Here is a 922,746-nt window from a genome sequence, read left to right on the forward strand (position 1 = left end):
GGCAGCGGGGCAGGACAGCGACCTGCTGGCGAAGGCCGGCCTGCCTCTCGGCGAGCCCACCTCCGGCGGCGCCGCGGACCCGGCGCAGCGCCCGCTCGATCTCGATGCGGCGACCGCCGAGCCCGAGGCGGAAGAAGAGCTGCTCGACGACGCGGACATCGCGCTCGAGGAGGAGCCCGCGGCCCAGGCGGCCGCTGGCGAGCCGCTGCCGGCGCTCGCTGCCGACGCGCGCGCGACGGCGGCGGTCGACGCCCCCCTCGCGACCGACGCGGCGCGGCCCGAGGAGGTGGCGATGGAGCGGCCCCGAGCGGACGCAGGCGAGGCCGTCGACCTCGCCGGGGTGGCGCTCGACGCACCGCACGGCGCGCCTCCGGACGCAGGAACGATCGCGGCCCTCGACATCGACCCGGAGATCGCGCCGGCTCTGCCGCAGCCGGACGCGGCCAGCGCCGCGCCGGCCGCCGCCGGCGCCGCAGCCCTCACCGGCCGTGACCTCGAGCAGATCGAGGCGTTCGCCGATCTACCCGAGGAGACGCACGACGAGCTCGCGCTCGCAGCGCACGTGGAAGACCTCGCGTCCGACGAGGAGCTCGCCGTCTACGGCGCAGCGCTGGTGCTCAGCGGCAGCGCCGCCGTGTGCGCGAACATCGTCGATACGCCCGCCGAGCGCGCCGCCATCAGGGCGCTCGTGCCGTCCCGCGGCACGCTCGAGGAAGGCATTCCGCTGCGCGTGGTCGCCGGCGCGGGCGGCGCGCGGGTGGCGATCTGGGACCAGGCGACCATCGACAACGCGCTCCGCACCTGCCCCTGGGTCGTCGACGAGCTGCGCACCGTCGCAGACCGGCTCCAGTCGCTCGCCGGCGCCACGATGGGGCCGCTCGGCGAGCTCGAGGAGACGCTGCTGCGCCGGGTCCTCGACCGGCTCCGCCTGCGCAGCCTGGAGCCCGGCGAGCAGCTGATCCACGCCGGCAATCCCATACCCGGGCTCGTGATCGTCGGCGCCGGCGCGCTGGAGCTGGTCGCGGAGCGATCGCAGGAGATCGCCGGCACCACGAGGCCCGGTGAGCTCCTGTTCGCCGCCGAGCTGCTCGGAGGCCAGCCAGCGCCGACGATCGCGCGCGCGGCCGGATGCGGCGCGCTCGTGCTCATCGCCGACCACCCCGTGCTGCGCGAGCTGTTCGAGAGCACGCCGGAGCTGCTCTCCATCCTCGCGCAGTCCATCTCGCTGAACGCCCAGGGCAGCTGAAACGGCAGGAGAACCACGCCGTGCACGGGTGGCAGGCCGGCCGCGTCGCTGGCGGCACGCCCGCGCGCCCCGTGACGTGGGCACAGCTGCCCGAGGCCGCGAGCCGCGCCCGAGCCGCGCCTAGACCGCGCCCGAGCCGCGCCTAGAGTCGGCCTCGGCCTCTCACCGGACGCAGCGGCCGTGCGCGCGCGGCGTCCTGCTCCAGCTCGACGGCCTCGGCGGGCTCCTCGTTGACCTGCCAGACGAGCTCGCTGTTGCCCTGCGCTCCGGCGAAGCGGAGACCGAACCACCTCGCGCTCGGCGAGATCGTCGGCCTGCCCTCCGCGGTCGCGCGCGGGAAGCGGATGCGGAACGCCTGCCGCCACACCGTGTTGTACGGGAAGTAGGTCCGCTCGAGCGCGTTCGGCTTCGTGATCGCGACGATCTCCTCGGGCGCCGTCTCGTTCCCCGTGTCGTCGATCAGCCGGACGATCCACGCGCTGTTCGGCGTCGAGAGGTCGTTGTACTTGCGCTCGCCCCCGAAGATCGCGACGAAGAACTGGTGGCGCTGGCGCGTCTCCTCCAGCGTCTTCTCGAGCAGCTTCTGCCGCTGCTCGATCGTGAGCCGGTAATCCTGCGCGTAGCGGGCCACGTAGGCCCAGCGGAAGTCCCACGACTCGAAGGTCGCGGTGGCGGTGAGGAAGTTGTCGAGCTCCGAGAGCGCGAACAGGTGCTCCGTGCGCGTCCACGTGCGCAGCACGTTCTCGTAGTCCGTCGCGACGTACTCGCGGGGCCCCTCGTTCAGGTTGACGAGCTGGGTCGAGCAGCCGGTCGACCCGAGGAGCGCCGCGACAACCAGACCGCGCCGGAGCCATGCTGCAGTGACCACGCGGCCAGGGTACCCAGCACCCGCGCTGGATGCACGCACTCGAACGAGATCCCCGCGCCTTCGCCGGCGGGAGCGCGCGGCGGGCGCGCCCCCGCGCGAGGGTGCGCCCGCCCCGCGCTCACCGGGGCGCCGATGGCGCAGCCGTCGGGAAGGTGAACCCGACGCTGAGCCGCGCGGCGTAGTACGAGGCGACGTCGCCGCGCAGCGGGGTCGCGACCGGCAGGAGCACGCTCAGCGCCGGCTGCACGTTCGCCAGGATGAAGCGGATGCTCGGCGAGATCGCGAACGTCGCGCGCTTGTCGTCCGGCAGGTCCTGCGTCAGCTGGTAGACCTCCCACAGCTCCAGGCCCACCCCGACCGGCCGCGCGAGCCGATAGCCGAAGTAGAACGCGGTGTGCGCCGTGACGTCGGTGCGGCGCTCACCGGACCTCAGGCCGCGCACGACCAGCGACCAGTCGATGCCCTGCCTGAGCTGGAAGATGAACGGGCCGGTGATGTGCCGCATGTCGAACCAGGGGCGGAACGTCAGCGTGAGCTCCCGGAAGCGCGTCTCGTCCCACGGCCGCACCACGCGCGCCGTCCGCAGCACCTCGGCCTCGGCGGGCGAGACGTCGCGCGGGACTGGGAGCACGATGCCGAAGCCTCCCCCGGACGCGAGCCCGCGCACGCTCGACCAGACGCCCCGCCCGTAGAGCTCAGGGCTCCCGAGCAGGATCGACCGCTCGACCCCGGGGACGCTCGCGGCGGCGCTGTCATGCACCGCGCCGACGAACCACTTGCGGGGAACGAGCGGCACTTCCATCTCGCCGTGCGAGTACCAGGCGTAAGCGTTCCTGCCGCCCGCCCGGCTCGTCGCCTCGAGCTCGATCACGGCCGCCGTGTACTCGAAGGTGAAGGTCGGGTCGCGCAGCGTGAGCCCAGGGAGCGTCGGAGGCGCGGGGACGTCGAAGACGGCCTGCTCTTCCTCGTCGGACCACGCGCCCGAGCCGGGCGGCGCAGCCAGCGCGGCGCCCGTCCCGCCGGCCAGCGAGAGGAGCGAGAGGCACGCCGCCGCGCGGGCGAGGCGCCCGGCCGACGCCCGAACCCGCGCGGGCAGCCTCGATGCCACGGGGAAACGCGGCTCGACGCTACTTCGACCCGAGGCCGAAATCGTTCGCCGTGACGTAGAGCATCAGCCCGATCAGCATGAACACGCCGACCAGATGGATGTGCGCCTCGATGCGGGCGTTCGGCCGGCGCCGCGTGGCGGCCTCGTAGAACAGGAACATCAGGCGGCCGCCGTCCAGGGCCGGGAACGGGATCAGGTTGAACGCGCCGAGGTAGGCCGAGAGCAGGCCGAGGAACTCGAGCCCCTCGGCCCAGCCGCGCTTGGCCGCGTACGCCGTCTCCTCGATCATCCGCTTCGGGCCACCGAGCTCACCCTCGACCTTGCCCGTCAGATACTGGCCGAGCCCGACGACCAGGCTCTGCACGACCTTCGGCGGCTTCGTCACGGCGAGCACCGCGGCCTCCTTCGCGGTCACCGGAGTCGACCGGATCGGCCCGATGGCCATCACGCCGATCTTGCCCGAGCCGTTCTCGTTCGTCGGGGTGACCGTGGCCTGGACGCGCTCGCCGGCGCGCTCCACGACGACGTCGAGCGGCCGGCCGGGGCTGTGGGAGATGATCTCCGCCATCTTCTCCCAGTCCTGGACCGGGGTCCCGTCGATCTCGACGATGCGGTCGCCGTCCTTGAGGTTGGCCGCCGCCGCCGGCATCCCGGCGACGACGCCGATGTCTGTCAGGCGGTAGGGCTTGCCGCCCGTCATCAGGCTCGCGAAGAAGAGCACCGACGCGAACAGGTAGTTGGCGAGCGGACCGGCGAAGATCGCGGCGATCCGGCCCATGAGGCTCGCGTTCGCGTAGCTGCCCTTGTCCTCGGGGTCGATCTCCTCGAGCGGGTTCATCCCCGCGATCTGCACGTACGCGAGGAAGGGGATCATCGCGACCTGGAACACGGTGGGGCCGTGCTTCACCGGGTCGTGACGCCAGAGCCGCACGCGGACCTTGTCCGCGGCGGTCGTGAACCAGAAGTACCCGTCCTTCGGGACAACCTTGAAGAAGGTGGGGCCGAAGCCGATCGAGAACTTCAGGACGCGCATCCCGTAGGCGCGCGCGGCGAAATAATGCCCTCCCTCGTGGACCACCATGAGCAGGGCGAGCCCGAGGATGCCTACGAAATACCAGCCGACCATCTCCGGCTAGTCTAACCAGGGTGGGCCCCATCCGCACGTGCCCGATGTCCACCCCGTACGCCTACCCCGGCAAGATCTCGCCGCCCACGGCGGAGGCCGGGCGCTCCGCCCCCCGATCCCCGCGGGCAGCAGGACAGCGCCGGGGCGGCTCAGCCCGCCGGAGGACCGGCGCAGAGCAGCTCAGCCGACGAAGAACGACGCGCCAACGCTGAAGAAAGGATAGCCGATCCGCATGGTCAGCGCGAGGTTGTCGTTGAAGTGGTACCGGCCGCCGACCATGGTGACGAAGTCGAGCCACACCTCGTTGTAGAACCCATCGGTCCGGATGACAGCGCCGAGATCGGCGAACGCGCTCCACTTATCGTTGAAGAAGAAGTTCCACTGCATGGTGACCGGACTCCAGATGGTGAAGTCCTGGCGGCAGTACGTGCAGTTGGTGAAATCCAGGCCGAACGAGATGCCGACAGTGTTGTTGAGCCTCGGGATGAAAGCCGGATCGGCGAGCTCGATGGTGGCCCTGAAGCCGAGGCCGAACTCGGGATCGCCGAAGTTGTCGTAGTACCTGTTGTACCCGCGCCGCAGACCGTAGTCGCGGTGCATGAAGACGAAGTTCCCGTGCGGCTCGAGCTCGGCCACGTAATCGGGGTGATCGTTCGGATTCTTGATGTTCGCCTGCGCTTCGGGCGCGAGCGTGAGGAGGGTGGCGCCAGCGAGAGCGACACTCACGAGCGAGGGGAGCGCTTTCATGAGCTCTTCGTACCAAAGGAACGGCAGCGAAGGAAGCGAACGGCCACGGGCCCGGGTCATGACGGCCGCCGCTGGAAGGCGATGTCGCACCTCGCGCGGCGCGCTGCGCCCCGAGCGGAGCGCGCCGCGGCGCCGGACGCGAGCCCTCGACGCTACGCGAGCCCTCGACGCTACGCGAGCACGTCTAGCTGAGCCGCGCGCTTCGGAGTAAACAGAGCGCGGCGCCGCCTCAGCCCGCGCGCCGCGGCGGGCGCGGCCTTCCCCGGAGCGTCGAGATGAGAGGAACGACAAGCGTCATCCAGCTGGCCCGTGGGTGCGCGCGCATCGTCGGCGCGCTCGTCGCGGCCGCCGCCCTCGCCTGCAGCGCCACGATCCAGGTCGCGGGGCCGCCGCCCGAGGGGCCGGCGCGGCCGCCGGCGCCGCAGAAGAAGCAGCCCGCGCCGGCCGAGGCCGCCGCGCCGCCGGAGCCGCCGTTGCCCGCGGCTGTAGAGCCGTTCGTGAAGACGCAGGACTCCGACGAGTGGGTGAGCCAGACGCTGAAGCTGCAGAGACGCTACGAGCGCGTCCTCGTCGTCGGCGCGCCGGCCCCCGCCGCGATCCGCGTCGCCTCGCTCGATCTGAACGCGCGCGACGCCGCGGCCGAGCCGCAGGATCTCCCGGTCACGCGCGCGTTCGCCACGCTCCAGGACGCCGCGGACGCGGCCCGGGGCGGCGACCTCATCGCGGTGTTGCCCGGCGCATACGCGGGGTTTTCGCTCGGCGACAAGCCGAGCGCCGGTCAGGGGCGCTACATCCATTTCAAGGCGATGGGGCGCCCGGGCGAGGTCGTGATCCACCGGGGATGCGCCGCCGACCCGAACTGGATGATCTACCTGAAGAGGGCGCACCACGTGGTGATCGAGGGCTTCCGCCTCGCCGGCAGCAGCGGGCCCGGCAGGCAGAGCGCGGGCACGCCGAAGGCGGGGATCATGGTCGACGGCGCGTTCGGCGAGACCGGCAGGCTGGCGCACCACATCGCGCTCGTCGGCAACTTCTCGCATCACCATCGGACATGGGGGTTTCACTCCACCGACAGCCACACCGTCCTCCTGCAGGACAACCTGTTCGCCTTCTCTGCCGCCGAGCACGGCGCCTACGTGTCCGACGGCTCGGACAACTACGTGGTGCGTCGCAACGTGTTCTTCGGCAACAGCGCGAGCGGGTTCCAGGCGAACCTCGATCCGGAGGCCTCGCTCGACGCGGTGCTGGAGCACCCATCGTTCCGGGGCTATCCGCGCAGGGAGCCGACCCGCGCCTGGGCCGCGGGGCTGATGAAGCTCGCGACGGACCGGTTCGGCGAGCACGGATTTCCGGACGGCCGGGGCGTGAACTTCATCATCGAGCAGAACGTCATCAACGGCAACGGGCGCCTGGGCGGCGGGGCGATCAACCTCGCCGGGGCGTCGGACTCCGTCATCCAGAACAACCTCATCTATGGCAACCTCGGCAGCGGGATCGCGCAGTGGGACAACGGGAACCCGTTCGACCAGGCCTATGTGGAGCCGGGCCCGCGCTCTCCGGAGCAGGTGAGCGGCCCCGACGCGCTGCCGCTCTGGGGCTGCCGCAACAACCTGATCCGCAACAACACCGTGGTCATGAACAGCAGGGGCCGGCCCGCGCTCCAGTGCGGCAACGGGAGCTGGGGTTGCCGGCTGCGGAACAACATCTTCGTCAGCGACGACTCGCCCTCGATCGAGGTGCTGAGCACGAGCATCTACCGGTTCGACGCGGGCCACAACGTGGTGACCCAGGTGAGCTACGGCGGGATGCCGAACGGGCTGAAGCGCCTGGCGGCAGCGCTGCCGGAGACGCGGGCGATCACGGGCATCACGCGCGCGCGGCTCGCGGCGGAGGTGGTGCGCGCAGGCGAGGAGCCGTGGGTGATCGTGGAGGGGAGCTGGTGGAAGCTCAACCCGAGCCGCCCGGATTTCAGGCCGAAGCGGTCGTCGAAGATGCTGCTCGGGCAGGGCGACGCGCGCGAGGTGCCGTCGCGGGATCTGCTCGGCGAGAAGCGCGGCGGCGCGGATCTCGGGGCCTTGTCGCCGGGGCCGCCCTGAGGGGCGCGGCGGCGCGGCCGTCGGGGGTTCGGGCGGGGCGAGGCGATGAGCGCACCGCGATCCCGCGCAGCAGCGCGCCGGGCGCGTGTACACTCCGCCTCGTGCCGTCCGTGCCGCGCCGCGATCGCCTCCGGGATCGCCTCTCTCGCCTCCGGGCCTTCCTGTCGACGAGGTCCTCGCTCCCCCGGCGCTCTCGGTCACGACGCGCGAATCCAGGCTTGCTCGCCGCCCTGGCATGGCTCACCGCGTGCACCGGGCCGGGCGAGGGCGGCGGCAGCCCGGCGACGAAGATAGACGCTCCCGGCCAGGTGCACGTGGCGCGCGTCGCCGAGGGGACGGCACTTGCCGCGCCTTCCGCGCCCGCGGCGGCTCCGGCTCCCGCCGCGCCGGCGCCTGCCGGCAGCGCGCACGCCGGCGCGGCCATCCTGGGCGGCGCAGCCCCCGAGCCCCCGCCGGTCGCCGGCAGCGCGAGCGCCGCCCCGGCCGAGGCGCATCCGCCCGGCCCGGCCGGCGCCGCGCCCGCGGTCTTCCCTCCGCGACCGCTCGGGCTCACGCTGGCGCTCGGGCCTTGCCCGGCCGACATGGCCCTCGTCGGCGGCTTCTGCATCGACCGGTACGAGGCGCACCTGGTCACCGACGCCGGCGGGGAGCTCGCCGTCCACCCGCATTTCAAGCGGCCCGAGGCGGGCGTCCGCTACGTCGCCCGCAGCGAGGCCGGCGTCTTTCCGCAGGCGTACATCAGCCGCGTCGAGGCCACCGCCGCGTGCGCCGCCGCCGGCAAGCGCCTCTGCACGCGGCGTGAGTGGCAGCGCGCCTGCCGCGGCAACGGCGTCCACCGCTACCCCTACGGCCCTCACGGCGAGCGCGAACGGTGCAACACCGGCAAACGCCACCTCCTGAGAGAGCTCTTCGGCGACCACCCGCCGGGCGGGTGGAGCTACGAGCGGCACTTCAACAGCCCCGAGCTCGACCAGAAGCCGGGCTTCCTGGCGCGGAGCGGCGATCACGCCGGCTGCGCCAGCGAGCTCGGCGTCCACGACATGGTCGGGAACCTGCACGAGTGGGTCAGCGACATGGTCGATCACGAGCTCGTGATGCGCATGCAGACCGAGGGCGTGGCGCGCCGCGATCAGCCCTGGCACGAGGGCAGCGGTGTGTTCATGGGCGGCTTCTTCAGCACGACCAGCGAGCTCGGCCCCGGGTGCTACTTCACCACGATCGCCCACGAGCCTGCCTATCACGACTACTCCACGGGATTCCGCTGTTGCGACAGCGTCGACGTCCCGGCAACGCCGGAGTCGGACGGGGCGGTCAAGCGCGACGGCGGCTGACGGGGCGGCTGTCCTCAAGCCACGACAGGAACAGGGCACCTCCTCCAGATATCCGCCCTCTCGAGGACCACGAGCGCGGCGGTGACGACGGGAGAGGCGCGCAGCGCCCGCCGCTCACGCCGCGAACATCCGGTCGAGCACCGTCCTCGGCGCCCCGCCCTGCAGGATCGTCTCGAGCGCCTCGAACACCCCGCCGTCCACCTTCCGCGCCCTCGCGAACGCCACGACGCGCGGGATCAGCGGGATCGCCTCCACGCGCAGCCTGGCCTCCGCGACCGCCTCGTCGAGCGTCCGCCCGCGCGCGAGGGCCTTGCCGAGGATCACCTCGGGGCGGCTCTCGAGCCGGATCGAGGCGAGCAGGTCGCCGTAGCCGCCGAGCCCCAGCATCGTCCGCTCCTCGGCGCCGGCCGCGGCGGCGATGCGCGCCGCGCCGTCGACCGCCCTCGAGATGAGCGCGGCGAGCAGCCCGGGCCCGGCGCCCGCCTGCTCGGCGAAGCCGACGCCGACCGCGAGGCAGCCGACCAGCGCCGACGCCCACTCCAGGCCCTGCAGATCCGGCGTCGTGTAGACACGGAGCGCGTCGGACTGGAACGCCGCGGTCACCGCCGCGTGCACCTCGGGGAACCGCGAGCCGCACACCATCGCCGAGGGGCGGCCCTCCCGCAGCTCGTCCTCCTGGATCGGGCCGCCCAGCGCGCCCACCCGGCGCGCCGGGGTCTCCTCGCGCACCAGGTCCGAGACGGTCTTCAGCGCCTCGCCCTCGAGGCCGCGCACGCCGTGGATCACGAGGTGCGAGCCGTCCATGTGATCGCCGAGCGCGCGCAGCGCCGTCCGGGCCGCGTTCGACGGCACCGCGATGACGAGCAGCCGCGCCCGGGCGACCTCCGCGTGGTCCCGCACGATCCGCGGACCGTCGTTGATCTGCGGGTGCTCGCGGCGGGTGAACAGGAGGACCTCGGCCCCGGTGCGGCTCGCCGCGAGCGCCAGCGCCACGCCCCAGAAGCCGCCGCCGATGACCCCGACCGAAGGCGCCGGACGCGCGCTCACCGGCCACCCCCGGCGCCGTTCATCGAGCCCGCGCGCGCGCCCGCGGCGCCGCCGCGCGACGAGGCCGCGCCGCGATCGTCGAGCGGCGGCGGCATCGCGGAGGGCGCGAGCGGCGGGAGCGGCGGCTGGACCTGCAGGCCGGAAGGGACGCCGGGCGGCGCGATCACGTCCCACGCCACCCCGTGGGCGGCGAGGCGATTCTGGTAATAAAAGAGCAGGTTGGTGTCGCAGATGGCGATGCCGTCGGGCCGCGAGTCGAGCACCGGCGACGAGTGGTAGCCCGCGAAGGCGCGCAGCGCGCGCTCGACGATGTCCCCGCCCGAGCCGAGCCGGACGTCCTCGCCCAGCACGATGCACCCCTTCTGCTCGAGCGCGCGCAGGCGCTCGCACAGGGCCATCACGTCGGCCGCGAGGTCGTCGCGCGGCACGGTGAGCACGTCGCGCTGGCGGAGCACCGTGAAGAGATCCGCGGCCGGCGCGTGGCTGCGGAGCCGGGCGAAGCTCGCCGCCGCGACGACGTGCGTCGCCATGACGACCGTGTCGCGCGCGTACGCCCGGCAGATCTCCTCGCCGAGCTCGCGGGCGTACTGGACGTCGCGCGCCGCGTCGATGACCGCGGCGCCGTCCTGGTTCTTCACGTAGCTCGCCGGGTCGACCTCGCGGCCGCGCGCGTCGAACGAGCGGCCGAGCTCGTCGACCCGGTTGCCGAACGGATCGAGCGGCTCCGAGAAGCGGATGACCACCGCGGCGTTCATCGCGAGGAGCTTGCGGAGGAACGAGGCGATCCGGCCGATCCGGCTCGACTCATCGTCCTCGATGATGAAGCGGCCCTTGCCGGCCTCGGAGAGGAAATCGGCGATGAGCGTCTCGGCCTCGAGCGTGATGAGGTAGTTGATCGTGGCCGGGACGAAGAAGACGCGGCGCTCGCGGCCGCTGAGCAGCGTCCGCGTGTAGGCCTCGAAGGCGCTGCCGACAAGGCCCAGCTTGAGCCTCCGCTCCACGCCGCCCGAGCGCGACCGCGTGCCCCCGGGGAAGAACAGCGAGTGGTAGCCGCGCTCCAGGAGCACGCCCGAGTACGTCTTCAGCACGTCCTTGTAGAGGTTGTGCCGGATGCGCCGATCCACGCGGTAGGCGCCGAGGTTGTGCATGAAGAACGAGAGGACCGGGTTCGTGAACAGGTTCTTTCCGGCGCCGTAGGTGGCGGGCGGCAGGCCGGCGCGCTCGAGGGCGTAGCCAAACATGATCGAGTCCATGTTCGACATGTGCGTCGGGACGTAGACCGCGGTGCCGCGCTGCACGAGCGACCGGAGCTTCGCGAGCGGGCCCTGCACGAGCACCCGGTCGGCGAGCAGCTCCAGGCTGATGAGCTTGCGCGGGTCACGGACCACGGTCACGAGCTTCCGCGGCGCGAGCAGGGCGCTCACGACCGGCGGCAGGAGCCGCGAGGACAGCTGGTAGACGCGCGGGTCGAAGTTCCCCGCGATGTCCCACGCGTACTCCTCGGCGAGCTCCCGCAGGCGACGGCGGCGCTCCGCCTCGTGCATGCGGCCGAGCGAGCGGGCGAGCCGCTGCCACTCGGTGAGCTCGCGGACGTCCTGCGGCTTCCGGGACCCCTCGAGCCGCTTCGCCTCCTGGTACGCCGCCTCGTTCATGGCGAGCAGCGGATCCCTCGTGGCGCCGAGGACCCGATCGACCACGGTACGCACGATCTCGTCGCGCGCGTCGTTGAACCCGAAGATGGGAGCGCGGGAGTCCATGGGCCTAGTCGTATAGAAATCAGGCCGCGGGCGCGAGCGGAATGCGGCCGCGCGCGACGTCGTCAGTCAGCGGTAATCGTCCTTCGCGCGCCGCACGGCGGCGAACACGTCGGGCAGCGTGGGCCCCGGGAAGCGGGCCTGGACGGACCGCTCGCTGCAGCGCAGGAACGGGTTCGTCGCGAGCTCCTCGGCGATGGTGCTCCCGACCGTGGGCTCGCCGCGCTCGCGCGCCGCGCGGGCGGCCGCGAGCTTCTTGCGGATGGCCTCGTTCTCGGGCTCGACCGTCTCGGCGAAACGGAGGTTGTTCACGGTGTACTCGTGACCGCAGAAGACGCGCATGTGCACCGGGAGGGCGGCGAGCTTGGAGAGCGAGGCGTGCATCACCTCGGGTGTGCCCTCGAACATGCGGCCGCAGCCGCCGATGAAGAGCGTGTCGCCGGTGAACACGACGTCCTCGACGCAATAGGAGACGGCGCCGAGCGTGTGGCCGGGGACGTGCAGCGGCCGGAGCGTGAGGCCGGCGATCTCGACCGGCTTGCCCTCCTCGACGTGCTCCGTCTGCGCGGGCACGCGCCCGACGTCGCTCGCGTGCGCGTAGACGGGGAGGTCGCCGTAGCGCTGGCGGAGCGCCTCGTTGCCGCCGACGTGATCGTGGTGGTGGTGCGTGTTGACGATGGCGACCAGGCGGAGCTGCTCGCGGTCGAGCGCCGCGACGATCGGCTCGGCCTCCGACGGGTCGATGACGATCGCCTCGCGCCGCCCGTCCGCGGCCACGAGGTATGCGTAGTTGTCGCTGAGGCAGGGCACGGGGAGGATGCGCATGGGCGAGAAATATAGTGCGGCGCATGCGGGGAGCCGGTGAAAAACTCGGGGCAGAGAACGTAAGGGGGCGTGAGGGGGCGCGCTTGTCGACCTCGATCGGATCCGCGCGCGGGATGATAACGCTGGCGGGTCGCCTCGCGCCGTGACGCGCGCGCCGTCGTGTGGCAGAGGGGCCGTGCATGGCGTCCGCCGAGCCCTCTGTCCGCTACCGCATCGGCGTCGATGAGAACGGCCTCGGCCCGCGGCTCGGTCCGATGGTGGTGACGGCCGTCCTCTCGCGCGTCACCGAGGCCGGCTGGCAGACCGCCGGCAGCGCGCCCCGCGGCGCCCTCGCGCAGCGGCTCGGCGACTCGAAGCAGCTCGTCGCGCACGGGGACGTCTCGCTCGGCGAGGCGTGGGCCCGCGCGCTCGTCGCGCGCGGCTGCGGCCGCACGGCGACGGCCGGCGACCCGTCGTCGGTCGACGAGCTGCTCCACGCCGTCTCGCTCGACGACCGCGCCGCGCTGCGCGCGCTCTGCCCGGGCCACGTCGAGGCGCAGTGCTGGTCGGCGGAGGGCGAGGCGTTCACCGCGCCGGACAAGCTGCTGCGCACGGTCTGCCGCGACCTCGACAAGCTCGCGGAGAAGGGGGTCGAGATCGTCGCCGTGCGCTCGATGCTGCTCTGCGTGAAGCGGATGAACGACGGGGTGCGCGCCGGGAAGAACCGGTTCGTGCTCGATCTCCACGCGATGGAGCGCCTCATCCTCGAGCTCGGCGGCCTCGCCGGCGCGGAGGTCTTCGCGGTGTGCGGCAAGGTCGGCGGCTTCGGCAAATACGGGTCCGCGTTCGGCCCGCTCGCCGGGAGGCTGCACCTCGTGCTCGAGGAGGGCCGCGCCCGCAGCGCCTACCACTTTCCCGGCCTCGGCGAGATCGCGTTCGTCCGCGACAGCGACGCCTCGGATCTTTGCGTCGCGATGGCGTCGATGGTGGGCAAGTACGTCCGCGAGGCGCTGATGGAGCGGGTCGCGCGCCACTACCAGCGCGCGGTCCCGGGCCTGCACGGGGCGAGCGGCTACCACGATCCGGTGACCTCGGCGTTCATCGGGGCGACCCGGCTCGTCCGCCGCGCGCGCGAGATCCCCGACGACTGCTTCGAGCGGCGCGCCGCCGAGGGGGCCGCCTCGCTCGAGCGCGGCGGCCCGTGATGTCGAGGCCGGCGCCGCGCTAGGCGGGCGCCGCGCCAGGCGGCATGCGCGCCGCGCCCGCGAAACCGGCGGCCCCGCGCGGCGTAGGAGGGGTGGATGCGCTACCCTCGACCGGCCAGGTGGATGATGAATTGGCTCCGCGCTGCTCGTCTGCTCTTCGCGCTCTTGCTCGTCGCGTCCGCCGCCCTGATCGCGTGCTGGCGCACGGGCGCTGCGGGGCATGCGAGCAAGACTGCCCTGGTATCCAAGGAGGCTGTGACGATGTCGGACAGAAGCTATCGCAAACCGTCGGATGAGGAGCTGCGCAAGCGGCTCACGCCGCTCGCGTACGAGGTCACCCAGCACGACGCGACCGAGCCGCCGTTCCGCAACGCCTTCTGGAACAGCCACGAGGCGGGCCTCTACGTGGATGTCGCGAGCGGCGAGCCGCTCTTTTCATCGGTCGACAAGTTCGAGTCGGGCACCGGCTGGCCGAGCTTCACCCGCCCCATCGAGCCGGAGCGGGTCGTGGAGCGCTCCGACAGGGCCCATGGGATGGTCCGAACGGAGGTGCGCTCCAAGGCCGGCAACTCGCACCTCGGGCATGTCTTCGAGGACGGGCCTCGGCCGAGCGGGCTGCGTTACTGCATCAACTCTGCGTCCCTCCGGTTCATCCCGCTGGATCGCCTCGAGGCCGAGGGCTACGGCGCCTACCGTGCCCTGTTCGAGGGGCGGAGCGGCGCGCCGGCGGAGCAGGCCGGCGCGAACGCCTGCGCGCTCCCGGCGCCTGGAGAGGCGGCCGGCTGCAAGACGACGCTGGAGACGGCCGTCCTGGCGGGCGGCTGCTTCTGGGGGATGGAGGAGCTCCTCCGGCAGATCCCCGGCGTCCTCGAGACGGAGGTCGGTTATGCCGGCGGCCGGACGAAGGAGCCGACCTATGAAGACGTGAAGACCGGGGTGACGGGCCACGCCGAGGCGGTGCGCATCGTCTTCGATCCAGCGAAGCTGTCGTATGACGAGCTGCTCGAGAAATGGTTCTTCCGCATGCACGATCCGACGACGCAGAACCGCCAGGGCAACGATGTCGGCACGCAGTACCGCTCGGCCATCTTCGTCACGACGCCCGAGCAGCGCCGCATCGCCGAGGAGGTGAAGGCGCGCGTGGGGCAGGGCGGCAAATGGCGCGCGCCGATCGTCACCGAGATCGTGGAGGCCGGACCGTTCACCCGCGCCGAGGAGTACCACCAGAAGTACCTGGAGAAGTCCCCGGGCGGGTACACGTGCCACTACATGCGCGATTGACGCGGCGACGCGCTCAGCGGTTCGCGATGTGGATCGCCGCGCCCATGGCGTGGGCGGCGGCTTCCATCAGCGACTCGCCGAGGGTCGGGTGGGGGTGGATCGTGAGCGAGATGTCCTCGAGGAAGGCCGCCATCTCGAGCGAGAGGGACGCCTCGCTGATCATCGTGCTGGCCTCCGGTCCGACGATGTGGACGCCGAGCACCTGCTTCGTCTTCTTGTCGGCGACGATCTTCGCGAACCCCTCGGTCTCGTTCATGGCCATGGCCTTGCCGAGCACCGAGAACGGGAACTTGCCGACGACGACCTCGAGGCCCTTCGCCTTCGCCTCCGCCTCGGTGAGCCCCACCGTCGCGATCTCCGGATCGGTGAAGATCGCGCCCGGGATCGCGACCCAGTCCTTCGCGGCCTTGTGCCCCGCGATGACCTCGGCGACGATCTCGCCCTCCTTCGTCGCCTTGTGCGCGAGCAGGGGCGGTCCGCTGACGTCGCCCACGGCGTAGATCGACGGCACGTTGGTGCGGCACGTCTTGTCCGTCGGGATGAACCCGCGCTGATCGACCGTCACGCCGACCTTCTCGAGGCCGAGCCCCTTCGAGCTCGGCCGCATGCCGACGGCGACCAGCACCGTGTCGACGACGATCGTCTGCTCCTTGCCCTCGATCTGGATCTTCACCCCGACCGAGCCGTCCTTCTGCTTCTCGTACCCGACCGCCTTGGCGTTCTTGTGGATCGTGCCGCCGCGCTTCAGGATCTTGCGCTCGACGAGCTTTGTGCAGTCGGGGTCGACGCCCGTGAGCAGCTCCGGCAGCGCCTCGACCACGGTGAGCTGGGAGCCGAACGCCTGGTAGACCATGCCGAGCTCGAGGCCGATGACGCCGCCGCCGATCACGAGCAGCCGCTTCGGGATGCGGCGCAGGCTCACCGCCTCCTTCGCGCCGATGATCGCGTCGCCGTCGAACTTGAACGTCGGGATCTCGATGGTGGTCGAGCCGGTCGCGATGACGATCCCCTTGGTCGCCTCGATCTGCTCCACCGAGCCGTCCGGCAAGGTCACGTCCACGCGCTTCGGCCCGACGATCGTGGCGGTGCCGGTGAGCAGGTCGGCGCCGTTGCCCTTGAGCAGCGACCTGACGCCGCCGGTGAGCTTCTTGACGATGCCTTCCTTCCAGTCCTGCATCTGGTTGGCGTCGAGCTCGACGCCGCTGACCTTGATCCCCATCGCGGCGCCGGCCTGCGACTTCTCGTAGAGGTGGGCGGCGGAGATGAGCGCCTTGGAGGGGATACAGCCCCAGTTGAGGCAGACGCCGCCGGGCTGCTCCTTCTCGATGCAGAGCGTCTTCTGCTTGAGCTGAGCCAGCCGGATGGCGCAGGGGTAACCGCCGGGGCCGGCTCCGATCACGATTGCGTCGTAGGTCTTCATCCTTGTCCTTGTTGTGCGCTTCGGAGACTGGGATTAGGGGCGCCGGGGTCCGTCAGGCAAGCCCCTCGCTGACCAGCCCTGAGGCCGCGCCCGCGAGCCGTACCCTGGGTGCCCGGGGCTTACACGACCTCGCACCGAGGGGAAATCCCTCCCGTGGTCAGCGTCCGCCGCCGTGCGCGGGCGCTTTCGGGGAGCGCAGGAGCTCCGCGCGCTGATCGCGCAGGTGCCAGGGCAGCTCCGCGTAGACGTCCTCGAACAGGGTCTCGCGGGCGGGCGGGTCCATCGCCTCGACCTCCGCGACGGCGGCGGCGATCTCGGCGTTGAGCTCCGCCTCGAGGGAGGCCTCCGCGGCGTCGTCGAGGAGACCGCGGACGGCGAGGTGACGCCCGAGGCGCAGCAGCGGGTCGCGCTGCGTCCAGCGATCGACCTCCTCCTGCGACCGGTACCGGCTCGGGTCGTCGCTCGAGGAGTGCGCGCCGACGCGGTAGGTGAGCGCCTCGATGAAGCTGGGGCCGCCGCCGGCCCGGGCCCGCGCGACCGCCTCGGAGACGGCGCGGTAGACGGCGATGACGTCGTTGCCGTCGACCCGCACCGACGGGACGCCGTAGGCCCGCCCCTTGATGGCGATCGTCCTGGAGGCCGTCTGCCGGTCGGTCGGCACGCTGATCGCCCAGTGGTTGTTCTGGCAGATCATCACGCAGGGCGCCTTGAAGACCCCGGCGAAGTTCATCGCGCTGTGGAAGTCGGGCTCGCTCGTCGCGCCGTCGCCCATGAACCCCACCACCACCGTGCTGTCGCGCCGCAGCTTCGCGGCCCACGCGGCGCCGACCGCCTGCGGGATCTGCGGGCCGATGCAGCTCGACCAGGACACCTGGTTCACCTGCCGGCCGCTCATGTGAGACGGCATCTGGCGCCCCTTGAGGAGGTCGCCCGAGTTGCCGAAGATCTGGGCCACGTACGTGCGGAGCGGGAAGCCGCGCACCAGCATCATCACGCTCTCGCGCAGCGCGGGGAAGATCCAGTCCGTCGGATCGAGCGCGAGCGCGGTGGCGATCGGCGTCGCCTCCTGGCCGGTGCACGCGCCGTAGAAGCCGACCCGCCCCTGCCGCTGGAGCAGGAGCATGCGCGCGTCGAGCAGCCTGAGGCGCTTGATCTCGCGGTAAGTGCGCAGCAGCAGCGCGTCGGTCAGGCCGGGATCGGTCGCCGGATCCAGCGATCCGTCGTCGCGAAGGACGCTGAGCAAGCCCTCGTCGTCCCCCTCCCCCGCGCGGGGCGGCGGCGCGTCGGCGGGCCGGGTCGAGGCGCCGGGCGGCGTGGCTTCCAGCTCGCTCATGACCGGACCATACCGCGAAATGGCGGCGATCGCGGCCCCTTCGGCTCGCCGGCGCGAGCCCGCCCACCCCGGTCGCCCGCCGGAGCGAAGCGGCTCACGCGCCTCGCGCCGCGCTCAGCCGAGGAGGACGCGGAACATCCGCTTGCTGTCGGAGAGGTAGTAATAGGCGGCGCGGTCGGCGTCGCCCATCAGATCGAGGATGGCGCGCTCCATCTGATCCGGGCTCAGCGTGTTGGACACCTCCCAGGTGCTGGGCGTGACCTCGTCGCCCTGCCACGGTCCGGCGCACAGCGCGACGAGGCGGGCCCGGTTCGCCTCGTCGGCGATCGAGAAGGTGAGGATGTAATCGTGGTTGACGAAGCCGCTATAGAGCTTGTTGTCACGCGGCATCTGGGTTCTCCCTGTCGTGGGCGCGACGCGCGGCGGCGCCTCGTGCTGCGGTCGTCGGATCGGCACCCTCGCACCAGCGCCCGCGGCGACGGCGCAGGTCGGGTGCGTCTATGTTTTCACCGCGGGCCGGGCGGCAGCGGAGCGGCCGCGTCCTCGTCGTCGTCCTCCTGCTCGGGGCGGCGCGCGCCGAGCGTGAAGACGTGCAGCACGACCAGGCTCGCGCCGAGGAACACCTCCGACCGGCCCACGAGCTCGGCGCGGCGGTGGGCGCGCTCGAGCTCCATGCCGAGCTCCCCCTCGCCGCGCCGGGCGCCCTCGCGGTGGAGCGCCGCGATGCGGGGGGTGAGCGCCAGGCCGACGTACGCGGCGCACCCGGCCATCACCATGGCGATGACCCGGCGCACGCGGGCCGCGCGGCGCGCGCCCTGACGGCCAGCCGCCCAGGTGCGCGCCACCTCCGCGCCGAGGAGGATCACCGCGGCGCCGAGCGCGAGCTGATCGAAGCGGGCGAAGGCCGCGCTCATCGCGTCGCCGGAGAAGGGGGTCGGGGTGAGCCGGAAGACGAACGGGGCGGCGCAGGCGCCCAGCGCCACGAGGCCGCCGGCCCAGGCCCCCGCCGCGAGCGCGGCCACGCTCGCGGCCGCGCGATCGATCAAGAAGCGGCGCGACGCGGCGCGCTCCTCGGGGCTCGGGGCGAGGTCGGCCTCGCTGAACTGGGCTTCGTCGTTCATGCCTCCACCTCGGAAGCGATGGCGGCGAGCGCCTCCTCGACGGCCCCCTGATCGGCCTTCCGCTCGTCGCCCCGCATCGCCGCGATCGCCGCGCGGGCGGTCGCGAGGCGAGCGCGACCGGCGGCGGCGACGGCGAGCGTGCGCCGGTGGCGGTCCCACGCGCCGAGCTCGCTCAAGATCTCGCGGATCGCGCGCTCGTGGCCCATCCGCGCGAGCGCGACGCGCGCGTGCCAGCGCAGCGGGTCCCGACCGAGGCCGAGCCTCAGCCCGAAGACGCGCCGCTCGAGCGCGCTCCGGGAAGCGGAGAGGCCGAGCTCGCCGCAGAGCTCGATCGCGGCGGCCTCGTCCTCGTGGTCGACCCCGCGGAGCTTGCCACCCACGACCTCGACGAGCACCGCGTGGCCCGCCGGATCGCCGAAGCGCGCGGTGACGACCGCCGCCGCTGCCCGGACGAGCGGCGACGCGTGGCCGAGCAGCGCGCTCGCCCGCGCCAGGCTCGACGGAGGGAGCTCGCCGTTGAGCTCCCCCAGCTCCTCGAACATCCGCAGGGCGATGTGGCAGACGAGCGGATCGTCGTCGTGCGAGGCCTGCATGACGGCCTCGAGCGCATCGGCCGGCTCGGCGCAGACACGGGGGAACGCGATCACCGCCTGGAAGCGGACCTCGGGCCGCTCGTCCGAGAGGGCGCGCCGGAGCCGCCCCGTGGCGCGCGCGTCGCCGATCTCGCCGAGCGCCGTGATCGCCATCTGCCGGACGTTGGGATCCACGTCCTCGACGGCGAGGAGCAGCGCGGGCAGCGCCTCGACGGCCTTCGTGTCGGCGAGGGCGATGGCCGCTGCCGCGCGCACCGCCGCGTGCCCATCGGCGCGCAGCGCGCCCTCGATCGCGCGCAGGACCTGCTCCCGCGCCTTGGCGGCATAGGGGACGAGGTCGCTCACCGCCTCCACGCGCACAGCGGGCTTCTGCGAGGCGACGTCGCGCAGCGCAGCCTCGAACGTCCTCTTCGCGGGAGCCGATCCGAACACGCGGCCCACGCTAGCACGGTCGACGCGCGACGCCGGACCGCACCGCGCCGCGCTCAGCCGCCGCCCTCGCCCCCCGAGCCGCCAGCACCGCCCTCGCCCCCCGAGCCGCCAGCACCGCCCTCGCCCCCCGAGCCGCCAGCACCGCCCTCGCCCTCCGAGCCGCCAGCACCGCCCTCGCCCCCCGAGCCGCCCTCGCCCTCCGGCGTGTACGGAGTCCACGCGGGCTGCTCAGGAGCGGCCCCGCAGACACCGGGCCCGCTCTCGACATCGCCCGACGGCTCGCCGGGCGCGCTCGGGGTAGAGGACGGATCCGGCAGGCATGCCTTCGAGCTCTCCGGCTCGGAGTCGACGATCGCGGCGTTGCGCTCGCCCGGCGGTATCGCCGCGGCGCCCCGGATATCGCCCAGCGCGACGCACGAGTAGCCGCTGCGGCAGTCGTCGTCGTCGTCGCAGGTGGCCATGCAGAACGTCCGCTCGAAGCGCGGCCAGCGGACGTTCTCGAGCTCGCCGCACGCCTGATCCAGCACCGGGTTGAACGCGACGCAGACGCTGCTGCCGTAGCAGCTGTCCGGCTCGCAGTTGAAGACCGTGCAGTAGCCGCCGGGCTGCGTGCCATCGCAGAAGAGCAGCTGCTCTTGCTGCGCGCAATCGAGCGACGTGATGCACGCATCGCCGATCTGCGGGCCGCATCCGGCGAGCAGCGAGAAGGCGCCGAGGACGACGAGCAGGAGGGCGGGCCCGGTGAGGCGAAGCATCGAGGAGGGCCGCTTAGTACCGGCAGGGGCGCCCGCGCGCAAGCGTGCGCCGGCGTCGCCGCGCGGAACCTGCGCCCACTTCCGCCCGAATTGACACCGTGCGGTCAGGCCTCTAGAAACGAGCGGACCGGGGTTGACCCGGAGAATGAAGCGAAGGCCATGGCGACTTACATCACCGAAGACTGCATCAACTGCGGCGCCTGCGAGCCGGAATGCCCGAACGAAGCCATCAGCGAGGGCGATGAGATCTACGTGATCGATCCGGAGCTCTGCACGGAGTGCGTCGGCTTCTACGACCACGAAGCGTGCCAGGCCGTGTGCCCGGTCGAGTGCTGCCTGCCCAATCCGCAAATCGTGGAGACCGAGGAAGCGCTCATCGCGCGCGCCATCAAGCTGCACCCGGACGATGCCGAGCTGCAGAAGCGGGCCGCCGCCAACGACTACCCCTCGCGCTTCCGCAAGTAGAGCAGCTTTTCGAGCCCCCTCGCGTCGCCTCTCGGGCCGCGCTCCCCATGTCTCCGCCGGCACCGTCGGTTCAATGCCGCGCCCGGGTCACACCGTGATCCGGCGCTGGGTCGCAGCGCTCCTCGCAGGCGCCTGCGCGGGCTGTCATGGCAGCGGTCCGCTGCTCCATCCGGCCCACGTCCTCCGTCCGGGCAACGTGAGCTTCGGCGCGGGCCTATCGGGCGACCTGATCGTCGCCGGAGCGACGGCCGCTCCGCCGGAGGCAGGCGCGAGCGCCGGCGACCCGGCCGCGACGGAGGGCGCCGCGCGGCGGAAGCTCTCCGAGATCACGGTGTCGCCGGGCGTCGCGCCCTGGGCCATCGCCCGCGTCGGGATCGACGGCGGGAACGAAGCCGGGCTGACGTACACGGGGCGCGCCCTCCGGCTCGACGGGCGCCATGAGTTCCCGCTCGGCGAGGCGTCCCTGTCGCTCGGGCTCGGCGCCTCGGCGCTCTTCGCGGGCGCTCCAGGCCCGAGCGCGGGCTCGAAAGCCGCGGGGAGCGACGTCTACGGCGCGGGGCTCGACGTCCCGCTCCTGCTCGGCTTCCGGTCGGACGCGGATCTCTTTGCGCTCTGGCTCGGTCCGCGGCTCGGGCTCGAGCTCCTGGGTGGCGAGGTGCGGCTGCCCGCCGGCTCGGCGACCCAGGGGCCCCTCGTCGACGCATCGGGCCAGCACCTCCGGGTCGGGTTCGTGCTGGGCGTGCGCGCCGGGTTCCGACACGTACATGTCGCCCTGGAGGCCACAGCGACGTACCATCACGCCACGGGCCGGATTGGCGGGGCTCCGGTCGCCCTCGATCAGGGCACCGTCGCCCCGGGCGGCGGCCTCACGGTCACCTTCTGACCTGGCCGTAAAGAAGCGGATTTCGCGCATTTTCTGTGGCCAGCGCAGGCGCTTGCCCGGCCGGAGGACCGGCCTTAGACTTGGATCTATGCGTCCCTACGGCGCCCTCTCCACCTCATGCCTCCTCGCCGTTGCGGCTCTCGTCGGCTGTTCGGCGCCTGTCGCGGGCGACGCGGCCGACGTCAACGGGGTGGTCACCCAGGGGGTCGTGCGCGTCGAGCGCGCGATCAACCTGAGCCGGGACGCCGCTACCGCCCCCAGCGAGCTCGACGACGCGGCGCTGCCGGTCGCGGCCGACGAGAGCGCCTCGTCGGTCACCAACGTCCTGGCGAAGTTCATGCGCCTCTCTTCCGCGATGGATCCCGAGCTCGCCGAGGGGGCGGTCGGCCAGGCGTTCGTCCTCCCGGCCGCCGGCAGCTGCATGGTCCTCTCGCCCGCCGCCGAGGATGACGCGGCGAGCAGCTTCAGCTCCCTCAGCCCGATCGAGCTCCTCGACGCGGGCGACGTGACGATGCGGACCGACAGCACCAAAATGCCGCTCGCCGCCCGCGCATTCCCCGACGTGGGCGCCCTGGTCTTCGGCGTGTTCTACACGTCGCGCGACGCCACAAGCGATCTGCCGGCACCGGCGCGGTACGTCTTCGAGAGCTCGGGGTCGGGGCAGCTCGACCGGTTCGCCTTCGAGGCGGACGCCCCCGCCGGTCCCGAGGACGTGCGGGTGGGCGACGCCGATCTGGCCGACTTGGTCGAGCTCGACGCCGGGGTCGGCGCGATTGTGCAGTGGCGCGCGGACGAGGGCGGTGAAGCCGGCCAGACGCGCGACGTCATCTACATCGACGTGACCTCGGCTCACGGCGCGACCGTGCGGTGCGCGTTCAAGGACACGGGGAGGGGCGTGATCCCGGGCTCCTTGCTGGATCCGTCGACGCTCGGCCCCCTGCCCGCGAGCGCGACGCTCGCCGTGCACCGCACGCGGCAGGTGCCGTTCAGCGCCTCGGGGATCGATCTCGGCGAGGTGCGCTTCGACCTCTCCGTGAACGGCCGCGCGCGCATCGCCGCGCACTGACGGTTGGACGGCCGACCTCGGGGTGGCGTACGAGGACCTGCGACGGCGCGCGGACGAGCTCGCCGCGATCGGGCAGCGCGAGCGCGGCGCCGCGCTCCTCGTGGCGGCCGGCGATCGCGCGGGCGCGTCGGAGCTGCTCGAGCGGGTCTGCGATTTCGCCGGCGCGGCCAGGGAGGCGCTCGCCGCCGAGGACCCGGCCCGCGCCGCGCTGATGGCCGCGCTCGGCGGCGACGACGCGCTCGCGCGCGAGGCGCTCGACGAGCTCTCGATCACGGCGCCCCGGGACGCCGCGCTGCGCGTCGCCGCCGACCTCGCGGCGCGCGGGTTCCCCCGCCACGCCGGCGCGCTGTTCGCGGCGCTCGGCGCCCACGCCGCGGCAGCGGAGGCGTTCACCGCGGCCCAGGACGCGCGCCGCGCCGCCGAGAGCTTCGAGCTCGCCGGCCGCCCCGCGGATGGCGCGCGCGTGCTCGAGGCCGCGCTCCGCCGCCGCCCGGGCGACGCGGCGGCGTGGCTCGCGCTCGGCGAGCTCCTCGCGCGCCACGGCCGCACCGAGGCCGCGGTGCGGGCGCTGCAGCATCTGCCGCCCACCTCCGCGGAGCGCGCCCGCGCGCTGCCGCTGCTCTGCCGCTGCCTGGGCGACCTCGGGCTCGAGGACGCCGCGCAGACCGTGCGCGACGAGCTCTCCCGGCTCGACCCGCGCGGCCAGGAGGCGCTCTCGTCGCCGGCCGTCGTTCCCGGCGGCCCCGCGGCGGCGCCCTCTCCTGCGGGCGCCGCGCCCGCCGGGCCGCTCCTCTTCGGGCGCTACGAGACCCTGCGCGACGTCACGGCCACGCATCACGCGCGCGTGGTGGAGGCGCGCGACCGGATCACGGCGGAGCGCGTCGCCGTGAAGATCTTCGCGGGCGCGGCGTTCGGAGCGGGCCGCGACGCGCTGCTCCGGTTCGAGCGCGAGGCGCGGGCCCTCGCCCAGCTCCGGCACCCGAACGTCGTCGCGCTCCGCGCCTATCACCCCGAGGGGCCCGCGATGGTGCTCGCCTGGATGGCCGGCGGCTCCCTGATCGAGCGGCTCCGGGGGGAGCCGGTCGCGCCCGCGCGCGCCGTCGAGATCGCCTGCGCGCTCCTGTCGGCGCTCGGCGAGGCGCACCGGCTCGGCATCCTTCACCGCGACGTGAAGCCGAGCAACGTGCTCTTCGACGAGATCGGGACGGCGCACCTCGCGGACTTCGGGGCGGCGCACCTCGGCGATCTCTCGACCACCGCGACGGCCGGCGCGATCGGGACGTTCGCGTACATGTCGCCGGAGCAGCGGATGGGGCGACCGGCGACGCTGGCGAGCGACCTGTACGGCGCCGGCGCGGTGCTCGCCGAGCTGCTCACCGGAGAGCCGCCCGCGCCCGCCGTGGGCGGGCACCTCGATCCGGCGCCGAGCGAGATCCACCCGGATCTCACGGCGGCCCACGACGCCATCGTGGCGGCGCTGCTCGCGGAGGACCCCGCCGCGCGCCCGGCCGACGCGTTCGAGGCGCGGCGCGCGATCACCGCGCTCCCCTGGCCGGAGAGCCCGCGGCCGCGGCGGTCGCGCGCGAGCGCCCGGCCTCGGTCGAGCGAGGCGCCGCCCTCCGCGACGACGCGGCTCGCGGCGACGCTCGAGGTCGGCGACGGCCGGGACACGGAGGGGCGATGGCGCGACGCCTGGCTCGATCGCGACGTGCTCGTGCTGCAGCTCGACGACGCGACCCTCGCCCGGGCCCGGGCGTTCGCGCGCGCCGGCCACCCGGCCCTGCCGTCCGTCCTGCGGGTCGACCTCGCCGCCGGCGAGGTCTGGGTGGCGCCGCCCCAGGGCCGCGCGCTCGCCGACGAGGGCCGCGCCCTGACCAGGGGCCAGCGGGCGCGCCTCGGCGAGGCCATCGCGGCGCTCCACGGGGCGGGGGGCGCGCACGGGTGCATCGACGGCCAGCACCTCTACCTGCACGACGGCGAGATCGCGCTGGCCTACCCGCGCGAGGCTGCCGGCGGCGTGGAGGAGCTGGCCGCGCGGGATCTCGCCGCGCTCGAGGAGCTCGACAGGAACGCGCTGGACGAGCCCTAGAACGCGCAGGTGTCGTACTCGCCGTCGGCTCGCTTGGTGATGTCGTAACAGCAGTAGTCGCCGTCGAACTCGGGCTCGCTGTCGACCGACTGGACCTCGCCGCCGCAGGTGGAGCCGCCGAAGTAGTCGAGCGCTTCCTCCTGAGAGGGGCACTCCCCCTCGAGCTCGGTCCACTCGAAGCACCCGACCTTGTCGCACCCCGTCGTCGCGAAGGAGAGCGCCAGGGCTGCGAGCGGAAGGGCCCGGACCGGACAACGCGCAAGGGCCGAACGGATCGTCGAGATCATGGATTCTCCCGGAGTCGGGCGCTGCTCGCGCCGCGGGCGAGCATACTCCGGTTCGGACGAAGCCGGCCGTCCTGGAGAGACGTCGGGCGCGCGGAGCAGGCTTACGTCACGCGGTGGCGCACAGCATCGCGCGCCGCGACGGACGCCGCGCCGCCTGGTCGAGCCGCGCCGGCTGGAGTACACGACAGCATGACGACGGGAGCGCAGGGGGCCCGGGGGGTGCGCGCGCCGCGCGGGAGCGAGCGGAGCTGCAAGGGGTGGATCCAGGAGGCGGCGCTCCGGATGATCCACAACAACCTGGATCCGGAGGTCGCGGAGCGGCCAGACGACCTCGTGGTCTACGGCGGTACCGGGAAGGCCGCGCGATCGTGGGAGGCGTTCGACGTGATCGTCCGCGAGCTCCGGGAGCTCGAGGACGACGAGACGCTCCTCGTGCAGTCGGGCAAGGCGGTGGGCCGCTTCCGCACGCACCCGGACGCGCCCCGCGTGCTCCTCGCGAACTCGAACCTCGTGGGCCGGTGGGCGACGTGGGACGAGTTCCGGCGGCTCGAGGCGCTCGGCCTGACCATGTACGGGCAGATGACCGCGGGCTCCTGGATCTACATCGGCTCGCAGGGCATCGTGCAGGGCACCTACGAGACGTTCGTCGCCGCGCGCAAGGCGCACGCGGCGCGCGCCCCGGGCGGCGGCCGCTGGGTGCTCACCGCGGGGCTCGGCGGCATGGGCGGCGCGCAGCCGCTCGCCGCGACCATGGCGGGCATCGCCTGCCTCGGCGTCGAGATCGACCCGGCGCGCATCGAGAAGCGGCTCCGCACCCGCTACGTCGACGAGCGCATCGACGACCTCGATCGCGCCCTCGAGGCCGTCCTCGAGAGCGTCCGACGCGGGACGCCGCGCTCGATCGCCCTCTGCGGCAACGCCGCCGACGTCTACCCGGAGCTCGTCCGCCGCGGCGTCACGCCGGACCTCGTCACCGAGCAGACCGCGGCGCACGATCCGCTCGTCGGCTACGTCCCGCCGGGGCTCACGCTGGAGCAGGCGGCGGAGCTGCGCGCCCGCGACCCCTCGGCGTACGTCGCGCGCGCGAAGGCGGGGATGCGGATCGAGGTCGAGGCGATGCTCGCGATGCAGCAGCGCGGGGCCGAGGTCTTCGACTACGGCAACAACATCCGGACCTGCGCGATGGAGGCGGGCTGCCAGGACGCGTTCGCGATCCCCGGCTTCGTGCCGGCGTACGTGCGCGAGCTGTTCTGCCAGGGCAAGGGCCCGTTCCGGTGGGTCGCGCTGTCGGGCGATCCCGAGGACATCCTCGCCACCGACCGCGCGGTGCTCGAGGCGGTCCCGGGCGATCCCGACCTCCGGCGCTGGATCGAGCTCGCGGAGCAGAAGATCGCGTTCCAGGGGCTCCCGTCCCGGATCTGCTGGCTCGGCTACGGCGACCGCGCGAAGGTCGGGCTCGCGTTCAACGAGCTCGTGCGCACCGGCCGGGTGAAGGCGCCGCTCGTGATCGGGCGCGACCACCTCGACTGCGGGTCGGTCGCGTCCCCGTTCCGCGAGACCGAGGCGATGAAGGACGGCTCGGACGCGATCGCCGACTGGGCGATCCTCAATGCGCTCGCGAACACGGCCGGCGGCGCGTCGTGGGTCAGCTTCCACCACGGCGGCGGCGTCGGGATCGGCAACTCGCTGCACGCCGGGATGGTGATCGTCGCCGACGGCACCGAGGCCGCCCGGCGGAGGCTCGAGCGGGTGCTCACCATCGATCCGGGGATGGGGATCATCCGGCACGCCGACGCGGGATACGAGACGGCGATCCGCGTTGCAGACGAGAAGGACGTCCGGGTGCCGCACCGGACGATGTGAGCGCGCCGAGCAGCGCGGCGCATACGAGCCATGTCGCAGGGCCACGATCGCCCCGAGGCGCTCCGCTCTCGCGCGGGCGTCAGCCTCGCGAGGCGCGCGGCTTTCCCTTCCTCGGCGGCCGGGCATCGACGGGGAGCGGCGACGCCCCCGCCGGCTCCGGCGCGCCCCTGAGGCCGCGCAGCCGCGCGATCTCCTCCGTGTAGCCGCGCCGCTCCTTGGAGAGCGGCGGCAGCTCGACCACCGCCGGCACGCGCGCGAGCCGCGCGTCGTTCGCGAGGCGCCAGAACGGCACGAGCCCCATCTCCCCGTCGCCGATGCGCTCGTGCCGATCGAGCCGCTGGCCGAGCGCCGCCTTCGAGTCGTTCACGTGCATGCACCGCAGCCGATCCATGCCGAGCAGCCGGTCGAAGTCGCCGAAGAACCGCTCGTAGCCGGCCTCGCTCCGGAGATCGTGCCCCGCCGCGAAGGCGTGCTGCGTGTCGATGCAGACCCCGAGCCGCGCCCCCTCCGGCCCGGCGCGCTCGATCATCGCGGCGATCTGATCGATGCGGTCGCCGAGCGTCGACCCCTGCCCGGCCATGTTCTCGATGCACAGCCGCGCGCGGAGCCCCTTCCCCCGCGAGAGCACGATCGCGAGGCTCTCGCCGATGCGGTCGAGGCCGGCCTCCTCGCCGAGGCCGCGGTGCGCGCCCGGATGGAACACCACGAAGTCGATCCCGAGCGCGTCGCACCGCGCGAGCTCCTGGAACAGCGCTTCCCGCGAGCGCTCCAGGATCGAGGCGTCGTCGGAGCACAGGTTGATGAGGTAACTCGCGTGGGCGAGCGTGGGGCCCGCGCCGGCCCACGCCGCGCGCGCGGCGCGAAACGCGGCGATCTGATCCGCGCTCAGCGCGGGCTCCCGCCACTGGCCCGAGACCTTGGTGAAGATTTGCAGCGCCTCGCAGCGGTCCTCCCCCGCCAGCGCGATCGCGCGGTAAAGGCCGCCGGCCACGGACTCATGCGCCCCGAAGATCATCGGCCGCACTGCTTGGGTCGCGTCCCCCGCGCCGACAAGTCATTCCGCCGAACACGCCCGATCTGCCACGTCGCCCGCCGGCCACGCGCGAATGCGATCGCCGGAACACGTCGTCGGATCCTCCGCAACGACCCCGATTCTGCGAGCAAACGTGCGAGCAAACCCCGTGCCTGAAGGGCGCGAACCCCGGTTCGCGGCACCTCACCCTTGACGCGTTCCGGCCCAGGCGCGAATTGAGCGGCCTTCCTGGAGTCTCGATGAGCCATATGGGTGTTACGAACGGAGCCGGCGCCCGAGGGGCGGAGCCGGGTGGAGCCAAGGGCGAGGAAACCGCGGCGGTCCCGCCGCTGGTGCCGTCTCAGGTGTTCGCCGGCAAGCGGCTCGTGGTGGTCGGAGGCACCGGGTTCCTCGGCAAGGTCTGGCTGGCCATGCTGCTCGCCAGGTTCCCGGAGATCGACCACATCTACCTGCTCGTCCGATCCAAGGAGAACCAGTCGCCGGAAGAGCGCTTCTGGTCGCAGATCGCGACCTCGCCGGTGTTCGACCCGATCCGCGAGCAGCACCCGGGGCCCGCCTTCGAGGAGTACCTGCGGCAGAAGATCACCCCGATGAACGGCAACGTCGGCCTGCCGCTGCTCGGGCTCGACGCCCGCGTCGGGGAGCTCACGGGCAAGATCGCCGCGGTCGTGAACGTGGCCGGGGTCGTCGACTTCAACCCCCCGCTCGACGAGGCGCTCGAGGTCAACGCGTTCGGCATCAGCAACATCGTCGAGCTCGCGCGGACCCTCGGGGCCAAGGTGATGCACACGAGCACCTGCTTCGTCGCAGGGTACCGCTCCGGGCTCATCGAGGAGAACCACCCGGCCGAGATCCCGTTCCCCCGCGCCGCAGGCGAGACGTGGTTCGGCGCCGCCTGTCCGAAGCGCACGCTCGATCGATCGCACTGGGACCCGCAGCGCGAGATCAGCGAGTGCCTCGACCTCGTGAAGCAGGCGCGCCAGCGTTGCGAGGACGCCTTCCGGCAGAGCGCCTTCCTCGACGAGGCCAAGGCCAACCTGGCTGCGCGCGGCGAGCCGGGCCGCGGCAGCGCGCTCGACAACGAGCTCGCCAGGGTGAAGCGCAAGTTCATCAAGGACCGGCTCGTCGAGGCCGGCAAGGAGCGCGCGCTCTTCTGGGGGTGGACCAACATCTACACCTACACGAAGAGCATCGGCGAGCAGGTCCTCGCGAGCTCCGGGCTCCCCTTCACCATCGTCCGCCCCGCCGTCGTCGAGACCGCCGTCGAGTTCCCGTTCTGCGGCTGGAACGAGGGGATCAACACCTCGGCGCCCTACCTCTACCTCGCCTCGAAGGGGCAGGTGCAGTTCCCCGGCGACCACGACGTGCGGCTCGACCTCATCCCGGTCGACATGACCGCGAGCGGCATGATCGCCTCGCTCTGCGAGCTCATCGAGGGCCGCGCGGCCGCCGTGTACCAGTACGGGACGACCGACACGAACGGCTGCCGCGTGGACCGCTACCTGGAGCTCGCCGGGCTCTACAAGCGGCGGCAGGTCTTCGAGGGGAAGAAGACCTCGCTCTTCGACATCGTGTCCTCCCGCTTCGAGCCGCGCGGGCTGAGCCGGCAGCAGTACAACGCGCACGGCGCGCGCGCCATCGAGGGCGCGCTCCGCGGCCTGGGGAGCCTGCTCAAGACGGCGAGCGTCGGCCCCGCCGCCGCCCTCCTCAAGCCGGCCACCGCCGCGCTGGAGAACGCCGCCAGGGCCGAGCAGAAGACGGCGGCCCTCCTCGAGGTCTTCATGCCGTTCGTCGCGGAGGCGGACTGGGTCTACTCCTGCGCCAACACGCGCGCGGCGATGGCCCGCATGCCGCCCGAGGAGCGGGCGCGCTTCGTCTGGGCGCCCGAGAAGATCGACTGGCGCGACTACATCTGGAACGTCCACCTGCCCGGCCTGGAGAAGTGGGCCTTCCCGCTCATGGAGAACATGCTCCGCCGGGAGATCAAGGCGCTCCGGCCCTACGACAGCCTGGTCGACCTGCTCGACGAGGTCGCCGAGCGCTTCGATCATGCGCTCTCGCTGCAGCGGATCGAGCAGGACGGGCTCTCGCGCACGAGCTACCGCGAGCTCCGCGACGCGGCCTGCCAGACGGCCGCGCGCCTCGCCGCGCTCGGCGTCCGCCGCGGCGATCGCGTGGCGCTCTCCGGCGCGAACCAGCCGTCGTGGCCCGTCGCCTACTTCGGCATCCTCCGCGCAGGCGCCGTCGCCGTCCCGGTCGACCCGGGGCTCGACGCGAGCGCGTTCGCGGCCATCGTCCGCTCGTCGACGGCGAAGGTCGTCCTCTGGGACAGCGACGTCGAGGAGAAGCTCGGCGCCGAGGTGCGCGCGGCGCTGCCGAACCTGTACGCCTTCGACCTGGTCGGCTTCGCCGAGGGCCGCGTGGCCGGCCTGGGACCGGCGTCCGGCGAGGGGCTCGCGCCCCCGGACGTGCGCGTGGGCAGCGACGACGTCGCGAGCATGGTCTACACGAGCGGCACGACCGGGGAGCCGAAGGGCGTGCTGCTCACGCACGGCAACTTCACGGCGCTCCTCGCCTCCCTCGCCCCGCTGTTCCCGCTCAGGGCGAGCGACCGCGTGCTCAGCGTGCTGCCGCTCCACCAGACCTTCGAGGTCACCTGCGGCCTGCTCCTGCCGCTGTCGCAGGGCGCGCGGATCATCTACCTCGACGAGGTCTCGGCCGACGGGGTGAGCGACGGGCTGAAGAGGGCCCGCATCACGGCGATGGTCGGCGTGCCGGCGCTCTGGCAGATGCTGGAGCGCCAGATCGTCGCCCGGGCGAAGGAGCAGGGGCCCGCCGCGGCCGCCGCGTTCAGCTGGGCCATGGAGCTGAACCGCATGCTCGGCAAGCGCTTCGGGCTGAACATGGGGCGGCTCTTCTTCGGCAACGTCCACGAGGCGCTCGGCGGCAACGTCCGGTTCCTCATCTCCGGCGGCGCGGCGCTCCCCAGGGACACGGCCGCCGTGTTCAAGGGGCTCGGCCTGCCGCTCGCCGAGGGCTACGGCCTGACCGAGGCGGCGCCGCTCCTGACCGTCGCCAAGCCGTCGCCGACGGTGAGCCCGGGGAACGTGGGCAAGCCGATCCCCGGCGTGCAGATCAAGATCGCGAACCCGGACGCGAACGGCGTCGGCGAGGTGCTCGCGCGCGGCCCCAACGTCATGAAGGGCTACGCCGACGACCCCGGCGCGACCCAGACCGCGCTCGACGCGGACGGGTGGCTGCACACGGGCGATCTCGGCAAGCTCGACAAGCAAGGGCGGCTCGTCCTCGTCGGCCGGCAGAGCGAGGTGATCACCGCGGCGAAGGGCGAGAACGTGTACCCGGCCGACGTCGAGCGCCTGCTCGGCAAGGTCAAGCACATCAAGGAGCTCGCGATCGTCGGGATCGACAACGGCCGCGGCGGCGAGCAGGTCGCCTGCCTCGCCGTCCCCACGGCGCCGAGCGCGAAGGACGGCGGCGGCGAGGCGCTCGCGTGGGCAGCGCAGCACGAGCGCGCGCTCGATGCGCTCCGCACGGCGATCCAGGCGCTGCCCAAGCCGTGCCACCCCATGGCCCTGCACCTCCACGACGCCGAGCTGCCGCGCACCGCGTCCGGCCAGGTGAAGCGCTCCGAGGTGAAGGCGATCGTCGCGCACCTCGCCGCCGAGGCCGCCACGGCGTCCGAGGCGGGCGCGGGGGCGCTCGCGCACGACGCCGGCGCCGCGCTCGCGGAGCCGAACGCGCACAAGCCGGGCGAGGAGCCCATCCACATCCCCCGCCCCGTGGCCGACTTCGCCAAGCACTGGATGAACAAGGTCCAGTCCGGCTTCTACGGGAACCTCATGCGCCCGAAGGTCTACGGGCGCGCGTTCATCCCGCACAACCGCAACACGATCGTCATCTCGAACCACGCGAGCCACCTCGACATGGGGCTCGTGAAGTTCGCGCTGGGCAGCTACGGCGATGGCATCGTCTCGCTCGCCGCCCAGGACTACTTCTTCGAGGGCAACCGCTGGCGGCGCGCCTACTTCGAGAACCTCACGAACCTGGCGCCCTTCGACCGCAAAGGCGGCCTCCGCACGGCGCTGCGCCAGACCGGCGAGATCCTCGACCGCGGGCGGACCGTGCTGCTCTTCCCCGAGGGCACGCGCAGCTCCGACGGCAGCATCCTGGAGTTCAAGCCGGCGATCGGGCACCTCGCGCTCACGCACAACGTCGACATCCTGCCCCTCTACCTGGGCGGCACCTTCGAGGCGCTCCCCAAGGGGCGCAGCGTCCCGATCCGCCGCGACCTCGTCGCGCGCATCGGGCCGCCGCTCGAGATCGGCGACCTCCGGCGGCTCACCGCCGGGATGAAGTACGCGGTGGCCTGCCGCAGGGTCGCGGAGCTCACGCAGCTCGCCGTGATCAAGCTCAGGGACGGCGGCGCGCTCGACCTGCGCCGGGTCGAGAACATCGACCAGGCCGCCACCACGAAGGAGCACCCGCTCACGGTCCTGTTCCGCGAGCTCGAGGCGAAGTACGTGGCCGGGCGGGTCACCCAGCCGATCACCTACTACGTCACGCTCGGGGCGGAGGAGGAGGCGAAGTGGACGCTGCGGATCGAGCCGGCCAGCTGCGAGGCGCGGATCGGCAAGCCGAGCCAGCAGGCCGACTGCGTCCTCAAAACAACGCCGGAGATCTTCACCAAGATCGTCCGCGAGGCCTACACACCGAGCCCGATGGAGTTCATGACGGGCCTCGTGAAATCGAACGACATCTCCCTCCTCCAGACCTTCCAGAAGGTTTTCGACCTCGCATGAGCCGCTACCTCGTCACCGGCGCGACCGGTTTCCTGGGCTCGCACCTCGTCTCGGCGCTGCGCGGGGCGGGCCACGACGTCGTGGCGCTCTGCCGGGCGGAGGCGCCCGCGCTCGCCGAGCAAGGCGTGTCGCTCCGCCGCGGAGACATCCTCGACGCGGCGTCGGTCCGCGGCGCCGCCGAGGGCTGCGAGGGGCTCTTCCACTGCGCCGGGCGCGTCTCGCGGCGCCGCGAGGACGCCGAGATGCTCTACCGGACCCACGTCGAGGGGACCAAGATCACCCTCGACGCCTGCCGCGACGCGGGGGTGAAGCGCGCGGTGATCGCGAGCACGAGCGGCGTCGTCGCGGTGAGCACGGATCCGAACGACGTCCGCGACGAGACGGCCGAGCCGCCGATCGAGCTCATCGCCGGCTGGCCCTACTACCGCTCGAAGCTGTACGCCGAGCGCGCGGCCTTCGATCGCAACGGGCCCGGGTTCGAGGTCGTCGCCATCAACCCGAGCATCCTGCTCGGCCCGGGCGACGTCCACGGCGCGTCGACGGGGGACGTCGTGAGCTTCCTCGAGCGCCGGCTCCCCTTCACCCCCGCGGGCGGCCTCTCCTTCGTCGACGCCCGCGACGCGGCGCAGGGCATGGCGCTGGCGATGGAGAAGGGCCGCCCGGGCGAGCGCTACCTGCTCGGCGCCGCCAACATGAGCCTGGACGTCTTCTTCCGCCGCCTCTCGCGCATCTCGGGCGTCCCGGCCCCTGCCCTGCGGCTGCCGCGGAGCATCGCGCTCGCCAAGGCGGGCGCGCACCTCATCGAGCGGGCGCGGAAGCGGCTGCCGTTCGATCTGCCGATCGACCCGGTGTCGGCCGCGATGGGCCAGCACTTCTGGTACCTCGACGCGACGAAGGCGCGGCGCGAGCTCGGCTGGACGCCCCGCGACCCGCTCGAGACGCTCGCGGACACCGTCGCCGATCTGCGCGCGCGCGGCGTGGTCTGGCCGCAGGCGTAGGCGGCGCGGCGTCGTATCGGGCGGCCTGACGCGGCTCAGACGGCCCGGCGCAGGGGGGTCGGCGGGAACAGGTCCTTCATGTCGAGCGGGAGCTGACCGCGGAACCCCTCGATCTCGCCGGCGGACACGCTGTCCGCGACCGCCTCGCAGATCGCCTGCAGCACGAAGCCGGCGGCCTCGCGGTCCATGCGGAGCTCGCGCGCGAGGTCGGCCTCGATGGTCGCGGTCGTGATGCGCTTGTCGGGCCCGTCGAGGAACGGCTCGAGCGACGGGTGGAGCTTGGAGGGGAGCTGCGCGATGAGGTGGCGCGCCTCCTGGGGCGTCACCCGGCGGCAGAGGCAGCCGAGGGCGATCTGGAGCGCGAGCTCGGCGCGGTCGCGCTGCTGGAGGCCGCTGTGGCGCTCGACGGCGTGGAGCAGACGGCCATAGGCGCTGTCCGCGCGCGCCTTGCGCCGGGTGAGGGCCCGAACGCGGCCGTGCGAGCGCTCCGGGCGCGCGGTCCCCTCGGGGTGCGTCGCGCCCTCCGGCTTGAACCGGGCGGCCACCTCGAGCTGCGCCCTGACGATCGAGCCGGCGGTCGCGGCGTCGATGACCCCGTCGGCGAGCAGGTCGTCGAGGGTCACGAGGCCGACGGGCCGCCCTTGCTCGGTCACCGGCACCCGGCGACACGCATGCTCGCGCATGGTGCGCACGGCGTCGTCGATCGACGCGTCGACCTCGACCGTCACGATCTCGTCCGACATGATGTCGCGCAGCATCGTGCTGCGCGCGTCGAGGTCGCCTGCCACGATCTCCAGCGCGATGTCACGATCGGTCACGATGCCGGTGAGGCGCTGGCCATCGTGGACCAGGACCGAGCCGACGTGGTTGTCCATCATCGCCCTCACGGCGTCGTAAGCGGTCGAGCGCGGGCTCAGAACGATCATCCGCGGGCGTCGGTACTCTTCGAGCGACATGGCGAGTCCCTCCCCTGGGCAGCGTCTTCGCGTGTGAACATGCGCGCGTGCGCGCGTGCGTCGAGGACACAGCTAGCCAGAACGGTACCAACCGAGAGGGCGCGGCTGCCCTCGCCCGGCGGTCGCGGGTGACTCTCGTCGCTTTAGTAAATGTTATTTAGTAAATAACTCGCCGGCGGCGCGCCGACCCGCGCCGCTGGCGCTCAGCGCGCCTGCTTGGCCGCCGGCGCGACGGGCACGAGCCTCACCATCCGGTGCAGGAGCCCGTCGACCCGCTGCAGCCAGCTGCGCCAGGCGGCGTACTGGTCCACCGGGAGGGTCGAGCGGTCGATGATCACCCGCTCCTTCACCACCACCGCGTTCTTGCCCGGCACCTTCGCGAACGAGATCGTCGCGCGGCCGAACTCGCCGCCGTCCTCGTCGCCGCCCGGCGGGAGCTCGGCGAACGCGTACCCCGCGGGGGCGACGATCGTGATCGTCCGGTTGTGGTGCCGCGGCGCGATGCTCGGCGGCAGGACCACGGGCAGCGTGCGCTTCACGAGCGGCGCGAGCTGCGACGTCAGCGTGGACGTGCCCGAGAGCGGCACCGCGAGCTCCGCGCCCTCGCGGCGGGCGAGCCCCTCGGAGCGCGCCTCGTACTCGAGGGACGCCGCCCCGTGCGCGAGATCGGCCTGGAACGCCACCTTGGGCTTCACGTCGACGGTGGGGAACCAGCCGTACGCGAGGTACTGCTCGACCCACTGCGCGCGCGCGTCGGCCTCCGCCAGGTTCGACCGGAGCTCGAAGGCCGCGTCGCCGATGTGCCGCTCCTTCGCGACGAGCTCGCCCGCGCCGGAGGGGAGCAGCGCGATGGTCCAAGCGGCGTCGACGCCGTGATCGGCCGGCGAGCTCGCCGGCGTCTCCACGATCTTCGGCGGCCCATCGTCGACGAACAGCGCCAGCGTGCGCGCATCCATCGCCGGCAGCGGCCCGAGCCGGCTCTGCGGGCTCGTCGCGTCGAGCCACAGGCCCGGCGCGCCTCCTGTGCCCGGGAGGTACGCGATGCCGTGGTCGAACACCGGGATCGCCGCCACCTCGCTTCGGAGCAGCGAGGGCTGGCCCGTGTACCGCGTCTGCACCAGCACCTCCGTCGCCTCGATGCCGATCGACTTGAGCAGCGTGATGAGCAGCATCGCCTTGTCGTCGCAGTCGCCCTGGCGCCGCGCCAGGAGCTCCTGCGGGCGGTTCGGCAGCCACCACTCGCCCGAGACGAAGTTCACGTAGCGGATGTCGTCGGCCACGAAGTCGAAGAGCGCGCGCAGCTTGTCCTCGCGCGTGGTCTTGCCCTTCGTGAGCTCGGCGGCGAGCCGGCGGACCTGATCGTCGGGCTCGGTGAAGCCGGCGATCGCGCCCCGGTACCACTCCCGGAAGTCGTGCCAGCCGTGGAACGTGGAGCCGACGACGACCGGCAGCACCTCGGCGAGGTGCGGGGCGAGCGGCTCCTCGGGCACCTCGGGCGGGTCGTCCCAGATGAACCGCGTCACCTGGCGGCCGTCCTTCTCGGACCGGAGCACCCGCTCCGCCTTGCCGTTCAGCACGTCGATCGCCAGGGGATCGCTCTTCGGCGAGTCGACGACGACCTCGTTGTAAAGGATCGGGCGCGTGTCGGTCGAGCCGACGTAGTCGATGAAATAGAACGGCGCGTCGCCCCGGCGACCGACGGGGCCCGGGGTCCACGCGCGCACCGCGACCTCGACCACGTCGCCGGTCTCGAGCTTGGGCCAGCGCACGAACGGCCGCTGCCCGCCCGCGCCCTGCTCGTCCGGCGGCGAGACCGTGCCGTCCTTGCGGTGCACGCGCGCGAACAGGAGCTCGGTATCCTCCGCCTCGGCGGGGATGTCGCGCTCGTAGAGGTCCTGATCGGTGCGCGGCTCGATGACGATCTCGCGCGCGTAGTGCATGAGCTGCGAGACGCGCTTGTCCGGGTGGTACGTCACGACGCGCACCCAGTGGAGCTGCCGGTCGGCCACCTCGCCCTTCCGCGCCGGGGTCTGCCGCCCGCGCGCGAGGAAGACGCCGGGCGCGACGAGGTGCTGCTCGTCACGCATGCGCCGCCGGTCCGGCGCGCCGGCCGCGCCCTCGCCGAGGCGGAGCGCGAGCTCGGCCTTGAGGAACGGATCGCCGGGCGCGAGATCGCGCGCCCGCGAGAGCGCGCCGTGGGCGAGCGCGGCCGCCGCGGCGCTCGCGTCGCCCTGCCGGACCGCGGCGAGCGCCTGGAACGCGGCGGGCTGGTTCGGCGCGACCTGCGCGGCGTACGACAGCACCTCGCGCGCCCACGCGACGCGGCCCGCGTCGTGGAGCGCGCGGCCGATGCGGATGACGTCCTCGGCCGACGTCTGCTGCGCGAGCGCGCCGGCGGCCGAGAGCTCCAGCGCGGCGCCGCCCTCGGGCTCGAACGCGAGCACGTAGCGCGCGCCCCGCGACTCGGGCGCGATCTCGGCGAGCCGGCGCGCGGCCTGCAGCTCGAGCGACGGGTCGAGCCGGGCCGCGGCCGCGATCTCCTGCCAGACGACGACCGGCGTCCGGTCCTTCTGCTCGCGCAGGACCGCGAGCAGCTCCTCGAGCCCGGCCCGCGTGAACCCCGACGTCCCGAGCTTCTTCTCGACGAGCCCGCGGAGGACGCGCGCCTCGGGGTCGCGCGCCGAGCGCAGCGGGTCCTCGCGCAGCGCGGCGGCCGCCCAGTCGACGCGGTCCGAGGCGAGGTGCGCCGCGACGAGCCGGCGCTGCGCGAAGGCGGCGGTGGCCCGGTCCTTCTCGGCGAGGCCGCGGGCGCGCGCGGCCTCGAGCCAGCCGCTGCGGTTCGCGCCGAACGGGGACACCCACCCCGCCAGGGCGAGCGCGTCGGCGGAGATCCCCGGAGCCCGCGTCACGCGGTCGAGCAGGCCGGGCGCGCGGGGCGATCGCTGATCGTCGGCGCCCCCGAGCGTGCGCGCCACGACGGACGTGAGGGTCTGATCCAGGGGCTGCGCCGCGCCCGCGTCGAGCGCCCTGTCGAGCGCCGTCGCGACGGCGGTCGCCGAGCGTACGCCCGGGGGCGCGGCCGGGGGCAGCGCGAGCCTCGTGAGGTCCGACGAGGTCGCGAGCGCCACCGGCCGGCGCTGCTCGTCGGTGAAGCGCACGCGGACGCGCCCCTCGTCGGAGACGGCCCCGGTGCACACCTTGAGGGCGAGCAGGTGATCGCCCGCGGGCGCCTCGATCCGCGCGGCGATGCGGTCGAGCACGAGGCGCTGGTGGGCGGCGTCGCTCGCGGCCACGTCGGCGCCGTCCCACGCGATCCGGACGGCGCCGGTCGCGGCGACGTGGGCGAGGATCGGCTTGCGATCGAGCGCGGCGGGGACGGTCACGCGCGAGGCGAGGTAGGTGCAGCTCTCGGCGCGGGGATGGATGTAGAGGTCGAGCGGCACGCCGCGCGCGGTCGCCGCGGCGGGCAGCACCCGGCGCCACGCGACGTCGTACACGCCCCAGGCGTAGCGGGCGCTCATGTCCGAGAAGCGCTGGCCTTCCGCCTCGGGCCCCTCGCGGCGCGCGAGCCCGCCGCCCGAGTTGTCCTGGAATGGCCCGAGGATGGCGAACGCCTTCACGAGCCCCGAAGGGTCCGGGGGCGCGTCGTACGAGACGGCGCGCGCGCCGGGCCACGTCGGCGCCGGCGGCTCGGGGGCGAGCGAGGCCGCGAGCCAGCGGGCCTCGTCGGCGAGCGCCGAGGGCGACGCCGCGATCTGCTCGAGGCCTTCCCGCGCGCGGCCCTGCGCCGCGCGATCGGAGAGGGCCGCCGCGATCACGAGCCCGGCGAGCGCGTCCTCGCCGCCCCGCCGCGCCCGGGCCAGCGCGGCGCCGAGCATCTCGTCGGGCGTCGCGGCGGTCCACCGCAGCGCGGGCGCGATGCGCGAGCGCTTCTCGGTCGCGCGCGCGCTGCCCGCCGCCGGCGCGCTCGGGTCGACCTTCGCGCCGCTCGGGCGCCGCGCCGGCGCGCTGCCCGCCGCCGGCGCGCTCGGGTCGACCTTCGCGCCGCCCGGGCGCGGCGCCTGCGCGTTGCCCGCCGCGGGAACGACGGCGATCGCGAGCAGCGCCGCGATGCATCCGCCCCGGCGCGCCGCGCGCCCCCCGCGTCGATCTCGTCCTCGTCGATCGCGTCGATCGCGTCGATCTTCCCCCGGCGAGCTCCGCTCCATCGATCCTCGCTTCCAGGCCACGGCATAGCGCGTGCCCGATCGCGGCGCGAGCGCGGCGATCGGCGCGCTGGGTTGCGCGGAGCGGCCGCCCCGCGGCGTGAAGCCGTACGCGAATTTGGCCGGCGAGCGCGCGGCCCACTAGCCTGCTCCCATGCGCCGCGCGTCACGATGGGTGCTCTCGGCGGTGATGGCCCTGACCACGCTCACGGCCTCGCCAGCGTCGACCTTCGCCCGCGACACAAAGGTCGAGTGGAAGAGCGTCGACGTGACCGCAGGCGAAGGCCAGGCCCGGCGGGCGCGCTCGCTGCGCGGCATGCTCTCCAGCGCCGCGAAGAAGGCGGACTTCGGCAAGGCGCGCTCGGTCGTGCTGAGCGCGCGCGTCGTCGAGTTCACCTCGGCCACGCGGGGCGACGTCCACCGCGTGAGCTGCACCATCGTCGGCCGCGTCGTCGGCGGCCCCACCGCCCGCTCGCGCATCTCGTTCGGCGGCAGGCCGTCCGAGCGACAGGCGCTGGAGAAGCAGGTGCTCACGATGGTCGCCAACGGCGTCGTCGGCAGGCTCGCCTCGATCGTCCGCGCCCGCGCCGAGGCGCGCGACTGAGCCGACCGGCCCCGCGCGCGAGGTCGCGCCGCGCTCGACCTCCCCCGGGATCTGGATTACACGGCCCGCACATCATGGAACTGGACCGGATGGTGAGCGAGCTCTTCCAGGAGGAGGAGCTCGCCCGCGAGATGGCGAGGAAGCTGATGGCGATGGCGCAGCGCTCCGCGGACGAGGCGACCGCCGAGCGCGGGAGCCTGCTCACGTTCCTCCGCGGTCCGATGGAGCGGCACATGCGCTACGAAGAGGCCGCGATCTTCCCCCATTTCCAGGCCCGCGGGCTCACCGAAGAGGTCCAGGTCGCGCTGAAACAGCACGCCGCCGTGCGCGAGGCGACCGAGGCGCTGGCGAGCGTCGCGCAGGCCGACGTCGCAAGGAGCATCGTCAATGTGGCCCGGCTGCTCCTGCACCATACAAATTTCGAGGGCGACTACATTTATCCGGAGCTCACCCGCGACGAGTGGCGCGAGCTGATGCAGGAAACCGCTCGTCAGGGGATCTGAGGTGGCACGCAGGAACTCGACACGGATGTTCCCCTCGACGTAGGCTTTTGCCGTCGTGTCTACCGCAGCAGGTCAGGTGCTGAGCGAGCGCTACCGCCTCATCCGACCCGTGGGGCAGGGCGCGCAAGCCTCGGTGTGGATCGCTGAGCACCTGGCGCTCGGCACCCAGGTCGCCGTCAAGCTCATCGATCCCGAGCTCGCGAAGCAGGAGGACGCGCGCGAGCGGTTCCGCCGCGAGGCGACGGCTGCAGCCCAGCTGCGCAGCACGCACGTCGTGCAGATCCTCGATCACGGCATCGAGGGGGAGCAGCCGTTCATCGTGATGGAGCTGCTCGAGGGCGAGGACCTCTTCGATCGGCTCGCGAGCCGGCGCCGCCTCTCTCTCCAGGAGACATCGAAGATCGTGACGCAGGTCGCGCGCGCGCTCACCCGCGCGCACGGGGCCGGGATCGTGCACCGCGACCTCAAGCCGGAGAATTTTTACCTCTGCGCGAACGATGACGACGAGGTCGTCAAGATCCTCGACTTCGGCATCGCCAAGGTGGGGCACGGGAAGCGGGCCGCCCAGCGCACCACGGTCGGCACGCTCATGGGCACGCCGCACTACATGAGCCCGGAGCAGGTGAAGGGGCTCCAAGAGGTCGACCACCGCGCCGACCTCTGGGCGCTCGGCGTGATCGTCTACCAGTGCGTGACGGGCGAGCTCCCGTTCGACAGCGAGGGGGTCGGCGACCTGCTGATCAAGATCTCGCTCGGCGAGATCCCGGTCCCCTCGAGGGTGAACCCGGAGCTGCCGCCGAGCTTCGACGCGTGGTTCGCGCGCGCGTGCGACCGCGAGCCGGGACGGCGCTTCAGCAGCGCGCGCGATCTCGCGGAGTCGCTCGCCCGCATCGCCGAGCTGTCGACCGAGACGGCGAGCAGCCCGAGCTCGCCGCGGCCGCCGCCGATGCCGCCCCGCGCCTTGCCGACGCGCCCGCCGGCGGCCCCGCCGCGGCCGGCGACGGGCTCGACGATCCCCAAGGCGCCGCCGCTTCCCCGGATGGCCGACCCCACAGGCGCCGCCTCGACGCGATCGCCCGAGCGACGGCCGAGCGAGCATGCCACGAACACGGCGGCTGCTCCGCTGTCGGTCAGGCCGAGCGCGCGGGTCCCCGCGCGGCCCAGCGAGCGACCTCCGGCGCCGCCGCGGCTCACCGCGCGACCTCCGCTCAGCGAGCGCTCGCCGCTTTCGGCTCGGCCCGGCGAGCGGCCGCTGACGCCGCCGCGGCTCACCGAGCGGCCTCCTCCGGCGCCGCCGCGGGCCACCGAGCGGCCTCCTCCGGTGCCGCCGCGGCTCACCGAGCGGCCTCCTCCGGTGCCGCCGCGGCTCACCGAGCGGCCGCAGGTGTCGCCTCTGGCTCAGGTGAGCGAGCAGCCACCGGCCTCGTCCCACCGCGGCGAGCGGTCGCCGCTCAGCGAGCGCTCGCCGCTTTCGGCTCGGCCCGGCGAGCGGTCGCCGCTCAGCGAGCGCTCGCCGCTTTCGGCTCGGCCCGGCGAGCGGCCGCTGACGCCGCCGCGGCGCAGCGACAGCGCGTCGCAGAGGCCGCCGCTCTCCACAGGCACGCCGCTCTCCGCGCCGCCGAGCAACACGTCGCCCGCGACGGCGTACGGTGTCGAGGCCCCGTCAGGCTCGCTGGCGCGCAGCGAGACGCCCCGGGAGGCAGCCGACAGCGCGCCCTCGCTCCTCGACGTCGACATCGAGGAGTTCGACGAGGACCCGATCGACACCGACGTGGACGAGCCCTGGATGGCGCCGGCCGTACCCGCGGCGCTCGGTCCACGAGCCGACGCGACGCCCGCCTCCGGGGAGCCCGCTGCCCACGCGTCGACCGAGCCCGCTGCCCACGCGCCGGCCGAGCCCGCTGCCCACGCGCCGGCCGAGCCCGCTGCCCACGCGCCGGCCGAGCCCGCTGCCCACGCGCCGGCCGAGCCCGCTGCCCACGCGCCGGCCGAGCCCGCTGCCCACGCGCCGGCCGAGCCCGCTGCCCACGTGCCGGCCGAGCCCGCGATGCCGGCGCACGAGAGCGGCGTGCCCCTCTCGCCGAGCGCGCCGGCCGAGCCACCGCTCGCCGCGCAGACGCCGCGCGCGCTCTCGCCGCAGGAGGCCCATCCAACGGCGCACGAGCGCGAGGCGCCGCCGAGCCACGAGCTGCCGGAGCAGCCTCGCGACGGCGCCGGGCAAGCCGCCGGCGAGGCAGCCACGGCCGTGGCCGCCGCGCCCCCCGCCTCGCTGCGCGCGCCGCGCTCGCTCGATCAGCCGGTCGCGCCTGCCGCTGCCCCGCCGGATCGCGCCGTGCCCTCCGGCCAGACGCCGGAACACTGGATGAAGGCATCCAGCGTGAGCGGGCTGGCGCATGAGGGCGAGCTTCCGGAGTTCGACCCTGGCTCGCGCCGGCGCCGGCGTGTTCGCTGGACAGCGATCGTGCTGGTCGCTGTCGCGGGCGTCGTCGCATGGCAGGTCCTCCGCTCGCAGCGCCTGCCGCAGAGCACGCCGGCAGCCGAGAACGAGACCCCGCCGCCCGCCGTCGCGACGGAGCCCGCGCCGCCGCAGGAGCCGGCGCCCCAGCCCAGCGCCACGGCGCCCGCCGCGTCGGCGGCCCCGACTGCGCAGCCTTCGGCCAGCGCCGCCGCGACGGCGCCGCCGCCGCGGAAGCGGCGCCCGCCGCCGCCGAAGAAGCCGCGGAAAGAGCCGGCCAAGGTGGACGACCTGACGATCGAGATCCCGACGCCGCCCCCGGAGCCGTCCGAGGAAGAGCCGACGTCACCACCAGCGGAGTCGCCGCCTCCGGCCGCGTCGCCGCGCCAGGAAGAACCGGCCCCGCAGGCAGAGTGAAGAGCGGATGGAAACGACGGCATACCAGCAGTACTCCGAGGAATCCGGCGACTGGTTGAGGAAGGGGAGGGCCCGGCTGCTGGCCCATCTGGTGCGCGAGTTCGGCCCGGGAAGGCGACCGCTCGAGCTGCTGGAGGTCGGCGCCGGGGTCGGCCAGAACCTGGGTGTCCTCGCGGAGTTCGGGGCCGTCGACGCCGACGAGGTGAGCCCCCTCGGCCAGGAGGCCATCGCGAAGGCTGGCACGGCGAGGACGCTTTACAGCGCGTCGCTCCCATTCGAGCTCGACCGGCGCTATGACGTGATCTGCGCCCTCGATGTCATCGAGCATATCGAGGACGATCGCGCCGCGCTGGCGTGGATTCATGATCACCTGAGCCCCGGCGGGATCTTCGTCGCCACGGTGCCCGCGTATCCGTGGCTGTTCAGCGATCACGACCGGGCGCTCCAGCATTTCCGCCGATACACCGCGAGGAGCTTCCGCGACGCGCTGCCTTCCGGCTTCCACGTGGAGGCGTGCGCCTACTTCAACCAGCTGCTCTTCCCCGCCGCCGTCGGCTCGCGCGCCGTCTGGAGCGCCGCGCGCAAGCTGCGCCCGGGAAAGACCAGCATGAAGCAGCCTTCACCGAAATCCGGCCTCGCTTCGTCCGCGCTCGAAGCCATCCTCCGCGCGGAGGTCGATCTCATCGCGCGCGGCCGCCGGCCGAGCTTCGGGCTGTCGATCTTCTGCGTGGCGAGGCGCAAGGCGGCCTGAGGGCTGCCGCCTCGTGCCGCAGGCGCGATCAGCGCTCGCCGGGGAAGTCCTCGTCCTCGTCGGGGTCCGGGGTCCGATCTGGCTCCACGGGGGTCGGCTCCGGCGCCGGGGGCGTGGCCGGTGCGCTCACCTCACCGTCCTCGCGCAAGTAGAGCTCGAGCTTCCCCTTCCCGCCCAGGATCACGCGCCGCTTGGCGGCGAGCGTGAAGTCGCGCCTGGCCGAGGTGGGCAACGAGTGACACTTCGGATCGACCACGGCGAACGCCGCCCGATTCAGCAGCGCCGCGGCGCTCTCGCCGGCTGGGGGACCGCTCACCCGGGGCGCCGGGAACGCCTGGTTGTTCGGCCCGAACATCGACACCGTCAGGTCGCCGAGCTCGTAGAGCCCTGACTTGTAGGCATTACCGCAGCCCAGGTAGGCCACGGTGGTGGGGAACGGGGCTTGCGGGTCGGGGGGCGGACCCATCTCGGCAAGCGTCATCCCGCCGTACTTCGCGTGCTTCACGGTGCGCTTGAGCGCGAAGTCGAAGAACATGAGATCTCCCGCGACCGTGTCCCACCCCTTGCTGACGTGGGTATCCCAGGCCACGTGGGTCACCCCCATGCCCTTCAGGAGGTCCCAGACCTCGCGGGGCGTGCGCAGCCGGCCATAGCTGATGCCGTACTGCCAGCCGTTCCAGTCCGACAGCGTCTCGGCGCCGATCCCGAGGTGGTTGTGGTTGTCGTGCAGCAGCACGCGCGCGCCTTCGGGGAGCGCCCGGGAGATGGACTGAAACGTCGGGTAGATGTTGAATCGTTGCGTGTAGCGCTTTGCGTACCCCTGGGAGAGGAGATCCACCACGGCCTTGATCGGCGACTTCACCATCGCATGGCCGGGGATGAAGTACACATCGCCCGCCCAGACGACCTGCAGCCCCACCAGCGTGCCGAGGCTCGTCCTCGTCGCGAGGACGGCGAACCGGTTCTCCCCCGCCGCGCGCCAGACGAGCGCGATCATCGCCGCGGTCGCGGCCGCCATCTGCGGGACGATCGCCTGGAGATACCTGTCCTGGTGGTGCGTCCAGTACCAGCAGAGGAGGCCGACCTGCACGTAGCCGACGAGCGCCCAGACGCGCTTCGTCCCCTTGAGGAATGGCAGGCAGAGGAGCAGCAGCGTGTACACCGACCCGAAGGTGGGGACCCTGCCGTGGAACTTTGCGTAATCGTTCGGGATAAAGGAGAAGTCGACGAGCGCCTTGAGCGTCCTCAGCACCCCGTCCATGTTCCGCTGTGGCCGCCAGAACTGGTAGTCCTTGTAGCCCCACTCGAAGATGTTGGCCGCGTCCGGCGTCCACGGGCGCAGGGGGAGGCTCTTGTACAGCGTGGGATAGAGCGGATCCGCGTAATAGACCCAGTTCTTCGCCCAGTGCGTGGAGGTGAAGACCAGGCCGGCGGCGACCGCGACGAGCGGGCCGATGTACCAGTTCTTGCGGATCGCGGGCGCGACCTGGCCGCGGAGCGAGCGATAGGCGAGGACGAGCGTGCGCGCGCCGAGGAGGAGCGCCGGGAAGGGGACCAGGATGACCGCGCCGGTATACTTGGTGAGCCCGGCGCCGGAGATCATCATCATCATCAGCGCGATGAAGCGCGGCGAGAGATCCCGGTAGGCGCGGATCATCAGGGTGAACGCCGGGAGCGCGAAGATGGAGGCGATGTGATCGCCGCCGACGCTCAGGCTGGAGTCGTACAGGAAGATGCCGGGGAAGAGGAAGCGCGCCGTCCACGAGAGCCGGAGCGCGTACGGCCCGAGCCCGCGGGGGATCATCAGCCGCACGGCGGCCGGGATGGCGACGAGGGTCCAGAGGAACCCCACGAACTCCATATGCGCGGCGAGCTCGACCTTGTCGAACAGGAGCCCGCGCGGCAGGAGGAAAGCCCACGAGTAGATGAACGTCGCGAAGTGTGGATAGGTCTCGACCGTCCAGCCCTCGGCGAACCGGCGAATGCCCCCCGTGACGGCGTACTCCTCGGCCAGCGCCAGGTGCTTCCACCGCGAGTCGAACTGGACGTTGTCGGGCGTGAGGATGACGAAGTACACCATGCCCACGGCGAGCAGCCCGAGCGCGAGCACCCCGTAGGTCCAGGCCGGCGCAGGCGGCGCCCTCCGCTGCTCGCGGCGGACGTGGCGGATGGCCCGCGTCAGATATCCCCGGAGGGGCGCGAGCCCCGCGCCCAGCATCGCGAGGGGCAGGGCCACGAAGAGCACAGGACCGTAGAGCCTGAGGAGCCCGGCCACGCTCATGAGGAAGGCGAACTCGAAGACGCCGATGGCGAAGCTCGTGGCGAGCTGCTCCACGATCGGCAGGGAGCGGCCGACAACCAGCTTGAGCGTCAGGTGGCCCGCAGAGACGCAGGCGGCCGTCCACAGCCCGCAGAGGAGCCAGTAGCCGGCGTACCGCCAGAAGAGCCAGTGCTGAATGGGATAGAAGCGATGGACGAAGCTGGCAAAGAAGGCGACGGCCCCGAGCAGAAGAACCGGCAGCGCGATCTGCCGGGCGCGCTCCCAGCGCTCACGCCCGCTTCCCGCGACTCTCGACGTGGGCGGGGCATCCATCAGCGCTTCGCAAACCAGGTGGGCTCGACCATGAGCCCGCTCCTAGCTTGCTGCGCGCTGGATGACCAGCAGGAACGTGCCCGCGCCGTTCCTGAGCAAGAATCCACGCCCCGGAGGGCTGCGCTGCCCGGGAGCGACGTCCCGCAGCCCGCCGCGGGACGCAGGGCACCGTGCCGCCCTAATTGAGCAGCTTCTTCGAGAGGTGCCTGACCGCCTCCTGCGCCGCATGCCGCAGCGCGACCTCAACCGCCTTGGAGGACGTATCGCCGCGCACGAGGATGGCGCAGTTGTCTCCTTCGGCCTCGAACGATGCGAGGGGGAGCTCCATCGCCGCCTCTGCAGCGCGGATCGGCACCTGCACAGCAAGCGAGCCGACCTCGAGCTCCACGAACCCCACCAGCTCCGACTTGGATAGGTTCTGCATGGTTCGAACGTGGGTCGCCCACAGGGGCTTAGCAAGGTCAGGTTTTTCCTGCTTGTCGGTGGGATTAAGCTCCACGTAGAGCGGCAAAACGCGGGCGGGTCAAGCGCATCGGCTGGGCGCTGTCGGCGGCGCTGTCGGCGGCGGTGCGATTCGGCGGCGGTGCGGTTTGGCGGACGCGTGACGCGCAACGCACGGCGTGCGACGCGGTGCGCGCCGGTCCCGGCGCCGCGCCCGCCGCGCTCGTCTCGCCCGTCGCGCGCCTCGCGCGCTTCCGCACGGATGACCGCGCTCGCGTCAGTTCTTCAGGGATGTCAGCTGGTCGGCCATGATGCTGCGGTGGTTGCGGTAGACCTGGAGCACGATGGCCAGCGCGATCGCCGCCTCGCTCGCCGCGAGGACGATGATGAAGACCGTGAACACCTGGCCAGACACACCGCCCGCGACGAAGTGCTCGAACGCGACGAAGTTGAGCGCGGCGGCGTTGAGGATGAGCTCGACCCCGAGGAGGATGCCCACCGCGTTCTTCCGCGTCATGACGGTGAACAGCCCGAGGCCGAAGAGCGCCGCGGCGACGCTGAGGTAATGGATGAGCCCGATCTCCTCCATCGCTCACTCCCTCTCCCAGCCGCGCCGGACGGCGCGGCGCGCGAGCACGACCGCGCCGATCATGGCGCCGAGCAGGATGATCGAGCCGAGCTCGAAGGGGAGGAGGTACTCGCCGAGGAACGCATGCCCGAGCTTGGCGGTGGACGGCATCGCCGGCTTGGCCTCGGCGGGCCAGGGGGTCTGGGTCGCCACCCGGCCGAGCACCAGGAGCACCGCCGTGACCAGGACGAACGCCACGGCGGGCCCGCCGCGCGGGTTCGAGACCTTCATCTCCGCGATGCGGCTCGTGAGCATCACGGCGAAGAGGATCAGGACGAGCGTGCCGCCGACATAGACGAGCACCTGCGTCGCCGCGAGGAAATCGGCCGACAGCGTGACGTAGAGCCCCGCAATGCCGAGGAACGTGCCGAGCAGGGCCAGCGCGGAGTGGATGATGTTCCTGGAGAACGCCACGAACCCGGCGGAGCCGAGCGTCAGCGCCGCAAGCCCGAGGAAGACGAGTGCACTCAGGGAGGGCATGTGGTGAGGGCAGCGACGTTAGACCGCTGCCCATCGCCCTTCAAGGGCGACGCCGCCGCGATGCGCGACGCCCTCGCTCAGGCGCCCGCTCCGGCCTCCCCGCCCGCGGCTTCCGCGCCCGCGGCCTCCGGGTCCTCGGCGCCCTTCTTCCGGGCGTGCTCCCGGCGCCAGATGGCGCGCAGCTCCTCCAGCGCGGCGGGGTTGTCGCGCATGGCGCGCTCGCGGGCCTCGCGGGCGTGAGGCCCGTACTCGCCGACAGGCACCTCGCCGAGATCCTTCGGCGCCTTGTACAGCGGGACCAGCCCCTCGGGGATGAAGCGGAAGGTGAGGTGGTCGAGCGTCGGCGCCGCCCCCTCGAACTCGCGGGTATGGCGGATCGCGCCGGTCGACTCGTTCTTGCACGCCTCGACGCAGAGGCCGCAGTACATGCACTTGCCCATGTCGATGTCGAAGCGGCTCATCGCCTGCTTCTTCGTCGCCGGGTCCTTCTCCAGGTCGATCGCGATGCACTCGATGGGGCACGCGCGCTCGCAGCGCTTGCAGCCGGTGCAGATGTCCATCTGCACCTCGAGGAAGCCTCGGTACCGCGGCGGGAGCATCTCGCTCACGGGCCGATCCGTCTTGTCGGGATACTGGACGGTGATGGGCTCCCGGAACAGATGGGAGAACGTGACCGCCATCCCTTCCAGGATGGTATTGGCCGCGCTGGAGATGCTCTTGATGTACTGGGCGAGATCCATGGCCGGTGCCTCTCCGGGACCTGACGCGCTCGGACATACCGCCCGAAGGAGCGAGGCGCCACGCCAAGCAGGCTAGCAGATCCCCCGCTCGCGGCGTCCGGCCCGCGCGACGCCGTCCGCTCCGAGCTTCCGCCGACCGGCGCCGCATTGCGTCCACGGTCGCGTCCGATCGGCGCCGCGCCGGGCAGGAACCCGCGGAGAGCGTGGAGCGCGCGGAGGACCTGTCCTCTCCTGTTGACGCGCCCCCCGGGTGGCGATCATGGTCGTCTGATGACGCAGCTCCCCTTATCGGGAACGTTCACCGCCCTCGTCACGCCCTTCACGCCCGATGGCGAAGCCGTCGACTTCGAAGCGCTGGATGCGCTCGTCGAGGCGCAGATCGCGGGCGGCGTCAGCGGGCTCGTGCCGTGCGGGACCACGGGCGAGTCGCCGACCCTGAGCGAAGCGGAGACGACCGCGGTCATCCGGCGCGTCGTCGAGGCGGCGCGCGGCCGCGTGCCGGTGATCGCGGGGACGGGCTCGTTCTCGACGAAGAAGACGATCGAGGCCTCGCGCGCCGCGCTCACCGCGGGCGCTGGGGCCGTGATGATCGTGATGCCGTACTACAGCAAGCCCTCGCAGGACGGGCTCCGCGAGCACGTGCTGGCCGTGGCCAGGGCCGTCTCGGGGCCGATCGTGCTCTACAACATCCCGGGGCGAACGGGGGTCGATCTCTCCGCCGAGGCGACCGAGCGCATCTGCGCCGCCGCGCCGAACGTCGTCGCCATCAAGGACGCCACGGGCAACGTGCTCCGCTGCCAGGAGCTCGTGCGGCGCCTCGGCGACCGGCTCACGGTCCTGTGCGGCGACGACGCGCTGACGCTCGCGATGATGGCGCTCGGCGCGCAGGGCGTCATCAGCGTCACGTCGAACGTGCTGCCGCGCGAGACGAGCGCGGTGCCCCGGCGGTTCATGGCCGGCGACCTCGCGGGCGCGCGGGCGGCCCACCTCGCGCTGCTGGAGCTGCACGGGCTCATGTTCCTCGAGCCGAACCCCTCCCCGGCCAAGGCCGCGCTGGCCGCCCTGGGCCGCATGAGCCCCGCCGTCCGGATGCCCCTCTCGCCGGCCGGCGAGGCGACACGGCAGCAGATCATCGACGCGATGAAGCGGATCGAGGCGAGGCGCGAGGCGGCGTGAAATCGAACGGCGATCACCGAGGCGTAACGATGGGCGCGCTGATGGAGGCTGCCCGGGAAGAAGAGGCCCGCTTGCTGAAGGTCGCTGTCCACGGCGCGAGCGGCAAGATGGGGCAGGCGCTCGTCCGGCTCGCCGCGAACGAGCGCGCGCAGATCGTGGGCGCGATCGTGTCGCGCGGCTCCTCCGGCATCGGCCGCGACGTCGGCGAGCTCGCGGGGACGGGCAACATCGGCGTCGCGATGAGCGACGACACCAGCGCCGGGCTGCTCGGCGCGGACGTGGTCATCGACTTCTCGCGGCCCGAGGCGCTCCCCCGGCTCCTGCACCTCGCGATGCGGGCCAAGGTCGCCGTGGTCAGCGGCACGACGCGGCTCGATAGCACGTGCGAGCGGCTCCTCGACGAGACGGCGCAGCACGTCCCGGTCCTCTGGTCGCCGAACACGAGCATCGGCATCCACGTGCTCGCGGAGATCGCGGCGAGCGCGGCGCGCCGGCTCGGGCCCGGCTACGACGTCGAGATCGTCGAGGTGCACCATCGCGCCAAGGTGGACGCCCCGAGCGGCACGGCCGTGCGGCTCGCCGACGCGGTGCGCGCGGCCCGCGGCGGGGCCGGCGAGGCGGCCACGGCGCTCGCCGACGTGCACGGCCGCGAGGGCAACGTCGGCCCCCGGAAGGCGAACGAGCTCGGGATCTTCGCCGTGCGCGGCGGAGACGTCATCGGCGACCACACGGTCCATCTGCTCGGCCCCGGCGAGCGCATCGAGCTCACTCACCGCGCCACGAGCCGCGACCTCTTCGCGCGCGGCGCGCTGCGCGCGGCGTGGCACCTGCGCGGCAAGCCGCCCGGCCGGTACACGATGGCCGACGTGATCGAAGGCTGACGGCGGCGCTGTCGGGGCGCTGCCGGGTCAACGACCGGCGATCGGCGCTCCGGCGCGCCGCGCGGACAGCCACAATGTGGTCAGCGGCGTTTCGCCGCACTAGGCTGCCGCGCTCGTATGGAGACGCTCGCTGCGCGGATCGCACGTGCCGGTCCTTTGCCGGACAGGGACGCGGTGGGCTGGGTCGTCCGCCTGGCGAAGCGCGTCGAGAGCCTGCACGCGCGGGGGACCGTGCACGGCCGCCTGTCGGCCGCGTGCGTGATCATGGAGGACGAGCGGTGCGCGTCGCGGGGGTGGCTCTCCGATCCGCTCGAGACGCCGGCCTTCGTGAGCTACCGCTCGCCGGAGCGCGCCGCGGGAGAGGGGCCGTCACGCCGGGACGACACGTGGGCGCTCGCGGTCACCCTGTACGTGGCGCTCTCGGGGACGCTCCCCTTCCCTGCCGAGAGCGACCTGGAGCTCCGCCGCAAGCAGAGGGCCGGCGCCGCACCGCGGGTGACGCTGCCGGGCGCAGCGGGCGACGCGCTGTGGCGCGTCCTCGAGCAGGCGCTCGCGCGCGACGCGGAGCAGCGGATCGTCGAGGTGGCAGCGCTCCGTCGCGCGCTGGAGGCGGCGCGGCCGAGCGACGGCCTGGGCGAGCTGCCGCCGCTCGATGAGCACGCGGTCGTGGAGCCAGCGAGGACCGTGCCGGCGCCGCGCCCGTCGAGCAGCGGCATGCGGGGCGCGTCGAGCTCGCAGCCGCCGCGTGGGAGCTCGCCGCCGCGCGAGAGCTCTCCGCCGCGCGGGAGCTCCAGCTCGCAGCCGCCGCGTGGGAGCTCGCCGCCGCGCGGGAGCTCCAGCTCACAGCCGCCGCATCGCAGGAGCTCGCTGCCGCCTACCAGCGCGAGCTCCACGGGGCGCCGAACGCCGGTGCCGCTCCACGGACTCGCGACGCTGGGTCTCCGGTCGACGGTCGGCACGCCGATCACCCCGGTTCCCGAGGCGCCAGGTCGCGCCTCGAAGGCGCCTGCGGCCTCGCCTGCCGCATCGCCGGGGCACGCCGGCGCCCCGGGGGCGGACGCCTCCATCCGCCCGCCCGAGGCGGCTGTTCCGGCCGCACCGCCGGCCCTTCCGATACCGCCGGAGCAGCCGCCCTTCCCGCCCGCGCACGCGGAGCAGCCGCCCTTCCCGCCCGCGCGCGCGGAACAGCCGCCCTTCCCGCCCGCAGCGACGGCGCAGCCGCCCCTTGCACAAGCACTGACAGAGCAGCCGCCTCTCTCGCCCGCGCACGCGAAACAACCGCCTCTCTCGCCCGCACCGGCGCCGTTCGCCGACGGAGACGAACCGGAGAACCTGCAGCCTGTCCGCGATCGGCGCGCGCTCGTGGACGACGAGTTGCCGCCGGATCCGTCCGTGCTGACGACCGACGGCGCCGGTGCGCACGTCGGCGTGCTCGATGCGCCGCGCGCCCCGGCGCCCCATCCAGGCGCACGCCGCAAGACGCCCTCCGCGGCGCGGCGGGTGGCCACGCTGGCCCTGTGCGCCGTGGCCTTCGCGGGCGCCGTCGCGGCGGCCTGGTCCTGGCTGCGCCACCGCGATGCCGCGCCGCCGCAGCCGTCCGTTCCGGCCGTGGCTGCCGGAACGGACGCCGCTCCTGCCGCCTGCGCCGCCCCCGCCGCGCCGAGCGCACCCGCCGCCGAGGGCGCGGGCGACGCGTCCCTGGGCGACGCGGCCGCGTCGGAGCCGGTGGACGCCGGCGCGGCGAGCGCAGCGCCGGACGCTGCAGACACGGCGGACTTCGCCGTCTGCGCGATGCCGCTCTTTCCGCGCAAAAGCGTCGACGCCGCGATCGCGGGCCAGCTGTCGTTCCTCTGCACCGAGGTCGACCCGATGAAGGGCGTCGCGGCGCTCAAGGGCCACCTCGCCGGGGCCAAGGGCGCGTCGGACGCGACAAAGGAATGGGCCGTGCTCGGCTGGCACGACATGGCGACCCTCGCCGCCCTGCGAGCCCGCTGCTGTCACGCCCCGCCCCCCCTCGAGCTGCCGCGCGCGCCGGAGGGCTGCCTCCCGCTCGACAAGGCGCTGAACGACCTCGGCGCGGCCGTCGCGTCCGCGTCTGCGCCGGACGATCGGGAGGTCGCGAAGGCGACCCGGCGGTACACGCGGGCAGCCCAGTGCGTCGTGCGCGTCGGCGCGGCGACCTGGTACGGCCGCAAGAACAAGCCGAACGGAGGAGAGGTGACCGCCTTCAAGAAGGTGCTCGCACGCGCTCTCCGGCGCGCAGCTCAGGACCGCTGAGCCGCGCAAGTCAGGGTGAGCCGCGCTCGGCGCGATCGGGGCAGGCGGGCCGCGCGGCCAGGCGACTCGGCTCGCGCGGCCAGACCAGACCAGCCGGGCGCGCGCAGCGCCGCCCGATCGCTCGACCGCCTCGCCGGACGGGCGGTTCTGGGGTAGCGTCCGCGGTCCCATGTCCAACGAAGCGAGCGATCTCCTGCTCGAAATCGGCGTCGAGGAGCTCCCCTCGTCCTTTGTCGAGGCCGCGCTCCGCGCGCTCCCGGATCTCGCGACGAAGCGCCTCGCAGAGCTCCGGCTCCGCCACGGCGCGATGCGCGCGCTCGGCACCCCGCGGCGGCTCGCGCTGCTCGTCTCCGGGATCGCGGCGCGCCAGCCCGACCTCGAGGAGGAGGTCACCGGCCCGCCGGTCAAGGCGGCCTTCAAGGACGGCGCCCCCACGAAGGCGGCCGAGGCGTTCGCGCAGAAGCTCGGCTGCGCGGTCGCCGATCTGCGCCGCGTCCAGGGGCCGAAGGGCGAGTACCTCGCGGGCACGCGGCGCGAGGCCGGCAGGCCCGCGGCCGAGCTCCTCCCGGAGGTCCTGACGTCGCTCATCGCGGCGATTCCCTTCCGCAAGTCGATGCGCTGGGGGAAGGGTGAGTTCGCGTTCGGCCGCCCCATCCAGTGGCTTGTCGCGCTCTCCGGCGCCGAGGTCATCCCCGTCGAGATCGCCGGCGTCCGCAGCGGGCGCACGAGCCGCGGCCACCGCTTCCTCGCTCCGGGCGAGATCGCGCTCGGCTCGGCCAGCGACTACGTCGAGGCGATGCGCGCGGCGCACGTGCTCGTCGACCCCGGCGAGCGCGCGCGCCTGATGCGCGAGCGCCTGCTCGCCGCGGCGCGGGACGCCGGCGGGGTGCTGATCGACGACGACTTCCTCATCGGCGAGAACCTGTCCCTCGTGGAGGAGCCGCACGTCATCGTCGGCAGCTTCGAGGAGCGGTTCCTCGAGCTGCCGGAGCGGGTGATCCTCGAGGTCGCGCGCGGGCACCAGCGCTACTTCGGCGTCCGCGACGCGAAGACGGGCGCGCTGCTCCCGAGGTACCTGGCGGTCGTCAACACCGCGGAGGCGCCCGAGAAGATCAAGAGCGGCAACGACAAGACGATGCGCGCGCGCCTCTCGGACGCGCAGTTCTTCTACCGGGAGGACGTCAAGCTCCCGCTCGCGAGCCGCCGCGAGAAGCTCGGCGGGATCGTGTTCCAGAAGCGGCTCGGCAGCGTGCTCGCGAAGGCCGAGCGCGTCGAGCGGCTCGCCCGCGAGCTCGGCCTGCTGCTGATGCTGCCCGAGCCGACGCTCATGGCGGCCGCCTCGGGCGCGCACCTCGCGAAGTGCGATCTCGTCGCGCTGATGGTGGGCGAGTTCCCCGAGCTCCAGGGCGAGATGGGCCGCGCCTACGCGCTGGCCCAGGGGGTCAGCCCCGACGTCGCCGACGTCATCCGCGACCACTACCTGCCGAAGGGCGCCGCGGACGCGACCGCGCCGACGCACGCCGGCGCGCTGGTCGCGATCGCCGATCGGCTCGACACGCTCGTCGGCTGCTTCGCGGTCGGGCTCATCCCCACGAGCACGGCCGACCCGTACGGGCTGCGCCGCGCCTGCCTCGGCGTGCTGCGCACGCTCCTGGATCGCGACCTCGATCTGCGCCTCGGCGCCGCGTTCAGCGCCGCGTACGACGGCTACGCCGGCGTGAAGCTCGACGTCGCGCGCGAGGAGCTCGCGGCGCGCCTCGGCGAGTTCTTCGCCGAGCGGCTGCGGGGCCTGCTCTCCGATCGGCTCCCGCAGGACGCGGTCCTCGCGTGTCTCCGCGTCGCCGCGGATCGCCCGCTCGATCTCCGGGCGCGCGTGCGCGCGATCGACGCGCTCAGCCCGGAGACCCGCGCCCGGGTCGGCGAGGTGTTCAAGCGGGCGACCAACATCGCCGACAAGGCGCCGCCCGGCGAGCCGGTCGCGCCGTTCGGCGAGGACGTGCACTCGAGCGAGACGGCGCTCTTCGCGGGCTATCTCAAGCTGCGCGAGCAGATCGCGTCGGACGTCCAGAGCGGCGCGTACGACGCTGCGTTCAAGGCGGTGGCGGACTTCGCGCCGCTGCTGCACCAGTACTTCATCGACGTATTCGTGATGACCGACGACCCGGCTGTGCGGGACAACCGCCTGCGGCTGATGCGCGCCCTGTCGGAGACCTGCGCGAGCCTGGCGAGGCTCGAGCTGCTCGGCGAGGCGCCGCGCGCGGCTTCCTAGCGGCCGCGCGGCGCCCGCGCGGCGCCGCTCGCCCCCCGCGGGGGCGAGCGCGGCGGTCTGGCGGTGCGAGGAGACGCCGCGCTGGACACCTGCGAATCTCGACCGGTAGGGGCTGCAGAGAGATTCGGAGGAGACACAGATGAATGATGCGCCGGGGAGCGCTGCATTCCAGCAGGTCCGTCACCAGGATGCTGCATTCATTGGAGCCATCCCCGAGCATTATCATCGGGGGATAGGCTCGTAGCGCTGGTCGCGTCGGGCAACGCGCCCTCCGATCGGTGAGCTTGCTCCTCGGCCGCCGGGGCAGCGGCTCGTCCGGTGGCGAGCCCAGAGGCGCGTCACCCATCGACGAGCTTCAGTCCGATGATCCCGGCCAGGATCACCGCAAGGAACACCAGCCGGAGCGGCGACGCGCTCTCGCCGAGCGCGACGATCCCCGCGAGCGCCACCCCGAGCGCACCGACGCCGACCCACACCGCATAGGCGGTCCCCATCGGCAGGGTCTTCAGCGAGATCGACAGCAGGAAGAAGCTCAGCGCGGCGCCGGCGACGCCGAGCACGCTGGGCCACAGCCGCGTGAAGCCGTCCGTGTACTTCAGCGCGGTGGCCCACACGATCTCCAAAAGACCGGCTCCGATGAGCAGAGCCCAGGCCACGGCGATCTCAGGCGGCGAAGCCGCCGTCGACGGCGATCGTCGCGCCCGTGATGAAGCGCCCGCTCTCCCCGGCGAGGTGAGCGACCGTGGCAGCGATATCGTCCGCGGTGCCGTATTGGCCGATGGCGAGCAGGCTCCGCTGCTGGTCTGCGCCTGGGCCGTCGGCCGGGTTCATGTCCGTGTCGATCGGGCCCGGCTGGACGAGGTTGGCGGTGATGCCGCGCGGCCCGAGATCGCGGGCGAGGCCCTTGGTGAGGCCCACCAGCGCCGCCTTGCTCATCGAATACAGGGTGGTGCCCGGCCCCGGCACCCGATCGGCAAGGCAGCTGCCGATGCTGATGATCCGCCCGCCCGCCCCCATCGTCCGCGCCGCAGCCTGGGAGGCGACGAAGACCGCCCGCACATGGATCGCCAGCGTCCGGTCCACCTGCTCGAGCGTCACGGCCTCGAGCGGCCCCATGAGCGCGATGCCAGCGTTGTTGACGAGGATGTCGAGCCGCCCGAGCTCGGCCACCGTCCGCTCGACGGCGCGGGCGACCTGCGCCGGATCCGCGCTGTCCGCCGCGATCGCCAGCCCCCGGCGACCCGCCGCATCGACCGCGGCGAGTGCCCCGCGCCCTCCGTCCGCAGCGCTCACGTACGTCAACGCCACATCCGCCCCGTCCCGCGCCAGCCGCTTGACGATCGCCGCGCCAATCCCGCGGCTGCCTCCGGTCACAAGCGCCACCTTGCCAGCAAGCTCAAGCATGTCTACCTCATTTCTGTGTCGATCAGCACACAACATATACTCCGTCGGGTGAGCGGGGGTCAACCGATTTTTTTACCGATCGGCACAGAAAGGTCCGCGTGATGGCCGGACGGGGGCGCCCGCGCGGGTTCGACCGGGCCGCCGCCTTGCGGCGGGCGATGGAGGTGTTCTGGGAGCGGGGCTACGAGGGCACGTCGCTCAGCGATCTCACGGCCGCGATGGGCATCAACTCGCCGAGCCTTTACGCTGCGTTCGGCTGCAAGGAGGCGCTGTTTCGCGAGGCGGTGGCGCTCTACAACGAGGTCGAGGGCGCGGCGGCGGGCCGCGCGCTCCGCGAGGAGCCGACGGCGCGCAGGGCGGTCGAGGCGATGCTGCGCAGCAACGTGGAGGCGTACGCGCACCCGGAGAAGCCGAGCGGCTGCATGATCGTGCTCGCCGCGACGCTCGGCACGCCGGAGAGCGAGGGCGTGCGCGGCCACCTCGCCGCGTGCCGGCGGGGCGCGCTCGACGAGCTCCGCAGGAGGCTGGATCGCGGCGTCTGCGAGGGCGACCTGCCGCCGGGCACCGACACGGCGGCGCTCGCCGCCTTCTACACCACGGTGCTCCAGGGCCTCTCCATCCAGGCCCGCGACGGCGCCTCGCGCGAGGCCCTGGAGGCGATCGTCGACTGCGCCATGGCCGCCTGGGACACGCTGGCCCGGCCGCGCGCCGCGGTCTGATCCGGTGACGGCACGCCGCCGGCCGACGTCCAGGTCTCCCGCCCTCGGTGGCGCTACAGGATCTGGACCCCGGCGGGCCGCTTCGTGCCCTTCTCGCGCTTCGGCTTCTTCTCCAGCCCGAGCTGCCGCCCGATCGCCTTGCGCGCCTCTCGCGCCAGCTTCCGGACCTGCTTCGCCTCTTCCTGGGTGATCACGCCGTCCCTGGCGGCCTTGTCCACGGCCGCGCGCACCTCGGCTTGGACCTCGTCGAGCGCCTTCCGGACGTCGGCGCGGCGCGCGGCCGGGACGCCGCGCTTCTCCATCTTCGCCTCGACCTTCGCGCGCTGCTTCGCGATCTTCTCGTCGACCCGCTTGCTGAACCTGGCAGCGTCCTGCGGGAACTGGGGCGCGCCCTTGCCCCGGCCATGACGCAGCGCCTTGGCAGCCGCCGCGGTGGTCTCCTCGGCAGCGGCGGCGGCCGGGGCGGCGACCGCCGTGAGGGCGGCGAGCGCGGCGAGCGTTGATGCGATGCGAGCGAGCTTGTTCATCATCCTGCCTCTCGAGATGACACCGTGCGGTGCAAGACGGGGGTCGCGTCCACGAGCCGAGGCACCCAGGGGGCCGCGCGCTCGGCCCGTGTGACGTGGCCCGAGCGACGGTATTCCCCCCGCGCGTGAATCGCCAGTCCGGTGCGGTTCTTGGTCACCTCCTCGGAACGGAGCGCTGCAAACGCTGCTCCCTGAGCATCGATGTATTGCGCATCGCGGCTTTAGGCTTGCCAGATCGCCAGCAGCCAGACCGCGATCCCGGCCGCGCACACCGCGAGCCCCGGCGCGGCCCGCGGCCACACCCACTGGCCCGTCACGGTGACCGCGCGCCGCACCACCCAGATGGCGCCCGCGACCCACGCCACGAAGGCCGCCACGAGCGCGACGACCCAGCCGACCCGCGGCGCGTCGTCGCGCGCGAGCGCCGCCATGTGCTCCCGCGCGATCGCGGTCGCAGGCTCGGTCCGGGTGCCCGGCGGGCGCGGCGCGGCCGCCGAGAGCCGGGCGATCGCCGCGTTGGCCTGCTCCAGGTCCTCCGCGTGCGGCGTCGTGAGCCACCGCGTCTCCAGGGCGGCCGTGCGCACCGCGCGCCAGGCGAAGAGCGCCGTGTCGGCCTGGCCGAGGCCCTCCGCCGCCGTCGCGAGCGCGATCAGCCGCTCGTAGGCCACGCGGACGTGCGGGGCGCCGGGGGCGTACCAGCCCGCCGCCCGCCGGGCGTGGAGCGCCGCCGCGTGCGGATCGCCGGCGCGCAGGGCGGCCGTGCTCTCGGCGATCTCCCCCTCGCCCGCGACCACCACGCGCAGCGACGCCGCGCCGAGGAGGAAGCCGGCGACAGCGAGGCCGCGCGCGACGCCGAGCACGACCGAGAGCTTCACAGAAAGTCGCGCTTCTTGAAGACGAACGCCGCCACCGAAAGGAGGCCGAGCACCCAGCCGGCGCACGTGATCGCCGCCCAGCCGAGGTACACGAGGAGGTTCGCGTCGACGACCTCGCCCGCGAGCAGCGGGCGGGGCGGCACGTAGATCTGCAGGTTGGGCACGACCCTGGAGAGGGCGCGCCCCGCAGCGCTGATCTGAGGGCCGAAGTACTTCACCGGCAGCCGGGCGAGCGAGTCGGCGTTGCGCCCCACGAGGAAGACGCCCAGCGTGAGCAACGAGGACAGGAACGGCGTCGAGAACGACGAGAACAGCGTGGCCACGGCCGCGACGATGCCGATTTCGAGGAACGCGAGCGCGCTGCCGGCGAGGACGACCCGCCGCTCCGTGGGGACGCCGGCCGAGAGGAGCACGCCGAGGACGAGGAAGACCGCCGACCACGGGATGAACCCGTACGTGCGCGCCCGCGGAGAACGCCACGCCGCGAGGCCGAGCACCGCGAGCGAGGCGGCCCCGGCGCCCGCGACGAGCGCAAGCGGACGACCGGCAAGGACGGCGCTGATCAGCAGCACCAGCCCGGTGTCGGCCAGGATGAACACCGCGAGCGTGAGCAACGTGCCGAGGTACTTGCCGACGAGGTACTCGCCGCGACGGACCGGGCGCGCCAGGATCGGGAAGATCGTCTTCTGCTCGAGCTCGCGGTACAGCGACGTCGCGCCGATGATGACCGCGACCGCGATGCTGAACAGCGAGATCGACGCGACGCCGAGGTCGCTGACGACGCGCGCCCCGTTGCGGAGCGTGTAGGCGCCCACGATGATCGAGTAGAAAGCGACCGCGAAGGCGACGCCCGCAAGGCCGATGAGGATGCGCGCACGAAGCGATTCCCGGTAGGTGTTGAGGGCGATCGCGGAGATGCGGCCGAACATCGGGGCGACGTTAGCAAGGGTGAGGGGGAGCTTGCAAAGGGCCGCGGGTCAGGGCTCGACCTCGTCGACGGCGTCGACGACCCTCACGTCGAGGAACCACAGGCCATGCGCCAGCGCGTGGCCGTCGATCTGGAGGTAATAGACGCCCGGATCGAGCACGAGATCGAGGAAGCTGCGCTGGGGGTCCGTACCGATGGTGCAGGAAAGCGGCATTTCGGTGCCGGGACAGCCCGGGCCGCGGCGGACCGAGAGCAGCGTCTCGTAGGCCGAGCCGGCCATGTCGAGCACGACCCGCCTGCGCGCGGTGAGCGTGAGCTGCAGGAGCTGGTCCCGGGCGCCGCGATCGTCGGTGCCGGCGCGGTCGCAGCCCGCGTCGAAGTCCGCGGCGGCGTTGGTCGTGTTGCCCTGGAAGAAGCCGCCCGTCTCCGGGATCTCCAGCGCGCCCTCGCAGGCGTCGGAGAAGGGGACCAGGGTGGGCGGCGCCGCCGGCCGGACGAAGGCCGTCACGCTCACGGGCTGGCCGAGCTGCGCCTCCGCCACGACGCGGTACGAGCCCGGAGCGACGCCGCGCCGCGCGCTCCGGAGCGGGCTGACGTCGCCCTCGCCGCACGCGAGCCGGTCGTCCGCGCCGCCGCACGCCGGCGCGGACAGGGCGATCGAGCCGGTGTCGCCGGCCGACAGCCGCTCGACAAGGAGCACGTCGGACGCGACCGGCAGCTCGAGCGCGTACACGGCGTCGACGGCCGACGGGCCGCAGCCGAGGTCGACGTCGTCCTGGTGGCCGAGCAGCGAGACCGAGACCGTCCGGTTCGGCGCGAGCACGGCCGCCTCCGCGCAGGCCTCGTCCGGCGGCGGCTCGGTCGGCGGCGCGAGCTCCAGCGTGACGAGCGCCGAGGTGGGGGCCGTCGCGGAGACCGCGACGGCGTAGACCCCCGCGGGCAGCGCGCGCCGGAAGAGGTGCGGCGCCGCCGCCGTCTGGCAGGTGAGCTCGTCCTCGGGCAGCGCGCACGCCGCGGACCGCAGCGAGAGCGAGGGCTCGCCGTCGCCGTCGGTCGAGATCGCGTAGAGGTCGACGTCCCGGGGCTCCGTGAGCTCGAACGTGTAGACGAGCTCCCCGAGGTCGGTCTCGCACGCGGTCCCGAGATCCCGGGCGGCGTCGAGGATCGTCGCCAGGACCGGCTCGCCCGGCTCGAGGAGCGCCGCGGTGCCGCACGTCTCGTTCTCGGGCGCCGGCGAGGGCGGCAGGAAGGCGACGTCGAGGACGACCGGCGCGCCCTCCGCGGTCGTCACGTAGACCGGCAGCGCGGTCGCCCGCTCCGGATCGCCGAGGCCGCGGCCCCGGAGCTTCGCGAGCTTGCCGCCGTCCGCGCCGGGGAACGGGCGCCCGCACGCGAGCTCCGTCGCGGCGTCGCCGCACTGGCCGGCGAGCGTCACGGCGACGTCGGTGCCCTCCGTCCGCGCGGTCACCTGCACGTCGACCGGCGGCCCCGGCGGCAGGAGCACCGCGGCCACGACGTCGCGCGTGCTCATCGGACGGGGCAGGCCGCACGAGCTCGCGTAATGGAAGCCAGCGCCCGCGGTCGTCATCGCGTACGAGCCCGGCACCGAGATCTCCAGCGCGTCGGCGCACGTGTCGTGCTCCGGCGACACGCAGTCGTCCTCGTCGGCGCGCCCGTCGCAGTCGTCGTCCCGGTCGTTCCCGCAGACCTCGGGCTGCGACGAGGACACCGCCGGATCGGCGTCGTCGCAGTCGCCCCCGCCGCAGTGCGCGTCGGGATCGCCGTCGAGGTCGGCGTCGCGCGGCGCGCTCGAGCATGCCCTGGTCGGCTCATCGCAGGCGTCGATCGTGCAGGTGCTCCCGTCGCCGCATGCGACGGGCTCGCCGGGCAAGCAGCCGAGGCGCGGGTTGCAGCGCTCGACGCCGTCGCAGTGGACGTCGTTCTGGCACGCGCTGTCGTCCGGCGTGAAGCGGCACCGGCCTGCGGAGGTGTCACAGGCGTCGAAGGTGCAGGGAAATCCGTCCTCGCACTGGTCGTCGTCGACGCACGGACCGCCGAGCGTCGGGTCCGCAGGAGCCAGCTCGCCTCCTGCGCCGCCCGCGCCGCCCTCGCCGCCGGCCCCGCCGCCGCCGCCCGCCGACGGGAAGGGGCTCGGAGCGCTCGAGCCGCAGGCAGCGCCCGCCAGCGCCGTCGTCGCGGCGCCACAGAGGAGAGCAAGACGCGTCAAGGAGGAAGAAGAGCGAGTCCGCATCGAACGAGGTGAGCGGCAATGAGCGTAGCAGGGCACCGCCACGTCTGGCATCATGTCGCGCGATTCCGCGGAGGCGTGGCGGATAGAGGGAAAAACAGGGTGACCAGCGACAGATTGACCCGACCCGAGCTGACGTGGCTGCTGGCCCAGGAGGCGCGCAGCGCCGCCCAGAAGCTCCGCCAGGGCGTGGGGATGATCGCGACCGAGACCTCGCCGCCACCGACTCCATCGCCGGACGACAGCGCGGGCGGCGTGGAGAGCACGCTCAACCGGCTCGACGAGGCCGTGACCATGCTCGCCTCGCTCCACGGCCGGCCCATGCCCCGCGGGCGGCGCGGCCGCGTCGACCTGACCGCCCTGCTCTGGGAGGTCGCGCCCGAGGCGCGCGTGCAGATCGAGATGGGCGAAGGGACGACGGTGTTCGGCGACGAGACCGAGCTCCGGCGGATGCTCCAGGTGCTCATCGCCCAGGGCGGCGATCCCACGAGCCAGACCGGGGCGCCCGAGGTGAGCATCCAGCGCGTCGGCACCGAGGTGAGCGTGCGGGTCAACCTCGGGCCGGAGACGCCCGTGAACTGCGAGACCGAGCGGGTGTGGCTGTCGCGGATGGCGCTGCGCTACGGCGGCCGGATGGAGCTCGACGGGCTGATGCAGACGCTGACCTTGCCCGCCGAGGTCGACCTCCAGCGCCTCGAGCTCGAGAGCCTGAAGAAGGAGCTGGCCGCGGCGCAGGCGCAGGGCGAGGCCTACGCGCGCGAGCTCGCCGCGGTCTTCTCGCGGGTCGAGGGCGAGCGCGAGCGCGGGTCGCTGGCCGGCGCCGTGTCGCGGCTGAGCGGCAGCGATCCGGTGTCGCACCTGCCGCCGAGCGGCGACAGCCTCGCGGTGCTCGTGGCCGCGGTGCGGGTGCTCGGGACCCAGCTGCGCGGCATCCTGTCGGCGATCGGGCGGGACATCGCGCCGCTCCGGTCGCACGGCGGCGACGCCGGAGAGACGGCGTCCTCGGTGGGGCGCCACGTGACGGCGGCATCGGAAATCGTGAGTGATCTCGCCAGGTTGGGCTCGTGCCCGCTCCACGAGTTCCCGCGCCACTGCGACGTCGCCGACGTGCTGCGCGACGTGGTGAAGGACGATCTCGCGCGCGCGGCCCGCCACGACGTGCGCGTGGTGGTCGAGGCGCCGGAGACGGCGCAGGAGGTGGTGCCGCAGGGCGCGCTCACGGTGCTGCTGCACGCGCTGCTCGATCACGCCATCAGCGCGTCCCCGCCGGGCAGCGAGGTGGTCGTCACCCTCGTCGAGGGGCCGGGCGGGGTCGAGATCACGTTCGACGACGCGGGGCCGCCGCTGCCGGCGGCGGCGCGGAGCGTGGTGCTGAGCCGCGACTTCGAGGCGGTCGCGCAGGGAAGGCCGCCGGCGGTGCCGCTCATCGCGGCGCACGCGATCGCGGCGCACACGAGCTACGGGCTCGTCATCGAGGACGGGCCGCGGGGGGAGACGCGGGTGCGGCTCACGATCCCGAGGGCGGGTTAGCTCCAGGCTCCTCGGGCCTACGGTCTGAGATATCGAGGCGGATGGCGTCGCCTCCGTGTTCGCTCGGCCGGGGACGGGCCTGAGCGATACGGGGCTCGTGGAGAGCTGGCCGTCATCTGAGGAACGATGTCGACGGGAAGTCGACGTCGATGTTGAGGTCAGCGCCCCTCACGATGTCGATCTCCTCCAGCGGCAGCGTCGTGGTGACAGGGCGGTCGTCGCCCCGCGCCACGAGCGTCGCATAAGCCTTGTAGTCGTCGGGCGGAAGATCCACCGTCAGGATGAAGTCCTCGCAGCGCGCATACTCCCTCGCCACCTCGCGGCTGCCACGGTAGATGATCAGCTCGAAATCGGCGCCACCACGGCTATGCCGATCGCAGGCCCGCGCCTCGCTCTGGCGGCTCACCGTCCACTGCACCGTCAGGCTCCCCACGTCCGGCCGTGGCCGGGGCCGAACATCGTCCCTCACGTCGAAGACGCACCCCAGGGCCAGAAAGCTCGACAGCGCGAGCCCGCAGAAGGGATAGACGCTCTTCTCCTGATTCATCCTCGAACCCGTCCTTTCACAGCTGCACCACCCTCAACGCGGCGTGTAGAAACGGCGCCCCCGCTCGCGCGGATAGCTCAGCTCACGCTCCGGCACATACCGCGGCGACGCCCGGAACGTCTGCCGGTAACGCCTGAGCTCCGGCGGCTCCCTCTCGAAGATGACCCAGCCCTGGTTCGTCGGGTAATACCACTGGCCATCGACCAGATACGCATAGGTGCCTCGGAAAAAGACGCGCGGATGGGCCGCGATCTCCACCGGGACGATCTCGGCGCGCGCCGCCGGGTAGCCGGACACGACAAACCCCTCGGTCGCGACCGTGCCCAGACATCCCATGAGCAGCGAGGCGCCGGCCGCGAGCGCGAGCGGCGCGAGCGCGGACCTCATCATCGCGAGACACCTGGGCCGCCTTCGCACGGGCGAAGTCACGTTGTTGCTCTGCTTCACGTCATTGCTCCTCGGACCGCAGCTCAGCAACGCGAGTGCCAGCGCGACTCGGCACCTCCGGCGACCGGCGATCAGCGGGGCGCGCCGAGCGCGCCGGCGAGCGCGAGCGCGCGCTGGATCTCCGCCGACGTCACGAGGCCGATCACGTGCTCCCCCTCGTCGAGCACCGCGACCGCGCTCGCCTCGCCGCTCGCCAGCGCGTCGAACGAGCGGGACGCGTCGTCGCCGGCGCGCGCCCTCGGCACATTGACGGACATCACGGCGCCGACCGTCTCCGGCGCGACGCCGCGCCCGAGCTTTTGCGCGAGATCCCAGACCGTGACGACGCCGATCTCCCGGCGCCCCTCGCCTTCCCGGGGATCGTCGATGACCCGCGCGCCGACCAGGTTGTGGCGCAGGAGCCGCTCGGCCACCGCGCGAGGGCTCTCGTCCGCATACGCGTCGCCGAGCCGATCGGTCATCAAACGCAGGACCGGAATGCCGCGGAGGAGATCGTGCGTGCTCGAGCGCACCTGCTCGGCCGAGGCGCCCATGTAGACGAACACGGCGATGAGCACCAGGATGACGTTCCACGAGAGCAGGCCGAAGAGCCCGAAGACCACCGCCATCATCTTGCCGATCGTGGTCGCGACGCGCGTCGCGCGCGCCCGCCCGATGCGGCGGAGGAGCAGCCCCCTCAGCACCCGGCCGCCATCCATCGGGAACGCCGGCAGCAGGTTGAACGCGCCGAGGATCGCGTTCATGATCGCGAAGGCCAGGAGCGCCACGCTGACCTCCGCCGGCGCAGGGAGCAGGCGATAGGCGCCGTAGCTGCCGAGCGCGATAACGAAGCTCATCAGCGGCCCGGCGAACGCCATCCACGCCTCGTGCTCGGGATCGTCGCGCTCCATCAGCGAGACGCCGCCCAGCATCATCAGCGTGATCGAGCGCACCCGGATCCCGTTCTTGAGCGCGACGAGCGAGTGGGCCAGCTCGTGCGCCAGCACGGCGACGAACAGACCGACCGCCAGGATCGCCCCCCAGGCGAGCGGCGGCAGGCGCAGCGCCTCGCGCGGGATCTCGAGCGACGCCGCGATGAAAGAGAACTGCGACGCCGCCACATACGCGACGAACGGCAGGAAAATCAGCAAGGAGATGTGCAGCCGGATCGGGATTCCTCGGATGCGCAGGACTGTCAGCCCCTGATCAAACATATGCCTCCTGATCCCGGGTACAGATGGGGCCGACAAGCACCTTCGCAAGCCGCCGAGACGGCGCCGGCGCATGGAAATCAGGGCCTCTGCGCCGATACGCCGCGCAATGCAGAGGCGCACGCAGCGCCTGGACGGACTCCAGCGCAGGTGCGCGTCCGTCCCAGGCGGGACTCGGCGCGAGGAGCACGCATTCGAGGATGCGCAGCGCAGCGCGGCACCCCCACCGGCCGCGGATTGGCGTAGCTTGGTGTGACCGAGGTCGTCATGCGCCAGCGTGTCCCCGATGCATTGATGGCAGCGAGCACGAAAGAGCTCACGAGGGTCGAGCTCACGGTCCTTGAATCATCGCTCTCGGGCGGCGTGCCCAGGGACCTCACGGGCCATGTGTTCGCGATCGGTCCGGTCGGCTCGGTGGACGGCGGACTGCCCAGGGCGGACGGCGCGCCGATCCTCAATGGGAATGGGATGATCTATCGGCTCGACTTCGGCGGCGGCAACGCGGTCCGGCTGACGTCGAGGATTGCGCGACCCCCCTGCCATGACGCGGACGCCGCCTCGCGCCCCGGCACGCGCTTCGAGGCGCTCGGCTTCCGCGACGCGGGGCTGCTCCGCTTCTCGCCCCACCTCGGCCTGCGGAACCACCTCAATCACGCGTTCGTGCCGATGCACGCGCCCCGCGCGCCCGCGCGCCTCCTCGTCACGGGCGACACGGGGAGACCCTACGAGATCGACCCGGCGACGCTCGAGCTCGTCACGCCGGTCGGGCGCAACAGCACGTGGTACCCGGCGGCGCCCGTCGACCACCCCTTTCCGATGACGCTGGCGACCGCGCATCCGTGCTTCGACGCGGAGCGGGGTGAGCTCCTCACCGTCAACTACGGCCGCTCGCTCCTCCACCTGTTCGCCGCGTCGCTGCCGCGGCTCGACGAGCTCGCCGCGCTGCCGCGCTCCTGGGATCGGCTCGCGTCGGCGGCCGCGTCGATGATCGAGCAGCAGCTGCTCCGGCCGAGCGCGGATCGGCTCGAGCTCTTCGCGAAGCGCGCGCTCGAGCTCCTGCCCGCGCGCTTCCGCCCGAGCGCGCCGCCCGGCCCGGGCGACCTCCTCGCGCGGCAGGCGGCGCGCTTCGGCGGGGTCCCGCTCGACGAGGCGGCGGGCGACTTCGTGCACCTCCTGCGGTGGGACGGCCACAACGAGCCGGAGCGGCACGCGCTCGTCCTGCCGGGCGGCGCGCCGGTGCGCATCGAGCAGAGCGTGCACCAGCTCGGGCTGACGCGGCGCTGGGTCGTGCTGGCGGACACGGCCTTCCGGATCGGGCTGGAGAGCGTGGCCTGTCAGAGCCCCGGGGAGGGCCCCGGGGTCGATCGCCTCCTCCGGTCGCTGCTCACGATGCCCCACGAGCCGAGCACGACGTTCTACCTGGTCCGGCGGGACGCGCTCCGGCCGGGCGGCGGGTCCGTCGTCGTGAAGAAGGTCGTCGTCCCGCTGGAGACGCTCCATTTCCTCGTCGACTACGAGGACGCGGGCGACCGCATCACCGTGCACGCGGCGCACAACTGCGCCACCGACCACGCCGAGTGGCTCCGGCCCTACGACCGGCACGCGGCCGACAGGACACCGGCGCCGCCGCGGCTCCGCGGGCTGTCCCCGCCCGGGCAGGCGGACGTGAACCGCATCGGCCGGTACACCCTGGACGCGGCGGCCGAGCGCGTCGTGGATCAGGCGGTGTTCGCCGATCCTGCGCGGGCGCTCGGCGTCGGCCTCTACGCGTACCGGGAGGCGGGCCCGTCGTGGATGCCGCCCGATCGCATCGAGAACGTCTACTGGCGCGGCTGCGGGATCTGGGACGAGCTCTCGACCGAGTTCATCGACCGGCTCTACGCGGCGCACCCGCACAGGTCGCTGCCGATGGCGACGCTCCGGCGGATGCGCGCGGAAGGCGGGCACCCCGACAGCCTGTTCCGGTTCAACCACCGCGCGATGCGGATCGAGGATCGCTACGAGTTCCCGCAGCGCGCCGTGGGGTGCTGGCTCAGCTCGCTGCAGTTCGTGCCGCGGCGCGGCGGCAGCGGGGCGGATACGGACGGGTACGTGGTCGCGCTCGTCACGACGCCGCAGCGCGCGGAGGTCTGGATCTTCGACGCGACGAACCTGGCGCGAGGACCGCTCTGCAAGCTGGGGCACCCGGCCTTCCGGCCGGGGCTCACCCTCCACACGGCGTGGCTCAACGCGGCCCCGCCGTGGAGAGCCGGATACAAGGTGCCGGTGCGCGAGGACTACGAGGATTTCGTGGCCGAGGCCCCGCTCGACCAGGTGAAGGCGCTGTTCGAGGAGGCGGTCTATCCGCGGTTCGCCTGAGCCGCCCTTGACGCATTGACGCCGTTCACCGCCTGCTGCCCGGGAGGTTACGTCCTCCCTGCGCCCTGTGCGGGCTGCCGCGGACACGCGACCGGGCCGGAAGCGCGGGTGCGCGAACGGAAGCGCGCAACGACGCGAACCGAGGGCGCCGCGACGCCGGTGCAATGATGTCGCGGAGGGAACGAGGGTGACGACGGCGGACGGTTCCGACCGGAGTCGAGGCTTCCGCTCTCACGTGCGAACGGATGCACAAACGTGTCGGAACGCCCGGCGCTGAGCAGGCAGGGCGCAGCGCGCACGTCTCCCTCGGACGGCGCGATCGATCGCGTCGGCGCTGCGCGGAGCCCGTGGCTTCTCTGGGTACGGCGGGAGGTTCCACCTATTTTGAGAACACCTGCGCTCGCCGCGACCGCTGCGCGCGACCGCGTCACGCCGCGCAATCGCGGTGCGCGGCGCGCCTCGACCGGTCCCACCGAGATCGAATCGTGGAGAAATACAAAGGGCGCGCAGATCCGAGGAGCGCCTAATTCGCGAACGCCATCCGCGAATTCACGCGATTTCGAAGCGGCAGCCTCTGCACAGAGGCGCGAGGCACACAGCCTGCTCTGGGGTGAGTCAAGGTGTTCGGGGCCGCGAGGCTCAACAGGGACACCGGGGAGGACCAATGATCTCGATTCACGGCAAGATGATGGGTTTCGCGATGGTGCTGGCGCTCGGGGCCGGGTGCGCGGTCGGCGCCGATGAGGAGTTCGACCTGGATGAGGAGAGCGTCGACACCACGAGCGAGGCGCTGGAAGAGGCCGAGCGCGGCGGGTACGCGTCGCAATCGCAGTCGCAGGTCGGCCAGATGGGGCCCAGCAAGCTCGGTCTGCCCCCGAGCAAGGGTCTGCCCTCGAAGGTTGGCCCGATGCTCCCCGGCAAGGGCCCCAGCAAGGGCGAGCTCCTGCCCAGCAAGGGTGAGTTCCCGACGAAGGGTGGCCTGCCGAGCAAGGGCCTCCCCCCGGGCAAGGGCGGCTACTCGCAAGGCCCGGCGCAGATCAGCCAGGGCGCGGTGGGCCAGGCGTCGGACCTCTCGCAGGCGCAGGTCGGGCAGCTCGGCCCCGGCGCGCAGACGCAGATCGGGCAGCTCGGCCCCGGCGCGCCGGCGCAGATCGGACAGGAGGGCGTCGGGCAGACGGGCGGCATGGTGGGGCAGGAGACCGGGCAGCGTGACGGCGCGCGCTGCGGCGGCTTCGGCTTCGGCGGCGGCTGCGGCTTCGGCGGCGGCTTCTGCGGCGGCGGCTGCGGCTTCGGCGGCCTGACGGCGGTCACGACGTCGATCACCAGCTTCATCCCGAGCTGCGGCTTCGGCTTCGGCGGCCTCTGCGGCGGCTTCGGCGGACTCGGCGGCTTCGGCATCTGACCTCGCTCTGACCGCACCGCGCCGGCCGGCGCCCGAGGCTCCGCCTCTCTGGATCCCGCGGCGCCGCTCCGGCCCTCCTCATTCACTGGGCTCCCGAGCGCCGGCAGCCTGGGGTTGGATATCCCAGGCTGCCGGTAGCTGCTCTCTCCCCTCCACCGCTCGCGCAGGAGCCGCTCCACCGCTCGCCGGTGGGGAGCGCGCGAGACCCCGACCCCTTCAGCCACCCTGACCGAGCGCGCGATCCAGGTAGAACGCCGCGCTGACCAGCCCGAGGTGGGTGAACGCCTGCGGGAAGTTGCCGAGGAGCTCTCCGCTCGGCCCGATCTCCTCGGAGTACAGCCCGAGGTGGTTGGCGTACGTGAGCATCTTCTCGAAGATGAAGCGCGCCTCGTCGAGGCGGCCGGCGCGCGCCAGCGCCTCGACGAGCCAGAAGGTGCAGATGCTGAACGTGCCCTCCTTGCCGGTCAGGCCGTCGCCGGCGCCCTTGCCGAGCTCGTAGCGGTGAACGAGCGTGTCGCTCGCGAGCTCCGCGAGCGTGCGGTCGATCGTGCCGAGGATGCGCGGATCGGTGGGAGAGATGAAGCGCATGAGCGACATGAGCAGGTTGCTCGCGTCGAGCGCCTTCGAGCCGAACGACTGCACGAACGTCCTCCGCTCCGCGTCCCAGCCGTGCGTCATGATCGCCTCGTAGATGGCGTCGCGCGTGCGCGCGATGCGCGGGCGATCGAGCGGCAGCGAGCGCTTGTCGGCGAGCCGCAGGGTCCGGTCGAGGGCGACCCAGCACTGGAGCTTCGAGTAGACGAACTGCCGCCTGCCGCCGCGCACCTCCCAGATGCTCTCGTCCGTCTGCTCCCAGTTCTGACACACCCAGGTCGACATGCGCTGGAGCTCACGCCAGAAGTCGTAGGAGATGGGCGACCCGTACTTGTCGAACAGGTACACCGAGTCGATGAGCTCGCCGTAGATGTCGAGCTGGAGCTGCGCTGTCGCCCCGTTGCCGACCCGGACCGGCCGCGACCCGCGGTAGCCGTCGAGGTGGGTCAGCGCGACCTCGGGCAGCTCGTGGCGCCCCTCGATGCTGTACATGAGCTGGAGCGGCCCGGTGGGGCCGTCCTCCTCGGAGACGCGGGCGCTCAGAAACTCCATGAAGCGCGCGGCCTCCTCGGTGTAGCCGAGCCGGAGAAAGGCGTAGAGGGTGAACGCGGCGTCGCGCACCCAGACATAGCGGTAGTCCCAGTTGCGGACCCCGCCGATCTCCTCGGGCAGGCTGGTGGTCGCCGCGGCGACGATCGCGCCTGTCGGCTCGAACGTGAGCAGCTTGAGGACGAGGGCCGACCGGTCGACCATCTCGCGCCAGCGTCCCTTGTAGCGCGACTTGCCGAGCCACTTCCGCCAGAAGTCGACCGTGCGCCGGAGGGCGTCCTCGCCGTTGATCGGCATGGCGAGCAGGCCGTCGCTCGCCGTCCAGTCCTCGACCTGGCGCAGCGCGAACGTGGCCGACTCGCCGGGCTGCAGCACGAAGTCGGCGGTCACCCCGCCGGCGCCGTCGCTCGACAGGGGAACCGGGCTGATCAGCGCGAGGTCGAGCCCATCCGAGTCGAAGACGGCGCCGCGCGGATCGTCGAGGAGGAGGCGGTGGGGGCGGCGGGCGAAGTCCATCGCGGGGCGGCAGGCGAGCCGGAAGCGCACCGCGCCGCGGACGGCCCGCGCCACGCGGACGATCTGGTGCATCCCGCGGCGGTAGTCGCCGTACGTGTCCCGGTGGATCGGCATGAAATCGCAGACCTCGCCGACCCCGTCCACGTCGAGGAAGCGCGTGAGGAGCACGTTGGTGTCGGGCATGTACATCTGCTTGCGCGACGTGGCGTGCGCCGCCGCGAGCGCGAAGCTGCCCCCCTGCTTGTCGTCCAGGATGGCCGCGAACACGCTCGGCGAGTCGAAGTGGGGCAGGCAGCACCAGTCGATGGAGCCATCCATCCCGACCAGCGCAACAGAGTGCATGTCGCCGATGATGCCGTAGGACTCGATGGGCTTGTAGGGCATCGCCTGTTCATAGCGCCCGCCCGGCCGAGAGGAACAGCCCCCGCCGCGATCGCCCGCGGTTTCTGCCCTCACGATCGCGGCGGCAACCGCGAGAGCTTCCGCTGGAGCGAGCGCCTGTGCATCCTGAGCTTGCGCGCCGCCTCCGAGATGTTCCCCTCGCTGTCGGCGAGCACACGCTGGAGGTACTCCCACTCCACGCGCTCGAGCGACGGCAGGCCCTCGTCGCCGTTCGCGGTCGGGGCGAAGCCGAGCAGCGACCGCGCGCACCGGGCCGCGTCCACCGGCTTGGTCAGGTAATCCACGGCGCCCGCCCGGATCGCCGCCACCGCGTTCGCGATCGTGCCGTACCCCGTGAACACCACGATGCGGATGCCGTCATCCATGCTCCGCAGCGTCCCCACGAGGTCGATCCCGCTCTGCCCGGGCATCCGGACGTCGACGAGCGCGTACTCGAACACGTGTTCGCGCGCCATCGCCGCGGCCTCCTCCGCGCTGCCGGCGAGGAACACCGCGAACCCGTGCTTGACGAGCGCCTGCCCGAGCGCCGACCGGAAGGTCGCGTCGTCGTCGACGATGAGCAGCGTCGGCTCGCCGGCGGGCTCCGTGCTCACGGGTCCACCGGCGCGAGGCGCAGGGCGACGCGCGTGCCGGCCGGCTGCCTCGCCGACACCGTGAGGCGCCCGCCGACCTGCTCGATGAGCGTCCGCACGAGGTAGAGCCCGAGGCCCATCCCCTCGCCGGGCGCCTTGGTCGTCACGAACGGCTCGCCGAGCCGCCCCTCCAGGCCCGCCGGGACGCCCGCGCCCCCGTCCTCGACGCTGATCACCGGCGCGCCGCCCTCGTCCCCGACGGTGACAACGATCGGCCCCGCGGCCGCGGAGGCCGGCCCGAGCGCCTCCAGCGCGTTGTCGAGCAGGGCGAACAGCGCCGCCTCGATGTCGGCCGCGTCGAGCGGCACCGTGCGCCGCGGCGCGAGGTCGCCGCGCACCTCGACGGCGACGCCGGGGTGCGCCGCCCGCCACGCCTGCACGCCGCGCAGGGCCGCCGCGCCGACCTCGACCCCGGCGCGCAGCTCGTCCGCCCGGACGTCCGCCCGCATGCGCGCGATCACGACGCGGCAGCGCTCGACCTGCTCCGCGATCGTCCGGGCGCGGCGCCGCGCGGCGTCGGTCGCCTCCGGGTCGTGGAGGCTCTCCCCGGCGAGCACCGCGATCGTCCCGAGCGGGGTGCCGAGCTCGTGCGCGGTGCCGGCGGCGAGCGCGCCGAGGGCCTGGAAGCGCGAGGCCTCCTCCGCGCGCCGGCGGAGCGCCGCGTTCTCGGCCGCGCTCTCGTCGAGCGCGCGGCGGACCTTGAGGAGCACGTAGGCGACGAGCGACGAGCTCAGGACGAACGCGAGGAGCATCCCGTAGAGGTGGGCCGAGAAGGCGCCGTGCTCCGGGTGGCTCGGGCAGCACGCGCCGGCGGGGAGCGCGAAGAGCGCCGCGAACAGGCACGCCGCGAGCGCCGCGAGCGCGAAGGTCGTCCGAGGCGGCAGGAGCGCCGCGGCGAGCGCGACGTGCACGAAGAAGAGGGCGCTGAACGGGTTGCCCGCGCCGCCCGACGCGGCGAGGACCCCCGCGATCGCGACGAGGTCGAGGGCCACGACGAAGGCGACGAGCCCGCTCTGCGCGCCCTTCTCGGACCGCACCCGCCGGGCGAGGGCGAGGTTGAGCCCGCCGGCCAGCACGAGGATGGGCACGGCGATGCCGTACCGGACGTGGTAGCCGAACAGCGCCTCGTCGACGATCAGGGTGGCCGCGAGCAGCGCGAACACCGCCCAGCGCAATCCGACGAGCCACCGGAGGACGATCCCGCCCGCCGGCGCCTGATCCAGGGAAGCCTCGCGCGTCACGGCGGAGACTATAGCGCGAAAGCCGGGAGGACCGCGCTCGAGACGGCCTCGCCGAGCTCGATGCCCGCCTTCCCGCCTTCATGTTCAAATGACCCCACCCCCCGCGGCGCCTGCTGCGTTGGAGAGGAGGCGCCTCGCTGCGCCGGCGATGGCGGAGGCATCGATCCCCGCCGCGTGCAGGAGCTCGGCTGGGCTGCCCGAGCCGGGCATCTCCCTCACGGCGAGGTGGACGACGCGCGCGACGACAGGCTCCTCGCCCGCCAGGCTCTCGAGCACGGCGTCGCCCAGGCCGCCCTCGGCCCAGTGATCCTCCACGACGATGGCGTTTCCAGCCGTCGCCTGCACCGCCGCGCGGATGCCGGCGGCGTCGATCGGCTTGACGCAATAGGCGTCGACGACTCGAGCGGAGAGCCCGCTCGCCTCGAGCGCTGCGTGGGCCTTCAACGCTTCGTGGACGGTGATGCCGGCGGCGATGATCGTCACGTGATCGTGGGGCGCCTCGCGCAGCACCTTGCTCCCCCCGATGGGAAACGCTTCGGTCGAATCGTACAGGACAGGCGTCTTCTCGCGCGTCGTTCGGAGATAGACGATGCCCTTCTGGCCGGCCATGGCAGCGACGAGCCGCGCGGTCTGATGGGCGCAGCACGGATAGAGCACGGTGCTCCCGTGGACGGCGCGCATCATGGCCAGATCCTCGAGCCCCATCTGCGACGGACCGTCCTCGCCGATGGACACGCCGGCGTGCGAGCCGCAGAGGCGGATATCGGCCCTCGACACCGCGGCCATCCGGATGAAATCGTAGGCGCGCGTGAGGAAGGCCGCGAACGTCGACGCGAAGGGCGACCAGCGCCGGACGCTCATCCCCACGGCGGCGGCCACCATCTGCTGTTCGCTGATGAACATCTCGAAGTAGCGGTCGGGGTGAGCCTTCGCGAACTCCTCGGCGAAGGTCGAGTTGTTGACCTCGCCGTCCACGGCGACGATGTCCGCGCGCGCAGCGCCGAGCGCCTTGAGCGCGTCGCCGTAGGCCTTCCGCGTCGCGACGCCCGTGGAGCGCTCGTAGGTGGGGAGCCTCAGCGGCTCGGTGGTGGGCCGCGGAGCAGGCTGACCCGGCGCCGGCGCCTGGGGCTCGACCACGATGTCGCGCATCCCTCCCAGCTCTTCGATCGCCTTCGCGCACTGCGCCTCGTCGAGCGCCTTCCCGTGCCAGCCGTCCTTGTCCTCGACGAGGGACACGCCTTTTCCCTTCACCGTGCGCGCGACGATCAGCGCGGGGGCATCCAGCGCGCCGAGGGCTTCGGCATAGGCGCCCGAGATGGCGGAGGGATCGTGGCCGTCGATCTCCAGGGCACGCCAGCCGAACGCGCGGGCACGCGCCGCATAGGCCGCGGAGTTCCAGCCGAGGGGGGTCGGTCCGCGTTGCCCCAGACGGTTCATGTCGAGGATGGCAATGATGTTGCCGAGCTGATAGTGGCGCGCGTGGTCGAAGGCCTCCCAGATGGATCCCTCGGACATCTCGCTGTCGCCGAGCAACACCCAGACGCGGTAGGGGATCTTCTCGAGATACTTCCCGGAGAGCGCCATCCCGACGCCGAAGGGGAGCCCCTGACCCAGGGAGCCGGTAGCCACGTCGACCCAGGGGATCGTCGGCACCGGGTGCCCTTCCAGCCGGCTCCCGAAGCGCCGGTAGGACAGGAGCTCCGCGTCGGAGAGGACGCCCGCCGCCTTGAGCATCGCGTAGAGCAGAGGGGAGGCGTGACCCTTCGAAAAGATCACGTGATCGTTGTTCGGGTTCTCCGGATGGCTCAGGTCCCAGCGGAGGTAGTCGTAGAGGAGCACCGCCATGAGATCGGCCGCCGACAGGCTGGAGGTCGGGTGACCGGAGCCGGCCATCGTCGAGGCGCGGAGGCTATCGACGCGAAGCTGCTGAGCGAGCTCACGAGGATCGTGCGCCTGCTCGGCGCTCCTCCGGCGTCGCCCCTCGGTCCGGTCGTCCGCACCGCGCGATCCGTGCTCACGCTGAGGCGCGTCGTGCGACACGTGGGTCGACCTCTCGCCGGGCGGCGCGGGCGAGCGGTCCTTCTCGGCCCTCGACAGCTGCTCTCGATGATCGTGCGCAGGCGCCCCCCTGGGACGGCTCGGCACAGCGTCTCTCAGGGGGCTGCGTACGTGCTTTGGCCGTCTCTTCTCGGGCGGCTTGGGGACCTCTTGCGCCATGGCTGCACCTGACCTTGCCGTTTTGATGCAAGCACGGTTGATGCAATCAGGGTGCCACCGCGTACGAAGCGTGCATCTGGCTGGCGGGCACGAGCCTGCTCACCGCGGCCGGAGCGCGGAGAACAGCGCGCGCGGCCGCGCCACGACGCGGGCGTGGACAGGCAGCCGGAGCCAGGGGGTCGACAAGCACGCGCCCCGCGCAGGCTGGTGCGCAACAGTGCACGCGCTGGGCGGTCCGACCCACGTCATCGGGAAGTTCTGACCTGAATTCCGTCTGGCATCGAATCCCATCATCAGAAGAATCGTTCGCGCTGTCGCGTTGCTCGTTGCAAGGCGCTCGTTATCCGATGTCGCTCTCGGCCGGCGACCGCCTGTCCCGCCGTCAAGAGCCGCCAGGTCTTTCCTCTGGGTGCCGGGCGAGAGGCAGTGTACGCTGGACATGATGAAAGCAGCGACATTCGCGCTCTTGCTCATGTCGGTGGTGGGCTGCGCCTCTACCGGCGCGCGATCTCGGCACGGGCAGCCCGATCCCGCGGCGAGCGTCGAGGTGGTTGGAGAGATGCAGCTTGAAGAGGAGCTGCACCGGCTGGATCTGCTCGAGGCCGAGATTTACGCTCATTCCCCCTCCGATGCTCCCGGCAATCCACGCGATCGTTGCGCTGACGGCGATCGCGAGGTGATGTCCAGGATGCAGGTGTTCAAGCTCATGATGGGGAACCCGCAGAAGCAGTCCGCGGACGGGAAATATTACGGTCTGCTGCAGAGAGGGACGCCGGAGGAGCTCTTGCCGGCGATCTATTTAAGGAGGTACTATTTCGAGGGTCTGCTGGAGTGTGTTCGTGGCCTGACGGGCGCAGAACCCCGCGACGCGAGGGAGGAACATCACGTCTCGATCCTCACTCAGTCGAACTTCGACGCTGAAACCAGCCGCGGGCTTGTTCTGGTGGATTTCATGACCCACTGGTGCGGTCCTTGCAAAATCATGGCGCCCGAGCTGCAGAAGCTCGCGCGTGATCATCGAGGCGAGATCCGGGTGGGGAGGTTGACCGCCGATCGGCACCGGGAGCTGATCGAGAGGTTTGAAATCACGACCTTCCCGATGCTGGTTCTCCTCAAGGATGGAGAAGAGGTGGCACGGAACGGAAAATATCGTAGGTATCCAGATCTCTTGGCATGGGTTCGGGACGTGACGTCGGGGCAAAGCTCCCCGTCGAGCGCGCACTTGCCGCGGGGTGACCAGACTTCGGCCGGCGACGCCCGCTGAGCCGCGCTCGTCTGCTTTTCATCCCTTGTTTGCTTCCGCGGCCTCGTCGGACGGTTGACCTCCCGCCTGACCGTCTTCGTCTGCAGGGGCATCAGGTCCCCTGGGGAATCCCCCTCGCCGGCCTGGGGCAAGCGGTGACGCCGCCGGAACACGTTGTCTCCGCCCCTGCGGATTGTGTGAGAATTTGGTCGCGAAGGCGCAATGCAACCCCGGCGACTGTCTGGGTCGCGGGCGTTCGATGAAGCTATCCGAGCACGCCCGGATAATGTATAGACAGGAACCGTTACGGCGCCGTGGCACGATTCCGCGTGTGTCGGGTGTGCTCGCATGACCAGGGTGGCGTATGCGCGGTCCTCGATCTGCAACTTATGTTCTGTCGTGGGTGGCGCTGTTCCTTGGGCTGCTCGCGACCGCTTACGCGCACGCGGCGGACCCTCCCGAGCGGCCTCGCGAACGCTCCCGGCCCGTCAAAGAGCTCATCCGTGAGGCCGACGCGGCAGTGGCTCGCCTCGATATCGCGCGGGCCCGGGAGCTGTGGGCCGAGGTCTACGAGATCGAGCGGTCGAACGTCGCGATGTGCACCCTGGGGCAGCTCGACGCGCGGATGGGCCGCTGGGCGGACGCCATGGTGGAGCTGTCGCAGTGCGTCGACCAGATGCCGGCCCCGCGCACGAAGCAGCAGCGGAGCCTGTACGAGCAGCGTCACGCCGACCTCGCCCGTGCCCGGCGGCGGGTGGGCGAGGTGGTCCTCGTGCCGCCGCCCGGCGTCGTGGGCATGCTCGTGAACGGCCGCGGGGTGAAGGACGGTCGCCGCGTCTACGTGGCGCCCGGCCAGCACGAGGTGACAGCCGTCGGGGAGGATGGGCAGGTCGCGCGCACGAGCGTGAAGGTGGAGGCGGGCGAGTCGAAGCCGGTGCCGCTCACGTTCGACAAGCCGGCGCCGGAGGACCGCGCGCAGGCGCCGAAGGGGGCTCCGGGGCCTCGGGCTCCAGGGCCGGCGGCGCCGAAAGCGCCGCATCAGGGGGCAGCCCGGCCGGGGGCGGACTTCCGGATCGTCGCGACGGGCGCGATGGCCTCCGCTGGGTTGCTGGTCACGGGCGCCGTGTTCCTGCAGAGCGCGCAGGGGTATGAGCAGGAGTCGACGGCGGCTGGGTATCACGCCCAGACGATGAGCAAGCTCGACCCCGCATTTCAACCCGACTACAACGAGATCATTGATACTGCCGCCAGCGGGAAGCTGATGAGTCTCCTGGGTACCAGCTCGCTGATCGTTGGGGCGGCAGCGTGCGTGGCCACCCTCGTGTACGTCTGGTTGCCGAACGACACGCAGATTCGCGTGGCAACGCACGGCGCGGAGGTTCGCGTTCGATGGTGAGCGTTGGCGACGTCCCTGTGGGCCATGAGCGCGCGAGCACGGTGAAGCCGGCACGGAGGCCTTCCTGATGCGACAACCGATGTTGCTGGTTCTCTCCGCGACGGCGCTGCTCGCGTGCGAAAACGAGTGGTATGTACCGCTGCTCGCGCCGCCGGCCGATTCGGGTCCGGTGCTGTGGATGTGGGTAGGTGCCGAGGACGAAGCGCCTCCTTGCATCGACGGCCAGCCGCCGAAGTGGGAAGGCTGGATGCCTGAAACACCTGAAGGGCTGCCGGACACGTGCGATGCGTGCGAATGCGGCCCGGCGGCGTGCGTGCTGCCCTCCAAGGTCATGACGAGCGGGATGATCTGCCCAGGCGGAGGCCCATCGATCGCGCTCGATGCCGGCGCGGGATGGGATGGGACATGCGCTGCGCTCCCGTCGCCCGTCCAGCCGGACGATGTCGCGTCCATCGTCTACGAGCCGCCGACACTCTCGCCGTGCACCCCCTCGGCGACGCCCCAGCCGCCGCCTGTTCCTGCGAGTTTCGTCCGGGTGTGCGCCGGCAATACGGCGCAGGACCCGCCGGGGTTCATCCCCTGCATGGAGTCCAGCAGGGAGGAGAGCTGCAGGAATGGCCTGACACGACACGAGTTCTTCGAGGAACTGATCGACGACCGCGCCTGCGCTCCGTGCGAGTGTGGTCCCCCGGCGGGAGGCAGGTGCGTCGCCGACGTCGGCTTGTATGGGGACAGCGCATGCAGCGACCGCGTGAACGCGGCGATCTCCCTCGGCCTCGGGGAGGAGTCCTGCGCGGACGTCAGCTCGCCCCTCCCGCTCAGCGCGATGCGCGCCACGCTCGTGGAAGCAGAGCCAGGCGCCTGCTCCCCCGGCGCTCCGGCCGTGCTCGGCACCCTGGAGCGACGCGAGCCGCACGTTGTGTGCTCCTTTCCCGAGATCTAGGGCAGCCCATGCGGCGGATGATGGAGACGACCCTGTTGAGCACGTGGCTCACCCTCTTGGCGGTGCTGTCGCTACCGGTCATGGCATGCGCAAATCATCCGGACATCGCAGGGAAGGCGGTCGTCGCCCTCGACGGTGAAACCCTGGGTTACGATACTGGCGATGAGGGGCGGAGGTTCGTAAAAACAGGGGAGAGGTGGTCGACGTGGTGCACCCTGAGAAACTCCGCGCTGTCGATGGCCCTGGACCGCGCGCGCGACGACAACCCGCCGATCAGCGGAATTTCATTGGACGTCAAGCGCGAAGATGACGGCGGCGAGCCTCTACCGAATGTCACGATGGACATAAGAGAGGATTTCTACGATGGATTTTGCCCCGTCGTGGCGACGGTCGGCGACGACCCGCACGAGGTGGACTTCTCGACGGGCGATTGCCAGCTGCGGCGGGCCCTCGACGGCCATCCCGCGTTGCTCGTCTCCGCCTTGTTTCACGTCAAGGAGTGCGAGAACGAGTAGGCCACGGCCGGCGCGGCCGGGTACGGCGCGCGCCCTCAGTCACCGCGGCCGGAGCACGGAGAACAGCGCGCGCGGGAGCGGGTCCAGCGTCCCCTGGTAGACGGTCTCGACGCTGGAGAGGACCTCGAAATCAGCCCCGAAGATCTCGCGGATCTCCTCGGGAGAGAACCGGTACGGCCCCTGTTCCCGCGGCTCCAGCACGCTGAAGCACTTGAGGAAGAAGAGCCCTCCGGGCGCGACGAGCCGCTTCAGCGCGCGCACGTAATCGGCCCTCCGGTCCGGCGGGAGGCAATGGAAACAGCCGCGATCGAAGACGACATCGAACCGCTCGTCGAGCCGGCTGTCCAGGATATCGTCCTGCACGAAACGCACGGCGGCGCCTCGCTGCGCCGCCTGCGCCGCCGCCTGCTCGATGGCGGCGTGCGAGAGGTCGGTGCCGGTGACGTCGAACCCGCGCTCGGCCAGCGCGAACGCCTGCGTGGCCGGGCCCGTGCCGAGATCGAGCGCCCGCCCCCGGGCGACCTGCCAGCGCTCGAGCGCCTGACCGAGATCGGGATCCAGGCTCGCGTGGTACCAGGGCAGGCTCTCTGCCGGGGTGCTTCGATACAGCTCTTGCCAGTCCGGGAAGTTTCGCTGTTCGCTCATGTCCACCGTTATAGTCCGCCGGAGCGGCGCTGCACCCCGGGCGTTCTCGTGTAGGCTCCGGCGCGTGCAGAGGCGCCGGAGCGGAGGGGCAGGCCGATGAGGATCACGTGCGTGGGCGGCGGGCCGGCGGGCCTCTACTTCGCGCTGCTCGCGAAGCAGCGCGACCCGCGGCGCGAGGTGGTCGTCGTCGAGCGGAACCGGCCCGACGACACCTTCGGCTTCGGGGTCGTGTTCTCGGACGCGACGCTCGACGGCCTCGAAGGCGCCGACCGCCCGAGCTACGACGCGATCCGGCGCAGCCTCGCCCACTGGAACGAGCTCCACGCGCACATCGGCGGGCGCCTCCTTGTCTCGACGGGGCACGGCTTCAGCGGCCTGTCGCGCCGGAAGCTGCTCGCGATCCTCCAGGACCGGGCGCGGGAGCTCGGCGTCGTCCTGCGCTTCGAGGAGGAGGTGACGGACGCGGCCGAGGCCCTCGCCGGGAGCGATCTCGTGGTCGCCGCCGACGGGGTGAACAGCCGCATCCGCGAGCGCTTCGCCGACCGGTTCGGGCCGCGCATCGACGTCCGCCCGAACCGCTTCGTCTGGCTCGGCACGACGTTTCCGTTCGACGCCTTCACCTTCTATTTCGAGGAGAACCGACACGGCCTCTTCCGGGTGCACGCCTACCGCTACGAGCCGGACCGTTCCACGTTCATCGTCGAGTGCCGCGAGGAGACCTTCCGCCGGGCGGGCCTCGACCGCGCGAGCGAGGACGAGACGATCGCGTACTTCGAGGAGCTCTTCGAAGGCAAGCTCCGGGGGCACCGGCTGCTCAAGAACAGGAGCGTGTGGCGGAGCTTCCCCACGGTGCACAACGAGCGCTGGAGCGCGGGCAACGTGGTGCTGCTCGGGGACGCCGCGCACACGGCGCACTTCTCGATCGGCTCGGGGACGAAGCTCGCGCTCGAGGACGCCATCGCGCTCGCCGAGAGCCTGGGGCGGAGCCCGGGCGTGCCGGAGGCGCTCGCCGCCTACGAGGCGGAGCGCAAGCCCAAGGTGCTCGCGTTCCAGCGGGCCGCGCAGGTGAGCCTCCTGTGGTTCGAGAACACCGAGCGCTACATGGCGCTCGATCCTGTGGAGTTCATGTTCAGCCTGCTGACGCGGAGCCTGCGGGTGACGCACGAGGGGCTGAAGGCGCGCGATCCGGCGTTCGTGCGCGAGGTGGACGCGCACGTCGCGAGCAAGGCGGAGGCGCAGTCGGGGGCGCGCGTCGCCGCCGTCCACGGAGGCGGCCCGCCGCCGCCGATGTTCACGCCGTTCCGGCTGCGGTCGCTCGTGCTGGAGAACCGGGTCGTCGTGTCGCCGATGTGCCAGTACTCGGCGGAGGACGGGCGGATCGACGACTGGCACCTCGTGCACCTGGGCAGCCGGGCGCTCGGCGGGGCGGGGCTCGTGATCACCGAGATGACCGACGTGAGCGCCGAGGGGCGCATCACGCCGGGCTGCGCGGGGCTCTACCGCCCCGACCACGCCGAGGGGTGGCGGCGCGTTGTCGATTTCGTCCACGCGCGCTCCCGGGCGAAAATCGGCGTCCAGCTGGCCCACGCCGGGCGCAAGGGCGCGACGAAGCGGATGTGGGAGGGCATGGACGAGCCGCTCGAGCGCGGCGAGTGGCCGCTCCTCAGCGCCTCCGCCATCCCGTACCTCCCGGAGAGCCAGGTCCCGAAGGCGATGGATCGCGGGGACATGGATCAGGTGATCTCGGACTTCGTGCAGGCGGCGAGGAGGGCGGACGAGGCCGGGTTCGACCTCATCGAGCTGCACTGCGCGCACGGCTACCTGCTGGCGAGCTTCATCTCGCCGCTCACGAACCGGCGCGACGACGCCTACGGCGGGCCGATCGAGCGCCGGATGCGCTATCCGCTCGAGGTGTTCGACGCGGTGCGGGCGGCGTGGCCGGCGGACAAGCCGATGAGCGTCCGCATCTCGGCGACCGACTGGGCGCCGGGCGGGCTCACGACGGACGATCTCCTGGCGCTCGCGACGATGCTGCGGGAGCACGGCGCCGACATCCTCCATGTGTCGGCGGGGCAGACGGACCCCTCCGGAAAGCCGGAGTACGGCCGTCTGTTCCAGACGCCGCTCTCGGAGCTCGTGCGGCTCTCGGCGAAGGTGCCGACGATCGCGGTGGGCAACATCCAGAGCTACGCGGACGTGAACAGCATCATCGCGGCCGGCAGAGCCGACCTGTGCGCGCTCGCGCGGGCGCACCTCTACGACCCGTACTGGACAAGGCACGCCGCCGCGGAGCAGGGGTTTGACCTGGAGTGGCCGCCTCAGTACCGGTCGGTCGAGAGGTACACGCTCCGCATGCGGTGACCTGCGGAGATGCCAAAGGGCTCCGATCCGAAGAGCGGGCCGGTGCAGCAGATCGTGAAGCGCGCGCGGGAGCTCATTGACGCGTTCACGGAAAAATACCCGAATGTCGCGAAAACTCCATCGCCCCCGCCCGCGGCGCGGGTTGACACGCGCGCTGCGCCACAGCAGAAGCTGTGGCAGTGAATACCCTGGATCTGTCGGCGCTCGTCCAGTCCGGTGAGATCTGCGATGGCCTCTGTCTCGCCGGCCGAGACCATTCCGGCGCCGACCTCGGGGGCGGGTTCTTCTCGAAGTGTGATTTTTCGGGGGCGCGCCTCTCTGGTGCTCGGCTGAAGGAGACCGTCTTCATCGAATGCAATCTGAGCGGCGCCGACCTGACCGGCGCCCTCTGCCATCATACGGCCTTTCACAAGTGCGATCTCACCGGCGCGGTCTTCACCGGGGCCACGCTCCGGCTCGCCAAGTTCACCGAGTGCCGGATCCGCGAGGCCCGGTTCGACGGGACGACCCCCGTGATGTTGATGGTGATCAAGAGCGATCTGTCGGGCGCCACCTTCGCGCAGGTGGTCCTCGATCAGGCGATCTTCTTCGAGACCGGGATGGATGGAGTCGACCTGAGAGGCGCGGTCCTCAAGCGGACGTCGATCTCCGGCGTCGATTTCCGCGCCATGCGCATCGACGACGCTCGATTCGAGATGGCCGTGCTCAACAAGTGTTGCTTCCGCGGAATGGGACTGGCCGGCGTCGTCTTCGAGCTCTGCCAGCTCCAGGAGTCGGATCTCTCGCACGCGAGGCTCGAGAAGGCGAACCTCGCCCAGGCCAACTTCAAGGGCGCGAGCCTGGCCGGGGCGACCCTCGACGAGGCGAGCTGCAGCCGCGCCCTCTTCATCGAGGCCAATCTCCAGGGCGCCACGTTGCGCAAGACGGGGCTCGAGCAGGCCCTCCTGGATCGGGCCAATCTCTCGCGCGCGGATCTGTCCGGGGCCCGGCTGCGCGAGGCGGCGCTCCGGGGCGCGAGCGCGCGCGACGCCTCCTTCGTCGGCGCCGACCTGACCCACGCCGACCTCTCCGGCGCCGATCTCGAAGGGGCGAACCTCACCCACGCGAGCCTTCACCGGACCCTCCTGCACGGCGTCCGCGACACCCGCGCCACCATCCCGGGGCGAGCCGTTGCCCTCGGCACCGACAGCGCGCGCGCCCAGGCAGAAAACTTCACTCCTCCCTACTGATCCCGAGGGCATCCCCATGGCCAACGCCGCACCGAAGATCGAGAGTTTCCCGAGACCGACCGCCGCCTCCCCGCCTCCTCGCGCCACGGTGGCGCCTGCCCCGGAGGCGGTCATGGAGCTCGGTCACGTCAAATCGCGCTCCGGGCGGAGCGCCCGCGTGACGGCGCCGAGCGGAGAGAGGGAGGCCGAGATCGCCCCGAGCTGCCTGGTCTCCCCGGCCCCCGGCGACCGGGTGCTCGTCGTATCCTCGGGCGACGAGGCGTATGTCCTCGCCGTGCTACGCCGGCTCCATACGGGTGGAACAAAGATGGTGTTTCATGAGGACGTGTCGCTGAGCGTGCTGAACGGCAGGCTGCGGATCCTCGCCCAGGAGGGGGTCGATCTGGTGTCGCCGCAGGATCTCCACGTCCGCGCCGGCGCCGTGACCGCCGACGCCGGAGAGGTGCGCGTGGCCTTCTCGCTGCTCGACCTGGTCGGGCACTCGATCGCCGCCCGGACGAGGAAGGTGCGCCTCGTGGCCGAGGCGTTCGACACGATCGCGGGCCGCATCTACCAGCGGACGAAGACCTTCTTCCGAAGGACGGACGAGCTCGATCGCGTCGAGGCGAAGAACATGGATCGCCGGGCGGAAGAGCTCTACCACCTGCACGGCCAGAACGCGGTGACGACCGCGGATCAGCTGGTCAAGATCGATGCCGGCCAGGTCCACGTCGGATAAGAGATGCCATGTTCGCCAACACGCAGATGATGGGGATCGACATCGGCTTTCCGGACGTGTGCTTGACGCCGGCGCCCCCGGCGCCCGCGCCGGTGCCCATCCCGTACCCCAATTTCGGCGCCGGGCCGACGGCGTCGCCGGCGGTCTACAACGTGCTTTTCATGTATGCGCCGGCGCACAACATGTCGAGCGCGACCGCCATGTCGAACGGGGACAACCCCGGCGTCGGCAGGGGCGTCGCATCGGGGACGGTGATGGCGCCGGATCGGCATGTGACCGCGGCGTTCACCGTGCTCGTCGGCGGCCTGCCCGCGACGCGGCTGACGAGCATCGGCATCCAGAACAGCACGAACTGCCCCGGGATACGGGCGGTGCCGAGCCAGGTGAAGGTCCTCTTGCTCGCGCCTTAGCTGCGGGTCACCTCCGCCGCGAGATCGTCCGATGCCCCGCCTCTACCACATCTCCGCGAGCTTCCTTCCCCCGGGCACGAGCGTGGTCTCGCTCGAGGGCGAGGAGGCGCTCAGCCGGCTTTATCGGTTTCGAATCCTGTTCTCGCTCCCCCTCGCCGAGGGGCTGGGGCTCGACCTCGACGCCTCCATCGGACAGGCTGCGCAGCTCCTCCTCCGCGACGGGCTCACCGGCGTCGTGCATAAGGCGTATTCAGGCACGGTGGCCGCGCTGGAGCTGGTCGAGGACCTGGAGCGGCATTCCCTCTTCCGCCTGCACCTCGTGCCCCGGCTGTGGCGGCTCTCGCTGGGCGAGCACAGCCGTGTGTTCGTCGACAAGGCGCTCCCCGACATCCTATCGGAGATGCTCGAGGGCGGCGGGCTCACATCGGACGACTACGAGCTGCGCCTCGTCGGCAAATATTTGCCGCTGCGCCACGTGTGCCAGCTCCGCGAGAGCCGCCTGCTCTTCCTGACCCGGTGGCTCGAGCGCGTCGGCGCTTATTATTTCTTCGAGCAGGGAGACGAGCGCGAGCGGCTGATCATCACCGACAGCACGGCGAGCCACGCCGACGCGCGGAGCGGGCCCGTGCGGTTCGTGCCGCAGCACGCGGGCGATGTCACGGCGGGACAGGCCCTCCGCAGCTTCCGGTGGCGCCACGAGGTGGTGCCCCGGAAGGTGACTGTCGCGGAGTATCATCCGTTGCACCCGCACCTCTCGGTCAAGGGGTCCGCCGACGTGGTGCCGGAGGGTGCGGGCGGCGAGGTGCGCCTCTTCAAGGTCAACGAAGAGCAGCCCCACGAGGCGCAGCGCTTCGCGACCCTGCGGGCGCTCGAGCACCTCGCCGGGCGCACCACCTGCCATGCGCAGGGGTCCGTGATCGGGCTCATGCCCGGCTTCACGTTCGATCTCGTGGAGCACCCGCAGCGCGCGCTCAACCAGGCCTACCTCGTGACCGAGATTCGCCATCGAGGCCGGGAGCCGGGCCTCGCCGGCGACGGCAGCGAGCGCGGCGCAGAGGTCGAGGCCGCCCTCGAGGAGGGCGCGGAGCTCTACCACTGCGAGCTTCGCGCGGTGGAGGCGAGCCGCCACCACCTCGTCCCCTCGATGACGCGCTGGCCCCGGATCGCGGGGACGGTGCGCGCGCGGATCGACGGAGAGGGCGAATCGGAGTACGCCCAGATCGACGAGCACGGCCGCTACCGCGTGCGCCTCCTCCTGGACGAGAGCGGGCTGCCCGACGGCGCGGCGTCCACGTACCTGCGGATGCTCCAGCCCCACGCGGGCAACCCCGAGGGCATGCACCTGCCCCTGCGCAAGGGGACCGAGGTGCAGGTGGGCTTTCTGAGGGGCGATCCCGATCAGCCTGTGATCGTCGGCGTGGTGCCGGACGCGATGACGCCGAGCCCCGTCACCACGGCGAACCGGACGCAGAACGTGGTGCAGACAGGCGGGCTCTCCCGGGTGGAGATCGAGGACCAGCAGGGCTCGGAGTACATCGAACTCTCCACACCCCCGGAGAGCACCTTCTTCCACCTGGGGGCGCACGCCGGCAAGGGGACGCACAACTATGTCCTGTCCACGAGCGGCGATGCCTCGATGCACACGGGTGGAGACCGCGACATCCGCGTCGGCGGCAAGCAGACCGAGTCCGTGGCCGGCGACGTGATCGAGAGCTATCACGCCGATCAGACGAGGGCGGTCGACGGCGCCCTCACCGAGACCGTCGACGGCGGCGCCGCGCAGATCATCCACGCCGGGTCGGAGCAGGCCATCGACGGCGGCGCCACGATCACCATCTCGGGCGGGGAGACGCGCACGGTCACCGGCGGCCAGACAGAGGCGCTGAGCGGCGGGCGCACCCAGGCGATCTCGGGCTCCTCGGTGGAGACGATCGCCGGCGATCTCACGCAGGCCATCGCGGGCGGCTCCACGATCACGAGCTCCGGCGGCCACACCGTGATCGCGGGCGGCGGGTTCGAGGTCGGGACGCCCGCGAACGTGACCCTCATCGCGAACGGCGGCTTCAACCTGCTCGCGCCGGGGGGCCAGCGGCGCCTCGACAACGACTTCGTCATGTTCGGGAAGGACTACACCACCCTGGCACCCAACCAACTCGTCATCTGCGGCCACCGGGTCGACGCCATGGGGCTGTATGTCGAGCTGGTCGGGGTCAAGGCCGATTTCTTCGGCGTCAAGCAGACCCTGGGGACCACCGCGAAACAGGCGGCGTTCGTCTACCTCGGGACCGACGGGGTAGGCGCCACCGCTCATGCGTTCTCCCAGCAGGGCGGCGCGTTTCATCTATGGGGCGGCTGACCATCGAGGTGACGGATGGGTCCCTTCACGTTGCGATGTGACGCGATCTCCGGCAGCCCGCGCGTGCTGGGTTTCCGCAGCGAGGAGGAGCTGGGGCGCTGCTTCGACTACGAGATCTGCTTCACGCTGGACAGCGGCGACGCCGACGTGAGCCCCGAGCGCGTGCTGGGCCAGCCCGCCGCGCTGGTGCTCGGATCCGGCGACGGCGCGGTGCAGGTAGCGGGGCACGTGGCCGAGATCGAGCTCCTGGAGGGCGAGCCGAGCCCGATGCTGCGGCTCCGCATGGTGCCGGCGCTCTGGTTCCTGCGGCGCTCCTCGCACAACCGGGTGTTCGTCGACCAGTCTTTCCCGGAGATCCTCGAGCGCGTGCTCGCGCAGGCCGGCATCGCGGCGGGCTCATTCGCGCTGCGGCTCACCGGCACCTACGCGAAGCGGGAGCACGTCTGCCAGTACCAGGAGAGCGACCTCGACTTCCTCCAGCGATGGCTGGAGCGCGAGGGCATCACCTATTTCTTCGACCACGGCGACGGGGGCAGCAAGCTCACGTTCTGTGACGCCCCCCGGCACCACGCGCCGGGGCGCGCCGAGCCGGTCGCGTACCATCCGGTGACGTCGGCCGACGCGTCGTCGGGGGACCACTTCAGCGTCTTTCACGCCGCGCTGAGGGCGTCGCCGAAAGAGATCGTCGAGGCCGATCACAACTACCTCACCCCCGCCGCGACGATCCGCGCGGCGACGGGCGTCTCGCCGGAGCTGTCCGCGAGCGTGCAGCTCTGGGCCGAGAACGAGGCGGATCAGCGCGGCGCCGAGCGGCTCGCCGGGCTGCGCGCCGAGCTGGAGAAGAGCCGGCGAAGGCGGTGCCTCGCGGTGGGGCGGGAGCTCTTCGTTCACGCGGGCTTCACGTTCACCCTCGACCGCCACCCAGCCGGCGAGCTCAACAGGGAGTACCTCGCGGTCCGCGTCGTGCGCGTCGGCCAGATCAACGAGCGCCAGGGCCGCATCGTGCCCTTCTTCCGCCCCGAGGAGGCCGCGGCGCTGGAGGGCGAGACCGTGTGGACCGAGGTGGAGGCGATCGCGTCGGACGTGCAGTTCCGGCCGCCGCGGCGCACGCCGTGGCCGCTCGCCGGCGGGCTGGAGCTGGGCGTCATCGACGGGCCGGCGGACAGCGACCATGCGCAGCTCGACGAGCACGGCCGCTACCTGGTCAAGCTCATGATGGATGAGAGCCCGTCGCCGGCCGGGCGCGCCTCCGCGCGGCTCCGGATGATCCAGCCGCACGGCGGCGCGCGGGAGGGGTACCACCTGCCGCTGCGCAAGGGGACGGAGGTGCTCATCGCGTTCGTCGGGGGAGATCCGGATCGGCCCGTGATCGCGGGCGCGGTCCCGAACGCCCTCACGCCGTCGCCGGTCACGCGCGCCAACGGCACGCAGAACGTGGTGCAGACCGGCGGCCGGAGCCGCCTCGAGGTCGAGGACCGCGAGGGGCAGCAGTACATCGATGTCTCGACGCCCCCCGGGTCGACCTTCGTGCACGTCGGGGCCCACGCCGGGCTGGGGGACCACAACGTCGTCCTCTCCACGTCGGGCGACGGGCTGATCCGGACGGGGACGAACCGCGATATAACGATCGGCGGCGCCCAGAACGAGGACGTGCAAGGGAGCCTGACCGAGACCTACCACGCGAACCAGACCACCCACGTCGCGGGCGCGCTGAACGAGACGATCGACGCCGGCGCGCGACAGACCCTCCACGCCGGGCTGACGCGGACGATCGCCGGCGGGTTCCAGCAGTCGATCGACGGCGGTGAGGAGCGCTCCGTCTCCGGCGGGGCGGCGGAGACGATCAACGGCTCTCGCACGCAGACCATCGTGGGTTCGACGACGGAGTCGATCAGCGGCTCGCAGGATCAGACGGTCACCGGGAGCACCACGATCGTCAGCACCGGGACGTACACCGTCAAGGCGGACGGGGCCATCACCCTCAAGACGGATGGCCCCATGAACATGATGGCCAACACGTGGCTCATGAACGCCGCCGGCGGCCAGACGAACGTCGACAGCTACTTCCTGGGGATCGCCTCGAAGGACATCAGGATTTACAATTTCCTCTTCCGACCGAACCTCGTTCACGTCAACGTCTGCGGCATCTCGGCCACGGCGGTCGGCATGCGGCGGGACGCGGTGCGGATGAAATACGAGCTGGCCGGCGTGGTCCTCCAGAACCGCGGCGTGTCGAAGAAGGCCGGCGTGGTGACGCGGGTCACCTTCGGGGCCACCTTCGCGTTCGGGTTCATCACCTTTCTCTGATCGGGGCCCGGAACGTGAACGAGACGTACCGCTTCGCTTGCGACAGCCTCCCGGGAGGGCCTCTACGCGTCCTCGCGTTCTCGTGCGAGGAGCAGCTCGGCCAGCCGTACACGCTGCGGGTGCTCGGGGATCTCGAGGCCGAGCCGGGCGAGATGGAGGACGCGCTCGGAAAGCCTGGGACGCTGTCGGCCGGCGACATGCGGTTTCACGGCGTCGTGTTCGAGATCGAGCTCCTGCTCGCCACGCAGGGCCGGAGGGTCTATCGCCTGACGCTGGCCCCCGAGCTTCACGCCCTGTCGATCGGGCGTCACAGCCGCGTCTTCGTGGACAGGTCGGTGCCCGAGATCATCGAGCAGGTCCTCCGTGACGGCGGCCTGTCGGCGTTCGAGCTCCGGCTCAGCGGGGCCTACGAGAGCCGCCGGCACGTCTGCCAGTACAAGGAGAGCGATCTCGATTTCTTGCACCGGTGGATGGAGCGCGAGGGCATCTATTATTATTTCCTGCAGGAGGAGGGCGGCGCGAAGCTCGTCGTCTGCGACGACAGGAGCCGGCACGACGACGCGCCCTCGGCGCTCGTGCGGTATTCGCCGAGCGGGCTCGCCGACGTGTCGGCGGGCGAGTGCCTCGCGACGTGGCGCCGCGTGCACGCGGGCGTGTCGGCGAGCGTCCGGCTCGGGGACCACGACTATCTGAGACCGGCGCTCCGCATCGGCGCGGCCAGGCCGGACGCGGCCCTCGGCTTCGAGGAGCTCGTCCGGTTCGAGGACAACCTCCCGGATCAGCGCGAGGCCGACCGCCTCGCCTCGGTCCGCGCCGAGGCGCTCCGGGCGGCCCAGATCCGGTTCCACGGGAGCGGTCGTGTGGGCGGGCTTCACGCGGGGCTCCGCTTCCAGCTCGACGAGCACCCCCGCGGCGAGCTGAACCAGCGGTACCAGCTCTGCCGCGTGGTGCACCGGAGCACGCTGATCCGGGAGGATCCCGCGCTCGTCCGGTACCTGGGGCTGCCGCCCGCGGAGGAGGGTTACCGCATCTCCGTGGAGGCGCTCCCGGCCGAGGTGCAGTATCGGCCCGAGCGGCGCACCGCCTGGCCCGAGGTGCGGGGCGTGGAGAGCGCGGTGGTGGACGGAGAGGCCGAGAGCCCTTACGCCCAGATCGACGGCCATGGGCGCTACCGCGTCCGCTTCCTGTTCGACGAGGCGAAGAGCCCCGCGGGGGCCGCGTCGGCGTGGCTGCGGATGATGCAGCCCCACGGCGGCTCGCCCGAAGGGCACCACTTCCCGCTCCGCAAGGGTACCGAGGTGCTCGTGGCGTTCGTCCACGGCGACCCGGATCGGCCGTTCCTCGTGGGGGCGGCGCCCACGCCGACGACGCCGAGCCCGGTGACGTCCGCCAACCGCACCCGGAACGTGGTCCAGACGGGGGGGCTGACCCGGCTGGAGGTGGAGGATATCGAGGGGAGTCAGTACATCGATCTCTCGACTCCGCAGCAGAGCTCGTTCCTCCACCTCGGGGCCCACGGGGGGCTCGGCGATCACAACATCGTTGTGTCGACCGAGGGGGACGGGCTGCACCACGCGGGCGGGAAGCGCGACATCACGGTGGGCGGCGCCCAGACCGAGGACGTCGCCGGCGACGTGGTCGAGGAGTACGGCGCGGGCCAGAGCACGCATGTCGCCGGCGCGTTCACCGAGACGATCGGCGCCGGGATGACCCAGACCATCTCGTCCGGCGCGACCCAGACGGTCGACGGGGGCCTCCGGCAGGCGATCACCGGCGGCGAGACGCGGACGGTGAACGGCGATGTGATCGAGACCCTCGATGGCGGGCGAACGCAGGACATCGTGGGCTCCACGCAGGAGTCGATCGGGGGCTCGCTGACGCAGACCGTCTCCGGCTTCATCGGCGTGTCGACGCCCGCGGCCTACACGCTGAGCGCGCCGGCGTCGCTCACGATGATGACGCCCGCGGCGGGCACGGTGAAGGGGCTCTCCGGGGTGAAGCTCCTCGCGCCGGGCGGCCAGATGACGGTGGACTTCTGGCACGAGGGGATCGGCGGCCAGCACACGCTGGCGTATTTCTTGAAGCTGAGCGTGGGTGCGCTCTCGCTGGCCGTCACGATCAACTGGCTTCGATTCCAGTTCATGCATGTGGCCGCGTATGGCATCAAGCTGGATCTCAAGGCCATCGACGCGAAGGCGATCGCCAATGAGACGGTGTACGGGGTACTCGCGGCGCGCGCGGCTGCAGCGAGGGCCAAGAAGGCGGGGTTGACGCAGATTGGCGGCGCTCCGGGACCAGGGCCAGGCGCTCCGGGACCAGGGCCAGGCGCTCCGGGACCAGGGCCAGGCGCTCCGGGACCAGGGCCAGGCGCTCCGGGACCGGGGCCGGGCGCTCCGGGACCAGGGCCGGGCGCTCCGGGACCAGGGCCGGGCGCTCCGGGACCAGGGCCGGGCGCTCCGGGACCAGGGCCGGGCGCTCCGGGACCAGGGCCCGGGGCCGGGTACGTGCCCCGACACGCCAAACCCGAGTACGTGCCCCGACACGCCAAGCCCGGGCCGGGTTCGCCGGGACCGGGGCCGGGCGCGCCGGGACCAGGGCCCGGGGCCGGGTACGTGCCCCGACACGCCAAGCCGGGGCCGGGTTCGCCGGGACCAGGGCCTGGCACGCCGGGACCGGGACCGGGCACGCCGGGCCCTGGCCCGGGTGGCCCCTGAGGAACTCCACGCGATTCAAAGGCTAGCCAAGGAGATGTCGTCGTGCGTGTCGTGAAACCCAACCAGATCGGCGTCCTCTCGCGGCCCTTCGATCACAACAACCAATACCGGCTTTGCGTCACGGGCCTCATCCTCTTCCCGTTCGCCGAGCCCCGTTATCCCATGTCCGAGTCGAGCCTGTGGCTCCTCGTCGGCAAAGAGCTGCGTGAGACCGCGATCGACGAGTCCATGCCCAAGCAAAACGGCGAGATCCTGCTGCGCGCGGACGCGTACGCGCCGCAGGGCAAGCCACACCGCGTCGTGCGCGCGGCGATGGAGCTCGACGGCAAGCTCATGAAGGAGATCGCCATCGTCGGCGATCGGGCCTGGAAATCCGGTGTCCCCACGGAGCCCGAGCCCTTCGTGGTCAAGAGCCTCCGCTGGGAGAACGCCTTCGGGGGCGAGGGCTTCAAGCCGAACCCGATCGGCAGGGGATACAGGCCCAGGGAAGGCTCGCCGCTGCCCAACATCGAGGATCCGAAGCACCTCATCACGTCGATGCGGCAGACGCCCGAGCCGGCCGGCGTCGGCCCCTACGACATCACCTGGCCTCAGCGCATGGACAAGGCCGGCACGTACGACAAGGAGTGGCTCGACCACTACTATCCAGGGCTCGCCCGGAACATCGACTGGGGCTTCTTCAATGTCGCCCCGAGAGACCAGCAGATCCAGGGCTTCTTCCGCGGGGACGAGGAGATCGTCCTCAGGAACCTCCACCCCGAACGACCCGAGCTGCGGTGCAAGCTCCCCGGGGTCCAGCTCCGCTGCTTCATGCGGCGGACGCGGCGGAGCGGCGAGGAGGTCCAGACCGAGCTCTCCATGAAGCTCGACACGATCTGGCTCTTCCCGAGCGCTTCGCACGGGATCCTTGTGTTCCACGGCGTCTCGCCCGTCCGGGAGGACGACGCCTCGGACGTGTCGCTCCTCTGCCTCGCGTGCGAGGACCTGGGCCGGCCGAAGCCGATGGATCACTACGAGCGGGAGATCGAGCAGCGCCTCAGCAAGGAGCACGGCGCGCTCGCGTCGCTCGACGACAGGCCGCTCATGCCGGATCTGCGCGGCGACATGAAGCGCCCGCCGTCGCCGTACGACGAGATGGCGGATCTCGTCGCCCACGAGCAGCTCGCCTACAGGAACATGATGAAACGGGGCGAGCGCCAGGTGGAGACCGCGCGCGCGCTGCTCGTCGCCCAGGGGCTCGACCCGGACGAGCACGGCCCCGTCCCCGAGGACCCCATCGACACGACAGCCTCTCTCGACGAGGTGCTGGCGCGGGCGAAGAAGATCGAGGAGGAGCTCCTGGAGAGGCGCCGGCTCGCCGAGGAGTCCATGGCCCGCGTCGAGGAGGAGCTCGCGCGGGACTGCGCCGAGAACGGCATCGACTTCGACGAGATCAAGAAGGAGTGGCACGGTCCCTGGAAAGGCGGGCCTCCCCAGCGTTCCGCCGAGAAGCACATCGCGCGCATGCAACAGCTCGCCGCGGACAGCCGCGCCGCCGGCTTCGACGCGAGCGAGATCGACGAGTACCTCGATGACCCGAGCTTCGTCGAGATGGTCCACGAGCAGGACAGAGCGCAGCTCGAGGCGTACCGGATGGGCGCGCAGGACCGCGCAGAGCCCGATCCGCGGAGCGCCGAGGACAGCCTCCGCCTGCGGGAGGAGCTCCTTGCCGCCCACGCGCGCGGCGAGAGCCTCGCCGGCCGCGATCTGACGGGCGCCGATCTCTCCGGCATCGAGCTGCCCGGGGCGAACCTCGAGGAAGCGCTCATGGAGCGCTGCGACCTGTCGCGCGCCAACCTCGCCGGGGCGAACCTCAAGCGGGCCGTGCTCGTGCGCGCCGCGCTGGGCGACGCGCGCCTCGACGGGGCCAACCTCGAGGGGGCCAACCTCTCGAAGGCGGTGTGCGAGCGAACGAGCCTGTCCGGCTGTCGCGCCGTGGACGCGCAGCTCATCGACGCGCGGCTCTCGCAGGTGTGCCTGGACGGGGCGAACCTCGAGCGGGCGACCCTCAACGAGAGCACGCTGGACCGGTGCTCGTTCCGCCGGATCCGCGGGGAGGGCCTGCTGCTCGACAACCTCGATCTGACCGGGGCCAGCTTCGCCGGGGCGACCTTGGTCGACGCGGTGTTCATGAAGTGTGGGCTCGACCGGGCCGATTTCACCGGCGCCGACCTCGCCGGCGCCACCCTGTTCAAGTGCCGCGGCCGGAACACGATCTTCGCGAGCATCCACGGCAGGAGCCTCCGCGTGGTGGAGGACACGTTCCTTGAGGACTGCGACTTTCGCGCTGCCCAGATCGAGGAGGCCTGTCTGCGGGGCATTTCCCTTGTCGGGTGTGACTTCACCGACGCGCAGGCGAAGCTCTCGGACTTCAGCGACTGCGACCTCCAGGACGCGCGCTTCTACCACGTGCGCGCGAGGCAATCGCGGTTCATCCGCGCCGACCTGCGCCGCGCCAACATGGTCGGGGCCGACCTGTTCGAGGCCCTGCTGTCGAAGGCGAACGTGTCCGGCGCGGACCTCAGCGGCTCGAACCTCTATCAGGCCGACATGTCGCTCGTGCAGGGATACCGCGAGGCCAAGCTCACGGACGCGATCATCTCGCGAATGCGCACGATGCCGCTCTACTCGGACAAGATCCAGGACCTTGACTGAGCCCGGGACCTGGGCCCAGCCGTTCACCGCGACGCGATCGCGGCGACGATCACGAGCGTCAGGACGGCGATGACCGCGCCGATGACGGTCACGGCGAGGCGGCGCGCCGCCCTCCGCCGCGCTTCGTCGCGCCTCTCCATCGTTCGCTGGAGCGCGTCGAGCTCCTCCCGATCCCGCGCGCGTGTACCCGGCGCGACCTCTCCCCGGTAACCCGAGGTGTCCACCCGGCCCACATGGGCGAGCTGCCGTCGCGCGATCTCCGCGCAGGAGGCGCCGAGCCGCGCCGCTGTCCGCACCAGGAGGGCGGCGCGCTCGGCCTCGTCGACCCAGTCGGGCATCTGGATGGTCAACGCGCCGGGGCCCGTGAACACGTGATCCGGCCCGAGCGCGAGCAGACCCCGCCGCACCTCCTCGTCCACGATCTCGCGCACCAGTCGCTCCGGCGCGCCCTCGACGATGAAGGCGGCGTCGAACGCCGGCTCACCGAGCCGGTGATCCACGGCGACCCCCCGCGCGACCTCGCGCTCGTCACGGCGCGTGCTGGGCCGGACGGAGAGGAGCAGATCGAGCCCCGCGTGGATGGGGACGTGAGCCTCTGTCCACTTGAGCGTCATGCTCCCGACGCTCTTTGTCTTGATCTCGAACGTGACCGGCTGGTCGCCGATGTGGCCGCGGACCGAGGTCTCAGGGTCGATGATCTCCGCCCGCTCGAGGAGATCCGTGAGGCTGCGGAGGACCGCGCGCATGCCTCGATGGTACACGAGCGCGGCGGCCCGCGCCGGCTCCTCCTGTGTCGACGCTCCGCGCCCCGCATGGTAACGTCGGTGTCGGTCGCGTGACGCCCCTCGAGCAGATCCTCAGCGGTCGTACCTTCCGCCAGCGCGTCTATCCCTTCCCGCACATTGTCGGGGAGGACGTGCTCGCGCCGGACGTCTACCGAGACGTCGAGGAGGCGTTCCGCGCAGAGCTCCGCGCCGGGCTCTCGGACACGCCGGGCGACGGGCGGTTCGCGCGGACCGTGCCCGGCTATGGAGCTTACGTGAAGGCTCTGTTACCGAGCGTGACAGGCCCGCTCGCGCTCTTCGTCTCCCGGGCGTGGCACGACATGGTCGCTGCGCTCTGGGACGTCGAGGCCACGCTCGACATGGACGCCGCGCTCCACCATCACCCGGTCGGCAGCGGCGACGGATGGGTCCACAACGACCTGAACCCCGGCTGGTTCGTCGACCGCCCTCGGGCCGACGGGGTGAACGTCTCGGACCCTGCGCTCTGCGATTACCAGCATGGCGCCGCGGCCGGGCACGCGGGCCTGCCTCGCGAGACGGTGCGCGCCGCCGCGCTGCTGTTCTACCTCGCGAACGATCCGTGGTCTCCGGGCGACGGCGGCGAGACAGGCCTCTACTCGAGCGCGCGGAGCCCCGTATCGAGCCCGGCTGCGGCCGTCCCGCCCAGCAACAACGCGCTCCTCTGCTTTGCGTGCACGCCGTACTCCTATCACGCGTTCCTGCGCAACAAGAAGAGCCCGAGAAACAGCGTCATCCTCTGGATCCACGTCCCCGCGGAGCGCGCCGTCCTGCGCCATGGCGCGCGGAGCATCGAGCCATGGCCGGTCCGTTGAAGCGAGTCTGTCTCCTCACCGGCGCGGGCGGCAGGCTCGGGTCGGCGTTCTGTCGCGGCCTCGCGGCCCGCTTCGACATCGCGGCGGTCTACAGGTCGAGGCACCCGGACGTGCCGTCTCAGCTCGAGTGGCTGCGAGACCCGCTGCGCCCGGCGGCGAGCGTCCCGGAGAACGGCGACGCGGTGTTCGCGATCCAGGCGGATCTCTCGGAGGACGGCGCGCCGGCCCGCGTGGTCGAGCTGGCGCTCGCCCGCTTCGGCAGGATCGACCTGCTCGTGAACGCGGCCGCCGACGTGACGTTCTGGGGGCCGCTCCTCGAGGCAGAGCGCCTCAAAGAGCGGCTCCGCGCCCAGCTCGAGCTCAACGTGATGGTCCCCGTCCGCCTGGCGGCCCTCGTGGCCGAGCGCTTCTGGCGCGATCGGCGCGACGAGAACGCCGCCCGCTCGCGCAACGTCGTCAACGTCTCCAGCACCTCTGGCGTGCACATCTACGGCGGGAGTGATCAGAGCATGTACAGCGCCTCCAAGGCGGCGCTCAACTACATCACATGCCACATGGCGGACGAGTTCTCGGCGTTCGGCGTGCGCGCCAACGCGATCGCGCCGGCCAGCTTTCCGGGCCAGATCCCGACAGAGCGCGTGGTCTCCTCGATCGCGAGGCTGGACGGCAGCGACGTCACCGGCAAGGTGCTCGTGATCGACGAGAACGGCGAACGCCTGACGCCATGAGCGCGCCGGCGAGGGCCCCTGGGCCTGACGCAGCGCGACGGGCGAACGTCGTGTACCGTTTTCGTTCTGGCTCGGCGCGCCACGCGGCTCGGGCGACAAAAAGTTGAGGCCGGGCCTTGATCCTCACGCTACGTGAGGACCTAGCCTCCGGGGCATGGACGTCCTCCCCCGCCCTGGAAACAGGGGAAGCACCATGCGTTCAGCACCGTTGAAAGTCGGCGATCTCGCCAGGCAGACCGGCCTCTCCGTCCGCACGCTCCACTACTACGAGGAGATCGGCCTGCTCTCCCCGTCGCATCGCACGGCGTCGGGGCACCGGATGTACTCGGCGGGCGACGTCGCCCGGCTCCAGCAGATCAAGTCGTTGCGCGAGCTCGGCTTCAGCCTGGAGCAGATCACCGCGTGTCTGGACAAGCCGGGCTTCTCACCGCTGCAGACCATCGAGCTGCACCTGTCGCGGCTGCGCGAGCAGATCGCGCTGGAGCAGAAGCTCTGCGCGCGGCTCGAGGGGCTGGCGCACGTGCTGCGCGCGGGAGAGGACGTCTCTGTGGAGCAGCTCCTTCAAACCATCGAGGTGATGACCATGATCGAGAAGTACTACACTCCAGAGCAGCTCGCGGAGCTCAAGCAGCGCGCGGAGGCGATCGGCCCGGAGAAGATGCGCGAGGCGGAGAGCGCGTGGAAGACGATCTACGATGACATGCGCGCGGAGATGCAGAAGGGCTCCGAGCCGAAGAGCGAGCCGGTGCAGCAGATCGTGAAGCGCATGCGGGTTCTCATCGACGCGTTCACAGGGAAGAACCCCGAGATCGAGAGATCGCTCAACCGGATGCGCCAGCAGGAGCCGGCGATGAGGGACCAGCACGGGATGGATCCGGAGCTGCACGAGTTCATCGGCAAGGCGATGCGCTAGATCGCCCGCCTGAGCGTCGCGACCGCACGCGCGCCGTGCGGGGCGCCAGGCCGCACGCGCCGTGATGTGGCCTTTGTGCCGCGTGTGGCAATTCGCGCCACGCCTGGAGGAGGAGCCGGCAAGCGCCCGGCGCGGGCGGTATTCCCGGGCGAGGGCGCGGGCGGGCCGGCAGCTCCCCTGCCCCGTCCCCCTGCCCCGTCCCCCTGCCCCCACGCCCGGCCTGGCACTCGCGTTGCTCTCTCACGGGCGGCCACCCCGGCGTATGCTGCCCAGGAAGAACGCAACGGCGCGTCGTGCGCCCCTGCAGTGAAGGTCCGTCATGTACCTGCCCGGAAAAGAGATCCCCTGGAAGGATTTTCTGAACGATCTCAAGCAGGAATGGGTCAAGGACAAGATCGACACCGTCGCTGCTGCGCTGACCTTCTTCGGCGTTCTCTCGATCTTCCCGTTCCTGCTCTTCGCTGTCGCCCTCGCCGGTCTGGTCATCGACCCCGCCGAGTCCACGCGGCTGATGCGCGAGTTCTACCAGATGGCCCCGCCCGCCGTGGCCAGCATCCTGGGCGAGCGCCTCCAGGCGCTCACCGAGGGGCAGAGCCCGGCGCTCCTGACGGTCGGCGCGCTCGGCGCGGTCTGGGCGGCCTCGGGCGGCGTGATCGCGCTCATGGACGCGCTCAACTCCGCCTACGGGGTCGAGGACAGCCGGTCGTTCTTCAGGCGCCGCGGGATTGCCCTCCTGGTCACGCTCGGCGGCGCCGTCCTGCTGACCGTCGCCTCGGCGATCGCGGTGGCCACGCCGGCGGTCACCGCGCACCTCGGCCCCCTCGCGACGCCGATCCTCTGGCTGCGCGTGCCGGTCTCGGCGCTCATCGTGATGGCCGTCCTGGCGACGCTCTATTACGTGCTCCCCGACGTCGAGCAGAAGTTCAAGTTCATCACGCCCGGGTCGGTCGTGGCGGTCCTGATCTGGGCCATCGCCTCCCTGGGCTTCTCCTTCTATGTCAGCCGGTTCGGCAGCTACGAGGTGAGCTACGGCGCGCTCGGCGGCGTCATCATCCTCCTCATGTGGATGTGGATCTCCTCGATGGCGGTGCTCCTCGGGGCCGAGATCAACGCCATCATCGAGCACCGCTCGCCGGACGGGAAGCGCACCGGCGCCAAGGAGGCCAGCGACACGGGGGCGGACGTGCCCAAGGCCGCGAAGGAGGCGTGCCAGGGGACCGCGCTCCCGGCCAGCGCCGGCCGTCCCCCGCACGACACGGGCGCTGGCGGCGACGCCGCGCTCCCCCACCCCGTCCGCTCGGGCCGCTCGGAGCTCCATGGGGGGAGGGCGTAGTCGACGCCGCGTCTCCTCTGCACCTAGAGCGACAAACGGGTTGAAACCCCGAAAAAAAGCAGAAATTTCACAGGGAGGCGGGGAGGCGGGGAGCGAGAGACGGCGAGAGGAAGAGATTCTTTTTTTTCTTCCTCCCCGCCTCCCCGCCTCCCTGTGAAATTTCTCCGGGTTTCAACATGATTGGTGTTCTAGGCTGTCACGGCATCTGCCACTTCATCTCGGCTGCCGCCGTCGCGGCCGCCAGGGCCCGCCCTGCGGGTCTCCCCTGTTCACCGGAGCCTCCTGCATGCCGCATAGAATCATCGCTTCCACATCGCTGTTCGTGTTCGTGTCGATCGGCTCGCTCGCCGCAGGCTGCCAGAGCACCCCGAGCGGCGCGCCCATGACGCCTCCGCCGGCCGAAACCGGCAGGGGCGCGGAGGCCGTCGGCGCGCAGGACCCGGAGGTCGACCCAGGGGGCAGCGATCCGGTCGGCGCCGGGGGCGCGCCGGGCACGGGCAGCCAGCAGGGCTGCACCGACGGCCCGCTCCTCAAGTATGTGGGGCAGAGCCCGGACCACTGCGCCCGGATGCGCTTCGTCTGCGAGCCGGGCTGGACCTACTTCAGCGACGATTGCGGCTGCGGTTGCACGAAGCAGCCGTGATCCGGGGCGAGCCCCCGCGGGGCGCCACGGCGGAGATCGCGCGCGGCGTTGCCCGCCGGCGGGGGGCGCGCGCGCAGCTCCACAAAAACACCTCGCGCCGGGCGGCCTGCGGCATCTAGCATCGGGGCCCGCATGCGCCCCCTCCTCATCGTGAATCCGCAGTCCAGCGGCGGAAAGACGGGCAAGCTCTTCGACGGGATGCAGACGCCCATCCGGCGCATCCTCGGCGAGGTCGACATCGTGCGCACCGAGCGCCCGCGCCACGCCGTCGACCTCGCGCGCGAGGCCGCGCTCGACGGGCGCGAGACGGTCGTGGCGGTCGGCGGGGACGGCAGCGTCAGCGAGGTGGTGAACGGCCTCATGCAGGCGAAGGACCTGGGCGCCGCCGGCACCCGGCTCGGGATCATCGGCGCGGGCACGGGCGGCGATCTCTGCAGGACGCTGAAGCTGAACCACCGGCTCGACCGCTACTGCACGGCGATCGCGAGCGGCGCCGCGCGCCCCATGGATGTGGGCCGCTTCTCGTACGAGACGCACGACGGCCGGCGAGCCGAGGCGTTCTTCGTCAACGTGCTCTCCGCGGGGATGAGCGGGCTCGTGGATCAGATCGTCAGCGAGACGACGCGGGTGCTCGGCAACTCGCTCGCGTACTCGATGGCCTCGCTCCGCGGCCTCGTCCGCAGCCGCGTCGGCCGGGTGCGCTGCGTGGCGACGCTGCGCGGGGAGCGGCGCGAGATGGAGCTCACGACGCGCACGGTGGGCATCTGCAACGGCCGGTTCTTCGGCGCGGGCATGCAGATCGCGCCGATGGCGCGGGCCGACGACGGCGTGTTCGACGTCATCGACCTGGGCGGCGCGCCCCTCGTCCGCTTCGCGGCCGTATCGGCCGGCATGTACACGGGCGCGCACATCCGCCACCCGGACGTCCGCCACTTCCAGTGCGATCGCATCGAGCTCACGCTCCTGAACCGCGACGTCGAGCAGGCGTTCCTGCTCGACGTGGACGGCGAGCCGCTCGGGCGGCTGCCGCTCACGGTCACGATCGAGCCGAAGGCGATCGAGGTGCTGGCACCGGCGGACTGAGGGAGGGCGGCGAGGGGGAGAGGGCGCAGCCGCGGCGAGCCCGGCAGGGCCGGCCGGTTGGCCGACATGGGGCGGGCGCGTAGGCTGGCCGCCGTATAAAGGTCCTGACCTTCGAGTTTCAGAGCGCTGAGCGTGGCTGGACGCTCGAGCCGATGGCGCTCGAGGCGTTCAACCTGCTGGTCGGCGTGTCCGGGGCGGGGAAGACGCGGATCGTGCGGGCGATCGAGCAGGTCCGCGCCGTCGCGCTCGGAGAGAAGGAAGTGGATGGGGCAGTCGATGCGATCCGCGGAGCCAGCTTCGCGATCGGCTTCGAGCACGACGGGCTCACGTACCGCTGGGAGGCCGAGCTGGAGCCGCGCGTGGGGCGAGGGTCAGAAGAACAGGGCGCGCTGCACGCGGTGGAGCCTCCGCTCATCCGGGCCGAGTGCATTCACCAGGGAGAGAGGTCGCTCGTGGATCGCACGCCTGAGCGCTTTCTTCTGAATAAACACCCAATCCCGAAGCTGGATCGGGCGAAGAGCGCGATCGCCATCCTGAAGGAGGACCCCGCGATGGAGCCGCTCTACGCGGCGTTCTCGCGCTGTATCTTTAGGGCCCTCGAGGCGTTGCCGCCTGAAGGATTTCGACTTGGCTCTATCGAGGATCAGAGGCGAAACTATCAATCCGCCGCCGACATCGGCGCAGATTTTTCTCTGCCGCTGCATGGCAAGGCGGAGCTTCTCCAGGAGTGGTTCCCCGAAGCGTTCGCCGAGATCGAGGAAGCGTTCCAGGAAGCGTTTCCCACGATCGAGGAGCTCAAAGTTCATCGACGCCACTACCCCAAATTGACAAGAGAGGGCATGAGCTTCATCACTCTGGCGGTGAAGGAGTCCGGCGTCGACGAATGGATCGCCTTCGCTGACATGTCCTCCGGCATGCAACGGTATCTCTCCTTCCTCGTCCACCTCTCGTTCGCTCCCCCCGGCACGGTGGTGCTCGTCGACGAGCTGGAGTCGAGCCTCGGCGTCAACTGCCTCCCTGCCGTGACACGCTTCCTCCTGAGCCGGGCGCCGGACCTCCAGCTCATCCTCACGAGCCATCACCCCTATATCATCGAGCAGATCCCGCCGAGCCACTGGAAGATCGTCACCCGGAAGGGCAGTCGCGTGCGGGTCCTGGACGCCGACACGATCCCGGCGATGGCAGAGGAGCGCTCGCACCTGGATCGCTTCACGCGCCTCATCAACCTCCCGGAGTACGAGCACGGGGTCCAGGGATGAACCTCGTCCTGCTCGTCGAGGGCGCCGAGACCGAGCCGAAGGTATACCAGGCATGGCTCCGCCACCGGCTCCCCGCGCTCCTTCGCGCGGCCAACGTCGCCGACCCGGCGCGAGCTGAGCGCGCGCCGGTGAACTGGCTCACGTTGCTCGAAAAAATCAGGTAGTTCCGCGAAGATGCATCGGCGCGCACCAGGACGCGTTGTGGTCGCGGGCGAGCCGGCTGGTGGTGGCCCGAATAGCCTCGCAAATCCCGGGTCTGGGCCACTCGAAACCGACGTTTGGGCCACTTGGCTCGGCCATGTGCCCGGGCTCACGTCGAGCCGGCTCCGCCGTGCCGGCGAGCGCGGGCCGTGGATAGCGTTTGCTAGATCTCGGACCGGCGCACGTTTCCGACGCAACCGGCGACGTACCCTGGTCGAACCATCGGGTATGTCGGTGACACTCAATTTAGGCGCCGGGCCCCGGGCGGACTTGACGGCGAACCTGGTCCATATGCCGCGGCATCCCAGATGGGCCCGCCCGTCTGTAAGCCATGCTCAACGGCGCCGGATCGTCAAGCGTTCAGTACAGTCTACGCGAGCGCGTAGTTTTATGTGTGCCAATGTACGCGTTCGCGTAGACTCCATGCATCCCACGTGCCCGCGGGGGCATGTCTGGCGCCTGGAACACGCGGATTCTCAGAATCCGCAGAAGTCTCACGCCTGGGGCGAAGTGCTAGGACATTTCCAGGCACTTACTGAACGCGCGACCAGACTTAAGTTACCCCGATGATGCGAACCGCGCTACGCGTTTTCCTCTTGCCGATCCTGCGCGCGGCTCTGGGCATGGCGTTGACATCTGACCGCAGGCAAGCACGATGCACCTTGCACCTACCAGGTGCACGGCGAGCGAGCACGACCATGGCAACCGCACACGATGTGGCAGCGTACATCCTCCAACAGCGCGGCCAGATGACGGCCATGAAGTTGCAGAAGTTGGTGTATTACGCGCAGGCGTGGCACATGGTGCGCGCGGACAAGACTCTTTTTGATGACGAGATCCAGGCGTGGGCGGCCGGACCCGTGATCAAGTCGCTGTATATTTCCCATCGTGGCCGATACACGCTATCTGCCGGAGATCTACTGGGGAACGTCGACGCTCTGGACGCCAGCGAGAGACGATCCGTCGACGTGGTGCTGGCCCACTACGGGGATAGGACCGCTGAGCAACTCAGCGAGTTGACCCACTCTGAGCCGCCATGGATCAACGCCCGCAAGGGCCTTGGTCCAACCGAGCGAGGGGATAAGACGATCGACCCGACGGAGATAGTGGACTATTACACAGCTTTTGCGCGACAGCAGCGTGAACGCGCACAGCGCGAACGCGGCTAGTGCCTGATGATTCGCGACAAAGCGAGGCGCATTAGCGCCACTATTGCGTCGTTTCTTGCGTCGTCGACCGGACGTCAGGCAGAGCTCGCCAACGTTGCCGCTACCGCCGAGTGGCTCGGATTTCTGAAGAGCCGATGCGATGGGGTGAATGACTGCCTTGATCTTGATGATGAGGCGCTTAAGCGCGAATGCGAAAGCGAACTTGCAGCAATCGACAGCGAACTGGCGACCTTTAAGAACGAGTTTGCCTCTGCGCCGGCGTTCTTCCGACCACAGACAATAGACACAGATCCAGCTGTGCCAATGCTCGACGCGTCGGCCGACGCGTGGCGCAGCCAGAAGATCGTGTGGCGAGTTGGATGCTTTGATCTGGACCACCCCAAAAAGTGGCTCAATGAAGAGCAGTCAGAAGCTATACTGCATATCATCAGCAGGCTCAAAATATACGAGTCTTTCACGTGGAGCCAGCTCGACAGGGTTTCTGAGCAAAATCACCGATGGGAAGACTGGAGCAAATGGGAGGAGCCTTCTAGGGACAGGCTGCGGTACCTTTGTCTCGATGACCAAGAACAGTGGTACCAGTTGGACATATCCAAGCTGGGACGTTTATTTGGGTACAGAGACAGCAATGTGTTCAACGTTGTGTGGTGGGATCGGGACCACGAGGTATACAAGACCAAGCGTAAGCGTGCGTCACAGAGGTGACGCGCGCCGCGATCGCTTAGTGGCAGTTGCTTCGCCTGCCGTTCCGCTCCGTCGGTCACGCGCCGCAGCGCCACCTCTTCGGTGGTGCCCTAGTTAGGGCAGACAGCCCGCCGACCGCTTGACCCTCAGTCCAAGCCGACCGGCTCGCCGTCGTCCTGCCGGTCGATCCGGTCCCGCAGCCACGCCATCAGCGCGGCCTCCTCCACGTCCCACCCGTACCGCTTCATGAACTCGATGTGGGCAAGGTGCGCCTCTGGGATCACCTGCACCTTCGGGTCGTCCGCGTCCTCGCGGAGGTAGACGTCCGCCTCCGCGCGCTCGGCGTGGACCTCCCGCTCACCACGCGCCGCTCGCGCTCCGCCATGACGATCGTGGCCACGGCGGGCGCCTCCGGGAGTTCCACGCGCTTGGTGATGACGTTGCCGCCGTTCTCCAGGATGAGCCGCACGCGCATGCGCGACCCTACCACGCGCACCGCGCGGACCGCTGGCGCTCGCGACCGACGGCGAGAAAGATCCGTCAAACAGGCTGTAATCGCGCATGCGGGCTAGGACATCGCGCGTCCGAGCCACACGGAAACGCCGAGAAACATAGGCGTTCGGTGCTATCTTTCCAGGGTACTTAGCAAAGCGCCCCGCCCTCAGTTCGCACCTGAGAGCGGGGCTGCAACACACCCTGTGGTGGCCCACAGAGCGCGCGTCGCACCGCGAGCATGGGCCGGCCCGGGGAGAGAGGCAAGGCCCGTCATGCCCGCACCGCTCCCGCTGGAGACGCGCGTTCGCATCGCGTCCGCCCTGGTAGAAGGCAACTCCCTGCGCGCCACCGCCCGCATGGTCGAGGTGGCGCGTGGGACCGTGCTGGACTTCGCCCTGCGCCTCGGCGAGGGCTGCATCCGGCTCCACAGCCGCAAGGTGCGCAACCTGGCGGCGCATGTGATCCAGATGGATGAGATGTGGAGCTATGTGCAGAAAAAGCAGGCCCGCGTGACCGCCAAGGACGCCGCCGAGCACGGCGACGCGTACCTCTACGTCGCGCTGGACGCGAATACGAAGCTGGCGATCTCCTACCACGTCGGCAAGCGCGACGGCGAGAACACCGAAACGTTCGTCAAAGACCTTCGCGCGCGGCTCACGGTCGTCCCGCACGTCACGAGCGACGGCTGGCAGCCGTACATCGAGGCGATGTTCGCAAACTTCCGCGGCTCGGCGGACTACGGCCAATGCGTGAAGAACTACCGCGGCGGGGCGCAGCGCTCACCCGATCATCGGTACGAGCCGCCGCGCGACCCGTTCATGACCAAAACACCGATCTTCGGTGCGCCAAAAAATGAGCTAATATCGACATCTTTTATCGAGCGCTTCAATCTCCAGACGCGCCACACGGTCGGCCGCACGCGCCGGCTGTGCTTGGCGTTCTCGAAGACGATTCGCGGACACCGCGCCGCGATCGGCCTGGGGATCGCCTCCTACAACTGGGTCCGCGCGCATGGGACGCTCGGCACCACCCCGGCCGTCGCAGCGGGCCTGGCCGAACGCCCGTGGACCCTCGCCGAGCTCGTCACCGCGGCTCTCGCCGAGGAGGAGACGGCGCCGCCCGTCCCGCAGCCACTCAAGTTGCAGGCGCGTCCCGGCGAGGAGCCTGCGCCCGCTCGCGAGCTCCCAGGGGGCCGGGGGTGGCTCCGCCTCGTCTCGGGCGGGTCCGGCCCGTCGGCGCCCACCGCCACGCAGCTGCCTCCCGTGGCGCTCGTCGCGGCCCCTCCGGAGCCAGAGCCCCCGCCGTCAGAGCCGCCGCCCGCGCCAGGGCCGAGGCGCATGATGCAGTTGAGCCTGTTCGATGCCCCCGAGTAGGCCTCGCAACTGGCGAATGCATCCGCTCTGGCGGCAGCCATCGCCCCTCGTCACTTGCCAGAGCGGCGGTGCGACCTGTTACTCTGCCAGGCTGGCAGCTAGCGTACGTTCAGTAAAAGGCGGCGAGGCACAGCGGTGAGCGACGAATATCTGAATTTTTACCTGTACAGAATAACAGTGCACCCCTCGGGGCAGCTCGACCTGTTCGGTCGCATCGCAGACATCGACAGGCGCGACTTGCTGCGCATGGCAATAGAGTCTGAACCAGCGTCGTCGCCCACAGAGGAGTACAGGTGGTTCCTGTCCAAGGCATCTGCCGTAGACAAGGACGGATACTACCAGCGACTAGGCCGAGCTGCCAAGGTCGTAATAACGGATATGGATTCCGCCGGGCGCTTTTACGACCGGGAGGATACAACCGTACTGAACACCCACGTTTTCATCGACGTGCACTTTCAGGTGTGTGCCATAGGATACAAGTCGCAGATTACATCTAGCGTAAGGGCATTGGGCAACAGTTTGGCTGCCGCGTTCAATCACACCGATGTCGCTAAGTTGTACGGTGCAGAATTTGAAGTGGCTCCGCTCAAAGAGCCCGGTTCGTTTCTGAACAAGCTGCGCTCAGCCTACAGGGTCACCAACCTGTCGGTTACCACTCGTCGGCCCAATCCGTGGGATGCGCCCAAATTCTATAGGAGCGTTGCGGAGTCTCTGGAAGATATGGGCGGCCGCGAAGCCGAGATCAAGTGGAAGGGCGAGATGGTGCCGAGCGCGACCATGGAGACGGCAGTAAGTGAAGCCGCTGCCACCGGCCGGGACGCCCAGGCCACAATTAAAGATGGTCCAAAGTCCAAGGCTGTCCGGCATGCCATGTCTGACGAGCACATTTCATTGGGCCAGCGCATTGACAATGCGATCGAGAATGGTAGAACCATCCTGGGCATCGCGAGAATGGTGTATCAGAACGTCAAGTCAGGCGGGGCTTCCTTGAAGCAGGTCAAGGCGGCTGCTGAGCAGGAACATATAATCGTCAAGGTTGGCAGAGGCAATGACGAGCGATAGTAGGCTATCGCGCGAGCTGCGCATCCAGCAGCGCCATGCGGAGCTGCAAGCCCGAAACGGTTTTTGGCCGTGGTTCTGGAGGGCTGGAGCCGCTTCGTTTATCGATCGTTGGCTTGTCATCCACGTCGTGGCCGGTGCCGCACTGGCCTACGCAACAACCGGCAAACTTTCTGATATAGCTGTGCCGGCTAGTGTGCCATTTACCGCAATCCTGGTAGGACTCGCGGTTGCTTGGTCTGGGAACGCGAGCGCTCTGTTGCAGACCCCTGAGCTACAGCGTGTCGGCGCTGGCGATGACGGCAGAGCGACCCTATTCAGGATATGGGTGTTCCAGTATCAAGCCGCAGTGCTGGTAATATTGGCGTGCACAACGGCATGGGCGCTAGCTGCGGCTGGTATCTTCAACAACCAGCTGGTGACGTGGCTTCCGTGGTGGCTCAGGATGGCTGGCCGCGCGGCGCTCTTCTGCTTCTCGTGTATCACGGTACGGGAGTGTTGGCAGGTTGTTGGTGCGGTGCAGATGAAGCTACTTGGGCAATTCGAGCTAAAGCGGCAAGAGCGCCTGCTTGCCGGGACTCAGGTGGACGATACCAGGAAGCTGGCCGAGAAGAACAAGTGAACGTTGGCTCGCGTCGAAGACGGCGAGGGCGCCGATGGCCCTAGCGGGCCGGGCTGACTACCCGCGCATACGGCTGCGCTTTTGCCACTGAATGAATCGCTAGCTGGCAGGCTACCCGCCGTCCTCCGCCGCCGTTGCCATGACGTCGATCTCGCGCAGCGCCTCGCCGGACGCGCGCCTACTCGTCGCGCCGGACGAAGAACCGCTCGATGGCGTCGAGCACCTGTAACGCGCCGCGCGCCTCGGCGACGAGCTCCCTGTCGACGCGGGTCTTCGCGTTGATCTGGGCGTCGAGCACGGCGGTCCAGAGCTTCTCTCGGTTCCAGGGGCGGACGGGGAACGGGAGGAGCGCCAGCGCGGCCTCTGCGACGGCGCTCAAGTCGGCCTCGGTCAGCACGACGTCCGTCAGGATCGGGGTGGGCGGCTTCGGCAGCTTCTTGCGGGCGCGTCTCCGCTTGGCTCGGTCGCTCATCGGCGCCACCTCTTCAGCCGTAGGGCGAGCGCTTCCCGGGCGATGCGGAGGCGGCTGGCCGCGGTGTGCGGGTTGAGCCCGTGCTGCCGGGCGTACTCCGCCAGCGTCTCGGGCGCGTCGACGATGAGCAACGCCTCGACCTGCCACGACGGCAGCTCTGCAAGCGCCGCCAGCACCTCGCGCGCCTGGAGTTGCGCTTCCAGGCTCGGTCCCATGGGCTCGCGGAGCAACCCGAGCGGCTGCGCATGGAGGACCGTGTGACGAACCCACGCGCTCGCGAAGTACTTCGCGGCCTGCCGCCAGGCGATTCCATGCAGCCAGGCGCGCATGGCCGCACGCGGTTCGACCCGGGGGTCCGGTCGATAGCGTCCACCCTTCACAGCCCTCCAGGCACCCATGATCACCGCTTGCTCCACGTCCGCGCGGTCGCGCGTCGGGATGCCGGCGAGCGTCGCGCGCACGATGCCGCGCTCTGCAAGGATCGCCTGCATCGTCGGCTTCTTCCTGGGATGTCGTGCGGCAGGCGGGCTCTGCGCCCCCTTCCGCGGGCGCCTCACCCGCTCCTCCCGCACGTGGGGCAGCGGTCAGCTGCGACGAGCCCGCCGAGCAGCTGCTCCACGGTGACGCCGGCCGCCTTCGCGGCGCGCTGCGCGGTCGCAGGGGAGCCAGGGGCCCGCCCGTTCGCGATGCTCTCGACCGCGACGACGGACAGGCCCATCACTTCGGCGACGCATGACCAACTGCCGTACGCCGAGCGAAGGTTGCGCAGCGCGGCACGGAGGCGCTTGCGCTGGGTCGGGGTGAGGGAGAGGCAGGGGATGGATCGGCGGCGGCGCGCGGGCGCACCTTCGCCTTGCCCGCGGGGTGGCGGTACAGCTACAAGCATGACGTTCGGCTCCGCTTCGTTCGGGGTCGGACCACGCTGCCCGGGGTGGTTGCACACCCGCGGGCAGCTCTTGCTTGCAAGCCTACGGACCAACTACGCGGTCACAACAGATATCGATATCTGGGCCACTACATTGTTGGGTATGGGCCACTATGCGTGAGGAGAGGTGGTATCTGGGCCATCACCAGCCGGCTCGCCATGGACCGGGACGCGTTGTGGTCGCGGGCGAGCCGGCTCGCCATGGACCAGGACGCGTTGTGGTCGCGGGACGAGCCGGCTCGCCATGGACCAGGACGCGTTGTGGTCGCGGGACGAGCCGGCTCGCCATGGACCAGGACGCGTTGTGGTCGCGGGGCGAGCCGGCTCGCCATGGACCAGGACGCGTTGTGGTCGCGGGACGAGCCGGCTCGCCATGGACCAGGACGCGTTGTGGTCGCGGGACGAGCCGACTCGTTCGACGCACCCCGTCATCGCTCTCCTGCGGAGCCACCTCCCCGCGGTCGCTCTCCCGTGTGTCCAACCCCACTGTCCCCCCATGCCGCTCCCCTCGAGCCCGTCGAGCCCGCGCCGCAGCGGTGGTAAGGGATCTCTCATGAGCTTCATCGATTCACCCGGCGAGCTTGCGCCGAGCTCGTCCGCTGCCCGCGCTTCCTCTGCTCCCCGCCTGCTGGTCGTCGGCTGCGGAGGGATCGGCGGCATCGTCGCCGCGCATCTCTACGAGCAGGGCCACGACGTCACCGCCTTCACGACGAACCCCCTCATCGCGGACGCCATCAACGCCGGCGGCTTCCGGGTGCGCGGCGAGGCGAGCCCGGGCACGGTCCGCGGCCGCGCGGTGCGCGAGCTCGGCCCGGACACCCGCCCCTTCGACTACGTCCTCCTCGCGACGCAGCCGCCGCAGGTCGAGGAGGCGGCGCGCAGCGTTGTCGCGCACCTCGCCCCGACGGGCGCGATGATCTGCCTCCAGAACGGCCTCTGCGAGGAGCGCGTCGCCCGCATCGCCGGCCCGGAGCGCACCTTCGGGGGCATCGTCGCGTGGGGCGCCTCGATGGTGGAGCCCGGCGTGTACGACCGCACCTCGAGCGGCGGCTTCGTCCTCGGCCGGCTCGACGGCGCGGGCGACGCGCGCCTCCACGAGCTCGCGCGGATCCTCGAGGCGATCGGCGCGACGACCGTCACCGACAACCTCGCCGGCGCGCGCTGGTCGAAGCTCGCCATCAACTGCGCCATCTCGTCGCTCGGCACCGTCGGCGGCGATCGCCTCGGCGCACTCCTCAGGCACCGCTTCGTCCGCCGCCTCGCGCTGGAGATCATGACCGAGACCGTGCAGGTCTCGCGCGCGATCGGCGTGCGCCTCGAGAAGGTGGCGGGGACGATCGACCTCGACTGGATCGCGCTCACGGACGCCGAGCGCACCGCGGCGGGCTCGCCGGGCCTGTTCGCGAAGCACGCGCTGCTCCTCGCGGTCGGCGCGCGCTACCGCCGCATGCGCTCGTCGATGCTCGCCGCCATCGAGCGCGGCCGCCCGCCCGCTGTCGACTTCCTGAACGGCGAGGTCGTCGAGCGCGGCGCGGCGCTCGACATCGCGACGCCGATCAACGCCGCGGTCCGCGAGGAGGTGCTCGCGATCGCGGCGCGCAAGCGCAAGCCGGGCCTCGCTCAGCTGCGCGCGCTGTTCGACCGGACGCGCGAGCTCGTGGGCGCGCCGTCGTCGTCCATGCGGCCCCCGCCCGCGGACGCGCCGCACGAGCCGTCCATGGTGGCAGCAAGCGCCCAGACGGCCGCATCGGATGAGCCGTTTGTGGCGGCAGCGGACGTCCAGGCGGCGGCGCCGGGCGAGCCGTCTGTGGCGGCGACGGACGTCCAGGCGGTCGCGCCGGACGAGCCGTCCGTGGCGGCGACGGACGCCCAGAGCGATCGCGAGGGCACGTAGCGTCGAACGTGGAGCGGCCGGCAGGGACGGAAAAACAAAAGGACACCGGGGGACACCAACACTTGTCCCGGCGTTCTTTGCGTCGTCGCGGATCGCGCTCTCCGCGTCGTCGCGGCGCGATCTCTTTGTCGCGCCGGCGCGTCGAAGTTGGGTAGCATCGGGCGTCTCTTCCTGTGGATCTCGAGAAGGTCCCACGACGAGGAGCCCTCATGACGCACTCCCCGCTCGCTCTCTCCCGACGCGGCGCCGCGCTCGGCGGCCGTGTTCCCCTCTTGCTGCCCGCCGCGCTCGCCGCGCTCGCCGCGTGCAGCGGCGGCGGAGGCGGCGGCAGCGGGGCCGCAGGCGGCGGGGGTGGTGGTGGCGAGGGCGGCGCCGGCGGCGGCCCCGTCATCGAGGAGCCGAACCGGTTCCGCCTGCGCATCGACGACGCGGAGGTCCCGTCGGTCGTCCTGGAGCTCGACAAGCAGAAGGCGCTCCAGGTCTTCGGCGAGGACGGCGCCAAGCAGATCACGATCCTCAACGTCGACACCACAGGCCTGCTCCAGGACGCGCTCGAGCAGATCCAGAACGCGTGCGGCACCTCGTGGCAGAACGACAGCGCGAGCCCCGGCCACGACTGCACCCTCACCCCGCTCGGCCAGAGCTTCGGGGCGGCGTGGCGGGCATCACCGGAGTTCGCGCTCGTCCGGTTGCTCACGATGACGCCCGCCAACGCCGACGTGACCGGAACGTCGCTCGAGGGGCTGAACAAGATCTTCGAGGAGAACCCCGGCACGTTCGCATTCGACTTCGCCGGTGTCCTCGCCGACGCCCTCGACATCGACCGGACGGACCCGTTCGTGCCGATACCGAAGCTCATCCTGGCGCTCCAGCAGCAGCTGCTCGGCTCGCATCCAGCCATCCCGAGCCCGGAGGGTGTGAGGATGCCTGTCACGCTCTACGAGGCCCTGCTCGATCTCGGGTCCCTCGACGAGAAGCTTGGCCCTTCCGGCGTTCATCCCGGCGTGCTGGTCCCTGACGACGCCACGTTCACGACGAGGAGCGACGTCCTCCTGCCCGACTTCCGGATGCGCGTCGTCGCCGAGTCCGGCCTGCGCAGGGTCACGGGGATGGACCTCTCGAGGGGAGGCGGCGACATGTTCCTCCGGGATGGCGACGCGCCGCTCCGGTTCGACTTCAACGACCCGGAGCGGCTTCAGATCAGCGGCATCGCGCCGAACCCGACCGTGGACATGCGGATCTCGATACACGAGCTCGACGGCCTCGTCCCGTCGTGCGTCGACGTGCCTGCCTGCAAGAGCAACCTCCCGGCGACGCCCGTCGGCACTGGCACCGTGTGGACCCACGCCCCGTTCCTGCTCGAGCCCATCGTGGCCAAAGCGGCCTTCCTGACGTACGGCGAACGCGAGTTCACGGCGTGTTATTTCCGCCTGAGCGGGACATGCCGGGTAGGCGTCGACATCGGCCAGGCCGGCGACCCGCCTGGCTGGGCGATCTTCACGGACAGGATCTCTGACCCGCCACCCCAGATACCGGATCCTCAATTCCTCTGGGAGCTGCTCACCGGGGTCGGACAGGTCGCCATCCACGACCCGCAAGGTGACGGCGTGACCAGCCCCACCGACAACAATATCCCGGAAGGCAGCGCTCAGCCGGTCTACGCGCTCCACGGCGTCGGCATCGGCCTCACCGGCGAGCAGATCCTCGCCGATCTCCGCCCGACGCTGCAGAGCCAGGCGAAGGAGATCGCCGAGATCATCCTCGGCAGGTACTGGGTCAACAACGACGCGCTCGACTTCTTCTACGACCGCGGCGCGCCGGGCGGCGCGCCCACCTTGTTCTTCGTTGCCGAGGACGACCTCCGGCCATCGGATCAAAGCTCGGAGGCCCCGCGCGCCTACACGTACGAAAGACCCGGCTTCTTCACGAGCCCGGACCTCAGCGAGGCGAGCAAGGTCTCGAAGAAGGAGCTCGATGGCCTCGCCGACACAGCGCACGAGAAATACAGGCTGCCGCCGGGCGAGACCACGCTGTACACGCAGGACGACGAGGGCGCCGTCTACGAGGTCCGCTTCCACGTGCCCGACAGCGACGATCCGGTGGAGATCACCGCCGACGTGGAGAGGCTCTGATCATGGAAGCGCGAGATAGCATCCGCCCCGCCGCCCCCGTCCGCCGCCGGCCCGCCCGGCTCTCCCGGCTCGCTCCCCTGGCCGCCGCCGCCCTCGCCTGCTCGCTGCCCGGCTGCGTCGACGCCGTCACCGTGGAGCAGCCGCCGCCCCCATCGGTGCTCGGCGTGAATGAGAGCCGCGCCCTCACGCTCGAGTTCCTTCGGTTCGACGCGAGGGGCTTCGCCAAGACGCTGACGCTCGACGAGCTCAAGGCCATCCCGCGGCCCACGCTCGAGGGGATATGGCTGCTCGATCTCGACATCGCGGCCCTCATCGAGAACGCGCTGCTCAAGGTCATGTACATGCCCCCCGCCGAGATCGCCGCGCTCCCGCCCGCGTCGCGGAACCTCGTCGGTCTCCTGAACATGACGCCCGAGAACGCCGATCTCCGCGGCACGAGCCTCGAGGGCCTGCTCGGCGTCGGCAACGCCGTCGGGCTCCCGACGTCGAAGATCCTCTCGGACCTCGTGGGCGCGGCCGGCAACGAGCGGCTCATCCCCGTCCAGATCACCGCGCAGGCCGTCCTGGAGAACCTCGTCAGCACCCACCCGAACACCCAGCGTCGCAGAGGACCGACGAACGACGAGCACCCGGACGGCATCTACCCCGTCGCGCCCCACTCCATCCCCGTCACCCTGTACGACGTCGTCACCGACTTCGCCGGCCTCGCCGAGCAGTTCGGCCCGGCGCCGCTCGATCCGGACGACCCGGGCGGAGCAAAGCACCCCGGCTTCATCAAGGCCGCCTCCGGGGTGAAGGCGGCCCTCGACGACTTCACGATGACGGTCCGGGTCGACGTCAACGCCCTCCCGTACAAGGGAGTCGACGCGACGAGGGCCGACGTCGCCAGCGTCAACAGCACGCCCGGCCAGATAGACACCCTGTTCGATTTCAGCGAGCCGGACTGGCTCGTGCTCGACAACCTGGCCAAAAACCTCAGCATCGGCGCGCTGACCCTGGCCATCCCCGAGAGCGCGACGTACCTGCCGGGCGGCACGAGCCGGGAGCCCGCGCCGCGCGGCGATTCGCCCGTGTGGGAGCAGCCGCTCTGGGAGTTCGAGCACATCCTCGCCCGCGCCGGGGAGCTCAGGGCAGCGCAGATCGAGGACCACTGCGCAAGCTACGGGCCCCAGGGCACCTCCACGAGCGACTTCCTGCCGGTGAAGGTCTGCGTCGACGACACCGGATGGACCGAGATCAGCGTCGATAGCAGCATCGTCCTCGAGGAGCCGCCGCCCTCGCCGTCCTACTTCTGGGACATCCTCCTCGAGGTGGCCCAGGCGCGGCTGCACGACGGCGGGCTCGACGAGGGGGAGGCCGATCTCGAGGTGACCCTCCGCGACGTCCCGGTCGGCGTGAAGACCGAGGATCTCGTCGCGAGCATCAAGGAGAACCTCGCGAAAGATCCGGCGGTCCTCAAGGAGATGGCGATCGAGCTCAACGACAACGCCGCCGGCGACGCGGACTTCTACCTCTACCAGCCGAGCACCGAGAGCGGCGTCGCCGGCCAGCGGGATTACCTCTACTTCGTCGCGCCCGACGACATCCGCAAGGACGCCGAGGGCGCGCGCGTGCGCGACTACGCGTACGAGAGCCCGGGCTTCTTCGCCGACGCCGCGCTCACGAAGAAGGTGTCGACGATCGAGGAGATCGACGGCGATGCGCTCCACGAGAAGGTGGAGGTCAAGCCAGGAGATACGCTGTATTTCGCTGACGACGAGGGGCGCCGCTACGAGATCGAGATCGGCGACAAGCCGAGCGCCCATCGCCTCTCACTCACCCTCACCCGGATCCAGTGATCGGCCCCCCCACCGTGAGGACCCGTGTCATGACAGGAGCTCTGCCCACCCCGCGGCCCCGCGCCCGCGCCCGCGCCCGCGCCCGTGCCCGTGCCCGTGAATGGCCAGGACGTGCGCTCGCCGCGCTGGCGCTCGCGACAGGCCTCGTCTGCGGGACAGCAGGCGACGCGCGCGCCTCGGGCATCGATGCCCCCTGGGTGACGAGCGGCGTCTCGGGCCCCACGACGTCCGACGCCGCCGCCGTCTACTGGAACCCGGCTGCCCTCGCGGGCGTCGAGCGGCCGGAGCTCCTCCTCGGCGCGGGCCTCATCGTCGGCCACGCCACCTACAAGCGCGAGCGGCGCGGCACGTACCAGACGCCGGACACCCTCCAGTTCAAGCTCCCGCTCGATCCGGCGAACGTCGCCCCCGGCAGGACCGGCACGGCCGAGGAGGTCTCGACGACGCCTGTCGCGCCGACGGGCAACGCCTTCCTGGCGATCCCGGTCCTCCCGAAGCGCCTCACGGTGGGCGTCGGCCTGTACGTCCCTTATGCCGCGGCGCTCAGCTTCCCGAACGGCGCGCAGCGCTGGCAGCTCCAGCAGGCGTTCATCGTCGCCAGCTCGCTCACGGTGGCCGCCGGGCTCCGGGTGACCGACCAGCTCTCGCTCGGCGCCGGCGTGTCGTACGTCGGCGGCCTGGCCGAGCTCTCGAAGGTGCAGGACTTCGCCAGCCTGAAGGAGTTCCGCGACGGCCTCGCCTACCTCAAGCAGGACAACGACTTCGGCCCGGCGACGCCGTCCGAGCTGCGCGAGCTCGACGTCCTCGCGCGCCCCATCGCGCTCAAGCAGGCGTTATCGCACGGCGCCTCCTTCCACGTCGGGCTCGCCTTCAACCCGAACAAGGACCTGCGCTTCGGCCTGACGTACCAGCACAGCGCCGCGATGCGGTACAAGGGCAAGTTCGCCATCGACATGAACCACCCGTTCTTCACGCAGGACCTGGCCGAGCAGGGCCTGCGCTACAAGCCCCTCGTCGAGGGCGACGCGGAGCTCTCGTTCACGCTCCCCAAGCGGCTCACCGCGGGCGTCGGCTACCGCGTGAGCGACAAGCTCAGCGTCGATGGCCTCCTGTCGTACGTGCTCTATTCGGACATCGAGGCGTTCGTGGTCAAGGCCTCCTCACCGGATCTCGCCCAGCCGAAGCTCGGGATCGCCGATAGCGTCACCGTGACCTTGCCGCGCCGGTGGAACGACACGATGTGGCTGGAGGTCGGCGCCAAGTACCGGCTGAGCGAGGCGCTGCTCGCGACCGCGTCGGTCGGCTATCAGTCGCCGGCCTCGCCGGACAGCACGATCGACGTGGCCTCGCCCGACAACCACCGGCTGATCGGCGACGTCGGCGGCGTCCTCAAGGTGAGCGACAGCGTATCGCTCTCGGGCGACGTGCGCGTGCAGGGCATCCTGCCGCGCACGGTGACCGAGTCGGACTACGACCTCGGCAACGGGAAGTACACGCTGGTGCTCACGACGGTGGGCGGGCACCTCAAGGTCGTGTTCTGAGCGGCGACGCTCACCGGTCGATCACGGCCCGCACAGCTCGAGATCCGGCGCCGGCGGCGCCGGGTACGCGTCGGTCGCTCTCTTCGCGAACTGGCACTGCAGATCGTCCGGCAGACACCCCGCCTGGGAGATGCACGCGCCGTCCTCGTCCGTCCCCAGGCACAGGCACTCCTGATCGGCGGGATCGCAGATCTCCACGAGCTCCATCATCCCTTCGTCCTCGTGGTTCAGCTTGTGGCAGTGCAGCACGAACTGACCCGTGAACTTCCGTGGATTCATGAGCACGTCGCGCGGTCCGTCCTCGAGCTGGACCCACATCGTGTCCCGCCAGTGGGGAAAGTTGGGCTCCTTGTTCGACTTGTTGGGGCACACAAGGAAAGGGTTGATGTGGATGTGGAACGGGTGGCCGTCGAACGCGCGGAGCTCCCACCGCTCCGCGCTGCCGGCCGTCATGACACGGTCGCTCCGGTAGCCCCGGAGCCGCCGATCGTCGAACTTGCGGCAGCTGATGTTCGGATCCGGACAGAGGCACACAGGCGCGTCCGGATCGATCGCGTGCGGGTGGTCTTCCGGATCGCACGTCTTGAGCGCCACGTCCGAGCTGAGATCGGGCGGCTGTGATCCCGGCGTGGGCACCAGCAGCACCACCTTCTGGTGCACGGTCTCGACCGAATCGCAGCTCACCTCGGTCATCTTCCCGTCGACCATGCCGGTCCACGAGGTGGGCGGGGCGAGCGCGGCCACGTCCGCCTCGCTGGGCAGGTTCACCTCGGTCGGCTCACCCGCGCTCGCGGCCACGTCGACGATCGCGATGACGCTGCCCAGGAGGTCGTTCGGCCGGCGGCCGACCAGACAGAGCGTCTGTTCCTGCTCCGGCATCTTCACCATCACATCGACGCGGTACCCCGGTGATACCCATACCGTGTCGCTCCTGTAGAACTGCGGGAGCGTCAGCCCGTCGCGCGCGATCTGCGTCGTCTCGATGGGCTCCTTGTCGAAATCCGAGCACGCCGCGTCCTTCGCGACGTGCAGCTTCATCCCCATCTCGTCGGGGCTGCCCGCGTACACCATGCGCCAGCGCTCCACCTGCCCGGGCGGCGTCACGAGGCGCGGCCTGAGCTTGCCGTTGATCAGCGTGGCCCGCAGCGTCTCGACCGCGAGGAAATCGGTCACTGACAGGCTGTGCTCGGTGCAGTCCTCCCCCTCTTTCAAGGGCACCGTGTTCTCGTGATCGATGGGCACCTGCGTCATGACCATGACCCGCTCTCGGGCCCTTTGGATGCCGGGGAGCTCGTCGAGCTCCCCCTCGATGAGGAGCGCCCCGGCGGCGCCATCCATGACCTGGATGGCCGTCGAACCGTGGATATGAGGATGGTACCATTGGGTCCCCTCGTGATGGATCCCGTCCTCGTCGATATCCCAGCGGTACCGGGCGCTCTCCCCCGGCCCGACCTTGTGCAGCACGTGATCCCCGAAATACCGCTCACCCGGGGCGCAACCGTCGCCCTCGCACGGGTCCGCGGGATCGTCCGTCGCGAAGTTGGGCTGCACGTGCAGGCCGTGCGCGTGCAGGTTCGTCAGGTTGAAGTCGTGACACGACCTCCCCCCGTGACCCATCATGCTCGCGATCTCGCGGAAGTCGCTCCTCGCGAAGTCGTTGACCAGGTTCACGCGCACTCTTCGGTTCTCGCCCTTCGAGACGCGGATCGTGGGCCCGCTCGTCATGCCGTTGTACGCGCGGAGACAGAACCGCCGCCCACCGATCTCCACCGCGCTCGGCCCGAAGTGGAGCTCGTACGCCCCGTCCTCGCCCGGCTGGAGCTCGGGGGGATCCTCGTAGATCGATGTCGTCTCCGGCGTCGCGCTCGTCTCCTCGCCTCCGCCGCAGCCCGCGGACGCGGCGGCCACGAGGGCCAGCGCTGCGAGCGTTCCTGTCCGTGTGAGCGCATGTGAAGCGTCTCGTCCCATCGGCTTTGCTCCTCCAGGGACGACACTAGCGAGCCGCGCCGGATGTCGATGGCCGAAGACGGTCACCCCTGGCTAGAATGCGGACAGTGGCAGGAGGGTTGGACCTCGAGGAGCTACGCGCCTTCATCGCGGTCGTCGAGGCCGGGTCGTACCTCGGCGCCGCGCGCGCGCTCGGCACGTCGCGCACGACGCTCCGGCGCCAGGTCGCGTCGCTCGAGCAGCGCGCCGGCGTCGCGCTGCTCGAGAGCGTGCGGCACGGCGTCCTGCCGACCGAGGCCGGGCAAGTGCTCGCCAAGCGGGGACGCGGCATGATGCAGGAGGCCGGCGCGCTCCTGGCCTCGATCCGCGAGGTGGGCGACGCGCCCTCGGGCACCCTGCGGGTCGTCCTGCCCGTGGGGCTGCCGCCGCACGCGCTCACGCCGGTCTTCGCCGCCGTGCGAAAGGCGTATCCGAGGCTCCACTTTCATTGCCGCTTCAGCAACGACCCGCTGGCCGAGGCCCTGACGGACGTCGACATCGCGGTTCACTTCGGCGAGGACGCGCCGCGGGGGCACTGGATATCGCACGTCGTCCTGCGCATCCGTGAGTGGCTGATCGCCGGCCGCGCCTACCTGGAGCGGCGCGGCACCCCCCGCACGATCGAGGACCTGAAGCACCACGAGCTGTTCGCATGGCAAGCCCCCGGCGAGGACGCGCGGATCTGGCGGACACGGCGGGGCGCGTCTTTCACCGTCGCGCCGGCCCTCATCGCGACGGACATCCACTTCATCCGCCACTGTTGCATCTCCGGCCTGGGAATCGGCCTGGTCCCCGACGCGCTCCTGCCCGATCCGGGCCTCGGCCCGGACGTGCTCGTGCGGGTCCTCCCCGACGTCGTCGGCCAGGAGAGGCCGGTGCGGCTCAGCGTCCCGGAGGTGCTCTCCGAGATCCCCAAGATCAAGGTGCTCATCGAGCACGTGCGCGCGTCGCTCATCCGGCTGTGACCGGCGCAACGCGAGGCCGTGTCGCCTCTGCCCAGAACGAGCTCACATGAAGGCGAGAAGGCGGGAAGTTAAGAATATCATTGATCTTTCCTCCCCGCCTTCCCGCCTTCATGGGCCCATCGGACCCTCCCCCTGGCCACGGAGACAGCGCTTCGCGGCCGCGCGCGGAAGCGGGGTGAACGCCGCGCGCAGATGCTGTAGACAGGTCGCGATCCTCCCGTGAGCTCCGACCAGCCCGTCCTCCGCGTCCGCAACCTCCACAAGTCCCACGCGCTCGGCGCGACGCCGATCGAGGTGCTCCGGGGCGTCGACCTCGACATCCACGCCGGCGAGATGTGCGCGATCATGGGCCCTTCCGGCGTCGGCAAGAGCACGCTGCTCTCGTGCGTCGCGGGCCTCGAGTCCCCCGATCGCGGCGAGATCCGCGTCCTCGGCGAGGACATGGCCGCCCTCGACGAGCACGGGCGGACCCTCCTGCGCCGCCGCCGCGTCGGCATCGTCTACCAGTTCTTCAACCTCGTCCCGACCCTCACCGGCTACGAGAACATCATCCTGCCGTACCTCATCGACGGCGCCGCGCCGGACCACGACGCCGCCTCGCGCATGCTCGACCGCGTCGGCATGCGCGCCCGCGCCGAGCACCTGCCCTCGCAGATGTCGGGCGGCGAGATGCAGCTCATCTCCATCGCGCGCGCGCTCGTCCGCCGCCCTGCGCTCGTGCTCGCCGACGAGCCGACCGGCAACGTCAACATCGCGACCGGCCGCCGCATCATGGCGCTGCTCGCCGACGCCCTCCGCGACGCCGGGAGCGCCATGCTCCTCGTCACGCACAACGCCGAGGACGCCGCCCGCGCCCACCGCGTCGTGTTCATGCGCGACGGCCTCCTCCTGCACGACGCCGCCCTCGCGGGCCCCGCCGTGACCTCGGCCGCCGTCCACGACCGGCTGAAAGAGCTCGGCATCTGAATGCTCCTCCTCCGCGCCCTCTTTCAGCCGCTCGTCCGGATGCTCGCCCTGCGCAACCTGCGCGCCGATCGCTTCGGCGCGATGGCCGCCCTGCTCGGCGTCGCCCTCGGCACGGCCACGGTCAACGTCGTCCTCATCCTCGACGTGGGCACGCGCGCCGTCGAGGCGCGGAGCGCCGTCACGAACCCCGATCTCCCCGTCTTCACCGAGCAGACCGTCGCCCTGAGCGGCCTCCGCCCGGACGGCACGCTCATCGCCGCGGCCGACGCCCAGGAGGAGACGCACGAGGACTACGAGATCATGCGGTCGGCGATCCGCCTCGGCTCGCTCTCGGCGTTCCTCGTCGGCGCCCTCATCGTGTTCTTCACCTTCAACGTCGCCGTCGAGCGCCGCCGCCGCGAGATCGCCCTCCTGCGCAGCGCCGGCGCGCTGCCCCCGCAGGTGGCGGCGGTCTTCGTCTTCGAGGCCTTGCTGCTCGGCCTGGCCGGCGCGGCGCTCGGCCTGCTCGGGTCGATCCCGCTCGCGTACCTCGCCGCGAAGGCGGGCATCACGACGACGGGCCGCGCGCGCATCCCGCTCCACGCGATCCGCCTGCCCTGGAGCGCGATGCTGCTCGTCTGCGGCACCGGCGCCCTCACCGCGCTGCTCGGCGTGCTCCGCCCGGTGCGCGACGCGCTCCGCCTCGACATCGCGCGCGCCCTGCGCCCGCGCTTCCTCGAGGGCGGGGCCGAGCAGCGGCGCCGCATGCGCGGCGTCATGCTGCTCGCGCTGCCGTTCATGGTGCTCGTCTACGGCCTGCTCCGCCCCTTCTTCCGGCAGTCCGTGCCCCTGTTCGCCTTCTTCGTCCTCGAGGCGGGCCTCGTCTGCGCGGCGTTCCTCGCGGCCATCGTCTTCGTCCCGGACCTCGTCGCGCGCCTCGGCGCGCTCGCCGTCCGCCTCGCGCCGCGCCGCTGGGCCGCCGAGCGCCTGCTGCTCCGGCGCCGCGTCGAGCACAGCGGCCACGAGCTCGCCTGGAGCGTCGGCGGCGTGATGATGGTCTTCGCCCTCCTGCTCGCGCTGCACATCGCCACGGGGGCGCTCAAGCAGGAGGTCTCGGCCTGGGCGGGCCGCGCCCTCGCACCCTACGCGTTCCTCTACCCGGACGAGCCGCTCGGCCACGCCGAGCGTCTCCTGCCGAGCCTGCCGCCGCGCCTCGTCGCGGCGCGCTTCTCGAGCCGCACGCCGTGGCCCAACGTCGTCCATGCGGTCCCGGCCGACGAGCTCCGCGCGCTCGCCGAGGCCACCGGCCGCCCCGAGTCGATCGCGCTCGCCCGCCGCTTCGGCCCGGGCAAGGCGATCGTCTCCACGATGATGGCCCGCCGCTTCGGCGTCGGCCCCGGCGATCAGCTCGAGGTGAGCGGCCGCGCCGGCGCGCGGCGGTTCGAGATCGTCGGCGTCACCGACGAGCTGGGCTATGTCCACGCGCCCGGCGCGTACCGCAACCTGCGCACCTACGCGGTCATCGAGGCGGCCGACTTCCCGGTCATCTCGCCGTACGTGCTCGCGATCGGCCACACGGTGGCGCTCGCCGATCCCGTGACCGGAGCGGCGGCGGCGCGGGGCGGCCCGGCGACGCCGCCCTGGGGCGAGCTCCTGGCCGACGTGCCGCCCGCGCGCGACATCCGGATGCAGACGGGGGTCGAGCTCGAGGCGGTGCGCCGGAAGGCGACCGGGCGTGACTTCGTGATCTTCGACATGATCCTCGGCTTCACGACGGTGCTCGCCGCGATCGGCGTGGCAAACCAGATGGTCCTGGCGCTGCACGCGCGGCGGCGGGAGCTCGCGCTGCACCGCGTGCTCGGGATGACGGCGGGGCAGGTCCGGCGGATGGTGCTGATGGAAGGGGCGCTGGTGGGCGCGCTGGGCGGCGTGCTGGCGGTCCTGCTCGGGATCCCGCTGGGGGCGGCGGCGCTCGGGGCGCTGCGCACGGTGTCGAGCTTCGAGGTCGAGCTCAGCATCCCGCTGGAGTACGGCCTGCTCACGGCGCTCGGGGCGACGGCGGTGGCGCTCGGGGCGTCGCTCTACCCGGCGCGCAGCGCGGGGCGGAGCAACGCGGCGGAGTCGGTCCAGTACGAGTAGCGAGCTTCCTTGCCGGTGCGGTGGCGGCCCGGGCGCTGACGCTCGAGCCCATCGATGACGTCACGCTCGATCTCTTGGATGGACATCCATCGATGTGCGTGCCTCCTGTCGCCCATGCTGTCGATGGCCATCCGCGACGCCGTCGGCGTCCGCTCATGAGCCTGACAAATACCCATCAGCCGTGAGCCCGCAGACCGCGAATTGAAGACCGACCCTTCGATGCGCGGATAAGCCATCGATAGTTCATCGCTTTTACGAGGGTGAGCGGATCGCGATCGATCGCCAATCGCCTGAAATCTACGTGGTGATTCGTCCTTGACATCATCGAATCTTTTGGTCTCTCCTTCTATCGACCATGACACGACGCCCGGTGATTGAACAAGGGACGGCCCAGATCAGGGGATATCACATCACCGCGAAGACGGGCGAGACGGCGGCCTCCGTCACGTACCGAGCCCGCCGGGAGGGCGATGGGAGGGAGGTGGCGGTGAGAATGCTCCACGCCGATCTCACGCGGGTCGCCGATATCACGCGCTTCAAGCACGCCTGCAGCGCTATCAGGCACATCGACTCGGAGAGGATTGTCAAGATCCACGGCGTCGAGGAGCACGCGGACGGGCTCTTGCTCGTGACCGAGTATTTCCCGGCTGCCGCGCTGTCCGAGCTCCTGAAGGATCGGGGCGATCTCGACGTCGGCGGGTTCCTGAGCGGGGCCATCCTCATGGCCGAAGCCCTGGCCGATATCCATCGGCGTGGCCTCATCCACGGCGACATCAGGCCCCGGAACATCCTGCTCGGCGAGGGGGGGCAGATCAAGCTCACCGGCTTCGGCGTCGAATCCATCGTGACGCGCGAGAGGGAGGCCCTCTACGGCCGCGAGGTCCTCTCGGAGGTGCTCCCGTACACCTCACCCGAGCAGACCGGCCGCATGAACCGCAGCGTCGACTACCGCACCGACCTGTACTCGCTCGGGGTCGTGTTCTACGAGATCCTCGTCGGGCGAAGGCCGTTCGAGGCCGCGGACCCGCTCGAGCTGATTCACGCCCACATCGCCGTGAGGCCGACCCCCCCCTCGGAGCTGAGCCCGAAGGTGCCCCCGGCGCTCTCGGCCATCACGATGAAGCTGCTCGGCAAGAACGCCGAGGATCGCTACCAGAGCACCGAAGGCCTGAGGGACGATCTGAAGGCGTGTCGACGGCGCTGGGAGGAGAGCGGCGCGATCGAGGATTTCACCCCGGGCCAGCACGACAGGACCGATCTCTTCCAGATCCACCAGAAGCTCTACGGTCGCGAGGGCGACGTCCGGCGGCTCATCGAGTCGTTCGACGACGTGCTCCGGGGCAGGCGCGCGATCGTGCTGGTCTCGGGCTACTCGGGGATCGGCAAGTCGTCCCTCGTCCAGGAGATCCTCAAGCCGCTGGCGCGCGAGCGGGGCTACTACGTCAGCGGCAAGTACGACCAGTACAATCGCGACACGCCCTACAGCGCCGTCGTCCATGCGTTCGACGCGCTCGTCAAGCAGCTCCTGTCCGAGAGCGAGGAGCGCGTCCAGAGATGGCGAAAGGCCCTCCTCGATGCCCTCGGGAGCAACGGGCAGGTCATCTGCGATGTCCTCCCGTCGCTCAGGCACCTCATCGGCGAGCAGCCGGCCGTGCCGGCGCTCGGCCCGGTCGAGGCCCAGAACCGTCTGAACCTCTATTTCAAGAAGTTCGTCTCGGTGTTCGCCCGCCCAGCCCACCCGCTCGCCGTCTTCATCGACGATCTACAGTGGGTGGACTCGGCCAGCCTCAGCCTGCTCAAGTCTCTCCTCGCCGACGAGGAGATGGAGTCGCTCTTCTTCTGCGGCGCCTATCGCGACAACGAGGTGAGCCCGACCCACCCCTTCCTCGTCGCGCTCGAGGAGCTCCAGCAGGCGCGCCTCGGGGTCGTGAACATCGTTCTGGAGCCGCTCCGGCTGGCCCACCTGAACGAGCTCTTGCTCGACAGCCTGAGGGCCGGCGGCACGGACGCGCTCGCGCGCGCGGTGCTGAAGAAGACCGGCGGCAACCCGTTCTTCGTAAAGCAGTTCCTGAGGCATCTGGTGGAGGTCAGGGTGCTGGTCCTCGATCCCGCGGCGGGGTGGCGCTGGGACCTCTCGACGATCAAGGAGCTGGAGCACACCGACAACGTCTTGAGCCTGATGGCGCAGACCATCCGGCGTCTGCCCGAGGACACGCAAGAGGTGCTCCGGCTCGCCGCGGCGATCGGCAACAGCTTCGAGCTGGAGATCCTGAACACCGTCAGCGCAGAGGCCCCCGACGCCACCTACGGTAGCCTCGCCAGGGCCATCGACGATGGCCTGATCGTGAGCGCCGGCGAGGGCTACCGCTTCGCGCACGACAAGATCCAGGAGGCCGCATACTCCCTGATCCCCGCGCGGGACCGGCCGGGGTTCCACTACCGGATTGGCAGGCTGATCCTCGGCAAGCTCGGCCCCGACGAGGGGCAGAGCGTGTTCGATATCGTCAATCACCTGAACAGCGCCGGCGATCTGATCCAGGCGCCGGAGGAGCGGCTCACCTCGGCCAGGCTCAACCTCCGGGCAGCCGCGCGCGCCGAGGAGTCGAGCGCCTTCTCCGCGTCGCTGAAGTACCTGGAGCACGGCATCTCCATGCTGCACGCGGACGCGTGGACCTCCGAGTACGAGCTGACGTTCGCCTACCACACGAAGAAGGGCGTGCTGGAGTCGCTCTGCGAGCGGCACGACGACGCGCTCGCCACGCTCTCGGGCTGCCTCGACAAGGCGAGGGGGCGGGTGCACAAGACCGAGGTCCGGCGCCTGACCATCAACGTGCAGATCCTGAAGAACGATCTGCCCGCCGCGCTGGACGAGGGGCTCGCCGCCCTGCGAGCGTTCGGCATCGACCTGCCGCCCTACCCGGACGACAGCGCGCTCATCGCCGAGATCGAACGGACGATGGCCATGATCGGCGATCGGCCCATCGCCTCCCTCATCGATCTGCCCGCCCTGGCCGATCCCGAGATCGCCGCCCTGCAGGACCTGCTGCAGGAGATGTTCGCGCCCACCTACCAGCTGGGGACGAACAACTTCGGCATCACCGTGATGAAGATGCTCCAGAACTCGCTCACGCACGGGATCTCGAGGAACTCGATCTACGCGTACGTCAACTTCGGGACGCTCCTGTGCGCCCGGCTCGACGTCGAGAAAGGCTACGAGTTCGGCAGCGCCGCGGTCCGCCTCAACGAGCGCAATCCGGACAAGAAGTCCGAGGCCATGCTGTGCAACATGTGGGGCGCGTGGGTGCAGCACTGGAAAGAGAGCTACGCGACCTACAAGACATCGTTGCGCAAGGGCATGCACGTCGGCCTCGAGACAGGCCAGTACATCTGGGCTTTTTACAATGCATGCAACTCGCAGCTCAACAGCCTGCTCCAGGGGAAGCACCTCCGCGAGCTCGTCCAGGAGGCGAAGGACAGCGAGCACATCTGCAAGCTCGACAGGTTCAATGCGATCACCTGGATCGTCGCCGCCGCCGCCGATCTCGGCGAAGAGCTCAGCACGTCCGCCGAGGGGGACGGCGGCGAGCCGCGCGCGCGCCGGGTCGATCTCGACGCCATCATCGCGGAGGCCAGGAGGATCAGCAACACCGCGAGCCTCTATTTCACGAACATCTTCACGGTCATCGGCGGCGTCTTCAAGGGCGCGTACGAGCGGGCGGCAGAGGTCTGGGGCGAGACCGACCCGGGCGCCGGCGTGATGCTCGGCGCCTGGCACGTGAGCCCTTGCTACTATTTCTATGGCGGCGTGGCGTTCTCGCGGGCCTCGCTGGCCGCCGCGCCGGAGCAGCGGGCCGCGTACGTCGCCAGGCTCGGGGAGTTCGCGGGCAAGCTCGATCTCTGGGCAGGGCTCAACCCGCAGCGTTTCCGTCACCGCAGCTTGATCCTGAGAGCCGAGCTCTCGCGGATCGAGCAGCGCGAGGGCGCGAGCGCCCTCTACGATCAGGCGATCACCGCCGCGCGGGAGGCGCAGCTCCTCCATGACGAGGCGCTCGCGAACGAGCTCTGCGCGCTCCATTACCGCGACAAGGGCAGGCAGTTCCTCGCGCACGCCTACATCACCGAGGCGCACCGGCTCTATGCTCGCTGGGGCGCCACGCGCGTGACGGAGCGCCTCGAGAGGGACTTCCCGCTGGCGCTCCTGCGGGAGGCGCCGCGCCAGCGGGGCTGGGGTGACCACGGCGGGGCCGTCCAGAGCGCGTCCCTCGGTCACGCCGCGGGGGTGGACCACGGCGAGGTGAAGCTCGACACGCTCGCCATCATCAAGGCCTCGCAGGCGATCTCGGGCGAGATCCTGTTCCCCTCCCTCCTCGAGAAGCTCATGCAGAGCATCCTCGAGGGCGCAGGCGCCAGGAAGGGGCTCGTGATCCTCAGGGACAACGACAGGCTCGTGGTCCAGGCGGAAGGTCACGTCGAGGCGCAGGAGATCAAGGTGTTCTCGCCCGTGCCCCTGGACTCGTGCGGGGATGTCGCCGCGAGCGTCGTGCACTACGTCGCGCGGACCGCGGAGAGCGTCGTCCTCAGCGACGCTGCCAGCAGCGATCAGTTCGCGAGCGACCCGTACATCGCGAGGACCCAGGCCCGATCGATCCTCGCGGCGCCCATCCTCCGGCAGGGGCGCCTCGTGGGCGTCATCTACCTCGAGAACGATCTGGCCGCCGGAGCCTTCACGCCGGACCGGCTGGAGGTCACCAGGCTGCTCGCCGCCCAGGTGGCCATCTCGATGGAGAACGCGCTCCTCTACGCGAGCCTCGAGGAGAAGGTCAGCGCACGGACCGCCGAGCTCGAGGTCGCCCACCAGCGGATCGAGGTCGAGCTCTCGGAGAAGCTCGCGCTCATCGGGCGGCAAAAAGAGCTCATCCGCACCCTCTCCACGCCCATCCTCGAGGTGTGGGACGGCGTGCTCACCATCCCGGTGGTGGGTGGGCTCGACGATGACCGGGCCGCGACGATCATGGAGGACCTCCTCGAGCGGGTGGTCCATACCCAGTCGAGGTCCACGATCCTCGATCTCACCGGGGTCAACACGATCGATCCCGGCACGGCCGAGCGCCTCGTGCGCATCATCCGATCCGTGCAGCTCCTGGGCTCCCGGAGCATCATCACGGGCATTCAGCCCGAGGTTGCCCGGACCATGATCTCGCACGGGCTCGACCTGAGCCGCGTCACGACGCGCGCGAAGCTGCGCGATGGCCTGCGGATGTGCATGGGAGAGGGGAACTGAGGGGCTGAAGCCCGCCGGAGCCGCCAGCGCAGGTCGCGCGGCCGGCGCTGGCCGCTTCGTCCTTGAGCTTCCTCGCTGGTGCGGAGGAGCGGACGACGGATGCTTCAGAGAGCGAAGAGGAAGTCGACGAAGGAGCGGGTCGCGCCGTCGAGGCCGAGGTACTTCTTGCCGGCGGCGGGCTCGACGACGAAGTATTCGTCCTTGGCGTGGGCGCCGGAGCCGTGGCCGAGGCCGACGTGGCCGGCGGGGCGCTCGAGCGGCTTTCCTGTGAAGAGGTAGCCGGGCCAGGAGCCGGCGACGCGCGGCCAGATCACCGGGTCGAGGCCGGCGGCCTTGTAGACGGCGAGCTGGGTCTGGATGGGCGGCGCGTCGAGCGCGGTGTTCGTCGGGTCGTAGCTGCCCAGGTTCTTGATCACGATGTCCGTGTAGCCGCGCCTGTCGAGGTGCTTGCGCAGCTTGGCGAGCACGTCCTTGGCGGTCATGTCGGGCACCAGCCGGATATCCATCTTGGCGAAGGCGCGGTGCGGCAGGATGGTCTGGGAGCCCTCGCCGATGTAGCCGGCATAAAGACCGTCGATGTTCACCGACGGGCGCGAGACGTAGCGCTCGAGCATGGCGCGCTCTTCGAGGTCGTTCACCCACCTGTCGACCTTGAAGGCGTTCTTCCAGTCGGCCTCGTCCCAGCGCGCTGACAGGTCGTCGAGCAGGATCTTCTGCTGCTTGGAGACCGGGCGCACGGCGTCGGTGAGGCCGTCGATCCTCGGTTCGTTGCCGTCCGCCGAGACCAGCGTGCCGAGCGCCTGCACAAGCCGCCAGACCGGGCTGTCGACGACGACCTTCATGCTGGAGTGGATCTCCGCCTCGCGCGGGCCGCGACCCCACGCCTTGCCGCTCGCCCCGAGCTCGACGTAGACGATGCCCTTCGCGCCCAGAGCCATGTTGACCGTGCCGGACAGCGATTGCTGCGCCGACGGCATGATCACGCCCTGGCATCTCTCGAGCGCCCTCATCACGTCTTCGTTCCACACCACTTGCGAGAAATGCGGCGAGCCGAGCTCCTCCTCGCCTTCGGCGACCACCACCAGGTTGACCGGCAGCTTCAAGCCGGCGGCGCGCACCGCGTGCAGCGCGGCCAGGAACGCCCCCTGCGGCCCCTTCTGGTTGACCGCGCCGCGCCCCACGATGACCTTGCCGATGCCCGCCTTGTCGACAAGCCTGGCGGCGAAGGGCGGCGAGGACCACTCCTTCTCCTCCACCGGCTGCACGTCGTACATGAAGTAGAAGCCCATGGTCTGCTTCGCGCCGGCGTCGAGCGTCGCGAAGATGCCTGGATGCCCGTCGGTCTTCATCTTCTTGACCGTGCCGAAGCCGGCGTCGCGCAGGAGCTCCATGGTCAGCTCGCAGCACTCGGTGATGCCGACGTTCTGCGCCGAGATCGACGGCTGCTGGATCCAGCGCTGGATGCGCTCGATCGACGGATTCAGCTGCTCGGTGATCTTGCCGTACACCGCCGAGAGATCGACGGCCTTGCCACCCGCGCCCCTGGAGAGGCGGGGAAACGAGGCGAGCGCTCCGGCGGCCGCGGCGCCGACGAGGAAAGTGCGGCGATCGATGTCCAGCATAGCGCGCACCTTAAAGCTGGATGCGCGCCGGGGTAGTGGTCAACTTTGCCCAGAGAGAGTCCCCATGAAGGCGGGAAGACGGGAAGAACATTGATATTTTCTTCCTGCCTTCCCGCCTTCATTTTCAAATTGGACCACTGCCCTCCAGTCACCCCTGAGGGGACGGGCTCACGGTCGCCCGCGGCTCGCGCAACGAGCGCCGTGTCGATAGTCGGCCAGCGCCTCGAGGTACAGCGCGCTGAACCGGTCCGTGGAGAAGGGATTCTGGCTGGTCACGAGGTTACAATCGCGCAGCGCATGGGCGCTCCCCGGGAAGGCGGCCTCGTGATCATAGCCGTGGTCCTCGAGCTGCTCGCCGATGTCCCGGACCTGGGCCTCGGCCCCCATCACGAAGGTCTCGATATAGAACTCCTCGAACGACGAGACCGACGTCACCGTTCGACGGCTGAGCGGATTCGGCTGCCGCATGCGGGTCAACACAGCCGGCGCGTGACAGATCAACCCCACGGGCTGGTCCTTGACGGCGAAGTGAGCGAGCAGCGCGTGCAGGTCCGCGTTGTCGAGCAGGTCGACCATCACGCCCTGTCCGCCCGGAACGACGATGCCGTCGAACGAGTCGGCCGCGGCGCGCGCCCGCTTCAGGCTGAGCGGCGCGCGGATCTGGGGGGCGCGCTCGACGAACCGTTGCGCTTGCGCGCGCCGCGCTTCGTCTTCCCAGTACCTCTCGTCGAGGCTCTCCGGGTCGATCGCCGGAGCGGCGCCGCCGTCGGTCGCGAACACGACCTCGTGCCCCGCGCCGGTGAGGGCCAGGTACGGCTCGTAGAACTCGCCGAGGAAGGTGCCTGTCGCGCGCTTCGAGCGGTCGCCGAGCGTCTGCTCTCGCGCAGCGCTGAGGACGAACAGGATCCTCCCTCTGGGCTTCACTGCCGCCGGGCGCTCGGGAAACACGGGGTGGAGCCTCGGCGGCGCCGCGGCGCACGCGGCCAGCGCCGAGCCGGCGAGCAGGACCGCGAGCCCCGCCAGCAGCGCCGCCTTCCGGGCCGCGCCCCGCGGCTCGTCGCGGCGCGAAAGGCCGCGCGTGGGTTCCGTTGCTCGCTGCTCGCCGCCTCGCGTCGTTCGTTCCGTCGTCATGCCCGAAAGCTGACCCGCGGGGGCGCGGTCGCGCCTTGACCTAGGTCAAGAAGCGACCGGCCTGGTCGCCGCGCGCTTCAAGCGACTCAGGGCCTCGGGCGTGATGCCGAGGTAAGCGGCGATGTGATAGTCGGGCACGCGGCTCGCCACGGCGCCGTGCTCTGCGACGAAGGCGCGATAGCGCTCGGCGGCCGTGTCCATCAGCAGCGATGCCTCGCGGCGTACCTTCTTCAGGTACACCCGCTCGACGATCCGCCGGCTCACCCGTTCCCAGTAGACGTCGCGCTCGCCGAACTCGCTCAGCCGCGCGTAGGGCGCGACGAAGAGCTGCATCGGGGTCAGCGCCTGAATCGTCAGCCTGGCGGGCTCGCCGGTGATCAGCGCCTCCAGCACCGACATGAAGTCGGGCGCGGAGACGAACGCCTTGTTGAACTCCTTTCCATCTCTCCGCGTGTAGAACATCCTCGCGATGCCGGAGTTGACAAGCGCCACCGAGTCGCTCGCCTCGCCCGCCCGCACGAACGTCTCGCCCTTGCGCAGGCTCTTCCCGTGGAACAGGGCCGCGAAGGCGTCGAAGCGCGGCGCCGGCCGAGCGTCGAGCGCCGCGATCGTGCGCCCGAGCGCCGCCACCTGGTCCGCGCGCGAAAGCTGCGCCATGAGCGCCGAGCCTACCACGGCGTTCCCGGAGCTCGTTACCCGCGCCGCCGGGGCGCCGGCCGGCGGCGCGTCGTCGCCTCGGCGGCGAACGGCGTCTCGCCGAGGCGCAGCGCGCTCCGCTGCTCCGGGCCGAGCCGCTTCACCGCCGCCCGGAAGTCCTCCCGGGCCAGCCGGAGGCGGTTCTGGGCCGTGTTCGCGTTGATCTGGAGCTCCCGGGCGATCTCCACGACCGGGATCTCGAGCATGTCGTGCATCACCAGCATGACGCGCCGCTGCGGGACGAGGCTCGCGAGCAGCAGGTCGATCACGTCGGCCCGCTCCGTCGCTTCGACCCGCTGCTCCAGGCGGGGGCGCCTGTCGACGCCGGCGAAGATCGCGCTGCCGCCCTGCAGGCCCACCGGGATCTCGCGGCGCCGGAACGCCCGATGCCGGTAGTGAGTTATCTGCCGCCACGCGATCCCGAAGAGCCACCGGTACAGCGGGTCCCACGCCCGCCGCGCCCGCAGGCGGCTCACATAGGGAAGCACCATGCTGAACGGCACCGGCTGGCTACCGCCCACCTCGTCCTCGTCGCGCAACCCCAGGGCGGCGCGCAGCAGGCGGCTCGCGTCGAAGCCCTCCAGACCGCGGTAGGCCGCGATGAGGATGTCGTGCAGCACGTCCTCGAGATCGTGAGGGTCGACGCCATACCCGCGGAGCGTCCTGCGAAGGAAAGGAACACCCACCTCGTGCAGCACAACGAAGCTTTGATGTTTGGCGCGAAGGGCATCGTCGGATTGAGATTCCACATATAATTTTTACGAACCCTCATTCCGAGTCGTTTGGGAACCGGCCCCCTCGCCGCGTAACTCCTCGTTATTGCAGTGTTTTTATGGCAGCCGCGCGACTCGCACCGAGCGACTCCCGCGCGGCCCCGGGCCCGCCCCCGGCGAGCCAGCCCTCCTGTCGCCCCCGGCGATTCGATGCTCCGTCCACACGAATTCGTGATCTGCTGGCGGGGTGTCGTGCAATTTGCGCGTTTTGCCCGGCGAAAACGCGGGCGGCGCCCGCCGGCCCGCCCCCCGGGCGCCGGCCTCGGCCGCGCCTTTTCCGCCTCCCCGCCCCCGGAGCTCGCCCCGAGCCGCGGAATTTCCCCGGCCGACCGGCCTGCGCCGCCGCGGCCGCCCCCTTGCCGACCGCTCTCCCGGCCCGTAGGGTGACGGCGCCGTGCCCCTCCTCCAGCTCCGCCGCAACGCCGGCGCCGCCGCTCGCGACCTCACCGCGTTCCTGCCGACGACCCGCGAGGAGATGCGCGCGCGGGGCTGGGACGCGCTCGACATCCTGATCGTCAACGGCGACGCCTACGTCGACCACCCCGCGTTCGGCGCGGCGATCATCGGCCGCTTCCTCGAGGGGCGCGGCTTCCGCGTCGGCGTCATCTCCCAGCCCGGCTACCAGGACCCGAGCGACCTGCTGCGGATGGGCGTGCCCCGGCTCATGGTCGGGGTCACCGCCGGCAACCTCGACTCGATGCTGAACAAGCTCACCGCCCAGAAGAAGGTCCGCAGCGAGGACCAGTACTCGCCGGGCGGACAGGTGGGCCTCCGCCCCAACCGGGCCTCGATCGTCTACGCCAACCTCTGCCGCCAGGCGTTCCCCGGCGTCCCCATCGTCCTCGGCGGCATCGAGGCGTCCCTCCGCCGCATCGCCCACTACGACTACTGGTCCGACCAGGTCCGCCGCTCGGTCCTGCTCGACGCCAAGGCCGATCTGCTCATCTTCGGCATGGGCGAGAAGGCCGTCTGGGAAGTCGCCGACCGCCTCCGGCGCGGCGAGCCCGTCCGGTCCATCCGCGACGTCCGGGGCACCGCCTTCCCCATGCGCAAGGGCGAGTGGGAGCCGATCGAGGGCTCACGTTACGTCTCGGACGGAAAAACCGTGCTCCTCCCGAGCTACGAGCAGGTGGTGGCGGACCGGAGCGCGTTCGCCGAGATGTCGCGGGCGTTCCAGTTCGAGACGAACCCTGGCAATGCGCGGCCGCTGCTCCAGGCGCACGGCGCGGAGGCTGTGTACTTCAACCCGCCGGCGTTCCCGCTCGAGACGGGGCAGATGGACGCGCTCTACGACCTGCCGTTCACGCGGGTGCCGCACTGGTCGTACGACGCGCCGATCCCGGCCTACGAGACGGTGAAGCACTCGGTCGTCACGATGCGCGGCTGCTTCGGCGGGTGCACGTTCTGCTCGATCACGGAGCACGAGGGCCGGGTGATCCAGTCGCGCTCGGCGGACAGCATCCTGCGCGAGGTGCGGGCGCTCCGGCGCATGGACGGCTTCCGCGGCGTGCTCAGCGACCTCGGCGGGCCGACCGCGAACATGTACCAGATGCGGTGCAAGGACGAGGCGATCGAGAACGCGTGCCGGCGGCTCTCGTGCGTCTTCCCGGAGGTCTGCGAGAACCTGAACACCGACCACGGCCCGCTGCTCAAGCTGATGAAGGCGGTGCGCGAGGAGGAGGGGATCAAGAAGGTCTTCATCGCCTCCGGCGTGCGCTACGACCTCGCCGAGCGGTCGCCCGAGTTCATCGAGGAGCTCGCCGCGCACCACACGGGGGGCCAGCTCTCGGTCGCCCCGGAGCACAGCAAGAAGGACGTGCTCGACAAGATGAAGAAGCCGGGCATCGAGAGCTACGAGCGCTTCGCCGAGCAGTTCCGGTGCGCGAGCGAGGAGGCCGGGAAGAACCAGTTCCTCGTGCCCTACTTCATCTCGGGGCACCCCGGCTCGACGCTCCGGGACATGGTCGATCTCGCGGTGTACCTGAAGAAGAACGGGATGCGGCCGCGCCAGGTGCAGGACTTCATCCCGACGCCGATGTCGATGGCCGCGTGCATGTACCACACGGGGATCGACCCGCTCACGCGCGAGCCGGTGTACACGGCGAAGGACCTGCGCGAGAAGAAGCTCCAGAAGGCGCTCTTGCTCTACTGGGACGCGGCGCACCACGACGAGGCGCGGGAGGCCTTGATCAAGGCGGGCCGCGGTGATCTCATCGGCACGAAGCCGCACTGCCTCGTGCCGCCGGCGGCCGGCAAGGGCGCGCCGCCGCGCTATCTCGCCAAGGTCCGGGGCGAGCGCCGGGGGAAGCCAGCCGATGCGACACACCGCCGAAATCGATAACGCTCGGGCCTTCGCCGCGAAGCTCGGCGACCGCGGCCTGTTCCCGCACCTCGCGCCGCTCGTCTACGTGAACCACGCGGGGATCTCGCCCCCGTCGCGGCCGGTGCGCCTCGCGATGATGGCGCTGCTCGACGACTACGCCGCGCAGGGGGCGGCCGCGTTCCCGGCGTGGTACGCGCAGCGGCTCCGCCTGAGGGAGAAGCTCGGCCGGCTCATCGGCGCGGCGGCTGACGACATCGCGCTGGTGCAGAGCACGACGCGCGGGCTCACGGACATCGCCCTGTGCCTGCCGTGGCGGCCGCGCGACCGGGTGATCCTCTTCGAGGGGGAGTTCCCGGCGAACGTGACCCCGTGGCAGCGCGCGGCCGCGCTCTTCGACCTGGAGATCGTGTTCCTGCCGCTCGGCGGCTTCGCGGACGGCAGCGGCTCGGGCCTCGCCCGGCTCGAGGACGAGTTCCGGCGCGGCGCGCGGCTCGTCGCGGTGAGCGCTGTGCAGTTCCAGACGGGGCTCCGGATGCCGCTCGCGGCGATCGGCGCGCTCTGCCGCGCGCACGGCGCCGAGCTGTGCGTGGACGCCGTGCAGGCGGTCGGCGCGACGCCGGTGGACGTCGAGGCGGCCGGGGTCGACTACCTCGCGTGCGGCGGCCACAAGTGGCTGATGGGGCTGGAGGGCACGGGTTTCCTCTACATCCGCCGCGAGCGCCTGCCGGCGCTCCGGCCGGCGGTGGCGGGCTGGCTGAGCCACGAGGACGGCGTGAGCTTCCTCTTCCAGGGCCCGGGCAAGCTCCGGTACGACCGGCCGATCCGGCAGCGCGCCGACTTCGTGGAGGGCGGCAACCTCAACGCGGCGGGCTACGCCGGGCTCGAGGCGGCGGTGGATCTGATCCTGCAGATCGGGGTCGAGCGGATCCACGAGCACGCGAACCGCTTTCTGGATCCGCTCGAGGAGGCGCTGCGGGAGCGCGGCTGGGAGAGCCTCCGCGCGGCGGATCCGGGGTTGCGATCGTGCTCGCTCGGGGTGAGGCCGCCGGGCGGCGCCTCGGTGGTGGAGCTCTACCGCGAGCTCACCCGCCTCGGGATCGCCTGCGCGATCCCGGACGGCGTGCTGCGCTTCGCGCCGCACTGGCCGAACGCGCTGGACGAGTGGGAGCAGGTGCTGCTGTCGGCGGACGAGGCGCTCGGGCGGATCGCGAAGGGGTGAGCTGCAAGGACGCTGCGGCCTGCCCGGCGTCACGGCGTCGAACAGCTCGGCGAGGCTGCCCGCGGGCGTCGACGGCCACAGCTCGCGCAGCGGCTCACGCGGCCGACGCCCGCGCGGCCGCACGCGACCTCGCGGCTCGACGTGGGCGTGAGCGGCGTCGGGCGCCCCGGGAGGCGAGGGGACCAGAACGCGTTGTGGTGTTGGTCGTCCCGGTTCCCTCGAGCTTAACGCCGGTGGCGGCGGGGGCTCTTCGATTGATCTTACGCCGGACCCGTCATATCGAACGAGCGATCGAACGGCTCGTGAAAATCAAACTCCTCGTTCGTGAGCACATCGCGGTAGACCCATTGCTGCGCGCCCACTTGCCTGGCGCGTCCCAGCCGTTGGTCTACCAGGATCGATTCGAAAGAGAAGCTGTGCGAGCCCGAGCGTCCCATTCCCAGGCTCATTCTATACCGGTCGCGGTCCTTGGCAAACGAAACGGCCTCCAGCACGATCGAACCGGTCCCGCGAGCGAGGGCGTACTCAGATCCTGTAACAGTGACCGGCGTCTGCACACCTTCGTGCGTAAAAGAATCGGCGCTGCAAAACACAATGCGCCTGATATCTCTCGGTGGAACGGGGTCGCCCTTTTTCCATCTCCCAGTTCCGATCAATTCCACTGCGTCGCCTGCGTAGTCGAATACGAGATCGATCTTCCTGTGCTCGTGAGCGCACACGAAGCGCAAGACTAGACTTTCGTTCAGGTCGAACTTCTCGAAGTATTTCTCCGGTTCTAGATAGAGCGTTAGCATTATTGGCCTGTGTATGGGATGTGGGTTTTGAACTGAAAGTCGGGATCGGTTTCCGGCACCACGTTACCGTTCTCATCGAGAAATCGGCCAAGCTCGTCTTGCATTCGCCAATAGCCTAGCTTGAGCCTGCCCCATACTCCTTTACTTCGTGGATCAGGTCGCATGAGCCGCACTCGTTCCACGCCATTCTCGTCGATTAACTTCCAGCCGGAACCTTTTTCGGCCGGCACACGTCGCCAGCTTGTTGGTGCTCGGCGTAATATGTTTTGTTCGGACTGCCCAAAGGTGCGGAAGCGGATCTTACCTCCTCCTCCTTTTCCCCGGAGCAGGGCAGCCATGCCGAGGACCTCGATCCCCAACTTGAACATCCTGTTACCGAGCTTGCGAGCATCCTTATCTTCATGGGCCTGGACGGCTTCGACGGCATTCCTGACGAGCCCTGCCAGGGGATTGAACCTCTCGTTGAGGGCGTCAAGCGTGCCCAGGACGCCGCCGCCGTTCCGGTCTACCGCCTCGCCGAGCTCGTCAATGAGATCGTTGATGTCGTCGATCGCCAGTGGAATGCCGACCGGGGTCAGGTAGAGCGCATTCTTGGCCATCTGCTTCGCGGTGGCAAGGAGCAGCTCGGGGATGGCCTCGACGGCGCCGAGCAGGCCCAGGTCGAAGGCCCAGCGGTCCAGATCCCCCTGATCGTTCGGGTCACCGCCGCCCCCGCGGGGCGCGCCGGCGCTGCCGCGCGGAAGCTGCGGCCTGCCCGGCGTCACGGCGTCGAAGAGCTCGGCGAGGCTGCCCGCGGGCGTCGGAGGCCACAGCTCGCGCAGCGGATCACGCGGCGGCGCCGCGGGCGGGTTGTAGAGTGCGCCGCTGCCGCTCGCCCCCGGGGCCCGCGGCGCGGTGACCACGCCGCCGGACGGAGCGCTCGGCCCGCCCGGCGGCGGCGCCGCCACGAAAGGCGACCCCGCCAGCGCGCCCGCTGCCCCCGCCGGCGCCGACGGTACCGGCGCAGTCCCCGCAGGCGCACCTGTGCCATAGACCGACGCATCGAAGATCGACGGCGGCTCGGCTGGCTCCGGTACCACATGGCCACCGTACATGCTGCCGAGCACCTCCAGAAGCGAAGGCTGCGGCGCCGGCGCCGACCGCGCCGGCGCCGCGTCGGTCCGGCTCGTGCCAGCATCGAACTCGAACCGCATCGACCAGCTGGGATCATCCGATGTCCCCGGCCTGGCGGCGTCAGCCAGCCGCTCGTCCGGCGCTCCACCGAGAAGGGCCGCTCCAGCGCCCGACAGCTCCCCCAGCGCCCTGTCCAGCGCAACCGTCCCCGCACCGCGGAGATGATCCATCGTGTGGCCGAGGAGCAGACGCACCGCCTGCTCCGCGCGCGCCTGGTCCATCGGCTCGCCGGTGACCGGATCCAGCAGCGTACCGTCCTCGGCCGAGAGCCCGATTAGCCCGTCTTCGGCGTCACGGTGAACGGCCCCGATGTGTCGACCGTCTTGGTCTCGACCACGGCCACCCGCCGTGCGCCATCCATCACGTGCAGCGTCGGCTGCTCCAGCACCAGCCCCGTCGTGTTGCGCTTGCAGTAGACCTCGTAGCCGCCGAGATAGATGCGCTCCTCCTCCAGCCCGCTGTGCTCCCAGAGCGCGCGAAAGATACCCCGTACCTGCGAAAGACGATGCTCGATCTTGTACCACGTCACAGGCTCAGCCCCGCGGCGATGGCACAGATGACTCAGGCGCTCAACCAAGGGCCCAGGAGTCGATCGAATTCCTCGTCGCTCATACCACCGTCGCTAACACGTTCCCATGCACTCGACTCTATCAGAACGCGAAGCGGTACAGTCGGGAACGCCCGTTTGAAATACGTAATCATCGTGCCCTGCGACAGATTCACTCCGGTCAGCTTGGCAAGCAGCTCCGCCAGCTCAACCGCCGATAGTAATCCCCGATTTTTACGGAGATTTTCCACGATTTCTTCATCATCCATCAGTAGAACTCCACCACAACTTTTCGCGCATTGTTTGTTACAATCTTGACACGAGTGAATCCGGCCCTGTATGCCATCTTTCCTGTGAATGTTTTAAATGCAGCTTGCTCGGGAGTGAGCCCCGACTTGAGCGCAGCACCAAAGGAATCGAAGTTACTAGCGAGGTCCCCGCCTCCAAGCCACGTCCCTCGTATACCCTTGACATTGGAACCGAACGCGTCCAACGCCTCTTTGAACATCTGACTTCCACGTGGAGTACCCGGACCCGCCTTGATGTAGAGATCGAGGAATCCGTCCTTCCCCAGCTCGGCCAAGACACCGTCTGAGCCACTCACATACGCGGCGAAATTATCACCCGGGCCCAGCCGCCCACCTCCCGCCGCGCTTCCCTTTCCACCTTTGCCCCCTCCTCGCAGCACGGCGGCCATGCCGAGGACCTCGATCCCCAGCTTGAACATCCTGTTGCCGAGTTTGCGCGCATCCCTGTCCTCGTAGGCCTCGACGGCGTCGACGGTGTTCCTGACGAGCCCGGCCAGGGGATTGAACCTCTCGTTGAGGGCGTTAAACATGCCCGGGACGCCGCCGCCGTTCCGGTCTACCGCATCGCCGAGCTCGTCAATGAGATCGTTGATGTCGTCGATCGCCAGTGGAATGCCGACCGGGGTCAGGTAGAGCGCATTCTTGGCCATCTGCTTCGCGGTGGCAAGCAGCAGCTCGGGGATGGCCTCGACGGCGCCGAGCAGGGCCAGGTCGAAGGCCCAGCGGTCCAGATCCCCCTGATCGTTCGGGTCATCGCCGACCCCGCGGGGCGCGCCGGCGCTGCCGCGCGGAAGCTGCGGCCTGCCCGGCGTCACGGCGTCGAACAGCTCGGCGAGGCTGCCCGCGGGCGTCGGCGGCCACAGCTCGCGCAGCGGATCGAGCGGCAGCGCCGCGGGCGACTTGTAGAGCGCGCCGCTGCCGCTCGCCCCCGGGGCCCGCGGCGCGGTGACCACGCCGCCGGACGGAGCGCTCGGCCCGCCCGGCGGCGGCGCCGCCACGAAAGGCGACCCCGCCAGCGCGCCCGCTGCCCCCGCCGGCGATACCGGCGCAGTCACCGCAGGCGCCGCTGGCGCGCCTGTGTCGTAGACGGACGCATCGAAGATCGACGGCGGCTCGGCTGGCTCCGATACCACATGGCCACCGTACATGCTGCCGAGCACCTCCAGAAGCGAAGGCTGCGGCGCCGGCGCCGACCGCGCCGGCGACCCGTCGGTCCGGCTCGTGCCAGCATCGAACTCGAACCGCATCGACCAGCTGGGATCATCCGATGTCCCCGGCCTGGTGGCGTCAGCCAGCCGCTCGTCCGGCGCTCCACCGAGAAGGGCCGCTCCAGCTCCCGACAGCTCCCCCAGCGCCCTGTCCAGCGCAACCGTCCCCGCACCGCGGAGATGATCCATCGTGTGGCCGAGGAGCAGGCGCACCGCCTGCTCCGCGCGCGCCTGGTCCATCGGCTCGCCGGTGACCGGATCCAGCAGCGTACCGTCCTCGGCCGAGAGCCCGATCAACCCGACGACCTCGCCCTTCACCGAGACCGTCTTCGGCGGCTCCCATTTCGGCATCCACGGGTCCACGTTGAGCCCCATGGCGATCTCGCGCCCCTGGATCGAACCTGGGTAGCCGCCGACGGCCCCGCCAACCGCGCCGCCCGTCTGGCCGCGGATCTCCCCCTCGAACCACCGTAACGTCTCCTCGTAAGGCAGCGTCATCCGCGCTTCCTCCTCTCCTCCTGCCCCCACCTCCGGCGAGGCGCACCCCGCGAAGGCACGGTGATCAGTCGTCGTACTCGATCGTCCAATTCGGCTTCGGATCTTCCGCCGTGCGCTTGGGGCCCCAGTGCTGCGCCCCGGGCAACTGCTGCTCGTACGCGCGCGAGCTCCACACCACCTTGCCTCGTTCGACGAGGATGTAGTCGCCGTACGCGTTGAAGCAGACCATCTGGTCCGGCGGCACGATGGCGGAATAACCGTCGGAGCGGCGCTTGTTCGTGTATTCCCAGTATCCGACCAGGTCCCTCACCGCCTCCACGGAAATGCGGCTGCCGCTCGGATAGCAGCGCGAGTAAGCATGGATGCTCGGGGCCTGCTGCTCCGTCTGCATGACGGAGGCCGCGAACTCCCGCTCGCGCAGATTGTTCGCCGTGACGTGGACGCGGACCCGCGCGCCGACAGGGCCCCCGTTGGCTTGCAGCGTCAGCTCGAGCCGCACGATCCCCATGCTCGGTATCAGGCCGAGATTGTAGCCGATGTCGAGGTATGTCTTCGACGTGAGCGACAGGTTGTCCGTGTGCGTGAGCGGCCCCGGCTGCTTCCTGTCCCACACGTACCCGTCGCCCGAGTGAGCGAGGTACACGTGCAAGGACACCGGCCCGACGCCTGCCTCCACCCGATCCGTGCTCACCTCGACGGCCAGCTGATCGTAGGCGCCGAGCAGCGCTCCCAGGCTCGGATAGCTCACGGCCTTGGCAATCGCCGTGCTGCTCTGCACGACATCCTTGTATGCAATCCTGGTGATCCGTCCCGGCAGCGTGCGCCGTCTCTCTAGAGCGCGCCTCAGCGCGATTCTACCCAGCTCTCGGGCCCTGTCTTCGCCACTCACGTTTCCTCCGGCGGTGATTTTTGAGGTTGATTGAACCGTGTCAGGACAGCCGCTCCTCGGCGGCCTCCACGCCGACAGGCGCTTGGTCCGTGCCGCCGCCCTCGCACGCCGCGCAGGGGGGCGCCTGAAGATCGCCTCGCTTGCCATCTCGCTCGTCCTGCGCTGCCGGTCCGTGGTCCGGCGTCGGCGCGTGCTCCGCTCGCGATCCGGCGTCCTCTTCCTCCTCGCCGAGCTCTGCCGACAGCAGCTTGACGACCCCGCGTCCGACGCTGAGCAAAAGCCGCTTGGACTCCGCGTCCATGTGCTGCACGCGGCGCACGAGCCCGAACACCTCTCGCTTGCTCCGCAGGCTCATGCCGCCGATCACCTCGGCGTACCGCGCCTCGCCCTCGAGGTGGCCCGCCCCGAGGACGAGCTCCCGGAGCTCGTCGAGCACCTCGCCGCGGACGCCGAACAGGATATCGGCCAACGGGAGGCGCTCCGACAAGAAGTCCCCGTCCTCGTCCCAGGACAGAAGGTCTGCTCCACGCTTGCGGACCGTCGCGTACACCTTCAGGGCGACGGAGAATGCGCCCGACCCGCCCGACGCATCGCCGACGTCGATCCGGAGGCGCACGAAGCGCAGGCTGGACCGGCCAGGCCAGGACTCGCCGCCTGCGAACGTCGCTGTCTCGTCGTCCTCAAGCAGCACCCCCGAGAGCACCGACCCGCTGTACTTGGGCTTCCAGTCATAGCCGTTCGCGGAATGCTCCATCGTGATTTCAAGAGGCAGATCCCTGATACCGCCGATCCTCTGCATGACCGCCTGAAAGCAGAGCTGGCCCGCGGAGCTCAGCATGTCCGTGTGTTCGAGGCTCGTGTACTTCCTGATGAAACCGGCGCCAGCAGGCACGGCCGCTCCTTCGTGCATGTCGCTCAGGGTATCGTCGAACACCATCACAAAGGATCGTTCCACCGAAAGCTCCTTCCTGCGGGCGACCGCGCTACCGCTGCCCGAATGGTGCGCCGGAGCGCGACGATGCCCGGCCTTTCGTGCGTCGTCGCGCCGGCGCTCATCCCCTCAGGCGTCGTCCCTTTGCGTGACGAACACCTTCACATGCGCCGAGGTCGTCGCGTTCGTGAAGTACAATCTGAACCGCACGTAATTGAGGAGCGGAGCGCTCCCGGTGTGGTTCCCATACTTCACGTTCGTGGTGCCCGCGGAGAGCGTCGTGATGCTGATATCGCCTGAACCGCTCGGGGTGGTCGAATTGGTGTTCTCCACCAGGAAGTTGCGGCCGTCGGCGCTGTGCTCGATGAAGAGCTCGATCCCGCCGATCGTGCTCCCGCCGACGTTGTCGATCACGACCATGATCGCGAGCTGGTCGAAGTGTCCCAGCTTGGAGTTGAGCTCCGCGCTGGTGAACACAGGCGATGCCGAGTTGGTGCCCAGAGGAAGGAACTCATCAAACGCAACGAAATTAGCTCTTCGCATCCTGAACCTCGCAATTGTCTGGTATGTGAACGGACCACGACCGATGCGGACGAAGACGCCAGCGTCGGTACCACCCGAGAGCACTGCGGTGACCGGGAGCGACGAGCTCCGACGTGCGCCGAGCGAGCGCCGTGAGGCTGCCCGGCACTCGCCGTCGGCCCATGATGGAGAAGACGCTCGCCGCCTGAGCAGAGCAGTTCCCCCTCGCTCAACTCATTTGTATACGGCGACCCCCCGCCCCGACGTCCATGTGATTCTTGTTTGCGCCATCACGTGTTCTTGTCGTTATGCAAGGATGAAGGGATCCTGGGTTGCCCAGGGACGCGTTGGTCGCGGCCATGCTCCGGCGGGTCGCGAGCGCACGCCCGCGGATCGGAGCGGGCCCTCCGCACGGCGGTCCGGGCATGCGGCGCCCGCGGAGCCGGCCAGGCCTTGGACGCCCCGCGGGGCCGTCTCCGAGGGGCCACCGGGGTGAGCCGGCAGCCGGCGCGGGGTGCCGAATTTGCGGAGAACTTCGTGCTGGGGCGCGCGCTGGACGGCGCCGGGGGCGGGGCCGATAGCCCACTTGACGTTCGTGGCGCTCGTCCGCGGACGCGGCGCTGGGGCGGGTCCGGAACGGGTGAGCGGCGGTCAGCGCACGCTGCGGCCCCGCGAGGCTACGCCATGCGTTGCCAGTACGACTCCGTGTTCAGGAGATCCACGGCCCACCTGTAGTGTTCATCCTGGCGCAACCCCTCCGCGCCGGAGTACAGGTCACATGACATGAGCGCATAGGCCATCGCGTAACGATAGAGCTTCCCCTCTTCATCCGCGCCGAACTTGCGCAACGCGACAGCAACCAGCTCGTCACGGACCGACGATCTCTCAGGTCCGTACATATCGAAGAGCACGCACGCGAGGGAGACATCATACAAGGGGTCACCGAACATGGTGAAGCTCCCGAAATCGATGACGCCGGTCACTCTATAGGTGTCGCTCATCAGCACATTCCCCGGGAAGAAGTCCCCGTGCACGACGCTCAGCGGGCCGTCGTACCTCTGACCGAGATAGAGCTCGCGGAGCCGGGCCTGCTTGGCGGAGAGATCGACCACGTCCGCCTCCAGTGACCCCCGCTGCCGCTCGATCTTGACCTCAGCGAGGCGGTAGACGAACTCATACCAGCCCTGCGCCCGCGCGCTGCTCGCCCCGGACGCGTCGAGCAGGAGGTACTGCGACACGCCGTGAGGTGACTTGATCTCCGCCAGGGCCGTGACAGCGTCGATGTAGCGCTCTCGCGCCGTGAGCGCGGCTTCGTCATCGAGATCAGGGAGCAGCTCGGAGAGCGGCTTCCCCTCGATCCGGCGCTCGATGACGGCCAGCAGCCCTCGAATGGGCGTGACGTCGTATATCCGCGGAAGCGCGAAGGTCAGCCCTTCGCCGCGCAGGGAATCGTAGAATCTCCTCAGCACCTCGACCTTGCCGACCCGGCCGGGATCCGCATAGAGCTTGAGGACGCGCTCGTCGGCCAAGCCGTAGACCTCTGCCTCGGTCCCGCTCGCCATCCAGGCGCCTGGGTCGACGCCGAGCTCTCGCAGCGCTGCGGCTCTGGCTTCTGGATCGATCGCGGAAGCGTCCGCGCGGCTCGGTTCCGCGAGCGTGCGCTCTCTGCCGCCGCCGAGGAGGCGCTCCCGGACGTCGCCGTGCGGCGGCGTCGTCCCGCCCGGCACGGCACCTGCGCCGCCGCGGTTCATCTCTCGCCCTGTCTAGCCGACCTGCTCGCCCTGTCAAACGCAGGCCCGAGCGGCTCGTCCGGCGCGAGGAGCAGGCCGGCCCGCAGGGATCTGGCCCGGAGGGAGCGCGTCACCGGGACGGCGCCCCGCGGCTCGGCGTGGCCGAGCGCGGGGCGCCGCGCGCCGCTACCACTGCATGTCGCTGCCGCACACGGTCCGCGCGGCGAGCGCCGTCCCGGAGGGGCTCGCGACCAGCGCGTCCCGGATCCGCTGCTTGGTGCACAGCGTGTGATCCGACCAGCGGACCTCGTCGACCTCGTTGATCGGGTGGAGGGAGCTGGAGGAGTCATTCACGAGAAAGTCGCGGATCGTCACGACGAGATCGTCCCCCGCCGAGAGCCGCAGCTCGATGTCCCTCGGATTCAACCGCCGGAACGTGGCCCCCTCGATCACCGCCGTGGGCCCGCCGATCTCGAGGAGATCGAGATCCGCGGATGCGCCGTCCGAGGCCCGGACGATGAGGTCGGCGCCGTCGCCGGGGTTGAACACGTACCTGTCGCCCCCGGCGCCGCCGCGGAGCGTGTCGTTGCCGCTCCCGCCGTTCAGCGTGTCGGCGCCGAGCTCGCCGTACAGGTCGTCGGCGCCCGCCATGCCGTTGAGCGTGTCGTCGCCGTCCCTTCCGAACAGCGTGTCATTGCCGCCGAAGCCGGAGATCGTGTCCGCCCCGAGGAACCCTTCGAGGGTATTCGATTGCTCGTCGCCATCGATGGGGCTCCCGTCCCCGTAGAGCATCAGGTGGGCCACATCGGCGGCTGTCAGCTGCGGCGCGCCGGCGGCGGTGCCGAACTGGAACAGGTCGATCGTGAAAGAGGAGGCTGCGTTGCCCGTCAGGAACTGGGAGACACGCAACGTGTCGGGGCGACCGCGGACGCTGACCAGGAGATCGCTGAACCCGTTTTTTCGGAACACCAGGTCGCCGGGCGCGAGGTCATCGTCGAAGATCACGGTGTCGATGCTGGCGGCGTTCACGTCCGAGTTCTGGATGATGTCCTGCCCTTCGGAGTAAACGTACGTGTCGCTGCCATCTCCGCCGTTCAGCGAGTCGTCGCCGGCCCCGCCGACAAGGAGATCGTTGTCCCGGTAACCGTTGAGCCGATCGTTCCCGTCCCCACCTTCGAGGGTGTCGTTGCCGTCGTCACCCTGCAAAGAGTCATCCCCGTGGTCACCCCGCAGAGAGTCGTCGCCGCCGCCTCCCACGATCGTATCGTTCCCGGCGAACCCCGACACGACGTCCGCCGATGCGAACCCCGCGATGCTGTCGTTCTCCGGTGTTCCAGCGAGGGCCATGTAGCGCAGGTCTTCCCTGCTCCACGTCGCCGTGGCGGGATCGCCGATCTGCGCGAAGTCGACACCCGATGTGCCGCTCTCATTGAAGTGCCACCGGACGTTGATCTGTCGGTACGTGCCGTTGCCCAGGATCGTGACGATCAGGTCCCGGTTGACGTTGCGAACGCGAACCATCTCGGGCGTCACGTCAGCGCCGAGCACGAGGCGATTGCTGCCCGCGAAGTCGTCCACCAGATCGGTGCCTCCCTCCATCCCGCCCACGACGAACGTGTCGTTGCCGGCGCCGCCCGTGAAATGATCGTCGCCCGCGCCGCCGTCGAGCACGTCGTTCCCGCTCTGACCCGTGAGGTTGTCGTCCCCGCTGCCGCCGTTCAGGCGGTCGTCGCCGTCGCCGCCGTCGAGCGTATCCTTGCCGTCATCGCCCGACAGGACATCATCGCCTCCGAGACCCGAGAGCCCGTCGTCCCCCGGACCTCCCGAGGCGGTGTCCGCGGTCGCGAACCCCACGAGGCTGTCGTTCCCCGGCGAACCGGTGAGCGCCAGGATCCGCAGGTCTTCCCTGTTCCACGTGACGGTGGCGGGATCGCCGATCTGCACGAAGTCGACACCCGATGTGCCGCTCTCGTTGAAGTGCCACCGGACGGTGATCTCCCGGGACACGCCGTTGCCCACGATCGTGACGACCATGTTTCGGCCGACGTTGCGAACGCGCACCATCTCGGGCGTCACGTCGGCGCCGAGCACGAGGCGATTGCTGCCCGCGGAGTCGTCCACCAGATCGGTGCCTCCCTCCATCCCGCCCACGAGGAACGTGTCGTTGCCGGCGCCGCCCGTGAAATGATCGTCGCCCGCGCCGCCGTCGAGCACGTCGTTCCCGCTCTGACCCGTGAGGTTGTCGTCGCCGCTGCCGCCGTTCAGGCGGTCGTCGCCGTCGCCACCGTCGAGCGTATCCTTGCCGTCATCGCCCGACAGCTCGTCGTCGCCGCCGCGACCGAAGATCGAGTCGTTTCCTTCGCCTCCCGAGATGGTGTCCGCCGACTCGAACGCCGAGATGATGTCGTTGCCCGTCGTGCCGGACATGGCCAGCAGCTTGAGCTCCTCCCTGTTCCACGCCGCCACCGCGGGCTCGCCGATCTGCACGACGTCCACGCCCCGCGCGTCGCTCGCATCGAACTGCCAGCGGACCGTGACCTCCCGCGATTGGCCGTTGCCCGCGGCGGTGATGACCAGGGTGCCGTTTTCGTTGCGGGCGCTGATCATCTCGGGCGTCACGTCCGTGGCGAACACGAGCCGGTTGCTCCCCGCCGTGTCGTCGACCAGATCGTCTCCTGCCTCCAGTCCGCCCACGAGAAACAGGTCGTCGCCATCGCCGCCCATGAAGTGATCGTCGCCCGCGTCGTCGTCGAGCACGTCATCTCCACGCTGGCCGGAGAGGGTGTCGTTCCCGGCGCCGCCGTACAGGTAGTCGCCGTGATTGCCGCCGTCGAGCGTGTCGTTGCCGTCGTTGCCGAGCAGAAAATCCTGCCCTTCCAGGCCGTAGACCGTGTCGTTCCCCCCCTGCGCATCGATGAGGTCCGCGGTCTGGTAGCCGAGGATCGCCCCGCCCGCGTCGCCGTTGTCGAGCGCCTTCACGCGCAGGTCGCGGGTGTTCCAGAACGTGCCGTCGCTGAACGCGACGTTCCCCAGCGCGGAGCCGCTCGTGGCGTCCTCGTTGAAGAATCCCGCGACGGAGACCTTCGTGCGGGTGGCCAGAGGCGCGCTCGTCACCTCGATGACGAGGTTGCGATCCGAGCGCGTGACCTTGACGTCCTCCGTGCGGATGCCGTCGACGAACTGCAGCGTGTCAGTGCTGAGCTCGAAGCCCGCGAGGTAGAACTCGCCGTAGTTCGCGCCGACGACGTAGGTGTCGTCGCCGGAGCCGCCGTCGATGCGGTCGCCGTCGGTGGGATGGACGAAGATGAGATCGTCGCCCACGCCGGCGGACACTTTCACGGCCTCCCACACGAGGTCGTGTCCGTTGCGGTGGTGATCGAACCGGAGGGGCGTCGTCTTCGTGGGGTTCGCGAGCTGGCCCTCCCAGAGGTAGTCGAACCAGCGAAACTGGCCGCAGAGATCCCCGGGGCTGAGCTTCACCAGGAACGAGTCGGGCCGGTTGTACGGGTCGGGGTTGCCGCTGTGCTGGAACAGGAAGTGCCGTTCCTGCAGCGCCCCCAGGTACGTTTCATTGTAATGCGCGCTCGGATCCAGCGCCGCTGAGGGCTGCCAGAAGCACCCGCCGACGGGGAGCCAATCGTTCGCATAATCCATGGTGGCGTCCAGCGTGGAGTCGAGGGCGTCCGCGATGAGCGGGCGCGGATCCCAGCCGAAGCGCATCAGCGCCGGTCCCGCGTGGCGCACGAGATCCACGAGGTCGGCGAGCGCGTCGTGGGTATCGACCCTCTCGTACTCGCTGTCGAGCTCGAGCTGGAGGCGCTGGTTCAGCGCCGCGAAGTCGAGGCTCCCGGGGCCGGTGGGGTCGGGGACCAGTTCGAGGTACGACTGCAGGCGCGTCTGGACCGCGAGGGCGCCGTAAACGCGCTCCTGGATCAGGCGGTACGCCGCATCGAACCCCCACGTGTTGATGGTGCTGAACGTGACGCGCTTGCCGTTCGCGTCGGTCGACAGCTGGTCCCAGTCGCGGCTCTCGATGCCGCTGAACACCTCGACCACCGTGAGGCGCGCCAGATGACGCTTGTACTCGATGACCATCGGGTGATCGCTGAGCTCCAGCACCTCCTTCAGCCACCGCGCGTGTCCGCTCACGCCGAGGCGATCCGCCTCCGAGGTGAACAGCGTCGCCAGATCCGTGCGTGTCTGGTTCTCCGTCGCGCCCGGCACGAGCGGCGTCACCCCCCAGTCGGACTGCGGCGCATACACCTGACCCTTGCCGATCGAAGTTCCGCCGCCCGTGCTCAGCGCGCCGCCGCCTTGCGCGTCGATCTTCGGCTTCTTCACGCGCTGGAAGTGCACCCAGATGGGCGTGTTGGTCGCGATCGACTGGTGATAGAGCGACCCTCCGGGCGCCGCCTGCGCCCAGCGCGTCAGGACGTCGTCGACCTTCCGTCTTTGGCCCTCTCGCGTCGGCTCGGCGGCGAACTCGCTGACCAGCGAGAGCAGCACCGGATCGACCGTCATCGCCTCGCGCAGCGGGCGCGCGAACCCGCTGCCGCCCATGTACGGGAGCGCCTCGGCCTCGGGGGATACGGTGACGGGGGTCGTGAACTCCGCGTAGAAGTTGCTTTCCGTCGGGATCAGGTTGGCGACGATCCCGGTCGTCCCGTCGTCGCGGGTATACTTCGCCGTGCCGGAGAACGTGTTTCCGTTGGTGCCGCTGATGTTCCCGGAGACCGAGAGTGCGATCGAGGTGATCCCCATCTCCGCGAGCGACGCCAGCTCGCCGAACTCGGCCTGACCGTTCGAGTTCAGGTCGTGCCAGATACGCAGCGCGCCGAAGCCCGCGTCCGCGGCGTCGATGACCCCGTCGCTCACCGTGTCCAGATCGGAGAGGGCGTCGAGGCCGTCGGCCGCCAGCGTCCCGTCGAGCTTCACGGTGTCGACGCCGAAGAGCTCGTTGCCGTCGTTGATCTGGCCGTCGAGGTTGCGGTCCCGCACGATCCAGCCGTCGTCGGGGCCCACCCAGCCCGTGGCCGTGGCCACGCCGTCGCCGTCGTGATCGAAGAGGACCGAGTCCGACCCGTCGAGGCCGAGCGTCTCGACGCCGTCATCGTCGAGGTCGATCGCCAGCGGGTCGCCGCCGATGTCCATGAAGGCGAGGAACATCGCCATGTCCGGCAGCTCGGCGTCGACGTCGCCCATGTGCGGCGCCCGGCCCTGGGACAGGTCCAGGAGGTAGTCCTGACGCCAGCGCATGAAGTCGGCCAGGTGACCCACCATGCCGTTGCCGAGCAGGTCGCGCCTGCCGAACCCGACGTACTCCTCGTTGATGACCTCGAACCCGAGGATCGATGTCTCCACCGCGAACCCCCAGTTGGGGTCAGCCGACTGTATCCCATCCAGGATGAGCTTGATCTTCGCCTCCGTCTCGAAGTGATCGCCCTGCTGGTGGACACCGGATTTGTCCGGCTTGTAGCTGGTCGCGAACGGGCGGGCGAGCCCGAACTCGATCTCCGCCTTCTCGGGGACGTACTCCCACTTGTCGTTCATCTTCCCTTCGGTGACGAGCGCGAAGTTGGGGCCGATGGGGACCTCCAGCTTGATGCCGCGGTTCGTGCCGTAGGTGACGACGCCGTTCCCGTCGCCGGGCACGTTCCAGACACCGCCGTTCGCGATGGCGGTCGGGTTGGTGCCGTAATTGGCCGAGTAGATGCCCGAGTTGGGCGAGGTGAGCTCGAAGTTGATGTTTCCATCCGACGCATTCCACTTGAGCTCGAAGCCGCCGGGGCCCTCCCACTTGCCCTCCTTGACGCCGCTCTTCGGCTGGATGTCCTCCCAGGAGAAGGCATGAGCCGCGGGCGCGACGCCGAGCGTCCCTATCGACGCCAGGATCGCAAACAGACGTTTTTCGCTGATGATTCTCTTCATTGAAGTCACTCCGGACCGAACGCCGGGCGAACAGCAAGGGCCACGCCAGATCCAACTCGCGCGACCTCTCGGTGGTCGCGGCGAGCAGTCGCGAGGTTTCGGCCTCGCCGTGACATCGGCGGGGCGATGTCACGTGACATCCCCCCCGGATGTCACGTGACATGTCCCGTGACATCGGCGGGCCGGCTTGACGCCTCCGGCGCGACGCCGACGTCGCGATGCGGTTCAGCGCGCCCCCGGATCGCCGGTCCTCGCGTGCCGGTCGTCAGGCCGCGCGAGGCAGCTCAGCTGCCGTGTCGACGCGCAGCGCTCGAGTAGGGCCCGCTCACCGCCCCCGCTCGTAGTCGAGCGCCGCCTTCTCCACGACGTCCCAGTCCCGCGCGGCCCGCTCGGCCTCGGCCACGAGGTCCGCCGTGAAGAGCGTGAGCCCCCAGATGCCGTTGTCCCGCCGCCGGAACGGGTACCGCGTGCCGCGCGCCGTCTCGACCGTGGCCCGCTCGCCCGTCACCTCCACCTTCGCGACGCCGGACAGATCGCGCCGGAGGCGCGCGACGAAGCCCTGCTTCGCGGCGATGTCGACCCACACGTCCGCCCCGTCCTCGGCCGTCGCGTGCGCGCGGTACTGCTCGAGCAGGCGCGTGCGCTCCGGCTCCGGGTAGCTCGCCTCGATCCGCTCGCTCGCCTTCTGCCGGTAGTCCCGGATGGTGTAGGCCGCGTGCTGCGCCCGGTCCTCGAGGTACGAGAAGCACGTGCGCAGATCGTTGGCGCCGAGGCGGTAAGCGATGCGGAGATAGGCGCCCTCGGGCGTCGTGTCCGGCGGAAACCGGGTCAGCTTGAGCGTGAGGAGCGCGACGGCCACCGCGGCGACGGCGGCGGCGCCCCAGAGGATGGCGCGGCGACGGGTCATGTTCGAGCCTCCATGACGGCGAGGGGCCCGGGCGAGCGCGCTGGCGGCGCCGTCCTGCCCGACACGGCACCTGTGCCCCTGCGGTTCATCCCTCGCCCTGTCGAGCCGCCCGGCGCGCTAGTCGATGTGCCCACCGAACTGCAGATAGAGCGACGCCACCCTATCCCGGTCGAACGCGGGCCCGAGCGGCGCGTCCAGCGCGAGGAGCGCGCCCGCCCGCATGAAGAAGCTCTTCTGGCTGTCGTACACGAAATACGGCAGCAGCGAGACCTGCCCCCGGTCGTCGTAGATCGAGGACGGGACCCACACGGTCTGGAGCGCCACGCCGCCGCCGAAGCCGGCGCGGCTCTGGAACTCCGGCTCGATCTTCGCCTGGAACACCACGTCGAGATCGTCGGAGTCGTCGAGGAACCCGCGCCGGCCGCGGTCCTGCAGCGGGACGAAGAACGTGAGGTCGCCGCCCGCCCGGAGCACGAAGGAGCGCCCGAAGCGGTACTCGATGCCGCCGAGCCCGCCGATCGGGAGCGCGTCGGCCGCCCAGAGGTGCAGATCGTAAAAGGCCATCGCCGCCGACGCGTAGCCCGTGGCGAAGCGCCAGTCGTAGTCGTCGACCACGCCGAGCGGCAGCCCGGCGCGGCCGCCCGCGTACCACGTGAGCTTGCGCTTGATGTCCGAGTAGTAGAGCGTGAACGTCGGGTTGCCGAGCCCCGCGCGCGACTGGCCGTCGAGCGGATCCTCGACATCCCCCGGGCCGTTCAGGGAGAGCGCCAGCGGGAACTTCAGGTTGATGAACAGATCGGGCGTCGGCTCGAACTGGATGAAGGGGACGGCGGCGATCGACGCGCCGAGGACGCGGGCGCTCCACAGGTAGAGATCCACGCCCGCGTCCGAGCGGTGCACCACCGGATCCCAGGCGTGCGCCGGCGAGGAGGCGGCGAGGAGCGGAGCAGCGGCGGAGACCGCCAAGGCGAATGCGTGAAGCCATCGGGGCGTGCTCATCTCGAGATCTGCCTACCGAGATCCTGACCGCGACGTCAACCGCGTAGCGCCCCCTTCCTGAGAAGCCGGACCGACCCTACGATGCGCCCCATGTCCCGCACGAGACCAGAAGCCCCGCTCCTCGACGCGATCCGGCGCTCGATCCTCGTGTTCGACGGCGCGATGGGCTCGCTGCTCTACGAGCGCGGGGTGTTCGTCACCCAGAACTTCGAGCAGCTCAACGTCGCGCGCCCCGATCTCGTGAAGAAGGTCCACGCCGACTACCTCGCGGCGGGCGCGAACGTCATCGAGACGAACACCTTCGGCGCGAACAGGTTCCGCCTCGAGCGGTACGGGCTCGTCAACGAGGTGCGCAACTTCAACCTCGCGGGCGCGCGCATCGCCCGCGAGATCGCGGGCGGCGACGCCTACGTCGCCGGCTCGATCGGCCCGACCGGGCTCGTGCCCGGCGTGGCCACGCGCGACGACCTCGCCGCCGCGGCCGGCACGTTCGCCGAGCAGGCCGGCGCGCTCGCCGAGGGGGGCGTGGACCTCCTGGTTCTTGAAACATTTCGCCATCTTGACGAGATCAAGCTCGCCATCGAGGCGGCGCGGAACGCCGCGCCGGGGCTCCCGGTGCTCGCGTCGATGACGTTCGACACGAGCGGCGTCGTGGCCGACGGCAGCGAGCCGGAGCGCGTCGCCCGGACGCTGCGGGACTGGGGCGTCGACCTGCTCGGCGTCAACTGCGGCGACGGCCCGCAGCTGTCGCTCGCCATGGCGGAGCGGATGGCGACCGCGGGGCTCCCGCTCTGCGTGCAGCCGAACGCGGGCTTGCCCCGCACGGTCGACGGCCGCCTGCTCTACATGGCGACGCCCGAGTACTTCGACGTCTTCGCCCGCCGCATGATCCAGGCGGGCGCCGTGATGATCGGCGGCTGCTGCGGCACCACGCCGGAGCACGTCAAGTGGATGGCCAAGTCGGCCCGCATGCTCCGGGGCGGCGCCGTGCCCGAGGTCGCCTCGCGCCCGCACATCACGATGGACGCGCCCACGGGGAGCGAGCCCACGCCGCTCGGCGAGCGGAGCCCCCTCGCGGCGAAGATCGCGGCGGGCAAGTTCGTGGTCTCCGTCGAGGTGAACCCGGCGCCGGGCCTGAACCCCGAGAGCGCGCTCAGCGCGGCGAAGATGCTCATCGACAGCGGCGTCGACGTCGTGAACGTCGCCGACGGCCCGCGCGCCACCGCGCGGATGACGAACCTCGCCTTCTGCTCGCTCCTTGTGCAGCGCTACGGCATCGAGCCGATGCTGCACGTCTGCGGCCGCGACCGGAACCTCATCGGCCAGATGGCGCACCTGCTCGGCGCCCACGCGATCGGCATCAAGAACCTCGTCATCATCACGGGCGATCCGCCGAAGGTCGGCGACTACCCGGAGGCGACGGCCGTCTACGATCTCGACTCGATCGGGCTGCTCAACATGGCGAGCACGATGAACCGCGGCCTCGACCCGGCCGGCAAGCCGATCCCGGGCGGCAAGACGTCGTTCCTGCTCGCCACGGGGCTCGAGCCCGGCGCCCCGGACCTCGACAAGGAGGTCGCGCGCCTGGAGCGCAAGCGCGCCGCGGGGGCCGACATCATCATGACGCAGCCGATCTTCCACCAGGATCTCCTCGAGAAGGTGCTGCGGCGCATCGAGCACCTGGGGATGCCGGTGCTGATCGGCGTGCTCCCGCTGGTGAGCTACAAGAACGCCGAGTTCCTCCACAACGAGGTGCCTGGCATGCAGATCCCCGAGGAGATCCGCGAACGCATGCGCAAGGTGCCGGCCGGGCCCGAGGCGCGCAAGGAGGGGGTGAAGATCGCCCGCGAGATGCTCTTCTCGGTGCGCGACCGGGTGCAGGGGGCCTACCTGATGCCGCCGCTCGGCAAGTACGAGCTCGCGCTCGAGGTGCTCGACGGCCTCAAGACGAGCTGAAACGCCCGGCCGCCCGCTCCGGCGCATGAGTTCTTGCTTGCAGCGCCGGGCGCCGCGCGGGGAAACTCCGCCGAGATGTCCCTAGAGTACCGGCTTCATTCGCGCTGTGCCTGCGGTTCCGCGCTCTCGTCGTCCGAGTTCGCGCTCGCGTCCCGCCCGTTCGCGCTCGCCGGGACGAGGCGCGTCTACGAGCGCTCGCGCCCGTTCACGATCCGCCACATCGCCCTCGATCTCGCGCTCGACGTCGCGGAGCGCTCGATCCGCGGCACGGCGCGGCTCGACGTGGTCCGCGTCGACCCTGCGGCGCGCGAGATCGCGCTCGACGCGATCGGCTTCGATCTGGAGGCGGTCGAGATCAGCGCCGGCGCCGGGCGCGCAACGAAGCCCCGGCGCGGCGCGGGCAAGGCGGCGAGCGGCGCGTTCCACCCGGCCGAGCACACGTACGACGGCGAGACGCTCCGCGTGGCCGTGCCGCTCGACGAGGCCGAGGTGTCGATCCTGGTCCGGTACCGGGCGACGCCGCGGCGGGGGATCTATTTCCTCCAGCCGGACGAGCACGTCCCCGACCGCCCGCGCCAGGTCTGGACGCAGTGCCAGGACGAGGACGCGCGCCACATCTTCCCCTGCATCGACAAGCCCCATATCAAGCAGACGACCGAGCTCCGCGCGGAGGTGCCGCCGGGCTGGTACTGCCTGTCGAACGGCGAGCTCGAGAGCGACGCGCGATCGCAGAAGGCGGGCGTCTTCCACTACCGGCTGGACGAGCCCCACCCGAGCTACCTGTTCACGCTGGTCGCGGGCGATTTCGCCCGCATCGACGACGCGGCGCTCGACATCCCGCTCGCGTACTTCGTGCCGAAGGGGCGCGAGGACGACGGCCGCCGCACGTTCGCGCGCACGCCGGACATGATCCGTCACTTCAGCGAGAAGCTCGGCGTCAAGTATCCGTTCCGTCGCTACGCGCAGGTGGTGGTGAGCGACTTCATCTTCGGCGGGATGGAGAACACGACCGCCACCACGATGTACGAGCACATCCTGCTCGACGAGCGGGCGGCGCTCGACATCTCGTCGGACGACCTCATCGCGCACGAGCTCGCGCACCAGTGGTTCGGCGATCTCGTGACGTGCCGCGACTGGTCGCACGGCTGGCTCAACGAGGGATTCGCCACCTTCATGGAGCACGTCTATCGGGAGCACCACCTCGGCGCCGACGAGTACGATCACAGCGTGAAGGCCGATCTCGACGCGTACCTGGGCGAGGCGCGCGGGCGTTACCGGCGGCCCATCGTCTGTCAGGACTACGACGCGCCGCTCGACGTCTTCGATCGACACCTCTACGAGAAGGGCGGGCTCGTGCTGCACCTGCTCCGCCGGGAGCTCGGAGACGAGCTCTTCTGGCGCGGGGTGAGCACCTACCTGACGCGCCACGCGCGCGGGGTCGTGGAGACACGGGATCTCGCCCGCGCGTTCGAGGACGTGAGCGGCAAGTCGCTGGAGCGCTTCTTCGAGCAGTGGGTCTTCCGCGCCGGGCACCCCGAGCTCGACGTGAAGATCGAGCTCGAGGGCGATCAGTGCACCGTCACCGTGAAGCAGACGCAGGCGGCCGGGCAGCACCCCAGCCGGGAGCACGCGCTCCAGCCGGACGCCTCGACGCCGCCGGTCTTCGCGTTCGACCTGGTGCTCGATTTCGGCTTCGCGGACGGCAAGGGATCGAGCGTGCGCCGCGAGGTGCGGCGGGTGGACCAGCAGGCGCACACCTTCGTCATCCCGCTCCCGCGGCGCCCTCGCTTCGTCGTGGTGGATCCGGACCTCAGGATCCTGGGGGAGGTCAAGATCGACGCGCCGGCCGATCTGCTGCGGGCGCAGCTCGCCCACGCGCCGACGGCGCGCGGCCGCATGCTCGCCACGAAGCCGCTCTCGCGGCGCGACGACCCGCCGACGACGCGGGCGCTCGGGCAGTCGCTCTCCGGCGCGAGCGAGTTCTGGGGGGTGCGCGCCGCCGCGGCGAGCGCGCTCGGCGCGCTCCAGTCGAGCGCGGCGTTCGCGCTGATCGAGGGCAACGCGGGCGTGGAGCACCCGAAGGTGAGGCGGGCGGTCACGAGCGCCCTGGGCAGCTTCAGGTCGGCCAGGGCGGCGGAGCTCCTCGGCAAGCTCGCCCTGCGCGACGCGAGCTACCTGGTCCAGGCCGAGGCGGCGCGGGCGCTCGGGGCGACGCGGCAGAGCGCGGGGTTCGACACGCTGATCGACCTGCTCGACCGTCCCTCCTGGGGCGAGGTCATCCGCTGCGGCGTGATCGACGGGCTGGCGAACCTGCGCGACGAGCGCGCCGTGCCGCACCTGACGGCCCGCACGCGCTACGGCATCCCGACGCGGGGGCGCCGCGCGGCGATCCTGGCGTTGCCGAAGCTCTCGACCGATCGGCGGACGCGCGAGCTCCTCGAGGAGCTGCTCGATCAGCCGGATCCGTACCTCCGGGTCGACGTCGCGCGCGCGCTGGGGGATCTCGCCGACGGCCGGTCGCGCGGCGCGCTCCAGCGGCAGCTCGACCGCGATCTCGACGGCCGGGTGCGGCGGCGGATCCGCGAGGTGCTCCGCGATCTCGGCGGGGCGGGCAAGCGCGAGCTGGACCGGCTGCGGGACGAGCTCGAGGCGCTGCGGCGCGACAACGCGGAGATCCGGGCGCGGCTGGGCAAGCTCGAGGCGACGGGGACCAAGGCCAAGAAGGCGGCCGACGCCAAGTGAGGGCGCCTCTTTGCCGCGCCGCTCTCGTCGGCTAGGGAGGCTCCATGTCGGACGCCTCTCCCGTGAAGCTCGACCGGCGCGGCGCGGTCGCGGTGCTCACCCTCGATCGGGCGGATCGCCGCAATGCGCTCTCCCGCGACGCGCTGCTCGCCTTCGGGCGCCTCGGGCGCGAGCTCGTGGACGATCCGGAGGTGCGGGCGCTCGTGATCACGGGCGCCGGGGACAAGGCGTTCTGCGCCGGCGCCGACCTCAAGGAGCGGCAGGGCATGAGCCCGGACGACGTCCGCCGGCAGGTGGGGCTGTACCGTACGGAGCTCGGGGTGCTCGCGCGGAGCCCGAAGCCGGTGATCGCGGCGATCAACGGGGTCGCGTTCGGCGGGGGGCTGGAGCTCGCGCTGCTCTGCGATCTCCGGGTGGCGGCGCCGCACGTCGAGCTCGCGTTGCCGGAGACGTCGCTCGGCATCATCCCGGGCGCGGGCGGCACGCAGCGGCTGCCGCGGGTCGTCGGCGAGGCGCGGGCGAAGGAGATGATCCTGCTCGGCAGGAAGCTCACCGCGGCCGAGGCGCTCGCCTGGGGGCTCGTGAACCGGGTATCGCCCGAGGGGACGCCGGTGGTCGACGACGCGATCGCGTGGATCGAGCCGATCGCGCGCGGCGCGCCCATCGCGCAGGCGGCGGCGCTCCGGGCGATCGAGGACGGCTACGACGTGCCGCTGGATCTCGGCCTCGAGATCGAGCGGGTGCACTACGACGAGACGCTGCGCAGCGAGGATCGGCTCGAGGCGCTGCGCGCGTTCGCCGAGAAGCGGAAGCCGGTGTACCGGGGGCGGTGACGGCCGCGAGCGGCGGTGACGGCCGCAAACGGCGGTGACGGCGCGCGCTCCGGGAGCGGCCCCGCGGCGCGCGCTGGCGCGGCGGCGAGGCTCGTGGGACCGCCGTCGTGCTAGTCTTGTCTTCATGGATCCGAAGCCGACCGGTGGCGCGCTCCTGCTCGCCCCGGCCGCCCGGGGCGGCGCGGCGGCCAAGCTCCCGCCTGCGGAGACGCGGCGGGCGCATTTCCCGGCCGTGGATGAGCACCTCGTGGCGCCGGAGGTGACGCGCGACGAGCTGATCCGCGGGCGCAAGGTCGTCGCGGCGCCGGCGCTGGAGCCGCACGCCGAGCAGCAGGTGCGGCTGGATTTCCTGATCGCGCCGCACCTTCGGCCCGGCTACATCGGCGCGGCCGATCTCATCACCCGCGTCGCCGAGGGCTCGGATTTCGCCACCGACCTCTCCATCCGCAGGGCGGGGATCGATCCGGCGACGGGGCGCCGGTATCTGGAGGAGCTCTCGTTCGAGATCGTCAACGAGCAATCGATGCGGGACGTGCGCGAGAAGGCCGAGGATCTCCTCGCCCGGGGCGTGCGCCGCGTCTTCGCCCTCTTCGTCAAGCGCGACGAGGTCGCCGAATGGTCGGCGGCCGAGGGGCGATTCGTGCCGCTCACGCCTGACGCGACGATCGAGGATCCGTGCCTGGTCCGTCCGGTCCCCGTCCGCGCATTGCTCGACGGCGCGGCGGCCGAGCGTGAGGTCGTCCGCGCGCTGGAGCGCAAGGGCAACCCCGAGATCGAGGCCATCAAGGCCCGCGAGCGCGAGGCGGCGCTCGACGAGGGGCGGCGCGCAGGGCTCGACGAGGGGCGGCGCGCGGGGCTCGACGAGGGGCGGCGCGCGGGGCTCGACGAGGGGCGGCGCGCGGGGCTCGACGAGGGCCAGCGTGCCGTGCTGCTGCGCCAGCTCCGGACGCGGTTCGGAGAGGTGCCCGAGGCGAGGCGGGAGCAGATCCTCGCTGCATCCGGTGAGCGGCTCGCGGTATGGGCCGAGCGGATCCTCGCTGCCAGCACGCTGGACGAGCTCTTCGAGGGCTGAAGCGCCGCACGTCGCGAGCCGCGAGGGCGCGCGGGCGGAGCGGAGCCTGGCCAGCTCCTTAAGGAAGCCGGCTGCTTCGGCATGCTTCTCTGTCTCGGCGAGCGCGGACAGGCCCTCATCGAGCTTGCTCGCCGAGAAGGCGGCCGCATTCCGGAATCAGATCGGGATACTCAACGCGGGCCCTGTCGAGGGCCTGCGCGGCGCTGTCAGCCGCCTGATCCAACGTGCCTGGAGTGGTGGTTAGAAGCCGCGCACAGAGGATGAGAAATTGAATCGGGTACCAGGGCGGGGCGTCGGGACCTGCAATTGCCTTGATGGCGTCCCGCACCGCCTCGAGTTCAGCCCGGGCACCGTCGAGCTCTCGTTGATCGAGGCGCTCCGCTGCGTGCATCGCGAGGGTCGCGTCGGTCCATACCAAGCACATGTTGCGCAGCAGCCCATCCTGCTTCTGAGCCGCCTCTCCTGCACTTACCTGTCGAAGGGCTCCCATGCACGCTTGGACGTCACCCCGGGCCAGGGCGAGCAAGGCTCGCCCCAGTAGCGATACGGTCACATCCGCAGCTGCGCGTTCCAACCCCCGCCCGCGCGACGGAAGCCTTCCGCCGGCCCACCGAGGCCCTCGTTCTCCCGCCGGAACCCCCACGCCCGCCACTAGCCCTCTCCGCGCACGAAGGCGCCCTCCCCACAGCGCGTCCCCCGCGCCAGCCTCGCCTACAGCCCATCCGTCGGCTGGCGGAGCACCTCGACCTTCCCGCCGAGCCGCTTCGACACCCACACCTTGTTGCTCCGGTCGACGATCACCGCCCCGCAGTCCTCGATCGACTCGACGAGCGCGAGCCCCTTCTCGGCCCCCAGGATGAACACCGCGTCGTCGACCGCGTCCGCGGTCAGCGCGTCCTTCGCCCAGATGGTGACGCTCCGGCTCTCGGACGCCGGGAATCCCGTCCGCGGATCGAGGATGTGGTGGTAGCGCCTGGCCTCCTTGATGAAGCTCCGCTCGTAGTCGCCCGCCGTCGAGAACGCGTGGTCCTCGACCTCGATCATCGCGAAGTAGTCGTTCGCGTCCTTGCCGCGCGGATCCCGGACACCCGCCCGCCATGGTGACCCGTCCGGCTTCTTCCCGGCGATGTAGAGGTCCCCGCCTGCCTGGACGAAGAACGACGAGAGCCCCTCCGCCCGCAGCACCCGCGCCGCGGCGTCGACGGCGTAGCCCTTCGCGATCCCCCCGAGGCTCATCCGCATTCCCGGCTTCCCGAGCATCACCGTGCGCTGCGCGCGATCGAGCTTGATCTGTCTGTAATCGATGAGCGCCCGCGCCCGCTCGACATCGTCCCTCCGCGGCACGTTGTCGTCGATGTCCTCATCGAACTTCCAGAGCCCGTGCATCGCCTCGAAGGTGATGTCGAAGACCCCCCCGGAGCGCTCGCTGATCCAGAGGCTCTTCTCGATCACGGCGAGCGACTCCGGGCTCACCTCCACGGCGCCCTTCCCGGCCGCCGCGTTGACCCGCGACAGCTCGCTCTCCGGCCGCCAGGTCGTCATGAGCCCCTCGAGCCTGCGGATCTCGGCGATCGCCTTTTCCAGCCTGGCCCTGATCGCCGCCTCGTCCATCGCCGCGCTCGTGTGGGTGGCGAGCAGCAGGCTCGTCCCCATCGCCCGCGCCTCGACCGCGACGCGGGCGGGCCCTGCCTGCGCCGCCACGCCCCGGTCCGGCGCACGCGCCGCGCTCGAGGCCGCCGGCGGGGCCTCCTGACGCGCGCGCGGGGCGTCGCACGCGGCGAGCGCGGGCGGCGCGAGCATCGCCGCGAAGCCGAGGAGGAGCGAAGCGCAGCGCAGTCCGACCATTCGAGGATCCTGACTCCATGAGAACCGCGAGAACGCCCGACCGCGCGGCATCGTCGCGGACGGGCGCCGCCGGCGGAGCTCCTCCGCCGGCGCCACCATGGCCCAGGCGAGGCGCGCGGATCCAGGGTAGTATCGCCCGCCCATGAGCCTCGACCCGAGCCGCATCGCGCGTGACATCGACGACCTCGCCCCGGAGCTCCGCGAGATCGCCGCGCGCATCCACGCGAGCCCCGAGCTCCGGTTCGAGGAGCACAAGGCCGCGGCGTGGCTCGCCGAGGCCGTCGAGAAGAACGGCATCCAGGTCGAGCGCGGGCTCGCCGGCATGCCCACCTCGCTGCGCGCGCGCATCGGGCAGGGCCAGGGCCCCCACCTCGCCATCCTCGCCGAGTACGACGCCCTCCCGGAGATCGGCCACGCCTGCGGGCACAACCTGATCGCCGCGGGGGCGCTCGGCGCCTTCCTCGCGCTGGCCCTGCAGAAGGACGCCTTGGCCGGCACCATCGATCTGGTCGGGACGCCCGCCGAGGAGGGGGGCGGCGGCAAGATCCGGCTGCTCGAGGCGGGCGCCTTCGAGGGCGTCGACGCCGCGATGATGTTCCACCCGTTCGACCGCGACCTGCTCGCCCACGACACGCTGGCCAGCACCTGGCTCGAGCTCCAGTTCCGCGGCAAGCCGTCGCACGCCGCGCTCGCGCCGTGGGACGGGAACAGCGCGCTCACGGCCTGCCTCGACACCTTCCGGCTGATCGACGGCCAGCGCGTCCACTTCCGCGACGGCGTCCGGGTGCACGGGTTCATCAAGAACGGCGGCCAGGCGGTCAACATCATCCCGGAGGTCGCGGTGGCCGAGTTCTCGGTCCGCGCCCTCGACACCGACGAGCTCGCCCGCGTGCGGGGGATCGTCGAGCGCTGCGCCCACGGCGCGGCCATGGCGAGCGGCGTGGAGCTCACCCTCGTCGACCAGGGCGGCTACAAGAACATGGTCAACAACCGGAAAATGGCGCGCCGCTTCGGCGAGCACCTGCGCGCCCTCGGCCGCTCGCCGGTCGAAATGGACCCCGCCGTCGGCACCGGCTCGACCGACATGGGCGACGTGTCCCACGCGCTCCCCGCCATCCACCCGTGGATCGCGATCTGCGGCAAGGGAGAGACGACCTGCCACCAGCACGCGTTCGCCGCCAAGGCCGCGAGCGCTTCCGGCCAGGACTCGATGCTGATCGCCGCCAAGGCGATGGCGATGACGTGCGCGGATCTCCTGCTCGATCCCGAGCTGCGGAGGGGCGTGCGCGAGGAGTTCGCGCAGCGGAAGGCCGGCGCGAGCGCGGCCTAGGCCAGGTCAGCCGTCGTCCTGGAGGGGGCTGCCGAGGTCGTCCATCAGCCCGGTCCCCCCCTCGATCGGGATCGCCCGCGCCAGGGCCACCCGCTCCAGCATCACCGACAGCGCGATCCTGTCTCCCACGTCCGGCAGCCACGTGCGGGACCCGTCCCAGAGATCCAGCCGGACGTTGCTCGCGAGCTTGCCCCCGTTCGCCGCGCCCGCGCCGCCGGCGGCGCCGGCCGTCGATTGCGCGGAGGGCACCGCCATGCGGTCGATCTGCGACCAGGCGAAGCGCCGCACGCGCGGCAGCCCGAACCCGAGCAGCTCGCGCAGCTCGATCCCGTCCGGGTGCACGATCACGCCGCGCATCTGCTCGCGCAGCACCATCGCGAGCGCGCTCACGCACAGGATGATGGCGCACACGCTCGAGGGCACGAGCCGATGGCGATCCCCCTCGACGACGTACTGGAAGATCCGCGAGCTCGAAGGCGCGTTCTGGCCATAGAAGATCACCGCCGAGACGGTGAGGGCGAAGCCGAGGTAGAGCAGCGCCGGGATGCGCTCCTTCATCGGCGGCCCGAACGCGATGCGCTTCTCGGGCCTGTACGTCATGTCAAAGCCGGGAGGTCTGGAAGGACGCGCCATAGATTCCTAGTCTACACGGCGCTAGGCCCGGTGCTTGGGTCGCCCCTTGGCCCGCCCACCCCCCCGGTCGGCCGCCGCGCTCCCAAAAATACAGGGTCAGGCGTTCCCGGAAAGCCACGGCCCGGCGCTCCCAGAAACCCATTGCCGGGAGATGGCTGAACGGACATGAAGGTACGCCCCGAGGGCGCCCCCTCGACCCATCCTGGAGCCTTCCATGCACGATCGCTTCCTGCGCGCCTGCCGGCGTGAGCCGACCGATGTGACGCCCATATGGTTCATGCGCCAGGCCGGCCGGTACATGGCCGAGTACCGCGAGCTCAGGAAGAAATACACGCTCCTCGAGATCTGCAAGACGCCCGAGCTCGCCCTCGAGGTGACCCTCCAGCCGCTGCGGCTCGGGATGGACGCGGCGATCCTCTTCGCCGACATCCTGCTGCCGCTCGAGCCCATGGGCGCCCCCTTCGAGTTCGCGAAGGGCGAGGGGCCGGTCATCCACGAGCCGGTGCGCGACCGGGCCGGCATCGAGCGGCTGCGCGTGTTCGAGCCCGAGGAGGGCCTCGGCTACGTGCTCGACGCCGTGCGCCTCATCCGCAAGGAGCTGGACGGCAAGACGCCGCTCATCGGCTTCGCCGGCGCGCCGTTCACCATGGCGAGCTACCTCGTCGAGGGGGGCAAATCGAGCGATTACCGGCTCACGAAGCAGCTGATGTGGAGCGATCCCGAGGCGTGGTCGGCGCTCATGGGCAAGATCTCCGAGGTCGTCCGCCGCCTGCTGCGCGCCCAGGTCGCCGCCGGCGCGCAGGCCGTGCAGCTGTTCGACTCGTGGGTCGGCTCGCTCTCGATCGACGACTACCGCGAGCACGTGCAGCCGCACGTGCGGTACATCCTCCGCGATCTCGAGGCGACCGGGGTCCCGGTCATCCACTTCGGCACGAACACGGGGGCGCTCCTCGAGGCGCAGCGCGACGCCGGCGGCACGGTGATCGGCGTCGACTGGCGCACGCCGCTCGACAAGGCGTGGCAGCGCATCGGCCACGACCGCGCCCTGCAGGGCAACCTCGATCCGCTGCTGCTCTGCGCGCCGCGCGCCGTCGCCGAGCGCCGCGCGCGGGCGGTGCTCGCCGAGGCCGGCGGGCGCGCGGGGCACATCTTCAACCTCGGCCACGGCATCATCCCGGAGACGCCGGTCGACACCGTGAAGGCGGTCATCGATCTCGTCCACTCCATCCCGCGCGCGTCGCTTCAGGGCGAGCCCGATCGTTGATGCTGCGCCTCACCCCTCCCGGGGTGATATGGTCCCGCCGCGAGCATGTGCGAGCTCCTCGGGATGGAGTGCAACGTCCCCACCGACATCGTCTTTTCGTTCAACGGCCTCCGGCACCGGGGCGGCCGCACCGGGCCTCACGCCGACGGGTGGGGCCTCGCGTTCTTCGAGGGGCGCGCCGCGCGCGTCTTCCTCGACCCGAGCCCCGCCTGCGATAGCCCGCTGGCGCGGTTCCTCGGCGAGACCCCGATCAAGACGCTGCTCGCGATCGGCCACATCCGGCGCCGCACCCGCGGCGACGTCCTGCTCGCCAACACGCACCCGTTCGTGCGGGAGCTCTGGGGACGCCACTGGGTCTTCGCGCACAACGGCACGCTGCGCCGCGTCCGGCGCCGCGCGCTGGGCCGCTTCAACCCCATCGGCACGACCGACAGCGAGCACGCGTTCTGTTACCTGCTGGAGGGGCTCCGCAGCGCGTTCCCCGCCTACCCGCGCCGGACCAGCGAGCTCTGGGAGGCGATCGCGACGCTGGGCAGCGAGCTCGGCCGGGACGGCACGTTCAACTTCCTGCTCGGCGACGGGCGCCACCTCTTCGCCCGCTGCGCGACCCGGCTCTGCTACATCGTCCGCAAAGCCCCGTTCGGCATCGCGACGCTCGTGGACGACGACATCCGCGTCGACTTCTCCGCGGTCACGACCCCGAAGGATCGCGTCGCCGTGGTCGCGACGACCCCGCTGACCGCCAACGAAGCCTGGACCCAGGGACGACCGGGCGAGCTCTGGGTATTCGATGGCGGCGAGCTGCGCGCGACGCTCCCGTCGCCCTCGTGACCGACGCCGCCCGGGCTCTCGCGCCGGCACCCGCCCGGCAGCGCTCGGGTCGTCAATACTCTACTTGCTGCCGAGGTCGGTTTCTCGATGCCTTCTCCGGCTGGGCTCGTTGATGCCTTTCGAGGCAAACCGTTCCAGCAGCGACGGAGCATGATCGCTAGCCGAGGAACGAGCTGTTCCGGGAATCATCCCAGGAAGGAACACGCGGCCGCGCCGAGGGTGGAGAGGGGCACGGGGCAGCCTGAAATGAAAAACGTCGCGACGGACCTGGGGGGGGAAGGTCTCCGCCGCGACGCAGGTCTATCCTACGCACCCCGTATGCCAAGTCAACCAACCGGCACGGCTCGCAAAGAGGCCCGCGCGCAGCGCGGTCGCGGCGCGCGCAGCGCTCAGTTCAGCGTTGTGATGCGCCCTGGTTTTGAGGCAGAACTCACAGAGCCTCATCCCCGCAGAACGCGGGCATGCCAGCCGAACAGACACATCGTGCTCCAGCGAACCATTCTCTCCCCTGCCGGCTCAACCGCTCGCCGGATGGGTGGCGGCGCGCCCGGGAAACGCATAGAGAGAGCCGCATCGACGGCAGCGCGGGCTGCACGAGAGACAGGGGCGGCGCGTCCACTGCGATACAAGCGCACAACGCCCCACAAGGCGCGTCAGCGAGCACAGGCGATGCAGTGCAGAGCAAGCGGCGGCGAGGGGCGGACGGCGTGCGGGGAACAAGCCGAGAGCGTGGAAGGGTACGACGGAGCGCAGAGGGCGACGTGCGCCGTTGTCGGGTCGGGAAGGCGGAGGAAGCACCGAAGACGGCTCCGCCCGGATGGCCGTCTTGACGGGAGTCGGGGCATGTCAGTACGCTTTGACGTTGGGCGAGCTAGGGCATATCGAGCCGTTGGATCGCGACTGCAGAGCCGCGCCCCGGTAGGTTCCGTCTCGGAAAGAGCTCGAACGATGTCGAGGCTAGGTCGCACGACGGGTTGGGCTGAGCGCGCGTGAGTGACTTCGACGAAAAGACTCGTGTAACGCAGGTGGTCCAGCCCCCACCGGGCGGCGGCAGCAAGAACACGACCGACTGCCTGGTCGTGATCTACACGAAGGAGCCCACGCTGCTCGGCAAGCGGTTCGTGCTGGAGAACAACCCGACGCGGGTCGGCCGGGGGGCGGACAACCACATCGTGCTCGACGGCGACTCCGTCTCACGGCGGCACGCCCATTTCGAGCAGCGGCCGAGCGCCTGGATGATCGTCGACGACGGGAGCACCAACGGGACGTACTGCAACGATGAGCAGATCTCCCGCGAGGTGGTGCTGAAGAACGGAGACAGGGTGAAGATCGGCCCCACGATCTTCAAATTCCTGTCCGGCGCCGACGTGGAGGCGCAATACCACGAAGAGATCTACCGGATGACCATCATCGATGGTCTCACGCAGATCCACAACAAGCGCTACCTCTACGAGGCGCTCGAGCGCGAGATCATCCGCGGCCGCCGCCACGAGCGGGACCTCGCGATCCTCCTGTTCGACATCGACCACTTCAAGCGCATCAACGATGTCCACGGCCACCTGGCCGGCGATTTCGTGTTGAAGGAGGTCGCGCGCATCGTGCAGAGCCGCATCCGCCGCGATGTGGTCTTTGCGCGGTACGGCGGCGAGGAGTTCGCCATCATCCTGCCCGAGACGTCCATCGAGGGCGCCGCGGCGCTCGGCGAGACGCTGCGACAGAAGGTCGCGGAGCACCTCTTCGTCTTCCAGGCCGACAGCATCCGCGTGACGATCAGCGTCGGCGTGGCGCTGCTGCAGGAGGGCGATCGCACCGCGAACGACCTCATCAAGCGCGCCGACGAGCGCCTCTACCACGCGAAGAACAGCGGGAGAAATCGGGTTTGCGCCTGAGCTCCGGGCCGCGGGCGCGCTAGATCCCGGCGGAGGAACGACGATGCCGAACAGCGAGCTGCCGCTGCCGCTGCCGCTGCCGGCGGCGCCGGGCGCGGAGGGCGGCGCAGCGCTGCCCGAGATCCTGGTGCCGCCGCCTGGTCCCCGGTCGCGGAGCGCCCTCGAGCGGCTCGAGCGCGTCGAGTGCCCCGCCTTCGGCCGGCGCCGCGAGGCGCGGGCGCAGAAGAGCGGCGCCGATATGCTGACGATCGTGCTGTCGCACGGGCACGGCGCGAACGTGTGCGACGTCGACGGCAACCGCTACGTCGACCTGTGCGCGGGCTTCGGCGCGCTGCTGCTCGGCCACGCGGCGGCGCCGGTGCGGCGCGCGGCGGAGGAGCAGCTGTCGCGGCTGACGCTCGCCCTCGGCGACGTGTACTCGGCCGACGTGAAGATCACCCTGCTGGAGCGCCTCGCGGCGCTGCACCCCGGGCCCGCGCCCATGGCGCTGCTCGGCCAGAGCGGCAGCGACGCGATCACGGCGGCGATCAAGACGGCGGCGCTCGCGACCGGGCGGCCGGGGCTCGTCGCCTTCGAGGGCGCGTACCACGGCCTCGGGTACGCCCCGCTCGCGGCGTGCGGGCTGCGCGAGAGCTACCGCGCCCCCTTCGCGGAGCAGCTCAACCGGCGCGTGACGTTCGCGCCGTACCCGCGCGACGAGGCGGGCGCCGCGCGCTCGCTCGACGCCGTCGAGGCGGCGCTGCGCGGCGGCGAGGTCGGCGCGGTCCTCCTCGAGCCGATCCTCGGGCGGGGCGGCTGCGTCGTTCCGCCCGACGCGTTTCTGGGCGCGGTCTGCGACGCGGCGCACCGGCACGGGGCGCTCGTGATCGCGGACGAGATCTGGACCGGCCTCGGTCGGTCGGGGGCGATGACGCGCACGGGAGCGCTCGGGGCGCCCGTGGACATCCTCTGCTTCGGCAAGGGGCTCGGCGGCGGGCTCCCCATCTCCGCGTGCGTCGCGCCCGAGCCCATCATGCGCGCGTGGGCGCGAGAGGGAGAGGTGGTCCACACCTCGACGCACTCCGGATCGCCCCTCGCCTCGAGCGCCGCGCTCGCGACGCTCGACGCCCTGGACGCAGACCAGCTGGCGGCGCGCTCGCGCGACGTGGGCGCGCGCTTCCAGGACGTGCTCCGGGGGGCGCTCCGGCGCGGAGCGGGCGTCGTCGACGTGCGAGGCGCCGGGCTCATGGTCGGCGTGGAGCTGGAGAGCGCCGAGCTCGGGCTGAGGGCCATGCGCGGGATGCTGGCCGAGGGCTACCTGGTCCTCACGGGCGGGGTGCGCGGCGAGACGCTGACGCTGACGCCGGCGCTCACCATCCCCGAGGCGCTGCTGGCGGCCGCGGCCGGCGCGCTGGCGCGCGTGCTCTCGGCCTAGACGCGGCCGGCGCGTGCTATCCCGGTCCCGTGGGACCGATCGATCAGAGCGAGGCGCTGCACCGCCGCGCGCGGGCGTTCATCGAGGCGTCGCTCCTCGCGGACAGGGCGGGCTCGCCCGGCGCCGGCCGGGCGGCGGCGGCCTCTTCTCAGCAGGGCGAGCGCGGGGCGGACGCCGCGCTCCCGGAGACGTTCGATGCGCTCGCGATCGCCCTCGCCCGGCACCAGGCCGCGCATTGCGCGCCGGTCGCCCGCCTCTTCAAGGCGCGCGGCGCGGACGTCGACGCGATGGAGCGCGCGGCGCAGATCCCCGCGGTGCCGTGCGACGTCTTCCGGTTCGCGCGCGTCGCGGCTCACCCATCCGGGGCGGACGAGCGCGTCTTCCGCACGAGCGGGACCTCCCTCGGCGCGGCGTCCCGCGGCGAGCACCCGTTCCGCACCACGGCGACGTACGAGCTCGCCGCGGTCGCCTGGGGGGAGCGCCTCCTGTGGCCCGACGGCGCGCGGCTCCGGGCGCTCGTCCTCGCGCCGCCGCTCGACGAGGTCCCGGACTCGTCGCTCGGGTTCATGATCGATCGCTTCGCCGCGCGCCTCGCGGGGCCGGCGAGCTGGCACGTGCGCGACGGCGAGCTGGACGCCGCGGGGTTCGCCCGCGCGTGCGGCGAGGCGCGCGCCTCGGGCGAGCCGGCGATCGTGCTCGGCACCTCGTTCGCGTTCGTCCACCTGCTCGAGGCGCAGCTGCCCGAGGGCGCGACGCAGCTGCCCGAAGGGAGCCGCGTCATGCAGACCGGCGGCTACAAGGGCCGCTCGCGCGAGGTGCCCGCGGAGGAGCTGCGGGCGTCGATCGCGCGGTCGCTCGGGGTGCCCCTCTCGCACGTCGTGGGCGAGTACGGCATGACGGAGCTCTCCAGCCAGCTCTACGAGGGCACCCTCGCGGCGACGCTCGCCGGCAGACAGGGCCCCGCGCCGGGGCTCTACCTCGCGCCGCCCTGGACGCGGGTCACCGCGGTCGACCCAGGGACGCTCGCGCCGCTCCCCGCGGGCGAGATCGGGCTCGCGCGGATCGTCGATCTCGCGAACGTCGACTCGGCCGTCGCCATCCAGACCGCCGATCGCGTGCGCGTCACCGACGAGGGCGTCGAGCTCCTGGGCCGCGCGTCCGGGGCGCCGCCGCGCGGCTGCTCGATCGCGATCGACCAGATGCTCGGCGGCGGCCCGTGATGGACGAGGGCGCGGCGCGGCGCCGCCGGGTCGAGCGCGTGATCGCCGCGGCGGCGAGGATCGCGGACGCGCGCGATCCGCTGGGCGAGGAGGCGCGCCGGCGGCTGCCTTCCACGAGCGGCCTCTCCCCCGAGGGCGTGGAGCTCGCGCTCGGCCGCCACCTCGAGGTCGCGCCGAGCCGCGGCGAGCTCGACGCGCTCGTGGCGACCTCGGGGCGCGCGCGCCGCTGCCACGTGGTCCTCGCCGCCAACGTCTGCACGGCGCCGCTGCGCGCCATCGCCGTCGCGGTGGCAACGGCGCCGGAGGTCTTCGTGCGCCCGTCTCGCCGCGATCCCGTCGTCGCGGAGCTCCTCGTGCGCGCGCTGCAGGCCGACGAGGGCTTCGGCCGCGAAGGCGGCGCCATCGCGCTGGTCACGGACGTCGCGCTCGGGGACGCCGGGGCGCGGGCGGCCGGCGAGGGCGCGCCCGGCGATGCGCCGCGCGCCGAGCTGCACATCTACGGCTCGGACCAGACCGTGGCGACGCTGCGGGTCCAGGCCGGCCGCGGCGTGCTCGTGCGCGGGCACGGCGCCGGCCTCGGGCTCGCCGTGGTCGGCCCCGACGCGCGCCTCGCGGAGGCGGCGCGGGACATCGCCGACGACGTCGTGCCGTTCGATCAGCGCGGCTGCCTGTCGCCGCGCTTCGTGCTGGTGGAGGGCCCGGCCGAGCGCGCGGAGGCGCTCGCGCGCGCCCTGCACGCGGCGCTCGCAGAGGCGGGCGCGCGCGTCCCGCGCGGGCCGCTCGACGGCGCCGCGCGCGCCGAGGTGGCCATGTACCGGGCCACCCTCGAGGCCGTGGGCTCGTTCTGGGAGGGCGAAGGGCACGGGGTCGGCGTGGATCTGGCGCCGCGGTCGCTGCTGCTGCCGCCCGCGGCGCGCGTCGTCCACGTCGCGGCGAGCAGCGCCGAGGCGGCTCCGGCGCTGCTCGCGCCGATCCGCGGCGCGATCACCGCGATCGGCGCGGGCGGCGGCGGGCAGCTCGCGCGCGCCGCGTCCGCCGCGGCGCCGCGCGCGCGGGTCTCGGCGCTGGGGTGGATGCAGCGCCCGCCCCTGGACGGCCCGGTCGATCTGCGGACGCTCTGACGTCCGGTGACCTGCCGCCGGCCGCGCCGAGGCGGGCGGGCGGCACGCCGAAGGCGCGCTCAGCGCGCCGCCGACGCGGCCTGAACCGCGGCGAGGTCCGGGCGGATGCGTGCGAGGTGCGCTCGAGCGACGGTGTGTGATAGCGATCGTCGTATGTCGTCGCGCACCGATGATCCGAAGGCGACCCACCCGCCCACGGAGCTCGCGGCGATCGCGAGCCCGTCCGCGGCGCCGCTCGGCGTGGAGGGCACACGGGAGAGGCGCATGGCCGGCGCGCAGGACGCGCTCGACGTCGACGGGGGCTCCGCGGCGCCGAGCGACCCGGCCGGCAGCTCGGCCGGCGCCGCGGAGCCCGACGGCGAGGCGGATGCCGAGGACGCCCCGCCGTCGGTCGCCTCCGCCAGGATCCAGGTACGCCGCGACGAGCGCCTGGATCTCGTCATCGAGTACCTGGCCTTCGTGGCGAAGCCGATGCCGCTGTCGCTCCTCCTCGACGAGGCGCCGCAGCGGATCGCCGCGATCCTCGGCGCCGACGTGGCGTCGCTGTACCTCCTCGAGGGCGACGGCGACGAGCTCGTGCTGCGCGGCAACGTCGGCTTCCCGCGCGAGGCGCGCGGCACGGTGCGGCTCTCGGTCGGGCAGGGCATCACGGGCATGGCGGTCGAGTGCCTGCGCCCGATCTCGGTCGTCCAGGCGACCGAGCACGAGCGCTACCGCGCGTTCCCGGAGCTCCACGAGGAACGGTTCCCGGTCTTCCTGGCCGCCCCCATCCTGGGCAGCGGCCGTCCGCTCGGCGCCCTCGTCGTGCAGCGGGCGGGGGATCGCGCCTTCACGGCGCGGGACGTCGAGCTCCTCATGGCCCTGACGGCGCCGATCGCGGCCGGCGCGCGCCACGCGCAGGTGCTCGACGAGCTGCGCGAGCGGCGGCGGCGCACGGGCGGGGGCACGCGCAAGGTCACGCTGCCGGGGTTGCCCGTCGTCCCGGGTCGCGCGCTCGGCGCGATCGCGGCCCTGCGGCGGCCGGCCAGCTCGTCGCTCGGCCCGCAGCGGGATCGCGGCGATCCGAAGCTCCTGCGGCTCGCCTTCGACATCGCGGAGAAGGCGCTCGTCGACCTCCACGCCCGCGCGGCGGAGCGGGGGATCGCGCAGGACGCGGCGTTCCTCTCGACCTACCTCCTGATGATCGGCGACGGCCGCCTGCGCGCGCGCGCCTTCGAGCTCGCGGCCGGCGGGCACAGCGTCGCGCAGGCGCTCGGGACGGTCGCCCGCGAGGTGGCGCGAGCCGCCAACGGGATCGTCGGCGACCCGTTCTTGCAGGACCGCGCCCGCGACATCGAGGACCTCTGCGACGCGATCCTGATGCTGGCGACCCCGGACGCCCGGGCCGAGCTCCCGTCGAAGGCGGTCCTCGTCGGCGACCAGCTGACGGTGTTCGATCTCCTGATCTCCGCCCGGGCCAACCCGGTCGGCGTCGCGCTCAGCGACCGGTCCGGGCCGCGCTCGCTCGTGCTGCTCCAGCTGCTCGGCGTGCCGTCGATCGTGGATGTGGCGGGCGCGTTCCGCTGGGCGTCACCGGGCGACGTCGCGCTCCTCGACGCGGACCACGGCTTTCTCGTGATCAACCCGTCCCGGGCCGAGGTCGCGACGGTTCGCGCTGCGCGGCGCAAAGAGCCCTCCTCGCCAGGGCCAGGGCCGGAGCCGGACGACGAAGAGGACGAGCCGGCGAGCTGAGCACCGGCGGGGGCCGGTGCTCGCGGCTCAGCTGCTGGGCTGCGCGGCCGGATTGGCCGGCGACGTTCCCTGGGCGCTCTGCAGCTCCTTCTTGGCGCGCCAGTTCGCCAGGCGCTTCGTGTCGCGTCGCTTCTTCTTGGCTCTCACTGCGGGCTTTTGCGGCATGGCCGGGGGTATAGCCGCTCGAGCCCCTCGAGGGAACCCCGTACCTCGCGCCGCGACCCCCGCGAGGCCGCCGGGCGTTGACGCCTCACTGCACCCGCCCCATGACCGCTGCTCCAATGAACGTCCGTCTCGTGCATGAGTTCCGCTTCGAGGCCGCCCACCGCCTTCCCAAGGTGCCCCAGGGGCACAAGTGCGCGCGCCTCCACGGTCACAGCTTCAAGGTCGAGGTCGCGATCCGCGGCCCCGTGAACGAGGAGACGGGGTGGTTCATCGACTACAGCCACCTCTACGAGGCCTGGGCTCCCCTCCACGACCTGCTCGATCACCATTACCTGAACGATGTCCCCGGGCTGGAGAACCCGACGAGCGAGGTGCTCGCCCGGTGGATCTGGAACCGCCTCACGCCGTCGCTGCCGTCCTTGAGCCGGGTCACCATCTTCGAGACCTGCGACGCGCGCTGCGAGTACGAGGGCGACTAGGTCGATGAAGACGCTCGTCTGCCGCTGCGAGGACGTCACCCTGCACGAGCTCGAGGCCGCGATGGAGCGCGGCTACAGGGACATCGAGTCCGTCAAGCGCTACACGGGCTTCGGCACCGGCTGGTGCCAGGGCAAGTGGTGCCTCGCGCTCTGCGCGCGGCTCATCGAGGAGCGCGGGGGCGACGTCCAGAAGCCGATCACGCCGCGGCCCCCGTACCACCCGGTCTCGCTCGCGGCGCTCGCCGGGCTCGACGAGCTCGGCCTCCGCGGCGGCGGGCACGACCGCTAGCGCCGGCGGCGCCTCGATCGCCCGGCTCGGCGCTCCGGGTCGATCGTCAGCCGAGCGGCCGCCGCGCGCTCGCGCACCCGACGTTCACGGTCAGCTCGAACACGCCCTCGGACCAGTACTTCGAGACCGCGTGGTGCAGGTACTTGAGCATCGAGTCGATGATCTGCGGCTCGAGATCGAGCATCGCCGTCGCCTCGGGGATCACCATCAGCCTCGAGATGGGGTCCTCGAGGAACTCGCGTCCGCTGTCGAACGACACCGCGATGAGCTGGACGTCGACCTCGACCTCGTCGAACCCCGCGCCCTCGATCTCCTCGGCGATGGTCTCGAGGGTCGGGCGGCTGGCGGAGGCGGCGTCGACCGCCGCGCCGAGCTCCGAGAGGTCCTGCTTGAGCGCGCACTCCCGCGCGATGTCGGCCACCTCCGGGAACGAGCCGCGCAGCGGCAGCGCGATGAGCGCCTGGCCGCCGGGGACCAGGACCCGGTGCAGCTCGGCGAGGAGCTGCGCCCGCTCATCCGGGCGGCAGACCGGGTGCAGCGTGAACGCGTGGGTGAAGCTCGCGTCCGGCAGCGGCGTCGGCAGCGCGTCGGCGAGCACGTAGCTCGCGTTCATCCCGGAGAACAGCGCCGCCTTGGCGCGCGCGAGATCGAGCGCGGCGGCGGACCCGTCCACGCCCACGAGGGTCGCGCCGGGCAGCTTGTCGGCCACGATCGCGTCGGGGAAGCCGCTCCGGCAGCCGAGGTGGACGATGCGCGCCGCCTCGGAGGGCAGCAGCATGTCCACCGCCAGCGAGGCGAAGAACGAGATGTAGCGCGGGACGACCGCGTGCTCGAACAACACGGCGTCCGCCGCGCTCAGCGGCGGGCCGATCATCAGGCGACCCCGTCCTCTTCCTCCTCGTCGTAGGGCGCGAGCAGGCCGAGCGCCTCTTCGGCGAGCTCACCGATCGTGACCTCCGACGTCGCGTCTTCGCCGCCGTCGTCCGCCAGCTCGACCGTGCGCTTGTCGCCGAGCAGCGGCTGGATCAGCGGCGCGTGCGCCGGGTCGCCGATCTCGACAAGGGTCTCGATCGCCGCCGCCACCGCGTCCGGATCCTGGTGGCCAAGGAACTGACCGAGCAGCTTCGGCACGCCCGGCTCCGGCACCTCGGCGATGAGGTACGGCAGCTCCGGCAGCGCGGACGACCCGAGCGGCAATCGCTTGAGCGCCCGCTCGATCGCCTGCGCGACCTCCTTGAACCGGTCGTAGGCGAGCAACTCGATCTCCTCGCCCGCCGCCTGCCGCGCCTCGGGGTGCTCCGAGGCGAGCACGTCGATGAGGGCGTCGAGCGCGCGCGGGCCCTCGTGCTCGCCGAGCAGCGACGCGATGCGCACCAGCCGGAGCGCCGCCTCGTCCTCATCGTTCTCGCGCGTCGCGCTCGCGATCGCGGCGGTGAGGACGTCCAGCAACGCATCGCCGGGCATGGCGGCCAGATCGTCGTGGAGCCGGCGAGCCGTGCGCTCCGCGTCGAACAGCTTGTTCAGGGTCGTCTCGATAGCTTGGCGATTTTGCACGAAGAGGAGCTATCAACAGCGCGCCGCCTCCGCAAGCTGGCAGGCAGCAAGGGCCTGTTCCCCGCGGATTCCCGTCCACGGCGGGCACGGCCACGCCGGCCCGGCGGCGCCGTATCGCGCTCGCCAGCCGCGCGCGATACGGTAGACCGTTCGAGGCATGCGCGCGTCCGGCTCACCGCAAGCCCGCCCGACGAGGGCGGCGGTCTCCCCTTCCCCGCTCGTGCGCGGCGCGGCGGCGTCCGCCCTCGTCCTTGCGCTCGGCGGTCTCGACGACCCCTCGCCGCCGCCGCCCGCGATCGTCCCTCCGGCGGCCGCGGCGCGCGGCGCGGCGGGCGCGGCGGCGCTCTGCGGTCCCCGCACCGTGCCGGAGGGCGCCGCGTGCATCCCGCTGCCCGCGCCGGGCGCGCCGCTCCCCGAAGGCGGCGCGGCGGCGCTCTCCGGCCCCGCCGGGGCGCGTCCCGCCGGGGCGGGCGCGCGCGGCCAGGCCTACGAGCACATCCCCCGCCGGCCCGAGCGTCCGGCGAGCGCCGCCGCGTACGCGTTCCCGATCGGCGCGCCGGATCAGCCGCCCGGGTTCCTTCTCGTCGAGGGCGCTCCAGCCCAGGCGGGCGCGCCGCCTCCAGCGGGCCCCGTGGCCGCGATCGGCGCCGCGCGGCCCGAGCCGCCGTCCTGGGCCGGCGGGGTCGAGATCGCGGCGGCGCGGGGCGAGCGGGTGGCGGCGCTGAGGCTCGAGGGCCAGGAGGGGAAGGCCGAGGTCGTCTTCGTCGGCGAGCTGTCGGGGATCACGGTCGCCACGGCGCACGACGTGCGCGAGGCCGACCGGGTGCGCAGGTACGTCGTGCTCCACGGCCACCTCGATCGCCCTGGCCCCGGCGTCGTGGCGGGCGCGCGCCTCGACGCGGGGGACGTGGTCGGGTACGCTGGCGAAACCGGCAGCCTGGGCCTCGTCCGGCTGCACCTCGAGGCGCGGCAGCTCCGCGAGGGCGCGCGCCTCTCGGATCGCGACCCGAAGCGCATCACCGACGCCGCGGTGACGGTGCCGTGCGACCTGCGCAACGTGCTGCCGCTGCGTCAGGGCGCGAGCTTGTAGCCGAAGCCGTAGACCGTGAGGATGTGCTCCGGCTTGTCGGGCGAGCGCTCGACCTTCTTGCGCAGCTTGACGATGAAGTTGTCGACCGTGCGGTTCGACGGCCCGGCCTCGATCCCCCAGATCTTCTGGAGGATCTCCTCGCGCGAGACCGGCTGGCCCAGGCGCTCGTGCAGGAGGCGCAGGAGCTCGACCTCGTAGAACGACAGCTGATCCGAGCGCGAGCCACGCGAGACCGTGTGGGCGGTCATGTTGACCTGCACGTTGCCGATGGTGAACACCTCGACCGGCGCCTCGGCCGGCCGGGCGGCGCGGCGGAAGAGGGCGCGCAGCCGCGCGATGAGCTCGCCCACGCTGAACGGCTTGGTCACGTAGTCGTCGGCGCCCGCGTCGAGGCCGCGGATCTTGTCGATCTCCTGGCCGCGGGCCGTCAGCATGATGATCGGCACGAACGCGTCCCAGCGGCGCAGGTCCTCGCAGACCTTGAAGCCGTTGGTGTCGGGGAGCATGAGGTCGAGGAGGATCGCGTCCGGCTTCTCCTGCCGCGCGAGCTGCACGCCGTCCTTCCCCTTCGAGGCCGATGCCACCGAGAAGCCCTCGAACTCGAGGGCATCCGTCAGCCCCAGCACGATGTGAGGCTCGTCCTCGATGATCAGGATCTTCTTGCGTGCCGCCACGACGGAGTGCGGTCTTAGCACAAACCCGACGGGCCCCGCGAGCGCCCTGCCGGCCGGCTCGCCGGAGCCCCTCCGGGGCCACAAAAGGCGGCGCGGGGCGCGATCTCGCGATCGGCCCCGCGCGCCGCGGATCAGTCGGCCGTCAGCCTACCCGCCGGACTCGCCGGAGCAGGTGATGAACAGCGTGGCCCCCGTCTGGGCGTCGCCCTCGTTCGTGAACCGGATCTTGCGCTGCTCGGTCGACGGGCAGTCGGCGACGATGGTCGGCTCGCCGAGCCGGATCGACGGGTCGACGTAGCACCACCCGTGCACCGCCTGACCGCCGGACTCGACGTTCTCGTTGGGGTTGGTCCTGCACGCTTGAGCCTCGTCGCCCGCGAGCTGCTGGATCTCGCACACGCAGTCCCAGCCGGAGACCTTCGCGATGTCGAGGGAGAGCACCTCATCCTTCGCGGGCTGGTGATCTGAAGTCACCTCGGTGCGCCCCAGCGGCTTGTCGCAGGTGCACTGGCCCTGCGAGTTGCGCGCCTCGAGGATCAGGCAGGGAACCTGCTGTTCGTCGGTGGGGGTCAAGGTGCGCGGCAGGCACTGGCCGCCGAGCACGGTCTTCAGGCGATCGATGATGGCGCCGATCGCCGGCCGGTAGCCGTAGTCGGCCCGGTTGGTGTTGTCGAGCTGGGCCGGGCACACCGAGCCGACGATGCCCTGGGGCCCGAGCTCCCGGATGAGATGCAGCTCGCGGAGGCCCGGGTAGGCCTTCGCCTTGATCTGCGTCGTCGTCCTGGGCGCCGGGTCCTCTTGATTGTTCGTGCCCTCCGGCTGGCACAGCGGGTTGTCGTTCGTCTGGCCGCCCAGCACCCTGCAGTCGCAGCTCTGGTTGCTCCCCTCGCAGGATTTCGACTCGGGGAGATCGAAGATGCACGCGTACTGGAGGTCGCCGGTGCCGTCCGCCGGGATCGTGTACTCCCGGCCGTTGATGGTGTTCCAGCCCGTCTGCTCCGGCGTGACGATCGCGTCGCGGGTGATCGGGTTCATGCCCGAGCGCGGCGTCATCGACTCGACCATGAAGGGATCCTTCGGCGGCACGTGGTTCGCGGGGTCGCCGAGGATGAGCTCCCAGGTGCTGTTGAACGCGTTGTCGAGCAACGGGGCGCCGAGCTCGGTCGCGTTCTTGAACCCGCCGACCGGCTCGTTGTTCTCGTTGAGGCCGTTCATGAGGTCCGGCTCGCCCTGCGCGTTCTGGCGCGCGATGTCCTGCCACGGCACACCGACGATGCCGGCGAAGAAGACGAGCCCGGGATCGCGGACGGAGGAGTCCAAGTCGGTCGGATCCAGATCGCTGAAGATCGGGTTCGGGACGAGATCGCCCTGGCGGTTCTTGACCCGGGCCTCGGTGAAGCCGCGCCGGTAGCGATCGATCGGGTGGAGGAAGTCGAAGCCGAACCGGCGCTTCTGGTCCCAGCAGCGGGAGTTGACCGGATCCTCCGCCTTGCTCAGCCGGGCGGGGTAGCCGTCCGTGCCCGTGCATGCCTCTTGGATCTCGCAGCCGTCTTGTTTCTGGCTACACGACCTGCAACACGGGTCGTTCGGGTCGGTGGCGCACTCGGCGCGGGGCCGCCACATGCGGAAGTTCCCACCGGTCTCGGCGACGAGGTAGTTGCGGCCCTCCGCGCGGATCGAGCAGTCGTTCTCGTCGCTGAGCATGATGATGGCGAGGAGCGAGCTCGGCCGGAGAAACCGGGTGCGTTGCTCGATGACGACCGGATCCGTGCCCACCGGCACGGCGACGTTGTCCTGGTCTTCCAGGATATCGATCGACTCGTACGGGTCCGGGTCGACGAGGAATCGGTACACGCTCTCGAGCTGCGCCTCGAAACCGCAGCCGGACTGCCCCGTGCCCTTGACCATCGCCGTGAGCTGCTGGACGAGCGACGTGTCGTTGAGGTCGGCGTTCGTGTCGCCCTGGATGTCCGCCTCGCCGTCGTCGGCGTCGGGCACGTTCGGCTCTCCCGCGCCGCGCTTCTGATCGGGGTCCCAGGCCAGGAAGCCCCTGTCGAGGTAGGTCGGGAGGTTGTTCGTGGGGTCGTCCTCGGTCTCGCGCGCGAGGAGGTGCGCCATGTCCACGTTCGAGATGCTCGTACCCTGCGGGCAAGCGCCCGAGCCGTAGCCGCCGAGGCTCGAGCTGATGATGCCGATGTGGATGTCCTTGACCGGCTCGAACTCGCGCGCGAAGTCCGGATCGCAGTCCTCGTTCGGCGACGAGACCGTCCTGGGGGCCTCCGTGCCGTTCTTGTGGATGCAGCGCGGGTTGACGAGACCCTGCACGAGGTCGGGGATCGCGGTGGCGAGGATGTCCTGCTTGTCGGCCATCGAGCCCGAGTTGTCGATGGCCAGGAGGAGGTCGATCTTGTCGACCGAGCTCTGGGTCAGCCGCTCGACGATCGTCGACGTCGTGCGGGGCTCGTTCGTGGCGATGGGGCGGTTCAGACATCCGAAGGCGCTGCCTGTGCCCGCTACCAGGAGGCCCGCCATGGCGAGCCTCGCCGCGCCCCTCCACGGGCGCCTCCTCTCACGCTCAATCCGCGTCATCATTGGACTTTCCTTTCGACCACCGATCCAGTTGCGCGGCGGTCAAGCCACTGAAAGGGCCCGTCGTCCACGGGCCCACGACCGACTTCCGCAGGCGATCCGCGGCTCGACGGGAGCTCGATGGTAAGGACCCGACCGGAACGCTGTCAATTCGACCTGCCGGCCCGCTCGGACCCGCCGCAGGGCGCCGTAGCAAACGAGATGCCGCCGCCGCGCTTCGAGCGTCTCCATCTCCGCGCTGGGCTGCGCCGTCAACTTGATTGCGCAGTGCCAACGCAGTAGGCGGCATCCTCCCTTTCCATACCCTCCCCTTGCTCAACCCGGGTCGGTCGGTCGGGGGGCGATCGGCTGGCGGAGCCGTGATTGCCTCGGCCGCGCAACCCCGGTCGGCCGCCTCCGCCTCAACCCCGGTCGCCTCCCTCCCCCTCAACCCCGGTCGCCTCAACCTCGGTCGAAGGGAGCGGGCTGGCGCTGATCGCGCCCCCCCCCCGCGCCGGCCGGGGTTTGCCGCTTCCCAGCGGGGCCGAGTTGTGGTCAGTGCCCGAGCATGTTGCGCGTCGCCGTCGCCATGGTCCCGGAGGTACGGCAGCTCCTCGCCGAGGATCCGGCGCAGCTCGCCGACCTCCTGGACGAGATCCACGACGAGGACCTCGCCGATCTCATCGGCCTGCTGGACGACGCCGAGGCGGCGACGGTCCTGATGGCGCTCAAGGCCGAGGACGCCGCGCCCATCTTCGAGCGCCTCGACGGCGAGACCCAGGAGGCCCTGGTCGAGCAGATGGGCGTCGAGAGCATCGCGCCCATCGTCTCCGAGATGGCGGCCGACGACCGCACCGACCTCATCGAGGCCCTGCCGGACCAGGTCAGCGGCACGCTGCTCTCCACGCTGGAGAAGGTCGACCCCGAGGCCGCCGCCGAGGTCGAGGAGCTCGCCAAGTGGCCCGAGGACAGCGCCGGCGGCCTCATGACCACCGATTACGTGTCGGTGGGCATCCACCTCACGGTCGCCGACGTGATCGAGCGGATCCGCGCCGTCGGCGAGCACGCCGAGACCATCTACTACGTGTACATCGTCTCCGATCGGGGGCACCTCATCGGCGTCGTCTCGCTGCGCGATCTGCTGCTCGCCTCGCCCTCCGAGAAGCTCGCGAACGTCATGACCGAGAACGTCTTCGCCGTCAGCCCCGAGACCGACCAGGAAGAGGTCGCGCGGACCATGGCGAAGTACGACTTCAACGCGCTGCCCGTGCTCTCCGCGGACCGGAAGCTGCTCGGCGTCATCACCGTCGACGACGTGATGGATGTCCTCACCGAGGAGCAGTCCGAGGACATGCAGCGGCTCGGCGCGGTGGGTCCCATCGACGAGAGCTACTTCAAGACGAGCTTCTGGACGTTCATCCAGAAGCGCGCCCCCTGGCTCGCCGTGCTGTTCGTCGGCGAGTTCATGACCGGCGAGGTGCTCCGGCGTTACGAGGACGACCTCGAGGCCGTCGCGACGCTCGCTTACTACGTGCCGCTGCTCATCTCGACGGGCGGCAACTCCGGCTCGCAGTCGTCGTCGCTCATCATCCGCGGCCTCGCCGTCGGCGATGTGCGCGTCGGTGACTGGGCGAGCGTCCTCGTCCGCGAGCTCGGGCAGGCCGTCGTGCTTGGCCTCATGCTCTCCGTCATCGGCATGCTCCGCGTCTGGCTCTGGGGCGACGGCACCGGCTTCGTCCTGACGATCGGCGCGACGCTGATGGCGATCGTCCTCATGGGCTGCACGGTGGGCGCGATGCTCCCGCTCCTGCTCCGGCGCATTGGCCTCGATCCGGCGACCAGCTCCACGCCGTTCATCGCGAGCCTCGTGGACGTCCTCGGGATCCTCCTCTACTTCACGATCGCCCGCATCTTCCTGGCCGATCTCCTCGCGCAGGCCGGGGCGGGCGGCTGAGCGGCCCCGGGCACCTCGCCGTCTGGACCGAGGCGGCGCCGGCTCCCCCGCGCGGGCGCGCCGCGTGAATCTGCGCGCGCCGCGCGCCCTTGACGCATCAGCGCCCATGGGGGAGTGAAACAGGCGACGTTCGTTCAGCGCAACGTGCGCTGAACCGCTCCTAGGGAAGGAGTCAAGATGGCCGAAGGCTTGAATCGCGTGATGCTGCTCGGCAACCTGGGCGCCGACCCCGAGCTCCGGTTCACCCAGGGAGGGCAGGCCGTCTTGAACCTGCGGCTCGCGACGACCGAGTCGTACCTGGACCGCGACAAGGTCCGGAAAGAACGGACGGACTGGCACAATGTCGTGATCTGGGGCAAGCGCGCCGAGGCCTTGGGCAAGATCCTCAGCAAAGGCTCCTCGATCTTCATCGAGGGCTCGCTCCGCACGTCGAGCTACGACGACCGGGATGGCAACAAGCGCTACAAGACCGAGGTGGTCGCGAACAACGTCCTGCTGACGGGCGGCGGTCGCGGTCGCGGCGTCGCCAACGACGACGCAGGCGCGTTCGGCGCTGATCCCGGCGGCGGCTACGGCGGCGGCGGTGGCGGCGGCTACGGCGGCGGCGGCGGTCGCCCGGCCGGCGGCGGCTACAACCGAGGTGGTGGTGGCCCCGGTCGCCCGGCACCGGCGGCGCCGGATGCCGGCCCCCCTCCGGACGACTTCGGCGGCGGCGGCTACGGCGGCGGCAACGACGACGACATCCCGTTCTGATCCCGGGAAATCCTGCCGAATTCCCGCCGCTCTAGGGACGCGGGCGAGGGCGCCACGCCAGCACGACGGCGACGCCTGCCGCCGCGAGCACCCCGAGCGCCGCGGTCGCGGTAAGCGGCTCCTCCGCGGCGAAGAAGATCGCCCGCACGAGCACCCCCGGCTCCGGCGGCGCCGTGAACGCCCCCTCGACCTCCGTCGCGCCGAGCAGCGCGCCGCACCGGGCGCCTGCCCCCTGCGCCGGCTCCTCCAGACAGACCACGCTGCAGAGCGCCGCGTCGTGCTCGCTCCCGGCGAAGCCGAGCACGTGCCGCCCGCGGATCGCCACCGCGCGCTCGCCCGCCCTCCCCGCCGCCTCGAACGGCTGCTCGAACCGCTGCAAGTGCGCGCGGATCGGCCCCGCTTCCCACCGCTCGATCGCCACCCCGAGGCCGCCGCGCACGAGCCCCGACGCCCGATCGAGCACCAGCTCCTCCAGGCCGGTCACCCACTGCCGCGACGGGGCCGTCGCGCAGACCGCGCGCAGCGAGAGGCCGTCCGCCTCGACGCCCCGCCGGAGCGTCACCTTCGCCCCCGCGATCGCCGAGACGTCGATCGCGGGCAGCGCCGCCTGCTGCGCATCGCGCGCCCCGGCAGGCAACGAGAGGCGCAGCGCGAGGCCCGGCGCCACGCCGTGCAGCTCAGACGCGCTCGAGCTCATCCATCAACGCGAGCACCTCGCTGCGGATCTCGACGAGCGCCGTGCGCATCCGCTGCACCTCCTCATGGCTCGCGCCTGCGTCGGCGGGCGGCGGCTCGATGCCGCCCTCGCGCAGCTTGCGACGCGCCCCCGCGATCGTGAAGCGGTGCGAATAGAGGAGCTCCTTGACCTTGAGGAGCGTCTCGACGTCGCGCCGGCTGTAGACCCGCTGCCCCTTCGCCGACTTCTGCGGGCGGATGGAGCGGAACTCCGTCTCCCAGTACCGGAGCACGTGCGGCTCGACCCCCACGATGCCGGCCACCTCGCCGATCCGGTAGTACAGCTTCGCCGGAAGCTGCTGGCGCACCGCCAAGCGGTCTACTCCTCGGCGGCCGAGGCCGTCTCGCGCGGGTTGAGGGCCTGCTTCAAGATCTGGCTCGCCTTGAAGTTCAGGACCCGCCGCTCCGTGATCAGGATCGGGTCGCCGGTCTGGGGATTGCGCCCCTGCCGCTGGCGCTTGTCGCGCAGCACGAAGTTGCCGAATCCAGAGATCTTGATCTTCTCCCCGCGCCCCAGGGTTTCCTTCATGGTCTCGAACACGAGATCCACCAGATCGGCAGACTCCTTCTTCGAGAACCCCCCGAGGCGGGAGTAGACCGCCTGAACGATTTCGGCTTTCGTCATGAGACCCCCATCGCCCTTGCAGAAGGGGGGGACACGCCGCAACCCCTGAAGACCGTTCAGGAAGCCGCGTGCGGTCCCCCGACCGGCCTGGGGGCAGGATGCCAGCCTGCGTCGGGGAGGTCTAGGGGGTTACGCAGGCTTCGCCCGATGAGCGCCGGGCCCGCTTTGTGCAGCCCTCCAGCGGGCGCGGTGCCCGGAGCCAGCCCGCCGGGGGCTCGGCGCCAGCCCGCCACAATGAGACCAGCGCCCCGCGCGGCCCTCATCGAGGCCGCGGCCGGAAACCCGGCAGGATTCCGGCGCGGCCGCGCGGCATGGGCTGGCGGCGAACCGCTCAGGCGGCGAGGTCGCCGAGAGGCCGCTCCTTCGTCGCCTGCCTGGACCAGGCGCCGACCACGGCCGCATCGCCCGGCCGCGCGTCGTTCCAGCCGACGACCGGCGCGCCCGAGACCGCGTCGCGGCGGCGCGCGAACTGCTCCTGGGCGACCATGGCCGCGACGTAGAAATAGCCGACGGCGAAGAGCACCGCGAACGGCGTGGCGAAGTAGTGCCCCGTCTGGACGGACGCAACCACCGCGCCGCACGACAGCACGGCGAGCACCGCCTCGGTCAGCGGCAGGTCCGTGCGCACCCTGTACCGGCCCTTGTTGTCGCCCTGCTTCGGGGTCCGCACGAACTCGCCCGACATGCTGCGGATCCCCTCGATCACGGCCTTCGACAGGTGCGGCGCGAGCCCCGTCCCGAGCGCGATGAGCATCGGCAGGCGCACGACCGCGCCCCAGCGCGAGCGGCCCTGCGCCGTCTCGGCCAGCATGTAGAACGCCGCGAGCGATCCAGTCGTCGCCGTGCAGAGCGGTAGGTCGATGGCGACCATCGTCAGCGTGTCGGCGGCGGGGAACAGGACGAGCGCCGGCAGGAGGAGGATGCTCAGCAGGACCAGGAGCGGGTAGGCGAAGTGCGGCGTGAGGTGGAAGAACGCCTCGATCCGCTGCCCCCGCGAGAGCTTCGCGCCGAGCACCCTCGCCATCAGCTTGCGCGCGGTCTGCACCGTCCCCTTCGCCCAGCGGTACTGCTGCGCGCGCAGCGCCGAGATGTCCTCGGGGAGCTCCGCCGGCGAGACGACATCCTCGCGGTAGATGAAGCGGTAGCCCGCGAGCTGCGCCCGGTACGACAGGTCGAGGTCCTCGGTCAGCGTGTCGTGCTGCCAGCCGCCGGCCTCACGGATGGCGTCCTTGCGCCACATCCCGCCGGTGCCGGAGAAGTTGAACAGGAGGCCGGCGCCGAAGCGCGCGCGGTTCTCGACGAGGTGGTGGCCGTCGAGCATGAGCGCCTGCACCTGCGTGAGGATGGAGACGTCGCGGTTCAGGTGCCCCCACCGCGTCTGGACCATGCCGACCGTCGGATCCTCGAAGTGGCCGACGATCGACCGGACGAAGCCCGGCTGCGGGATGAAGTCGGCGTCGAAGATCGCGACGAGCTCGCCCTTCGCGACCTTGAGGCCCTCGTCGAGGGCACCCGCCTTGTAGCCGACGCGGTTCGTGCGGTGCAGGTACACCGCGTCGATGCCCTGCGCGCGGAGCCGCTCGACGTGCGCGCGCACGAGGCCCTGCGTCTCGTCCGTCGAGTCGTCGAGCACCTGGATCTCGAGCTTGTCGCGCGGGTAATCCATCCTCGCGACCGCATCGAGCAGCCGCGCCGCGACCGTCGACTCGTTGAAGAGCGGGAGCTGGATCGTCACCGGCGGGAGATCGCGATCCGTCAGGGCCGCGACCTCCTGCGCGTGCACGATCTTCGCGCGGTTGAAGCGACAGAGGACCACGAGGTGCAGTCGGTGCAGGCCGTAGGCGCTGAGACCGAGCAGAACGCCGAAGTAGAGCACACAGAGCAACATCGAGAGCATCGGGAGCACCTACCGCCAGGGTTGCCGGGCAGCCGTGGGATCGGGCGATTTTGCCGGTCCCCACTCCTGCAGATGCTGGCGGGTAACGAACGCGTACCATCCGCCGAATCCGAAGTTGTCATGCACTTGTAATTCGTTGCAACTCTCTGTCGCGAGACGCGAAAAGTTGACTTGAGGCCGAGTCCTTCCCCCTGGAAAATGACAATCACCGACAATCCCGCTTCGCCCGGGCGCGCGGCACTGGCCGCAGGTTCGCTGCACGAACGCGCGTACGCGAGCGACGCACCAGGTACGGTGATCCCCCGATACCGCTGCTCTTAAGTAAGGTGTTTTTCGTAAGGGCTGCCCGAGGCTTTGTTCAATAAGTACGGTGCTGACCTGATGGGCAGATTCACAGTGCTGTGGGGTTTTGAGGCCTGTCCAGGAGCGGCGCCGCCGGGGGTCCGGGGTCATCTGCGCCTGGCGCCCGCGGGAGCCCGGGGCTATCCGTTGCCGATGAGCCGCGCGTTACTTAATGAACTGAAGGCCCGCCAGATCGCGTTCCTCGAGGCGCGGCTCGTCTCGGAGGCCGCCGCGCGGGACTTCCGGGAGCGCCTGCCCGCCGGCTTCGCGGCGCTGCTCGCGACGCCGCTCGGCGAGCTCATCGATGCGGGGGCGGTCGCGCGGGCGCTCGACGCGCTGGCGGCGGAGGAGTCGCTCCGGCGGGCGGTCCGGCCCGCGGTCGCCGCGGCGCTCGCGGCGCTGGTCGAGGCGGCGCGCGCCGAGCGGCGGCGCGCGAAGGAGCTCATGCCGGAGGGGGCGCGCGACAAGCTCGATCGCATCCTGGAGCAGCCGAAGATCGTCCCCGAGCGGCTCGTGCGCGAGGTGCTCGAGAGCGCGGCGCTCGACGCGGTGATGCGCGACGTGCTCTACGACACGCTGAAGGAGTTCTCCGAGAAGGTGAACCCGTTCTTCGCCGAGTGGGGCCTGCCGGCGCTGCTCAAGCGGATCTCCCCCTTCGGCCTCGGCGGGGTCGGCAAGACGATGGGCACCCTGCGGGGCGACTTCGAGCGGCGGCTCGAGCCCGAGATCCGCCGCTTCTTGCAGGGGTTCTCGCGCACGGCGATGCGCCAGGTGCACGACATCGTCGTCGCCAGGGGCGACACGCCCGAGTTCATCGGCCTGCGCAAGCACGTCGCGACGTGGGTGCTGGAGCAGGAGATCTGCGCGCTCGTCGGTCAGCTCGACGCGACGAGCTCGGCGCTCGCCGAGGAGCTCGGGGCCGACGTCGCCGCGCAGGTGCTCCGGGACCGGCCGGTCCGGACGCGGACCAGCGAGGCGATCGCGGCGTTCGTCGCCGCGCACGCGCGCGAGCCGCTCGGCGAGGCGCTGGGGCGCCTCGGGATCGCGCCCGCGCTCGACTTCGACGCGCTCGCGGCCGCGCTCTGGCCGCTCGTGCGGAGCCTGTGCGCGACCGGACCGGTGCGCGCCTGGCTCGCGTCCGTGGTGGAGGAGTTCTTCGACGGGCTGCCGGACGGCATCGAGCCGCCCGCCTGAAGCGCGCCGAGAGGAAGCGCGCAGCCCCCCCGGCCCGCGCCGAACGCGGGCCCATGCGGCGAGCCGCCGCTCAGCCCATGGCCGACGCGTCCGCCACCGCCGACTCGATGTAGGCGAGGCCGCGCGACGGGCACGCGGGCACCGTGGGCGCGAACGCCTCCATGTCCAGGATCAGCTCGGGGCCGGCCGCGAGCGTGAGCACCACGACGGGCACGCGCGGCGACATGCGGCGGAGCGCCTCCATCTCGCTGTGGAGCCCCGATTCCTCCCGGGGCACGAGCACCATCACGTGAGGACGCCAGCGGGCAAGCACGTCACGCGCATGGCCGAGCCCGCAGCACGTCTCCACCGTGTAGTCCCGGGATGAGAGGAAGTGGACGAGCGGCAGGGAGTTGCTGGCGTCATCGTCGATCACCAGAACTCGGGTCGTGCTCTCAATCTCCATAAGGTTCCCCCGTTGGCGGCTGGGTCTGACCGCGGCCACGAAGACCAGAACTTCATCGCCGCGCCCAGGGAAACCATACTCCATCGGCGACAAAGCGCGATATCAATCGCGCTTCATCGCATCACGCGACGCGTTGATACGCGCTTGAAACATCAGCGCTTCCCCTCTGTCGTCTCCGCGACCCGCGCCCCATCCGCGCGGGTCCGGCGGGGGCTCAGCCGCCGAGATAGGCCGCGCGGATCTCTTCGTTCGCCGCGAGATCCCTGGAGTCGCCGCTCATGGCGATCTGCCCAGTACGGAGCACGTAGGCGCGCGTCGAGTACTTGAGGGCGAGTCGGGTGTTTTGCTCGACGAGGAGTACGGTAGTTCCTGACGCCGCGATCTTGGCGATCGACTCGAAGATGTCCGCGACGAGCCGCGGCGCGATGCCGAGCGAGGGCTCGTCGAGGAGCAGCATGGCCGGGCGCGCCATCATGGCGCGGCCGATCGCGAGCATCTGCTGCTCGCCGCCGGAGAGCGTGCCGCCGTGCTGGTGCATGCGCTCGCCGAGGCGGGGGAAGAGCTTCACCACGTCATCGACGGTCTCTGCCATGGTGGGGCCGTCTTTATGGCACCACGCGCCGAGATCGAGGTTCTCGCGGACGGTGAGGTTCGAAAAGATCGCGCGCCCCTCGGGGACGAGCGAGACGCCGGCGGCGACGAGTTCCTCGGTCGAGATGGACGCGAGGTCCTTGCCGTCATAGCGGATGCGGCCGGAGGCGATCGGCAACAGGCGGAGGATCGTCTTCAGCGTGGTCGTCTTGCCGGCGCCGTTCGCGCCGATCATCGCGACGACCTCGCCGCGCCGCACCTCGAGGCTGACGCCCTTGAGCGCCCGGATGCCGCCGTAGCTGACCGCGAGATCCTCGACGACGAGCAGGCGCTCGCCGGGCGCCACCGAGGGGGGCTGCCGCGTCGGATGCGAAGTCTTCATGCGGGCTCCTCTGCCGCCGCAGCGGCCGCGGGGCGGGCCTCGGCCTCGTCTTCGACCTCCTCGCCGAGGTAGGCGGCGAGGACCTTCGGGTCCCTGCGCACCGCCTCCGGGGTGCCGTGCGAGATGGTCTCGCCGTGGTCGAGGACGTGGATCTCCTCGCACACCCCCATCACGACCTGCATGTTGTGCTCGACAAGCACGACCGTGATGTCGAACGTGTCGCGCAGCCAGCGGATCTGCTGCTTGAGCCCCTCGGCCTCGCCGTAGTTCATGCCCGCCGCCGGCTCGTCGAGCAGGAGCAGCTTCGGCTTGAGCATCATCGCCCGGGCGATCTCGAGGCGGCGCTGGTTGCCGTAGGAGAGCGACGTCGAGATCTCGTCGGCCATCTCCTCGAGCTTGAACACCGAGAGCAGCGAGAGCGCGCGCTCGGTCATCTCCTGCTCGTCCTTGTAGAAGAACGGCGAGCGGAGCAGGGCGGAGGTGAGCGTCGACCTGCGCAGGTTCTCGCAGGCGACGAGCACGTTCTCGAGCACCGTGAGCTGGCCGAAGAGGCGGATGTTCTGGAACGTGCGAGCGATGCCGAGGCGCGCGATCTGGCTCGGCCTGAGCGGCGCGAGGTCGGTCCCGCCGAAGCGGATCGAGCCCTCGTCGTGCTTGTAGACGCCGGTGATCAGGTTGAACACCGTCGTCTTGCCGGCGCCGTTCGGGCCGATGAGCCCGAAGATCGAGCGATCCGGCACGGAGAACGAGACGCCGCCGACGGCCCGCAGGCCGCCGAACCGCTTGGTCACTCGCTGCAGATCGAGGCTCACTCGAACTCCCTCCCGGTCGGCTTGACCTCGTGCTCGAGGGCGGTGCCGGGCGGCCGCGCCTCCGGCGGGGCGCCAGGGCGCTCGGCGGCCGCCTCGGCGCCGGTCGTGGCGGGGACGGGCTCGGCCGGCCCGACCGGGGGGCGCTTCGCGCGCGCCACGCGCCGGCCGAAGAGCTCGCGCTCGCCGAAGAGCCCCTCGGGGCGCAGGATCATCAGCCCGATGAGGATGCCCGCATAGAGCACCATCCTCAGGGCGTTCAGATCGAGCGCGGGGTAGGCCGCCTTCAGCGCGAGGACGCTGTCGAGGCCCTGGAGCTGCTCGATCAGCTTGACCGTGAAGGTCACCAGCACGCCGCCCACGATCGACCCGGTGACGCTGCCCGAGCCGCCGAGGATCACCATCGTGATGGCGTCGAACGAGTAGTTGAACGTGAACTGGTCCGGCTGGATCGTCGGGTTGCCGTCGCGCATCGAGGCGAGCAGGCCGCCGGCGATGCCGCCGCCGGCGGCGGAGATGACGAACGAGGTGACCTTGTAGCGCGTCGGGTCGACGCCCACCGCGGCGGAGGCGATCTCGTCCTCGCGGAGCGCGCGCAGCGCGCGGCCCCAGCCGGAGAACTTCAGCCGCCAGGCGATGAGGGTCGCGAGCACGACGGCGCCGAAGATCCAGAATGGGCCGCCGTACTGCGGGACGCCGGTGTCGTCGGGGCCGGCGTAGCCGATCGGGCCGCCGAGCGCCCCGAGCAGCCTGCCGACCGTCCCCTGCTCGGCGGCGCCGGTCGTCGCCGTGGCGATCGTCAGGCGGAAGATCTCGGCGAACCCGAGGGTCACGATGGCGAGGTAGTCGCCGCGCAGCCGGAGGCTCGGCAGGCCGACCACGAGGCCGAAGAGGGCCGCGACGAGCCCGGACGCGAGGAGCGCCGGGGGCATCACGAGGAACGAGTTGCCGAAGAGGGGATCGCCGCCGCCGAGCTGCTGGTGCAGGTTGCCGGAGACGATGGCCCCGGTGTACGCGCCGATGCCGACGAAGCCGGCGTGGCCGATCGAGAACTGGCCGGCCATGCCGTTGATGACGTTGAGCGAGAGCGCCGCGATGACGTTGACCATCGCGAACAGGGCGAGCTGCCGCCAGGCGGCGTCCGGCATGAGGGTCTCGAAGCCGAACTCGAGGGCGACGACGACGCCGAGGAGCACGAGCGCCGTGATGACGCGCTTCAACGGTCGAGGCATGGCCGGCCACAGTTGATTTGGCCGGGCCGTACCGTCAAGCAGTAGCGTTACTTGATGACCCGCAAATAAGGGGGCAGCTCGCGCTTCGGCTTGCCCGCTCCCTGGCGCTGTCTGGGCTCGGGCTCACCGGAGCTGCCGGAATCATCGTCTTCGCTCTCCTCGGTGGAGCGCACCGGCGCGAGGGCCGGCGCGGGCACCGCCGCGAGCGTTCTCACGGGCGCGCCGGCGTCCCGCGCCGAGGGCTCGCTCGCGCCGCGGCGCTCGGCGGGCTCCACGGGCTCGAGCTCGGGACGGCGCACCTTGTCGCGCGCGCGCGCCTCGTCCGCCGCGTCGTCGCTCCGCTCGTCGTCGCCGCTCGGGGGCGCCACGGCGGCGAGCCGGGGGCGCGGTCGCTTGGCGGGCTTCTGCGGCGGGGCCACGCCGGGGCGCTGCTGCTTCTGCGCGGCGAGATCGGCCGGGATGTCCTCGGGCCACACCATGCCCCGCTGGTCCTCGCTCACGAGCGCCCAGATCGCGTGCCACGGCAACCGGCACCAGAACGGCGCGCGGTTGAACGAGAGGGTGCAGCTGATCCCGTCGTCGTCCACCTTCAGGTCGGGGATGGAGATCGCCATGTTCATGCCGACCTGAAGGATCAGCTGCGGCTGCCCCGTGAACCACTTGGGGACGGAGACACCGGGCCGGCGCGGGTCGAGGTGGATGAACACGCTCGGCTCTCGCTCGAGGAGGGCCAGCGCGACGTCCTTCTTCGGCGGAAGCGGTCTCTGCACGTCGGACATCGTACTGCTCTGCCCAATACCCCGGACCGCGCGGCTCCGCCAGCGCTTCGGGCCCTCGGGCGCCGGGCGGCGCGCCGGTGAGCAGGCCGCAGGGCGAAAGCCGCCAGGCGACTCCAGCAGCTCTGTAGAAAGCTCGCCGTAGAGGCGCGCGCGACGCGGCGGGCGCCGGCACGATCGGGCTTGCCGGACCTCCTCCTCGCGGCCCGCGCACCTCACGCCGCGGGTCGCCGGCTCAGCTGGATCGGGACCTCCGAGAGGGTGACGCGGTGCTTGCCGGCGCTCGTGAGGGGGATGTGGTCGACGATCTGGACGCAGATCTCCGCGCGCTCGCCGAGGTGCTGCCGGACGGTGCGCTCGATGAGCCGCGCGGTCTCGGGCTGGAAGCCCTTGCCGGGCACGAGCCGGACCGTGATCGCGCGCCGCCGGTCCTGGTAGACCTGGTAGCGGGCGATCGTCGGCTGGTCCTTGATGAGGTGCGGGAAGAGCTCCCCCGCGAGCAGCTGTCCGTCGGGGCCGACGAGGAGGTCGAGGACGCGGCCCTCCACCGAGGCGAGCATCGGCAGCCCGCGGCCGCACGCGCACGGCGCGCCGGCGGCGATCGCGACGTCCTGGTTCTTGTAGCGGATGAGCGGCATCGATCGGCAGGCGAGGTCGGTCACGACGACCTCGCCCGCCTCGCCCGGGAGGGCGTGCCGCCCGTCGCGGAGCAGCTCGACGTACACGCCCTCGAGGTTGATGTGCTTGCCCTCGTGCCGCTCGCACTCGGCGGCGATCAGCATGAGCTCCCGGCAGCCGTACCGGTCGAACACCGGCGCGCCGAACGCGCGCTCGATCGCCTCGCGCTGGTGCGCGAAGAGCCGCTCCGCGCTGGTGACGATGCCGCGCGGGGCGGGGAGCGCGCGCCCCTCCGCGAGCGCGTAGCGCGCCGCCTGGTACAGCGCGCTCGTGTAGCCGACGATGAGCTGCGGCCGGTACCGCGCGATCTCGTCGAGCAGCGCGGCGAAGCGCGCTTCGGACAGATCGAAGGCGCTGATCATCTTCTTGCGGAGGACGGCCTCGTGCAGGGAGCGCTTGGCCTTCTTCGCGAGCGTCTCCCCGAACTGGGTGCTCCACAGGTGAAGCTCGCGGTCGCCGAGCCGGGCGCCCGCCCACCCGTCGGACCGCATGGCGGCCGCGATGCGGCGCTCGTAGGTGCGGTGGTCGAAGCGGAACTGCACCGGCTCCCCCGTGGAGCCTCCCGTGCCGCTCGAGTACAGCCGGCCGACGAAGCCCTCGGCGAGGAGATCCGGCCCGTGGGCGCGGAGGTCGGCCCGCGTGAGGACGGGGAGCCGCAGGAGGTCCTCCGGCGCCTTCACCGAGGCGACGCGCACGCCGTGCTCGGCGAACCGAGCCCTGTAGAACGGGACGTTCTGCTCGGCGAAATGGAGGGCCGCGAGCATCCGCCGGAAGCCGAGGTCGCGAACCTCGTCTTCCGAGCGCCACTGGGAGCGCTCGATCTCCTCCAGGTGTTTCAGGGTCTCCCTGCCCCTCAAACGGGTCTCGTAGAGCGGAAACAGGATGTTTCGAAACAGCTCACCGTACATGGGGAGAGCGTTCTATCGAATCATCGACCGTCAAGCGCGCGCCGGAGGCTCTCCTGCGAATCCGCATCTTCGTGGCGAGGAATCCGACCGGAGCGGCGCGCGCCGGCGATTTCCGTCCTGGCGGAGCCGGAGGCGCCGTATCCATGGCGGCACAGGCACCCTTCCACCGGGCGGCGAGCGATCTCTCACCGCGGCGGGGTCGAGCAGGAAGGCGGGATGAGGGGGTTCCCCTGTCGCGCGATCGCGGGAGCGCGCTGATCGCCGCCGTGGGCGCACCCGCGCAAGGGCGCCCGCGTCACGCTCGACGGCCGGGCCGTCGGGTACGTGGCGGAGCTGCATCCGGATGTGCGCGACGCGCTGGAGATCACGAGCGGGGCGTGGTGGCGGAGCTCGACCTCGCGGCGGTGGCGGCGGCGTACAAGGCGCCGGTGGCCGCGAGGCCGAGCCGGTTCCCGGCGATGCGGCACGACGTGACGCTCCTCTTGCCGCTCGATGTGCCCGCGGGCCAGGTGATCGAGGTGCTGCGGAGCACGGCCGGGGAGTCCGGCGTCTTCGTCACGCGGGAGGGCGTCCCGCCCGGCCGACTCGAGCGGCGCGCTCACTCGCAGAGGTCGTCTGCCGTCTTGCACCTGCCGTGATGGCAAAAGTGGAGCGGGAGGCCGGTACCGCATGCGACTTCTGGACATTCGTCGTCCGTCGTGCACGCCACCCCGGTCGCGGGAGTCGCCGCGAGCCGTACGAAGACAACCGCAGGAAGGACGCAGATCAAACCTGCTGCGGGCTTCTGCTGCTTAGCCTCCTCGTAGGCCTTATCGAAGCTCTCGCTCTCATCAAAGCACGGGTGATCCTCCGGGATATCGTTGCCTTCAGAGGCATCGTCTTCGGAGGCATCACCGCCGCCCTCTCCACAAGACCCTTGCTGCGCCATGCAGGCCATCATGACGTGGAACTGCTCCACGACCTGCGTGCAGGCGGGTTCCGCCTGTACGATCTCGCCGTGGAATTGCCCGATGTCGGCCGCGCACTGCTCGACCGTCACGCCCTCGCCCAGGTCTCCGCACTCGGCCAGCTTGTCGCAGATGACCTCTTCCGGCGCCGCTTCCGGCGCCGCTGGTGACTGCCCTGCAGACTCGCTTGGACAACCCGGCAGGGCCACCGCGAAGAGGCCGAAGAAGGGGGCGCAGAGGAGGATGTTCTGGATCGTTTTCATGGGTTGCTCGCTACCTTTCACTGTCAGCTCCGGCGTGCCGGGCTTGCGGAGCGTCATTGCAACCGGTGTGCCACCCCTCCGCGCGAGGGGCCTGCCGACGAAGAACGGGCCGCGCGCGCAGCGATCTCGCCGCACCGAGCGGTCGCCCCGCGGCAGCTCTCGCGCCCTGGGCCGGCGTGCGCGTGGCAAGCTTTGCCCTCCTGGCAAAGCTTGCCAGCCCCGGGGGGCCAAGGCGCGGCAAGGTTTGCCATCGCGCGACGGTGCCCGCGCCCCTGGACACGCCGAGGCGGCCTTTCCCGCGCTCCGCCGGGACGGGTGCATCCTCGTCGAGCCGGATCGCGACAGACGAGATGTCCGTGGCACACTGGTTGCGATGTCGCCCGGCGTCCGCCCGCGAGGAGAGGACGTCGCTTGAATCACGAAGGGGGCAAACCGATTCCTGGGATCCCGAGGTGTCATCGATGGCACCGAACCATGCGGTCCCGCCGTCCGGGGGCGAAGGCTCCCCGCTCGGGCTTCCCAGGAGGAGGAGGCCAGGCGTACACCGGCGTGTCGCGTGCAGCCGGCGGCATTGCGATACACGGAGCGAGCTGCCGGGCGCTGTCGCTCCGCGCCCTGTCGTGCGCCCTGCGGGGCCATGCGACCGCGGCCCGGGCGGGAGCCGCGGCGCCGGAGGGACGCGTCAGCCTGCGCTGCCGGCCGCGGGCGAGCTCGATCCGAAGATGGCGACGGTGGCGCCGGCGAGGATGATCCCGGCGCCGGCGATCTCGGCGGCGGTGGGCAGGGCGTCGAGCCACAGGGCGCCGATGACGATCCCGCCCAGCGTCTCGCCGGGGGACACGAGCGCGACGATGGACGGGGACATGCGGCGCGCCGCGGCCTGCACCGCGGTGTGGCCGACGAGGGTGGGGACGAGCGCGAGCGCGACGATGGCGACGGCGGCGTGGGCCGGCGGCGGGGCGACGCCCTCGAGGGCGCCGGGCGCGGCGGGGAGCGCCGCGGCCAGGAAGACCGCGGCGCTCGCGTAGACGAGCGCGGCGTAGCTGCGCGCCGGCAGGGCGTCCCGGAGCGCCCGGGCGAAGGACACGTAGAGGCCGTAGAGGACGGTGGCGCCGACGACCATGAGGTCGCCCGAGAGCCGGTGATCGCCGGCGCCGGACGCGCTCGCGATGACGATCGCGCCGGCGGTGGCGAGGAGCACGCCGGCCTGCTCGGAGCGCGTGGGGCGGACACGGAAGAACGCCCACGCGCAGAGCACGACGGCGAGCGGCTCGAGCGAGATGAGCGAGAGCGCCGCGGCGAGGGAGGTGCGGTCGAGCCCCCAGAGGAAGAGCGCGAAGTGGACGGCGAGCAGCAGGCCCGCCGTCAGGACGGCGGCGCGCTGGCGCAGCGAGAGGCCGGCCGCGGAGCGGGCGATCCCGCGCAGGTCGAGCAGGGAGAGCGCGACCGCGGCGAGGGCGACCCGGCCGAAGGCGATGAAGAGCGGGTGGACCGGGCGCGCATACCGGGCGAGCGGGCCGCTCGAGGCGAAGGCGAGGCTGGCCAGGACGACGAAGAGCGCGGCGCTCCGGGCCGTGACGCGCTGCTTGGCCGTCATGCGATGCTGCTAGGTCAGGCGGCAGGGGAAGACAATCCGCGAGGCGCTCACCGGCCGCCGCGGCGGCGCGCCGCCACGCCGCCGCGCCGCGATCTCGGGTCGCAGCTCGACCCTCTCGGGCCGGCGGGAGCGACCGACGGGCGTCCGGGATCAGTTGGGCGGGGGCGGCGGCGGCGCGATGGCGACGAGGTTGAGCCCGCCCGGGTACTGGTAGCTCGTGTAGGAGCCGTAGCCGATCACCTGGATGCCGACGGGGGCCGAGGCGGTCAGCACGTGAGCGCCGTCGTTGCCCGGGCCGAGCCGGACGCGCGCGACGCCGAAGCCGGAGCCGTTGCCGATCGGGGTCGGCGCGACGTCGACGGCGGCGTCGTCGAGCGTGATCGTGGCGTCGATGGGCTGGATGATGTCGACGTAGCTCTCGTCGTAGTCGCTGGGCGCGAGGAAGATGTACTTGGTGCGGTACTGCTCGACCGCGGTGGCGTGGCTCTGCGAGGGGTCGCCCTTCTGGTCGGGAGCGTCGGTGTCGCGGTCGACGATCTCGGCGCCCAGCATGAACGTGCTGACCGCGAACTCGTGATCTCCCACGATCTCGAAATCGCTCCTCACGACGCTGAGGTCGACGACCTGGCCGGCGTCGATCGAGGTCGGCGCGCCGTCCGGCCGGCCGGAGGGGTAGGTCAGCGCCGTGCCGTCGACGTTGCCATAGAGGCGCACGATGTGGCCGAAGACCTTGCCGCCGGGCGAGGTCGGGACCGTGACGAAGTACCGCTTGCCCAGGGTCTCGGCCGGGAACACCGACTCCTCGATGTGGTCGCAGGCCTTGTAGCCGGCCGGCGCCTGCGTGCACGGCATGCCCGTCAGCACCTGGACGGGCTTCGTCGCGGTGACGAGGCTGCCGCTGAGATCGTTGTTCGGGTGTCCGAGGACCTCGACGACGTCGCCCTCGTCGAGCTCGACGGTGAAGTTGCCGCCGCCGGGCGTCGCAGGGATGCCGCCGCCCGCGATCACCGCGCCGCCCTGAGCGACGTTGACGGTGACGCTCGTGCCATCCTGGGTGCCCGTGATGACCATGTAGGCGCCCGATTCCGCTTGCCTCCAGCCCTGCTGGCCGGTGACGCGGTAGTTGCCGGTCATCGCGGTGCTCGGCAGGAGCAGAGAGGCGTCGTTGGTGAAGGAGAAGCAGCCGTAGGTCGCCCCGTCGCTAGGGCACCGATCGAGGCCAGGACAGGAGGACCAGTCCTTCCCCTCCGGGCCTCCAGCGCCCTTGTACTCGAGCGCGTTGAATTGATAGACGGTGACCGGCCTGGTCGAGACGAGGTGGTAGGCGCCGCCGTCCACGCGAACTGAGCTGAGGATCGAGTCACCCGAGGCGCACTTGGAGGCGTCGGGCCCCTTCAGCTCGGGGACCCAGGGGAGATAGATCTTGGTCAGGCTGTTGGGCTGGACCTCGGCGTGCGCCATCGCAGCGCCATCGCGCGTCACCTCGACCTCGGCCACCTCGTCGCCGGCGTTCGCGACGACGACCGCATAGTCGAAGATCGACCAGACGATGTTCGCGGTGACCGTGGGCCAGAAATCGCACCCGATATAGGACTTGTTCGCGGCGGCCTCCGCGCACGTCTTCGGGTCGCCCGTCAGCTCGGGGCCGGGGGCGTCACCGCCGCCGGTACCGGTGCCGATATCGTCACCGGTGCCGCTGGTGCCGGCGCTCGTCGAGCCGCCGTCGCCCGAGCCGCCGCCGGTGGTGGTGCTTCCAGGCCCAGGGGGGCCCGCGGACGACCCGCTGGCGGAGCACGCGGCCGCGGAGACGGCGCCCACCCACAGTCCTAGGCCGAGAAACAGAGAGTGCTTCGAGATCTGCATGGGCCCTCCCGTCAACGGACTTCGAGCACAGGGGCCTGTGCGACAGCCCGGCTGGCATGAGAATTACAATGGATTGCTGATTGCTGACGTAAACGGTCGGGCGCGTTCGCACCCCGAGACACGCGGTGTCTATCGATCCCGGCTACGCTTTTTTGAGCTTCGACGCAAGCACGTCAAACAAATCCACTGTAGTCGCCAATCATGGAGACAATGGAGTTCCAGAAGCTTTGGGACGTTGGGATACCCTGATCACGCCAGGGACGGTTCTCTGGGTGACGAGGTGTTAGCGAGCCGCCAGCAGCGGTCGCAGGAACTGCCCCGTGTACGAGGCCGGGACGTTCGCGACGTCCTCCGGCGTCCCCTCGGCGATGACCTGGCCGCCGCCGGCGCCGCCCTCGGGGCCGAGGTCGACCACCCAGTCGGCGCACTTGATGACGTCGAGGCTGTGCTCGATGACCACCACCGTGTTTCCCGCCTCGACCAGCCGGTGGAGCACGCCGAGGAGCTTGCGGATGTCCTCGAAATGCAGGCCCGTCGTGGGCTCGTCGAGCACGTAGAGCGTGCGCCCCGTCTGGCTCTTGCCGAGCTCGCGGCTCAGCTTCACGCGCTGCGCCTCGCCGCCGCTCATCGTCGGCGCGCTCTGGCCGATCTTCATGTATCCGAGGCCGACCTCGACCAGCGTGTCGAGGACCCGCCGCAGCGCCACGTGGTGCTCGAAGAGCCGCACGCAGTCCTCGATGCTGGTGTCCAGGATGTCGGCGACGCTCTTGCCCTTGTACCGCACCGCGAGCGTCTGCGCGCTGTACCGCTTGCCGGCGCACACCTCGCACGGGACGTAGACGTCGGCGAGGAAGTGCATCTCCACCTTCACCACGCCGTCACCGCTGCACGCCTCGCAGCGCCCGCCCTTCACGTTGAAGCTGAACCGCCCCGGACCATAGCCGCGCGTCCGCGACTCCGGCAGCTCGGCGAAGATCTCGCGGATCTGGTCGAACGCCTTCGTGTACGTCCCGGGGTTCGAGCGCGGGGTGCGGCCGATCGGCTTCTGGTCGATCGCGATCACCTTGTCGAGCGCCTGGAGCCCCTTGATCGCGCGGTGCGCGCCGACCGGCTCGGTGCTGTTGTGGAGCGCCCGGCCGAGCGCCGGCAGGAGGATGCCGTTCACCAGCGAGCTCTTGCCCGCGCCGCTCACCCCGGTCACCGCGAGCAGCACCCCGAGCGGGAACCGGACATCGATGCTCCTCAGGTTGTGCTCGGACGCGCCCAGGATCTCCAGCCACCCGCGCGGCGCGCGCCGCGCCTCGGGCACCTCGATGCGCGCGCGCCCCGCGAGGTACGCGCCCGTCAGGCTCTCCGGGTGACGCTCGATCTCCTCGGGCGTCCCCGCGGCCATCACCCGGCCGCCGAGGTGCCCCGCCCCGGGGCCGAAATCCACCACGTAATCGGCGGCCCGGATCGTCTCCTCGTCGTGCTCCACCACCAGCACCGTGTTGCCCAGATCCCTGAGGCGCCGCAGCGTCTCGATGAGGCGCTGGTTGTCCCGCTGGTGCAGGCCGATGCTCGGCTCGTCGAGCACGTACATCACCCCCGAGAGCTCGCTGCCGAGCTGGCTCGCCAGCCGGATGCGCTGCGCCTCGCCGCCGCTCAGCGTCGGCCCCGAACGATCGAGCGTCAGGTAGTCGAGGCCCACGTTCAGGAGAAAGTTGAGCCGGCTCGTGATCTCCCGCCGCACCCCCTCCGTGATCTTCTGCCGGTTGCCCGGGAGCTCCAGCCGGGCGAAATGGTCGAACGCGTCCTTGACCGTCATCGCGGTGACGTCGGCGATCCCCTTGTCCGCGACGCGCACCGAGAGCGACTCCGGGCGCATCCTCCTGGAGCCGCAGACGTCGCACGGCCGCTCGCTCATGAACTTGCGGTAAGCCTCCCGCGCCGACTCGGACGACGACTGCTGGAACCTGCGCATCAGGCTGGGAATCACGCCCTCGAACTTGATGCCCCAGGTGCCGTGGGTCTCGGTCCCCTCCTTTCCCCACGTCACCGCGATGCGCTTGCCCGAGAGGCCATGGAGCACCATCTCCTGCTTCTTCGCCCCGAGCTTGCGCCAGGGCACGTCGAGGTCGACGGAGCACGCCTTGGCCACGGCGTCGATGATGCGGAACGTCCAGCCCTCGCCGCGCGCCATGGCCGACGCCCAGGGGGCGATGGCGCCCTCCCGGAGCGACAGCGCGGGGTCCGGGATCACGAGGGCCGGATCGATCTCCAGGCGGGTGCCGAGGCCGTTGCAGGCGCCGCACATGCCGAGCGGGCTGTTGAACGAGAAGCTCTGCGGCGAGAGCTCGGGGAAGCTCTGGCCGCAGCAGGAGCGCGCGGCGCTGAACAGCAGCGGGGCGCCCGGACGCCGCCGCCGCGCGGCCGGCGCGTCGTCGGCCTGGACCTCGACCCGGAGCTCGCCGCGCCCCTCCTGGAGCGCGAGCTCGACCCCCTCGGTGATGCGCTGGCGCTCGTCCGCCCGCACGACCAGCCGGTCGACCACGAGCGCGATGGTGTGCTTGAGCTTCTTGTCGAGCCGCGGCGCCTCGTCGAGCCGGTGCTGCGCCCCGTCGATCTCGATCCGCACGAAGCCGCGGCCCCGGAGCTCCTCAAAGAGGTCCTTGAACTCCCCCTTCCGGTGCGTCACGAGCGGCGCGAACAGCACGAACTTCGTCCCCTCCGGCATGCCGAGGAGCTCGTCGACGATCTGCTCCGAGCTCTGCGCCTTCACCGGCTTGCCGCAGAGATGACAATGCTGCTCGCCGGCGCGCGCATAGAGCACGCGCAGGTAATCGTAGACCTCGGTGATGGTGCCGACCGTGGAGCGCGGGTTGCTCGACGCGCTCTTCTGCTCGATGGCAATGGTCGGCGACAGGCCGCGCAGGTGCTCGACCTGCGGGCGATCGAGCTGACCCAGGAACTGCCGGGCGTACGAGCTCAGCGTCTCGACGTAACGCCGCTGCCCCTCGGCGTAGAGCGTGTCGAACGCCAGGCTCGATTTGCCCGAGCCGCTCACCCCCGTGAACACCACGAGCTTCCGCTTCGGCACCTCCAGCCGATCGATGCGGAGGTTGTGCTCCCGCGACCCGAGCACCTCGATGAAATCCGGCTCGCGCGCCGCGTCGAGGAGCTTGAGCGCCGGCCGCGGCTCCGCCTGCCCGAGGTCGGGCGCGGCCGGCTCCGGGCGCGGCGCCCGCGACGCGCTGCCCTTTCCCGACCTGGCCGGCCCCGCGCTCCGGGAGGTGGAGACGATGGATTGCGGCGGTGTGGATCCGTTCGTTCGCGCGCCCATTGGATTGCTCACCGCCATTAACACGGTGGCGCGCTCTCCGGCACGCGATGTTCTATGGAAAAACAGGGAAGCCACGCGCAATGCGCGCGGCGGCCCATGTCAGGGAAGCGCGCAGCTCAGCGCCTGGCCGGGCCGCCGGGAGAAGCGCGCCAGCGCACGACAACGCAGGTGACGTTATCGGGGCCACCGTTCTCATTGGCGCGCTTGACGAGCCGCGACGTGATGTCGGCGAGGTCGGCGCTCTCGTCCAGGATACTTGCGATATCTTGCGCGGACACCACGCCGGACAGGCCGTCCGAGCAGAGCAGCAGGACATCCCCGCCCTCGACGGCGTCGATCCGCGTCTCCACCTCGACCGCCTCGTCGGTGCCGAGCGCGCGGGTGATCACGTGCTGGAGCGGGAACGAGCTGGCCTGCTCGGGGAGGAGGTGGCCGAGCCGGATGCACTCGTTGACCAGCGAGTGGTCCCGGGTGAGCTGCTCGAGGCGGTGATCGCGGAGGCGGTATACGCGGCTGTCGCCCACGTGCGCGACGGCGATGAAGCCGTCGCGCACGAGCGCGGCGGCGAACGTGGTGCCCATCCCCCGCTTCTCCCGGTCGCGCCGCGCCGCGGAGAAGATGCGGCCGTTCGCGAGCTGGATGCCCGCGACGAGCAGCGGGAGTCCCTGATCGATGTAGCGGGCCTCCGAGCCCCGCGTCGTGGCCGGCCCCACGCTGACCGCGACAGGCCAGGTGGAGTCCGGATCGTCGAAGAAATCACGCACGGTGTCGATCGCCATCCGCGAGGCGACCTCCCCGGCGGCGCGGCCTCCCATGCCGTCGGCCACGAGGAACAGCCCCCGCGGCTCGAGGATCGCGAAGCTGTCCTCGTTCGTCTCCCGGACCATGCCAGGGTGGGTGATCCCGGCGGCTTCAAAAACGAGGTGACGCTGCACGGCGCTACCCTCCAGCTTGCTCTCAGGCACGCGCTGCCGAACTGCCGAACGACGGGCGCGCATCCGCCGTCATCCGCGCCCTTCCGGCGGCTGGATCGAACCGATCGCGCGACACAGGACGCATCGTCTGCTCATCTGGCTGCCCGCTTCAACTGCTCTCATGAAGCCTACGCGGCAAGGATCGGTCGCGTCCACCAGATCAGGCCTCGGGCCGCGCCCGCCCGCGGCTGTCCGCGCGGGGCTCGACTGTCCCGTGCGCTGCGCGCGCGTTGCCGTTCCGTTTCCAACGTCTCGCGCTGCGGCGGACTCGGGGCGGAGCCGCGCGGGGCCTGCGGGGGCGACCCGGCACGCGCCGCCCCGAGGCCGCGGCGGGCGCATCAAGGGACCGCGAACCGATCCGCGCCGCCGCCGGAGCACGCGCTGAGCGCGAAGCCGAACCGGTCCTCGCTGCCCTCCTGCATGATGCGCTCGAGGTTGCGGCAGGCGTGACGGAAGACGCCCTGGAGAGCGTAGCGATCCTTGCTGTCCACGACGACGACGACGCCGGTGAGGGTGACCTCGAGGCGGTAGGTGACGGGATCGCCTTCGATGGTGTACCGCGTCGTCGTGAACTCGGACGGCTCGCGGTTCCTGTACGCCTGCCAGATGCACTCGCGCGCCGCGCCGTTGTAGCCGTTACCGTGCTTGACGACCTCGGTGCCGCACTGCTTGAGCGGCGGCGTCGACGGCCCGCTCTGCACCTTTTCGGGCGCGGACGAGCAGGAGGCGGCGAGCAGGGTCAGCGCGAGGGCAGCGAGCGATCGGCCTGGCGAGCGAGGCATGGCGACTTCTTACCTAACGCGATCCACGGAAAAGAGATTCTTTTTTTCGGACGGACGGGGCGAACCGGCGGCGCGGGGCTGTATCGCCGGTATTTCGCGGGGCGGCCTTCTTCCGGGTGGACTTTTCGGGCGGTGGCTCGAGCGCGGCGGAGAGAGCGCCGAGATCCTGGAGGCTGGCGACGAGCGCGCGCAGGTAGTGCGCCGAGAGCCGCTCGGCGGCGCAGAGGGCCCGGGAGGCGAGGACCTGGGCGTTGTAGGGGCCGGCGTCCTCGGGCACGTTGTCGGCCGCGCGGGCGACGGCGAGCGTCGCGCGGGCGCTCACCAGCGACTCGTGGAACAGCGCCGTGGACAGGGCGTTGCTGAGCGCCTGGGCCTGCCGCTTCACCCGGCGCTCGACGACGTCGCCGTCGCACGGGAGCGCGGCGAGATCGCGCGCGAGCGGCTCGGGCAGGCGCATGTCGCGCGCGGCGGCCTCGCCGCGGAGGCGCGCGAGCGAGGGCACGGCGGTCGTCTGCCGCCCGGCGGCGAGCGCGCGCAGGCGGCGGCGCGCGGCCCTCACGACGGCGGGGAGCTCGCCGAGCGAGAGCGCCGCGGCGAGCTCCCCGCCGTCGGGGACGCCGGCGTCGGCGAGGGCGCGGAGCTGGGCCTCGGCGTCGGCGCGCGCGCGGTGGAAGGCGGCCTCGAGCGCCGTGAGCCGCGCAGAGGCGCGGGCGTCGAGGCGCGCGCGGGCGCCGCCGTCGAGGGCGCGGGCGCGCTCGAGGAGCGCCTCGACGAAGCGGTAGCTGGCCGGATCGAAGCGGTGGGCGCCGGCGGCGCGGAGGGCCGCGAGGCGCGCGGCGGCGGCGGCGGCGGAGGCGGGCGACCCGGGTTGAGGGGCCGCGGCGGCGGGCGACCCGGGTTGAGGGGCCGCGGCGGGCGACCCGGGTTGAGGGGCCGCGGCGGGCGACCCGGGTTGAGGGGCCGCGGCGGCGGACGACCCGGGTTGGGATTGAAGATGAAGTCGCCGCTGACGCTCCTCGGGATCCACCGTGGGAGAAAAATTCAACGTGGACGCCATCAGGGCGCGCCACGCCGCGGGATGGGCGAGATCTCCACGCGACGGTTCTTCGCCCGGTTCTCGCTTGTGTCGTTGGGCGCCACCGGGTGCCGCTCACCGAAACCGGCCGCGAACAGCGCCGTGTCGGGAACGCCGCCCGCAGCGAGCGCGCGCGTCACCGTGAGCGCGCGCTGCGCCGAGAGCTCCCAGTTGTCGGCATAGCCACGGGACGAGCTCGTAAGGGGCCGGTCGTCCGTGAAGCCGCTCACCATGATGAGCTCGTCATGGTGGGCCAGGTACGCCTTGAGCGGATCAGCCAGGGCGCGGAGCAGCGCGATGCCCTCCGGTTGAAGCTCGGCCGAGTTGAGCTCGAACAGGATGCTCCCGCGGATCCCGATGCGCCCCTCCGTCAGCGTGATCCTGCCCTCGGCCAGCGGTCCGGCCAGGGCGCGCTCGAGCGTCTCCAGGCGCGCCCGCTCCGTTGCGCGGGTGGCACGCTCGGCGGCCAGATCGCGGGCCAGGTCGACCTGGAACGAGATCGCCCAGACGAAGAAGAGCACGAAGAGGCCGAAGAGGCAGGCCATGAGGTCGCCGAAGACCGGCCACACCGCCGCCTGCTCGGGCGCCTCGTCCTCGGCCGGCATCAGGGACATCGCTCAGCTCTCGCGGCGGGCGCCAGGGCGGATACCGGCGCGCTCTCACGGCAATCCGTGGAGCGGACGACCTCGGGGCGCGAGGCGCCAGGAGCAGACGGAGGCGAGGAGCGGCGCATCAGCTCGTCCTGCTCCTCAGCGCCCGCAGCTCCGAGAAGAGCTCGCGCTGGAACTGCAGCGAGTGGTCGAAGACCTCGCGGGTCTGGTCGAGGTAGGCGCCGAGGAGGTCCGTCGCCTCGCCGTGCTCACGTCGCTCGATCGCGTCCTCGATCGCGCCGAGGCTGTTCAGCCAGCGATCGCTGGCGTCGCGGTAACGGTCGACCGCGACGGTGAACATCTCGGCCACGGCCGTCATCTCGGCGCCGCCGGCGCGCACGAGCTCCGACGCCTCGCGCGCCACCGCCGCGGTCGCCTCGAGGCTCTCCCCGAGGCCGCGGGCGTGAGCGCTGAGCCGCTCGGCCAGCCCGTCGGCCGCCTCCCGCCGCGCGCCGTCGAGCCGCTCCTCGAACGCCAGGAGCCGCGCCGCCTGCTCCGCCAGATGCGCCCGCGCCGCCTCGCCCAGCGCCGCCACGCGCGCCTCGGCCCGCTCCTCGCGCTCCGCCACGCCCCGCTCCGCCGCCTCCGCCAGCGCCGCCACCCGCTCGGCCTGCTCCCGCGCGCTGCCCGACATCCCCGCCGTCGCCTCCGACAGCTTCTCCAGCAGCGCGTCCAGCCGCGCGTCCCGCTCGGCGTCCGCCTCCGCCCGCGCCGACAGCCGCTCCGATGCCTCCCCGATCAGCCGCGCCGCCGCCTCCGGCGCCGCCTGCGCCGCGCGCGCCGCCTCCGTCAGCGGCCCCGACAGCGCCTCGCCCAGCGCCCTCAGGTGCGCCGCGCGCGCCGCGTCCTGCTCCGCCTGCCGCGACGCCGCTTCCGCCGCGCGCGCCGCCTGCGCCTGCTCCAGCCGCTCGATCGCCTCCCCCACCACCCCGGCCAACCGCTCCGCCTGACCCTCCAGCCGCGACGACGACTCGGTCTCGAGGTCGCGCCGGCGCGCCGCAGCCTCCCGGTCGAGCCGCTCGAAGCGCTTCGCCGCGCCCTCCTCCATCCGCTCCAGCCGCGACGCGACGCCCCCTTCCGTCCGCTCCAGCCGCGACACGACGCCCTCTTCCATCCGCTCCAGCCGCTCGCCCAGGCCGCCGGCGTGGGCGCTGAGCCGCTCGGCCAGCCCCTCGGCCGCCTCCCGCCGCGCGCCGTCGAGCCGCTCCTCGAACGCCAGGAGCCGCGCCGCCTGCTCCGCCAGGAGCGCCCGCGCCGCCTCGCCCAGCGCCGCCACACGCGCCTCGGCCCGCTCCTCGCGCTCCGCCGCCACCCGCTCCGCCGACTCCGCCAGCGCCGCCACCCGCTCGGCCTGCTCCCGCGCGCTGCCCGACATCCCCGCCGTCGCCTCCGACAGCTTCTCCAGCAGCGCGTCCAGCCGCGCGTCCCGCTCGGCGTCCGCCTCCGCCCGCGCCGACAGCCGCTCCGACGCCTCCCCGATCAGCCGCGCCGCCGCCTCCGGCGCCGCCTGCGCCGCGCGCGCCGCCTCCGTCAGCGGCCCCGACAGCGCCTCGCCCAGCGCCCTCAGGTGCGCCGCGCGCGCCGCGTCCTGCTCCGCCTGCCGCGACGCCGCTTCCGCGCCGCGCGCCGCCTGCGCCTGCTCCAGCCGCTCGATCGCCTCCCCCACCACCCCGGCCAACCGCTCCGCCTGGCCCTCCAGCCGCGACGACGACTCGGTCTCGAGCTCGCGCCGGCGCGCCGCCGCCTCCCGGTCGAGCCGCTCGAAGCGCTTCGCCGCGCCCTCCTCCATCCGCTCCAGCCGCGACGCGACGCCCCCTTCCGTCCGCTCCAGCCGCGACACGACGCCCTCTTCCATCCGCTCCAGCCGCTCGCCCAGGCCGCCGGCGTGGGCGCTGAGCCGCTCGGCCAGCCCCTCGGCCGCCTCCCGCCGCGCGCCGTCGAGCCGCTCCTCGAACGCCAGGAGCCGCGCCGCCTGCTCCGCCAGGAGCGCCCGCGCCGCCTCGCCCAGCGCCGCCGCCCGCGCCTCGGCCCGCTCCTCGCGCTCCGCCGCGCCCCGCTCCGCCGACTCCGCCAGCGCCGCCACCCGCTCGGCCTGCTCCCGCGCGCTGCCCGACATCCCCGCCGTCGCCTCCGACAGCTTCTCCAGCAGCGCGTCCAGCCGCGCGTCCCGCTCGGCGTCCGCCCCCGCCCGCGCCGACAGCCGCTCCGACGCCTCCTCGATCAGCCGCGCCGCCGCCTCCGGCGCCGCCTGCGCCGCGCGCGCCGCCTCCGTCAGCGGCCCCGACAGCGCCTCGCCCAGCGCCCTCAGGTGCGCCGCGCGCGCCGCGTCCTGCTCCGCCTGCCGCGACGCCGCTTCGGCGCCGCGCGTCGCCTGCGCCTGCTCCAGCCGCTCGATCGCCTCCCCCACCACCCCGGCCAACCGCTCCGCCTGACCCTCCAGACGCGACGCCGACGCGGCGTCCGCCTCCCGCCGCGCGCGCGACTCCTCGTCGAGGCGCCGCTCGACCGCCTGCAACGCGCCGCCCGCGACCGCGCCGGCGCGCTCCACCGCCTCGACCAGGATTGGCCTCACCACGCCGGCCGCGACGTCGGCTGTCTGCCGGAGGCCCGCCGCGATGTCACCGCGGATCTCGGCCGCGGCCGCCGTGAACGAGGCGGCGGCCTGGCGCGCCCCCTCGACCTGGACGGCCACGAGCCGCTCCTCGAGGCGCTCGAGCCGGGAGGTGGCCTCGCGCAGCGACGCCGCCGCGGCGGGGAGCGCCTCGCCTTGCCGCGCGAGCGCTTCCAGCGCCGCGAGCTGTCGCCCCGCGACCGTCAGCGCCGCGAGCGGGCCCGCCGCATAGGCCTGGAGCGCGGCCACGGCCGCCGCCTCGGCGCGGCGCGCGAGCACGACGCCGAGCCCCAGCGCCCCCGACGCCGACACGCCCGCCGCCGAGGTGCCGAACGCGCGCGACAGGCCCTGCAGCGGCGCGGCCAGGCTCCCCCGCAGCGCGTCGACGTCGGCGCTCAGGGTCAACGCCTCGCGCGCCCCTTGCAGCGTCTCGAACAGGCCCAGGAACGTGCCGAGCAGCCCGATCATCACGAGCAGCCCGACGAGGTACGACGCGAACGTCGCGCCGGCCGGAGCCAGCGCCGCGCCGGCGACCCGCGCCTCGAGCATCGACCGGAGCGGCGCGCTGGTCTGCTCGATCGCCGCCCGCGTCGCCGGCCGCGGCAGCGCGGCGAGCTCGCGCTCGATCCGGGCGGCCCGACCCGCGCGCACGAACAGCTCGAGGGTGCCGAGCGCGAGCCCGAGCGCGATCAGCTGCACCAGGCGGTACGCGAGCGGATCCGACCCGCGGTAGGCGAGCGCCGCCCGCCCCACCAGGGCGAGACCGACCCCCCCGGTGAGGAGCACCAGGAGCCGCGTCGTCCACTGCCGCGCCGTCGCGAGCCGCATCGTGAAGCCCCTCACGGGCTACGCGGGCGCGCCCGCCGCCGCTGCCCCGTCGACCAGCGCGAGCAGCCGGCCCGCCTCGTGCGCGAGCACCGCCTGGACCACGAGCTCCATGCGCTGGAGCTCCCGGCCGAGCCACTGCTCCCGCGCGAACCAGCCCGCCACGTGCTCGATCTCGACCGCCTCCGGCAGCGCGCCCACGGCCGCGCGGAAGCCCCGCGCGAAGGCGCGGGCGAGCCCGGGGACGAGCTCGGCAAGGGCGCGCTCGCGCCGCTTCTGGGTGGCGGCGGCGATCACCGCGTCGAACCGCTCGAGCCGCGCTGCGTCCGGGCCGAGCGCCCGCAGCGACGGCGCGAGCTCCTCGCGCAGCGTGCGCGTCTCGAGCCGGATGCGGCCGAGGACGCGGCCCGTGAGCTCGCCGAACGGCTCCCAGAGCTGGCCGACCGCGGACGCGAGCGGGCGTCCGCCGCGCGCCGCCCGCTCGTGCGCGGCGCGCGCGGACAGCACCCCGGTCAGCTCCAGCGTCGCGAGCACCGCCGCCGCGTCGGGCAGCTTGTTCCGCCGGTGGAACGGCGTGGCGAACACGTGGTCGAGCGCCGCCGCGAGCTCACCGAGGCGATCCGCGGCGAGCGCCCGGACCTCGGCGCGCGCGCCTTCGGCCGCCGGCGGGGGCGGCGCGGCGGGGCGGTCGAGGAGCGAGAGCTCGCGCGCCAGCGAGACGCTGCCGTGCAGATCCATGAGCCCGGCGAGGACCGCCGCAGGATCGGAGAGCTCCGCGAGCGGCGCGCGCGTCCCCTCCTCCACCAGCGCCGAGACAGCGGCGGCGAGGGGGCGCGAGGTCAAAGGCCCGGGCCGCGAGGACCCGGCTCCGGGGTGAAGCATTCGCACGGCCGGGCGTTGTTAGCCGTCGCGGCGCGGAGCCGCAAGCCTGTCCGTCGGGCCGCACGCCCGTCACGCCTCGCGCCTTGCACCCATCACGCCTCGCGCCCGTCGCGCCTCATCGGCTCGCCGGCGCCGGCGCGTTCGTGGCCCACAGCGCGAAGGAGAGCTGGTCGGCCCCCTTCGCGACGGCCGCCTTGATGAGGTCCGCGCCGCCGTGCCCGGCGTTCCGCTCGATGCGGAGCAGGACCCGGCCGCCCGAGCTCGCCGCCTGGAGCGTTGCGGCGAACTTGCGCGCGTGCATCGGATCGACCCGATCGTCGCTGTCGGCCGACAGCAGGAGGACCTCCGGGTACCTCGTTCCCGGCTTGATGTGGTGATAGGGCGAGTAGGCGTAGAGCGCCTTGAGCTGCTCCGGATCGTCGGCGGACCCATACTCGCTGATCCACGTCTTGCCGGACCCGAACAGGTGGTATCGCACCATGTCGAGCAGGGGGACGCCGCAGAGGACGGCCCCGAACAGATCTGGCCGCTGGGTGAGCGCGGCGCCGACGAGCAGGCCGCCGTTCGAGCCGCCCTGGATGGCCAGCCGCGCCGGCTGCGTATATCCCTCGCGGACCAGGTGCTCCGCGGCGGCGATGAAGTCGTCGAAGACGTTCTGCTTCTTCAGCAGCATCCCGTCCCGGTGCCACGCCTCGCCGTACTCGCCGCCGCCGCGCAGGTTCGCCACCGCATACACGCCGCCCCGCTCGAGCCACGGATACATCGAGGCGGTGAACGAGGGGGTCTGCGACATCTGGAACCCTCCGTAGCCGTAGAGCAGCGCGCGCGAGCTCCCGTCCTTCTTCATGTCCTTGCGACGGACGATGAACATCGAGATCTTCGTGCCGTCCTTGGACGGGAAGAAGGTCTGCTCGACGGTGAACGGCGACGGGTCGACAGGCACCTCGATGCGCGCGTAGAGCGCGGTCTGGCCCGTCTTGATCGAGGTCGCGTGGATCTCCGGGGGCGAGGTGAAGGACTCGAACGAGAAATAGGCCTCGTCCTCGTCGGGCAGCCCGGACGGGCCGCCCACGGTGCCGATGCCGGGCAGCGGGACCTCGCGGACCCGCTTGCCGTCGAGCGAGCGCACCTCGACCCGGCTGGAGGCGTCCTTGAGGTAGCCCAGCGCGAGGTGCCCACCCAGGATGGAGAAGCTGTCCAGGATGGCGTCAGGGCGCTCCGGGACGATCTCCTTCCACGCGGCGCGCTCCGGCCGGGCCGGGTCGACCTCGAAGAGGCGGTAATGGGGCGCGCCCTCGTCGGTGTGGACGTAGAACCGGTCCTTGTAGACCTCGACGCTGTAGTGAGCGTCGCGCCCGACGGCGAGCGGCTTGTCCACGGCCTGCCCGCCCGGCCTGCGGAGATCGCGAAAGTAGACGTCGGTCGAGGTCCACCCGTGGGCGACGGTGAGCACGAGGAAGCGGCCATCCTTGGACAGGGCCGCGCCGAGGAAGGTCTTCGGATCGCCCGTCCTGCCGCGCACCACGCGATCCTGCTTCGGATCCTGGCCGAGCCGGTGGAAGCGCACCTCGGCGTAGCCGGGCCGATCGGCGACCGGGATCGACGGGTCGGTGGGGAGCCAGACGTAGTAGAAGCCGTCGCCGGAGGGCGTCCACGACGCGTACGCGTACTTGCCCCCTTCGATGACGTCCACCTCGGAGCGCTTGCCGGACGCGACATCCATCACATGGAGGGTCGCTTCATCCGAGTTGTTCTTCTGGATCTTGTAGGCGACGTTCTTGCCATCCCACGAGACTTCCCACCCGCCCAGCGAGACGCTGCCGTCGTCAGACCAGCTGTTCGGGTCGAGCAGCGGGCGCTCCTCGCCGCTCTTTCCTTCCTTCCAGTAGACAATCGACTTCTCTTTCGTCGCGTGCCTCCGGCTCAGGAAGTATCGGCCCCGGCGGTGGCGCGGCGCGGAGACCGTGTCGATGTAGAAGAGCTGCTTGAGCCTTGACGCGATCGCGTCCCGCTCGGGGAGCCGCGCGAGCTCGGCGCGCGTGAACGCGTCCTGAGCCTGCATCCACTCCTTCACCTCCGGCGCGTCGCCGTCCTCGAGCCAGCGGTACGGATCGGTGATCTCGACTCCATGGACGGCGTACTTCACCGGAACGGCGCGGGTGGGCGGGTACGCGGGGCGGCCAGGGGCGGCGGGCGTCGGCGCGGCGCTGGCCGCAGCGGGAGGCAGTGAGGAGCTTGCGGTCATGGTGGGACCCGATCGGTGTGCCTCGGAGCCTCCGCAGGCGCCAGCGAGAAGCGCCGTGAGGAGCAGGCAGGGGGAGGCCTTCATGGTGCGACAAGCATACCGTGCCCCGGTCGACAGGGGGCAGGCGAGTTCGCGGCGTGCTCGGTCGAACGCGCTTCTCATGCGCGACGAGGCTCTGGTATGAACCGTGGGATGCTGCCAGCCATGGGCCGGGAGGTCATGTGGCACACCCGGAATCTCCGAACCTTGTCGACGTCCATCATCGGGTGGTGGGGTCATTTGAACATGAAGGCGGGAAGGCGGGAAGAAAATCATCAATGATTTTCCCATCTTCCCGCCTTCATGGGACATCTCGACGCCCTCCAGGAGGATTCCAGTGGCGCTAAACGACGTGCAGCACTTCTTCGTGCTCATGCTCGAAAATCGATCGTTCGACCACATCTTCGGTCTCTCTGGCATCTCGGGCATCAGCGCGACTACCGGGCAGAGGGTCGGCGTCGACGGGCTCATCGGCAAGACGTTCTTTGTCAAGAACAGGTCGGGCGAGCTGGTTCAGATCGACAAGAACATCAACCGCGCCCTGAACCGCCTGACGCGCGATATCCCCCATGAGCTCGGGGACGTGAAGCGGCAGCTCTGTGGGCCGAGCCATCATGGGCCCTACTCCGATCGGAACATCACGATGGACGGCTTCATCGCGGACCGAGACGGCACAGACCCGACCATGGAGGATGCCGTTCGTTGCGTCGGGCCAGGTCACCTCCGGGTGCTGACCTCGCTTGCCAAGGAGTTCGTCATCTGCGACCGCTGGTTCAGCTCCATGCCGGGGCCGACGTTTCCGAACCGCATGTTCGCCCATGCAGCCACGTCGGGTGGAATCGCCGACAGCCCGAGCCATGGGCAAATCGCGCTGCGCACCATCGACGGCTACGACTTCAGAAACGGCCACATTTTCGGTCGGCTCCGTCAGAAGCGCATCCCGTGGGCCATCTTCGTGCATGATCGCGTCGAGAACATGAGCGTCCTCCTCGATGGCATCTCCGCGTTCGGAGCCGAGATGAAGGAGTTCTCGCAGTTCGCGTGGGAGCTGCAGAAGAGGCCGTTCCTGCCGCGGTATGTCTTCATCGAGCCGCGCTACGACGCCATCTTGAGCGACTTTTCCCGAGGGAACTCGATGCACCCCATCAGCGATATGATGAACGCCGAGGCCCTCGTGAAGAACGTCTATGAAGCGATCCGGGCGTCGCCGCACGTATGGCAGCGCAGCGCGCTCATCGTCGTCTTCGACGAGCACGGCGGGTTCTTCGACCATGTCCCGCCGCCCGCGGCGCCGGCGCCGGAGGATGGCTCCGCGAACGGCGCGTTCGACTTCAAGCGTCTGGGACCGCGAGTGCCGGCCGTGATCATCTCTCCGCTCATCCCCAAGAATCGCGTCGATAGCACGGTCTATGATCACACGTCGATCCTGAAGACCATCGCGCTGCGCTTCGGACTGGCGCACCTGACGAAACGGGACGCGAGCGCCAATGCGCTGGAGCACCTCTTCACCTTGAGCTCCGCACGACGCGACACACCGGAGACGCTGCCGGATCCGCTGGCTCCTCGTCCGCGGAGCCGCTCCGTCCCCGAGATCGCCGTCGGCGCCCGGCACCTCGGAGCACCCGTCGGACCGTTCGTGCTCGCAGCAGCGGCGGTGAACGCAGAGCTCAAGGGTCCGGACGCGTGGGATTCGATCAAGGACGAAGTGCGCTCGCTCGATGGGCGATCCCAGGACGAGGTCGCCGACTACGTCACACGAGTGAGGAGCGACGCGTCGATCACCGTGGGAGCGACGGCGCCTCGCGCGACGCCGATCCGCGGCGTTGACTTCGGGGGCATGGGCGACGTGAGCATGTTCGCGGCCCGGATCGAGGGCTTCACGCCGCGCGACGAGGTCGAGGAACGCCATGCAGAGGCGTGGCGCCTCGGGATCAGCCAGGCGGAGCTCCGCGCGATAGAAGCGCTCCGGGGAGAGGGCGAGCAAGGCAGGCACGAAGACGGCACCCGAGTCGCCCAGGCAGATGGCGATCAAGGTACCAGCGAAGCCCGTGAAGAGGTCGGCTGAGGATCGCACGTGACATGACGGTAGGTGCGCCCGGCGACCCGGCGTGTGGGTGCGCCGGACCGGTACGCGGAGGCAAGGCGCGACCGCGCGCGGCCGCGCCCGTCTGCGATGAACCGCCAGATTGCGATGCCGGGGCCCCCGTCATCGTATAGGAAAGGGAGCTCATGGCGACGCCTCTCCCCCTCCTGCGCGCGGCCGCGCTTCCGGCGCTCCTTGGCCTCAGCCTGCTCCACGCCACCGCCGCGGCGCAGCCGGCGCCGTCCGGAGAGACGCCCGCCGCCGACCCGCTGTTCGCCCCCAGGCCAGCGGTGCGGCGCGCCGGGTTCACCGCAGGGATTGCCGGCGGCCTGTCGCTCGGGAGCGCCGCCGGATTCCCGAATGATATTCAGAAGATAGGATTCCAGCGACACTACACCGAGACAGGCGTCGGGATCGGCGGCGGGGGTTACGTCTGGCTCGGCGGCGTGCTCGCGGACTGGCTCACGTTCGGCGGGGCGTTCGGCGGGCACGCCCTGAGCGCCGCGGACCATGGTTCCCTGGCCGGCGGGTTCATGTTCCACACCGAGGTATTCCCGCTCTTCTCGCTCGGGGAGCGCTGGAGAGAGGTGGGCGTCATCTTCGACGCCGGCACCGGCGTGGCCTACACGACCTCGGACGACAGCGACACCGACGTCATCGACGGCGCTCTCCCGGCTCGCATCGGAGGCGGCGTGTTTTACGAGGGGATCCGGCTCTGGAAGGTGTCGATGGGGCCGTGGCTCTACGCCGATTACACCTGGAGCACGTCGGTACGCCAGCCAGGCTTCTACCTGGGCTGGCGCACCGCCATCTACACCGGCCCTTGAGCCGACCGCCGCTGCCGCAGGCCGAGCGCTCCTGGCACCGCGATCGCAGCGCGGAGCTCTCCCGCACCACGCTACGCCTGCAGCTCCGGCGGCCGCCGCACGAGCACCTCCCGCCGCGGCGGCGCCAGCGTGAGCCGGATCCCGCGCCGGATGAGCTGCATCGCCGCGAAGGACACCGCGCCCACCAGGATCTTCCGCCCGATCTCGCGCGGCACGCTCGGCTTCCCGCGCGGCGCCACCCAGTCCGGGTGCCGCCAGAAGCGGACGAGCGCGCGGACCCGCTCGCCCCGCAGCCGCTCGTCGCGCGCCCGCGCCCCCCGGACCAGCGCGATCACCGCCGCGCCGCCCATGATCGCGAGCAGGAGCCCTCCGGTGGCCACCCCGGCGCCGTGCCGGCGCACCTGGGTCTTCACGTCGAGGAGCGCGTGGCGCCGCCGATCGATCACCTCGATCGTGTGCAGCAGCCGGTCGCGCAGCTCGTCCGCCTTCCGCTCGAACTCCTCCCGCTGGCCGTTCAGCCCCTTCATACGACGCGCTCCCGGACCAGCCGGACGTCCGACCCGAGCCGGCCGCGCGTCCGCTCGAGCGGCCTCCTCGGCGCACGCTCGTAGCCGACGATGCCCACCACGATCGCCAGCGCGATCAGCGCGAGCCCCATCAGCAGCGCCGGGAGCGGCTCCGGCGAGATCGCCAGCGCGATCGCGACGAGCACCAGCGCCACCCCGAGCAGCGCCGCGGCAGCCGCCACGCCGAGCGCGACGCCCGACGTCTTCGCCCGCGAGATCTCCTGGTTGATCTCGTCGCGCGCCAGCGCGACCTCGACCTCTATCAGCTCCCTCGCCTCGACGATCGCCTCCTTCACGAGATCGGCCGTCGAGCTCTCGGGCCTGGGATCCAGCTGCCTCATGGGACACCTCTCCGCCTCACAGGATGAACGCGCTCGGGAGCGGAGCAGACAGCCGCCAGCACACGGAACGCCGCGGAGCCCCCGCCACCGACCCGCGCCACGCGGTGCATACGGCACGCCAGCCCCATCCTCGCGAAGGCGCGCGCGCGCTGCGCGGCCTCCGCCCCGCCCCGCGCGGCGGGCGATCAGGGCAGGGCGCCGGAGACGACGCGCTCGTGCCCGCCGTAGTCGAGGCTCCTCGTGACGTCGACGAACCCCGCCGCCGCGAAGAGCTCGGCGACCTCGCCCGCCTTGCCGGCCTCGACCTCCACCGCCAGCACGCCGCCGCCGGCGAGCAACGCCGGCGCGCCCGCGACGATGCGGCGCGTGAACGCGAGCCCGTCCGGTCCCCCCGCCAGCGCGAGGTGCGGCTCGTAGCCGCGGATGTCGATCTGCAGCGCGGCCACGTCCTGGTCCGGAATGTACGGCGGGTTCGCGGTGATCAAATCGAAGCGGAGGCCGGACGGCACGCCGGCGAAGAGATCCGAGCGCAGAAACCCCGCGTTGACGGCGCCGAGGCGGAGCGCGTTCTCGCGGGCGACGGCGAGCGCCCCGTCCGAGATGTCGATCCCGAGGACGCGGCTGGTGGGCCGCTCGCAGGCGAGGCTCACCGCGACGCAGCCGGACCCGGTGCACAGATCGAGCACGCGCGCGGAGAGCGCGAGGTGCCTCGTCCGGGCGAGGCCGACCTCGACAAGGATCTCGGTGTCGGGGCGCGGGATGAGCACGCGCGGATCGACGCGGAACGGGCGGCCGTAGAACTCCCGCACACCGAGCAGGTAGGCGACCGGCTCGCCGGCGCGGCGGCGCTGGTGCAGCTCCCGGTAGGCGGCGAGCTCGTCCCTGGTGAGCGGCCGATCGGCGTCGATGAGCAGCCCGACGCGATCGATGCCCAGCACCTTGCCGAGCAGGAGCTCGGCGTCGAGGCGCGCCGAGGACGCGCCGCGCTTCCTCAGATCGCCCGAGGCCCAGGCGATCACGCGGCGGATCGTCCAGGGCTCGTTCTGCGGCTCGATGTCGGGCTTGGTCACGGGAGCGGGGCGGCGACGGCGTCGCGGACAGCGGCGGAGACGACGGCCTCGACCTCGGCGCGGACCGCGTCGCGATCCGCGACCGAGCGGGCCTCGAACCGCAGCACCAGGATCGGACCGGTGTTCGAAGCGCGGCAGAGGCCCCAGGCCCCGCCGCCGAAGTCGATGCGCGCGCCGTCGATGTCCACCACCGGACGGACGCGGCGGAAGTGCTCGGTCACGCGGCGCACGACCTCGAACTTCACGGCGTCGGGGCAGTCGACCCGGATCTCGGGGGTGGCGAAGGTCAGCGGCACGTCCGCGAGCAGCTCGCCGAGCGGCCGCTGCTCCCGGGCCACGATCTCGAGCAGGCGGACCGTCGCGTAGACCGCGTCGTCGAACCCGAACCACCGGTCGGCGAAGAACATGTGCCCGCTCATCTCGCCCGCGAGCAGGGCGCCCTCCTCTTTCATCTTGGTCTTGATGAGCGAATGGCCCGTCTTCCAGAGGATGGGGCGCCCTCCGCGCGCGGCAATGTCCGCGTAGAGCGTCTCGGAGCACTTCACCTCGCCGAGCACGGCCGAGCCGGGGCGCTCCGCGAGGAGCGACCGCGCGAACAGGAGCAGCAGCTTGTCCCCCCAGATCACCTCGCCGCGCTCGTCGACGACGCCAACCCGGTCGCCGTCGCCGTCCCACGCGACGCCGAGCGCGGCGCCTGTCGAGAGCACGCGGGCGCGGAGCGCCTCGAGGTTCTCGGGCACCGTCGGGTCCGGGTGGTGGTTCGGGAACCGGCCGTCGATGTCGCAGAAGAGCGCGTCCGGCGAGAAGCCGAGCGCCGTGAGCGTGCGGACGCCGAGCGGGCCGGCCGCGCCGTTGCCGGCGTCGACCACGAAGCGGACGTCGGTGCGGGACAGGCGGGCCGCGGCGCGCACCGCCTCGATGTAGTCGGCCGCGAGGTCGACCTCGGTGAGCGCGCCGCCTCCCGCGGCACCTGCGGCGCCGAGGCCCTCCTCGATGGCATCGGCGAGCTCCTGGATCTCCTGGCCGAAGAACGATGCCTTGCCGCGCATGAGCTTGAACCCGTTGTCCGGCGCCGGGTTGTGGCTCGCCGTGATCATGATCGCGCCGTCCGCGTGCAGGTGGTGCGCCGCGAAGTAGAGCAGCGGCGTCGGCCCGACGCCGGCCGAGATCACGTCGGCGCCGCCCGCGCGCAGGCCGTCCGTGAGCGCGGAGAACAGCCTGTCGCTCGAGAAGCGGCCGTCGCGGCAAACGGCGACCCGAGGACGGGGCCCGTTGACCGACATGGTGACGCGCTGCGCGTTGAGAGAGATCTGCAGGAGGCCGGCGAACGCGGCGCCGAGCTCGCGGGCAAGCTCGCTGCTGAGGTCGCGCTCGGCGTCGCCGCGGATGTCGTACTCGCGGAAGATGGTTCGGGGGACCTTCATGGACCACGCGGAGGAGCGCCCGTGCCGCGCTGCAGCGCGGGGCCGGCGCCAAGGGTGCTCTGACACAGCGCAATCGTGGGTGAAACGAAAAACGCTCGCCACGGCGCCGGCTCGTCGGCTCGTCGGCTCGTCAGTTCGTCGGTCAGCTCGTCGGTCAGCTCGTCGGATTGCGTTCCTGGCCGCCGGCCGGGTAAGTTGGGCCCCGTGGAGCCCAGGACCGCATGATGACGCGCGCACAGAGAACCGGCCTCGCTGCCATGCTGGCCCTCTCCGCGTGCCTCGCCTGCAGCGAGGCCGCCCGGGCGGCGGAGCCGTCGCCCGCCGCCCTGCCGATCACCGTCGTCGCCCTCCGGACCGACGACGCGTACGACCAGGCAGGCGCGCTGACCCAGGCGCTCCGCTCCGCCGTCAAGGAGACCCCGGGGTGGTCGGTCGGCGAGGGGGATTTCTCGCTGGAGGTCCTGACGCTCTCGCTGCAGTGCGAAGATGTGCCCGACGCGGGCTGCCAGACGCGCATCGCCGACCAGATCAAGAGCGACCGCTATCTCTGGGGCGTGCTCCGCAAGAGCGACACCAACGTGGAGGGCGCCCTGCACCTCTGGACCCGCGGGAAGCCGGCCACGAGCGTCCCGGTGAAGCACAGCGCGAACCTCACCGAGGCCAACGACGAGCCGCTCCGCAAGATCGCGGCGGACGCGATCGCGGCGCTGACCGGCGGGCCGCCGGAGGGCTCGCTCCGCGTGAGGACGGGCGCCGCGCAGGCGAGCGTGCTCATCGACGGGAAACCGGTCGGCAACGTGCAGAACGGCGAGGCGACCTTCACGGTCACGGCCGGGCCGCACAGGGTGCGCGTCAAGTCGTCCGGCTTCCTCGACTCCGAGGCGTCGGTCGTGGTCCTGCCCGTGGCCACGACGGACGTCGCGCTCAGCCAGATGCCCGCCGAGCCGTCGCAGTCCAACTGGAAGCGGGTGGGCGGGTTCATCGGCCTCGGCGCGGGGGCGGTGTTCGGCACCGTCGCCGTCATCAGCTCGGTCCAGGTCGCGAGCATCCAGAGCGACCCCCGGTACACGGCCTACCGAGGGCTGTTCCTCACCGGGGTCGAGGACGTCTGCGCGCCCGCGCAGCGCGAGGCCATCCGGGGCGACATCACCGCCGACGCGAGGACGGCCGACGCGGGCATCCGGCTCTGCGAGAGGACGGACACGTTCATGGGGCTCCAGTACGTCTTCTACCCGCTGGCGGTGGTCTCCGCGGGCCTCGGCGCCTACCTGCTCGTGACGAGCGACAGCCGGAGCGGGGAGCGCACCGGCTGGACCGTGCAGCCCAGCGTCGGCCTCGGCGCGGGCGGCCTCGACGTGACGTACCGCTGGTGAGCCCCGCCCTTCGTTCCGCTCGCCAGGAGCCCGGCCAGGGGCGACGATCATGCGGGTGATCGCCGGCCGGCTCGGGGGGCGGAGGCTCGCCGCGCCGCGCGGCGAGGGCACGCGGCCGACCGCGGATCGCGTGCGCGAGGCGCTCTTCTCCTCGCTCGGCGACGTCACCGGCGCGCTCGTCTGCGACCTCTACGCCGGCACCGGCGCGCTCGGCATCGAGGCGCTCTCGCGCGGCGCGCGGCGCGCGGTCTTCGTCGAGAGCGGCCGGCCCGCGCTCGCCACGCTCCGCGAGAACCTCGCCGCGCTCGGCCTCGCCGAGGCGGCGCGCGTCGTCCCGCTCCCGGTCGAGCGCGCGCTCGATCTGCTCCGCGACGAAGGCCCCTTCGATCTCGCGCTGCTCGATCCGCCCTACGCCGCCCTGACCCAGGCCGCCGCCGCGGCCGCGCGCCTCGCCGGCCCGCTCGGCTTGCTCGCCCCGACCGGGCGCCTCGTCCTCGAGCACGCGCGCCGCGATCCTTCCCCGGAGATCGCCGGGCTCACCTGCGCTGCGGCCCGCACCTACGGTGACACCGCGGTGTCGTTCTACACGCGCTGAGCAGCCTCCACGCGCTCGACACGCGCCGAGCAGCGCGCGCCGGGCAGCCCGCTGCGCGCACCGGATACCCCGCCTGCGCGCCGAGCAGCCGTCCGCGCGGACCCAACATGTTCATCCGGGGCGCATCCAGTTTCCTGGCGCGCTTCCCTGCCCGCCCTTGTAGACTCGCCCCGCCGGACGCGCCCGCGTCTCGGCTCCGACGCACGATGGCCCCGCCGAAGCGGCCGGCCCCCGCGCGCCTCTCCGGGAGGACTTCTCAACGTGTCCGCATCGATGCCCCCGTCGTCCCAGCAGATCCCGGGCAAATCCGGCAACTCTGGGCCTTACATCGCAGGAATGGTCGTCCTTGCCGCGCTCATGGCGGGCCTGCTCTACTGGAAGCTGCGCCCGGAGCCGGACGCGCCGCCCGCGGCGCCCACCGCCGCTGCCCGCACCGAGACGAAGTCCGCGGATCCGCCGCCGCTCTTCGCGCCCCCCCCGCCGCCGCCCGTCGACGAGGTCGAGGATGCCGGCGTGGACGCTGGCAAGGTCGCGTCGGGGCAGGGCCCGGCCACGACCGGCAAGTCGCCTTGCTCCGGCAAGTGCGGCGACGGCGCCAGCTCGCCCGCGCTCGACTCCGCCGTCCTCGGGCTCGCCCGCTCGGCGCAGGGTTGTTATAACCGCGCACTGCGCACCTCGGAGGTCTCCGGCAAGCTGACGGTGAGCGTGCAGGTCGCCTCGACGGGCGCGGTGTGCAGCGCCTCGATTCTCAACGATACCGTGGGTTCGGGCGAGATTGCGTCTTGCGTCCTTGGACGTTTCCGCGGCAAATCACTGCCTCCGCCGCAGAGCGGATGCGTCGTGGTGAACGTTCCGATCAACTTCACCATCAAGCAATAGGAAGCCGCCGATGCGAATGCTCCCCCTCCGGATGGCCAGCTTGCTCCTCCTCGCGCTCGCGCTGTCGAGCGCCGCGTGCCGCGTCGAGGAAGGCACCACCCCGACCTGCACCGACAACCTCAACGACGAGCAGGGAATCGTGGACGACCCGGATGGGTGCCATCGGCTCCCGTACTGCATGGTGAACGGCGCGCAGGCGGCCCCCGCGGAGTGCTGCAAGAACGCAGAGGGCATGGTCAACCCGGAGTGCGCCAGGGGGTATGCGTCCCTGACCTCCTCGGCCAGCACGACGTCGGCGAGCAGCTCCGGGGGCAACGGCGGCTCCGGGGGCGACGGCGGCTCGGGGGGCAACGGCGGCTCCGGGGGGAACGGCGGCTCCGGGGGCGACGGCGGCTCGGGCGCCGGCGGCTCGGACGGCGGCGGGGGGAGCGGCGGCTAGGCCGCGCGCATCCATCCGCCGTGGCGAGGAGTGCCGCTTCCAGCCGGGGGATCCTGCTCTCGGTCGCCTATGACGGGCGCCCGTTCGCGGGCTTCGCCCGTCAGCGCGACCAGCGCACGGTCTCGGGCGAGCTGCTCGGCGCGCTGCGCGCCATCGACCCGGCCATCCGCGAGATCCGCGGCGCGAGCCGCACCGACGCGGGCGTCCACGCGCGCGACCAGCGCGTCGCCTTCGACACGGCGGCGCCGCTGCCGCCGCGCGGCTGGGTCCTCGCGACCGCGCGCCACCTCCCGGACGAGATCGTGATCCGGCGCGCCGCCGTCGTGCGCGTCGGGTACTCGCCCCGCTTCGAGAGCCTCCGCAAGCGTTACCGCTACCTGGTCCTCCGGGATCTGGTCCGCGATCCGTTCCTCATCCGCCGCGCCTGGCGGGTCGAGGGTCTCACCGACGACGCGATCGAGCGGGCGCGCGCCGAGACGCCCGCCGTGAAGGGCACCCACGACTTCGCGGCGTTCCGGACGAGCGCGGACGAGCGGACGAGCACGGTGCGCACGCTGTACGGCCTCGAGCTGTCGCTCGACCCGGCGGACCCGCGCCTCGTCCGGATCGACGTCGAGGGGAACGCGTTTCTGCACAACATGGTGCGCATCCTGGTCGGCACCTTGATGGACGTGGCGCGCGGCTACCTCGCCCCCGGCGCGATCGCCCGCGCGCTCGCGTCGCTCGACCGGCGCGACGCCGGGATCACGGCGCCGCCGGACGGGCTGTACCTGGAGCACATCCACCTGCGCGACGACGGCCAGGATCCCTGGCCGACGGGCCCGTCGGGCGGGTCCTCGGAGGGCGACACCGCGCCGGAGGACACCCCATCGACGGGCGACGCCGCCCCCGCGGAGCCGGGTGCCGAGACGGACGCCGGGGGCGAGGCGAGCGCGCGGCCCGAGACGGACGCCGGGGGCGAGGCGAGCGTGCGGCCCGGGGCGGGAGCGCCCCTTCTGCCCGATCGGTGACTCGCGCGCTTTCCGCGCGCCAGGAGGTTGCGTTCGCGAGCGCTTCCCGTCTTACCTCTCTTGCCTCGCTGCCGGGCACCCCGCTCCGCGGACCGCGGACAGGACCTCTCCCACGCGCTGGAGGAAGCATGAACTCGCGTCGGCTGACTGCATCCCTCGCCCTGCTCATCCCTGCCCTTGGGCTCCCGTCGCTCGCGGGCGCCCAGCCGTCCGCAGCGCCGGCGGCGGCGCCCCCCCTCAGGGCGCCCTCGCCCCCGCCGACGGCGGCGCCCTCGCCCCCGCCGTCCCGCGCCGCCGCCTCCAGCGCCGCCGCGGCCGCCGGCGCTGCTGATCTGCGCCGCCTCGGCGAGACCTTCGCCGATGTCGTCGACAAGGTCGGTCCCGCGGTCGTCCAGATCGAGGTCGCCGTCGGCGAGGACGTCTCCTCGCCGCTGCGCTGGTTCCGCGACGGCGGCCAGCGCCGCGGGCTCGGCTCGGGCGTCCTCTTCTCCCCGGACGGCGGCATCCTCACGAACGACCATGTCATCGACGGGGCCCGCGCGATCACCGTCCGGCTCCGCGACGGCCGCATGTTCGCCGGCCGCGTGGCAGGCCGCGATCCCGCGACCGATCTCGCCGTGCTCCGCATCGACGCGAAGGCCCTCCCCACCGCGACGTTCGCCGACAGCGACGCCGCGCGCGTCGGCGCCTGGGTGGTCGCGATCGGCTCCCCCTTCGGCCTCGGCCACACGGTCACCACCGGCGTGCTCAGCGCCAAGGGGCGGGGCGGCGTCGGCGTGAACGACGTGGAGGACTACCTCCAGACCGACGCGAGCATCAACCCCGGCAACTCGGGCGGACCGCTCGTCGACCTCGACGGCCGCGTGCTCGGCATCAACACGATGGTGGTGAGCCGGGGGCAGGGCATCGGGCTGGCGGTGCCGGCGAGCATGGCCCGGCGCGTGGCCGAGCAGCTGCTCCGGCACGGCCGCGTCGAGCGCGCCTGGATCGGCGTCGGGCTGCAGGACCTCACGCCCCAGCTCGCGGCGGTGATGCCGAGCCCGCCTCGGGCCGGCGCGCTCGTCAACGCCGTCAACCCGAGCGGCCCAGCCGCCAGGTCGAACCTCCAGCCGGGCGACGTGATCACGTCGGTCGCGGCCAGGCCGACGCGCGACGCGCAGGACGTCATCCGCGAGCTCTTCAACCACAACGTCGGCGAGACGCTGCCGGTCGAGGTCGTGCGCGGCGGCCAGCAATACCAGACCCGGGTGACGCTCGCCCCGCGGGACGAGCCGGCGCCGCCGGCGCTCCCGGTGCAGCGCGCGCCCGCCCCGCACCCGGACCTCGGCCTCACGCTGCACGACGTACCGGCCCCGCGCGGCGAGCGCGGCGAGCGCGGCGAGGGCCGGGCGCTCGCGCGCGTGGCCATCGTGGCGAACGACTCGCCCGCCGAGCGCGCCGGCCTCCGTCCGGGCGACGTGATCCTGGAGGCCGACAGCCGCCGCGCGCCGACCGCCGCCGAGGTCGAGGAGGCCGCGCGCGACGGCGAGCTCCTCGTCCGGGTCCAGCGCCGGGGCGCCGCGTTCTACGCCGCCCTCAAGCGCTGACCCGCGCCGGCGCCCCCGGAAAATCCGACGCGGACAAATGGACTACCCGCGCTCGCCTTGGTAGTCAGGGTACCGTGCACATCGGACTCGACCGTCTCCCGGATCTCTCGCAGCTCCAGCGCATCCGATCGGCTCGCCTGGGGGTCCTTGCGCACCCGGCGAGCGTCGATCGCGATCTCACCCACATCGCGTTCGTCCTCGAGCGCCTCGGCGTGCGCCCGCGCCTCTTCTTCGGCCCGGAGCACGGCTATGGCGGCGAGGCGCAGGACATGGCGTCGGTGACGAGCGCCGTCGACGCGCGCTCCGGCGCGCGCATCGTCAGCCTCTACGGCGATCGCTTCGAGGATCTCTCGCCTTCCGCGGCGGATCTCGCGGAGATCGACCTGCTCCTCATCGATCTCGCCGACGTCGGCGCGCGCTATTACACGTTCGTCTGGACGGCGCTGCTCGCGCTGCGGGCGGCCCACGCCGCGGGCGTGCACGTCGTGCTGCTCGACCGGCCGAACCCCATCGGCTGCGCGCTGGAGAGCGTCGAGGGCGCGACGCAGGCGCCTGGATTCCTCTCGTTCGTGGGCCTCGAGCCCGTGCCGATCCGCCATTCGCTCACGGTGGGCGAGCTGGTCGCGCTCTTCGCGCGGCGCGAGGGCATCCCGCTCGGCGACGTCGCCTGCGGCCTGCAGGTCGTGGCGGTCGAGGAGCATCGCCGCGAGGGGCTCGCCGCCGAGTGGGATCGTCCGTTCGTCCTCCCCTCGCCCAACATGCCGGCGACCGACACCGCGCTCGTCTACCCGGGCGGCTGCCTGATCGAGGGGACGAACCTGTCGGAGGGCCGCGGCACGACGCGCCCCTTCGAGATCGTCGGCGCGCCCTGGCTCGACGGCCGCGATCTCGCCGCGCGCCTCGCGTCCACCGGGCTGCTCGGGTTCATCGCGCGGCCGCTCACCTTCCGGCCCACCTTCCAGAAGCACGCTGGCAAGACCTGCGGCGGCGTCCAGGTCCACGTCACCGACCCGCGCACCTTCCGTCCAGTCGCCACGTACCTCGCGCTCACCGCGTTTGCCTTCAGGCAGCAGCCCGAGCAGCTCCGTTTCCGCACCGAGCGTTACGAGTACGTCGACACGATCCCGGCCTTCGATCTGCTCACCGGCTCTGCCGCGGCGCGCCTCGCCATCGAGGCCGGCGAGGATCCGCTGGCGATCGCCCTGGAGGTGTCGCGCCCGGATCCGGCCTGGTCCGAGGTGATGCGCGAGGCGCAGGCGGCGCGGGCCGCCGCCGGCTGAGCGCCGCCCGCGCGGCTCAGCGATCGTAGCGGTCGTAGGGCTCCGGCCGGGAGAGGATGCCGGCCGTGTACCTCGTCGCGAGGACGACGAGCAACAGCGCGAGCCCGGTGATCACGGAGAAGATCCGCGCCGGGCCCTCGGCGGAGAAACCGAACAGCCAGGGCGAGGCGACGAGACCGACGCCGAGGGAGGACTCCAGCGCTCCGTGCACCGGAAACCGGATCTTCCTGGCGGCGCCGAGCGGCTGGTCGGACAGCAGCGTCAGGACGAGGTGCGTCAGGGCGGCGACAGAAGAGACCGCCGTCGGCACCGGCCCGAAGCGGAGCGCGAGCGGCGCGAACGCGAGCAGGACGACGAACGCATAATCGGCGTACCCATGGAGTCGCGGAGACAGCAGCTTCATCGGTCCCTCCTTGGAGAGCTCTCCGCACGACGGTGCATCGCATGTGCCGGTGAGCGGCTGTCAGCGCGCGCGCAGCCCGCGTCGGGACGCCGCGCGACCCGGAGAGCAGGGCGGTTATTGCTCGTCCGGGACGGGCAGAAGGGTGCTTGTCGTGCTCACCTGAAGCGAGCGCATGGGGCGCGCGCGCTCGAATCGGGACAGGGCCCGGCGGAGCTTGACGGTGCTGGCGCGGATCTCCTCACCGTCTACGATGCGCTCTGGCAGGGGGCGGCGACGTCGGCGTCGTCACCTCGTTCACGTTCGAGACACACCCTGTCTCCGGGGTCTCGATCTTCAGGGTCTCCTGGCCGTGAACCGACCTCCCGCCCCAGCGGCGGGCCCTGCGCGGCGGCCTGCGCGCGTCGCGCTCCGGGGCGCGGGCGCTCAGCTCGTCGACAGGAGCTCGTCGAGCACGGCCTCGTACTCGTCGACGAGAGGGTGCGGCGCCAGCGCTCGACCCATCGCGCGCAGCTCTTCGAACCTGGCGACCTGCACCTCCCTGCCGCGCTTGAACATCGGCCACGGATCGCCGTGCTCGCGCGAGCAGACGATGATGGACTGGAGGTTGTCTATCTTGTCCGCCAGCGTGATCGCCTGTGCTTCCCAGGGCTTTCCGGGGAACGCCTTGAGATAGAGCCGCTTCCGGTCCTCCCAGGGAAGCGACCTGTCCTGCTCGGTCACGTGGCGGACGAGCGTGGCGACGCGCTCGCCGAAGTGCTGGACCAGCTCGTCGAACGTGACGCCCTGGTCCTCCATGGCGTCATGCAGCGCGCCGGCCGCGACCACCTCGTCGTCGAAGCCGTGGCGCGCGAGCAGGACCGCGACGCCGGCGAGGTGGCTGATGTAGGGGACGTCGGCGTTCGGATACTTGCGCTTCTGTGCTCGGTGCCAGACCGCCGCCTGGTCGAGCGCGCGCTTGAGGAGGATGCCCATCGCGATGTCCCGCTCACCATAGCCGTTCGGCGTCCGGAGCGCAGGCACTCGAACGCGAGCCGCCACCACCGGCGGAGATCCGTCCCGACCGGACCGCGCGCCGCCCGCCCCGACAGCGCGGCGGTGAGGGCGTCCAGCGCCCGGATGCACCGTCGACCAGCGGCCCCGCGGGCGCCGAGGGCGCTCCGCCGCAGCGAGGCCGCCGCGGCGAGGCCGCCGCAGCGAGGCGATCGTGGTGCAAATTTCCACCCCACATTGAATCTGTGTTCGGCGCCTCGGGCCCCGCGGCGCGCGACATCCGCTCTTCGACCCGCGTGAGCCGCTCCGCCATCGTGTCTTGTCTTGCTGTGTAGACAGGGGCGTTCGTGAACGGAGAGACATACCTGCTCTGCGGATGTCGCGCCGGCCCTGCCGCCGTGGGACGCGCGCCTGGCGGCGGGCGTCGCGCTGCGCTTCCGGTGGCGGACCGCATGACGTAGCATCGGGTCGTGCCTGCGAGCGGAGCCGCCTCCTTGCCCATCCCCGCGCGGCCACCTCTCGTTCGTTCAGAGGGTCCGGGGAGGTGCGCGCAAGTCCTACGAAGATGTAGACCACGTCGCTCGTTGCCCAAGACTCCGCAGTTTCCGGCCGGTATACTGGTCCGTGACAGCGGCTTAACTCGTCATGCGAAACCCGCCGACGCAGGGTGCCACCTCATGAGATCTCGGTCTTTCTGCTCGCTGGCGGTCGCGCTGGCCGCCCTCGCCGCCGCGCCCGCGCTCGCCCGCGCGCAGGATGCGCCCGTCAAGCCCGAGGGCATGGCCCTGAGCCGCTTCGTCCCGGCGCCCGCCGGGGATCGCATGTTCAGCGTACCGTCGCCGTTCGCGCCAGGCCACCTGACGCCCCACGTGATGCTGCTGGCCGATTACGCGAGCAATCCGCTCGTCCTGCGGCGCGAGCGCGACGGCGCGGAGATCGGCGCGGTCGTCAGCGATCAGCTCACGTTCCGGCTCAACGCGTCGCTCCCGCTCTGGAACAAGGTGAGCTTCGACCTCGACGCGCCGCTCACCGCGCTCCAGTCGGGAGAGAGCCCGAACGGCGGCGGCCGCGAGTTCGCGTCCCCGAGCGGCGCGGAGCTCGGCGACCTGCGGCTCGGCGCGCGCGTGCAGGTCTATGGCACGTACCACGACCCGCTCCAGCTCGCGGTCGGCGCGTACCTCTGGCTGCCCACCGGCGCGGACGACTCGTTCGTGAGCGACGGGAGCGTCCGCGCGATGCCTTACATCGCCGCCGGCGGCCGCCTGGAGCGGCTTGTCTGGTCGACCTCGCTGGGCACCGAGCTCCGGCGCTCCCAGTCGTTCGGCGGCGTGGCGCAGGGGACGATGCTCACCCTGGGCGGCGGCGTCGGGTTCCTCGCCGCCGACGGCCGGCTCCAGGTGGGGCCGGAGCTCAGCACCGCGATGGTGCTCGAGGACATCAGCGATCGCTCGATCAACGCGGAGCTCCTCCTCGACGCGCGGTATCGATTCCTCCCGTTCCTGGAGGCCGGCATCGGTGTCGGGCCGGGGCTCACCTCGGGGATCGGGACGCCCGACCTGCGCTTCGTCGCCATGGCCGCCTTCACGCCGGAGCAGCCGCCGGACACGGACCGGGACGGCGTCCCCGATCCGGAGGACGCCTGCCCGAAGGTGCCGGGCGCGCGCAGCGACGACCCGCGCAAGCACGGCTGCCCGCCGCCGCCGGACCGCGACAACGACGGCATCGTCGACGCCGACGACGCCTGCCCGCTCGTGCCCGGCGTCCCCAGCGACGATCCGCGCAAGAACGGCTGCCCGCCGCCGCCGGACCGCGACGACGACGGCATCGCCGACGCCGACGACGCGTGCCCGCTCGTGCCCGGCGTCCCCAGCGACGATCCGCGCAAGAACGGCTGCCCGCCGGACCAGGACGAGGACGGCGTGCCCGACAGCGAGGACGCCTGCCCCGAGGTGAAGGGGTTCCGCTCGAAGGACCCGGCGAAGAACGGCTGCCCGCGCGACACGGACGGCGACCTGTTCCGCGACGACGACGACGCCTGCCCGAGGGAGAGGGGCTTCGCGGATCCGGACCCCGAGAAGCACGGCTGCCCGAAGGCGGTGCGGGTGACGGACAAGAACGTCGTGATCCTCCAGCAGGTGCAGTTCGACACGAACAAGGCCACCATCAAGCCGGTGAGCGATCCGCTGCTCGACGAGGTCGCGCAGGTGCTCGAGGAGCACCCGGAGATCGTGCTCATCGAGATCCAGGGCCACACCGACGACCGGGGCACCGACGAGCACAACAAGGCCCTGTCGCATAACCGCGCCAACTCCGTCATGGCGGCGCTGGTCCGCCGCGGCATCGACTCGACGCGGCTGACCGCCCAGGGCTACGGCCGGGAGCAGCCCCTCGACGACAACGCGACGGAGGCGGGGCGGCAGCGGAACCGCCGTGTCCAGTTCAACATCATCAAGAAGGCCGCGTACAAGCCGCAGGTTGAAACCGGAGAGGATCGATGAGAAAGCAGTTAGGCGTCACCGGGCTCGCGTCTCTCACGCTGATTGGCCTCACGACCGCCAGCGCGACGGCCGAGCCCAAGCTGCGCATACAGGTCGATCAGCAGGGCGACTTCGCCCTCATCGGGAGCTCGATCGGGCAGGAGTGCCGCTCTTCGACGCCGAGGCCCAAGGAGGGCACGGTCGGCGACTGCGGCACATCGATCGTCGAATCGGGGCCTGATCTCTTCTGGCGGTCCGACTCGCCCGCTGACGGCAGGGCGGAGGCGAACCTCGATGTCGCCCCGGAGATGGCGCGCACGACCGCGGTGCTGACGCTGCCCGAGGGAGCGACGGTGACGCACGCGTTCCTGTACTGGGCCGCGCGCAACAGCGCCGGCGCGGATCCCGACGTCGAGCTCCACCACGCGGGCGGCTTCGACGGCACGGTCACCTCGATCGACTCGGTCGAGACGGTGATCAACGAGGGGAAGCCCAACGAGTCGCACAACTACCAGTCGGTCGCCGACATCACCTCGATCGTGAAGGAGAGCGGCGCGGGGGCCTACCGGGTGGGCGGCGTGGACGTCGTCGACGTCAGGAACAGCGACGACGATGTGGTCTTCGTGGCGTGGTGGATGGTGGTGTTCTACGAGGCGCCGAGATCACCGATCCGCAACCTCGCGCTGTTCGACGGGCTCGACCGGGTCTCCGAGGGCAACTCGCAGCGGGTCGAGCTCTCGGGCTTCAAGGTGCCTGACGCCGGCTTCACCGCGAAGCTCGGCATCGTCGCGTTCGAGGGCGACAACACGAACTCGGGCGACAGCGTGTTCTTCAACCCCCAGAACCCCGGGAAGCCCGACGCGGCCGAGGCGCTGAGCGACGCCCTGAACCCCGCGGACAACTTCTTCAACAGCACCCGATCGGCCCTCGGAGAGCCGGTGTCGGTGGAGGGTGATCTCCCGAGGATCGCGGGCACGCCTCAGAGCATGTCGGGGGTCGACATCGACATCGTGGATGTGAGCGCGAAGCTCAAGCCGGGGAACAACCGGGCGACCCTCGTCGCCACGAGCAGCCAGGAGCTCTATTTCCTCGCGGGGTGGGTGACGTCGATCTCCAACTTCGGGCCCGACTTCAGCAAGTCGAGCAAGGTGGCGAGGGACATCGGCGGGCTGCCGACCTACCGCGGCGACGCCATCGAATACGTCATCACGGCGTCGAACACCGGCAATGACGACGCCGTGGATGCGGTGCTGACCGACGCGCTGCCTCCGGGTGTGACGTTCGTCCCGGGCTCGCTCTCGATCGTCGACGGGCCGAACGCCGGTCCCCAGACGGACAGTCCGGGAGACGACCTCGGCGAGTACGATCCGCAGACGCGGACCGTCACGTTCCGGCTGGGCGAGGGGGCGGACGGCGCGCAGGGCGGCAGCATCCCTGTCGACGGGAGCGTCTCGGTGCGCTTCGAGGTCACGGTCGACGCGGACGCGCCGAACGTCATCGAGAACCAGGCGCGGATCGCCGCGGCGGGCGCGCTCGGTGCGCCGGTCAGCGACGACCCGACGGACGGCAACGGCGCCGCCGCCGGCGCGCCGCCGACCGAGGTCGCGGTGGAGCCCGAGGACTTCTATGCTGCCGGGAGCGGCATGCTCGGCGCCTGCGCGACAAGCCCGCGAGGCCGGGATGGGAGCGCCGGCTGGCTCGCGGGGCTCGCGCTGGCGGGGCTCCTCTGCAGGCGGCGCCGGGCGTAGCGGTCCGACGCTGGAGACGCGAGCGGGAGCCGGGCCGAGCGGAGAGCGCTCGGGTTCCGGCCGAGCTCAGTTGATGGTGAACGACTTGCTGACCGCGACCGGCCCGCCGCCGAAGGCGGGCACGCGCGCGCCGCGGAACAACCTGGCCACGCAGCCGCCGACGCTCGTTCCAGCGAACGGCGCGCCCTGAACCTCGGCCGACGTGACATTGCCGCTCGGCGCGAAGGTGACCTTGACCTTCCCGGTGCCCGTCGGCCCGCCGGCCTTCTTGCAGCTCTTGGCAGAACCCGCTGCCGAGCCGAGCGCCGAGCTCGCGGCGCCGCGGTTGAACTCGCCGCCTCCGGAGGGCGCCGCCTCCGCGGGCTTCTGCGCAGCCGGCTTGTCCGCCGCAGCGGCGGGCGCAGACGCCGGCTTCTCCCTCTCCGCCGGCTTCTCGGCCGCGCCGGGCGACGGCTGATCCGGCGTCGGCGCCGCCGCCGCGGGCTCCTCGGCGGCCGGCGCCGCCGTCTCGGCGGGGGGCGGCGTGGCGGCCGCCGTCTCGGTCGGTGTCGGCGCCGGCGTTGCCGCCGGGCTCGGCACCTCGGCGGGGGTCGTGTTCGTCTGCTCCGGCGTGGTCGTGGACGCGTCCTCCTTCGGCGACTGCATGAAGAAGAAGGCGACGCCGCCGATCAGCACGACCGCGGCGACCGCGGCGGCGATCAGGCCCATGCGGCCCTTCTTCGCCGAGGGCTCCGGCGCCGCGCTCGGGGAGAGCGGCAGGAGCGACGAGGGCGGCACCGACGCCTTGGCCGGGACCGACATCGACGGCGGCGGCCGCGAATCCGTCACCGGCGCAAGCAGGGGGGGCGGCGCGAGCATCGGCGCGGAGGCGATCGCGCCGCCGCCGAGGTTCAGCAGGTCGTCGTAGCCGCTGCGCCCGTTGTTCTTCGCGGGGCGGCTCGAGGGACGCCGGCCCAGCGGGGCGTCATCGTCCTGCTGCTTGACCGCGTTCTCGGTCGCGGTGAGCGCCGAGAGCGAGAAGAGGACGGAATTCTCGTTGCGCTCGCCCACCTGGCGATCGGCGCCGGGCAGCGGGGAAGGCGCGGCCGACTCGGCGTCCCGCTCGGCGGCGCTGAAGATGTCGACCGCGGCCGTGCGGCCCGGGCGACGCGCCGCCGGAGCAGCCGCGACGGCTGCGGCCGGCACTGCCGCCGCCCCGCCGTCCGGCGCCGGAGCCGGAGCCGGCGCGGGGGCCGCCGATGCTGCAGACGCTGACGGTGCAATACCGAGCTGGTTCAGCGCGCGCTTCGAGTCCTTCATCACCACGGTCCCCTCGGGGCCGAACCTGAGCCCGGCCGGCGCCGGAGCCACGGGGATCGGCGCCGCTGCCGGCGTCGGCACGGGCACCGCGGCAGGCGCAGGCACCGCTGCGGCCGCAGGCACCGCTGCGGCCGCAGGCACCGCTGCGGCCGCAGGCACCGCGGCAGGCGCGGGCACCGCGGCAGGCACCGGCTCCGCCGCAGCAGCAGGAGCAGGCGTCGCGGCCGCTGGAGCCGCTGCAGCGACCGCCGTGGCCGACGCCGCATCCGCCTGGGTGGAAAATTGCTCCTTGAGCTCGGGGACGCTGGCGAGCGGCAGCCAGTCGGTCATCCCCTCTTTCCAGACGTAGGTCTCGTTGCTGAGCGCTCCGCGGGCGTACTCGGTCACGAGCTGGGCGGTCGTCATGGTCCGCTCGTCGCCCTCGGCGACGTTGACGGTCCACGCGTCGGGCGCCGCCGACGAGGACGGGCCGCCGGCGTCGAGCTTCGCGTCGGCGTCCTCCGAGAGGTCGCCCTGCTGCCCCACGGTCGCGTCCTGCGACGGAGCCGAGGCCGCCTCATTCGCGCCGTGGACGACCATCGCGTGGTTGCATTTCTTGCATTTGATCTTGACCGTCTTGCCGACGACTTTCTCGTCGGCAATCGTGTACTTGGCCTGGCACGACTCACACGTAATCTTCATGCGACTGTCGCCCTTCCCGTTCCGGCGTGCGGGCATGGGTTCAACGACCACACACGCGCACAATCACGCGGCCCGGTCGATTGACGGAGGATAGCGGGAGCGCGCGAGACCGATCAAGGAGCCGGCTTTTTTTGTGATCGCCGCCGGCGCGGCGCAGCGGGATGACGCAGCGCGCGCCGATGCCCGCGCGATGCGCAAGGGCGACGCGCTCAGTTGAGCAAGAGCAGCTGCGTGCCGTCTTTCCCGCAGAACATCGCCTCGCCCGGATAGCGCTCGCCGCAGGTAGGGCAGATCTTTCCGCGAACCCGCGGCGCCGGCCCGGCGCCGCCCGCGGCCGGCGCCGCGAGCGCGGCACCGGTGGACGCGGGCGCATCCTCGGCCCCGGCGCCGCCGCGCTCCCCGCCGAGGGCGCCGCCCGTCGAGGCGGGGCCTTCGAGCTCGCCGCCGGCGCGCCGGCGCCCGCGGCGCAGCAGGATCAGCCCCGCAAACCCGAGGCAGGCGGCGACCCCGCCCACGATGGCGACGAACAGGTTCTTGCGCTGGCGCCCCAGGTCCTCGCCCGAGGTGGTGCGCCCGCCGATGGTGCCGGCCGCGATCACCACGACGGCGGCCTGATCGCTCTCGCCGGCCTCGTTGAGCCCGCTCGTGGCGAGGAGCGCGTCGTACCGGTCGGGGCTCGTCACCTCGATCGCGACGGTCACGCCCTTGCCGGCGACGGTCGCCACGAGGCCGAGCGCCCCCTCGCCCGCGTCGGCGCCGAGCGAGAGGGCGCCGGTCGCGTCGACCGTCGCGGCGGACGCGAGCGGCCCGGACGCGATCGACCACGCGGGCCTCGTCGCGAGCGCGCACCCTGCCGCATCCATGACCAGCGCGCGGAACTGGAAGCGCTCGCCCGGCCGCATGAGCTTGCGCGACGGCGTGACCTCGAGGCGCGCCGGATCGCCGGGTGCATCACAGGTGCGCGAGGCGGCGGGCTTCTTCTCGGAGGCGGCGGGCGCGGCGGGCGGAGCGCTCGCGATGGGCGGAGCGCTCGCGATGGGCGGAGCGCTCGCCGCGGGGGGCGCCTCGCCTTCGCGCCGGACGAGCGTGTAGGACCGCGTCCTCGTCACGGAGGCGCTGCAGGTCGTGTCCTGGATGATGAACTGGTACTGCCCCGTCTCCGCCATGTGGATGCTTGTGTCGGTCGCCTGCGTCGTCGTGGTGACGACCGCCCGGCGGGGGTCGTTCGGCGGCGTCGTGCAGCGCGTCTGCCAGGAGCGCGCGTTGCCGGACGCCGAGTGCTTGCTGCGCGCGAGCCCGGGCATCTGCTCCCAGCACTCGGCGGTGCTCCACGACCGTCCGGCGCCCGAGATCGAGAGCTCCGAGCCGTGCTGCTGGATCTGCACGGCGCCGCCCGGGGCGCCCTGCGGGCGCGGCCTGGGCCCGCACGCTTCCCCCCACGCGTCGACCGACCACTGTTCGGAGAGCGCGCTCGCGGTCCAGGCCCCGCTCAGCGTCGGCTGGCCCTGCGCCGCGCCCGTGCCCGGAACAGCGAGCGACGCGAGCGACGCGATCGACGCGAGGAGCAGGGCCGGCGAGGCGAGCAGCGGGCGTCCCACAGCCGAACCCTAGCAGCGCCCGCGCACGGACGGCAGCCGGCAGGCTCGCAGCCCGAGGCGGCTCGCTCGTCCTCGCCCCTCGTCCAGGGCGGGCGAGGGCGGGCGAGGGCGGGCGAGGACGCGACCCAGCGCGAAGCGCGGCAGCGCCCTCCCGGACGCAGGCCGCAACACGTGAAAAAGTAGCGCGCTTCGAAAAGGGTCTAGACAGGCGAAACATAGATTCGTTATCTTGAAAAATGGTCCCGTGCGCGCTCTGCATCAAATCTCGTCAGACACTCCCACGTGTCTGATCCGATCCTGTTCAGCCCCTGGCCGGCATGAGGGCTGGAGAGGGCTGCGGAGCGTGCGGAGCGTGCGAGACGCGCGAGACGCGCGAGACGCGCGAGACGCCAGCGCGCGCTGCCGCACGCTCCGCACCCGCCGCGTACCCATCGCGCGCCCATCAACCCATGCTGCGGATCCCCCTCGTCCCTGCGCTCCTCTTCACGGAACGCAAACGGCCCAAAAGCGTCACCGCACGTCCCAGCATTGTCCCAAAATTGTCACTGCGCATCTCGGTGTTTTTCTTGTGTCTCCCAGAAAAAAGATCTGGACACTTCCAGTAGTGAGTTGCTAACTTGAACACTGTCCCTTTGCGCATCCGCTCTCCGATCGAAGCCAAAGCACCCGCGTACCTGATCTGATCCTGATCAGCCCGCGGGGCGCAGTCCGATAGGAGCCCGCGAAACGACCTCGCCTGACCCGTGTGTCATGGCACCTGCCATCCGGATGACGCTCCAGCAAGGGTTCACCTGTGAGGACCTCAAGGAGCTACAAATGAAGCAAGTCGCAATCGCCTCATCCGCCGCGCTCGCCACCCTGTTCATCGCCGCCACCAGCCTCGCCAACACCTCTTCGCCGTCCCCCACGTGCACCGTGATCAAGCGGGGTGTCCTGGGCGACATCTACAACGCCGAGATCTGGAGCCTTGCCCCGAGCTATCACGTCCCGTCCCCTCATGAAGTGAACACCGGCTACTCCAGCACCGTCGGCGAGAAGCGCGCCCTCTTCCGCTTCGATCTGAGCCCCATCCCCGCCGGCTCGCTCGTCACGTCGGCCAAGTTCTACGCCCTGACCTACACGAGCACGGCCCAGACCGTGTACGTCCACCAGGTGCTCGCCCCCTGGACCGAGGGGGGCGTCACCTGGAACAACCTCGGCGGCATCGACCCCGCCACGTTCACCTCGTTCGTGCCCAACGTCACAGGATGGAGCTCGGTCGACCTCACCGGGCTCGTGCAGGACTGGGTGAGCGGCGTCTCGCCGAGCTACGGGATCCTCCTCGAGGAGGGCTCCGCCGGAAAGACGTCTTACAAAGGCAGCGCCCACACCGACGCTTCGTACCGCCCGCTCCTCGAGGTCTGTTACACGGCGCCAAAGGGCACGATCGGCGACAAGGTGTGGTTCGACGCGAACGCCGACGGCATCGAGGACGCCTCCGAGCCCGGCATCGCCGACGTCGTCGTCGACCTCTTCGCCGACACGAACTGCGACGGCTCGGCCGACGGCGCCTCCATCCAGACGACCGCGACCGGCGCGACAGGCGTCTACCGCTTCAGCGACGTCGAGGCGGGCTGTTATGTCGTCGCCGTCGACGACGCGACGCTGCCGCTCGGGCACTTCCTCACCACCGACGACGAGCCGCTCGCCGTGTCCCTCGACGCGGGAGAGAACGTGACCGACGCCGACTTCGGGTACGTGACGTACTCGTCGATCGGCGACACGGTCTGGCTCGACAGCGACGCCGACGGGCTCTACGAGCCGGAGACGGGCGAGCTCGGCGTCAACGGCGTCCGCGTCGAGCTATTCCAGGGGGACCAGCTGCTCGACTTCACCCTCACCGGCAACAGCCCCTACACCGGCCAGCCTGGCTTCTACCTCTTCGACACGCTCTCGGCGGGCACCTACTCGGTGGTCATCACCTCCGACAACTTCATGACGAGCGGTCCGCTCGCCGGACAGGAGCAGACGGCCGACCCGGACGGCGGGCTCGACAACGTCGGCACGGTCGCGCTCGGCTGGGCCCAGGACCTCCTCGACGCGGACTTCGGCTACCAGCTCTCCTGCGGCAACGGCGTCTGCGGCGGCGACGAGAGCTGCTCCACCTGCGCCGTCGACTGCGGCATCTGCCCGCCCGTCTGCGGCAACGGCACCTGCGAGATCGGCGAGGACTGCGGGAGCTGCAGCACCGACTGCGACGTCTGCGCGCCCGTCTGCGGCGACGGCACCTGCGACGCGAGCGAGAGCTGCGGGAGCTGCTCGGACGACTGCGGCGCCTGCCCGCCCGTGTGCGGCAACGACACGTGCGAGGCCGGCGAGGACTGCGGCACCTGCTCGGACGACTGCGGCGCCTGCCCCGCGGTCTGCGGCAACAACGTCTGCGAGAACGGCGAGGACTGCGCGAACTGCGCCGGCGACTGCGGCGCTTGCCCCGCGGTCTGCGGCAACGACAGCTGCGAGGCCGGCGAGAACTGCCTCGAGTGCCCGAGCGACTGCGGCATCTGCCCGCCGGTCTGCGGCAGCGGCGTCTGCGAGGTCGGTGAGACCTGCGGGAGCTGCGCGGCCGACTGCGGCGCGTGCGCGCCGGTCTGCGGCGATGGAGTCTGCAAGGCGGGCATCGAGAACTGCTCGAGCTGCGCGGCCGACTGCGGCACCTGCCAGTGCGCGTCCCCCGGCACCGGCACCCCCGGCTACTGGAAGAACCACCCGGGCGCGTGGAAGGTCTCGAAGCTGACGATCGGTAACAAGACGTACACGAAGTCCCAGCTCCTCGACATCATCAGCCGTCCGACCAAGGGCGACGTCACGTACATCATCGCGAAGCACCTCATCGTCGCCAAGCTCAACGTCGGTATCGGCAACCAGTCGAGCTGCATCGAGGCGACGATCGCGAAGGCCGACGCGTGGCTCAAGAAGTACCCGCTCGGGAGCAACGTGAAGGAGAGCGGCAGGAACTCGCCCTGGGCGAGCGGCCAGCCCCTCGCCGAGACGCTCGACGATTACAACAACGGCCGCCTCTGCGCGCCGCACCGCGATGACCTGGACTGCGACAACGACCGCGATGACCGCGACCACGACCGCGGCTGCCGCTGACCGATAAGCGCCGGCGTCCCTGGGCCAGCGCCCGCCCGAGCGACCTGACTCGAGCGTGACGGCGCTGGCCCATCCCCCCTCGCTGCTCCCTCCCCGCTACTCCCCACCGAACGAGCCCGTCAACGAGAGGCAGCCTCATCGCTCCAGGGGGTGGCCCTTTGCCCCGGAGTGAATCCCATGAAGGCGGGAAGGCGGGAAGATCATTGATCTTTTCTTCTCGCCTTCCCGCCTTCATGTTCAAATCCGGCCACCACGTCGCTCTACAGGCGCCCTCGACCCCGCGACCGTTCCGGCGGTTCCAAGGTCGCCGACCTCTCCGGCCCACGGCCTCCGGGCGCAGGTCGATCGCCGACCCTGACACGCGACGCACCAGCGCTCCCGCTGCGAGTGGAACGACCCTGCGCGCGATGGTGAATCGCGACCACGCCACGACGCACCGGCCCCGCCGAGGCAGGGGACCGGAGTGCCCCAGCGGCGATGGGCGTGTTCTGCCCCTTGCGCGGCAAATTGCCCCTACCGCACGGGACGTGGCTCCCGCTGGCACGGCTTACACCGCGGACAGCGGCGCGCCCCGCGAGCGCGATGACATCGTCGAGCCCGCTCCACCGCAAAGCAGGACAGCGTGGCACGGGCGCTGCAATTCATGCGGGGCTGAGCTCCGAGGACCTCGGTAGACGGCCCGAAGGTCCACCAGGGGCGGGCCAGAAGAAGGAGAAGCTGCCATGAACCTGACCGAAAGCTGGATTGGCGATAAGCCCTTGGTCCCGCCTTGCGGTTTGTTCGGTAAAGGCCAGCATATCGTCCTGGCCGAAGACGACGACGACATGCGCTCCACGCTCGCGATGGCGCTCCGCCGCGACGGGTTCGAGGTGTCCGAGGCGCGCAATGGCCTCGAGCTGCTCGACAAGGTGGCGCCCTGGCTCGGTGGGAAGGAGCCCCCGGAGCCGATCGACGTGATCGTCAGCGATATCCAGATGCCCTGCTTCTCGGGGATGGAGATCCTGGAGGGCCTCGCCGAGCTGAGACGCCGGCCGCCGGTCATCCTGATCACGGGGTTCGGCGACCCCCACCTCCACGCGGCCGCACGAAGCCTGGGCGCCTCGGCGGTCTTCGAGAAACCGTTCGAGCTGGATGATCTCCGCAGCGTCCTGTTCAACCTGAAGGACGCGCCCGGCTTCGACGGCGGCTACTGATAACGAAGAGCGCGCCCCGTACCCCCGCTGGGCCGCCGGACGCCGCGCTCAGCCGTCCGGCCGCGGCAGGGGCGTCGCCGCCGCCCAGCGCGCGACGCAGCTCCGCTCCTCCTCGGTCATCTCCAGCATGCTCGCCACCACGCCGTCCAGGTGGCGCCGCGCCTCGGCCGGCAGGCCTGCGTTCGCCGGGCCAAGCTCCCGCCCGAGCGCGTCGAGCGCGCCGATCAGGTCGGCCCGCGCCGGCGGGGGCGCCGGGATCGCCCGCAGGTGCGCGATCTTCACCTGCGGCATGCCCTCGCGCGCATCCCGGTGTCGGGTGTAATGCCACCAGCGCACAGGAGAGGAGTTGAGGTAGCAGAGCAGCGCGAACTCGCTCCAGGTGGCGTCGCAGAAGCCGGCCAGGATCGAGTTGCGAAACGGGAGGCCGTCGCTCAGCGCGGCGATCGGGTAGCGGGCGGTCTGGCGGATGAGCAGCCGCACCGCCTTCCAGTCCTCGTCCTTCCGGAAGCGGCCCTTCACGCCCGCGCGATCGACGTGGTGGCGCGGCGCGCGCGCGATGAGCTCGCCCACGTCGGTGCCCTCGCGGATGGGGCAGGTGTACGGCGGCACCGGGACGTCCGCGCGCCGGATGCGCTCGGCGTCCTCGGCCGACGTCTGGAAGCCGCGCTCCCCGAACAGCGCGGCCGGCAGCGGGCTGAGCGCGCCGAGCCGATCGAGGAGCCGCCGGGACACGCCGTCGAGATCCGTGCGCGCGAGCGGCCAGCAGGAGGCGCTCGCCGCCGCCCGGGGGGACGGGGGCGCGAGGCGGGTCGAGAGGAGGCCCATGCACGGCTGGAAGACGCCCTCGAACGCGTCGCTGCCGAAGCTCGGGAGGTCGGGGTCGACGGCGCAGAGCGCGTCGTGCGCGCGCCGCGTGGGGCGGTATCCATCGAGGTCCGACACCGACGTGGGGATGACGAGGCCGAGCCGCCCGCCCGGCCGGAGCAGCGACGCAGCCCGGTGCACGAACAGGCCGTGCAGCGAGCGGTAGCCATGGAAGGCCGGGTTCCTCCGGAGATAGAGGTTGAAGACCTCGGGCGCGATCGGCTGCGCCGCGCGGCCGACGTACGCGACCCAGGGCGGGTTGCCGATCACGGCGTCGAAGCCGGGCTCCGCGCGATCGAAGGCGCCGGGGAACGCGAGCTCCCAGTGCAGGAACCGGCGCCCCTCGGCGATGCGGCGCGACACCGCCGCCCGCGGCTCGGCCGGGTCGCCCGCCGCGGCCATGTAGCGCGCGAACGTGGCCGGCCCGGGCGCCAGGGCCGCGAGCTCGCCTTCGGACGGCCAGAACCACAGGGCCATCCAGGCGTCGAGCGCCGCCTGATCCGCGCACCCGGCGCGCTCGACGCCATCGCAGGCCGCCCCCTCGGCGCGCTCGTCGCCATCGCAGGCCGCCCCCTCGGCGCGCTCGACGCCGTCGCAGGGCGCCCCCTCGGCGCTCGCCGGCGACCGGCGCGCAGGAGCTCGCCGCGACAGGGACCGCCGCACCCGGCGCTCCCCGGCGGCGTCCGCGGGCCCGCCGCGCGTCCACGCCGCGGCCGGGAACGCGCCGATCTCCGCGCGCTCGGCGCCGATGAGGCTGTCGCCGCAGCGGAGCTTCCCATCGAGGAGGCTCGGCGGAAGGTCCGCGTCCTGCACGACGAGCCAGAGCGAGAGCCTGGCGAGGTCGACCGCGAGCGGGTCGAGGTCGACCCCGTACAGACAGCGCTCGGCCACGAGCGCCATCGCGCGGCGGAGCGGCGGCTCCCCGGGGGCGAGGCCCGGCGTCGCGCCAGCGCGCTGCCAGGCGGCGGCGAGGTGCGCGGCGAGCTGGCGGCACGCCTCCACGAGGAACGCGCCGGAACCCATCGCGGGATCGCACACCGCGAGCGAGAGGATGTCGTCCGGCGCCGGCGGCCCGCCGGCCCGCGCGAGCAGCGGCGACAGCGTGCGCTCGACGACGTGGCGCGTGATGTCCCGCGGCGTGTAGTACGAGCCCGCGCGCCGCCGGAGCTGCCCCGGCTGGAGATAGAGCGTGCCCCGCGCGATCCGGCCCGGGTGCCGCGGGGAAGCGCGGCGCGCGAGCGCCTGCGACAGCTCGGCCACGCTGCCCGCCGCGGCCACGCTGGCGGCGAGGCGCGCGCCGAGCCGGAGGTCCGCCACCTCCTCGAGCCGCGCGAGGCGCTCGCCACCCGGGAGGGCGAGGAGCGCCTCCAGGTCGACGACCGCGTGGGACGGCAGGAGCGCCATCGACTCGCCCTCGGCGATCTCGAGATCGAAGCCGATCAGGCCCTCGTAGAGCGTGCCGATGTGCTCGACCTCGAGCTCGCCGTAGCGCACCGGCGCGCCGTCATGCGCGAGGAGCGCCGCGAGCACGCGGTGGAGCACGCCGTCGCTGAGCGAGGGTCGACCGTCCAGGAAAGGGTGCGCGTCCGGGCCGCAGAGGCCGCCGCGCGCGCCCCCGGGACCGCGCCCGAGGAGCGCACGGAAGAGCGCCGCGACGCGCGCCCACGCGCCGTGGCGATGCCCGAGGTCGCCGCCCCGCCGCCGCTCCTCCTGGAGCTCCTCGAAGAGCCGCGCGAGCGGGGCGCCGCCGCCTTCCGCGCCGGTGAGCAGGCCGCGCGCCTCGGCGTAGAGGAGAAGGATGAGCCGCATCAACGCGGTCACGAGGCCGGCGCGGAGGTGCCGCCGGCCCGCGGCGGAGCCGCCCGAGGCCGCGTCGCCGCCCTGCGGATCGGCCGACTGAAAGCCGCGGAGGAGCTCGCCGAGCGCGCCCTGCGCCTGCTCGCGGAGCTGCCTGGCCACGCCGTGGCCAGGCGGCGCGGGCTGGCGGCGGAGCTCGCCGAGCGCGCCCTCCTCCCTCGCGCCGTCGCGCGGGGAGCAGGAGTCGACCCGTTCACGGTCGCAGCGCAGGGGGGCGCCGAGCTGAGGGCATTCCGAGGACACGCGGGATCCGCACGAGCATTGCGGATAGGACGGGGTGCAGGCAAGAGCCCCGACGCCGAGGCGCGCGAGGGCCGCGGCGGCGGCCCGGGTGGAGCGCCGCCCCGGCGGGCGACGCGCGGCGCGCTGGAGCGGAGTCCTTCCTCGCCCGGAGGTCCTGACGCGCGGCGCGCTGGAGCGGAGTCCTTCCTCGCCCGAAGGTCCTCCCCCAGCACGCTTTACCGGGATGCGCGTGAAAGGATTCCCGGCGCAGCGCCGCGCGGAGGTACGGTTCGTGCCGCGTGTCCTCGAATGAAGGCCCAGACGTTCGAACGGCACGCACTCGCTCATTCACGCAACTCACGCCCTGGCTCCGCGGCGCGGCGCGGCGCCTTGATCGCCGCGATCCTGCTCGGGATCTCGGCCTGCCAGGGCGCCGGAGAAGAGCCGGAACAAGAGGCCACCGGCGCCGTCAGCGCGGGCCTCGACCTCTATTCCGGCATTCCCCAGGACGGCGTCGTCCTCGGGGATCCGGGCGCGCCGATCACGCTTGTCGAGTTCTCGGATCTCCGCTGCTCGCATTGCCGGGATTACGCGCTCGAGGTCCTGCCCGTGATCCTCGACCGCCACGTGCGCACGAGGCAGGTGAAGCTCGTGTTCCGGAACCTCACGTTCCTCGGGCCGGGCTCCGTGCAGGCCGCGCGCATGGCCGCGGCGGTCGGCATGCAGGGCCGGCTCTGGGAGTTCGTCGACCACTTCTTCCGGATCCAGGCGCGCGAGCGCCCGCCGGTCACGGACGAGCTCCTGCTGCGCATCGCCTCCGAGCTGCCGGGCGTGGACGCCGCGCGGGCGATGGCGCAGCGCGACAGCGGGGAGGTCGTGCAGCAGCTGGAAGCCGCGCGGGCCGAGGCCGCACACCTCCAGGTCCACGGCGTGCCGGCGCTGTTCCTGAGCCGCGAGGGAGAGGGGCTCCGCCGCCTCCGCCTCTCCTCGATGTCGCCGGAGCCGATCTCCCGCGCGATCGAGCAGCTCCTGCGCGCGGCGCGCCCGCGCGGGTGAGCGCGCGGCGGCCGCAACAGGGGCCGGCTCCCCGCGCGGTTTTTGGTACGCTCGCGCGGGGATGACCGCCTCGCCGCTCGTGTTCCCTCCCCGCCCCCCCTCGCTGCACGGCCGGCGCCGCGAGCTCGCGACGCTCACGGCGACCCTCCGCGCATCGCGCCCGACGCGCATCGCGCTCGTCGGCACGGGCGGCAGCGGCAAGTCGACGCTCGCGTGCGCGCTCGGGCACAAGCTCGCGGCCGAGCTCCCCGGCGGGATCCACTGGTTCCGGGTCGGCGCCTGGGACGCGCGCACCCTGCTCGGGATGCTGTCGCTCCGCTTCGGGGCCGGGCCGTCGCCCTCGCTGCCGGCGCTGCGGCGCCGCCTGCGGGCGCTCGGCGAGATGCTCATCGTGCTCGACAACCACGAGCACGACCGCGCCGTCGCCGAGCTGCTCGACGGCCTCCGCGACGAGGCGGTGACGTGGGTCATCACGGCGCGGCGCTGCCTCGTGGCCGGCGTCTCCATCTTCCCGGTCATCGCGCCCCTCGTAACCTCGGGGCAGAGCCCCTTCCCCGCGGTCGCCTCGCTGACCCGCCTGCTCCGCTGGAACCCGGTCTCCCTGGAGCTCGCCGACGCCATCGTCGAGGGCGGCGCGGCCGACGTCGCCGAGCTCCATCGCTGGCTCGTGTCGGGCGGCGTCGACCGCGTGCAGGTCATCGATCACGAGGACGACCTCCCCGAGGTCGGCCTGCTCGTCGCCTGGGTCTTCCGCGGGCTCTCGCCGCCGGCGCGGCGGATGCTCGCGGTGCTGGCGCACTCGAACGGCGACCACATCGACGAGGGCTCCCTCGCGCAGCTCGCGCGGGCGGGGCGGAGCGCCGGCGACGCCCTCGCGTCGCTCCGCCGCTTCCGGCTGGTGCAGGAGCCGCTCGCGGGCCGCTTCGCGCTGCACGCGACCGTGCGCCACGCCCTCATGAAGCGCACGCGCTTCGATCAGGGCCGCTTCTTCGAGCACTACGTGGCGCTCCTCGAGCGCTCCCCGGAGCGGCTCGACCTCGAGCAGACCCACCTGTTCGCGGCCATGGACTACGCCCATGACACAGGGAGCGTCGCGGCCGCGATCCGCGTGAACGAGCTGCTCTCGCGGCTGTCGCTCTGACGCCCGCGCTCCCCGCGGACGGCCGCCGCGGCCGCGGTCAACGCGGCTCTTCGGGGCCCCCCACGTCCGGGCCCCCCACGTGCTCGCAGCAGAGCTCGACGAGGCGCTTCAGCACCCACTGCCCCGCGGGGCCCAGCACGAGCCCCGGCCGGTGGACCACGGCGAGCGACAGGAGGTGCTCGTCCTCCCCCCACGCCTCCGGCCGGACGCGGACCAGACGTCCGGCCCTGAGATCGTCGCGGATCATGTGCTCTGGCAGGTTTCCCCAGCCGAGCCCTGCGCACAGGAGCTCTCGCTTGGTCTGCAGATCGACGACACGCCAGGTGCGGGGGGACAGCACGGCCTGCTCCGGTGAGCGCGCCCCGCCGCGCTCGCTCAGCACGATCTGCACGTGCTCGCGCAGCTGCTCGGTCGCGACGCGCCCGGCGTGCTGCTGCGCGGCGGCGAGCGGGTGCGTCTTGCCGGCGACTGGCACCATGCGCACGGACGTGAGGTGACGGCGCTCGAGCCCCTGGGCCGCCGCCGCCGGCCCCACGACCCCGAGCTGGCATGTCCCGTCGAGCACCCGATCGGCGACGGCGGCCATGGTCTCGGTGTGCACGACGAGCTCCACGGTGGGGTAGACGCGCGCGAACTCGACGCAGAGATCGACGAGCGCGGAGAGCGGAAAGACAGCGTCGACGCACAGCGAGACGAGCGGGTCGAGGCCGCCGGCGAGCCGCTGCGCGGCGCTGCTGAGCGCGTCCGCGTCGGCGCACACCCGCCGGGCGGCGCCGAGCAGGACGCGGCCCTGCTCCGTGAGCGCCGGGATCCTCGTCGATCGGTCCCAGAGGACGACCCCGAGCTGGCCCTCCAGGTTGGCCATCGCGTGGCTCACGGCCGACTGGACGCGGTGGAGCTTCCTGGCCGCGGCCGAGAAGCTGCCCTCGTCGGCGACCGCGATGAACGTGCGCAGCTGGTCGAGCGTGATGGAGTCGTGCACCGCGCGTCACCATGCCACGGCTCGCCGCGCCCCGGCGCGGCGGTCGTCCGTCAGCCCGGCGGCGGCGGGCCTCCTGCGCTTGTGAGCTCGACAAAAACAGCGCGGCGGCCGGGACAGGCGAGGAGCGTTTTCCCAAGGGGTCTACCCTCCAGCCGGCCGCGCGGCCCGCGGGCGGGTAGACCCCTTCCTTTACGCTCCTCGCCTGCCCCGGCCGCCGGCGCGCGCTCGATCGAGCGCGCTCGTCACGGCCTGGAGCAGCCGACGACGCCGATCAGAGCGGCGGGTTGGCGTTCTTCACGCACTCCACGAAGTACTCGTGGAACCAGACCCCCGCTTCCGGCGCGCGCTGATCTGCGTTCTCGTAGCCGCAGAACAGGTCGTAGCGCTCCGCGTTCGTGTCCGCGGTGCCGTCGGAGTCACCCGGCGGCTTGACCCAGTAGAAGGCGTCGAGGCGCGTCGCGCCGCCCGGGTTCGCCCGGGGCCGCTCGCCCATGCCGGCGCCCTCGTTGTTGCACCAGAAGCCCCAGTCCGACCGGATGTTGCCGCGGCCGTTGCGGCTCGTGTCGATGATGAAGTGCTTGTCCCCGAGGCCTTCAGCCGCCAGCGCCGAGGCCATGGCATCGACATAGTCGTACTCGCCGAAGCAGGGATTGTCCTGCTGATCGTAGCTCTCCGAGCTATAGCTGAGCTGCGTGTAGTTCGCGACGTTGGTCGCGAAGCCGCGGACGCCCTTCGGATTGCCGGCGGCCTCGATGACGCTGGCGAAGATCTCGGCGCCCTTCTTCTGGTTGTCCGCCCAGCCGAGCCAGCCCGAGTGCGCCGCGTCGATGTACTGGTGCACATGCGGCATGTCGAGCTTCTGGAGCGCGTACGCGACGTTCTCGCGGTAGGCGGTGTCCGTCTCCGGGGTGCAGTCCTTCTTGCCCAGGTTCGTCGCGAGGTTGGGGAGCGAGTCGGGCTCGATGATCGCGACGATGCGCTGGTTCGGACGGGCGGCGAAGATCGCGGAGATCCGATCGATGAACTCTTCCCTGTACCGCTTGACGCCGCCGTTCTCGACCCGGAGCTCGCCGTTCGAGGCCTCGGCGAAGCAATCGCGGTTCGGCAGGTCGTACACGACGATGACCGGAATGACCGGCTCGCAGATCTGGTTCTGGAGCGCGAGCGCGGCGTCGAGGTGCCCCTCGAGGCGGTCGACCGCCGCGATCCGGTCGAGCCAGAACGCGGTCGGGATCTCCTGGACCTTCTTCATCTTCTCGACGAGGGCCGCGTCCGTCGTCTTGTCGATCGACGACTGGACCTTCGCGATATACTCCGGGTCGACGAACAGCGTCCCGCCCACGAACGGGTTGCCGTCCGCCGTCGAGATGTCGACCGGTCCGGGGCAGTTGCCGCCCGCCGCCGTCGAGCTCGTCGGGGTGCCCGCGCCCGCGCCGCTGCCCGTCGGGGTGCCCGCGCCGCTGCCCGTCGGGGTGCCCGCGCCCGCGCCGCTGCCCGTCGGGGTGCCCGCGCCGCTGCCCGTCGGGGTGCCCGCGCCCGCGCCGCTGCCCGTCGGGGTGCCCGCGCCGCTGCCCGCGCCGCCCTCTCCGCTGCCGCTCCCGCCGCCCCCGTCGCCCGAGCACGCCGCAAAAGAGGCGGTCGTGAGGAGGACCGCAACCCACTTTGCCAACCCGAGCTGATGCGAATTCCTTCTCAGCATATTAAGCCTTTCACCTACGTCACTGAAGAAACCAGGCAAATCCAACGTATCAAAAATAGCGTGCCGAGACTAGACCAAGGGTTTCGCAGGGGCAAGGACAAACGGTGGCTATGCCATGCCAGCGTGGCTCCATCGTAATCTGCCGTGCGGTTATTTTTTCACGGCGAATAGAAATGTCCGCCGCCTCTCGACTTGCGACGTTCCGACGCGCGTCGCGAGCGCGTCACATGGTGCGTCCGACAGCGGCCCGTGAGGCTGTTTCGCACGGGGAAACCACGCTGGGAGAGGAGGGCCTCCGGGCCCAACGCATCGCGTAATCCACTCGACGGGTCGGCGCGGCCTGGCCGTCGAAGTGACACGGCAGACAACGAGAACTGTTTCGGGTTGATTTCCAAGTACGTCACCGACGGTGAGCTCACCCTCTCTGAACGGCAGCGGGCTCGGGTTGCGCGGCGAGTCACGGTGAGCTCACCCTCTCTGAACGGCAGCGGGCCCGGGTTGCGCGGCGAGTCGGACGTGCAGTGACGCAGGGTGGCACTTTGAGACGCACCGCGCCGGGGGCGCGTCGTGCCGTGATCGTGGGGAGTGCGGCGCCCGTCCGCGGCCCGCGCGTGGACCTTGATGCGGCTGGCGCTCATGACGTGACGGCGAGTGGGCTCGCCGGCCGGCCGCGTCGAGCGGAGCGCGTGTCGAGGGACGCCGTCCGCAGGCGCGCCCGTCGCCGGGCCGTCACCGAGCGGCTTCTGGCCGGTCGCCGCCGATCGGTTAGGCTTCGGTCCCCCCTGCCCCGCAGAGCCCGCCATGCGCTTCGTCGTCGTCTCGTTGATCCTCCTCGTCGTTCTCGGGGCCCTTGGCCTGTACGTGCACCGGCGCGCCTCCGGCCTGCTCGATCTGAGCCTGCGCGGCCGGCGCGCGCTGGCCTGCCTGCTCGCCACCGGCATGCTCGCGATGATCTCCGCGCGGCTCTGGCGGGGCGTGCTGCCCGAGGGCGTGCTCCGCGGGGTGGTGCTCGTGAGCAGCATCCTCTCGCTCGGCGTCCTGCTCTCCGCGGTCCTGCTCGCCATCGTGGACCTCGGGCACCTGATCGCGCGGCTCGGGCGCGCCGCGCTCGGACGCGCCCGAGCCGCCGCGCGCCCCGCGGACGTGGCGAGCCGCCCTGGCGAGCAAGGGGCGCGCGAGGACGGCGGCGACGCGGGCGAGCTTCTCTCGCCGCAGCTCGCGCCGCAGCTCGCGCCGCCGGCGCTCCCCCGCCGCGCATTTCTCGCGAACGGGGCCGTCGGCTCCGCCTTCCTCATCGGCGGCGGCAGCGCGGTGTATGGCGCCCTTGTCGGGCGACACGACTACGTCATTGAAGAGGTCGCCATCCCGATACCGGGCCTGCCGCGCAGCCTGGACGGCTTCACGATCGTGCAGCTGTCCGACATCCATCTCGGGCTGTTCGTGGGTGAGCCGCAGATGCGCGCCGCCGAGGATCTCGTGCGCAAGGCGCGCGGCGATCTCGTCGTGATGACGGGCGATCTCATCGATTTCAATCCGATGTATGCCGAGCACCTCGGGCGGCTCACCCGGAGACTGGGCCCGCTCGCCCGGGAGGGGGTCGCGGCGATCCCGGGCAACCATGACCATTTCGCCGGCATCGACGCGGCGCTCGACGCGCTGGAGCGCGGCGGCGCCCGCGTGCTGAGCAACCGGGGGAGCGTCGTGGGAGGGGCCGGCGGCGCCTTCGCGCTGCTCGGCGTCGACGACGTGTGGGCGCGAGGGCGCGTGCCCGGCGGCGGCCCCGACCTCCGCCGCGCGCTCGCGGACGTGCCCCGCGACCTGCCGCGCGTGCTGCTCTGCCACAACCCGGTGTTCTTCCCGGACGCCGCCGGCGAGGTGGCCTTGCAGCTCAGCGGCCATACCCACGGCGGCCAGGTGAACCCGCTCGTCCGGCCCGCCGACCTGGTGCTCCCGCACGGCTACGTGGCCGGGCTCTACAAGCGCGGCAGCGCGCACCTCTACATCAACCGCGGCTTCGGCACCGCGGGGCCGCCCGCGCGCATCGGGGCGCCCCCCGAGGTGAGCCGCATCGTGCTCGTCGCCGCCTGACACCTGACGCGATGCCCGAGACCGCCGTCGCTGAGCCCGCCTGGCGCGCGTCGAGCCGATGCGAGCAGAGGCTCGAGAGCGGCGGCGATCTCCGGCGGCGATCGCGAGCTCCCGAAGGTCCTCGATAATTTTCGGGATAGGGCGTGTCCTCCGGTTCTTGATTCTCGTGCCGAGGGTGTTCAGGCTCTGACGCGCGATGAGCGCGACGCGCGCGACGATCCGACGACCGCTGCCGACCTGTGGCCTGATTTGCCCCGGAGTGAATCCCATGAAGGCGGGAAGGCAGGAAGATCCTTGATCTTTTCTCCCCGCCTTCCCGCCTTCATGTTCAAATCCGGCCACCACCCGCTCTTGCTGGGCCTCCTGCTCGCGACCTTCGCCGGGGGGTGCGCGCGCCCGCCGCTCGCCGCCCCTGTCGGCCGGAGCGATGCGCCCATCGCCCCGCCGGTGGACGGCCCGGAGGACGGCGTCGAGCCGGCGCCGGAGCCTGCGCCGCCCGCGGAGGAGCCGGCGCTCCTCGAGATCGAGGTCCCCGGCTTCGGACCTGCGGTGGTCGTGACGCCGCGCGGCGAGGGGCCGCGGCCCGTGCTCGTGGTCGCGCACGGCGCGGGCGATCGGCCCGAGTGGCACTGCGAGCTCTGGCGCCCGATGGTGCAAGGGGCCGGGTTCGTGCTCTGCCCGCGCGGCAAGCCCATCGACGCCCGGGCGCCGGACGGCGGGCGGATCTTCTACTACCCGGACCACCACGCGCTGAGCCGCGAGGTCGCCGCGGCCGTCTCGGCGCTGTCGACGCGCTTCGGGGATCGGGTGGATCTCCGCGACCCGGTCTATGCGGGGTACTCGCAGGGCGCGATCATGGGCGCGCTGCTCTTGCCCGGGCACCCCGCGCGCTTCGCCCGGGCGGCGCTGATCGAGGGCGGATACGGCGGCTTCGGCGAGTGGACGCTCGGCACCGTCCGCCGCTTTCGCGGCGGCGGCGGGGCGCGGGTGCTGCTCGCGTGCGGGGGGGGCTACTGCGCGGCGCAGGCGCGCAAGACGCAGGCGATGCTCGAGCGCGGCGGCGTGACCGCGCGCGTCCTGCACGCCGAGGGCGCCGGCCACAGCTACGGCGGCCTGATGGAGCGCGCGCTCCACGAGGCGTACCCGTGGGTCGTCGAGGGCGATCCCCGCTGGCTCGGCGGCGCCGCGCCCTCGGCGCGCAGCGAGGCCGCGCCCTCGCCCGGTGCGGCCGCGCCCTCGCCCGGTGCGGCCGCGCCCTCGCCCGGTGCGGCCGCGCCCTCGCCGCGCGCCGGCGCCCGCTCAGGCGGACGCGGCGGCGATGCTGCGCGCGCGCTCGGCGAGCCCCTGCACGACCGAGTGGAAGCTGCGCAGCTGCCTCACCTTGCCCTGGCCGAACCGCCGCTCGATGCCGCGCCGGAGGGCTGGCACCCTGGCGGTCCCGCCCGTGCAGCACACGACGTCGACCCCATCGAACGACACGCCGGCGTCCTGCACCGTCTGGTCGAGCGCGCGGAGGATCGCGTCGATCTGCCGCTCGCTCCCGGCGTCGAACTCCTCCCGCGCGATGCGCTCGCGGATGTGCATTGACGGATAATCGAAGCGGAACTCCGTGACCGCCTCGCCGGACAGCGCGCACTTGCTGCGCTCGATCTCCTCGAAGAGCCGGAAAGCGAGCGAGTCTTCCACGAGGCAGAGCAGGTTATCCATGCGCTGCCGATCCTCGGACCCGAGGGACCACGCCTTCACGTCGCGGAGGAAGGCGAGGACATCGCGGTGCTGGAGCACCGTCATGTCGGCCGGGGAACAGAGCTTCTCGACGATGGGCCGGGGCATGGTCAGCTGGTTCGAGCCGAGCGGGACGCGGTAGGTGACCTCCGCGCCGAAGTGGCGGGCGATCTTGTGGCGCATGACGCTGCCGTCGAGCGCGTCCCCCGCGATGGAGACGCCGCCGAGCGAGAGCACGTCGGACGGCGTGAACCCCTCCGGCCGCATCCGCACGATCGTGTAATCGGACGTCCCTCCGCCGAAATCGGCGACGAGGACGACGGCCCCGCGGTCGAGCTCCAGGTGAAAGTCGTGCGCCGCGGCGACCGGCTCGGGGCAGAAGAAGACCTCGCGAAAGCCGGCGATGCGCGCCGCCCGCTCGAGCCGCTCCTCGGCGAGGCGGTCCTCCGCCGGGTCGGTCGAGAACTTCGCCGGCCTGCCCAGCACGACGCGCGCGACGTCCGCGTCGAAGTGGCGGTTCGCCCGCTCGCGCATCTCCCGCAGGAAGCGGCCGATCAGGTCCTCGATGGTCACGAGCCGGTGCCCGATCTGCGTGCCCGAGAAGCTCCGGTCAGGGAGGTATTTCTTGATCGAGCGGATGAAGCGGCCTTGCATGCCGTTCGCGACGAAGTCGCCGATCGCCGCCGCTCCGCAGGAGAAGTGCTGCTGCCCGAAGAACAGCAGGCTCCGGAGGACGGTGGGGTCGGCCGCCGCGCCGTCGAGCGGGATGGGCGGGCAGGTCGCCTCCGCGCTGGCCGCCGAGAGCAGCGAGTTGGAGGTACCGAAATCGACGGCGTACACCTCGGGCCTGAACCGTGCGGACATGATCTCGCCTCCTCGTGGGGTGCCTGGCGGGCACGGGGATCTCGCCGATCCAACCACTGTTGACAAGCTCGCTAGGACACGCGGGTCACGCGCCGCAGCGCCACGATGAGCGCGACGAGCGCGATCAGGGCCGGCAGGGCGATCGCGCCGATGTTGAGCCAGCCGAGCCAGTCGGTCGGGGCGAGCCCCAGGGCGGGGATCGGCAGCGCGAATGCGTTGTAGGCGGCGACGCCGAGCGCGAGGACGCCGCACGAGAGGAACAGCCACGCGAGCGCGGCCAGGAGGCCCTTGCCGAGGCGCTCCATGGCCGGCGCGCTCCGCCAGCGCCCGATGAGGACCCGGATCGTCGCGGTGAACGCGAAGAACGAGAGCGCCCCCGCGACGCCCGCGGCGATGAGCATCTCCGTCTCGCTGAGCGCCCGCCGCTCGGTGACGCCGTAGAGCATGCGGAGGGCCATCCCGGCGCTCGTGAAGACCGCCGCGCCCGCGGCGAGGCTCACCGCGATGGACAGCAGCAGCGCGACCGGCCGCGCGCGCCGCGCCCTGCGCGTCACGTCGTCCGCGCTCTGGCTGCCCTGGGCGTTGGGGATGACGACCGTGGCGATCTCGTCGTTCGGCGCGCCGTCGGTCATCGCCGTGGTCATGCCGAGCGCGCGCGCGGGCCCGAACGGGTCCTGCATGTCGAAGTCGGCGAGCAGGCGGTCGAGCTCCTGCGCTGACGGCGGCCGGTCCTCGCGCGTCCGGGCCATGGCGCGCTGGATCAGCGCCTCGAGCCCCTCCGGGATGGTCTTGTCGATGTCGCGCGGGCGCCGCGGATCCTCGGTGAGCAGGCGGATCATCGTCCGGGCCGGCTCCTCCTCGGGGAAGGGGCGCTCGCCCGTGAGCATGCGGTACAGCACGGCGCCGACCGCGTAGATGTCCGCGCGGGAGTCGACCTCGGCCGAGCCTCGCGCCTGCTCCGGCGCCATGTACTGCGGCGTGCCGACCACCGAGCCCGTGCGGGTGAGATCGGCGCCGTCGAGCACCTTGGCGACCCCGAAGTCGAGGATCTTCACGTGGATGCTGCCCCCCTCGCGCCGGACGAGGAACAGGTTCGACGGCTTGAGGTCGCGGTGGACGACGCCGGTCGCGTGGGCCGCGGCCAGGCCCCGGCAGACCTGGCGCGAGATGGTGATGGCGGTCGGGAGCGGCAGCTTGCCGACCTGGTCGAGGAGGCCGCCGAGATCCTCGCCGTTGAGCAGCTCGGTCACCATGCACGGGCGCCCGTCCTTGAGGCGCACGATGTCCACCACGTCGATCACGTGCTCGTTGCCGACGCGCGCGATCGTCTGCGCTTCGCGCTCGAAGCGGGCCATCGCCTCCCGGTGGCTGGCGAAGTGCTCGTGCGGCACCTTGACGGCGAAGCGCTTCGGCAGGCGGATGTGCTCGGCGACGTAGACGCGGCCCATGCCGCCCGCGCCGATCACGCCGGTGATGCAGAAGCTCCCGGCGAGCAGCTCGCCGACCATCGGGTCGGTCGCGGTCACGCCCTGGAGCTCCAGGGCGGTCGCGTCGATGGGGCAGACGAGGAAGTCGAGCGGATACCGGACGGCGCACACGGGGCAGCGTCGGGTAGGTCGTTCCGGGGGTGCCTGCCGCGCCTGGTCCGGCTCGACGTGCCTGGCTAGCTCGACCATCGACCGGCAGTCTAGAACATAAGCGGGTTCCCGGCGCGACGGATCTCGGCCGCGCCGGCCCTGCCGCCGGCGATCACATCTCCTCGAGCTCCTTGCCCTTCGTCTCGGGGATGAAGGCGATGACGAACACGAGCGAGGCCGCTGCGGCGGCGGTGTAGAGCCCGTAGGCGATGCCCAGGCCGGCGACCTTGAGCACGGGGAACGTGGCGGTCACGAGGAAGTTCGCCAGCCATTGCGCGGCCGCCGCGATCGAGAGGGCGAGGGCGCGGATGCGGTTCTCGAACATCTCCCCGAGCAGCACCCACGTCACCGGACCCCAGGACGCCCCGAAGCAGAAGACATAGAGATTGGCCGCGAGGAGCGCGATGGGGCCGGCAGCGCCCGTCAGCACGGGGTTGCCCGCGGCGTCCTCGCCCGCGGCGGCGAACACGGCCGCCAGGGTGCCGAGCGTCAGCGCCATGCCGATGGAGCCCGCGATGAGCAGCGGCCTGCGCCCGACGCGGTCGACGGTCGCGATCGCGAGGAGGGTGGTCGCGATGTTCGTGACGCCGGTGATGACCGTGATCGCGAGGGCGCTCCGCTCGGAGAACCCGACCGCCTGCCAGAGGACGCTCGAGTAATAGAAGATGACGTTGATGCCCACGAGCTGCTGGAACGCCGACAGGCCGATGCCGATCCAGACGATGGGGAGCAGCCCTGAGCGCCCCCACAGGTCCGCGAGCCTGGGCCGGTGCTCGGACGAGAGCGTCTTCTGGATCTCGAGGAGCTTCGCCTGGGCGGCTGCGCCGAGGAGGCCGCGCAGGACGGCGAGCGCCTCGGTCACACGGCCTCTCGCCACGAGATAACGCGGGGACTCGGGGATCAGCAGCGCGCCGATCCCATAAAGGAGCGCCGGGGGGATGGCGCTCCAGAACATCCATCGCCAGGCGCTGGCCCCGAGCCAGAACGGGTTCGCCGCCGAGCCCGCGGACGTCGCGATGGCGTAATCGCCGAGCAGGGCGACGAAGATGCCGAGCACGATCGCGAGCTGCTGGAGCGATCCGAGGCGGCCGCGCAGGTGAGCCGGCGCGATCTCGGCGATGTACGCCGGCGCGACGACGCTGGCCGCGCCGATGGCCACGCCCCCGAGCACCCTCCACGCGCTGAAGTCCCAGGGCGAGAGCGCCGCCCCCGAGCCCGCCGCGCTGACGACGAAGACCAGCGAGTTCACCAGCATGGTCCGTGTCCGGCCGTAGCGATCGGCCAGCCTGCCCGCGAGCACCGCGCCGACGGCCGCGCCGAGCAGCGCCGAGGACACGGACAGGCCGACCGCGACCGTGTGCGCTCTGAACATCCTCTCCAGCGCGCCGACGGCACCGTTGATCACGGCGGTATCGAACCCGAACAGGAAGCCGCCCAGCGCGGCGACGGACGCGATCAGGGCAACCCGTAGCGTGGATGGGTGCTTGTCGCCGCGTCCGTCCCCCTGCTGCCCCGCTGGCTCTCTCATGCCCCCGGTGAACCACGAAGCGTGCCGCCGGCGCCTCGGCGGCGAGGAGGTCCGGGAGCGCTACCGGGCGTGGGCGCAGAGGATGGCGGCGGCGCCGCGGCCGCACACATCGAGCGCGCCGTCGCCGTCGAGGTCGGCGAGCTCCAGCGTCATCCCGTGGCGGTCGACGCCCCAGCCCGCGGCGTTCGTGTAGTCCTGCGGCAGGACCGGGCGCACGCGGTCGAAGCCGCTGCCGCTCGACAGGCCGCAGACCAGGCCTGTGGGGCTGCGACCGCACACGTCGGCGTAGCCGTCTCCATTGATGTCGCCGAGGCGGATGGATCCGTAATAGGCGCGCGACGCGTCCCAGCCGGTCGAGGTCCCGGTGTCGGCGAAATCGCTCCGCAGCGACCACCTGCGCGGGTTCTCGAAGCCGCCGCCGCCGGCCTTGCCGGTGGCGCAGATGATCTTGGCGGCGCCGCGGCCGCACACGTCGGCGCGACCGTCGCCGTTGATGTCGCCGAACGCGATGGTCATGCCGTGCCGCTCCACGCTCCAGCCGAGCGCGTCGAGGTACTCGGTGCCGAGCCATGTGGCGGCGGGCTGGAAGGCGCGGTGCTGGTCGTTGATCGCGCACTGGATGCCGCCGGCGCCGCGGACGCAGACGTCGGCGTAGCCGTCGCCGTTGACGTCCACGAGGCGCAGCGAGCCATAGTACTGCGCGCCGGCCGCGAACTCGGTCGCGTTCGAGAACGACGGGGTCCAGGCGCGGAAGTCGGGCACGAAGGCGGTGCCGGTCGCGTTCGCTGTCGCGCAGAGGATGCCGGCGCCGCCGCGACCGCAGACGTCGGCGCGGCCGTCGTGATCCACGTCCCCGAGCATGAGCGTCATGCCGTGCATCTCGGTGGCCCAGCCGCGCGCGTCGCTGAACTCGGCTGTGTAGAGCGCGGGAGCGCCGAAGCCGGATCCGCCCTGGTTCAGGGCGCAGTAAACGCCGTCGGGGCGGCGGCCGCAGACGTCCGCCAGGTGATCGCCGTTCACGTCGCCGAGGCGGACCGAGCCATAGTAATACGAATGGTCCCCGTAGAGGCCGGACGCGTCGCCGTCGCTGAGCAGGCCGCCGCGCGTCCAGCCGGTCACCGCGCCGAAGCGCGGGGTAAAGCTCTGCTGCGGGACGACCTCCAGACCGCCGCCGCTCGCCGGCTGCGCGACGCAATCCCAGACCTGGACGACCGTGCCGTTGGCCGGATTGGCGCCCCTCACGTCGAGGCACTTGCCGTCCAGCCCGCGCAGCATGCCGTCGCTCGTGAGGGTCCACTTCTGGTTGGGCACGTCGACGCAGTCCCAGATCTGGACGGGCGTGCCGTTCGTGGTGTTCGCGCCGCGGAGATCGACGCACTTGTCCGTGCCGGTGAGCTGGATCTTGCCGCCCTCGAGGGTCCATCTCTGGTTGGGCACGCCGGCGCAGTCCCGGATCTGGAGCATGGTGCCGTTCGTCGTGTTGCCGCCCGGGAGGTCGAGGCACTTGTCCGACAGGCCGGCGAGCCACCCGTCCGCATAGGTGATCTGGGCGCTCTGGTACTGGCTGCCCAGCCATGAGCCGTGCGCGCCGTCGCCGTAGGTCGAGCAGTCGCTGATATGCGAGTCATGCGCCGCGTAGGCGCAGAAGACGTCGGTCTTGTCCGCCTTCTGCTGCGCCGAGAGGTTCTCCTCCTCGTTCGCGATGTTGTAGTCGCGGTGCACGACGAGCTGGTGCTCCGGCGCGTAGGCGTGATGCGCATTGAACGCGAACTTCGCCGCGTGGACGTGATCGGAGTGGTCGCCGCCGTAGAGATCGCTCAGGTCCTGGATGTGCATGCGCGTCGGGGCGAAGCGCTGCACGAGCGAGCGCAGGACCGCGCCGAGCTCGCTCTTCGTGTAGGTGGTGCCGGCGCAGCTGCCCCACGTACCGAGCACCGGGACCGTGGAGGCGCCCGTTGTATCGTTCCACAGGTTGCGCAGGCTCTTGTGACCCGGGCGGTTACAATCGGTGTCGCCCGAGGGCGAGGCAAAGCCGTCGCCGCCGCCGCCGTCGGGCAAGCGCAGGAAGACGACGGAGACGCGGCGGTTGCTGTCGAGCGTGAAGCGGTAGGTGGGCTTTTCATTCACCGTATCGACGCTGGCGGTCCAGCGGTTGGCCACGCCGGCCATGAGCGCATACGCCGCGCGGATGCCCGCCTCGCGCCCATCCTTCCAGTAGGCGCTTGTGTCGCCGGCGTCACCGGCCGTGAGATAGACGGTGCGCACGGTGTGCCCGGCGCGAATGCTCTCACGCACGTCCGGGCTCATGAACAGCAGGTCGTCGTCCTCGTGGGCAACCATGTAGAGATCATGAAACTGGCTCCCTGCGGGCAGCGTGAGCGCCCCGGCCGCCTCCCCGGATTCGTCGCCAGGCGCGGCGTCGTCGGAGGCGTAGCACCCGGCGGCGAGCCCGCCCGGTCCGAGCAATCCGATGAGGAAAAGGCTGCGCGCTGCGGCGCGCTGCCAGCGAGAGGGAGGCTTGGACTGTTTTGAACTGGACACTGGACACTCCTGCCTTCGAGCCGCGCGGGTCGCGAGGCGAGCAGCGCGCGAGAGCAGGATGCGTGCCCGGGCGATGAACGTGGAGCTGGCGAGGATCCGTCGGTGTCCTGCGGAGCGCGGTGGCGAGAGGGCGTGGCCGAGCCGGCCAGTGGCCGGCCGGTGGACCGGCCGCGTTGAGCGGGGCCGCGCAGCGTGCGCCCGGAGCACGCCGCGCCGGCGCGGACGTACAGTATCACCTGAATCATTCAACCCGACGGCTGCGTGAAGCCTCCGGTTTGAGTTTCAACTCTACCGGGAAGCTCTCGACAGCCTCCGGTTTGAGTTTCAACTCTACCGGGAGGCTCTCGACAGCCTCCGGTTTGAGTTTCAACTCTACCGGGAGGCTCCCGGCAGCCTCCGACCGGTGGTCCGAGCCGCACCGCCAGGCAGCACGGGCGTCGTCATCGGGCAGTCACGTGCCGCTGAACGGGCGCGTCGAGAACGGGACCCGAGCTTCAACAGCCATCCGAGCCGGGAGAAGTCGGCAACCGAGGACCCGAAGCCAGGGCGGAGCGGCAGGCCTCGGCACGGGTGCCCGCTTGCTGCGCCGCGTCGTTCGCAGCCGACACGGCGCAGAAGGCCGGGCGCTCTCCGCGCCCCGAATGCTTCGCGCGCCCAGGACCGCAGGCTCCACGGGGATCCGCGCCGCGATCCCGTGCCGCCCCACGTCGCCGGACACGAGGACGGCGTCGCCCAGCCGGCCCCGGGGGCGGCGCGATGGCCACGCCCTCGGGCACCACGCTGAGGACGGTCGAGAGACGCCTCGACACCCCGGTCAACACCGTTCACAATGCCGGCAGACGATGAAATTGATTTTCAATACGCTCAGAGGCACGCGGTCTCCCGCGGTTGTCCCCCTCTCGACGTGGACTTGAACATCCCCAACCTGGGTTCGGCCGGCGTTACCGACATGGCCACGCCGGCGCACGACGCGCGCGCCGGCGTGGCTGCGGGCCCGCTCGCGAATGCAAGCGCCGGTGAGCGGGTGGTCGTGATCGAGGTCGGCCTCGAGGCGGATCTCGCCGGCTGGCTCGGTGCGATGGGGCTCGGCTCCGGCCAGACGCTCACGGTGATCAGGCGCGCGGCGTTCGGCGGCCCGCTCCATGTGCGCACCGGCTCCGGCGGCGAGCTCGCCATCAACGCGGGGCTCGCGCGCTCGATCCTTGTCGCGCCCCTCGCCGCGCCGAGGCGGATCACATGACCGCCGCGCTCGCCGATGCCCGCAAGGAGCGCCCCCCGGCGGCGGCAGAACGCCCGCTCGTCGCGCTGCTGGGGCGGCCGAACTCGGGCAAGTCGTCGCTCTTCAACCGGCTGACCGGCGGCAGCGCGCACGTCGGCAACTTCCCCGGCATCACGGTCGATATCCTCACCGCCGACGTCCGCCTCGCCGGCGGGACGGCCGTGACGATCGCGGATCTCCCCGGGCTTTACTCGATCGAGTCCGTCGTCGACCCCGCGACGGACGAGGGCGTCGCGCGCCGCTTCCTCGACCGCACGGGCGAGGGCGGGCGGCCGCGCCTCGTCGTCCAGGTGCTGGACGCGACGCAGCTCGCGCTCGGCCTGCGGCTCACGCGCGAGCTCGTGGGGCGCGGGCTCGCGCCGCTCGTCGTCGCCACCCAGCGCGACGTGCTCGAGGCCGAGGGGCGCCGGCTCGACCTCGGCGCCCTCGAGCGCTCCCTCGGCCTGCCCGTGCTGCTCGTGAGCGCGAGAGACCCGGCCGCGCGCGGCGCCGTGCTCGACGCGATCGCCGCGCGGCTCGACGCGATCGCCGCGGGCGCCGCGCCTGCCCCCGGCGCCGCGACATGGGACCCGGACGCGATCGCGCGCGACGCGACCCTCGAGGCGACGCGCCACGACGCCGCCGCGGAGCGAAGGAGGACGTTCACCGCGCGCGCCGACGCCGTGCTGCTCCACCCGGCGGCCGGTCCGGTCCTGTTCCTCGGGCTCATGGCGCTCCTCTTCGCCGCCGTGTTCCTCGTCGCCACCCCGGTCACCGAGGCGCTCGACGCGGCGATCGGACAGCTCGGCGGCCTCGTGTCCCGCGCCCTCGGCGGGGGGCTCGCCGCCTCGTTCGTCGTCGACGGCCTGCTCGGCGGCGCGGGGACGGTGCTCGCCTTCATGCCGCAGATCGTGATCCTCACGGTCGCCATGGAGCTGCTCGAGGCGAGCGGCTACCTCGCCCGCGGCGCCTTCCTCGTCGACCGCCTCCTCCAGCTGATGGGGCTGAGCGGCCGCGCGTTCGTCCCGCTGCTCATGGGGCATGCGTGCGCGGTGCCGGCCGTGCACGCCACGCGCATCCTCCGCGATCCGCGCGAGCGGCTCACGGCGATCCTCGTCCTGCCGCTCATGGCCTGCTCCGCGCGGATCCCGACCTACGGGCTCCTCCTGACGACCTTCTTCGCCGCCCACGGCGCGTGGGTGCAGGCGCTGCTCTTCGTCGCGCTGTACGTCGCCGGCATCGCCTCCGGGCTCGTGGCCTCGCTCGCGCTGCGGCGCACGGCGACCCGCGGGCGTTCGCTCCCCATGGTGCTCGAGATGCCGGCCTACCGCAGCCCCGAGCCGCGGCTCGTGGTCCGCAAGGGGGCCCAGGCGGCGTGGCGGTTCACGCGCGAGGTCGGGACCGTGATCCTGGCCGTCTCGGCCGTGCTGTGGGTGCTGCTGAAGGTCCCCATGCCGGGCGCCGCGGCGCCGGAGCCGCCGACCGCCGCGGCCGAGCTCGCGGAGGTTTCGCTCGAGTCGAGCATCGCCGGCAGCGTGGGGCGCGCGCTCGAGCCGGTGACCGCGCCGCTCGGCTTCGACTGGCGCATCAACGTCGGCCTCATCGGCTCGTTCGGCGCGCGCGAGGTCATGGTCGGGACGATGGGCGTCATCTTCGGCGTCGAGGGCGCCGACGACGAGCCCGCGCCGCTCGCCGAGCGGATCCGCGAGGCGAGGCGCCCGGACGGGACGCACGCCTACTCGAGCCGCACGGGGCTCGCGCTGCTCGCGTTCTTCGTCCTGGCCTGCCAGTGCATGAGCACCGTGGCGGCGATCCGCCGCGAGACCAAGACATGGCGCTGGCCGGCGTTCGTCCTCGCCTACAGCTACGCGGCGGCGTACGTCGCGGCGCTCGTCGTCTACCAGGGGAGCGGGCTGCTCGGGCTCCCGTGAGCGGGCACCTGACACCGCCGCGGCACGTCGCCCGTGGCGGCCGTCGAGCGCGGCCGCTGTGCACGTCGTGCGCGAAGGGGGCGGCGAGTCACGCCTCCCCGAGGATCCTGCGAAAGATGTCCACATAGCTGACGATGCCGAGCAGCGCGCCTTCTGCGTCGACGACCGGGAGCGCGCCGATCTTGTGCTCGAGCATGAGCTCCATGAGCTCGGTCATGTCCGCGTCGGGACCGACGCTCACGACATTGCCGCTCATGATCGTGGATACCGGCATCGTGGACACCGGCACGCCGGTCTTCTGTCGCGCTGCGTCAACCACGGCGGTGTCCGCCGAGTAGGGCAACTGGAGCGCTCGCAGGTCGCGATCGCTGAGCATCCCGACCAGCTCACCCTGCTCGTCGAGGACCGGCAGGTGGCGGAAGTCCGTCGTCTGGAGCACGTCCACCGCCTCGGCGATGGGGTCGTCGACCCGCACGGTCCGGGGGTTCTCGGTCATGAGCTCGGCGGCGCTGATCCTGGGTATCGTGAGCAACGACATCTCGCTCCGCGCCTGGTGCAACTCGCGGACCAGTGGAGCCCTCGATGAGGCGCGCCGCCCGCCTCCGGACGTCCCCTCCGCGCCGAGGCCCGCTGCGCGCTCGCGAGCGCGGGTCCGCAGGCTCCGTCTCGATCGAGGTGCGGATACGCGACACGCGCCAGCGCAGCTGGCCTGATCCCTGAGGGGTGTTCCACGAGCGAGTTGACGACGCGCGCGGAGGACCGTAGTTTTCGGGCCCAATGGCCCCAAGCGGTTATCTCGAGCGGATCCTGCGCGCCCGCGTCTACGACGTGGCCCAAGAAAGCCCCCTGGAGGATGCGCCCCGGCTCTCCGCGCGCCTCGGCAATCGCGTGCTGATCAAGCGCGAGGACCTGCAGCCCGTCTTCTCGTTCAAGCTGCGCGGCGCCTACAACAAGATCTCCTCGCTGAGCGCGGCCGAGAGGGCGCGCGGCGTGATCGCCGCATCGGCGGGCAACCACGCGCAGGGGGTGGCGCTGGCCGCTCAGCGGCTCGGCATCCGCGCCTGCATCGTGATGCCGACCACGACTCCCCGGATCAAGGTCGACGCCGTGCGTGCGCTCGGCGCGGAGATCGAGCTGATAGGGGATTCCTACGACGAAGCTTACGCCCACGCCAAGGCGCTCGAAGCGAGCGAGGGGCTGACCTTCGTGCACCCCTACGACGACCCGGACGTGATTGCGGGTCAGGGCACCATCGCCATGGAGATCATGCGCCAGCATCGCGGACCGCTGGACGCCATCTTCGTGCCCGTGGGCGGCGGCGGGCTGATCGCCGGTATCGGCGCGTATATCAAGCATCTGTACCCCGAGATCAAGGTCATCGGCGTGGAGCCGGACGACGCCGCGTGTCTGCGCGCGGCGCTCGACGCGGGCGAGCGTGTACGGTTGAGTCAGGTCGGGCTGTTCGCCGACGGCGTGGCGGTCCGTCAGGTGGGGGAGGAGCCGTTTCGCATCGCCCGGCGGTGCGTGGATGACGTGATCGTGGTGGACACCGACGCCATCTGCGCCGCCATCAAGGACATCTTCGACGACACGCGCTCGATCGCCGAGCCGTCGGGCGCGCTGGCGGTCGCGGGCCTCAAGGCGTACGTCGAGCGCGAAGGCCTGGGCGGAAAGACGCTTGTGGCGATCCACAGCGGTGCGAACATGAACTTCGACCGCCTGCGGCACGTGGTCGAGCGGGCAGAGCTGGGCGAACAGCGCGAGGCGCTGTTCGCGGTCACCATTCCGGAGCGACCGGGCGCGTTCCGTGAGTTCTGCCAGCTGCTCGGGCGCGCGACCATCACGGAGTTCAACTATCGTTTTGGACGCGCGGACGAGGCGCAGATCTTCGTCGGCGTGGGCCTGGCGCACGGGCGCAAGCAGCGCGACGAGGTGCTGGAGCGCCTCCACAACGCCAAGCTGCCGGTCATCGACCTCAGCATGGACGAGATGGCCAAGTTGCACGTGCGCTACATGGTCGGCGGGCGCGCCCCGACAGCCAACGAGCGGCTCCTACGCTTCGAGTTCCCGGAGCGCCCCGGGGCGCTGATGCAATTCCTCACGCACATCGGCGGTCGCTGGAACATCAGCCTGTTCCATTACCGCAACCACGGCGCCGCCTTCGGGCGAGTCCTCGCCGCGTTGCAGGTCCCGGAGCCCGAATACAACGAGTTCGACCGCTTTCTCACCGAGCTCGGTTATCCATGCATGGAAGAGACCGAGAATGCGGCCTATCATCTGTTCCTAAGATGATGAAACACTGAAATGGTACGCGTCGAGCGGCGGCTAGCTACACTCACGCGCTCCGCGCGGCTGTGCAGGAACAGATACTCGACAAGCTGTCGTTGCGCCTCGGTACCCAGGCGTTACGACGCGGCGCCGACTGCGACGAGTTCACCTCCGCGGAGCGGTTCGTTCAACCCTGCGCACCTGGCTCGATACCCTACCACCTGACCAGAAAGCGAACATTGTTCTATTTGCGATGGACATGCATCGGACTTTTCTGAACGCGGTCAGGAACTACCCTCAGTTGGAGCACGCCGTCGTCGTTCACGCTCCGTTCCACATCAAGCTCCGCTTCATGGCGGCAAACCCGGTCCGAACGTCGACCGGCACGGCGCGACTCCTGGCCCTTGGGATGCAGGCTCCCCTACGTGCTGCGGCGTGACAGCGCCGGCCCGGATCTCGACGAAGAGCCGAATATTGACAATTTTTCTCGAGTGTTCGGGATGCGCAACGGTGAGCATCCGCGCGACGCCGCAGCCTCTGTGTGCACTTCCAATCCGGCTCCCTCTCCCTTGGTCCGCATCGACGCCATGATGGATGGCTGCGGACCACTCAGCAGAGGTCCATCATGAAGAGTGATCGAGATCGGGGCAAACTCCACTTCTGGGGAGGGCGCGACAATACGACGGTCGACGTATATAGCCGGCGGATGCTCGTGCTTCGCACTGCCCGATGCTCGTATGTCAAAGGGCAGGACGGGCAGCTCAATCATTTTTAGCCCCGACAAGGTTTGCAACGTGTCCATGTCGAGGCCGTTGCTCAACGCCCGCGCTCGCACGCGCTCACCTTGTCGGCGATGAAATCGAGATTCTCGTCCACACGGGCGTCCACGCCCGTCGTCCTGCAGCTCCGGTCGCCGAGCGAGGTGACGCCGACGAGCAGGGCGCCGGCAAACGCGGGTCCGCCAGAATCGATGTTACAGGTGTTGTGCTCCGAGCCCTCGTAGGAGAACCAAGCACCCCTGATCTCGTAGACATCCATAGCCGCTCCGCGGCGGACTCCGTAAGACCTGGGGTCCGACGGATCGAACAGACCATAACCGACGAAGGCCAGGCGGGTCCGCCTGTACGTCGACTCCGGGAGGGCGCTGCGTGGGATGGCCATCGGGCCCACGCCCGGATGCTCGGACAGGCAGAGGATGCCCACGTCGTTCGCGGCGTCCTCCACGCGCAGCGGTCGGTTCGACGGGAATCTCTTGGCCGCCCACACGTCCCGCACGAGCTTTGGGCGGGTGTCGCGCGTGATCTCGCAGTCGAGCGAGAACGTGAACTGCGTCGCGTCTTCGGTGTCGAGACAGTGCGCCGCGGTGAGCACCGCATGCCGGCTGATCAACGTACCGGAGCAGTGCACCTGGCGATTCCGCAGGATGGCTCCAACAGCGGTCAACTCGCACTGTCGCTCACCACCAACGATCTTCGTGCTTGCGTGGATGCCGCGGCTCTTTTGCGAGCGCTCGATCGACGCTGCACTGGCCTCGATGAGGCCGAGCCGCCTCTCCTTGACCTCGGCGAGCGTGACGAGCGCGGACGCACTGGTGCCCAGCGGATCGCGCGCGAGGTCGATATGGCCGCGCTCCGGCGTCTGCGCGCGGAATGTCAGTGCTCGTCCAGATTCCTCGGTGTCCCGCGGGCGCCCCTCCTCCGGAGCGCCCAGCTGCGCGGGCGCCTCGGGAGTGGCTTCACGCGTCCCGCGCGCGGCGCCGCAACCGGCGAGACAGATGATGCAGAGCAACGTGGTCGCGCGATGGCGCATGGCATCCTCCATCAATTGAAGTCGAAGAAGGGCACGTAGTAACCGATGCTGAGGCCGACGCGGAGCGCGCCGCCCGGCCTGTCCCTGAGCAGCGTCTTCGAGGTCTGGGCGAAGAGGGTCGGCGCATAATGGACGTCGAGCGCGAAGACCGCCGGCGTTCGATGACCGAGGGTGAGCCCAGCTTGGAACCCGGCGACCAGCATCGTGTCCCAGCGCGGCGTGTTGATCCCCTCGCTCGTGGAGTAGGAGGCGAACTGGCCAATGTCGATAGGATAGGTCATCACGTGCCACCCGAAGCTCTCGTACCAGCCCCCGTCCACAGCGACGCCGAGAGGGAGCGCGAGCTGCGGTGTCATGTAGCTGTTGCTGCCGAGGTCGCCCTTCGCGTCGCGCACCGCCTCGATGCCTGTCGCGAGGAAAGAGGCGTTGACGCCGACGGATACGATGGTGTCCGTGTCGCGCCCGCGCCTGTCCGTCATCTGGTCGACGAGATCCTCGATGAGCCTCCTGCGCACGTCGTGCAGCTGCTTGTCGGGTGCGCCGCCGCCGCTGTAGGTGGCGGCGAACGCGCCGATCGTCGTGACGACGCGGATCATCACCTTGGTCCGATCCCCAGGGGCGCAGCGCTGGGCGCACACGTTCGAGACGAGATCCGCGCCTTTCGAGAGCGCCGTCGGGAGATCCTCTTCCACGATCGCGAGCAAGAGGCGCTGTACGTTCTCGAGGATCGCGCGCGCCAGTTCGCGCTGTTCGCTCTGCTTGCCGTGGAATTCCTTGTCCACGACGGCTTGGGCGAGCCAGCCGACAACCTCCAGGGTCAGGCGCCAGCGGTCGCGCGGGCTGACACCGGCGCTCGCGGGGCTCACCGCGTCCACGACGAGCTCGGCCAAGGCCGCCGCTCGCGTGCGCAGGCGGGCGAGCTCACTCGAGCTGAGCTTGGAGCTCTCGATCTGCTTCTTATAATCTTTGGCCAATAGCGTCTCGATCTGCACGGACAGATCGCAGTCCTCGGCGTTCTGCGCCAGGCAGCGCCGCGCCGCCTGAACCGCGATCTTGAACGTGAGCTCGTCCAGCTTTCCGAATGGCCAGGTCATCTGGATCGCTTGATCGATGACCAGCTTGGGGCTGGGGAGCGTCGCCTGGATGTGGCCGCCGTGAAAGTGTATCTCGAGCGACGCCGTGATCATCTCGACGAGCACGGCCAGCGTCGTGAGCGCCTCGGACCGGCCCCCCGCGTCGATGACGACCTTGAACGGCGCCTGCGCGGCGAAGGTGAGCAGATCCGAGACCAGCGCCGCCTGGAGCGCCTGGCTCTGTGTCGCGATGTCGTTGAGCCGGACGGTGTCGAGCAGCGCGCAGGACTTCCGCAAGAGGCGCTTCTTGGGCGGCTCGGCCGGGGAAGCGATGAACATGCCCTGCTCGTCGATGCGGCAAAGCGTGTTGTTGATGCGGTCGCGGATAATTTCAAAGCCCTTCGCTCGGGCTCGATCCACCGCGATCTCCGCCAGGATCTGCAGCAGCTCGGCGGCCATCTGCGCGGCCTGCTCATCGATACCGCCAGGTAGGGCGCTTCGCATCGTCACGGCGTTTCGCTTGCTCTCCAGGCTGTCCGTGCGCCGCCGGCATACCAGGAGCGGTCCCGACAGCCCCACGCTGTCGGGATCGCAGTTGCCCTTGCCTCCTGACGCGCCGGCGAGCGGAGGCGGCGACTGCGCGAACATGTAGACCGTCGGTCCAACCTTCTTGCCGTCGCAGGTCGCCTCCAGCGTCAACTCCACCGCTCCATCAAGCGCTTCGGCGCGGACGAGCGCGGGCTCGATCGCCTGCTCGGAAGAGGCGGTCTTCAGCGTTGCTTTCACGTTCTTGCACGCGCGCGGCACCTTGATCTGGATGTCGATGGTTCGCGAAAACGGCAACCCGGGCGCGGGCGCCAGCGCCCATGTATTCAACGTCGAGTCCTTCTTGAACTCGATGGTCTCTGCTTCGGCCGCCTGCGCCGTGGCGGCGCCGCCGGCGAGATGACCAGCGCTGGTCAGCGCGATGAACGCCGCGAGCGGGATTCGATATCTGGGTAGAGCGATCCTCGTCATGACAACCTTCTTCGGCAAATACATTTTCTCAATCCAGCACGAGGCCATTCCGTACGAACGGCGCGGGGGCCGGCCTGCGCTGCTCCGACCGCCGCCCGACGACTCGATCGCATTCCACAGCGCGCCTCGTGCATCCGGCGCGTGCATGGATGCGCTGATTCAGCCGCCCGGCGAAGGCACCCTCTCCGGCGATGGTTTCTTCGGTCCGAGCAGGACCGTAGCGACGAACGTGTACGCAGCGAGCAGCAGCCCTCCCATGATGGGTGTGAACATGGGGACGACCTGACGAATCACGCCCCCAGTCGCGAAAACCCACACGCCGAATGAGAACATGGACAGCGTGAGCTGCAATGGGCTTCTGACCTGCTCGAACCGCCACAGGTAAAGCGGGGTGCCCACCAGGAAGAGCGAGAAGAGGAGCCAGAAGACCGGCACGAGCGGCACCTGATCCGCTCCGGCCTGGAGGAGGCCGTCAATCACGAGGAACGTGCCGATGACCTCGCTCGGGATCAGCTTGATGAGCCGCTCCGTGAAGGTGTCCATCGGGGGAGGCTCGCCGCCCGCCCGCATTGCTTCCGAGCGAGCTCGCATAGTGTCGTCACGTACAATCTCACGTCCCATAAAAACCTCGTATCGCAGAGTGGCCTGTCTATGCTCGGACGGCCGGCGCTCACAGAATGGAGTACCGGCGGCGGCGCAAGACCATGTCACCGCCGGGGCCCGGCTCCAGCGTATGCGTGGCGCCCGGGGGCAGCTCTGCATCCGCGGGTGCAATCCTGGCATTCTCGTCGAGAACACGTCTGTATAGGTCCGCGTCCACGCGCGCGTCCGCCGGGAATCCGTCGACCACGAGCGCGGCGATGTCGCCGGACCGGGCGAGCGTGATGTCGGCGGCGACGGGCGTCGGGGTATCCGGGGCATCGCCGACCAACGCGGAGATGCGCGCGCCGCCGTTGCCCGCGTCCGCGATGGATTCGACGCGAAGGAGCCGTTGCCCGAACCGGCGGTCGAGCCGCAGGTCGAGCGCGGGCCGCAGCGCCTCGGCGTCGCGGATCCCGAGGAGGCGCGCGAGGACGAGCGGGCCGGCGGACCACGCGTCGAAATCGCCGTCAGGACCGAATCGGAGCGCGCGCATCCCGAGAGCGCGGCACGCGCCGACGTGCTCGGCGCTCTCGGTGACGAAGACGCACGCGTCGAGCCGAGGCGCCATGCCGAGGCGCTCCAGGGCGAGCTCGAAGACGGCGCGGTGCGGCTTGCGCACCCCGGCCTGCGTCGACAGCGTGATCCGCTGCTCGGCAGGCTGAAAATACGAGGCCAACCCGAGGTGGCTCAGCATGTCGACGTAATCGCGGAAGAGTCGCTCGATCTCGTCGGACCCGGCGCCCGGCGCCGGCATCATGAAATCGGAGACGAGCGCCATGGGGAGCCGTTGCCCAGAGCTCGTTCGAAAATCGGAGACCACCTCGAGTGCTCTTGTGGCATCCGGGAGCACGACGCCGCCGTACTCGAGGGTGCCCCCCAGGTCCAGCAACAGGACGCTTGGCGGGGGGATGGCTTGGTTCTCCATGGCGCGTGCTCGTCGACTCCAGAAGGTGGCTCGCCGCGGATCGCGAGCGTCGTTATCAGGGTTGGGGGGGTTGCGGGCGGCGCGGGATGCAGTCGATGCGGCGGCGATGCAAGGCCACCGTGCCCTGCTCATCGACGAGCTCGTGGGTCTTGAACGATGAAGGATCGAAGACCGTGAGTCCGGGATCTGCGAAGCCCTTTGGATCGAGGCGGCCGCGCCGCAGGAGGTCCTCGAAGAACGCCCGCGCCGCGTCCTCGGGCGAGGCGACCGCGACATCGCCGACCGACTTCGAAGCCCCCGCCACGCTGAAGCGCCGCTGCGCCGACGTCGACTGCACGCGGATCGTGGACACCTTGAAGCCGTAGCCCGACACGTCCAGATCGTGGGGCACAGGCGGCCCGCCCAGCCCAGCGGCCACGCCGACCGGCGCGCGAGCCGTCGCGACGGTCACGGCGCCCGGGATGGAGAGCAAGCCGTGGCGGACGAGCCCGAACTTGATCGCTTCGGCATACCCTTGGTCTCTCTTCATCGCCGCGCGGAGCAGGTGTGCGCCCACCTGGCTCAGGTAGCTGGGAACGATCGGCGAGCTCCGGACGGCTTCGACGAGCAGGGACGCCATGTCCCGGCTCACCTCCAGGAGGTCCTCCTCCTTCTGTCCCGGCCGGCTGGCGAACATCCCCGCGAGCGCGTCGAGGAACGCGGCCGTGAAGACACGCGAGAACGAGTGCGGCTCCGACGTGAGCATGGCGGCAGGCCCGAACGTCGGCAGCTCGTCCGGGGACTGATAAAAGAACGAATTGACGGCGTCGCGGAGACAACCGCGCTCGGCGCCATTGGGGTTGAGCTGTCGAATGGCCCAGCCGAGATGCTCGGCCAGGCGCGAGAGGCGTGAAGATCGATTGAGGTGACCTTCGGTCTCCGCGAGCACCGCCGTGCGCATCGAGGGGAGCTGCAAGGCGACGAGGATCGCGCTCATGTCGCCGAACGACTCGTGGAGCGCGTCAACCTCGATGGACGCGGCATGCCAGAGCGCGGGCCTCAAGAGGTCGAGCACCGCATGACCGAGCTCGTGGCAGACGATATCCGGGCTCTCGCCGGAGAACACGGGCGAACCGTGCACCGTTTGGTGAAAGAACCTGAGCGACTGCCGATCGTAATAGGCATTCAGATCGATCCCGGCATCGAGGATAACGTCGAGGATGGGACCGACGCTCGGATACCACGTCGCGCTCTGAGGAAGGATGGCTCCCCAGAAATCGGAGCCACGACGGAGCGCGGCGGCGGCGCCCCAGAAGCGAAATCCGGGCGTGCCCTCCGGGAAACGATCCCGCGCAGGCGCAGGGTTCATGACGATCTTCGTGGGCAGCGGCTGATTCTCGAGCACGGGGAAGGGGGCGTCCACGAGCACGCCGCGCGCATCGGGGGCGCCGGGATCGTCCTCCCACGTCGAGCACAACGCAGCATTCGAGGCAGGGGCGGGTTGATGAACATCGTTGAGTTCGGGCATGGCAAACCTCATGATCGAGGGCATTTCGTCTCGTCCTGCCGGCCTTCAGTCGTCGTGGCAGGCGCCTGTGGGCATCGCAACACAGCAACCCGTGTGCCAGCACGAGCGGAGTCGATCACGCAACCACGCTCGCGGGAATGCACCCCCAACCGATCTCGTGCGCCGCGAAGACCATCATCGATGGCGTAAATTCGATTCGTCGGGCGACACGCCGAGCTATTTCGACATGTCAACCGATGCCCGAGCGGTGGTTTTCGCGGATGTGCCGGCCGACAGATCGGCCGACATGCCGGCCGACGATGGGCGCCCGCGGCAGTGGAAGAAGCGCCGAGCTGCCGGCACGACACCCGCGTATCCGCTGTCTGTGAAGCCTTGATAGCCGGAATGCTCTCGCTCGCGTGCGCTCCGATGGGCCGGCGGGCGCGTGGGTCGCGGCGAACGGAGCCCAGGGCGCATGGGACGCGTGGAGGGGGCGACGGCTCCGTCCAACCAGCGCGTGCGAGAATGGCGCGCCGGGATTTCAGTGAGGCGCACTTGTTTGTGCGATGACACACGTTGCCGGGGCGCGGTAGCATGGCGCTCCGTGGCAACGCTCGAATCAGGAGACGCCCCCGTCCCCACTGCCATTGGACCGTATCGGATCCGCGGGATCCTGGGGCGCGGTGGGATGGGGGTGGTCTATCACGGCGAGCACGAGCAGACGCGCGCGACGGCCGCGGTGAAGACGGTCTTCGTGCTCGCCGAGACGTCGCTGGGCGGCATCCGGCGGGAGATCCACGCGCTGACGCGCGTCCGGCACCCAGGCATCGTGAGGATCCTGGGGCAGGGCGTTGCGGGCGGGCTGCCGTGGTACGCGATGGAGCTGCTGCAAGGCCGAACGCTTCAGGACCACATCGTCGAGCTCTGGGAAGGGGTGGAGGGCCCGCGCGCGGCGGCGGTGGATACGGACCGGACCCTTCCGCGAGGCGCGCGGCCGCGCTCGGACGAAGGGACGGCGACGTGGGCGCGAAGGCGGGCGCCGCCGCTGCTGCCGACGCTCTCCTTGCTGCGGAAGCTCTGCAGGCCGCTGTCGTTTCTTCACGGCAGCGGGCTCGTGCACCGCGACCTGAAGCCCGCGAACGTGTTCGTCCGCGCGGACGGCACGCCGGTGCTGGTGGACTTCGGCATCTCCACGCACTTCGGCGGCGCGCGCGGGCGCGAGACGCTGGAGCAGGTCGACGCCGCCGGCACCCCCCGGTACATGGCGCCCGAGCAGATCCTCGGCGAACCCGTGGACGCGCGGGCCGATCTCTACGCGCTCGGGTGCATCCTCTACGAATGCATCACCGGTGGCCCGCCCTTCCAGGCGGCGCAGCCGTTCCTCGTATTCCAACACCACCTCTATCAGCCGCCCCGGCCGCCCTCGCTCGTCGTCGACGGCATCCCCGCGCAGCTCGAGGAGGTCCTGATGCGGCTCCTGGAGAAGAGGCCGCAGGATCGGTTGGGGCACGCCGACGACCTCGCCGCGATGCTCGGCGAGCTGGGGGCCGAGGACTGGATCGCGCCGGACATGCCCAAGGCCGAGCTCTACATCTATCGGCCGACGTTTTCCGGGCGCAACGAGGCGCTGCGGCGCATCGAGGGAGCGCTCGCGAGCGCCTCCAAAGGCGACGGATCCTGCGTGTTCCTCGGCGGCGAGAGCGGAATCGGCAAGACACGCCTCGCCATGGAGGCCGCCGCGCTCGCGCGCCGGCGGGGGTTCTTGGTGATCACGAGCGAGTGCGTCGCCGAGGCCGGCGGCGACGGCGCGCTCGGCGGCGCGCCGCTCCACCCCTTCCGCCCCTCGATGGTCGCCATCGCGGACCGCTGCCGCGAGCAAGGCGACATGGAGTGCGCGTCATTGCTCGGAGACGGCGCGAAGGTGCTCGCGCTCTACGACCCTTCGATACTGGACATCCCCTGGGTGGCGGAGCTGCCGGAGCCGCCGCCGCTGCCTCCGGAGCAGGCGCGCCAGCGCGTGCTCGATATGCTGGCGCGCGCGATCTTCGCGCTCAGCGAGCGCCGGAGCCTGCTCCTCGTCGTCGACGATCTCCAGTGGGCCGACGAGCTGTCGCTCGCGTTCCTGGAGCACCTCGCCAGCAAGGGCCTGGCCGAACGAGAGCTGCTGATCCTGGGGACGTACCGGATGGAGGAGGTCTCGGCCGAGCTGGCGCCAATCGTGCGTGCGCACTGGGTGCAGCACCTCGCGCTCGGCCGCCTGAGCGATGCGAGCGTCGGAGAGATGATCTCGGGCATGCTCGCGCTGGCCGCTCCGCGCCGCGATCTCGTGGAGCTCGTCGCCGGCAGCGCCGAGGGGAACCCGTTCTTCGTGGCCGAGTACCTGCGGGCAGCGATCGGCGAGCGGCTCGTGACGCGCGATCGGACGGGGCGGTGGCGGGTGCACGAACGGGCCGAGGGGGTTCAAGGGCCCCGCGCGTCGTTGCCGCTGCCCACGGTGCTCGCGGACCTCATCGATCGCAGGCTGTCCGCGCTCGGAGGACCGGCGCGGAGGCTGACGGAGTGGGCGTCGGTGCTGGGACGGGAGTTCGACGGCGAGCTGCTCGCGGCGGCATCGGGGCTGGAGGACACGGCGCTGCTCGAGGCGCTGGAGACGCTGCGGGTGCGGCAGGTGATCGAGGAGTCGTCGCCCGGGCGGCTGCGCTTCGCGCACGACAAGATCCGGGAGATCGGGTACGAGCGCATCCCGGAGGAGCAGCGCCGCGTGCTGCACGGCGGCGCCGCGGCCGCGATCGAGGCGCGGTGGCCCGGCGCGCCGGAGCTCCACGCGCAGCTCGCGCACCACTTCGCGAGGGCCGAGGTGCACGACAGGGCGAGCGTCCACTTCGCGCACGCCGGCGATCGGGCCCGCGCGGCGCATGCCAACGGCGAGGCGATCGCGTTCTACCGGAGCGCCCTCGCGGAGGCGCAGGCGGCGCGCGCTCCGGGGGCCGCAGGCGCGGGGGTGCCGCTCGAGCCCGAAGAGCGCGTGAATGAGGGCCTCGGCGACGTGCTCGCGATCACGGGCCGCCAGGACGAGGCGCGGGCGGGGTACACCCAGGCGCTCGCGGGGATGCCAGAGGGAGACGGCCTCGCGCGCGCGCGGCTGCACCGCAAGATCGGCAAGACCTGGGAGACGCACCACCGCCACGAGGAGGCGCTGCGGTGCTACGCGCTCGCCGAGGAGGCGCTCGGGGCTGCGCCGCCGGAGAGCGGCAGCGAGGCTACGGACACGTGGTGGCACGCGTGGGTGCACGTGCAGATGGATCGGACGTGGGTCCACTACTGGCTGGCGCAGGTCGACGAGCTCGCCGCGCTGGTCGAGAAGGTGCGCCCGCACGTGGAGCGGCGCGGCACGCCTCGGCAGCGCATGCAGTTCTTCCAGGCCGTCATGCACATGGATCTGCGGCGCGATCGCTACGTCGCCTCCGACGAGACCGCGCGCTACGCGCGCGCGTCCATGGCGGCCAGCGAGGAGGCAGGCGATCCGAACGAGATCGCCGGGGCGCGCTTCGCGCTCGGCTTCACGCTGCTCTCCCACGGCGATCTCTCGGAGGCGGAGGCGGAGCTCGGCGCGGCGCTGCGCGATGCCGAGCGGATGGGCGACGTGACGCTGCAATCGCGGTGCCTCGCCTACCTGATGATGACGCACCGAAGGCGCCGCGCGATCGCCCGGACCCGCGCTCTGGCCGAGCAGACCCTGACGGTCGCGACCGACGGCAAGATGATGGATTACGTCGGCGCGGCGCGTGCCAACCTCGGCTGGGTGGCGCTCTGCGAGAGCGATCGGATGGGCGCGGCATCGCGCTTGCAAACGGCCCTCGAGACATGGCGATTGCTCGCTCTCGCGTATCCCTTCCAGTGGATGGCGCTCCTGCCGCTCATGGCCATCGAGCTCGACGCCGGCCGGATCGACGAGGCCGTCGAGCATGCCCGCGCGCTGATCGAGCCCAAGCAGCAGCGCCTCCCCGACAGCCTCGCGGTGCCGCTCGGCGAAGCCACCCTCGCCGCGCGCGACGCCCGCGCGGCCGACGCGCGCGCACACCTCGATCGCGCGATCGAGGCCGCGAAGCGCCTCGTTTACCTCTAAGAGTCTCCCGCCGAAGCATCTCGGTGGTCGACGCGTGAAGCGCACGCAAGTGCCTGTGCACGCCGATGCGTGCTTGGAGAAGAAAACCAATCATGAGCAAGAACGACGACGGCCAGAAAGGGCTCCCGAACGTGATGTCGCCCCTCGATCCCCCGGAAGACATCCGGAATAGACTCACGGGCTCGCGGAGGGCCCCGCGGGCGGTCCTGAGCCCCGACAAGAGTCTCGACACCAAGATACAGCCATCGGAAGATCCGCAAACGATCCTGATCGCCAGCGACGACGGCAATATTTACCAGCTCCTGAAGGAGGAATGGACGCAGTTCGACACGATCAAGGGGCCGCCTAAAGAGTGGCTGACGAGGACGCTCCTGCGGCAAGGCGTGGCCGTCGCGAACATGCCCTTCCGGCAATATAAGCCCTTCTTCACCTGCTATCTGCTCAATCTGAACATGATCAAGGACCCCCCCCAGCACCTGCCGCCGACGCCGAGCAAGCCGGAATGAGCGACGTCGCGGGTCGTGGTGGCGCCAAGATAGGAGCGCCCGCGTCCGGCATGCCGGACGCGGGCCGCCCCGCAACTACCTTCAAGCGCTTTCAGGGAGGGACACACCGGCTCGTGTCTCCCGCCGAGACCGTGGAGCGATTGCGGCCCTTGATGGCGGTCCTCGGCATCACCCGGGTGGCCAACGTGACCGGGCTCGATGTCCTCGGCATCCCGGTCGTGATGGTCTGCCGGCCGAACGCGCGATCGCTCGCGGTCTCGCAGGGCAAAGGCGTCGACCTCGCGGCCGCCAAGGCCTCGGGGATGATGGAAGCCGCGGAGCTGTTCCACGCCGAGCGGATCACGGCACCGCTGAAGCTCGCCGCCTACGACGAGCTCCGCTTCACCCACCGCGTGGCCGACGTGGATCTCCTCCCGCGGCTCGCCAGCAGCACGTTCCACCCGGGCGCGCCGCTGCTGTGGATCGAGGGCGTCGACTGGATGACGAGCGAGCCCCTCTGGGTGCCTTTCGAGCTGGTGCACACCAACTACACGCTCCCGCTGCCCACGGGCAGCGGCGCGTTCTTGACGACCTCGACCGGGCTCGCCTCGGGCAATCACGCGCTGGAGGCGATCAGCCATGGGATCTGCGAGGTCGTCGAGCGCGACGCGGGTACGCTGTGGAGCCTGCTCGACGACGAAGCGCGCAGGGCCACTCGGTTGGACCTCGACAGCGTGGACGACGCGAGCTGCCGAGCGCTGCTCGACCGCTGCGACCGGGCCGGCGTCGAGGTCGCGGCGTGGGAGATCACCTCGGACATCCGCATCGCCGCGTTCCACTGCATGATCGCGGAGCGCGCAGCCGGCGGGCTCGGCTCGATCTATCCGGCGGCGGGCGCGGGCTGCCACCCGGCGCGCCACGTGGCCCTCCTGCGCGCGCTCACCGAGGCCGTCCAGAGCCGCATGACCATGATCACCGGCTCCCGCGACGACATGAGCCGAACCGAGTACACCCAGCGCCTCGACGCGGATCTGCACCGCCGCGTCCTGGCGGAGATGCGCGACGGGCCGCCGGGGCGCCGCTTCGGCGACGCGCCGATCCAGGAGAACGACACCTTCGAGGACGACATCCGCTGGGAAATCCGGCAGCTCCACGCAGCCGGTGTCGAGCAGATCGCGGTCGTCGACCTCTCCAAGGCCGAGATCGGGCTGCCGGTGGTGCGTGTCGTCATCCCGGGCTTGGAGAGCGTCGAGGGGTTGCCTGGCTATGTCCCCGGCCCGCGCGCCCGCGCGCGTTCGAGGACGAGGAGCACATGAAGATCTACGTGTTCACCGGCCCGACAATCTCCGCCGAGGAGGCGCGGGTCTACCTCGACGCGACGTACCTGCCGCCCGTCGCGCAGGGCGACGTCTACCGGGCCGCGCTCGAACGGCCGGTGGCCATCGGCATCGTCGACGGCTTGTTCCAGCGCGTGCCCGCGGTCTGGCACAAGGAGGTCCTCTGGGCCATGGCGCAGGGGATCCACGTCTTCGGCAGCGCGAGCATGGGCGCCTTGCGTGCCGCGGAGCTCGCCACCTTCGGGATGGAGGGGATCGGCGCCATCTACGAAGCCTTCGCGCGCGGCGATCTCGAAGACGACGATGAGGTGGCCGTGGCGCACGGGGCCGCCGAGCACGGGTACCGCGCGGTCTCCGAGGCCATGGTGAACATCCGCAGCACGCTCCGCGCGGCGACCGCGGCGGGCGTCATCGACGACGGATTGCGCGACGGGCTCGCGCGGATCGCGAAGGACGTCTTCTACGCGGAGCGGACCTGGCCTCTCGTGCTCGCCCGGGGCCTCGACGCGGGCCTGCGGAGCGAGGCGATCGAGGCGCTGCGAGGTTTCCTGCCCCGCGGGCGGGTCAATCAGAAGCGCCTCGATGCGATCGCGATGCTGGAGCGCCTGCGCGCGCGGACCGCGCAGGGGATCGAGCCGAAGGCGGTGCGTTACCGGTTCCAGCACACCAATGCGTGGGAGCACGCCGTGCGCACGGCCGGCCGCCTCTCGGTGGGCTCGTCGCCAGCGACGCCAGTCGAGGGGGCCGTGTCGCACGAGGCGCTCGCCGAGGAGCTGCAGCTCTCGGCGGCTTACGCAGCGGCCTGGCGGGGGGCCATGGCGCGCGCGCTCGCGTTGGAGCTCGCGCGCCGGCGCAACGCATCCATCGGGGAGCACGGGCTGGAGAGCGCGGTCGAAGCCTTCTGCGTCGAACGAGGTCTCCGAGACGAGCGCGAGCGTTCGCGATGGGCGCGGGAGCACGACGTGCGGGACCTCGAGCGATTCTTCCTGGACGAGGCCCGGGTGCGGTGGGCGGAGGCGACGCTGGAGGTGGACGCGCGGGAGGTCTTGCCCGATTCCCTGCGCGCCGAGGGGCGGTACGCCGCCCTGGCCACACGCGCCTCGGACAAGCAGCGCGTGCTCGCGGTGCGCGGGGCGCTCGCCCCGAGCCTCGCGGACGTGGGCTTGTCCGAGGCCGAGCTGCTCCGCTGGTATTTCGAAGAGCGGCTCGGCCAGCCCGTCCCGAGCGATGTCGCGGCGTACGCGCGCGCCGCGGGCTTCGCCGACGTGGACGCCCTGCGACGCGCGCTGCTCCGGGAAGCTTCGTATCTACGGTGGACCGAGAGACCACCCTCGCATGCCGGCGGCGCGTGAGGCTGTCCGCCGGCCAGGCCGGACAGCCGTGCGCCCCCCGCGTTGGGCAGATCAGGTCATGGTTTGAGTGCTTCCATGAGCTGGGCGCCGATGGGGCGGCCCAGGCCGGTGCACGGATTCCAGCCCGGCCCTGCGCTGTACTCCGTCACGCCGACTTGGACGCCGTTGTGCCCCTGGGTGATGGGCGCCATGGCCGCGCGCGCCGCGGGCTGGTAGAGCAATGCGGCCAGGCCGGGGATCCCGCCCTGAATGCCCAACCCCTGATAGATACGGGCCATCAACGCGGCCAGGATCGGCGCGGCTGCGCTGGTGCCGAGGGACGTCGCGTTGACGCTGCCCAGCCAGTTCCACAGTCCGGACGCGAAAGCCGCGTTCGCGGCGATATCCGGGACCGCCCTCATCTCGCCGGGAAGGCCCGCTTGCCACGCCGGACGCTGGAAGATCTTGCTGAACCCGCCGCTGCTCGCCAGGCGATCCCCAAGAATGTGCTCGTTCCACACCACCTCGGTCGGTGTCGACTCGTCCGTCCACACAATCTGTGTACCACCGCACGCAACCACCAGATCGTGGCTCGCGGGGTAGGCGGGTTGGAGCTTGTGCTGTTCGCCGTCGACGCTGCTCGCCGTGGAGCCTCTGTCGCCGGAGGAGCAGAGTACGGTGACGCCCCGGGCGCCGATCGCATAATCGAGCGCGGCGTCGACGCCCGCGGTCCCGTTTTGGTCCAGCCCCCAGTTCGGGTGCAAATCGCCCTCCGCGTCGCCTCCTGTCAGCACGAGGATGGAGACACCGTCGTCGGCTGCTTCCAGGATGGCGTCGCGCATGCCCGAGCGGTTCGGCTTCGACCTGTAGACGCGAATCTTCGCGCCGTTTGCCAGCGCGCCGAAGAGCGCGACATCCATCATGATCTCGAGGGTCCCCCACATGGCCTCGGTGATGTTCGTTGCGTTCGGGTCGGGGGCTGGGCGCTGCCACCGTCGGGCCTGGGGTTGCTCGCAGGCCAGCGGCGCACCGGCCTGGCCGATCCCCTGGCCGACGATGTACGCCTTGATAGCTTCCGGGCCCACCGGGGTGTTCTTCGCGTTGTCCAGCTCGATGATCTTGACGTCGGGCGTCTCCAGCCCGAGGCACGTGAAATTGGGCGCGAGCCCCTCGAGGTCCAGGCCTCCCGCGAGCACGATGAATCCGACGGTGACGCCGGAGCCGTCGAGTCCCTGTCCCTCGGGAAAATCGTAGAACGCGGCCAGGTCCCGGGCCGTCAAGAACCTGGTCTCCGCTGAAGCCGCGGGGGGAGCGACGGGCGATGCCGGTGTGTCTTTGGCGTCGCGTAACAGGGCACCACCCGAGCGAAACGGTGTGAACCCGCCCGGTCGATGGTCATCCAGGCCGAGCACATCAACGACATACGGCGCGAGGTCGTCGGGTAGCTGCATCCGTACATCGGCCACACGGGCGAGCGACTTGCGGCCATTGAACTCCACCCACTTGTAGCTGATTCCAAGAGCCGCGCGCATCTGGGGGGCGGTGCCGGCCAGGGCCACTTCGGCAGGCAACTCCCGCTTGACGCTGTACGTCAGGCCGTATTTGCTCGCCAACGCGCTACACGCCTGGAGCACGGATTCGCTGGCGCCGAGCAACTCTTTGATAGTCTCCGGCTGACGTTCGCGCGGGTTGGCCGCGATAGCGTCGACGAGCGCGCGCCTCTTCGCGTCACGCTGGGGGGCGGCCAGGGACGACAGGACCAAGGTGATCTCCACCGTCTCGTCGTCGCCCACGACGCCAAGTTCTCTCCATGCGGGATCGCTCATGATGTTTCTCCTCCTCACATCGCATCAAGGTCCGCTCTTCGTGTCAGAGCGTGTGGTTTCCGGTGCGTAATGGACACCGGCGTGGCGGCGCGAGTCAAAGCAATCGCGATGCCGGGCCGGACGTCGGGAGCGACGGTGGCGGCAGGGGTCGTGCTGCACGGCGCCGGCGGGGCGCACGTTGCTGATGGACACCGCCGGGCCGCGGAGCGATAGGACCATGACAGGATTCTCGTGCTCTCGGACTCGACCACCCTCGAACCCGCCGATCCCTCCCGGAGGGGCCTCGGTCCTGCGCTCGTTCCTGCGCTGACGATCCTGGGACATCCGAACCTCGAGCGCGTCGGCGAGCGGGCGTTGCTGCTCGAGCTGGCCGAGGCGCGCGAGGCGCACCTCTCGCGGGTGGAGCCAGTGTTCGCGATGCCTGGCCGGACGCGCAGCGCGCCGCTCGAGGACAAGCACGTGAGCCGGAGGCCTCTTCGGCTGCGCGACGCGGGGGGCGGTGGGCTCCGCCTTTGCATAGGGGAGAGCACGACGCACGTGGTCGTGGACGGCGAGGTGCTCGAGGGCGAGCGGGAGCTTTCGCTGGCGGAGGTCGCGCGGGGTGTGGTGCTGGAGCTGTCGGAGCGCGTGGTGCTGGCGCTCCACATGGCGATGCTGGCGCCGCCGGCGGGCGAGGACGACCTCGGCCTGGTGGGGCAATGCGCGGCGCTGGAGCGCGTGCGGCGGGAGATCCGCGCGATTGCCGGGGACGACGTCCCGGTGCTGATCCTGGGGGAGACGGGGACGGGCAAGGAGCTGGTCGCGCAGGCGATTCACAGGTTGAGCGCGCGGCAGAAGGAGCCGTTCGTGGCGGTGAACATGGCCAGCCTGCAGCCGTCGCTGGCGAGCGCGGAGCTGTTCGGGGTCAAGAAGGGCGCGTTCACGGGCGCGGTGGAAGACCGGCCCGGATACTTCGGCGAGGCGCGGGGCGGCACGCTTTTCCTCGACGAGATCGGCGACGCACCGCCGGATGTGCAGGTGTTGCTCCTGCGCGCGCTGGAAACGGGCGAGATCCAGGCGGTCGGGAGCCGGAAGGTGGACCGGGCGCGCGTGCGCGTGCTCAGCGCGACGGACGCGCACCTGCAGGCGCGCATCGCCTCGGGCGCGTTTCGCGAGCCGCTGTTGCATCGACTGGCGGGCTTCGAGATCTCGCTCCCGCCGTTGCGCGCGCGGCGCGAGGACGTCGGCTGCCTGTTGATGCACTTCCTGCGCGACGAGCTGAAGCGGGTCGGCCAACCCGACGCCTGGCGCGCTTCCGGGCCGAACGGCCGTGGCTTCGTGCCGGCCTCGCTCATCGCGCAGCTCGCCCGATACGACTGGCCCGGCAACGTCCGGCAGCTACGCAACGTCGTGCGCCAGCTCGTCGTGAGCAGCCGCGGGGCGATCGAGCTGCGCGCCGGCCCGCACCTGGACGACTTGCTCGGGCGCGGCGCCGGGGCACAGCGGGCCGGAGCGACCCCGCGCCCGGCGACGCCGGCACAGCCCGACCGGGTACGGCGCAGCCCTAAGGATGTGACCGAGGACGAGCTCGTGGCCACGCTGCGCGCATGCCGCTGGGACCTCAAGGCCGCCGCCTACCGGCTGCGCGTCGCCAGGAGCTCGCTCTACGAGCTCCTCAACCGCTGCACCCGCGTGCGCCGAGCGGTCGACCTCACGCACACCGAGATCGCGCACGCCTACCGAGACTGCGGCGGGGACATCGACGCCATGGTGGAGCGCCTCGAGGTCTCGCGGAAATCCCTCGCGCGGCGCATCCGGGAGCTCAAGATCCCGGCGCGCGTCGTGCGTTCGTAGAAGAAGCCGGATTGCTGGCTCTTCGGTGAAAGTGGGGCCGAATGATCTGGCGGATGTGGGCTAAGCCCACCGTGCACGCACGAGGATTTTGTGTTCTCGGTGAGAGACTGATCCCGAGAACGAGAACGCGCATTACAGTGCAGCGGCGTAAAGCGCGCTGACACATCGACTCCGCATCATTGCGGTGGTCTCTTCGTGTTCACGAAGAATCGAAGCGAGGTGGTGCTGCAATTTGCCATTCCGGATCCAACGATTTCGATCGGTTGCGGACCCAAATGCCGCACCACTCGTCGACCACTTCGGCGGCACAGTGAACTGGTTCGGCGCCGCGGAGGACCTGCGCGCGTGCCTGAAGGAGGCGGGCGTTCACCGGCCGCAGCTGTTCGAGGCGAGCGGCACACGCATCCCGCTCCGCGCACACGACCTGCGGGCGACCTTCGTAACCGTGAACCTCGCTGCAGGGAAGACCGAGGCGTGGATCACCGACCGGACGGGGCACAAGTCGTCGCAGATGATCTACCGCTACAAGCGACAGGACCGGACCCACGCCGAGCTCAACCTCGGCCCCCGAAGCCGCTGCACGACGCGATCCTCGATCTCGCCGGAGTGACGTCGACATGACGCACAGCACGGAGTGACGTCGACCTGACGCGCCGCTCAGAACACCAAAAGCCCGACAACCCCCTGGATCGTCGGGCTTTCGAGCATCTATCCCGGCTGTCGCAGCCGGCCGCTCGGGCTGGCTGCGTTCTTCAATCATTTCGGGTGGGCCATGAAGGACTTGAACCTTCAGCCAATGGATTAAGAGTCCACTGCTCTACCAATTGAGCTAATGGCCCGAATGAATTGTCAAACCGACCGATTCTGGAACAGCTCCCGGGATCTCGCCGGATCGCCTGGTCCGTTGAGCCCGGTACGCCCGGCCTGATTCGAACAGGCGACTTTCGGATTCGAAGTCCGACGCTCTATCCAGCTGAGCTACGGGCGCTCCTGCGCGCCCCTCGGCGAGGCTCGCGGAACGCTTCTAACCGCACCGGAGCCGTTGTGTCAAGGCGATGAAGCGACGTGACGCGCAATTCTCAGGCCGCCGTCCCCGATGAGCCTGGACGGACGCTTCCTGAGCTCGCCCGCGCGGCGCGGCGCACCTCCCCTGCCGCAACCGGCCGAGCGCCCCTCGCGGCCACGCCTTCCGCCTCGCCTCACCTCGCCAGCGGCGGCTGCGCGGCTGCGAAAGAATTTCTCTGCCCGCCGCGCCGCGGGTAGGGTCCGCCCCCGTCATGCCGTTGCTTCGCCCGCTCTCTCGCCGCTGCTTCGCGTCCCGGGGCCCTGTCGCCGCGCTCCTGCTCGCGCTCGCGCTCTCGGTCGCGACGCCGGCCCTGGGCGCCCCGTCGAGCACGCAGGTCGCCTCGGCGGAGCAGCAGCCGGACAGGCGCCCGCAGGGCAAGCGCTCCGCCGCGCGGCGGAGCTCGGCCAGCGACGAGGGCGGAGCGCGGGCGGCACGGAGCGCCGGGGCGAAGGGGAAGACCGCGGACCGCGCCAGCAAGAAGCGCGCGGCGAAGCGGGACGAGACCTCCCGCGCGGCGCGCGGCGGCACCGCCGCCGAGGCCGACGAGCGCAGGCTGCTGTCGAAGGGGGCGCCCAACCGGGGACGGTTGATCGGCGCGGTGCGGCTCCGGTCGTCGAGGCACCTCAAGACGCGCGAGGGCGCCAGGACATGGGGGCTGCCCGTGCTCGTGAAGGCCCTGCGGCGCGCCGCCTTCCAGGTGGCCAAGAAGCACGGCGACTCCGCGCTGCTCGTCGGAGATCTCTCGGCCAGGACGGGCGGCCCGCTCGACGGGCACAACTCCCACCAGACGGGGCGAGACGTCGACGTCGGGTTCTACGTCGTGAACTCGAAGGGCAGGACGCTGCGCACCGACCGGTTCGTGGCGTTCGACGACAAGGGCAACGCCATCGGCCTCCCCGGGGCGCGGTTCGACGACAAGCGCAACTGGGCGCTCGTCGAGGCGCTGCTCCAGGACCGGCACGCAGGGGTCAAGTACCTGTTCGTGACCGACGCGCTGAAGGCGCGGCTGCTCGCCTACGCCACGAAGAAGCGCGTCCCGGCGGAGCTCCGGACCCGGGCCGCCGCCGCGATGATGAGCCCCAGGGACGCCGATCTGCACAACGACCACTTCCACATCCGCGTGATGTGCCCCCCGTCGATGCGCGCCGCCTGCGTCGAGGAGTCGCTCGCCCGCCCCGCGTGCGCCGCCGACGAGGCGAAGAAGCCGCTCGACGCCAGCGCGCCCGCGCCGTCAGCGGGCGCCGCCGACGCGCCCGCCGCGTCCGCGCCGTCAGCGGGCGCCGCCGCCGCGGACGACGCCCCCCGCTGACGCCCGGCCGCGCTCAGGCCGCCGGCACGGCCCCGGGCGGCGCCGCGCCGTCCGCGAGCTCCACCACGACCGGCGCGTGATCGGAAGGGCGCTGGAGCTCCCGCGGGCGCGTGTCGATCGACACATCGGTGCATCGCGCGGCGAGCGGCCGCGTCAGCAGCGCGAGGTCGATCCGAAGGCCCTTGTTGCGCCGGAACGCGCCCATCCGGTAATCCCACCAGCTGTACGCCGCCTTGGCGGGGTGACAGGCGCGGAACGCGTCCACGAGCCCCCACTCCATCAGGCGGCCCAGCGCCGCCCGCTCGTCCGGGTGGAAGAGCACCTGCCCTTCCCACTTCTTCGGCTCGGCGACGTCGATGGCCTCGGGCGCCACGTTGAAGTCGCCGCAGATCAGGATCTCCTGATCGGGCCGGTAGCTCGCCTCGAGCTCGCGCCGGAGCCGCTCCAGCCACGCGAGCTTGTAGGCGAACGCCGGCGTGCCCACCGCCTGCCCGTTGGGCACGTAGACGTTGATGATCCGGATCCCCTCGACCGTGGCCGACAGCATCCGCCGGGCGACGTCTTCCTCGTCGCCGTCGAGGCCCTTCTTCACGTCGTCCACCGACAGGCCGAAGCGCGCGGCGATCGCGACGCCGTTGTAGGACTTCTGGCCGAAGATGACCGACCGGTAGCCCACCTCGGAGAGCGCGGCCTCGGGGAAGCTGCCGTCCTCGACCTTCGTCTCCTGCATGCAGACGACATCGGGCGCGGCACGGACCAGCCAGCTCGTGAGCTGCTCGAGCCGCGTGCGGATGGAGTTCACATTCCAGGACGCGATGCGCATGGGGGTCCCCTCACCGATAATGGATGGACAGCAGGACGGAAAGCCTGGATCCGGGCGCGCACGCTCCGCTCACCGGGGACAGGGGAGCGCAGGTCACAGGGCCGCCCGGATCACGTCGAAGAGGCCGTCCGGATCGTCGACGTGGAGCCAGTGACCGGCGCGCGGGAGGACGTGGACCGACAGCCAGGGCGCGCGCGCCGCGAGCGCCTCGAAGCGGGCGCGCGACGCCGGCGAGACCGACGCCGACCTACCGCCGAGGACGACATGGACGCGCCGCGCCTCGACCCCCGGGCCGGCCGGCGCCGGCGGGTCCTCCAGGACGTGCCACAGATCGCGGGCGAAGTAGTCGGTGAGCAGCTCGTTCAGGACGTCGAGGTCGAGCCGGATGCGAAAGCCGTCGCCCTCGCGGCGGACGTTCATCGCCAGCCACTCTCCGATGCCGCGGCTCAATCCGGCGGCCTGCACCGCCTCCAGGAACGCCTCGCGCGACGCGATCGGCTGCGGGATCGCGCGGAGCAGCTCGAGCACGCCGGGGCTCTCCGAGCCGCTCTCGCCGGCGGGCCTGGCGCTCGGATCGACGTCGAGGAGGAAGCCGCGCTCGAGGCCCTCGGGCCGGCGCTCGAGGTAGGCGAGGGCCACCTTGCCGCCGAACGAGTGGCCCATGACGCCGCGGATATCGAGGCCGAGGCGGTCGCCCAGCCGGAGCAGATCGTCGGCCGCCGCCGCGATGGTGTGCGGAGCAGGCGGGCTCTGCGACATGCCGTGGGCCCGCAGGTCGACAAGGATGAAGCCCCACGGCCGGGCCGCGGCGCCGGGCGCGCCGCCGGCGGTCTGGGCGTCGGCGAGGCGCCGGACGAAGGTGCGCCAGTTGGCGCCGGAGCCGAAGATGCCGTGCAGCACGAGCATCCAGCGGGCAGGCGCCGCGGATGGCGCGGTGACGAGGGCGTGGTGGGGCACGAAGGCGGCGTGGGCGTTCATGGCTCTCCGGGCGGCGCGGGCGCGCGGCCTGCGCCTAGCGCTAGCATGGCCCCATGGTCAAGAAGCCCTCCATCGCGCCGGCGAGCGCGGACGCCGCGGAGGACCAGGTCGTCCAGCCGCCGAGGCCCGAGCGCTTTCACGGATCGGCGCTCGCCGGGGCCGACTTCGACGACGTCGACCTGCGCGGCGCACGCCTCCACAACGTCGCCCTCACGAAGGCCGAGCTCGATGACGTCGACCTGCGCGGCGCACGCCTCCACAACGTCGCCCTCACGAAGGCCGAGCTCGACGATGTCGACCTGCGCGGCGCACGCCTCCACAACGCCGCGCTCGCGGAGGCCGAGCTCGACGACGTCGACCTGCGCGGCGCACGCCTCCACAACGTCGCCCTCGCGAAGGCCGAGCTCGATGACGTCGACCTGCGCGGCGCACGCATCGACAACACCGACGCCGCGGAGACCCGGTGGTCCGGCGCGAGCCTGCGCGGCGCTCGGATCGAGGCGTCGGACCTCCGCGAGGTCACGATCGTCGGCTGCAAGATCGATGGGCTCACCATCGACGGCGTGCGGATCGATCGCCTGTTCGAGGACGCGAAGCGCCGAGCGAGCGCGAGCTTGGCGCCGAAGGCAACCGCGAAGGGAACGCTTCCGGGAAGGAAGAAGTCGAAGCGCCCCGCTCCCACGAAGTGAGAGGGGGCGCGCGCCCGCGCCGTGACCGCGGCCGGGCTACGCCTCGATGAGCCCGGTGCGGACCGCGATGCGGGTCAGCTCGACCGCGCTCTTACACCCGAGCTTCGCGTAGATGCGCACGCGGTGGGTCTCCACCGTCTTCGGGCTGATCGTGAGCCGCGCGGCCGTCTCGCGCGTCGACACGCCGGCCGCGAGCAGCCGGAGCACCTGGCGCTCGCGCGGCGTCAGCGCGTCGAGGCCGCCGGAGCCCTCGCTCGCCGGCTTGCGCATCGCCCGCACGACCGCGCCCGCGATGCTCGAGGACAGCGGCGCGCCGCCGGTCGCGATCCGGCGGATGCCCTCGATGACCTCCTCGAGCTTCGAGGTCTTCACGAGGTATCCCTGCGCCCCGGCGCGCAGCGCCTCGGCGACGCGGAACTCGTCGTCGTAGCCGCTCAGCACGAGCAGCTTCGCCTGCGGAAGCTGCGCTCTCAGCGCCCCGAGCAGCTCGATGCCGTCCCGGTCGGGGATGTTGAGATCGACAAGCACCACGTCCGGCTTGCAGCTCGCCGTTTCGCGCAAGGCGTCGGCTGCTGTCCCGGCCTGGCCCACGACGACCATGTCGGGCTCGTCCGAGAGCGCTCGAGCGAAGCCCTCGCGGACGACCGGGTGATCGTCGATCAGATAAATGTGCAGCTTGCTAGCAGGGGTTTCCGCCATGATGACCACAGGGGGATTGGAGTGTCCTTCGGGCCACAATTCGATACCCGCAAGCAGTCCAAGTCAAGCTGCTCGGGTCGTCCTGGGAGGAACCTTACAGGGGTATCAGGTGCTCAACGATCTGCAAGCAACGGCGCGGCGGCAAGCCCAATTGATAAGGAAAACTCCGTCCTGAGCGAGTTTCGGAGCTCAGTGGAGATCTGCGGCGTGGGAGGCACTACGACGCGACGCCGCGGCATGCCCCATGCCGTCGCGGCGGCCGTCTGGTATCCTTTGCGCGTCTCATGCGCCGAAAAGGCCAGCGATCGAGAGGAATTGGATGAGCTCGCCGGGCCCTTCTCCATGCCTGGCCGGCGCCGCGCCGCTCGCGCGCGCGGAGATCTTCGTCGTTGACGACGACCCCGCGCTTGTCGAATCGCTGATGGACCTGCTCTCCGACGAGGGCTACCGCGTTCAGGGGTTCACGCGACCGCTGGAGGCGCTCGATCGTCTCACCCGCGGCGCCCGGCCGCGGGCCGTGCTGCTCGACTATGTGATGCCCGAGATGACCGGCGAGGAGTTCCTCGCCGCGCTCGCCGCGGCGGGCGTCGAGGTGCCCGTCCTCCTGCTCTCCGGCGTGAGCGAGCCCAGCATCCGCGGCGCCGTGGCCGGCGTGCTCGCGAAGCCGTTCGACGTCGACCGGCTCCTCGTGGTGCTCGCTCGGTTGACCGGCGCCGTGCAGCGCTAGCCCACAGCCGCCGCGCCCCTCCCTGCTCCCGGCCTGCACAGGCGCGGCGGCACGCTCCTCGCGTACCGTGGCCCCCGGGAGAAGCCGGAGATGTCGTCGCTCCTAGACAGCGCCGCCGGGCCGCCTGCCCTCGCGCGAGGCGGGCCGGGGAGCCCCGGCCCCGCGAGCGCGCCGGCGGCCGCGATTAGGCTGCCGGCCGAGCTGCACCACCGCTTCCGCTTCATCACGATCGACGCGAGCCTCCTCCCGGAAGCGGCCGACGCGGCCGCGGCGTTGCTCGCGATGGGGGCGCGCGTGGCGCTCCTCGCCCGCGAGGGCGTGCCCCACCTCGCGCGGCGGCTCGAGCGCGTCGTGCACGCGGAGAACCGCAGGCGGCTCTTCGTCGGCGCGCTCGGGGGCGCGGAGCTCTACGGCTTCGATCGCCGCGGCGCCGCGGTCGCGCTCGTCGACAGGGCGGAGCCGCACGGGCGCTCCGCGATCGCCGCGCTGCTCGCGCAGGGGATCGCGCCGCTCCGCATCGCGCGGCACGACTGGCTCGCGATCTCGCCGGACCCGGGGGGGGGCGCGCCGGCCGCGGACGCCCGCGGGCTGCGCGACGCGCCCGAGCTCGCCGGCGCGATCCACGCGACGGCGGGCGCGCAGCGGCTCGGCGAGATCCTCGCGCTCCAGCGCGAGCTCGACCGGGAGCTCGGCCCGCTCGCGGCGCCGCGCGACGCCGCGTGGTCCATCGAGGAGCCGGGGTTCGACGTGGCGCGCGAGCACGAGATCGAGTCGCTGCTCGCGATCGCCAACGGCTATCTCGGCTCGCGCGCGTCGCTCCCGGAGGGCTCGCGCGTGTCGCGGCCGGCGACGTTCATCGCGGGCGCGTTCGAGCCCTCGGCCGACGTCAGCCGCGTCCCGGAGCTCGTGATCGCCCCCGACTGGGGCCGGCTGAGCGTCGTCATCGAGGGCGAGTCGTTCTCCGCGGAGACGAGCGGCGTGCTGCACCACCTTCGCGCCCTCGACATGCGGCGCGGCGTGCTGCTGCGCGAGTGCCTGCGGCGCGGCGAGGCGGGGCACCTCACGCACCTGCACACGCTCCACGCGGCGTCGCTCGCGGACCGCCACGTCCTCGTCGAGGCGCTCAGCGTCGCCCCCCTGAACTTCACCGGGACGATCCGCGTCGACGCGATCCTGAGCGGCGACGTGAAGAGCGCGAGCGGCGCGGCGCACTGGGAGCGCTTCGCGGCGGACGCGAGCGCGGACAGCCTGCTCCTCGTCGGGCACACGCGCGGCGGGCTCGAGACCGCGATGACCTCGCACCTGCGCGTGCTCCCGGGGCAGGCCGCCGAGGGCTCGCCCCCGCCCGAGGCCGGGGAGGGCGCGCGCTGCGAGCGCACCGAGGGCGCGCGCTCCATCGCCGAGCGCTGCGACATCGGCGTCCGCGTCGCCGAGCCGCGCCGCCTCTTCCGGACGACGACGCTGCACACGTCGCGCGACACGCCCGCGCCGCGCGAGGCGGGCGAGGCGCTCCAGGCGGAGCTCTCGCGGCGCGCCATGGACGACGTGCTCGGCGAGCACGCGCGCGCGTGGGCAGAGCGCTGGCGCCGCGCCGACGTCGAGCTCGACGGCGCTCCGAAGATCGAGCGGGCGCTCCGGTTCGCCCTGTACCACCTCATCGGCGCCGCGAACCCGGACGACCCGCGCTGCTCCATCGGCGCGCGCGGGCTCAGCGGGGAGGCGTACCGCGGCCACGTCTTCTGGGACACCGAGACCTTCCTCGTCCCCTTCTACACGCACTGCTACCCCGAGGCCGCGCGCGCGCTGCTGCTGTACAGGCACCGCACCCTGGCGGGCGCGCGCCGCAAGGCGAAGGCGCTCGGCTACGAGGGCGCCCTCTACGCGTGGGAGTCGGCGGACACGGGCGACGAGACGACGCCGCCGCTCGTCGTCACGCCGTTCGGCGAGGTGACCCGGGTGCTCTCCGGCGAGCAGGAGCACCACATCAGCGCCGACGTCGCCTACGCGGCGCACGCCTACGGCCGCGCGACCGGCGATCTCGACTTCGAGCGCGGCGAGGGGGCCGAGATCCTCATCGAGACGGCGCGCTTCTGGGCGAGCCGCGCCGAGATCGGGGCGGACGGCCTCGCCCGCATCCGGCGGGTCATCGGGCCGGACGAGTACCACGAGGCCGTCGACGACAACGCGTTCACGAACTGGATGGCGCGGTACAACCTCCGCGCCGCCGCGGACGTCGTCCGGCGCGGCGTCGCGCGGGGCGACGTGCTCGCGCGGCTCGACCTCCGGCCCGAGGAGGTCGACCGCTTTCGCGACGTCGCGGATCGCATGGTCCTCGGGATCGACCCGCGCACGGGCCTGATCGAGCAGTTCGCGGGCTACTTCCGCCTCGAGCCGTTCTCGATCGCCGACTACGCCGTGCGCAGCGCGCCGATCGACGTGCTGCTCGGGCGCGAGCGGACGCAGGCCTGCCAGGTGGTGAAGCAGGCGGACGTCGTGCAGCTCCTCGCGCTGCTCTGGAGCGCGGTGCCCGCGGGCGCTCGGCGCGACAACTTCCTCTACTACGAGCCGCGCACCGCCCACGGGAGCTCGCTGAGCCCGGGCACGCACGCGCTCGTCGCCGCCCGGCTCGATCTCCACGCGCACGCCGAGCGCTACTTCGACCAGACCGCCGACATCGACCTCGGCAACACGATGGGCAACGCCGCGGGGGGCGTGCACATCGCCGCGATGGGCAGCCTCTGGCAGGCGGTCGCGTTCGGCGTCGCCGGCGTCACGCGGGTGCCGCGGAGCGCGCTCGCGCAGCGGCTCCCTCACGCGCCGCCCAGCGCGGGCGAGGACGAGGCGATCGCCATCGAGCCGCACCTGCTGCCGGGCTGGCGGCACCTCAAGATCCCGATCTTCTGGCGAGGGCGCGCGCTCGAGATCCACGTGGAGGACGGCGCGGTGGAGGTCGCGCTCGAGGGGAGCGCGCCGCTGCCGATCGGCCTGCTCGACGCGGGCGCGCCCGCCTCGGCCGTGCTGGCCGAGCCGGGGCGCCGCTACGCCACGCGGCGGATCGGCGGCCGGTTCCAGCCCTGGGAGGAGGTCACGACATGCTGAGCGCTGTGCGCGATGGGTCTCTCGGCGAACGCGGGGCGCTGTCCGGGCCGGCCGCCGAGGCCGAGCCGTTGATCGGGGCGCGCGAGGGAGGCGACGAGGCCTCGCCGGAGAGCGGCGCGCGGAGCAAGGACGTGCTCGTCGCGCTCCACGGCCGCCGCGCCCACCTCGGCGCCCTCGGGCTCGGGCGGATCATCGCCGGCGCGTTCCAGGCGCCGCTGCACGGGCTCTTCGTCTGCTCCGAGCCGATCGACGCGAGCGAGGTGCCCGCCCACCTCGGGGTCGCCCCGGAGGCGCTGCAGGGCGTGGTGCTGCGCGTCGCGGCGAGCGAGGATCCGCCGGGCGCGCTCGCGTCGGCGGTGAGGGGCCGCGGGGCCTCGATCGTCGTGGTGGCCTCCGAGCCGGAGGAGCTCCTGGACGAGCGCCTGGGCGTCGGCCGGCTCGCCGCGCGCGCGCTGGAGGCCGCCGCCTGCGGGGTCGTCGTCATCGGCCCGGCGACCCGGCCGCCGTCGCGGCTGGAGCGCATCCTCTTGCCGCTCGACGGGACCCCCAGCACGGCCGCCTCCATCACCCCCGCCGGAGAGCTCGCCCGCAGGCTCGGCGCCGAGCTCGACATCGTGATGGTCGGCTGCGCCTCGCCGCGGAAGGAGGCCGACGACGACGCGCCGCCCGTCTCGGCGCCGGCGCCCTCCGAGCCGGGCGCGATGGTGGCGCCCCTGTACGTCGACCAGCCCCACCATGAGTGGCCCGCGTTCACCGAGGAGTTCCTGGGCCGGTTCCTGAGCGCGATCGGCCACTGCCCCCACGACGTCGCCACGCGGTTCTTCCTCGGCAAGGGCGAGCCGGCGGCCGAGATCCTGCGGTTCGCCGGCCAGCTGGCGAGCGATCTCGTGGTGCTGGTCTGGCACGGGCAGCTCGAGGATCACCACGGCGGCGTCTTCCGCGACGTGCTCTGCGGCGCCCCCTGCCCGGTGATGGTCCTGCGGCGATAGAGCGCGCTCCCGCGTGCGCTCCGGCGCGCTCGCCGGCGCGGATCGGCGCGCCGGCGCCCCGCCGGTCGGGCGCCACGCCAACGAGCGGCGAAAGGCGCTATTGTGCGCCGCCATGGTCTCCCGGAAGCTGCCCGCCAGCGAGTGCCGCAAGATCGTCGAGCCCCAGGGCTTCCGCTTCTCCTCGACGGAGGAGGTCGCGCCGCTGTCGGCGGGCATCGGCTCGCAGGAGCGCGCCCTCGCCGCGCTCGCCTTCGGCCTCGACATCCGCCAGCCCCGCTTCCACGTCGTCGTCGTCGGCGCGCCCGGCACGGGCCGCACGTTCTGCGCGCGCGCCGTCGCGAAGCGCATCGCCGCGAGCCGCCCCACGCCCGACGACATCCTCCTCTTGCCGAACCCCCACCGCCCGAGCGAGCCGACGGTCCTGTCGCTCCCCCCGGGCGAGGGGCGCCCCTTCGTCGAGGCGATGGAGGAGCTCCACGAGAAGCTCGTCGACGCCCTGCGCGGCGCGACCGAGGGCGAGCGCTTCAAGCAGGCGCGCGGCAAGATCCAGCGCCGGGTCAACGCGGAGGAGCGGCGGCTCGAGGAGCAGCTCAAGTCCGCGGCGCGCGAGCTCGGCCTCGACCTCGTCCGCGGCGACGACGAGGTGCAGATCACCTCGATCCAGGACGCCTCGACCTCGCCGGACAGCGAGGCCCTGCTCGCCATCGCCGGCTCCATCGAGGAGTTCGAGATGCGGCTCGCCACGGTGCAGGACGAGGCCGACGTCGAGCTGCGCGGCGTCGTGAAGCAGCTGCTCAGCGACGGCGTGAAGGGCTGCTTCCAGCCGGTGCGCGCGCGCTTCGAGGGGCGCGACGACATCAGCGCCTTCCTCGCGGACGTCGAGACGGTCGTGTCGAAGGAGTTCCGCCTGCTCGTCGACGAGGCGCGCGGCGAGGAGGGCGGCGGCACCCTGCCGCGCGGCGTGGTCGTCCCGACGCTGCTCACCGAGCACACGCCCGACTCCGGCGCCCCCGTCGTGGAGGTCCCCTACCCCACGCTGAGCGCCCTCTTCGGCCGCACCCACGCGCCGCCCGACTCCGGCTTCCCGCCGGAGCCCGGCTTCGCCGTCGCGGGCGCGCTCCACGAGGCGGCCGGCGGCTTCCTCATCCTGCCCGCGGGCGCGCTCCTCAAGAACGAGGCGCTCTACGAGCAGCTCAAGGCCTGCCTCCTCGCCGGCAAGTTCATCGTGCCCGAGCACAACCCGTCGTACTTCCGCGGCACCTCGGAGGAGCTGCTCTTCCCGCCGATCCCGATCGACGTGAAGGTCGTCCTCGTCACGAACCCGCAGCTCTACCAGGACCTGCACGACGCCGATCCGGAGTTCTCGCAGCTCTTCAAGGTGCAGGCGCGCTTCGAGACGACGATCTCGCTCGATCAGGCGCTGCTCACCTACCCCGCGTTCCTCGCCGGCTTCGCGCACGATCGCGGCCTGCCGCCGATCACGGCCGACGGCGTGACCGCGCTCCTCTTCCACGGCGGCCGGCTCGCGGAGAGCCAGACCAAGGTGAGCGCGCAGCTCGGGATCATCGCCGAGGTCGCGACCGAGGCCGGCTACCGGGCCCAGCGCCGCGGCCGCAAGGTCGTCGACGGCCCCGAGGTCAACGAGGCGCTCGAGTCGGCCCGCCGCCGCGGCAGCCATTTCCGCGACCACGTGCACGAGATGCTCTCCGACGGGACGATCCGCATCGACGTGACCGGCCGGCGCGTCGGGCAGGTCAACGCGATCTCGGTCCTGTCGGACGGCCCGCAGACGTTCGGCCGCCCCTGCCGGGTGACGGCGGTCGTCTACCCGGGCCGCGAGGGCCCGGTGAACATCGCGCGCGAGGTCGAGATGTCCGGCCCGCTCCACAGCAAGGGCGTGCTCGTCCTCACGGGCTTCCTCGCGGACCGGTTCGCCCAGCGCCGCCCGCTGTCGTTCGGCGCCTCGCTCGTCTTCGAGCAGACCTACGAGCCGATCGAGGGCGACAGCGCCTCGTCGAGCGAGCTGTACGCGCTCCTGTCGTCGCTCTCCGGCGTCCCGATCCGGCAGGAGCTCGCCGCGACGGGCAGCATCGACCAGCAGGGGAGCATCCAGCCCGTCGGCGGCATCAACGAGAAGATCGAGGCCTTCTTCGATCTGTGCGCCGCCAAGGGCCTGACGGGCGACCAGGGCGTGCTGATCCCGAGCGCCAACCGCGACGCGCTCATGCTGCGGGGCGACGTCGTCACGGCGATCGAGGCCGGCCGCTTCCACGTGTTCGAGGTGAGCTCGGTCGAGGAGGGCATCGAGATCATCACCGGCGTCCCGGCGGGCGTCGCCGACGCGGACGGGAGGTATCCGGACGGGACCGTATTCCACGCGGCGGACCAGCGGCTGGAGCGCTTCCACCAGGCGATCGCCGACACGATGAGAGGGGGGCCGAGCGCGGATCCCAGGAGCATGCTCCGGGGTCGCTGAGGAGGACCGATGGCCGCGAAGCGCACAGACCCGCTCCGCTTCCAGCGGTCCCCGGACGCGCCGTTCGAGCCCACGCTCCACAGGATGCTGGCGTCGGCGCAGCGCTTCGATCCGGCCGCGGTCCGCCCCGACCAGGTCGCGCGCGCCGCCGGTCCGCCCGAGGAGCCCGCCGGATGATCGGGCTCATCGACGAGGGGTGACGGACTCGCGCGCTCCGGGCTGTCTCTCGCCGACCCCGCAGTTCAGCGCTTCATCCGGGGCTCCGGAGAGGCGATGAGCTCCGCCTCGCGCCGCGCATTCACGCCCTCGTCGAGGCAGACGCGGCGCCGTGAAGCCGCGATTCTCCAGAAGGCATCGAGTCGGCCGATTGGGCAACAAATTCAGTATATTGGGCGACTGTCAATCGCCATTTGCCTGATTCACCGTACAGAGACCTCCTTACGCTGCTTCTGGGCAGCCCAGCCCGCCCGGGCGATCGGGAGACCTCGTGGCTGGGATTCCGGTGGACCGTGGGGGGCGCAACGTTGCGAGCGGCTGGCGTCTGGTAGAAAAAGGATGCTGTACGCAAAGTGCATCGGGCCAGGTAGGCTTCTCGCGACGGCCGGGGGAGAGGGCATGCCAACCTGCACGGGTGGCCAATGAGGGTGGGGGCGCCGCGGGCGGGCATCGGCGGGTGCAGCACCGGTTCGGCCACGACCGCGCGGTCCGCCGTGGCGGCTGCCCTCGCTGACCGGAGCCTGCCTGGGAGGCTCCCATGATCCGCCCATCCGACAACCCGCCTCATCGCATCCTCATCGTGGACGACAGCCCCACGTACCTGCACCAGGTCGCGGCGGCGATGCGCGACGAGGGCTACGTCGCGGTGCTCGCCCACTCGGGGGAGGAGGCGCTCGCGCGGCTCACGGCGGCGCGCGTCGACGGCATCCTGCTCGACATGGTGATGCCGGGGCTGTCGGGTCCGGCCACGTGCCTCCGCATCAAGGCGAACGCCGCGTGGCGGTCGATCCCGCTCCTCATGCTCACCGGCCGGGACGACCACAAGGCGATCCTCGACGCCCTCTCGGCCGGCGCCGACGACTTCGTCACGAAGACGGGCGAGCTCACCGTGCTCAAGGCGCGCCTGCGCGCGCAGCTGCGCCGCAAGCACTACGAGGACGAGAACCGCAGGATGCGCGAGCTCCTCCTGCGCCGGGAGATGGAGGCGGCCGAGGCGCGCGCCGACCGGCGCCTCAAGCAGAGCGAGGAGCGGTTCCGCCTCATCGTCGAGGGCGTCCAGGACTACGCCATCTTCATGCTCGACCCCGCGGGCCGCATCGCCAGCTGGAACCCGGGCGCCGAGCGGATCAACGGCTACCGCGAAGACGAGATCCTCGGCCGTCACTGCTCGGTCCTCTTCCCGCCGGAGGACATCGAGCTCGGCAGGCCCGCCGCGGAGCTCGAGTGCACGGTGGAGACCGGCCGCTCGGTCCAGGAGGGCTACCGCGTCCGCAAGGACGGCACGCGCTACTGGGCGAACGAGGTGATCAGCGTCCTCTTCGACGAGGCCGGGCGCCTGCGCGGCTTCGCGAAGGTCACCCGCGACGTGACCGAGCGCCGCCGGGTCCACGAGGCGCAGCGCATCCTCGTCTCGGCCGGGCAGATCCTCGGCGAGTCGCTGGACTTCGAGGAGACGCTGCGGCGCGTGGTCCGCGTCGCGCTCCCTGATTTCGCCCAGATCTGCGTGCTCCTCCTGCAGGACGAGTCCGGCGCGATCGAGCGGCAGGTGACCGCCCACGCGGATCCCTCGATGGCGGCGGCGACCGAGCTCCTCGGCAAGCTCACGGCCGACTCCGCCGGGCGCGGGATCGGCAAGGTCCTGCGCACGGCGCAGCCGGAGCTCACCCCCCGGGTGACCGACTCGTTCGTCCGCGCGATCTCCTTCGATCAGGCGCACTACGAGGCGCTGCGCTCGCTCTCGCTCGCCTCGCACCTCACGGTCCCGCTGACCGCGCGCGGCCGGACGCTGGGCACGCTCTCGTTCGCCTCGACGCACCGGCGCTACGACGCCGTCGATCTCGATCTCGCGCAGGATCTCGCGCGGCGCGCGGCCCTGGCCGTCGACAACGCCCGGCTCTACCGCGAGGCGAAGCTCGCCGTGCGCGCGCGCGACGATTTTCTCACGATCGCGTCCCACGAGCTCCGCACGCCGCTCACGCCCATGCAGCTGCAGGTCGACGGCCTGCTGCGCGCCGGCAAGCGCGGCGATCTCACCGCCGAGCGCGCGACGCCGCGGCTCGAGATGATCAAGCGGCAGGTCGAGCGGCTCGCCCGGCTCATCACGAACCTGCTCGACATCTCGCGCATCTCCGCGGGCCGCCTGCAGATCGAGCTCGAGGACGTCGACCTGGCGGCCACGGTGAACGACGTGCTGGATCGGTTCCGCGACGAGCTCGCCGCCGCGGGCTGCCCGGTCGACCTGTCGGCCTCCGCCTCGATCGTCGGCCGGTGGGATCGCCTGCGCCTCGATCAGATCGTCACGAACCTCCTCTCGAACGCCATCAAGTACGGCGCCGGCAAGCCCATCGACGTCGCGGTCTGGGACCTCGGGGATCGCGCCCGCCTGGTGGTGCGGGATCGCGGCATCGGCATCGCGCCGGACCAGCAGGCCCGCATCTTCGAGCGCTTCGAGCGCGCCGTCTCCAGCGAGAACTACAGCGGCTTCGGCATGGGGCTGTGGATCGTGCGGCAGATCGCCGACGCGCTCGGGGCGACGATCGAGGTCGACAGCCGCCCGGGCGAGGGGGCGACGTTCACCGTCGACCTGCCGAAGACGCTCGCCTGACGCGTCCGCGCCGCGCGCGCTACAGCGCCCGCCGCACCCGGCGGCGCTGCTCGATCATGTGCTGCGTGATCTGCTGCCTGCCCTCGGCGCGCTCGACCAGCGTCCACACGTTGTCGCCGCGCTCCCTGCCCGCGCAGTCGAGGAGCGCGTCGGCCGCCTGCTCGGCGGGGATGAGCCCGTCGTGCCGCCCCGGGAGCTCCACCACGGCGACGCGCGTGCAGAGCCCGCCCATCGTCGCGAGCATCCGGCGCACGACCTCGCGGAAGGTCGCCTCGTCGAACGCGTCGCGCCGGCCGGCGCCGAACAGGACGAGCTTGTCGAAGGCCATGCGCGGCTTGCACGGGATCATCACGACCTCGCCGAGCTCGCAGGTGATCAGGCCCTGCCGCCTCAGCTCCGAGAGCCGGCCGCCGAGCCGCCAGTCGCAGAGGCCGGCCACGCCGTGGGCGGGCAGCGCGTCGCTGAAGGGGGCGCACGCGAGCACCTCGGAGTCGAGCTCGTCGAGGCTCTGCAGGTCGGGGGAGATGAACCGGAGCTCCACGCGGATCAGACGCTGATGGCGCCCTTGCGGAAGTCGCTCTTCGCGATCTTCACGTTGACGCACGCGGGCCTGCCGCACCGGAACGCCTCGTCCAGCGCGGGCCCGAGCTCCTCGACGCGCTCGACCCAGGCGCCGAAGCCGCCGAGCGCCTCCACCACGCGGTCGTACCGGGTGAAATCGAGCGACGTCGCGGGCGCGCGGCCCTCGCCGTAGATCTCGACCTGCCCGCGCCGGATCTGCGTCCAGGCCGCGTCGTTCCCGATCACGCTCACCACGGGGATCCCCTGGCGCACCATCGCCTCGAACTCGAGCGCGTGGAACCCGAACGAGCCGTCGCCGTACACGAGCACCACGTTGGCCTCGGGCCGCGCGAGCTTGGCCGCCATCGCGTAGCCCGGCCCGACCCCGAGGGTCCCGAGCGGGCCTGGGTCCATCCAGAGCTGCGGCCACTCGAGCTTCAGCACGTTCGCTGCCGTGGCGACGAAGTCCCCGCCGTCGCCGATGACGATGTCGTCCTTGCCGAGCCGCTTGCCGATCTCCGCGCAGACGCGCAGCGGGTTCGGCGGATCGCCGTCGCTCGCGATCTCGGCCAGCATCTTCGCGCGCGACCGCTCCTCGGCCTCGCGCACGGCCGAGAGCCACGCCTCGGCCGACTTCTCGGGCACCTCCGCGAGCAGCTGCTCCAGCACGACGCCGCTGTCCCCGTCGATCCCGACGTCCACGCGGCGGTTCCTGCCGAGCTCGCTGCCGTCGAGATCGATCTGGACGACCTTCGCGGCCGGGCCGATCGCGCGGCCGTACTCGAGCCGGAAGTCGAAGGGGGTGCCGAGCACCACGCAGAGATCGGTCTGGGAGAGCGCGAAGCGGCGCGAGCGGCTCATCAGCCCCGGGTGGGCGTGGGGCAGCGCGCCGCGGGCCATGCCGTTCAGGTAGAAGGGCGCCTTCACGGCGTCGGCGAAGCGGCGCAGCGCGTCCCGCCGCGGCGACCAGCGGAGCTGGCTCCCGACGATGAACATGGGCCGCTCGGCCTCCCTCAGCAGGGTCGCGGCGCGCGCGACGGCGGCCGGGTCGCCGCCGGGGCGGGCCGGGGCCATGGGCGCGGTGGCGGGCGCCTCGTCGCCTGCGAAGCCCATCAGGAGGTCGAGCGGCATCTCGAGGAAGACCGGGCCTGGCACGTTCGCCTGGGCGACGCGGAAGGCCGAGTCCACGTACTCCTGGATGCGGTCGGTCGAGGGGACGGCGGCGCTCCACTTCGAGATGGGGCGCATCAGCTCGACGTGGTTCATGTCCTGCAGCGAGCCCATGTCGGCGAGGGCCCGCGGTCCGGCGCCGCCGATGACCACCATCGGGATCCCCGCGCGCTGCGCGTTGGCGACGGCCGTCACCACGTCCGTGACGCCCGGTCCCGCGGTGACCGCGCACACCCCTGGCCTCCCTGTGACCCGCGCGTACCCGTCGGCGGCGTGGCCGGCCGTCTGCTCGTGCCGCACGTCGACGACGCGGATGCCGTCGTCCAGGCACCCGTCATAGATCGCCTGGATGTGTCCGCCGCACAGGGTGAAGAGGTGGGTCACCCCGTGTCTCGCGAGCGCCTTCGAGACGAGCTTGCCGCCGTGCACCTGCGCCATGGGGCCGGCATATACCATGTGCGCCCCAGCGTCCTCCCGGCGAGCGGGCCGTTCTCGAGCCGCCGCGCTGCCGCCGGCGCCGCCCGCCGGGCAAGCCGCCTCACCGGCCGGGGCGCTCGCCTTCCCGGGACGACCCAGGCGGCTTCCCGGGACCGACCCCGGCGGCCGCGCGTGCGGCGCCGCTGCTTCGGAGCTCCACCCCGCGGCGGCGCCGGCGGGTCGTGCCCGCCGCGGGGGTGCCCGCCTCTGAACCGGCACGAGCGGAGGTGAGGAGAAGGCTCGGTGTTCTTCCCAACCTCCCGATCTCCTTCGAGCGTGCTCCGGGGCCAGCGCACCCCCTCTCGGCGCGCGCGCCGCCTCCCCGGCCCGCGAAACCACGCTATCCGCGGAGCGGGTCGTCCATGCCGCACCCGGGGAATACCCCGCTTGCAGCGGACAGTGCTGTAAAAATCCAGCAACGCTACAGGGTCGACTCCGCCCCTGCCTGCGAGATTGTCGTCCACCCGGCGCGACCGGCGCCATGGTGTCCGCTGCCCGGCGCTGTTCTCTCCGGGCGATGAAATGATATAGTCGGGGTCTTAATTGCAGCTGCCAGCTCGACACCACCCTCTCTCTCGACCTCTCCCGGTGCCCCTGCCCTGCAGCCGCCCGCCTGGGGGCCGGCTCCGGACGTTTCGGAAGGGGATCGCCCCACGGCTCGCCGCCGACGCCCGCGCTCCCCGCAACCTGGTGGAAACATTCGGGCGTGGGCCGAGCCCGCATGCGAGCATCTGTGAGCGAGTTAACCGGTTCATCCGCCGAGGGCTCAGCGAGCCCATGGTGGTTGGTGAGAAGGAGCATGTCCTCCTGGCCGCCCCGAGCGCGGCGCGCGGTCGTGAGCTCCGGACGCTCGACGAGGGCGGGCGGCGGCGGCGGGGTGGCGACCCGGGCACATGGCCGCGCGGGCGCGGCGCGCGCGCCGCATCGCGATGACACGCGATCTCCTTTACGTATGCGCGCCAACTTCCTTGAGGTGCGGCAACCTCGGCGGGCTCGAGGCGCCATCGCGCCACGACGACCGTTTCGCAGGCGTGATGGGTGAACGCAAGCCATCGTGTGCGACGCTCTCGTGGACGCTGGCTTCACAGCCTACGTCCCGAGCGGCGTCTGCTACGTGCACGCCGACTTCATCCGTCCGGGTATGCCTGAGCCACCGGGATGGACTCCGTCCTCGGCACATCATTTCATCAACGCGCGATCGGTCAGGGCGTCACTCGCTGAAGATGGGCCAACTTTCTCGGCGAATTTGCGCGCCGGGCGGCGTGGGCAGCAGTGCGCTGGGTCCTTCCTTCTCGCAGCGTTCATTTCAAATATCCTGTTCTCACAGAACGTTACCCAATACACCAAACGGACGCGTGACTGCTTACATGAGCTGGCGACCTTGTTGTTTTCTATTTCGGGAAAGCTCTGTATCGGTTATGCGGGATAAGAGGACGCGCAATAGCGCTTCGCTGGAGTAGCATCTTCCTATGTCGGAGCCCCCTAGTAGCAGCAGTCAGTTGATCCGGATTCCCATCGTGCTGGCGCTCGACTGCAGCCCCGGTTTTCTGGCCCGTTGCCGCAGGGTTGCGGCGCGCGCTCGTTTCCTTGTCCGCTCCTGCGAGGCGGCGTCGGCGTGGGGGATGGCGGTCCGCCTCCGCCCGCTGGCGATCGTCCTGCCGAGCCACCTGCACGACCGCGCGCCGCGGACGTTCGAGCTGCTGGCGGAGGACGCGGGAGCGCGCCTTGTCGTCGTGGAGTCCGAGCAGCTGCCCGCGGGCGAGCTGGAGGGGCACATCACCCACGCGATCGGCGAGGCGACGCGCGCCCGAGGCGCGTAGCCGGACGGCAGCCGCCGCCGGTCTCGGCCGCCGAGGGCCTCAGTCCATGCGGACACCCGCGGTGAAGTGGAAGCCCCAGGTGTGGTCGAGCGGCGGGCCGAGCTCCTCGTCGAAGGGAAGCAGCAGCCCCGTTCGGACGAACGCGGTCTTGCGCTCCATCGCGAGGAACGGCTCGAGGGCGAGGACGTAGAGATTGCGCGCGACGGCGTGCCGGATGTCCACGTTGTCGAACGTGACCAGCGCCATGCCTTGCACGCGCACGCCGCCGCCGATCCCATGGCCGATCTGGAGCTCGGCGGCGTGCTGGATGGCGACCTCGTACTCGTCGTTGCGGCCGAGCGGGATGTAGAGCACCGGCTCGATCTGGGCGCGCGCGATCAGCGGGCCGACGTGGGCCTCGGCGCCGAGGCGCGCGTGGATCGGGAGGATGCTCGGGAAGTATTCGTGGAGGTCCCAGTAGGCCCGGCTCGCGCCGACCGGCTCGTAGCTGTCGTGGTCGTGGGTCTGGCCCGAGAGCGTCGCCAGCCCGACGGCGCCGCCCACCGTGAGCCAGAGCGTCCGGCCGACGCGGCCGACGTGGTGGGCACCGAGCATCACGTTGCCAAGCACGGCGTCGGTCCGCTCATCCATTGCGAGCCCGAAGGGGACCCGGACGTCGAGGAACGTGTGCTCGGCGAACGGCACGCGGGCAAAGAGGGCGATCGCGAGCCCGGAGACGTCGCTGTCGCCGCCGGTGAACGACGAGGTCTCCACGCCGATCGCCCCGCGCCGGCCGCGCGGGACGCTCCCCCCGCCAAGCGCGCCGTCGCGGTCCGGCGCGGGAGCGGGCGGCGGCCCCAGCGCGGAGTCCGAGAGGGACGTGGACCAGATCTCCGTGCTGCGCTTCGGGGTTACCGCGGGCTCGGCCGGCGCCCCTGCGGGCGGCTCGGCGCCCGCAGGCGGCTCGGCGCCCGCAGGCGGCTCGGAGCCCGCAGGCAGCTCGGCGCCCGCAGGCGGCTCGGCGCCCGCAGGCGGCTCGGCGCCCGCAGGCAGCTCGGCGCCCGCAGGCGGCTCGGCGCCCGCGGGCGGCTCGGCAGCTCCCGGCACGGGCGGTGATCCCTCCGGCCCAGGTGCGGCCGCTGCCGGCGCCGAGGAGGTGGGCGCCGGGCGCGTCGCCGGGCGAGGCGTCACGGGCTGCGCGACGGTCGGCGCGGCCGCGAGGGTCGTCGCCGCCAGCCAAAAAAGCGAGGACAAGACCAGGATTCGACGTTGCATCGTGTCTCCTTGGAGCGCGCATCCTATCGTCTCGGAAGGCGCGCGGTCGGCTGCGACGAGCGCCGCGCGCACGAAGCGCGGCCGCGCCCGGGCAGCCCGCCGCGACGCCGAGCCGGGGCGATGCTCCGAGAACGAGGCGAGCGCCGCGCGCACGCCGCCGTGCAGCGGCGGCCCGAGACGCGGCCAGGCTCCTTCGCGCGGCGCTACAGCAGCGCCGAGAGCGCCGCCGCGAGCCGCTCGTACTGCGGCCTGTCGTTGTAGATCTGCGCCGAGATCCGCAGGAACCGCCGCGGGGACGCGGGCCAGGCGAACACCGGCACCTCGATCCCCCACCGCTCGAGGAGCGCGTCCTGGAGCGGGTCGAGGCGCAGCGGCGACGACAGTGCGTCGGGGAGCGGCACCGTCGCGAGCGCGCCGATCATCGCGTCGGGGCTCGGCGGCGGGCAGCCGAGCGCCCCGCAGAGCAGGTCGCGCGCGGCGAGCGCCGTCGCCCGGTTGTGCGCCCGGAGCGCGGGCCAGCCGCCGGGCAGGAGCGCTCCCATCGCGCGGATCGCGTCCGCGATGCAGAGGGCCGCGCTCGGATCCCAGGTGCCCGTCCAGTCGAACTCGAGCAGGAAGCGCGACCGGTCAGCGCGCGGCGAGTTGGCGCCGTGGCTGATGCAGAGCGGGCGAACCGAGCCCTGCTTGTCCCGCCGCACGTGGAGGAACGCCGCGCCCTTCGGCGCGCAGATCCACTTGTGGCAGTTGCCTGTGTAATAGGCCGCCCCGAGGGCGCGGAGGTCGAGCGGCAGCATGCCGGGCGCGTGCGCCCCGTCGACGAGGACGTCCACGCCGCGGCCAGCGAGCTCGGCGCACAGCGCGGCGACCGGGAACACGAGCCCGGTCGGGCTCGTCACGTGATCGACCAGGACGAGCCGCGTCCGCGGCCCCACCCGCGCGAGCACCGCCTCGACCACCCGCTCGGGCGCCTCGATCGGGAACGGCACCGGCGCCACCACGACGCGCGCCCCGGCGCGGGCCGCGACGGCCTCGATCGCGTTACGGCAGGCGTTGTACCCGTGGTCGGTGACGCAGAGCTCGTCGTCGGGACCGAGCGAGAGCGACCGCAGCACCGTGTTGACCCCGACGGTCGCGTTGGGCACGAACGCGAGATCGTCCGGGTCGGCGCCGACGAACGAGGCGAGCTCCCCGCGGGCCGCGTCGAGCAGCGGCTCGAGCTCGCGGAGGAAGAAGCGGACCGGCTCGCGCTCGAGCTGGTCGCGGTAGCGCTGCTGCGCCTCGAGCACCGCGCGCGGGCAGGCGCCGAACGAGCCATGGTTCAGGAAGGTGACGGCCGGGTCGAGCGGCCAGAGCTCACGCACGGCGCCGGCGCGCGACTCCGGGAAGGCGTTGGGGTTCATGGGGGGTCGAGTGCCCAGGGAGGTGAGATGTCGGACGGCCCGGGACAATGTCGCGCGCGACCACCCTCCGTGTCGAGGGCCCACGCGAAGTGTATCAACGCAGATCCATGGTGTACTGGACAATCAACATTGATTGATTGATCAACCGTGATCGGCCGCCAGAGTTGCGCAGAGCTCGGTCAACCCATCCATGATGGACACCTCGACGGTCCATCATGGATGAGAGGGCGCGGGCGGCGCTTCGATCGCCGCTCAGCGGCCCGCCCAGACCGGGGAGGCGCTGTTCATCTGGAGAGCATCCATGCGCCGCGCCGCCGGCGGGGCCGCCGCGGCCGCGCGGGCGGTCTTTCGCGCGCTCGACACCGCCGAGGCCGCGTCGGCGACGCGCGCCTTCTCCTCGGCCGACCGCGCGCGCGCCGCCTGCTGCCGGAGCCGATCCTCCGCCGCGGCGAGCTTCGCCTCGGCCGCGCCGAAGTCGCCCGAGCTCACGTCCTGGGCCGCGTCGAGCTGCATCATGCCCGTCTCGATCACCGCAGCGAGGGTCTGGGTCCTCTCGTTCTCGTGCGCGGCGATCAGGGCCGCGTCGCTCGTCACGTCGTAGCGGGCCACCACCTCGTGCACGCGCGGGACGTTGCCGTTCTCGGGGTCGCGAAAATGGAGCCGCACGCTCGCGAGCGGGTGGGAGCCGGCGGCCGGCGCGGTGACCCGCACCCGCACGAGCATCTCGCGGTGCTGCCCGCCGAACATCGTGCCAAGGAGCACCCGGATCGTGTCGCCGGACCGGTCGGTGCGCTCGCTCGGGACGCCGATCAGCTCCACGCCGGGCGCCGGGACGATCTCGACGAAGGCGCCCGTCGCCGCGGTCGTCTGGAGCAGGGCGAGCTCGCGCTCGAGGACGGAGGACATCTGACGCGCCTCGGTGAGGTGGTACAGCCGGCCGCTGGAGCCGATGGCGAGCGCGTTGAGCGTGCGCTCGTCGTAGTCGGCGCCCACCCCGATCGACGTGATCTGCACCCCGTGGGCGGCGCCGCGCTGGGCGAGCGCGCCGAGGAGGTCAGGGGACGAGGGCCCGATGTTCGCCTGGCCGTCCGAGATGAGCACCACGCGCCGGACGGCGTGCGTCGACGGCGCCGCGGCCGCGTGCCGCTCCGCGAGCCGGAGGCCCTCGAAGAGGTTGGTGCTGCCCTCGGGGCCGAGCGCGGCGATGGCGCGCGCCACCGCGGGGCGCGTGGCGGGGCCGAGCACGGTGGGCGCCACGCGCTCCTGCGCGGCGTCGGCGAACGACGCGAGCGAGACCACATCGCCGTCGGGCAGCCGGTCGACGAACGCCTGCGCCGCGGCGCGGGCGTGGTCCATCTTCGCGCCCTGCATCGAGCCGGAGGCGTCGACGAGCAGCGCGACCGCGGCCGGCGCGCGCGCCCCGCGGCGGGCCGCCGGGACGTCGACCCACACCCCGAGCTGCGTCTCGCGCGTCCCCGGCAGCACGAAGTCGCTCGCCCCCGCGGCGCCGATCCAGACGCCCCGGCTCGCCTCGCGGGCCGCCTCCGACCGGGACGCCGACGCCTCGGCCGCCGCGGGCTCGGCCGCCATCGCCGCGGCGGGGCCGGCCGCCCCAGGCGCCGCGGCGGCTGCCTGCGCGCCCTCCAGCCGCGCCTCCATGCCCGGCGCGACCCCCGCGGCCGCGGCGCTCGTCCCCGGAGGCGTCGCCGCGCCGGCCGCGCAGCCCAGAGCCGCAAATCCCATCAGCAATCCCGCGAGCATCGTCCGCATCGAGAAGCTCCTTCCGCCGCAAGCCAAGGCGCCGCCCACGGGGGACTCGCGTCCTCCGCCGCGATCTCCTCGACCCCCGCAGCGCGCGACTTCTACGGACCTGGCCGAAAAAAGATCTCAGGGAGAGCTCGCCCCGGCGCCGCCGCCGCCGGCCCTCGCCCGGCCGCGAGGTCCGCTGCCCGGCCTCCGGAGCCCCCTCCGAGCACACCTCATGGGTCGTCCCTGCCTGACTCCAGGGCACATCTCGAGATCTCGCGAGCGCCGCGACTTTTAATGTCCCTCCGCCGGTGGTCCGGGTCTTGCTCATTTGCTCATTGATGATCGCGATCACGATCATGGAGGGGCGCTCGCCGGAGCGCGGCGCCCGGACACGATGCGCCGCGCCGAGCGGCGACGCAGGAGGAGGTCGATCCGATGAAACTCGCACGTAGCAAGTCTCCAGCTTTTCTCGCCGCGTTCGCGGCGATCTTCCTGGCTGTCGCGAGCCTCTTCGCTTTACCGGACTACACGCTGACGGGGAGCGGCGTCCGCGTGAGGACCGTCGGCACGGCCAGCATCGAGGTCTACCGGATCAGCCACTACATGGATGAGCTCCCTGCCGCGAGGTCCACGCAGGCCGTCATCGACATGGATACGGGGAAGAAGCTCGTCTGGACGATGCTGCGCGACGTCGACCGCGAGAGCACCGTCAAGGCGTTGACGGACGCCTATGCGTTGAACGGATATGCCGATCAGGCGAAGATCGCGAGGTTCGTCTCGGCGTTCGAGGGCGACCTCAAGACGGGAGCGGAGGTCACCATCGAGTACGACGCGCGCGCGAAGGCGACCACCGTCAAGGTCGCTGGCGGCGGGACCGCGACGGTGGGCGGCATCGATTTCATGAAGGCCACCTGGCGGATCTGGTTTGGCAAGATCGACCAGCCGAGGCTGAGCGAGGAGCTCATCGCCAAGCTCCGTTGAGGCCGGAGGCCTCGTCAGTCGGACGGCTTGTCGCGCACCACGAGCACCGACCGGCTCGTGTGGTTCACGACCTTCGCCGCCGTCGTCCCGAGCACCTTGTCGATGCCCGAGTAGCCGTGCGACCCGATCACGATGAGGTCCGCGTTCTCCTCGTCGGCCGTCCGGCAGATGACCTCCCAGGCGACGCCGACGTGGACCACGATCTTCGCGAGGAGCTCGGGCGGCACGTCGCGCGCGAGCTGCGCGAGCTCCGCCCGGTCGCTCCGCTCCAGGATCTCGGGGACGCGCGTCGGCGACTCGTTCAGCGCCTCGGCAGGCAGGCTGTGGTGCAGCCCGATGCCGCGGACGAGCACGAGCTTGCCGCCGAGCTTCTGCGCGAGATCGACGCCCTCGGCGAGGATGAGCGGCGCCCTGGGAGAGCTGTCCAGTGCGACGAGGAGGGTCCGGGGGTGCTTGAGGCTCATGGCGTCCGCCTTTCGTGCGGTAGCGTTCCCGGATCTCTTTAGCCGACTCCGCGCCGGGCGCGCAGTCCCGCGCAGGCGGCGCCCACGCCGGTGCGCCACCCGGCCGGCCGCCCGCGCGCAGCACGCCGCCCAGAGCGTCCGGCGCGGATCAGGCGCGGATCGTCACGCCGTGGCCGCGGTCGTCCGTGAGGATCTCGAACGCCGCGCGCCGCGCCGTCGTCAGGGTCTCGCTCCCGACCTCGCGGCCCAGGCTCTTCCGCCGCAGGGTGACGCTGCAGGCCCCGATCTTCGTGTTCAGACAGTGCTTCACGCCGCCGGGGGGGTTTCTGTAGGCGAGGCCCACGACGTCGCCGGCGCGCGCGGTGATCTGCCCCTCGACGCTCAGCCGATCGGTCTCGGTCCGGAAACGCCAGGTGAAGTAGTCGAACGAGGCCTCGGCGCGGACCGCCTGGACCAGCGAGCTCAGCGCGATCTCCTCGCCTCGGTGCCGCAAGACCAGCGGCGTCATGCTCGGCGTCCAGAACGGCCCGACCTTGAGGCGGGCCGTGGCGACCTCGAGAAAGCTGTCCGGGTGGCTGTCAAACCCGGCGACCTGCCCCCAGGCGTAGAGGTCCGTGTGCTTCGTCCCCCAGTTGTGGTTCTGGCTGCCCACCCACCCCGAGACGTCCACGTCGCGCCCGGAGGCCCGGAGGACGCCGCTGTAGACGGCCAGCGGCGCCCCGACCAGCGCCTTCGCCTTCGGCAGCGGGGCGTCGTAGAGGGCCGCCGGGAGCAACAGGAGCGGCTCCCCGCCGCCCTCGTACGCGAGGTCCCAGGAGATGGCGTCCTCCCCCTCGCCCGCCGCGCCGGCGAGCCTGCCAGGGCGCAGCCGGGCGCCGTCGATGTCGACCGACAGGGCGTCGCGGGCGAACGAGCAACGCCCGGCGAAGGGGACCTCGCGCTTGGCGACCGCGTGGCACCCCGACTCGCCGTCGAAGTAGATGGCCCAGAGCTCGCCCTCCGCGGCCTCGGGACGCCCGGCCGGGCTGAAGAGCGTGTACCGGATCCAGAAGGCGAGCGGACGCGTCGGATGGTTCGCGCGCTGGAAAAAGCTCTCGTAGAAGCCCTCCCGCTGCCCCGGCCGGTAGCGCGCGTGGTTCGCTCGCTCCCGCACCGCGCTCGCCTTCGCGCCCGCCACCTAGTGCCCCCGCTTCTGCCCGCCGCTGAGGAGATCGGCGATCACCCGCTCCAGATCGTCGAGCGAGATCGGCTTCGCGATCTTCGCGTTGTCCACCCGCTCCACGAACTCGCGCGCGCTCGACGTGAACGCGCCGCCCGACATGAAGGCCATCTTCGGCTGGAGCTGCGGGAACCGCTCGCCGATCTCGTCGTAGAGGGCCATCCCGCTCATCTGCGGCATCAGGAGATCGCAGACGATCGCGTCGATCCGGCCGCCGCGGTCCCGCAGGAGGTCGAGCGCCTCGTGGCCGCTCTTCGCCACGAGCACCTCGTGCCGCTCCTCGAACGCGCGCGCGAACGCGTTGAGGAGCATCGGCTCGTCGTCGACGAACAGGATCGTCCCGCGCGACGAGGCGCGCGGCGGCTCCGGCGGCGGGCGCAGCGCGGGCAGATCCGCGGGGTTGAGGCCGGTCAGGCGGATCGTGAAGACGGTGCCGATGCCGGGCGTGCTCGACACCGTCATCGTGCCCTGCTGCTCCTCGACGATGTTGCGCGACACCCAGAGCCCGATGCCCGGGCGGGCGCTCTCCTCCTTCGTCGTGAAGAACGGGTCGAAGATCCGCTCGACGACCTCGGGGGTCATGCCGCGCGCGTTGTCCTCCACCTCGACGTGGTGGACCCCGTCGTCGAAGCGCGCCGTCACGCGCACCATGTTCTCGTCGCGCGGGCGGTTCGGCATCGCCTGCGCCGCGTTGATGAACAGGTTCACGAACACCTGCGAGAGCTTGCCCGGGTAGCCGACCAGCGGGGGCATCTCGCCGTAGTGGCGCTCGATGCGGCAGAGCTGGCTGAGCTGCGGCCCCGTCATCCGCAGCGCGAGCTCGATCACGTCGACGAGATCGACCCGCTCGGGCTTGCGCTCGCTGCTGCTCGAGAAGAGGTTGAGGTCCGTCACGATGTCGCGCATCCGCTCGACGCCGGCGAGCGCCTCGTGGCAGGACCTGTCGATGAGATCGATGGCGCGGAGCAGGTCCTCGTAGGAGCCCGACGCGACGGGGCGCGCCGCCGAGACGAGCTTGTGCGCCCCGCTCCGGATCTGCTCCAGGTTCGCCATCACCCACGCCATGGGGTTGTTGAGCTCGTGCGCGACGCTCGCGGCGACCTGGCCGATCGAGGCGAGCTTCTCGCTGTGGAGGATCTGCGCGCGGCGCGCGACCTCCTCGGTGACGTCGCGCATGAGCGCGAGCGAGGCGTCCTCGCCGTAGAGCCGCGTGATCCGGACCGTCATCACCTTGGTCAGCCCGGCGCGCGTCGCGCAGCGGATGGTGGCCTCCCGGGGCGCCTCGGACCGGGACGCGGACATCACGAGGGCGCGCAGCGCCGGCACGTCCGCCGCGACCGCGAGCGCGGTGATCGGCCGGCCGATCCACGCCTGCCGCGAGTGCCCGAAGAGCACCTCGAACCGCACGTTCAGCCGCGTCAGCATCCCCTCCTGGTCGATCGTCGCGAGGACGTCGGACGAGAGCTCGACGATCTCGCGGTAGCGCTCCTCGGAGGCGAACAGCGAGCGCTGGGCGTACGCCTCGGCGAAGCGGTGCTCGAACTGGAGCAGCAGCGCGTCCACGGCGCGGAGCACGTCGATGGCGGACGTGCCGTCCGCGTCGCCGTCGTCGTGCGTCGTGTCGAGGACGCCCGCGACCGCGGTGCGGAACTCGGATGCGGCGATGAGCGGACCGCTGATGGAGTACCCGGTCGCGTAGCGCTGCTCGACGAGGTGCGTGATGAACTCGTCGAGCAGGGTCTCGCTGCCGTCCTCGAGGATCCTGGTGAAGGCGGCGAGCCAGGAGCGCACGTTCTCCGTCACCTCGCCCACGGGCCGGTCGGTGTACCGGCCGCGCTCCGGCGGCAGCGCCAGCACGTTCTCGATCCAGTCGTCGATCAGCTCGTCCTTGTGCCGCTTGCAGAGCTCGAGCAGCCGCCGGCGCGCGAGCGCCATGGACGTCTCCGCGTGGCTCGGCGGCGCGTGGACCTGCGAGCGGCGCTCGCCCTCGCCCCTCGACTCCGGGACCTGCGAGCGGCGCTCGCCCCTCGACTCCGGGACCTGCGAGCGGCGCTCGCCCCTCGACTCCGGGACCTGCGAGCGGCGCTCGCCCTCGCCCCCATCGCGCGCGCCCCTCGACTCCGGGAGCTCGCGCTTGGCCTCCTCGTCCGCTGCCATCGCTGCTACCTGCCGCGGAGGACCTCGCAGCCCATGAACGCCCGGAGCGGCTCCGGCACGACCACCGTCCCGTCCGCCTGCTGGTACTGCTCGAGGATCGCGATCACGGTCCGCCCCACGGCGAGCGCCGACCCGTTCATCGTGTGGACCAGCCGCGGCTTCGCCTTCGGCTCCGGCCGGTAGCGGATCTGGGCGCGGCGCGCCTGGAAATCGCCGAAATTCGAGCAGCTCGAGATCTCGCGGTAGCCCCCCTGGCCGGGCAGCCACACCTCCAGGTCATACGTCTTCTGCGCGCCGAAGCCGAGATCGCCGGTGCAGAGCGCGGAGACGCGGTAGTGGAGGCCGAGGCGCTTCAGCACCTCCTCGGCGTGCGAGGTGAGCAGGTCGTGCTGGCGGGGCGAGTCCTCCGGCGCCGAGAACCGCACGAGCTCGACCTTGTCGAACTGGTGCTGCCGGATGAGCCCCCGCACGTCGCGCCCGTGGCTGCCCGCCTCGCTGCGGAAGCACGGCGTGTACGCCGCGTAGGCGATCGGCAGCGACGCGCCGTCGAGGATCTCGTCCGCGTGGAGGTTCGTGACCGGGACCTCCGCCGTCGGGATGAGGTAGAGGTCATAGGCCCGCTCCGGGTCGCTCTTCTGCGTCTTGAACAGGTCCTCGGCGAACTTGGGCAGCTGGCCCGTGCCGAACAGGGCCGAGTCCTTCACGAGGAACGGCGGCAGCACCTCGAGGTAGCCCTGCTCGCGCGTGTGCAGGTCGAGCATGAACGAGATGAGCGCCCGCTCGAGGCGGGCGGCCGCGCCCATCAGCACCGTGAACCGCGCGCCCGAGAGCTTCGCCGCGCGCTCGAAGTCGAGGATGCCAAGGGCCGTGCCGATGTCCCAGTGGGACTTCGGCGCGAACGAGAAGCTCGGCTTCTCGCCCCACGTCCTGACGACCACGTTGTCCTGTTCTCCGGCGCCGTCGGGCACCGACGGATCCGGCAGGTTGGGGACGCTGGAGAGCAGCTCGGTCATCCCCTTCTCGAGCTCGGAGACGACCTGCTCGGCCTCCTTGATCCTCGCGGACAGGCCCTTCAGCTCGTCGCGCTTCTGCGCGAACTCCGGCGACTTCTTGTCGAGGCGCGCCATCGCGTCGTTCGCCGCGTTGCGCTCCGCCTGCCACCGCTCGAGCTCCTGGACCTTCGACCGGCGCGTGCTGACCGTGGAGGCGAAGTCGTCTCCGAGGGTGGCGGCGGCGGCGGGCGAGCGACGAGCAAGCGCCGCGCGCACCTCACCGAGGTGATCTGCGACGTAGCGGGGATCGAGCATGCCCCAGGGTCTAGCCGAAGCCAGCACGCGCGTCAGCAGCCGCGAGGCGCCGCTCCGCATTCGGGAGGGGGCCCGCTCCCCGCCGGACCGGGTGGGCGGGGAGCGGCGTGGTGAGCAGGCGCTAGGCCGTGGCGCCCAGGCTGCGCAGCACGAACTGGAGGATGCCGCCGTGCTGGTAGTAGTCGACCTCGTTCGGCGTATCGATGCGCGCGGTGACGGTGAACGTCGTCGTCTTCCCGCCTTCCCCGATCGCGACGACGCTCAGCTTCTTGCCCGGCGTGAGGTTGTCCGAGATGCCGTCGATCTTGAACACCTCGCGCCCGGTGAGCCCGAGCGTTCCGGCGTCCTCGCCCGGCGCGAACTCCAGCGGGAGCACGCCCATGCCGACCAGGTTCGACCGGTGGATGCGCTCGAAGCTCTTCGCGATGACCCCGCGCACGCCGAGCAGCTTCGTCCCCTTGGCCGCCCAGTCGCGCGACGACCCGGTGCCGTACTCGGCGCCGGCGATCACGAGCAGCGGCACCTTCTCCGCCTTGTACCGCATGGCCGCGTCGTAGATCGTCGTCTTCTCCCCGTCGGGCAGGTGCATGGTGATGCCGCCCTCCTCGCCCGGGCGCAGCAGGTTCTTGAGGCGGATGTTCGCGAACGTGCCGCGCATCATCACCTCGTGGTTGCCGCGGCGGGCGCCGTACGAGTTGAAGTCGGCGGGCGCGACGCCGTGCTCGCCCAGGTACTTCGCGGCGGGGCTGTTCTTGGCGATGTTGCCGGCCGGCGAGATGTGGTCGGTCGTCACCGAGTCCCCGAGCAGCGCGAGCACGCGCGCGCCGTGGATGTCGTGGAGCGGCTCCGGATCCTTCGACAGCCCCTCGAAGAACGGCGGCCTGCGCACGTACGTCGAGGCCTCGTCCCACACGAACGTCTGGCCGCTCGGGATCGAGAGCTTCTGCCACTCCTCGTCGCCGGCGAACACGTTCTCGTACTGCGTCTGGAACTGCTCGGGCCGCACCGCCGTGCGGATGGCCTCGTTGACCTCGGACGAGCTCGGCCAGATGTCCTTGAGGTACACCGGATCGCCGTTGCGATCGGTGCCGACCGGCTCCTTGAAGAGGTCGGCGTCGACGTCGCCGCGCAGCGCGTAGGCGACGACGAGCGGCGGCGAGGCGAGGAAGTTCATCCGCACGTGCTGGTTGATGCGGCCCTCGAAGTTGCGGTTGCCGGAGAGGACGCTCGCCACGACGAGATCGTTGTTGCGGACCGTGTCGCCGATCACGTCCGGCAGCGGCCCGGAGTTGCCGATGCACGTCGTGCAGCCGTAGCCGACCAGGTGGAAGCCGAGCGCCTCGAGGTACGGCAGGAGCCCCGCCTGGCGCAGGTAGTCGCTGACGACCTTCGACCCGGGGGCGAGCGAGGTCTTCACCCACGGCTTCACCGTGAGCCCGCGCTCGACGGCCTTCTTCGCGAGGAGGCCCGCGCCGAGCATGACCGCCGGGTTGGAGGTGTTGGTGCACGACGTGATCGCGGCGATCACGACCGAGCCGTGGCGCAGCGTGTAGCGCGTGTCGCCCTCGGTGATCTCCGCCGGGCGCATGAGCTTCTCGAGCGCGGGCGCGCGCGCGGCGGCGGCGCCGGTCTCCTCCACGAGGAACGCCTTCACGGCGGTCGCGTCGGCGGCGGCGAACTCCTTCTCGAGCATGCCCTGGAGCGAGGCGCGGAAGGCGCGCTTCGCGTCGCGGAGCGGGACGCGGTCCTGCGGGCGCTTCGGGCCGGCGAGCGACGGCTCGACCTCGCCGAGGTCGAGCGAGAGCGTGTCGCTGAAGACCGGGTCCGGGGTGCTGTCCGTGCGGAACAGACCCTGCGCCTTGTAGTAGGCCTCGACGAGCGCGACGAGCGGGGCGGGCCGACCGGTGAAGCGCAGGTAGGCGATCGTCTCGTCGTCGACGGGGAAGAAGCCGATGGTGGCGCCGTACTCGGGCGCCATGTTGGCGATCGTGGCGCGGTCCGGGAGCGAGAGCGCGCTCAGGCCGGGACCGTAGAACTCGACGAATTTCCCGACGACCTTCCTCTGCCGCAGCATCTGCGTCACCGTGAGGACGAGATCGGTCGCGGTGGCGCCCTCGGGCAGGCTGCCGTGGAGCTTGAAGCCCACGACCTCGGGGATGAGCATCGAGAGCGGCTGGCCGAGCATCGCCGCCTCGGCCTCGATGCCGCCGACGCCCCAGCCGACGACGCCGAGCCCGTTGATCATCGTGGTGTGCGAATCGGTGCCGACGAGCGTATCCGGGTAGGCCAGCGTGCCCTGCCGCATGACGGCGCCCGCGAGGTACTCCAGGTTGATCTGGTGGCAGATGCCCTGGTCGGGCGGCACCACGCGGAAGTTCGTGAACGCCTGCGCCCCCCAGCGGAGGAAGGCGTAGCGCTCCTCGTTGCGCTCGAACTCGAGCGCCGCGTTGACCTTCAGGGCCGTCGTCGACGCAAACTTGTCGACCTGGACCGAGTGGTCGATCACGAGGTCGACGGGCTGGAGCGGGTTGATCTTGAGCGAGTCGCCGCCGAGCTTCGCGATCGCCTCGCGCATGGCCGCGAGGTCGACCACGGCGGGGACGCCGGTGAAGTCCTGGAGCAGCACGCGCGCGGGGTGGAAGGCGATCTCCTGCGAGGGGCGGGCCTTCGGGTCCCAGTTGAGGACGGCCTCCACGTGCTCCTTGCGCACGACGCGCCCGTCCTCGTGGCGGAGGAGGTTCTCCAGGAGAATGCGGAGCGAGAAGGGGAGCTTGTCGAGCGAAGCGCCGCCTTGCGCCAGCGAGGTGAGCTTGTAGTAGGTGTATGTATCGGCTTGAACCGTCAGCGTGCTCTTCGTGCCAAAGCTGTCGACCATGCGGCCTCCTCCAACGTCCGAAGCGCCTTGTAGGCGCGCCGAAGGCGCTAATCTAGTGTTATGTGCGCGCGTTTCACTCTCGCCGTTCCGGACTTTGCGTCCCTCGTGGCGATGCTGGAGGCGGCCCTCGGTGTAGGCGCCGCGGGCGGTGGCCCCGCTCGGGCGATCGTCGCCGACCCGAAGGCGGCCGCGCTCTACCGGCCTCGGTACAACATCGCTCCCTCGACCGTCCACCCCGTGCTGCGCGCGCAGGGCGGCCAGCGAGAGCTCGTGCCGGCGACCTGGGGCTTCGCGGGGCGCTTCGCCAGGGGCGGCGCGGCGCCTTCGCTCCTCGCCAACGCGCGGGCCGAGAGCGCGCGGACGAAGCCGACGTTCCGCGGGGCGTTCGCGGCGCACCGCTGCGTGGTGCCGGCGGACGGCTTTTACGAGTGGACCGGGCCGAAGGGTGCGCGGCGGCCGACGTGGTTCCACCCGGCGGGGGGCGGGCTGCTCCGCCTCGCCGGGCTGTACCAGCCGGCGAAGGACCCCGACACGGGGGAGCGCGACCTCCGCTTCACGATCTTGACCACCGAGGCGAGCGCCGACGTGGCGCCGGTCCACGACCGCATGCCGGTCCTCCTGGAGCCCGGGGACGTCGATCTCTGGCTCGGCGACGGCGACGGCGCGGACGCTGAGCGGGCCGAGGCGTTGCTCCGGCCGGCGCCTCGCGGCTCCCTCGCGGCGCGCGCCGTCTCGCCGCGGGTCAACTCGGTCGGCCACGACGACCCTGCCCTGCTGCAGGAGGTCGCGGCGGAGGCCGCTGCCTCGAAGGCCGCTGCCTCGAAGGCCGCTGCCCCGAAGGCCGGCGGCACGCTTCCGCTCTTCGACCTGGATGGCGGCGCGGGGCCCACCGTCCCCCCCGGACGGACCCCGCGCCGCTGACGCTCACCGGCGTTCCGGTGTACCGCGATCTCAGCGCGCGGAGGCGCTGCTCGTGCGACCGCCCTTGCGGCCCGTGCGGCTCGTCTTCGCAGGCCGGCTCGCCTTGCGCGTGGGCGCGGCTCGCCCGGTCTTCGCCGGCGCCGCGTCCGCCGCCTTCTTCCGTCCGGTCGCGGCTGCGGCGCCGCGACGGCCCTTCTGGGCGCCCCGCGCCGGCTCGGCGCGCTGCGTCGATGCGCGCTTCGCGGGCGGACGCTTGGCCGCCGCCTTGCGCGCCGCCGGCTTCGCCGCCCGCGTGCGGCGACCGGTGACGGCGGGCATGCTCTTCGCGACGAGCTTGCTCAGGAGCGCCTCGACGTCGCCCTCGCGCACCTGGTCGAAGCGCGCCTCCAGGCGGGCGCCGAGCTCCTCGAGGCGCTCGGCGCCCATGGCGCTCTCGACCTGGGGGAAGAGCTCCTTCTCCTCCTCCTCGACGTGGTGCTGCACGAGCTCCTTGAGCACACTCAGCCTGGCGTGAAAGGTTTCGTCACCTGGCTTGGTGCTGAGCAATTTCTGCAACATGATCTCGACGAGGGAGTGCTCCTCGTACGAGGTCGGGATCAGGGGGGAGGAGCCGAGCGCCTCCCGGGTCTGGGGGTAGAAGAGCTCCTCCTCGATGGCCGCGTGGCCGACGAGGCACGCCACGAGCTCGTCGCGGAGCGCGCTGATCTCGTTGCTGTCAGCCTGCGCGATGCGCTCGAAGAGCTCGTCGACTTCCTGGTGCTGCTCCTTCAATAGGTCGGTCGCCTTCATGCGGGGACTCCTCTCACGGAAAGATGAAGCGCCATCGCGGCGCTTTGCCTGTGCGGTCTGCGGCGTGTGCGCGAAGCATGCCAGGCGCCCGGCGCGCGCGGAGCGAGCGCATCACGCGCACGCGGTCGCGCGCGAAGCGGGCGCGTGACGCGCACGCGCGGGCGCGGGCGTACGTCGATCTCGACGCCGCGCGCGGGCGCCGTGGGGAGCGCGGGGCGGGGCATGCTGCCTCGCAGCGGGGCATCATGACGTCGCGGAGCGCGATCGCGCGCGGCCTGCGCGATGTCGCGGACGCCCGCGCCCGGCGCCGGCGCGCCGCCCGGGCGCCGTCAGCGGGCTGTCGTCTGCGCGCGGGCGCGGCGTCGCGCGGGCCTCATTGTGCGCCCCATACGTTGAGCACGGCCGCCGTCTCCGCGTCGATCGTGGCCGGCTCCCTTTGCGCCGCCGGCGCGCGCAGGGACAGGTCGAACGTCACGGTGCGTCTGAAGAGCGACACGGTGGCGAGCGGCATCACCTCGCGGCGGTTGAAGGCGCAGGTTGGGTCCACGTCGAGGTCGCAGAGAAAGGGGGGAACACCGAGCCGCCCCGAAAGCACGAGGTTACCCCAGCGCGTGGAGTAACGATCGCCGAGGGCGGCGATCTGGGGGTCGCGCTCGACGCCCTCGAGGCCCGAGGCGACGGCCGCCAGATCCTTCCCGAGCGGTTTGCGGGCGAACGAGAGGCCGAGGGAGGCGACCGCGGTGCGCGCGATGTCGATGATCTCGGTCGGGGCAGAGACGCGCTGGCCGGCGTAAAGGTCGCCGGGAAAGTGGACATAAAGCGGGAGCGTCAGGACCGGCTCCTGGAGGTCGAGGCTCTCGGCGTAGAGCGTGGCGTCGGAGCGCCCGCTGGCCAGGTCGCCGGTGACGATGAAGAGGGTCTCGTCCCACAGGCCGGCGGCCTTGAGGGTCCCGATGAGGTTGCCGAGGGCGCGGTCCTGGCCGGCGAGCGCGATGGAAAAGAGGTCGCGGATCCGGTCCCGATCGTCGGGGCTGAGGACGCTGCGGCGCCGGTTGCGCAGCCTGGCCAGCACCTGCGCGGCGCTGCGCGGCTCGATCGAGCCGGCGTAGTCGGCGGGCTTGAGGGCGTTCAGCTCCTTCGGGCCGACTTCCCAGGGCGGGTGGCCGCCGCGCGCGTGGACGAACGCGAGCAGGCGGTTCCCGGCGTCCTGGCGGACGGTCTCGCTGATCCAGGCGGCGGCGGCGTCGATCGGGGTGGTGGCCGGCTCGCCGCTGGTCGGGGGGTGCTCGAGGACGCGGGACCAGCCGGGTCCGAAGCCGAACGCCCGGAAGGTGGTGGGGACACCGGTGAAGAAGCCGGTCCGGATGCTGCTGTCGCTCGCGATGGCGCCGAGGGTGGTCATGCGGGCGGGGAGGCGGGCCCCTGTATCGGTAACGGTATGGGCTGGCGGCGGCAGTCCGGTGAGCAGCGACGCGACCACGGCGGACACGACGGTGCTCGGGCCCCGGTGGTGATCGAACGTCGTCGCCGACGTGGCGAGCTCGGACAGCGTGGCGAGGTGCGGCTCCGGGCGACCGCTCCAGGGGGGCAGATCGGGCCGCTCGACCCCGTTCAGGGCGACGATCACGACGGCGCGCGCCGCGGGCACGGACGGCGGGGGCTCCGGTGATCCGGCGAGGACGGGGTCGCCGAAGAGGATGCGTCCGCCGCGGGTGGCGGCGCGGAGCTCGAGGGAGATGAGGGAGCCCGCGAAGGGCGCGAGCGGCAGCTCGATGTCGGTCCAGGTCGCCTTGTCGCCGCCCTCGACGTGGACGCGATGGATCACGAGGGGCTCCTGGCCGTCGCGCAGGACGCGGATCTCGGCGTCACCTTCCGCGGAGCCCTGCGCGCCGACGGCCGTGCGGAGGCGGGTCAGCCTGGAGGGGCGGAAGGCGCAGCGGACGGCGCCCGGGGCGCGCAGCGCGATGGACCGGTGCGGGACGCCCGACAGCGCCGCGGCGGGCGCGACGACGTCGCGCAGGGTCGGGGGGCCGTAGGTGGTCGGGTCCTCGTCGGGGATGCCCACGCGGACCCAGTCGACGTCGGCAAACGCCTCCCCTGCGCGGAGCCGTCCCGAGAACCGGATCGTGAGGGTGTGCAGGCCGGGGTCGGCGGGGAGCGTGGTGGTCGGGGTCGAGGCGATCCGGATCTGATCGCGCTGGAAGCGGAGGGTCCCGAGGAGCTGGTCGTCGAGGGAGATGGTGGCGTACCGGGAGGCGAGGCCGACCGCGCGGGCGGACACGAAGATGGAGCTCGCGGACGGCAGGACGAACGTGAGCTTGATCTGTCGGTCCGAGATGCGCGCCCAGGTGGATCCAGCGTGCTCGACCGCGTGGATGCCGGTGGGCACGGTCCCCTGCCAGGCGAAGCGGCCGAGGAGGGCGCCGGCGCCTGTATCGAACAGGAGCCCTCGGTGCTCGATGTCGCAGTTGGGCAGCTCGTCGACGAGGTGCACGAGGTCGCGGGCCGGGGGCAGCTGCGGCGCTGCGGGGCTCGCCGACGCCGCCGCGGCGCCGGCCGGAAGATCGCGGGTCGACGTCTCGCACCCGGTGCAGCCGGAGAGGAGCGCGGCCGCGGCGCAGAGGAGCGTGAGCGCGGCAGAGGGGTGGCTGGGTCGGATCACGCGGGCGCGCACGGGGCGTGCTCTACCACGAGCGGCGTTTCCTGCCTGTGGTTGGGCACCCGGGGCGGCGCGGGCTGATTCGACGGCGGGGGCGGCGCATCCGGCGCGGTCAGCGGCGCCACGGCGGCGCGATGCGGAGCCGGGTGAGGCGGCCGGCCTTGACGAGCACGAAGCGCACCCGCTCCTCGTCCCGGAGCTTCGCCCGGATCTCGTAGACGCCGTCCTTCGGCGCGAGCGGCAGCTTGGCGCTGCCGGTGCCCACCTTCCGCCCGTCCACGAAGAGCGTGTCGCCCGACCCGGCGATCACCTCCAGCATGCCGTGTCCCCCGGGGACCTTGTGCTCGGCGGCGAGCGGCAGATCCTCGGGGAGCACGGGGTTGGCCGTCGTCTCGCCGATCGGTCCGGCGGCCGCCACGGCCGGCGGCGCGGCGGCCGCCTCGGCAGCGCCCGGCGTGGCGGCGACCGGAACCTCCGCCGCTGGCGCGCTCGGCGGCTGGGCGGGCGGCGGGGCGCTCTGCAGCTCGTGATCGCGCGACAGCCGCGCGGCCACCGCGAAGACGAACGCCGCCACCGCGAAGAGGACCCACATGGTCAACCGGTTGTCGCGGGCGGGCGGCGACGGCGTGGGCACGTAGGCGGACGGCCGGCGCACCCGGCGCGGCGTGGGCGACTCGTCGACGGAGGGCGCCGGGGCAGGCGCCGCGCCTCGCGCTGCGGAGGGCGCGGGCGCCCTCAGCGCCACGGGCGCCGGAGCCGGTTCCTCGGCGACCGGGGGCGGCGGGAGCGAGCCGAGCGTCACGAGCCGCTCGGGCCTCGGGTACTCCAGCGCGGGCAACGTCGCATCCGGCCGGCGCGGCGCCGGCCGGACGCCCGCCACGGCCGGCGTCGCGCTCGCGAGCGTCGCGGCCTCGGCCGGCGGGGTCCATGTCGCGCGCGCGCCGACCACATCGCCCTGGAGCTCTGCGAAATCACTCGGGATTCTGGCGCTCGCCAGCGCCCTCGCCTCCGCCCTGAGCGCGCTCGCAACCGCGGTGGTCTCGTCGTCGCCGTCGACCGACACCACCGGGATGGACGCCGCCGACCCGGGCGCTGACACCACCGACCTCACCGAGATCGAAGCCGCCGAGCCCGGCGTGGACACCGCCGAGATCGGCGCCACCGAGCCGGGCACCACCGTGAGCTGGTCATCGGCGAGCTCGACCGGTCCGCGCGACGACGCGGCGGCGTCGCCGCCGAGCTCCGTCAGCAGCGCCACGACCGGAGCAGCCCGCTCCGGGGTGCGCCGCACGCCGCGGAGCGTCTCCTCCTCGTGGATCACGGCGGGCGCCAGCAGGTCCTCTCCCTCGCGGCCGATCACGCGCCGCACGCCGCCGCGCGCCGCGACGTCGTTCAGCACGTCCTCGACGAGGCTCGCGGCGAACTCGCCCGAGGTGATCACCGATCGCGGCGAAGTCCCCCGGGCGAGCGCCTTCAGGAGCGACCGCGCCGGCTCGGGTGTCGCGTCGATGGTGGCGCCCATCCCCTCCAGATCGAGGATGACGCGCTCGGCCTGCATCAGGGGCGGCCCGTGGAGCAGCCGCTGTGCCGCCCGGGCCGCGGCGATCGCGGGCACGAGCTGCTCTGCGAGCGTCCCCTCGAACCCGGGGCGCGGCGGCGCCTCGAGCTCGCTCTCCGGCGCGGACGCCACCGCGAAGCGGCCGGAGCCGACGCCGAGCAGCGCCGCGAGCACCGCGGGGCCGCGATGGAACGTCCCGTCCTGCGCCGTCCGGGTCGCGCCGGCGGGGCGGCCATCCTTGATCAGCACCTCGTACAGGAACGCGGCGTCGCGCACCGACACGAGCGCGTCAGGCCGGCGCGCGCACGCGAGCGACAGCAGCGTCCGCGTCGTCATGCCGTCGAGCCGCCCGCGGACCTCACCACCGGTGGCGATGCGCTCGGCCACGCGCCGCCTGCCCCGCAGGACCTCGTTCACCCGCTGCACGAAGGCCGCGGCGCTCGCCTCCTTGCGGAGGTAGCCGTCGGCCTGGGCGCCGAGCTCGCGGAGCCGCTGGAGCAGGTCTTCCTTCCAGGACAGCAGGATGACGGGCACGTCGCGCAGCGCCACGTCCCGCTTGAGCGCCCGGCAGAGGGCGAAGCCGTCGAGGCGCGGCATGAGCACGTCGCTCACGACCAGATCCGGCGTCGTCTGGTACGCGAGGTCGAGCGCCCGCGCCCCGTCGTGCGCCTCGTGCACGTTCGCCCCCGCGGCCCGGAGCACGCCGGCGAGGAACCACGTCACCGCCGGATCGTCGTCCGCGACCACGATGTCCATCGCGTCGAGCGCCGCGTCGACCGGCGCCGCGGCGGACGCGGCGACCCCGCGCGCCGGCGCCTTCGCGCGGATCTCGCTGTGCAGCCTCGATCGGTCGCCCTCGGGCGCGCTCGGCGCGGTCATCCACGGCGCGAGCGGCAGCGCGCCCTCCGGACCGTTCGGCGAGAACCGCACACCGCCGTGCGAGCGGATCGTCACGAGATCGCGGATGCGCGCCACCGCGCCCCAGAGCGCCGCGAGGACCTCGGCGCCGTCGCCGAGATCCACGTGCTCCCCGCGGCTCCTCGGCTCGGCGGCGTCGCAGAGCCCGCGGCGCAGCTCCTCCGCGAGGCGCGCCCCGAGCTCGTCGAGGCTGACGGCCCCGAGCGGCCCGCGCGCGGCGCGCGTGTCGTCAGAGCGCACGCAGATCGCCGCGGCCTCGGCGGCGGCGCGCCGGAGCGCGTCGGGTGACGCCGGCTTCGCGAGCGCGCGCGCGGCGCCGAGCGCAATGTACGGGGCCGCGTCCTCCGGTCGGGCGAAGCGCCCCACGGCGACGACCGGGCAGAGCTCGGTCAGCGGGTCGGCGGCGAGCGCCTCCGCGAGCCCGCGCGCGCCCGGCAGATCCGCGTCGAGCAGGACAACGTCCGGCGCGAAGGCGCGCGCGAGATCGATCGCCGTGTCCACGTCGTCGGTGCGCTCCACCTCGAACGACGGCCCGGCGCCGGCGCTCCCCGGATCGAGCGCCCCGGCGAGCGGCGCGCCGCCCACGACCAGCACCGTGATCGACGCCTCGAGCGACGCGGCCTCCGGCGCCTCGGCGGAGAGCGCCTGCTCCGCGCTGCGCGGCGAGGACGCGCGCCCGCTCGCCTCCTCGTCGTCATCGAGCGTGAGCGGCCCGGCGGCGAGCGCGCGCCCGTTGCTCACCCCCGCGATCCAGGTCGTGCTCTTGCCCTTCGCACCGCCTGCGTCCGCGGCCTCCTGCTCGGCCTCGGCGCAGCGCGCGCTCGCCGGTCCGGCAGCGTGCGCGCGCTGCGCCACGGCCTGCTCGCGCGGCGCCTCCACCTGCTCGCCGATCGCCGACTGCCCCCATGCCAGGGCGGGCAGCTCCTCGAGCATCTTCCGCAGCGCCGCGGCGACCTCGCCGGTCGGCCGGCCGCCGCTCGCGCCGATGAGCTGCGACTCTCCTTCGGCGAGCCGCTCGGCGACCCGCGCGAAGCGCAGGAGCCGCGCCCCGGCGCCGAGCGAGTGCAGCCGCCGCTTCAGCTCCTCCGCGAGCCGCGGCGCATCGTCGTCCGCCTCGATCCGCCGGACCATCGTGCGGAGCTCGGCCACGCGGCGACCCAGGTTCGCCACGAACTCGGCCCGCGCCCCGCCCAGCCGCTCGTGCCGAGCCTCGCCCGCTGCATTGCTCCGCGGTCCCGCGTGCTCCACCGCCCTCGATCCTACGCCCATTGGCGGTCCCGTATCACAGGAGGATCGGACACCCGAACTTCTCGGCGATCGGGCCCGCGCGGCCACCGGGCCGGGGCGCCGGCGTCACCTGCGTCACCTCATTGAGGGCCCAGCTCCGCGGCGATCTGCTCCCGGACCCAGGCCCCTGCGGCCTGCGTGCCGAGCGTGCCGCCGACATCGGCCGTGCACTTCCCCTGGTCGAGCGCCTGGGAGACCCAGCGCTCGATGCGGCGCTCCTCCTCGGGCCACCCGAGGTGGGCGAGGAGCAGCCCGGCGGTGAGCATCGCCGCGAACGGGTTCGCCACGTCCTTGCCGGCGAGCGGCGGCGCCGACCCGTGGACCGGCTCGAACAGCGCGACCCGCGCCGGATCGGACGCGTGCACGTTCGCGCTCGCGGCCATGCCGAGCCCGCCCTGCAGCGCCGCGCCGAGATCGGTCACGATGTCGCCGAACAGGTTGTTCGTCACGATCACCTGGAACTGCGACGGATCCTGGATGAGGTACAGGCACAGGGCGTCCACGTAGACGTGGTTCGACTGGATCTCCGGGTACTGGGCGCGCACCTCGTGAAAGACCCGCAGCCACAGCTCGTGTGCGTGCCGCATCGCGTTGGACTTGTCCGCCATCGTGACCCGCGTCCGCCCGCTCGCGCGCGCGTAGTCGAAAGCCGCGCGGATGATCCGCTCGACCCCCTTCCTCGTATTTACGTCCTCATTGATCGCGATCTCGTCGGGGGTGCCTCGCTTGAACTGGCCGCCCATCCCGACGTAGATGCCCTCGGTGTTCTCGCGGAACACGACGAAGTCGATGTCCTTCGCCGCGCGGCCCTTGAGCGGGACGAGCCGGTCGGACAGCGCCCGGACGGGCCTCACGTTGGCGTAGAGGTCGTAACCGAAGCGCATCCCGAAGAGGATGTCGCGCGCGTGCTCGAGGTTCGGCACGCGGGGATCGCCGAGCGCGCCGAGGAGCACCGCCGAGCACTCGCGCTGGATCGCCACCTGGATCTGGTTCGGGAAGGTCGTCCCGTCGCGCAGGTACCTGTCGGCGCCGAGGTCGAGCTCCCAGAGGTCGATCGGCAGCCCGGCGCGGGCCTGGTAGAGCTCGAGCAGGAGCCTGGCCTCCGCGGTGACGGACGGGCCGATGCCGTCGCCGCCGATGATCGCGATCTTCTTCTTCTTTCCGGCTGCCACGGGGTCGCGTTCCGGGCTCAGCCGAGCGCGCGTTCGACCGGCACGTACTCCAGCCGGTGGGTTGCGGCGACGGGGCCGTAGGTCACGTGTCCGCCGTGGGTGTTGATGCCGAGCGCCACCGCCCGGTCGGCCCTGGCGGCGGCGGCGATGCCCTGGTTGGCGATCGCCACCGCATAGCCGATCGTCGTGTTCGTCAGCGCCCAGGTGCTCGTGTGCGACACCGCGCCGGGCATGTTGGCGACGCAGTAGTGGACGACCCCGTGCACCTCGTAGGTCGGGTTGTCGTGGGTCGTCGGTCGGCACGTCGCGATGCAGCCCCCCTGATCCACGGCGACGTCGACCACGACGGTCCCCTTCTCCATGCAGCGGATGTGGTCCTCGGTCACGAGCAGGGGCGCCCTGGCGCCGGGCACGAGCACCGCGCCGATCACGAGATCGGCCCGCTCGCACATCGTCTCGATGTTCTCCGCGTTGGAGTAGAGCGTCTCGATCGCGCCGCCGAACACGTCCTCGAGGTAGCTCATCGTCTCGGCGCGCACGTCGAGCACGGTGACCTGCGCCCCCATGCCGACCGCGATGGTCGCCGCGTTCCGCCCGACCACGCCGCCGCCGAGGATCGCCACGCGGCCGCGCCGCGTCCCCGGCACGCCGCCGAGGAGCACGCCCTTGCCACCCCGCTCCTTCTCGAGGCACGAGGCGCCGACCTGGACCGCCATCCTGCCGGCCACCTCGCTCATGGGGCGGAGCAGCGGCAGCGAGCCGTCCTCGTGCTGGATCGTCTCGTACGCGATGCCGGTCACGCCGCGCCTGGCGAGCTCCCTCGTGAGATCGGGCTCGGCGGCCAGGTGCAGGTAGGTATAAAGGAGCAGACCCTGGCGGAAGTGGCCGTACTCGGAGGGGAGCGGCTCCTTCACCTTCACGACCATGTCGGCGCTCCACGCTTCCGCTGCCGATCGCGCGATGACGGCGCCCGCGCGCACGTAGGCTTCGTCCGAGAGCCCGCTGCCCTCGCCGGCGCCGGACTCCACGAGGACCCTGTGCCCGTGCCCCACCATGGCCCGGACACCCGCGGGGGTCATGCCGACGCGGTACTCACGTGTCTTGATCTCCCTGGGGACTCCGATAAGCACGCTCGCTCCTCTCCTCGCCGAACTGCAAGCGAGGCATCTGCGACGATAGCAGAAACGCGCCCTTGCAACCCTGCAAGCCGCCGATACGGAGGCTGTTTCCGAGGCGAGAAACCTCGGAAGATCCGTTCGAATTGACCTTCGTGTCAGCTGTTCACACCCCTGCGGCGGCCTCGAGCGCGGCGCGCACCAGCAGCGTGATCTGTCCTGGAGAGGCGAGATCGAGCGGCCCCAACATGACCTCTGCGTCGAGCAGCAGGAGCTCCAGCGCCTCGCAGTGCGCCGCCAGCGCGTCCTCCCTGGCGTCCCCGAGCCGGACGACCGCGGCCGCGCCGTGCAGGGCGAGCGCCCAGGTGGGGGCGAAGCTCTCCTCGGTGGGGAGCCCGATCAGGGCGAGCTCGACCCCGTCACCGAGCCGGATCACGCCGAGCGGCCTCGGGAGCGGCGCGTGCGGCGGCGGTTCGGCCGGGACGACGGCGTCCGCGATGCGGCGGACGGCGTGGGAGAGCATCGTCATGCGGCGCGCGCTCGCCGCGATGACGAGGTGCGGCGGCGGCGCGAAGCCCGGCCGGGCCAGGCGCGTCACAAGGGACCGGAGCACCGGAAAGTGCTCCGGCGGGGCGAACGGCGTGGTGAGGTCGGCGAGCGAGATGCGGCGGATCTTCCCGGCCGCCGTGAGCTCCATCAGGACCTCCAGGATCAGCAGATCCGGCGCGCCGATCTCGTCGAGCAGCTCGTCCAGGTTGTGCGGCATCTGGAGCAGCGCCGTGAGCTTCTCGGCCACGACCGCGCGCTCCGTCGGCTCCCCGAGCGACGAAGGCGGCGCCATCGGGAAGCGCATCGCCTCGAGCTTGAGCGCTGTCGACTCGGCCGCGCGGAGCGTCGGCGGCGGCGGCATCGATCCAGCGCGGCTCCCGCGCGCCGCGCTGGTCGGCATCGGCGCGGTGATGTCGGGCACCGAGGTCGCCGCGCTCGCGTCGTCCGCCGCGCCGGCGCCCCCGGAGGCCGCGCCGACGTTGAAGGTCTCGTGGCCGTGGAGGGGCGGCAGGTCGAGATCGTCGCTCGACGGCTCGGTCACCAGGAAGGCCTCGCCGGCGGGCGCGAGCTCGATGCGCCGGCGCTGGACCTCGTCGACCTGGTGGAGCGCCTCCATCAGGAGCCGCGAGGTCGGCACCATGAGCCGGCGCACGCTCGTCGGCTCGCCGGGGGAGAACGCGAAGTGGCCGTCGCGCTCCCCGAGCAGCCGGTAGAGCGCCTTCTCCCCTTCGAGGAGGCGGTAGACGGCGTCGATCACCTCCCCTACCGAGAGCCGGAGCTCGCCGGCGCCGATCGGCGTGGTGATCCCGAGGACGCCGCTCCGGCGGTTCATCGCGAGCAGCTGGAGCAGGTCGACGAGCGGCACCTGCTGGAGGTCGCCGCGGATCTCCTGCAGCGGCGTCGGCTTGGAGCCGCGCGGCGAGGCCTCGGTGATGCGCGAGACGATGTGATCGACGTCGCCGCGCAGGACGTCGTCGGGGCCGAGATCGCCCTCGGCGCCGTCGACGACGAACAGGATCGGCGTGTCGGCGAGGTCGGGGACGGCGGCGAACGCGTCCGCGAGCGCGCTGTCCTCGTCGATCGCCCTGGAGGCGAGCACGACGTCGGGCCGCCGCTTGAACGCCTGCTCCACGGCCTCGAAGGCGCCGTTCGCGTTGTTCACCGTCAGGCCGCGCGCCCTCAGCGCCGACGCGAGCGCGCCGAGCGCATCCACATCCGAATCAACCAACAGCACCCTGCGAGACACTGGACGGCGCCCTCCGAGTCAGCCGAAGACCCGCAGCCCGGCCGCGCGGCCAAGCCGCTCGGCGAGGAAGTCCGCGAGCAGCGGATCGGCGGCGTGGATACCCTTCACGAAGCCCCCCTGGTTCCGCCCGACGAGGGCATACGCGCCGTGCTCCGCAAGCACGCAGAGCGCCTCGATGTCGTCGCACCCCGGCGAGGATCGCAGGTCGAGGGCGTGCACCACCACGTCGTCGCGCGGCGAGGCCAGCAGCGCCTTCACCTGAGCGCCGAGGCTGAGCCCGTCGTGATGGGCGACCAGGATCAACACGGCGCCCCCGCGGAGCGCGTTGCGGACCACCGACGTCGTGAGCAGGACCGTATCGGACACCGACAGGTCGAGCGCCCGGGGCGCCGAGATCGCGGAGGGGCCCTCGGCGCTCGGGGCCTCGCGCACGAGCAGGCTGAAGACCTCGCCGATGGTCCGCCGATCCTGGGGGATGCGGTGCATGATCGAGGACTTGGTGGCGTCGGCGCGCCGCCGGGCGATGCGGAGCAGCTGCGCGAGCCCCTGGCCGTCGTGCGGGAACGTGGCGACCCCGACGAGCAACCCCTTCGGCAAGTACCCGGCCCGCTTCTCGCTCCCGGCGACGCGCGAGAGCATCCGGCGGTGGCAGGCATGCGCCTCCAGCCCGGCGGTCTCGGGCATGAGCAGGTGGAACTCGTTCTCGTCGACGCGGGCCAGGATGTCGGTGTCGCGCACGGCGCGGAGCAGGTGCTCGGCGACCTGACCGGGGTTGAGCGTGTTCGAGGGAGGCGGCGGCGTGACCCGCCAGAAGGCGAGGTCGTCCGGGCGCTCCGGTACAGCCGTCGCGTCGGGCTCGATCACGATGGTGGCGATCGTGAACCGGCGGCCGTGCCGCTTGGCCTTGTCGATCTCCCGGCCGGCGACGTCGACGTAGTAGGCGAACGAGTAGGCGCTCGTCGCCGGATCCTTCATCGCGGCGCCGACGGTCGAGCGCTCGCGTTCGCCGAGCAGGGCGAGCGCCGTCGTCGCCTGCGTGGCGAGCAGCTTGACGAGGCCGTCGAGGAGCGGAGCGCGCCGGGACGTGGAGACGCTGCTGTCCGGGCGCCTGACCGAGGGGAACGCCGAGCTGCGACCGGGCTCCTTCTGGAGCAGGAGGTGCCCCGCCGACAGCCTGCGGAGGGCGAGAGGGACGACGACCAGCTGCTCGCGCCGGGCGAAGTCGAGGATGTCGGCCTCGCTCCCGTAGGCCGGTGCGCGGTCGAGCGGCCCGGTCAACGCCGAGCGGGCCAGCTCGGTGGAGCGCTCGCCGACGGTCAGGTACACGGCAGCCGCGGCCGCGGCGGTCGCCTCGACGAACACCTCGGCGAGCTGCTGGGCCGCCGCGTTGCGGTCGCGCGCGTCGGCGAGCTCGGCCACGCGGGCGATCCACCCGGCCGCGCGCGCGCTGCGCGCCGACTCCTGCTCGAGCTGCATCCGGAGGGCCCGCTCCGCGAAGCGAAGCCGCACCGAGCCGACCGCGTTCAGCACCTCGTCTCCGCCGAGCGGCAGGAGGAAGAGCCCGGCGCCGCCGAGCGCGACCGCGTGGGCGCCCGCCTCGAGCTCTGCCCGCGTCGCCAGCGCGAAGACGGTCGCCTCGGGCGCGAGGGCCTTCAGATGGTGGACCATGGCGAGGCCCGCCCCGTCGCCGAGCCCGACATCGATGAAGGCGACGTCGGGCGCGCCGGTCTCGGCCAGGGCGATCCCCTCCGAGAGCTCGCTGGCGAGCATCAGCTCGTCCGTCGTGACGACCCGCGAGAACAGCGTACGGGTCGCCTCGTCGGCGATGACGGCGAGCACCTTGAGCGAGATCTCGTGGACCGGCGCCCGGTTCGGGCTCCAGACCCCCTCGAGGGAGGCGGTCACGCGATCACCACCTCGCCCGAGAACGCCCGGCGCGCTGGGCCTTGCATGAGCAGCTCCAGGGATCCGGCGGCGACGGTCACGCGCAGCGAGCCGCCAGGCAGCACCACGCGGACGGGCGATCCGTACGGCGCGCGGCCCTGCGCGCACGCCGCGGCGGCCACGGCGCAGGCGCCCGTGCCGCACGCCAGCGTCCGGCCCACCCCGCGCTCCCAGACGGTCACGTCGATGCACGCCGCCTCGCCCGGTCGAACGCGGCAGAACTCGACGTTGACGCCCTCGGCTGGCGTGGTCGCGACGGTGGGCCCGAGCGCGTCGATCGCCTCCTCGGTGTAGGGATCGAACGTCACGGCGTGCGGGTTGCCGACGTCCACGGTGGCGAACCGGTGCTCCGCGCCGAGCGCGGTGACCGCGAGCGGCTCGCCCATGCGGGCGCGGCCCATGCCGACGAGCACGTCGAAGCGATCCCCTGCCCGGGTGACCTCGCAGCGCTTGTCGCCGGCGTCGGTCGCGATGGTGATCTCCTTCTGGGGCGTCCCTCGGGAGACGAGGTAGGCCGCGACGCAGCGGATGCCGTTGCCGCACATCTCGGGGCGGCTCCCGTCGGCGTTCCAGACGTGCATGCGGGGCCGCTCGCGATCGATGACCAGCACGCCGTCGGCGCCGACGCCGAACCGCCTGTCGCACAGGCGCCGCGCCGCCTCGGCGGTCATCGGGACCGCCTCGACGAGGATGAAGTCGTTGCCAAGACCTTCCCACTTCTCGAACCGGACGACGTTGTCCCTCATCGCTTCGCCCCGGAGAGCCGCATTCGCGCCTCGGTCTCGTTGAGCCCGCGGACGGCGACGACCTTGCTCCTGCCGCTCGCGCCGAGGGCGATCTGGATATCGCTCTGGCGCACGTCGAGCGCGCGCGCGAGCAGCTTGACGAGCTCCGCGTTGGCGGCGCCGTCGACGGGCGGCGCGGCCAGCGACACGTCGAGCGCCCGCTCGCGCACCCCGGCGATGGCGGAGCGCGACGACCTGGGGCGCACCTGGACCGAGATGCGTACGCCGTCGGCGCGCTCGGTGATCGCGAGGCGACTCCATGCACCGACGGGATCGCTCTCCTCGGGTTTGCTCATCTGGCCGTTGGCATCGTAGCGTATCTGGAGCTCACGCGTGGTTCCCGCGAGCCGCGGCAGCGTCGCTCGGCGGACGGCCACCGCGAATTTGCCGCTCGGCGGGCTGACCCGCTACTCTTTTCGACCAGGTCGTGGGCCGGCTCGCGCAACATGAACCGGCAGGGGCGACTTGCGCCGGCGGTTCTCGATAGTCGCCGCTGATGCTCATTTCCGCGGTGGAGGCGTTTGCCATGACTGATGAAGGACAAGGGTCGGTGGCCGCGACGTCCGGCCTTGCGAGGAGGTTGTGTGCGCTCGCGCTGCTCGCGGCGTCGGGTGGTCTGCTCGCGTCTGCATGCGCCAGCAACGAGAGCAGCCTGTTCGTCCGCATGCGCATGGCGCCGACGGAGGACTGCACGGTGGCCTGCGGCCCTAGCGAGGAGTTCTGGACCGAGGACGCCGTCGATGCCGCGTACACGGGCAGCCACACGGCGACGCTCCTCGTGGGCAACCAGATCGTGCAGCGCGGCGACCCGGACGTGCTCCGCACCGAGACGTCGCGTGTCCAGCTCTACGAGGCCGAGGTCCGCGTCGCCGACCTCGCGGGCAACCCCGTGACGGACGGGTACGTGGTTCCGGTCACGGGCCTGGTCGATCCGGGGACGAGCGGCGACGCCGGCTACAACTGCACCCAGGTCCTCCTGATCGACGGTGCCACGATGGACAGCCTGCGCCGCCAGTCCGCGGAGCTCGGGGGCGGCGACATCGAGGTCGTGGCGACGGTGGTGGTGCGGGGCAGGACGCTGGGCGGCCAGGAGGTCGAGACCGCCGAGTGGTCCTACCCTGTCCGGGTCTGCTTCGGCTGCAGCCGGTGCGTCGATACGGCCCCGCTGAGCTGCTGCGAGAGCTCCGCGAGCGAGGAGTGCCAGGAGCTCGACGAGATCGAGCGTTCCTGCTCCGGCCAGCGGGGCGCGCGGGACTGCCGCGACCTGGGTCAGAGCTGCGCCGGTCACATCAGAAGCTTCGGCCTGTAGCTCCGTGCCCCGGAAATCCCGCCGGGCATGGCTGGCCGGCGGAGCCAGGACACCTTCCCCCGGCGCTGGATCGAGGCGCCGTCACGGCGTCGCTTCAGCGCGGCGCACCGGGGCTGCCTCGGGTGACGGCCCCTTCATCGCGTTGAACAGATAGACGAACGGGAGACCGAGCAGCGCGAGGTCGACCTGGGCGGCGAGGACGAGCGCGGTCTCCTTCGAGTCGCCGAGCCCGAGCCGCATCTGGGCGAGCAGCCCTGTGCTCATCGCGTAGCGCGAGTGGAAGTTGTAGCTGCGGACCCCCCAGAAGACGGCGGCGGCGATCCCCGGCTCCACGGCCTTCGCATCGTCGCTCCACCGGCCGTACATCCCTGCGGAGAGGACCAGCGGAAACGAGTCGAGGACCGGAACGAGCGTCGAGACGCCCGCGCCGGCCTGAAGCTCGTCGAACGCGTGGGTGAGCACCTCGGCATAGGGTCCGACGCCGAAGTCGTCGTTGGCGGTGCGGCCGAACAGGACGTCTCCTCGCAGTCCAGCGTGAAAGACGGTGGTGTCCCACAGCCGCCGTTCGAGGCCGGCGCCGCCGAGGCCGAGGGTGACGCCGACGCTCGCCTGGGGTTCGGCGCGAGCAGTGCCGTGCACGAGGACGACCCCCAGGAGGGCGGCAATCAAGGCAGCTGGGCGGCCCGCCGTAGCCATGATGGGGCGATGCTACAGGGCGCTGCCGGGGAGCGCGCTCGAATTCTGCGATCGGCGCTGTTCAGCGCGGTTGTCCGGGGCTCGTCTTCGGGGTTTCCGGCCAGGTCTTGGCGCGCGTCTCCCGGTTCGACGGCGCTCGATCCGGCGCTCGATTGCCACGTTGGTCACGGGGCGGGTCACTCCGTTCGCACATCGCACAGTGCATGCCGCTCTGCGCGTCTGGCGGCGTTCATGGTAGCGTCCGGGGGCTATGGCGCGCCGCACCGTGCAGCTACGGGTGGGGGGTCAGACCTACCGCGTGGTGACTTCCGCGAGCGATGAGGAGCTCCAGCGGCTCGCTGCTGTCGTGGATCAGAAGCTCGCCACCGTTGTGCCTGCCGGCCGCTCTGTGACTCCCCAGGCCATGTTGCTGGCCGCCATCGCGCTCGCGCACGACCTGGAGGAGGAGCGAACCCGGACGGCCCTGGTCGCCGGGCGCGCGCGGGATGCGTTCGGGCGGATCCTGCAGCGGGTGGACGCAGTGCTCGGCGCCGGCCCGGAATCGCCACCTTCGGGTGAAGCGAACGGCAGCACGCCCTGAGCCGGAGCCCCTTCAACCGCCCGGGCGCTCCTTGTGACGGCCCTGCTGCTGACTGGAGATGGCATGCCTGCACCCATGGATGAAGCTCCCCTTCCCCACGCGTCGACGCCCGATGGAGTGAGTGCCCTCCGGCACCTGCGGGACGAGCTCTCCGAGCTCGAACGCGCGGGCTTGCTGCGTACGCCTGCCGCCGCCCCGCCTGGCGCCGGGATGCTGGTGCTGTGCTCCAACGACTATCTCGGCTACGCCGCTCTCCCCTGGTCCTCGGAGGGCGGGGCCGCGAGCGGTGCGGGCGCGTCCCGCCTCGTGAGCGGGACGCACGACGCCCACTTGATGGCCGAGCGAGAGATCGCTGCGTGGCTGGGAGTGGACGCGGCGCTCCTGTTCTCCTCGGGGTACGCGGCCAACGTCGGGGCCGTCACCGCGCTGGCCAGGCCGGGGGATGTCATCGTCTCGGACGCCCTGAACCACGCGTCGCTGATCGACGGCTGCCGTCTGTCGGGAGCGGCGGTCGAGGTGGTTCGCCATGTTGACGTCGAGGCGGTCGAGAGCGCTCTCGTGCGCAGCCGCGGCGCTCGTTGCCGGTGGGTCGTGACCGAATCGCTCTTCAGCATGGATGGCGACAACCCCGATCTGCGCCGTCTCCGCGAGCTGTGCGACCGTCACGACGCCGCGCTGGTGGTGGACGAGGCACATGCCCTTGGCATCTGTGGGCCGCGCGGCGCTGGCCTTTGCGCCGAGATCGGCGTTCGCCCTGACGTGCTCATCGGCACGCTCGGCAAGTCGCTCGGGCTCCACGGCGCCTTCGTCGCGGGCTCCGCGATGCTGCGGACCTACCTATGGAATCGCGCCAGGAGCTTCGTTTTCTCGACCGGCATCAGCCCCATGGTGGCGCTGGCGTCGGTGGACCGCGTCCGTCGTGCCTCTGCTGACGATGCCGCTCGGGCGCGCTTGGCCAGGGTCACGCGCCAGCTCCGCTCGGGCCTGCACGCGCTGGGGGCCCCGCTGCTCCCGGGTTCATCGGGCCCTATCCTGCCGTGGATCTTGAAGTCGCCGGGTGCCGCTGTGGAGATGTCCCAGCGCCTCGCGCGGGAGGGCATCCTTGTCCAGGCGATCCGGCCGCCGACGGTGCCGGCGGGCACATCGCGACTCCGCATCACGGCCAGCGCGTCTCTTTCGGAGGTCGACGTGGCTCGCGCCCTCGCAGGGTTCCGCGAGGCACTCCGATGAGGCGCCGTCCTGTTTCACGTGAAACAGGGCAGCTCCGGGTCGCGGTGGTCGGAACGGGGACCGGGGTAGGCAAGACGCACGCATCGGTGGCGCTCGTCGCCGCGCTGGCAGCTCGCGGCGACAAGGTCTGCGGCTTGAAGCCGATCGAGTCGGGCGTGGACGGCCTCTCGACGAGCGACGCCGATCGCCTCGCTCTGGTCAGCTCGGTCCAGCCCGAGGCGGCGCCGTACCGCTTTCCGGAACCGCTCTCGCCCCATCTGGCGGCACGCCGCTGCGCCCGAGGCATCTCGCTGGATCTCGTGGCCGCGTGGGTCGACAGGCAGCCGGCACCTCTTGTGATCATCGAGAGCGCCGGCGCGCTCCTCTCCCCTCTGGGGCCGGGCGTGACGAACGCAGATCTCGTACGCGCGCTCGCTCCTGACGCTGTCGTACTGGTCGGCCTCGACCGGCTCGGCATCCTTCACGAGGTGGCCAGCTGCATGCTGGCCTTGCGCGCTCTCGCCCCCGGCTTGCCGCCAGCCCTGGTGGTGCTGAACCCGCCGGCAGCTCCGGATGCGTCGACCGGTATCAACGCGGAGGAGCTCGAGATGCTGGGCATTGCTCGGGGTGTCGTTGTGATGCCTCGTGCCCTCCCCACAGCGCCGGCGTCGCTTGCTGCCGCCGAGCTCACCTTGGCGCGACTCGGCATGTAGAAATGCCCTCGCTCGCGGAGCTGCGGGCGAGGGTCTGGTTGGCCGTACGCCGGGTCCCGGCCGAGGACGGTTGAACCCCCCTGCTCTCCGAGGTCATCAGGCCTGCCGTCCAACTCGGGCCGACCAGGCTCATGTCGCCCAAGCTCGTCCCCGGTTGTGCGGGAGGTCGTGCCGAGCTGCCCAGCCCGAGCAGACCCAGCTCGTCGCGGGGTGCGGGGACCCCGCCGGACTCGCCTGAGCCCCCGCTTCCCGGCAGAGCCGGAGGAACGAGAGCCGCTGGGCTTTGGACATCGGCCCTCTCCGCGCGCGCGGCAAACTGGGTTTCCTGATCACACTGCGGCGCCGCGTTGAACTGCTTGCCCACGAGACCGAAGTCGACCTGCGCGACCTTGCCTGGCCCCGTGGCAGCGACACGAACCGTCAGCGTCTTCTTGCGCCACGCGAACGGAGCGCCTGAGCGGCTTGTAGCTGGCAGTGACGCCCCCAGCGTGTGGACCTTCCGCAGCCTCATGACCCTGCAAAAGGCGCCGTCATTGGGCCCCACGATGCTGCGAACTGGCATCGCCCCGCGCCGCGCGACGAACAGGGGTTCCTCGGCTAAGGAATCCCATTACTTTGCAGCCCTTTTCAGCGAGGAAATTGAACAGGGAGGCGGGGAGACAGGGAGTACTTTGAAGATTTCTCTCCCCGTCTCCCCGCCTTGTATGAACCTCGGGAGCGCTTGGTCTACGTCGCCGTCGTCGCTGACGAGGGGGGCCGGGGGGGACACCGGCAACTTGGGGGAGCTTGGGGGAAAGCTCGTCCGGTGGGCGCCGCAGAGCTAGAGCTGGCCAAGACGGACAAGCTCGACGCCAGGTGCATCGCCCACTTTGCGACGGCCATGCAGCCATCGCGGACCTCTCCCCGCCTTGTATGAACCTCGGGAGCGCTTGATCTACGTCGCCGTCGTCGCTGACGAGGGGGGCCGGGGGGGACACCGGCAACTTGGGGGAGCTTGGGGGAAAGCTCGTCCGGTGGGCGCCGCAGAACTAGAGCTGGCCAAGACGGACAAGCTCGACGCCAGGTGCATCGCCCACTTTGCGGCGGCCACGCAGCCATCGCGGACCGAGATGCCCGACGAGACGACGCTCGCCCTCGAGCAGCTCTTGGCGCGCCGTCGGCAGCTCATGCAAGAGCTCGTCGCCGAGAAAAATCGACGCTCCACGCTGCTCGGACCACGGCGCACTCAGCGCGTGCTCGATAGCCTCGACGGCCATATCGACTGGCTGACCAAGGAGATCGCGGCCATCGACGATGACCTGCGGGGCCACATCGAGCGCAGCGACACCTGGCGCGCCAAGGACCAGTTGCTCCGCACCGTCCCCGGCGTCGGCCCGGGCACGGCGCGAACGCTGCTGGTCGAGCTTCCCGAGCTCGGCACGCTGGCCGCAAGACGATCGCCTCGCTCGCCGGCCTTGCTCCGTTCAACGACGAAAGCGGCGGCAAGGAGCGCCGCCGTTCAATCCGTGGTGGGCGCACCCCCGTGCGCTCCATGCTCTACATCACTTGCGTCTCGGGCCTGCGCTGCAACCCGGTCCTCCAGTCGCTCTACGAGCGACTGGTCGCGGCTGGCAAGCCCGCCAAGCTCGCCTTGGCCGCCTGCATGCGCAAGCTCCTCACCCTCCTCAACGCGATGGTGAAGGCGGGCCGACCCTGGTCTTTCACCGCAGCCACCTCTTGACGAGGAACACGGCCCCTGTGAATTTTCCGAAGAATTTGAGGGGATGCCTCAGGTTCCTCGGGGCTCACACCCTTTTTCGATTCTGGGGCGACCTTGAGCTGCGGCGCGGAGCATTGACCCCTTCGCCGCACCGCGCACCGCGCGTCGCTCGCTTCAACTTGGAGGAGCCGCTCGTGTCGACCATCCACCACGCGTCCGAGCGCAAGTGTCAGCGGCAACCCACGATTGCAGCGCTACCGATCGGCATGCGCGCGCCTCCCTCGCGCCCCCACAGCGTTTTGCGATTTGCGCGACGGCGAAACGAGCCACCAGACGCCCCAAGACACCAAGAGCTGGCTGACCTTCTGGCGGCTCGAACCTCCTGCTTATCGTCGGCGGTGCCTGACTCCTCCATTGCTGCAGCGGGCCCGGTTCTCACCGCGCGCACTCACCTGCCCCGCCTCCTCGCTGCAACCGAAAGGCTCCGCCGGGCGCATAGGATGAGCTTGCTCTTGGCGCCGAAAGCGCTCGCGTACGTGCCCGGGTGACCAACCCCGAAGCAGCCGCACTACCGGACGAATCGGCAGAGATGCAGTCGAGCCCGGCGGTCTTGCTGCTCCTCGACTGAGAGCGTCGGCGCCTGAGACGCTTCCCTTTCATGAGGCCGGTGCGTCGCCCCAGCTCACTGATCGCAGCAGCGCGAGTCGCCGCTGTCACCCACGATGGGCTTCAGCAGCCAGCAGACGAGGGCGACGACCCTGTTTCACGTGAAACTGCCGCGTTGCTTCCCGCCGGCTCAGGTCGACTCGGTGACGACACGACCCCGCTCCAGCACGAGACGAGCGGCAGCTCGATGCCGGAACACGTCCGGCTCGTGCGAGACCACAACCACAGCGGCGCCCCGCTCGACCTCCGCTTCCACGACCGCGAGGAGCCGCGCGACACCAGAGCGGTCCAGGCCCGTCGTGGGCTCGTCCAGCAACACCAGGGAGGGATGGTGAACCAGCGCTCGCGCGAGCGCGATGCGCTGCCGCTGGCCGCGCGAGCACGTGCGCAGCGGTCGCACCGCGAAGCTCCCCAGCTCGAAGCGCTCCTCCGCACGGCGCCACGCCTCCTGCGCGTCCAGACCATGGAAACCGGCCGCCAGCTCGACGTTCTGCCGGCCCGAAAGATCGGGGTACGCCAACGACTCGTGCGACAACCAGCCGATGGTGCGGCGAACCAGCCCCGCGTCGTCTCCCAGCGGCTCGTAGGTGACAGCACCCGACGTGGGACGAATCACGGTGCCCAGGATGCCGAGCAGCGTCGACTTGCCTGATCCGTTCGCACCCTCAATGAGGGTCAACCGCCCCGACTCGACGGTCGCGCTCACGCCACGCAGCGCCGCCGTCGTTCCGTACGTCTTCACGACGCCACGCGCCACCACGCGCTCGATCGCATCCACTGCGCTCACCTCGCTTCTGCGCTCCACGCCGCGGTCAGCTCTGGCCGCCGCCTCGCGTGCGACCTTCACCCCGAACGACGGTGGTCATGTCCTCCGGGAACGCAGGCGGATCAACCAGGGTCGCCTCCGTATCGTCCGAGAGATCCGTGCCCCGATCGAGCGGGGGCAGCGACGGGATCGTCGGACGATCCTCCGCCTCGTCGTCCCGGAACTGTCCGTCCAGCACCTCGGCGACCGGCTCGCTCCGCCTGCGTACATCGCCCCGGTCGCTCGACGCGCCGATCGCCGACGGCGACCACGCGCTGTGACGCAGATGGACCCCGTTGCCGCTGTCGGTGACTCGATGTCCCTTCCTCGCCGCCTCCGGCTCAGGGCAAGCGCCCGCGACGACGAATCGACCAGGCTCGCCGACGTCCTGCTCGCCCCCAAGCCGCGCGAACATCATCGTCCCATCGTCGTTCCGCTCCTCGACGATGCTCTGGACCGCAACGCCCTCCAGCCGGCGCTTCTGTGACACAGGAACCTGGTTCTTGAAGCGCCGCAGCGCCTTCTGGAACTCCCGGGCGCTCTGGAAACGCTCCTCCCGCTCCTTCGCCAAGGCGCGATCCACCAGGCGCGAGAGCCCGGGCGGAGTCGTCGGATCGAGCTCCGTCACAGGCCGGTGCCAGAGCGTCAGGATCTGGATGAGCAGCGCATTGTAATTGCGCGCAACGAACGGGCGCTGGCCGGTCAGCGCCTCGTAGAGGATCACGCCCACAGCCCATAGATCGAGCCGGTGGTCAAGCTCCACGTCCCCTCGAGCTTGCTCGGGCGCCATGTAGTACGGCGTGCCCATCACCATGCCGGTGCGGGTCAGATCCATCGCCATCCCATCCATACCGGACGCCTGGGAAATGCCGAAATCGAGCAGCTTGGCAACCGGCAACATGCCGGCACGCTCCGAAAGGAAGATGTTCTCCGGCTTCAGGTCACGGTGGACAATCCCCCGCTCATGTGCGGTTACCAGCGCCGAGAGCACCTGAAGCATGATGTCTACGAGCTCGCTCGGCGGCACAACCCGGCAGCGCTCGAGACGCTGCGCCAGCGTCTCACCGTGCAGGCGCTCCATCACAAGGTAGGGGCTGCCGTCAGAGAGCCACCCCATGTCGTAGACCTCGCAGATGTTCGGATGACCGATCCGCCCCGCGACCCGCGCCTCGTGCTCCAATCTGGAGATCGCCTCGTGCTTCTGCATCTCCCGCGGATGCATCACCTTGACAGCAACCAACCGACCGATCTGGAGGTGCTCGGCCTCGTAGACCGCGCCCATGCCGCCCTCCCCGATGATGGCGGTGACCCCGTACTTGTCGCCGATCACGTGGCCGAGCAGCGAGCGCCCCGACGACGCGCCCACCCCATGGCTCTCGGGCCACGCTTCGATGCGTGCGTCATCCGCACGGAGAAGCGGCGGTGCGCGCAACGACACGGCGCGCTGCTCGGGACGCGGCGCCGGCGCGCTGCGCGTGGCCGATCTCGACCCCACCCCCGGCGAGCCCCTCGGCGATGGGGGCGCCGCCCTCGATGATGAAGGCGGTGCTCCCCTCGAGGGCGGCACTCCGCTCGACGCGGGAGCCGCCACCCTCGGCAGCGCAGCTGGCCGGGGAATGGGCGGCAACGGAGCCGCACCAGCCCGCCCACCCCCGCGTGACGACGAGGGCGCCTCGCACGAGGCAACCACGAGCCCGGTCACCGGACACACGACCGCCGCACCGTCGTGGTGGTTACCGCAGTGGATGCACCGCACCAAACTCAAGTCCGTACATTTTGCAATACTCCATCCGGGTGCTGCTCGGAACTGCACAGCGCATCAGGTCAACGCGTGCCCCGCCGCGCTCGGTTCTACATTCCCGAACCCACGCCGGGGGATCTTGGGGATAACCCCGTCGGGAACCCTGGGGGCAAAACGGGGGAGACACGCCGCCCGCCAGCTCTCCCCTGTCCACCTACCCCTGAGCACGGTCCATTTACCCCAGGGCGCATGCCACCAACTGGTCGTATTTATTGAGCAATTTGGGTTATCCCCGCCCTCCACAGCGCCTACGACGAAGACGTTGTCTTAAATTTATCTAATTCATGGAAGAGAGAGGCGTCCCGCAAGGTCACGGGAGCGCTCATTTCCGAGGCACGCCCGGGCGATAACCCTGCTAAAGGGAGCTGCTCCGGAGTCGGCTATGGACCTTGTGATCCCCAAGAAAGATCTGCTTCGCCTCGTCGCACGCTGCCAAGGCGTGGCGGACAAGAAGAGCGCCATGCCGGCGCTCGCCAACGTCCTGCTCGTCGCCGAGGGCAACGCCGTCCGCGTCGCCGCGACCGACCTGTACATCGGGGTCACCGGCCAGACGCACGCGGACATCAAGACCGGTGGCACCGTCGCGGTCCCGGCCAGGGACCTGCTCGAGCGCGTGAAAGCCATGCCCGATGGCCCGATCCAGATCACCACCACCGAGGGCGCGCACACGTCGCTCAAGGCCGTCGGATCGCCCCGGCGCTACACGCTCCCCGGCCTCCCCGGCTCGGAGTTCCCGCAGCTGCCCGTCCCGGCGCATGACGCGCCCTCGCTGGAGCTCCCCGTCGAGCAGCTCGCGCTCCTGATCACCAGGACGCACTTCTCGATCTCCACCGACGAGACGCGCGCGCACGTCAACAGCGCCCTGTTCGAGTGGGCCGGCGACCGCGTCAGGATGGTCACCACCGACGGCCACCGCCTGTCCAAGATGGAGGCGACCGTCTCCGGCAGCTCCGCCACGGCCACCATGCTCATCCCGCTCAAGGCGATCACGGAGCTCCGCCGCCTCGCCGAGGAGGCGCGCGCCGAGAAGGAAACCCCGATGGTCGCCATCACCCAGAGCGGGCCGAACGCGTTCTTCAACATCGCCGGGATGCAGTTCTCGGTGAAGCTCGTCGACGCGCAGTTCCCCCCCTACCAGCAGGTCATCCCCTCGGTCACCGAGCGCTCGGTCCGCGCGCCCCGCGTCGCCTTCGCCGAGGCCCTCCGCGCCATCGCGCTCGCCGCCAACGACCGCACCGGCGGCGTCAAGCTGTCGATCGCACCCGGCACCCTCCGGATCACCAGCGAGAGCCCGGACACCGGCGCCGGCTTCGACGAGCTGGCCGTCGACTACAACGGCCCCGAGGTCACCATCGGCTTCAACGCCAAGTACTTCCTCGACGTCCTCGCCTCCATCGACGACGACGAGGTCGTCCTCGGCATCTCCGGGGAGCTCGACCCCGCCGTGCTCCGGCCCGGCAGCGAGTCGAACCAGCAGAGCTACGTCGCCGTCATCATGCCGATGCGGATTTGAGCGCGCCCCCCGACGAGCTCCAGGGACGCCTCCCGAGCCTGCTGCTCGAGCGGCTCCAGATCCGCGAGTTCCGGAACCTCGGCCGCGTGGACGTCGAGCCCGCGCCGCGCCTCAACGTGATCGCCGGCAACAACGGACAGGGCAAGACGAGCCTGCTCGAGGCGATCTACTTCGCGGCCACCTCGCGCAGCTTCCGCACCCACCGCGTAGCCGAGCTCGTACGCCACGGCGCCGACGTCACGAGCGCGCGGGCGCGCTTCGTCGAGCGACGGGACGCGCTGCCGCCCCTCGGGCGCGAGCAGACCGCCGCCGTCGAGCAGAAGCGGTGCGTCGTGCGGATCGACGGCAACCGGCCCCCGAGCCTGGCGAGCTTCGCGACGCGCTCGCCGGTCGTCGCGTTCCACGCGGAGGAGCTCGCGCTGTCGACCGGGCCCGCGAGCGCGCGGCGCACGCTGCTCGATCGGCTGGCGCTCTTCATGGATCCGCAGAGCGCCGACCACCGCGCGCGCTACGCGCAGGCGCTCCGCGCGCGCCACGAGCTGCTCCACCGCGGCGGGGGCGGGTCCACGCAGGCGGGCGCCGAGCTCGACGCCTTCGAGGAGCTCTGCGCCGTCCACGGCGCGGCGCTGACCCGCGCCCGCGAGGCCGCCGTCGAGGCGCTGGCGCCGGAGCTCACGCGCGCCTTCACCCGCATCGCCGCGCCGGACCTGATCCTGGCGGCCCGCTACGCGCCGGGAGGCACAAGCGACGCCGAGCAGGCGCGCGAGGCGCTGCGCGAGCACCGCCGGCGCGACGCCCACCGGCCGAGCGCCGGCTTCGGTCCCCACCGCGACGACCTGCTGCTCGAGCTCGATGGCCACCCTGCCCGCGTGGTCGCCTCCCAGGGGCAACACAGGGCCCTCACCCTCTCGCTCAAGGCGGCCGAGACCGCTGCCATTGCGTCCGTCCGGGGCGTAGAGCCCATTCTTTTGCTGGACGACGTGTCGAGCGAGCTCGACCCGGACCGGACGGCCGCGCTGTTCACGTTCCTCGGAATGGCGCGTGGACAGGTGTTCCTGACGACCACGCGGCGCGATCTCATCGTCACGCCGGGCGTCGCGTCGTCCGAACGGCGCGATTTTCACGTTGAAGGCGGCGCGCTCAGCTGACGTGCGTCGCGGGCGCGCGGGCGTCTACCGAGCGGACGCTGAAAGGCGGATGGCGCGCGCGCGCCAGGTCCCGCCGCGACCGGCATGACCGCCGCCAGACGCGTTGATCGCCCGCCCACAGGCCACGAGTTGGGGCGCTCCGGACGCGCCCGCGCCGGGCGCTGAAAATACGGTGTTACGAGGCTTCCGGACTCGGCGAAACGCTTGCCCGAGCCGCTGATTTCGGCTACATTTCCGCAGTCTTTACGGGGCATCGACGAGCGGTCCGCGCATGATCGTTCGTGCCCTCGGAACCGATCCGGCGCCGCGGCCGCGGCACCCGGGTCCCACCTGACGAGCTGCCATCGAGCCGGCCCCTCCACTGCAAGAACTCCGGCAATCCGAGCGGCCTCCGCCGCTCTGCGCCCCCGGTGAGAGGCGGCGGGCGCGCCACCAGGACCGATGATGACGGAACCCACCCTGAGCCAGCCGACCGACCTCACCAAGGCGTCGTATGACGCCCACAGCATCACGGCGCTCGAAGGCCTTGAAGCGGTGCGAAAGCGCCCCGGCATGTACATCGGCGATGTGCATGACGGATCGGGGCTGCACCACCTCGTGTGGGAAGCCGTCGACAACGCCGTCGATGAGCACCTCGCCGGCGCCTGCACGGAGATCAGGATCACCGTCCACTTCGACGGCTCGGTGTCGGTCGAGGACAACGGCCGCGGGATCCCGGTCGGGATGCACGCCAAGGGCGTGAGCGCGGCAGAGGTCGTCATGACCGTCCTCCACGCCGGCGGCAAGTTCGACAATTCCAGCTACAAGGTCTCTGCGGGCCTGCACGGCGTCGGCGTGAGCGCCGTGAACGCCGTCTCCGAGTGGCTGAAGGTCGAGATCAAGCGCGAGGGAAAGCTCTGGTTCCAGGAGTACGCCCGAGGCGTGCCGAGGGCGCCGCTCAAGCCCATCGGCGTGACGGACAAGACGGGGACGAAGATCACCTTCAGGCCCGATCCGGTCATCTTCAGCGCGGTCGAGTTCAGCTTCGACATCCTCGCGAGCCGCCTGCGCGAGCTCGCGTTCCTGAACGCCGGGCTCGTCATCCACCTCGACGACCAGCGCTCCGGCGGGAGAGCGGAAGCCTACGAGTACAAGGGCGGCATCGCGGAGTTCGTGGCGCTCCTCAACAAGACCAAGGAGCCGATTCACGAGGAGGTGATCAGCTTCATCTCGCAGCATGAGATGAGCGCCGGGAGCGAGGCCACGAACGGCCGCGGGAGCCCGGGGGCGCCGCCGGTCGGCGTGGAGGTCGCGCTGCAGTGGAACGGCTCCTACACGGAGGCGATCTTCTGTTACACGAACAACGTCCACAACCGGGACGGCGGCACGCACCTCACCGGGCTCCGCGCCGCGCTCACGAAGACGATCAACAACTACGGGAGCGCGCACAACCTCTTCAAGGAGCTGAAGCAGGGCCTGCAGGGCGAGGACGCGCGCGAGGGCCTGACGTGCGTGCTCAGCATCAAGCACCCGGACCCGTCGTTCGACTCGCAGACGAAATCCAAGCTCGTCTCCAGCGAGGTCAAAGGCATCGTCGAGGCCGCCGTCAGCGACAAGCTCGGGCAGTACTTCGAGGAGAACCCGCAGAGCGCGAAGAAGATCATCGAGAAGGCGGTCGTCGCGGCGAAGGCGCGCGAGGCGGCCCGCAAGGCCCGCGAGGTGATCCGCAAGGGCTCGCTCGACGTGACGTCGCTCTCGGGCAAGCTCGCCGACTGCCAGTCCAAGGACCCGGAGAAGAGCGAGATCTACATCGTCGAGGGCGAGAGCGCCGGCGGCAGCGCCAAGATGGGGCGCGACCGGCACTTCCAGGCGATCCTCCCGCTGAAGGGCAAGATCCTCAACGTCGAGCGGGCGCGGCTCGACCGGATGCTGAGCTCCGCCGAGGTCGGCACGCTGATCACGGCCCTCGGCTGCGGGATCAACGACGCCGGCGGCTTCGAGATCGACAAGCTCCGCTACCAGAAGATCATCCTGATGACGGACGCCGACGTCGACGGCTCCCATATCCGCACGCTGCTCCTGACCTTCTTCTTCCGTCAGATGCCCGAGATCATGGAGAAGGGGTATCTGTTCATCGCGCAGCCGCCCCTCTACCGTGTGCGCAAGGGCAAGCGGGACCTGTACCTGAAGGACCAGGCCGCGCTGGACGAGTTCCTCGTGGGCAACGCCGTGGACGGGCTCGAGATCGTCGCCAGCGGCGCGGAGACGGGCATCCTCGGCCAGCCGCTCTACCGCCTCGCGCAGCGGCTGAAGCGGTTCCGCGCCGTGCTGTCCAACATCGACAAGCGCTGTGACGCGCGGATCGTGGCCGCGGTGCTGAGGTCGAGCGGGCTCGGGCGCGACGACCTGCGGGAGACCAAGAAGGTCGCCGCGGCCGCCGACGAGCTCCGGGCCTACCTGAAGCAGCGCTATCCGGATCTGTTCCCGCTCACGCTGGCGACGCCCCGGGACACCGAGCACGGGACGAGCCGGATCGAGGTCGTGCCGCGACCCGGCGCGAGCGCTCGACGGAGCGTCATCGACTGGGATCTGGTGAACTCGCCGGAGTACCAGGAGGCCTGGTCGATCGAGCAGGACCTCCGGTCCATCGGCGCGCCCCCGTACCGGGCCCGCACCTCGAGCGGCGAGGACACCGTCGAGAACGGCGAGACGCTCGTCGAGTACATCGAAGAGCGGGGCAAGAAGGGTATCGCGATCAGCCGTTACAAGGGTCTCGGCGAGATGAACGCCGATGAGCTCTGGGAGACGACGATGAACCCGGACGCGCGCACCCTCCTCCAGGTCCGCATCGACGATGCGGTGAAGACGGACGAGCTCTTCACGATCCTCATGGGGGATCAGGTCGAGCCGCGGCGCAACTTCATCGAGCAGAACGCGCTGAACGTGAAGAACCTCGACATCTGATCCTGCATCCTGCGCGCGGTTCCTGCGCGCGGGGCGCGGTTCCTGCGCGCGGCGCGCGGCCGATCGAACGCCGCGCGCGAGTCGCGCGCACCTGGGGTTGACGCGGCGCTGGCGCTGCATCGATCACCGGATGCGTCCGCTCGGTATCTCTGGCAAGCCGCTTGCTTGGTCGGCCCCTTGCTAGCCAAGGCACGCGCCTTAGCTTCGAGGGGCCATGAGAATCGAGCGAATGACGACGAAGGCCCAAGAGGCCATACGAGAGGCTGTCGATCTCGGCAGCCGCCGGGGAAATCCCGAGCTCTATCCCGAGCACATCGTGCGGGCGATCGTCGGCCAGGATGGCGGCGTCGGCGCTCCCCTCGTGCAGAAGGCAGGCGCCGACCCGGCAGGGTTGCTGCGCCTCCTCGACGCGAAGATCGACACCTACCCTCGCGTGAGCGGCGGCGCCGAGCCGAACCTGTCGCGGCGCGCGCTCACGGTGCTGCAAAAGGCCGAGGACGAGGCGAAGGCGCTCAAGGACGAGTACATCTCGACAGAGCACGTCCTGCTCGCCGGGACCAAGGCCGACAAGGAGATCCAGTCGATCTTCGAGCGAGCGGGGCTGTCGTACGACAAGCTCCTCGCGTCGCTCGCGGCCGTGCGCGGCAACCAGCGCGTGACGGACCGGGACCCGGAGGGGAAGTTCCAGGCGCTCGAGAAGTACACACGCGATCTCACGAAGCTCGCCCGACAGGGCAAGATCGATCCGGTGATCGGTCGAGACGAGGAGATCCGGCGCGTGATTCAGGTGCTCTCGCGGCGCACCAAGAACAACCCGGTGCTCATCGGTGAGCCCGGCGTCGGCAAGACGGCCATCGTCGAGGGCCTCGCGCACCGGATCGTGGCGGGAGATGTGCCCGAGTCGCTCAAGGACAAGACCGTCGCCGCGCTCGACCTCGCCGCGATGGTCGCAGGCTCGAAGTTCCGCGGGGAGTTCGAGGACCGGCTGAAGGCGGTGCTCAAGGAGATCGAGGGCTCGAACGGGCGCATCGTCCTGTTCATCGACGAGCTCCACACGCTGGTGGGCGCCGGCGCGGCCGAGGGCGCCATGGACGCGGCCAACATGCTGAAGCCCGCGCTCGCGCGCGGAGAGCTGCGGTGCATCGGCGCGACCACCCTCGACGAGTACCGGAAGCGGATCGAGAAGGACGCGGCGCTGGAGCGGCGGTTCCAGCAGGTGCTCGTCGCGCAGCCCAGCGTCGAGGACACCATCGCCATCCTGCGAGGCCTCAAGGAGAAGTACGAGGTCCACCACGGGATCCGCATCCAGGACGCAGCGCTCGTGAGCGCCGCGGTGCTGTCGAATCGGTACATCACCGAGCGGTTCCTGCCCGACAAGGCGATCGACCTCATCGACGAGGCGGCGTCGAAGATCCGCATGGAGATCGACAGCCTGCCCACGCCGATCGACCAGGTGGAGCGCGATCTGCTCAAGCTGCAGATGGAGGAACAGGCGCTGAAGCGCGAGAGCGACAAGGCGAGCAAGGCGCGCCTCGACGAGGTGCGGCGCGAGATCGCCGATCTCCAGGGGCAGCGCGACGCGATGCGGGCGCAGTGGATGCGAGAGAAGGAGCTCATCTCCGAGCTGCGCCAGCTCAAGCCGCAGATCGAGGAGCTCAGGCTGGAGGAGGAGCGCCTGAAGCGCGCCGGCGACCTCGGGCGCGCCGCGGAGATCCATTACGGCAGGATCCCGGAGATCGAGAAGAAGCTCGAGGCGATCCGCGCCACGCTCGCGCAGGTGCAGTCGAAGGAGAGCTATCTGAAGGAGGAGGTCACCGACGAGGACATCGCCGCGGTCGTCTCGAAGTGGACCGGGATCCCCGTGTCCAAGATGCTCGAGAGCGAGATGCAGAAGCTCCTGCGCCTGGAGGACGAGCTGCGCCGGCGTGTCGTCGGGCAGGAGGACGCGCTCCGCGCGGTGTCGAACTCCATCCGGCGCTCGAGGGCAGGCCTCGGGGACGAGCGGCGGCCGATCGGGTCGTTCCTGTTCCTCGGGCCGACCGGCGTCGGCAAGACCGAGCTCGCGCGCGCGCTCGCCGAGATCCTCTTCGACGACGAGCGGGCCATGGTGCGGCTCGATATGAGCGAGTACGGGGAGCGCCACGCGGTGGCCCGTCTGATCGGCGCGCCGCCCGGGTACGTCGGCTACGAGGAGGGCGGTCAGCTCACGGAGCCGGTGCGCCGGCGACCGTACAGCGTGGTGCTGTTCGACGAGATCGAGAAGGCGCACCCGGACATCTGGAACACGCTCCTCCAGGTGCTCGACGACGGGCGCCTGACCGATGGGCAGGGGCACACGGTCGATTTCAAGAACACGATCATCATCCTGACCTCCAACCTCGGGACGCCCGCGGCCGCGGCCATCGAGGAGCGCGCGAACCTGCCGGCAGAAGAGAAGGCCGAGCTCGTGAGGAGGGCCGTCGTCGAGGAGGTGCGGAGGCACTTCCGCCCGGAGTTCCTGAATCGCCTGGACGATCTCATCGTGTTCCGGCGGCTGGAGCGCGAGCAGATGGAGAAGATCGTCGATATCCAGCTCGATCTGCTGCGAAAGCGCCTGGATCGGCGCGGGCTCCTGTTCACCATCTCGTCGGAGGCGAAGGGCTACCTCATCGAGCAGGGGTGGGATCCGCAGTACGGCGCAAGGCCGCTGAAGCGCGCCATCCAGAGGAGCATCGAGGACGAGCTCGCGAAGCGGATCCTCGGCGGCGAGTTCAAGCAGGGCGACACGGTGCAGATCGACCGAGCGGGCGGCGCGCTCACATTCACGCGCGCGGCGCCGAACTGACGCTCGTCATCCCGCGCCCGCGTCAGCGCTCGGGGAGATTGCCGGCGATGCGGCGGAGGAGGTCCAGGACGGCGTAGGCGGCGCCGAGCTGGACCTCTTCGCGATCCCCCGAGAACACGCGATCGCGCACGACGAGGCCGCCGGGGTGCGACACAGCCCAGTAGCAAAGGCCGACCGGCTTGGTCGCCGTGCCGCCGGTCGGTCCGGCGATGCCGGTGACCGAGATGCCGACGTCGACCTCGCAGAGGCGGCGGACGCCCTGGGCCATCTCGGCGGCGACCTCGGCCGACACCGCGCCGTGGCCGCGCAGGGTGTCCTCCGCGACGCCGAGCAGCCGCGTCTTGGCGCTGTTCGCGTACGTGACCGCGGCGCCGACCAGGTAGTCGCTCGCCGGGTAGCTCGTGAGCAGGTGAGAGATCAGCCCGCCGGTGCACGACTCCGATACGGCGAGCCGCCAGCCGCGGGCGCGCACGGAGCGCCCGACCATCTCCGGGAAGGCGTCGTCCCCCTCCCCGTACACGGCCGTGCCGAGCCGCTCACGGACCTCGGCCGTCGCCCTCAAGGCCAGCTCGTGCGCCATCGAGTGCGTGGCGGCGTGAGCGTGGACCTTCACGTCGACCTCCGGGTAATGCACGCGGTAGCCAAGCGTGATGCCGGGATAGGCCTCCTCCACGCCCTTCAGGAGCTCGCCCAGCGTGGACTCGGGCAGACCGTAGGTACGAAGGCGGACCTGGAAGGTGTTGTTCGGAGCGGCCGGCCGCACGCGCGGCAAGACCTGCTCGGTGAACATGCTCTTCATCTCCCGCGGCACGCCCGGCAGGAAGAAGACCGTGGACTCGCCGAGGTGGATCCCGAAGCCGGGCGCGGTGCCGGACGAGTTCGGCAGGATCTCCGAGCCGGAAGGGACCTCGGCCTGCTTCTCGTGACCCGCGTTCATCGTCTTGCCACGGCTCTCGACGCGGCGGCGGATGGCGAGCAACGTGCTGTCGTCGCGCACGAGGTCGGTGCCTGTCGCGCGCGCTGCGGCGAGCGGGGTGAGGTCGTCCGTTGTGGGACCCAGACCGCCGGTGGCGATCACCAGCCGGTGCGCGCTCGCGAGCTGGCGGACGGCGGCGGCGATGTGAACGACGTCGTCGTCGACCGTGGTGGACTCGCTGACCGTGAAGCCCGCTGCAGTGAGCTCGGCAGCGAGCCAGGCCGCGTTGGTGTTGAGGATCTCGCCGCGGGTGAGCTCGGTCCCGATCGAGAGAAGCGCGACAGCCATTGGGAAGCGGGACTGTAACTCAATCCGGAGCAAACGGAGCGCGTTTCCGGACTGTTTTGAGATCGGTCATGGTTCTCGTCCCCTCTCCCCCTCCAACGCGGCGCGCGAGCGGCGCGGCGTGCGTTCAAGGAGGATAGACGCACCGGAAGCCGAGAGCCGGCGAACGCGTGAGTACCGGAACAAGCTGCCGATTCCAGGTGCGAAGCGCCGCAGCTGCCTCGTCGGCCCACGATCCGCCGTGAGCTCCCGAAAACCCGTCCTCGGGCCGATCCGGGGCCGCCCACTCGGCGACATTGCCGGCCAGGTCGAACACGCGCCCGCCCGCGTGCAAAGCGGCGCCGTCAGGGCGTGAGCCGGCGAGCTCCGGGCCCGTCGCGCCCCATCCGCATGGGCCCGCACGCAGGCCGAAGGCAACGCGCCGGCAGACCGCGCCTGTGTCTCCCCACGGGTACCGCCGGCTCGAGGGGCCCGCCGCAGAGAAGGCCAGCTGATCCCGCGAGGGGAGCGCCCCGCCCGCAAAGGCACAGTAGCGGGCGGACTCCTCCAGGGTGATCCCCGTCACGGGGAGGCCTGGCTCACCGCGCAGCGCCAGCGAGGCGCACGCGCCGGCCGCAACGCAGACGGCGTAGCGCTGCTCGGTGACCTCGAACGCGTCGAGCGCGAACGCCGAGACGAACACCTCGCGCGCCTCGACGACGCCCTGCGCTTCCCAGTCGCTCGGCCCGAGCCGCAGCGTCCCGGCGGAGATGCGTACGGTCGCGCTCGGCGCGACGCAGCCGGCGGGGGTCGGCGCGAGGCCTGCGCCGCAGCGGCCCGGCGCGCCGGCACAGCGGCCAGCCTCGAGGCGCTGGCCTTCGCCGCAACACCGCGGGCCGATCGCGACCATCCCCGGCGCGCAGCGCGCTGGCGGCCCGGCGCGATGATGGGCGAGCGCGGTGATGCCGACGATCAGGAGGGCTGCGCCCGCAGCAAGACCGGCCTTCCAGCCGGCCACCGCTCCGGCGTCCGGTGCTGCCCCCACCTCAGGGGAGCGGCGATCCGGCAGCGTCCGCCTTCCGCCGCGCGCCGGCCGGCTCGCGTGAGACGGCGGCCTTCCCGTGCGCCGGCTTCGCTTCGATCATGGCCACGAGGCGCGCGAGCGCGTCGAGGAGCGCCCCCCGGACGCGGTCGTACGTCTTCGGACCGACGTCGCCCCGCTTCCGCGCGCGCTCGAGCTCGACGAACTCGTCGAGCAGCGCGTCGCGCGCCTCGATCAGCTCTCGCCGCTCCTCGTCGTCGGGCCCGCGGTCTTCGTCGCGCCGGCGGACCAGGTTCATAGCGGCCCCGCCGATCACGGCGGCGCCGGCCACGAGGAGCGCGATCCACCGGCCCACGCTGGGCGTCGGCAGCCCGCCGAGCGTGATCTCGATGGTCTTCAGCCCGCCTTCCACGCGGGTGCCCTGCCTCTCGGTGATCAGGATCTTCTTGCCGTCCCGGTTCTGGGTGCGCTGCGCCGCCGGGAAGCCGGCGACGTTCAGCGTCATCGACTTCGACGCCTCGGCCATCACGCGCATCTGGGCCATGCGCGGCGGCAGCTCGATGCGGATCGTCTGGCGCTCTTCCAGATTGAGCGGGACCTGCCAGCGGAACTGGCCCTCGTGCCGGCCGGGGCTCACGGTGCCGCGCAGCGCCGCACCGGTGCCCTTGACCTCCTCGAAGCGCACCTCGCCCATGCTCTCGGTCTTGTTGAACGCCTTGTAGTCGGGCGGGAGGGCGAACGTCTCGTTGGGCAGCCAGGCGACGCGGCCGAGGTTGTAGACCTGGAACAGCTGCTCCACCGAGATCGAGTCCTGCCGGAGCTGGAGGTAGATGATGCCCTGCGTCCCGACCAGCAGGTTGTTCACGTCCGGCGTGGCCTCGTAGACGTGGAGCACGGCGCGCTTGCCGGCCTCGGCGCTGAGCCCGAAATGCGGCAGCGAGAACGTGCCGCCGTCGCGCGTGACCGAGATGCCGTAGCTCGTGCCGCCGCCGATCGTGAGGCTCTCGAGCCGGACGGTGCCCGCGTCGTCCGTCTCTCGCTTCACGCGCTCGCGCGAGTCGCCCTTCGTCACCGAGCTCTGCATGATGTCGACGTCGACCGGGACGCGGGGGACGGGCTTGCCGTCCGCGTCCTGCACGGTGAGCACGAGGACGCCGGGCGGAAGGGCGGCGTCCTCCCGGGCCGTGTCCTCGGGCGCCTCGAACAGGCCGGTCGCCTGCTCGGAAGCGCGCCGGGATGCCGCATCTCTCGCGGGAGGCTTTCCCACCGGAGGGTGACCGGAAGGCAGCTCCTGCTCGACCTCGGGATGGCCCGGTGGGAGAGCGCCCGCGGCGTCGGGGGCGCCCGCGTCCGCCCCAGCCGTCGAGGCTGCAGCGGGGCTCGCGCTTCCGGCAGCCGCGGCCCCCGCCAGCGGCTTCGCCGCGCTCGGCGCCGGCGTCTTCGCATCCTGCTTGGGCGCCGCGGGCTGCGCGGAAGCCGCCTTGCCCGCCGCAGGCTGCGCCGAGGCGGCCGCCGCCGCGGGCGGGGCCGGAGCAGCCGGCTGCGCCTGCGCCGGGTGCGCGGCGGTCATGCTCAGCGAGGCGATCGCGGCCAGCGGGGTGTACCTGGTCCAGCGCATCACAACGCCCTCCTGCTGTCGTTCTCGTCGACGCCGGCCACGGCCTCGTCCGTCGCAACCTGGTCGGCCAGCGGCGCGCCGGCCGCGCACTTCGTCCCGCACTTCTTGCAAAACACGGCGTCTTCGTCGTTCAGCGTGCCGCAGGCCGCGCACGCCAGCGCCTGCGCCGCCTCGCGCTCCTCCGTCGCCGCGGCCACGTCGCTCTCGCCGTCCGCCGCCGTCTCCGGAACGCGCTCCTGCTCCGGCTGCTTGGCCCTGACGCGCTTCCGCTTCGCCGGCCCGGCCTCCGCGGCGGCGCCCTCCGGCTCGCTCGCGGCCGCGTCCACGCCCAGCTCCGGGGCGTCCACGCCGCCGTCGTCCTGCAGCCCGGCGCGCCGGAGGTGACTCGCCACGAGCGCGGCGACCTGCTCGCGCCGCGGCTGCGCGTCGGCGTCCAGCACGCGGAGCAGCCGCTTCGCCTCGGCGCGGTACTTCGCGACCAGATCGGCGTAGTCCTCGTCGCTGATCTTCCCGACGCTCCGCTCGAACTCCAGGTCCTTGAGCGCGCGCAGGACGGCCTGCTTCTGCTCCTCCTCTGCGCGCGGCGCGCCGATGGCGTACGCGTCGGCGCCGCTCAGCGGCGTCTCCCCGAGCAGTACGCGCAGGCTCGCCCAGAAGATGGCGATCACGGCGACGAGCGCGCCGCCGGCGAGCACGAGGATCGCCGCGGGCGGCCCGGCGACGAGCCCCGCGACGCCGGCGCCGACGAGCGCCGCGAGCGGCACCCCGAAGCGGGCGTAGTGCACGATTTGCCGCTCGAGCGGCGAGTCAGAGCCCCGGATCACGGCCTCGTGGGCCGTGGCCGTGGCGGCGCTTTTGGCGGACGTTTCGGCACTCATGCGCGGTCTTCGCGGTCGAGGTTCTTGAGCTCCTCGTCGAGCTTGTCGTCGTAATCGTCGCGCGCGCCGGGGACAACGCCCTTCCGGGATCGCTCGCCGGCGGCGCCCGCCTCGTCGCTCCGCCGCTTCCAGCGGCGCAGCGTCATGATGACGACACCGGCGCCGACCAGGATAGCGCCGAGCGGGAGGAGGTAGATCAGCCGCTGGCTGCCCTTGTTCGGCGGTACGGACAGCGCCTCCGCCCCGAAGCGCTCGGCGTAGGCGGCCTTGATGGCCTCCACCGAGAGCCCCGACGCGAGCGCCGCGCGGAGCTCATCACGGCGCTCGTGCGCGAAGGCGCAGGTGCACGTCCCGAGGGTCTCACGCGGGCAGCCACACGTGCAGATCACGCTCCAGAAGAGCTTGCGCTCGTCGTCGCTCTGGATGCCGACGGTGCCCGAGCGCTGCATCCCCTCCCCGAGCTGCTGGCCGTGAGCGAACTCCGGCGAGCGCAGCAGGACGACGAGGGCGATGACGCCTGCGGCGAGGAGGGTGATGCCGTGGATAAGGTGTCGTGTGCGGCTCATTCGAAGGCTGGCTGCCTGGGCTCGGCAGCGGTCGGGAGCATTGCACCGATCGCCGGCGCCCGCCCGGGATGAACGGACGCGCCGGAGGCGGGGGCGTCGACGCCGCCTGGCGCGTGCAGGATTGGCGGCCCAAGCCTCTCCTGGATGGGGCGTCCGTAGGCCTGCGACGGGCCTCCGGCGAGCAGGAAGGCGAACACGACGGACGCCACGACCGACCCTCCCGCCCGGACATAGCCGAACGCGCCGGCCTCCTCGAGCACGATGTCGGGCCACATCGCGATGAGCGCCCCGAGGACGAGGATGCCCGCGCCGAACCACATGAACGAGATCAGGTTGTTCACGTGCAGCTGGAAGGAAGCGACCTTGGTCTGGGGGTTCGCCATCCCGATGATCACGTAGAGGTCGTTCTTGAGCGTGATGTGCCGGGCGACCTCGGTCGACGGCGCCTCCGGGGTCGCCTTGTAGATGTACTTCGCCGGGCTGATCCGGCCGACCGGCGTGCCGTGGCGCTCGACGTCGAGGTCGGCGAAGACCATCCGCTTCTCGCTGTCGACCTCCATGCGCGGACCGGCGTAGACGAGGCGGTACTCCTCGATCTCCACGGCCTCGCCCGGGCGGAGGCTGATCTCCTTGTCGACGCCCCACGCGCGGCCGGCGAACCCGACGAACATCACCGCGATGCCGACGTGCACGATGTAGCCGCCGTAGCGGCGCCGCGACCTGGCGATCAGGTTGTAGAACGAGGTGAAGGGCGACTCGTCCCCGCGCTTCTGCCGCGCCGCGATGCCGCGGGCGAACTCCTGGATGACGACGGTGACGTTGAACGCGGCGATCGCCACCGTGATGAACGGGTAGGTCGACGCGAGCTTCGCGAGCGCGGCGCCGAGCTGGCCGGGGTAGATCGGGTCCACGGCGACGAACGGGGCGAAGCCCACCTTCTTCCCGAGCGAGAGGTGGAGCGCCACCGTGACGACCGTGGCCAGCACCGGCCAGCGGAAGCTCTTCCGGAAGAGCTCCGGCGACGTCTTCCGCCACCCGAGCAGCGGCGCGACGCCCATCATCAAGAAGACGACGAGAGCGACCGGAGGGAGCCACATGTTGTAGAACGTCGGCCCCAGCGTCGACTTCTGATCGAGCAGCCACTCGCTGATGCGCGGCCACACGGTCGCGACCGCGATGAAGATCATGATGCTGAAGAGGCCCCAGTTGTTGAGGAGGAACGCGGCCTCGCGCGACAAGAGCGACTCGAACTGCCCGTCGCTGCGCAGCCGCGGCAGGCGGTAGACGATCAGCGCGGTGCACGTCGCCAGGATCACGGCCATGAAGCCGACGAACCAGATGCCGATGCCGGACTGGGCAAAGGAGTGCACGCTCGCGATGAGGCCCGACCGCGTGAGCCAGGTGCCGAAGATGGTGAGGAAGAACGTCCCGCAGATGAGCGAGACGTTCCACACCTTCAGCATGCCGCGGCGCTCCTGGATCATCGTCGAGTGCACGTAGGCGCTCGCCGTGAGCCACGGGAGGAACGCGGCGTTCTCGACCGGATCCCACGCCCACGGGCCGCCCCAGCCGAGCTCCTCGTAAGCCCACAGCATCCCGAGCACGTTGCCGATGGAGAGGAACAGCCAGGAGAAGAGCATCCACTTCCGCGTCGCCACGATCCACTCGCTGTCGAGCCGGCCCGTGGCGAGGGCGGCGATGGCGAAGGCGAACGGGACCGCCGCGCTCGTGAAGCCGATGTAGAGGCTCGGCGGGTGGATGATCATGTAGAAATTGCGCAGCTGGTAATTCAGCCCGTTGCCGTCGATCGGGGCGCCCGCCACGCTCGTGCGGAACGGGTTCACCGCGAAGATCATCAGCGCTGCGAAGAAGATGAGGACGCTCATCAGCGTCGCGATGACGTAGGGCTGGAGCTCCAGGTACCGGCGCTGCAGCCAGACGACGCAGCCTCCCGAGAACAACGCGGTCAGGAACATCCACCAGAGCAGCGAGCCGTCCTGCCCGCCCCAGAGCGCCGCGATGAGGTACGGCGTGGTCATCGACCGGTCGCTGTACTGGGCGACGTAGGCGATGCGGAAATCGTGGCTGACGAAGGCGTACGCCAGCACGAGCACCGCGAGGCCGACCAGCGCGATCGTGCCGTACGCGCCGAGCCGCGCCGCCTGCAGCAGCCGCGGTCGCCCGCGCGCCGACGCGAGCCCGACGGCGAAGGTATACGCCGCGGTCACCAGAATGGCGTAAAGGACGCCGGTCCCGAACTCAGGAAGGGATTGCCACATCGTCGTGGCCGCAAGCTTAGGCTTGCCAGGCGCGCAGGGCCAGCGCACCGCACCCACCAATTCGGCCTTCACCGCCGCTGAACGCGCGCTGCTGTGCGCATGGCGCTCGCGATCGTCTGCCCCGTCCTGGCCCCGGCGCTTTTTCTGGCGGGGCTGCACCCCTGCCCCGCCGACGCCGACGCCGGCCCGCGCGCTCGCGGGCGCCGGCCGCGCTCGTCGTCGCCGCCGGCCGGCGTGGTCGGATCCTCCGCGCGACCGCGATGTGACGGAGCATGCATCACGGAGTCACCAGCGTCGTTCTCCGCGTCTTGGCCTGCGCCGCGCGTCATGTCGAGCGCGCCGGAAGCGCTTCGTTTCAGGCTCGGCGTTGAGAACGGCGCACTATACTCAGAGCATGGCGATCGCAGCCGCCACTATCCGCCCGACCGATCTCATCTACGACTGGAACGAGGTGGGCCGCGTCGGGCGCGTCATTCCGAAGGAGATCGGCTTCTTCGACGAGACCCTGCGCGATGGTCTGCAGAATCCCTCCGTCGCCGACCCGAACATCGAGAGCAAGCTCAAGCTGCTCCACCTGATGGCCAAGGTCGGCATCCAGATCGCCGACGTCGGCCTGCCCGGCAGCTCGCAGCGGGCCTTCGAGGACGTGCTCCGGATGTGCAAGGAGGTGGCAGACAACCACCTGCCGCTCCGTATCGCTTGCGCAGGCCGCACGGTCGTCTCGGACATCACGCCGATGATCGAGATCTCCCAGCGCGCGGGGATCCCGGTCGAGATCTACGCCTTCATCGGATCGAGCCCGATCCGGCAGCTCGCGGAGGCGTGGGACGTCGACCTCATCGCCCAGCGCAGCGCCGACGCGATCGACGCGGGCGTGAAGGCCGGGCTGCCCGTCGCCTACGTCACGGAAGACACGACGCGCTCGCGCCCCGAGGTGCTGGCGACGCTCTTCAAGGTCGCCATCGACCACGGCGCGTCCCGGCTGTGCCTGTGCGACACCGTCGGGCACGCGACGCCCGACGGGGTCCGCAACCTCATCAACTTCACGCGCGCCATCGTCGCCGGGGCCGGGGCGTCGGTCGGCATCGACTGGCACGGCCACAACGACCGCGGGCTCGCGCTCGAGAACGCGATCTGGGCGCTCCAGTTCGGCGCGGACCGGGTGCACGGCACCGCCCTCGGCATCGGCGAGCGCGTCGGCAACGCCGCCATGGAGCTCATCCTGCTCAACATGAAGCTCCTCGGCCTCCTCGAGCACCAGGACCTCACCCACCTCCTCGAGTACTGCACCACGGCCGCGCAGGCGGTCGGCTGGGAGGTCCCCATCAATTACCCCCTGGTCGGACGGGACGCCTTCCGCACGGCCACCGGCGTGCACGCGGCGGCCATCATCAAGGCCGAGGCGAAGGGCGACTCCTGGATGGCCGACCGGATCTACTCCGGCGTCCCGGCAGGCATGTTCGGCCGGAAGCAGGAGATCTGCGTGGGCTACATGTCCGGCGCCTCCAACGTGAACTACTGGCTCAGGCAGCGGAAGATCGAGCCCTCGAAGGAGCTCGTCGACGCCATCCTGGTGAAGGCCAAGGCCACGGACCACATCCTCGCCGAGGAGGAGATCCTGGCCGTGATCGAGCAGCACCGCGGCCGCCAGGCCTGAGCCGGCGACATCGACCGGGGGCGGGCTCCGCCCGCGGGAACGGTCCCCGGAGGTTCGGCGTTTTCGCGGATCCGGAGTAGAGATCCAGGCCGTGGCCGAGCAGGACAAGCAACCCGCAGCGGAAGCCGACCGGCCCGAGCGCCGGTCGCGGCTCGATACCGTCCTGGCCGCGATCGCCGCGCTGGTCTGCTTCCTCGCCGCGACCACGCTGCGCGACCTGGGCCCGCGATACCTGCCGCAGGCGTCGATCCCCGCGCCGCCGGTGCCCGCCTGGGTCGAAGGGCGCGCGGCCGATCTCACCGCCACGGTGCGCGACGAGCAGGGGCGCCCGCTCCAGGACGCCACGGTGCGCGTCTTCGCGCTGCGCGAGGACCGGGCGTACTTCGCCGGCGAGCAGAAGACCGATCCGGCGGGCGAGGCTCGCTTCGCCGGGCTGCCGTCCGGGGAGGCGTGGATCATGGCGTACGGCGCGGAGCGGGCTCGCGCCTCGACGCGCCTCGCGCTGGAGCCGGGCCCTCGCGCCGTCGACCTCGTACTGCGGCCCGCGAAGGTGCTGGACGTGCTGGTCGTCGACGAGGCGGAGCGCCCGATCGACGGCGCCGAGGTCGCGGTCGCGACCGCCGATCCCCTCCCCTTCGTCGCGATGACCGCCGAGGGGGGCCGCGCGCGGTTCGAGCGGCTCGGCGCGGCGCCCTACGTCGTCCGCGCGTCGGCGCTCGGCTTCGAGGACACCGTGCGGACGGGCATCGTGCCCGGGCCGGTGCCGCTCAGGCTCCGCATGGATCGGCTCGGCGCGCTCACGGTCCGGGTGGTGGACGCGGAGGGGCAGCCCGCAGGCGGCGCGACCGTGCTCGCCGCCGGCACCGGCCTGTGGCCGGCGCGCAGCACGACCACCGACGCGACCGGCGCCGCGAGGATCGCCGGGCTCCGCGACGGGGTGTACGACCTCAAGGCGCGGCGCGGCGCCGCCGTGAGCGCGACCGCGCTCGCCGTGCCCGTGAGGCGCGGCGAGGGCAAGGAGGTGAAGCTCGTCCTCGGGCCCGGCCGCCACGTGCGCCTCCTCGTGACCGACGGCGACGGCGAGGACGCGCCGGCCGTGAAGGGCGCGAACGTCGTGCTCGTCGAGCAGGGCCTGTCGGCGTTCCCGCTGCACGGGCGCACGGGCGACGACGGGTCCGTGACGCTCGGGCCCATCGCGCCGGGGTACGCGAGCGCCTCGGCCCTGGCGGCCGGCTTCGTGCCGAGGAACGCCGTGCAGGTCGACGCAGGCGCCGCCGAGGTCCGCATCCCGCTGCTCCGCGGCGGCGCGCTCGTGGGCGAGGTCGTGGACGACCGCGGCTACCCGGTCCCGGGCGCGACCCTGGAGATCGTCGGGGCCGACGCCGACGGGATGCCCATCGACGAGACCACCGCGATGTCCGAGTTCAGGGACGAGCACTTCGAGCGCGCCCTGCCCGGTCCAGCGCCGCTGATCCCGGCGGGAGAGCTCGGGGTCATGCCCGGCCCCATCCCGGATCTGCCGCGCGGCGACGCGTTCGTCCCGGCCGCCGCGGTGCGATCGGGCGACCCGTGGGTCACGCGCGCCGACGGCACCTTCCGGGCCGAGCCCGTCACCCCGGGGCGCGTCCACGCCATCGTCCGCCACCCGGAGTACGTGGAGACGTCCAGCGAGATCGTGACGCTGCAGCCGGGCGGCGAGGCCCATGTGCGCGTGGTCATGCGCCAGGGCGGCCTGCTCGAGGGCCGCGTCCTCGAGGAAGACCGCAAGCCGGTCGCCGGCGCGCGCGTCGAGCTGGCCGCGACCGCCGGCTCGCTCGAGCGGGTGACGTACTCCGCGGACGACGGCACGTTCGCCTTCGCCGCGGTCCCCGACGAGGTGCTCGTCTCGGTCTCCCGGCCCGAGTCGCCCGGGGACGTCGTGGCGCGGCTCGTCGTCGAGGTCCCGGAGCGCGAGCGCAAGGAGATCGAGGTCGTCCTCCCGAAGGTGCGCGAGGCGGTGGCGATCCACGTCACCGACGATCGCGGCTACCCGATCGACCGCGTGGAGGTGCGCGTCCTCTCGCTCGACGTCGCCGTCCCGCTCCGCAAGACGCTCTTCACGGACGACGACGGCGACGCGCGGCTGCCCGACGCCGCCGGCCTCCCGCTCCGGATCAGCCTCGTGCGCTCCGGCAGGTCCCCGCGCGTCGAGCAGGTCGACGCCGCGCCGAAGGAGCTGCGGCTCGAGATGAGCGCCGCCCTCAAGGCGACCGGCACGGTGACCGGGCGCGGCGGGCGCGAGCGGCTCGAGGGCGCGCGGATCACGCTGTTCTCGCCGACCGGGCCGCGCCGCGCCACGAGCGACGCGGAGGGCGCCTTCACGCTCGGAGACCTCGCGCCGGGCCAGTTCCGCGTGACGGTGACCCGCGACGGGTTCGCGCCGGCGACGCTGCGGGTCACCCTCGCCGGCGATCCCGATCGCCCGACGGACCTCGGGCGCATCGACCTGTTCGAGGCGGGAGAGGTCGCCGGCCAGGTCGTCGATCAGCGCGGCGATCCGGTCGCAGGGGCCCGCGTCGCGCGCGACCGCGTGCCGACGTACCTGCCGCTCGGCCCGCTGCCGCCGGGCGTCGTGACCGCCGATCGGGACGGGCGGTTCCAGCTCGGCGGCCTGCCCGAGGGCACGGCGGTGCTCGAGGCGTACAGCGCGGAGCTCGGGCGCGCCGAGTCGCAGCCGGTGCAGGTCCGGGCCGGCAGGACGACCGACCGGGTCAGGATCGCGCTGCCGGGCGGCGGCGCGCGGCAGGACCCGAAGGGCGCGGGGAGCCTGGCGGTGACGCTCGGCGAGGAGCGCCGGACCGTGGCCGTGGTGTCGGTGCCTCCGGCGAGCGAGGCGGAGGAGGCCGGGATCGAGCCCGGCGATCGGCTCCTGTCCGTGAACGGCGCCGAGGTGCGATCCATCGAGGAGGCGCGGCGGCGCCTCACCGGGCCGCTCTCGGAGGATGTCGTGGTGCTGCTCGCGCGCGACGGCGAGCGCGGCGAGACGCGGTGGCTCACGCGGGTGCGGAGGGAGCGGGTACGGCGCTAGGCGGTCGGCGGTAGGGCCCTCGACCGGCCGAGGCGCCCGGCAGCGGCTCAGGAGGGGGCGTGGCGGCGCGGCGGCGCGCGCCACCCGATCTCAGTTCTTCGCCTTGGCCAGCATGATCGCGCGGCCGTCGCCGATCTCCCAGCGCAGCGTGTGATCTGTGGCGAAGCGGAACTCCGCTTGATCGAGCCCGCCCTCGGGACGGAGGAACGCGACGGTCACCTGATCGCCCTCCGCCTTGGCCACCTTGAAGGTGCCGCTGCGCGGCGTCTCCGCAGGCACGGTCACCGTGACCTTGCTGCCGTTGAACTCGAGCGCCGTCCCCTTGACCCATCCGGTCGCCTTCGTGAGCTGTTCCACGGGGGCGTTCTCGATGGAGTCGCCATACCAGCGCCCCTGAAGGCGATCGCGAGGGGTCTTCGAGCAGCCCGACACAGCGGTCAGCGCCATCGCCAGGGCCAGAGCGGTCATGATGCGGTTCTGCATGGGCCTTCCTTCGGGGGTCTCGGGGTCCCCGGTGTGGAAAATGCTACGAAAAACGGAACGACGGGGCCAACAATGTAGGATGTTTCTGCACACTTACGGACATAGCGAGCTCCGGCCAGGGGGGTGGATGCCGCGGCTTCTGGGGAAGGCGAGTTCGCGCTAGGGTTCCGCCGGAGGAGCCGCGCGGAAGACGCGCTCCTTCGCGGCGCGACGACCTTGAGCACGCTGTTCTACGAGAAGCGCCTCGTCCCCCTCGAGCGGACGCGGCTCCTGAACTCCATCGTCGAGCGGGCGGCTGACCGGTCGGAGGGGCCTCCTGTGGTCGTCTTCGATCTCGACGGCACCCTCATGGACAACCGGCCGCGGGTGGTCGCCATTCTTCACGAGCTCGCGGAGGAGTGGCGCCGCAAGCACCCGCACGCCGCCGCCCTCCTCGAGCGCGCGGCGCCCGAGGGCATCGGGTACGGGTTCCAGGACAACCTGCGCCGGCTCGGGGTCGACGACGAGTCGCTCCACCTGCACGCCTTCGAGTTCTGGAAGGCCCGCTTCTTCAACGATCCGCACATCCGGCACGACGTCGAGGTGCCGGGCGCGAGCCAGTACGCGCGCGACTGCCACGCGGCGGGGGCGACGCTCGTGTACCTCACCGGGCGCGACCTCCCGAACATGGCGCTCGGCTCGTTCGCGAGCCTGCGCGACCTCGGCTTCCCCATCGGGGTCATCGGCACGGAGCTCGTCGTGAAGCCGAGGTTCGAGATGCCCGACACCGAGTTCAAGCGGAGCGTCGCCCCGCAGCTCTCCCGGCTCGGGCGCGTCATCGCGGCGTTCGACAACGAGGCGGCGAACTGCAACCTGCTCGTGGCCTGCCATCCCCGCTGCACCGCGGTCTTCATGGACACGCAGTACGCGCCCGACCCGCCGCCGCTCGACCGGCGGGTGCAGGTGATCCACACCTTCGAGCGGGAGCCGTGATCAGCGCGCGCATCGCCGCCGTCGGCCTGCTGCTCGCCGCCGCCGGGTGCGAGCCGTCGCGCCACCAGCCCGCCGACCTCGTGGAGGCCGGGGCGAGCCCGAACGCGAGGATCCTCCCCGCGCCGCTCGCGAACGAGACGCCGGACCTGCTCGACGCCTCGGCGGCCGAGGCCAGCGCGAAGCTCGTGTCGGACGACTACGGCCGGCTCATCATGTCCGAGGCGAGCCAGCCGTCGCCGCTGCTGCTGCCGCCCGCGACCCCCCTGCCGGAGGACACGCTCTCGTCCCGCGAGCTCCCGGGCGTCACGCTCGCGGCGGCCTTCCGCTGGCGCGACGTGCCGCAGCCCCCCAAGGCGCCCGAGGTGGCGCCCGCCGGGATCCACGCGGCGCAGCGGCTCACCGAGCTGACGTGGAAGGTCGATCTCGCCGAGACGGGGCGCATGCGGGTCCAGTTCACGTCGCGGGCGCTCCCGTTGCCCTCCGGCTCCGAGCTCCGCGCCCGCCACGACGTCCACGGGGAGGTCCTGCTCTGGCCGGCCTTGACCCAGTACCGGGTCGTGCCGCCGGGGGCGCTCCGCACGCTCCTCGGCGAGCGGCGCGTCGACGTGACGCCGCTGTCGGCCGGCTCGGCGCGTCCCGTCGGCGAAGGCAAGCGGCTCGAGATCGACGTCCGCAAGATCGAGATGCACGCGAGCCTCGGCGCGCTGTACCTCGAGCTCGGCAGGGTGCCCGAGGCCGGCGAAGGGGGGCCCCTGCTCTGCCGGGCGCTGCTGGAGATCCTCGGCGTCGACCCGAAGTCGCCCGAGTGCGTGGCCGGCGAGGTGCCGCTCTATGCGAGCTATGCCTGGCAGAGCGGCGGCGGCGTCGCGTTCGAGGTCACGTCGGTCGACCGGCGCACCGACCTGATCTCGACCGACATGCTCATGCCGCCCCCGAGCGCGGCGTACGCCGCCGCGGGGCTCCCGTCGGCGCAGGGCGGCGTCTTCCTGACGCGCGACGAGCTCGCGGCCATCCGGGCAGAGCCGCTCCCGCTGCCCGCGAGCGTCGACCCGGGCGCGCCCGGCGAGGGCTTCGTCGCGGTCAATCAGACCGACGCGCTGTTCTACCTGCTCGTCGACGGCATCCCCGCGGTCGCGGTGCCTCCGATGAGCGAGCGCTACGTCGCCGGGCCCCTGCGCGGGCGCTACGTCGTCCAGTGGCGCACGTTCCTCGGCGAGAGCATCGAGCCGCCGCAGACCGTCGAGATGCCGGCGCGCCTCGTGCGCAGCGGGACCGACGCAGGCGCGGCGGACGGCGGCTGAGCGGCCGCCGCTAGCTGCCGGTCGTCGTCTCGGGGCTCGACAGGAGCGCGGAGATGTCGTCCGGGATCCGGGTCAGCGTGAGGCTCGAGCCGAGGCACGCGAGGAGGATGTCGCCGTCGCAGATCACCTCCTCGCCCCGGAGGACGCGGTAGCTGAAGCGCGCGGTCACCCTGTGGATCTCGCGGCAGGTCGTCTCGACCACGAGGTTGTCGCCGAACCGCGCCGCCTGGCGGTACTTGATCCGCAGCTCCGCGACAGCGAGGTGAAGGTCGCGCCGGACCATCTCCTCGTAGGAGATCCCGCGGCGCTGCAGCCAGTCGATGCGGCCAGCCTCCAGGTAGACGAGATAGTTCGCGTGGTGGACGATGCCCATCAGATCCGTCTCGCAGAAGCGGACGGCCAGCGGGGTGCGTGAGGTGAGGTGCGGCGGCGCATCGGGCGGAGGAAGCGGAGGAAGGGGCGGCATCGCGGGAGGCGCCTAGGTTAACCCACTTTCGACCCGGGCGGCGGAGCGGCCGCGCGGCCTGGAACGCGCGCGATGGGGAACGCCGGCGGCGCGCAGGGCGAGGGATGCGCCTCGGCGCTGGTGGCGGGGGCGCCGCGATGCTAGCGGGCGCCATGGCGAACGTCCGGACGCTCCTGTCCGCCGAGCAGATCGGCGCCCGCGTGCGCGAGCTCGGCGCGCAGATCACCAGCGACTACGCGGAGCGGCGGCTCGTGCTCGTCTCGGTGCTCAAGGGGAGCTTCGTGTTCACCGCCGACATCGCGCGCCACATCGACCTCCCGGTGCGCATCGAGTTCCTCGGCGTGCGCAGCTACGGCGAGGGCACGGCCTCCACCGGCGTCGTCCAGATCACGCAGGACCTGACGCGCCCGATCGAGGGCGAGGACATCCTCCTCATCGAGGACATCGTCGATACGGGCCTCACGATCTCGCACCTGCTCCAGCTCTTCCGTACGAGGATGCCGAACAGCGTGAAGGTCTGCGCGCTCCTGCACAAGCCGGCCCGCGCGCGGGTCGAGGTGCCGATCGACTATCTGGGCTTCACGATCGAGGACAAGTTCGTCGTCGGCTACGGGCTCGACTGGGCCGAGCGCTATCGAAACCTGCCGTTCATCGGTGTTGTGGAGGCGACGTGAGCAAGCGGCTGCTGATGCTCGAGAAGATGACCCAGGGCGGGTCGAAGGATCCATTCCACTGGTACGCGCTCGCGCTGGAGTACGCGGGGCAGGGACGCCATGACGAGGCGCTCGCCACGTTCGGCGCGCTCCGGGCGATCGACCCGAGCTACGTGCCGATGTACCTCATGTGCGGGACGATGCTGGTGAAGGCAGGCCGCCGCGACGAGGGGCGCTCCTGGCTGAGCGACGGCATCGGGGTCGCGCGCAGCAAGGGAGATCAGCACGCGCTGAGCGAGCTCCAGCAGGCGCTCGAGGGCGACGGCGACGCGTGACGCCATGAGGGAGGCGGCGCGCGGCGGGGATCGCGCCGCGCGTCAGCCGCCCTCTCCCCCGCCCTCGCCGCGGATCCGGCGGAGGCGCTCGCCGATCGTCCGCTCGTAGCCGCGGTCGGTCGGCTCGTAGAACCGGCTGCCGGCGATCGGCTCGGGCAGGTAGGCCTCGCCCACCGCGACGCCGCCCGGCTCGTCGTGCGCGTAGCGGTAGCCCTCGCCGTAGCCCTCGTCGCGCATCAGCCGCGTGACGGCGTTGCGCAGCGTGAGCGGGACCGGCAGCGCGCCGTGCTCGCGTACGGCGGCCTGCGCCGACTGCCAGGCCGACTTGCACGCGTTCGATTTCGGGGCCGTGGCGAGGTACAGCGCCGCCTGCGTGAGCGGGTAGAGGCCCTCCGGCATCCCCATCCGCCGGAACGCGGCGTCCGCCGCGACGGCGACCTCCAGGGCGCGCGGGTCGGCGTTGCCGATGTCCTCGGAGGCGAAGATCATCATCCGGCGCAGCAGGAAGAGCGGGTCGTCGCCGGCCTCGATCATGCGCATCAGCCAGTAGACGGCGGCGTCCGGATCGGAGCCGCGCATCGACTTGATGAAGGCGCTGATGACGTTGTAGTGCTCCTCGCCGGCCTTGTCGTAGAGCAGCGTCTTGTGCTCGCTCGCGCCGGCGATGAGCTCGCGCGTGATCGTGGCGGCGCCCGCGCGCACCGCCTCGTCCGCGGCGACCTCCAGCGTGGTGAGCGCCCTGCGCGCGTCGCCCTGCGCGAGCGCCGCGATCGCCGAGAGCGCGTCGTCGTCGGCCGCGACCGCGCCGGCGAGCCCGGTGGGCGAGTCGATGGCGCGGCGCAGGAGCTCGACGAGCTCCGGGGCGTCGAGGCCCTGGAGGCGGAAGACCTTGCAGCGGGAGAGGAGCGGCGCGTTCACCGCGAACGAAGGGTTCTCGGTGGTCGCCCCGATCAGGGTGATCGTCCCGTCCTCGACGTGCGGGAGGAACGCGTCCTGCTGGGCCTTGTTGAAGCGGTGGATCTCGTCGACGAACAGGATCGTGCGCTTGCTCTCGTACGAGCGCGCGGTGCGCGCCTGGGCGAGGATCTCGCGGAGCTCCGGCACGCCGCCCAGCACGGCGTTGAAGGGGACGAAGCGGGCGTTCGTCGTGTGCGCGACGACGCGCGCCAGCGTCGTCTTGCCGGCGCCCGGCGGGCCCCACAGGATCATCGAGGGGATCCGGTCGGCGGTGATCGCGCGCGCGAGCAGCTTGCCCTCGCCGAGGAGGTGGCCCTGGCCGATCATGTCCGCGAGCGAGCGCGGGCGCATGCGCTCGGCGAGGGGCACCGTGGCCCGGAGCTCCGGATCGCGCTGCCGGGCGGCGTCGAAGAGGGTCGGCTCGTCGCCCGCGGGTCGCCGCCGCGCGCCGCCGCCTCCCCCGCCGCGGGGCGCGCTCATTCGAAGGCCGACCGCGCGCGCGCGTCGGAGGCCCGTTCCGAGAGCAGGACCTCCACGGCGCGGCGCGCGCTCGCCGGATCGCGCCCGACCCAGCGCACCGTGCCCGCGCCGTCGACCACGAACGTGAGGGGGACCTGCGCGACGCCGTAGGTCCCGCTGAGCCGCTGATCGAGGTCCGCGACGATGGGGAACGTCGCGCCGAGCTCGTACGCGGCCGCCTCGGCGGCGGCCTCCGAGGCGTCGACGTTCACGCCGATCATCGCCACCCCGTCCGCCTTGCGGTCGCGCCAGAGCTTGTCGAGCGCCGGCATGGTCCGGCTGCACGACGCGCACCAGGACGCCCAGAAGTCGATCACGGTGACCCGCGTCCTCCGGGTGCCGGGCACGCCCACGGTGACCGCCGCCGTCGACTCCGCGTGGAACTCCGGCGCGGCGCTGCCCACGAGCGGGTGGCGCACCGAGGCAGGCATCGCGCCCGGCCCGCACCCGAGCACGAGCGGCGCGCAGGCCGCAGCGCTCGCGAGGGCGCCGATACGGACGGCCGAGCGGAGGCGCGACAGCGCGGGCCACGCCGTCGCCGCGCGCGTCGCGCGGACGCCGCCGCTGACCGAGGAGGGCTTGCTCGCCGCCTTCGCCTGCAACACGCGGGGAGTTTAACGTCCCGGCGCGCCTTGTCCGAGGGGCGCAGGAGGAAAAAGAGCGCGTGGTCGGCGGAATGAGGCCGCCGCGGCGGGCGCGGGGAACCCGCCCGAGGGGCCGGCGCGCCGCGCCGGGGTTGCGCCGGGCGCGGCGCGGCGGCGCTATCCGCGGGCTCCGAAGATGGCGGTGCCGACGCGGACGAGCGTGGCGCCCTCGGCGATGGCTGCCTCGAAATCGTGCGACATGCCCATCGAGAGCTCGGGCAGCGCGGCCTGGCCGCCGTGCGCGTCCCGCAGGGCGCGCAGCTGCGCGAAGAACGGGAGGACGTCGGCCGGGTCGTCGAGGAACGGCGCGATGGTCATGAGGCCGACCGGCCGGAGGTGCGCGCACCGGGCCACCGCGCCGACGAGCGGCGCGAGATCGCCGGGCGCACAGCCGCCCTTCGAGGCCTCGCCGCCGACGTTGACCTCGAGCAGGACGTCGACCGTCCGGTTGAGCGCGGCCGCGCGCCTGTCGAGCTCGACGGCGAGGTCCTCGCGATCGACGGAGTGCACGACCTGCGCGACGCGCGCGACGTGCTTCGCCTTGTTCCTCTGGAGCCGGCCGATGGCGTGCCACACGAGCCCGTCGAGGTCGGCGAGCGCCTCGGCCTTCTCGACGAGCTCCTGCGCGTAGCTCTCGCCGAAATCACGCTGCCCGGCGGCATAGGCGGCGCGGATGGCCTCCGCGGGCTTTCCCTTGGACACAGCGATGAGCCGGACCTCCTCGGGGTCCCGCCCGGCGCGCGCCGCGGCGCCTGCGATCCGGCGCCGTACCTCTTCGAGCCGCGGTGCGATGTTCTCCAGGTCTTCAGAAATCACGCCGCACGATACCGCGAGCTGCCGCTGCGGACACGAGGGCGCGCCGCTGCACCGGACACGGCAGTGCGGGCCGTGGCGGAGGCCGGCGCAAGGTGTCGGATCCACCCGCCCGGGCGGCGTGCCAGAGTGTGCCTGAGGACCGCGTCAATCACCGCCGGATCGCAGTGCATCCAGGGATTTTCTCGTGGCACGTGGATTGCCATACGCGTGCGTACCCGCCATGCGAAGCCTGCTGTTGTCTACCCTGCTCATCGCGGTTGGATGCACGTTCAACCCGCAGCCCGAACCGCCGTTTCAGGAGCAGGACCCCGATCCGCCGGGGTCTACCGCCACCGGAGCCGGCAGCACGGGTGCAGGTGCCGGTGACGCAGGCACTGGGGCTGGCTTTCCCGAGCCATCGGGCGCCGGAGGCGGGGGCGGCTCCGGCGCCGTGGGTACCAGCACCAGCACGGGCGGCACGGGCGGCTCTGGCGGCGCGGTCGGTGAGGGCGGCTCTGGCGGCGCGGGCGGCTCTGGTGAGGGCGGCTCTGGCGGTGAGGGCGGCTCTGGAGAGGGCGGCTCTGGCGGTGAGGGCGGCTCTGGTGGGGGCGGCTCTGGCGGTGAGGGCGGCTCTGGCGGCGGGGGCGGCTCTGGCGGTGAGGGCGGCGCGGGCGGTGAGGGCGCCGAGCCCTGCGGCGAAGGGGGCGCTGGAGGTGTGGACTGCGGCTGAGCAACCGCGCCGCCCGACCTTGACGGCGGCGCCAGCCGGGTGGCAGGCGCGAGCGACAGCAGACGGCTCATCGCGCTCGACGCCGCGCTCCCGCGGACGAGGGCGCTGCGCAAGCGGCAGGGGACTGCGCAGGGTGCTATGAGGAGAGAGCTTATGCGCAAGCTTGTCGTCCTTTTGTTCGGGGTGGTGCTCTCGGGCTGTGGCTTCAACCCGCAGCCCGAGCCTCCCCTCTCGGGTATCGGATGCGCGGACTGCGATGACCTCGGCGCGACCGGGGCCGGAGGGGGACGCACCGAAGACGACCCCGATGGGAGTGACGGCAACGGGGGCGGCCCCATCGCCGGCGAGGCCGGCACGGGCAACGCTGGTTCAACCGGTGCCGGTAGCACGGGTGCATCCGGCGCCGGCGGCGCGACCAATTCGGGCGGCCACGCCGGTGCGGATGGCGGAGGCGGCGCCGGTGGCGGAGGCGGCGAGGACGGCACCGGTGGCGCGGGCGGCGAGGACGGCGCGGGCGGCGACGCCGGCGCGGGGGGTACCGGCGGCGCGGGCGGCGAAGCCGGCGCCGGTGGCGCGCTTGGCCAGGGCGGCGCGTGAGGCGACGGATGGGCCAGGTGCCACGACGCCGAGCGCTCGACGCAGCCTCGTAGCTTGGCGGCGGCGCTGAGCTCCGAGGTACGCCCGGCAGCGGGCTCGTGAAACGTTCTCCCCGCGCCCTCAGCCGCGGCCGCACGCCGTCAGCTCCGCCCTGCGACGCCGCGAGCTCGCGGCTCGACGCCGCGAGCGCGCGGCTCAGATCCCAGGTCGCCGTGGCCGCGTGTACTCGTCGAGCATGTTCGCGACGAGCTCGGCGAGGAGGCTGTCCGCCACGCGAAGGCGGCGCGACATCTCGCGCGCAATGTTCAGCACCAGGAGGGTGTACGACTTGAGATCGCGCCGGTAGAGCGCGTCGAGATCGTGAGCGGTGATGCGCATCAAACGCGACGGGGCGATGGCTCGCACGGTCGCCGAGCGCGGCATCACGTCGAGGATCGACATCTCGCCGAACCAGTCGCTCGGCCCCAGGACCGCGATCCGCGCGTCGACATCCCGCTTCGACCGCTTGAGCACTTCCATCTCCCCTGCGAGCAGCACGAACATCTCGCGGCCGCTGTCGCCCTCGCGAAAGGCGACGGCCCCCGGCTGCAGCTCGAGCAGCTCCAGCGAGTCGGCGAGTCCATGGAGGACGTGATCGCCCAGGCCGCCGAACAGGCCGATCTCGCGCAGCTGCGCGATCAAGTCAGCGTTGTGGCTCACGGGGTTGCACCGCGGGCGACCGCGGCGGCCGACCCGACAACGCCCACCAACACCTCGCGAACATGCCCGCCTACTCGCATCGCTCCACCTCGCGGCCCCGAGCCGATGTACCCACCGAGAGCGTACGCCGCAACATGAGGACGTCAACGCTCGCCCTCGCGACATCCTGCCGGCTCCCCGGCCGTCTCGTCGCCGCGGGATGCGCCCCCCGAGCCCCGTCCCCTCGGTCACGTCGCTCCGAGCCGTGCACCCGCCTTGCGGTCGCGCTGCCGCCGGGCGCACCTGGCGTGAGCCGCACTAGAGATCCTTGGTGAACACGATCCGCGGGCGCCCAGGCCCGGCGTAGTCCTCGACCTCGGCCGCCGACCAGCCGACCGCCGCGTGGAAGCGCACGGAGCCCTCGTTGCCCAGGGTCGTGATCGCCTTGAGCTGCCGGCAACCCTCGCGGCGGCAGTCCTCCTCGAACGCTGCATAGAGCATCCTGCCGACGCCGCGGCGGCGGTAGTCGGGGTGAATGCCGACGAGGTGCACGTACCCGATCGCCGCGTCCGGGCACCTGAACCCGAGCAGGAAGCCGACAAGCAACCCGTGATCCTCGACGACGCGGGCAAGGCGCCCGAGCTCGTAGAAGTAGATCGGGTGCGCGAGCGCGCTGGTTGGGCCTGCCCACCACCGATCGATCTCACCCACGATCCGGTCGTAGTCGGGCTTCGTCAGCGGCCGTGTCTCCATGCATCACCTCACTCGAACGGTTCGGGATCCAGCTTTCGATCTGCACGCCGCGGATGGCACGAACATCTCGCGCAGACCTGCGCAGCCTAGCAGCCGCGCCGGCCTCCTCGTAAGCACGCTCGTGATGCCCGGCTAGCCGCCGCGCGTCACGCCTGCTAGCGCTACCGCGTGCGTCACGACAAAATCATCGTCGCTCCGTCGATCCTGTCGGCTGACTTCGGTCGTCTCGCGGAGGAAGTGCGAGCCGCCGAGGCCGCCGGCGCCGACTGGATTCACGTCGATGTGATGGATGGCCGGTTTGTGCCAAACATTACGATCGGACCGCTCATCGTTCGCGCGGTTCGCGCCGCGACGCGTCTTCCTCTCGATGTGCACCTGATGATCGTCGAGCCCGAGCGCTACGTCGACGAGTTCGCGGTCGCCGGCGCCGATCGGATCTCGGTCCACGTGGAGGCGTCGCCGCACCTGCACCGGACGATCCAGCAGATCCGGGACGCAGGAGCGCGCCCCGGCGTCGTGCTGAACCCTCACACCTCGGAAGAGTCGATCCGGCACGTGCTGCCCGACCTGGATCTGGTGCTGGTGATGAGCGTCAACCCCGGGTTCGGTGGCCAGCGGTTCATCCCGGCGACGCTCCCCAAGCTGCGGAGCCTGCGTCAGGCGATCGATCAGGCGGGCCTCGACATCGCGCTCGAGGTCGACGGCGGCGTCGCGCCGTCGACGTCCGGGCAGATCATCGCCGCCGGGGCGACGGCGCTCGTCGCCGGCTCGGCCGTGTTCGGCGCCGCGGCGCCTGGCGAGCAGCTGTCGTTCGACGCGCGTGTGGCGCGGTATGCGGAGGCGATCCGGGCGATCCGCGCGCCCGCCGGGGAGCAGCTTTGATCCGGCGCAACGCCCCCGCGGCGGTGAGGGCCGCGGCGAGGGCGACGGCGTGCGCGGCGGCGGCGCTCGTCGGGGCGGCGGTGCTGGCCGGCTGCGCGCAGCCGGCTGCGCCTGTGGCGCCGCCACGCGCGCCGGCCCCGGACACGGCGCGCCCCGCGGGTTCGGCCGCGCTCCCGCCGGCCGGGGGCGCCAATCCGGTCGGCGAGGGCGAGGTCGACGACGATGCGGCCCGGCTGACCAAGGAGGAGATCGCGCGCGTGCTCGCCCGCCTGGCGAAGGCGCGCGGCCTGCCCGTGCTCCGCGAGGTGCGGAGCCGCGTGCTCACCCGCGGCGAGATCCTGGCGCGGGTGCGCGCGCACGTGGAGCGCGAGATCCCCGAGGGCGTGCTGGATCATCAGCGCGAGGTGCTCGCGGCGCTCGAGCTCATCCCGGCCGACTACGACTTCACCGCCGGGATGTACCGCCTGCTCGAGGGGCGCATCGCGGGCTTCTACGAGCCGGACGACGCGACGATGTACCTCGTCGACGATCTCAGCGAGACCGAGGCCGAGGAGACGCTGGCGCACGAGCTCGTCCATGCGCTCCAGGACCAGAGCTTCTCGCTGGGGAAGCTCCTTCGCTTCAGGCCCGGCGACAGCGATCGCCTGGCGGCCACGCACGCGCTCGTCGAGGGCGAGGCGATGAGCGCGATGTTCGATGTGCTTGTCGGCTCGGCGTTCCAGATGGACGAGTCGACACTCCGGAAGCTCGTGGCGATGTCGACGGCGCTGTCGTCCGTGGGCGATACGCCGCTCGTGCTGCAGGAGTCGCTGGGCGCGCCGTACACGGACGGCTTCGCGTTCGTGCAGGCGCTGCGCCGGGATGGCGGCTGGCCCTCCGTGGACGCGGTCTGGCGCGCGCTGCCGGAGACGACCGAGCAGCTGCTGCACCCCGAGAAGCTCGCCGCGCGCGAGCCCGCCGTCGAGGTGGCGGTCCCGACCGCCGCGGCGCTCGGTCCAGGGTTCCGCGTCGTGTTCGACGACGTGATGGGCGAGCAGGCGCTGCGCATCGCGTTCGCCGCGTATGCGCACCGCGAGGCGGCCATCGGCGCGGCGGCCGGGTGGGGCGGGGACCGGGTTGCGGTGGTGCAGCGGGACGATCCGAAGGACCCGACGCGGCGCGCGTTCGCGCTCGCGTGGCGGCTGCGGTTCGACAGCGCGGGCGACGCGGCGGAGGCGGGGAAGGTGCTCGAGCGCCGCTTCGGGAAGACGTGCCAGCAGCGCGCGTCGCTCGGGCCGATCGCGTGGACGGCGCGCGGGGGCGACGTGGCGGTCGTCGCGGGGCCGTACGAGCGGCGCGGGGCAGGGGAGGCCAGCGCGGTGGGGACGTGCGCGGGGGCGAAGACGTGGCTGGCGGAGGTGATGAAGGGCGGGGTTGGGGGGAAGGCGACGGGGGGAGCGGGGGCGGAGAGCCAGGGACGGAAGTAGCGGATCCGCTCACGAATGCGGGCTGGGCAACGTCGAGCGGCGCCCCGGTACGTCCGTTGCGCCGCACAGGCCCGGAGGTCGACACCCTCAGCGAGCGCCTTCGCGAGGAGCTCGCGACGTCTGTCGTCCGCCCGGATCGCAGCCGCAGACGGATGAAGCTCCGGACCTTCCTCGAGGGTTTCGGCTAGACCGCGTGCGCCACGCATCGCTCTCGTCGGCGCTCGAGAACCTTCAGAGGTGGGGCTTCGGGCACAAGCTCAGCGGCAGCACCGTCAACGACTGCATCACCCTCTGAACGACTGCATCACCCTCTGGAAGAGCGAAGCGTCCGTCTACGAAGGGACCGAGCACATTCGCCTGGGCGCAGCGGACGGAGCTAGAGCGATTCGATGTCTCTCTGGCTGCCTGGATGGAGGCGGACTTCCCTGAAGCGGCGGCTCAGGCAATCCAGCGGCGAATCTGCAGCGTTGATGGCTCGTCCTCCGAATCGCCGTTCTTCTCATTCTCCGCATGGCACGCCGCCTCTGAAGCAAGCTTTCGGACTCCCCCCTACGGGACGATTGCGTGCAGGTGACGCGCGAGCTCGCCGGGTATCACAAGACCGTTGCGATGACGAAGCCGCATGTCGCTTCACGTCCCCAGGGAAGACTGCTACGGTCGCGCCATCGCGCGGCAAAGAGCAGCGCGGACCGGGGGCCGCATGAAGTTCTTTCACGCAGCGGACATCCATCTCGATAGCCCCCTGCGGGGCCTCGATCGGTACGACGGGGCGCCGGTGGACAAGCTCCGCGGGGCGACGCGGCGCGCGCTCGAGAACCTTGTGGCGCAGTGCATCGAGGAAAAGGTGGCCTTCCTGCTCATCGCCGGCGATCTCTACGACGGCGACTGGACGGATTACAACACGGGGCTCTTCTTCGCGAAGCAGATGTCACGCCTGCGTGAAGCGGGTATCCGGGTGTTCATCGTGCGTGGCAATCACGACGCGCGGAGCAAGATCCTGCGATTGCCGGAGGGCGTGCGCGAGCTGTCGGCGAAGAAGCCGGAGACGATCGTGCTGGAGGATCTCGGCGTGGCCGTGCACGGTCGGAGCTACGAGAAAGCCGATACCACGGAGGACCTCTCCGTCGCCTATCCCGCGCCGCGGGAGGGGTATTTCAACGTGGGATTGCTGCATACGTGCGCGAGCGGTCGCGAAGGGCATCAATCGTATGCTCCGTGCTCGGTGAGCGACCTCGTGGCGAGGAGATACGATTACTGGGCTCTCGGGCATGTGCACGCGCGCGAGGTGCTCCACGAGTCGCCGTGGATCGTGTTCCCCGGGAACCTGCAGGGCAGGCATGCGCGCGAGACGGGGAAGAAGGGGGCGACGCTGGTGACCGTGGACGAGGGGCGGATCGTGGGGGCCGAGCCCCGGACCCTGGACGCGCTGCGCTGGGTGCGGTGCGCGGTGGACGCGCGCATGGCGTCGTCGGTCGATGATGTGATCGAGCTGTGCCGCGAGGCCCTGGCGCGCGAGGCGGACGCGGCGGAGGAGAGGATCGTGGCCGCGCGGATCGAGGTGACGGGGGCGACGCGGGCGCACGGGGCGCTCTCGCGCGAGCCCGAGAAGTACCGGAGCGAGGTGCGCAGCGCGGCGAGCGACGCGGGCGAGATCTGGGTCGAGAAGATCAGCTTCCGCACCCGGAACCCGCTCGATGCGGAGGCGAGCCTCGGGGACGAGGCCGTGGGCGGGCTCTACCGGCAGCTCCGCACCCTCTGCGAGGACGACGCCGAGATCGACAGGCTGCTGAGCGGGCTCGAGCCCTTGCGCAAGAAGCTGCCGGCGGAGCTCGACCACCTCGAAGGCGGAGGGAAGCTCGATCGGACGGCGCTCCGGCAGCTCGTCCGGGAGCTGCCCGATACCCTGCTGCCGCTGCTCTTTGCAGGTGAGGACGCGTCGTGAAGATCCTCTCGCTCGATCTCCTGAGGTACGGGCCTTTCACCGGGCTGTCGCTGGATTTCTCGGCGAAGCCGCGCGCGTTGCACGTGATCTTCGGGTCGAACGCGGTCGGCAAGAGCACGACGCTGCGGGCGGTGCTGGGGTTTCTCTTCGAAATGCCCAAGGACACCCAGGACGCGCACGATCGGGACTACAAGAAGCTCCGGGTGGGCGCGCTCCTCGCGGCCGAGGACGGGCGGACCTTGCAGCTCGTCCGACGCAAGGGGCTCAAGCAGACGTTGCTGGATCCCGCCGAGCAGCCGGTGGACGAGGGGCAGCTGCAGGCGTTGCTCGGCGGGGTGACGGAGGAGCAGTACAAGGTGATGTTCGGCCTCTCCCACGAGGCGCTCGTGGACGGCGGCGAGGCGCTGCTCAAGGGAGGCGGCGATCTCGGAGAGAGCTTGTTCGCGGCCGGGCTCGGGGGCACGCGCGTGCACGCGGTGCTGGAGAGGCTCGACGCGCAGGCGGAGGAGATCTTCACGCCCCTCGGGAAGCACAAGAAGAAGCTCAACGCCGCGCTCGAGAGCTACAAGAGCGCGAAGAAGGGAGCCGCGGATCGGTCCCAGCCGGCGAAGGAGTGGGAGCAGCTCCAGAAGGATCTCGCCGGTGGGCAGGCGCGCGCCGCGACCCTGGCCAGCGAGCTCTCCGATCTCCAGGCGAAGCTCAGGCACCTGTCGCGCACGGCGCAGGCGCTGGTGCCCATCGCGGAGCGGGACAGGATCCTCGGGATGCTGAAGGAGCATGAGGGCGCGGTGTTCTTGCCCGAGACGGCGCCCGAGGCGCGGCGGAAGGCCGAGAGCACGCTCGCGGAGACGGAGCCGCGCGAGGAGCGGCTCGGCCGCGAGATCGCGGATCTGACCGCGCAGATGGACCGGTTGCCGGTGCCGGAGGCGCTGCTCGCGCAGGGGGCGTCGATCACCGCGATCCAGGACGGGCTCGGCAACCACAAGAAGGCGGCGGGGGTGGATTTGCCTCGGCTCCGCGGCGAGCTGCGCCAGATCGAAGACACGATCGAGTCGCTCCTCGGGCGGCTCGGGCGGCGCGTGCCCGTGGAGGAGGTGGGGAGCCTCGCTGTCCCGTCGAGCATGGAGGCGCGGGTCCAGGCGCTGCTCAAGCAGCGCATCGGGCTCGAGCGCGACCTCGCCGGGGCGGCGAAGGGGCTCTCCGAGGCGGAGAACAAGCTCGGGGGCGAGCGGATCAAGCTCGCGGCCCTGCGCGCTCCGGTGGATGCGACGGCGCTCGTGCGCACGCTCGACATCGCGCAGCGAGACGGGGATCTGGAGAAGGTCCTCGGTGAGCTGCGCGGCGAGGCGACGGCGATGGCGGCGCGGCTTGAAGCCGGGCTCTCGGCGCTCGGGGTGGCGCAGCTCTCGCTCGAGAAGGTGGGCGCGCTGCCGGTGCCGATCCCGGAGACGGTGGAGATGTTTGCCCGTGAGTTCGCCGCTCGGGACACCGAGCGGAAGTCGCTCGCTCACTCGCTGGCAGAGCGCAAGAAGCGCTTCGGGGAGCTGGAGCGCGAGATCGAGGCGTTGCGGCGCGGCGAGGAGGTGCCCATGGAGGGGGACCTGGCGACGGCGCGGCGCGAGCGCGAGGGGCACTGGAAGCGGGTGCGGCAGGCGTGGCTGGGGGAGCCGGCGGAGGAGGGGGCGGCCGGGGCGGGGCTCTCGGCGAGCGAGATCGCGCATCATCACGAGACGAGCGCGCGGCGGGCGGATGAGCTGTCGGATCGGCTCAGGAGAGAGGCAGATCGGGTGGCGAAGTTCGCGACGCTCTCGGCCGATCGCGATCGGGAGGCGCGCGGCATCGAGGAGTCCGTGACCGCGGCGGAGCGGGCACGGACGACGGAGGAAGAGGAGCAGAGGCAGTGGCAAGCCGCCTGGACGGCGGCGGGGATCGCGCCGCGCTCGCCGGGGGAGATGCTGGCCTTCCTGGGGCGCTACCAGAAGCTCGTGGAGGAGAAGGCCAGGCTCGAGGAGGTGCGGCGGCGGGAGCAGGCCCAGAGGGAGCGCATCGAGGGGCATCGGGAGGCGCTCGCTGCGGCGCTGGAGGCGCTCGGCGTGGCAGCTGGGCCGTGGCACGGGTTGCTCGCGCTCGTCGCGCATGCGCGCGAGGTGGTGGAGCGGGAGGGGAAAGCGCAGCGGGAGCAGGAAGCGGTCGTGAAAGAGGTGCGCCGGGGGGAGGTCGAGCTCGAGGGGCTCTCCGGCGCGCTCGCGCGGCTGCAGCGGGAACAGGCGGCGTGGGCCGAGCAGTGGTCGGTGGTGATGCTGGCGCTCGGGGTGTCGGCCGCGACCGGGATCGAGGAAGCCGAGGAGGTGCTGAAGCTGCGCGCGGAGCTCGCCCGACAGGGGGAGGGGGCCCGGGAGCGGCGGCGGCGCATCGCGGGGATCGAGCGCGATGCGGCCGATTTCAAGGTGCAGGTCGAGGGGCTGGCGCGGCTCACGGCGCCGGATCTCGCGGGCATTCCGCTGGAGCAGGCGGCGGCGGCGCTGCTGGAGCGGTCCAAGGACGGGAAGACGAACCGGCAGCTCAAGCAGGCGCTCGAGAAGGAGTCCAAGGAGAAGCAGCAGGATCTGCTCGCCACGCGGGAGAAACGGCGAGGGGCGGAGCGCGCGCTCAAGCAGCTCATGGAGGAGGCCCGGGCCCAGGACGTGTCCGAGCTCGTCGCCGCGGAGGATCGATCGACGGTGGCGCGGAAGCTCCGGCAAGATCGGGAGATCGTCGAGACGCGGCTCTCGACGATCGGCGAGGGGCTCAGCGTGGAGGCGCTCCTGGAGGCGTGCCGCGGGACGAACGCGGATGCGCTTGCGCAGGATCGGGTGGACGTGGAGCGGCAGATCGCGGACCTGGATCAGGAGCGGACGCGGGTGAACGAGGAGGTGGGGCAGCTCCGGCAGCGGCTGCTCTCGATGGATGGGAGCGACCTGGCGGCGGAGGAGCTGACGCGGGCGGAGCAGCACCTGGCGTCGATCAGCGCGCTGGTCGACGACTATGCGCGGGCGAAGCTCGCGGCGGACCTGCTACGGCGGGCGATGGAGCAATACCGCGAGAAGAACCAGGGGCCGCTTGTACGGCGGGCGAGCGAGCTGTTTGCGAGGCTATCGCTGGGTACGTTCTCGGGGCTGCGGGGGGATCACGACGATCACGATCGGCCCGTGCTCCGGTGCGTGCCGAGGGCCGGGGATCCGGTGGAGGTGAGGGCGCTGTCCGATGGGACGCGCGACCAGCTCTTCCTGGCGCTCCGGGTGGCGAGCCTGGAGCAGTACTTCACGAAGAGCGAGCCATTGCCGCTGGTGCTCGACGACGTGCTCATCCATTTCGACGACGCGCGCGCGCGCGCCGCGCTCGAGGTCCTCGGGGAGCTGTCGCAGCGGACGCAGATCCTCTTCTTCACCCATCACGCGCGGCTCGTCGAGCTGGCCGAGGCGACGTTGCCGGCGAGCGCGCTCTGCAGGCACGACCTCGATGATCTCGTGGCGAGGGCGGCGGTGAACGTCACGGCGCCATGATGGATCCCGATCGACTCCGCGGCGCTCGCGCTGCGCTGCGCCCCCGGATTCGTGCAGCCTCCACGGCGCCGGGGATGTCGAGCTCGTGCTCTCGCTCGCCTACCCGGCGGCGAGGATCGCGCTCACGGAGGGGCTGGCGCCCTGGCCCGGCCGGCGCTCTGGCGCGAGATGGGCGCGAGATGGGCGCGAGATGGGCAACGGCCGGCACGGCGGCGTTGACAGGCGACGCCAAAGGAGGCACAAAAGCAAGTCGTTCTGAGTATTTGGAGGAGTGGCCGAGCGGTCGAAGGCAGCGGTTTTGAAAACCGCCGTAGTCGGAAGGCTACCAGGGGTTCGAATCCCTTCTCCTCCGCTGAGTTCTTGAAGATTTACCGGCACTTGGCGAGATTTTCGCGAGGGTCGGGAGCGGACAGCTGAGGACATGAGGCGCCTCGAGTTTGGCAAACTCTTGCCACGGCGGCCCCGTGTCTGGCACCGGCTCGGGGACCGTTGCCTCTACCTGAACGGGGCCGAGCTGGACGATCTCCGCGAGCCGCGAAGCAACCTGACGTAGCGTCGGACGCTTCGTCCTGTCGGCGATCACGTCGATCAGGACGAATGATTCGCCAGGGCGGCCTGACCAGCGGCCAATAGGACGATGACGGCGCAGAGGAGCAGTCGTTCCCGCTGCGCAATCACGAAGACCTCACCGTATGTTCGCGCCCGGTGACGAGCAGGTGAATGCCGATGAGCTCGCGGATACTCTCCGCGGGGCAGCCCGCGCCGGAACGGGTGGAAGCGCAGGTCCTGGCGCGCTGTGCTCGCGCGTCGCGAGCGACGCTCTGCCCGAGCAACGAGGGGGGCGGAACCAGCTATCGCTGCGCGGGCGTGGTTGACGCGAGCAGGTATGGGCCCGTAGCATCCGAGCGCAGGGAAGGGCCCGGGCGACGCATTTCGTCGGCTCCGCACGAGCCGCGCCAGGGGGTCTTTCAAGGGGGAAACCGATACGGGCGGCGGCGCGCGCCGGTCTCCCGGAGAATGACAGGAGCGCGCCATGGCGACCGAGCTCGACAAGTTGATCGTGACCGAGAAGGGGCAGCAGGATGCCCTCGCGAAGGACATCTCGAAGGGCCTCGCCGCGCAGGCTGGCCTGGCGCAGGTGCAGGCGGTGCTCGCGGATCTGACCGCGCTCCAGCGCCGGCGCGAGAGCCTCGTCGAGGGCGCCGAGGCCCGCCTCGCCGCGGCCAACGCGAGCGCGGGCGAGGTGACCGCCGGGCTCGTGGCGGTCGACGCCATGTTCACGAACCTCCCCGGGACGCTGAAGCTCACCGATCTCGACGCGCTCGTCGCCGCGGATCTGCCGGCGCCGCCCGACGCGACGAAGAAGACGTACGCCGCCTACGTGGCCGCGCGGGCGACGGCGGACGCGGACGCCGCCACCGCGACCACCGCGGTGGCCCTGGCGCGCGACGGCGAGGCCCAGGCGCGGGTGAGCATCGATCGGGCCGAGGCGACGCTCCAGGCCGCGGTGGACGTGGCCGCCACGGCCGCGGCGGCGGCGAAGTCCGCGCTCGCCGACGCCCTCCGCGCCAAGAGCGCGGGTGACTTCGCCGGGGCCTACTGGTTCGAGCAGCGCGCCAAGGCGCTCGCCGCCGTGGTGAGTGATGCGGCGACAAGCAAGGCCGTCACCGACGCGGAAGCGGCGCTCCGCACCGCGTTCGACGGCGCCGCCGACGCGACCGATCTGCGGATCAAGGCGGAGACGGCTCTCGGACAGAAGCAGGCGGATCGGAGCAAGGCGGGCGATCAGCTCGGCAGCGCCGCCGGCCAGGTGCTGAAGCAGCTCAGCAACGCCGTGGCCAAGGCAAAGGCGGGGCCGTAGGCGGCGATGGCGAGCGATCACGCGATCTCGGCGCTCAGCCTCGCGCTGCGCGGCCTGCTCCTCGACGCCCGCCCGAAAACGGGAGAGCTCAACGATACCGCCGTTGAGCTCTACCTGCCCGAGAACTTCAAGGCGACGCCGCCGCTCACCGTCTCGATCTTCCTCTACCGAACCACGGTGAGCACGGCGCGGCGCAACCTGCCGCCCAAGATCGCCGCTGACGGCAAGAAGTACCGCCCGCCGCTGCCGCTCGATCTCCACTACCTGATCACCCCCTGGGCGAGGAAGCCGGAAACGCAGCAGATCCTCCTCGCCTGGACGATGCGCGTGCTCGACGACACGCCCACGCTCTCGTCGGGCTACCTCAACAGCTTCGATCCCAACAACGAGCCGTTCGGCCCGGAGGAGACGGTCGACCTCGTGTACGAGCCGGTCTCGATCCAGGACATGCTCGCGATCTGGGAGGTGGGTAAACCCAATATCCAGCCCTCGGCGACCTACGTGGCCCGCGTGGTGCCCATCGATTCGCGCGTGTTGATGCCCGATCCGGGCGGCCGGCCGGTGCAGACGCGCGTTTGACAGGGAGGGCGGCGAATGAAGGGCATGATGGAGTTCAAGGTCGGCGCGCGGACGGCCGCGCTCGGGCTGCGCTTCTGGGATCCGGTGGCTGCGGCGTTCGTGGGGGACGGGCTGCGGGTGGCGGCGTACCCGGTGGCGGATCCGTCGCGGCGGGTGGAGGCGACGGCGAACCCGTCGCGCGCGTGGGTGTTCCACAAGCTCCCGGGGTTGGCGGTGGAGCACGGGGAAGGTGACGCGGCCTTCTGGGGCGCGCCGCCGAAGACGCGGTCCTACGTGATCGAGGTCGACGACGCTCAGGCGCGCTTCGTGCCATTCCAGCTCACGGTGGACGCGCCGGCGCGCGGGCCCCTCGCGTGGACGCCTCCGGCCGGGGTGACGCTGCCCGCGATGCCGCCCGGCGCTGTACCGCTGTTCTCGACGGCGACGCGCGCCGTGCCGCAGGGGATGGGGGTGATCCGGGCGGACCTGTGGGATGCGGCCGCGGCGGCGCCGGCGGCATGGGCGGTGTTGACGGCGGCGGTGGACGGGCTCCTCGGGGTGCGCGGGCTCGCGGACGCGGAGGGGAAGGTGGCGCTGATCTTCCCGTACCCCGCGCCGATCGGCGGGGGCGCGGACGGGCTCACCGGGGTGAGGCTCACCGAGCAGGAGTGGCCGGTGGCGCTGGCGGTGGGTTACGTGAAGGCGGCAGGGAAGGCGCCTGCGCGCGCGTCGCTGCCCGGCGTGCTCACGCAGGCGGCGGCGACGCTCTGGGAGACGTGGGACGACCTGAACGCCGCGGCGCGCGTGAAGCTCGCGCCGACGACGCTGACGATCGCCTACGGGGCGGAGCTCGCAGTGAAGACGGCGGGGGGGAAGCCGGCGGTGCTTTACGTCACCTGACTCAGGCGTCGAGGAAGCTGACGACCTCGATCTCGACCCCGTAGGTCTTGCGAGCGCGCTCGGTGCTCACGGCGTCCTCCATCGCGTTCTCCGGATCGATGCTGATGCGGTGCACGGTGCGCCGCTCGGCGCGGGCTCGGACGAGTCTGCTCCAGGCCTCCGACCCGATCGTCTCCCGTACCTGATCCCATCCCGCTTCCACGTGCTTCAGGAACTGGAAGGCGTTCACGTCCTCGTCAAATAGAAGCGGCGCTTGCCAGCGCACGCCCATGTAGTGGTGGACGATCACCGCCTCCTCCGTGAGCTCAACCGCGTCGAAGCCGGGAACTTCGATCGGATCCTTACGCCATACGCCGGAGGGGACACCGCCGCCCGTGCGTTCATAGACGACGTCGCGCTCCCGAGAACCGGCGCCGGAGTGAATGAACGCACCGAGGCTCTCGAGGTCCGGACGAGCTCCAGACGAGCTGAGTGCCTCGTAGGCCAGCGGAATGACCGTACCGGAGAGCCGTCCCCAGAGGGGGCCGTCGGGCACCAGCGCCAGCTGCGCCGGAATCGGCGGCGGCACGCGCTCCGAAAGCTTCTTGAACTCCTCTTCGGTCTCGGGATATCCGATCTTGCGCGCGCGCCCAGCGGGCTTCTTTCCCGAGAGGACGCGCTCCAGCGCCGCCTGAACAATCTGGGGAGCTTTCTCCCTGTAGCCTTTGAGGTGCGCGAGTCGCTTCAGCTCCTTGTCCACGTCTTCTCCCGCGCAGCGGCGCAGGAGGAGCGAGGCCGCGAGCGAAAGGAGCAAGGTCTCCGAGGGGCGTGCGAGCATCTTCGGCGTGAGGTGCGTGGGGTGCATGAGGATCGCTTGTTCTTCCCGGATCGCCTCGGCATCCCCGGCGATCCATGCCCACACGACGTACATGTCCGCGAACGCCACCACGCCGGTCGCGGCGCGCAAGGCTCGATGTTGAGCGATTCCCTCAGCCAAGTAGCTCCGAGCCGCCGTCACTGAAATCCAGGCCATCGTGTCCTCCATCGTGCCGCCTAGGGCGGATCCCAATCAATCCTGATCGCCTTGACCACTTGATCGAGCTTCAATCCGGCGTATTGGGTGGCGAGAAATGCCTTGAAGGACTTGCGGATCGCGGCCTCGATCTTGCCCTTGGTCGAGAGCTTCCGGCCAGAGGCCCTCTTGCCCACTTGCATCCCGCCGATCAGCTTGATCTTGATGACCACATTGCCGCTCTGCAGCGCGCCGGAGACGCTGCTCTTCTCGGGCGAATCTATCAACTCCCGGAGATTCGTGCCCAAGTTCGATGTCAGCGCCGTGAACTTATCCTTCGGCATGTACTGCTTGTTGACGGTGGGCGCCGAGCCCTTGACCTCGCCGATCACGAGCTGGGCCTGAGCGGGGGTCGCGCCCGGCACCACCCCCGCGGCGTCGAAGCCGGGCGCGTTCGCGGGCTTCGAGTCATCGACCATCTCCTTGTAGCCAGTGATGTCCTTGGCGAGCTCCGCCCGGAGGTCCTTCTCCGCCTGCTGGATGGCGGTGTCGTCCTTCAGCGGGTTCCACCGTTTTTGCTTCACGATGAAGACGAATCGCTTGCCACCCTTGAGGGTCGCGAACAGGCGCTTGTTCCCGCGGTCCGACTCGATGAACTTCTTCTCATCGACGCCATCCGGGGGCGGCGCGGGCTTGGCCTGCTCAGCGATCGCCACCGGATTCTTCTCGTCGTCGACCGTCTTCTTGACCTTCGGCTTGTTGCCTGCCGGGTTGACCTCGCCGTGAATGTGGTATTCGGCCTCGCCCTCCGACTGTGAGTCCTTGACGACCGCGAGCGCGCTCATCTTGTAGCGCTTCTGGATCCCTTGCAGCTTGGGCTGGACCTTCTCGGCCGACTCGTCCTGCTTGGTGAGCAGCGAGTGCGCCGCGCTCAGCCCAGCGTCGAGATCGGCCTGCTTTTGGGCTGGGGTGCGCTCGTCCTTCTTGTCTTTGCCGGTGATCTTCCCGAGGATCTTCTTGGCGAAGTTGAAGACCTTGTCGATCACGAAGTCGACCGCCTTGCCGACGGTGGCCTGCACCTTCTTGATGAAGCTCTTTATCTTGTCGCCGAGCCCGCCGAGCCCGAGCAGGCCCGCGAGGAAGCCGATCAGGATCGGGATCATCCTGGCCAGCGCCTGCTCGATGAACGAGGCCGCGCCGCCGACGTCGCCGTTCGCGATGCGGTCGACCGAGTTCACCACCGACTCGATGAAATCGAGGATCTTGCCGATGTTGGCGGCAAGCCACGATCCCACGTTGTAGACCATGATGATCGCCTGGATGATCGCCCCCGCTGGGTTGAACATCGAGGCGATCTTGGTGATCGCCGACGTGATGACCTTCGTGACCACCCAGTCGAGGATCGCGTCGAGCACCATCGCCTTGAGATTGCCGACGAAGGCCTGCATCTCCGCCCACAGCGCCGCTGGGCCGCCGGTGAAGAGCTTCTGGAGGATCTCCACCACCTTCTCGAGGATGGAGACGGCCTTCTCGCCGATCTTCTTGACGATCTTCGGCCGGATGTTCGCCCACGTCAGCCCCATGACGTTGAGCACGAGCTTCAGTATCGCCCCGGGGGCCGGCAGGCCGTCGGGGATCTGCACGCCGCCCTTCGTGAGCTCGCCGAAGAGCCACTGCATGAAGCCGCGCTTGATATGCGCCCAGATGTTGCCGACGAACTGCGAGATGCCCTGCTTGATCGCCGACAGGAGGTTGCCGAGGAAGCCAATGGGGTCGGCGACGATCTTCTTGAGTACGCCCGCCGCCTTCTTGAAGAGCGCCACCACGCGGTCGGCGAACTCCGCGAGCATCTTGACGATCTCGCCGATCTTCTCGGCCAGGGCCCGCAGCGCGCCCTTGTTGGCGTCCTCCATCTCCTTGGCGGCCGCGTCCGCCTTCTCCGACGCGTCCTTGTATTTCTGCGCGAGCTTCTCCGCGAGATCCTGCGCCTTGTCGTCGATCGACTGCTTCAGCTCGTCGAACTTCGACTGGATGTCCTGCGCCGCCTTCTGCCCCTCGGCCTTCAGGTTGGGCGCGAGGCCGGCCACGTAGGTCTTCACCTCCGCCTGGCCCGCCGCGACGATCGCCTTCGCCTCCGCCAGCCGGTCGTCGACGATCGCGGCCACCCGCACCGCCAGCGCGTCCATCTCGGCGGTGAACCGCTGCCGCGCCCGGGCGATGATCTGCTTTATCTCGGGCGGCGTATCGCCGAACAGATCGGCGAGCCATCGCCCCTTGCCGAGGAGCCCGCCGTAACGCTGGTCCTTGAAGCGGTCGATCTCCTGGTTCGCCGAGCTCTTCATCGTCGCCAGCGCCGCGTCGGCGCCGGCGTCGAACAGCGCCATCGCGTCGGCCTCGAGCGTCGAGAGCTTCTTGTCGACCTTGCTCCTGGTCCTGTCGAAGATCGCGGCGATGGTGTCGGTGACCCGCTTGCGATCCGCCTCGTCCTTCTCCTTGGCGAGCTGCGCTCGCGTCTTGGTCTTTCCGCCGGTCGCGTTCTTCGTCGCGGCCAGCCCGGCGACTCCCTTGCTCGCGTCGCCGAGCGCGCCCGCCCTGGCCTGGTTGAGCGCCTTGGTCTCGCTGGCGCGATACTTCCCCGGCCCGGCCGCCGCCGTCTCTTTGCTCTTGTCCCGCGCGGTCAATACCCCGCTGAAGCGCGGGTCATTGGCCTTCTTCAGCTGGGTCTCGGAGAGCTCTGCGTCCTTGAGCTTCTGGTCGGCCGAGGCAGAGCCGTCCGCGGCCGTCTTGGCCACCTCCGCCTGCGGCTTGGGGGCAGGCATCGCCTCTGCGCCGGCGACAGGGGACGGCGCCGCGGCCGGATCCGAGGGCATCGCGGCGACCTCCTTGCCCTCCACCTTTCCGGTATCCGGCGGCGCCTTCGTGGCCTCCTCCGTCGGGCCGCTCGCCTTCTGCTTTTGCTCGGAGACGTTGCCGCCAACAGCGCCCTTGATCTGCTGACTCTCGCCCCCCTTCATGAACTTGTCGGCGTCGTCCAAGTTCTTGGGCATCACCTTGTCGATCTCGGCGCGGAGGATCGCCAGGAAGCCACCCTTGTTGGGCTTCTCCGCCTTGGCGTCCTTCATGTCGTCGACTTGGTTGGCGCGGGCGCCAGCCTCCTTCTCGTTGGCAGGAGCCTTTGCCGCGGCCTGCGCCTCGTCTGCCTTCCGCTTCGCGGGGGGGTGCTGTCCGACCTTTCTGGCGCTCTGCTGAAGCTGCCCAATCACCTTGAGAAACCGCTGATCCCTGGCCGCCTTGGCGAACCTCACCCGCGGCGAGCGCACCGCGGGCGTCACCGGCCCGCCGGCCGGCTTGGGCGAAGCCGGGAAGAGCCGCGCGGCGCCGGCCATGCGCTAGGTCCTCGCTCCCTCGCCGCCCGCGCGCCGCCGGAGCGGGTAGACGCCGCCCATCCTCCGGTACTCGCGCTGCGCCGCGGCCTCGATGTGCGCCGTCGCGACGGGGACGCCCTCGCCGAGCGCGAGGAGCGAGGCGTGGAGGACGGCGTTGCGGATCTGCCCGCCGCTGAGCGCGCAGCGGGCCGCGAGATCGCGGAGCAGGGTCGCGTCGACGGCGTGCTCCGCCGGCAGGTGGAGGTGCCAGATCCGCAGGCGCTCCACGCCCTCCGGCGCGCGGAAGTCGACCACCACGTCCATGCGCCGCTGGAAGGCCCCGTCGATGAGCTCACCAGCGTTGGTGGTGATCACCACGATCCCCTCGAACGACTCGATCCGCTGGAGCAGGTAGTTGGTCTCGAGGTTGGCGTAGCGATCGTTCGAGGTCTGGACCGCCGTTCGCTGCGTGAGGAGCGAATCGCCCTCGTCGAGCAGAAGGATGATGTCGAGCTCCTCGGCGAGCGCGAAGATCTGGCCGAGGTTCTTCTCGGTCTCGCCGATGAACTTGCTCACCACGCTGGAGAGCTCGACGCGATAGAGATCCATCCCGAGCTCGGCGGCGAGGAGCTTCGCCGCGAGCGTCTTGCCGGTGCCGCTCGGCCCCTGGAAGAGCGCGCGCACGCCGGGGTTCACCTGCCCGCGGAGCGCCTCGCCCACGAGCGCGTGGAGCCGCTCGCGGTGCCGGCAGCGGGCCGCGACGTTCTCGAGATCGCGGAGCATCTCCGCGCTCGCGGCGAGGTTCTTCCAGGAGCCCTCGGCGTCGAGGCGCGTCGCCAGCGTGTCGAGCGCCTGGCGGTTGAGCGCGCGGCTCGCCTGCCGCACGTCGGCGAGCTCGACCGCGCCGCCGCCCCGCAGCGCCGCGTAGGAGCGCGAGAGCGCCGCGGCACGGCGGATGTTGCCGCTCGTCATCCGGAAGCGCTGGGTGATATCGTCGAGCTCCGCGCACGGGTGCCCCGCGAGGCCAGCGCCCCAGTGGCGCCGCCGCGCGTCGGGCTCCGGCATCGGCAGAGCGAGGGTGAGCGCGCCCTCCGCGCCCGGACCGCTCACGCCGCCCTGCTTGCCGAGCACTAGGCCGAGCGGGCCCTCGTAGCCTGCGAGCGCGGGGATCTCCACCGTCTCGCCCGGCCCTGGATCCAGCGTGATCATCGGCAGCGCGTGGAGCAGCGTCGCCAGCGGGCCGACAGCGCGCCAGCGCTCGTCGTCGGCGCGGCCGAGCCCGGAGACGTCGAGCAGCCCGAGACCGAGAGAGCGCGCGACGGCGGCGAGCACGGTGCGCCGGCCGTTGCGGCGCGGCCCGCGGACGACGAGGGCGCGCGCGTCGCCCGAGGCGAGGAGCGACGGGACGCGCGCCATCAGCTCCGAGAGCGTGTCCGGTAGGATCAGCGCGCGAAGGGGCGGGAGCGTGTCGAGCGCGCGATAACGGAGCTGAGGCGCGGGCGCCTCCGGCGTCTCGCCGCGGATCGCGTCCCAGAGCAGCGAGGGCGCGTGGAGCGCCCACTCGATCCGCGGCGCCTCCGGATTGACCACCTGCACGAGGCCGAGCTCGCGCAGGCGCCGGAGCGCCGCACGCACCTCACCGCCGTCGACCGGTTCGCGCCACCAGGCGTTGAGCAGGCCGAGCGTGGGTCGGCGCAGCGCCGTCGTGTCCTGCATGGCGTCGAAGAGGGCGCCGAAGCGGGCATCCTCTTCGATCAGGCCGACGGCGAGCAGGAGCGTGATCGCGCGATGATCGAGCCCGGCCGCGTCACGGAGCGCGCGGAGCGGAAGGTGGTCCGTAATGTGCGCTTCGAAGGCCTGGACGGATCCGGGCCAGAAGGTGGGGCCGCGCTCGGGGGGGAGGGGGACCTCCTCGAGATAGGCTGTGAGGAAGGGGAACTGTTCGAAGAGGGCCTCGGCGGAGTCGGACGACGCCGCGGCTTGCTCGATGACGTGGAAGACGGTGGCGAGGAAGTAGAGCTTGTAGTGCCCGGCGGGTGAGGCGGGCAGGTCGAAGATCGATGAAGCGCGCATAGCCATGTCGGACCCTCCGCGATCTCGCCGCCCGCCCCGCCCGCCCCGTCGCTCAGCCGAACGCTGCCTTGTAGAGCTGCTCGGCCGCGCGCGCCGTCTCCTCGTAGGCGAGGGCGTCGAGGTCCCTGTCGATCGCCTGGAGCGCGTCTATCGGCTCGCCGAGCTGCTCGAGCAGCTTCAGGATCTCCTCGAGCAGCGCGCCGTTGCGGGCGAGCAGATCGAGCTGTTTGCCGATCGCGCCGGCTGCCGGATCGACGGAGGGCAGGATCCGCTCGAGGAACGGGAAGCGCTTGCCGAGGCCGGAGCCGAGCGCCGAGAGCTTCTCGAACATGCGCCCGAGGCCGCGGAGCAGCGCATAGAGGCCGTCGATCTGGTGGCACGTTTCGGCGAGCTGGCCGAGGATGTCGAGGATCCGCGTCAGCCGGTCGAGCCGCGCCGCGAGCTCGCGCGTGTACGCCTCGAGCGCCTCGATCTCCTTCCCGATGCGATCGGCGTCGCCGCCAAAGAGCTTCGCGAGCAGCTCCTTGCGCGTCGCCGGATCGATCGGCCGGAGCCGATCGAGGATGCGGTCGAGCTGCTCGAGGTGGTGCTCGATCGCCGTGAGCACGTGCCGGAGCAGCGTGAGCACCCGCATCTTCTCCCGCACGCCGGCGACCCGCTCCAGCAGCCTGGCGAGCGCCTTGCGCACGTCCGCCGGCAGCGGCAGGAGACGTATGCCGCGCGCGAGCTTCACGAGCAGCGCGTGCAGCGGATCGAGCCTGTCGCCACAGGCGGCGAGCCGATCGAGGAGCGCGAGGATCTTGTCGATGAGCGCGAGGAGGCGATCGAGGCCGTCGACCTCGTCCGGATCCATCGCCTCGAACGACGCGTTGATCACCACCTCGCCGTCGTGCGGGACCGGCAGCGAGTAGATGCCGTCGCCGAGCCGCGTGAGCCCGGGCCCTTCCCACGATTGCCGGAACGCGCCCACGTCACCCTCGTGGTGGAGGACGTGCGAGCAACTGTCAGCGACGTTGTAAAGGGTGCGCTTCGTCCCGCCGAGGGTGAGCGTCTGCGCAGTCCGGTGATAGGCGACGGTGATGACCACCCAGGTGTAGTTGACCTCGCGGCTCCGCGACCACGGTCCGAAGACGGCCCCGCCCAGCCAGGGCGTCGTCTTGCCCCACTTGGGCCTGAATTTCTCATCGACGCCCACCGGCTCGATCGGCTCCCTCTCGTCGGGCGAGCCATCACCCGGCTTGCGGCCGTCCCAGCCGTCGTAGTTGACGGTGGACGTCATCAGGCGCGTGCTGTTGACCAGGAGAAACTCGTGATCGCCGCCGGCCACCGGCTTCTCGTAACCCCGGCCGCTCACGACGATCTGCGAGCCCTTGCGCGAGAGCCCCTCGAAGAACGTGTTCACGAACAGGCTCGATTCGACGAAGTCCGTGCTGTCTGTCGAGTCGAGGAATACCCCGATGCACTGGTGCTTCTCCATGCCCCCGCTCTGCAGCGCCGAGTGCTGCGCCTGGGTCAGCCTCCAGTTGACCCGAATGAGGTTGGTGCCGGCGCCGATCGGCGCCGGATCGGTGGGGTTCTTGTTGGGGGCCGCGCTGATGGTGGTGTCGGGCTGGAACAGATCCCAGTCGCCCAGCCCGGGCCCGCGGATGCCAAAGCGCGCGACGCGGAGCTGAGCGAACACGTTCGGCGGCGTGGCCGCAGGCGTCCCGAGGTATTTGACCGCCGCGAAGAACTGGTTCTCGCGTGTCCCGGTGGTGTCGACCTGCATCGCCCAGGTGTCGAAGAGTATGTTTCCGTCCTGCTGGACGTAGATGGGCCCGTGCGGCGCGGTGGCGGCGTCGTGATCGAAGGTGACGCCCGTCATGGTCCCGGAGAGCGCGGCGCGGCCGAGCCGCTTCAGGTTGATGAAGATGTCAGCATAGGAGTTGTACCCGAAGCCGCCGGGCGAGTCTTCGTCGGTGATGACGTTGTCTCTCACCGGGCCTACGGCGGGCGTGTACTGTCGTGGCCAGGGGAACTCGACGACCAGGCTCGAGGCGAGGTTGAGCGAGCCAGCGCCCACGCGGATGACATTGAAGTAGAGGCCGAACCCGGCGGGCGCGAGGTTGATCCAGTCGTAGGCCGCGCCCGCGCCCGCCTGCGTGGTCGGGAGCATGACCTCGATGCTCCAGCAGTTGTCGGTGGTGGCGCTGATCTGCCAGGAGCGCGCGCGGATCTGACCCGGCGCGTTCTCGCCCGGCCCCACCTGGCCGAGGGTGGCGGTCGTCCAGCTGCCCTGGGTCGTGTCGTTGGGGAAGCCCGCGGCCGGCACCCACTTGTCGAGCTGGACCGTGGCGCGGTGGTTGTTCCGGATCGGCACCGAGTACTGGGTGGCCGGGTCCTGGTACGACGGCAGCGTGGCGGTGATGTCGACGGGGCCGGCGGGCTCGGAGGCGAGCCCGGCGCCGACGTTGGTCAGCAAGGGGCGGATGACAAGCCGCCGGATGTTGCCCGCCGTGGTGTCCGAATACTGGTCCTGGAGATAGATCAGGATCGCGTCGGTACCGTCGTAGTTGAGGTCGAAGCGCACCGTGAACGAGAGGAAGATGAACTCGCCGTTCTGGTGCTTCAGCGCCTGGACCGATGCCGCGGGCAGCCCGCTGGCGCCGCCGTAGGTGATGCGCGCCGCGCCCTTCCAGCCGCCCTCGATCGGGTCCGAGGCGGACTGAACGGTCACCGCCTCGAGCGGCAATCCGAGCTCGAACTCGCAGAGGCCGTCGACCGTGGGCGGGATGTGGTCGTAGGGGAGCCCCTGGTGCGGGGGGAAGACGAGTGTGTCGACCATAAAGCTCTTTTCGTGTGCGTGCGGGTGGAGCGGCGGGCGGTTCAGCCGGCGTAGCCGCGGATGTTGACGACGGTGAACGAAACGGTCTGGGTGTTGTCGGCGACGTTGGTGCGGGTCGCGGTCAGCTTGAAGGATCCGAGCTCGGGGTGCGTGCTCAGGTCCGCCGGCGCAAGCTGGTCCAGCTTCAGCTTCACGAGGAGGATCTCGGTCTCGCCGGTGTGCTTGAGCGTGCTGGTCTTCGGGCCCCAGCCGAGGGCGTCGTCGAACAGCCACGGTCCGCCCGGAGGATCGATCTTGTACTGAGCGGTGCTGTCCTTCTTGAAGGTCGCGGTGATCTGGACGGCCCCGAGCTCGGCGTTCCCGCTGGGCTTCTTGTAGGGGAACTCGACGATCTCCGTGCTCCCGTCGGTGACGCGCCGGACCCGGTTGCTCGATCCGGAGGGGACCGAGATCTGCGTGGTGTTGGTGAAAAGGATGTTCGGATCGCTCACCACCGTGCTCTGCCCGACCTTGATCGGGAGCGCGTCGGAGATCTTGCTGAGCTGGGCGGGGTTGCTCGTCGCCGTTGCCTTGACCGCGATGGAGACGGTGTCGTCGTCGCCCGCGGTCGCGGGGATGGTGAGCTTGAGGCGCAGCGCGAAGCCCTGGAGTCCCTGAAGGGGCTGCACCGGGACGGCGCCGGCGGTGAGCAGATCATTGCCGACCGCGTCCTGGAGCTTGGCGTTCTGCGCCCAGGTCTGGAGGGTCGTGGTCCCGACGGCGTTGGTGATGACGAGAGAGAAGGTGTAGGACTCGACCGCGTCCGCCAGCGACTGGAAGAGGAGCCCGAAGGTGAACGGGCCGCCTCCCTTCGTCAGGTTCCCCGGGGTCGGGAGCGAACCGTCCGACGAGAACGTGGAGGTGCCGTGCGCCACCTGCGGCGTCGAGAGCAGCTTGAGCGGCCAGGACGCGGTGCCGGCCTGGTTGCGCACGGTGACGAAGACGTCCTTCGGCGGTCCGGCGAAGGTGATGGTCGGTGTGGTGAAGAAGAGGAGAGACGGCCCCGAGCCTGGATCGAGGTGGTCGATGCTGAACCCCGCGAAGGTGACCAGATCGGTGCCGGGCGAGAAGTTCTGTCCGATCACCTGAATCGGCGCGCCGGCCTGGATCTGATCGGCCGGGGAGGTGGCAAGGATCACCGGCCTGGGCACGGTGGTGGTCGCCCCGGCCTCGAGCCTCTGAAGCCTCGCGTCCAGCGCCGCGATGGTGTCGACCAGGTTGTTGACGTAGTCCGCGGTGATCCGATCGCCGGGCCTCACTTTGTTCACATTCTGTGTCATCGCGCTTCTCCTGCCGGTGCACCGCGGCTCACGGGGCCTCCGCGAGCCTGCCTAGGGGATCGATCACTCGAAATGAAAGGCCACGTACCTGCCCGCCGCAGGCACCCATCCGGGGTCGCGATCGAGCGCCGCCAAACGGACCTCGATGGGCAGCTCGGCGAGCGACATCGTCACATCGAGGTGCGTCGCCGTCACGTGGATGTGCGCGGGGAGAGCGCACAGGCGCCGTCCCGGGTGTTCCTCCACGGTCGCCCCGAGCGCGCGCGCGAGCCGGGCGCGCACGTAGGGGAGGATGCGCGCGAGCCAGCGATCGGCGGACGTCTGGGCCCTGCCCGTGAGCGGCGCTGTGGCCCCGGCGATCTCGATTGCACCGTATCCGCTCGCCTCGCGCCGCGCCTGCGCCGCCGGATCGCCCTCGACCACCACCTCGACGACGTCGAAGCCCGCCGGATGACGGATCGTCAGGTGATCTCCGTGCGTCGCCCAGCTCCACGCCGCGGGCTCTGGGAAGGCGCGGAGCCACGCCGGCGGGACCCTCCAGGCGTCCGGGGGGGTGAAGCCAATTCCGGGCGCCGTATCCTCGCCGCGGCCCGCGAGCTCGGCGAGCAGCGGCCACACCGGATCTTCGAGGAGGGCGTCGCCCGCGAGATCGCGCCCCACGAGCGCGAGAAAATCCCATATCGGCAAGTCGATCCCCGGGTGCAACGGGGCGGAGAAATCGCTGTAAAGATCAAGGTAGAGGGCGAGGTTAACGAGGAAGAAGACGCCTCCGAAATCCGTGACGATCGGCGCAGAAAAGCGGCGCGGCGGTCGTTCGGAGAGAGCGGGCGGGAGCTCGGCAGGGGGAAGGGGAGGCGGAAGCTCTGCTGTTGGCGCAGGACAGATGATCGCCGAAGCATCGTTTGGAGATGCGGTCACGGCCGCCGCGGAGCTGAGCGCGGGGGCGCCTGGGGATGCGGTCACGGCCGCCGCGGAGTCGATCGAGGGGACGCCTGGCGATGGCGCGGCCGCCGCTCGGCGTGACGTGACGTGAGGCGCCGCGGTGTCGGTCGTCGCGGGCGACGCAGCGGCGCGATCGTCCGGCGCCGCAGCCTCGGCGCGCGGTGATTTGCCGTCTCGTGCGGAGAAAGGCGCCTTCGCGCTCACGCTCGCCTGCGGCGCGAGGTCCGCGGCTGTGGTGGCCCATCGCGTCCGCGGCTCCTCGTCGGCGCGCAGCGCGGCGACGTCGGTGGTCGCGGGCTCGTGCGTGCAGGGCGTCGTGGCTTCAGTCGGCGCGAGGCGCTCGTTCGTGGGCTCGGGAGGGATCGATCGTGGCGCGTCGTCAGCAAGGGCGTCGGGCGTCACGCGGTCGCTCCAGCGCACCACGGCCGCTGCGAACGCCATGGATCGTGCCGCGGACGGGGCGCGATGCAGCGCCAGCCCGAAGCCCACCAGCGCGCGCCGCGCGCCGTCGACCGGAGCGCCGCGGAGCTCCGGCGCCCAGCGGACCCAGGGCTCCTCGTCCGCCGGATCCTGGATGTCGTGCTGCGCGAGCACGCGCGTTGGATCCGCGCGCGGTTCGGCCCCCTCGATCGCCGCGGCGACGGCTCGCGCGCCGAAGCGCTCGGCCACGGCGCGCGTGATCGTCCGGGCTTCGTCGAGCGTCAGCGCGCCCGCGAACGGCTCGATCTCGCGGCGCTCGGCGAGCAGGTGCAGCGCTCCGGGCACGTGCTCCGGCGCGGCGACCCAGGCGGCCACGGCGGAGCGCGGGGCGCGGTGATCGGGCACGAGGCTCGCCCACCACCAGCGCGCGCCGAGGTCGTCGCGCACGAGGTCCACGGCGAGGCACGCGAGCAGCTCGGATCGATCCGCGAAGATCACGGCCTCGGCGCTCGCGCCCACGCTGCCCTGCCAGGGGCGCGCGGCGCGGCGGACCACGGCCTCCAGCGCGGCGCTGAGCGCCTCTTCCCAGACCCGCGGCGGGCGCGGGCTGCGGCCGTCGAGCGTGAGGGCGCCCGGCCGCGGATCGCGCAGGCGGCGGACGCACAGGATGGCCGCGGGGGGCAGGCTCGGCGGATGGAGATCGACGGCGCCGAGGAGCTGCTCGGCGCGGACGCGAGCGGTGAGCGCGTCCTGGCCCGAGCCCCGGACCGAGAGCGTCCTCACCACCGCCCGCCTGTCGATCGCTGTGATCATCTCACCTCACCGCGCCGGCTCTCATGATGCGCCTCACGCGAAGCTCGCGTAATCCCAGTGCGCGATGTCGAAGACGGCGCCGCCGTCGTACGGGACCTGCCCGCTCACGAAGATCGCGTAAGGCTGCACCGTCGTGCCCGAGAGGCCGTCGGCCTTCATCGCGTTCTCCCGGACGTGGTAGACCCAGAGCATCTCGCCGCTCGCGAGATCCATCGGCGGGAAGCACCGCCCGCGGCGGAGGAGCGACGCGACACGGGCTCCCTCGATGAAGATCGGATCGCGCGCCTTGAGCCCCTTGAAGAGCTGGTCGGGGAGGAAGCCGCGGAATCCCGCCGTGCCGGCGAGCGGGATCACGCCGGCGGCAGGCAGGTAGTCGAACGCCGTGGTCGCGACGAACGTCTCTCGAGTGACGCCGGACGTGGCGAGCGCGTCGATCTGATCCTGGAACTGGAGCATCATCGCCTCGCTCTCGGCGATGGAGCGCTCGCCGAGCGCCGGCGACCACACGAGCTCGTCGGGCGGCCCGGCGAGGCGGCGGCGGACGCACCAGTGATCGATGAACTCGACCCCGCCCTCGGCCGTCCAGTGCAGGACGGCGAGGGGCACGTCGCACGCGGGGAGCTTCTTGCCGAGCGTGTCGAGGAGCTTCGTGCTCGCGGGCGGTGCGCCGAACGGATCGGTGACGAGAGCGCGCGAGCTCGCGACGCCGAAGCACTTCGCCGCGACGAGGTTCCGGAGCTTCGGGCCGAGGAGCTGCTCGTTGGTGAAGGCCGACGAGAGCGAGATCAGGCGGAACTTCACCGCGTCGACGAGGAAGCGTGTGGCGCACGTGGCGGTGAGATTCCCGAGGCCGTTCGTGGGGACGCTGCCCTCGGCGCCGCCGGCCGGCGCGAGGGTGAGCAGGTAGACGCCGTCGCCCGTCCGGTAGATGCCCGTCTCCCGGGGCTGGCAGTCGCCAAAATCCTTCGTCGGCGGCGGGGGCGCGGCGGCGTCGTCCGGCGCGCCGTCGGGGCGCAGCAGCGAGACCTCGATGGCGCTCGTGAGCCGGAGCGCCTGCCCGAGCGCGTTCATCGCCAGGCCCGCGTCCACGATCACCGCCGGCTTGCCCGCGACCGGCGAGGGCGACACCGTGAGCCCGCCCGCGACCCCGCCGCCGAGGAGCTTGCCGAGGCGGCCGAGCCACTCGCGGCTCGCGGCCTGCTCGGCGGTGAGATCCTCGCCGGTGAGGAGGCGGCCGTTGAAGAAGTTGATCGAGCGGACCCCGCCCTCGAGGATCGGCTGCAAAAGCTCGGTGGACTTCATCGACGTGCTCCTTCGTCCTCCGGGGCTTTTCAGCCGGCGCCGAACGCGCTGACCTCGATCATCAGTTTCAGGCCCGCGAGCGAGCCCTGCGGCACGGCGGCGCCGCCGTTCTTCACGAGCAGCGTGAAGCGGGCGCCGTCCGCGCCGGGTGGCTGGAAGACGCCGAAGGCGACCGTCGGATCGCCGAAGACGTTGCCCACCGCCGCCACCGGCAGGGCTTTGACGATGTACTGGAGCGAGGCGCTGGCCGGACCGGCGAGCTTCACCGTCACCTCGCCGTCCGCGCTCGCCCAGGCGGTGAGGCCGTTGTACGTCGGCGGATTCTCGGGGGAGGCAGCCGCCTCGTTCGTCTTGATCTGCACGGTGCCCGCCCCCGCAACGAGGTAGCGCAGGCCGGTCGTTCCGGGCTGGAACGTGACGGCCTGCTTCGCGGCGCGATCCGCGAGCGCGAGCATCACCTCCTGCAGGTACGCGAGCGAGAGGAGGCGCGCCCGCTGCGTCTCGTCGATCGCGATCGCCGTGGCCTTCCACGTGGAGCTTGTGACCGACTCCAGCTGCAGCGTGAGCTCGATCCGGCCGAGGAGCACCGCGCCCTCGTTCGGCGGCGTCCCGTCCGGCGTCGCGCCGGCGCCCGCCCACTCGGCGCGGAGCGTGGCGAAGAGGCGGATCGCCTCGCGCAGGTAGCGCGCGGCGCCGCTCCTCGGGATCGTCACCGCCGGCGGGGGACTGGCGAAGATCGCCGTGGTGGAAGGGCCGATCGCGACCTTCGGCGTCTTGCCGGCGGCGTCCTCGATCGCGGCGAGGAAGGCCGGCAGCTCGGTGCCGCCGGTGTCGACCACCGGCACGGTCGCGAGCCAGTCGAGGTACGCGCGCGCCGCGTCCTGCTCGCGCTGCTCGGGCGGGTCGAGGCGCAGCTCGAGCATGAAGTCGTCGGCAATGCGCGACGCCGCCATCGACTCGTCCTCGGTACGGCAGGGCTCGCCGGGGATGGGGACGAGATCCGTCGTCTGCTCCGCGTACGAGAGCACCGCGTAAAGCGAGAGCGGGCCGGGCACGACGACCGGCCTGGCATCGAGGGCAGGCCGGTTCTTGGCGATCCAGTCGTTGACGAATGCGCACTGGGTGAGCGGCACCCGGACGAACCGCCCCCGCGGCGTCACCGCGATCCCGGCGGAGACCACCACCTCGGGCCCCCTGGTCGCGTCGGGCGGCGTCGGGCTCGTGACCCGCAGCCCGCGTGCAACGCCGTAGCCCGCGAGCTCGCGCGCGGCGAGCTCGTCCCTCCCGGCGAGGTACGCGAACTCCTGGGTGAAGTCGTCGACCCCCAGCACCATCCCGAGCACGTAATTGACGTGCTTGGTCGGATCGGGCTCCGAGAGGCTCGGAGAGATCGAGGTCGGCATGAAAACGCTACCGCTCATGGTCGTTGTCTCCTCTTCAAACCATCACCCACGGATCGGATCCCGCCCGAGGACGCGCCGGTCGGCGGCGTCCTGGGGCGGCCGGGGCGCGAGGTAGCTCTCGGCGAGGTATCGCTCGCCGAGCACCATCGGTCCGAGCAGCTCGGGGGCGCGGCTCCCCTGGTGAATGTGCGTGTCGATGGCGAGCCGCGCGTCGCCGATCCGGAACATGACCCAGTAGAACTTCACCTCGAAGACCGTGTGGGCCGGCTTCTCCAGCGCGACGAGGCGCTCGGCGAGCCGCAGCCGTTCCTGGTAGTCGGGCGCGTTGCCCGTGTCCGACGGTGGCACCGGGAGCGCCACCACGAAGCGGTGCGCGGCGCGGCGCACGGCGAGGACGCCCTCGAAGCGATACCAGTCGCCGAGCGCGGCCCCGTCCGGCGGCAGCGCGCTCGGGACGGGCACCTGCGAGAAGCCCGTGGACGTCGCGCTCGCGCCCCAGGCCTGGTCGAGCGCGGCCGGGGTGACGTAGGCGCGCTCGAGGAAGTCTTGCCAGAGCCGGCGATCGGCGTCGGTCGCCGAGGGCACGAAGCCGAGCGCCCTCCGGCAGAAGGCCGCCCACGTCGCCGCCGTCGCGTCGAGCGGGCGGCGGATCGGGAACGAGGCGGGGCTCGCCGTGGGATCGCCGGCCGCGAGCGTCGCGCGCCAGGCTTCGACCAGCGCCTTGCCGCCTTGATCCGGCTTCCACCGATCGGTGATGGGCAGCGCGCGGATGCCCTCGAGGTCGGTGACGTCGCCGAGCACCACGCCCGGCGTGCGGCGCGTGCGGAACTTCTCGATGACGCGCACGCCGTCGTGCCGCGTGGGCGCGCGGTCCGCGAAGATCCTCTCCGACGGGCAGCGCGCGATGGCGAGATCGAGCGCCATCCGCAGGCCGCGGATCGTCCCGCGCCAGCGGAAGAAGTCCATCGCGTGCTGGATGAAGAGCCGGCGGCGCGCGTCGTCCCACGCCGGATCGAGCGCCACGCCGAAGAAGCCCGCGAGCCAGTCGAGCGCGTCCGGCGGCGCGCTGCGCACGTCGAGGAGGAGCTGCGCGGCGGCCATGCGGTCCTCGATCGACGTGAAGAAGCCCTCGAAGAGCGCGAGGAAGCGATCGAGGAACGACGCCGACTCGGGGTCCTCGCGGTAGGCGGCGGGCAGGTAATTCGCCAGGTACGAGAAGCGTGGGTAGTACGCGCGGAGCGCGCGCATCGCGGGCGTCGTCGTCCCGTCGCCCGTGAGGCGCAGGCGGAGCTGGCACCAGCGGCCGCGCGCGCGCTGGAAGAGCAGCTCCCAGGTGCCGTCGCCGGGGCCGTCCGCGCAGGGCGAGAGCCGCGGCACGAAGGGGAGCTCCGGGCCCTCGGGGCGGATCGCGAGCGGCGGCTCCCGGCTCCACGCGAGGCGGTCGTCGGCGAGATCGGCCCGCTCGTCGGACGCGCGGCTCCACACCTCGACGCTCGCCGCCCCGGGGATCGCGGCGTCGAGGAGGAGGCGGTGCCAGACGCAGCCGGGCTCCTTGCCGTCGAGGATCCGCGTCGTCACCACCGCGGCGCCGCGGTAGCGGGCGCGGGGCTGGGCGACGAGGTCGATGAAGCCGTCGGAGAAATCGTAGAAGGGGCGGTCCGCCCCGGCGACGAGCGCCTTGGCGCCGAAGAAGCGCATCGGGAAGTAGTCCGCCGAGGGCACGAGCTTCCAGGCGTCACCGTCGATCGCGAGCTCGAAGGCGAACGCCTGGAGTCCCGTCCGCGAGGCGGCGTAGAGGCGCCCGCCCGCGACGGCGATGTCGTGCGCGCGCAGCTCGAACGGTACGGGCGCGCCGGGCTCGGCGTGCTCGCCCATCACGTCGAGGAACTGCGGCGCGCCGAGCGCCGCGTCGTGTCGGTAGCGGTGCACCGCCGACGAGGGGCGCGCGCCGTCCGGTTGCCGGTCGAGGATCAGCACCGTACCGTCGGCGAGCGCCTCGATGGCGATGGGATCCTTCACCGCGGCGAGCAGCACCGGCGCGATCGGGACGCGCTGGCGCGGGGGGACACGGGCCGTGCCGTCGCGGTTCTGGAAGTCGTCGAGCTGCGCCACGACCGCCGGTGGGTCGCGGCGGAGCACCTTGAGGTGGCAGTCGAGCCCCCACATCGCGCGGTTGTCGCGGTCGAGGATCCAGAGGCCGCCGTCGGGCGCCGGTGCCATGTCGAACGGCGCGAAGGGCGCGGGCCAGAGGAGCTGCTCGGGCGGGCCGCCCGCGTGGAGATCGAAGACGAGCAGCCCCGGAGGCGCGCTCGTCCCCACGACGAGGTAGTGGTGGCCCGTCACCGCCAGCCCGCGCAGCCCCTCGGCCTGCGGCGCGGGCGGGGCGACCCGGGCGCGGAACGAGCCCGCGGGCGGCGCGCCGGCGTCGCTCGGATCCTGGAGCCGCCAGAACGTCGTCGTCCGCCCGGAGCCCGAGGAGCTCACCAGCACGCGGCGCTCGTCGTCGTCGATCCAGTACCAGTTGCCGAAGCGATCGCGCCCCGCGCCCCGGCGCGCCGACGGATCGAGCAGCGGCCCTGGCGGCGCCTTGAACTGGAAGACCCGCGGCCACAGCGTGAGCGCGAGCCGGCCCTCGTCCCAGGCCACGTAGGGCTCGCCGCCGCCCGCCTCCGCGCCGCCCTCGGGGTCGACGCCCGGCGCGCCGCCCTCCGGCTCCACCGCGCAGGATCTCCAGTCGGCCTCGCCGAGCAGGAGATGGAAGCGGGTCCCGTTGACGTCCATGGCCCTAGCAGTCCTCCGGCACGACGGGGACGGGCACGATCTTCCTCGCCGGCGGCGTTCCTCCCGGCTTCGCGCCGAGCAGGTCCTTCACGGGGCGCGCCTGGCCCACCGACACCGCGAGGCGCGCGAGCAGCGGGAGCTCGAGCTTCTTCATCGGTATCGGCGCGTCCTCGGCGTCGCCGCCGTCGGAGAGCCGCACCTCGTTCACCCAGGCGACGCCGTCGACCCGGTTCGCGGCGGCCGCGATCTCCGGGCCGTGGACCGCCTGCCGCAGCGGCCAGCCGCGGCGCTGCCGCGTGAACCCGGGCTGGAGCAGCGCCGTCTGCTCGTCGAGCACGACCCCGGGCTCGGGCAGCGGCGAGAGGAACCGCCGCACCGCCTGCTCCACGGCCTTGATCACGTCGGCGACGCCCGCCCCCGCGGCGACGAGCTTGATCCCGATCGAGACGTAGATGGGCCTGTAGGTCGGCCCGCGGAGGAGCACCTCGGTCGTCACCAGCCGGCGCGGCTCGAGGTGGTCCGCGATCGCCTGGAGGAAGGCCCGATCCGCCGACGGGTTGTCGGGGCTCTTCGGATCGTAGAGGGGGATGACCATCAGCGTCACCGTCCCGGGGGCGTCGCCCGGCTCGTCGAGCGAGAAGTCCGGGTGGAAGGCCGGGAGCACGTCGACGCGCGCCACCGACACGCCCGGCGTGCGCAGGGTGATCGCCTCGAAATCGCCCACCGTCACCAGGCGATCGCGGTGCTGGAGCCAGCGCGCGACCTGCTTCTCGCCCTCGCTCGTCGTCTCCGCGTCCGCGCCGCTCCAGGTGGGGACGGGGTTCGACACCTTCACGCCCGCGGGCAGCGCCGGGCCCGCCTTGATCGCGCCGGCGCCGACGTTGCCGGCGCGCCCCACGCCGTGGTCGTAGTCGACGAGGATGCGCGCCCCGCGGGGCGGCCGCGCGCCGCGGAGGCCATCGCCGAAGCGGATCTGCCCCGCCTCGGGATCGAGCTGGAAGGCCTTCGACGGCCGTGGCGGGCGCGCGGGCGTGCCCGGCGGCAGCCGCGGATCGGGGACGCGCACCTCGGGCCCGGCGGTGAGGAGATCGTCCGTCAGGGCCCAGACCTCGCCGTCCACGGTGAGCCGCACGTTGTCGGGGAGCACCGGCGCGCGCGAGAGCGTCGCTGCCTGATCCGGTTCCCCGTTGCCGTCGGGCAACGGCTCGTTCACGGCCCGCGCGCGCTGCGAGACCGCGGCGGCGTTGATCCCGACCCAGAGGACCTTCCCGCGCGGCGACACCGAGGGGTGGATCCGCAGCCAGGTGATCACGCGATCCTTCTGCTTCTTGTCGTCGATCGCAGGCGGGAAGTCGCGGGTGCCCGACTCGAGCGGCTTCAGGTCATCCCAGATCGCGAGCTCGGCGGCCGAGGGGAGCGTCACCTCGAAGATCGCCGGGCGCGTCGGCGGCGGCGCGCTGGCGATGGTCTGGTACTGAGCGTCGCGATCCTTCGAGGCCGTGGGCAGGCCGCCCTCGGGGAGCTTCGGGACGTCGAAGTCCCACGTCGCCGTGTCCGCGCCCGCCGTCCCTGTGTCCGCCCCCGGGGCGAGCCGGAGTCCCACGTCCTCGAGCGCCGGGACGACGCCGATGTTGAGCGTGCGCCCCGCGAGCAGCTCGCGCGCGCGCGTGAGGGCATCCGGGAGGTCCTCCGCCTTGCCCGGGGTGTCGACCTCGCGGAGCAGGAGCGCGATCCAGATGGAGCGATCGAGGGTCGATCCGAGATCGAGCCCGCCGGCGCTCGGAGGCGGGAAAGGCGCGGTCGCGTAGAAGCCGAGATCGGCGTCGGGCTCGTCCTTCTTGAAGGACTGGTAGAGGAGCTCGTAATGCTCTTTCGTGGCCCGGTCGGGCTCGACGCGCTGCTTGATGAAGATCTGCGCCTCCACCGGCATCACCTCGAGGCCGCGCTCGGTGCGGAAGGGCACCTGCCCGGCGCGCACCTCGAGCCCCGGGCCGAAGTAGAGGACACCGGGGGCGCCGCGCTCGTTGGAGAGCGCGACGAGCCCGATCGCGGCCGACGCGGGCTGGAGCGGGACGCCGAGCAACGAGAGGAATTTGATCCGGTTGCGCTCGGGGATCTGCTTGGCGCGATAGAGCAGGCTCTCGGTGAGGAAGGCGAAGACCTCGATCAGGGTCACGCCTGGATCGCTCTTGCCGAAGCTCGTCCACTCCGGCGTGTGGACCGGGATGCGCGCGAGCGCCTGGTCCACCAGGTCCTGGTACTTGCGATCGTCGAGCGGCGGCGGCTTGAGAGGCACGGCGTGGCTCCTCAGCGGGCGAGGGTGACGCCGAGGCTCACCCGCTCGCGCGCCTGGGTGGCGACGAGCTTGTAGACGATGGTGGCGATCGCGGCGTTCGCGTCCGCCGGATCTGGATCCACGGTCACGGACTGGACCTCGACGCGCGGCTCCCAGCGCTCGAGGGCCTTCTGGATGCGCTCCTTGATCTGGTGGCGCGTCGTCACGGTGTTGGGCTCGAACAGGTAGCCAGTGAGGCCCCCGCCGAACTCGGGCAGCATGATCCTCTCGAGCTGGTCCGTGAGGAGGATGACGCGGATCGACTCGCGCACGTTGGCCTCGCCCTCGGACCAGGCGATGCGGCCGTCGGGGCCGACGCGCGGCGGGAAGCTCATCCCACGACCGAGGATCTTTCCGGCGTCCATCGTCGTCACTCCTTCGCCTTGAGGTTGATGGGGAGGCAGATCTTGATGAACCCGATCCAGCCGAAGACGAGGTTGAGCAGGGTCACGAAGACCATCAGGATGATCGTCGCGACAAGGGTGATGATCGGGATCGACAGGCTGCAGATCTCGCCCTTGTCGGCCTGGTCCTCCGGGTCGAAGGTGCCCTTGAGCGCGTCCGGGCCGACCCGCGAGAGCTTCCTTCGGACCTCGTTCGAGAGGATGAAGCCCACGTTCTTCTTCATCTTCGCGAAGCCGGCGAAGCTCGTCGGCATCGCGATCCGGATGTTCCGCGCCGGCGCGTCGGGATCGAAGTACGACGCGATCGCGAAGCGCTCGGTGGGATCGCTGAGGAGCGGCGGCTCCCGCGGCTCGCAGCGCGGCTTGCGGTACACGCAGCGGATCACGTAGAGCGCGCCCCCGCTCACGCCGAGCTTGGGCACGAGCGCGCCGGCCGAGTCGGCCGACTTCAGCACCGCCTCGCCGTCATCGGTCACCCTCGCGGGATCGGTGACCTCCGCGGCGTGGAACGTGTCTCGGCTCGACGTGGGCACGAGGCCGAAGAGCAGGCGCCGGCGGCGATCCGCGCCCTGCTCGATGAAGTTGCCCGGGAAGAGCGGGAGCAGCTCCTCGTCGTCGTCGAGCTTCTCCCGGTCGGCGACGGCGCGCCACGCGCCCGGCGAGGCCGCGTCTTTGCCGGCGATCCAGGCGAGCTCCGCGTCACCAGCGATGCGCCGCAGCACGAACTGCGCCTTCTCCTGGGCCGCGTCCACGGCGTGATCGGGCAGCCCGGGGAGCTGGCAGACGAGGCTCGCCGCCACGAGGTGGAACTGCCCGTGCACCGGCTGATAGAGCTTGAGCGTCGTCTTGCCCTGCTCGGGCGCGGCGACGCGCGCGGCGAGCTCCTCGGGCTTCGACTCGAGCTGGGCGAAGAGGTCCTCCATGAAAGCGTCGGAGTCGAAGCGGAGCAACGCCGGCCGCCGCAGCTTCGTCCGATCCTTGACCAGGCCCTTCCACAGCGGCGCCGCCGCCACCCAGGTGAGCTCGTGCGCGTTCGCGGCGTTCATCAGAGGATGTTCCCTGCGCCGGGGGTGTAGCTGGACCCGACCACGGCGGTGGCGATCACCGTGTCGGTCTTGACCACGCCGCTGAATTTCGACATGCCCGCGTCGACGCTGAGCAGGCCTGTCGAGACATCGATCTTGGCGGCGCTGATGGTGAGCTTGGCGGCGGCAGTGATGGTGACGCCGCTCGACTCCATCTTCAGCGAATTGCCGTTCGAGTCCTTGATCTCGACCGAGCCCGGCCCGTCCTGGAGCGTGATCTTCTGCCCCGCCGGCGTCTCGAGGATCAGCTTCTCGTGACCGTCGGTGTCATCGAGGGTGACCTTCACGCCGTTGCGTGATTTCAGGACCTTCTTGTGGTTCTTTCCGCCGCCGTCCATGTCCTCGGGCGGCTTGTCGCTGCCGTTCCAGAGGCCTCCGAGCACGAAGGGGCGGCGCGGATCGCCGTCCTCGAAGGCGACGAGCACCTCGTCGGCGATGTCGGGAACGAAGAAGCTCCCGCGGCGGTTCCCGCCCATGAGCGTGGCGAGGCGCGCCCAGGCCTCGTAGGCGCCGCCGGCGGGATCCTTCGCCCAGGGCAGCTTGATCTTCACCCGCCCCAGGCCCTCGGGATCCACCACGTCGCTCACCGTCGCGGGGTAGACGCCATAGCAGCGCCCGCCGAGCCCGGCGGGCAACCTGTCTTCGAGCGTCATTTCCAGCGGGTGCTTGTCGAACACGATCTCTCCGTCGCCTAGGTGGCCTGGCCGAGACCGGGGCGCTCGGCGATGAACTCGGTGCGGATACCTCTCGCGCCCTCGAACACGTGGCGGACCTCGGCGAGGTAGTACTTGCCCTCGAAGAGCCTCCCGAGGCCGGCGAGGTCCACGAAGCTCCCCACGCGGAGCTTGGCGTTCGCCTGGGCCCGGCCGCGGCCCACCACGAAGCGCCGCGCCCGCATCCGGAGCTGCGCCTCCGCCTGCGCGTGGGCCTCGGCGCCCGTGACCGGGACGCGGTGCACCAGCGTCTCGTGCCGCTCCTTGAAGGCCGAACCGAGGATCTCCACACCCGAGGTGTCGCTCCCGAGCTCGGCGCGGAGTGCGTCTCTCTCCGCCTTCTCTGCGATGGCGTCCTTCGAGGAGACATCCCAGCCGCTCACCGTCACGCTGGTGCGCTGCTCGCTCAGATCCGCGGTCACCGAGAACTCGAGGAGATCCTTGCCGTGCTGGAGCTTCACCGTGCCGCCGTTGCGGCTCGCGCGCGGCTTGGCGAGGAGCTTTCCGCCGTCGACCCAGACCTCGGCGTCGACGGCGCGCGCCCGCTCGCGGAGAAAGGCGAGATCGCTCTGGTTGAGCTGTGCCAGGACCTTGTGGGTCGGCCCTGTGAACGTGACGTCGGGGGTGAGCGCGTGGTCGCCCGCGATCTGTCGGAAAACATCGGCGTCGCTCGCGTCCTCGAAGGTTCGCGTGCGGCGTGTCATGCGCAGATCCTGGAGGCGATCCTCGGCGAGGACGGTGATCTCCGGCGACGCGCCCTCGAGGTAGTGGGCCTCCAGGGCGGTGATCTTCCCATCGAAGATGGGATCGTCGCCGATCTTGATCTTCAGCGCCTTGCCGAAGTCGAGCTTCTTCCGGTCGAGGTAGAGGAAATCCATGCCCTGGCCGACCTTGCCCCAGTTGCCGAATCGCGCCTCGCAGCGGTAGAGGCCCGCCGTCGTCTCCACGACGAGGAGCTCGAGGAGACCCTGCTTGAGGGCGTCCTCGTCCGCCCCGGCGACGTTGATCGTCGGTCGAGCGGCCTTGAAGCGCGTTGCGTCGGCCTGGTCCGCCATGGTCGCTCAGTGCGCTCGCACCCGCGCGAGCCGGGAGTGCTCGAGCCGCAGCGCCCGGAGCACCTCGTGCCGGGAAGGCGGCGGAGGAGAGGCGTCGCCGGACGCGGCGGCGCCGCCGGAGCCGGCGGCCTGCGCGGCGGCGCCCGTGGCGGGCGCGGCGCCGGGGATCAGCTCGAATCTGTCGATGGTGACGGCCATGGCGCGATCTCCTCCTCAGCCGGGGCGGCGGCTCTTGTTCATGTCGAGTAGCTGACCGGGCTTCAGCCTCCTCGGGTTCTCGACGTCGTTGGCGGTGGCGACCCCCTGCCAGTCGTCGCGGTTGCCCTGCCTCGCGGCGAGGCCTTGCACGGTGGACCCCGCGGGCGCCGGCGTGAGCGGGCGCGTGCCCGCTGGATCGCCGCCGCCTGTGCCCGGGGGGGCGGTTTCGCGGAAGACGAACTTGGTGATCTTCTGCTGTGTGAGGGTGAAGCTCACGCTGGCGCGGAGCGGCTTGCCGTCGGAGGAGAAGAATTCGAGCGACTCCTCGAGCGACTCCATGATCCCGTCGAACTGGAAGGAGCCCCAGAGGAAGCGCACCGCCGGTGGCACGAACTTCTTCGGATCCTTCTGATCCTTCTTCGGGGTGATGAAGAACGCCACCTTCTGGGTGAGCTTGCGGACGTCGTCGACCGCCTCGCCGGGCGCCTGCTCGCCGGAGACGTCGAACCAGAGCTGCGCCGCGAGCTTCGTGGTGCCGGCGCCGACGAAGAGCCGCGATGGCGAGCCGTTCTGATCGCCCGAGCCCGAGGGCGTCGCCACCTGGTTGGCGAAGCTCACCTTGAGCGACTCGGGGTTGAACTGGACGGTGGCCCAGGTGTCCTTCTCGATCTCCAGATCGAACTCGGCGTCGAGCTGGCGGAGCTCCGCCTTCGCGAGTTGGGTCATGACGGCCTAGGCTCCCCCGCCTCTCGGGCGCTTGAGCCGCAACGATTCGTAAGCGAGCTGCAGCTCCTCGATGGCCACCATCCCGTCCTTGGCGTTGAGCGGTGGGGCCTTGAGCTTCACCGGAAGGCACCGCGAGAGGACGAAGCGGGCGCGCTCGACGATGCCTTCGGACGCAGGGCTGGGCGCGAAGACGATGACCTCGGCGTCGGCGCGGAGGCTCGGCTTTTCGAGCACGGCGCCGAACCAGTCCCAGAGCTCGAAGCTCGCCGTCATTCCCCGCTTCAGCGTGAGCTGCGCGTACGCGAGCGGACCGGCGAGCCGGATCTGCCGGCCGTTGTTGCCACCCTCGCGGAGGGTCTTCACCTCCATCGTCATGTCGAGGCCGTCGCACTCCGAGAACGACGCCGCGCACACCTTCGAGGAGACGCCGGGCACATTGATCTCCACGGCGAAGTTGAACGCGGTGAACGGATACTCCACCGTCTCGGCGGCCGGATTGGCCATCAGCGGACCTCCGTCACCCGGCTGAGATCGCCGTTCTGCACGAGGCGGATGGTGAGGAACGTCATCGGCGCCGCCGGCGCGACGCGGAGATCCACCGAGAAGCAGCCCTCGGCGGCGCCGGCCCCCGTGCTCGGGCCGTCGTCGGGCACCACCTGGAACGAGGAGGCCTCGTTGCTCCCGGCGAAAGCCCCGCGTGCAAACATCAGCCCGAGGAGCGCCTCGAAGCCGCGCTGCACGAGGCGGCGGAGAGAGCGATCGTTCGGCTCGAAGACGTACGTCGTCCCGAGGCGGAGCGCCGCGCGCCGGAGGAGGCTGAGCATCCGCCGCACGTGGATGGGCACGAGATCCGCGTCGGCGCTGAGGGTATCGGCATCCAGCACGAGGAAGCCGCCCGGCTCCTGCCGGATCTGGTTGATCTGCGCATCCTGGAGCGCCTGCCGGCTGTCTCTGCCGAAGAGCGGCGTCAGCGCCACCACGGCGGCGAGGGGCTCGTTGGCCGGGGCGATCCAGGCGCCGCGCGCCAGCGCCCGCCGCGCGAGCAGGCCCGCGATCGCGCCGTCGGGTGGCGTGCGCCGGATCTCGGCGCCCCCCCCCGGCACCTCCCGGGTGAGGAGCCAGGGGTGGTAGAGCGCTCCATAGCTCAGCGCCACCATCTCCCCGGGGCCGAGCCGGCCCGAGAGCCTGGCGGCGTGGTCGATGGCCTCCGGCTCGCGGTAGTGCTCCGGCATCCCCAGCACGGCGAGCAGATCGCCGCGCGCGGCGCTCATCCGGAGCAGCGCCTGCTGGACGCGGAGCAGATCCTCGGGGCGGTAGTCGGTCGCATCCTCGAGCATCACCTGGGCGGCGCGGCCCACCTGCACCGAGAGCGCGTCCGACCAGGGCCCCGGGCCGCCCGCGTTCTCGATCCGGACCCGGTAGCGCCACGCGCCCTGGGGCCGGCCCCAGATCGTCAGCTGCGCGCTCTTGCCCGTGTAGACCGACGCCGCAGGCTCGAAGCCCAGGTTCGGCGATTCCTCGACGACGAAGCGCTCCCCGGGGGCGTGGGCGCTCCCGCGATCGAGCGCGCCCGTCCAGGCGAGCGTGAAGGTGCCCGCCGCGTCGGGGCCGGCCGAGAGCGAGAGCACCGGCGCGTCGAGCGGCGTCCGGCAGTCGCGGAAGTCGGCGGGCACATGCACCGCGAGCGCGTCCGACCAGGGCCCGAGCGCCGTCGCCCCCTCGACCCGTACGCGGTAGTACCAGTCGCCTGTGGCGCGGCTCCGGAGCGCGAGCTTCGCTGCCGTGCCGGCGACGACCGTGGTGGCCGGTGCGAAGCTCCCGCTCCGCGACTCCTGGACCACGTAGCGCTGCCCGGCTGCGAGCGCGCCCTGCCATGCGATCGTGAATGCCCCGGTCCGGTCCGCCGCGCTCGCGAGCGTGAGCAAGGGCGCGGCGATCGACGCGCGTGGCTCGCCAAAGCCCGCGCCGTCGCGCGGCTCGTCGGGAATGGCGGGCGCGGGCGCGGAGGTCGTGCTCCAGCGGCGGTGGACCGCGTCGGGCGCGGCGATGAGCGTCGCCTCCTCGACCACGAGCGCCGCGTGGATGCCGCGCAGCGGGCGGGCCGCGGTGCTCTGGTAGCGGAGAAAGTCGGCCTCCGCGAGCAGCGTCGTCGTGGTCGTCTCCGCGAGGGCGTCGTCGAGGAACAGCTCCGCGCCGAGGGTCTCGAGCCCGTTGCGCACCGGCGCGTCGAGGAGGGGGCCGGCCGCGCCGAGGAATGCGTCGGCGGTGAACGCCATCCCGATCGGCAGGTAGAACGACTCCCGCTCCGCATCGGCGCCCGGGCGGGGCCGGCCGTCGCCCGCGAGCGGGTAGCGCGGTGATGTGGCGGCTTGCCAGAGCGCCGCCCACCGCCCGCCGTCGGGGCCATCGTCTCCCGGCGCGAGGCTCACGAGGTGGGCGCGGTAGAGCTCGTCGTCGGTGGGCAGCCCGCCCCAGAAGCGCGGGTGGCGCTGCCCGAGGCCGAGATCCGAGAGGCGCGCCGGCGGGGCGTCCCCTCGGCGCGTCCAGAGCTCCATCCGGAGGCGCTCCACAAGGACGGTCTTCTTGCCGGCCGAGACGGCGGCGACGAGCTCGTCGAGCTCCGCCTTCGAGGGCGCGGTCTTCCGACGGCGCAACGCAGGACCGGTCACGCTCGTCGACTCGGGCTTCTTCGCGTCCTCCAGCCGTACGTCGCGCGTCCGCACCCAGAGCTCCTCGTCGCCGAGATCGACGCGGAGAAACGCGCCGCGCGCGGGCGCCTCCGCGAGCGGCACCGTGAGCACCAGGGAGACCTCGCCGCCCTTCCAGGACGGCGTCTTCCTCGGCGGGGGCCTCGACTCCACCGGGACCGGCGCGCCTTTCCCCTCGCCGTCGAAGGTGTCGGCCGTGAGGCCCGCAGGCAACGAGGCGGGAGCCCCGGCATGGAACCAGTAGGAGCGCTCGCCCCGCGCCGTCACCCGGAAGGTACGCGCCTGTCCGGGCCGGAGCGTCCCCGTGTCTCCCGGCTCCGCGGAGGCGAGGGCGGTCACCGGGAGCATCCACACGAGGGCCGCGTCGGCGTCCGCGCCGGGGCCTGCGTCGCGGAAGGTGAAGCGGAGCAGATCGCCCGCGGCGAGATCGTTGCTCGCGTTCGTCGCCAGCGTCACGTGCGGCGGGACGGCGAAGCCGTTCTCCAGCTTCTCGAGCGTCACCACGCCCGCGAGCAGCGCGGCGCCGACGCGGAGCCCGTCGGAGAAGCTCCCCTCCGAGCGCGCCCTCACGACCGCGGGCGTGAGCTCGTCGCCGGAGGCGCGGAGCAGGCCCGTGATCGGGAAGACGTTGGCGCTCGCCCCCCGGCCGGCGACGCGCACCACCCAGCACCGGCGCCCGCCGTTGCGGAAGAAGGCCCGCACCGCAGGGCCGAGGTGCGCGTAGACCGGCTCGCCGCGCGCCGCATCCCAGGCGAGGAGCGCGTCCTCCCCGAAGATCGCCGCGAACTCCGCGGCGCTCTCCACCGCGACCGGGACGTGCAGCGGCCCCTCCGCCGCGAACCCCGCGAGGACGGCGATGTCCATGCGGGGCAGCGGATCGACGGGCGGCGGCGCTGCGACGAATCGCACGCCTGGCAAGCGGCGGGGGGCGCGCCCGGGCACGGGTCTACTCCATCTCCAGCCGCTCGTAGGAGATCGTCAGCTCCTCCATGGCCACGTCCGTGCCCTTGGCGTTGAAGGGCCCGCTGATGTGCTTGATGATCCGCGCCCGGAGGAGCCTCCACGTCAGCACCACCGCCGTGTGGTCCTCGTTCTGAAGCTGGATTGTCACGGTGCGCAGGGCGTTCTGGTCGCCGTTGCGGATCTGGTTGAGCCATTTGTAGAGCGAGAGCGAGCCGATCACGCCGCGCTTCATCGTCACGTCCGTCGCCTTGTTGAGGCCGGTGATCTTGCGGACGCTGTTCTCCTTCTCGTTGCCGTTTCGGTACTCGGCGACGGTGACCTCCATGCCGATGTTGGTGCACTCCTGGAAACCGGCGTCTGGGCCGTCGGTGTTGCCAGTTCCGAGATCCACAAGGAAGTTGAACTGCACGTAGGGACGATCACGCTGAATGGCCACGAGCTCCTCCTTCGGGGCGTTGTGCTCGGATCAGGACTTCCGGTCGGCGGTCCACTGGCCGATGCGGAAGATCACGAACTCGGCCGGCTTGAGCGGCGCCACGCCGATGAGGCAGATGAGCCTGCCGTTGTCGAGGTCGTTCTGGGTCATCGTCGAGCGGTCGCAGCGGACGAAGTAGGCCTTCTCGGGTTTATCGCCGAGGAGAGCCCCAGACTGCCACTCGTTGAGAAGGAAGTCCTCGATGGTGCGCCGCACGTTGGCCCAGAGCGCTTCCCCGTTCGGCTCGAACACCGCCCACTGTGTGCCCTTGTCGATGGAGCGCTCCAGGTAGCAGAAGTAGCGCCGCACGTTGACGTACTTCCACTCGGGGTCCGAGCTCACCGTGCGAGCGCCCCAGAGCCTGTAGCCGCGCCCCTCGAAGTAGCGGAACGCGTTGATCCCCTCGGGGTTCAGCACGTCCTGCTGGGCCTTGTTGAGGAGTATCTCGAAGCCGAGCGCGAGGTTCACCACCTCGTTCGCTGGGGCCTTGTAGACAGCGCGATCGGTGTCGTTGCGGGCGTAGATGCCGGCGACGAAGCCGCTCGGGGGCAGGAAGATCGGCACCCGCGTCACCGGGTCGAGGACCTTGACCCACGGGTAGTAGAGCGCCGCATAGCTGGAGTCGATCTTGGCGCGCATCGCGCGCACCTGGCCCAGGCTCTGCCCGTCGCCCGAGTCGAGGACGGCGATGCGGTAGCGCATCCGTTGCGCGTGCGCGATGAGGAGGTTGACGATGGTGCTCGCGTCGGCGGCGTAGCCGCGCTCGAGGCCGAACGTCGAGCCGGGGGCGGCGACGATGGAGATGTCCTCGAGATCCTCGAGCTGGGCGAGCCCTGTCTTGCGCATGGTGGCGTCGTCGACGCCGCCCTCGTACTGCGTCGCCGAGGGCCGCTGGCCGTCGTTGCCGCCCGCGAGGAGCACCTCGATGGTGCGGCTCGCGTCGCTTGACCTCGGATCCTCGAGGTTCGTCCGCAGCGCGGAGAGGGGCGTGGCGGGAGCGAGCGCGTTGAGCAGCGCGAGGCCGTCGGTCATCCCGACCGCGTTGATCACCACCGGGATGGCCCGGTTCTCGGCGGGGTTGTTCTGGTCGAAAGAGAACCTGGCCGTCAGCGCGTCCGCGGAGCCGTTGCTGGTGTGATTGGCGTCGAGCGCGAGGCCGTCCCAGACCAGCGCCGTCTCGCCGATCACGGCGACGCTCAGAGAGACGACGCGCAGCGCGTGGTCGGCGAGGTTGTCGACGGTGATCGTCTTGGCCGCGACCGAATCGGTGAAATCCCAGCCCTGCGTCGCCTGGTTCCAGAGCGCGAGGTAGCAGCCCGTCTGGTCCGCCGCGGCGCTCCCGGCGGCGCGCTTGACGAGGACCACGTCGCGATCGCGCAGCGCGCCCGTGACCGAGGCCTTGCTGCCGAGCGGCGTGCCGCTCGGGCTGAGCACGTTCTGGCCGATGCGCAGGGTGAGCCGCACCCGCAGGTTCCCCGCGGCGCCCTGGTAGCGCGCGCGCACCGCGAGCCCGGGGAGGGCCCCACGCGCGAAGCCGTCGTTGAAGAGGCCGCCCGCGTTCGGCCCCGCGCCCTCTTCAAACTCGTTCTTCTTCCGATTCGCGGCCGAGTCATCGAGCCGCCGGAAGACGCGGGACACGTACAACCGCTTGCCTCCCTCGGTGAAGAAGGCGCGCACCGCGTGCCACAGATAGTTGTGCATGAAGTCGGTGCCGACCTGGAGCTGCTGCCGATCGCCGTAGGTGAGCTCGAACTCGCCGAGGCTGGTGATCAGCTCGTTCTCGAGATCCACCGGTCCAGAGCGACACGGACCGATGAAGCCGGTGGTCGTCGTGCTCACGCCCTCGAGGGACTTCGAGCGAAAGGACGTCTCTTCAACGTAAACTCCGGGAGCCAAGTATTCCGGCATCTTCCTCTCCTGGGTCCTCGAGCGCCGAGCGGATGAGCGATGGGGGCGAAAGGCGACGTGAGATAGAGCTCTGCCGCGCCACGCCTCAGGAGCGTGGCTGCTTTGCTGCAGCGAGACATGGCTCGTCTGGGAGACCCCTACCCGAAACTGCAGACCGGCGCGGCCGTTCCACGCGCGCCGTCGCCCGTTCGTGGTCCGCCTGGCGCGGCAGATGAGGCCGGAAGCATGGGGAGTTGTCAATCGTTTTCGTGTGAGACGAGCCGCCTGTGGCGACACCTCTCCCGATTCGTCGCGCGCGACCAGCGTCGCGCAGTGGTGCTGAGGTCGAAGCACGATGTGAGTCCGCCGCTCGCTTGCTGGTCTACGTGAGAGGGGGTAATCTTGAAGCTCGTCCATTGTGCAGACGTTCTCCTCGATAACCCCCCTGCGAAGGCTGAGCGCCCATGACGGCGCGCCGGTCGACTCGATCCGCGGAGCTACAAGCAGAGGCTCTGAAAACCGTCGTGCACACGCTTTGAGGCAGACATGACAACCCAGGAGCAGCCGACGGTCACTGTCGAGCTCGAGCATACCCGGACCCTGACGTTCGCCCTCGAGCAGGCAGGGGTGCCCATCGTCTCTTCCGTGCAGATCCGGAACGGCGGCTCGGCGCCGCTCGAAGGTGCCGTGCTCACGATCGAGCTCGCCCCGGAGCTCGGCGCGGCGGTGCATGTCCAGGTGCCGACCGTGCACGGCGGCGAATCCACCGATCTCGGCATCGCCGACCTCCCCTTGCCGCCGGAGCGATTGCGCGCCGTCACCGAAGCCGAGCGTGCCCGGATCGGGTGGAAGCTGGTCGCCGGGGGACAGGCCCTCGCTTCGGGCTCCGGTGCCATCGACGTACTCGCGTACAACGAGTGGCCCGGGCTGCGCGCGCCTCCGGCGCTGCTCGCGATGTTCGTCATGCCGAACCATCCGGTCGTCACGCTCCTGCTCCGCCAGGTGCGCGACCGACTCGGCCGGGCGACGGGCAACAACGCGCTCGATGGCTACCAGAGCCGCTCCACGGCCCGCGTCACCGCGATGGTCACCGCGCTCTACGAGACGCTCCAGAGCTTCGGGATCTCGTACGCGGAGATGCCAGCGAGCTTCGAGGAGGTGGGACAGAAGGTTCGCTTCCCCGATCGCGTCCTCGAGGACCAGCTCGCGAACTGCCTCGACATGACGCTGCTCGCGGCCGCGTGCCTCGAGCAGATGGGCCTCCGGCCGTTGATCGTCACCGTCCACGGTCACGCCTTCCCGGGCGTGTGGCTCGTGGACGATCGCTTCCCCGAATGCGTGGTGAACGACGCCGCCCGGCTCCGCACGACCGTGGCGCTCGATCAACTCCTCTTCTTCGACTCGAGCACCATCATCCACTCACCGGCACCACGTTTCGACCGCGCGAAGGCGGTCGCGACCGACTACCTCTCACGGGACGCGGAGTTCGTCTTCGCCGTCGACGTCCGCGTCGCCCGCATCGATCGCTATCGTCCGCTCCCTCTCCGCGACCTCATGCGCGTCGCCGCGGCGCAGCCTGCCTTCGCGGCGGCCCCGGGTCGAGTTACCGAGGAAGCCCGGACCCTGCTGCTCCAGGCAGCGCAGATGCCGCTCGAGGAACCCCCGCCGGTCGCCGCTCTGCGTCCAGCGGATCCCGTCAGCGCACGGCTCAAGCAGTGGCGCGACCGCCTGCTCGACCTCTCGCTCCGCAACCGGCTCTTGAACTTCCGGGCCGACATCAAGGGCTCGGTCCCGCTCGAGGTGCCGGACGCCGCGGCCTTCGAGGACGCGCTGGCCGAAGAGAGAGCTTTCGACCTGCTCCCGCGGCCGTCCGACGGCCGGGACACGCGCGACACCGCGCTCGCCAAGGTGCGCTCCGATGACGCGGAGCTCCACGCGCGCCTGCGCGACGACCTGAAGAAGGGCATCGTGCATAGCCCGCTGTCGGACCAAGAACTTCGGACCCGGGCCGTTCACCTGGATCGCAGCGCGCGAACGGACCTGGAGGAGGGCGGGGCCAACACGCTCTACGCCGCGATCGGGTTCCTGCGCTGGTACGAATCCGACGCCAGCGACAAGCCCCGCCTCGCGCCGCTCCTGCTGGTGCCGGTGGCGCTCGAATACCAGCGGACGACGCGGCGCCTCCGCCTGCGCGGCCTGCCGGAGGAGGCGGTTCCGAACGTCACGCTCGCCGAGAAGCTGCATCGCGATTTTGCCGTCGATCTCGGCGCCTTCGCGAACCTTGAAGCGGATGAGCACGGGCGCGACGTCCCGGCGATGTTTCGCGCCGTGCGCCAGGCGATCCAGCGGATGCCGCGCTGGGAGGTGAGCGAGGAGGTTCACCTCGGGCTCTTCGCGTTCACCAAGTTCCTGATGTGGCGGGATCTGGAGGACAACGCCGCGGCGGTCCTGGAGAACCCCGTCGTGCGCCACATCGCTTCCGGTGCGCAGACGCCTTTCCCCAACGCCGCGCCGGCGACAGATCCTCGCGCGCTCGATGACGCCGTGCCGGCGGCGCGCCTGCCCGTCATCGTGGACGCCGACTCGACGCAGATGGCGGCGATCACCTCGGCGCTCGCCGGGCGCTGCTTCGTGCTCCAGGGTCCGCCGGGGACCGGCAAGTCGCAGACGATCACCAACCTCATCGCCGCGACCATGGCGGAGGGCCGCACCGCGCTCTTCGTCTCGGAGAAGATGGCCGCGCTCGACGTGGTGAAGCGGCGCCTCGACCAGGCGGGTCTCGGCGACTTCTGCCTCGAGCTGCACAGCCACAAGGCTCAGAAGAAGCAGGTCATCGAGTCGTTCGGAAAGAGCCTTTCACGGGCCGCGAAGGCAGCGCCGTCGGCCTGGGAGCAGCGCTCGGCCGAGCTCGGGAAGCTGCGAGCCGAGCTCAACGCCTATACGCGCGCGCTCCACGCACCGCGCCCGCTCGGGCGCAGCTTCTACCAGGCGAGCGCGCGCCTCCTCGCCCTGGCCAGCGCGCCGAAGATCGCCATCGTCTTCGCCAACGTCCCGTCCGCGACCGAGGTGCAATCCCGTGGGCTTCTCGACGCAGCGAACGCCTACGCGGTCGCGTCCCGCGATGTCGATCCGCTCACCGAGCACCCTTATCGCGACGCACGGCTCATGGAATGGTCGGCGCAAGGCGAGCAGGCCTTGCGCGCCGAGATGGAAGGCGCCCTCCGGGCCGTCGCGGGGGTGGACGCCGCCGCGCGACAGCTCGCATCGCTGCTCGGCGTTCCCGTGGCGGAGTCGCTCACCGGGCTCGACGAGCTTACGCAGCTCGGGGCGGCGGCGGCGAGCGGCCCTGTGCCCCCTTTGCTCATCGACGAAGCGAGCAGCGCGGATCTACGTCGGCGAATGCAAGACTGGATGGGGCGGACGCGGACCCTCGCGGAGTGGCGGGAGCGGCTTGGAAGGCGCTGGCAGGAGTCCGTCTTCCAGCTGGACCTCGCGGCGCTCGAGGCCCTGTTCAAGCGCTGGGCGCAGAGCTTCTTTCTGTTCGCGCTCCTGTTCCTGTGGGGCGCCCGCTCGCGGCTCAAGCTCGTGGCGCGCGGCGCGCTGCCGCCCAATCAAGAGATCTCGAGCGATCTCACCCTCGCGCGCGCCGCGCTGGGCAACGCGGAGCAGATCGAGCGCGACCGGGCGGGGTTGGTCCATGCCTTCGGCGGCTGCTGGACGGGGACTGACCACGATGATCCTGCGCCTGTGCTTGCGCGCGCCGATGCGTTCCGCGCGGCGCTCCGCCGGTATCGTGCCTCCTCCTCGGCGCCGCTCGACCGGGTCGTCGCTCTCACCGACCCGGCGCTCTCCCCGGAGCGCCGCGACGTCGTTGCCTCGCAGGCAAACGCCCTGTCCGGCGCGCTTTCCACGCTGCGCACGCACGTGCAGGCCACACTTGCGGGGATCGCTCCCTTCGGCGGCGTGTGGCCCGAGGACACCCGCGTGGGTTACCTGCATGTAGCGCACGAGCTCCTGTCTCGCTGGCATCAGGGGTTCAACGCGTTCCGGTCCTCCTGTCTGTACCGCAAGCAGGCCGCGCAGTTCACGCAGTGGGGGGCCGGGCCTATCGTCGCGGCCCACCAGGCCGGCACGCTCCGATCGGGCGATGTGGTCGCGTGCACCGAGCGTTCGTTCTTGCAGGCTTGGGTGGACGCGATTCGCGACGCCGAGCCCGCGCTCCGCACGTTCGACGGGCCGAACCGCCACCACCTCGTGGAGCGCTTCCGGAGCGCGGACGAGGAGCACATCCACCTCGGTCGCCAGCGCGTCGCCGAGATCCTCCAGGCGCGGCTGCCGCAGGTGGACGGCGCTCTCTCGGATGCGTCGGAGACGGGCAAGCTCCAGCGCGAGCTGCGCAAGAAGGCCCGACACTTGCCGATCCGGCGGCTCCTTGGCGAGATGCCAAACCTGTCAACGCGCCTCAAGCCATGCTTTCTCATGAGCCCGCTCTCCGTGGCGCAGTACCTCCCGGCGGATGGGCGACGCTTCGATCTCGTGGTCTTCGACGAGGCCTCGCAGATCTGCACCCACGACGCGATCGGCGCCATCGCCCGGGGGAGGCAGGTGGTGATCGTGGGCGATTCGCGGCAGCTCCCGCCGACGAGCTTCTTCCAGCGCGGGGTCGCGGACGACGCGCCGGTGGACGACAACGACGTCGAGGAGCTCGAGAGCATCCTCGACGAGGCGGTCGCCGCTGGATTGCCGCAGCAGATGCTCGGCTGGCATTACCGCAGCCGGCACGAAGCGCTCATCGATTTCAGCAACCAGCACTACTACGAGGGGCACCTGAACGTGTTCCCGGCGGCGCACGGCCGCGTCCCCGAGCTCGGCGTCGAGTGGCACCACGTACCCGGTGGTGTCTATGACAAGAGCAAGTCGCGGACGAACCGCGCGGAAGCCGAGGCGCTGGTCGCCTACCTCGTCAACGCGCTCCGCGGCACGCCTCCGGCCGAGCGGAGCTTCGGCATCGTGACCTTCAGCATGGCGCAGCAGCTCCTCATCCAGGATCTCCTCGACGAGGCGCGCGGGAAGAGCGCGGAGGTCGAGGCGCACTTCTCGAGCAGCCTGACGGAGCCGGTCTTCATCAAGAACCTGGAGAACGTGCAGGGCGACGAGCGGGACGAGATCCTGTTCAGCGTGGGCTACGGTCCGGATGAGGCGGGGCGCGTCTGGATGAACTTCGGCCCCCTCAACCGCAGCGGCGGGGAGCGCCGACTGAACGTCGCCATCACGCGCGCGCGGATGAAGCTGCGCGTGTTCTCGACGCTGACGCACGAGCAGATCGATCTCACGCGGACGAACGCAACCGGCGCGCGGCACCTCAAGGCATTTCTTCGCTATGTTGCAGAGCGCGGCAGCTTGACGCAGCAGCGCCCGGTGCTGCGCAGCGGCGACTTCGACAGCGACTTCGAGCGCGAGGTGTACGAGGCGCTGATCGCAAAAGGGTACCGGGTGGACTGCCAGGTCGGTTGCGGTTCGTACCGCATCGATCTCGCGGTGGTGCACCCCGAGCGGCCGGGCGTCTACCTGCTTGGCATCGAATGCGACGGCGCGAGCTACCATTCGGCCGCGACGGCGCGCGATCGCGACCGGCTGCGGCAGCAAGTCCTGGAAGGGCTCGGGTGGAAGCTGCATCGGGTCTGGTCTTCCGACTGGTGGTTCCAGCGCTCTCGCGAGGTTGAGCGGCTTGAAGCGGCCGTACGGCGCGCTCTGGAAGAAGGCAGCAGGTCGCCGGCGCCGCGCCCACCCACCGCCCACGTCGCGGCGCCTCTCCAGGAGGCAAGGACGCCCACGCCTCCTGCCGTGAGCGTCGACACGAGCTCCAGCGTGACTCCGAAACCTCCGCCGGCCACACCCTACGTGAAGGCCGAGCTCACGCCCGCTCCATTCGGCGTGGACGCGATCTACAATGGATCTGGGGCTCAGGAGCTGCGCGCGCGTCTGCTTGGCGTCCTCGCGGTGGAGGCCCCCATCCACCTCGATGAGCTCTCGCGCCGCATCGCTGCATGCTTCGGGGGCACGCGTATCACCGATCGTCTGCGGAACCATGTTATCGAGCACATCCGTGGGATCCCGGGCAAGGCCGTGATGCGGGGTGATTTTGTATGGCGTACGAATCAGGCGCATGACACCTGGTCCACGTTCCGCGGGCCTGCGAGCACCGGAGAGCCGCGCTCTGCGGACATCGTGCCGCCCGAGGAGATCGCAGCTGCTGCCGCCTGGCTGCTCTCGCGTAGCCTCTCCACGACCCGTGACGACTTGATCCGGGAGACCGCGCGCCTGTTCGGAATCCAGCGAGCGGGGGCGAAGGTCAGCGAGCGGATCGCCGCTGGGATCGAGCTCTTGAGGAAGTCCGGGCGCTGCGCGATGGAGGGGGATCGGATCGAGTGGCGAGGTCGCTAAGGGGTCGCCCCCGGTCGCGCTCCGCCGCGTGCCCCACGCTGCGGAAGATCCTTACGCCGAGCCAGAGGGCGACAGCCGCCGCCGCCGCGAAGATCGCCAGCGGGACCACCTCGAGCGCACCCTCGGCGGCCCGCGCGGACAGCAGCATGGCCGCGATCGCCACGGCCATGGTGAACCCCTTGACCACGAAGAGTGATGATAGGAGATACCCCACCGGCCGTCGCTGCAGGAGCGCCACGCCGGTGAAGACAGAGAGCGGCACGATCAGCCCGAGGTCGAGCGCCTGTACGGCCAGCGTCGGCTGCCCGTGAAGCAGACCCTGCAGCTGGCCCGAGAGCCCGGCCGCGATCCGTTGCGTCCACATGAGGACCAGCAGCGCGGCCATCGCGAGGCAGAACACGGCCATGCCGCGGCGCGGAAAGCGCTCCGAGGCCCCCGCAGCGAGCTCGGCGAGAGGGACCGTCGAGGCGATCCACACCACGCCGGCGAGGCTTCCGGAGTACAGGGCGACGAACACGGGGAAGAACGGGCCGAACGCCCACATGAGGGCGTACATCAGGTACTGATAGAACAGATAGCCGAGGATCCCGGCGGCGAAGAGCCGCCCCCGCAGCGACCCCCGCGCCAGGAGCGGCAGCGCTGCGAGCAGCGCCGGCACCGCGAGGTACAGGGTGACGACGTCCCAGCCGACCCCCTCGGCGACGAGCCGCTCTGCGTTGTAGCGGTAGATCCCTGTCGTGGCATACGCGTAGTGCTCGCCCCGGAGGCTCACGGCCGTGGCCGTCGCGCCATCACCGCGGAGAAAGACGCCGGCCGCGGAGGCGAGGCCCGCGAGCAGCGCGATCCCGAGGCCCAGCCCGGCCATTCCGAACCTCGTCTTCCTCGTCATCGTCGTCATGCTCTTCGAGCCTCGGAGCGGCCCTTGCGCGAGGCGTGCCGAGGAGCGGCCGGCGGGCCTGGCCAGGGACCGCCCGCGCGTGCGACGCCCCGTGCGCCCGCGGGCAGTGGTGAGCCACGGCGGAGCCGCGATCGGAGGGCGCAGGCGTTGCACCGCCGGTGCAGACGGTGCAGCGCGTCCGCGCACGCGGTAATGAAGGCTGGGTGCCCCGCAAAGCGAGCTCGTGTGACAGGCCGGAGGGGACGAGCGACCCCGTGGTGCAGGGCTGCGTCGAAAAGGAGAAATGGTTCCTTGGCCTGCCTTGACTTGACCTCCAGCGGACGCGTCGTCCGTGGGCGCCGCGCCACGCGCCACGCGCCGCCATGCCGCGACGAAGCCTCATGAAGCACGATGCCACGGAGCGCGACACTAATGTAACATAGTTGCATCAACGGCCAGATCGAGGTAATGCTGTCGCATCCAGCAGGCCCGCCGATCCGCCGCCATTGCCGCGGGACACGGCCTGCCACCGAGCGGCCACAAGGAGGCACCTCGTGCGCGATACCATCAAGCTCGTCTCATCTGCGGGGACCGGTCACTGCTACTACACGACGAAGAACAAGCGGACGATGACGGAGAAGATGCAGATGAAGAAGTACGATCCCATCGCCCGCAAGCACGTGGCCTTCACGGAAGGGAAGATCTCGAAGGGAGGCGGCAAGTAAACACAGCCCCGGCGCTCGCGGTCGTGCCGTGAGAGCGGGCGCGCTGCGCTGTAGCGAGCCCGCCGCCGGGGGATGAGCCGGTCACCCAGCCTGGAGCGCCTCACGACACGAGAAGCTGCGCCGGCTCGGCCTCGCTCTCTTCCTCCTCTTCCTCTCTCTCGTCCTGCCACGCCGGGAAAGGATCCTCGAACCGGCTCCAGCCGGAGGGCCCCGCGGCCATCTCTTCGGGGGTGAGCAAGCAGGCGTCGAGGCCGCGCGTGAGCGCCTCTCGGGTCATGTCGACGCCGATGAAGACGATCTCCTGCCGCCGGTCGCCCCAGACCGGGTGCCACGCGGCGCCCGTCTCGTCGTCCTCCGACCGCAGCTCCTCGGGCAGGGCCGCGTACCAGCGGCCCGCCGCCTCGAACGAGGCGGCGCCGCCCGCCTGCGACCAGGCGCCCGTGATGTCCACGCGGGTCGCGAGCCAGAAGAACCCCTTCGAGCGGAGCACTCCATCCCAGGCGGCCGCGCCGTGGATGAAGGCCCAGAGCCGCTCCGGGTGCATCGGGCGGTCAGCGCGGTAGACGAAGCTCTCGATCCCGTACGCCTCGGTCTCGGGCACGTGCTCGCCGCGCAGCTCCCGCATCCAGCCGGGCGAGCGCGCCGCTTGCTCGAAATCGAAGCGCCCGGTGCCGAGGATCTCGCGAGGATCGATCCGGCCGCGGCAGGCCGTGACGATCCTGGCGCCGGGGTTCAGGTGCAGGAGCATCGCCGTGAGCCGCTCGACCTCGTCATCGCTCACGAGATCCGTCTTGTTGAGCACGAGCACGTTCGCGAACTCGATCTGCTCGACGAGCAGATCCGCGACCGTGCGCTCGTCGTCGTCGCCCAGCGCGGCCTCGCGCGCGCGCAGGTCGTCGGCGCTCGTCCAGTCCGCGAGGAACCGCTGCGCGTCGACGACGGTGACGAGCGTGTCGAGCCGGGCGACCTCCGAGAGGCTCTTGCCCGTCGCGGGATCGTCGAAGGTGAACGTCTCGGCGACCGGGAGCGGCTCCGAGATGCCCGTCGACTCGATCAGCAGGTAGTCGAAGCGCCCCTCCGCCGCCAGGCGGGCCACCTCGACGAGGAGATCCTCCCGGAGCGTGCAGCAGATGCAGCCGTTCGACATCTCGACGAGCCGCTCCTCCACGCGGCGCAGCGCCGCGCCCCCGCCCCGGACGAGCGCGGCGTCGACGTTGACCTCGCTCATGTCGTTGACGATCACGGCGACGCGCAGCGCGTCGCGGTTCGCGAGGACGTGGTTGAGCAGCGTGGTCTTGCCGGCGCCCAGGAAGCCGGACAGCACGGTCACAGGGAGCTTTCGTGTCACGTCGAGATCCTCTCTCTCCAGCATCGGCGCGCTCCAGCGCGGGCAGGGGCGCCTGCCGCACGTGGGGCGTGGGGGTGATCGAGATGCCTCCGCGGTCGCGGCGCATCGGCCGGGCGCCGGGCTGGCGCGTTGGCGCGCGCTCGAATTAATGCATAAGAATTGCATTTGCAACAAAATGTAGACTGGAGAGGGCGTGCGTGCCGGACGCCTACGCCTCCTTGCGCGCTCGGGATCATCGCGGACGGGCGCGCGCCGAGACCGCCCCGACCACCGCGCCCAGCCCGGGTCGCCGCGCCCGGCTCAGTCCGCCCGGCGCGGTGCGCGGCCTTCGCCCGCCTCGCGTCCTCGTCGGGTGGAGCGTACCTCGGCAGGTGATATCCACCGATGCGGCGGGCCGCGGCTGAGCCCGGAGGGTCGAACTTCTCGTGACAAGCGAACCGGAAGACGCGGCGCTGACGGGCCAGGTGTGGCGGCTCGCCTGGCCCGCGATCGCGCACATGCTGCTGCTGACGCTGGTCTTCCTCGTCGGGCGCGGCATGGTCGGGCGCTACTCCATGACCGCGCTCGCCTCGATGCAGATCTGCGGGACGCTCACGTGGACCATCGTCTCCGTCTTCAGCGCCACCTCCGCCGGCACGCTCGCCGTCGTCGCGCGCAGCGTGGGCGCCGGCGACCGCGCCGCCGCCGCCGCCGCCGCGCGCGCGTCGCTGGTCTTCGCGCTCGCGCTCGGGGCGGCGGTCGCGCTGCCGCTGCTCGTCGCCTGCGGCCCGCTGCTCCGCGCGCTCTTCCCGCACGCCGGCGCCGAGGTCGTCGAGCAGGCGATCGCGTACCTCGAGATCGTGCTGCCGGCCCTGCCGTTCGCGTTCGTCGAGGCCGCCGCGGCGTCGGCGCTGCAGGGCGTCGGCGACACGAGGACGCCGCTCTCCGTGGCCGCGATCGGCAACGTCGTCAACGTGGCGGTCAGCGCCGTCCTGATCTTCGGCCACCTCGGGCTGCCCGCGCTCGGCGTGCGCGGCGCGGCCGTCGGCGTGGCGTGCACCATGGCGACCGAGGCGCTGCTGCTCACCGCGGCGCTGCTGTCGCGCTCGAGCCCGCTGCCCCTCCGGACAGCGCCGGCCGCCGACGCGCGGGCCGCCCGGCAGGCGAACGCCGCGGCGCTCGCGCGGGTCCTCCGGGTCGCGCTGCCGACGTTCGCCGAGCGCTCCGTCTACCACGCCGGCTACACGGGGTTCGTCGCCATCATCGGGCTGCTCGGCGCCACCGCGATGGCCGCGAACCAGGCGCTCATCGCCGTCGAGTCGGTCTGCTTCCTCTCCGCCGAAGGGTTCGGCATCGCCGCCGGGGCGCTCATGGCGCAGCGCCTCGGCGCGCGCAGCCCCCGCGACGCCGCGCGGGTCGGGCTCGTCGCGGCCCTCATGGCCATCCTCGCCCTCTCCGCGTTCGGCGTCCTGTTCGTGCTCGCCCCGCGCCCGCTCCTGCTCGCGTTCTCCAGCGACCCCGAGCTCCTCGCCCTCGGAGAGAGCGCGCTCCCCGTGGCCGCCGTGGCGCAGCCGTTCATGGCGTTCGCCACCGTCATGGGGACGGGGCTCCGCGGCGCCGGCGACACCCGGACCGTGCTCGCCGTCACGCTGGTCTGCTCGCTGCTCGTCCGGGTCGGCGGGACGTGGCTGTTCGCGGTGACCCTCGGCCACGGGCTCGCCGGCGTCTGGATGGGCAGCACCGCCGACTGGATCTGCCGCAGCGCCCTCCTCGGCGTCGCCTTCGCGCGCGGCCGCTGGAAGGCCCTCGCCGTCTGACCCGCCGCCCCCGCGCCCCGCCGGCTCAGACCTGCTTCCGTCTCGCCGGGCTCAGCACCCCGAGGAGGATCACGTCGACGACGCGCGCGAGCTGGGCCTCGTCGACGCACGCGCGATCCGCCATCATCTTGTGCTTGAGGTAAGCCGCGAGGAGCTCGCACGGGAGCATCGGCTCGTCGCTCGGCGCGAGCTCGCCCCGCGCGACGGCGCTCTCGACGATCGCCCGTATTCCGCCCTCCTGGACGGCGCGCAACGAGCGGGCGATGGCCATGAGCTCCGAGTCGAGGCCCTCCGCGAGGCACACGTGAAAGAGGCTCTGCCCCAGCGCTGACGTCTGGATCTCGATGATCGCGCGCCCGAGCGCGATGAGATCCCCGCGGATCGAGCCCGTGTTCGGGGGAATGATCTTCTCGTCCGTGATCGACAGGAGCGCGGCGCGCACGAGGTCCTCCTTCGTCGGCCAGCGCCTGTAGACGGTGGTCTTGTTCACCCCCGCGCGCGTCGCCACGTCCTCGATCCGGAGCGCGCGGTAGCCCGCGCTCGCGAGCTCCTCCAGCGCGGCCGCGAGGATGCCGCGCACGACCGGCTCGCCGCGCACGAGCGCACGCCTCTTCGCGGAGACCCGCTTCGCCGTCCGTTTCGCCGTCGCCGCCTGCATCGACCCTCCATTCAAGTTCCGCCGCGCGGCACACGCCAGCGCAATTTTCATGACGCGACCCGCCATCGCCTCTCCTGGTTGCGATGATGGCAACTGGTTGTTGCGGTCGGTCCAGGCCGTGTTATACCCACCGCAACCATCGGTTGCGATAATCGGGGTGCCGCGCGACCGCGCCGCGAGGCCGAGGTCCGGCCGCCGGCGGAACGTGCGGACGGCGCGGCGCGCTGTCCGCGCGCGACGTCGTGCTCTGCCCGAGCGCGAGGCCGCCCCGTGACCGAACCCTCCGCGAGGAATCCTTGAACCACGCCACGACGAAACGCCGCGCCGAAAGCTTCGTTCTGCTCGCCGCGCTCGCCGCCACCGCGGCCGGCTGCGCGTCCAAGGCCAGCGCCGAGAGCGCGACCGAGGCGACCGCGCCGCCGGTCCGCGTCGAGACCGCGGCGGTGCGCGAGGAGCCCATGCCGCGCAGCCTCGCGCTCACCGGCACGCTGCGCGGGGAGCGGCAGACCGACCTCGCCGCCAACGCGGTCGGCCGCGTGCTCGAGACCTTCGTCGAGCGCGGCGACGAGGTGAAGAAGGGCGACCTGCTCGCGCGCCTCGACGTCCGCGCCGCCGCGCTCACCGCCGCGGAGGCCCAGGCGAACGCCGCGCTGACCCGGGCGCAGGAGGAGACGGCGAAGCGCGAGTGCGACCGCTACCGGGCGCTGCTCGAGAACGGCGCGATCTCCGGGGTCGAGCACGACAGGATCGCCGACCAGTGCCGGAGCGCCCCGCTCTCGGTCGCGGCCGCCGCCGCCCGCGCGCGCGCCGCCGCGCAGAGCGTCGGCGACGGCCAGATCCGCGCGCCGTTCGACGGAAGGGTCACCGAGCGCTTCGTCGACGTCGGCGAGTACGTCCGCCACGACTCCCGGGTCGTCGCGCTCGTCTCGAAGGGCGCGCTGCGCCTCTCGTTCACCGTGCCGGAGGCGAGCCTCGCCGCCGTCACGACCGGCGGCGCGCTGACCTTCAGCGTGCCGGCGTACCCGGGGCGCTCGTTCCCGGGCACCGTGCGCTGGATCGGCGCCGCGGTCCGCGAGACCACGCGCGACCTCGTCGCCGAGGCCGAGGTGCAGGACCCCGACGGCGCGCTGCGGCCGGGGATGTTCGCGTCGATCGCGCTCGCCACCGGCGAGGCGCCCGGCCCGGTCGTGCCGCGGTCCGCCATCGTCTCGAAGGAGGGGCGCGCGCACCTCTTCGCCGTCGTCGATCGCCGGATCGAGGAGCGCGTCGTGCAGATCGGCGTGGAGAAGGGCGACGCCGTGGCCGTCCTCCGCGGCGTCCGCGCGGGCGACACGATCGTGATGAAGCCGTCCGAGGAGCTCCAGAACGGCCAAGCCGTGGAGTGAGGTCGTCATGCAGTGGCTCGCCCGTGTCTGCGTCAAGAGGCCGGTCTTCGCGTCGGTCCTCATGCTGGTCATCGTGGTCCTCGGCGTCGCCGGCTACACCCGGCTCGGCCTCGACCAGTTCCCGAACATCGACGTCCCGTACGTCGTCGTCACGACGCGCCTCGACGGCGCGGCGCCCGAGGAGGTGGAGACCGAGATCTCGGACCGGATCGAGGGCGCCGTGAACACCATCAGCGGCATCGAGGACCTCCGCTCGACGTCGACCCAGGGCGTGAGCCAGGTCGTCGTCGGCTTCGAGCTGGAGAAGGACGCCGACGTCGCGGCCCAGGAGGTGCGCGACAAGATCAACGCCGTCCTGCCCAGCCTGCCCAGGGGCGTCGATCCGCCGATCGTGAGCAGGATCGACCTCGGCGCGGCCCCGGTCCTGCTCGTCTCCGTCGAGTCGGACCGGCCGATCCGCGAGCTCAGCGAGATCGCCGACAAGCAGGTGCGCCGGCAGATCGAGGGGATCTCCGGCGTCGGTCAGGTCAACCTGATCGGCGCGCAGAACCGGCAGATCAACGTCTGGCTCGACCCGATCGCCCTGCGGGCGCAGGGGATCACGGCGGCCGAGGTGCAGCGCGCGATCGCGGCGCAGAACCTGATGACGCCGGGCGGCAGCGTCGAGACCGGCCCCGAGGACCTCACGCTCCGCGTGATGGGGCGCGTCGACTCGCCCGAGGCCCTCGGCCGCATCGTCCTCCGGGAGCAGGACGGGCACGCCGTGCGCCTCGCGGACGTCGCCCGCGTCGAGGACGGTCGCGCCGAGGAGAAGACGTGGGCCCAGCTCGACCGGCGGCGCACCGTGCTCCTGTCCATCGTCAAGCAGTCAGGCCAGAACACCGTCACCGTCGTCGACACCGTGAGGGAGCGCCTCGCCGAGGTGCAGCGCTCGCTCCCCGAGGGGACGAAGATCGAGGTCGTGCGCGACGGCTCGCGCGTGATCCGCACGGGCATCGCCGCCGTGAAGGAGCACCTCGTGCTCGGCGCCCTCCTCGCCGCGGTGGTGGTGCTCCTCTTCCTCGGCAACGCCCGCAGCACCCTGATCGCGGCGCTCGCGATCCCGATCTCGGTCGTCGGGACGTTCGCGGTCATGTGGATCGCCGGCTTCACGCTCAACTTCCTCACGCTCCTCGCGCTCGCGCTCGCCGTCGGCATCGTGATCGACGACGCCATCGTCGTGCTCGAGAACATCGTCCGCTTCATCGACGAGAAGGGCATGAAGCCGTTCCCGGCCGCCGTCCTGGCGACGAAGGAGATCGGCCTCGCGGTGCTCGCGACCACGCTCTCGCTCATGGCGGTCTTCATCCCGGTCGCGTTCATGCCCGGCATGGTGGGGCGCTTCCTCAAGAGCTTCGGCCTCACGATGGCGTTCGCCATCGGGGTCTCGCTGATCGTCAGCTTCTCCCTCACGCCCTCGCTCGCCGCGCGGTGGCTGTCGGGGCACAAGCGAAGGGACGCGAACGCGAAGGCTCCGATCCTCGAGCGCGCGGTCGACGTCTTCTACCGGCCGATCGAGCGCGCCTACATGGCCGCGCTCGCGTGGGTGATGGAGCGCCGCTGGGTGATCGTCGTCGCGTCCGTGGCCGCGCTCGGCTCGTGCGGCCCCATCGCCAAGACGCTGCCCGCCGGGTTCCTCCCGGAGGACGATCAGGCGCAGTTCGAGATCAACATGCGCGCGCCGGAGGGGACGAGCCTCACCTCGACCCGCCTCATCGCCGAGCGGATCGCCGACGACGTGCGCCGGCTCCCGGGCGTCACGAGCACGCTCATGACCGTCGGGGAGGGGGAGCAGCAGGCCGGAAACGTCGCCAAGATCTACGTGATGCTCGTGGACCCGGAGCAGCGCGCGCTCGGGCAGCTCGAGATCATGCAGGAGGCGCGCGAGGAGATCCTCGCGAAGCTGCCGCCCGAGCTGCGCGTCACGGCCGGCGAGGTGCAGGCGATCTCGTCCGGGGGCCAGTCGTCGGCGCGGATCCAGGTGGCGCTCCAGGGGCCGGATCTCGACCGGCTGGGCGAGTACGCGACGCGCATCACCGAGGAGCTGCGCAAGGTCCCCGGCGCCGTGGACGTCGACAACAGCCTCGTCGTCGGCAAGCCCGAGCTCCGCGCGATCATCGATCGCGACCGCGCCGCGGATCTCGGCGTCCAGGTGGCCGACGTGGCCGGCGCGCTCCAGCTCTTCGTCGGCGGGCTCAAGGTCTCGACGTACTCGGAGGCCGGCGAGCAGTACGAGGTCCGCATGCGCGCCGACGCGAAGCACCGCGAAGGCGCGGAGAGCCTGTCGTTCCTCACGGTGCCCTCGTCCAAGCACGGCGCCGTCCCGCTCCACGGCGTGGTCGCGATGGAGCCCGACAGCGGGCCCTCGTCGATCGGCCGCCTCGGCCGGCGCCGGCAGATCACGATCAGCGCGAACGCCGCGCCCGGCGTCGGCGACACCGAGGTGCAGGCGGCGCTCGACCGGATCATCGCCGAGCAGAAGATGCCGGCGGGCTACTCCACGCAGCCGGTGGGGAGCTCCAAGAACACGGCGAGCACGGCGACGAGCTTCGTCGTCGTCATCGGCCTCGCGTTCGTGTTCATGTACCTGATCCTCGCGGCGCAGTTCGAGTCGTGGCTCCACCCGATCACGATCCTGCTCTCGCTGCCGCTCACGGTCCCGTTCGCGCTGATCTCGCTCAAGCTCTTCGACCAGTCGCTGAACCTCTTCTCGGGGCTCGGCCTCCTCGTCCTCTTCGGCGTGGTGAAGAAGAACGCGATCCTCCAGATCGACCACACGAACCACCTGCGGGCCGAGGGGATGCCGCGGCTCCAGGCGATCCTGCAGGCGAACAAGGACCGGCTCCGGCCGATCCTCATGACGACGATCGCCTTCGTCGCCGGCATGATCCCGCTCGTGCTGTCGCACGGCGTCGGCTCGGGCCAGAACCGGACGACCGGGGCCATCGTGCTCGGCGGGCAGTCGCTCTCCCTGGTCCTCACGCTGCTCGCGGTGCCGGTGGCCTACTCGCTCTTCGACGACGCGGGCGAGTGGCTGCGCCGCCGGTGGGGCAGGGGGGCGGAGGACAGGGGCGAGGCCGAGCTGGATGCGCTGCTCGGCAGGCCGGAGGCCGGCGCGGCGGCGGGCGGCGAGTGAGCGTCGCGCCGGCGCCGCCGGGCAGCGCCGGGCGACGCGCGGGTGCCACGAGCCCCGGCGATCCGGCCGCTCAGGCGGCGCGGGAGCGCACGTCGTAGCCGGCCCCGCGCACCGCCTCGACCAGCGCGTCCACGCTCGCGCTCGCGGGGTCGTGCTGCACGACGACGGTGCCCTCGCGCAGGCGCACGTCGACCTCGGCGACGCCGTCGAGCTCGCGCAGCGCGCTGTCGATGTGGCGAATGCAGGACGGGCAGCTCATCCCGCCGACCTGGAGGAGCGTCTCTTTCATGATGTCTTCCTTTCGGCGACCCACCGGCCGCTCACCTCCGAAGACGCAGTCGGCCCGGCCTCATTACACCGCGCCCGCGCCGTAATGCGCGGGGCGGCCCTGCGTCTGCCGGTCGACAGCGAGGTGATCATGTCGACCGCATCCGTTTCCGTTCCCGCCCCCCAGGACACCGAGGACGCCGCCGCCCGCCGCGTCGACCTGCCCGTCGAGGGGATGACCTGCGCCGCCTGCGTGCGCCGCGTCGAGCGCGCCCTGCTCGCGACAGGCGGCGTCCGCGACGCGAAGGTCAACCTTGTGACCCGCACGGCCACAATCACGTTCGATCCCGCCGCCGCGCCCGCCGAGGCGCTCGTCGCCGCCATCGAGCGCGCCGGCTACAGCGTCCCGGAGCGCCCCGCCGCGCCGGCCGGCGCCGTCGTCGCGCCTGCCGGCCGGGCGGACGCCGCCGAGGCGAGCCTCGACCGCGAGCGACGCGCTCTCCGGCGGGACTTCCTTGTCGCGCTCGCCCTGTCGGTCCCGCTGCTCGTCCTCGGCATGTCGCACGGCCGCATCCCGGGCGCGGACAGCGCCGGCGGACGTCTCCTCCAGCTCGCCCTCGCGACCGCGGTGGTCTTCGGCCCGGGACGCAGGTTCTTCCGGCTCGCCTGGGCCGCGCTCCGGCACCGGGCGGCCGACATGAACACGCTCGTGGCCCTCGGGACCGGCGCCGCGTGGGTCTACTCGGCGATCGCGGTCGTCGCGCCGCAGCTCTTCCCCCACGCCGGGCACGGCGCACAGCCGCACGTCTACTTCGAGGCCGCCGGGGCCATCATCAGCTTCGTCCTGCTCGGCAAGCTCCTCGAGACGCGCGCCCGCAAGCGGCTCACCGACGCCGTGCGCGGGCTCGTCGCGCTCCAGCCGAGGACGGCGCGGCGCCTGCGCGGCGACCTGGAGGAGGAGGTCCCGGCCGCCGAGCTCGCGCCCGGCGATCTCGTCCGCGTCCGCCCGGGAGAGCGCATGCCGAGCGACGGCGAGGTCGTCGCCGGCGCCTCCGCGGTCGACGAGTCGATGGTCACCGGCGAGGGCCTCCCCGTCGACAAGGGCGCGGGGGCGCCCGTGGTCGGCGGCACGCTCAACCAGAGCGGGCAGCTCACCGTGCGGATCACGAAGACCGGCGCCGACACCGCGCTCGCCCGCATCGTCGAGGCGGTCGAGCAGGCGCAGGGCTCGAAGGCGCCGATCGCGCGCCTCGCCGACACGGTGAGCGGCGTCTTCGTCCCGGTGGTCCTCGGCATCGCCGCCGTCGCGTTCGTCGCCTGGCTCGTCGCGGATCCGACCGCGGCGGGGCTCGCCACGGCGGTCGAGCGGTTCGTCGCCGTCCTCGTGATCGCCTGCCCGTGCGCCCTCGGCCTCGCGACGCCCGCGGCCGTGGCCGTGGGCACAGGCCGCGGCGCCGAGCTCGGCGTGCTCGTGAAGGGCGGCACGGCGCTCGAGGCCGCGAGCCGCGTCGATACCGTCCTCGTGGACAAGACGGGCACGCTCACCGCGGGGCGGCCGCAGCTCGCGGCGGTGAAGGCGCTGGCGGGCATCGCCGAGGACGAGCTCCTGCGCCTGGTCGGGTCGGCGGAGCTCGGCAGCGAGCATCCGGTCGCCAAGGCGCTTGTCGAGGGCGCGCGCGCCCGCGGTCTCCCGCTCTCCGCGCCCGAGGGCTTCCGCGCCGACGCCGGCCGCGGCGTGGTCGCCCGCGTCGACGGGCGCGAGGTGCGCATCGGCACGGCCCGGTACCTCGCCGAGCTCGGGATCGACGCCGCGCCGCTCGAGGAGCTCGCCCAGGACCTCGCCGGGCACGGGAACACCCCGTCGTTCGTCGCCGTCGAGGGCCGGCTCGCCGGCCTCGTCGCGGTCGCCGACCTGCCGACCCCCGAGGCCGCGGAGGCCGTGGCCGCGCTGCGCCGGCTCGGCGTGCGCGTCGCCATGGTGACCGGCGACCGCGAGGCCACGGCGCGCGCGGTGGCGCGGCAGCTCGGGATCGACGAGGTGTTCGCCGAGGTGCGCCCCGAGGACAAGGCGCGCATCGTGCGCGAGGAGCGGGAGCGCGGGCGCATTGTCGCGATGGTCGGCGACGGCATCAACGACGCGCCCGCGCTCGCCGGCGCCCACGTGGGGATCGCCGTCGCGAGCGGCACCGACATCGCGGTCGCCGCGGCCGACGTGGCGCTGCTCCGCGGCGGCATCGCCGCCCTGCCGACCGCGCTCGGGCTCTCGCGCGCGACGCTGCGGACCATCCGCCGGAACCTCTTCTGGGCGTTCGTCTACAACGTGGTCGGCATCCCGATCGCCGCCGGCGCGCTCTACCCGCTGACCGGCTGGCTCCTGTCCCCGGTCCTCGCGAGCGCGGCCATGAGCCTGTCGAGCGTCTCGGTGCTCCTCAGCTCCCTCCGGCTCCGGCGGTTCGGGCAGGCGGGCTGAACGCCGCTCACCGAGGGCATGTGTGACCATCCGGGTCACAAGCGTCCTGACGTCGGTCGGTCGGTCGGTCGATCGATCGACCGCTTACAGGATGGGATCGATGCGGTAAACGCGGCTCGACAGCAGATCGGTGAAGTAGATCTTGCCGTCCGGCCCGAAGGTGAACCCGGCGAGCGACCCGGCCGGCAGCCCTGTATCCAGGGTGCGGACCAGCTGCCCTGTCAGGTCGAAGGCGTAGAACCGGCTTGTGGCATGATCGGTGGCGAAGACGAGGCCCTCGTGGACCTCGATCCCGCTCGGCACCTCGAGCGTCCCCGGGGGGACGAGCTCGACCAGCGTGGCCCCATCGACGTGCCTGCGCGCCTCGACCGGCTCCTGCCCGTCGAAGCCCGCTCCGCGCGTGCCGCTCGCCGTGTCCAGCTTCAGCAGCCGCCGGTGACCGGTGTCGGCGACGTAGAGGTGCCGGTCCTCGGGGTTGTAGAAGATGTGGCTCGGCGCCTCGTCGATCCCGAGCACCTCGCCGGCGGCATAGCGGTAGATCTCGCCGTCGGCGTGGTCGTCGTGCCCGGGGCCGTGATCGCGGGCGAAGTTGTACCGGTCGAGCGCGAGGTCGTGGCCGTTGAAGACCCAGTAGACGTTGAACGCCTCGTGCGCGATGCCCTTGCAGAAGGGGCTGGAGTGGAGCATGTCGAGGTGCGAGCCGAGGCCGTCGGGCGTCGCTTCCGCGAAGATCGTGAGGTCCGACGAGAAGAGCGACGGACCCATGAAGTCATTGCCGCCGTTGTCGTTGTCGCCGCAGACCCCGAACGTGCTTGCGTGGCCAAAGGCGATCGCCGGCGGGCGGTCCATGAAGTGCGTTGCGGCGGGGTCACGGAGGCGGATCGACGTGCTGTCCGGCGCGCCGGGCCTCGTGATGATGATCACGCTGTCGTCCTTGCGGTTGACGACCCAGAGCTCTTCGGGCCGCTCGGGGTTGAAGTCGAGGTCGGTCGGCTCACGCTGCCTGTCCGGCTCGTGGACGGGCACGAGCGCGACCGACGACGGACTGCCGTCCTTCACGCCGATCGGGGATCCAGGCGGGAGGGCGACGCACTCACCGCGCACCTGGTCGCACAGGGGCGTTTCGGGCGCAGGGGCGCAATCCGGCGAGGCCTGGCAGGCCAGCGCGGACGTCGGCGCGACGTCCGGGTCTGCCCCGGAGCAGGCCGACACAAGTCCCACGCTGGACAGGACGAGCACCCTCTGAAGCATCACGTCGACCTCCAAGTTCCTGGTGAGGAGGACATTGTGACCCGGCCGGTCACGCCGGCCATCCCTTTGTGACGCGGCTCCCGGGGCGCTCGCGTCGCGGCGCGGCGCGGTGGCGAGGTGGCGGGGTAGTGCGGAAGGCGCGGTGGCGGCGGGCGAGGTGGCGGTGTGGCGGGTGGCGAAAGGCGGGCCTCGAGGATAGCCTGGTGCGTCATGAGCGAGCCCGAGCGAACCTTGGAAGGCGCCGAGCGTGCGACGGAAGGCGCCGAGCCTGCGGGCTCGGCAGAGGTCGTCGCGACCCTTGTCGAGAGCCACCGGGAGTTCCTGCGTTTCCTGGAGCGCAAGGTCGGCAACCGGGCGGTCGCCGAGGACATCCTGCAGGACGCGTTCGTGCGGGGCATCGGCCGCATTGACAGCCTGCGCAATGACGAGTCCGCCACGGCGTGGTTCTATCGGACGCTGCGGAACGCCGTGGTGGACTATTTCCGGCGAAAGGGGGCGTCGGAGCGGGCGATGGCCGCGCTGGCCGCCGAGCTCGACGAGGTGGCCGAGCCCCAGGTGGAGCACCGCACCGTGTGCCAGTGCGTGCGGACGCTGGCCACCACGCTGAAGCCCGAGTACGCCGCCGCGCTCCAGCGCGTGGAGGTCGACGGGCTGTCGGTCCAGGCCTTCGCCGAGGAGGCGTCGATCACCGCGAACAACGCGGCGGTGCGCCTCTTCCGCGCCCGCGAGGCCCTCCGCAAGCAGGTGGCCGCATCGTGCGGGACCTGCGCCGAGCACGGCTGCCTCGACTGCTCGTGCGGCCCGGTACCGCCGGCACCGGCGAAGGGCGAGCCGGTGCCGAAGCGAGGCTGCGGCCACGGGGCGGGGAGCCGCGGTCCGGCCGGGTGACGCGGCGGATCAGCGTGGCGCGGGCGCGGTCAACGGGTTCTCACAACGGGCTCTCATCGGCGAGGTCTTTCTCATGATCGAGGTGCTGGCGCCGCGGCCGTTCGGCGGCGCGACGACTCCGAAGCTTTTTCTTGCCGGATCCATCGATAACGGCCAGGCCGAGCCGTGGCAGGCGGGCGTCGTGCAGGAGCTCGCCGATCTCGACGTGATGATCCTCAATCCGCGGCGGGAGCGGTGGGAGCCGGACTGGGCGCAGAGCCTCGACAACCCGAGCTTCGTCGAGCAGGTGGCGTGGGAGCTTCGCGGGCTCGAGGAGGCGGACGTCATCCTGATGTACCTCGCGCCGGGCTCGAAGGCGCCGATCAGCCTGCTGGAGCTCGGCCTGTTCGGCCGCACCGGGAAGATGCATGTCGTCTGCCCGGAGGCGTTCTGGCGCAAAGGCAACGTGGATGTGGTGTGCGAGCGGTATGCGATACCGCGCTACGCGAGCTTGCCAGAGGGCCTGCGCGCGGTGCGCGGCGCCCTCCTGCAGAGGAGCGGCGGTTAGCGCGACGGAGCGCTTCGCGGGATCAGCTCCTCGCGTGGCCCCGAGAGCCCTCTCGTTGAGGTCGGTGCTCTGACGTCGGGGCACACGCAGGTCACAAGGCGTGACGAAACTAGCGATCTGCTCGGAATTTAGAAATGAGAGCTGGCCGCTGATCATGACGATCGACGCGAACATGGCGCGGTGGTGCTCGCGGCCGATCGACACGGGGCACCCCGACTGGACGTTGAAACCGCGGGTGCTCGGGCCCGAGGGGGTCCCGGTCGTCACGGACGCCGAGCAGGCGAAGGCGGCGCCCAAGGTGGCCGTGCTCTCGGCGATGGCGCACGGGCGGGGCGAGGCGGCGGAGGCGAGCGGCGTGGCGTTCCTGGCGGCCGCAGCGGGGCTGGATGAGGAGCGCCGGGGCCTTGTACGGCGGACCTGGTGCTATCCTCGCTGAACGCAGCGGCGAGGCGGACGTTGGAGGCGATGATGAGGCGCGGATACGAGTTTCAGAGTGAGTTCGCGCGTAGCTACGTGGCCAAGGGTAGGCAGGAGGGGCTCCTCGAAGCCAAGGCGCACGACGTGCTCGCCGTGCTCGAGGCCCGGGGCCTGGAGGTCCCCGCCGAGGTGCGGGAGCGCGTCCTCGCGAGCACCGACCTCGCCGAGCTGGACCGCTGGGTACGCCGCGTCGCGGTCGTTAGCGACGCCCGGGAGCTCCTCGCCACGACCGGCTCCTGAGGTTCGCCCCTCCTCGTCTTCGGGCCGGCTGATGGCCATCGCGCCCGTGAGCGGGCGTCGATCGCGGGGTCATCGTCGGCCCATCGCCTGCCCGAGCGAAAGGCCGCCTCCGGGCATCATCTACAGGGAGTACAGGGAGCGCTAACAGGGGCTCGCTGTGGAGCTCCGATCGCGTCAGGGATCTTCGCGGGATCAGTTCTTCTTTTACCGGTAGATCCCTCTCGTGGAGCGCCGTGTCCTGACGTCGGGGCAAACATGTCGTGACGAACCCACCGGTCTGCTCGGAATTTAGAACTGGGAGGTGGCTGCTCGGGCCCCTGTGGAACCGTCCACAAGAGCCAGAGAGGCCGCTTGAAATCCAGTATGACTGCAAATGACCGAGAGACTACCGATGCCCTCAGTGACCCACGAAGCCTTGGTGGAGCTGTTCAAGAACCGGCCGACGCTGGCCGCCGAGATGCTGCAAGACGCGCTCGGCCAGCCGGTACCGGCCTTCACGGAGGCGCGCGTCGAGTCCTCCGACCTGACGGAGGTGATGCCGTCGGACCGGAGGGCGGACGTCATCCTCGTGCTGCTGGTCGGCGAGCAGCAGCAGCCCGCGATGGCGATCGTCGTCGAGGTCCAGCTCGGCGTGGATCCGGACAAACCGTATGTCTGGCCGGTGTACGTCACCCAGACGAGGGCCCGGCACCGCTGCCCGACTCGGCTGCTCGTCGTGACGATCGACATGAGCCTGACGCGATGGTGCTCGCGGCCGATCGACACGGGGCACCCCGGCTGGACGTTGAAACCGCTGGTGCTCGGGCCCGAGGGCGTTCCGGTCGTCACGGACGCCGAGCAGGCGAAGGCGGCGCCCGAGGTGTCCGTGCTCTCGGCGATGGCGCACGGGCAGGGTGATGCGGCGGAGGCGATCGGCGTGGCGTTCCTGGCGGCCGCAGCGGGGCTGGATGAGGAGCGCCGGGCCTTGTACGGGGACGTGGTGCTATCCTCGCTGAACGCAGCGGCGAGGCGGACGTTGGAGGCGATGATGAAGAGCGGATACGAGTTTCAGAGCGAGTTCGCGCGTAGCTACGTGGCCAAGGGTAGGCAGGAGGGCCGGCAGGAAGGGCTCCTGGAAGCCAAGGCACACGATGTGCTCGTCGTGCTCGAAGCCCGCGGCTTGGAGGTCCCCGCCGAGGTGCGGGAGCGCGTCCTCGCGAGCACCGACATCGCCGAGCTGGACCGCTGGGTACGCCGCGCCGCGGTCGTCAGCGACGCCCGGGAGCTCCTCGCCACGACCGGCTCCTGAGATTCGCGTCTCCTCGTCTCGACCTGCGCACGGTTGTTTGATGTCCGGCAGCTGTGTGACGAAGGTGACGTTGCTGGCGCGAGCGCGGAGGACTGAGCTGTTGCCGTAGGCCGCATCGCCGACGAGGAGGCGGCGCCGGTGCGGCAGCTGCTTGGCAAGCAACGCGATGAGCTCAGCCGCAAGCTCGGTGATGCGGCTGGGTGCGTTCGAGATCAGCGGGTGAATGGGTCTCACGCTCGGGCCGGCTGATGGCCATCGCGCCGGTGAGCGGGCGTCGATCGCGGGGGCCATGGTCGGCCCATCGCCTGCCCGAGCGAAGGGCCGCATCCAGGCATCATCGCATCATCGACAGGGAGCGCTAACAGGTGCTCGCTGTGGCGCTCCGATCGCATCAGGGATTTTCGCGGGATCAGCTCCTCGCTTATCCCCGAGATCCCTCTCATGGAGCCCCGTGTCCTGACGTCGGGGCACACGCAGGTCACAAGGCGTGACGACCTCACCGGTCTGCTCGGAATTTAGAACTGGGAGGTGGCTGCTCGGGCTCCTGTGGAACCGTCCACAAGAGCCAGAGAGGCCGCTTGAAATCCAGTATGACTGCAAATGACCGAGAGACTACCGATGCCCTCAGTGACCCACGAAGCCTTGGTGGAGCTGTTCAAGAACCGGCCGACGCTGGCCGCCGAGATGCTGCAAGACGCGCTCGGCCAGCCGGTACCGGCCTTCACGGAGGCGCGCGTCGAGTCCTCCGACCTGACGGAGGTGATGCCGTCGGACCGGAGGGCGGACGTCATCCTCGTGCTGCTGGTCGGCGAGCAGCAGCAGCCCGCGATGGCGATCGTCGTCGAGGTCCAGCTCGGCGTGGATCCGAACAAACCGTATGTCTGGCCGGTGTATGTCGTCCAGACGAGGGCCCGGCATCGCTGTCCGGCCCGGCTGCTCGTCGTGACGATCGACGCGACGATGGCGCGGTGGTGCTCGCGGCCAATCGACACGGGGCACCCCGACTGGACGTTGAAACCGCTGGTGCTCGGGCCCGAGGGCGTTCCGGTCGTCACGGACGCCGAGCAGGCGAAGGCGGCGCCTGAGGTGGCCGTGCTCTCGGCGATGGCGCACGGGCAGGGTGATGCGGCGGAGGCGATCGGCGTGGCGTTCCTGGCGGCCGCAGCGGGGCTGGATGAGGAGCGCCGCGCCTTGTACGGGGACGTGGTGCTATCCTCGCTGAACGCAGCGGCGAGGCGGACGTTGGAGGCGATGATGAAGAGCGGGTACCAGTTTCAGAGTGAATTCGCGCGCAGCTATGTGGCGAAAGGGCAGATCGAGGCCAAGGCGCAGGCTGTGCTCGCCTTCCTCGAAGCCCGCGGCTTGGAGGTCCCCGCCGAGGTGCGGGAGCGCGTCCTCGCGAGCACCGACATCGCCGAGCTGGACCGCTGGGTACGCCGCGCCGCGGTCGTCAGCGACGCCCGGGAGCTCCTCGCCACAAGCGACTCCTGAGCGCGCGACCGCGTGGTGACGAGAGCCTCAAGGCCACTCGCACACAAGCCGAGCTCCCACGTCAGCCGAATCGATCCACGAGGAGATCGATCTCGGCGCGCTCCTGGAACCCAACGCGGCGCAGGATCGGGCGCGACATCGGGCCGGCTCTCGTCACGATCCTTGGCGTTTCGCGACGGATCGCGCGGACTCTGCTCTTGTTTGATCACTCCCCTCCTTTCGTGCATCCCTGTCGCTCCAAGGCACAGAATGCGCCGCAAGCCCGGCTCAGCCGTGCGCCACCGTGTGCCATGAGGCACGAGGCCTCGCGCTCGGTTCGATGCCGAGTCGAAGCCGAGGAAGCTCAGGCCCTGTGCGTTCCGCTGCTCCCCTCGCTGGCTCGGTCGTTGCAGCGGGAGCAGGTATGCGAATGAGAACCTGTCTGTGCGCGATGGCGCCTTGGTTCGCGACAACGCTCGGCGCCTGCGGCTCGGTCGAGATCGACCGGGACCCGGGCAACACGGGCGGCTCCGGCGGCTCGGGCGGAGCCGAGCCGTTCCCCGACACCTGCAGCGCGCCCGAGCTCTCCGCTGTATGCGATATCGACGCGCAGCGCTGCGGCAATGGCGTGAAGGATACGTGCGAGGTTTGCTGGAGCTCCGACGACAGCCCGGTCCAGTGCAGCGACGTGACCGAGACGTGCGACGGCGATGTCAGCGAGACGTGCAGCTCGCTCGGATACGCGGGAGGCCGCCTCGCATGCAGCGACGTCTGCTCGATCGATGTCCGTGACTGCGACTCTTGCCTCGGGGCACCCCACCAGCTCGCGTGCGCGCGGCCGCGCATCGACGGGTACAACGTCGGCGATATCGCGATCGCGAGCGACGAACAAGGCCTCGCCGCGGCATGGCTGAGCTTCGACGACACCATCCACTTCGCCCGCTTCTCGACAGGCCTCGATCTGGAGCGCCGGTGGGATTGCGTGGACGCCCCCTCGGCGCTGCGGGTGGCGCTCGCGCCGAGCCCCGGAGGCTTCGTCATGGCGATCGGCGGCGGGGGCGACGGCCCCGCGCTGCGCCTCCTCCGCCTCGATCCGGACGGAAACGAGCTTTCGTCGCGCACCCTCGCGAACGCCACGTACCCCGTGCTCGCGGCGAGGCCGGGCGCAGCGCCGCTGCTCGTCTACGCGAGCACCGATGTCGCGTCGGCGCCGGCGAAGATCGTCGCCGAGCTGCTCGACGAGGCAGGCGAGGCAACATGGCAAGCGACCGTCGCCGACGCGGCCTACGGCGAGATGACCGCAGCGGCTTTCGCGGATCCGGGGTTTATCGTATCTGCCGGGGCGCTCGCCGGCGACGGCGGCCAGGGCGCGCCGACGACCGTCCTCGTGCCGGTCGACGCGTCGGGCACGGTCGGCGCGGCGCGCGAGCTCGCCGGCATCCGTGACGTGGCGCTCGCGCCCGCCGGGGCCGGCCGGGTGGGCGGCGTGTGGCAAAACGGCGAGCGCTTCGAGGTCGGCTGGCTCGACGGACAGGCGGCGCCGGCCGGCACCCCCGTGACGATCGCGATGCGCGACGCGGCGAAGGCCTCGCAGGAGCACGCGATCGCCGTGTCGAACGGCCGCGCCATCGTGGCGCTGGTCGAGGAGGGCGCGACGCAGGTGAGCCTCTTCCACGTGGACGACGATGGGTCGCTCGCCGTCCCCCGGTACGCCTTCGCGCGAGAGCCGACCGGGCTGTCCTGGCTCGAGATCGCGCCGGCGGGCGACGGCGCCGCGCTCGTGTGGACGACCTTCTCCGAGCCGGCGAGCAGCCGGTTCGTCCTCGGCCGCGCGCAGCGCTGAGACGCGCGGCCAGACACCCGCGGCCGACGCGCGGCCAGACACCCGCGGCCGACGCGCGGCCAGACACCCGCGGCCGACGCGCGGCCTGACGCCCGCGGCCGACGCGCGGCCAGACGCCCGCGGCCCCCGGCCCCTCCGCCCCAGGAGGAGGCCCCGGGCAGCTACTGGCAGGACGCCGCGAGCGCCTGACCGAAGAGCCTCGCCACCTCGTCGATCTGAGCCGCCGTGATGATGAGCGGCGGGAGGAACCGCACAACGCTGCCGTGGCGGCCGCCGAGCTCCACGATGAGCCCGCGCCGCAGGCACTCGCGCTGCACCCGCGCGGCGAGATCGGGGTGGGCAGGGCGCGCCCCGAGCGCGTCGGGCATGGCCGCCGCGTCGACGAGCTCCACGCCGATCATCAGGCCGCGCCCGCGCACCTCGCCGATGCACGCGAGCTCCTTGCCGAGCGCCGCAAGCTGCAGCTGGAGCCGCGCGCCGAGCTCCGCGGCCGCCGCGTCGAGCCGCTCGGCGCGCAGGACCGAGATCGTGGCCGAGCCCGCCGCCATCGCGAGCTGGTTGCCGCGAAACGTGCCCGCGTGGGCGCCCGGTCGCCAGGTGTCGAAGCGCTCGTGATACACCACCACCGACATCGGCAGTCCGCCGCCAAGCGCCTTGGAGAGGACCAGCACGTCCGGCTCGATGCCGGCGTGCTCGAACGCGAACATGCGCCCGGTGCGGCCGAACCCCGACTGCACCTCGTCGAGGATCAAGGGGATGTCATGGCGCGTCGCCAGCCCCCGCAGCCCCTTCAACCAGGCCGGCGGCGCCGGGATCATGCCCCCCTCGCCCTGGATCGCTTCAAGAATGATGGCCGCAGGCTTGGGCACGCCGCTCTCCGGATCGGACAGCAGGTTGTCGATGTACGCGAGCGAGGCCGCGATGCCAGCATTGCCGCCGAGCCCGAACGGGCAGCGGTACTCGTAGGGATACGGCAGGAACTGCACGCCTTGCAGGCTGGAGCCGAGCGCGACCTTGGGCCCGAGATTGCCCATCAGGGTGAGCGCGCCGTGCGTCATGCCGTGATACGCACCCTGAAATGCGAGCACCGTCCCGCGTCCGGTGGCCGTCTTGACCAGCTTCAGCGCAGCTTCCACGGCGTCAGCCCCGGTGGGGCCGCAGAACTGGATCCGCGCATGGCGGGCGACGCTGGCCGGCAGCACGCCGAGCACGTCTTGCATGAAGCGGTCCTTGACCGGCGTGGTGAAATCGAGCGCGTGCAGCGGCAGACCGGAGCGCAACGTGCTCTCCAGGACCTCGATCACCGCCGGGTGGTTGTGCCCGAGCGCCAGGGTGCCAGCCCCGGCCAAACAATCGATGAACACACGCCCGAGGACGTCCTCCACGTACACGCCCTGCGCGCGCGAGAGCGCCAGCGGCAAGCGCCGCGGGTACGTGCGGGCGTTCGACTCCCGCTGCCGCTGCCGCTCGAGCAGGGGGTGATCGTCGAAATCGTACAGGGCGCGACGCCGGTGGCGCTCGGCCAGCTCGGCGGCGAGGCTCGCCACGTGCGTCGGTCTGGACGACAGCGGCGACGGGTCGAATGCAGGCAAACTGGATACGGTCGACAAGCTCATCGGATGCTCCCTAGGGAGAAGGGTTGTTTGATTCCGGGCGCTCCAGGGCGCGTTCATCGAGATCCAGGACCTCCAGGGCCGCGCGCACGTGCGCATGCACGTCGGCCCCCTGCACGGCGGCGATGTGATCGCCGGGGAGATCCGCCGTGTGCACCGCGCCCGACGTGATGCGCTGCCAGTCCATGGGCGGGCCGCCGTGGTACGCGAGCGTCTCGGCGCTCCACCACGCATGGATCGGCGCCGCGACGCACCGCGGCGGCAGATCGTTCGTGAGCAGGGCCGCGCCTCGTAGCAGCGCGTACCGGTGGTGATAGGCGGCGGGCGGGATGTCGCTCGACGCGAAGCCGCGGGCCTGCGCCCAGCGCACGGCCTCCGCCACCCGGTCGCCGTTGCTGAGCCCCTTCAGCCGCTCCCGCAGCGCGTCGAGCTCCGCCGGCGCGAGCGCGAGCAGCTCCGCGCTGCGGCCCTGATCGATGTACGCCGCCAGCTCCTCGACGACATCCGGCTCGCCCGCCGCGTAGAGCCGCGTGCGCGGCTGCGTGTCCAGCAGGCCGAGGAAGGCGACCCGCTCGCCCTGCTCCTCCAGCGTCCGGGCGATGGCGAGCGCCAGCACGCCGCCCACCGACCACCCGAGGAGGCGGTACGGCCCGCGCGCCTGCCGCTCCCGGATCTCGCGCGAGAGCTGCTCGACGATCCGAGGGAGCGAGAGCGCCCCGGCCTCACGCGCGAGCGATGGGCCCAGATCGAGCCCGAGCACCGGCTGCTCCTCGCTCATGGCCGCGGCGAGGCCCTGGTAGGCCATGACGTGCAGGCCCGAGGAGTCCACGCAGAAGAGGGGAGGGCGTGAGCCGCCCGCGCGGAGCACGACGACGCTCGACGCGGGGCGCTCGTCCGCGAGCAGGCGGGCGAGCCCCGCCACGGTCGGCGCCTCGAAGATCGCCATCAACGACAGGGAGCCGCCGAGCGCCTGCTGGATCCGGTGCATCAGCGGGATCGCCATCAGCGAGTGCCCGCCGAGGTCGAAGAAGCTGTCCTCGACGCCGATCTGCGGGCGCCCCAGCACGTCGGCCCAGATGCGCGCGAGCGCCTCCTCGACCGGCGTGCGCGGCGCGACGTACTCGCGCCGCCGCCGCGCGGCAGGGCTGGGCAGCGCCTTGCGATCCACCTTCCCGTTGGCGGTCAGGGGCAGCGCGTGGAGCAGCACGAAGTCGCTCGGGTGCATGTACTCGGGGAGCCGATCCCTGAGGAACCCGCGCAGCGCGGCCTCGTCGAGCGCCCCCCCCCGGGGCACCACGTACGCGACGATCGCGCGCCCGCCCGCGCCGTCCTCGCGGGCGACGACGACCGCCTGCCCGACCGCGGGGTGCTCCCGGACGCGCGCCTCGATCTCCCCGATCTCCACGCGGTAGCCGCGGATCTTCACCTGGTGATCGCGCCGGCCCATGAACTCGATGGCGCCGTCGGGGCGGTACCGCGCCCGATCGCCCGTGCGGTAGAGGCGCGCGCCCACGCCGAAGGGGTGCGGCACGAACCGCTCCGCGGTCAGATCCGGCTGGCCGAGGTACCCGCGCGCGAGGCCGGCGCCGCCCAGGTAGAGCTCGCCCACCGTGCCCGCCGGCGCCGGCTCCAGGCGCTCGTCGAGGACGTACGCCTCGGCGTTGGCGAGGGGGCGGCCGATCGGCACCGAGGCGCACCCGCGCCGGTCACGCAGCGCGCCGAGCGGCTGCACAAGCGCGCCCACCGTCGTCTCGGTCGGCCCGTAGTGGTTCGCCACCGCGCAGCCGCCCGAGAGCGCCGCGATCCGCTCGATGAGGGCGAACGGCAGCGCCTCTCCGCCCAGCACAAGGAGCCGCCGCGGCAGCACCGCCGCCCCCTCGCCCGTGTCGAGCAGCGCGCTCAGGTGCGACGGCACGATCTTCAGCACGTCGATCGGCCAGCGCCGGTAGTACTCCGAGAAGAGCCTGCCGTCGGTGGCCGTCTCGTAGCCGATCACGTGGAGGCACCCGCCCGAGGCGAGCGCGCCGAAGAGGCTCGTGTTGCCGAGATCGGCGCTCAACGTCGAGACGGTCGCGAAATGCAGGCCCGCCTCGATCCCGAGCGCCTCGCACACCGAGCGGGTGTAGCTGGCGATGCCGCGGTGCGTTATTGCGACGCCCTTGGGCTCGCCGGTCGAGCCCGACGTGAAGATGACGGACGCGATGTCGTCGAGCCGCACCCGCGCGGCCGGGTCGGCGGCGGGCTCGCCGTCGAGCAGCGCCGCGTCGTCGAGCGAGAGGACGGCGCAGTCGGTGTCCGGCAGCCGGGCGCGGGCAGGCGCGTTCGTGAGCAGGACGGAGAAGCCGGCGCGCCGGATCTGCTGGGCGAGCCGCTGCGCGGGGGCGTGCGGGTCGAGCGGCACGTAGGCCCCTCCGGCCTTGAGGATGCCGAGGAGGCCCGCGATCATGTCCACGGATCGCTCGCAGCAGAGGCCGACCGGGCTGCCGCCGCCGACGCCGCGCCGGCGGAGATGGTGGGCGAGCCGGTTGGCCTGCCGGTTCAGCTCACCGTAGGTCAGCCGCCGATCCCCCGCGACAACGGCCAGCGCATCGGGCTGCCGCGCGACGTGCTCCTCGAACGACGCATGCAGGCACCGCGGCGGCGCGGCGTCGTGCGCCGCCCCCCGGCCCGCCGAGAGCCGCCGCGCCCGCTCCGAAGGGTCGAGCAGGTCGAGGCGCTCCACGGGCGCCGACCAGGCCCCGGCCGCGCTGCCGAGCAGCGCACGGTACTGCTCGGCCAGGCCGAGGACGCCCTCCGCCCCGCACCGGCGCGCGTCGTGCCAGAGCGAGAGGCGCACGCGGCCTCGCCCGCGCTGCGCCGAGAGCGCGAGCTTGAGCCCGCCCGCGCCCGTGCACCGGCGCTCGACGCTCCACGCGAGGCCGCCCGCCACCCGGGGCTCCGGGAGCGAGGAGAACTCGAAGCCGACGGTGCTCCCGGGCCCCGCGCCGTCCGCCGGCAGGTCGGGGTTCCAGCGCTCCTCGGCTTCCTCGGTCGCCTCCTCGACGCCTGCCTGCGCCCGGCGCACAAGCTCGGCGAACCGCTGCGCGTCGTCCACGCGGCACGGCACCGGGAGCCACCTGGCCACCGGGCCCATGACCTCCTGGACGTCCTCGATCGTCCGCCCGGCCGAGGCCACGGCGACGAGGAGCTCCCGCGACCCGGTGAGGCGCGCGAGGTGGACCTGGAAGGCCGCGAGCAAGACCGACGAGAGCGAGGCGCCCTCGCCGCGGGCCAGCGACTCCAGCCGGTCGAGCAGCGCGGCGTCGACGTCGATCTCGACGGCCTCGCCGGAGGCGCCGCCCTCCCCGGCGGCGCCCTCGAAGGGGAGGACGACGGGCACCCCCGGAGGCGCCGGGGCGCCCTCCGCCGAGCCGACGAGATCGTTCTGCCACTCGGCAAACTGGGCGTATTGCACCGGCTCCTCCCCGCTCGCGCCTCGCTCGCCGGCGCCGGCGTAGGCCTCGGCCAGCTCGCCGAACAGCAGGTCCATCGTCCACGCGTCGGCGCAGAGCGCGGGCGCGGCGACGAGCAGGTCGTGCAGCCGGTCGGCGCGGCGCACCAGCCAGACGTGAAGCAGCGGCCCGCGCTCGAGGTCGAGCTCGAGCCGCGCGGCCTCGCGCCAGAGCGCCTCGACGTGCGCCTGCTGCTCGCCGGCCGCGCGGCCGCCCAGATCCACGCGGCGCCACGCGGGCGCCGCCCCACAGGCGGCCTGCAGCGGGAACTTGAGGCGCGGATCCCGGCGGAACGTCGTCCTCAGGATCTCGTGCCGCGCGACGACCTGGCCGAGGGCATCGGCCAGCCGCGCGGCATCGAGGTTTCCCTCCAGCCGGATCAGCCCGCGCGTGCACACCGCGATCCCGCTCCGGTGGAGCGCCCACAGGCGCCGCTGCTGCGGCGAGAGGCGCACGCCCTGGACGCTCGGCCCGAGCTCCATGACCTGCGCCGTCATGACGCCACCGCGCCCTGGGCCGTCTGCGTCGCCCGCTCGGCCGTCATCATCTCGCCCATGGCGACCACGATCTTCCGCGGACCCGAGAACGGGTCGCGGGCGTGGGCCACGAGCATGTTGTCGAGCAGGATGACGTCGCCCTCCTGCCACGGGAACCGCACGGCGCAGCGCTCGTAGGCCTCGCCGAGCGCGCGGGTCGTCTCGGCCTCGATCGGCGCGCCGTCGCCGTAGACCACGTTGCGGGGCAGCCACTCCTCGCCGAGCATCGCCAGGAGCGACTCGCGCACCGGCGCCTCCAGGTACGCCGGGTGGTGCAGCTGGACCTGGTTGAAGAACACCTGCTCTCCCGTCTTCGGGTGCGAGAGCACGGCCGGGCCGCGCTGGCCGATCCGCAGCCGGCCGCCCGCGAGCCACGCGCACCTCATGCCGCCCGCGCGGCAGCGCTCCTCCACGACCGCGGGATCCGTCGTGTGGAAGAAGTCCTGCCAGCTCACGTCGAAGCCCGGCGTGAAGTTGCGCACGTAGAGCAGCCCCGTCCGCCGGAAGCGCTCGCGGACGTCCGGCGCGAGCGCCTCGTAGAGCCGGCGGCAATCGACGATCGGCGTCGCGCCGCCCTCCGGCGCGGCCTGCACGCAGTAGAACCACTGCTTCATCGGCCAGCGCGGGAGGTGCGAGCTCTCGTTGTGGAACAGGATGGCCTTGTCGGCCGGGTACGGCGTCGAGCTGTAGATGTGCTGCCCGGTCTTCTCCCGCGGAAGGTCGCCGTACTCGCCGAACAGCTCGCCGCAGATGGCCTGCGCGACCTGCTCGAAATCCGGGACCGACCGGATCGGGAAGCCGCGGAACAGGACGGCCCCGTGCCGGAGCAGCTGCGCCTCGACGAACGCCCGCTCCTCGCGGGCCCAGGCCGCGAGCTCCACGTCGTCCACCGCCGGCTTCACGACCAGCGGCAGCGGCCCGGCGTCCATCGTGCTCGTCGCGACGAGCGCGCTGGGACCCACGTCCACCTTGCGGGGGGTGATGCGCTTGAGGCTCCGGAGCCGGCCCTCGTCGCGCGCGCGTCCTTCCACGGTGCGTTCCTTCCTCTCGGCTGCCGCGAGCGCCGTCACGCGGCGGTCGGGGTCGTCCACGATGGCCCGCAGCACGGCCATGAAGTGGGCCGCCATCGCGGCGATCGTCGGCGGCTCGAACAGATCGGCGCGGTACTTCCACGCGCACGTGAGCCCCTCGTCCGTCTCCTCGACGAACACGCCGAGGTCGAACCGCGACACCTCCCGGTCGAGATCCACGGGGCTGATGCGGATCCCGGGCAGCGAGATGTCGGACGCCGGCACGTTCTGCAGCACGAACAGCGTCTGCACGAGGGGGTGGCGGCCGGGCTCGCGGGCCGGCCGCACGGCGTCGACGACCTGCTCGAACGGCAGATCCTGGTGCGCGTACGCGTCGAGCGTGACCTCCCGGACCCGCTGAAGGAGCTCCCGGAACGTCGGCAGGCCGCCGAGATCCGTGCGCAGGACCAGCAGGTTGACGAAGAACCCGATGAGCCCCTCGGTCTCGGCGCGGTTGCGGCCCGCGACGTCGGTCCCGACGAGGAGGTCGCTCTGGCCCGTGCGCCCGAGGAGCATGACCTTGAACGCGGCGAGCAGCGTCATGAAGAGGGTCGCGCCCTCGCGCCGGCCGAGCGCGCGCAGGGCGTCGGAGAGCGCGCGGTCCACCGCGATCGTGTGGCGCGCGCCGCGGTAGCTCGGCGCGGCGGGCCGCGGGTGATCCGGGCGCAGATCGAGCGCCGGCGGGTGCCCGGAGAGCCGCTCGCGCCAGGCGCCGAGCAGCGCCTCGCGGGTCGCGCCCTGGATCCACCGCCGCTGCCAGACGGCGAAGTCCGCGTACTGGACCGGCAGCGGCCGCAGCGCCGGCGGGCGCCCGGCCCTCGCCGCCACGTACAGCTCGGCCAGCTCCGCGACCAGCACGTTCAGGGTCCAGCCGTCCGCCACGATGTGGTGGACGACGATGACCAGCACGAGCTCGTCGTCGCGGAGCCTGATCGCGGTCACCCGCAGGAGCGGGCCGCGGCCGAGGTCGAACGGCCGCTCCGCGCGGCCTTCGGCCAGGCGCTGGACCGCCGCGCCGTGCTCCGCGGCGGGCGTCGCCGACAGGTCCACCACCTCGAACGCCGGCGCGCCCTCGGGGGCGATCACCTGCACCGGCTCGCCCGAGGCCACGCCGAACGTGGTCCGCAGCGACTCGTGGCGCCGGACGAGCGCGGCAAGGCTGTCCCTGAGCCGCGCGACGTCGAGCTCCCCCTCGACGCGCACGGCGGCGGTCATGTTGTACCCGGCGCTGTCGGGCTCGAGCTGGGCCAGGAACCACAGGCGCTGCTGCGCGAACGAGAGCGGCAGCGGCCCCTGCCGCGGCGCCGGGACGAGCGGCGGCGCCCCGGCCGCCGGCGCGCCGGCGAGCGGGCCGCGGCGTCGATCGACGTCGCCGGCGAGCTCCGCCACGGTGGGGTGATCGAACAGGCTGCGGAGCGGCAGCTCGACGCCGAGCGCCTTGCGCACGCGCGACACCACCTGCGTGGCGAGGAGCGAGTGCCCGCCCAGCTCGAAGAAGCCGGTGTGGACGCCGACCCGCTCGAGCCCCAGCACCTCCGCCCAGATCGCGGCGAGGGCCTCCTCGGTCGGCGTCGTGGGGGCGCCTGCCGCCGCGCCTCCCGGATCGGCCGCGGGCGCCTCCGGCGCCGGCAGGGCCTTGCGGTCCACCTTGCCGTTCGGGGTGAGCGGCAGCGCGGACAGCGCGACGAACACGGGCGGCACCATGTAGTCGGGCAGCGTCTCCTTCAGGAAATCGCGCAGGCGCTCCGGCGCCGGGGGCGCGCTGCCTTCGCCGACGACGTAGGCCACGAGCCGCTTGCCGGACGAGCGCTCCTCCCGGACCGCGACCACGGCCTCGCGGACCTCCGGGTGCTGCGCGAGGCGCGCCTCGATCTCGCCGAGCTCGATGCGGAAGCCGCGGATCTTCACCTGGTGATCCCGCCGCCCCGAGAACTCGAGGGTGCCGTCCGCGAGGCGCCGGCCGAGATCGCCGGTCCGGTACATGCGCGCGCCGGGCACGTCGCCGAAGGGGTCGGGCACGAAGGCCTCCGCGGTCCGGGCGGGGTCGTTCAGGTAGCCTCGCCCCACGCCGATGCCCGTGACGCAGATCTCGCCGGTCACGCCGACGGGCGCGAGGTCGTCGCCCGTCACGACGTAGAGCTTCACGTTGGGCACGGGCCGGCCGATGGGCACGTGGACGAGCTCGGGCCCCGGGGCCGCCGTGATCGCGTGCAGCGCGACGTCGTCGGCGCACTCGGCCGGCCCGTAGGCGTTCATGAGCGGGACGCGGGGGTAGCGCGCGAACCACCGGCGGCAGAGGTCGGGCGTCAGCGCCTCGCCGGTGGGCAGCATCCACCGGAGGCGCGCGAGGCGCGGCGCGTCCTCCTCGGCCCCCACGAGCTCCCGCAGGAGCGACGGGACCAGCTCGAGGACCGTGATCCCCTGCGCCTCGGCCTCCTCCAGCAGGCGCCGCGGATCGCCCACGATCTCGTCGGGGACGATGTGCACGCGGCCGCCGCAGAGCAGCGCCGTCAGCAGCTGCCACACCGAGATGTCGAAGCACTGGGACGCGGTCTGGCCGATCACGTCCGAGGCGCCGAGCTCCAGCGCGGGGATCTTCCCCCACACGTTGTTGAGCATCCCGGCGTGCTCGACCATCGCCCCCTTCGGCACGCCGGTCGATCCGCTCGTGTAGATGACGTAGGCGAGGTGGCCGGGGCCGGCGAGCCGCGGGAGATCATCGACAGGCACGGGCGCGGGCCCGCGCTGCGCGGCGAGGCGCTCGCGCGTCACGAACCGAGGCCGGGCTGGCTCCGGCAGGTGCGCGAGCGCCTTCGCGAGCCGCGGGACCCACGCCTCCGAGGTCACGACCACGGGCGCGCGGCTCGCCTCGACGACCCCGGCGATGCGCTGCTCCGGCTGATGAGGATCGAGCGGGAGGTACGCGCCGCCGGCCTTGAGCACGCCGAGCAGCGCGACGACCAGCTCGATGTCGCGCGACTCCAGCACGGCGACGATCGTGTCCGGACCGACCCCCTGGGCTCGCAGCGCGTGGGCCACCTGGTTGGCGGCGCGGTTCAGGGCCGCGTAGGTGAGCCGGCGCCCGCGGCACGTGACCGCCTCGGCGTCGGGCGTCCTTCGCGCCTGGGCCTCGAACAGCGACACATAGCTCGGCGCGGCGGGCTCCGCGCTCTTCGTGCTGTTCCACTCCAGGAGCAGCTGCCGGCGCTCGCGCTCATTCAGGAGCGCGAGGTCGCCCAGCCGCGCCTCCGGACGGCGGGCCATCTCCGAGAGGAGCTCGACCAGGTGGCCGAGCATCCGCTCGACGGCGTCGTGATCGAACAGGCGCCGGTCGTACGAGAGCCGGATCCCGAGCCCCGCGCCCGGGTAGGCCACGACCGTCATCGGGTAGTTCGTGTGGACCCGGTCCTGCTCGTAGGAGAGACGGACCTCGCCCACCTGCTCGCCGAGGCGGGGGTCCTTCGGCGCGTTCTCGAAGACGAGGAGGCTGTCGAACAGCGCCTGTCCCTTGGGGAGCTCGCTCCACCGCTGGATCTCCACGAGCGGCGGATACTCGACCTCGCGGATCCGGTAGTTGTGGGCCAGGAGTCCCTTGAGCCACGGGAGGAGCGGCTGCTCGGGCGAGACGCGCACCCGCAGCGGCAGGCTGTTGATGAAGAGGCCCACGATCGTCTCCACCCCGGGCAGATCGGTCGGGCGGCCCGCCACGGTCACGCCGAACACGACGTCGCGCCGGCCGCTGTAGCGGCTCAGGAGGAGCGCCCAGGCCCCTTGCACCATGGTGTTGGGCGTCAGCCCGTGCTGGTGCGCGAGGCCGAGGAGCGCCTCGGTCAAGGCCGGCGGCAGCTCGACGAACGCGTCGCTCACCCCGGCCCCCGCGGGCGGCGCGGCCCCGTCGGGGAGGATCCGGTCCACGCCGAGGGGCGTCGGCTCGGCGAAGCCGCGGAGCTCCTCGCGCCAGAACCGCTCGGCCGCCGGGAGGTCCTGCCGCGCGAGCCAGGCGATGTAGTCGCGGTAGGGGCGCGGCTCGGGCAGCTCCAGCGAGCGGCCCTCGATCAGGGCCGCGTAGTACGACAGGCACTCCATCATCAGCACGGAGAAGCACCAGTCGTCCGTGAGGATGTGGTGGAAGCTCCGTACGATGCGATAGGCGTCCTCCCGCACGCGGATCAGCCGGAGCCGCATGAGCGGCGCGCGCGTCATGTCGAGCCCTTCGGCGAGCTCGGCCTCGAGCGTCTCGGCGAGGTGCCGCTCCTGCTCGGCCTCGGTCTTGTCGCGCCAGTCGAGGACGTGGATGACGTCGGAGAGGTCGACCTGCCGGTGGACGATCTGGAGCGGTCGCTCGAGATCCTTCCAGACGAAGGAGGTCCTCAGGATGGGGTGCCGCGCCGCCACCCGCCGCCAGGCCTCGATGACGAGGCCGCCGTCGAGCGCGCCGTGCCACACGTAGTGCTGCTGCATCAGGTAGATGCCCGAGCCCGGGTTCAGCAGGGTGTGGAAGAGCATCCCCTCCTGCATCGGCGAGAGCGGGTAGACGTCATCGAGCCCCGCCGGGTCCGGCAGGTTGCGCGCGAACTCGTCCTGCGTGAGGCCGCTCAGCGCGAACCGCGGAGGCGTCGCCCCGGGCGGCTCTCCCTGCGGCGCGCCGGTCGGGTCCGGGCCCGCGACGGCGGCGGAGCCCGCGGCCGCGACCGGCGCCGCGGCGGAGCGCGCGACCGCCGCGGCGCCGGCCACGGTGGGGTGGTCGAACAGGTCCTTCGGGCTCAGCTTGACGCCGCGCTGGTTGGCGCGCGCGATGACCTGGAGGCTCCGGATGGAGTCGCCGCCGAGGGCGAAGAAGTTGTCGTGGATGCCGACCCGCTCCACGCGCAGGATCTCGGCCCAGATCTGGGCGAGCGTGGCCTCGACCTCGCTCCGCGGCGCGACGAAGCCGGCGGCCTCCGGCGCGCCCGCCCGCCCGGGCTCGGGCAGCGCCGCGCGGTCGACCTTGCCGTTCGCGGTGAGCGGCAGCGCGGGCAGCGCCACGATCACGGCGGGCACCATGTAGTCGGGGAGCCCCAGCGCGAGCCGGCCGCGGAGCGCCGCGACGTCGAGCGCCGCCGCCTCCCGGCCGACGACGTAGGCCACGAGGCGCGTGGTCCCGCCGGCGTCCCGCGCCGCCACGACCGCCTCGCGCACCTCGGGCTGCTCGCGCAGGCGGGCCTCGATCTCGCCGAGCTCGACCCGGTGGCCGCGCAGCTTGATCTGGTGGTCGGTGCGCCCGAGGAACTCGATCGCGCCGTCCGCCCGGAGGCGCGCCCGGTCCCCGGTGCGGTACAGGCGGCCGCCCGGGGCGCCCCCGAACGGATCGGGGACGAAGCGCTCCGCCGTCAGCTCCGGGCGCGCGTGGTAGCCGCGCGTCACGCCGGCCCCGCCCAGGTAAAGCTCCCCGGGCACGCCCACCGGCACCGGTTCCATAATTACACCGAGGACATACGCCTGGGTGTTCGGGAGCGGCCGGCCGATGGGCACCGTCGCTGCGGATCGGCCGCCTGCGGCATCGATCTGCCATGTGAGCGAGCCCACTGTGGTTTCCGTGGGACCGTAATGATTCAGGACGGTGCACCCCGGCGAGAGCGCGCGGATCCGGTCGATGAGCTCCCAGCTGGAGGCTTCCCCGCCGAGCACGAGGCAGCGCGCGGGCAGCACGCGCTCGGGCTGCGCCGCCTCGAGGAGCGCGGTGAGGTGGCTGGGGACGATCTTGAGCGCGTCGACCCCGTGGCGGCTCATGTACTCGGCGGTGGCGTCGGGATCGAAGATCCGCGCCTCGGACAGGACGTGCAGCGCGCGGCCCGAGCAGAGCGCGCCGAAGAGCGACGTGTGCCCGAGGTCCGCGGCCACGGTCGAGACGAGCGCCATGCCGCCGCCCTCGGCGAGGGGCAGCCGCGTGAGCACGCCGCGCACGTAGTTCACGAGGTGGCGGTGCTCGACGGCCACGCCCTTCGGGCGCCCGGTCGAGCCCGAGGTGTAGATGAGGTAGGCCAGGTTCTCCGGCCGGGCCGTCGCGCCGAGCGGCGCGTCGGATTCGGCCGCGAGGGCGCCCGCGTCGCGGTCGAGGAAGAGCAGCGCGGGCCCCGGCCCGTCGAACGCGCCGGCCCATGATTCCTGGGTGATCACGACCTTCGCGCCGCTGTCCTCCACGACGGCGCGCAGCCGCTCGCGCGGGAATTTCGGGTCGACGGGCACGTACGCGGCGCCGGCCTTGAGCGCGCCGAGCAGCGCGAGGATCAGCTCCGCCGAGCGCTCGATGCACAGGACGACCCGGTCCTCGGGCCCCACGCCGAGCGCCCGCAGCCTCCGCGCCAGCTGGTTCGTCCGCCGGTCGAGCTCCCCGTAGGTCAGCGCCGTCTCCTCGCAGACGACCGCCAGGGCGTCGGGCCGCGCGGCGGCGTGCGCCGCGAAGAGCTCGTGGACGCAGGCCGGCGGGAAGTCGGCGGCCGTCGCGTTCCACTCGGAGAGCAGGCGCCGCCGCTCCGCGCCGCCCACGAGGGGCAGCTCGGCCAGCCGGGCGTCCGGCCGCGCCGCCATCGCCTCGAGCAGCGCGCGGCACTGGCCGAGCAGGCTGGCCGCGGCCTCGTGCGTGAGGCGCCGGCGCTCGTAGCTCAGGATGAGCCCGAGCTCGCTCGACGGCTCGACGATGAGCGACGCCGGGTAGTTGTTGCGCCCGGCGGTGAGCAGGGCGTCGCCGACGCGCCCGCCGCCGGGCCGGGGCAGGGCGCGGACGCGAACGTCCATGGGCACGCCGCTCACGTCCTCCTCGGGGTAGCTGTCGAACACCACCAGGGTGTCGAAGAGCGACCGCCCGCCTGGCACCTCGCTCCAGCGCTGGACGTTGGACAGGGGGGTCCACTCGTACTGGCGCAGCTCGCTGTTCCGGTCCTGCAGCCGCGACAGCCAGGCGGCGAGCGGCTCGTGCTCGTCCACACGGACCCGCACCGGCAAGGTGTTGATCAGCACGCCGACGATGGCCTCGGAGCCGGGGAGCTCCGGGGGGCGGCCCGACACCGTGGAGCCGAAGACCACGTCGGCCTCTCCGCTGTGCCGGGAGAGCAAGAGGGCCCACGCGCCCTGCACGAGGGTGTTCAGCGTGACGCGCAGGCGCCGCGCGCAGGCCGCGAGCGCCTCCGTCTCGGCCCGCGAGAAGCGGAGCGCCTGCTCGGCGCAGGGGAACGCGCCGTCGCCCGCGGCGGCCGCCGGACCGGCCTCCAGCGGGAGCGGCGTCGGCGCCCGGAACCCGGCCAGCGCGCCGCGGAAGAACCGCTCGGCAGCGCCTTCGTCCTGGGCCTGTACCCACGTGAGGTACTCCCGGTACGGGCGCGGCCGCGGCAGCTCGGGCGTCGTGCCCCGCACGAGTGCCTGGTAAATGAACAGCGCCTCTCTCAGCAGGAGGGCGAAGCTCCACCCGTCGAGCAGGAGGTGGTGATGGCTGTTGATGAAATAGAAGGCCTCCTCCTCGGCCCGGGCCACCGTGAGCCGCATGAGGGGCGCCTTCAGCAGGTCGAAGCCGGCGCGCCGGTCCGCGGCCATGAGCTCGACGAGGGCCTCCTCGCGCTCGCGCGCGTCGAGCCCGCGGAGATCGTGCCGCGAGAGCGGGATCGTCGCCCGCGGGCGGACGACCTGCACCGGCCTGTTCACGCCCTCCCAGACGAAGCCGGTGCGCAGGATGGGGTGCCGCTCCGCGAGCGCCTGCCAGGCGCGCTCGAAGGCGTCGAGATCGAGCCGCCCCTCCAGGAGGAAGGCCGTCTGGACGAAGTACGGGTCGGCGGACCGATCCGAGACCGCGTGAAAGAGCAATCCCTGCTGGAGCGGGGAGAGATAGTGAATCGACTCAACGTCTTTCTTCTTGTTCGTCATGGCGTCAGTCCAGGGCTTGCAGGATGGAGTCCAGCTCGTCCGACGCGAGCGCGACGTCGGTGAAGTCCGATGGCGTGTAGCCGCCGGCGTCAGGAGACAGGCAGTGCGCGATCAGCTCTCTCAGCGCGTCGCGCCACAGCGCGCTGACCGCCGCGACCGTCTCCTGCCGGTACCGCGCGGCGCTGTAGCGGAAGGTCGCCTCGAGGCGGCCGTCGTACACCGCCGCGTCGATCTCGATCTCGTACGCGAGCGGGCTGCCCGGGTCGTGCTCGGCGCCGGGCGACTCCGCGGCCAGGGAGAACCGCGCGCCGGCGCCCACCACCTGGTCCCACTGCCCCAGGTAGTTGAACCCGATGCCGGGCGTCGGCAGGCGGCGCAGCCGGTCGGCGATCGCCCCCGTCCCGAGCTCCCGCACCGCGCCGTAGGGGAGGCCGCGCCGCGGGATGCGGCGGAGCTGCTCCTTCACCGTCTTGAGCACGGCGCCCGGCGCCGCGTCCGGCGCGACCTCGAGCAGCACCGGGTAGGCGCTCGTGAACCAGCCGACCGTGCGCGACAGGTCCAGGTCTTCGCCGTCGAGCGCCTCGCGCCCGTGGCCCTCGACCTCGATCGCCGCCACGCGCTGCCCGGTCCACCGCCCGAGCGCCAGGGCCAGCCCGGCCAGCAAGACCTCGTCGACGCGCGTCCGGTACGCCTCCGACACCGCCTCCAGCAGCGATCGCGTCTCGGCCCCGCTCAGCCCCGCCTTGACCGTGGCCATGGCCGTCTCCGCGCGATCCCCGGCCGGCGTGTCGACCGGCAGCGGCGCCGCCCGGTCCCAGGGCAGCCCGAGCCAGAAGGCCGCTTCTTCCTGGAGGGCGGCGTCCTGCGCCGCGGCCTCGAGGCGCTCCGCCCACCGCTTGAACGAGGTGGTCCTGCCGGGCAGCTGCGCCGGCGCCCCGCGGCGGGCCTGGTCGTAGGCGGTCTGGAGATCGTCGAGGAGGATCCGCCACGACACGCCGTCGACGACAAGGTGGTGCGCGGCCAGCAAGAGCCGTCCCGGCCGGCCGGCGCCGAGGTCGAAGGCGACCACGCGGAGCACCGGCCCCGCCGTCAGGTCCAGGCTCGCCTGCCAGCGGGACGCGTGCGCCTCGATCGCCCGCGGCAGGTCGGCCTCGGGCACCCTGGAGAGGTCCGCCCGATGCGCGACGGCCTCGGGCTCGCCGGGCGCGTGCGTCTGGCGCCACGCGTCTCCCTCCGGCACGTAGCGCAGCCGCAGGGCGTCGTGGTGGCGCAGGAGCGCCTGCACCGCCGCCTCCAGGGCCGGCCCGTCGAGGGGCTCGTCGACCGTGAGCAGGAGCGCCTGGTTCCAGTGATGGGGGTTCGGCAGATCGCGCGCGAAGAACCGCCGCTGGATCGGGGTCAGGGGAACGTCGCCCGTCGCCGGCTCCTCCCCGGCCGCCGCCGCGGCCGAGGCGACGCCCGCGGCGGCCGAGAGCTCCGCGAGGGTCTGGTGCTGGAACATCTGCCGCGCCGTCAGGCGGAGGCCCGCCTGCTTCGCGCGCGACACGACCTGCAGGCTCAGGATCGAGTCGCCGCCCAGCTCGAAGAAGTTGTCGTCGCGGCCGACGCGCTCGCGGCCCAGCACCGCGGCCCAGATCTGCGCGAGCTGCGCCTCGACGTCCGTGGCGGGAGCGGCGTCCGGGGGCGCTCCTCCCGCGCCCGCAGGCGGCGCCGCCTCGCGGACCGCGTCCGCCGGCGGCGCCGCCTCGGGCGGCTCGGGCTGCGCCGGGGCCGGCGCCTCCGGCAGCGGCAGCTCGCCGAGCCGCGCGGTCGGCCGCGCCGCGATCGCCTCCAGCACGGCGCGGAGGTCGTCCGCCATGCGGCGGATCGTGCCCTCCTCGAAGAGCTCCGTGCTGTACTCGAACGTGCCGCTCAGCCCCTCCGGCGCGGTCGCCATGTGGAGCGAGAGGTCGAACTGCGCGCTGCCCGGATCCACCTCGACGGGCCGGAGCTCGAGGTCGGCGAGCGGGAGCGCGCGCCGCGAGGCCTCCTGGAGCGAGAACATCACCTGGAACAGCGGCGTGCTGCCGAGATCCCGCGCCGGCCGGAGCGCCTTCACGAGCTGCTCGAACGGCAGGTCCTGGTGCGCCTGTGCGGCCAGCACCTCCTCCCGCGTCCGCGAGAGGAGATCGGCGAAGCGCGGGTTCCCCCCGAGGTCCGCCCGCAGCACGAGCGTGTTGACGAAGAGCCCGATGAGCCCCTCGACCTCGACGCGCGTGCGGCCCGCGATCGGCGTCCCGATGCAGAGGTCCGTCTGGCCGCTCCTCTGCGCCATGAGCGCCTGGAACGCGGCGAGGAGCAGCATGAACGTCGTGACGCCCTGGCCGCGCGCGAGCGCGCCGAGCTCGGCGGAGAGCTCGCGCGGGAGCGCGAAGTCGAGGCGGGCGCCCCGGTAGGACCGCGCGGCGGGGCGCGGCTTGTCGGTGGGCAGCCGCAGCACCGGCGGCTCCGCGCCGAGCCGCTGGCGGAAGTACGCGAGCTCTCGGTCGAGCGCCGTCTCCGTGAGCCACCCGCGCTGCCACCGGGCGTAGTCGGCGTACTGGATCGGGAGCGCCGGGAGCGCCGCGGCGCGCCCCTCCGCGTCGGCGGCGTAGAGCTCCGCCACCTCGCGGACGAGGACGTTCATCGACCATCCGTCCGACACGATGTGGTGGAGGACGACGAGCAGGAGGTGCTCGCGCTCGCCGAGGCGCACGAGCGCGATCCGGAGCAGCGGCCCGCCGCGGAGGTCGAAGGGCTGGCGGGCTTGCTCCTCGAGCCGCCGCAGCGCCTCGGCCTCGCGCGCCTCCTCGGGCACGGCGCCGAGGTCCCCGAGGGCGATCGTCACCGGCTGCTCGGCGTGGATGACCGCCACCGCCCGGCCGTCGCGCTCCTCGAACGTGGCGCGCAGGGACTCGTGGCGGCGGACCACCGCGGCGAAGCTGCGCTCGAGGCGGGCCACGTCGAGCGGCCCGAGCAGGCGCACCGCCGCGGGGACGTTGTACGACGCGGCGCTCTCCTCGAGCTCGGAGAGGAACCACAGGCGCTCCTGCGCGAAGGAGAGCGGCGGCGGGCCGCTCCGCGGCGCGGCGAGGAGCGGCGGCGCCGGCGGGGCCAGCGGGCCGCGCCGCGCCGCCTCGACGGCGCGCGCCTGGGCGGCCACCGTCGGCGTCTCGAAGAGCGCGCGGAGCGGGAGCTCGACGTCGAGCACGCGGCGCACGCGCGAGAGGACCTGCGTCAAGAGCAGCGAGTGGCCGCCGAGGTCGAAGAACGAGTCCTCCGCGGAGACCCGCTCGACGCCCAGCACCTCGGCCCAGATCCCGGCGAGCAGCTCCTCGGTCGCCGTGCGCGGCGAGACGTGGCTCCGCGCGTCGCCGGACTCGGGGGCGGGCAGCGCGCGCCGGTCGACCTTGCCGTTCGGCGTGCGGGGGAGCGCCGGCAGGAACACGAAGGCCGCCGGCACCATGTACTCGGGCAGGCGCTCCGCGAGCCACGCGCGCAGCGCCTCCGCGGCCGGCGCCGGAGCGCCCGCGGCCACGTCAGCGCCTGCGGCCAGGTCAGCGCCTGCGGCCGCGTAGGCGACGAGCCGCCGCACTCCCGGCCGGTCCTCGCGGACGAGCACCGCGGCCTCCTGCACGGCGGGGTGCTCGGCGAGCCGCGCCTCGATCTCGCCGAGCTCGATGCGGTAGCCCCGCAGCTTGACCTGGTGGTCCCGCCGGCCGGCGAACTCGATCGTGCCGTCTTCTCGGTAGCGGCCGAGATCCCCGGTCCGGTAGAGCCGGCGCCCCGGCGCCTGGCTGAAGGGGTCGGGGAGGAACACGGCGGCGGTCCGGCCCGGCTCGCCGAGGTAGCCGCGTCCGACGCCGATGCCGCCCACGTAGAGCTCGCCGCTCACGCCGACCGGCGACGGGGCGAGCAGGTGGTCCAGGACGTAGAGCCGGAGGCCGTCCACCGGCCGTCCGATCGGGACCTCGGTCTCGTGCGCCGCGGGCGGCGCGATGATGGGGTGCAGCGCCACGTCGTCCGAGCACTCCGCGGGCCCGTACGCGTTCATGAGGGGCACCGCGGGGTAGCGGTCGAGCCACGCCCGGGCGAGCGCGGCGGGGAGCGCCTCGCCGGTCGGCAGGATCCAGCGCAGCCGCGCGAGGGCCGGCGGCGCGGGGCGCTCGAGGGCCGCGTCCAGCATGCCCTGGAGCACGGCGGGGACGACCTCGGCGACGGCGATCCCCCGGCGCTCGACGTGCTCGAGCAGGCGCGCCGGATCGCGCGTGATCTCGTCGGGCACGATGTCGACCGTGCCGCCGAAGAGCAGGGCGGTGAGGAACTGCCAGACCGAGATGTCGAAGCACGGCGACGCCGTCTGCGCGATGACGTCGCCCGCCGCGAGGCCGAGCCGCGGGATCTTGCTCAGCATGTTGTTGAGCATCCCGCGCCGCTCGACCATCGCGCCCTTGGGCACCCCGGTGGAGCCGCTCGTGTAGATGACGTAGGCGAGGTGCCCCGGTCCGCCGCGCTCCTCCGGGTCCTCGTCGGACGAGGCCTCGTCGAGGGCGCCCTCGAGGGTCGCGATCGCCGGCCGGCGCGCCTCGGGCAGCAAAGCAATGGCTCTTTCCAAAGCGCCGCGGTGCCGATCGCGCGTCAGCACCACGCGGGGCTCACTCGACGCGAGGATCTGCGCCATGCGCTCGGCCGGGTAGGCGGGATCGATCGGCACGTACGCCCCGCCGGCCTTGAACACGGCGAGGATCATGGTGAGCAGCGGGATGCCCCGCTCGTCGAGCAGCGCCACCCGCTGCTCGGGGTGGACGCCACGCGCGCGCAGCGCGTGCGCCGCGCGGTTGGCGTCGCGGTTCAGCGCGGCGTAGGTCAGCCGCCGATCCGCGCAGGACACGGCGACGGCGTCGGGGGTCCGCGCGACCTGGGCGCGGAAGCGCGCGGCGTAGGAGGAGAGGTCCTCCGGGGCCGCGGGCGCCGTGTTCCACGCGACGAGCGCCTGCTGCCGCTCGGCCGGCGTGAGGTGCGGCAGATCGCCGAGGCGCGCGTCGGGCCGCGCGGCCATGCCCTCGAGGAGCGCGCCGAGGTGCCCGAGCAGCCGCGCGGCGAGCTCGGGCCGGACGCGCGACCGATCGTAGGAGAGCTTGAGGGGCAGCTCGGCGTCGGGCCACGACATGATCGTGAGCGGGTAGTTCGTGTGGACGCGGTCGCGGACGTCTCCGACCCGGAAGACGATCCGCCCCTCGCGGAGCGCGGGGTCGACCGGCGCGTTCTCGAACACGAAGAGGCTCTGGAACAGCGGCTGTCCGCGCTCGATCTCGCTCCAGCGCTGGATGTCCACGAGCGGCGTGTGCTCGTGCTGCCGCAGCGCCAGGTTCCGATCGAGGATCGAGGCGAGCCACGGCAGGAGCGGCTTGTCCGCGGGGACCGGGACGCGCAGCGGCAGCGTGTTGATGAAGAGGCCCAGGATGGACTCGACCCCAGGCAGCTCCGGGGGACGCCCGGCGACGGTGACGCCGAAGAGCACCTCGGGCTCGCCGCTGTAATGGCTGAGGAGCAGGGCCCAGGCGCCTTGCACCACCGTGTTGAGCGTGAGGCGATGGCGCTGGGCGAGCGCGCGCAGCGCGGCCGTGGGCGCCGCGCCGAGCCGGATCACGATGTCGTCGATCTGGCCGTGATCCGCGGCCGCCGCGTCGGCGGAGCGCTCCTCGAACCCGAGCGGCGTCGGGGCCCCGAAGCCCTTGAGGGCGCCCCGCCAGAACGCCTCTGCGGCCTGGACGTCTCGCCGCCCGAGCCAGTCGATGTAATCGCGGTAGGGGCGCGCGGGCGCTGGGCGCGACGCGTCGCCCCGGACCAGCGCCTCGTAGTGCGCGAGGAAGTCCATCATCAGGAGCGACGTGCACCACTCGTCGAAGAGGATGTGGTGGAAGCTGTGGACGAGCTCGTGAGTCCGGTCGCCCAGCCGGACGAGGCGGAGGCGCATCACCGGCGCCTTGCCGAAGTCCAGTCCTCGGTCGAGCTCGTCGCGGAGCTCCATGGAGATGCGCGCCTCCTGGGCCTCCGCGGTGAGGCCCCGGTAGTCGAGCACCTCGAACGGCAGCTCCACCGCCTTGTGGACGACCTGGAGCGGGCGCTTCTGGCTCCGCCAGACGAAGGAGGTGCGCAGGATCGCGTGCCGCGCCACCACCTCTCGCCAGCCGCGCTCGAACGCGTCGATCTGCAGATCTCCCTCGATGCGATAGCGATTCTGCATGAGGTAGACGCCCGAGGACGGGCGGAGGAGCGTGTGGAACAGCATCCCCTCCTGCATGGGGGAGAGGGGATAGACGCTTTCGATGTTGGCAGACGGATCAGGCTTGCTAGACATGGTTCACCTCTGGAGCTCGTCCAGGAGATCGCTCCACTCTTCCGCGGAGAGGCCGGCATCAGGGGACTCGGGGGCGGGCGGCGGCGCGGGCGGCGCCTCCTCCGGCGCGGCTGTCACGGTCAGCTGCGCCGCGGCCTCGGCCACGGTCGGGTGCTCGAAGAGCAGCTTGGGCGAGAGGCGCAGCCCCCGCTGGGCGGCGCGCGCGATGACCTGCAAGGTGACGATCGAGTCGCCGCCCAGCTCGAAGAAGTTGTCCTCGACGCCGACCTGCGCGCGGTGCAGCACCTCCGCCCAGACCTCCGCGAGGATCCGCTCCGCCTCGGTCCGGGGCGCGACGTAGGGGCGATGGCCGAGCGCCGCCGCCTCGGGCGCGGGCAGGGCGCGGCGGTCGACCTTGCCGTTCGGGGAGAGCGGCAGTCGCTCGAGCACGACGATCGGCGCCGGCACCATGTACGCCGGGAGCGCCTCGCCGACCCACCCGCGCAGCGCCTCCGGCTCGAGGGCCAACCCGTCGCGGCCGGCCACATAGGCGACGAGGCGCTTGCCGCCGTGGGCCTCGTCGCGCGCGACAACGACGGCCTCCTGGACCTCCGGGTGCTGGAGCAAGCGCGCCTCGATCTCGCCGAGCTCGACGCGCAGGCCGCGGATCTTGACCTGGTGGTCGAGGCGGCCGAGGAACTCGATGGCTCCGTCGGGCCTGTGGCGGGCCAGGTCCCCTGTCCGGTACAGCCGTCCGCCGGGCGTGGACCCGAACGGATCGGGCACGAAGCGCTCCGCGGTCAGGGCGGGCCGCTCGTGATAGCCGCGGGCGAGGCCGACGCCGCCGATGTGGAGCTCCCCGGCGACGCCCACCGGCGCCGGGTGGCCGTGGCGATCGAGCAGGTAGATCTGCGTGTTGGCGATCGGGTGTCCGATGGGCACCGAGGCCGAGGCGTCGTCTCGCCGGCAGGCCCAGGAGGTCACATCGATGGATGCCTCGGTCGGCCCATAGAGGTTGTGGAGCTCGGCGCCGAGCCGCTCGAAGAACCGCCGCGCGAGCTCCGAAGGCAGCGCCTCGCCGCTGCAGATGACCCGCCGCAGCGACAGGCACGACGCCGCCCCGGGCGCCTCGAGGAACGCCTGGAGCATGGGGGGGACGAAGTGCAGCGTGGTCACGCCGTGGCGCGTGATCAGCTCCACGAGCCGCTCGCCGTCGCGGTGGTCGCCGGGCCTCGCGACGACGAGGCCGGCGCCCGTCATCAAGGGCCAGAAGAACTCCCAGACCGAGACGTCGAAGCTGAAGGGCGTCTTCTGCAATACCCGGTCTTCCGCGGTCAGCCCGTACCGCTCCTGCATCCACTGCAGGCGGTTGAGCAGGCCACGGTGGCTGTTGCCGGCGCCCTTGGGCCGCCCGGTCGAGCCCGAGGTGTAGATGGTGTAAGCGAGGTTGTCCGGCGACACCGGCGCCGCGAGATTGCCTGTCGGCTCCCTGTCGATCTCGGCGCGGCCTTCGTCCAGGCAGAGCACCTCGGCGCGGTGCGCGGGCAGGCGCGAGGCCACGGGCCGCTGGCTCAGGAGCACCGGCGCCCCCGCGTCCTCGAGCATGAAGGCGATCCGATCGGCGGGATACTCCGGGTCGATCGGCACGTAGGCGCCGCCCGCCTTCAGGATGCCGAGCAGCCCCACGACCATCTCGATCGAGCGCTCGGCCGCGATGGCCACGAGCCCGTCCGGCCCGACTCCGCGCCGCCTGAGGGCGTGCGCCACCTGATTGGCGCGCTCGTTCAGCTCTCGATAGCTCAGCCGCTGCTCCTCGAAGATCACGGCCACGGCGTCCGGCGCTCGCTCGGCCTGCGCCTCGAAGAGCTCGTGGACGCGCCGCCCGTCCGGATACGCGCGCTCGGTCGCGTTCCACTCCGTCACGACGCGCCGGGACTCCAGCTCGCCGGGGAGCGAGAGCTCGCCGACGGGCGCCTCGGGGCGGCGGGTGAGCTGCCGGAGCGCCCCTTCCACGAGGCCGAGCAGGCGGGAAGCGGTCTCCTCGTCGAATCGCCGCCGGTCATAGGACAGGCGGAGCTGGAGCTGACCTCCCGGCAGGACGGCCAGGGTGAGCGGGTAGTTGGTCTGGTCCGCGAACGAGACGTCGCGGACGCCGAGGCCGGGCAATCCCTCGTGGGTCCGAGGATCGGTGGGATAGTTCTCGAAGACGAGCAAGCTCTCGAACAGCGGCTGTCCCGCCGGGATCGCGCTGTACGTCCGCGTCTGCGCGAGCGGCGTGTGCTCGTGGGCGCCGAGCTCGGTGATCGTCTTCTGGAGATCGCGCAGCCAGCTCGCGACGGAGGCGGCCTGCGGCACGGCCACGCGCAGGGGCAGCGTGTTGATGAAGAGCCCCACCATGGCCTCGATCCCGGCCAGCGGAGCCGACCGCCCGGCGACCGTGATCCCGAAGAGCACGTCGTCGTTGCGGGCGGCCCGGCTGAGCAGGAGCGCCCAGGCGGCCTGGACGAGCGTGCTCGTCGTCACGCGGTGCTGCTGCGCGAAGCGCACGAGCCGCGCCGTGGCCGACTCGGACAGCGCGACGATCTTCGCCCCGTACCCGTGCGCCTCGTCGGTCGACGCCTCGCGCGTCACGCGGTCGAGGGGCAGCGGCGTCGCCGCGCTGAAGCCCGAGAGCACGCCTCGCCAGAACGGCTCCTCGGCGCTGGCGTCCCGCTCGCGCAGCCACGCGATGTGCTCGCGATAGCGCCGGCGAGCCGACAGCGCGACCGCGCGGCCGCTGCGCAGGGCGTCGTAGGCGACGAAGGCGTCCTGCAGCACGAGGGACGCCGCCCACCCGTCGAGGAGGAGGTGATGGTGGCTCCAGAGCACGTGGTACGCCTCGTCCCCGAGGCGCAGGAGCGAGACGCGCATCAGCGGACCCCGCGCCAGATCGAAGCCCCTCGCGCGATCCGCGTCGACGCGGGCGGCCACCCGCGCCAGGTGCTCCTCGTCCCCGGCGCCGCGGAGGTCCTCGATCTCGATCTCCACCGCCTCCACCGCGCCCCCGCGCCGCACGACCTGGAGCGGCTCGTCGGCCCCTTCCCACGCGAAGGTCGTGCGCAGGACGCCGTGGTGGTGGACCACGGCCTCCCAGGCCCTGCGGAACGCGTCCACGTCGAGCGCGCCCTCCAGCCGGCACGTCACCTGCTCGACGTAGACGCCGGAGCCGGGCTCCCACAGGCTGTGGAAGAGCAGCCCTTGCTGGAGCGGGCTCAAGGGATAGACGTCCTCGACGTCGCGGCCGGCCCCCAGCAGGCGGTCCAGCCTGGCCTGGTCGAGCCGCGCGAGGGGGAAGTCCGAGGGCGTGTACCCTCCGCTGTCCGGCGAAAGGCAGTGCGCGACGAGGGCGCGCAGCCGCGCCGCGAAGTCCTCGCTGAGCCGCGCCATCGTCTCGGGCCGGTAGCGGGCGCCGCTGTAATTCCACATCACGCGGAGGCGCCCGCCGACGATGGCCGCGTCGACCTCCAGCTCGTAGCCCCGCGGCGTGCGCGGATCCTGGGTGCGCCCGACGTCGCCCTCGGCGTGCGCGAACAGCGGGCTCGACGCGAAGAGGTCGTCCCACTGCCCGAGGTAGTTGAAGCTCACCTGCGGCGCCGCGTGCTCGCGGAGCCGCGCGGCGCGCTCGTCCTCGCTCAGGTACCGGAGCACCCCGTACGAGGCGCCGCCCCGGGGGACGGCGCGGAGCTGCTCCTTCGTCGCCTTGAGCACGACGTCGGGCGCCGCGCCGGCCGGGACCTCCAGCCGGACGGGGTAGATGCTCGTGAACCACCCGACCGTCCGGGAGAGGTCCACGTCGTCGAGCGCGTCGCGCCCGTGCCCCTCCAGGTCGATGCGCACGGCCGGATCGCCCGTCCACCGCGAGAGCGCCCCGGCGAAGGCCGCGAGCAGGAGCTCGTCCACGCGCATCCGGTACGCGGGCGTCGCCTGCAGCAGCGCGCGCGTGTCCTCGGCGGCGAGGAACTGGGTCAGATAGACGGTCTCCGCCTCGAGCGACCCGCCGGCCGGATCGTCCGCGGGCAGCGCCGCCGTGGGGCGGCTCGCGGCGAGCCACGCCTCGGCCGGCCGCGCCGCCGCCTCGGATCGGGCGTGCGCGCCCAGGCGCCGGGCGAACTCGCCGAAGGAGAGGGTCTCTTCCGGCAGCCGGATCGCCTCGCCGCTGCCGAGCTGCCGGTAGGCGGTCTGGAGATCCTCGAGCAGGATCCGCCACGAGACCGCGTCGACCACGAGGTGGTGCGCGACCAGGAGGAGGCGGCCCGGGCGCTCCGGGCCCAGCTCGAACAGCACCGCGCGGAGGAGCGGCCCCTCGCTGAGGTGGAGCTGCGCCTGGTGCTCCCCGGCCGCCCTGGCCAGCGCCGCGGCCTGCGCCTCGGCGGGGAGGTCCGACAGGTCGACCCGCGCGACCGCCGCGCCAGCCGAGCCCGCGGTGCGCTGGCGAAAGCCGCCCGCCTCGCGCGTGAACCGCAGCCGCAGCGCGCCGTGGTGGTCGGCCGTGGCCTGGACCGCGGCCGTGAGCGCCTCGACGGAGATCCGCTGCCGCAGCTCGAGCAGCACGGTCTGGTTCCAGTGGTGCGGGTTCGGCCCGCCCAGCTCGAAGAACCAGCGCTGGATCGGCGTGAGCGGCGCGTCGCCGGCGAGCTCCGCCTCCGCGACCGGCGCCGAGGCCGGCGCCGCCACCGCGGCCAGATCGACGATCGTCTGGTGCTGGAAGATCTGCCGCGGCGTGAGCGAGAGGCCCGCGGCCCGCGCGCGGGAGACGACCTGGAGCGCCAGGATCGAGTCGCCGCCCAGCTCGAAGAAGTTCTCCTGGACCCCGACCGCCGGCCGTCCCAGCAGCTCCGCCCAGATCCCCGCGAGCGTCGCCTCGGCCTCGGTGCGCGGCGTCGCCGCCTCGCCGCTCGGCGCGGCCGGCGCCGGCAGCGCGCGCCGGTCGATCTTCCCGTAGGGCGTGTGCGGCAGCTCCTCGAGCACCACGAACGCCGACGGCACCATGTAGTCCGGCACCTGCTCCTTGAGCGCGCGTCGCAGCTCCTCCGGCGCCACGTCCGCGCTGGCCGCGACGTACGCCACGAGCCGCCGCTCCTCCGGCCGATCCTGCCGCACGATCACGACCGCCTCGCGCACCCCGGGCTGCTCGCCGAGCCGCGCCTCGATCTCCCCGGGCTCGATCCGGAAGCCGCGCAGCTTCACCTGGTGATCCACGCGGCCGGCGAACTCGAGCTGCCCGTCCGCGCGCCACCGCGCCCGGTCCCCCGTCCGGTAGAGCCGCTCTCCTGGCCGGTCCGCGAAGGGATCCGGGACGAAGCGCTCCGCGGTCAGCTCCGGGCGCGCCCAGTACCCGCGCGCGAGCCCCTGGCCTCCGAGGTACAGCTCTCCGACGACGCCGGCCGGCACCGGTTTCCCGGCGGGATCGAGCACGTACGCGCGCGTGTTGGCGAGCGGCCGGCCGATGGGGACCGCCCACGCCTCGCGCGGGTCCACGGCGGCCGACAGGTTGCTGACCGTCGCGGTCACGGTGGTCTCGGTCGGGCCGTAGGCGTTCAGCAGGCGGACGCGCGCGGCGTCGGGCGACGCCCGCCAGGCGCTCACCCGCTCGGGCAAGGCCGCCTCGCCGGTGATGACGATCTGCCGGAGGCACGGCGGCAGGGCCGCGCCCTCGCCGAGCTCCGCGACGATGCGGTGCCAGTACATGGTCGGCAGCACCGCCGCGGTCACGCCCCACGCGCCGCACGCCGCGAGGAACCCGGCGACGGACTCGAGCATCGCCTCGGTGCGCAGCACCAGCGTCGCGCCTCGCGCGAGGCACGGGAAGATCTCCTCCGCGCTCGCGTCGAAGCTCAGCGACGCGAACTGCAGCACCCGGTCGCGCGACGAGATCTCGTAGACCCCCGCCGCGACGTCGACGAAGCTCGCGATCGCCCGGTGCGGGACCACGACGCCCTTGGGCGTCCCCGTCGAGCCGGAGGTGTAGAGGGTGTAGGCCGCCTGCTCGGGCGCCGGCTCGCCGGCCGGCGGCGCGGAAGGCTCGCGGCGCACGCACGTGAAGGAGGCGTCGAGCTGGATCACCGCCACGCCGGGCGGCTGCTCGCCCGCCGCGCCCTCCTCGGCGATCACCACGCGGATCCCGGCGCCGTCGATCATCGCGGCGACGCGCTCCCGCGGGAGGTTGGGATCGAGCGGGACGTAGGCGCCGCCCGCCTTCAGCACGCCCAGCACCGCGGCGATCATCTCGATCGAGCGCGGCAGGCAGAGGCCCACGCGGACCTCCGGCCCCACCCCTCGCCGCCGGAGCAGCTGCGCCAGCTGGTTGGCCCGCCGATCGAGCTCGCCGTACGTGATCTGCCGCTCCTCGTGGACGACGGCCGTCGCCCCGGGCGCGCGCGCGGCCTGCTCCTCGAACATCCGGTGGACGGCGCGCGGGGTCGCGCGGAGCGCCCCTGTCGTCCTCCACCCGAACACCTGCCGCTGCTCCTCGGCCGCGAGCATCGGCAGCTCCGACAGGCGCGCCCCGGGGCTCGCCGCCGCGCCCGCGAGCAGGCGCAGGAGGTGGTCGGCCATCCGCGCGATCGTCGCCTCGTCGAACAGGTCGGTGTCGTATTCGAGGGCGGCCGCCAGCCCGTCCTCGTCGGGCGCGACGTCGAGCGACAGATCGAACTGGGCGCCGCCCACGTCCAGATCGAGGAGGCGCACGCCGAGGCCCGGGATCTCCATCGGCTGCCGGAGCACCGGCTGGAGCGCGAACATCACCTGGCAGAGCGGCGCGTGGCTCAGGTCGCGGACCGGGCTCACGGCCTCCACCACCTGGTCGAACGGCACCTCCTGGTGCGTCTGCGCCGCGCGCACGGTCTGCGTGACCCGGCCGAGCAGCTGCGCGAACGACGGATCCCCGGAGAGATCGGCGCGGAGCACGACGGTGTTGGCGAAGCAGCCGACGAGCCCTTCCAGCTCGGCCCGGCTCCGGTTCGTCACCGGCGTGCCCACGCTGATGTCGAACGTCCCCGCGTGGCGGGCGAGCAGGGCCTGGAACGCCGCCGTCAGCACCGCGAACAGCGTCGTCTCCTCGCGCCGCGCCAGCGCGCCGAGCTCCGCGGCGAGCGCGCCGGGCACGCGGAAGAAGCGCCGCGCTCCCTGGTAGCGCTGGGTCGCCGGCCGGGGGCGATCCGTGGGCAGCTCCAGCACCCCCGGCTGTCCCGAGAGCTGCTTCGTCCAGTAGGCGAGCTGGGTCTCGAGCAATCCGCCCTCGACGCGCTGGCGCTGCCAGTGCGCGAAGTCCGCGTACTGGAGCGCCGGATCGGCGAGCGGGGCGGGCCGGCCCGCCACGAACGCCGTGTAGAGCGCGGCGAACTCGCCGAGGACCAGGCTCGTGGACCACCCGTCGAAGACGATGTGGTGGACCCCCCAGAGGAGGATGTGTTCTTCCGATCCGAGCCGCAGGAGCGTGAGCCGGAGGAGCGGGCCGCTCGTGAGGTCGAACGGCCGCCGCGCCTCGCGCTCGATCAGGCGCCGGAGCTCCGCGTCTCGCTGCGCCGGCGGCAGGACGCCGAGGTCGAGCCGCTCGAGCCGCGCCGCCCCGTCGGGCTGGACGACCTGGGAGGGCTGCCCGTCGACGACGGCGAACGTCGTGCGCAGGATCTCGTGCCGGCGCACGATCTCCGCCAGGCACCGCTCCACCACGGAGACATCGAGCGATCCGGTGAGCCGCACGGCCGTGGCCATGTTGTAAGAAGCGCTCTCCGGCTCGAGCTGGGCCAGGAACCACAGCCGCTCCTGGGCGAAGCTCATCGGAAAAACGAAGACATCCTCAAGCATGGAAACTCCTCAGGAGGCCTTGGCCCGGTGCGGCTCGGCCATGGCGACAAGGACCTTGCGCGGGCCGCGGAAGGGCGCGCGCCCGTGGGCGACAAGCATGTTGTCTGCGAGGAGCACGTCCCCCGCTTGCCAGGCGAACTCCACGGCGAGCTGCCTGTACACCTCGCGGATCTCATCGAGCACGGCGCCCTCGATGGGCGATCCGTCGCCGTAGAGGGCGTTTCGGGGCAGGTCTTCCTCGGCGAAGATCGCGAGGAGCGCCTCCCGCGCGGCCGGGTCCAGGTTGGAGACGTGGAACAGGTGGGCCTGGTTGAACCACACCTGCTCGCCGGTGCGCGGGTGGGTGGCCACGGCCTGGCACACCTGGCGTGTGCGCAGCTCGCCGTCGGCCTTCCACACGCACTCGATGCCTGCCGCGCGGCAGAAGCGCTCGACCTCGGCCCGGTCGCTCGTGCCGAAGACCTTCTGCCACGGCAGGTCCAGGCCGTTTCCGTAGTTGCGCACGTACATCACCTTCTTCGCCGCAAGGCGCTCCCGGATCCGGACAGGGATGCGCCGGAAGACCTCGCGGCTGTCGGCGAGCGGGGTGCTGCCCCCCTCGGGCGCGGCCTCTGCGCAGTGAAACCAGATCTTGAGCGGCCAATCGAGCGTGTACGACTGCTCGTTGTGAAGAGGGATGTGCTGGTGAGCGGGGTACTCCGTCGACGTGTAGATGCGGTCCTGCACGTGGGAGCGCGGCGTCGACCCGAACGTGTAGTCCAGGAGATCCGGCGTCACGATCCGGACGAAGGCGTGGAAGTCGGCGAGCGATCGGACCGGGAAGCCGCGGAACAGCACCGCTCCGTGCCGGGTCAGCTCCTCTTCCGCGCACGCCCGGATGGCCGCGGCGAGCGCGGGGACGCCGGCGACGTCCCCGCGGCCGAGCGGGCTCGCGAGGAGCGGCAGCGCGCCGCCGGGGAAGCAGGACCGCGAGAGTCCCGCCGCCTCGCCCCGCGCGGCGCCCTCGCGCGACTCCCGCGTTGCCTCTGGCGTCGCCTCTGACGTGGCCAGCGCGCTCGAGTCGTTCACGACCCCTGTCCCTCTTCCATCCGCTTGCGCAGGCTGAGCGGCCGCATGTCGGTCCAGACCTCCTTGATGTGATCGAGGCACTCCGCCTTGCTGCCGGCCTTGCCCGCGTCGCGCCAGCCGACCGGGTTTTCCCGGTACTCGGGCCAGATCGAGTACTGCTCCTCGTGGTTCACGACGACTTTGTAAATGGTGCTGTCTTCATGCTCTTCGCTGGCCATGGACTCCTCCGTTCGAGATGTGGTGTTCGATGTCATCGGCGCTCGGGAACGAGCGTGAGCGTGTGCGCGGCCGGGCCCGCCAGGAGCGGCAGCGGCCGCCCGTCGACCCACGCGCGCTGCTGATCGCGGTAGTGGGGCGACGTCGGGTCGCCGGATTGCCCGGCCGGCATGTGCAGGATTCCTTCCGTCTCGTGCCCCGGCGAGACGACGAGCCGCTCGCTGGCGCCGAACCTGCGGCTCGCCAGGCGCACGCAGGAGCCGCACCCCGGGAGCGGCTCGTCGGGCATGTTGAGGCGCGCGGCGAGATCCGGGCTCGCGCCGAGCGGGTGCGCGATCCGCACCCGGTTCACCGCGCCCCACTCGAGCTGATCGAGGGGCCGTGCGCCGTGCTCCTGCCGGAGCGTCGTCATGGCCCTCTCCAGCGCCGCGAGGACGAAGGCGTCCCAGCCGCCCTCCGGCGCCGGCACGAGATCGGGCGACCGCTCGTCGAGCGCGCGCTGCAAGGGCGTGTCGATGTCGGGCAGATCGAGCTCCAGGGTCGGCTCCGCGGCGCGGCTCGGGGCGAGCCACGCGGCGAACACCTCGTCGGCCAGGGCGCGCCGGAACCGCGAAAGGAGCGGCAGCCCGACGCTGGACGCGTCCGCCCGGCCGTCCCACGCCGTCAGCGCGCGCCGCGCCTCGGCGAGCGCCGGCCGCCTCGACGCGGCCTCCTCGCCGAGCGCGCGCAGCGCGAGGTCGCGGTAGAAGCCGAAGTGCTCGGCCCGCGTATCGAGCTGCACCGCCAGCAGGTCCGCCTCGGCGACCGGGCGCGCCTCGCGCAGGCGTTCGGTGATGCGGTAGGCGCGGTAGCCGTGCGCGTAATCGCGGCCGAGCACCGGCGCGCCCTCGGCGAGCGGCATGCGGTGGTTGGCGTTGACGACGAACCCCGACGGCGGATCCACGACGCGCGGCAGCGCGGCGGGGGGCAGGTAACCGTCCCAGCCCGCGCGCCCGTCCGCCCAGGAGACGCTGATCGCGCCGTCGAGCCCGCGGCGCCGGGGCATGCGCCCGGTCACCGTCCACGCGACGCGGCCGCGCCGATCCGCGAGCAGCACGTTGCACCCGGGCCCGCCGGCGGCGTTCATCACGGCGGCCGCCTCGTCGACGCTCCGGGCCCGATCCATCTCGAGGAGCCCGAGGTCGACCCCCTCCGGATCGAGCGCCGTCCAGCGGATCGCGACCGGCGCTCCGAGGAGCGGTTGCGGCGCGACAGGCCCCCAGATCGTCCTGCGGACCGCGACGGTGGTGTCGGGCCCGCCGCGGACCTTGATGGTCTCCTGCGCGACGTCGAACCGCTCCCAGCCGGAGGGTGTCCGGTAGGCGTCGGGGCGCTCGGGGTGGACCTCGATCCGGACGAGGTCCATCACGTCGCCCATCAGGTTGGTCATGGCCCAGGCGACATGGCGGTTCGTCCCCACGATGATGACGGGCACGCCGGGCAGCACGACGCCCGCGAGCTCGCGGTCGCCATAACGGAGCTCCGCGCGATACCAGATGTTGGGAACGCCGAGCTCCAGGTGCATGTCGTTCGCGACGATGGCGCGGCCGTCTCGCGTCCTCTGGCCGGCCACCGCCCAGCCGTTCGAGCCGACCGGCGCCTCGCCCGCGTCCTCGCCGAGCACGCCCGCGCTCGGCGCCCGCGCCCTCCGGCTCTGCGCCACGAGCGCCCGCAGCTCCTCGACCGGCAGCGGCGGCGACGCCGGCGCCTGCGCGCCGAGCAGCGCCTTCGTGTAAGGGTCGGTGTCCTCGAGCAGGAAGGACGTCACGCCCTTCGGGAGGCTGCGTGTCAGGACCGTGTGCATCCGCTCCGCGTCCTCGGTCGCGCTGAGGGCTCGGAACATCTCCAGCACGACGAGGACGCTGTCCTCAGGGCGCCACGGCTCGGGCCGATAGCCCAGCTGGCGAAACTCGACAGGCAGCGTCTCCGCGCCGCGGAGATAGGCGTTGACGCCCTCGGCGTACGCGTCGAGCGCGGCGCGCTGGCTGCCGGGCAGGCGCGCCAGGATCGCCGCCGCGGCCTGCGGGACGCCGTACAGCCGCTGCCGGGTGTCGGCCTCCAGCAGATCGCGTCCGAGGACCTCCGCGAGCCGTCCTCCGCTGCTTCGCCGGAGCAGGTCCAGCTGGAACAGCCGATCGCGCGCCGTGACGAAGCCGAGGGCCCGGAGGGCGTCCTCCCGCGAGGCGGCGCGGATCGCGGGGATCCCCAGGCGATCGGACGCGATCGTCACCGCGTCCTCGAGGCCGGACACGGTCACCGCGCTGCCGGCGCGCGGCGCCGGGGCGCGGGTGGCGCCCTGGGGGGCCTCCGCGCAGCCGGCGATCGCCAGCGGGATGAGCGCCGAGAGGAGGCGTGAGCGGACGTTGCGCCTCATACCTCGTGCTCCGTCGCCTTCGAGGCCTCGTGACCGCGGACGCCGGTCTCCAGCGCGGCCTGCTGCTCGAGCTGGAGGCGGAGAGCCTGCGCGGATCGGGCCCGGCCGCCCTCGTCGACGCGGGCGCTCGCGGCGTGCTCTTCCCGCGCCGCTCGCGGCTCCACGCCGGTCACGGCGGGGGCCGCGGGCAGCTCGGTCAGGCGGCCGAAGTCGAGCCGCAGGCAGCGATCCGCGAGCGCGAAGTACTGGTCGTCGTGCGTGATCACGAGGACGGTCTTGCCCCTCGCCCGGAGCTCCGGCAGGAGCTCGGTGTAGAAGATCTTCCGGAACTGCGGGTCCTGGTCGGAAGCCCACTCGTCGAAGACGTAGAACGGCCGGTCCTCCAGGTAGGCGGTGAGCAGGGCGAGGCGCTTGCGCTGCCCCTGCGACAGCCCGCTCACGCGGAGGGCGCCCTCCTCGACGCGCACCCGGTGATCGAGCTGCAGCCGCTCGAGATAGCGGCGGGCGCGCTCGTCGACGCCGGGGCCGTTCAGGCCGAGCAGCTGCTCGAAGAGGTAGTATTCCGCGAAGACGACCGAGAAGAGCTGTCGATACGGCTCGCGACTCGCGTCGTCGACGGGCACGCCGTCGAGCCGGATCTCGCCGGACTCCGGCGTGTAGAGGCCGAGGAGCAGGAGGGACAGCGTCGTCTTGCCGCTGCCGTTGCCGCCCACGAGGTACACGATCTCGCCGGGCTGGAAGGTCAGATCGATGGGCCCGAGCTGGAAGCTCCCGTCTTCCTTCTCGCGGTAATAACGGTGCGTGACGCCGCAGAGCTCGATGCGCTTCCAGGCTGCGCGGGCGCCATCGGCGCGCGGCGGCGCCTGCGGTGCTTCGATCTCCGGCGTCAGCGCGAGGCCGAGCTCGCTCACCTTCGAGAGCGCGATGCTGGCCCGCCCGACGGCCGGCAGGAGCTCGACCGTCTGCGCGAACGGCGTCAGCAGGAAGAGCATCGCCAGCACCACGCCGGACATCGCCGGCGCCGTCAGCCCTACCCAGGCCGGGAGAGCGAACAGCGTGAGCCCGAGGACGGCGTAGAAGAGCAGCGTGCCCCAGCCGATCGCGATGGAGAACTCGGTCGTGCCCGCCACGAAGTCCCGCTGGTACGTCGCGAGGCTGCCGCCGAGGGCGTCGTAGAGGAACGCCCGCCCGCGCCCGCCGTGCATCTTGAGCTCCTTGATCCCGCTCGTCAGCCCGCGGAAGTGCTGGAACAGGGCGTCGCTCGTCTCGCGGGCGCGCGCGAAGGAGCGGATCGCGCGCCGGTCGTGCGCCCGGAAGAGCACGGCGCCGATCGCCATGGCGCCGAGCACGATCGCCAGCGCCGGCCACGAGATCCGCCCGATATAGGCCAGGCAGCCGAGGACGGTGGCCACGTTGACGCACAGGAGGGGCAGGACGACGTACGCCTGCGTGATGACGGCCGGATCGTCGTTGAGCGCCGCCAGGAGCCGGTGGGGGCCGAGCTGCTCGACGCGGCGCAGCGGCGCTTCGAGGATGCGCCGGCTGAGCTGCATGCGAAGCTCCGCGATCATGGCCTGTCCCAGCCGGGTCAGGAGCACCTGGGAGACGGCCTTGCTCAGCACGCCGAGCACGGCGAGCCCCGCGAACGCCCACGCCAGCTGCGCGGCGGGGCGGCCGTCTGCCGAGAGCGCGTCCTGGACGAGCGCGATGATGCCGGCGCCGGAGAGCCCGCTGATCACGCCTGTGGCGATGGCGAGCAGGAGGGGCCGGAAGGCGCGGCGCATGAGGAAGCCGAGCACGCTCATCACCCGTTCTCCTTCGGTTCCTTCGAGGGGACCGGCTCGCCGTCCGGGCGCGCCGGCGCCTGCGTGCCCTCGGCGCCAGGGCGCCGCCGCGCGGTCCGGGGCAGCGCGATCAGCGCCGGCTCGGGGCTCGCGGGCGCTTGCCCTCGCGCCTTGTGGACGCGCTCCGCGAGCGCGGCCACCGTCGGCCGCTCGAAGAACTCGCGGAGCGGCACCTCCACCTGGAACGTCTCCCGGATGCGGTTGAGGATCTGCAGGGCGAGGAGCGACTCGCCGCCGAGCGCGAAGAAGTCTTTCCCGGGGTCGATGGGATCGAGGCCGAACGCCCGCGCCCAGATCGCCGTCACCTGCGCCGTCACCGCCTCGGGCGAGGGGCGCTCGGCGGCGCTGGCGGTCGCTGCTCCGGCGCGCCCGGGCGGCTCGTGGCTGCGGTCGGCCGCGGCGGCGTTGCCCGCGCCGAGCCGCCGGGCCAGGGCGGCGCCCTCGTCGTCGCTGGGCAGGCCCTGGAGCGGGCGGACCGAGACGATCACCTGCGGCAGCGCCGCCTGGCTGAGGACGCGGTGGAAGACCTGCTGCCCTTCCTCCGGGCTCATCCCGTCGAGGATCACGTCGTCGAGCCCCAGGGCGAGGAGGCGCGCTTCGGCGCGGGCCGCCATGCCGACGTTTCGCCAGCGATCGAGGTTGACGGAGACCGTGTACGGCCCTGCGCGGCGCGCGCAGGATTGCGCGAACGCGTCGAGGAACGCGTTGGCGGCCGCGTAGCCTGCCCGCGCGAGGCCGCCGCTCAGCGCGGTGACCGAGGAGCAGAGCAGGACGAAGTCGGGCTGGAAGGAGCGCGCGATCTCGTCGAGCGCGAGCGCGCCGAGCGCCTTGGGGGCCAGCTCTGCGTCGAGCGCGTCCGCCGTCAGCCGCTCGATGAGCCCGCCGCCCGCGACCCCGGCTGCGTGGATCACGCCGTGCAGGGCGCCGAACCGATCGATCGCCTCGCGCGCGGCGGCGCGCATCTGCGCCGCGTCGGTGGCGTCAGCGCGCAGCGCCACCACCTCGGCGCCGGCCTGCTCGAGCGCCTGCAGGCGCAGGCGCTGCTCGTCGGTGGGAGCCGAGCGGCTCGTGAGGATCAGCCGTGCGTGCGTGGTGCGGGCGAGGTAGTCCGCGAGCCATAGCCCGACGCCGCCCAGCCCGCCGGTGATGAGGTAGACGCCGCGCTCTCGCAGCAGGGGGGGCGTTCCCTGCGCCGCCTTCAGCGGGACCGGCTCGACGGTGGGTACCCAGCGGTGGGGCCCGCGGTACGAGACGACGGGGTCGTCGGCGTCGGATCGCGCCTCCGCGAGGATCCGCTCGACGACCCCATCGACCTCCGCGGCGTCCGGGCGGGTGGCCTCGAGGTCGATCATGCGGCAGCGGACGAGCGGGTACTCCAGCGGGACGCTCCGGCAGATCCCGAGCAGCGTGGCGTGCTCCGGGCGCAGGGTTTCTCGCCCGGTCAGGTCGTGCAGGCCGCTGGCGAGCGCGACAAGGTGGGCGCCTCCCGGCAGCTTGCCCAGCGTCCGCGCGAGCCAGAGCAGGCTCATCGAGCCCCGGCGCTGCGCCTCCTGGAGCGCGCCGGGGTCGAGCTGCGCCTTGTGCGCGCCGTCGAGGCTGAAGGCGTGGACGACCCGCGTGGGCTGCTCTGCGTTCGTACCGAGCTCCCGGGCCAGCGCGGCGTAGTCCTCGGGCTGATCCGGGCGAAGCGTGAAGGCGTGCTCGGTCAGGCGTTCGAAGCGCTCGCCGCTCCTGACCCGGGTGACCCGCCGGCCGGCGCGTTCCAGCCGCTCCACGATCCGGAGGCCGATCTCCCCCTCGTCCGCGAAGACGACCCAGTGCGCCTCGTCGCCTCCGGGCGGAAGCGCTTCCAGCGGGGCGCGCTTCCACGAGGGCACATAGAAAAATCCACCCAGACCAGACGTCCCAACCGAGGTTGACCCGACCGGGGTTGAGGTTGACCCGACCGAGGTTGAGGTTGACCCGACCGAGGTTGAGGTTGACCCGACCGGGGTTGAGGTTGACCCGACCGAGGTTGAGGTTGACCCGACCGGGGTTGAGGTTGACCCGACCGAGGTTGAGGTTGACCCGACCGAGGTTGAGGTTGGCCCGACCCCTCGCCCCGTCGTCTGGGGGCGCTCCAGCCAGTACCGCTTTCGCTCGAACGGGGTTGCCGGCAGCGCGACGCGCCGTCGGCGCCGTCCTGCCTGCAGGCCGGCCCAGTCCACCCGAGCGCCGGCCACCCAGAGCTGCCCGACCGTGTCGAGCAGCGCCGCGCCCGCCGCTCCCGGCTCGCGGACCGCGGGCAGCGACGCCAGCGCGAGCGACCCCGCCGCGAGCTGCCGGCACAGCGCGGTGAGCGTCTGCCCCGGCCCGACCTCCAGAAAGATCCGCTCCGACTGCTCCCGCAAGGCCGCCACGCCCTCCGCGAAGCGGACCGTGCTCCGCAGGTGCCGCACCCAGTAACCCGGGTCCTGCGCCTCGCCCGCGGTGATCCAGGTCCCGGTCACGTTCGAGACCCACGGGATCCGCGGCGCGCGCAGCGTGACCCTGCCCACCGCCTCGCCGAACCCCGCGAGGGCGCCCTCCATCAGGTGCGAGTGGAACGCGCGCGACGTGCGCAGCCGGCGGACCTCGATCCCGCGCCCCCCCGCCTCGCGCTCGACCCGCTGGATCGCCGCCGCCCGGCCCGACAGCACGCACTGCCGCGGCCCGTTCACGGCCGCCAGCGCGACCTCGTCGCCGACCCAGCCCGCCACCTCGGCCTCGGACGCCGACACAGCGAGCATCGCCCCGTCCGGCGTTGCCTCCATCAGCCGCCCCCGCGCCGCGACCAGCGAGAGGGCGTCGTCGAGCGACAGGCACCCTGCCACGCACGCCGCCACGTACTCGCCCACGCTGTGCCCCAGCATCGCGTCGGGGGTCAGGCCCCAGGCCATCCACAGCCGGGCGAGCGCGTACTCGACGACGAAGAGGGCCGGCTGCGTCATCGACGTGCGGTCGAGGCGCTGCGCGGCCTCCTCGAGCTCCGCCGGCGCGGGGAACAGCAGCGCCCGGATGTCGGTGCCCAGGTGGCGCTCGAGCCGCGACGCGCACGCGTCGACCTCGGCCCGGAACACCGGCTCGGTCTCGTACAGATCGCGCCCCATGTCGGGGCGGTGGGTGCCCTGCCCGGGGAACAGGAACGCGACCGGCCGCGGCCCGGCCACGGGCTCGCCCGTGCGCAGCGCGTCGCTGCGATCGCGGAGCGCCCGCGCCGCCTCCTCCCGCGAGCGGCACACCACCGCGCGGCGGTGGGCGAAGCCCCTGCGGCCGAGCTGCTGCGTGTGCGCGACGTCGCCGAGCTCGAGCTCCGCGTGGGTCTCCAGGTGCTCCGCGAGCGCCTCCGTCAGGCGCTCGAGCGACGCGCTCGACCGCGCCGACAGCACGAGGAGCTCGCACGCCCGCGGCGGATCCGCCTCCGGCGGGGCCGGCGCCTGCTCCAGGACGACATGCGCGTTGGTCCCGCCGAGCCCGAAGGCGCTCACCCCGGCGCGGCGCGGCGCGCCCGTGGGCGTCCACGCCGCGAGCTCGGCGGCCACGTAGAACGGGCTGTTCTCGAGGTCGAGCGCGGGGTTGGGGGCGCGGAAGTGCAGGCTGGGCGGGATGCGCCCGTGCGCCACGGTGAGCGCCGCCTTGATCAGCCCGGTCACGCCCGCGGCCGCGTCCAGGTGCCCGACGTTGGTCTTCGCCGATCCGATCGCGCAGAACCCTCGCCGGTCGGTCGTGGCCCGGAAGGCCTGGGTCAGCGCGGCGATCTCGATCGGATCGCCGAGCGGCGTCCCGGTGCCGTGCGCCTCCACGTAGGCGATGGAGTCCGCCTCGACGCCCGCGGCCGTGTGGGCGGCGCGGATCACGCCGGCCTGCCCCTCGACGCGCGGCGCGGTGTAGCCGACCTTGGCCCGGCCGTCGTTGTTGACGGCGGACCCCTTGATCACCGCGACGATCGCGTCCCGATCGGCGATCGCGTCGTCGAGCCGCTTGAGCAGCACCACGCCCACGCCGCTGCCGCCGACGGTGCCGCGGGCCCCCGCGTCGAAGGCGCGGCAGTGGCCGTCGGGCGACGCGATCGCGCCTTCCTGGTAGAGATACCCGACCTTCTGCGGGACGCCGATCGAGACGCCGCCGGCCAGCGCGAGATCGCACTCGCCGGTGAGCAGCCCCTGGCAGGCCAGGTGCACGGCGACGAGCGACGTGGAGCAGGCCGTCTGCACCGCGATGCTCGGCCCCTCCAGGTTCAGCTTGTACGACACGCGGGTCGTCAGGAAGTCCTTGTCGAGCGCGAGGAGCGCCGCGACGTCGGCCGCCGACTGCAGCCGCGGCCCGTCGGGGAAGAGGTGGGCCAGGTACCCGCTCAGGCTCGATCCCGCGTAGACGCCGACCGGCCCCCGCGCGCGCTCCGGGTCGATCCCGGCGTTCTCGAACGCCTCCCACGCGCACTCCAGAAACAGCCGGTGCTGCGGGTCCAGCGCGGCGGCCTCGCGCGGCGTGAACCCGAAGAGCTCGGCGTCGAACAGGTCGATGTCGCCGAGCACCGCGCGCGCCCGCACGTAGTCGGGCCGCGCGATCAGCGCCGGATCCACGCCCGCGGCGAGGAGCTCCTCGTCGGTGAGGATCGCGACGGACTCGACGCCTGCGCAGAGGTTTTGCCAGAACGCCGCCACGTCCCGCGCGCCCGGGAATCTCCCGGCCATGCCGATGATCGCGAGCTCCAGCCCCGTCCGGGATTCGCCGCTGCTCGGTGTCATTTCTTTGTCTCCTGCTCGCCGCGCCCGCCGCGCCGTCGCGCGAAGATCTCCCCGCGCCGCTGCTGCGCGGCGCTCGCCCGCTCGGCGCTCCGCTCTCCCTCCTCGGGCGCCGGCTCGCTGGCTTCCTGGCTCAGTGCCGCTGCGAGCGACGCGATGGTGGGGTGTTGAAACAGGACAAGCATCGGCAGCGCGCGGTCGAGCTCCTCGCGCAGGCGGCTGTGGACCTTGGCCAGCAAGAGCGAGTGTCCGCCCAGATCGAAGAAGTTGTCGTCAACGCCGACCTGCGGGACCGAGAGGACGTCTCTCCAGATCGCCGCGATGGCGCGCTCGAGGTCGGTTCGTGGCGGCGTCGTGACCCGGGCCGGCGCGTCGACCTGCTCGGGCGCGGGCAGCGCGCGGCGGTCGACCTTGCCGTTCGGCGACAGCGGCAGCCGGTCCAGCACGAGGATGGGCGCCGGCACCATGTAGGCCGGGAGCGCTTCGGCGAGCCAGTCCCGCAGCGACGCCGGCTCCGGCGCGGCGCCGCCCTGGCCGGCGACGTACGCGACGAGGCGCTTGCCGCCGTGCGCCACGTCGCGCGCGAGGACGACGGCCTCGCCGACGCCGGGGTGCTGGAGCAGGCGCGCCTCGATCTCGCCGAGCTCGACGCGCAGCCCGCGGATCTTGACCTGGTGGTCGAGGCGTCCGAGGAACTCGACGGCCCCATCGGGCCTGTGTCGAGCGAGATCCCCGGTGCGGTACAGCCGCCCTCCCGCCGCGGCGCCGAACGGATCGGGCACGAAGCGCTCGGCGGTGAGGGCGGGCCGCTGGTGATAGCCGCGCGCGAGGCCGACGCCGCCGATGTACAGCTCTCCGGCGACGCCCACCGGCACGGGCTGGCCGTGGCGGTCGAGCAGGTAGATCTGGGTGTTGGCGATGGGTGTCCCGATGGGCACCGAGGCCGACGTGTCGTGTGGCTGGCAGGCCCAGGCGGTGACATCGATGGACGCCTCGGTGGGCCCGTACAGGTTGTGCAGCTCGGCGTCGGGCAGCCGCTCGAAGCAGCGCCGCGCGAGCTCGGCCGGCAGCGCCTCACCGCTGCAGACGACCCGGCGCAGCGACCGGCACGAGGCGGCGCCGGGCGTCTCCAGGAAGGCCTGGAGCATGGGCGGGACGAAGTGCAGGGTGGTGACGGCGTGGCGCGTGATGAGGTCGATGAGCCGCTCGCCGTCGCGGTGATCGCCGGGCCTCGCGACGACGAGGCCCGCGCCGGTCATCAAAGGCCAGAAGAACTCCCAGACCGAGACATCGAAGCTGAAGGGCGTCTTTTGCAACACCCGGTCTTCGGCGGTGAGCCCGAAGCGCTCCTGCATCCATTGCAGCCGGTTGAGCAGGCCGCTGTGGCTGTTGCCGGCGCCCTTGGGCCGCCCGGTCGAGCCCGAGGTGTAGATGGTGTAAGCGAGGTTGTCGGGCGAGAGCGCCACGGCGGGTTTTGTCGCGGGCTCTCGGTCGATCTGGGCGCGATCGGCGTCGAGGCAGAGCACCTCCGCGCGGTGCGGCGGCAGGCGCGACGCGACGGGCCACTGGCTGAGCAGGACGGTGGCGGCCGCGTCGTCGAGCATGAAGGCGATGCGGTCGGCCGGGTAATCCGGGTCGATGGGCACGTAGGCGCCGCCGGCCTTGAGGATGCCGAGCAGCCCGACGACCAGCTCGGCCGAGCGCTCCGCGGCGATGGCCACGAGCACGTCGGGCCCGACGCCGCGGCGCCGCAGGGCGTGGGCCACCCGGTTGGCGCGCGCGTCGAGCTCTCGATAGCTCAGCCGCTGCTCGCCGAAGAGGACAGCCACCGCGTCCGGCGTCCGCTCGGCCTGCGCCTCGAACAGCTCGTGCACGAGCCGCTCGCCCGGATATGCCCGCTCGGTCGCGTTCCAGCCGCGCACGACCAGCCTTTGCTCGTCCGCATCCATCATCGGCAGATCGGACAGCTGGGCCTCCGGCGCGGCGACGAAGCCCTCGAGGATCGCGACCAGGTGCCGCGCCATGCGCGCCACCGTGGTCCTGTCGAAGAGGTCGGTGTTGTATTCCCAGGCGCCGCGCGCTCCCTGGCCGTCCGGGGTCAGGTTGAGCGCCAGATCGAACTGGGCTGTCCCCGTGTCCACCCGCTGCGCGCCGATCGACAGGCCGGGGATCTCCGCCCCCTGCTCGGGCGCCGGATCCATGGCGAGCATCACGTTGAACAGCGGTGTGTGGCTGAGGCTCCGCTCGAGGGACAGCGCCTCCAGCACCCGCTCGAACGGCACCTCCTGGTGCGCTTGCCCCTCGGTGACCGCCGCCCGGACGCGGGCGATGAGCTCCGCCACGCGCGGATCCCCGGTCAGGTCGACGCGCAGCGCCAGCGTGTTAAGGAAGCACCCGACGACGCCCTCCAGCGCCGCCCGCGGCCGCGCGGCGACCGGCGTGCCGATGCAGACATCGCTCTGGCCCGTGTACCGGTGCAGCAGCGCGAACAGCCCTGCTGCCACCGTCGTGAACAGGGTCGCGCCCGCCCCCCGCCCGAGGGCGGTCAGCCGCGCCACGAGCTCCGGCGGCAGCGCGATCTCCTCGCGCGCGCCCGCGTAGGTCTGGACCGAGGGCCGCGGTCGATCCGTGGGCAGCTCGAGGGGCGGCACAGGCCCCTTCAGCCGTTCGCGCCAGTACGAGAGCTCCCGTTCGCGCGTCGCCCCCGGCTCCGCCCGGCGCTGCCACAGCGCGTGATCCGCTGGCTGGACCGGGAGCGGCGCGAGCTCCGGAGCGCGCCCGGCCGAGAAGGCGCCGTACAGCGCCGACAGCTCCCGCAGGAGCACGTTCATCGACCAGCCGTCCGCGATCAGGTGATGGCAGGTGAGCGCCAGCGCGTGCTCCTGCTCGCCGTTGCGGACGAGCGTCCAGCGCACGGGCGGCGCCTCCGCGAGGTCGAACGCGCGCCGCGCCTCCTCGCGAAGGAGCGCTTGCAGCGCCGGCTCCCGGTCCTCCTCGGCGAGCGCGCTCAGGTCCTGGATCGGCAGCGCCACCTTCGCGGGCTGCGCGATCCTCTGGACGGGCTGCCCTGCGACCGACGGAAAGCTCGTGCGCAGCGCCTCGTGGCGGGCCGCGAGCGCGGTCACCGCCTGCTCCAGGGCGCTCGTATCGAGGGCTCCGGAGAGCCGCAGGGCCGCCGCGATGTGGTAGACGGGCGCCCCGGCGACCAGGTGCTCGAGGAACCACAGGCGCTCTTGCACGAGGGACAGCGGCAGTCGCTCCGGCCGGTCACCCGGCGTGAGCGGCGCGGCGCCGGCCGTCGATCCGCCCGCGGGCGCGCTGTCCTGCCTGGCCTCGATCCAGGCCGCCAGCGCGGCGACCGTCGTCGACTCGAAGAGCTGCGCCGGCCCCACGTCGATGCTTAGGGCCTCGCTCACCCGGCCGCTCACCTGCATGGCCCGCAGCGAATCGCCGCCCAGGCTCAGGAACTCCTCGCTCCGGCCGACCCGCGCGCGTCCCAGCACCTCGGCCCAGATGTCCGCCAGCGCCGTCTCCAGCGCGGTCAGCGGCGGCTCGGCGATCTCGGCCTCGGCGCCCGCCGGCGCGTCGAGCGTCGATCGCCAGACGGCGTCCAGGGAGCCGTCCAGGAACCGGCCGCGGCACGCCCTCCGTTGCACCTTGCCGCTCGTCGTCCGCGGCAGGTTCCCCGGCTTGATGAGCACGACCGCGTGGACCGCGACCTCGTGCCGATCGGCCACCGCGTTCTGGATCGCCGCGCCGAGCTCCGCCGGATCCGTCGACGCCGAGGCGCGCCGTCCGAGCTCCTGGACGATGACGACGCGCTCCTCGCCGTCCACGTCCACGGAGAACGCCGCGCCGCCGCCGGCGCGCAGGCTCGGATGGCTCCCTTCGGCGGTGAGCTCGATGTCCTGCGGGTACAGGTTGCGCCCGCGGACGATGATCAGGTCCTTGAGCCGGCCGGTCACGTAGAGCTCGCCGCGCGAGAGGAACCCGAGATCGCCGGTCCGCAGGAACGGCCCTTCTCCCGTGGACAGCCGCGCTTCGAACGTCGCTGTCGTGTCCTCCGGCCGCTCCCAGTAGCCCTGGGCCACGCTCGCACCGGCCACCCAGATCTCGCCGACCCGCTCGCCCTCGCAGGTCCGGTGCGCCTCGGGATCGACGATCAGCACCTCGTCACCGGCCGGCGATCCCCCGCAGCCCACCAGGGTGAGACCGGCTTGCGGATCGCGCGGATCGAACACGGCGCGCCCCTGCTCCAGCGCGGCGCGGTCGACCGCGCGCACGACCGGCGGCGCGTCCGCCGCTCCGCCGCTGACGAGCAGCGTCGCCTCGGCCAGCCCGTAGCAGGGGTAGAACGCGGCGCGCCGGAACCCCGCCGGCGCGAACGCCTCGGCGAAGCGGTCGAGCGTCGCTGCCCGGATCGGCTCGGCCCCGTTGAAGGCCACCTTCCATGAGCTGAGGTCGAGCCCTTCCCGCTGATCCGGGGGGATCTTGCGGATGCACAGCTCGTACGCGAAGTTCGGCCCGCCGCTCGTCGTGGCCCGGTAGCGCGAGATCGCGTCCAGCCAGCGCCGCGGCCGCATCAGGAACTGCTCGGGCGAGAGCTGGATGCACGGCACGCCCACGTAGAGCGGCTGCAGGATGTTGCCGATGAGCCCCATGTCGTGGTGCGGCGGCAGCCACCCCACGATCACGCTCTCCTCGGTGTGCGCGAACGCGCGCTGGATCAGGAGCTCGTTGCGCAGCAGGTTGCCGTGCGTGAGCACCACGCCCTTGGGCGTCCCGGTCGAGCCGGAGGTGTACTGGAGGAACGCCACGGTCTCGGCCGTCACGCGCGGCGCTCGCCAGGCGTCTTCCTGGCCGTCCCGGACCGTGTCGACGGCCATGCAGCGCAGGTGGCTCAGCTCGGCGAGGCTCGGATCGTCGCGGAGCATCGCCACGGCGCCGAGGAACGCCTCGGTGGTGAGCACGACGCTCGGGCGGCAGTCGCGCACGATGGCCAGCACGCGGAGCAGCCCGCTTTTCCGCTGGGGCAGCGGGACCGGCACCGCGATGAGCCCCGCGTAGAGGCAGCCGAAGAAGGCGGCGATGAAGTCGAGCCCTGGCGGCACCAGGAGCAGCGCGCGCTCCCCCGCCTGCGCGCCGGTCTGGAGCTCCGCGGCGAGCGCGCGCGCCCGCCGATCCAGCTCGCCGTACGTCATCGAGCGAGCGTCCGTCTCCCCGTCGAGCAGGAAGGTATAGGCGTGCGCCGACGGGCGCTGCTCCGCGCGACGTCGGAGCAGCGCGACAAGCGTCGCGGGCTCGGCCGCGCCGCGATCGCTGATCGCGCGCGTCTCTGATCGGTTCGACTCCATCGCCACCTCAGCTCCGGTCGAAAAAGACAGCCCGACGACAAAGCAGTCCCGTTCACCAGGTCCTGGGCTCCAGACCTGATGACGCAACGTGTCGTGAGCGCGAAGCGCTGAATGCGCCCTCAGCGCGTGCGACGCACGCCTGTCGACGTTTTGTTGAAAATGAAAATGATGATCAACTTCTGAGACGCCGTTGTATGGAATACCGACCCAGGGGGGTCAAGCGAAAAGACCGTCCTGAACGTCGGTTCCGTGGTGTGAAGAGGCGCTCTGGTTCCGCTTCACCGGTGCGCCGGGCGGGAGCCGGTCGCTTCACGGATCCTCTACGCCTGCAGTTCCGGCTGCCTGAGGAGCCCCCGGCCGAGCCGCTCCCCGCCGGGCTCGCGGCGACGGGCGCGGCGGCGGTCACGCCCCGGCCGATCCGGGGGACCTGGCCAGGCGACCCGAGCCGCGCCCGCCTCGGCGGTTCCGGGGCAGGTGACTCGCGCCTTGATCAGGGCAGTATCAATGCCATTCAGGGTACGATGCCCATCCATCCGTCTTCGTGTGTGAGGATCCGATGGATCTCATCCCTCAATGTCGTACCCGAGACGCTGAAGGGTAGGATTGGCCTTGCGGCCGAGCGTGGACAACAAGGCCTTGGGCCACTTGCGCCAGGGCTCTTCCGCGGCGAGGATCTTACCCCCTGTGGCGAAAATCTTGTTGTCCCCCATGCCATGAAGCCGTTGGTCGCCCAATCGCTTATTCACAAGATCGTCTGTCCATGGCTCACGCAGAAACTCGAACAGTTTCTTTCCTGTCGATAGAGGGTCGTTCGTGAGCTCCTCGTATCGGACGAGGAGACATCGGTTCATGTTCCTCTCGTAAAAGTCCATCGTCGACTCATTGTTCGAGATCCATTCGTTGAGGTATGTTTCGACATCCAGGCTCGTGTTGCCGTTCAGCGGCAACCCGTCGCGCATCGGAAATCTCGAGGCGCACGAGTGTGCCACGCTGAATCCGTGTCGTGCCGCATAGATGAACTGGGCGCGGTAATCGAATACTGCATCTAGAAGATCCAGTCTGTGAGGAATGAATAACTCCTTCGAGGCCCATCGCCGCTTGCCCTTGCGCGCCGCGTATTCGCTGTATATCGAGTCGATCAAGCGGCCGATCCTCAGGAGAAAGCGCGGGAACGGCTCATCGAGCGCCTTCATCGTGCGATGGCCGGTGGTGAACAACCGGTCCATCGTGACGATGTCGCCCGCAACAAAGGCCTCCGGGACGGCTGACAAACCGTCCGCGGCATTGAGCAGGTAAGACAGCAGCGTCGTTCCCGATCTCCGATTTCCGATAATGAAAATTGGAGTGCAGGAGAACTCCTTGTCCGAATGGGTGGGTGCTCGCAAGATCTCTGCGTCCGGGGTTCGGATCAGAGCGCTGTTCTTCTCCTCGTCGACAAAGAAGTATTTCAGGACGCCGGGCAATTGAGCTAAGACGTCGAGTTGGCCTTGGGCCTCCTGGCGAAGCGTTGTGTCCCCGGAGCTCTCCTTGACCCGAGAAGCGAACTCCGTGAGGCGCTCGATGACTTGTTGGAGCTCATTGATATGCCGAAGATCCATGTGTTTCCTTGGGTTGTGATCTTGTTTGCTTGCAGCTCGTTGACCGAGCGAGCGCGTGCTTGTTCTCGGCGGACGTCGAGCGGACGGATTGCCCGGTAGGAGCACGCGCGCGTTGCGCACGGAGGAAGACGCGTTCGACACGGCCCGCGTAACGGGGTCCCCGGTGACGCGGCGCCGTGAGCCGTCATGGTACTGTATCATACATCGAAAATGAATATCGTTTTCATTATCGATGGTCACCTGATACGTGTCAGCGCCGGGACTGTCAAGGGGAGCGTGCGTCTTGGGCGGACGCGTCCTGGGCTGGCGCCGAGCCCGAGGTTGAGCGCGGTCGATTTTACAGTGATAATGAAATATTACGCCCTGGAGGTACGGCCCGTGAGCGAATGAAATTGATTTCGGTTTTCATTTAAATTACTGGAAGTTTTGTACATGGACGTCAGCTCGGTTCCCCGACCCCCGCGTCCCGAACCGCCGGCCGGGTCAAGGGTGGACGCGGCGGCGCGAGGTCCTTTCGCGCTTCGAGGCCCGCATGCAGGGGTGTTGACCTTCCTGCTGCTCAGCGTGCAGGCGTCAGCGTTCGCTCAGAGCGGCGGCATGCCCGAGCGCGCCGGGGGTGACCGAGAGCCGAGCGTGAGCGCGCCTGCCGCTGGCTCGCCGGGCCTCGATCGCTCACCGCCCGGCGCCGAAGGCCCCCGGATCGAGCCGCCGCAGCTCCTCGAGCTCGCCGAGGCCGAGGTCCCACAGGAATCCCGAGCGGCACGACGGGAGGGCAACGTCGTGTTGAAGCTCCTGATCGACGCGGCGGGGCGCGTGACCGAGGCCGAGGTCATGAGTCCAAGGGGCGACGGCTTCGACGAGGCCGCCCGTGCGGCGGTGCTCCGGTCCCGCTTCACGCCGGCGCGCCGGGACGGCACGCCGATCGCTGCACGGATCCTCTACAGCTACGAGCTCCGGCTCCCCGAGGAGCCCCCAGCCGAGCCCTCCTCCTCGGCGAAGGGTGGAAGCGGGGTCGCGGCCACGCGTACCGCAGGGACCACTCCGCCGCCGGCCCAGGGGCCGGCCCAGGCGACCGGCGCAGCGCCCGCCGAGGTGACCGTGCGCGGCGCCGCGATGGCCGAGCGCCTCCGGCAGTCCGCGCAGGCGATCAAGGTCATCGAGATCGAGGAGGCGAAGCGGAGGACCGCCGACATGGGCGAGGTGCTCGCCCGCACCGAGGGCGTCGGCGTGCGGCGGAGCGCGGGGCTCGGCTCGTGGACGCGCTTCTCGCTGAACGGTCTCACGGACGAACAGATACGCTTCTTTCTCGACGGCGTGCCGCTCGACCTCGCGGGGTACCCGTTCGGCATCTCGAACGTGCCTGTGAACCTTGTCGAGCGCGTCGAGATCTACCGCGGCGTGGTCCCGGTGCGCCTCGGCGCCGACGCTTTGGGCGGGGCCGTCAACCTGGTCACGGATCGGGACGTCCGCGGCACCCATGGCGCGGCGTCCTACGAGATCGGCTCCTACGACACCCACCGGCTCACGCTCTCGGCGCGGCACCTGCACGAGCCGAGCGGCTTCTTCACCCGCGTGAGCGGCTTCTTCGACGCCGCGAAGAACGACTACCCGATGGATGTCGTGGCGGCGGACCTCACGACCGGGCGCGAGGGACCCGCCCGCGCCTATCGCTTCCACGACGCCTACCGGGCGGCGGGCGGGAGCGCCGAGCTCGGCTTCGTGAACCGGCCCTGGGCTCGGCGGCTGCTCCTGCGCGCCTTCGTCACCGACTACGACAAGGAGCATCAGCACAAGTTCGCCGCCATCAAGGAGCCGAGGGAGCCCTATGGCGAGGTCACGAACGGCGAGACCGTGCCGGGCGCGACGCTCCAGTACGAGCAAGGGCTCGGCCGAGGCGTCGCCCTCGAAGCGCTCCTCGGGTACACGTACGGGCGCGCCACCTTCCTCGATGTCAGCAAGTGCATCTACGACTGGCTCGGCCGCTGCGTCCGCCAGCGCACCGTGCCGGGCGAGGACCGGAGGCCCCCTCGGGATCAGGTGTTCTGGGAGCACAGCGGCCTCGGCCGCCTGAACCTCCGTTACCGGCCCCACCCGGAGCACGCGCTGCAGATCTCCGTGTCTCCCACGTTCATCACGCGCACGGGAGAGGAGCGCAGGCAGGCGAACCCCCTGGCCCGCGACCCGCTCAGCGCCGAGCGCAGCATGCTCACCTGGGTGCACGGCGTCGAGCACCAGCTCAACCTGCTCGACGATCGCCTGGAGAACAGCTTCTTCGTGAAAGACTACGTGCAGCTGCTCCGCGCGAAGGAGCCCCTCCTGGGGCTCGGCGGGGGCTTCAGCCGGCGGGAGCGCGACACCCATCGCCTCGGCGTCGGCGACGGCCTCCGCTATCGCGTCTCCGAGTGGCTCTACGCCAAGGCGTCCTACGAGTGGGCGACGCGGCTCCCGCGACCCGTCGAGGTGTTCGGCGACGGGGCGATGATCCTCGCCAACCTCGCGCTCAAGCCCGAGACGAGCCACAACGCGAACCTCGGCTTCACGATCGACGCGCGCGACACCGCGTCGGGCGCGTGGCGGCTCGACGCGAACGGCTTTCTCCGCGCGATCGATCGGCTCATCGTGCTGAACAACCGCCCGGACGAGCTCACCTACATCCATGTCACGGGGGCCCGGTCGCTGGGCATCGAGGCCGCCGCCGGCTGGACGTCGCCGGGAGAGCACGTCGCCCTCGACGGCAACATCACCTATGACGATTTTCGCAAGACGTCCGGCGAGGGGAACTTCGCTGGATCCCAGGGCGAACGGATGCCGAACCGGCCGTGGCTCTTCGCCAACGGCTCGGCGCGCGTGCAGCTCCAGCAGGTCTTCGCGGCGCGCGACGCGGTCTCGCTCACCTGGGACACGCGCTACGTGCACGAATTCTACGTCGGCTGGGCGAACTCGGGCCTGATCGCGAGCAAGGCCAAGGTGTCCTCGCAGCTCCTGCACTCGCTCGCGCTCACCTACGTCGCGCGCCTCGCGCCGCGCACCCTGAGCTTCACCATCGAAGCCCATAACCTCACCGACGAGCCCGCCTTCGATTTCTACGGCACCCAGCGGCCCGGACGGGCTTTCTTTTCCAAGGCCATGCTGGAGATGTGATGGAGAGTCAGGAGAAGTCATGAGAACCATCTGGAACAACTCGCCGGCATCGAGGCGCGCGGGCACCGCGCTCCTCGCGATCGGGCTCCTCGCCGTGGCGCTGGGCAACAGCGGCTGCGGGGACGACGAGCCGAACCCGAGCGGCAGCGGCAGCGGCAGCGGCGGCGGCGGCGTGGGCGGGCCAGCGTTCGTGGTCGCCACGCGCGTCTGGGACGACACCGCGACCAACTCTTACTTTTACGTGCTGCCGTCGCTCGAACAGGGCACGGCGGTCGACCCGTCCCAGGCGCTCGAGGTCACCGGCTCGGCCAGGCTGTTCGCGTTCGAGGACCAGGGCTGGTTCGGCATCGGTGATTCCGAGTCGCCGACGATCTCGCAGTACACGCTCGATGGTGGCAGCGCGCTCGTCAAGGGAGACGCGATCGGCCTCCAGCCCTTCGGCGTGGAGGCCCTCTGGCCCACGAATTACGTCATCTCGCCGACGAAGGCATACCATCCGGATCGCGCGGGCGAGCAGATTGTCGTGTGGAACCCCACGACGATGGAAGTGCAAGCGACGATCCCGTTGCCGGACACCGCGCGCGAGGGCTACCTGGCGCTGTACGGATATGGCTCGGTCCTGCGCGGCAAGACGCTGCTCTTCTCGGTGGGGTGGTTCGACTGGAAGACGACCGACACCATCCTTCCGGAGACCGGGCTCGTCGCGATCGACACCGAGACGGACACCGTGGTGCGGTTCGACGTCGACGACCGGTGCGGCGGGATCACGCAGTCCGTCGAGACGGCCTCTGGCGACGCCTACTTCGTGAGCTCGGCGCTCGCGGGGGCGGCCTATCGCGTCGAGCGCCTGGAGACCGAGCCCTGCGCGCTGCGCATCCCGAAGGACGCGGACGCCTTCGATCCGGAGTTCCTCCTGCGCCTGGGCGAGCTGGCAGACGGCGCGATCGTGGGCGATCCCATCCCCGCGGGCGGGGACAGCCTCTTCCTCCGGGTGTTCGACGAGGGCCTCGCCACGATCAGCGAGGAGACCAAGACCTCTGAGATCACGGGCCAGCCGGCGTGGCACTGGTGGCGGTGGGACACCGCGACGAACGAGGCCGCGGCGATCGCGGAGCTGGCCCCCTCGCCCGCGAACGTCTCCTTTTTCGAGGTCGACGGCCGGGTCTTCACCATCGAGGAGAAGAGCGGCTCCACGGAGAGCACGCTGATCGAGCTCACCGCCGAGGGCGGCCCAAAGGTCGGCCTGACGGCGCCGGGGTACCTGCACGGCTTGGCGAAGGTGCGATAAGTTCGCGCGGCGCGCGGCGCTCCGCGCGAGGGGACAGTGTGACTCGCGATGGCAAAGAAGCTCTCCAGCCATGCTTTCACGACCTTCTGGGACGTGCACGCATGGGCCGGTGTGATCGGTGGGCTCTTGCTCTACGTCATGTTCCTGTCGGGGGGGATCACGCTCTTCCGGAGGCAGCTCGCGGTGTGGGAGGAGCCCCTGACCCAGCAGCGCTCGTCCGTCGAGCAGGTGGGGCTCCAGGCCACGCTCGAACAGGGGCTCGCCGCCGCTCCCGCCGCGCCCGAGCAGCTCTGGCTCGATCTGCCCAAGGAGGGGCTGGGCGCCGCGCGGATCCTCTACAGCTCGCAGGGTGAGAGCGTCTCGTCGTGGATCCACGAGGGGCTGGTGCCCGAGCGCGAGCGGCTGTCCGACTTCCTCTACGACCTGCACTACCTCTGGCACCGAGCGACCGGCGCGTGGCTGTTCTATGTGGCCGGTCTCCTGTGCGTCGCGCTCCTGCTCGCGCTGGCGACCGGCGTGCTCATCCACCTGAAGGACATCGTCCGGCAGTTTCATCGGTTCCGGCCGGACAAGACGCGCCGTGTCCTGTGGTCGGACATGCACAAGGTGCTCGGCGTGATAGGCCTGCCGTTTCAGGTCCTGTACGCGTACACCGGCGCGTTCTTCGTTTTCCTCGGCTTGCTGGTGCAGGTGTTCACGGGTCCCGTATTCGGCGGGGACGCCGCGCGGGCGGACCGGGTGGCCTGGGGGGCGTCGTTCGCAGACGAGCCGGCGCCAGGGGCGCCCGCGCGCGGCCTCACCCTGGACGAGCTCACGGCGCGCGCGCGCGCGGCGGAGCCCCGGTTCGTGCCCGAGAGGTACCGTATCCGGCATCACGGCCTCGACAGCGGGACGGTCGATATCCGCGGGCCGGTCGAGGGAGTTCCGTTCGGGCGCGGCATCGTGCGCCTGCGGGCGACCGACGGCGCGGTCCTCTCCCTCGACATGCCGGGCGCGGAGGGCGCTCGCAGCGGCGTGATTCGCTGGATCTACGGCCTTCACTACGCCGATTTCGGCGGCATCGCCCTGCGCATCCTGTTCCTCGTGCTCTCCGCGGCGACGTGCGCCACGATCCTCACCGGCAACTGGATCTGGCTCGCGCGACGGGAGGCGCGACGCGAGAGCCTGGGCAACCGCCTCCTCGCGCGGCTCACCGTGGGCTTCGGCGCGGGGACCCTCGTCGCGATCGCGGCGCTCTTCCTGGCGAGCCGGGCGCTCCCGCTCGACTGGGCGGGCCGCATGGCGGCCGAGGAGCTCACGTTCCTCGCGGCGCTCGGGCTCTGCATCACGTGGGCGCTCGCCGCGCGCGACGGCGGGCGCCTCTGGTGGCGGCAGATCGGGCTCGCGGGGCTCCTGCTGCTGCCTGTCCCCGCGCTCGCGGCGCGCTGGTCGGGCGCGGGGCTCTTCGGCGCGGGGCCGAGGCTCGGGGCGGTCGTCGCGGTCGACGTCGCGCTCCTCCTGGTGGCTGCGGCGCTCTGCGCCTCGGCCTGGGCGCTTCGCCGGGCGGCCTCGCGGCACGAGGCGCCTCGGCAGGCGACGCAGGACGAGCCGCCGGCGTCGCTGGCCCATGGCGGGGCGGGGCTCATGGCCAGGGGCCAGACGGCGTCCCATGGTTGAGATCGCATCGCTGCTGGCGGCGTATCTCGCCTTCGCCTTGCTCCACGCGGCGCGGCCGGAGCGCGTTCCGTTCGGCATCGCGTCGCGGCTGCGCGGGAGGCGCGCATGGCGCATCGCGGCCCGGGTCCTGGCCGCCGTCTCCTTCTCGCTGTCGGTGGGGTTGTGGCGCCGGACCGAGGCCGGCCCCGCGGCGTACCTCGTTCCCTTTGCCGCGCTCCTCTGCGCCGCGAGCCTGTTCGTCCTGCTCGCGCCCCTGTGGCCGCGCGCCGCGTGGGGCCTTGCGCTCCTGTGCCCTCCCGCGGTCGCCGCGCTGTCGTTCGCAGGAGCGTGTCATGGCTAGCGACCGGCTCGCCCGGCCCGATGCCCCCTTGCGCCCGCTGGCGGCGCTGGTCGGCACGCTCCCGGTCGCCGTCCTGGCGAGCGCGTGCGTCGCGCGGTTTGCGCCGCTCCCCGGGGACACGCGGAGCCTCCTCGGCTTCGCGCTCGTTGTACCGCTCTGGGTGACGGCGATGTGCGTTGCCTTCCTGGCCCGTAGCGCGACCCGGGCGTGGGGGGTCTGCGCGGCGCTCAGCGCCGTGCTGTTCGCCCTGGCCTACGGCGTGCCGCAATGACCCTTGCGGCGGGCGCAGGCGCCGCGCGGACGCCTGCTCCGCTCCGGCCGGTGGGGGGCCGGGCTCGACCGGGAGGCGGGAAGGTTGGCAAAAAATATAAGTAATGTCATGTAGTTGAACTTCATGGAGGGCTCTCTGGGCAGGTGCGCCCCTCCTCCTCCCTGGCCGGCCCGAGGTCCATCGGTCGAGCCCGGCAGCCCGCCGTTCCGGGCCGCCGTCCCTCCCCTGGAGGTATCGGTCGTCGCCGACGCTCCCCCGCACGATCTTCTGTGCACGGCGACAGGCTCTTTGGTATGTTGCCGCTCCCTCGACGGCCCGCGCCGAGCGTCTGTCGAGTCAACGTTCTTTTTACTGTCGAAGCTTCGAGATCCGCACTGGGCCCTGCGCTGAGCGCTGGCCGGGCGGATCCTCCTGTAGACCAGGAGAGGTGGCCGAGTGGCTGAAGGCACACGCTTGCTAAGCGTGCGATCGGGAAACTGATCCGCGGGTTCGAATCCCGCCCTCTCCGCCGCGATCCCGCTCAGCGCTACGCCCGTTGTGAGGCGGCCTGAGCTTCGCGTGCAGACGACTCACCGGCGGCGGATGCCGCCGCGCTGGAAGCGCCGCGCTGAGGCGAGCAGCTCACCGGAGCATCGCAGGCGGAAGGCCGGCGCAGGCGACACGCGCGGGGCCTCGTCAGGGCGCGCTGCGCGTCGCGTGTGCCGTCCGGATGTGGTGCGCGCGTCGTCGCGCGTCGTCCAGATGCGCCGCGCGCGCGTCGCCCCGCCGTCGGCGCTCGCCTCAGGCGGCCCGGGTCCTCAGCACGCGCGACTGCAGGAACTGGTAGATCGTCTTGATCGCGTCGAACGAGCCGACCGCGCTCTCCTTGATCACCTCGTTCACCGTGCGCGAGCCGTTGACCGCCCCGAGCACGAGCTCCTCGATGCGCGTCAGCTTGCCCGAGCCCACGCCGTCGAGCGCGACCTGGTCCACGACCACCACCTGGTCGAAGTTGATCGTCCCCTCCATGAGCCGCCACTCGTCGACGCGCCGGAACCCCTCGAGCACCAGCGCGGACACGGCGAGGCCGAGGCGCGCCTGCTCGACCTCGGGGCGGAACGGCTCGCGCGTGAACGAGAAGCGCCCGTAGGGCCAGCGCAGCACCTCGTAGATCAGCTCGCTCGACTGGCGCTCCAGCACGGCGATGAGATCGTCGTTCGTCGCGACGTCCGCCTCGACGAGCACCTGGCCGAGCAGCGTCTGCGGCATCCTCACGCGGAGCAGCGCCTCGAGCCGCTCCCGCGTCACGAGCCCGCGCTCGATGAAGTAGCGCCCGAGCTTGAACTCGTCCGACGAGTTGCGCGCCTGCACGAGATCGATGAGCCCCTGGCGGATGGAGATCGTGACCGACGCGCGATTCGTGGCCACCCGGAGCACGCCCGTCTGCCGCTGCATCTGGAGCAGCTGGAGGATCTCGGCGAGCGGGATCGCCGCGACGTCGCCGCTCATCACCTCCTTCGCCTCCGGGGGCGTGTCGAGATCGCGGAGCGTCAGGGTCAGCCTGGAGACCACCTCGTTCGTCATCACGCGGGCGACCGCCTGCATCACGGCCGCCTCGTTCGTCCGCGACTCGGGCGACAGGCTCATGATCGCCGGCGTCATCACCGTCGCCAGCTGCTGCGCGAGGTCGACCCCGGTGCGCTGGCGCATGTTCCGGGCGAGGAGGCTCGGCCGCACGCTCTCGGCGATCATGTCCTCGTCGGGCATCTTCGCGCCCTCGGGCACGGGCCGCGCGCGCCCCTCCGCCGTCTTCGCGAGCGCGCCCTCGATCACCGCGACCAGCGCGCGCGCGTCGAACGGCTTGGTGATCGCGTCGACGGCGCCGGTCTGCTGGACGAACTGCCCCCGGATCTTGTCGCCCTTGGCGCTCATCAGGACGACGGGGACCGTGCGGTGCAGCGGGTTCGACCGCAGCTCCCGGCAGAAGGCGTAGCCGTTCATCCTCGGCATCACGAAATCGAGGAGGACGAGGTCGTATTTCGGCCCCTTCTTGATGAGCTCGATCCCCGCGAGCCCGTCGCGCGCCACGGTCGGGTCGAACCCGTTGCGCGCCAGGATGGCGCTGACGACCTTCAGGATGGTCGGGCTGTCATCTACAACGAGGACTCGCGCCGGGGAGGCCATGGTGAAGGATACAGGCCCTACCCTACCAGAAGTGCGCGGCCGGCAAACATAAAGGCCGAGGGGCGAGGCGGAGCCCAGCGAGCGCGGTGGCGGCGGCGCGCCGGAGCGCCGCCGTCGACGCATCGGATCGCGCTCGCGTCCCCCGGCCCGGCATCAGGCGCCGGCGCTGCCGGTGCCCGTCGCGCCCGGTCGGGTGTCCGCGGGCGCGACCGCCTTCACGTGCACCTCGGCGAGCTGCGCGGCGTCGACGAGCACGGGCGCGCCGGTCATCTGGTCGGTGCCCTGGTTGGTCTTCGGGAACGGGATCACGTCCCGCAGCGTCGGCGCGCCGCTGAGCAGCATCGCGAACCGATCCATGCCGAGCGCGATGCCGCCGTGCGGCGGCGCGCCGCTGCGGAGCGCGTCCAGGAGGAACCCGAACTTGTCGCGCGCGTCGCGCTCGTCGATGCCCAGCGTCTGGAAGACGCGCGCCTGCACGTCGGGGTCGTGCAGCCGGATCGAGCCGCCGCCGACCTCGAACCCGTTCAGCACGAGATCGTAACGATAGCACTCGACCCGCGCCGGATCGCTCTCGAGCAGCGCCACGTGCTCGTCGATGGGCCGCGTGAACGCGTGGTGCGCGGCGGACCAGCGCCCCGTGTCCTCGTCGTAATCGAACAGGGGTGGGTTCGTCACCCAGAGGAACCGCCACTGGTCGCCATGCCCGTACTCCGGGATGAGCCCGATCTTCTTGGCGACGTCGACGCGGAGCTTCGCCATCACGGTGTGCACAACCGCGGCGTTGCCGAACTGGAAGCAGAGGATGTCGCCCGGCTTGGCGCCGAGCGCCGCGTTCAGCTTCTGCCGGAGCTCCGGCGTGATCGACTTCGAGAGGGGAGACTGCGTCCAGGAGCCGTCCTCGGCGAGCTTTGCGCGCGCGAGCCCCCGGAAGCCCTTCACGTCGCGGAGCCCGCGCTCGAGCTCCTCGGTCTGCTGCCGGGACAGGTTGGCGCTCGCCGGGATGACGAGCCCCTTCACGATCTCGGCCGGCAGGTCGCGCCGCAGCTTGCCGGACCGGAATTTCTCGGCCAGCTCCACCCAGAAGGGCACCCCGCCGCCGCCGTGCTCGATGATGAGCTCGGTGAGGTCGGTGTGCTCGATCCCGAAGCGGAGATCGGGCTTGTCGTTGCCGAAGCGGGCCATCGACTCGGCGTACGGCATCTGCGGGAAGCGGCCCGTGGGGTAGAGCTCGGCGAGGTCCTTGCCGAGGGCGGTCTTGAACACCGCGAAGACGAGCCCCTCGATCAGGCGGAAGACGTCGTCCTGGTTCACGAACGACAGCTCGACGTCGATCTGGGTGAACTCCGGCTGCCGGTCGATGCGCAGGTCCTCGTCCCGGAAGCACTTCACGATCTGGAAGTAGCGGTCGAAGCCCGCGACCATGAAGAGCTGCTTGTAGAGCTGCGGGCTCTCGGCGAGCGCGTAGAACTTGCCGGCCGCGATCCTCGAGGGGACGAGGAAGTTGCGCGCCCCGCCCGGCGTGTACTTCACGAGGAAGGGCGTCTCGAGCTCGAGGCAGCCCTGATCCGACAGGTAGTTCCGCGTCGTCCGGTTGACCTCGTGGCGCATCCGCAGCGCCCGCTGGAGCGGGGTCCGGCGGAGGTCGAGGTACCGGTACTGGAGCCGGATCTCCTCGTCGGTCCGGATGTCGTCCTCGATCGAGAAGGGAGGGTTGTCGGCGCGGTTGAACGCCACGGCCTCGGCCACGCGCACCTCGACCTCGCCGGTCGCGAGCTTCGGGTTCACGTTCTGCTCGCCCCGGTGGACGACGACGCCGCGCACGCCGATGACCCACTCGCGGCGCACCGTCTCGGCCAGCTTCAGCGACGCGGTGAGCTGCTCCGGCGTCGAGTAGGGCTCGCCCGACCCCTCGAGCGCCGGCGCGCGCTTCACCGACCCCGCGTCGTAGCCGGCGTCGAAGACGACCTGCGTGATCCCTTCGCGATCGCGCAGGTCGATGAACACGCAGCCGCCGAAATCGCGGCGATGCGCCACCCAGCCGAAGAGGATGACCTCCTTGCCGATGTCCGCCGTGCGCAGATCGCCGCAGCGGTGCGTCCTCTTGAGCTCATCGATGAAACGGGACACGAGCCGACCTCCGAGTTTCCGTGGGAAGCGGCGACTCTAGCCCAGGTCGACGTTGCCCGCCTCTCCGTATGATCGCGATGATCGCGCCGCGGCGACGCGCGGGATCGGCCCCGCGCGCCGCCGCGGCGCGGCCCGGCCGCGCACCGCCGCCGCGGCGCGGCCGGGCCGCGCGCCGGAACTTGGCCCGCGCGCGGCCGATCTGGCATGGCCGCCCGGTGAGCTCCGAGGAGAAACGCTGCTGGCTCGATCGGTCGCTCGCCTTCGTGTCGGCCGCGCTGCCCTTCGGGCTCTCGCTGGCCCGCGCCGCGTCTTCAGGGCAGTGGCGTGAAGATCTCACGGCCGTCCGGGACCTCGGCCTCGTCGCGGTCGGGGTGGGCGGCGGCCTCTCGACGGCGCTCTCGCAGGCGCTGAGCCTGCTCCCGCTGGGGCCTCGCACCTTCCGCACCGCCCTCGGGTCGGCGCTCGCGCTCGCGATCGCGTCGCGCCTGCTCTACGAGATGGTCCGCCGGCTCCTCCTGGAGTCCGCGTGGCCAGCGCCCCTCCCGGGTCTCTCGCTCCTCCGCAAGCTCCGCGGCGGCGCGGCCGACGCGACCCCCGCCGCGTCGCGATCGGCTCCGGGCGCGCCCGGCGGCGCCGTGAGCCCGCGGCTCGCCTCCGTGCTGTCGGCGATCGCCGTCCTCACGGCGGCGCTGTCGCCCACCTGGCAGCGGGAGGCGACGGTCGGCGGCGGCGCCATGCTCGCCACCTGCTGCGCGCTCGTGACGCTCGCGCTCGCGTCGATCTGCGCCGAGGAGGCGCGGCACGCGGGGCGCGCGTGGATCGGGCTCGGCGCGCTCCTCGGGGCCACGTTCGCCGAGAGCCCGCCCGCGGGCCTCGCCGCGCTGGCGGCGTCGTACGCGATGGTCCTCGCCCGCCGTGGCCTCGGCGGTCCCTCCGCCGCGGCACAGGCCGCCGGCGGCCCGCCGCGGCGCATGCTGGGCGCCGCCGCCGGCGCGGGGGTGCTCACGGCCGCGCTCCTGCTCGCGCCGCTCGCGCTCCGGCCGCTCGCGCCGCGCGCCTGGACCGACATCGGCCGCGCGCTCACGACCGGGAGCCTCGCTGCCCTCGACGTCGCGAGCGCGCGCACCACGGCGCTCGCCGCGTGGAGCCGCGAGATCGGCGTCGTCTCCCTGCTCATCGCCGCGGCCGGGCTCGCGCTCTCGCTCCTGCGCCCGCGCGCGCGGTGGCTCGTCGCGCCGTTCCTCGTGCTGCTCGCGCTCGACACGCTCCTGCCCGCGCGCGCGGCCGGCGTGCTCTCCGCGGATCCGCTCACCCCGCTGCGCTCGCTCGCGGTCGCGGCGATCGCCGTCGGCTCGGCGCTCGGCGCGCACGCGGCCGTCCGGGCGCTGCTCGACACGCGCGTGCCGTTCTCGCGGAGCGGCGCCGTGCTGCTCGTCGTCTTCCAGCTGACGCTCGTCGCGCTGACGAGCGAGGAGGCCGGCTTCGCCGCCGACCGGAGCGAGCAGACGGCCGCCGAGGTCTGGACCGACGAGGCGTACGGGAGCCTCGATCCCAGCTCCGCGATCCTCGTGCGATCGCCGGCGATCGCGTGGCGGGTCTGGGCGGCGCGGATCACGCGCGGCGAGCGGCCGGACGTCGTCGTGGTCCCGATCCCGCTGCTCGATCGCGGCCAGGTCGCGGCGAGCCTGCTCGCCGACGAGCGCAAGCTCGCGCCGCTCCTGCGCGACTTCGCGCTCGCGGGCGAGCCCAGCGAGTTCGCCCTCTCGACGCTGGCCGACGTCCGGCCCCTCTACGTGGAGCTCGATCCAAGCTGGTCGAAGAAGCTCCTCGGCCACCTGAACGTCGCCGGGATCTGGCTCGAGTACGCCCCGCAGCCGCTCGGCGCCTCGGATCGCAAGCTGGCGACCGCGCAGTCGATCGTGCCGATCCGGCGGGTGCTGGAGTCGCTCTCGGTCGCCGCGGTGCCGGACACGTCGACGGCGGCCGTCCTCGCGTCCACGATGCGGGGCCAGTCGAACGTCGTCAGCCTGCTGGGCGAGCGCGTCGTGGCGCAGTCGTTCATGGATCGGCTGGGCGAGCTCGCCCCCGGGGACCCGTTCGTCTCCGGCGGTCCGAGCCGCCGCGCCGTCACCGGCATCCGCCAGGCGTTCATCGCGAAGCGCCCCGTGCGGCGCCGCTGAGAGCGGGCGTCCCGGCCGCGATCAGGGCGACGCGTGGAGCCCGAGGTCGCTTGCCGAGAGCGCGCGGCGATCGGCCAGGCGCAGCGCCTTGACCCGTCGCTCGAAGTCGCGGCTGTCGTCCTCGGTGAGCTTCGCCCCGCCGAAGCGGGCGCGCAGGTAGACCTGCGTGAGCAGCAGGATCTCGCGCGACAGCGGGTGGTCCGTGAGCTCCAGCGCCTCGGCGTGGCGCAGCGGCGGCATGCTGGTCGGGCGCGGCACGCCCTGCGCGAGCATGGCGGCCTCCAGGCTCTCGTAGAGCGCGATCGCAAGGATCGCGCTCGGGGTCCGCCCCCCGTCCCCGCGCGACTCCTCGCGCCCGCGACGCCCGCGGCGGAAGCGCCAGTAGAGCAGGCCGCCGCCCAGCGCGAGCGCGACGGCGGCGACGGCGAGGAGCCGCGGGCGCGACAGCGCGATGTCGCCGCTCGAGCTGGACCTCCGGTAGCGCGACGTGAGCGTCTGGAGCAGGCTCACCTGCTGGTTCAGGTCGTAGCCGACGATGTGCCTGTCCCAGCGCTGGCTCGTCGCCTCGATGAAGTCGCGGAGGTAGGCCCAGACCCCGACCAGCTCGCTCTTCGGCGCCGCGTCGGCCGGCGGCGTCGGGTCGAACGTCTGCCACCCCTCGCCGTCGAGGTACACCTCGACCCACGAGTGCGCGTCGCCCTGGCGCACCGCATAGAACCGGCCGAAGCGGTTGTAGGTGCCGCCGACGAAGCCGGTCACGTTGCGCGTCGGCACATCCACCGCGCGCAGCAGGATCGCCATCGCCGTCGAGTAGAACTCGCAGTGCCCGCGCTTCGACTCGAACAGGAAGTGATCGAGCGGATGCGGGTCCGCCCCTGACGGCGACGCGAGGTCGTACCGGTACTCCGTGCGCAGGCGCTCCTGGATCGCCCGCGCCTGGTCGGCCGGACGCTCCATGCCCTGCGTCCACTGCTGGGCGAGCTCGACGACGCGCGGCGGCAGGTCCCTGGGGAGCTCCAGGTAGCGCCGTCGCTCGCCCCCCGGGAGGCGCTGGAACGTCGGCGACCGCTTTCGCGACAGGAAGACGTCGTAGACGAGCCCACGGTCGTCCAGGGGCTGGTACCTGAACTCGCCCTCGGGCCCGCGGTGGGTCAGCGCGCCCGCGTCGACCCCGAGCTGCCCGCGGTTCTTGAACCGGAGCCCCGTCGCGTTCGGCGGGAGGAAGATCACGGGCGGATCGATCGGCTCCAGATCGATGCGCATCACCGGATCGACCGCCGGGTCCGGGTACCGCTCGAGCGGCACGAGCCCCCCGTCGCTCTCGGTCGGGCGCTTGAACGTCTCGCTCTGGGTCCAGGTGCGGCCGTCGTACGCGTCGAGGGCGGTGCCGCGCAGGTGCATCGTGAGGCGCGGCGGCGGCGGCTCCGGGAGCTCGGGGATCTCGACCCGCATGGCCAGCTTGGGATCGCTGCGCAGCACGCCGACCGCGCCCAGGTCGACCTTGCCCGAGAAGCCGATCATCCGCCCCGTGTGGCCGCGGTTCAGCAGGAGCAGCGAGAGGCCGACGCGCGGGAAGATGACGAACAGGAGCGCGGTGAAGACGAAGATCGGGATCGAGAGCAGGCAGGTGACGGCCAGGAACGAGCGCCCGACGACCCGCCTGGAGCGCAGGATGCGCGGCACGTCCACGGGCAGCCCGGTCCGGTCGCGCGCCCCCTGCCGGTAGTTGCCCTCGACCTCGCGCCGCAGGTGGCTGAGCACGAGCGCGCCGGGGGCGACCACGAGCACGCCGATGAAGCACAGCCCGTAGCCGAGGCCGCCGCCGAGGACGGTCCCGGCGATGAGGTGCAAGAGCGCGAGCACGATGACCTGCTGGTCGTGCGCCGCCCCCTTGCGCGTCGCGAGCCGGATGATCTGCAGCGCCGCGGCGAACTCCACGAGCACGTCGAGCACGCTCGCGTCGGTGGCCACGATGCGGACCACCTGGACGGCGATGACGACCAGCAGGACGCCCGTGTCGAGGTGGCGGAGCGCCGGGTGCCGCTGCCAGGACTCGCGCACGACGAGCGCGAGCGCGAGGCCGATGAGGATGGCCCAGCTCACATAGCGGTTGAACTGCCCGCTCGCGACGAGGGCGATGACGCCGAGCGCTGCGAGCGCGTCGGTCATGACCCGGTGCACCAACCCGAATCTCATGGGGCGCTCCTCGGCGTGCCGGTGCGGCGCTCGCCGCTGGTGGGGCCCGGGCTGGAGGCCTGCCGCAGGGACGTCCGGGCGGCGCGCTCGGCGCTGAGCTCCGACACCCGCGCCTCGTCCACCGCGTCGAGCAGCGCCAGGAACCTGAGGATCCCGTCGGAGCCGAGGTTGCGGTCACCGCGCACCCGCTCGCCCAGCGTCGTCGCGACGACCACGGCGTCGCCGCGCTTGATGTGGGCGACGGCGCGCGAGGCCGCCTCGCGGATCCTGCGCTCGAAGGCCTGCGCGAACCCGTCGCCTTCGCCGGCCGGGCGCACCGTGTCGACGGCGATATGCACGTCGGGCCGCGTCTCCCGGGTCCGCTCGCGCAGCACCAGCTGGTCGCGCATCGTGCTCTTCTTCCAGTAGATATCGCGCGGATCGTCCCCGTCGCGCATCGGCCGCAGCCCGAAGGTCTCGTCGCCGCCCCCGCGCCCGTTGAGGCTCGCGCCGCCCTCGCGCCGCCCCGCGTCCTCGACGGGGAGCCGCACCGGATCGACGGCGGGATAGATGATGAGATCCCCCTCGGCCTCGACCTCGCGCGATTTCTCGAACAGCCCGAAGGGAAAGCGGGTCGCGATGCGGAACCCGGTGTGCCGGTCGCGGCCGCGCTTCGCCGGCGTCCGCCGGTAGGCGGCCACCTGCGCGCTGGACGGGCTGATCTTCAGGAAGAAGCAGCGCTTATCGGCCGGCTGACCGGCGCGCAGGTCCTCGACCTCGATCGCGTACGACGGCACGCGCTTCTTGTGGTTGTAGACCTCGATCTCGACGAGGTGCGCCCGGCCTACCTGCGCGCGGGCCGGGAGCCGCCGGGTGACGGTGAGGTGCCGGAGCGACAGGTCGCTCATCACGCCGGAGACGACGATCAGCGACAGCAGCATCCCGAGCAGCAGGTAGAGGAGGTTGTTGCCCGTGTTGATCGCCGCGAAGCCGACGCCCAGCGTGATCCCGAGGTAGTACTTCCCCTCCCGGGTGAACTTGAGCTTCCGGGGCGGCCGCAGGGCGAACAGGACCTTCGCCCACGACGACGCATCCTCCCCGCGCGAGGGCCGCAGCGGGCGCTGCTCGAGCGGGGGCCGGTCGCGCCTCGGCCGGCTCGGCCGGACGGCGCTGCGCACCGCGGCGTCGGCACGGTCGGCGCCGCGGGAGCTGCCGCTGAGAGATCCCCGCTCCCGGTCTTCTGCGCCCATCGCCCCCCTCAGAGCGGGACCGGCACCCGCGCCACGAGGTCGCGCACCGCCGCCTCGCACTCGTCGCGGGTCGGCATGTAGCCCTCCGCGTGGGCCGAGAGCCGGACGCGGTGTGCCAGTACGGCGACCGCGAGGTCATGGATGTCGTCCGCAATACAGTACGAGCGCCCGCAGAGGACGGCGCGCCCCCGGGCCGCGCGGGCCAGGTTCATGCCGGCGCGCGGCGATGCGCCCAGCGAGAGGGTCGGGCTCGATCGCGTGGCCGCGAGGATCGCCTGCAGGTAGGTCGCGAGCGACGAGTCGAGCTCGACGCGATCGACCTCGCGCTGCAGCACCACGAGCTGGGCGGGATCGATGATCTGCGGCACGTTCCGCGCGCGATCGGGCTCGCCGCCCTGGAGGAGCAGCCGCATCTCCACCTGCGGCGGCGGGTACCCGATCCGGATCCGCACCATGAACCGGTCGAGCTGCGACTCCGGCAGCGGAAAGGTGCCGGCGAAATCCTGCGGGTTCTGGGTCGCGAGCACGAAGAACGGATCCGGCAGCGGCGTCGCCGTCCCCTCGATGGACACCTGACCCTCGTTCATCGCCTCGAGCAGCGCCGACTGGGTCCGCGGGCTCGCCCGGTTGATCTCATCGGCGAGCAGGACGTTCGCGAAGATCGGCCCCTGGCGGAAGACGAACTGCCCGATCCGCTGATCGAAGACGCTCACCCCGAGGACGTCGCTCGGCAGGAGATCGCTGGTGAACTGAACGCGACGGAGCTCGCCCCCCACGGCCTTCGCCAGCGCGCGTGCCAGCGTCGTCTTGCCGACGCCGGGCACGTCCTCGATGAGGACATGGCCCCGGGCGAGCAGCGCGATGAGCGCCAGCTCGACCGCCTCTGGCTTCCCTTCGAGGGCCTGCTCCACGGCAGAGCGAAGCTTCAGAAGAATAGGCGAAGCTTCACGCGCGACCGAGAGCGCTGATGTCATCAAGGGCGATGGTAGCACGAGGTTACGGCCAGCCTGCGCGGATGCGCATTTTGCGTTCCACGGCGTTCCACGAGCCGGCGTGGCCCGGTGCGAACTCGGATTCGCCGACGCGCGCCGCCGGCCCGCGGGACCCGGTGCGCTGCGCCACGTTCTCTGCGGGGTCATCGCCTGAGCCGGGGGGCAGGGCCTGTCGCCGCCGCTCGGTTCTGAGCGTCCACGTTCCTGCTCTTTTGCCTGCTGCGGAATGGCCGGGACCGGGGCTCCCGGGTATGCTCCGGCCGCCGTGACCGCCCCGGGTCCCCTTTTTCGCCGCAGTGCCCCGGCCTTCCCTGCTCAAGAGACGCCGGGCGTCGACGCTCGCCCGGACGCCGGAGCGCTGGACCCACCGGCGCCGACTGAGCAGGGCGCCTCACCCGCCGCCATGAGCTCCGTCCCCGCCGGCAAGCCCACATCGTCGCCTCCGCGGAGCGGCGCGCCGAGCTCTCGTCCGGGGGTGCCGAGCTCTCGTCCGGGGGTGCCGAGCTCCCGTCCGCCGGAGAGCGGGCCCCCTTCGGGCAGCCTGATCGCGCAGCCGCCCCTCCTGCCCGACTCGCCGAAGGGGACGCTGCTCTGGCGGGTGCGCGGGATGATCCGGGCGATGCGCCCGCACCAGTGGGTGAAGAACCTCTTCGTCCTCGCCCCGGTGGTGTTCGCCAAGCACCTGACCCACCCCTCGATCATCACGAGCGCGATCGGGGCGTTCGCGATCTTCTGCCTGCTCGCCGGCGCCGTCTACATCCTGAACGACATCGTCGACGCGGAGGCCGACCGGGTCCACCCGGTCAAGCGTTTCCGGCCGATCGCCTCGGGGCGCGTGCCGATCCCGGTCGCCAAGGCGATGGCGGTCGGCCTCGCGGTCATCGCGCTCGGGGCCAGCTTGCTCGGCCCGCCGCTCTTCGCGCTCGTCGCCGCCAGCTACTACGTCCTCAACGTCGCCTACTCGTTCCGGCTCAAGAAGATCGCGTACCTCGACGTCGGCTGCATCGCGGTCTTCTTCGTGCTGCGCGTGCTGGCCGGCGGCTTCGCGACGAGGACGCCGCTCTCCGGCTTCATGATCGCCTGCACCGCCCTGCTCGCGCTCTTCCTCGGCTTCGGCAAGCGCCGCCACGAGCTCGCTTCCGTCAACGCCTCGAAGCAGCGCGCGGCGCTGGACGCCTACACGCCCGGCGCCCTGACGGCGGCGCTCGCCGTGACCGGCGTCGCCACGATCGCCACCTACCTCGCGTACACGCTCGATCACGACACGCAGCGCTTCTTCCAGAACCCGTACCTCTGGCTGACGACGATCCACCCGCTCTTCGGGGTGATCCGGTTCCTCCAGCTCGTGGCCGGCAGCGGCAAGGCCGAGAGCCCCACCCAGGAGATCCTCCGGGATACCCCCTTCGTGCTGAACCTCGTCATGTGGTCCGCCGAGGTGCTGGTGATCGTGTATCGGCTGAGGCCGTCCTGATGCTCGGCGCCGGGCCGGAGCTCGCCCGGCCGGGGGCGGCCCCGCCCGGCGACAAGCCCACAGCGAAGAGCGATGCGCTGACCGACCTCGCGCTGACGATGCCGATCTTCGTCCTCTACCACCTCGGCGTCGCCTTCCTCCCCATCCGCAACGCGGCGGATCCGGTCACCGCCGAGCTCCGCGCGCTCGCCAAGCACAGCCTCCCGCTCTACGCGGGCCTCACGGTCGCCGTCGGCGCCGCGTTCGTCATCGTCCTCTCCCTCCTCGGCCGCGGCCACGCCCTCCAGACGAGGCGCTTCGCGCTGCTCGCCACCGAGGGCGCGCTCTACGCCATCCTGATGCGCTTCGCCGGCTCGTACGTGGTCGGCTCCCTCCGGCTCGGCCCGCCCGTGGCTTCCAACGACATCTTCACCGGGGTCGTGATGTCGCTCGGCGCCGGCTTCTACGAGGAGATCGCCTTCCGGGCAGGCCTCTACGGGCTGGGCGCGCTCGCGATCAAGTTCCTCTTCGGCAGAGGGGTCCAGGGGACGGTGCTGCTGGTCGGGTGGGCGGTCGTGGCCGCCGCCGTCTTCTCCGGCTGGCACTACGTCGGCTCGATGGGCGATCCCTGGAACCTCCCCTCGTTCGTGTTCCGCATGGTGTGCGGGCTCGTGCTCACGGGGATCTACGTCTTCCGCGGCTTCGCGCCGGCCGTCTGGACCCACGCGCTCTACGACGTCTGGGTCCTCGTGCTCCGCTGAGCCCGGGGCCGCGTCCGCGCGGGCGGGGCCGCGTGCCGTCTTGCCGGGCCGTTCTGGCCGTGCTTTGGAAAATCGGTGTCCCTCGCACAGCAGATCTCCTCTCTTCCAGCGCCTCTCCTGAAGCGCTTGCATGACCGAGGCTTCGACGGCTCCCGCCTGGTGCGGTGGGCGGCGACCCTCGGCGTGGAGCGGGACGCCCGCAACCGGCTGCCCGGCCGCGTCGAGCCGCCGGCCCCGGACGACCTCTCGGCGGCGCCGGCCGAGGGGACGGCCGAGCACGGGCGCCTGCGCGAGCGCGGGCTCGCTGCGCTCTCGGCGGGCGAGGTGGCCCTCTGCGTCCTCGCCGGCGGGATGGCGACCCGGATGGGCGGCGTGGTCAAGGCGCTCGTGGAGGCGCTCCCCGGCCGGACGTTCCTCGACCTCCGGCTGGGCGAGAACGCGCACCTCGAGCGGCTGGCGAACCGCCCCGGCGCCCACGTGCCGCTCTGGCTCATGACGAGCGAGGCCACCGAGCAGCCGATCCGCGAGGCCCTCGGCCCGCGCCTCGACGGCGCGCGGTGCGCCACCTTCGAGCAGGACGTCTCGCTCCGCCTGACGCCCGAGGGCTCGCTGTTCCTCGACGAGCAGGGCGAGCCGAGCGTCTACGCCACCGGCCACGGCGATCTGCCGGACGCGCTCCGCCGGAGCGGCCTGCTCGCCCGCTTCCTCGAGCGCGGCGGCAAGACGGTCTGGATCGCCAACCTCGACAACCTCGGCGCGACCGTCGACCCGGCCCTCCTCGGGTGGCACCTCGCCCACGGCGACCCGCTCACGGTCGAGGTCGTCGACAAGGTAGGCGCGGACCGGGGCGGCGGGCCCGTCCGGTGGAACGGAAAGCGCATCATCACCGAGGAGTTCCGCCTCCCCCGCGGCTTCGATCCGGACGTCGTGCGGGTCTTCAACACGAACACGTTCATCGCCAGCGCCGCGGCGCTCGACGCGCTCGCGATGGACTGGACGTACGTCGAGGTCGAGAAGAAGATCGGGGAGCGGAAGGCCATCCAGTTCGAGCGGCTCCTCGGCGAGGTCACGGCGGCGCTCGAGCCCCGGTTCTTGCGCGTGCCGCGCGAGGGGCTCGCCTCGCGCTTCCTCCCGGTCAAGGACGTTCCGGAGCTCGATCGGCGTCGCCCGGAGATCGAGGCGATCGCCAGGGCGCGGGGGTTGCTCGGCTGAAGCCCTCCGGGCGCCTGCGTGCCACGCCCGCGTCATCGGCTCGCCGGGGGATCTTCACCCGGGCCGCCGCGGTCCGCGCGCGCCCCGGCGTGAGGTCGGCGCATGCGGCGGGCGCGCATCGCGATCGGGGCGCGGGCGCATCGCGATCGGCGGTCGTTTGGCGCTATGCTTTGCGCCTCGACGCATGCGGCTACCTCCCTTCCCGAAGCTCGCGCTCAGGCTGGTCCGGACGATCCCCTCGCTGGACGGCCCTGGTTTCCTCAACGTGCGACGCCAAGTGTTCCGCGTCGAGTTCCCGGACGGCTCGCTGAGCGACCCGTTCACCTACGACAGCGTCGATCGCGAGCGCCTCGATGCGGTGGTGATCGCCCCGCATTACCGCGACGCGGACGGGCGCCGTCATGTCTATCTCCGCTCGGCGCTCCGGCCACCGGCCGCGACCCGTCCTCCCGAGGTGTGCCCGTTCCCGGAGGCGCCGACGCTCGGCGCGCTCTGGGAGCTGCCCGCCGGCCTCGTCGAGCTCGACGAGCGGAGCCCCGAGGGCCTGAAGCGCTCGGCCGCGCGCGAGCTGCTCGAAGAGGTGGGCTTCGACGTGCCTCCGTCGGAGCTCCAGCCGCTCGGTCCGTCGTCGTTCCCGACGCCGGGCATGGTGGGCGAGCGGCACTTCTACTTTCACGTCGAGGTCGATCCTGCGCGCCAGGGCGCGCCCCTCGAGGACGGCTCCCCGCTCGAGCGGTTCGCCGTCATCGTGGCCGTCCCGCTCGACGAGGCGATCGAGCTCACCCGGCGCGGCGTGATCGAGGACGCGAAGACGGAGGTGGCGCTCCGGCGCCTCGCGGAGCTCTGATGCCGGAACAACCTCTCGCGCCCGCGCAGCGACGTCCCCCCCGCGTCGCGCTCGTCGTGAAGCGCTCTGCCTGGAGGATCTACCGCGAGGAGCGGAAGGACCCGCGCATCACGCGGCTCATCGAGGCCGGCGACGCCGCCGTCGCGCGCCTCAAGGCGTCGCACGAGGCGCACGAGCAGACGGTGCGCGAGGTCAAGGCGGCGCTCGACGATCTCGGCGTCCGCATCGAGGTCCTCGCCGGCGCGGGGCAGTCCTTCGACGCGGGCGAGCTCGATCTCGTGATCACGGTCGGCGGCGACGGGACGCTCCTCAGCGCGTCCCACAACGTCGGCGACGTGCCGATCCTCGGCATCAACAGCGCGCCGGGCCACTCGGTCGGCTTCTTCTGCGGCGCGACGAGCGCCGACGCGGCGGACGCCATCGCGAAGGCGCTGCGCGGCTCGCTCCGCCGGGCCGTGCTCGCCCGCATGCAGGTCACGGTGAACGACAAGCTCGCCACGGCGCGCGTCCTGAACGACGCGCTCTTCTGTCATATCTCCCCCGCGGCCACGTCGCGCTACGTGATCCGGTTCGGCAAGGCGGAGGAGGAGCAGAAGTCGAGCGGCTTCTGGATCGGCCCCGCGGCCGGCTCCACGGCCGCGCAGCGCTCCGCCGGCGGGCGCGTCCTGCCGCTCACCTCGAAGTGCCTCCAGCTCGTCGTGCGCGAGCCCTACACCCCCCACGGCGAGGCGTACCGCTTCGGCCACGCGCTGATCCAGCCGGGCTCCTCGCTCGTCGTGCGGAGCAAGACGCACGACGCGAAGCTCTTCTTCGACGGGCCGATCCACTCGGTGAACGTCGGCTTCGGCGACGTGATGGAGTTCGCCCAGGCGCCGCAGTCGCTGACGATCCTCGGCCTCTCCACCAAGCGGAAGTGGGGCGCGGGCTCGGCGGTGAGCCGCCGCTAGGCCCGTGACGCGCCGCGGGCAGGCCCGGTATCAGCGGGTCGGCGCGGCGCGATCGCGCGCGGGGCGGGGTGGAGGAGGGCTGTCGGCCGAGGAGGCTCGGCTCGACGAGGGCGCGCGCGCGGCCGGGATCGCCTTCAACGGAAGGGGATCGGGTGATCTCCTACCCCGAGCGCCCGGCGTCGGGCCGCCCTCGCGGCGGGCGCATGAGGCCTGAAGAAGGGGCGATCTCGGCCGTTTTCCTGGGGTTTTGGCGACCCGCGTCAGGGCCCCCCGGCGGTCCTTCCGCCGGAGCGACGCGCCCCCCGGGGCATGAAACCCCTTTTTTTGTAGCTCCGATCGATGATTCGACACTGGATCTGCGGCGGCCGTTGTGTTTCCTTTGGCGCGCAAGAGGCACAAACCTCAGGAGGAATGAACATGGCGGCGAAGAAAACCGACGGGAAGAAGAGCACGTCGCTCAGCAAGAGCGCGCTGATCAACGCGGTGGTCGAGGCGAACGAGAACGAGGTCTCGCGCAAGCAGGTCAAGGCGATCCTCGAGGCGCTGACCGACATCGCGTACAAGGAGCTCAAGAAGAACGGCATCTTCACGATGCCCGGCTTCGCGAAGTTCCGCGTCATCAAGAAGCCCGCCACCAAGGCGCGCGAGGGGACCAACCCGTTCACGAAGCAGCCGATGACGTTCGCGGCCAAGCCGGCCAGCAAGTCGGTCCGCGCTCGCCCCATCAAGGCGATCAAGGACTCGCTGTCCTGAGCCGATCCGGCTCGCTGGAGGGCTCCTGGACGCGGCGAAGGCCCGCGGCGGCCCCCCTCTCCGGGGATCCAATCGTCCCCGGGGAGCGAGCATGGCTGGCCCCGCGCGGCCCCTGCGGTAGCATGGTGCGGCTGCTCTGCCGCACATGACGCTCGCCGTCCGACTCCTCCGCGCGCTGTTTACATTCTCGGTCATCCTGACGAGCTACCTGATCCAGCTGGGGCTCGGGCGGGTGTTCGCGATGCGCCTCGGGCGCGGCCGCGCCGCGCGTGAGCTGCCTGGCTGGCTCACCGCCCGCCGCGCCCGCGTCGATCAGAACAACGCCCGACGCCTGCTGCGCGCCATGCTCAAGCTGCGGGGCGTCTTCATCAAGCTCGGCCAGGTGCTGTCCATCATGGGCGGCTTCCTCCCGCGGGCCTACGGCAAGGAGCTCGAGCAGCTCCAGGACCAGGTCCCGCCCCACCCCTTCAGCGATCTCGAGGCCGCGCTGCGCGCGAGCTTCGGTCGCTCGGCGAGCGAGCTGTTCGCGTCGATCGAGCGCGCGCCGCTCGCGGCCGCGTCGCTGGGGCAGGTCCACGTCGCGCGCCTCCGCGACGGCCGCAAGGTCGCGGTGAAGTTCCTCTACCCGGGCATCCGCGGGATCATCGCCGTCGATCTGCGCGTCCTGCGCCTCGCCATCCTTGTCTACAAGCGATTCGTCCCGGTCGGGCGCATCGAGCGGGTGCACGAGTCGCTTGTCGACCTGCTCCGCCGCGAGACCGACTACCTGCACGAGGCCGCGTGCATGGAGCGGATGGCGGAGAACTTCGAGGGGGACGCGGGCGTCGCGTTCCCGGAGGTCATCCACGAGCTCACGACGCGCGACGTGCTCACGATGACGTTCATGGAGGGTATCAAGATCACCCGCCTCGACGCGCTGCGGAGCGCGGGCGTGGAGCCCTCGGACGTGGCGCTCCGGCTCGTGCAGGCCTTCTACAAGATGCTCTTCGCGGATCGCTTCTTCCACGCCGATCCGCACCCGGGGAACTTCCTCGTCGCCGCGCGGAGCGCGGAGGAGGGCGGCGGCTTTCGCCTCGTCGTCCTCGACTTCGGCGCGATCTGCGAGGCCCGGGACGAGCTCATCGACGGGCTGCTCGACATCCTGAAGGGCATCTTCGCGCAGGACGACGCGGCGGTCGTTCGCGGCTTCCGGCGCATGGGCTTCGCCGCGCCCGGGGCCAACGACGCGCTGCTCGAGCGGACCGTGAAGGCCTATTTCGCGAAGCTGCTCAAGATCCGGGATCGCACGCCGGCGGCGCTGATGCGCGCCCGCCCCGAGCAGCTGGAGAAGCTGGCCGATCCCGAGCTCGAGCGCGGTGAGCTCCAGGAGCTGATGCGCTCGTTCGAGTACCCCGAGGACTGGTTCTACGTCGAGCGCGCCTGTGTCCTCCTCTTCTGGCTGGCCGCCCAGATCGACCCCAACCTCGACACGATGGTGGCCGGCTTCCCGTATCTGATGCCGCTGATGGCCGAGCGCGAGGCCAGGGCCGGGTCGGACGGGCCGAGCCCGCCGGCGCGCCGGACGCCCGAGCGCTAGCGAGACGGGGGGTCGAAGCGCGGGCCGGGGCGGGCCAACCCGAGCCGCGCCAGGAAGGGCGCATAGCTCGCGTCGCGATCCTCCATGATCTCGGCGAGCCTGGCCTTGACCTCGGCGATCCCTGCCCCTTGAAGGCGCCGGTAATTGTCCTCGGCAGGGTCGGCCACAGGCTCGACGCCCGCCCCGGCGAGGACGGTCCCCGAATGGTTCAACCCCTCTGGAATCGTTTGCACGAATGGGTCCGGCGCGTGCCGGAGGAGGCCGACGAGCCGGTGCGAGTTGCTCTCGTCCCCCGCCATCTCGGGGTGGAACGCGGCCAGCACCGGCGCGGGGGTGCGCAGCCGCCGCAGCTGTTCACCCAGGCGCGACGCGAACCGCTCGAACTGGGGCGACGGAGTGTGGATGCACGGGAAAACCAGGTGGACGACCGCGGACTCGGCCTCCAGCACGGCCGCCAGCGCCGTCTCCAGGACGGGCTCGCGATCGATCAGGACGTAAAAGCGTCCGAATCCGGTTGCGGCGTCGCGCATGAACGGGCAGAGCCGGTGGCGAGCGATGACCTCGTCGGCGTAACGCCCGTGGACCCGCCGCACCTCGGCCGCGAGCCGAGGCGCCTCCGGGTGGTGGACCAGCTCCCCCCGCACGACCGTCTCGTTCAATCGCATCACCTCATTTCTTGAGGAAGAAATCTGCCCTCAGCTCGTGATAGCTTACGCCGCGCTGCGGCGGAAGGAGGAGGCGTGCAGGAGACCGCGAAGTTTACGCTGAATAAGAACGGTGTGGAGCAGACGATCGAGCTGCCTGTGATCACGGGCACCGAAGGGGAGAAGGCGATCGATGTCGCATCCCTTCGCTCGAAGACCGGGTACGTCTGCATCGACCCGGCCTTCGTCAATACGGCCTCGACCACCAGCTCCATCACGTTCCTTGATGGGGAGAAGGGCGTCCTCCGCTACCGCGGCATCCCGATCGAGCAGCTCGGCGAGAAGTCGACCTTCGTGGAGACCTCGTACCTCCTGATTTACGGCAAGCTGCCGAGCAAGAGCGAGCTGTCGAGGTTCTCGACGCTGCTCACCCGGCACTCGCTCATCCACGAGGACATGAAGCGCTTCTTCGACGGCTACCCGTCGACGGCGCACCCGATGGCGATCCTGTCCGCGATGGTGCTCTCCCTGTCGAGCTACTACCCGGAAGCGATCGACGTGAAGAACACCGAGCACCTCGACATCACGATCGCGAGGCTGCTCTCCAAGGTGCGCACGATCGCCGCGTTCTCGTTCAAGAAGTCGATCGGCCAGCCGTTCGTCTACCCGCACAACTCGCTCTCGTACTGCGCGAATTTCCTCAACATGATGTTCTCGGTCCCGGCGGAGCCGTACGAGATCGACGAGGACATCGTGAGGGTGCTGAACCTGCTCCTCATCCTGCACGCCGATCACGAGCAGAACTGCTCGACGTCGACGGTGCGCCTCGTCGGCAGCTCGAAGGCGAACCTCTTCGCCTCGGTCGCCGCGGGCATCTGCGCGCTGTGGGGGCCGCTCCACGGCGGCGCGAACCAGGAGGTCGTGACGATGCTCGAGGCGATCCGCGCGGACGGCGGCGACGTCTCGAAGTTCATCAAGCTCGCGAAGGACAAGACCTCGGGCTTCCGCCTGATGGGCTTCGGCCACCGCGTCTACAAGAACTACGACCCGCGCGCCGTCCTCATCAAGGCGGCCGCCGACAAGATCCTGGCGAAGCTCGGCATCAAGGATCCGCTGCTCGACATCGCGCAGCGGCTCGAGGAGACCGCGCTGCGGGATCCGTACTTCGCCGAGCGGAAACTCTACCCGAACGTCGACTTCTACAGCGGCATCATCTACCGCGCGCTCGGCTTCCCCACGAACATGTTCACCGTCATGTTCGCGCTCGGTCGCCTCCCCGGCTGGATTGCCCACTGGAAGGAGATGAACGACGATCCGAGCGGCAAGATCGGCCGCCCGCGGCAGATCTACACGGGCGAGAACGCCATCGACTACACGCCGCTCGACGACCGCGCCTGACCGCGGCGGGGCCCCCGCGGCCCCGCCTGCAGCCCCCGAACCCTCCCTGCCACGCGAGACCGCCGCGCGCCTGCCGCCTGCCGCGGCGGAGCCCTCGCGGCCCGTCAGCAGCTCAGCAGCAGCAGGACGACGAGCACCGCCACGATGACGCCCGTGGCGAGCGAGGCGCTGCCGACGAGCAAGAGCAGCTTGCCCGTCGACCATTGCGTGAGCGGCGTGCCGGCGCCGCGCGGCACCGTCGCGCTGTCGTCGAGCGTGCGCTCCGGCCGGCTCATCGAATGGGCGGGGACCGCGGCGGGCTCCACCACGGTCGGCTGCGGGCGGGCGCTCGGCGACACGCCGCCGCCGGGCGGGGGCGTCAGCGGCGGCGCCGGCTGCGACAGCGGCTGGCCGGCGCGGATCCGCCCCTCGAGGACGGCCTGCGCGTACGGGGGCGGCCCGCCGGCAAGCACCGTACGGACGTCCGCGCGCATGGTCTCGGCGTTGGGGTAGCGGTGGAACTTGATGAACGCCAGCGAGCGATCGACCACGGCCGCGACGGCGGGCGAGATCCCGGGCGCCACCGAGGCGAGCGGCGGCGCCGGCTCGGTGGCGGCAGCGATGACCTCCATCGCCTCCGTCACCTCGCCGTGCACCTGCCGGCCCGAGAGCAGGCGGAACATCGTCGCCCCGAGCCCGAAGAGATCCGTGCGCCCGTCGATATCGTGGATGAGGCCCGTGGCCTGCTCCGGCGCCATGTACGTCGCCGTGCCCATGATCATGCCGGTCTTTGTCGCGGTCTTCTCGGGCAGGCCGGTGAGCCCGTCGACGACGCGCGCGATGCCGAAATCGAGCATGCGGACACGGCCGTCGTTGCCGAGGTGGATGTTCTCGGGCTTGAGATCGCGGTGCACGACGCCGCGCGCGTGCGCGATCGCCAGCGTCTCGAGGACCTGGTCCGCGAGCGCGAGCACCTCGCCGGGCGGCATCGTCCCTGTGCGCGCCATCCGATCGAAGAGCGTCTCGCCCTGGAGCGCCTCCATGGTCAGGTACGCGAGCCCCTCCGGCGTCTCGCCGGAGCCGAGCACGCGCACCACGCCGGGCACCGCGTCCGCTCCGCCGAACGTGTTCCCGATGAAGCCCTCGCGCAGGAAGCGCTTCCGCACCTCCGCTATCGCGTTGAGCTCCGGGTGCAGCACCTTCAGCGCGACGTGCGAGCCGTCCGCCGCCCGTCCGAGCAGCACGCTCCCCATGCCGCCGGTGCCGAGCACGCGCTCGATCCACCACGTTCCAGCGAACGTCTTGCCGACCCAGTGCTCCGCGTCGTCGTCGTACACGCCAGGCGCCCTTGTTCGACCCGCCACCCTCCGAGGAGAGGGATGCTCGGCGGCGAAGCAACTGGTAGGCCGCACCGCGGCAGGCGCGCAAGTTAATTGATGGAGGTCGTGCCGAAACGGGGGTCGTCGTCAAGCCGCTCGGCCGCCGTCTTGACCCCGGAGGCGACACCGCGGAACGCGTCAGCCGGCATGCGGAACGTCACGCCGGGGCCGAGGAGTGTCACGTGGACGGTACCGCACCCGCACCGGGTGACGCGCGTCGCCTCATTCGAGGCAAGCTCCGTGTGTGGACCGCATTTCTTGGGCGCCGCCATGGTTGAACCTCTCCCACATCCTAGCAGCTTCTGCCCCTGTTCGGCCACGACGGCCCGGCCCCCGACGGATCCATGCTGGCCTCGTGACACCAGGGTCCTGAAATTGCCCAACGGTGTATATCTCCATCATTGCTGCTCCATTGCCTGGAGGGACTCATGGCTGCTCGACCGTTGACGCTTGGTTTGCTTGTGCTGGGTGCTGCCGCCTGCATTGACGACCGCCCGAGCCCCGTACCGGGGCCGGTGGTGGACGAGTCGCTGCTCGATCCGCCTCCGGCGGGCGAGGGCTTCCAGATGCAGACGGAGGACATCGAGGTGCCGCCGGGGGTCGAGCAGCAGGACTGCTATTTCTTCAAGGTCCGCGACCTCGCCGCGTCGAACGGGCTGGACCCGGACGCGCCCGTGAACCTCCACCGGGTGCAGATCGCGCAGCGCGACGGCTCGCACCACATGAACATCTTCCGCGTGCGGACCATCAAGGGGCTGGGGCCGGAAGGCGGGCTCCTTCAGAAGAACCAGGACGGCGTGGGGGAGTGCTTCAAGAGCCCCAACTGGGCCGACTGGCCGCTCCTCGCGAACTCGCAGCAGAACGGGCAGCTCGACTGGGAGTTCCCCGAGGGCGTCGCGAACGTCCTCGGGCCCGACGAGTGGCTCATGCTGCAAACGCACTACGTGAACGCGACGTCGCAGAAGACCCCCCAGGCCGTCGGCCGCGTCCGGGTGAACTTCTGGGCGCTGCCCACGGAGCAGGTGACGGCCGAGATGGGCACCGTCTTCGCGACGAAGCAGTCCATCCGTGTGTGCCAGTCGAACCCGCGGCCCACGTTCGAGGGCTCGTGCCAGATCAACAGTCCATCTCCCGTGAAGGTCATCGGCGCCAACGGCCATTTCCACAGCCGGGGCACGCGCTTCGACATGTACGCGTGGGATGGCACGACGATCGGCACGCCCCCGGCCTCCGATCTCTTCTACACCTCGAGCTCGTGGGACGACCCGCCGATGCTCACCTCGCCGGAGCTCGACCTGGAGCTCCCGAAGAACGGCGGCGTCTGGTACGGCTGCACCTACGAGTGGCAGCCGCCGGACCCCGCCGTGGGGTGCAGCGGCCTCGACGAGTACGACGTGACAAAGAACGCGACCTCCGAAGAGCAGCTCGATTGCTGCTACACGTTCGGCCCGATCGTCGAGAAGAACGAGCACTGTAACATCTTCGTCTACTACTATCCGAAGCAGGACGACGTGTTCTGCAACTGAGCTCCCGGACAGCCGCGCGCGGCGCGCGCACCGACAGCATCGCTCGAGCTCGCTCCCAGCCAGGTCTTCAACCCAATGCGCACCTGCTTGCATCCCGTTGCCGTGATGGCGCTCGGGGCGGCCGCCCTCGCCGGCTGCCCCGACAGTCCTGTGACGCCGCCGCCGGATGACGGACCGCCGGCGTGGCGCGTGCTGCTCGACGAGGCCGACCTCGATCGGGCGGTCCTGTCGATCTGGGGGACGGCGCCGGACGACGTGTTCGCCGTGGGGGGGCCGCTCGGCAACACGGGGCTCGCGTCGCTCGCGCTGCATTACGATGGGTCGACGTGGCGTGAGCTCCCGGCGGGCGGAGAGGAGACCTTCTGGTGGGTGGCCGGCTCCGGTCCGAAGGACGTCTGGATGGTCGGCGAGCTCGGCCGTGCCGTGCGCTGGGACGGCGAGGCCTTCACCGAGCACCACACCGACACAGACGCTACGCTGTGGGGCGTAATCGCGTTCGCTCCCGACGATGCCTGGGCCGTGGGCGGCACGCCCGGCAGCGGAGCGGAGGGGGAGAAGGATATTGTCCTTCACTGGGACGGCAGCGCATGGTCGAGAGAGCCGCTGCCCGAGGAGCCCGGCCGCGCGCTCTACAAGGTCTGGGGCACGTCGTCCGACGACCTCTATGCCGTCGGCGAGTTCGGCGTGATCTGGCATCGCGCGGGCACGACCTGGGAATTGCAGTCCGAGCCGCCGATCGCGCAGGGCACCTTGTTCACGGCCGCCGGCTGCAGCCGTGACGAGGTGTACGCCGTCGGCGGGAGAGACGTGCTCCGCTCGGACGGCGAGGCGTGGCGCCGGCTCGAGATCGAGCTCACCAACGACGTGAACGGCGTCGCCTGCGGCCGCCCGGGCGAGGTGGCGATCGTCGGTTACGGAGGCCTCAAGCAGCGCCTCGTCGGCGGGGCCTGGATCGACGAGTTCACGGAAGAGCCGTATGCCGACCTCCACGCCGTCTGGGCCGACGGGAACGGGGCCTTCTGGGCGGTCGGCGGGGACTTCCTCAGCCGACCGACGCCGGGCAGGGCCCGCAAGGGCGTGGTGGCGCGCTACGGAACCGGGCAGATCGCCGACACTGTGAGCCGATGATCACCAGGCCGCATGTCCTCTCACCAGCCCTGACATGCGCGCAGTATGGCATGTCGCCTCAGCGCGCCGTGAACTCGGCGACACGCCACGGCGGGGCGAGCACGACCGTAGAGACTTTTTTCCTGGGAAATGCTTCAAGGGGTGGTGCTGGTCGTCCGATTGCAATACCCGCGGAGACCACACGCGGCTCCCGCGCTCCCAACCCAGGAGAATTGACATGCGACGGACTATTGCTCAGCTTGTTGTAAGCGTATTTACTTTTGCTGTTCCCGTGCTCGTTGCTTCTACCGCATCAGCCCAGCCCAACCCCTGTGGAAACCTCCAGGCCGCGGCGGCCGGACAGTGCGAGATCCGCACCTCCGGCGGCTGCCAAGGGTACTGCGAGCCGGTCCAGTTCACGGCGGAGTGCTCGGGGAAGTGCAATGCCACCGCGCAGGCCTCGTGCACGGGCAGCTGCCAGGCGGACTGCGAGGGGGAGTGCAACGTCGACCCGGGGAGCCTGGACTGCGAGGGGAGCTGCACGGCGAGCTGCAAGGCGAACTGCAGCGCCAATTGCTCGGCGAGCGCCGATGGATCAGGGGCGCAGGCGGATTGCGAGTCGTCGTGCAAAGCGAGCTGCGACGGCGAGTGCAACGTCAGCTGCGAGGGGACCCCGCCGAGCGCGTCGTGCGACGCGAAGTGCGAGGCGAGCTGCGAGGGGGAGTGCAACGTCGAGGCGAACATCGACTGCAACGTCGACTGCACGACCGAGCTCAAGGGCGGGTGCGAAGTGCAATGCTCCACGCCGGACGGCGCGCTGTTCTGCAACGGGCAGTACGTCGATGTCGCCGGGAGCGTGGAGGAGTGCAAGAACTGGCTGCTGACGCAGGGGGTCGAGGTGGAGTTCCACGCCGAGGCCGAGGCTGAGGCCAGCGTCTCCTGCGCCGCCGCGCCGGGGTCGTCCTCGTCCGCGCCGTTCGCGGGCACCGGGCTCGCGGCGCTCGTCGCGGGCGTGGGCGTGGCCGCCGCGCGCCGCCGCAAGCGGTCCTGAGCGAGGTCCGGCGCACCTGACGGCGCAGGCGAGGCCGTGGAGGCGCCTCCAGACGGAGGCGCCTCCACGGCCTGTCGCGCGCCGCGGGGGAGCGCACCCTCGCATCGTGCATCGATCCTCCAGGCCGGGTCGCCCCGCGCGGCCGGGCCTGGTTTCTCCGGCACCGTAGTAGATTCGCGCCCACCTTGATGACCCTGCATCGTCGCTCGAGGCCGCGCTGGGTGCTCGCCCTCGCGCTGCTCGCCGGCTGCGAGGCCCGCACGCCGCCCGCCCCGCCCGCGGCGGCGCCCGCGACCTCCGCCGCGCCGGCCCACGCCAGCGCCTCCGCGGCGCCGAAGGCCGCGAGCGCCCCGGCGCCGCCGGCGGCCGCCGTGGCGGATCCGGAGCCGCTGCCCCCGGATCCGCCCGTCGCGCTCGCCTCGGGCGGCGCGCGGGCGGTGCGCGGCGACGCCGGGCTCGTGACCTCGGTCGAGGAGCACGCGACGCGCGCCGGCGCGGACGTGCTGCGGCGCGGGGGCAACGCGATCGACGCGGCGGTCGCCGTGGCGTTCGCGCTGGCGGTGACCCACCCGAGCGCGGGCAACATCGGCGGCGGCGGCTTCATGATGGTCCGCCTCGCGAACGGCGAGACGCAGGCGATCGACTTCCGCGAGGCCGCGCCCGCGTCCGTGACCACCGCGTCGAACATGGCCATGGTGCGCGCCGGCGCGTACGGCTACGCGTCGGCCGGCGTCCCGGGCTCGGTCGCCGGCCTCGCCCTGGCGCACGAGCGGTTCGGCACCCGGCCGCTCGCCGAGCTGCTGGCCCCCGCGATCTCCCTGGCGCGCAAGGGGCACCGCCTCGGCGCGCGGCAGGCGCTGACGCTGCGCTGGTCATGGCCCCGGCTGAAGGCCGACCGGGCCGCGAGCGCCATCTGGGGGCGGGGCAAGGCGCCGCTCGCCCAGGGCGAGCTGGTGCGCCAGCTCGATCTCGCCCGCACCCTGGAGACGCTCGCCACCGAGGGCCCGCGCGCGTTCTACGAGGGCGCGATCGCCCGGAAGATCGCCGCCGCCATGCGCGAGCGCGGCGGCCACATCAGCGAGGGCGACCTGCGCGCCTACCAGGCGAAGTGGCGCGCGCCGCTCCGGTTCTCGTACCGCGGCTTCACCGTCGACACGATGCCGCCCCCGTCGATGGGCGGCGTCGCGCTCGCCGAGATCATGCTCACGCTGGAGAGGCTGAAGGCGCACGAGGCCCCCGCAGACTCCGGGCTGTCGCTGCACCTGTTCGTCGAGGCGGCGAAGCGAGCCTACGCCGACCGGCGAAAGGTGAGCGCCGACCCGGATTTCGCCCCGCCCGGGACGGCGCAGCTGCTCGCGAGGCTCCTCGACGGGAGCGCCCTCATGCGCCGCACGCCGCCCATCGACCCGGAGCGCGCCACGCCGGCGGGCGAGATCGCGAGCGCGGCGGGCGCGCTTGCGCCGGAGTCCCCGCAGACGACGCACTTCTCGGTGATCGACGCGCAGGGCAACGCGGTCTCGTGCACGACCACGCAGTCGGCGAGCTTCGGCGCGAAGATCGTGATCCCCGGGACGGGCATCCTGCTCGGCAACGCGATGGGCGCGTTCTCCGAGACGGGCATCAACGCGGTCGCGCCGGGCAAGCGCATGGCGAGCTCGATGACGCCGACGCTCGTGAGCCGGGACGACAGGGTAGCGCTCCTCCTCGGCTCGCCCGGCGGCGATACGATCCCGAACACCGTGGCTCAGGTGCTCCGCAACCTGGTCGACCACGGGATGACCATCGACGAGGCGGTCCGCCGCGCGCGCATCCACCACCAGTGGCTGCCGGACCGGGTGCGCGTCGAGCGGCTGACGCCGCCGCCGCGGGCCGCCCTCGACGACCTCGCGCGGCGGGGGCACGCGGTCGTGCTGGACCCGATGCCGATCGGCGACGCGAACAACATCCTCGTCGACGCCGCCGGCGTGGCGTGGGGGTACGCCGACACGCGCGAAGGGGGCACGACCGAGGGGGTCGGCGCGCCCGACAAGCTCGGGCCGGCGGCGCAGGCCGGCGCGCCGCCGCCGTCCGGCGCGCGGTAGGTCGCGGGCGGGCGGCGGCATCGAGCGGGCGGCGGCATCGAGCGCGCGGCGGGTCGCGCGCGCCGGCGTCAGCGCAGCCTCGGGTCGTACTCGGCCGCGTCGGCGTCGTCGTCCTCCTTGGGGCGCACGACGACGACCGGGCACGGCGCGTTTCGCACGATCCGATCGGCGGTCGAGCCGCCGAACAGCCGCTGGAGCGGCGACTGCGGGTGCGTGGCCACGACGATGAGATCGGCGCTGAGCTCCCGGGCGAGCGCGACGATGGCCCGGTCGGGGCGGCCCGTGCGGAAGTGCATCGCCATGAGCCGGGCCTGGCCGTCCGCGAAGCGGTGCTGGAGCACCCGGAGCGAGGGCGGCGACGACGCGCCCGGCACCGTCACGTCGCGCACCGCGGGGGCGACCTGCCGCGGGCCGACGACCACGGCGTGGATCTCGGTCTCGCCCCGGAGCGCCGCCAGCTCGAAGGCGAAGCGCCACGCCCGCCCGCCCGGCTCCGACAGGTCCATCGCGACCACCACGATGTACGGCTTCACGCGGCGAGCGGCGCGCGCGCTCGCGCGGGCCGGCTCGCTCGCGGGGGCGGCGGCCTCGCCGGCGCGCCCCGCTGGCTCGTCCCGGGCCGGCTCGCCCCGGCCAGACCCGCCCGGGGGGGCCGCGGGCGCCTTGACGGCTCCGGTCGGCTCGCTCGCCCCCGCGGGCAGCGTCTCCGGCGCGGTCTCGCTCTCCTGGGGCGGCGGACAGGCGACCGACCTGCCCAGGTGGGCGTGCGCGGGCGCCGGTGCTTCGGTCGGCATCGCGCGCAAACGTTTGCAACGCGCCGCGCGACCGCAAGCGTCGTGCGGCCCGTTGCGATAGCGAGCGCGTGCCCCGGACCACTCCATCCTTGACGCACCCTCCAGACCTTCGCAGCGTCCCGCCCATGATCCCCCGCTACACCCCGTCCGAATTCGAAGATCTCTGGTCGCCCGCCACCCGATTCTCGACCTGGCTCGAGGTGGAGCTCGCCGCCTGCGAGGCGATGGAGGCCGAAGGGCTCGTGCCCGCTGGCATCGCGAAAGGGATCCGCGCGAAGCAGCTCTCGCTCGATCCGGAGCGGATCGAGTCGATCGAGCGCACGGTCAAGCACGACGTCATCGCCTTCCTGACGCACGTCGAGGAGCTGGCGGGCGAGGGAGCGCGGTGGCTGCACCGGGGGATGACCTCGAGCGACGTGCTCGACACGAGCCTCGCGATCCTGCTCGTCCGCGCGGCGGACATGCTCTCGGCCCGGCTCGACAAGCTCTGCGACGCGCTCGCACGGCGCGCCAACGAGCACCGGCGCACCCCGATGATCGGCAGGAGCCACGGCATCGCGGCCGAGCCGGTCACGTTCGGCCTGGCGCTCGCGGGCCACCTCGCCGAGATGAAGCGCGGAAGGGCGCGCCTGCTCGCCGCGCGCCAGGCGATCGCGGTCGGGAAGATCGCCGGCGCCGTCGGGACGTACGCGCACCTGTCGCCGCGCATCGAGGAGCGCGCGCTCGCCGCCCTAGGCCTGCGCCCCGAGACGGTCTCGACGCAGATCGTCGCGCGCGATCGCCACGCCGAGTTCTTCGCCGCGCTCTCGCTCATCGCGGCGGGCATCGAGCGGCTCGCGACCAACGTGCGGCACTGGCAGCGCACCGAGGTCCGCGAGGCGGAGGAGCGCTTCTCCGTGGGCCAGAAGGGATCGAGCGCGATGCCCCACAAGCGCAACCCCATCCTCAGCGAGAACCTGTGCGGCCTCGCGCGCATCGTGCGCGCGGCCGTGATCCCCGCGCTCGAGAACGTGTCGCTGTGGCACGAGCGCGACATCTCGCACTCGTCGGTCGAGCGGATGATCGCGCCCGACGCGACCTCGACGCTCGGGTTCATGCTCGACCGCGCCGCGGGGCTCGTCGACGGGCTGGTCGTCTACCCCGAGAAGATGCGCGAGAACCTCGATCGCACGGGCGAGCTCTTCTTCAGCGAGGCGGTGCTGCTGTCGCTCGTCCAGAAGGGCAGGCCGCGGCAGGCGGCCTACGAGCTCGTGCAGCGCTGCGCGATGCGCGCCATCGCGGGCGAGGGCCGCTTCCGCGACAACCTCGCCGCCGACGCCGACGTCGCCGCGCTGCTCGCCCCGGACGAAATCGCGCGCTGCTTCGACCTCGACCATGCGCTCTCGCACGTGGACGCGATCATCGATCGAGCGCTCCGCGACTAGCCTGCGCCGTTGACCTGCACAGGCCGGTTTGACAGGCTCCGGCCCGCCATGGCCGTACCTGCCTCCACCCCCGTCCGCCGCCCGCGTCGCCTCGCGGCGCTCGCCGCGCTGCTCGCGCCGCTCGCCGCCTGCAGCGGGGGCGCCTCGGCGCCGCCTCCGTCCACCGGCACAACCCCGCCCCCCGCGGCGCCTCCGGCGGCCGCGGCGCCCGCGGAGCCCGCGCGGCCGCCGGAGGCGCCGCGGGAGCCGTTCGCGGCGCTGCGCGACCGGATCCTGCGCGAGTGGGCGACGGACGAGCCGGCGTTCGCGCGCTCGCGCGGGCTGCACGACCAGGACGGCAAGGTCGGCGACTACTCCGCCGCGGCGATCGAGCGGAGGCTCGCGCGCCTCTCGCGGGATCGCGCGGCCCTCGCCGCGATCGACGCCGCGGCGCTCTCCCCCGACGAGGCGCTCGACCGCGCGCTCGTCCTCCAGCAGATCGACCTCAAGCTCTTCCACGGCAGGGATCTCGAGGACTGGCGCCGGCAACCGCAGTTCTACGGCGAGCTGTTCGGCGTGAACCACTACCTCGATCGCGCGTATGCGCCGCTGCCCGAGCGCGCGAGGCGCCTCCTCGAGCACGAGAAGGCGGCGCTGGCCCAGGTGCCGCGCATCCTCGAGAACCTCGCGAGCCCGCTGCCGAAGCCGGTGGTCGAGGTCGCCGTGAAGATCTTCCGCGGCTACGCCGAGTACCTGCGCGGCGACGTCGTGAAGCTGCTCAAGGGCGCGGGCGACGCCGCGTTCCAGGCTGATTTCGAGAAGACGAACGCGGCGCTCGCCGGCGCGGCGGAGGGGCTCGCCGAGCACCTGGCCAGGGTCGAGCTGCCGAAGGGCGACGCGAGCCACGTGCTCGGGGAGGCGCGGTACAGGAAGCTCCTTCTCGCGCAGGAGGGGCTCTCGATCCCGCTCGCCGAGCTCAAGAAGATGGGCGAGGAGGACCTCGCGGCGAACAAGGCGGCCTACCAGGAGCTCGCCCGGAAGGTGAAGGCCACCCGGCCGAAGGCGGACCTGCTCCTCGCCGAGGCGACGCGGGTGATGGAGGCCTCGCGCAGGTTCGTCGTCGACCGGGGGCTCGTGAGCCTCCCGTCCGACGAGCGGGCGCTCGTGAAGGAGACGCCGCCGTACATGCGCTGGAACTCCGCGTTCCTCGACGCGCCGGGGCCGTTCGAGCGGAAGGGGCTCGAGGCGTTCTACTACATCACGAAGCCCGACCCCTCCTGGCCCAGGAAGGAGCAGGAAGAGTACGTGATGTCGCGCGGGACGCTGATTTCGACGACCGTGCACGAGGTCTACCCGGGGCACTTCGTCCAGGGCCTGTGGGAGAACCGCGCGCCGACCGAGGCGCAGAGGATGTTCGGGAGCTATTCGTTCGTCGAGGGCTGGGCCCACTACGCCGAGCAGATGATGATCGAGGAAGGGTTCGGCAAGGAGGACCCGCAGAGCCGGCTCGGTCAGCTCACGGACGCGCTGCTGCGCAACTGCAGGGTGGTCGCGTCGCTCGGCGTGCACGCCGAGGGCATGGGGCTCGACGAGGCCGAGCGCCGCTTCGTCGACGACTGCTTCCAGGATCGCGCGACGGCGCGGGAGCAGGCGGTGCGCGCGACGTTCGACCCCGGCTACTTCGCCTACACGCTCGGCAAGATCCAGATCCTGAAGCTCCGCGACGAGGCGAAGGCGGCCCTGGGCCCGGCGTTCTCGCTCCGCCGCTTCCACGACGCGCTCCTCGCGCACGGGTCGCCGCCCGTGCCGCTCCTCCGCGAGCGCGTGCTCGCCGAGCTCAGGGCGCCGGAAAAGAAGCAGCCTTGACGAAGGCCCGCGGGCCGCGCTCCCGGGCGGCGCGCCCGCTACGCCGTCATGTCGGCCATGAAGATCGGCGGGCTGTGGAGGGCCATGATCTCCGGCGTGGGCGGGGCCGACTGCTTCGCCATCCGGAGCGCCTCGTCCATCGTGCGCGCCGTCTCCCAGCCGAGCAGCTGCGGGATGTACTCGTTGTCGGCGCCGACCACGATCATCCGGCCGATGTGCTGCCGGCCCGCCTCGCCCCAGTACCACATGAAGAACGGGTGGGTCGGGTGGTACGCGTGCCCGAAGCGGTACATCTCGATGTACGCCGGGTTCTCCGAGAACTTCTTCTCGTACCGCTTGTGCAGCTCCATCGCGTCGCGCGTCTCCGGCAGGAGCCGGTGCACGAACTCGATGTACGGGGCGTGGTGCTCGTTGTCGAACAGGTCGGTGCAGGGGTGGAGGATGATCATCGTCCCCCCCTTCTTGAGCATCGGCGCGCCCCGGTAGAGGTTGAACATGTAGCCGTTCGCCATCACCTGCACGAGCAGCGGGTTCAGGAACGAGTTCACGTTGTACGGGCTGATGTACGGGATGCCCGTGATCAGGATGTCGGCCTGGCCCGTGACCGGGACGAGGTACTGGTCGAAGCTGCGCTTCAGCGTGTGCTCGTGGACGGCCTCGGTCTCGCCGGCGAACACCCCGGTCACGCCGTACGGCGACGGGACGCGCTGGAAGATCGCCTGGCGCGCGGGCTGCGGCACCTTCGACAGCGTGAAGCGGAGGGCGCGCAGCGCGCTCTTCTCGCCCGCGCTCAGGTCGTCCTCGTTCCGGGCGAGGAACTCGAGCGGGCGATCGAACATGCGGTTGTTGATCGTCGTCTCGATCGTGAAGACGTTGAGCTTCTTGTTGGCCAGCCGGCCCATGCGCTCGACGCTCGTGTGCAGCGCGGAGCTCTTCGGGTCCATGTACGAGTAGCAGTCGCGCATCACCCGCGGGTTGTGGTGCGCGCGCAGGCTCCTGTACCCGCACAGGCCGACCGAGACCGACTTGTGCCCGCCGTCCATCGGCACGAGGTTCAGGTTCACGTAGATCACGAGATCGCTGTCGACCGCGCGCTTGTTGAGCTCGACCTCCTCGCCCACGTCGGTCGTGCCGATGTGCTTCATGTTGGCGAGGTTCTCGGCGTCGTGGTTGTAGAGCTTCTTCGGCCAGTAGGCGTTGAAGATCCTGTCGCCGACGATGTGGCGGACCTCCCAGTCCTTCATCCGCCGGTGGACGCTCGTGGCGATGATGATCTCCACGTCGTCGACGCCGTAGTCCGAGAGCAGGTCGAGCACGATGGTGAGCACCCGCTCGCGGATGTCAGGCCGCTTCATCGGGGGCAGCGGCAGCGAGATGTCGTCCACCGCGATCGTGACCTTCATCCCCGGGCGGAGCTTCGCGTAGAGCGGCTCCGAGTTGTACGGGTGGTTGATCGCGTAGCGGATCGCGGCGTCGACGTCCTTCAGCGGCTCGAGGGGCGGCTTCGCGTAGAGCACCCGGGTGCCGGTGGGCAGGTCGACCTCGACCAGCTGATCGCCTGAGAAGAGCACCCGGGGGGCGCTGCGGCTGTCTAGCGTGACGACGCAAGGATGGCTCATGGGGCTTTCAGAGCAGGGGGTGCGACCGTGTTGGGCTGTGGCGTGGCTCCCCGCCGTCGTCCGGCAGGGGCCGGGGTCATGCGGCGAGGTGGAGGATCGGCCAGTGGTAGGCCTGCGCGAGCAGCTTGAGCTTGCGGTCCGGGTTCACCGCCGCCGGGTAGCCGACGACCGAGAGCATCGGGACGTCCGAGTAGCTGTCCGAGTAGGCGAAGCACTCGTCGAGGTCGTGCCCGTGCGCGTGCGCGTGCTCGCGGATGAGGCGCGCCTTCTCGGGCCCGGCCACCACGGGGCGCAGGAGCTTGCCCGTCGCGAACCCGTCCTTCACCTCGAGGCGGTTCGCGATGATGCCGGTCGCGCCGAGGTGCTCGGCGAGCAGCTGCATCAGGAAATCCAGCGCGCCGGAGATCAGGACGACATCGTGCCCCTTGTCGAGGCTGCACTTCACGAGGTCCCGCGCCTTGCCGTAGATGGCCGGCTTGAGCACCTTCGCGAACGCCTCCTCGGCGAGCGCGACGAGGCGATCCTCGGAGACGCCGTCGAACGAGCTGAAGAGCAGCTCGTTGAAGAGGCGCCGATCCTGGAGCTCCGCCATCGCCATCCAGGGCGCCTTCACCAGAGCGCGGCCGAGCTTCGCAAGGCTGTGCATCGGCGTCGGCTGGTTCAGCATGTAGAACACCGTCGGGTGCACGAGGTTGGTCGTGACCAGGGTGCCGTCTACGTCGAAGTAGCTCGCCGGCATGCAGGGCAAATCTCCCTGCATCCCGTTTGAGTCAAGATCGAGCTGCCGCGAACCGGCGTTCGCAGGCGAATCGTCACGCCGCGAAGAGGCGCTCGTACCGGTCGTCGAGCTCGATGCCGCCGTCGGTCTCGCCCCGGTCGACCGGGTTGATCCCGCAGTATTCGACGCTCGCCAGGTGGCGCCAGCGCCCGGCGCGCTCGGGCTCGTCGGGCAGCACGGGCGTCGTGCACGGGAAACAGCCGATGGTGCGGAAACCCATGGCGTGCAGCGGGTTCTCGATCGCGTCCGGGTGCGCGGCGAAGTGCGCGTCGAGCGCCTCGCCGCTCAGCGAGGCGAACGGGTGGACGCGGAGCACGTTGTTCGCCGGGTCGAGCCCGAACGGCGCGACCTTGGCGCGGGCGCCGCCCTCGCCCCGCCGGAGCGCCGCGACGAGCGCGTCGTAGCGGCCGCGGAGGGCGCTCAGCGGGGCCGACTTGCGGAGGTCGCAGCACCGCTCCTGGCCCTCCTTCGAGAGGTAGAGCAGCCCCTCCTCGCGCGTCTGCTGCGCGAAGGTGCGCTCGGGCGAGAGCGTCACGACGCGCAGGTGAGGGTGGGTCCGCGCGAGCTCGTCGCGGGTGGCGAGCGTCTCGGCGTGGAGCACGCCGGTGTCGACGAAGATCACGTCGAAGGGGAGCCCGGCCCGGTCGGCCATGTGGCACAGCGCGGTCCCGGCCCGCTGCATGCTGCTCATGATGGCCGCGCGGGGGCCGAAGGACTCTCGGACGAAGCGGAGGAGCTCGACGGGCGACGCGCCCTGGAAGCGTCGGTTCAGCGGTTCGAGGTGTCGCTCGGTGATGCGCATGGGCGATGGATAGCAGAGCCCGTTTCCCTGATCCGGGTTGCCTTCGCCTGAGCTTGCGCCTAACTCCGCTGACGCGGAAATGACCAGCGCCCATCTAGCCTTGCAAGCGGGCGGGCTCGGCCAGGATCTGCCGGAGCTCGAGCGCCGGCGCTTCCTGTTCGTGACCGGCAAGGGAGGCGTCGGGAAGACGACGATCTCCGGCGCCCTCGCCCTCGCCTTCGCCGCCCGCGGCAAGCGCGTCCTCGTCGCGATGTGCAACACGAAGGAGCGGCTCTCGGCCATCCTCGGCACGAAGCCGATCGGCCAGGAGGTCACCCACGTGGCCGAGCGCGTGTGGGCGGTGAACATCTCGCCGGACAAGGCGCTGCGGGAGTACGGCGAGATGGTCCTCAAGGTGCGGGCCGCGGCCGATCTCGTGTTCGACAACAAGTACACGCGCACCTTCTTCCGCGCGGTGCCCGGGCTGTTCGAGTGGGCGATGCTCGGCAAGGCCTGGTTCCACACGACCGAGCTGCTCCCGGACGGCTCTCCCCGCTTCGATGTGGTCCTGCTCGACGCGCCCGCGACCGGGCACGGCATGGACATGCTGCGCGTGCCCAAGGTGATCCTCGACGTGGCGCCGCCGGGCATCCTGCGCCGGGACGCCGAGGCGGCGTGGGTGATGTTCAAGGATCCCGCGCGGAGCGGGGTCGTCGTGGTGACGCTCCCGGAGGAGATGCCGGCCACCGAGACCGTCGAGCTCGTGGCGGAGATCCGGGGCGAGCTCGGCCTGCCGGTCCACCGGCTGATCATCAACAGCGTGCTGCCGCCGCTGTTCTCGCCCGAGGAGCGGCGGGCGCTGCTCGTCGATCCGGGGCGGCTCGACATCGCGGCGCCGGCGCGCGCGGCGCACACCGCCGAGAGCGCCATCGTGGCCGGCGCGCGCCGGGCGATGCGCGAGTCGGTGCAGCACGAGAGCCTGGCCCGCCTGCGCCGTGAGCTCGACCTGCCCACCGTGATCCTGCCGTTCCTCTTCGACGAGGCCTCGACGGTCGCCGGCACCCGCAGGCTGGCCGCGCGGCTCTGAGCGGGGCCCGATGCCGGCGGCGATGCTGCGAGCGAGCCCGCTGCTCACCGACGGACGCGCGTTGCTCGACGCCGATCGCCTGCTCCACGCGGGGGTCGCCGAGCGGCGCGCGAGCTTCGAGCTCGCGTTCACGGCGATGCCGCCCCACGCGGGCTTCCTCGTGGTCGTCGGCGTCGAGGCGGCGCTCGAGGCGCTCGCGCTGGACGGCGCGCGCCTCGACGCGGGGGCGGTCTTCGCGGCGCGCGAGGCCTGCGGCCTGAGCGACGCGCTCGTGGAGCGGCTCGCCGACGCGCCGATCTCGATCGACATCGACGCGATGCCCGACGGGACGATCGCCTTTCCGGGCACGCCGGTGGTCACGGTGGAGGGGCCGTTCATCGAGGCGCTGCTCGCCGGCGCGCTGCTCGTGCCGGCGCTCGGCCGGGGCACGGCCGTGGCGACGCGGGCGGCGCGGCTCCTCGTCGCCTCGGACGGCGGCGCGGTCGTCGACGGGTCGTCGGCGCGGGTGCCGTTCGCCGACGAGGCGCTGGCGCTCGCCCGCGCGGCGCACGTGGGCGGCGCGTCGGCGACGACGAGCGCGCTCGCGGCCACGGCGCTCGGCATCCCGTTCCGCGGCGCGGTGGGGATCGATCTCGGCGAGCTCGCGCCGCCGCCGTCGCCGCTCGAGGGCAGCTGGCCCTGGTACGCCGACCGGATGGTCGACCTCGGGGGCCACGAGGAGGAGGCGACGCTCCTCGAGGCGAGGCGCGTGGGCACGGCCGCCGGCGGCTGGATCGCCACGGGGCTCGCCGAGCCCGAGGGCGGGCTGCCGGCGGTGCGCTACGAGCTCGTGGCGCTCGAGGAGTCGGGCGCGTGGGCGCTACGGCAGGGGACGAGCGATCGCGGCGACGTGATCGCGGGGCGCAAGATGGTGGCGCGCTACTACGACGAGGCGGGGCGCGCGGCCTGTGACGTGATCCACCTCGCGCACGAGCGGATGCTGGCGCCGCGCGCGCTCGGGGCCGCGAGGCTCGCGCCGCTCGCGCGGGCGGTGATGCGCGGCGGCCGCGCGCTGGAGTCGCCGGAGCCGCCGAGCGCCGGGCGCGAGCGCTCCATCGCCGGGCGCGAGCTGCTCCCGCACGGGGTCGCGCACCTGCGCGCGCCGGCGCGGTACCCGGTGCAGCTGTCGCCGGCGCTGATCGCGCTGCGCGAGCCGGAGCCGCCGAGCTCCTGGCGGTAGGGGGGCGGAAGCCCTCGTTGGTGTGCCGGGCTACTCCAGGTCGGGCGGGCCGCCGTGGCTCACATGTCGAGCAGCAGCTGCGTCAGGATGTAGTTCGTGACGAGCACGATGACGCAGCTCTCGACGACCGCGCGCGTGGTCGCGACGCCGACGCCGCGCGCGCCGCCCGAGGCGAAGAAGCCGTGGCGGCACGAGACCGACGAGACGATGAAGCCGAAGACGCACGCCTTGATGAGCCCCATCGAGATGTCGCTGGGCAGGGCGAAGTCGCGGACGCTCTGGAAGAACGAGCCCGCGTCGCCGCCGAGCCAGAGCACGGCGACGAGGTACGAGCCGCACATGCCGACGCTCGTGTACAGGATGCAGAGGAGCGGCAGCATCACCGTCGCGGCGAAGAGCCGGGGCGAGAGCAGGTACTGCACGGGGCTCACGCCCATCGTCGCGATCGCGTCGATCTGCTCGGTGACGCGCATGTTGCCGAGCTCCGCGGCCATGGCGCTGCCGGCGCGGGCGGTGACCATGATCGCCGAGAAGACCGGCGCGAGCTCGCGGGCGAGCGAGACCGCGACGAGGCCGCCGACGCGGCCCTCGGCGCTGAACGCGCGCAGCGCGTGGGACGTCTGCAGCGTCACGACCATGCCGCTGAAGACGCCGGTCAGGCCGACGATGAAGACCGACTGCGCGCCCATGAAGTCCATCGCCGCCAGGAACTGCGCGGGGCGGAACGGCGGGCGCACGAGCCAGAGGAGCGTCTGGAACGTCAGCGTGACGATGTTGCCGATGTTGTCGAGGAACGCGAGGAGCGGCTCCAGCGCCTTGTTGAGCAGCTCGCTGCGGCTGGTTTCCGCGCCTTCCTTCACCGTGCGCTCTTGTATCATGCAACGCCGCCGCGCACGGGGTCGGGCGCGCAACGACCCCGCGCGCCCGCGCTGCGCGTTACCCTTCGCGCTGCGCGTTACCCTTCGCGCTGGCGCGCTGCCCGAGCCGCCGGCGCAAAGGGCAGCGCGCCAGCGTGCGGACCGAGCCGCCGGTCGAGCTCGTCCGGAGGCGCAGCGGTCGCCGGTCGCTCTCTCCAGCAACCGGCGGTTCGACGTCGTTCACGCAGCGCCCGGGCCGGCCCCCCGCGATCCGCCGGCGCCGCCTCGCAGCTCGGCCTCGAGCGCCGCGAGCACCTCGCCGCTCCGCGCGCCGGTCGCCCTGATCTCGGCGGCGCGGCCGGGCGCGCCCGGGTCCTCGGGGGCGGCGAGGTGGATCAGGAGCGCGTCGCCGCCGAGCGCCTCCGCGAACGGCTCGCCCCACTCCACCACGACGAGCGCCCCCTCCGCGCGGCGCTCGCGCAGCCCGAGCTGGGCGAGCTCTTCGTCCGCGGCGCCGCGCGCGCCCTCCGCAGGGGACGCGCCGCCGAGGCGGTAGGCGTCGGCGTGCGCGATCGGGACGCGGCCGTCGTGCTCGTGGACCAGCGTGAAGGTCGGGCTCGTGACCGGCAGCTCCGACGGCACGCCGAGCGCCCGGCAGAGGGCGCGGGCGAAGAACGTCTTCCCGGCGCCCAGGTCGCCGGCCAGGATCACCAGATCGCCTCCCGCGAGGCGGCCGGCGAGCGCGCGCGCGAGGCGGATGGTGCTGCGGCGGCTCGGCAGCTCGATGCGCATGCGTCAGAACCGAGCCCCCGCGCCGAGCGTCGCGCCGAGCAGGAGCAGCGAGCCGTCCCCCGCGGGGACCCACCGGAGATTGCCGAGCTGGGCCTCGAGCTGCACCGAGGAGCTCAGCGCGACCACGACGTCGAGCGACGCCCCGATCACCGGGCGCACCTCGAGGTCGCCGCGGTACGTCGCGCCGCCGGGGCCCACGACGCCGGCGCCCGACCGGAAGAAGGCGCCGGCGTGGAGCGCGGGGCCGATGTGGAGCGGGAACGCGCGCCACGCGCCGCCCTCGGGCGTCAGGCTGGGGGTCAGCATCAGGCGCGCGCCGCCCTCGAGCCAGGCGGCGAACGGGCCGGCCAGGTTCCCGCCGCCGCCGGCGAACAGCTCGAGCCCGCGATCGGAGACCGCGTAGGCCACGCGCGCCGTGCCGACCAGCGAGGCCGCGCTGCCGCTCGCGCCCGGCAGGCGCGCCGCCGCCACGGCGGCCCCGAGCGACGCGGAGAGGGCGAGCCGGCGCCCGCCCGAGTACGCAGGCCAGACGCGCTCGGGCCCGAGCGGGTACGCCATCTGCACCTCCTTCGCGGGCGGCGCCGGCGGCGGCGGGGGCACCGGCGGCAGCACGGCGGCCCCGCCCGCGGACGGGGGCGCGGCAGGAGGCGGCGCGCCCGCCGGCGTGGAGCCCGCGGGGCGCTCCCAGGGGAGCTCGCCGACGCCGACGCCCTCGGGGCGGAGGAGCACCGCCAGCATCTCCTGCGTCTGCTGGGCCTCCTTCCCCCGGTCGACCTCCCGCGCGACCGACTCGACCCGGCCCGTCGAGGCGAGGTACGCGGTGAGCTCGACCCGGGAGGTCGTGACCGCAGGCTCGACGGTGCCGCTCAGGATCCAGTCCGCGCCCGTCCGCGCGCCCACGGCGCGGTACTCGTCCGTGGTGTCGGCGATGCCGTCGGCGACGCCCTTGAGCGCGGCCGCCACCGCGCCGTCCGGCACCGGGGTGTGGCCGAGGGCGGCGAGCCCGCGCGCGACCTCGGCCTGGGCGGCGCTCCGGGCGGCCTCGTCGGTGCCTCCGCGCGCGGGGAGCACCGCCACGCGGTCGGCGAACGCGGCCGGGGCGATCGCCGTCAGCGCGGCGGCGGCGGCACAGGAGAGGGCTCGGCGGATCATGCGGCGCCATGCTACGCCCGCCGGGACGCCGGAGCAGCCCCAGGACGACGCGGCGGCACGCTCTCCACGCCACGCGCGAGCCCCGCGCGGCGGCCAGGCGGCCGCCAGGCGCCGGTCCGGCGGCTCGCTCCGCTCATCGCGCTCTCTCGATCTCGCGGTACGCGACCCCCCTCGGCAGCACGCGCTTTCCGCCGAAGCCGGTCGCCGTCGTGGTCCAGAGCTCGGCCGTCGCGCGGCTCACGGCGCTCGTTGCCGCGAGCCGCCGCGCCTTCACCTCGGCCGGGTCCTCGGTGCCCGTCTTCGGCAGCCGCTGCACGCCGGCCCAGGCGAGGACGCCGGCGTCGCGCCCGAGCGCCGCCCAGAAGCTCGGCGGCGACGGGTGGGTGGCGAGCCACACCCCGAGCGCGGCCGGCGCGCCCGCTGGCGCCGCGACGAACGGGAAGAGCCCCGCCGTCGCGACGAGCGACCCCGGCGGCGGCGGCACGGCCGCCTCGAAGCCGAGCGCGATCGTCACCGTGCGCGGGGCGGCGCGGAGCGCCTGCTCTGCGCAGGGGGCGTCCCCGGCCAGGATCACCCCTCGGATGGCCGGCGGCCGGAGGGCGCGCGGATCGAAGGTCCCGTCGCAGGGCAGCGCGAGCGCGACGCCGCGCTCGGCGAGCGCTGCGGCCGGAGCGGCCCCGGCGGCCTCGCCGCCCACGAGCGCCATCGGCTTCGCGCCCCGCTCCGCGAGCGCGGCGGCGAGCACCTCGATGCCCCTCGCGGGCTCCTCGCCCACGACGAAGACGAACGCCCCGTCCAGCGCCGCCGGCTCCGGCGGGTGCACGAGCAGCACCGGGATCGCGTTCGCCCGCGCGAACCTCGCCACCGCGGTCGCCTGATCTCGATCCGAGCCGGCGATGAGCACCGCGGCGCCCTCGGCGGTGAGGCTGCTCAGCGCCTCGTCGATGCTGCCCTCGCCGCCGTCGTCGCGGCTCACGAGCCGCGCGTCCGACCCCGGCCGCAGCAGCCCGAGCCCGTGCGCCACGCCGGCGGCGATCTCGACGCCCCGCCGGCGCGACTCGGACGTGCGCGTCGAGAGCAGCAGGCCGACCGTGGGGGGCTCGACGCGCGCGGTCCCCGCGCCGGCCGCGAGCTCCGAGATCGCGTCGCCCTGGCTGCCGAGCAGCGCGCCGGCCCGGTCGAGCAGCTCCTTCGCGAGCGCGACGTCGCGGCGCTCGCGGGCGACGATCGCGAGGCGCTCGGCGACCAGCGAGCGCAGGTCGACCTGCGGGTCCACGACCTCGCCGGCGGCCTGGCCGGCGCGCATCGCGCTGACGAGGTGAGCGATGGGCACCTTGCGCAGGAGCGCCGCGATCTGCGCCCGGACGGCGGCGCGGTCGTCGTCGTCCGCCTCGCGCAGCCAGACGCTCATCAGCTCGACCGCCTGCGTCCACGCGCCCGCCTCCATCGCGGCGGCCGTGACCTCCTCGTTGAGGAGCGAGCGCACGTACGCGTCGATCATCTTGCTCACCAGCGGGCGCAGCACCCCGAAGGCGGGCCTCGGCTTGCCGGCGCGCCGGAGCGCCGCGCCGCGGAGCACGCGCGCGAGGTCCGCGGTCGGGCCCGGCCCCCCGGCCTCGACCTCGGCCGCGAGCGCCTCGGCGCGGCGGAGGTCCCCTCGCTCCAGCGCGAGCCACGCGAGGTGGGCGGCCGCGACGCGCGCGAGATCGTCGCCCGCGTAGCGGTCGCGGAAGGCGAGGAGCTCCGGCTCGAGCGCGATGCGCTCCGCGCGCGCGCCGCTCTCGAAGCGCGAGAGGATGCGGTGCAGCTCCGTCTGGGCCGCGGGCGACCCGCCGAGCGCCGGGCTCATCGCCGCCGCGCCGTCCTGCGCGCCGCAGCCGACGACGGCGATCGCCGCCCCGAGCGCGAGCAGCGTCGCGCTCGTGATCGCAGGCAGACGCGCGAGCAGCGCGGCGCTCGTGATCGCAGGCAGACGCGCGAGCAGCGCGGCGCTCGTGATCGCGGGCACACGCGCGCGCAGCGGCGGTCGCCGCGCGGCGACCGCGGCCTTCGCGCACTCGGTCGATGCGCCGGAGGCAGCGGAAAATCGGCCCGAAGCGTTGACTGCGTTCACCTTGACGTCACCCGGGGCATCCCATACACCGGCGGCGCCCGCCTTCCATCGAGGTCAGCGTGTCCGAGGCAACCCCCGCCAGATCGCTCTTCCACAAGAGCCGCCGGTCCTTTCTCCTGCGCAAGCTGCATTCTCTCACCGGCGCCCTCCCCGTGGGCGGGTTCCTGCTCTTCCATTTCTGGACGAACGCGAAGGCGCTCCAGGGGCAGGAGCGGTTCGACGCGGCGGTCGCCGAGATCTCGCACATGCCGTACCTGCCCGTGCTCGAGCTCGGGCTCGTCGTGCTGCCGCTCGCGTTTCACGCCCTCTACGGGGTCAAGCTGGTGCTCGAGGGCAAGCCGAACGTCGGCAGCTACACGTTCTCGCGCAACTGGATGTACACGATGCAGCGGGTCACGGGGGTGCTCGCGTTCGCGTTCATCGCGTTCCACCTCTGGCAGTACTGGGCGCAGAAGTGGCTCGGCCGGATGGCGCCCGAGGAGTTCTACCCGCGGCTGTGCGCCGACATGGCGTCGACGATGGGCGGCGTCCCGGTGATCGCGCTCGTCTACATCTTCGGCATCGCGGCGAGCGTGTTCCACTTCGCCAACGGCCTCTGGGGCTTCTGCTTCTCGTGGGGGGTCACCGTGTCGCGCCGGTCGCAGCGGATGGCCGCGGTGGTCTTCGGCGCGCTGGGCCTCCTTGTCTTCGTGCTCGGCGCCAACACGGTCATCTACTTCGCGACCGGCGCGCCGTTCCCCGGGACGCCGAGCCCGGCCGCGGAGGGCGCCCGCACGTGCGCGGAGATCGCGTCGGCCGGGCGCGCCGCGCTGGTCGCGCCGGCCTCGCACTGACCATCGTAGCGGCCGCGCCCCGGTGGGGAGCGGCGCGGGAGCATCGAGAGCGAACATGGCCGCGAAGAGCACGACGAGGAGCGAGGGGGGGAAGGTTCGGCGCGTGATCGTCGTCGGGGGCGGGCTCGCCGGCCTGATGACGGTGATCAAGCTGTGCGAGGCGAAGGTCCCTGTCGACCTGATCTCCCTCGTGCCGGTGAAGCGCTCGCACTCGGCGTGCGCGCAGGGCGGCATCAACGCCTCGGTGAACACGAAGGGCGAGGGGGACAGCCCCCAGGTGCACCTCGAGGAGACGGCGTACGGCGGCGATTTTCTCGCGAACCAGCCGCCGATCAAGGGGATGGCGGAGGCCGCGCCCGGCATCGTCAACATGCTCGATCGCATGGGCGTGCCGTTCAACCGGACGCCCGAGGGCCTGCTCGACTTCCGCCGCTTCGGCGGCACGCTGTTCCACCGCACGGCGTTCGCCGGCGCGACGACGGGGCAGCAGCTGCTCTACGCGCTCGACGAGCAGGTGCGGCGGTTCGAGCTCGCCGACGTGACCGACGAGCACGGCGTGTCGATCCCGGGCGAGAAGATGGTCCGGAAGCACGAGTTCTGGGACTTCATCGAGGCGATCCTCGACGACTCCGGCACGTGCGTCGGCTGCGTCGCGCAGGACCTGAAAACGATGCAGATCCGCGCGTTCACCGGCGACGCGGTCGTGCTCGCGACGGGCGGCTGCGGCATCGTCTTCGGCCGCTCCACGCTGAGCGTCATCTGCACGGGGACGGCCGCGTCGGCGGTCTACCAGCAGGGCGCGGTCTACGCGAACGGCGAGTTCGTCCAGGTGCACCCAACCGCGATCCCGGGCGCCGACAAGCTGCGGCTCATCTCGGAGAGCGCGCGCGGCGAGGGCGGCCGCGTCTGGGTGCCGAAGGACAAGGCCGACGCGCGGAGCGCGCGCGACATCCCCGAGAAGGAGCGCGACTACCTCCTCGAGCGGATGTACCCCGGCTACGGCAACCTCGTCCCCCGCGACATCGCGGCGCGCGCGATCTTCCGGACGTGCTTCCACGAGGGGCGCGGCATCTGGAACGCCGCGACGGGCCGGAACGAGAACGAGGTCTACCTCGACCTGACCCACAAGGACGAGAAGTTCCTCCGGGCGAAGCTCGCGGGGATCCTCGAGATCTACGAGAAGTTCGCGGGCACCGACCCGTACAAGAACCCGATGAAGGTCTTCCCGGCGGTCCACTACGCGATGGGTGGCCTGTGGGTCGACTACGAGGCGGACGCGCGGGGCTCGCTCAAGGTGGGGTCGCCGCGCAATCACGCGACGAGCATCCCGGGGCTCTACGCGGTGGGCGAGGTGGACTACCAGTATCACGGGGCCAACCGGCTCGGCGCCAACTCGCTGCTCTCGTGCATCTACGGCGGCCTTGTGTGCGGTCCAGCCGTCGCGAGCTATCAGCGGAGCATCAAGCGGAGCGCCCTGGACCTGCCGCGCTCGATCTTCGACAAGGCCGAGAAGCGCGCCGAGGCCGACTACCAGCGCATCCTGACGCAGAACCAGGAGGCGAAGCAGCCGGAGAACGCGTACCGGCTGCACCAGGAGCTCGGCGAGATGATGCTGCGCGATTGCACGATCGAGCGCGACAACGCCGCGCTCGACGGGGTGATCGAGAAGCTCGGCGAGCTCGAGGAGCGGGCGGGGCGGATCAAGAGCACGGACACGGCCTCGCGGGTGAACCAGGGGGCGCAGTTCGTGCGGCACTTCGAGAACATGCTTGTGCTCGCGCGGGTCATCGCGCAGGGGGCGAGGAACCGGGACGAGTCGCGCGGGGCGCACTACAAGCCGGAGTTCCCGGTGCGGAACGACGCCGAGTGGCTGCGCACGACGCTGGCGCGCCACGAGGAGAAGGGCGCCGTGAGGTTCATCCGCGCGTTCGACACGACGTGCGCCGGCCAGTCGGTCCACGTGACCGACGCGGTGGACACGTCGCTGGTGGCGCCGCGGGAGCGCAAGTACGAGCAGGCGGGCGCGGCGAGCGCGCAGGCGACGGGGAAGCTGTCGCAGAAGAGCGTGTAGGATGGCCAAGGCGAACGGAGACGAGGCGAACGGGGCGGCGGCGCCGGCGCAGGCGCGGGGCGAGGGCCGGCTTGTGCACCTGCGCGTGCGGCGGCAGGACACCGGGGATCGGCCGGAGTCGCGGCGCTGGGAGGAGTTCAAGGTCCCCTACCTGCCGCAGATGAACGTGATCAGCGCGCTGCAGCAGATCCAGCGGGATCCGCGGACCGTGGACGGCAAGGAGGTGGCTCCGGTCGTCTGGGAGGCGGTGTGTCTGGAGGAGGTGTGCGGCTCGTGCACGATGGTGGTCAACGGCCGGGTCCGTCAGGCCTGCTCGGCGCTCATCGACCAGATCGCGCCGAAGGGCGAGGTGATCACGCTGGAGCCCATGTCCAAGTTCCCGCTCGTGCGCGACCTGCTCGTCGACCGGAGCCGGATGTTCGAGGACATGAAGCGGGTCCGCGCGTGGATCGACATCGACGGCACGCACGAGCTCGGCCCGGGTCCACGCGAGTCGCCGGAGCGGCAGGAGGAGCGGTATCCGCTCTCCCGCTGCATGACGTGCGGCTGCTGCGTCGAGGCGTGCCCGCAGTACAACGATGGGACGAAGTTCGTCGGCGCCTTCGCGATCAACCTGGTGCGGCTCTACAACATGCACCCTTCCGGGGCGATGCACGAGGGCGAGCGCCTGGAGTCCGTGATGAGCGAGGGCGGGATCTCCGATTGCGGCAAGTCGCAGAACTGCGTCGAGGTGTGCCCGAAGGAGATCCCGCTCGTCGACTCGCTCGCCGCGGTCGCCCGCGACACGACGAAGAGGATGCTGTTCGGCTGGCTGCTGAAGTGAGCGCGGGCTGCGCGTCGACGGCCGGTCGATGCGGGTGACCGGGGCGGCCTCCGGCAGCGCACGTGGCGGCTCCAGCGGCGGCGAGGGGCTCCCGGCGCGGCGCTCGGTTATACTGGGCGCAGGATGGATCCAGCCCACATCCGAGCTTTCGCCGAGCGGAGTCGAGCAGAGGTCGAGCAGCGCAAGCTCGACCACTGGAGCCGCACGTACCGCGAGCAGGGCTTCCAGGCGACGCTCCAGGCTGGCCATGCGCTGTACGACCACGCGCGGCGCGTGCGTCCGGATTTCCCTACGGAACGGGAGCGTGCCGAGGATCTGGCGCATCACATCGAGCTGAAACGTCTGCTTGAACGAGCGGCTGGTGCGTTCGCCGTTCGTTGAGCTTCTCGGGGCGCTCGCCGACGTCTTCTCCCAGCTCGGCGTCGGCTGGTACCTGTTCGGAGCGCAAGCGGCGCTGCTTCACGGCGCGGCGCGGCTCACGGCCGACGTCGATGTCACCGTGGACCTCCAGGAGAGGGACCCCGAGGTGCTGGCCGAGGCGCTCAAGACGGCTGGTTTCCAGATGCGCGTCGAGGACATCGCGTTCACGCATCGGACGCGGGTGCTCCCCGTGCTTCACCTCGCGACGGGCATCGCCGCGGATGTCGTCCTCGCGGGGCCTGGGCTCGAAGAGCTGTTCCTGCAACGCGCGCAGCTGCACGACCTCGACGGGATCCGGGTTCCCGTCGCCTGTGCCGAGGACGTGATCGTGATGAAGATCCTTGCTGGTCGGCCGAAAGACATCGAGGACGTGGTCGCGATCGCTGCCGCTCGCAAGGACGTGAAGCTGGATCTCGTCCGCAGCACGCTGCGCATGCTGGAGGAGGCGCTCGATCGCAACGATCTGCTTCCGGAGCTCTCCCGCGCGTTGGCGCGAGCCCAGGGGGCTGGGGAGGGGGTGGAGCAACCGCCGCCGGGGGGGCGGGGCGGCGCGAAGAAGAGGCGGCAGCCAAGACGACGCTGAGCGCGGTGCGGGCCGCTGCTGAAGCTGGCGAGGGACATCCGCCTGCGGGCCGCGGCTGCTCCATAAGCGCTCTCGCACCGAGTCATGAGGAGGTATATTGGCTCCGCGAAGACGGTAGGCTCGAAGAGGCCCTGTTCGTCGCGCGGCGCGGGGAGGGCCGATGTCTGAGCCCAATTGCCATCTATCCTCCGGCTCTGCCGGAGGATAGATGGCTCAGGCGAGTCCGGCGGGGCCCCCGCGCCGCGCGACGAACAGGGCCTCTTCGGGCCGGGCAGCTCGGCAAGACCTCTCGCGCAACCAGGCACGCGCCTGGGCGACGATAGCTCAGGGGAAAGGCGATCCCGCCCCGAACCCGAAGCCGCTGCCGAGCCCCACCCCCACCGGCGCCGTCGTGGTCTGCCGCTCCAGCTTGCGGATGCGCATCCCGAGCAGGTGCGTGATCAGCGTGCAGGTCTGGTGCGCGCGCGGCGTCACCTCGCACCCCAGCCAGACGCCGAACGGCTCCCGCTCGCCCTCCTCCGCATAGCGGATCACCGCGCCGCTCTGGGCGACCGTGAGCCACGCGTTCGCCTCGCCCGGCAGCGACGCGTGCAGCACGCCGACCTGGCCCAGCGCGTCGTCGTTCGGGCCAATGACCCGGCCGTCCGGCTCGAGCAGCGCCAGCGGCTCGGCCTCCAGACCGAACACCCGCCCGCCGCGATCCACGCTCAGCTGGTGCTCGCCGTTCACGAAGATCTTGCCGTCCGGCGCGATGTCGACCGCGAGGTTCCCGTGGACCCAGCGCGCCCGCGGGATGTCGAGCAGCGCGCCGCCGCGGGCCCAGTTGGCAGGGGGTGTCGCGGCGCACGCCGCGAGCAGCGAGAGCGGCACGACGAGAGCGAGGCGTCGCATGCGCCGAGCATACCGCAGCGACGAGCGGCGTGCCGGCGCGTCGGCCGATCGCCGGCCGACGCGCCAGCGCAGCGCTACACCTTCTCGGTCCCGGTCGTGCCGAGCAGCCCGGTCGGCTTCACGAGCAGCACCGCGATCAGCACCGCGAACACGAGGACGTCCTGCAAGCCGGAGTAGGGCGTGAGCTTCGTCATCTCGCCGATGATCCCGATCAGCATGCCCCCGAGCATCGCGCCCGTGATGTTGCCGATGCCGCCGATGACCGCCGCCACGAAGGCGCGGTTGCCGATCACCACGCCCATCGTGGGGTACACCTGCGACTGATCGAGGCAGTAGAGCACCGCGCCCACCGCCGCGAGCATCGAGCCCGTGACGAAGGTGAGCGCGATGATGCGGCTCGTGCGGATGCCCATCAGCCGGGCGGCCTCGACGTTCACGCTCAGCGCGCGCATCGCCTTGCCCGTCCAGGTGCGCCGCACGAGCAGCTCCAGGCCGATCATCACGAGGATCGAGGTGACGAAGATCACCGTGCGCGTGTGCTCGATCGGCAGGAGCTGAGGATAGCCGCGGTAGCGGGCGGTGAAGAGGAGCTGCGCCAGGTTCTGGAGAAGGACGCTCATCGCGAGCGCCGTGACGAGCGGCGTGATCCGGGTGTTCGTGAGGCCCCGCCCGCGCGATCGCAGCGGCGCGTAAGCCACCTTCTCGACCACGACCCCGAGGACCGCCGTGAAGGCCATCGCGCAGAGGGTGCCGGCCACGCCCGCGAACAGCGGCGCGTCCTGGGCGCCGAACGCCGCGATGCCGAAGAGCCCGGCGAAGGCGCCCATCATGAAGACCTCGCTATGAGCGAAGTTGATGAGCTTGAGGATGCCGTAAACCATCGTGTAGCCGAGGGCGACGAGGGCGATCATCGACCCCTGGGCGAGCCCCGTGATCAGGGCACTCACGATCTTCTCCATGGAGATCCCTTCACCGCGCGTCGAGCGAGCGCGCGGGCACGACCACTACTGCTTCGCGGCCTTCTCGTTGACCGTGGCGTAGTAGGTAAACTGCTTGTCCTTGATCCGGACAATCACGACCGGCTTGTCGGCGTTGCGATTCGCGTCGATGGTGATGACCCCCGTCGCCCCCTGGAAACCCTTTGTGTCCTGGATGGCCTGCCGGATGTCGTCCGGCGTCATCGCCTTGGCGCGGCCCATCGCGTCGGCGAGCAGCCTGGCCGCGTCGTAGCCCTGCGCCGCGATGCTCGACGGCGTGCGGTTGTACCGCTCCTTGTACTTCTTCACGAACGCCTGCGAGTTGGGCCAGGGGACGTCCGGCGCGTAGTGGTTCGTGAAGTACGCGCCTTCGAGCTCCTCGGCTGCGTCGCGCAAAAGCTCGTTCGCGTCCCACCCGTCGGTGCCGACGAACAGGTTCCCCGGCACGCCCGCGGCCTTGGCCTGGCGCGCGATGGGGGCCATGCTCGTGTAATAGATCGGCGCGTAGATCATCTCGGGGTTCGCCGACTTGAGCTCGTTGATGTACGTCGTGAAGTTGGTCTCCTTCTTGAGGAAGCTCTTCTCCATGACGATCTCGCCGCCTAGGCGCTTCACCTCGGCGCGGAACTCGTTGGCGAGGCCCGACGAGTAGAGGTCGTCGGAGGCGAAGAAGAGCCCCACCTTCTTCTTGCCGAGCGTGTTCACGATGAACTGCGCGCCCATCTGGCCCTGCACGTCGTCCGTGAAGCAGGCGCGGAACACGAAGGGGCCGACCTTCGTCACGTCCGGGTTCGTGGACGACGGCGAGATCATCGGCACCTTCTTCTTGTTGGCGACGATGCCGCCGGCGCGCGACCGGGACGAGGCGACCTCGCCGAGGAGGGCGAGCACGTGATCGCGGTCGATGAGCTGCAGGACCTTGTTGGTCGCCTCCTCGGGCTTCGACTTGTTGTCCTCGTAGAGGACGTTGATCGGCTTGCCCTTGACCCCGCCCGCCTTGTTGATCTCGTCGATGGCGAGATCGATACCCTCCTTCGAGTCGACGCCGAACGCCGTCTCCTCGCCCGAGAGGCTGAAGTAGGCGCCGACCTTCCACTCGGGGTCGTCCTTCGCGTGCTTGGCCGGGTCGCCGCCCGAACCCTCGCCCGTCTTGCCGCACCCGAGCGCCATCGCGCTCAGCGCGAGCGCCCCGGCGATCATCCTCACCAAACCCCGTCGTCCGAGCATGTTGTCGTCCTCCCTGTCGCCGGGTCGCCTCGCGTGTGGGTCGCCCGCCGGTGGCCAGGCCGCCCACGCAGCGGCCCAGAGCGCGTGTACTCATCGCGTCTACCATTGTCCACGCGGCACGTCAGCTATGTCGGGCCGCGTAGCGCTCGGCGCGGGTCGTCTCAAGTGTTCGATTCTCCACGGATTCCGCCGGCTAGCCTCGCTCCGCCCCGCGCGGGGGCTAGCCGGCGCGGGGCGAGCCGGCGCGGGGCGGAGCGAGGCTAGCCGGCGCGGCGCGCATGGACGAAGTGCTCGAGGTTCCCCTTCGGCCCGCGCACGGCGCTGTCGGCCTCGCCGACGACCGAGAAGCCCGCGGCCTCGATGGCCTGGCGCGCCTCGGCGATCGCCGCGAGGCGGGTCGCCTCGTCACGGATGACGCCGCGCCCGCGGGCGGCGGCCTCGCGGCCCGCCTCGAACTGCGGCTTGATCAGCGCGACGAGGTCGCCCGAGGGGCGGAGCAGGCGGGCGATCGCGTCGATGAGCCGGGAGATGCTGATGAAGGACGCGTCGACGACGACGAGATCGATGGGGCTGTCGAAGTCCTCCCGCTGGAGCTCGCGCGCGTTGACCCGATCGCGCACCTCGACGCGCGGATCGGCGCGCAGCTTGCTGGCGAGCTGGCCGTAGCCGACGTCGACCGCGAACACCCGCGCCGCGCCGCGCTGGAGCAAGCAGTCGGTGAAGCCCCCGGTCGAGGCGCCCACGTCGACGCACGTCTTGCCGGCGACGTCGAGGCCGTGCGCCGCGAAGGCCGCGAGCGCGTGCTCGAGCTTGTCGCCGCCGCGCGAGACGAACCGCGGGCCCGAGGCGACGTTCACCTCGGCGTCCTCGGGGAGCAGCGTGCCCGGCTTGTCGATGCGGCGCGGCCCCGAGGTGACCTTGCCGGCCATGATCAGCGCCTGCGCCTCGGTGCGCGAGCCGGCGAGCTTCCGGGCGACGAGCAGCGCGTCGGCGCGGACGCGGGTCACGGCACCCTCGGGGGCGAAGGGGGCGCGGAGGCCGCGCCGCCGCCCCGGGGGCCGGGGACGGCCGCCGCGTCGGAGAGCGCCAGCGCGTCGCCGTGGAGCGCCCGGGCGACGGCGGCGAGCCCGTCGCCGATGCGCGGGCCCGGGCGCAGCACGACGTCGGTGCGGAGCGGGCGCACGCGCCCCTCGCGCACGGCGCGCAGGGATCTCCAGCCGAGCGCGTCCCGGAGCATCGCCAGCCTGGAGGCGCCCTGCCCGCCGGCCTCGCCGGTGCCGTCGAGCAGCACATCGGGATCCAGCGCGAGCAGGTGCTCGACGCTGATCGACGGGTAGGCGCCGCCGCGGACGATCACGTTCTCGCCGCCGGCGAGCCGGAGGAGCTCATCGGCGAAGCTGCCGGGACCCGCGGCGAAGATGGGTGAGATATCGAACAGCATGGCGACCCGGACGCGCGGCATCCCCTTCACGGCCTGCTCGACCGCCTGGCGGCGGGCGCGGATCCGGCCGATCGCTTGCTCGGCGCCGGGGGCCGCGTCGAGCCGCTGGCCGAGCTCCGCGAGCATCGTCTCGATCTGGGCGAGCGACTCGGTCTCGGGGAAGCAGGTCGCGATCCCGTGCCCGCGCAGCGTCTCGTCCAGCGCCGGCCCCGCGGGGCCGCGGGCGCCGACGACGAGGGTCGGCGAGAGCGCGATGATCGCCTCGATGCTCGGATCGGCGTAGCCGCCGACGCTGGGCAGGCGGAGCACCTCGGGCGGGTGGTCGCAGTGGCGGGAGCGGCCGACGAGCGCCGCGCCGGCCCCGATCGCGCAGACCGCCTCGGTGGTGCTCGGCGACAGGGAGACGACGCGCGCTCCGCCCTGCGCCGCCGGGACCCGGCGCCCGCACGCCGCGAGCGCGACCGCGGCGAGCGCCGCGAGCGCTGCTCGCCGCCCGAGCGCGGTGCCCCGCGCGCGAGAAGAAGACGCGCTTCGCCCTTCAGCCAAGCCGGTCCCGGCGGCGCCGCCGCAGGCTCGCCACGGCGCCCAGGCCCGCCGCGCCGAGCAGCCAGGGGACCGGCTTTGTCGGGTCAGGCCTCGAGTGGATGCTGCACGACCCGCTCGATGCGTCGTCCTCACCGGCGCCGTCGTCTCCACCGTCGTCCTCGGGCGGCGGCTCCGGGAGCTTCGCGCAGAAGCCGAGCTCTTCGTTGCAGCTGTAGCCGCTCGGGCACGTCGCGATCTCGCTGCACGGGCGGGTGCAGTAGCCGTCGAGGCAAGCGTTCGTCAAGCACTGCTCCGGCTGCTCGCAGGCGGCGCCGACCTCCGCCGAGTAGACGGGATCGGTGGGGAAGCCGGTCGCCCAGCGGGGCGCCTCGTACCCTCCGAGCTCGGCGGCACGCAGGGTCGCCTCCTTGATCCATTCCGCCCAGCCGTACACATAGCCGTAAATCGGATACTCGCAGCGCTCGGCCCCGCGCGAGGTCACGCCGATCACGCGGTGCATCAGATCGAGGCTGGGCCCGCCCGAGTCCCCCTCGCAGATGCCCGTGTCCCCGACCCACTCGGTCGGCTTCACCATGGACGCCGGGCAGCCGTCGGACACGCAGTCGATGAAGAGTTTGTCGCGGCGTCGCCGCAGGCCCGCGCCGGTGCTCATGTCGTTCGTCGCCCCGAAGCCGACCGCATAATACTCCTCGCCCTCCGCGAGCGGCACATCGACGCGCGGCACGAGCGGCACGGCCTCGCTCTCCGGGATCAGCTCGTCCAGGATCAGGATCGCCTGATCGTTGCCGCAGAAGCTGTCCGCCCCGCTGCCGGGGAGCAGCACGAGCTCGCTGCCGCCGTAATAGTGCGAGGACGTGCCGATCTCGGCGTCGGTCGTCACGAAGATCCGCCGCGCCAGGTGCGTATTCGTGAACGTCGTGGAGCGGCAGGTGATCTGACCGTCGAGCTCATTGGCCATGTCCGATACGCAGTGCCGGGCCGTCAGCACCACGTTCGGGGCGATCAGGCTACCGGTACAGATCGCGCCGATCTCAGCGTTGTAGATGCCCACGACGGCCCTGTCGCCGTTGTCCAGATAGCCGTCCCGGATGGCATCGCGCGTCTCTCCGGTCTCGTCAGGGGGCTCCTCCAGGGCCGAGCTGCACGCTGTTGAAGTGAGTCCCAGGGCAAGAATCAAGGTGACTCTGGGCGAGCAAAACGACATCGAGAGCCTCCAAGTACTGCAATGTAGGTGCGAGCCGCGAGACGCCGCGCCGAGCAGATGATTCTAGAGGGGAATGTGCGGTCATGCACGCGCGCCCGGCGCGATGAGCGATTCAACTCGTTGCATGCACCACATCAAGAGGCCGTTTCAGAGGCCTTTCAGACTCATCAGGTAACCGACGAACCCCGGATCCGCCATGGCGGCGCCAGGGGCACGGCGGCCGGCTCCGTCGTGAAAAGCCGTGAAAACGTGCGCGGTCCGGGTGTTGCGGGGCGGTGCGGCCGTGATCGACCCGGTCCTGCTCTTCGGGCTCGCGCTCGCCGCGGGCGCGCCGCTCGCTCTCTCTCCGCTGGCCACGGCGCTCGGCGCGGCGCTCGCCGCGGCGGTGCTCCGCCGCCGGGCCGGCCACGCGGCGCTCGCCGCCGCCGCGGTGGCGCTCGTCGCCGGCGGCCTCCGCGCCCGCGCGCTGCTCGACGGCGCGGGCGGCCTCTACGATGGCGCCGCCGCGCTGCTGCAGCCGCCGGCGCGCTGCGAGGTGGCGGCCGCGATCGTCAGCTCGCCCGTCGTGGTCGGGGCGGCGCAGCGGCAGGCGGGCGAGGCGCCGGCCTCGCGCATCGACGTGGAGCTCACCGGCGGGACGTGCGGCGGGCGAGCGCTGCCGGGGCCGCTCCGGGCGCGCCTCTACGGGGCGCCGCTGGATCTCGCGCGCGGAGACCGGCTCGAGATCGTCGTGGACCTCGCGCCGATCCACCTGTTCCGCAACGAGGGGCTCCGCGACGCGACCGCCGCGATCGCGCGGAGCGGGATCGTCGCGAGCGGGACGATCGTCGACGCGCGGCGGACCGTGGAGGGGCGATCGATCGGGGCGGCCGTCGACCGCGCGCGGGGCCGCGTGCGGGCGCGCATCGAGGCGACGTTCCACCCCGACGCTGTCGCGCTCGGGCGCGCGCTCGTGCTCGGCGAGACCGACCTCGCGCCCGAGGACCAGGACGCCTTCCGCGAGAGCGGCCTCGCGCACCTGCTCGCGGTGTCGGGGACGCACCTGATCCTCGCGGTGGCGGGCTTCGCCGCGGTCCTGCGCGCGATCCTGGTCCGCGTCGGCCCGATCGCGGCGCGGTGGGACGCGGGCCGCATCACCGCGGCCCTGTGCGTGCCGGCCGCGTGGCTCTACGCCGACTTCGCCGGCGGCGGCGGATCGGCGATGCGCGCCGCGGCGATGCTCAGCTGCGCGATGGGCGCCCGGCTCCTGGGCCTGCGTCCGGTGGGCGTCCGCAACTTCGCCCTGTCGCTCGCGGGCGCCGCCGCGGTCGATCCGCTCGTCGCGTGCGATCTCTCGTTCGGCCTCTCCGCGGCCGCGACCGCAGGACTGCTCTGGCTACAGCGGCCGCTCGCCGCGGTGCTCGTCCCCGGCGAGCGAGAGCGCGGCGACGGCGGCGCCGAGGGCGGGGGGCTCGGCGCGTCGCCGCGCGCGCTGGCGCGCAAGCTCCTCGCGCCCCTCGCGACGACGCTCGCCGCCATGTTCGGGTGCGCGCCGCTGCTGCTCATGACCGGCGAGACGTTCCCGCTGCTCGGCGTGGCGGCGAACGTGGTCGCCGCGCCGATCGGCGAGCTGGCGGCGCTCCCGTTCTGCCTCGCGCACGCGGTGCTCTGGTGGGCGCCGCCGGTCGAGCGCGGGTGCGCGCTCGTCGGGTCGGGCGCCCTGCTCGCGGTGCGCGCCGTCGCCCGCGCCTCGGCGGAGACCGGCGCGGTGCTGCGCCTGCCCGAGCCGTCGCCCGCCCAGCTGGCCGCGCTCGCCGCCGCGATCGCGCTCGCGTGGGCCGCGGAGCGGCGCGGCCGCCGGCTCGCCGCGCTCGCGGCCGGCGCCGCCGCGTGGCTGCTGCTCGAGGTCGTCGCCGTGCGCGCCGGCGCGCCGCGCGGCGTGCTGCGCGTCAACGTCCTCGACGTGGGGCAAGGCGACGCCATCCTGATCGACCTGCCCGAGGGCGGCGCGATGCTCGTCGACGCGGGCGGCTTCGTGGGCAGCCCAGTCGATCCGGGCGCGCGCGTCCTCCGGCCGCTCTTGCGGTCGCGCCGCCGCGCGCGCCTCGACGCGGTCGTCCTCTCGCACCCGCACCCGGATCACTTCGGGGGCCTGCCCGCCGTGGTCGAGGGCGTGGAGGTCGGCGAGCTCTGGGACACCGGCCAGGGCGAGGCCGAGGGCGCGGGCCCCGTGTACGCCAGGCTGCTCTCGGACCTGCGCCGGCGCGGCGTGCCCATCGTGCGGCCCGCCTCGCTGTGCGGCAGGCCGCGGGTGCTCTCGGGGGCGACGATCGAGGTGCTCGCCCCGTGCCCCGAGCTCCACCCCGACCGCGGCGCCAACGACAACTCGCTCGTCCTGCGCATCACCTACGGGGCTCGTTCCGCGCTGCTCGTGGGCGACGCGGAGCACGAGGCCGAGGACGCGCTCGTGGCGCACCACGGCGCCGCGCTCCGCGCCGACCTGCTCAAGGTGGGGCACCACGGCAGCCGGACCTCGACCGGCGCGGCGCTCCTCGCGGCCGTCGACCCCTCGGTCGCCGCCGTGTCCTGCGGCGTCCGCAACCGCTTCGGGCACCCGAGCCCCGAGGTGCTCTCCCGCCTGTCGGCCCGCGGCGTGGCGATCGCGCGCATGGACCGGGGCGGCGCCCTGGTCTGGGAGACCGACGGCGAGCGCGTCCTCTGGTCCCGCCCGGGCCAGCCGCCGAGCCCGGCGCCGGACCGGGCGTCCTTGCGCCTGAACGGCCCCTGAGGGACGCTCCGTCGATGTCTCGTAGCGCGATGACGACCACGATCCGCCGCCGGCTCGCGAGCGAGATCGGTCGTATCGACAAGCAGGCGCCCTTCCGCGTCGCGCTGTCTTACCCGTCCCCGTACCGGGCTGGCATGAGCTCGCTCGGTTTCCTCCAGATCTACAAGATGATCCAGGCCGAGCCCGGGATGGCGTGCGAGCGCGCCTTCCTGCCGGACGACGAGGGCCCGGGCGCCTCCGGCGTGGAGAGCGCTCCGGTCACGTACGAGGGGCTCCGCCCGCTCTCCGACTTTCCGGTCATCGCGCTCTCGGTGGCCTACGAGCTCGAGCTCGCCGGGGTCGTCCGCCTGCTCGAGCTCGCGGGGCTGCCGGCGCTCCGGGAGGAGCGCGACGGCCGCCATCCGTTCGTCCTCGCGGGCGGTCCGCTCACGTTCTCGAACCCGCTGCCGCTCGCGGTGTTCGCCGACGCGATCCTCATGGGCGAGGCCGACACCCTGGCGGTCGACGTGCTCCGCCTGCTGCGGGAGGCCCCCTCGCGCGAGGCGGCGCTCGACGAGCTGGCGCGCGTCCCCCACGTCTTCGTCCCCGCGCGCCACGGCGCCGAGATGCCCCCGGTCGCCCAGTGCGACAACGCGCTCCTGCCCGCCTGGTCGCCGATCCGCGCCGAGGAGACCGAGCTCTCGAACATGTTCCTCATCGAGGCGGAGCGGGGCTGCTCGCGCGGGTGCACCTACTGCGTGATGCGCCGCTCGACCAACGGCGGCATGCGCATCGTCCCGAAGGAGCGCCTCCTCGAGCTCATCCCCGAGGACGCGCGGCGCGTCGGCCTCGTCGGCGCCGCGGTCAGCGATCACCCGAAGATCGTCGAGGTGGTCCGGTCGCTCGCCGAGCGGGGCTGCGAGGTCGGGCTGAGCAGCCTCCGGCCGGACCGGCTGACCGACGAGTTCGTCGGGGCGCTGCGGCTCGCGGGCTACAAGACGCTCACGACGGCGATGGACGGCACGAGCGAGCGCGTCCGCGAGACCCTCGAGCGGCGCGCGCGGCCCAAGCACCTCCAGCGGGCGGCCGAGCTCGCGCGGCAGCACGGGATGAACCGGCTCAAGCTGTACCTCATGGTCGGCGTCCCCGGCGAGACCGACGACGACGTCGACGAGTGCGTCGCGTTCGTCGCGGAGCTCTCCCGGATCGTGCCGGTCGCGCTCGGGATCGCGCCCTTCTGCCCGAAGCGCAACACGCCGCTCCACGGCGCGCCCTTCGCGGGGATCGGCGTCGTGAACAAGCGGCTCGACCGGCTCCGCCGCGGGCTGCGCGGCCGCGCCGACGTGCGGGCCACGAGCGCGCGCTGGGCGTGGGTCGAGGCGGTGCTCGCCGCCGGCGGCGAGGCCGAGGGGCGCGCGCTGATGCAGGCGGTGCACGCGGGCGGCTCGTTCCGCGACTACGAGCGCGCGTTCGAGGAGATCCAGCGGGTGGAGCCGCCGCGCCGCCAGAGCCTGCCGCTCCTCGCGGCGGGGTGAGCGGGGCGGGCCGCCGCCCCGGAGGAGCCGATGAAGAGGCTGACGCTGTTCACGCGCGAGCGCTGCCACCTCTGCGAGGACGCCCACGCCGCGCTCGAGCGCGTGCGCGCCCGCCTCCCGTTCGAGCTCGCCGTCGTCGACCTGGACCGCGAGGCCGGCGCGGAGAAGCGAGCGCTGTACGACTGGGAGGTCCCGGTGGTCGAGCTGGAGGGGCGAAAGATCATGAAATACCGCGTCGACGAGCAGCGGCTCGAGCGGCTGCTCTCCAGCCCGGGGTGACATTCTGTCGCGCCGGGACGGTTCGGCCCGCTTTCACCCCGCGTCGCGCTAGGCTATGGCCACCCCCGTGAAGTGGACGACAATCGCGCAGATCCTCTTCATCCTCGTCGCTGCCGTCGCCGTGTACGGCTTCGTGCACGCGGCGCAGAATGACCAGCGCAGCACCGGCTGCACGGCCATGTGCGCGCTGCGCCCCGCGTACGCCGGCCGCGATCGGCTCGCGCCGGACTTCGAGCTGCCGGACATGAACGGCAAGCCCGTCCGGCTGTCGTCCTTCCGGGGCAAGACGGTCTTCCTGAACTTCTGGACCAAGACCTGCGGCCCGTGCCTCGAGGAGATGCCGGCGCTCGCGGAGCTCGGCCGGATCGCCCGGTCGCGCAACGACATCGTCCTCCTCACGGTCTCGACCGACGAGGGGCCGGACGACGTGCGCGACGCGCTCAAGGTGGCCCTGAACGGGGATCCGCCGTTCCCGGTCCTCTTCGACCCCGAGTCCAAGGTCGTGCTGGACAAGTACGGCACGCAGCTCTTCCCGGAGACGTGGATCATCGATCCGAACGGGATCATCCGGGCCCGCTTCGACGGGGCGCGGGACTGGTCGAACAGCCTGGCCATCGACGTGGGCGAGATGGTCTCGCGCTGGGGCGGGTGCCCGGTCGAGATCTTCAAGGGGCAGCCGCGCGGCGGCTTCGCGGGCCTCTGCACCGACGATTCCTGAGCGGGCTCCGGCGGCGGGGCAATCGGGCAGGGAGCGCAGGGAGCGCAGGGGCGCGCAGAGAGCGCATGCGGGGCGCGCACCGGGAGCGCGGGGCGCGCTCGCCGCTTGGCGCTTTCCCGAAAGATCGTTATGTGAGTCACCCATCATGACCGCCCGCAGGCCGACGTCGCCGACCGCGCATCCGCCGCAGCCGCCCGCAGCGAGCGAAGGGGGCGACGGCCGAGCCTCGGACGAGCGGGTCACGGCCGCGCGAAAGGCGCTGCTCGAGGGGGTCGGCGCCGAGATCGCGGCCTCGTTCCCCGGCATCACCCGGCTCGGAGGGCAGGTCGTCGCGGCCCTCTACCTGGCGGACGTGCCGCGCTCGATGGATGAGCTCAGCCAGGAGCTCGGCCGCTCCAAGAGCAACATCTTCGCGAACCTGCGCGGCCTCGAGGCGGCCGGGATCATCGAGCGCCGGCGGGAGTCGGGCGCGCGGCACGACTCGTTCGCGCTGCGCGGCAAGTACCCCGACGTGATCGTCGGCGCCTACCTCGGCCGCCTGCGCCGCGTGGTGCAGGACAAGCGCGCCCTCGCGCGGCGCGCGCTCGCGCTGCTCGGCGACGCAGAGGGCCCGGAGGCCGACGCGATGCGCGCGCGGCTCGACGACCTGTCGCGCAAGTACGACCTGTTCGCCGAGCTGATGGAGCAGCTCCTGCCGTCGATCGACGGCCCCGTCGATCTCGAGCGGCTGATCGCGCAGGTGCCCGAGGCGGTGGTCCGCTCGCTCAACGCGGCCGCCCGCGTCGCCTGGGCCGCAGGCGACGCGATCAGCCGGCTGAGCAGCCGCGCCACCCGCAAGCGCTGAGCGTCGCTCGGGCCGCACGGGGGCGCGCGCGGCGTCATCCTCGCGGCGGGCAGTCCCTCATCTCGATGAGGATGCCGGTCGACGTCTCGATCCGGTGCATCAGGCTCACCTCCCGGGTCACCGGCGACGGCGTGATCGGGTTGGGCGCGGCGCCCACGATCATCGGCCGATCGGGGTCTCCGTCCACGAAGACCATCAGCACCTCGATCCCGGGCTTGAGCGGGAAATGGACGCCGTAGTTCGGCCCGGCGTGCGGCTGGATCATCCGCACGAGCCGCGAGGGGAACGCGCGGGACGCGGGATCCCCCGCGTCGAAATGGAAGCGCACCCGGTAGCGCCCCTGCTCGTCGATCGGCGACGTCTGCCCGATCTCCCCGTCCGGGAGCGGCTCGACGAGCGCCGTCACCACCCCGTGGATCTTCGGTCGCGGCGTCGCCCGCGGGGGGCGATAAGCCTGCTCGGCGCGCACAAGCCGCGCGCGATTGACATACTCCTCCTCGCGCCCGGCCCCGCCCTCGATGGCCACCGGCTGCACCGCGCGGTGCTCCACCTCCACGACAAGGAATCGCTGCCCGTCGAGCCGCGGGTGGCCCTCGAGCGCGAAGACGGCCCCCGGGATCAGCCGGAGCTCGTCGCTCCGGCACTCGAAATAGCGGCCCGATGAGGCGCGCTCCTCGGCGCGGATCTGCGCCAGCAGCTGGCCCTCCTCCGGCGTCTTGTGATGGGCGCCGACCTCGACCACCCCGCCCCCGAGGCCCGCCGCCGACTCGTGCGCTGCCGTGAGATCGAGCCTGGGAGCCCGGTAGTTGTACTCCTGCATGACGTACGTCGCGGGGAAGGCCCTGGCCTGCTCCTTGAGCTCGAACACGTCGCGCCGCTCGCCCCGCGTCCGGAACACCACCGCGTCGCCGCCCGGCAGCGGCTGGAAGCCCGTCTGCTCGTCGGTGAAGACCATCACGTCGCGCCCCGACTCGTGCTCGAAGAAGAAGGAGATCCCGAGGTGCTCGGCGAGCCGCGAGATGAAGGCCAGATCCGTCTCCTTGTACTGGACGATCATCTCCCGGTCCGGGTGAGCGCGGTAGAGGCGCATCATCACGTCGTCGGGCCCGAGCCCCACCATCGCGAGCTTCTGCTGGATGAGCTCCGGCACGCTGATGTCGAGGAAGACCTGCTGGAGCTCCACGAGCGTCGCGCGGAACGCCCGCGGCACGAGCCGGAGCCGGTAGGAGCGGAAGGCGGTCTCGGTCTCGTGCCCGTCCTCGATCGCGGCGATCATCCCGTACACGGTCCGTTCGTCCGCGCCCTGGACCTCGAACACGAGCGACGCGGTCGCCCCGAGCACCTGCTCGATCGGGAGCTCGGCGTCGTCGCTGCACACGACGTCGATGTCGAACGAGAAGAGCTGGCCGACGGCCTCGGTGCCGCGCACCTCGCGCACCCGGACATGGCCGCAATCGAAATCCGGGGAATCGAGCCGCAGGACGGGGCTTTGCCGCGCCCGGTCCCGGAGCGCGGTCTTCGCGTCCTGCAGCGGTTCGATCGGACGGAGGCGCGCCTCGCGGAGCGCTGATTCCGCCGTATCCAGCGCCGAGAAGGGCAGGTGATCCGGCGTCGGCAGGCCGCCGGAGGGGGGCGGGAGATCCCTCGGGCCCGAGACGCTCGCCTTCGGCGACGGCGAGACATCGCCCGGCCGCGCGAGGCGGGCCCTCGGCGGCGACGGCGAGACCTCGCGCGGCCCCGCGCCGCTCGCGCGCGCCGGGGCCACGGCGATGCCCTCGTCGCTCGCAGGCGGCGCCGCAGCGGCTTCCTCCACCGCCGGCCCGGGCGCCTCCTCCGCTCTCGCCGCTCTCGCCGCGCACGCCGCGGGCGCGATCGGCTCCGTGCATGGCGGCCCTGCGCCGGGCGCCTCGTGAATGCGCGCAGCGGCCGACTCCGGGCCCACCTGCAGGGCGCTCGGCGCGCGGTGCGCTGTCGCGGCCATCGGTTCGCCGCACGGCCGGTCGGCGCTCGGCTCGCTGCACGTCAGGGTTTCGATCGGCTGCCCGTTCATCCTTGCGCCTCCTCCGCGGCTCGCCTGTTACCGTACCCGATGCGGAGGCACGCATGGGTACGCGCGAGGGTGACGGTATCAGCGGGAAGTACCTCCTCATCGAGGTCCCGAACTTCAACAACGCCGGGGCCGAGGCCGAGGCGATGGGCTCCTATCTGCGCCTCGGCGCGGTCAAGGACCCGGGCCTCGCCGCCAATCCGGGCGCGCCGAAGGCGAGCGGCGAGGACCTCGCCGCCCTGGTCACCTCGTTCATCGACGACACCCGCACGCGCGACGGCTGCCCGGGCTTCATCCCCGAGGCCGAGCGGCAGGCCGAGACCGCGAAGCTGCACTCCAAGGGCGGCTGGCGCGACCACTCCGACGGCAATCGCATCACCACCACGCGCGGTGACAAGGTCGAGGTCATCCAGGGCAATTACCGCATGCTCGTCCTCGGCCGGCAGGACGACAAGGCCGGCTGGGACGTCTCCGGCGGCCATATCCAGGACGCCACCGATCTCTGGACCGCCGCCACAACCATCGAATGGGTCCAGAACTACAACGGTACATGGAAGGTCACCGAGAAGACCGAGAAGGGCGACGTCGACACCACCTATCACGGCGACACGTTCGATCGATTCTACGGTAACAAGCAGACAAGCATCACCGGCTCCGAGGCCCCCACGGCCGAGCGCCCGAACCCCACCTGCCTGAGCTCCACGTGGGCGCAGCGGATCGAGTCGTACACCGGCTCCGCCGCCTGCCCGGTGCCGCAGATCCTCGACGAGACCTGGGCCGGCACGATCGCCAGCAAGACGACCGCGACGTCGATCACCGACGAGACCACCGCGCAGACCGTCTCCAGCACCACGTTCGCCACGACGATCAGCGACGACACAAGCGCGAGCACCGTCTCCAGCACGACGACCGCCGCGCTCGTCTCGGATACGACCATCGGCGACGTCCAGTCGGTGACCATCGGCGATGTCAGCGACGTCACCATCGGCAACGCGGCGTCGATCACCCTCGGCGCCACCGAGGAGGTCACGATCGGCGGCCTTGTCGAGCTGACGATCGCGGCCCTGCTCGAGGTCTCGCTCACCGCGGGGGTGTCGATCAACATGGGCCCCAAGGCAGAGCTCAACCTGACCAACCGGCAGGAGCTCTCCAAGTTCCGCACCAACGTGAAGAACATCTGCTCCAGCGTCTCGTCGGCTGAATCGGTGAGCACCGGGGCGTACAACCTGATGTCCGGCGTCATCAACCTGTTCTGATGCAGACCCGGAATCTCACGCCCTTCCTCTTCGGTACCAAGATCTGCTCGCGCAGGCCGCCGCAGCCGGAGGTGGTCCTCATCGTCCGCGGCCGCTTCTCGCTCCGCCCGGGCGAGCCGCTCGCGCCGGTGGAGGGCCCGCTGGCCCAGGGAGCGCTCACGGCCGAGACCTTCGAGGGCGAAGGCGGCGAGCGCGAGGGCGAATGCAGCTATCCCGGCGACTTCGCCGACTGGAAGCCGGCCGCCGATCTGCTCCTCCGCGGCGCGTGCCGCCCGCCGGGCGGCGACCTGCCCCGCGAGCACCCCGTGGGCTTCGCGGTCGGGACGTGGTCGAAATCGCAGATGGTCCCGGTGCCGCGCGAGGGCCGCCCGGTCCCCGCGCCCTTCGGGCCGCTCCACCCCGACGCGCCCGAGCGCCGCCGCAAGCTCGGCACGGAGTACGGCCCCTCGTACCGGAAGACGCGCGCCCCGTGGACCGCCGAGGACTTCGACTGGACCTATTTCCAGGCCGCCCCGCCGGATCAACGCCTCCCCGGCTACCTGCGCGGCGACGAGGAGGTCACGCTCCTCCACCTCCACCCCGCCGCGCAGACCGCCTCGTTTCGCCTGCCGGGCCTCCGGATCCGCGTGGTCGTCGAGGACGCTCGGGGCCGCGTGCAGGACGCTGGAATGAGCCTCGACACCCTGTTCGTCGAGCCGGACGCGGGCCTCGTGACCCTCACCTGGCGCGGCCACGCGGAGGTGGCCGAGGACGACCTCACCGATCTGCGCGCCGCCGTCATCGGCGCCGAGCCGCTCGCGGCCGCGCCGCTGCCGCTCGAGCAGTACCGGGAGGAGCTCGCGCAGCTCGCCCGCGATCCGCGCGGCCTCGAGGATCTCCCGCCGGAGATGCGCGAGGCCTACGATCTCGTCCGCGACGGCGCGCCGCCGCCGGCGCCGGCGGTCGAGGCGGATCCCGTGACCCGGCTCCTCGCGGAGCGGCTCGGCGGCCTCCACGCGCCCGAGCAGGAGCGCGTGCGACAGCTCGTCGCGAAGCTCCGGGCGCTGCGCACCCCCGAGGGCGTGGACCTCGAGCGCAGCATCGCCCAGGCGCTCGCGCGGCTGCCCGCCCAGCGGCAGGCCGCGTACCTCCCGGCCACGCCCGCGGGGACGCCGCGGGTCCCGATGGGGGGCGCGCTCGCCGCGCTCATCGAGCGCGTCGAGAAGCTCAAGCACGACGCGGCCGCGCGCGGGACGAAGCTCGAGGGCGTCGAGCGCCTCGACGCGCTGCTTCGCGAGCCCCGCCTCCGCGAGATCGTCCCCGGCTACCGCCTCCCCGGCGAGCCCGCGGCGCCGCCGCCCGAGCCCGGCCCCGGCGTCGATCTGTCGGGGCAGGACCTCTCGGGGCGGGACCTCTCGGGCCGCGATCTCTCCGGGGCGAAGCTCTCCGGCGCGCTCCTCTCGGGCGCCGACCTCTCGGGGGCGAACCTCTCGGGCGCCGACCTCTCGCGGGCCGTGCTGTTCGAGGCGAACCTCTCGGGCGCCGATCTCTCCGGCGCCGATCTCTCCCAGGCCAACCTCACCGGCGCGCGCGCCGCGGGCGCCGATCTGCGCGGCGCCACCCTCGACCAGGCGATCCTCACCCGCGCCTCGCTCGCGCGCGCCCGCCTGGCCAGGGCGCGCGGGCGCGGCGCGCTGCTCGACGAGGCCGATCTCCGCGAGATCGACGGGGACGAGCTCCACCTCGAGGGCGCCGTCCTCCAGGCGGCGAAGCTCGATGGCGCCTCCTTGCGGGGCGCGGCGCTCGTCGGGTGCATGTGCGCGGGCTCGTCCGCGAGGGGCGCGGATCTCACGGGCGCGTCCCTGCCGCGCACGAGCTTCTCCGACGCCGATCTGGAGCGCGCGACGCTCGTGGAAGCGCGCGGCGAAGGCGCGGCGCTGCTCCGGGCGAAGCTCGACGGCGCCGATCTCCGGTACGCCGTCCTCCCCCGGGCGCACCTCTCCGGGGCCTCCGCCCGGGGCGCGCGCTTCGCCGGCGCGGTGCTGCGCGAGAGCCGTTTCTACCGGGCCTCGCTCGAGCGCGCCGATCTCGCGCAGGCCGACCTCTTCGGCGCCGACCTCAGCAAGGCCCGCCTCGACGGCGCCTCCTTCGCCGGCTCCAGCCTTTACGGCGCCCGGCTCGACGGCGCGAGCGTCGCCGGCTGCGATTTCGCGGGGGCGAACCTGCGGCGCTCCAGCCTGGAGCGCGCATGACGACGGCCAAGGAGCTCTTCGAGCGCATCCGCGCCGGCGCGCCGCTCCATGGCGCCCGCCTCGACGGCCTCGACCTCCTGGGCCGGGATCTCACGAACCTCGATCTCTCCCGCGTCAAGTTCCTCCGCACCAGCCTGCGCGGCGCGCGGCTCGCGGGCAGCGTCCTCTCGGGCGCGCACTTCGTCGAATGCGACCTGCGCGAGGCGGATCTCGAGGGCTGCGCGCTGGACGGCGCGCTCGTGCTCGGCTCGAACCTCGAGGGCGCGCGGCTCGTCGGCGCGCGGATCACCCGGGCGAAGCTCTCCTACCAGCGCCTCGCCCGCGCCGATCTCTCCGGCGCGACGATCGCCGAGGTCGAGGCGGTGGGCTCGGACTGGTCCGGCGCGCGGCTCGCCGGCGCGACCGTCGAGGGCTCGCGCCTCGACCTCGCCAACCTCGAGGGCGCGGATCTCACGGAGGCTCGCCTCGCCCGCGTCTCCTTCACCCGCGCGAACCTCCGCGGCGCGCGCCTCACCCGCGCCCGCGTCGAGGCCAGCGCCTTCGTCGGGGCCGATCTCGGCGGCGCGGACCTCGAGGGAGCGGAGCTCGATCGCGCGGTCTTCGTCAGGGCCGATCTCCGCGGCGCGCGCTTCCCGAGGCGCATGCACGGCGTCGTCCTCGACGAGGCCAGGCTCGGCCGTCCCGAGCTCGCGGGCAAGGACCTCGCCGGGAGCGACCTCGAAGGCGCGGACCTCTCCGGGCTCGACCTCGCGGGCGCGGATCTCTCCCTCTGCTCGCTGCGCGGCGCCGATCTGCGCGGCGCGAGCCTCCGCGGCGCCCGCCTCGAGCGCTCCATCCTCTCGGACTGCGATCTCACCGGCGCGGACCTCCGTGGCGCGAGCTTTCTCGGCTGCGACCTCTCGCGCTCGGTCCTCCGCGGCGTGGATCTCTCGGGCCGCGATCTGGAGTCGGTGATCCTCATCGAGGCCGATCTCGAGGGGGCCGATCTCACGGCCGCGCGCCTCGTCCGCTGCATCCTCGACCGGGCGCGGCTCTCGCGCGCGAACCTCACGCGCGCGGTGCTCCAGCAGGCGCTCCTGCGCGAGGTCGCGCTGGAGGGCGCCGTGCTCGGCAAGACCGTCTTCGATCGCGTCGATTTCACCGGCGCGGATCTGCGCGCCGTCTCCTTCTCCGGCCTCACCGTGCACCGCTGCGCCTTCATGGAGGCGAACCTCGAGCGGATGAGCCTCCGCGATTGCGATTTCATGGGCAGCGATTTCTCGAAGGCGAACCTGCGCGGCGCCGATTTCGAGGGATCCATCCTGACGCAGGTCAGATTCCGCGAGGCCGCGCTGGACGGCGCGAACCTGGCCAGGGTCGTGGCCAAGGCCGCCTACTTCGGCGGCGCCTCGCTGCGCGGGGCGAAGCTCTCGCAGGCGATGCTCCGGTACGCCACGTTCACCCGGGCGGATCTCGAGCGCGCGAACCTCGCCGCCGCCGATCTGCGGGACGCCATGCTCGACCACGCCGAGGCCCGCGGCGCGCTCTTCCTCTCGGCGCGCCTCGAGCGGGCCAACCTGTCGCACGCGCAGGTGGAGGAGGCGGATTTCAGCGAGGCCGATCTCGGCGGCGCCAACCTGCACAACCTGCGCGACAGGGGCGCGCGCTTCTCCGGCGCGAAGCTCCTCGGCGCGCGCCGGACGGACGTCGATCGGCTGGAGGCGGAGGCGTACGCGCCCCCGCGACCGCCCCGGTAACAGCGGGGGAAGGAGCGTAGAGAATGCTGCCTGCGAGCAACAACGGCGCCGGGATGAGCATCGGGTTTCCGGACGTGTGCTTGACGCCGGTGGGGCCGGTGGTGGTGCCCATTCCGTACCCGAACTTCGCGCTCAACGCGATGGCGGTGAATTTCTCGGTGAAGGTGAAGGTATCGATGATGAACGCGCTGAATCTCGGCACGACCATCCCGATGACCTTCGGGATGGAGCCCGGGGTGGCGCACCCGCTCTACATGGATGTCGGGGCCTACGTGACCGGCAATGCCAAGGTGAACATCGAGGGGCTGCCGGCGATCAACCTCACCTGCCCGACCACCGGAAACGCCGGGAACAACGCGGTGGGCGCGGTGCTGGTGCCGAGCGCGGTGAACGTGTTCTACACCTGCGCGGCGGCGCCGGAGGAGGTGCTCCCCGGCGCGGGGAACGTGGCGCACGCGCTGCTCGGCGACGGGATCGGGCGGATCCGGATCCGGGTGTTCTCGCTGGATGTGCCGACACTTGTGTACCGGGCGATGCGGGCGCTCGAGGCCGAGGGGATGCGGGAGCTGGTGATCGACCTGCGCGACAACCCAGGAGGAGAGCTGCGGGCGTTCGTGGAGCTCGCGGGGGATTTCCTGCCGGCGGGGAGCGTCGTGGCGACGGTGGCGGACGGCGACGGGGACGAGACGGTGTTTCGGTCGCGGCAGGAGAGGCCGTATGCGGTGCCGGTGACGATCCTTGTGGACCGCGGGACCGCGTCGGCGGCGGAGCTGTTCGCGGGGTGCCTGAAGGCGCACGGGCGGGCGGTGATCGCTGGAGAGAGGACCTACGGCAAGGCGGTGGGGCAGGCGCTGTGCATGGGCGAGGGGGGCGCGCGGATGGCGGCGGCGGTGCGGGTGACGCTGCCGGGCGGGGTGGAGGTGCAGGGGGTGGGGGTGGACCCCGAGCGCGACGAGGCGGCCGCGGGGGAGTAGCCGTGGGGAAGAAAAAGAAGAAGCAGAATAGCCCGGGCGGCACATCGATACCGTGCAACAGCGCGACGGCGGGTGGGGGAGCCGCTGCCACCAGAACGCTTTCAGTCACCGCTCACCTGCCCTCCACGCAGACGGCGGTAACCCTGGGGACCCCCGCGACCGTCCTGGGGGTCGTGGGGGCGATGGTTGCGGGCCCGGTCGGCGCGGGCCTGGGCATGCTGGTAGGAGGTGCCGGCGGAGCCTTGGTCCGTTGGTATTGGGGAGGGGAGGCTTCTCAGCCACCGGCCCCGGCGCCCATGCCAGCGCCTGCCCCGGCGCCAATGCCTGCCCCGGCGCCAATGCCTGCCCCGGCGCCAATGCCTGCGCCTGCGCCTGCCCCGGCGCCAATGCCTGCCCCGGCGCCAATGCCTGCCCCGGCGCCAATGCCTGCGCCTGCGCCTGCCCCGGCGCCAATGCCTGCGCCTGCCCCGGCGCCAATGCCTGCCCCGGCGCCAATGCCTGCGCCTGCCCCGGCGCTGTCGCCGGAAGAGATCGAGTATCAACTCCTGTTTGGGTTGGCTAACCACATGAAGCGTGAGCTCGCGAGGGCGACGAGATCCGATGATCCTGCGCTGAGCGCATGGGCCAAGGACCGGCTCGCCCGCCTCAGCTCCGCTTCCGAATCCCACTTCCGGAGCAGTGGGCAACAGGCTCGTACCAGGCAAGATCTCCAGAGGTTGCAAGATGCCCTCACGGTCGCGCAAGACGCGGCGAACGCGCGCGCTCAGGCCATAGTCGTCCGGCGCGCTCGCTTCGACCCGAACAACTCTGACACCTGGGATATGAACCCGGTGCAGTACCTGAATGGGATCACCGAGGGCGATGTCCGGGTGTCACCCGAGGGCGAGCGGATCCTGAGAGAGCTCGCGCGCGGCCAGCTCAATGACCGGCATCGTCGCGCCGCCGAGGGATATATGTCGCACCAGCACCTCTCGGGCGGATCGCGGGGCATTGGATTCATCTATGTCCAGCAACCCGACGGCACGGTCACGCCCTACGTGGTGGACCTGGGTAGCAAGCAGTCCGATAACAAGTACAAGTGGGATCACGGGGGAGTCGACTACGCTCCCCCCCGTCCAGGCGATCTGTAGGACCCGGCTGCTTGACGGCTGAGGAATCCCCTCAAATTTTTCGGAGAATTCACAGGGAGGCGGGGAGGCGGGGAGTAAAATCTCAGAAAAACTCCTCGCCTCCCCGCCTCCCTGTTCAATTTCCCGCTATAAACGGGCACAAAATGAGGGGATTCCCCAGGCTTGGCGGGTGCCGGCGCTGAGCGCGATGATCGGCGGGCCCGCCTCGCCAGCCGGCATGCGCGTGGCAACCCTTGCCGTCCGTGAGGGTCGCTACCGGCGCATTGACGTCCACCACGCGCGCGCCGCGCGCATCTCGGGGGCTACCCCAGGTGGATCTCCTTCCCGTTGATCGTCATCGTCTCCTCGGTCAGCACCGTCGCGCGGCGTGCCTTGGTCGTCGCCGACTCGTCCACGACCGTGTGGCTCTCCCGCGCGTGCAGGCTGAACAGGTCGGTCACGCGCTGGTAGAGCGACGCCGCCTTCTGCACGAGCGCCCCCGCGAACACCCGCACCTTGTCGCCGTGGAGGTCCACCTCCGGCCCCCGGAGCTCCACCCCCCGGTCCCCGGACAGCCGCAGCGCCCCGCCCGCGGCTCGGATGTCGACGTCGCCCTGGAGCTCCAGCATCGTCTTGCCCGTCCCGTGCAGGACGCCGATGACATAGAAGCGCGCGCCGCGGCCGATCACCAGGAGCACGTCGCCCACCGCGGCTGCATAGGGGATCGCCAGCGCCATCGTCGCCTCTGCGCTCTCCCCCTCCGGCAGCTCGACCCTCACCGTCTGCCCATGGACCTCCAGCACGTGCGCTGGCCCCAGGTACTCCTCGGCGCGCACGGACGCGGCGCGCTCCCGAACCACGGCTCCCTCCGACATGCTGGTCCCTCCATCCGCGTTCCGGCTCAGTCCTTGCGGAAGCGCCTGTACAGGCTGCCGACGAGATCGGGCCGCTCCTGCTTCCGCACGGGCGCCGCGAGGGGCGCAGGCGCAGGCGCGGGCGCAGGCGCCGTGACGGGCGCAGGCGCCGCGACGGGCGCAGGCGCAGCGACGGTCGCAGGCGCCGTGACGGGCGCAGGCGCGGGCGCCGCGACGGCGGCAGGCGCCGCGTCCGGCGCAGGCGCGGCATCCGGCACCCGCAGATCGACCGTGCCCTCCAGCGGTGACGCGGGCACCGGGATCGCCGTCGCGCTGCCCTCCGACCACGGCGCGCCCGGATGCTCGCCGCTCTCCCGCTCGCCCCGCTCCCCCGCTGGCGCGATCCGAAACGGCGCGCGCACCGCGTCGTGATGGCCCTCACCCCGGATCCGCGCCGCGGGCGGGAGCGCTGCCTGCGCCGCGCGTGACCGCGCCTCGCTCCCCGGCGGCAGCGTGTCATCGAGCGAGAACGTGCGCTCGAGCGGGTGCGCGCCCGCGACCGGCTGCGTGCTCCCGAGCGGATGCTCTCGCACGGCCGCCACGCTCTCCGGCGCGTCCACGATGTCCTCGTCGTCGAGGGTCACCGTCGTGCTCCAGTCCGTCAGCTTCACGGTCTCCGGCGCCGCCTCCGCGAGCGGCGCGCCCGCGAGCACCTCGGCGAGGCTCGGCCACGGCACCGGCTGGCCCCCTACCTCCACGCCCACCGCGACGCGCAGCGCCGAGAGCGCCTCCTCCGAGGCCACCTGGAAGCTCCCGCGGAAGACCACCGCGCAGCGCTCGGCGTCGGAGTGCACGATCAGCATGTCGCCCGCGAGCGACAACCACCGCTGCGCGCCGTTCGGCAGGTGAATGGTCGCGAGCGCCCGCAGCGCCGGCAGGCGCGTGGCGAGCGTCGGATGACGCGGGCTCAGGCCCTCCAGCACGATCTCCTCGCCGCCGAGCACCCGGTCGAAGCGCTGATCCAGCGGCGCCGACTGGAAGTACGACCAGTCGAAATCCTCCGGGATCGACGCGATCCCCTCCAGCCCGCCGCGCGCCAGGCCGCGGAGCAGGCGCGCCCGGCTCGGCACGATGGACGGGATGGGCCCGAGCCCGATCGACGCGCGTTGCCCGCCGGGCGGCAGCAGGTTGGGCAGCGGGATCGCGCCGCCCGTGTCCTCGAACGCGCCGACGCCGAAGGGGTTGTCCGGATCGCCGGGCCCGCCCCAGGCGCGCTGGTACTCGATCGGCATCTTCACGAACGGCTCGGGCTCCGGAGCCGGCGACACCATCGAGGCCGCCCGATCGCCCACGACCTCGAGGCGCTTGTCGACGAGCGCCGCCGTTCCGCGCAGGACCGCGAGCCGCACCGGCATCCGCCGCACCGGCGCCCCGCCCGGCGCCCACGCGTGCCCGGTGAGCACCACCTCCGCGCGCTCCAGCCACGGCGCGAGCTCGCTCGTCGCGAGGAGCGGCTTCATCGGATGGCCCCGCGTGTAGGCCTCGCTCCGGATCACCTCCAGCGGCTCGATCCGCCGCGCGTCGCCGCCGGGCACCATCGCGAAGGTGGCCTTGGCGAGGAGCGTCACGTGGAGCTGGCCACGGCTGCGCCACAGCTTCGCGCCCGCGGCGACCGGTCCGGCGCGGAAGACGTCGAGCGGCCAGCGAGCGGAGGTCACGGGCGACACGCCCCCCGGAGGAGATCGCTCCGGCGCGGCCGCGCGCGGGCGGCGAGCACTAGTTCGTGTTGAGCTCGACGCGCAGGAGCTTGCGGCCGATGAAGAGGTAGTCGCCGTGGGCGAGCTCGCGCTCGCTCTTGATGCGCACGTACGTGCCGTTGCGGCTGTTGAGGTCGGTCAGCGTGAACTTGCCGTTGTGCTCCTCGAGGCGGCAGTGCGAGCCCGACATGTACAGGTCGACGGGGAAGTTCAGGTCGCCGCCCTCGCGCCCGATCTGCAGCGAGCTGCCGCGCGCGCAGACGGTCATGCCGACCGCGCCGCCCTGGAGCACCTGCGTGAGACGGAACGGGCTCGGGTGCTTGGGCGAGGAGTAGAAGAAGGTCCCGTCCGTATCCTGGCCGTCCGAGGCGCGCGGCGTCGGATCGAGCCGGAAGAGCTGCTCGCCCGCGAGGAAGGTGTCGCCCGGCGTGATGTCGATCGTGCCGCGCACGCGGATGTACACGCCGTTCAGCGAGCCCTCGTCGCGCACGACCAGCTTGCCGTCGCGGTAGAAGAAGTTCGCGTGCTTCGGCGAGACGAACGGGTCGTCCGGGAAGACGAGCTGCCCGTTGCGGCCGACGATGTGCTGCTCGGCCTTGAGGTGGAAGGAGAGGCCGTCCATGCCCTCGCCACGGATGAGGATCAGCTTCGCCTTCGCCGGGTTCTGCATGTCCCCGAAGAACAGCGTCTGCGCGTTGAGGATCTCGGGCGGGACCGCCGTTCCGCACCTCCCGCAGAACTTGTGGCCCGAGGGAACTCCGCTCGAGCAGGAACGGCAGACGTAGTTACGGGCTTGCTCCATCAGCTCCTCCTGGGAGAGTTCGGCAAATTCGCCTTTGGACGAGGTGGTCTTGGGGCTCCGCCCCGCGCCGCGCGAGCTCGTCGGGTCGAGCCGGGCCTCCGCCCTCACGCTTCCGCTGCCGGCGGCGGGCGTCGGAGAACGCCGGACCGATACGGCCTGCGAGCTCGCCCGGCGCGGCGTGAACAGGGCCAAGTCGTTCGCGCACTCAGCACAACGCGCGGTGCCCATCGGGCTCCACAGGTCGCACTGGCCACAGACGATGCCAATCTCGTGCTGTTCTGTGTGCAAACGTCTCCTCGGTGCATTGGAGGACCGCGGATCGCGGTTCTCCGACCCGCGTCAGTGGAAGGCCGCCTGGGCGGACCTCCGACCGATGAAGCGAGCCCGGGCGCGGGACCCGGCCCGCCGCTCGCGCTGGATCCATGACCCGGGTGGAGAGAACCACGGTTCTAGACGTCGGAGAGCGGAGGGGTCAAGCACGAGCTGACGCAGATCCGGGACTTCTGCCTGGAAGACGCTTCGTCTCGCGCGCCGCCGGCGCTTTTGCGGGCCGCCGGCGCGGTCGCGGGGCCGCCGGGGCCGTCAGCGCACGAAGGTGAAGCGGCGCTCGTCGTCGCCCCAGCCCCCGGCGCCCACCAGACGGAAGACGATCCGCTGGCTGCACGCGGCGCGCGGCTGCAGGCCGAAGTCGCGCGAGTCGTCGTGGTAGCTCCGGTTGTCGCTCAGCAGGAAGACCGTGTCGGGCCGCACCTCCACGCGGTGGCGGCGCTCGCGCGGAGGCCTGCGCCCCGTCGCCCGCAGGTGAAGGCCGGGGCCCATCATCACCATGTCGCACGAGATCGGGACCGCGTTGCCCGTGGCCGGGTCGTCGATGCTCAGCTTCGGCTTGGTGCACGCGACCTCGGCCTCGTAGCGCTGCCCGTTCACGACGAGGGCGCTGTGGTCGACCTCGACCGTGTCGCCCGGCACGCCCGCGATCCGGCCCACGATGTGGCTGTCGGGGGTCTCGGGATCCGGGCACCGCACCAGCTCGCCGAAGCCGGGCGTGCCCCGCGTCAGCACGACGACCACGTCGCCCGGGGCGAGGCTCGGCGCGATCGAGGCGCCGAGGCTCGGGTCGTTCGGCACCGTCCAGACGTCGAGGACGAGCGCGCGGAGCACGACGCCGATCACCAGCAAGGTCCCCACGATCCAGAGCAGCCCGTTGAACAGCTTCCGCATGCGGCCCCGCAGCCTAGCGCAGCGGCGGCCGCGGGCGGCGAGCAACGCAGGCTCGCGGACGCCGCGGCCCCGTCAACGCAGGCAGCTCCGGTACGGCGGCAGCTCGCCCGGGCTCGCGCCCGCCGCGATCTCGCGGGCGGCGGAGAAGAGCTCGGGCCACACGTCGAGGCGGCTGAAGTACGAGGTGCCGGTCGTGATCTCGTCGCCGTCCATCACGCTCGACGAGATCACGCCGACGACGTCGCCCCCCATGTCGCTGCGCGCAGGCCCCCCCGAGTCGCCGGGGCAGATCGAGGCGGTCGCGATGAAGTGCCCTGGGCCCACCGTGTCGATGGTGCCGCCCGGCCGCGGCACGAGGTGGACCGGGGAGCGCGAGAGCGCGCAGCGGCCGAAGCCGTACGGCGTCACGTACTCGCTGGACCCGGGCACGGCCTCGATCCGCGGCGCGAGGGTCGGGATCCCGATCAGGCGGCGCGACAGCACGAGGATGGCGATGTCGCCCTCGCCCGACGTGTACCCGCAGTCCGGCGACACCACCGCGCGGACCGTGACGTCGCCCCAGGGCAGGTGGTCGCCCCCGAGCTCGATCGAGATGGCCTCGGGCTCCTGATCGCGGCGCAGCGTCCTGCCGTTCTCGTCGCGCGCCGCGACGCAGTGGTGCGCCGTGAGCACCAGGTCCTCGGTGATGAGCGTCCCCGTGCAGGTCACGTCGGTGACGATCCGCACGATCGCGTCCTCGTTCGTCGCCAGCTCGAACGGAGGCCGCAGCTGGAACGGGCGCTGCTCCTGGCCCGGCTTCGCCGCGGGGATCGGCAGCCCCGCGTTGGTGATCGGCGCCGCGCAGCCCGCGGCGGCGGTGAGGGCGAGCGCGGCAGCGACCACGGCGCCGCGTCGGTACCACCCTGTCCATGCGGGCGACAAGGCGCCCAGCGTGCAAGCTTGCGGCTGTTCCACCTGAGGGAGACCCTCCCAAGCGCAACCGGTTGTTCAATCGGACAGCGCCCCCGGTGTCGACGCGCCGAGCAAGACCCAAGGCTACGACATGAGAAGGTGACCGTCATTCGACATCGACAGGGTTTCCAAGCTTGGATACGACCTCAACGATCGTCGATCTCGCCGGCGCTTCGCGGTCGCGCCGCCGCGCTGTCACAGACGCCTTCCGCCGGACTGCCCCCCTGTCCAGCCAGACCAAATAGATTGGTTCCGGGCAGAACTATTCCGACGCGCGCGTCGAGATCGTGTCGCCTCGGCCGTAGCTGACGCGCCCTCGGCGCGCTGCGTTCAGCGCATCGCAACGAGGCGCACCTCGCTCGCGCTGCGCTCGTAGGCGGCGCGCACGGCGGTCGCGTCGATCTGCGGATCCTCGACGCCCGCGGCGACGAGCTGCTCGAGGAACGCGCGCTGGCGCTCGGACTTCGCCTCGAGCCACGCGGGACAGCCGCCGGTCGCGCAGGCCGCCGAGGCCTGCTCGGCCGCGGCGAGCGCGTCGCTGACGCGACCGCGGCGGAGCAGCGCGCGCGCCGAGAGGTGCGCCGCCTCCGGGAGCTCGCGCACCTCGCGGGGGGCGGCGTCGAGCGCGGAGGAGGCGAGGCCCGGCTGCTCGCGCTCGAGGTAGGCCGCGGCGAGCGCGGTGACGCTCGCCGGCGTCCGGCCCTCGGCGTAGTGGGCCTCGAGCGTCGCGAGCTCGCCGAGCCCCGCCGTGGCGCGCGGCGGCAGCAGCTGCGACGCCTTGACGCTCGGCCCGAGCCCGACCGTCCAGATGACCCCCGCGAGCACCACGCCGTTGGCGACGAACAACCCGAAGCGCATCACCCGACCTCCAGGAAGTAGACTGGAACTGCTGACTAAGACTGAGCGACAGCCTTGCGGCGCGAAGGTTCCCGCGAGGTGCGAAGGACGCGCGATCGGGGGGTCGGCTCACCCACAGGGCGGCCTGGACGGCGGCGGGGCTACTCGCTCGGGAGCACCACGAGGTCGTCGCGGTGGACGACGACGTCGTCGCCGGACTCGTCGCGCTTCTTCCGCGCGATGCGCGCCGCGTCGCCCGCGGACATCCGCGCGAGCCCGCGCGCGATCTCGGTGCCCTCCGGGTCGAAGACGGCCACGGCGTCGCCCGGGAGGAAGGTGCCGCGCACGCCGAGGACGCCGACCGCGAGGATGCTCCGGTTCTTCGAGGCGATCGCCTCGGCGGCGCCCCGGTCGACGAGGATCGCGCCGCGCGGGCGCAGCGTGTAGGCGATCCAGTGCTTGCGCGCGTTGAGCCGCTGCGGCACGGCGGCGAAGAGGGTGCCGACGTCCTCGCCCGCGAGGATGCTCGTGATGATGCCCGGCTCGCGGGCGGCGGCGATGACCACGTGCGAGCCCGCGAGCGTGGCGCGGCGCGCGGCCTCCACCTTGCTGGCCATGCCGCCGGTGCCGACGCCGGAGGTCGAGGCGCCGGCGAGGTGCCGCGCCTCGCGGGCGACGCTGCGCACGAACGGCACGCGGCGCCCGTCGCCGTCGAGCAGGCCCTCGACGTCCGAGAGGAGGATCAGGAGATCGGCCTCGCAGAGCGGGGTCACCATCGCGGCGAGCTGGTCGTTGTCGCCGAACTTGATCTCCTCGACCGCGACGGCGTCGTTCTCGTTGATGATCGGGATGGCGCCCGCCTCGAGCAGCGCGGCGAGGGCGTTCCTCGCGTTGTTCGTGCGGGTGCGGTCCGCGAGGTCGGCGTGCGTGAGGAGCACCTGCGCGACGAGCAGGCCCACCTTGCCGAAGGCCTCCTCGTAGCGCTGCATCAGCACGCTCTGGCCGGCCGCGGCCGCGGCCTGGAGCCAGGCCATGTCCTTCGGGCGCGCCTTCAGCCCGAGCTTCGCCACGCCGAGGGCGATGGCGCCGCTCGACACGATGACGAGGTTCCGGCCGGCGCGGGCGCGGAGCGCGGCCACCTCGACGGCGAGCCGGTCCCAGGCGTCGCCGGACAGGCTCTTCGAGCCGATCTTGATGATGACGCGGCGGCAGCGCTTGAGCGCGGCGCGCGCGCCCTCTGGATCGGGCTCGGGCGCGGGCGTGGCGACGCCCGCGTGGCGGCCCGCGGCGGCGCCCTTCGCGGCGGTGCGTTCCTCGTGCTCAGTCATGGGGGAGGCCGGCGGCGGCGATCTCGTCGAAGGCCGCGTCGAGGCGGCGCTCGATGTACTCGGGGGCGGCGGCGCCCGCGAGCAGGAACGCGTCGATCCAGCGCGTGAACTCGTCACGCAGGTCCTCCGCGCCGCTCGGCAGGATGGTGACGCTCGCGCGGAGCGAGGGGGACAGCGCGCGCCGCACGGCGCGATCGACGGCGTCGCGGATCCAGCGAGCCTCCTCGGCGTGGATGCGGACGGCGCTGGTCCGCCGGACGCGCGTGATGTAGCGGTTCAGGAGGTGGCCGAGGGCGTAGACCTCGAGGCCGCGCGCGGCCGCCGCGAGCGCGAGGGCCGGGTTGAGCCGCCGGAGGACCTCCTTCGTGACGAGCTGCGCGGCCTTGCGGAACGGGGTCTGATCCGCGCCGGGCTGGATGAGCAGGGCGCGCGCGTCGGTGGTGAGGCTGAGGCCGTGGCGGGCGACCGTGTCCTGGACGATGGCCCCGCGGATGCGCAGGAGCATCCGATCGGGGAGGACCGGGACCGGGATCCACGAGGCGCCCACCGCGAACGCGGTGAGCACGGCGAGTCGACCTCCGGGAGGCGGGCCGCCCGGGGTGACCTGAGCGGCGGACGGCGGGTTCGCGGCGGGTTCGGATGACATCGCGCGCACGGTACTACGGCGCCCGGCGGGTGGCGAACAGGTGGCGACGCCGGCGCGCGGTCCTGGAGGCAGCGGCGCGCTGCCCGGAGGCAGCGGCGCGCGCGGCCCTCAGAAGAGGGGGGTGAGCTCGACGATCGCGGCGCGGCAGCGCGTGGCGGCCAGGACGAGGTCGCGGGTCGTCGCGCCCTCGGGCAGCGCGGCCGAGAAGCGCGCCGGCCCTCCCCGCAGCGCGATGCCCCGGGCGGCGAGCTCCTCGCGGAGGAGCTCCGCGTTGCTGCGGACGGTGAGGGTGTAGACGCGGCCCCCGGCGGCGATCTCCGCGAAGGAGCCCGAGAAGGCGAGCTCGCCGCCGGCGAGCACGAGCACGTCGGTGGCGCCGCGGACCAGGACGCCCCGCGGGCCCTCGACGTCGAGGCGCGCCGCCGTGAGCAGCGCGCCGCGGCCCTCGGTGGCGCCCGCGAGCGCGGCCAGGACGAAGCCGGCCGCGCCGTCGTCGAGGCCGACGAGCGGATCCTCGGCGATCAGCACGGCCGGCGCCGTCACGATCGCCTGGGCGAGGACGAGCGCGCGGCGCTCGGGCAGCGCCAGCGTCCGGAGCGTGCGCTTCCGGGCGGCCGCGAGGCCGACCCGCGCCAGGGCGGGCGGCGCCATCTCGGCGGCCGCGCGCGGCGAGGCCCCGGAGAGCCGCGCGCTCCAGGCGACGTAGGCGTCCGCGGTCCACGCGAGCGGCAGCGGCGGATCGAGCGGCGCCGCCCCGCTCGCGGCGCGGTGCGCGGAGCGCGCGACGTCGCGGCCCGCGACCTCGAGGCGCCCGGCGACGACGCGCGCCTCGCCGGGCGCCGCGTCGTCCGCCGCGTCGCCCGGCGCCGGCGCGCGGACGGCCGAGAACGGGATGCCGGTGAGCGCCGCGAAGAGCGCGCCGGTGTCGCCGGCGCAGAGCACGCGATCGCCGCGCGCCTCCGCGGTGAGCGCGTCGATCGCGACAACGTCGTCGACGGCGATGCGCGCGGCGCGGGCGTCGAGGAGCGGCGGGCCGGCGGCCTCGGCCTTCTCCATGGGCTCAGCGCTCCCCCTGCGCGCGCGGCGCGGGCCCTCGGGGCGCGTCCTCGCGGGCCGTGGTGGGGGCGCCGAACGAGATCTCCCCGGCGAACTCGCTGCGCGCGAGCGGCCTGTCGGCGCCGAACACGAGGAACGGCGTGAGGGCGCGCGCGGCGTCGAGCATCACGGGCGGGAGGGTCGCCGTCGCGAGCTCGCCCTGGGCCTGCGCCGAGAAGCCGACCAGGCTGAGGGCGTAGCCAAGGAGCGACGTGTCCTCCTCGGGGAGCGACAGGACGGGCGCGTCGTCGGGCAGCCGGCCCAGCCGGCGCGCCTCGGCGAGCGCCTCCCGGAGCCCGCCGATGCGATCGATGAGCCGGCGCTCCAGGGCCTGGGCGCCGGTCCACACGCGCCCGCGCGCGAGGGCGTCGACCTCGTCGGGCCGCATGCGCCGGCCCTCGGCGACGCGGGCGACGAACCGGTCGTAGAGCTGCTTGACCTTGATGCCGAGCTGCTCGCGCTCGTCGTCGGTGAACGGCCTGTAGAGCGACTCGGCGTCGGCGCGCGGCGCCGAGCGGAACGTCTCGAGGCTCACGCCGAGCTTCTGCAGCAGCCCGGTGACGTCGACCTTCCCGTAGAAGATGCCGATGGATCCGGTGATCGTGGAGCGGGTCGCGAAGAGGGTGCCGCCGGCGACGGACGCGTAGTAGCCGCCGCTCGCGGCCTGGGAGCCCATCGAGACGATGAGCGGCTTCACGCGCGCCGTGAGGATCGCCTCGCGGAGGATGACGTCCGCCGCGAGCGTCGACCCCCCGCCGGTCTCGACGCGGAGCACGACGGCGCGGACGTTGCGGTCCTCGCGCGCGCGGCGCAGCGCGCCCGCGACCGTGTACGAGCCCGCGAGCTTGACGCCGAGCAGCGGGATCGACCGGCTCTCGCCGTCGATCATGTCGCCGTCGAGGTAGACGAGCGCGATCTTGGGCGAGTAGCCCCAGCGCTCCGGCGCCTCGTCGCCCGGGTCATCGTCGACGACGCGGGAGGAGCGCCCCATCACCTCGTCGACGACGCGGCCGAGCTCGTCGTCGTAGGCGAGCATGTCGACGAGGCCGCTCTGCCGCGCCTCCTGCGCGAGGAACGGGCCGCGCGCGAGCCGCCGCTTGAGCTCCTCGACGGGGATGCGGCGCCCGGCGCTCACCTCGCCGAGGAAGGCGCCGGAGAGCTCGTCGATCAGCGCCTGGTGGTCGTCCTTGCCGACCTGGGTGCTGCCCTCGCGGGCGAACTGCTCGGCGGCGAGCTTGTGCGCGCCGATGCGGACGATGTCCGCCTGCACGCCGAGCTTCTTCAGGAGCCCGCCGAAGTAGAAGTAGCTCGACGAGATGCCGGAGAAGCGCAGGCCCCCCGCGGGGTTCATCGCGATGGCGTCGGCGTGCGAGCACACGTGGAGCGAGCGCCCGCCGGCGTCCTCGAGGTGGCAGAGGACCTTCTTGCCGTGGCTCCGCAGGTTGCGGATCGCGTCGGCGACCTCCTCGGCGTGGGCGAGCGAGCTGGCCGGCTCGGCGCGGAGCACGAGCGCGACCCCGGAGACCTCCGGGTCCTCGGCGAGGCGCCAGAGCTGCTGGAGGAACCGCGTGTGCCTGCGGACGCCCGGGGTCGAGTCGAGGCGGACGCGGACGACGCGGGCCGGCAGCTGGACGCCCGGCTCGGAGAAGCTGCGGAGCGCGACGCCTGTGTAGACGCCGGTGCCGTTCTTCGTGATGGCGTCGCCGAAGACCCCGCCGGCGGAGACCTGCAGCTCGCCGACGTTGACGTCGAGCCCGGCCATGGCCGCGATGTGCGGGCCGCCGTCGGCCGCGAGGTCGCGCAGCGTCACGTCGCCCCGGAGCGTGCCGACGTAGGGCACCCGCAGGCCGAGCGTGGCCCGCGGCGTCCAGGCGCCGCTCTCGTCGGGGTCGCTGTTCTCGACGTAGGCGGTCTCGAGGCCGATCTCGAGCGCGCGCCGGCCGCCCACGGGTCGCACGGCGACGCCGAGATCGTAGCTGCGCTCGATGGCCACGCGGAGGCGGCTCTCGGGGCGGTTCCAGTCCCGCGCGACGGCCGACAGCGAGAGCCAGGTGAAGGGCCGGAGGGTGACGCCGCTCGTGAGCGAGAAGTACCCGTCGAGCGCCGGCGCGTCGGAGCTGCCCCAGCCGAGCGTCGTCCCGAACGCGAAGCCCGGGCCGGTGTCGAGCGCGAGCCCCCAGCGGACCCAGCGCGCGGTGCTGTCGAGCGGCGCCGCCGCGGCCTCGGGCGGGTCGAGGAAGTCGAAGCGCAGGCCGGTCGACACGTACCAGAGCGGCACGCCGAGCGCGATCGAGTGGCCGCGCGCTGGCAGCGGCGAGGCCGAGCCCGTGGAGACCCAGGTCCACCGGAGCTCGGTGCCTGGCAGGAAGGAGAGGTTCGCGGGGTTCACCGCGATGGCCGAGGTGTCGTCGCTGCTGGCGACGGCCTTGCCCGGATCCGGGATCGGCTGCGAGGGCCCGTCGGTCGGCGCGGCGAGCGCGGCGGTCGGCGCGGTGAGCGCGGCGATCGCGCCGGCGAGCGCGGCGGTCGCGTACACGCCGAGGAGCGCGGCGGCGCGGGCGAAGGGGGCACGGCGGGCGGGGCTTTGGGGGCGGGGTAGGTCGTTCATGCGCTGACGAGCTCCCGGAGGGTATCCGCTTCGGCGTCGTACGTCCGCTGGACCTCGGCGAGGGCGAGGCGTTCGACGAGCGGGCCGAGCAGGCGCAGCCGGATCTCGATGTCGCCGTCGACGCGGCGGCGGGTGCGTCCCTCGGGCAGGCGCTCGAGCTGGTACGTGCCTGTGGAGCGGAAGTAGCTGCGCCACTGCTCCTTCGGGCTCACCTGCCAGGTGGAGGCGTGATCGGAGAGCCGGTAGGTCGAGCGCTCCTCCCAGGACATGGCGTCCTTGGCGACGGGATAGCCCTTGAAGATCGGCAGCGGCGCTCTCGCCTGGAAGCGGAGGATGCGGAGGAGCTCGCCGTTGTGGAGCGCGTGCTCGATCGTGACGACGCTCTCGATGGAGGCGACCTTCCTGGCCAGCCGCGGCCCGAGCTCCGGCGAGAGCACGGCGAGCTCGATGGCGTCGAGGGGCGCGTCGAGCTCGTGACAGATGGTGAAGTGCACGCGGGCCTTCTAGCACGCCCCCTTCGAGGACCGGGGGCGGGAGGACCGAGCGCGGGCGTGGGAGGATCGAGCGCGGGCGTGGGAGGATCGAGCGCGGGCGTGGGAGGATCGAGCGCGGGCGTGGGAGGATCGAGCGCGGGCGTGGGAGGATCGAGCGCGGGCGTGGGAGGATCGAGCGCGGGGCCCGGTTATGCTTCCGGGACCGGCTCCGGGACGGCGACGGGCGCGGTGGCCGTGGCTTTCCGGTGGGAGCGCCGCTTCACGCTCGCCCGATAGCGGGAGACGAACTTCGTTGCGAGCTTGGGCTGATCGCGAAAGGCATAGCGGCCGCCTTCGCGGATCTCCCTGGCGAGCTCGTCGGCGGCCCAGAACGTGCGGTTGCGGAGCTCCAGCGCCTGCGCGGCGCTCGCGTCCGAGGCCTCGTTGGCGGCGGCGTCCTCAAGGGCGTCGGCGAGCGCGCTGGCCCTCGCGAGATCCTTCTTCGTGATGTCGGTCACGCCGAGCGCGCCCTCGTGGTCGTCCCAGAAGTCGACGAGATCGCGGAGGTCCTGGATGATATCGGCCAGGCCGGAGCCCTCGGCGATGCGCGAGAGCTCGGCCTGGGCGGCGGCGTCGTTCCGGCAGCCCCAGCGGCCGCCGGCCACGAGCTTCGCGTCGAGCGTCTCGGCCTCATCGCGGAGCCTCCGCTGCGCGGACGTGAGCTTCACGGCGCCGCGCGCCTTCTGCCACGCCTTCTCGATCGCGCCGAGCCGCCGCGCGAAGCGCGCGAGGAGGTCCACCTTGTCGGCGGTGATACCGATCTTCGAGAGGCGCGCCTGCTGAGCGCGCGCGAGGCGCGAAAGCGAGGTGAGCTCGCGCTCCGCGACGCTCAGCGGGATATCGGGCGCGGACGCGTAGCCAGGGTCGAGCGCAAGGAGCGCCTCGTCGCTGGTGGGATCGGCGGCGTGTGCGGCAGGGCGTTTCGTCCTGGGGGCGGGCGTCTTCCTGGACGACCTGACCTTGGACGATGTGGGCTTGGACGAGTTCTTCACGGTGCGTTTCTGGGGCATGGGCTCCCTCCTGGTTGAGCGTGACCGGGTGATGGTCGCGAATGGGGAGGCGGTGTCAACAGCGTGCCGCGTGGGCCAGACGTCCGAATGCTGCTGCGATGAGGGTCGTGCGCAGCTCTCAGTAAAGAGACGGCCGATGATAGGAGAGTACGGCGACGCGCTTTTATTGCTCTCGTTCATTGCATGTTGACACGGCACGTCTCGCCGGAGAGCCCTGTGCGCCAGCGGGTGGAGGGGCGCTTCGCATCGGGGGCGTGCTGCAGAAGCAGGAGGCGGGGGGCGACGGGCTGCGCGTGGAGCTCGTGCGCAACGGGGAGCTGCCGCCGCTGTTCAACCACGTGTTCGGTCCGGACGAGCTCGGGCCGTGCGCGATCGGCGCGGGCGACTGCGGCGGCGCGCCGCTCACGACACACGTGCTCGCGGGCGATCGCCTCTACTTCCGGGTGAGCGCGACGCCCGAGATCGACCCGGAGAGGGCGGTGAACACGGCAGCCGACCTGCTGTCGTGGAGCCCGTCGATCACCTACGAGGTCGGCGAGGAGCTGCTCGGGCAGGTGGGGCCGGACGGGCGGCCGATCCATCGATTCGAGTACGCACAGGACCATCGCCTCGGAGGGCGTCCCGAGGTGCCGTGGGTCGCGTCCTCGGATGGCCTCGTGAGCATCACGGGCGATCTGGTGAAAGGGTCGACGAGCGATCAGCTGAGGGTGTCGATCGCGCGGGAGAGCGAGGGCGCGTTCTACAGCATCATGGATGAGGAGGTGGTGAGCGCGGACGCGGGGGTGCTGGCGCTCGCGGGACGGCTGCACAGCGATGCGAACGGCCTGGTTCCGGTCAAGGAGGGCGATCGGCTGTGGTTCCGGGTGAAGTCGGACGTGCCCGACGACCCGGCGCGCGTCGCATGGGCGCCGGCGGTGGAGTACCGCCGGGACGAGCTACGGGCTATCGGCGGCGCACGTGGAGATGCTCGACATCAATGGCGATGGGCTTGTCGACCAGGTGGCGCAGAGCCCCGAGAGCGGGCAGATGACGGTGGCGCTGAACCTCGGCTACCGGTTCACGGCGCCGGTGCCGTGGCAGCGGGACGCCTTCAACAAGGCCAGCTTCAACGCGGGCGCGCTGAACGATGCGCTCGGCGAGGTGCTGGGCTTCTTCTCGGACGCGGCGGACCCGGAGGCGGTGAGGCTGGAGGACACGGGCGCGCAGAGCATCGGGTTCGGGGTGAGCGCGAGCGTGGGCGCGGGGATCGGCTACACGCGCACGACGGCGCGCACGATCGTGGACTTCGTGGACGTGAACGGCGATGGGCTGCCGGACAAGGTGATGAAGGCGCCGGAAGAGGCGTTCTTCCGGGTGCAGCTGAACCTCGGCGCGCGGTTCGCGGCGGAGGAGCAATGGCCGGCCGGCGACTGGGGAGTGAACCTCGATCCGCTGGAGTACGCGTTCATGGGGAGCGGGGACGCGGTGGGCTTCCGGCGCTCGGAGAGCCACGACGGCAGCGTGTCGCTGCAGGTCTGTTACTTCGTCTGCGTCGGCGGGTCGGTGTACTACTCGGAGGGAACGGGCGCGTCGCACCTCGGGTTCGAGGACATCGACGGCGACGGGCTGGCCGACCACGTGCTGAAGCGGGACGGCGACAGCGCGGTGCGGACGCGGAGGAATGCCATCGGCAAGGCGAACCTGCTGTGGCGGGTGAACCGGCCGCTGGGCGGGAGCGTGGAGATCGACTACCGGCGCGAGGGCAACCTGGTGGTGCCGAGGGAGGTGGCCGGGAATGCGCCGGTGGACGAGAGCGACGGCCGCACGGCCGTTGTCGATATGCCGTCGAGCCAGTGGGTGCTGAGCGACGTGGTCGTGCGCGACGGGGTGGAGGGCGTGAGCGGCGCGCAGGGGGTGCACACGTACCGGACGCGGCTCGAGACCCACGGAGATGGGATCTATCACCGGGACGAGCGGATGGACCTCGGGTACCGGCGTGTCACGACGACGACCCTGGGCGAGGATGGGGATGGGGTCCCCGCGATGGCGGTCGAGGAGGTGGAGTACCGGAACGCGGACGTCTATCGGCGTGGGCTCGTGGCGCGCTCGGCCCTGCGCGACGGCGAGGGGATGCTCTACAGGGTGGAGGAGGTCGAGCACCTGCCGCCCGATCTGGCGCAGATTGCGGCGAACGGGTGGTTCTTCCCGAGGGAGACGGCGCGGACGAGCGCGTTCTACGAGGGGACCACGGACGACCCGGCGGCGGTTCACAAGAGCGCGCTGGAGACGCGGTTCTATGACGACGACGGCAACCTCACGGACGTGTTCTCCTTCGGCGAGGAGGGGAGCGCGGTGGACGATGTGCACCACCACATCGACTACGAGAAGGACGATGTGCCGTATTTCGTGAAGCCGAGCCTCGTGCGGACGACCGACGCGGAGGGCCGCGTGCTGCGCGAGCGCACGGCGACGTACTGGCCGGGAACGGGCGCGCTCGCGGCGCTCACGAACGTCATCGCCGGAGGCAAGCGGCCGGACGGCTCGCCGTATGCGGGCGACCAGGCGACCTGGCGCTTCAGCTTTGATGAGGTGGGCAACCTCGCGACCTTCACCGATCCGGCCAGCTACAAGCTGACCTACGGCTACGATGCGCTGACGCGCAGCTACCGCACGTGCGTGACCGACAGCTTCGGCTACCGCTCGATCAGCGTGCCCAACCCCCTGTTCGGCACGGTGGCGCAAGAGACGGATGTCAATGGGCACACGATGGTCCATCGGTACGACGCGTTCGGCCGGCTGATCGGGGTCTGGGGGCCGAACGATCTCACCGAGCCGCAGGCGCTTCCGGTCGGATGCACGCCGAGCAAGATCTGGAGCGAGGAAGACCTCGACGGAGAAGGCGAGCCGGCGGTCGGGTTCGAGTACGCGCTCCAGCCGGATCAGTCCGCCGCGCTGCCAGCGTGGGCGAGGACGAGCCACAAGGACGCGGAGCACGCGGGCGATCCGATCGTGACGGTGACGTTCGCGGACGGGCTCGGGCGGGTGATCCAGACCAAGAAGGACCAGGAGCGCGACACGGGTACGGGCACCGAGGTCGGGATGACGGTGAGCGGGGCGGTGCGGTTCGACGCGCTGGGCCGGGTGAAGGAGCAGGGACAGCCGGTGTTCAGCGTGGAGCCGGACACGGCGTTCACGGCCGTGGAGATGGTGCGGAGCACGCACTTCCAGCACGACGTGCTGTCGCGGACGCGGCTTGTCGAGATGCCGGACCCCAAGGCCACCGCGACGGCTGGGTATGCGCGGACGTGGGTCGAGCACGACCTTGTGCAGTTCGACGGGCAGCTGTTGTTCCAGGAGACGGTGATCGACGCGAACGGCAAGTCGCGTAACACTTACCGGGACGTGGGCGGGCGGATCGTGGCGGTGGAGGAGTGGAACACGATCGACGAGGTGGGGCAGCCGATCGTGACGCGGTACGAGCACAACCCGGTGGGCGAGCTGGTGCGGGTGACGGACGCGCGCAACAACGCGACCACGGCGACGTACGACACCGCGGGCCGGATGGTGGCGCTCGTGAGCCCGGACGCGGGGCGCACGGAGTGGCGGTACGACCTGGCCGGGAACCTCCGCGCGAAGCAGACGGCGGAGCTCGCGTTGCGCGGTCAGCTGATCCGGTACGAGTACAACCACAACCGGCTGTGGAAGATCGACTATCCGGTGACGCAGGACGTTGTGTACACGTACGGCGAGGCGGAGGAGGCCGGCGACGCGAACGGCAACCGCGCGGGGCGGATGAAGCAGGAGACGAGCGCGGCGGGGACGCGGAGCTACCGGTATGACCGGTTCGGCCATGTGGCGGAGCTCGTGGCGGAGTTCCCGCGGCTGCGCGAGCCGCACCGGGGGACGTACCAGGCGACGCTGAAGTACGTGTTCGATTCGCTGGGTCGGATGCAGGAGCTGCACTTCCCCGGTTCGGGCGAGGAGATCGTGCGCTACGGGTACGACCGCGGCGGCGCGGTGGTGTCGGTGGTCGGGGAGAACCAGAAGGTCAATCCGCAGCACCCGAATGAGCCGATGACGACGGAGTACCTGAGACACATCGGGTACGACGAGTTCGGTCAGCGGGTGCGCGTGGTGGCGGGTAACGGAATCGAGACGAAGTACCGGTACGAGGCATCGACGCGGCGGCTATCGGAGGTGGACGCGGACCACCGGACGCCGCAGATGCGGCAGATGGGGCGGCCGCCGAGGGCGTTCCAGCGGCTGCGGTACGACTATGATCTCGTGGGCAACGTGCTCGCGCTCGACAACGAGGCGCCGTTCGACGCGTCGCCGGGCGGAGCCGTGATGGTCGCGACGACGGAGCAGCGGTTCGCGTACGACGACCTCTACCAGCTGACCGAGGCGTCGGGGACCTACCAGGAGCGGGGGAACGAGCAGCAGGGGTACACGCTGGACATCGCGTATGACGTCCTCGGGAACGTGAGGAAGAAGGGGCAGGAGGTGGCTCGGTACGTGCCGAAGCACAATGCCCCGGGGGAATGGCAGAAGCAGGACCCGATCCGGGAGAGGACGTACCGCAACGAGTACCGCTACACCGGTCCGAGGCCGCACGCGGCGAACCAGGTGGACGAGTACGTGGTGGCCGAGACGTCGCCGCGGCTGCGGGAGCCGTTCTATGACGCGAATGGCAACCACAAGGAGTGGAAATACAGGGGTAACCTGCAGCGCACCCTGAGCTGGGACGAAGACAACCGGCTTGTGTCGGTGAGAGAGAACAACCAGGAGCTGTCGCGGGCGCTGTACGACGGCGCCGGGGAGCGACGGGCGCACCGGCACGGGGTGGCCGGCGAGGAGGAGACGGCGTACGTCGACCAGCACCTCGTGGTGCGCAACGGGGTGGTGGCGACAAAGCACCTGTTCGCGGGGGAGACGCGGCTCGCGAGCAACATCGACGCGGACTGGTTCCAGCGGCCGCCGGTGTTGTACTACCACCCGGACCACCTCGGCAGCACGCAGTACGTCACCGATCAGGACCAGCAGCTCAGCCAGCATGTCGAGTACCTGCCGAGCGGAGAGCTGTGGACCGACCAGACGGACTCGCAGTTCCAGAACCGGCAGCCGTACCTGTTCACCGGCAAGGAGCTCGACCTGTCGACCGGGCTCTACCACTATGGGGCGCGGAGCTACGAGCCGCGGCTCGGGGTGTGGATGAGTCCGGATCCGATCCTGGGCCCGTACATGCGGGGGGTGCCGAACGGCGGGGTGTACGATCCGATTCACCTGGGGCTGTACACGTACACGCGGAACAATCCGCTGAGGTTCGTCGACCCCACCGGGCTGGCCGAGGAATGTGTTGATGGCGGTTGTCAGTCGTTCGTGGGGGCTGTGGACAGCCCAGAGCAGAGCATCGCTCCGGATGATACGATGTGCGCCTCTGGAGTCTGCGTAGACGGAGGCCTCGCGGAGCGGCTCGCCTTCCACCAAGCGCAGGTTGCGAGAGAAGACCTGCCGCTGGAAGAGCCGGTGGTGGACCCGATGGATGCGGTGGTCATTGGGACGGCAGCCGTGACGCTGGTCAAGGCTGGGGGCAAGGCGATCTCCAAGCTGGCTGCGCGGAGGGCCGCCGCGAAAGCGGAAGCCTTGGCCGGGAGGGGGGGAAGCAAGACGGTGCAGGATTTCCTGCCTGAAGCTGTTAAGCGCCTGGAGGCGGCAAAGCTAAAGTATGGCGGCGAAGGCGTCGTCAACATGGCCAAGAAGGCCGATATCAAACAGATCGATCGGATCGTTCGAGAGATCGGGCTTTCCCCAGGCCAGCGAGAGATCCTCCATGAGGAGATGCGAGCGCTGAAGGGTGCCGACGGAGAATGCCAACAGGTTTGAGACAGGCCAGACGAGAATCCTATGAGTGGATCGCGCTGAGGGGCGGGTTCCGGCTCTGGGCAGCATCCGGTCGAGGTCGGAGCGGCCGCGGCACGGCGGTGGGCGTGGCGCCAGGTTCGGGCGCGGCGCTGGTCGTGCCCGTGTGCGTGGGCGCCGCGGCCTCTCCGGCAGCATCGTCAACGGACAGCGGGTTGATGGCTACCGAAGCGGGCGGCCTGCGCACGACGGGCGGCCCGTTCGGGAAGCGTTCCGGATGCGCGGCGTAGGCCGTGTCCAGGGCGACCTGGCGCCGAGCCGCGATATCTTCGACTCGGCCGTAGAATACATCAGCAGGTGTGAAGAGCGCAAGTCCAGAATGCTGATGAAGGTCGTTATACCAGCTGAAGAACTCCTGGCACCACGCTCGTGCATGAGCCAGCGAGGCAAAGCGGTCCGGATAGTCTGGCTGGTACTTGAGCGTCTTGAACTGCGACTCGGAGAAGGCGTTGTCGTCGCTGACGTGAGGCCGGCTGAAGCTACGAACGACGCCGAGCGAGCCGAGGAGCTGAGCGAGCCCCTCCGACCGCATCGCGGAGCCGCGGTCGGCGTGCACCGTGAGCGAGCCGGGCTCGACGCCGTGGCGGGCGACGGTCTCTGCGAAGAGGTGCTCGGCAAGCTCCGCGCTCTCGCGCTCGGCGAGCAGCCAGCCAACGGTCATGCGACTGAACAGGTCGAGGACGACATACAGGCAGTAGAAGACCCCAGGCAGCGACCCGCGCAACTTGGTGATGTCCCACGTCCAGATCTGGTTGGGAGCCGTGGCGGTAAGCGTTGGCTTGGCATGCGTCATCGGTCCACGCTGGGCGCGCCGCTCCCCGCTCTCGCCGGAGGCGGCGAGCAGCCGGTACATGGTGCGGATGGAGGCGAGGTAGACGCCGCGCGACAGCAGCGTCGCGTAGACCTCCGGCGGGGGCTGGTCGACGAACTCCTCGCTGTGCAGCACGTCGAGCACGGCTTGCCGCTCGGGGTCGCTGAGCCGGCGTGGGCTCGGAGCGGGCCCGGTCAGCGCGGACGGCTTCGCGGGCTGAGTCTGCCGGTAGAGCGTGGCGCGGCTGACGCCGAGTGCCGCACACGCCTGGGAGATGGGGACGTGCGGGTCATCGAGCTCTTCGATGACGTCCATCAGCGCTCTTCGTCGTTCGTGAGGTTGATGCCCAGAATGGCAGAGACTTTTTTTTGGAGGTCGATGAGCTTCTCAGCGAGCGCGAGCTTCTCCTCGAGCCGCGCCGAGCGCTTCTCGAGTTCGGCGATGCGCCGGTCCTTCGCGTCGTGCTTCGGCTTGCGGCCGGGCTTGCGCCCCGCGAGAGCCTCGCTGCCGTGGAGGGCGAGCTGCTTGCGCCAGGCCGTCAGGAGGGAGCTGTAGATGCCCTCGCGGCGCAGCAGCGCCTCGATGTCCCCGCGCTGGGTGCACGCGGCCGCCTCGCGAACGATGCGCAGCTTCTCCGCCGCCGAGAACTTCCGCCTCTTGCCCCGCTTCGGCACAGTCTCGACGGCGACGCCACTCGGGCGGGGAGCAGCGCCCTGCGCCGCTGGGGCGGGGGTAGGATCGACGGATCGGAGATGGGAAGGCTTCGGCACGAGTCAGGTCCATTCTCCGCCCTCTCACCACAGATTTCCAGGGGGAGCTTGTCTCACCCGACGTTGGCACAGAGGGCGATGGGTTGGGAGCCATCGACGACCTTCTGGAGTTGGCCCGCGAGATCAAAGTATCGTTCCCCAAGAATTAAGGCGTCAAATGATTGCACTCACAAATTCAATTCCGGTCGCAATTTCCGACAGACTTAACGCCGTGATAGGGCAGCGTTGCTGGTACGTCGGTGCGGGAGGACTGGTGGGGTCATCATTTTCGCTGGCGCTTGGCGCTCGGGTTCCGCGTGAGCTGCCTCTGCGAAATGCAGCAGAGTACGACGAGATAAAAATGTTCCAAGGGGAGTTTCGGTTTTTGATTTGGTGCTCATGGCGGTTGGACGGCGCCGTGTCACCTCTCTCAAGCAGTGATCAGGAAACCGAAGATATTGCTCGATCGCTTGAGTCTCTGCGGGGCCAAACGATCGTGCGAGCGACCTGTTACGCTCCGGCATGGGACCTTTGCTTGGAATTCTCCGACGACCTCCGTCTGGCAGTGTTCTGCGACCATCTCCCCGGAGATGCGAGCATCGAACAGAACTGGGAGCTTTGGTGCGGCAATGAAGCTTTACTGGTCGGACCAGGTTACTCTTGGTTGATACACAGAGAGGTGTGATGGCCGATGGATTCCCTTGTTGTTGTCATGGAAATTCGCATTTTCGCGGCTGCGGAAACCTGTTGGCGATCTGATGAAAGGGCCGACGAGTGAACGGCTGGCAATCTCGATCGCGCGGGAGAGCGAGGGCGCGCTCCACTGCGTCTGGGGGAGAAGGTTGTGAGCGCGTCCTTCTCGCTGCCGGAGGCGCTGCGGCGGGTGGAGCACCGGACGGTGCGGCTGAGCGGCGAGCTTGCGTCGCTCACGTTCAGCGCGGGAGACGAGGAGGAGCAGACGCTCAACAAGACGGACAGCAAGGGGCGTTCGCAAGGCTACCTGCGCACGAGCTTCAGCGCCGGGACGAGCTACGGGTTGTCGGCGGCGCACGTGGAGCTGCTCGACATCAATGGCGATGGGCTTGTCGACCAGGTGGCGCAGAGCCCCGAGAGCGGGCAGATGACGGTGGCGCTGAACCTCGGCTACCGGTTCACGGCGCCGGTGCCGTGGCAGCGGGACGCATTCAACAAGGCCAGCTTCAACGCGGGCGCGCTGAACGATGCGCTCGGCGAGGTGCTGGGCTTCTTCTCGGACGCGGCGGACCCGGAGGCGGTGAGGCTGGAGGACACGGGCGCGCAGAGCATCGGGTTCGGGGCGAGCGCGGGCGGCTCGAGCGGCGGGGTGAGCGCGAGCGTGGGCGCGGGGATCGGCTACACGCGCACGACGGCGCGCACGATCGTGGACTTCGTGGACGTGAACGGCGATGGGCTGCCGGACAAGGTGATGAAGGCGCCGGAAGAGGCGTTCTTCCGGGTGCAGCTGAACCTCGGCGCGCGGTTCGCGGCGGAGGAGCACTGGCCGGCCGGCGACTGGGGAGTGAACCTCGATCCGCTGGAGTACGCGTTCATGGGGCATCCGAGGCTCGCAAGCTCGGCACAAAGAATCCCGACATCGGCTTTGATAGCGCGGGTCGAGTGGTCCTGAGAAATCCAAAAACTGGTGATGAGGTTATTACAGATGTCCTCTTGGGGTCCTACATGCCATGAATCCGTCTATTCGTGTTGAAGGATATTGGGTAGCTAGCGGGATGAGGTTTTCGCCTGGTGCAGTTGAATGTGCTGCACAGGTCCCATTTTCGGAAAAAATCGAACCCGGTGAGATTGTCTCGCGCGGTCGTTATCGAGGAAGGCCATCGCTGGAAGGATGGGGAAAATACGACTTTTCTGTGCCACCAGACGATGCTGATCTTTTGTCATCTAAATCGGAATTCCTTGCCACGCTCGAGCGCTGCATACCGGTGTACAAGGCGGCCGGCGCACAGGAGATCGTTCTGCATTTTGATGTGTCCTATGCGGGGCAGTGCAATCTTCAGCTCACCGTTCCTCTGATCCGTAGGTTGGCTGAGCTCGGAGTCGATGTGACGATAACGTGCTTCGCGATTGAGTAGGCGATAGTCGCGCGTAGGGTGGAAACGGGCGGATGAAGTAGATGAAGCAGGAGACGAGCGCGGCGGGGACGCGGAGCTACCGGTATGACCGGTTCGGGCCCGGGAGATCCGACCGGAATAAACATCGAAAACATTATGCGGGGGGGTGAGTGATGTCGGTCCGTAATCATGCCCGCCTTAAGATCATCACCCGGTCGGTGGCGCCAGAGGAGGTTACCGCACGTTTGGGCTTGAATCCAGATCGCGTTCGGCGCGCGGGGCAGCCACGACCGCATACGACCATCATCGAGAACACGAATTGCTGGGAGCTTCACTCGGGGCTCCCCGAACATTGCGAGCTATCCGAGCATATTAGCGCGGTTCTCCGGAAGGTTGAGCGCTGCGCCAAGCAAATCGCTGAGATGGCTGAAGAGAACGAAGTGCTACTGTCCTGCATAGTGCACGCGCCGACCGAGCCTGCACTGGGGTTGAGCAAGAAAGTAATTCGCGATCTTGCCAATATCTGCGCTGAGGTGGACTTCGACCTCTATGTCGGAGAGGAATAGCCGCACGCGGCGAGCCAGGTGGACGAGCTCGTGGTGGCCGAAACGCAGCCTCGACTGAGGGAGCTGATCCACGACGCGAACGGCAACCACAAGGAGTGGAGATACTCGGGGTAGCCCGCAGCGCACGTTGCGCTGGGACGAGGACAGCCGGCTTGTGTCGATGAGAGAGAGCAACCAGGAGATGTCGCGGGCACTCTACGACGGCGCCGGCCTGCGCGAGGACGCCGCCGCCGCTCCGCGACGCCAAGGACGCGTGGAACCCGAGCGGGGGTAGCTCGCCGCACCCCTCGTGCGCTCGCGTCGCACCCGGCCGCCCCGACGCTTCCTTGCTCGGCCAACCGGAGCCGCGCTACGACCGCCGCAGGACACCTCGCATGCGACCCCCGCGCTCGCCCCGCGCCGCCGCCCGCGCCCGCGCGCTCGTCCTCGCGCCGGGCGTCGCGATCGCGGCCCTCTCCGGCGGCTGCGGCGGCGGACAGACGCAGGGCGAGGCCTTCGACCCGCGCTGGAAGGACGACGGCGGCGCCGGCATCGCGGCCTTCCAGCAGCGCTTCGCGGGCAGGCCCGTCCCCCTCGGCGCCGACGTGGCGGTCGGCGTCGTCGCGGGCTCAGGGGCGCGCCAGCTCGTCGGGGTGCCGCTCGGCGGCGGCCCGGCGTGGACCTTCGCGCACCCGCTCGACGCGCGGCCGGCCGTCGCGGGGAGCGTCGTCGTCGGGCTCGGCCAGGGCGAGCTGTTCGCGCTCGACGCGCGCACAGGCCGGCTGCTCTGGACGCGAAGGGCCGGCGGCAGGCTCCGCGGCGCGGGCGACGACGGAGAGACCACCGTGGTGTCGCTCGTGTCGACCACCGGCACCCTGAGCGTGGTGCTCGCCATCGGCCACGACGGGATGGTGCAGCGCCAGATCGAGGACTCCGCCACCATCGGCGTGCCGGCCGTCGTGGGGCGCTACGCGTTCCTGCCCTGGCAGGGGCGGTACGTCACCGTCTTCGACCTGCAGACGGGCGGCGAGGTGGCGCGGGCGCTCCTCCACAACGAGGTGAGCCGCGCCTTCCTGCTCGGCGGCGCCGTCTTCTTCGGCGGCGGCGCGGCGGCGACGCGCCTCGACGAGGCCATCGGGATCGGCGCGGCCGGGCGCGCGTCGACGGCGCGGCTGCCAGCGCGCGAGCTGCCCGGGGCGCCGGTCTGGATGACCGACGGGACCGAGGTGCTCGCGCCCATCGCCTCGGCCGAGGACAGGGCGCGGCTCTACGCCCGCCCCCGCGCATCCGGGCCGCCCGGCGTCGAGGCGGAGCGCTTCGCGGCGACGTACTACCGGGCCGCCGTCGGCCTCGACGCGCGCTCGGGCGAGCTCGCGTGGGCCCACGCGGGAGAGGCGGACTTCCTCGGCGGGGCGGCCTATGTCGGCGGCTTCGCGCTGTGCGACGCGCGCGGCGGGATCTCGTTCCTCGACGCGCAGCGCGGGGCCGTGGCGGGGCGCGCCTCGCTGGGCCGGCCGGTCCAGGCGTGCGTGGTGCAGGCCGACGGGCTCACCGCCGCGGCGCTCGCCGCGCAGCGCCCCGAGCGCCCCACGACCGCGGCCGACCCCCCGTGAAGCCGCCCTCAGCGGGGCTTCTCGTCCTTGTCGTCCGGGTCGACCGCGATGCGGAACCCGGGATCCTCCGGGGTGGGCCCGGTGGGCCGCGCCGCGGGGGCGTCGGGCCCGCCGCCGCCCTCGGGGCGATCCTCGCGCGGCGGCGCCGGAGGCGGCCCCTTGCTCAGCTCGGCGCCGAGCCGGCCGACCACGTTGGACGCCGCCCGCACGAGCTCGCGCCCGGCGTCGTCGATCGCCTTGCCGACGCTCGTGCGATCCATGTCCTTGCGCAGGTCCACGGCCGTCTTGCGCGCCGCGCGCCAGAGCAGGCTCAGCCCCTGCTTGAGATCCTCCTTCGGGTCGTCGCGATCCGGGTCCGAGCTCATCGCGCCTCCTTGGCTTCGCCTCGCCGCGTCGAGGTGGCTTATGTTCCCGCCGCGCTGGCGCCGCAAGCGGCGCGCCCCGTCAGGCCGCGGTCTTCGGCTTGCTCGTGGGATCGACCTCCGGCGGACGCCTCGGCTTGCTCCGAGGCTCGGCCTCACCGGGCGTCTTGGCCGGCGCCGGCGAAAGCGAGGAGGCTGCGGCGCGCTTCCCGCCGGGCGGTGCGCCATCGTGCCCCGCGGACGCCGGGCCGCCGCCCGCCGCAGACGGCCTGCGCTGCGGCGCGGGCGCGGGCGCCGGGGGCCTCGCGGTCGTGCTCGCCGGCGCCGGGGGCCTCACGGTCGTGCTTGCCGGCGCCGGGGGCCTCACGGTCGTGCTTGCCGGCGGGGGCCTCACGGTCGTGCTCGCCGTCGCCGGGGGCCTCGCGGTCGTGCTCGCCGGCGCGGTCGCCTCGGCCGCGGGCGGGTGCCCGCTGCCCGACCGGTTCGCCGGCGACCACGCCGTGGAGCGGTTCCGGCCCGACCGCTTCGAGACGTAGAGCGACTCGTCCGCGGCCTTGAAGAGCTCCTCCCACGTGCTGCCCGCCTCGGGGTAGGTGGCGATCCCGATCGAGCAGGTGACCTGGCACTGCACCGGGCCGCCGCTCCCGGCCGCGTGGAACGTCGTCCGCTCGAGCTCCTCGCGCACGCGCTCGGCGAGCAGCATCGCGCCGCGCGCGTCCGTCTCCTCGCAGATCACCACGAACTCCTCGCCGCCGAAGCGCGCGACGGCGTCGGTCGTGCGCTTCGCGCGCCGGAGCACGTCGCCGAGCCCCTTGATGATCACGTCGCCCACGTCGTGGCCGTACGTGTCGTTCACCTTCTTGAAGTGGTCGATGTCGGTCACGAGCACCGAGAGCCGCCGCGAGAACCTCCGCGCCGCCGTGATCTTCTGGTCGGCCACCTCGAGCATCGCCCGCTTGTTGAGCAGCCCGGTGAGCCCGTCCATCGTCGCGAGCTCCTCGAGGCGCCGCATCATCCGCGCGTTCGAGAGCGACACGGCCATGTGGCTCGCGAGGACCTCGAGCGTGCTCCGCACCGAGTCGGTGAAGGCCGCGCGCCGCCGCGAGCCGAGGACCAGCGTGCCGAGCGGCCGGTCGTGCACGACCAGCGGGAGCACGATGATCGACGGCATCGACGGCGGCGTCACGCGGCGGGTGAAGACGATCTGCCGCTTCTCGTCGTACTCGCCGCGGTACGGCAGCGGGTGCCGGTTCTGCAGCACCATCGAGACGAGCCCCGCGTTGTGGCGGAAGCGCTGCCCGGTCAGCTCGGCGCCCCCGTCGCCGCTCACGGCGCGGATCTCGTGGACCTTCTGCGCCTCGTCGTACAGCGTCACCGCGGCGAAATCGACCGACGTGATCTCGCGGGCGCTCGTGACGCCCGCCTCGATGACGCCGGGCTCCGTGGTGGCGGCGCCGAGCGCCTCGGCGGCGCGGTAGAGCTTGCCCTGCTCCACCTTGGCGCGCTCGAGCTGGACGAAGACGCGCTCGTTCTGGATGGCGCGCACGGCGTAGCGGCACGCCTCGTCGATGAGCTCGAGCTCCCGCGGCGAGAACGGCCGGTCCTCGACGCGATCGACGACGAGCACGCCGCGGAGCTTGCCGTGCTCGAACACCGGCAGCGCGCAGACGGCGCGCACCGGGGAGGGGCCGACGTAGTAGGGGAGCTTGTAGCCGGGCTTGAGGCCCCCGATGACGACCGGCGCGCGCTGCGTGATGGCCGCGCCGAAGACGCCGTCGCCCGAGAGGAACGGGCCCTCCGAGAGGTTCGGGGCGTCGCTCGCGAGCTCGCTGATGCGCAGGTGCGTGCCGGCGTCGTTCTGCCAGAGGAGCATCGCGGTGTAGAGGTCCAGCGACTCGCGCAGGAGGCGGAGCGCGAAGAGCACCGACTGGTGGATCTCCTCGACGCCGGAGCGGGCGAGCCGCTCGTCGTCGCCCTTCTGGGCCGCGCCGCGCGCCTGGGCCGGGGCGGCGAGCAGGCGGTAGCTGCGCGCGTCGTCGCGGAGCCGCTCGATCTCGGCCTGGAGGCGGGTGTGGGAGGCCTTCCGGACGCGGCTGATCTCGGCGCGGAGGACGGCCGCGTTCAGCATCGAGAAGACGGCCATGAAGCCGATGTGCGGCGCGGCGGCGCCCCACGCGATCGGCGCGCCGCGCGCGGCCATGGCCGAGCGGACGGCGATCTCGAGGGCGGCGGCGGCGATCGCGACGAGGAGCGACGCCGCGGGGCGGGCGAAGGCGCTCACGAGGGCGATGACGACGTAGAGGGCGGCGTGGGCGTCGCCGTCGAGCGAGCCGTCGAGGCGGAGGACCGCGGCGAACGTCGCGACGACGAGGAGGGCGCCGACCTCGAGGTCGAGCAGCGCGCTCGCCTCGATGGCGGCCGCGCGCCGCCGCGCCCGCTGGACGAGCGCCGCGAGCAGCACGAGCAGCGCCGCCGCGGCCGCGACCTGCGGCAGGCGCTCGGCCGCGTCGAGGACCACGAGCCCCCCGAGGGCGAGGGCGCACGCGAGCGGCGCCGCGTTGCGCGCGATACGGCGGGCGGTGAGCACGGCGAGCACCAGGTTGGCCATGGGCTCGCATGCCGCTATCAGAGGCCGATCCCGAGGGCCCAGTTTTCTGCCGGCGGAGGCGGCTGTGCGGTGGGGGGAAAGGGGCGAGAGAGGGGGTGAGAGTGTGGCCTGGAGTCGTGGATGGATGGAGAGGTTGAGGGGCGCTGGCTCGGGTACGCGGAGGCGGGGCAACGATGCTTGTCGACACGTGCGCGGCTCGACGATCGCCATCGGGCACCGTGAACGACCTTGCGGGCGCAACCGAGCTACCCGACGGGACCATGGACGGTTGGTACGAGAGGAGCGCGAGAGCGACCGGGGCTGGTCGGCCCTGGGGAGGCACGGCGCAGAAGTGTGGCAATTGTGTGGCGGCTAACTAAATGCTGGACGAACACCGGGAGAGCAGCGATAGAGTAACGGATCGTGTCTCAGCGTCAGTGCAGCACCGAGATCAGGGGCGGTGACAGCTTCGAGGCTGTCGCTCAGGCGTCCGCTCTTACGACAAGGATGACCGAGGGAGCGCGAGGCGAGCAGACGAACTCGGCGGAATGCTCCTTGCGAGACTCATGGCACCAGATGGAGACGCTGAATGGCGTCGACACGGGGCCGGAGCGTCGCGCATCCGGGGTGGCCCATGGCCTGCGCTTCACGTTGCTCTACCACCCGGACCTGCGCCGGATCGGCGCGCGGGCAACCACGGTGGCCGTCCCTGGGTACGCGGTGCCCCTTTCCCGCCTCGAGCCCGAGTTCGCGCAGCCGCGCATGCACGAGTGCGCGGCGCTCTGCGACCCTCATGTGAGCCGGAAACCTCATCTTGTGACGTGGGGTGCAGACGAGTCGCTGACCATCACGCCCGCGGGGCGGGGACAGCTGTCTGTCGATGGACAGCCCATCGACGAGACCCACCGGTTCTCTCCGGAGGCCCTGCGCGCGGGGCTGCTGTTGCAGCTCTCCAGGAGGATCGTGATCCTCGTCCACATGGTGACCGCCGCGCCCCCAGCGCCGAAATACGGGCTCGTCGGCGACAGCGACGCCCTCGAGGTGGTCCTCAGGTCGATCGCGCGCGTTGCCGATCTGCAAGTCCCCGTCCTTCTCCGGGGGTAGACCGGCGCTGGCAAGGAGCGCGTCGCGCAGGCCATCCACCAGGCGAGCCCGCGGGCTGGTCGCCCCTGGCTCGCGGTGAACATGGCCGCGCTTGCCCCGACCACCGCGGCCGCGGAGCTGTTCGGGCACGCGAAAGGGGCCTTCACGGGGGCTCACCAGCGCCACGCCGGCCTCTTCGAGCGCGCGCACGGTGGGACGCTCTTCCTCGATGAGATCGGCGACATGTCGATGGATGTCCAGGCAATGCTGCTCCGGGCGCTCGAGACCGGCACGATTCTGCCGCTCGGCGACACCGAGCAGCGCGCGGTGGATGTCAGGGTCATCGCGGCGACCGACGTCGACCTGGAGCACGCCGTCGCGCAAGGCAGGTTTCGCGCGCCGCTGCTCCATCGGCTACAGGGCTATACCATCACCCTTCCTCCACTTCGCCGGAGCCGCGAGGACATTCCCCGCCTGCTGCTCCATTTTCTGCGCGAGGAGCTCGCGCGCGTCGGAGATCTGGGCCGGCTGGAGTCGCCCGCGGACGCCGCACTGCCGTGGTTTCCTCGATCCCTCATGGTGCGGCTGCTCCAGCACAGCTGGTCCGGCAATGTGCGCGAGCTCCGGAACGTCGCGCGGCAGCTGGTGATCTCCAGCCGCGGCGCCGACGCCATCGTCATCGATGAGAGCCTGGAACGGACGCTGGAGCCGGCGCGTCAGACACCGCGGCCCCTGTCGGATGCACCGCGCCTTGTCGAGACGCGAGATGCGGACGCCTCCACGGCCAATCCAGCGGACCACCCCATGGACCGGGAGGTCGACGAGGACGCCTTGCTCAGGGCGCTTCGGCAGAGCCGCTGGTCGATCGGACCCGCGGCGGCGACGCTCGGCGTCTCGCGCACCGCCCTCTACCGTCTCATCGAGCGAAGCCCTCACGTCCGCAAGGCGGCGGACATCCCGGAGGGCGAGCTGATGCGCTGTCACGACGCGTGCGGCGGAGATCTCGACGCCATGTCGGCGCGTCTCGAGGTGTCGAAGCGGGGGCTGACGCTGCGCCTGCGGGAGCTCGGTCGCGCCGGGCGGCTGCGCGAAGCGCCGCCGGACTGACCGCGGCGGGCCGGAGGTCCGCGCACGGTCCGTGCTCATGGGCGGTCGAGCGACTCAAGCGTCCAGAAATCGTCCGCCAGCGTTCACGGACGGTTCGTGGACGCTCCACGGACGGTTGAGCGCACCGCGCCGGGGCCAATGACGGGTTGAAATGGCCGGGGTTGGCGCCGCCTCGTCCCATGGCACAAGAGCTGCTCTACGGCGGCCGAGGGGGGCGCGCTGGGCCGCCGCTCGACGGGCGCCGCGCGGGGCTCGCCGGGGGCAAAGATCGCAGATCTCGAAAGCCCGAGTCTGCGAGCCCAACGCCGCCGTGTGCCTTCGTCGCGAACATCTCAAGGAGCGATCCATGTACAAGGTTCGATATTTAGCGTGGGGGGTCGCCTGGCTGCTCGCCGGGTGCGCAACCCACCAAGACGGGGCGGAGCGCGGGGACGCCCCGGAGCCATTGTCCAACGTGCAAGAGGCGCTTGAGGCAGATTTTGACGACCTCACGCCGCCGGAGAGTGAGATCGATTCCACCGATGACCCGCTCGATCCTCTCAACCCTCCGCCCCCGGATCCGCCGGCGCTGCCGGAGGAGCTCGTGATGCCCGCCGACCCGATCGTGCCAACGAGCGACCGGGTCGGCGCAATTCCGGCGACCTGGGCCGTAGAGCAAGGACGCGCAAGATATCGAATCCCCATTGAAGTTCCGAAAGGTCGTGCAGGAATGCAGCCTGACCTTGCGCTCTCCTACGAAAGCGGCGATGGGAACGGACCGGCAGGCGTGGGGTGGAGCGTGACGGGGTTGTCCTCCATCAAGCGGTGCGCGAGGACAATAGCGACCGACGGAAGGCCGCGCGGTGTCATTTTCGATGACAAGGACGCATATTGTCTGGACGGACAAAGGTTGCTTTCTGTTCCGTTGCACTCAGCCCCGCCGGGCGCGATCGAGATGCGGACAGAGCGAGACTCGATGGCGCGCGTCCTCCTGTATGGCTCTCTGGGAGACCCAACGCGCTTCGAGGTGTGGGGCAAGGATGGGCGAATTTCTACCTACGAGCGCCTGGCAGCCAAGCGTATCCGTCCGACCACGGTGACGTCCGGTTACGTGGAGGAGAACGAGGTCGGCGTCGCCTGGGTCCTGACGCGGGCGGAGGACCGCGCCGGCAACGCGATCACGATCTCGTACGACACGCGGCAGAATAGCTCCGCGCCGTTCGATTTTGCCTATGCGCCCCGGAATATCGAGTACACGTCACGACAGGGAGAGTCTCCGCGCAGGAAGGTCCGCTTCGTGTACGAGTCGAACCCGGACGATCAGTTTCGATACGTCAGCGGCGTGCGCCTGAGCCAGCCCTGGCGGCTGCAGAGGCTGGAGATGTACGCGCTGGGCTGGCAATCGCCCGACACGACCCTGGCGTGGGAGTACCGGCTATCGTATGAGGAGAGCCCGACGACCGGGCGCTCGCGGCTCCACCGGGTCGAGCGGTGCGGAGCCGAGGGGTCGTGCCTGCGCGCGAAGGTGGTGGAGTACGACGATCGGCCCCTCGCGTTCGAGGCGAAGCCCGTCGCCGCGCACGACGCGCCGAAGCCGCACTGGCTGGACAGCGAGCCGAAGCCGCTCGTGATCGACGCGGATGGGGACGGGCGCGATGACCTCATCTACCGCATCTTCGGCACCAATAGAGACTTCGGCACCCCCAGCTACGACGATCCCACGGAAAACTCGCTTTGGCTGCGCCTGGGGACCGCCGACGGCCTGGGGGCGCCCATTCTACTGCTAGCCGGCGCTGGGGTTGACGATACGCTCACGTTCTTCGTGGGGGCTTCCATCAAGGTGGATGTGAATGCGAGCGGGAAGATGGCATTCACAGCGAAGGGGTGGGGAGACCATCCGAGCTATCCGCTTCTCCGATTCAATCCGTCTACCAAGCGACTGGACTCCGCGGGGCTGGCGTTCCCAGGAATCATCGTGACCGGAGGCTATTACCTGCCGTTGCCCGCAGTCGCGGCAGACATCGACGGCGATGGTCGCGCAGATATCGTTCATCACCCTATGGATGAGTCCGGGGAGTTTAATATCCACTGGAACCGAGCGCCGTCATTTGGCTCACTACCTCAGATCATCCAAGGACCCGTTGAGGCATGCCCCACCTCGCAGCGGGTTCTGGACAAGACCGGCGACGGGCGTGGGGACGTTCTGTTCGGCTGCGGATCAAAGCAGCTCCTGACGGCCGCCGACGCTGGAGCCATCGTCGTCGAGGACGCCGATGACCTCTACGGCGACGGGGACGACCTGGTCGTCGACATGAACGCGGATGGGTTGGACGATCTGGTTTATCCGATATACGACGACGGAGTGACCGGTGTGCGCTGGAATACCGGTAGAGGGTTTGGGCCCGTCGAAACGGTTCCGAATGGACCGGTTCCCGATACGTTACAGAACACCGACGAGGGCTTGCGGACGGCCGACTTCAACGGTGACGGCCGCACTGATTTCGTCGTCTTCCGCAACTACCCGACCAGAGAGATCGAGGTGTCACTGTCAACGGGCAGGGGCGGCTACCGACCGACCATGATGTTGCCGTTCGACTCGGGGATGCTCTTCAACAACGGAGATATGCCCTGGGGCGCGTCGCGCGTCGGCGACTTCAACGGGGATGGGCAGACGGACCTGGTCCACGTCAACTCCACGACGTCTGACTGGGAGGTGCTGCTGAACCGCGGTGTTGATACCGATCGCGTGGTCGCCGTGAGAGACGAGTCCGCGGAGCAGCCGCAGGTCCGCTTCTTCTACGCGCGTGTGCGACCCGACTCCGCCGCCACGTGCGTCTATCCGCAAGTATGCCAGAAGCGCGGGGTGTCGGTCGTGCAGCAGCTCTGGGAAAACCAGGGCAGTCAAGTCGCCGCGTTCCGCCGGACGATCTACGGCTACCGTGATCTGCGGTACGACTGGTACTCTCGGAAGTCGCTGGGGTTCGGTGAGATTCGCATGTGGGAGCCCGAGCGCCCTCGAGAGACGCGGATCACCTACGACCACACGACCCGGGTCGACTCCCGCTATCTTCTCGCTGGGTTGCCGTCCAAGACGGTGGTGATCACCCCTGTCCTCGGGCCATCGGTCGTAGGTATACCTCCGGAGACGAGCGCGCCCACCACGCGCATCGTCGAGACTGTGAAGCAATATTCGGTTAAGCTGCTGCATTCCGGCCTCACGTATTTTGCGTTCCCGTCCGCATGGACCGAGAACGAGTGGGAGCAGGCGGCGACCATCGACTGGGCAGACTTCGCGTGGACCCATGTGAGCTACGCAGGCTCGAGCATGCCGAGCACGCGGCGCTCGCAGGTGGGGTCGCAAGCCCTCGATGAGTTCGCGAACGTCACCGAGGTGGCCACATTCACGACGGGTGGGCAGCGTCATATCGTTTCGACGACGTACGACAACCTGACGGAAGACTGGCTCATCGGACTCCCGCGGCAGCGGCTCGAGACGGAGTACAAGACCGGGAGCACGCCCCCCGCGCCCCGCAAGGTGGAGTGGACGTACGACGATCGCGGCCTGGTGCGCGTCGTGGATATCGAAAAAGGAGACGCAAATGAGTCGATTCCGATCTCAATCACGTACAGCCGTAACCCGGACGGCCTCCCGTGGATGATCGTGCACTCGCCGGTCAGCGGTGAGGACCGACGGCAGTACATCGACTGGGGCGACGCGTCGCTGGGCGACGAGCGCGTCTTCCCCAAGCAGAGATGGACGGACGTGAATGGCATCGATCATTCGCGGTGGACTGTTTACCATCCCGCGACCGGAGATCTGATCACCGAGATGGATAGCAACGGCGTCACCGTGACGCGGCAGTACGACGAGTTCCACCGCCTGCGCGCGGAGACTCCGGAGGGTGGCGCTCCCACCGGCGTGACCTATGAAGCGCTTCGCGAGGGTCCGCTGGTGACGGGCACGAAGGCGACGGTCGCGCGCGGCGGCGCCGTGGCGGCGGGCCGGGACATCCTCTTTTTGGATGAGCTTTCGCGCCCGATGGAGATGGCCCACGAGCGCTTCGACGGAGTGCTCGCGAGCAGCCAGCAGAGCTATGACGTGCTGGGGCGCGTCGTTCGGACGACGCGGCCGGCCACGTCCGAAGAGACGGTGCAGGTCACTCGTTATAGCTACGACTCGCTCAACAGGCTCCTCGAGGAGCGGCGCCCGGATGGGAGTCGCAATCACTACGAGCATTCGCTCCTTGAGACCACCTCCTTCGACGCCGAGGGGCGCGAGCACCGCACCACGATCGACTGGGACGGGCGCCTGGTGTCCAGCACCCGGGTCGCGCCGGAGGGGACCCAGACGCTGCGCTACGTGTACGAGCCGTTCAGCCTGCTGGGCAAGGTGATCAACGAGTCCAGCGGGAATTTGGTGCTCCTGGAGCAGCGTTATGATCAGCGCGGCCGGCGCAGATGGTACAAGGATCCTGTGTCGGCGATGACGAGCGTGACGTACAACGCGTTCGGGGAGGCGGTCGCGCTCGTGGATTCGATGTCCACGCGCACGTTCGAGCACGACGCGCTGGGGCGTGTCGAGACGATCGTGGACGCGGATGGCGAGACGGAGTTCGTCTGGGATACGGCGGCGCACGGCGTCGGCCGGATGGCCAGCTCTACCAGCCCGGACGGAGTTCAGAAGACCTTCGCGTACGACGGGCACGGGCGGCCTGAGGCGACGACGTGGACCATCGACGGCAGCTCGTACGTCATTGAGCCGACGTACGATTCCCTGGGGCGGGTGGACCTGCTAAAGTACCCGGCGGTGCAGGGAGCGGCCGGGTTTTACGTGAAGCACTACTACAACGCCCATGGCTACCTTCGTGCGGTCGTCCGCCAGCGTGCGCTCGGGGAGGTGTCGATCGTCGCGCCGATCTGGCGCATGAACAGCCGCAACAGCGACGATCTGCCGCTCTCCGTTCAGCTCGGCTCGACGGTCGAAACGACGTACAGCTACGAGCCGCTCACAGGGCTTCTGGATCGGGTTCAGGCTCCTGGGGTGTACGATCTCGACTACGATTACTATCTGGATGGCCGCGTCAAGCGACGCTACGACAGGCAGTCGAATCGGGATGAGACGTTCGGGTACGACGCGCGCGAGCAGCTCAGGTGGTGGGAGCTGCAGACCAACACGACGTCGACGAGGACGGATTACTCGTATGACGCCCTGGGAAACGTCAAGGAGGTGTTCGTCGACGGCGCGCTTCGGGAGGAATACGTCTTCGGGCCGCCTTACAGGCCGAGCGAGGTTCGGATCGGCGGCGCGGTGGCGGACACGCTCTCGTACGACGTTCGCGGTCGCCTGTTCAGCCGAGGTGGGCCACGCGCCCCGATGGGCGTCTCGTTCACGGAGTTCGACCTGCCCAGGCAGGTGGTGCACGCGGGCGGGACGACCTCGTTCCGGTATGACGCCGACGGCAAGCGTGTGATGAAGGAGGGCCCTTCGGAAACGGTATTGACGCTCGGTCGGCTGTACGAGCGGCGGACGGCGGGAGCGCAGACAACCCACGTCTTTCATGTATTCGCGGACGGCGAGGAGGTGGCGCAGCACTTCGTTCGCCCGGACGGAAGTTCAGAGCGCCGCTACGTGCAGAAGGACGCGCTCGGAAGCGTGGGCGTGGTGCTGCGCCCGGATGGCAGCGTGCTCTCCCGGAACTTCCATGAGCCCTTCGGTGGGCGCATCGACGAGAACGGGGCGCCGATCGCCGGTCTGCCCCTCGGGATCAGCGACGTGCGGACCGGGTTCACGGGGCACGAGCATGACGACGAGCTCGGCTGGATCAATATGCAGGCGCGTGTGTACGATCCGAGCCTTCGTCGGTTCCTCACGTCTGATCCCGTCATCCCGTCGCCGCTGACGGTGCAAGGGTACAATCCCTACGCCTACGTCTTGAATGATCCTCTCAACCTGAGGGATCCGACGGGCTTCCAGCCGTGCGACGGGGATTACTGCACACCCGATACGCCCGTGACGATGGAGCCCCCGCCGGGCGTCACCATCGATCGCGACGGCACTGGCACGAAGGAGGTGAATGTCTTCGAGGACGGTGTGGAGCTCCTTCCCGAAGACGATGGCTCCATCGAGGGCTCCGGCGGTGACGGTGGAGCGGATCCTGGCGGAGGACTTGGCGGCGGCGAGGGCGGCCCCTCGTCGGCGGCGGACAGAGGGGAATCCTGGTTCAGCATCGCTCCGATGACGGAGGTGGACGCGAGCCTGCTCATGCACGCCTGCCTCGATGCTTGTGGCTTCGCGCCGCCGCCGGTCGGCCCGACGTGCGACGTTGTGAATGCCTGCGTCTACTTGGGGGAAGGTGACGCGGGGAATGCGTCATTGAGCCTCATGGCCGCTACGCCTGGAGTCGGTGATGCCAGCAAGCTTTATTCCAGCCTGAAGGGCGCGGGGCAGGTTGGCAAGGCCGGCAGGATGGCTCGTGAAGCGGGGGCAACTCAGGCTGCCGCAAGGGGAGGAGCGCACCTAACTCGCCAGATTGCGGGCACACCAGGGCTGCAACACTCCTTCTCTCGTCACGCGGCTCAATGGTTCGGCCGGGAGGTATCGCCCAGTACCCACATGTCACAGTGGCAGGCACTGGCGGAGCGAGCAGCCGCGAGCGGCAAGCAAGTAGGTTGGAGTACCGGCGATGCAGCGACCATTGGTCATCTCTCACGCATCGACGGGAAGAATTTTTTCGTGCAATTTTACGCGGGAGGGCCTCGTGCGGGTGAACTGGCAACGGCCTTCGTTCCTAACCAGAGTCAGCTTGGTGCAATTCTATCAGCGATGAAATGAGATATCTATGGACGCCCCGTTTCTAGAGCTGTCATTTTATGTCGGCACAGCAGGCGTGCAGCCTACGCTTGAGGCGCTGGTCACCAATCTGTCACCTGGGCCTCTACCCCGGAAGATTCGTCTGCCCAATATGGTCGGGCTAATCGAGGAAGCGGAGGAGATCGAGGTGCTTGGTGATATTATAGTTCTACGCACCGAAGGTGAAGCCTTCTGCGGGTCGGATCGAACAAAGGTGGCACGACTGAAAAAGCTTGGGCGTCAGGTGTATGAGCGGTTCGTAGAGGTTGCGGATAGGATACCTTGCATCTATGGAGCCATATTGGTGGAATATTCCCTGGAGAATCCTGGGGCACTTCGACGAGACTCAAGGAGTCTTGCCTTTCGCAACTTCTTCCTGAGCAAAGAATCGCTCGCTCTTGTAGCAGTCCAACAGGCTGTGGTGTTGGCAGGCAGCGATGTATTCGTCGAAGAGCACAAGCGTGGGGTGTATATCTCGATGTCTGCCGAGTTCAATCCGAAAGGTCGGCATGTCGATCCGCTAGAAGCCCAGGAGCGATCTGCAAAGATCGCCGCTATTATCGGCCGGGCAGCAAAGTGAACTCCGACGGGCCGCGCGCGGCGGTCGCAGAAGCTGAACTGAACCCAGGGTTACTGTCTTCCCCCTCCTTCCCCCGAGGCATCAGAGGGCGAGGGGGGGCAGCACCGGCGGGCGTGCTGCCTGAGGGGACCCCGCCATCGCCGTCAGGAGCACGTGGTGCAGCCCGGACGAGCGCCTCGGGATCCGGCAGCGCGAGTCCGCCCCGCTGATCGAGAGGCTCTTCGCCTGGGTCGAGGCGCAACGGCTGGTCGTCCCGGAGCATGCGCCGTTGCGCGAGGGGCTGGTCTATCTGCACAACCAGGGGGAGGCACTGTGCGAGCTCCTCTCCAATGGGGAGCAAGCTGGAATCGTCCTGGAGATGTCGAGGAGCGTCGTGATCCTCGAGGATCTTGGCGGTTCGGACTTCCTCGGCTTTCAATCGTAAGGGTTATCGAGACTGCGTTCTGACAGGGGGCTACTGCGCATGGGCATCCAGGAGTCCAAGCGGGCCGCGCTCGACGCCGAGGTGCAGCGCAGCGAGGCGCTGCTCACCACGGCGAAGGACGATTACGTCGCCCATCGCGCCCAGTACGTCACGGAGGTGCTCGAGCAGCTGAGCAACGACTCCGACCGGGAGGAGCTCGCGCAGGACCTGGAGAGGAAGATCCGCGAGTTCTACGACCTCAACGAGGACCTCGTGGGGCTGAAGGACAACATCGCCATCGACGAGGCGCAGTTCGGAAGCTTCGCCGCCGCCTTCAACACGGCGCGGGAGCGGGAATCGACGGCGGGCGAGCAGATGATCGAGCGCGCCCCGCCGCAGACGCTGAATCTCACCGGCGCGAGCGCCCGTTACGCTCCCTCCGGGAGCGGGATCGATAACGACGTGCTGAATTTCGCGGTGCTGCGCGGCGGCGCGGCCTTCAGCGTGCAGGCCAGCAAGGGCGACATCCTGAACCTCCGGAGCACGGGGAGCTACGTGCCGAGCTGCGCGCTGCGCACTACGCAGCTGCCGGTACCCTGGGTGCCAGGCACGACCGCGGACATCGTGACGTCGCCCACGGGCCCCGGCGGCTACCTCGTCACGTACCAGAACGATCGATTCCAGTCCTCCTCCGCCGGGGAGAACACGTTCGAGGGCTCCTCGCAGACCGAGCGCACCTGCACGGGCGCTTCCGGGAACCTCGTCGTGAACTTCTACGGTCTGGGGGGCGGCGCCACGGCGACGCTGGACGACTGCATCGAGGAGACGCACGGCTCGCAGCTCACGACCAGCGACCAGCGGGGCTTCGAGCAGCGCACCTCCGCCTCGTTCGCCACCGGCCTGCGCCTGCCGGGCACGCCCTTCCCCGACGCGCCCGTGGGCAGCCTGCTGCTCGTGGAGCTGCCCCGGGGCGGCATCCTGCGCAACCAGATCAGGGACGTCCGCGTCCTCCACGAGCCGAGCACCTCCGTCGTGGTGAACAGCGATAAGGCCGATTACTACCTCGTGGTCAACGACAAGGGCGACTGCAGCCCGGATCCGATCGACACGGCGTACAACCTCGCTCTGCAGATCCACCACCTGGCGCCCTCGGGCGCCGTCGCCCGGGCCATGGGCCAGGCGATGGCCGAGACGCTGACCGAGCTGCGCAGCAGCATCCCGGCCAAGCTGACCCAGGGCGGCGTGACGCCGAGCGAGATCGCCGCCCTGCGCGACGCGGCGAACTTCAGGCTGCTCACGAAGTTCGGAGAGGCGTGCCCCGGCTGCGTCGCCTCGCAGATGCCGGACGTGTACCGCTCGCTGTTCGACGCCTTCGTGAGCAAGGAGCTCGCCCAGCTCGAGCGCCGGGTGCAGATCTACGCGCTGGAGCGGGCCATCGAGACGCTGCGGCTGGAGTTCAAGTTCCTGCGCGACGACCTCGCCTGGAACGAGGAGAGGGCGCGGCTGCTCGAGCTGCTCCCGATGTGGAACCTCCGCAATCTCGACGGGCACAAGATGCGGGACGGCCTGCGCGCGCTCAGCACGCTGGTCACCGACTACCTGCACCCGGTGATGGACCTGCGGTATCCGGGGGTCGCGAGCAACCTGAGGACCCACGAGGCGCTCACCAACCTGGTGAGGGCCGACTGGTCCGCGGCGTTCCCGGAGCTGAGCGTCAAGGCGATCGACGCGGTCACAGCGATCAAGTCCGCCCTGAGCTTCAGCCGCACCGCGGACCCGGACCCGCACTACACGCTGGTGGCGCTGAGCTTCCCGAAGCCCGTCGCTCCCGGCGGGGAGGAAGAGGGTCCGTCGGAGTGGAGCAGGGCCGACGGCGAGCGCTCCGAGGCCCTGTGGAGCACCCTGACGTCGACGGGCAGGTTCACCGTCAAGATCACCCCGGAGGACGTGTACACGAGCGAGGGAGGCAGCGGCGGGTGGCTGCTTTGCACGGCGGCCACGCCCATCCTCCACACGATGGCGTTCTACCTGGTGCGGCCGAGCAGCTCCAACAACGAGGTGCTCAACGGGCAGATGAAGCAAGCCGACGTCCACTGGGCGAGCACCTTCGACTTCACCGGGGAAGACGTCACGAAGACCTACGTGATGGACAGCCCGGAATGGCTGATCGGTGCGCCGCGCATCCTCTTCGGCGCCGCCGACGAGGCGCTCGCGAAGTTCCAGGAGCACGAGACGCTGAAGGACGAGAGCGACCAGAACATCGCCGGAGACGGCCTGTCGCCCTTCGGCACGCTGGAGGTGGACATGGCGCGCCTCCGCAACGCGCCGAGTCCCCTCGATGACGCCACCGAGCTCGTCGTGACGATGCAGGTCGACCGGCGCACGGTGCTGAGCGCCAGCCAGCCGGCGTGGTGCTCGGGCGACACCGAATGACGTGACGGCAGGGCGGGCGCGCAGGGGCAGGACGCCACGGTGAACCACGGGAGCTCCGGGATCGCCCGGAGCTCTCGCGCGCTCCGGCTCGCGCCGCCATGCCTGCTCGTCAGGCTGAAGCCAAGTAACGCGAATTTCTGAGATCGATTGTATTTACGAGGAGTGTTCGATGAAACAGATTGCGACAGGGCTGCGTTGGTTATGGAGCGCGTGCGCCGTCCTGCTGGCGAGCACGGCGGCCGCGCAGCCCAGCTTCTACGATGCCAAGGTGCAGCCGCCGCAGCTATCGGCGCCGGCGCGCGGCTCGATCGCGGGGGAGTACGCGCACGTCGCGCTCGGACCTGCGGACGTATCGAGGGGCGGCTTCGCGCTGCCCGGGCCGTTCAGCGCGCCCGAGGACCGCGGGCCGCTCCTCTCGTCACCCTTTCCGAGCTACTCGCCGGGCGCAGGCATCTCGGAGTGGGGGATGGGTTGGAAAGCCGACTCCTGGGCGGTGTCGCGGTGGCGAGCGCGTGGGGAGCTCGACTTCGCGACCGACGAGCTGACCAGCCCCTGGGGGCGGCTCGTGCGCGGCGCGGACGGGGCGTGGTACCCGGCTGGCCTCGGCGCGCGCGTGCGCGTGGAGGTCTCGGGGACCGCCCTCACCGCAACCCTGCCCGATGGCAGCACGTGGAGTTATGGCGGGAGCTCCACCCACGTGGTCGAGACCCAACGCGGCGTCTACTCATGGCTGCTTCGCGAGGCGACCTCGGCAGAGGGGGAGAGAACGGAGTTCGTCTATGCGCGCAGCCCTTCAGGGCGCCCTTACGTGCAGTACGTCGGCTATGGCGGGCGCGGCGGCGCTCACCAGGCTCTCATCGAGCTCGGGTACAAGACGCTCTCCAGGCCATTTGTCGACATGCGTTCAGGTATGGAGCAGAAGCTCGACTGGCGAGTGTCCAGTGTACGGGTGTTTGCCCGGCACGCGACCAGCGGGGAGATGACCGAGCGCTGGCGCTACTTTCTGAACTACCAGGCGGCGGACGTGGGGCCGGCCTTCTACCTGAGCGAGGTGCAGCAGATCTTCGCCTCGGGTGAGATGGCGCCGCTCGTGCGGTACCGCTACCACACGGCTTCAGCAGCGCTGGAGGCGGCCGCGTTCCAGCCCGTGCCGAAGCTCTCGGGCGTCCTGTCGGCGTGGGGCGACGCCGCGATCCTGCCGTGGCGCGCCGCGCTCGTGGACGAGGATGAGGACGGCAGGCTGGACTTCGAGCACAGCCGGCGCCACGCGCTCGCGGTCCAGGAGGAGGCGGGCTTCCGCGTCGAGGAGCTGCCGCCGCGCGGCGCGGGCGTGGAGCCGCTCTGCCGCCCGTCGGATTACGTCGGCAACGAGCCGCGCCTCCTCGCCCGCATGTGGCCCGAGTCCGCGGCGTCGCACGTCGTCCATGTGCAGACGGGCGCGAGCGGCACCCGCTCGGACGTCCGTGTGTGCAGGCGCGACGGCACGCTGCTCGCGCAGCAGCGGCTGACGGGCAACTGGCAGCTCGGGCCGAACACGCGCCTCGTGGACATCAACCGCGACCAGAAGCCCGATCTGCTGCGCGTCTACCAGGGGGGCTATGAGGTGGTGCTCAACGAGAGCAGCGGCGAGGGGGCGCTGGCCTTCGGCGCGGCGCGCACGACGCGTATCAGCCCGGTGTTCTCGCCGCACACGACGTGGGTGCACGACATGAACGGCGACACCGTCGCGGACCTCGTGTCCAGGTACGAGAGCGGCTTCGTGGTGTGGCTGGGCGACGGCCAATCTGGCTTCCAGACGACCGGTCAAGTCTACGCGGTGCGGGACAAAAACGGCGTCCAGATCTCCGATCTGCCAAGCTACTCGGTGACGTTCGTCGACGCCAACCGCGACGGGCTCGCCGACGCGCTGCTGTCGCACCCGAACGTCGCCGCCCTGCTCGTCAACTCGGGTAGCGATTTCCGGGAGACGCCGGTGCCGGGGCTGCGCTTCTACAACGGCAGCACCAGCGTGGCCGTGGTGGGCGACCTCGCCGGGACAGGCGACACCAGCCTCACGGTGACGCGCTACGGCGAGGCGTACGCCCTCTCGGTGGAGCGACCCGAGACAGGGCTCCTGGAGTCGGCCGACGACGGCAAGGGCACGGTGCTGCGCTTCTCCTACACGCGCAGTCCGGCCGGCCCCGGCGCGCGCCAGCGGTACCCGGTCCTCGAGTCGCTTCAGGTGAAGTCGTCCGGGTACGAGGCGACGGAGTACGTCTATGACTACGCCGGGCCTGTCCACCACAGCGTGGGCGAGTTCCTCATCGGCTTCGATCTGGTGATCCGCCGGGCGGGCACCGCGACCGAGGAGATGAGCTTTCATAACGATGATGCGAATGCCGGGTTGCTTCTGTTTTCTAACAAGGAGGACCATCTCTCGCCCCTGGTGCAAGAGTACGGGTACCGGCAGTACGAGGACGCCTTGTTTCAGGGCATCCCCTTCAAGCGTCTGAAGCTGGAGGAGACTGGCTGGCAGGACGCGTCGAGCGCGCTGGGCGCCGCCGTGAGCGAGACGCTGGAGTACCTCGAGTACACGGGCGAGCTGTGCCCGACGCGGACGCGGCGGATGACGGCCTCGGGCACGCTGGAGACGCAGCTGACGCTCGCGTCGCCCGCGGCCCTCACGCAGCACCTGCATTGCCTGGAGGGCGCGGCCGTGCTCACCGGGACGCATGAGCGACCCGAGCTCGATTTCCGGCACGAGGTGTCGCTGTCGCGCAACGACATCGGACGGCTGGAGCAGGTGGAGACGCTGGGCCCCGGGGGCGGCGACCGGCTGGTGCATCAATCCGTGGTCTACAACACCGATTACACGGTGAAGAGCGCGTCGGCGCCGGGTCGCGGGACGACGGTGCTCGAGTACGATCCGGAGCGCAGGTTGCTGCAGAAGGTGACCGCGCCCGACCAGGTCGTCCTCGCGGTCACCGAGAGGCACCCCGTTCGCGACGAGGTGCTCGCTCTCACGACCACGCGAGCGGCCAGTAATTTCACGCAATGGTTCCATTATGATAGGCAGGAGCGGCTCGCCAAGCAGTGGAGTGACCTGGGCTCGGCGAGCGAGGGGGACCCGCAGCTCCAGCTCGGGTATGCGTACGCGACGTCCGCCCGTCCGGGGAGCATCGCGGTCACGGCGCTCGTGGACGCGAGCACCGGGGCGAGGCTGGAGACGCGCCAGTATTTCACGGCCGCAGGCGAGACGATGGCGGAAGCGGCGCGCATCGCGGAAGGGTGGGCGTTTGACGACGTCATCACGCGCGATCCGGGCCTGCGGATCGTCACGCACCATGCGCGCTCGACGTTGCCTCCGGTGACCGACATGGCGCGCGTGAGCTACGCCCAGCTGCTGGAGGGCGCGGAGTGGAAGGCCACCGCGCGCGCGGACGTGTGGGGAACGGAGGTGGCCGTGCTCGAGCGCCTGCACGCCGATGTGGAGCGCGATGTGGGCGCGTCGCTTACCGTCGGGCCGGAGGGCGTCCTGTCCAGCGTCAAGGACAACCTCTCCGAGGGCGGGGCGCTTCCGCCGGCGCGCAGCTGGAAGGACGCGGGCGGGCGTGTCCACGCGGTTGAGGACGAGGCCGGCAACCGCACCGAGTATGTGTACGACGCGCTGGGGCGGCTCCGGGACGTCGCGCTGCCGGACGGGTCGGGCCACCGGGTGACGTACGATGTGCACGGCCGCGTCGGGCGCGTGGAGCGCGACGGGGTCGCGACGGTCGCGTACGAGTACGACTCCGGCACGGGCCTGCTCTCAGCCAAGCACTTCCTGTCGCCCGACGGCGAGGAGGTGCGCTCCGAGCGCTGGCACCACGACGCCATCGGCCGCGCGACACACGAGGTGCACACCGATGCTGCGTCGGGGGACACGCAGACGTACCGCTTCTATTACGACGGCGCGACGCCGGCTCAGCCGACGGCGAGCGACTCGCCGGGGCTGCTGACGGCGGTGACGGGCGAAGGGTTTACGAAGGAGTACGAGCATCGGGCGGACGGGAAGGTCCTGCGGAGCACGCTGAGGCTGGACGGGTGGCGCACGGTGGAGACGGAGGTGGTACGGTACGCGGAGAACGACGAGATGGCCGAGGAGACGACCACCGTGAAGGACGGCAGCGGTCAGGTGCTGTCGGCGGTGACGAAGCGCTATGGCTGGGATGCGCACGGGCGGCTGAGCACGCTGCACGTCAACGGGCAGCCGGTGGCGAGCTTCGGCTATGATTCGCTGGGCCGGCTGGATGGGGTGAGCTTCGGCAGCGCGGGCACGGTCGAGTTTGGCTACGACCCGCTGACGCAGGAACGCGTGAGCGTGGCGCAGACGACGGCGGCGCAGGTGACGTCGGTGGGGTGGCGGTTCAACAGCCGAGGGTTGACGGACTCGGAAGAGGTGGCGATCGGCGCGAGCACGTGGACGAGGCAGTACGGCTACTCGCCCGAGGGGTTCCTCGCCACGGCGGAGGACGCGGCGGGGGCGTACGCGTACGCGTTCGACGCGAGCGGGCTGCCCACGGCCATCACGGAGGCAGGCAGCACGCGGACGCTGGGTTGGGACGGAGATACCCTGGTGGCCGGGAGCGTCGTGCATACGTTCGACGAGCTCGGGCGGACCGTGGCCAGAGGGGACCTCGCGCTCGCCTATGGGCCGAGCGGCCAGGTGGCGACGGCGACCCGAGGCGCGACCTCGTGGAGGTTCGTCTATGACGAGGACGGCCAGCGGCTGGCGAAGCTCAGCGGCGCGGGCGCGCCGCTGGCGGTCTACCTCGAGGATGGGAGCTACCTGGATGCGTCCGGGCTGACGGAGCCGGTGCACGTGGGCGGGCAGCTGGTAGGGCTGCTGAAGAACGGCGCCTTCCAGATGCTCGCGGTCGACCGGCGCGGCACCGTGATCGCGGACGCCGGGGGCACGGCTCGGCTCGCATCGCCGTTCGGCCATCGCGTGGTGCATCCGGCCGATGCGGCCGCGGTGGACTATGTGGGGAAGGGGTATGACGCGGATCTGGGCGTGGTGCGCATGGGGGTGCGCGACTACGACCCGACGATCAACCGGTTCACGACGCCGGATCCGCTGTTCCTCGAGGAACCCGGGCAGTGCGTTGCGAGCCCGGTCGATTGCAATCTTTACGGGTATGCGCGGAATCGTCCGCTCGACTTCATCGACCCGGGAGGGACCAATCCTGTCCTGCTGCAGCAGTGGTTGCAGAGAGTCGCCCCGGTCGTCGAGCAGGCGGTGAGGCGGGCCGGGCCTGCTGTGGTGCAGGCGGCGAGGCAGGCGCGGCCTGCTGTGGTGCAGGCGGCGAGGCAGGCCGGGTCTCGTGTGCAGACGCTGGGGAAACAGGCCGCCGAGTTCATGAAGAACGACGCGAAGGCGGCCTACCGGCACACCAGGAATGCGGTGGAGTTCACCAAGCGCGCCGTCAGCAAGATCGCGGGCAAGGCAGAAGTTGCCACACCGACTCCGAGTGCTTCGTCCTCGTCTCCAGCGGTAACAAAGGAAATAACGAATGTTTTGAAAGCTAGCCCATTCTCGTTCCAACGCACCCATGGTCTGGCAGGACGAGCATCAGCTCGGAACCTCGCCAACCTCGTGGAGAGTATGCGTACCGGTGGATGGAACGGTCCACCGGTCAAGGTCATCGAGCATAACGGGGCGAAGTATGTTCTTGATGGTCACCATCGGCTCGCAGCGGCGAGGAAGGCTGGAATCGCTGAGGTGCCGTATGAGACGGTTCCGGTTCAGCAGCTTGGCCAATATGGATACCGCTCGATTGATGAGGTAATGAGCGCAGCGAGTGAGGCTTTCGGAAGATGAACGAAGTAAATCAGGAAACGGTCATGCTGCACCTTGTCTGTCGGTATATCGCCACAACGACTCGACTGGCGACGCAGCTTCGCGGAGAGCTCGGTGTACATGATCTTCTCGGGGCCGTCAATAATCGTGTGTTTCCGCGTACGGGGCACCTTAAGGACGGCGCCTCGTACCATTTTCATGGCGTCGGATGTTCTGTCGAAACACCAACGCTCTGCGTGGACTTTGACTTCGGGCCGAATGGGCGTGTTGATGGCTTCGATGCCTGGCGTCTGCGCGCGTTCGCCGAGCAGTCGCCGGATGACAGCCAGTTTCATGACCTGAAAGTCGTCGAGGCTGCGCTGAGGGACTTGGAGACGCGAGGGATCGTGAAGAAACTTGGGTGGGCGCCAAGTCCACATCTCTATTACCTTTCTGATTCGGTGGAGTGTTCCCAGTCGGGCCAGCCTGGATTTTTACAGCAGAAGATCAGTTGACACAAAGGCCAACGACGCCGATCAGGGGAGCGCGACCTGGAACGAAGCTCCTCCCCACCAGGGGACAGCGACGGGCGCCAGGTTGTGGCTGGTGCGTTCAGCACGTGGCGCTTGAAGACATCCGTCCGGCGGCGCAGCGTGACGAAGATGATCGCCTGGGCACCCATGCGGCTCAGATTCCTGTAGGTGGTGAGCTTCGAGTCGAACACCAGGTGCGGGGGCACCTGGCCGTGCGTCTTCTTCCAGAAGTCGACGAAGCGCAGGACCTCATCGCTCTCCTCTCCCTTACGCAGGTCAGCGTTGGCGTAGCAGAGCACATCGCTGTTGGCGTCCTGGGCCATGAAGGTGAGCACGGCCTTGTCGCGGCGGCTGCGCTTGGAAAGGTAGTGGCGCTCGACGAACTCGTCCCGCCCGAAGAAGGGAACGGCGTGAAAGTCGAGGTTGAACGACGCGCCCGCGAGCGCGAGATGAGCGCGCAGGTGGCATTCTTCACAGCGGAACACAGAGTGCCGTGAACCTGACTCGGTACGGCAATGTCATTCAATTCAATGCGCCGGACGATTTTAATGCACGGTTTTACGCGGAGACCGGTGAATTTATCGGGTTAATTAATACATGAACAGTGCAATGTTGCGATGGCGGAAGTTCTCAGCACTTGATCGGGACTTCCCCATTTACGAGCTGGTGGATGGCGACGCAATCGTGCTCGATCTCACCGGAGACGAACGCGGAAACTTCGAGATCTCATTTCACGACGGTGCTCGTGGCCGGGTTCTCGACCTTGCAACTTTGGAACGTCTGCTTGCGGAGGCCAAGAGTCTGCTCATGCAGGAAGAAGCTGATTGATCAGACTTGTCCCGCGCCCGAAACAACGCAACCTTGGAGGTTCATTCGAACATGCCGATTTTACGGCATGTGCAAGAGTAGCTGACAGATAGAGGTGTGCAATTCTTCGAGCACTGAGAGGGGAGGGGAAAGTGTCGGTTAGTGCTGGTATGGTACTGAAGTTGGCTATCGAAAAGGGGTCGGGGGCAATTCTCGATGCACTGCTGGCGTCCAGGTGGTCCGCGCGCGACGATGGCTGGTGGTGCGTTCCGGCAGGCGAGGATGTATCCGAGTGGCGTCTGCTGGAAGGGACGAGCCGGACAAAGCTCGATGCCTTGTTTTGTGAAAAGATGAACGCCGGTGAGACGTTCGGCATTCGTCTATGGTGGGAAGGGAACGACGTCGGCGGCGAACTCCTCGTGTCCCCCAGCGGCGAGTTGGTGTTCAGCCCGACGATGGACCGGGTCACTCTGGACTCGCGTATGACGGATGTTTCGTGGTATCTGTCTCGGCTTCTGCCCTTGTTTACCAGGCCTGGCGACGTCCAGCTGGACAGCTGGAGCTGGTCCGAGACAGCATAGCTGTGTCTGCCAGTGCCTCGCCAAGACCCATCCGGTCGGTTGATGACGAGGCGCGACACCGGCGTGAACACCGTGCGCTGAGCATCGTCAAGTTCGGCCAGATGCCGGAGTTCAATAAGTCCACGCTGAAGACGACATTCGCCGAAGATCTGGGGCAACGATCGGGGAGTGAAATCCAATGAATGGTTCAAAGCCGCTTTACCCCGCTAGCCTCAAGTCGCTGCCCGGACGGCGGCTTCGTGCGGTGGCGCGGATACTCTTCGAACACGGAGGCCGAATTGAGCCAGACGATGGGCCGCTTGAGCTCTACTTGGACGAGGCGACCGTTGTTCTCCTCGATAGCTCGGCGGATGGTGAGGGCCTTCGTGTTCGAGATGCGCCCTGGGCGGACCCCTTCATGCCGCCGATCTCCGCTGAGAATCGCCTCTACATCGAGCCGTGCGGGAAGTGGAGCAAGGTCGACCAGTCGAGCGATCCGAGGTTTGCACGCCTAATCGGTGAGGTCATCTCCTCCGTGACGATCCTGGAGAACGCGTTCGGTAGAGAATCCGGAGTCCAAGTCTCTATCGGAGAGACGTACCTCTGGTTCGTGGTCGCTGGCGATGAGTGCCACGTCCACTGGGCTCATCCGATCGGGTTTGCTCCCGGTGCCAAGTACGGGCGGTAGCGGTCTTGGAATAACAGCTGTGGCCCTTCTTTTATGTCGCGGCTTGCCAACATGATCCCCCGCATTCCCCGCCCGAATTCCCCCCGAGCTATGACGTCCGCGTCCCCACCATCCCCCAGGTCCCACGACGCGCACCGACCCACAATGCGAAGTGAACCGGCCAGCTCCAGCTCCGGCGGGTTGAAGGCGTTCCGGCTGGGTCATCGTACGCTTCGTGAAGACCGCGATCCAGATGCTCGCGGTATGCTCGCGGTCGCCCGGCGCGGCACCGTGATCGCGGACGCCGCGGGCACGGCTCGGCTCGCATCGCTCTTTGGTAACCGCGCGGTGCATCCGTCCGATGCGGCTGCGGTGGACTACGTGGAGAAAGGTTACGACGCCAATCTGGGCGTGGTGCGCATGGGGGTGCGCGACTACGACCCTACGATCAGCCTGTCTTCGAGCACTGAGAGGAGCGAAGCGATGTCGGTTGATGCCGGTTTGACGCTGAATTTGGCTGCCCAGAAGGGACTGCGGTCGATTGTCGATGCGCTGCTGGCTTCCAGGTGGCGCGCGTGCGACGATGGCTGGTGGTGCGTCCCGGCAGGCGAAGACGTCTCCGAGTGGCGCCTGGTGCAAGGGGCTGAGCGGACAGAGCTCGATGCGCTGGTTCAGGCGAAGATGCGCGCCGGCGAGGTGTTCGGCATTCGTCTCTTCTGGGATGGCGCCGACGTCGGCGGTGAGTTTCTGGTGTTCCCCAGCTGCGAGGTGGTGTTCAGCCCGACGATGGACCGGGTCAAGCTGGGGCCGCGCACGACCGACGTTTCGTGGTACCTCTCTCGAATACTGCCAGTATTTGCCGGGCGTGACGACGTCGACCTGGAGAGCTGGATCTGGCGCGAGACGGCTTGAGGCGCCTATCTATAGACCGCTCTCCGCCAAACGCCGGGCCAGGCGATCTCGCGCAACCCCGGCGATCCTGTGGGAGGCTCGGAGCGCCGCGAGCGTCGTCGTCGGGGCTGCGGGGATCTCGGACAGCCCGCTGCCCTGCTCGCCCCGCCCGCCTCGCTGAGCGCATCCGCGGCCTCTGTGCGGCGAGCTGCGCCAGGCACGCTGCCACGCCAGCTCTCCCGGCCGAGTACGCTGTTGCCCTCAGATTCGTTCCTCACCGCGATGCCGACAGTGCCACCGTTCACCGGGTCGGGCAGCGGCAGCTCTGCTGGGCGCGCCTGCTGCGTCAATCCGCCTCTATCTATCTACCTACCCGCCCTCCGGCCCCGGCCCCGGCCCCGGCGGCATGCCGCCCTCCGCCCCGGCGACGGCCCCCGCGACGGCGCGGGGCAGCTCCACCGAGAAGGTCGCGCCGCGCCCCGGCGCGCTCTCCACCCGCACGGCGCCCCCGTGCTGCTCCACGATGAGCCGCACGATCCAGAGGCCGAGGCCGAACCCGCCGTACTGCATCACCGACGCCGCGCGCTGGAACCGCTCGAAGATGCGCGCCTGGTCGCCGGTCGCGATGCCGATGCCTCGGTCCCGCACGTCGAACCGGACCCGCTCCGCGTCGGCCTCGACGCCCACGTCGATGGGGGCGCCGGCGCCGTACTTCACGGCGTTCGACAGCAGGTTCGTGACCACCTGCTCCATGCGGGCGCGATCCCAGCGCACGAGGACCTCCGGGCACCCGAGCAGCCGGATGGACGAGCCCCGGCGCGCCGCCTCCTCGAACCGCTCGATGCTCTCGCGGAGCAGCGCGACGAGGTCGAAGTCCTCGACGTGGAGCGGCAGGCCCCGCGCCGAGATCCGCGAGACGTCGAGCAGCTCGTTCACGAGATCGCTCAGCCGGAAGACGCTCCGGTGGATGGTCGAGAGCTTGGCGTCGAGCCGCGCCGTGTCCTGGGGGAAATGGCCGAGCCGGATCGCCCGGCGCAGGCTCTCCACCTGGAGGAGGAGCGCGGTGAGCGGCGTCTTGAGCTCGTGCGACGCGATGGAGAGGAACTCGTCGCGCACCTGGACCGCGTCCTGGAGGCTCCGGAGCAGCCGCTCGCGCTCCTCCTCCAGCCGGAGCTGCTCTGTCTCGTCGCGGGTGTTCATCACCGCGCCGGCGGGCGCGCCGCCCGCGCGGCGCAGCGGGGACGCGCTCGCGGAGAGGACGCGCACCAGGCCGTCCGGCCGCCGGACCTGCCAGCGGACGCTCTCCACCTTCTCGCCGTGCAGGGCGCGGTGGAGCGGCGTCTCCGCGGCGGACATCGGGGCGCCCTCCGGCGTGGACATGCCCGTCGCGCACGCCCACGCGTCGATCGTGAGCTCCGTGGCCGGCCCGAGCTGCCGCTCGGCCTCCGGGTTCATCAGGCGGACGACGCCGTGCTCGTCCACCATGACGATCCCGTCGCCGCTCTGCCCGATGATGCGCCGCAGGACGGCGTACTCGGCGCCGCGCCTGGCCTCGCTCTCCTGGAGCGCCTCCTCGGTGCGCTTGCGCTCGATCCCCTGGGCGACCATGTCGGCGACCGCCCCGAGCGCGTCGATCACCTGCTCGTGCAGGGGGCTCCGCGCGAACATCGCCATGACGCCGATGAGCCGATCCTCGACGACCAGGGGGTAGCCGGCGAAGGACACCATGCCCTCGCGCCGCGCCCAGTCCTTCTCGCTCACCTGGGGGTCGTGCAGGACGTCGTTCGTCATGTGCGGCCGGAGCTCGCTCGCGATGCGGCCGATCTTGTAGCTGCCCACGGGGATGCGGCTGTGGCGCCCGTCGAGGTGCGTGTACATCCCCGCGCTCGCGTGGAGCTCCAGCACCTGCTCGCGCTCGTCGAGCAGCCAGATGCGGGCGAACGCCGCGCCGAGGTGTCCCCGGATCGCCTCGGCTCCGCGCTGCAGGAGCTCGCGCATCGTCCCGGGGTGGGACAGCGCCGCGCCCACCTCGGCCCGGAGCGCGCTCATGAGCGCCTGGGCGGCGAGCAGCTGCTCGCTCCGCTTCCGCTCGGTGATGTCGACGAACGTGACGATGGCGCCGACGGTCTCGCCTTGCCGGCGGACGGGGCGGGACCAGCACTCGACGGGGAAGGTCGCCCCGTCCGCGCGAAAGAGCAGCTCGTCGGCGAGGTGCGTGGGCTCCCCGCTCCGGAGCGTGTGGCAGATCCGGCACTCCGACTCGGGCAGCGGCGCGCCGCTCTCGCGCGTGTGGTGGATGAGCTGGTGCATGGTGCGCCCGACGAGCTCCGCCTCGTCGCCGTACCCGAGCAGCCGCACGCAGGCCCCGTTGGCGAACGTGCACCGGCCCGCGCGATCGAGCCCGTAGATCCCCTGCTCGGTCGACTCGAGCAGCGCCTGCGCCCGCTCCTCGCTCTCGCGGAGCGCCTCCTCCGCGACCTTCGCCCGCGTCACGTTGGTGGAGAGGCCGCGGGCGACGGGCTCCCTGCCGGCGGGGGCGCCGCGGCGGGCGAGCTCGCTGCTCAGCCACACCGCGCGGCCGTCGGCGGCGATGAAGCGGTGCTCGATGCGCTCGGTCCCCCCCTCCGCGAGGACCTTGCGTACGAGGGCGAGCAGCCGCGGGCGGTCTTCCGGGTGCTGCTGTCGCCAGAAGAGCCCGTCATCGGCCGCCCAGCGCTCGGCGGCGTGCCCGAACAGCTCCTCCCTCGCCGGCGCGCGGACCACCGAGAGATCGAGCGCGTCGCCGGAGACCTCCCAGACGAGCGCGTCCAGCGCGCCGAGGAGCGCCGGCGCCCACGCGTCCTCGGCCGAGGCGCCCCGCTCGTCTTCGGCGCGCGCCGGGCTCTGCCGCCCTGAGCCCGGTTGCTCCCGAGCTGCGTTCCTCGTCTGATTCTGGACGTCGCTCGCTGGACAGCCCACGTGTCAGGCTAGCATGGGCGCCGCAGCGCGCCGGTGCGGCCGCCGCTCCCGGAGCCTGCGCAGGCCTCCCTCGGCGCACGGCAGATCCTGGCCGGGGCTCCGTCGCGGCGGGCGGGCGGAGGGCGGCGGGCGGCGAACGGCGATCGACAGCCCAGCTCACCCGGACGCACCGCGCCGGATCTCCCCGCGGCGCGCGTGCGGCGTGGATCCGCGCCTGCCGGGTGCGATCGGGGGCGACCTGGGCGAGGATGGCGCCGAGGGTCAGCGACACACCGTGCGGCTCGGGATCCGACTTCAGCTCTTGTTCGCGCTCGGCGCGCTGCTCGTGCTCGCGTTCGTGCCGCTCTTCTTCGCCGTCGCGAACCTCACGCGGGCCACGATGGGCGGCGTGCGCGCGTCGAGCGCCCGCGCGATCGGCCGCGCGATCGCCGGGCACGTCGCCGCGGCGCGGGCGAGCCGGTCCGCGCCGGAGCTCTCGCTGCTGCTCGAGGCGCAGCTCGGGCCGGACGGGGCGTCGGCGATCGGCGTCTACGACGCGGCGGGCGCGCTCGTCGACCGCGCCGGCGAGCCGGAGGTGGCGGCGGCGCTGCCGGCCTCCGTCGAGGCGGGCGCGGAGGTGCTGAGGGCGGCGCGCACCGCGCGGGGCGGCGCGATCCTGGTCATCGTCCCGGAGCAACCGCGCGAGGCGGCGCCGCGCGCGGATCCGGCGAGCGCGCCGGAGGCCGACGCCGCGCGGCCGCCGCAGGTGGGCTCCGTGGCCGTGCTGGTGCCGACCGATCCGTCGACGGTGCCCGCCGCGCCGCTCGTCCGGATCGTGGCGCTCTACACGGGGGTGGTGGCGCTGGCGCTGCTCGTGTTCGCGTACATCGCGATGACGCGCCTCGTGGTGCGGCCGGTCGACGCGCTGTCGGAGGCCGCGCGCCGCGTGGCCGGCGGGGCGCGCGACCTCGAGGTGCCGCGGGCCGGCGCGCGGGAGCTCGGGGAGCTCGGGGCGAGCCTCGCGCTCATGACGGGCCGCCTCCGCGCCGACGAGGAGTCGCTGCGGGCGAAGATCGCGGAGGTCGAGCGCTACGCGGCGGACCTGAAGAGCGCGCAGGAGCGGCTGGTCCGCTCGGAGCGGCTCGCGTCCGTGGGGCGGCTCGCCGCGGGGCTCGCGCACGAGATCGGCAACCCGATCGCGGCGATCCTCGGCTTCCAGGAGCTGCTGCTCGCCGGGGGCCTCACGCCGGACGAGGAGCGCGAGTTCGTCGAGCGGATGAAGCGCGAGACGGAGCGCATCCACAAGATCCTGCGCGACCTGCTCGACTTCGCGCGGCCGGCGGCGCGCGGCGCGGAGCAGGCCGGGGAGGAGCCCTCCGGCTCGGTGGCGGAGGCGATCGAGGACGTCGTCTCGCTTGTGGCGCCGCAGAGGGAGTTCCGCGCGGTCGAGCTCCTGCGGGACGTCGCGCCCGACGTGCCGCCCGTCCCGCTGTCGCACGGGCGGCTCGTGCAGGTGCTCCTGAACCTGCTCCTGAACGCGGCCGACGCGGTGCCGCGCGCCGGGGGGCGCGTGGTGGTGCGCGCGTCGCGGGGCGCGGGCGGGGGCGCGCGGATCGAGGTCGAGGACAACGGGCCGGGGATCGCCGAGGCGGTCCGCGAGACGCTGTTCGAGCCGTTCATCACGACCAAGGAGGTCGGCGAGGGGACGGGGCTCGGGCTCGCGGTGTGCCGCGGGCTCATCGAGGTAGCGGGCGGCTCGATCGGGGTCGAGCGGGGGACCGACGGCGGGGCGCGGTTCGTTGTGCTGCTGCCGGGGGCGGGGCCGCGCGGAGGATGACGCGGCGGGAGGGCGCTACTCCTCGACGGCGCCCGGAATCCACCACGAGGCGACCGCGAGCTCTCCGCTGAAGGGCGGCAGCACGACGCGCTCGTCGTCCTGCGCGGTCCCGTGAGCGCCGGCCTTCCGCCCACCGTCTCGAACACCTCGACCGCGCGGCCGGCAGGTCGGCCTTTTTTGAAAATGAAAGTGAATTTCATTTACATCCTGAAGGGGCCAGTGCTACTCCGGATGCCCCGTCGAGCCTCGCTCGCCGGGACATCCGGGGGTTGAGGCAGGATGACCAGGAGCTTCTTGGCGTGTGCGCTGGTGCCGACTCTGGTGCTCGCTGGGAGCGCACCGCGCCCGGAGAGCCGATGAGGCCGTCCTCTGGCACGGCCAGGGCGGCGAGGCCGAACCCTCGCGCGAGGCGCTCCGCGCGCTCCCTGCCGCCGGTCGCGCCTCCGTGCTCGTTTTCGTGGGTTCGCTCTGAGCCGGGATGAGGTGATTCGATGACCCCTCTCTTCGCCGCCGAAGATCTCCTCTCCACCGACGCCTACGGCGTCGTGCGCGCCAGGTACCGCGGCCGCATCATCGAGCTGAAGCGCCGGCGCCGCGTGACCGTTGGGCTCCACGTCTCGGTCCTGTTCGAGTCGCGCGAGACGGTCCTCTACCACATCCAGGAGATGCTCTGGCTCGAGCGCCCCGTGAGGCCCGAGCGCGTCGAGGAGGAGGTCGCGGAATACGACCGCCTCATCCCGAGGGCCGGTGAGATCACCGCCACGCTCATGATCCAGGGCGGCCCCTGGGTCGCGGGTCAGGCCCTGATCGAGGGACTCGTCGCGGGGCAAGCCGTGGTGCTGCTGATGCTCGGCGAGCGGAGGGTCGCCGCCGAGCTGCTCTCCCCCGTGCACGACCCCTCTTGCCCCGTGCAATACCTGCGGTTCCCGCTCGACCGCGACGCCGCCCGCGCGCTGCTCGAGCGGAGCGTGGATGTCCACCTGGGCGTCCACTACGCGGGCGAGGTCGAGACCGTCGCGCTCCCGCGCGAGACGGTGGACGAGCTTGCCCTGGGCCTCGGCGCGGACAGCACGCCGGCCGCCCGCGCTCCCATGCTGTCGTCTGTCGCCGATCTTCGATGAAAGGAATGGATATGACCGTGCTGGTGGGAAAAAAAGCCCCTGACTTCTCCTGCGCCGCTGTCCTGCCGGACGGCTCGATCACCGCCGCGTTCCGCTTCTCGAAGGCCATCGAGTCGAAAGTTGGTCTCCTTGTATTCTATCCCCTCGACTTCACCTTCGTCTGCCCCTCGGAGCTGATCGCGCTCGATCACCGGGTCAAGGCGTTCCGCGAGCGCAACGTCGAGGTCATCGGGGTCTCGATCGACTCTGAATACACGCACCACGCCTGGCGCGAGACCCCCGTGGAGCGCGGCGGCATCGGGCCGGTCCGCTTCACCCTGGCAGCCGACGTGAAGCACGAGATCTGCCGCGCCTACGGCGTCGAGAACGACGACGGCGTGGCTCTTCGCGCGGCGTTCCTCGTCGACCGGGACGGCGTCGTGCGCTCCGCGATCGTCAATGACCTGCCGCTCGGGCGCAACATGGACGAGCTGATCCGGCTGGTCGATGCGCTGCAGTTTCACGAGCAGCACGGCGAGGTCTGCCCGGCCGGATGGCGGAAAGGCGAGCGTGGCATGACGGCCTCGACCGCGGGTGTGGCCGCCTATCTCTCCGAGCACGCCGAGCAGCTCTGATCGGCTCGCCCGTCCACCACAGGACGTACCAGCCCCCCGGGCATGGTGCGTCGTGACGAAAAGAAGGAAACCATGACAATCAGACATTGCATCGCGCTCGCCGTCCTCTCCGTTTTCACTGGGATCTGGGGGGTTAATGCGTCGGCAGCGGAGAGCCAGAGCGCGTCGGAAAAAGCGATCCAGGGTGATGATCGTTTGAAGCCGGGCGAGGTCACACCTCTATCGTGTGACCCAAGCGCCTGTGACTGGTATTGTTATACTACGTTTCCAATGGATCAATGTTACGGGTTCTGTACTAGCAGCGGCGCTTGCTTATGCAGGAATATTGATTACGGTTACAGATGCAATTGATGTCGACGCGAGCCTAGCGCCGGTTGCGTGACGTTTGCGCGGGCCGCATGTGCGCGCATCGCGCTTCGAGACGCCAAGCTGTCCTAACCTAGAGCACCAATCATGTTGAAGTCCGGAGAATTTTCACAGGGAGGCGGGGAGGCGGGGAGGAAGAGAAAAAAGAATCTCTCCCTCTCGCCGTCTCTCGCTCCCCGCCTCCTCGCCTCCCTGTGAAATTCCTGCTTTTTTTCGGAGTTTCAACCCGTTTGTCGCTCTAGTACAGCGTTCCCCATGTTCGTCCCTGGATCTACGTCGCGTCAGCCCAGGCGCTCGCGGTAGCTCGTGCCAGGCGCCGCGCGCCTCGGCTCGACCGCGGGGTCGGGTCTGTACATGCCCCTGCGCACGGAGCTCCACGCGCCCAGGAGCACCTGCTGCTCCCCGTCCTCCCGCCCCGTCGCCCCGTCAGTTCAACCCGCGACCCAGCGTCGGCCACGGCCGCTCGCCGCCGAGCTGATCGAGCTCCTTGCGCAGCTCCTCGGTCGGCGCGAGCACCTGTATCCGCTCGAGCACGCCGCGCAGCCGCGCCGCGTCCGAGCGGCTCGAGTAGATCGAGCGCAGGTTGTTCAGCAAGCGCACGAGGATCTGCCGCTTCTGCGCCGGCACCAGCAGCCGCGGGTCCGGTTCGCTCTTGGCGCCGGTGGTGCGGGTGTGCAGCGCGCGCAGGTCGTCCCGGCCGAGCAGGCGGCCCTCGAACGGATCGATGAGCAGCATGCCGCCGCGGACCGGCGTCCTCACCAGGAAGTGACCCGGGAACGAGACGCCCTGCGCGTCCAGGCCCGCCCGCCAGCACACCTCGAGGAGCACGACGGCCAGCGTGATGGGGATGCCCGTCCGGCGATCCAGGACCTCGTGCAGGTAGCTGTTCTTCGGGTCGTAGTAGTCCCCCGCGTTCCCGTGGAACCCGAGCTCGCCGTAGAACCAGCGGAGCAGCTGCTCGCTCGGGCCGCTGCCAGGCGTCGCCTCGGCGGCGCGCAGGGGGCGCTCGAGCGCGCGGCGCGCCTCGCCGCCGAGCTGGTCGAGCACGCCGAGGTAGCGAGGGATGTCGAGCCCCGGGTACGCGGCGTCGTCGATGAGGAGCGCCGCCTCGGCGAGGTCGAGCTCGTCCTCCGGTCTGGCGACGATATGCGCAAAAAGCGTCAGACTCACCGGCGCAGCCATCGGACGGAGCGTAGCGCCACCTGAGCGAAATGGTCTAGGGCGGCGCGTCGTCCCGGGCGCGTTCGTCGAGCCAGGCGTCGACGCGGACCCCGACCAGGTTGCGCTGGCTCATCGCCGCGAGGATGCGCGGGAGCGCCGCGACCCCCGCGGGCGCGTGGTCGTCGCGCTCGGCCGCATCGTGGAGCAGCACGATGGCCCCGTCGCGGAGCCCCGGGATGACCCGGGCCGCGACCCCCTCGGGGGTCGCCCCGGCGAGCCCGTCGAACCCCCGCGCCGACCAGCCGATTATGTCGAGGTCGAGCGCGTCGATCACGCGGGCCATGCGCGGGCTCGTGTGGCCGACCGGCGGCCTGAACAGCGCGGGGCGGGCGCCGGTGATCCGCTCGATGACGTCGAGGCCCCGCCGGAGATCGCGCTCGACGTAGCGGGCCGAGCGCAGCGAGAAGAGCCGGTCGTGCGCGTGGCTGTGCAGCGCGACGGCGTGGCCCCGCGCCGCGATCTCGCGGACGAGCTCCGGGTGGGCCTCGGCCTTGCGGCCGATGACGAAGAACGTCGCCTTCACGCCCGCCTGGTCCAGGAGCGCGAGGACCCGCGGCGTGTGCTCCGGGCTCGGCCCGTCGTCGAACGTCAGCGCGACGCCCCGCGCGCCGGGCGGGCCGCGCTTCACCACGTCGACGAACATGCCGAGCCCGAGGAAGAAGACCCCGCACAGGACGAGCGCCAGGTACCCGACGGCCGCCGCGCAGGCGATCGCGATGGGCACCGGCGCGACGAGCAGCGACCGCGCGACGAGCGCGAGCGCGCCGAGCGATGCCGCATAGAGGAGCGCCCGCGCGAGAGGCACAGGCTACTTCTTCGAGCGCTTCTTCTCGGGCTCGACGTCGACGTCGTCGTCGAGGTCGTCGGCCGCGGCGGACGCCGCGATGCGCTTGTTGTTGCCCCCCGCCGCCGCCTTCGCCTCCGGCGTCGCGCCCGGCTTCTCGTCGTCCGAGGGGTTGTTGTCGGCCTCGTAGAAGCCGCCGAGCAGCGCGGCGATCGCGGCGAGCGACGTGATCGCGAGGCCGCCGAACGTGCCGGCGCTCCCCGCGGCCTCGCCGAGCGACAGGTTCGCGCCCCCGAGCTCGCCGAGCGGCACCGGCACCGGAAAGGTCAGCCACCGGCGCGCGGCGTACATCAGGCCGGCGCCGAGCAGCGCCCCGACGAAGGCCTTCATCCCCGCCTCGATCTTCGCGTCCTTGGCCCAGATGGGCTTGCCCGCGACGAGCCCCACCAGGACCCCGGCGAGCGCCGCGGCCACGTAGGCGACGATCGCGATGGGCGTCGCGAAGCCGAGCTTGGCCAGCCCGAACCCCAGCAAGCCCCCCACGATGAGCCCCTTCACAACCCCGAGGATCAGGCGACCCAGCATCAGCTCCATCCTTGGCACGACGCGGGGCGCCGTTCAACATCGCGCCGCGCCGCAAGCTCAACATCGCGCCGCGCCGCAAGCTCAACCTCGCGGCGCGCGCCGTGGTAGACGGCGCCCCACCGCCCGGGTAGCCCGCCCTCCTGACAACGCGCTCGGCCCTGCCGCGCGCCGCGCCCCCTGGCCCCAGCCTGACCCGGGATCCGACCGGCCGTGCTCTTCAACACCCTCCGCTACGCCGAGTTTTTCGCCGCCGTCTTCGTTGGATCGTGGGCGCTCGTGCGGTTCGCCGGCATCCGGGCGCGCCTCGTGTTCCTGCTCCTCGTGAGCTACGGCTTCTACGCGGCCTGGGACTGGCGCTACCTGCCGCTCATCTTCGCCTCGTCCACCGTCGATTTCCTGCTCGCCCGCGCGATCGCCCGCGAGCCGAGGCCCCGGGCGCGGCGCGCGATGCTCATCGCCACCGTGGCGCTGAACCTCGGGTTCCTGGGGTTCTTCAAGTACTGGAACTTCGCGATCGAGAACGTCGAGGCGCTGCGCGCGCTGCTCACGGGCGAGCCGGCGAGCGTCGGTCACGCGTTCCGGGTGCTCCTGCCGCCGGTGGGCATCTCGTTCTTCACGTTCGAGTCGATGAGCTACGTCATCGACGTGTACCGGGGCGAGCTCCCTCCCCACAAGAGCTACCTCCGCTACCTGCTCTTCGTCGCCTTCTTCCCGCACCTCGTCGCCGGCCCCATCGTGCGCCCGCGCGATCTGCTCCCGCAGTTCGAGCGCGCCCCGAGCCTCACCCGCGAGGAGAGCGGCGAGGGGCTGTTCCTCGTCGCGATCGGCCTCGTGAAGAAGGTCGTCCTCTCGGACCAGCTCGCGCTCAACCTCGTCGACCGCGTCTTCGAGCGCCCGGAGAACTACTCGGCCCTGGAGGTCCTCGCGGGCGTCTACGGCTACGCCGCGCAGATCTACTGCGATTTCTCGGGCTACACCGACATCGCGATCGGCTCGGCGCTGCTGCTCGGGGTGCGGTTCCCGAAGAACTTCGACGCGCCGTACAAGGCCCGGAACCTCGCCGATTTCTGGCGCCGCTGGCACATCTCGCTCTCCACGTGGCTCCGCGACTACCTGTACATCCCGCTCGGCGGCAGCCGCGGCTCGGAGCTCGCGACGTACCGCAACCTGATGATCACGATGCTGCTCGGCGGCCTCTGGCACGGGGCGTCGTGGAGCTTCGTCTTCTGGGGCTTCCTCCACGGCCTGGGCCTCGCCGTGACGCGCGCCTTCCAGCGCGCCGTGAACCGCCGCCGCCCGGGCGGCGAGGGCGCGCGCGAGGGGTCGACGGCGTCGAGCGCGCGCTCGTTCCCGGTCCACGTGCTGTGCGTGCTGCTGACGTTCCACTACGTCTGCTTCGCGTGGATCTTCTTCCGCGTGCCGACCTTCTCGCAGGCCGTGCTTATCCTGCGGCAGATCGGCACGCTGACGACCTTCCACCCGAACCTGCCGCCCGTGCTTGTCGCGCTCCTCGGGGTCGCGCTCCTGTCCCACTACGTGCCGGAGCGCCTCTACGAGCGCGCCCGCGGCGCCTTCATCGCGGCGCCGGCGCCGCTCCAGGGCGCGCTGCTGTTCCTTGTCGCGGTCGGGCTCCACGAGGCGGCGAGCGCGGCCGCCGTGCCGTTCGTGTACTTCCAGTTCTGATCCGGGCGCCGGGGCAGGCGGGAGGGCTCGACCACGGAGGAACCACGGAGGATGCAGCGCGCGCCGGGGGCTCCAGCGCCGGGCTCGCTCGGCGCTTCGCCGTGGTTCATTTCTGGGGATTTCAGTCGGATCGGTGGATTACGCTCACGGCGTGCGCCCCTCTTCCGTCGCCTCCCTTGTCCCCTTCGCCGCCCTCCTGGCCGGCGCGCTCTCGCCGGCGTGCAGCGTGGCCAACGTGCCGTCGAACGCGATGCCGATGGTCCGGGCGCGCGCCACGTCCGACCTCGACTGCGCCGACAAGGACGTCCGTGTCGAGGAGCAGATCGGCGGCCAGTTCAAGGCCGTCGGCTGCGGCCGCAAGGCGTACTACCGGGCCGCGTGCGAGGCGCTCCGCTGCGTGGTGAGCGGCGAGGGCGAGGCGGCCGTCCCCTGGAGAGACCGCCCGGAGCCCAGGGACATCGACCGGGACCGGCGGTAAGCCGCGCCGGCCGATCCCGTGTTTTCCTGGGCTTTTTTGGGGCACGTGGGCCCGGGTTCCGGTAGCCTCCCGCGTCTCGACCATCCGCCCAGGGGTTCGGCCATGGCCTTCATCACCACCGAGAGCTGCACGTGACGGACAGGGCGCCGGCCGACGCCGACAGTCCAGAGCCGGCCGACGCCGACCGGCCTGCGCCGGCCGATGCCGACGGGCGCGAGCCGGTCGCCGCCGACCGGTCTGCGCCGGCCGAGCCGGAGCCGGGCTCCCCGCCGGGCGGGTCCGCCGACGCCGAGCCGCGGCGCCGGACGAAGAAGCGCGCGAGGCAGCGCGGCGCCGCGGCGTCGCCGCCGGGCAGCGCCGCGCCGGCGCTCCCGCGCGATCCCGAGCTCGTGCGTCTCGAGCAGGCGTTCGAGCGCGGCGACTACGCGCTCGTCCGGGCCGGCGCGAAGCGGCTCCTCCTGAGCGGGGCAGAGCCCGACGACCTCCGCGGCGTGCCTTCGGCGAAGAGGCATTCTTCCCGGCCTCCCGGCGAGAGCCAGGCCCAGCGCGACGACGCCGAGGACGCCGAGGGCGAGCGCGTCCACGTCCGCCGGGCAGCGCGGGCGCTGCTGCGCCGGATCGACCCCGATCCGCTCGCCGTCGCCCTGCTCCTCGCGGCCATCGCGCTGCTCGCGTTCCTGTCGCTCTGGTACTGGTCCCACAGCCACGTGTCCCCGTGACGACCCCGCCCGTGACGACCGGCAGCGCGGTGAGCCCCGAGATCGATCGCCCCTCCGTCCGCCCCCGCCCGCGGCGGCTCGCCGCGCTCGCCCTCGCGCTGATCGGCTGCGGGAGCGCCGCCGACCCGGCGCGGCCCGCGGCGTGGAACGCGGCGCCCGACGGGCAGAAGGGCGCCGCGTCGGGCACGCCGGCCGAGCGCTACTTCCCGCTCGTCGACGGGCATATCTACCACTACGCGACCCTGAGCGAGGGCGGCGAGCAGGGCCTCCTCGTCGCGCGCGTGCACCGCGCCGACGGGCGCCGCGGCGAGCTCCGGTTCCCCTCGGGGGCGAAGCGCTTCGAGTTCACCCCCGAGGGCGTGATCCGCAGCGACACGGGCGTCTTCGTGCTCAAGGAGCCGATCGCGCCCGGTACGACGTGGACCGGCGAGCACGGCGGCCGCGCCCGGATCGCCGCGGTCGACGCGGCGATCGAGGTGCCCGCAGGCCGGTTCACGGGGTGCGTGCAGACCGTCGAGGAGCGCCTCGGCGACAGGCCGGCGCGCTTCGTGTCGACGTACTGCCCGGACATCGGCGTGGTGGCGATCGAGGCCGCGAGCGGCGCGAGCTACGAGAGGGCCGAGCTCAGGAGCTACGCGCCGCCCTTCGACATGGGCCCCGACGGCCTGCGGCGCGCGCCGGCCGAGCCGCCGCCCGCCGAGCCGCCGACCGGCCCCGCGGGCGCGCCGTGAGCGCGACGGGCATGGACCGCGCCGGTGGAAGGCGCGCGGTGCCCGTGAAACGGCCCTCCGGACCGGGCGCGCTTTCCGTGCGCGCGGCGCCGGCGCACTTCCGTTTCCGGGGGGGCGGGAAGTAGACTCCCGGCGCCGCTCGTGGAGCCGGCGCAGGATGCGCCGCGCGAGCTCCCCCGGCGGCAAGTCCCGCGATCGCCACCGACATGAACTACTGGGAATATATCCACGTCGAGGAGCTGCTCGCCCTCCAGGGTGGATTCGACGACGACGAGCAGAAGGTCGGCAACGACGAGGCCCTGTTCATCGTCGTCCACCAGATCTACGAGCTCTGGTTCAAGCTCATCCTCCGGGAGCTCACCTCGGCGCGCGAGCTCTTCGGCCAGAACCCCGTGCCCGATCAGAAGCTCGCCTCCGCGGCGCGCTCGTTCCGGCGGGTCGTCACCATCTTCGAGCAGGCGGTCCAGCACTTCCGGGTGATGGAGACGCTAACCACGCGTGACTACCTGGATTTCCGGGATCGCCTCATCCCGGCGAGCGGCTTCCAGTCGGCGCAGCTGCGCGAGATCGAGGTCCTGCTGGGGCTCGACGACGCGGTCCGGATCCCGCTCGGCCGGGAGGGGAGCTACAAGGAGGCGCTCAAGACCGCGGACGGCTCGTCGTCGTCGGCGACGCGCCGGCTGGAGGCGCGGCTCGCGAGCGGGCCGAGCCTCAAGCACTACCTGTACGAGTGGCTGTCGCGGACGCCGATCGACGGATCGAGCGACCCGGATGCGGTCGTGTGCTTCCTGCGCAACTACATGCGCTCGATGCGCAAGGAGAACGAGCGCCGGGTCCAGATCGCGATCGACAAGGCGCTCACCCCGGCGGACGTCGAGCGGCTCCGCGCGCGGTACGAGGCCGAGAACGCGAACGCCGAGGCGTTCCTGCTCGCCGAGGACGACCCGGGCGCCGACGCGGCCACCTGCGAGAAGCGCCGGGCCGTCCGCGCGGCGATCGTCTTCATCGAGAGCTACCGCGAGCTGCCCCGGCTCGCGTGGCCGCGCGAGGTGCTCGACCGCGTCCTGGAGATGGAGCAGGCCATGCTCATCTGGCGGCAGCGCCACGCGCGGATGGTCGAGCGGGTGATCGGCCGGCGCACCGGCACGGGCGGCTCCGCGGGCGTCGACTACCTCGACCAGACCGCGCTGCGCTACCGCGTCTTCGGCGATCTCTGGACAGTGCGCTCCTTGCTACTTCGCCAGCCGAGCGTCCCCGAGCTCGAGCACGCATCGGATTACGGATTCCGGGTCGAGGACTCTCCGTGAAATCACTTCGCGATCACTTCTTGCGCATCGACGCTCGTTCGCTCGGGCTGTTTCGCATCACCTTCGGGCTGGTCCTCATCGCCGATCTCTTCGCGCGGTGGCGGTGGGTGCGGGACTTCTACTCGAACGAGGGCGTCCTCCCGAACCACAACCACCTCTTCAACCTCCGCGGAAAGCAGCAGGTCTTCAGCCTGCTCCACGCCTTCTCGACGGTGGGAGAGGCCCACTTCGCCTTCGCGCTCGCGCTCGTCGTCTACGCGCTGTTCCTGCTGGGCTACCGGACGCGCGTCTTCCACGTCCTCGCGCTCGTCACGCTCACGAGCCTGACGTCGAGGAACATCCTGCTCGAGAACGCCGGCAACTACGCGGCGATCGCGCTCCTCGCGTTCACCGCCTTCCTGCCCTGCGGGAACCGCTTCTCGCTCGACAGCCTCCGCGCCTCGCTGGCGCTCCGGGACGAGCAGCGCGACACGGAGCTGAACGACCGGTCGAGGGTCTCGGACGCCGAGATCGCGGCCGAGCGCCTGCCGGGATGGTCGCCGACGTCGCTCGCCGCGCTGGCGGTGATGCTGCAGCTCGCGCTCATCTACCTCTGTACGGCGCTCCAGCAGCGCGGCGAGGCGTGGCGCGACGGGACGGCGTTCTACTATGCGCTCCACGCCGAGCGCCTGGCGAGCGACGCGGGCATCTGGCTCCGCGACGCCCTGCCGCTCGGCACGCTGCGCGGGCTCACGTTCGGCACGTGGGCCATGCAGCTCGCGATCCCGGCGCTCCTCTTCGTCCCCGCGCTCTTCCGCTGGACGCGCGGGGTCGCCGCCGCGCTGATGCTTGTGCACGGGCTGATCCTCGGGATCTTCTTCGATCTCGGGATGTTCGGCTGGGCGCTCGCCGCCGCTGCGCCGCTCGTCCTGCCGGGCGAGCTCTCGGACGTCTACGAGCGCTCCTGGAACGAGCGGCGGGCGCGCACGATCGTGTACGACGCCGACTGCGGCCTTTGCCTCATGCTGTGCCGCCTGATCAAGCGGCTCGATCTGCGCGGGCACGTGGCCTTCCAGGGCAACGTCGCGCTCGACGAGCTCTATGTCCGCAACCAGACGGGCGCCACGGAGCTCGTGCCGATGCCGAAGGAGGTCACGGCGGAGCTCGTCGAGCAGACGGTGCTCGCGATCGATCGGAACGGGCGCGTGTACACGAAGGGCGCGGCGGTGACCGAGGGGCTCCTGGCGTTGCCGTTCGGCTGGCTCGCCTGGCCGCTCAAGCTGCCGGGCATCTCGCACCTCCTGGACCTGCTCTACGACGTGGTCGCGAAGCGCCGGCACCACATCAGCGTGCTCCTCGGCAAGCAGGCGTGCGGGATCCCGCTGTTCGACGAGAGCCACGCGGACGGCGACGATGAGGGCGCCGCTCCGGGCACGCCTGCGCCGGCGGTGCGGGTGGCGCGCCTCGTGCTGGGGTCGTTGCGCGAGGTGGCGGTGCTCGTGGTGCTCGCCGCGATGCTGGCGCAGACGGCGAAGGAGAACCCGTTGCCCGGCGCGGCCGCCGTCCCGCAGGGGAGGGTGCTCGCCGGCGTGGCGTCGTGGCCGCGCATGATGGCGCGGTGGGACGTGATGGCGCCCGAGCCGCCGCGGAGCAACGCGCTGCTGGTGATCGACGGCCAGACGCGCGCGTTCAAGCCGATCGATCCGCTGACCGGGGAGGAGCCGCGGCTGCAGCCCGCCGGGCACCCGGGGGCGCGGCTCGGCCAGCTCTGGTCCGATTACCTCGATCGCGTCCGGCGGCCGGAGTATTCCGATTTCCAGCGCGCCTTCCGCGACTACCTCGCGAAGGGCGGGCCCCTCGCGGCCGACGGGGCGCGCGAGATGGCGCTGTCGGGCTACGATGCGTACTGGGTCTCGGCGCCGACGCCCGCGCCCGGCGCGCCCGCGCCAGCCACCTTCGAGCGGGAGAAGCTGTTCTCGCACTCGCGGGGAGGCACGGGGAAGCTCGGCGAGCGCATGCCGCCGCTCGCGCCGGGCCTCGTCCGACCGAACAAGTCGAACTGAGGCGCTCGCATGCGTGGGCCTGACGAGGACCCGAGCGCCGCGGATCGCGGCGCGCCGGAGGAGAGCGCGCAGCCCGGCGAGGGTGCGCCTGAGGAGAGCGCGGCCGAGGAGAGCGCGTCGGCCGGCGAGGGCGCGCCTGAGGAGAGCGCGGCCGAGGAGAGCGCGTCGGCCGGCGAGGGTGCGCCGGAGGAGAGCGCGCCGCCCAGGCCGCCCGCCGGAGCCCCGAGGCCGCCGGCCGAGGGTCGCCTCCGGCGCGTGGGGCGCTGGATCAAGGAGCACTACTGCACCATCGATGTCCGCACGCTCGGCCTGTTCAGGCTGGTGCTCGGCTTCCTCCTGGCGAGCGACTGCGTGCGCCACTGGGCCGAGGCGAGCTGGATCTACAGCAACGACGGGGTGCTCACCAACCACTACCACCTCTTCCACCCGAGCAGCGGATTCAACTTCAGCCTGTATCACGCGTTCTCGTCGATCGAAGAGGTCCACGTCGCGTTCGCGCTCTCGCTCTTCTGCTTCCTCTGCTTCTTCGTCGGCTGGCACACGCGGCTGTTCTCGATCCTCTCCTTTCTCCTCGTGACGAGCAGGGACAACCGGATTGTCCTGATCGAGAACGGCGGCTATGTCGTCGTGAACCTCATCGTCTGCTGGGCGATGTTCATGCCGACCGGCAGGCGCTTCTCGGTCGACGCGCTGATCCGCTCGTTCCGCGAGAGGCAGGAGCGAACGGCCGCGGACCTCGCGGACAGGAGCCGCCCCGCGTGGGCCGAGCGCCCGTACGTCTCGGGGATCGTGCTCCTCGCGCTCCTCAACCTGGCGACCATCTATTATTTCAACGTCGTCAACAAGTCGGGCCAGATCTGGCGTCGCGGCGAGACGGTGCATTACGTGCTGCACCTCGACCGCATGGTGACGGGGCTCGCGGTCGCCGCGCGGGAGTACATCCCTCTCTGGGGGAAGCGGGGGCTCACCTGGGGAGTCCTGGTGGTCGAGGCGCTGCTCGTGACCTGGATCCTCTCGCCCTACGGCCGCCGCTTCACGCGCGCGCTGGCGATGCTGGCGATGTGGGGCCTGCACGGCTCGTTCGGGGTGATGATGCGCCTCGGCCCCTTCTCGTGGTTCATGATCGGCTGGTCGTTCCTGCTGCCGACGTCGCAGCACTGGGACGCTCTGGAGCGGTGGTATCGCCGCCGCGCGGCGCAGAGGGTCGTCGTCTATGACGGCAGCTCGCCGCTCGCCTTCGCGTTCATGCGGCTCCTTGTCCGGCTCGACGGCCTCGAGCTGCTCCGGTTCGAGGAGGCGCGCGCTGCGGTCGCGGCGGAGGCGGAGGCGGCCGGGGGAGGGGAGCCCCGGCCGGAGCTCTTCGAGGTGCGTGATGCGAGCGACGTCGCGCACGCCCGGGTGTTCCGGGGCGCCGCGGCGCTGCGCGAGATCCTGCAGGCGCTCCCCGGAGGCCGCTTTGCGCGCCCGCTGGTCTGGGCGCTCTGCCTCGGCGCGCCCGGCGCGCTGCTCGCGGTCGCATCGCGGCGGCGCGACGCGATCGCGAGGTTCTTCGGCCTGACGCGGCCGCCGCGCGCGAGGGCGGCGGCGATGGAGGGCCCGTCGCCCCTCTCGGAGAAGCTCGCGCGCGGCCGGGTGATCGCGCGGGAGGCGCTGGTCGCGTACCTCGGGCTCTGCGCCGTGAGCCAGGCCATCAACGAGAACAAGAGCGTACCGGCCTTTCTCAAGCATCCCCAGCCGAAGATCGTGCAGGCGACGATCGTCTATCCGCGCCTCCTCCAGGGGTGGGGGATGTTCGCTCCGAATCCGATCACGGAAGACGGGTCGATCAGCGTCGACGCGATCACCGTCGATGGTCGGCACGTGGATCCGTTCACGGGGCTCACGCCCGATCTCGATCTCTCCGACGCGCGGGGGCTCGGGCTCGGGCAGATCCAGCAGGACTATTTCAACCGGATCCGGCTCGACCGGAACAAGGCGTTCCGCAAGCCCGGGCTCCAGGACTACCTGCTCAGGTATCATGAGCGCACCGGGCGGCCGGAGGACGAGATCGTCGCGTTCGATGTCTACTGGGTGCGGGATCAGTGCCCGAAGCCGGGGGAGAGCGCGGCGTACAAGAACGAGACGATCCCTATCCTGTCGTACCGGAAGCCGGGGTATCGGCCGCTTCCAGGGCTGCCGCGGCTGCCGCCGGCGCGCAAGGAAGAGAGCGCGGGGAATTGAACCCTCGTCGCTGAAAGACGCGCTTGCAGCGGCGAACTGTCGCGCATCGCCGGAGCCACGCAATTCCGGGGAGGCATGACGACGGATCACTCGAACGGTCCAAGGGCGGTCACGTGTCGCATCGGAGCCTCACCTTCGTCGCCGCGGAGATCGCGAAGGCGCTCACGGGCGAGGCGCAGCAGACCGACGAGGGTCGATACCGGATGGTGCACCTCCACCCGAGCTACGCCCACGAGGACTTCGTTCAAGGGCTGCGCCCTGATCTCGAGCGCACCGGCCTCCACTACTGCATCCGATACGCCGCTCAACCGCTAGCACCAAACGCCCCCGCAGCCCTTCGCGCTGTCAGAACCCACTTCCGCAGCACTTGGCAGCACAGGCCGTGCGTCTGACGGCAGCCGGCCCCTAGCGGCGAACCCCATCACGACGCGACACCCCGAAGCGCGGTCGGCCCCCGCGGCTTGTTGGGCGGGAGACAGAGCAAGAGAGAGTACACAGGGAGACGGGGAGACGGGGAGGAGAGAGAGATATACAGACCAAGGGGGAGAGGCGAGAGGTGGGGACCATCGTCCGAGCCTGCTCGCTTGGGGCCGACGGCTTTCAGGTCGCTCGTTTGTAGGGCGGTTCCCGGTGATGTCAATTTCGCGCAACCAGAGCTGGTCCCGCGTCGATAGATAGCCATGAGCATCGATGGGGCACAGCGAGACAGGGAAACGAGAAGATTGTGGGAGCTGTCCGAGCGAGTCATCGGAGCGTGCATCGAGGTGCACCGCCACCTCGGCCCCGGGCTCCTGGAGTCTGCCTACGAACAATGCTTGTGTCATGAACTGTCGCTCATGGGCTTGAGCTTCGCGAGGCAAAGCCCACTTCCAGTGACCTACAAGAGAGCCACGCTCGACTGTGGTTGTCGACTCGACGTTGTCGTCGAGGAGAGGCTCATACTGGAGCTCAAGGCCGTCGATCACCTGCTACCAGTCCATGAAGCTCAGGTGCTCACATACCTGAAGCTGACGGACCTGGACGTCGGGTTGCTCGTCAACTTCAACACGGCGGTGCTCCGCCGCGGGATCCGACGCCTGGTACGCCGCGGTGCGGAGGCTGTCCGGTTCTCCCGGTGTCGCACCGAAGACGACCACCCCGGCACCACCAGCCGCCCCGCATCGATGCCGCCCGAAGCCGTCAGCGCCGAGCCTGCTGGTTCGAATGACTGATCCCCATCTCTCGCCTCCCCGCCTCCCCGCCTCCCTGTGAATCTTTCCTTCTTCCTCTCCGCCCAACATGCGTTGAGGCGGAAGTCGTCAGTGAACGCTCCGAAGGGCTCGGGGGCGTTTGGTGCTAGGCCGCCGCCCGCCATGGCGCCGCCGCCCGCCCGACGCGCACGCCTCACCCGGGACCCCTTCGTTGTGCTCTGGCTGGTGTTCGCCCCGCTCGCGCGCAACGCGACCGCGGCGGCGCTGCGGGAGGTCGTCGCGGAGATCCACGCAGGGGCGGCGACGGCCGAGGAACGGGCCGAACTGTACACGGCGCTCCTGGTGATGGCGACCATCGATCCCTGGGGGCATAATCTGCGGAAGGAGCTCATCAAGATGGTGGAGGACAAGGAAGAGGGGCTGCTCCGGCGCACGCCGATCATCGGGGAGATGATCATCGAGGCCGAGCAACGAGGAGAGGACCGCGGCGAGCAGAGGGCGATCGCGGAGTTGCTCGGCCGTCTCTTCGCGCGGCGGATCGGGCGACGACCCACGGTCGAAGAAGAGCGCTCGATCGTCGAGCGCGCTCGAACGATGGGGCCGGGCGAGGTCGAGGATGCCTTGCTCGATCTCGAGGGCGAGGCGCTGGTTCGCTGGCTCGCGGCTCCGATTCGCTCCTCGTGAGCTCCCGCAGGAGGGTAGTTCTCCGCGCACGTGGCCGCCGATGCACGGCTGCGATCTGCAGCGCTTGAATCGGGACGGGCGCGCTCGAAGCGCTCGATCGCGAGACCGAGGAGGCGTGATCGGCGGTCCGTGGGCCCGGTCGCCGCCACGACCGGACGCGGCCTGTCATCCGCTCATCCCACCCGCTCATCACCATCGTCACCTTCAGCCCCGAGCGCGGTGTTCGACCTGGCTCGGGCCGCGCTGGGCGATCATCGCACACGCACGCACGCACGAACCGTCCGATGACCCGCCTCCCCGCGGGTCGTCTCGGGACTGGACCACCAGGAATGCCCCCTCTACCTTCAACATCGTCATGATTTCGTGACCGATGTGCCACCGAAACGTCGCCGTCGTCCTCGGGACGACACGGTGGCTCGCGCGGGCGCGGCGGGGCGATCGAGGTGTCCAGCGATGAAGAGAGAGCCGAGCGTCAACGGAGTCAGGTTCGTGGCCCCCGGCCCGGGCCCCTGGGAGGTCGAGCGGGCGCATTTCCTGCGGCCGGTCACCCGGTTCGCTGTCGAGCCGTTCACGCGCGGGATGCCGAGGGGCTTCGCCGAGGGCTCGGCGCGCTACGGGCTCCTGATGAGCCACCTCAAGCCAGCCGTCGTCAACGGCTTCATGTACTCGCAGCCCGTGATGCACGGCACGTCCGAGGGGGCGAGCGGGACGCCGCCGAAGCTCGTGCTGTGGCTCCTCCTGCGCCTGCACCCGCGCATGCGCGGGCGCATCCGGCAGTGCCGCCGGGCGTTCGAGGAGAAGCTGTGGCGCGAGGACCTCGACCGGTGGGATCGCGTCGACCGGCCGCGCGCCACCGAGAAGAACCTCGCCGTCCAGGCGATCGATCCCGCCCAGCTCGACACCGACGCGCTGATCGCGCACCTGCGCCGCGCCCTGGCGCACATGGAGGACATGATCGCCCTGCATCACCGCTACAACTTCGCCGGCGTCCTGCCGGCGGGCGACTACCTCGCGCACGTCAGCGCGTGGACCGGCGCGAGCCCCGGCGAGGCGCTCGCGCTGCTGCAGGGGAGCACGCCGCTCGCGAAGGGCGTGGCGACCGAGGAGCTCGAGGCCCTCGCCAGGGCCCTGCGCGCGAGCGCGGCGGGCCGTGAGGCGCTCGCCAGGAAGGGCGACCCGCAGGCGACGCTCGACGCGCTCGCGGCCCTGGACGGCGACGTGGGGCCGGCGACGCGCGCTTACCTCGACCTCGTGCGCTTTCGCACGGTGGGCTACGACGTGTCCGACAAGACGGGCGGCGAGCTGCCCGACGTGCTCGTCCGGGCGATCCGGGCGGCGGTCGAGGGCGACCGCGGGGCCGGGCCGCGCGCCGCGCGCGAGGCCAAGGAAAAGGCGCTGCGGGAGCGCGTGCCCGCGGCCCACCGCGCGCAGTTCGACGAGCTGCTCGGCGAGGCGCGCCTCACGAACCGCCTCCGCGACGAGCGGGCGCTCTACTCGGACAGCTGGGGCACCGGGCTCGCGCGCCGTGCCGTCCTCGAGGCGGGGCGCCGCCTCGCCGCCGCCGGCAAGGTCGACGACCCCGAGCACGCCGCCGACCTCGCGCTCGAGGAGATGATCGGCCTCCTGCGCGACCGGCAGGCGCCGTCCGCCGCGGAGCTCGCCGAGCGCGCGCGCTGGCGCGCGACGGCGACCCTCGCCGACGCTCCCCCGTGGCTGAACATGCCCCCTGGACCGCCGCCGCCGCTCGACGTCTTCCCCGGCCCGGCGCGCCGCGCGGCGATGGCCACCGACGCGATCATGCAAAGCCTGTCGAAGGAATCCGAGGCCAGGAACACCGACACGGCCGTCCGCGGCCTCTCCATCAACGAGGGCGTGTACGAGGGGACGGCGCGGGTCGTGATCAGCCCGGACGACTTCGGGAGGATCCAGCAGGGGGACGTGCTCGTGACGCGCGCGACGTCGGCGTCGTTCAACGTCGTGCTCCCGCTGCTCGGCGCGATCGTGACCGATCGGGGCGGGCAGCTCTGCCACGCGGCGATCGTCGCGCGCGAGTACGGCATCCCCGGCATCGTCGGCACGCGGGAGGCGACGGTGACGATCCCGGACGGGGCGCGCGTGCGCGTCGACGGGGCGGCCGGCGAGGTGACGATCCTCGCGCGGCCGCCGGAGCGCCGCGCGCAGGAGGCGTCGCCGTGATCGCGCGCCTCGACGAGGAGCTGCGCGAGGAGGACTTCGGGGGCAAGGCGGCGCAGCTCGGGCAGGCGCACCGGGGCGGCCTGCCGGTGCCGCCGGGCTGGGCGCTCTCGGCGGCGCTCGTCGAGCGCGTCGTCGCCGGGGAGGCCGCGGCCGTGGGCCGGCTCGTCGAGGCGTTCGGCGAGCTCGACGGGCCCGTGGCCGTGCGGTCGTCCGGCATCGGCGAGGACGGCGTCTCGGCGAGCTTCGCGGGGCAGCACGCGACCGAGCTCAACGTGCGGACCCGCGAGGGGCTGCTCCAGGCCGTCCACAAGGTGCACGGCTCGGCGCGCACCGAGGCGGCGCTGGCCTACCGGCGGAGGCTTGGGCTCGCGCCGGAGCCGCGCATGGCGATCGTCGTGCAGCGGCTCGTGCAGGCCGATCGCGCGGGGGTGCTGTTCACGCGGAACCCGGTGACGGGCGCCGACGAGCGCGTCGTCGAGGCGACCTGGGGCCTCGGCGAGGCGGTGGTCGCCGGCCTCGTGACCCCGGACAGCTACCGGATGGCGCGCGGCGGGCGCGTGATCGAGCGGCGGGCGGGCGAGAAGGATCTCGCGATCCTGTGGGCCGAGGAGGGCGGCACGAGGGAGGTCGCGGTGGAGCCCGCCCGTGCCGCGGCGCTGTGCCTCGACGACCCGCGGCTCGCCGCGCTGGAGGCGCTGGCCGCGGCGTGCGAGGCGGCGTTCGGCGGCACGCAGGACATCGAGTGGGCGTTCGCGGGCGGCCGCCTGTCCCTGCTGCAGCGGCGGGCGATCACGCGCGGGTGAGCCGTCTTGCGCTGCTCCGCCCGTCGGCTCTGGGCACCTGCGGCCGGCGCTGGAGCGAACCGCTGGCGCGCGACGGCGCTCGCCGGAAGCAGGCCCTTGTCGGGCCATTCTCGTCGATACGTCACGGCCATCCTCCTGCGGAGTTGCCGATAGAATTCTCTAGCGAGCTCGGGTGCAGGTAGACCAGCGAGTTGACCCTTGCTGAGCTCGATGACGGTCCAGCGGCCGTCCTCTCGGAGAGCTACATCCAGAATGGCACAGGCCCCCGGCGTGCTAGGATCAGTTCTACCGCACAAAGACGTCGTTGGCGGAATCTGCTGATTGTTGTGTGAGCGCTCACCGTGGGTGCGCTGATGGCCAGGGGGCCGATGGCATCGACAAGAGATGCAGGCGCGTACGCGGCAGATACCATCCTGTAAAATTCTGGTGTAGGTAGACGCTCGGCGTCATGGCACGGTGCCAGAGCGTGAAGAAGACGCTCCGCAGGAGCGGCGGTGTTCGCCGTCTCGTTCGAGTCGGAGCAGCGTAACCCTTATTGTCAGGAGCAATCTCAAATGAAGAGTCTCAGCTTTGCAGCGATTCTGGTCACGGTGTGCGCGGTGGCGGCCTGTTCGGATGACGGCGGCTCGGGGGGTGACGGCGGGGCGGGCGGTGGGGGCGGCGCGTCCGGCACCACCACCTCCTCCTCCTCGGGGCCGAGCTCGACGGTCACGGGCACGGGCGGCGGCGGCGAGGGCGGCAGCGGCGAGGGTGGCAGTGGCGAGGGCGGCAGTGGCGAGGGCGGCAGTGGCGAGGGCGGCGGCGGCGACTGCACAACGCAGTGCTTCGAGGACCATACGGCGGGGGCCCTGGAGTTCCTCCAGCTGACGCTCGACACCTGCGGCTGTGCGGAGGGCGCGACGTGCGCCAGCGCCTGCGACACGACGGATCCTGAGACCGACGCCTGCGAGGACGATGGATCCGGCAACCTACGGGAGCTCGAGGGGAACCAGGCGTGCCTGGACTGCGTTGACGGGCTCGAGGACGAGGACGCTTGCATCGGGACGGTCGAGACGGGATGCAGCGCCAGCGAGGGGTGCGCCGCGTTCGCCACGTGCGTGGCCGCCTGCCCGTGAGACCGTAAGGGCGGTCTCGCCCCCGGCTGCGCCGCTCCCGCGCAGCCTCGATTCATCGCCATCGCTGAACGACAGCGCGCGAGGCCGGCGACGACCTGGCTGAGCTCGAAGCGCCCCTTGCGCCGTGATCACAAGGGCTCGCGCCGCGACTGGGCGAGCCCGCGTCGATGTGCTCGAGCACCTTGCGGAACCTGATGTGGTAGGCGTCAGTGGCTTCTGTGATCAACGACGATCCTCTTCGGCGATGGACAAGCTAGCTTCCTCGCTACGACACCGCCCGTCTGGATGCCGGACGCTGGCAGTGCAGATAGACGTACTTCATCAGCCGCGGCCGGTCCTCGAGCAGCTTCAGGTGATTCACGATATGCAGAATCGACGCCATCACCAGATCCGCGGCGGTGAAGTGGCCCGCGGCGAGGAAGTCGCGGTCTTCGACCTCAGCGTCGACGACATCGAGCAGCGCGCCGAGTCGAGCGTGGTGCTTGGCGAGCGCCTCCTGCGCGTGCACGGCGGTCTTCTGCTCCTCGGGCAGCTGCGCGTGCCCGTGGAGCGCCATCACCACGGGAGCGAGGGTCGCCTCGGCGAAGAGCAGCCATTGATAGTACGCGCCGCGCTCGGTCGAGCCCGGCGGCGGCGCGAGCTGTTTCTCCGGGAAGCGGTCCGCGAGATAGAGGCAGATGGCCGACGGCTCGAGGAGCGTGAGCTCTCCGTCGACGAGCGCGGGGACCTCGCCGAGCGGGCTCACGGCGAGATAGTCAGGCGTCTGGTTCTGCTGCTTCGGGAGGTCGAGCCTCACGAGGTCATACGGCACCTCGAGCTCTTCCAGCAGCCAACGGGGGCGAACCGAACGGGTGCGAGGCGCAAAATATAGCTTCATCGCACGGGAGGGTAACTCCATCCGGGCGTCTTCGACCCGCCTTCGGCGGGAACGATCCTCACCCCGCCGGAGCTCGCGCGGACCGACGCCGGGCCGGTGCGGGGCGCCCCGCACGACGATCATCGCCTGTTTCAGGGGATACCCTGTGCCGCGCCTCCGGTGGGCGCTCTGCGCTGGCGCGCGCCGCATCCGGAGTCGCCTGGACCGAACCGCGGGACTGGCCCGCTCATCTCATTGCCGGCGTGCGGCGGTGGCGCGTGCTTTGCGGATCAGACGCTCGAGGCGGCGGAGCAATCTGTCCTCGCCGAGGGCGGCCTCGAGCTCGCCGAGGAGCTCGCGGATGCGATCGAGGTCGAGGTCGTCCTGCTCGAGCAGCACGCCGCGCACGTCCTCGAGGTCCTTGGGGCGGCCGGCCAGGACCTTGGTGACGACCAGGTCTTCCGGGCTGATCATCGGCACGCGCACGCCGCCGAGGTCGATCAGCCTGCGGCGCGCCAGGAACTCGACATGCAGGCTCGACGCCGCGATCACCACGTCGATGGGCATGCTGGTCGAGCGGTGCACGAGCGGGAGCAGGCGGGCTTCGCGGAGGAAGTCCTCGCCGAGGTGGATCCGCAGGTCGAAGCCCGCGCGCGAGAGGTCGTCCACGAGGGTGAGCGCGCTGGTCTGCGCGAGGTCGATGGTGACGTCGACGTCCGCCGTCATGCGGGGCCTGCCGTAGGCAACGGCGGCCTGCGCGCCGAAGACGTACCAGCGCAGGCGGCGCCGCCGCAGCGCCGCGGCGAGGTCAGCGAGCAGGGCGACGGCGGCGGGGCGGGACGCGGTCGAGGGCCTCGAGGACGCGGAGGTGCGTGGCGAGGTCTTCGCGGCGTTCTTCTTCGCCCGGCCAGCCGGGCTTTTGCGCGAGGACTTGCTTGCGGAGCTCATCGGCGATCCGGATCCCGGCGGCTGGGCCGTGCTGCCTCTTCCAGTCGCGCCAGTAGAGCTCCTTGTCGCGCTGGGCGGCCGCCCAGCCCTGGCGAGCGAACCGCCGGAGCTCGTCAGCGTTGCGCATCGTGACCAGGCTACCACGACGGCAGCGCCGGACCGAGGCGTGCCTTGCGATCACCAAGTCGGACGGGCGAGCGGGGTGGCGGCGGACGCTGAAGTCGAACTCGGCGAGGGGGTCGAAGTCGTCGTCGCCGAGGGGGGCCGGCCGTGGCCCTGGGAGAGCGCGAGGAGCAGGTCGGCCGCGTCGGTCCAGCGCGCGCAGGTCACACGGCGTGACCACTCGAGGGAGGTGCCCGGAATTGAAGAGGTGGAGGCGGCTGCTCCGGCCCCTGCGGCCCGTACGCATGGGCCTGGCGCGCCGCTTGAGAATTCAGCATGGCTGCAACCACCCGAGAGACGACCCGATGCCCTCAGTGACCCATGAAGCCCTGGTGGAGCTGTTCAAGAACCGGCCGACGCTGGCCGCCGAGATGCTGCAAGACGCGCTCGGCCAGCCGGTGCCGGCCTTCAGGGAGGCGCGCGTCGAGTCCTCCGACCTGACGGAGGTGATGCCCTCGGACCGCCGGGCGGACGTCATCGTCGTGCTACTGGTCGGCGAGCAGCAGCGGCCCGCGATGGCCATCGTCGTCGAGGTCCAGCTCGGCGTGGACCCGGACAAGCCGTACGTCTGGCCGGTGTACGTCACCCAGACCAGGGCCCGGCACCGCTGCCCGACGCGGCTGCTGGTCGTGACGATCGACGCGGGGATCGCGCGGTGGTGCTCGCGGCCGATCGAGACGGGCCACCCCGGCTTGATGCTGACGCCGCTGGTGCTCGGGCCGGCGGGCGTCCCGGTCGTCACCGACGCCGAGCAGGCGAAGGCGGCGCCCGAGGTGGTCGTGCTCTCGGCGATGGCGCACGGGCAGAGCGAGGCGGGGGAGGCGATCGGCGTGGCGTTCCTGGGAGCGGCGGCCGGGCTCGATGAGGAGCGCCGCGCCGTGTACGGGGACCTGGTGCTATCCTCGCTGAACGCAGCGGCGAGGCGGACGTTGGAGGCGATGATGAAGAGCGGATACGAGTTTCAGAGTGACTTCGCGCGCAGCTACGTGGCGAAGGGCGTGGAAGAGGGCGTGGAGAAGGGCCGGAAGGAGGGCCGGCAGCAGGGGATCCTCGAAGCCAAGGCGCACGACGTGCTGGCCTTTCTCGAGGCCCGCGGGCTGGAGGTCCCTGCCGAGGTCCGGGAGCGCATCCTCGCGAGCACCGACGTGGCCGAGCTGGACCGCTGGATCCGCCGCGCTGCATCCGTCGGCGACGCCAGGGAGCTGCTCGCGACGACCGGCTCCTGAGCGCGCACGGCCTCCGGAAGCCGTCCAAGGACTCGGTGTCCTGCAGGACGCATCGCTGGCTAGGGTAGCCACCGGCCCACGTCGGCGATGGCGCGGGCGGCGCCCACGAGCGCCGCTGTGCCACCCAGTCGTCGCAAGAGCGGAGAGAGCTCGGTGAGGCTGCCGAAGCCTACCAGCATCCCGGGATATTCGTCTGTCCAGTCGCCTCCGAGCTCGTTGCAGAGGACCCTGGCTGCATCGGCGAGGGCCATCCAGGGCGCGCACGCCGCCAGAATGCGCAGCGCCAGCCGGTCGCCGTGCGCGCAGTATGCGGCCATGACCTCTCGTACAGCCTTCTCGCGCATCTCCTGGGGAAGATCGGGCAAGATGCCCGCGAAGGCGACCATCCGCGATTCCCCTTCTCGGCTCTCCGCCAGGCCCCAAGCTTCCTCGGGCGAGAGGTCCGTGGGCCGAATCACCAGGTCTCTCGACAGGTACCCGTCGACCTCCTCGTGCTTCGCGCCCGCGCGGATCCGACGGGTGCGCTCAGGATCCGCTGCGCTCTGGTCCGTCGCCACGCAAGGGATCGGCCGGGGAACGATCTCGCCAAGACCTGCGCACGCATCTGTTGCCCACCGCCGAACCACCTGCTGCTCCGAGCCTGTCAACGCGGCAGCTAGCGTCACCAGCGCCTCGGCACGCTCACGCGCAGCGCCAGCTGGCTTCTTCAGATCGACCGATGATTCAACATAAGGTGTTGTCCGGTAGTCTACTTCCTCGTGACTTCCCTCTTTCGCGAACAAAGATCCTTCGACCAGCGCGCATCGAACAATGGCGCAGACCAGCGTTGCCCTTTCGTGCTCGGCTGCTCCAGCGCACTCTGGACTGCACGCTTCGATAAGCGCGTCCTCGGCGGCGTGGCGTGCGCGACGAGCGTCGGTGGTGAACCCGACCAAGCCTCCGGGACGGTTCATCCAGATCTGGAGCCACTCGGGCGACACGAGCCTCATCAGTTCAGACACAGAGACAGAGCGCCGCTTCATATGGGCGCCCAGATACTCCACGAGATACGGCGGCCACGCATCGGGCAAGACCGCTCCGCCCGTGAGCGCCGCCAGACCCCTCCCGATGATAGTATCTTCAACGGACGCGACCTTGTCCGGGTCCATTGTCCAACTTGCACGGCTCGCATCATCGCGGAAGGAATATTTTTCATCGTCGCTCAGCAGGACGAGCCTGTGGGCAGAATGCGGCCCGTTCTTGAAAGCTTCGAGCCCGGTCGCATCCAAGCCGACTGCCGAGACGAGATCATCGTTCGATACGGGAGCGAGCACCGTCCCAAATGCATCGAAGAAGCGGATCAACGAGGGTTCCATCTCGTCAGTTTTCTCGGCGATTGGCGGCGCGGGCGTCGATTCTCGCGAAGCGTCGCTCTCGCCGGCAAGCAAGAAAAGGCTCGTCTGCTCCGGAGACCAGGCGAGGCGTTCATGCACGCCCAGACCGCGCGCGGAAGAAATCTCCGGGCTGGTGGATACAATGATGTGCGCCCCATCGTAGGCTTCACCCAAGAAGGGCATTCGCCTGTGCGGCCAACCATCTGCCGCCCGCTCGACCCCGTCCACGATCACGAGCAACTGAGGGCATTCCTCGTTGGGAACCGAGGAGACCGAGTCGACGCTCCATAGCGCCATTCGGATTGACAGCATCAGCTCCTCGGGACTCCGCGGCCGACTGAAGACCGCCGTTGTTGAGCTCCGAAATAAGCCGAAGAACAGCTTCAGCATATCGCGTTCGATCGCGGTCCCAAAGCACGGACTTACCGGCACAAAGATCACCTCGGCTGCCTTGCGCTCCACGATCGATATCGCCCACCGCGCCAGGAGGGCCGTACGTGCCCCCGGATCGGCGCTCACCACCAAGGCGCAGGCAGGCCCGCCGGCAAGCCAGTCGTCAAGTTGTGCGAGCAACGAGAGCATCTCCGGCGGAGTCGGCCGAACGACAACCTCTTCCGCGATAGTCCGCCAGAACGCGGCAAGCCCGCGATGCGATCGCGCGTAGCCTCCCTGCGGACCGCGCAAGGATTCGAGTGCACCCCGCCTCGCAGCAAGCTCCGGACCGTCAGCCGCGTCGTCGATCCCCTCCGCCCCCTCCGCGCACGTGCGTGTGCTCATCGTGCTCCATTGAAAATCTTCGCGGTGGCAGGATTATAGGTCGACTCGCCGTTCCAAGGAGCGGTTTTCCCAGGTCGGGTCGGAGGGTGTCCCTGGACACAGGTGTGTGGGATCCCCATCTCTTTCAGCATCGCCTTGCAGACGGGGCAGGGATTGGCTGCCACTCGCGACGTCGACGGGATCGCCGCGCGACATCCTGCCGCTCGTGCCGGAGGCATGATGGTTCGGGCACCCACCGCCATCGGTCGAGCCTGTGCCGCAGGAGCCGGCGCCCTTGCCGCCACCGCCTGCGCCATCGTCTCCGCCACTGCCGCTGCCGCCCTGGCCGTCGCCCGCGCCGATGCCTTTACGGCCGCCGGAGCCTCCGCCACCGCCTCCGCCCCCATCACGAAGACGCCGGGGTTCATGCCGGGAATGGCAGGGATGTTCGGGACCGGGGCGGTACGGGCCATACGCCGACGATACCTCAGCGGACCGGGCGTGCGGAGCGGCTGCGGCAGGAAGGGACGCCGGGAAAGCCGGGGCGCTCAACCCGGGTCGGGTCGCTCTGGTCGCGCTACGCGACGGCGGCCGGCGCGGCGCGCTGCGGCGTGCGCGCGCCGCGCAGGCGTCGGGGCGCGCGCAGGTCACACGGCGTGACCACGCGAGGGAGGTGCCCGGAATTGAAGAGGTGGAGGCGGCTGCTCCGGCCCCTGCGGCCCGTACGCATGGGCCTGGTGCGCCGCTCGAGAATTCAGCATGGCTGCAATCACCCGAGAGACGCCCCGATGCCCTCTGTGACCCATGAAGCGCTGGTAGAGCTGTTCAAGAACCGGCCGACGCTGGCCGCCGAGCTGCTGCAAGACGCGCTCGGCCAGCCGGTCCCGGCCTTCACGGAAGCGCGCGTCGAGTCCTCCGACCTGACGGAGGTGATGCCGTCGGACCGGCGGGCGGACGTCATCGTCGTGCTGCTGGTCGGCGAGCAGCAGCGGCCGGCGATGGCCATCGTGGTCGAGGTCCAGCTCGGCGTGGACCCGGATAAGCCGTACGTCTGGCCGGTGTACGTCACCCAGACGCGGGCCCGGCACCGCTGCTCGACGTGGCTGCTGATTGTCACGATCGATCCGGAGATCGCGCGGTGGTGCTCGCGGCCGATCGACGCGGGCCACCCCGGCTGGACGCTGACGCCGCTGGTGCTCGGGCCGGCGGGCGTCCCGGTCGTCACCGACGCCGAGCAGGCGAAGGCGGCGCCCGAGGTGGTCGTGCTCTCGGCCATGGCGCACGGGCGGGGGGAGGCGGGGGAGGCGATCGGCGTGGCGTTCCTCGGGGCGGCAGCCGGGCTCGATGAGGAGCGCCGCGCCGTGTACGGGGACCTGGTGCTATCCTCGCTGAACGCAGCGGCGAGGCGGACGTTGGAGGCGATGATGAAGAGCGGATACGAGTTTCAGAGTGACTTCGCGCGCAGCTACGTGGCGAAGGGCGTGGAAGAGGGCGTGGAGAAGGGCCGGAAGGAGGGCCGGAAGGAGGGCCGGCAGCAGGGGATCCTCGAAGGCAAGGCGCAGGCCGTGCTCGCCGTCCTCGAGGCCCGCGGGCTGGAGGCCCCTGCCGAGGTCCGGGAGCGCGTCCTCGCGAGCACCGACCTGACCGAGCTGGACCGCTGGATCCGCCGCGCTGCATCCGTCGGCGACGCCAGGGAGCTGCTCGCGACGACCGGCTCCTGAGCGCGCACCGCCTCGGCGCGGCAGGAACGCGCGCAAGCGAGCTCGATCCTGGAAGTCGTGGAGCCCACGGCCGGACCGTCTGTGATGGGCACGCGGCCATCAGCCTGCTTTCGTGACGCGATGCAGCTAACCGAACAGGTCGCGGTTGAGCGCGTCCCTGCACGGACCGGCATGGATCGAGCCCGTGCCGGCAGCCCGGGTACAGCAGAAGCTCCTTCGACACACGAGCGCGCGCGTGGAGGTCGAGCGAGCATCTGGGGAGCGTGCTGGTCTGCGCGAGGTCGACGGTGACGTCGACTTCCGCGGTCCAGCGGGTCCTGCCGTAGGCCATGGGGCCATAGCGGTCTACGCGCCGAAGACGTCCCCGCGAAGGCGGCGCCTCCGCAGCGCCGCGGCGAGGTCAGCGAGCAGGACGATGTCGGCGGGGCGCGACGCGGTCGAGGGCCTCGAGGACGCGGAGGTGCGTGGCGAGGTCTTCGCGGCGTTCTTCTTCGCTCGGCCAGCCGGGCTTTTGCGCGAGGACTTGCTTGCGGAGCTCATTAGCGATCCGGATCTCGGCGAGGGCGCCGGGCCCTGACCCGCGCGCGGCCGCGGCTGCCGACCTCACGCGCTGGTTTATCAGCGTGGCATACCGTTTGCGTTGCAATTCCGTGCGCAATGGACGTCGCTGCGTGGGGAGGCTGCTCATGCACAGCAGGATCGGGCTGGCCATGTCGCGCTCGTGGGAGCGCCGGCCTGTGGAGCAGCAGACGAACCGACCGACGCGGGAGGAGAGCAGGACGGCAGGGCGGAGGCTGACCCGTTGCCGCGCAGCTTCGCGGTCTCGCTCGACCGGTTGACGACGGCGGAGACCGTGATCCCCCAGATCCTGGAGGCGGGACGGCACGAGTTCGCCGCGGCGTGCGCTGACCGTCCAGAGGCGTGGATCCGGGTCTTCAACCCGCTCGACCCAGGCGCCTACGGGGACGTGCCTTGCGCCTTGATGCTCTGCGGCGAGGCAGAGGCGAGCACCGAACTGGCACCCGATGCTGACAGCGAGCCGATCGGCGCGGCTCAGCAGCCATGGAGCCCGATCGGGTTGGGGTGCGGCATCTTCATGCTCGGGGCGACGATGGTCGCGACCTCCGTGCTCTGCCCCAGGGCGAGGGACCCGCGGGACGCGCAACGCTGCTCAGACTACTCGGGCGCCGCCCTCGGCACCCTGGGAGTCTTCTGCGGCTTCATCTGAACCATGGGCAAGGTCCTGAGAACCATCGGCATCGTGGCATCCGGCGTGGCACTCGTCGCCGCGGCGGTGTTCGACGCGCCTGTCCCGCGTGGGACGCTCTCGCCCGTGGGCTGGCTCCACATCGGCCTGCCGCTCTACCTGTACGTGTTCTCGCAGTGCTGGCTCGAGGAGGGTCGGCCCCGCGAGCGGCGTGCTCGCGGGGTGCCGGACCCGGACTAGCCGCCCGGACCGCACGACGACGCGGCGAGATCGGCGGCGTGCCCTGGTCGAGGCGGCCGAGCAGATCGAGGCGCGTTACCCGCTCGCGGCGTACGAGTCGCCGGCCCTCGCGTGGGCGGCCGTGATCACCGATCACGTCTGGTGGCGCGCCACGCAGGAGCAGAACCGAGCGCTGGCAGCGCACACGCCGGTGTTCGCCTTCGAGTTCGCCGACCCCGAGCACCTGCGGCCGAGCGAGCCGCCGGAGCTCGTCAGCGTTGCGCATTGTGGCCAGGGGGACCTCATCATTCCAGACGCACCCCGGCGCCACGCCATGGTCGCGCTACAATTTTGGCTGTCCGCTAACGGCTAACCGATCACCCGCGAAGCCCGCCGACGAGACAATACGGAGCACCGTGATTCGCGATCTCGCGAGGACACTTCAACGAGGAATACGATTATCCTCGTCGTATGTTTTTGCTTGTTCGGCAACATTCACAATCAAACGCTAATTACCGTTCTTATGGTTACCAAGTCGCTTCTCGCTTTTTGCCCAGACTTCCAGAAATGCTTTCTTGGCCGCCTCGTCGTGGTCGAATGCGTATTCGAGCCACTCTTCCACGTCGCGATCGAGCGGAACCCTTCGGGGCACCGGTGCAAGGCGCTCAATCACGCGATGCGACTTATAGTGTTTTTCGAGCGTCGAGAGCCCCACCCCAAATTTCTGGCACTCGGAGAGAAGTTGCCCGATCCGAACATCAGAAACATCGAACGCCCCATGCCACTCCAGCACAACATATGCTTGATGTGCAAAGGACGCATGGGAGGCAGCCTCGAAGACGCACGTTACACTATGATCGCCGTAGCGCTTAACTTCATAGGTCGTTACTTGGACCTCCCTCCGATGGAGCCATCGGTGAACTTCGACAGCCACTGCGGTCACATCAGGATTCTTCCACTGTCCACGCTTTCGGAAGCGACCAGTGTCGAACGCTATCGCAAGATCGTTATCGAATTCCTTGTCTAGCGCACTGACAAGGAGAGGGTACAGCTCAGACTCCTTCTCAACCTGCGAAGTCTGTTCATCATCGGGCGCAACCTGCCTCTCACCCTTTCTTGTCAGCCGAATCGCACCTCCTCGCGCCCGATACTTCTCGATTAGGCCCTCGTCGAGGAGCTCGGTTCTCACCTGGTCATAGCGCTCCTCTCCGAGGCCGAGCGTGGTCCTGATACGTTGATTGGAGAGGCCCTGCCCGGCATCTGAGAGCATTCCGAGAATTCGGTCGCGGTCCGATGTGCGTGCCATTCGTTCCTCCGCAGTGCGTCCTGTACTTAAGTGACACTATGCGCAATTCATTCGATTGGGAAGTTTCTACGAGGGCAGCGCTAAGGTCGCCTTGTGGTCCGCCGCGCCCCGCACGGAACCGCAGGCGCGGGCGGGCGCGTTCACGGCACCCGACTCCTCTGCTGCTTCGCCTGCCGAACACTGGGTTCAGCCGCGAGCGCCGAGAGCAAGCATAGCGGCCGAAGGACACCGTGCGCAGCGCCGGTGTTCGTCGGATGGAACCCAAAGTTGGACTGCTCTTCTTGCATCAGTCGTCCATTTGTCAGAGAAGTCGACTTGGCCAGATCGTTGTAGCAGGACCTCGTAGCTGGGAAAAAAGGTGCTTGCACTCAGCGCATGACAGCGCAGTCACACGACGGGCCGTCACCTGATGGGGAATAGCGCCGCCCACGCCAAGCAAATTCAGGAGCGTGACGCCAACGAAGTTGTCGAGGTCGTTCTCCCCGGGTGCACACAGGAACGGGATCTCGCCCGTGTCTGGACAGACGAGTTGAAAGACTCCCGCTCTGTACCGAATTGACACATGATCTTCAATGGCGTCAGCACCCCTGGAGTTCACCCTCAGGCCGCTGTAGCGCTCCTCGTCGTAAGCAAGGAGTGGGCCTTGAAACAGTCGAAAATTGTTACGGACGATAATATTGTTGATGTCTACTCGGCGCTTGTTCTGGATCTCCATCTGGAATTTCGCGGGATCGAAGATCGAGTCGTCTGTGCACGCGAGATAGTACCAAAAGTCCACAGTGATCCGCGTGGTCGCCGATGGTAATGACTCAAGGGCGTCACGGACAACATTCATCGTGCGATGTGCAGAGCTTCCGCTGTTAATTTCTTCGGCAACAAAAATGTCCACGGTTGCTGCATCGCGAGCGCTCGCCTCTTGAATGAGGCGATGAAACCACCCAATTAGTCGCTGTGCCGGTTGCTGTGCGTGATTGAGTCCGCCGAAGATTCGGCCGCGCATGGTGAGGTCGGACGATAGGTTCAAGTAGCAGAAAAAATCATGCCCGCCTCGGAGGAAGAAGAGCGCATCATCGAACCACACAATGGCGTCTTCCTGCGTTGCGTTCTCCTTCATGGATCGCAAAAGAAGTGCATACTTGAAGAAGTCGTGCGCATTGAGCGACTGGTCGTCGCCCTCGACGGGGGGCGTGCTGCGCCAGATGTCGGGGATCGGTCTGGTCTCCCATTCGGCCGACGGCACCGCCTGACCGGGAACATGGGGCCTCGAGGTAGTGCCAGATCGCGAGATGATTGCTCCGCACCGCCGGCACTCTTCAGCGAGCAGCCCGTTTCGTGTCTTGCACTCTACGCAAAGGATCGGACAGCCCATGACTTCTCCGGCAATACGTTTCTGCCTGTCCAACGGCCTAGGCCTCACCCGCGCACCGTCGGGTGCAGGCCATTGTTGGGCGGCATCATTCGCGGAATCGCTCAGTCACCGATCACCTCAGATGCCGTTCTCGCGTGGGCGGCTTTCTGCAGCCACCGTTTCGCCAATCCCTCCGCCGCAGCTTCGCGGCCCACCTGCTCGAGGCGGGCACCGACATCCGAACGATCCAGACATTGCTCGGCCACAAGGATGTGCGGACCACGATGATCTACACCCACATCGTCGACCGTGGCCCTCTCGGCGTGATCAGTCCTCTCGACCGCTGACCGCCGCTTCCGCGTGGAGCGCCTTGAACTCCGACCCCACCCCCTCGTGCCGCCCCCACGCATCGTGGAAAGATAGCGTATCCGACGGCTGCCCCGCCTTGTCAAGGAGGCCAGCGCAGGACCGTGCGGGCTCTACACGGGACGAAGGCGCGAGCGGGCCCTCGATGCCGTACCCCTCCGAAGCGAAGAAGTGGCCCTGCAACGGCCTGGCTGATCAGCGGCGGGGCTGTTCAGATTGCCGCAGCTTGCCGAGTTCTCCACCACGCGGGACGGCGTTCGAGGCCGCAGCAGAGCACGCGCCGACGATGAGCCAAGTGGAGAAGCGCGCGGATGGCCGCGGGCTGTCGAGATGCGGGCACCGGGGAATGGTCGTCACGTGCCGGCGGGACGCTTGCGCGGCCGGCCGCGCTTGATCTCCGGCATCTCCGCAGGCCGGAGGAGCACCCCAGGTGACACGTCGAGTGCGTTCGCGAGCCGAACGAGCGCGCCCAGGCTCACGCTTTGCCGCATGCCTTCGATGTCCTGCAACGTCCGGAGATCGAGCCCGGCAGCTTCCGCAAGGCCCTCCTGGGTCATGCCGCGCTTCTGGCGCAGACGCCGGAGGTTCGCGGCGATGTAGACCAGAATGGTGTCCAGAGTGAGCGTTCGCACCAGGTCGGCGTACACCCTTGCCCGGTCCAGAATAACGCGGCCCTACCGTGCTTTTCCTTGACGCTTCCTGCCGGCAGCCCGTAGGGTTGCAGGACCACGAATAGTACCGCCCGCGGGTGCTGGTAACACCCCGGGCGGCGTGGCCGAACCCCGCAGACACGAGGTCCGACATGGGAACAGTACGTTCACGCCCTGAACAGGGCCAAGAGATCGATCCGCCCTCTCGCCGCCGCGTCCGCTCCGGCGCTCCACGCCCGCTCGGGCAATGGCGTGGCAAGCGCGGGTCTCCCGCCGCGCATCCCGCCGTCTACTTGGACGTCAGCGCGATCCTCGATCAAACGCCCTTGATCCGCCGCACCCTCCGCGCCCGCGGCGTTCTCCCCGCCGATCTCGACGACCTCACGCAGGACACCGTCCTCGGCGCCTGGCGCAGCATGCGCGCTGGCCGCTTCCGTCCGTCCCCCGCTCTTCCTCCCGCCGACGCCCTCCGCGTCTGGCTCGCCGGCATCGCCTCGCGGCAGGCCTCTCACTACCGCGACAAGGCCTACCGCCGCCACGAACTCCCTGCGGTCGACCCTGACCGCCTCTCCGCCTTCGCCGCCCCCTCTCCCGAGGCCCGCCTCGTCGCCCGCGGCCTCCTCCGCGCCTTCTACCGTCTCCGTCCCGAGCTTCGCGAGCTCCTGTCGCTTGCCGCCACCGGCCTCTCCCTGCACGAGATCGCCGCTTCCCTCTCGCTCCCGCGCCCCACGGTCGCCACCCGCCTCCGCCTCGCGCGCCGCCTCTTCGCCCGCGCCCTCACCCGCTCTCGGAGGTGGCCCCGATGAGCCGCGCCCCCGTCGACGCCCCCGCCGAGACGGCGGCCGAGCTGCCGAGCGCGACCGAGGCCGCCCTCCTCGAGATGGTGCTCGGCCTGCCCGGCGTCGGCCCTCGCATCCTCGGCACGGCCGCTCTCCCCTCCCTCGGCCGCCTCTCTCCCGCGGCCCTCGCCGAGCGCACTCAGATCGCGCTCTTCGACGCCACCCGCCTCGCCGCCGCCTTCGAGCTCGGCCGCCGCTACCACGCCGCCCGCGCGCGCCGGGGAGCGCTCCTCACCGACGCCGCCCGCGTGGCGCGTTACTTCGGCCCGAGGCTCGCTTCGCTCGTCCACGAGGAGCTCTGGATCGCGGCGCTCGACAGCCACGGCCGCGTCCGCGAGACGCGCCTGCTCGCCCGCGGTTCCGACGACGCCCTCTACGCCGGCCGCGCAACCATCCTGCGCACCGCGCTGGACATGGCCGCTCAGAGCTTCGTCCTGGCCCATAACCACCCCAGCGGCGACCCCACGCCCACCCGCGAGGACGAAGCGATGACCCTGGAGCTGCGCCACCTCTCCTCGGAGCTGCACGTCCCGCTCACCGCCCACGTCATCGTCACGCCCAGCGGCCGCTACGCCGCCGTCCACGAGTAGGCCATCGCGAGAGTAGGTCCTCGCGGAAGGCTGCGCCCCTGCGCATCCGCCAGCCAGCCTCCAGCGCACCGCCCCGGCCGGCAGCTCCGCACCCCTCCGACGCGGCACGGGCTCCGAAGCACGTGGCGCCACCGCGCGCCCCGACCCAGGGCACCGCGCCCCGGTCGACCCGCGCCGGCGCGCCGCCTCCGGCGACCGCCGGCGCGCCGGCGTCCTCACCGGGCGCCGGGTAGCATGAGCCCGACGCACGACCGTCGGCGACGGCGGGCCCGGCGGCAGGGGGCTCGTGGATGAGCCGGCGTTCCACCTCGGCCCGCGGCCCGACATGGGAAGGTGAGGGCCGAGCTGTTCAACGCGGTGGAACTCGACCTGGCGGCGATCTGGCCGAGCCGAGATGACGAGTTGGTGCGCAGCGGTTCGCCGCGAGGCCGGGGCTCGTCCATCGCAGCAAAGCGTGGTACGCTCCATCCACGATGGTCGATCCTGAAGCGACACCTCCGGTCTACAACGAGGACGGTGTCGACCTCACGCTCATCCGCTGGATGCTGAGCCTCACTCCAGCAGAACGGATCGCCACCCTCCAGGCCCACATCGACTTCGTCACGCTCGCCCGAGAGAGCAGGCGAGCGCGAGAGCCGCATGCCCGCGTCGACGAAGATCGCTGATCTGCTCGGGGTGCTCGCCCGGCATCGAGTCGAATTCATCGCCGTCGGTGGCGTCGCCGCCGTGATTCACGGAGCGCAACATGGGAGCGCTCGATCTTCTGGGCACGATCGAGGAAGAGACGTCGTATGAGGAGCTGTTGGCCGATTGCGAGGAGCTGGATCTCGGCGAAATTCCGATACGCGTCATCACGCTCGAACGGCTCATCGCGATCAAGGAGAAGCTCACCCGTCCCAAGGATCAGGTGATGCTCCTGGTGCTTCGCGCGACGCTCGACGAACGGAGACGAAGCTGATCGTCGCGCTCAGGGGGCGTAAACCCCCGACCGTCGTCCGCCCGCCTCGCGAGGGACCGGCGGCGAGCGCTTCCCGTGCGAGCGGTTTCTGCTAGGCTCGTGGTGTATGTCGATGGTCGACACCTCGCCGCAAGCGGATGCACGCTACCATGAGCTGCTCCGGCGCATGCCTCCGGAAAAGCGGCTCGAGGCTGCGATTCGGCTGAGTCAGGCGGTCCGTGAGCTGGCCGTCGCGAGCATCCGTGCTCGCCACCCAGGGGCGGACGACCAGGAGCTTCGCGTCCGCCTTACGGTGAGACTGTACGGGCGCGATTGCGCGCGCCGGCTGTTCGGTCACGTGCCGGCCGACGCCACGTGACCTCATGAGCAGCTCGACGGATGACGATCGTCACCGCACGCCGGCGCTGGGCCCAGGTGGGCTGGCACCCGCCCGCGTAGCGCTGGCTACCCCCTGATCGAGATGGTGCTCGGCCGTAACCGCCTCCGCGCGGACGATCGCGATGCCGCTGGCCGGGCGCTCACTTCATGCCACCGAATTCGCTGGGTTGGGGATATTTTACGGGGACGTGCTCAATCGAGAACGTCACCGATGGCTTGTCGACGAGATTCGCGCCCATGATTTGACGTGCGTCCGCCTCCGCCATCGCGAGTTTCAGGTATCGGCGCAACAAGAGCAACGGAGGAAACTTCTCCCTGGATGCGTACCACTCGAGCAGGTCTCGTGCACTCTTGCTGCTGTTGCAGGAGCGGCACGCCCAGACCAAGTTGTCGCCTGATTCGGGACCACCTCGATGTCTAGGGATCAGATGGTCACCATGGAGCTTTGGCGGCGGCGTAGCGCCGCAGTAGACGCAACGATCACTCGGCGTGTCGCGAACATCGGCGAAGAGCGAGCCGACCTTCATGGTGCCCGCGCGAAGCCCCTTGAACAGCTTTGCGCGGATCATCCAGCAGCGAGTGTCGTAGCGCGCGATCCCGGCCTCCTCAGCGGCACACGCGGACGCGAGACAGGCGTACGACCAATAGAGCAACTCGCCAACGGTATCGACCTGGCCGGTTCGCTTTTTCGTCGGAGTAGGTGCAGCCCGTTCCGAGGAGTTCGAGTCCAGTGAGCGCTCCGCGGCGCGGGCCTTCCGTCCTCGGGATTTGGTATGTTCTTCCATGACTCTTTCGGGATGATGGGGTGTTAATATTCACGGTCTGCGCCCCAGTTTCTGCCGGACGCGCGGAGGGGCTCGCCAGGCGCACGCCATGCCACACGCTCCGCCACAGCTTCGCGACGCACCTGCTCCAGGCGGGGACCGACATCCAGACGATTTAGATACTGCTCGGCCACAAGGATGTGCGAGCGACGACGATCTACACCCACGTCGTCGACGACGGCCCTCGCGGCGTCATCCGTCCTCAGGGCCGCTGATCGCCGCCCCCACGTGGAGCGCCTTGACCCCCGACCCCACCGCGTCGTGCCGTCTCCACGCATCCTGAAAAGATAGCGTATCCGAGGGCTACCCCGCCTTGTCAAGGAGACCAGCACAGGCGCACGCGGGCTCCGCCGCAGACTCGAGGTGGTGCTCGGCCTCTCCGGTGTCGGCCGCGCATCCTCGGCTCGCCCGCCCTGCCGTGAGCGCCCAGGCTCCTCGCTGCCAGGCTCCGCGGAGATTATGCTGCGCCGCCATGCGCGTCCTCCAGCTCGGCCTTCCCTCCTTCCTCGCTCTCCTCACGCTCGGGTGCCTGGGATCGTCCGGCGCCGCGTCCTCGCATCCCTCGGCGTCGACGGGCTACTCCGCGTCGGTCGGATCGTCGCTGTCGAGCGGCATGGGCGCCGTCAGCGCGGTGTCTCCGAGGGCGAGCCCGGGCGGCTTCGTCGTCCGGCCCGATACGATCGAGATCACGTTCGTGCTCACGGGCCGCGGCGCCGATCCGCGCGCGATCCTGGCGGATCTCAAGACGCGCGCGCAGGCGATCACGCAGCTGCTCGGGGAGGCCGCCGGCTCCCCGGTCACGAGCAAGATGCGCGGAGTGTCCACGTCCGCGGACGGGAGCGAGCTCGGCGAACCGGCCGTCTACGTGGTTCGCGTCGACGGCTCGATCGACGTCGCTCTCGCGGCGGAGCAGGACTACTGGGCACGGAGCGGTCTATGGGTGTCGCTCGTTGCGGCGACGCGCGATCTCGTCGCGGCCACGAAGTCCTCCAAGACGGGCCTCGACCTCGGCTTCTCCGCGCCGCGTCCCCTGCTGAAGGACGCCGAGGAGCTCCGCCCGAAGCTCCTGGAGCTGTGGACGGAGAGGGCCCGTCAGCTCGCGAAGATCGCCCAGTCGGACAAGGCTCCTCTCGCGATCGTGGACTGCGCGCCTCCGGGCGACATCGACCAGCGCGTCGTCTCGCTCGAAGAGATCTCCCTGAGCCTGCCGGTGAACTGCAAGCTCAGCTCCACCGCTGCCGCGCTCGCGCCGTGAGGCGCTCTCCGATCCGTCATCTCCCCGGGAAAACGATGACGGCGTACTCCGGGGCCATGACGCCGCCCTCGGAGAGCACGGGAGCAGCGGAGTCCACCGCGGAGTTGTCGCGGCGAGACGTGAGCCACGCGGTACAATCCCCCCGGTGAACCTTCCCGAGCTGGAAACCGAAGCCCTGAAGCTGCCCGTCGCGGAGCGCGCACGTCTCGCAGAGACGCTTCTGGAAAGCTTGGATGAGCTCTCCGAGGAGGAGCACAGGCGCCTCTGGACCGAGGAAGCGACACGCCGGGACGCAGAGCTCGACGCAGATCCGTCCAGGGGGCGATCGGCCGAGGACGTCTTTCGTGAAGCCCGCACGCGGCTCCGGTGACGCTTCCGGTCATCGTTCACGACCTGGCCGAGGTCGAGCTGAACGAGGCGGGTGTCCTCGGCGCGCTTCTTCGTCTTGGTTCAGGGGGCCATGGCGTCCCCCTGGCGCGTTCAAGGTTGATGATGGCTTCGCCACCATGGAATGATGAGACGGCCATCATTCCATCCTGGAGCGTCCATCGTCGAAGCCTGCGGGGCCAACCCCGGAGCAAGGTCCGGCCAACCTTCCGCATGGGTCAGCAACGTCGCGAAGGTCGCGAAGGTGCTGGAGGGGATCCAGCCTGCGGGAAGTTGCTGAAGCCGCGCGAGGGCGCTTCAGCGCCGGACGAAACGGTAGCGCTCGGGCCCACCGTAGATGCACAGCTCGCGCTCCGTCTTGTCCCACGTGTCGCCCCAGAGCCGCGCGCGCACCACGACGGGCTCCTCCGGCGCGGGCGGCGACGGATCCCCCTTCACACCGGACACCGCGACTGCGGCATCGGGTGCAACCTGGAGCGCCACCTGGAGGGCGAGCACCAGGTCTCCCTCGGCGCGCGCAGCGATTCTCGTTCGCGGTTTGCCGTCATACGGGTCCGCCGCGACATCGAGCACCGAGACGCCATCGCGGTACCACATCGAGGCATGCTGGTCCGTGCCCTCCGGCACCGGCACGGCGCCCAGCGCCGCCGCAACAGCCAGGCCGGCACGCGCCTGGATCTGGCAGGAGCACGGGAGCTCGCCCTCGTCCGCGCTGGCAGCGCCGAGGCGCTCGAGGCACACCGGCCAGGAGACGGCGATCGGCGTGGGCTCGAGGTGCTCGTCCTCCAGGTGCACCGTGCCCTCGGCGTCGACGGCGTAGCTGACGCTGCCCAGGATCTCGGCGCCGATCGGGACGAGCTGGCTCTCGTCCACGCTCGCGGCGTCCCTGGCCGCTGGCCGGTCCGGCCACGCGCCGACGATGCCGAACGGCCCCCACTGCAAGTTGGAAAAGCTGAGGCCGCCCAGGCGCTCTTCGAAGTCGAGAGCCGCCTCGTGCGCCGGGAGCTCCCAGCAGGAGAGCAGGTGCTCGAGCGACGCCCGCGCGCCCTTGCGCCGAGGGTCGACTCGCGCGCCGAGCCGCAAGAGCCCGCGTACGGCGCGGGGCGTGAGCAGCGGGCGCAGCGTGTCCTCGGCGCCGGTGAAGTCACGAATGCGCGCACCCCGGTCGTCGACCGTCTCCCAGGACAGCAGCGTGCCCGCGAAGATCCGTGTTTGCTCCAGGCGCGGAGGCCCTGGCGGCGCCCACACGTGGCCGGAGGTGCCCTGCTCCCCAGCGCCCGCGACGAGCGCCACCGCGCCGCCTTCGAGGAGCGCTTCAGGAGACGGCGCCGCCGGCGCGCACCTCGGCGGTTCGATCTGCAGCTCGGGGGCGGCTGTCGTGAGCTCCGCGCCGGTCGCTCGGCACGCCAAGCCCGCGGCGCGCAGCGCGGCGACCGCGTCCTCCAGGACGGGGGTCCACACGAGCGTGTCGCTCTCCCCCTCGTCCCGGAGCGGGTGTCCGTCAGCGATGACGAGCGAGCCGCGGCGGAAGAAGCGGTGAAAGCCGTCCGTGGCCTCGACGGCAGGCTTCGCCCCGAGCGCTCCCGCGAGCGCCGCACCCACGTACGGCCGGAGCCGCAAGCGCAGCGCCCCTTTCGCGAGCGGCTCGACGCTGGCGAGGAGGGCGATCTTCTCGAGCAGCGTCCAGGGGCTCGTGGCCACCGGGGTGAGCTCCTTGTCTCGCGGCGCGGCGCGCATCCGGTAGAGCACGCCGCGGGCATCGATGAAGTACACGGCTCCTCGGCTGCAGCCGACGGGGACGGCAACTTCTCCGTCGGGCGTTCGCCTGGCCGGCCAGTGCACTATCTGGCGCGCTGACGAGAAGGTGAGCGAGAGCCCGAGCACAGAGAGGCCGCCGACGTCACGGTGAAACTGGAGCGCGGAGTCGAGCTCCGGGAGCCCCTTGCCGCGCAGGACGGCCCGGAGCGATGCTTCGTCCACACGGCCAGCCTCTTCGATATGCGCGCCCCCGGCAGTCAGCATGCGCCGCGCGTGCTCGGACAGCCTCTCCAGGACGACGTTCAGCACATCTGCCACCTGCGTGCTCATATCACACCGGCCTTCCGTAGTCTTCGTGACGCTGGTAGCTCACGTCCTTGGGAAGCGGGTCTTTGAGCCAGCTCGGATCCTTCGGGCTAGAGAAGTTCGTGGGCTCGCCAATCCCCCTCTTCGCCCCCCTCTTGCCAGTCAGCGCAGGATAGACCTGCTGGATCTTATCTGGTGTAGGTCCACCCCACTTCGAGTGCAGATCCGCGAGGAGCTGACTGCAATTGGCGCACGGGGCGCGGTCGACGGCCTCTTGGCTCCCGTTCGCCGGGTTCTGGGCGCTGACGCTCGTGATCGAGCCGAGACATTTCCCGATGTCTGCGTGGTCTTCCGGATTGTTCGGATCGAGTGGCTTGCCGTCCCGGTTGTCCTTCTCCCATTTCCGGATGTAAGCCGTGAGCGCGCGGGCGCTCCCTGCGCCGCGGCGCTCGCGGCGCGCTCCCAGTGCGTCACTGCCCGAGGAACGTGGACACGTCCTCCTGGCGCGCCCTGGCGTGAGCGACCAGCGCGTCCAGGGCCTCGTTGAACGCGGCCTCCGATTCCACGAAGGTGTGCCCCTCGATCTCGCCCTCCGGGCCGACGACGTACGGCGCCATCAGCGCGTGCGCCTCGCGGAAGCGCTGCTCGGCGGCGACCGGCTCGTACGCGACCTGCACGGTCCGGGCGAGGTGATCCCGGTAGATGTCGGCGTAGACCGGATCGTCGAGGAGGAAGCGGATCAGCGGCCAGTCGTCGGTCACCTCGTCGAGCGAGAGGGACATCCCCTGGCCGGCGTGGCCGCCCGTCATGAATGCGAAGCTGTGGTCCCAGGGGATCCACCGGAGCTGGCCGTCCCTGCCGGCGTCCGCGTACAGGTAGTAGTTGTGGGGCATCCGGCCGTACTGGTCCCAGTCCTGAAGTACGGTGTTGACGGCGAGCCACCGCAGGAAGCCCTCGACGTCAAAGCGCACCTCCAGCCCGGCGCGCCACGCCGCAGCGTCGGTCCTGTCCGCGTGCAGCGCGTCGAAGAGCGCCTGCGCGTCCGAGAAGTCGGCCTCGTCCTCGTGGTTCGCCTTGCCGAGGGTGTCGGGATCCCACGTGGCCCACGTCGCGCCAGCGCCGTCGGGCTTGTAGACGTTTCCCTCGTCGTTGCCGAACCGGGTCCTCAGGAACACCTTGTCCGAGGGGAGCTCGATCCCCGTATACAGCCCGAAGTAGATGGGCCCCTCCCCGTGGTCGATGAAGACCCGGTAGAAGGCGGTCGCAGGCACCGGGACGCCCGCCCTGCCGAAGATCTCGGTGGCGATCTTATCGCGCAGGAGCGACGGGTCCGTGGCGCCGTTGGCCAGGCTCAGGTTCTTGAAGCCGTGGAACCGCTGGTCCTTGATCTCCGGGTACTCGTGCTCGAACCTGTCGAACGCGAGCCGGAGCGGGAGCTTCCAGATGCCCTGCGACCAGGACCTGGCCAGGCTGGAGTTGCCCTTGAAACGGATGCCGACGTGGTGCCACTGCCGGTCCTCGGTCGCGACGTCGCACTCGACGTAGATGGGCGTGTCCTCGATCAGATCGACGCTGCCACCGCCCGGCCCGCCCGGCACGACGATCGGCGCGCTCGGCGCGCAGAACAGCCTGCTGTCGCTGTACTCGGCGCACGTCGCGGCGAGCTCGGAGCCCATGAACTGGATGGTGCAGGCGTCGTCGAGCGCGAGGCCATCGCACGCGTCGAAGAACGCCTGCGGCGGCGCGCCGCCGGGGCCGCCGGGGCCGCGGGGATCACCCTCGCCGAAAGGACCCACCTGCTCGGTCATGTCGTCGAGCATGGCCTGCCAGCTCTCCGGCGTGAGGGTGATGTCGAGGCGCGGCACGCGGTCCTGCGGGAACGCGGCGTCGTGGACAGGGTCTTCCTTGGCGGCGTCCTCGCCGCCCGTGCCTGCTCCGCCCGTGCCCGTGCCTTCCTCTCCCGTGGCTCCCCCTCCCGCGCCCGCGCCGGCGGTCGCCCCTGGGATCCCGCCGGTGTCAGGGGTCGATTCGCCGCAACCCTGAAGCGCCGCGGTGGCCAGCATCATGGTGGTCACCGCGGTTGTAAGAAATCTGATCTTCATGGGGTCTCTCCCGTGCGTGGTCCCGCGCAGATGCTGTGGCGGGATCGTGTTACCGGCTGCCCGAACTCCTTGTCGTCCGGGTGCTCGGCGAAGATCGGGGCGGTCAGATCCTCGAGAAAGAAGAGCTGGGAGGTGAGGTACTCCTGGCCTCCGAGGCGCACGGTGAAGTGGATGTGACTACCCTTCGCGCGCTGCTCAGCTCCGCGGACCCCCTCTCCGCCTCGTTCGGCCACGGCGAAGGCGCCATGTCTGCCTCGTTCGGCTACGGCGGAGGCGCCATCTCCGCCTCCTCCTGCGGTGGGGCCTCCCGCTTCACCCGCACTTTCACCTTCCGCTTCTCTCCGTCTCCCTCGATCTGCACGTCGACCTTCCCCTCGACTCCTTGCGCCGCGAGCTGTTCCATCACCTGCCGCCGCGCCGCCACCACGTCGTCCTTGTCGAGCACGTCCAGATCGAGCAGCTCGTGCCCGAGCTTTGCTCCCAGCGTCCCGCGCACCGTCCCCGCCAGCACGTCCTCCCGGATCTCCGCGCCGGCGAGCGCCGGGAACGCCGCCCGGATCCGCTCGACCACGTCGCCCTCCGGCAGCTCGTCGCCCCACACATCGAGCGTCAGCGTCGCCGCCCCGTCCCCGCGCAGCCCCCGCACCATGACCCGCTCCGTCTTCTCCTCGCCGCGCACGATCGCCAGGATCGCCTCGGGCTCGGGCAGCTCCGCGCCGTCCGCCACCTGGATGCTGATGCTCCGTCCCACGGGCACCTCCACGTCCGCCGGCGCCACGCACGCCGCCGCCCCGCACACCACCGCAGCCGCCGCCACCACCAGCGCCTTGCGCAACCAAAGCCGCTTCATTGGAGCCACCTCCTGCTCGGGGTAGAGCTGGCCGAACCGCGCCATCAGCTCGCCTTCGAGCTCGCGCGCGTGCTCTGGCCCGAGCGGCGCCGGCTCCCCGAACAGCCGGCGCAGCTTTCGTCGCACCTCAAAGTCCAGCATCGGAAACACCCTCTGCGCGGGCCTCACCCGCCTCCTGCTCGGCGCGCGCCTCGAGCCGCGCCTTGAGCTCGCGCAGCGCCCGCGACGCCCGCTGCTTCACCGCGTCCGCCCGGAGCCCGAGCAGCTCCGCGATCTCCTGGTGTTTCAGCCCGTCGCCGTACCGCAGCGCCAGCACCTCCCTCGCCTCCGCCCCGAGCTCCTCCAGCGCCGCCCTGACCGCGCGGAGCTCCTCGCCCCGCACGAGCGCGTCGAGCGGCGTCCCCGCCTCGTCGGCGAGCACGCCCGCGAGATCGTCGATCGGCGCCTCCTGCCGCGCCGACCGCAGGTGGTCGATGACCAGGTTCCTGGCCATGGCCACCACGAACATCCGCGGCGTCCCCTTTCGCCGATCGAACTCTCCCAGCCGCTCCAGCAGCCTGTGGAAGACCCGCGCGACCAGATCCTCCGCGTCCTCCCGCCGGCCCATGCGTCGCGAAACGAAGCGCGCCACCGGGTCGTACAGCTCCAGGTAGAGCGCCCGGAACGCGCGGCGATCGCCGCGCCGGGACGCCTCGATCAGCTCGCAGAGGTGGTCATCACGGGAGGGCCAGAGAAAGCTCATCGCGGGGGCTCACCCTCCTCTACGGCGGAGGCGCCAGAAGGTGACAGGCGAGCGGTCGATTCCTCGGTTGCCCTGGACGACCGCCCGGCGACGGCGCGCCCTTGCGGTCCTCTCGCCCTAACTTGCTGAGCTCCCGCGGGGGCGCTTCAGCGCCGGACGAAGCGGTAGCGCTCGGGCCCACCGTAGATGCACAGCTCGCGCTCCGTCTTGTCCCACGTTCACATGCTGCCTTCTCCGCGGCGCGCCGAGGAGTGCCTGCGATTTGCGGGGCGGGGGCGCGCCGGCTCGGGGCGGAGATAACCGACCACGAGCGAGCACAGCTCCTGCACGAAGGCGTCGCCCTGGAGATACTCGGGGCGTTCGGTCGTCGCGGCATACGCGAGCGCATTGACCGAGTGGACGAGGATGAACACGGCCATGTCGAGGTCGCGCGGGCGAATGTCCGCCGCGCGAGGCGCGAGGAAGGCGCGCACCGCGCGGAAGAGCTTCAGCTCGTGGGAGTCCACGTAGCCGAGCTGGCGCATGCGCGGCAAGAGCTCGTGCAGCGCCTGGTGCAGCCGGGGATCCGCCGCCTTCTCCGCGAGTACCTCGCCGATGAGCGCCCCGAGCGCCACGCGCAGGGGCGCGCCCGCGAGCTCCGCCACCCGGGCCTCGAACCTCGCGAGCGACCTGGCGCGGTGGTGCTCCATGACCGCCATCACCAGCCCCTCCTTGCTCGAGAAGTACTGGTACAGCGAGCCGACGCTGACCCCCGCCTCCTGCGCGATGCGGTTGGTGCTGGCGGCCTCGTAGCCTTCCTTGACGAGAACGCGAGCGGTCGCCGTGAGGATGGCGTCGTAGGTCACCTGGGACCGCGTCTGGCGGGGCTTTCTTCGGCGGGAAAGCGATGCACTCGTCTGCATGAAGGCTCCTTGCGGAAATGTGAGCACAAGGCGAGTTGAGAACGTGAGCGCGAGCTCACATTCTTAGCACATGCGAACTCCTTCCTCACAGCATGAGTCCCGTTTCTCTTCGCCTCGCGCCGCCCGGGCCTCGCGCCCGTTTCCCTACCGGGGCCGCCGCGCGCTCGTCACCGGCGCCTCCTCGGGCATCGGCGAGTCGTTTGCCCGCGAGCTCGCCGCGCGCGGCATGGACCTCGTCCTCGTGGCGCGCTCCGAGGGCAAGCTCCGCGCGCTCGCCTCGGAGCTGGCGAAGCGCCACGGCGTCGGGGTCGAGGTGGTGGCCTCGGACCTCAGCCGGGACGGGGCGGCGCGCGCGCTTCACGCGCAGTGCGAGGAGAAGGGCCTGCACGTGGACCTGCTCGTCAACAACGCCGCGTTTGGCACGCACGGGCCGTTCCACGAGGCCCCTTTCGCCAGACAGCACGAGCAGGTGACGCTCAACGTCACCGCCGTGGTGGACCTGAGTCACCTGTTCCTTCCGGGCATGGTCGAGCGCGGCGAGGGAGGGATCATCAACGTGGCCTCGATCGCCGCTTACCAGCCGTTGCCATACATGGCGACCTATGGAGCGACCAAGGCATTCGTGCTCTCCTTCACGGAGGCGCTGTGGGCCGAGCTCCGCGAGCGCGGGGTGCGCGTCCTCGCCCTGTGCCCGGGCCCGGTGGAGACGGGATTCTTCGACGTGCTGGGGACACGCGAGGTGGCAGTCGGGCCGATGGCCACACCGGAGCAGGTGGTCCTTGCTGGCCTGCGCGGTCTGGAGAAGGGGAGTCCCTCGCTGATCGTGGGTTTGCGGAACTGGGTGCAGTCCAATTTGCCGCGCTTGTTCCCGCGCGAGCTCGCCTTGCGCGTCACCTCGGGGATCATGAAGCCGCGCGCCCCGGCTGTCCTGGCGGCCACCTCCAGAGGACATTCATAACACAGCGGCCTTCCGTAGCTTTCGTGACGCGGGTAGCTCGCGCCCGAGCGCTCAGGCGAAGGACTTGAGGAGCACCGCCTGCGAGTACACGGCCACGAGGCCCGCGCGCTCCAGGTTACGCTGCGAGGTGCTCCCCGCCTCCGTGACCGAGTAGGCGAGATCGCACCCCGCGTCGCGGGCGTACGCGAGGCGGGCGTCGATGACGGCGCGCTGCACGCCCCGGCCGCGGTGGGCCGCGAGCGTGCCGCCCGCGAACAGGAGAGCGATTCGCTCGTGCACGTAGACCGCGCCGACGCCGGCGACGGCGCCGTGGGTTGACGACGCGAAGAAGTACGCCGCCCCGGGGTCGTGGAAGCCCGCCTCGAAGATGTCGGCCCCATCGGGCGGAGGCTCGTCCGGTGTGGCGAAGGCGGAGAGCGAGGCCGCGATCCACGCCGAGGCCTCCTCGCGCGCGGCGCGCCGCACGACCACGCCGCCGCGCGCGGCCGGCTCCGGCGCGTGGACCTCGGCGGCTGGGGCGAGGTGGCGCACGAGCACGGTGTCGAGCGAGTCCAGGCGGAAGCCGCGCTCCCCGAGCCGCGCGAGCAGCGAAGGGTGGGCAAAGGGCGAGACCAGGATGCGCGCCGCGGTGCCGCGCGAGGCGTAGAAGTCCTCGAGGGCCTCGACGTCGCGCGCCTCGACCGGGCCGCTCATGCCGAGGCCGGCCGCGCGCGAGATCCGGGTGTGCGGGGCGACGAACGCGGCGCGGCCGCCCGCGATGACGGCGACGGCGGCGCGCCGCGCCGGGACCCGCGCGGCGACCTCGCGCGCGAGCGCCTCGACCTTCGCGGCCTCGGCGGCCTCGATGCGGGCGGACAGGGCGTGATCAACGAAGACAGGCCGGGGTGTCACGCGGGAAGCGTAGCGCCGGAGACGGCGGCGCGGATGCATCCTGCTGCCCGACGGCTGGGCCAGCTCGTCGCTCGCTGCTCCGACCGCGGCCGACGCCCGCGCGACCTGAACAACGCGAGCCTCGGCCTGCAACGCGGGCGGAGGCCGCCTCGCCGGGCACCCTCCCCGGCCCGCCCGTGCCCGCGCCGGGCCACCGACCCCCATCTCAGGCACGCCATCGAGCTTCCGTTGCTCGCGCGCGTCCCGGGGGGTGTGCCCGAGCAAGCGTGAGGAGGCGCGAGGGGGTCTCCCGCGCGGCGGCGCTGGGCGGCTCGGCCCTGGATTCGCGTGCACCCCGGCCCTACGTCCGCTCCGTCGCCACCGCGGCGCTGCCGGGCGATGCCGCCGGGCGATGACCGGCCGCGTGAGGCGCCGCTCAACGGAGGCTTCCATGCGGCTCTCACCCCAGGAGTTCACCGATCTCGACCTCAAGGTGCACAAGGTCCTTCGCGGCGTTCCGCTGAGCGACGTGTCCGTGGTCGACCTGCCGGGCGGCGGCGCGGCGCGGACGATCGAGGACGTCCGCGCGCTCTTGCGGCCCCTGGAGAGCGGCTCCTCGAGCGCGCTGGTGCGCGCGCTGTTCTGGCTCCGCGGTGCGCTGGGCAAGCTCTTTGACTGGGATCCCGTCGAGGAGGGCCTGCCCGCCGAGTCCTATGTGCACCAGGTGCCCTCCGAGCTGGCGAGCCGGTCGTCCGTGCAGCCCGGCACGCGCGAGGGGCCGTTCCGCGTGCTGTACGTGCTCCAGGGCGAGGCCGTGAGCGAGATCCGCAACGCGACCGTCCACGCGTTCTCCTGCATGGCGATCAGGCCGACGGCCGAGGGGCAGCGCCTGTACTGGGCTGTCTACGTCAAGCCGGTATCGCGGTGGACTTCCGCGTACATGGCGCTGATCGAGCCGTTCCGCCGCTTCATCGTGTACCCGAGCATCCTCCGGCGGTTGCGGGACGCGTGGCGGGCCGCCTACGCCGAGCCGGACGCGGCCGCGGAGCACGGCGGAAGCACGGCCTGGCCGCATCGGCCTGCGCCGCGAGCAGCGCCTCGGGGGTGATGTCTGGCAGGTCGAGACGTACCTCCGCCTCCGCCATCGCGAGCTTCAGATATCGGCGCAACAAGAGCCCCGGCGCGCTTCCTTTGCCGGCCGGAGCTGCCGGTCTTCCGCCTCGCGCAGGGCGGAGGAGCGCCGGAGCGCCCCTCCCGCTACCCCGCGCGGCAGGAAAGGAGCTCGCCGTGCGTCCGCCGTACCGGCGCCCCGGCGCTTCGGGCGCCGAGGCGCGGTGTTCAGCTCGCGCTGGGGTCGGCGATGCGGCCGACGAACAGGAGGCTGCCCGTCGCGTTGTCGCGGATGAGGAACAGGAAGGGATTCACGAGCGCGAGCGACGCCGGCTGGGACGCCGACTCGTCGCCGACGATGACCGCGGTCGCGGCCGCCGCCTCGGTGCCAGCCTCGTTCACGCCGACGAACGCCTTGTGGAGGACGTCCTGGATGTAGGGCTGTCCCGTGGAGTTGATCCCGGTGAAGTCCGCGTCGCCGAACGTGAACGCGATCTCCATCCCCATCGCCTTCAGCGTGTCCTTGAGGCTCAGCTCGTATTCGAATTTGAACCTGGGCATCGTTGTGTCGACCAGGTGCTCGCTCATCGCGCCGACGATGCCGTCGACCTTCGCCGCGTCGAGCGACGCCTCGAACGCGTCGAGCGTTCCCTTCTCGGGCAGGAGGATCACCATCGACAGCTCGTCCCCGTCGTAGGGCATCGCGACCGCCTTGTAGCCGTCGCCCTCGGCGTACGGTATCTCCAGGTTGGCGTGCATCAGGGGCACGGTCACGTCGGTCCCGTCGGCCTTCTCGAACTGGCCGTCCTCCGTCGCGGTGGGCTCGAACGGGGTGCGCCACGCCGCGTTGAAGTAGATGGCGTTCGTCAGGACAAGCACCGTCTCGGGGGTGATCACCTCGACGGGCACCAGCTTTTCGATCTTGCCCTCGGTCCTGTCGCTGACCCAGCCGTTGATGAGATCGGCCGCGTCCTGCGGGTGGTCCAGGAAGTCCACAATGTGCATTCCGGCGCCGTAGTTCAGCCCGAGCGTGTCCAGGAAGGGCGCCTCGAACGGGTAGCCGATCTGCCCCCAGAGCGCGTTCACGACGTTGAGGCGGAAGCCCTCTCCGTCGGCGCCCTGGGCGCCCTGACCGCGACTCTCGAGCTCCTGGTCGATCCAGTTGAACGCCGGGTGGAGCCTGTCCTGCCCGAGGTCGAAGTGCATCGTGTCGGCCATGGCCTCCTCGGTCTCGCCCTTCGCGCCGGCCCACGTCATCGCGAGCGCCGTCGAGATGCTGTAAGGCGAGTAGAAGACGTTGCCCGGCTTCTGGCGGAGCTGCTGGTAGAGGTCGAGCGAGAACGCGGAGTTGCCCGAGACGAGCGCGGCCCTGTCCTCCGCGGGCACATCGGGGGTCGAGATGCGCTGTTTGTCCGAGGCGACCACGCATCCGGGCTTGTCGGCGTCGTGGCACGCCTCGCCCCCTGGGTCGGGGTTCGGGTCCCCGTTCGGGTCGGTTGTCGTCTCGCAACCGAGGATCGCGGCCAGAGACAGGACGAAGGGCGGAGCGCAGGTTCGAAGGGTTCTCAGCATGCCGCTCGCAGAGCATTCGCCGTGCCGCCCCGGCCCCCGCTCGCGGGCTCCTGCGTCTCCGAGACGACACGCGCGCCCGCGTCCGAGCCGCCGCGCACCGCGCGCGCCCGACCCCTGACATCCGGCGAAAGGGCTGGCCCGATCTGGCACAAGATCCCGGCCCGAGCCGGGAGCAGGCGGGCTCGAGCGAGGGTATCCATCGCTCGAAGGAGCGGTCGGCTCCGCTCTCTCATGGTGGGGAGTTGCTGCTCGTCATCCGGCGTTCTCGGGTTTGTCGCTCAGACGAAGGTGCCGTGTTCTTTCATGATGAGATGAGATGAGCGGGGCGACGGCGCTCCAGCTCCAGGCGCCGCGGGCCTCTGGATCCCGGAGGCGAAGCCAGCCGCCGAGGTGGCTGCGAGAGGGCGAGCCCATCGCTCACAGGCCGAAGAACGCCGCCGCTCGCGCGGACGTGTCGAGCTCGCCCGCCGTCCAGCCGAGCAGGCGCGGGAGCCCCGCCGAGGGGGGCCCCTCGCGGGCCGCGGCGGGACGTCATCCGTGGCGCCCCCGGACCGCGAACCGTGATGTAATGGCCGTGCGCACCCCCGGGCAGCGGCTGCCGGGGACCACGCCGCGGTGCCCCCCTTGAGCGACTCTGCCCCGAAAGCGACGATCGCCGTGCTCGAGCGGAACCGCGTCGTCGGCCAGCGGATCGCCCGCGTCATGTCGGCCGCCGCCGGCATGCAGGACGTGCCCGTGGCCGGCGACCCCGCCGAGCTGCGCGCGCGGCTGTCCGAGCGACCCCTGCTGCTCGGCTGCGACGCCGCCGATCTCGACCTCGCGCTCGAGTGGGCGGCCGAGCGCTACCCCAGCATGCAGCTCCTCGTGTGGACCTCCGGCAGCACCGACGCGCTCCTCCACGCCGCCCTCAAGGAGCCGCGGCTCTCCAGCATCGTCGGCTGGCCGAGCTTCGCCTCGATGCCCCGGCCCTGGGAGATCGCGCTCGCCGTCCGCCGCATCGTCAAGCCGCTCGCGCTCCCGCCCCGCCTGTCCGACCTGCTCTCCTGGGGCGCCACCATCGTGAAATGGCGCCCCCGCACGAGCGAGGACCGGGACCGCACCGTCACGGAGGTCGCGCACTGGGCCGAGCGCGCCGGCGCCCCCGCGCGCGTCGCCGAGCGGTTCGCCGCGCTCGCCCACGAGCTGCTCATGAACGCCATGTACGACGCTCCCGTCGATGGCCGCGGGCGCCCGCGCTACACCCACGACCGGCGGTGCGACCTCGTGCTCGAGGAGAACGAGATCCCCACGCTGCGGCTCGGCACCGACGGCGCCCACATCGCCCTCCAGGCCCACGATCCGTTCGGCGGCCTGCGGCGACACCACGTCTTCGAGGGCATCACGCGCGGCCTCAGCGCCCGCGGCGCGGACTCCACCCGCGCCTCCGTGCTCGACACCTCGCGCGGCGGCGCCGGCCTCGGCATGCTCAAGATCTACTCGGCCGGCGCGGTGCTGGTCATCGACGTCTCGCCCACCGCCTCGACCCTGGTCACCTCGTTCTGGGACCTCGACGTGAACCCGCGCGAGTTCCGCTCCCTCCCCGCATCCATCCACTTCTTCGAGCGCTCCGCGCCGGCGATGGAGACGCTGGAGCGGCCCGAGTGGTAGCGCGCAGGCTCGCCGCGCGCCCAGCGCAGCCCGGCCGAGAGGGACGCCATGGCTGAGATCGATCCGCTCCTCGCACGGCAGCTCAGGCGTCTCGGTCTGGAGGACCTCAGCGAGCCGCCCGACAGGGAGACCTGGAACAAGGTCGTCTCGCGCATCAGCGAGCATTACCGCCACGTCGCCGACGACAGGAGCCTGCTCACCCGCTCGCTCGACCTGTCGACGAACGAGATGGGCGCGCTCCACCGCAAGCTGCTCGCCGAGCGGGACCGCCTCCGCAGCGTCGTCGTCGCCATCGGGGACGCGCTGACCATCTTCCACGACGCCGCCAGCTCGCAGGTCGAGCCGGCGCGGCCCCTCGACGTCGACTCGACAATCTCCATGGCCAAGCGGCGCTTCGCGACAAAGCTCAGCGATCTGCTCTCCCTGAGCGGCGCGGCGCCGGGCAGCGAGGCCGAGGGCGCCGCCCCGGCGAGCGAGGCGGACGAGGCGATCCACGAGGTCCGCGTCCAGCTCGTCGCGCTCGGGGACCGGCTCGTGCAGCTGCTCCACGAGACCGCCGAGCGGGCGTCGCTGAAGAAGCAGCTCGAGGTCGCGCGCGCCGTCCAGCAGATGCTCGTGCCGAGCGACGACGTCATCGAGCGGCGCTCGCTGCGGCTCGCCGGCCACTTCCAGCCCGCGGCGGAGTGCGGCGGCGACTGGTGGACCTTCCACGACCTGCCGGACGGCAAGCTGCTCACGGTCATCGGCGACGTGACCGGGCACGGCATCTCCTCCGCGATCATCACGGGGGCGGCGAAGGCCGCGTGCGACATCGCGCGCACGTTCGTGCGGGAGGAGCTCGGCGTCGCGCAGCTGCTCCGGCTCATGAACTGCTCGATCTTCGAGGCGGGGAAGCAGAAGTTCCTGATGACCTGCGCGGCGTGCATCTTCGATCCGGAGGCCCGCTCGCTCTCCCTCGCGAACGCGGGCCACCCGTTCCCGTACCTCGTCAGGAACAACACCCTCCGCCAGCTCGCCGCGCAGGGCTCGCCGCTCGGGGCAGCGCGCTCGGCCGAGTACACGGCGAGCACCGTGCAGCTGGAGGGCGGCGATGCCCTCCTCTGGTTCACCGACGGCGTGACCGAGTGCGAGAACGCGTCGAGCGAGCAGTTCACCGAGAAGCGGCTGCGCGCGCTCTTCCAGAGCGTCGCGACGTACGCGCCCGAGGAGGCGAGGGACGCGATCGTCGGGGCGGTCTCGCGGTTCCGCGGCGAGCGCGCGCTCGACGACGACATGACGCTCGTCGTGGCCCGCGTGCTGTAGCCTCAGGGGGACGAGCCCCATGATCCTCGAGACGTTCCATTACGATCGAGACACGAAGAAGTGGTCGGTTCGGGTGCTGCCCGTGCTCGACAGCGATCGGACGCTGGTGCTTGTGTTCGGCGCGCCGGAGTTCCTGGACGACCCGGGGGCGATCCGTGAGCTGAGGCGGGCGTACCCGAGATCGCACATGGTGGGGTGCTCGAGCGCGGGGGAGATCGCGGGCACGTCGGTGCGCGACGGGACCTTGTCGGTGGCGGTGGCGCGGTTCGAGCGGACGGCGCTGTCGGCGGCGCAGGTGGAGGTGGCGAGCGCGTCGGGGTCGTTCGCGGCAGGGCAGGCGCTTGCGCGGAAGCTGGACCGGCCGGGGCTGCGCGGGGTGCTCGTGCTGTCGGAGGGGCTGGGGGTGAACGGCAGCCAGCTCGTGGCGGGGATGAACGCGGTGCTGCCGGAGTCGGTGGTGGTGACCGGGGGGCTGTCCGGGGACGGGACGCGGTTTCAGCGGACGTGGGTGTGCATCGGGGACACGGTGCGGAGCGGGCTCGTGGCGGCGGTGGGCTTGTACGGCGAGCACGTGGTGATCCAGCACGGGTCCAAGGGGGGCTGGGACAAGTTCGGTCCGGAGCGGGTGGTGACGCGCTCTGCGGGGAATGTGCTGTACGAGGTGGACGGCCGGCCGGCGCTGTCGCTGTACAAGGAGTACCTCGGGGACAAGGCGGCGGAGCTGCCGGCGTCGGCGCTGCTGTTCCCGCTGTCGCTGCGCGCGACGGCGCGGGACGAGAAGTTCCTCGTGCGCACGGTGCTGGCGGTGGACCACGAGCAGCAGTCGATGACGTTCGCGGGGGACGTGCCGGAAGGCCACCTCGTGCAGCTGATGAAGGCGGACTTCGAGCGGCTGATCGGGGGCGCGGAGCAGGCGGCGCGGGCGGCGAGCGAGGCGGGTCGAGCGGCGAGCGAGGCGGGGCGAGCGGCGGGGGGCAGGGCGGGAGCGGGAGAGAGCGCGCTGGCGATCGCGATCAGCTGCGTGGGTCGGCGGATCGTGCTGGGCGACCGGACCGAGGAGGAGGTCGAGGCGGTGCTGGGTGTGCTGCCGCGGGGCACGCAGGTGACGGGGTTCTACTCGTACGGGGAGATCTCGCCCTACGCCGCCGGCCACTGCGATCTGCACAACCAGACGATGACCCTCACCGTCCTCTCCGAGGCGCCCACCTCGCAGCTCGTCCGGGGCGAAGGCCCGCGGGAGCGAAGGCCGCGCCCTCCGACGGGGACGCCGGCCGTGGCCGCCCGCGTCGTCGCGCAGCCGGCGGGCGGGATGGCGGAGTTCGAGGAGCTCGAGGTCGCGTCCGACACCCACTTCGACCCGCTGTCGTTCGCGTCGCCAGCGTCGGGCGCGGCGCTCGGGATGCGGCTCGAGACGTTCTCGTTCTCGCGCGAGACGGGCAAGTGGTCGGTGCGGGCGCTGCCCGCGCTCGACAGCGACCGGACGCTGGTGCTGGTGTTCGGCGCGCCGGAGTTCCTGGACGACCCGGGGGCGATCCGTGAGCTGAGGCGGGCGTACCCGAGATCGCACATGGTGGGGTGCTCGAGCGCGGGGGAGATCGCGGGCACGTCGGTGCGCGACGGGACCTTGTCGGTGGCGGTGGCGCGGTTCGAGCGGACGGCGCTGTCGGCGGCGCAGGTGGAGGTGGCGAGCGCGTCGGGGTCGTTCGCGGCAGGGCAGGCGCTTGCGCGGAAGCTGGACCGGCCGGGGCTGCGCGGGGTGCTCGTGCTGTCGGAGGGGCTGGGGGTGAACGGCAGCCAGCTCGTGGCGGGGATGAACGCGGTGCTGCCGGAGTCGGTGGTGGTGACCGGGGGGCTGTCCGGGGACGGGACGCGGTTTCAGCGGACGTGGGTGTGCATCGGGGACACGGTGCGGAGCGGGCTCGTGGCGGCGGTGGGCTTGTACGGCGAGCACGTGGTGATCCAGCACGGGTCCAAGGGGGGCTGGGACAAGTTCGGTCCGGAGCGGGTGGTGACGCGCTCCGCGGGGAACGTGCTGTACGAGGTGGACGGCCGGCCGGCGCTGTCGCTGTACAAGGAGTACCTCGGGGACAAGGCGGCGGAGCTGCCGGCGTCGGCGCTGCTGTTCCCGCTGTCGCTGCGCGCGACGGCGCGGGACGAGAAGTTCCTCGTGCGCACGGTGCTGGCGGTGGATCACGAGCAGCAGTCGATGACGTTCGCGGGGGACGTGCCGGAAGGCCACCTCGTGCAGCTGATGAAGGCGGACTTCGAGCGGCTGATCGGGGGGGCAGAGCAGGCGGCGCGGGCGGCGAGCGAGGCGGGTCGAGCGGCGCCGGCGGTGGCGGGCGAGAGCGCGCTGGCGATCGCGATCAGCTGCGTGGGTCGGCGGATCGTGCTGGGCGACCGGACCGAGGAGGAGGTCGAGGCGGTGCTGGGCGTGCTGCCGCGGGGCACGCAGGTGACGGGGTTCTACTCGTACGGGGAGATCTCGCCCTACGCCGCCGGCCACTGCGACCTGCACAACCAGACCATGACCCTCACCGTCCTCTCCGAGGCGCTCTCCCCGCTGCCGAGGAGCGACCGCGCCGCGCCGGGGACGCTGCGCGCGGCGCACGACGGCGGCGAAGAGGCGCGGCCGGCCGTCGAGGAGGCGTGGCCGGCCGTCGAGGAGGTGCGGCCGACCATCCGCGTGGCGCCGAACGGCCACCGGGCGTCGCGCCCGCTGATCCCCGCGCCCCCCGCGCCCCCCTCGGGGCCGATCTCGTCGGCGCGCATGCCCACCACCGTGGACCGGCCGTCGCTGTCCGCCTGGTCGCAGCGCGTCGCGCCGACGCGGTGCGTGCCGCCCGCCGGCACCTCCGGCCGCCTCGACAGCCTCGTGTTCGACCGGCGCAGGATCGGCGAGGTCCTCGTCGTCCGGCTCGCCGGGCGCATGACCGAGGCGTTCAAGGGAGCGGCGCTCGCCCGGGAGCTCGACGGCAAGGTCCTGCTCGATCTCGCCGGCGTCGAGCGGATCACGTCGTTCGGCGTCCGCGAGTGGCTCCAGATGATCCAGGCGGCCCAGCCCCGCCTCCGCGCCCTCTACCTCGCGCGCTGCTCCGAGCCGGTCGTCAACCAGCTCAGCATGATCCGGCGGTTCGCCGGGAACGGGCAGGTCGTCTCGTTCTACGCGCCCTACTGCTGCGAGTCGTGCGGCACCCAGTTCGAGCGGCTCGTCGACTGCGCCCACGACGCGGCCTCGCTCACCGAGGGCAAGCCGCCCGAGGCGGCGTGCCCGCGCTGCCGCGGCGCCGGCGCCTTCGACGACGACGCCGAGACCTACTTCGGGTTCGTCGCCCAGCACGGCACCGGCGCCATCCCGCCGGACGTGCGGGAGGTCCTCCTCGAGCTCGAGAAGGGCGACGAGCCGTCGGGCGGCGACGCGGTGGAGAAGTCGGTCGAGGGGCGCGTCACGCGGCTCAAGGTGGGGAGCAAGCTGACCGCCTCGCTCCGCTGGAGCCGCATCATCGACGGCCTCGAGGGCCAGGTCGTCTTCGACCTGAGCGGCGTCCCCGGGGTCACCGCCGACGGCGCGGCGCGCTTCGAGTCGGCGCTCCACAAGCTCGAGGGCGCCGTCGAGGCGGTCCGCATCGAGGGCTGTCCCCCGCTGCTGGCCGAGCGCGTGGCGAGCCCCTCCTGGCCGCAGCTCGCGCGGATCGAGTCCGCGGTCGTCGAGGGCCGCTGCGCGTCCTGCGGCGCGGTCCGGACGGCGCTCGTCGAGGTCGACAAGCACGCGGACCTGCTCCGCGGCGGCCAGGATCCGCGCGTCACCTGCAAGCGTTGCAACACGCAGCTCGCCTTCGACGGCTCCCGCTCGCTGCTCGCCCTGCTCGCCGCCCACGCGGCGCGCCCGCCCTCGGCCCCGCCGCCGGCCCTGCCTCCGTCGAGCGCCTCGCCGCAGCCGGGCGCTCACAGCGCGGCGGCGCCGCAGCCCGGCGCGGGCGCCAGCGCGGCGTTCGTCGCGCTGCTCGTCGGGGTGGCGCTCGTGGCCGCCGGCTTCGCGGTCTGGCGCACCGGGGCGCGCGCGTCCCTCGCGGGCGCCGCGGCGCCGGCGGGGCCCACCGCAGCGCCCGCGGCCTCGGCGGCGCCCGCGGTCCCGCCGGCGCCCGCGATGGCCACGCGCGCGCCGGCGCCCTCCGCGAGCGGCCGGGCGCGGGCGGGCTGGTCTGTCATCGACGATCTCCCGCCCGCGTGGGTGGAGCGGCCGTTCGTCATCGAGGGCGACAGCGTCCTCGTCGTCGGCCGCGGCGGCCCCGCGGCCAGCGACGCGGACGCGCTCGCGGCGGCGCGCAGCAGCGCGATCGAGCGCCTCACGTCCGGCCTCGCCGCCGAGCTCGCGAGCTCACCCCTTGTCGAGCTTGTGGCCATGCACCCGCCGGCCGAGACCCGGCCCGAGCAGCGCGCGGAGGTCGTCGAGCGCATCGCCCGGCGCTTCCTTGCCCAGGTCGGGTCGTTCGCGACGCCCGAGCGCGTCGACGCCGTCGTGCGGCGGGAAGGCGGCCGCGTCCTCGCGTTCGCGCGCTACAGGCTGCCGCGGCGGAGCTTCGACGCGGCCGCGGAGAGCTACCGCCAGACGGCCACGTTTCAGGGGCTCACCGTGGCGCGCTTCTTCCCCCAGCTCGAGGCGAGCGCGCGCACCTCCGGCGAGCTCGTCGTCGTCGCGGCTCCGCGCCCGCAGCGCGGCGCCGAGCCGGGGATCGCCGCGGGGGACATCGTGCTCGCGGTCGACGAGCGCCCGGTCCACTCGGTCGAGGCGTTCGGGAAGGCCGCGGCGGACGCGTGGGCGCGCACCCCGGCCGATGGTACGATGGCCCTCCAGATCGAGTCGCGCGGTGAGCGCCGCACTGTCCGCTTCGCGAAGTCCCAGGCCGAAGGCCCTCGATGAGCACCATGATCGCCTGCCGCGCTCCTTCCGAAGTGACGCTGCCGGCCCGCACGGCGGAGGCGAGCGCATGAGCGAGCGCCACGCCGCCGGCCCCCTGAGCGCCGCGTCGCGCCGCCCCGTCGCGCTCGGCAGGTACCGCCTGCTGAAGAAGATCGGCATGGGCGGGATGGCCGAGATCTGGGTGGCCTCCGTCGCGGGCATCTCGGGCGTGAGGAAGATCTGCGTCGTCAAACGGATCCTCCCGCACCTCATCGACAGCCCCGAGTTCGTGCGGATGTTCCTCGATGAGGCCCGCATCGCCGCCACCCTGGACCACCCCAACCTGGTCCAGATGTACGACATCGAGGAGGTCGACGGCGTCCCGGTGATCGCCATGGAGTACCTCCACGGCGAGGACCTCCGGACGGTCAAGAAGTCGCTCCGGTCGGCGAACCGGCGGATGCCGTTCGAGCACGCGATCACCATCGCGGCCGGCGTCGCGGCCGGGCTCCACTACGCGCACGAGAAGGTCGGCTTCGACGGCAGGCCGCTCGACATCGTCCACCGCGACGTGTCCCCGCACAACGTGTTCGTCACGTACGACGGGGCCGTGAAGATCCTCGACTTCGGGATCGCCAAGGCGACGAACCGCGTCAACGAGACGCGCGACGGCGCGCTCAAGGGCAAGGTCCCGTACATGTCGCCCGAGCAGTGCACGAGCGAGCAGCTCGATCGCCGGAGCGACATCTACTCGGTCGGCATCCTGCTCTACGAGCTGTCGACGGGCAGCCGGCTGTTCCGGCGCGGCGTCACCGAGTTCGAGCTGATGCGGGCGATCGTCGAGGACCCGGTGCTGCCGCCGATCCAGGTGTGCAGCGACTACCCGCCGGAGCTCCAGCGGATCGTGCTCAAGTGCCTGGAGCGGGACCGGGAGAAGCGGTACGCGACCGCGCGGGACCTCCAGATCGACCTCGAGGCCTTCGCCCGGGAGGAGCGGCTCGCCACCTCGTCGCTGGCCCTGTCGTCGTTCATGGCGGAGCTGTTCGGCCAGCGGGTGGAGGCGTGGCGGGGCGCGCTCTCCTCGGAGGCGGACCTCCTCTCGCACATCGTCCAGAAGCAGGAGTCGATCCAGAACGACGACTCGTTCGCGGGCGAGCTGGACGTCGTGGCCGCGGCGCCGCAGGGCGCGCTCAGCACCGAGCGCCCCGGCGGGGTCGCCACGAAGCTGTCGGCGCCGCTCTTCGCGGCGCCGCGGCTCGGGTCCGCGCAGGACCTGGATCCGCCGCCGCGCTCGAGGAGGCACCCGTCGCCGTCGCTCGTGGACGCCGTCTCCGGGGCCGAGCCCGAGGGGGCGCACGGGCCCCGGGCCCTCACGGTGACCAAGCGCCGGCTGGGCAGCCTGCTGATCGTCTCGCTGTCGGGGCGGATGACCGAGGAGCTCCAGGGGCTCGCCGTCGCGCGGGGCATCTCCGGCCGGGTGCTCTTCGATCTCGGCGGGGTGCAGCGGGTCACGTCGTTCGGCGTGCGCGAGTGGATGGCGATGCTGGCCGAGGTCTCGCTGAACGCGTCCGAGGTCTACATCGGCCGCTGTACCGAGCCGATCGTCAATCAGGTCAGCATGATCCGCCGCTTCTTCGGCGACGGGCGCGTCGTGTCCTTCTACGGCCCGTACCGGTGCGAGCGCTGCGGCGCCACGTTCGAGCGGCTGTTCGACTGCGACAGGGACGCGCACCTCGTCAGGACGCACGAGCCGCCCGCGAGCCCCTGCCCGCGCTGCGGCGGGGCGGCGGTGTTCGACGACGACGCCGAGAGCTACTTCGCGTTCGCGGTCAGCCACGCGGGGATCCAGCTGCCCGAGGACGTGCGGGTCGCGCTCGACGAGCTCGCGCGGCTCGACGCCGGGACGCACGAGGCGATCGAGAAGACGGTGGACGAGCGCGGGACGCGCATCCGCGTGCGCGGAAAGCTCGACGCGCATGTCCGGTGGAAGCGCGCGCTCGACGGGATCGAGGGGGATCTGGTCCTCGATCTCACCGGGGGGACGGGGGTGACGCCCGAGGGGGCGCGGGCGCTCGAGCTGTCGCTCCGCGCGCTGGGCGACGAGGTGACGTCGATCCAGATCGAGGGCTGTCCTGTCGCGCTGCTCGACCACCTCGCCTCGGCGACGCCCCCGCTGCGGGCGGTCGTGGCCTCGGCGCTCGTCGACGGCGTCTGCGAGCGGTGCAACGCGCCCCGGCAGACGCTGCTCGACGTGAGGGAGGCCGCCCAGGCCGCGCTCGAGGACCGGGAGCCGTACATGCCGTGCAAGCGGTGCAACGCGCCGCTCTCGTTCCTGCCGCTCCGGCCGGCGCTGAAGCGGCTAGGCGCCGCGCTGGAGCCGCCGCACGCGCCCTCCAGGACGCCCGCGCCGGCGGCGGCGGCGATGCGCTCGGCCGCGGGGACGGCGCTGACGGCGGGGGCGGCGGGGGCGCCCGGGGCAGAGGCAGCGGGGGCGCCGGCGGCAGGCGCGGCGGGGGCGCCGGGGGCGCGCGCGCCGGCCTCGGGGGCGGCGGTGGCAGCGGGGGCGCCGGCGTCGAGGGGGCCGGCTTCAGGGGCCGCGGGGGCGCCGGCGTCCGGGGTGGCGACGGCGCGGAGGCGGGCGCGGGCCGCGATCGTCTCCGCGGCCGGCGGCCCCGGCGCGCGGTGGGCGTTCGCGGCGGTCGGGGCGGCGGCGGCGCTGCTGATCCTCAGCGTGGGCTTCGCGTACCTCGGCTGGGGCCGCCCGCGCCCCGCCGCCGGGGCGGGTACGGCGCCCGCGGCGAGCGCGGGGTGGCGCACGGCGCCGCCGGCCGACGAGATGCCTCCCTGGATGCAGCAGCCGTTCGCCGCCGAGGGCGACGCGATCTTCGTGGTCGGCGAGGGCGCCGGCGAGACCCGGGAGGCGGCGCTGTCGGCCGCGCGCGCCGACGCGATCTCGCGGCTCGCGAGCAACGTCGTGCCCGCGCTCGCGGGGTCGCAGGCGTATGGCTTCCTCCAGGCGCGCGGCGGCGGCGCGCGGCGGGCCGGCATGGCGGAGGCCGAGGCGAGCCGATACCTGAAGCAGGTCGGCGCGTTCGCCACCCCCGAGCGCGTCGACGCGCGCTTCCAGGAGCGCGACGGCGCCGTGATGGCCGTCGCGCGCTACCGCATGCGCAAGGAGAGCTTCGACGCGGCCGTGCAGAGCTACCGGCGCACCGTGAGCGCGTTCGGGCTGACGGCGGCGCCCATCTTCCCCCTGCTCGAAGGCGAGCTGAAGACGAGCGGCGACGCCGTGGTGGTGGCCGTGGACGACAGCAGCCCCGCCGCCTCCGCCGGCGTCCGCGTCGGCGACGTGGTGGTCGCCGTCAACGACCGGCCGCTCGCCAGCTTTGATGCATTGCGTTATGGGCTGCTGAACGCGCAGGAGAACGCCGCGGTCGAGCTCACGGTCGAGTCGGGCGGCGCGCGGCGGACGATTGCGATGAAGAGGGCGAGCGGGGGGCAGGGAGGCGGCTGAGCCGGCCATTGCGGCAGGGTGGGCATTGCGGCGCGGCGCTCTCGGTCGGAGGCTTCGGACATGCGCGGCCTGGAAGAGATCCAAGGGCTGGAGGTCGGCACCCTGATCGCTGGCAAGTACCGCGTGGATCGCCTGCTCGACAAGGGGGCGATGGGCGCGGTGGTCGCCGCGACCCACATGGATCTCGGTGAGCTCCGGGCGATCAAGCTGCTGTTGCCGGCCACCGCCGCCGACCCGGAGATGTGCGGGCGTTTCCTCCGGGAGGCGCGGATCGCGGCGCGGCTCAAGAGCGAGCACGCGGTCAAGGTGCACGACGTCGGGCGGCTCGAGTGCGGGCTGCCCTTCCTGGTGATGGAGTTCCTCGACGGCCGCGATCTCCGGGTCCTCCGCAAGAAGCGGGGCCCGCTGCCGATCGAGGAGGCGACGCTCTACGTGATCCAGGCCTGCGACGCGCTCGCGGAGGCCCACGCGATGGGGCTCGTGCACCGCGACGTGAAGCCGGCCAACCTCTTCTTGACGCACACCCGCGAGGGCACGCCGTGCATCAAGGTGCTCGACTTCGGGATCTCCAAGGTATCGGAGGCGGCGTGGCTGGGGGTCGTCGAGATGCGGACGAGCACGGGCCAGATGCTCGGGACGCCGCACTACATGCCTCCCGAGCAGATGCGCGGCGAGCGCGACGTCGACGCGCGCGCGGACATCTGGGCGGTCGGCTCGCTGCTGTACGTCCTGCTCACGGGCCGGTATCCGATGCACGCCCGCTCGGTCCAGACGGTCTCGCTCGTGCTCGGCGGCCAGTTCGTGCCGCCGCTGCCGTCGAAGGTCCGCCGCGGGCTCACGCCGGAGATCGATCCGATCATCATGCGGTGTCTCGAGAGGGACCGCGACAGGCGCTGGCCCGACCTGGCGGAGCTCGTGCTGGCGCTCCGCCCGTTCGCGCCGCCCGCTGCCCAGCCGCTCGTCGAGCGCATCGAGCGCACGCTCCGCGGGGGCCTGCGCGACTCGCTCTCGGTCCCGCCGCCCTCGGCTCCAGGCGCGGAGGTCGATCCTGGGGAGCCGAGCGAGGTCGTCACCGTGCGGGACAGGCCGTGCGCGCCGGCGGCCGGTCCCGCGGTGCCGGGCGAGGCCGCCGCGGGGCCGGGCGAGGCCGCCGCGGTGCCGGGCGAGGCCGCCGCGGTGCCGGAGGGGCCGTGCGTGCCGGCGGAGGCCGGTCCCGTGGCGCGGGGGGAGGGGGGCACCGCACCGGCGGGGCCGCGGGTCGAGGAGGCCTCCGAGAGGGCGCTCGCCGACTCGGGCTTGCCCGACAGGGACTCCTCGGCGTCGTGGGAGCGGCGGCTGCGCTCGCCTCTCCGGGCGCCCTTCGTCCTGGCGGCGGTGGCGGCGGTGATCGTCGCCGTGCTGCTCGTGAGCGGCAGGAGCCTCCCGGCTCCCGGCTCGGCCCCGCGGGGACAAGGGAACCTGGTCAGCGCTCCTCCTCGGTGACACGGGAGCGGGCGACTCCCGTGTCACCGAGGAGACGCTCCGAGGCGCGGGGTGGTGGGGGCATTTGCCCAGAGAGATGTCACATGAAGGCGGGAAGATCATTGATGATCTTCTTCCCGCCTTCCCGCCTTCATGTTCAAATGACCCCACCACCAGGCGCGGAGTGCCGCCGGAGGATGGATTCAACGTGTCACGGGCGCAGCGCGGCGGCCCGCGTTACTTGCTCTGCGCGATGACGCCGCAGCCGATGCGCCCTCCGGCGTTGCCGGCGGGCTGGCTGCCGTCGTCCTGCTTCTCGTGGACGATGATGGCGCGGCCGAGGAAGGTGTTCGGGGCGCCCTGCTTGAGATTGGCGCCCTGGGCGACGATCTCGTGGGTGCCAGTCCCATCGGGCTTGACCTCGATATTGCCGAGATCGCCGAGGTGGCGAGCCGAGGCGTCGGGGAGGCCGTGCGGGTGGTTATCGGGGTTGTAGTGCGCGCCCGCGCTCTTCGCGTCCGGCGCGCTGCAGTCGCCGGTCTCGTGCACGTGCACGGCGATCTTGCCCTTGGGAGCGCCCGAGACCTGGATGGCGACCTTCACGCCGCCCTCGACCTCGGTGAAGGTCGCGGAGCCCTTCAGCTTCGACTTGGTCCGCGCCTCGATGGGCACCTCGACGGTCACGGGCGGCGCGGGCGCGGCGCTGTCGCCCTGCGGGGGGCTGGCCGCGGCCTCCGGCGCCGGCGCGGGCGCAGCGGGCGTCTCAGGCGCGGGCTGCGTCGGCTGGGCGGGCACGTCGGGGACCGCGGGGGCCGGCTCGGGCGCGCCGCCGCAGGCGGCAACGACCAGGACGAACGAGGCGAGCAGCGAGAGGGGATAGGCCGGTTTCATCACAGCGGAGACCTCCATGTTTGTGAGGCGTTGAACCACCGCCGTCTCGTAGAGCGGACCCGGCGAGCGATCAACCGGCGAGCCCGACAATCGTCCGCCGCCGCGAGCACCCGTCCCGATTCGTCCTCCCCACGCTCCGCGCAGGCCGCAGGCCCGGGGAGCCCCTCCCGGCTCGCGCCCCGGAGCTGAAATGAACGAGGCGCGGAGTCGACCTCCGCGCCTCTGGCGAGCTCAGCCGCGCGAGCTCACTGCGCGGGCGGGCAGCCGATGGGCTTGGTGTCGATCACGACGTCATCGATCCACATCGTGCGGGGCACGTCGGCCTGATAGGACTCCCAGCCGAAGCCGATGCTGGTGAACTCCGGCGCGGTCCACTCGAAGTTCTCCACCCCGTTGGCGCAGCCCTGGCCGGTCCCGGACATCTTGAGCTCGGCGATCTCCGCGCCGTTCAGCCAGAAGCGCATCTCGTTGTTCGGCCCGTCGAAGCTGAACTCGACGCACGTCCACTGGCCGACCGGGACCACCTTCCCCTCGGCGTGATGCCAGCAGTCCGTCGCCGGCGCCGTCGGCGGAGTGCTCCATTGCCCGGGCGTATCGTAGTTCGCCATGAGCTGGCTGCCACCCTCGATCGGATGCTGGCCGCCATAGCGGTACGTGGCCGAGTAGGGCATCCCCTCGAAATCGCTGTCCGGAACGACGCCCGCGCCGTCGACGATGGTCCAGTGCACGTCCGTGTCAGGCGCGGCATCGAGGAAGTACATCATGCGGCCATGGATGACGTTCCCCTCGACGGGCAAGGCGGTCGCGTCCTTGAACTGGATCATGGCGGACTTGTAGTTGTTTTCTCCCGAGCTCTCGGGCGTGGTCACCTTGATCGACTTGGTGCCGCTGTACGCCATGGCCGTGTCGACCGAGACGGCGGAGCCCTCCATGGCCGTGTAGACCTCCCACTTGCCGCCGGGCGCGCCCTGGGCCTCGTACGACTCGAAGTCGTCGCAGAGCAGCGACCCATCGGCACAGGCCGAGTCGCCGCCGCCGCCCGCGCCCGCGCCCGCGCCGCCCGTGCCGGTGGTCGCGCCGCCGCCGTCGCCGCCCGTGCCGGTGGTCGCGCCGCCGCCGTCGCCGCCCGTGCCGGTACCGGTACCGGTACCGGTCGAGGTCGACGCCCCCGTCGTGTCGCCGTCATCATCCGAGCACGCGGCTGCGCCCACTCCCGATGTCACGAGCAGGCCCAGCAAGGTAATGCAATGTCGAAGCTTCATGTTCGTCCTGTCCTCCGCGGCGACTATTGCACGAGCGCCTTGCGTGGTTCAAGAACGAACGATTTCGACAGATCACCCGATCCACGGGCTCGATCTCGCATGGCCCGGCGGGGGCGGCGCAACCCGGTCACGCTCGAAACACCCTTGAAGAGCCGGCCTCTTCGCTGCCTCCAGCGAGCGTGAGCCCTCAGGCCCCGCCGCCGTCGGTTCGCGCCGTGTCTGCGCTCACCAAGAACGCCTCCGGCGCCATGGCATAGAGCTTCTCTTCTCCCTGCTTGCCCCGGATCCGCACCAGCGCGGGCATCGCCCCTGCCGGGCTCCCGGCCGCGGCGAACGTCGCCTCATCCATCAGCAGGCCACCGGACTTCGCGTGGGCCTGAATCCGAAACGCGGTGTTCACCCGATCGCCGATGATCGTGAACTCCCGCCTGCCGCTCGACCCGATGCTCGCCAGCAGGACCGGCCCTGTCGAGAGCCCGAGCCGCGTCGGGAAGGCGGGCCGGCCCTGGGAGCGCTGGTGTTCGTTGAAGGCCGCGATGCTCCGCTGGATCCGCTGCGCCGCCGCGAGCGCGTCGGGCGCGCTCCGGAAGAACGCGAGCATGCCGTCGCCCACGTACTTGTCGACCTCGCCCTTGTGGTCATAGACGACCTGCGCCACCGTCGCCATGTACAGGCTGAGATCCGCGAGCAGCGGCCCCGGATCCTCCTGCTCCGAGAGCCGCACGAACTCCTCGATGTCGCTGACCAGCACCGTCAGCACCTCGCGCGCCGGCGCGCTCGGCCGGTTCGACGACACGCTCTCCTCGATGCTCTCCCACGCCCTGTCGGAGAGGTACCCGCGCAGCGCCGCGTGCATCTGGCGGACCTGCGCGTAGCGGTCCTCGAGCTCCTTGCGCTGCCGATCGAGCTCCCGGCGCTGCCGGTGCAGGAGCAGCTGCGTCCCCACCCGCGCCAGCACCTCGCGCAGCTCGAACGGCTTCGTCACGTAATCGACGCCGCCCGCGTCGAACGCCATCACCTTGTCGCCGATGCCGGTCATCGCGCTCAGGAAGATGACCGGGATGTCCGCCGTCCGAGCGTCCCCCTTCAGCCGCCGGCACACCTCGTAGCCGTCCATGTGGGGCATGCTCACGTCGAGCAGGATGAGGTCCGGCGGCGCCGCCGCCGCCGACATCAGCGCCATCGCGCCGCTGATCGCTGCCCGCACCTCGTACCCCTGCGCCGTCAGCATCGAGGTCAGGAGCGACAGGTTCGCCGGCATGTCGTCCACGATCAGGATGTTGGCGGGCTCGTCCCTGGGGCGCTCCGGCCGCGCGCCCGAGGCCGTCCCGCGAGGTGCTGGCTTTGCGTCGGTGTCCGTCATGACGGCTCCTCCTCGTCAGCGCTCGATAGCGCCAAGATGCTGTCGAAGCGATACCCCCGCGCGAGCTCGGCCACCGCCCCCGCGAGCTCCGCGTCCTCCGGCCGGAACCGGTCGATGGCCGCCTGGACGGCCTTGGCGTCGAGCCGCGTCGCCGCCCGCCGGAGGTCCTTGCGCAGCGACGCGGGCAGCCCGGCCGCCGCGCGCGCGAGGTCGACCGCCGGCGCCGCGGGCGCGGGCCGCCGCTCCGCGGGGCGATCCTCGTGGTCGAAGCGGGCCCCGAGGTGCTTCGTCAGGAGGTCGAAGATGTCCGCGTCGCGGAACGGCTTGCTCAAGAAATCGTCGCACCCGGCCTCCGCCGCGAGCGACCGGTTCTGCTCGAACGCGCTCGCGGTCATCGCGACAACCACCGTCTCCCGCCCCCGCGGGCTCGACTTGATGCGGGTCGCCGTCTCGTAGCCGTCGAGCAGCGGCATGCGGAGGTCGAGCAGGACGAGGTGCGGCGCCCACGTCTCCCACTGGGCCACGGCGCCGAGCCCGTTGGTCGCGCTGCGCACCTCGACGCCCACCGAGTCGAGCAGCTTCAGCAGGCAGTGGCGCACGTCCCACCGGTCGTCGACCACGAGCACGCGGTACCTCGGCTGGCCCGGCGAGAGCCCCACGACCCGCCGCGCCGGCGGGCGGCGCGCCGCGCCGCCGGATCGCGCGTCGCCTTCGTCGGCCAGCGTGAGGCGCACGTCGAAGCGGAGCGTCGTCCCGCGGCCGAGCTGGCTCTCGACCTGCATGTCGCCCCCCATCACCCGCACGATGCGCCGGCTGATGTGCAGGCCGAGGCCGGTGCCCTCGCCGGACCGCCGCCCGGCCGCGGTCTGCGCGAACGCCTCGAAGAGCTCCTCGATCTCCTCCCTGGCCATGCCCCGGCCGGTGTCGATCACCTCGAACGACACCCGCGTCGGCGCCGCCGCCGCGCCGTCGGGCGCGCCGGTCCCGCGCCGCGCCCACGCGCGCAGCGTCACCGAGCCCCGGGGCGTGAACTTGAGCGCGTTGCCGAGCAGGTTGATGAGCACCTGCCGGAGCTTCCCCTCGTCGCCGTGGACGTGCTGCGGCACGTCCTGCTCGCGCTCCACGGTGAGCGTGAGCCCTCGCTTCTGCGCCTCGACAGCGAACATCTCCGAGAGCCCCGAGAGCATGGCGTGGAGGTCGAAGTCGGCGTCGGCGAGCGTCATCCGGCCGGCCTCGATCTTCGCCATCTCGAGGATGTCGTTCACGAGGCCGAGCAGGTGCTCGCCGCTCTTGCAGATGACCGCGAGGTTCTCGCGGTGCCGGTCGCCGAGCGAGAGGTCGCGCTCCATGAGCTGCGCGAAGCCGAGGATCGAGTTGAGCGGCGTCCTGAGCTCGTGGCTCATGTTGGCGAGGAACGCGCTCTTCGCCCGGCTCGCCGCCTCGGCCTCCGCCCGCGCCCTGCGCGCCTCCTCCTCGGCCCGCCGCGCCTCGACGAGCTCCTCGCCGAGCCGCAGCGAAGCGGCGCGGCTCACCGCGAGCTCCTCGGCCTTGCGATCGAGCTCGCGCTCGCGGGCGAGGAGCCGCCGGCGGACCGCCCAGAGGGCGATCACTAGGAGGGTCCCGACGACCACCGAGGCGGAGATCCCGACCAGCTGCATGCGATAAGCCCCCACCCACCTGCTGCGCGGCGGGATGGACCGGAGCGCCGATCCCGTCCGAAGGCAACGCTCAGCGTACAGGAGTTCGGGACAGCGCGTGGGGCCCGCGTTCGGCGGCGCCGCGCGGCTCCGCCGACGGGACGGCTCGCTCGTCAGGCGGACCACGGAATCGCTCCGCCGCAGCGCGGCGCGGTGGTCGCTGCGGCTGCGACCCGGGTGTACCTGCTCACGCGCCGCCGACGCTACCGCGCGCCGCCGTCGTCCGGCCCGGTCCGCTGCCGCGGCGTGATGACCGCGTCGGGCGGCGGCGCGGCGGCGTCTCCGCGCGGCGGCGCGGCGGCGTCTCCGCGTGGCGCGGTGCCCTCGAGCGCGGGCGGCTGCGGCGCGGGCGCAGGCGGCTCTCTGGGCGAGAGCGACGGCTGGCGCAGGCCGCGCAGCGAGGCGAGCCGGTCGACGAGGGCGCCGGCCTCCTCGGCCGACAGCCTGACGCGGGCGTGGAGCGCCTTGCCCTCGACCGCGATCGCGATGCGCTCGAGCACGCCCCCGAGGCCGATGAGCCGCGTCGCGAGGTCCCCCGCGCGCGCGTCGCGGGCGGCGCTCAGCTGTGCGCCGAGCTCGGCGCAGGGGGCCTCGGCGTCGCAGAGGACGGCGCCGTGGACGGCGATCTCGGGGCCGAGCGCGACGGTGGCGCCGCCGGAGACGAGCGACGCCGCGGGCGACCGGCCGGCGCCGCTCAGCGCGAGCTCGCGCCCGAGCTCGGCGCGCTGCTCGGGCGTGAGGACCACGGTGACGCGCGCCGCGCCCTCGCCCACCGCGCGGGCGATGGCGTCGTGCGCGGCGCTCGCGCCGACGGCCGCCGCGCGCCCGTCGGCCGCGTCGACCATGGCGCGCAGGTACGCGCCGCCGCCGAGCAGGATCGGCCCGCCGGGGCGCACGGCGATCTCGCCGCGGCCCTCGGCGCTCGCGTCCCGCACCGCGCGGAAGCTGCCGAGCGCGGCGACGACGGGCTGCCCGCCGCGGGCCTCGATCACCTTCGAGGCGCACGCGAGCAGCGCCTCGTCCTGAACGGCGCCGGCCGCGACAAGCCCGAAGTCGCCGGGATCGCCCGCCGCCGGGATGGCGATGGCGACCTCCGTGAGCCCGGCCATCGGGTCGAAGCCGCACACGTCGCGCACCTTGCCGAGCCCCGGGATCTCGCGCTCCTCGCGCAGGAACGAGGCGAACGCGGGCGAGGCGCGCAGCGCCGGCAGATCGAGCGTCGCGACGAGCAGCGCGCCCGCCGGCACGGCGTCGAGCGCGCGGGGCGCGGCGGGGGGGCTCTCCTGCCGCCGGCCGACGAGCCAGGCGAGCCCGCCGCCGAGCAGGACCCCGGCGAGCAGGAGGACGAGGCCGTCTCTGGTCCGCGTCTGCACGCGCGACCCGTTAGCACACGGGCACCGCGGGCGCCCCGGTGCGCGGCGGCTACGCTCCGCTGCGCGGCCGCGGCGACCAGCGCGTCCCGTGGACGACGTCGAACACGGGCACGGTCACGTTGAAATTCCAGCGCTTCATGAGCCGCGGGTCGTGGTGCCGCCGGTGGTGCTCGCGGAGCCGCGCGAGCCCCGGGACGCGGTACACCGGGCTGTCCGGCGGCAGGTGATACGCGAGGTGCATCCACTCGTAGCTGACGAAGAACGCCATCGCCGTCGCGAGCCCGAGCAGCGCCGCGTCCCGCGAGAACACGAGGCCCGCCCCCGCGGCGAGCGGCAGCAGCAGGGCGAGGACCAGGAGCGCCGAGTAGGGCGGCATCAGCACGAGCCAGAGCTCGCGGGCGCTCCGCAGCGCCATGTCGTCGGCGGTGAAGGCGAGGTGGTGCTCGCGCTCGTGCCGCTCGCACAGCCCGCCGAGCAGCGGCGCCCGCCGGTGCAGCACCGACCTGTGCGCCCACCACTCGAACGCGAAGGCGAGCAGCAGCGTCGCCGGAACCGCGAGGAGCTCGACGGCCTCGACCGCGTCGAGGAGCCGCACCGCCGCCGCGAGCACGAGGGCGCCGAGCGCCGTGGGGGCCGCGAGGTGGAGCGCCGGGGAGTACCCGCGCGGGATCCGCGCCGCGATCTCCGCGCGCCGCGGCGGCCGCGGTGGAGCCGGCTCGTGCACAGCCATCGAAAAACTATGAATTCCAACAAAACAGAACGCAAGCGCGGGCGGGGTCGCCGGCGAGGGGGCGCGCTCAGCTTTCCTGGCGCTCTTCCTGCGGCTCCGCGCTGTCCTCGGTCGCGCCTCCGTCCGCCGCGGGCGCGTTCCGCTCGAACAGGCCGCCGATGGCCTCGCCGATGCGGCCGATCTTCGGGGCGAGCAGCACCACGATGAGCAGGAAGGCCGCCAGGGCGATCTCGTTGGGGGAAGCGCCGAGCACCATGTGCCGAGGTCTACCACGCTGCGTGCGCAGCGCGGGGTGGTGGTCGGATTTGAGCATGAAGGCGGGAAGGCGGGAAGAAAAGCTCAATGATCTTCGCCTCTTCCCGCCTTCCCGCCTTCATGTGAACTCTCTCTGGGCAAATGAGACCGCGACCCAGCGCGGCGGCGCCGGGCGCGCCCTGCGGCGGGAGAGCCGCTGCGCGGCGGGAACACCCGAGCGGCCGCGAACCCGTTTGACAGCCCGCCTGCGACCGTCGACAGTCCAGGCGAACCGGGGGCCTGAGTGCTGCTCCGCTGGGCCGCTGCCACGAGATGACCGCCGTGTCCGAGCTCCGCGACGACCACGAAGCCGTGCAGGCGCGCCTGCGCGCGGGCGCCATCCTCGTGGCCGACGGCTCGGCGGAAGGCGCGGCGATCGGCGCGGCGCTGCGGGGCCGGGGCTTCGAGGTGATCGCGGCGCCGATCGACGAGCTCGAGGCGCGCCTCGCGAGCGACGCGCCGCGCGTGGTGATCGTCGATATCGACGAGCCCGGCACCATCGAGGCGCTCGAGCGGCTCTACCTCCGGGCGGGCGGCGTCGCCGCGTCCGTGCTCCTCGTGGGCGATCCGGTCCGCTCGGCGGAGCTCGATCCGCAGCTGTTCGGGCAGGTCTTCGAGCGCCCGGTCGACATCGCCGAGCTCGCCGCGCACGTGAGCGCGGTCGCGGAGCCGGGGCGCTTCCGCGGGGAGCACGCCGCCGCGGCGCGCCTGCCGGCGGGCTACCCGGGCTCATTCGACAACGAGGTCCCGTCGAACCCGGACTTCTCCAGCGATCTCGACCGGCTCGACGTCGGCTCGGTGCTGCCGCCGCCGGAGGACGGCGCGGAGGTCGGCCCGCGGCTCCTGCCGGCGCGGATCAGCCCGGAGCTCGAGGAGATCCTCGTCGCCGCCGAGCAGCGGGTCACGGCGAAGGCGCGCCCGTCGAGCATCCCGGCGGCCGAGGAGGACGTCGACCTGATGCTGTCGCCGGAGCTGCTCTCGGCCCTCGACGAGCCGCTCGATCCGGAGGAGGACGAGCCGCGCACCGGCGCGAGCGCGGGCCAGGCGCCGCCGCCCGCCGGCTCGGCCTCGCAGCCGAGGGCCAGCTTCGACCCGTACGGCGCCGCGGCCGCGCCGCACCCGCCGGCCACGCGCGCCGAGAACACCGGGCCCGGCGACCTCCTCGCCGAGCTCGCCGAGCCGGGCGAGGACGAGCACGACGACGAGCTCCACGGCGATGCGTCGCTCGACGCGGCGTACGCGACGAAGCGCGCCGGGCCCGAGCTCGCGGCGTTCTCGATCGACCGGGAGGGGCACCTGCTCGGCAGGGAGGAGCGCGATCACGGCGCCCCCGCGCGCCGGAGCGGCGGGCGCGACGCCGCGCCGCCGACCCCGCGCGACGCGGGCCGGCCCCACGGCTTCGGGTCGCCGCCGCCGCGCGCCGAGGCCGCGTGGGAGCGGTCGCCCTCCCCCGCGCCGCGCGAGGAGCCCGCGTGGGACCGCGCGCTGCCGGGCCCCGCGCGCGGCGAGGACCTCGACTGGGTGCGCGCCCCGTCCGGTCGGATCGAGCCGAGCCGCCGCCAGCGCTACACCGAGCCGCCGCCGACCCGGTCGCGCGGCGCCCGCGACCCGCGCGCGCCCGGCTTTCCGCCGTCTCCTCAGCCCGCGCCGGGCGTCGCGTTCTTGTCGCCGCCTTCGGTCGAGGTGAGGACCGCGCTGCTGCCGCCGGGGGGCGGCGGGGCCGAGCCCGAGCCGCTGCCGCCTGGGCCCGCGCCGGTCCGCTCCGCCACCGCGGGGCGCGCCCCGGTGCCCGCCGGCGGGCCGGCCACGGCGAACGCGGGGATGCTCGGGCGCGGTTTCCTCCCGCCGATGTCGCCCGCCGCGCCGGGCTCGTTCGGCCGCATGCCGTTGTCTGCGCCGTCGTCCATGGCGATCTCCGGCGCAGCCTTCCGTGGGCCCGCGCCGCCCATGCCCCCCATGCCGGCGGTGCCCTCCGCGCCCGCCACGGTCAGCACGGGCGCGCTCGGTCACGCTCCGCCGCCGCAGCTCGACGACGAGGCGCCGATCTCCAGCGGCGCCTCCTCGACCACGGTGCTCGGCCCGGGCGACGCGCCGCGCGCGCTCGCCCGCGCGGTGGGCAGCCGCTCTTCCGGCTCTCTCGCGATCACGACCGAGGAGGGCGCGCGGCGCATCATCCTGCACGAGGGCGATCTCGTCACGGCCGGCTCGAGCATCCCGGAGGAGACGCTGCTCGCCTTCCTTGTCGGGCGGGGCGACATGGAGCGCGAGGTCGCGACGCGGCTCGCGGGCAAGCTCCCCGCGTCGGGCCGGCACGCCGGCGCGGCGCTCATCGCGCACGGCCACCTCGGCCAGGACGACCTCTGGCCGGTCCTGCGCGCGCACGCCGAGTGGGTCATCGGCCACGTCGTGCTCATCGAGGCCGGCACGTGCGATCTGGAGGCCGAGCCGCCGGGCCGCCTCAAGGCCGAGCCGAACGTCTTCGGCGGCGCGACGGGCGCCGAGGTCTTCGTGGAGACGATCCGCCGTGTGATCGCCCCCGAGGTCGCCCTGCGCCGCCTCGGCGGCCCCGGCGCGCGCCTCGACGACGGGGTCCGGCGCAACCTGCTCGGCGAGTGCGCGCTCCGGCGCGAGGAGGAGGAGCTCGTGCGCACCGCGCGCGGCAGGAGCGTCGGCGAGCTCGTGGGCGCGGCGGAGCCCGAGAACGCGAGCGTCATCTACGCGCTCGTCTGCCTGGAGGTGCTCGACGTCCTCATCCCGCCGTCGATCACCGAGGCGCCGCCCCGGCCTGTCGAGGATCCGCTCGACGAGGAGGCGATCCGGCAGCGCGTCCGGGCGCGGCTCGCGCTGGTGGAGGACGGGGACTATTTCTCGATCCTGGGCATCCCGCGCGACGCGACGAACTACGAGATCCGCCGCGCGTACCTCGCGCTCAGGAAGGCGTTCGAGCCGTCCATCCTGCTCACGGCCGCGACCGTGGACCTGCTCGACGACGTGCGGCTGGTCATCGAGGTGCTCGACGAGGCCTACGAGATCCTGCGCGAGCCGCACCGGCGCGAGCGGTACAGGCGGGCGATCGAGGCGGGACCGCCGTAGTCGGACGGGCCGAGGCCCGCCCCTTGCAGGCGCCCGCGCTGCAGGAGGCATCATGTCCAAGGCGAACGAGTTCATCGAAGCCCTGCGCCGAATCGAGGAGCGCGGCGACGTCGAGCCCATGGCGCGGCTGTTCGCGCCCAGCGCCGAGCTCAGCAATCCAACGATGTCGAGGCCGCTCCACGGCCCGGACGGCGCCCGCGATTTCTGGCGCGGCTACCGCCACACCTTCGGCGAGGTGCAGTCCGAGTTCCGGTGTGTCGTCGGGTCCGACCGGGCCTCCGTTCTCGAGTGGAAGAGCCGTGGAACGCTGTCCAGCGGGGCGGTGTTCTCGTACGACGGCGTGAGCGTGATCGAGCACCCCGCTGGGCTCATCACGCGGTTCAAGGCGTACTTCGACCCGAGGGCCCTCGGCCTCCAGCTGGAGCACGCGGCATAACGCCACGCCCTCGCGGGAGCGCGTGGCGCGACGCCTCCTTCAGCTCGAGCACGCGGCATAACGCCGCTCGCCGGCCCGCGCGATCGCGTCCACCACGACCTCGCCCTGCTCGACGCCGACGAGCGCCGCGGACCCCTCCTCCAGCTGGCCGCGCAGGATCAGCTCCGCGAGCGGCGCCTCGATGAGCCGCGCGATCGTGCGCTTCATCGGCCGGGCGCCGAGCTCGGGATCGAACCCGCCGGCGTCGAGCAGCGCGTCGATCGCCTCCGGCTCGACCTCGAGCTCCACGCCGCGCGCCTCGAGCTCGCGCTCGAGGCCGCCCAGCAGGCGGCGCGTGATCTCGGCGACGTCCGCCCGCGTGAGCGGCGCGAAGCTGAGGACCTCGTCGATGCGGTTGTAGAGCTCGGGCGGGAGCGTGGCGCGGGCCGCGGAGAGCATCGCCTCGCCGAGGCGCTCGGGCGTCACGGCCGCGGAGGCGCGCGCGAAGCCGACGGAGCGCTCGGAGCGGAGCGCGCCGGCCTCCGCCGCGCCGAGGTTCGAGGTCATCACGAGGACCGTGTTCGTGAAATCGACCCGACGGCCGCGGCCGTCGGTCATGCGCCCCTCGTCGAAGACCTGAAGGAACGCCTCGAGCACGTCGCGGTGCGCCTTCTCGATCTCGTCGAGCAGCACCACCTGGTACGGCCGCCGCCGCACCGCCTCGGTGAGCTGGCCGCCCGCCTCGTGGCCGACGTAGCCGGGTGGCGCGCCGACCAGGCGCGCGACCGCGTGCGACTCGGCGTACTCGGAGAAATCCAGCCGCGTCATGGCGTCCGGCGAGTGGAACAGCGCCTCGGCGATCGCCTTCGCCGTCTCCGTCTTGCCCACGCCGGTCGGGCCGAGCAAGAGGAACGACCCGATCGGGCGGCGCGCGCGCAGGCCGGCCGCGTTCCGGCGCAGCACCCGGGCGATGCGCGCGAGCACCTCGCCGTGGCCCACGACCCGGTCGGCGAGCAGCGTCTCCAGCGAGAGCATCCGCTCGCGGTCGGTCTCGAGCAGCCGCTCGACCGGGAGATCGGCGAGCTCGGCGACCACCTCGGCGACCTCGGCGGGCCCCACCTGCCGCGCGGGCTCGCGGAGCTGGGCGCGGGCGCTCGCGGGCGCTTGCGCGCGCCGGCGGGTGCGGGCGCCCGCGAGGTCGAGGATCGAGAGCGCCTTGTCGGGCAGCGCGCGCCCCGGCAGGTAGCGCACCGACCAGGCGACGGCCGAGGCCAGCGCCTCGTCGGTGAACGCGAGCCCGTGGTGCGCGCCGAGCCCGACCGCGACGCTCTGGAGCAGCAGGAACGCCTCGTCCTCCTCGGGCTCGTCGATCTCGACGATCGTGAAGCGCCGCGCGAGCGCCGGGTCGACCTCGATGCTCTTCCGGTACTCCTCGGGCGTGGCGGTGCCGATCAGCGTGAGCTCGCCGCGGGCGAGCGCGAGCTTGAGCTCGGCCATCGCCTCGTCGAGCGCGCCGCTGCCGAACAGCTCCGACATGCCGTCGATGAACAGGATCACCCGCCCGCCCGCCTCGCGGAGCTCCGCCCGCAGCGTGGACAGGCGCTCGCTCAGCGCGCCGCGCGCGCCCGTGCCGGCGAGCAGCTCCGAGGGCACGAGCTCGACGACGATGCGCGGCTCCCGCTCCTCGAACGCGAGCCGGTGCGCGATGCCGCGCGCCACCGAGGTCTTCCCCACGCCCGCCGGGCCGAGGAGGCAAGGGTTGTTCGCGCTGCGCTTGGCCAGCACGTCGAGCGCCTGCTCGATCTCGCGCTCGCGCCCGACGATCGGCTCGAGCTCCCCCTGCGCCGCCGCGAGCGCGAGGTTGTGGCCGAGCGAGGCGAGGGCCGGAAAGCGCCCACGGTCGAGGGTGAAGCGCGCCGCGACGGCGCTCGCGGCGGCCGAGAGCGCCGCGACCGGCCGCCCCGCGGGTGAGACGGCCGGGACGGCGGGCGAGGCCAGCGCGTCGTCTGCCAGGAGGGAGCGCCGGGGCGCGGGCGCGAGGGCCGCGGCCGGCTCGGCGGGGAGGGGCGCCTCGCCTGCGCCCGGGGCCGCGATGGGCCGGGGGCGCGGCGGCGGGAACAGCGGCACGGTGACGCCCGGGCCGGCGCCCTTCGACGACCGCGGCTCCGGCGCGCCGGCGCCCTTCGACGGCCGCAGCTCCGGCACGGTGACGCCGGCGCCCTTCGACGGCCGCAGCTCCGGCACGGTGACGCCGGCGCCCCTGGCCGGCCGCAGCTCGGCCGGCATGCGCGACGTGCGCTCCGGCCCTTCGCCCTCGCCGCGGGCGCGGCGCGCCGGCGACGCCTTGGCCGGCGCGGCCGGCTTCTCCGGCGCGCCGCCGTCGTGGACCCCCCGCACGGGCGTCCGCCGCGCCTGCACGACGCCGAGCGCGATCTGGAGCGCGGAGGTCCGCAGCCGCGCGAGGTCGACCCCCGACTGCGTGAGCGCCCGGTGCGCGGCCGAGCTGCGGTCGGACAGCAGCGCGAGCAGCAGGTGGAGCGCCGCGGGCTCCTTCGCCGTCGCGCGCTTCGCGACGTCGCGCGCGCCCCCCATCGCCCGGCCGATCGGGTCGGGCCCCTCGTCGTCGACCGATCGGGTCGCCTTGAGCAGGGCCTCGTCGTCGAGCCGCCGATCGCGGAGCAGGTCCGCGGCGGGGCCTCCGCTCATGGCGATGGCCGCGAGGAGGTGCACGCTCGACAGGCGCTCCTTGCGCTGGGCGGCGAGGTCCTGCGCGAGCTTGCGCAGCGTCACGAGCTCGGCGTGGGAGCGAGGGCTGGTCATCCTTGCAGAGGTCTCCGATCCCTCGGTTCGCACGCCCGGCGCGGGCGGGCCAAATTTCGGAGCCCCGGGGCCGCGACGCACCCCGGCGTCGGGTCGTGGTCAACTTTGCCCAGAGAGAGTCCACATGAAGGCGGGAAGGCGGGAAGATGGAAAGATGGGAAGACGGGAAGATCCTTGATCTTTTCTTCCTGCCTTCCCGCCTTCATGTTCAAATTTGACCACTACCCCCTTGCGAGCGCGCGATCGGCGATGGGCCCATCCCGAACCGCGTTGAGCCGACTCGCCGTCTCCCGGCGGGGCCTGACTCAGATGATCAGGATGACATCGATATCGCTGTCCGACGGGAGCGCGCTCCCCGCGGGCACGTGAGGCGCGTTGGCCGGCGCGAGGCGGAGCGCGCCGCACGACCGCGGCCCGGAGCTCTCGGGCGGAGGTCCGCCGTCGGTCGAGCTGCCGGGCCGCTCGCCGTGCGCGCGCTCCGCGCAGCCGGCGATCGCGGCGCGGACCGCGCGGAAGACGCTCTCCGCGTCGAGCCCGCCGAGCTCCTGAGCCGCCCTGGCGAGGCTGTCGTCGACGCATCGGGCGCACGGCGTCGAGCTGGCCGCGAGCCGCACGACGAGCGTGGTCTCAGGGCAGCCGAGCTCTGCCTTGTTGAAGGGCACGGCGAGCGCCGAGCCCCTGCCCACATCGACGCTGATGAGGACGTTGTCGCCGTCGCGCACCACCAAGGTTTCACGCGGGTGTCGGCCGCTCACGCGTTCTGGAGCTGACTCACGATGGCTTGTGTTGACAAGGATCCACAGGCGATCGGAGCTCGCCTGTCCGCTCTTCTCCACAGCGTCGCTGGTGCGGCCTTCTGCCATTCGCTCGCCCTCCGAGGAGGCGAACCTATCGCCGCCGGAGGCGGACGGCGATGGGCCTTCTGGACAGACAATGTCCTCACCCGCGGGTCCGCCGGGGACGCTGCTGCGCCCGCGTGAACACGGCCGATCCGCCGTGAACGCGGCCGATCCCGCGGGTGCTCGCTGCGTTCGTTGCGCCATCCGGCGCGAGGCGGTAAGCACAACCACCGAGCGGAGGGCGAAGCGTGGATGAGCCGGAGCGACGCAACGAGGACCCGGAGCAGGGCGCGGGCGAAGGCGGAACCGACCGCGCGTCGTTCGGCATCCTGTTCCTCGCGGCGGCGTTCGCGCTCGCGCTCCTGCTGACCGTGGTGGGGCTCCTGGCGTTCGCGGCGATGAGCCCGCGGTCGCCGGCGCCGGCCGAGCTGCGCGGCGAGCGGGCCGGCGCCGATCCCGTACTGCACGGCGGCGCTTCACCGGCGGCCTGAGGGGGCGCGAGCGCGGCGCCCAGCTCGACCGGCGCGTGGGCTCGCACCTGCCGCGCGAGCTCGGCAGGTGAGCGGAGACGCTAGCCGCAGGTCTTCTGGACGATGCCGATCAGCGCCCCGAAGTCGACGGGCTTCTTCAGGTAGGCCGTGCCCTCGGGCGGGACGTCGTGGCCGGAGACGATGGTCACCGGGATGGCCGCGAGCGCATGCACCTGCTTCAAGGCGGCGAGCATCTCCTCGCCGGTCATCACCGGCATCATCAGGTCGAGGAGGATGAGCCCGGGCGGCGGGTCTGCCTCGTGCAGCAGATCGAGCGCCTCCTTGCCGTTGCTGGCGCAGTAGACATCGTAGCCGGAGGCTTCGAGCATCTCGCGGAGCATCTCGCGGAGCTCGGCGTCGTCGTCGACCAGGAGGACGGGGGCGCGCGGATTCGGGGGAATCGGCGTCAGGCGCGGCGCGCCGGGCCCGTCGGTTGGCCGTGGTTCAGTCATTTCTGTCACCTCTCCCAGACTGCACAAGCATGCCGAAGCGATAGCAGGCGCAGGCCGCGCACGCATTGCATGCTCTCAGCATCTTCGGATCTTCTCCGGGATCCATGGTTTCGGGCTGCGCGAGGCGGCGCCGGCTCCGCGCCCGAGCCGGGGGCGAGGGACGTGGCTGGAGCACGGGCGCCGCGAGCGAAGCCATGCGAAGCGCCGAGGGTTACGGGAGTTGCGCCGCGGGTCAAGCCTCTCGGCTCGCCGGGACCGACACGGCGTCCGTCCCGCCGCCGTCGCCGCCGCTGCGCCCGTTGCCCTCGCCACCCTCGCCGTCCGCACCCTCCACGGCTCCGGACCGGAACCCGAGCGCGCGCGCCTGCGCGGGGCCCGTGTGGTGACGGCGCCAGACCACCGCGTCGAGCAGGTAGTGGGTCGCCTGCGGGAGCGCGAGCAGCGGCACGAGCAGCGCCCGCGCGCGGGGGCCGAGGAGCGGCTCGTCCACGGCGCCGCCGAAGAGCTCCGGCTGGTCGTGCCAGACGAGCCGATCCCAGAGCATCTCCTCGGCGAACGCGAGCGCCAGCGCGAACCCGAGGAAGGCGAGGAGCCCGCCGGCGACGAGCCGCGCGAGCAGCGAGCGCGGCGCCTCGCGGGCCCGCTCCCGCGCGTACGCGAAGACGAGCGCCATGTACGGCACCCCGTGGACGATCACGTTCGTGACCGTGAACTGGAAGTCGCTGTCGGTCGCGACGATGCCGACGTACCAGGTCGCCGCGGTCGTCGCGACGACCACGTGCTTGCCGAGGTTGAGCGGCGCGCGCGCGACGCAGGCCCGCTGGAGCGCGCGGGCGACGTACGCGACGGCGAGCGCGGCGTACACCGCGCCGAGCGGGCCCACCGCGGCCGCGAGCCGCGGGGAGCTCACGAAGTCGCCGTCCACGAACCACCGGAACGCGCGCGGCGGGTGCGCGTGCCAGTAGAGGAGCGGCCACCCGGTCGCCGCGTAGATGAGCGCGTCGTCGAGGAGGCGATCGACGCGCGAGCGCTCGCCCGCGAGCGCTCGGTAGATGGCGACCCACCCGATCTGCTGGCGCACGAAGTGGATCACGGCGGCGTAGGCGAGCGCGCGCCAGAACGTCAGCTCGGAGGCGAGGTGCAGCGCGACGCCGGCGGCGTAGCAGGCGAGCGGCGCGGCGGCGTAGAGCGCCGGGTGGCGGCGGAGCTCCTCGGGATCGAGGTACGTGCGGAAGAGCGTCGTGTGCACGTGAGCCACGTCGACGCCGACCACGAAGAGCAGGAAGCCCCAGGTCGGGAGCGCGCCCCCCGAGGAGAGCGCCGCGAGGGCGAGCGCGACCGCCGCGGAGCCGCCGAACACCGCGAGGTCGACGCCGCGGCCCCACAGGAAGGCGCCGCGGGCCGCGCCGCGCCGCCCGGCCGGCAGCGCGCCGAGGAGGTCGGGCCCGGCCGTGGCCAACGCCGAGACCCGCGCGTCAGCCGTGGATGGCCGCCGAGATGATCCAGGCGAGGCCCAGGATCACCGAGCCGATCACGATCGCGAGCGCCGTGTTCTGGTCCTCCTCGATCTCCTTGCGGATGGAGAACGGGGTCAGCTTCGTGATCAGCATGAACGCCAGCAGGAAGACGATCAGCCCCACTGCGACGAAGACGAGCGTTCCGACTACGGCTTTCATCAGGTTTTGAACGTCGGGCATCGGCGGTTCTCTCTGAGCTCGGGGCGGCGCGCGGCGCGCGCTCGTGACCTCGGAAGCTGCGGCGTGAGCCTACGCGAGACCGCCGGCAGCGTGAAGCGCGGTCGCTGCGCCGCGCGGCGGGCGCGCCCCGCCGGCGACGTGCTATCGCCCTGCCGTGTCCACGACCGTGAGCCGAACCCTGCTCCGCGGTGCCCTCACGGCCGGGCTCGCGGCGCTCGGCCTGCTGAGCGCAGGCGCGCCCCGTCCCGCCGCCGCCGCGCCGCCGTCCGGCAAGCCCGCGCCCGCCGCGGAGGCGAAGCCCGCGCCCGTCACCGCGCGCCCGCGGCGCGCCGCCGCTGCCGCGCCGAAGGGCGCCGCGGCACCCCCGGCGGAGGCGCCGCTCGAGCTCGCGATCCCCGTCGAGCGGGCCACGCTCCAGAACGGGCTGCGCGTCGTGCTGAGCCCCGACAAGAGCTCGCCCACGGTCGCGGTGGCCGTCACGTACGACGCCGGCTCGCGCGACGAGCCGAGCGGCAGGAGCGGCGTCGCGCGCCTCGTGATGGGCATGATGGCCCGGGGCAGCCGCAACGTGGCCGCGGGCGAGCACCTGCGCCTCGTGGCCGAGCGCGGCGGCGAGCTCCACGCCGAGACGGAGGTCGACCGCACCACCTACGCCGAGACGCTGCCCGCGAACGAGCTCGCGCTGGCGCTGTGGCTCGAGGCCGATCGCATGAGGTCGCTCGACCTGAGCGCGCAGGGCTTCGAGGCCCAGCGCAGGGACGCGCAGGAGCGCCGCGGCGCGATCCTCGGCGCCGCCTACGGCCAGGGCGGGATCCGGCTGCGTCAGCTCGCCTTCCAGGGGTACTGGCCCCACGAGCACCCGGCCCTCGGCGACGCGGACGACCTCGCGGGCGCCGAGCTCTCCTGGGCCCGCGACTTCCACGCCGCCCACTACGGCCCGAACCGGGCGGTGCTCGCCATCGCCGGCGGCTTCGACGCCGGCGAGGCCATGGAGCTCGTGCACAGGTACTTCGACGGCATCCCCGCCGTCTCCGCCGCGCCCTTCAAGGACCTCCCGTTCCCCGAGCAGACGAGCCAGCGCACCGGCGTCGTCAGGGACAGCGCCGCCCGTGCTCCGGCCATCCTCTACGGGTGGGCCGTCCCGCCGCGCGCGCACGCGGATCACCACGCGCTCTCGCTCGCGGCCGTCCTGCTCGGCGCCGGCGACAGCTCGCGCCTCGAGGCGCTCCTCGTCGGGGACAAGGCCGTCGCGCGGTCGGTGCGGGTCGCGATGGGCGGCCACCGCGGGCCCGATCTCTTCTCCATCGACGTGCGGCTCGCCGAGGATGCCCGGGTCGGCGACGTCGAGAAGCTGATCGAGGGCGAGATCCGGTCGCTTGGGACGGCGGGGCCGCCTCCGGCCGAGCTGACGAAGGCGCGCCGGCTGCTCCAGTCGGCGTTCGTGTCGGGCCTCGCGGGCGCGAGCGCGCGCGCGAGGGCGCTCGCCGAGCACGAGCTCCTCTTCGGGGACGCCGCCCACCTGAACGGGGAGCTCGCCCGCTACTTCGCGGTGACCCGGGAGGACGTGCAGCGCGTCGTGCGCGATCACCTCGGCCCGACGCGCCGGACCATCGTGGAGATCTACCCCCCCACCATCCCGGGAGCCGCCCCGCCGCCGCGGGCGCCCGGGCGCGCGCCGGCCGGCGCGCAGCGGGCCGGAGGCGGCGCGCACGCCGCGCCGGGCAAGGGCCAGGAGAAGGCCGCGCCGGGCAAGGGGGAGGCGAAGCCGCGCGGCGCGGCGGCCCGGCCTGCGGCGAAGAAGAAGCCGGCGAAGACGGCGAAACCCAGGAAGAAGTGACGTCATGAGCGAGCGAAGCAACCGACGCGAACGGCGCGGGCGACGGACGGCGCGCCCCTGGCTCTCCTGGACGGCGGCGCTCGCGGCGGCCGTGGTGTGCGGCTGCGCTCCCGCCGGGCGCGCGCCGCGGCCGCCCGCGCAGGCGGCCGCGCCGGCGAAGGACGCGAAGGTGGCGCCGCCGCCCGAGATCGCGCCCCGCGAGCCGCCTCCGCCGTCCGGCCCCGCGCGCCCCGCGCGCATGCCCGCGATCGCCTGGGCCGAGCTCCCGGGCGGCCTGAGCGTCGCCACCGCCGTGAACCGCGCGCTGCCGCTGGTGGAGGTCCGGGTGGTCGTCCACGGCGGCTCCGCGGCCGACGGCGACCGCACGGGGCTCGCGGCGCTCACCGGCCAGCTCCTCCTGCGCGGCGGCGCCGGCAACCTCCCCGGCCGCGAGGTGCTCGCGCGCCTCGAGTCGCTCGGCGCCTCCCTCGGGGTGGACACCGGCCTCGACGCGACGGTGATCGGCCTGCGCGCGCCCCGCGATCGCCTCGCCGAGGCGATCGCGCTGCTCGGGCTCGTCGTGCAGCGGCCGCGCCTCGACGCCGCGGAGCTCGCCAAGCTGAAGGCCCGCGCCGCCGAGGCGGCGAGGGATCGCGCGCACACGGACGGCCGCTGGGGCGCGATGATGATCCTCTTCCGCGACCTCTACGCGCTCCCGACCGAGCTGCACCCCTACGCCTCGTTCGGCGCGACCGCGGCGGAGCTCCCGAAGATCAGCGCCGCCGACTGCCGCGCCTTCCACTCCGCGTGGTACGTCCCGAAGAACACCGTGATCGTTGTGGCGGGCGACACGACGCCCGAGGCCGCGCGCGCCGCCGTCGAGAAGGCCTTCGCCGACCGGCGCGAAGGCGAGCCTCCGGCGCTCTCGTTCACCGATCCGATGCCCCCGAGGTCGCTCAAGCTCACGGTCATCGATCGCCCGAAGAGCGCGGAGAGCGAGCTCTTCCTCGGCGTCCTCGGCCCCGAGCGCGGCGCCCCGGAGTGGCCCGCGCTCGCGGTCGCGGGCCAGGTGCTCGGCGGCCCCTCGGGGCGCTTCTCGCACGACCTCCTCGAGCCGCGCGGCGCGGCGCGCGCGGCGTCCGCGACGACGCTCGACGTCGCGCACGGCCCGGTCCCGCTCCTGGCCCACGCGAGCGTTCCGGCGGCGCGCGCGGGCCTCGCCGCGCAGGCGATGCTCGAGCACGCCGAGCGGCTCGCGGCCACGGCGCCGTCGCAGGAGGAGGTCGACGCGGCGGCGCGGCGGCTCGCGGGCGGCCTCGGCCTCGGCATCGAGATGGCCGCGGGGCTCGCGGACGAGATCGCGAGGCTGCAGGTGCTCGACCTGCCGGACGACCATCACGACGGCTACCGCAAGGAGCTCCGGGACATGACGCCGGCCCTCGCCGGCAAGGTCGCGGCCGATCACGTGCGGCCGTCGCGCGCCGCGCTCGTCGCCGTGGGCGACGCCGAGGTGATCGGCCCGATGCTGAGCCGCTTCGGCGACGTCAAGGTGGTCGACCCGACCCGCGCCTTCGAGCGGAAGCGCACGATCCCGCGGGACTCGAGCGCCTCGTCCGCTCCGGGGCAGGCCCCGGCGCGGGAGCAGCCGTGACCGCCGTGACCGCCGCCGGGCGCCGCGGGCAGCCGCGCGCTCCTCGGGGGAGGCGCGCTCCGCGGGCGGCGTGCGCCCTGGCGCTCGCGGCGGGGCTCGCGGCCGCGTCCTTCCCGGGCCGCACGGGGGCGCAGCCGAGGCCTGCGCCGGTGGCCGCCGCGAAGGCGGGGCCGAGGCTGCCTGCGGGGCAGCTCGACGGCGCGACCTACGACTACGAGCGCCCGCCTGCCCCGGCGAGCGGCGCGGCCCCGGAGGGCGCAGCGCAGGCCGGGGCTGCCGCGAGCGCGGTGCCTCCGGAGCAGCGCTGGCTGGGCCGCGCGTTCGTGCACCGCCTGGCGGCCGCCGACCCCGCGCGACCGCTGCCGATCCTCGTGTTCCTGCACGGCACGAACGCGGCGCAGATCGAGTACCGCTGGATGGGGGGCGGCCAGGAGGGCGACGTCCGCCGGATCGCGGCGGAGCTCATGGAGGCGGGCCGGATCCCGCCGATCCTTGTCGCGGCGCCGAGCGCCGTGCTCCCGGCGGCCGTGGCGGTGGCGCGGACGAGCTGGCCGGCCTTCGACCTGGACGCGTTCCTCGACGCCACCGCCGCGCGGCTGCGCGGCGTCGCGACGCTCGACCGCACGCGCGTCGTCGTCGCGGGCCACTCCGGCGGCGGCTGCAACAGCGCGGGCGGCATCGCGACCGCCCTGCGCGCGTCCACGCCCGTGCACGCGGCGCTCGTGGTCGACACGTGCATGGATGTCGACATCGCGCTCCCCCTCGCGCGGTCGTCGCCGACCACGCATGTCATCGTGTCGTGGCAGACGATGACCTGGGCCAGGCGTCCCATCAGCGACTTCAGCCGCGCCTTCCAGAGCGGCGTCGAGGCGCACCCTGCCGCGCCCGGCGTGCTCCGCGAGCTCGAGCAGCTCCAGCCGACGGAGCCCATGCCGCACGACGCCATGGTGCCCCTGGTGTTGCGGCGGTGGTTGCCGCCGCTGCTCTCGCCGGACGCCGCGCCGAGCGTCCCCTGCGTCTCACCGTGACCGCCCCGGGGCACGGCGCCTCGTGCGCCGTGCCCGCGCGAGGTGCCGAGGCAGCGACGCGGACAAAAAAAAAGAGCGCCCGTCCGACGGTGGGGGGGGGAAACCGTCCATCAGGCGCTCGGTGTCCCGTAGAAGCAGGAGCTGGGCCAGGAGCTTCCTGACGGGATATCGTGAGTTTGCGCAGGTTTCTCTGGGGTCTGGCTTTCGTTTTGGCCGGGGCGGGTTTCGTTGGTGAAGTCCGTCACCCCCGGCGCGCCTGTCGCTCCTGCACGGCGGCGCTCGCCTCGAGCTCTTGCACGGCGGCGCTCGTCCGGGCGCCTCGCGCCTGGCGGTGCCGGGGCTTATGCGGGGCGGTAGGGGGTGCCGGGGCCGGCTCCTACGCGGCGCGCCTTGGCCACGCGCCTCGCCTGCTGCCGGATGTGCTCCACGGCCTTCTCGAAGAACGGCTCGGGGGAGGCCTTGCTGACGGTGATCTGGTCTCCGCCGATGAGGACGACGAGGAGGCCTCTGTCGGTCCTGCCCACCGCGAAGAAGTCGACGGTGAACGGCAGCTCGTCCTCGACGGTGAGGGACAGCTGGCACTTCAGGACCTCGCCGACGCCGGGCTGATTCTCGACGACGAACCGCTGCAGCAGCCCGTTGGCCTGGCCATCGCCGGCGATCCGGTTGAGCGCCCACTTGTCCCTCGGCCAGGCCAGGTGGTCCCGCAGCTCGTATATCCAGAGCAAGAGCTCCTCCGCGACCTGGCCGATCGCCGCCTTCGACGCCTCATAGGACAGCTTGATCTGCTCGTATTTCGTCATCGGGACTCCATCGCTCTCCGGCGTGCACGTCGAGGCTACCAGAACGCCGCGCCCCGTCGCGCGCAGATCGGGCCTGTCGACCTCGCCGACGCCGCGTGATCCGAGGGCGCGCCTGCCCGCGCCGCGCCAGGCGCTCATCGGGGCGCTCGCGCGCCCGGGGCGGCGTCGGAGCCCGTCGACCGTCCACACCGGCGGCGGCTCCATGACCCCGGGAGGCCGAGGACCGCACCACCAACCGGCTTGAGATCGTGAACCTCCGCGAGCGCGCCGAGATCGCCTTGATGGCAGTCGACGCCACGAAGCTCGCCCCCCTTGAGATCTCATATCATCGGTGTTCCCGGACTCCGGGTTGTACCAGACACCCTCCAGCGCTCGCCGATCCAGGACGTCGCAGCGCGAAGGCGCCCTCTCGCCCCGGGCCGCGCGCGCTCAGGCGTATTGCTGCAGCAGCGCGCCGCGCATCGGGTTGTCGCACGCCCCCACGGCCGCGCGGAGCGCGTCCCTGTCGACCGGCACCCGGCGCAGGCTGACGTTGACCGCGCCGCCGCGCGCCTCCACGATCGCGTACTCGGCGTGGTGCAGCAGCGTCGGCGGCCCGCCGTTCGCGTATTCCTTGAACGGGAGCCCGACGCTCCCCGGGTTCACGAGGAGCGTGCCGCGGTGCTGGCGGAGCATCTGGAGGTGCGTGTGCCCTCCGGCCATCACCGTCGCCGTGTGGCCGTCGAGGCGGCGATCCAGCTCCTCGGGCGGCGTGTTCGAGAGGAGGTCCTCCATGTGAGACCGGGGCGAGCCGTGAAACAGGAGGAGCGTCGCGTGATCGTCGAGCGGGATCGTGAGGCGCGCCTGGAACGTGCGCAGGAAGCCGAGGTCGTCCCCGGACAGCTGGTCACGGCACCAGTCCACCGCGTCGACCACGATGGGCGCCTCGGTGTAGGTGCGGATCAGCTCCGGATCCAGCATGAACTCATCGTGGTTGCCGAGGATGCACGGACACCCGAGCTCCCGCAGCATGTCCAGGATGGCCCGAGGCCGCGGCCCCAGCGTCGCGACGTCCCCGAGGCAGATCACCTGATCGACGCCGGCCTCCTGGATGCTGGCCAGCACGGCCCTGAGCGCCACTTCATTGCCGTGAATGTCGGAAATCAGGGCGATGCGCATGGGAGGACCTCTCTGCGGGCGCCATCGGGACGCTGGAGCGGCCTTCGGCGCCGCCGTGGCGCGGCGGTTGGTTGATCGACCGCTTGTCAGGCTAGACCATGTCCGGCGGCGCCTCCAGCACCTCGACGCCCAGGCCGACGCCGAGCTGCCCCTCGGTGTTCTCACCCCATCAGCGGCTCGGGCGCCGGGAGGAGGTCGCGCGTCACCGGGAGGTCCGGCACAGGCGAAATCCGATCGTCGGATCACTCGCTCGGTCGGGCCGGTGCCCCATGCGGAACGAGACCCGCACGGCCCACGCGCAATCGGCCCACGAGCCCCCGCGGAGCACACGTTGCTTCGCCGTGCCGGGGCCCGTGGGGGACGCGCGCGGGCTCTCGCAGTAATACGCGGCGTCGTATCCGTCGCTCGTCCATTCGCGGACGCCGCCGCTCATGCCGTGAAGGCCGTACCCGTTCGGCCGGAATTCCTGGGGCGGGCGGATCGAGAAGGCCTCGAATCGGCCGAAGTCGCAGCGCTCGGCCGTGGGCGGGTCGTCCCCCCAGGGATAACGATGGCCGACGAGCCCTCCGCGCGCGGCCTTTTCCCACTCGGCCTCCGTGGGCAAACGGTAGGTCGCCCGCTCGTTCGAGAGCACCTTGCCGAGCTCGTTCGCCTGGGCCCACGAGACCGCGACCATCGGTTTCTGGTCGTATGTCCAGGGGCGCTCGCTGTCCTTCCGGGGGACATCACCGAAGAGCTCTGTCGACGTCACGCGCTGGTCGCCGCGCAGCCATTCTGTCTCGGGGGCGTGCGCGTGCCAGTCGCGGGCGCGGATCGTCTCGCTTTCACAATACTGGCGGCGAATCTTGTGGTCGTTGCTGAGGCCGAACAGCTCCCTGTCGAGCTCCCCCGCCTTCTTGCCCTTCATCGGCTTCTGCGGGGGCAACCCGTTGGGCGGAGGGGGCCAGCCGAGGAGCGCGTTGTAGGCGGACCAGGTGATGGGGACCTCCGTCATCCAGAATGCGTCGAGCTCGACCGCATGCACCGGTTGCTCGTCGGGGTCGCCGTCCTCCGCGCCCATCCGGAACGGCCCCGCGGGCACGTATCGAAACACGAGGCCATGCTCCTCGATACGCAGCCGATCGAGCAGGAGGGCGCGCGCGGAGGCGAGCTCCGGATCCGCGGGATCGAGGCCGAAGGCGGCGTCGCAGGCGATGGCAGCCCTCTCGGGCTGGCCGGCCGCGGCGAGGCTCGCGGCGAGGGTCAAGAGCTCGGGGGCCGAGGGCAAAACACGATCGGCCGAGAGGAGCCATCCGGTGTCGAGCGCGCTCATGCGAGCCTCCGCTGAGCGCGAAGCACGGTGAGGGGATTGCGGCGAACCGGCGCGGTCTCGTGCTCGGCAAGCCAGGGATCGGGGGCATTGACGTCTCCGGCCATGACGAGCGAACGCGCCCGGCAGCCGCCGCCGAACGTCGCCGTGCCCGTGCCATCCCCGGGCAAACCACGGATTCTGCGGAATCGGTCGCCCTCGCTCCAGATACGATCGAACGGCGTGCGGCGGACGTTGTCCGCGACGAACGTCGGCCCGAGGAAGCTGCATGGATTGACGTCGCCCCCGACGGAGATGGAGCAAACGGTGTTGCCCGCGCCGCATCCCCAGTTGTCGTGGACGACGGCCTGGGAATCACGCCGGCTCTTCGGGGAGAACGGGTCGATCGCGCGCGCCTCGGCGGGGCGGCCCGCCTCGTCGGCCCCGAGGGTCCAGATCGCGTCGAGCGCGCGCTCGTAATCGCCGAACGACGGCCAGAGCTCCTCCCGCGCCTCGGCCGATCCCACGGGATACAGCGGCCGGAACACGGCCGTGTGCGCGCCCGCCCGCGCGGCGAGCTCGGCGAACGCCCGCGCCTCGTCGGCGTTGTGCCGCATGACGGTGAACGCGAGCGAGAATCGCGCGTGCGCCCGGAGCATGGCGAGCTTCTCCAGCACCCGATCGAACGTCCCCGCCCCGCGGACGACATCGTTCGTCGTGGCCGTCGCCCCGTCGAGGGAGACGTTGAGCCAGACGAGCGACCTCTCGCCGAGCTTCTTCGCGGTCTCCTCGGTGAGCAGGAGCGCATTCGTCGTGAGGCACGGGTGCAGGCCGTGGCCGGTGGCGAGATCGAGGATGTCGAAGAGATCCTTGCGAAGCAGCGGCTCGCCGCCCGTCAGGCCGAGGCGGAACGAGCCCATGCGGGCGAGGGTGGCGAAGAGCATGTCGAGCTCGGCCAGCGTGAGCGGGGGCTCGCGCCGCGGAAGCTCGCCGGCAAAACAATGCGAGCAGGTCAAGTTGCACGAGGCCGCCACCTCGAGGTGCACGGCGAGCGGACCCGCGAGGTGATCGGCCGGCGGCACGACGTCGAGGGCCTCGCCGTCGAAGCGCAGATCGTGGGTGAAGAAGTCCCTCCGATAAAACGCGGCGGCGAACGCGCCGAGCGCGTCCCTCCGCTCGGGCGGGGCGTCGTCGATCATCACGCCCATCGAGGTCGTGCGGGCGCGGAGGAGGACGCCGGTCGCCTCGTGGTCGAAGGGCAGATACCGCGAGCTTCGCCGGTCGAAGACGGTCGACCCGAAGAACTGCGGCACGAGCACGAGCGGCGGGCGCGGGCTCACGCGGCACCTCCCAGCGCGAGCTCGAAGATGCAACGCACCCAGAGCGGACCCCTCTGTCCGGGCAAACCCACGACGCGGGCGCCCGTCTTCTGCACCTGCCCGAGGTGCCAATCCTTCGAGGGCTCCTCGATCGCCGCGTTCGCCTGGACGAGGGCCGGCCAGCCGCTGTCGTCGAAATCCGGCAGGCGCCAGGCATCGAATTCCGGCGGCTTCGTCGCTCCGACCATCACGGCGCCCGCGCCGGAGAGGAGGTCGATCCTGCGGCCGATCGACCGCGAACGTTCGGGCTCGAAGCTCCCCTTCGCGTCGTCGGAGTAACTCAGCGCGAGCGCGAGCTGCGGCGGCAATTCACCCCTGGGCCGCACGCAGAGCGCGAGCACGTGCCGGCCGGCGCGCGCGTCGACGCGGCTCGATGCGAAGGGCGCGCCGTCGAAGAAGAGCTCCGCCTCGCCCGTCGTCCAGAGCCACAGGCGCAGCGGGAGCGCCTCGAGCGGGTCGATCCACCGCAGGATCGCGCCTCCACAGCCCGCCGGCACCTCGCAGCTCGAGTATTCCTCGAGCACGAGCCGACCCGACGACTTCTCGTATCGCGACAGCGCGTTGACCTGAACCTCCCGCTTCTTCTTCGGCATGCGCCGACATTATCACGCATGCGCACGGGCGCCGCGCGCTGGCGGGGGGCTGCATGACCGGTGTTGCGCCCGGCGTCGGCTCCTCACGTTGGCCTCTGCGGCTGGAGCGCGCGCGAGCCTCGTCAAGGCAGCCTGCACACGTAGGGCAGCTCGGCGTAGCAGGGCATGTCGTTCCACTGCCCGCTGGCCCAGCTCGCCAGCTCCACGCAGTGCTCTCCGTCGCCGGCGTTGTTCGGCTCGCCGCCGGTCCAGCGCTCGTGATCGTACGGTGTGCCGTCGGTCCACGCGAAGTCCCCCTCGGACGCCGCGTCGGTGAGCCCGATCCACCAGTCGCCCGGCTGGATCGCGTCGGCGCCCGAGACCACGAGATCCTGCGTGTCCTCGTCGTGGATGGACACGAGGTGCCCGTCCTGCGCGATGCAGTCGAGCTCCGCGTCCGCCCACGTCGCGAGCGCGAAGCAGAACGCCAGGGAGCCGCCCTCCGGAAGCGGCTGCGGGACGCAATGCGGGCACGATGGCTCGTTGTCCACGAGCCCGTCACAGTCGTTGTCGATCAGGTCGCACAGCTCGGGGGCGCCCGGGTACACCGAGGCATCGCCGTCGTTGCAGTCTTCGTCGCAGCCGGACGAGAGGTCGCCGTCCGCGTCGAGCCCCGAGGAGTCCGCGCAGGCGAGCTGCGTCCGCACGCTGGCAGGACGGTCGTTCAGGAAAGCGATGGTGGCGTCGATGTGCTCGCCGACGTCATCGGGGCTCACGTCCCGGCGCGGATCCTCGAGCACGTCGGCCCAGATCAGGGTGCGCGCCGCCTCGGCGTCTCTCGCCAGGTCGAGCTCCGAAGCGCGCTCGAGGACGCGCTCGAACGCCGCTGCGAGCGCCTGCCGGCACGGCGGAGAGGCGGTGCACATCTGCTGGAGGCGGGCCTCGCCGCCGAAGGGATAGAGATCGTCCGTGAAGGTCTGGTCGAGGCCCCACGGCAGGAAGGTCCAGCGGCCGTCGTCCGGGCGCCGCGCGATGAAGTAGTTGTTGCGCAGCCAGGCATAACCGTCCCAGTGGCCGATGAAGGTCTCCGTGGCCGCGAACGCGAGGTAGCGTTCCATGTCGATGTGCTGCGAGGCCTCGGCGAGGAACGTGTCCGGGCTCGTCATGTCGTCGAGCGCCTCGGCGAGATCATAGAGATCGGCGAACGCGACGTCGTCGCCGTTGTCCTGGTCGAAGGTCTCGATGCTCGACTGCTCGAGATCGCTCCCGTAAGCCCCCTCGTACAGGTTGCCCTCGTGGTCGCCGAACCATCGATCCAGAAAGCGAGGGTTATCCGTTGCCTCGACGGTGGCATACAGGCCGTAGAGCGAGCCGTTCAGCCAGACCGTCGCGTGGGCCGAGCGCGGCGCGGGCACGTCCATCGCGCGGAACAGGGCATAGGCCAGGCGCTCGTGGATCATGCTCCCATCCTGGACCATGTTGTTGAGCGCGAGCTTCTCCACCCCGAGCAGGGTCTGGTCGTCGGTGAACTCGTCGAATTTCAGCAGGAATGCGGCCTTTTCGTCCAGGGTCCGGAGCGAGCCGAGGGCGCCCTTGAGCCGCACGCCGACGTCGGCGAGCTCGACCACCTCGCCGTCCATCGTCACCGTGAGCTGCCCGGCGACGTACTCGTCGGGCGTGGCGTTGAGCTGATCGATCGACGCCTGCGACAGCGCGATCTCGAACCGCGGGATGCTCGTTCCGGCGAAGAGCGGCTCTGCAGGATCCGATGGCTCCTCCCCGCTGGCGCCGCCCGCGCCGCCCGCGCCGCTTCCACCGCCCAGGCCGCCAACACCGGCGTCGCCGCCGGAGCCGCCGGAGCCGGCGGCGCCTGAGCTGCCCACGCTGCTGCCGTCCGGCCGGGGATCCTCCGCGGCATCGCCGCAGGCGGCGAGCAGCGCAATGGACATCGCGAGCGGACCGGCCCAGTTCCAGGAATGTGGGGATGACTTTCTCACGGTCATTCTCTTTTACCTGGGTTGCTCGCTCCTTGCACGTCTCCTCGAGTCAACGTGCATCGAGAAATCTCACGTCCGCCTTCGAAACATCCGATGAGGCTCTCGCCCGGGGCCTGGGCGCGAGAGCCTCATCGTCCGAGGAGCACGAGATCGCCGGGAAGAAGAGGAGCTGCTCGTACCCCGCGCGCTGAATCAGGCGTGTGCCGGGGCCGGCCCCTGCGCTTCCTGGTGGCCTTCGATGGGACGCGGGCCGCCTGCGCGGCCCGGGTTGTCCGGAAGGGGCACTGATCGCGCCGAGTCGGCGCAATCAGCGCAAGGCAGCATCGCCCGGTTCGGTCGCGCAGCAACCTCCCGAGCACCGGGCCCGCGATGCCCCCGCCGATGAGCACCGCCCGCCGCGCACCTCGCCGTGTCATCCCGCCACCTCCACCTTGTTCCCGGGTCAGCAGGGGTGGGACTACCTACGCGAACCTGCAGGCCGGCCTGCAGGGAGCCGTCGCGCGGCTATCGAAAGGCGGCGCCGACGCGGAGCGCATGGGCGGAGAGCGCCTCGAGTCGGCCTCGTTCCCGGCACGAATTTGGCGAATCCAGCCGGGGGGCCTCGCTGGAATCGTGGCAAAATGAAGGCGCCAGGTACAGACGTGCGGGCGAGGGGCATTCCCGCCGGGAATGCCCCCCACAGAGCACCGCATTGCGTGGGCTCGACGTCAGCAAGCCGCACGGACGCCACGAACATCGGATGAGATGGGAGCGGAACCATGAACAACGATGCAGCAGCACGGATCCCCTCGAGCGCCGGCCGACAGCGCTTCAACGAGATCACGAATGCCATGTATCTCTTTCACGCGACGTGCACGGCGGCGAGCCTCGGGCTCTCGGACGCGATCGGCGACGCGCCCACGCGCGTGGACGACATCGCGGCGCGGCTCGGGCTGCACGGCCCGTCGCTCTATCGCATGCTCCGGGCGCTCGCGGCGAACGGGATCTTCGAGGAGCTCGGCGACAGCCGCTTTCAGCACACCGAGCTGTCGAGGCGCCTCCGGAGCGATCACCCCTTCAGCCTGCGCGCCCTCGCCGAGTTCTTCCGCTCGCCGGTCCAGCAGGATGCATGGGGCGGGCTCGTGGACGCGATCCGCGATGGCAAGGCGGGCTTCACGCACCGCCGCGGCAAGACGATCTACGAGCACCTCCGCGCCGACGCCGCCGACAGCGCGCTGTTCAACCGGGCCATGCTCGACCACTCGCTGGAGGGCTCGGCGATGGCCGCGCAGGCCTATACCAGGTTCGGGGAAGTGAGCTCGGTGCTCGATGTGGGAGGAGGACTGGGCACGCTCGCCTCCGCGATCGTGAAGGCCCACCCCCACGTGCGCGCCACGGTGCTCGATCTCCCGCACCTCGAGCCCTCCGCCACGCGCTACCTGCAGGAGGCCGGCGTGGGCGATCGGGTGAGCTTCCATCCGGGCGACTTCTTCGAGGCGGTGCCCGGCGGCCACGATCTGTACATCCTCAAGCACTGCCTCTGGAACTGGGGGGACGACGAGTGCTCCCGGATCCTGCGCGTCGTCCGGCGCGCGATCGGCGACGCGAACGGCGCGCGGCTGCTCATCATGGAGCAGATCCTCCAGCCGTCGAACCTCGCGCGGGCGGCCCTGGCCGACGTCCTCATGCTCACGATCAGCGCCGGCGGCCGGTGCCGGAGCGACGGTGAATACAGGGAGCTCACGCGGGAGGCCGGCTTCCACCTCGATTCGGTCCTCCAGCTGGAGGACCTCGCCATCGCCGAGCTCCTCCCCGTCTGACCCGGCGCGTGCCCGCCATCACTGACCAGCCTCCGCGAACATGTTCGTGTTGCCAGTCTGGTAGGCGATCTCGAACCTCACCTGCTTGATCCTCCAGCCATCCACTTGCCTGGTCAGCCCATAGCGGTAGTGCCCCGCGACCATCCACTCCTCGCCGCCCGGCGCGCGCGCGAACCGGTGATAAGCGCGCACATGGCACTCGGCGGAGGCCTCCTCCCCGCTCACCTCGACGTCGATGGGGCCGAGGAAGTGCTGCGAAACATCGATCGCGCCATGAAATTTCTTCCACGCCGCCAGCATGTCGTCCGCCTTCTGCAAGGCCGCCTCGCCCCCGAGGATCGATGTGAAATCGTTCAAGACGACATCCGCGTAGAGGTTGCGGACCTCGTCCCACCGCCGCCGGTCGATGTTGTGGGCGGCACGGGTGATGACGTTCTGGATCGCTCGCTCTTCCTTCAGATCTTCGGCCATACATCGGTCCTTTCGGCGGCAGGTTCCACGCCCCCCTCCACCAGAGAGCCGTCAACGCCGATGCGCCGGCCCGGTCGAGCCAGGGGCTCGTGCGGATCTCAGCTGGGTCATGTTCGCCGTACAGGCGAGCATGAGCTCGACGTGCGCGCGTACCCCGGTCACGAGCGTCGCGTCGTCGACGTGAAATGCTGGGTTGTGGTTGCTGGCTGGCGTCGTCACGTCCGCGAGCCCACGCGTGGGGGGCTCGCGGACAGCGCGCAGGCCTTCGAGCGCTTTGGCCTCCCGGCGGCTACGCCTTCGGGGCCCGGGGCGTGAACTCCCAGACGAACTTCCCCTTGCCCTTGTTCTGATCCGCCGGTGTCAGGAGGAGCCCATCGATCGACTCGACGACGCAGCTCGTCACCTCCTTCGATGCGGTGGTGCCCTCCGGGTCCACGACGACGTCCGTGAGGCGGCCGCTGTCCTCGAGCACGAGGAAGCTGATGGTGACCTTGCCCTCGGCGCCGGGATTCCGGGCGAGCTCCGCGTCGTAGCACGACCGGATCTGCTCCTCGCGCGTCGCGAGCAGCGCGGCCGTGTCGTCGCGGTACATCTCCGGGCTCCGCACGGCGAAGGAGCACCCTGCGGATGCGCTCGACGAGGCGACCAGGACCATACCGAAGAGCCATTGCTTCATGCGCGCCTCCTTGCCGGGAGCAGCGTTCGTGGATCGACCCCGGATCAGCATCTACTGCCCCTCCCCCGCGGCCTTCGCGGTGTCCTGCTCGACGATGTTGAACTCGACCCGGCGGTTCTTCTCACGCCCCTCCTCCGACTCGTTGTCCGCGATGGGCTTTGTCTCGCCGAAGCCCTTGGCGGTGAGCATGCTCTGAGGGATCCCGTGCTGGACGAGGAACTCCATCACGGCCTTCGAGCGGCGATCCGAGAGCTTCAGGTTGTGCTCGTCCGCACCGTCGGCGCTCGCGTGCCCCTCGATGGCGATCTTCTTGATATGCGGGTGCTTCTTGATCGTGTCGACGACCTCGTTGAGCAGGCTGTGCGACTCCACCCGGATCCCCGCCTTGTTGTGCTCGAAGAGGATCTTCTCGTTGATGACGATCTTGTCCGCTGTCACCTCCACGCGCTTCTTCTCGGGCGGCGGGGGCGGGGGCGGCGGGGGCGGCTGGCCGACGACGGTGAACGCCCGCCCCCCTTCGAACGCGGTGATGCCGCCGCAGGCCGCCGAGCCAAGGCTCACGCCCACGAGCAGGGCAAGGGCGAGGCGAGGCCCGAGGGCCGTGGGTCGCCGCGACACGCGATGGGCGCCGGGCCAGGAGCGAGGGCCCGGATGGCGCCTCGCGCTTCGGTTGTCGGAGAGTTCGTTCATGGTCGAGACTCCATGGGCCGCTGTCATGGGCCCAGGTCGCTGGGTGGCGCGCTCAGCGCGAGCACGACGAATACCCCGGATACGGGCGGGGTCGGCTCGCGGGCGAGATCCATGCCGCGCACCCTAGCCCAGATCGGGCGCGGCGAGCTAGCCTGGATTTTCACCAAAATGGCCCTACTTCAGCTCGCTCCCGACACGGTCGCTGACCCCCGGTCCCCGGGTGGGCAGGGGCTTCGCTCCAGGTCGCGTTCCCCGGATCGGCGCCAGATCGGCCCTGCGTCAGCCGATCTCCTCCTGTGTCCTGTGAAAATCCAGCCTGGCCGCGCGGACAAGGTCGCGCTGCGCGCAGTGGGGGCTTGCGCTCGCGCTCAGCGGCGTCGCCGCGCTCGCCCGCAGGTGAGCCGCTCGCGGTCCGCCGACCTGCCACACCGATCCATCACGCCTGATCCCCTCTCACCGTGCACCGAACCTCACGTCCAGGTCCGGGTACTTGCGGGCGAAGTACTCCAGGGCCAGCCACGTGTGGCAGTGCCGAACGTCCGGTTGGCGAGCCGTGGGGCAGTTGCAGCCGAGGAAGACGTCACCTTGCCGGGCCTCCTGCGCCAGCGCGTCGAAGCGCCCCGGTTGCTCCGCAAACCGCTCATCGAGCACCGCGATGTAGGCGGCGCGAAACCGCTTGAAGCCTGCTTGAGAAGGGTCGGACAGGAACTCTTCGACGATCTCCTGGGTGGGCCTCAGGATGTGCTGCGTGTGTTTGCGCGTGTCGTACCGTCTCCCTTCTGGCAGCGGATCTCCCTCCTGACGGCGCCCGCGAACGATCTGGTAACGTGCAAGCATGCGGTTCACTCCTGCTTTCGTTTCCGCTGGAAGGCCAGTCCCATGGACAGGCGTCGGTCGAGGCCCCGAGTTGCCCGATCCGTGCCTCACGCGCCGAGCTCGAAGAGCTGCATCGCCACCAGCGCGACGCAATCCGGCTCGCGCGAATCCGACACGATCTGGCGGAGCTCGTGGAAATACCGCACATGCAAGGCGCGCAGCCGCTCGAGGTCACAGCGCGCGACGCTGACCAGGTTGTAGGAATACAGGCCCGGATCGCCGCGACGCTGCCGGCGCGCGGCGACGTCGAGCCAGTGCGATTTCAATCGTTGTCGCGGCTCGGCGGCGCCTCGGGTCATGTCTACCGTCTCGGCCGTGGCGGCGTACCGGCCCTCGCGCCACCGGACCAGGCCCGCCCGCGACAGGGCTTCGAGGCACGCGCGCACCTCGTCGTCCGGGAGCCGGAGGCGAGCGGCGACCCAGGCGTCGTCGTGGCAGGGGAGGGCCGCGTAGCTCGCGAGCTCGAGGACGCGCAGGACGGCGTGAGACCAGGGGAGCTCCGTCGCGATCCGGCGGCGCTCCTCGAGCACGCGGAAGTCGCGCGCCACCGAGGGCAGCTGGCCCGGGTGGACGAAGAGGGCGAGGAAGTCGAGGAGCCTGTCGGTTGTCGCGTCGACCAGGGCCAGCACGTCGGGGAGCCGGGGCTGGGATGTGCCCGCGATGAAGCGCGACACCTGGGACGCGCTGCGCCCGATACGGGCGCCGATCTCGGCGTTGCTCAGGCCCCCCTTGACGACCTGAAAGAGGGTGGCCGTGAGGGCCGGGTCGGAGGGGGCGACGTCCGGGCCGAGGGCCGACTCCTGGCGCACGAAATCCGAGAGCGCCCGATGGACGTCGACGCCGTTGTACGCCGCGACGCGCAGCAGGGTCGGGAACGTGGGAAAGCGCCGCCCGGACTCCCAGCCGAAGGCGACGTTCGTGCCGTACCCGAGCCGGACGCTCAGCTGCCGCTGCGAGCGTTGGCCGCGGAGCGCTCGGCAGAAATCCTTTGCGATTTCATCGTACTGCGCGCTCTTGTATCGCATATATGCATCGATGCTAGCATAACAGCGCGATAGATAATGCGTATTTGCGCTACGCGGTGCTTGCGCTGGCTCCTGCGCTGCGACAGGTGGATGGCGAAGGAGGCGTCGATGAACGTACGATTGGCTTGCTGGCTGCTGGTGGGGCTGCTCGTGGGGTGCGCTCACGCCGGGGGACAGACGGGGGAGGTCGCCTCCGATCCCTGCGACTCGTTCCCGGAGGTGGCGGGTCAGTTCGTGGAGCATGACCTCACCGACCCGACGCCCCTCGGTGTGAGCGGCCAGGAGGCCATCGATGCGACAGGCGGGTCCGGGAGCTTCGATGTGGCATGGGCCAACGGAACGACGAGCGCCGTGAGCTGGTCTCTCGCCGCCGACACCGAGAGCTCACCGGTGGTGGCGTACATCGACCGCAGCAGCGCGTGTGCCGACGCGTATCTGCAGATCCTCGTGCTCGGGCATCTATCGAGCGCCGACGGCGTTCTCCACCACGAACAGCGCGGGGCGCTCCATCGGGGCGACGACGGGGCCACGCACCTTCGCTTGTTCTTCTCCTTCGACGAGAACCCGTTCCCGGACGTGTACGCCGGGGGTGGGTCGGGGGACAGCTGCACGGGGTGCAGCGGCGCCTTCGAGCTCTCCGTCGAATCGCGCTGGGAGGCGGGCGAGTCGACCCCTCGGGGCCATGTCTACCTGAGCGAGCACGGGACGCTGCTCGGCGAAGTCGGCACCTTCTGAGGCCGATCTGCGGTGGTTCCTCGAGCAGGTTCCCTGACGTTCGAGCGCAGGCGAGCGGGGTCGCCGGCCGCAACGGCGGCGGTCCGGACGAAGCGCCGCGCGCGCCGCTCACCGCGGGGCCGGCGCGCGCGCCACGCGACCGCCCACGACCACCATGTCGATCGGCGTGTCGACGAGCGAGCGATCGGGCGAGAGATCGCGGCCGAGGACCGTCAGATCGGCCACGTAGCCGGGCGCGATCCGGCCCCTCTGGCCCTCGGCGAAGGCCGCGTACGCGGGCGCCGCGGTGAAGGCCAGGAGCGCCTCGTCGAGGTCGAGCCGCTCCGCGGGCATCCACCCGCCCGGGGGCTGGCCCGCGAGATCCTGCCGGGTCACGGCCGCGTGGAGGCCGAGCAGCGGCGAGACCTCCTCCACCGGGAAATCCGAGCCGAACACGACGCGCGCGCCCGACGAGAGCAGCGACCGCCAGGCGTAAGCGCCCTTCAGGCGATGGGCGCCGAGCCGCGCGGGCGCCCACGGCATGTCGCTCGTCGCGTGCGTCGGCTGCATCGAGGCGATGACGCCGAGCGCCGAGAAGCGCGGCAGATCGTCGGGCGAGACGATCTGCGCGTGCTCCACCCGGAACCGCAGCGCCGCCGCCCGCCCCGGGCCGAGCGCGTCGAGCGCGTCGAGCACGGCGCGGTTGGCGCGGTCGCCGATCGCGTGCACGGCGAGCTGGAAGCCCGCGTCCGCGACGAGACGCGCCGCGCGCGCGAGCGCCTCGCGATCCATCAGCAGGAGCCCCTTCGTCGAGGGCTCGTCCGCGTACGGCTCGAGGAGCGCCGCGCCGCGCGAGCCGAGCGCGCCGTCGGCGTAGAGCTTGACCCCGCGCAGCACGAACATCGCGGTGCCCGTCGCGTCCACGTCGGGCGCGCGCCCCCCGAGCCCCTCGAGCCTCCCCTCGCCGGCGAGGTAGGCGTGGACGCGGATCGGCAGCCGCCCGGCGGCGGCGAGCGCGCGGTAGACCGCCACGGTCTCGTCGTCGATGCCCATCTCGTGCACGCCCGTGAGCCCGGACGAGAGCGCCTCCTCGGCCGCGCGCAGGATGCGCCGCTCGCGCACGGCGGGCGGGTCGGCCGGGATCTGGGCCTCGACGAGGCCCATCGCGTTGTCGACGAAGACGCCTGTCGGCTCGCCCGCCGCGTCGCGCAGGATGCGCCCGCCCGGCGGATCCTGCGTGTCTTTGCCGACCCCGGCCGCGCGCATCGCCGCCGCGTTCGCCCAGAGCGCGTGCCCGTCGACGCGGCGCAACGCCACCGGATGCTCCGGCGCCGCCGCGTCGAGCGGGGCGTGCGTGGGGAACGCGGCGCCCGGCCAGAGGTTCTGGTCCCAGCCGCGCCCGGTGATCCACTCGCCCCTCGCGCGGGCCTTCGCCGCCTCGGCGACGACCGCCGCCGCCTCCTCCGCGCTCTTCGTGCCGCGCACGCTCAGCGTCTCCAGCGCGATCCCTAGGCCGTAGAGATGGCCATGTCCGTCGACGAGCCCGGGCACGACGGCGCGCCCCGGCAGCTCCACGACGCGCGTCCCCGGCCCGACGAAGGCCTTCGTGTCGGCCGCGCTGCCCACGAAGACGATCCGCTCGCCGCGCACGGCGACCGCCTCGGCGCGCGGCTTCGCGGGGTCCATCGTCCGGACGACGCCGGCCGAGATCACGAGATCTGCGGGCGTCGAGGGCGTCGCCGTCGTGGCGGGCGGGCCCGGGGACGCACAGCCGAGAGCGAGGCTGCCGAAGAGGCTCAGGAGCGTCGCTCGGAGCACGTTCGACATGAGCGCCACCCTAGCATCCGCGCGCGGCGTGCAACGGCGCTTCGAAATTCCGCTTTCTTCAGGCGTTTTCAGCCCGCTTGTCGATCCAGGCTAGGTGGGCGGGACGAAGGGAGGCAGGTCGACGAGCGGGCGCACGAACAGGCCCTGATCGGGCTCGGCGTACACGACGACCGGCGTTCGGCCGCGCAGGAACGAGAGCTGCAGCGGCGATGCCAGCGCGGGCGCCGGGCCGGCCACGTCGGGCCGGCCGGCGTCGACGAAGGACCACGCCTCCGCGCGCCGCGCGAGCACCGCCGCGCCCCCGCGCTGATCGACGGCGACGAACGCCTCGTCGACGGAGGCATCGGCCAGGCACGTCAGCTCCGTGGTCTTGTGGGCGAACGCGTCGTCCTCGGCGAGCGACCACGACCACAGGGCGTGGAGCCGGCCGCGCGGGGTGGCCACCGCGACGAGGGCCGCACCATACGAGCACCCGCCTGCCCCGAGCTGCGCCGCGGCGGCGAGCAGCTGGCCGGGGCCCTCGATCGCGGCGCAGAGCCGCGTGGGGCCGCGGCCGGGGGTCCAGCTCCCCCGCAACAGCGAGGTGGCGCCGCTCGCGCTGGTCACCACGAAGACCCGGCGCTCGCCATCGGAGCGAGGCACAACGCGCGCCCAGGTGGGGGCCGGCCCGGAAACCACCACGTCCGCCCCCAGCACGGCGGCCTGGACCAGGCGAATCGCCCGCAGCCGCCACCGGGAGCCCTCGTCGCGCAAGAGCAGGAGCTCGGCATCGGGGGCCCCGGGTGCCTCCGTGGAGAGCTCGCACGCCGGGCCGATGAGCCGCCAGTCGGACGCCTGCAGGTCGAGCTGGCCGCGCTCGATCGCGCCATGCTCGTGGACGGCGTAGCCGAGCTCGCGATCGACGATCCAGGCGACGTACTGGCGCCCGGGCAAGCGATCGGCGGGCACCGAGAGGATCGGGGCAGCGAGCGCCGCGGCCCGCGCGAGATCGACGGTGTGCCCGGCCGTCGGCGCGGGCTGCTGGGCGATCGAGGTCAGGCGCATCGTCCCCGCGTCGCGATCGTTCCAGGCGCAGACCAGCGCGCTCATCGGTCCGCCGCGCTCGGGCTCCACGGCGAGCGCAGCCGCGGGAGCCGCCTGTACCTCGAATGGCACGGCGTCCGATCGCGCCTCTCCGTCGTCCCACCGGAAGCGGGCCCGGAGTCGATAGCGCCCGGGTCGAGGCAAGGACAGCCGGCGTCCGAGGTAGAACGCGTCCTCGAGCTGGGCACCGGGCTCCAGGGAGCGCGGCTCGCTGAGCAGGAATACCGAGGGGTCGAGGATCGGCGCCGAGATCTCGGTCTGCTCTCCCGTCGCCAGATCGGTGAGCTCCAGCGCCGCGCGGCCGCGTGGATCCTCGACGTTGATGTCCCGCAGCGCCTCGCCGCCGTCGTTGACCAGCGTCACGCGGCACGCGGGCAGCTGCGGCCAGCGCAGCACCGGAGGTTCGAGCTCGAGCCGTACGTGGACCGACATGCGCTGCGCCTCAAGCCCCGGTGCCGAAGGTGTTGCTCTTGACCGCCCAGCCGCGCAGCGAGAGCAGGCAACGCCCGCACAGCTCGCCGTAGCAGCCAGCATAGCTCATGACGCAGACGACGTCGTTCGGAGCCGGCGTCGCGAGCTTCGCCGCGGGCGGCGGCTGGTGCATCTTGGCATCGGAGCCACCGGTGCCCGAGGGCCAGTCCTGGTGGCACAGCATGAGCACGTGACCCAGCTCGTGTATGCCGTTGGAGGTCGCCGGATAGATGAAGTTCGGATAGTAGGTGCCGCTGGTGCAGGTGAGCAGAGCTCCGCTGGCCGCCCCGAATCCGCTGGTGACAAGGTCCTGCCCCACGTCGTGGAGCTTGTGATGCCACGATGCACCCCACGGCGCCTGGATGAAGGTGAGCCCGGGCATCAGCCCCCCGTCCGCGAGGCTCTCGATCACGCCCTCCACGAGGGCCCAGCCCGCGAGCCCGTACTCGCCATCCTCGTCGTAGTCCATGGCGAGGTTGGCGAGGCCGGCGCCGCCCGGCTTGCGCGCGTTGTAGTCGGTGTGGGCGCGCAGGGGGATGAGGAACGGCGACGTCGCGTCCTTGAGGATCATCGTCGGCCAGTGCACCTTCTTCTTGAAGCGACCGCTCTGGTCAAACGACCTCGCGCCAACGTCCAGCGCGCGGTCGAGGTGGGCGGGGTCGATCGTCTCGATCCGCGTACAGTCCTGGATCACCTCGCAGTAGGCCCACCGGAGCTGGTCGGGGAACGACGAACTGGCGGTGGCGACCGGGCGCCATTGCTCTGCGGCCGGCGCCGCCGCACTGGCCGGCTTGGCCGTGGTCGTGGCCGGGTACGGCTGCTCGCGCGGGGTCGACGGCAAGATGGCGGCGTCGACCATGGCGTCATCGAGCTTCATCGCCACGAACAGAGGGGCCGTGAGCCGGCTCGGGTTCCCGTGCCTCACCAGGCCGAGCACGTCCGCGCTCCAGTCGCCCGACGTCTTGTGGTCGAGCTTGACGTGCTTGTGGATCCGCACGTTGCGCCACACGATGAGCGTGCCGGTCTCGACGGTGGTCACGCTCTCGGGCGACGCGTTCTGCGCGGCGAGCCAGCTCTCCTCGAGCGTCACCTTCAGCCTGTATCGATCGCCGCCGCAGCGCGAGGGCTTAAAGATCGTGCCGCCGAGCCCCTTGGCGTTCGTGACGCATTGCACCGCGTGCGGGTACTTCCTTGCATCGTCCGGCAGCGTGGCGTGGGCGATCGTCCCATGGTCGACGGTCTGCGACGGGCGCTTGGTGTGGAAGCCATCGACGTCGGCCGCCGGCACGTCGAGGACGGCCTTGATGCCGTCGGCCGACTCCGCCTTGCCACACCACGTCTCCGGCACGTTGCGGCGCTGCGGATCGGTGGGGACTGTCGCGGCGCTCACCAGCGCATCCTCCATGTCCTTGATGAACTTGCGCTGCCCCCGGCCGGTGAACTCGCTCGGTGGCTTGGACGCGAGGATGCGCGCCGCCACCGTCTTGGCGGCGGCGTTCATGTGCGGGCGCAGGCCGGGGTACGGTCGCGTGGCCTCCCCGGTCCACCACGCCTTCACTGCGCCCCAACTCGGCTCGGGCGCGGGCGCGTCGGCGTGCGCGTCGGGGAGCGGCGCCGCCGGAGCCCAGGTGTCGATCCATGGGTTGATCGAGCCGGTGCTCGCCTGGGCATCCGCCTTGGTGACGAGCTTGTGCACCGCGACGTACTCCGCCGCCAGCAGCCCCTCGCCGAGATCCGGGATCCGTGGCTTCCACAGCTGCGCGGGTTGCACCGGTACCGGCGGACGCGCGGAGTTGGTCCACAGCGCGCAGTCGCGCCCGTAATCCATCACCTTGTCCGGGGCCGGCGGCGCCTCCAGGGGCCCCTGGGTGTCGAGGTCTGGATCCACGAGCTGCACGATCACCTTGGCACCCTGGACGGGAACGGGGGCGTCGCTCCCTACCACCTTGGTGACCTTGACGAGGAGCGGGATCTTCCCGAGCATCGGATTGTCGGTGTAGACGAGCGATTCGAGCGCGTGGCGATCGGCGCCGACCGTGTACTCGTACTTCGCCCCGACGGCCGAGTCCTTTCCGCCGTTGTAGACGTGGTCGCCGGTGAACAGCCCGGAGGCGGCTCCCTTGGTGGAGCGGAATCCGCCGGGCACCCGGATCGCGGCCGCCGAACCCGTGCGGGGCAGGGTCGATTTCGCCAGGATCTGCCCGCTGGTCGGGAGCGAGGCGGCGAGGAGGTGGGCCTCGATCTCCTGCTTGAGCAGGGCCCTGAGCTCGGCGTCCGACAGCGCCTTTCTTGCCGCGGTCTCGTGCACCCGCTTGAAGTAGGCCCATGAGTCGGTCGCCCACTGGTCGAGGCGGCCCGCTTTGGGCAATGAGAGCGGCGCATAGAAATAGCCGAGCACCTGCAGGCGCTGCCGCACGCCCACGTCGGCCGGTGGGGAGCCCACGCCCATCGGCTCGAACAGGCCATCGATGTCGCCGATCTCGATCGTGACCTGGAGCTTCGGCTTGGGCGGCGCGATGACGTTCTGCATTCGTCGCCGCACCGGCTTGACCACTGGCATGCTGAAGCCGTAGGTCGTCTTTCGGTTGTGCTTGAGCTTGGGACCGAGCAGCGACTCGAGGTGCTCGATGGCCTTGACCCCGAACAGCCACTTGCCCTCCACCTTCAGGGTGATCGACTTGTTCGACGGCCCATCGACGAGCCCGGGATACCGCTGCGCCATGTACGCGCGCGCCTGGTCGCCGGTGTGCTTCCCGCCGTCGACGATCGTGATGTCGGTCCACAGCATGCCGGCTCAGCCCCCGTAGGCATCCCGCAGGCGGGATCTTGTATCGTCGTCGAGCTCTCCGGTCGGAACGAGGCCCTCTGCGGCCTGGACGGCCTGGAGCGCCTCGGCGGTCGGGCCGTCGAGCTCTCCGTTGAGGGGGCCCTCGTACCACCCCAGGTTGCGCAGCCGCGCCTGGATTCCCTCCAGATCATCGGCCGGTCGGAGGTGGCCAATCTCGAGCTCGTAGGTCTCCTCGGGTTCGTCACCCCGGGGCGGGATCTTCAGTGTTGCCTTGCGCGCTCGGGGCGGCAGCCATTCGTCGATCCACCCGTCGCCGTCGGTCGAGCCCGCGCGCTCGTCCGACTCGATGGTCAGCGCGTAGTCGACCCCACCACGCGGCCGTCCGGCGAGGTCCAGCAGCTGCACGCGCAGCTTGGACGGCACGCCCTTGCGGCGGAAGGTGTGCCTCGCCTCGGTCGCGCACTCGACGGTCTTCGGGCGCAGCGGGGGCACGAAGACCTCGTCGCCCGGGACGAGCGTCACCGGATCACCGCGCAGCTTCCGTAGCGCCGCGTTGTTCGGGTGATTCCAGACCACCTCCCAGTAGAAACCATGGGCGTCGGCGATGCTCTCGATGCAGTCGCCAGCGCGCACGACGTGCTTGGCCATGTGTATAGTCCCAGCGGATTATCACACGAGGGCGCGACGTGGTGCAAGGCGAGCGTCGTCGTCGCGCTCCACGGTCTCGGACGGCGGGCGAGCGTCGTTCGTGGGGGGACGCTCCGCTCGAAGAGCGGCAATCGGGAGAAGGTCATCCTGGAACGGCGCCGACGAGCTCGCCGGCCGGCGATAGCTCGGCCTCAGGAGGCAAGTCCGGTGGCAGGCGCATGCCGACCGCATTCGACCTCGCGCGGCGACTTCAGCGGCCTCGATGGCGAGGCCCGCGGAGCTTCAGGTGTGCCCGACGGCTAGCAGCTCGACTTGCTCGAACCCATTCACCGTGAAGGACATGCGGTTGTAACTCCCCAGATAGATCTCCCACTGGTCCCCCCCACCATGGAGCTTCGTGCACTTGATGTGCAGCTCCGTGGCGGCGGCGAACGGACCTCTGCTCGGCACGAGGGCGAGCCACTCGTTGAGCTTTGTTTCCTCGGAGCTCATGAGCCCCGCCTTCGAGAGCTGCTTCTCGTACTTCTTCTCCGCGGTAATCGTCCAGACCACGTCCGCCTCCTGTCCCCCCAGGCCAAGTCGTCGCGGGGGCCAAAATTATCGTGGCCGGTACGAAAGCTGTCAAGCGCGCCCCGCGCCTCTCGGGGCTTTCGGGATCGCTCGGCATGGCGGTCACATGCGCCGGCCGGGCTGGCGTTCGTTGCGAGCGTTGCAAGAGGCACGCCGGGCGGCCGACGACGCCTTTTCGACGATTGCGCCGCCCGGCGCCGCCTCGAACGCTCGTGGGCGAGCTGCGAAGCTCGCCGGACGTCGATTCCGTGACCTGAAGCGCTTGGCCCGGCCGGCTCCGGGCCGCCCGGCGCCGCGGCGGAGCCGTGGCCGAGCGGGTCAACAACTTGGCCAGAAGGGCAAAGGCCGGCGGCGGCCGCGGCGCTTAACCTCCCGGCATGTCGCTCGCCGCTCATCGCACCTCGCGCCTCCCGCGGGCGCGCAGCCTCCTGGCCGCTGCCCTGCTCACCGGGCTTCTGGCCGGCGGAGGCTGGCTGGGCCTCCACGCCATCGCACGTCCTCGGACGCACGCCGAGGGGATGACCGCTGATCACGCCCCGCCCGGCAGCCCGCTCGGCGCTCTCTCGAGATCGGTTGGCGATCTCGCGCCGGTGATCGGAACGGTCGAGGAGCGGCTCCGCGCAGGGAGCTACACCTACCTCGCCGTGCGGCCGGACAGCGGCGGCCCGATGTGGGCCGTGACGCTCGGCGGCGGGCATCCGGTCGGCGCGCGCGTCTCGGTCAGGAGCTTCGGCCGGCGCACGGAGTTCGCTTCTCGCCGCCTGCAGCGGACCTTCCCTGTGCTCGTCTTCGGCGTGGTCTCGCGCGCCGACGAGCGCTGATTCGCATCCACCCAAATCACCATCTTGCCTGTCATGAGGTCAACCATGTTTCGAGTCGATTCCGCCCTCTCGCGCGTCGTGCTGGTCGCCCTAGCCGCCGCGCTCGCCCCGGCCTGCAGCTCGGAGGACGAGGCGGGAACACCGGATGAACCGAGCGGCGGCTCGGGTGCGCCGACCGCCGCCTCGGAGTTCACGTGCACAGACGACGACCTGGAGAGCTCGCCGTTCGGCGGGCCGGGGTTCAAGGACGGGGCGCTCACGGGCGCCGCGCAGGACACCTATGTTACTTCGTCCACCTTGCTGTGGCTCAAGACCGACGAGGCGTCGCAGCGGCGATTCGGCGAGGTGATGACGCCCATCCTCTCGCAGCTGCCAGCGCAGGAAGGGCTCATCGGCTTCTCGCTGGGGACGTCGGCGAAGTGCGGCTATGCGCGCACGGTGACGGTGTGGGAGGACGAGGAGGCGATGGGGAAGTTCGTGATATCGGACGCGCACGTGGCGGCGATGGGCGTGGGGACCGACGTCAGCGTCCACGGCGTCGTGACCCACTGGACCGTCGGCGCGGGCGATCTCCCGCTGTCGTGGGAGGCAGCGAGAGAGAAGATCGCCGCCGCCGAGATATCCTACTGAGGCGGGCAGCGCTGGACACCCGGGGCCCCGGCCCAGCGCGAGGCGGCGCTCCAGCCGTCAGGCGCCGTTCGCCTTGCGTTCCACGGTGGGGGCAGCGCGAGGCGCCCGGCCGCCCCGCGCCTCCTCGCGGAGCTGGCCAGGCGTCCTGCCGGACCAGCGCTTGAAGGCCCGCGCGAAGGCCGTCACCTCCGAGAATCCCAGCAGAAAGGCGATCTCGGACATCGAGGTGTCGCTCTCGCGGAGCAGCTCCTCGGCGGTCCGACGGCGCACGTCGCCGACGATCTGCCGGAGCGTCGTCCCCTCCTCCTCGAGGTGCCGCCGCAGGGTGCGCGCGCTCGTCCCGAGCTGACGCGCCACGACGCTGGCCGAAGGCTCGCCCGAGGCGAGGAGGTGCGCGACCGCGGCGCGCACCCGATCGGACATGCGCGACGCCTCGACGGCGCGATGGCGGCGAAGATCCTCCGCGTGGCGGAAGAAGAACGCGCTCAGGGCAGGATTCGCGTCGCGAGGCACGACCTGCAGCAAGGACGCAGGGAAGGCGAAGCCGTCGCGCGGCGCGCCGAACTCGAGGGGGCAACGGAAGAAGTCCCTGTGCGCGGCGAGATCGCGCGGCGCGGCGTGGCGGAACGTGACCCGGAGCGGCGAGAACTCGACGCCTGCACAGTGGCGGAAACAGCGGACGTACACTGCCACGTTGCACTCCACGGCGATGCGCGCGCCGAGCGTGAAGCGGGGTGAGCGGTGCTGCTCGGCGAAGGGCGCGTCCGGATCCGTCGTGGTATCCGTCTCCCAGCGCGGCGTATCCATCAGGAGGACCATGTAACGGTCGACACGGCGGAGCGCCTCACGGGTGCTCTCGCTCGTCATGACCGCAAAGCCCATGACGTGCATCTCCTCCAGGCGCCTCTGCGCGGCGAAATGGATGGGCGCTCCGGGATCGTCGAGCGTGCGCACGACGTGGGCCCACAGGGCGTCGAGGGACGTGACCGGCATGCGCGCGTCCGCGTCGGTCAGGGACCCGGCCGAGAGGCCGGCAAGAGCGAGGAGATCACCGGGGCGGAGGCCGCGCGAGGCGGCGTAGGAGATCACCCGGCCGGCGACGGCCGTCGAGAGGGTGGGCCGGGACGGGGAGGCGGGCATGGCAGAGAGAGTCTATCACCAGGGGCGCCGCCCTGGAGGGCTACCTCGGGTGCGGCGATCTCGCGCGCCTCCGCGAACGGGAGCACCCGCGCGCGACCCGACGTGGGGGCCCGCTGTCGATTGCACCTGAGTCGAGGGCGGCGCGCTCGTGGTGCCCTCGCGGCGGCCTGTGCCGCGCGCCGACCAGGGGCCCACGCCGGCTATTTCAGATAGGCGCCGCAGCGCCCGTCGCCGTCCTCGACATCTTTCGCCGTCGCCTTTCCTGGAGGGAACGCCCCGCGGTCGCAGAGGGCTGCCAGGATGTCGAGGAGCTCCTGCGCCATCTCCTTGCCTGTGCTCCCGCGGACCTGACGGCCCATGGGCGAGCCCGGCTGCCCGTTCAGGATCTTGTGCCAGTCCTCGTACGCCTTCTGCCGCGCGTGCGAGCCGAGCGAGTAGGCGCCGTCGTCGAAGAGCTCCTTCGTCCCGTCGTCGCCGTGGCACGAGGAGCAGCGGTCCTTGATGTGAGCCTTCCCGCGGGCGGCGTCGCCGCCCGGCAGGAGCGCGTAATGCCCTTGAGCCGGCGGCTTGATCGTGAAGATCTGGTCGGGATGCGGGAGCGCGCCGTCGCGGACGCCGATCACAAACGCGGCCATGGCCTCGATCTGAGGGGGCGTGAGCACGTCGCCGTACGCGGGGATCTCGCGATCCCCCTTCGTGAACAGGAGGACGAGCTCCTCTTGCGTCTCGCGTCCCCCGAGGAGGTTCCGCGAGACGGCGTATCCCTTCGCCATCGCGCTCGGTCCATAGATGCCCTCGCGCCCCTTGAGATCCCACCCGAAGAAGTTCTTGAGCCGATAGTCATGGCCGGCGTCGTTGTTCACCGCCTCCCCGGAGCCGAGCTTCAGCGTCCCATTGCCCGAGGGACCGCCTTGACCATCGAGTGCCCCTTTCGTCTTCGAGCTATCGGGGACGAAGGCCGAAAATGGGGGCTTTTTCCCATAGAATTTATCGAAGAGCCGGCCGCCGAGCGCCGTGTCGATGGCGGGCGTCGCCGGCGCGGGCAGCGCGGGCAGCGCGGGGGCAGGGGCGGGCGTGGGCGCTGCGGACGGCTGGGCCGGCTCGTTTGCCGGCGCGGCAGGGCCGCAGGCCGCTACGCAGGCGAGGAGCGCAGGGAGCGAGGCCGAGAGGGGGGCGCGACCTGGAGCGAGCGCGCGGGGGCGGGCACGGTGGAGCAAGACAGTCTCCTGGCGAGGGGGGATCACGCGGCCACTGTATTCACCTCGGGCCCGGCGCCGCAACGGCGACCGCAGCTCCGTCGACTCGGGGGCCGGCGCCCATGAAACAACCGCGATCACCGGTCAGGTCGCCAGCATTGCGGAGAACCCCCATGGTTGCTAAAGCCGATGAGTGCGCCTGCTTGAGATCGTCTCGCTCCTCGCCCTCTCAGGCGCGCTCGTCGCGCTGACGTTTCGAGCTGGCTCGGTGCGAACACGCCGCGTCCTCTTCGGCGCGACCGCCGGCCTCATGGGCTTGCAGGCGCTTGTCGAAGGGGCGCGATGGCAGCTCTTTCCCGCCTACATCATCACGGCGGCCTGTGGCGCGCTCGTGTTTCTTCGGAGCACGGCGCCTCGGGCAGGCGCCAAGGTCTCCTCGATCCGGCGCGTATTGCGCGCCCTGCGCGTCGCGCTGGCGGCGGCCGCGCTGTCCGTCGCCGTGATCTTGCCGGCGTCCCTTCCGGTGCCCTCTTTCCCGTCGCCGGAGGGGCCGCACCCCGTGGGCACCGTCAGATTTTTGCTCGAAGACCCGGCGCGCGCCGATGAGGCGGAGCCGGGGCGCCCTCGCCGCCTGATGGCGCAGGCCTGGTATCCGGCGGACGCGAGCGCCGCGAGCGCTCCCCGGGCGCGGTACCTGCCCGATGTGGTGCAGACAGGACCAGCGTTATCCCGCACGTTCGGGCTGCCGTCGTTCTTCGCGAGCCACCTCGCGTACGCATCGAGCCACTCCCACGAGAACGTGCCTTTCGCGCCCGCCCTCGATCGCGCGCCGTTGCTCGTCTTCTCGCACGGCCACCGCCTCTCCTCCAGCCTGAACACGACGACGCTCGAGGCGCTCGCGAGCCAGGGATACGTGGTCATCGCGCTGGAGCACACCTATGACGCGGCCGCTGTGGTGTTCCCCGACGGCGCCGTCGCGCTGTCCCAGGCGCGCGTGCCCGATCAGGGGACGGACGAAGACGTGGCGTCCAAGACGTTCTGGGTCGGCGTCCGCGCGGCCGACGTGCGGTTCCTCCTCGACACCATGGCGGGCGCTACCTCCTCGCGGATTCCCGACATCCTCGCCCGACGGTTCGACGCCGCGCAGGTGGGCGTGCTGGGCTTCTCGCTGGGAGGCGGGACCGCTGCCGAGGTCTGTCGGACCGACGCCCGCGTCGCAGCGTGCGCCGACATCGACGGCCTCATCTACGGCGAGGCGACGACGTCCGGCGTGACGCAGCCCTTCCTGCTCATCGAGAACGAGGCGCGTGAAGACGCCATGGATGCCTTTGTCGCGCGCCTGCGCGGTCCCTCCTGCCGGGTGCGCGTCGCTGGCGTGACGCATGTCGGCTTCTCCGATATCCCCGCGATCACGCCGCTTCTGTCGTATTTCACGCCGCGTGGGCAGGATACCGAGCGCGGCGACGACACGGTGCGCGAGACGAACCAGCGGGTCACCGCGTTCTTCGACGCGACCCTGCGCCGCGATCGGGATCGCTGGTCGCGCGTGAGATCGGCTCACCCGCGGTTCTCGACCGCTTGCGATCGCCTGCCCGCGCCGTGAACGGGCGCCGCCTCGGGAGCCGTTCGCCCGAGCGCATGTCCACCTATCCGCCGTCCTTCTTCTTCAGCTCGCCCTTGAACCGCCACTCCACCGCCGCCTTCACGGCCAGCGTGATCACCGACACCCCGGCGAGGAGGCTGGCGACGGCGAACGCGGGGACGACGCGGACCATGTTGGCGTAGTAGACGCGCTCCACGTGGAGCGGCAGCGTCACCTGATCCGACGAGCCCGCCGAGACCACGTACACGGCGCCGAACTCGCCCATCGCCCTGGCGGTGCACAGGATGACGCCATACAGGAGGCCCCAGCGGATGTTGGGCAGCGTGACGCGCCAGAAGATCTGCCACCCGTTCGCGCCGAGGACGCGGGCCATCTGCTCCTCCTCGGTCCCCTGGGCCTGCATCAGCGGGATGAGCTCGCGCGCGACGAACGGGAAGGTGATGAACACCGTGGCGAGCACGATCCCGGGAAGGGCGAAGATGATCCGGGTCGAGACCTCGAGGCTCGTGAACCCGAGGCTCACCGCATAGGTCCTGTTCACGAACGCGCCGAAGAACCCGCTCGCCCCGAAGAGCAGGACGAAGCACAGGCCGGCGACCACCGGCGAGGTCGAGAACGGCAGATCGATCAGCGTGACGAGCAGGCTCTTGCCCCGGAACTCGAACTTGGTGACAGCCCACGCCGCCGCGACGCCGAAGAGCGTGTTGAGCGGCACCGCGATGGCCGTGGTGAGGAGCGTGAGCTCCACCGCGCGGAACGTCGCGCGATCGAAGACCGCCTGTCCATAGGCGCTCAGGCCCTCGCTGAAAGCATGCCAGAACACCACCCCCAGCGGGAGGACGAGGAACACGCCGACGAGCACCACGCACAGGCCGATCAGCAGCCGGCGCGCCCCGCGACCGCCGCCGGTGTCCGCATGGCCTGCCCGGGAGCGCGCGGCGAGCCTCTCGTGCCTCGGGTTCATCGGCCGCGCCGCGGGCGGTCAGCCCGCAGCCCTGTCTGCGTGGGCGCGCGCGGCGGCGCGCTGGAGCAGGTTGATCGCGAGGAGGAGCGCGAAGGACGCCCCGAGGAGCAGGACCGCGACCGCCGTCGCGTCGGCGTAGGTGCCCGTCTCGTTCACCTCGATCATCTTGATGATCACCTGGGATGCGATCTCTGTATCAGGCCGGTTGCCCGAGATGAAGATCACCGACCCGTACTCGCCGAGGCCGCGCGCGAGCGCCAGCGCGAACCCCGTGAGGAGCGCCGGCGCGAGCTCGGGCAGGACGATCGCGCGGAAGATCTGGAGCCGGCTGGCGCCGAGCGTGGCCCCCGCCTCCTCGACCTCCCGGCTCAGGTCCTCGATCACCGGCTGCACCGTGCGCACGACGAACGGCAGCCCGACGAAGGCCATCGCGATCACCACGCCGAGCGGCGCCAGGGAGATCCTGTCGTACACCGTCCACTCGATCGGCCACCCGCCCCACCCGCCGTGCGCGAACCCGCGCCACGCGGGCCACGGATACCGGAAACCCACGCCGGCGAGCGCCCCGCCGAGCAAACCGTTCTCGGCATACAGCGTGGAGAGCGCGATGCCGGCGACGGCCGTGGGGAGCGCGAAGGGCAGGTCGATCACCGCGTCGATGAGGCGCGAGCAAGGGAAGGTGTACCGGCCGAGCACCCACGCGATGAGCAGGCCGACGACGACGTTGAGGAGCGCAGCGACGAGGGAGGCGCCCAGCGTGAACCGCACGGCCGAGGCGACCCAGCCGCTCGTGATCACCCCGAGGAACCGCTCCCAGCCGAGCTCCGCCGTCTTCAGGAACAGCGCGGAGAGCGGCAAGAGGACCACGAGGCTCAGGTAGAGCACCGCGACGCCGAGGGAGAGCGAGAACCCGGGGAGCACGCGCGCGCGGCGCGACATCACTTCTTCCGCATCTTGTCGAGCTCGGCCCCCTGGCCGAAATGGACGCTCATCACGGTCGGCCAGTCGGTGAAATGGTCCTTGAACCGGAACAGCGACAGCGGCTTGAGCCGCTCGGCGTGCTTCCTCGCGATCGCCTCGCTGTACGGGCGGTTGTAGCGCTTCGCGATGAGCTCCTGGCCCTCGTCGGAGAAGTGGAACTGGACGTACGCCTCGGCGATGTCCTTGACGCCGTGCCGCTCGGCGACCTTGTCGACGACCGCGAGCGGGACCTCGATCGTGATCGAGTCCGAGGGGACGACGACCTCGAACTGGTCGGTCGTCGCCGGATCGGCCGCGATCTGGAGGATCTCGTTCTCCCAGCCGAAGAGGACGTCGCCCGTGCGCTGCAGGATGAAGCGGGTCGACGAGCCGCGCATGGCCGGGTCGAGGATGGCGTCGTCATAGACCTTCGCCGTGAATTCGCGCGCCGTGGACTCGGCCTCCGCGTCCGGCCGGCCCTCGGCCTTCGCCTTGCGCGCGGCGTGCGCCCAGGTCGAGAGATAGATCCACCGCGCCCCGCCGCCGGTCTTCGGATCCGGGCACAGCGACACGACCTCGGGCCGCGCGAGGTCCTCCCAGGCCTTCACCTGCTTGGGATTGCCCTTGCGGACCAGGAAGATGACCGCCGACGTGTACGGCACCGAGCCGTTCGGCAGGCGCTCGCGCCAGGTCGCGGGGAGCAGGCCCGCCTTGGCGATCGTGTCGATGTCGAAGTCGACCGACAGGGCGGCGACGTCCGTCTCCTTGCCGGCCGCGATGTCGCGCGCCTGCTTGCCCGACGGGCCGTGATCGGTCTCCACGTCGACATCCCTGCCTGTCGTCTGCTTGTACCACCGCTCGAACGCCGGGTTGAGCTCCTGGTAGAGCTCGCGCGTGGGGTCATAGGACGCGACCGAGAGCTTCGAGACCCGGCCTTCGGCGCTCCCCTCGGGCGCGGTCGCCGTCTTCTTCTCCTCGCACCCGAGGACGGCCAGGAGCAGGGCACCCAGCGCGAGCGCGGAACGGAACGCGGTTGTCTTCATCGTCTCATCTCCGGGGGGGAAGGCGGCCACTCTACCGCCGGACAAGGCCCTTGTCGCGAGGAGAGCTCCTGCGCGATCCGGCGGAGCGCGCAGGCGGCCCGTGAGCGTCGCGCTCAGGGCGCGAGCTTGACCGCGACCGGCGAGAGCTGCTCTTCGACCTCGAGGCCCACGCCGAGCTGTCCCTGGGTGTTCTCGCCCCAGCAGAGGACCTCGCCGGTCGTCCTCAGAGCGCACGTGTGGTAATAGCCGACGGCGAGCTGCGCCACGCCGTCGAGGGGCACGTCGACCGGCTGCGAGGACAGCCCACCCTCGCCGTGGCCGAGGGGGCCGACCCCCCACATCTTGAGCGCTCGCGCCTCGCCGGACACCGCGCCGCTCCGCTCGCGGCCCACGTCGATGTGCGCCGCCCGAGGCACCACGACCAGCGTGGGCTCCAGCACGGGCCCGTACCGATCGGCGCCCACCGCGCCGTTGTAATCGTTGCCGAAGCAGTAGACCTCCACGCCCTTGCGCGCGCAGGTGTGCCGGTCGCCCGCGACCACCTCCTCGACGCCCGCGGCGAGCGGCGCGAGGACGGGCACCGGCGACGACGCGCTCTCCTGCGAGCCGGTGCCGAGCTGGCCATCGAAGCTCCGGCCCCAGCAGAGCAGGCCTCCGTCGGAGGCCTTGATGGCGCAGGTATGATCCTGGCCGCTCGCGACCTGCCGGCTGTCGCTCCGGATGAGCGTCGGGGTGATGTACTCGGACTGCCCCGACTCCCCCTTGCCGAGCTGGCCCTCCTGGTTCGAGCCCCAGCAGTACAGCTCGTCGCCCGTCTTCACCGCGCACGAGTGCGCCGCGCCGAGCGAGAGCTGCACGACGTTGATCAGGCTCGGCACCCGCGCCGGCGCGCTCGACGCGGGGAAGCCGCCGATGCCGAGCTGCCCCGTCGTGCCGTGCCCCCAGCAGGTGACCGTCGTGTCCTCCATGATCGCGCACGTATGCGCGGGAGGGGCCGCGCCGGAGTCGCCCGAACGCAAGAACCCGCCGCCCGCCGCCACGTGGAGGACCTTGCCGGGAAGGGCGACCTGCGCCGGGAAAGGGAAGACCGGGTCGCTCCCCGGCTTGCCCGACTCGCCGAACGTGTTCCTGCCCCAGCACCACACGCTGCCGTCCCGCCGGAGCGCGCAGGTGTGGGCATAGCCGGCCGAGATCTCGACCGGGTCGTTGCAGAAGGCGCTCTCCTTCCCGTCCACGCACTCCGTCGCGCAGCGGTTGCCGCAGGCGCCGCAGTGCTCGGGGTCGCGCGCGAGCGTCTCGCAGCCCGGGGCCGCGGCGTCGCAGTCCAGGAAGCCGGTGTCGCAAGCGACGCCGCAGACGCCTGCCTCGCACGTGGGCGACGCGTTCTCGGCGGCGGGGCAGTCCTCCGGCGCGGCGCACGCGTCGCCGTGGCCGCCTGCGCCGCCGCCGGTGCCTGCGCCGCCCGCGCCGCCGCCGCCCTCGCCGCCCGCGCCGCCGTGGCCTGCGCCGCCGCCCTCGCCGCCCGCGCCCGACGTGAAGTTGCGCTCGGAGGGCGAGCAGCCGGCGCAGAGCGCGATCGTGAGGAGCGCCAGCGAGGTCGTCGTCGAGCGGGGCATGTGGGTCATCGAAGCTCCTGAAGCGGCAGGTGTACCGGAGCAGCAGGTTGCTCCTGGAACAGCTTTTTACGCTGCCGCTCCCCGCACGCAATGCGGGTCCGGCCGCCCGCAGCGCGGCCCGCTCGAGGCGCGCGGGAACGTCGACGTCTGGAGCGACGATCAGGGCAAATCGGGCGCGCCGTGAGCCGGGGCGCGCGGCGGGCCCGGAGATCGGGACCTGCTCCGGCGGCCGACATGAAGTAACCTCTCCCCCGCGCCGGCTCGACGCGGCGCGCCGCGCATGCGCCACGCCGAGAGCCCCCGCGAGATGACATGCAGCGCATGAGCCCCGACGACCGGGAGCCCGGCGCAGCGGCCCTGTTCGACTGGAATCGCGCCGAGCCCGCGCCCGCGGAGCGCCGGCTGCCGCCGGGCGGCGTGCCCGCCGAGGCCTGGGCTGCGGCGTGCGCCGAGGCCGAGGCGTGGCTGCCCTTCGGCCGGGGAGCCCGGCCGGTCGAGGTGCTCGACGAGACGCTGCGCGACGGCATCCAGGGCGTCTCCACCGTCAACCCGCCGAGCGCGCACAAGATCGAGCTGCTCCACGCGATGGCGAGCATCGGCGTCGACGCGGTGAACCTCGGCATCCCGGCGGCCGGGCCGCGGCAGCTCGAGGACGCGTGCCTTCTCGCCCGGGAGATCGCCTCGTCCAGGCTGCCGCTCGCCCTGACCGCGGCCGCGCGCACGATCGCCGCGGACATCGAGGAGGTCGCCCGCGTCGCGGACCGCACGGGGGCGCCGATCGTGGTCTACGCGTTCATCGGCAGCTCGCCGATCCGGCACTTCGTCGAGGGGTGGGGGCCCGACTTCCTGGCCCGCAGCGTCGAGGCGGCCGGCCGGGCCGCCGCGGCGGCCGGCTTGCCCTTCTGCCTCGTCGCGGAGGACGCGACCCGCTCGCCGCCCGCCATGCTCGACACGCTCTTCCGCGCCGCCGTGGACGCCGGCGCGGCGCGCCTCTGTCTCTGCGACACGACCGGCCATGTCACCCCGCCGGGGGTCGCGGCGCTCGTCGCGTTCGCCCGGCGCGAGCTCGCCGCGCTGGGCGCGGCCCGGATCGAGCTCGACTGGCACGGCCACAACGACCGCGGCCTCGGCCTCGCCGCCGCGCTCTGGGCGGCGGCGTGCGGCGTCGAGCGGGTCCACGCCACGGCGCTCGGCGTCGGGGAGCGGGTGGGCAACAGCTGCCTCGAGCTGCTCATCGACAACCTCGGTCGCCTCGGCTCGCGCGCCCCGGTGCCGCGCGAGCGCCTCGCCGCGTACTGCGCGGTCGCCTCGCGCGCCCTCGCCTGGCCCATCCCGCCGGATCACCCCATCGCGGGGGCGCTCACCCGGGCGTGACGCCGCTGACGCCGCTGCCGCCGACGCGCGCCACGGCGGCGCGGACGATCGGCGCCGCGGGCGCGAGCGCGTCCGCGAGCTCGCCGACCCGGCCCGCCGCGCGCTCGGCGCGGGTCCACGCCGACGAGAAGCCGAGCGTGCCGGGCGGGTGGGCCGCGGCGAGGGCGATCGCCTGCCGCAGATCGTCGCCGACCGCGGCGATGGCGTGGAGATCTGCCACGCCCGCCCCGCGCGCGCGCGCCGCGGCGTAGAGCGCGCGCACGATGCCGAGCAGGTCGCGGGCGGCCTCCAGCGGGAACGGGTCGTGGCGGATCGAGAGCACGCCTGCCGCAGATCACGGAGGCCGGGGCGCGGCGTCAAGCCGTGCGGCGTCCGTGGGGTCCAGCGTGAAAATTACAATGGATCGGGAATTGCACTTGAAGAATGCCATGAACAATCGCACCCATGAGCTCGCAAAGACGGACGTACCCGGCGGCGACGACGAGGACCCGCTGCCGCCCAACCCGGGCGACCCGGGCCCGGAGCAACCCGAGCCGCCCTCGCCCGACCCCACCCAGGACCCGCGCATCCCGCCGCAGGGCGACTTTCCGCGCGGGGTCTGATCTCAGCGCGCGCCGCGGCGGGGGCCGGGCTGTGATGGTGCGGTCCTGGCAATCACCGCTGTCGCCACTGTGACCCTCTCCCATGGGCGATCGCGGCTGTCCCCGCTGTGACCCTCTTCCATGGGCAATCGCGGCTGTCTCCACCCTGGCGGCGCAGGTGCTCCTCCGCGTGAAGACGGTTTTGCAGGCCGACGTGCCCGCGCGCCGGCTGTTCGAGTCGCCCACCGTGGCCGGTCTTGCCCGCGCCGTCGAGGATGCGCGGCGCGCGGAGGAGCGAGGCGCCGCGGCGGAGCGCCCATGCCGACGAGCACGCGCACTGCCACGCCGACCCACGCCCAATCCCGTGGATCCGAGTTAAAGGAGACGGCCACCGCGCCGCACCCGGGAGACCCCGCTCTTTTCATCAGGCAGCCCATCCTCTCATAGACCGCCCCCTCCGATTCGCCGGAAGGTGCGGACCCGGCCTCTCGGCCTTATACACGACGCGTGCGCGCACGATGCGGCGCATTCCGCCGCGTTCGTAGCCGAGTCGCGAGGTCTCCTCGACCCGATGCGCATCGCCGTCGCATCGAGCTCAGGACAGGAGAGCTCGATACGGACGACGGGAAGGGCCTCGCCGCCGAGCGCTCGGACGCCACGCGGACGATCTCGCGCCCTACCGCAAACGCACTGTCCGCAGAAATTGCGGGTTCTTGGGCGCATTTGAAAGTCGCAGTGCTGCCCGGCAGGGTGAAATTGCCGGCACCGCGTCCACCATCACTCTACATGTAGGTCAATGGCGCAGCAAGTCCGAGCGTGAATCCGGGTTGCCATCCCCTTACTTCTTCCTGGTAGGAACGCCGCCACATGTGGCGCGCAGCCGGCATGACCGGCCCCCGGGGTGCTTGACAAGCAGGGTTAACCGTCGGCTACGCTATCTACCCACGATGAAAAGGGAGGGACATGCCTCGAAAAGCGCTCAGCGAATCCGTCGTCGCCGATCTAATGGTCAAAACACGTCGTAGATGCTGCCTATGTGTTTATCTGGAGGGCAATGGCTCGCGGAAGAGGCTTCAGCTCGCCCACATCGACCGCAACTCAAGCAACGACGCAGTGGACAATCTCGTTCCGCTCTGCCTGGAGCATCATGATGAGTACGACTCCACAACGCGCCAGTCTAAGAACATTAATCCTCAAGAAGTGCGCGCATACAGAGACCGCCTTATCCGCGAAATCGCCAGTGGCGTATTGACTTTTGGAGAAACAAAAGCGCGTGAGGAACTCGTGGCGGAAGCACTTACGGAGCTTGATGATGCACGTTCCTACGCCTTCTGCGTGCTGTTCGCGGAGATAGAGCGAATTCTGCTCAAGCATGACCCAATTGGAATCGCGGAGGGCGGCCCGAGCGAGTATGATACAGAAGCCTACGATATCGCCAAGGGCCTGCGAAAGGCTAACGGGGGACTCGACATTGAAATACTCTGTCACGGCGTCATTGCCAGCTGGTTCCTCCCGAGCGTCGCTGACGGTTTCGCCGGGTACCCACAATTAGCGTCGAACATCGAGAATGCGTGGAATCGATACGTCGCATCTGTCGCATCCTATCAAGCCGGGAAGGACCGGTATAAGGAGCCTCGGACAGCATGATCGAGGTTGGAAAAAGAGCGCCCACCTTTGGGTCGGATCTGACGAACAGCGGCGCTGCGCACGTCGTTCCTTGGCCGCCGCGCTTGCATCCGCCGTTCGCAGCTCAACCCGGCATTATGCAGCAGCCGGCGTTCATCGGCCGCCAAGCAACGCGAACACCAGACCATGGAAGCATGGGAATAGCGGAGGGCTCGGATCGAATTTTCTCCGAGGCAAGCCCAGAATGAGCGACAAGGCCCTGACCGACTACCGCGATGTTCGTGAGGATCAGCTCGTCCGCAATGAGGCGAGGCACATCCGGTCGAAGATCAACGACGCCCGAGGCAGCCGCCACGACGCCGGAGTCCGGTGGCCCTTCGAGCTCTTACAGAACGCACTCGACGCGGGCCCGCGCCCAGGTTGCGACCGCGTCGAGGTACGCCTCCGTCAGAACGGCGACAAGTTCGTCTTCGAGCACGATGGCGCGTTCTTCACGTTGAGGGATTTGGCGGCGCTCCTCTCAGGAGGCTCCAGCAAGGAGTTCGAGTCCGAGGACACCACCGGACGCTTCGGCACCGGTTTCCTCGTTACCCACGTGCTTGCCCCACGGACGACCGTCTCTGGGATCTTCGCGACGGGCGAGGGCCTCGAACGCTTCGCACTCATGCTCGATCGCGGCGGGGATGAGGAATCGATCGTCGCCAACATCGCCGCCTGCGATGCCGCGATTCGATCAGCCAGTCCGCTCCTGACGACCGACGGTGTTCCCTCCGCCAGCTTCACGTACGTTACCGACGATTCCGCGACGCTCCACCTCGGCATGGCCTCGTTTCGCAGTGCCGTGCCGTATCTGTTCGCGACCTGTGAGCGGCTCGGTCGCGTGACCTTCGAGACCGAAAGCGGCACCCCGGAGACGTGGGAAGCCGGGCCCATGACGTCACGCACCATGGATGCTGCGCTGGTGCACGAACGCCCCCTCTCGTGTCGGCGAGATGATCAGGGTGCCGAATACCGCGCCGTTCGAGTCGCCGCGGCCTCATCTCCGAACCAGGCTGCACTCGCGGTTCTCCTCAATGTCGAGGGCCGGTGGCGGCTGCAGCTACCCGCTCACGACTTCCCACGTGTGTTCTGTCGGTACCCGATCCGGTCCTCGACGTTTTTGCCCATCAACGCCGTTCTGGACGCGCCGTTCGATCTTGATCAGGAGCGCCGCCGCATACTCCTGGATAAGGAAGAGGTGAAACGAGTCTTTCACTTGTCGGTCAGCGCAGTCGTGCCGCTCGTCCGCCTCGCCTACAAGGAAGGCTGGGATGACCGACACTGGCTCGCCCGTGCAGCACCGTCCCCATCGTCCTTCGCCGACAAGGAGGACGAGCAGGAGACCGACTGGCTGACGAAGGAGATGCGTTCTCTAGCGGACGAGTTGGTCCGGCTGCCGATCGTGGCGACGAGGAACGGCCTCGGTGCGTCGGTCGAGGGGACGGACGGCAACTGGTTCGCGGACTTCGTCGACGCGCATTCCGACGGCACGACCATGAACCGCTTGTGGCCTCTTGTGGATGACGCCGAGGATCTGTGCCCGCCCGTCGCTGAACTAGCTGACGCATGGGCGGCGATTGCTTCTGGATGGCACGACCTTGGCGTGCAAGTGAACCAGGTCGGGCTCGCCGTGCTCGCCAAGTATGTACGTGGCGATGCAGAGCGGATCGAGGACTTGAGCGTCCGCTGTGACAAGCGGGAGTGGATCGCCCGGTTCCTGGACGTTGTCGGTGAATGTTGGGCTGGTCGTGGTGTCAACGCCGACCTCGTGGAGCGGATGGTGCCGAACCAGAGTGGGGCGCTCGTCCCTCGAAAGGACCTCAAGCGTGACGACGGCATCCCTGATGCCTTAAAGAAGATCGCCGATTCCCTGGGATGCGGCGTCCGGTCGCGGCTGGTCGATCTGACGATCCTCGAGATAGCGCGCGAGCAGTCGCTCGGGCATGTCGAGAGCGTCCTGAAGTCCGCCTTTCCCGTCGCGATGGCGGAGGACGACGTTCTCGACGAGTGTGTACGCCTGCTCGAGAAGCAATTTCCGAAGGCCGAGCGACTCTCCGACTCAAATCGCGCGCTCATCCTCGCGAGCATCCGGCTCCTTGACTACCTTGCGCAAAAAGGCGACGCGGCCACCTCGTTGGCCGCCCGCGTGCCGTTGCTGGCGCATGACGGGACGTTTGCGCGTACGTCAGCCCAGCGAAAGATGATCTCTCCCGTCGAGACCTGGGACGAACGCGCACGGACCTTTCACGCCGCGTATCCGCTTGAGCGCGTGCTCGCACCAGAGTATGTCGGGACGAACATCGTCGCGGCGCTCATTGGCTGGGGCATCGCGTTCCGCGAGCCCTTGATCAAGATGAGGCCCGCCGACCCCATCAAGGACGATCGGCTCCGCTGCCTCGCAATCGAGGGCGAGGAGACGGAGGGCGTCCAAGTCCATGGCGAGGAGTTCACGCAGATCGCACTCCTGCACGAGCTGCTCCCTCGATGCCAGGAACGAGACGAAGCCGCCTCCCTGCTCGGGCTGGCCCTCTGCTACATGGCTCCAGCCGACACCTCATGGCGGAATGAGCGCGTAGTAGTGGGTCGCCGTTCCGGTGCCGACGTTCCGATCACGGTGAGGGGGGCGCTCTGGCTCGCGGATCTCCGGGCGAGAGCGTGGGTGCCTGTGCGGAGCGACGAAGGCAGGACAAGTCAGGTGATGCCCACGCCTGAGTCGCTGAAATCCCTCTTAGACCCCGCGTGGCTTCGAGGAAACGTCGCTGCGCTTGAGTTCCTCGGTCGCTTCTTCGGGTTCGACGCCCTCGACCTGCAGCTGCTTGCCGCACATGATGACGAGAGTCGACAAGAGCTCCGCGACCGTCTTGCGCGCATCGTGGAGCTCGCCGGCGCCAATCCAGAGACGCTCGTCGAAGTGGAGGCAGAACTCCAGGTGAGGAAGAAGCGTGCGCAAGACGTTGCGCGCTGCCGAACGCTCGGCCTCGACGTTCAGGCCGCGATCAAGCTAGCCCTCGAGGCGCAGAAATTGACGGTAAAGGTCGTCGATGTCGGCTATGACTTCGATGTTTCCTGCAGAGACCTTGATGACGCAGCAAGCAGGTTGGAGGTCGGCTCGTATTTCGTCGAGGTGAAGGCGACGACGCATGGCGACGCGAAACTGACACCCAAACAGGCCGAGACGGCCTCGCAGCGAGCGGATCGATACATTTTGTGCGTCGTGGACCTGAGAGGGATTCCCGAAGAGCGCCTCGACGAGCCGTGGTCGATCGAGGATGTGCTTTCGCTCGCACACTTGGTTCCTCAAGTCGGCACGCTCGTGCGGGGCACGTGGGAGCTTGTAGAGGAAGCGCGGACCAGCGAGGTCGGTCTGCGCAACGAGAACGCTCTCCGGTATGCCGTACGCCCGGAGGTCTGGGAGGAAGGCTGCTCGATCCGCGAGTGGGTAGCAGCAGCATTCAAGGCGGGGGTGCGTGACTGAATCACGGAGCCCCGTGATGCGAATCTCGCCCGGATGCCGTCGGAACGAACCTGCGGTGGCGAACCGTCGCGATCCGTCACATTCGCCGAGGTTTTCGAGAGACGTGAACCCGGATCGCACGGGTTCGAAGGGCATGGACCCAACCCGGGCCCAACCGCCGGACCACGGGCCCGGGGAGCTCGCGATGGTCCATCCGCCGCCTCGGGCGGCCGTCGTCGCCTCGCTCGCCAGCACTCTGAGCCGAGCCGTCGCCCTCGGGGATGTGGAGGCAGCCCGGGTCGTTCATGAGGCGATCGGTCAGCTGCTCGGGCTGCCGGTGGCACTGGAGGGCCGAGCAAGCGCGCGCCGACGGTAGCCCGCCACATCGGGACGGTCTGTCTCTACTCCGCCGGGAACGCGGCTGCCCTGGTGGCCGTGCTCCCGCGCAGGGGACACCGGCGCCAGTTGTGCGCCACTGGAGGACGGACAGCTTTTCGCCGCGGATCCGCTGACCCACAACGCCGGCGGGAGCAGGCGCCCTCGCCCACGGAGAGGTCCATGAGCGCTCCCTCTGGATCTGCTGTAGATTTAAAAGGCGCTCGGGGCCGGCCGAACCGTGCGAAGCGACAGAGAATGCCGGGAGAATTAAGCGAGCTGACGACGGTTTGGCACCATTGCCTTCGGTAGCTGGCCATTCAGGAGCCCGTACTGGTCATTAGATATGCGCGGGCGGACCCGCTGCAGATCGGCTGAACGACGACGGGCTGACGGCGTCTCGGTCGCCGCGAACCGAGCTCCTTGCTTACCTTGGGGAGGGATCTCCGAAGTGCTAGGATTTCCTGGGTTTCGAACCCGTCGGCGCTCTAAGGCGTCGTCGCCGGCGAGGTGTCGCATCTGGCAGCTCAATCCACCATTCTAGGCCAGGATCATGAAGCATCGATTCATGGCTACGGATGAGGGACTCGGTGTCCGATCTAGTTTCCCAATGCCCCGGGCGCACAATGCGCACGAGCTGATTTCGGTACTGTTCCCAAAGGTAAATTGAGACGTCTGGAGCGCCCACTACAAGCTGCCACACATCATGGACTAACTGAGAATGCCGTTCCGTAAGTGCCTTCCACACCTCTTCGCCGTCCCTGCTCGTATGCCGGAGGACATCGAGCAACCAGGCGGCGGCGCGAGCCCGATTCGACGTAATATCCTCTCTGGGAATCACAGGAAACTGACCTGCGTCCCGCAACCAACGCAATGCAGACGGATCTAAGGCACGTATTATTGGGTTTGCGCGGTTCACTACCGCCTGCCTCCGCGTCTTAGTGTTGTCGAATGACACCAGTAGCACCTGGCTCCAGGATGGCGGGAAATCACTTGTCAGCATTGAGATATTTAGCAACGACTCCTCAAGATCTGATCGTTGTGTGTCAACACGACCATCGAGCCAGAGCCCTGACAATCCGACGCCGGAAGAATTCTCGTGAAGAACGATCCGATGCGGAGCATGCGCAGGCGCATGCCACGAAAGTTGATTACTATCTCCGACACTCCCTATCAGCTCCAGGAAGAGCACATCACGCCCGTTCCATCGTCCAATTCCTTGCAGACGACCACTCTTCCCCTGCTGGCGATGATTGTGCCAGAAAAACTCAACAGCCTCCGCAACGGGAAACGAGAATTCTTGCCATCGCGCGACATTGTCGCCAAAGAACATCCAATGAGGCTCTATTGGCACCAGCAGTGGAACGTTTGCAGCCGCATGATTGAGCGTCGCATAAACGGTCGATCGGTTATTGTCAATAAATTCTTTAATAATATCGCGACCCACCTGCATGATATGCGCATAAATCTGCCGCAACGCTGGTCCCGCCACTTCAAGCTCGAAACGGCCCACATCGATCTTTATTGCCGTTCGATCGATCAGGTCGAGCTCGGCGATGACATGAGGGGCATCCCATCGTGTCGGCAAATTTAGCTCCGTTCTCATCCCGTTCCAGGCGGCCAGAACCACCATGCCCGGGGGCAAGAACACATGTTTGTCATCTAGGAGCTTCTCGACGCAGAATCCACGCCCGTCTGTCTTTGCTCGCATAAAGGCTAGAGAATTTCCGCCGGGCAACTTAAAATATGGCATGGTCAGGCGAGCTCTGCCTAGGCCGCTTGGTAAGTCAATTTCCTTGCGAAGCCACATTAGATTGGACCGAGCGTCTTTTTCTAGCCGCTCAATCCACTGTCGTGAGCTTTCTGCGTCAGCGCTCGTGCCCTCCGACCACCAATTCTTCGGAATCCCATGGATTTGGTTTAGGTCTTCCTTTCTTCGATTGATGTCTTCTAATATAATATGCGCAAGGCTGTCATCCGTCGCTGACCAGCCCGGCAAAAGATTCCACGACGAGCCGTCGTGCCGCGTGAACGAGAAGCGGCAGGGCACCGCTGCCAGAGTCCGGGTCACATATTGCTCGAATCGGCTTGTCCACTTTGCGAGATCCTCTCCTATGATGTTCTTCTTGAGGCGCAGGCGCACCTCTGTGCCAGGTCGTGACGTGCGCTGAATTGGCGTTAGCTGACCAAATCGGCCAATTCCCTCTGTCTCGAATCGCCAGCCTCCTTCTGGTGGGCTCAATATGTTCCCGTCGCGACACGTGTCGATTGTTATGCGATCGGCGAGCATGAAATAGCTCAGTACACCAATTCCGAACTGGCCCGTGCGTTCGATGGAAAAGCCTGCTGCTCTGCATCTGCGCTCAAGGTCAACGAGATCGTGTCGACGCGCGATGCCGCTCACCAAGAGGTGGTCGCGAATGATCGCTTTGGTCATACCTACGCCGTTGTCCTTGCAGACCAGCCAATGTTTGTCGCTATGCGACTCCACCCTCAGCGCGACCTCGTGCCTCTTTCGCAGGGCTAATATATCGAATTGGTCCATGGGATCGGGCAGGTCAAGTCGCTCACGTGCGATCTTCTCCCGGACCGCGTCGAACGCGTTCTGCATGAGCTCTCGGACAGCGACGATAGGATCCTTGTATAGTTCGACTCCTGAGAGTAGGGACAGGACCTTGCTGACATTGGGCCGGAACGCACCGTCGATATATTCGTAACTCCCGTGCTGTGGCCGGATGTCCGGCGTGATGCTGACGGGGAGATCCCAATGGTGCGGCAGGTCCCTGGGATGGTGCGGGCATACCTTGAACGGTTGCTCTTCGGCGAGCCGACGGCAGGTCTCTAGTTCGATGTTCACGCCCTCCACGGTCTGCTCGATGGCTCGGTGTAAGTATGCATCCTTCGGTCGAGCAGCTATGGCAATATGCGCTATCGACTCATTTTTATTGCGTGCTATTCGAAAGCTGATTGCCTGGTCTTTGGCCCAGTAAATGCGGCTATCGGGGGCGATGTCTCGGTGCTGCAGGATAACATCCGGTGTGCGCTCTGGATCGAACTCTAGGATGTCGGCGACTCGGAGCACGCAGGCGAGATAGCGAAGCTGAACGGGGACGGCTCGCACGCCGCGGAGCATCGGGTCGAAGCGCTCGCTTCGAAGGTCTTGGTAACCCTCGTGGTGGCTGCAACAGAGGGTGACGAGATCCTTCGCCCAGTCCGGGTAGAGCGGTGGTTCGAGCTCGCGTAGGTGATTCTCGATCCACTCTCCGCTCCAGTCGTTGTGTCGCTCGCGGCAATAATACATCACGATTTCGTCCGCGAGCTGGAGCTCGTCGTTCGTGGGCCTCCCTCTCGTCAGAGGTGGCTCGATGCCCCGTTCGTCCTCATCGAGCGTGCGCTGAAATATTTTTACTTCGTACTCCGTCAAATCGCCCCGCTCGCCAGTGATAAGGTAAGCTCGGTGCGCAACGAACTTTGACCGCTCAGGAGTCATCCCAATGTCGTGCAAATATGCGGAGAGAAGCAGCAAGCCGAGCTCGTACCCCGAGAGCTGCGACAGGACGTCCGGCGGGACTACCTCGGCCATGCGCTCGGCGACGCGGAAGGCGTGGCCTGCATCATGCAAGGTGAAGTCAAGGAGCGGTGTGCCTCCTTGATCGAGCACTCGCTGGATCTTCGGCATGCACCGGTCGTGTGCGAGAAGCTGCCGTGTCGCGGTTGCATCGTCGCTCTTAAGTGACTCCAGCGTCGTCCAGAGCTTAGTCTCCTTCCAATCCCGCTTCTCCGATGGCCTTTTCATCACGTCCTCCTGGCGTCGAAATGCTGTATTTTTTTTGGCACGTGCCTGGTCGGACTAAAACCGGCGCGCTCATCACACACGCGCGAAGCCTGTCCTTTCTCTCATCTTCGGCTCCGTTGAGCTGACGCCCTTCCGCTGGCCGGCAGCCCGTTAGGGTCTGCGCCTTATAAGCGTGCTTCCCCCGACTCCGCGGGCGGCATAACGTCGTCGAAGACGGCAGCCTATTAGTCCACGCCGGGAGTGAGGCGGTGGACGAAGCGGACACGCGATCGCGCCGGGCCCGCCTCATCTGGTTGCCACTCACCCGCGCGTCGTCGCGCGCGACGCGCAGCAGCACGCTATCCTCGTCGGCGAAGGGCATGCTGAGGAGCTCGTCGAGGAATTCTACCATCCGCTGCGCATCATGCGCGCGCATGCGCTCGGCCCCCAGCGTGCGCAGCTCCTCCGAGCGTACCTCGATCGGTTCGCCGTCGCGGATCCCGCACGCACTCTGGATGGCCGTGCGGAGCATCCCGAACGCAGCGCCCCTTCGGAGCGGGTCGCCACGGCCGATCCAGACCGCGACGGGCTCGTTGCGCTGCCGGACGCGGCGGACGATCTCGTACGCGAGTCGCGACTTGCCCACGTTGGCCGGCGCGGTGACGAGCAACGACAGCCATCAGGTGCCCGTTGGAGCAGACCGGCCGGCCGGTGAGGCACTCGAACCGCACGCAGCCGAGCGCGACGACGTCGTCGCGGACATCGATATCCTGCCCGCTCTGCGCCTGATCGGGCGCCATGTATGCCGAGGTCCCGAGGACAACGCCCGTCTGCGTCAGCGGCGTGGTCGTAGGGATCCCGGCGATCCCGATGTCGAGTAGTTTCGCGCGCGCGACGTCGCGGTTCACGAGGAACAGGTTGCTCGGCGTGAGATCGCGGCGGAGGACGCCGCGGGCGTGGACCACCGCCATGCGCGTGTCGGCGACGCACGCAGAGAGTGCGCTCCCCTCGTCCATGGTGAGCATGGTGAGCGGCGGACGGCGGAGCCCTTGCTCGAGATCCTCGCCCTCGAGCCCCCGTATGACGAGCCATAGCGCGCCCGTGGGGCTGCTCCCGTACGCCATGTGGCGCACGATGCCGGAGTGGGAGAGATCCGCGAGCATCCTGGACTTGCGAGAGAAACGCGACGTCGTCGCCCGAGTGCTCATCAAGGAGCACCTTGACGGGGACGCTCTCGTCCGAGAGCCGATCGCCCGCCTGCAAGACGCCTCCCATGATGTCCGCCCCTGCCTGGCCCACGATTTCGAATCGGCCTCCGAGCACGTCTCCCGGCTGCATTCGGCGAGTATCGTCGTTCTCGACAGGAAAAGTCTACATGGAGAGCGTGCGACTCCTCGCTTCCTGGGCACCCGCTGCCAGGATGGGCCGAGCCATCGCGTCGCGTGTCGCACGGAGCGCCTCCGCGTGGTAGACGATCGCGCCGGCGTGCCCGGTATCCAGCCACCGCAGCTCGCTCGCCCTTCAGGGCATGGAGCGCATCCACCTGCTCGCGGTATACGCCGCCGTCGCGACGCGCGCCGCCGAGGATGGCGGTGTCGAGCCGCCGCGGCGCCGGTGGCGGTCGAGGTCGGCGGCTCCGAAGAAGGCGCCGAGCCGCGCTCGCGTCGCTGACACGCCGCCGAGTGCCTCGAACCCGATGCTGCACGACAGCATCGCCTCGGTAAGGACCGGCACCACGCTGCGCCGCGCGGCGAGAAGCGCAAGCGCGCGCGGGCGCTCCGTCACCGCCGCCACCAGCGCCGCCGAGGCCCCGCCCATGCCGAAGCCGACCACCCCGACACGCTCGTACCCACGCCGGCGAGGTGCTCGATGAGCGCACGTGTCTCGTCGACCGTCGCGAGGTTCATCAACGGGAAAGGCAACATGGCAATGTGGCGTCCGCTACGTCGACCCTGCTGGCTCCCGCACCTGCCGACCGTGGCCGCGCGACCGGACACGTCGGAGGAACTCCGCCGTCGCCTGGCGCAGCTGGCACCGTGCGCGCTCGCCTCCAGGCGCTTCGCCCCGGCCCCCTTCGGCGGCCTGGAGCCGCGCTGCGTGTGACGCCTGCATGGCGGCGTGGGCGATGGCCGAGGGGCGCACCGCTGAGGGCTCGACCTCGGGGCAGGAGAGGGCATCACGAGGTCGGCCGCCGTGAGGTGTTCTCGGCCGCGCGATCTCATGTGATGGCAGGATGACGCTCTCCCTCCGTCGACGAGGCATGGGCCGTCTGCTGACGTGACGTCGCCATCTCCAGCAACGTCGCCGCCTCCACGAACGCACCGCAACGCTGCGCTCGATCGAGTGGCCTGAAGGCTTGACATGTGGGGTTGGCCGTCGGCTACGCTACCTCTCCACGATGCGCAGGAGGGGCACCAGGGCTGGGATCGGATATATCGGCGATCGACGCAGAAGCGGCTGTCCGGGGCCCCGAGACGGATGACGCCAAACTCGCCGCGATCGAACAACGTGTTGACCGCATCCTCGAGCGCACGCCTGCTGCGGATCGACCGGCCGGCCGAGCGCAAGCGCCCCTCGAGCTTGATGGCTCCTCATGAGACCGACGACGCCGAGGGCCCGGCGGTGGCGAGCCGCGAGCTCTATGGCCGGCGCCCTCAGGCACATCGGTCACTCGGTCATACTCTCTGAAACATGCGAGGCGACACGGAGATAACGCTATGGTCGAAGATGGAACGATGGGGATCGCAGGAGCGAATGCTGCTGAAACCGCTGACGCCCAGGATGCAAGCGCACGCGTTCTGTCGCTCATCAATGGAGATGGCGCGGGTCCGGCCAATTACGACAATGTCGTTAAGAGCGCCAGCGTTGAAGATGTTCGGGCATACATATCTAGCGGTACGGATGACAAGAACACGCTGGTCCTGGAAATATTCGATGCGAGCGGCGACGCCGCGGGTAAGAGATTTCGCGGGCTCCTTGCGGAAATTCTTTGCAAATCGGTGATTGCCTGGGCTTCGGGGGACCAGAATCATTGGTGTGAATGGTATGCAGATGAAGTGCCGGAGGATAAACTGTTCGGCTACAATTTCAGGCGCGTCAGCGAGGATCGGCGTCGGTTCGAAGCACTTGCAACGGTCGGCGAGTGGAGCGCCCTCCTAACAACGGCGCGTTTTGCGCCGACCGATCGCGTGGGTGTTATCAATCGAATAGTGCACGAGCCGCTTCCCCTGCCGCGCACCTGTGTAGAGGCCCTCTTGGCGCATATTGTTCGCGTCGGAGGTCCGCTCAACGTAAGCGAGGCCCTTTGCGTATGGTCAGCGCTGGGAAAGGACGACGCGGAGAGACTCAAGCATTTAGAGAAGCTGGACGATGGCTACTCCTTCCTGACTCGTGCGATTCTCGAGAACGCTCCCGCCGAACTTTGGCAGGCACTCGAACGCCGTTGGGATATTGCCGATGAATGGACGCGTAGGTGGACCAACCTTTCCGGCCTCCGTCGACATGCGGCGGCTCGCGTGTTCGCCCCCGCGCGTCTCGTCATCGGCTACGAATGCGGTTTATGGATCGACGAGAGTCGGTGTGAGCCAACGCGGGAGTCCGTTTCTCGTGCGCTCAATGGACTTGGTTTCGTGCAGATGGACGACGACTCACTGGACGCATTCGTGCCGCAAGCGAAACTGTGGGCTTGCCTGCGAAAACTGGCTCGCTATGAGGCAGAATCCTACAAGCGTCGCACAGAGCTTACGGCGCTCCGGCCAGATATTGCTGACCTGGCGACGGAAGCACCCGTGACATGGGCTGAGTCTCTTCGCTGGATTCTCGCTCGCGCGGGCTCCCTCGCCGGGTGTGCCGAGGCCGTTACATTCAGTCAAGTGTTGAACGGAGGTCCTGTTCGTAACGCGCTCAGTAGAGCATGCATGGATCCAAAGGAGATCGTTCGTGACCGGGCCCGCGGCATCGAGGCTGCACTCCGGGGTCTAGAGGCACCAACCGCTGCAACGAGTCGTCAACTCCTATCCTTCGCTGCGCGCCTGCTTGATGGGACACCCATTTTCCCGCAACCGCTGGCCGTTCGTTCACGGACTTGGATCGCCGACCCCGGGCTCGAAAATGCTACCGATGACGCTTTCCGGCGCGCCGCGAGCTGGTTCGCCCAGGATGTAGAGGCGTGGGGCGCGGCGGATGAAGAGACCCTGACCGGTGTGCTTCTTACGCACCTTGCTGCTGAGTTTAGAGGGCAACAATATACACTCACTGCGCTTGTCGGCTCATTTGCCCCCGCCCAGCACGGACGCATCACCTTGGAACATAAGCCAGCATCAAAGCATGTCGATGAGCCAGAGTGGGGCTGCGACGTGGCCGTCCTCACTCGTGCCGAGGTGCCCAGGCAGTTGCGTCTCGCATCGGTGACGCTGGTGCAGGTGAAGAAGTCGCTCGCTATCGCTGCCGAAGAGGCGATGGCGCACCGCGCGATCATGAGCAGTGGCCCGTTTACCAGACCGGACTTCGCCCAGCGGGCGGATTCCTGGGTGATCAAAATAAGGCAGCTCCGTGACGTGATCAAGCGATGTCAGACGGCTGTGTATTGGTTGGTGGCAGCGTCAGGGCAGGTGCTCGTTGTTCCGGCGCGATATCTCAATGGGCTTCTAGACGGAAGCGATCGCGGAAAGCAGGGTACCTTCACGATCGGCTATCACCAAATTCGATCTTTGGCGATTCCTCTGGAGCAGTTTCTTGTAGACCTCGTTATTGGCGTCTGGATCGGAAGCTCAGAAGACGAAGTTCTCGCGTTCGGACGAGGAGACTCCGGGCGAACCCGACCTCGACATGTGCTTGATATTGAGGTGAACTATGGCAATTCGTGAGCATCCGCTTGGGTTCGCTGCCATGCCGCCAAGGGAAGATCCGCGGCTGAGGGGCAGCGCGTTAGATGATCGAGAAGCAGCCAAATGGATATCCGTATGAATTGTCTGTTTTGGGCCGTCCGATAAATAATCGTGCTCGTCGACGTCTGTACGGTCACCATGGCTTACGTCGTCGATTGGAGGCAATCGGGAAAGCGATGCCGGCAAGCGGTAGGCCTGTGCCACGGAGGCAAGCACCAGGAGCGTGCGCGGGCGACGAAGCTTTCGCCGTGATGACCCCCGGCGACGCTGTCGACGCTCCTCGGAAACCGCGTGAATTTGGACAGGCCGACCCCTGGATCTCCGAGCTGCAGGTGGCGCGAGCCGGCGAGACCTCGCCCTGGAGCGGACTCTGCTTCCGCGGAGCCAGATCCGCGCGGGCGCAAGTCAAGCGATCGCGAGTGTGCATGCCCCCGCCGACCGTTCAAGCGCTTGAGTGCCGTGGCAAACTGCGTGCCGTCGAGTCGGCCACCTGGTCACGCACGGGCGCGTTGCGCTGGCGGGCGAGGCATTCGGGCGCGACATCGGCGCCCCCTCCCGCTGCGTGGAAGCGGAGGCCGACGGCACGGGTCGACGGACTGGGTAACACCACCGGCCCTGACGCCCTCGGACGCGGGTTCGCCGGCACCGAGCTCGGCGCCTATTCTTCGCCCAGAAGCGCGCGGGTCTTGTCGAGCAGATCTCGCTTGACCCGCTACCGGTTCTGGTCGTCCTCGTAGCCGGCTGCGACAGGTGACACCCTGATGACCCCCCTTTAATCGTCATGAGAGCGTCGATTGTTCGCTCGGCCTCATGGTCATCCAAGTCACGTCGGAGGTGAACAATCAGACCTTTGACACTCATCGCAACCGCGCTCCCCGGGTGGAGAGCTTCCTGGCTTCTCGAAGTCCGATGGCGTCGCGCAGCGCACCGATGGCCCTTGTGCGTCGCTTGTAGAGCGTAGAGAGAGGTAACCCCGCGTCTTCTGCCACCTGGGCCATCGGGATCCCCTCCAGATCGTGTGCCACGAGAACAAATCGCAGCTTTGGATCGAGCTCGTTCACAGCGTCGACAGCGCTCGTTCGGATGCTGTCGGACTCCATCGCAGCAGAGGCATCCGGCGCTGGATCGGGCACATCGATCCAATCGACGAGCTCCTCCCTGCGGTGCTGCAACCGCTCGTGATAGTGCGAGGCAACGTGTACGGTGATCGCGTTCAACCAGCGCTCCGGCCTGCCGCGCTTCGGATCGAACCTGGGCCAGCTCTCCCAGGCGTTGAGCCAGACTTGGCCTGCGACGTCGGTACGATGGCACCGTGGGACCCCCAGCCTCCCCAGCCAGCGCAGCACGGCACGAAGCTGCGCCGGGCAAAACAGGCGCGCGTGCGCGGCGGCTCGCTCGTCTTCATTCGACGGACGACCCATGGCTTTATGGTCCCCCTCGGGCACTCGCCCGTCATCTGACGATGCGGCGTATCCGCCCTCATGCGGCACCGGCTCGCGGTCTTCCCCGTAGGCGTCCGCTACCAAAGGAAGACGTCAGCCGTAGCTGCTCAGCTCCCGTAGCGGTGGCATGCTCGCCAACATGCTCCTGATGGCGGGCAGCGTCGGGGCATCGTGCAAGCGCAGCGCCCTCCGGAGTTGCTCTCTATCGCGCGCCAGGCGCCCCTGAATCGTGTTGGGGTTCTGACCAAGCTCGGCCGCAATCTCCTCCGCGGTGCGGCCCAAAGCGGAGTCCACCACGGCGTCGCGCAGCGCAGGATCGATCCGTTCCAAGCGGCGGAGACTGAGCTGCGCCTCTACCTGTCCAGACGGCGGCGGCAGGTGGCCATCGATCGCCGAATTCGTGTACGAATCGCGGCCTTTCTCCCACCGGTCCTGGTTCTCCCTGTAGTGCGTCGTATGGTGCCAAACGACCACATGCAGCCAGCGTCTCAAAGCCTCCTTCATCGACAGGTGCTCGCGCGCATGGAACCCTCCTGTCTCGACGGTTCTCCATGCAGAATGGAGGATATTCTGCAACACGTCTTCTCGGTCGCACTCTGGAACCTTGAGCCGGCGCAGCCTATCCCTGATCATGGAACTGTGCTGCACGATGGCATCGAATAAAACGCCCACCTCGGGACGCATGCCCACGTCCGCCGAATGCGAGGCACGGCGGCGCTCACCCATGGCGCCCGACTCCCGGAAGGGTCGTGTTCAGCGGCGAACGCTCTACGTCTTCCCAATCGGAGGCGTTGGCGGAGCTCGCCCCGCCTTCGTCGCGCTGTAGCGGGAAGCTCGTCAGTGTGGCAGCGCGACGGGCGAGCTCCGCCCCCGTGGCGGTGCGGACAGGGAGCGGCGACCGAAGCCGCGGCTGTGGAGGCGGCGGGAGCTTCGCCCGCGTGCTCCTGGCCGCGAGCTCGGGAGACGGCACCACGGGCGGAGGAACGTCGAGCGCGCGGGGAGGTACCGTCGGCGGAGTCGGCGGCGCCGATCTCGGCGCCGGCGACGACGCGGGACGCGCCGAGCTTTCGCGCTTGGTGACGGGCTCGCCGACCTGGATCACCACGGTCTCCTCTGCGTCCGTTCTGTAATCCTCGTGTAGCTGCCACAGGCGCCCCCAGTACCGAGCAGGCGTGCCGGTGAAGGCCTCCAGCTGCCGGGCAAGGCCGGGCGTCATGGGAAGGTCGCTCCTCAGCAGCCGCTCGACCTCCCTCGGTTCCAACCCCGTGCTCTCGGCCAGCTTTCTCCTCCACGAAGGCATCGTCGCGCAGAACGACTCAAGGACTCTTCCTGGCCAGGGGACGGGGCGCGTGCGGGCGTCTGTCAGCTCCGCGAGCGCCGCGTCGACATGACAGTCCAGAAGGCGCCGGTATCGGTCCCGCTCGCCCGCGGCCTGCTCCTTCGCATCGGTGAGGGCTGCCTCCTCGTCATCATGCACGTGCTCGCGCGCCTCGCGAAGCCCGCGCTCGCGTCCCAGCGCTTCGCGCGCGGTGACCGCGAAGCCGATCGCGACGCAGGCTATCATCGCGAGCCCGAGCGGTGAAATGAGCCACATCGCGCCAAGTAGATCCTCCATCGTATTCATCTCGTTTCGTCTCCTGGACGCGAACATCCTTGTCTGGACGCAAGGCAGATCTCGGCCTTGTGCTGTCCGACGACATCACCCGCGTCACCGCCTACTGGCTGTCGGAGGGAGGCCGAGGACTCAGCGAACTTGCGTCAGGAGCGCTTCACGCTCCGCGGCGAGCTCTCCCTGCGGGAACTCCCGTGCATGTGTCTCAAGCAATCGGCGCGCCTCTGCATCTGCGACCGCGTTATGGTCCTCAATGGCCCTTCGGGCCTCGTCGATGAGGCTCTGCTCGCGCTCGCTGACGGCTGGAACCACCGCGCGGACGGGGAGCCAGGTACGACGCACCGGCGCCCCTGATGGAGCAGGCCCTCGTGCGTCTCGGTCCTGCGCCGCCTGCTCGATCGCCTGCGCGGCCGCCGCTGCCGCCGCGCGCATCGGGAGTTGGGCCGGTGGTTGCGCGATCTTCTCCACGGCCGGTGCGGGCGCAGGAGCGCGCACCACCGCCGCCCCCAACCGCGACTCCGGACTGAACGAGTCCGGCAACGTCGCGATGAGGGCGCCGGTCAGCACGACGACCGCCCCCTGCACCAGGATCTTGATGCCCAGGCGGCCTAGCTGACCCAGCCACCCCTCGCGGCCACGCAGATCGAAGGCGAACGGGACGCATGCAGCGTCGTCCCATCCGCGCGCGCGTTGCCGCGCCCTCCGGCGTTCCACGGCCGCGGCGAGGTCCTCGAGCGCTCGGCGGTATCGTGTCCTCACCGTCTGCGGCTTGAGCCCCAGCTCGGAGGCGATCTCGACGAGCGGCACCTCCTCGATCGCGTGCTTGATCAAGACGTCGCGGTACTTGGGGTCGACCTGGTTGATCAGGTCGCGGAGGAGCGCCTCTCGCTGCCGCCTGCGGAGCATCTCTTCCGGAGTCGGGCACTCCGCCCGAAGCTCGTGGTCGTCGAACGAGGTCAGGACTTCCCCCCGACGGCGTTCGTTCCGGACGTGGTTTCGCGCCTGGTTCAGGACGATGGTGGCACCGTAGGACGCTCGGGCCTCCCCGAGATCGACCCGCAGATCCGCCTCAAGTCCCCGCAGCAAGGCGTCCTGCGCGAGGTCCTCCGCGTGTCGCGCAGGGACCCCGAAACGCCGCGCGAGGCGCCGGAAGAATTCGAAGCCGGTAGGGGTGCTGCCTGGCTCGCCCATCACCGGTAGAACACCTGAGCCGTCTGGAGGGCTTCAAGAAAATGCAGGGCGGCCCCAGCGTCGGTCGGGCAATGTGCGACATGTGGGCCGCGGGTCGTGTGACTGCATGAGCAGCAATGGCCGCATTCCTCGATCGGGCGGGATTTTCTCGTCTGATCGTTCAGGTTATGCTGCTTTCAGAGCCGTTGACGCGCCACGTCTGACGTAAGTACCTTCTATGCATGCGTTTTGTTGCGCAATCGCTCTGGAGTTGCCTGATGCTTGGCGTCGTGATCGGCACCACGCATCCAGCGCGGGCGGAGGACCGCAAGCCGGCCGCCGCACGAAGCGACGATTCGATCGTAAAGGACCCTCTTCGCCGCGCCCGACGAGCTCGGGCATCGGGAAAGTGGACCGAGGCACACGCCGCCTACAAGGCGGCCTTCGAGGCGATCGACTCGACATCTGTCACAGAGAGAGAGTCCGCCGAGATCGCTGGAGAGCTGGGCCTCTGCGAGCTCAAGTTGCGCAAGTTCCGTGACGCGGCGGAGCACCTGGCTTGGAGCCTTGAGCGGCGGAAGGCGCTTTCTCCTGCCCAGCAAAAAGGATTCGCGGATGGACTGGCCAAGGCCGTTCGGTTCGTCGCGACGCTCTATCTGTCGGTGGATCCGCCGGACGCCGAGGTGCTCGTCGATGGCAAGCCCATCGGCCGACCCAGGCGGACCTACACACTGTTCTTCGAGCCTGGCAAGCACATGGTGCGGGCCCGAGCACCGGGCCGCGAGGAAGGCTCCCAGACGCTGGACGCGCAGGCGGCGACCGAACCGACCATGACGATCCAGTTACCGCGCTCGGCCGAGAGCAGCGCCAAGGACAACGCGCCCGCTGTGCCCAAGTCCGTGAGCGGATCGCCCCCTGCGCGCCAGCAGGCGCCCGGGCAATCGGCGTGGCGGCCGACGACGCTGCGCATCGCGGGGATCGCCGTCACGACGGCCACCCTGTCCGCGGGCAGCCTTCTCATGATCCGGGCCACCCGTCTTGACGGCGATCTGAGCGAACGGCGCGACGGGCTCAACGGCGGTGCGGCGGCGAGCGGGTCCAGGTGCTGGCAAGCGGCGGATCGCCCGGGGTGCGCAGACCTGCTCCGCCTCCGAGACGAGCGCAACCTGTCCGCGGGCGTGGGCACGGCCATGCTCATCGCCGGCGGTGTGATTGGGGCAGCGACCGCCGCGTCCTTCTTCACGGACTTCTCCTTCCTGGGGCTCACGCCGGCTCAGGATCGGATTCACGCCTCGCCGGTGGCGACCGGGCGAGAGCTTGGCGTGACGATCGAGGGGCTGTGGTGAGGACATCGGGGGCCGAGCAGATGCGTTCGAAGGAAGGCCGGCGCGTGGCGACGTCCGTCGTCGCCGTCGCGATCTTCATGTGCGGCGCGAGCACGCTGACAGGGTGTCCGTACTCCGACCCTTGCTGGGAGGTGGAGACGTGCGACCCCGATCCGGTGCCGCCGCCCGACCCGTGCGAGGGAGCGCCCGGCACGGCGCCGGCGCTGGATGAATGCGGGGTGTTCGTCAGCGCGTCGTCAGGCAACGACAGCAACCCCGGCACGAAGGGCGCGCCGGTGAAGACCCTGCAACACGCGATCGGGCTCGCCGCGCACGGGCGAGGCCACGGCGAGGAAGCGACCCGGCGCGTGTACGCGTGCGGCGGGGAGTTCGCGGAGACGATCACGCTACCATCTGGGGTCGACCTCTGGGGCGGGCGCCTGTGTGACGGCGGAGATTGGTCCTATGGAGGGTCGTTCGGCGGGCCGGATCACCCGACGATCATCGCTCCGCCTGGGGGGATCCCGCTGCGGGTCCTCGGGCTGGAGGGTACGGCGCTCGCGCAGGACGACACGGCGTCGGTGATCGCCGGCGTGCGCATTGTCGCGACGGACGCCTCGGCGCCCGATGGCAGGTCGTCGATCGCGGTGATTTTGAGCACGGGGGCCAGGGCGATCGTGCAGGACAGCGTGATCGTGGCGGGCAACGGCAAGGGCGGGGAGCCGGGCGGGGACGCGCCGAGCTATCGATCCACGGACGGCGTCGTGGGCAACAACGGCGCGAACGCCTGCACGGCGGACATCGTGACGGGCGCCCTTCCGGTGGTCACCGTGTGCGGCGATGGGATCGAGTCGACGGGCGGCTACGGCGGCGACGGTGGGCTTGACGTCGGCCGCGATGGCACGCCAGGACAGCCGGAGCCCGCGGAGATTTCGGAGCGCGACGGCCACGCGGGGCTCGGCGCGGACCTCACGCGATGCAGCGAAGGGGGCGATGGCGCAGACGGCGCCGACGCCGGTCGCGCGGGTGGCGCCTTTGGCCCAGGCTTCCTGAGCGACGATGGATGGATCGGTGTCCGTGGTGAGGACGGGAAGAAGGGCGGCGTCGGCCATGGCGGCGGTGGCGGTGGCGGCAGCAAATCGCGCGGGGAGATGGTCGCGTGTCCGACAAGCCGGCCCCAGAGTGGCGCGGCCGGCGGCTCGGGGGGAAGCGGGGGTTGCGGCGGCAAGGGAGGCGCGGGCGGCGGCTATGGCGGCGCGAGCATCGGTATCGTCGCGCTGGAGGGCACTGACCTGACCGTCGCCAACACCGACGTGTTCACCGGCGATGGCGGCCAGGGCGGGGTCGGCGGAACGGGCCAACCGGGGGGGCTCGGTTGGTCTGGTGGTAATGGGGGCGGGGCTCCTGATGCTCGCATGTGGACGGGGTGCCCTGGCGGTTGGGGAGGCAACGGCGGTCGCGGAGGCGATGCCGGCGGCGGGCTCGGCGGCGCATCCGTCGGCATCGCCTACGTGGTGCCCAACTTCGCCATTCGAGCCGGGACCACCATGGTTATCGGGGACGCCGGTACAGGCGGCGCCGCGGGGAACGCCGGTCCGGAGGACGACGCGGGCAAAGGGAAAACCGGCCCACAGGGTGCTTTTTATGTCTTCCCAGCGGCAAGCGAGCCGCTCCATTGAATCGCGCCGCGCGACGCGCTGCCCTCGAGGGATGCCCATGAACCTGAATTCCGCGATCCTCCTCGTCCTTGCTCTGCCGCTCGCCTCGACCGGCTGCGGGACCGCACCGGGGGTGGACGACCCGAACGGCGCGCCGCCGTGCAACGGACCCTCGACGTGCGTTGGTGATCCGATCCCCGAGTCCGTCTGCCTGGAGCAGCTTGCGAAGTCTCAGGTGGTCGATGGCTGCGGCGTGTTCGTCAACCATCCGGTGCTCGGCGGTGACGACGCGAACCCCGGCACGAAGGACAGGCCGGTTCGTTCCATCCAGCGCGGCATCGAGCTTGCGCGCACCGGGCGCGGTCGCGTGTTCGTCACGAACGATGGCTTCGAGGAGTCCATCACGCTGCCCTCCGGGGTGGATATCTACGGAGGCTTCAATGTCGTCGATTGGGAACGCCTGGAGGAGACTCCACGCCCGGCGCAGGGCATGGGCAAGGTCGGTCCCCCCTTGATCGGGCAGATCGCGCTGATCGTCGAGCCGGCTCGCGCCGGCGACACGGGGGCAGCGGACGGGGTCTCGATCATCGATCACATGTTCATCCGCAGCTCAACGCATGTCGGGATGATCGTTCGGTCGGGCACCGCGGTGGAGATTATCGAAAGCTGGATCACAGCCGACCCGGGATTTGGGGGCCACGATGGGGAGAAATGGCCGGGCCGGGCAGCGTCGGGGCCGGACGGGCAGTATGGGGGAGACGCGTGCTCCGCAGCGACGGTCCCGGGTGGGGTTCCGGCGGTGAACTCCTGCGAGGGAGGGCTCCCGAGCATCGGTGGCAAGGGAGGCGACGGGCTCGCGGACGGCGCTGGAGATGGGGAGGACGGCGAGCCCGTACCCCAGCCGAACCCCCACCACGATGGGGAAGGAGGGCGTGGCAACCGGGCAGACGGCGGTTGCAGCACCGGCGTCACCGGGCTGAGTGGCATGTGGGGCGCCGCCGGCGCAGCGGGCAAGGGCCGCGGGCGGATCGAGGAGACCGGATGGCACGGCGACGGGGCCGGCGACGGCGCCCGGGGGATGCCGGGCCAAGGCGGCGGCGGTGGCGGTGGGCGTCGCGGTGGGCTCGCGGCGTGCGGTGTGGCCACCAAGGGCGGCGCCGGCGGCGGCTCCGGAGGCGCGGGCGGCTGCGGGGGACGGGGCGGCCGAGGGGGCGGGAACGCCCAACCGAGCATCGCGATCGTGGCGCTCCACGCCAAGGTGACGGTGCGCGATAGCATCATCACCGCCCGCGACGGGGGCCAAGGCGGCGACGGCGGGGAGCCGGAGGAAGGCGGCCGTGGCGGCCGTGGCGCTCCAGGAGGCGCCTTGGGGGACGGGATGTGGTCCTGCCAGGGTGGCAGCGGCGGCCTCGGAGGCGACGGCGGCTACGGCGGCCCCGGCCGCGGCGGCGACTCGATCGGCATCGCCTACCTCGACGAGGACCAGCTCACGCTGGAGGGCGTCACCTACGAGCTCGGACCGCCGGGCAAGGGCGGCGTGAGCTGGGATTGGTCTGGCGACGAGATCACGGCGGAGGATGGCATTCAGGTCGAGACGCTGCGCTTTCCTGAATAACTGGATTGAGGCTAACCGCAGCGAGCTATCCGGCTCGATAGGACCAGGCGCGAAGGTCGACGGTCACGTTGGCGAACTCGGCACGCTCTGGACGGTTCAAGCCCGGTCCGCTGCGCTTCATGCTCTGCCAGATCGCTTGGGGTGCCGGTGAGCGCTGAGGTTGAGAGCCTCACCGGCTTACCATGCGTCTGAAAAAAGGCAATCGTATAGCCTAGCCTCTCCCAAACGTCGTAGATTGGTCGCCACGTCCGGCACGACCACGTTGCCGATCTCCGGCGGCATGCGCTCATATCCCCATGTCGCTTCGATCTCTTGGGCGATCCCCGCAGCGCACGGCTGCTCATCGGGCGATAGATCGAAGCAGATGACCTGCCGCGTGGGTCTATCTTCCATCGAAGGTGGCTCAACAAGCTCGGGCTTGACCAGCCTGATCAGCTTGCCAACCCAGGCGGGCAGGATGTAGACCGTATCATGGACGAAGATCGTGACGGCGCGAGGTGGCGTCGCGCGGAGCGCTTTCTCCCTCTCGATCTCCTCGAGATCATCAACGAGGCGCGAGCTGTAGACGATGTAATAAGGGACCAGAAAGCTCACCCTCAATTCAATTGCATGTCGGTATTCTCCGGTGGCCTTCGGAAGATAGAGAGAACCGGAATAACAGGCGTCGTGACTTCCCGTCACGAGATGGGCTGAGAAATTGTCGACCTCGTTCTCGGGGAACTGTTCACGCAGGCGCCGCAACATGCCAAGCCACCGCTCGCAATCGGCGCCGGCTCGGCGACGGGCGTTCACCAGCCGTCGATCCTCTTCTGTTTGCACGCGACCAATATCCTCGTACGGAACCCGCCGAGGGTAGTAGCGATGTACGACGTTGAACAATTCCTCGACCGCGTGCTTCATGGCTGTGTGACTCTGGATCCATCCACGTGCTTGCGGAGGCTGATGTCCATCTCATCCTTTAACCTAGCGCAGTAGATCCCTTGCGGAATAGTGGGGTTTGCCCTCATTACTTTACGCGAAGCTTTGCTCGCTACGTCGGCACTGATGCGCGCGGCCTCGTCAGCTGAAATCTGTCCCTGAGCTCTGTTTCGCAGTGGCATCCCAAACGTCATCTGTGGACATTCCCAGAACTCCGGATACACCTCGACCCACCGCTTAATCTTCAGACGAACGGAGGCTGTCTGCCAGCCTCCCGATTCGCCTGTGCCATTGTCTGCAATAGTCGTAGCGAATTTGAAGATGGTTGGTGAAAATCCGTTTACTCCGGCCGGCGGGCACTTTGAACCGCAGGTGTCGCTGCAGAACACATAAGTCTGGCCGTCTCCAGTGGTGTCACCGGGTCCTGAGCATATGCTGGTTGTCGGACTCTCCGAGCTGTCTCTCGGGTGCTCTTCTTCTTCCTCTTCTCCTGAGCTATCCGTTTTGTTACACTGGATCTTATGTTCACGGGCGTCTCGCCGTTCTCCCGATGGCGCATCTCCGAAGTCACCGGATGCGGTGGAGCTGAAGACCGGGATGGGCTCCGAACCTGGACCCGCACCTGCGCCCGAGGTCCATTCCTCGCGAGGGTAGCAGTCTCCCACCGTCCAGTTGCATGCCGTCAACACCCAGATCGCGATGGCCACAAAGAAAAATAGACTTCTTCTTGAGCTCATTTGGCACTCCATCGCATTACAGGGCCGGCAACGACAACGACGGATGCATAGCCTGGGAGCACAAGACTTCTTCCGCCGATCCAGTCCACGTTAGCGCTCGCCGATATGCCCAGCGGCCCCACAACGTACGCGCTGGCTTGCGCATGTCCGCCTACCGCGATCCCGGCAACCTGTCCACATAAGGTGTTTCCGCAGGCTGGCATGAAGTAGATCGCGACCGATGGGCCCGCGCCAATGTCGCCATGCATCCAACTGTATCCAATGGCAACGGAGGTGTGATTGTAAACGCCGACCCCGCCTATCTGGATAGGAGGCACGACGCTGCACAGATCATGAACCTTCAACAGGAGGTTTTTCTTAATGTGCCACGATATCCCAGCATTCGCGCCTACCGCGACGCGCGGAGCGGTGCCAGCGTGGATCCAACCGAGGCTTACACCGGCGCTCAGCTCCGAGGCCTCTACCTGCGTCGAAGCGACACCGAGCACGAGAGCGAACATCGCCGCCGATGCGAGCCGTCGGCATTCCGTTCTCATCGGCTCTTTCCTCCTTTGGCGCCGCCCGGAGAACGTGGCGATGCAACCAATTCTTCTGATGACAGGATAGGGCGTCAAACGCAACCTAGAGGAGAGCATCCCAATCAACATGGATCGTACCGTCCAGAGCGTGGGCCACTGCGCAGCTGTTCGCGGCGCCAGTGTTCGTCAAGCTGCGGGTGCCGGCGGTCTGTCCACGTAGCCGTGAGAGCGCACGGACGGCGGTGCGCCCTGGGCTGCACGACGTCGCCCGCGCGCCAGCGCCACGAGCGAGCGCGACCCGCCGCGGCGCCCTGGGCGGGCCGCCGCCGCGGTTGACGGCGCGCCGACGGTCGCGCTCTGAGTTGCACGACGTGGCCCGAGCGCCCGAACATGGGAGCACACGACAGCGTGTCGTGCCCGAAGCGCGCGCATGAAGAGTCCCCGCAGCGCTGCGGGAGCACGTCCTTGCGAACACGCAGAGCCCCGCGCCCCCGCGCTTTTGCTGCACACGACGTGAGAGTAGCCGGCCTCTTCCATCGGTTTGTTCGCGGATCCCAGAGGTGGCGAGCCGGCTCAACTGAACCCTTCAGCAAAAGTGCGGGAGAGCCGAAGTTACTGTCGCTTGACACCACCGAGACTACCGACACCGCCAGCACCCCCGAGAGCGCCTGCACCACCGTTTTCGGCCGGGTAGTCGCAGGTAGTCCAACCGGTGCGCACCTGGCCCGCGGGACACACTTATGGACGAGAGCCCGTGCAATAGGTTCCGTCGTCTCTCGCCTCGCAGAAAGCGTCGTCTTGTAAGCACCTGCTCGAGTTCTCGACGATCGTTCCCGATTCGCCGAGACTAGACGTGCAGCTCGTTGAGCCGCCGGAGCCCCCGCCCGATCCGCCACCCGTTCCGTCAGGTCCGCCGCCCGAGCCGTTCCCACCGGTGCCGCCGTCGGGTCCAGGCTCCGAACTGCAACCCAATCCGGCCCAGAGCCCCACCACGACGAGGCCCACCCGAATAATTGTAATATTCACAACGTTCCTGGTCGCTCCTACAGCAACGTCCGTGCCAGTCGCAGGGGCGACACGCGCCCGTCCTGCCAGCCAGGAGCGCTGAAGAAGATTCCCTTCTCATTTCGCAGAGTTGAGAAAATTTCCCCTGCCCCGTCGTTTACGACCATGCGCCGCACGTCGTGCTCCATGAAGGCCCGGCGAGTGGCGAGGCCGCCTCGCCGAGCTTCTTCTCACCTCTAACATCAGGAGTCAGCCATGCGTTTTATGATGATGCACAAGAACGATCCCGAAACCGAAGCAGGCAACCCGCCGCCCCTCGAGCTCGTCCACAGGATGGGCGCCTTCGTCGGCGAGTTCGCACAATCCGGTCGACTCATCGACGGTGCCGGCCTCGGTGGCAGCAAGACGCGAACGCGCTTGGTCTTCCGCGAAGGCAAGGTCACCACCAAGCGCGGCCCCTACTCGGGCGCGCACGAGCTTCCCGCCGCAACCTTGCAACTCAAGGTCGGCACCCTCGAGCAAGCGCTCGGCTGGGCGGAGCGCTACGGCAAGATCCTCGGCGACTGTGAGCTCGAGGTCGGCAAGGTCAACGAGCCGTGGGACATCGGCGTCATGCCCATGCCGGAGAACCCTCCACTCCAGGTGCTCCTGATCGAAAAGGCCGATCAGTCCACCGAGGCTGGCGGGCGGAGTGCCCAGCAGAAGGCTGCGCTCTCGCGCCTCCGGACCGAGATGACCAAAGCTGGCGTGCTCGTCCGCACCCATCGACTCGAGCCGAGTGCCCAGGGCAAACGCCTCATGTTCACCAAGGGCGAGCTCAGCGTGCTCGACGGGCCCTTCGCGGAGTCGAAGGAGCTCATCGGTGGCTTCGCGGTCCTCGACCTCTCGGGGATGGACGAAGTCATCGACGTGTCCCGGCGCTACGCGGACATCCTCGGTGGCACGCTCGAGATCGACGTGCGTCTCGTCAGCCAGGACGAAGAGTAGGCGCGCGGGGCGGAGGCGGCCGTCGAGGCGGTCTCGCGGGCGAAACCCGGGTCAGAGAGTAATTCCCCAGCTCGAGCAACTGCCGGCCCACGTGCTCACGGTCCCGCCGCTGTCTGTCCAGTCACTCCTGGCTCCTTCGTCAACATCGCAGCACGATAGCCAACTTGGATAATAGCGATCTCCATTGACGAGATTGCGGCAGATCGCGAGCGCCGCCTCTTCTGTGGCTTCGGACTCGGGCGCTTCTTCGCTCATGCAAGCAACGACCGAGATCGTCGACAAGATACAAATGGTCGCGGTGGTCACTTTAAATGACATCGGTTGCCTCCCCCCGACGCCATCTTATGGGTGTTCGCGTATGCGGTCAAGTGGGCTGCGCCGTCTTAGGCCGCGAGAAATTCGATGCATGATGCGTTATGCTGGAGTGCACGAGCAAAACGTTAATATGGATTATTGATTGCCCAGAGCATTGTTCCGTCGAGAGCTGATCGAGGAGCTTCGAGATTTATTTCTCGCGAGATGGTATGAATGTACATCTCCTTCGCGTGTTCAGTGTTGGCCGAAGGGTAGTCGAAAGTGGCTCGCGGATTGGTGAACCTCTGGAGTCCTATTTTGTAAATTTTAACGCCTGCTCCGATTTGTGTTGTTTGGCAGCGTGGCCGGGGTCGAGGAACACTGGGCCGCCAAGAGAACCACGAGAGCTGCTCGCAGGATTTGCAGGATTTGATGGCGCATGGGCTCGCCGTGACCAAGCTCGACGTGCTCAGCGGGCTCGACACGATCGCGGTGTGCGTCGCGCACGACACGCCGGAGGGGCGCACGACGGAGCTGCCGATCCGGCCCGTCGGAAAGGCCGTGCCCGTGTACGAGAAGCGGCCGGGGTGGCGCGAGGCGCTCTCCCCAGGCGCGGACGATGGCGGAGCTGCCGAAGGCCGCGCAGGACTACGTGCGCTGCCTCGAGGCCGAGAGCGGCGTGCCGGTGTTCCTGGTGTCGGTGGGGCCGCGGCGGGACGAGACGATCGTGCTTCGGGACGCGTTCGGCTGAACGTCAGGCCGAGAGGCTCTTCATGTCGATCACGAAGCGGTAACGAACGTCGCCCTTCACGGTCCGCTCGTACGCCTCGTTGACCTGCTGGATCGGGATCACCTCCACGTCGGAGACGATCCCGCGCTCGCCGCAGTAATCGAGCATCTCCTGGGTCTCCTTGATCCCGCCGATCGCGGAGCCCGCGAACCGACGGCGACCGAGGAGCAGGCCGAAGGCCCCGATCTCGAGCGGCTTCTCCGGCGCGCCCACGAGCACGAGCGTGCCGTCGCGTCGGAGCGTGCCGATGAGCGCGCCCACGTCGTGCGAGGCCGACACGGTGTCGAGGATGAAGTCGAACGAGCTCGCCGCCGAGGCGACCGCGCTCGGGTCGGTGCTCACGAGGAAGTGATTGGCGCCGAGCCTGCGCGCGTCGGCCTCCTTCCGCGTCGACGTGCTGATCACGGTGACCTCGGCGCCGAGCGATGCGGCGAACTTCACGCCCATGTGCCCGAGTCCGCCGAGGCCGACCACGGCGACCCTCTGCCCCGCGCCCACCTTCCAGTGGCGCAGGGGCGAGTAGGTCGTGATGCCGGCGCAGAGCAGCGGCGCCACGGCCGCGGGGTCGAGGCTCATCGGCACGCGGAGCACGTAGTTCTCGTCCGTCACGAGGACATCGGAGTAGCCGCCGAACGTCGGCGTCTTGCCGTCCCTCTCCATGCCGTTGTACGTGGCGACCATCCCGCTCGCGCAGTACTGCTCGAGCCCCTCCTGGCAGGACCCGCAGACGCGGCACGAGTCGACGAAACAACCGACGCCGACGCGGTCTCCCTCGCGGAATTTCGTGACGCCCTTCCCGACGGCCTTCACGTGACCGACGATCTCGTGGCCCGGCACCATGGGGTATATCGAATTGCCCCACTCGCCTCGGGCCTGATGAATGTCGGAATGGCAGATCCCGCAATGGGAGATCGCGATCACCACGTCGTGCTCGCCCGGGTCTCGCCGGTCGAACGAGAACGGAGCGAGGGGCGATTGTGCGTTTTGCGTGGCGTAGCCTTGTGCTCGAATCATCCGACCTGTGTACACGGAACGGCAAGGCGCGGCAACGGCAGGGCACGCAGGCTACGTCCCGCTTCCTCGCTCGAAGAGCGACGGGACGAGCTCCTCCACCGTCGCCAGCGCTTCGAGCACACCCCGCAGGCTGTGGAGTGGAGGCGGCCTCATCGAGGAACAGCGAAAGCCACCATTCTCTGTAAGAGAGCGGCATCGCCCGTTCGGCCGCAACGCCGGCGAGCCACAGATCCTCGAAGCCGTGAGCTCGTCTCGCTCCGCGACCGACGCGCACGCATCGCGATGAAGCCAGACGCGAGCCACCTCGTACGGTGGGCGCGGCGCGCTGCGTCGCGCGCCGTGATGGGGCCGATGTAGCCCGGGCGCGCCGGTTTCGTTCGATCTGCACGACCCGTGGCAGGTGCGGTGCGAGCTTCACTTGATCCTCCTGGCTCGCACGGCGCAGCCGCCGCTGTGACCGCAACCCCCCGCCGGCGGCGACCCAGGTGCACTTCAGCTCCCGCATGGGACTTCCATGTCCCTCGATTCCTGTGTAATCATGCAAGATGCTGGCGGCGCTGGCTGTCGAATCGCCGTCGGCAAGATTCTCTTGGTTGCGAACAACGTGTGATCTGACCGCGAAAGGTGTTCCAATGAATCAAGGATCGTCTTCGGGGCGTCTGTCCAGGAGCCGCATCGGGTGCTCCCTGTCTGTCCTTTTCTGTGCGCTCGTGCTCGCCGGTTGCGGCGGCATGGATCCCTCCTCTTCATCCGAGGATGACGAATCCACGCCGAGCGGAGACGAGGATATGAGCTGGGAGGAGTTCCGGGCGAACGCCCACCGCGACCCGGGGCGCGGGCTCTACATCCTCGACGGCGATGACCGGGGGCTCAACGAGACGGAGCTGCGTGCCGTCTACGAGCGCTACGTCCAGACCGGCGTGCTCGTCGTGAAGCCGCTCGGGCGGCGCTGACGACACCTCGCCGGGATACTGGGCCGACGCGGTACGACTACCCGCGATCTTCCTCGCGCCGCATCTTCACCGCACACGCCTTGTACGAGGGCTGCCGGGAATACTGATCGAACGCCGGGAACGTCAGCTTGTTCGTGATCTCGTAGTGCATCGGGATGAAGATCTCCCCCGGCTGCACCGAGTTCGTGACGAACGCCCGCGCCTTGATCTCCGCGCGGCGCGACGCGATGACCACCCACTCGTTCATCTCGAAACCGAGCTTCTTCGCGTCGACCGGGCTCACCTCGACGTAGATCTCCTTCGGATAGAGCCGCTGCAGCACCGCCGACTTCTTGGTCCGCGTCTGCGTGTGCCACTGGCTGGAGCTCCCTCGCCCGGTGAGCAGCGTGAACGGATACTGCTCGTCGGTCGGCTCCGGCAGCTGGCGGGGCGCCTGGAAGGCGAACTTCGCCCTCTGATCCGGCCGGTAGTACTGGCCGTCCTCGAACAGCCGCCGCTCGTTGGTCTCGAAGGCCGCCCCCTCGGGGTAGGGCCACTGGATGCCCCCGCGCTCGTCGATCATCGCGTAGTCGTCGATGCCCGTGATGTCGCACGGCTGCCCCTTCGAGAGCCGCTTCATGATCTGGAAGACGGCCTCGGGGCTCTTCCACTCCTCGAGCAAGTCGCCGCAGCCCCAGTACTGGGCCACGAGCTGGAAGATGTGGAAGTCGGCCAGCGCCTGGCCGGGCGCCCGCGCGACCTTCTTCACGAGGCCGATGCGCCGCTCCGAGTTGATGAACGTGCCCTCCTTCTCGGCCCACGAGGCCGCCGGGAGGACGAGGTGCGCGCGCTCCGCCGTCTCGGTCGTGGCATACATGTCCTGCACCACGAGGAACTCCAGCCGACCGAGGAGCTCGTGCAGGTCCTCCTGGTTGATCCAGGAGTGGGCCGGGTTCGTCGCGATGATCCAGAGTCCCTTGATCTTCCCCTTCAGGATGCCTTCGATGATCTGGTCGTAGGCCAGGCTGTTCCGCGTCGGGATGACCTCCTCCGGGATGTCGAGGATCGCGGCGATCTTCTTCCGGTGCTCCTCCTTCGTGAAGTCGTGGCCGGCGAACAGGCCCGTCGTGTTGCTGAACATCCGCGAGCCCATCGCGTTGCACTGGCCCGTGATGGAGTTCGCCCCGGTCCCGGGCCGCCCGATGTTCCCCGTCATCAGCGCGAGGTTGATGATCGCCTGCGCGACCCGCACGCCCTCGTGGCTCTGGTTGACGCCCATGGTCCACCAGAACGACACCCGCTTTCCGTTGTGGATCGTCTCGGCGAACGACGCGAGCTGCTCCTCGCTGAGCCCCGTCGCCGCGGACACCCGCGCGGGCGTGAACTCCTCGACGTGCGCCCTGAACTGCTCGAAATCGACGGTGTGCGCGTCGATGTAGTCCCTGTCGATCCACCCTCGCTGGATGAGGATGTGCGCGATACCGTAGAACAGCGTCAGATCCGATTTCGGCTTCAGCGCATAGTGCGCCGTAGCCGCCATCGCCGTCTCGGTCTTGCGCGGATCCACGACGACGATCGCCGGATGATTCTTGTTCTTGCACAGCCGCTCCCACATGATCGGGTGGGCGATGCAGAGGTTCGAGCCGACGAGCACCACGACGTCGGACTCCTCGAAATCGCGGTACGTGTAGGGCGGCGCGTCGAAGCCGAACGACTCCTTGTAGGCGACCACCGACGTCGCCATGCACTGCCGGGTGTTGCCGTCCCCGTGCAGCATGCCCATGCCGAACTTCGCGAGCGCCCCGAGGAAGGCCATCTCCTCGGTGACGATCTGCCCCGTGCTGATGAAGGCGACCGACTCCTTGCCGTGCGCCTCCTGGATCGCCTTGAACCTGTCGACGAACGTGCGCAGCGCGACGTCCCACTCCACCCGCTCCAGCTTCCCGCGGGCGTTCCTGAGGAGCGGCGTCGTGGCGCGGTCGCTCGCCCGGAGCGGCGTGAGCGCCTCCCAGCCCTTCGGGCACGCCATCCCCAGGTTGACGGGATAGTCGGTGTTCGGCGAGAGGTTGATCGCCTCGCCGTCCTTCAGGTGGACGTTCAGCCCGCACCCGGTCGAGCAGAAGCCGCACACGACCGTGGTCGTCTGATCCGGCTTCAGCCGCGCAGGCACCCTCCCGAGGCCGAACTCGCCGGGCGCGAGGAGCAGGTCGCGCGTCAGCGGCCCGTTGCGCTGCAGGAGGAGGTTGTCCGCCTTCTTCGGCTCCGCTGACATCTTCTTTGCCTTTGCATCGCTCGCATCGGTGGTCATCAGGAGAGCCCTCCGGGCATCTTGGAGGCGGGCGCGGCTGCGAAGAACAGATACCGCTCGAGGAACTCCCCCGCGAGGCAGAACAGGAACGCCACGACCGCCATGGCCATCAAAGCTTCGGAGCTCACGCCGCTATTCGGCGCCGAGAAGAGGCTGAGCGCGGGCAGGACGATGCCGCCGAGCGCCCCGCAGGCGAAGCGCCAGCCCGTCGCGCCCTTCAGCTCCCCCGCCATCAGGATCGCGCTCCGCTTGAGCGTCGAGTGGCTCCGCCGCCGGAGGTGCCGGAACATCGAGAGCTCCACGGCCAGCTTGAGCGCCATCGACACGCACAGGAACGCGCTCAGCGTGCGGAAGCCGCGGGTCAGGAGCAGCGCCGCGTGCTCGCGGCTCAGGAGCAGCGCGACCATCAGGACCGTCGAGCTCCCGAGCACGGCCGCCGTGCCCGTGAACTTGAAGCCCGTGAGGCCCCCGCGCCAGTGCTCCCGCTGGGTCGCGGCGTACACCATCACCGAGCAGAACACGCCCAGCATCCCGCTCAGCGCGACCGCGTAGGACAGCGGCGTCTGCAAGAGGCCGAGCGGCAAGAGCGGCGCGAGCGCCGGGATCGAGGGCACCCAGAACGAGGCCGCGTAGAGGGTCGCGGCGCCGGCGAAGAGCGAGAACCCGAGGATCTCCCGGCTGAGCCACGACGTCTTGAGCCCCAGGAACGCCCGGAACGCGAACTGCGGTCGACCCAGGTGCAAGAGGCTCGCATTCAGCGCCGCGAGCCCGAACACGAGCGCGAAGGTGGCGCTGTGGCCGCCGAAATCCCGGGTCGCTTGCTCGCCGAGCAGCTCGTTGAGGGCGAGGCTCACGCAGAACGCGCCCACCGAGAGCTGCGTCAGCACGAGCATCGCGACGAGCGGAGGGTGGGAGTGCTCCCGGCTCACCTGGTAGAAGTCCGCAGGCAGCATGTTGCGCGGGAGCGACTTCTTCGTCTTGTAGGTGGTCGTCGGGATCGTGATCTCCGGCGCCGCCGCGCCCGGCAGGAAGACGTTGGTCTGGCTCTCCTGCACGGCCTGCGCCTGATCGATCACCGTGATGCGAATGGCGCCGTTGGGGCACGACTGCACGCACGCCGGGGCCTCGTCGTTGGCCAGCCGGTCGCTGCACATATCGCACTTGCGCACGATCCCCCGCTCCGCGTTGAACTTCGGAGCGTCGTAGGGACACATCAGGACGCAGTACTGGCAGCCGATGCACTGATCATCGAGGTGCTTGACGATGCCGGTGACCGGGTCCTTCTCGTAGGCCTTGACCGGACAGCCCGTCATGCACGCCGGGTCCAGGCAGTGGTGGCACGCCGTGGTCACGCTCTGCTGCGCCGGCGCCTGGGGCGTGCCGCCGTGCAGGAGCCCGACCGAGCGCCACACCTCGTCCTCGTCGAGACCGTTCAGGCTGTGGCAGGCGGTGACGCACGCCTTGCACGCCGTGCAGGCGTCGAGGTCGACCTCGAAGGCGTACTGCTGCCCCGGCTTCGGCTTCTCGAAGGGGATGAGGTCGCGGTAGTACTTGGATTGAGCCGGGAGCGCGTGCTCCTCGTGGATCTTCGAGAATTTCTCGACCGCCGTGAGCTTCTGCTGGTCCGCGAGGAGCGCCTCCAGCAGGTTCTTGTTGCTGTCCTGGATCTTCGGCGGCGAGTTGATGATGGGCAAACGAAAATGAGTGTCCGACACCTTTGCAACGCTCATCGATAATCCCTGTCTACCCCGCGCGGAAACCCAGCCCGGAGAACTTCAAGAGACACACCGCGAACGGCGGCGTGCCCGTCGCGAAGAGAAAAGCGGCGCTGCCTCGCCAGCCCATCGGGTCAGCTCGCCGCGACGTACGGCTCTGCCGGGACCTGGACCTCGACGCGCCCGCCCCGGATCCGGGCAGGATACACGGGGACGCGCACGCCCGGGTCGTCCAGGCACTGGCCGGTGCGCAGGTCGAAGCTCTGCTTGTAGATCGGCGAGGCGATCTTGGGAATGCCCCCCTTGTCCCCGACGATGCCGCGCGAGAGGACGAACGCCTTGCTGAACGGGTCGAAGTTGCTGATGGCGTAGATCTCCTCGCCCTCGCCGACCCGGACCACCGCGACCTGGCGCTTCCCCACGAGCGCGCAGACGCCCGTGTTCGGGATGATGTCCTCGGCCCCGCAAACCTCGACCCAGCCCTGGGTCGTGCCCTCGTTCCGGGGCGCTTCCGACGTGTGCAGCTCGTTCATGACGATCCCTCTCAGAAAAGGCCTGTCGACCCGCGGTCAGATCATCTCCTCGACGACGTTCGATTTCTCCTTCCAGGCCGCCGGGCGGTGCTGCGCCCGCTCGCTGACGAAGACGATGCTCCGGTCGGGCTCTCCGGCGTTCACGAACGGGCGGAACTGCTTGAGCTTCTCGGCGTCGGAGACCGCGGCCTTCCACTCGCACTCGTAGGTCGCGATGAGGTGGGCCATCTCCTTCTCGAGCTCCTCGCAGATCCCGAGCGAGTCATCGATGATGACCTGCTTGAGGTAATCCATGCCGCCCTCGAGGTTGTTGAACCACGTCGCCGTGCGCTGGAGCCGGTCCGCCGTGCGGATGTAGAACATCAAGAACCGGTCGACGTACTTGATGAGCGTCGCCTCGTCGAGATCCGAGGCGAAGAGCTGGGCGTGCTGCGGCTTCATCCCGCCGTTGCCGCAGAGATAGAGGTTGTAGCCCTTCTCGGTCGCGATGATGCCGAAGTCCTTGCTCTGCGCCTCGGCGCACTCGCGCGCGCAGCCGGACACCGCGGACTTCAGCTTGTGGGGGCTGCGCAGCCCCTTGTAGCGGTTCTCGACCGCGACCGCGAAGCCCACCGAGTCCTGCACGCCGTAGCGGCACCAGGTGCTGCCCACGCACGACTTCACGGTGCGGAGCGCCTTGCCGTAGGCGTGCCCCGACTCGAAGCCGGCGGCGATGAGCTCGCCCCAGATGTCGGGCAGCTGCTCCAGCCGCGCGCCGAACAGATCCACCCGCTGGCCGCCGGTGATCTTCGAGTACAGGCTGTACTTCTTCGCGACCTGCCCGAGGGCGATGAGCTGATCCGGCGTGATCTCGCCGGCCGGCACGCGCGGGACCACCGAGTAGGTGCCGTCCTTCTGGACGTTGGCCATGAAGCGATCGTTCGTGTCCTGGAGCGGCAGGTGCTTCTTGTTCAGGATGTGCTCGTTCCACGTCGAGGCGAGGATCGAGGCCACCGCCGGCTTGCAGATCTCGCACCCCTTGCCCTTGCCGTGGCGCTCGATCAGGTCGTCAAAGGTCTTGATCGCGTGGATCCGGACGAGGTGATAGAGCTCCTGCCGCGAGTAGTTGAAATGCTCGCAGAGGTAGTTCGTCACCGCGACGCCCGCCTTCTTGAGCTCCTTCTTCAGGATGTCGGTGATCAGCGTGGTGCACGATCCGCAGCCCGTGCCGGCCTTCGTGTGCCCCTTGATGGCGGCGACCGTGACGTGCTTGTCGTCGCAGATGGCCGAGCAGATGGCCTTCTTCGTGACGTTCAGGCACGAGCAGATCATGGCGGTGTCGGGCAGCGCCTCGACCCCGAAGCCCGCCGGCTTCGCGCCGTCGCGCGCCGAGACGATGAGGTCCTCGGGGTTCGGCGGCAGCACGATCTTGTTCTGCACGAGCTGGAGCAGCTGCCCGTAGTTCGAGGCGTCGCCGACGAGGATGCCGCCGAGGAGGTGCGTGCCGTCCGCGCTGACGACGAGCTTCTTGTAGACGTTCGACGCCGCGTTCATGAAGCTGACCACGCGCGCGCCGGGCTGCGTCGCGAACGCGTCGCCGAAGCTCGCGACGTCCACGCCCATCAGCTTGAGCTTGGTGCTCATGTCGAAGCCGTTGAAGGTCTCCTTCCCGCCGGTGAGGGCGTCGGCCGCGACCTTGGCCATGTGGTAGCCGGGCGCCACGAGGCCATAGAGCTGGTTGCTGTAACTGGCACACTCGCCGATCGCGTAGATGTCCGGATCCGACGTCTGACAGCGATCGTTGATGACGACGCCGCCGCGGTTGCCGATCGCGAGATCGCACGCCCGGGCGAGCTCGTCCCGCGGGCGGATGCCGGCGGAGAAGACGATCATGTCGGTCGCGAGATCGGTCTGGTCGGCGAAGAGCATCCTCGCCACGCGGCCGTGCTCGGCGACGATCTCGGTGGTCGAGGTGTTCGTGTGCACCTCCACGCCGAGCGACTCGATCTTCTGGCGGAGGATCGCGCCGCCGGCGTCGTCCACCTGGAGGGCCATCAGCCGCGGCGCGAACTCCACGACGTGGACCTGGAGGTTCATGTTCTTGAGCGCGTTGGCCGCCTCCAGCCCGAGCAGGCCGCCGCCGATGACCGTGCCGACCTTCGCGCCCTTCGCGTGGGCCGCCATGGCCTCGAGGTCGTCGATCGTGCGGTACACGAAGCAGCCCTTCGTGTCCTTGCCCTTGATCGGCGGGACGAACGGATACGAGCCGGTGGCGAGGATGAGCTTGTCGTAATAGACCGTCTTCCCCTTCGCGGAGGTCACGGCCTTCTTGCGCCGGTCGATCGATACGGCCTTGTCCCCCAGGTGGACGTGAATCCCCGCCTCCTCGTAGAGGCCGGGCTTCACCATCGACAGGTCATCCGCCGACTTGCCGCTGAAGAAGGCAGACAGGTTCACCCGGTCATAGGCGAGCCGCGGCTCCTCGCAGAAGGTCGTGATGTTCCATTCGCGCAGGAAGCCACCGAGAACCATGTTCTCGATGAACTTGTGCCCGACCATACCGTTGCCGATGACGAGGAGGTCCTTCTTCTTGCTCATGAAACCCACCTTTGGACCCGGTGAGTCATTCTCACCGTCACTGCCGTACTGCCGTCCGAGCGAGGCGCCCGGCCACACTCCCGGACCAGAAACTGTCTACTGTGAGCTCTGTTTCACAACTGTTTCGCAGGAATAAATTGTGTGCCCAGCGGCGCGCTCGATCCCGGACATTCCCTCTGTTTCCTGCGCGTTTCGCGGTCGCGGACGAGCGTAACAAGGCTCCGCGCGAGGGCGATCTGAACAGCGTCAATGAAAGGAAAAGGGCGATTCGCGCGAAACAGGAGGTGACTGTTTCGTGTGTGTGTCGCTCCGCCGGAGCGAAGCCATTGCAATTCTGAAATGGCCGGCGGGCCGGTCACCCGCGCGGGGCGGCCTCGGCGACGAGGGCGAGCAGCTGCGCCGTCGCGACCGGCTTCGTGAGGTGGGCGTCGAAGCCTGCCTCGCGCGAGCGGCGGCGGTCCTGGTCCTGCCCGTAGCCGGACACGGCGGCGATGTAGGAGCGCCGGAGCTCGGGCTCGGCGCGCAGGCGCCGGACGACCTCGTAGCCGTCCATCCCGGGCAGGCCGATGTCGAGCAGGACGAGCTCGGGCTTCGACGCGCGCGCGGTCTCGAGCGCCGCCGGGCCGTCGTGCGCCATCGACACCGTGTGGCCGTGGAGCTGGAGGATGCGCCGCAGGCCCTCGGCGGCGTCGACGTTGTCGTCGACGAGGAGGACGCGGAGGGCGCTCGCCCCGGAGCGCGGGATCTCGGTCGCGGGCGCCGCGGCGCTCTCCGCCGACGCGCCCGCGAGGGGGAGCCAGACGCTGATGGTGGTGCCCTCGCCGGCGCCGGCGCTCACGGCCTCGACGCGCCCGCCGTGCAGCTCGGCCAGCCGCTTGACGAGCGTCAGCCCGACCCCGAGGCCCCCCTGCGAGCGATCCAGCGTGCGCCGCGCCTGCATGAACGGCTCGAAGACGAGCGGCAGGAGCTCGGCGGAGATGCCGACGCCGGTGTCGGTCACCCGGATCCACGCGTCGCCGCCGCTCGTCGTGGAGGAGGAGAGCGAGACGCGTCCGCCGGGGTTCGTGTACTTGATGGCGTTGTTGAGCAGGTTCACGGCGATCTGCTCGAGCCGCACCCGGTCGCCGTGCACGAAGACCCCGGGCTCGACCGACAGGAGGAGCTCGTGCCGGCGCTGCGCGAGGAGCGGACGCACCGAGTCGACCGCGGCCTCGACCACGGAGCCGACGTCGAGCCGCTCCCGCTTCAGCTCGATCTTGCCGCGCGTGATCCGGGAGACGTCGAGCAGATCGTCGACGAGCCGCACGATCGTCTTCACCTGCCGCTCCAGGGTCGTGAGGACCTGGCTGTCGTCGCGGTCGCCGCGCTCGCTCGTGTTCATGCGCAGGAGCTCGAGGCCGGTGGTGATGGGCGCGAGCGGGTTGCGGAGCTCGTGCGAGAGCATCGCGATGAACTCGTCCTTGCGCCGGTCCGCCTCGTGGGCCTCGCGGTACAGCCGGGCGTTCTCGAGGGCGACGCGCCGCTCGCGCTCGATGATGGCGGCGCGCTCCTCGTGCAGGCGGGCGCGCTCGATGGCCTGCGCGCACTGGCGCGACATCGCGACAAGGAACTCCTGCTCTTCGTGATCGAAGGGGCGCGCCTCCGCGAAGCTCAGCCCGAGCACGCCAATCGGCCGCTCCTGGACCCAGAGCGGGAGACAGCAGAGCGAGGCGGTGGCGGCGGTCAGCGCGCCGGCCGCGAAATCCGGGTACCGGGCGGAGCACTCCTTGCGCGAGCGCAGCCAGACGGGGGCGCCGGTCCGCAGGGGATCGGTGATCGGGAGGCCGTCGGCGACGGACATCTTCCGGAAGCGCTCGACGGCCTCGGGCGCGTAGCCGACCGCCTTGAGGCACTCGAGCGTGTCGCCCGCCGTCACGACGATCGTCCCGGCGTACGCGCCGGCGGCGGCGACGCCCTGGTCGACGACGACCTCCGCCACCGCGTCGCAGGTGAGCGCGTCGGCGAGCGCCGCGGTGATGTGCTGGAGGCCGGCCATGCGCTGGGCGGCGCGCTCGGCGGCCCGGCGCGCCTCCTGCTCGGCCAGGAAGCGCCGCCGCGCCTCGCTCTCGGCGTCGCGGGCCAGGTCGTAGAGGCGCATGCGCTGCAGGGCCACCTGGATGCACTGCGAGAGCTCCTCGGCGAAGGCGAGATCGGCCGCGGTGTAGGTGCGGTCCGACTCGGCGGAGGCGAGGGTGAGCGCCGCGAGGACGCACTCCTCGCCGCGGATCGGCACGATCACCGCGGATCGGCAGCCGAGCGCGCGCAGGGCGGCGAGGTGCTCGGCGTCGCGCGCCACGCCGGCGAACAGGCTGTCGGGGATGTCGGACAGGAGCCGGGCGGGGCCGCCGTGGAGCACCTCGTGCAGCGGCGTCTCGGGCTCCGGCGGCAGCCGGCCGCGCTGGGCCAGCCTGGAGACGAGCTCTGCCTTGGCCGGGTCCGCGTGCGCGATGACCCGCGCGCGGAGGGTGCCGTCCGAATCGAGCGTGTGGACGGAGCAAAAGGCCGCCACCGAGGTGACGGCGAGCTCCGCGACGCGCCGGTAGCTCGTGTCGCGGTCGAGCACCGGATCGAGCAGGGCCGTCGCGTCGGCCAGCAGGCGACGGGCCTCCTCGGCGCGCTTCTGTTCGCTGATGTCCGCGACGAGCGTGAAGAAGCCGCGCACATCGCCGCTCGCGCCGAGGTGGGGAATGTACTGGATGCGGACGTGGCGCCTGCCGCCCTTGCGGTAAACGATCCGCGACTCGAAATCTTGCGGTTTTCCGCGGAGCACCGCGTCGATGTGCGGCTTCACGACGGCGTACGCGGCGTCGCCGATCACCTCGCGCACCTGCCGGCCGGTGAGGGAGCTGCGATCCTCCTGGAACCAGCGCTCGTAGGCCTGGTTGACGACGCCGTAGCGCTCGTCGCTATCGATATAGGAGATGAGCGCCGGCAGGGCGTCGAGCAAGAGCTGGATCTGCCCGGATTCCAGCGTCGCGCTGGGCTCGGCGCCGGTGTTCATGCCGGCGCTGGCTCGAGCCAGGGTGGGGGCGTCCGGCCTATGCATCTCGGCTCATGCATATCCGCAAACCGCGCTGGTGGCCACATGTCGGCTGTCTGCGCTCCGGTTCGAGCATGCTATCGTCGCCGCCGATGCGGATCCTCATAGTCGGCGCGGGCGCGGTGGGCGGCTATTTCGGGGCGAGGCTCGCCCTCGCGGGGGAAGACGTCACCTTCGTCGCGCGGGGCGCGCACGCCGAGGCGATGCGGTCGCGCGGGCTCGTCCTCCGCACGCCGTCCGGCGAGCTGCGCACGCCGCCGCTCCGCGTGGCCGCGCTCGACGGGGCGCGCGGGCCGTTCGATCTGGCGCTCATCGCCGTGAAGTGGCCGTCTCTCCCCGCCGTGAGCGCGAAGCTCCCCGGGCTGCTCGCCGCGGACGGCCTCGCCGCGCCCCTCCTGAACGGGCTCGACTCGGAGGACGCGGTCGCCCGGGAGGTCGGCGAATCGCGCGTGATCGCCTCCATCGCGTACATGTCCGCGGGGCTCAGCGGCCCTGGCGAGATCGACACGCTCGCGCCGACGCGCGCCGGCCTCGCGCCGTACCGGCCCGGGCAGGAGGCGCGGGTCGAGGCGATCGCCGCGCTGCTCGAGCGCGCGGGCATCCCGGTCCGCCGGGGGTCGAGCTACCGCGCCATGCTCTGGGAGAAGATGGTCTGGAACGCCCCCTTCAACGCGATCTGCGCGCTGACCGGCCAGCGCGCCGGGGCGGCCTTGGAGCGGATGGAGGACCTCGCCCGGGCGGCGATGCTCGAGGTGATCGCGGTCGCGCGGGCGGAGGGGGTGGAGATCTCGGAAGCGACCGCGGACGCGATGATCGCCCTCACGCGCGCGGAGTTCCCGCTCACGGAGCCGTCGATGCTGCAGGACGTGCGCGCCGGCCGGGCGACAGAGGTGGAACTTCTCCAGGGCGCCGTGGTCGAGCGCGGGCGCCGGGCCGGCGTCGACACCCCGGTGCTGCGCACGCTCGCCGCCCTCGTTCGCGGCCTGTCGCCCCGGGCGAGCGCGCTGTCTGCCGCCGGGTAGGCCCCGGGCGCGCGGCGGGCTCGGGTGGTGGCCTGATTTGGACATGAAGGCGGGAGGGCGGGAAGAAAAGATCAAGGATCTTCGCGCCTTCCCGCCTTCATGGGAATCAGTCTGGGGCCAATCAGGCCACCACCCGGGCTCGCGACGTCGCATGTCGGCTCAGAACACGGTCCTGGCGGCGAGCCCCTTGCCCATGGGGATGATCTGCACGGTCCCGACCTCGGTCACCGTGCGCTTCGCCGGGAAGATGAAGCCGCTCAGGATCTGCAGCGCGCCGATGGCCTGGCCGAGCCCGTTGGCCACGAGCAGCACCTTGTGGGTCGACTCGGCGTTGCACTCCCGCTCGCCGCGGCACTTGTCGCGGGCGCCGAGGTCGATCCAGGGCCCCGCGATGGGCACCCAGAGCGCGCGGTCCGCGGGGTTGTCGCTGAACGTCGCCACGACGGTCGAGATCCCGTAGGTGGTGCCGAGCACGGCGACGCCGCTCCAGATGAGCCCGCGGTTCGGCACGGAATCGGTGATGGTGACCGTGTCGCGCGTCCTTTCCTGAGCGTGCGCGGTCCCGGTGAAACCCATCGTCGCGGCCGCCACGACGGCGGCCGAGGTGAAGAGAGCGAGCTTGTTCATGCGGTCCTCCTGCCCGCACGGGCGTCTGAGCAAAGGGGATGCCGGCGCGGCGAGCGCTCTCGGCGTGGATGTCTTCAACGCGCCCACGGCGCGCCACGCCGGGAGGGTCATGTGGCGATCTGCCTCGCCTGAGACGGCGCGCCTCGTGCCTGGGCTGGTGGGGAGTTGACCCGGTGTTCCGGGTTCCTGGAAAACGAGAAAACGAGAAGGGGAGTGGAGCGTGAGGGTCATCCCATCTCTGGAGATCGAGATGGGATGAGACCCTGTCCGCGGATCGGCGGTCAGGCGCCGCCGGTGCCGCCCGCGCCGCCGGTGCCGGCCGTGCCGCCCGCGCCGCCGGTGCCGGCCGTGCCGCCCGCGCCGCCGGTGCCGGCCGTGCCGCCCGCGCCGCCGTCGCCGCCCGCGCCGGTCGTGGCGCTGGCGCTGGTCGTGGCGCTGGCGCTGGTCGTGGCGCTGGCGCTGGTCGTAGCGCTGGCGCTGGTCGTGGCGCTGGCGCCGCCCTCGCCGCCGGTGCCGCCCGTGCCGCCGCCCTCGCCGCCGGTGCCGCCGCCGGCGCCGCCCTCGCCGCCCGCGCCGCCCTCGCCGCTGGTGCTCAGCGGATACGTCGGGTCGAGGCAGAAGAAGCCGTCAGGCGTCTCGGCGCACTCATCCGGCTCCTGGCAGTCGCCGTTGTCCTCGCATTCCTTCGGCATGTCGACGAAGATGCAGTACCCGTTGTCCGGGAGACCGATGTTCTCGCAGCGGGAGTCGGGCAAGAGGCAATCGCTGTGCGCCGTACACGCCCTGGTGCAGACGCCGACGTCGCCGAGGCCGGCGTCTTGCGCGGAGTAAAGGCAGATGCCGTTCGCGAACCCGCCGCAGTCGGACTCCAGAAGATCGCCGCCCAGGCCGCAGAACTGGGTGCATGCGCCGACCTCGCCGGCGAAGCCCCCACACAATCCGGCGCACGAGTTTTCCTCGGCCTCGACGTCGCAGGCGGCCCCCATCGGGAGACCCTCGGTGGGCGTGTCGACGCAGACGCTCTGCCGGGGATCGCAGCTACGGCCGGGGCACTGGCTGTCGGAGCCGCAGTTCGGCACGCAGACCGGCACGCCGTCCACGTCCTGGCAACGCAGCTCGTCGCGGCCGTGGCACTTGAACGGGTCGAGCTCGTCGTCGAGGAACTCGATCGCCGGTCGTCCATAGTCGCAGCCCAGGAAGCACAGTCCATCCAGGCAGGCGCTGTCCGCGCCTTCGCAGTCGCCGTCATCGGTGCACGACATCGTGCAGTACCCGCCCGAAGGACCGCCATTCGGGTCCGACTCCAGCCAGCACTCGCCGTCGGGGCCGCAGTCCGCGTCCTCCGTGCACTGGCTGCCGAGGTACTCGGCCCCGGGCGTGTTGTCGCCGGTGCTCACGGAGGTTCCCGAGCTCGAGGAGGACGTTGTCGAGCTCGACGAGCCCCCGCCAGCGCCGTCATCCGAGTCGTCACCGCCGCAACCTATGAAGCCTGCAGAGAAGGCGACCGATGTGAGCAGGATCGCCGAAACGCGTTGTAATTTCATTACTGTCTCCTGAGCCAGGAGGCCCTGCCCACGTAGGGCGCGCCTTCATGTGATTTCGGGACAGTATCGGAAGCGGTGCTGCTTCGCCATACCGGACGAGCTGGGGCACCTCGACGCCGAGCCTCCGTGAAAGCGGATGACTCTCCGGCGAAGCGTCGCCATCAGGATCTCAATCTGAGGACTGGCGGCCTGGTTCAGGCGATACCCGACAGGGCGGTCAGGCGAGCTTGGCGGCTCCTGGCAGATACCGCACTGCCCTCCGATCGGCGCCGGTGAGCGGCCAGCGATACCGGAGATCGATCGCGGGCGCCCAGCCGGCGTGCGCCGGCGGCTCGTCGCGGGCGAGCAGGACCCAGATCTCGCGGTGATCCGCCGGCTCCTGCGCGGTGAGCGCCGCGCCGAGGGGCAGCCAGGCGTCCGGCGCGAGCGTCGCGCGGGAGAGCGCCACCTCGAATGACCTCCCGGCCCGCACGAGATCCTCGCCGCGCGCGCGCTCGACCCGGGGCGGCTTCTTGAGCTCGCCTTCCTGGACCAGCGTGCCTATCGCCGTCCGCAGGAAGGCGACGCGCTTTTGCAGAGGCTCGACGAGGGTCACCTCCAGATCCGGCCGCAGCAGCGCGAGCGGCAGGCCGGGCGCGCCGGCCCCCGTGCCGACGTCGACAACGCGCCGCCCCTCGGGGACGTGCTCCGAGAGGAGCCGCGCGTCCGCGAGCATGAGGTCGGCGAGCTCGTCGGCGCTCCGCGCTGCCGTCAGATCGACCTTCGCGTTCCACCCCTGGACGAGCTCGAGCCAGCGCGCGAGCGCCTCGCCGGCGCGGGCAGGGAGGCTCGGCTCGCGGCCGGCGAGCACCGTGGCGATCTTCTCCGTCATCCGCGACGCGGCGCCCAGGGTCATGGCCGCAGTGGAGCACAGGACCCGGGGCGGATGCACCCGCCGGCGCGGTTCACCGCGCGCGGCGGGGGCGCGGGGGCGCGGGCTCATCCGGCGCGGATGCGCGCTCCGCGCCGGCGCCGCCGAGCGGCAGCGCGCGCTGGGCGCCGACGTCGTAGATCAGGTGGCCGGCGCCGTCGATCCGCGCCGCGGGGTTCAGCGTGTGCGGGGCCCGCGCGCCGGGGCCGAGCAGGTGGACGACCGCGAGCCCGCGCGCGACCAAGGCGTCGGCGATGAGGCGGCGGTGGCAACGCCACCAGAGCGTCTCGGCGCACAGGAGGGCCATGCGCCGTCCGGCCCGGGCTTCCGCCTCCACCTCGGAGAGCGCGCGCTGGAAGGCGGCGGTCTCCATGTGGTCGGCGTAGGCCCGGAAGCTCGCGTTCTCCCAGGCCACGTGGGGCGAGCCGTCCCGCCCGGTTCGCCGGCCGCCCAGGGTGTCGCCGCGGAAGACGTAGGTCACCCCGAGCGGGGGCAGCGCCTCGGCGAGCGCGGCGCGGCCGAGGTGCGGCGACCGGCTGGAGCCCGGGAACCTCCGGACGTCGACGAGCGTGTCGGCCGGCCCCTCGCCGAGCAGCTCGACGAGCTCTTCCACGCTGCGGGTGCCGTGGCCGGCGGTGAAGACGGTGTCCACGGGGAGAGCTTTGGGCCCCGGCGGCGCGCGGGCAACGTGCGGCGGGAGGCGCTCGCCGGGCTTCCGCATCGGGCCTTCCCGTCCCGGCGGCGGCGCGACGCCGGCCGGCGCGCGCTACCTCATCGAGCGCAGCAGATGGTCGAGCGCCCGGCGCTCCTCCGCGTCGGTGACCGACTTCAGGGCGCGGTTCACCTCGCCGACGGCGGCCGCCGCCAGCAGCGCGACGGCCGCGGGATCGGGCGCGCCGCGCGCGCGCAGCCACGCGAGCGCTTCGTGCTCGGTGTTGATGACGATGTGGCTCCGGCTGGCCTCGTAGCGGACCGGCCTCCCCGAGCGGCTCTCGACGACGGCGCGGACCGGGGAGCCCTCGAGGCCCATCCTGGCGATGGCCTCGCGGAGCGCCGCGGCGAGCGGGCCCTCGGCCGCCGCGCCCGGCCGCTCGGGCGCGGCGCCGAGCCGCGTCGCCGCCTCGCCGCCGATCAGGCCGCGCACGCTGCGCCACAGCGCGCCGACCCAGGCGCGTGCGCCGCTCGCGTCGGGCGCGCCCGCGGGGGCCTGGGCGCCGGATGCGCCCGCGGGCGCCTCGTCGCCGGTCGCGCCCGCGACAGCCCGCACACCGGCGGCGCCCGCGGGCGCCTCGTCGCCGGTCGCGCCCGCCGGAGCCTCGTCGCCGGCGGCCCCGGAGGCGCCCCCGACCTCCGTCGCGACGGCGCCGGCCGGGGCCGGCGGCGCCGCGGGCGCGCCGAGCTCGCGCAGCGCGCCGGGGGCGGCCCGGTGGCGCAGCACCTCGACGAGCGGCGAGCCGTCGTCGAGCAGCACGAACGCCGGCGTCCCCTCCGGGAAATCGCCGTCCGCGCTCCCGCGGCGATCGGTGATCCACAGGCAGCCGCTCGCCGCGAGCTCCGCCCGGACCGCCGCCGGGCCGGCGATCTCCCCGCCGGCGGTCGGCGCGGCGAGCCTGCCGCCGGAGAGGCGGCCGAGCAGGTGCAGGTTCCACAGGTACGGCGCGGCGGCCGTCTCGTCCGAGAGCTCGGCCGCCATGGAGGCCGCCGCCTCCATGGCGAGCTCCGCGACGGCCTCCCAGCGCTCCTCCTCCAGCGGCCACACGAGGAGCATCCCCTCGACCGGCGCGAGCCCGACGACGCCGGCGGCGCCCGCCTCGGCGAGCAGCGCGCGCGGCGTGAAGCCGCCGCGCGCGGCGCCGTCGCCGCCCTCGAGGATCGCCGCGGAGGGCGCGCCGACGAGCACCCGCGGCGCGCGGGGCCACCGCGCGGGCAGCCAGAGCGCGCCGGTCACGAGCAGCGGCCGGGGCCGGGCGACGGCGGCGTCGATCCACCGCGTCGCGAGCGCGTCCTCGGGCGGCGCGAGCCGGCCGCGCAGCCACCGCGCGGTCGCGTCGCGCACCGCCTGCCGGAGCCTCGCCGCGTCCGCGCCCGTCCGGAGCCCGTCGAAGGCGCGGTTCGGCTCGAGCGCGTCGTCGTTGACGGCCGCGCACAGGGGCCACCCGCCGCCGGCGCCGATCGCGCAGAGCGGCCGGCGCCCGACGTGCACCGCGATGCCGGCCGCGCCGGCGTGCTCCGGGGCGAGCAGGCCGATCTCGCCGTGCGCGGTCTGCGCGCCCTCCTGCTGGGCGAAGGGGAAGGTGGCGAAGCACGCCGCGCGCGCGGCCGCGTCGAGGCCGATCACGGCGAGCGGCGGCGCCGCGAGGCGCTCCTCGGTCGCGCGATCGCGCGCGACGGTGTCGGTGATGTCCTTGACGAGCACGGCCGTCGCGAGCTGCAGCCGCTCGGGCCTGCTCAGCGCGAGGACCGGCCGCTCGTAGCGCTGCGTCGGGTAGGGCGGCGGCGTCGAGGTGCACAGCCACTCGGCGTGCGGATCGTGCCGGAGGTCGTCGAGCGACCGGTGGGTCCCCTCGATGTCGGGGAAGAGCGGCGCGCCCGCGGCGCCCGCGACGACGCGCTTGCCCTGGGCGAGCGTCCGCAGGAGCGCGCGGCGCGTGTGGCTCCGGGCGAACGGCGGCAGCTCGTCGAAGCGGGGCGCGAGCGAGATCAGGTGGCGGCCCGCGCCCTTCGCGAGGCGCGTCAGCAGCGCGCGCACCTCGTCCCGCGGCGGGTCCGCCGCCCCGGCGCGCGCGAGGATCCGCAGCGGGATCGGCAGCTCCACGTCGACGCGCCGCTCGGCGCCGTCGGGACCGATGAAGCGCGCGTCCGACTCCGGCCCCTCGATGATCTCGATCTCGCCCTCGAGATCCCGCACGCCGAGCGCGGCGGGGCTCACCCGCAGGCTCGGATGCGGCGGCGCGCCCGGCAGCGCCGGCGGGGCGCGCGGCGCGCCCGCGGCGTCGCCGCGCGCCCCGTGCTCCTGCTGCGTCCTCTCGGCGCGCTTGAGGCGGCCCTGCTCGATGGAGGCGCGGAGCCGCCGCGTCGGCACCGCGCCGTGCGCCGGGAGGACGCGGCCGCCGGCCCACCGCAGGAGCGCCGCGCGCTCGCGCGGGTCGCGGACGACGAGGGGGTGCCAGGCGAGCGTCTCGAAGCCGGGCGCCTCGTCGAGCACCGGGATCGGCGCCGGCGCCGGGTGCGTCCTGTCGAGGCTCTCGAGCGAGCACGCGACCTCCCGGCCGCGCGGATCGAGCATCATGAGCAGCGGCAGGCGCCGGATGCGCGCCGCGAGCTCGGCGAGGGCCGCCTCGACGGGCGCGCTCCGGGCGCTCTCCGCGAGCGCCCGCGCGCTCTCGAGGAGGTAGGCGATCAGGCGGGCGTCCGGTCGGCCGTGGTGGCGGAGCGGGTCGTCGCGCAGGCCGAGCCGCGCGCGCGCCGCGGCGTCGCCCTCCAGCGCGGCCACGAGCGCCTCGCAGAGCGCGCGCTCGACCGCGTGGACGGCGGCGTCGTGGCGCGGCGACAGGAGGCTATTCCAGGCCCTGCCCGGCACCGCCGCGTCGTCGTCGATCGCGACGGCGGCGGGGCCGAGGAGCGGCGCCGCGGCCTTCAGGGTGGCGAGCGGCTGCGACGCGTGGTGCCACGCCTCGACCATCGCGTCGCCGGGCGTGGCGAGGGCGAGGAAGCCGGGGCCGGCGACCGCGAGGACCGGCGCGTCGGCGGCGCCTCTCGGCGCGACCTTCTCCAGCGACGCCGCGAGCGCGCGCCGCCGCGCCGGGCCCCGCGCCGCGAGCTCGTCCTCGCCGAGGAGCCCCGGCGCGTAGGGGACGAGCTCGCACCCCGGGAGCGCGGCGGCGAGCCAGTCGAGCTCGCGCTGCGAGGCGGCGAGCACGGGCCGCCGGTCGGCCGCGCGCCCCCGCGCCTCGGGCGGCGCGGTGCAGAGGCCGCCCGCCGCCCGGGCGAGCGAGGCGAGGCCTTTCAGGCTCAGGAACCGGCCTGCCCCGAGCGTGGGCCAGAGCCGCGCCTCCACGAGGCCGCCGAAGCGCGACGGCGCGAGGTCGTCCACGCCGCGCCCGTCGCGCCGCCCGGCGCCTCCCCGGCGCCCCTGTCTGCGGTCGGGCGCGCCGAGGCGCTGCGGAGCGCAGAACACCGTGCCGATCGCGGCGCGCAGCGGGCCCCTCAGGCGAGCGAGCTCGCTCTCGGGCTGCGGCGCGCCCTGGTGCGCGGCCCTCGGACCGAAGCGCCGCCGCGCCTCGGCGTTGGCCGCGGCGAGCGCGACCCCCAGGGCGTGGCGGACCGCGCGCCAGAAGCGCGCGTCGCGCTCGACGCCGTCGTACGCGAACCGCGGCCGCACGTGCCCCTCCCACGCGAGCGCGATCTCGACCGGCAGGGGGACGGCGGCGGGATCGAGCTCCACGGTCTCGAGGTGCCGCCCGTCCACGAACACCCGGACCTCGGCGCCTCTCCTCGGCTCGCCGTCGTCGGCGAAGACGGCGAGCTCGCCGCGCAGGCCGGCGAGCGTCCCCTCGTCCACGTGGAAGGCGGCGCGGAGCGCGTGCTCGGGGGCGGGCGGCACCACGGGCTCGCCGGTCGCGTGCAGGAGGAACGCCCTGCGGCGCCCGGCGCCGAGCTTCGCCTGCTCGAGCATCGCCTCCGCGTCGGCGAGCGGGAGCCCGGCGAGCGCGCGCTCGACGACCCCCCCGCGGCTCCAGATCACGTCGTGGGCCCAGGGGGAGAGCTCCTCCGGGAGCCTCGCGTCGCCGCGATGGAGGAAGAGAGGCGACGCGTCGCGCGCGTCGAGCGACGCGAGCGACACCGGCCGCCCGTGCCCGTCGCGGAGCAGCGGCAGCTCGCGCACGGCCTGCGCCTCGGGGGGCAGCCTGGCGCCTGCGCGCGCCGCGCCGGTCGCGACGCACGCGAAGGCCGCGAGCGCGTCCTCGAGCCGGCCGCGGTCCTCGTCGACGACGAGCACGCCCTCCGGGATCGCGCCCTCGCCGCGGAGCAGGGCGGTCAGCGCCTCGAGCGCGTCGAGCAGCGCGCCGCCCGCCGCCTCGCGGAGCCGCGCGCGGAGGGGCGCGTCCTCGCGCAGCGCCGAGCGCGACGCGTTGGTGGGCAGCTCGTCCGCGTCGACGACGAGGCGGACCGGGAGCTCGACCCCCTGGTAGGGCGCCGAGGGGAACCGCGGCTCGAAGCTCCAGCGCTCGCGGACGAGCTGCACGCCGTGCTCGAGGTAGTCGACGGCGGGGAGGCCGGAGAGGGGGGGAGAGAAGGGCGCGGGGAGGGGCGCGGGGAGGGGCACGGAGAGGGGCGTCGACAGAGGCGCAGAGAGGGCCGGCCCGCCTGCGGGATCGCGGGGCGCGACGATCTCCAGCGCCGCGCGGCGCGCGCCGTGCACGTGGAAGGGCACGCGCAGGAGCACCGCGTGCTTGCCGCCCGGGGGTGCGCGGCGGAGCGGCTCGCCGGCGACGGCGATCGGGATCGAGAAATCGCCGGTGGCCGCCGCCAGGTGGGCCAGCTCTGGCGGGGTGTCGCCGGTGATGGCCCGGCGCAGCACCGACCAGCCGAGCCGCCGCCGCACCTCGACGCGCAGGCCGGCCGCGGGCATCCCGGGCGGCCTCGGCACCTCGTCGCAGGCGGGGGCGGCGGCCGGCCCGAGGGCGCCTTCGGGCGCCTCGAGCAGGGCGGGCGTGAAGCGCACGCGCGTGCAGGTCGCCTCGGCTCTCTCGCCGGACGGCCCGCGGCCGGTCGTGAGCAGGTCGACGCGGGCCGGGCGCAGCCCGAGCGCCGCGTTCACGCCGAGCGCGAGCAGCCGGAGGCGCCGGGACGGGGCGTCGGGCGCGGCGTTGAGCACGTGGTCGAGGAGGCGCGCCAGGACGGGCGCGTCGGGCGGCTCTCCGTCGAAGGTCAGGACGACGTCGTCGGCGTCGTACTGGAGGTCGATCTGCGTCGCGCCGCCGGCCGCGGCGGCCCGGACGAGCTCGAGCAGGTAGAGGTCGAGGTCGACGAGCAGGTGTTCCCTGAGCTTCTGGACGGCGCGGCGGGCATCGACGCGGATCGCGCCGCGGGCGACGACCCGGCTCATCTCGGGAGCCCCCGTGGCGCGCCTGCGAGCGGCGGCGGGTTCGCTGCGAGGTCGAGGAGCCGGTCGCTGTCCTCGGGATCGAGCGGCCCCTTGGCCTCGACGAGCAGCGCGCGGGCGAGCAGGTTGCCGGCGGTCACGGGGTCGACGGCGGCGCGCCTGCGGGCGAGCGCCACGGTGTCGCTGGCGACGTTGAGGTAGAGGGCGTGCCGTGGCCCGAAGCGCGCTGCGCGCCGCACGACGTCGCGCGCGGCGTGGCAGCTCGGCTCGGGCTCGCCGCGCTCGCTGCCTGCGGGCAGGAGGATCCCGCCGCGCTCGCGGAGGGCGCCCTGGATCCGGCAGAGGCTCACCCGGGCGACCCCGTGCCGGGCGCGCGCGAGCGCGTCGGCGACCACCTGGAGCAGCGGCGCGTCGGCCGCGCGGGCGCTCTCCGGCTCCTCGCGCACGCGCAGGTAGGCCGCGCGCGCCTCCTCGATGCGCGCCATCGGGAAGCACCGCTTGAGCAGCGCGACGGTGGCGGGGTGGTTGCACAGCACGACGGGCAGGCCGTCCTGCGCCATGGCCTCGGTCAGCGCGCCGGGCCGCTCGGCGACGAGCAGCGGCTCGCGCCCTCGCGCGAGCGCCCGCAGGCCGGCGCGTATCCGGTCGCCCGCGACGGCGCTCGCGAGCGGGAACGGGATCTCGTCCGGATCGAGCGCGGTCGGCGGCGACAGCGCCGCCTCGAGCATCGCCGCGTACGCGGCGGCGGCGCCCTCGCCGGCGGCGGCGCCTGCTGCGGCCTGCGGCAAGCGCGCGGCGAGCTCGCGCCGGAGCGGCCCTTTGACGAGCTCGCGCACGCGGGCGAGCGCTTCCCAGAAGGCGTCCTCGCGGCGCACGTTGTCGCGGCTCAGGGTGTGCTGGAGGTGCGGGCTCATCACCTTGAACCGCACGCCCGAGAGCCCGCTGAAGAGCTCGTCTGTGGTCTCGAACAGGGTGAGGCCGCCGTTGTAGAAGCCGGCGAAGCTCTGGCCGTGCTCCGCGGCGGGCTCGCCGCCTCTCGGCTGTGCGAGGTGCTGAGCGCCGGCGGAGGGGCCGACCACGAAGGTCGTCTCCTCCTCGACGGCGGTCACGGAGACGGGCGCTGCGACGGACAGCGGGGTATCGATGCGCTCGACGCTTGCCCGTGCGTTGCCTTCGTGATCGGCGATGCTGAGGGCGATCTCGCACCTGGCGTGGCGGCACCAGCGGCGGAGCGCTGCCTGGGCGCGGCGAGCGTGTTCCACGAACGCCTCCCGGCTGAGCCGCTGGATGAGGGTCACCCGGGTGCCGCTGCCCTGGCGCGGGCCGGCGTCCTCGAGCTCGTAGCTCGTGTCGCTGCGCAGCCGGAGGAGCCATGCCTGTCCGTCGCGCCACGTCTCCACGTCGACCGCTTCCGGCTGGATGGCGAGCACCGAGACGAAGCCGACGCCGTATTTGCCGATCTTGCTGGGGTCGCCTTCCTTGGACGAGCTGAAGAGGGTGAGCAGCGGTCCCTCGATGTCCTCGCGGCTCATGCCGCACCCGTCGTCGGCGACCGAGGTGGCGCACGCGCCGGGCAGCGTCTCGACGCGCACGGCGATCTTCTGCGCGCCGGCGTCCATGCCGTTCTGCACGAGCTCGCGGAGGAAGGCGTACGGGTCGGCGAACTGCTGCACCATGTCCGCCACGGGGCCTGGCGGCGGCGCCGGGGGCGCGGCGCGGTCCTCGCGGAAGGATCGGTACGGGGCCATGCGCGCCTGCGAGGCTATCACAGGGGGGAGGTGGGCCTCCGGGGCTGCTCGACGCAACCACCGCGCCTCGCCGCTGGGGCATCAGGGCTGCTCGACGCAACCACCACGCCTCGCCGCTGGGCCTTCAGGGCTGCTCGAGGCAACCACCACGCCTCGCCGGCGGGGCTCCGGCATGCTCCTCGCTGCATGCTCGTCTCGCCGCCGAGACGTCAGGATGCTCGCCGTGACCTGTTCGCCTCGCCGCCGGGGCACGAGGGATGCTCGTCGCCACCTCCTCACCTCGCCGGTGGGGCTCCGGCATGCCGGCGAGGACCTCTGGGCTCCTCGCGGGGCCGCCGGCGCCACGCCATCTCGCGGTCAGCTCACCCGAGCGGCACTAAAGCGCAAGAAGATCCTCAAGCAGCACAAGGCCGATCTCGAGCGCTTCCCTGTCGCCGACGGAGAGACGCTCCATGACTGGATCAGCGGCTTCCTCGACGCCGGCGAGCGGCTCCACTCCATGCTCAGCGATCGCGCGGACGTGAAGGAGACCTCACGCAAGGGCGCGGGCGCGCTCCGCGCCGCCACGATAGGCCTCCTCTCCCGCCTGCGGGCGGGCCTCACGGACGAGGTCGAGCACAATTCGAAGCTGCCGTCCGACCTCGATGCCCAGGTGTTCGGCTATCTGGACGAGCTCCATGTCCCCCGTGCCGCCGCGGCCAGGGTGAAGAAGAAGAGGGCGGTGCCGGAGGCGCCCGCGCCGCCTGCGCCGTCCGGCCCGTCCTAGATCGCAATCGACGGAAAGGATGATCCTGCACCCGTCTCAGGTGGAGCAGACGGTCGATCGCGATGAGCGGGACAGGTTCATCAAGGAGCTCTCAGGAGCGCCCTCGCCGAGGTCACGACGCGGACCATCGAGGTCATCGACGTGCTCTGGCTGAAGGGCAACTCCATCGTCGTGGCTCTTGAGGTCGAGTGCACCACGTCGGTCGACTCCGGCCTGCTCCGGATGTCGGATCTCCTGTTCCTCCAGCCGAACCTCGATATCAAGCTATACCTTGTCGCGTCCGAGGAGCGCCGCGACAAGGTCGAGCAGGAAATCCAGCGCCCGACCTTCTCGCTGCGCGAGAAGGTGCTTCCCAAGGTGTGTGGCTTCCTGCCGTTCAACAAGCTGTGCGAAACCGTCGAGGGTATCCGTAAGCTTCAGCTCGCAGCGTCCCTCCAGCCGAATTTCTCGAGAAGGTGGCGGAATACTTCGCTCAGCAACCGGACACCTGACGCTCCGCCGTGCATGGCGGCGCCCGCTCGCGCTATCCTCTTCCTTCCAGCCGGTTCCGGCCTCCGAGAACCTCCCGGCGCCCGACGTGATCGCCGGGGAGATCGTGGAGGACCTGCGGGCCGCCCTGGAGCAGTTCGAGGCGGAGGAGGCCGACCTGAGGGCGCGAGCGTCCGCCGGGAGCACCTCGCCGTGATGAGCCCCCTGCGCGCCGACCTCTGAGCTACCCTGCCGCCGTCGCCGTTCCGCACCATCCACGAGGAGCCGGGGAGAGCCATGAAGGTTCAGCACCTGCACATGAAGCAGTTCAGCGCGTTCGAGGACGTCGAGCTCGCCTTCTCACCGGGCATCAACGTCTTTCTGGGCACCAACGCGACGGGGAAGAGCCACACCATGAAGGCGCTCTACTCCCCGCTCAAGACCCTCGAGCAGGAGGGCTCCGTCATCCCGCTGGATCTGCGACTGCACGAGAAGATGGCCAACGTCTTCAGGCCGGACGACGCGTACATGGGCAGGCTCGTCCACCGCCGCAAGGGCCAGGGCAAGGGGTTCATCACCATCCGAGGCGCGACGGGCGACGTCGCCGTCGTGCTGAACACGAAGGGCAAGCAGCAGGTCGAGGTCAAGAGCGCGACCTGGAAGACCGAGGCGCCTTCCATCTTCCTCCCGACGCGGGAGGTCCTCGCGATGTTCGAAGGATTCATCCCTGCGTACCAGGAGCGCAAGCTCTCGTTCGATGAGACGTACTACGACGCCTGCATCGCGCTCAGCCAGGCGGCGCTCCGCGGACCCCGCTCCGAGGAGGCGAAGGCGCTGATCCAGCCGATCGAGGCCGCGCTCGGCGGCAAGGTCTCCCTCCAGGGCGGGCGCTTCTATCTGCTGCGCAAGGACGGGAGCATGGAGGCGCACCTCGTCGCCGAAGGGCTCCGGAAGATCGCCGGCCTCGCCCACATGGTCTCGAACGGCTCGCTGACGACGAATGGCATCCTCTTCTGGGATGAGCCCGAGGCGAACCTGAACCCGCAGCTCGTCTCGCTGGTCGTCGACATCCTCCTCGAGCTGGGCAAGCGCGGCGTGCAGATCTTCGTGACGACGCACGATTACCTGCTGTCTCACAAGCTGTCGCTCCTCTCCGAGTACCGGAAGCAGCCCGATGTGCCGATCCGGTTCTTCGCGTTCCACCGGAAGGAGGCGCACGGTCCGGCGCTCGTCGATGCCGGTGATACGCTGGCCGATCTGCCGACCAACCCGATCCTCGATGAGTTCTCGCGGCACTACGACTTCGAGCGCAAGCTCTTCGATGAGGCTCCCGAAGAGGGCTCCGCGGCATGAGCTTCGTTCATGACGAGGGCAAGCTCCGGTTCGCCTTCGACGGCGACTGGAAGATCCTGAAATGGGACGACCACGGCGCGTATGTCGGCGGGCTACAAAGGTTTCAGGAGACCAAGGCGGTCGACTTCTTCGGTGTCTATCTCGGTGAGCCTTACTTCATCGAAGTCAAGGACTTCCGCGGTCACCGGATAGAGAACAGAGCCCGCTTGTCGAGCGGGGAGCTCGCCCGAGAAGTCGCGTACAAGGTGCGGGATACGGTCGCGGCCATGGTGTGGGCCTGCGGCCGCTCGCCGCTCGACCGCGGCGAGCTACGTGGCTTCGTGCGGCCGATCCTCGATCGCGCCAAGAAGGTTCCCGTCGTGCTCTGGCTCGAGGAAGAGCGCCCGCCCGAGCCCGCGCTCGCATCAGCGCTTGGCGAGGCCATCAAGCGCGAGCTCACCTGGCTCAATCCGAGGGTCCTGGTCACGTGTCGCTCTCTGGTCCAAGCCGCCCCCGTCCATGGCCTCGTCGTCACGAGCCTATCGTGACCTGAACGCCGGGGCCCCTTCACCACACCTCACACCACCTCTGGGCCGCTCCTGTTCACGTAAGTCGAAGCACCCCCGCTCTCGGCTCACCTCGCTGTGACATCACGCCGCGGTGAGCTGCTCCGCGGTAGCGCCGTACCGCGTAAGCCGGCACGCCAACGCCGCGCGCTTCTCCTCCCAATCGCTCCGTGACAGCCCGGTAGCCCTTCCCCGGTGTGCTTCGTCCACGTAATGTTTCCCCTTCTCTGCACTCGAGGAGATGTGGCACGAATGGAATCTTCCCCCGGCGCGTTGCTCGGCGAGCTGTTCGCCCGTTCTCCCGATCTGCTCTTCATCGCCTCGGCTGACGGAGCGCTGCTCCATGGGAGCGGCGGGTTGCGTGAGGCGCTGGGCCCCGGGGCGGACAGCGGCACGCCCCTCGCGGATCTCGCGCATCCGGACGATCGCGCCGCGCTCTCGGCGGCCTGGTCGGCGCTCCTCGGGTCGGATGAGCCCGTCTCCTTCAGCGTCCGCCTGCGCGACGGCGGCGGGTCCTACCGGCGCCTGACCTGCAGCGCCCGACGGTCGTCCGATCGCAGCGCCGTCCTCGGCTCGCTCCGGGCCGAGCCCGCGGCCGCCGCGGTCGAGCCGGCAGTCGACCAGGAGGAGCTGAAGACGCTCCGGCTCAAGGCGCGCATCCTCGACGGCATCGCCGAGCACGTGGATCCCATGACGGTATGGGCGCTCGACCGCGACGGGATCTACGTCTATCACCAGGGCAAGGCGGTCGCGAAGGCCGGGTTGAAGCCGGGGCAGCACGTCGGGCACAGCTTGCTGGACCTCTATGGGGCCTCCATGGACGCCGCTGAGCTGCGGAAATGGTACGACGGCCAGGTACGCCGCGGTCGCGGCGAGGCGCACGGTGCCGACTGGGACAGCTGGCTCATCCCGCTCCGCAGCGAGCCCGGCGATCGCGTCGACGGCGTGCTCGGGGTCTCGCTCGACGTGTCGGAGTCCAGGCTCGTCGAGAAGGAGCTGCGCGTCCAGCTCGACCAGATCGCCGCGCAGCAGAAGGTGATCCGCGATCTCTCCACACCGATCATCGAGGTCTGGGAAGGCGTGCTCACGCTCCCCATGGTCGGCACGGTCGACAGCGTCCGCACCGCCGAGGTCATGGACAGCTTGCTCCAGCAGATCGTCGAGAAGCGGGCGAGCTTCGCCATTCTCGATCTCACCGGCGTCGAGGTCGTCGACACCAAGGTCGCGAGCCACCTCATCGAGCTCATTACCGCGATCCGGCTCCTCGGCGCGGACGGCATCGTCGCCGGCATCAAGCCGACCGTCGCCCAGACCATGGTCGCCCTCGGGCTCGATCTCTCGCAGCTCAACACGCAGCGCAACCTCCGCGCCGCGCTCAACTACGCCATCCGGACCATGATGCGCGCCAAGGATTCCTCTCTCGCCGCGAGCCCGGCGCCCGGCAAGAAGCCGGCGCCCTGAGGGCGTTACCCTCCGGCAGCACCGCCCCGCCGCCCCGGGCTCGGCGCGGGCGTCACCCCCCGAGCCCGCACGCGCGTCCGCCCGGGGCTCCGCGCGCGGCTCACTCGTCCACGAGATCGAAGACGATGCCGCCCTGGGTCTTGATCCGGTGGGTCGACCGGTTGGCGCTGTTCACCGGAGAGGGCGTCAGCGGGTTGGGCGCGGCGCCCACGATCACCGGCCGATCGGGATCGCCGTTCACGAAGGCGATGAGCACCTCGGTCCCCGGCTTGAGCGGGAAATGCGTGCCGTAGTTCGCGCCGGCGTGGTTCTGGAGCATGCGCACCGGCCTGGACGACACGCCGCCGGCCGCCCCCGTGTCGAACAGGAACCGGATCAGGTACCTGCCCTGATCGTCGATCTGCGCGTCGTTGCCCCCGCCGCCCGGCCCCGCGTCCACCATCCCCGTGACCACGCCGCTGATCCGGGGGATCGGCGTGATGCGCGGCGGCCGATACGTGTTCTTGCTCGGGATCGCCCGGAAGGAGTTCACGTAGCGCTGGGGCGCGTCACCCCCGCCGCGGCCGCCGGCGGCCTGCGTCGCGCGGTGCTCCACCTCGACGAAGAGCAGGTCGAGCGGCTCCAGGTTCGGGTGCTCTTCCAGCATCGACCGCGCGCCCGCGCCGAGCGCGCACACCGCGCTCCTGCCCGTGTAGACGAGCTGCGTCGCCTGCCGCTCCTCGGCCCGGATCTGCGCCAGCTCCTTGCCCTCCCCCGGCGTCTTGTAGTGCCCGCCGAACTCGATCACGCCGCCCGCATACCCGGTGGGCAGGACGTGCTCCGACGTCAGATCGAGCATCGGTTGCCGGTAGTTGTAGTCGCGGGCCACATACACGCTCGGCACGAGCCGCGCCTTCGCCGCGATCTCGAAGACGTCCCGGGTCTCTCCGCGCTCGCGGAAGCGGACGGACTCGGCCCCGGCCGTGGGCTTGAACCCGCTGGCGCTGTCGGTGAAGACCATCGTGTCCTGCCCGTCCTGGTGCTCGAAGAAGAAGCTGATCCCGACGTGCTCGGCCAGGCGGCAGATGAAGGCGAAATCGGTCTCCTGGTACTGCACCACGAACTCCCGCGGCGCGTAGGTGCCCATCAGCCTGAAATCCACGTCGCTCCCGCTCAGGCCCACGAGCTCGAGCTTCTGCTGGATGAGCTCCGGCACGGCCTTGTGCATCGAGATCTCCGTGGTCTCGACCAGCGTCAGCCGGTGGGCGCGCGGGACGATGTGCAGCCGGTACGCGCGGTGATCGAGCAGCGTGGCGAGGTGATCGTGCACCTCGGCGACCATGCCGTGGATGCGCCGCAGCTCGACCCCGTTCTGCTCGAAGACGATCGCGACAGGCTCGCCGGTGAAGGTCTGCCCGTCGACCGCGGCCTCGTTCGGACAGGCGACCTCGACGTCGAACGCGAAGAGCTGCGAGATGGCCTCGCGGCCCGACAGGCTGTTGAGCTGGAGGACGTCGGACGAGAAGCCGGCGAGCTCGAGTCGAATGTCTAGCGAATCGGATTGAGTGGTCATCGTCGCAGCTCCATCCATCGTGCTGTGGGAGTGGATCTCCCGCCTCAGGGCGCCCCGCGCCGGGGCGTCCGGCGCGCTCGGCGAGCCCTCGTTCGCGAGCTATCGTTTGCGGTCGAACCGTTCGTAAAGGCTCCTTCTCAATGAAGGTGACGGGGTGGGCAGCGCCGGGCGCTCCGGCGGAGGAGGCGGCGGCGGCCGGGGCGGCGGGGCCGCCGGCGGCTCGTCCGGCTCGAAGGACCGCGCCGGCGAGGCGCTGATCTCGGGCCTCGGCGGCGGAGGAGGCGGCGGCTCCGGCGGCGCGGGCTCCGGCGCCAGCGCGGGCTCCGGCGCCAGCGCGGGCTCCGGCGCCAGCGCGATCTCCGCTGCTTCCATGCGCGCGGGCGCGGGCTCCAGGTCGACCGCCGGCGCCGCGGGGCCGGAGCTCCCGGGCGCGCCGGCGCGCGAGTCCCAGTCGTCCTCGAACGAGAGCGCGAGCGTGCCCGAGCTCATGCGCTCATCGGCCGTGATCGGCTCACGGTCGATCCTCGACGGAGGCAGCGCGGCGCCCGGAGGCGCCGGCTGGAACGGCAGCGCAGGCTGGTCCGCCGCGCTGTCGTCCTGACCGGGCAGCAAGGCCAGCGTCGCGGCAGGAGCCCCCTCCGGGCCTTCCGCCGAGGAGAGCGAGAGCGTCCCGGTGTCGAACCGGGGCGCCGGCGCCCCCGCGCCCGCCGCGTGCACGGCGATGTCGCCGGGAGGAGGCCCGGGACGAAACGGCGTCGCCGCCCGGACGAAGGCAGCCACCGCCGCACCGCCGTCCGAGAGGCTCATCGTGCGCGCCCCGGCGGGCGGAGCGGTCTGGGTCGCGCCGAGGCCGCCGGTGTCGTCGCCGTCGCCGCCCGCGCCCTGCGCGCGGCCAGCCGCGTCGCCCGCCCGGGCGGCGACGGCGCCCCCGGCGCCCATGTCGGCCGGCCTCTCGGGCCACTCGAGCGGCTCTCCGGGGAGCTCGACCCCCGCCACGATGGAGGCCGCCGCGAGCGCAGCCTCGTCGGGCACGGCGAAGCTGCCCCGGAAGACGAGGGTGCACCGCTGCTCGTCGCCGTCGATGCGCAGCGTGTCCGCGCTCAGATCGAGCGGGGTACCCTCGCTCACGCCGAAGGCCGAGAGGCCGTGAATGCGCGCGCGGCCGCGCGCCTCGGGCAGCCGCGTCCGGAGGCGCGGCAGCGTGGGGTGCAGCCCCTGGAGCTCGATCCACTCCCCGCCGCGCAGGGTGCGCACCCGCTGATCGGGCGGCGCCGCCTGGTAATACGCCCACGCGAAGGCGTCGGGGATCTCGGCGATGGCGGCCTCGAGCGCCTTGCGCGGGGTGGCGCCGAGCAGCCGCTTGCGCGCCGGCCAGGCGCGCGCGATCGGGCCGAAGCCGGCCGCGCGCGCCGGCTGGAGAGGATCGATGACGTTCGCCTCGGGATCGGACGGGTCGCCCGTGGCCCGCACGCCGAGGAAGTTCTCCTGATCGTTCTCCCCGCGGAGCGCCCGCTCGTACACGAGCGGCATCCGCTGGAACCCGGCCCTGTCCTGGACGAGGAGCTCCTTGTCAAGGAGGACCTCGCTCTCGTCGGAGATCGTGAGTCGCACAGGCAGGGAGTGCACCGGCGCGCCGGGCGGCGGCGCGTGGGCGTGACCCGTGAAGAGCACGTCGGCGTGATCCAGGTGCGGGGCCAGATCGCTCGTGAGCCGGACGCTCCGCCCCGGGTTGTTGCCGTGATGCACCTCCCCGGCGAGGATCTTCTGCGGCTCGACCCTCGGCATCTCGGCGTCCTCCGCGAAGGCGAAGGTGGCCTTGACGATCACGGTGATGCGGAGCTCGCCCCGGCACCGCCAGGCCACCGAGGTCGCTGCTGCTCCGTTCAGCGGCGTGACCCTCTCCGGCGCGGTCGTGCTGTTCGCCATTGCGCCGGTTTATAGCACAGCCGCCGTCACGACCCCGACCGATCGCGCGCCGCGCGGCCGCATCCAGCCCATCTGCCGAGACGGCGGAGCGCAACAACTTGCCGCCGCACGGTGACCATGGCACCCACGGCAATCATGAAGCTGGCTGGAACCGCTCGTGCGGTGGCATCGGCGCTCGCCGTCCTCGTCATGATTGGCTCGTTCGGCTGCGACACGGTGGCCACGCTCGTGGCGCCCGCAGTCCCGGTGGTCATCGAGAAGGCGACCGCGCCCGGGGAGCCGGCGGCGCCCGAGGATCCGGCCGCGCCCGAGCCGCCCGAGAGCCGGAAATGCTGCTTCCGGAGCGGCGAGAGCGTCGCGAAGGTGTGCGAGAGCCAGGAGCGCTGCTGTTCGGGCAGGTACGATCGCAGCGCGTGCGAGGATTCGGGCGGGCTCTGGTTCCAGAGCGCCGACGGCTGCGCCGGCGCCTGCTGAGGCGCGCGGGGGCGGTCACGTCGCGGCGCCGGGGGTGATCGCGCCGTGCGCCGGGGGTGACTGCGCCGTGCGCCGGGGGTGACTGCGCCGTGCGCCGGGGGTGATTGCGCCGTGAAGGCTGGCGCTCGTGTCGCCTGCCGGCGTACGAAGGGGCGTGCGCGAGCTCGACCCCGACGCCCTGCTCCGGCTCGTCCAGCGGGCCACGGGCCATGCGCCCTCGTCGCTGGTCCCGCTGCGCGGCGGCGTGTCGGGCCGGCGTTACCTGCGCGTCGTCACGCCGGCCGGCACGGCGGTCGCGATGTTCGCGCCGAGCGAGGAGGGGGAGGGCACGGCGGCCGGCGCCGCTGCTCCGCGGTGGCCGTTCGTGGAGGTGCACGCGCTGCTGCGCGAGCGCGGCGTCCGGGTGCCGGCGCTGCTCGCGGAGGACTGCGAGCGCGGCCTGCTCCTCCTCGAGGACCTCGGGGACCGGACGCTCTCGGCCTTCGTCGAGCGCGAGCCCGCCCGTCGCGCCGAGGTCTACGCCCTGGCGGTGCGCGATCTCGCCCGGGCGCAGCGGGCGCTCGCGGCGCTCCCGCGCGGCTCGACCGTCGACGCCTGCGCGCTCGACGCGACGCTGCTGCGCTGGGAGCTCGACCATTTCCGCGCGTGGGCGCTCGACGCGCGCGGGCTCCGGCTCGACGACGCCGCGCGGACCGAGTTCGACGCGCTCGCGGATCGCCTCGCCCGGCGCATCGCCGTGTTGCCGCGGGGCTTCGTCCACCGCGACTTCCAGAGCCGCAACCTGATGATCGTGGGCGCGCCGGGCGGGGGCCTCGAGGTCGCCTGGCTCGACTTCCAGGACGCCCTCCTCGGCCCGCGCGTCTACGATCTGGCGACGCTCCTCAACGACAGCTTCCAGGACCTCGAAAGGCCGTTCGTCGAGGCGCGGCTCGACGACTACGCGGCGGCCGCCTCGCTCGATCGGCCGGCGCGCGACGCGCTCGGCCGGGAGTTCGAGCTGGTCACGGTCCAGCGCAAGCTCAAGGACGCCGGGCGCTTCGTCTTCATCGACCGCATCGGCGCGGATCCGAGCTACCTGCGCTACGTCGAGCCCGCGCTGGCGAGGGCGCGCGCGGCGCTCTCGCGGCTCGGCGACGATGGGGACATGCGCGCGCTGGCGCGGCTCATCGCGGCGGCGTGAGGGGAGAGTTGAACGCAAAGGCGCAAAGGCGCAAAGGCGCAAAAAGACGGGAGTGAGGGCGATGAGATGCCAGGGTTGTGGATGCGGCGTTCGAGGGCGCCGCCCCCTGTTTCTCTTGTCTTTTTTGCGCCTTTGCGCCTTTGCGCCTTTGCGTTGAAATCTGATGTTCGCGGTCGCCGCCCGGCTGTAACCTCGGCCCTCGAGAATCGTCCGGCTCAGAGGTCCGATTCCTCGAGGAAGCGCTGGAGGAACGTGACCGCGCTCGGCTCTCCGGCTCTCGGAAGGCCGCCGAACACCGCGAACTGGTGCCATACCCAGTCGGCGTTCAGATAGGCGTCCTTCTCGCTCTCCTCGAGCGAGGAGCACACGTGATCCCAGCGGGGGCTCACCCCGGGGAGATAGCCGCTCTTGTCGGGCGGCAGGCTCGAGAGGCGCGCCACGTCCGCGTTGCCCGAAAGCCTCCGCCGGATCGCCGCGTTCGCGTCGAGCTGGTGCCCGCCGGTCATCCGCAGCCGGCGGGAGGCGTCGCCGCTGTACCAGCGGAGGAGCGTGGCCTCGCTCCTGGCGATGCCGCGGGCGTCGAACGCGAACACCTCGCTCACCCGTCCCAGGTTGGCGGCCAGCGCCTGCCACAGGGGTAGCCCGCCGGCGCTGAAGCCCGCGAGCCCCAGCTTCCCGAGCCGCGCCCCGCCCGGTCCGATCCCGATCTTCTGCGCGCCCCCCAGGAAGCGGAGCGCCGCCTCGGCGAGGCCGGGCAGGCTCGCGATCGTCGCGGCGCCGAAGCTCGTCCCGCTCGGCCACGGGTGCAGCATGACCACCGCCTTGCCGCTCGCGGCGAGCGCCTCCTCGAAGCCGCAGCGGAGATACACCCAGCGGGACTGATCGCGCGGATCGCGCGAGAACACGTCGCGCGCCCAGAAAGAGGCGTCCGGATCCGGGTCGGGCCCGAGCAGGTATCGATTCAGCCCGAACATCTCGTGGCGCTGGTCGACCCGGGTATAGGCGTACCCTTCCGGCCGGTAGAACACGAGGGCCGAGATCCCGCCGTCCGGCGGCGCCTTGCAGGCCTCCGGGATGCTCGCGAACCAGATCTTCGGCTCTCCCGCGGTGGCGCCGAGGGCCACGAGCTCGGTGCCGGGCTGGTGCTCGCGCTGGTACTCGTCCGTGTACCTCGCGTAGGCCATCCAGAACGGGGTGATATCGACGAAATCGGTCCTGATCTGCGCGAGCGCGAGGCCCGGCGTCGACTTCACGTCGACGAGCGGGTGCGCTTGTCCGAGCGTCGGGTCCGGGGCGGGGCCGAGCGACGTCCCCCCGCCGGCGACGTCGAAGGACTGCTCGACCGACAGGACCTCTTCCTGCAGGGCGGGGACGTCCTCGAAGGCGTTGAAGGCCGCAGAGAAGCGCGCCTTGAGCGCGACGCGCTCCGCGCCGGCCGGGATCGCGAACTCGCGCAGCCCCGGGCCCGCGGCGGCGAGGGGCAGCGGCGCGTCGTCGGCCGTCGCCTGCACCTCGGAGAGCGCATCCGGCAGCAGCGGGCTGCCCGCGTTGCGCCAGGTGACCCGGAGCGTCAGCGGCATGCGGCGCTCCGGACCGGACGACGCGCGCGCTGCGCGGCGGCGTGGATCAAGCGGAACCGGCCGTCGCCGGCGGGGGAGGGAGCGCTGCGAGACGGGGGCACGGTGCGCCCACGATATCAAACGGCGCGGGATGCGGGGAAGATACGGGAGGCGGCAGAGAGCAACGGGAAGCGGGGGTAGAGAGGCTGACCCCGAGGACGTCCTCGCATTTTCCGAGCGTCGCTCGGCTCATGTACGCGAGCAGAGGCGTCGCGCGGCCTTGAGTCCCTTCTCGCCTCCTCGGCCGCGCGTCGCCCGATTCTCGGGCTGTCAGCGATTCACGCAGAATCCGAAGCTGGTGTTGGATCCGCGCGCGAGCTTGGCGTTCCACTCCAGTCCGACGAACGTGAAGCTGGTGCCCTCCACAGCGTCTTTGGCGCTCCAGCGATTGTAGATTGTGCCGTCCTTCGGCACGTAGAGCTTCCAGGTGACGTCGCGGGTATCCTTGTTCGTCAGCGCGACGTTCTTGCAGTAGCCGGTCGGCCACGAGGAGGACGTGGTGATGGCGACGTCGACATTGCCGCCCTCCACGCGCACGCCAGTCTCGGTGCCGCCGCCGCCGCTGCCGCCGGAGCCGCCGGAGCCGCCGGAGCCGCCGGAGCCGCCGCCGCTGCTGCTGCTGCTCGTGGTCGTCGAGCTGCTGCTGGAGCTGCTGGAGCTGCTGGAGCTGCTGGAGCTGCTGCTGCTGGAACTGCTGCTGGAGCTGCTGCTGCTGGAGCTGCCGCCCTTCACGCGGGCGATGAAGCTGTCGTAGCCGGAGACGTCGCCCGTCTGCGACAGCATGACGATCGCGACGCCCATGTCGACGGCCTTGGCGACGTTGCTCTCGTTGAGCCAGGTGGAGTCGACGTTGATCGGGCCGCCGCCGAACGTGTACGCGTCGACGATGACGAGCGGCAGGCTGAGCGCGCGCGTGATGTCGCGGTAAGTGAAGTTGTCGATCTTGCCTTCGGTGAACGGGAACTGCTTGCCGGTGAGGCCGACGTACTTGACCACGCTGCGGTCCCAGCCGTCGTAGAAGTCGCCGACCGAGGACGCCCACCGGGTGGCCGACGGGCTGAACCACGGGCTGAAGTCGATGACCACCTTGCACGAGGGGCAGCCCGACTTGATGGCGCCGAGGATCTGGTTGATGTAGTCGTCGGACTCCGTCTCCGTGAGCGCGTTCTGCTGCGCCGTCTGCGAGAACTGGTACCAGTCCGGCTCGATGTGGATCAGCGGCTCGACCGACCTCCCGCCGAGGGCCGTGTTGATCCCCTGCGCCGCCTGCTTGTACTTGGTCACCATCGCGCCGATGTTGGAGCGCACGTACGCCGCGCCCCGCTGGCACAGCGGCGCGCCGGCGTCGCCGTCGCAGTCGCGGTCGGACCCGAGCCCCTTCTTGGTCATGTCCGTGGCGATGTAGCCGAAGAAGTACGGCGTCTTACCCTTGCTGACGATCTGCGAGAGCTTGCTCTGATGTGTGTTGGTGAAGCCGCCCGACATCAACCAGTCGCCGACGGCGACCACATCGACATTCGCCGGCCCGGACTGGGGCGGCGACCAGGTCTGGCTCCACTGGGGAGCGACGCCGAAGCGCATCTGCGATGCCGCTGCGGCCGCCGCTGCCTCATCGGCGAAAATCTCGTTCTCTTCCGAGCCGCTGGAGCCGTCGTCCGCGACGACGATGCACCCGCCGAGAACGGCGAGCACGCACGACACCGCCCCAGCACCGAAAAGCGAACCCTTGATCTTCGTCATTATATCAATCTCCAAGTGGCCGAGCGGCTCGGCGCCGCGTCGGATTTTTTCACTCCCGAGTGCCAGCATCAGCTTGGCGCGGGGCACTTGTTGAAGGTGCTCAGGGTAACTGCAACGGCCGGGCCATCGTCTCTCGAGATCGGCAAATGCCGATTCATGGGCAGATTTTCGACGGTGCTTGTCTGCGAGAAGATGGTGAGTGACCGATGGAGTGGATCGCCGAACCGGGGCACGGGTGATCCACCACGGATCACCCGATTCCACCGCCAAAAATATAGGAAAACGGAGGGAAAACTTGGGGCGAGGCGCGGGCAAGATGTGGCCGAAACGCTGAATGCGCGCATCGGGGATCACGAGTCATGCGCTCGCCGTGATTCACGCTCGCGAGCGCCCGCCGACTCACCGGGCCACGAGCGAATCTCGCGCAGCAAGAGCAGCAAGAGCAACGAGAGCAACGAGAGCAGAAACTTCCGCGATGCAAGCCTGTCTGGCGCAGCCTGGTAAGAAAAATCGAGCGCGGGAAGCCCGAAGCCTGAGCCGCATGAGGCACGAAGGCACGACGCGCTGTCCGACATGCCCCGACATGCGAGGCCATGTGCTGATTGTCAAAAGTGCTTGAATCGCTGGCTTCGATGACTAGGATGTATGTCTTTTATCCAGCGGAGCGCTCCAGTAGTCTGCGTCGCATGTACGCGAACTGTGGAGTGAAGCGATGAGCTCGCCCGCGCTCATCGAGATCGAGGACGCCGAGGTGTACCGCGGCGATACGCGCGTCTTCGAGGGGCTGTCGCTGCGCATCGAGCAGGGGGAGAGCACCGCGATCCTCGGGCCCAACGGGGCCGGGAAGTCGACGTTGCTCAGGCTGCTCTCGCGGGAGATCTACCCGGTCCACCGCGAGGGCTCGGGTGTGCGGATCCTCGGGCGCGAGAGGTGGGATGTCTTCGCGCTCCGGCGCCGGCTGGGGCTCGTGTCGTACGAGCTCCAGATGGCCTATCCGCGGGAGGTGCGGGGCCTCGACGTGGTGCTCTCCGGCTTCTTCGCGAGCGCCGGGCTGCACGAGCACGAGCCGCCGACGACCGCGCAGCGCGGGCGGGCCGAGGCGGTGCTCCGCGACCTCGGCGTCGCGCACCTCGGTGACAAGCCGATCGCGGAGATGTCCGCCGGCGAGCAGCGGCGCTGCCTGCTCGGGCGCGCGCTCGTACACGACCCGGAGGCGCTGGTGCTCGACGAGCCGACGACGAGCCTCGATCTGAAGGCCGCGTTCGAGCTCGTCGACCTGCTCAGGCGCCTCGTGCGGCACGGCAAGACGCTGATCCTGGTGACGCACCACGTGCACGAGATCCCGCCGGAGATCGAGCGGGTCGTCCTGCTCAGGAAAGGCCGCGTCTTCGCCGACGGCCCGAAGCGCGAGGCGCTGACCGACGACAACCTGTCGCGCCTGTTCGACGTGCCGCTCTCCGTGGTCGAGCGCGACGGATTCTTCCAGGTATTTCCCCGATCCTCCTGAGATACGAAGCCACAGAGACATCGAGTCTCGCCTCGATCCGCTGTGCTCCTCCTCTGTGCCTCTGTGGCTCCTTCTCTCTCTACAGGAAGCCAGGGACAGCCCGGGCGACGCGGCGCTATCCGATCTCCACCTTGCTCCACATGTCTCGCCGCATCCGCTCCTTCCGCCGGTCGGTCCGGGTCACGAGCCGCGCCGCGCCCCAGGCGGCGAGCAGCTGGCCCTCCTGGCCGAGGCCGGGCAGCACGCTGCGGCCGACGAGCAGCGTCCGCTCGATGGGACCGCGGATCGGCTCGCCCGCCAGCCCGAGGTAGCCGGGCGGGTCGACCTCGAGCTGGCGCACCATCGGCTCCGCGCCCGGGGCGGCGCCCTTCAGCAGGGCCCGCTCGACCAGGCGGCGGCGCTGGCCGTCGTAGAGCCACACGGGCAGGCCGTCGTGCACCGAGTCGACAACGACGAGGTGGCGCTCGAGGAAGGGGAGCTCGGCCGTGAGCGCGTCGAGCACCGCCTGGCGCGCCTCGAGCAATGACAGCGGGCTCCGGTCGGCGAGCAGGATCTCCGCCACGAGCAGCGTGTCGGTCGAGGGCGGCGGGAGATCGCAGCGCTGGAGGTGAATCACGGGGCGCCCAGGCCCGGCCGGCCGCGTGGGGCGCGGCGAGCTCGGCCGCCCCCCGGAGGCGTCGCCCGGCGCGCGCGGGGGCGGCGGCACGAGCGAGCGGCCGGCGGGCACGGACTGGAAGGGGAGCAGGAGCGTCTCGGGGCCGAGCGGCTCGGGCAAGCCCTCGCGGCGCACGATGAGCGACACGACGAAGCGGCCGACCGAGGAGGTGATGCGGGGCCACTCGCGCAGCGCGCGCTTGTGGATGCCCTCGCCGCCCGAGAGGCTCGCGAGCGTCTCGCCGTCCATGTCGGTGATCACGAAGCTGCTGCCGTTCGGGTGATCGTCGCCGTCGAGGAGGACCCCCGCCGCGGTGCCGCGGCGGACGTGGACCGACGCGGCGCGCTCGTCGAGGAGACAGCGGCCGCCGTGGGCGAGGATGCGCTCGACGAGGAACTCCTCGATCTCCTCCTCGCCGCGCGGGACCATCATCAGCCCGCGCGTCCACGCCCCGTGCAGGCGCGCCACCGCGAAGGGGGGCGGGAGCGCCGAGAGATCCGTGGCGAAGAGGACGGACTGCGTGACGATCGAGCGGAACAGGTGGCCGCGCGGGAACTCGACGAGCAGGTCGGCGTCGGGCTCGGCGCGCGCGTAGGGGAGCATGGCGGCGTAGCGCGCGGTCTCGCGCCGCTCCCAGAACGTGCCCGGCGGCCAGAGGGCGTCGTGCGAGAACGCGTCGTCGGCGGCGCCGTTGACGTGGGCGAGCTCGGCGTAGAGCTCGTCGACGACGCGCCGGAGCTCGGGGAACTCACGGTCGATCTCGCGGCCGAAGAGGACCATGTCGGGCGGCACGTCGAGGCGCCGGCGCGGCGCGACGACCTGCAGCATGGGCATGGCCGGGACGATGCGGCGCTTCCAGGTCTGCGACTGGGCGAGCTCGACGAGGAAGCGGCGCCACGCCGGCGAGGGCTCGGCGAGCATGGTGAAGGCGCGCCGGCGGAGGACGTGCTGGTCGAGGCGGTAGGTGGGCGGTCGCTCGCCGTGCCCGACGACCATCACCGTGAAGTCGCGCCGCGCGAGGAGCGCCGCCGCGGTGAGCGCGCCGATGGAGCGGCCGAGGACGATGACGTCGTAGTGCTTGTGGATCACGCCCCTTCCCCGACCGGCTCGGGCGCGCGGCCGCCCTGAGCGAGCCCGAGCGCGGTGTCGACGCCGGCGATCGTCGCGCGCGCCCGCCCGCCGGGCGCGGCGGACGGCGCGATCTGGAGGCGCCCCTCGGCGAGCCACGAGAGCGCGCGGACGAGCAGGGCGTGCTCCTGGACGAGGATGCGCGCGGCGAGGGCGTCGCGGTCGTCCCCCTCGAGGACGGGGACGGCGGCCTGCGCGAGGATGGGCCCGGTGTCGGTGCCGGCGTCCACGAGGTGGACGGTGCAGCCGGTGATGCGCACGCCGTGATCGAGCGCCTGCTGCTGGGCGTCCACGCCGGGGAAGGAGGGCAGGAGCGAGGGGTGGATGTTGACGACCCGGTGCGGGAAGGCGTCGAGGAAGGTCGTCGTGAGCAGGCGCATGAAGCCGGCGAGGACGACCCAGGTCGCGCCCGCCTCGCGGAGGGCCGCGACGGCGGCGGTGTCGAAGCCGTCGCGATCGGCGAACTCCTGGTGCGGGAGGACGCGCGTCGGGATGCCGGCGCGCTCGGCGCGCGCGAGGCCCTCCACGCCCGGCCGGTTGGAGATGACGAGCCGCACGCGGGCGTCGAGGCGGCCGGCGGCGATCGCGTCGAGGATCGCCTGGAGGTTGGAGCCGCGGCCGGAGATGAGGACGCCGAGATCGAGGGAGGGCATGGGGGGCAGATACTACGGCCGGGGCGGGCGCGGGAGAGATCCGGGGCGGCAGCGGCCGTCCGGCTCCGGAGCGGGGCCCACCCGGAGCCACGGCGCGCTGCCCGTCGCGCGACCGGCGCGAGAGCGCCGCGTTTCAGCCCGCGGAGCGTCGCTTGCCGCCTCGCCGCGCCCGCCTATGCTCAGCGCATGGTCGCCGTCGCCCCGCTGCCCGCGCCCTCGACGCCCCCGTCCGGCCAGGGCGAGCAACGCTTCGTGATGCCCAACGTCTCCTGGGACGAGTACGTCGCGCTGCGCAAGCTGCTCGACGATCACCCAGGGCTGCGGATGACCTACTGCGAAGGGGTGCTGGAGCTCATGAGCCCGTCGGCCGACCACGAGGATGTCAAGAAGTGCATCGCGCGCCTCGTCGAGCTGTGGGCGCTCGCGCGCCGCGTTCGCGTCTACGGCTACGGCTCGACCACGTATCGCCGCAAGGCGAGGCAGCGCGGCCTGGAGCCCGACGAGTGCTACTGCGTCGGCAAGGTGAACAAGAAGCGGCCCGATATCGCGATCGAGGTGTTCATCACGAGCGGCGGCATCGACAAGCTCGACGTCTACCGCGGGCTCGAGGTGCCCGAGGTGTGGATCTGGAAGGACGGACGTATCTCGGTCCACCTGCTGGGGGAGGGCGGCTACGAGCAGGTCGAGCGGAGCGGGATGCTCCCCGAGCTCGATCTGGGAGAGCTCTCGGAGTGCGCGCGGATCCCTGATCAGGCCGACGCGGTCGACGCCTACTGGGAACGGTTGACGCCGAGGGGTTGAGCGGCAAGGGCTGCCTCGCCCGGGGCCGGTCCACGATGGCCGGCCAACCTACCAATGCCGCGCCGCTCGGGTTAGGGTGGCGCCCGCCACGATGCCGGAACGCCCGCCCGAGCCGCCCCTGACCGCCGACGAGGCCGCGAAGCACCGAGCGGTGTCCTACCTCGGGCGGATCATCTCGAAGCGGTACCGCATCGATGAGGTCATCGCCATGGGGGGCATGGGCGCGGTCTACCGCGGCGAGCACGTGCACATGCACAAGCGCGTCGCGATCAAGATCCTGCACCCCGACACCGAGCGGCTCCCCGAGCTCGTGCAGCGCTTCGAGCGCGAGGCGGTCGCCGGCGCCCACATCCAGCACCGGAACGTCGCGACCGCGACCGATTTCGGTGAGGCAGAAGACGGCTCGTTCTTCCTGGTCCTGGAGTACGTCCGCGGCACGACGCTCCACGAGATCATCCGGCGGGGGCCGATGCCCGCCGCGCGCGCCGCCCTGATCGCCAGGCAGCTCGCGGCGGGCCTCGGGACGGCCCACGCGATGGGCATCGTCCACCGCGACGTGAAGCCGCGCAACGTGATGGTCGTCGAGCCGCAGGGCGATTTCGTGAAGCTCATCGACTTCGGCCTCGCGAAGGTGAGCGTCGACGAGCTGCGCCGATCCGGCGCGTCGCCGGAGTCCGTGCGGATGGAGGGGGAGCCGCTGCCGGTCCGGCTCACCACGGCCGGGGTGATCTTCGGGACCATCGCCTACCTCGCCCCCGAGTCGGCGCTCGGGATGGATTTCGTCGACGAGCGCGCGGATCTTTATGCCCTCGGCCTGATCTTCTACGAGATGCTGGCCGGCAAGCACCCGTTCCTGGCCAAGGATCCGGTCGCGCTCTTCAACCAGCAGCGCAGCGCGCCCGTTCCGGCGATCGCCGAGCATGCGCCCGGCGTCGCGGTCCCGCCGGCCATCGAGGCGGTCGTGCGGCGCCTCCTGGAGAAGCAGCCGCGCGCCCGCTTCGAGGGCGCGGCGGAGCTGATCGCGGCGCTCGACGAGGCGTGCGCCGCGTCGGGGATCGTGATGGTCGAGCCCAGGGCGGAGATGGGGTCGAGGGCGGAGATGACGTCGGTGCCCGCGATCGCGGATGCGGCGCGCGTGCCGAGCAACCGGCCGCCCCTGCCCAGCGCGCTGTCGCGCGAGCCCGAGGCCGGCTCCGGCGGCGCTTCGGCGATCGTCCTCGGGGATTCGTGCCTGGTCTCGCTGACGGATGTGGCGGACGCGCTGGAGCCGGCTGCGCAGCAGGCAGCCGGCGAGCCGGCCGGAAGCGGCGCGAGCGCGCCGGAGCCGGCGGGGGCGAGCGATCGGAAGCCGCTGGAGGCGGCCGAGGACGAGGAAGACGCCGCCAGCCAGTCGCGGCCGACGCCGGTGCGCGACACGCCGACCCTCTTCGCCGAGCTGACGCGCGACTCGCGCCCGACCACGGTGGGCGGCGCGGCGTTCATGGCCCAGGTCGCGTTCTCGCGGGAGGAAGCCGCCGGCCGTGCAGCTTCCGAGGCAGCCGCCGAGGCCGAGGAGGCGCGGCTGTCGAGCGACTCGCGCCCGACCGCGGTGGGCGGCGCGGCGTTCATGGCCCAGGTGGCGTTCTCGCGGGAGGAAGCCGCCCGCGAGGCCGCTGGCCCGCCGTCGCCGCGAGCGCAGGAGCAAGCCGCGTCGAAGGAGCCGGCGTTGCAGGAGCCGGCGTTGCAGGAGCCGGCGTTGCAGGAGCCGGCGTTGCAGGAGCCGGCGTTGCAGGAGCCGGCGCCGCCGGTCTCGACGCCGCTACCGCTGGAGGCGCCGTCTCTGGCGCCAGCGGAGCCGGCAGGGTCGCTGGAAGAGCCGGCGTCCAAGGAGCCGGCGGGGCCGACGTCCGCGCGGCCGCCGATGGAGGAGCCGGCGCCCGAGCCGTCGGAGCGTGGTCCGTCGGAGCCCTCGCCGAAGCAACCGTCGCTGCCGGGTACAGAGGAGCCGTCTGCGTCTGCAGCGGAGCGGGCGTCGTCGAAGCCGCCGTCAGCGCCCGCAGCGGAGCGGGCGTCGTCGAAGCCTGCGTCATCGAAGCCGCCGTCAGCGCCTGCAGCGGAGCGGGCGTCGTCGAAGTCGCCGTCAGCGCCCGCAGCGGAGCGGGCGTCATCGAAGCCGTCGTCAGCGCCCGCAGCGGAGCGGGCGTCGTCGAAGCCGCCGTCAGCGCCCCCAGCGGAGCCGGTGCCTTCGACGCCACCTTCGTCGTCCGCAGCGCAGCCGGCGCCGTCGAAGCCGCCGGCGCCCTCCGTGGAGGAGCCCGCGTCGGCGAAGACACCAGCGCCGTCCGTGAAAGCGCAGCCGCCGGAGAAGGAGCTGGCTCCCGCAGCGCCGGCGTCGCTGCCGCCGGAGGACCCGCCCGCGGAGGAGGACGCGCCCGTCTCGGAGCCGACCTCCGAACGGATGAGCGGCTCGCGGCCTGCCTTCGCCCCGACGCTGCTGCGGGAGCTGGAGGCCGCCGAGGCAGAGCGCATCGCCCGGGAGCGCGAGGAAGAAGCCAGGCGGAAGCTCGCCGAGGAGACCGAGCGCGCCGCCAAGGAGCGCGAGGAGAAGGCCAGGCGGAAGCGCGCAGCCCGGGAAGCGCGTGCGTCGCGGCCGAGCCGCGAAGGCCTCGGCGGCCGCCTGGGCCGGATCGCCCCGTACCTGGGCGGCGTCCTCCTCGCCGCGGGTGTCATCGCAGCGCTCGCCAGCGGCGGGCGCGCCCCGCCCGAGCCGGAGCCCCAGCTCGGCCAGACGAGCCCGCCCGCGAGCGCGCTCGCCACGAGCGAGCCCGCCCCGGCCGCCGCGGCGCCCGAGGCCGCTGCGCCGGCAACGACCGCCGTACCCGACGCGCCGGCCGAGCCTCCGCCCGACGACGCGGCTCGGAAGGCGCTCACCGACGCCTCCAGGGCGCGCCGGTGGGTGAAGGCCGCCGAGGCGCTCAACCTGCTCGCCGAGCGCGATCCGACCGCGCTGCGCGAGCGCGCGATCGCGATCGCGGCGCGCAACGTCGCCATCGCCATCTCGAAGACGGGCGGCGAGCTCGCCGACAAGGTCTTCGACGCGCTCGCGAGCCGCTTCGGGACCGCCGGCCTCGACGTGCTCTACGAGATCGTCGAGACACGCGGCCGCTCCACCCCGGCCACCCGCGCGGCGAAGCTGCTCCGCGATCCGGAGATCGCAGCCCGCGGGACGCCCGCCGTCCGGATCTCCTTCGAGCTGCGCGACGCCACGTGCGGCGAGAAGCTGCCGTTCCTCGATCGCGCCGTCTCCGAGGGCGACCAGCGCACCCTGGTCGTGCTCGAGACGGCGGTGAGGCCCTGTTACAAGACGAACCGGGCCATCGACGAGGCGATCAAGAAGCTGAGATCGCGGCTCGAAGACGGGTGAGCGCGGGCCGCGCCGGCCTCCTTGCTCGTCGCGGCCCGCGCGCCGCGCCAGCGCTCGCCGGTTCCCTCATCCGAACCGGACGCGCTCCTCGAAGGGCACGTCGCCGACCGACACCACCTCGCCGAGCACCCAGGCCCGCTCCCCGCTCCCGGCAAACGCCTCGATGGCCCGGTCCGCGGCGCCCTTCTCCACGACCGCGACCAGCCCGACGCCGAGGTTGAACGTGCGCCGCATCTCGGCCTCCTCGACCGGCCCGCCGCGCTGGAGCACCTGGAACACCGCCGGCCGCTGGTACGAGCCGAGGTCGAGCTGCGCGCCCAGCCCGTCCGGCAGCACGCGCGGGAGGTTCCCCGGCAGGCCGCCGCCCGTGATGTGCGACAGCCCCCGGACCGCATCGCCGCAGGCCGCGAGGAGCGCCGTGATCGCGCGGGCATAGATGCGGGTCGGCGTGAGCAGCGCCTCCCCCACGGTCGCGCCGAGATCGTCCACGCGGTCGCTCATCCGGAGCCCCATCTCCTTCTCGAGCACCCGCCGCGCGAGCGAGAAGCCGTTCGAGTGCAGCCCGCTCGACGCCACGCCGATCACGGCGTCGCCGGCCACGATCCGCTTGCCGTCGAGGATGCGCGAGCGCTCGACGACGCCCACGGCGAAGCCGGCGAGGTCGTACTCGCCCTCGGCGTACATTCCCGGAAGCTCGGCCGTCTCGCCGCCGATGAGCGCGCAGCCGGCCTGCTTGCAGCCCTCGGCGATGCCGCGCACCACCGCCTCGCCCACGTCCACGTCGAGCTTGCCTGTGGCGAAGTAGTCGAGAAAGAACAGCGGCCGCGCGCCGACCGTCACCACGTCGTTCACGCACATGGCGACGAGATCGATGCCGACCGTGTCGTGAACGCCCGTCGCGAACGCCACCTTCAGCTTGGTGCCGACCCCGTCGGTGCCGCTGACCAGCACCGGCTCGGACAGCCCGCTCGGCAGCATGCACAGCCCGGCGAACCCGCCGACGTCGCCCAGCACCTCGGGGATGCGCGTCGGCTTCGCGAGCCGCTTGATGCGCTCGACGAGCGCGTCCCCTGCATCGATATCGACCCCCGCTTCCCGGTATGTGACGCTCATGCGAGGCGCATCCCATACCTCGGCGGCAAAGGGAAGCGGGCTCGCTCCCGGCGAGGCCACCGCGCCGCTCCTCGTCGGGGCCGGCGAGCGCAGCGGCCATCCCGGCAGAGGCGCGCCCCGCGGCGCCGCCGCCACGCGACGGCGCAGCGCCGCGGCACCCCCGAGCGCGGCCGCTCCTTGCGTCTCGCGCCGCGGCCTGGTCGCCCGCGCGTCGCGGCGCGCATTCCCTTGCGGCGCATTCCTTTTATCGCGGCGACTTTCTCGCCGGAGCTGACCGCATCCGGCCAATGCGGTTCTTCGCTGCGGAGCTGTCGTGAGCGGCTCTCCGGCCTTGTCTTCTGCGCCGCGGTCGACATTCTAGGCGCCCATGTCCGCCGCGTCCGATCCGTCGCCTGCCCTCGTCCTCGTCTCCGCCGCCGTCGTCATCGAGCGTGGCCGCGTGCTGCTCACGCAGCGCAAGGTGGGCGCCCACCTCGAGGGCGCGTGGGAGTTCCCGGGCGGCAAGGTCGAGGCCGGCGAGGATCCACGGGACGCCCTCGTCCGCGAGCTGCGCGAGGAGATCGGCGTGGAGGCCCGCGTCGGCGATATCGTGGAGGTGACCTATCACCGCTATCCGGCGAAGCCGGTGCTGCTGCTCTTCTACGAGGCTTCCTTCGCCGAAGGGTCTCCCGCTCCGGTGGCGCTCGACGTCGCCGCCGTGCGCTGGGCCGAGGTGCCCGAGCTCCGGGACGAGCTCTTTCCGCCCGCCGACGTCGCGGTGCTCGCCAAGGTGCGCGCGCGCCTCGCGGGAGCCTAGGCCGGTGCGCCGATCACGTTAAAATCCCGAGGAAATCAGCAGATGGGAAGAGGACCGCAAGGGACGCAAGGGGGAAGAGGGGAAGAGATCTCACCCCTGTATCTCTGTTTCCTTGCGCCTCTCGCGCCCTTGCGGTCTCTCTCTCTCCCGTACTCGTGTCCTTCCAGCTTTCTCCCCGACTTGTCCGGCGGGTGGCGCATCCTATTGAGTTCAGGCGAGCTTCAACCTGTCCGATGCTTTCGTCCGCGAAGCTCGGGTGGCTGGCGGGGAGAACGCGGGAGCAATCCCGCACCGCGGGGCCTCACAATGCAGGGGGGCAAGCCTCGCCACGGACGTCGCCGAGCAGGCTCGCGAGCCGCTGGCGAGGCAGCTCGCCGACGGCGCGCTCCACCTCCTGCCCCGCGGCGTCGACGCTGAGGAACGTCGGCACGAAGCGCACGCCGTAGCGTGCCGCGAGGGCCTGCCCGCGCGGATCGTCGACCCGGATGCGCAGGACGGTGTCGGCCTCCTTGGTGCAGCGGGCTTCGAGCTCCTTCACGAGCGGCGCCATGCGCTCGCACACCGCGCAGTGCGCGCTCTCGAACTCGACAAGCCGAGGCTTTCCCTCGATCAGCGTGACGTCGCCGTGCTCCACGACGCTCTCCGGGGCCGCGCACGCGCCGGCGGGGCCGCCGTCACAGGGCGCGCTTGCCGCCACGGCCATCGCGGGCGCCGGCGAGAGGGCGTCCAGACGGCCGGTCGCGAACGCGATGCCGAGGACCACGAGCAGCGCCCCCGTCACGCGCTGGAGGACCGGCGTGGCCGGCACCAGGCGACGCGCCAGCTCGACGGCCGCGGGCCCGGCGAAGGCCGCGACGACGAGCGGCGCAGCGAGGCCCGCGGCGTAAGCGCCGAGCTGGATCGCGCCGGTGAGCGGGCTGGCACCCGCGCTGGCCGCATAGGTCAACGCGGCGCCGAGCACCGGACCGACGCACGGCGTCCACCCTGCCGCGAAGGCGATCCCGAACAGCATGCCTCCCCAGAAGCCGCCCGCGCGCGGGAGGCGGGAGAGGAGCGGGCGCGCCTCGCGCTCCAGCCACGGGAGGCGCAGCACACCGAGGAGCTTCGCGCCGAAGAGCACAAGGATCGCGCCGGACGCGACGGTGAACGCGTGCCGATGGGGCGCGAGCGCCGCGGCGATCGCCGACGCGCCGGCGCCGAGCGCGACGAGCACGATCGCGAGGCCGATCGCGAAGCCGACGCCGGCGAGGCGCACGCTGCGCTTCACCGCCGCGCGGTCTGGACCGCCGAGCGCCCCGGCGCCGCCGAGGGCCGACAGGTAGACGGGGAGCATCGGGAGCACGCAGGGCGACGCGAACGTCAAGAGCCCCGCGCCAAAGAGCGTTAGCAATGAGCCGATCGTCATGGGTCCTCGTGATGGCCGGGATCAGCGCCTGCCGAGCGCCGGCGCGAGCGCCGCCACGTCCACTTCGGCGACCGCGAGCACCGGCTGCTCCACGCTCCTCGCGCAGATCGCGTTGCCGAGCGGCCCCCGGGTGCACCCCACGCTGCGCCCCGCGAGCGCGCGCGCCGCCGTCGCGGCGTCGGAGCCGGGCGGCGGCACGAACACCGTGAGCGGCTTGTCGCCGCTCGCGTACATGAGCGCCGCCGTGCGCGTGCCCCCGATCTGGCAGAGGCGCGCCCCGAGCAGCCGGGCGCCGGACAGCGCCGGGACGGTCACCGCGTAGCCGAGCTTCCCCTCGAGCCATCCGGCGACGGCGCCCGGATCGGAGGACTCGAAGTCGCACGGGCGCTCGCGCGCGAAGCCACGCACGTGGTGGCTCACGAGCTCGTCCGCCATCGCCGCGCCCACGCCTCGGCTCGGGCTGCCGACGAGCAACGCGGCGGCCGCCGCGGCCGCGGCGAGGGCGGCCGTGATCACCCAGGGGCCGCGGCGCGGCGCGCGCGTCTTCCGCGCGGCGGCGGCCTCCGCCCGATCGCGCAGGCGCTTCGGGACCTCCCCGTCCGCCTTCGCGACGAGCGCGCGCCGCACGCTGCCGACGACCTCCACGGCGCGCCGGCAGGGCCCGCAGCCGGCGACATGCGCCTCGATCCGCGCCGCGTCTTCGGGCGTCACCTCGCCGTCGTGCCACGCCGAAATGCTCTCGAACCACTCGCGGTTGCACCCTGCCATGACGTCTCCTCGTGCCGTTCGGAGAGGCCCTCGACCAGCGCCAGCCGCGCCCGCGAGAGCCGTGATCGCACTGTGCCCACGGGGCACGCCTGGAGATCGGCGATCTCCTCGTAGGAAAGATCCTCGACCTCCCGTAGCAGCAACGCCTCGCGCCACTCCGGGGGCAGGCGCGCGAGCGCGCGCTCGACCTCGTCGGCGAAGCCGCGTTCGAGGAGCTCCGCCTCCAGATCGCCCTGCGGCTCCGGCACCGCCTCGGCGCCGCGGCCGCCCTCGATCACCTCGAGGCGCTGCCGCGCGCCGCGCGTCGCGTTGAGCAGCACCGATCGCTCGATGCGGAGCAGCCACGCGCGCATGCGATCCTCGTCGCGCAGGTCGGCGTGCCGCTCGATCGCGCGCACGACCGTCGCCTGCGCCAGATCCTCGGCGTCCTGCTCCGAGCGCGTCAGGCGACGCGCCGCGCGCAGGAGGCACGGGAGCTCGGCGAGGAGCCGAGCGAGGAATGATGTGTGGGGAGACGTGGGCATCGCTGGACCGGGAGCAGGAGGGCTTTGCCTCGTTCCCCGGACACTCCCATGACACGGTGAGGCCCGCGGAAAGTTCCCGACCCCACGACCTGTCCGATCAGGCGGTGATGCCGCCGTCGATCTTCAGGTGGGCGCCTGTAACGAAGGCGCCCTCGGGGCCGGCCAGGTACGCCACCATGCCGGCGATCTCGTCGCCCTTTCCGTAGCGCTGCACGGGGATCTGGCCTTTCAGCCCGGCGGCGAGCGGGCCGTCGGCCGGGTTCATGTCGGTGTCCACGGGGCCAGGCTGGACGTTGTTGACCGTGATGCCGCGCGGACCGAGATCCCGGGCCCAGCCGCGCGTCAGGCCGGCCACCGCTGCCTTGGTCGCGGCATAGACGGCCATCCCGGGCATGAGCGCTCCGTCGCTGCTGATGCTCCCGATGTTGATGATGCGCCCACCCTCGCCCATGTGGCGGACGGCCTCCTGCGTGGCGGCGAAGAGGCCCCTGACGTTCACCGCCATGAGGCGATCGAACTCCTCCAGCGAGAACTGCTCGATGGGCGCGAGGGCGGCGACGCCGGCGTTGTTCACCAGCACGTCGAGCCGGCCGAAGATCTTCACCGTCTGGGCGACGGCGCTTCTCACTGCCTCGGCGTCGGCGCTGTCCGCCCGGAGAGCGATCGCCCTGCCGCCCGCCGCCTCGATGGCGTGCACCACCTCGGCTGCCTTCTCGGGTGACGCGGAATAGGTGAGGGCCACGGAGGCGCCCTCGTGCGCCAGGCGCCTGGCGATCGCCGCCCCGATACCCCGCGAACCCCCGGTGACCAGCGCAACCTTGTTCTTCAACGTACCCATCGAGACAAGCTCCTTTTTTTTGGAACGATCGTTCCTGAAAAAGAAGCTAAGTAGGTTGTTGCTGTCCGTCAAGCGATTTATGGAACGGTCGTTATGAAAAAAGCGACGGGGGGGGTCCAGCGGGGGCGAGGGCGGCCGCGCTCCTTCGATCAGGAGGCGGCGCTGGAGCGGGCCATGGTCCTGTTCTGGGACCGGGGGTACGAGGCGACGTCGCTCGACGAGCTGAGCGCGGCGATGGGCATCAGCCCGTCGAGCCTCTACGCGACGTTCGGGGGCAAGGAGCAGCTCTTCCGGGCGGCGGTCGATCGGTATCTCGTCAGGGGGGGCGGGAACATGGGCTGCATCTTTGCCGAGGAGCCGACGGCCCGGGGCGCGGTGCAGCGGCTGCTCGACGCGGCGGCCGACGAGTTCACCCGACCCGAGCATCCGTCCGGCTGCATGATCGCGCTGGCCGGGACCCAGTGCTCCCCCGGCGCCCGGCCCGTACAGGACTTGCTGCGGGGGCACCGAGAGGGCTGGCACGCCTCGCTCCAGGCGCGGATCCAGCGAGGCATCGAGGCCGGCGAGCTCGCGTCCGACACGGACGCCGCCGCGCTGGCCACGTTCTACTTGACCCTCATGCTGGGGATGTCGGTCCAGGCGCGGGACGGCGCGTCACGGGAGGGCCTCAGCGCGGTCGCGGAGGCCGCGATGCGGGCATGGCCCGGCGCCCCGCGCGGTCCGTAGACGGCGCCTGCTCCTCGGCCATGCGGTGGGGATCCGCGTTCGTCCCTGGTCGCGCGTCCACGATAGGCCCGGGGAGCCCTCCTGCGGAGTCAGGGACGGGCTCAGGCGACGCGGCGCTAGCTCGCGGCCGCGCCAGGCCCGGTCTGCACGGGCGGCGGGGTCCGCGTGATGCTCTTCCAGGTGTCGACGGCCCAGTCCCGGTCCGACTCCTCCTTGCAGACGATGGTGCAGCGCGCGAGCCGGCCGGCCTCGGGACACACCATGATGGCCATGAGCACCCAGCTCGGCTCCGGCTCGTCATCGCTCTCGCCCTGCATCCACAGCCCGGCGCCCGCGAGCTGCCCCCTCCGGTGCTCGTAGCGCAGCCCCGACATCTCGCGCGGCGGGAAGGTGTCCAGCACCTCCTCGGCCGTGAAGGGCGCGCCGTCGTGCCGCCGGTAGATCATCGACGAGAGCGAGACCTCCCGGCGCTCGCCCGGGTCGAACATCCGCAGCGTCTCCCCGCCGTACAGGAGCTCGGACTCGAAGGAGGGATCGACCTGGATGGCCCAGCCGCAATGGAAGTAGAACCGGATCGGAATGAGCTCGCAGGTGGGCGGCATCGCGGCGCTCAGCGTAGGCGCCCCGCGCGGCGAGCGCACGCGGGCCCGCCCCGGCCTGGCCGCCGGAGGGCGCGGGCGTGCCGCGGCGAGGCGGCGGTTCGGGGCCAGCGGCCGCCGGCCCGCCGGCAGCCGCCGCGCTCAGCCAGCGATGCCGGGCCGCGCGGGCGAGAAGGGCGACAGGTCCAGCGGCGGCTGCTCTCCCGCGATGAGCGCCGCGACGATCTGCGCGGTCACCGGGGCGAGGAGGACGCCGTTGCGGAAGTGCCCTGTCGCGAAGATCAGGTGGGTGAGCTCGCCCTGTCCGAGGATCGGTAGCTCGTCGCTCGGGTGCGGCCGGAGGCCGGCCCAGGTCCTGCCGAGCGGCGCGTCCTCGAGGGCGGGCACGAGCCGGAGCGCCGCGGTCAGGAGGTCGCGCACGGCCCGGGCGGTCACCGCGGGCACGAAGCCGGCGAGCTCGACGGTCGCCCCCACGAGCACGCGCCCGTCGTCGCGCGGCGACAGGTAGCACCCGGGCCCGTAGACCACCTGCGTGAGCGGCGGCGACGCCGGCGTGAGCTCGACGATCTGCCCGCGCACGGGCCGCACCGCGGCGGGGGCGAGGCCGGACCCCTCGATCAGCGACGACCAGCTCCCCGCGGTCAGCACCGTCCAGTCCGCCTCGACCCGGGTGCCGTCCTCGAGCAGCGCGCCGCGCGCCCGCGCCCGATCGACGAGGATGCGCCGGACCGCCGCGCCGGACCGGAACTGCACGCCGGTGCGCTCCGCCGCGATCCGCAGCGCGCGCATCAGCGACGGCGGATCGAGCCGCGCCTCGTCGGCGAACCACGCGCCGCCGGCGACCTCGGCGCAGAGCGAAGGCACGCGCGCCCGGGCCCCGCCGCCGTCGCAGAGCTCCACCGCGAGGCCGGCCTCTCGTTGCCAGGCGACCTCGCGGGCGATCTCCTCGCGGCCGGAGGCGGTGAAGGCCACGCGGAGCGCGCCGCTCTCCCGGAAGCCCACATCGATGCCGGTCGCCTCGGCGAGCGACGCGACGAGCTCCGGATACAGGGCGCGGCTCGCGAGGCAGAGCCGCGCGAGGGGGCCGTCGCCCGCCGCCTCGAGCTGGGGGCCGAGGATCCCCGCCGCCGCCCAGGAGGCGCCCTCGCCCGGGTTGCGCTCGAGGACGCGGACGGAGAGCCCGCGCCGCGCGAGCGCGAGCGCGGAGGCGCACCCGGCCACGCCGCCCCCGATCACCACCACGTCGCTCATCGGCGCGTGCATAGCACGCTGAGCGCCGCGGAGAGCCGAGCGCGGAAGCGCTGCGGGGGCCGGCAGGGGGCCGGCCGGGTCTCTGCGTCGCTTCGCGGTTGCTTCGCACGGGTGGACCTGGCTCTGTTTCCTCGGGACTGCGCTCCGGGCCCCGGTGTCCGCCGGCACCTACGGCCCTTGTGCACGACTTGACCCTCGTTACCCGCAATACGCGAGACGTCGCGCGCACCGGCGTGAGACTCATCAATCCTTTTGACGAGTCCTCCTCCCAGCCTTGAGAACATGACCCCTCAAGCCCTGGGACAAGACTGTCAGCCGGCACAAGGATCTTCGGGGCGATAGGCCCTCGACGCCTCCGAGGTCGCCCGCGCGTCAGTGACGGAGTGAGCGCGCGACGACGCTACTCCGACGTCCCACCTTCGCGCTCCTTGGCTGTCGCTGCGGGGCCAGACGCAGGGGTCTCGGCCTCGGGGGGACTTGCCGCGGTTTCCGTAGCCGTGGTGGCGGTTTTCGGCGCCGTTGCGGCCCCCTCGGCCGCTGGCGTGGTCTCGGCGGCCGTTGCGGCCCCCTCGGCGGCCGTCCCCGCAACCTTGATCGTCTTTGCCGCAGCCCTGGCCGCCTTTGCCGCAGGCCCCGGAGCCGGTGCATCAGCCTCCGCGCCCGCCCCCTCCGTCGCCTTCGCCGCGGCCCCCTCCGTCGCCTTCGCCGCCGCGCCCGCCTTCGCCTTCTTCTCCTTCGCCGCCTTCGCCTCGAGCGCGCCCGCCGCGACCGGCTCCCGCTTGCCGTGGCCGACCGCGCGCGGATCGCCGTACGGGAACGCCGCGCTGCCGCTCGCGTCGATCGGCTTGCGCGGGGCCTCCGGGTCGGTCGCCGGGCTCGGCGGCGGCGCGATCGGCCGCGGCGTGCGCAGCCGGTTGCCCGGGCCGGCCTGCGTCCAGACCTGCACGTCGCCGAGCACGCGCGTCCGGTTCGCCATCCGCCGCTGGCCGCGCGCGCCGAGCAGCTTCTCCAGGAAGGTCAGCGGCGACGTCGCGCCGGGCTCCCCCTTCACCCAGCACGTGTAATCGCCGATCCCCGTGCCCCGGAACGTCTCGCGGCAGACCGCTATCCCGAGCTCGGCCGCGATGGCGCTGAGGAGCCGACCCGGCTCGGTCTCGACCGTCCTGTGCTCGTTGACGAAGGTGACCCTGGGCATCGGTGGACAGGCAGCGTCCTGCTCCCCCGCGACGAGCGCGTCAAGAACCGGCGCTCGCGTCCCTCGTGTCCCGCACGCGGTGGAGCACCCGCGCGATCCCGAACAGATTCCAGCCCGCGAACCCGAGGAACAGCGCGAACAGCGCGACCGCCCAGCGCGACGCGCGCGGCGAGCTGCCGTCGATGAGCAGCCAGGCGCCGTCGGGGACGGCCGTCCCCGTCTGCTCCTCCACCTCGGCGGCCAGCCGCGCGTGCCGGATGCCCGCGCTCTTGAACGGCACGAGCCGCCCGGCGAACGAGCTCGGCGGCACGAAGCGCGGCCCCTCGAACCCCTCCGGCACCCGGATCTCCACCCACACCCCCGGGTTGCCGGCCACCGGCGCCAGCCGGAACGAATCGCCCTCCGCGGCCCGGCCATACCGGATCGCGCTGCGCGTCCCGAGCAGGGCCACGGCCCGCACGTAGCGGTTCGCGAGATCCGCCGTGGGGCGCAGCGGCGCGAGCTCCCCCACGTCGACGGGCCGACCGGGCGACAGCGCGTAGCGCGCCTCCCCGAAGACGGCGATCGCCATCCACAGCGCGGCCACCGCGGTCACCGCCATCAGCACCACCGTGACCGTGCGCTCCTGCCTCGGCGGCGACGGCAGCGCGAGCAGCTCCGGATCCGGCCCCGCCACGTCGAGGCCAGGGCCGCCCGGGCCGCGCGTCATGGATTCCAGGGTCGAGGTCGGGTCGGTGGGCACGCTTCGTCGAGTATACAGCCGGAGCGCCGGCCGCGGTGCAGGGAGCCGCGCCGCGCGCGCTCATCCTCATCCATCCCGCTCCCACGCGCGGCAACGCAGCGGGATGGCTGAGGAGGAGCGCCTCGGAACAGGCCCGCCCTGCCCAAGACAACCCCGCCCCGGCGCGGTTCCGGTCGCCGCGCGCTTGCCCGCCCGCGGCGGCTTGCCTAGCCTAGCCGCGATGGCCTCGAAGAACGACAGCTCCATCGTCTGCCCGTCGTGCGGCGCGAACAACGCCTCCGTGACGGCGAGCGGGCGCTGCATCTCGTGCGGCGCCCGGATGGGCTCGCTGCAGCCTTTCCGCGACTCCGAGCTCGACCGCCACCGGCGCTACCAGCAGGAGGGCTTCTCGATCCTCTGGTGCCTCATCGCCCTCGTCCTGCAGAGCGTGCTCACCGCGGCCCTCGTCGGCGGCCTCCCCATGATCGTGCAGCAGCTCGACTTCGAGGGGTCGAACGGGATGATCGTCGCCATCCCGGTGTGGTTCATCGGCGGCGTCCTCCTCGGCATGATCTCGCCCGGCAAGACCTTCCTCGAGCCGGTCGTCGCCTCGTTCCTCGTCGCGATCCCGACCGTCTTCTACCTCCTGCAGAGCCAGACCGTCCGGACGATGCCGCTCTTCATGTACGTGATCATGGCGCTGATCGGCGTGCTGTTCACGCTGATCGGCTCCTACCTCGGCGAGCGCATCCAGATGGGCCCGTCCCCCGCGAAGTCGGCCGACTGAGGGCGCCCGGCGTGACGGCGAGCGCGGGGGCAGCGGGGACGGCAGCGCGGCGGATCGCGGCGGCGCTCGCCGCCCTCGCCGCGCTGGCGGCGGCCCCCGGGTGCGGCCGGTCGGCCGAGCGGCAGGAGGCGGACGCGCTCCTGCACGCGATCGACGTCCTCCGCGACGCCCCGAGCGAGCCGCGCGCGGCGCGCGAGGCGCTGCTCGCGGGGCTCGAGCGGCAGCCCGCGTCGACCCCTCCCGCCGCGAGCGCCAGGGACACGTGCGCGCGGGCCTACCGCCTGCTGCTCGACGCGACGGCCGCCGAGGCGCGCGTGCGCGCCCTGCTCGAGGCGCCCGACGGGTCCGCTGGGCCCGGGGCGCTGTCCGACCTCGCCGCGGCCGACGCCAAGGTCAAGGAGAGCGCCGAGATCATGCCGAAGTGCGCCGAGGCGCTCTCGAACCTCCGCCGCGCCGCCCGGCTCGGGATGTGACGGCCCGCGCCGGGCGAGAGAGATCGTTTCCGGCAGGGCAAGGGATCCGCGCTCGCGGTCCCCTGTGCTAAGACCGCCCTGCCATGTTCGACACGCTGACACGGGGCTTTCGTCAGGCCAGAAACCGCCTCGCCGGGCTCACGGAGCTCACCGAGAGCAACATCGACGCCGCGCTACGCGAGGTGAGGCTGAGCCTGCTCGAGGCCGACGTCGAGATCGGGGTGGTCAAGGCCTTCCTCGCCCGGGTCAAGCAGGCCGCGGTCGGCCGCACCCTGGAGACGCGCGTGAAGCACGCCGGCGAGCTCCACCAGGTCTCGGCGAGCGACCACTTCATCAAGATCTGCCACGACGAGCTCGAGGCGATGATGACCCACGAGGGCGACGAGATCGCCTGGGCCGACGGCGGCCCCACGGGCATCATGATGGTCGGCCTCCAGGGCTCCGGAAAGACGACGAGCTGCGCGAAGCTCTCGCGCTACCTCGAGAAGCAGGGGCGCAAGCCGCTGCTCGTCGCGGCCGACATGCAGCGCCCCGCGGCCGTCGAGCAGCTCAAGGTGCTCGGCGACCAGCTCAAGATCCCCGTCTTCAACCTCCCCGGCGAGTCGCCGGTCGCGATCTGCGCCGCGGCCCGCGCCGAGGCGAAGCGGCTCGGCCGCGACGTCATCATCTACGACACCGCCGGCCGCCTCGCGATCGACGAGCCGCTCATGCAGGAGCTCGCCCAGATCAAGGAGGCGACGTCGCCGGAGAACATCTTCCTCGTGGTCGACGCGATGATCGGCCAGGACGCCGTGAAGACGGCGCGCGGCTTCAATGAGCGGCTGTCGATCAGCGGCGTCGTGCTGACGAAGCTCGACGGCGACGCCCGCGGCGGCGCGGCGCTCAGCATCAAGGAGGTCACGGGCGCGCCGGTCCTCTTCAGCGGCATCGGCGAGACGGCGGACAAGCTCGAGCCGTTCCGCGCGGACGGCATGGCGAGCCGCGTCCTCGGCATGGGCGACGTCGTCGGCCTGATGCAGGACTTCGAGGAGGTCGTCGACCAGAAGAAGGCCGAGAAGGACGCCGCGCGGATGCTCCAGGGCGACTTCACGCTCGACGACTTCCTCGAGCAGGTGCGGATGATCCAGAAGATGGGGTCGCTGAAGGACCTCGTCGACAAGCTGCCCATCGGCGGCATGTTCCCGGGCGGCCTGCCGCAGGACGTCAACCTCGACGACCGGGAGCTCGTCCGCATCCAGGCGATCATCCAGTCGATGACGCCCTTCGAGAAGGGCGACCCGTACGCGCTCGTCCGCGAGCCGAAGCGGGTGGAGCGCATCTCCAAGGGCTCGGGCTCCAAGCCCGAGGCGGTGAGCGAGCTCGTCCAGAAGTTCCTCTTCATGCGCCAGATGATGAGCGGCCTCGGCCAGAACATGGGCCTGATGGGCAAGATCCCCGGCATGAAGCAAGCGGCCATGGCGAAGAACATGCAAAAAATGATGGCCGGCGGCGGGATGCCGGGCATGCCCGGGATGCCGGGGATGGGGATGCCGGGCATGGGCTTCCCGGGGATGGGCTTTCCGGGGATGGGGATGCCGGGCATGGGCGGCTTCGGGGGCGCCGGCGCGGGCGGCCCGAACATGACGAAGATGAAGACGCTCAGCGCCAGCGAGCGCAACGCCAAGAAGTCGCAGCGCAAGCGCGAGCGTGACGCCCGCAAGAAGGGCCGGAAGTAGCGGCGGCCGGATGCGCCGGCCCTGCAGCCAGCGGCGCGCTCTCGACCCCGCCCGCGCGTGCGCGCGGGCCCTGGCGATGGTCGCCGCGGTCGCCGGGGCCTCGTGCTCCCGGGGCGGCGGGGGCGAGCAGGAGACGGCGTCCGCGGGGGCCGCCGGCCGGGCGCCGGCGCCGGCGAGCAGCGGCGCGGGCCAGGGCCAGGGCCAGCGAAGACAGCCTGCCGCCGTGAAGGAGCTCTCGGTGCGCAAGCTCGCGCCCGGCGCGGCGGTCGCGATCGACGGCCGCCTGGACGAGCCGGCGTGGCAGGCCGCGGCGAGGACTGGCCCGTTCGTCAACGTGGGCACGGGCCGCGAGGACCGGTCGCTGCCGACGCAGGGCGAGGCGCGGCTGCTCTGGGACGACGCGTTCCTCTACGTCGGCTTCGACGTCAGCGACGGGACGATCACCGGCGGCTTCCCGCAGGACGCGCGGGATCCGCACCTCTGGGAGCGGGACACCGTCGAGGTGATGATCGACCCCGACGGCGACGGCGACAACAAGGATTATTACGAGATCCAGATCAGCCCCCAGAACCTCGTCTTCGACTCGCAGTTCGACGACTACAACGCTCCGAGAGGCGGCGCGAGCGGGCCTTTCGGCCACCAGGCGTGGAGCGCGGGGCTCGTGAGCGCGGTGGCGCTGAGAGGGACGATCGACGACGACTCGGACGAGGACCGAGGGTACGTGATCGAGGCGAAGATCCCGTGGCGCTCGTTCGCGAAGGCGAAGGCGGCGCCGCCGTCGCCCGGGGATGCATGGCGGATGAACTTCTATGCCATGCAGAACAACGGCGGCGCGGCGTGGTCGCCCATCCTGGGGGAGGGGAACTTCCACCGGGCGCGGCGCTTCGGGCGCGTCCGCTTCGTCGGGTCGGGCGGGGAGACGGGCGGCGCGGGGGTGCCCCCGAGCGACGCCGGCGCGGCGCCCGCGCGCGACGCCGGCGCGGCGCCCGTGATGGCGCCCTCGGCGGCGCCGCCCGGCGCGATGAGCGCGGAGCGGGCGACGCCGGGCGCGCGGGTGCCCTCCGCGTCGGCCGGTCCGAGGCCGGACTACCGGGCAGATCCGCCCGACCGCTGAGCTGCGCACCCGGCGTTTGCATGAGGCGTGAGCCCTCAGTGAAAAAAAGGAGCAGAGGATGTTCACGAAGCTCGGACTCCGGAACTTCAAGGTCTGGCGTGGCGCACATGTGTTCGACCTCAAGCCGCTCACGCTGGTCCTCGGCGTCAACTCGGCCGGCAAGACGAGCCTGCTTCAGCCGCTCTTGCTCCTGAAGCAAACCGTCGAGTCACCCGACCGGTCGCTGGCGCTCAACCTGGGCGGACATCCCGGTGAGATGCTGGACCTCGGCAGGCTCTCCGACGTCGTCTCCGGGGGCGATCGTCGCGCCGAGCTCGGGTTCCGCCTGACCTTCGGCCCGGTGAGCATCGGCAAGGGGGCCGAGCCACGCACGCTCGATTCCGTGGAGTACGAGGTGGATTATGGTGCCGCGGAGGATGAAATCCCCTGCGTGCAGCGGCTCTCGTACGTCACTGCCGGCGGCTCCTATGCTGTCGCACGCCAGCAAGACGGCACCTACGCGCTCTCCGCGCCGAGCGGCCCCTTGCCAGACGACCGGCGGCCCCGGCGAACCTACGAGCCAGAGCGCTCTGTCGGCTTCTCGGCCGATGCGGTCGCTGCTCTGGGCGCCGAGGGCGCGGACGCGCAGGATCTCGCGCTCGCGCTGACGCGGGAGCTCCAGCGGCTCGCCTACCTCGGGCCCCACCGGAGCGTGCCCACGCGCCACCACGCCTGGACGGGGCGTTCGGTCGGACAGCTCGGATCGAGCGGTGAGCACGCGATCCCGGCGCTGATCGCGAGCCTCGTCGGCCGCCACGCCGACGAGTCCGAGCGGGGTTGCCTCGTCGAGCAGGTCTCCGCGGGGCTCGCGCGGCTCGGGGTCGCGGACAAGATGGAGATCGAGCGCCATGCGACGACGTTCTTCCAGGTCATGATCACCTTCCAGGGCCATCGGACGAACCTGCTCGACGTCGGCTTCGGTGTCTCCCAGGTCCTGCCCGTGGTCACCTCGGCGTACTTCGCGCCCGAGGGCTCGACGGTGATCATGTCGGAGCCCGAGCTCCACCTGCACCCGTTGGCGCAATCGGCGCTCGGCGATCTGCTCGTCGAGGCGACGCGAGAGCGCAGGGTGCAGTTCCTTGTGGAGACGCACTCGGAGCACCTCTTCCGGCGGATCCAGACCCTGATGGCCGAAGAGCGCATCACGCCGGACGAGTGCGCCATGTACTTTGCCAGGTGCGATGGCGGAGAATCGGTGCTGGAGCCGCTCGAGGTGAACGAGTACGGGCGGGTCGCGAACTGGCCCGACAAGTTCTTCGGTGACACGGTGGGCGAGGTCGAGCGGCAGGTAGAGCGGATGCTCGACCGCATGGAGAAGGACGAGCGACGTGGCTGATCATGTCGTCGACACCAACGTGCTCATCGTCGCGAGCGCCGCCGATCCGGCCTCGCCGTTCAAGGACACCCACGTCCCCGCGAACGAGCGGAGAATCGTCTTCGCATGGCTCAGAGATTTCCGTGGCGACCACGGGCGCCGCCTGATCATGGACAGGGCCCGCGGCCTCCTGCACGAGTACAAGAAGAAGCTGACGGCCCAGGACTACGGTCTCGTCGTGGCGATGGAGAAGCTGCGGACGGCGGCGTTCGTCTCCGTGGAGTACGACGGAGAGTACGCCGTCGTTCCCGAGGGGCTCGCGCGCTTCGATAACTCCGACAAGAAGCTCGTGGCGGCGCACCTCGCGCATCGTTCGGACGGTGGTCAAAGCACCATCGTCAACGCGTGCGACACCGACTGGCACGAGCACGAAGAGGCGCTCTCCGCCGAGGGGGTCATCGTGGAGCAGCTCCTCCCCGGGTGGTGCCAGAGAGAGTTCTGGCGCAAGCACCCCGAAAAGGTGCCTCTTCTGGCAAACGGTCGAGAGCGCGGCGTCGCAACGACGGAAGAATGAGCGCTGCTTGACCGCCTTCGCGCCGCGCGGCCTCTCGGGTCGCCTCCCGCGAGGCCGCGCGGCGCGCAGGGCACGGATGGCGCGCAGGCGCGCTCCGTGCCCTCGTCGCCCGGCCCTGCGAGCTCCCCCGGCGCCACCCGCCGTCGCGCCCCGGCGAGGGAGCTCTGCGATGAACTCGCCGGGTTTCCGAGCCGGTCCCCCCGAGCACTTCGCCATGCGCTAAGCTCCGCCCCCTGTGCCCGTCCTCACCGCTCACGATCTCCACAAATCCTTCGGTCCCCAGACCGTCCTTGATGGCGTCACGGTCAACATCCGCACGGGCGAGCGGGTCGGCCTGGTCGGCGTCAACGGCTCCGGCAAGAGCACGCTCGCCCGCATCCTCGCCGGCCTCGAGCAGCCCGACAGCGGCACCATCGCGCGCCGCCGCGGCGCCGAGATCGGCGTCCTCTCGCAGGACCCGGTCTTCGAGGCGTCCGACACCGCGCGCGACGTGGTGCTCGCCGGGCTCTCCGCGTGGTACGCCGCCAAGGCCCGCCACGACGAGGTGAGCCGGGCGCTCGCGGCCGGCACCGGGGACGCCGAGGCGCTCCTCGCCGAGCAGGCCGCCGTCGCGGCCGACATCGAGCGCCTCGGCGGATGGGACATGATGCACCGGGTCGACACCATCATCGGCCACGTCGGCGTCACCCGGCCCGACGCGCCCATGAGCGTGCTCAGCGGCGGCGACCGCCGGCGCGTCGCGCTCGCCCGCCTCCTCGTGTCGCGGCCCGCCCTCGCCGTGCTCGACGAGCCGAGCAACCACCTCGACGTCGAGACCGTCGAGTGGCTCGAGCGCTTCCTCGTCGAGGAGCACCCCGGCGCGCTGCTCCTCATCACCCACGATCGCTACCTGCTCGACCGCGTCGCCGAGCGCACCCTCGAGATCGACAAGGGCAAGGTCTACAGCTACGACGGCGGCTACGAGGAGTACCTCGAGCAGAAGGCCGACCGCCTCGCCCTCGAGTCGCGCACCGAGTCGAACCGGCAGAACTTCCTGCGCACCGAGCTCGAGTGGCTCCGGCGGCAGCCGAAGGCGCGCACCGGCAAGCAGAAGGCGCGCATCCAGCGCGCGGAGACGACAAAGTCCGCCCCGCCGCCGAAGGCCGAGCGGACAGCGCAGCTCTCGGTGGACTCGGTGCGCACCGGCAAGACCATCCTCGAGATGAAGAAGCTCGGCCTCGCGGTCGACGGCAAATGGCTCGTGCGCGGCCTCGACTTCTCGCTGACCAAGGGCGAGCGCGTCGGCATCGTCGGCCGCAACGGCACCGGCAAGACAACGATGCTCCGGGCGATCCTCGGCCAGCTCGACGCCGCCGGCGACGGCGCGGCCGCCGAGGGGCCCACGATGGAAGGCGAGGTCGTGCTCGGAAAGAACTCGAGCGTCGCCTACTTCGACCAGCACCGCAGCGGGCTCGACCTCGACAAGTCCATCTTCGAGAACATCGCGGGCTCGCACACGCGCGTCGAGATCGGCGGCCGATCCATGGACGTGCGCAGCTACCTGGAGCGGTTCCTCTTCGACCCGAACAAGGCGCGACAGCCGGTGGGCTCGCTCTCGGGCGGCGAGCGGGCGCGCGTCGCCCTGGCGAAGATGCTCACCCAGAGCGTCAACGTGATCATCCTCGACGAGCCCACGAACGACCTCGACGTGATGACCCTGGCCGCGCTCGAGGAGATGCTCATCGAGCTCGAGGGCTCGGCGCTCGTCGTGACCCACGACCGCTGGTTCCTGAACCGCGTCGCGACCTCGATCCTCGCGTTCGAGGGCGGCGGCCGCGTGGTGCGCTACGCCGGCAACTACGACGCCTACCGCGAGCAGCGCGCCCACTCAGCGCTCGCGGCGGAGGCCGACGCGCGGGCCGCGAAGGCGCAGGCGGCGGAGCCCCGGCCCGCGCAGGCGCAGGCAAAGACCGCCGCGCGCGGCGGGGACAAGCCGAAGCTCTCGTTCGCCGAGCGGACCGAGCTCGAGGCCATCGTCGGACGGATCGACGCGGCCGAGCAGCAGGTCGTCGAGCTCGAGGCGAAGCTCGCCGATCCGACGCTCTACGCGAGCCGCGGCGCGGACGTCGCGGGGCTGCTCTCGGAGCTCGAGCGCGCCAAGCAGGAGGCCGCGCGCCTCGTCAGCCGGTGGGAGGAGCTCGAGACGAAGCGCGAGGCCGCCGGCAAGGCGTGACCGGCGTGACCGGCGTGACCGGCGTGACCGGCGTGACCTGTGTGACCGGCCGCGCCGGGCGCACGACGACCCTTGTGGGCGCCGCGCCGTCCGGCGACCATGGCCCCATGATGACCGTGTTCGAGGTGTACCTCGCCCCGGGGACAGCCAGCGCCGACCTGCTCACCGCCGAGGTGATCAGCGAGACCGGAGCGCAGATCATGACGCCCCAGGAAGCAGAGCTTGTTGGCTTCCAGGGCCTGAAGACGCTGGACGGCGCCGGCGACGTCCGGCTCATCGCCGTGCGCGCGCGCGACGCCGCCTGGATCCATCGCTGTCTGGAGACCAGCGGGGCGGTGGCCTCGTTCCGGGTCCACCAGGTCGACTGAGCCGCCCCGGCACGATCCGCTCCCCCCGGGTAGCCATGGCGTCCAGCCGATGAGCGCAGCCCGAGAGCTCCGGCGCTCGCCGCCGGCGTCCCTGATCCAGACGGTCGATCGCCACCGCGCGCAGGCCTGCCGGCGCCTCGACCCCGCCCGGCGCTCCGAGCTCGGCCAGTTCCTGACGCCCCCCCGGCTCGCCTCGTTCATGGCGTCGCTCTTCCAGCGCCTCGGCGGGTCGGTCCGCGTCCTGGATGCCGGCGCCGGCGTCGGCTCGCTCACGGCGGCGCTCGTCGCCGAGGCGTGCTCCCGGCCCGACGCGCCGACAGACATCCTCGCCGTCGGCTACGAGCTCGATCCGGCGCTGGTGAAGCATCTTTCCAAAGGCATGCGCGCTTGCCGCGACGCGTGCCGCGCGGCGGGCATTGCGTTCGACGGGCGCGCGGTCCGCGCCGACTTCATCGCCGCGGCCGTCGAGGAGCTCTCCCTGCCCGGGCCGCGGGCGCGCTTCACCCACGCGATCCTGAACCCGCCCTACAAGAAGCTCGGCGCCGGCTCGGCGGCCCGGCGCGCGCTCCGCCTCGCCGGGATCGAGGCGAACAACCTCTACGCTGCCTTCCTGGCGCTCGCGGTGCGCGTCCTCGAGCCCGGGGGCGAGCTCGTCGCCATCACGCCGAGGAGCTTCTGCAACGGTCCTTACTTCCGGGCCTTCCGCGAGCTGTTCCTCCGCGAGATGTCGCTCCGCCGGGTGCACGTCTTCGAGTCGCGCACGGCGGCGTTCGCGGAGGACGACATCCTGCAGGAGAACGTCGTCTTCTGCGGCGTGAAGGGGGCGCCGCCGGGCGCCGTGCTCATCTCGTCGAGCAACGGCCCGGACGACGGGCCGATCGCGGCGCGGCAGGTCCCCCACGCCGAGGTGGTGCGGCCGGGCGACCCGGAGCGCCTCATCCACGTCGTCCCGGATCAGGCAGGGAAGGACGTCGCGGACGCGTTCGCGCGGCTGCCCGCGCGCCTCGCGGATCTCGGCCTCTCGATCTCCACGGGCAAGGTCGTGGATTTCCGCGCCCGCGCGCTCCTCCGCCCGGACCCCGCCGCGGACACGGCGCCGCTGATCTACCCCGCGCACCTCGACGCGGGCGTCGTCCGCTGGCCGAGGCCTGGGAAGAAGCCGAACGCCCTGGTCGATTGCGCCGCGACCGCCCACCTCTGGATGCCGAGCGGGACCTATGTCGTCGTCAAGCGCTGCTCCTCGAAGGAGGAGCGCCGGCGCATCACGGCGGCCATCTTCGATCCGGCGACGGTGCCCTGCGCGCGCGTGGGCTTCGAGAACCACCTCAACGTCTTTCACCGGAGCGGCGCCGGGCTGCCGCCGCTCCTCGCCCGCGGCCTGCGCGCCTTCCTGAGCTCCACGCTCGTGGACACGTATTTCCGGCAGTGGAGCGGCCACACGCAGGTGAACGCCGCCGACCTCCGGCGGCTCACCTATCCCGCGCTGGAGACGATCGAGCTTCTCGGCGCCCGCACCGGCGACCGGGCCCTCGGCCAGCACGAGATCGATCGCGCCGTCGAGGAGGCGCTCGGCGCGGGCGCGCGAGGCGTCATCTCCGAGGGCGAATCGACAGCGATGCCGTGAATGCCAGTCCGGCCGCCTGACGCAGAGAACATGGCTTTCCGGCAAACGCGCCGAAGCAGGCGAACCTCGCGCTGGCTCGTCCCTGGCTCCGTGATGTAGGAGAATTTGAGTCACGGAGGCACAGAGGACACAGAGGAGAGAACAAAGAAACTCTGTGTCCTCTGTGTCTCTGTGGTTCGTTCTCACATGAAACCAGGAAAGCGCTCATGCGGCGCGGTGCTGGGGCTGCTCGAGAGATGCGGTGTGGTTGCTTTATCCAACCGCGATGGTAACAACACCGCATGTTTCATTCCTCTCTGCGTGGTAACGCGCTCCTCGCGCTCTTCGCCCTCTCCGCGCTCGCGCCGGGCTGCGGGTCGGAGCGCCCGCAAGCGGGCGACACGAAGCCTCCGGCCTCGGGGCCCGGCCAGGGGACGCCGTTCGAGAACCCCGGCGGGATGTGGATGCCCGAGCAGATGGCGCAGCACAAAGAAAAGCTCGAGGCGCTCGGGCTCGAGATCGATCCGGCGTCGCTCACCGATCCCACGGCGGCCCCGCTCGGCGCGGTGGTGAGCCTGGGAGGCTGCTCGGCGTCGTTCGTCTCGCCCGACGGGCTCATCGCGACGAACCACCACTGCGCCACCAGGGCGCTCCAGTACAACTCCACCCCGGAGCAGGACCTCCTGACGAACGGGTACCTGGCGAGATCCCGCGCCGAGGAGCGGTGGGCCGGCCCCACCGCGCGCGTCTTCGTCACCCGCGGCTTCCGCGACGTCACCGGCGAGGTGCGGCGCGGAATCGAGGCGATCCAGGGCGATCTCGAGCGCTACGAGGAGACCGAGCGGCGCAAGAAGCAGCTCGTGGCCGCGTGCGAGCAGGGGCGCCCGGAGCTCCGTTGCTCCATCGCCGAGTATTTCGGCGGCGGCCAGGTTTCCCTGATCGAGCAGCTGGAGATCAAGGACGTCCGCATCGTCTATGCCCCGCACGAGGCCATCGGCAACTTCGGCGGGGATATCGACAACTGGCGCTGGCCACGTCACACCGGAGATTTCGCCTTCTTCAGGGCCTATGTCGGCAAGGACAACCGCCCCGCGGGCCACGCGGAGGACAACGTGCCGTATCGCCCGGCGCACCACCTGAAGCTCGCCTCCGCGCCGCTCAACCAGGGCGACCTGGTGATGGTCGCCGGCTATCCCGGCACGACGAACCGGCTCCGGACCGCGGCAGAGGTCGAGTCCGCCGTGTCATGGCAGTACCCGAAGCGGGTGTCGTTCTACGAGGAGTCGATCGCCCTCCTGGAGGAGCTCGGCAAGAACGACCCGGCGGTGCGCATCAAGGCGCATTCGTCCATCCAGGGCTACAGCAATTACCTGCTCAAGACGCGCGGTCTCCTCGAGGGGCTGGTCGAGGGCGGCCTGGCCAAGGAGAAGGCCAGGGTGGAGGACGAGCTCAAGGCCTGGATCGACGCCAAGCCGGAGCGCAAGGCGGCTTACGGCGGCGCGATCGAGAAGATCGCCGCGGTGCACGCCGAGCAGAACAAGACGCGCGAGCACGACGCGGCCGTGTCCGAGATCCTCTCGTCCGCGAGGCTCCTCGACGCGGCCGTCACCCTCGTGCGCATGGCGGAGGAGCGGCCCAAGGCCGACGCCGAGCGCGAGGCCGGGTACCAGGAGCGCGACTGGGAGCGGCTCGAGCAGGCGCAGGTGTCGCTGCAGAAGTCCTACGACCGCACCCTCGATCGGAGCACCTTCAAGCTGGCCCTCAAGCGCGCGCTGCGGCTCGATCCGAAGGACCGGCCGGCGCTCATCGGGAGCCTCGTGGGCGGGCAGGCGCAGACCGAGGCCGCCCTCGCCGCGGCGGTCGACGCCCTCTACGCCAAGACGGCGCTCGAGGACGCGGCGACCCGGGTCAAGCTGCTCAAGACGGCGACGATCGAGGAGCTCAACGCGAGCCAGGATCCGATGATCCGCCTCGCCCTCTCGCTCGCGCCCGTCGACAAGGCCATCGAGGCCCGGGACAAGGCCTACGCCGGGGCGATGACGCTCGTGAAGCCCCGCTTCGTCGAGGCGCTCCGCGCGTACCGGGGCGGCATGCTGGCGCCCGACGCGAACGGCACCCTCCGCATCACCTACGGCACCGTGCGGGGCTACCGCCCGGAGCTCGACAAGCCGGTCTATCGCCCGTTCACCGTCCTCAGCGAGGTCGTCAAGAAGACCACCGGCAAGCCGCCGTTCGACACCCCGGAGGCCCTGCTCGAGGCCGCGCGCGAGCGGCGGTTCGGCCCGTACGTGGACGACGACCTCGGCGAGGTCCCTGTCTGTTTCCTGAGCGATCTCGACATCACGAACGGCAACTCCGGCTCCGCCACGCTGAACGCGCGCGGCGAGCTCGTCGGCCTCGCCTTCGACGGCAACTACGAGGCGATGGCGTCCGACTGGCTCTTCATGCCGTCGATCACCCGGACCATCCACGTCGATCACCGCTACATGCAGTGGGTGATGGACGCGGTGTCCGGCGCGGACGCCGTGCTCAAGGAGATGGGCGGCACGCCGGCCATCGACTGAGCGCAGCCCAGGCGGCGGCGCGGCGATCCGCGCCGCCGCCGCGGGGCGCAGCGCCGGGCCGGGATCACGCGCCGGCGTCGTCGGACGTGACCCGCACGTCGCCCTCGGCCACGGTCCACAGGATCGACGTGCAGCTCCTCCCGAACGCCCGGTCGTGGGTGACAAGGAGCAGCGCGCCCGGGTAGTCGGCCAGGGCGCGCTCCAGCCGCTCGATCGACGGCAGATCGAGGTGGTTTGTCGGCTCGTCCAGCACCAGCGCCCACGCGTGCTGCCCGAGGCCGAGCGCGATCATCAGCTTCCGCGCCTCGCCCGGCGACGGCCGCGCCGACGCGAGCAGCCGCCCCGGCTCCACGCCGAGCGCCGCCACGAGCGACATCACCCGCCCGCGCTCCTCCGGGGGCAGGCGCCGGGCCGCGGCGATGAGCGCCTGCTCCTCCGCCTCTCCGAGCTCCTGCGGCACATAGAGCACCTTCTCCCGCGGCACCCGCGCGCTCGCGAGCAGCGCATTCACCAGCGTGGTCTTGCCGCCGCCGTTCGGGCCGGCGATCCGGATGCGGTCCTCGCGGCCGACGCCGAGCCGCACGTCCCGCAGCATCACGGGGCCATCGCCGCCGCCCGCGCGGACCTCGGGCGCGTCGAGCACGAACAGCCACGGCGCGGGCGACCGCTCGTAGCCGACGAACACGCTGCGCCCCACCGCCTTCTCGAACTCGAACGTCCCCGCCTCGGCCGACACCTTCTCGAGCTTGCGCCGCGTCACGCCCACGGTGCGCGACAGCCGCGCCTCGGCCGTGGACACGCGGTAATTCGCGAGCATGCCCCGGGCGTCGCTGTCGTGCGGGCCCTTCATCCGCTTCCCCGTGCTGCGCTCCGCGTCCGCCGAGGCCTGCTCGCGCCGCTCCTCGCCGAGCCGGCGGCGGAGGTGCCGCTCCTCGGCGCGCAGCCGCTGGTGCGCCTCCTCGCGGCCGCGCGCCTCGGCCTCCCAGAGCTCCTTGGCGGCGCTGTACCCGCCGGGATAAAGCCGCGCCGCCGCCTGCTCGACCCGGATCGTGCCGACGGTCAGCGCGTCGAGGAGCTCGCGATCGTGCGAGACGCACGCGCCGATCCCCTGGAATCCGCCGAGCGCGCCGGCGAGCAGCGCCCGCGCGTCCGCGTCGATGTGGTTCGTCGGCTCGTCGAGCAGGAGCAGGTCCGGCTCGGCGGCGAGCGCCGCGCCGATCTGCCACCGCTTGCGCTCGCCGGGCGACAGCGTGGCCCAGCGCCCGAGCTCCGCCGGATCGAGGTGGAGCTCGCCGCGCAGCCGGCGCGCGAGGCCGTCCTCGGCCTCGGCCAGCGCGCCGATCGCCGCGTCCGCGTGCTCCACGGCCTGCGGGCAGACCGCGATCGCCGCGCCCCGCGGCTCGAGGCGCAGGCTCCCCGCGTCGGGCGCGAGATCGCCGGCGAAGAGCCGGAGGAGCGTCGTCTTGCCGGCGCCGTTCGGCCCGACGATCCCGTACCAGCCGGGCGTCAGGCACAGATCGACGCCCGCGAGGACCGGGGAGGCGTCGGAATAACAAAAAGAGAGACGATGCGCGCGCAACGACGACATACAAGCTCCTGAATCCGAGGGCCACGCGGCCCGGTCACGGGACGGGCAGGCTGCGTTGCGCGGGCAGGCTCATCCGACCTGGCGCGCTCGCGACCTGCGACGGAGACCGATTCAGGAGCTGATCTTCACCGGAGCACTCTCCTCTTGCGTCAGCGGCAATGTGTAACAGCCCGTGACCTCCCGCGCAACCGAGGCTCCGTGGGGGGGGTGGGGGCATTTGCCCGGAGAGCTCCGTCGTGAGGTTGGGTGAGTCAGGGCCTCGGAGGACCTCCGTGCCTCACGCGGCCAGGAAGCCGCCGTCGACCGGGAGCGCGGCGCCGGTCACGTAGCCCGCGCCCTCCGAGCAGAGCCACAGCGCGGCGCCGGCGATCTCGTCCTCGGTCGCCATGCGCGCCATCGGGTGCTGCCCCACGAGCCCCCGGACCAGCTCGGGCGCGAGCGCCTCCGCCTGTTCCATGGCGGGCGTGCGGGTGACGCCGGCGCAGAGGGCGTTCACGCGGATGCCCCGGGACGCGACCTCCAGCGCCACCGACCGCGTCATCCCGACGACCGCGTGCTTGGACGCGACGTATGCGTGGTGCGCCGCCTTCCCGGCGACGCCGTAGATCGAGCTCATGTTGACGATGGCGCCCCCGCCCGACTCGAGCATCGCCGGGATCTCGTGCCGCATGGCCAGCCAGACCCCGCGGGCGTTGGTCGCCATGACGCCGTCCCACACCGCCTGATCGGTGTCCTCCAGGCGAGCCATGTCGCCGCCCACGCCCGCGCAGTTCGCCGCGACGTCGAGCCGGCCGAAGCGTTGCACCGTCTGCTCCACGGCGCGCCGCACCGAGGCCTCGTCGCGCACGTCGGTCTGGACGAACAGCGCCGGCGCGCCCTCCCGCGAAAGCGCCGCGCAGGCCCGCCGCCCGGCGTCGTCGCCCCGCGCGGCCACCGCGACCCGCGCCCCCCCGCGCGCGAACGCGCGCGCCGTCGCGAGGCCGATGCCGGAGGTGCCCCCGGTGACGAGGGCGACGCGCCCGGAGAAGTCGTACGTGATCATGACAGCTCCCTTCCTTGTGAAACTACGCGACATCCGCGCCGAGGCCGCCCCGGATGAGCCGGACCGCCTGCTGCGCGAGGCGGCGACGGCGCTTCGGGCCGAGCTGCTTGCGCAGCGAGTCCGAGGCCAGCACCTCGTGGAGCTCGGCCCCGAGCTCCTGGAGCACGACATCGGTCAGCCCCGGGCCGATGACGGCGGCGACAAGGCGGGTCGCCACCTCCAGGCTCGTGTCGGTCGCGCGCAGGGCGCCGCTCGCGAGGCCCTGCTCGAGCAAGGCCCGGAGCTCGGCGACGCCGGCCTCGCAGATCGCCCGGTGCAGGCCGCGGACCTCGACGTCCGCCGTCGGGTCGGCGGCCGCGGCGGACAGGCGGGCGAGGCGCGGGTGCTCGACGAGGAACGCCATGCCTCGCTCGATCAGGGCCTCGAGGCGAGCCCAGAAGTCGCCCTCGAGGCACGCGGCGCCCACGAACTCGCGCTTGCGCCGCGGCGCCTCCTCGGTGAGCAGCCAGCGGTACAGATCGAGCTTGTCCTCGAAGTACTGATAGAAGCTGCCCTTCGGGATGCGGGCGCGGCGCGCGATCTGCGACAGCGACGCCTCGGCGTAGGTCCGATCGGCGAACTCGGCGATCGCCTCGCGCACGAGGCGGTCCCGCCGCTCCTCCGGAAGCCCAAAGAACGTGCTCTTCGGCATGCGACCGATCAGTCATATGACCGATCGGTCGCATGGTCAAGGCATGCCGCCGGCGGCGGGTGGGAGCCGCGGCGTGCGCACGAAAGCGACGCTCGTCATCCCTTGCGCCGCCAGATGGGCGATGATGGCGGTGTGAGGGCGGATCCCGCCCCGCGCACCCCCTCCTTACCAAGGACCGATCCGTGACCAGCACCCAGCCGATGATCCAAGGAAGCGTGGCCCCTGGCTTCGAGCGCGTACGCGACGCGTTCGTCGAGAACCTCACGCGACAGGACGAGGCCGGCGCGTCGTTCTGCGCTTACGTCGACGGCGTCGAGGTCGCCCACCTCTGGGGTGGCGAGGCCCGCCCCGGCGTCCCGTGGACCGAGGACACGATCGCGTGCGGGGCCTCGGTGGCCACGGGCGTCACCGCGCTTGTGGCGCAGCGGCTCGCGGACCAGGGGAAGCTCGACGTCGACGCGCCGGTCGCCGCGTACTGGCCGGAGTTCGCGGCCCAGGGCAAGGACGCCATCACGGTGCGCATGGTCCTCAGCCACAAGGCGGGGCTGCCGTGGTTCCCCGACCCCGAGCTGCGCGTGCGCCTGGATCGCCCCGAGACGCTGCTCGACGTCGAGGTCATCGCGCGGCTCATCGAGGCGGCGCCGCCGGTCTGGGAGCCGGGGACGCAATGCGGTTACCACTCGACCACCTACGGCTGGATCGTCGGCGAGATCGTCCGTCGCATCACCGGCAAGAGCCTGGGGACCTACCTGCGCGACGAGATCGCGGGTCCGCTCGGGGCCGAGTACTGGATCGGGCTGCCCGAGGCCGAGCACCAGCGGGTCGCGTGGCTGATCCCCGATCCGATCACGGACACCGACCAGTTCTACAAATTCATGAGCGCCGACTCGGCGCCCGGCAAGGCGATGTTCCTGAGCCCCGGCCGGCGCTACGGGGACCTGACCCGGGAGGGGATGAACCAGCCGACGTTCTGGCGAGCGGAGCTCGCGTCCCGCAATGGAGTGGGGACCGCCCGCGGCGTCGCCCGGCTGTACGCCCTGCTCGCCTCGGGGGGCGAGCTCGCGGGCACCCGGCTCGTCTCGGCCGACTCCACGGCTCGCCACACCGAGGTGCAGTACGACGGGAACGACTGCATCTGGGGGAACCCGGTCCGGATCGGCCTCGGCTACATGCGGCCTTCGGCGAGCCTGGCCATGGGCCCGCACGACGAGGCCTTCGGCCACCCCGGGTTCGGCGGCGCGATCGGCTTCGCGGATCCCGTCTCCCGGGTAGGGTTCGGGTTCCTCCCGAACCGCATGATCCTCGCGCTCACGACCGACGCGCGGGCCGAGGCGCTCGCGACGGCGCTCTACGCGTGCCTGAAGACCACCGCCTGAGGGCCGGTCTGGGTCGCGCCCTCCTCGTGAGCGTGCACATGGAGTCGGGGAGATCCATGCTCTCCTGTTCCCGCCCTCCTCCCTCCGTCCCGCCGTCCTGTTGAAATCCGACCGCTACCGAGGGCTGCGGCCTCGGTGGCGTCGCACGACGTCGCGGCGGGCCGCCGCGTCATCGACGCAGGCGCGTGACGCGGCCCGCGGCGCAGAGGGTCGAGCGACCCCCGTCATGGCCGCCGCGGCGACCCCGTCCAGGAACGATGATCGCGCCCGGCGCGAGCGAGGCGTTCATCTTGCATAGCGAGCGGTCTCATCGTCGCGCAGTGCGGCCTCGCTGCAATGCACGTCACATCGCCAGTGAACTACTTCGCCGTCAGCATCTCTGGGAAAAGCCCTGAGCGTTCGATCCGACGCATGCTTCGGGCTCTCTCGTTGTTGAGGCTCGCTCCGTCCGGCGCGCCGCGGCGTCGTGTCCGCGTCGGGCGTCATGCATTCAGAGATGAAACCCGCGGCGACTCCAGCTTTCATTGCTGCACAGTCGCTCCCGAGATCTCATGCGGATCCTCCAGCGGTCACCGTACGCCCATCGCGCCGCCTTTCTACTGAATGGCCACTGCAGTGTCGTCCAGGTGCAGTAGGTCTCTTCGACGCCCGCTGGCGGAGCGCGCGCCGGCCGCGCAAGAATGTATTTTTGTTCACACGAGTTGTATGACGCGGCTCGGCCATCGCGTCTGCAGAGTCGGTATCCTCGACGTTCCGAACACGCGAAGGACGTCGTGGGTAGTTTCCGCACAAAGAATACAGTTGCGCATTCGTCCGCATGGTATACCATCCTGTCATCAGATGGAGGAGCACGGATGAACCATCGGACGCCGGCAGCGATGAAGAGAGCCTAGCGGCTCTCTCGTTTGCTCTGGTCTCATGATGCACCGGGAGATGCCCTCGCAGCAGTCCAGGCGATCGTGAGTCGTGCGCTCGCATCATCGCGAGCGCGGCGACGACCGAGGAACGCAGCCGTTTCGTGCGGGAACCGAGCCATTGGCTCGGGCTGCGCGCGGCTGCGCAGCGCCTTGCTGGCGAGAGATGCGCCCAGGTGGCCACGCGCCGGAGCATTGCGGACACGCGGCCTGCGGCGTCCGATTCGTGCTCTCTCCAGCGCCAGGCAAGCTGCTCTCCAAGGAGAGCTGACCCAACGCCATAGCGTCGCCCATCAGGGCATCTGAGGCAGCGCGGCACTGCGCGTCGATCGACGTGTGTCGTCGTGGCGCTGCGGCCGTGTCCACCCCATCTCACAGGAAGAGCGCAATGACTCGATTGAACTTGTTTGCCCCCGACGTGCGGGAGAACCCGTACCCCTTCTATGCGACGCTGCGGCGCGAGTCGCCCGTGTGCCAGGTGGACCCGAACGGGATGTGGGTGGTCACCCGGTACGACGACATCGTGGCGGCGCTGAAGGACACGCAGGTGTTCTCGTCGGCGGGGCTGCGCATCGCCTCCGAGCCGCCGTATCTGCGGCGACATAACCCCCTGTCCCGGTCCTTGCTCCTGGCGGACCCGCCGCGACACAGCCAGCTGCGCAGCCTCATCAACCGCGCCTTCACCGCCGCCACGGTGACCTCGCTGGAGCCGCAGATGCGCTCCACAGCCGCGAAGCTCGCCGACGAGCTGGTGGAGCGCCGCTCGGTCGAGTTCATCTCTGATTTTGCCCTTCGCGCGCAGGTCAGCGTCCTCGCCAACCTGCTCGGTCTCGACCCCTCCCTCAAGCAGCACTTCAAGCGCTGGGCGACGGACATTGTCAGCGTCAGCGGCGTCTCGCCCGAGGACCAGGCGCGGCTCGACGAGGTGCGCAGCTCGCTAGACGAGATGGAGCAGTACGCGCAGGCCCTGCTGGCCAAGCGCCGCGCCCACCTGGAAGACGACTGGCTGAGCGATCTGCTGCGAGCCCGGCTGGATAACAACGAGCTCACGGATGACGACCTGATCGGCTTCGTCTTCCTGTTCCTGGTCGCCGGCCTGGAGACCACCGTGACGCTCACGACCCAGATGGTGTCGACGCTCGCCCGACGCCCCGAGTGGATGGATCGATTAAGAGAGGAGCCGGCGCTCATCGCGCCCTTCATCGAGGAGGTCTTACGCACCGAGCCACCACTGCACGCCACGATACGACTGACACTCGCAGAGACCGAGCTGAGCGGCGTGCGCCTGCCCGCCCACGCCCCGGTGCTGCTGCTCGTGGGCTCGGGCCTGCGTGACGAGGCGCGGTTCGAGGAGCCGGACCGCTTCGACCCCGAACGCCGCGTGCAAGCCAACCTGGCCTTCGGTCATGGTGCCCATTTCTGCGTCGGGGCCCTCCTGGCCCGGACGCAAGCCCGGGTGGTGCTCGAGGAGCTCCTGCGGAAGGTCCGTCGCTTCGAGCTCCGGACCGAGCGCCTCGAGTGGAACATGTCCCTCAACACCCGCTGCCCGATCGAGCTTCCGGTCGAGGCGGTCTCCCTTCCATGGGCACAGTGCGCGTGAGCGACGAACCGCACTTCTCGTGCAGTCATTTCTCGATGGAGCCGTAGTTTCGTGAACATGAAGAAGAAGAAGACCTGCTTCTATTATCCATTCTCCGCGTCTTGTCATCCCGACGTGGAGGTCGTCGAGCGCCGTACCCTACAATGGATCCACGAGCTCCAGCTGGCCCCGGACGACCGTGCGATCTCGCGGATCAAAGGGGCCAGCGTCGCCGCGCTCGCGGCGTGGCTGTTCCCCTCGGCGGACCCGCGGACTCTGCAGCTGGCATCGGATTTCACCGCGGCGCTGTTTCTGCTGGACGACGCCTTCGATGACGGGCAGCTCAGCAAGGACACGCAGCTCGCCGAGAGGCTCAATGACAAGTACCTGGGCGAGCTCTTCGGCCACGTCGAGGCCGACACGGGCGATCAGCTGATGCGCGGGCTGCTCGACGTCCGCGACCGGATCAGGAGGGACTATCCGCACTTCGTCCTCAATCGCTGGCTCATGCACTGTCAGCATTATTACGAGGCTCACCTGTGGGAGGTGAAGAATCGCATGCACCAGAGGGTGCCCACGGTGGATGAGTACCTGATGATGCGGCGCTTCAGCGGGGCGGTCTACGCCTATTGCGATCTGCTGGAGCTGCTGCTCGACAGGCCGCTGCCGCTGGAGATCGTCCAGCACCCCTTGCTGCAGAGCGTGCGCGAGATCTGCAACGACATCCTCTGCTGGACGAACGACTACTTCTCCCTCGAGAAGGAGCTGAGGTCCGGCGATGTCCACAATCTGATCATCGTTCTCCGGGATACCACGGGATTGACCCTGGAGGAGTCCATCTCGCGGCTCTGGTGCATGCACGACGACCGGATCGAGGAATATCAACTCATCAAGCAGAAGCTGCTCTCGTCATCGGCGAGCAACGAGATCCGCCAATATCTGGCGGGCATCGATGCCATGATCTCGGGCAATCAGTGCTGGGCCCTCGGCGCCGCCCGGTATGCCGAGTCGAGGGCCTTCGCGCCGGAGGATCGCACAGGGGCCTCCCCGGTCGAGCTACGGAGCGGGGCCACCCGAGCCGAGGTGCGCAGGGGGGGCGCCGAGCCCGCGCCGGACGCCTCGTGCCTCCACGCTGGGCTCACCGAGTCGATGCCGGCGTAAGGGCCTCGTCCACCGGCCAGCGCTGCTCACGCATACAGCCTCGACGCGGTCCGCCTCATCGCGTAAGCGATGCCCGCCTTCAGGTTGGCCCGCGTCTCTATCGTGCCGAGATCCACGCCGAGCGCGACCAGGCTCTGCGCCACGGCGGGACGGAGGCCGGTCAAGATGGCCTTGCTCCCGAGCAGCCCGAGCGCCTTGGCCAGGCTCATCAGCCGGCTCGCCACGCTCGTGTCCAGGCTCTTTACCCCCGTGATATCGATGATCACCACCTTCGCCGAGGTCGCGGCGACGCCCTCCATCGCGGCCTCGATCATCTGTGCGGCCCGCCTGTCATCGATGGTTCCGATGATGGGCATCACCATGATCTCGTCGGTGATCGGGATGCACGGCGTCGACAGCTCGAAGAGCCGCTCCCGCTGGGCCTGGATGATCTCTTCCTGCATCTGGACGCGCTCCTCCTGCAGGCGGGCGCGCTCGGCGAGCTCCAGCTGCAGCCTTTCGTTCACCGTGCGGAGCTGCTCGTTGGACACCCGGAGCTCGTCGGTGCGCGCCGCGACCTCCTGCTCCAGTCCCCCGTAGAGATTCGCGTTCTCGATGGAGATCGCGACCTGCGTCGAGAGGAGGCTCAGGAGCTCGAAACGAGCCTTCGTGAACGTCCCCGTGGACAGGTTGTTCTCGAGGTAGAGCACACCGACCAGCCGCCCCTGGCGCAGGATCGGCAGGCACATCAACGATTTAACCTGTCTCGCCCGGATGTACGGATCTGCTGAAAACCTGGCATCGTCCGCCGCGTTGTCCAGGAGCACGCTCTTCAGCGTGCGCTGCACGTAGCTGACGACAGCCTGCGGAGCTCGCATGAACGACTCCATGGGGACGCCTTGCAGCACGCTGACCTGCTTCGGCTCCACGGTGCCCTCTGCCTCCATGAACAGCGATTCTCCGCGAGCGAGGGCCAGCACGCCGGATTGCGCGCCGACGTTCTCCAGCACGAGCGTCATGAGGTTCTCGAGCAACCGTTCCAGAACGATCTCGCTCGCCAGGGTCTGCGATGCCCTGACGACGCTGAGCAGATCGAGGAGAGCTCCGTCGTGGCTGGACGTCACTGTCACGGACGTGGGCTGGTCGGTCGTTCCCTCGAGGAGCAGCTGAGGGAACGTGGCGACGAGGCTCTGGCATTTCGCGTCAGCGCCCCACAGCGCATAGCCGCGATAGGCCATGGTCAGGTAGTGATGCGCGATCTCCTGCCGGCCTATCCTGCGGTAGAAGGACGACGCGAGCTCGCACGCCAGCGCCTCTTCGTGCATGTAACCGTGCTTCCGGGCTCCTTGTATCGCGCAATCGTAGAGGTCCATCGCCTCGATCACCGATTGCTTCACGCGCGCCAGCTCTGCCTGTACGAGATCGTACTTGTGCTGATGGTTCTGCGGGGCAGAGCGCGCCCACGCATCGAGCCTCAGCTGGTTGGCTCCGACCCCGGCGAGCGCGGCGCTCCGCTCCTCCATGGGGACTTCATCGTAAGCGGCGAGGGTCGAGAGCGAGTGGTAGAAATTGTGCTCAACGAGGGTGATGAAGCCCGCCGCTCCGTCCTGGTACTCTTCGCCGGCCTGAAGGCAGCTGGCGGCGTTCTTCGGATAGTTGAAGAAGTAGAGCAGCATGCCCTTCGCGACATGCAGAGAGAACATCGACGGCCTGTTGTGTCCCAGACAGGGCATCATCGTCGTCTCGTCGAAGCTCTCTCCGGTGAGCAGCCGCTTGCTGGCGGAAGGCTCGCGCAGGCTGAGCACGAGTTGCCGCCAGATCTTCACGTAATAGAGCTGATATTGCTGGTTCAGCTTGAGCGATAGATCGATGGACTGCTTCATGCGCTGCTCGACGGACGCCAGCTCCTCGCCGATGAACAGCGGGTAGGTCGCGTGGTGTATCGAGTTGTATCCAGCGTACTCGATATCTCCCGTGTCCAGGCCCACTTGAATGCCGTGCCGAAGCGGCTCGATGGTCTCCCTCGCGTGACGCTTCCAGTGGTGAAGCACCATGTAGTTCAGCGCGTAGACCTTGGACTCGAACTCGACCGCACCGAAGCGGCGGATGAGATCGATCCCGAGGCGGCCGAGCTCGAACCCGAGGTCGATGTTGTTCATGAAGCCGCACTGAATGAGCCCGTAGATCGTGTAAGCGAACGCGCCGAGCGGCGAGTTGCCGTGCCGCACGCAGATGTCGACCATCGTGAACGCGAGTGTTGGAACGAGGGCGGGTCTGGCGAGGTAGGCGGCCGGGTTGATGGACGCGAGGATGCGCATCGCCGCCTGCATCCGCCTGTCCTTCATCGGCGGGAGCTGCGCCAATCGAGCGATGTCGATGTTGGCCGGCGGCGCCTCGGACAGCGGAACCTCCAGCATGGTGAGCACGCGCAAGCCCATCTCGATGGCCTCGTGCATGCGATTCTGCGATATGTAAAATTGAACACGCGTCTCGTAGATCCGGATCTTCTCGAGCACGTCCCTGGCTCGCTCTTCGACGATCTGCGCGCACGCTTCCGCGCGCTCGAAGTTGATCGTCAGGTACTCGAGGTCGACGAGGTCCGTGTACACCGCGAGCGACAGATCGTGGTTCGTCTCCCACGCGTCCTCCGGCAAGAAGGCGGCCGCTGCGCGGAGGCACTGGGCCGCCGGGCCGTAGGCCGTGGAGCGCCTCGCCTTCTGACCGGCCTTCAGGTTGAGCATCGCCGCCTCGCAGCGCTCTTGCCTGTTCACGATCAGCGACGCCCCCATGTTGAGGTGCATCACGATGTCGTAGATCCGCTCCTCGATCGACTCGATCGGCGTCTCGCTGATCAGGAGCCGCCCGAGCTCGAGGTGGATCGTCTCCTGCTCCAGCTCCGTGAGCAGCTTGTAGGCCGCCTGCTGCACGCGGTCGTGCAGGAACTTGAGCCTGACCGAGCCCCCGTCCTCGTCGTCGAGGAAGCGCGCGAGCTTGTAGTCGTCGTCGATGGGCACGACGAGCCCCGCGTCGAGCGCGTGCCAGATGTCCTCGTCGGTGGTGTGCCGGTCCTCCCGGTGGATGAGGGCGAGGATCTTCAGATCGAACTGGTTGCCGATGCACGCGGCGAGCTTCAGGACCCGCTGCGTCGACTCGCCCAGGCCCCGGATCCGCCGGACCATCAGATCGACGACGTTGTCCGCGACGTCCATCCGCTCGATGTCGGCGATGCTCCACTGCCAGGCGCCCGTCTCCGAGCTGAAGCGCAGGTGACCGCCGCGGGAGACGCTCTCGAGGTACTGGATCGTGAAGAACGGATTGCCGGCCGTCTTCGCGAAGATGATGTCCGAGAGCGGCCGACACTCCTCCGCAGGCGCGCCGAGCGTGTCGGACACGAGCTGGTTCACGTGCTCGGGCGCGAGCGGCCTCATCGTGATCGTGCGCACGCGCGCCTCGCTCCCCCGGAGCGCGCTCAGCATCATCATGAGCGGGTGCGCGTCGTCCACCTCGTTGTCCCGGTACGACCCGAGCAGCAGCAGATGGCGAATGTCGGCGTCCTCCAGGAGGACGCTGATGAGGTTCAATGAACCCGTGTCGGCCCACTGGAGATCGTCGAGGAACAGCACGAGAGCCCGCGTCTTCAGCGCGATCTCGCCGATGAAGTTCCGGAACGTCAGGTTGAACCGGTTCCGCGTCTCCATCGAGCCCAGGGCCGGGACGGGCGGCTGCTCGCCGACGATGAGCTCGATCTCCGGGATCACCTCGGCGATGACCCGGCCGTTCGGGGCGACCGCCGCGAGGATCCTCGCCCTCCAGTCGGCGAGCTCCTCCTTGCTCTCCGTGAGGATCTGCCGGACGATCTCCCGCAGCGCGGCGATCACGGCCGAATACGGGACATTGCGCGTGAACTGGTCGAACTTGCCGGCGGCGAAGTAGCCCCCCTGCTTCGCGATCGGCTTGTGGATCTCGCTCACGACCGCCGACTTGCCCACGCCGGAGTAGCCGGCCACGAGGACGAGCTCCGACTGGCCGCCCTGGGCCGCGCCCGGCCCTCTGCTGCTGATGCTCCTGAACGCCGAGAGGAGCGTGTCGACCTCCTCCTGCCGGCCGTAGAGCCGCTGCGATATCTGGAGCCTCGTGGGCCTGTCCTTCCTCCCGGGCACGAAGTCCAGCGCGGGCGCGCCGTGCTCGAGCATGTCGAGGCAGACCCTGAGATCCGCCTTGAGGCCGAAGATGCTCTGATACCGCTCCTCCGCGGTCTTCGAGAGCAGCTTCATGATGACCCCGGAGAGCGCCTCCGGGATCTCCGGCCGGATCAGGTGCGGCGCGACGGGCGTCTTCGCGATGTGATGGTGCACGAGCTCCAGCGGATCCGTCGTCTCGAAGGGGAGGCGCCGCGTCGTGAGCTCGTAGAGCGTGACGCCGAGCGAATAATAGTCCGAGCGAAAGTCGATCGAGCGGTTCATCCGGCCCGTCTGCTCGGGCGAGATGTATTGCAGCGTGCCCTCGCCGGCCGTCCACGGGTCGACCGCCGCCGCGCGCTCCCCCGGCAGGAGCGAGGCGATGGAGAAGTCCGTGAGCTTCGCCCTGGTCACGTCGCTGTCGACGATGATGTTGCTGGGCTTGATGTCCTTGTGAATGATGTTCCGCTCGTGGATGGCCCCGAGCGTGTCCGCGAGCTGGAGCGCTATCCTGACCGACCGCACGAGCCCGACGCCCTGACCCTTGCCGCTCTCGTCGATGATCGCGCGCAGCGAGCGACCCGCGAAGTACTCCATGATGAGCGCGGCGTAATCGAGGCGGACCTCGAGGTCGTAGACCTTGATGACCCCCTCCAGATCGAGGTTCCGCGTGATCTCGTACTGGCGCTTCAGGATCGCGACGTTGCGGGTGCCATTGACCCCCTTGCGGGCGACCTTGATGACGCACATCTTGCCCGTGCTCTTCTTCCGGCCGAGGTAGACGCTGCTGCGCGCTCCATCGTGCAGCGTGTCAAGCAGCTCGTGATTCAGTAGTTCCACCATGACAGCTACCCCCTGGAATGATTAAGGCGATCGATTCGGCGCGGCGGTTCGGTCGGTATCGAGAGGCAGGCCTCGGGGACACGGCAGCGCCTCGGGGGCGCTGAGATCGGCTGCGTCGTCGGAAGCACGCGCGAACCGCCGGAGGAGCGACCCTGCTCGGCGGAGCGCATCACCGTAAGCAATCCAAACGAGCGCGTTGTGTCAAGGTCGAACCGCCGGTTCTCCACCGCACGGATCCTGCGCTTTCACGTGGCTCCGCTGTCGAGACGCCGCGCGTCACGACAGCGGCGCGCGACTCGGTTCGAGCGCCTGGAGCGAATGCAACGCCTGCGTGTCCTCGAGGCGCGGGCGCACGGCACTCCGCGGCAACGGCGCGCTCGACAACGTTGCGCTTCACGCGATGACGGCTTCACACAATGCGAGAGCGTCGATGCATTGAGCTCACCCGCGGTGCCAGGATCGGCACGGTACACCAGGGTGGACGGAATCCCTTAGGGAAGGTCCTGATGCTTGCGGCGAGCTCGCGCGTCGACAGGCGATGAGGTGAGCGGCAATCGGCTCCTCGGAAATCCCGCGGGAGGGCGGTGGTGCCGTCATTTGACGAGCTGCACCTCGCGACCGGCGGGCGCCGGATCGGCGGGAGGACGTCCGTCGCCTCCGCCGGCTACTTCCCGGCCGCCGCCTCGGAGCCCGGCCGCCGCGGCTCCCGCGCGCCCGCGAACGCGGCGCCCTCGCGGCCGATCGCCGGCGCGTCGGCGATGTGCCCGCGCTCGTCGAGGGTGTGGCCCATCGCGCCGAGCGCGCTCTTCAGCTCGTCGGGGAAGCCGCCCTTCTCGCCGAACAGCTTGTCGGGGTAGTCCTGGTGGTGGAAGCGCGGCGCGTTGACCGCCGTGGTCACGTCGAAGCCGAAATCGACCACGTTGGAGAGGATCTGGAAGACCGCCGTGAGGATCGTCGGGCCGCCCGCGGCGCCGAGCACGAGCTCCACGCGCCCGTCCTTCCCCGACACGATCGTGGGCGACATCGACGAGAGCATGCGCTTGCCGGGCGCGATGGAGTTGGCCTCCCCCTGCACGAGGCCGAACTGGTTCGCGGTGCCGGGCACGGCGGCGAAGTCGTCCATCTCGTTGTTCAGCACGAAGCCCGCGCCCGTCACCGTCACCCCCGCGCCGTACCAGCCGTTCAGCGTCGTCGTCAGCGCGACGGCGTTGCCCTGCGCGTCGACCACCGAGAAGTGCGTCGTGTGCGGGCCGCGGCCGCCCGAGTCCTTGGCGGCCGCGCCGCCGGTCAGCGCGTCGGTCGGCGTCGCGCGGTCCGGCGCGATCGTGGCGCGCTGCTTCTCCGCCCACGCGACCGAGAGCAGCTCCTCGACCGGGTTCTTCACGAAGTCGGGGTCCCCGAGGATCTCGTTGCGCGCGATGAAGACGCGCCGCATCGCCTCGGCGAGCACGTGCACGTGCGACGGCGAGTGCCAGCCGAGCTTCGCGACGTCGAGCCCCTCGAGCTGGTGCGCGATCATCGCGAGGGCGAGGCCGCCCGACGAGGGGAGCGGCATCGAGGCGACGCGGCGCCCGCGGTACTCGAACACGACCGGCTCGCGCCACTTCGCCTTGTAGCCCTTGAGGTCCGCGGCCGTGATGAGGCCCTTGCCGCGCCGCATCTCCGCGACGAGGAGCTCGGCGGTCTTGCCCTCGTAGAAGCCGGCGGGCCCCTTCTCGGCGATGCGCTCGAGCGTCGTCGCGAGCTCGGGCGACTTCCACGTCACGCCGACCTGGATGGGCGCGCCGCCCGGCAGGAACAGCGCGACCGAGGCCGGGAAGCGCGCGAGCTTGCTCGACGCCGCCTTGACCGTGGTCGCGAAGTTCTCGTCGACCGGGAAGCCCTCCCTCGCGAGCCGGATCGACGGCGCGATGAGCTCGGCCCAGGTCTTCTTCTTGGAGCCGAGCTTGTCGTACGCCTCCCAGAGCCCCGCCACGCTGCCGGGCACGCCGACCGCGAGGTGGCCGACGCGGGAGCTCTCCGTGGGCTTGCCGTCCTTGCCCCGGTACATGTCGTGGGTCGCCCTGGCCGGCGCGGTCTCGCGGAAGTCGAGCGCGTGCTCCTTGTCCCCGAGGCGCGCGACCATGAACCCGCCGCCGCCGAGGTTGCCGGCCGTCGGGTGCACGACGGCGAGCGCGAACGCCGTCGCGACCGCCGCGTCGACCGCGTTGCCGCCCGAGGAGAGGACGTCCGCGCCCACCTTCGTGGCGAGCGCGGCGTCGCTGGAGACCATCGACGGGCCCCGCACCGGCGGCGCGCCCTCGGGGTAAGGCCACCCGGCCGGGAACCGCGACACCGGCGCGGCCGGCGCGGGCGCGGACGCGGGCGCCGAGGCGGCGGCGCTCGGCGACGGGGGCGGAGGCGGCGCGGGCGGCGGCGGGGGGACGGCGGCCTCGCAGCCGGCGAGGAGAACGACGGCGAGCAGCCGATGCAAGGCGCGGAGCTTCATCGCGGCGGCTTATAACCCAGGCCCAGCGCCGCTCGAAGGACGGAGGCGCGGCCGCGCGGTGATCGGAGCCGGACCGGAAGGCGGGAAGGCGGAAGAAAAGACCAATGATTTTCAGCATTTCCCGTCTTCTCGCCTCCATGTGAGCTCTCTCCAGGCACGAGCGATCCCGATCCGCAGCCGCGCGGCGCTCCGTGCGCCGTAATCCGTCACAGCTGTTCGGGTTTCTGCTGATCGGCTGTACCGCTCTCCGGCGAGCCGGAGAGCAACGCACCGTACAGGGCGCGTGGAGCAGGGCGTCTTACCGAGGCGCCCGGAGACGCCTCTCGGCGCCGCGAAGTGTTCCGTGTTGGTCGTTGGCTTGGGGGCTTCGCCGCGCTTGGGTATGATCGGCCCCGGATGTTTCCGACGGAGCCCGCTCCCGAGACGATTGGGGCCTACAAGATCCTCCGGCGCCTGGCCGGTTCTGGGCCCACCAGCGTCTATCTCGGGCGGCTGGACGGCCCGCTCGGGTTTCGCCGCGTCTGCGTGCTGAAGCTCGTCCCGAATACGGCCGAGGGCGATCCGCGGTTCGCCGACGAGCTTGCCCGCGAGGCGTCGATCTGCGCGTCGATGAACCATCCGGCCATCGTGCGGATGTTCGACTTCTTCGAGCACGCCGGCCGGCTCGTGCTCGTGCTCGAGCACGTCGAGGGCGTGAACCTCAATCGGCTGCTCCAGCACCTCGCGACGCGGCAGCAGAAGCTCGCCGACGCGGCGGTCTACTACCTGGTCCACTGCATCGCCGCCGCGCTCTCGCACGCGCACGGCGCGACCGACGAGCACGGCAGCCCCACGCCGGTCATTCATCGCAACCTCCACCCGGAGAACATCGTGATCGGGTGGGACGGGCAGGTGCGCCTGACCGGCTTCGGCATCGGCAAGATCCTCGGGCGCACGCCGGACACGATCGCGGGCGTGGTGAAGGGGGCGCCGGGCTACATGGCGCCCGAGCAGGTGCGCGCCGAGCGCGTCACGGTCAAGGCGGATATCTACGGCGTGGGGCTCCTGCTCTGGTCGCTGCTCTCGGCGCGGCGGCCGTCGGCGGACGGCACAAGGCCGCCCGGCATCGCGTCGATCCGCCCCGAGATCCCGCGCCCGATCGTGGCGTTGCTCGACACGGCCCTGGCGCCGTCGCCGGACGATCGGAAGATCACCTCGCAGGAGATCGAGCAGGCGCTCGCGAAGGTCGCCCGTCCGGAGAAGGGGAAGGCCGAGCTCGTGACGCGCGTGCAGTCCGCGCACGCGACGATCGAGATCGAGGACGCGGATCCCGAGGAGGACCGGCGGCCGACGATCCCGGTCAAGGGCAAGGGAGGGCAGACCGCGAGGCCCGCGGCCGACGCGGCGAAGCGGCTCGCGAAGGATCTCTTCGCGAAGGATCAGGCCGCGAGGGACGGCGCGGCCGCGAGGCTGCGGCCCGGCGGCGCGCAGGCGAAGACCGCGCCTCCCTCGGCGGCGGCGTCCGAGGCGCTGGCGGGGTCTGCGCGGCAGGACGGCAGGGCGACGACCCGCGCGTCGGGGCCCGATCCGATCACGATCCCGGTGCCGGCGAACCAGGCGCCGCTTACCCCGGTCGTAGTGAGGGGCGAGGGGGTGAAGGGCGTCGAGGGGCGGAAGCCCGCGCTGCCCGATCGCGAGACGTTCGGCCGGCTGTACGAGGCGTCGAGGCGCGCGGCGGAGCGCGACGCGGCGGCGGCCGAGGAGGTGCCGGCGGGGGGCGGGCCGGCGACGCTGCCCGAGGTGGAGCCGCTGTTCGAGGAGGACGACGCGACGATCCCGGGCACCGACGCCGTGTCGGTCCGCTTCGGGCCGTCGATCTCTGCGATCCCGGAGGCGATCCGCTTCGGCCCGCCGCCGGCGCTTCCGGCGGATCTCACGCCGCCGTTCTTCGCGCCGCCGCCGCCGAAGCCGCCGTCCGGCTCGCCGGTGACGCCGTCCGGGGTGACGCTGCCCATGGGCACGACGGGCCTGACGCCGTCCGGGGTGACGGTGCCCATGGACGACTCCTCGGGCCTGACGCCGCCCGGCGGGGTGCCGTACCCGAGCACGGCGGTCCTGCGCGGCGCCTCGACGGAGTCGTCGCCGGCGGGCGCGCCGATGCGGCGCCAGCGCTCGCCCACGCTGGCGTGGCAGGGGCCGCGCTCGCTGTCGCCGGTCGGGACGATCGCGGTCTCGGCGATCACGGCGACGGTGGTGGCGGCGCTCTGGATCTACGTCGCGCGGCGGGAGCGGCCCGCGCCGGCCGCCGCTGCGTCGGTGGAGCAGGCGACGCAGATCGTCGAGCCCGTCGCCACGGCGGCGCCGGCGCCGAGCGCGCCGCCCCCCGTGAAGCGGCCCCCGAGCGCGAAGGCGCCTTCCGCGAAGGAGCTGGCGGCGAAGGAGGCGGCGGCGGCGAAGGAAGCTGCGGCGAAGGAGGCCGCGGTGACCAAGGAGCTGGCGGCGAAGGAGGCCGCGGCGGCCAAGGAGCTGGCGGCGAAGGAGGCCGCGGCGGCGAAGGAGGCTGCGGCGAAGGAGGCCGCGGCGGCCAAGGAGCTGGCGGCGAAGGAGGCCGCGGCGGCGAAGGAGGCTGCGGCGAAGGAGGCCGCGGCGAAGGCAGGGGTCAACCCCGCCACGCTGCCCAAGGGGCAGGGCGTGCTCAAGGTGGGGTTCCCCGAGCCGGGGGGCGTCTACGTGACGGGCAAGTTCGCGGGGGATGTCAACGTGCCGCTGACGGTGCGTTGCGGCCGCTTCTTCGTGCGCGTCGGCCGTCCCGGGAAGACGAAGTTCCCCGAGTGGGCCAGCGCAGGTGTGACGGCGCAGGTGCCCTGCCAGGGGGCCACGACCATCGATATCAAGCCTACCGCCCCACCGAAGGCGCGAAAGAAGCGGTAGCTCGGTGCTGGGGAGCGGTGCTCGGACGAGAAGGGACTGAATCGCCGAGGGCGAGCGGGCCGCCCTGAGGACGGGTCATCGCCCGAGCTGGTCGAGCCTGTCCTCCGCCGCTTCGAGGCGACCCGCGCCAGCGGCCGCCTTCTGCTGCGCCTCCGCAGCCCTCCGCTCCGCTTCGTCGGAGCGCCTCTTCGCGGCCCGGGCGGCCTCCTCGGCCTTCTCTGCGGCGCGGCTCATCCTGGCGGCCTCCTTCGTCAAGCGATCCGCCTCCCTGGCAGCCCGCGCTGCGTCGCGGCTCGCCTGATCCCGCTCCCTCTCCGCCGCCGCGAGCTGCGCCTTCTGCTGGCGCTGCTCCGCCGCGAGCCGCTCTTTTCGCTCACGCCGCTCGGCGGCGAGCGTCGCCTTGCGCTCGCGCTCCTCGGCCGCGCGCTGCTCCTCGCGCTCGCGCCCGCGCTCCTCCCCCGCTCTCTTCTGCCGCTTCGGCGGCTGCTTGCCCTCGCGCGCCCTGCGTCGCGCCGGCGTCTCCGCTTTCGGCCCCTTGCGCCCGCGGTCCGCCTCGGCCTCGGCGGGCCTCTCGGACGGCCGCCCTCGCAGCAGCCCGAGCAACTCGGAGAGATCCCCCGGCTCGATCTCTCCCGACAGCCGCCCCCGCGCGAGCAGCTCCAGATCCGATGGGCTCGCGGTCGGGGTCGCCAGCAGCGAGTCCCGGAGGCGGTCCATCGGATTGCCCCTCTCCCGATAGCCCCCCTCCGCAAAGAGCGCCGGCGCCGCGCGCAGGAGCTCGTTCACGATCGCGCGGTGCATCTGGCCCGCGTCCCTCAGCCCCTGCGCGCCGCCCGGCGCGAGCGCCCCCCGCTGGGCCTCGCGCAGCCGCTCGCCCGCGTCGAGCAGGCCCTCCACGCGCTGCGGATAGCGGCGCGCGAGCTGGTTCAAGGCCCAGGCCGCCGCCGTCGGCCGCCGCAGCGCCTTCACGCGATCGGACGCGCCCTTGTCCCCGGCTTGCCGCAGGCGCTTCGCGAGCTCGTCCCGGGCGCGCGTGAAGTCGCCGATCGGCTTCTTGTACAGGTCGTCGACCCCCTCCTCCGTGTCGATGACGCCGCCGGGAGGAGGTGCACCGCCGCGCGTTCCCTTGGTTCGAGAGGCCATTCCCGCGCAAGCTCAGCCGAGCTCCCGCGAGCTTACTCCGCCCGCCTCGGGCACCACAAGCGAGGCCTGCCCCGTCCGGCGGCCCCTTGAGCTCGGGGGGGGATCGGCCCGCCGCCAGGCCACCTGTCCCGGGGCGCGAGCCACTGCCCATTTCAGCGGGGCGTCGCGCTCAGGCGGCCTCGGCCATCGTCGACGGCACCTCCGGGAGCTCCCAGCCGCGCGTCCGGATCTCCTCGTTGATCCAGCGGATATGGCGCCGCTCGTCCTGCCAGTTCGCCTCCACCATCCGCCGGACCTCGTCCGGTAGATCGCTCATGAGCGCGGAGGCATAGGCGTCGTTCGTGAGCTCCTCGTTGGCGCGCATGGCGACGAGCGCTGTCCGCTCCTCGCGCGCCGACAGCTCGGTATAGCGGCGAATGCACTGGCCACGATCGTCGGGCTCGTCGGTCGGCGCGGCGCCGAGCTCGTCCAGGAGCTCGCGCTCGTGCCGCTCGTGATCTGCCCTGAACCCTTCGAGCTGCTTCTTGATCTCCGGTGTCTTGCACACGTCGATCGCCAGGCGGTACGCCTCGGCGGCCGCCCTGTCGAGCAGGATCAACCCCATGATCTGCTCCAGTCCTGATGGATCGCCGAGCTCGCCGCCTCCCGAGGAGCGTGGCCTCTTCGCGGAGCCTGCCGCCGCCTCGGCCGCTTCTCCGGTGGCGGCGGCCTCCGCCGAGGGCTCGGCCGCGCCGCCCAGCGAGCTGCCGCGCTGGAGCTTGCCGAGCAGCGCGCCGTCGATGCCCGGCACGTGGCGCAGGTCCTGCCAGCTCCGGAAGGGACCGCGCCCGGTCCGGTGCTCGATGAAGAGTCGAGCCCGCTCGCCGTCGATGCCCTCGATCGTCGTGAGCTCTTCTTCCGTTGCCGTGTTCAGGTCGATGCGCGGTGCGCGCGATGCCGTGGTCATGGTCGAGCCTCCCCGGGCTGTTTGTAGGGCCGACGGAAGGCAGCCGAAAGCTGGCGTGACTGCCAATCCAGCGCTGCGCTCGATCGAGCGTCGCGCTTCACCGGCGCGCGGAGGGGAGGGTTCAGGACGTCAGGAGCCGGCGGTATCGAAGAGGATGGAGGGCACCCGCTCGCACGTAGGGGGCGGGGGTCACGGCCCCATGCGACGGGCTTGCCGCGAAGGAGAGGTGCTGCGCATCGCGACGGAGGAGTGATTGCGTGGAAATTGGGTGCGCATGTCCGGAATGCCTCGTCGTGGGAGCATTACGACGATCAACCCATTCAGGTGATCTCCCGCGAGCATCTCATCACGAACAAGCTGGCGTCGGGCCGGGTGCAGGACCTCGCCGATGTCGAACGGCTCGGCGGCCCTGTGCCGGAAGAGTTGAAAAAATCGCAGGGGCTGAGCCGCTCGGTCCCCGCCACGATGCCGGCTGACTCCCGGCCAGGACGCCGCGCTCCCAGCCTCCTCACGCGCCCGCATCCCACGCCCACCGCTCAGGATTTCCGCCGCCCGGCGCGCTTCCTCGAGCGCCTCGCCGCGCCTCCCGGCCGCGAGCAGGACGTCGGCGAGCGTCGCGAGCGCGTACGGCCGGTGCCCGGCCGGCAGCGACGCCGCGGGAGCTCGCCCGTGAGCGCGCAGGTCAGTGCGCGGCGGTGCGCTCGTGCCGCCGCGCGACGGCCGCGATGGCGACGGCGATCAGCGCGGCGAGCAGGAACCCCCCGCCGAAGGCGAGGCCGATGACCCAGGGCTGGATCGCCCTCCCCAGGCCGTCCGCGAACCCCGTGGCGGCGGCGCGGCTCGCGCGCTCGATCGCGGCGCTCGAGCAGCCCGGGTCGCCGGCGGGGCAGCCTGCGAGCTGCTCCACGAGCTGCGCCGTCCCCTCGCGCGCCACCGCCCTCGCCGCCGCGCCAGAGCCCTGCTCGACGAGGGTGACGAGCGCCCGATCGTGCTGGAGAGCGCCCTGGACCACGGCGCTGCTCACCGCCTCGCTCGTCTGCGCAATCACCGGCTCCAGGCTCTCCGCCTGCCGCCCGATCTCCGCCGCGCCCGCCCGCACCGCATCGTGGACGATGGCCCCCACGAGCGGCCGTTCGCGTTCCCGCGCGCCCTCGGCCGCCCCCTCGCCCGATCCTCCGGCGGGCGCGGCCCGGTCCTGCGCGCTGCGGTCGAGCGCCTCGAGCGTGCCGCGGGTCGCCTGCTTCGCGGCCTCACGGACGCACCCCGGGGCGAGCAGGAGGGAGGCGATCAGCGCCGCCGCGGCCGCTCGGCCGGAGCGCGCCGCCTCGCCCGTGCGCGGCGCCGCGGGCGCATCCGGTCCGGGAGAGAGCGAACATTGCACAGCCGCGGTGGCCTTCATCAACCGTGCCCGCCGCGCGCCCGCCCGTGCCCGCCGCGCGCCCGCGCGAGCTCGGGCAGCTCGACGGGAGCGCGCCGCGCGATGGACGGCCTCTTTTCGCGCGACGAGCTCGCGGACGCCATCCTCGGAAACCGCGGGAGCACGGCGGAGCGCCTCCGCGCCCAGGGGGTGGAGCGCTGTGACGGCGCGGCGCCGGTGCGTCGATGTTCTGCAGCAGCGCGTCGGCGCTTCTCCACAGCGCGCTCGCCTGATGTGGCGGCCGGCGCCTTTGCTCTATGCTGCAGCGCCATGCTCGACACGCGGGAGCTGCCCTTCCTCCGCGCCCTCGCGGCCCGGTATCCGACGACCGAGGCCGCGCTCTCCGAGATCGGCCACCTGCGGGCGATCCTGTCGCTTCCGAAGGGGACGGTGCACGTGGTCAGCGACGTCCACGGCGAGCACAGGAAGCTCAAGCACATCATCAACAACGCCTCGGGGAGCCTGCGGCCGCTGGTCGAGCGGGTCTTCGGCGACCGGCTCACGGCGGGCGAGAAGCGCGCGCTGCTCTCGGTCATCTACTATCCTCGCGAGAGCTACGCGCGGGTCGCGGCCGGCGGCGAGGCGGAGCGGCGGGCCTTCCTGCTCTGGACGCTCGCGCGCGAGGTCGAGGTCATCCGCGAGCTGTCGCTGCGCTACACGCTTCGCCAGGTGGAGCAAGCGTTCCCGGACGACATGCGCGGCCTGCTCCGCGAGCTCGTCTCGGCGCGCGCCACCCTCGGCGAGGGCGGCTACCTCGACGCGCTCATCGACCCGTTCGTGCAGCATTGCCGCGAGATCGAGATCCTGCGCGCCACGGCGCGCGTCATCCGGAATCTGACCGTCTTCGAGCTCGTCGTGGCGGGCGATCTCGGCGATCGCGGTCCCCGGCTGGACAAGGTGATCGAGTACCTGATGCGCCAGCCGCGCGCGCGGGTCGCGTGGGGCAACCACGACGTGAGCTGGATGGGCGCCAGCCTCGGCCAGGAGGCGCTCATCGCCACCGTGGTCCGCCTCTCGCTCCGGTACGGGCGCCTCGAGCAGCTCGAGGAGGGCTTCGGCATCCCGGTCGCCCCGGTCGACCGGCTCGCGCGCACCGTCTATGCCGACGACCCGGCGGAGCGCTTCGCGGTGCGGGGCGAGGGGCTGCGCGACGCGCTCCTCATGGCGCGGATGCAGAAGGCGATGGCGGTCGTGCAGTTCAAGCTGGAGGGCCAGCTCTGCCGGCGGCGCCCGGAGCTTGCCCTCGATCACCGGTGCTTGCTCCACCGCATCGACCCGCGCGCGGGGACGGTGGCGATCGACGGCGAGGTGTACCCGCTCCTCGACGCGCGCTTCCCGACCGTCGATTTCGCCGATCCGTACGCGCTCACGCCGGAGGAGGCGTCGTGCGTCGCGCTGCTCAAGGAGTCTTTCGTGAAGAGCCCTGTCCTGTCGCGCCGGATGCGCTGGATGGTGCAGCAGGGGACGACGTGGCTCCGGCGCGATCGGGCGCTCATCTTTCACGGCTGTGTCCCGGTGGACGGCGAGGGCGCGTTTCTCCCGTTCGTGGTCGACGGCGAGCCTCGCCGCGGCAGGGCGCTGTTCGACGCGCTGGAGCGCGTTGTGCGCCGGGCTTTCCGGGCGGGCGCGCAGGAGGACGTCGACCTGCTCTGGTATCTCTGGACCGGCCCGCTCTCGCCCATGTTCGGCAAGGACCGGATGACGACGTTCGAGTCCTATTTCGTGGCCGACGCGAGGACGCACAAGGAGACGAAGAACCCGTATTTCCACCTGATCCACGACGCCGGCTTCTGTGGCCGGGTGTGCCGCGAGTTCGGCCTGGACGAGGAGCGCGGGCTCATCGTGAACGGGCACGTGCCGGTGCGGGTCGAGCAGGGGGAGTCGCCGATCAAGGCGTCGCACCGCGCGGTGACGATCGACGGGGCGTTCTCGGAGGCCTACGGCGACAAGGGGTACACGCTCGTGCTCGAGGCGAGCGGGGCGCGGCTGGCGCAGCACCATCACTTCACGTCGGTCGAGCAGGCGGTGGAGGCGGGGGAGGACATCATCCCCGAGATCTCGGACGTGGAGGTCTACGAGGCCGAGCGCCGGGTGGGGGATACCGAGAAGGGGGAGGAGCTGGTGCGGGAGATCGAGATCCTGGAGCGGCTCATCGTGGCGTATCGAGACGGTGCGCTCCTGGAGCAGGCGAGGTGACGTGAGGCGCGGCGGTCGCCGCCGCGCCTGGCCTCGTCACTCCAGCTGACCGTCCGCGATCCAGTCGATGAGCGTCTGCTGCTCCTCGGCCGTCAGGCAGGCCGGGTTCTCGACGTCGAGCTCCGGGTCGCCGGTGCATCCGCGGTTGCGCGGCATGGAGCCGTCGCTGATGCGGAGGATGGCGCACGCGCCCTGCGTCATTGTCACGGGCTCACCCGATTCATCCACGATGCACGGGGGCGAGTTTGCGATGAGCCGCGATGACGCGTAGGTGATCGCGAAGCCGCTGGCTGGCGGGGGAGTCGTGCGGGTGTGGCAGTCCGAGCACTTCGCCAGCAGGATCGGCTCCACGTCAGACCATCGGACGGCATCGTCGCCTGCGCCGCCCGCGCCGCCGCCGGCGCCACCCTCGCCCGTGTCGCCGCCCGCGCCGCCTGCGCCGACCGCGACGGCGGAGGACTCGCCGCCCGCGCCGCCTGCGCCGACCGCGACGGCGGAGGACTCGCCGCCCGCGCCGCCTGCGCCGACCGCGACGGCGGAGGACTCGCCGCCCGCGCCGCCAGCGCCGACCGCGACGGCGGAGGACTCGCCGCCCGCGCCGCCAGCGCCGACCGCGACGGCGGAGGACTCGCCGCCCGCGCCGCCAGCGCCGACCGCGACGGCGGAGGACTCGCCGCCCGCGCCGCCAGCGCCGACCGCGACGGCGGAGGACTCGCCGCCCGCGCCGCCTGCGCCGCCTGCGCCGACCGCGACGGCGGAGGACTCGCCGCCCGCGCCGCCTGCGCCGACCGCGGTGGTGGTCGTCGTCGTGGGATCGCCGCCCGCGCCGCCGACGCCGACGGTGGTGGTCGTCGTCGTGGGATCGCCGCCCGCGCCGCCGGTACCCGTCGTGGGATCGCCGCCGGCGCCGGTAGCACCGCCCTCACCGCCGGTGCCGGTAGCGCCGCCCTCACCGCCGGTGCCGGTAGCGCCGCCCTCACCGCCGGTGCCGGTAGCGCCGCCCTCACCGCCGGTGCCGGTAGCGCCGCCCTCACCGCCGGTGCCGGTAGCGCCGCCCTCACCGCCGGTGCCGGTAGCGCCTCCCTCACCACCGGTGCCGGTAGCGCCGCCCTCACCGCCGGTGCCGGTACCGCCGGTGATTGTGCCTGTATCGTCGTCACCGCATGCGGTGAGCGCTAGGACCAGCGCGCCCGTGGTCATGAAGAGACGGATCGAAGTACGTGGAATAAAGACCATGCGCGGAGAATAGGCACGTACCGCGTCGCGGGTAAATGCCGCTGACGGCGAATGCAAGATTTCGCCATTGCCACCTTGGCGGATTACGCTTCCGCTGAATCACCGCACCCGACGCCCGGGCTCGGCTGGTGGCTCGCCCTGCGATGACGCCGCTCCGCCCTGCCGGCCTCGTGCGGCCGCCTCATGGCGTGTCGCCCGGCTGCTTCGCCCGGACGCCCTCCGGAGCCCCGGTCGCGTTCGGAAACCTGGACTTGAGATCGTCCACGCCACGCTGCGGGTTCGCGATCGCCGCGAGATCGGCGCGCTCCTTCCGCTTCTCGGCGGTGCTGCTCCCGGTGCGCTTGTCGCGCGCCTCCAGGAGGGCGGCCGGCGCCTCCCCATCGCGGTTGTACGACCACGCGAGGAGCGGCTGGCCGACCGGGAGGTTGTGCGCGGCGGGGTGTTTCAGATGTCCAGTGTCCCAGATGTGCCACGTCTTGCCGTAGCTGTTCATCTTCTTCTTGAGCGCCGCCTTCTCGGCCACCGACGGGACGCCGGGCAGCGTCAGCTGTCCTGAGAGGATCTCGTAGTTGTGCGGGTGCCAGCGCTTCTTCTCGTCCTCGGGCAGACCCTCGAACATCGGCTCGGAGATGATGTACTCCACCCCGATGATGTTTGCGTCCTTCGTGTTCCCGTCGAAGATCACACACTGCGTGAACTCTTCATTGACCCCTTTGCAATAGTGATGGGCCTCCATGTGATGGTCCGGGTTCTCCTTCATCACATGGAATCCGTCCAGGTAGTGGTCGATCGCTCGCACGGGGCTCAGATCCTGGAGTGCTTCTGCGCCTTTCTCGAGGATCTTTGTATCGATCTTCTTCTCCTGCCCCGGCGGGGCGCCTTGATTCGACGGGGGCGCGTCTGCCTGGCCGCAGCCGGCGGAGAGCCCAGCCGCAAGCACGAGCACGGCAATCGCAAGGTGAGGACGTCTCGCCATCGTCAGGATCTCCCAGGGAATGCGGCCTGCGCGATCTGCGCGATCTACGTGAGCTGCAAATCTGCGGCCACCGTCCGAAAAGATGCTCTTCCCCCCGGGTCGCGGGGCAGGCCGTGGCCTTCTTGCGCCGGTTGTGGCGTTCTGCCACGGGTGAATTACCGCGCTGCGCCATCCGGTTTGCGTATTGCCGCGCGACTCGGACTATGGTTAACGGGTGGGTGTTCCAGGACGCGCCGTGTCATCCGGCGCGCCGCGAGGGTCGCGCCAGGATCGAATTCATGGCTGCGACGCGACGCGCCGGCTGCGGCGCGCGGCGTGCAGCCCGCGGCGCGCGCATCGAAACGGCGATCGATCCCTCGTTCGCGGCGTGAGGGGGGCTTGCGTGCGGGTGGAGTCATGGATTAGAACATTCCCATTCTGTCTTATGTTGTCTTACACCCATCGCGTGGCGACCGGCCTGGAGCAGGGGGTGACCTCCGGGCCTCCGAGCACGAGGCCTGTTATCGGCCGTCCTGCTCGATTCGTTCGCGGGCGAACGGCGCGCGGGGCTCATCCCGATCGACGCTTTGCTTGACTGTCACGGTTCACCTCAGAGCCCATCCTTCATCTCATTGACATAGAGAGGGGAGCACCTATGCGCCTCACACGGTATGCGACATGGATCATGGCGGCGGCGGTTGTTCTCGCGCCGGCCGCCTGCGGGGACGACACGTCCGACAATCCGAGCAGCTCATCGACCGGAGCGGGCGCCGGCAGCGGCAGCGGTAGCGGCAGCGGCAGCGGCGCCGGCAGCGGCACCGGCACCGGCGGCAACGGCAGCGGCGCCGGCGACAGCACCGGCGGCAACGGCAGCGGCGCCGGCGACAGCACCGGCGGCGGCGGCAGCGGCGCCGGCGACAGCGTGGGTCTCCTGCCCTGCGACGGCGGCTGGCCCGAGGTAGAGAGCGCGATCGCGAAGGATCCGGCCATCGAGGCGGCCGTCGCCGAGCTCCTCGGCCGGATGACCCTCGAGGAGAAGGTCGGCCAGATGGTGCAGGCCGAGATCGGCTACATCACGCCGGAAGAGGTCAAGCAGTACAACATCGGCTCCGTGCTCAACGGCGGCGGCTCCTGGCCGGGCGGTAGCAAGAGCGCGTCGGCGGCCGACTGGGTCGCGCGCGCCGACGCCTTCTACAAGGCCTCGGTGGACACGTCCGGTGGCCGCGCGGGCATCCCGATCATCTGGGGCATCGACGCGGTGCACGGGAACAACAATGTCCGCGGCGCCACGCTCTTCCCGCACAACATCGGCCTGGGCGCGGCGAACGAGCCCGCGCTGCTCGAGCGCATCGGCGCCGCGACGGCCAAGGAGGTCGTCGCCACGGGGCTCGACTGGACCTTCGCACCGACGCTCGCGACCGTCCGTGACGACCGGTGGGGCCGCACGTACGAGGGCTACTCCGAGGATCCGCAGATCGTGAACGCCTACGCCGGCCGGGTCGTGCAAGGCATCCAGGGCGCCGCGAACAGCCCTGATCTCTTCGGTGCTTCGCGCGTCATCGCGACGGCCAAGCATTTCATCGGCGACGGCGGCACCGACAAGGGCGATGACCAGGGAAACTACCTCGGGTCCGACACCGAGCTGTGCGAGATCCACGGTCAGGGGTACATGTCCGCCATCCCGGCGGGCGCGCAGACGGTCATGGCGTCGTACAACCGCGTGCGCGGCGACAAGATGCACGGCAAGGGCGATCTGCTCACCGGGGTGCTGAAGGACAAGTTCCACTTCGACGGCTTCGTCATCGGCGACTGGAACGGTCATGGGCAGGTGAGCGGCTGCACGAACGACTCGTGCGCGGCCTCGATCAACGCCGGTGTGGACATGATCATGGTCCCGACCGACTGGAAGGCGTTCTACACGAACACCCTCGCTCAGGCGAAGTCCGGCCAGATCAAGATGGAGCGGGTCGACGACGCCGTGACCAGGATCCTGCGCGTCAAGATGCGGGCTGGGCTCCTCGGCCCGAAGAAGACGAAGGGCGCCCCGTCGGAGCGGATGTTCGCGGGGGAGCAGTCGGTGCTCGGCGCTGCGGAGCACCGCACGCTCGCGCGCGAGGCGGTCAGGAAGTCGCTCGTGCTCCTCAAGAATGCGGGCTCGGTGCTTCCTCTCGCTCCGTCGGCGAAGGTGCTCGTCGCGGGCAAGTCCGCGGACAACCTCTCGAACCAGGCCGGCGGGTGGTCGCGGACGTGGCAGGGCACGGAGAACACGAACGCCGACTTCCCGGGCGCCACGTCGATCTACGCGGGGATCCAGGCGCTCGTGTCGGGGGGCGGCGGCCAGGCGATGCTGAGCGCCAACGGCGCCGCCGCCTCGTCGGGGAGCTTCGACGCGGCGATCGTGGTGATCGGCGAGACCCCCTACGCGGAGATGAAGGGCGATATCCAGCCCGGGAAGGACGCCGATGACAACATCGAGCACGCGAAGACGCTGGAGCACGCGCGCTTCCACCCGGAGGACCTCCAGGTGCTCCAGGCCATCCGTACCGCCGCGCCGGAGCTGCCGATCGTGACGGTCTTCCTGTCGGGCCGCCCGCTCTACGTGAACAAGGAGCTGAACCTCTCCGACGCGTTCGTGGCGGCGTGGCTCCCGGGGTCGGAGGGCGGCGGCGTGGCCGACGTGCTGTTCGGTGCGCACGAGTTCCAGGGCAAGCTTTCGTTCTCCTGGCCCGGGAGCGAGTGCCAGCTCGTCAACCGCAACGACGGCAAGACAGCGCAGTTCCCCTACGGCTTCGGCCTGACCACGAAGGACCAGGACACGCTCGGCACGCTCGCCGAGGCGTCCACCGGGACCGCCTGCAACTGAGCCCTTCTTCCGTGCCGCCGCCGCTCGCCCGAGCGGCGGCGGCGCCCCTCATCGCTGCGTGGTGAGCACCACCTTGCCGGTGGTCGCGCGGGACGCGACCGCCGTCATGGCGGCCTTCGCGTCCGCCATCGGCAGCACGGCGGAGACGAGCGGCTTGATCGCGCCCTTTCCATACATCGCATAGAGCGCGTCCTGCGCGCCCCGCGTCACGGCGGGCTCGGCGCGGCTGTAGGTGCCCCAGTAGAGGCCGATGACCGCGTAGTTCTTGACGAGCAGGTGGTTTGCGCGCGCCGCGGGGAAGCGGCCTGAGGCGAAGCCGATCACCACGATACGGCCCTCGAAGGCGACGCACTTGGTGGACTGGTCGAAGACGTCTCCGCCGACGGGGTCGAAGATGATATCGGCGCCTCGGCCCGAGGTCCGCTCCTTGACGATGGCGACGAAGTCCTCGTGCCGGTAGTCGATCGCGACGTCTGCCCCGAGCGCGCGGCAGACCGCCCCCTTCTCCTTTCCGCCTGCGGTCGCGATGACGGTCGCGCCGGCCGCCTTGGCGAGCTGGATCGCGGCGCTGCCGACGCCGCCTGCGCCGGCGTGCACGAGGACCGTGTCGCCGGGCTTGATGCCGGCGCGGCGGTGCAGCGCGAGATAGCCTGTCTGGTACGTGATGGTCAGCGCCGCCGCGTGCTCGAACGGCATGCCGTCGGGGAGCGTGTACGTCGTGCGCGGGCCTGCGATCACGTGGGTCGCGTACCCTCCCGAGCCGGGCAGCGTCGCGGCCACGCGGGTGCCTGGCGGCAGCGACGGCTCGCGGCTCTCGACGACGACGCCGGCGACCTCGAAGCCGGGGATGAACGGCGGAGTCGGCTTGACCTGATGGGTGCCCGCCGTGAAGAGCACGTCGGGGAAGTTGATCGCGGAGGCGGCGACCTCGATCCGGGCCTCCCCCTCGGCGAGCGGCGGGTCGTCCACCTCTTCCCAGACAAGGATCTCGGGGGAGCCGAAGGAGTGTCCGCGCCAGGCGTGCATGGTGCGCGGACCTTAGCAGAAAGCCCGGCCGACCCCGGCCAGTCGCCGCGACGGCATCGCCGCGCGCCAGGACCCCCGGCGGGATCGCTGACACGCGAGATCAGCGGACGATCTCGATCGCCAGCTTCGCCGTCACGGAGCCCTGCTCCTGCCCGTCGAACGTCACCTCGACCTCGTAGGTCCCCGGCGCGAAGAACTCGTCTTCCGGATTGTCCGTGTCCGATGGCCCGGTCCACTGCCGCCCCGACCACTGGATCGCCTGCGTCGCCGTCGTCGCATCGACCTGCACGGTCGCTGCGTCGTCGGGAGCACAACACCCCATGTCGCACAGGCAGTACTGCTGTGGATCCCCCGCCGTCGACAGCCCGCTGATCTGGTACGTGACGAACGAGCGTGGATCCGAGCTTGGCTTCACGCAGCGCCCGCACCCATCGGAGGCCGCGATCTCGAGCGGAGGGACGCTCGAGTCGGTCGTGACCGTGTACACGAACTCTGCCGGTTCGCCCCTCCAGTAAACGCACCGGCTCGACTCGATCGATATCGTCACGCCCGGGATCGTGCCCTGAACGTCGCGCGCCGCGCACGGCTCGGCCCCCGGCGGGACCCCGCGGTCGCTGCCGCTGCTGTCGCCGTCACCGCCGCTCCCGCCGCCCTCCTTGTCGCCGCCGCATCCCGTCACGCACGCACTGGACAGCAGGGCTATCGCCAGAGCTCGAAGCATGTCGTTCGCCATTTCCTCACCTCTCCATCTTTCGCGCCACGCCGCCGGCCTGCCGCGCGCTCGTCGTCACTCCCCCTCGGGGTACCAGCACGCCACGCGGTGGCCGCTCCCGGGGACGAGCTCCTCGAGCGGCGGGATCTCTACATCGCACTTGCCCTCTTCCGCCTTCCGGCAGCGCGGGTGGAACACGCAGCCCTCGGGCGGGTTGATCGCGCTCGCCGGCGCGCCCGGCAGCAGGCGGCGCGCCTTGCCCCCTCGCTCGAACGACGGCGTCGCGTCGAAGAGCGCGCGCGTGTACGGGTGGTGCTGCCGCTCGGCCACGCCCTGCGCCGGGCCGATCTCCACGATCCGGCCGAGGTACATCACGGCGACGCGGTGGCTCACGTGCTGGATGACGCGGAGGTCGTGCGAGATGAACAGGAGACCGAGCGAGAGCTCGTCCTGGAGCTCCTCGAGCAGGTTGACGATCTGGGCCTGGACCGAGAGGTCGAGCGCGCTCACGGGCTCGTCGCAGACGATGAAATCCGGGCGCACCGCGAGCGCCCTGGCGATCGCGACCCGCTGCCGCTGCCCGCCGGAGAGCTCGTGGGGGAAGCGCCCCATCATGTCCGGCCGCAGCCCGACCTTCTGGAACACGCCCTCGACCATCGCGGTCTCCTCGTCGCGGCTCCGCGCGAGGCGGTGGATCACGATGCCCTCGCCGACGATCTCGCGCAGCGTCATGCGCGGATTGAGCGAGCCATACGGGTCCTGGAAGACGATCTGCATCCGCCGGCGCATGGTCCTGAGCGCGCGAGCCGAGAGGGCGGTGAGGTCCACGCCGTCGAAGAAGACGCGGCCGACCGTGGGCTCGATGAGCCGGATCGCGAGGCGCCCGAGGGTGCTCTTGCCCGAGCCCGACTCGCCGACCAGGCCGAGCGTCTCGCCGCGGTGGATGTGGAAGCTCACCCCGTCGACCGCCTGCACGAACGCCGGCTTCGCGAAGGGGCCGCGCTGCACCGGGTACAGCTTCGAGAGCCCTTCGGCCTGGACGAGCGGCCGCTCGCCCCGCGCGCTGTCGAAGCGCATGCTGTCGGGGCGGCCGCTGTCCGGGCGCATGCTGTCGGGGCGGCCGCTGTCCGGGCGCATGCTGTCGGGGCGGCCGCTGTCCGGGCGCATGCTGTCCGGGTGTGCCGCGCCGGCGCCGTCGCTCGGGCCGGGCGGCGGGGAGCCGCTGGCGGGCGGCGGGAGGCCGCGGTCGCGCGTCACGCGGCGCCCTCGTCGCCCGCGCGCCCCGGGCCTGCGAGGAGAAAACACCGCGCCGCGTGGTGCCCCGCGCCGGGCGGGACGGCGTACATGTCCGGCGCCTCCACGCGGCAGCGATCGAACACGGCGTCGCAGCGGTCGCTGAAGCGGCAGCCGCGCGGCGGATCGCGCAGGTCGGGGAGCCCGCCCGGGATGGTCGGCAGGCGCAGCGCCCGCTGGCCGCGCACGCGGGGCGGGCGGAACCCGCGCGCCGGGACGCTCCTGAGGAGCGAGCGCGTGTACGGGTGCGTCGGCGCCGCGAGCACGTTGCGCGCCGGCCCTCGCTCCACGACGACGCCGGCGTAGAGGACGACGATCTCGTCCGCGAGCTCGCCGACCACCGCGAGGTCGTGCGCGATGAGCAGGAGGCTCATCGACGTCTCGGCCTTGAGCCGATCGAGGAGGTCCAGGATCTGCGCTTGCGTCGTCATGTCGAGCGCGGTGGTCGGTTCGTCGGCGATGAGCAGCGAGGGCCCTGCCGCGAGGGCCATCGCGATCATGACGCGCTGGCGCATCCCGCCGGACAGCTCGTGCGGATAGCTGTTCGCGCGCACCTCGGGCTCGGGGAAGCCGACCTTGCGCAGGAGGCTCACCGCGTAGAGCCGGGCGGCGCCGCGGGACATGGGCAGGTGCAGCCGGACGGCCTCGGCGATCTGGGCGCTGACCGTGTAGACGGGGTTCAGCGACGTCATCGGCTCCTGGAAGATCATGCCGATCTTCCCGCCGCGCACGGCGCGCATCTCGCGCTCGCTCAGCGCGAGGAGGTCCTGGCCCTCGAGCTCGATCGCGCCGCCGTCGATGGCCGCGTAGGGCGCGGGCAGCAGCCGCAGGATGCTGAGCGCGGTCACCGTCTTGCCGCACCCCGACTCGCCGACGAGCGCGACGGTGCGCCCGCGTGGCACCGTGAACGAAACGCCGTCGAGGGCGCGGGTGACGCGGCCGTCGGCGGTGAACGAGACGCGCAGGTCGCTCACCCGGAGCAGCGCGGGCGGCGGGGCCTCCTCGGGCGCCTGTGGGGGCGCGGCGCGGAGGAGCGGGAACGGGCGCACGCTCGCCGTCGAGCGCCGGGTGACGGCGGGCTCGTCGTCGTCATCGTGGAGGCCGCGCGCGAGGGCGCCGCGCGCGAGGGGCGGTGCGCCGGGGGTGAGCGGTGCGCCGGGCGTGGACGGTGCGCCGGGCGGGGTGCTGGGCGTGGAGGGCCTGCGCCAGCCGCCGTCGTGGCGGATGAGCGGAAGGGGGAGCGAGTTCCGCGCGCCGAGGTCGTCGTCCTCGTCGCCCTCGTCGTCCTGGCCGGCGCTCACCGTACGTACACCTCGAGGAGGGGGCCGGCGCCCTGGGAGATGCCCATCGAGTAGGCGGCCCCGACGGCGTCTTTGCCCGGCGCGAGGATGGCGATGCCGTGGTCGTCCTTGCGCCGCCTGGCCCAGTCGCGCACGAGCGAGGTGACGTCGATCCGCAGCGGCGTCGCCGGGCGGCGCCGCACGATGGCGGCGGCTTCCGGGATCGACAGGCGCGGCTGCCGGCCCCACGTGGCCGTCTCGGAGCGCCACGGCTCGAGGATGCGCGCCACCTCCAGGGTGATCGCGTGCTCGGCGGGCGGCGCCAGCGGGGCTGGCTCGAGCAGGACGAAGGCGCTCGCGATGTCGGCGTCGACGCCGAAGGTCGGCGTGAACCGGAGCAGCACCACGACGTCGCCGGTCCCGGCGCGCCCGAGCGCGATCGCGTCGGGGACGCCGGGTGTGGCCGCGGCGTCGCCGTCCTCCGCGATCACGGCCAGGTCCGCCGGCCGGAGCAGCACGCGGCGCGCGTCGATGGGCGAGGGGAGGGCGCTCGGCGGTCGGCAGCGCCCCGCGACGCAGTAGCGGGCGCCGCAGACGCCCGCGCCCGCGCACACGCCCGCGTCCGTCGCGGGGGCGCCGCCGCAGCCCAGGAGCGGCGGCGCCGCGAGGAGCAGGGCCACGGGCGCGAGGGCGGCGAGCAGACGCACGGCGGGGGCGACCATAGCAGAGGGCGGCCCCGCTGACAGGGGCGCGGCTCGCCGGGGGCGGCGAAGGCGCGGGGCGGCGCGGGCGGGGCGGCGGCGTGCCCGGAGCAGCGATCCGAGGCGCGGGAGAGGCTGCGGTGTGCGCCCGGGGCGCCGGGGGCCGGGTGGAGGGGAGGCGATGCCCGTTACAGGCGTTGAGATCCCTGTTGTCGGGCAGCGGCCGCTCTGCTGGGATGCCGTGTCGTGCGTGTTCGAGCCGTTACCTTCCTGAGGGCGCTCGTGATCGTTGCCTCCTTGCCCGCGGCGCTCGTTGCCTGCGGGAAGAAGGCGCCGCTCGGGTCTCCGTGCCGCGCTGACGACGACTGCGCCTCCGGCCTCGCCTGCCACCGCGAGCAGTGCCTGCACGAGGGGAGCGCGCGGCGTCTCCGCGAGGAGGAGCAGCGCGCCTCCGGCGACGCCGGCGCGCGGAAGGTCGGCGACCGCATCGAGGTCGAGTGGAAGGGGTCGTACAAGCCGGCGATCATCACCGGCGTCGTCGCCCGTGGCTCCTACCGGGTCCACTTCGAGGGCTACGACGCGCAGTGGGACGAGGTCGTGACCGAGGCGCGCATCAAGGGAGGCGCGCGGTCGGGCCCGGGGCCGAGGACGGCCATCCCGGCGGCGAGCAGCTCGTCGCCCTGAGCGGCGGAAGGCCGGTTTCAGAGCACGCGCAGCTCGCCGGCGGGGACCGGGAACGGTGCCGCCAGGGCAGCTGAGCTGGTGGTGGCCGGATTTGAACATGAAGGCGGGAAGGCGGGAAGAAAAGGTCAATGATCTTCCCGCCTTCCCGCCTTCATGTGCATCACTCCGGGGCAAATAGGGCCACCCGTGCCGTGGAGCGTACGTCATCGAGTCCTCGCCGAGGCAAGGAGTGATCTGTGATATCGGGTAATCCCGGTGAGCTGATTTATACAGCAACGGTACGATTCGGTCGCCATGCCGACGTGCTGTTCTCTGCCGGGCTCCTCGTGCACCGCCGCGCGCCGCTGGCTCGACGCGAGCCAGCAGCGTGGCAGCCAACGATCCGCGCCATGCGGTGATCAGAAGCGCGTGCTATGGGAATGTAGCCCCTGCCCCGAGCTGACGCCGGGGCGCGCACGTTCCGCCTTGCTTCAAAAGTTCGCCTCAGACCACGACGTGGCGCATCGCCGGAATGCCTCGGCGTGCGTCAGGTGCGCTCCACCTGAATGGCTGGTCACTCCATGAGCAAGACAATGCCGTCCGACACCGATCGATCGGTACCGTTCCACCGGCGTTCCCTCGCGGCGGGCGCATCCGCGATGGCGCTCTTCTGCCTGACGGCGGTTGCCTGTACCGGGCAGCTCGGCGACGACAGCTCTGACGACGGCACGCTGATCGACCCCGTCACGGGGCAGCCCACAGCGCAAGACTGCAGTGTCGCTCGAACGAGCCCCAGCGTCCTGCGCCGCCTGTCCCGGCTCGAGTACCAGCTGACGCTCCAGGACCTGTTCGAGCTCGCCGAGCCGCCCGTCGTCGACAGTATCCCGGAAGACACCGGTCAGGGCGGATTCCGGACGATCGCCGCCCTCCAGAACGTGTCGGATCAGCACCTTCGGGCCTACCTGGGGACGGCGGAGGCGCTCGGGCAGGAGCTCATGGCCGACGAGGCGCGTCGGGCCTCGGTGCTCGGCTGCGAGCCGGAGGCCTCCGATTGCCTCGAGCGCTTCGTGCAGCGCTTCGGCAAGCTCGCGTATCGAAGGCCACTGTCCTCCGAGGAGGTGAGCGACCTGGTCGGGCGGGCGAGCGAGGTCGCGCAGGACAGGGCGGACGCGTTTCGCTTCGTCATCGAGGCGCTGCTCACCTCGCCCAGCTTCCTGTTCCGGATCGAGGTCGGCGCGACCGGCGCGGAGACGTCGCCCCTGTCGCCGCTCGAGCTCGCCTCCCGTCTGTCGTTCACGCTGTGGGGCCGGTCCCCGAGCGCAGAGCTCCTGTCGCAGGCAGAGGCCGGCGAGCTCGACACCCCCAAGGGGCTCCTCGCGGTCGCGGAGGAGATGGTCGAAGACGAGCGGACTCCGCGCTTCTACAACGCCTTCTTCAAGCAGTGGCTGACGTTCGAGCAGCTCCGTCCGCCGGCCAACCCGGACGCGTCGACGCCCGCCCTCCTGGGGGACATGATCACCGAGAGCGAGCTCCTCCTCGACGAGCACGCCTTCACCCCGGGCGTCGACTTCTTCGACGCGCTCACCGCGAATCACACGTACATCAGCCCGGCGCTCGCGAAGTTCTATGGCATGGAGGCGCCGGACGACGGCATGACACGCGTGGAGTTTCCGGACGACCACCACCGGGCGAACACCGGGCTGCTCACGCACGCCAGCCTGATCAGCGCCAAGAACGACGGCGACCTCATCTCCGTGCGCGGCCAGTGGCTTCGGCAGGCCTTTCTCTGCGAGAAGATCCATATCCCCGCCGGGCTCCTCGAGGAGCTGGAGAGCGAGCTCGCCGGGCTGAGCTACCTCGAGGTCGTCAAGAAGCGCAACACCCAGGCGGGGTGCGCCGGCTGCCACGCGCGCATCGATCCGATCGGCGTCGGGTTCGCCCAGTACGACAAGCAGGGGCGGTACGACGGGAGCATCGCTATCGACGAGTTCGGGCTCGAGCCGCGCCTCCAGGGCGCAGCCAACGAGTCGTTCGACTCCCTCGCTGCCCTGGCGGCGGAGCTCCGGCAGAGCCCGAAGCTGGCCGCGTGCGTCGCGGAGAAGCTGTTCACGTACACCCAGGGACGCGAGCCGGCGGTCGAGGACCGCTGCGCCATCGACGCCGCCGCGGAGAGCTTCGCGCAGGACGGCAACCGGTTCCGTTCCTTCCTGACCGCCATCGTGCAGTCTCCGGCGTTCCGGCTGCGAAGGGCGCCAGAGTGATGTGCTCGCAACCCGTCCGACCGATGATGGAAGAGGAGTGTCGCCAGTGAAGATCTCGAGAAGAGCTCTGCTCCGCGGCGCCGGCGTCGCGGTCGCCTTGCCGTTCCTCGACGCGATGCGACCGCAGCGCGCCAGCGCCGCGCCGGCGGATCAGAAGCGCTTCGTGGCCTTCTTCGTTCCCAACGGCACCGACCCCGGCGTGTGGCACCCGCGCACGGCGGGGCCGCTCTCGGCCGAGGGGCTGACGCCGGCCCTCGTGGACATGAAGGGCTTCGCCGCCGAGCGCGAGTGGCCGGCGGGCGATCCCATCTGGAGCGATGTCACGATGGTGTCCGACGTCGACCACCAGGTCATCTGCTCCGAGATCCACAGCCCGGCGATGGCGCTCTGCGCCCACACCGACGGCGGCGGACAGTCCGTCCCGCGCAAGGCCACGCTCGACCAGTACCTGGCCGATCACATCGCGGCCGAGACGCCTTACCGCAGCATCAACGTGTCGCCCACGGGCGACACGGCGGTCACACAGGGCTTCACCTCGTTCCGGGACGGCGGTCAGGTCGAGGACGCCTTCCGCGACCCGGCCCGCCTGTTCGACACGCTCTTCAGCAACCTGGGCGACCCGAGCGAGGGGATGGACGACATCCGGCGGCGCCGCGCCAGCGTCCTCGACTGGGTGAGAGAGGACGCAAGGCGGCTGAACCAGCGCCTCGGCGCGGCGGACCGGGCGCGCGTGGAGCAGCACCTCGAGTCGGTGTTCGAGCTGGAGAAGCAGATCCAGTCCACGACCCAGTCGAGCTGCACCGTCCCCGGCGAGCCCCCGCGGGGGCTCGACCTGCACGGCAAGTTCAAGCAGATGATCGATCTCGGGCTGCTCGCGCTCACCTGCGACCTGACGCGGGTGCTCGTCCTGCAGTACTCGAACAGCTGGGGCCTCGATTTCGCCGGCTACGACCTGCCCGACGGCGTGGGGGACTGGAGCGACCACTTCATCTCGCACAAGCTCGGCGACCGCGATCGCGCGACCGATCTCGACGGCCTGCCGCAAGCGGAGGCGATGCGCATCGCCAACGCCCGCGTCGTCCAGACCTCGCGGTTCAAGGTGCGCCGCTTCGCCTACCTGCTCAACGCGATGAAGGCCGCCACCACGGCGACAGGCAACCTCCTCGACGAGTCGCTCGTGCTCTACACGTCCGAGAACGGCGACGGCGACTCCCACGGTCGGAAGAACATGCCCATCATGCTGGCCGGACACGTGGGGGGCTTCCAGACAGGCCGCGCCGTCCGCGCGAACAACGCGCCTACCGGCGGGCTCCATTGCTCGATCATCAACTACTTCGGCGTCGAGCTGTCGAAGTACGGCGACCCGGCGAGCGGCCCGATCGCCGGTCTGTGAGCCGCGCGGCCGGCCGATCGACGAGGCGAGCGCAGGCTCGGCGCCGCCGCGCGCCCGCGCTCAGGTGAGCTCGAGTGCTCGTCGTGAACCTGCCTGTCAGTCGATCTGCAGGTGGTAGTGCGCGGGCGTCGTCTCCTCGATGACCAGGACGCCCCCGACCTCCGCGGTGCTCTCGAGGAACGCGCGCTTCTCCTTCGGCGACATGGTCCTGTTGCGCACGTCCACGGCGCCTCGGCGCAGGTGCGCAGAGACGTAGATCCCCCGGTCGATCTGGTCCTGGATGACGGCCTCCATGGCGGCGACCACCTGCTCCGGCGGTTTGTCCGAGCGCGCCTTGTACGCCTTCTTGATCTCCAGGATCGCCGCCTTGTTCCGGTAGAGCTTGAGGAGATCCTCGCCGAGCCTGAGCTTCGTGAACATCGCCCTGGCCTGTCGGTTCGCGTCGCGTGTCCCGCTCGTGATCACGAGGTGCTCGCGCGTGCGCCGCGCGTACTCCCGGTCGATCTGCTCGAGCTTCGCGGCGATCTTCGCGGGGAGCATCACGCCCGGCAGCACCTCGTACGGCGGCGGGGTCCACGGCTCCACGGGCACGGCCTTCCCGAGCGCCGTCAGGGGCGGCAGCTGCGCGCGCCGCTCCTCCTCCGCCGACGGCAGCTCGTCGCAGTCGAGCGACGGCGCGCCCGCCGCGGCGGCGCGCGGGGCGGCGCTGGTGGCGGCGACAGCGCGCGGGGGGCTCTGGGCTCGCGGGGCGGCGCTCGCCGGCGCGGCGGCAGCGCCGGTGTCAGGCCCATGGAGGCCGGGCAGGTCGAGGCCGGGCAGATCGATGGACTCGAGCTTCTCCTTGCATCCCGCGGCGCACAGCAGCGCGGCGGTGAGGGCGCACAGGCGCCACGTCAGCTCCCTGGAGCGCTTGCGTGTCGGGGGCATCGGCAAAGCCGGCGCAGCGTGCCACGGGGCGCGTCGCGGGAGAAAAAAACGGCGACAGCGGGCGCGCGCGTCGGAGCACCGAGCCGCAGGAGCCTGCGAGGCGGGCGAGTCAGGAGGGCGTCATGGACGCGGAGCTCGAGAGACCGCGACGTGACCCTCGCCCTCGGGCCGTCCGCTCGCGGCCCTGACCGCTATCGATGCGGTCCCTTCGACGCGCGCGGCGCCACATCGGCTAAACGGCGTCCATGCCCCACGTTCCCTTGACCGGCCGTGTCGCCCTCGTGACCGGCGCCGGTACCCGCATCGGCGCCGCGACCGCCCGCGCGCTCGCAGCCGCGGGCGCCGACCTGGCCGTCCACTACGCCACGAGCGGCGCCGGCGCGGACGCCGTCGTCGACGAGGCGCGCGCGCTCGGCCGGCGCGCCGTCGCGCTCCAGGCGGACCTCTACGATCGCGAGGCGCTCGCCGCGCTGGCCCGTGCGGTGCTCGACTGGTCGTCCGGCCGGCTCGACCTGCTCGTCCACAATGCGGCGAACTTCGAGCGGGTCCCGCCGGCCGAGCTCTCCGCCGACGCCTGGGACCGCGCCATGGCGCTCAACGCCACCGCGCCGTACCTGCTCACGCTCGAGCTCGCTTCTGCGCTCCGCGCCTGCCACGGAAGCGTCGTCGCGGTCGTCTGTGTGAGCGCCGAGCGCCCGTGGAGGAACTACATCCCGTATTCGGTCTCCAAGGCCGCGCTCGCCCACCTCGTCCGCGGCCTCGCGGTGGGGCTTTCGCCTGACGTGCGCGTCAACGGCATCGCACCCGGGACGGTCCTGCCGCCCTCTTCCTACGACGAGGCCACGCTCGCTCGCCTTCGCGAGCGCATCCCGCTCCGGCGCCTCGGCGAGGCCGAAGACATCGCGCGCGCCGTGGTGTTCCTTGCTGAAAACGACTTCATCACCGGCCAGATCCTCGCGGTCGACGGCGGCGCTTCGGTCGCGTGAGGCGCCGCCTCCCGTAGGGGACGATCCGCGCGGCGGGTCGGGCGCGCGCTTTGGCTTGAACGACCCTGCCCGATCGACCCATAGTTTGAGCCCCATGAGCCACACGCCCGAGACCAGCGCCGCCCCTCTCCAGGCAGATCCTGCCCCCAGCGCGCCCACCGGCAGCGGCCCGGCCGAGGCGCCCGCCGCTGCGGTCGCCGGTGCCGAGGCCAAGCCGGCCAGCCACGACTCGACGCTGCCGGAGGCCCTGATCGCGTTCATGCTGGACCGCTGGGCGCCGGCTCCCAGCGAGCTCCCCGAGCCGATCGCGCACGCGGAGGTGTTCGCTGCCCGCCGCCGCGCCCTCTCGAAGCTCTTCCCGGCGGAGACGCTCGTCCTCTCGACGGGGCACGAGAAGGTGCGCGCCAACGACACGCACTACCGCTTTCGCCCCGGCTCGGACTTCTTCTATCTGACGGGCAACCTCGAGCCTGACTGCGTGCTCGTCCTGCAGCCGCAGGAGGGGGGCGGGCACCGGGACATCCTCTTCGTCGAGCCGAACCCCGGGCGCAGCGACAAGACGTTCTTCACCGATCGCGCGAAGGGAGAGCTGTGGGTCGGCCCCCGCCTGGGCGTCGAGCAGAGCCGCGCGCGTTTCGGCGTCGACGAGTGCCGCGGGCTCCCCGAGCTGGACGCGTACCTGAGCGGCCTCGTCGGCACGGTGACGCGTCCGCACCGCGTGCTCCGCGGCATGTCCGAGCGCGTCGACAAGCTCCTCGCCCGGCACGATCGCGACAAGCAGCTCGGCGAGGCGCTCTCGGAGATGCGCCTCCTCAAGGACGCCCTCGAGGTCGAGGAGCTCGAGGCGGTCGTCGCGTCGACGAAGCGGGGCTTCGAGGACGTCATCCGTGCGCTCCCGCGAGGGCGGAGCGAGCGAGAGCTCGAGGGCGTCTTCAACCTGCGCGCCCGGGTGGAGGGCAACGACGTCGGTTACGGGACCATCGCCGCGTCGGGACACCACGCCTGCATCCTGCACTGGACGAGGAACGACGGCGCGCTCGAGCCGGGCAAGCTCCTTCTGCTCGACGCCGGCGTCGAGGGGAACGCGCTCTACACCGCCGACATCACCCGGACGTTGCCGATCAACGGGAAGTTTTCCCCGGAGCAGCGCGAGATCTACGAGCTCGTGCTCGAGGCGCAGGAGGCGGCGATCAACGAGGTGAAGCCGGGCAACGATTTCATGGAGCCGAACCGCGCGGCGATGCGGGCGCTCGCCCGGGGGCTCGAGCGGCTCGGCATCCTGAGCGTCTCGGCCGAGGAGGCGCTCAAGGAAGACAAGCAGTTCTACCGCCGGTACTCGCTCCACAATGTGAGCCACATGCTGGGCCTCGACGTGCACGACTGCGCGCAGGCGCGGCAGCAGGTCTACAAGTTCGGCAAGCTCAAGCCGGGCATGGTGCTCACGGTGGAGCCTGGCCTGTACTTCCAGATCGATGATGAGACGGTCCCGGCCCGCTATCGCGGCATCGGCGTGCGCATCGAGGACGATATCCTCGTCACGGAGACCGGATATCGGAACCTGTCGATCGATATCCCGCGGACCGTGAGCGACGTGGAAGCGTGGATGGCCGGCCTGTGGGCGGCGGCGAGGTGATGTGAGCCGCGGGCCGGAGGGCGACGGGCGGGGATTCCGCTGACGCAGGGAGCCGCAGGGGGAGAGCGCTGGCGACAGAGCGCGCGGGCGATCGGGCTCGTCAGAGAGCGTGCGTACGGCGGCGGTGTGGGAGGCTGTCGGCGGGATGTCCTGGAGTCCAGGAACTCCGCGATCGCGAGGGGGCCTGCACCGCCGCAGACACGGCGGCAGCGTTCCGCAGCGGGCATGCGGGCGCGACGAGCGCGATCCGTCGGCGCCCGGCGCGGTACGTCGACGCCAGAGCGATGGCTGCTCGGGGATAGCGGCGCTACGCTGCCGAGGAGGAGACCCCTATGCACAAGTCTCGCCTTCAGCGTGGGTCAGGGACCGCCATTCACCCAGGCGGACGCGCGCTCGCGACGTCGTTGCTCGCAGCAGCGGCGCTGGTCGCCGTAGCCGGCGCGGCCAGGGCCGACGGAACGGACGGCCGGGGCGCCGGGGTCGCGCTCGCGGCGCGCTCTCCGGGGATGCTCGAGCCCCGCCTCCCTGGGTACGCCAACCCCGCGCTGCCCGTCGATGTCGATCGCTCGAACGGCTTCGATCTCCTGAGCGAGCCGGTCGCGACCGCGGGCGAGCCGCTGCACGGCCTGGCCTCCGAGCTCGACGAGACAAGCTACGACATCCCGGGGCAGATCGTCGTCGACGCGCGCGACGATCTCGACGACAGCGCGCTCGCGGCGCTCGCGCGCGACTTCTCGCTGAGCGTCATTCCGACCGCGCTCGCCTCGGAGACCCGGATCCAGATCGCCACCGTGGATGGCCCGGTGAGCGCGGCTCTGCAGCGGCTCGCACACGATCCGCGCGTGGAGGTGGCCGAGCCGCTCGCCTGGGTGCGCGCCTCGTTCGTCGCGAACGATCCGCTGCTGAAGGACCAGTGGCACATGGCGCGCGTGGGCGCCGAGCGCGCATGGGACTTCGCCACCGGCCGCGGGGTCACCGTCGCCGTGGTCGACACCGGCATCGCGTGCGAGACGCACGGGCCGTTCACCAAGGGCACCGACCTGGCCTCGACCGAGTGCGTGGAGGGATGGAACTTCGTCAACAAGACGATCCACGCGAACGACGACCAGGGCCACGGCACGCACGTGGCGGGCACGATCGCGCAGTCGACCCACAACGGCCTCGGGGCCGTGGGGCTCGCGTTCCACGCGCGGCTCATGCCGGTCAAGGTGCTGAACGAGAGCGGCTGGGGCACGACCGCCGACGTGGCCGACGGCATCCGGTGGGCGGCCGAGCACGGCGCCCACGTCATCAACCTGAGCCTCGGCGGGCCGCGCAACTCCAAGGTCCTCCAGAGCGCGATCGACTACGCCATCTCGCGCGGCACGGTCGTCGTCGCGGCGGCCGGCAACACCGGCGGGCGCGTGCAGTACCCCGGGGCCTCCGACGGCGTCATCGGCGTGAGCGCCACCGACGCGAACGACAAGATCGCGAGGTTCTCCTCGCGCGGCCAGGGCGTCGACGTCGCGGCGCCCGGGGTGAACGTCACCCAGCAGACCATCTGCAACCGCGGGCGCGACAAGTGCGAGGGCTACCCGGTGTACAGCGGCACCTCGATGGCCGCGCCCCACGTGGCCGGCGCGGCGGCGCTGCTCGTGAGCCTCGGCGTGTCGGACCCGCGCGCGGTCGAGGACGCGCTCCGCTCAGGCGCGCGCAGCGTCGACGACTCCGACAGCGGCAAGCTCCTCTACGGGGCCGGCATCCTCGACGCAGCGAGCTCGGTCGTGCGCGTCACGCAGAGCCACATCGTCGTGCGGCTGCTCGCGCTGCTCGTGCTCGCGATGTGGGTCGGCCGCCGCGCCCGCAAGAAGGAGGCGAACGCCACGAGCCCGTGGCAGGCGAGCTTCCTCCTCCCGGCGCTCGCGGCGGGGCCGGGGCTGTTCTTCTTCGCGCCGTGGCTCCTGCCGCGCGTCGACCTTGCCGTCGACGTGCTGGCCCGGCCGATCGCCGACCTCGACCTGCTGATCGGCGCCTCGGTCCACCGCTGGCTGCCGCTCGCCAATGCGCTCATCCCGCTCGGCCTCACCTCGATCTTCTTCGGCGTGAAGAAGCTCCGGCCGGTGATCGCGGGCATCGCCGTCGGTACGGCGGCCTACCTCACGTCGGTCGTCGTGCTCGGTGAGGTCGCCGGCCCCCTTGGCCGGATGGCCCTCGTCGTCTGGTGCGCGGCCAACGCCGCGGCCTGCCTCTGGATCGCCCGGACGAACCTCTCCGCGCGCTGAGCCGGCGCGCACCGCGCTCGCTCGTGGCCGGGCCAGGAGCCCGGCCGTTATGACCTAGCCAGCAAAACGAGCTAGGATGCCGGCCATGCGGCCCGGCACCTTGCTCCTACCTTTTGCGCTGCTCCTCGGGGCGTGCGGCGGCTCCTCCAGCGAGACGCCGTGGCCCGCCGAGCCGGAAAGCCCCGCGCTCGGCCCCACCGACGAGGCAGCGATCGCGCCGGCCGACGGGCGCGAGACCCCCGAAGGCGTGGACGAGGGCTCGGCCGGCCAGGCCGACGCCGGCCGCTGAACCGGCGGCGGAGGACGGCATGTTGGACAGCCGGACGGCGGGCACGCAGCGAAGGGCCTGGCTCTCCGCGGCCCTGCTGTCCGTGGCGCTGCTGGTCGCGCCGCTCCTTTTCTGGCTGCTCGTGCCGCACCCCGACCCCGTGATGGCAGCGCGGCGCGAGCCCGCGACCGCGCTGCTCCCTGCGCCGCAGCCGGAGCTCGCGGAGCCGCGCGAGGTCGAGGCCGAGGCGCCGCCGCCGGCGCCGCCACCGCCGCGCGAGACGACGGCCGCGCGCGCTGAGCCGGTCCGCGGCGTGGTCCTCGATTCGGAGGGCCGCCCCAGCGCCGGCGCCATGGTCAGCTGCCGCGATGAGCCGGGCGTGTCGGCGAGCGCTGACGCCGAGGGGCGCTTCGAGCTGCCGCCCGAGGCCGACGGCTGCACCGCGACCGCGGCGCAGCCTCCGTTCGGCGAGGCCGAGCCCACGCGCCTCGCCGCGGGCCGCGACAACGTCCTCCACCTGATCGCCGCGGGGGGGATCGCGGGCGAGGTCGTGGATCAGTCGGGCAGGCCCATCGAGGCGTACCTGCTGGCGATCGAGTCGTTCCAGCCGGCCGGGTCCGGCGCGCGCGGGAGCGTCGATGGCCGCGCGCGCAAGGTGTCCGATCCGGGCGGCGCATTTCGGTTGGATGAGCTCGCGCCGGGCCGCTACGTGCTGACGGTGAGCGCGGCCGGCCGCCCGCCGACGCGGAGCCCGGCCGTCGACGTCGAGGCGGGCCGCACCACCGACCGCGTGAGGATCGCGCTGCCGCAGGGCGCGACGCTGAGGGGCAGGGTCGTCGACGCCGCGTCGCGCGCGCCGGTCGTCGAGGCCCAGGTCGAGCTCGACTCCGTGACCTCGTCCGGCGCGAACGCGATCTCGCTCTCGCTCACCGACGCGAACGGCGACTACGAGCTCCAGGGCGTGCCCGCGAGCGGCCCGTTCTCGGTGCGCGTGCGCCACGAGGAGTACATGTCCAAGATCGTGTCCGGCCTCGACGCGCGCGGCGCGGGCTCGGTGCGCGCCGACATCGAGGTCCGCATGCTGGACGACGGCGGATCGCGCGAGGAGCTCACGGGCATCGGCGCGATGCTCTCGGTCTCGTCGAGCGGCGTCACGATCGCGGGCCTCATCGAGGGCGGGCCCGCGGTGTCTGCCGGGCTCGCGCAAGGCGACGTCATCGTCCGCATCGACGGCGAGAACGCGAGGGAGCTCCCGCTCGCCGACTGCATCCAGCGCCTCCGCGGCCCGGTGGGGACGCGCGTCACCGTCGGCGTCGAGCGCGAGGGGCGCGTCCTCGAGGTGACAATGCAGCGCGACGTCGTGGTTCGATGAACGGCCGCGCGCCGAGGTGCTAAGGGTCGATCCATGTCCATGCGCCCTACCGCGCTTCCCCCGGCCGGAGCTCCGGACGTCCTCTACCTGATCGACCTCTCGGGCTACGTCTTCCGCGCCTACCACGCGATCAGCCCGCTCTCGAGCCCGAGCGGCGAACCGACTCATGCGACGTACGGCACCGTCGCGATGCTCTCGAAGCTCGTGGACGAGCGCAAGCCCGCGTACCTCGGCGTGGCGATGGACTCCCCGGGCAAGACGTTCCGCGACGATCTCGACCCCCGCTACAAGGCCCACCGGCCCCCGCCGCCGCCCGATCTCGGGGTGCAGATGAGCCGGTGCCGGGAGATCGTCGAGGCGTACCGCATCCCGATCTTCATCCAGGAGGGGCTCGAGGCGGACGATCTCGTGGCCGTCACCGTCGCGCGCGCCAGGGAGCGGGGGCTGCGCGTGGTCATCGCGTCGAGCGACAAGGATCTCATGCAGCTCGTCGACGGCGAGCGGGTGATGCTCTGGGACGCGATGCGCGACAAGGTCTACGGCCACCCCGAGGTCGTCGCGAAGTTCGGGGTGCCGCCGGAGCAGGTGCGCGACCTGCTCGCCCTCGTCGGCGACAGCTCGGACAACGTGCCCGGCGTGCCCGGCGTGGGCCTGAAGACGGCGGCCGAGCTGCTCGCGCAGTTCGGCTCGCTCTCCTCGATTTACGCCCGCCTGGACGAGGTCAAGAAGCCTCGCATCCGCGAGTCGCTCAAGCTGCACGAGGCCGATGCGCTCCTGTCGCAGAAGCTCGTGACGCTCGACGGCAGCGCGCCCGTCTCGCTCGATCTGGAGACGCTGCGCTATGGCGGCGCGGACACCGGCAGGCTCAGGGAGCTCTTCACCGAGCTCGGCTTCTCGCGCTTCCTGAAGGCCGTCGGCGCGCCCGAGCCCACCGCGCGCGCGGCGACCTACCGGGTCATCGCGACGCGCGAGGAGCTCGAGGGCTTCGCCAGGTCCGCGCGCGCGGCCGGGCGCCTCGCGATCGACGTGCACGCCACGAGCCGCGAGCCGATGAGCGCCCATGTCTGCGGCATCGCGCTCGCCTGCGAGCCGGGGCAGGCCGTCTACGTCCCGCTGGGCCATCGCTACCTCGGCGCGCCGGCCCAGCTCACGATGAGCGACATCGACGCGGTGCTCGGCCCGCTGCTCGCCGACCCCGAGCTCCCGAAGGTGGGCCACGACGTCAAGTACTGCGAGGTGATCCTGCTGCGGCACCGCATCGGGCTCTTGGGGGTCGCCTTCGACACGATGCTGGCGAGCTACCTGCTCGATCCCGAGGGGAAGAACCAGCTCCACGAGCTCGCCGAGCGCGAGCTCGGCGCCAAGATGCAGACCCTCGACGAGGTGGTCCCGAAGCGCCGCGGGCAGGCGCAGCGCGCCCTCGACGAGATCGAGCTCGGCGAGGCCTCGACCTACGGGGCGGCGTTCGCCGACGTCGCGCTCTCGCTCACCGACCGGCTGCGCCCACGGCTCCGCGCCGAGCGGCTCGAGGATCTGCTCATGCAGATCGAGCTGCCCCTCTCCGCGGTGCTGGCAGAGATGGAGCTCACGGGCGTCCTGGTCGACCCGCAGGCGCTCGCGCAGCTCGGCGCGAAGATGACGACCGAGCTCGCGGCGCTGGAGCAGAAGGCGCGCGAGATGGTGGGGCACGACATCAACCTGGCGTCGCCGAAGCAGCTCGAGGCGGTGCTGTTCGACGAGCTCAAGCTGCGCTCCCAGCGCAAGACGAAGACCGGCCGCTCGACCGACGCCGACGTGCTCGAGACGCTCTCGGAGGACCACCCGTTCCCCGGCGTGGTGCTCGAGCACCGCGTCATCGCGAAGCTCAAGGGCACGTATGTCGACACGCTGCCGCGCCTCGTGCACCCGAGCACGGGCCGGATCCACACGCGCTGGAGCCAGGCCGTGGCCGCGACCGGGCGGCTCTCGTCGCAGGATCCGAACCTGCAGAACATCCCGATCCGCACGGAGCTCGGGCGGATGATCCGGCGCGCGTTCATCGCGCCGCCGGGGAGCGTGATCGTGAGCGCCGACTACTCCCAGATCGAGCTGCGCGTGCTCGCGCACCTGTCGAAGGATCCGGTGCTCGTCGACGCGTTCCGCACCGGGCAGGACGTGCACGTGCGCACCGCGATGGAGATCTTCGGCGTGGACGAGGCGGGGGTCACGGACGAGATGCGCCGCCGGAGCAAGACCATCAACTTCGGCGTGATCTACGGGATGGGCGAGTCGGCGCTCGCGAGGCGCCTCGACATCTCGCGCGCGGAGGCGGCGCGCTTCATCGACGCCTACTTTGCGCGCTACCGCGGCGTGCACGAGTTCATGGAGCGGACGATGGCCGAGGCGAAGCGCTCCGAGTCGGTGCGCACGCTGCTCGGCCGGCGCCGATTGCTCCCGGATCTGCGCAGCAGCGACCGCATGCGGCGCGCCCAGGCCGAGCGCATCGCGCAGAACACCCCCATCCAGGGGACGGCGGCGGATCTCTTGAAGCTCGCGATGGTGCGCGTCCCGCGCCCCGTGGTCCCCGGCGCGCGCATGGTGCTCACGGTGCACGACGAGCTCGCGTTCGAGGTGCCGGCCGCGTCGGTGGACGAGGCGAAGGCCAGGGTGCGGGAGGCCATGGAGTCGGTCTTCCCGCTCGACGTGCCGCTCGTCGTCGACATCGGCCACGGCCCGACCTGGGCCGACGCCCACTGACGCTCGCGAACGCTGGGCCGCCGCCACGGTGCGCCGCGATGCCCAGGCCTGCGGCGGCACCGCGGCGGCCGGCCGGCGGCATCACGGCGATGAGGGGAGACAAAACGACGACGCCCGCTTCACCTTGCGGTGGAGCGGGGCGTACGTGCGGAGAGGTTGTTGCTCAGCTCGCGGCGGTCTTGGCGGTGATGCTCGCCTTGTGAAGGGCGAGGGCCAGGCGGCTCTTCACGCGCGACGCGCGCTTGGCGGGGATCGCCCCCTTCGACGCGGCGCGATCGAGCGCGCTCTCCGCGGCGTTGACCGGCGCGGTGGACTCCTGCGAGACGCCCTTCAGCGCGGTGCGCGCCTTCTTGACGACCGTGCGGAGCTCCGACTTGATGGCGCGGTTGCGCGCGGTCCTGGTGATGCGCTGGCGGTTGCGCTTTTCGGCGGATGCGTGATTGGCCATGAGAAAAGCTCTCCTACTTCTTCGCCTGCGCCTCGGTGGGCGTGGCAGCGCGCAGGGCGTCCGGCGCGTTCTGATCGTAACCCGCCGGATGGATCGGGAACTTGGGGGTGCCGTGCGCGCGTTCGAAGCGCTTGCGGACGGTGCCCGCAGTGCGCGCCTTGCGTCGACGGATGCGCTGGGTTTGCTGGGTCGCGGAAACCATGGGGGCGCGCATTCTACCTGCGGGGCCCCTCATGTCAACCGGGAGGTTGAGCCTCCCTGGGCTAGGGCCGGATCGTGGCGCTCACCGCGAACGACGGCTTCGAGAACGGGCCGACGTTCGCGCCCTTGAGCGCCGCCTGCACGCAGCTCGACTGACCGTTCGCCGCCGCCCAGCCGCTGACGCTGACCTTGCTCACCTGGCCTGCCGACGAGAACGTGATCTGCGCGCGCGACACGTCGTCCGCGCCCGCCACGCACGCCCTCGCGTTGCCCATGACCGAGCCGAGCGCGGCCTGCACCGAGCCCTGCGACGGCTGCTCGGGGATGTTCTGCTGCCGGAGCGAGCCCGAGGCCGGCACCGGCGCTTCCGACACCACCGACGGCTGCTTCTCGCCTTCGCCCACGGCGGCCTGCATGGCGGAAGGCAGATCCCCCGGCTTGCCAGGCGCTGTCGGCGCCGCCGCCACCTTCCCCTGCTCCGGCTTCGGCGCGGCGGCGGGCGAGGCAGGTGCTGCGGGCGCCGCCGCGCCGGCGCCGACCGGTGCTGCTGGCGCCTTGGGCGCCGCGGCCAGCTTCTCCGCCGCTTCCCCGGGCTGCGGCTCGGGCTGCGCGTTTTCTACCGGCGCGGCGGGCGCGGCGGCGACCGGGGCAGCGGGCTGTGCCGGCCGCTCCTCGCGCGGCGCGGCAGGCGCCAGGACGGCGGGCGGCGCTGCCGCCGTATCGGCCGCCGTCTCCTGCGGCGAGGGCGCCCTCGTCTTCACCACGACCGTCACCGCCGCGGCCAAGCCCAGGGCCGCGAGGGCCGCGCCGGCGATCATCCCGCCGGACCGCTTCTTCGCAGGAGCCTCGGCAACGGGCGCGGACGGGGCGCGCGGCTTCCTCACCGACACCGCCGCGACCGCGGCCGGCTTCTCGTCCTCGTCGAGCAGATCGGCCGTACCGGGCTGCGCCCTCTCGGCTGCCTCCACCTGCTCCGGGGGCACCGACGCGCTGAGCCGGTTGAGATCGATGACGCCGGAGTCCTCGGTCACCCCTTCGGTCGGCCGCAACGAAGGCGACGACGCGCGCAGGGCGCCGGAGAGCGAGCCGCGCCCCGGAGGCATCGAGCCACGTCCCGAGGACGGCAGCGGCGTGGACAGCGGGCCGCGCCCGGACGGCACCGGCGTGGACAGCGGGCCGCGCCCGGACGGCAGCGGCGTCGAGAGCGCCGGGTTGCTCCCGGAAACGCCGCTCATGCGACCCGGCGCCTGGCTGGCGCGCTCGGCGATCTCCTTCAGCGACGGACGTTTCTTCTCCGGGGGCCGTGAAGCGCTGCCGCCCGACAGGCGCGCTTCAGCCTTCGAGGCCCTGCCTGTTTCTGATCCGTCCGCCATGGTACTGCGCTCTCCTGCTGCGCGTACTTCGCGCAGAATGTCCCCCGTCTGCTCCTCGCCTGGCTCTGCGGCGAGGTCCGGGGCTGCGAGGAGGTCGGCCACCGCCGCCGTGTCCTCCGATCGCCGGGATAGGGCGACCTCGACGATGCGAGCTGCCCGCGTCTCCCACGCCGCCTCGTCGACGGCGGGGGCAGGCCAATCGTTGAGCATCCGATCGAGGTCGAGCTTGCTGGTGACGTTCATTCGGCGTCCCCTCCGAAACCGCGCTCCGCGAGGTAGACGCGGAGTTTGCGGCGCGCCTCGTGGACGCGCCAGGCAACTGTTCCCTCTGGACAGCCCAGGATCCTGGACGCGTCCTCGTGGGGCACGCCGTCGATGCACACGAGGATGAGCGTCGTCCGCAGCGTGTCCGAGAGCGTATCGATGCCGTCGCAGAGCGCGGCCGCGAGCTCGCGCTGCTGGGTCGTCGCGGCCGGATCGACGCCGTGGCTCGGGCGCGTTTCGAGCAGCAGCGCCTCGATCCGCGGATCGTCCGCGGGGGTCGAGTTTCTGCTCGGCTTGCGAGCCCGGATCATGTTGAGCGAGAGGTTCACGGCGATCCGGTAGAGCCAGGTGAAGGGCTCGCTCCGCCCGTCGAACCGATCGAGCGCCTGGTAGGCCCGGACGAAGGTTTCCTGGGTCACGTCCTCTGCCTCCGCGCCCGAGCGGACGAGGTGGAACGCCAGCCGGAAGATGCGCTTCTGATGTCGACGCACCAGCGCCCCGAACGCCTGGGCATCCCCGCCCCGGGCTTGATCGACGAGCTCACGATCGCTGATCTTGGCCATCCTAGCCGCCTCGGGATGAGAATTGTCTCCCGCGCACGGACGACAGCGCTGCCGCGGACAGCTCTTCGCGACGGCCGCTGACCGTCTCGACGAGAGAAGCCCCTCGCGGCGAGCCCCGCTTCGCGGAGGCGAAGCTGGACGATGAGGAGGCAAGTTCCACGTTCAGGCGCGCGAAGATAGCCGAACACTTCTCTTAGGACAAACCATGCGCCCCGTACCTTGGGCACCGCGGCGCGACTTCGACGGGCCGGGCGGTACGCCCGCGCTGGCGCGCCCCGAGACGGCTGCGGCGTCCTGGCCGACGGGGCGCCGGGGCAGCCGCCGAACCGAGCGCGGCCGCGCGCTGGCCGCGGCCGCCCGCGCCGCTGCTATGGTCGGCGGATGCGACGCTTCTCGAGCTGGATGCGCACCCTGGGGCTCATCGCTGCGGCCTTCGCGGGGGGCGCGGCGACTTCCCACCTCGCGGGCGCGAGCACACAGGCGCAGAGCCCCTACGCCCCGCTCGAGCAGCTCGCGCGCGTGCTCGTGCTCGTCGAGAACCAGTACGTCGAGCCGGCACAGCGCAACAAGATCATCGACGGCGCCATCAAGGGAATGGTCGCGGAGCTCGACCCGCACTCCGCGTACATGAACGCCTCCGAGTTCGCCCAGTTCCAGGAAGAGACAGGGGGGACATTCGGCGGCGTCGGCATCGAGGTCGATGCCAAGGACGATCACATCACCGTGATCGCGCCGATCGAGGGCTCGCCGGCGGCGCGGGCGGGCATCCGCTCCGGCGACCAGATCATCGCGATCGACGGCCGTCCGGTGCGCGGCGAGCGCCTCGACAAGCTCGTCAAGATCATGCGCGGGCCCCCCGGCTCCCGGGTGAAGCTCACGATCCGCCGGCAGGGCGCGGCCGAGCCGCTCACGTTCGACCTCGCGCGGGAGCAGATCCACGTCACGAGCATCGCCGCGAAGCGCCTCGATCGGGACGTCGCGTACGTCCGCGTGAAGCAGTTCCAGGACGGCACCCACGAGGAGATGCTCCGCGCTGCGGCGAGGCTGCGCGCCGCATCGAAGACGCCGCTGGCCGGGGTGATCCTCGATATGCGCAACAACCCCGGCGGTCTCGTCCACGAGGCGGAGGCGCTGGCCGACGAGTTCCTCTCGTCGGGGACGATCTACTCGACGCGCCAGCGCAACCAGGTCGTCGACGAGGCGAAGGCGCACGACGGCGGCGCGTTCGCCTCGCTGCCCGTCGTCGCGCTGGTGAACGAGTACTCCGCGAGCGCCGCCGAGCTCGTCGCGGGTGCCCTGCAGGACAGCGGTCGCGCCACGGTCGTCGGCGCGACGACCTTCGGCAAGGGGTCGGTGCAGACCATCTACGAGCTGCCCGGCGGCGCCGGGGTGAGGCTCACGACGATGCGCTACTACACGCCGAAGGGGCGCTCGATCCAGGCCCAGGGCATCCGGCCGGACATCGTCATCGAGAGCGCGCAGCAACAGGTCCCGGCCGCCATCCTCCGCGAGCAGGATCTCGAGGGTCACCTCCCCGCCGAGGGGTCGATCCGTGACGGCTCGCCGAGGGCCGTGCTCGTGGAGAAGCGCGCGGAGGCCGCGGCGCGCGGCATCGCGGGCGACGTGCCCGCCGATCCCACCCGCGGGAGCGATTTCGCGCTCGCCGTCGGCTACCAGCAGCTCCTCCGCGCGATCCCGGCGAGCCGCTAGCGCAAGGTCGCGCGCGGGGCGAGCTGCGCTTTCGCCCTCGCGTCGCGCGTCAGGCCTCGGCGCCGGCGCGGAGCCCGGTCGTCACCGCGTCGAGCACGGTGCGCGCCCTCCCGGCGAGGGTCGCCCCGGCCGCCAGGATCCCGGGGGCGGCGCGGACGCCCTCGCACCGCACGCCCACCGCCTCCAGGGCGCCCGGCCGCTCGCCGCGGGGCCACGCGATCACATCGAGCTCCGGGCCCTGCATGGAGCTCACCACGCCGAACGCGCCACGAGCGTCGCCCATCGTGACGGGCGCCTCGATCGAGAGCGTGAACGGCACGGCGCCGCGGGCCGGGAGGTCGGGGCCGGCGCCGCGCTCGGGCGGGGTGTACGCGATGCCTCCACCGGCGAGACCGCCGACCGCCAGGATCACCGCGTCTGCTGCGAGCGGCACGTCCTCGCCCTCGACGTGGACCGCGACGCCATCGCCCGGCTCCCCCGGTCCCCCGTGGCCACCGCCCACCGCGCGCACGCGGCCGTGGCGCCGCGGCGCCCCGATCGCGGCGAGCAGCGCGTCGCGCGCCGCCTCGAAGCGGAGCCCCGCCGGCGAGCCGGCGCCGATCAGCGCTTCGCCCACGGGGACGCCGAGGCGCGCCGCGAGCGCCTCGGCCCGCGGCGCGCGCGCGCCGAGCCAGGGGCCGAGCAGGATGGCCCCCGCGCCGCCCGCGCCCTCGAGCGCCTGCCGGAGCCGCTCGAGGAGCCACGAGAGCCGCGCCGGATCGTCGTGCCGGGCCGCGAGATCGCCGTCGGCGATCCGCCGCTCGTCGTCGAAGCGCAGCACCGGCGCGTCGACCGGCAGGAAGCGGAGCCCCCGCGCCCGGGCGAACGGCTCGTCCGTGAGCGCCTCCGCGAGCGCGTCGGCGTCCCACGCCGCGCGCGCCGCGCGCGGGATGAGGACGCGCGTGCGGCGGAGCGGGGTGAGATCGAGCAGCGCGCGATCCCTGCCGCGGGCGGGGCGGATCCGCCCGGCGACGGTCGCCAGGCGCACGCCGGTCGCCTGCGGCACGTCCCACAGGCCGAGCTCCGCTGCGAACTGCCTCATCGCCGGCGCGAGGTCGCCCGCGGGCAGGTCGCTGCCGAGCAGCCGCGCGGCCCGCTCGAGCTGCTCCCACGGGACGTCGTCCACCGCGCCGCCGGCGAGCGCCGTCTCACCGACGCCCGCGGAGATCACGGTGACCCGGGCCCCGCGCCGCGCCGCGCTCCACGCGGCGGCGAGCCCGGCGACGCCGGCGCCGATCACGAGGATCGATCGCGCCACGCTCTCTCCTCCGGCTCCCGCGCGGGGCGCGTCGACCGGCGATCGCCGTCCTCGCACGCCGCCGCGGTCATCTCGTCGTCCTGGGGCGCGCCGAGCTCCGACCGCACGCTGGCGATCGCGAGCGCCTCCTGCCTGGCCTGCTCCGGGCCGAGCGCGACGGCGCGCGTCATCGCCTGCCGCGAGAGGAACTCCATCGCTTGCCGCATCCCGTCGCGCGGCGGGAGCGAGAGCTCCTGCGCCACGATCTGCCCGCACCTCGCCGCGCAGCGCATGCCCCCGCACGCGCCGAGGCCGAGCCGGGTGCGGCGCGCGACGTCGGCCACGCTCCGGGCGAGCTCGTGCCGGAGGACGTAGCGCACCTCGGCCTCGATGACGGGCTCGCAGGGGCACACCGTCGCCGCCTCGCGCGGCCGCTCGCGCACCCGCTCCTCGATCCGGAGCGCGCGCGAGCCGTGCCGGTACACGAGCCGCCGCGCGGCCACCGCGTCGATCTCCAACCGCCGCGAGAGCGCGAGCGCGTCCACGGCGCGATCGCCGCCGGGCAGCGCGGTCGTGTGCGTCACGCAGCGGGCGCCGAGGTCGAAGCGCCGCGCCAGGACGTCGGTCATCTCCTCGGCGAAGAGCCGGAAGCTGGCCAGCTTGCCGCCGATCATCGAGTAGAGACCCGGCGCGCCGTGCGCCGCGTGATCGATGACCTGGTGCTCGCGCGAGAGCGCGCCCTCGGTCGGTCCGTACGCGTAGAGCGTGGGCCGCACGCCCGCGAACGTGCCGATGGCGCGCGCCTCGTGGATCTGTGGGAACACGCGGGCGATGCCCTGGATGAGGTACCTGACCTCCTCGCTCGTCGCGCGGACCTGATCGAGATCGCCGTAGAAGTCGTCGTCGGTCGTGCCGACGACGCTCATGTTTTCCCAGGGCTCGACGAAGATCTGACGGCCGTCGATCGTCTTCGACATGATCGCGTAGTTGGTGAGGCGCCGGTCGAACACGACGTGCACGCCCTTGCCGGGCCTCACCCGCGAGCTCGCGGCGGGGAGGCCCGCGAGCGACGCGGTGATCGGCGACCACGCCCCGGTCGCGTTCACGACCGTGCTCGTGCGGAGGCGCCCGCCCTCCCCGGTCACGCGGTCCCGGTAGCGGACGGCGACGACCTCGCCGGTGTCCTCGCGGCGCTCGATCCGCTCGACCGTGTGCCCCACGTACACCCTGGCCCCGCGCTCGATCGCGTCGACGGCGTTGGCGATGCAGAGCCGCGCGCCGTCGATCCCCCACTCGTCGAAGCTGAAGCCGCCCACGAGGTCTCCATGCAGCCCCGGCTCGAGCCTCCGGAGCTCGTCGGGCGACAGGCGCGCGTGCGGCTTGCCGCGCTTGAGCGGCTGGTACTTGTCGTACGCCTCGAAGAAACCGTCGGCGAGCGTGTAGAGGATGCGCCCGTGCCTCGCGTTCTCGAACGGAACGAGGAAGGGGATCCGGAAGAGCAGGTGCGGCGCGATCGCCTGGATGTGCCCCGAGTCGCGGCACGAGTTCTCGGTCACGTGCGGATCGCTGGTCAGGTACCTGAGCCCGCCGTGGATCATGCCGCTCGAGTTGCCGCTCGCGCCGAACGCGAGATCGTTGCGCTCGAAGAGGGCGACCTTCAGCCCCCGCTGCGATGCGTCACGCGCGACCCCCACGCCGTTCACACCGCCGCCGATGACCACGACGTCCACGTCGGTGTCGGCGCGGCGGGCGGGTCTTGCGGCGCTCGAAGGGAGGATCGTCACTTGCGCCGTATAGCATGCCAGAACTTTTCCACGAGCGGGCCCAGCCTCGCGCGTGGCGCTGCAGATGCCGGACGAGATCGGTCGTCAGCCGCGGACTCGGATCGCCCAGGTCAGCTTCGCGAGGCTGCGGAGCACGTTCGGGACGCGGCGCGTGAGGTTGATCGAGGGGCGCCGCTTCTCCAGCACGCGGACGGGGATCTCCTCGATCCGCAGGCCGGCCCGGTAGGCGCGGATGACGAACTCGCTGGCGAAGACGTCCTTGTCCACGACGCACTCGCGCGCGATCCCGAGGAGCGGCTCGCGCAGGAACGCCTTGAGCCCATGCGTGTCCGTCCCGCGGAAGCCGAGCGTGGCGCGGAGGAGCCCGTTGTACATCTGGCTCGCCGCGTGCCGCGCCCACGGGCGGTCGTCGCGCGCCCCCTGGATGAGCTTGGACCCGATCACCATGTCGACGTCCCCCGCCCGCAGCATCGCGATTGCGTGGCGGTGGAAATCCACGTCGCAGAGGTCGATCTCGTCACAGAGGACGAAGCGCCCGCGCGCCCGCTCGATGCCCGCGCGGAGCGCGGCCCCATAGTTCGGCTCGCCGATCGAGAAGTGCCGTACTTCTGCGTACTTGCGCTCGAGCTCACCGGCGATGGCGAGGGTCCCGTCGCGCGAGCCGTTCTCGGCGAGCACGAGCTCCCAGCGCCAGCCGAACGGCAGCAGCCGCTCGCGCAGGTCCACGACGGCGGCGTGGAGGATCGCCTCTTCGTTGTAAACGGGGATGATGATGGAGATTTCCGGCGCTTCACCCGCGTCGCCGTGGCCGGGATCCGCGGCGCTCACGGCGCGCCTCCGAGGAGCGCCTGCGCCCGGTGCGCCGCGTCGCGCCCGAAGTGGAGCGCGTCCTCCATCGAGGAGTAGTTCCAGCCGCCGTAGCGCCCGCACGAGAGGACGCGCTGGCCCTCGAGGAACGGTCGCACGGCCTCCAGCGACCCGAAGTAGCTGTGATCGAACACGACGTACGCGTAGTCGATGCGGCGCAGCCGGGCGAAGCGGATGGCGCTCGGGGCGGGGATGAGGCCCATCTCGACGAGGCCCTCCGCGACGCGCGGGAGCAGCGCCGCGAGATCGGGCTCGGCGCGATCGGCGAGCTCGACGTAGAGGCCGGCCTTGCCCGGCGGGGCCATGTCGGCGGAGAAGTTGGAGTAGCAGCCCACGCGGTAGAACGGGTACTTCGCCTCCGGGACGTAGACCCAGTGCAGCGGCTTCCCGCACGGCGTGTCGAGCGCCACGTCGAGGTAGTGAAGGTGCGTGCAGCGCAGCCGGGAGGCCGCCTCGGCGACGGCTCGAGGCGCGTCCGAGAGGAGCCGCACGAGGGCGGGCAGCGGCGCGGACGATACGAGCACGTCGTACCGGACGATCTCGTCGTCGAACACGAGCTCGCGCGCGCGCCAGTCGATCGTCACGGGCGCGCGGCCGAGCTCGATCGCCGGCGTGCCCGCGTCCCGCGGCCGCTGCTCGGCGAGCGCCCGCGCGAGCCCGTGCGTCAGCTGCCCGATGCCGAGCCGCGGGTAGAGGAACTTCGCATTGTAGCCGAGCTCGCGGTCGTTCAGCCCGACCGCTCCGGCGAGCACGTCCTCGAGCTTCGGCAACGGGACGAAGCGGGAGCACCAGTCGGCGGTGATCTCGCTCGGGTGGACCCCCCAGAGGCGACTGTTGTAGGGGATCATGAAGTGGCGGCTGATCCCCTCGCCGAAATGCGCCAGGCAGAACTCCTCGAAGTTCCTCGGCTGGGGCCGGTCCTGCGCGAAGTGCGCCTCGATGAAGCCGCGGAGGCACTCGTAGGCGATGGCGGGCGGCAGGCCGGAGGTGTTCGCCTGGAACGGATACCGGGTGTACGTGCCGTTCGACCAGATCATCGAGCGCCGCTCGATCTCGAGAGGGTCAGGACCCAGCCAGCCGAGCGCGAGCTCCCGGGTCGCGGGGTCGCGCAGGTGAAGGAGGTGCCCTGTCCGATCGAAGCGGAAGCCGTCGTCCTCGAGCGTGATCGCGTGGCCGCCCGGGCGCGGCAGGCGCTCGAACACCCGGTGCGGCACGCCGGCTCGCCCGAGGTGGTAGGCGGCCGCCATGCCGGTCAAGCCGGCGCCGAGGATCGCCACGGGAACGCTGGAAATCGTGGGTCGGGTCATCGCTCGCGGCCCGGCCGCGGCCGCGAAGACACCACCTCCCCGGTGCGCCGTCAAGGCGCGGTGGCCCGCCCGGCGAGGCTCGCCCATGCTGGATTTCCTGCCCTCGGCGTGAGGCGGGCGGAGCTCCGCGCACGGCGGCGAAGACCGCCGTTGGCGCCTCCGCTCGGAGGGACTAGGTGTGTGTCTTGTTCCCGGCGCGCGTGCCCTGCGCCCCGGGGCGTCCGAGGTGCAGATGCCCATCCCCCGCCGGAAGTCGGTTCAAGTCACCGGGAGGATCCTCTACCTGACCGAGGACCCGGAGCACCTGAAGCAGCAGCTGGCGGGCGGCGAGCTTCGCTTCGAGACCGAGCAGCACAAGCTGATCGACAACATCTCGACCGACGAGCTCACGCCGGGGTGGGTCTGTTACTACTACGACGAGACGCTCGCCCGGTACTGCCTGGTCGGCCTGCGCGGTGGGCTCATCGAGCGCGACGCCATCAAGAACGGCGGCTTCGGCGTCATCGTCAGCGGGCGCTCGAAGGGGTGCGGCAGCTCGCGCGAGACGGCGCCGTACTCGGAGCGCGAGGCCGGGATCCAGCTCGTTGTCGCGCGCAGCATCGAGAAGATCTACGGCCAGAACTGCCAGAATATCGGGCTGCTCACGACGACCGACTTCTCGCTCCTCGACCGGCTCGCGCGGGGCGACGAGATCCCGATCGGCGAGTTCACCCGCGGGCTCGACCCGATCAGCGCCGACGTCGTCGAGTACGGCGGCCTCTTCGCCTACAACAAGGCGCGGATGGCCGGCGAGGTCTCGCCGCCGACGCTCGACACGCCGCCGCGGCCGATGACGCTGTGCGAGAAGATCATCGCGGCGCGCGCGATCGTGGACGCCAGGGCGGGCAAGATCGGGGTCCCGGCGGTGAAGCCGGGTGACGCGCTCTTCGTCCGCACCGACGTGCGCTTCTCGCACGAGTACGTCACGCCGATGGCCGAGTCGCTCTTCCGGGCGGGCTTCGGGCCGGACGCGGTCGTCACCGGGCCGGAGAGCGTCTTCGCCTTCCGGGATCACCTCACGTTCCTCGACCGCGTGATGCCAGAGGCGCACCTGAAGCTCGGCCTGCGGGAGCAGGCGGCCTCGCTCGCGACGGTGCAGCAGGCCTTCACCGAGCGGCACGGGATCAAGCTGTACGGCGAGGTCGAGCGCGACGGCAGGACCGTGGGCTCGGAGGCCATCTGCCACAACAAGGTGATCGAGGAGCTCGCGCTGCCGGGGCAGGTCGTGGCCGGGACCGACTCGCACACCTGCATGGCGGGGGCGCTCGGGTGCTTCGCGTTCGGCGTCGGCTCGACCGACATGGCCAACGCGTGGCTCACGCGCGATGTCCGCCTCGCGGTGCCGCAGTCGGTGCGCTTCAACCTGACCGGGCGGCTCGGGGCGGGGGTCACGGCGAAGGACGTGATGCTGTTCCTGCTCTCGCAGCCGTTCTGGAAGACGGGCCAGGGCATCGGCAAGGTGCTCGAGTTCGCGGGCGACGGCGTCCGCGCGATGGGCCTCGACGAGCGGGCGACGCTCACCAACATGGCGGTCGAGGCGGGCGGCTTCACCGGCATCATCGAGGCCGACGAGGAGATCGTGCGCTACCTCGTCGAGCAGCGCGGGCTCGCCGCGGAGGACGTGCGCGCGCGCATCGTGCGCGCGGATCCCGGCGCGGAGTACATGGCCACGTTCGACATCGATCTCGCCGCGGTCGAGCCGATGGTCGCGACGCCCGGTGATCCGCGGAACGGCGTGCCGCTGCGGTCGCTCCACGAGGTCTCGGGCGGCGAGGTGAAGATCGACATCGCGTACGGGGGCTCGTGCACGGGCGGCAAGAAGGCCGACATGGACATGTACGCGTCGGTGCTGCGCCGTGCGGTGGAGCAGGGCAAGCGCGTCGCCGAGGGCGTGCACCTCTACATCCAGTTCGGCTCGCAGGACATCCGCCGCTACGCGGAGGCGAAGGGCTACCTCGAGATCTTCGAGAAGGCGGGTGCTGAGCTCGTCGACCCCTCCTGCGGGGCGTGCATCAAGGCCGGGCCCGGTGTATCCGACCGCAAGGAGCAGATCACGGTCTCGGCCATCAACCGGAATTTCCCGGGCCGAAGCGGCCCCGGCCAGGTCTACCTGGCCAGTCCCCTGGTCGTCGCGGCGAGCGCGATCGCGGGCAAAATCGCTTTCCCGCAGTCATGACGCAGAGCGCCTATCGCGGAGTTACATACATAGTGCCCGCAATCGGCATGATGGAAAAACGAATGCTTTCCACGGAAGTGCGCCGTACGGTAAGGTGATCTTCTGTGGCGGATCGGGAGGAGCCCCAAGAGCGTATGACCGACAAGGACACGCTGGCGAAAAACAACGAAGCCTCGAAGACGGACAAGCGGAAGCAAAGCCTCTACTTTCCGGAGTCGATGCTGCAGGAAATCAAGGAGGAAGCGGCGCGGCTCGATCGCTCGCTTTCTTGGGTTGTGCAGCGCGCGTGGAAGCTGGCGCGGATAGACATCAAAAAGCTTCCCAGTGTCAATGACGTGGCTGACGACGAGGATAGCGGCGACTAACATCGCCGCGAGCCTCGCGTAAGACGCGTCGCTCGGGGATCGATGGGTCGAGAGCTCTTCGCCGCCGGGAAGGACGGTACGCGGATTTATGTCCGCTACCGGGAAGGTCCCGGCGGCATCGGAAGCTTGGCCAGCGGGTTCGGGGCGGGCTCGGAACGCCTCACCGCGGTGCTCTGCGACGGCATCGCCTGCGACGGCTTCATCTGGAAGTACCTGTGGGACGACCTGGCCCGTACGGTCAACGTCGCCCACTGGAACTATCGTGGCCACGGGCGGAGCAGCCTGCCTGTCGATCCGAAGGCGGTCGAGCTCCGCGACCACGCGAGCGATCTCGCTGCGGTGCGCGCGGCGATCGGCGACGGCCCTGTGGTGCTGTTCGGGCACTCGATGGGTTGTCAGGTCATCCTGGAGCATCTGCGGACCCACCGCGAGGGGGTGTGCGGGCTCGTGTTGATCTGCGGCTCGTCCGGCAGGATCACGCACCACTTCAAAGGCACGGATGTGCTCGCGCAGCTCTTGCCGCGGGTGATCGAGCAGGTTGACGCGTACCCGCACATCGCGCGCGCAATATGGAGCCGTGTGCCGGCGCCGATGGCGCTCCGGATCGCGCTGCTCGCCCGCGAGGTCGACGCGAGCGCGGTCACCCCGGCGGATCTGCTGCCGTACATGCGGCACATGGTCGACATCGATTTCTCGATGTTCCTCCACATGCTGCGCAGCGCCGGCGAGCACTCGACGCTCGACCTGCTCCCGCAGATCGATCTGCCCGCGCTCGTGATCGCCGGCGATCGCGACACGTTCACCCCGCCTCGCCTCGCCGAGGAGATGGCGGCGGCGCTGCCTCGCGGCGAGCTGATGATGGTGAGCGGCGGCACGCACGTCGTCCCGCTGGAGCGCAAGAAGATGGTCATCGAACGCGTGGAGCAGTTCCTGCTCGAGCGCGTCATCGCGAAGGACGGATGAGCCGGCGCGCGCGAGACGGGCTCGCGCCCGGACCGGCGCGCGGGCTGCTGCGACGCCTCGGCGGCGCGGCGTCGCGGGGTCTGCTCGTCGCGGGGGCGATGATCGCGGCCTCGTGCGCGCGGCCGTCGTCCGAGCGCAGCGGCGGGGCCGCCGGCGCGATCGCCGCGCTGGCCGAGAACGAGGCCGCGCCCGCGCCCGGCGCGCCCGCAGCGCGCTCGTCGGACGAGCCGCCCGCGCCCCCAGCGCCGGGCGCTGGAGCCACGGGGGACGCGCAGCTCGAGCGCGCTGCGGGGGACGCGCAGCTCGAGCGCGCTGCGGGGGACGCGCACGTCGCGCGCGCGCTCCAGCGCTCGTCGCTGCGCGCGCTGCGGCTCACGGGCAAGCTGGCCGACGGTCGGTTCGAGGCGATCCTGGCGCTCGGCGCAGGCGTCGAAGGAGCGGCGCCGCGCGAGGTGAAGGTGAAGCTCGCGCCGGCGCAGAAGAAGGCCCCGCTCGCGTTCCGGCACCCGGTCGCATTCTATCGCCTTGCGAGGGCGCTCGGCGCGCACGTCGTGCCCGTCGCCGCAGCGCGCCGGATCGGCATCGGCGAGCTCGCGGCGCTCATCGGTCGCGAGCCGAACGCGCGCAAGCTCCTGCGTCGCTTCGCGGTCATGAACGACGGGACCGTCGACGCGCTGGTCCTCGCGCCCGCTCCGGGTCCGCCCGGCCCGCGCTGGGTGTCATCTCGCCGGCGATCGGTCCGCTTCGATGACGCGCCCGAGCTCGACGTGTGGGCGCGCTGGGCCCGCGCCCCGTCGCCAGCGCGCGGCGAGCGCACCTCGATCCTCCGCGATTACCTGGAGGTGCTCGCGCTCGACTATCTGGCCGGCAACGGGCTCCGGAAGGAGATCGTCATCGACGTGAGCGCGGGGGCCCTCAGCCTGGAGGCCAACGCGAGCGCCTTCCCGCTGCACGTGAAGGCGCGCGAGCTGGATCGGCAGCTAGAGCGCCTGGTGGAGGCGGCGCGCTTCCCCCGGGCGCTCCGCGACGCGCTCGTGCGGTTCGGACCCGAGATGGCCGCCGCGGCGCTGCGCCCCGGCGGGTTCGAGGACGAGCTGGTGCCGCCGCGCGCCCTCGTCGAGCTCGAGGAGCGGAGGCAAGCGCTGCTCAGCCTGATCGAGGTGAAGATCGCCCACGGCGGAGAGGACGCCGTCCTCAGCCTCTAGCGCGGGTCCCTGCCGGAGCTCTGCCGCCGCGGCGCGCGATCCGCCCGAGGCGCCTGCGTCGTTGCACGGCGCTCTGCTGCGCGGCCGCGCCGGCGCCGGACGCGCCTCGGGCGCCCCAGGGCGACCCGCACGAGCGTCTCGCCGCGCGCGCACCTTGATCTCCGGCGCCAGCGGGGCGATCACGTTGAACCGTGATCGACGTGGCGACCCTGCAGCGCTGGACGGAGGACATCGGCTACAGCGCCGAGCTGGCGAAGCCGTCGACCCTGCGCATCCGTCCGCGCGAGGAAGGGGTCGTCGAGCTCCCGCCGTTCTTCGTCCAGTGCACCGAGAACTGGGTCGTGCTCTCGATGTTCGGCGTGCTCGATCCGGTCGACACGGAGGGCCGCGACGAGGGCGGAGCGAGGCTTACGCCCCTGGCCGAGGGGATCGGCCAGATGCTCGGCCTGCTCCGTCACCTGATCGAGGCCAACCGCGACATGCGCGTCGCCAAGTTCGCCCTCGACGAGCGGAACCAGATCCTGCTGTGCGCCGAGCTGCCCACCGAGTCGCTCGACCGCTCCGAGTTCGTCGATACGGTCGAGCGGCTCATCGAGTACGCCACGACGTACCGGCACGCCTTGCTCGGCACCGACGCCTGACAGGTCGGGCACGGCCGGCGCCCTCGCGCGATCACCGCTGCGTGATCACCACGCGGTGGTCGTCCCGGTAGGAGATGTTGCCCGACTCACCGCGGCAATCCCAGCAGGTCGCCCACGTGAGCCGCCGCCGCACGTAGCCGTTGAAGCCGAGCGCGATCGGCCCCGACTCGCCCTTCAGCAGGAGCGACGACGCGATCCGGTAGCGGTCTCCGGGGAGCTTCAGGAACGCGACGATGAACGTGTCGTCGTCGGACTTCCCCGTCACCACGAGCACCTCCTCGCCCGGCGCCGGGTTCCAGAGCAGCGGCGAGGTGGTGAGCGTCGTGTTCGGGGGCGGGCCCGCCTCGGGCTGGAGCGCCGGCGTGCCGCTCGGCGACAGCCGCGTCCGGCCCCGGCTGAGCACGACGTTCACGTCGTCAGGCTCCTTGAAGAAGGACACCTCCCCGCCGAGATCGCGGAGCTGCGGCACCGACGCGAGCAGCTCGGCGACCTGCTGCGGCCCGATCTCCGCGCGCCGGAACGTCTGCTGCCACTGCGGCGACGGGATCGACGCCGCGTTCGGCGCGCCGTGGCAGCACCGGAAGCCGATGTCGTCGCCTGACGCGCTCGGATCGACCGCCGCGCGGCGCGCGCACCGGTGATCCACGCCGCTCGCGCTCGCCGTGGCCCCTCGCACGGCGGCGGCCTTGGGCTGGAGGTCCTCGATCGGCGCGACGTCGCTCGCGGTCCACTCGCGCAGCGCGGCCCCCATGCCGACGACGCCGAACCCGGACGCGCACGACGCCGGCGCCTTGGCGCACGCCGGGTCCCACGCGGCCCCGCCCGCGTAGGGCGTCCCCTCGGGGCCCTTGCACGCGCGCTCCCACTCGAGCTCGGCGCACAGCCGCCCGCCGGTCTGCTGGCAGAGCTCCGAGGCGCGGGCCCGCGTCACGCCGGTGAGCGGAGCCTGCGCGGGGTCGTTCGGGTACAGGTAGCGATCGATGGTGAAGCCGCCCAGCTCGATGTCGAGCAAAGCCGGCTCGAGCGTCGGATCGCGCCCCCTGTCCCCGGGCGTGCTGCCCGCGACGAGCTTCCCGGCGGGGATCTCGATGCGCGCGGGCCCCGCCGCCGCGGCGCCGGCCTGCGGCCTCGCGCTCGCGGCGGGCGACTCGTTCTCGGCCGCCTCGAGCACCTTCCCCGGCGGCGCGGGCGTCACCGGCGGGCCTCCGTCCGCGCGCTTCTCCTCGGCCTGCTGCTGCTGCTGCTGCTCCGCGCGGCCGCAGCCGGACCCTCCGGCGATGCCGGCGGCGACGAGCAGGATCAGGGCAACGGCGGGCGTCCTCGTCGGCACGGTTCCTCGAAAGCGCTCCGCCTTATGTCGCAGGACCCCTCGCCCGTCAAAGTGCGCGCGCTATGCTGGCCGGGATGGGGCAGGGCGTGAGCGACGCACCGGATCCGATGGCCTCGCAGATGGCGCAGCTCCTCGCCAGAAGCGATCTCGACGAGCTGCGCGAGATCGTGAAGCGGTGGGTCGCCGAGGCGCCGACCGAGGGGGTGCGGCGGCACTACCAGGAGCTCGGGGGGCGCCTCATCGACCTCAAGGCGGCGCTCTCCGAGAACCCCGTGCAACCCACGGTCGCGGAGCTCGAGCAGGCGCTCACGATGATGCTCCGGCTCGCGGCCTCGAGCCCGAGGACATGAGCCGCCGGTGATGCTCGCCGACTTCCCTCCGTGGTTCCTGCGCGCCTTCGCGCTCTGCTTCGGCCTGCTCTGGGGGAGCTTCCTCAACGTCGTCATCCACCGCGTCCCGCGCGAGCTCAGCGTCGTCCGGCCGGGCTCGCGCTGCCCCGCGTGCGGCACGCCGATCCGCGCCTTCGACAACATCCCCGTCCTCAGTTACCTCCTGCTGCGCGGTCGCGCCCGTTGCTGCGGCGCGCCGGTGTCGCCGCGGTATCCGCTCGTCGAGGCGGCGGGCGGCGTCCTGTCGCTCGCGATCGTCGAGCTCATCATCCTCCAGCTCCCCTGGTCGACGCCGATCCTCCACGCGCTCGCCACGTACACCGCCGATCTCGCGCTCGCGCTCGGGCTGCTCGCGGCGACGTTCATCGACCTCGAGCACATGTACATCCCCGACGCGATCACGATCGGCGGCGCGGTGCTCGGCGTCGCCACCGCGTCGCTGCGCTCGATGGGCTTCACCGACGCGCTCCTCGGCGCGGCCATCGGCTTCGCCGTCGTCTGGCTCCCGTTCGTCGTGCTCTACCCGCGGATCCGCGGCGGCCGCGTGGGCATGGGGCTCGGCGACGCGAAGCTCCTCATGCTGGCGGGCGCCTGGTTCGGCTGGGGGGGCGCCCTCTTCGTGCTCGGCGCCGGCGCCATCCAGGGCTCGATCGTGGCGATCGGCATGCTGCTCCTGCGCGGGAGCATCGAGGAGCCCGAGGCGGTGCGCCTCGAGCGGGAGCAGATCCGCGCCGAGCTCGCGGCGATGTCCCCCGAGGAGCGCGCGGCCGCCGAGAAGGAGATCGCGCAGGATCCGCTCGCGGAGGCGCCCGGCGAGGGGTTCGGCCAGGCCCGCATCGCGTTCGGCCCGTTCCTCGCGCTCGCGACGCTGGAATGCCTGCTCGTCGGCCGCGACGTGATCGACGCGTATTTCTCATGGATCGACGCTGGATGAAGGCCCAGCTCCGCCGCGCGCTCGGGGCCCCGATCGCGCTGCTCCTCGCCCTCGCGGGCTGCGGCAGCTCGCTCCCGCTGCCACCGACCGGTCCTCACCTGCCGAGCGAGCCCGCGGTGGTCGTGCCCTACCCGCCGCCGCCGGCGCGGGTCGAGATCATCTCGCCGCCCGAGAAGCCGGGCCTCGTCTGGATCGACGGCGAGTGGCAGTGGCGGAGCCGCCGCTGGGCGTGGCAGCCGGGGCGATGGGAGGCCGTCCCGCCGGGCGGGTATTTCGCTCCCACCGCCACCGTACGCCGCTCCGACGGATCGCTGGTGTGGTTCGCCGGGGTGTGGCACGTGCCCGGCAAGAAGTGATCGACGCCGCGGCCGTGCGATGGAAAGTCACCCCGTGCCGAGGTGCTCGGCGCCGGCGCCCGCCGCCTGGCCGGCGCCGGCGAGCCAGCTCGGCGCGTCGTCACCTGCACGGATCCATGAGCTCAGCCCCATGATGCTTGCCTGGTCGTTCGCAGCGCGCACACCCGACGAAATCGCCCGACTCCTCCGCGCTCTCGGCAAGCACCGGTACGTGCGCGAGGTCGATCATCGGCTCCACTGGTCCGTCGATCACGCCCTCGCCGAGCTGCCGGAGTTCGCGCCGCCCGCCGCCGCGTTCCAGGCGCGCCTGAAGAAAGAGCGCGGGATCGAGCTCGGCTCGCGCGATCCTTCGCTGTGGCGAGAGGCGAAGACCGAGGAGGTGATCGCGGCGCTCACGGCCTTCTGGACCCCCGACGAGGCGGCCGAGCGCTACCGGGGCCGCCTGCTCGAGGCGCTCGCGCGGACGGGCCTCCCCGAGGCCATCCACGCTCCCTTCGCGTCGGCCCCGAACGACCCTCCGCACCCGGAGCTCGTGCTGCTCGACTGGGAGCTGTACCCCGTGGACGAGCTCGATGCGGACCGGCACGCCGGGGCGCTGGCCGCCATGGAGGAAGCCGAGGAAGAGGTGAGCGCGTCGGCGCCGATCTACAACGAAGGCCCCGTCCTCGCGGCGCCCGAGCTCTGCGGGGGTGCGCCGAACGGGCTGCTCGAGGACGACTTTCTCGTGTGGTCGGACGGCCCCTACAGCTACTCGGATTATGTGTTCCGCGGGGTCGCGAAGGCGGCCAAGCTCGTCGATCCGCCCACGGGCTACAGGGATCTGTAAGCGCGTCCGTCGCGTCAGTACGGATCGGGCTTCGGCGGCGGGAGGGTCGGGGCCTCCTCGGCGGGTGAGGCGAGGGTCGGAGCCACCTTGGCAGGGGGCGCGACGGGCTGCGCGGTGGCCTTGGCCGCGGGGGAGGGGGCCGGCCCTTTCTGCGCCGGGTAGAGCGTCACCTCGAGCTCGATGTCCCTGTCGAACACGAGCATCCGTCGCTGCGCGACGTGGCCTGGAGCGGAGATCTCGATCCGGTGCGCCGCGCCGTCCTTGATGAGCTTGCCATCGAAAGGATTCGAGGGGAGCGCTACCCCGTCGACGAGGATCTGCGCGCTGGTCGGGCTCGCCTTGATCGACGCGCGGAGGAGCGCAGCGTCCGCCCCCGCGCGTCGGGCGCTGCTCTCGGCTGCCGGCGGGGAGAGCTCGGCGCTCGGCAGCGTCGGCGCAGGCGGTGCGCTCTGGGCCGGCGGCGCGGTCATGCGGACGCTCTGCCGGCCCGGATCGCGCACCTTCAGGTACAGCGTCGCGGCACCGATCAGCGCGATGACCGCTGCGGACGCGACGAGCGGCAGCCGCGAGCGCCGCGGCGCCGGCGCGGGCTGAGCGGCGGGGGCGGGCTCGGTCCGCACGACGGCGTGGAGCGTCGCCTGCGGCGGGCTCGAGCGGTGGAGCGGACGCGCAGGCGTCGAGGGCGAGGAGGTCGTGATCGCCCCCTCATCCGAGGAAGGATAGGAGTCGAGCGGTTCGCGCATCGGCAGCGAAGGCAGCTTCGACGCGCGGCCGGCGAGCTCCGCGCCCCCCGCGTCGGGGCCGTGCTCCCGCAGCTGCTTGAGCTGGCGATCGATGATCGCCCGGATCTCGGCCCGCTCGTGGGCGAACAGCTCGCCCATGAGCTCGCCGACCTGCTCGGCCGCCACCTGCTCTCTCAGGCGCCCCGCGTAGCGATCGAGCTCCGCGCGCAGATCGGCGGCCGTCGAATAGCGCCGGTTGGGCGAGTGGGCGAGCGCCTGGGCGCAGATGCGCGCGAGCTCGAAGGGCACGTCGGGGCGGGCGGACCGCGCGTCCGGGATGTCCCGCATCAGGCGCGAGATGATCTGCGGATCCGTCAGGCCGCGCCAGAGGCGGCGGCCGGTGAGCACCTCCCAGAGGATGACGCCGGCCGAGAAGAGGTCGGCGCGCCGATCGATCTGGGAAGAGTGCGAGAACGCCTGCTCCGGCGCCATGTACGCGACCTTGCCCTTCAGCGTGCCGGCCTGCGTCTCGACGACGCGGTGTGCTGCGAGGGCGATCCCGAAATCGACGATCTTCACCTGACCGTCGTACGTGATGAAGATGTTGTGGGGGCTGACGTCGCGATGCACGACGTTGAGCGGCGTCCCGTCGTAGTCGACGAGCTCGTGGGCGTAGTGGAGGCCGGCCAGCACCTCGCTGAGGATCCACAGCAAGACGGCCAGCGGGATCGCGCGCTCCTGCTCGCGCGCGCGGGAGATCACCCGGCTGAGCGGCTGCCCGTCGAGGTACTCCATGGCGATGAAGTACTCGCCGTCTGCGAGGCCGACCTCGTTGGTCTGCACCACGTTGCGGTGGTTCAGCCGGGCGGCGAGGCGGGCCTCGTCGAGGAGCATGTCCCGGAACTCGGGCTCGTCGGCGATGTTGGGCCGCAGGCGCTTGATGACCTGCAGCTTGCTGAAGCCTGCCGGCCCCACCGCGACCGCCAGGTGCACGTCCGCCATGCCCCCGTGCCCGAGCGTCGCGATGAACCGATACTTGCCGAGGCTGCGCGGGTGCCGGTCGGAAGGGGACGGCGGCGCATCCCGGCCGACGGGGGTCGGCGCGTCGCGCTCCGGGCGCCGCATCGGGATCGTCGGCGGGGGCTCGGAGGACACAGGGACGGGCAGCTGCCTGGACCGCAGGGTCCGACCGTCGATCGAAGCCTGCACATGCTCCGGCGGGCCAGAGGCGGCGAGCTCGTTGCTGCGAGCGGAGTCCACCGCCCAGTCAGCCTCGTCGTTCGTCCCCTTGGGCTCGCTCACCGCAGAATGGTCCTGATCCAGCGACGTCCAGTCAAGCTGGCGGCAGCGCGGGCAAGCGCTTGCATCGCATCGGGCGGGCGCCGATCGGCTCGCCCATGACGGCGAGCCGGCGTCCAGCCCACAACCGCAGCCCTGACCACCGCCGGGCCGCCCGCGCCGGAGCGCGCAGCCGCCCTCGCGAGCCGGACGAGCGCGCGCCCTGAGCGCCGCCGGACAGAAGCGCGCAGCAGGATCGCCTCGCCCTCAGCAACCCGACGCGGCGCTTGCTATTGTGACAAATATCACTCGCGGCGAGGTTCCTGTACCTGGGGGGAGGATGTGAGAAGCTCGCCCTGACTTGCGCACCATTTCTCGTGAAGAGGTAGCCGATGCCCTGTGACTCGATTCCGCGGCGCTTGCTCGGTCAGGCGAAGGCGCGGCCCGAGGCTCCAGCCCACTACGTCAAGGAGGGGGGGTTCTGGAGGATGACCAGCTTCCGGGAGTACGCGAGCGAGGTGCGGCGCGCCGGCAAGTCGCTCATCGCGCTCGGCGTCGCGCCCGGGGACAAGCTGAGCCTCCTCGGCTTCAACCGGCCCGAGTGGGTGGTGCTCCACGTGGCCGGCATGGCGATCGGGGGCGCTCCCGCGGGCATCTACACGACGTGCTCGCCCGAGGAGGTGCGCCACGTCGTGCACCATTCGGCCTCGAAGCTTGTGCTGGTCGAGAACAGGGGCCAGCTCGAGAAGGTCCTCCGCCAGTGGGATCGGCTGCCGCAGCTCTCGTGGGTGGTGCTGATGCGGGGCGCGGCGCCGGAGGGCGATCCGCGGGTGCTGTCGTGGGACGAGTTCCTCGCCCGGGGCAGCCGGATCTCGGACGAGCTGCTCGAGCAACGGCTCGACGCGCTCGAGCCGCGGGGGCTCGCGACGCTGCTCTACACCTCCGGGACGGTGGGGCCGCCGAAGGGGGTCATGCTGAGCCACGAGAACCTCACGAGCTCGGCCGACCTGGCGGCGCGCATCCTCCCGTTCTCGCCCTGGGACATCGGCCTGTCCTACCTGCCGCTGTCGCACATCGCCGAGCAGATGTTCACGATCCACATCCCGGCCTCGGTCGGCGCGGCCGTGTACTTCGCCGAGTCGATGGAGGCGCTCGCGGACAACCTCAGGGAGGTGCGTCCGACCGCCTTCTTCGGGGTCCCGCGCGTCTGGGAGAAGATGAGGGCCGGGGTCGAAGCGAAGCTCTCCGGGGCGAAGGGCCTGCAGAAGCTCTCGCTCGAGCAGGCGCGGCGCGTCGGCCTCCAGCACAGCGAGCTCCGCGCGCGGGGTGAGAAGCCGGGGCCGTTGCTCGCGCTGCAGCACCGCCTCTTCGACAAGCTCGTCTACTCGAAGGTGAAGGCGGCCCTGGGGCTCGGCCGGGCGCACGTGTGCAGCAGCGGCGCGGCGCCCATTGCGAAGGAGCTCCTCGAGCTCTTCGCGTCGCTCGATATCCTGATCACCGAGGTCTACGGTCAGTCGGAGGTGACCGGCGCGACGAGCTACAACCTGTCGGGCAGGACGAAGCTCGGCTCCGTCGGCCCCGCGGTGCCGGGCCTGGACGTGAGGATCGCCGACGACGGCGAGATCCTCGTGAAGGGGCCGACCGTGTTCCTCGGCTACTACAAGGACGAGGAGGCGACGGCGCAAGCCCTTGTCGACGGCTGGCTCCACTCGGGGGATCTCGGCAGGTTCGACGAGGAGGGGTTCCTCCACATCACCGGGCGGAAGAAGGAGATCCTCATCACCGCCGGCGGAAAGAACGTCTCTCCCAAGAACATCGAGGAGGCGCTGAAGCGCCACGGTCTCATCGCCGAGGCGGTGGTCGTCGGCGACGGGCGCAGGTTCCTCACGGCCCTGCTCGTGCTGGCGCCCGACGCCGTGAAGCGCTTCGCGGCCGAGCGCGGGCAGAGCGGCGATCTCTCGCACGCGTCGCCGGAGATCCAGGAGGCCGTGCAGCGGGCCGTGGACGAGGTGAACGGCCAGCTCGCGCAGGTCGAGACGATCAAGAAGTTCTCGATCCTGCCGCGCGGCTTCACCATCGAGGACGGCGAGCTCACGCCGACGCTGAAGATCAAGCGGCGCAACGTGAGCCAGAACTTTGCGCGCGAGATCGAGGCGATGTACGCCGAGTAATCATGCGCAACGAGCCTGCCACCGCCGTCTCTTTCGACTTTGGCCAGACCCTGGTGGAGCTCGACACCGGGCTGCTCTCCGCCCGCCTCGCGGAGCGGGGCATCGCCGCGTCCCGGGAGCAGCTGGACGGGGCGGTCGACGAGGGATGGCGCGCCTACAACGACGCGATCCTGCGCGGGCTCGGCGGGCACCCGTGGAAGATCATGATGCGTCGCCTGCTCGAAGCGGGCGGCGTGCCGGCCGGCGCGCTCGACGCGGCGGTCGACTGGCTCTGGACGGAGCAGCCCCGGAAGAACCTCTGGCGCCGGCCGATCGCCGGGATGATCGACGTCGTGGTCGAGCTCCGGCGTGCCGGCGTGCCGGTCGCGGTGCTGTCGAACTCGGAGGGCCGGCTCGCCGAGCTGGTCGAAGAGCTCGGCTGGTCTGCGCACTTCGTGGCGGTCGCGGATTCGGGGCGGCTCGGGTTCGAGAAGCCGGGCAGGGAGATCTTCGCGTGGACAGCCGAGCGCCTCGGCGCGCCGCTCGCCGCGGTGGTCCACGTGGGCGACTCCCTCGCTGCAGATGTCGACGGCGCGCTCGCGGCAGGAATGCGGGCCGTCTGGTTCAAGGGCGATCCGCAGCGGGCGGCGCAGATGCCCCACGCCGAGCGCGTGGCCGTGTGCGACGGCGCGGGCGCGCTGCGCGGCGCGCTCAGGACGTTCGGCGTGCGCTTCTAGGCTGTCCACCTTCGTGCGCCAGCACGAGGCTCCGCGCTCGCGGGCCCGTCAGGCGGGCGGTGGTCCGCAAGGGCGCAGCCGACGCGCAAGGCCACCGCGGGCGGCGCTCCCCCGGCGCCCTGCTTTCTGTGAGCACGAACGTCCCGGAAGGCGCCTCCGCCCCGCGCGCGTCGCGCGCGCTTCTCTCCGGGATCTCCTCGCCCTGCTGCCCCGCGCCGGTGCGCCGGTCTCCGGATCGTGCAGCCGATGCACGTCTTTCGGGTGGTTCGGGCATTGCTGGAGACCGGCTCACGATGGTCGTCAAGGATGCAAGCATCGAAGAAGAGTCCGTGCTCGGGGGGCGGCAAGCGAACGTTCCCGCCGTCTTCCCTCGCGTCCTCAGCGAGGCCCGCCGCGCGGACGAGCGGCTTGTCTCGCTCGTGCACGAGCGTCCCGTGGCCACGCTGTGCGTGGTGGCCGCGGTGGGATACCTGATCGGACGGGTCGTTACACGGCTGGGTTGAGGAGGTCACCATGACGGAAAGCGAGGTCGAGGCGACACGGGAGCGCGAGGCGCGGGAGAAGGTGAACGACGCGCTCGGCCGGCTCGACGCAACGGAGGTCACACGGGCGGTCTCGGCGTTCGCGCGGGAGAACCCGCATGTAGCGCTCGCTGCGGCGGCTGGGCTCGGGTTCCTGCTCGGCGGGGGCCTGACGCCGCGCGTGCTCAGCAGGCTCGGGTCCTTCGCGACCCGCAGCTATGTCAAGAGCACCTTCGCTCATGCGGTCGGAACCTTCCTCGACGAGCAGGCGCGATCCCAGGAACAGCTCGGATCGTCGCCCTGACCCTCCCAGCACCTGCGCGTGCGCCTCCGGCGGCACCTGCGCCGCGTCTTGCGGGATGCGCACCGCCCCATGTCGCACACGTCGTGCGGAACCTCGGCCAGGACAGCTCTCGACGGCCGGTCGTGGTCCTGTTTGAACATGAAGGCGAGAAGGCGGGAAGAAAGCTCAATGAGCTTCACGCCTTCCCGCCTTCATGTGAACTCTCTCCGGGCAAATGCGACCACTACCCCGACCGCGCGTCCCGGGCGCGCGCACCGGGACGCGCGCCCGGGGCGGGCCGCTCGCGCGAGGCGTCGCTTCGGCCGCTGCGCGCCGGTCGTCCACGAGGTCGCGCCGCGCCGGGCGAGCGTCCATCAGGCTTGACGGCTGTACGCCTTGCGGATGCGTCGACCGCCGCTCTCGCTCAGCACCTCTTCGACGCTGCGGGACACGTCGGGCAGACACCGGACGGAGAGCACCGCGCCGCCGCCCGTGCTGCCGACCTCGTCGAGCCGCCGCGCCTCGTATTCGGGCAAGCGCGCGCCGAGCACGGCGCCCAGCAGGGTGCCGGCCGCGCCGGCGGCGCCCGCTCCGGCGAGGCACGCGACAAGGGGCCCCGCCAGGAACGCGTCGAGCCTCGGGATGATCAGCGCGCCTCCCGCCGTCATCGCGGCGAGCGCGCCCCCGAGGAGCCCTCCGATCACGGCGCCCAAGGCGGCCCCTTCGGACGCCTTGCTGTGGATCGTCAGCTCGATCTCGCCCAGACGGGAGTGCTGCTTGGGCACCATGCGGATGTCCTCGGCCGCGACGCCCAGGGCGAGGAGGCGGCCAAGCGCGCCCGCGGCTTCCGTGCGGCCTGGGAAGAATGCAGTGAGCGTCCGGTAATACATCATTCGACGAGGGCCCCTGTGACGCGCTTCGCGAGGTGGCTCGTTCAATCCATCTGCTCTCGGAAAAGCATCGCTTGTGCCGCTCGGGCTGCGCAGATGTCGCTCGGCCGCCGGAAAGCGTTCGGGAAATGATGGAAGGCGCCGCGCCGCGCTGGGACGGTGCGGCGCCTTCGCGCCCTGCTCCGGGGGCTCGGTCAGCGAATGCCGAGGTCGTTGGCGAACGAGCGCTCGCCGGGGGTCGCGCTGGTGCTCTCCTGGATCTCGTCCTGAGCCCGCCGCGCGGCGCCCAGGGCGCGATCCTTGACCTTCTCGGCGCGCTCGCGCAGCCGGCCTGTGCTGTCGCGCAGCCGGCGGCGCGCCTCGTCACCCGAGGTCGGCGCGACCAGGACGCCGACCCCGACGCCGACCGCGACGCCGAGGCCGAGACCGACCGAAACGGGAACGATCCAGTCGAGTGAGCTCCTTCTCCTGTAGGGGAACATGTCGGCCATGTAATTGACGAGATCGGTTGCCTTCATTGTGGCTCCGTCGGTTCGCACAGCGTTCGGGACGCGAGCATCGCGTATCCCTCAGCGTGGATTCACGTGGCTGGAACAGTGACCGGCGGGACGTGAGGCAGCGCGCATGCCAAGGGCATATTGCGCACGGAGGGAGCAGGGCGCGCGGGCGCCCTGCCGTGGATACGAGCGCGGTGCGAGGAGCGCCGCGGCGCTAGCGGCAGAAGCCGTCGACGCAGACCCCGCCGTCGCTGCAGGACGTCTCGGGCTCGCATTCGCCGCCGAGGTTCTCGCTCGATCCGCACACCTGATGCACGCCGGAGAACGTCGTCACGGTCCTGCACTCGCTCAGCGAGGGCGACTGGTTGTCGCAGGCGTTCGGGTTCGGCTGCTCGCACGAGATGTAGCAGCTGTGGTGCAGGCAGATCGACCCCGGCGCGCAGACGTCCTGCGCGCCATCCTCGCCGCACACGAAGTTGCTCGACTGATTCGGGATGCAGCCGTTCTCGACCCAGACGTCGCCCTCGGGGCAGTCGGCGCCGTCGCTCCTCGGAACGCAGGCGCCGTCGACGCAGACGGCAGCGGAGCCGCCGCAGTCGTCGGTGATGACGCAGGGCTGCGCAGGCTGGGAGCAGATGCCGAGGGTCGCGTCGCAGCGGTGGCTGCTGGGGCAGTCCGCGTCCTCGCTGCATGCCGGGGTGCATTTGCCCTCGACGCACTTGTCGTTGACCGGACACTGGGTCTGGTCGAAGCACTGGTCCTGAGGCGCGGTGCAGATGCCGCTCACGCAGAGGTAGTCAGCGCCGAGGCCGGCGCAGTCGGCGTCGGCGCCGCACGCGGCCGGGGTCGCCGGGACGCAGGTCGCAGCGTCGCCGTTGCCTTCGCAGACATAGCCGTGGATGCACCCGAGGGGCTCGCCGCTCGGGAGGACCTGATCGCAGCTGCCGGGCTGGCACGTGCCGTCCGGCGCGCAGGTCTCGCCCTCGGCACAGTCGTCGGGGTTGCCGCAGTACACCGCGCCGCCGCTGCCGCTGCCGCCTCCGCCCTCCCCGGAGGAGCCGGTCGCGACGCACGAGGCGGTGTGATCGTCGGCGGTCACGCACTCGAAGCCGCCGCTACACCCCCACGTGGTGCAGTCGCCGACGTGGCATTCGTTGTCATCGCCGCAGGTCTCGTTGACCCCGCAGTCGGCCGGCTCCTCACAGCCGTTCGAGCTCGGGACGCCGGGCCCGCAGTCCTCTGCATCGCAGAAGTAGTGGCTGTCGGCGTCATCGTAGATGGGGCAACCCGCGAGGAGGGGCGCCAGCACGCTCGCGAGACCCAGCAGAGTAAGTCGCTTCATTCACCGTCTCCCGAAGGCATTCGGCCGCCCGGCGTCGAGGGGCGGCGCCCTCGCGCGTGACGGTCGCGACCGGACGAGCGTAGCAAGCGACATGCCCCGAACAAGCCCCGGCGAGGCGCGGCGAATTTCGGCCGCTCGCGCGCGCGCCGTGAAGCGGCGTTCACGTCGGGATGTGGCCGCGCGCGGCGCGACCGAGCGCGGCCCATGCGCCGCGCCTCGCGGAGGCCGGTTCGCAGCGACCGGGCAGGATGGCGCGGCGCGGCGCGGACCGCCTGGGGCGCGCAGGGGAACCCGTGCTACCGTTCCGCCGAGTTCCGGGCGGCCACCTCCGAACGAGGGATCCCGGCAGGCTCGCGCCTGTGGGCCAGCCGTTCGCGAGGACACGGGGACCGGTCGAGCAGATGGATGTCACCTGCGAGCGTTGCAGCACCGAATACGAGTTCGACGACGCGCTCGTGTCGGAGCGCGGTACGACGGTCAAGTGCACGAACTGCGGCTACCAGTTCAAGGTGCGCCGCACCGGCGGCGCCCTCCCCGAGAGGTGGGTGGTGCGCACCCTCGGCGGCAGGGAGCTCGAGTTCAAGATGCTCCGGGAGCTCCAGGCGGCGATCGCCCAGGGCCAGATCACCCGCGATGACGTGATCTCGCGCGGCAACGCGCGGCCGCGGCGGCTCGGGTCGATCGCGGAGCTGGAGCCGTTCTTCAAGGGCCCGGGCAGCGTGGTCATGGCCGGGACCGCGCTGGGCATCGGCGGGCCTTCGCCGCTGGCCGGCCGCTCGAGGTCGCTGACGCCGCAGGGGCTCGGCGGCCCAGCGCCGGCGCAGACCGAGGTCTCGATCGCGATCCCGCTCCCGCGCGCGGAGCCCAGCGAGGAGGCCGGCCCCGAGTCCGTCCACGAGGCCGAGACGATCGTGCGGGACGTGCGGGAGGTCCAGTCCGCGAAGGAGCGCCCCTCGCCGCGCCGCGCGACGATGCCCGCGGTCTACGAGCCCGATGCCGGCGCTCCGGCGCAGGCGATGCTCAAGCCGAGCGCGCTGCCCGGGGTCGTGGTGCCGCCGGAAGAGGCGCCGCCGCTGCCGGACGCGCACCCCGCGCGCCGGCATGAGCCGCGGACGCTCCGCGGCGCCGGGGTCGCCGAGGTGCGCCACGGCAGCGTCAAGCCTGGGGCCGCCGACGCCGGCGGCGAAGCGCCGGGGCGGGCTGCCGGGCTCGCTCCGCTGCGGATCCCGAACAGCGTCCCGCCGCCGCGCATCGAGCGCGCGGCCGCGTCTGCTCCCGCCGACGGCCAGGGAGAAGACGGCCCCGCGGCGAGGCGCGGCGGGGCGCCGCGCGCCGCCACGGAGGATCGCGCAGCGCGGAGGGCGGGGGCGCCGATGCCGCTTGTGTCGCCCGCCGACCCCGACGGGGGGTCTTCCTACGCCGACGAAGGGGACGGGGAACCGCGGTTCACCTCGCTGCCCATGAGGAGGACCGGGATCGCGCGGTGGATCGTCGGTCTCATCGTCATCGGCCTCATGGTGGTGAGCGTCGCGACCCTCGGACCGAAGTACCTCAAGCCGGCCGCCCAGGCCCGGCCGACGACGAGCGACGATCGCGTCGCGACCCTGCTCGCCGACGGCGAGCGGAGCCTGACGGAGGGGGACCTCGAGACGGCGAGGGACAAGCTCGTCAAGGCGAGCGCGCTCGCCGAGGACGACCCGCGGGTCGCCGTGGCGCTGGCCCGGGTCGAGACGGTGAACGCGGACATGCGGTGGCTGCGGCTGCAGCTGCTCGCCGAGGACGATCCGGATCTGGACACGATGCGCCACGAGCTCCAGAGCGCGATCGACCGCGCTGGCAAGGCGGTCGAGCACGCGCGGCGCGTCGCGCCCGCGGACGCCGAGGTGAACCGTGCCGCGATCGATCTGCTCCGCATGCAGGGGGACCTCGCCTCGGCGCGGCAGCTCGTCGGCGCGATCTCGGCCGAGAGCGCGCAGCCGGAGAACGCCCTCACGCTGGCCGCGCTCGATCTCGCGGAGGCCCAGCCGAGCTGGGCCGTGAAGCGGCTCCGGGCGGCGGCGAGCATCGAGCAGATCCCCGGGCGGGCGCGGGCGCTCCTCGTGGTCGCGCTCGCGCGATCCGGCGATCTCGCGGCCGCGCGCGTCGAGAACGAGCGCCTGCTCGCCATGAGCCGGCCGCACCTGCTCGCGCGCCCGCTCCGGGTCTTCATCGACCGGATCGAGAAGGCACAGGACAAGCCGAGCGGCGGCGCCGACCCGGCCTCGAGCGCCCGCACGGAGAGCCCTCCGGCGGGCGCTCCCGACCCGAGCCCGTCGGCCGCGCCGGCGCCGCCGGGGCGCGTCCGCCGGGCGGCGGAGCCGGACGACAGCCGCGTGCCGGACGACTACGTCGCCCCGGGCGGTACGATCGACACGAGCGACCTTCCCGGCGTGCACCCGCCGCCGACCGCCTCGCCGAGCACGACAGCGCCGGCGATCGACACCTCCGATCTGCCTGGAATCAAGCATGAGTAAGCGCCGAGCTCGACGGATGCGGTGGGCCGGTGCCGGCGTCCTCGCGGTGGCAGCATCGATGGCAGCGTGCACCGGGAGAGAGCGGGCGGCGTCGCTGCCGGCGCCGCCTGCCGGGCGCCTCGACGAGCCGGCGGTCATCGAGATCGATCTCTCGCGCGGGCTCCCCGAGAGCGCATCGGCGTCGCTCTTCGGCCCGCCCAGCGGCAGGACGCACGCGCAGCTCGTGCAGTCGTTGCGGGCGCTCTCCGAGGCCGAGGGCGCGAAGGGCTTCCTCGTGCGGCTCGGGAGCGCGCGCCTCGGGTTCGCGCGAGCCCACGAGATCGGCCGGATCCTCGGCGACATCCGCACGGCGGGGCGGCCGGTCGTGTGTCACGCGGACGAGTACAACAACGCGACGATGCTGCTGGCGGCCACCGCCTGCAGCAAGCTCTGGCTGAGCCCGGCCGGGCAGGTCGACACGGTGGGGATCGCGGCGCAGCTGGTGTTCGCGAAGGGGCTCCTCGACAAGCTCAACGTGGACGTCGACTTCCTTCAGGTGGGGAAGTTCAAGGGCGCGAGCGAGCCGTTCACGCGCGAAGGGGCGAGCCCCGAGGCGCGTCAATCGCTCCAGTCGGCGCTGGGCGGGCTGCGTGAGGCGTGGCTCTCGGGCATCGTGGAGGGGCGCGGCAAGCAGGAGCTCCGCGAGGCCGTCGAGGACGGCCCGTTCGCCCCGGAGGAGGCGAAGGCGAGGGGGCTCGTGGATGAGCTCGGCGATCTCGAGGCTGCGATCGAGGACGCGAAGAAGCTCTCCGGCACCGAGGTCTCCGTGCCGCGGTTCGGCGGTACCCCGCGCGACCCGAGCCTCTCGCGGAGCCTCGTGGACGTGTTCCGCTCGATCTCTGGGGCGAGCACGCTGGGCACGCCGCATGTGGCGGTGGTCCCGGCGATCGGCGGCATCACCATGACCGCCCGCGGGATGCCGCTCGGCTCGTCGGACGGGATCGGCGAGCGCGAGCTCGGACGGATCATCACGCGTCTCACGAAGGACACGAGCACGAAGGCGGTCGTGCTCCGGATCGATTCGCCCGGCGGGTCCGCGCTGGCCTCGGATCTGCTCTGGCAGAAGCTGATGCGGCTGCGGGAGGAGAAGCCGCTGGTCGTGTCGATCGGCGGCATGGCGGCGAGCGGCGGCTACTACCTCGCCTGCGCCGGCACCAAGGTCCTCGCCGAGCCGACGAGCATCATCGGCTCGATCGGCGTCGTGGGAGGCAAGTTCGCCGTCGGGAAGGCGCTCGCGGAGATCGGGATCAACGCAGAGACCGTCGCGGCCAACCCGGATCCGGAGCGGGCGGCGCGCGCCGCGTACATGTCGGCGCTCACGCCCTGGGACGAGCCCACCCGCGCCCGCGTGCTCGCCTCCATGGAGGCGGTTTACGACCTGTTCCTGAAGCGCATCACGGCGGGACGGAACCTCCCGCTGGAGACGATCGCGCCGTCCGCGGAGGGGCGAATCTTCGGCGGGGTCGAGGCCCAGGGGCGCTCGCTCGTCGATGAGCTCGGCGGGCTGGAGCGGGCGGTAGCGCTCGCGCGCGAGCTCGCGAAGCTGCCAGCGGACGCGCCGGTCGAGATCGAGCAGGACGATGGAGGGCTGCTCGAGCTCCTGGCCGCCGGCGACGAGACCGGCGAGAACGCCGCGCGGACCCCGGACCGCGCGGCGCTCAAGGAGCGCGCGCGGGAGGCGATGGCCGGGGCCCTGCTGCCCGAGTGGCTCGGCGTCGCGCCGGAGGTAGGCACCTTTGCTGCCGCGATGGCGCCGCTCCTGGCCGGAGAGAGGGCGCTCACGGTGTTACCGTTCGCGGTGACGCTCCGGTAGGGCGCGAGATCGCACCGGAAGATTGGCCTTGTACCTCGGTCGTTCTGGTAGGCTGAGCGGGTTCAGAATACCCGAAGCGGGTTGCCGAAATGAGCTCTTCACCTCCGGAACGGGCAGCATCAGCGTCGGGCGCGCGGAGGACGCTGCATTCGCCGGAGCTGATGGAACCAGCGGGGCCCGCCTCTGCGGGGCAGCTGGTCATCGGGGGGAGTCGATCCGTCGCGCCGGTGTCGCGCCATCGCGGCCCGCGCGCTGAAGAAGCCTACTGGCGCGCGCGCGTGGACGACCGCCGCGCGGCTGGCGACGCCCATGGGGAGCGCGATGCGGCCCTCGCCCTCGCGAGGATCCTCGCCGCGCGCGGCGTCGAGCTCGACAAGGCGGCGGCGCTGGCTCGCCGAGCGCTCTCGCTGGGCGACGACCCCGCGATGAGGGGCGAGCTGGCCGGCTGGCTGGCGGGGCTGGGCGAGCCAGCCCTGGCCGCAGCGGCGCTGCGCGGCCTCCGCGATGACGCGCAGCCGCCCGGCGCGACGGCGCGGGTGCTGGTGAAGATCGCCGTGCTCCTGGCGCGCGCCAGCGACGTCGCGGGCGCGGTCGATGCGCTCGAAGAGGCGAGCGAGCTCGCCCCGGACGACGCGATGGCGAGCGAGCTGCTCGGCACGATCGCCGCCTGGGCGTCGGAGGAGGTGTTCCCCACGGTCGCGGCGAAGGCGTACCTGGAGGCGGCCAAGCGGCGCGAAGCCGCGCGGGAGCGGGAGGCGGCGTTCGAGGACCGCCTGCGCGCCTTCGAGATCGCCCCTCAAGACGACATGGCCGCCAAGGCCATGGCCGCCGCGCTGTTCGTGCGCAGCCGGCACGGCGCCGCCGACGAGGTGCTCCGGGCGCACGCCGAAGCGCTCGCGGCGCGGGCGTCCGGGGGCGAGGCCTCTGCCCCCTCCGCGCTGCAGCGCGCGATGGCGGTCCACGGCCACCGGCTCCAGGGCGCGACGAACGAGGGAGACTGGGCGCGCGCGGTCGGCTGCGTGCTCGACGCGGGCCTCGACGGCGAGGTCGACGGCGACGCAGCCCGCGTGATCGACGAGGTGATCGAGCAGGCAGGGCTCTACGAGCTCGTGGCCGCGCGGCTCGAGATCCGGTCCGAGCAGCGGGTGGGGGGGCCGAGGGCAGAGGCGTACACGGCGCTTGCGCGGCTCTATGCCGGCCCGCTCGCGAGCCCCGACCGCGCCGTGGAGGCCTGGATCGAGGCCGCCGTGAGCGACTCCAGCAGCGCGGCGGCGCGCTCCGCGCTGCGCGAGCACGCGGCGACCCTGCACGACATGGCGCCCCTCGTCGAGGCGCTCATCCGCATCGGCGAGGGCTCGGAGGCGAGGGCGCGAGAGGACGCGGCGGCGCGGATCGACGCGCTCTCGGAGCTCGCCCGCCTCGCGGAAGAGAAGATCGGCGACCCCGGCCTCGCGCAGTGGGCGTTCGAGACGCTGAAGGACGTCGGCGGCGACCCGGAGCGCTCCGCGGCGGGGCTCCAGCGGATCGCGGAGCGGCTCAAGGCGCAGGACGAGGCGCTCGCCGCGGCGCAGCGAGCGCTCCGCGACGCGGACGCGGCCGAGGGGCGGATCGACGCGCTCCGACGGCTCGTCGTGATTTACCGGGGTCGCCCGACCGAGCGCGCCGCCTACGAGGAGGCGCTCGTCGGGCTCTCGCGGGCGCTGCCGACCGACCGCGGCTGCCTCCTGGCGCTCGATCGGCTGAGCCGGCGGACCGGGGGCGGCGCCGCGCTCGACGCCCTGCTGCGCGCGCGGCTGGCCGAGGCGACGCGGCCGCCGTCCTCGGAGGCCGAGGGCGCGCGCTCCGCGAGGTCCGAGGCGATGCGCGTGCCCCTGCTGACGCGGGTCGAGCTGGTGCGCGCCCGGCTGCTCCTGTCGGCGATCGCCCGGCGGCAGGGCCAGGACGCCCGCGCGCTCGACGAGGTGTCGCCGCTGCTCGTCGAGGCGCCGGGGCACCGCGGCGCCGCCAGCGCTGCGCTCGTGCTGGCCACGCGGACCCGGCGCCTGCGAGAGCGCGCCGACGCGATCGTGCAGCTCGCCGCGCCGGTCTGGCCGGCGCTGCGCGCGGTGCTGCTCGCGGTCGCCGCGGCGCTCTACGAGCGGGTGCGCGCCGCGCCGCTCTCGCGCGAGATCGCGGTGCTCGCCTGCGAGGCCGATCCGTCGTGCACGCGCGCCGCGGCCACGCTCGCGTCGATCTTCACGGCGGAGCTCGCCGCCGCCGCGGAGGCAGGCGACGCGCCGCCGTTCGAGGTCGACCGCGCGGTCGTCGCCGCGATCGAGCGCTCGATCACCACGGTATTCCCGCGCGGCGCGCTCTGCGACGGCCTCGCCAGGGCGCTGGAGGCGCTGGGTGAGCTGCCGCTCGCGCTCGCGTGGACGCAGCGCTGGCTCGCGCTCCGGCCCGGGTGCCCTCAGGCGACCACGGAGCTCATCCGTCGCGCCGCGGTCGCCGGCGACGCGGCCCGGCTCTCGGACGCGCTCGCGTGGATCCTGGCGCAGCCCAAGCCGCTCGGCGAGATGGCGGCCCCGCTCGCGAGCGCGCTCCACGCCCTCTACGACCTCGATCCCGCCCGCGGCACGGCGCTCGCGAGGCGCTCGCTCGACGTCTTCGGCCCGCAGAACCCGCTCCTGCGCGAGCGGCTGCTGGAGCTCGCGCGCCACGCCGGCGATCCTCACCTCGCCGTGACCGTGCTCGAGCGGTGGCTGGCCGTCGAGATCACGGCGCCGCACGCCCCCGAGCTGATGTTCATGCTCGCCGACTGCCGCCTCGACGGCGGCGACCCCGACGGCGCGGCGCAGGAGCTCGCGCGTGCCGCCGCGGCGGTGGCCGACCCCCAGGAGGTCCTCGCGCGGGTCCAGCGCATCGAGTCGTCGCTGCTCGACGCGAAGGGGCTGAGCTCCGACGGCGCCATCGCGCTGGTCGAGGCGAAGGCCCGGGCGTTCACCGCCCAGGGCGGCGACGCCGCGGAGGAGGCGGCGGCCTCGTGGCGCGAGCTCGGGAGCCTGCTCTGGGACCTGGCGGAGGATCATCGCGGCGCCGAGGCGGCGTTCTTCCGGGCGAGCGAGGTGGCGCCGAGCCGCGGGACCGAGCGCTACGCGCGGGACATGTGCGAGTTCGCGGGCGTCGAGGCCGCGATCGACGCGATCGTCGCCCGCGCCGCCGAGGCGCGGGGCGAAGCGGAAGCGCAGCCCGCAGCGGAGGAGAGCAGGTGGTCGGGCGACGTCGGGCCCGAGCGACGCCGGCGCGCCAACCTGCTGATCGAGGCCGCCAACCTCGCGCACGAGCATGGCCTACCCGAGCGGGCGTTGGCCACGGCGGCGAGCGCGATCGAGCTCGATCCTCTCCGCGCCGACGCCGTCGCGCTCGTCGAGAAATCGGCCGACGCCGACGGCGGCGTCGCCGTCCTCGACAAGACCTACCGGCTGCTCGCCGACGCGGCCCTGGGCTGCTACGGCCGCCGCGCGGCCCATTACCGCGCGGCGCGGCAGCTGGAGCGGCGCGGCGCCTTCGAGCTCGCGCTCTCGCACGCGGTGGCCAGCTTCGAGGCGGTGCCGACCGAGGGCACCTCGTACGTGCTGCTCGCGCGGCTGGCCGAGCATGCCGGCGAGCCCGCGGAGGCCGTGCGCGCGCTCGAGCGGGTGGCGGCGGCCGCCGATCCGGCGTCGCGCAACGCATGGCTGAAGCGCGCCGCGGCCCTCACCGGCCGCACGGAGGAGGGCCTCCGGCTGCGCCTCGACATCCTGCTCCGCGCGATGGTCGTGCGCCCGGATCCGGCGATCGTCGAGGACGTCGGCGCGGCCATCCGCGATCTCGTCGCGTGCACCGGGCAGCCGGAGGTCGAGGCCATCCGCTTCGACCGCGCGGTCAAGGCCAGCATCGCGAAGCTCGAGGGGCCCGAGGGGGCTCGCGCGGGGCTCGCGATGGCGCGCATCGCCGTCGAGATCCTCGACGCGCCCGCGCTCGCGCTCGCCGCGATCGAGCGCGCGATGCTCGCCGACGGCGACATCGACGAGTTCCAGACGCTGCTCGACATCGTCGGCGAGCTCGCGCAGCAGACCGAGCCGGCGTCGCACCTCATCGCGGCGGTGTACGCCGCCGCGATGAGGCCGCACTCGAGCGTCGGTCCTGCCCTGCTCCGGTGGGCGAGCAAGCTCGCCGACGCGCTGAGCGTGCCGCCGGTCGCGGCGGCGCTGCTCGTGGAGGCGGCCCGGCGCGCGCCCGAGGACGACGCGCTCGCCTACGAGGCGGAGGCGGCGGTCGAGGCCACCGGCGACGAGGCGCTGAAGCGGTCTCTGGACGACGCCCTGCCCGTCGCGCGGCGCCTCGAGGCGCTGCTGCACCTCGCCGACAAGCACGAGCGCGAGGGAAAGCGCGCGGAGGCCACGGTCGCCCTGGAGCGGGCGCTCGCCGGCGGCCAGCTCCAGGGCGAGACGCGGATCGAGGTCGTCATCCGGCTCCGGCGGCTGTACGCGGCCGAAGATCGCGGCGGCGACCTCCAGGCGCTCCTCCAGGCCGAGCTCGCGCGCGTGGACGTGACGGGCGCCGTCCGCCTCGAGATGACGCGCGAGCTCGCCGGCATCCTCGCCGCCGGCGGCGATCTCCACGGCGCGCTGGAGCTCCTCCTGGACGCCGCGCAGAAGACGCCGTTCGACAAGGCGCACCTCGACGAGCTCATCCGGCTCGCCCGGCGCAGCGACGATCGCCGGCAGCTCTTCGACGTGCTCACGCGCCTCCAGGGCGCCGCCGCCAGCGACGAGGAGCGGTTGCTCGTGCTGCGCGAGCTCGCGCCGCTGGCCCAGGAGCTCGGCGATCGCGGCACCGTGGTGGCGCTCTACGAGACGATCGCCCGGCTGGACCTCACCGACATGCACGCCCTCGAGGTCGTCGAGCAGGACGCGAGCGATCGCGGCGATCACGCCGCCGTCGCCGCCCTCCTCGCGCGCCGCATCGAGGCGGCTCCGCTGCCGGACACGCGGCGAGCGCTGCGGCTCCGGCGCGCTGCCCTGCTCGAGCAGCGCCTCGGCCTCCTCGACGAGGCGTGCGGCGAGCTGGAGTCCTTGCTCGCGGCGTCGCCGGACGACGTGAGCGCGCTCCGGTTCCTCGCGGACATCTACGAGCGGCTCGGGACGCCGCTCCGCGCCGCCCCGCTCTGGTGCAGGCTGGGCGATCTCGCGACGACCACCGACGAGCGGGCCGAGTACAACCTCCGCGCGTGCAGCAGCTATCTCGGCGGCGGGGATATCGAGTCCGCGAAGGACACCCTGGAGAGCGTCGCTCGCATCGCGCCGCGCGAGGCCGTGATCGAGCTCCGCGTCGAGATCGCCCGCCGGGAGGGGGACGGCCACGCGCTCGCCGCGGCGCTCGATCAGCTCGCCAGCGCCTCGCGCGACGCCCCCGAGCGGCGCGCGCAGCTGCTCGTCGAGGCGGCGCGCGCCACCTCGATGCTCGGCGACGACGCCACCGCCCTCGAGCGCGCCCGCCGGGCCGTGAAGCTCGCCCCCGACTCTCCCGACGCCGTCCTCGAGGCGCGCCGCATCGAGTATCGCCTGCGCGGAACCGGGACGCCGCGCGACGCGCAGGCCGCGGTGGAGGAGCTCGGGCGCATCGCGCCGCGCCTGCGCCCGGCGCACGTCGACCTTCACGCATTTCTGCTGGCCGAGACGCTCGACGTCATCCAGGGCCACGGCGCGGGCATGCGCGAGCTGACCCGGCGCCACGCCGAGGTCGGCCCGAGCACGCTGGTCGCGCTCGGCATGGCGGAGCGTCTGGCGCTGAAGCGGAACTTCTCCGCCGCCCTTCCGCTGTTCGAGCGCGCGCTCGGCGGCGATCTCCAGGGCATGCGCGCGCGCGGTCGCGTCGCGCTCGCCGCCGCCGAGACCGCTCAGAACGCCGGGGAGCTCGAGACGGCCGCGCGGCTTCTCGAGGAGGCCGCGGCGGAGCCGGAGACGCGCGCGCTGGCGCTGAGGCGCCAGCTGGAGCTCACGGCGGCCCGGGGCGAGCCCGAGGCCGCCCGCAAGGCCCTCGAAGAGCTCGTCGCGCAGAGCTCGGGGATCGACCGGGCGCGCGCGCTGATGCAGCTCGCGCGCCTGCACTCGGCGAGCGATCCGGAGCGCGCAGCGCACATCCTCTCGCAGGCCACGGTGCTGGCGGGCTCGGATCGTTCGCTGGGGCTGAAGATCGCCGAGCTGAACGCCGAGCTGGCCAGCGAGCGGGCGACCTTGCCGCCGGAGGAAGTGCCTCACGCCACGCTGATCCGGGTCGTCGCCGCAGACCTTGTCCCGGTGGCACCCGAGGCGCCGCCCGGCCCATCCTCGGCGGCCGGCGGCGTCGCGCCGTCGAGCAGCCGCGCGCCGTCGAGCAGCCGTGCGCCGTCGAGCGACATCGCGCCGTCGAGCAGCCGCGCGCCGTCGAGCAGCCGCGCGCCGTCGAGCGGCGTCGCGCCGGCGAGCAGCCGCGCGCCATCCAGCGGCAGCGCGCCGGCTTCCGGCAATCCGCGCATCGATCTGGTCGAGCTCAACGATCCGCTCGACGAGGCGCTGATCGCCGCCGACGCGTCCCGGCTCAGCTCTCCCGCGCTGTCGGACGACGAGCTGCTCGATGGGCCGGCGGTCACCCCGGCCTCGCGGGCGCCGGCCCCCGGCGCTGCGGAGAGCAACGCCGCGCGCGGCGGCGCCGCCTCGGGCCGCGCCGGCATCGGCGCGCAGCACGCCCCGCCGCCGGTCTCCGCCCCGGCGTCGCTCCAGCCGCCCTCCTCCGCGACGCGTCTCCTGACCACGTGGCCGCCGTCCGCGGCCGAGAGCTTCGAGGAGGCCGCGCTCTTCCGCGAGCTCGCCTCCGGCTCGTACGAGGCTGGCGAGCGGCTCATGGAGAGCTTCGCCCCGCGCGACGATCGCTCGCGCGAGGCGCTGGCCGTCCGCCGGATGCAGGCGCACCTGCGGCTCGGTGATCGGGGCACCCTCGAGCGCCTCCAGGCGGCCGCGATCGCCGACAAGAACATGACCTATGCCCGCGCCATCGAGCACGTGCTGCGCGCCTTCGAGGGCGACGAGCCGTCCGACCGGCGCGGCGAGGGCGCCGTCTCGCCCCCGCTCCTCGCCGCGCAGCGCGACGCGCCGGAGCTCGTGAGCGCCCTGCTCTTCCGTGACCTGGAGTCTCCGGTCAACGAGGCCCTCGCGCTCGTCTGGGAGACCGGCCTCTATCGCCGCGACGCGGCCCAGTCCGGGCTCGTCGCCTCCGAGCGGGTCCAGCCGACCTCGCCGACCCTGCTCGGTGAGCTCTACGGTGTCGTGGCCGGTCACCTCGGTCTCCTGCGCACCGCGCTCTTCCACCAGCGCGCGCCGTCGCCTGCTCCGTCGTCGCCCGAGGGCCAGGTGATCCGGGTCAACCCGCCGGCCGTGCTGCTGCGGGGCGAGATCCGCGAGGACACCCCCGAGCTGCGTTACCTGGTCGGCGCTCACCTGGCCGGCGCCATGCCCGACTATGTCCTCGTGAACACCAGCGCCGAGGACGAGCTCCGCACGCTCCTCTCCGCGATCGTCGCCGCCTTCGGCCCGCTCGAGGACACCGCGCACAGCACCCGCGGCAACCCGGCCGTGGTGCGGCTCGAGCAGAACCTCTGGCAGCTCATCCCTCCGCGCGCCGAGCGTCGCCTCCGCGAGATCTGCGACAGCGCCAGCAAGATGACCTACGAGGCGGCCGTCAAGATGACCCGCACCGCCATGCGTCGCGCCGGCCTCTTCGCCGCGGGCAACCTCGCCACCGCGGTGCACGCGACCCTCAAGGAGCGCGGCCTGGAGCTGGCTGTCCCGCTCTCCGATCCCGAGGGGCTCGCCGCGGCGTGCGCGGCGTACCCGGAGATCGCCGATCTCGTACGCCTCGCGACGCGGATGGAGTACGCCGAAGCGCGATGGCAGCCCGGTACGGTGCCTTCGCTCCGGCGGGTCGACACGGGCGGCTCGCGCTTCCGTGCAGGCACGTAGGCGTCGAGGCAGCCGCCGCGCTGACGTCGGCGGCGACGAGGCTCCCTGCCCCGGACCGCGCGCCCCGCGGCACCGGCACGGACCCTGTTGCACCCCATCCACCCGAGGCCTCCCGTGTGCACGCTCACGTTTCACTCCGCCGCGACGATTGCGGCCTGGCCACCTCCACGCGTCCGCCTCAACGCGACAGCGCTGTCAGAGCCCCGCCGCCGGTTGCGCGCTGCTCAACCGACAGCAGGCGCGCTTCGTGCTGCCCGGAACGCCGGCGGCAAGCTGGCACGAACATCGCCTTCTTTCTCTAGCGTGATTTTTCCCTGCGCCTGCTCGGGTGCGGACCCGCTCGGGCACCGCGTGTTGTTCTCCTCAGCTCGACCGCTGCCGATCGCCGGCGTCCCGGCGGAGCCGCCGCGCTCCCTCACCGCGCCGGGACGGCGTGGATGCGCGCGCTGCGCCGAGCGCGTCGCGCTCTCGGCGAGGAGGCCCCTGTGAGCTTGCGACCCGCCGTGCGTGCCTTGCTGCTCGCCTGCCTGCCGGCCTCGGTGGCTTGCAGCATTCCCCTCGAGTCCATGGAATCCGGCCCCATGAACGCCTGCGACAGGTCGGCCGAGTGTGGTCCCGGGGCGACCTGCGCGGATGTCAGCGGGCAGCGCGCGTGCGTCTCGACCAGCGCGCGCCTGGATGGGCTCATTCTGGAGATCCGGCCGCGCGCCTCGCGCGAGGTGGGCACGGAGGTCTCCCATCTCCTCGACGTCGACGTCGGCGGCCGCTTCCCACCTGACGATCCCGGCGGACAGGTGCATTCCCTCGATCTCGGGATCCCCCCGCCTGCGCGCGTGGAGGTCACGTTGCGCCTGGGCGGCTCCTACTGCGATGGCCTCACCGGCGGGCAGTTCCCGGTGAAGGCCGAGTTCCGGCGCATCGCGCCCGTCCCGGGCCTGCCCACGCAGAGCTACTCGACGCTCTCGGAGCCGAAGGGCGACGGCCAGAGGTTCCAGCTCGCGATCCCTGCCGGCAGCTACCATCTCTACCTGATCCCGCAGGCGCGCAGCGACTGCCGCGACGCCCCCCCGCCGATCTTCCTGCCGAACCAGCTGGTCCCCGAGCAATGGACGCTCGGCATCAACGCCGAGGCTCCCGCCGTGCTTCAAGGCAGCCTGCAGGTGCCGGCGGGCGTGAGCGTCGACGGGTGGAAGCTCGATCTCGTCGAGCCGCAGACCGGCAGCGTCATCTCGCAGGTCGGCATCCTCGATCAAGGCGAGCCGGACCCGCCGGGGACCGCATCGCGGGTCGAGTTCAGCGTGAAGTTCTACTGGCCCGACATGGACGAGATCCCGCTCATCCGCCTGCGTCCCAGGGACGGCGAGCCGCGGCCGACGGTTTACTGGGAGCTCGATGGGGTAGCGCTCCATGGGTCCACGGCGAACCTGGCCCTCTCGCTGCTCCAGCTCGACGCGGCGGCGCGCCGCGTGGAGGGCCGGACGCTCGACACGATCGGCAACCCGGTGCCCTCCGCCGTCCGCATCCAGAGCGCGAACATCGACCAGGCCCCGACCGCCGCCTACAAGCTGGACACCGAGACGGACGCGAACGGCCTCTTCCGGGCCGACCTCCCGCCCGGCGAGTACGTCGTCTTCGCGCAGCCGATCCACGACACCACCAAGGCGAGAGCCAGGCAGCCGCTCAAGTTCGCCGCCGGCGACGACTGCTACTGCGGTCAGTCGGTCGTCCTCCCGGACGCCGGGACGCTGCGTGGCCGCGTCCAGGGGCCCAAGGGCGAGTGGATGGATGGCGCGAGCGTGTTCGCGGTCCCCTCCCTCGGCGAGGGCACCACCTACCTCCACCAGGTGCTGACGCCCGAGCCGCTGCTGCCCCGGCAGGCGTCCGGGGTCCTGCGCAACGGCGCGTTCTCCATCGACGCCGACCCCGGGGAGTTCGACTTCTCGGTCCGGCCGACGCCGGGCTCCGCCTACCCGTGGCTCGTCCGGCCGCGCCTCGTGGTCCCTGCGGCTGACGCTGCGGTCACCGACTTCGAGCTCGCCATGTCGTACCCGGCCGTGCTCCAGGGCATCGTCCGCGACGCGTCGGGCGACCGGCTCGGCGACGCCGCGGTCGTGGCCTGGCTGCCGGTCGAGAGCAGGACCGCGCAGGGCACGTTCACGGGGGTCATCCAGGTCGGCGAGACCCGGTCGGCGCCCGACGGCTCCTACGTCCTGCCGCTCCCCCCGTCGACGTCTCGGTGAAGTCGGAGCGAAAAAGGGCGGTACCAGCTCAGCGCGGAGCGAGATAGGCTAACGCCCGTGGCGCAGCCGACGCGCGGTGGGATATCGGAGCCTTCAACAGAGGATGGCCTGACCTTCGCGCCTCCTCTGCGCGGCGATCCGGGACAGCGTACCGACGAGGAGCGCGCGAGCGCGACGTCCCTGCCGTCCGCGCACGAGCTCGCGGTCGCGCTGCACGAGGTCTCGAATGCGCTCACGGTCATCGTGGGTTGCGTCGAGCGGGCCCAGGGCGAGCAAGGCCCCGAGCTGAGCCGTGCGCTTGGCGTCGCCGTGTCGCGGGCGCGCGACGCTCGCCGCCTGATCCGGCGAGCCATCCGCGCCGGCGCCGAGGGGCGTCCGGCCGGCGATGGCGAGGTCGCGTCGACGCCGCTGGGCGAGCCGACGCGCCTGCTCGCCGAGGTCATCGACGATGCGGTGACCGGGCTCGAGCCCGAGGCGCGCCGCTCGGCGATCGCGCTCCGCGCGGCGATCGATCCCGCCGTCGCGCGGACCCGCGTGAGCAACGGCGCCGCGGTGGTGCAGATCTTGACGAACCTGCTGCTCAACGCCGTCGCGCTCTCGCCCCGCGGCTCTGCTGTGCGCGTGGACGCCAGGCTCGACGGCGCTGCGGTGATCGTCGGCGTGGCCGATCAGGGGCCCGGGGTGCCGCCGTCGCGCCGCGCGACGCTGCTGAGCTCCGGCGTCTCGACGCGTCCGGGCGGGGCGGGCATCGGTCTCCGCCACTCTGCGGCGCTGGCCAGCGCCGGCGGCGGCGCGCTCACGCTCGCCCCGTCGGAGGAGGGCGCCCGCTTCGAGCTGCGCTGGCCCATCGAGGGCTTCGCGCCAGCCGACAGCCCGTCCGGCGGCGGAGAGGCCGAGGAGGCGCCGCCCGTGCCGCGGAGCAGGACGTCGCTGCTTCCGGGGGCGGTCCTCGAGGGCGTGAGGATCCTGGTGGTCGAGGACGACGACGCGGTGGTGGATCTGCTCGACACGGCGCTCACCGCGCGCGGTGCGAGCATCGTCAGCGTCCACAGCGCGCTCGAGCTGCCGGGCGCGCTCGCGTCCGGTCCGTTCCAGGCCGCGTTGCTCGACATCTCGCCGATCGAGCAGGACGTCCTCGGCACCGTCTCCGCCGTGCGCAGGGCCAACCCCGACGTGCGGCTCGTGGTGATGTCCGGCAGCGCCGTCGCCGCTCCCCTCCCAGCGAGCTCCGGCGTCTCCTGGGTGCGCAAGCCGTTCGAGATCCGCGAGATCGTCGAGGCGCTCGTCCGCTGAGGGGCGCGCCTCGGATCGCGCCGTGCACCGATGGATGGCCGCCGCCGCCGACGCCGCTCGGCCGGCACGCTGCGCTGGGCGGCGTGAGAGCCGCGCCGTGTGACGGCTCCGAGAGGATTAGCTTGACTTCCCTGGCCAGCTGGGTAGGTTCCGTCCCGCAACGCACTCGCGAAGGTGGCGGAATTGGCAGACGCACTAGCTTGAGGTGCTAGCGGGTAACACCGTGGGGGTTCAAGTCCCCCCCTTCGCACTGCCTCTCACTCGACGCATCGTTCTCCAATCCTTGTACGCACCTGGCTGAGTGCGTTCCCGCACCGCTCGTGTGGAGTACCACCGGCGCCGTCGTTGTGTCTCGACGGGCCGCTCGGTGTTGGAGATCGCGTCTGAGTCTCGGCGGCCTGTCCTGGCACGGTTGAGCGGTCGTGTGTGCCCAGCAGTCGCACGGCGACGCCCGCGGCCTGCGCATGCCCTCGGGCGAGGGGGGCGCGCCGAATGAAACCTCCGGCCGCCAGGCGGCCGGGGGCGGGCGCATCGCGTCATTGCTCCTTGTCGCCCTGCTCCCGCAGGGCTCCTGGTCGCGCATCGCGCTGCGCCGACTCTCGGCTGCCTGGCTCGCTCCGGTTGTGTTCGGCGCCCTTGCGAGGTTTCCGAGGAGCGTCGATACCCCAGGTCGTCGCGAGACCGCAGAGGACCTCGCCGCGGCCGAGCTGCTCAGCATCGGCGATGCGGTGCGGCCTGTGCGCGAAGGCCTCGCCCTGGCGGTTGATCTCGGAGACGATTTCGCCACGGTCGATTTCGCCACGGTCGATTTCGCCAATCATGCTGAGAATTTCGGACGCTCGTTCGGAAAGATCTCTCGGGAAAAGCGGCGCGCGATGCTCGCGACAGGCGCTTGACCGCCGTGCCACGAGAGGGTGCTATGGGTGACCAGTGAAACGACGTCGCGCTGGGTAAGCCAATACGGCGGCAGCTTCCGTCGATAGCGCGAGGTGAGCCATGCGTATGTGCATCCTACGAGAGTGCGTGTCGCAGGCTCAGATCACGCCATCTTGCGCGGCGGCGCTGTTGTTTCTTGCTGCAAGCCTGGCTGTCGCTGAGCCAAGCCGTGCCGACCCACCTCGGCTCGACGATGGAGGGTCTCCGGCGAAGGCGGCGGGCGTGCCCAACGCCGAACTCCAGGCGCTGATCCGCGTGGGAGACATCGCCCGTAACCAGGGAAGGTGGGAGCGGGCGGAAGAGGCCTATTACCTCGCGTACAAGCTTGGCGCAGGCGGTAGGGTCCGTTGCGAATGGGGGATGGCCCTGCTCGCCCTCCGGCGACACGTCGATGCCGCCATGGCCATCGATAGATGCCTGAAGGATCCCGGCGCGGGAACGGCCGCCGAGCGGCGCCGTTACACGGACGGCCTTGAGAGCGCGCGGCGCGAGGTGGGCCAGATCGACTTTAACTTGAGCCATCAGGGCGCGCTGATCACGATCAGCGGGGAGGTCCGGGACAGGGACGCGTCGACGACCGGCTACGTGTACGTTGAGCCCGGCGCGCACACGATCAAGGCCACGCTCCCCGGCTTCCTCGATGCCGAGCAAACCGTCCAGGTCGACAAGGGGAAGGCGATCAAGGTCGTGCTCCGGTTCGTCGAGGAGCCCAAGGAGGCGCCGTTGCCCGTTCGGGCCTCGACCCAGCCCGCGACCCCCAGGAAGGCCCTGGCCAGGCCCCCGCCCAAGCCCCTGACCCGACCGGATCCGCCCGGGCCGTTCGACGGGATGGCGGGCGCGGCGCGGATCGGCGGGATCGGCGTCACCGCGCTCGCGCTCACCGGGGGCCTCGTCGCCTCGGGTCTCGCGGCGCAGTACGGCGACGAGGCAGAGCGGCGCGCCGCGGGGCTTCGGCGGAACAACGACGACAGCTCCTGGATCTGCGCGTCGCCTTCGTCCAAGCACGCTGTGACATGCGCTGAGATCAACGACTTCTATGATGCGCACGAGATTGCCCGGGACGTCGCGGCGGGCTTCTTCATCGGCGCGGGGGTCGTCGCCGCCGCGACGATCGGCGCGTTCATCTACGATGGCGTCGATCGGAGCCGGCGTCCTGTGCGTGTGGTGGCGATGATCAACGGCGATCAGGCCGGCATCTCGTTCAGCGGGGTGTGGTGAAGTGACCTCGATGCAGCGATCCATCCAGCGCACGCGCTCGCGGCGCTCTGCCTTCGCGGAGGCCGTCGCCCTGATCCTGGCCTCGTGCGCCCTCGGCGCCGGGTGCGCGGAGGTCCCCTGCGGGCCTCGCCTGCGCTGTGAGCCGCCACCGGCCGCCGAGGAACCGCCTTGTCCCGACGAACCCCAGGAGGGCCTTGAGGCGACGGACGCGTGCGGCGTCTTCGTCAGCTCGAGCCGTGGCGACGATGGGAACGAGGGGACGAGCCTCGCCCCTGTCAAGACGATCGCGCGGGCCATCGAGCTCTTGGCCGAGAAGCCCGAGCGGCGTCCGAGGATCCATGCCTGTGGCGAATACTTCCCCGAGGCCGTGCGCGTCCGCGGGACCCTGGAGATCTGGGGCGGGTTCGGGTGCGAGGCGAAGTGGATCCACCAGGGCGGCGGGCGCAACACCCGGATCGAGCCCGGGCCGGACGAGATCCCGCTTGCGTTCGAAGCCGGCGCCACGGCAACGGTCTTCGATCTGGCGGCACGGGCGGCGCCGGCCACGGCGCCGGGCGGCTCCTCGATCGCGGCGATCGTGCTGGAGGGCGCCGGGGTCACCCTGCGCCGCGGTGAGCTGGTCGCGGGCGACGGCGCGCCGGGCCGTGACGGCGCGCCGGGCGAGCCGAAGCGGACACCGGCCTGGGCGGGGCGCCACGGCCGGTTCGGGCAGGACGCGTGTACCGGCGACTTCGTGTCCGGCGCTGACCCGGTGCAGAGCGCCTGTGAGCAAGGGGACTCGATCGGCGGATGGGGCGGTGATGGAACGATCGACCACGGAGCGCCCGGCGGCGACGGCGAGCTGATGCCGATCCCGAACCCCAGCGGCTTCGGCCTCGGTGGCCAAGGGGCGACCAGCACCGGCGATTGCCTGAACGGGCGCACCGGCGCGAACGGGCTGGACGGCGCGCACGGGCTGGGCGCGCGAGGCCTGGGCACGTTCGACCTGCAGGGGCTCTACCTCGGGGTGAACGGCGGCGACGGCGGCGACGGGCTCCCCGGGCAGGGGGGCGGCGGCGGGGGTGGCACGCGGGCCGGCGCGATGTTCTGCGGCACCCCGCGCACGGCCGGCGGCGCGGGCGGCGGCTCCGGCGGCTCGGGCGGCTGCGGTGGGCACGGCGGGCACGGCGGCGGCCATGGGGGCGCGAGCATCGGCCTCGTGATCCTGAGCGCGCGCGTGGACCTCCACGGCACCAAGGTCAAAGCCGCGCGAGGCGCCGATGGCGGCGATGGCGGCCTCTTCCAGATCGGCGGGGCGCCTGGGCTCGGGGCGCCCGGCGGGCAGGGCTTCGGCGGCTCGCCCTTCGGGTGCTCCGGCGGCGACGGCGGCAAAGGGGGCAACGGCGGGCACGGCGGCGGAGGGCAGGGCGGGCCCTCGATCGCCGTCGCCGTGGTGGGAGCATCGCTCCCGGTGGTGATGGAGGCTGTGCTCGAGGTGGGAACAGGTGGAAAGGGCGGGCTGGGGGCGAACCCGAGCATCCCTGGGGCCGCGGGCGACGATGGGCTGGTCCTCGACGTGGCCGGCTTTCCCCAGTGAGCCGAGGAGGAACGGATGAAGCGGTCGGTGCTCGTTGGTCTCGCGATGGTCGCGTTCGCGGCGGTCTCCTGCGGCGGCGACGGGGGCGACCACGCCCCCGTGGAGGTCGCGACCGTTGACGTCCCGGAGCTGCTCGCGCGCGCCGGCCGCAGCAGGAACGACGATGACTTGGTGACGAGCCTCGTGCCCGATGATCTCGTGTGCAAGGACGACGTCTGGCTCCCCGAGGTCTACTGGCCCCCCCTCGGGCCGCCGCGGCTCGATCGCATCGTGTTCGTCGCATGGGACATGCCCGCTGGCACGCTCCGAGGCTGGGATCTCGTGCGGAACGCGGCGAACCGCCGCATCTGGTCGGCGGTGCTGCCCGCCGAGGAGGTGGGCTTCGGCTGCGAGGAGCGCTACGCGACGAGCTTCTTCTTGCTGGCCAGCTGGCCGGACGACAACATCTCTCGACCCGTCGGCTTCCCGCGAGCCGCTCGAGAAGCCTTCTCCGAGATCATTGTGTCCTATGACGATGTCCTGGTCGACTACTATACCTCGGTCAACGTCGACGAGGCCAACGTGCCGATGCCGGACACGGCGACCTACTACCTGAAGAACCTGTTCACGGGCGTCACGTTCAGCACCGACGTTCCAACCGACGGCGATTCTCCGAATAGCGGGACTCGGATCGAGGTCGATTACGGAGAGCTCGGCCTTGGCGCGATGGCCGATGTGGCGACCTGCGTGGTGTACAAGCGCGACGGTGTGGAGCTGACGAACCTTTGCCTTACCGTGACGGACACCACGCTGCCGTAGCGCGCGGTCGGGCGGTTCGGCGCGCGGAGGACCCGCCGCGGCCGAGCTGTCCGGCGCCCGCGACATGGGCCTGGGGCGAGCCCGAGCGTCCCTGGACCCGCGGGCGAACATGGGCTGGCCATCGACGTGGGCAGTTTTCCCCAGGGAGCCGAGGAGGAACGGATGAAGCGGTCGAAGCTCGTTGGTCTCGCGATGGTCGCGTTCGCGGCGGTCTCCTGCGCCGACCCCCCTCCCCCCGACGTCGCGGAGCTGCTCGCGCGCGCCGGGCACAGCAGGGACACTTACGACTTGGCTTCGAGCCTTTGGGACCGTGGTCTCTTGTGCGAGGACGACCTCTGGCTCCCCGAGCTCTACTGGCCCCCGTTCCGGCCGCCGGGGACCAACCCCGCGTGGCCGCGGGTCGAGCGCATCGTGTTCGTCGCATGGGACATGCCCGCTGGCACGCTCAGAGGCTGGGATCTCGTGCACGACGAGGCGGACCGCACCTACTGGTCGGTGGCGCTGTCCGCCGAGGAGGTGGGCTTCGGCTGCGAGGAGCGCTACACGACGAGCTTCTTCTTGCTGGCCAGCTGGCCGGACAACAACATCTCGCGAGCCATCGGCCTCGAGCGAGGCGCGCCGCTCGCCTTCTACGAGGGCACTTCGTCCGACGACGCTGGACTGGTCGACCACTCTGCAGGGATCGACCCCGACAGGGCCGACGTGCCGGAGCCGGACACGGCGACCTACTACCTGAAGAACCTGTTTACGGGCGTCATGTTCAGCACCGACGTTCCAACCGAGCGCAACGATTCTGGGCATTATTGGACTCGGATCGAGGTCGATTACGGAGCGCTCGGCCTTGGCGCGATGACCGATGTGGCGACCGGCGTGGTGTACAAGCGCGACGGCGTGGAGCTGACGAACCATGGCCTTACCGTGAGGGACACGACGCTGCCGTAGCGCGCGGTCCGGGCGGTGCGACGCGCAGGGGCCCTCGCCGCGGCCGAGCCGTTCGACGCCCGCGACATGGTCGAGCTCGCGCGTCATGGACCGCCATGGTCGCGGGGAGCACGGGCGTGCCTCGGACGAGCAACGGGACCGCCAGGACGAGCGCCGATGGCGCCGTCAAGACGTGCCCATTGGCTGGATGCAGCAGACGGTGCCGCCGGGTTCCTGGACG

General features: G+C 71.5%; 671 protein-coding genes, 5 tRNA genes and 7 pseudogenes (1 of these 683 cut by a window edge). 336 read left to right on the forward strand and 347 right to left on the reverse strand.

The annotated features are described in order from the left end of the window. Positions 1–1,246, forward strand: the 3' portion of a protein-coding gene (locus tag WMF36_RS41395) for a cyclic nucleotide-binding domain-containing protein (RefSeq protein ID WP_437576330.1). Its footprint begins 668 nt before the window's first position; the window shows 1,246 of its 1,914 coding nt (coding positions 669–1,914); its start codon lies off the left edge, out of view; its stop codon occupies positions 1,244–1,246. 142 nt (positions 1,247–1,388) lie between these two features. Here the strand turns inward: WMF36_RS41395 and WMF36_RS41400 are convergent, their stop codons facing one another. The 4 genes from WMF36_RS41400 to WMF36_RS41415 form a co-directional block, all read right to left on the reverse strand. Then, a complete protein-coding gene (locus tag WMF36_RS41400) occupies positions 1,389–2,114 on the reverse strand; it encodes a hypothetical protein (protein WP_437576331.1) in 726 nt (241 codons plus the stop codon). Between the two features lie 118 nt (positions 2,115–2,232). Next, on the reverse strand, positions 2,233–3,222 hold the full coding sequence (locus WMF36_RS41405) for a hypothetical protein (protein ID WP_437576333.1): 990 nt from the start codon (positions 3,220–3,222) through the stop codon (positions 2,233–2,235). Between the two features lie 19 nt (positions 3,223–3,241). After that, positions 3,242–4,348, reverse strand: coding sequence for a M50 family metallopeptidase (locus WMF36_RS41410; protein ID WP_437576334.1), 1,107 nt, complete (start codon positions 4,346–4,348; stop codon positions 3,242–3,244). 180 nt (positions 4,349–4,528) lie between these two features. Beyond that, complete coding sequence (locus tag WMF36_RS41415) at positions 4,529–5,095, reverse strand: hypothetical protein (RefSeq protein ID WP_437576335.1); 567 nt, start codon at positions 5,093–5,095, stop codon at positions 4,529–4,531. A gap of 275 nt (positions 5,096–5,370) precedes the next feature. On the opposite strand from WMF36_RS41415, the gene WMF36_RS41420 reads away from it, so the two are divergent. Together WMF36_RS41420 and WMF36_RS41425 are read left to right on the forward strand one after the other, a co-directional pair. Beyond that, positions 5,371–7,191 (forward strand): right-handed parallel beta-helix repeat-containing protein, encoded by a 1,821-nt coding sequence (locus WMF36_RS41420; protein WP_437576336.1) that lies wholly within the window; start codon positions 5,371–5,373, stop codon positions 7,189–7,191. Positions 7,192–7,409: 218 nt separating this feature from the next. Beyond that, positions 7,410–8,522 (forward strand): SUMF1/EgtB/PvdO family nonheme iron enzyme, encoded by a 1,113-nt coding sequence (locus WMF36_RS41425; protein WP_437576337.1) that lies wholly within the window; start codon positions 7,410–7,412, stop codon positions 8,520–8,522. A 114-nt stretch (positions 8,523–8,636) separates the two neighbouring features. On the opposite strand, the gene WMF36_RS41430 is transcribed toward WMF36_RS41425, so the two are convergent. The 3 genes from WMF36_RS41430 to gloB all read right to left on the reverse strand — a co-directional run bounded on the left by WMF36_RS41430 (position 8,637) and on the right by gloB (position 12,148). Then, positions 8,637–9,569: an NAD(P)-binding domain-containing protein gene (locus WMF36_RS41430; RefSeq protein WP_437576338.1), complete on the reverse strand. Its 933-nt coding sequence runs from the start codon at positions 9,567–9,569 to the stop codon at positions 8,637–8,639. Next, positions 9,566–11,326 (reverse strand): 1-acyl-sn-glycerol-3-phosphate acyltransferase, encoded by a 1,761-nt coding sequence (locus WMF36_RS41435; protein WP_437576339.1) that lies wholly within the window; start codon positions 11,324–11,326, stop codon positions 9,566–9,568. Before WMF36_RS41435 ends, WMF36_RS41430 begins: the two co-directional genes overlap by 4 nt. 66 nt (positions 11,327–11,392) lie before the next feature. Beyond that, positions 11,393–12,148 carry a hydroxyacylglutathione hydrolase gene (gloB, locus tag WMF36_RS41440; RefSeq protein ID WP_437576340.1) on the reverse strand — a complete coding sequence of 252 codons (756 nt, stop codon included), beginning with the start codon at positions 12,146–12,148 and terminating at the stop codon, positions 11,393–11,395. Between the two features lie 179 nt (positions 12,149–12,327). On the opposite strand from gloB, the gene WMF36_RS41445 reads away from it, so the two are divergent. Together WMF36_RS41445 and WMF36_RS41450 are read left to right on the forward strand one after the other, a co-directional pair. Then, complete coding sequence (locus WMF36_RS41445; protein ID WP_437576341.1) at positions 12,328–13,332, forward strand: hypothetical protein; 1,005 nt, start codon at positions 12,328–12,330, stop codon at positions 13,330–13,332. Between the two features lie 123 nt (positions 13,333–13,455). Then, on the forward strand, positions 13,456–14,613 hold the full coding sequence (locus WMF36_RS41450; RefSeq protein ID WP_437582026.1) for a bifunctional methionine sulfoxide reductase B/A protein: 1,158 nt from the start codon (positions 13,456–13,458) through the stop codon (positions 14,611–14,613). 13 nt (positions 14,614–14,626) lie between these two features. On the opposite strand, the gene lpdA is transcribed toward WMF36_RS41450, so the two are convergent. From lpdA to WMF36_RS41480, 6 genes are all read right to left on the reverse strand, one after another. Further along, complete coding sequence (gene lpdA, locus WMF36_RS41455; protein ID WP_437576342.1) at positions 14,627–16,033, reverse strand: dihydrolipoyl dehydrogenase; 1,407 nt, start codon at positions 16,031–16,033, stop codon at positions 14,627–14,629. 157 nt (positions 16,034–16,190) lie between these two features. Next, the gene (locus WMF36_RS41460) at positions 16,191–17,366 is read right to left on the reverse strand and encodes a thiamine pyrophosphate-dependent dehydrogenase E1 component subunit alpha (protein ID WP_437576345.1); all 1,176 of its coding nucleotides are present in this window, start codon (positions 17,364–17,366) and stop codon (positions 16,191–16,193) included. Positions 17,367–17,480: 114 nt separating this feature from the next. Continuing rightward, complete coding sequence (locus WMF36_RS41465) at positions 17,481–17,756, reverse strand: hypothetical protein (RefSeq protein WP_437576346.1); 276 nt, start codon at positions 17,754–17,756, stop codon at positions 17,481–17,483. Between the two features lie 116 nt (positions 17,757–17,872). After that, positions 17,873–18,487, reverse strand: a complete 615-nt coding sequence (locus tag WMF36_RS41470; RefSeq protein WP_437576349.1) for a DUF4149 domain-containing protein — start codon at positions 18,485–18,487, stop codon at positions 17,873–17,875. Continuing rightward, entirely contained in the window at positions 18,484–19,512 is a 1,029-nt protein-coding gene (locus WMF36_RS41475) for a HEAT repeat domain-containing protein (protein WP_437576350.1), read from the reverse strand. The genes WMF36_RS41470 and WMF36_RS41475 overlap by 4 nt, the downstream gene beginning before the upstream one ends. Before the next feature lie 53 nt (positions 19,513–19,565). Then, positions 19,566–20,267: a hypothetical protein gene (locus WMF36_RS41480; protein WP_437576352.1), complete on the reverse strand. Its 702-nt coding sequence runs from the start codon at positions 20,265–20,267 to the stop codon at positions 19,566–19,568. 159 nt (positions 20,268–20,426) lie between these two features. Here WMF36_RS41480 and WMF36_RS41485 point away from each other — a divergent pair, with 159 nt between their 5' ends. The 4 genes from WMF36_RS41485 to WMF36_RS41500 all read left to right on the forward strand — a co-directional run bounded on the left by WMF36_RS41485 (position 20,427) and on the right by WMF36_RS41500 (position 24,770). Next, a complete protein-coding gene (locus tag WMF36_RS41485; RefSeq protein WP_437482514.1) occupies positions 20,427–20,732 on the forward strand; it encodes a YfhL family 4Fe-4S dicluster ferredoxin in 306 nt (101 codons plus the stop codon). A gap of 94 nt (positions 20,733–20,826) precedes the next feature. Next, a complete protein-coding gene (locus tag WMF36_RS41490) occupies positions 20,827–21,615 on the forward strand; it encodes a hypothetical protein (RefSeq protein ID WP_437576353.1) in 789 nt (262 codons plus the stop codon). 88 nt (positions 21,616–21,703) lie between these two features. Continuing rightward, the gene (locus WMF36_RS41495) at positions 21,704–22,681 is read left to right on the forward strand and encodes a hypothetical protein (protein WP_437576355.1); all 978 of its coding nucleotides are present in this window, start codon (positions 21,704–21,706) and stop codon (positions 22,679–22,681) included. A gap of 22 nt (positions 22,682–22,703) precedes the next feature. Further along, a complete protein-coding gene (locus WMF36_RS41500) occupies positions 22,704–24,770 on the forward strand; it encodes a protein kinase domain-containing protein (protein WP_437576356.1) in 2,067 nt (688 codons plus the stop codon). Here WMF36_RS41500 and WMF36_RS41505 read toward each other — a convergent pair. Next, positions 24,767–25,057, reverse strand: coding sequence for a hypothetical protein (locus WMF36_RS41505; RefSeq protein ID WP_437576357.1), 291 nt, complete (start codon positions 25,055–25,057; stop codon positions 24,767–24,769). The two genes, WMF36_RS41500 and WMF36_RS41505, sit on opposite strands and share 4 nt — an antisense overlap. Positions 25,058–25,246: 189 nt before the next feature. On the opposite strand from WMF36_RS41505, the gene hutU reads away from it, so the two are divergent. Next, entirely contained in the window at positions 25,247–26,920 is a 1,674-nt protein-coding gene (gene hutU, locus WMF36_RS41510; RefSeq protein ID WP_437576358.1) for a urocanate hydratase, read from the forward strand. A gap of 79 nt (positions 26,921–26,999) precedes the next feature. On the opposite strand, the gene WMF36_RS41515 is transcribed toward hutU, so the two are convergent. Beyond that, on the reverse strand, positions 27,000–27,935 hold the full coding sequence (locus WMF36_RS41515; RefSeq protein WP_437576359.1) for a deoxyribonuclease IV: 936 nt from the start codon (positions 27,933–27,935) through the stop codon (positions 27,000–27,002). A 266-nt stretch (positions 27,936–28,201) separates the two neighbouring features. On the opposite strand from WMF36_RS41515, the gene WMF36_RS41520 reads away from it, so the two are divergent. Further along, complete coding sequence (locus WMF36_RS41520; protein WP_437576360.1) at positions 28,202–32,773, forward strand: AMP-binding protein; 4,572 nt, start codon at positions 28,202–28,204, stop codon at positions 32,771–32,773. Continuing rightward, positions 32,770–33,771, forward strand: a complete 1,002-nt coding sequence (locus WMF36_RS41525) for an NAD-dependent epimerase/dehydratase family protein (RefSeq protein ID WP_437576361.1) — start codon at positions 32,770–32,772, stop codon at positions 33,769–33,771. The genes WMF36_RS41520 and WMF36_RS41525 overlap by 4 nt, the downstream gene beginning before the upstream one ends. A 35-nt stretch (positions 33,772–33,806) precedes the next feature. On the opposite strand, the gene WMF36_RS41530 is transcribed toward WMF36_RS41525, so the two are convergent. Both WMF36_RS41530 and WMF36_RS41535 read right to left on the reverse strand, forming a co-directional pair. Next, entirely contained in the window at positions 33,807–34,727 is a 921-nt protein-coding gene (locus tag WMF36_RS41530; RefSeq protein WP_437576362.1) for a CBS domain-containing protein, read from the reverse strand. 203 nt (positions 34,728–34,930) lie between these two features. After that, on the reverse strand, positions 34,931–38,935 hold the full coding sequence (locus tag WMF36_RS41535; protein WP_437576364.1) for a transglutaminase domain-containing protein: 4,005 nt from the start codon (positions 38,933–38,935) through the stop codon (positions 34,931–34,933). Between the two features lie 151 nt (positions 38,936–39,086). Between WMF36_RS41535 and WMF36_RS41540 the strand changes: the two genes are divergently transcribed. The 4 genes from WMF36_RS41540 (at position 39,087) to WMF36_RS41555 (ending at position 43,662) form a co-directional block, all read left to right on the forward strand. Further along, on the forward strand, positions 39,087–39,536 hold the full coding sequence (locus WMF36_RS41540; RefSeq protein ID WP_437576365.1) for a hypothetical protein: 450 nt from the start codon (positions 39,087–39,089) through the stop codon (positions 39,534–39,536). 74 nt (positions 39,537–39,610) lie between these two features. After that, a complete protein-coding gene (locus tag WMF36_RS41545) occupies positions 39,611–40,039 on the forward strand; it encodes a hemerythrin domain-containing protein (protein ID WP_437576366.1) in 429 nt (142 codons plus the stop codon). A 55-nt stretch (positions 40,040–40,094) separates the two neighbouring features. Continuing rightward, on the forward strand, positions 40,095–42,911 hold the full coding sequence (locus WMF36_RS41550; protein WP_437576367.1) for a protein kinase domain-containing protein: 2,817 nt from the start codon (positions 40,095–40,097) through the stop codon (positions 42,909–42,911). A gap of 7 nt (positions 42,912–42,918) precedes the next feature. Next, complete coding sequence (locus tag WMF36_RS41555; protein ID WP_437576368.1) at positions 42,919–43,662, forward strand: class I SAM-dependent methyltransferase; 744 nt, start codon at positions 42,919–42,921, stop codon at positions 43,660–43,662. Positions 43,663–43,690: 28 nt separating this feature from the next. Here WMF36_RS41555 and WMF36_RS41560 read toward each other — a convergent pair whose 3' ends face one another. From WMF36_RS41560 to WMF36_RS41580, 5 genes are all read right to left on the reverse strand, one after another. Further along, on the reverse strand, positions 43,691–46,255 hold the full coding sequence (locus WMF36_RS41560; RefSeq protein ID WP_437576369.1) for a hypothetical protein: 2,565 nt from the start codon (positions 46,253–46,255) through the stop codon (positions 43,691–43,693). 178 nt (positions 46,256–46,433) lie between these two features. Next, positions 46,434–46,754: a hypothetical protein gene (locus WMF36_RS41565; protein WP_437576370.1), complete on the reverse strand. Its 321-nt coding sequence runs from the start codon at positions 46,752–46,754 to the stop codon at positions 46,434–46,436. A gap of 219 nt (positions 46,755–46,973) precedes the next feature. Further along, complete coding sequence (nuoK, locus tag WMF36_RS41570; protein WP_437482545.1) at positions 46,974–47,285, reverse strand: NADH-quinone oxidoreductase subunit NuoK; 312 nt, start codon at positions 47,283–47,285, stop codon at positions 46,974–46,976. 3 nt (positions 47,286–47,288) lie between these two features. Further along, positions 47,289–47,804: an NADH-quinone oxidoreductase subunit J family protein gene (locus tag WMF36_RS41575; RefSeq protein WP_437576371.1), complete on the reverse strand. Its 516-nt coding sequence runs from the start codon at positions 47,802–47,804 to the stop codon at positions 47,289–47,291. Between the two features lie 77 nt (positions 47,805–47,881). After that, positions 47,882–48,544, reverse strand: a complete 663-nt coding sequence (locus WMF36_RS41580) for a NuoI/complex I 23 kDa subunit family protein (protein ID WP_437576373.1) — start codon at positions 48,542–48,544, stop codon at positions 47,882–47,884. Between the two features lie 270 nt (positions 48,545–48,814). Between WMF36_RS41580 and dapA the strand changes: the two genes are divergently transcribed. The 4 genes from dapA (at position 48,815) to glyS (ending at position 55,147) form a co-directional block, all read left to right on the forward strand. Beyond that, positions 48,815–49,720 carry a 4-hydroxy-tetrahydrodipicolinate synthase gene (gene dapA / locus WMF36_RS41585; RefSeq protein ID WP_437576375.1) on the forward strand — a complete coding sequence of 302 codons (906 nt, stop codon included), beginning with the start codon at positions 48,815–48,817 and terminating at the stop codon, positions 49,718–49,720. Positions 49,721–49,791: 71 nt separating this feature from the next. Next, positions 49,792–50,601 (forward strand): 4-hydroxy-tetrahydrodipicolinate reductase, encoded by an 810-nt coding sequence (dapB, locus tag WMF36_RS41590; protein WP_437576376.1) that lies wholly within the window; start codon positions 49,792–49,794, stop codon positions 50,599–50,601. Positions 50,602–50,718: 117 nt separating this feature from the next. Then, positions 50,719–52,878 carry a hypothetical protein gene (locus tag WMF36_RS41595; protein WP_437576377.1) on the forward strand — a complete coding sequence of 720 codons (2,160 nt, stop codon included), beginning with the start codon at positions 50,719–50,721 and terminating at the stop codon, positions 52,876–52,878. Between the two features lie 169 nt (positions 52,879–53,047). Further along, positions 53,048–55,147, forward strand: coding sequence for a glycine--tRNA ligase subunit beta (gene glyS, locus WMF36_RS41600; RefSeq protein ID WP_437576378.1), 2,100 nt, complete (start codon positions 53,048–53,050; stop codon positions 55,145–55,147). 338 nt (positions 55,148–55,485) lie between these two features. On the opposite strand, the gene sugE is transcribed toward glyS, so the two are convergent. Continuing rightward, a complete protein-coding gene (sugE, locus tag WMF36_RS41605) occupies positions 55,486–55,803 on the reverse strand; it encodes a quaternary ammonium compound efflux SMR transporter SugE (protein ID WP_437576379.1) in 318 nt (105 codons plus the stop codon). A gap of 7 nt (positions 55,804–55,810) precedes the next feature. Next, a complete protein-coding gene (locus WMF36_RS41610; protein ID WP_437576380.1) occupies positions 55,811–56,551 on the reverse strand; it encodes a 3-oxoacyl-ACP reductase family protein in 741 nt (246 codons plus the stop codon). A gap of 101 nt (positions 56,552–56,652) precedes the next feature. Here WMF36_RS41610 and WMF36_RS41615 point away from each other — a divergent pair, with 101 nt between their 5' ends. Further along, the gene (locus WMF36_RS41615; RefSeq protein ID WP_437576382.1) at positions 56,653–57,270 is read left to right on the forward strand and encodes a TetR/AcrR family transcriptional regulator; all 618 of its coding nucleotides are present in this window, start codon (positions 56,653–56,655) and stop codon (positions 57,268–57,270) included. A gap of 53 nt (positions 57,271–57,323) precedes the next feature. Here the strand turns inward: WMF36_RS41615 and WMF36_RS41620 are convergent, their stop codons facing one another. From WMF36_RS41620 to WMF36_RS41635, 4 genes are all read right to left on the reverse strand, one after another. Then, entirely contained in the window at positions 57,324–57,797 is a 474-nt protein-coding gene (locus tag WMF36_RS41620) for a hypothetical protein (protein ID WP_437576383.1), read from the reverse strand. 221 nt (positions 57,798–58,018) lie between these two features. After that, a complete protein-coding gene (locus tag WMF36_RS41625; protein ID WP_437576384.1) occupies positions 58,019–58,672 on the reverse strand; it encodes a hypothetical protein in 654 nt (217 codons plus the stop codon). Further along, on the reverse strand, positions 58,669–59,601 hold the full coding sequence (locus tag WMF36_RS41630; protein ID WP_437576385.1) for an ABC transporter permease: 933 nt from the start codon (positions 59,599–59,601) through the stop codon (positions 58,669–58,671). Before WMF36_RS41630 ends, WMF36_RS41625 begins: the two co-directional genes overlap by 4 nt. 48 nt (positions 59,602–59,649) lie before the next feature. Beyond that, complete coding sequence (locus WMF36_RS41635) at positions 59,650–61,827, reverse strand: putative metal-binding motif-containing protein (RefSeq protein ID WP_437576386.1); 2,178 nt, start codon at positions 61,825–61,827, stop codon at positions 59,650–59,652. A 123-nt stretch (positions 61,828–61,950) separates the two neighbouring features. Here WMF36_RS41635 and WMF36_RS41640 point away from each other — a divergent pair, with 123 nt between their 5' ends. Further along, positions 61,951–63,378 carry a sensor histidine kinase gene (locus tag WMF36_RS41640; RefSeq protein ID WP_437576387.1) on the forward strand — a complete coding sequence of 476 codons (1,428 nt, stop codon included), beginning with the start codon at positions 61,951–61,953 and terminating at the stop codon, positions 63,376–63,378. A gap of 112 nt (positions 63,379–63,490) precedes the next feature. Here WMF36_RS41640 and WMF36_RS41645 read toward each other — a convergent pair whose 3' ends face one another. The 3 genes from WMF36_RS41645 to WMF36_RS41655 all read right to left on the reverse strand — a co-directional run bounded on the left by WMF36_RS41645 (position 63,491) and on the right by WMF36_RS41655 (position 65,565). Continuing rightward, entirely contained in the window at positions 63,491–63,925 is a 435-nt protein-coding gene (locus WMF36_RS41645) for a hypothetical protein (protein ID WP_437576389.1), read from the reverse strand. 33 nt (positions 63,926–63,958) lie between these two features. Further along, positions 63,959–64,315 carry a hypothetical protein gene (locus WMF36_RS41650; RefSeq protein ID WP_437576390.1) on the reverse strand — a complete coding sequence of 119 codons (357 nt, stop codon included), beginning with the start codon at positions 64,313–64,315 and terminating at the stop codon, positions 63,959–63,961. 128 nt (positions 64,316–64,443) lie between these two features. Next, positions 64,444–65,565: a site-2 protease family protein gene (locus WMF36_RS41655; RefSeq protein ID WP_437576391.1), complete on the reverse strand. Its 1,122-nt coding sequence runs from the start codon at positions 65,563–65,565 to the stop codon at positions 64,444–64,446. Between the two features lie 264 nt (positions 65,566–65,829). On the opposite strand from WMF36_RS41655, the gene WMF36_RS41660 reads away from it, so the two are divergent. Further along, positions 65,830–67,920, forward strand: coding sequence for a carotenoid oxygenase family protein (locus WMF36_RS41660; RefSeq protein WP_437576394.1), 2,091 nt, complete (start codon positions 65,830–65,832; stop codon positions 67,918–67,920). A 664-nt stretch (positions 67,921–68,584) separates the two neighbouring features. Then, the gene (locus tag WMF36_RS41665; protein ID WP_437576395.1) at positions 68,585–69,322 is read left to right on the forward strand and encodes a hypothetical protein; all 738 of its coding nucleotides are present in this window, start codon (positions 68,585–68,587) and stop codon (positions 69,320–69,322) included. 216 nt (positions 69,323–69,538) lie between these two features. Here WMF36_RS41665 and WMF36_RS41670 read toward each other — a convergent pair whose 3' ends face one another. From WMF36_RS41670 to WMF36_RS41685, 4 genes are all read right to left on the reverse strand, one after another. Then, positions 69,539–71,365 (reverse strand): glycoside hydrolase family 15 protein, encoded by a 1,827-nt coding sequence (locus tag WMF36_RS41670; protein WP_437576396.1) that lies wholly within the window; start codon positions 71,363–71,365, stop codon positions 69,539–69,541. Between the two features lie 68 nt (positions 71,366–71,433). After that, positions 71,434–71,976, reverse strand: coding sequence for a response regulator transcription factor (locus WMF36_RS41675; protein ID WP_437576398.1), 543 nt, complete (start codon positions 71,974–71,976; stop codon positions 71,434–71,436). Continuing rightward, positions 71,973–73,256, reverse strand: coding sequence for a sensor histidine kinase (locus WMF36_RS41680; protein ID WP_437576399.1), 1,284 nt, complete (start codon positions 73,254–73,256; stop codon positions 71,973–71,975). Before WMF36_RS41680 ends, WMF36_RS41675 begins: the two co-directional genes overlap by 4 nt. Before the next feature lie 84 nt (positions 73,257–73,340). Further along, positions 73,341–75,401 (reverse strand): transketolase, encoded by a 2,061-nt coding sequence (locus tag WMF36_RS41685; protein ID WP_437576401.1) that lies wholly within the window; start codon positions 75,399–75,401, stop codon positions 73,341–73,343. Positions 75,402–75,912: 511 nt separating this feature from the next. On the opposite strand from WMF36_RS41685, the gene WMF36_RS41690 reads away from it, so the two are divergent. The 4 genes from WMF36_RS41690 (at position 75,913) to WMF36_RS41705 (ending at position 79,570) form a co-directional block, all read left to right on the forward strand. Next, complete coding sequence (locus WMF36_RS41690; protein WP_437576402.1) at positions 75,913–76,737, forward strand: thioredoxin family protein; 825 nt, start codon at positions 75,913–75,915, stop codon at positions 76,735–76,737. Between the two features lie 499 nt (positions 76,738–77,236). Further along, positions 77,237–78,112, forward strand: coding sequence for a hypothetical protein (locus tag WMF36_RS41695; RefSeq protein ID WP_437576404.1), 876 nt, complete (start codon positions 77,237–77,239; stop codon positions 78,110–78,112). A gap of 79 nt (positions 78,113–78,191) precedes the next feature. Next, on the forward strand, positions 78,192–79,055 hold the full coding sequence (locus tag WMF36_RS41700) for a hypothetical protein (RefSeq protein WP_437576405.1): 864 nt from the start codon (positions 78,192–78,194) through the stop codon (positions 79,053–79,055). 8 nt (positions 79,056–79,063) lie between these two features. Next, complete coding sequence (locus WMF36_RS41705; protein ID WP_437576406.1) at positions 79,064–79,570, forward strand: hypothetical protein; 507 nt, start codon at positions 79,064–79,066, stop codon at positions 79,568–79,570. A gap of 39 nt (positions 79,571–79,609) precedes the next feature. Here WMF36_RS41705 and WMF36_RS41710 read toward each other — a convergent pair whose 3' ends face one another. Further along, complete coding sequence (locus tag WMF36_RS41710; protein ID WP_437576408.1) at positions 79,610–80,215, reverse strand: class I SAM-dependent methyltransferase; 606 nt, start codon at positions 80,213–80,215, stop codon at positions 79,610–79,612. A 96-nt stretch (positions 80,216–80,311) separates the two neighbouring features. Between WMF36_RS41710 and WMF36_RS41715 the strand changes: the two genes are divergently transcribed. Genes WMF36_RS41715 through WMF36_RS41755 form a run of 9 tightly spaced genes read left to right on the forward strand, consistent with a single transcriptional unit; the run spans position 80,312 to position 95,004 of the window. Further along, on the forward strand, positions 80,312–82,576 hold the full coding sequence (locus WMF36_RS41715; protein ID WP_437576409.1) for a bifunctional salicylyl-CoA 5-hydroxylase/oxidoreductase: 2,265 nt from the start codon (positions 80,312–80,314) through the stop codon (positions 82,574–82,576). Positions 82,577–82,618: 42 nt separating this feature from the next. Further along, positions 82,619–82,759 carry a hypothetical protein gene (locus tag WMF36_RS41720; RefSeq protein ID WP_437576410.1) on the forward strand — a complete coding sequence of 47 codons (141 nt, stop codon included), beginning with the start codon at positions 82,619–82,621 and terminating at the stop codon, positions 82,757–82,759. Continuing rightward, positions 82,756–83,805: a pentapeptide repeat-containing protein gene (locus WMF36_RS41725; RefSeq protein WP_437576412.1), complete on the forward strand. Its 1,050-nt coding sequence runs from the start codon at positions 82,756–82,758 to the stop codon at positions 83,803–83,805. The genes WMF36_RS41720 and WMF36_RS41725 overlap by 4 nt, the downstream gene beginning before the upstream one ends. Positions 83,806–83,821: 16 nt before the next feature. Beyond that, positions 83,822–84,523: a DUF3540 domain-containing protein gene (locus WMF36_RS41730; RefSeq protein ID WP_437576413.1), complete on the forward strand. Its 702-nt coding sequence runs from the start codon at positions 83,822–83,824 to the stop codon at positions 84,521–84,523. Positions 84,524–84,531: 8 nt separating this feature from the next. Next, on the forward strand, positions 84,532–84,933 hold the full coding sequence (locus tag WMF36_RS41735; protein ID WP_437576414.1) for a DUF4150 domain-containing protein: 402 nt from the start codon (positions 84,532–84,534) through the stop codon (positions 84,931–84,933). Between the two features lie 31 nt (positions 84,934–84,964). After that, complete coding sequence (locus WMF36_RS41740) at positions 84,965–87,289, forward strand: type VI secretion system Vgr family protein (protein ID WP_437576415.1); 2,325 nt, start codon at positions 84,965–84,967, stop codon at positions 87,287–87,289. Between the two features lie 15 nt (positions 87,290–87,304). Next, positions 87,305–89,596: a type VI secretion system Vgr family protein gene (locus tag WMF36_RS41745; RefSeq protein ID WP_437576416.1), complete on the forward strand. Its 2,292-nt coding sequence runs from the start codon at positions 87,305–87,307 to the stop codon at positions 89,594–89,596. 14 nt (positions 89,597–89,610) lie between these two features. Next, positions 89,611–92,310: a type VI secretion system Vgr family protein gene (locus tag WMF36_RS41750; RefSeq protein ID WP_437576417.1), complete on the forward strand. Its 2,700-nt coding sequence runs from the start codon at positions 89,611–89,613 to the stop codon at positions 92,308–92,310. A gap of 42 nt (positions 92,311–92,352) precedes the next feature. Next, on the forward strand, positions 92,353–95,004 hold the full coding sequence (locus tag WMF36_RS41755; protein WP_437576418.1) for a DUF2169 domain-containing protein: 2,652 nt from the start codon (positions 92,353–92,355) through the stop codon (positions 95,002–95,004). Between the two features lie 23 nt (positions 95,005–95,027). On the opposite strand, the gene WMF36_RS41760 is transcribed toward WMF36_RS41755, so the two are convergent. Then, the gene (locus WMF36_RS41760) at positions 95,028–95,750 is read right to left on the reverse strand and encodes a hypothetical protein (RefSeq protein WP_437576419.1); all 723 of its coding nucleotides are present in this window, start codon (positions 95,748–95,750) and stop codon (positions 95,028–95,030) included. Between the two features lie 89 nt (positions 95,751–95,839). On the opposite strand from WMF36_RS41760, the gene WMF36_RS41765 reads away from it, so the two are divergent. The 10 genes from WMF36_RS41765 to WMF36_RS41810 all read left to right on the forward strand — a co-directional run bounded on the left by WMF36_RS41765 (position 95,840) and on the right by WMF36_RS41810 (position 104,656). Continuing rightward, entirely contained in the window at positions 95,840–96,622 is a 783-nt protein-coding gene (locus WMF36_RS41765; RefSeq protein ID WP_437576420.1) for a 2OG-Fe(II) oxygenase, read from the forward strand. Then, positions 96,607–97,350 carry an SDR family NAD(P)-dependent oxidoreductase gene (locus WMF36_RS41770; RefSeq protein ID WP_437576422.1) on the forward strand — a complete coding sequence of 248 codons (744 nt, stop codon included), beginning with the start codon at positions 96,607–96,609 and terminating at the stop codon, positions 97,348–97,350. The genes WMF36_RS41765 and WMF36_RS41770 overlap by 16 nt, the downstream gene beginning before the upstream one ends. Positions 97,351–97,543: 193 nt before the next feature. Beyond that, positions 97,544–98,263 carry a MerR family transcriptional regulator gene (locus WMF36_RS41775; RefSeq protein ID WP_437576424.1) on the forward strand — a complete coding sequence of 240 codons (720 nt, stop codon included), beginning with the start codon at positions 97,544–97,546 and terminating at the stop codon, positions 98,261–98,263. Positions 98,264–98,582: 319 nt separating this feature from the next. Then, positions 98,583–99,596 (forward strand): YihY/virulence factor BrkB family protein, encoded by a 1,014-nt coding sequence (locus tag WMF36_RS41780; protein ID WP_437576425.1) that lies wholly within the window; start codon positions 98,583–98,585, stop codon positions 99,594–99,596. Between the two features lie 286 nt (positions 99,597–99,882). Then, entirely contained in the window at positions 99,883–100,239 is a 357-nt protein-coding gene (locus tag WMF36_RS41785; RefSeq protein ID WP_437576426.1) for a hypothetical protein, read from the forward strand. A gap of 132 nt (positions 100,240–100,371) precedes the next feature. Beyond that, on the forward strand, positions 100,372–101,322 hold the full coding sequence (locus WMF36_RS41790) for a diacylglycerol/lipid kinase family protein (protein WP_437576427.1): 951 nt from the start codon (positions 100,372–100,374) through the stop codon (positions 101,320–101,322). 152 nt (positions 101,323–101,474) lie between these two features. Beyond that, positions 101,475–102,581 (forward strand): AAA family ATPase, encoded by a 1,107-nt coding sequence (locus WMF36_RS41795; protein ID WP_437576429.1) that lies wholly within the window; start codon positions 101,475–101,477, stop codon positions 102,579–102,581. Then, complete coding sequence (locus WMF36_RS41800; protein ID WP_437576431.1) at positions 102,578–102,745, forward strand: hypothetical protein; 168 nt, start codon at positions 102,578–102,580, stop codon at positions 102,743–102,745. Before WMF36_RS41795 ends, WMF36_RS41800 begins: the two co-directional genes overlap by 4 nt. Before the next feature lie 735 nt (positions 102,746–103,480). Then, entirely contained in the window at positions 103,481–103,951 is a 471-nt protein-coding gene (locus WMF36_RS41805; RefSeq protein WP_437576432.1) for a Panacea domain-containing protein, read from the forward strand. A gap of 6 nt (positions 103,952–103,957) precedes the next feature. After that, positions 103,958–104,656 (forward strand): hypothetical protein, encoded by a 699-nt coding sequence (locus tag WMF36_RS41810; protein ID WP_437576433.1) that lies wholly within the window; start codon positions 103,958–103,960, stop codon positions 104,654–104,656. Positions 104,657–104,781: 125 nt separating this feature from the next. On the opposite strand, the gene WMF36_RS41815 is transcribed toward WMF36_RS41810, so the two are convergent. Next, on the reverse strand, positions 104,782–104,925 hold the full coding sequence (locus WMF36_RS41815; RefSeq protein ID WP_437576434.1) for a hypothetical protein: 144 nt from the start codon (positions 104,923–104,925) through the stop codon (positions 104,782–104,784). Next, a complete protein-coding gene (locus WMF36_RS41820) occupies positions 104,916–105,110 on the reverse strand; it encodes a hypothetical protein (RefSeq protein ID WP_437576435.1) in 195 nt (64 codons plus the stop codon). The genes WMF36_RS41815 and WMF36_RS41820 overlap by 10 nt, the downstream gene beginning before the upstream one ends. A gap of 292 nt (positions 105,111–105,402) precedes the next feature. On the opposite strand from WMF36_RS41820, the gene WMF36_RS41825 reads away from it, so the two are divergent. The 3 genes from WMF36_RS41825 (at position 105,403) to WMF36_RS41835 (ending at position 108,184) form a co-directional block, all read left to right on the forward strand. Beyond that, on the forward strand, positions 105,403–106,503 hold the full coding sequence (locus WMF36_RS41825) for an IS1 family transposase (protein WP_437576436.1): 1,101 nt from the start codon (positions 105,403–105,405) through the stop codon (positions 106,501–106,503). A gap of 135 nt (positions 106,504–106,638) precedes the next feature. Next, positions 106,639–107,565 carry a hypothetical protein gene (locus tag WMF36_RS41830; RefSeq protein WP_437576437.1) on the forward strand — a complete coding sequence of 309 codons (927 nt, stop codon included), beginning with the start codon at positions 106,639–106,641 and terminating at the stop codon, positions 107,563–107,565. Then, positions 107,552–108,184 carry a hypothetical protein gene (locus WMF36_RS41835; protein WP_437576438.1) on the forward strand — a complete coding sequence of 211 codons (633 nt, stop codon included), beginning with the start codon at positions 107,552–107,554 and terminating at the stop codon, positions 108,182–108,184. The genes WMF36_RS41830 and WMF36_RS41835 overlap by 14 nt, the downstream gene beginning before the upstream one ends. A 178-nt stretch (positions 108,185–108,362) precedes the next feature. Here the strand turns inward: WMF36_RS41835 and WMF36_RS41840 are convergent, their stop codons facing one another. From WMF36_RS41840 to WMF36_RS41850, 3 genes are read right to left on the reverse strand one after another with little or no spacing between them, the layout of a single operon-like run. Continuing rightward, entirely contained in the window at positions 108,363–108,656 is a 294-nt protein-coding gene (locus WMF36_RS41840) for a hypothetical protein (RefSeq protein ID WP_437576439.1), read from the reverse strand. Then, positions 108,653–109,213: an RNA polymerase sigma factor gene (locus WMF36_RS41845; protein WP_437576440.1), complete on the reverse strand. Its 561-nt coding sequence runs from the start codon at positions 109,211–109,213 to the stop codon at positions 108,653–108,655. Before WMF36_RS41845 ends, WMF36_RS41840 begins: the two co-directional genes overlap by 4 nt. Beyond that, positions 109,210–109,374, reverse strand: a complete 165-nt coding sequence (locus WMF36_RS41850; RefSeq protein WP_437576441.1) for a hypothetical protein — start codon at positions 109,372–109,374, stop codon at positions 109,210–109,212. The genes WMF36_RS41845 and WMF36_RS41850 overlap by 4 nt, the downstream gene beginning before the upstream one ends. 760 nt (positions 109,375–110,134) lie before the next feature. Here WMF36_RS41850 and WMF36_RS41855 point away from each other — a divergent pair. The 4 genes from WMF36_RS41855 (at position 110,135) to WMF36_RS41870 (ending at position 116,986) form a co-directional block, all read left to right on the forward strand. Continuing rightward, entirely contained in the window at positions 110,135–111,475 is a 1,341-nt protein-coding gene (locus WMF36_RS41855; protein ID WP_437576443.1) for a 2-dehydropantoate 2-reductase, read from the forward strand. A 209-nt stretch (positions 111,476–111,684) separates the two neighbouring features. After that, a complete protein-coding gene (locus WMF36_RS41860; RefSeq protein WP_437576445.1) occupies positions 111,685–113,607 on the forward strand; it encodes a hypothetical protein in 1,923 nt (640 codons plus the stop codon). A 2-nt stretch (positions 113,608–113,609) separates the two neighbouring features. Then, positions 113,610–115,445 (forward strand): acetyltransferase, encoded by a 1,836-nt coding sequence (locus WMF36_RS41865; protein ID WP_437576447.1) that lies wholly within the window; start codon positions 113,610–113,612, stop codon positions 115,443–115,445. Positions 115,446–115,474: 29 nt separating this feature from the next. Continuing rightward, positions 115,475–116,986 (forward strand): outer membrane protein transport protein, encoded by a 1,512-nt coding sequence (locus tag WMF36_RS41870; protein ID WP_437576448.1) that lies wholly within the window; start codon positions 115,475–115,477, stop codon positions 116,984–116,986. Positions 116,987–117,007: 21 nt separating this feature from the next. Here the strand turns inward: WMF36_RS41870 and WMF36_RS41875 are convergent, their stop codons facing one another. Further along, positions 117,008–118,894, reverse strand: coding sequence for a multicopper oxidase family protein (locus WMF36_RS41875; protein ID WP_437576449.1), 1,887 nt, complete (start codon positions 118,892–118,894; stop codon positions 117,008–117,010). Positions 118,895–119,031: 137 nt separating this feature from the next. Here WMF36_RS41875 and WMF36_RS41880 point away from each other — a divergent pair, with 137 nt between their 5' ends. From WMF36_RS41880 to WMF36_RS41895, 4 genes are all read left to right on the forward strand, one after another. After that, on the forward strand, positions 119,032–119,937 hold the full coding sequence (locus WMF36_RS41880) for a LysR family transcriptional regulator (protein ID WP_437576450.1): 906 nt from the start codon (positions 119,032–119,034) through the stop codon (positions 119,935–119,937). A gap of 219 nt (positions 119,938–120,156) precedes the next feature. Beyond that, on the forward strand, positions 120,157–120,903 hold the full coding sequence (locus WMF36_RS41885) for an ABC transporter ATP-binding protein (RefSeq protein ID WP_437483584.1): 747 nt from the start codon (positions 120,157–120,159) through the stop codon (positions 120,901–120,903). Beyond that, positions 120,904–123,021 (forward strand): ABC transporter permease, encoded by a 2,118-nt coding sequence (locus tag WMF36_RS41890; protein WP_437576451.1) that lies wholly within the window; start codon positions 120,904–120,906, stop codon positions 123,019–123,021. A 355-nt stretch (positions 123,022–123,376) separates the two neighbouring features. After that, positions 123,377–128,302: an AAA family ATPase gene (locus WMF36_RS41895; protein WP_437576452.1), complete on the forward strand. Its 4,926-nt coding sequence runs from the start codon at positions 123,377–123,379 to the stop codon at positions 128,300–128,302. Positions 128,303–128,406: 104 nt separating this feature from the next. Here the strand turns inward: WMF36_RS41895 and WMF36_RS41900 are convergent, their stop codons facing one another. The 4 genes from WMF36_RS41900 to WMF36_RS41915 form a co-directional block, all read right to left on the reverse strand. Beyond that, positions 128,407–129,924, reverse strand: coding sequence for a M20/M25/M40 family metallo-hydrolase (locus WMF36_RS41900; protein WP_437576453.1), 1,518 nt, complete (start codon positions 129,922–129,924; stop codon positions 128,407–128,409). Between the two features lie 168 nt (positions 129,925–130,092). Then, positions 130,093–131,055 (reverse strand): type 1 glutamine amidotransferase domain-containing protein, encoded by a 963-nt coding sequence (locus WMF36_RS41905; RefSeq protein WP_437576454.1) that lies wholly within the window; start codon positions 131,053–131,055, stop codon positions 130,093–130,095. Positions 131,056–131,100: 45 nt separating this feature from the next. Further along, positions 131,101–131,712: a Crp/Fnr family transcriptional regulator gene (locus WMF36_RS41910; protein ID WP_437576455.1), complete on the reverse strand. Its 612-nt coding sequence runs from the start codon at positions 131,710–131,712 to the stop codon at positions 131,101–131,103. A 35-nt stretch (positions 131,713–131,747) separates the two neighbouring features. After that, on the reverse strand, positions 131,748–132,437 hold the full coding sequence (locus WMF36_RS41915; protein WP_437576456.1) for an RNA polymerase sigma factor: 690 nt from the start codon (positions 132,435–132,437) through the stop codon (positions 131,748–131,750). Positions 132,438–132,918: 481 nt separating this feature from the next. Between WMF36_RS41915 and WMF36_RS41920 the strand changes: the two genes are divergently transcribed. Together WMF36_RS41920 and WMF36_RS41925 are read left to right on the forward strand one after the other, a co-directional pair. Next, entirely contained in the window at positions 132,919–134,865 is a 1,947-nt protein-coding gene (locus tag WMF36_RS41920) for a YgiQ family radical SAM protein (RefSeq protein WP_437576457.1), read from the forward strand. Next, complete coding sequence (locus WMF36_RS41925) at positions 134,840–136,066, forward strand: aminotransferase class V-fold PLP-dependent enzyme (protein WP_437576458.1); 1,227 nt, start codon at positions 134,840–134,842, stop codon at positions 136,064–136,066. The genes WMF36_RS41920 and WMF36_RS41925 overlap by 26 nt, the downstream gene beginning before the upstream one ends. A gap of 260 nt (positions 136,067–136,326) precedes the next feature. On the opposite strand, the gene WMF36_RS41930 is transcribed toward WMF36_RS41925, so the two are convergent. The 12 genes from WMF36_RS41930 to WMF36_RS41985 all read right to left on the reverse strand — a co-directional run bounded on the left by WMF36_RS41930 (position 136,327) and on the right by WMF36_RS41985 (position 152,500). Further along, positions 136,327–136,860 carry a hypothetical protein gene (locus WMF36_RS41930; RefSeq protein ID WP_437576459.1) on the reverse strand — a complete coding sequence of 178 codons (534 nt, stop codon included), beginning with the start codon at positions 136,858–136,860 and terminating at the stop codon, positions 136,327–136,329. Beyond that, the gene (locus WMF36_RS41935; protein WP_437576460.1) at positions 136,860–138,254 is read right to left on the reverse strand and encodes a hypothetical protein; all 1,395 of its coding nucleotides are present in this window, start codon (positions 138,252–138,254) and stop codon (positions 136,860–136,862) included. The genes WMF36_RS41930 and WMF36_RS41935 overlap by 1 nt, the downstream gene beginning before the upstream one ends. A 53-nt stretch (positions 138,255–138,307) precedes the next feature. Then, positions 138,308–138,562: a hypothetical protein gene (locus WMF36_RS41940; RefSeq protein WP_437576461.1), complete on the reverse strand. Its 255-nt coding sequence runs from the start codon at positions 138,560–138,562 to the stop codon at positions 138,308–138,310. A gap of 32 nt (positions 138,563–138,594) precedes the next feature. Next, positions 138,595–138,849 (reverse strand): hypothetical protein, encoded by a 255-nt coding sequence (locus tag WMF36_RS41945; protein ID WP_437576462.1) that lies wholly within the window; start codon positions 138,847–138,849, stop codon positions 138,595–138,597. Continuing rightward, a complete protein-coding gene (locus tag WMF36_RS41950; RefSeq protein ID WP_437576463.1) occupies positions 138,849–140,594 on the reverse strand; it encodes a hypothetical protein in 1,746 nt (581 codons plus the stop codon). Before WMF36_RS41950 ends, WMF36_RS41945 begins: the two co-directional genes overlap by 1 nt. 64 nt (positions 140,595–140,658) lie before the next feature. Next, positions 140,659–141,372 carry a hypothetical protein gene (locus tag WMF36_RS41955; protein ID WP_437576464.1) on the reverse strand — a complete coding sequence of 238 codons (714 nt, stop codon included), beginning with the start codon at positions 141,370–141,372 and terminating at the stop codon, positions 140,659–140,661. A 151-nt stretch (positions 141,373–141,523) separates the two neighbouring features. Beyond that, entirely contained in the window at positions 141,524–142,438 is a 915-nt protein-coding gene (locus WMF36_RS41960; protein ID WP_437576465.1) for a hypothetical protein, read from the reverse strand. A 105-nt stretch (positions 142,439–142,543) separates the two neighbouring features. Further along, positions 142,544–142,891: a hypothetical protein gene (locus tag WMF36_RS41965; protein WP_437576466.1), complete on the reverse strand. Its 348-nt coding sequence runs from the start codon at positions 142,889–142,891 to the stop codon at positions 142,544–142,546. A gap of 722 nt (positions 142,892–143,613) precedes the next feature. Beyond that, positions 143,614–144,687, reverse strand: coding sequence for a phosphotransferase family protein (locus WMF36_RS41970; RefSeq protein ID WP_437576467.1), 1,074 nt, complete (start codon positions 144,685–144,687; stop codon positions 143,614–143,616). Between the two features lie 165 nt (positions 144,688–144,852). Then, the gene (locus WMF36_RS41975; protein ID WP_437576468.1) at positions 144,853–150,594 is read right to left on the reverse strand and encodes a calcium-binding protein; all 5,742 of its coding nucleotides are present in this window, start codon (positions 150,592–150,594) and stop codon (positions 144,853–144,855) included. Between the two features lie 325 nt (positions 150,595–150,919). After that, on the reverse strand, positions 150,920–151,501 hold the full coding sequence (locus WMF36_RS41980) for a hypothetical protein (protein ID WP_437576469.1): 582 nt from the start codon (positions 151,499–151,501) through the stop codon (positions 150,920–150,922). A 117-nt stretch (positions 151,502–151,618) separates the two neighbouring features. Further along, on the reverse strand, positions 151,619–152,500 hold the full coding sequence (locus WMF36_RS41985; protein WP_437576470.1) for a hypothetical protein: 882 nt from the start codon (positions 152,498–152,500) through the stop codon (positions 151,619–151,621). Between the two features lie 90 nt (positions 152,501–152,590). Here WMF36_RS41985 and WMF36_RS41990 point away from each other — a divergent pair, with 90 nt between their 5' ends. The 4 genes from WMF36_RS41990 (at position 152,591) to WMF36_RS42005 (ending at position 159,103) form a co-directional block, all read left to right on the forward strand. Continuing rightward, on the forward strand, positions 152,591–154,456 hold the full coding sequence (locus tag WMF36_RS41990; RefSeq protein ID WP_437576471.1) for a bifunctional homocysteine S-methyltransferase/methylenetetrahydrofolate reductase: 1,866 nt from the start codon (positions 152,591–152,593) through the stop codon (positions 154,454–154,456). 75 nt (positions 154,457–154,531) lie between these two features. Continuing rightward, the gene (locus tag WMF36_RS41995; protein WP_437576472.1) at positions 154,532–157,198 is read left to right on the forward strand and encodes a M1 family aminopeptidase; all 2,667 of its coding nucleotides are present in this window, start codon (positions 154,532–154,534) and stop codon (positions 157,196–157,198) included. 44 nt (positions 157,199–157,242) lie between these two features. After that, positions 157,243–158,031 (forward strand): enoyl-CoA hydratase-related protein, encoded by a 789-nt coding sequence (locus WMF36_RS42000; protein WP_437483545.1) that lies wholly within the window; start codon positions 157,243–157,245, stop codon positions 158,029–158,031. A 124-nt stretch (positions 158,032–158,155) separates the two neighbouring features. Then, entirely contained in the window at positions 158,156–159,103 is a 948-nt protein-coding gene (locus WMF36_RS42005) for a DUF4351 domain-containing protein (RefSeq protein ID WP_437576473.1), read from the forward strand. Between the two features lie 115 nt (positions 159,104–159,218). On the opposite strand, the gene WMF36_RS42010 is transcribed toward WMF36_RS42005, so the two are convergent. Together WMF36_RS42010 and WMF36_RS42015 are read right to left on the reverse strand one after the other, a co-directional pair. After that, positions 159,219–159,629 carry a hypothetical protein gene (locus tag WMF36_RS42010; protein ID WP_437576474.1) on the reverse strand — a complete coding sequence of 137 codons (411 nt, stop codon included), beginning with the start codon at positions 159,627–159,629 and terminating at the stop codon, positions 159,219–159,221. 185 nt (positions 159,630–159,814) lie between these two features. Then, on the reverse strand, positions 159,815–160,948 hold the full coding sequence (locus tag WMF36_RS42015) for an FAD:protein FMN transferase (protein WP_437576475.1): 1,134 nt from the start codon (positions 160,946–160,948) through the stop codon (positions 159,815–159,817). Positions 160,949–161,090: 142 nt separating this feature from the next. Between WMF36_RS42015 and WMF36_RS42020 the strand changes: the two genes are divergently transcribed. After that, complete coding sequence (locus WMF36_RS42020; protein ID WP_437576476.1) at positions 161,091–162,278, forward strand: amidohydrolase; 1,188 nt, start codon at positions 161,091–161,093, stop codon at positions 162,276–162,278. A 6-nt stretch (positions 162,279–162,284) separates the two neighbouring features. On the opposite strand, the gene WMF36_RS42025 is transcribed toward WMF36_RS42020, so the two are convergent. Continuing rightward, positions 162,285–162,878: a hypothetical protein gene (locus tag WMF36_RS42025; RefSeq protein WP_437576477.1), complete on the reverse strand. Its 594-nt coding sequence runs from the start codon at positions 162,876–162,878 to the stop codon at positions 162,285–162,287. A gap of 247 nt (positions 162,879–163,125) precedes the next feature. On the opposite strand from WMF36_RS42025, the gene hemE reads away from it, so the two are divergent. From hemE to WMF36_RS42060, 7 genes are all read left to right on the forward strand, one after another. Beyond that, on the forward strand, positions 163,126–164,175 hold the full coding sequence (hemE, locus tag WMF36_RS42030) for a uroporphyrinogen decarboxylase (RefSeq protein WP_437483530.1): 1,050 nt from the start codon (positions 163,126–163,128) through the stop codon (positions 164,173–164,175). A gap of 45 nt (positions 164,176–164,220) precedes the next feature. Next, the gene (locus WMF36_RS42035; RefSeq protein ID WP_437576478.1) at positions 164,221–165,006 is read left to right on the forward strand and encodes a class II glutamine amidotransferase; all 786 of its coding nucleotides are present in this window, start codon (positions 164,221–164,223) and stop codon (positions 165,004–165,006) included. Positions 165,007–165,995: 989 nt separating this feature from the next. After that, positions 165,996–166,895: a GGDEF domain-containing protein gene (locus WMF36_RS42040; protein WP_437576479.1), complete on the forward strand. Its 900-nt coding sequence runs from the start codon at positions 165,996–165,998 to the stop codon at positions 166,893–166,895. Between the two features lie 43 nt (positions 166,896–166,938). Further along, complete coding sequence (locus WMF36_RS42045) at positions 166,939–168,309, forward strand: aspartate aminotransferase family protein (RefSeq protein WP_437576480.1); 1,371 nt, start codon at positions 166,939–166,941, stop codon at positions 168,307–168,309. A 29-nt stretch (positions 168,310–168,338) separates the two neighbouring features. Next, positions 168,339–169,529 (forward strand): acyl-protein synthetase, encoded by a 1,191-nt coding sequence (locus WMF36_RS42050; protein ID WP_437576481.1) that lies wholly within the window; start codon positions 168,339–168,341, stop codon positions 169,527–169,529. Further along, a complete protein-coding gene (locus WMF36_RS42055) occupies positions 169,529–170,650 on the forward strand; it encodes an acyl-CoA reductase (protein WP_437582027.1) in 1,122 nt (373 codons plus the stop codon). The genes WMF36_RS42050 and WMF36_RS42055 overlap by 1 nt, the downstream gene beginning before the upstream one ends. Positions 170,651–170,803: 153 nt before the next feature. After that, on the forward strand, positions 170,804–172,381 hold the full coding sequence (locus WMF36_RS42060; protein ID WP_437576482.1) for a GAF domain-containing protein: 1,578 nt from the start codon (positions 170,804–170,806) through the stop codon (positions 172,379–172,381). A 27-nt stretch (positions 172,382–172,408) separates the two neighbouring features. Here WMF36_RS42060 and WMF36_RS42065 read toward each other — a convergent pair whose 3' ends face one another. Continuing rightward, a complete protein-coding gene (locus WMF36_RS42065; RefSeq protein WP_437576483.1) occupies positions 172,409–172,546 on the reverse strand; it encodes a hypothetical protein in 138 nt (45 codons plus the stop codon). A gap of 116 nt (positions 172,547–172,662) precedes the next feature. On the opposite strand from WMF36_RS42065, the gene queD reads away from it, so the two are divergent. Together queD and WMF36_RS42075 are read left to right on the forward strand one after the other, a co-directional pair. Next, positions 172,663–173,025 carry a 6-carboxytetrahydropterin synthase QueD gene (queD, locus tag WMF36_RS42070; RefSeq protein ID WP_437483513.1) on the forward strand — a complete coding sequence of 121 codons (363 nt, stop codon included), beginning with the start codon at positions 172,663–172,665 and terminating at the stop codon, positions 173,023–173,025. Between the two features lie 4 nt (positions 173,026–173,029). After that, a complete protein-coding gene (locus WMF36_RS42075; protein WP_437576484.1) occupies positions 173,030–173,314 on the forward strand; it encodes a (2Fe-2S)-binding protein in 285 nt (94 codons plus the stop codon). A gap of 46 nt (positions 173,315–173,360) precedes the next feature. Here WMF36_RS42075 and WMF36_RS42080 read toward each other — a convergent pair whose 3' ends face one another. Continuing rightward, complete coding sequence (locus WMF36_RS42080) at positions 173,361–174,188, reverse strand: class I SAM-dependent methyltransferase (RefSeq protein WP_437576485.1); 828 nt, start codon at positions 174,186–174,188, stop codon at positions 173,361–173,363. Then, positions 174,188–174,868: a HEAT repeat domain-containing protein gene (locus tag WMF36_RS42085; protein WP_437576486.1), complete on the reverse strand. Its 681-nt coding sequence runs from the start codon at positions 174,866–174,868 to the stop codon at positions 174,188–174,190. Before WMF36_RS42085 ends, WMF36_RS42080 begins: the two co-directional genes overlap by 1 nt. A gap of 157 nt (positions 174,869–175,025) precedes the next feature. Here WMF36_RS42085 and WMF36_RS42090 point away from each other — a divergent pair, with 157 nt between their 5' ends. After that, positions 175,026–175,958, forward strand: coding sequence for a M23 family metallopeptidase (locus tag WMF36_RS42090; protein WP_437576487.1), 933 nt, complete (start codon positions 175,026–175,028; stop codon positions 175,956–175,958). On the opposite strand, the gene WMF36_RS42095 is transcribed toward WMF36_RS42090, so the two are convergent. Continuing rightward, positions 175,940–176,632: a response regulator transcription factor gene (locus tag WMF36_RS42095; RefSeq protein ID WP_437483500.1), complete on the reverse strand. Its 693-nt coding sequence runs from the start codon at positions 176,630–176,632 to the stop codon at positions 175,940–175,942. The two genes, WMF36_RS42090 and WMF36_RS42095, sit on opposite strands and share 19 nt — an antisense overlap. A 147-nt stretch (positions 176,633–176,779) precedes the next feature. Beyond that, positions 176,780–179,164 carry a hypothetical protein gene (locus tag WMF36_RS42100; protein WP_437576488.1) on the reverse strand — a complete coding sequence of 795 codons (2,385 nt, stop codon included), beginning with the start codon at positions 179,162–179,164 and terminating at the stop codon, positions 176,780–176,782. Between the two features lie 604 nt (positions 179,165–179,768). Between WMF36_RS42100 and mgtE the strand changes: the two genes are divergently transcribed. Next, positions 179,769–181,154, forward strand: a complete 1,386-nt coding sequence (mgtE, locus tag WMF36_RS42105; RefSeq protein ID WP_437576490.1) for a magnesium transporter — start codon at positions 179,769–179,771, stop codon at positions 181,152–181,154. 177 nt (positions 181,155–181,331) lie between these two features. Then, the gene (locus WMF36_RS42110) at positions 181,332–181,907 is read left to right on the forward strand and encodes a single-stranded DNA-binding protein (protein WP_437576491.1); all 576 of its coding nucleotides are present in this window, start codon (positions 181,332–181,334) and stop codon (positions 181,905–181,907) included. Between the two features lie 31 nt (positions 181,908–181,938). On the opposite strand, the gene WMF36_RS42115 is transcribed toward WMF36_RS42110, so the two are convergent. The 4 genes from WMF36_RS42115 to WMF36_RS42130 form a co-directional block, all read right to left on the reverse strand. Beyond that, a complete protein-coding gene (locus WMF36_RS42115) occupies positions 181,939–182,604 on the reverse strand; it encodes a hypothetical protein (RefSeq protein ID WP_437576492.1) in 666 nt (221 codons plus the stop codon). After that, the gene (locus tag WMF36_RS42120) at positions 182,585–182,950 is read right to left on the reverse strand and encodes a MerR family transcriptional regulator (protein WP_437576493.1); all 366 of its coding nucleotides are present in this window, start codon (positions 182,948–182,950) and stop codon (positions 182,585–182,587) included. The genes WMF36_RS42115 and WMF36_RS42120 overlap by 20 nt, the downstream gene beginning before the upstream one ends. 11 nt (positions 182,951–182,961) lie before the next feature. Continuing rightward, positions 182,962–183,267: an integration host factor subunit alpha gene (locus WMF36_RS42125; RefSeq protein WP_012241218.1), complete on the reverse strand. Its 306-nt coding sequence runs from the start codon at positions 183,265–183,267 to the stop codon at positions 182,962–182,964. 331 nt (positions 183,268–183,598) lie between these two features. Continuing rightward, on the reverse strand, positions 183,599–185,164 hold the full coding sequence (locus WMF36_RS42130) for a glycosyltransferase family 2 protein (RefSeq protein ID WP_437576494.1): 1,566 nt from the start codon (positions 185,162–185,164) through the stop codon (positions 183,599–183,601). Between the two features lie 495 nt (positions 185,165–185,659). Here WMF36_RS42130 and WMF36_RS42135 point away from each other — a divergent pair, with 495 nt between their 5' ends. After that, entirely contained in the window at positions 185,660–186,700 is a 1,041-nt protein-coding gene (locus WMF36_RS42135; RefSeq protein ID WP_437576495.1) for a hypothetical protein, read from the forward strand. 70 nt (positions 186,701–186,770) lie between these two features. On the opposite strand, the gene WMF36_RS42140 is transcribed toward WMF36_RS42135, so the two are convergent. The 6 genes from WMF36_RS42140 to WMF36_RS42165 form a co-directional block, all read right to left on the reverse strand. Further along, complete coding sequence (locus WMF36_RS42140) at positions 186,771–187,145, reverse strand: response regulator (protein WP_437576496.1); 375 nt, start codon at positions 187,143–187,145, stop codon at positions 186,771–186,773. 214 nt (positions 187,146–187,359) lie between these two features. Next, positions 187,360–188,118 carry an ABC transporter ATP-binding protein gene (locus tag WMF36_RS42145; RefSeq protein ID WP_437576497.1) on the reverse strand — a complete coding sequence of 253 codons (759 nt, stop codon included), beginning with the start codon at positions 188,116–188,118 and terminating at the stop codon, positions 187,360–187,362. Next, complete coding sequence (locus WMF36_RS42150; protein ID WP_437576498.1) at positions 188,115–188,930, reverse strand: ABC transporter ATP-binding protein; 816 nt, start codon at positions 188,928–188,930, stop codon at positions 188,115–188,117. Before WMF36_RS42150 ends, WMF36_RS42145 begins: the two co-directional genes overlap by 4 nt. Then, on the reverse strand, positions 188,927–190,159 hold the full coding sequence (locus WMF36_RS42155) for a branched-chain amino acid ABC transporter permease (RefSeq protein ID WP_437576499.1): 1,233 nt from the start codon (positions 190,157–190,159) through the stop codon (positions 188,927–188,929). Before WMF36_RS42155 ends, WMF36_RS42150 begins: the two co-directional genes overlap by 4 nt. A gap of 47 nt (positions 190,160–190,206) precedes the next feature. Beyond that, on the reverse strand, positions 190,207–190,938 hold the full coding sequence (locus WMF36_RS42160) for a ClpXP protease specificity-enhancing factor SspB (RefSeq protein WP_437576500.1): 732 nt from the start codon (positions 190,936–190,938) through the stop codon (positions 190,207–190,209). Between the two features lie 212 nt (positions 190,939–191,150). Beyond that, positions 191,151–192,521 carry a phenylacetate--CoA ligase family protein gene (locus WMF36_RS42165; protein WP_437576501.1) on the reverse strand — a complete coding sequence of 457 codons (1,371 nt, stop codon included), beginning with the start codon at positions 192,519–192,521 and terminating at the stop codon, positions 191,151–191,153. A gap of 380 nt (positions 192,522–192,901) precedes the next feature. Here WMF36_RS42165 and WMF36_RS42170 point away from each other — a divergent pair, with 380 nt between their 5' ends. Beyond that, positions 192,902–193,159 carry a hypothetical protein gene (locus tag WMF36_RS42170; RefSeq protein WP_437576502.1) on the forward strand — a complete coding sequence of 86 codons (258 nt, stop codon included), beginning with the start codon at positions 192,902–192,904 and terminating at the stop codon, positions 193,157–193,159. On the opposite strand, the gene WMF36_RS42175 is transcribed toward WMF36_RS42170, so the two are convergent. The 11 genes from WMF36_RS42175 to WMF36_RS42225 all read right to left on the reverse strand — a co-directional run bounded on the left by WMF36_RS42175 (position 193,120) and on the right by WMF36_RS42225 (position 210,557). Further along, positions 193,120–193,731, reverse strand: a complete 612-nt coding sequence (locus tag WMF36_RS42175) for a hypothetical protein (protein WP_437576503.1) — start codon at positions 193,729–193,731, stop codon at positions 193,120–193,122. The two genes, WMF36_RS42170 and WMF36_RS42175, sit on opposite strands and share 40 nt — an antisense overlap. A 682-nt stretch (positions 193,732–194,413) precedes the next feature. Further along, the gene (locus tag WMF36_RS42180) at positions 194,414–195,328 is read right to left on the reverse strand and encodes a DMT family transporter (RefSeq protein ID WP_437576504.1); all 915 of its coding nucleotides are present in this window, start codon (positions 195,326–195,328) and stop codon (positions 194,414–194,416) included. Positions 195,329–195,478: 150 nt separating this feature from the next. After that, on the reverse strand, positions 195,479–197,146 hold the full coding sequence (locus WMF36_RS42185; RefSeq protein ID WP_437576505.1) for an IgGFc-binding protein: 1,668 nt from the start codon (positions 197,144–197,146) through the stop codon (positions 195,479–195,481). A gap of 328 nt (positions 197,147–197,474) precedes the next feature. Next, positions 197,475–200,513, reverse strand: coding sequence for an excinuclease ABC subunit UvrA (uvrA, locus tag WMF36_RS42190; RefSeq protein WP_437576506.1), 3,039 nt, complete (start codon positions 200,511–200,513; stop codon positions 197,475–197,477). A gap of 116 nt (positions 200,514–200,629) precedes the next feature. Continuing rightward, positions 200,630–201,448, reverse strand: a complete 819-nt coding sequence (locus WMF36_RS42195) for a Stp1/IreP family PP2C-type Ser/Thr phosphatase (RefSeq protein WP_437576507.1) — start codon at positions 201,446–201,448, stop codon at positions 200,630–200,632. Positions 201,449–201,825: 377 nt separating this feature from the next. Then, positions 201,826–202,269 carry a hypothetical protein gene (locus tag WMF36_RS42200; protein ID WP_437576508.1) on the reverse strand — a complete coding sequence of 148 codons (444 nt, stop codon included), beginning with the start codon at positions 202,267–202,269 and terminating at the stop codon, positions 201,826–201,828. A 13-nt stretch (positions 202,270–202,282) separates the two neighbouring features. After that, a complete protein-coding gene (locus WMF36_RS42205; protein WP_437576509.1) occupies positions 202,283–203,326 on the reverse strand; it encodes a DUF2894 domain-containing protein in 1,044 nt (347 codons plus the stop codon). Further along, positions 203,326–203,958: an OmpA family protein gene (locus tag WMF36_RS42210; protein WP_437483435.1), complete on the reverse strand. Its 633-nt coding sequence runs from the start codon at positions 203,956–203,958 to the stop codon at positions 203,326–203,328. The genes WMF36_RS42205 and WMF36_RS42210 overlap by 1 nt, the downstream gene beginning before the upstream one ends. Positions 203,959–204,076: 118 nt before the next feature. Continuing rightward, positions 204,077–207,433: a hypothetical protein gene (locus tag WMF36_RS42215; protein ID WP_437576510.1), complete on the reverse strand. Its 3,357-nt coding sequence runs from the start codon at positions 207,431–207,433 to the stop codon at positions 204,077–204,079. A gap of 18 nt (positions 207,434–207,451) precedes the next feature. Continuing rightward, on the reverse strand, positions 207,452–208,273 hold the full coding sequence (locus WMF36_RS42220) for a hypothetical protein (protein WP_437576511.1): 822 nt from the start codon (positions 208,271–208,273) through the stop codon (positions 207,452–207,454). Between the two features lie 154 nt (positions 208,274–208,427). Continuing rightward, a complete protein-coding gene (locus WMF36_RS42225) occupies positions 208,428–210,557 on the reverse strand; it encodes a prolyl oligopeptidase family serine peptidase (protein ID WP_437576512.1) in 2,130 nt (709 codons plus the stop codon). Positions 210,558–210,933: 376 nt separating this feature from the next. Here WMF36_RS42225 and WMF36_RS42230 point away from each other — a divergent pair, with 376 nt between their 5' ends. Both WMF36_RS42230 and WMF36_RS42235 read left to right on the forward strand, forming a co-directional pair. Further along, positions 210,934–212,661, forward strand: coding sequence for an alkaline phosphatase family protein (locus WMF36_RS42230; protein ID WP_437576513.1), 1,728 nt, complete (start codon positions 210,934–210,936; stop codon positions 212,659–212,661). Between the two features lie 164 nt (positions 212,662–212,825). Next, entirely contained in the window at positions 212,826–213,506 is a 681-nt protein-coding gene (locus tag WMF36_RS42235; protein ID WP_437576514.1) for a hypothetical protein, read from the forward strand. Between the two features lie 71 nt (positions 213,507–213,577). Here WMF36_RS42235 and WMF36_RS42240 read toward each other — a convergent pair whose 3' ends face one another. The 4 genes from WMF36_RS42240 to WMF36_RS42255 form a co-directional block, all read right to left on the reverse strand. Then, positions 213,578–214,033 carry a hypothetical protein gene (locus tag WMF36_RS42240; protein WP_437576515.1) on the reverse strand — a complete coding sequence of 152 codons (456 nt, stop codon included), beginning with the start codon at positions 214,031–214,033 and terminating at the stop codon, positions 213,578–213,580. Continuing rightward, positions 214,030–214,413 (reverse strand): phage holin family protein, encoded by a 384-nt coding sequence (locus tag WMF36_RS42245; protein ID WP_437483416.1) that lies wholly within the window; start codon positions 214,411–214,413, stop codon positions 214,030–214,032. Before WMF36_RS42245 ends, WMF36_RS42240 begins: the two co-directional genes overlap by 4 nt. 185 nt (positions 214,414–214,598) lie before the next feature. Next, positions 214,599–215,483 carry a peptide chain release factor N(5)-glutamine methyltransferase gene (gene prmC / locus WMF36_RS42250; protein WP_437576516.1) on the reverse strand — a complete coding sequence of 295 codons (885 nt, stop codon included), beginning with the start codon at positions 215,481–215,483 and terminating at the stop codon, positions 214,599–214,601. After that, complete coding sequence (locus WMF36_RS42255; protein ID WP_437576517.1) at positions 215,480–216,907, reverse strand: phosphomannomutase/phosphoglucomutase; 1,428 nt, start codon at positions 216,905–216,907, stop codon at positions 215,480–215,482. The genes prmC and WMF36_RS42255 overlap by 4 nt, the downstream gene beginning before the upstream one ends. A 257-nt stretch (positions 216,908–217,164) precedes the next feature. Here WMF36_RS42255 and WMF36_RS42260 point away from each other — a divergent pair, with 257 nt between their 5' ends. The 7 genes from WMF36_RS42260 (at position 217,165) to WMF36_RS42290 (ending at position 224,069) form a co-directional block, all read left to right on the forward strand. Then, on the forward strand, positions 217,165–218,280 hold the full coding sequence (locus WMF36_RS42260; protein WP_437576518.1) for a PEGA domain-containing protein: 1,116 nt from the start codon (positions 217,165–217,167) through the stop codon (positions 218,278–218,280). 49 nt (positions 218,281–218,329) lie between these two features. Continuing rightward, complete coding sequence (rsmD, locus tag WMF36_RS42265) at positions 218,330–218,875, forward strand: 16S rRNA (guanine(966)-N(2))-methyltransferase RsmD (RefSeq protein ID WP_437576519.1); 546 nt, start codon at positions 218,330–218,332, stop codon at positions 218,873–218,875. A 336-nt stretch (positions 218,876–219,211) separates the two neighbouring features. Continuing rightward, a complete protein-coding gene (locus tag WMF36_RS42270) occupies positions 219,212–219,754 on the forward strand; it encodes an AgmX/PglI C-terminal domain-containing protein (protein WP_437483401.1) in 543 nt (180 codons plus the stop codon). A 10-nt stretch (positions 219,755–219,764) separates the two neighbouring features. Next, positions 219,765–220,193, forward strand: a complete 429-nt coding sequence (locus WMF36_RS42275) for a hypothetical protein (protein ID WP_437576520.1) — start codon at positions 219,765–219,767, stop codon at positions 220,191–220,193. Between the two features lie 20 nt (positions 220,194–220,213). Beyond that, positions 220,214–221,203 carry a tRNA pseudouridine(38-40) synthase TruA gene (gene truA / locus WMF36_RS42280; RefSeq protein WP_437576522.1) on the forward strand — a complete coding sequence of 330 codons (990 nt, stop codon included), beginning with the start codon at positions 220,214–220,216 and terminating at the stop codon, positions 221,201–221,203. A 128-nt stretch (positions 221,204–221,331) separates the two neighbouring features. Beyond that, positions 221,332–222,789, forward strand: a complete 1,458-nt coding sequence (locus tag WMF36_RS42285) for a trypsin-like peptidase domain-containing protein (protein WP_437576523.1) — start codon at positions 221,332–221,334, stop codon at positions 222,787–222,789. A 74-nt stretch (positions 222,790–222,863) separates the two neighbouring features. Then, on the forward strand, positions 222,864–224,069 hold the full coding sequence (locus tag WMF36_RS42290; RefSeq protein WP_437576524.1) for an exo-beta-N-acetylmuramidase NamZ family protein: 1,206 nt from the start codon (positions 222,864–222,866) through the stop codon (positions 224,067–224,069). Between the two features lie 16 nt (positions 224,070–224,085). Here WMF36_RS42290 and WMF36_RS42295 read toward each other — a convergent pair whose 3' ends face one another. Together WMF36_RS42295 and WMF36_RS42300 are read right to left on the reverse strand one after the other, a co-directional pair. Further along, positions 224,086–224,472: an SPW repeat domain-containing protein gene (locus WMF36_RS42295; protein ID WP_437576525.1), complete on the reverse strand. Its 387-nt coding sequence runs from the start codon at positions 224,470–224,472 to the stop codon at positions 224,086–224,088. Positions 224,473–224,895: 423 nt separating this feature from the next. Further along, a complete protein-coding gene (locus tag WMF36_RS42300) occupies positions 224,896–225,492 on the reverse strand; it encodes an HD domain-containing protein (RefSeq protein ID WP_437576526.1) in 597 nt (198 codons plus the stop codon). Between the two features lie 647 nt (positions 225,493–226,139). Here WMF36_RS42300 and WMF36_RS42305 point away from each other — a divergent pair. Both WMF36_RS42305 and WMF36_RS42310 read left to right on the forward strand, forming a co-directional pair. Further along, the gene (locus WMF36_RS42305; protein WP_437576527.1) at positions 226,140–227,960 is read left to right on the forward strand and encodes an OmpA family protein; all 1,821 of its coding nucleotides are present in this window, start codon (positions 226,140–226,142) and stop codon (positions 227,958–227,960) included. Further along, complete coding sequence (locus WMF36_RS42310; RefSeq protein ID WP_437576528.1) at positions 227,957–229,687, forward strand: DUF3344 domain-containing protein; 1,731 nt, start codon at positions 227,957–227,959, stop codon at positions 229,685–229,687. The genes WMF36_RS42305 and WMF36_RS42310 overlap by 4 nt, the downstream gene beginning before the upstream one ends. 66 nt (positions 229,688–229,753) lie before the next feature. Here WMF36_RS42310 and WMF36_RS42315 read toward each other — a convergent pair whose 3' ends face one another. Together WMF36_RS42315 and WMF36_RS42320 are read right to left on the reverse strand one after the other, a co-directional pair. Beyond that, positions 229,754–231,667, reverse strand: a complete 1,914-nt coding sequence (locus WMF36_RS42315; RefSeq protein ID WP_437576529.1) for a zinc-ribbon domain-containing protein — start codon at positions 231,665–231,667, stop codon at positions 229,754–229,756. A 209-nt stretch (positions 231,668–231,876) separates the two neighbouring features. After that, a complete protein-coding gene (locus WMF36_RS42320; protein WP_437576530.1) occupies positions 231,877–233,265 on the reverse strand; it encodes a hypothetical protein in 1,389 nt (462 codons plus the stop codon). Positions 233,266–234,081: 816 nt separating this feature from the next. Here WMF36_RS42320 and WMF36_RS42325 point away from each other — a divergent pair. Then, the gene (locus WMF36_RS42325) at positions 234,082–236,397 is read left to right on the forward strand and encodes an SdrD B-like domain-containing protein (RefSeq protein WP_437576531.1); all 2,316 of its coding nucleotides are present in this window, start codon (positions 234,082–234,084) and stop codon (positions 236,395–236,397) included. 722 nt (positions 236,398–237,119) lie between these two features. Continuing rightward, positions 237,120–237,590: a response regulator gene (locus WMF36_RS42330; RefSeq protein ID WP_437483366.1), complete on the forward strand. Its 471-nt coding sequence runs from the start codon at positions 237,120–237,122 to the stop codon at positions 237,588–237,590. A gap of 48 nt (positions 237,591–237,638) precedes the next feature. Here WMF36_RS42330 and WMF36_RS42335 read toward each other — a convergent pair whose 3' ends face one another. Then, positions 237,639–240,554 (reverse strand): Eco57I restriction-modification methylase domain-containing protein, encoded by a 2,916-nt coding sequence (locus WMF36_RS42335; protein WP_437576532.1) that lies wholly within the window; start codon positions 240,552–240,554, stop codon positions 237,639–237,641. 369 nt (positions 240,555–240,923) lie between these two features. Between WMF36_RS42335 and WMF36_RS42340 the strand changes: the two genes are divergently transcribed. Together WMF36_RS42340 and WMF36_RS42345 are read left to right on the forward strand one after the other, a co-directional pair. Then, a complete protein-coding gene (locus WMF36_RS42340; RefSeq protein WP_437576533.1) occupies positions 240,924–241,589 on the forward strand; it encodes a DsbA family protein in 666 nt (221 codons plus the stop codon). A 61-nt stretch (positions 241,590–241,650) separates the two neighbouring features. Continuing rightward, positions 241,651–242,730, forward strand: coding sequence for a hypothetical protein (locus WMF36_RS42345; RefSeq protein WP_437576534.1), 1,080 nt, complete (start codon positions 241,651–241,653; stop codon positions 242,728–242,730). 37 nt (positions 242,731–242,767) lie between these two features. Here the strand turns inward: WMF36_RS42345 and WMF36_RS42350 are convergent, their stop codons facing one another. Then, complete coding sequence (locus tag WMF36_RS42350; protein WP_437576535.1) at positions 242,768–243,712, reverse strand: LysR family transcriptional regulator; 945 nt, start codon at positions 243,710–243,712, stop codon at positions 242,768–242,770. Positions 243,713–243,983: 271 nt separating this feature from the next. Then, positions 243,984–245,411, reverse strand: coding sequence for a glycoside hydrolase family 6 protein (locus tag WMF36_RS42355; RefSeq protein WP_437576536.1), 1,428 nt, complete (start codon positions 245,409–245,411; stop codon positions 243,984–243,986). Positions 245,412–246,212: 801 nt separating this feature from the next. Here WMF36_RS42355 and WMF36_RS42360 point away from each other — a divergent pair. Continuing rightward, positions 246,213–247,499 (forward strand): metallophosphoesterase, encoded by a 1,287-nt coding sequence (locus WMF36_RS42360; protein WP_437576537.1) that lies wholly within the window; start codon positions 246,213–246,215, stop codon positions 247,497–247,499. A gap of 1,299 nt (positions 247,500–248,798) precedes the next feature. Here the strand turns inward: WMF36_RS42360 and WMF36_RS42365 are convergent. The 4 genes from WMF36_RS42365 to WMF36_RS42380 form a co-directional block, all read right to left on the reverse strand. Next, entirely contained in the window at positions 248,799–250,088 is a 1,290-nt protein-coding gene (locus WMF36_RS42365; RefSeq protein ID WP_437576538.1) for an Hsp70 family protein, read from the reverse strand. Positions 250,089–250,159: 71 nt separating this feature from the next. Next, complete coding sequence (locus tag WMF36_RS42370; RefSeq protein ID WP_437576539.1) at positions 250,160–251,764, reverse strand: serine/threonine-protein kinase; 1,605 nt, start codon at positions 251,762–251,764, stop codon at positions 250,160–250,162. A 73-nt stretch (positions 251,765–251,837) separates the two neighbouring features. Continuing rightward, positions 251,838–253,253 (reverse strand): sugar porter family MFS transporter, encoded by a 1,416-nt coding sequence (locus WMF36_RS42375; RefSeq protein WP_437576540.1) that lies wholly within the window; start codon positions 253,251–253,253, stop codon positions 251,838–251,840. Positions 253,254–253,313: 60 nt separating this feature from the next. Then, on the reverse strand, positions 253,314–255,794 hold the full coding sequence (locus WMF36_RS42380; protein WP_437576541.1) for an RICIN domain-containing protein: 2,481 nt from the start codon (positions 255,792–255,794) through the stop codon (positions 253,314–253,316). A 904-nt stretch (positions 255,795–256,698) separates the two neighbouring features. Between WMF36_RS42380 and WMF36_RS42385 the strand changes: the two genes are divergently transcribed. After that, positions 256,699–257,034, forward strand: a complete 336-nt coding sequence (locus WMF36_RS42385; protein ID WP_437576542.1) for a FeoA family protein — start codon at positions 256,699–256,701, stop codon at positions 257,032–257,034. Then, on the forward strand, positions 257,031–258,983 hold the full coding sequence (gene feoB, locus WMF36_RS42390) for a ferrous iron transporter B (RefSeq protein ID WP_437576543.1): 1,953 nt from the start codon (positions 257,031–257,033) through the stop codon (positions 258,981–258,983). The genes WMF36_RS42385 and feoB overlap by 4 nt, the downstream gene beginning before the upstream one ends. Positions 258,984–259,071: 88 nt before the next feature. Here feoB and WMF36_RS42395 read toward each other — a convergent pair whose 3' ends face one another. Further along, the gene (locus tag WMF36_RS42395; RefSeq protein ID WP_437576544.1) at positions 259,072–259,521 is read right to left on the reverse strand and encodes a CBS domain-containing protein; all 450 of its coding nucleotides are present in this window, start codon (positions 259,519–259,521) and stop codon (positions 259,072–259,074) included. A 239-nt stretch (positions 259,522–259,760) separates the two neighbouring features. On the opposite strand from WMF36_RS42395, the gene ilvA reads away from it, so the two are divergent. Continuing rightward, entirely contained in the window at positions 259,761–261,275 is a 1,515-nt protein-coding gene (gene ilvA / locus WMF36_RS42400) for a threonine ammonia-lyase, biosynthetic (RefSeq protein ID WP_437576545.1), read from the forward strand. A gap of 169 nt (positions 261,276–261,444) precedes the next feature. Continuing rightward, positions 261,445–261,690, forward strand: a complete 246-nt coding sequence (locus WMF36_RS42405; protein ID WP_437582028.1) for a transposase — start codon at positions 261,445–261,447, stop codon at positions 261,688–261,690. Between the two features lie 377 nt (positions 261,691–262,067). Here the strand turns inward: WMF36_RS42405 and WMF36_RS42410 are convergent, their stop codons facing one another. The 5 genes from WMF36_RS42410 to WMF36_RS42430 all read right to left on the reverse strand — a co-directional run bounded on the left by WMF36_RS42410 (position 262,068) and on the right by WMF36_RS42430 (position 268,224). Then, entirely contained in the window at positions 262,068–263,060 is a 993-nt protein-coding gene (locus tag WMF36_RS42410) for a S1 family peptidase (RefSeq protein WP_437576546.1), read from the reverse strand. An 11-nt stretch (positions 263,061–263,071) separates the two neighbouring features. Then, positions 263,072–265,150: a hypothetical protein gene (locus WMF36_RS42415; protein WP_437576547.1), complete on the reverse strand. Its 2,079-nt coding sequence runs from the start codon at positions 265,148–265,150 to the stop codon at positions 263,072–263,074. Between the two features lie 159 nt (positions 265,151–265,309). Further along, positions 265,310–265,771 carry a hypothetical protein gene (locus WMF36_RS42420; RefSeq protein ID WP_437576548.1) on the reverse strand — a complete coding sequence of 154 codons (462 nt, stop codon included), beginning with the start codon at positions 265,769–265,771 and terminating at the stop codon, positions 265,310–265,312. 49 nt (positions 265,772–265,820) lie between these two features. Continuing rightward, on the reverse strand, positions 265,821–266,717 hold the full coding sequence (locus WMF36_RS42425; protein WP_437576549.1) for an HAD family hydrolase: 897 nt from the start codon (positions 266,715–266,717) through the stop codon (positions 265,821–265,823). A gap of 55 nt (positions 266,718–266,772) precedes the next feature. Beyond that, positions 266,773–268,224, reverse strand: coding sequence for a hypothetical protein (locus WMF36_RS42430; protein WP_437576550.1), 1,452 nt, complete (start codon positions 268,222–268,224; stop codon positions 266,773–266,775). On the opposite strand from WMF36_RS42430, the gene WMF36_RS42435 reads away from it, so the two are divergent. From WMF36_RS42435 to WMF36_RS42455, 5 genes are all read left to right on the forward strand, one after another. Next, positions 268,223–268,600 (forward strand): hypothetical protein, encoded by a 378-nt coding sequence (locus WMF36_RS42435; RefSeq protein WP_437576551.1) that lies wholly within the window; start codon positions 268,223–268,225, stop codon positions 268,598–268,600. The genes WMF36_RS42430 and WMF36_RS42435 overlap by 2 nt on opposite strands. Positions 268,601–268,678: 78 nt before the next feature. Further along, positions 268,679–272,329, forward strand: coding sequence for a serine/threonine-protein kinase (locus WMF36_RS42440; protein ID WP_437576552.1), 3,651 nt, complete (start codon positions 268,679–268,681; stop codon positions 272,327–272,329). A 92-nt stretch (positions 272,330–272,421) separates the two neighbouring features. After that, positions 272,422–272,835 carry a hypothetical protein gene (locus tag WMF36_RS42445; RefSeq protein WP_437576553.1) on the forward strand — a complete coding sequence of 138 codons (414 nt, stop codon included), beginning with the start codon at positions 272,422–272,424 and terminating at the stop codon, positions 272,833–272,835. Then, complete coding sequence (locus WMF36_RS42450; RefSeq protein ID WP_437576554.1) at positions 272,832–274,130, forward strand: YcaO-like family protein; 1,299 nt, start codon at positions 272,832–272,834, stop codon at positions 274,128–274,130. The genes WMF36_RS42445 and WMF36_RS42450 overlap by 4 nt, the downstream gene beginning before the upstream one ends. Beyond that, the gene (locus WMF36_RS42455) at positions 274,127–275,503 is read left to right on the forward strand and encodes a TfuA-like protein (protein ID WP_437576555.1); all 1,377 of its coding nucleotides are present in this window, start codon (positions 274,127–274,129) and stop codon (positions 275,501–275,503) included. The genes WMF36_RS42450 and WMF36_RS42455 overlap by 4 nt, the downstream gene beginning before the upstream one ends. A 56-nt stretch (positions 275,504–275,559) precedes the next feature. Here WMF36_RS42455 and WMF36_RS42460 read toward each other — a convergent pair whose 3' ends face one another. Then, positions 275,560–277,308 (reverse strand): S53 family peptidase, encoded by a 1,749-nt coding sequence (locus WMF36_RS42460; protein WP_437576556.1) that lies wholly within the window; start codon positions 277,306–277,308, stop codon positions 275,560–275,562. 231 nt (positions 277,309–277,539) lie between these two features. Here WMF36_RS42460 and WMF36_RS42465 point away from each other — a divergent pair, with 231 nt between their 5' ends. Together WMF36_RS42465 and WMF36_RS42470 are read left to right on the forward strand one after the other, a co-directional pair. After that, on the forward strand, positions 277,540–279,141 hold the full coding sequence (locus WMF36_RS42465) for a sigma 54-interacting transcriptional regulator (RefSeq protein ID WP_437576557.1): 1,602 nt from the start codon (positions 277,540–277,542) through the stop codon (positions 279,139–279,141). 310 nt (positions 279,142–279,451) lie between these two features. Next, positions 279,452–279,751, forward strand: a complete 300-nt coding sequence (locus tag WMF36_RS42470) for a hypothetical protein (protein ID WP_437576558.1) — start codon at positions 279,452–279,454, stop codon at positions 279,749–279,751. A gap of 156 nt (positions 279,752–279,907) precedes the next feature. On the opposite strand, the gene WMF36_RS42475 is transcribed toward WMF36_RS42470, so the two are convergent. Then, a tRNA-Lys gene (locus WMF36_RS42475) sits at positions 279,908–279,980 on the reverse strand. 75 nt (positions 279,981–280,055) lie between these two features. Beyond that, a tRNA-Arg gene (locus tag WMF36_RS42480) sits at positions 280,056–280,129 on the reverse strand. Between the two features lie 289 nt (positions 280,130–280,418). On the opposite strand from WMF36_RS42480, the gene WMF36_RS42485 reads away from it, so the two are divergent. Next, complete coding sequence (locus WMF36_RS42485) at positions 280,419–281,516, forward strand: penicillin-insensitive murein endopeptidase (protein ID WP_437576559.1); 1,098 nt, start codon at positions 280,419–280,421, stop codon at positions 281,514–281,516. Between the two features lie 13 nt (positions 281,517–281,529). Here WMF36_RS42485 and xth read toward each other — a convergent pair whose 3' ends face one another. Together xth and WMF36_RS42495 are read right to left on the reverse strand one after the other, a co-directional pair. Next, positions 281,530–282,339, reverse strand: a complete 810-nt coding sequence (gene xth, locus WMF36_RS42490) for an exodeoxyribonuclease III (RefSeq protein WP_437576560.1) — start codon at positions 282,337–282,339, stop codon at positions 281,530–281,532. A 93-nt stretch (positions 282,340–282,432) separates the two neighbouring features. Next, positions 282,433–283,317, reverse strand: coding sequence for an alpha/beta fold hydrolase (locus WMF36_RS42495; protein WP_437576561.1), 885 nt, complete (start codon positions 283,315–283,317; stop codon positions 282,433–282,435). Between the two features lie 53 nt (positions 283,318–283,370). On the opposite strand from WMF36_RS42495, the gene WMF36_RS42500 reads away from it, so the two are divergent. Continuing rightward, a complete protein-coding gene (locus tag WMF36_RS42500) occupies positions 283,371–284,006 on the forward strand; it encodes a pentapeptide repeat-containing protein (protein WP_437576562.1) in 636 nt (211 codons plus the stop codon). Positions 284,007–284,042: 36 nt separating this feature from the next. On the opposite strand, the gene WMF36_RS42505 is transcribed toward WMF36_RS42500, so the two are convergent. Then, positions 284,043–284,705 (reverse strand): response regulator, encoded by a 663-nt coding sequence (locus WMF36_RS42505; protein ID WP_044970202.1) that lies wholly within the window; start codon positions 284,703–284,705, stop codon positions 284,043–284,045. A gap of 319 nt (positions 284,706–285,024) precedes the next feature. Between WMF36_RS42505 and WMF36_RS42510 the strand changes: the two genes are divergently transcribed. From WMF36_RS42510 to WMF36_RS42535, 6 genes are all read left to right on the forward strand, one after another. After that, positions 285,025–285,432, forward strand: coding sequence for a response regulator (locus WMF36_RS42510; protein WP_437576563.1), 408 nt, complete (start codon positions 285,025–285,027; stop codon positions 285,430–285,432). A gap of 282 nt (positions 285,433–285,714) precedes the next feature. After that, positions 285,715–288,531, forward strand: coding sequence for a glycoside hydrolase family 65 protein (locus WMF36_RS42515; protein ID WP_437576564.1), 2,817 nt, complete (start codon positions 285,715–285,717; stop codon positions 288,529–288,531). Then, positions 288,525–289,520, forward strand: coding sequence for a universal stress protein (locus WMF36_RS42520; RefSeq protein ID WP_437576565.1), 996 nt, complete (start codon positions 288,525–288,527; stop codon positions 289,518–289,520). The genes WMF36_RS42515 and WMF36_RS42520 overlap by 7 nt, the downstream gene beginning before the upstream one ends. Before the next feature lie 112 nt (positions 289,521–289,632). After that, on the forward strand, positions 289,633–291,996 hold the full coding sequence (locus WMF36_RS42525; RefSeq protein ID WP_437576566.1) for a Lon protease family protein: 2,364 nt from the start codon (positions 289,633–289,635) through the stop codon (positions 291,994–291,996). Positions 291,997–292,005: 9 nt separating this feature from the next. Continuing rightward, complete coding sequence (locus WMF36_RS42530) at positions 292,006–292,173, forward strand: hypothetical protein (protein WP_437576567.1); 168 nt, start codon at positions 292,006–292,008, stop codon at positions 292,171–292,173. A gap of 577 nt (positions 292,174–292,750) precedes the next feature. Continuing rightward, entirely contained in the window at positions 292,751–294,817 is a 2,067-nt protein-coding gene (locus WMF36_RS42535; RefSeq protein ID WP_437576568.1) for an ATP-binding protein, read from the forward strand. Positions 294,818–294,836: 19 nt separating this feature from the next. Here WMF36_RS42535 and WMF36_RS42540 read toward each other — a convergent pair whose 3' ends face one another. Together WMF36_RS42540 and WMF36_RS42545 are read right to left on the reverse strand one after the other, a co-directional pair. Beyond that, a complete protein-coding gene (locus WMF36_RS42540) occupies positions 294,837–295,358 on the reverse strand; it encodes a M17 family peptidase N-terminal domain-containing protein (protein ID WP_437576569.1) in 522 nt (173 codons plus the stop codon). A 5-nt stretch (positions 295,359–295,363) separates the two neighbouring features. Continuing rightward, positions 295,364–296,986, reverse strand: coding sequence for a thiamine pyrophosphate-binding protein (locus WMF36_RS42545; RefSeq protein ID WP_437576570.1), 1,623 nt, complete (start codon positions 296,984–296,986; stop codon positions 295,364–295,366). Between the two features lie 1,538 nt (positions 296,987–298,524). Here WMF36_RS42545 and WMF36_RS42550 point away from each other — a divergent pair. Further along, on the forward strand, positions 298,525–298,845 hold the full coding sequence (locus WMF36_RS42550) for a hypothetical protein (protein ID WP_437576571.1): 321 nt from the start codon (positions 298,525–298,527) through the stop codon (positions 298,843–298,845). 39 nt (positions 298,846–298,884) lie between these two features. Here WMF36_RS42550 and WMF36_RS42555 read toward each other — a convergent pair whose 3' ends face one another. From WMF36_RS42555 to WMF36_RS42565, 3 genes are all read right to left on the reverse strand, one after another. After that, on the reverse strand, positions 298,885–300,099 hold the full coding sequence (locus tag WMF36_RS42555; RefSeq protein ID WP_437576572.1) for a hypothetical protein: 1,215 nt from the start codon (positions 300,097–300,099) through the stop codon (positions 298,885–298,887). 203 nt (positions 300,100–300,302) lie between these two features. Beyond that, positions 300,303–301,499, reverse strand: a complete 1,197-nt coding sequence (locus WMF36_RS42560; RefSeq protein ID WP_437576573.1) for an aminotransferase class V-fold PLP-dependent enzyme — start codon at positions 301,497–301,499, stop codon at positions 300,303–300,305. A 252-nt stretch (positions 301,500–301,751) separates the two neighbouring features. Continuing rightward, positions 301,752–303,242, reverse strand: coding sequence for a vWA domain-containing protein (locus WMF36_RS42565; protein ID WP_437576574.1), 1,491 nt, complete (start codon positions 303,240–303,242; stop codon positions 301,752–301,754). 441 nt (positions 303,243–303,683) lie between these two features. Here WMF36_RS42565 and WMF36_RS42570 point away from each other — a divergent pair, with 441 nt between their 5' ends. After that, the gene (locus tag WMF36_RS42570; protein ID WP_437576575.1) at positions 303,684–304,229 is read left to right on the forward strand and encodes a chalcone isomerase family protein; all 546 of its coding nucleotides are present in this window, start codon (positions 303,684–303,686) and stop codon (positions 304,227–304,229) included. A gap of 14 nt (positions 304,230–304,243) precedes the next feature. Here the strand turns inward: WMF36_RS42570 and WMF36_RS42575 are convergent, their stop codons facing one another. The 5 genes from WMF36_RS42575 to acnA form a co-directional block, all read right to left on the reverse strand. Beyond that, positions 304,244–304,693 (reverse strand): universal stress protein, encoded by a 450-nt coding sequence (locus WMF36_RS42575; protein WP_437576576.1) that lies wholly within the window; start codon positions 304,691–304,693, stop codon positions 304,244–304,246. 148 nt (positions 304,694–304,841) lie between these two features. Beyond that, positions 304,842–305,846 carry a hypothetical protein gene (locus tag WMF36_RS42580; protein ID WP_437576577.1) on the reverse strand — a complete coding sequence of 335 codons (1,005 nt, stop codon included), beginning with the start codon at positions 305,844–305,846 and terminating at the stop codon, positions 304,842–304,844. A gap of 24 nt (positions 305,847–305,870) precedes the next feature. Then, the gene (locus tag WMF36_RS42585) at positions 305,871–308,069 is read right to left on the reverse strand and encodes an ATP-binding protein (RefSeq protein ID WP_437576578.1); all 2,199 of its coding nucleotides are present in this window, start codon (positions 308,067–308,069) and stop codon (positions 305,871–305,873) included. Between the two features lie 5 nt (positions 308,070–308,074). After that, a complete protein-coding gene (serS, locus tag WMF36_RS42590) occupies positions 308,075–309,376 on the reverse strand; it encodes a serine--tRNA ligase (RefSeq protein ID WP_437576579.1) in 1,302 nt (433 codons plus the stop codon). A 121-nt stretch (positions 309,377–309,497) separates the two neighbouring features. Then, complete coding sequence (acnA, locus tag WMF36_RS42595) at positions 309,498–312,251, reverse strand: aconitate hydratase AcnA (protein ID WP_437576580.1); 2,754 nt, start codon at positions 312,249–312,251, stop codon at positions 309,498–309,500. 60 nt (positions 312,252–312,311) lie between these two features. Here acnA and WMF36_RS42600 point away from each other — a divergent pair, with 60 nt between their 5' ends. Next, a complete protein-coding gene (locus tag WMF36_RS42600) occupies positions 312,312–313,172 on the forward strand; it encodes an SOS response-associated peptidase (protein ID WP_437576581.1) in 861 nt (286 codons plus the stop codon). Between the two features lie 30 nt (positions 313,173–313,202). Here WMF36_RS42600 and WMF36_RS42605 read toward each other — a convergent pair whose 3' ends face one another. From WMF36_RS42605 to WMF36_RS42645, 9 genes are all read right to left on the reverse strand, one after another. After that, entirely contained in the window at positions 313,203–313,961 is a 759-nt protein-coding gene (locus WMF36_RS42605; protein WP_437576582.1) for a hemerythrin domain-containing protein, read from the reverse strand. A 373-nt stretch (positions 313,962–314,334) separates the two neighbouring features. Next, positions 314,335–316,635: a sulfatase-like hydrolase/transferase gene (locus WMF36_RS42610; protein WP_437576583.1), complete on the reverse strand. Its 2,301-nt coding sequence runs from the start codon at positions 316,633–316,635 to the stop codon at positions 314,335–314,337. Between the two features lie 97 nt (positions 316,636–316,732). Continuing rightward, positions 316,733–320,344 carry a response regulator gene (locus tag WMF36_RS42615; protein ID WP_437576584.1) on the reverse strand — a complete coding sequence of 1,204 codons (3,612 nt, stop codon included), beginning with the start codon at positions 320,342–320,344 and terminating at the stop codon, positions 316,733–316,735. A 119-nt stretch (positions 320,345–320,463) separates the two neighbouring features. Then, the gene (locus tag WMF36_RS42620) at positions 320,464–321,555 is read right to left on the reverse strand and encodes an isocitrate/isopropylmalate dehydrogenase family protein (RefSeq protein ID WP_437576585.1); all 1,092 of its coding nucleotides are present in this window, start codon (positions 321,553–321,555) and stop codon (positions 320,464–320,466) included. A 17-nt stretch (positions 321,556–321,572) separates the two neighbouring features. After that, the gene (gene ald, locus WMF36_RS42625) at positions 321,573–322,685 is read right to left on the reverse strand and encodes an alanine dehydrogenase (protein ID WP_437576586.1); all 1,113 of its coding nucleotides are present in this window, start codon (positions 322,683–322,685) and stop codon (positions 321,573–321,575) included. A 151-nt stretch (positions 322,686–322,836) separates the two neighbouring features. Continuing rightward, a complete protein-coding gene (locus WMF36_RS42630) occupies positions 322,837–324,447 on the reverse strand; it encodes a DUF4388 domain-containing protein (protein WP_437576587.1) in 1,611 nt (536 codons plus the stop codon). Between the two features lie 36 nt (positions 324,448–324,483). Continuing rightward, on the reverse strand, positions 324,484–326,370 hold the full coding sequence (locus WMF36_RS42635) for a diguanylate cyclase domain-containing protein (protein ID WP_437576588.1): 1,887 nt from the start codon (positions 326,368–326,370) through the stop codon (positions 324,484–324,486). Beyond that, positions 326,367–327,155, reverse strand: a complete 789-nt coding sequence (gene dapF, locus WMF36_RS42640) for a diaminopimelate epimerase (protein ID WP_437576589.1) — start codon at positions 327,153–327,155, stop codon at positions 326,367–326,369. The genes WMF36_RS42635 and dapF overlap by 4 nt, the downstream gene beginning before the upstream one ends. Beyond that, a complete protein-coding gene (locus tag WMF36_RS42645) occupies positions 327,152–327,490 on the reverse strand; it encodes a DUF167 domain-containing protein (RefSeq protein WP_437576590.1) in 339 nt (112 codons plus the stop codon). The genes dapF and WMF36_RS42645 overlap by 4 nt, the downstream gene beginning before the upstream one ends. 230 nt (positions 327,491–327,720) lie before the next feature. On the opposite strand from WMF36_RS42645, the gene WMF36_RS42650 reads away from it, so the two are divergent. Then, positions 327,721–328,503: a hypothetical protein gene (locus WMF36_RS42650; RefSeq protein WP_437576591.1), complete on the forward strand. Its 783-nt coding sequence runs from the start codon at positions 327,721–327,723 to the stop codon at positions 328,501–328,503. Between the two features lie 81 nt (positions 328,504–328,584). On the opposite strand, the gene WMF36_RS42655 is transcribed toward WMF36_RS42650, so the two are convergent. Continuing rightward, complete coding sequence (locus WMF36_RS42655) at positions 328,585–329,199, reverse strand: hypothetical protein (RefSeq protein ID WP_437576592.1); 615 nt, start codon at positions 329,197–329,199, stop codon at positions 328,585–328,587. Between the two features lie 250 nt (positions 329,200–329,449). On the opposite strand from WMF36_RS42655, the gene zapA reads away from it, so the two are divergent. The 5 genes and pseudogenes from zapA to WMF36_RS42680 all read left to right on the forward strand — a co-directional run bounded on the left by zapA (position 329,450) and on the right by WMF36_RS42680 (position 333,421). Next, entirely contained in the window at positions 329,450–329,779 is a 330-nt protein-coding gene (gene zapA, locus WMF36_RS42660) for a cell division protein ZapA (protein ID WP_437483170.1), read from the forward strand. Between the two features lie 75 nt (positions 329,780–329,854). Continuing rightward, positions 329,855–331,009: an aminotransferase class I/II-fold pyridoxal phosphate-dependent enzyme gene (locus tag WMF36_RS42665; RefSeq protein ID WP_437576593.1), complete on the forward strand. Its 1,155-nt coding sequence runs from the start codon at positions 329,855–329,857 to the stop codon at positions 331,007–331,009. Continuing rightward, complete coding sequence (bioD, locus tag WMF36_RS42670; RefSeq protein WP_437576594.1) at positions 331,006–331,701, forward strand: ATP-dependent dethiobiotin synthetase BioD; 696 nt, start codon at positions 331,006–331,008, stop codon at positions 331,699–331,701. Before WMF36_RS42665 ends, bioD begins: the two co-directional genes overlap by 4 nt. Positions 331,702–332,714: 1,013 nt before the next feature. Then, a pseudogene (locus WMF36_RS42675) lies at positions 332,715–332,852 on the forward strand (IS110 family transposase); the annotation flags it as partial. Positions 332,853–333,136: 284 nt separating this feature from the next. After that, positions 333,137–333,421 carry a transposase gene (locus WMF36_RS42680; protein WP_437582029.1) on the forward strand — a complete coding sequence of 95 codons (285 nt, stop codon included), beginning with the start codon at positions 333,137–333,139 and terminating at the stop codon, positions 333,419–333,421. Positions 333,422–334,196: 775 nt separating this feature from the next. Here WMF36_RS42680 and WMF36_RS42685 read toward each other — a convergent pair. Next, positions 334,197–334,844, reverse strand: a complete 648-nt coding sequence (locus WMF36_RS42685; RefSeq protein ID WP_437576595.1) for an ABC transporter ATP-binding protein — start codon at positions 334,842–334,844, stop codon at positions 334,197–334,199. A 34-nt stretch (positions 334,845–334,878) separates the two neighbouring features. After that, on the reverse strand, positions 334,879–336,201 hold the full coding sequence (locus WMF36_RS42690) for a serine/threonine-protein kinase (RefSeq protein WP_437576596.1): 1,323 nt from the start codon (positions 336,199–336,201) through the stop codon (positions 334,879–334,881). A gap of 853 nt (positions 336,202–337,054) precedes the next feature. Here WMF36_RS42690 and dnaN point away from each other — a divergent pair. From dnaN to clpB, 4 genes are all read left to right on the forward strand, one after another. Then, the gene (dnaN, locus tag WMF36_RS42695; protein WP_437576597.1) at positions 337,055–338,185 is read left to right on the forward strand and encodes a DNA polymerase III subunit beta; all 1,131 of its coding nucleotides are present in this window, start codon (positions 337,055–337,057) and stop codon (positions 338,183–338,185) included. Further along, positions 338,182–339,333: a DNA replication/repair protein RecF gene (gene recF / locus WMF36_RS42700; RefSeq protein ID WP_437576598.1), complete on the forward strand. Its 1,152-nt coding sequence runs from the start codon at positions 338,182–338,184 to the stop codon at positions 339,331–339,333. Before dnaN ends, recF begins: the two co-directional genes overlap by 4 nt. Positions 339,334–339,777: 444 nt before the next feature. After that, positions 339,778–342,276: a DNA topoisomerase (ATP-hydrolyzing) subunit B gene (gene gyrB / locus WMF36_RS42705; protein WP_437582030.1), complete on the forward strand. Its 2,499-nt coding sequence runs from the start codon at positions 339,778–339,780 to the stop codon at positions 342,274–342,276. A 214-nt stretch (positions 342,277–342,490) separates the two neighbouring features. Beyond that, positions 342,491–345,100: an ATP-dependent chaperone ClpB gene (clpB, locus tag WMF36_RS42710; protein WP_437576599.1), complete on the forward strand. Its 2,610-nt coding sequence runs from the start codon at positions 342,491–342,493 to the stop codon at positions 345,098–345,100. A gap of 22 nt (positions 345,101–345,122) precedes the next feature. On the opposite strand, the gene WMF36_RS42715 is transcribed toward clpB, so the two are convergent. The 6 genes from WMF36_RS42715 to WMF36_RS42740 form a co-directional block, all read right to left on the reverse strand. Then, entirely contained in the window at positions 345,123–346,364 is a 1,242-nt protein-coding gene (locus tag WMF36_RS42715) for a CinA family nicotinamide mononucleotide deamidase-related protein (RefSeq protein ID WP_437576600.1), read from the reverse strand. 124 nt (positions 346,365–346,488) lie between these two features. Continuing rightward, complete coding sequence (locus WMF36_RS42720) at positions 346,489–347,358, reverse strand: formylglycine-generating enzyme family protein (protein ID WP_437576601.1); 870 nt, start codon at positions 347,356–347,358, stop codon at positions 346,489–346,491. 28 nt (positions 347,359–347,386) lie between these two features. Beyond that, the gene (locus tag WMF36_RS42725) at positions 347,387–349,000 is read right to left on the reverse strand and encodes a carboxypeptidase-like regulatory domain-containing protein (protein WP_437576602.1); all 1,614 of its coding nucleotides are present in this window, start codon (positions 348,998–349,000) and stop codon (positions 347,387–347,389) included. Continuing rightward, positions 349,000–349,824 (reverse strand): hypothetical protein, encoded by an 825-nt coding sequence (locus WMF36_RS42730; RefSeq protein ID WP_437576603.1) that lies wholly within the window; start codon positions 349,822–349,824, stop codon positions 349,000–349,002. The genes WMF36_RS42725 and WMF36_RS42730 overlap by 1 nt, the downstream gene beginning before the upstream one ends. Before the next feature lie 50 nt (positions 349,825–349,874). Next, positions 349,875–350,444 carry a cytochrome c-type biogenesis protein CcmH gene (locus WMF36_RS42735; RefSeq protein ID WP_437576604.1) on the reverse strand — a complete coding sequence of 190 codons (570 nt, stop codon included), beginning with the start codon at positions 350,442–350,444 and terminating at the stop codon, positions 349,875–349,877. Beyond that, positions 350,441–352,723, reverse strand: a complete 2,283-nt coding sequence (locus WMF36_RS42740; RefSeq protein WP_437576605.1) for a heme lyase CcmF/NrfE family subunit — start codon at positions 352,721–352,723, stop codon at positions 350,441–350,443. Before WMF36_RS42740 ends, WMF36_RS42735 begins: the two co-directional genes overlap by 4 nt. Before the next feature lie 394 nt (positions 352,724–353,117). Here WMF36_RS42740 and WMF36_RS42745 point away from each other — a divergent pair, with 394 nt between their 5' ends. Next, positions 353,118–354,380 (forward strand): LeuA family protein, encoded by a 1,263-nt coding sequence (locus tag WMF36_RS42745; RefSeq protein ID WP_437576606.1) that lies wholly within the window; start codon positions 353,118–353,120, stop codon positions 354,378–354,380. 91 nt (positions 354,381–354,471) lie between these two features. Continuing rightward, positions 354,472–357,447, forward strand: coding sequence for a carboxypeptidase regulatory-like domain-containing protein (locus WMF36_RS42750; RefSeq protein ID WP_437576607.1), 2,976 nt, complete (start codon positions 354,472–354,474; stop codon positions 357,445–357,447). Between the two features lie 90 nt (positions 357,448–357,537). On the opposite strand, the gene WMF36_RS42755 is transcribed toward WMF36_RS42750, so the two are convergent. Continuing rightward, entirely contained in the window at positions 357,538–357,930 is a 393-nt protein-coding gene (locus WMF36_RS42755) for a hypothetical protein (protein ID WP_437576608.1), read from the reverse strand. Between the two features lie 216 nt (positions 357,931–358,146). On the opposite strand from WMF36_RS42755, the gene WMF36_RS42760 reads away from it, so the two are divergent. Together WMF36_RS42760 and WMF36_RS42765 are read left to right on the forward strand one after the other, a co-directional pair. Then, positions 358,147–358,902 (forward strand): HAD family hydrolase, encoded by a 756-nt coding sequence (locus WMF36_RS42760; RefSeq protein WP_437576609.1) that lies wholly within the window; start codon positions 358,147–358,149, stop codon positions 358,900–358,902. After that, complete coding sequence (locus tag WMF36_RS42765; RefSeq protein ID WP_437576610.1) at positions 358,899–360,203, forward strand: hypothetical protein; 1,305 nt, start codon at positions 358,899–358,901, stop codon at positions 360,201–360,203. Before WMF36_RS42760 ends, WMF36_RS42765 begins: the two co-directional genes overlap by 4 nt. A gap of 10 nt (positions 360,204–360,213) precedes the next feature. Here WMF36_RS42765 and WMF36_RS42770 read toward each other — a convergent pair whose 3' ends face one another. Then, entirely contained in the window at positions 360,214–360,669 is a 456-nt protein-coding gene (locus WMF36_RS42770) for an acyl-CoA thioesterase (RefSeq protein ID WP_437576611.1), read from the reverse strand. A 152-nt stretch (positions 360,670–360,821) separates the two neighbouring features. Between WMF36_RS42770 and hpt the strand changes: the two genes are divergently transcribed. Both hpt and WMF36_RS42780 read left to right on the forward strand, forming a co-directional pair. Then, positions 360,822–361,343: a hypoxanthine phosphoribosyltransferase gene (hpt, locus tag WMF36_RS42775; RefSeq protein ID WP_437576612.1), complete on the forward strand. Its 522-nt coding sequence runs from the start codon at positions 360,822–360,824 to the stop codon at positions 361,341–361,343. Further along, on the forward strand, positions 361,340–361,657 hold the full coding sequence (locus tag WMF36_RS42780; protein WP_437483107.1) for a tetratricopeptide repeat protein: 318 nt from the start codon (positions 361,340–361,342) through the stop codon (positions 361,655–361,657). Before hpt ends, WMF36_RS42780 begins: the two co-directional genes overlap by 4 nt. A 42-nt stretch (positions 361,658–361,699) precedes the next feature. Here WMF36_RS42780 and WMF36_RS42785 read toward each other — a convergent pair whose 3' ends face one another. From WMF36_RS42785 to WMF36_RS42795, 3 genes are all read right to left on the reverse strand, one after another. After that, positions 361,700–363,094 (reverse strand): replication-associated recombination protein A, encoded by a 1,395-nt coding sequence (locus tag WMF36_RS42785; RefSeq protein WP_437576613.1) that lies wholly within the window; start codon positions 363,092–363,094, stop codon positions 361,700–361,702. Then, the gene (locus WMF36_RS42790) at positions 363,091–363,738 is read right to left on the reverse strand and encodes a TlpA family protein disulfide reductase (RefSeq protein ID WP_437576614.1); all 648 of its coding nucleotides are present in this window, start codon (positions 363,736–363,738) and stop codon (positions 363,091–363,093) included. The genes WMF36_RS42785 and WMF36_RS42790 overlap by 4 nt, the downstream gene beginning before the upstream one ends. Before the next feature lie 156 nt (positions 363,739–363,894). Next, positions 363,895–364,593, reverse strand: coding sequence for a YggS family pyridoxal phosphate-dependent enzyme (locus tag WMF36_RS42795; RefSeq protein WP_437576615.1), 699 nt, complete (start codon positions 364,591–364,593; stop codon positions 363,895–363,897). Positions 364,594–365,455: 862 nt separating this feature from the next. Here WMF36_RS42795 and WMF36_RS42800 point away from each other — a divergent pair. Next, on the forward strand, positions 365,456–365,899 hold the full coding sequence (locus WMF36_RS42800; RefSeq protein WP_437576616.1) for a hypothetical protein: 444 nt from the start codon (positions 365,456–365,458) through the stop codon (positions 365,897–365,899). Positions 365,900–366,094: 195 nt separating this feature from the next. Here the strand turns inward: WMF36_RS42800 and WMF36_RS42805 are convergent, their stop codons facing one another. Next, positions 366,095–366,598, reverse strand: a complete 504-nt coding sequence (locus tag WMF36_RS42805) for a cyclic nucleotide-binding domain-containing protein (RefSeq protein WP_437576617.1) — start codon at positions 366,596–366,598, stop codon at positions 366,095–366,097. 297 nt (positions 366,599–366,895) lie between these two features. Beyond that, on the reverse strand, positions 366,896–367,330 hold the full coding sequence (locus tag WMF36_RS42810; protein WP_437576618.1) for an N-acetyltransferase family protein: 435 nt from the start codon (positions 367,328–367,330) through the stop codon (positions 366,896–366,898). 168 nt (positions 367,331–367,498) lie between these two features. On the opposite strand from WMF36_RS42810, the gene rpe reads away from it, so the two are divergent. The 8 genes from rpe (at position 367,499) to WMF36_RS42850 (ending at position 378,481) form a co-directional block, all read left to right on the forward strand. Beyond that, positions 367,499–368,212 (forward strand): ribulose-phosphate 3-epimerase, encoded by a 714-nt coding sequence (gene rpe / locus WMF36_RS42815; RefSeq protein WP_437576619.1) that lies wholly within the window; start codon positions 367,499–367,501, stop codon positions 368,210–368,212. After that, the gene (locus WMF36_RS42820) at positions 368,209–369,678 is read left to right on the forward strand and encodes a hypothetical protein (protein WP_437576620.1); all 1,470 of its coding nucleotides are present in this window, start codon (positions 368,209–368,211) and stop codon (positions 369,676–369,678) included. Before rpe ends, WMF36_RS42820 begins: the two co-directional genes overlap by 4 nt. Positions 369,679–370,378: 700 nt before the next feature. Beyond that, positions 370,379–371,620 (forward strand): metallophosphoesterase family protein, encoded by a 1,242-nt coding sequence (locus WMF36_RS42825; RefSeq protein WP_437576621.1) that lies wholly within the window; start codon positions 370,379–370,381, stop codon positions 371,618–371,620. Then, positions 371,617–375,162 (forward strand): AAA family ATPase, encoded by a 3,546-nt coding sequence (locus WMF36_RS42830; protein ID WP_437576622.1) that lies wholly within the window; start codon positions 371,617–371,619, stop codon positions 375,160–375,162. The genes WMF36_RS42825 and WMF36_RS42830 overlap by 4 nt, the downstream gene beginning before the upstream one ends. Positions 375,163–375,427: 265 nt before the next feature. Further along, a tRNA-Ser gene (locus WMF36_RS42835) sits at positions 375,428–375,514 on the forward strand. Positions 375,515–376,195: 681 nt separating this feature from the next. Continuing rightward, entirely contained in the window at positions 376,196–377,023 is an 828-nt protein-coding gene (locus WMF36_RS42840) for a hypothetical protein (RefSeq protein ID WP_437576623.1), read from the forward strand. A gap of 6 nt (positions 377,024–377,029) precedes the next feature. Next, positions 377,030–377,602, forward strand: coding sequence for a DUF4255 domain-containing protein (locus tag WMF36_RS42845; RefSeq protein WP_437576624.1), 573 nt, complete (start codon positions 377,030–377,032; stop codon positions 377,600–377,602). Positions 377,603–377,617: 15 nt separating this feature from the next. Beyond that, positions 377,618–378,481 (forward strand): hypothetical protein, encoded by an 864-nt coding sequence (locus WMF36_RS42850; RefSeq protein ID WP_437576625.1) that lies wholly within the window; start codon positions 377,618–377,620, stop codon positions 378,479–378,481. A 1-nt stretch (position 378,482) separates the two neighbouring features. On the opposite strand, the gene WMF36_RS42855 is transcribed toward WMF36_RS42850, so the two are convergent. The 20 genes from WMF36_RS42855 to WMF36_RS42950 all read right to left on the reverse strand — a co-directional run bounded on the left by WMF36_RS42855 (position 378,483) and on the right by WMF36_RS42950 (position 409,284). After that, positions 378,483–379,505, reverse strand: coding sequence for a hypothetical protein (locus WMF36_RS42855; RefSeq protein ID WP_437576626.1), 1,023 nt, complete (start codon positions 379,503–379,505; stop codon positions 378,483–378,485). A gap of 8 nt (positions 379,506–379,513) precedes the next feature. Then, entirely contained in the window at positions 379,514–382,858 is a 3,345-nt protein-coding gene (locus WMF36_RS42860; protein ID WP_437576627.1) for a phage tail protein, read from the reverse strand. Positions 382,859–382,861: 3 nt separating this feature from the next. Beyond that, a complete protein-coding gene (locus WMF36_RS42865) occupies positions 382,862–384,916 on the reverse strand; it encodes an ATP-binding protein (protein ID WP_437576628.1) in 2,055 nt (684 codons plus the stop codon). Positions 384,917–384,962: 46 nt separating this feature from the next. Next, positions 384,963–387,734, reverse strand: a complete 2,772-nt coding sequence (locus WMF36_RS42870; protein WP_437576629.1) for a hypothetical protein — start codon at positions 387,732–387,734, stop codon at positions 384,963–384,965. A 41-nt stretch (positions 387,735–387,775) separates the two neighbouring features. Beyond that, the gene (locus WMF36_RS42875) at positions 387,776–389,053 is read right to left on the reverse strand and encodes a hypothetical protein (protein ID WP_437576630.1); all 1,278 of its coding nucleotides are present in this window, start codon (positions 389,051–389,053) and stop codon (positions 387,776–387,778) included. A 63-nt stretch (positions 389,054–389,116) separates the two neighbouring features. Further along, complete coding sequence (locus WMF36_RS42880) at positions 389,117–391,228, reverse strand: hypothetical protein (RefSeq protein WP_437576631.1); 2,112 nt, start codon at positions 391,226–391,228, stop codon at positions 389,117–389,119. A gap of 33 nt (positions 391,229–391,261) precedes the next feature. Then, positions 391,262–392,530 (reverse strand): hypothetical protein, encoded by a 1,269-nt coding sequence (locus tag WMF36_RS42885; RefSeq protein WP_437576632.1) that lies wholly within the window; start codon positions 392,528–392,530, stop codon positions 391,262–391,264. 29 nt (positions 392,531–392,559) lie between these two features. Beyond that, entirely contained in the window at positions 392,560–393,951 is a 1,392-nt protein-coding gene (locus tag WMF36_RS42890) for a hypothetical protein (RefSeq protein WP_437576633.1), read from the reverse strand. 24 nt (positions 393,952–393,975) lie between these two features. Then, positions 393,976–396,714 (reverse strand): phage tail protein, encoded by a 2,739-nt coding sequence (locus WMF36_RS42895; RefSeq protein ID WP_437576634.1) that lies wholly within the window; start codon positions 396,712–396,714, stop codon positions 393,976–393,978. Positions 396,715–396,718: 4 nt separating this feature from the next. Continuing rightward, complete coding sequence (locus WMF36_RS42900) at positions 396,719–399,010, reverse strand: baseplate J/gp47 family protein (RefSeq protein WP_437576635.1); 2,292 nt, start codon at positions 399,008–399,010, stop codon at positions 396,719–396,721. An 11-nt stretch (positions 399,011–399,021) separates the two neighbouring features. After that, entirely contained in the window at positions 399,022–399,414 is a 393-nt protein-coding gene (locus WMF36_RS42905; RefSeq protein ID WP_437576636.1) for a GPW/gp25 family protein, read from the reverse strand. 5 nt (positions 399,415–399,419) lie between these two features. Further along, on the reverse strand, positions 399,420–400,499 hold the full coding sequence (locus WMF36_RS42910) for a hypothetical protein (protein WP_437576637.1): 1,080 nt from the start codon (positions 400,497–400,499) through the stop codon (positions 399,420–399,422). Next, entirely contained in the window at positions 400,499–401,215 is a 717-nt protein-coding gene (locus tag WMF36_RS42915; RefSeq protein ID WP_437576638.1) for a phage baseplate assembly protein V, read from the reverse strand. The genes WMF36_RS42910 and WMF36_RS42915 overlap by 1 nt, the downstream gene beginning before the upstream one ends. Before the next feature lie 14 nt (positions 401,216–401,229). Next, complete coding sequence (locus tag WMF36_RS42920) at positions 401,230–402,306, reverse strand: phage late control D family protein (protein WP_437576639.1); 1,077 nt, start codon at positions 402,304–402,306, stop codon at positions 401,230–401,232. A gap of 6 nt (positions 402,307–402,312) precedes the next feature. Continuing rightward, positions 402,313–402,504, reverse strand: coding sequence for a hypothetical protein (locus WMF36_RS42925; protein ID WP_437576640.1), 192 nt, complete (start codon positions 402,502–402,504; stop codon positions 402,313–402,315). 15 nt (positions 402,505–402,519) lie between these two features. Further along, positions 402,520–403,230: a CIS tube protein gene (locus WMF36_RS42930; protein ID WP_437576641.1), complete on the reverse strand. Its 711-nt coding sequence runs from the start codon at positions 403,228–403,230 to the stop codon at positions 402,520–402,522. A 6-nt stretch (positions 403,231–403,236) separates the two neighbouring features. Beyond that, complete coding sequence (locus WMF36_RS42935; RefSeq protein ID WP_437576642.1) at positions 403,237–403,734, reverse strand: phage tail protein; 498 nt, start codon at positions 403,732–403,734, stop codon at positions 403,237–403,239. After that, positions 403,734–406,847, reverse strand: a complete 3,114-nt coding sequence (locus tag WMF36_RS42940) for a hypothetical protein (protein WP_437576643.1) — start codon at positions 406,845–406,847, stop codon at positions 403,734–403,736. The genes WMF36_RS42935 and WMF36_RS42940 overlap by 1 nt, the downstream gene beginning before the upstream one ends. Positions 406,848–406,884: 37 nt before the next feature. Further along, the gene (locus WMF36_RS42945) at positions 406,885–407,337 is read right to left on the reverse strand and encodes a phage tail protein (RefSeq protein ID WP_437576644.1); all 453 of its coding nucleotides are present in this window, start codon (positions 407,335–407,337) and stop codon (positions 406,885–406,887) included. Between the two features lie 30 nt (positions 407,338–407,367). Further along, on the reverse strand, positions 407,368–409,284 hold the full coding sequence (locus WMF36_RS42950) for a phage tail sheath family protein (protein WP_437576645.1): 1,917 nt from the start codon (positions 409,282–409,284) through the stop codon (positions 407,368–407,370). A gap of 525 nt (positions 409,285–409,809) precedes the next feature. Here WMF36_RS42950 and WMF36_RS42955 point away from each other — a divergent pair. After that, complete coding sequence (locus tag WMF36_RS42955; RefSeq protein WP_437576646.1) at positions 409,810–415,707, forward strand: DUF3320 domain-containing protein; 5,898 nt, start codon at positions 409,810–409,812, stop codon at positions 415,705–415,707. Here the strand turns inward: WMF36_RS42955 and WMF36_RS42960 are convergent. Next, on the reverse strand, positions 415,616–416,596 hold the full coding sequence (locus WMF36_RS42960) for a hypothetical protein (protein ID WP_437576647.1): 981 nt from the start codon (positions 416,594–416,596) through the stop codon (positions 415,616–415,618). The genes WMF36_RS42955 and WMF36_RS42960 overlap by 92 nt on opposite strands. Before the next feature lie 542 nt (positions 416,597–417,138). Between WMF36_RS42960 and rpmG the strand changes: the two genes are divergently transcribed. Continuing rightward, complete coding sequence (rpmG, locus tag WMF36_RS42965; protein ID WP_437576648.1) at positions 417,139–417,309, forward strand: 50S ribosomal protein L33; 171 nt, start codon at positions 417,139–417,141, stop codon at positions 417,307–417,309. A gap of 100 nt (positions 417,310–417,409) precedes the next feature. Here rpmG and zigA read toward each other — a convergent pair whose 3' ends face one another. After that, positions 417,410–418,681 (reverse strand): zinc metallochaperone GTPase ZigA, encoded by a 1,272-nt coding sequence (gene zigA, locus WMF36_RS42970; RefSeq protein WP_437576649.1) that lies wholly within the window; start codon positions 418,679–418,681, stop codon positions 417,410–417,412. Positions 418,682–419,082: 401 nt separating this feature from the next. Between zigA and WMF36_RS42975 the strand changes: the two genes are divergently transcribed. Then, complete coding sequence (locus tag WMF36_RS42975; protein ID WP_437576650.1) at positions 419,083–420,453, forward strand: MATE family efflux transporter; 1,371 nt, start codon at positions 419,083–419,085, stop codon at positions 420,451–420,453. 25 nt (positions 420,454–420,478) lie between these two features. Here the strand turns inward: WMF36_RS42975 and WMF36_RS42980 are convergent, their stop codons facing one another. Continuing rightward, a complete protein-coding gene (locus WMF36_RS42980) occupies positions 420,479–421,162 on the reverse strand; it encodes a TetR/AcrR family transcriptional regulator (protein WP_437576651.1) in 684 nt (227 codons plus the stop codon). Positions 421,163–421,407: 245 nt separating this feature from the next. Here WMF36_RS42980 and WMF36_RS42985 point away from each other — a divergent pair, with 245 nt between their 5' ends. Further along, complete coding sequence (locus WMF36_RS42985; RefSeq protein WP_437576652.1) at positions 421,408–422,496, forward strand: efflux RND transporter periplasmic adaptor subunit; 1,089 nt, start codon at positions 421,408–421,410, stop codon at positions 422,494–422,496. Positions 422,497–422,503: 7 nt separating this feature from the next. Continuing rightward, a complete protein-coding gene (locus WMF36_RS42990) occupies positions 422,504–425,671 on the forward strand; it encodes an efflux RND transporter permease subunit (protein ID WP_437576653.1) in 3,168 nt (1,055 codons plus the stop codon). Positions 425,672–425,741: 70 nt separating this feature from the next. Here WMF36_RS42990 and WMF36_RS42995 read toward each other — a convergent pair whose 3' ends face one another. Further along, on the reverse strand, positions 425,742–425,960 hold the full coding sequence (locus WMF36_RS42995; protein ID WP_437576654.1) for a heavy-metal-associated domain-containing protein: 219 nt from the start codon (positions 425,958–425,960) through the stop codon (positions 425,742–425,744). Positions 425,961–426,089: 129 nt separating this feature from the next. On the opposite strand from WMF36_RS42995, the gene WMF36_RS43000 reads away from it, so the two are divergent. Then, complete coding sequence (locus tag WMF36_RS43000; RefSeq protein WP_437576655.1) at positions 426,090–428,408, forward strand: heavy metal translocating P-type ATPase; 2,319 nt, start codon at positions 426,090–426,092, stop codon at positions 428,406–428,408. An 84-nt stretch (positions 428,409–428,492) separates the two neighbouring features. On the opposite strand, the gene WMF36_RS43005 is transcribed toward WMF36_RS43000, so the two are convergent. Continuing rightward, entirely contained in the window at positions 428,493–429,659 is a 1,167-nt protein-coding gene (locus tag WMF36_RS43005) for a hypothetical protein (RefSeq protein ID WP_437582031.1), read from the reverse strand. 210 nt (positions 429,660–429,869) lie between these two features. Between WMF36_RS43005 and WMF36_RS43010 the strand changes: the two genes are divergently transcribed. The 7 genes from WMF36_RS43010 to WMF36_RS43040 all read left to right on the forward strand — a co-directional run bounded on the left by WMF36_RS43010 (position 429,870) and on the right by WMF36_RS43040 (position 436,412). After that, positions 429,870–430,547: an RNA polymerase sigma factor gene (locus WMF36_RS43010; protein ID WP_437576656.1), complete on the forward strand. Its 678-nt coding sequence runs from the start codon at positions 429,870–429,872 to the stop codon at positions 430,545–430,547. Positions 430,548–430,620: 73 nt separating this feature from the next. Continuing rightward, positions 430,621–431,094, forward strand: a complete 474-nt coding sequence (locus WMF36_RS43015) for a nucleoside 2-deoxyribosyltransferase domain-containing protein (protein ID WP_437576657.1) — start codon at positions 430,621–430,623, stop codon at positions 431,092–431,094. 154 nt (positions 431,095–431,248) lie between these two features. Further along, the gene (locus WMF36_RS43020; RefSeq protein ID WP_437576658.1) at positions 431,249–431,530 is read left to right on the forward strand and encodes a hypothetical protein; all 282 of its coding nucleotides are present in this window, start codon (positions 431,249–431,251) and stop codon (positions 431,528–431,530) included. A gap of 29 nt (positions 431,531–431,559) precedes the next feature. Then, positions 431,560–431,811, forward strand: coding sequence for a hypothetical protein (locus WMF36_RS43025; protein ID WP_437576659.1), 252 nt, complete (start codon positions 431,560–431,562; stop codon positions 431,809–431,811). 391 nt (positions 431,812–432,202) lie between these two features. Then, complete coding sequence (locus tag WMF36_RS43030; RefSeq protein WP_437576660.1) at positions 432,203–433,099, forward strand: hypothetical protein; 897 nt, start codon at positions 432,203–432,205, stop codon at positions 433,097–433,099. A 618-nt stretch (positions 433,100–433,717) separates the two neighbouring features. Then, on the forward strand, positions 433,718–434,590 hold the full coding sequence (locus WMF36_RS43035; RefSeq protein ID WP_437576661.1) for a hypothetical protein: 873 nt from the start codon (positions 433,718–433,720) through the stop codon (positions 434,588–434,590). A 430-nt stretch (positions 434,591–435,020) separates the two neighbouring features. Then, entirely contained in the window at positions 435,021–436,412 is a 1,392-nt protein-coding gene (locus tag WMF36_RS43040; RefSeq protein ID WP_437576662.1) for a hypothetical protein, read from the forward strand. Between the two features lie 161 nt (positions 436,413–436,573). Here WMF36_RS43040 and WMF36_RS43045 read toward each other — a convergent pair whose 3' ends face one another. The 12 genes from WMF36_RS43045 to WMF36_RS43100 all read right to left on the reverse strand — a co-directional run bounded on the left by WMF36_RS43045 (position 436,574) and on the right by WMF36_RS43100 (position 482,474). Next, positions 436,574–438,028 (reverse strand): diaminobutyrate--2-oxoglutarate transaminase, encoded by a 1,455-nt coding sequence (locus tag WMF36_RS43045; RefSeq protein WP_437576663.1) that lies wholly within the window; start codon positions 438,026–438,028, stop codon positions 436,574–436,576. A 10-nt stretch (positions 438,029–438,038) separates the two neighbouring features. Continuing rightward, a complete protein-coding gene (locus WMF36_RS43050) occupies positions 438,039–442,013 on the reverse strand; it encodes a non-ribosomal peptide synthetase (RefSeq protein ID WP_437576664.1) in 3,975 nt (1,324 codons plus the stop codon). After that, on the reverse strand, positions 442,010–451,015 hold the full coding sequence (locus tag WMF36_RS43055) for an amino acid adenylation domain-containing protein (RefSeq protein ID WP_437576665.1): 9,006 nt from the start codon (positions 451,013–451,015) through the stop codon (positions 442,010–442,012). The genes WMF36_RS43050 and WMF36_RS43055 overlap by 4 nt, the downstream gene beginning before the upstream one ends. A 4-nt stretch (positions 451,016–451,019) precedes the next feature. Continuing rightward, positions 451,020–457,394, reverse strand: coding sequence for an amino acid adenylation domain-containing protein (locus WMF36_RS43060; protein WP_437576666.1), 6,375 nt, complete (start codon positions 457,392–457,394; stop codon positions 451,020–451,022). 3 nt (positions 457,395–457,397) lie between these two features. Continuing rightward, the gene (locus WMF36_RS43065) at positions 457,398–465,218 is read right to left on the reverse strand and encodes an amino acid adenylation domain-containing protein (protein WP_437576667.1); all 7,821 of its coding nucleotides are present in this window, start codon (positions 465,216–465,218) and stop codon (positions 457,398–457,400) included. 9 nt (positions 465,219–465,227) lie between these two features. Beyond that, complete coding sequence (locus tag WMF36_RS43070) at positions 465,228–466,163, reverse strand: TauD/TfdA family dioxygenase (RefSeq protein WP_437582032.1); 936 nt, start codon at positions 466,161–466,163, stop codon at positions 465,228–465,230. 119 nt (positions 466,164–466,282) lie between these two features. Continuing rightward, complete coding sequence (locus tag WMF36_RS43075) at positions 466,283–466,504, reverse strand: MbtH family protein (protein WP_437482982.1); 222 nt, start codon at positions 466,502–466,504, stop codon at positions 466,283–466,285. Between the two features lie 32 nt (positions 466,505–466,536). Beyond that, positions 466,537–468,915, reverse strand: a complete 2,379-nt coding sequence (locus tag WMF36_RS43080) for a penicillin acylase family protein (RefSeq protein WP_437576668.1) — start codon at positions 468,913–468,915, stop codon at positions 466,537–466,539. Further along, positions 468,912–470,720: a cyclic peptide export ABC transporter gene (locus tag WMF36_RS43085; protein WP_437576669.1), complete on the reverse strand. Its 1,809-nt coding sequence runs from the start codon at positions 470,718–470,720 to the stop codon at positions 468,912–468,914. The genes WMF36_RS43080 and WMF36_RS43085 overlap by 4 nt, the downstream gene beginning before the upstream one ends. Then, positions 470,720–475,525, reverse strand: a complete 4,806-nt coding sequence (locus WMF36_RS43090) for a type I polyketide synthase (protein WP_437576670.1) — start codon at positions 475,523–475,525, stop codon at positions 470,720–470,722. The genes WMF36_RS43085 and WMF36_RS43090 overlap by 1 nt, the downstream gene beginning before the upstream one ends. Next, positions 475,522–480,876 carry an amino acid adenylation domain-containing protein gene (locus tag WMF36_RS43095; protein WP_437576671.1) on the reverse strand — a complete coding sequence of 1,785 codons (5,355 nt, stop codon included), beginning with the start codon at positions 480,874–480,876 and terminating at the stop codon, positions 475,522–475,524. Before WMF36_RS43095 ends, WMF36_RS43090 begins: the two co-directional genes overlap by 4 nt. 563 nt (positions 480,877–481,439) lie before the next feature. Continuing rightward, positions 481,440–482,474, reverse strand: coding sequence for a sulfotransferase family protein (locus WMF36_RS43100; protein WP_437576672.1), 1,035 nt, complete (start codon positions 482,472–482,474; stop codon positions 481,440–481,442). Between the two features lie 540 nt (positions 482,475–483,014). Between WMF36_RS43100 and mxcH the strand changes: the two genes are divergently transcribed. The 6 genes from mxcH (at position 483,015) to WMF36_RS43130 (ending at position 489,678) form a co-directional block, all read left to right on the forward strand. Further along, positions 483,015–485,615 carry a TonB-dependent siderophore myxochelin receptor MxcH gene (gene mxcH / locus WMF36_RS43105; protein WP_437576673.1) on the forward strand — a complete coding sequence of 867 codons (2,601 nt, stop codon included), beginning with the start codon at positions 483,015–483,017 and terminating at the stop codon, positions 485,613–485,615. Positions 485,616–485,634: 19 nt separating this feature from the next. Beyond that, positions 485,635–486,903: a hypothetical protein gene (locus tag WMF36_RS43110; protein ID WP_437576674.1), complete on the forward strand. Its 1,269-nt coding sequence runs from the start codon at positions 485,635–485,637 to the stop codon at positions 486,901–486,903. A gap of 48 nt (positions 486,904–486,951) precedes the next feature. After that, positions 486,952–488,559 carry a PepSY-associated TM helix domain-containing protein gene (locus WMF36_RS43115; RefSeq protein ID WP_437576675.1) on the forward strand — a complete coding sequence of 536 codons (1,608 nt, stop codon included), beginning with the start codon at positions 486,952–486,954 and terminating at the stop codon, positions 488,557–488,559. Continuing rightward, positions 488,552–488,899 (forward strand): hypothetical protein, encoded by a 348-nt coding sequence (locus tag WMF36_RS43120; RefSeq protein ID WP_437576676.1) that lies wholly within the window; start codon positions 488,552–488,554, stop codon positions 488,897–488,899. The genes WMF36_RS43115 and WMF36_RS43120 overlap by 8 nt, the downstream gene beginning before the upstream one ends. Continuing rightward, the gene (locus WMF36_RS43125) at positions 488,892–489,170 is read left to right on the forward strand and encodes a hypothetical protein (protein ID WP_437576677.1); all 279 of its coding nucleotides are present in this window, start codon (positions 488,892–488,894) and stop codon (positions 489,168–489,170) included. Before WMF36_RS43120 ends, WMF36_RS43125 begins: the two co-directional genes overlap by 8 nt. A 421-nt stretch (positions 489,171–489,591) precedes the next feature. Next, a tRNA-Ser gene (locus tag WMF36_RS43130) sits at positions 489,592–489,678 on the forward strand. A 272-nt stretch (positions 489,679–489,950) separates the two neighbouring features. On the opposite strand, the gene WMF36_RS43135 is transcribed toward WMF36_RS43130, so the two are convergent. Together WMF36_RS43135 and aspS are read right to left on the reverse strand one after the other, a co-directional pair. Beyond that, positions 489,951–491,333, reverse strand: a complete 1,383-nt coding sequence (locus WMF36_RS43135; RefSeq protein WP_437576678.1) for a DUF4388 domain-containing protein — start codon at positions 491,331–491,333, stop codon at positions 489,951–489,953. 153 nt (positions 491,334–491,486) lie between these two features. Continuing rightward, the gene (gene aspS, locus WMF36_RS43140) at positions 491,487–493,460 is read right to left on the reverse strand and encodes an aspartate--tRNA ligase (protein WP_437576679.1); all 1,974 of its coding nucleotides are present in this window, start codon (positions 493,458–493,460) and stop codon (positions 491,487–491,489) included. Positions 493,461–493,675: 215 nt separating this feature from the next. Here aspS and WMF36_RS43145 point away from each other — a divergent pair, with 215 nt between their 5' ends. After that, positions 493,676–495,640, forward strand: a complete 1,965-nt coding sequence (locus WMF36_RS43145) for a hypothetical protein (protein WP_437576680.1) — start codon at positions 493,676–493,678, stop codon at positions 495,638–495,640. A 21-nt stretch (positions 495,641–495,661) separates the two neighbouring features. Here WMF36_RS43145 and WMF36_RS43150 read toward each other — a convergent pair whose 3' ends face one another. The 3 genes from WMF36_RS43150 to WMF36_RS43160 are packed head-to-tail and all read right to left on the reverse strand — an operon-like array spanning position 495,662 to position 500,039. Continuing rightward, complete coding sequence (locus WMF36_RS43150) at positions 495,662–497,836, reverse strand: transglutaminase TgpA family protein (RefSeq protein WP_437576681.1); 2,175 nt, start codon at positions 497,834–497,836, stop codon at positions 495,662–495,664. Further along, complete coding sequence (locus WMF36_RS43155; protein WP_437576682.1) at positions 497,833–499,065, reverse strand: DUF58 domain-containing protein; 1,233 nt, start codon at positions 499,063–499,065, stop codon at positions 497,833–497,835. The genes WMF36_RS43150 and WMF36_RS43155 overlap by 4 nt, the downstream gene beginning before the upstream one ends. Positions 499,066–499,073: 8 nt before the next feature. Next, entirely contained in the window at positions 499,074–500,039 is a 966-nt protein-coding gene (locus tag WMF36_RS43160) for an AAA family ATPase (RefSeq protein ID WP_437482939.1), read from the reverse strand. A gap of 514 nt (positions 500,040–500,553) precedes the next feature. Here WMF36_RS43160 and WMF36_RS43165 point away from each other — a divergent pair. The 7 genes from WMF36_RS43165 (at position 500,554) to WMF36_RS43195 (ending at position 507,603) form a co-directional block, all read left to right on the forward strand. After that, positions 500,554–501,528: a decaprenyl-phosphate phosphoribosyltransferase gene (locus tag WMF36_RS43165; RefSeq protein WP_437576683.1), complete on the forward strand. Its 975-nt coding sequence runs from the start codon at positions 500,554–500,556 to the stop codon at positions 501,526–501,528. After that, positions 501,528–502,268 (forward strand): CPBP family glutamic-type intramembrane protease, encoded by a 741-nt coding sequence (locus WMF36_RS43170; RefSeq protein WP_437576684.1) that lies wholly within the window; start codon positions 501,528–501,530, stop codon positions 502,266–502,268. Before WMF36_RS43165 ends, WMF36_RS43170 begins: the two co-directional genes overlap by 1 nt. A 126-nt stretch (positions 502,269–502,394) precedes the next feature. Next, positions 502,395–503,480: a UTP--glucose-1-phosphate uridylyltransferase gene (locus tag WMF36_RS43175; protein WP_437576685.1), complete on the forward strand. Its 1,086-nt coding sequence runs from the start codon at positions 502,395–502,397 to the stop codon at positions 503,478–503,480. A gap of 184 nt (positions 503,481–503,664) precedes the next feature. Then, on the forward strand, positions 503,665–504,327 hold the full coding sequence (locus tag WMF36_RS43180) for an NUDIX hydrolase (protein ID WP_437576686.1): 663 nt from the start codon (positions 503,665–503,667) through the stop codon (positions 504,325–504,327). Continuing rightward, positions 504,327–505,274, forward strand: coding sequence for an NAD(+)/NADH kinase (locus tag WMF36_RS43185; RefSeq protein ID WP_437576687.1), 948 nt, complete (start codon positions 504,327–504,329; stop codon positions 505,272–505,274). Before WMF36_RS43180 ends, WMF36_RS43185 begins: the two co-directional genes overlap by 1 nt. Positions 505,275–505,691: 417 nt before the next feature. Continuing rightward, complete coding sequence (locus tag WMF36_RS43190; RefSeq protein ID WP_437482923.1) at positions 505,692–506,027, forward strand: HU family DNA-binding protein; 336 nt, start codon at positions 505,692–505,694, stop codon at positions 506,025–506,027. A 145-nt stretch (positions 506,028–506,172) separates the two neighbouring features. Next, positions 506,173–507,603 (forward strand): ABC1 kinase family protein, encoded by a 1,431-nt coding sequence (locus WMF36_RS43195; RefSeq protein ID WP_437576688.1) that lies wholly within the window; start codon positions 506,173–506,175, stop codon positions 507,601–507,603. Here the strand turns inward: WMF36_RS43195 and WMF36_RS43200 are convergent. Beyond that, positions 507,600–508,268, reverse strand: coding sequence for a hypothetical protein (locus tag WMF36_RS43200; protein WP_437576689.1), 669 nt, complete (start codon positions 508,266–508,268; stop codon positions 507,600–507,602). The two genes, WMF36_RS43195 and WMF36_RS43200, sit on opposite strands and share 4 nt — an antisense overlap. Before the next feature lie 99 nt (positions 508,269–508,367). Between WMF36_RS43200 and WMF36_RS43205 the strand changes: the two genes are divergently transcribed. After that, positions 508,368–509,645, forward strand: coding sequence for a citrate synthase (locus WMF36_RS43205; RefSeq protein WP_437495029.1), 1,278 nt, complete (start codon positions 508,368–508,370; stop codon positions 509,643–509,645). 104 nt (positions 509,646–509,749) lie between these two features. On the opposite strand, the gene WMF36_RS43210 is transcribed toward WMF36_RS43205, so the two are convergent. Both WMF36_RS43210 and WMF36_RS43215 read right to left on the reverse strand, forming a co-directional pair. After that, a complete protein-coding gene (locus tag WMF36_RS43210) occupies positions 509,750–510,961 on the reverse strand; it encodes a serine/threonine-protein kinase (protein ID WP_437576690.1) in 1,212 nt (403 codons plus the stop codon). 92 nt (positions 510,962–511,053) lie between these two features. Then, positions 511,054–511,275: a hypothetical protein gene (locus tag WMF36_RS43215; protein WP_437482911.1), complete on the reverse strand. Its 222-nt coding sequence runs from the start codon at positions 511,273–511,275 to the stop codon at positions 511,054–511,056. Between the two features lie 156 nt (positions 511,276–511,431). Here WMF36_RS43215 and WMF36_RS43220 point away from each other — a divergent pair, with 156 nt between their 5' ends. The 4 genes from WMF36_RS43220 (at position 511,432) to ggt (WMF36_RS43235) (ending at position 516,768) form a co-directional block, all read left to right on the forward strand. Further along, positions 511,432–512,529 carry a hypothetical protein gene (locus WMF36_RS43220; protein WP_437576691.1) on the forward strand — a complete coding sequence of 366 codons (1,098 nt, stop codon included), beginning with the start codon at positions 511,432–511,434 and terminating at the stop codon, positions 512,527–512,529. Between the two features lie 87 nt (positions 512,530–512,616). Beyond that, positions 512,617–513,657, forward strand: coding sequence for a WD40/YVTN/BNR-like repeat-containing protein (locus WMF36_RS43225; protein WP_437576692.1), 1,041 nt, complete (start codon positions 512,617–512,619; stop codon positions 513,655–513,657). A gap of 271 nt (positions 513,658–513,928) precedes the next feature. After that, on the forward strand, positions 513,929–514,687 hold the full coding sequence (locus WMF36_RS43230) for a hypothetical protein (RefSeq protein WP_437576693.1): 759 nt from the start codon (positions 513,929–513,931) through the stop codon (positions 514,685–514,687). Between the two features lie 188 nt (positions 514,688–514,875). Continuing rightward, on the forward strand, positions 514,876–516,768 hold the full coding sequence (ggt, locus tag WMF36_RS43235) for a gamma-glutamyltransferase (protein WP_437576694.1): 1,893 nt from the start codon (positions 514,876–514,878) through the stop codon (positions 516,766–516,768). Positions 516,769–516,836: 68 nt separating this feature from the next. Here ggt (WMF36_RS43235) and WMF36_RS43240 read toward each other — a convergent pair whose 3' ends face one another. After that, positions 516,837–517,562 (reverse strand): universal stress protein, encoded by a 726-nt coding sequence (locus WMF36_RS43240; RefSeq protein WP_437576695.1) that lies wholly within the window; start codon positions 517,560–517,562, stop codon positions 516,837–516,839. Between the two features lie 125 nt (positions 517,563–517,687). Here WMF36_RS43240 and purB point away from each other — a divergent pair, with 125 nt between their 5' ends. Further along, a complete protein-coding gene (purB, locus tag WMF36_RS43245) occupies positions 517,688–518,986 on the forward strand; it encodes an adenylosuccinate lyase (protein ID WP_437576696.1) in 1,299 nt (432 codons plus the stop codon). A 48-nt stretch (positions 518,987–519,034) separates the two neighbouring features. Next, positions 519,035–520,831 (forward strand): DUF885 domain-containing protein, encoded by a 1,797-nt coding sequence (locus WMF36_RS43250; RefSeq protein ID WP_437576697.1) that lies wholly within the window; start codon positions 519,035–519,037, stop codon positions 520,829–520,831. Between the two features lie 38 nt (positions 520,832–520,869). Here WMF36_RS43250 and WMF36_RS43255 read toward each other — a convergent pair whose 3' ends face one another. The 3 genes from WMF36_RS43255 to WMF36_RS43265 all read right to left on the reverse strand — a co-directional run bounded on the left by WMF36_RS43255 (position 520,870) and on the right by WMF36_RS43265 (position 524,030). Next, the gene (locus WMF36_RS43255; protein WP_437482891.1) at positions 520,870–522,450 is read right to left on the reverse strand and encodes a lactate racemase domain-containing protein; all 1,581 of its coding nucleotides are present in this window, start codon (positions 522,448–522,450) and stop codon (positions 520,870–520,872) included. A 76-nt stretch (positions 522,451–522,526) separates the two neighbouring features. After that, on the reverse strand, positions 522,527–523,189 hold the full coding sequence (locus tag WMF36_RS43260; RefSeq protein ID WP_437576698.1) for an HAD family hydrolase: 663 nt from the start codon (positions 523,187–523,189) through the stop codon (positions 522,527–522,529). Between the two features lie 73 nt (positions 523,190–523,262). Then, positions 523,263–524,030: a phosphoadenosine phosphosulfate reductase family protein gene (locus WMF36_RS43265; RefSeq protein WP_437482885.1), complete on the reverse strand. Its 768-nt coding sequence runs from the start codon at positions 524,028–524,030 to the stop codon at positions 523,263–523,265. Positions 524,031–524,109: 79 nt separating this feature from the next. On the opposite strand from WMF36_RS43265, the gene WMF36_RS43270 reads away from it, so the two are divergent. Next, positions 524,110–525,096: an ArsA family ATPase gene (locus tag WMF36_RS43270; protein ID WP_437576699.1), complete on the forward strand. Its 987-nt coding sequence runs from the start codon at positions 524,110–524,112 to the stop codon at positions 525,094–525,096. Between the two features lie 22 nt (positions 525,097–525,118). Beyond that, positions 525,119–526,315, forward strand: a complete 1,197-nt coding sequence (locus WMF36_RS43275; RefSeq protein ID WP_437576700.1) for a hypothetical protein — start codon at positions 525,119–525,121, stop codon at positions 526,313–526,315. Between the two features lie 59 nt (positions 526,316–526,374). Here the strand turns inward: WMF36_RS43275 and WMF36_RS43280 are convergent, their stop codons facing one another. From WMF36_RS43280 to WMF36_RS43295, 4 genes are all read right to left on the reverse strand, one after another. Next, a complete protein-coding gene (locus WMF36_RS43280; protein WP_437576701.1) occupies positions 526,375–527,175 on the reverse strand; it encodes an MlaE family ABC transporter permease in 801 nt (266 codons plus the stop codon). A gap of 237 nt (positions 527,176–527,412) precedes the next feature. Further along, positions 527,413–527,964 (reverse strand): tRNA (adenosine(37)-N6)-threonylcarbamoyltransferase complex ATPase subunit type 1 TsaE, encoded by a 552-nt coding sequence (gene tsaE, locus WMF36_RS43285; RefSeq protein ID WP_437576702.1) that lies wholly within the window; start codon positions 527,962–527,964, stop codon positions 527,413–527,415. Positions 527,965–527,967: 3 nt separating this feature from the next. Further along, positions 527,968–529,116, reverse strand: coding sequence for a hypothetical protein (locus WMF36_RS43290; protein WP_437576703.1), 1,149 nt, complete (start codon positions 529,114–529,116; stop codon positions 527,968–527,970). A 133-nt stretch (positions 529,117–529,249) separates the two neighbouring features. After that, a complete protein-coding gene (locus WMF36_RS43295; protein ID WP_437576704.1) occupies positions 529,250–531,124 on the reverse strand; it encodes a hypothetical protein in 1,875 nt (624 codons plus the stop codon). Between the two features lie 164 nt (positions 531,125–531,288). On the opposite strand from WMF36_RS43295, the gene WMF36_RS43300 reads away from it, so the two are divergent. From WMF36_RS43300 to WMF36_RS43320, 5 genes are all read left to right on the forward strand, one after another. Next, the gene (locus WMF36_RS43300; protein WP_437576705.1) at positions 531,289–532,062 is read left to right on the forward strand and encodes a succinate dehydrogenase; all 774 of its coding nucleotides are present in this window, start codon (positions 531,289–531,291) and stop codon (positions 532,060–532,062) included. 55 nt (positions 532,063–532,117) lie between these two features. Beyond that, positions 532,118–534,133 carry a succinate dehydrogenase flavoprotein subunit gene (sdhA, locus tag WMF36_RS43305; RefSeq protein WP_437576706.1) on the forward strand — a complete coding sequence of 672 codons (2,016 nt, stop codon included), beginning with the start codon at positions 532,118–532,120 and terminating at the stop codon, positions 534,131–534,133. Position 534,134: 1 nt separating this feature from the next. Continuing rightward, positions 534,135–534,956 carry a succinate dehydrogenase iron-sulfur subunit gene (gene sdhB / locus WMF36_RS43310; protein WP_437576707.1) on the forward strand — a complete coding sequence of 274 codons (822 nt, stop codon included), beginning with the start codon at positions 534,135–534,137 and terminating at the stop codon, positions 534,954–534,956. A 123-nt stretch (positions 534,957–535,079) separates the two neighbouring features. After that, positions 535,080–535,337: a hypothetical protein gene (locus WMF36_RS43315; protein ID WP_437576708.1), complete on the forward strand. Its 258-nt coding sequence runs from the start codon at positions 535,080–535,082 to the stop codon at positions 535,335–535,337. Further along, on the forward strand, positions 535,318–535,959 hold the full coding sequence (locus tag WMF36_RS43320; protein WP_437576709.1) for a DUF6036 family nucleotidyltransferase: 642 nt from the start codon (positions 535,318–535,320) through the stop codon (positions 535,957–535,959). The genes WMF36_RS43315 and WMF36_RS43320 overlap by 20 nt, the downstream gene beginning before the upstream one ends. Before the next feature lie 324 nt (positions 535,960–536,283). Here the strand turns inward: WMF36_RS43320 and WMF36_RS43325 are convergent, their stop codons facing one another. The 6 genes from WMF36_RS43325 to WMF36_RS43350 all read right to left on the reverse strand — a co-directional run bounded on the left by WMF36_RS43325 (position 536,284) and on the right by WMF36_RS43350 (position 542,218). Further along, entirely contained in the window at positions 536,284–536,850 is a 567-nt protein-coding gene (locus WMF36_RS43325) for a hypothetical protein (protein ID WP_437576710.1), read from the reverse strand. Positions 536,851–536,924: 74 nt separating this feature from the next. Beyond that, on the reverse strand, positions 536,925–537,797 hold the full coding sequence (locus tag WMF36_RS43330) for a branched-chain amino acid ABC transporter permease (protein WP_437576711.1): 873 nt from the start codon (positions 537,795–537,797) through the stop codon (positions 536,925–536,927). Between the two features lie 57 nt (positions 537,798–537,854). Then, a complete protein-coding gene (locus WMF36_RS43335; RefSeq protein ID WP_437576712.1) occupies positions 537,855–539,054 on the reverse strand; it encodes an ABC transporter substrate-binding protein in 1,200 nt (399 codons plus the stop codon). A 260-nt stretch (positions 539,055–539,314) separates the two neighbouring features. Continuing rightward, positions 539,315–540,061, reverse strand: a complete 747-nt coding sequence (locus tag WMF36_RS43340) for a TlyA family RNA methyltransferase (protein ID WP_437576713.1) — start codon at positions 540,059–540,061, stop codon at positions 539,315–539,317. After that, on the reverse strand, positions 540,058–541,041 hold the full coding sequence (locus tag WMF36_RS43345; RefSeq protein WP_437576714.1) for an ABC transporter substrate-binding protein: 984 nt from the start codon (positions 541,039–541,041) through the stop codon (positions 540,058–540,060). The genes WMF36_RS43340 and WMF36_RS43345 overlap by 4 nt, the downstream gene beginning before the upstream one ends. Continuing rightward, a complete protein-coding gene (locus WMF36_RS43350) occupies positions 541,034–542,218 on the reverse strand; it encodes a trypsin-like serine peptidase (protein WP_437576715.1) in 1,185 nt (394 codons plus the stop codon). The genes WMF36_RS43345 and WMF36_RS43350 overlap by 8 nt, the downstream gene beginning before the upstream one ends. Before the next feature lie 310 nt (positions 542,219–542,528). Here WMF36_RS43350 and WMF36_RS43355 point away from each other — a divergent pair, with 310 nt between their 5' ends. The 5 genes from WMF36_RS43355 (at position 542,529) to WMF36_RS43375 (ending at position 548,367) form a co-directional block, all read left to right on the forward strand. After that, positions 542,529–545,012, forward strand: coding sequence for a DNA internalization-related competence protein ComEC/Rec2 (locus tag WMF36_RS43355; protein WP_437576716.1), 2,484 nt, complete (start codon positions 542,529–542,531; stop codon positions 545,010–545,012). Between the two features lie 29 nt (positions 545,013–545,041). Further along, positions 545,042–546,526 carry a B12-binding domain-containing radical SAM protein gene (locus WMF36_RS43360; protein ID WP_437576717.1) on the forward strand — a complete coding sequence of 495 codons (1,485 nt, stop codon included), beginning with the start codon at positions 545,042–545,044 and terminating at the stop codon, positions 546,524–546,526. A 30-nt stretch (positions 546,527–546,556) separates the two neighbouring features. Beyond that, positions 546,557–546,805 carry a glutaredoxin family protein gene (locus WMF36_RS43365; RefSeq protein ID WP_437576718.1) on the forward strand — a complete coding sequence of 83 codons (249 nt, stop codon included), beginning with the start codon at positions 546,557–546,559 and terminating at the stop codon, positions 546,803–546,805. Between the two features lie 67 nt (positions 546,806–546,872). Beyond that, positions 546,873–547,523, forward strand: a complete 651-nt coding sequence (locus tag WMF36_RS43370) for a TlpA family protein disulfide reductase (RefSeq protein WP_437576719.1) — start codon at positions 546,873–546,875, stop codon at positions 547,521–547,523. Between the two features lie 145 nt (positions 547,524–547,668). Beyond that, entirely contained in the window at positions 547,669–548,367 is a 699-nt protein-coding gene (locus WMF36_RS43375; protein WP_437576720.1) for a GbsR/MarR family transcriptional regulator, read from the forward strand. Between the two features lie 34 nt (positions 548,368–548,401). Here WMF36_RS43375 and WMF36_RS43380 read toward each other — a convergent pair whose 3' ends face one another. Further along, positions 548,402–550,417 carry a type VI secretion system Vgr family protein gene (locus WMF36_RS43380; RefSeq protein ID WP_437576721.1) on the reverse strand — a complete coding sequence of 672 codons (2,016 nt, stop codon included), beginning with the start codon at positions 550,415–550,417 and terminating at the stop codon, positions 548,402–548,404. Positions 550,418–550,470: 53 nt separating this feature from the next. Here WMF36_RS43380 and WMF36_RS43385 point away from each other — a divergent pair, with 53 nt between their 5' ends. From WMF36_RS43385 to WMF36_RS43405, 5 genes are all read left to right on the forward strand, one after another. Then, entirely contained in the window at positions 550,471–551,670 is a 1,200-nt protein-coding gene (locus WMF36_RS43385) for a hypothetical protein (protein WP_437576722.1), read from the forward strand. Next, positions 551,670–553,901, forward strand: a complete 2,232-nt coding sequence (locus WMF36_RS43390; protein ID WP_437576723.1) for a pentapeptide repeat-containing protein — start codon at positions 551,670–551,672, stop codon at positions 553,899–553,901. The genes WMF36_RS43385 and WMF36_RS43390 overlap by 1 nt, the downstream gene beginning before the upstream one ends. Continuing rightward, positions 553,898–555,637, forward strand: coding sequence for a pentapeptide repeat-containing protein (locus WMF36_RS43395; RefSeq protein ID WP_437576724.1), 1,740 nt, complete (start codon positions 553,898–553,900; stop codon positions 555,635–555,637). The genes WMF36_RS43390 and WMF36_RS43395 overlap by 4 nt, the downstream gene beginning before the upstream one ends. A 23-nt stretch (positions 555,638–555,660) precedes the next feature. Next, positions 555,661–556,611 carry a S41 family peptidase gene (locus WMF36_RS43400; RefSeq protein ID WP_437576725.1) on the forward strand — a complete coding sequence of 317 codons (951 nt, stop codon included), beginning with the start codon at positions 555,661–555,663 and terminating at the stop codon, positions 556,609–556,611. A gap of 830 nt (positions 556,612–557,441) precedes the next feature. After that, positions 557,442–557,741, forward strand: a complete 300-nt coding sequence (locus WMF36_RS43405) for a hypothetical protein (RefSeq protein ID WP_437576726.1) — start codon at positions 557,442–557,444, stop codon at positions 557,739–557,741. 302 nt (positions 557,742–558,043) lie between these two features. Here WMF36_RS43405 and WMF36_RS43410 read toward each other — a convergent pair whose 3' ends face one another. The 12 genes from WMF36_RS43410 to WMF36_RS43465 form a co-directional block, all read right to left on the reverse strand. Next, on the reverse strand, positions 558,044–558,595 hold the full coding sequence (locus tag WMF36_RS43410) for a DUF3540 domain-containing protein (RefSeq protein ID WP_437576727.1): 552 nt from the start codon (positions 558,593–558,595) through the stop codon (positions 558,044–558,046). 26 nt (positions 558,596–558,621) lie between these two features. After that, positions 558,622–560,292 (reverse strand): DUF2169 family type VI secretion system accessory protein, encoded by a 1,671-nt coding sequence (locus WMF36_RS43415; RefSeq protein WP_437576728.1) that lies wholly within the window; start codon positions 560,290–560,292, stop codon positions 558,622–558,624. 58 nt (positions 560,293–560,350) lie between these two features. After that, the gene (locus WMF36_RS43420; protein ID WP_437482817.1) at positions 560,351–561,133 is read right to left on the reverse strand and encodes an FHA domain-containing protein; all 783 of its coding nucleotides are present in this window, start codon (positions 561,131–561,133) and stop codon (positions 560,351–560,353) included. Positions 561,134–561,715: 582 nt separating this feature from the next. Further along, positions 561,716–562,354, reverse strand: a complete 639-nt coding sequence (lepB, locus tag WMF36_RS43425; protein WP_437576729.1) for a signal peptidase I — start codon at positions 562,352–562,354, stop codon at positions 561,716–561,718. 72 nt (positions 562,355–562,426) lie between these two features. Next, positions 562,427–563,236 (reverse strand): trypsin-like serine peptidase, encoded by an 810-nt coding sequence (locus tag WMF36_RS43430; protein WP_437576730.1) that lies wholly within the window; start codon positions 563,234–563,236, stop codon positions 562,427–562,429. Between the two features lie 399 nt (positions 563,237–563,635). Then, complete coding sequence (locus WMF36_RS43435; RefSeq protein ID WP_437576731.1) at positions 563,636–564,163, reverse strand: hypothetical protein; 528 nt, start codon at positions 564,161–564,163, stop codon at positions 563,636–563,638. Between the two features lie 140 nt (positions 564,164–564,303). Continuing rightward, complete coding sequence (gene proB / locus WMF36_RS43440) at positions 564,304–565,470, reverse strand: glutamate 5-kinase (RefSeq protein ID WP_437576732.1); 1,167 nt, start codon at positions 565,468–565,470, stop codon at positions 564,304–564,306. Continuing rightward, positions 565,463–566,116: a hypothetical protein gene (locus WMF36_RS43445; RefSeq protein WP_437576733.1), complete on the reverse strand. Its 654-nt coding sequence runs from the start codon at positions 566,114–566,116 to the stop codon at positions 565,463–565,465. The genes proB and WMF36_RS43445 overlap by 8 nt, the downstream gene beginning before the upstream one ends. A 108-nt stretch (positions 566,117–566,224) precedes the next feature. After that, positions 566,225–567,172 carry an ABC transporter ATP-binding protein gene (locus WMF36_RS43450; protein ID WP_437576734.1) on the reverse strand — a complete coding sequence of 316 codons (948 nt, stop codon included), beginning with the start codon at positions 567,170–567,172 and terminating at the stop codon, positions 566,225–566,227. Positions 567,173–567,176: 4 nt separating this feature from the next. Next, positions 567,177–569,819, reverse strand: a complete 2,643-nt coding sequence (gene sppA / locus WMF36_RS43455; RefSeq protein WP_437576735.1) for a signal peptide peptidase SppA — start codon at positions 569,817–569,819, stop codon at positions 567,177–567,179. Then, positions 569,816–570,313: a DUF2505 domain-containing protein gene (locus WMF36_RS43460; protein ID WP_437576736.1), complete on the reverse strand. Its 498-nt coding sequence runs from the start codon at positions 570,311–570,313 to the stop codon at positions 569,816–569,818. Before WMF36_RS43460 ends, sppA begins: the two co-directional genes overlap by 4 nt. 188 nt (positions 570,314–570,501) lie before the next feature. Beyond that, a complete protein-coding gene (locus WMF36_RS43465) occupies positions 570,502–571,362 on the reverse strand; it encodes a hypothetical protein (RefSeq protein ID WP_437576737.1) in 861 nt (286 codons plus the stop codon). A 963-nt stretch (positions 571,363–572,325) separates the two neighbouring features. Between WMF36_RS43465 and WMF36_RS43470 the strand changes: the two genes are divergently transcribed. After that, the gene (locus WMF36_RS43470) at positions 572,326–577,224 is read left to right on the forward strand and encodes a toxin TcdB middle/N-terminal domain-containing protein (RefSeq protein WP_437576738.1); all 4,899 of its coding nucleotides are present in this window, start codon (positions 572,326–572,328) and stop codon (positions 577,222–577,224) included. A 19-nt stretch (positions 577,225–577,243) separates the two neighbouring features. Here the strand turns inward: WMF36_RS43470 and WMF36_RS43475 are convergent, their stop codons facing one another. Then, the gene (locus tag WMF36_RS43475; protein ID WP_437573833.1) at positions 577,244–578,386 is read right to left on the reverse strand and encodes an IS3 family transposase; all 1,143 of its coding nucleotides are present in this window, start codon (positions 578,384–578,386) and stop codon (positions 577,244–577,246) included. Then, positions 578,386–578,745, reverse strand: a complete 360-nt coding sequence (locus WMF36_RS43480) for a transposase (RefSeq protein ID WP_437573832.1) — start codon at positions 578,743–578,745, stop codon at positions 578,386–578,388. Before WMF36_RS43480 ends, WMF36_RS43475 begins: the two co-directional genes overlap by 1 nt. Before the next feature lie 919 nt (positions 578,746–579,664). Between WMF36_RS43480 and WMF36_RS43485 the strand changes: the two genes are divergently transcribed. The 4 genes from WMF36_RS43485 (at position 579,665) to WMF36_RS43500 (ending at position 583,065) form a co-directional block, all read left to right on the forward strand. Then, positions 579,665–580,465 (forward strand): hypothetical protein, encoded by an 801-nt coding sequence (locus WMF36_RS43485; protein WP_437576739.1) that lies wholly within the window; start codon positions 579,665–579,667, stop codon positions 580,463–580,465. A 58-nt stretch (positions 580,466–580,523) separates the two neighbouring features. Continuing rightward, positions 580,524–580,928, forward strand: a complete 405-nt coding sequence (locus WMF36_RS43490; RefSeq protein WP_437576740.1) for a hypothetical protein — start codon at positions 580,524–580,526, stop codon at positions 580,926–580,928. Positions 580,929–581,080: 152 nt separating this feature from the next. Continuing rightward, the gene (locus WMF36_RS43495; RefSeq protein WP_437576741.1) at positions 581,081–581,473 is read left to right on the forward strand and encodes a DUF4279 domain-containing protein; all 393 of its coding nucleotides are present in this window, start codon (positions 581,081–581,083) and stop codon (positions 581,471–581,473) included. A gap of 374 nt (positions 581,474–581,847) precedes the next feature. After that, complete coding sequence (locus tag WMF36_RS43500) at positions 581,848–583,065, forward strand: outer membrane protein assembly factor BamB family protein (RefSeq protein WP_437576742.1); 1,218 nt, start codon at positions 581,848–581,850, stop codon at positions 583,063–583,065. A gap of 8 nt (positions 583,066–583,073) precedes the next feature. On the opposite strand, the gene WMF36_RS43505 is transcribed toward WMF36_RS43500, so the two are convergent. Both WMF36_RS43505 and WMF36_RS43510 read right to left on the reverse strand, forming a co-directional pair. Then, positions 583,074–583,430, reverse strand: a complete 357-nt coding sequence (locus WMF36_RS43505; protein WP_437576743.1) for a hypothetical protein — start codon at positions 583,428–583,430, stop codon at positions 583,074–583,076. Positions 583,431–583,509: 79 nt separating this feature from the next. Then, positions 583,510–586,035 (reverse strand): diguanylate cyclase, encoded by a 2,526-nt coding sequence (locus WMF36_RS43510; RefSeq protein WP_437576744.1) that lies wholly within the window; start codon positions 586,033–586,035, stop codon positions 583,510–583,512. Between the two features lie 555 nt (positions 586,036–586,590). On the opposite strand from WMF36_RS43510, the gene WMF36_RS43515 reads away from it, so the two are divergent. From WMF36_RS43515 to WMF36_RS43555, 9 genes and pseudogenes are all read left to right on the forward strand, one after another. Continuing rightward, positions 586,591–587,118: a hypothetical protein gene (locus WMF36_RS43515; protein ID WP_437576745.1), complete on the forward strand. Its 528-nt coding sequence runs from the start codon at positions 586,591–586,593 to the stop codon at positions 587,116–587,118. 12 nt (positions 587,119–587,130) lie between these two features. Then, positions 587,131–587,532: pseudogene (locus WMF36_RS43520) on the forward strand (sigma-54 factor interaction domain-containing protein); the annotation flags it as partial. A gap of 369 nt (positions 587,533–587,901) precedes the next feature. Beyond that, positions 587,902–588,204 carry a helix-turn-helix domain-containing protein gene (locus tag WMF36_RS43525; RefSeq protein ID WP_437582033.1) on the forward strand — a complete coding sequence of 101 codons (303 nt, stop codon included), beginning with the start codon at positions 587,902–587,904 and terminating at the stop codon, positions 588,202–588,204. 346 nt (positions 588,205–588,550) lie between these two features. Beyond that, a complete protein-coding gene (locus WMF36_RS43530) occupies positions 588,551–595,015 on the forward strand; it encodes an RHS repeat-associated core domain-containing protein (protein ID WP_437576746.1) in 6,465 nt (2,154 codons plus the stop codon). A 7-nt stretch (positions 595,016–595,022) separates the two neighbouring features. Beyond that, a complete protein-coding gene (locus WMF36_RS43535) occupies positions 595,023–595,613 on the forward strand; it encodes a hypothetical protein (protein ID WP_437576747.1) in 591 nt (196 codons plus the stop codon). 136 nt (positions 595,614–595,749) lie between these two features. Continuing rightward, complete coding sequence (locus WMF36_RS43540; protein ID WP_437582034.1) at positions 595,750–596,037, forward strand: IS66 family transposase; 288 nt, start codon at positions 595,750–595,752, stop codon at positions 596,035–596,037. A 39-nt stretch (positions 596,038–596,076) separates the two neighbouring features. Then, entirely contained in the window at positions 596,077–598,449 is a 2,373-nt protein-coding gene (locus tag WMF36_RS43545; protein ID WP_437576748.1) for a hypothetical protein, read from the forward strand. A gap of 169 nt (positions 598,450–598,618) precedes the next feature. Then, positions 598,619–604,288: an RHS repeat-associated core domain-containing protein gene (locus WMF36_RS43550; protein WP_437576749.1), complete on the forward strand. Its 5,670-nt coding sequence runs from the start codon at positions 598,619–598,621 to the stop codon at positions 604,286–604,288. Further along, entirely contained in the window at positions 604,285–604,761 is a 477-nt protein-coding gene (locus WMF36_RS43555; RefSeq protein ID WP_437576750.1) for a DUF6896 domain-containing protein, read from the forward strand. The genes WMF36_RS43550 and WMF36_RS43555 overlap by 4 nt, the downstream gene beginning before the upstream one ends. On the opposite strand, the gene WMF36_RS43560 is transcribed toward WMF36_RS43555, so the two are convergent. Continuing rightward, positions 604,692–605,264 carry a hypothetical protein gene (locus WMF36_RS43560; protein ID WP_437576751.1) on the reverse strand — a complete coding sequence of 191 codons (573 nt, stop codon included), beginning with the start codon at positions 605,262–605,264 and terminating at the stop codon, positions 604,692–604,694. The two genes, WMF36_RS43555 and WMF36_RS43560, sit on opposite strands and share 70 nt — an antisense overlap. Positions 605,265–605,376: 112 nt before the next feature. Between WMF36_RS43560 and WMF36_RS43565 the strand changes: the two genes are divergently transcribed. The 4 genes from WMF36_RS43565 (at position 605,377) to WMF36_RS43580 (ending at position 607,725) form a co-directional block, all read left to right on the forward strand. Further along, a complete protein-coding gene (locus WMF36_RS43565; RefSeq protein ID WP_437576752.1) occupies positions 605,377–605,607 on the forward strand; it encodes a hypothetical protein in 231 nt (76 codons plus the stop codon). 149 nt (positions 605,608–605,756) lie between these two features. Next, on the forward strand, positions 605,757–606,167 hold the full coding sequence (locus WMF36_RS43570) for a hypothetical protein (protein ID WP_437576753.1): 411 nt from the start codon (positions 605,757–605,759) through the stop codon (positions 606,165–606,167). Positions 606,168–606,345: 178 nt separating this feature from the next. Continuing rightward, a complete protein-coding gene (locus WMF36_RS43575; protein ID WP_437576754.1) occupies positions 606,346–606,834 on the forward strand; it encodes a hypothetical protein in 489 nt (162 codons plus the stop codon). Between the two features lie 243 nt (positions 606,835–607,077). Continuing rightward, entirely contained in the window at positions 607,078–607,725 is a 648-nt protein-coding gene (locus WMF36_RS43580) for a hypothetical protein (protein ID WP_437576755.1), read from the forward strand. A 348-nt stretch (positions 607,726–608,073) separates the two neighbouring features. Here WMF36_RS43580 and WMF36_RS43585 read toward each other — a convergent pair whose 3' ends face one another. Then, a complete protein-coding gene (locus WMF36_RS43585; RefSeq protein ID WP_437576756.1) occupies positions 608,074–610,662 on the reverse strand; it encodes a PAS domain S-box protein in 2,589 nt (862 codons plus the stop codon). Positions 610,663–610,936: 274 nt separating this feature from the next. Here WMF36_RS43585 and WMF36_RS43590 point away from each other — a divergent pair, with 274 nt between their 5' ends. The 4 genes from WMF36_RS43590 to WMF36_RS43605 all read left to right on the forward strand — a co-directional run bounded on the left by WMF36_RS43590 (position 610,937) and on the right by WMF36_RS43605 (position 614,213). Then, positions 610,937–612,478, forward strand: a complete 1,542-nt coding sequence (locus WMF36_RS43590) for an ATP-binding protein (protein WP_437576757.1) — start codon at positions 610,937–610,939, stop codon at positions 612,476–612,478. A 301-nt stretch (positions 612,479–612,779) separates the two neighbouring features. After that, a complete protein-coding gene (locus WMF36_RS43595; protein WP_437576758.1) occupies positions 612,780–612,950 on the forward strand; it encodes a di-heme oxidoredictase family protein in 171 nt (56 codons plus the stop codon). 19 nt (positions 612,951–612,969) lie between these two features. Then, complete coding sequence (locus tag WMF36_RS43600; RefSeq protein WP_437576759.1) at positions 612,970–613,599, forward strand: DUF3501 family protein; 630 nt, start codon at positions 612,970–612,972, stop codon at positions 613,597–613,599. A gap of 11 nt (positions 613,600–613,610) precedes the next feature. Continuing rightward, a complete protein-coding gene (locus WMF36_RS43605; RefSeq protein WP_437582035.1) occupies positions 613,611–614,213 on the forward strand; it encodes a peroxiredoxin in 603 nt (200 codons plus the stop codon). Between the two features lie 792 nt (positions 614,214–615,005). Here WMF36_RS43605 and WMF36_RS43610 read toward each other — a convergent pair. The 3 genes from WMF36_RS43610 to WMF36_RS43620 are packed head-to-tail and all read right to left on the reverse strand — an operon-like array spanning position 615,006 to position 617,169. After that, positions 615,006–615,749, reverse strand: a complete 744-nt coding sequence (locus WMF36_RS43610) for a SirB1 family protein (RefSeq protein ID WP_437576760.1) — start codon at positions 615,747–615,749, stop codon at positions 615,006–615,008. A gap of 46 nt (positions 615,750–615,795) precedes the next feature. Beyond that, positions 615,796–616,605 carry a polysaccharide deacetylase family protein gene (locus WMF36_RS43615; protein WP_437576761.1) on the reverse strand — a complete coding sequence of 270 codons (810 nt, stop codon included), beginning with the start codon at positions 616,603–616,605 and terminating at the stop codon, positions 615,796–615,798. Positions 616,606–616,608: 3 nt separating this feature from the next. Continuing rightward, positions 616,609–617,169, reverse strand: a complete 561-nt coding sequence (locus WMF36_RS43620; protein WP_437576762.1) for a hypothetical protein — start codon at positions 617,167–617,169, stop codon at positions 616,609–616,611. Between the two features lie 210 nt (positions 617,170–617,379). Between WMF36_RS43620 and WMF36_RS43625 the strand changes: the two genes are divergently transcribed. The 13 genes from WMF36_RS43625 (at position 617,380) to WMF36_RS43685 (ending at position 632,337) form a co-directional block, all read left to right on the forward strand. Beyond that, a complete protein-coding gene (locus WMF36_RS43625; RefSeq protein WP_437576763.1) occupies positions 617,380–618,852 on the forward strand; it encodes an MBOAT family O-acyltransferase in 1,473 nt (490 codons plus the stop codon). Positions 618,853–619,003: 151 nt separating this feature from the next. Further along, positions 619,004–619,330, forward strand: coding sequence for a hypothetical protein (locus tag WMF36_RS43630; RefSeq protein ID WP_437576764.1), 327 nt, complete (start codon positions 619,004–619,006; stop codon positions 619,328–619,330). 131 nt (positions 619,331–619,461) lie between these two features. Then, a complete protein-coding gene (locus tag WMF36_RS43635; RefSeq protein ID WP_437576765.1) occupies positions 619,462–620,049 on the forward strand; it encodes a hypothetical protein in 588 nt (195 codons plus the stop codon). After that, on the forward strand, positions 620,046–620,780 hold the full coding sequence (locus tag WMF36_RS43640) for a hypothetical protein (RefSeq protein WP_437576766.1): 735 nt from the start codon (positions 620,046–620,048) through the stop codon (positions 620,778–620,780). The genes WMF36_RS43635 and WMF36_RS43640 overlap by 4 nt, the downstream gene beginning before the upstream one ends. A gap of 206 nt (positions 620,781–620,986) precedes the next feature. Continuing rightward, positions 620,987–622,087, forward strand: coding sequence for a tryptophan 2,3-dioxygenase family protein (locus WMF36_RS43645; RefSeq protein WP_437576767.1), 1,101 nt, complete (start codon positions 620,987–620,989; stop codon positions 622,085–622,087). Beyond that, a complete protein-coding gene (locus tag WMF36_RS43650; RefSeq protein ID WP_437576768.1) occupies positions 622,084–624,129 on the forward strand; it encodes a DCC1-like thiol-disulfide oxidoreductase family protein in 2,046 nt (681 codons plus the stop codon). Before WMF36_RS43645 ends, WMF36_RS43650 begins: the two co-directional genes overlap by 4 nt. Positions 624,130–624,138: 9 nt before the next feature. Further along, positions 624,139–626,349, forward strand: coding sequence for a hypothetical protein (locus tag WMF36_RS43655; protein WP_437576769.1), 2,211 nt, complete (start codon positions 624,139–624,141; stop codon positions 626,347–626,349). A gap of 113 nt (positions 626,350–626,462) precedes the next feature. Beyond that, positions 626,463–626,741 carry a hypothetical protein gene (locus WMF36_RS43660; RefSeq protein ID WP_437576770.1) on the forward strand — a complete coding sequence of 93 codons (279 nt, stop codon included), beginning with the start codon at positions 626,463–626,465 and terminating at the stop codon, positions 626,739–626,741. Between the two features lie 288 nt (positions 626,742–627,029). Beyond that, positions 627,030–627,560 (forward strand): GxxExxY protein, encoded by a 531-nt coding sequence (locus WMF36_RS43665; RefSeq protein ID WP_437576771.1) that lies wholly within the window; start codon positions 627,030–627,032, stop codon positions 627,558–627,560. A 141-nt stretch (positions 627,561–627,701) separates the two neighbouring features. Further along, a complete protein-coding gene (locus WMF36_RS43670) occupies positions 627,702–628,223 on the forward strand; it encodes a hypothetical protein (protein WP_437576772.1) in 522 nt (173 codons plus the stop codon). A gap of 453 nt (positions 628,224–628,676) precedes the next feature. Next, a complete protein-coding gene (locus tag WMF36_RS43675; protein ID WP_437576773.1) occupies positions 628,677–630,419 on the forward strand; it encodes a PEP-utilizing enzyme in 1,743 nt (580 codons plus the stop codon). Then, the gene (locus tag WMF36_RS43680; protein ID WP_437576774.1) at positions 630,416–631,222 is read left to right on the forward strand and encodes a PEP/pyruvate-binding domain-containing protein; all 807 of its coding nucleotides are present in this window, start codon (positions 630,416–630,418) and stop codon (positions 631,220–631,222) included. Before WMF36_RS43675 ends, WMF36_RS43680 begins: the two co-directional genes overlap by 4 nt. Positions 631,223–631,776: 554 nt before the next feature. Then, a complete protein-coding gene (locus WMF36_RS43685) occupies positions 631,777–632,337 on the forward strand; it encodes a hypothetical protein (RefSeq protein ID WP_437576775.1) in 561 nt (186 codons plus the stop codon). A 265-nt stretch (positions 632,338–632,602) separates the two neighbouring features. Here WMF36_RS43685 and WMF36_RS43690 read toward each other — a convergent pair whose 3' ends face one another. The 3 genes from WMF36_RS43690 to WMF36_RS43700 form a co-directional block, all read right to left on the reverse strand. Beyond that, entirely contained in the window at positions 632,603–633,235 is a 633-nt protein-coding gene (locus tag WMF36_RS43690) for a glutathione S-transferase family protein (protein ID WP_437576776.1), read from the reverse strand. Positions 633,236–633,445: 210 nt separating this feature from the next. Then, positions 633,446–634,012, reverse strand: a complete 567-nt coding sequence (locus WMF36_RS43695) for a nucleotidyltransferase (RefSeq protein ID WP_437582036.1) — start codon at positions 634,010–634,012, stop codon at positions 633,446–633,448. Beyond that, positions 634,002–634,268 (reverse strand): hypothetical protein, encoded by a 267-nt coding sequence (locus WMF36_RS43700; protein WP_437582062.1) that lies wholly within the window; start codon positions 634,266–634,268, stop codon positions 634,002–634,004. Before WMF36_RS43700 ends, WMF36_RS43695 begins: the two co-directional genes overlap by 11 nt. Positions 634,269–634,608: 340 nt before the next feature. On the opposite strand from WMF36_RS43700, the gene WMF36_RS43705 reads away from it, so the two are divergent. Continuing rightward, positions 634,609–635,529: a hypothetical protein gene (locus WMF36_RS43705; RefSeq protein WP_437576777.1), complete on the forward strand. Its 921-nt coding sequence runs from the start codon at positions 634,609–634,611 to the stop codon at positions 635,527–635,529. A 59-nt stretch (positions 635,530–635,588) separates the two neighbouring features. Here WMF36_RS43705 and WMF36_RS43710 read toward each other — a convergent pair whose 3' ends face one another. Beyond that, on the reverse strand, positions 635,589–637,484 hold the full coding sequence (locus WMF36_RS43710; protein ID WP_437576778.1) for a hypothetical protein: 1,896 nt from the start codon (positions 637,482–637,484) through the stop codon (positions 635,589–635,591). 962 nt (positions 637,485–638,446) lie between these two features. Between WMF36_RS43710 and WMF36_RS43715 the strand changes: the two genes are divergently transcribed. After that, positions 638,447–639,379 carry a hypothetical protein gene (locus tag WMF36_RS43715; protein ID WP_437576779.1) on the forward strand — a complete coding sequence of 311 codons (933 nt, stop codon included), beginning with the start codon at positions 638,447–638,449 and terminating at the stop codon, positions 639,377–639,379. Positions 639,380–639,779: 400 nt separating this feature from the next. Here the strand turns inward: WMF36_RS43715 and WMF36_RS43720 are convergent, their stop codons facing one another. After that, the gene (locus WMF36_RS43720; protein ID WP_437576780.1) at positions 639,780–640,091 is read right to left on the reverse strand and encodes a hypothetical protein; all 312 of its coding nucleotides are present in this window, start codon (positions 640,089–640,091) and stop codon (positions 639,780–639,782) included. 90 nt (positions 640,092–640,181) lie between these two features. Here WMF36_RS43720 and WMF36_RS43725 point away from each other — a divergent pair, with 90 nt between their 5' ends. The 3 genes from WMF36_RS43725 (at position 640,182) to WMF36_RS43735 (ending at position 641,178) form a co-directional block, all read left to right on the forward strand. Continuing rightward, positions 640,182–640,607 (forward strand): hypothetical protein, encoded by a 426-nt coding sequence (locus WMF36_RS43725; protein WP_437576781.1) that lies wholly within the window; start codon positions 640,182–640,184, stop codon positions 640,605–640,607. 3 nt (positions 640,608–640,610) lie between these two features. Beyond that, positions 640,611–640,826, forward strand: coding sequence for a hypothetical protein (locus WMF36_RS43730; protein ID WP_437576782.1), 216 nt, complete (start codon positions 640,611–640,613; stop codon positions 640,824–640,826). Positions 640,827–640,947: 121 nt separating this feature from the next. Then, positions 640,948–641,178: a hypothetical protein gene (locus WMF36_RS43735; protein ID WP_437576783.1), complete on the forward strand. Its 231-nt coding sequence runs from the start codon at positions 640,948–640,950 to the stop codon at positions 641,176–641,178. 135 nt (positions 641,179–641,313) lie between these two features. On the opposite strand, the gene WMF36_RS43740 is transcribed toward WMF36_RS43735, so the two are convergent. Together WMF36_RS43740 and WMF36_RS43745 are read right to left on the reverse strand one after the other, a co-directional pair. Continuing rightward, complete coding sequence (locus WMF36_RS43740; protein ID WP_437576784.1) at positions 641,314–642,111, reverse strand: hypothetical protein; 798 nt, start codon at positions 642,109–642,111, stop codon at positions 641,314–641,316. 301 nt (positions 642,112–642,412) lie between these two features. After that, a complete protein-coding gene (locus WMF36_RS43745) occupies positions 642,413–643,351 on the reverse strand; it encodes a hypothetical protein (protein WP_437576785.1) in 939 nt (312 codons plus the stop codon). 299 nt (positions 643,352–643,650) lie between these two features. Between WMF36_RS43745 and WMF36_RS43750 the strand changes: the two are divergent. Further along, positions 643,651–643,806 (forward strand): annotated as a pseudogene (locus WMF36_RS43750) (tyrosine-type recombinase/integrase); the annotation flags it as partial. 372 nt (positions 643,807–644,178) lie between these two features. Here the strand turns inward: WMF36_RS43750 and WMF36_RS43755 are convergent. Further along, entirely contained in the window at positions 644,179–644,457 is a 279-nt protein-coding gene (locus tag WMF36_RS43755) for a helix-turn-helix domain-containing protein (protein WP_437576786.1), read from the reverse strand. 434 nt (positions 644,458–644,891) lie between these two features. Here WMF36_RS43755 and WMF36_RS43760 point away from each other — a divergent pair, with 434 nt between their 5' ends. From WMF36_RS43760 to WMF36_RS43780, 5 genes are all read left to right on the forward strand, one after another. Beyond that, positions 644,892–645,281: an RNA polymerase sigma factor gene (locus WMF36_RS43760; protein ID WP_437582037.1), complete on the forward strand. Its 390-nt coding sequence runs from the start codon at positions 644,892–644,894 to the stop codon at positions 645,279–645,281. Continuing rightward, entirely contained in the window at positions 645,278–645,904 is a 627-nt protein-coding gene (locus WMF36_RS43765; protein ID WP_437576787.1) for a JAB domain-containing protein, read from the forward strand. The genes WMF36_RS43760 and WMF36_RS43765 overlap by 4 nt, the downstream gene beginning before the upstream one ends. Before the next feature lie 473 nt (positions 645,905–646,377). Continuing rightward, positions 646,378–646,569, forward strand: coding sequence for a hypothetical protein (locus WMF36_RS43770; RefSeq protein ID WP_437482659.1), 192 nt, complete (start codon positions 646,378–646,380; stop codon positions 646,567–646,569). An 80-nt stretch (positions 646,570–646,649) separates the two neighbouring features. Beyond that, entirely contained in the window at positions 646,650–646,862 is a 213-nt protein-coding gene (locus WMF36_RS43775) for a hypothetical protein (protein ID WP_437576788.1), read from the forward strand. Between the two features lie 106 nt (positions 646,863–646,968). After that, entirely contained in the window at positions 646,969–647,220 is a 252-nt protein-coding gene (locus WMF36_RS43780) for a hypothetical protein (RefSeq protein WP_437576789.1), read from the forward strand. Between the two features lie 160 nt (positions 647,221–647,380). Here the strand turns inward: WMF36_RS43780 and WMF36_RS43785 are convergent, their stop codons facing one another. Further along, positions 647,381–648,025, reverse strand: coding sequence for an HNH endonuclease (locus WMF36_RS43785; RefSeq protein ID WP_437576790.1), 645 nt, complete (start codon positions 648,023–648,025; stop codon positions 647,381–647,383). Positions 648,026–648,045: 20 nt separating this feature from the next. Here WMF36_RS43785 and WMF36_RS43790 point away from each other — a divergent pair, with 20 nt between their 5' ends. The 3 genes from WMF36_RS43790 to WMF36_RS43800 all read left to right on the forward strand — a co-directional run bounded on the left by WMF36_RS43790 (position 648,046) and on the right by WMF36_RS43800 (position 649,689). After that, positions 648,046–648,183, forward strand: a complete 138-nt coding sequence (locus WMF36_RS43790; RefSeq protein ID WP_437576791.1) for a tyrosine-type recombinase/integrase — start codon at positions 648,046–648,048, stop codon at positions 648,181–648,183. A 353-nt stretch (positions 648,184–648,536) separates the two neighbouring features. Continuing rightward, positions 648,537–649,319 (forward strand): hypothetical protein, encoded by a 783-nt coding sequence (locus WMF36_RS43795; protein WP_437576792.1) that lies wholly within the window; start codon positions 648,537–648,539, stop codon positions 649,317–649,319. A gap of 145 nt (positions 649,320–649,464) precedes the next feature. Beyond that, the gene (locus tag WMF36_RS43800) at positions 649,465–649,689 is read left to right on the forward strand and encodes an addiction module protein (protein WP_437576794.1); all 225 of its coding nucleotides are present in this window, start codon (positions 649,465–649,467) and stop codon (positions 649,687–649,689) included. Positions 649,690–650,003: 314 nt separating this feature from the next. On the opposite strand, the gene WMF36_RS43805 is transcribed toward WMF36_RS43800, so the two are convergent. The 6 genes from WMF36_RS43805 to WMF36_RS43830 all read right to left on the reverse strand — a co-directional run bounded on the left by WMF36_RS43805 (position 650,004) and on the right by WMF36_RS43830 (position 656,309). Next, positions 650,004–651,782, reverse strand: a complete 1,779-nt coding sequence (locus WMF36_RS43805; RefSeq protein ID WP_437576795.1) for a hypothetical protein — start codon at positions 651,780–651,782, stop codon at positions 650,004–650,006. A gap of 458 nt (positions 651,783–652,240) precedes the next feature. Then, positions 652,241–653,872, reverse strand: coding sequence for a CotH kinase family protein (locus tag WMF36_RS43810; protein ID WP_437576796.1), 1,632 nt, complete (start codon positions 653,870–653,872; stop codon positions 652,241–652,243). Beyond that, positions 653,869–654,105, reverse strand: a complete 237-nt coding sequence (locus tag WMF36_RS43815) for a hypothetical protein (protein WP_437576797.1) — start codon at positions 654,103–654,105, stop codon at positions 653,869–653,871. The genes WMF36_RS43810 and WMF36_RS43815 overlap by 4 nt, the downstream gene beginning before the upstream one ends. A 29-nt stretch (positions 654,106–654,134) precedes the next feature. Next, entirely contained in the window at positions 654,135–654,863 is a 729-nt protein-coding gene (locus WMF36_RS43820) for a hypothetical protein (protein WP_437576799.1), read from the reverse strand. Further along, positions 654,850–655,464 (reverse strand): RNA polymerase sigma factor, encoded by a 615-nt coding sequence (locus tag WMF36_RS43825; protein ID WP_437576800.1) that lies wholly within the window; start codon positions 655,462–655,464, stop codon positions 654,850–654,852. Before WMF36_RS43825 ends, WMF36_RS43820 begins: the two co-directional genes overlap by 14 nt. Positions 655,465–655,682: 218 nt before the next feature. After that, complete coding sequence (locus tag WMF36_RS43830; RefSeq protein ID WP_437576801.1) at positions 655,683–656,309, reverse strand: TetR/AcrR family transcriptional regulator; 627 nt, start codon at positions 656,307–656,309, stop codon at positions 655,683–655,685. A 127-nt stretch (positions 656,310–656,436) separates the two neighbouring features. Here WMF36_RS43830 and WMF36_RS43835 point away from each other — a divergent pair, with 127 nt between their 5' ends. Further along, positions 656,437–657,324, forward strand: a complete 888-nt coding sequence (locus WMF36_RS43835; protein WP_437576802.1) for an SDR family NAD(P)-dependent oxidoreductase — start codon at positions 656,437–656,439, stop codon at positions 657,322–657,324. 51 nt (positions 657,325–657,375) lie between these two features. On the opposite strand, the gene WMF36_RS43840 is transcribed toward WMF36_RS43835, so the two are convergent. Next, positions 657,376–658,215, reverse strand: a complete 840-nt coding sequence (locus WMF36_RS43840; RefSeq protein ID WP_437576803.1) for a GNAT family N-acetyltransferase — start codon at positions 658,213–658,215, stop codon at positions 657,376–657,378. Positions 658,216–658,645: 430 nt separating this feature from the next. Between WMF36_RS43840 and WMF36_RS43845 the strand changes: the two genes are divergently transcribed. Continuing rightward, on the forward strand, positions 658,646–659,302 hold the full coding sequence (locus WMF36_RS43845) for a DUF2867 domain-containing protein (protein WP_437576804.1): 657 nt from the start codon (positions 658,646–658,648) through the stop codon (positions 659,300–659,302). A gap of 230 nt (positions 659,303–659,532) precedes the next feature. Here the strand turns inward: WMF36_RS43845 and WMF36_RS43850 are convergent, their stop codons facing one another. Continuing rightward, a complete protein-coding gene (locus WMF36_RS43850; RefSeq protein WP_437576805.1) occupies positions 659,533–660,876 on the reverse strand; it encodes a serpin family protein in 1,344 nt (447 codons plus the stop codon). A 624-nt stretch (positions 660,877–661,500) separates the two neighbouring features. Here WMF36_RS43850 and WMF36_RS43855 point away from each other — a divergent pair. The 5 genes from WMF36_RS43855 to WMF36_RS43875 all read left to right on the forward strand — a co-directional run bounded on the left by WMF36_RS43855 (position 661,501) and on the right by WMF36_RS43875 (position 673,721). Then, positions 661,501–662,523 carry a hypothetical protein gene (locus tag WMF36_RS43855; RefSeq protein ID WP_437576806.1) on the forward strand — a complete coding sequence of 341 codons (1,023 nt, stop codon included), beginning with the start codon at positions 661,501–661,503 and terminating at the stop codon, positions 662,521–662,523. Between the two features lie 48 nt (positions 662,524–662,571). After that, positions 662,572–663,825, forward strand: coding sequence for a PP2C family protein-serine/threonine phosphatase (locus WMF36_RS43860; RefSeq protein WP_437576807.1), 1,254 nt, complete (start codon positions 662,572–662,574; stop codon positions 663,823–663,825). A gap of 19 nt (positions 663,826–663,844) precedes the next feature. After that, positions 663,845–668,746 (forward strand): FIST N-terminal domain-containing protein, encoded by a 4,902-nt coding sequence (locus WMF36_RS43865; protein WP_437576808.1) that lies wholly within the window; start codon positions 663,845–663,847, stop codon positions 668,744–668,746. 67 nt (positions 668,747–668,813) lie between these two features. Beyond that, the gene (locus WMF36_RS43870) at positions 668,814–672,239 is read left to right on the forward strand and encodes a protein kinase domain-containing protein (protein WP_437576809.1); all 3,426 of its coding nucleotides are present in this window, start codon (positions 668,814–668,816) and stop codon (positions 672,237–672,239) included. Positions 672,240–672,299: 60 nt separating this feature from the next. After that, positions 672,300–673,721 (forward strand): serine/threonine-protein kinase, encoded by a 1,422-nt coding sequence (locus tag WMF36_RS43875; protein WP_437576810.1) that lies wholly within the window; start codon positions 672,300–672,302, stop codon positions 673,719–673,721. Between the two features lie 216 nt (positions 673,722–673,937). On the opposite strand, the gene WMF36_RS43880 is transcribed toward WMF36_RS43875, so the two are convergent. The 7 genes from WMF36_RS43880 to WMF36_RS43910 all read right to left on the reverse strand — a co-directional run bounded on the left by WMF36_RS43880 (position 673,938) and on the right by WMF36_RS43910 (position 681,329). Further along, the gene (locus WMF36_RS43880; protein ID WP_437576811.1) at positions 673,938–674,591 is read right to left on the reverse strand and encodes a superoxide dismutase family protein; all 654 of its coding nucleotides are present in this window, start codon (positions 674,589–674,591) and stop codon (positions 673,938–673,940) included. A gap of 245 nt (positions 674,592–674,836) precedes the next feature. Then, positions 674,837–675,853, reverse strand: a complete 1,017-nt coding sequence (locus WMF36_RS43885; protein WP_437576812.1) for a hypothetical protein — start codon at positions 675,851–675,853, stop codon at positions 674,837–674,839. Positions 675,854–676,040: 187 nt separating this feature from the next. After that, the gene (locus WMF36_RS43890; RefSeq protein ID WP_437576813.1) at positions 676,041–677,216 is read right to left on the reverse strand and encodes a response regulator; all 1,176 of its coding nucleotides are present in this window, start codon (positions 677,214–677,216) and stop codon (positions 676,041–676,043) included. Continuing rightward, a complete protein-coding gene (locus tag WMF36_RS43895; RefSeq protein ID WP_437576814.1) occupies positions 677,213–678,874 on the reverse strand; it encodes an ATP-binding protein in 1,662 nt (553 codons plus the stop codon). Before WMF36_RS43895 ends, WMF36_RS43890 begins: the two co-directional genes overlap by 4 nt. A gap of 242 nt (positions 678,875–679,116) precedes the next feature. Further along, entirely contained in the window at positions 679,117–680,286 is a 1,170-nt protein-coding gene (locus WMF36_RS43900; protein WP_437576815.1) for a hypothetical protein, read from the reverse strand. A 49-nt stretch (positions 680,287–680,335) separates the two neighbouring features. Further along, positions 680,336–681,016, reverse strand: a complete 681-nt coding sequence (locus tag WMF36_RS43905) for a sterol desaturase family protein (RefSeq protein WP_437576816.1) — start codon at positions 681,014–681,016, stop codon at positions 680,336–680,338. A gap of 67 nt (positions 681,017–681,083) precedes the next feature. After that, the gene (locus WMF36_RS43910; RefSeq protein WP_437576817.1) at positions 681,084–681,329 is read right to left on the reverse strand and encodes a hypothetical protein; all 246 of its coding nucleotides are present in this window, start codon (positions 681,327–681,329) and stop codon (positions 681,084–681,086) included. Positions 681,330–681,592: 263 nt separating this feature from the next. On the opposite strand from WMF36_RS43910, the gene WMF36_RS43915 reads away from it, so the two are divergent. Further along, positions 681,593–684,403, forward strand: a complete 2,811-nt coding sequence (locus tag WMF36_RS43915) for a hypothetical protein (protein ID WP_437576818.1) — start codon at positions 681,593–681,595, stop codon at positions 684,401–684,403. 52 nt (positions 684,404–684,455) lie between these two features. Next, positions 684,456–684,839 carry a nuclear transport factor 2 family protein gene (locus WMF36_RS43920; RefSeq protein ID WP_437576820.1) on the forward strand — a complete coding sequence of 128 codons (384 nt, stop codon included), beginning with the start codon at positions 684,456–684,458 and terminating at the stop codon, positions 684,837–684,839. 39 nt (positions 684,840–684,878) lie between these two features. On the opposite strand, the gene WMF36_RS43925 is transcribed toward WMF36_RS43920, so the two are convergent. Next, positions 684,879–687,638, reverse strand: a complete 2,760-nt coding sequence (locus WMF36_RS43925) for an AAA family ATPase (protein WP_437576821.1) — start codon at positions 687,636–687,638, stop codon at positions 684,879–684,881. Between the two features lie 305 nt (positions 687,639–687,943). Then, complete coding sequence (locus WMF36_RS43930) at positions 687,944–688,363, reverse strand: hypothetical protein (RefSeq protein WP_437582038.1); 420 nt, start codon at positions 688,361–688,363, stop codon at positions 687,944–687,946. 362 nt (positions 688,364–688,725) lie between these two features. Between WMF36_RS43930 and WMF36_RS43935 the strand changes: the two genes are divergently transcribed. Further along, on the forward strand, positions 688,726–688,968 hold the full coding sequence (locus WMF36_RS43935) for a hypothetical protein (RefSeq protein WP_437576823.1): 243 nt from the start codon (positions 688,726–688,728) through the stop codon (positions 688,966–688,968). An 80-nt stretch (positions 688,969–689,048) separates the two neighbouring features. On the opposite strand, the gene WMF36_RS43940 is transcribed toward WMF36_RS43935, so the two are convergent. From WMF36_RS43940 to WMF36_RS43950, 3 genes are all read right to left on the reverse strand, one after another. Next, positions 689,049–689,459, reverse strand: coding sequence for a response regulator (locus WMF36_RS43940; RefSeq protein ID WP_437483678.1), 411 nt, complete (start codon positions 689,457–689,459; stop codon positions 689,049–689,051). A 232-nt stretch (positions 689,460–689,691) separates the two neighbouring features. Then, entirely contained in the window at positions 689,692–690,918 is a 1,227-nt protein-coding gene (locus WMF36_RS43945) for a hypothetical protein (protein ID WP_437576824.1), read from the reverse strand. 16 nt (positions 690,919–690,934) lie between these two features. Beyond that, positions 690,935–691,135 (reverse strand): DUF350 domain-containing protein, encoded by a 201-nt coding sequence (locus tag WMF36_RS43950; protein WP_437576826.1) that lies wholly within the window; start codon positions 691,133–691,135, stop codon positions 690,935–690,937. A gap of 187 nt (positions 691,136–691,322) precedes the next feature. Between WMF36_RS43950 and WMF36_RS43955 the strand changes: the two genes are divergently transcribed. Genes WMF36_RS43955 through WMF36_RS43965 form a run of 3 tightly spaced genes read left to right on the forward strand, consistent with a single transcriptional unit; the run spans position 691,323 to position 695,651 of the window. Further along, on the forward strand, positions 691,323–692,993 hold the full coding sequence (locus WMF36_RS43955; RefSeq protein ID WP_437576827.1) for a M16 family metallopeptidase: 1,671 nt from the start codon (positions 691,323–691,325) through the stop codon (positions 692,991–692,993). Between the two features lie 4 nt (positions 692,994–692,997). Further along, entirely contained in the window at positions 692,998–694,623 is a 1,626-nt protein-coding gene (locus WMF36_RS43960) for a M16 family metallopeptidase (RefSeq protein ID WP_437576828.1), read from the forward strand. Next, positions 694,620–695,651, forward strand: a complete 1,032-nt coding sequence (locus WMF36_RS43965; protein WP_437576829.1) for a hypothetical protein — start codon at positions 694,620–694,622, stop codon at positions 695,649–695,651. Before WMF36_RS43960 ends, WMF36_RS43965 begins: the two co-directional genes overlap by 4 nt. Before the next feature lie 341 nt (positions 695,652–695,992). Here WMF36_RS43965 and WMF36_RS43970 read toward each other — a convergent pair whose 3' ends face one another. From WMF36_RS43970 to WMF36_RS43995, 6 genes are all read right to left on the reverse strand, one after another. Continuing rightward, the gene (locus WMF36_RS43970; RefSeq protein WP_437576830.1) at positions 695,993–696,592 is read right to left on the reverse strand and encodes a hypothetical protein; all 600 of its coding nucleotides are present in this window, start codon (positions 696,590–696,592) and stop codon (positions 695,993–695,995) included. Positions 696,593–696,883: 291 nt separating this feature from the next. Continuing rightward, on the reverse strand, positions 696,884–697,612 hold the full coding sequence (locus tag WMF36_RS43975; protein ID WP_437576831.1) for a metallophosphoesterase family protein: 729 nt from the start codon (positions 697,610–697,612) through the stop codon (positions 696,884–696,886). A gap of 202 nt (positions 697,613–697,814) precedes the next feature. Beyond that, complete coding sequence (locus tag WMF36_RS43980; RefSeq protein WP_437576832.1) at positions 697,815–698,924, reverse strand: formylglycine-generating enzyme family protein; 1,110 nt, start codon at positions 698,922–698,924, stop codon at positions 697,815–697,817. Then, positions 698,921–700,240: a radical SAM/SPASM domain-containing protein gene (locus WMF36_RS43985; protein WP_437576833.1), complete on the reverse strand. Its 1,320-nt coding sequence runs from the start codon at positions 700,238–700,240 to the stop codon at positions 698,921–698,923. Before WMF36_RS43985 ends, WMF36_RS43980 begins: the two co-directional genes overlap by 4 nt. After that, entirely contained in the window at positions 700,237–700,872 is a 636-nt protein-coding gene (locus WMF36_RS43990) for a hypothetical protein (RefSeq protein WP_437576834.1), read from the reverse strand. Before WMF36_RS43990 ends, WMF36_RS43985 begins: the two co-directional genes overlap by 4 nt. A 122-nt stretch (positions 700,873–700,994) precedes the next feature. Beyond that, on the reverse strand, positions 700,995–702,848 hold the full coding sequence (locus WMF36_RS43995; RefSeq protein WP_437576835.1) for a CotH kinase family protein: 1,854 nt from the start codon (positions 702,846–702,848) through the stop codon (positions 700,995–700,997). 758 nt (positions 702,849–703,606) lie between these two features. Here WMF36_RS43995 and WMF36_RS44000 point away from each other — a divergent pair. Then, the gene (locus WMF36_RS44000) at positions 703,607–704,647 is read left to right on the forward strand and encodes a methyltransferase (protein ID WP_437576836.1); all 1,041 of its coding nucleotides are present in this window, start codon (positions 703,607–703,609) and stop codon (positions 704,645–704,647) included. Positions 704,648–704,665: 18 nt separating this feature from the next. Here WMF36_RS44000 and WMF36_RS44005 read toward each other — a convergent pair whose 3' ends face one another. From WMF36_RS44005 to WMF36_RS44025, 5 genes are all read right to left on the reverse strand, one after another. Then, on the reverse strand, positions 704,666–705,118 hold the full coding sequence (locus WMF36_RS44005) for a nuclear transport factor 2 family protein (protein ID WP_437576837.1): 453 nt from the start codon (positions 705,116–705,118) through the stop codon (positions 704,666–704,668). A 289-nt stretch (positions 705,119–705,407) separates the two neighbouring features. After that, positions 705,408–705,794: an AgmX/PglI C-terminal domain-containing protein gene (locus WMF36_RS44010; RefSeq protein WP_437576838.1), complete on the reverse strand. Its 387-nt coding sequence runs from the start codon at positions 705,792–705,794 to the stop codon at positions 705,408–705,410. Positions 705,795–705,845: 51 nt separating this feature from the next. Beyond that, positions 705,846–706,355 carry an OmpA family protein gene (locus WMF36_RS44015; RefSeq protein WP_437576839.1) on the reverse strand — a complete coding sequence of 170 codons (510 nt, stop codon included), beginning with the start codon at positions 706,353–706,355 and terminating at the stop codon, positions 705,846–705,848. A gap of 582 nt (positions 706,356–706,937) precedes the next feature. Beyond that, positions 706,938–707,321, reverse strand: coding sequence for a hypothetical protein (locus WMF36_RS44020; RefSeq protein WP_437576840.1), 384 nt, complete (start codon positions 707,319–707,321; stop codon positions 706,938–706,940). A gap of 86 nt (positions 707,322–707,407) precedes the next feature. After that, a complete protein-coding gene (locus WMF36_RS44025; RefSeq protein WP_437576841.1) occupies positions 707,408–708,385 on the reverse strand; it encodes a DUF4423 domain-containing protein in 978 nt (325 codons plus the stop codon). Positions 708,386–708,493: 108 nt separating this feature from the next. On the opposite strand from WMF36_RS44025, the gene WMF36_RS44030 reads away from it, so the two are divergent. Then, the gene (locus tag WMF36_RS44030) at positions 708,494–709,120 is read left to right on the forward strand and encodes a hypothetical protein (protein WP_437576842.1); all 627 of its coding nucleotides are present in this window, start codon (positions 708,494–708,496) and stop codon (positions 709,118–709,120) included. Between the two features lie 108 nt (positions 709,121–709,228). Here WMF36_RS44030 and WMF36_RS44035 read toward each other — a convergent pair whose 3' ends face one another. The 5 genes from WMF36_RS44035 to WMF36_RS44055 all read right to left on the reverse strand — a co-directional run bounded on the left by WMF36_RS44035 (position 709,229) and on the right by WMF36_RS44055 (position 716,468). Continuing rightward, positions 709,229–710,926, reverse strand: a complete 1,698-nt coding sequence (locus tag WMF36_RS44035) for an amidohydrolase (RefSeq protein ID WP_437576843.1) — start codon at positions 710,924–710,926, stop codon at positions 709,229–709,231. A gap of 90 nt (positions 710,927–711,016) precedes the next feature. Then, a complete protein-coding gene (locus WMF36_RS44040) occupies positions 711,017–712,441 on the reverse strand; it encodes a hypothetical protein (protein ID WP_437576844.1) in 1,425 nt (474 codons plus the stop codon). A 10-nt stretch (positions 712,442–712,451) separates the two neighbouring features. Further along, the gene (locus WMF36_RS44045) at positions 712,452–715,268 is read right to left on the reverse strand and encodes a hypothetical protein (protein ID WP_437576845.1); all 2,817 of its coding nucleotides are present in this window, start codon (positions 715,266–715,268) and stop codon (positions 712,452–712,454) included. Between the two features lie 6 nt (positions 715,269–715,274). After that, complete coding sequence (locus WMF36_RS44050; protein ID WP_437576846.1) at positions 715,275–715,916, reverse strand: peptidoglycan-binding protein; 642 nt, start codon at positions 715,914–715,916, stop codon at positions 715,275–715,277. 282 nt (positions 715,917–716,198) lie between these two features. Next, positions 716,199–716,468: a hypothetical protein gene (locus tag WMF36_RS44055; protein WP_437576847.1), complete on the reverse strand. Its 270-nt coding sequence runs from the start codon at positions 716,466–716,468 to the stop codon at positions 716,199–716,201. Between the two features lie 608 nt (positions 716,469–717,076). On the opposite strand from WMF36_RS44055, the gene WMF36_RS44060 reads away from it, so the two are divergent. Both WMF36_RS44060 and WMF36_RS44065 read left to right on the forward strand, forming a co-directional pair. Beyond that, entirely contained in the window at positions 717,077–717,307 is a 231-nt protein-coding gene (locus tag WMF36_RS44060; RefSeq protein WP_437576849.1) for a hypothetical protein, read from the forward strand. A gap of 45 nt (positions 717,308–717,352) precedes the next feature. Beyond that, a complete protein-coding gene (locus tag WMF36_RS44065; RefSeq protein ID WP_437576851.1) occupies positions 717,353–717,937 on the forward strand; it encodes a hypothetical protein in 585 nt (194 codons plus the stop codon). A 57-nt stretch (positions 717,938–717,994) separates the two neighbouring features. Here WMF36_RS44065 and WMF36_RS44070 read toward each other — a convergent pair whose 3' ends face one another. Together WMF36_RS44070 and WMF36_RS44075 are read right to left on the reverse strand one after the other, a co-directional pair. Next, positions 717,995–719,077, reverse strand: a complete 1,083-nt coding sequence (locus WMF36_RS44070) for an AraC family transcriptional regulator (protein WP_437576852.1) — start codon at positions 719,075–719,077, stop codon at positions 717,995–717,997. Between the two features lie 200 nt (positions 719,078–719,277). Further along, positions 719,278–720,294 carry a hypothetical protein gene (locus tag WMF36_RS44075; RefSeq protein WP_437576853.1) on the reverse strand — a complete coding sequence of 339 codons (1,017 nt, stop codon included), beginning with the start codon at positions 720,292–720,294 and terminating at the stop codon, positions 719,278–719,280. Positions 720,295–720,466: 172 nt separating this feature from the next. Between WMF36_RS44075 and WMF36_RS44080 the strand changes: the two genes are divergently transcribed. Beyond that, positions 720,467–721,876, forward strand: coding sequence for an alpha/beta hydrolase family protein (locus WMF36_RS44080; RefSeq protein WP_437576854.1), 1,410 nt, complete (start codon positions 720,467–720,469; stop codon positions 721,874–721,876). Between the two features lie 43 nt (positions 721,877–721,919). Here WMF36_RS44080 and cysW read toward each other — a convergent pair whose 3' ends face one another. The 4 genes from cysW to WMF36_RS44100 all read right to left on the reverse strand — a co-directional run bounded on the left by cysW (position 721,920) and on the right by WMF36_RS44100 (position 726,468). Further along, positions 721,920–722,840 carry a sulfate ABC transporter permease subunit CysW gene (cysW, locus tag WMF36_RS44085; protein ID WP_437576855.1) on the reverse strand — a complete coding sequence of 307 codons (921 nt, stop codon included), beginning with the start codon at positions 722,838–722,840 and terminating at the stop codon, positions 721,920–721,922. Positions 722,841–722,858: 18 nt separating this feature from the next. Beyond that, positions 722,859–723,779 carry an ABC transporter permease gene (locus tag WMF36_RS44090; RefSeq protein ID WP_437576856.1) on the reverse strand — a complete coding sequence of 307 codons (921 nt, stop codon included), beginning with the start codon at positions 723,777–723,779 and terminating at the stop codon, positions 722,859–722,861. Further along, positions 723,779–724,843 carry a sulfate ABC transporter substrate-binding protein gene (locus WMF36_RS44095; protein WP_437576857.1) on the reverse strand — a complete coding sequence of 355 codons (1,065 nt, stop codon included), beginning with the start codon at positions 724,841–724,843 and terminating at the stop codon, positions 723,779–723,781. Before WMF36_RS44095 ends, WMF36_RS44090 begins: the two co-directional genes overlap by 1 nt. A 113-nt stretch (positions 724,844–724,956) precedes the next feature. Beyond that, entirely contained in the window at positions 724,957–726,468 is a 1,512-nt protein-coding gene (locus tag WMF36_RS44100; protein WP_437576858.1) for a hypothetical protein, read from the reverse strand. Positions 726,469–726,780: 312 nt separating this feature from the next. On the opposite strand from WMF36_RS44100, the gene WMF36_RS44105 reads away from it, so the two are divergent. Beyond that, positions 726,781–727,833: a 2-isopropylmalate synthase gene (locus tag WMF36_RS44105; RefSeq protein WP_437576859.1), complete on the forward strand. Its 1,053-nt coding sequence runs from the start codon at positions 726,781–726,783 to the stop codon at positions 727,831–727,833. Here WMF36_RS44105 and WMF36_RS44110 read toward each other — a convergent pair. Continuing rightward, positions 727,820–728,155: a hypothetical protein gene (locus WMF36_RS44110; protein WP_437576860.1), complete on the reverse strand. Its 336-nt coding sequence runs from the start codon at positions 728,153–728,155 to the stop codon at positions 727,820–727,822. The two genes, WMF36_RS44105 and WMF36_RS44110, sit on opposite strands and share 14 nt — an antisense overlap. 106 nt (positions 728,156–728,261) lie before the next feature. Here WMF36_RS44110 and WMF36_RS44115 point away from each other — a divergent pair, with 106 nt between their 5' ends. The 3 genes from WMF36_RS44115 to WMF36_RS44125 all read left to right on the forward strand — a co-directional run bounded on the left by WMF36_RS44115 (position 728,262) and on the right by WMF36_RS44125 (position 733,554). Next, positions 728,262–728,435: a hypothetical protein gene (locus tag WMF36_RS44115; RefSeq protein ID WP_437483769.1), complete on the forward strand. Its 174-nt coding sequence runs from the start codon at positions 728,262–728,264 to the stop codon at positions 728,433–728,435. Between the two features lie 942 nt (positions 728,436–729,377). Then, positions 729,378–730,061 carry an HNH endonuclease signature motif containing protein gene (locus WMF36_RS44120; RefSeq protein WP_437576861.1) on the forward strand — a complete coding sequence of 228 codons (684 nt, stop codon included), beginning with the start codon at positions 729,378–729,380 and terminating at the stop codon, positions 730,059–730,061. A gap of 223 nt (positions 730,062–730,284) precedes the next feature. Beyond that, positions 730,285–733,554, forward strand: a complete 3,270-nt coding sequence (locus WMF36_RS44125) for a sacsin N-terminal ATP-binding-like domain-containing protein (protein WP_437576862.1) — start codon at positions 730,285–730,287, stop codon at positions 733,552–733,554. Positions 733,555–734,362: 808 nt separating this feature from the next. Here the strand turns inward: WMF36_RS44125 and WMF36_RS44130 are convergent. The 4 genes and pseudogenes from WMF36_RS44130 to WMF36_RS44145 all read right to left on the reverse strand — a co-directional run. Beyond that, on the reverse strand, positions 734,363–737,587 hold the full coding sequence (locus WMF36_RS44130) for an HD domain-containing protein (protein ID WP_437582039.1): 3,225 nt from the start codon (positions 737,585–737,587) through the stop codon (positions 734,363–734,365). 76 nt (positions 737,588–737,663) lie between these two features. Continuing rightward, positions 737,664–738,353 carry a hypothetical protein gene (locus tag WMF36_RS44135; RefSeq protein ID WP_437582063.1) on the reverse strand — a complete coding sequence of 230 codons (690 nt, stop codon included), beginning with the start codon at positions 738,351–738,353 and terminating at the stop codon, positions 737,664–737,666. 67 nt (positions 738,354–738,420) lie between these two features. After that, positions 738,421–738,891, reverse strand: a pseudogene (locus tag WMF36_RS44140) (protein kinase domain-containing protein); the annotation flags it as partial. Positions 738,892–739,204: 313 nt separating this feature from the next. Continuing rightward, positions 739,205–739,531 (reverse strand): annotated as a pseudogene (locus tag WMF36_RS44145) (alpha/beta hydrolase family protein); the annotation flags it as partial. 869 nt (positions 739,532–740,400) lie between these two features. Between WMF36_RS44145 and WMF36_RS44150 the strand changes: the two are divergent. Further along, positions 740,401–742,548 carry a hypothetical protein gene (locus WMF36_RS44150; protein ID WP_437576863.1) on the forward strand — a complete coding sequence of 716 codons (2,148 nt, stop codon included), beginning with the start codon at positions 740,401–740,403 and terminating at the stop codon, positions 742,546–742,548. A gap of 878 nt (positions 742,549–743,426) precedes the next feature. Here WMF36_RS44150 and WMF36_RS44155 read toward each other — a convergent pair. Both WMF36_RS44155 and WMF36_RS44160 read right to left on the reverse strand, forming a co-directional pair. Beyond that, complete coding sequence (locus tag WMF36_RS44155; protein ID WP_437576864.1) at positions 743,427–743,990, reverse strand: sigma-70 family RNA polymerase sigma factor; 564 nt, start codon at positions 743,988–743,990, stop codon at positions 743,427–743,429. Between the two features lie 114 nt (positions 743,991–744,104). Next, entirely contained in the window at positions 744,105–744,737 is a 633-nt protein-coding gene (locus tag WMF36_RS44160) for an RNA polymerase sigma factor (RefSeq protein WP_437576865.1), read from the reverse strand. Between the two features lie 661 nt (positions 744,738–745,398). Here WMF36_RS44160 and WMF36_RS44165 point away from each other — a divergent pair. After that, entirely contained in the window at positions 745,399–745,593 is a 195-nt protein-coding gene (locus WMF36_RS44165) for a hypothetical protein (RefSeq protein WP_437576866.1), read from the forward strand. A gap of 162 nt (positions 745,594–745,755) precedes the next feature. Here WMF36_RS44165 and WMF36_RS44170 read toward each other — a convergent pair whose 3' ends face one another. Beyond that, positions 745,756–746,814, reverse strand: a complete 1,059-nt coding sequence (locus WMF36_RS44170; protein ID WP_437582040.1) for an RNA polymerase sigma factor — start codon at positions 746,812–746,814, stop codon at positions 745,756–745,758. Between the two features lie 221 nt (positions 746,815–747,035). Here WMF36_RS44170 and WMF36_RS44175 point away from each other — a divergent pair, with 221 nt between their 5' ends. Genes WMF36_RS44175 through WMF36_RS44185 form a run of 3 tightly spaced genes read left to right on the forward strand, consistent with a single transcriptional unit; the run spans position 747,036 to position 751,391 of the window. Then, positions 747,036–748,139 carry a hypothetical protein gene (locus tag WMF36_RS44175; RefSeq protein WP_437576867.1) on the forward strand — a complete coding sequence of 368 codons (1,104 nt, stop codon included), beginning with the start codon at positions 747,036–747,038 and terminating at the stop codon, positions 748,137–748,139. Positions 748,140–748,159: 20 nt separating this feature from the next. Next, positions 748,160–749,797 (forward strand): hypothetical protein, encoded by a 1,638-nt coding sequence (locus tag WMF36_RS44180; protein ID WP_437576868.1) that lies wholly within the window; start codon positions 748,160–748,162, stop codon positions 749,795–749,797. Between the two features lie 37 nt (positions 749,798–749,834). Then, positions 749,835–751,391: a hypothetical protein gene (locus WMF36_RS44185; protein WP_437576869.1), complete on the forward strand. Its 1,557-nt coding sequence runs from the start codon at positions 749,835–749,837 to the stop codon at positions 751,389–751,391. A 177-nt stretch (positions 751,392–751,568) separates the two neighbouring features. Here WMF36_RS44185 and WMF36_RS44190 read toward each other — a convergent pair whose 3' ends face one another. Further along, positions 751,569–752,291 (reverse strand): hypothetical protein, encoded by a 723-nt coding sequence (locus WMF36_RS44190; protein ID WP_437576870.1) that lies wholly within the window; start codon positions 752,289–752,291, stop codon positions 751,569–751,571. Positions 752,292–754,824: 2,533 nt separating this feature from the next. On the opposite strand from WMF36_RS44190, the gene WMF36_RS44195 reads away from it, so the two are divergent. The 3 genes and pseudogenes from WMF36_RS44195 to WMF36_RS44205 all read left to right on the forward strand — a co-directional run. Further along, complete coding sequence (locus WMF36_RS44195; RefSeq protein ID WP_437576871.1) at positions 754,825–755,556, forward strand: YciI family protein; 732 nt, start codon at positions 754,825–754,827, stop codon at positions 755,554–755,556. 726 nt (positions 755,557–756,282) lie between these two features. Continuing rightward, a pseudogene (locus tag WMF36_RS44200) lies at positions 756,283–756,441 on the forward strand (adenylosuccinate synthetase); the annotation flags it as partial. A 25-nt stretch (positions 756,442–756,466) separates the two neighbouring features. Continuing rightward, positions 756,467–756,601: pseudogene (locus WMF36_RS44205) on the forward strand (adenylosuccinate synthetase); the annotation flags it as partial. Between the two features lie 3 nt (positions 756,602–756,604). Here WMF36_RS44205 and WMF36_RS44210 read toward each other — a convergent pair. Beyond that, complete coding sequence (locus tag WMF36_RS44210) at positions 756,605–757,654, reverse strand: NAD(P)-dependent alcohol dehydrogenase (protein ID WP_437576872.1); 1,050 nt, start codon at positions 757,652–757,654, stop codon at positions 756,605–756,607. Between the two features lie 788 nt (positions 757,655–758,442). On the opposite strand from WMF36_RS44210, the gene WMF36_RS44215 reads away from it, so the two are divergent. After that, positions 758,443–758,607 carry a hypothetical protein gene (locus WMF36_RS44215; RefSeq protein WP_437576873.1) on the forward strand — a complete coding sequence of 55 codons (165 nt, stop codon included), beginning with the start codon at positions 758,443–758,445 and terminating at the stop codon, positions 758,605–758,607. 37 nt (positions 758,608–758,644) lie between these two features. Here the strand turns inward: WMF36_RS44215 and WMF36_RS44220 are convergent, their stop codons facing one another. The 5 genes from WMF36_RS44220 to WMF36_RS44240 form a co-directional block, all read right to left on the reverse strand. Next, positions 758,645–760,894, reverse strand: coding sequence for a molybdopterin oxidoreductase family protein (locus tag WMF36_RS44220; protein WP_437576874.1), 2,250 nt, complete (start codon positions 760,892–760,894; stop codon positions 758,645–758,647). Beyond that, entirely contained in the window at positions 760,894–762,624 is a 1,731-nt protein-coding gene (locus WMF36_RS44225; protein ID WP_437576875.1) for a DmsC/YnfH family molybdoenzyme membrane anchor subunit, read from the reverse strand. Before WMF36_RS44225 ends, WMF36_RS44220 begins: the two co-directional genes overlap by 1 nt. A 119-nt stretch (positions 762,625–762,743) precedes the next feature. Beyond that, on the reverse strand, positions 762,744–763,142 hold the full coding sequence (gene nirD / locus WMF36_RS44230; RefSeq protein WP_437576876.1) for a nitrite reductase small subunit NirD: 399 nt from the start codon (positions 763,140–763,142) through the stop codon (positions 762,744–762,746). A gap of 36 nt (positions 763,143–763,178) precedes the next feature. Then, positions 763,179–765,719 (reverse strand): nitrite reductase large subunit NirB, encoded by a 2,541-nt coding sequence (gene nirB / locus WMF36_RS44235; protein ID WP_437576877.1) that lies wholly within the window; start codon positions 765,717–765,719, stop codon positions 763,179–763,181. A 355-nt stretch (positions 765,720–766,074) separates the two neighbouring features. Further along, the gene (locus tag WMF36_RS44240; protein WP_437576878.1) at positions 766,075–768,804 is read right to left on the reverse strand and encodes an ATP-binding protein; all 2,730 of its coding nucleotides are present in this window, start codon (positions 768,802–768,804) and stop codon (positions 766,075–766,077) included. An 86-nt stretch (positions 768,805–768,890) separates the two neighbouring features. On the opposite strand from WMF36_RS44240, the gene WMF36_RS44245 reads away from it, so the two are divergent. Further along, complete coding sequence (locus tag WMF36_RS44245) at positions 768,891–769,820, forward strand: ketopantoate reductase family protein (RefSeq protein WP_437576879.1); 930 nt, start codon at positions 768,891–768,893, stop codon at positions 769,818–769,820. 159 nt (positions 769,821–769,979) lie between these two features. On the opposite strand, the gene WMF36_RS44250 is transcribed toward WMF36_RS44245, so the two are convergent. From WMF36_RS44250 to WMF36_RS44275, 6 genes are all read right to left on the reverse strand, one after another. Further along, a complete protein-coding gene (locus tag WMF36_RS44250; protein ID WP_437576880.1) occupies positions 769,980–770,447 on the reverse strand; it encodes a hypothetical protein in 468 nt (155 codons plus the stop codon). Between the two features lie 281 nt (positions 770,448–770,728). Then, positions 770,729–771,844, reverse strand: coding sequence for a hypothetical protein (locus WMF36_RS44255; protein ID WP_437576881.1), 1,116 nt, complete (start codon positions 771,842–771,844; stop codon positions 770,729–770,731). Between the two features lie 364 nt (positions 771,845–772,208). Further along, positions 772,209–772,886, reverse strand: a complete 678-nt coding sequence (locus WMF36_RS44260; RefSeq protein WP_437576882.1) for a 16S rRNA (guanine(527)-N(7))-methyltransferase RsmG — start codon at positions 772,884–772,886, stop codon at positions 772,209–772,211. A 49-nt stretch (positions 772,887–772,935) separates the two neighbouring features. Further along, positions 772,936–773,622 carry a DUF488 domain-containing protein gene (locus tag WMF36_RS44265; protein ID WP_437576883.1) on the reverse strand — a complete coding sequence of 229 codons (687 nt, stop codon included), beginning with the start codon at positions 773,620–773,622 and terminating at the stop codon, positions 772,936–772,938. Positions 773,623–773,667: 45 nt separating this feature from the next. Beyond that, the gene (locus WMF36_RS44270; protein ID WP_437576884.1) at positions 773,668–779,010 is read right to left on the reverse strand and encodes a hypothetical protein; all 5,343 of its coding nucleotides are present in this window, start codon (positions 779,008–779,010) and stop codon (positions 773,668–773,670) included. Next, positions 779,007–780,755, reverse strand: a complete 1,749-nt coding sequence (locus tag WMF36_RS44275) for an ATP-binding protein (RefSeq protein WP_437576885.1) — start codon at positions 780,753–780,755, stop codon at positions 779,007–779,009. The genes WMF36_RS44270 and WMF36_RS44275 overlap by 4 nt, the downstream gene beginning before the upstream one ends. Before the next feature lie 214 nt (positions 780,756–780,969). On the opposite strand from WMF36_RS44275, the gene WMF36_RS44280 reads away from it, so the two are divergent. The 5 genes from WMF36_RS44280 (at position 780,970) to WMF36_RS44300 (ending at position 785,348) form a co-directional block, all read left to right on the forward strand. Next, positions 780,970–781,521 (forward strand): hypothetical protein, encoded by a 552-nt coding sequence (locus tag WMF36_RS44280; protein WP_437576886.1) that lies wholly within the window; start codon positions 780,970–780,972, stop codon positions 781,519–781,521. 141 nt (positions 781,522–781,662) lie between these two features. Next, the gene (locus WMF36_RS44285) at positions 781,663–782,232 is read left to right on the forward strand and encodes a hypothetical protein (RefSeq protein ID WP_437576887.1); all 570 of its coding nucleotides are present in this window, start codon (positions 781,663–781,665) and stop codon (positions 782,230–782,232) included. Between the two features lie 54 nt (positions 782,233–782,286). Then, positions 782,287–783,342: an AAA family ATPase gene (locus tag WMF36_RS44290; RefSeq protein ID WP_437576888.1), complete on the forward strand. Its 1,056-nt coding sequence runs from the start codon at positions 782,287–782,289 to the stop codon at positions 783,340–783,342. Then, on the forward strand, positions 783,339–783,869 hold the full coding sequence (locus WMF36_RS44295; protein ID WP_437576889.1) for a hypothetical protein: 531 nt from the start codon (positions 783,339–783,341) through the stop codon (positions 783,867–783,869). The genes WMF36_RS44290 and WMF36_RS44295 overlap by 4 nt, the downstream gene beginning before the upstream one ends. Before the next feature lie 270 nt (positions 783,870–784,139). Continuing rightward, a complete protein-coding gene (locus WMF36_RS44300; RefSeq protein ID WP_437576890.1) occupies positions 784,140–785,348 on the forward strand; it encodes an STAS domain-containing protein in 1,209 nt (402 codons plus the stop codon). A 100-nt stretch (positions 785,349–785,448) separates the two neighbouring features. Here the strand turns inward: WMF36_RS44300 and WMF36_RS44305 are convergent, their stop codons facing one another. Continuing rightward, positions 785,449–786,900, reverse strand: a complete 1,452-nt coding sequence (locus WMF36_RS44305) for a type VI secretion system Vgr family protein (protein WP_437576891.1) — start codon at positions 786,898–786,900, stop codon at positions 785,449–785,451. A gap of 99 nt (positions 786,901–786,999) precedes the next feature. After that, positions 787,000–788,826 carry a DUF2169 family type VI secretion system accessory protein gene (locus WMF36_RS44310; protein WP_437576892.1) on the reverse strand — a complete coding sequence of 609 codons (1,827 nt, stop codon included), beginning with the start codon at positions 788,824–788,826 and terminating at the stop codon, positions 787,000–787,002. Between the two features lie 135 nt (positions 788,827–788,961). Between WMF36_RS44310 and WMF36_RS44315 the strand changes: the two genes are divergently transcribed. Together WMF36_RS44315 and WMF36_RS44320 are read left to right on the forward strand one after the other, a co-directional pair. Then, entirely contained in the window at positions 788,962–789,300 is a 339-nt protein-coding gene (locus tag WMF36_RS44315) for a hypothetical protein (protein ID WP_437576893.1), read from the forward strand. 154 nt (positions 789,301–789,454) lie between these two features. Continuing rightward, entirely contained in the window at positions 789,455–790,480 is a 1,026-nt protein-coding gene (locus tag WMF36_RS44320; RefSeq protein ID WP_437576894.1) for an aminoglycoside phosphotransferase family protein, read from the forward strand. Positions 790,481–790,695: 215 nt separating this feature from the next. Here the strand turns inward: WMF36_RS44320 and WMF36_RS44325 are convergent, their stop codons facing one another. Together WMF36_RS44325 and WMF36_RS44330 are read right to left on the reverse strand one after the other, a co-directional pair. Further along, positions 790,696–792,060: a hypothetical protein gene (locus tag WMF36_RS44325; RefSeq protein WP_437576895.1), complete on the reverse strand. Its 1,365-nt coding sequence runs from the start codon at positions 792,058–792,060 to the stop codon at positions 790,696–790,698. Positions 792,061–792,369: 309 nt separating this feature from the next. Then, positions 792,370–793,926, reverse strand: a complete 1,557-nt coding sequence (locus WMF36_RS44330; protein WP_437576896.1) for a cellulose binding domain-containing protein — start codon at positions 793,924–793,926, stop codon at positions 792,370–792,372. A gap of 625 nt (positions 793,927–794,551) precedes the next feature. On the opposite strand from WMF36_RS44330, the gene WMF36_RS44335 reads away from it, so the two are divergent. Next, a complete protein-coding gene (locus tag WMF36_RS44335) occupies positions 794,552–795,346 on the forward strand; it encodes an ABC transporter ATP-binding protein (RefSeq protein WP_437576897.1) in 795 nt (264 codons plus the stop codon). A 115-nt stretch (positions 795,347–795,461) separates the two neighbouring features. Here the strand turns inward: WMF36_RS44335 and WMF36_RS44340 are convergent, their stop codons facing one another. Beyond that, positions 795,462–797,090: an NAD(P)-binding protein gene (locus tag WMF36_RS44340; protein WP_437483865.1), complete on the reverse strand. Its 1,629-nt coding sequence runs from the start codon at positions 797,088–797,090 to the stop codon at positions 795,462–795,464. Beyond that, complete coding sequence (purN, locus tag WMF36_RS44345; protein ID WP_437576898.1) at positions 797,087–797,782, reverse strand: phosphoribosylglycinamide formyltransferase; 696 nt, start codon at positions 797,780–797,782, stop codon at positions 797,087–797,089. Before purN ends, WMF36_RS44340 begins: the two co-directional genes overlap by 4 nt. A 186-nt stretch (positions 797,783–797,968) precedes the next feature. Between purN and WMF36_RS44350 the strand changes: the two genes are divergently transcribed. Then, positions 797,969–798,583 (forward strand): Uma2 family endonuclease, encoded by a 615-nt coding sequence (locus WMF36_RS44350; protein WP_437576899.1) that lies wholly within the window; start codon positions 797,969–797,971, stop codon positions 798,581–798,583. A gap of 91 nt (positions 798,584–798,674) precedes the next feature. Continuing rightward, positions 798,675–801,986: a protein kinase domain-containing protein gene (locus WMF36_RS44355; RefSeq protein WP_437576900.1), complete on the forward strand. Its 3,312-nt coding sequence runs from the start codon at positions 798,675–798,677 to the stop codon at positions 801,984–801,986. Positions 801,987–802,052: 66 nt separating this feature from the next. Here WMF36_RS44355 and purM read toward each other — a convergent pair whose 3' ends face one another. Continuing rightward, the gene (gene purM / locus WMF36_RS44360; protein WP_437576901.1) at positions 802,053–803,099 is read right to left on the reverse strand and encodes a phosphoribosylformylglycinamidine cyclo-ligase; all 1,047 of its coding nucleotides are present in this window, start codon (positions 803,097–803,099) and stop codon (positions 802,053–802,055) included. Positions 803,100–803,466: 367 nt separating this feature from the next. Between purM and WMF36_RS44365 the strand changes: the two genes are divergently transcribed. After that, the gene (locus WMF36_RS44365; protein WP_437576902.1) at positions 803,467–803,895 is read left to right on the forward strand and encodes a (deoxy)nucleoside triphosphate pyrophosphohydrolase; all 429 of its coding nucleotides are present in this window, start codon (positions 803,467–803,469) and stop codon (positions 803,893–803,895) included. Positions 803,896–804,196: 301 nt separating this feature from the next. Here the strand turns inward: WMF36_RS44365 and WMF36_RS44370 are convergent, their stop codons facing one another. The 4 genes from WMF36_RS44370 to WMF36_RS44385 all read right to left on the reverse strand — a co-directional run bounded on the left by WMF36_RS44370 (position 804,197) and on the right by WMF36_RS44385 (position 807,430). Beyond that, the gene (locus WMF36_RS44370) at positions 804,197–805,285 is read right to left on the reverse strand and encodes a cytochrome c biogenesis protein/redoxin (protein ID WP_437576903.1); all 1,089 of its coding nucleotides are present in this window, start codon (positions 805,283–805,285) and stop codon (positions 804,197–804,199) included. A gap of 36 nt (positions 805,286–805,321) precedes the next feature. Next, positions 805,322–806,068, reverse strand: coding sequence for a zf-HC2 domain-containing protein (locus WMF36_RS44375; RefSeq protein ID WP_437576904.1), 747 nt, complete (start codon positions 806,066–806,068; stop codon positions 805,322–805,324). Next, positions 806,008–806,592: an RNA polymerase sigma factor gene (locus tag WMF36_RS44380; protein WP_437576905.1), complete on the reverse strand. Its 585-nt coding sequence runs from the start codon at positions 806,590–806,592 to the stop codon at positions 806,008–806,010. The genes WMF36_RS44375 and WMF36_RS44380 overlap by 61 nt, the downstream gene beginning before the upstream one ends. Positions 806,593–806,689: 97 nt before the next feature. Beyond that, the gene (locus WMF36_RS44385; RefSeq protein ID WP_437582041.1) at positions 806,690–807,430 is read right to left on the reverse strand and encodes a 3-oxoacyl-ACP reductase family protein; all 741 of its coding nucleotides are present in this window, start codon (positions 807,428–807,430) and stop codon (positions 806,690–806,692) included. 93 nt (positions 807,431–807,523) lie between these two features. On the opposite strand from WMF36_RS44385, the gene WMF36_RS44390 reads away from it, so the two are divergent. Then, positions 807,524–808,156 carry a TetR/AcrR family transcriptional regulator gene (locus tag WMF36_RS44390; protein WP_437576906.1) on the forward strand — a complete coding sequence of 211 codons (633 nt, stop codon included), beginning with the start codon at positions 807,524–807,526 and terminating at the stop codon, positions 808,154–808,156. A gap of 116 nt (positions 808,157–808,272) precedes the next feature. Here WMF36_RS44390 and WMF36_RS44395 read toward each other — a convergent pair whose 3' ends face one another. The 4 genes from WMF36_RS44395 to WMF36_RS44410 form a co-directional block, all read right to left on the reverse strand. Further along, a complete protein-coding gene (locus WMF36_RS44395; RefSeq protein ID WP_437576907.1) occupies positions 808,273–808,758 on the reverse strand; it encodes a hypothetical protein in 486 nt (161 codons plus the stop codon). A 138-nt stretch (positions 808,759–808,896) separates the two neighbouring features. Continuing rightward, the gene (thiO, locus tag WMF36_RS44400) at positions 808,897–810,006 is read right to left on the reverse strand and encodes a glycine oxidase ThiO (protein WP_437576908.1); all 1,110 of its coding nucleotides are present in this window, start codon (positions 810,004–810,006) and stop codon (positions 808,897–808,899) included. A 400-nt stretch (positions 810,007–810,406) separates the two neighbouring features. Then, positions 810,407–811,201 carry a hypothetical protein gene (locus tag WMF36_RS44405; RefSeq protein WP_437576909.1) on the reverse strand — a complete coding sequence of 265 codons (795 nt, stop codon included), beginning with the start codon at positions 811,199–811,201 and terminating at the stop codon, positions 810,407–810,409. 40 nt (positions 811,202–811,241) lie between these two features. Then, positions 811,242–811,943 (reverse strand): hypothetical protein, encoded by a 702-nt coding sequence (locus WMF36_RS44410; RefSeq protein ID WP_437576910.1) that lies wholly within the window; start codon positions 811,941–811,943, stop codon positions 811,242–811,244. A 220-nt stretch (positions 811,944–812,163) separates the two neighbouring features. Here WMF36_RS44410 and WMF36_RS44415 point away from each other — a divergent pair, with 220 nt between their 5' ends. The 10 genes from WMF36_RS44415 (at position 812,164) to WMF36_RS44460 (ending at position 824,686) form a co-directional block, all read left to right on the forward strand. Continuing rightward, positions 812,164–812,709, forward strand: a complete 546-nt coding sequence (locus tag WMF36_RS44415) for a hypothetical protein (RefSeq protein ID WP_437576911.1) — start codon at positions 812,164–812,166, stop codon at positions 812,707–812,709. Positions 812,710–812,720: 11 nt separating this feature from the next. Then, entirely contained in the window at positions 812,721–813,182 is a 462-nt protein-coding gene (locus tag WMF36_RS44420) for a hypothetical protein (protein ID WP_437576912.1), read from the forward strand. A gap of 83 nt (positions 813,183–813,265) precedes the next feature. Then, entirely contained in the window at positions 813,266–814,897 is a 1,632-nt protein-coding gene (gene ffh / locus WMF36_RS44425; RefSeq protein WP_437576913.1) for a signal recognition particle protein, read from the forward strand. Between the two features lie 10 nt (positions 814,898–814,907). Continuing rightward, positions 814,908–816,011, forward strand: a complete 1,104-nt coding sequence (locus WMF36_RS44430) for a carbohydrate-binding family 9-like protein (RefSeq protein ID WP_437576914.1) — start codon at positions 814,908–814,910, stop codon at positions 816,009–816,011. 58 nt (positions 816,012–816,069) lie between these two features. After that, positions 816,070–817,386, forward strand: coding sequence for a DUF3696 domain-containing protein (locus WMF36_RS44435; RefSeq protein WP_437576915.1), 1,317 nt, complete (start codon positions 816,070–816,072; stop codon positions 817,384–817,386). Beyond that, a complete protein-coding gene (locus WMF36_RS44440) occupies positions 817,379–817,939 on the forward strand; it encodes a hypothetical protein (protein ID WP_437576916.1) in 561 nt (186 codons plus the stop codon). Before WMF36_RS44435 ends, WMF36_RS44440 begins: the two co-directional genes overlap by 8 nt. Positions 817,940–818,174: 235 nt before the next feature. Further along, a complete protein-coding gene (locus WMF36_RS44445; RefSeq protein ID WP_437576917.1) occupies positions 818,175–820,151 on the forward strand; it encodes an ABC-F family ATP-binding cassette domain-containing protein in 1,977 nt (658 codons plus the stop codon). 5 nt (positions 820,152–820,156) lie between these two features. Next, positions 820,157–820,519: a hypothetical protein gene (locus WMF36_RS44450; protein ID WP_437576918.1), complete on the forward strand. Its 363-nt coding sequence runs from the start codon at positions 820,157–820,159 to the stop codon at positions 820,517–820,519. A gap of 49 nt (positions 820,520–820,568) precedes the next feature. Beyond that, positions 820,569–822,143, forward strand: a complete 1,575-nt coding sequence (locus WMF36_RS44455; RefSeq protein ID WP_437576919.1) for an Eco57I restriction-modification methylase domain-containing protein — start codon at positions 820,569–820,571, stop codon at positions 822,141–822,143. Positions 822,144–822,424: 281 nt separating this feature from the next. Next, complete coding sequence (locus WMF36_RS44460) at positions 822,425–824,686, forward strand: S46 family peptidase (protein WP_437576920.1); 2,262 nt, start codon at positions 822,425–822,427, stop codon at positions 824,684–824,686. A gap of 64 nt (positions 824,687–824,750) precedes the next feature. Here the strand turns inward: WMF36_RS44460 and WMF36_RS44465 are convergent, their stop codons facing one another. The 3 genes from WMF36_RS44465 to WMF36_RS44475 form a co-directional block, all read right to left on the reverse strand. Further along, a complete protein-coding gene (locus tag WMF36_RS44465) occupies positions 824,751–826,274 on the reverse strand; it encodes an ATP-binding cassette domain-containing protein (RefSeq protein WP_437576921.1) in 1,524 nt (507 codons plus the stop codon). A gap of 277 nt (positions 826,275–826,551) precedes the next feature. After that, positions 826,552–827,316 (reverse strand): SDR family NAD(P)-dependent oxidoreductase, encoded by a 765-nt coding sequence (locus tag WMF36_RS44470; RefSeq protein ID WP_437576922.1) that lies wholly within the window; start codon positions 827,314–827,316, stop codon positions 826,552–826,554. Positions 827,317–827,338: 22 nt separating this feature from the next. After that, complete coding sequence (locus tag WMF36_RS44475) at positions 827,339–828,007, reverse strand: TetR/AcrR family transcriptional regulator (protein ID WP_437576923.1); 669 nt, start codon at positions 828,005–828,007, stop codon at positions 827,339–827,341. A gap of 182 nt (positions 828,008–828,189) precedes the next feature. Here WMF36_RS44475 and WMF36_RS44480 point away from each other — a divergent pair, with 182 nt between their 5' ends. The 3 genes from WMF36_RS44480 to WMF36_RS44490 all read left to right on the forward strand — a co-directional run bounded on the left by WMF36_RS44480 (position 828,190) and on the right by WMF36_RS44490 (position 833,037). Continuing rightward, on the forward strand, positions 828,190–829,383 hold the full coding sequence (locus tag WMF36_RS44480) for a serine hydrolase domain-containing protein (protein WP_437576924.1): 1,194 nt from the start codon (positions 828,190–828,192) through the stop codon (positions 829,381–829,383). Positions 829,384–830,685: 1,302 nt separating this feature from the next. Beyond that, positions 830,686–831,897, forward strand: coding sequence for a cytochrome P450 (locus WMF36_RS44485; RefSeq protein ID WP_437576925.1), 1,212 nt, complete (start codon positions 830,686–830,688; stop codon positions 831,895–831,897). Positions 831,898–831,954: 57 nt separating this feature from the next. Continuing rightward, positions 831,955–833,037, forward strand: a complete 1,083-nt coding sequence (locus tag WMF36_RS44490; protein WP_437576926.1) for a terpene synthase family protein — start codon at positions 831,955–831,957, stop codon at positions 833,035–833,037. Positions 833,038–833,063: 26 nt separating this feature from the next. Here the strand turns inward: WMF36_RS44490 and WMF36_RS44495 are convergent, their stop codons facing one another. Beyond that, on the reverse strand, positions 833,064–838,037 hold the full coding sequence (locus WMF36_RS44495) for an AAA family ATPase (protein ID WP_437576927.1): 4,974 nt from the start codon (positions 838,035–838,037) through the stop codon (positions 833,064–833,066). Between the two features lie 664 nt (positions 838,038–838,701). Continuing rightward, positions 838,702–840,525 carry a gamma-glutamyltransferase gene (ggt, locus tag WMF36_RS44500; protein WP_437576928.1) on the reverse strand — a complete coding sequence of 608 codons (1,824 nt, stop codon included), beginning with the start codon at positions 840,523–840,525 and terminating at the stop codon, positions 838,702–838,704. Between the two features lie 396 nt (positions 840,526–840,921). On the opposite strand from ggt (WMF36_RS44500), the gene WMF36_RS44505 reads away from it, so the two are divergent. After that, on the forward strand, positions 840,922–843,435 hold the full coding sequence (locus tag WMF36_RS44505) for a serine/threonine-protein kinase (protein ID WP_437576929.1): 2,514 nt from the start codon (positions 840,922–840,924) through the stop codon (positions 843,433–843,435). Between the two features lie 75 nt (positions 843,436–843,510). Here WMF36_RS44505 and WMF36_RS44510 read toward each other — a convergent pair whose 3' ends face one another. The 3 genes from WMF36_RS44510 to WMF36_RS44520 all read right to left on the reverse strand — a co-directional run bounded on the left by WMF36_RS44510 (position 843,511) and on the right by WMF36_RS44520 (position 846,905). Continuing rightward, on the reverse strand, positions 843,511–844,578 hold the full coding sequence (locus WMF36_RS44510; protein ID WP_437576930.1) for a hypothetical protein: 1,068 nt from the start codon (positions 844,576–844,578) through the stop codon (positions 843,511–843,513). Between the two features lie 169 nt (positions 844,579–844,747). After that, positions 844,748–845,524, reverse strand: a complete 777-nt coding sequence (locus WMF36_RS44515; RefSeq protein ID WP_437576931.1) for a helix-hairpin-helix domain-containing protein — start codon at positions 845,522–845,524, stop codon at positions 844,748–844,750. 682 nt (positions 845,525–846,206) lie between these two features. Next, positions 846,207–846,905 carry a hypothetical protein gene (locus WMF36_RS44520; protein WP_437576932.1) on the reverse strand — a complete coding sequence of 233 codons (699 nt, stop codon included), beginning with the start codon at positions 846,903–846,905 and terminating at the stop codon, positions 846,207–846,209. A gap of 306 nt (positions 846,906–847,211) precedes the next feature. Here WMF36_RS44520 and WMF36_RS44525 point away from each other — a divergent pair, with 306 nt between their 5' ends. Further along, positions 847,212–849,137: a fructose-1,6-bisphosphatase gene (locus WMF36_RS44525; protein ID WP_437576933.1), complete on the forward strand. Its 1,926-nt coding sequence runs from the start codon at positions 847,212–847,214 to the stop codon at positions 849,135–849,137. A 36-nt stretch (positions 849,138–849,173) separates the two neighbouring features. On the opposite strand, the gene WMF36_RS44530 is transcribed toward WMF36_RS44525, so the two are convergent. Continuing rightward, positions 849,174–850,337, reverse strand: coding sequence for a hypothetical protein (locus WMF36_RS44530; protein WP_437576934.1), 1,164 nt, complete (start codon positions 850,335–850,337; stop codon positions 849,174–849,176). 217 nt (positions 850,338–850,554) lie between these two features. After that, positions 850,555–851,349: an OBAP family protein gene (locus WMF36_RS44535; RefSeq protein ID WP_437576935.1), complete on the reverse strand. Its 795-nt coding sequence runs from the start codon at positions 851,347–851,349 to the stop codon at positions 850,555–850,557. 634 nt (positions 851,350–851,983) lie between these two features. Between WMF36_RS44535 and WMF36_RS44540 the strand changes: the two genes are divergently transcribed. Continuing rightward, the gene (locus WMF36_RS44540; RefSeq protein ID WP_437576936.1) at positions 851,984–854,191 is read left to right on the forward strand and encodes a glycoside hydrolase family 3 protein; all 2,208 of its coding nucleotides are present in this window, start codon (positions 851,984–851,986) and stop codon (positions 854,189–854,191) included. Positions 854,192–854,239: 48 nt separating this feature from the next. On the opposite strand, the gene WMF36_RS44545 is transcribed toward WMF36_RS44540, so the two are convergent. From WMF36_RS44545 to WMF36_RS44565, 5 genes are all read right to left on the reverse strand, one after another. Beyond that, positions 854,240–855,217, reverse strand: coding sequence for an NADPH:quinone oxidoreductase family protein (locus WMF36_RS44545; protein WP_437576937.1), 978 nt, complete (start codon positions 855,215–855,217; stop codon positions 854,240–854,242). 100 nt (positions 855,218–855,317) lie between these two features. Continuing rightward, positions 855,318–855,950, reverse strand: a complete 633-nt coding sequence (locus tag WMF36_RS44550) for a hypothetical protein (RefSeq protein WP_437576938.1) — start codon at positions 855,948–855,950, stop codon at positions 855,318–855,320. Between the two features lie 54 nt (positions 855,951–856,004). Further along, positions 856,005–857,186, reverse strand: coding sequence for an oligopeptide/dipeptide ABC transporter ATP-binding protein (locus tag WMF36_RS44555; RefSeq protein ID WP_437576939.1), 1,182 nt, complete (start codon positions 857,184–857,186; stop codon positions 856,005–856,007). Further along, complete coding sequence (locus tag WMF36_RS44560) at positions 857,183–858,523, reverse strand: ABC transporter ATP-binding protein (protein ID WP_437576940.1); 1,341 nt, start codon at positions 858,521–858,523, stop codon at positions 857,183–857,185. Before WMF36_RS44560 ends, WMF36_RS44555 begins: the two co-directional genes overlap by 4 nt. Beyond that, a complete protein-coding gene (locus WMF36_RS44565; RefSeq protein ID WP_437576941.1) occupies positions 858,520–859,209 on the reverse strand; it encodes a DNRLRE domain-containing protein in 690 nt (229 codons plus the stop codon). The genes WMF36_RS44560 and WMF36_RS44565 overlap by 4 nt, the downstream gene beginning before the upstream one ends. Positions 859,210–859,449: 240 nt before the next feature. Here WMF36_RS44565 and WMF36_RS44570 point away from each other — a divergent pair, with 240 nt between their 5' ends. From WMF36_RS44570 to WMF36_RS44580, 3 genes are all read left to right on the forward strand, one after another. Continuing rightward, positions 859,450–859,887: a hypothetical protein gene (locus WMF36_RS44570; protein WP_437576942.1), complete on the forward strand. Its 438-nt coding sequence runs from the start codon at positions 859,450–859,452 to the stop codon at positions 859,885–859,887. 560 nt (positions 859,888–860,447) lie between these two features. After that, on the forward strand, positions 860,448–862,127 hold the full coding sequence (locus WMF36_RS44575) for a DUF1592 domain-containing protein (protein ID WP_437576943.1): 1,680 nt from the start codon (positions 860,448–860,450) through the stop codon (positions 862,125–862,127). Positions 862,128–862,173: 46 nt separating this feature from the next. Further along, on the forward strand, positions 862,174–863,520 hold the full coding sequence (locus WMF36_RS44580; RefSeq protein WP_437576944.1) for a DUF1552 domain-containing protein: 1,347 nt from the start codon (positions 862,174–862,176) through the stop codon (positions 863,518–863,520). Positions 863,521–863,616: 96 nt separating this feature from the next. Here WMF36_RS44580 and WMF36_RS44585 read toward each other — a convergent pair whose 3' ends face one another. After that, complete coding sequence (locus WMF36_RS44585) at positions 863,617–864,447, reverse strand: hypothetical protein (protein WP_437576945.1); 831 nt, start codon at positions 864,445–864,447, stop codon at positions 863,617–863,619. Between the two features lie 245 nt (positions 864,448–864,692). On the opposite strand from WMF36_RS44585, the gene WMF36_RS44590 reads away from it, so the two are divergent. The 6 genes from WMF36_RS44590 (at position 864,693) to polA (ending at position 873,703) form a co-directional block, all read left to right on the forward strand. After that, complete coding sequence (locus tag WMF36_RS44590) at positions 864,693–865,433, forward strand: SDR family oxidoreductase (protein WP_437576946.1); 741 nt, start codon at positions 864,693–864,695, stop codon at positions 865,431–865,433. 94 nt (positions 865,434–865,527) lie between these two features. Then, a complete protein-coding gene (locus WMF36_RS44595) occupies positions 865,528–867,066 on the forward strand; it encodes an aminopeptidase P family protein (RefSeq protein ID WP_437576947.1) in 1,539 nt (512 codons plus the stop codon). A gap of 332 nt (positions 867,067–867,398) precedes the next feature. Then, positions 867,399–869,327 carry a S8 family peptidase gene (locus WMF36_RS44600; RefSeq protein WP_437576948.1) on the forward strand — a complete coding sequence of 643 codons (1,929 nt, stop codon included), beginning with the start codon at positions 867,399–867,401 and terminating at the stop codon, positions 869,325–869,327. 85 nt (positions 869,328–869,412) lie between these two features. Continuing rightward, complete coding sequence (locus WMF36_RS44605; protein ID WP_437576949.1) at positions 869,413–869,616, forward strand: hypothetical protein; 204 nt, start codon at positions 869,413–869,415, stop codon at positions 869,614–869,616. A gap of 19 nt (positions 869,617–869,635) precedes the next feature. After that, entirely contained in the window at positions 869,636–870,967 is a 1,332-nt protein-coding gene (locus WMF36_RS44610) for a carboxypeptidase regulatory-like domain-containing protein (protein WP_437576950.1), read from the forward strand. A 33-nt stretch (positions 870,968–871,000) separates the two neighbouring features. Then, entirely contained in the window at positions 871,001–873,703 is a 2,703-nt protein-coding gene (polA, locus tag WMF36_RS44615) for a DNA polymerase I (protein ID WP_437576951.1), read from the forward strand. 163 nt (positions 873,704–873,866) lie between these two features. Here polA and rpsT read toward each other — a convergent pair whose 3' ends face one another. The 4 genes from rpsT to WMF36_RS44635 form a co-directional block, all read right to left on the reverse strand. Continuing rightward, positions 873,867–874,151, reverse strand: a complete 285-nt coding sequence (gene rpsT / locus WMF36_RS44620; protein WP_437576952.1) for a 30S ribosomal protein S20 — start codon at positions 874,149–874,151, stop codon at positions 873,867–873,869. Positions 874,152–874,164: 13 nt separating this feature from the next. After that, a complete protein-coding gene (locus tag WMF36_RS44625; protein WP_437484031.1) occupies positions 874,165–874,353 on the reverse strand; it encodes a hypothetical protein in 189 nt (62 codons plus the stop codon). Positions 874,354–874,414: 61 nt separating this feature from the next. Further along, positions 874,415–875,968 carry a hypothetical protein gene (locus WMF36_RS44630; protein ID WP_437576953.1) on the reverse strand — a complete coding sequence of 518 codons (1,554 nt, stop codon included), beginning with the start codon at positions 875,966–875,968 and terminating at the stop codon, positions 874,415–874,417. After that, a complete protein-coding gene (locus WMF36_RS44635) occupies positions 875,965–876,552 on the reverse strand; it encodes an RNA polymerase sigma factor (RefSeq protein WP_437576954.1) in 588 nt (195 codons plus the stop codon). Before WMF36_RS44635 ends, WMF36_RS44630 begins: the two co-directional genes overlap by 4 nt. Positions 876,553–876,933: 381 nt before the next feature. On the opposite strand from WMF36_RS44635, the gene WMF36_RS44640 reads away from it, so the two are divergent. Next, entirely contained in the window at positions 876,934–878,262 is a 1,329-nt protein-coding gene (locus tag WMF36_RS44640) for a S41 family peptidase (protein WP_437576955.1), read from the forward strand. Between the two features lie 49 nt (positions 878,263–878,311). On the opposite strand, the gene WMF36_RS44645 is transcribed toward WMF36_RS44640, so the two are convergent. From WMF36_RS44645 to WMF36_RS44660, 4 genes are all read right to left on the reverse strand, one after another. Next, on the reverse strand, positions 878,312–879,559 hold the full coding sequence (locus WMF36_RS44645; RefSeq protein WP_437576956.1) for an FAD-binding protein: 1,248 nt from the start codon (positions 879,557–879,559) through the stop codon (positions 878,312–878,314). After that, positions 879,538–881,322, reverse strand: coding sequence for a glycerol-3-phosphate dehydrogenase/oxidase (locus WMF36_RS44650; RefSeq protein ID WP_437576957.1), 1,785 nt, complete (start codon positions 881,320–881,322; stop codon positions 879,538–879,540). The genes WMF36_RS44645 and WMF36_RS44650 overlap by 22 nt, the downstream gene beginning before the upstream one ends. An 84-nt stretch (positions 881,323–881,406) precedes the next feature. Next, positions 881,407–882,150, reverse strand: a complete 744-nt coding sequence (locus WMF36_RS44655; protein WP_437576958.1) for a glycosyltransferase — start codon at positions 882,148–882,150, stop codon at positions 881,407–881,409. After that, positions 882,147–883,583, reverse strand: coding sequence for a protoporphyrinogen/coproporphyrinogen oxidase (locus tag WMF36_RS44660; protein WP_437576959.1), 1,437 nt, complete (start codon positions 883,581–883,583; stop codon positions 882,147–882,149). Before WMF36_RS44660 ends, WMF36_RS44655 begins: the two co-directional genes overlap by 4 nt. 145 nt (positions 883,584–883,728) lie before the next feature. Between WMF36_RS44660 and WMF36_RS44665 the strand changes: the two genes are divergently transcribed. From WMF36_RS44665 to WMF36_RS44685, 5 genes are all read left to right on the forward strand, one after another. Further along, entirely contained in the window at positions 883,729–885,711 is a 1,983-nt protein-coding gene (locus tag WMF36_RS44665) for an aconitase family protein (protein ID WP_437576960.1), read from the forward strand. A 134-nt stretch (positions 885,712–885,845) separates the two neighbouring features. Then, positions 885,846–886,076 carry a TIGR04563 family protein gene (locus WMF36_RS44670; RefSeq protein WP_012241296.1) on the forward strand — a complete coding sequence of 77 codons (231 nt, stop codon included), beginning with the start codon at positions 885,846–885,848 and terminating at the stop codon, positions 886,074–886,076. A gap of 42 nt (positions 886,077–886,118) precedes the next feature. Continuing rightward, positions 886,119–887,039 carry an alpha/beta fold hydrolase gene (locus tag WMF36_RS44675; RefSeq protein ID WP_437576961.1) on the forward strand — a complete coding sequence of 307 codons (921 nt, stop codon included), beginning with the start codon at positions 886,119–886,121 and terminating at the stop codon, positions 887,037–887,039. Beyond that, positions 887,036–888,244, forward strand: a complete 1,209-nt coding sequence (locus WMF36_RS44680; protein WP_437576962.1) for a hypothetical protein — start codon at positions 887,036–887,038, stop codon at positions 888,242–888,244. Before WMF36_RS44675 ends, WMF36_RS44680 begins: the two co-directional genes overlap by 4 nt. A gap of 191 nt (positions 888,245–888,435) precedes the next feature. Beyond that, a complete protein-coding gene (locus WMF36_RS44685) occupies positions 888,436–888,885 on the forward strand; it encodes a YbjN domain-containing protein (RefSeq protein WP_437576963.1) in 450 nt (149 codons plus the stop codon). A gap of 31 nt (positions 888,886–888,916) precedes the next feature. On the opposite strand, the gene WMF36_RS44690 is transcribed toward WMF36_RS44685, so the two are convergent. Continuing rightward, positions 888,917–890,215 carry a formylglycine-generating enzyme family protein gene (locus tag WMF36_RS44690; RefSeq protein WP_437576964.1) on the reverse strand — a complete coding sequence of 433 codons (1,299 nt, stop codon included), beginning with the start codon at positions 890,213–890,215 and terminating at the stop codon, positions 888,917–888,919. 86 nt (positions 890,216–890,301) lie between these two features. Between WMF36_RS44690 and WMF36_RS44695 the strand changes: the two genes are divergently transcribed. The 4 genes from WMF36_RS44695 to WMF36_RS44710 all read left to right on the forward strand — a co-directional run bounded on the left by WMF36_RS44695 (position 890,302) and on the right by WMF36_RS44710 (position 892,720). Continuing rightward, complete coding sequence (locus tag WMF36_RS44695) at positions 890,302–890,565, forward strand: hypothetical protein (RefSeq protein ID WP_437576965.1); 264 nt, start codon at positions 890,302–890,304, stop codon at positions 890,563–890,565. A 10-nt stretch (positions 890,566–890,575) separates the two neighbouring features. Continuing rightward, positions 890,576–891,538 (forward strand): prepilin peptidase, encoded by a 963-nt coding sequence (locus WMF36_RS44700; protein WP_437582042.1) that lies wholly within the window; start codon positions 890,576–890,578, stop codon positions 891,536–891,538. Then, positions 891,535–891,894, forward strand: a complete 360-nt coding sequence (locus tag WMF36_RS44705) for a YXWGXW repeat-containing protein (RefSeq protein ID WP_437576966.1) — start codon at positions 891,535–891,537, stop codon at positions 891,892–891,894. Before WMF36_RS44700 ends, WMF36_RS44705 begins: the two co-directional genes overlap by 4 nt. Before the next feature lie 130 nt (positions 891,895–892,024). Next, the gene (locus WMF36_RS44710) at positions 892,025–892,720 is read left to right on the forward strand and encodes a hypothetical protein (protein WP_437576967.1); all 696 of its coding nucleotides are present in this window, start codon (positions 892,025–892,027) and stop codon (positions 892,718–892,720) included. Positions 892,721–892,734: 14 nt separating this feature from the next. Here WMF36_RS44710 and WMF36_RS44715 read toward each other — a convergent pair whose 3' ends face one another. Then, on the reverse strand, positions 892,735–894,744 hold the full coding sequence (locus tag WMF36_RS44715; RefSeq protein ID WP_437576968.1) for a serine/threonine protein kinase: 2,010 nt from the start codon (positions 894,742–894,744) through the stop codon (positions 892,735–892,737). 368 nt (positions 894,745–895,112) lie between these two features. Here WMF36_RS44715 and WMF36_RS44720 point away from each other — a divergent pair, with 368 nt between their 5' ends. The 4 genes from WMF36_RS44720 to WMF36_RS44735 all read left to right on the forward strand — a co-directional run bounded on the left by WMF36_RS44720 (position 895,113) and on the right by WMF36_RS44735 (position 898,432). Further along, positions 895,113–896,891: an AMP-dependent synthetase/ligase gene (locus tag WMF36_RS44720; RefSeq protein ID WP_437576969.1), complete on the forward strand. Its 1,779-nt coding sequence runs from the start codon at positions 895,113–895,115 to the stop codon at positions 896,889–896,891. 2 nt (positions 896,892–896,893) lie between these two features. After that, on the forward strand, positions 896,894–897,607 hold the full coding sequence (locus WMF36_RS44725; RefSeq protein WP_437576970.1) for an HAD family hydrolase: 714 nt from the start codon (positions 896,894–896,896) through the stop codon (positions 897,605–897,607). Positions 897,608–897,735: 128 nt separating this feature from the next. After that, positions 897,736–898,110 carry a hypothetical protein gene (locus WMF36_RS44730; RefSeq protein WP_437576971.1) on the forward strand — a complete coding sequence of 125 codons (375 nt, stop codon included), beginning with the start codon at positions 897,736–897,738 and terminating at the stop codon, positions 898,108–898,110. 10 nt (positions 898,111–898,120) lie between these two features. After that, complete coding sequence (locus WMF36_RS44735) at positions 898,121–898,432, forward strand: hypothetical protein (protein ID WP_437576972.1); 312 nt, start codon at positions 898,121–898,123, stop codon at positions 898,430–898,432. 353 nt (positions 898,433–898,785) lie between these two features. On the opposite strand, the gene WMF36_RS44740 is transcribed toward WMF36_RS44735, so the two are convergent. The 3 genes from WMF36_RS44740 to WMF36_RS44750 all read right to left on the reverse strand — a co-directional run bounded on the left by WMF36_RS44740 (position 898,786) and on the right by WMF36_RS44750 (position 901,140). After that, positions 898,786–899,304, reverse strand: coding sequence for a hypothetical protein (locus WMF36_RS44740; RefSeq protein ID WP_437576973.1), 519 nt, complete (start codon positions 899,302–899,304; stop codon positions 898,786–898,788). Positions 899,305–899,495: 191 nt separating this feature from the next. Next, positions 899,496–899,819: a YtxH domain-containing protein gene (locus tag WMF36_RS44745; RefSeq protein WP_437576974.1), complete on the reverse strand. Its 324-nt coding sequence runs from the start codon at positions 899,817–899,819 to the stop codon at positions 899,496–899,498. Positions 899,820–900,012: 193 nt separating this feature from the next. Continuing rightward, positions 900,013–901,140, reverse strand: coding sequence for a hypothetical protein (locus WMF36_RS44750; protein ID WP_437576975.1), 1,128 nt, complete (start codon positions 901,138–901,140; stop codon positions 900,013–900,015). Positions 901,141–901,499: 359 nt separating this feature from the next. Between WMF36_RS44750 and WMF36_RS44755 the strand changes: the two genes are divergently transcribed. The 11 genes from WMF36_RS44755 to WMF36_RS44805 all read left to right on the forward strand — a co-directional run bounded on the left by WMF36_RS44755 (position 901,500) and on the right by WMF36_RS44805 (position 922,526). Then, entirely contained in the window at positions 901,500–903,653 is a 2,154-nt protein-coding gene (locus WMF36_RS44755) for a zinc-ribbon domain-containing protein (protein ID WP_437576976.1), read from the forward strand. Positions 903,654–903,711: 58 nt separating this feature from the next. Beyond that, complete coding sequence (locus WMF36_RS44760; RefSeq protein WP_437576977.1) at positions 903,712–905,505, forward strand: S49 family peptidase; 1,794 nt, start codon at positions 903,712–903,714, stop codon at positions 905,503–905,505. Between the two features lie 278 nt (positions 905,506–905,783). Then, a complete protein-coding gene (locus WMF36_RS44765) occupies positions 905,784–913,523 on the forward strand; it encodes a hypothetical protein (RefSeq protein WP_437576978.1) in 7,740 nt (2,579 codons plus the stop codon). Between the two features lie 485 nt (positions 913,524–914,008). Continuing rightward, on the forward strand, positions 914,009–915,763 hold the full coding sequence (locus tag WMF36_RS44770) for a carboxypeptidase-like regulatory domain-containing protein (protein WP_437576979.1): 1,755 nt from the start codon (positions 914,009–914,011) through the stop codon (positions 915,761–915,763). Between the two features lie 57 nt (positions 915,764–915,820). Then, positions 915,821–917,056, forward strand: coding sequence for an ATP-binding protein (locus WMF36_RS44775; RefSeq protein WP_437576980.1), 1,236 nt, complete (start codon positions 915,821–915,823; stop codon positions 917,054–917,056). A gap of 168 nt (positions 917,057–917,224) precedes the next feature. Beyond that, positions 917,225–917,306 (forward strand) — tRNA-Leu (locus WMF36_RS44780). A 172-nt stretch (positions 917,307–917,478) separates the two neighbouring features. Beyond that, positions 917,479–917,952 (forward strand): hypothetical protein, encoded by a 474-nt coding sequence (locus WMF36_RS44785; RefSeq protein WP_437576981.1) that lies wholly within the window; start codon positions 917,479–917,481, stop codon positions 917,950–917,952. 262 nt (positions 917,953–918,214) lie between these two features. After that, a complete protein-coding gene (locus tag WMF36_RS44790) occupies positions 918,215–919,210 on the forward strand; it encodes a PEGA domain-containing protein (RefSeq protein WP_437576982.1) in 996 nt (331 codons plus the stop codon). A 10-nt stretch (positions 919,211–919,220) separates the two neighbouring features. Continuing rightward, positions 919,221–920,786 carry a hypothetical protein gene (locus tag WMF36_RS44795; protein ID WP_437576983.1) on the forward strand — a complete coding sequence of 522 codons (1,566 nt, stop codon included), beginning with the start codon at positions 919,221–919,223 and terminating at the stop codon, positions 920,784–920,786. Positions 920,787–920,801: 15 nt separating this feature from the next. Beyond that, positions 920,802–921,584, forward strand: coding sequence for a hypothetical protein (locus WMF36_RS44800; protein WP_437576984.1), 783 nt, complete (start codon positions 920,802–920,804; stop codon positions 921,582–921,584). 162 nt (positions 921,585–921,746) lie between these two features. Then, complete coding sequence (locus WMF36_RS44805; RefSeq protein ID WP_437576985.1) at positions 921,747–922,526, forward strand: hypothetical protein; 780 nt, start codon at positions 921,747–921,749, stop codon at positions 922,524–922,526. The last annotated feature ends 220 nt before the right edge of the window (positions 922,527–922,746 follow it).

The organism is Sorangium sp. So ce887 (genome assembly GCF_051521455.1).
Taxonomy (GTDB): domain Bacteria; phylum Myxococcota_A; class Polyangia; order Polyangiales; family Polyangiaceae; genus Sorangium.

Excerpts from the sequence above, each read along its gene's own strand:
- WMF36_RS41410 (WP_437576334.1), bottom strand. The coding sequence starts at position 4,348 with ATGGTCGGCTGGTATTTCGTAGGCATCCTCGGGCTCGCCCTGCTCATG.
- WMF36_RS41415 (WP_437576335.1), bottom strand. The coding sequence starts at position 5,095 with ATGAAAGCGCTCCCCTCGCTCGTGAGTGTCGCTCTCGCTGGCGCCACC.
- WMF36_RS41420 (WP_437576336.1), top strand. The coding sequence starts at position 5,371 with ATGAGAGGAACGACAAGCGTCATCCAGCTGGCCCGTGGGTGCGCGCGC.
- WMF36_RS41435 (WP_437576339.1), bottom strand. The coding sequence starts at position 11,326 with ATGGACTCCCGCGCTCCCATCTTCGGGTTCAACGACGCGCGCGACGAG.
- gloB (WP_437576340.1), bottom strand. The coding sequence starts at position 12,148 with ATGCGCATCCTCCCCGTGCCCTGCCTCAGCGACAACTACGCATACCTC.
- WMF36_RS41445 (WP_437576341.1), top strand. The coding sequence starts at position 12,328 with ATGGCGTCCGCCGAGCCCTCTGTCCGCTACCGCATCGGCGTCGATGAG.
- WMF36_RS41450 (WP_437582026.1), top strand. The coding sequence starts at position 13,456 with ATGATGAATTGGCTCCGCGCTGCTCGTCTGCTCTTCGCGCTCTTGCTC.
- lpdA (WP_437576342.1), bottom strand. The coding sequence starts at position 16,033 with ATGAAGACCTACGACGCAATCGTGATCGGAGCCGGCCCCGGCGGTTAC.
- WMF36_RS41460 (WP_437576345.1), bottom strand. The coding sequence starts at position 17,366 with ATGAGCGAGCTGGAAGCCACGCCGCCCGGCGCCTCGACCCGGCCCGCC.
- WMF36_RS41465 (WP_437576346.1), bottom strand. The coding sequence starts at position 17,756 with ATGCCGCGTGACAACAAGCTCTATAGCGGCTTCGTCAACCACGATTAC.
- WMF36_RS41470 (WP_437576349.1), bottom strand. The coding sequence starts at position 18,487 with ATGAACGACGAAGCCCAGTTCAGCGAGGCCGACCTCGCCCCGAGCCCC.
- WMF36_RS41480 (WP_437576352.1), bottom strand. The coding sequence starts at position 20,267 with ATGCTTCGCCTCACCGGGCCCGCCCTCCTGCTCGTCGTCCTCGGCGCC.
- WMF36_RS41485 (WP_437482514.1), top strand. The coding sequence starts at position 20,427 with ATGGCGACTTACATCACCGAAGACTGCATCAACTGCGGCGCCTGCGAG.
- WMF36_RS41495 (WP_437576355.1), top strand. The coding sequence starts at position 21,704 with ATGCGTCCCTACGGCGCCCTCTCCACCTCATGCCTCCTCGCCGTTGCG.
- WMF36_RS41505 (WP_437576357.1), bottom strand. The coding sequence starts at position 25,057 with ATGATCTCGACGATCCGTTCGGCCCTTGCGCGTTGTCCGGTCCGGGCC.
- hutU (WP_437576358.1), top strand. The coding sequence starts at position 25,247 with ATGACGACGGGAGCGCAGGGGGCCCGGGGGGTGCGCGCGCCGCGCGGG.
- WMF36_RS41515 (WP_437576359.1), bottom strand. The coding sequence starts at position 27,935 with ATGATCTTCGGGGCGCATGAGTCCGTGGCCGGCGGCCTTTACCGCGCG.
- WMF36_RS41520 (WP_437576360.1), top strand. The coding sequence starts at position 28,202 with ATGGGTGTTACGAACGGAGCCGGCGCCCGAGGGGCGGAGCCGGGTGGA.
- WMF36_RS41525 (WP_437576361.1), top strand. The coding sequence starts at position 32,770 with ATGAGCCGCTACCTCGTCACCGGCGCGACCGGTTTCCTGGGCTCGCAC.
- WMF36_RS41530 (WP_437576362.1), bottom strand. The coding sequence starts at position 34,727 with ATGTCGCTCGAAGAGTACCGACGCCCGCGGATGATCGTTCTGAGCCCG.
- WMF36_RS41535 (WP_437576364.1), bottom strand. The coding sequence starts at position 38,935 with ATGGAGCGGAGCTCGCCGGGGGAAGATCGACGCGATCGACGCGATCGA.
- WMF36_RS41540 (WP_437576365.1), top strand. The coding sequence starts at position 39,087 with ATGCGCCGCGCGTCACGATGGGTGCTCTCGGCGGTGATGGCCCTGACC.
- WMF36_RS41545 (WP_437576366.1), top strand. The coding sequence starts at position 39,611 with ATGGAACTGGACCGGATGGTGAGCGAGCTCTTCCAGGAGGAGGAGCTC.
- WMF36_RS41555 (WP_437576368.1), top strand. The coding sequence starts at position 42,919 with ATGGAAACGACGGCATACCAGCAGTACTCCGAGGAATCCGGCGACTGG.
- WMF36_RS41560 (WP_437576369.1), bottom strand. The coding sequence starts at position 46,255 with ATGGATGCCCCGCCCACGTCGAGAGTCGCGGGAAGCGGGCGTGAGCGC.
- nuoK (WP_437482545.1), bottom strand. The coding sequence starts at position 47,285 with ATGGAGGAGATCGGGCTCATCCATTACCTCAGCGTCGCCGCGGCGCTC.
- WMF36_RS41575 (WP_437576371.1), bottom strand. The coding sequence starts at position 47,804 with ATGCCCTCCCTGAGTGCACTCGTCTTCCTCGGGCTTGCGGCGCTGACG.
- WMF36_RS41580 (WP_437576373.1), bottom strand. The coding sequence starts at position 48,544 with ATGGATCTCGCCCAGTACATCAAGAGCATCTCCAGCGCGGCCAATACC.
- dapA (WP_437576375.1), top strand. The coding sequence starts at position 48,815 with ATGACGCAGCTCCCCTTATCGGGAACGTTCACCGCCCTCGTCACGCCC.
- WMF36_RS41595 (WP_437576377.1), top strand. The coding sequence starts at position 50,719 with ATGGAGACGCTCGCTGCGCGGATCGCACGTGCCGGTCCTTTGCCGGAC.
- glyS (WP_437576378.1), top strand. The coding sequence starts at position 53,048 with ATGTCCAACGAAGCGAGCGATCTCCTGCTCGAAATCGGCGTCGAGGAG.
- WMF36_RS41610 (WP_437576380.1), bottom strand. The coding sequence starts at position 56,551 with ATGCTTGAGCTTGCTGGCAAGGTGGCGCTTGTGACCGGAGGCAGCCGC.
- WMF36_RS41615 (WP_437576382.1), top strand. The coding sequence starts at position 56,653 with ATGGCCGGACGGGGGCGCCCGCGCGGGTTCGACCGGGCCGCCGCCTTG.
- WMF36_RS41620 (WP_437576383.1), bottom strand. The coding sequence starts at position 57,797 with ATGAACAAGCTCGCTCGCATCGCATCAACGCTCGCCGCGCTCGCCGCC.
- WMF36_RS41630 (WP_437576385.1), bottom strand. The coding sequence starts at position 59,601 with ATGTTCGGCCGCATCTCCGCGATCGCCCTCAACACCTACCGGGAATCG.
- WMF36_RS41645 (WP_437576389.1), bottom strand. The coding sequence starts at position 63,925 with ATGAATCAGGAGAAGAGCGTCTATCCCTTCTGCGGGCTCGCGCTGTCG.
- WMF36_RS41650 (WP_437576390.1), bottom strand. The coding sequence starts at position 64,315 with ATGATGAGGTCCGCGCTCGCGCCGCTCGCGCTCGCGGCCGGCGCCTCG.
- WMF36_RS41655 (WP_437576391.1), bottom strand. The coding sequence starts at position 65,565 with ATGTTTGATCAGGGGCTGACAGTCCTGCGCATCCGAGGAATCCCGATC.
- WMF36_RS41660 (WP_437576394.1), top strand. The coding sequence starts at position 65,830 with ATGCGCCAGCGTGTCCCCGATGCATTGATGGCAGCGAGCACGAAAGAG.
- WMF36_RS41665 (WP_437576395.1), top strand. The coding sequence starts at position 68,585 with ATGATCTCGATTCACGGCAAGATGATGGGTTTCGCGATGGTGCTGGCG.
- WMF36_RS41670 (WP_437576396.1), bottom strand. The coding sequence starts at position 71,365 with ATGCCCTACAAGCCCATCGAGTCCTACGGCATCATCGGCGACATGCAC.
- WMF36_RS41690 (WP_437576402.1), top strand. The coding sequence starts at position 75,913 with ATGATGAAAGCAGCGACATTCGCGCTCTTGCTCATGTCGGTGGTGGGC.
- WMF36_RS41700 (WP_437576405.1), top strand. The coding sequence starts at position 78,192 with ATGTTGCTGGTTCTCTCCGCGACGGCGCTGCTCGCGTGCGAAAACGAG.
- WMF36_RS41705 (WP_437576406.1), top strand. The coding sequence starts at position 79,064 with ATGCGGCGGATGATGGAGACGACCCTGTTGAGCACGTGGCTCACCCTC.
- WMF36_RS41710 (WP_437576408.1), bottom strand. The coding sequence starts at position 80,215 with ATGAGCGAACAGCGAAACTTCCCGGACTGGCAAGAGCTGTATCGAAGC.
- WMF36_RS41715 (WP_437576409.1), top strand. The coding sequence starts at position 80,312 with ATGAGGATCACGTGCGTGGGCGGCGGGCCGGCGGGCCTCTACTTCGCG.
- WMF36_RS41730 (WP_437576413.1), top strand. The coding sequence starts at position 83,822 with ATGGCCAACGCCGCACCGAAGATCGAGAGTTTCCCGAGACCGACCGCC.
- WMF36_RS41735 (WP_437576414.1), top strand. The coding sequence starts at position 84,532 with ATGTTCGCCAACACGCAGATGATGGGGATCGACATCGGCTTTCCGGAC.
- WMF36_RS41740 (WP_437576415.1), top strand. The coding sequence starts at position 84,965 with ATGCCCCGCCTCTACCACATCTCCGCGAGCTTCCTTCCCCCGGGCACG.
- WMF36_RS41745 (WP_437576416.1), top strand. The coding sequence starts at position 87,305 with ATGGGTCCCTTCACGTTGCGATGTGACGCGATCTCCGGCAGCCCGCGC.
- WMF36_RS41760 (WP_437576419.1), bottom strand. The coding sequence starts at position 95,750 with ATGCGCGCGGTCCTCCGCAGCCTCACGGATCTCCTCGAGCGGGCGGAG.
- WMF36_RS41770 (WP_437576422.1), top strand. The coding sequence starts at position 96,607 with ATGGCCGGTCCGTTGAAGCGAGTCTGTCTCCTCACCGGCGCGGGCGGC.
- WMF36_RS41775 (WP_437576424.1), top strand. The coding sequence starts at position 97,544 with ATGCGTTCAGCACCGTTGAAAGTCGGCGATCTCGCCAGGCAGACCGGC.
- WMF36_RS41780 (WP_437576425.1), top strand. The coding sequence starts at position 98,583 with ATGTACCTGCCCGGAAAAGAGATCCCCTGGAAGGATTTTCTGAACGAT.
- WMF36_RS41785 (WP_437576426.1), top strand. The coding sequence starts at position 99,883 with ATGCCGCATAGAATCATCGCTTCCACATCGCTGTTCGTGTTCGTGTCG.
- WMF36_RS41790 (WP_437576427.1), top strand. The coding sequence starts at position 100,372 with ATGCGCCCCCTCCTCATCGTGAATCCGCAGTCCAGCGGCGGAAAGACG.
- WMF36_RS41795 (WP_437576429.1), top strand. The coding sequence starts at position 101,475 with ATGGCGCTCGAGGCGTTCAACCTGCTGGTCGGCGTGTCCGGGGCGGGG.
- WMF36_RS41800 (WP_437576431.1), top strand. The coding sequence starts at position 102,578 with ATGAACCTCGTCCTGCTCGTCGAGGGCGCCGAGACCGAGCCGAAGGTA.
- WMF36_RS41805 (WP_437576432.1), top strand. The coding sequence starts at position 103,481 with ATGGCAACCGCACACGATGTGGCAGCGTACATCCTCCAACAGCGCGGC.
- WMF36_RS41810 (WP_437576433.1), top strand. The coding sequence starts at position 103,958 with ATGATTCGCGACAAAGCGAGGCGCATTAGCGCCACTATTGCGTCGTTT.
- WMF36_RS41820 (WP_437576435.1), bottom strand. The coding sequence starts at position 105,110 with ATGCGCGTGCGGCTCATCCTGGAGAACGGCGGCAACGTCATCACCAAG.
- WMF36_RS41825 (WP_437576436.1), top strand. The coding sequence starts at position 105,403 with ATGCCCGCACCGCTCCCGCTGGAGACGCGCGTTCGCATCGCGTCCGCC.
- WMF36_RS41835 (WP_437576438.1), top strand. The coding sequence starts at position 107,552 with ATGACGAGCGATAGTAGGCTATCGCGCGAGCTGCGCATCCAGCAGCGC.
- WMF36_RS41840 (WP_437576439.1), bottom strand. The coding sequence starts at position 108,656 with ATGAGCGACCGAGCCAAGCGGAGACGCGCCCGCAAGAAGCTGCCGAAG.
- WMF36_RS41850 (WP_437576441.1), bottom strand. The coding sequence starts at position 109,374 with ATGGGCCTGTCCGTCGTCGCGGTCGAGAGCATCGCGAACGGGCGGGCC.
- WMF36_RS41855 (WP_437576443.1), top strand. The coding sequence starts at position 110,135 with ATGAGCTTCATCGATTCACCCGGCGAGCTTGCGCCGAGCTCGTCCGCT.
- WMF36_RS41860 (WP_437576445.1), top strand. The coding sequence starts at position 111,685 with ATGACGCACTCCCCGCTCGCTCTCTCCCGACGCGGCGCCGCGCTCGGC.
- WMF36_RS41865 (WP_437576447.1), top strand. The coding sequence starts at position 113,610 with ATGGAAGCGCGAGATAGCATCCGCCCCGCCGCCCCCGTCCGCCGCCGG.
- WMF36_RS41870 (WP_437576448.1), top strand. The coding sequence starts at position 115,475 with ATGACAGGAGCTCTGCCCACCCCGCGGCCCCGCGCCCGCGCCCGCGCC.
- WMF36_RS41880 (WP_437576450.1), top strand. The coding sequence starts at position 119,032 with ATGCGGACAGTGGCAGGAGGGTTGGACCTCGAGGAGCTACGCGCCTTC.
- WMF36_RS41890 (WP_437576451.1), top strand. The coding sequence starts at position 120,904 with ATGCTCCTCCTCCGCGCCCTCTTTCAGCCGCTCGTCCGGATGCTCGCC.
- WMF36_RS41895 (WP_437576452.1), top strand. The coding sequence starts at position 123,377 with ATGACACGACGCCCGGTGATTGAACAAGGGACGGCCCAGATCAGGGGA.
- WMF36_RS41900 (WP_437576453.1), bottom strand. The coding sequence starts at position 129,924 with ATGCTGGACATCGATCGCCGCACTTTCCTCGTCGGCGCCGCGGCCGCC.
- WMF36_RS41905 (WP_437576454.1), bottom strand. The coding sequence starts at position 131,055 with ATGACGACGGAACGAACGACGCGAGGCGGCGAGCAGCGAGCAACGGAA.
- WMF36_RS41910 (WP_437576455.1), bottom strand. The coding sequence starts at position 131,712 with ATGGCGCAGCTTTCGCGCGCGGACCAGGTGGCGGCGCTCGGGCGCACG.
- WMF36_RS41925 (WP_437576458.1), top strand. The coding sequence starts at position 134,840 with ATGCGACACACCGCCGAAATCGATAACGCTCGGGCCTTCGCCGCGAAG.
- WMF36_RS41930 (WP_437576459.1), bottom strand. The coding sequence starts at position 136,860 with ATGCTAACGCTCTATCTAGAACCGGAGAAATACTTCGAGAAGTTCGAC.
- WMF36_RS41935 (WP_437576460.1), bottom strand. The coding sequence starts at position 138,254 with ATGGACCAGGCGCGCGCGGAGCAGGCGGTGCGTCTGCTCCTCGGCCAC.
- WMF36_RS41945 (WP_437576462.1), bottom strand. The coding sequence starts at position 138,849 with ATGGATGATGAAGAAATCGTGGAAAATCTCCGTAAAAATCGGGGATTA.
- WMF36_RS41950 (WP_437576463.1), bottom strand. The coding sequence starts at position 140,594 with ATGACGCTGCCTTACGAGGAGACGTTACGGTGGTTCGAGGGGGAGATC.
- WMF36_RS41970 (WP_437576467.1), bottom strand. The coding sequence starts at position 144,687 with ATGAACCGCGGCGGCGCAGGTGCCGTGCCGGGCGGGACGACGCCGCCG.
- WMF36_RS41975 (WP_437576468.1), bottom strand. The coding sequence starts at position 150,594 with ATGAAGAGAATCATCAGCGAAAAACGTCTGTTTGCGATCCTGGCGTCG.
- WMF36_RS41980 (WP_437576469.1), bottom strand. The coding sequence starts at position 151,501 with ATGACCCGTCGCCGCGCCATCCTCTGGGGCGCCGCCGCCGTCGCCGCG.
- WMF36_RS41985 (WP_437576470.1), bottom strand. The coding sequence starts at position 152,500 with ATGAGCACGCCCCGATGGCTTCACGCATTCGCCTTGGCGGTCTCCGCC.
- WMF36_RS41990 (WP_437576471.1), top strand. The coding sequence starts at position 152,591 with ATGTCCCGCACGAGACCAGAAGCCCCGCTCCTCGACGCGATCCGGCGC.
- WMF36_RS41995 (WP_437576472.1), top strand. The coding sequence starts at position 154,532 with ATGTCCCTAGAGTACCGGCTTCATTCGCGCTGTGCCTGCGGTTCCGCG.
- WMF36_RS42000 (WP_437483545.1), top strand. The coding sequence starts at position 157,243 with ATGTCGGACGCCTCTCCCGTGAAGCTCGACCGGCGCGGCGCGGTCGCG.
- WMF36_RS42005 (WP_437576473.1), top strand. The coding sequence starts at position 158,156 with ATGGATCCGAAGCCGACCGGTGGCGCGCTCCTGCTCGCCCCGGCCGCC.
- WMF36_RS42015 (WP_437576475.1), bottom strand. The coding sequence starts at position 160,948 with ATGGTCGGACTGCGCTGCGCTTCGCTCCTCCTCGGCTTCGCGGCGATG.
- WMF36_RS42020 (WP_437576476.1), top strand. The coding sequence starts at position 161,091 with ATGAGCCTCGACCCGAGCCGCATCGCGCGTGACATCGACGACCTCGCC.
- WMF36_RS42025 (WP_437576477.1), bottom strand. The coding sequence starts at position 162,878 with ATGACGTACAGGCCCGAGAAGCGCATCGCGTTCGGGCCGCCGATGAAG.
- hemE (WP_437483530.1), top strand. The coding sequence starts at position 163,126 with ATGCACGATCGCTTCCTGCGCGCCTGCCGGCGTGAGCCGACCGATGTG.
- WMF36_RS42035 (WP_437576478.1), top strand. The coding sequence starts at position 164,221 with ATGTGCGAGCTCCTCGGGATGGAGTGCAACGTCCCCACCGACATCGTC.
- WMF36_RS42045 (WP_437576480.1), top strand. The coding sequence starts at position 166,939 with ATGCCGAACAGCGAGCTGCCGCTGCCGCTGCCGCTGCCGGCGGCGCCG.
- WMF36_RS42055 (WP_437582027.1), top strand. The coding sequence starts at position 169,529 with ATGGACGAGGGCGCGGCGCGGCGCCGCCGGGTCGAGCGCGTGATCGCC.
- WMF36_RS42060 (WP_437576482.1), top strand. The coding sequence starts at position 170,804 with ATGTCGTCGCGCACCGATGATCCGAAGGCGACCCACCCGCCCACGGAG.
- WMF36_RS42065 (WP_437576483.1), bottom strand. The coding sequence starts at position 172,546 with ATGCCGCAAAAGCCCGCAGTGAGAGCCAAGAAGAAGCGACGCGACACG.
- queD (WP_437483513.1), top strand. The coding sequence starts at position 172,663 with ATGAACGTCCGTCTCGTGCATGAGTTCCGCTTCGAGGCCGCCCACCGC.
- WMF36_RS42075 (WP_437576484.1), top strand. The coding sequence starts at position 173,030 with ATGAAGACGCTCGTCTGCCGCTGCGAGGACGTCACCCTGCACGAGCTC.
- WMF36_RS42080 (WP_437576485.1), bottom strand. The coding sequence starts at position 174,188 with ATGATCGGCCCGCCGCTGAGCGCGGCGGACGCCGTGTTGTTCGAGCAC.
- WMF36_RS42090 (WP_437576487.1), top strand. The coding sequence starts at position 175,026 with ATGCGCGCGTCCGGCTCACCGCAAGCCCGCCCGACGAGGGCGGCGGTC.
- WMF36_RS42100 (WP_437576488.1), bottom strand. The coding sequence starts at position 179,164 with ATGGCGGGCCTCCTGGTAGCGGGCACAGGCAGCGCCTTCGGATGTCTG.
- mgtE (WP_437576490.1), top strand. The coding sequence starts at position 179,769 with ATGTTGCGCGTCGCCGTCGCCATGGTCCCGGAGGTACGGCAGCTCCTC.
- WMF36_RS42110 (WP_437576491.1), top strand. The coding sequence starts at position 181,332 with ATGGCCGAAGGCTTGAATCGCGTGATGCTGCTCGGCAACCTGGGCGCC.
- WMF36_RS42115 (WP_437576492.1), bottom strand. The coding sequence starts at position 182,604 with ATGAGCTCGAGCGCGTCTGAGCTGCACGGCGTGGCGCCGGGCCTCGCG.
- WMF36_RS42125 (WP_012241218.1), bottom strand. The coding sequence starts at position 183,267 with ATGACGAAAGCCGAAATCGTTCAGGCGGTCTACTCCCGCCTCGGGGGG.
- WMF36_RS42130 (WP_437576494.1), bottom strand. The coding sequence starts at position 185,164 with ATGCTCTCGATGTTGCTCTGTGTGCTCTACTTCGGCGTTCTGCTCGGT.
- WMF36_RS42135 (WP_437576495.1), top strand. The coding sequence starts at position 185,660 with ATGAGCCGCGCGTTACTTAATGAACTGAAGGCCCGCCAGATCGCGTTC.
- WMF36_RS42140 (WP_437576496.1), bottom strand. The coding sequence starts at position 187,145 with ATGGAGATTGAGAGCACGACCCGAGTTCTGGTGATCGACGATGACGCC.
- WMF36_RS42145 (WP_437576497.1), bottom strand. The coding sequence starts at position 188,118 with ATGAAGACTTCGCATCCGACGCGGCAGCCCCCCTCGGTGGCGCCCGGC.
- WMF36_RS42155 (WP_437576499.1), bottom strand. The coding sequence starts at position 190,159 with ATGCCTCGACCGTTGAAGCGCGTCATCACGGCGCTCGTGCTCCTCGGC.
- WMF36_RS42160 (WP_437576500.1), bottom strand. The coding sequence starts at position 190,938 with ATGTCCGACGTGCAGAGACCGCTTCCGCCGAAGAAGGACGTCGCGCTG.
- WMF36_RS42165 (WP_437576501.1), bottom strand. The coding sequence starts at position 192,521 with ATGTACGGTGAGCTGTTTCGAAACATCCTGTTTCCGCTCTACGAGACC.
- WMF36_RS42175 (WP_437576503.1), bottom strand. The coding sequence starts at position 193,731 with ATGAAAACGATCCAGAACATCCTCCTCTGCGCCCCCTTCTTCGGCCTC.
- WMF36_RS42180 (WP_437576504.1), bottom strand. The coding sequence starts at position 195,328 with ATGACGGCCAAGCAGCGCGTCACGGCCCGGAGCGCCGCGCTCTTCGTC.
- uvrA (WP_437576506.1), bottom strand. The coding sequence starts at position 200,513 with ATGGGCGCGCGAACGAACGGATCCACACCGCCGCAATCCATCGTCTCC.
- WMF36_RS42200 (WP_437576508.1), bottom strand. The coding sequence starts at position 202,269 with ATGCCTCGCTCGCCAGGCCGATCGCTCGCTGCCCTCGCGCTGACCCTG.
- WMF36_RS42205 (WP_437576509.1), bottom strand. The coding sequence starts at position 203,326 with ATGGCGTCCACGTTGAATTTTTCTCCCACGGTGGATCCCGAGGAGCGT.
- WMF36_RS42210 (WP_437483435.1), bottom strand. The coding sequence starts at position 203,958 with ATGTCCCTGATGCCGGCCGAGGACGAGGCGCCCGAGCAGGCGGCGGTG.
- WMF36_RS42215 (WP_437576510.1), bottom strand. The coding sequence starts at position 207,433 with ATGCGGCTCGCGACGGCGCGGCAGTGGACGACGCGGCTCCTGGTGCTC.
- WMF36_RS42225 (WP_437576512.1), bottom strand. The coding sequence starts at position 210,557 with ATGACCGCAAGCTCCTCACTGCCTCCCGCTGCGGCCAGCGCCGCGCCG.
- WMF36_RS42235 (WP_437576514.1), top strand. The coding sequence starts at position 212,826 with ATGGCGACGCCTCTCCCCCTCCTGCGCGCGGCCGCGCTTCCGGCGCTC.
- WMF36_RS42240 (WP_437576515.1), bottom strand. The coding sequence starts at position 214,033 with ATGAAGGGGCTGAACGGCCAGCGGGAGGAGTTCGAGCGGAAGGCGGAC.
- WMF36_RS42245 (WP_437483416.1), bottom strand. The coding sequence starts at position 214,413 with ATGAGGCAGCTGGATCCCAGGCCCGAGAGCTCGACGGCCGATCTCGTG.
- WMF36_RS42255 (WP_437576517.1), bottom strand. The coding sequence starts at position 216,907 with ATGAAGGTCCCCCGAACCATCTTCCGCGAGTACGACATCCGCGGCGAC.
- WMF36_RS42260 (WP_437576518.1), top strand. The coding sequence starts at position 217,165 with ATGCTGGCCCTCTCCGCGTGCCTCGCCTGCAGCGAGGCCGCCCGGGCG.
- rsmD (WP_437576519.1), top strand. The coding sequence starts at position 218,330 with ATGCGGGTGATCGCCGGCCGGCTCGGGGGGCGGAGGCTCGCCGCGCCG.
- WMF36_RS42270 (WP_437483401.1), top strand. The coding sequence starts at position 219,212 with ATGGTCGTCCTTGCCGCGCTCATGGCGGGCCTGCTCTACTGGAAGCTG.
- WMF36_RS42275 (WP_437576520.1), top strand. The coding sequence starts at position 219,765 with ATGCGAATGCTCCCCCTCCGGATGGCCAGCTTGCTCCTCCTCGCGCTC.
- WMF36_RS42285 (WP_437576523.1), top strand. The coding sequence starts at position 221,332 with ATGAACTCGCGTCGGCTGACTGCATCCCTCGCCCTGCTCATCCCTGCC.
- WMF36_RS42295 (WP_437576525.1), bottom strand. The coding sequence starts at position 224,472 with ATGAAGCTGCTGTCTCCGCGACTCCATGGGTACGCCGATTATGCGTTC.
- WMF36_RS42305 (WP_437576527.1), top strand. The coding sequence starts at position 226,140 with ATGAGATCTCGGTCTTTCTGCTCGCTGGCGGTCGCGCTGGCCGCCCTC.
- WMF36_RS42310 (WP_437576528.1), top strand. The coding sequence starts at position 227,957 with ATGAGAAAGCAGTTAGGCGTCACCGGGCTCGCGTCTCTCACGCTGATT.
- WMF36_RS42315 (WP_437576529.1), bottom strand. The coding sequence starts at position 231,667 with ATGAAGATTACGTGTGAGTCGTGCCAGGCCAAGTACACGATTGCCGAC.
- WMF36_RS42325 (WP_437576531.1), top strand. The coding sequence starts at position 234,082 with ATGAAGCAAGTCGCAATCGCCTCATCCGCCGCGCTCGCCACCCTGTTC.
- WMF36_RS42330 (WP_437483366.1), top strand. The coding sequence starts at position 237,120 with ATGAACCTGACCGAAAGCTGGATTGGCGATAAGCCCTTGGTCCCGCCT.
- WMF36_RS42345 (WP_437576534.1), top strand. The coding sequence starts at position 241,651 with ATGACCGCCTCGCCGCTCGTGTTCCCTCCCCGCCCCCCCTCGCTGCAC.
- WMF36_RS42355 (WP_437576536.1), bottom strand. The coding sequence starts at position 245,411 with ATGCTGAGAAGGAATTCGCATCAGCTCGGGTTGGCAAAGTGGGTTGCG.
- WMF36_RS42360 (WP_437576537.1), top strand. The coding sequence starts at position 246,213 with ATGCGCTTCGTCGTCGTCTCGTTGATCCTCCTCGTCGTTCTCGGGGCC.
- WMF36_RS42365 (WP_437576538.1), bottom strand. The coding sequence starts at position 250,088 with ATGTCCGCACGGTTCAGGCCCGAGGTGTACGCCGTCGATTTCGGTACC.
- WMF36_RS42370 (WP_437576539.1), bottom strand. The coding sequence starts at position 251,764 with ATGGTCGAGCTAGCCAGGCACGTCGAGCCGGACCAGGCGCGGCAGGCA.
- WMF36_RS42375 (WP_437576540.1), bottom strand. The coding sequence starts at position 253,253 with ATGAGAGAGCCAGCGGGGCAGCAGGGGGACGGACGCGGCGACAAGCAC.
- feoB (WP_437576543.1), top strand. The coding sequence starts at position 257,031 with ATGACCGCCGCGCTCGCCGATGCCCGCAAGGAGCGCCCCCCGGCGGCG.
- WMF36_RS42395 (WP_437576544.1), bottom strand. The coding sequence starts at position 259,521 with ATGTCGTTGCTCACGATACCCAGGATCAGCGCCGCCGAGCTCATGACC.
- ilvA (WP_437576545.1), top strand. The coding sequence starts at position 259,761 with ATGGCCCCAAGCGGTTATCTCGAGCGGATCCTGCGCGCCCGCGTCTAC.
- WMF36_RS42410 (WP_437576546.1), bottom strand. The coding sequence starts at position 263,060 with ATGCGCCATCGCGCGACCACGTTGCTCTGCATCATCTGTCTCGCCGGT.
- WMF36_RS42415 (WP_437576547.1), bottom strand. The coding sequence starts at position 265,150 with ATGACGAGGATCGCTCTACCCAGATATCGAATCCCGCTCGCGGCGTTC.
- WMF36_RS42420 (WP_437576548.1), bottom strand. The coding sequence starts at position 265,771 with ATGGGACGTGAGATTGTACGTGACGACACTATGCGAGCTCGCTCGGAA.
- WMF36_RS42425 (WP_437576549.1), bottom strand. The coding sequence starts at position 266,717 with ATGGAGAACCAAGCCATCCCCCCGCCAAGCGTCCTGTTGCTGGACCTG.
- WMF36_RS42435 (WP_437576551.1), top strand. The coding sequence starts at position 268,223 with ATGGCAAACCTCATGATCGAGGGCATTTCGTCTCGTCCTGCCGGCCTT.
- WMF36_RS42430 (WP_437576550.1), bottom strand. The coding sequence starts at position 268,224 with ATGCCCGAACTCAACGATGTTCATCAACCCGCCCCTGCCTCGAATGCT.
- WMF36_RS42440 (WP_437576552.1), top strand. The coding sequence starts at position 268,679 with ATGGGACGCGTGGAGGGGGCGACGGCTCCGTCCAACCAGCGCGTGCGA.
- WMF36_RS42445 (WP_437576553.1), top strand. The coding sequence starts at position 272,422 with ATGAGCAAGAACGACGACGGCCAGAAAGGGCTCCCGAACGTGATGTCG.
- WMF36_RS42450 (WP_437576554.1), top strand. The coding sequence starts at position 272,832 with ATGAGCGACGTCGCGGGTCGTGGTGGCGCCAAGATAGGAGCGCCCGCG.
- WMF36_RS42455 (WP_437576555.1), top strand. The coding sequence starts at position 274,127 with ATGAAGATCTACGTGTTCACCGGCCCGACAATCTCCGCCGAGGAGGCG.
- WMF36_RS42460 (WP_437576556.1), bottom strand. The coding sequence starts at position 277,308 with ATGAGCGATCCCGCATGGAGAGAACTTGGCGTCGTGGGCGACGACGAG.
- WMF36_RS42485 (WP_437576559.1), top strand. The coding sequence starts at position 280,419 with ATGCCGTTGCTTCGCCCGCTCTCTCGCCGCTGCTTCGCGTCCCGGGGC.
- xth (WP_437576560.1), bottom strand. The coding sequence starts at position 282,339 with ATGCGCATCGCGTCCTGGAATGTGAACTCCATCCGCACGCGGCTCGAG.
- WMF36_RS42495 (WP_437576561.1), bottom strand. The coding sequence starts at position 283,317 with ATGAACGCCCACGCCGCCTTCGTGCCCCACCACGCCCTCGTCACCGCG.
- WMF36_RS42500 (WP_437576562.1), top strand. The coding sequence starts at position 283,371 with ATGGTCAAGAAGCCCTCCATCGCGCCGGCGAGCGCGGACGCCGCGGAG.
- WMF36_RS42505 (WP_044970202.1), bottom strand. The coding sequence starts at position 284,705 with ATGGCGGAAACCCCTGCTAGCAAGCTGCACATTTATCTGATCGACGAT.
- WMF36_RS42510 (WP_437576563.1), top strand. The coding sequence starts at position 285,025 with ATGAGCTCGCCGGGCCCTTCTCCATGCCTGGCCGGCGCCGCGCCGCTC.
- WMF36_RS42515 (WP_437576564.1), top strand. The coding sequence starts at position 285,715 with ATGGGGGCGCGCGTGGCGCTCCTCGCCCGCGAGGGCGTGCCCCACCTC.
- WMF36_RS42520 (WP_437576565.1), top strand. The coding sequence starts at position 288,525 with ATGCTGAGCGCTGTGCGCGATGGGTCTCTCGGCGAACGCGGGGCGCTG.
- WMF36_RS42525 (WP_437576566.1), top strand. The coding sequence starts at position 289,633 with ATGGTCTCCCGGAAGCTGCCCGCCAGCGAGTGCCGCAAGATCGTCGAG.
- WMF36_RS42530 (WP_437576567.1), top strand. The coding sequence starts at position 292,006 with ATGGCCGCGAAGCGCACAGACCCGCTCCGCTTCCAGCGGTCCCCGGAC.
- WMF36_RS42535 (WP_437576568.1), top strand. The coding sequence starts at position 292,751 with ATGATCCGCCCATCCGACAACCCGCCTCATCGCATCCTCATCGTGGAC.
- WMF36_RS42545 (WP_437576570.1), bottom strand. The coding sequence starts at position 296,986 with ATGGCGCAGGTGCACGGCGGCAAGCTCGTCTCGAAGGCGCTCGCGAGA.
- WMF36_RS42555 (WP_437576572.1), bottom strand. The coding sequence starts at position 300,099 with ATGCAACGTCGAATCCTGGTCTTGTCCTCGCTTTTTTGGCTGGCGGCG.
- WMF36_RS42560 (WP_437576573.1), bottom strand. The coding sequence starts at position 301,499 with ATGAACCCCAACGCCTTCCCGGAGTCGCGCGCCGGCGCCGTGCGTGAG.
- WMF36_RS42565 (WP_437576574.1), bottom strand. The coding sequence starts at position 303,242 with ATGGGATTTGCGGCTCTGGGCTGCGCGGCCGGCGCGGCGACGCCTCCG.
- WMF36_RS42570 (WP_437576575.1), top strand. The coding sequence starts at position 303,684 with ATGAAACTCGCACGTAGCAAGTCTCCAGCTTTTCTCGCCGCGTTCGCG.
- WMF36_RS42575 (WP_437576576.1), bottom strand. The coding sequence starts at position 304,693 with ATGAGCCTCAAGCACCCCCGGACCCTCCTCGTCGCACTGGACAGCTCT.
- WMF36_RS42585 (WP_437576578.1), bottom strand. The coding sequence starts at position 308,069 with ATGGCAGCGGACGAGGAGGCCAAGCGCGAGCTCCCGGAGTCGAGGGGC.
- serS (WP_437576579.1), bottom strand. The coding sequence starts at position 309,376 with ATGCTCGATCCCCGCTACGTCGCAGATCACCTCGGTGAGGTGCGCGCG.
- acnA (WP_437576580.1), bottom strand. The coding sequence starts at position 312,251 with ATGGTCGACAGCTTTGGCACGAAGAGCACGCTGACGGTTCAAGCCGAT.
- WMF36_RS42600 (WP_437576581.1), top strand. The coding sequence starts at position 312,312 with ATGTGCGCGCGTTTCACTCTCGCCGTTCCGGACTTTGCGTCCCTCGTG.
- WMF36_RS42605 (WP_437576582.1), bottom strand. The coding sequence starts at position 313,961 with ATGAAGGCGACCGACCTATTGAAGGAGCAGCACCAGGAAGTCGACGAG.
- dapF (WP_437576589.1), bottom strand. The coding sequence starts at position 327,155 with ATGAGGGACAACGTCGTCCGGTTCGAGAAGTGGGAAGGTCTTGGCAAC.
- WMF36_RS42645 (WP_437576590.1), bottom strand. The coding sequence starts at position 327,490 with ATGAGCAAACCCGAGGAGAGCGATCCCGTCGGTGCATGGAGTCGCCTC.
- WMF36_RS42650 (WP_437576591.1), top strand. The coding sequence starts at position 327,721 with ATGACTGATGAAGGACAAGGGTCGGTGGCCGCGACGTCCGGCCTTGCG.
- WMF36_RS42655 (WP_437576592.1), bottom strand. The coding sequence starts at position 329,199 with ATGGCTACGGCGGGCCGCCCAGCTGCCTTGATTGCCGCCCTCCTGGGG.
- zapA (WP_437483170.1), top strand. The coding sequence starts at position 329,450 with ATGGCGCGCCGCACCGTGCAGCTACGGGTGGGGGGTCAGACCTACCGC.
- WMF36_RS42665 (WP_437576593.1), top strand. The coding sequence starts at position 329,855 with ATGGATGAAGCTCCCCTTCCCCACGCGTCGACGCCCGATGGAGTGAGT.
- bioD (WP_437576594.1), top strand. The coding sequence starts at position 331,006 with ATGAGGCGCCGTCCTGTTTCACGTGAAACAGGGCAGCTCCGGGTCGCG.
- dnaN (WP_437576597.1), top strand. The coding sequence starts at position 337,055 with ATGGACCTTGTGATCCCCAAGAAAGATCTGCTTCGCCTCGTCGCACGC.
- gyrB (WP_437582030.1), top strand. The coding sequence starts at position 339,778 with ATGACGGAACCCACCCTGAGCCAGCCGACCGACCTCACCAAGGCGTCG.
- clpB (WP_437576599.1), top strand. The coding sequence starts at position 342,491 with ATGAGAATCGAGCGAATGACGACGAAGGCCCAAGAGGCCATACGAGAG.
- WMF36_RS42715 (WP_437576600.1), bottom strand. The coding sequence starts at position 346,364 with ATGGCTGTCGCGCTTCTCTCGATCGGGACCGAGCTCACCCGCGGCGAG.
- WMF36_RS42725 (WP_437576602.1), bottom strand. The coding sequence starts at position 349,000 with ATGCGCTGGACCAGGTACACCCCGCTGGCCGCGATCGCCTCGCTGAGC.
- WMF36_RS42735 (WP_437576604.1), bottom strand. The coding sequence starts at position 350,444 with ATGAGCCGCACACGACACCTTATCCACGGCATCACCCTCCTCGCCGCA.
- WMF36_RS42740 (WP_437576605.1), bottom strand. The coding sequence starts at position 352,723 with ATGTGGCAATCCCTTCCTGAGTTCGGGACCGGCGTCCTTTACGCCATT.
- WMF36_RS42745 (WP_437576606.1), top strand. The coding sequence starts at position 353,118 with ATGGCGATCGCAGCCGCCACTATCCGCCCGACCGATCTCATCTACGAC.
- WMF36_RS42755 (WP_437576608.1), bottom strand. The coding sequence starts at position 357,930 with ATGCAGAACCGCATCATGACCGCTCTGGCCCTGGCGATGGCGCTGACC.
- WMF36_RS42770 (WP_437576611.1), bottom strand. The coding sequence starts at position 360,669 with ATGCCGCCCCTTCCTCCGCTTCCTCCGCCCGATGCGCCGCCGCACCTC.
- hpt (WP_437576612.1), top strand. The coding sequence starts at position 360,822 with ATGGCGAACGTCCGGACGCTCCTGTCCGCCGAGCAGATCGGCGCCCGC.
- WMF36_RS42785 (WP_437576613.1), bottom strand. The coding sequence starts at position 363,094 with ATGAGCGCGCCCCGCGGCGGGGGAGGCGGCGGCGCGCGGCGGCGACCC.
- WMF36_RS42800 (WP_437576616.1), top strand. The coding sequence starts at position 365,456 with ATGCGCAAGCTTGTCGTCCTTTTGTTCGGGGTGGTGCTCTCGGGCTGT.
- WMF36_RS42810 (WP_437576618.1), bottom strand. The coding sequence starts at position 367,330 with ATGGAGACACGGCCGCTGACGAAGCCCGACTACGACCGGATCGTGGGT.
- WMF36_RS42825 (WP_437576621.1), top strand. The coding sequence starts at position 370,379 with ATGAAGTTCTTTCACGCAGCGGACATCCATCTCGATAGCCCCCTGCGG.
- WMF36_RS42840 (WP_437576623.1), top strand. The coding sequence starts at position 376,196 with ATGGCGACCGAGCTCGACAAGTTGATCGTGACCGAGAAGGGGCAGCAG.
- WMF36_RS42845 (WP_437576624.1), top strand. The coding sequence starts at position 377,030 with ATGGCGAGCGATCACGCGATCTCGGCGCTCAGCCTCGCGCTGCGCGGC.
- WMF36_RS42850 (WP_437576625.1), top strand. The coding sequence starts at position 377,618 with ATGAAGGGCATGATGGAGTTCAAGGTCGGCGCGCGGACGGCCGCGCTC.
- WMF36_RS42855 (WP_437576626.1), bottom strand. The coding sequence starts at position 379,505 with ATGGAGGACACGATGGCCTGGATTTCAGTGACGGCGGCTCGGAGCTAC.
- WMF36_RS42860 (WP_437576627.1), bottom strand. The coding sequence starts at position 382,858 with ATGGCCGGCGCCGCGCGGCTCTTCCCGGCTTCGCCCAAGCCGGCCGGC.
- WMF36_RS42865 (WP_437576628.1), bottom strand. The coding sequence starts at position 384,916 with ATGGCTATGCGCGCTTCATCGATCTTCGACCTGCCCGCCTCACCCGCC.
- WMF36_RS42870 (WP_437576629.1), bottom strand. The coding sequence starts at position 387,734 with ATGGTCGACACACTCGTCTTCCCCCCGCACCAGGGGCTCCCCTACGAC.
- WMF36_RS42875 (WP_437576630.1), bottom strand. The coding sequence starts at position 389,053 with ATGACACAGAATGTGAACAAAGTGAGGCCCGGCGATCGGATCACCGCG.
- WMF36_RS42880 (WP_437576631.1), bottom strand. The coding sequence starts at position 391,228 with ATGATCACAGCGATCGACAGGCGGGCGGTGGTGAGGACGCTCTCGGTC.
- WMF36_RS42885 (WP_437576632.1), bottom strand. The coding sequence starts at position 392,530 with ATGAAGTCCACCGAGCTTTTGCAGCCGATCCTCGAGGGCGGGGTCCGC.
- WMF36_RS42890 (WP_437576633.1), bottom strand. The coding sequence starts at position 393,951 with ATGAGCGGTAGCGTTTTCATGCCGACCTCGATCTCTCCGAGCCTCTCG.
- WMF36_RS42895 (WP_437576634.1), bottom strand. The coding sequence starts at position 396,714 with ATGGACGTCAACGGGACCCGCTTCCATCTCCTGCTCGGCGAGGCCGAC.
- WMF36_RS42905 (WP_437576636.1), bottom strand. The coding sequence starts at position 399,414 with ATGGACGCCGGAAAGATCCTCGGTCGTGGGATGAGCTTCCCGCCGCGC.
- WMF36_RS42910 (WP_437576637.1), bottom strand. The coding sequence starts at position 400,499 with ATGAACGCCGCGAACGCGCACGAGCTCACCTGGGTGGCGGCGGCGCCG.
- WMF36_RS42920 (WP_437576639.1), bottom strand. The coding sequence starts at position 402,306 with ATGGCGGACCAGGCCGACGCAACGCGCTTCAAGGCCGCTCGACCGACG.
- WMF36_RS42925 (WP_437576640.1), bottom strand. The coding sequence starts at position 402,504 with ATGGCCGTCACCATCGACAGATTCGAGCTGATCCCCGGCGCCGCGCCC.
- WMF36_RS42930 (WP_437576641.1), bottom strand. The coding sequence starts at position 403,230 with ATGACCCAACTCGCGAAGGCGGAGCTCCGCCAGCTCGACGCCGAGTTC.
- WMF36_RS42935 (WP_437576642.1), bottom strand. The coding sequence starts at position 403,734 with ATGGCCAATCCGGCCGCCGAGACGGTGGAGTATCCGTTCACCGCGTTC.
- WMF36_RS42950 (WP_437576645.1), bottom strand. The coding sequence starts at position 409,284 with ATGCCGGAATACTTGGCTCCCGGAGTTTACGTTGAAGAGACGTCCTTT.
- WMF36_RS42955 (WP_437576646.1), top strand. The coding sequence starts at position 409,810 with ATGACAACCCAGGAGCAGCCGACGGTCACTGTCGAGCTCGAGCATACC.
- WMF36_RS42960 (WP_437576647.1), bottom strand. The coding sequence starts at position 416,596 with ATGACGAGGAAGACGAGGTTCGGAATGGCCGGGCTGGGCCTCGGGATC.
- zigA (WP_437576649.1), bottom strand. The coding sequence starts at position 418,681 with ATGCTGGAGAGAGAGGATCTCGACGTGACACGAAAGCTCCCTGTGACC.
- WMF36_RS42980 (WP_437576651.1), bottom strand. The coding sequence starts at position 421,162 with ATGAAAATTGCGCTGGCGTGTGCCGCGCGGCGGAACTTGAATGGAGGG.
- WMF36_RS42990 (WP_437576653.1), top strand. The coding sequence starts at position 422,504 with ATGCAGTGGCTCGCCCGTGTCTGCGTCAAGAGGCCGGTCTTCGCGTCG.
- WMF36_RS42995 (WP_437576654.1), bottom strand. The coding sequence starts at position 425,960 with ATGAAAGAGACGCTCCTCCAGGTCGGCGGGATGAGCTGCCCGTCCTGC.
- WMF36_RS43000 (WP_437576655.1), top strand. The coding sequence starts at position 426,090 with ATGTCGACCGCATCCGTTTCCGTTCCCGCCCCCCAGGACACCGAGGAC.
- WMF36_RS43005 (WP_437582031.1), bottom strand. The coding sequence starts at position 429,659 with ATGCTTCAGAGGGTGCTCGTCCTGTCCAGCGTGGGACTTGTGTCGGCC.
- WMF36_RS43010 (WP_437576656.1), top strand. The coding sequence starts at position 429,870 with ATGAGCGAGCCCGAGCGAACCTTGGAAGGCGCCGAGCGTGCGACGGAA.
- WMF36_RS43015 (WP_437576657.1), top strand. The coding sequence starts at position 430,621 with ATGATCGAGGTGCTGGCGCCGCGGCCGTTCGGCGGCGCGACGACTCCG.
- WMF36_RS43020 (WP_437576658.1), top strand. The coding sequence starts at position 431,249 with ATGACGATCGACGCGAACATGGCGCGGTGGTGCTCGCGGCCGATCGAC.
- WMF36_RS43025 (WP_437576659.1), top strand. The coding sequence starts at position 431,560 with ATGATGAGGCGCGGATACGAGTTTCAGAGTGAGTTCGCGCGTAGCTAC.
- WMF36_RS43030 (WP_437576660.1), top strand. The coding sequence starts at position 432,203 with ATGCCCTCAGTGACCCACGAAGCCTTGGTGGAGCTGTTCAAGAACCGG.
- WMF36_RS43035 (WP_437576661.1), top strand. The coding sequence starts at position 433,718 with ATGCCCTCAGTGACCCACGAAGCCTTGGTGGAGCTGTTCAAGAACCGG.
- WMF36_RS43040 (WP_437576662.1), top strand. The coding sequence starts at position 435,021 with ATGGCGCCTTGGTTCGCGACAACGCTCGGCGCCTGCGGCTCGGTCGAG.
- WMF36_RS43045 (WP_437576663.1), bottom strand. The coding sequence starts at position 438,028 with ATGAGCTTGTCGACCGTATCCAGTTTGCCTGCATTCGACCCGTCGCCG.
- WMF36_RS43050 (WP_437576664.1), bottom strand. The coding sequence starts at position 442,013 with ATGACGGCGCAGGTCATGGAGCTCGGGCCGAGCGTCCAGGGCGTGCGC.
- WMF36_RS43055 (WP_437576665.1), bottom strand. The coding sequence starts at position 451,015 with ATGACGAACAAGAAGAAAGACGTTGAGTCGATTCACTATCTCTCCCCG.
- WMF36_RS43060 (WP_437576666.1), bottom strand. The coding sequence starts at position 457,394 with ATGTCTAGCAAGCCTGATCCGTCTGCCAACATCGAAAGCGTCTATCCC.
- WMF36_RS43065 (WP_437576667.1), bottom strand. The coding sequence starts at position 465,218 with ATGCTTGAGGATGTCTTCGTTTTTCCGATGAGCTTCGCCCAGGAGCGG.
- WMF36_RS43075 (WP_437482982.1), bottom strand. The coding sequence starts at position 466,504 with ATGGCCAGCGAAGAGCATGAAGACAGCACCATTTACAAAGTCGTCGTG.
- WMF36_RS43080 (WP_437576668.1), bottom strand. The coding sequence starts at position 468,915 with ATGAGGCGCAACGTCCGCTCACGCCTCCTCTCGGCGCTCATCCCGCTG.
- WMF36_RS43085 (WP_437576669.1), bottom strand. The coding sequence starts at position 470,720 with ATGAGCGTGCTCGGCTTCCTCATGCGCCGCGCCTTCCGGCCCCTCCTG.
- WMF36_RS43090 (WP_437576670.1), bottom strand. The coding sequence starts at position 475,525 with ATGACACCGAGCAGCGGCGAATCCCGGACGGGGCTGGAGCTCGCGATC.
- WMF36_RS43095 (WP_437576671.1), bottom strand. The coding sequence starts at position 480,876 with ATGGAGTCGAACCGATCAGAGACGCGCGCGATCAGCGATCGCGGCGCG.
- WMF36_RS43100 (WP_437576672.1), bottom strand. The coding sequence starts at position 482,474 with ATGGATCTTCGGCATATCAATGAGCTCCAACAAGTCATCGAGCGCCTC.
- WMF36_RS43110 (WP_437576674.1), top strand. The coding sequence starts at position 485,635 with ATGAGAACCATCTGGAACAACTCGCCGGCATCGAGGCGCGCGGGCACC.
- WMF36_RS43115 (WP_437576675.1), top strand. The coding sequence starts at position 486,952 with ATGGCAAAGAAGCTCTCCAGCCATGCTTTCACGACCTTCTGGGACGTG.
- WMF36_RS43120 (WP_437576676.1), top strand. The coding sequence starts at position 488,552 with ATGGTTGAGATCGCATCGCTGCTGGCGGCGTATCTCGCCTTCGCCTTG.
- WMF36_RS43125 (WP_437576677.1), top strand. The coding sequence starts at position 488,892 with ATGGCTAGCGACCGGCTCGCCCGGCCCGATGCCCCCTTGCGCCCGCTG.
- WMF36_RS43135 (WP_437576678.1), bottom strand. The coding sequence starts at position 491,333 with ATGGCCTCCCCGGCGCGAGTCCTCGTTGTAGATGACAGCCCGACCATC.
- WMF36_RS43150 (WP_437576681.1), bottom strand. The coding sequence starts at position 497,836 with ATGAGATTCGGGTTGGTGCACCGGGTCATGACCGACGCGCTCGCAGCG.
- WMF36_RS43155 (WP_437576682.1), bottom strand. The coding sequence starts at position 499,065 with ATGGGCGCAGAAGACCGGGAGCGGGGATCTCTCAGCGGCAGCTCCCGC.
- WMF36_RS43160 (WP_437482939.1), bottom strand. The coding sequence starts at position 500,039 with ATGACATCAGCGCTCTCGGTCGCGCGTGAAGCTTCGCCTATTCTTCTG.
- WMF36_RS43170 (WP_437576684.1), top strand. The coding sequence starts at position 501,528 with ATGCTCGGCGCCGGGCCGGAGCTCGCCCGGCCGGGGGCGGCCCCGCCC.
- WMF36_RS43180 (WP_437576686.1), top strand. The coding sequence starts at position 503,665 with ATGCGGCTACCTCCCTTCCCGAAGCTCGCGCTCAGGCTGGTCCGGACG.
- WMF36_RS43185 (WP_437576687.1), top strand. The coding sequence starts at position 504,327 with ATGCCGGAACAACCTCTCGCGCCCGCGCAGCGACGTCCCCCCCGCGTC.
- WMF36_RS43190 (WP_437482923.1), top strand. The coding sequence starts at position 505,692 with ATGGCGGCGAAGAAAACCGACGGGAAGAAGAGCACGTCGCTCAGCAAG.
- WMF36_RS43195 (WP_437576688.1), top strand. The coding sequence starts at position 506,173 with ATGACGCTCGCCGTCCGACTCCTCCGCGCGCTGTTTACATTCTCGGTC.
- WMF36_RS43200 (WP_437576689.1), bottom strand. The coding sequence starts at position 508,268 with ATGCGATTGAACGAGACGGTCGTGCGGGGGGAGCTGGTCCACCACCCG.
- WMF36_RS43215 (WP_437482911.1), bottom strand. The coding sequence starts at position 511,275 with ATGGCGGCGCCCAAGAAATGCGGTCCACACACGGAGCTTGCCTCGAAT.
- WMF36_RS43220 (WP_437576691.1), top strand. The coding sequence starts at position 511,432 with ATGGCTGCTCGACCGTTGACGCTTGGTTTGCTTGTGCTGGGTGCTGCC.
- ggt (WP_437576694.1), top strand. The coding sequence starts at position 514,876 with ATGACCCTGCATCGTCGCTCGAGGCCGCGCTGGGTGCTCGCCCTCGCG.
- WMF36_RS43240 (WP_437576695.1), bottom strand. The coding sequence starts at position 517,562 with ATGCCGACCGAAGCACCGGCGCCCGCGCACGCCCACCTGGGCAGGTCG.
- purB (WP_437576696.1), top strand. The coding sequence starts at position 517,688 with ATGATCCCCCGCTACACCCCGTCCGAATTCGAAGATCTCTGGTCGCCC.
- WMF36_RS43250 (WP_437576697.1), top strand. The coding sequence starts at position 519,035 with ATGGCCGTACCTGCCTCCACCCCCGTCCGCCGCCCGCGTCGCCTCGCG.
- WMF36_RS43255 (WP_437482891.1), bottom strand. The coding sequence starts at position 522,450 with ATGAGCCATCCTTGCGTCGTCACGCTAGACAGCCGCAGCGCCCCCCGG.
- WMF36_RS43260 (WP_437576698.1), bottom strand. The coding sequence starts at position 523,189 with ATGCCGGCGAGCTACTTCGACGTAGACGGCACCCTGGTCACGACCAAC.
- WMF36_RS43265 (WP_437482885.1), bottom strand. The coding sequence starts at position 524,030 with ATGCGCATCACCGAGCGACACCTCGAACCGCTGAACCGACGCTTCCAG.
- WMF36_RS43270 (WP_437576699.1), top strand. The coding sequence starts at position 524,110 with ATGACCAGCGCCCATCTAGCCTTGCAAGCGGGCGGGCTCGGCCAGGAT.
- WMF36_RS43275 (WP_437576700.1), top strand. The coding sequence starts at position 525,119 with ATGCTGCGAGCGAGCCCGCTGCTCACCGACGGACGCGCGTTGCTCGAC.
- tsaE (WP_437576702.1), bottom strand. The coding sequence starts at position 527,964 with ATGCGCATCGAGCTGCCGAGCCGCCGCAGCACCATCCGCCTCGCGCGC.
- WMF36_RS43290 (WP_437576703.1), bottom strand. The coding sequence starts at position 529,116 with ATGATCCGCCGAGCCCTCTCCTGTGCCGCCGCCGCCGCGCTGACGGCG.
- sdhA (WP_437576706.1), top strand. The coding sequence starts at position 532,118 with ATGGCCGCGAAGAGCACGACGAGGAGCGAGGGGGGGAAGGTTCGGCGC.
- sdhB (WP_437576707.1), top strand. The coding sequence starts at position 534,135 with ATGGCCAAGGCGAACGGAGACGAGGCGAACGGGGCGGCGGCGCCGGCG.
- WMF36_RS43315 (WP_437576708.1), top strand. The coding sequence starts at position 535,080 with ATGGATCCAGCCCACATCCGAGCTTTCGCCGAGCGGAGTCGAGCAGAG.
- WMF36_RS43325 (WP_437576710.1), bottom strand. The coding sequence starts at position 536,850 with ATGCGACGCCTCGCTCTCGTCGTGCCGCTCTCGCTGCTCGCGGCGTGC.
- WMF36_RS43335 (WP_437576712.1), bottom strand. The coding sequence starts at position 539,054 with ATGCTCGGACGACGGGGTTTGGTGAGGATGATCGCCGGGGCGCTCGCG.
- WMF36_RS43360 (WP_437576717.1), top strand. The coding sequence starts at position 545,042 with ATGACGACCACGATCCGCCGCCGGCTCGCGAGCGAGATCGGTCGTATC.
- WMF36_RS43365 (WP_437576718.1), top strand. The coding sequence starts at position 546,557 with ATGAAGAGGCTGACGCTGTTCACGCGCGAGCGCTGCCACCTCTGCGAG.
- WMF36_RS43375 (WP_437576720.1), top strand. The coding sequence starts at position 547,669 with ATGACCGCCCGCAGGCCGACGTCGCCGACCGCGCATCCGCCGCAGCCG.
- WMF36_RS43380 (WP_437576721.1), bottom strand. The coding sequence starts at position 550,417 with ATGAACGGGCAGCCGATCGAAACCCTGACGTGCAGCGAGCCGAGCGCC.
- WMF36_RS43385 (WP_437576722.1), top strand. The coding sequence starts at position 550,471 with ATGGGTACGCGCGAGGGTGACGGTATCAGCGGGAAGTACCTCCTCATC.
- WMF36_RS43390 (WP_437576723.1), top strand. The coding sequence starts at position 551,670 with ATGCAGACCCGGAATCTCACGCCCTTCCTCTTCGGTACCAAGATCTGC.
- WMF36_RS43395 (WP_437576724.1), top strand. The coding sequence starts at position 553,898 with ATGACGACGGCCAAGGAGCTCTTCGAGCGCATCCGCGCCGGCGCGCCG.
- WMF36_RS43400 (WP_437576725.1), top strand. The coding sequence starts at position 555,661 with ATGCTGCCTGCGAGCAACAACGGCGCCGGGATGAGCATCGGGTTTCCG.
- WMF36_RS43410 (WP_437576727.1), bottom strand. The coding sequence starts at position 558,595 with ATGTCGGAGGGAGCCGTGGTTCGGGAGCGCGCCGCGTCCGTGCGCGCC.
- WMF36_RS43420 (WP_437482817.1), bottom strand. The coding sequence starts at position 561,133 with ATGGAGCAAGCCCGTAACTACGTCTGCCGTTCCTGCTCGAGCGGAGTT.
- lepB (WP_437576729.1), bottom strand. The coding sequence starts at position 562,354 with ATGCGGAAGCTGTTCAACGGGCTGCTCTGGATCGTGGGGACCTTGCTG.
- WMF36_RS43435 (WP_437576731.1), bottom strand. The coding sequence starts at position 564,163 with ATGCGCTTCGGGTTGTTCGTCGCCAACGGCGTGGTGCTCGCGGGGGTC.
- proB (WP_437576732.1), bottom strand. The coding sequence starts at position 565,470 with ATGACTGAGCACGAGGAACGCACCGCCGCGAAGGGCGCCGCCGCGGGC.
- WMF36_RS43445 (WP_437576733.1), bottom strand. The coding sequence starts at position 566,116 with ATGTCATCCGAACCCGCCGCGAACCCGCCGTCCGCCGCTCAGGTCACC.
- WMF36_RS43450 (WP_437576734.1), bottom strand. The coding sequence starts at position 567,172 with ATGGAGAAGGCCGAGGCCGCCGGCCCGCCGCTCCTCGACGCCCGCGCC.
- sppA (WP_437576735.1), bottom strand. The coding sequence starts at position 569,819 with ATGAACGACCTACCCCGCCCCCAAAGCCCCGCCCGCCGTGCCCCCTTC.
- WMF36_RS43465 (WP_437576737.1), bottom strand. The coding sequence starts at position 571,362 with ATGCCCCAGAAACGCACCGTGAAGAACTCGTCCAAGCCCACATCGTCC.
- WMF36_RS43470 (WP_437576738.1), top strand. The coding sequence starts at position 572,326 with ATGCTCGACATCAATGGCGATGGGCTTGTCGACCAGGTGGCGCAGAGC.
- WMF36_RS43475 (WP_437573833.1), bottom strand. The coding sequence starts at position 578,386 with ATGGACGTCATCGAAGAGCTCGATGACCCGCACGTCCCCATCTCCCAG.
- WMF36_RS43490 (WP_437576740.1), top strand. The coding sequence starts at position 580,524 with ATGAATCCGTCTATTCGTGTTGAAGGATATTGGGTAGCTAGCGGGATG.
- WMF36_RS43495 (WP_437576741.1), top strand. The coding sequence starts at position 581,081 with ATGTCGGTCCGTAATCATGCCCGCCTTAAGATCATCACCCGGTCGGTG.
- WMF36_RS43500 (WP_437576742.1), top strand. The coding sequence starts at position 581,848 with ATGCGACCCCCGCGCTCGCCCCGCGCCGCCGCCCGCGCCCGCGCGCTC.
- WMF36_RS43505 (WP_437576743.1), bottom strand. The coding sequence starts at position 583,430 with ATGAGCTCGGACCCGGATCGCGACGACCCGAAGGAGGATCTCAAGCAG.
- WMF36_RS43510 (WP_437576744.1), bottom strand. The coding sequence starts at position 586,035 with ATGGCCAACCTGGTGCTCGCCGTGCTCACCGCCCGCCGTATCGCGCGC.
- WMF36_RS43515 (WP_437576745.1), top strand. The coding sequence starts at position 586,591 with ATGGAGACGCTGAATGGCGTCGACACGGGGCCGGAGCGTCGCGCATCC.
- WMF36_RS43525 (WP_437582033.1), top strand. The coding sequence starts at position 587,902 with ATGGACCGGGAGGTCGACGAGGACGCCTTGCTCAGGGCGCTTCGGCAG.
- WMF36_RS43530 (WP_437576746.1), top strand. The coding sequence starts at position 588,551 with ATGTACAAGGTTCGATATTTAGCGTGGGGGGTCGCCTGGCTGCTCGCC.
- WMF36_RS43535 (WP_437576747.1), top strand. The coding sequence starts at position 595,023 with ATGGACGCCCCGTTTCTAGAGCTGTCATTTTATGTCGGCACAGCAGGC.
- WMF36_RS43545 (WP_437576748.1), top strand. The coding sequence starts at position 596,077 with ATGGGCATCCAGGAGTCCAAGCGGGCCGCGCTCGACGCCGAGGTGCAG.
- WMF36_RS43550 (WP_437576749.1), top strand. The coding sequence starts at position 598,619 with ATGAAACAGATTGCGACAGGGCTGCGTTGGTTATGGAGCGCGTGCGCC.
- WMF36_RS43555 (WP_437576750.1), top strand. The coding sequence starts at position 604,285 with ATGAACGAAGTAAATCAGGAAACGGTCATGCTGCACCTTGTCTGTCGG.
- WMF36_RS43565 (WP_437576752.1), top strand. The coding sequence starts at position 605,377 with ATGAACAGTGCAATGTTGCGATGGCGGAAGTTCTCAGCACTTGATCGG.
- WMF36_RS43570 (WP_437576753.1), top strand. The coding sequence starts at position 605,757 with ATGGTACTGAAGTTGGCTATCGAAAAGGGGTCGGGGGCAATTCTCGAT.
- WMF36_RS43575 (WP_437576754.1), top strand. The coding sequence starts at position 606,346 with ATGAATGGTTCAAAGCCGCTTTACCCCGCTAGCCTCAAGTCGCTGCCC.
- WMF36_RS43580 (WP_437576755.1), top strand. The coding sequence starts at position 607,078 with ATGCTCGCGGTCGCCCGGCGCGGCACCGTGATCGCGGACGCCGCGGGC.
- WMF36_RS43600 (WP_437576759.1), top strand. The coding sequence starts at position 612,970 with ATGACCCCTCTCTTCGCCGCCGAAGATCTCCTCTCCACCGACGCCTAC.
- WMF36_RS43605 (WP_437582035.1), top strand. The coding sequence starts at position 613,611 with ATGACCGTGCTGGTGGGAAAAAAAGCCCCTGACTTCTCCTGCGCCGCT.
- WMF36_RS43620 (WP_437576762.1), bottom strand. The coding sequence starts at position 617,169 with ATGCTGGGTCGCCTGATCCTCGGGGTTGTGAAGGGGCTCATCGTGGGG.
- WMF36_RS43645 (WP_437576767.1), top strand. The coding sequence starts at position 620,987 with ATGAACTACTGGGAATATATCCACGTCGAGGAGCTGCTCGCCCTCCAG.
- WMF36_RS43655 (WP_437576769.1), top strand. The coding sequence starts at position 624,139 with ATGCGTGGGCCTGACGAGGACCCGAGCGCCGCGGATCGCGGCGCGCCG.
- WMF36_RS43665 (WP_437576771.1), top strand. The coding sequence starts at position 627,030 with ATGAGCATCGATGGGGCACAGCGAGACAGGGAAACGAGAAGATTGTGG.
- WMF36_RS43670 (WP_437576772.1), top strand. The coding sequence starts at position 627,702 with ATGGCGCCGCCGCCCGCCCGACGCGCACGCCTCACCCGGGACCCCTTC.
- WMF36_RS43675 (WP_437576773.1), top strand. The coding sequence starts at position 628,677 with ATGAAGAGAGAGCCGAGCGTCAACGGAGTCAGGTTCGTGGCCCCCGGC.
- WMF36_RS43685 (WP_437576775.1), top strand. The coding sequence starts at position 631,777 with ATGAAGAGTCTCAGCTTTGCAGCGATTCTGGTCACGGTGTGCGCGGTG.
- WMF36_RS43690 (WP_437576776.1), bottom strand. The coding sequence starts at position 633,235 with ATGGAGTTACCCTCCCGTGCGATGAAGCTATATTTTGCGCCTCGCACC.
- WMF36_RS43700 (WP_437582062.1), bottom strand. The coding sequence starts at position 634,268 with ATGCGCAACGCTGACGAGCTCCGGCGGTTCGCTCGCCAGGGCTGGGCG.
- WMF36_RS43705 (WP_437576777.1), top strand. The coding sequence starts at position 634,609 with ATGCCCTCAGTGACCCATGAAGCCCTGGTGGAGCTGTTCAAGAACCGG.
- WMF36_RS43710 (WP_437576778.1), bottom strand. The coding sequence starts at position 637,484 with ATGCTCTCGTTGCTCGCACAACTTGACGACTGGCTTGCCGGCGGGCCT.
- WMF36_RS43715 (WP_437576779.1), top strand. The coding sequence starts at position 638,447 with ATGCCCTCTGTGACCCATGAAGCGCTGGTAGAGCTGTTCAAGAACCGG.
- WMF36_RS43720 (WP_437576780.1), bottom strand. The coding sequence starts at position 640,091 with ATGGCCAGCCCGATCCTGCTGTGCATGAGCAGCCTCCCCACGCAGCGA.
- WMF36_RS43730 (WP_437576782.1), top strand. The coding sequence starts at position 640,611 with ATGGGCAAGGTCCTGAGAACCATCGGCATCGTGGCATCCGGCGTGGCA.
- WMF36_RS43740 (WP_437576784.1), bottom strand. The coding sequence starts at position 642,111 with ATGGCACGCACATCGGACCGCGACCGAATTCTCGGAATGCTCTCAGAT.
- WMF36_RS43760 (WP_437582037.1), top strand. The coding sequence starts at position 644,892 with ATGCGCGCTGGCCGCTTCCGTCCGTCCCCCGCTCTTCCTCCCGCCGAC.
- WMF36_RS43765 (WP_437576787.1), top strand. The coding sequence starts at position 645,278 with ATGAGCCGCGCCCCCGTCGACGCCCCCGCCGAGACGGCGGCCGAGCTG.
- WMF36_RS43770 (WP_437482659.1), top strand. The coding sequence starts at position 646,378 with ATGGTCGATCCTGAAGCGACACCTCCGGTCTACAACGAGGACGGTGTC.
- WMF36_RS43775 (WP_437576788.1), top strand. The coding sequence starts at position 646,650 with ATGGGAGCGCTCGATCTTCTGGGCACGATCGAGGAAGAGACGTCGTAT.
- WMF36_RS43780 (WP_437576789.1), top strand. The coding sequence starts at position 646,969 with ATGTCGATGGTCGACACCTCGCCGCAAGCGGATGCACGCTACCATGAG.
- WMF36_RS43785 (WP_437576790.1), bottom strand. The coding sequence starts at position 648,025 with ATGGAAGAACATACCAAATCCCGAGGACGGAAGGCCCGCGCCGCGGAG.
- WMF36_RS43795 (WP_437576792.1), top strand. The coding sequence starts at position 648,537 with ATGCGCGTCCTCCAGCTCGGCCTTCCCTCCTTCCTCGCTCTCCTCACG.
- WMF36_RS43810 (WP_437576796.1), bottom strand. The coding sequence starts at position 653,872 with ATGAAGATCAGATTTCTTACAACCGCGGTGACCACCATGATGCTGGCC.
- WMF36_RS43820 (WP_437576799.1), bottom strand. The coding sequence starts at position 654,863 with ATGCTGGACTTTGAGGTGCGACGAAAGCTGCGCCGGCTGTTCGGGGAG.
- WMF36_RS43825 (WP_437576800.1), bottom strand. The coding sequence starts at position 655,464 with ATGAGCTTTCTCTGGCCCTCCCGTGATGACCACCTCTGCGAGCTGATC.
- WMF36_RS43835 (WP_437576802.1), top strand. The coding sequence starts at position 656,437 with ATGCGAACTCCTTCCTCACAGCATGAGTCCCGTTTCTCTTCGCCTCGC.
- WMF36_RS43845 (WP_437576804.1), top strand. The coding sequence starts at position 658,646 with ATGCGGCTCTCACCCCAGGAGTTCACCGATCTCGACCTCAAGGTGCAC.
- WMF36_RS43850 (WP_437576805.1), bottom strand. The coding sequence starts at position 660,876 with ATGCTGAGAACCCTTCGAACCTGCGCTCCGCCCTTCGTCCTGTCTCTG.
- WMF36_RS43860 (WP_437576807.1), top strand. The coding sequence starts at position 662,572 with ATGGCTGAGATCGATCCGCTCCTCGCACGGCAGCTCAGGCGTCTCGGT.
- WMF36_RS43865 (WP_437576808.1), top strand. The coding sequence starts at position 663,845 with ATGATCCTCGAGACGTTCCATTACGATCGAGACACGAAGAAGTGGTCG.
- WMF36_RS43870 (WP_437576809.1), top strand. The coding sequence starts at position 668,814 with ATGAGCGAGCGCCACGCCGCCGGCCCCCTGAGCGCCGCGTCGCGCCGC.
- WMF36_RS43875 (WP_437576810.1), top strand. The coding sequence starts at position 672,300 with ATGCGCGGCCTGGAAGAGATCCAAGGGCTGGAGGTCGGCACCCTGATC.
- WMF36_RS43880 (WP_437576811.1), bottom strand. The coding sequence starts at position 674,591 with ATGAAACCGGCCTATCCCCTCTCGCTGCTCGCCTCGTTCGTCCTGGTC.
- WMF36_RS43885 (WP_437576812.1), bottom strand. The coding sequence starts at position 675,853 with ATGAAGCTTCGACATTGCATTACCTTGCTGGGCCTGCTCGTGACATCG.
- WMF36_RS43890 (WP_437576813.1), bottom strand. The coding sequence starts at position 677,216 with ATGACGGACACCGACGCAAAGCCAGCACCTCGCGGGACGGCCTCGGGC.
- WMF36_RS43895 (WP_437576814.1), bottom strand. The coding sequence starts at position 678,874 with ATGCAGCTGGTCGGGATCTCCGCCTCGGTGGTCGTCGGGACCCTCCTA.
- WMF36_RS43905 (WP_437576816.1), bottom strand. The coding sequence starts at position 681,016 with ATGGCTGTGCACGAGCCGGCTCCACCGCGGCCGCCGCGGCGCGCGGAG.
- WMF36_RS43910 (WP_437576817.1), bottom strand. The coding sequence starts at position 681,329 with ATGCTCAAATCCGACCACCACCCCGCGCTGCGCACGCAGCGTGGTAGA.
- WMF36_RS43920 (WP_437576820.1), top strand. The coding sequence starts at position 684,456 with ATGTCCAAGGCGAACGAGTTCATCGAAGCCCTGCGCCGAATCGAGGAG.
- WMF36_RS43925 (WP_437576821.1), bottom strand. The coding sequence starts at position 687,638 with ATGACCAGCCCTCGCTCCCACGCCGAGCTCGTGACGCTGCGCAAGCTC.
- WMF36_RS43940 (WP_437483678.1), bottom strand. The coding sequence starts at position 689,459 with ATGACTGAACCACGGCCAACCGACGGGCCCGGCGCGCCGCGCCTGACG.
- WMF36_RS43950 (WP_437576826.1), bottom strand. The coding sequence starts at position 691,135 with ATGAAAGCCGTAGTCGGAACGCTCGTCTTCGTCGCAGTGGGGCTGATC.
- WMF36_RS43960 (WP_437576828.1), top strand. The coding sequence starts at position 692,998 with ATGAGCGAGCGAAGCAACCGACGCGAACGGCGCGGGCGACGGACGGCG.
- WMF36_RS43970 (WP_437576830.1), bottom strand. The coding sequence starts at position 696,592 with ATGAGCGCCTGGCGCGGCGCGGGCAGGCGCGCCCTCGGATCACGCGGC.
- WMF36_RS43975 (WP_437576831.1), bottom strand. The coding sequence starts at position 697,612 with ATGCGCATCGCCCTGATTTCCGACATTCACGGCAATGAAGTGGCGCTC.
- WMF36_RS43980 (WP_437576832.1), bottom strand. The coding sequence starts at position 698,924 with ATGAGCGCGCTCGACACCGGATGGCTCCTCTCGGCCGATCGTGTTTTG.
- WMF36_RS43990 (WP_437576834.1), bottom strand. The coding sequence starts at position 700,872 with ATGCCGAAGAAGAAGCGGGAGGTTCAGGTCAACGCGCTGTCGCGATAC.
- WMF36_RS44000 (WP_437576836.1), top strand. The coding sequence starts at position 703,607 with ATGAACAACGATGCAGCAGCACGGATCCCCTCGAGCGCCGGCCGACAG.
- WMF36_RS44005 (WP_437576837.1), bottom strand. The coding sequence starts at position 705,118 with ATGGCCGAAGATCTGAAGGAAGAGCGAGCGATCCAGAACGTCATCACC.
- WMF36_RS44010 (WP_437576838.1), bottom strand. The coding sequence starts at position 705,794 with ATGAAGCAATGGCTCTTCGGTATGGTCCTGGTCGCCTCGTCGAGCGCA.
- WMF36_RS44020 (WP_437576840.1), bottom strand. The coding sequence starts at position 707,321 with ATGCTTGCACGTTACCAGATCGTTCGCGGGCGCCGTCAGGAGGGAGAT.
- WMF36_RS44025 (WP_437576841.1), bottom strand. The coding sequence starts at position 708,385 with ATGCGATACAAGAGCGCGCAGTACGATGAAATCGCAAAGGATTTCTGC.
- WMF36_RS44030 (WP_437576842.1), top strand. The coding sequence starts at position 708,494 with ATGAACGTACGATTGGCTTGCTGGCTGCTGGTGGGGCTGCTCGTGGGG.
- WMF36_RS44035 (WP_437576843.1), bottom strand. The coding sequence starts at position 710,926 with ATGTCGAACGTGCTCCGAGCGACGCTCCTGAGCCTCTTCGGCAGCCTC.
- WMF36_RS44040 (WP_437576844.1), bottom strand. The coding sequence starts at position 712,441 with ATGTCGGTCCACGTACGGCTCGAGCTCGAACCTCCGGTGCTGCGCTGG.
- WMF36_RS44045 (WP_437576845.1), bottom strand. The coding sequence starts at position 715,268 with ATGCTGTGGACCGACATCACGATCGTCGACGGCGGGAAGCACACCGGC.
- WMF36_RS44050 (WP_437576846.1), bottom strand. The coding sequence starts at position 715,916 with ATGGCCAAGCACGTCGTGCGCGCTGGCGACTGCATCGAGAGCATCGCC.
- WMF36_RS44065 (WP_437576851.1), top strand. The coding sequence starts at position 717,353 with ATGTTTCGAGTCGATTCCGCCCTCTCGCGCGTCGTGCTGGTCGCCCTA.
- WMF36_RS44070 (WP_437576852.1), bottom strand. The coding sequence starts at position 719,077 with ATGCCCGCCTCCCCGTCCCGGCCCACCCTCTCGACGGCCGTCGCCGGC.
- cysW (WP_437576855.1), bottom strand. The coding sequence starts at position 722,840 with ATGAACCCGAGGCACGAGAGGCTCGCCGCGCGCTCCCGGGCAGGCCAT.
- WMF36_RS44090 (WP_437576856.1), bottom strand. The coding sequence starts at position 723,779 with ATGTCGCGCCGCGCGCGCGTGCTCCCCGGGTTCTCGCTCTCCCTCGGC.
- WMF36_RS44095 (WP_437576857.1), bottom strand. The coding sequence starts at position 724,843 with ATGAAGACAACCGCGTTCCGTTCCGCGCTCGCGCTGGGTGCCCTGCTC.
- WMF36_RS44100 (WP_437576858.1), bottom strand. The coding sequence starts at position 726,468 with ATGACCCACATGCCCCGCTCGACGACGACCTCGCTGGCGCTCCTCACG.
- WMF36_RS44105 (WP_437576859.1), top strand. The coding sequence starts at position 726,781 with ATGAGCCCCGACGACCGGGAGCCCGGCGCAGCGGCCCTGTTCGACTGG.
- WMF36_RS44115 (WP_437483769.1), top strand. The coding sequence starts at position 728,262 with ATGAACAATCGCACCCATGAGCTCGCAAAGACGGACGTACCCGGCGGC.
- WMF36_RS44120 (WP_437576861.1), top strand. The coding sequence starts at position 729,378 with ATGCCTCGAAAAGCGCTCAGCGAATCCGTCGTCGCCGATCTAATGGTC.
- WMF36_RS44125 (WP_437576862.1), top strand. The coding sequence starts at position 730,285 with ATGAGCGACAAGGCCCTGACCGACTACCGCGATGTTCGTGAGGATCAG.
- WMF36_RS44130 (WP_437582039.1), bottom strand. The coding sequence starts at position 737,587 with ATGCCGAAGATCCAGCGAGTGCTCGATCAAGGAGGCACACCGCTCCTT.
- WMF36_RS44150 (WP_437576863.1), top strand. The coding sequence starts at position 740,401 with ATGGTCGAAGATGGAACGATGGGGATCGCAGGAGCGAATGCTGCTGAA.
- WMF36_RS44155 (WP_437576864.1), bottom strand. The coding sequence starts at position 743,990 with ATGGGTCGTCCGTCGAATGAAGACGAGCGAGCCGCCGCGCACGCGCGC.
- WMF36_RS44160 (WP_437576865.1), bottom strand. The coding sequence starts at position 744,737 with ATGGGTGAGCGCCGCCGTGCCTCGCATTCGGCGGACGTGGGCATGCGT.
- WMF36_RS44165 (WP_437576866.1), top strand. The coding sequence starts at position 745,399 with ATGACAGTCCAGAAGGCGCCGGTATCGGTCCCGCTCGCCCGCGGCCTG.
- WMF36_RS44170 (WP_437582040.1), bottom strand. The coding sequence starts at position 746,814 with ATGGGCGAGCCAGGCAGCACCCCTACCGGCTTCGAATTCTTCCGGCGC.
- WMF36_RS44175 (WP_437576867.1), top strand. The coding sequence starts at position 747,036 with ATGCGTTTTGTTGCGCAATCGCTCTGGAGTTGCCTGATGCTTGGCGTC.
- WMF36_RS44180 (WP_437576868.1), top strand. The coding sequence starts at position 748,160 with ATGCGTTCGAAGGAAGGCCGGCGCGTGGCGACGTCCGTCGTCGCCGTC.
- WMF36_RS44185 (WP_437576869.1), top strand. The coding sequence starts at position 749,835 with ATGAACCTGAATTCCGCGATCCTCCTCGTCCTTGCTCTGCCGCTCGCC.
- WMF36_RS44190 (WP_437576870.1), bottom strand. The coding sequence starts at position 752,291 with ATGAAGCACGCGGTCGAGGAATTGTTCAACGTCGTACATCGCTACTAC.
- WMF36_RS44195 (WP_437576871.1), top strand. The coding sequence starts at position 754,825 with ATGCGTTTTATGATGATGCACAAGAACGATCCCGAAACCGAAGCAGGC.
- WMF36_RS44210 (WP_437576872.1), bottom strand. The coding sequence starts at position 757,654 with ATGATTCGAGCACAAGGCTACGCCACGCAAAACGCACAATCGCCCCTC.
- WMF36_RS44215 (WP_437576873.1), top strand. The coding sequence starts at position 758,443 with ATGAGCTGGGAGGAGTTCCGGGCGAACGCCCACCGCGACCCGGGGCGC.
- WMF36_RS44220 (WP_437576874.1), bottom strand. The coding sequence starts at position 760,894 with ATGACCACCGATGCGAGCGATGCAAAGGCAAAGAAGATGTCAGCGGAG.
- WMF36_RS44225 (WP_437576875.1), bottom strand. The coding sequence starts at position 762,624 with ATGAGCGTTGCAAAGGTGTCGGACACTCATTTTCGTTTGCCCATCATC.
- nirD (WP_437576876.1), bottom strand. The coding sequence starts at position 763,142 with ATGAACGAGCTGCACACGTCGGAAGCGCCCCGGAACGAGGGCACGACC.
- nirB (WP_437576877.1), bottom strand. The coding sequence starts at position 765,719 with ATGAGCAAGAAGAAGGACCTCCTCGTCATCGGCAACGGTATGGTCGGG.
- WMF36_RS44240 (WP_437576878.1), bottom strand. The coding sequence starts at position 768,804 with ATGCATAGGCCGGACGCCCCCACCCTGGCTCGAGCCAGCGCCGGCATG.
- WMF36_RS44245 (WP_437576879.1), top strand. The coding sequence starts at position 768,891 with ATGCGGATCCTCATAGTCGGCGCGGGCGCGGTGGGCGGCTATTTCGGG.
- WMF36_RS44250 (WP_437576880.1), bottom strand. The coding sequence starts at position 770,447 with ATGAACAAGCTCGCTCTCTTCACCTCGGCCGCCGTCGTGGCGGCCGCG.
- WMF36_RS44260 (WP_437576882.1), bottom strand. The coding sequence starts at position 772,886 with ATGACCCTGGGCGCCGCGTCGCGGATGACGGAGAAGATCGCCACGGTG.
- WMF36_RS44265 (WP_437576883.1), bottom strand. The coding sequence starts at position 773,622 with ATGCGGAAGCCCGGCGAGCGCCTCCCGCCGCACGTTGCCCGCGCGCCG.
- WMF36_RS44270 (WP_437576884.1), bottom strand. The coding sequence starts at position 779,010 with ATGAGCCGGGTCGTCGCCCGCGGCGCGATCCGCGTCGATGCCCGCCGC.
- WMF36_RS44275 (WP_437576885.1), bottom strand. The coding sequence starts at position 780,755 with ATGGCCCCGTACCGATCCTTCCGCGAGGACCGCGCCGCGCCCCCGGCG.
- WMF36_RS44280 (WP_437576886.1), top strand. The coding sequence starts at position 780,970 with ATGCTCGCCGTGACCTGTTCGCCTCGCCGCCGGGGCACGAGGGATGCT.
- WMF36_RS44290 (WP_437576888.1), top strand. The coding sequence starts at position 782,287 with ATGAAGGTTCAGCACCTGCACATGAAGCAGTTCAGCGCGTTCGAGGAC.
- WMF36_RS44295 (WP_437576889.1), top strand. The coding sequence starts at position 783,339 with ATGAGCTTCGTTCATGACGAGGGCAAGCTCCGGTTCGCCTTCGACGGC.
- WMF36_RS44300 (WP_437576890.1), top strand. The coding sequence starts at position 784,140 with ATGGAATCTTCCCCCGGCGCGTTGCTCGGCGAGCTGTTCGCCCGTTCT.
- WMF36_RS44305 (WP_437576891.1), bottom strand. The coding sequence starts at position 786,900 with ATGACCACTCAATCCGATTCGCTAGACATTCGACTCGAGCTCGCCGGC.
- WMF36_RS44310 (WP_437576892.1), bottom strand. The coding sequence starts at position 788,826 with ATGGCGAACAGCACGACCGCGCCGGAGAGGGTCACGCCGCTGAACGGA.
- WMF36_RS44315 (WP_437576893.1), top strand. The coding sequence starts at position 788,962 with ATGAAGCTGGCTGGAACCGCTCGTGCGGTGGCATCGGCGCTCGCCGTC.
- WMF36_RS44325 (WP_437576895.1), bottom strand. The coding sequence starts at position 792,060 with ATGCCGCTGACGCTCCGGGTCACCTGGCGCAACGCGGGCAGCCCGCTG.
- WMF36_RS44335 (WP_437576897.1), top strand. The coding sequence starts at position 794,552 with ATGAGCTCGCCCGCGCTCATCGAGATCGAGGACGCCGAGGTGTACCGC.
- purN (WP_437576898.1), bottom strand. The coding sequence starts at position 797,782 with ATGCCCTCCCTCGATCTCGGCGTCCTCATCTCCGGCCGCGGCTCCAAC.
- WMF36_RS44350 (WP_437576899.1), top strand. The coding sequence starts at position 797,969 with ATGGTCGCCGTCGCCCCGCTGCCCGCGCCCTCGACGCCCCCGTCCGGC.
- WMF36_RS44355 (WP_437576900.1), top strand. The coding sequence starts at position 798,675 with ATGCCGGAACGCCCGCCCGAGCCGCCCCTGACCGCCGACGAGGCCGCG.
- purM (WP_437576901.1), bottom strand. The coding sequence starts at position 803,099 with ATGAGCGTCACATACCGGGAAGCGGGGGTCGATATCGATGCAGGGGAC.
- WMF36_RS44365 (WP_437576902.1), top strand. The coding sequence starts at position 803,467 with ATGTCCGCCGCGTCCGATCCGTCGCCTGCCCTCGTCCTCGTCTCCGCC.
- WMF36_RS44375 (WP_437576904.1), bottom strand. The coding sequence starts at position 806,068 with ATGGCAGGGTGCAACCGCGAGTGGTTCGAGAGCATTTCGGCGTGGCAC.
- WMF36_RS44380 (WP_437576905.1), bottom strand. The coding sequence starts at position 806,592 with ATGCCCACGTCTCCCCACACATCATTCCTCGCTCGGCTCCTCGCCGAG.
- WMF36_RS44385 (WP_437582041.1), bottom strand. The coding sequence starts at position 807,430 with ATGGGTACGTTGAAGAACAAGGTTGCGCTGGTCACCGGGGGTTCGCGG.
- WMF36_RS44390 (WP_437576906.1), top strand. The coding sequence starts at position 807,524 with ATGAAAAAAGCGACGGGGGGGGTCCAGCGGGGGCGAGGGCGGCCGCGC.
- WMF36_RS44395 (WP_437576907.1), bottom strand. The coding sequence starts at position 808,758 with ATGCCGCCCACCTGCGAGCTCATTCCGATCCGGTTCTACTTCCATTGC.
- thiO (WP_437576908.1), bottom strand. The coding sequence starts at position 810,006 with ATGAGCGACGTGGTGGTGATCGGGGGCGGCGTGGCCGGGTGCGCCTCC.
- WMF36_RS44405 (WP_437576909.1), bottom strand. The coding sequence starts at position 811,201 with ATGCCCAGGGTCACCTTCGTCAACGAGCACAGGACGGTCGAGACCGAG.
- WMF36_RS44415 (WP_437576911.1), top strand. The coding sequence starts at position 812,164 with ATGGCCTCGAAGAACGACAGCTCCATCGTCTGCCCGTCGTGCGGCGCG.
- ffh (WP_437576913.1), top strand. The coding sequence starts at position 813,266 with ATGTTCGACACGCTGACACGGGGCTTTCGTCAGGCCAGAAACCGCCTC.
- WMF36_RS44430 (WP_437576914.1), top strand. The coding sequence starts at position 814,908 with ATGCGCCGGCCCTGCAGCCAGCGGCGCGCTCTCGACCCCGCCCGCGCG.
- WMF36_RS44435 (WP_437576915.1), top strand. The coding sequence starts at position 816,070 with ATGTTCACGAAGCTCGGACTCCGGAACTTCAAGGTCTGGCGTGGCGCA.
- WMF36_RS44455 (WP_437576919.1), top strand. The coding sequence starts at position 820,569 with ATGAGCGCAGCCCGAGAGCTCCGGCGCTCGCCGCCGGCGTCCCTGATC.
- WMF36_RS44460 (WP_437576920.1), top strand. The coding sequence starts at position 822,425 with ATGTTTCATTCCTCTCTGCGTGGTAACGCGCTCCTCGCGCTCTTCGCC.
- WMF36_RS44465 (WP_437576921.1), bottom strand. The coding sequence starts at position 826,274 with ATGTCGTCGTTGCGCGCGCATCGTCTCTCTTTTTGTTATTCCGACGCC.
- WMF36_RS44470 (WP_437576922.1), bottom strand. The coding sequence starts at position 827,316 with ATGATCACGTACGACTTCTCCGGGCGCGTCGCCCTCGTCACCGGGGGC.
- WMF36_RS44475 (WP_437576923.1), bottom strand. The coding sequence starts at position 828,007 with ATGCCGAAGAGCACGTTCTTTGGGCTTCCGGAGGAGCGGCGGGACCGC.
- WMF36_RS44485 (WP_437576925.1), top strand. The coding sequence starts at position 830,686 with ATGACTCGATTGAACTTGTTTGCCCCCGACGTGCGGGAGAACCCGTAC.
- WMF36_RS44490 (WP_437576926.1), top strand. The coding sequence starts at position 831,955 with ATGAAGAAGAAGAAGACCTGCTTCTATTATCCATTCTCCGCGTCTTGT.
- WMF36_RS44495 (WP_437576927.1), bottom strand. The coding sequence starts at position 838,037 with ATGGTGGAACTACTGAATCACGAGCTGCTTGACACGCTGCACGATGGA.
- ggt (WP_437576928.1), bottom strand. The coding sequence starts at position 840,525 with ATGAAGCTCCGCGCCTTGCATCGGCTGCTCGCCGTCGTTCTCCTCGCC.
- WMF36_RS44505 (WP_437576929.1), top strand. The coding sequence starts at position 840,922 with ATGTTTCCGACGGAGCCCGCTCCCGAGACGATTGGGGCCTACAAGATC.
- WMF36_RS44510 (WP_437576930.1), bottom strand. The coding sequence starts at position 844,578 with ATGGCCTCTCGAACCAAGGGAACGCGCGGCGGTGCACCTCCTCCCGGC.
- WMF36_RS44515 (WP_437576931.1), bottom strand. The coding sequence starts at position 845,524 with ATGACCACGGCATCGCGCGCACCGCGCATCGACCTGAACACGGCAACG.
- WMF36_RS44525 (WP_437576933.1), top strand. The coding sequence starts at position 847,212 with ATGCTCGACACGCGGGAGCTGCCCTTCCTCCGCGCCCTCGCGGCCCGG.
- WMF36_RS44530 (WP_437576934.1), bottom strand. The coding sequence starts at position 850,337 with ATGACCACGGGCGCGCTGGTCCTAGCGCTCACCGCATGCGGTGACGAC.
- WMF36_RS44535 (WP_437576935.1), bottom strand. The coding sequence starts at position 851,349 with ATGGCGAGACGTCCTCACCTTGCGATTGCCGTGCTCGTGCTTGCGGCT.
- WMF36_RS44540 (WP_437576936.1), top strand. The coding sequence starts at position 851,984 with ATGCGCCTCACACGGTATGCGACATGGATCATGGCGGCGGCGGTTGTT.
- WMF36_RS44545 (WP_437576937.1), bottom strand. The coding sequence starts at position 855,217 with ATGCACGCCTGGCGCGGACACTCCTTCGGCTCCCCCGAGATCCTTGTC.
- WMF36_RS44550 (WP_437576938.1), bottom strand. The coding sequence starts at position 855,950 with ATGGCGAACGACATGCTTCGAGCTCTGGCGATAGCCCTGCTGTCCAGT.
- WMF36_RS44575 (WP_437576943.1), top strand. The coding sequence starts at position 860,448 with ATGAGCAAGACAATGCCGTCCGACACCGATCGATCGGTACCGTTCCAC.
- WMF36_RS44585 (WP_437576945.1), bottom strand. The coding sequence starts at position 864,447 with ATGCCCCCGACACGCAAGCGCTCCAGGGAGCTGACGTGGCGCCTGTGC.
- WMF36_RS44590 (WP_437576946.1), top strand. The coding sequence starts at position 864,693 with ATGCCCCACGTTCCCTTGACCGGCCGTGTCGCCCTCGTGACCGGCGCC.
- WMF36_RS44595 (WP_437576947.1), top strand. The coding sequence starts at position 865,528 with ATGAGCCACACGCCCGAGACCAGCGCCGCCCCTCTCCAGGCAGATCCT.
- WMF36_RS44600 (WP_437576948.1), top strand. The coding sequence starts at position 867,399 with ATGCACAAGTCTCGCCTTCAGCGTGGGTCAGGGACCGCCATTCACCCA.
- WMF36_RS44605 (WP_437576949.1), top strand. The coding sequence starts at position 869,413 with ATGCGGCCCGGCACCTTGCTCCTACCTTTTGCGCTGCTCCTCGGGGCG.
- WMF36_RS44610 (WP_437576950.1), top strand. The coding sequence starts at position 869,636 with ATGTTGGACAGCCGGACGGCGGGCACGCAGCGAAGGGCCTGGCTCTCC.
- polA (WP_437576951.1), top strand. The coding sequence starts at position 871,001 with ATGTCCATGCGCCCTACCGCGCTTCCCCCGGCCGGAGCTCCGGACGTC.
- rpsT (WP_437576952.1), bottom strand. The coding sequence starts at position 874,151 with ATGGCCAATCACGCATCCGCCGAAAAGCGCAACCGCCAGCGCATCACC.
- WMF36_RS44625 (WP_437484031.1), bottom strand. The coding sequence starts at position 874,353 with ATGGTTTCCGCGACCCAGCAAACCCAGCGCATCCGTCGACGCAAGGCG.
- WMF36_RS44630 (WP_437576953.1), bottom strand. The coding sequence starts at position 875,968 with ATGAACGTCACCAGCAAGCTCGACCTCGATCGGATGCTCAACGATTGG.
- WMF36_RS44635 (WP_437576954.1), bottom strand. The coding sequence starts at position 876,552 with ATGGCCAAGATCAGCGATCGTGAGCTCGTCGATCAAGCCCGGGGCGGG.
- WMF36_RS44640 (WP_437576955.1), top strand. The coding sequence starts at position 876,934 with ATGCGACGCTTCTCGAGCTGGATGCGCACCCTGGGGCTCATCGCTGCG.
- WMF36_RS44660 (WP_437576959.1), bottom strand. The coding sequence starts at position 883,583 with ATGGGCGAGCCTCGCCGGGCGGGCCACCGCGCCTTGACGGCGCACCGG.
- WMF36_RS44665 (WP_437576960.1), top strand. The coding sequence starts at position 883,729 with ATGCCCATCCCCCGCCGGAAGTCGGTTCAAGTCACCGGGAGGATCCTC.
- WMF36_RS44670 (WP_012241296.1), top strand. The coding sequence starts at position 885,846 with ATGACCGACAAGGACACGCTGGCGAAAAACAACGAAGCCTCGAAGACG.
- WMF36_RS44675 (WP_437576961.1), top strand. The coding sequence starts at position 886,119 with ATGGGTCGAGAGCTCTTCGCCGCCGGGAAGGACGGTACGCGGATTTAT.
- WMF36_RS44680 (WP_437576962.1), top strand. The coding sequence starts at position 887,036 with ATGAGCCGGCGCGCGCGAGACGGGCTCGCGCCCGGACCGGCGCGCGGG.
- WMF36_RS44700 (WP_437582042.1), top strand. The coding sequence starts at position 890,576 with ATGCTCGCCGACTTCCCTCCGTGGTTCCTGCGCGCCTTCGCGCTCTGC.
- WMF36_RS44705 (WP_437576966.1), top strand. The coding sequence starts at position 891,535 with ATGAAGGCCCAGCTCCGCCGCGCGCTCGGGGCCCCGATCGCGCTGCTC.
- WMF36_RS44710 (WP_437576967.1), top strand. The coding sequence starts at position 892,025 with ATGATGCTTGCCTGGTCGTTCGCAGCGCGCACACCCGACGAAATCGCC.
- WMF36_RS44720 (WP_437576969.1), top strand. The coding sequence starts at position 895,113 with ATGCCCTGTGACTCGATTCCGCGGCGCTTGCTCGGTCAGGCGAAGGCG.
- WMF36_RS44725 (WP_437576970.1), top strand. The coding sequence starts at position 896,894 with ATGCGCAACGAGCCTGCCACCGCCGTCTCTTTCGACTTTGGCCAGACC.
- WMF36_RS44735 (WP_437576972.1), top strand. The coding sequence starts at position 898,121 with ATGACGGAAAGCGAGGTCGAGGCGACACGGGAGCGCGAGGCGCGGGAG.
- WMF36_RS44740 (WP_437576973.1), bottom strand. The coding sequence starts at position 899,304 with ATGATGTATTACCGGACGCTCACTGCATTCTTCCCAGGCCGCACGGAA.
- WMF36_RS44745 (WP_437576974.1), bottom strand. The coding sequence starts at position 899,819 with ATGAAGGCAACCGATCTCGTCAATTACATGGCCGACATGTTCCCCTAC.
- WMF36_RS44750 (WP_437576975.1), bottom strand. The coding sequence starts at position 901,140 with ATGAAGCGACTTACTCTGCTGGGTCTCGCGAGCGTGCTGGCGCCCCTC.
- WMF36_RS44760 (WP_437576977.1), top strand. The coding sequence starts at position 903,712 with ATGGCAGCGTGCACCGGGAGAGAGCGGGCGGCGTCGCTGCCGGCGCCG.
- WMF36_RS44795 (WP_437576983.1), top strand. The coding sequence starts at position 919,221 with ATGCAGCGATCCATCCAGCGCACGCGCTCGCGGCGCTCTGCCTTCGCG.
- WMF36_RS44800 (WP_437576984.1), top strand. The coding sequence starts at position 920,802 with ATGAAGCGGTCGGTGCTCGTTGGTCTCGCGATGGTCGCGTTCGCGGCG.
- WMF36_RS44805 (WP_437576985.1), top strand. The coding sequence starts at position 921,747 with ATGAAGCGGTCGAAGCTCGTTGGTCTCGCGATGGTCGCGTTCGCGGCG.